Origin of the sequence: Silvibacterium dinghuense (assembly GCF_004123295.1) — a bacterium.
GTDB classification, from domain to species: domain Bacteria; phylum Acidobacteriota; class Terriglobia; order Terriglobales; family Acidobacteriaceae; genus Silvibacterium; species Silvibacterium dinghuense.
Genome location: NZ_SDMK01000001.1, coordinates 978,564 through 1,901,309, shown reverse-complemented (window position 1 = coordinate 1,901,309; position 922,746 = coordinate 978,564). Strand labels below are relative to the sequence as shown.

The following is a 922,746-nucleotide window of genomic DNA, read 5'->3' as shown; positions in this document are numbered from 1 at the left end:
CGCCGCCGATCCACGATCCAAAACCCAGAAGCAGGGGCATCTCTGCCAGATTGACAGCGAGCCCGTACTCACTCCTGAGCGCCGCGGCCACCTCGCGATAGAGCAGAGGCAGCGTCTCGAAGATGGAGACCTCGTAGTAGTCGAGGCCCATCTTGATCTCGTCACCCACCTGCGGGCGGCTGCTGCGCACCTCGTCCGTCTGCCAGAGCGCGGTGATCTCGGCGATGAGCTCGGCCTCGAGGGCTTCGAGCTGCTCCTCGGGCGTCGGGATGCGGTCGAGCTTCTCGAGAAATTCGCCGATGCGGCGACGCTTCGTCAGTACCGAGCGGCGCGCGATCTCGGTGGGGTGCGCGGTGAAGACGGGCACGATGAAGATTTTTCTGAGCCACTCCATCGCCTCGTCGGCACCGATGCCGGCCTTGCGCATGGCGCGCAGCGTGCCGCGAATCGAGCCGCGCTGCGCAGCCTTGTCGCCGCTCAATTGCAGCGAAAGCCGGCGGCGCTTGCGGTGATTGGTTTCGGCCAGGTTGATCAGCTCGAAGTAGAAGGCAAAGGCGCGGCTGAGCGCGTAGGCGGTCTCGACTGGCATGGCCTTCACGTCGAGCACGGCTTTCTGCAGCAGCTGGTCGGCCTCGGAGAGTGAGCCTCCAGCCTGGGCCTCGCGTCGGCGGATGGCCGCCTGCCGCAGTGCTTCGACCTTCTCAAACAACGCGTCGCCGGCCTGCTCGCGCAATACCTCGCCCAGCAGCATGCCCAGCGAACGCACATCGCGCCGCAGCGGAACTTCTTTCAGATCGCCGGTACGCGCCTCAAGCTCAGCAAGCCGCTCAGCCCAGTTCTCAGGTTTCCAGAGGGATGGCATCGCCTTTGATTATTACAGCTGCTGCGCGCAAGGCGAATGAATAGGGTGTAGGGGATAAGGTGTAGGGTGTAGTCTCTCTGCGTTGGACAAGGAAATGGGTGCCTCACATCTCGATTTTGAGATGTGGGAAGGTACGAACTCCGAACCCCGAAATCCTGCGAACCCACATCTCGAACGGAACGAGATGTGGGGCACCCGCAATTTCGCTATGCCCTACACCCTATCCCCTATCTTTACGCTTCTTCCAGCTCCAGCATCAGCCCTTCCCACTCCTCGGTGAGTGAGGACTGCATCTGGCGCAGGCCCTCGAGTACCCCGGAGAGCCGAGTCGTCTCTTCGGCGCTGACGAAGTTGCCAAGCGCCGTCTCCGTCTCGGAGATGGCAGCTTCGAGCTGCGGCATCTCTTCTTCCACCGCCGCGAGCCGCTCCTGCATCTGCTTCAGCTTGATGGGATTCACGCGCTTCTTCGCAGGCTCGGGCGTGGCCACAGGCTCGGGCACTACGACCGGCGCGGCGACAACCACCGGAACCTTCGCAGCGGCTGCGGTGGCAGCAGCCAGTTCGGCTGCGCCGCCTTCCTTGCGCCAGAGATAGTCCTCATAGCCGCCGGGGAAGACATGCACCTTGCCGTCGGCCACCTCGAAGACGCGCGTGGCAATGCGGTCGATGAAGTAGCGGTCGTGCGAGACGAAGATGACCGTGCCGGTGAAGTTCTGGATGGCCTCGAGCAGCACATCCTTGGCCCGCAGGTCGAGGTGGTTCGTCGGCTCATCGAGCAGCAGGAAGTTGGCCGGGCTGACGAGGATCTTCGCCAGGGCGTAGCGATTGCGCTCGCCGCCGGAGAGCACGCCGAGCCGCTTGAAGACGTCATCGCCGGAGAAAAGGAAGCAGCCAAGCAGCCCGCGCAGCTCGGCTTCTGGCACTTTCAGCGCGGTCTTGCTGATGTCGTCGAGCATGCGCGCATCTGGATCGAGCACCTTGTACTGGTCCTGCGCGAAATAGTCGGCGAGCACGTTGTGCCCCAGCTTCAGCACGCCGCTGGTCGGCGTATCGTCGCCCGAGAGCAGCTTCACCAGCGTCGATTTGCCTGCGCCGTTCACGCCGACGAGCGCGATGCGGTCGCCGCGGTCGATGGTGAAGCTGACGTCATTGAGAACCTGCTTCGGTCCAAAGCTCTTCGAAAGCCCCGACACCTCGACCACCGTGCGGCCCGAAGGCGGCGGCTGCGGGAAGGTGAAGTGGATGACCGGCTCTTCTTCGGGAATCTCGATGCGCTCGATCTTCTCAAGTTCCTTGATGCGGCTCTGCACCTGCTTGGCTTTGGTGGCCTGGTAGCGGAAGCGCGAGATGAAGGCCTCGAGATGCTCGATGTGTTCCTTCTGGTTCTTGTACGCAGCCTGCAGCTGCGCCATGCGCTCGGCCTTCTGCGAAAGGTATTTCTCGTAGTTGCCGTGGTAGACGTTGATGCGCTTGTTCCACAGCTCGACGATCTTATCCACGGTCACGTCGAGGAAATAGCGGTCGTGCGAGATGAGGATGTAGCCGTTGGGATAGGTCTTGAGGTAGCCCTCGAGCCAGTCGCGCGCTTCGATGTCGAGATGGTTGGTCGGCTCGTCGAGCAAGAGCAGGCTGGGCTTCTGAAGAAGAAGTTTGGCCAGCGCGATGCGCATCTGCCAGCCACCGGAGAACTCTTCGGTCTGCCGCGTCCAGTCGGTCTTCGAGAAGCCGAGGCCCGTGAGCACCGTGCCCACCTGCGCGTCTAATGCGTAACCGTCATGGGCACGAAATTGCGCGTCGATGTGCGAGTAGCGATCGGCTGCGGCGGCGTACTCGGAACTGGTGTGGTCGAGCTCGGAGAGCGCCACGGTGAGGGTCTCCATCTCCTTCTCCATGGCGATCAGCCCGTCGAAGACCGAGAGACACTCGTCGAAGACCGAGCGGCCGGAGAGCGCGAGGCCATCCTGTGGCAGGTAGCCGATGGTCATGCCGCGGGTGCGCTGGAGCGTGCCGTAGTCGAGTCCGCCGACCGATTCGACACCGGCCAGGACCTTCATCAGTGTGGACTTGCCCGTGCCATTGGCGCCCACCAGCGCGGTGCGCTCGTTGGCCGTGATCAGCCAGTCGGCCTCTTCAAAAAGGAGCTTGGTGCCAAAGCGCTTGCCCGCACCGGAAAGTTGCAGCATGTCCCTATTTTAATGGCCATTGCATGGAGCCATCCGCTCGTCTTCCTTGTGGTTACAGCTTCACGGGATCGGCAGGCAGGTCTTCGATAGCGGGCATGGCATCCTGCGGCTCCCACACAGAGAGCCTGTCGACGAGCCGCGTGGGGACGAGCGACTTCAGTCAGGCGGCTGTTTTTGAAAAGGCATACATGACGTACAGACGTTGTCGCGGCCACAGGTCACCTCGCTCCTACTTAAGGATCCTATGGCCGGGATTAAGCGGCATCCGCCTTCATATGTCCCCCACCCAGGCAAAAGAGGCTTGAGTGAGCCACAGTCGAGGCTTTCGGGAACGTTTTTCCTATACCCGATCCCCTACACCCTGCTGTTCCTGATCCCCTATTGCCGCGCCTTCTTCAGCTCTTCCCAATCTTCGACCGTCTGGTCGGCGTAGGCGTGGGCGAAGGCGGCCAGTGCTTCACTCATGCGTTTGCCGTTGCCCACGTAGCCGGCGAGGACGCAGGCATCGCCGGAGCGGGCGTGGCCGCGGGCCAGCAGCTCGCCGCACATCTCGGCGTATTCGCCCAGGCCATCGCCGGCCAGGTCCTCGATCTCGATGCTGGCCTTGTGGTCGTTGAGCTGCCGTACCTGGTAGTGGCGGCTGTCGATGGTCGTCCAGCCCAGGAAGGGGTCGGACTGGAACTGCATGGCGCGCTGGCCGTTCACGACACGACGGCCCTCATGCTGCGGTGCGCGCGGCGCGATGCCTTCGCTGTCGACATAGCCCGCGTAGGCCGAGCCGGGCTGCTCCTTGATCTGCAGGAAGAGCGGATCGCCGGGGCCGTTGCCCTCCATATAGATCACATAGTCGCGCAAGCCCACCGAACCGGTGCCGACGACTTTGAAGGCGACGTCGAGCGCATGGTACTGCGCGAAGAAATGGCGGCGCTCGGGCTGCAGCGTTTCGGTGTACTCGACCAGCGAGGCGAGCACGGCGCGGCGCACCGCGGCGCTGACCGGGGTGAGCAGCGGCTTCTCTTCCCGGAATCTCCGCCGGTCCTTTTCTTCCACGGTCAGTTGCTCGACGGTATGCAGCGGTGTCGCGCGTTCGGCCTTCAGCAGCGCCTTGCCGACCGGGGTAATCCGCTGCAGGCGGTGCACCTGGTAGCGGGCTACCTCGGTTACCGGCATGCGGGCGAACATGTCGACGAACTTGCGATAGCGGGCGATCATGGTCTGCACGGCGTCATCACACGCGCCGCCTTTCATGCCCAGCCCGCGCCCGACCAGTACCAGGCTGGTCGAGAGGCGCTTGAGATCCCATTCGAAGGGAGCACGGATGGTCTCGTCGAAGTCATTGATGTCGAAGACCAGTCGCCCATCCGGCCCGGCGAAGGCGCCAAGGTTGCGCACGTGGGCGTCGCCGCAGATCTGGTTGACGATACCGGTGTTGGCGAGCGTTGCGAGGTCGGCGGCCATCACCGGCACCGCGCCGCGGAAGTAGCCGAAGGGCGACTCCACCATGCGCTCCCACTTGAGCGACACCAGCGCGGGAACGCGGCCGCGCATCGACTCCTCCATCAGCACAATCGGCTTTTTGCGGCGAGCCTCTGGCTTCCACTGTGCATGGTCCTGGCGGGCCAGCTGCTTCCGTCGTGCGCGTCCCAGCTCGCGCCGTTCTTCCGGGGTTGGAACGTGTGCCATGCTTACTCCACCTCTGCAATGTTGTTCTGAATTTCGGTATACGTCTCCGCGGAGAGCGCGGGCATTGCGCCGTGCTGCGAGGCGACCCATCCGCCCCAGCGGTTGCCAGCCTCGTTCATGCGTGCGAGGCCAGCTCCGCGCAGGTATGCATCGACCATGGCAGCGGTGAAGGCATCGCCCGCGCCTACGGTGTCGGCAACGGGGCCGCGGATACCCTGGCGGCGATGTGCGCCTTCACGCGAGACCAGCAGGCTGCCCTCGCCGCCCAGCGTGATCGCTACCAGCTTGAGTGGAAAACGTTCGAGCAGCCAATCGGCCGCTGCGTGGAGCGCGGTCTCGTCGATATCGGTCCCCGCATTTGAAACCGGGGCCGTGCCGCCCAGCATCGCCAGCACCTGCGGCACTTCGCTCTCGTTGAGCTTGAAGATTGTCGCCCGCTCGAGCGATTCCGTCACAATCTCCGCTGAAAAATAGGGCGCGCGCAGATTCACATCGAAGACCCGCACACACTCCGGCCGCGTGGCAGCGAGGAAACGGTGGATGGTTTTCCGCGAGGCCTGCGAGCGCTGCGCTAGGGAGCCGAAGCAGACGGCATCGGCCTGCTGGGCGAGCTGCTGCCACTCCGGCGTCCAGGCCAGGAAGTCCCAGGCCACCGGCTCGTGGATGACGTAGTGCGGCTCGCCGTTGCGGAACTCTACATCCACCGTGCCGGTGGGGTGGTCGGTATCGGATTGGATCAGGCTGGCATCGACGGGGAAGCCGGAGAGCACGGTGCGGGCACGTGAACCCCAGTCGTCCATGTCTGTTTCCTGGGCTCCCAGGCGGCTGGCGACGACGCCGCGATGGCCCAGACGTGCTGCCATCACGGTAAAGTTGGCCGGCGCGCCACCCAGCCGGGCACCCTCCGGCAGCAGATCCCACAACAGCTCACCCAGTCCTACGACTACGTTCATGCGTGCATCTTTCTCCGTTTTCCAGCTCTGTTTCCTGGCCCTGGTTCTCCGCCGGGTCTTCTGGCATGATGCCTGAATCCAACGATCTTTCTATTTTGCGCCTCTAACTGGAAGCGCTCCGCATCCATCCAAAGAGTTGCAGTTGCCAGAAAGAGGTTGTCCCGTGGAAGAAAGATCGGAAGCCACATCCCCTGCCGCTCCCCCGCCGTCTCGTCACCGTGGCCGCCGCATCCTCGTCTGGTTTGCCGTTTTTCTGGTATTCGTGGCGGCCGGCGCCTTTATTGCCGCGGATATCTACCTCCATCGCGCCGCGCCGATCCTGCGCACACGCATCATCAACACGCTTGCGACGCGCTTTGACAGCCGTGTCGAGCTCGGTCGTTTCGACGTCTCGGTGCTGCGCGGCTTCGAGGTCTCCGGCGGCGGTCTCAAAATCTACCCCAACAATCTGGATATGGAGAAGCCACTCTTTTCGGTGGACAGCTTTTCCTTCCACACCGGATGGCAGGGGCTTTTCCAGTCGCCGACGCACATCGGGCTGGTCAGGATCTCCGGTCTGGACATCAACATGCCTCCCAAGGATCAGCGCAAGGATATGCCCCGGCTTCAGCAGGCCAATCCGCAGGCTGGGCAGGAGCCGGGGCAGGAGGCGACGAAGCGCAAGATCGAAGTTCTGGTCGATGAGCTGCTCATCGATAATGCCAAGCTCGTCCTTGGCACCGATAAACCCGGCAAAATTCCTCTGGAATTCGATATTGCCAGTCTGCGCATGACCTCTGTCGGCGCGGGCCAGCCGATGCAGTTCCATGCGGTCCTGACCAACCCCAGGCCGGTCGGCAATATCGACTCCACCGGTACTTTCGGTCCTTACCTGACAGCGAACCCCGGAAGCACGCCGGTGGCCGGCGTCTACCAGTTCTCCCATGCCGATCTGGGTTCGCTCAAGGGCATTGGTGGCACGCTCTCCTCTACGGGCAAATACCAGGGCACGCTCAACAACATCGTGGTCGATGGCCAGACGGATACGCCGAACTTCAGTCTCGATACCGCAAACCACCCGATGCCGCTGCATACGAAATTCCACGCCATTGTCGATGGCACGAACGGCGACACCTATCTCCAGCCTGTCGACGCCACGCTCGGCCATTCGCATATCCTCGCCCGTGGAGACGTTGTGCGTGCGGAGGGAGGACACGGCCACGACATCCGTCTCGACGTCACTGTGGATCATGCGCGCATTGACGACATGCTGCAGCTCGGCGTCAAAACCACGCCGCCGCTGATGACCGGCGCACTGACTCTGCACTCCAGCTTCTACCTACCGCCTGGGAAGGTGCGCGTCACCGACAAGCTGCAGTTGCAGGGGCATTTCCAGATCATGAATGCCCACTTCACCAATCCCAAGATTCAGGCGAAGGTGGACCAGCTCAGCCTGCGCGGACAGGGAAAGCCGGACGAGGCGAACCAGGAGATGCACGGCGGCGATGCGGCCAATGCCGCCTCCACCATGCAGGGAGATTTCACCCTTGGCGGCAGCAAACTCACCATCGCAAACCTGGTGTACACCGTGCCCGGCGCGAATATCGATATGGACGGCGTGTACTCGCTTGACGGCAAGCAGTTCGACTTCCATGGCAAGGCGCGCCTCGATGCCCATATCTCGCAGATGGTCACCGGCTGGAAGTCGGCTCTGCTGAAATTAGCCGATCCCTTCTTCGCCAAGAATGGCGCGGGCACGGAGATACCGATCTCGGTAACCGGAACCAACTCCGATCCGCACTTCGGTCTCGACTTCGGCCGCAAGGACAGTGACCAGAAGCCGGTCAGGAGCAAGCCAGCTCCGCTCCCGGCTCCGGCTACGCCGCCGCAGCGCTGAGCCGCACGGGCGGCGCTGCCCGTGTGTTACCTTGCTCCGGGGAATGCTGACGGTCTGCGTGGCCTGGCTTGTCCCCGGGGAGGTTCAACGAGTCATGCCCGGTCACAGGTCCATTCGCCGCGTTTCCCGCATTGCCGCCGCAGCCGCGGGCCTGGCGATAGCCGCCATTTCACCGGTATCGCTGCTCGCTCAGTCTGCCGATGCCTCTGGCAAGGCTCCAGTCTTCACCGCCAAATCCGGCTGGTACAAGGACGCGCTCATCTACGAAATCTATCCGCGCAGCTTCCAGGACTCGAACGGCGACGGCATCGGCGACCTGAACGGCATCACCTCGCGGCTCGATTACCTGAAGGCGCTGGGCGTCGATGCCATCTGGCTGACGCCGATCTATCCCTCGCCGCAGGTCGATTTCGGCTACGACATTTCGAACTACGAGGGCATCGATCCGCAGTACGGCACCATGGCGGACTTCGACCGCCTGGTGGCCGAGGCGAAGAAGCGCAACATCGGCATCATCATGGACCTGGTCCTGAACCATACCTCGGACAAGCATCCGTGGTTCCTCGCCTCACGGAGCTCGAAGACCGACCCGAAACGCGACTGGTATGTGTGGAAGGACGGCAAGGCCGGCGGGACGCCGCCCGCGAATGTGCCGAACAACTGGGAGTCGGTCTTCGGCCACTCGGCATGGGAGTGGGACGCGAAGACGCAGCAGTACTACTATCACCGCTTCTACATCCAGCAGCCGGACCTGAACTGGAATAATCCCGCGGTGCGCAAGGCGATGTATGACGTGGAGCGCTTCTGGATCGCGAAGGGCGTGGTCGGCTTCCGCCTCGACGCCATCACCTCGCTCTTCGAAGATCCCACCTTCTCCGACGAGGACTACGTCAAGAATCCGGACGGCAGCATCAAGATCAATGCCTACGGCGACAAGGAAGTAAAGACCGACAAGACCGACAACCTGCCCAGGGTGAACGACGTCCTGAAAGAGTTGCGCAAGACGGCCGATGAGACGAAAGGCCGCAAGGTGGTGCTGATCGGCGAAACCTATGTCGATTCCATTGCCGACCTGCGCCGCCTCTACGGCGAGAACAACGACGCTCTCGATCTACCCATGGACATGCAGGTGGGCTTCATCAACAGGCTCGATGTGTCGGAGTTTCGCAGGAACATCAACGACGCGGAGACAGGTCTGAACGGCAATGAGCCGCTCTTCGTCTTCGACAATCACGACAACCCGCGCTGGGACCGCTATGGCGACGGCACGCATAACGCCGATATCGGGCGCATGCTCGCAACCATCCTCTTCGCTTCGCGCGATACCGCGATGATGTACTACGGCGACGAGATCGGCATGGTGACCACGCCGCCTACCAGCAAGGACCAGGTGAAGGACCCGATCGGCATTACCGGATGGCCGAAGGAGAAAGGCCGCGACGGCGAACGTACACCCATGCAGTGGAGCGAGGGTCCGAATGCCGGATTCTCAAAGGACGGCGTGAAGACGTGGCTGCCGATTCCTGCGAGCTACAAGACCATCAATGTGAAGAGCGAAGTTTCGGACTTCGACTCGATGCTGAACTGGTACAAGCAGCTCATCGAGCTGCGGCGCGCGAATCCGGCGTTGCGCGACGGCGATCACGTCATGCTGAATACGGAGAACAACGATGTACTGATGTGGCTGCGCAAAGCACCCTCATCCGATCCAGCTCAGCCGCCGGTCGTGGTGGCCTGCAACTTCACGGCCCGGCCGCAGACAGTGAGCTTCGATCTCTCCGGGCAGGAAGTGAACGGCAAGGGCATCACCAGCCGCAAGGCAAAGACGTTGATGAAGACTCCGGGCGCGAGCGATCCGGCATCGCTGGATGCCGTGCAGCTGCCGCCTTATGGCGTGTATATCGGGCAGGTGGAGTAGGCCAGGCTCGCGCCTTCTGAAGGGAAAAGGTCTGTACACGGGAGGGGTTGCTGTCCCCTCTCATGCGCGAGACGAAAAGCTCTAAAGATTCTTCGCGTATTCCAGCGGCGTGACGCCGACGATGCGTTTGAAAGCCCGGATAAACGCGCTCACGCTGTTATAGCCGACGGCGAAACACGTCTCCGTTACCGATAACCCATCCGACAGCTTTTCAAGCGCGACCAGGATTCGGAGCTGCTGCCTCCATTGCCCGATAGGGATGCCCGTTTGCCGTTGAAACTCCCGCTACAGGGACCGCTCGGACATGCCTAATTGCCGCGCCCATTCGTCCAGAGGGCGATCCGTATCCGGATGCCGGCTCATCTCCTCCACGAGGCGGTTCAGGCGCTGATCCTGGGGCATGGGGAGATGAAGCGGCTGTTCCTGTGCCATCTGTATCTCGTCCACCAGGACCTCAAGAAAGCTCTTCCTCGAGCGTTCCGGAGGGGGAGATTGCCGCCATGTGGCAATACGCATCACCAGGTGTTCAAGAAGGGGAGAGAGCGAAAGGACCATCGGCTTTTGCGGGAGCGATGCGCAGAGGGGTGCAGCGAGATACAGAGACCAGCCGCTGACTTCTCCTCCGGAGCGCATGGAATGCAGATGGCCGGCGGGAATCCAGCCGCATCGCCGGGGCGGAAAAAGCCACGATCCGGCTGCGGTCTCGATGCTGCAGAGGCCGCTTTCCAGTGAGAACAGCTGCCCTTGTGCATGGGCATGCATCTGTATCGCACTGGCATCTGCGTGATCCATCCGGAGCACGATGGCATCTTCTGTTTCTGTCTCGACCGGAGTCCTGGGCGATTTTACGTTTGGCATTTTCGGAATACTTTATGGCGTTTCCGGTAGAGCGGTCTCTTCTGAGAAGAGCCTCTCCTAAATGAGACCAAAGAAGTCGTATATTGCAGCATGGAATGGCGCAGCGGGTTCTGCCACTCCAGGCAAATGCGAGGTCATGTGTGATCACCCCATGCATAACTGCATCCAGATGATACCTTCAGCCAGTTCGGAGATAGAGGTTCTGAAAGCAGAAATCAGCCTGCTCGAGGTGCAGGTCGAACGCCTGCATCTGCTCGTTGCGGAACTCATGACGAAGAATCAGCATCTTCGCGAACGCCTGGGAAGCAGGGAATTGCCTGGCTTTCTCCGGCTTGAAGATGCCGACAGCTTGTAATCAGGCAGATTTCAACGCTTCCAGGTAAGAGACCACCATCACCCGCAATTCGCGTTCGAGTGTGAGCCTTGCGGTGTGCGGATTTTCCGATTCGAGCATGCGGCGGCTTCCGCCGGCGATTGCCGCCAGGATCATCGCGGCCACGGAGTCTGCATCGGTGGTGAGCTGCTCGCAGGAGCTGCGCAGCATGGATGCGATCGCCTCCGTCGACTGCCGTGCCATGGCCCGCGCGATGGCCGCGCCTTCCACATCGTCGCTGACACGGTAGAGCGCAAGACTCGTCTCGATGTGCTCGAATTTCGCCGCGAGGAAATCCGATACCAGCCCGTCGGCCATCGTCCGTAGCGGTTGACCGTGATATTTCACGCATGCTGTCACTGTTGCGCCATAGGTCCGCTCGAGATGTGCGCGCAGCGCTGCCTGCAGCAGAGAGCTCTTGTTCGGAAAGTACTGGTAGAGGCTTCCTACGGAGACGCCGGCCCGCATCGCCACCTTGGTCGTGGTGAGGTTCTCTTTGCCCTCGCGCAGCAAAACCTGAATGGTGGCTTCGAGAATTGCCTCTACGCTTGCGGTCGAACGGGCCTGCACCGGCGATTTACGCGGCTTCAGGGGCGGTCTGGTCAGGGTGGGCAAATGCGAACTCCTCCTGGAGGTCCTGGTTCATCCAATTCCCGTGCAGACAGGATGGGCCCAATCCGGTCTGCTCAAGACATTCTTACGCAAATGGAGAACTCCAGAGATGACCGACTCCACAAAACTCGGCGGAACCTTTACCCTGCCTGGCACGAACATCACGCTCCACCGCATGGGCTATGGCGCGATGCAGCTTGCCGGCAGTGAGCCGGGCAAGCTTGTCTGGGGTCCGCCCCGCGACCGCGCCGCCGCCCTTGCCGTGCTGCGCGAAGCCGTAGCTGCGGGCGTCAACCACATCGATACCTCGGACTTCTATGGGCCGTATGTCGTCAACAAAATTCTTCGTGAGGCGCTCCATCCTTATCCCGCCGGATTGACGCTGGTGACCAAGATCGGCTTCCTGCGCGGCGAGGACGGGTCATGGTACCCGGCGCAATCGGCGGCTGAGCTGACCGCGGCCGTAGAGAGCAACCTGCGCAACCTTGGCCTCGACCAGAGCACGGGCGCCCTCGATGTCGTAAACCTGCGCCTTGGCGCTGCGCATGGACCGAACGAGGACTCACTCGAGGCGCCGCTGACCGCGCTGGCCGAACTGCAGCAGAAGGGTCTCGTGCGCCATATCGGATTGAGCACGGTGAGCGAGAAGCAATACGAGGAGGCGCGCGCCATCGCGCCCATCGTCTGCATCCAGAACCTGTATAACGTCGCGCATCGTGAGGACGACGCCTTCGTCGACCGCCTGGCGAAGGACGGCGTGGCCTACGTCCCGTACTTCCCGCTCGGTGGCTTCACGCCGTTGCAGGCGGGCGAGCTGAACGAAGTCGCGGCCTCGCTCGGAGCGACGCCCATGCAGGTGGCCCTGGCGTGGCTGCTGCACCGCTCGCCGAACATCCTGCTGATCCCGGGAACCTCGTCGGTCGGGCATCTGCGCGAAAACTTGGCCGCCGCCAGCCTGGCGCTGCCGGCAGAGGCGCTCGAGAAGCTGGATGAGATCGGGGCGGTGAAGCAGTAGGAGGTCTTTACTTTCCGGCCCATGAGCAGAGCCAGGTCATGGGTCGGGCATTCGCCTTATCCAGGAGGCAATGAGTGCCACGGATTCAGCATCACGACGCCGGTTCGGCGGAAATCCTCTTCGTGGCGCGTCACTATGGTCATCCCATGTACCAGCGCCGTCGCCGCGATCAGGGCATCCCGCTCCGAGCTCGGATCGGGCACATGTAGCGCCGCACAGCGCTGCGCGACCGCGAGGTCGACCGGCAGAATGCGGCCTGCAAAGGCAGTCAGTACGTGCTGCTCCAGCCAATGGCGCAGCACCGCTGCCTGTTCGCGATCGCGCCGTTCTAGCTGGCGGATTCCGATCTCGAGCTCGAGGATGGAAATCACCGAGAGATACAGGCGTCCACGGTCTGCCTGCTTGGCCCACGCCCGAACGTGGCGATCGATGCGTGGAGTTGCGGCCTTGCGTAACTCGGAGACGACGTTGGTGTCGAGCAGGTACATCAAAGCTCGACCGCGCGCGTCAACGTGCCTTTGAGCTTCGGAGGATCGAAGTCGATTTCCGCGGCCTCGGGCATGGCCAGCAGATCGAGCAGGCTCGCCTGCGCGCCGGTAATCCGCTGATATTCCTCGATGGTGAGTAGCACATGCGCGGGACGGCCGCGATCCGTGATGAAGACCGGCCCTCGTTCCGCTGCTTTCTTCGCCTTGCTCGAGTCCTGGTTGAACTCGCGGCTGGAGAGTGTAGTGATGGCCATCGGGTCTCCTTGTAGCTACATATCTACATTGTACTCCCGGGCAGAAAAAGAAAGCCGGCGGTTGCCATGCTGCCCCGCCGGCTCAGGCTTACAACGCTGATCAATCCTGGTCGACTTTGCCGGCTGCGCCGATGGCGAGTACTGCATAGTCGTGCCTTGATGGGTGATAGGATGCATCCCGCCCGACCCAGAGTTTCGAGGCACGGGTGATGGGAATGCCAGTGATGAGCTCATACTTTTTCCCATCGATCTCGAACTTCACCCGGTTTTTATCGACGGTGCCTTCTGTCGTGTTCGGATGTGGAGAGGTATAGAAGCGGAATCGTCCGGTACCCGGCGAGTAAAGCATGGCTTCCGCATTGGCTGCTTTGGCAAAACCGCTGTTGCCTTCCCAGTCGGCGAGCACGCGTCCTCCCTCCACGATCATGGGCGAGACGATACGCAGATCGTCGAGGCCCGGGTCCATCGCTACCTCGCCGTTAAACGCAGGCATGTGATCCGTCCATTCGCCTGTGATCTGCATGTCGCCGAAGCTGCCCATCGCGACGCGGAGAGTTTCACCAAGCGTAAATACATATTGATTCTGAGGGGCGCCCGTAATCGGTGGATTCCCGTGAGCGGCGGCCTCCTCGGCAGTCACGGCCGTTGTGCGAATGCCGAGTATGAGTCGGTCGTCTTGTTTCCCCAGCAGCTTGATCATGTAAGAGCGCGGTCCTTTGCCGAAGCTGGAAGACATGTCGCAGCTTTGCTCTTGCTTGTCTACGAGCGAGAGCGGACAAGCGATCGGGGTGTTTGCGTCTGGCAGGAGAATCTTCAGCATCACCACCGAGCCATCCGACCGCGCCCGCACTTTTGTCATTGCCAACCCGGAGGCCAGCACCAGGATTCCCGCCACCATCGCCGCGAAGGCGAACCTTGGTATCCGCATAGACTCCCATCCTTTCCGCCACCCTGTTGCAATTGCTGTCTTCAGCGTTCCCTGCCCTGCTGCTTCCGCTTTCCATGCCTGACCGGGAACTGTTTCCGGGATCTCCAGGCTCGCCATCCGCCGCAGTGCGACGCCCATCTCGATATAGGTGCGCAACTGTTCCTGGCAGGCGGGGCACTGGCCGATATGTTCCGCCGCTTCGCGCGGTACAGTCTCGCCGTCATAGAGGGCGGAGACGAACTCCGCTGCTTTTTCGCACGTCATACCCTTCTGCCTTTCTCCGATGTGGTTCCCGGCCGTTGCGCGTGCCACGTCTCCCGCAGAGCCTCACGGGCGGCGAACAGCCGTGATCGCACCGTGCCTATGGGCACGCCCAGAATTTCCGCCAGCTCGGCGTAGGACTGGCCTTCGACCTCGCGCAGCCAGAGCAGCGCGCGCTGCTCTGGTAACAGGCGCTCCAGGGCATCTTTTATTTGTGCCTGAGATTCCGCGCTGGAACTCCGGCCTGTACCGCCTTCATGCAGCCCTTCCTCCAACCGCTCCGTGGGCCGCTGGCTGCGCCACCACTCCGACGCTCGTTTCCGGGCCGCGCCGAAAAGATACGCCTTGAGTGCCCCACGGCCGGGCTGGTAGCCGTTCGGCCGGCTCCACATCTGGGAGAAGGTCTCCTGGGCCACATCTTCGGCCGCCTGCCGGCTGCCGGTGACTTGGCGGAGGAAAGCAGTGAGGCGCGGAGCATGCTCGCGATAGAAGCTGTCGAAGGCGTCGGCGTCGCGCGCCAGGATCCGCTGCCAGGTTTCGAGATCGTCAGCCAAGTGCTGTCTCCGCTCCCATATTCGGGGCAAAGCGGCAAAAGGTTCGCGCCGTGCGCTGTTTTTTGAAGAAATACTCCCGGAAACCGGTACGGCTGCTGTCCTTCTGAATCTCCGGCCACGCGAGTACGATCAATAGAGTAGAAGCGTATGCCCACGACCGAAGTCCAGCCCGGCCCTCCCGCGCGCTCCCGTAGCCGCCGATCCTTTGAGAAGACCCTGGCCAGCGCCAAGCGGACCATGCTCCTCAGCGAGATCGTCAAGCTTGCCATCGACAGCTTCAAGGTCAGCAAGATCCGTTTTGCCCTGACCGCGCTCGGCATGGTCATCGGCTCGGCTTCGGTCATCCTGGTCTTCACCATCGGCAGTACCGGCAAGGAATACGTTCTCGGGTTGCTGCAGAAGATCGGCACCAACATGGTCATGCTCGAATACGAGGGCGGCGGCGCTGGCAACATCAACGAATACCGCAACGACTACCTGACGCTCGACGACGAGCGCGCCGTTGACGAGCAGGTCACCGACGTGGCCAAGTCCTCGCCCATGCTCGAGATGCACGACCGGGTGAGCTTCCCCGGCGGCGTGGCCAAGGACGTGCTGGTGCTCGGCGTGAGCCCGGAGTACCGCGATGTCCGCAATCTGATCGTGCTCACCGGCCGCTTCTTTGACGGTGAGGACGAGACCACGCACACCAAGGCCGCCGTGGTCACGGAGCCCTTTGCCCGCGAGATGTTCGGCAGCGACGCCGCGGCGATCAACCAGACCTTCCAGCTCTCCGGCATCCCGTTCACGATTGTCGGAACCTTCAAGGAGAGCGTGGATACCTTCGGCCAGTCAGAGATCGCCGACGAGACCATCCTGATTCCGTATTCCGTTGGTCGCTACTTCACCGGTACGGACAACGTAAAGCAGATTTTCTTCTCGATCCGCGACCCCAATGACGTCGAAGAGGCCTCGAAGGAAATCGTCGACGTGGTCCATGCGCGGCACATGCCGAGCTCGGTCTACAGGACCACGACGCTGACTTCGTTGCTGACTACAGCGGCCAAGATCGCGAATGGACTCACGGTGATGCTGGTGCTGGTTTCGGCGGTGACGCTGGCCGTGGGCGGCGTGGGCATCATGAATATCATGCTGGCCACGGTGCGCTCGCGTATCCGCGAGATCGGCATCCGCAAGGCGCTGGGCGCTACGGCGCGGGAGATCAAGCTGCAGTTCCTCATCGAGGCGATCTTCATCTCGCTCTCGGGCGGCGTAGTGGGCACGCTGCTGGGCCTTGCGCTGCCGGTTTCCATCCGGATTTTCACCGATTACAGCATCCCGATCAGCATCTGGGCGGTGGTCATCGCGCTGGTGACCTCGACGGCGGTGGGCATCATCTTCGGAACCCTGCCGGCCAACCGCGCAGCCCAGATGGACCCGGTGGAATCGCTGAAATACGAGTAATTTCAGCCCGGCTGGTAAACTGGAAACAGGATGGCTGCCGCAACCCCACTTCCGATCTCCGTGAGCGAGTATCTGCATACGAGCTACAGGCCGGACTGCGACTACGTAGACGGGGTGGTCGAGGAGCGGAACTTGGGCGAACTGGATCACTCGGAGCTGCAACGCTGGCTTATCCGCTGGTGCATGGCCTATGAGCTGGCCTGGGGCGTTCTCGTATTTCCCGGGATTCGTGTCCAGGTTTCGGGCACCCGCTTTCGCATTGCCGATCTCTGCTTCGTCTCGCGCCAGGCTCCGCGTGAGCAGGTGATCCAGACGCCTCCGGTGGCCGTCATCGAGATTCTTTCCCCCGAAGACCGGATTCCCCGCTATGCCGAGCGGCTGGAAGACTATCGCCGCATGGGCGTCGAAAATATCTGGGTTGTTGACCCGGCCACGCGCAAGGGCTTCGACTGCTCGGGTGGCGAGTGGGTGGAAACAGGCGTCTTCGATGCCGGTCCCGTACACCTCGAGCTGAATGCCATCTTCGCCGCCATCGACGAAGACCGCGCACGATAAAGATTTTTCAAACATACCCCGGGCCCCGAGCGATCAGGAGCCCGAACGAACAAGAGAGAGAGATTAGGAAATCCCTGTGAGCACCATCCGCAATATCGCCATCATCGCCCACGTCGACCACGGCAAGACCACGCTGGTCGACGCCATGCTTCGCCAGGCCGGCACCTTCCGCGCCAATGAAGCCGTCGCCGATCGTGTCATGGACTCAAACGACCTCGAACGCGAGCGCGGCATCACCATTCTTGCCAAGAACACGGCCATCTTCTACAAGGGCCACAAGATCAACATCGTCGACACCCCGGGTCACGCCGACTTCGGCGGCGAGGTGGAGCGCGCTCTCAAGATGGTCGACGGCGTGATGCTGCTGGTCGATGCCTCGGAAGGCCCGCTGCCCCAGACCCGTTATGTGCTCGGCAAGGCGCTCGAAGCCGGCCTGCCGGTTATCGTCACGGTCAACAAGATCGACCGTCCCGATGCGCGCCCGCAGGAAGTGCTGAACGAGGTGTACGACCTGTTCATCGAGCTCGATGCGAACGAAGACCAGATTGAGTTCCCCGTCCTCTACACCAACGGCAAGCTGGGCCTGGCTTCGACCGAGCTGGGTAAGATCGGCACCGATCTTGAGCCGCTCTTCGAGCAGATCATCACCACCATCCCCACGGCCAAGGGCGACGCCGACGGCGTGCTCCAGGTCCAGGTGACCAACCTCGACTACTCGGATTACCTCGGCCGCCTGGGCATCGCGCGCGTCTTCAACGGCACTCTCAAGACCGGTGACGAAGTTTACATCTCGAAGATCGACGGCAAGCTCGAGAAGACCCGCATCACCAAGCTCTTCAGCTTCTCCGGCCTCAAGCGCGTGGACATCGAGCAGACCGAACTGGGCGACATCGTCGCCGTGGCCGGCGTCACCGGCATCACCATCGGCGAGACGATCACCTCGATCGACAACCCCACGCCGATGCCCCCCATCGTCATCGACGAGCCGACCATCGCCATGCAGTTCTCGGTCAACAACTCGCCTATGGCCGGCCGCGAAGGCAAGTACGTCACCTCGCGCAACCTGCGTGAGCGCCTGGACCGCGAGCTGCTGACCAACGTCTCGATTCGCGTGGAAGACACCGGCAGCCCGGATGCGTTCAAGGTGCTGGGTCGCGGTGAGCTGCAGCTGGCCATCCTGATCGAAATGATGCGCCGCGAAGACTTCGAGCTGATGGTCGGCCGTCCCGAGATCGTCACCCGCACCATCGACGGCAAGCTGATGGAGCCGGTCGAGCACGTGACCATCGACGTGCCGGACAGCTTTGTCGGCACCGTCATCGAGCGCCTTGGGCCCCGCAAGGGCGAAATGGTCAAGATGCACGGCCATGGCCGCGTCCGCCTGGAGTTCCGCGTTCCTTCGCGTGGCTTGATCGGCCTGCGCAGCGAACTGTTGACCGAGACCCGCGGCACCATCGTGATGAACACCATCTTCGACGGCTACATGCCCTACCAGGGCGAGATTCCGCAGCGGCCCACCGGCGCGCTGATGTCGGACCGCTCGGGCACGACCACCTCGTATGCGCTCGAAGGCCTCGAGGACCGCGGCGTGCTGTTTGTTCCGCCGGGCGTGGAAGTCTACGAGGGCATGATCATCGGCGAGCACTCGCGCGACAACGATCTCGATGTGAACGTGGTCCGCGAAAAGAAGCTGACGAACATGCGCGCCTCGTCGTCGGATGAAGCCGTCCGCCTGACGCCTCCCCGCGCCATGAATCTCGAGCAGTCGATCGAGTTCATCGCCGAGGACGAGCTGGTCGAGGTCACGCCGAAGTCGCTGCGCCTGCGCAAGAAGGTCCTGCAGGCCAATCAGCGCCCCAAGCGCCACAAGCAGCCCCAGGCATAAATTCTGCCGAACACAAAAGAAAAGGCGCCGGATGCTCTCCGGCGCCTTTTCTGCTCCGTTCAGAGCGGGACTGGCTGTCCAGGCCTGAGCCGTCGGTCCCCCGCTCCCGCTGGCTGCGTTCCGGACTTCCTGGAAAGCGCGCACCCGGCGTGCTTCTTCCTCTTTCGATAGAATCAGGAGATCGCATGGCGCACCAGCCGAACCTGTTTACTCCGCAGCCGCCGACCGCTCCGCTTCCACCTCGTATGGAACCTCCGGCGGCCCCACGTCGCATCCCGCGCTGGCTGCAGCGGCTCGACCTCTTCATCCGCGTCATTGTCCGGCTTTATCTCGGACTCATTCTCGTCGTTCTGCCCTGGCTCCATCTCTGGGACGACAATCACCTGCTCGCCGCGGTTCCCAGCCTCTCGCACTTAGCCCTCAGCGGCATCACGCGCGGACTGGTCTCCGGCCTCGGCCTGCTCAACATATGGATCGCCATTCACGACGCCCTCCATTACAACGAAGGCTGACCGCAGCATCGGATCGCCGCTGTACGGGAAGATCATGGACCCTAAAGTTCCCAGTCCGCTTGAAGCCGCACCTCTTGCATACGAAAACCCTGGTTTTTTAAACAGTGCGGACGGCCGCATCATCCGCATCCTCTCGGAATACTCCGAGCCGCTTGCGCGCTTCCGTCATGAGCGCATTCAGGACACGGTCGTGTTCTTCGGCTCGGCCCGCTTTCGCGCCCTCGATGAGGCCAGCCGCCAGCTCGAGCTGCTCGAAAACACCGGCTCCGTGGCCCGCGCGCCGCAGGAAGAGCAGCCGGCCTCCGAGCCGGAGCTGACGCAGGGTACCGCGACCGAGCTCAGCCGCCGCCGGGCCGAGGCCGCCGTCGAGATGGCTCACTACTATGAGGATGCGCGCCGCCTGGCGCATCTGCTCACCGATTGGGCCGGCAGCCTCAAATTCCGCCGCCATCGCTTCGTCGTTACCTCGGGCGGTGGGCCTGGCATCATGGAAGCCGCGAACCGCGGCGCCTACGAAGCCGGCGGCAAGAGCATCGGCCTCAACATCCGGCTGCCCTTCGAGCAGTTTCCGAACCCGTATATCACGCCCGAGCTCAACTTCGAGTTCCACTACTTCTTCATGCGCAAGTACTGGTTCGCCTATCTTGCGAAAGCGCTGGTGGTCTTCCCCGGAGGCTTCGGCACCCTCGACGAGATGTTCGAGCTGCTGACGCTGGCGCAGACCGGCAAGCTGGCCAAGAAGATCACCGTCATCATGTACGGGTCTTCGTACTGGAAGGACGTGATCAACCTCGACGTACTGGTGGACAAGGGAGCGATTTCGCCGCGCGACCGCGAGCTCTTTACCTTTGCCGATACGCCGGAGGCTGCGTTCGAGTTGCTCCGCGATGGTCTCACGCGGAACCATCTCGAGCCCGAAGCCGCGCGCGCCGCCGCCGAGGCGGAAGACGAAGCCGCTGTCTCGCCCGAGATCGCAAAGACCAAGGGCTAGGGTGTATCCCCATAGAGCGATCGTAAAAGGCTGTCCTTTCGACCGGAGCAGGACCGTTTCATCGTCCTGCGGAGTGGAGAAACCTGCGGTTCTGCTGCGCGCAGGGCGAATGTGCCTTCGGCCTTCGCTTCCGTTGGTCGCGAGCCGGAGTGTTGCGGGCTCAACAAAACCGCAGGTCCCTCCACTGCGCTATGCTCCGGTCGGGATGACAACGATAAGGGTACGTTCTTTATTTTCAGACCAGCTATATGTGGATACACCCAAGGACTGGCCGTCCAGTCCTTCGGCTGCTTCGCACGGGGCGATTCGCCTTCGGCCTCCGCTCCCGCTAGTCGCGATTGAGCGTTGAGTCGTCCATCCGCCTTTACTCCTGCGAGGAAATGGGTGCCCCGTCCAAGCTTCGCTTGGACGGGAGGCATGAACCTCGTGATCCATCCAGGTATGGCGAGCAGGAACGCACAACAGGTCATCTCCCGATCATCGGGAGTGGTCGTTGTCAGTGATCCGATGCGCGAAGCAGCGAAAGTCTGCGATACAACTGCTGTCGTCCTGGAGTATCTTGCTGGGTTGCGCGCTGTCATCTTCCCGCAAGGAACCGGCCCCGCATGATCCGGAAGGCTCTCGCTGCTCCCTGCCCGCTGTTCTTCGGTCTCGTCGCTCTGCTCTTTACCCTGCCGGTTCATGCCGCACCCACCGTGAAGACTACCGCTGGCGCGGTTTTCGGGGTGGAAGACTCCTCGGCCCAGGTTGTCTCCTTCCAGGGCATTCCTTTTGCTGCGCCACCGATAGGCGATCTCCGCTGGCGCGCGCCGCAACCGCCTGCGCCATGGAGCGGCATCCGCGCTGCGGATCATCCCGGGGCGAGCTGCATGCAGACGACTGCCGACGAACGTCTGCCTTGGACGCACGAATTCCTGGTCCACAACCAGGTGAGCGAAGACTGCTTATACCTGAATGTCTGGACACCGCAGCTCTCGTCTTCTGCGAACTTGCCGGTTGTTGTCTATATCCACGGTGGCGGCTTCGTCGAAGGCTCGGGCGCAGTGCAGATCTACGACGGGACGAATCTTGCGAGCACCGGGCTGGTGGTGGTAACGATCAATTACCGTCTTGGGATTTTCGGCTTCTTCGCGCATCCCGAGCTGGCCGCCGAGTCGCCGCATCATGCTGCCGGCAACTATGGGCTGATGGATCAGATTGCCGCGCTGCGCTGGGTGCAGGCCAATATCCGCAGCTTTGGTGGCGATCCGGATCGTGTCACTATCTGGGGCCAGTCGGCCGGAGCCTTCAGTGTCGGTGCACTCCTGGTATCGCCCGAGGCCAGGGGGCTTTTCACCGGAGCCATGGCGGACAGCGGTCTCTCGCTCGGTGGCCTGCCGATCAAAGATCTGGCTGCCGCAGAGGCGGATGGCACGAAGTTCGCGTCGGACCACCATGCGGCGTCGTTGCACGATCTACGCGCTATGTCCGCAGAAGAGCTGCTGAAGGCCCAGCAGCAGGGCGGCCGCTTTTCCCCGAATATTGACGGTTGGATTCTGCCTGCTGCGCCTCCGGAGCTTGCCCGCCGCCGCGCCGGCAGCGATGTTCCCGTCATTACCGGATACCAGGCGAATGACGGCCTGCTTTCGATGCCGCCGCTGCACTCCGTCGCCGACTACGAGGCGCTGGCTCGCCAGCGCTACGGCAGCTTTGCCGGGGAGTACCTGCGTCTCTATCCAGCCGCTTCGGATGCGGCTATGGTGAAGGCAGCCATCGAGGCCTCGCGCGACCGCGATCGTGTCTCGATGTACCTGTGGGCCGTGAGCCGCGGCCAGAGCGTGCACAGCCCGGTTTTCACCTATTACTTCGACCGCGGTATCCCCTGGCCGCAGCATCCCGAATACGGAGCCTTCCATTCGGGCGAGATTCCTTACTTCTTTCGCAATCTCAAGCTGCTCGACCGTTCCTGGCAGAATATCGATCACCAGGTCAGCGATCTCGCCTCCGCGTATCTCAAGGCGTTTGCTTCGTCCGGAACTCCGGATGCGAAGGGTCTGCCCACATGGTCTCCGGTCGGCAAAGATCTGCCGCGGACGATGGAGATCGGCGAGCGCACCGGTGTGATGCCTCTTGCGGACAAGGCGAAGCTCGACTTCTGGACCCGCTACTTCCACTCTTCTGAAAGCCAGCATGCACCGCTTTTCTAATCGGCTATAGCCAGAAAGACAGGCACGATGCAAAAGAAACAGTATGACGCACCTATTCTTCTCCTGCTCCTTGCCTTCCTCGGCATGGCACGCTTTGCTGCCGCGCAGGCGATGAGTGAGCAGGAGGCTGCCGCCAAGGCGCAGCAGATTCTGTCGCAGCTCTCCACCGGGGAGAAGATCGGTCAGCTCAGCCAGCTTTTCTATTTCGGCCCCAAGGCTCCGGCCGAGCTCTCACCCGGCATGCCGATTGAAGATGCCGTGGCCAAAGGCGATGTCGGCTCGCTGCTCTTCGTTACCGATCCTGCCACGATCAACCGCCTGCAGCACATCGCCGTCGAGCAGTCCCCGCATCATATTCCGCTTATCTTCGGCTTCGATGTCATCCACGGCTTCCGCACCATCTTTCCGGTGCCGCTGGCGATGGCTGCCTCGTGGGACCCGGCGATGGTCACACGTGTGCAATCGATCGCCGCCCAGGAGGCCCGTTCCGTGGGTATCGACTGGGCCTTTGCGCCAATGGTCGATATCGCCCGCGATCCTCGCTGGGGACGCATCGTCGAGGGTGCTGGGGAAGATCCATATCTCGGCTCGGCGATGGCTGCTGCGCAGGTGCGCGGTTTTCAGGGGGATGCGATCGGCGAGTCCGATCACCTGCTGGCCACCGCCAAGCATTTTGCCGGCTATGGTGCGGCCGAGGGAGGCCGTGATTACGAAGCCTCTTATATTTCGGATGCGCAGCTCTGGAACATCTATCTGCAGCCCTTTCACGCTGCGGTGAAGGCCGGTGTCGGGACCTTGATGAGCGCCTACATGGATCTCAACGATGTGCCCGCCTCCGGCAATCGCTGGCTGCTGCATGATGTGCTGCGCGATGCGTGGGGCTTTCAGGGTTTTGTGGTCAGCGATGCGGATGCGGTCAAGAGCCTGGCCGCGCATGGCTTCGCAAAGGACGAACAGGATGCCGCAGTGCGTGCCGTTACCGCGGGTGTGAACATGGAGATGGCCCTCGGCCATGATGCCTACACGAAGGGCCTGCCCGAAGCACTGAAGCAGGGGCTTGTCACCGAACGGCAGGTCGACGAGGCCGTGCTGCCTATCCTCGAGATGAAGCTGCGCATGGGCCTCTTCGATCATCCGTATGTGGATGAAGCCCGCTCGGAGCGCATTCTTGCCGACCCTGAGCATCGTGCCGCGGCGCGTCTCGCGGCCGAGCGCTCGGCGGTGCTGCTGCGCAACGAGGGTTCGCTCCTGCCGCTGAAGCAGAGCAGCCTGCACCGCGTGGCCGTGATCGGTCCGCTCGCCGACTCGAAGCTCGATACGCTCGGCTCGTGGTCTTTTCAGGAGAAGCTGCCCGAGACGGTTACGGTTCTGGAAGGATTGAAGAACAAGCTTGGTCCCGGAGCGGATGTTCTCTATGAGCAAGGCGTTCAGATCCGCCGCAAGTATCCTTCGATGTTCGATGCCCTCTTCGGTGTCAAGCCGGAGCCAGAATGGCCGGCCTCCGAGGCAAAGCAGCATCTCGATAACGCGGTCCGCGCGGCCCGCGAGTCGGACATCGTTGTCCTGGTGCTCGGTGAGGCGCAGAACATGAGCGGTGAGCGTGCTTCGCGCGAGTCGCTGGCGCTGCCTGGCGAGGAAGAGCAGTTGCTCGAAGCAGTCGCGGCTGCTGGTAAGCCCGTCGTTCTGGTGATGCTCAATGGCCGTCCGCTCGATCTGCGCTGGGCCTCCGCGCACGTGCCGGCGATTCTCGAGGCCTGGTATCCGGGCACGCAGGGCGGCAATGCCATTGCGGACCTGCTCTTCGGCGATGCCGTTCCGGGTGGCAAGCTGCCCATCACCTGGCCGCGCGATGTAGGGCAGGTGCCTCAGCCCTACGCTCACAACACCACGCAGGACCCCGAAGACAGCGGTATCCGCTACTGGGATGAGGAGAGCACGCCGCTCTATCCTTTCGGCTACGGCCTCAGCTACACGACGTTCGCCTTCTCCAACCTGAAGCTCGATCGCTCTGCCGTTACCCCGGCCGATACCGTAAATGTATCTGTCGATGTGACAAATACAGGCGCTGTGGCCGGGGACGAGGTGGTGCAGCTCTATACGCATCAGCGCTATGGGCTTGCTTCGCGTCCGGTGCGGGAGCTGAAGGGCTTCGAGCGTGTGAGCCTCAAACCCGGAGAGACGAAGACCGTCCACTTCGCCCTTGACCGCGATCAGCTCGCCTACTGGAGTGCGGCCACGCATGGCTGGACCTTCGATCCCTCGATCTACGATGTGTGGGCCGGAGACGACTCCCGGGCCGCTCTTCATGCGCAGTTCGAGGTGCAAAAGTAGGCTTTGGGCCAGTCGGGCTCCAGCGGACGCGCTGCATTACAATAAGTGCAGCGTGTCCGCGCCCGTCGCGGAGGGATGTGTGAGTGGTTGAAACAGGCGGTCTTGAAAACCGCTTTACCCGTAAGGGTAACGGGGGTTCGAATCCCTCTCCCTCCGCCAGCTTTTAATCCTTTTCTGCAGTTTTCCACTCAAAATCCAGAGTTCCTGTGCATGCGGAGGAAGACGTTCCCCTGCATCGGCTGCAGGCGTTGACCTTCCGGCAGCCGGACGGTATCTTTCAAGACATCTGGTGTTCGGGAAGGCGGTGCGAATCCGCCACTACCCCGTAACTGTGAACGCGGAGAGATCGGCATTTTGCGCCACTGGGACTGAAGTTCTGGGAAGGCCGCTCGATTTCAGTGAGGCGTGAGTCAGGAGACCGGCCAGATGCCAGTCCGGGCTGATTCAACTTCGATGGGAGAGTTGAAGAGCATGAGCACGGGATCACCTTCCGGATCACGTGGCAGCGGATTTCTCGTTCCTTCCCGCTTTGCCTTTGTGCGTTCGCCCTGGCGAGCGCCGGAAAGCCGAGCATGTTCACACCTGCACCTTCGCGCGTAACCCTCGTCCTGGGCGGGGTGCGCAGCGGCAAGAGCCGTTATGCGCTCGAACTCGCCTCGCATGCTGACCGTGTAACGTTTCTCGCCACCGCCGAGCGGCGGGATGACGAAGAGATGCGGCGCAAGATCGAACGCCATCGAGCCGAGCGGCCCGGGCACTGGAAGACAATCGAAGAGCCGCTGCGGCTGGCTGAGACGATTGGATCGGTGCAGGATTGTGATCTGCTGGTTATCGACTGCCTCACCTTATATGCGGGCAAGCTGCTCGACACCTTCAGCGGCGATCCCGACGGGCTGTCGAAGGCTGTTGCTGATCTTTGTGCTGCATTGAAGGCAGCGCCCTGCTCTGTGATCCTTGTATCGAATGAAGTGGGCAGCGGAGTAGTTCCGGCCTTCGAGCTGGGGCGGCGCTATCGCGATCTGCTGGGCGAGATCAACCAGCGTGTCGCGGCCCTCGCTGATCATGTGGTCCTCATGGTGGCGGGGCTGCCGCTCACATTGAAGGGTATGGCGGCTTCCGCGCCTTAGCGTTTTCCTGTGATCGAAATGGACTGTCGCGGTCCGTTTCGATGCAGGGAGTGTATTCACGGAACATCATCACCAGCAGGGTGTCGGGAAGCGCGGTGCAAATCCGCCACTACCCCGTAACTGTGAGCGCAGAGAGAAGTGCAGGAAGTTCTAACGCCACTGGAGCCTGGCTCCCGGAAGGCAGCACTTGCTCGATGACGCGCGAGTCAGGAGACCGGCCCGGCTGCAGCACGAACCCGAGGGGGAACATGTCTGTTTTTGTACGTCGATTGTCTACCTGTGGCTTTCTCGCACTTTTCCTGTCTCCGTCATGGTTCCCCACTCTGCAGGCGCAGAAGTTCGGTGAGCTTCATGGCACGGTGGTCGATCCGCTGGGCGCGGCGGTTGCCGATGCCGCGGTGAGTCTCGTCGAGAATGAGCATGTGATCGCCAGCACGCGCAGTGACCGCACCGGCGCGTACCATTTCGCAATCCCGGCTGCGGGGCGTTATAGCATTCGCGCCGCTGCTCCATCCTTTCAGGCTGCCGGCAGTCAGAGCGTATATCTCTCCGCGTCCGGAGACGGCGAGCTGAACGTTACGCTCGCCACGCCCACGCTCACGCAGCAGGTGACGGTTACTTCGACGGGTGCTCCGACGCCGGAAGCGCAGACCGGAACCTCGGTGACGGTGATGCCGTCCGAGGACTTTCGCTATGCTGCCGAGGTGCAGGACCCGCTTCGCCTGGTGCCAGGACTGCAGATGACGCAGACCGGCGAGATGGGCGGCACGACTGCGCTGTACATCCGCGGCGGCGCATCGGATGCGAACAAGGTGCTGATCGACGGCATCCCGGCCGATGCTATCGGTGGAGCGGTGGAGTTTGCCAACCTCGCGAGCACGGGCATCCAGTCGATCGAAGTGCTGCGCGAACCGAACAGTGCGCTCTATGGCTCCGATGCGCTGGCCGGTGTCGTCAGTCTTACCACGCCGTGCGGATCGACGGAGCTACCCTACATCACCTATGCCGGCGAGGCGGGCAACTTCCGCACCTATCGCAACAACGTGACCGCGGGCATGGCATATAAGCATTTCGATCTCTACTCGGCCTTTGCGCGCATCGACACCGACAACAACATCCCGAACAGCGAGTTCCACAATGCTACCTATGCCGGTAACTTCGGATGGACGCCGAACCGGGCCAACGATCTTCGCTTTACCGTACGCCATGTCATCGTCTCCGGTGGTCAGCCGAACGCCATTGCGCTCTACGGCATCCCCGACGACGGGCAGCAGAAGGAGCAGGATAACTATTACGGCGTGACCTGGAATAACCAGGCTACGGATAAGTGGCATAACATGGTTCGCTACGGAGGTCTGCGGCTGAACTCCGAATACAACGACTTTGGCGCGACCGGTATTTACGATCCCGAGATCGGGTACTGGCTCGGCGCGCCGGTCACAATCACCGGCGCCAACGGCTACTCTGTGCATGGACAGGCCATCTTTCAGTACAGCGATACCTATTCGCAGTACCTGTCGCCATCGAGCCGCGACTTTGTCTACGCGCAGAGCGATTACAGCGTGACGCCGCACTTCCTGGCGCTCGGCGCATTTAAGTACGAGCACGAGTATGGCGCGGCGGGATACACCGGCGAGACACCGAGCACGATCAGCCGCGATAACTACAGCTACACGCTGCAGCTCTCCGGCGATGTCCGCAACCGGCTCTTCTGGAACCTGGGCACAGGGCTTGAAGACAACGGCCTTTTCGGATTTGCGGCGACTCCGCGTGCGTCGCTTGCGTACTACCTCGTGCGTCCTTCGGACCGTAGTTTCTTCAACGGCACCAAGCTGCACGCGAGCTTCGGCAAGGGCATCAAGGAGCCGAGTGTCTATGACCAGACCAACTCACTTTACGGGTTGCTGGAGCCGCTCTCCGATGGCGCGCAGCTGATCTCGCAGTATCACGTAACGCCGCTTGGAGCGGAAGATTCGCGCACCTACGATGCTGGCGTGGATCAGCAGATCTTCAAAGGACGCGGGCTTCTGGGTGTCACGTACTTCCACAATGCATTTACGAATGGAGTGGAATACGTGCCGCAGGCCGGCCTCATCGAGCTGGGCATTCCGGCTGCCGATCTGCCGCCCTTCGAATACGGCGGAGCCTACATCAACTCGCTTGCGTATCGCGCGCAGGGCGCCGAGGTCGAGCTACAGTATCAGCTGGGTACGCATCTCTTCACTCGCGGCGGATATACCTACACCGATGCCGTGGTGCAGCATTCGTTCTCGAGCGATAACCTCTCGCCCAGTTACAACACTGCGTCGAGCTTCAGCAATGTCCCCATCGGCGCCGACTCTCCGCTGGTCGGCGCGCGGCCCTTTCGCATCGCTCCGCATACCGGCTACTTCGCGCTCAACTATACGCAGAAGAAATTCTATGCCACGCTGAGCGGCACGCTGGTCGGCCGCCGCGACGACAGCGACTTCCTCTATGATGCGAACTTCGGTACCAGCCTGCTGCTTCCGAATCGCAATCTGCTGGGCGCGTATCAGCGGCTGGAGCTCGGCGGCGGTTATCAGGTTTCGCATCGGGTGAATGTGTACACCAATATCCAGAACCTTTTGAGCGAGCATTATTTTGAGGCATTCGGTTATCCTGCGCTTCCGCTCACCTTCCGGTCGGGTGTTCAGTTCAACTTTGGAGGGTCTTCATGGAGCCTGAAGTAAGCGCGCTTCTGTCCGGCATAGAACGGCCGAGTGAGGAGTGGCGCAGCAGGGCGCGTCAGCATCTCGACACGCTGACCAAGCCACTGGGAAGCCTGGGGCGTCTCGAAGATATGGCCGCGCAGATCGCAGCCATCCGCAGAGAACGCATGAGCGAGCCGGCTCGTAAGGCAGTCTACGTCTTTGCCGCCGATCATGGGGTGGCGGAGTCAGGCGTGAGCGCCTATCCACGCGAAGTCACGGTGCAGATGGTGCACAACTTTCTCTCCGGCGGCGCAGCCATCAACGTGCTTGCGCGGCAACATGATGTGGCGCTGCACGTAGTGGATGTAGGCGTGGATACGGACTTCGGTGAAATCCCCGGCCTGCTGCACCACAAGGTGAAGCGTGGCACGCGCAACATGCTGCATGCGCCGGCGATGAGCCGGGAAGAGGCGCTCGCCGCGCTGCACACGGGGTATCGCCTGGCGAGTGAGGCTGCGGCCGCTGGCTGTTCTATCATCGCGACCGGCGAGATGGGCATCGGCAACACGACAGCGGCCAGCGCTATCACCTGTGCGCTAACCGGCGCTACCGCCTCACGTGCGACAGGCCGCGGTACAGGCGCGAATCCGGCGACGTATGCGAATAAGGTGCGCGTGGTAGAGGCAGCGGTGGCGAAGCATTTCTCTGCGCCTGCAGCTGTCTCGTCTTTTGAAATCCTGCGCTGCCTGGGAGGCTTCGAAATCGCTGCCATGGCTGGCGTGGTGCTGGCTGCGGCGCAGCATCGCATGGTCATGGTGCTCGATGGCTTTATCTCGACCGCTGCTGCCGCGGTCGCTGTCGGCATGGCTCCCGATGCTCTCGGCTATCTCATCGCAGGCCACTGTTCGGAGGAGCCAGGACACAGCATCCTCCTCGAACATCTGGGCCTCGCTCCGGTGCTCTCACTGGGTATGCGTCTTGGCGAGGGAACGGGAGCGGTTCTTGCCATGCCGGTCATTGAGTCCGCGATTGCGCTCTACCATCGGATGGCCACGTTTACCTCGGCGGGGATCAGCGGAGCGACCCCGTGAATCCGCGGGCGCAGATGCGGCGCGTGCAGCCTCGGCGTACATGGTTCGATCTGCTCTCGGCCGTGCAGTTCCTTACTCGGCTAAGGGTGCCGACGCCTCCCTACGAGCAGGATTCGCTGGCGCGCGCCGTGAAGTTCTTTCCTCTGGTGGGGTTGTTGATTGGATCGGGCAGTGCAGCTCTTGATCGCGCGCTCACACCGCATCTGCCTGCGCTGGTGGTGGCACTGCTTGTGGTCGTGTACATGATCGCGATCACTGGTTGCCTGCATGAAGACGGGCTTGCCGACGCAGCCGATGGCTTCGGCGGCGGATGGGATCGCGAAAAGGTGTTGGCGATCATGCGCGACAGCCGCATCGGCACGTATGGTGCGGTGGCGGTGGTGCTGAGTGTGCTGGCTCGTGTGCTTCTTATTGCTTCGCTGCCGCAGACCCATGTGAGTGCCTATCTGCTGGTAGCTCCGGTGCTGAGCCGGTGGACGACATTGCCGCTCAGCTTCATTCTTCCCCCGGCTCGAAACAGCAGCGCAGACCAGGTGGACGGGCAAGGGGCGCGCATTGCCCGGCTTACGACATCCGGTAGCCTTGTGATCGGCAGCGTGCTCAGCCTCGTGATGGCAATTGCGTTGTTACGCTCTCATGCTCTGGCTCCGGTGCTTGCGAGTCTCGTCATGACGCTCGTGACCGCGCTTTATTATCGGTACCGTATCGGCGGCATTACGGGTGACTGCTTCGGAGCGACCAACCAGCTCACCGAGATCGCGGTGTATCTCTGTGGGGTGTGGATTTAGCGATGACGCTGCTTTTTATCCGCCACGCCGAGACAGATCTGGCCGGACGATTCTGTGGACATTCCGATCCGCCGCTCAATACGAAAGGCCTGAAGCAGATGGAGCAGATGCTAAAGGAGCTCGAGCGTGATTGCATCGACGCTGTGTATACGAGCGATCTTGTGCGCGCGCGGACCACGGCGGATGCCATCGGAAGGGCCTTCGGAGTGAAGCCCGTTATCATGCCGGAGCTGCGCGAGATGTTCTTTGGAGAGTGGGAGATGTTGAGCTGGACAGAGATCGAGTTGCGCGATCCGGTTTATGCGCAGCGATGGTCTGCGGAGTTTCCGCATCTGCCGGCGCCGGGCGGCGAGCGCTTCGAGGATTTCCAGTCACGTGTTCTGCGCTGCGTGAAGGAACTCTTCTCATGGCATGAACACGGGATGGCTGCGGTAGTGACGCATGCAGGTGTCATGCGTGTTGTACTGCAGGCGATCTGCGGACTCGAAGCGCAGGATGCATGGAAGCGTACGCAGAGTTACTGCGGCTATTTTCGCTGTCAGGCAGGAAAGCTGATATGAGCAAGGCGTCGACGTGGGTTCGAGAGCTGGCGGCGTGGGGGCTCGACGAGGATGAGTATCGCCCGGCTAAATATTGCGGCGATGTGGATACAGCGCGTGCGCTGCTGTCACGGCGGCCTTCATTCGATGCGGAGTCAGCGATGGTAGAGTGCGCGAGTTCTACGTTGCAGACCGGCTTCGCAGAGCACGCGCTGCGGGCTGATCTTCGTGCCGAGATGGCTGGACTTGCCTGGTCGCTTGGCGTGGTTGATCTGCGGAAGCTCATCGCCTTTCAGCGCCGGATCACACTCGTTCCTGCGGCCAGTGAATCTTCGCTTCCTGCTGCGGACGACTGGGATAGTCTGATGCAGCTGTGCTTTGCTGAGCCGAAGGTGGTGGCCTGCGATGTGACGCATGCCAGCGGCTCCCTTGTGCTGCGCTCCGGCAATCCAAATCTGCAAGCCCGCATCACCGGTAATGCCGCGAGCCTGGTCTCGGTGCATACAGGCAGTCCGTTCTTCGAAGTGGCGGAGTATCGCGGCCGCTGGTTCCTGCGCGACGGCTATCACCGCGCTTATCATTGCCTGCGGGATGGAGTCTTTCATCTGCCGGCCGTTATCGTTCATGCAGGAACGCTCGCAGAGCTGGGAGCGGTGCATCCGTGGTTCTTTCCGGAAGCTGTGCTTTTGTCGGCGACGCCGCCGCGTGTGATCGACTTTCTCGACGACGCGCTGGTGATTCAATATGCGCGACTGCCTCTCATCAAGACCATTCGCATCACCGTGGAAGAAGCCTATACCCTCGAAGGAGAAGCATGATGAGCATCGCAACCAAACGTGGAGATGGCGGACAGACAGGTCTCGCCGGTGGCATCCAGGTCTCGAAGGCGCATCTGCGCGTCGAGGCGTACGGTACCGTGGATGAGCTGAACACACATCTCGGCTTTGCACGAAGCATCTGTCAGGACAAGGAGATCGCAACGTGGACCGAGGAGATCCAGCGGACGCTTTTCCGCGTGGGCTCCGCGCTCGCGACGCCGCCTGAGAGCCGCAAAAAGCCGCCGGTGATCAGCGCGGAAGATGTGGACAAGCTTACGGAACTGGTTCACAACATCGAAGCGACGGAAGGCATCCTCGCCGACTGGTCGCTGCCTGGAGGTCATACGGAGTCGGCCGCGTATGAGGTGGCGCGCACGGTTTGCCGCCGCGCCGAGCGCTGCGCAGTGAGATTTGTGGAGAGCGGAGAAGCCGTGCAGCCCGAGGTCCTGGCCTATCTCAATCGTCTCTCGGATGTGATCTGGCTCTTTGGCCGCCGTATCGAACACAGCGCGGGTGTGAACAGCCGGCTTCGCGAAGATACCAACGCCGGGCCAAAGTTTTCGAGAGCATGGTGACGCAGTCGATGAACTCGCAGTTGGATAGGCCGTCTCGCTTCAGCGAGGCTGAGCGCCTGGCCGTCTATCGCGCCATTGCCGGGCGCCGCGATGTGCGCAGAGGGTTCCTCGATCGTCCGCTCGAAGAAGAGTTACTGGGACGTCTGCTCGCGGCCGCGCACAGCGCGCCTTCTGTAGGCCTGATGCAGCCTTCGCGTTTGATCGTCGTCCGCGACTACAATATCCGTAAAAAAGTGCATGAAGTATTTGAAACTGCAAACCGCAAGGCGGCTGCGAGCTACAGCGACGAACGTGCAAATCTGTATTCCGGTCTGAAGCTCGAGGGCATTCTGGAAGCTCCGCAAAACCTCTGCGTATTGTGCGACGCGGGCAGCGGACGTGGGCACGGGCTGGGGCGCCAGACCATGCCGGAGACGGCACTCTATTCCACAGTGTGCGCGATCCAGAATCTGTGGCTGGCGGCGCGCAGTGAAGGTGTAGGCGTTGGCTGGGTCAGCATTCTCGATCCTGCGCCGCTTTATGAACTGCTACGCATCCCCGATCATCTGACGCTGGTCGCGTATCTCTGCCTTGGGTACGTCGAAAGCTTTGCCGCGGAGCCGGATCTCGAGCGCTTCGGATGGGAGACGCGCATGGAACTGAAGTCCGTCGTCTCGTATGACCGTTATGCAGAGGAGCCCGGGCGATGACGGCACGCGCCATGATGGTGCTCGGCACGTCTTCGCACGTTGGCAAGTCTCTGCTCGCGGCTGCGCTCTGCCGTATCTTTGCGCAGCAGGGCTACAGCGTCGCTCCGTTCAAGTCACAGAATATGTCTCTGAATTCCGCGGCAACTCCGGAAGGGCTGGAGATCGGGCGCGCGCAGGCGCTGCAGGCCGAGGCCGCGGGCATTGCGCCGTCTGTACACATGAATCCGATCCTGCTGAAGCCTGCGGGTAACATGAGCTCGCAGGTGATCGTGCATGGCAGGATATGGGGCAGGCTTTCAGCGGCGGAGTATCATCTTCGCCGCGTGGATGAGCTGCTGCCGAGGGTGCGCGAGAGTTATGAGACGCTGGCGGCGGAGCATGATGTCCTCGTGCTCGAAGGCGCTGGCTCGCCCGCCGAGATCAACTTGAAGCAGCACGACATCGTGAACATGCGCATGGCAGAGATGGCGGATGCCGCGTGCCTGCTTGTCGGCGATATCGACCGCGGCGGTGTCTTCGCCTCGTTGCTGGGTACGGTAGAGCTGCTCGAACCGCACGAGCGGGAGCGCATACGCGGATTCGTTATCAATAAATTCCGTGGCGATGTATCGCTGCTTATGCCGGGCATCCGCATGATCGAAGAGCGGCTTGGCAAGCCATGTCTCGGTGTGGTGCCGTATCTCGATGCGCTTGCGCTTGAAGAGGAAGACAGCCTTGGGCTGCCTGCGGTAAATGCGGAGCAGCATGCGCGATGGGCCATCTCCGGAGCACAGAGGCCGCTGCGCATGGCCGTTGTCGGCTTCCCTTCGCTCTCAAACTTTACGGACTTCGATGCGTTGCTGGCTGAGCCGTCGGTGGCCGTTCGCTTCTGTCGCAAGCCGGAAGATCTGCGCGGGGCCGATGTGGTCATCCTGCCGGGCAGTAAGCAGACCGCCGATGACTTGCTCTGGATGCGCGACACGGGCCTGGAACAGGCGGTGCTCGTACATGCAGCCCACGGCCTCGTTCTTGGGATCTGTGGAGGCATGCAGATGCTGGGTGAGGCGATTTGCGACCCTGAGGGAGTAGAGAGCCACGGAGAACTGCGCGGACTATGCCTTTTGCCGATCCGTACAACCATGCGTTCGGCGAAGATCACGCGCAATGCTACGGGAAAACTCGCGTCCGGCTCACTCTTCGGCCAGCCGGTGCAGGATGTTCCTCTGCGCGGCTACGAGATTCATGTCGGCGAGACCATGTATATCGGCTCTGGTGAACCCTTTGCGCAGCTTATCCGCCATGCGCACGGCTCGCAGGAGGCGATATTCGACGGGTGCGTCAATGCGGATCGGCGGATCGTTGGCACGTATCTTCATGGGCTCTTCGACGAAGATGGTTTTCGCCATGCTTTTCTTGCGGCTGCTCGCGCGTATTTCCAGCTTGAGCCCGCGGGCGAGCTTCATGCCTGGGGCCTGAAGAGGCAGGAATCATTCGATCGGCTTGCGGAAGTGGTTCAAAAATCGCTTGATATGGCAAGCATCTTCGCATGGGCCGGACTCCCGTATGCGCCAGTGCGGGCCGAACAGCATCGCGAGATCGCGCTGTGAGACCGCAACTGCTTCTGCCCGCTGTGTATCTTGCGGATCAGGCTGCGGGCGATCCAGAGTGGTTTCCTCATCCTGTCCGCCTGATGGGATCGGCTGTCGTCCGAGGCGAGTCCCTGCTGAGGCGGCCAGGCCAGAGTAGAGAAGAGCAATTGCTTGCCGGCGCGATGTTGACTGCGACGGTGGTGGGTTCCAGCTATCTCCTTACGCGGCTCATGCTCGCCTGCGCATCTCGCTGTTCGCCGCATCTTGGTCGGCTTGCCGAGATCGGCTTTGGATGGACCTGTCTCGCCGCACGCAATCTCCAGCAGGAAGCCTCGCAGGTGCTTGCCGCGCTGAATGGCGATGACCTCCCGCTGGCGCGCACACGTCTCGCGCGCATCGTGGGGCGCGACACGGAGAGCCTCGACGCGCAGGAGATCAGTCGAGCGGTCATCGAAACCGTGGCGGAGAGCGCTTCAGACGGCGTGATGGCTCCGCTCTTCTACATGGCCCTGGGCGGAGTGCCGCTGGCCATGGCATACAAGGCGGTGAATACGCTCGACTCCATGATCGGGCACGCGGACGAGCGCTACCTTTACTTTGGCAAGGCCGCAGCGCGTCTCGATGATGCGGCGAACTTCATTCCGGCGAGGATGACGGCGCTGGCCGTGGTGGCCGCTTCCTGGCTGATGAAAGCGGATGCGGCAGGGGCGTGGAGGCTCTGGCTGCGCGATGGAAACTGCCATAAGAGCCCGAACGCCGGGCAGCCGGAGAGCGCGATCGCCGGGGCGCTGGGAGTACGTCTGGGTGGCGGGAACTGCTACGCAGGTGAATTTATCTCCGCGGAGCCGATCGGCGCAGGATTTCGAGCGCCCGAGTTACATGATGCGCAAAAAGCGGTGCGCGTGGTTTCTGCTGTCGGCCTGTTGGGCCTTGGAGCTGCGGTGCTTCTTGGCTGCGTGCTTCATTCACGGAGAAAGCGTTGATGGAATTCCGTCCTTTGCATGGAGGCCAGCTCCGCGCGCTCTCTGCCCGCTTCGGAATCCCCGTATCCGAGCTGCTCGACTTCAGCGCCAATATCAATCCTGACGGGCCCCCGCATGCGGTGCAGGCTGCGCTCAGGGAGGCTTTTGCCGATCCATCGGTCCTGATGGATTATCCGGATTTTGAAGAAGTGGAGTTGCGGAAGTCGCTCGCGCGGTATGCGGGTGTTCACGCTGAACATGTCGTGGTATCGAACGGCTTTGTGCCACTGCTGGATGCTGCGCTGCGTGTGCTGCCTGTCCGGCGTTGTCTGGTGTCGATGCCCGCGTTTGTGGAGTATCGCCGAACCTTGGAGCGAGCGGGCGTGGCCGTGATGCCGCACAGGGGGCGTTCTGACGAAAACTTCCGCATCGATCCGGGTGCGCTCTTCGGGCGTAAGTGCGACTCGATGCTGCTGGCGAATCCACAGAATCCTTCCGGTGTGCTGTTATCTCGCGAGGCATTGCTGCAGATTGTGGAAGAGGCAGCGCGGCGCAACATCGTCGTTTTTCTCGACGAGGCGTTTATCGATTACGCCCCCGAGGCAACACTCTCCGGCGAAGTTGAGCGATTCTCTCATCTCATCGTTTTTCGCTCGGTCACCAAATTCTTTGGCATGGCGGGGCTGCGCGTTGCCTATGCGCTTGCTTCTCGAGAGGTGAGCAGCCGGATGCAGGAAGCGATTGCACCTTGGTCTATCACCACGCTCGCTTCGCTGGCTGCGGCCTGTGCGGTACAGGACGAGGCGTATGTGCAGCGCACGCTTGCCCGGAACGCAGAGCGCCGGCAGCGATTGCAGCGGAGGCTCGAGGAGCTTCGGATCTTGTTCTATCCTGCCGCAGCGAACTTTCTGCTGCTGCGCCTGCATGGCTCAGTGGATGCTTCCGCATTCTGGGAGCGCATGATCTGCGAGCACCGCATGGTCCTTCGCAACTGTGCCAATTATGAGGCGTTGCCCCCAGGGCATTTGAGAGTTGCGGTTCGCGCCGATGCGGAGAATGAGCGTCTGCTGAAGGCGCTCACGGGAGAGATGGCAAACTTTCTTTGACCAGACCGCTCAGAAGGAGAACTTTGCTGCTATCTGCAGAAGCCGTGGCGCTTGTGCGCTGACGATCTTGCCGAAGTTCGTGTCCTCGATCTGTCCATCTACCGATGCTGGACCGTAGAACTGGGCATGGTTGAAGACGTTGAAGGACTCAAGGCGAAGCGCGAGAGAGCGGGCATCGGTGAAATGTACATCCTTCTCGAGCGTCGTATCGAAGTTTTCGATGCCGGGGCCGTAGAACATGCGCCGCTTTGCGTTGCCGAGCATGCCTTCGGTCTCCTCGGAGAAGAGCGCGGTGTTAAAGGCGGCTTTGCCGCTGCGGCCATTGGTGTTGATCTTCAGAGGGCCGGGAGTGAACTGCGGCGTGTCGAGCAGATAGTTATTCACGCCATTGCCGAGCGTGCCGAGTAGTGAGTTATCCGAGTTGTCGTAAAGTGTCACCGGGAAGCCTGTGGCGAAGCGCGTGTTGCCGGAGAGGCTCCAGTCGCTGGTCATGCGATTGTTTCTGTGCAGCAGCGCAGCGAAGGGTAAGGCCCAGGTGTAGCTCGCCTTGAAGCTGTGCTTCTGATCCCATGCGGAGATGGCGCGGCTCTGTCGCGGGTTGATGGGATTCAGTTGTTCGCCGATGTTCGACCCTTGGTCGATGGATTTTGCGTAGGCGTAGCTGAGCAGGAACTGTGAGCCTGCGTGCTGGTAGCGCAACGTGGTCTCGAGCGCGTTGTAGCTGGAGTTTGCAATCGAGCTGTCGGCCGTGTTCTCGCCGTAGTTCTCGCTGTCGGTGATGCGTGAGCCACCCGTTTGTCCCGAGCGTGTGCCGTAGATGGTGTTTCCGCTGCTGTCGGTGTAGTTGGAGTCTTCCCCAAACGGCCCGCATCCGCTCAGGCTGAGGCATAGCGCAGAATTGCCGGGGTTCGCGGAGACGACGGCGAGAATGTGATGTCCCTGGTTCCCGACATAGCTCACCGTGAGTATGGCATTGCGGAAGAGTTGCCTCTGAAGTGAGAGCATGTAGTTGTTGATGTATGGCGCGCGGTTGCGATGATCGAAAAACGGATCGGCCGAAAGAGGCATGAAGTTTGCCCAATCGATAGAAGTATCCGGGTTTGAGCGCGAAATGCTATGTGAGGGAAAGTCGAAGGGAAAGCGCTGGCCGTTATCGACGCCGGTAGCCGCGGTGATGAACGGCGTGGCCATCAGTGGCGGAGCCGGGCTGAGGTAGGTGTAGCCGAAGGGTGGCACGGCATACATGATGCCTGCGGCCAGGCCGGGAAACTGCGTATAGAAGAGGCCGTAGCTGGCGCGAATGCTGCTCTTGCCGCCGCTACCCAGCAATGTTTGCAGGAAGCCATTTTCGGGATGCGGTGTGTAGGCGATGCCCAGGCGCGGCGCGAAGTTTCGGTAGCCGGTGGGTGCAATCGTCTTCGGTACTCCAGGGTCGCCCGCGACGACAAGGCCTGACGGCGCGCCGGGATAGAGCGTGGATTGCTCTCCGGCGATGTAGGTCTGAATCTGGTTGTACTTCTCCCAGAAGGGCATGATCATATCCCAGCGCAGACCGGCATGGATGGTGAGGTTGTTGCGTGCGCGCCAGCTATCCTGCGCATAGAGGCCGAGGTAGCGATTGCGCAGGTAGAAGGGCTGGCCCGAAGACTGCGTGAAGTTGCTCGGCACGCCGATGAGGAAATCGGCATAGGCGGAGCCGGTTTCTGTTCCATCCAGGTTGAAGGTGCCGTTGAAGGTCGCGTTGGGATGCTCGTTCACCTCATCGGCGTGGAACTGCCCGCCCGCTTTGAGCGTGTGCGAGCCCATCACCTTGGAGAGGCCGTCGCTGAGGTAAATAGTGTTATTGACCTGTGTCATGTTCGTGATCGGCACACCCATGGTGAAGCTCGGGAAGGTCATGTTCTCGACGCCTTCATACTGCGGCGCCTGCACATAGATGCCAGTCGTATCGGCTCCGGTGACGAAGCCCTGCGAGGCTAGAGTCACGCCCAGGCCGCCCTTGGGCTGTCCCACGATGTTGGCGTTGCGCAGATACCCGAGATGGAATTCATTCACTGTCGTTGCGCCAAAGACCTTCGTGTCTCCAAGGGAGAAGAGCTGCGCGCGCCCGATGGTGAGTGCGTCGAAGCCCGGAATCGTGGCGCCTGCGACCGAGCCAGGATAAGGGTTATCGAGGTTGTAGTCGTCGATGAAGTAGTAGCCGGAGAGTTGGCCCATCCAACTATTGGCGTCGATGCGGATTGCGCCCTTGTCGTCACGGACAGTTTCGGCGTAGGCCGAGGTCGAGAACTGGTCGGAGCCGGTATTGGGCGACGGGATGTACTTCAGCAGGTTCTTCGCTGGTGCGGACCACGCGCTCTTTGGAATGACGCCATTCGGGAACACCGAGGAGTAGGCCTCGCCTGAGGTCACCGTATAGCCGAGATCCTGGCTGAGCAGGGACGCGAGATAGGAACCGCTTACGCTGCCGGTCAACAGGCTCTGCTGCGTTGAAGTGTTGAGAAAATCGCCGCCGCGCTCCGCTGTTGTGGGTACAGAGATATTTCCTGTCGAGATTCCCTGCGTGGTGCGCGTGCCCTGGTAGTCGGCAAAGAAGAAGACTTTATTCCGGATGACCGGTCCGCCGAAGGTGCCACCGAATTGATTCTGGCGGAAAGCGGGACGCGTGGGGTCGAAGTAGCCGCGCGCATCGAGATCGGTGTTGCGCAGGAATTCGAAGGCTTCGCCGTGGAACTGGCCGGCGCCGGACTTGCTGACGACGGTCACCATGCCGCCGTTATAGTTGCCGTATTCCGGATCGAAATTATTGGTTAACACGCGAAATTCATCGATCGAATCGAGATTGGGAATGATCGACGTGCCGCCGTTCATGTGCTCCTGCACGTCGATGCCGTTCACCAGAAAGCCGTTCGAGGACTCGCGCTGGCCATTGATCGAGAGGTTGCCGGGATTCAGATCGCCGGAGGGGTCGAGGCTGCCGGTGACGCCGGCCATGATGACCGAGCTCGCAAGCAGCGTGGAGATGGGCGCGACGCCGGGCTGGATGGCGAGCAGGTCAGTATAACTTCTGCCGTTGAGTGGCAGCGCCGTCATCTGTGCGCCAGAGACGACTTCGCCAAGATGCGTCGAACTTGTTTCCACCTGCGCGCCGGTATCGCTGGTGACTGAGATGGTGTCAGTCTGGCTGCCGACGGCGAGCACTACATCGAGGCGGATAGCCGCATCGGTATCGACCGAGATGGCCGTCTTTTTCTGCGTGGTAAAGCCGGCCGCGGTGATGGTGAGATCGTAGTGGCCTACGGGAAGGTCGGGGAAGGAGTAGAGTCCCTGCTTGTCGGACGAGGCCTGCCAAGCGGTCTGCTGCGCGGTGTTGATGAGCTTGAGCGAGGCTCCCACGATGACGGCGCCGGTGGAGTCCGTGACTGTGCCGGAGATGCTGCCTCCGCTGGCGGCGTGTGCGGGAATCGAGTTCAGAAGGAGTGCAATGACAGAAAGAGCGGGAAGACACGCTCGCAGAGCCGCAGATAAAAGAGCACGGAGCCGTTGTCCGGCCATCGGTAACCTCGCAGGGCATGAAAAGGCGCGAGGGCTCAGGGGGAGATGAGCGATCGTCCCCGTTTCCACGCGGAGAAGAGTCGAAAATGATCCGGGTAGGTCTCCTGACTCACAGGTTGATCCGTCACGAGACGGCTCAGATCCTCCGCCTTCCCCGTTTCCGAGTGGCTCTTGGAAGATCCATTGTCCTGATTACAGTGGCGGGACCGTGCCGGACTTCTCACCGGCTTCCCTGTTATGCCCTCGCGGGCACCCGGAGTATCTGAAAGCCACCATAGCATAACCGCACTCTTATTCCAGCGGTTCAGCCCGGAGTAGCGTACACCCCGCACAGCGCACGGTCCAGGTCGGGCCGCTCCGGCGCAGGTCGGTAAGGGTGAGCGGCGCGATGTCGAAGCGCCAGAAGAGCAGCGCGGGCAGGCGCAGCGCGTGGACGATTGCGGCCCGGATGCAGGCCGGGTGCGTGACGGTGACGATATGCTGCGGCTTTAAATCCGAATCCAGCCACGCGCCGACCCGGCGAATCAGCTGCTCGATGGATTCGCCGCCGTGTGGGGCGGCGTCCGGAGTGGTAAGCCAGGCCATCAGCCCTTCGGGTTCTGCCGATTGCACCTCGTCCATCGTGCGGCCGCGCCACTCCCCGTAGTCGCAGTCGCGCAGCGCTTCCGCTATAGCGGGCTCGAGCCTCAGCAGCCGGGCTGTCTCCTGCGTGCGCGCTTCGGGCGCTGCCCATACCTGGCTGGCTTTGGGCGCAGGCCAGCCGTGCGTCGCGAGCCGTTCCCGCTCGCGCTGGGTGATCGGCTCATTCCATGGGAAGGCCGCCGTCCGCTGCGACTCCGTGGCGGCATGCGCGATGAGGGTGAATCGAGTGCTCATAAATTCCTTCTCTGTGCGACGCTCTGCGCGTGGCATGCGCATCATCTTGACACTCATCATAGGGAGACATAGGGTTAATGCAGTCTTTGAAATGAAGTGAAGAAGCCGGTGCAATTCCGGCGCGGCCGCGCCACTGTGACCCCAAGCCAGACCTTCCTTCATTCCTTAAGCAATCTCTCGCTGTGGGACGCGTGATCCCGGGAGGCTTTCGACATGGCGCAATATCTGGCCGGCACTCTGGCTCCTCAGTCTGTTTCCATCCCCGCTATTCCGGTGCGGGAAATACTGCCGTGGGCTCTCTTCGGTGGCCTGCTCCTGCTTCTGGCGATCTACTTTGTGGGCGCGGAACAGGGAGCGACCTCGCTCATCCATGGGCATGTCGTCCATGAATTTGTGCACGACGGGCGGCATCTGCTCGGCTTCCCCTGCCACTGAGAGGACACCATGACCCGCATCCTGCTTGTGCGCGGGATGCTTGCGGGGCTCATCGCAGGGCTGCTTGTTTTTGCACTGGCCCGCTGGGTCGGCGAACCGCAGGTGGACCGCGCCATCGTTTTTGAGACGAATATGGATCAGGCCAAGGGCGAAGCACCCGAGCCTGAGATCGTCAGCCGCAAGCTCCAGAAAAGTCTCGGGCTCCTGACCGCAACCGCCGTCGATGGCATCGCTGTGGGCGGCATCTTCGCGCTGGTCTTCGCCTTCTCTCTCGGCAGGCTGCCGGTCACCGATCCACGTTCTCTTGCGGTGTTGCTGGCCGGATTCGGCTTCGTGACGCTCGCAGTCGTGCCCGCGCTGAAGTATCCGGCGAACCCGCCGTCCGTGGGTAATCCGGATACGATCGGCATGCGCACGGCGGCGTATTTTCTGCTGCTCGCCTTTGCTGTCGTCTCAATGGTGCTCGCGATCAAGCTGCAGAAGTCTCTCCATAGAAAGATGGGCGTATGGAATGCATCGCTGCTCGCGGCTGTATTCTTCGTGTTTGCGATCACCGCAGCGGCCCACTTTCTACCCAATATCGATGAGGTGCCTTCCGGCTTTCCCGCCACGCTGCTGTGGAAGTTCCGTGTCGCCGCGCTCGAACTGCAGGTGCTTCTCTGGAGCGTGCTGGGATTCGTCTTCGGATGGTTTGCGGATCGCAGCCTGAGCGCGCGGTATCCGGAGCACTGATCTCCGCAAAGGACTTGAATGATGCTTCCGTTTCTGCGAATGCGCTTCCGGATTTTCTTCTGCATCGTGCTTCTGTTGCTGTGCGCCGGCATGGCCACCGCCCAGACCCCTTCCCAGGCGAAGCCGCAGCGTATCGTCTCGACCTCACCCAGCATCACCGAAACACTCTTCGCGCTCGGCGTTGGCAACAGGGTCGTCGGCGTGTCGCAGTTTTGCAACTATCCGCCCGAGGTGCAGAAGCTGCCCAGGGTCGGCGGCTATGTGCATCCGAATCTGGAGGCGATTGCGCGGCTCGCGCCCGATCTCGTGGTGCTGGAGCGCAGTTCGAACGAACTCACCGGGCGGCTCGATACGCTGCATATCGCATCGCTCGTGGTGCCACATGACACCCTCGAAGACATCTATACGGAAACCTCGCTCATCGGCAAAGCCGTGGGCGCGCCGGACCGCGCGGCTGGGTTGATCGCGCAGATGAAGGGTCAGCTTGGAGCAATCCAGTCGAAGGCAAAGGCCACGCCCTCGCCGCGTGTGCTCGTGATTGTCGATCGCCAGCAGGGCACGCTGAACAATATCATCGCGGTCGGCCCGAATAATTACGTCAACCAGATCCTCGAGATCGCCGGGGGGGCGAATGTGCTGGCACAGGCAGGTACGCCGCAGTATCCACGAATCTCGCTCGAGACGGTGCTGCGCGAAAACCCCGACGTCATCATCGACCTGAGCGGCACGCAGCAGACTGAAGAGGCGCGCCGAACTTCGCGCCTCGCCACGCTCGCGCTGTGGAACCAGAACCGGAATCTCAAGGCTGTGCAGAGCGGCCATGTCTATGCGGGAACGACCGATTCGCTCGTCGTGCCGGGACCGAGAACACCGCTCGCAGCGCAGCGGCTCTTCGATTTCGTGCATGGCATCGGCGGTTCCGATTGAACCACGTATCGTCCCGCCTGCTCGAGGTCAAGAGTGTGAGCTTCTCTTACGGAAGCCGATCGATCCTGAGCGAGATCAGCTTTCATGCCGACGAGGGAGAGTTCGTTGCGCTGCTTGGTATCAACGGCTCGGGTAAGAGCACACTGCTCGACGTGATCTCCGGCTTTCGCACGCCGGCAAGCGGAGAGGTGAAGCTGCGCGGCCGTGCGCAACCGCAGTGGAGGCGCCGTGAGCTGGCGCAGCAGGTGAGCCATCTTCCGCAGTCGATTCATGCGGATCTGCCTTTTACCGCGGAGCAGCTCGTCGGCATGGGGCGCTATCCGCATACCGATCGCTGGTTCGAGTCCGGTGAAGACCACAGGCATATCCGCGCAGCGATGGAGCGGACTTCATGCTGGACGCATCGTCATCGCGCTTTCCGTTCGCTGAGCGGCGGCGAGCGGCAGCGCGTGCTGGTGGCTGCATGCCTGGCGCAGGATGCGGTCGTGATGCTGCTGGATGAGCCCTCGACCTTTCTCGATATCGAGCAGCAGCTTCACTGCTTCAATATTCTGCGCGACGAGGCGCAGGCAGGAAAGCTCTGCATCGCGGCGACGCACGATCTGAATCTTGCGCTGACCTACTGCACGCGCCTCATCGTGCTGGCAGATGGCGCCGTTGCCTATGATCTCTCCACCGCGGATGCGCACCAGGACAAGAGCTGGCTGCGGCTCTTTTCAAAGCGCCTGGACATGGCGACGACGCCCACAGGAGCGCCGTGGGTGTGGTACCAATGAACGCCGCGCCGCGCCGCAGGATTTCTGCCCGACTGAGCCTTGCTCTCTCCCTCGTCGTCTTTCTCGCCGCGGCGCTGATTCTTCCGTGGATAGGCGCCGGGCCCATCAGCTTTGTGCATGTGCTGCATCGCCAGTCGCCGGACTATGAGATCCTGCTGCAGCTCCGGCTCTCGCGCACGCTCCTCGCATTGATCGCAGGCGGCGCGCTCTCTCTGGCGGGAGCGCTCTTTCAGGCGATGCTTCGCGATGCGCTTGCCACGCCGTATACGCTCGGCATCTCTGCCGGCGCATCGTGCGGCGCAGTCGCTGCGATTCTCCTCGGCTGGGAGACATTTCTCGGCATTCCGACGACCTGGATCGGCTCACTGATCGGCGCATTCGCCGTGCTCGTGCTGGTCATCGGAGGCGCATTCCGCCAGCGCCAGGTCTCTTCGTTCGGACTGCTGCTCACTGGCATCGCCATCAACAGCATTTGTGAGGCATTCATTCTCATCCTCAGCAGCTTTGCCGGTGTATCGCGCTCCTTCTCCATCGCGCGCTGGCTTATCGGCAGCGTGGACTCGGTGAGCTACACCTCGCTTGCCATGCTTGCCGCTGTCGTACTGATTGCTTCGGGCATCCTCTTTTCCCGTGCGCGAAGCTGGAACCTGCTTGCGGTGAGCGAACGCTGGGCGGCCTCGCGCGGTGTGAATGTTGGCTCGCTGCTCGCGCAGGGATATATTCTCGGTTCCATCCTCGTTGCCGGAGCTATCGCGCTCACCGGCCCCATCGGCTTTGTCGGACTGATCGTGCCGCATCTTGTCCGCTCCCGCATCAGTCCGGATCATCGGTTGCTCATGCCATGCTCGTTTCTTCTCGGTGGCGCGCTGCTCGCTCTGTGCGATGCGATTGGACGCATCGTGATGCCGCCCGCGGAGCTTCCGGCGGGAGCCGTCGTCGCGTTGATCGGTGGTCCTTACCTGGTCTGGATCATTCGCCAGAGAACCCCGGCGGAGGAGCTATGACCTCGCACCGGCAGCGCGTCATTCGTGCGGACGGACGTACCCTGAACATCGTCCAGCATCGCGGCCATCTCTCCTATTGCTTCACCGGGTGCTGCTGCGGGCGCACCGAGCGCGGTTACGCCGAGGTTCCGGTGGACGTTTATAAGGAAGAGTGGACGCGGCGCAAAATTCGCAACCAGGTTCACCTCACCAAGGGCGGATGCCTCGGCCCCTGCGCGCTGGCTAACGTCGCCAGCCTCGTCTTCGATGGCCACGCCATCTGGTTTCACTCGGTGAACAGCGCCTGGCAGGTGCGGCAGATCTTCGACTACATCGAGTCGATGCTCAAGGCCGACCGCTTTCTGAAGCCTCCGGCGGAGCTGAGTGAATTTGTCTTCAACTATTACGACTGGGACGTGCGCAAGTCCGCTGCGCCCGCGGATGCAGCACAACCGCAGCAGTCAGACGGCATCATGCTGCTTTCGCATGCGGACACCGATCTGCTCACGTTGGCAAAGGCGAAGGAGCAGCTTCCTCCGGATCTCGAGCTCGCAGCCTATTCTCTGAATGCACTGCACAGTGAGGACCAGATGGAGGTGTTGCTCGCCGGAGAGTTGGGGCGAGCGCGCATCGTCGTGCTGCGTGTGCACGGCCCGCTGAGCGCGGTTCCCGCATTCGATCGCCTGCGGCGGCACTGCATAGATCGCGGTCAATCGCTGGTGCTGGTCAGCGGCACCGGTGAGCTCACGCCCGAGTTTACGCAGACTGTGCATGTGCCTGCCGACGTGATGGAGACGGCTGCGCGCTATCTCGCGCTCGGCGGCGTAGGTAATTTCGTTGAGCTGTGCCACTTCCTCTCCGACCGCCTGCTGCTGAGCGGCTACGGATACGCGCAGCCCATGCCGATGCCTGAGCATGGCATTTATTTGCCTGATATGGGCGTGGCGTCTCTCGAAGACTGGCAGCGCAGGGCCGATCCGGCAAAGCCCACCGCGGCGGTGCTCTTTTATCGCGCGCATCGCATGAGCGGCAACACCGGCTTCATCGATGCGCTGGCGCAGGCGCTCGAAGAGCGTGGGCTGAATGTCCTGTGCGTCTTTACTTCGAGCCTCAAGTCAAAGGAAGCAGGCAGGCCCGCGGTCTTTTCCTGGATCGAGGGGCGAGCGGATGTGCTTATCTCCACGCTGTCCTTCGCCATCGGTGAAATCAATACCGGCACGGTTACAGAAGCGGGCGAGGCGGTGCATGCGCTCGAAGCGCTCGGCATTCCGGTATTGCAGGCTATTGCCAGCGGCATGGCGCGTGGCTCATGGGAGGGATCGAGGCGCGGGCTGAATGCGCTCGATACGGCGATCAACGTGGCTATCCCTGAATTCGATGGCCGCATCATTACCGTGCCCATTTCTTTCAAAGAGCGCGGAGGCGCGGCGCAGGATGGCCTCTACGTCGCAGACGAGGAGCGCATAGGGCGCGTGGCCGGCATCGCCGCACGACTGGCCAGGCTGCGGCACACGTCGAACGCCGAACGCCGCGTGGCCTTTGTGCTGACGAACTCCGCGGCCAAGGCCTCGCAGGTCGGCGGCGCGGTGGGCCTCGATACGCCGGCCAGCCTGCTCACTACGCTGCATGCGCTGCGCAGCCGCCGCTACAGCATCACCGCATTGCCGGAGTCGTCCGACGCGCTCATGCAGCGTCTGCTCGAGCGTGGCTCGTATGACGACCGCTATCCGCTCGATCCCGCCCGCGCAGAGCGCTTCTCGAGGGTTGCTTACCATGCTCAGTATTCCGTGTTTCCCGAGCGCGTACGCCGCAGGATGGAAGGCTACTGGGGCGAGCCGCAGGCGCATGGGTTCAGCGTGCGATCCGAGAAGCCGAAGACCGACAAGAAGCTGCTGGGAACGCTCGCCGGTAAGATTGCCGCGGTCGAACAGGAACCATGGAGCGATGAGCGGAGCTATCACTTCGCTGCGCTGAGCTTCGGCAACGCGCTCGTCGCACTGCAACCGCCGCGTGGCTACGGCATAGATCCGGATGCGATCTATCACACGCCGGATCTGCCTCCGACGCATCACTACACGGCCTTCTATCGCTGGCTGGGCACGCCGCAATCCGAGGGCGGATGGGGCGCAGATGCGATTGTCCACATGGGTAAGCACGGCACGCTCGAATGGTTGCCGGGCAAGGGCATCGGCCTGTCGAGCGAATGCTATCCTGACCTGCTGCTGGGCGACATGCCGCTGGTCTATCCCTTCATCATCAACGACCCCGGTGAAGGCAGCCAGTCGAAGCGTCGCGCGCACGCCGTCATCGTCGATCACCTGACGCCGCCGATGACTACCGCCGAAACGTACGGTACGCTCGCGGAGTTGAATCAGCTCGTCAATGAATACTATGCCGTAGAGAAGCTCGATCCCACGAAGCTGCCGTATCTGCAGCAACAAATCTGGGACCTGGTGCAGAAGGCGAACCTGCAGGCCGATCTCGACCTGAAGACCATGCTCAGCCGCGACCACGGCGACCACAAGCACGAGTGGGATGACGAGCTGACGCCCGAAGGCGTGCCGGCGACGCTGGCCGAGATGAGCGGCAGCGATGTTGCGCACCTCATCGAAGATCTCGACGGCTATCTGTGCGAACTGGGCATGGCGCAGATTCGCAGCGGTCTCCATGTGCTCGGCCAGATGCCGCCGCTGCCGGAGATGCTGCGCTCGCTCACCCGCCTCTCGAATGCGAATGTGCCCAGCCTGCAGACCGCGCTGGCCTTTGCGTATGGATACGATCTCGCAGCTCTGATGCAGCAGCAGGGTGCGCGCCTCGCGGCAGAAAACACTCTGGCTGGCCGCACGGTGCACACACATGCCGATGTGCTCGAAGCGCTCGATCAGCTGGCCTTCGATCTCTACGCGATGCTCGAAGAGTTTGGCTTCCGTACGGATGCGATTTCGGAGGCGCAGCGTGCCCTGCTGGGTCTCGAGACAGAGGAGATCGGCAGCGTGCTGCACTTCGCCTGCACGACACTGGTGCCACATCTGGAGCAGGCAGGCGACGAGATCGAGCATCTTCTCGACGCGCTCGAAGGTAAATACGTCCCCGCCGGGCCCGCAGGTGCACCGACGCGCGGCATGGCGCACATCCTGCCCACCGGGCGGAATTTTTATGCAGTCGATCCGCGGGCTCTGCCGTCGCAGGCATCGTGGCGCGTGGGGCAACATCTTGCGCGTGAGGCGATTGAGCGCTTCATGCTCGAAGAAGGCGCGTATCCCGAAATGATGGGTCTCAGCGTGTGGGGTACCTCGCAGATGCGCACGCACGGCGACGATATAGCGGAGGCCTTTGCGCTGCTTGGCGTGGAGCCGGTGTGGAATGCGCAGTCGCGCCGTATCGAAGGCGTCGCGCTCATCCCGCTGGAAACGCTGAGCCGTCCGCGCATCGACGTTACGCTGCGCATCAGTGGCTTCTTCCGCGATGCCTTCCCGCACCTCATCGATCTCTTCGATCAGGCGGTCTCGCTGGTGATCGATCAGGACGAGCCGCTCGATAAAAATTTTCCGCGCAAGCATTACCTTGCCGATCTCGAAAAGAAAAGCGACCTTCCCATGGAAGAGGCCGAGTCGCAGGCGCGTTATCGGATGTTCGGTTCCAAGCCCGGAGCTTATGGCGCGGGCATTCTTCCACTGATCGAGACCGGCAATTGGAAGGACGATCATGATTTCGCGCGCACCTTCCTCGAATGGGGAGGCTACGCCTATGGGCAGAATGCCTCCGGAGTCGATGCGCGCACGGTTTTTGCCGAACGCCTGCAGGCGGTGCAGGTGGCTTTGCACAATCAGGACAATCGCGAGCACGACATCTTCGACTCGGATGACTATTTTCAGTTTCATGGAGGCATGGTCGCGTCCATCCGCGCGCTCACCGGCGTGCAGCCCAAGGCGTATTTCGGCGACAGCTCGCGGCCCGATGCCGTACGCGTGCGCGACCTGAAGGAAGAGGCGCTGCGTGTCTATCGCTCGCGCGTCGTTAACCCCAAATGGATCGAGAGCATTCAGCGCCACGGCTACAAAGGCGGCCTGGAGCTGGCCGCGACCGTCGATTACATCTTCGGCTTCGATGCCACAGCGCAGATTGCGCCGGACTTCATCTATGAGGGGCTTGCCGAGCACTACGCGCTCTCACCGGAGATGCAGGAATTCCTCCGAAAGTCGAACCCCTGGGCCATGAACGCCATTGCGGAGCGGCTGCTCGAAGCGGCGAAGCGCGAGCTGTGGGAGAATCCGAAGCCCGAAACACTGGAGGGCCTGCGCGGCCTGCTGCTCGAGAGCGAAGCCATTCTTGAAGCGCAGGGAGAGCAAAAGAGGGAGACGGTGGAATGAGGACAGTGAGCTATCCATTTGCTGCGATCGTAGGTCAGGAGCAGATGAAGCTGGCGCTGTTGCTGGCCGCCATCGACTGGCGCCTCGGCGTATTGCTGCGCGGCGATAAGGGCGCGGGTAAGACCACGACCGCACGCTCTCTCGGAGCACTGCTGCCCGCGCCTGCGCCTTTCCTCAATCTGCCCATCGGCATCACGGAAGACCGGTTGCTTGGCGGCCTGCATCTTGAGAGCGCGCTCAGGGGCGCGCCGGAGCTCAAGCATGGACTGCTCTCCGAAGCGCACCGCGGCATCCTCTACATCGATGAAGTAAACCTGCTGGCTGCGCATCTCGGCGACGCGATCCTCGACGCTGCTGCAAGCGGCATGCATGTGATCGAGCGGGAAGGATTCAGCGCTTCGCATCCGGCAGAGTTTGTGCTGCTCGGCAGTATGAATCCGGAAGAGGGATTGCTGCGCCCGCAGCTGCAGGATCGCTTCGCGCTCTCGGTCGACATCGCCGCGCCGCTGGACCAGGCCGAGCGACAGATGATCGTCGAGCGCAGGCTGGCCTTCGATCGCAATCCCTCGGCATTCACCGAGGAGTGGAGTATCGAGCAGGAAGAGCTGCGAAGCAGGATCAGCCGGGGACGCGAGCTGCTCTCTTCCGTTGTTCCTCCAGGCGAAATATTGGCGCAGATCAGTGCCGCAGCCTGCGCGGCCGGTGTGCGTTCGCTCCGCGCCGATCTTTCCGCCGTACGCGCCAGCATGGCCTGCGCTGCGTGGATGGGGGAGGCTTCTGTGGCACCGCATCATGTCGAGGCTGTGCTGCCGCTGGTGTTGAATCATCGCGCGCGTTCCGGCGGACAGCCTCCGCCATCCTCGTCTCAGACTGCACAGCCAGAGCAGGAGAACCAGAACGGGGAATCGCAGCGGGCCATCGAGCGCATCTTTGCGCCGCGGCAGGCAGTCGCGCCGGTGCTGCAGATTGCGGTCGATAGCACGGTGCATCGCGGCGCAAGTCAGAAGGCGCTTGAAGAGAAGAAAGGAGCTGTCACCGGCACGCGTTTGGCAGAGAGCCCGCGCGAGCTGGATATCCTCGCGACGGTCCATCATGCGATAGCCGCGACAGGAAGCCCGCAGCCGCGTATTTCCGATTTGCATGAGAAAGTGCGTGTGCCTCGCTCCGGTGTCCGATATCTCTTTCTCATCGATTCCAGCGGCTCGCATGCCATGCAGGAGAAAATGGCCCGCGTGAAAGGCGCAGTGCTCGATCTGCTCCATCGTGGATTTCGCAGGAATGACGAGGTTGCGATGATCGTCTTCCGCGGCACGGATGCGAAGGTTCTGCTCGAACCGTCACAGATCCTCGATGACGCGAGGACAGCGCTCGAATATCTTCCTACGGGCGGCAGAACGCCGCTGGCGCATGCGCTGGAGTTGGCAAAAGCCTACCTGACTTCGTCGACGGTGATGATCGTGCTCACGGATGGACGAGCGAACGTGGCGCTGCGCGGCGGCGATCCGTGGATAGAAGCGAAAGAGATCGCGAGCCGGTTGCGCACTCGCTCTTTGGTCATTGACACCGCACCGCCGGAAGATCCGTTTCATCGCGCGGCAGAGCTTGGAGAGGTGCTGGGCGCGCGATCTATCGCGCTGGCTGATCTTCCGGCCCTGGAAATATTCAGCCTTGAGGCTACCCTCTGAATTTGCGTGCCGGAGACTTCCCCGGAATCCTTCTTCTATTCTGCGTCTGGGTCGGTTCCTGATACATCCACGGATTCGACCCATGGGCATGCGCGGAGTTCTGCGGCGACTTCCTGCAGGTGCTCATCGCTGCGGCTCTGCGATTCCAGGACCGCCTGCAGGACAGAGGTGTCCGATGCTTCCTCGTCTTCCGTTCGCAGTTCGCGCAGCAGTAGGGAGCGCTCGGCGATGGCTCGCGTGAGATGACTCTCTGCATCCTTCGCATGCCCGGCTTCGCAGAGAATCCTCAGACGAAACAGCGCGTAAGGTTTCGTCGCCGCCAGCGATCGCTGGTCAATGTAGCGAGAAAGGGGACGCAGTGCGGAGTTGATCCCGATGAGGAGGATAGCAACGAAGATGCCATCCAGCAGCTCGCCTGCTCCCACGCATGCGCCGACCGCAGCGGAGCACCACAGCGTCGCGGCGGTGTTGAGGCCGCGAACATTGGCGCCGTCCTTCATGATCGCGCCGGCTCCGAGAAAACCGACACCGGAGACTACGTACGCGATCACCTGCGTGGTATTCGGTGCGACCGTCAGCCCCAGGTCAACGAACGCGGCCGCGCCTAAACAGACCAGTGTATTGGTGCGTAGTCCGGCGGCACGCTGCCTCCACTGCCGCTCGGCGCCGACACAAACACCCAGTGCAAGTGCCAGCAGCAGGCGCGGAAACGTCTGTTGTTTCCAGAGAGGGGTAGAGTCTGTCCACCACGGATGCGCGGCAGAGATAACGGCCAGAACTTGATGGATTGCAGACATGTCGTCTTCCCTTTCTGCAGATCAGGGCTGCTGCTGATTCCTTGATCGCCTAATGTCTATCTAATGGTGATGCGTGCATCCATGGTGATGAGCTTGTGTCGGCTTAGGCTCCGGAGCGCAATAAAACGCATTTAAGCTCGCCATCTCGCACGCGCCGACAATCTCCGGCTGAATCGTCGCATGGTCGATCGAGAAGCTCTTACGCAGTTGACCGGCGATGTTGTTGATGACCGATGAGCACGCATCGAGCGATGTTCCTGCAGCAAATGCGACATGGCAGCTAAGAAAGCTGCGGCCTTCGCCAACTGTCCAGACATGGAGGTCGTGCACGTTGCAGACGCTGGGGATCTCCCGGATCGTCGCAGCAAGCTCTGCGGGGTCGAGATGGCGAGGCGCTTTCTCCATCAGGATGTCTCCTGCCTCGCGAAGGACGCCTACGCCGGACCAGGCGATGAAGGCTGCGATCAGGAGTGAAACCACGGCATCCGCGTAGCCCCATCCTGTGTAGCGGACCACGATGCCTGCTGCTACGACGCCTGCTGCCGAGATCGCATCTCCCGCCATATGGATCATGGCGGCGCGCGAATTCAGACTGTTCTTTGCATCGCCGGCGAGCGCGACTGCGATCAGGGTGTTCATCAGGACCGAGATTAGTGCGACCCAGATCATGATGTTTCCGGCCAGCGGTTGAGGATGCTGGAAGCGCTCCAGCGCTCCGAGCCCGATGAGGATCGCAATCACGATCAGCGCGGAAGCGTTGAAGAGTGCGGTGAGCGCCGATATCCTCTGAAAGCCATAAGTATGTCTTCCCTTTGCCGGGCGGCTCATGGAGTGGAGTGCATATGCGGCCAGACCGAGAGCCAGCGCGTCGCTCAGATTATGACCTGCATCCGAGACGAGAGCGAGGGAGTGAGAGGCTTTGCCGGCAATCGCTTCAAAAGTGCAGAAGCTGAGGGTGACCGCTAGCGACAACCACATCTTCCTGCCGCTTGTCGGCCCATGCACGTGTGCCATGTAGTCCTATTCTCCCTGAAGTTACGTGCGGACCGGATCTATCGCTTTGCGATGTCGCTGCTTTCCCGGTCCATGAAATCTCCATGAATGGTTGTATACCATAGGGGGATATGTTACAAGTGAAATGGCGAGGTCGTACGGCCTCGAAATGGACCCAAAGCATGACGATAGAAAATACACAAGAACCTCCGAGTATCTCGACAGTCTTCCTGTGCTGTGTTCTGAGCCCTCAGGAGAGTCTCTAGCGCCACGCTGGTACGCTCCGCGGCTCATCACAGCATGAAGTTTGTGATTTGAGCGCGAGCGTCCCCGGTCCGAAAGACCAGCTCGCACCTCCCAACCGACAATCGGAAGAATCTGCCGCTCTCACCTGGAAGCTCAGCGCATGGCTGCGCTTGTGGTCACTGCTTCCTTGCAGAGTAGGTTCGATCACGAGTGGTGGCTCCTGCAGGAAGAGGTGAATTGGCATGAACATGAAGAGGATGCGGTTACCCATCTCGGGAGCAAGCGTGCGAATGAGGTTCGATGTCACCTCGTCGTTTCGTCCGGCAGATCTGGCTGTAGGTCTGGGTACGCTTGCTCTCCTTTGTCTCATTGCAAAAGTTGGATCGGAATCGTTCGTCCGCTTTCACCCGCCGGACGTTATTCCGCAGATCAGTCTTGATCCGCGCAACCTTCCAAATTACGCGGCACGCTCCACGCTCCGGATGTTCATTGCGCTCGTCGCGTCGACGCTGTTTACGTTTGCCTATGGCTATGCCGCGGCAAGGAGCGCGAAGGCCGAGCGCGTTCTGATTCCGCTGCTCGACATCCTGCAGTCTGTCCCGGTGCTGGGCTTTCTTTCCGTTACGGTGACTGCGTTCATTGCGCTCTTTCGTGGAAGCCTGCTCGGGCTGGAAGCAGCTTCGATCTTCGCCATCTTCACGGGGCAGGCGTGGAATATGACTTTCTCCTTCTACCAGTCTCTGCGCACTGTCCCGCATGAGATGGAGGAGATGGCCTCGCTCTATCATCTTTCGGCCTGGGAGCGGTTCACGCGGCTGGAGCTGCCGGTATCCGCAATCGGGCTGGTCTGGAACGGCATGATGAGCTTCGGCGGCGGCTGGTTCTTTCTCGCCGCCAGCGAATCCATCAGCGTTTTGAATCATCAGTACACGCTGCCGGGGATTGGCTCTTATGTGGCAGCCGCAGTAGCTGCAAAGGACATGCACGCGCTGGCATGGGCGATCGTGACTATGATTCTGCTCATCCTGCTTATCGATCAGCTCTTCTGGAAACCGCTGGTGACCATGGCCGACCGTTACAAGGTTGAGCTGAGCGCAGGTGAGGAACGCCGGTTCTGGGTGGTCGATCTTTGGCGAGGTTCCTCGCTACCGAAAATGGTGAACGCCGCAATCTCCCCGATATGGCACGCCGTTGACCGTTGGCTCTCCGCGCGCACGGCAGCGCCGGAAGTTGTGTACGTCAAGCCGGCTTCCCGCCGTGGCGACATCGCATTCAACGTCACCACGATCTTCTTCTCTCTTGTTCTTGTGGCGACAGCAATACGTTTTGTATGGAATGCAGTGGGCGTCCATGAGATGTTGCATGCCGCCGTACTTGGCCTTGCTACGGCCATACGCGTCCTGTTTTTGATCGCGTTCAGTACGCTTGTGTGGACCCCGATCGGCGTTGCCATCGGCCTCAGTCCGCGGCTGGCCCGTCTTACGCAGCCGCTTGTGCAGATTGCAGCATCGTTTCCGGCGAACTTCCTGTTCCCTTTCGCAACGCTTGCCTTTATCAAGCTCGGCATCAGCCTGAACTGGGGCAGCATTCTGCTTATGTCGCTTGGCTCCCAGTGGTACATGCTCTTCAACGTCATCGGAGGAGCGCAGGCGATTCCGAACGATCTCCGGGAGATGGCGACCAGCCTCGGACTGCGCGGATGGCAGAAGTGGCGCTATCTCCTTGGGCCAGGCATCTTCGGCACATGGGTGACGGGAGCTGTCACTGCGAGCGGAGGTGCATGGAATGCAAGCATCGTCTCGGAGCTTGTCTCCTGGGGTGACACGACACTCAAGGCGTCAGGCCTGGGTGCTTATATTGCCGACGCTACCGGCAAGGGAGACTGGCCCAGGATCGTTCTCGGCGTCGGGCTGATGAGTGTCTTCGTCGTAAGTCTGAATCGCCTGGTCTGGAGACCCCTCTATGGCCTGGCGCAGCGTCGCTACCAGATCGGATAGGAGGAGAACATGGAGAACGGAATGAAGTTACTCGAAGTGCAGCAGATCACGAAGACCTTTCCTCTTCCTGCCGGCGGCCAGCAGACGGTGCTGAAGCATGTTTCGCTCACGGTGAAAGCCGGCGAGGTTGTGGCTCTGCTCGGACGCAGCGGCTCGGGAAAGAGCACGCTGCTCCGCATTCTCGCCGGGCTGATCCGGCCATCGGAGGGAATCGTCCGCAGGAATGGCAAAGAGCTGAGGGGCCCGAATCCTGACGTTGCCATGGTCTTTCAGAGCTTCGCGCTTCTGCCTTGGCTCACTGTTCAGGAGAACGCTGAGCTGGGATTGATTGCGCGTGGCGTAGACCGGGATGAAGCGGAGAAGCAGGCTGTCCATGCGTTAGGCATGGTTGGTCTTGAAGGTTTTGCTGGTGCGTATCCCAAGGAGCTTTCCGGCGGCATGCGGCAGCGAGTCGGCTTCGCGCGTGCATTCGTGATGAAGCCGAATGTTCTGATGATGGATGAGCCATTCAGTGCGCTGGATGTGCTGACGGCAGAGAATCTGCGAGGTGAGATCGGCTATCTGTGGGAAAAGGGCTCGTTCCCCGCGAAGAGCATCGTGCTGGTCACGCATAACATCGAAGAGGCGGTGCTCCTGGCCGATCGAATCATGATCCTTGGGGCTAATCCTGGCGTGATTCGCGGCGAGCTGGCCGTGGAAATACCGCGTCCGCGCGACAAGAATGCCGCATCCTTCAAGGCTCTCGTCGATCATGTGTACGATGTGATGACCAATCCGGACGCGGTTGTCGGCGAGGCGTCTCCAACAGCAAAGGAGCCTCGCTTCACGGTGCTTCCTCATGCGCGCGCCGGCGGAATCAGCGGACTTCTGGAGATTCTCGACGAGCGCGGCGGCAAAGAGGATCTGCCGGCGTTAGCAGAGGATCTTCGGCTGGAGGTCGACGACCTGATGCCGGCCATCGATGCTGCCGGTCTGCTGGGATTTGCCCGGGTCGAGCATGGCGATGTGATGCTCACGGACATCGGACGTGAGTTTGCAAATGCCGAGGTGCATCGCAGCCATCACATCTTCAAAGACCAGCTGCTGGAGAGCGTTCCGCTTGCGACGACGGTGCTCGCGATGCTCAAGAGCAAGCGGGACGGGCAAATCAGCCGGGAGTTCATCCTCGACATCCTGGATGAGCACTTCACGGATGCGGAAGCACTTCGGCAGTTCGAAACGCTCGTGGACTGGGCTCGTTATGCGCGGCTCATCAACTATGACGCGGCGCACGAGCGGCTCTACCTGGTGGAAGACGAGGATTAGGTCGTATCCACATAGAGGGGCATCGAAGATAAAAACTTACCGCTATATTGTCATCCCGACCAAAGCGAGCCAAAGGCGAGCGAAGTGGAGGGACCTGCGGTCTGTCTGCGCAGGCACGAACCCGACCGTAGGGGACACACCGCAGGTTCCTGTTTGAGCTCTATGTGGATACCAACTGACAGCCTCTAAGAACACCCCGAAGCAGTGGGAAATGGCATCGATTCCAGCCAGAAATGTCCCCACAAGTGCTTCTGAATCAATGAAATACTGCGTTTCTATCTCGAGCCTTTAGGCGGACGAGTAAACCTCTGTTTTGCTCGATTCTCTCCAGCGCTGAATTAGCAGTTGACACTCGCATCTTGCGAGACGTACCGTGTCTGCCGACCTAGTTTCTCCATTGAAATTGTTTCAAGGGGTAATAAATGAAGGATTCACAGCGTAAGGTTGGGCTTTCAGGCATGTGGTCTTCGAAGGCCTTCTTCGGATTTCTCATGCTGCTGTTTTTATTTGGCCAGTTGTCCTCTAAAGTTTCGGCGCAGACCGGCGGTGAAGCCGGTATCCAGGGCACGATCACGGATAAGACCGGTGCCGTGGTTCCCAACGCCAGCGTCACTGCCGTCAACCAGGCGACGCATGTGACGACCACCCATTCGGCCACCGGCGATGGCCTGTACACGATCTCGCCCGTGATTCCCGGCATCTACACCGTGGTTGTGACCGCCCCCGGCTTCCAGCAGTTCCGCCAGGAAAACCTTTCCGTGGACGCGCTGAAGCTGACCGGTCTGAATGTGACCCTGCAGGTCGGCAATGAGACCACGGAGGTCCGTGTGACCGCCGCGCCGCCGCCGCTTGAGACCACCAATGCCACGCTCGGCGGGGTGCTCGAGAATCACACCTATGAGAATCTGCCGCTGCAGATGAGTGGCCAGCAGCGCGATCCTACTGCCTTCGCCACGCTGCTGCCGGGCACTGTCTCCGGCACGCGCGCCCCGGTCATCGGTGGCACCGGTAACTACCTTGCTGCGGTCTACGTGGACGGTATCCCGCTCACGACGATCAACCAGCAGGGCGACAATCGCGTCGTCTCCAATGCCATCCCGGTCGAAGCGATCGACCAGTTCCAGGTGGTCACCAGCACGCCCGCGGCCGAGTACAGCGGTGCGGGCCTCATCAACTTCACGTTGCACTCCGGAGCTTCGCAGTATCACGGCGTTGTAGCCAGCTTCTTCCGCAATACGGCCTTCGATACCTGGGGCTTCACGCCTCCCGGCCTGACGGTCACAAATTCGGCAGGCGAGACGGTGCCGGCAGCCAAACCGGCCGAGCATCAGAACGAGTTTGTGGCCTCAGGCGGCGGACCGATCCCGTTCATGCGCAAGCGCGGGTTCTTCTATGTGACCTACGACAAGTATCACGGCCGCAGCGGCGTGAATCCGAATGCGCTCACCGTGCCTACCACGCTCATGCGCGAAGGTAACTTCAGTGAGCTTTCCGACAAGATTTACGACCCCACCTCGACGACTGCCTGCACTGCGGCCAATAACGGCACGCTTTGCCGCAACCAGTTTTCGGGCAATGTGATCCCGACCGACTATCTCTCGCCCGTCGCCCTAAAGATGGAGCAGTACCTGCCGGCCACGGTCAACGACCAACTGGTCAACAACACCATCGCTGGCGTGCCTTCAGGCTATGACAACTGGGAGATTGCGTCGCGCTTCGACTTCGACCTTTCGCCGAAGCAGCGTCTCTCCTACGTCTGGACCTACGGCGTGCGCAAGAATGTGCCCTTCACCGTGGGCAACAGCGGTTATGTGCTGCCTATGCCCTACACGCAGGGCGGCTATGCGACGATCATCCCGCTGATGACGGATGTGGAAGACAACTGGCTGATCAGCAACTCGATGAGCAACCAGCTCAAGGTTGCCTTCAACCGCTTCTCACAGCCGGTCGAGTCGCTGACCGACGGCGTCTCGCCGTATCGCGCGACTGCGGACCTGGGCATCACCAATCTGCCCACCGGGCAGGCTGCGGATGAGTTCCCCGGCATCACCTTCGGGACCAATACGCCGAATCCCACGGCTGAAGCGCAGTGGACCTCGGCCGGCGCCAGCGGCGCAACCCAGACCACGGTGCCGAATACCTATACCCTGCTCGACAACTTCCTGCTGGTGAAGGGCAAGCACAGCCTCACCATCGGCGCGCAGCTGCAGTGGCTGCAGGACAACGTCGCTTCGCAGCTTGGGCCGTCCGGCATCTATACCGCCGCGGTCAATGCCAACTCCACGGCGAACTTTGTCGGCAGCACGCTCTCTACCGGCACTTCGGGCTTCTCCTATGCCAGCTTCCTGCTCGGCGCCATGCCCTCGAGCGGCATCGCCATCCAGGCCGTCTCGGAAACCGGCGGCCGCTATCACGACTTCTCGCCCTACGTGCAGGACGACTGGAAGGTTACGCCCAAGCTCACGCTGAACCTCGGCCTGCGCTGGGATTACCTCACGCCCTTCCATGAAGTCGAGGATCGCTGGAGCTTCCTGAATCCGGATCTCACCAATACCGCCACCGGCAACAAGGGCATGCTGCAGTTCGCAGGCAACCGTGGCGCGGGCGTCAGCTGCCAGTGCACCACACCGGTCCAGACCTATATGAAGAATTTCGGCCCACGCATCGGCTTTGCCTACCAGGTGACGCCGCGCACCGTGATTCGCGGCGGCTACGGTCTTGTCTATTCGCTCGGTGGCGGTGTCGGCGGCCGCTCGGGCGCAGGCAACGGCACCGGAGCCACCGGCTTCAACGTGACGGCCACCACCCCGGCTGAAGTGACCAGCGGAGCCAGCGCTGGTCCGTCCTACTACCTGAACAACAGCACCTACTTCCAGGGCGCGGGCCTGGCCAACATGGCCTACGGCGGCCCCAGCTACACGCTCCCCACCACGCCAGCCATCAATGCGGCAGCGCAAACCACTAACACCGGCAACTATCTGAACAGCGCCGGCTCATGGGTCACTGCGAGCTCGATAGCCTATGCCGACCCGTATCTCTCGGGCCGCGCTCCGGAATTTAACCTGTTCAATTTCGGTATCCAGCAGGCGCTCAACGACAACATCGTTCTCACCATGAACTATGCTGGCACGAGCAGCCACTTCCTGGCTCCTTCGGCTGCCACGGCCCGTGGTCAGTGGAGCAATCAGATCAACCCCGCCTACATCCTGACCCTTGGCGGCGTAGCGGATTCGACAGGCAAGACGCCGCTGCTGGGCGCGCTCGCCACTCCGGCCAACGTCGCCATCCTTCAGCAGGCCATTCCCAGCTTCCAGCTGCCGTATGCCTCGATCTCCGGAACCAGCTCGCGCGCCAGCATCGCGCAGCTGCTCGTCGCCTTCCCGCAGTATTCCGGCGTGACCGACACCTGGGGCTCGAACGTTGCCAACCTCAGCTACAACTCCATGCAGGTTTCGCTCAGCCAGCGTCCATGGCATGGTCTCTCCTATACCGTGAACTACACCTGGTCGAAGAACATGGGTGACGACGGCACCTTCCGCAGCAGCTTCAATCTGCCCGCAGGCGTCGTCGACGGTGGCAAGAGCTACAAGATGGATCGCATCGACCGCTCGCTTACCGTCGTCGATACGCCGCAGGCCGCGGCTGCCTTCGGCGTCTGGCAGATGCCCTTCGGCAAGGCTGGCCTCACCGGCAGCAATGCCATTACCCGCTCGCTCTTCAAGGGATGGCAGATCTCTTCCATCTACACCTATGCCAGCGGTGTTCCGCTTGCGATCACCTACGGCGGTTGCACCGCGCCGCTGAGCGGCACCTGCGAGCCAGACTATGCTCCGAACTTCGGCGGCAAGGTTCGCATCAATGGAGCCTACGGCTCGCATGCGACGAACAAGAACTTCACCAAGCAGTACATCAATCCGGCGGCCTTTGTTGCGCCTTCGACGTATGCGCCCACGACCTCCGGAGCAACCTTCGCTTCGCCTATCAACCGCATCGGCAACGCAGCCCGTACCGCTCCGTACGGTTTGCGCAATCCTAATCACTGGAACGACGATGTCAGTCTGCGTCGTACCTTCCCCATTCATGAGCAGATCAACTTCGTCTTTGAAGTGGATAGCCTGAATGTGGCCAATCACCCGACCTTCAGCGGCGTGAATACCGCGTGGGGTCCTTCCGGTACGAGCGCCTACAGCTCCTTCGGTGAAGTCACCGGGGCCAGCGGCAATCGTGACTTCCAGTTTGCAGGCCACGTCAATTTCTGATCGTGGCCCGCAAGGGCAATCAACACTGCTGAGAGGAGCGGAAGTCCAAATGAAGTCGTCTCTGCTGCTTTCATGCAGGATAGTGGGATGAAGAGAGCAGCGATGCGATGGAATGCAACTCTGGGTGTCCTCGCGCTGGCGTGCCTTGTGCACGGCAGCGCGCAGACCCTTTCCAGCCTGCGGTCAGGCTTTGCCGATCCACCTTCCGATGCGAAACCCATGGTGCGCTGGTGGTGGTTTGGCCCGGCCGTGGAACAGCCTGAACTCGCCCGCGAGCTCGATGCCATGCATGCGGCAGGCATCGGCGGCGTCGAGCTGGCAGCCGAGTATCCGCTCACGCTCGATGATCCGGCTCGGCATCTCGTCAATCTTCGTTACGGCTCACCGGAGTATCTCGACATGGTCCACTTCGCAGAGGACCATGCGCGTGCGCTTGGCATGCGTGTCGATCTCACCCTCGGCAGCGGCTGGCCCTTCGGTGGACCCGAAGTATCGCTTGCGGATGCTGCAGGCAAGCTGAAGATCGTCGCTGTGCCTCTTGGCGCGGCCGATGCGAAGCTGCCTCAGTCCGCCGAGGGCGACACGTTCATCGCCGCCTTTGTTGTCGATGGCACACCCGCGCACTACGACGCGGAGCATGCCCGTCAAATCACCAGCAATACGATGCCTGCATCGCTCGAGTCCGCAGCTGGCAAGCCTGAAGTCGAGCTCTTCTTCTTCGCCAGCCATACACGCCAGCAGGTCAAGCGCGCGGCCTTCGGTGGAGAAGGCTATGTCCTCGACCACATGTCGAAGGCTGCTGTCGATCACTACCTCGATGCCGTGGGCAGCACGCTGCTCCGCGGCTTTCCGGATAAGCCACCGTACGCCATCTTCTCCGATTCGCTCGAGGTCTATGGCGCCGATTGGACCGGCGCGCTGCCTGAAGAGTTCCAGCGCCGCCGTGGCTACAGCCTGATTCCATATCTGCCGCTGCTCGCGCAGGGAAGCACGCCTCAGGCCGATGCCGTTCGTCACGATTGGGCAGAAACGCTCTCCGACATGGTGCGCGACAACTATCTCTTGACGGTCGCGCAGTTCGCCGCTGCTCATGGCACCCGGTTCCGCTCGCAGACCTACGGTACACCGGGTGTCACGCTCTTCGATGAGCATGTTCCGCAGCTGCCGGAAGGCGAAGGCCCGCAATGGCGGAGCTTTTCCTTTACGCGCTGGGCCAGCTCCGCGAATCACATCTTCGGAAACGATGTGACCTCCGCGGAAACCTTCACCTGGCTGCACTCGCCTGCCTTTCGCGCCACGCCTCTCGACATGAAGGCGGAGGCCGACCGCATGTTCCTCGAAGGCGTGAACCAGATCATCGGCCATGGCTATCCGTACTCTGCACCCGGCGTCGAGGAGCCGGGCTGGTCGCTCTATGCCGCGGCTGCGCTCAACGATCACAATCCATGGTGGCCTGTGATGCCCGACGTGACGCGCTATCTCACCCGCGTGAGCTGGATGCTGCGCCAGGGCAAGCCAGCCAACGATGTCGCCATCCTGCTCCCTGAGGCCGATGCACAGGCCGCCTTCCGTCCCGGCCATGTCTCCGTCACCGAGGAGATGCCGCATCACATCACGCCTGCGTTGATGGGCGCGGTGCTCGATGCAGGTTATAACCTCGACTATCTCGACCTGGCATCGGCAGAGGCGCGAGGCATCGGCTATCCCGTCGTCGTAGTGCCGCCTACGCATCGCCTCTCGCTGCGCGGCCTTGATGTGCTGCAGGCCTACGCGGCAAAGGGCGGAAAACTCATCTTTATTGGCGATACACCCACGCTCGCAGCCGGACAAAGCGATCGGCTGGATCATGCCAAGGTCGAGCAGGGAGTCGCCGCTCTGCTGCGTCAGTCAGTGCATGTCCGCGACGAAAGCGAACTGGGCGCGGCGCTCGCAAAGGCTATGCCGCCGGATGTCGAACTCGGGGACGCCGCAGGCAAGCTGGGTTTCCTCCATCGCCATCTGCCGTCTTCGGATATCTATTTCCTCGTAAACACCAGCAACCAGCCGGTGCGCTGGGCTCCGCATGTTCGCGCTCATCGCTCAATAGCCGAATGGTGGAACCCTGAAACTGGAAATGTAACCATGGCTGTGACGGATCAGGTCATCGTTCTTCCGCCGTATGCATCCCGCCTTCTCGTCCTGCATGATGGCCCTGGCATATCGACCGCTGCCGCGCCGCAGCGGGCTACAGAGCAGCACGCCACGGCTCTCGGGCCATGGCAAATCGAGTTCCCCGGCAGCGCCGGATCGAAGCCGGAACCGGCAGAGCGGGACCAGGCCGATACCGTGTGGACCGACAATGCCGCGACACGCTTCTACTCCGGGGAAGCGATCTATCGCACTCAGGTGCAGGTATCGGCGGCGGAGATCGGTGGTCCTATCTCGCTCGAGTTTGCGCCGTCTCTGCCCATCGAGGACACGCAGCTGCCGAACAAGCCGGGCACAAGAGCCTGGATCGATCCGCCTGTTCGCGAGGCGGCGATCGTCTTCGTCAACGGAAAGCGAGCCGGATCGCTCTGGCATCCGCCCTACGCTCTCGCGCTCACCGGACTGCTGCACAGCGGAGAGAACAGCATCGAACTTCATGTCTACAACACCGCGATTAATGAGCTCGCCGGCGAGCCGCCGCGCGACTACAGCGCGCTCAAGGCAAAGTACGGAGACCGTTTTCAGATGCAGGATATGAATAACCTCGAGCCTGTGCCCTCCGGCATCCGTGGCCCGGTGAGGCTCGTATTCGGCGAGAGCGAAGGCGCGGAGTGATGCGGCCATTCGCCTTGTTCGCGGCGCTTTTCATGGTGGCCGGCAGTGCCTCCGCGGCCACCATCTTTGTCAATGACTATGGTGCGCGCGGCGACGGCTCCACGCTCGATACCGCGGCTATCCAGCGCGCGCTCGACTCGGCCGCAGGCCATCACAGCACTGTCACCTTTCGCCCCGGTACCTATCTCACCGGTTCCATCTTCATTCGCAGCGGCACGCATCTCGATGTCCCATCCGGCGTCACGCTGCGTGGTGTGCAGAACCTCGATGGCTATCCTCTGATGCCTACGCGCGTCGCTGGCATTGAGATGACCTGGCCTGCGGCGCTCGTGAATGTTTATGAGCAGCACGATGTAGAGATTACCGGCAGCGGCATCATCGACGGCGATGGCTCCTACTGGTGGAAGAGCTACTGGGACCTGCGCCACGACTACGATACAAAGGGGCTGCGCTGGGCCTCTGACTACGACGCGAAGCGTCCGCGCCTCATCCAGATCTTCAACGCGCGTAAGGTCACGCTGCGTGGTCTTACGCTGCAGCGCTCCGGCTTCTGGACGGTCCACATCTGCTATTCCACCGGCGTTACCGTCGACCACATCACGATCCAGAACAACATTGGTGGCAAGGGGCCGTCGACCGATGGCGTCGATATCGACAGTTCTTCGCACGTGCTTGTCCAGCATGCTGACATCGATGTGAATGACGATGCGCTGTGTCTCAAGGCCGGCCGCGATGCCGACGGCCTGCGCGTCAACCGGCCCACCGAGCATGTCGTCCTTCGTGACTCCATCATTCGCCGTGGCGCTGCTGCGGTCACCTTCGGCAGCGAGACCTCAGGAGGCTTCCATGATATCGAGGCCTACAATCTCACCGCGGGGACCGGTGTAGGCGCCGGTGTGCTTCTCAAGAGCGCGCGCGTGCGCGGCGGCGGCGGATCGGATCTCCGCATCCATGATCTCCATCTCGACGGCGTCGGCATTCCCATCGAGGTCAACCTCAACTGGAATCCGAACTACAGTTATGCCACGCTGCCTGCCGGCGTGCACGATGCGCCGTCCTACTGGAAGACGCTCGTTCAGCCGGTGCCCGCGGAGCAGGGGCTGCCGCATTTCTCCGATGTGCACATCTGGAATATCGAGGCGAAACATGCGAAGACAGCCATCGCCATCGCCGCCTATCCTAATGCGAAGCTCGAGCGATTCCGCCTTGACCACCTGCATCTCGAAGCGCAGAAGGCTGGGCACATCGACAACGCCGACGACGTTTCGCTGCAGGATGTCACGCTCGTCGTTCCGCAGGATGAGCGGCTGACCACATCCGACAGTACGAATATCCGCGGGCTGGATCAGATCGTCTATCCTTCGCTCGAATCCTCACCCGGCACGCCTCACGCAGAGCAATCATCGAGGAAAACACCGTGAACACATGCAGATATTCTTCTTGCCGTCATCTCTGCCTTGGACTTGCGCTCGTTCTTGCTACAGTGCTCCCACTCGTCGCGCAGGATGTGCCGAAGACCTGGGTGGATAAAGATACGGGCCATCGCGTCTATCGGCTCTCCGACGAGCCCGGCTCCTCTGCGTTCTACTTCAATGTGAATGCGTACTCGCCTGACGAGCGCTACATGGTCTACACCGCGCCGGACGGTATTCACACCCTTGAAATGGCTACAAAGAAGACGCGGCTGCTGGTTCCCAATCCGCCTCCGCCGCCCCAGGCCGATGCGCATATGGCGCGTTTCCGTTACGGCTATCACGCCATCGTTGTCGGCCATAAGACGGACAGCATCTTCTTCTCCCGCATGGATCCCGAGACGCAGCTCACGGTGCTCTACAAGGCGGATCTCAACTCCGGTGCGGTGACAAAGCTCGTTACGTTGCCACCGCGCGCGCGCGTCGCCACGGTCAACGCCGATGAGACGCTCGCCGCCGGTGTCTATGACGAGCATCCGGAGTCGGTGGCTGCGGAATATCCGCAGCATGCGGAGCAGGGACGCGGCCCATTAGTTCAGCCCGAGAGCAAGGGCGCCATGATGGAGCGCCGCCTGGCCTCGCGCATTCCCGTCTTGCTCTTCACCATCGATCTTCGTACTGGCAAAGTGCATGAGCTGCTTCACTCGACCGACTGGATCGGCCATCTTCTCTTCTCGCCCATCGATCCAGCGCTGCTCATGTATTGTCACGAAGGCCCATGGCAGAAGGTTGATCGCATCTGGACCATCCACACCGACGGCTCGCACAACACGCTGATGCACAAGCGCACCATGCTCATGGAAATCGCCGGTCACGAGTTCTGGGGCCTCGATGGCGAAACCATCTGGTACGACTGGCAGATACCCAAAGGCGAAGATTTCTGGCTCGCCGGCATCCATCTCGGCAAGACAGAAGATCATGCTCAGGTCGCGTACCACATGTTGCGCAATGACTGGTCCATCCACTTCAACGTCAACAAGGGCGCGACGCTCTTTTGTGGCGATGGCGGCGATCCCGGACAGGTGGCGCACGCTCCTGACGGCGAATGGATTGAGCTCTTCCATCCCGCATGGCGCAGGAACGATGGCGGAATCGACTCGGCAGATTTCGTGCAGCCCGGAACCTTTACGCCCGAGCATCTCGTAAACATGAAGCACCATAACTACAAGCTCGAGCCCAACGTGCGCTTCTCGCCCGATGGAAAGATGGTGATCTTTACCTCGAATATGTTTGGTGCGAGTTACGTATTTGGTGTCGATGTCGAAAAAGCGCCTGCGGGCGCGGCGGATATCGAGTCCACGCCGGAATTAGGCTTGAAATTCGGACCCAACCCTCCACCTACCCACTGAACGAACGGAGAGTCATACGATGAAGAACATCACGCGGCGAACCTTTGGCGCGCAGCTCCTGATGGCCGGTACGGCGCTTGCCTCGGCCCAGGTGCCGCTGCAGGAGAAATCCGCGCCGCCCGCATCGCCCGCTGCACCGCATGTGCCGCTGGGCGGCTCCAGCCTCACCGAGTGGCCTGCCGGCTATGATCCGAAGCAGCTCGGCACCGCGCTGGCCGCGCACTTCCAGAGCACGTCGCACCTGCGTCCCACGCGCATCATCTACCCCGAGGTCTGTGCCTGGTACGGCGCGCTCGAAGTCGCCCGCGTCACCGGGAATAAAGAGCTCATCGCCGCACTGCAGGCCCGCTTCGAACCGCTTTTTACCACGGAGAACGCGCTCCTGCCGCCGCGCGGCCAGCATGTGGACTTCTCCATGTTCGGCTCGCTCCCGTTCGAGCTCTACATCCTCACCAGCGACAAGCGGTATCTCGATCTCGGCCTGAGTTATGCCGACGCGCAGTGGGCTTCGCCGGACGCGCAGGGCCTTACGCCGGAGACGCGCTATTGGGTCGATGACATGTTCATGATCACCATTGTGCAGGTGCAGGCCTATCGCGCCACGCAGGATGCGAAGTACCTGAACCGCGCAGCGAAGGAAATGGTCTCGTATCTCGACAAGCTGCAGCAGCCGAACGGCCTCTTCTTCCATGCTCCCGATGTGCCTTATTACTGGGGGCGCGGCAATGGATGGTTTGCCGTGGGCATGACCGAGATGCTGCGCGAGTTGCCGAAAGGCACGCCGGAGCGGGCCCGCATCGAGCAGGGCTATCACACCATGATGGCGTCGCTGCTGCGCTACCAGGCGGGTGATGGCTCCTGGCGCCAGCTCATCGATCGTGAAGATGCGTGGCCGGAGAGCTCGGGGACGGGCATGTTCGCCTATGCGCTCATCAGCGGCGTGCGCCATGGCTGGCTCGATGCGGCACAGTATGCTCCGGCCGCGCGCAAGGCCTGGCTCGCCCTTGCCGGTTATATCGATCAGGACTCGAATGTCACCAGCGTATGCGAGGGCACAAACAAGCTGAACGACCTCGATTACTACCTGCTGCGCAAGCGGCGTACCGGCGACTTCCACGGCCAGTCTCCGGCGATGTGGACGGTTGCCGCGTTGCTCCGCGAAGCCTGATACCGCCAAAGGCGGTGAGGCTCTCAGGGCTTCGCCGCCGGCATGGTTGCGGGAACCTTATCCGCCGCGGGCGAGAGATAGGTTGCCAGGGGATCGGGGCTGAGCAGCTTCATCCCCATGACCACGGACATCGCATTGATCTGCGCGCCGATCAGGCTGGTGTGCGTGTGCGGATCGCCGAACATCAGCAGCGTTTCTGTAGGGCCCATCGCATCATACTGCCGTGCGATGATCTCGTTCAGATCGACCACCGGCGCATGCTCCTGCGCTGCAATCTCCCGCGCCCATCCACCATAGCTGTCCGCGCCGCTGCGCTCGATGTGACCGTCTTTCCAGATCATGCGTGGGATGAGCGTGCAGACGATGACGGTCGCGCCTTTTGCCCGCGCCTGCTCGATGTACTGTCGCATGTACCAGCCATAGGTGTGGACCGTCTCATGGCGCTTCAGCACGGGGTTCTCGACCTCTTGCGTCTGGTCGCCGGTGCCGCGCAGTGTCCCACGTGCACGTGCGGCATCATCCAGCGGGCCGGAGTCGTTATGGCCGAACTGAACGAGCACGAAGTCTCCGCGATGCATCATGTCGAGCACCGTCTGCCAGCGGCCTTCGGTGATGTAAGTGCGGCTACTGCGCCCGCCGATGGCGCGATTTACCACGTTGATCCTGCTGGTGTCGAAGTAAGGCGCGATCACGTCGCCCCAGCCCCACTGGCCGTTTGCGCCATCGCCGTGGCCATTGCGCACCGTCGAGTCGCCGACAATCCACAGCGTGGGCAGCGAGGAATTCGCAGGCATCGGCATGGGGTGCGTGTCATGCAGCTCGGGATCGGGCCCTGGAGTGGATTGCGCAGGCGCAGTCGTTGCCTGGGATGACGAGGTGGCAGCCTGTGTCGCGGTGAGGGGCAGAGCCAGAAGGAGAGCGAGCATGGTCAGCATAGTGTTACCTCAGCGTTCGTATGGCTTCTGTGTGTCGTAGAACGGCGTGGGAGGGATGGCGATGCGATCGGTAGCATCCGGGTGATGCGGGTCGAAGCGTTCATGCGGCTTGCGCAGATACTTTGCGAGCGGAGAATGCGCCTGCTGCAGGCCAAGCGTGACGCAACGGGCGAGTTCCCATGCGCCATAGCTGTTGAAGTGCGTGTCGTCGTGCAGTGCTTCCGTTTGCTCCGGATAGGTATTGGCCGCGGCATAGACGAACAGCGAGCGGGAGTTGGCCTCGCCGATGGCTTCGTAGAGCGTTCTGCTCATCGCATTCAGATCGATGACGGTGACATGTTTTTCATCGCCGACCTTGCGCACCACGTCCGGATAAGGCGCGAGTGTATCGGTGATGTGCCCGTTCGCATCGAAGGTCCGGCGGTTCATCGGGGTTACAAGGATCGGCGTCGCGTCCTTCGCCCGCGCCAGGTCGATGTAACGCCGCAGCAGATCGGCATACTCCTCCGGCGAGATGTAGCCCTTGCCCGGCTTCTGATCGTTATGCCCGAACTGCATCATGAGGAAGTCGCCGGCTTGAATCTGCGAGAAGATCTTTGGGAACCGCCGCTCGCCTGCAAAGCTCTTGATCGTCTCGCCGGACTCCGCGTGGTTGGCAATCGCGATTTTCGGTCCGAAGAGCGCCGGCAGCATCTCGCCCCATGCCGCCCAGGGCTCGCGGTCCTGATCGGTCACCGTGGAATCGCCGGCGATGTAGACCGTTGGCGTTCCTGTCGGTGCAGGCTCGATGGTGATGCTTTGCACGGCAGGATGATCTCCCGCAAACTCGAGCGTCAACTTCTCATCCCAGTCTAGGGAGCCGATCTCGCGCGGTTTCAGTCGCACCGAAGAGGCCGCGGAGGTGTTATCCGTGAATTGCGGCCTGCGCACATTCACGACGAACTGCTCCGTGCGATGCTTCCTTGCGCCGACATCCACGCGCTTCAGCATCAGGCGCCGGGCCTCTGCTTTCACCGTAACCTGCGAGCGTGCTTCACCACCGAGAACCACGGTTACGAGATAGTTGCCCTCCGCCACCGGCGCGGAGAAGAAGAATGACCCGGAGTCGGAGCTGCAACTCGACGCATCGTCATGCTGCGGCGCCATGCCGAGATCCCATCCCGCGGTATCCGCGCTGTAGTGCGTCGCGGGTGTCAGCATGGTGGCGCCTGCGTGATGCCTGGCTCCGCATTGCCAGCGCTGCGCCTGTGCGGCCGCGCCCACGCTACAGATCAGCAGCAATACCCCAGTCCTGATGCGGCATCGACTCCGGATCTCAGTCATGGCATCCCTCGCAAGGCTGAATTCGTTAGAGAAGATATTTCTCTAATGGCAATACGCAGTTTTAGAAGATAGTCTTTGGGGGACGCTGCTGGCAAGATGACATTGCAGGCCATCCAGCAGGGAAGGACAGATACACATATGACAAGCAGGGAATCACTCTTCGGGCTCGAGGGCAAAGTTGCGCTGGTTACCGGAGCCGCAGGGGGCATTGGCGCGGCCATCGCGCACGCGCTGGCGGAGGCGGGAGCCGAGGTCGCAGTCCACGGCAATCGCCGTCCGGCGGACGAGACGGCAGAGGCCATCGGCGCGCAGGCCGCATCCTTTTCCGCGGATCTTTCGAGCAGCGAGGGGCCGGAGCAGCTTTACCGCGCCGTGCACGCGCGTTTCGGACGCGTCGATCTGCTCATCAACAATGCCGGCATGATTCACCGTGACGCCGCGGAGGACTTCTCCCTCGAGGATTGGAACCGCGTCCTGCAGGTGAACCTGACCAGCGTCTTTCAGCTCTCACAGCTCGCCGCCCGCGATCTGATCGCGCGCAAGGCCCCGGGCAAGATCGTGAACATCGCCTCGCTGCTCAGCTTCCAGGGCGGCATCCGCGTGCCTGCGTATGCGGCATCGAAGGGCGGCGTGGCGCAGCTGACCAAAGCACTGGCAAATGAATGGGCTGTCCACGGCATTCAGGTGAACGCCATCGCACCCGGCTACATTGCGACGGCGAACACCGAGGCGCTGCGCAACGACGAAACACGCAATCGCCAGATTCTCGAACGCATTCCCGCGGGCCGCTGGGGGCAGCCGGAAGACATTGCGGGGACGGCTGTGTTTCTCTGCTCGCGCGCCAGCAACTACATCACCGGCAGCGTGATCGCAGTGGATGGAGGCTGGCTCGGGCGCTGATACAACTTAAAGCAGAATCAGGACAACCGTGCCCATGCTGTGTGGAAGCAGGTGGCCTTTTCTTGAGGAAAAGGCCACGGAGAGCATGGGCCAGCCGGGTATATCTGTCCTGATTCTGCTCTAGCGCGCCTGCTTCAGAGCCCACTCCGCCACGTTCCTCGCGGCGGTGAAATCCTCATATGCGGAAGGCAGTTTCCGGCCGTCAGTGTATTCGTTATAGAGCCACGGATCGACAACTGCCCACACCGTGCCCTTGCCCACATGGGCTACGGCCATCAGCACATCGCCGCGGTCGCGATAGATGGCCTGCGCGCTACCCGAGACCGTAATGGTGCAGATCTCTTTCATGTAGACCGTGAGCGGGTCCGGGAAGATACCGCCCGCGCCTGCGGGGATCTTCAGCATGCCCTGCTCGAAGTGACGGCCTTCGACCGTGTTGCGCAGCACCGGATTGAAGTGAATCCCGAAGCGCTCGCTCAGCGTGTTGAAGTGCTCGAACTCGGAGTTGTTTTTGTCGTTCTCCATCAGGAGAAGCACGCCGCCGGCGCGCACCCAGGCTTCGATAGCATCGGCGCTTGCGTTGTCCATGTAGTGCGGATTGGGATTTTTCACCGGAATATCCGGAGAGGCGATTACGTAGACGCTCGCGCTGTGCAGGTTCGCTGCCGTCGGAGCAGCATCGAGCTGGGCCAGATTCGCACCATAACGTGTGAAGGCCGAGCCGAAGAAGGAGAATCCGGAGTTCTCCTGGTCGTCCCACTTGTAGTGGAAGAGCTCTTGCTCGCCGTTGAGCCCTTTGCGCAGCTGCGAGTTGAACCATGCATCGACCAGCACGGTCTTGCCGCGTCCGAGTGCTGCCGCAGGGGCCAGCGCGATCTCTGTCGCCGCCAGCAGTTGCGCAGCCTCTGATGCCGGTGTGCCGGTGTTCCCGGTCTTATACAGAGATGCGGCCTGCCGCGCATCTTCTTTCGGCAGCAAACCCAGCCGCACGGCTTTGGCTATGCCATAGGACGCGGTCAGCTGCGTCTCCGTATCCCGGCTTCGCGCATTGTGCGCCAGAAACGGCTTTGCTGCGCGACGGGCTGCTTCCCGCCATGCGTTCTCATCGTGGATGCTGTTCCCGGCGCCGTTACTCTTCCATTCCGGCACCGGCCTCGCTGCATAGCTGTCGGCAATTTCCGCGAGTATCTGCGCACCTTCCGGCGTCGCGCTGCCCGTAGCAGCCGGAGCCGTGGGCAAAGGCTGCTTCCATGCCGCTGCGTATTTCATCCGGTAGACCGGATCATTGCTGGCTGTTGTATCTGCATGCTCCAGCGCCGCGCGATATTTGTTTTCACCGGTGACCAGCAGGCACGCCAGCAGTGCGCGGGGTGGTGGCGCCGCGTTGCCGGCGAGATCCGCATCCACCGCAGCCTGCACGGTGGCAAAGTCATCTCCGTCGGCGGTCTCGTGCCACGCGGCCAGCAGCGCATGGAGTACCTTCGCCTGCGTCGCTTCGTCCTTGATGGTGCCTGACTGCAGAGCGGACCGCAGGGTTGCGCTCAGCTCTTCCACCTTCGCCTGCGACTGGGTCTGCGCGCTTGCGGTAACGGCGCATGCTGCTACCGCCGTCACGGCGCAGAGATATCGAATCGGGTGCATGCTCATCTCTCCTTTGCGGCGGGTGTCCGTTATCGCAGTGTCGCGAGCGGTGCGGGGTCCATGTCGCTGTAGTCCTGGTTCTCGCCGCCCATGCCCCAGCAGAACCCGTAGTTCCGCGTGCCCGCGCCGCAGTGCACCGACCACGGCGGAGACAGCACGATCTCGCGGTCGCCGACGATCAGGTTGCGTGTCTCCTGCGGTGGTCCCATCAGGTGGATCACGCGCGAGCTCGCATCGAGATCGAAATAGAAATAGATCTCCGAGCGCCGCTGGTGCGTGTGCGGAGGCATCGTGTTCCACACCGAGCCCGGATCGAGGAGCGTGAAGCCCATCACCAGCTGGCTGCTGCGAATGCCCTCGAGGTGGATGGCCTTGTAGATGGTGCGCGCATTGGCGGTTTCCGCGGTACCCAGCCTGGTGCCGGTGAGTTCGGCGAAACGTGCTACTGCTGTCGGATAGTCCGCATGTGCCGGATAGCTGAGCAGGTAGAAGACCGCCGGCTGCGCCGCATCTTCGGAGCCGAACATCACCGATTGCCGGCCTCGTCCGACGTAGAGTGTGTCGAGGCGCGACAATGGATAATGTGTGTCGTCGACGGTGACATATCCCGGGCCGCCGATGTTGAGCACTCCGAGCTCGCGGCGCTCCAGGAAGTACGCGGCTCGCAGTTCCTCGGGTGTCGGCAGCGTGAGCGTCTCGTCGAGAGGGATTGCGCCGCCGACCAGTGCGCGATCGAGATCGGTGAGCGCAAGCTGCAGCTTGCCCGGAGCGAACAGTTCGTCCACAAGGAAGGTCTTGCGCAGTTCGTCGGTACTCATACCCGGATAGCGCACCGGGTCTGCCATGGTATGAAATCGCATCGCCTACTGATCCACCTTGATGACGTAATACGTGAAAGTTTTGCCCGGAGCCACCAGCGTCTGATGTGGTGTGCCCGGTGCTATGTGCACGATGTCTCCGGTCTGCATGCGATGCTCGGTGCCGCCCACCACGCGTGTTCCGCGCGTCTCGCCGGGCTTGGCTGTGGAGGCGTTCTCGATGCTGCCGCCGGTCACCTCCGTCGCCTCGCCGTCGAGCACGATGAAGATATCCGCGGCATGATCATGCTGCTCCGCGCCGCCCGAGCGTGTCCGGACCGTCAGCATGGTGAAGTGGCCCGGATATTTTTTGAGCGTCACGCTCGCCATGCCGGAAGGGCTGGCCTTCGCCTGGTTCAGCAGGTCGGCGGCCTGCGCTTTCCATTGCTCGGCGGTCAGCTCATCGAAAGGAGCGGCCTGCTCGGCCGGCGCCGCAGCCTGCGTTGCGGCATGGGCAAGACCTGCGCACAGCAGCGCAGAGAAGAGGAGAGGCGCGCGAAGACGAAGTGCGGAAATGCTCATAGGATGGCCTGGATCGGGTAGGGGTTAGGGCTTGCGTGAACAGTATGTATGCAGAGGTCAACATCTTTGCACACGGGCAAAACAACAGGCAATTTGCGGCGCGTGAAAAGCATGGGAGTGGTGCAGAGCTTTATCCCGTGGCGCAGAGCAGCTGCGCATAGCGGGCCACGCTTTCCTTGGCAGCAGGCCGGCCGTCAGCGGCTTCGAGTGCCGCCAGTTGCAGGGCAAAGTTCCCCACGCTGCTGCTCTCGACCGCGCCCGTGCATATCGGCTTGCCGGTCGCCTGTTCGGTCCACTCACGCAGCAGCGCATTGCGGCTGCCGCCGCCGACGAAGTAGATGCAATCCAGCGTGTGGCCGGAGAGCTCTTCGATCTGGCGAAAAATCCCCGCATAGCGCGCTGCCAGGCTGTGAAAGATGAGCGAGGCCATGGCCGGAGCGCCGGCCGGGGATGCATCGAGTGTGCGCAGCCCGCGGGCCTTGCGCTGCGCGTTGATGCGCGCAGGCATATCGCCCATGCGGTGCAGCTCCGGATCGTCGACATCGAGCGCTGCATCCGGAAATTCCGCGATGCGGGCTGCCGCGCACAGCTCCTCGATGTTCCACGTGCCGCCCGTCTGGCACCACGCGTCCATGCACTGCTTCACCAGCCACATGCCATTCATGTTTTTCTGGAGAAGATAACGTGCGCCGTCGAGGCCTATGTTGGTGAACTGCTGTTCCCGCGCGCGTTCGTCATTCACGGGATGGTCCAGCGGCACGCCGAGCAGCGACCAGGTTCCGCAGCTCACGTAGCCCCAGCGCCCGGCTTCCGCAGGGATGCCGGTGATGGCCGAGGCGGTGTCATGGCAGGCGGGCGCAATGATCTTCGTATCGCGGAAGGCTGGGAGCTCGGCCAGCGGCCCACGCATGGCACCGAGCACAGTCCCCGGAGGAACAATCGGCGGCATCGTTGCTGCATCGATGCCCGCAGCGTTGAGAATCTCCTGCGACCAGCGGCGGCTTTCGAGCTCGACCATCTCGGTATGCGTGGCGTTGGTGTATTCGGAGACGCGCACGCCGCTCCATCGCGCCAGCAGGTACTCGGGCAGATTCAGCCAGCCGGTGCCGGCATCGAGGTTCGCGAGCCGATCGGCATGCAGTTGATAAAGGGTATTCAGTGGCTGCAGTTGCAGGCCGGTGATCTCGCGCAGCCGCGCCGGGGAGATTTTCTCGTGAAGAGAAGTCTCCGCGGCTTTGGTGCGCTCATCGCGGTAGCAGAACGGTGCATCCAGCGGCGCGCCGTCCGCGCTGAGCCGCACATAATCGACCGCCCAGCCATCCACACCGATCGAGGCGATGCCCTCCGGCGCAAGTTCGGCGCTGCGCCGCAAACCCTCTTCCACGCCGGAGACGATTGCTTCGAAAGGCCAGCGCAGCGAGCCGTCTTCGGCCTGTACCGGCCCATTCGGAAAGCGATGGACCAGCTCGACGTGCGGCCTGTCTCCGGCTCCGGATGCAGGCCAGCGCAGCAGGCTTACGCGGCAGCTCTCTGCGCCCAGGTCGACCGCGATGCTTGCCTGCCGCGCCGCCTTTGTCACCGCAGGAAGGCCTCGATCAGGCCGCCGTCTACCGGGATGATGTGCCCGGTGGTGCAGCGCGAGAGCGGCCCGGCCAGGAACAGGATCGCCTCAGCATTGTCCTTCGGATCGATGGGCACATGCGTGAGCGTACGTTGCGCATAGAAGGCAGCCAGCGCGTCGCGCAGCTCGTCGTCCGTCGCCGACTCCTCGAACGGGATGCTGTACTTGCTCAGCGATGCCTTCACACGGTCGCGCGGGAACATCGTCGAGCCCTTGACCACGGTTGCCGGGCTGATGCCGTTCACGCGCACCAGCGGCGCCATGCCCACGGCCAGCTCGCGCACCAGGTGGCTCAGCGCGGCCTTGCTCACGTCATAGGCTTCGCTGCCGCGTTTGGGCACCACCGCGTTGGCCGAGCTGGTCAGCACCAGCGTCGCATCCAGGCCTTGCTTCTTGAGCAGCGTGTGCGCCTCTTCCGCCAGCTTAAAATTGCTTGTCACGTTAATTTCCAGCGTCAGCGCCCACTGTTCGTCGCTGATAACGCCACTCGGCGACGAAGGAAAGATGGCTGCGGTGTTGATGATGAGATCGACGCCGCCGAACTCCGCCACCGTAGCCGCGAGCGCCGCTTGGATGGCATCGCGCTTCGTAATATCGATGGCCGTGGAGGTGACCGCTTCCTTCCCTGCGATGGCCTTGCACTCCTCGGCTACCTTCGCCGCGCCGGTCGTATCGCGGTCGGCGACCACAATGTGCGCGCCGCGCTCGGCTGCCAGCAGCGCCACTTCGCGCCCAATGCCGCTGCCGCCGCCCACAATCAGCGCGATCTTGCGGCTCAGCTGCTTCTCTGGCGGCTGGCGGCGGATCTTCGCCTCTTCGAGCGCCCAGTATTCAATGCGGAAGGCCTCGCTCGGCGGCAGCGCCACATAGTTGTCGAAGACGGTGAACTGATCGGCCGTGGCCGCGGGGCCGGCCTGCGGAATCTCCTTGCAGTCGACGCCTCCGCCCAGCGCGCCGGCGCCGCGCATCACGCCGATGGCGTTGATATAGAACTCGCCGGTAAGCCGTGCCTCGGTCTTGTTCTTGCCGAAGGTGAACATGCCCACGCCCGGCAGCAGCACAACGGTAGGGCTGGCATCGCGCTGCTTCGGAGAATCAGGCAAAGCGTGCTTCGTGTAGTACTCGGCGTACTCGGCACGATAGGTCTCGAGCGCCGTCTCAATGATCGCGGGAATCTCCGCCGCATCGCCTGCCGGGTCCCACTTGAGGAACATGGGACGGATCTTGGTGCGGATGAAGTGATCCGGGCAGCTGGTTCCCAGATGCGCGAGCTGCTCGGCATAGGCCGAGTTCGCAAAGTCGAGCACCGCTTCGGTGTCAGTAAACGAGCCGATCCAGCGCTGCTTGCGTGAGACCGCGCCGCGCAGCACCGGCATCACCTTGGCCGCAATGGCCTTGCGCTCGTCATGACTCTTGAACTTCGCGCCGCCGAAGCGCACATGACCTTCGCGTGCCTCGTGCTTCGCGATGAACTGGCCGAACTGGTCGATGATGGTGATGGTGTTCAGGTAGCACTCGCGCTGCGTCTCGCCCCAGGTAAACAGGCCATGGCCGCCGAGCACCACGCCGTCGCAGCCCGGTGTTTCCGCCACAATCTGCCGCAGCATCATGCCCAGCTCGAAGCCGGGGCGCTGCCAGGGCAGCCATGCCAGCGTGTGACCGTATTCCTTGTTGAACTCCTCCATCTTCTGCTTGCCGTTGGCCGAGGCCGCCAGCGCAATGCCCCAGTCGGGATGAAGATGATCGACATGCGGGAAAGGGAGAAAGCCATGCAGCGGCGTATCGATGGAAGCAGCGGTGGGATTGTTGTTGAAAGTCACCAGCGGATAGAGCGCAACCATCGCGTCTTCTTCCGCCACGCCCTTGTACTGCGCTTCCAGCTGCAGCAGGCGTTCGAGATAGAGCGTGGCAAAGCCTGCGCGCTTGATCGATCCAAGATCGCCGCCCGAGCCCTTCACCCATAGCACTGGCACCGGCTTGCCGCTCACCGGGTCCACCTGCTCCAGCTTCGAGCTGGTATTGCCGCCGCCGAAGTTCGTAATCCGCAGGTCCGATCCGAGAAGGTTCGAGCGGTAGCGCAGCAGCTCCGGCTCATCCAGCTTGGACGCAACGGCGTCGTCCCACTTGTCTTCCAGAAAATGCAGGGTTTTTTCGCTCACAGCTCCGCTCATGACCGCAATCCTTCCTCGCCCTTCGGCAGGGCCATCATCTCATGTGAAATAACAATACGGCAAAAGTTTCTCATTTGAAATTATCGAGGCATGCGGCATGGCCGCCCGCAGATTTTTTACCAGTTCTATGCCTTTTCGGCCAGTGACTCCCGTGTGACCGTCTTGTGCGTCACATAGTTGTACGGGGGCACGGTCAGGCCGCGCAGCATCGACATGCCCAGCACGACCAGCGCCGGGCCGTAGCTTGCCGCCTCGTGGGACACGGTGCCGATCAGCGAAGAATTCGGCCGCTTCATCTCGGCGACGGCCTCGGCAATGCAGTCCTGGCCGACGACCGCGACCTGCTTCTCGCGCTTCGCTGCGCGGATCGCCGCCACCGCGCCCAGCGCGCTGGTATCCGTGGCTGCCGCGATGAGAATGTGCCTGTCCTTCGGATGCGCGCTCAGGAACTCTGCCACCAGCTTCTGGCTGCGGTCGAAGAGCCCGCGCCCGTCCATGCGGACAAAGGACTCTGCGGGCGTATTTGGCAGGGCGCTGCGCACAGCTTCAAAGGCGCCGGAGACGCGGCTCTGCACCAGCTGGCCGGCTTCGGGCAGATCCAGGCCCAGAATCCAGCTCACGCGGCCATTCCACTCTTCCTGCGCATGCCTGGCCAGTAATGCGCCGGCTTCGAAGCCCACGCGGAAGTTGTCCACGCCAAAGTACACCGCGTTCGGGTGAGGAATATCGACCGCGATCAGCGGAATATTCGCTCCCGCGATCTTCGAGCCGATAATCGGTGCAACCTCTTCATCCACCTGCAACTCGATCGCCAGATCCACGCGGCGCCGGATCAGCTCCTCCGCATTCTCCACCGCGGTCTTCGGATCGTAGCGGTTGTCGAGCACCAGCAGCTCCACGCCGGCACGCGTCGCGGCTTCCTTCAGGCTGGCCGTTACTTCGTTTGAGAACGGCATCTCGCCGCTCTGCCCGGCAAAGCCGAAGCACAGCTTGCGCTGCCGCGCCACGTGACGATAGCTTCCGTCCGGAAGCTGGGCTACGTAGCCGCGATGGACGAAGGTCTTCATCACGCGATAAACCGTGGTCTTGGAAAAACGTGTTTTCGCGTGCAGTTCGGCCAGGGTCAGCGGGTGGGTGCTGTTCTGCAGGAGCTCAAGAATGTCCAGCGCCTTTGAAAGCACCGGAATCAGGTAAAGACGTCGATCGGTTCGCGCCAAGGCTTCCTCACCGCCCAGAAGAGTTGGGTTGCGGTACCTCGGATTATAGAAGTTCCCTAATGGATTCCGTCACGAAAACCTTGTCCCATACCTTGCGCACTGTCATCCCGACCGAAGTGAGCCGCAGGCGAGCGAAGTGGAGGGACCTGCGGTTCTCGTCATCAAGAGCAGGACGTGAGGGGTTTGTATCAAGCAGGACGGAGGGGTTTGTATCAGGGCACGGCTTCAGCCGTGCCATAAGAACGTCGCAGAAAAGGGGCTTCAGCCCCTGTGCGCTCATGATGCAGGGCTAAAGCTCTCGTGCTTTTGTGCTGGACGGCACGACTGAAGTCCCAGATATGCGCCGGATACGTCACGCAGCGAGGATCGGGGTGCCCCGTCCAGGCTCCGCTTGGGCGGGACGGTTCAACCCTATGTGTGCGCCCTTATGCGTAGGCTGACGACCCACCCGAATTCCGCTCCCGCCGCTCTTCCGCCCGGCGCTCGACGTAGCCGCCGCCCCGTAGAGCCGACAGCGGATCTTCCGCGAGCCCACGCGCCGTTCGCCACGCGCGCACTAGCGGACGCACATCGGTCCAGAAGGCATCCCGGAAGAGCTCTTCGGCCTCAACCAGCCGGCAGGCATCCTGTAGCTTCGCAAGCTCTTTCTGATCGATCAGCGCGGCCCGTGCATAAAGCTCCTGCGCGGTGACCACGCTCTGCACCATCGCCTCGACCTTGCCCTTCATGTTGTGGCTCTGGTCGATCATGTACGCCACATCGGCATCGGCGTTCTCGCCCGCGCTCATCATCTCCTGGAAGATGCGGAAGAGCTGGTACGGATCGATCGAGCCCAGCGTGAGGTCGTCGTCGGCATACTTGCGGTCGTTGAAGTGGAAGCCGCCCAGCGAGCCGGTATGCAGCAGCCACGCCACGATCTGCTCGATGTTCGTTGCTTGCGCATGATGCCCGGTGTCGACCAGCACCTTGGCCTTGGGACCGCACACGCGTGCCAGGTGCAGCGCCATGCCCCAGTCGGCGATATCCGTATGGTAGAAGGCTGGCTCAAACGGCTTGTATTCGATCAGCAGCCGTTGCGTTTCTTCGAGTGCCTCGCAGGTGGCGAGCAGCGCTTCTTCCATCCATGCAATGCGCCGGCGCACACTCTGCGTGCCAGGGTAGTTCGAGCCATCCGGCACCCAGAGCGAGACATCCCGCACCTTGAGTGCCTTGGCGATGGCAGCGGACTCGAGCAGGTGGCCAATGGCTTTTTTGCGGACGGCGGGGGCCGGGTTGGCAATCGAGCCGAATTTGTACTCCTGCTCCTGGAAGAGGTTGGGATTGATCGAGCCGGCGCGTACGCCGTGCTCGGCCTCGAGCGCACGTACGCGTGCCACATCGCTCTCGCCCTGCGGTAGATCCCACAGCACGTGCAGTGCTACGGTCGGCGTGCAGCCGGTCAGACGGTTCACCTCGCCGGCATCGGCAAATTTCTCTTCGAGCGAGGTCGCCGCCGCGGGCTGCAGGAATTTCCCAAAGCGCGTGCCGGTATTCGCAAATCCCCACGAAGGAATCTCGATGCGGAAACGGTCGAGCGCCGCGAATACTCTGCTGTGCCGCGCGTCTTTCGCTGGTAGGTTCTGCTCTTCGGTCCCCATGCTCATCTCTTCGTCGTCCCTTCAAGGTGTCTTACATGATTGTCCGGCCATAATCGTGAGTAGGAAGGGTCGGTCTTCCGGTAAAGAAGGAGGCTTCATATCTATCACAAAACAGTTTCCCATATGAACTCACGCGTGCCTGCGATCGGCGACAGCAAGGGGCAAGCGAGTTCTATTTCAAATAGGGTATAGTTTCAGATTCGCAAAGCTGTCAATGCTCGATTGAGTTCTGCCACCAGGAGGCCATGCGCGTGGGCGCCAATCCGGTACTCGGAATCCTGTTTCACTGGATCGGCGGCTTCTGCTCCGCCACCAACTTTATCCCCTTCCGCCGCATCCGGCGCTGGTCGTGGGAGATTTACTGGATCGTGCAGGGAGTGGCCGCATGGCTCATCGCGCCCCTGCTCGTGGCCTCGCTCTTCGTCCCCCATATCTTCACCATCCTGCGCAACTCGCCGCGCGGAGCCATCGGCTACGCGATCCTCTTCGGCGTTCTGTGGGGTATCGGTGGCCTCACCTTCGGGCTCTCGGTCCGCTACCTGGGGATCGGCCTGGGGTACGCCATCTCGCTCGGCCTCTGCACCGCCTTCGGCACCCTCATCCCGCCGATCTACACCGGAACCATGGGCTCGATTGCCGGCACACTCTCCGGCCGCGTGATCCTGCTGGGCATCGGGGTCTGCCTCGCTGCTGTGGTCATCAACGGCTTCGCCGGCTGGTCCAAGGAGCGCGAAGTCACCGCGGAAGACAAGCTGGAGGCCGGTGAGAGCGAGTACTCACTGGTTCGTGGAGTCTCGGTCGCCATCTTCGCCGGCATCATGAGTTCCTGTTTCAACTTCGGTCTTACCGCCGGCGCGCCGATCGGTCAGGTAGCGGCTCGCGAGCTCCAGTCTGCTGGCCGGCTCCAGATCTGGCATAACCTGCCGGTGCTCATCGTGGTGCTCTGGGGCGGATTCCTCACCAATCTCGTCTGGTCGGTGATTCTCATCGTGAAGAACCGCTCGCTGCGGCAGTTTGCCGGCGAGCCCGGCAACAACCCCATGCGCGCCGGTCACGCCACCGGCTCCACCATGATGGACGTCGATCCGCGCGAGCTCATCCAGCGCATTGCTCCCGGCATCCTGGTGCAGAACTACGTCTTCGCCGCCATGGCGGGCGTCATCTGGTACTTCCAGTTCTTCTTCTACTCACTCGGGCAGACGAAGATGGGCCGCTACGACTTCTCTTCATGGACCCTGCACATGGCCTCGATCATCATCTTTGCCACGCTCTGGGGACTGGCCTTCCGCGAATGGCGAGGCACCTCGTTACGCACGCGCGTATTGGTCGGCATCGGCCTCTGCGCGCTCATCGGCTCCACGCTGATCGTGGGTTACGGCAACTATCTGCAGGCGAAGTAGAGACGCACGCTTTCGTGAGAGGTGTCATCCCGACCGAAGCGAACCGGGGTCCCCGGTGCGCCCGATGTTGGCGCATTGGGGTGGGGAAGCGAAGTGGAGGGACCTGCGGTTGTTTTCACCGCGAACAGGACTGCAGGGAGCTTGTATCAGGGCACGGCTTCAGCCGTGCCATAAAAAAGATCTTGGAAATGGGGCTTTAGCCCCTGAGATCTGGCTCGTGCAGGGGCTGAAGCCCCTGCATTCAGGCACCCTGCGGCACGACTGAAGTCGTGCCCTGATACACCCACTGTCTCGGGTGCCCCACATCTCGGTGTGTTCCGAGATGTGGGTTCGCAGAGCAATGGATCGCGACCAACGGGAGCGCCACGCGAAGCAAAACGCCGCGCGGTTAGCGCCGCGACCAGCGGGAGCGGGTGCCAAAGGCAATGGGTCGCGGTTAGCGCTGGCCAGTCCTACGGCAGCAGAAACGGAATCCCCTTCACGAACGCTGTGCGCGCCTCGGCATCGCTCACCGAAGGCGTCGCCTCGCGCAGGCCATCGCCCGAAAAGAGGCGATACTTCCCCGAAGCCACGAACTCCACCTGCGCCGGAGCATCCGGAATGCGCGCTCCGAACCAGTGCGGATCGTCGCGCTCTTTCCAGGTGACAAGCGCCAGCACTGCATCGCCGGTTGCAGCGCCGCCAGCCTTGTGCGCCGCCATGGCGGCATCGTTGGCGAACAGGATGGAGATCGTGTTTTGCCGCCGGTTGGCGAAGACGCTCACCGGGTTCCACTGCAAAGGTTGATAGGGCAACGATGCAGGCAGCGCCGCGGCCCGCGTATTCAGCACCTCTTCGCGACTCGTCGCAGCGTTCGAGATCGGCAACGTATAGACAGAGTCGTTGCCTTTGACCGGCGCATGGCAGCTGGTGCATTCGCCGACGAACGCGGCATCCTTGCCGTAGGGAGTGAGGTTTGCGCCGCGCCAGCGGCTCCAGCCCCAGCCGTCCGTATCCCGGAAGCGCCCGGCATGCTTCTCCATGAACTCCACCTGCACGAACTTCCCTGCCGCCAGCAGGCCATCGGCGCCCGACGACTGCTGCCAGGCAATCTTCGCGAAGCGCGTGCCATCGGGCCAGGGCGAAGTCTCACCCGCTGCCGCTGCGCGCATGGCCACATTGTTGCCCAGGATCAGCCGCAGCGTGCCGTTGTCGCCGCGATCGGTCGCGCTGATCAGCCGCCAGCCGGTGTAGTCCGGATAAAACCGCAGCCCGTTCGGCTCCGGCTTGACGGCATCCGAGCCCACGGGAGCGGCCTCGCCGGCAACGAGGCCCGGCCCGGGTTCCTGTCCCCCTGCATCGGCGTGTGTCGCCCACGGCTGCAGCCAGTCTTTCATGGTGGCGAGATCCGCTGCGCTGACGCGTGCCTCGGGATGGGCCAGGAGAAAGCGTCCCGGCGGCATCGCACCCAGCTGGATCATGTTTACCGCTTCATAGAGCGTGGCCCGCTGCGCTGCCACAGGCTTTTCGCCCAGCATCGAGAAGTTCAGGTGCTGCCGCGCCGCCAGGATGTCGTAACGCACCAGCCAGTACGCGGGCACGGGTTGGTCGAACCAGCGCAGGTGATTCTCATCCGAGTGGCAGCTGTAGCAGTCTTTTTCGAGAATGGCCTGCACCTGCGCTGGATAGGCAGGCGGAGCCGTCGTGGAGCGGAAGCCAATCTTCGGCCGTGCCAGCTGCAGTACCAGCAGCGCAAACAATGCAAGCGCGCCGAGGCGCAGGATCCATTTCATGGCTTTCTCCTGAACGCGCGCAGGATGCGGGCGCTGTACCTTATCAGCCTAGAGCCTGTTATGAACTTTCGCGCGAGCGGCGTTGCGCGGGAAAATCGGCCGAGACGAGGCGGAGGACGAAAGCTTAGGCTATTCCTAGGTGAGGACGACAACGAAGTATGGGCCGATTTTCCCCGCAACCCGAAGGGCTGGGGCCAATTTTCCCGACCTCTTTCGTCGCTCGCTGCTCGGATATAGCCCGATATCCGTCGCAACTCGCTCCTCGATCTCGTAAAAATTGGCTCCCAGCGACCGCCGCGGGAAAGTTCATAACAGGCTCTATCCCGCATCCTGCGGAAAGCCACTCTTCCTGCGACGAGCCGCAGCCTTACAGCGTCTGGTCGGTCGCCTTGTCGAGCGTCGCGTCCGCCGCAGCCCGGCTGATGCGCACCCGCAGGTCGCGTACATCCTTCAGGCGGAAGGCCGGCTGTCCGGCAGGTGCTGTGACTGCGATGAAGTCGGCGCGCTCCACGTCTTCGAGGTAGAACGCAGGCCGGGGATCGGGCGTGGCCGCAGCGACTTCGGTGTGGCTGACCTCTAGCCGCTTCACGTGCCGGAAGAAGAAGCCCTGCGACGGCATCGGCCCGAACATGGCCGGATCGGGATACTTGGCCTCGTTTTCGGGAGGCGTGATGCCGGCATAGGACTGCGGCGCGCCGCCCTGATGCTCCATGAAGATGTTGGCGATGCGCAGGTCCTCGATGGCGGCCTGCGGCACCCCCGAGGCAATGGCGCACAGCTTTGAAGCCGAGTTGTAGCTGGCGATGTTGCTGATTGTCACGCGGCGCAGCGTGCCCACCTTGGTGGTCGCCTGCGGTCCGCGCAGGCGCGCGCCCAGGCGAAGAAACAGCGGTCCGCTGATCAGGTCGCGCATGGTGAGGTTCGAGACGGCAATGTCTTCAAGCAGCGCGCCATCCTCGCTCTCGAGCGCGAGGCCATGGCAGCCCTCGAAGACGCAATTCGAGATCGTGATGTTGCGGAATCCGCCGTTCGATTCGGTGCCGCACTTGATCCGGCCGGTGTAGAAGGGCCGCATCTCCGCCGATTCCTGCCCGGTGAACTTTTTGAATGTGCCGTCGAGCACCGTGCCCAGCTGATAGGTGCCGGTCACATAGCAGTTGGTGATCGTCACATTGTCGGTCGAGCGCGCATAGCCCAGCGCATAGCTCGACTTCGGACAGATGCCGTCGTCCCACGGCGAATTCACGGTGCAGTTGGCGACGCGCACGTTGCGGCAGCAATCGATATCCATGCCGTCGCGGTCGGTGTCGATCACCAGTCCGTCGATCGTCAGGTTATCGACACCGGTGAGCAGCAGCCCGAAGTGTCCGCCCTTGAGGATCGCGAAGTCGCGGAAGAGCACATTGCGGCAGTTCTTCAGCGCGATGGCCTTGTTGCCTACGCCGGCCTGCTCGGCCCGGAAGGGATAGCCCAGCATCACATGGTCGCGTCCGTTCGAGAGCCCGCGTCCCCAGATCAGTCCCGGCCCGGTGATGGCGACGTTGTCGAGATCCTCACCCCAGAGCAAGGAATTGTGCCAGTGATTGTGACCGTAATCCTGATACGGCTCCCAGGGCAGGTTCGGCTCCGCGGCATCATAGGTGCCGCCGTTGTAGCCGGTGGCATCGCCGGGCTTGGGCGAGTCGGCGGCGATGATGGCCGTGCCCGCCATGAGCTCGAGATGCACGTGGCTCTTCAGGCGGACCGAGAAGCAGAGGTAGCTTCCGGCGGGGAAGGTTACGGTGCCGCCGCCTGCCGCGGCTGCGGCTTCGATGGCTTTGTTGATAGCCGGGCTGTCGACAGTCTTGCCGTCGCCGGTTGCGCCGAACTGGCGGACGTCGAAGCGGGCAGGAGACCCTGCCATCGCCGGGGTGGTGCTGCCGGTGTGGGTTCTACCCGAGGCCATGGCCAGGGCCGGTGCGGCTGTCGCTGCCAGGCCCATGCCGGAGAAACGCAGCAGCTCGCGCCGCGTCGCGTCAAAGAGCATCGATCATCTCCTGTCGCGGACCGTCTTTCGCTCCATGTGCGCGCAGCCCGCGTCTTTCCTGCGTTTCCCAGCATACACGCCGCGCTGGAGAGTTCGTCGCGGCCTGCTTCGAGGCCGGTGTGGTGACATGCTCCGGGCTTTGCAGGAAAATCATGGAAGCGTTGCAAAAATTATGGAGCGCTTTTCTGCTCAGCTCCGTCTCATAGGCAGCGCGTTCCTGCTCACCCGGCTCTGCCCCGGCGGTGTGAGGCGTTGCTCTGATGGACTGCTGCTTCTCGCGGCGAACTTCGCCGCCTCCTGGCGCGTATCTCACTCGTGTTTCTGCAGTAAATAAATTTCACTCTGCCCGAGACTCTGTCGAAGGAGCCTGACGCACCGCTATGCGCCGTTCCCGCTCTGTTCTGTCCTGTTGCGCCTCTCTGTTGGTAGCGCTTGCGTTGTTCATTTCCGGACGCCCCGTGTGGGCTCAGGTGGCCAGCCCGGATAGCCCCGGCGCCATCGCCGGCACCATCGTCGATCCCACCGGCGCTCTCATCCCCGGCGCCACCGTGAATGCCGAAAAGTCGGGCAATGTGATCTCCACCGCTGAGACCGACAGCCAGGGGCATTACACGATCACCGGCCTCGTGCCCGGCTGTTATACCGTCGACGCCATTGCCACTGGTTTCCAGGAGACGCACGTCGACGGGGTCTGTGTTTCGCCCGGCGAGACGCAGCGCAAGTCCCTCTCGCTGCCCATCGAGATCCAGCAGCAGCAGACCGTCGTTACCGATAGCGAGATCGACACCAGCCCGGACAAGAACGGCGGCGCGATCGTCATCAAGGGCGCGGCCATCAATTCGCTTTCGAGCGATCCGACTGAGCTCCAGGATCAGCTCGAGGCGCTCGCCGGGCCAAGTCCCGATGGTGGCAGTGCGCAGTTCTTCGTCGACGGCTTCTCCGGCGGCAAGCTGCCGCCCAAGTCTTCGATCCGTGAGATCCGCATCAACCAGAATCCCTTTTCCGCGGAGTACGATGCGCTGGGCTTCGGCCGCATCGAGATCTTCACCAAGCCCGGCACCAACAAGCTGCACGGCGACTACTGGATGCAGGGCAACGACTCGTCCTTCAACACCCACAACCCTTTCGTCGCAGACCAGCCGCCCTACTACTCCTACATGCTCGATGGTGACGTAAACGGGCCGATCAATAAGAAGAGTTCCTACTTCGCCGATATTTTCAATCAGCACACGATCAATGACTCGGTGGTGAACGCCGTCGTTCTTGACTCGAATCTGAACCAGACCAGCTTCACGCAGGCGATCACCTCGCCGACCACTACCACCAATTTCACCCCGCGCTACGATCTCCAGATCGGCCAGGTGCAGACACTCACCCTGCGCTATTCCTTGCAGCGCACCACGCAGTCGAACGCCGGTGTCGGCCAGTTTGAGCTGGCCTCGCAGGCCTACAACAGCGACAACACCGAACAGAGCATCCAGTTCTCCGACACGCAGATGTACAGTCCGCATGTCGTCAACGAGACGAAGTTCCAGTACATCCGCGACCGCAATAATCAGACGCCCGCAGAAACCTCTGCCACCGTCACCGTGCAGGGCGGCTTCACCGGCGGCGGCAATAACACCGGCATCAACCGCGACAACCAGGATCACTACGAGTTCCAGGACCACCTGCAGATCGAGCATGGCACGCATGAGTTCAACATCGGCGCGCGCCTGCGCGACGTGCGCGATGCCAATGTCTCAACGGCGAATTTCAACGGCAACTATACCTTCGCCTCCATTGGCGCCTACCAGATCACTGAGCAGGGATTGAAGGCCGGTCTCACCGGAGCGCAGATCCGCGCCGAAGGCGGCGGCGCCAGCCTCTTCTCGCAGACCGTGGGCACGCCCGGCATCGTGGTCTCGGTCTTCGATGCCGGCATCTATGCTGAGGACAACTGGAAGGCGCGCAAGGACCTTACTGTGAGCTATGGTCTGCGCTTCGAGTCGCAGACGCAGATGTCCGATCACGACGACTTCGCGCCGCGTTTCGGCGTCGCATATTCTATCCCCGGCCCCAAGAACAAGCCTCCGCGCGCGGTTCTCCGCGCTGGCTACGGCCTCTTCTACACGCGCTTTGCTTCGACGAACGTGCTCACCGCCAAGCGCCAGAACGGCGTCGAGCAGGTGGGCTATTCGGTGACCAATCCGGATTTTTACCCCGATACCTGTGGCACCAATCCCGCGATCTGTACCAGCGGAGCGACGAGCGCGCCGACGATTTACAGCATCGATCCTTACCTCCGCGCGCCCTATGTCTCCACGGCCGCGTTCACTGCGGATATTCCTGCCGGCAAGTACCTCTCGTTTTCGGCCAACTACCTCACGTTCAAGGGTGTGCACCTCTTCCTCACCCGCAACATCAACGCGCCGCTGCCGGGCACCTATAACGTCAATGACCCAACCAGCGGTGTACGCCCGCTCGGCACAGACGAGAACATCTACCAGTTTGAATCGCGGGGAGCCTCGTCCATCGATGTAGGGTTTTTCCGCGCCAGCCTGCATACCAAATCGATGGGCCTGTTCGCGGCCTATGTGCTCAGCAAGGCCGAGGCGAACACCTCGGGCATCACCAGCTTCCCTTCCAACCAGTACGATCTGCACGTAGACTATGGCCGCAGTGCGAACGACATGCGGAACCGGGCTTTCTTATTCGGGTATGCCGACCTTCCGGGTCATGTCAGCCTGCACGCCTTCATGGTCTATAACTCGAGCAAGCCCTTTAACATCACGGTGGGAGAAGACCTGAACGGGGACACCCAGTTCAATGACCGCCCGGCCTTCGCCACCGATCTGACGCGCTCGAGCGTGTATCACACCAAGTGGGGCGTCTTCGACGCCGACCCCATTGCCGGGCAGAAGATCATCCCCATCAACTACGGCAAGGGTCCGAACATGTTCCAGGCCAACCTCGGCGTTGGGCGCAGCTTCAATTTCGGGCCGGTCGTTCCGGACGAAAACCCGCCACCACCGCCGGCGCCTGCTCCGGCCAAAGACTCCAAGGACTCGAAGGATGCCAAGGCGCCCGCGAAGCCTGTGAAGAAGCCGATCGTGCGGAAGTACACTCTGAGCTTCACGGTTGACGCCGAAAACCTCTTCAATGTGGTGAATCTTGCATCGCCTGTCGGTGTGCTCGGCTCGCCGCTTTTCGGAGAATCGACAGCGCTGGCCGGGGTCTTCGGCTCGACAACCGCCAACCGCACCATCAACCTCGAGACCTCCTTCCGTTTCTGACGGCAAGCGGCCTGAAACGCGAAGAGCGCGGCCATGGCCGCGCTCTTCGCCTTGCGCTGAAACGTGTTTACGCCTCTTCGACCTCGGGTTCCGACCGCCAGGAGCTGATCGCCGCGAAAGGCTGCGTCACGAAGGAGGCTGCGAGCCGCGGCATCGCCCTCATGTCGTCCATGAAGGAGCGGCTGTTCTCGCCCACCAGCAGCGCGCCGTTCTGCATCACGTGCCAGTGGAACATCGCCGAGAAGACAGTGACGATCACCGCGCCAATGCCCAGCGCGCGCATGTTGCCATGGTCCAGCCACAGGTGCAGCGCCGAGTCGGCCGCCAGCGAGCCCAGCGGAATCGCCAGCACGGTGATGGTCCATGCCAGCCGCTTCGGCTTCACATCCAGCGCCTGCTGTTGCCAGGCCGAGAAGATGCCGGCCGTCAGCAGTACGTAGCAGGCCTCGACCGCGCCGAAGTGCTCGCGGGCGTGCAGCGGGCTGTGGTAGAGCGCCGCCATGCAGGCACCGGCCCGGCAGATGGCCGTGATCAGCGCCGCCTTCCAGTTCCAGTGCGTGAGTGGGTAGAGCCAGGCGTTCCGCATGCTGCTATTACGCCTCAGTTCTCCTGCGGCACTGTCAAAAATCGGTGACATTTACGGCAATTTCTTGCTAGATGTGCCCGAAAAGGCGACAGCTGCTCCGCGCAGGGCGAATCGCTTCGCGTGGCGCTCCCTTTGGTCGCGGCGCAGATTCACTATCCCGGAAACTACCTTCTTTGAAACGGCTACTGGAAGTATTGGATGGTAAATTTGTTCTCCTGGAGGGCAGGGCATGAGCGCCGGGTGCCCCACCCAAGCTTCGCTTGGGTGGGAAGGTACGAACCCCGGCTCTGAGATCCGTGTAGAGTCTTGTTCCTCATCCAGGCTTGAATGGGCTACCGTCAGCTCGTACGCTCTCATCTGAGCCCTGAGCCCTGAGCCCTGAGCCCTGAGCCCTGAGCCCTGAGCCCTGAGCCCTACCCGATCACCGCGACCTTGGCCCGCTTGCCTACGCGCAGCGTAACGCGGGCATGGCCGTTGAGCGCCAGGTGCGACTGCTTGCAGACCTCGCCATCGATGCGAACCGCGCCTTCCTTCACCTTGCGGTCGGCCTCCGAGGAAGAAGCTGCGAGCCCGGTCGCAGTGAGCAGTTTTGTTACGCGGATGCGTCCCTCTGCGTCGGGGTTCAGGTCGGCGGTCGTGAGCGTGACCTCTTCGAGCCCTTCCACGTCATCGCTCTTCTGCTGGAACTGCCGTGCCCAGTTCTCGTCCGCGGCGCGCGCCGCTTCTTCCGAATGGAAGCCGGCGACGATGGTGCGGGCGAGGCGCTTCTTCGCCTCCATGGGATGCAGCGTGCCTGCGGCGACCTCGGCCTGCATGGCGTCAATCTCCGACTGGCGAAGATCGGTGAGCAGCGTCCAGTAGCGCCACATCAGCTCGTCATTGATCGACATCAGCTTGCCGTACATCTCCTGCGCCGGCTCGTGGATGCCGATGGCGTTGCCGAGCGACTTCGACATCTTCTGCACGCCGTCGAGACCTTCGATGATCGGCGTCATGAAGACGATCTGCGGCTGCTGCCCGAAGTCGCGCTGCAGCTCGCGCCCGGCCAGCAGGTTGAACTTCTGGTCCGTGCCGCCCAGCTCCACGTCGGACTCGAGCGCCACCGAGTCGTAGCCCTGCGCCAGCGGATAGAGAAACTCGTGCAGCGAGATCGGCTGCTCGCTCTGGAAACGCGCGTGGAACTCGGCGCGCTCGAGCATTTGCGAGACGGTGAACTTGGCGGCGAGGCGAATGAAGTCCTCGAAGCTGAGCTTGCCCAGCCATTCGGAGTTGAAGCGCACCTCGGTCTTCTCGCGGTCGAGGATCTTGAAGACCTGCTCCGTATAGCTCTTCGCGTTCTCGTCGATCTGCTCGCGCGTCAGCGGCTTGCGTGTGGCCGAGCGGCCCGTCGGGTCGCCGATCAGAGAGGTATAGTCGCCGATCAGGAAGATCACCGTGTGCCCCAGGTCCTGGAAATGCTTCAGCTTGCGCATCAGCACCGTGTGGCCCAGGTGCAGGTCCGGCGCGGTCGGATCGAAGCCGGCTTTCACGCGCAGCGGCTTGCCGGTTTTCCGCGATTGCTCGAGGCGCTCGCGCAGGTCGGAGATGCGGATGATCTCCGCTGCTCCTTTTTGAAGCAGGTCCATCTGCTCATCGACTGGAAGAAAGTGTGCCATCGCTTTCTATAATAAAGTTCAACCGGGCGGGAGGTCTCAAACCGACACCCCGTGCAGCCGATGGTTCCCAAAGAGCCTCCAGGCGACGCTTCCCGCGTTTTGCCTCATCTGTGCTCTGTAGAATCGAAAGGGTCCGGCTGCAGAGCTTTCGGCTGAGTCGCCGGTTCTGGCCTCGCTGCCGCGCACGGCTGTTCGACTTGTTCCACTTGCCCCACGCGGCTCTCTTCCTTGGCCTATTTACCCCCAGGATGTGAATCTGCGTATGGAACTGTGGACAGAATATGAAGGAACAACGATTGACGGCGCTTTCCCGCTGAAGCGTCTTCTGCAGCCGGAAGGCCGCAGCGCGCTCTTTGCCACCTCGGATGGGCAGGGTGCGCCCCGTATCCTCCGCCTCGTCGAATCTCATTTCGATGATGATGAGATCCTCGCCCGATGGCGCGGTGTCGCTGCCCTTCATCATCCCTATCTGCTCCGTATCGACGACTTCGGCAAGGTCACTCTCGACGAAACCGCCCTGGTCTACGCGGTCATGGAGCCATCGGACGCCGATCTCGGCGAGGTCCTCGTCAACCAAAGGCTTTCACAGGCAGAAAGCCGTCAGCTTGCCGAAAGCGTCGCCTCCGCCCTCGAGGCGCTGCACACACACGGCTTCGTGCATGAGCACGTGTCGCCGGCCAGCATCCTCGCCGTAGGCGAGACCGTCAAGCTGCGCAGCGACTGCATCCGCGAGGCGCCTGAAGGCGCCGAAGGCCAGGCGCTGAAGCGCCGCGATCTCGAAAATCTGTGCACCGTCCTGCTCCAGGCTCTCACCGGGCAGCGCACGATCGAAGCCGCGGGGCCGCTGCCCGCGCCCTTCGACCGCATCATCACCGGAGGTCTCCGCGGTGGCTGGGGCGCGGCCGAGATTCTCGCTGCGCTCAAGCCGCCGGCCACTGCGCCAGCGCCAGTAGCACCCACGGCTCCTCCGGTCTCCGCGACAGTTCCGGCCGCCTCGAAGCCTGCACCGTCGCCAGCATCGCCCACGCCCACTTCCAGCCCTGTTCCAAAAGCGGCATCAAGTCCGGCTGTGGTACCGGTGTCCGGCTCTGCTTCGGGCTCTGCCTCTGGCCCGGTATGGGAGGCGAATCCGGAATCCCGCTCGGCTGCTCGCGTGGCGCTGATGGCCGGCGGCGTGATCGCGGTGCTCCTCTGTCTGTGGCTGGGATGGCATATCCTGCACCATTCCTCCGCTCCGGCCGCATCGACAGCAGCCCCCACGGTCGCCGTGGAGCCCGCAGCGGCTCCGGTTTCGACTCCGGCTGCTCCGCTTCCGCAGCGTCCCAGCGCCGCGCATCCGATGGCTTCGGCTTCCTCGGCCTCGCCTGTAGCCGCATCTGGTCCCGAGCAGACGGTCGCGGCCGATACCCGTCCCGGATGGCGGGTCATCGCCTACACCTACAACCATGCGGATCAGGCGCAGCATAAGGCCAGAACGATTGCCGAGGCGCATGCCGATCTCCAGCCTTCGGTCTTCACGCGCACCGGGCAGGCGCCCTTCCTGGTGACCCTCGGCGGCGTGATGACCCGCGATCAGGCCATCGCTCTCGCCGGGCAGGCGCACCGCGAGGGGCTGCCGCACGATGTCTACGCGCAGAACTATCACTGAGCACAACCCTTCGCGCTGATACGAAAAAGGCCCCTCGCAAGAGGGGCCTCGGTTCTTAGTTCGGTCGTATTGACACGCATGCGTGCCGTAAATACCAGGCATACCCGTTTCCCTGTCATCTCGACCGAAGCCTCCTTCTTACTTTGTCATTCCGACCGGAGCGAACCAGGGGCCCCGGCGCGCCCGATGTTGGCGCGCTGGGGTGGGGAAGCGAAGTGGAGGAACCTGCGGTTTTGTTTTACCCCACGCCACGCCAGCGCCGCGACCAGCGAGAGCGGAGGCGCGAAACAGAAAATCGCAGGTTTCTCCAAGGCGCAGGACCAGAAATCGGTCCTGCGCCGGTCGAAATGACAGGTCTCTGCTTGAGCAATAGGTGGATACGACCTGAGAGCGAGCCCCAGCTACTTCTTCAAGGCCCGGTGCCCGATATCCCGCCGGTAGTACATCCCCTCGAACGAAATGTTTGCAATGCCTTCGTATGCCGTCTTGAGCGCGGCCTCGAGCGTCGCGCCTGCGGCGGTCACCGCCAGTACGCGGCCGCCGTTGGTCACGATCTGCCCATCCACCAGCGACGTGCCCGCGTGGAAGACGGTCACACCCGGCACCTGCTCGGCTTCGGCCAGTCCAGAGATCGGCAGCCCGGTCAGGAAGCTGCCCGGATAACCGCCCGATGCTGCGATCACGCAGGCCGAGGCGCCCGGCTTCCAGCGAAACTCCGTCTCGCTCAGCCGGCCTTCGACGCATGCTTCTATCGCTTCGAGCAAGTCGGAATCCAGCCGCACTAAAATCGCCTGCGTCTCCGGGTCGCCGAAACGCGTGTTGTACTCAAGCACCATCGGTCCGCGCGCCGTCATCATGAGCCCGACATAGAGGACACCCACGAACGGCGTATCTTCCGCTGCCATCCCGTTCACTGTCGGCTGCGCGATGTGGTTTACGATCCACTCCCGCATCTCCGGTTCGATCATCGCGTCCGTCGAGTAGACTCCCATGCCGCCCGTGTTCAGGCCGGTGTCGCCCTCGCCGATTCGCTTGTGGTCCTGCGCCGGAACCAGCGCCGCCACATGCTTGCCGTCGCTCAGCAGCAGAAAGCTCAGCTCTTCGCCGGTGAGGAATTCCTCGATCACCACCTGCGTCTCGACCGAGCCCAGCAGCTTGCCGCTGAAGAGCCCCGCGATTGCCTGTTCGGCCTCGGCCTTCGTCTCGCAGATCAGCACGCCCTTGCCCGAAGCCAGGCCGTCGGCCTTGACCACCACCGGCAGATGGAAGAGCGGCAGCGACTCCAGGGCTTCTTCCTTCGTGGTGCACACCGCGTAGTTCGCCGTGGGGATGTTGTGCCGCTGCATGAAGCGCTTGGCGAAGCTTTTGCTCGTCTCGAGCATGGCCGCGGCCTGCGTCGGCCCGAAGACCTTCAGCCCGCGCCGCTGCATCTCGTCCACCAGCCCGACGGAAAGCGGCAACTCCGGCCCCACGATGGTCAGGTCGGGCGCTACTTCCGAGACCACCCGCATCAGGTCGTTGATGTCCTTCTGATGGACCGGCACGCACCGCGCCAGCGCCGCTATGCCGCCGTTCCCCGGCGCGCAGACAATCTCCGTCACCCGCGGCGACTTCTTGAGCGCCCACACCAGCGCATGCTCGCGGCCACCCGCGCCTATTACCAGAACCTTCATCTCAGCCAGCTTCTCCGTGCTCCGCAATCTTTGCTGCCGCTGTCTCTGCCTGTCGCCTGTAGACAACAAAGTTCAGGCTATCGCAGCAAGTCTCCCGGGCCAAGCCGGTGCCGCGACCGGCGGGAGCGGGGGGGGGCCGAAGGCAAAAGGCCTGGACGGCCAGTCCCTGACTGGGTAGTCAATCTTAATTAAAAATATTTCGTTAACCATGGTTTACATCTCGCCGAAGCTTTTCTACACTGGGACCACCCATGGCTTCCTCCACCACAGAACCGGAGCTCCTGCCCAGGCTGAAGAGCAAGCAGCTCTGGTCTTACTTCGGGCCGGCCTTCGTCGCCAGCATCGCCTACATCGATCCGGGCAACTTCGCCGCCAACTTCGACGGCGGCGCGCGCTTCGGTTACAAGCTCCTATGGGTGCTGCTCTGGTCGAACGCCATGGCGATCCTCATCCAGTACCTGGCCGCCAAGCTCGGCATCGCCACCGGCAAGTCGCTGCCTGAGAACTGCCGCGACCATTTCCGCAAGCCTGTTGTTCTTATCCTCTGGCTGGCTGCCGAAATTGCCGCGCTGGCCACGGATATGGCTGAATTCCTCGGTGCGGCACTCGGCTTCTATCTGCTTTTCGGTCCGCGCTTCCTGCTCTATGGCTGGAGCAGGACGGAGATCCTGCTCGTCGCGGCGCTGCTCGCTGCCCTCTGCGTCTTTGCTATCCTCGCGCTCGAACTCTGGGGATACCGCACCCTGGAGCGCGCCATCATGGGCTTCGTCTGCGTCATCGGTGTCTGCTATGCCATCGAGATGCTGATGATTCGTCCGAGCTGGAGCCAGGTCACGTATCACACCCTCGTGCCCACCATCGACGGCAGCAGTGTGTACATTGCGGTGGCCATGCTCGGCGCTACGGTGATGCCGCATGTCGTCTACCTGCACTCTTCGCTCGTGCAGCCGCGCCGCCGCGAGGAGAACATCGGTACCCCGCGTCAGCGGCTCGTCCTGCGCCTGCGCCACCTGCGCTTTGAGACGATCGACGTCTTCGCCGCGATGAACGCCGCCTGGCTGGTGAATTCGGCGATGATCGTCGTCGCAGCTGCTGCCTTCGGCGGCCACGTGCTGGCCAATCCCATTGAAGATGCGCACCGTACCCTCGGGCCGCTGCTGGGGCCGGCCTCGGCCATGGCCTTCGCCATCGCGTTGCTCTGCTCGGGCCTGTCTTCGTCGACGGTAGGAACGATGGCCGGCCAGATCATCATCGAGGGCTTTCTCGATATCAAATTCAGCATCTTCCTGCGCCGCCTGCTCACGCTCATTCCGGCGATCGCGGTCATCGCCAGCGGCCTCGATCCGCTGAAGATCCTGATCCTCTCGCAGGTGGTGCTGAGCTTCGCGCTGCCCTTCGCGCTGATCCCGCTGCTGCTGCTCACCGGCAACAAGGCCCTCATGGGACCGTTCACCAACCGCCGCCCCACGCACATGCTCGGCTGGGTGACGGTGAGCATCATCGTCGCGTTGAACGGATTTCTGTTGTGGCAGAGCCTGGTGGGTTGATCCTGCACGGTTCCCATCTCTTTTTCACATAAGGAGCGTAGACTCTCAGACCGGACCTGCTCGGGAAATAAAAGCGCTGCCGAGGTAGCCTGATGACTGCTCCTTCCGCGTTTCAGACAAAGAAGATGCCGCTCAACCATGGAGCCGGTGCCATGCCCGCAGCCGGCTTTGGCACCCTGATTCCCGACGCGGCCGTCACCACTGCCGCAACCGGATATGCGCTGGACGCCGGCTTTCGCCACTTCGATTGCGCCGAGCGGTACCGGAATGAGGCTGAGGTCGGCGAGGCTTTGCAGACGGGGCTTACCGCCAATGGGCTCACACGCGAAGACATCTTTGTCACTACGAAGTTGTGGAACTCGAATCACCGGCCTGAGCGTGTCGAGCCCGCATTTGAGGCCAGCCTCAAGAGGTTGAAGCTCGATGAGCTTGACCTCTACCTCATCCACACGCCCTTTGCCTTCCAGCCGGGAGAGGAGCAGGACCCGCGAGACGAAAGCGGCAATGTCCTCTATGACAGCGGAGTGACGCTGCTGGAGACGTGGCAGGCGATGGAAAGCCTGGTGGACCACGGCAAGTGCCGCGCCATCGGGCTCTCGGATATTACGCTGGAGGGATTGCTGCCGGTATACGAAGCGGCACGCATCAAGCCGGCAGTCGTGCAGGTGGAATCGCATCCGTATCTGCCCGAGACGGAGCTCCTGAGTTTTTGCAGGGAGAAAGGGATTGTCCTTCTGGCGTTTGCGCCATTGGGTCATGGAGCCAGGCCGGGGCCGCTGGAAGATCCGGTGGTGACAGCAGTGGCCGCGCGCGTTGGAAAGACGCCGGCCCAGGTATTGCTGGCGTGGGCGGTGCAGCGGGGCACCGCTTTTCTCACCACACCGAAATCGGCGGCTCGCGCACGCGAAAACTTCGACATATCGCCGCTTCCTGCCGATGCATTTGACGAGATCGACCGTATTCAGATCAGGCAGAGGCTCAACAGCGTGGTGCAGACCGGTGTTCCAGGCTTCATTCCGCGAGGCAGCGCATCATGATGGACGAGCATTCTTCCCAGCAGTCCACGCAGGAGAAGCGGATACGAGATGCCCTGGAGGCACACTGGCGAGCGTCGGCGGCCGGGGATGCGATAGCCGAGCACGACATCTACGATGACGATGTCATCTGCGACTATCCCCAGTCAGGCGAGCGCATTTTCGGACGAAGCCACTTACAGGCCCTGCGAAGTCATCATCCGGGAAAGCTGTCGGGCTTTCAGGTGAAACGCATGCTGGGACGCGGTGATCTTTGGATCACGGAGTACACCATCCTTTACCAGGGACATCCGGCATACACGGTGAGCATCATGGAGTTTCGCGATGGCAAGGTGGTGCACGAGACGCAATATTTCGCGGAGCCGTTTGAAGCTCCAGCGTGGCGGAGCCAGTGGGTGCAGAAGGCCGAGTGACACGGGCACATGCTTAGCTATTCCCGCGGCGATCGGAGATGCTGAGTCGACCTACCTAAAGCCCATAGAAGAACAAAAGGCGAGGCCAACCGGCCTCGCCTCCACTAAACCCTACACCCTAAACCCTATACCCTGCCTTATTTCAGCCCATCCAGCAGCGAACCGACAATCCCGCCCATAACTCCGGCCTGGGTGTTGCTGCTCGTCGCTTCGCCGTCGAGATACGGCGCAAGCTGGTGTGCCAGCTTTGCGATCGGCAGCGTCTGCAGCCATACGCGGCCCGGGCCGGTGAGCGCGGCCAGGAAGATGCCGTCGCCGCCGAAGATCATATTCTTGATGCCCTGCACGCGCGTGATCTGGAAGTTCACGCTCGATTGAAACGCGCCCACGTGACCGGGATGCACGCGCAGCGTCTCGCCCGGCGCCAGGTCCTTCACGACCACCTCGCCCGAAAGCTCCAGCCAGGCCATGCCCAGGCCGGTGACGTGCTGCAGCAGGAATCCGTCACCGCCAAAGATGCCCGCGCCCAGCGACTGCTGGAAGCCCACGCTGAGCTGCACCTGCGAGGTGGCGCACAGAAATCCATGCCGATGGATATAGAAGTCGCGCCCCTGCCCGACTTCAACAGGAAGGATGTGTCCCGGCACGCGGGTCGCAAAGGCCAGTTCTCCCGGTGCGCCCACGGCGCGGTACTCGGTCATGAACAGGCTGCCGCCGCCGGCCACGCGCTTCAGAGCGCCGAAGAAGCCGCCTCCTCCGCCAAACTGCGTGTGCGTCGTCATCTGGATCGAGGCGCCCATCCAAGACAGCTCACCGGATTCGGAGATGATGGCGTCGTTATGATCCAGCAGAAATTCGAGGACCGGCATCGTGGTCCCGACAATACGGGTTTGCATCGGAAACTCCTTCGCCTGCGTCTCTGCGCGGGCCCTGTGAGATACGCGCAGCGGCCGCCGCGCGTTCCACGCCACGATTCTAACGGCAGCCGCCAGTCCCCAGTTGTCAGTCCTCAGTTCTCAGATAGGAGTATCGAGGATAAGGGTGCCCCGTCCAGGCTCCGCTTGGGCGGGAGGAACAGACCTGGCCGGGTGCCCCACGTCTCGAGTTTGAGACGTGGGAAATCCCTCTCAGTCCCAGTTCACGCAGGATTCGCGAACCAGTGGCATCATCAATGCCATGATGCCATTCGCACGACTTCGCTATCTCGTCGCCGCGCTCTGTCTTTCTTCCGTGGCCGCACACGCCCAGACCTCGCGGCCGGTGCTGATGATCTCCATCGACGGCATGAAGCCCGAGTACATCACCCACGCCGACGAGCACCATCTGAAGATCCCCACGCTCCGCCGCTTTCTCCGCGAAGGCGCCTACGCCGACGGCGTGATCGGCGTAACGCCGACCGTGACCTATCCCAGCCACACCACGCTGGTCACCGGCGTCGAGCCCGCCGTGCACGGCATCTACAACAATCAGGTCTTCGACCCCACGCGCGACTTCGCCGGCGCCTGGTACTGGTACAACGAAGACGTTCGCGTGGCAACGCTCTGGTCGGCCGCGCATGAAAAGGGCATCAAGACTGCCTCGGTGAGCTGGCCGGTCAGTGTCGATGCGAAGGGCGTGGACTATCTGATCCCGGAATATTGGCGTGTCTCAGTCGGCGGCACCAATCCCAATCCCGACGATCGCCACCTGATGGCCGCGATCAGCCGCCCGGTGGGGATGCTGCCTGAGCTCGAGCGCGAGAACGGCCCTTACATGGCCGGCAATGACACCTCGGTCGACGGCGACCGCACGCGGACAAAGTTCTCGCTCGCCATTCTGCGTGAGAAGAAGCCCGGCTTCATGACCATCCACCTCAGTTCGCTCGACGGCTCCGAGCACGAGCACGGCCCCTTCAGCGCCGAGGCCGATGAGACGCTGGAGGCCATCGACGGCATGGTCGCGCAGCTCATCGAGGCCGCTCGCGCGAATGATCCCCGCACCGACATCGTCATCGTCTCCGACCACGGCTTCGCCGACTCGCCGCACGGCGTGAACCTTGCCATTCCGTTTCTCGAGGCCGGTCTCATCACCATGGGCAAGTCCCCTATGGGCACGATGCATGTCACCTCGTGGCAGGCCGAGCCCTGGGCTGCCGGCGGCATGGCGCCGATCATGCTGCATGACCCGAGCGACCAGGCGGTGCGCGAGAAGGTGAAGACCATCCTCGATAAGCTCGCCGCCGATCCGAATTCCGGCGTGGAGCGCATCCTCACGCAGGAAGAGGCAAAGAAGTATGGCGGCTTCCCGGATGGCGCGTGGCTGGTCGTGCTCAAGATGGGCTACATCACCGGCGGGCAGCTCAGCGGACCGCTGGTGAGCGACTCGCCCGAGAAGGGCGCTCATGGATGGATCAACGACGATCCCGAGATGCATGCATCCTTCTTCGCCATGGGCGATGGGATTGCCCATGGCAAGGATCTCGGCACCATCGACATGCGCCGCATCGCGCCGACCGTCGCGGGCATCCTCGGCGCAACTCTGCCGGATGCGAAGCAGCCGAAGCTTGATGTGGCGGGGAAGTAGTCGTTATTTGTAACGAATGCAGTCACAAAATCACGAAGGGCGCGGAGAAATCCGCGCCCTGATTAGCTTTCATAGAAAGAAAATCAAAGCATCTTAGCTGCAGGAGTGCGGCCATCTGGATCCTTTTCGCGTTTCCTATAGCCGATCCATACTAGGAAAGCACCCGCTCCAATTCCAAATGCCCCTGGCCACAAGTGATGTTCTGCAATTATTTGCTCGATCGAACCTAATATAAACGCCGCTCCAACAAGGAGCGAAGAGAGCAATCGCCGTAATCCTTTTTTCAGAGAAACGGGCGTAATAGCTGCGACGATAGCAAAAACCAATCCAAGCAATACCAAGCTTAGTGGTAGAGCTTGCATGATAGTTTTTTCTTCCAGTTTCATTGCACCTACGGCACCTCCACCGGCTGGAAACAAGCCAGCTTCTCCGTATCCCGATCCCGCACGCCGATGAGATAGAGCAGGCTATCCAACCCAAGATGCGTAAGCGAGTGGCTCGCGCTCGCCCTCACCAGCGGCTTTGCGCGGAAGGCGATGCCCATCCCTGCCAGCTTCAGCATGGGCAGATCGTTTGCCCCGTCGCCGACGGCGATGACCTGCTCCAGTGAAATATTCTCGCGCTCCGCAATCTCGCGCAGAGCCTCGGCTTTACGCGCGCCGTCGACAATCGCGCCGGTGACTTCGCCGGTCACCGCGCCGTTCGCCATCTCGAGCTCATTCGCGTAGACGTAATCGATCCCGAAGCGCTGCTGCAGATGATGCGCGAAGAACGTGAACCCACCGGACAGGATCGCTGTCTTGTAGCCCAGCGTCTTCAGCGTGCAGATCAGCTGCTCCGCGCCTTCGGTCAGTGGGATCTTGCCCAGCAGTTCGCGCACGCGTGCCTCGGGCAGGCCCTTGAGCAGGCCCACGCGGCGGCGGAAGCTCTCCTGGAACTCGATCTCGCCGCGCATGGCCGACTCGGTGATCTTCACGACTTGATCGGCCACACCGGCCAGCTTCGCCAGCTCGTCGATCACTTCGCCCTGGATCAGGGTCGAATCCATGTCGAAGGCAAACAGCCGCCGGTTGCGGCGGAAGATCGACTCGCGCTGGAAGGCCACGTCGATGGGAAAGCGCTGCGCCACTTCGAGCAGGCCTGCCTTCATCTCATCCTGCGAGCGCGGCGCGCCGCTGGCCTGGATCTCGACACATGCATTGGCGTGCGGCGTGTGCACCGCCAGAGAGAGCCGTCCCGAGAGCCGCTCGATACGGTCGATGTTCAGCCCCTGTGCTGCGATGACGCCGGTGACGGCAGACAGTTGTGCTGCTGTCACAGACCGTCCGAGCACGGTGAGGATGAAGCGGTCTTTGCCCTGCAGCGAGAGCCAGTGCGAGAGCGCCTCGGCGGAGATCGGCGTGAAGCGCACCCGCAGCCCAAGTGATTCCGAGCGCGTTTCAAGCGCAGTTTTGAGCGGCGCGAACTCTGCGCCCACAGGTAGTTCGATCAGCAGGCCCAGCGCCAGCGTTTCGTGCACGACGGCCTGTCCCACATCGAGGATGCAGGCATCGAAATCAGCGAGAATGCCGGTCAAAGCGGTCGTCAACCCGGGATGATCCTGCCCGGAAAAATGCAACAGTACAGTCTGGCTCATGGCTCTTTCAGGCTAGCAGGAGCAGATGAATCCAAGGCTCAGAGCGGCCGGATAGACCGCTCCTATCGCACAGCGTCCTACCTCTATTTTACTGTGATTTCTGCCCCTCTTTCCTGCGGTACTCTGGCAGCTCTACAGGCTTTCAAGCTATCTCCGGAAGGATGTAAGCCAACATGCCCGATCAGCCCTGCTCTGTTCTGCTCCCCGGTTGCGATCAGTCTTTTGCTCTGCCTGCTGGATGGACCCTTGCGAGCGAGTCGCCGCTTACGCTTGCCGGTCCGGAGGGCGACCTCAGTCTCGTGCTCGTCCGCGAGCCGCTGCAGGAGGATCTCGCCGCGCAGGCGTTGGCCGCGTGGCGCAGCTATGAACCTGCCTTCGCCGCCCCTGTTCGCCAGCAGATCGAGGCTCATCCCTCGGACGGCTGGGAGCGCGTCGTGCAGATCATCTACGAGCGTCCGGCTGCCGAATCGCGCCTGGCCATGGCCATCGTACACATGCTCGCGGGCTTCGCCTACATCCTGCTCATCGATGCGGCCAAGGCTGCCTTCAGCCGCCGCGGAGCGCAGATCTCGGAGATTCTCCTGGCATGGAAGCCTGCCGACCTCGTTGAGGTGGATCTGGCAGGCGTTGCCGCAAAGTCATTCGGGGAACAGGAACGCGCCGAGCTCGAAGCCTTTCTGCGCTTGGCGCTTGAGCGCTTCAAGGTTCCCGGCGCAGCCATCGTCATTGTTCAGAATGGCGAGACGGTCTATGCCGAAGGTTTCGGTGTCTGTCGCGCGGGAGGCAGCGAGCCGGTCACGCCGGAGACTCGCTTTATGATCGGCTCGACCACCAAGCCGCTCACCTCGCTGCTCATGGCGCGGCTCGTCGACCGCGGCGTCTTCGCGTGGTCCACCCCGGTCACCGAGGTCCTGCCCGGTTTCGCGCTTGCCGACGCAGAGACCACCGCGCGCCTGGAGATGCGGCACACCGTCAGTGCCTCCACCGGCATGCCTCGCCGTGATTTCGACATGCTCTTCCGCTATCGCGATGTCACCCCCGAGGACCGCATTGCCGAGATGCGGCAGATGAGCCCTACCACCGGCTTCGGCGAGGTCTTCCAGTATTCGAACTACCTCGTCGCCGCGGGTGGCTATGCGGCAGCCCATGCCTATGCCCCTGGGCTCGATCTTCAGGCGGCTGCGGTGAAGGCTTTCGATGAGCTCGTCTTTGCGCCACTCAACATGGAGCGCAGCCTGTTGCTGCACAAGCCGGCAGCCGGAGACGCCACGCCGCACGGCTATCACCTCAGCGGCGAAGTCGTGCCCATCGATCCTGTCATCGAGGAGTTCCCCGACTCCTCCGCGCCTGCAGGCGCGGCCTGGTCCACCGTGCTCGACATCGCGAAGTATCTCCGCTTCGAGCTGAGCGGTGGTTTCGCGCCGAACGGCGATCGCCTGCTCTCGCCGGAGAATCTCGCTGCGCGCCGCGCACCGGCCATTCGCATTGGCGACCGCCACGGCTACGGTCTGGGCCTCTTTCTGCAGCAGCAATACGGTCTCCAGCTTATCGGTCACGACGGCAACACCATGGGCTTCTCCTCGGGCATGTTCTTCCTTCCCGGTCTCGGAAAAGATCCCGAAGCAGGGCACGGTATCGGCGTTGCCGTGCTCACCAATGCCCGTGCGGTGAACGACTTTCTCGGCGCGTTGCAGCAGCGCCTGTTGGAGCTCTTCTTCGGCGCTCCCCGCAAAGCCGATGCCATGGTCGAAGCCGCCTGCAAGGCCCGCGCTGAAGCGACGGCCCTGCGGCTGGAGCGTGTCCAGACGTCTCCTGAAGCCACGGCCTGGATCGCATCTCTCCTCGGGGACTATCGCAGCGACGAGCTGGGCGTTGCACGCATCGTGCAGGAAGAGGACGGCTTCGTGATGCAATGCGAATCCTGGTCCAGCGCGCTCGGCTCGCGCAGGGATGCGTCGGGCAAGAACCTTCTCGTGCTCACCAGCGCCCCGTGGAAGGCGGAGTTCCGTTTCCAGCCAGCCGAAGACGGTTCCGAGCTCGTGCTCGACGGCGGCCAGCAGACGTACCGATTCGTGCGGGTCAGCCCGGGATGATCCTGCCCAGAAAAGTGCAAGAGTACAGTCTGGCTCATGGCTCTTTCAGGCGAGCAGGCGGGCGTGGTTCATACCTTCTCTACCGGCCCCTCGTATTTTGCAACGATCGAATCTGCCGTCAACAGGGTAAGTCCTTCGACGATTGCCTGCGCGATGAGGATGCGGTCGAAGGGATCACGATGGAGCAGAGGCAGTTCTTCCACCGCGATGGCGTGCTCACTTGTGACCGACAGTTCCTTGTAGCCGCTCTTGAGCAAGCTCTGGCGAAGTCGCCGCGTGTCGACATGGAAGTCTTCGCGCAGCAGGCTGTTCTTGATTGCGATTTCCCAGAGATTGACAGCGCTGAAATAAGGCTGATGAGATGGATCAAGTATCAGCCTGCGCGCTGACGCCGGGAGTCGGGATTGGCTTATGGTGGCCCACAGCACGAGATGGGTATCGAGCAGGAGCTTCATTCTTCCCCGTAAAACATGCGCTCGATTTCTTCCTGCCCCATGCGGTCGAAATCATCCGGGATATGGAACTCGCCCTCAAGAGCCCCCAGGCGCTCTATCGCAGGGCCTTCGGCCATGGTCAGTGGCACCACCTTCACCATGGGTTTTCCGGCCTTGGCGATAATGAAAGGCTCGCCGTTTACCGCCTCTTCCACCAACCGGGATAGGTGGGTCTTCGCCTCATGAATGTTGATCTCGCGCATGGCTACACTCGCCTTGTGAGTGGACTTAGTTTACTGGACTTAGTTTACTCGTGCCAAGGGGCTCTCTCCATCGAACCGCCCCATATCGGACCCGAGCGGTCGGAATCCCCGTTTGAAATGTCCTAGAATAGAAGACAGGACGATGAGCAACATGCTTATGCCGCCGCTTCTCAAGCGCTTTCGACACGGTCGCCCGGACCGTGGACGGTTCCTCTCCCTGTAGGTACTCTTTTCCCGTCGCATTGCGGGCTCGCCCTTGTGCGCCCCGCTGCGAATGCTGGTCCAATCCCCGGTAAACGGTACAGGGACCCACACATTGGCCTCCACGCGGAGCGCCCCCTCCCAGTTAAAGTTTCGTTTGAAATCGAGGACTCCATGAGCACTTCCAAGAATTCCTTCGGCAGCCAGACTACGCTGACTTCTGGCGGCAAGACCTATGAACTCTACCGGCTCGGCGCGCTCGCATCGAAGGGCGTGAACCTCAGCCGCCTGCCCTACAGCCTGCGCATCCTGCTTGAGAACCTGCTCCGCCGCGAAGACGGCGAGTCGGTCACCGCAGAGGACATCGAGTTCCTCGCCAAGTGGGACCCCAAGGCCGAGCCGAACCGCGAAATCGCCTTCATGCCCGCCCGCGTCCTCATGCAGGACTTCACTGGCGTGCCCGCCATCGTCGATCTCGCCGCCATGCGCGACGCCATGAAGCTCCTCGGCGGCGACCCGCAGAAGATCAACCCGCTGCAGCCCGCCGAGCTGGTCATCGACCACTCTGTGCAGGTGGACGAGTACGGCACCGCCAACTCCTACCAGCTCAACTCGCTGCTCGAGTTCCAGCGCAACCGCGAGCGTTACGCCTTCCTCAAGTGGGGCCAGACCGCCTTCGATAACTTCTCCGCCGTGCCCCCGGGCATGGGCATCTGCCACCAGGTCAACCTCGAGTACCTCGCCCGCGTCGTCTTCACGCTCGCGGCCGACGGCAAGACGGTCGCCTATCCTGACACGCTCGTCGGCACCGACTCGCACACCACGATGATCAACGGTCTCGGTGTCCTCGGCTGGGGCGTAGGCGGCATTGAAGCCGAGGCGGCCATGCTCGGCCAGCCGGTTTCCATGCTCGTGCCCCAGGTCGTCGGCTTCAAGCTCACCGGCAAGCTGCGCGAAGGCGCCACCGCCACCGATCTCGTCCTCACCGTCACCGAGATGCTCCGCAAGCTCGGCGTGGTCGGCAAGTTCGTCGAGTTCTACGGTGCCGGCATCTCCGAGCTCTCGCTCGCCGACCGCGCCACCATCGCCAACATGGCTCCCGAGTACGGCGCCACCTGCGGCATCTTCCCGGTCGACGCCGAAACGCTGCGCTACCTGCGCCTCACCGGCCGTAACGGGGAGCAGATCAAGCTCGTCGAGGCCTACTACAAGGAGCAGGGCCTCTTCCACACGCCGGAATCGCCGGAAGCCGAGTACTCCGCGACCCTGTCGCTCGACCTCGCGACCGTTGAGCCCAGCGTTGCCGGACCGAAGCGTCCCCAGGACCGCGTGCTGCTGCGCGAGACCGGCGCTTCGTTCGCGAAGCAGCTGCCCAACCTCCTCGGCCCCAACGCCAATAAGAACGGCGAGCGCCAGGTCGTCCGCTGGGAAGGTGAAGGCGGCCATCCGGCCGAGACCATCGATGCCGCGCAGGGCGTGCACGAAGCCGGTCCCACCGTCTCGGTCAAGGAGCGCTTCAAGGTCGACGTCGACAAGTACCTCGACAACGGCTCCATCGTCATCGCCGCCATCACCAGCTGCACCAACACCTCGAATCCTTCGGTGATGGTTGCCGCCGGCATTCTCGCCAAGAAGGCCGTCGAGAAGGGTCTCAGCGTTCCGCCGTGGGTCAAGACTTCGCTCGCGCCCGGCTCGCGCGTCGTGACCGATTACTACGAGAAGGCTGGACTGCTCCCCTACCTCGACAAGCTGCGCTTCAACGTCGTCGGCTACGGCTGCACCACCTGCATCGGCAACTCCGGCCCGCTGCCTACCGACGTTTCGAAGTCCATCGAGGACCACGGCCTGGTCGCCGTCTCCGTCCTCTCCGGCAATCGCAACTTCGAGGGCCGCATCAACTCGGACGTCCGCGCCAACTACCTCATGTCGCCGCCGCTGGTCGTTGCCTATGCGCTGGCTGGCCGCATCGATCACGACTTCGACGCGCAGCCCATCGGCAAGGGCACCGACGGCGATGTCTTCCTCAAGGACATCTGGCCCTCGCAGCAGGAAGTCGCCGACACCATCGCTTCGGCCATCGACTCCGAGATCTTCCTCAAGGAGTACTCGACCGTCTCCGATGGCGATGCCAACTGGCAGCAGCTCAAGTTCCCCACCGGCGACGTCTACCAGTGGGAGGCCGACTCCACCTACATCCGCAAGGCTCCGTACTTTGACGGAATGCCCGCCACCCCGGCTCCCGTCGAAGACATCGCCTCGGCCCGCGTCCTCGCGGTCCTCGGCGACTCGGTGACCACCGACCACATCTCGCCCGCTGGCTCCATCAAGGCCAACGGACCGGCCGGCAAGTACCTCGCCGCCCACGGCGTCAAGCCCGCGGACTTCAACTCCTACGGCTCGCGTCGCGGCAACCACGAGGTCATGGTGCGCGGCACCTTCGCCAACGTCCGTCTGCGCAACAAGCTGGCTCCGGGCACCGAGGGCGGCGTCACCCGCCTGCTGCCCGAGGGCGAAGGCATGAGCATCTTCGACGCCTCGGTCATCTACGCCGAGCGCAAGACCCCACTCATCGTCCTTGCGGGCAAGGAGTACGGTTCGGGCTCGTCGCGTGACTGGGCGGCCAAGGGACCGAAGCTTCTTGGCGTCCGCGCCGTCATCGCGGAGAGCTACGAGCGCATCCACCGTTCGAACCTCGTCGGCATGGGCATCCTGCCCCTGCAGTTCGCCGAGGGCCAGAACGTCGAAAGCCTCGGTCTTACCGGCGAGGAAGTCTTCGACTTCCCCGGCCTCAAGGCGCTGCTCGACGCGAAGTTCGCGAACGGCCGCACCCTCAAGGTGAAGGCGACAGCAGCCGACGGCTCCGTGAAGGAGTTCGAAGCCAAGGTCCGCATCGACACCCCGCAGGAGATCGGCTACTACGAGCACGGCGGCATTTTGCAGTACGTGCTGCGTGGATTGGCGAAGAGCTAGCTCAGCTTCTAGCTGCTAGCCTCTAGCTCAACTACAAAAGCCCTCACGCGAAAGCGTGAGGGCTTTTCTATTCTCTAAAACTCAAAAATCATCTGTCATTCCGACCGAAGCTCGCCAAAGGCGAGCGCAGCGGAGGAACCTGCGGTTCGCTCGCACCGGCACGAAAAAGGGTGCCCCACGTCTCGATGTTGAGACGTGGGAAGTACAATCCCTGATCTTTTCCGGCACGTACCTTCCCCACTCAAGCCAAAAGAAGGCTTGAATGGGCCACCGTCACTCTTATGTTTGAACGCAGAAAAGCCCCGGCTTATGCCGGGGCTTTTCACATCCAGAAGCGCGGGAGCTATGTTCCGACGCCATACTCCGCTTCGGAGTAGGTATCGCCGGCGTGCGCGTAGAAGTCTTCCGGTTTGCGGTGCTTGAACTTGTAGCGAAGCCGCAGCTCGCGGCCGACATACAGTCCCAGCGCGGCCACTCCGACCGCTACCGAGGCCCAGCCCACGGCGCGCAGCGCAAGGCTCTCGTCCGACTCCGACTTCCGGCAGAATGCAGGCAACATACTCACAGTGAAACCCATCCTTCCGCGGCGCCGACGCACCGCGATGCCATCATGATAGCCCAATTTCGCATCCCGGCCGGCTGCTTTCTGCCGTCCCGGCTACCACTTAGGTTCCATTCCCTGGGATGCGTCCCATATTTACTTCGTGCTGTGGATTCGATGCAGCAGCTCGATCTTCCGTTCGGCGGGCAAAAAACTGGCTTCGATGGAATTGGCTGCCAGCTCGCGCAGATGCTCGGCATGAAAGTCGAATTCCCGTTCTGCCAGCTGGTACTCGCCTTCGAGCGAGCAGTGGAACATGGCCGGGTCGTCCGAGTTCAGCGTCACCATCAGCCCGGCATCGAAGCAGAGCCGTACCGGGTGATCGCTCAGCTGCGGACAGCAGCCCGTCGCCACGTTGGACGAAATGCACACCTCGATCGGCACCTGCCGCTCGGCAAGAACTTCCATCAGCTCCGCGTCCTGGATCGCGGAAAGCCCATGCCCGATGCGCTCGGCGCCGATATTCAGCGCGCCCCAGATGCTCTCCGGCCCGGTCGTCTCACCCGCATGCGCCGTCAGGTGCAGGCCAGCTTGTTTTGCTTCGCCATAAAGCTCGCGAAACAGCTCCGGCCCCGCCTGCCGCTCGTCGCCGCCGATGCCGATGCCGACGATGGATGCGTATTCCTGCTTCATCTCCGCGGCCTTTTTGAAGACCCGCGCTGCCGCCTCCACGCCGAACTGCCGCACGGCGTCGAAGATCCAGTACGCAGTCATGCCAAAGTCTGCCTCGGCCCGCAGGCGTCCGCGCTCCATGCCCGCAAACAGCGGCTCGAACTCCGAGCGTCCCCAGAAATACACCACGCCCACGGCCACGTAGACCTCGGCATGCACCACTCCCTGTGCAGCCAGCCGTTCGAGCATCTTGTAGGTGATCAGCTCGTAGTCGTCGGCGGTGCGCAGCCGCTCGGTGACAGCCTTGAAGGCCATCAGGAAGCCGGTGAAGTCCTTGTACTGGTAGATCGCCGCCGCATCTTCGAGTGTCAGCGGTTCGGCGTCGTGCCGCCGGCTCAGCTCGACCAGCGTTGCCGGCTCGACCGTGCCTTCCAGGTGCAGATGCAGTTCCGCCTTGGGGAGGCGGCGGATGAAGCTTTCATACGCTGGGGACAAAATTCGCGTTTCCCTTCTCGCTCTGGTTCTTGCGTTCCCGCTTCATGGCATACATGGAGCGATCCGCGGTATCCAGCAGCAGTTCGGGTTCTTCGCCGTCTTCGGGGGAGAACGCCAGCCCGATGCTGGCCCCGAGCGGCAACTCCAGGTCTTCAAAGCGGAACGGCTTGCATACGAATGCGGAGAGCCGCTGTGCGGTCTCCTGGGTGCTCGCACGGCTCTCTGCCTCGCAGAGGAGGACGCCGAACTCGTCGCCGCCCAGCCGGGCCACGGTGTCGGACTCCCGCAGGCTATTGCGCATCCGGTTGGCGATCTCGCAGATGGCGGCATCGCCGGCCCTGTGTCCGTGCCTGTCGTTGATCTGCTTCAGGCAGTCCATGTCGATGCTCAGTACGCCCAGCCCGCGTCCATGGCGCTTGACCATCTCGAGATGCTGCCGCATCCGGTCATAAAAGAGCGCCCGGTTGGGCAGGTCGGTCAGGGCATCGTGGGTTGCGCGCAGGTAGAGCTCGTTCTGCTGGTTGCGTGCTGCGTGGAACATGGCCGCCGCCAGCACCTCGCAGATCATGGCGAGTACGGAGATATCCTGGTCGCCGAAGGCGTGGGGTGTGCGGGAGAAGATCTTCAGCGCTCCCACGGTCATGCTGTCGTATGCGAGAGGGGCCACGATCAGCGAGCGCAGGCCTTCCTGGCGGCATGTGTCCTTTTCGAGCCGCGGGTCTGTCTCCGCATCCGAGCAATAGAGAACCTCGTCGAGCGACAGGCACAGTCCGGAGAGGGTGTTTTCCAGTCCCTGGCGCCTGCCCAGGTGCTCCCTGGTGATGCCTGAGGCTGCGCGGCAGACCAGCTCCCCCGCCTCGGACAGCTCCACGATCGCGCCCTCGGCGCCGGTCAGATCCTGCACCTGGGATGCGGCCAGCGTCATGACCGCTCCGAGATCCATGCCCAGCTTTGCGATCTCGGTCTGGGTGCGCACGATCTCGCGCAGAGCTTTGCGATCAAGGATTGCGGAGTTGTATGTTTTCATCTTGCTCGGGGACCGCCCTTAACGATCTGGCGCAGGGTGCCGCACCCTTGGGGGCAGTACGTCGCCCGCCGGCTTTGGAACGCGAAAACCCATTCGTCGGTACCCCAAAGCATACCGAAAAAGGAAAGATTCGTGCGGACTGCTGCGCGCAGCAGTCCATGTCTCAAAATCGAGACATGGGGCACCCGGATTCTCTTCTGTTTTAAGTGGGATAAACTCCAGCTCGCGACCAGCGGGAGCGGAGGCCGAAGGCGGACCGCCCTGCGCGCAGCAGCTTACGTGTGGATGTTGACCAGGCCGTCGGCCGAGCCCGGCGAGATGCGCGAGGTCTGCGGCGCGCGCCAGTGGTCGATGTAGGAGATTTGATGGACGCAGCTGATGGTGCAGTGCGGCGCGCAGGTCTTCTCGGTGAGAAACTCCCGCTTCACATCCTCCTTGGTGTACTCGGCCAGCGGCACGCCGGGGAAGCCCCTCTGCTGGGAGCAGTAGTGCACCAGGCCGTTTTCGCACACGTAGATGTAGCGTGAGCCGGCGCGGCAGCGCCAGTCATTGGGCTGCGCGTTGGCGATGGCTTCCTGGAACTTGTTGAAACGAGAATAGTTCTTCTTGTTCCAGCCGCGCATTTCCTGCCACACGGCGCGCTCGCGGCCGCCCAGCGGCTTCAGCTGGCCGTCGCCGTCGTGGATGATACCGATGGTCGAGGTAAAGCCCAGCTCCAAGGCGCGGCGCCCGATGGTCAGCGCGTCTTCGGGGTTCGAAATGCCGCCGCCTACCACCGAGTTGATGTTTACGTGGAACTCGGCGTACTCCGAGAGCCATTCCAGCTTCTTGTCCAGAACTTTGAGGCTCTTCTTCGAGACTTCGTCCGGATTGATGTTGTCGATCGAGATCTGCAGATGGTCGAGTCCGGCGCGGTTCAGCCGCTCGATGCGCTCCGGCACCAGGTAGTAGCCATTGGTGATCATGCCGGCCAGCGCGCCGTTCTTGCGGATGCGGCGGATGATTACGTCGAGGTCGGGATGGGTCGTCGGCTCGCCGCCGGAGATGGTGATGATGCTCGTACCCAGGCGCCCCAGGTGGTCGATGCGGCGCAGCATCTCGTCGAGCGGCACCGGCTCGGAGACCTTGTCGTATTCGTTGCAGTAGGTGCAGGAGAGGTTGCAGAAGCGCATCGGTACGATCTGCGCCATGACCGGATGCCCGGTCGAGGCCAGTGCCCGGCCTACGATGGCCAGCTCGCGCGCCTTGCGCGTAGCCGCCCGCATCTTGCGGAGAAATGGGCGCTTAACCGGCAGAGCCTTTGCGGCACCCGGCTTCGGGGTTTCCGGCTTCTGCGTTCCTGGCTGCTGTACGGCAGTCGACATAACCCTCTTATTGAATCACAGCCGCTCCGGCGACTGCGAGCCTGCTCCGCTGAACGGCGCTCCCGGAGGGTTGAAATGCAGCTTTTCGCTCCTAGCTTTTGGCTTTCAGCTAAAAGCTAAACCCCGGGTGGCCCACTTAAGCCCTGCGGGTGGCCCATGCAAGCCTGGTTTGGGCTTGAGTGGGGAGATCGGGGTTCGTCGCCTCCCGCCCAAGCGGAGCTTGGACGGGGCACCCGGGTTTCTGCGCGCGTGGGAAAGTAAGGCCTGAATCGCGACCAGCGGGAGCGGGGGCCGAAGGCGAATCGCCCTGCATGCAGCAGCCCATGTCTCACATTCGAGACATGGGGCACCCGGCGAGAACAAGCTAAAAGCTAGAAGCCAGGAGCTAAAAGCTGGTTAGCCCTTTTTCTTCGGTTCCCCGTCCTGCAGGCTCATCGTAAACTCCCTGTGGTTGCGGAAGATGGTCACCTGCACCTGCTTGCCGCGGTTGGCGTGCAGTGCCTTGTCCCAGTCACTCACGGAAGCCATATTCCGTCCGTTCACCCGGATCACGACATCGCCGGCCTTGAGTCCGGCCGCCGAGCCCGCGCTGTTTGCCGCGACCCGCTTTACCAGCAGGCCCCGGCCGTCATGCAGGCCGAAGTATTCCGCCAGCTGTGCATTCAAAGGGTCCAGTTGCAGCCCGATCGAGGGGCCGCCGAAGAGCAGCGAGCCGAAGAATCCGTACCCATGGGAGGAGGGCGCGCTCAGCGCGATATCTCCATCCGAGTTGGGGTCGGGCACGACGGTCAGGTTGTCCAGCACGCTGTGCTCGAGCTGTGTCTGATCGGCCAGCGTTGCCGAGATGGTCTGCTGCTGGCCGTCACGGCTGATCTGCAGCGTGATATTCCGCCCCGCCGGGGTCTCGTGCAGCAGTTTGCGCAGTTGTTCGGCATTGGCGATGGCCTGCCCGTTCATCTGCTGCACCACATCGTGCAGCTTGAGGCCTGCCGAGGCGGCGGGCGCATCGTGATCGAGGGTAATGATTTCCGCCCCGGTGGTGTCCTTGAGCTTCAGGTCTTTTACCCGGTCGGCGGCGACGTCGCGCACCCCGATCCCCAGGTAACCGGATACATTGCTGGTCGCGGCGGAACTCTGCGGAACAGCGGCCGGATGGCCGGTGCCTATGGCATAGGCGCTTCCCCACGAGGACAGAACGGCCATCGCCGTCGCTGCGGACACCAGCCTCGAAAGATGCTTCATGGCTCTTCCTTCTTCTCGCCTCTCCCTCTCTGCCGGGGGAGTCGGCCTGTCTTTTGTGTGACGGTGGAGGTGACAAAAGGTTGCGGGAACCATGATGCCAGACCAGGATGATCGTGCAATGAAAGAAGATCCGGCGCAAGGCCGGATCTTCTTACTGCACCTGTTCGATCTGGCTCAGCACCTGTTGCGAGACGCCCCGGATCTGGGGGTTGTCATCACGTACCGCTACCGTATGCAGTACCTCGCGCACGCTCGAGTCTGCGCCTACCGGCTCGAGCAGTTCGACGGCGCGAGCCCGCACCTCGGCACTGGGGTCGCGCATCAGCGCTTCGAGCACCGCGTCGCGCACCTTCATGTCGTCGGCCACAAAGGACTGCAGGCCGTCCAGCGCCTCCAGGCGCACGCGCGAGCTGTCGTCATAGAGAAGGGAGACCATCAGTTCGTTGCGCACCAGCCGGTCGCTGCACATCTGCCCTGTGCGGCAGCCGTTTGCCAGCAGCCCGACCGAGTTGTTGCGCACATCGGCATCTACCCGGTTCTTCGCGCCGATCACCAGCAGCTGCCGGATTCCCGGGTCGTTCAGCGATCCATGCACGGAGGCCGGCACCAGCCGGTTGTAATGCACTTCCACGTTGCCCGTTCCCGGCTCTGCGAGAATGCCGTTCACGCTGGCGACGTTATCCGCGCTTTCCTCTCCGGCGGGCTCGGCGGTGATGGTTTCCGGAGCCACTGTCGTACCGGCGGCGGGAGCCTGCGTCGCCGCCATCACCGGCGTGGTCACGTGGGCGCGCAAGCCGGCATGGTATCCGCCATAGGCGCCTGTGCCGACACCGGCGATCAGCAGCAGGGATGCTGCGACCGGCGCGGAGCGCAGCCGGTGGACTCCGCGTGAAAACTGCTGCGAGACCCGCAGTACCCAGCCGCCCTGCGGCATCGCGTCCAGTGCCTCTTCCAGGCGCATCCGTGTCCGCGCTACGAAATTCGGGGTGGGGTCTTCTACTGGCAACAGCGCCATGGCCCGCATCAGGGCCTGCGCGCCCTCAAGCTCATCCCGGCAGGCTTCGCACACGCCGAGATGCTGCTCGAGTTGGTGCTTCTGGTCGTCGGCAAGCTCGCCGTAGACGGCCAAAGCGATTTGCTCTTGTGCCGCGTCGCACTTCATGGTCATGGTCTTCGCCTCACTGCCTCGAAAGTCTTGCTGCGCCCGCTCCGAATCTTTTGTCCGGTAGTCGGGATACTGCCTGCTGCTGATCCTGCTGCATGTCCTGAAGCCTGAGCCTGTTGTCTGGAGGGAACCGGGGGCGTTCGTCCACAGGTCTTGGCTTTGCTTCTCTGTTTCAGGTCTCCGCTTTGTGTCGTTTCTTCCAGCTTCTGCTTGAAATCTCTTACCGCATCTCCGCCAGGTTCGCCCGCAGCTTCCGTGTTGCCCGGAAGAGCGTGTTCTTGGCCGTCTCTTCCGTGGTGTTCAACATCTCGCCGATGGTTCTCAGCTTCAATCCCTGGTAGTGCTTCAGCTCGAAGACCATCCGCTCTCGCGGTGTGAGCTGATCCAGTGCCTCGCGGATCTTCGATCCGAGTATCTTGCGGTGCAGTTCGCGGTCCGGATTCGCACCCGCCCGGTCATCGGAGACATTGCTGAGCAGGTCCATCTCTTCGCCTGAAGAGTCCACCATGACCGCCTGGTCCTCGCGCCGCGATTTTCTCCGCCGCAGCAGGTCGAGGCACAGGTTCGTGACGATCCGGTAGATCCAGGTGTAGAACGAGCACTCGAAGCGGAAGTTGCCCAGATAGCGATAGGCCTTGAGGAATGCCTCCTGGTGGATATCTTCGGCGTCCTGCTCGGATCCCGTCAGGTGAAGTGCCAGCCTTAGCACCGCCTGATCATATTGACGCACCAGAGCGTCAAACGCTGCGCGCGAACCCTGTTGCGCCTCGCGGATCAATTCCATCTCGCTTGCGCGGGCCTGTGGATCGGTCAGCATCCCTCGCGAAGATTGTATCTTTGCCGGCTGTGGTGCTGCCGACGGTCCGGAGTTGGCCGATGAGGCGAAGGGGGAAACGAAACGGAGGGCGTCAGCAGACATCAAAGCTCCTTGCAGGAACGGCTGGAACGGGAACCGTCTGGGCGTACAGCTTCCGCATAAAGGACGTATCCAATTCCGAATGGTAAGCGGATGGCGTTGAAATTGTTTTTATCGGCTCCAAACGCGGCCGCCGGCACTCGCCGTGGAAAAGCCGGTGTGAACAATCGACTACACTCCCATCATGAACAGCCGTCAAGGTGAATTCGGAAACGGACGGTTGTGGCCGTCGGACGAAAGCTCCGCCAGCGAGGCAGCGCAGGAGCATGCAGCAGAAAAGAGCGTGGGCTCAAACGCTCTCGTCACCGCCTATTGCGACGGCGGCTCCCGCGGCAACCCCGGCCCCTCGGGGTATGGCGTTTTTATCGAAGGCGAGGCCGGCGAGACGGTCGCGGAGCTGAGCGAATACCTGGGTAAGCGCACCAACAACTTCGCCGAGTACTCGGGTCTGCTGGCTGCCCTCGATTTTGCCGTCCGCGAAGGCCATCGCCGCATGCGCGTGGTCGCCGACTCCGAGCTGATGGTCAAGCAGATTCAGGGCAAATACCGCGTCAACAGCCCCGATCTCAAGCCGCTCTATGAGGAGGCCAAGCGCCGCATTGCCCGCCTCGACTTCTTCGAGATCCGTCACGTCCTTCGCAATAAGAACAAGGAAGCGGACCGGCTGGCCAACGAGGCGATGGATCGCGGGCAGGGACGGACGGTGAACATTGCCGCGCCGGCTCCAGCCGCACCCCGCCCTTCCAGTTCCGGCCCTGTTGCACCGCGCCCGATCGCCGCCGATCCTGTGATGCCGGAGCCCGAAGTCCGTCCGCGTACCGCAGGCGAGGCCGGAGGGATCGTGGTTGCTCCGATTCGCGCCGGCAGTACTACGCAGCCCGCGCCGGAAGCGCCCAAAACCTATCGTGGCCTGGTGAAGGGCGGCGTAATCCATCTGGTCGAAGGCAACCTTCCTGATGGCATCTTCGTCCGCATCACGCCGGAACGGCGATAAAGCTATCGGCGGCTCATACAAGCCCGGATTTGGCTTGTGTGGGGCGGCACGAACCCCATCTCCAGAGCAGCGAGGATGAGGGTGCCCGTCCAGGCTCCGCCTGGGCGGGAGGCACTGCCCCCTATCTCGATTCAGACTTGGGAGGAGTACCTTATCAATCCTGAGGATGCGCTGCCAGGTACTTCCTGTATTCGCCGTCGAGGTCCGTCACCAGCGCGTCGACCAGCAGCAACTGCCCTTGCAGTATGCCGATGTTTGTCATCATCGTTTTGGCGTCGGCCGGGCTCATATCGTCCTTGTTATCTTCCATCGGCGCGATGGTGCCCAGGCTCACAATCGCATCCCGCGCCGCCTGGTGCTCGGCTGTGCGCAGCTCTTCCTGCGTGTTGTAGATGTTCGAGAACTCCTGCGCCTGGCTGTATGGCATAAACGCCAGCGCGCCGGTCGACTGCGCCGTTTTCCAGCTCACCTCGTCGAAGTCCGTGATCGAAAAATGGACGCTCAGCGTCCCATGGGGCAGCTTGCCTGTCTGCAGCACCTGCTTGAGCATTGCCACGTCTTCCTTCAGCGTGGCCTGTTGCTTGTGGATGTCGGACGAGACGCCCTGCAGATCCTTCGCATTGCTGCGAATCTCATCCGTCATGCTGGCGGCGGCTTCATTGGCAAGATGCCGGTGTTCCCGCCACTCCACGCAGCCTTCGATGCCGACTGCGATCAGCAATCCGATGGTGATGGTGAACAGGTGAATCAGGAAGTCGCGCCAGTTGAGAACCGGCTCATGGGGCGGATGCACATCGAGCACAGGGAGGTCTCCGTGGTCCCCATTCTCCATGAGGATTGCCGCTCTGTCAGCGGATTTCTTGTGCGCGTCCGGAGGCTGCCTGTCGGGGTTCGTGCCCCTCCATGTCTCAAAGTCGAGACATGGGGCACCCTGTTTCGTGCCCGTGCGGGGGAGCCGCAGCCCACCCACGCCAACAACAGGCTTGAGTGGGCTGCCCGTAGCTTCTTGTTGGATGGAGAGCAGAACCACGGCTCGCGACCAAAGGGAGCGCCACGCGAAGCGAAAGGCCTGGACGGCCAGTCCCTACTTAGAGAGCGCGTTTTTGACGATCTCGCTTACCTGCTTGCCGTCGGCACGCAGACCCTTTGCCTGGATACGCGCCTGTACGGCCTTCATGGCGAGGCCCATCTGTTTCGGTCCAAGATCGTCGCCGGAGACGGCCAGCTCGGCCAGCGTCTCGGTGACCAGCGCGCGAATTTCTTCTTCGCCCGCGGCCTTGGGCATGTATGCCTCGATGACGGTGATCTCTTCGGCTTCCTTCGCTGCCAGCTCCGGGCGGTTGCCCTTGGTGAACTGGTCGATGGACTCCCTGCGCTGCTTGATCAGCGTGGTGAGCACCTGCAGCACTTCGTTGTCGTCAAGCGGCGACCGTTTTTCGATCTCTTTGTTCTTGATCGCGGTCTTTACCATGCGCAGCGTCGATACGCGTTCGCTATCGCGTGCCTTCATGGATGCAATTACGTCTTTTTCAATCTGCTGCGCTATGCCGGAAGTACTCATGTTCTCTTGTCCAAACTCCCCATTATATGAAGAAAGCGGCCCCGGCGTGTGCTCAGTACAATCGTGGGCAAAGGAAAAACCCGAGATGATTCGCAAAACGCGCCTCTTTACTCCTGGTCCGACTCCTCTTCTTCCCGCTGCACAGTTTGCCATGGCGGCCGCCGACATCCACCATCGGACCCCCGAGTTCCGCGCGCTCTACCAGCGGGTGCTCGAGCAGTTGAAAGCCTTCGTCGGCACGAAGAATGACGTTCTTTTGCTTGCCTCTTCCGGTACCGGTGCGATGGAAGCCTCGGTCTCGAACCTCACCTCGCCCGGCGATCATGTCCTGGTGCTCTCGGCCGGCAAGTTCGGCGAGCGCTGGACGGCGATCACCAAGGCCTTCGGCTGCGTGGTCGACACGCTGACCGCGCCCAACGGTGAGACCTTCTCGCTCGCGGAGGTGAAGGCTCATATCAAGCCCGAGACCAAGGCCGTCTTCGTGCAGGCCACCGAGTCCTCGACCGGCGTCCGCCACGATGTTGAAGGCATTGCGAAGCTCATCCAGGAGATCGGCAGCAACGCGCTGCTGGTCGTCGACGCGATCACCGGCCTCGGCACCACGCACTTCGATGTGGACGGCTCTGGCATCGACGTCATCATCGGCGGCTCGCAGAAGGCGGTCATGATTCCTCCGGGCCTCGCCTACCTCGCGCTGAGCGACAAGGCCTGGGCCGCGACCGAGACCTCGAAGAATCCGCGCTATTACTTCGATCTGCGCAAGGAGCGCAAGAACGCCCTCAAGGGCGAGTCGTCCTACACGCCGGCTGTCGCGCTGATCGCCGCGCTGGGCGCCGCGCTCGACTACATCGCCGCGCAGGGCGGAGGCGATCTCGCCGCCGGCCGCAAGGCGCTGGTGGATAACGCCGAGACCTGCGCCGCGATGACCCGCGCCGCTGTCGAAGCCCTGGGCCTCAAGCTCTTCGGGCCTACGGCTCCGGCTGCCGCGGCTACCGCGATTCTTCCGCCGGAGAGCGTCGATTCCGGCGTGATTGTCAAGGAGCTCAAGAGCCGCTTCGCCGCGGTCGTGACCAACGGCCAGGGCGAGATGAAGGGCCAGATCTTCCGCATCGCGCACATCGGCTTCTTCGACTACATGGATACCATCGCCATCATCGCTGCGCTTGAGCAGGTGGCCGTCTCGACATTGAAGATTCCGAACTTCCAGTTCGGGCAGGCTGTCGCTGCTGCGCAGAAGGCATACGTGGAAGCGACAACAGCCAAGAAGCAGGAAGCAGAACCGGTAGGCGCCCGATAGGGCGCCTGCTTTTTTAGCAGCGCCCTTCCGGCTGATGGCTGGTGGGCGCTTTGTCTTTCAGAATCACAGGAGCAGAAATGAAGATCGTTCTCGCCGAGAAAGTTTCCCCGGCTACCCTTGCTGTCTTCCAGAGTGAGCCGGATTGGAAAATCGTTACCCACGACCAGATCAAAGACGGTCTCCCCGCTGAGCTTGCCGATGCCGACGGCCTTGTTGTGCGCTCCGCTGTGCAGGTGGATGACGCGCTGCTCGCCTCTGCGCCCAGGCTGCGCGTGATCGGCCGTGCCGGTGTCGGCGTGGACAACATCGATGCCGACGCCGCTACCCGCCGCGGCATCGTGGTGATGAACACTCCTGGCGCGAATGCTATCGCTGTCGCCGAGCTGACCATCGGTCTGATGCTTGCGCTTGCCCGCCAGCTGCCCAAGGCGAATGCCACCATGCACGCCGGCAAGTGGGAGAAGAAGTCGCTGCAGGGTGTGGAACTGCGCAACAAGAAGCTCGGCATCCTCGGTCTCGGCCGCATCGGTCTTGAGGTCGCACGCCGCGCCCGCAGCTTCGGCATGGAGATCATTGGGCACGATCCCTTCGTCTCCGCCGCTGTTGCGCGCGAGAACGCGATCCAGCTCGTTTCGGTCGAAGAGCTCTTCCGCGACGCGGACTACCTCTCGCTGCACGTCGGTCTTACGCCGCAGACCTCCGGCATCATCAATGCGAAGACGCTTGCCACGATGAAGAAGGGCGTGCGCATTGTGAACTGCGCCCGCGGCGAGCTGATTGTGGAAGCCGATCTGGCCGAGGCCCTCAAGAGCGGTCATGTCGGCGGCGCGGCTCTCGATGTGTTTCACAAGGAGCCGCTGAAGGATTCGCCGTTCTTCAACCTCGAGAATGTCATCCTCACGCCGCACATCGCTGGCTCGACGAATGAGGCGCAGGAGGCTGTCGGCGTGCAGATCGCGCTGCAGGTCCGCGAGTACCTCAAGCTCGGCGTAGTGCAGAATGCGGTGAACCTGCCTTCGCTCTCGCACGAGGAGTACGTGGAGCTGGCGCCCTACATCACGCTTGCCGATCGGCTGGGCTCCTTCCTTTCGCACTTCGCCGAAGGCAACCTCGAGAGCCTGCGCATCTCTTATAACGGCCGCATCAGCGAAGGGAAGACCGACCTCATCCGCAACAGCGCGATCGAAGGTCTGCTCGGCCATAGCGAAGGCGTGAACCGCATCAACGCGACCGCAGTTGCCGAAGAGCGCGGCATCCGCGTCTCGGAAGAGAAGAAGCCAACCGCCTCGGGTGGCGCCGGCAACGTGCTCAAGCTCACCGCGCATACCCAGTCCGGCGAAGTCTTCGCCAGCGGGACTGTGCTGCATGGCACTTCAGCGCGCCTGCTCAACCTCAACGGCATTGACGTCGAGGCGCCGCTGGAAGGCAACCTGCTGGTGCTGCGCAACCAGGATGTTCCCGGAGTGATCGGGCGCATCGGCACCATCCTCGGCGACTTCCAGACCAACATCGCCAACTTTGCACTCGGCCGTGCCGTGCGGGGAAGCGCCGTGCCGGAAGGCACCGCTCTCGCTGTTATCCAGGTCGATGGCGATCTCGACGAGACTGCCCTGCGCGCTCTGCGCAAGGTCGAGGCGATTGCCGAGGTCCGTGTCGCCGCACTCGGCGAAAAGCCGCTGCTGGCCCTGGCCGACTAATAGCCTGCCACGTTGCCAGTCCCCAGTTCTCAGGTACGGGGGACTGGCAACTGAGGCCAGCCGGTAGAATAGAGCCAGCAAGCGCATCTAACCCGGAGTTCTGCACGTGCCTCTCTATGAATACCGCTGCACCCAGTGCGGCCACCAGTTTGAAAAAATTCAAAGCTTCAGCGCCGACCCGCTGACCGAATGCCCGGTCTGCAAGGGCTTGGTCGAGCGCCTCATTTCCGCGCCCGCCGTGCAGTTCAAAGGGTCGGGATGGTATGTCACCGACTACGCCGGCAAGAGTGCTTCGGCGAAGCCCGGACCGTCGTCTACTTCTGCGGGATCGTCCGAGTCCTCCGCTTCCACATCGGAAAGCAAAGCCCCGGCTCCTGCGCCGAGCACGTCCACCGGCAGCTCCGGTTCTTCGAACAAGAGCGAGTGATCGTCACTCGCTCTTGCTCGACTCCTTTTTGCCGTATTCCAATGATCCTTTTACAGTTTTTTTCAGCGTGACCGGAGTGCGGGGACCCTGGCCCCTCTCTTTCGTGCCTCGGAAAGCCCAATGGCGATAGCCTGTTTGCGGCTGGTGACCTTCTTGCCGCTACGGCCCGACTTCAGCTGACCCTTCTTCATTGCCTTGATCTCGCGCTCGACTGATTTCGATGCGCCGGCACTGTATTTCCGGGTTCCGCTCTTTTTTGCCGCTGTCTTCCGGCGTGCGGTTTTCTTCGCTGCGCTCTTTCTGGCGGGGGATTTCTTCACGGCACTCTTTTTGGCTGCCGTCTTTTTCCCTGCGGTCTTCTTGCCTGCTGCTTTTTTCACCACACTCTTCTTGACGGCTCTCTTCTTTACCGCGGATTTCTTCGCCGGAGCCTTCTTCGCTGCCTTTTTCTTGATTGCCATGTGCATTCTCCCTTGTCGGTCCTGTATCGCCGTTGCCACAGCGGACCTCAGCAGTGGGAAGCCTGCTCCGCGTGCAGGGTTGCGCAGCCGCTGGGTGCGGGTACCTTCTGCGTAACGCCCGGAGAAGAGCTTCTGGAAGCGGTTACGAAAAATGGCTGCAAGGGGGTTGACAGGGTTATGGGGGCAGGCAGAGTATGTTGGGCGCGCAAGATAACGTTTACATCCATGAGGCTTAATCCGCTGGGCCCCCAAGCCGGTATTAAGGGAAACCTTTTCCCGGAAGGGAGTCCGCGGACTTTCGGAGAGGTCCAATGACTGCAAGATGCTGTGCTTCTTCCTCTATCCGCTGGATGCGCTGGCTGCTCGCGCTCCTCGTGCTGTTCCTTCCTCATCTGCTCTCCGCGCAGCTTGACCAGGGTGCTCTTGTCGGCACCGTCACCGATCCGCAGGGGGCAGTGGTTCCTCATGCCGCGGTGCAGCTGCGCAATCTCGATACCAACTTCACGGTCCAGGCCGCAACCGATGACAGCGGCGTGTACGTGTTTCAGCCGATCAAGGTCGGCCACTATGCCGTGACGGTGACCGCGCAGGGCTTTGCCACCGAGACCAAGACTGGTCTCGAAGTGCAGGTGGGCGGACGCCTTCAGGCGAATATTCACCTGAAGGTCGGCAGCACCACGGAGTCTGTATCCGTGAATGCCGACGACACGCCGCTGATGCAGACGCAGGATGCCTCCACCGGGCAGACCATGACGCAACAGCAGATCAATGCCATCCCGCTCAACCAGCGCAACTATGTTTTCCTCGCACAACTCTCGAGCGGCGTGACGAACTCGAACGGTTCGCGCGGGCAGGGCAATGGCGACTTCATCGCCAACGGTCAGCGCGCCACACAGAACAACTTCATCCTCGACGGCGTGGATAACAACGCCAACTCGATCGACTTCCTCAACGGCGCGAGCTACAACGTGAAGCCTCCTCCGGATGCGCTGCAGGAGTTCAGCGTCGTGACCTCGGACTCGAGCGCGCAGTTCGGCCACTCGGCCGGCGCGGTGGTGAATGCCAGCATCAAGTCGGGCACCAACCAGTTCCACGGCGACGTGTGGGAATACATCCGCAACAACGATCTGGGCCAGGCTTCGCCGACGGAATGGGCCTCGGGCGTGACCTCGCCGACCACTGTGCAGCCCTATCACCAGAACCAGTTCGGCTTTACCTTCGGCGGTCCGTTTATCCGGAATAAGCTGTTCTTCTTTGGCGATTATGAAGGCAATCGCATCATTGAAGACTCGCCTTCGATCACCAGCGTGCCCACGGCTCTGATGCGCAGCGATCCGGGTAACTTCTCCGAGGAGCTAACGCCGAATCTCAATGGCCTCTCGACGCCGCGGTATATCTATGAGCCGCACAGCGACGGCGGTGCCACCGGAACGGACTATCTCGGCAGCGCCTGCGGCAATGCGATCAACGTGATGTGCGCTTCGGAGATCAGCCCGATCGCCGAGAAGATCTTCCTCGCGGCTTATCCTGCGCCGAACACCGGCCCGGCGGGGCAGACCTACAATAACTACGCGTGGAGCCAGGCGACTACCGATAACACGAACCAGTTCGATGTTCGCGTCGATTATAACCTCAGCGCCAAGGATCAGATCTTTGGGCGCGTGAGCTGGTCCCATGAGGATCGCTATGTTGCCGCTCCGCTCGGGCCGGTCTTCGATGGCGGCGGCACGGACAACGACGGATACTTCAAGAACTACGACAAGAATGCGGTCTTCAGCTGGAACCATGTGTTCTCGCCAAACTTTGTGAACCAGGCTCGTTTCTCCTATAACTGGGGACTCTTCTCCTGGTATCAGCAGAGCTATAACAACGGTTCGCTCGATGCGGAATACGGTCTCGGTGGTCTTGCGCCGTATGATGCGTCGAAGGGGAACGGCGGCCTGGCGCAGATTTATACCTCGGAGTTCAACGAGATCGGGCCTCCGAACTTCCAGCCTTCTCCGGAAGGGCAGAATGTCTACCAGATCATCGACGATGCCACGCGCGTGCTGGGCAATCACTCGCTCAAGTTCGGCGTGGAATTCCAGAACATCCGTTATTCGGTCTATCAGCCGACCTTCGGAACCGGCGCCTATAACTATGGCGGAACGATGACGGCGCTCTCCGGCAGCGCTACGGCTTCAGGCTTTGGTCCGGCGGACTTCTTTGCCGATACGATGAGCTACACCTATACCTCCGATCCCACGCCAACCAACAATGGCCACTGGTACCGTGCGGCCTATCTGCAGGATGACTGGAAGGTGAGCCAGAAACTCACGGTCGGACTGGGCCTGCGCTATGACTTCTTCTCCTCGCCTGTGGAGCGCAACGACAAGCAGGCGGAGTTCTATCCGACGAGTGCAACGAATGCTCCCGGAGCTTCGGGCATGTATATCTTCCCGAAATCGCAGGAGGGCATCGCGCTCAGCTCGAGTTATACCTCGGCGCTCGCGGCCGATAACATCACCCTCGGCTATACCGGCGATCGTGGCCTGGTGACGCCGCAACACATGAACTTTGCTCCGCGCATCGGCATCTCCTACTCGCCGTCCGACCGCATCGTCTTCCGTTCGGGCTTCGGTATCTACTACGGCGGTGCGGAGAACCTGGGCAACTATGTGAACCTTGGCGCGAACTATCCCTATGACATCGAGCAGGAGTGGTACATCACCAGCTGCACCGTGGCGAGCTGCCCGGATGACACGATCAAGCTGGCGACCGGCCCCGCGGCAGGAGCATCGGCTCTGACTGCTCCGACGCTGACAGGCTGGGATCGCAAAGTGAAGACCAGCTACACCATGAACCAGAACCTGAGCGTGCAGTACGGCATCACGCACAACACCACGGCAACCATCAGCTATGTGGGCGCGGAATCGCGTCACCTGGCCGACGTGGTGTGGCCGGATGGATGGACGGCGCTCGAGCCGCCCGGCGTCAGCGGACAGGCGACCGAGCCTTATCCGACCTTCAACGGCAATATCCACCAGCTCATCTTCGGTGCGATCGGCAACTACAACTCGCTGCAGGCCAAGCTCGAGCGGCGCTTCTCGAATGGCCTGAGCTTCCTCACCTCCTACACCTGGGCGCACAGCCTGGACGATGCGCGCGAGCCGCTGCCCAGCAACAACGACGGCGGCGACCGCATGTATCCGGTTTTTGGCGTGCGCATCGACTACGGCAACTCGCCCTTCGATGTTCGGGAGAAATTCAACCTCTCCGGCACCTATGAGCTGCCCTTCGGTGTAGGACGCAAATATCTGAACCATCGCGGCTGGGCAGACACCCTCGCGGGCGGATGGGATGCGACAGCGCTCTTCCGCACGCAGGATGGCTTCCCGTTCACGGTGTCGTCGAATACCTCGACGGTGAATGGCGCGGGTGCCTATCCCTACCTGATCAGCGACCCCTTCAAAGGCGGCGGTACGGCACCGGCCAGCAACCCGACGATCACCTGCCCGGCAAAGGTAAGAACCCGCGCGAACTGGTACAACCCGTGCGCCTTCGCAGATCCTCCGCTGGCCAGCTCGGTCACGCAGGAGATTACCGGAGCGGCGAATATCCTTCCCTATCTCGGCAGCCCGCGCTCGCAGATTTCAGGCCCAGGATGGCAGCGCGTGGATATGACCCTGACCAAGAACTTCACCACGTTCCGCGAACAGTATCTGCAGTTCCGCGCCGATGTTTATAACCTCTTCAACACGCCCGCCTGGGGAACGCCGTCGAATACGTCGACGTCGAACATCGGCGGTCAGATTACAGGCACGGCATTCCTGGGCAATTATTCGCCCGATCCGCGCTTTCTCCAGTTGGCTCTGAAGTATTACTTCTGAGCGTGATTGCCCTCCGAGGCCGGACATGCAACGTGTCCGGCCATTTTTTACGCATTCGCAATTCGGCGCACGATCTGTTACTCGTTCTTGCGGGAGATCGAACTGTGCCGCAATCGCATGAAACCGCTCCGTCGTCTGCTTCTTCCGCTACCCGCCGTGAATTTTTGCAGGGCTCGCTTGCCGCGGTCGGCGCCACGCTTGCCGCCAGCGGCAGGCTTTCCGCGCTCTCGCCCAGGCAGAAGCGCCCTAACCTTGTCTTCTTTCTTGGGGAAGGCCAGCGCGCGGATGCGCTCTCGATTGCCGGCAATCCCATTCTCAAGACGCCGCATCATGACCGCATTGGCCGCGAAGGCATGCGTTTTGAGAATGCCTTTTGCACCAATGCGCTTTGTGCCCCGGCTCGCGCCACGGCGTTGACCGGTCTCTACTCGCGCACGAATTCCGCGCTCGATAACAACGGTTCGCATGTGCCGCTGCCGAGCGATATTCCGCTGTTTACCGATCTGCTCCACGAAGCTGGCTACGAGGTCGCCATCCTGGGCAAGGTGCATGTGCGCAATGGCGTGGAAGAGCGCTACTGGGACTACTACTTCGGACACAACGATCCTTCGAATAATTATGTCAATCCGTTCTTCAAGGAAGGCCGCAAGGGCAAGGTCGGCGAGGAGAAGCAGTACCCCGGCGTTTATCCCGACGATCTTACCGTTGACCGCGCCCTTGCATGGTTAGAAGAAGACCGCGGCGACAAGCCCTTCTGTCTGCTTGTCTGGTTTGTCGCTCCGCATGAGCCTTACTTCCGCGCGCGGAGGCACTTCGATCTTTATCGCGACACGCCGGTCGAAAAGCCTGCCACCTTCGACGATGACCTGAAGGGGTATCCCGGCAAGCCGAAGGGTTTTGTTGCCGCGGAGAACAAAATCGGCACCACGATGACGCACGTTGCCTGCGGTTCGCATGAAGGCATCGTGAAGGACTACTACTCTGGCCTGGTTGCTGTGGATGAGAACATCGGACGCATCGTCGCATGGCTCGAGAAGAAGAACATTCTCGATGAGACCGCCATTGTGCAGACCTCAGATCATGGTTACTTCCTGGGGGAATTTCGTCTCTTCGACAAGCGGCTCATGCATGAGCCGTCCATTCGCGTGCCACTGATGATCCGCTATCCTGAGCGCATTCCGGCGGGTACCGTACGCAAGGAACAGGTTCTCGACATTGACCTTGCGCCGACGCTCCTCGATCTTGCCGGGCTGCCTGTCCCGGCGCATATGCAGGGCAAGAGCGTGCTGCCGCTGGCTAAGGCCGCAGATCCGGAGTTCCGCCGCGAGTGGTATTACGAGTACTTCGAGTGGCCCAACCCCGAGGCTGTGCGCCCGCATCGCGGCATTCGCACCGAGCGATACAAGCTTATTCACTATGGGATGGAACCGCAGGAGTTCGAGCTCTACGATCTGCAGGCCGATCCCGGCGAGACTACGAACCTGTACGGTCGCCCGGAGACCTCAGCTCTGCAGCAGCATCTGCTCGCCCGTCTCGATGAGCTGCAGCAGAAGGTGCCGGCTGCTACGCATCCGCCCGGTGCTTGAAGCCGTTGTGCCGGTAAAGAAAATCCCGCGAAGGCCTTCGCCTTCGCGGGATTTTTGTTGCTTGGGATGCGAGCTTTACCAGCCTCCTTGTCCTGCTCCGTTCTGCCATGGGCGGAAGCCGCTCTTTACGAGCGTCATGGCCAACGCGATGACATCCCGGTTATTCGGCAGCTCGATCGACTGCACGGTCTTCGAGCCGTCGAGCGGCAGGATGTACTGGTAGAGGTTGAAGGTGTCGTCGTCCTGCGAGCCATCGTTGTAATCACGATAGGCCATCGCGTACACCTCGGACTCGTTCTGGTAGTGGGCGGGTGTGTACCAGTCGCTGAAGCTCTGCGTCAGAGTACGGCTCAGAGTTTTCTTTGACTGGGTTCCGTCGGTGTAGGTGATGGTCACGGTCTGCGCGGTCTGGTCTCCCTGCACGCCGGTGCCGAGGATGCGGATCTGATCGTACTTCCCGCTCGGCAGTGCAATCGCCGAGCCTGCACCGTAGACCACGTTCGGCTGGTTGGCCGCTGCGATGGTGTACGCGATGCCGTTGGCGATGAAGCTGCGCGAGCCGGTCTGGTCGCCCAGCAGGTTTGCCGAATAGGCCGCGCCACCACCATCGATACCACCCGAGGCGGAGAACGTCGAACCGTCCGTGTAGATGCCGGTGGCGTTGAAGGCGCTGGCGAGGTTCACCTGCGTCCCGAGATCCGGGCTCACCAGGGTTGCTGCCAGCACGATCACGTCGCTGTTATTCGGCAGGGTCACGCTCTGCACTTCCTTGGAGCTGTTGAGCAGGAAGGCATAGCCGTAAAGGTTGAACTGCCTTGTGTCTTCGGTTCCGTTCTCCTCGTTGCGATGCTGCGAGGCGATGGCTTCGCCTTCGCCGAGATTGCTCGACGGCGAGTACCAGTCGCTGAAGCTCTGCGTGAAGCTCTGCGTCGTGCCGTCCGTGTAGGTCACGGTCAGTGCCTGGTTGGTCTGGTTGCCGTCGATGCCGGTGGCCAGCAGTTGCAGGGTCGAGAACTTGCCCTTGGGCAGTGCGATGGTCTGTCCTGCGCCGGCTACGCCATTCTCGGTGTTCGCCTTGCCGAAGTTGAACTGCACGCCATTCAGCACGCGCGCCGTGGAGAGCTGGTTGGCCGAATAGGCATAGCCGCCCAGTCCGCCCTGCGTTGTGAATGTGGTGCCGTCGCTGAATGCGGCATAGGCGTTGTACGCGCTCGTCAGGTCCACAGGGGTACCCGCGCCCCACTTGCCCAGCGCCGCACTTACCTCCAGTGCTGCGGAGGAGTACTGCTGGGTGAGGCTGCCCGAGGTTGCGCTGATCGCGACCGGATTGTTGACGCCTGTCAGCGCCATTGGCCCGGCCAGCAGCGCCAGCGTTGCGGTGTCCGACTTCGTGTTCGGAAGGAATCCAGCATCCACGCCCGTCGGCAATGAGCCGTTGTAGGCGAACTTCACCTTTCCGGTGAAGCCGTTCTCCGGTGCAGCGGTTACCGTGGCCGTCGTGTAGTCCTTCTGGTTCAGGTAGAGAGTGGTCGGTGTCATCGTCAGCCCGAAGTCCGGCAGGGCCAGCGTGATGTATGCCGTCTGCGTGATTCCCTGGGCGCTGCCGGTTACGACGACCAGCAGATTGCCGCCGGGCGTGGCGCTGGTGGTCGCCACGTCGAGCGTTGTGGAGCCGGAAGTGGTGATGGAGGACTGACCCAGCGTCGCGGTTACGCCGGCAGGTCCGTACGATCCGCCGATGACCTTCGCAGTGAGCGTGACTGCGCCGGTGAAGCCGTTTGTCGGAGTCACGGTAATCGTCGTCGAACCGCTTTCTCCTGCAGTCAGCGGAATGGAGTTTGCCGAGGCGGTCAGGGTGAAGTTCGGGCTGCTTGTCGAAGCCGGCCCAATCACGTTCAGAGTCGCCTGTCCGTTTGGCGTGCCCCAGCCAGTCACCAGGTCATAGCCTGCTACCGCCGAGAACATGTCCGGGCTGCTCGAGTTGAAGTCGTTGCCGGTTGTGATGTCGTGGAAGAGGTTGGTGTAGTTCGAGGTCTGTCCGATCGCGTAGACCTGCGGATTCAGAGAGCCGATGGGGATTCCGTTCGACTGCTCATTGGCCAGGGCCAGAAAGCCCGCCCAGCGCGGAGCCGAAAGGCTGGTGCCACCGATGCCCGTCTGGCAGCTGCCATTCGCGCAGTAGTAGTTGTCGGTGTTGGCTTCCATCGACACGTCAGGAATATTCCGGTACTGCGTTGAGCCCTGGTTCTGCGCATTGATCACCGGGGTCTGGTAGCTGGGGATTGCCGAGGCCGGATTCCATCCGCCGCCGCTGCCCACCCAGCCGGACTCCGATGACCATGCGCCGCCGGGCCCGGTTGTGGTGAGGTCCGTGCCGCCTACTGCGGTGATGTAGGTGCTGTTGCCGGGATAGCCGACCGTACCGACCGCAGCGCCGCTGTCGCCCGAGGAGACAAAGACATTCTGTCCCTGTGCGAGCAGCTCCATGAACACCTGCTCGTAGCCCGGTTCCGTCTCCGGTGTGCCGCCCCAGCCGAAGGAAAGGCTGATCTGCTTGGCCGCGTCATCCTCTGCGGCCTGCGCGAAGGCCGTCTGCGCATCGGTGTCCGGTCCGTTCGTCACATAGACGATCAGCGCGGAGAGATGCGGCGCCATGGAGATCGCCTGCTCCATGTCGATGACCTCTTCGCCGTCGTCGCAGCCGCCGGTGGAGGGCAGCCCTGAGCAGATGCCGTCCACGCCCAGCAGAACGTTGAAGATCGGCACATCGAGAGGCTGGCCGATGGTGCTGAAGTAGTTCTGCACATCGCTGATGTTGTAGGGCCCAAGCTCGACCAGTCCGACGGACTGGCCGGTGCCATCCAGCGTCACGCCGGAGGCATAGGCGGCGCGCATGTCGCTGCCCAGGAAGGAGCCGCCTGTGCCGGAGCCTGTGGTGTAAGACTGCGCGGCATGGCTGGCTTTCACCAGGTAGTTATGGGGAAGCTCATAGTTCGTCAGTCCGTGCACATCCACGATCGGCTCGCTGGCATCGACCGTCGGCTCTATGTTCGGAGCGAAGAAGGTCCGGTTCTCCGTCGGATGCTGATACTGCCGCATGGTCACTGCGAAGGTCTTGTTTACCGAGGAGACGGGCGCGGTCACATTCAGCACCATGCGCGTGGTGTGCGTGCGCGTTACCGTCATGCCCTGCGCCTTCACGTAGGCGATGAGTTTGTCGTAGTCCGCCTGCGTGGGGCCGAAGCGCGCGGTGAACTCCGCCGGGGTGAGGTACTTGTGATACTGCGGGCTGGAGGGATTCTGCTGCTGCTGGAGCAGTGTCTGCAGCTCCTGCTTGTTGCGTATGGGGAGGGAAATGGTGAGCCCCATCGTCTGGCTCGCCGCCATGGTCTGGCCGGACGATGCAGCGTTGGACGGTGCGGCAATGTGTCTTGGCAGATGCACGCGCTGGGCTGCTGCATCTGCGCTGCTGCAGAGTGGGATCGCAATCATCGTAAGAGAGGAAAGGGCGAACTGCAGCCAGAGGCCTCTTCGGGGGAAACCGCGCATAACTTGTATCTCCGTTTCACAAACACAGTCGATGTTGTTACTGCAGGCAAAGCGGGGAACTGACAACAGAGGGAGCGGAATTCAGGCCATGCGGGAGCGTTCGACCGGCGATCGAAGTCTGCTGGCCGCAGGGCGGGTAACGGAACTGTAGCAATCTATATTCCGGTGAAATGCAGGATGGAAACGATTCCACCGTGGCGGCATCTTTACACTTCGACCGATGCCTGTCAACCAGCTTTTTCTGGAGTCCTTCTGGAAATCACGCCTGAAGCCAGTGGCACGGCGCCCGAAAACTGGCAGGAGCATGACCTATATCGATTTGCTGCGCCACGGGCAAGATGACAAATCTGGAAGGCAATAAACAACGCGGCGTCAGCTCTTGCATCGCGGGCGCCGCGTTGTTTACCTGGGGCTCTCAGAAGATGATTCTGCCGGCAAACTGGAGTTCGCGTGCTGTGCTGGCAGTACTGCTGACGACGCCGAATGTGGAGTCGTTGATGTTCGCGTCCGGGGTTCCCATGACCGGGTGATTGGCCAGGTTGAAGCTTTCGGCCCGGAACTCGAAGCTCAGATCGTCGTGGATGGGGAACTTTCGGAAGACCGAGGTATCGAGATCCCAGAATCCCTGCGTGCGTAAGGAATTTCGTCCCGCGGTGCCATAGGTGTAGAGCGGCGGTGTGGCATATGCGGCCGTGTTGAACCACTCCTTCGGGGATCGCTTGATGCCGTTGGGGTCGCCGACGATATCGAGCGTTTCATAGGTTGCGCCATTGCCGGTGTGTGCGACGTCGCTGCTTGTATCCGGAGTGTAGACCTGGCCGGAGCGGGCGGTGAAGATGTTGTTCAACTGCCAGTTGCCCAGGATGTAGTCGAGGAAGGGCTTCCCGGTGGAGAAGGTTCGTCCTCTGCCGACGGGGATTTCATAAAGCGTGTTAACCGAGAGAACGTTTCTAAGATCGGTGCCCGATACCGAGTAGCTTCCATAGCCGGAGGGGTTATAGGGATCCTGCGGCACGGTGCCTTCTACGCCGAACCAGCCATCGCCGCCGACATTCATCGACTTCGACCAGGTGTAGGCGACCTGATAGGAGAAGCCGTTGTTCAGGCGCCGGTTCAGCATGAATTGCGCAGCATGGTAAGAGGACGATCCGATGCTGCGGTCGTAGTAGGTGGGAGCGATGTAGGGGAAGAGAGCCTGGGATTGCGGGTCGGCAGGGCCGGGCTTGAGCGCGGTGTTGTAATAGCCGCCCACATCGTTTCTGCGTCCCACGGAGCCCACATAGTTCAGGCCGACAGTGGTCGAGCTGCTGACCTGGCGCTCGACTCCGAGTGTCCACTGCTCGGAGTAAGCATTCTTGATGTGCGGATCGTAGAACCACTGCACCTGCTGGAAGGGAGTCGCGGCAGGAAAGAGTCCTGCCGTACTGCCGGCGAAGGGATTCTGCGCCGTTGCGTTAGGTGTGACGGCTGTGGTGCTGGGTATGTTCAGGCTGTTGTTGATCAGCTGGCCTACGTCCGGCCAGGAGCCTTCGATGTTCTGCGCCATCTGGCTGACCGCGGCCCAGTTGTCATAGACGATGCCGAAGCCGCCGCGAATGGCTGTCTTCTCGTCATAGCGGTAGGCGAAGCCCAGGCGAGGGCCGAAGTTGTCGTAATCGTTGTGTGCGATCTTGCCGCGCGGGTCGACTACGACGTGCTCGGGCAACGTGCCGTCTCCGGGAATGCAGGGCGCATGGCCGCGCACACTGCATGCCGGCGGCACTTTCTGCAGGATGTAGGTCCCGTTATCGAGATCCATGTCGCCGGTCTCGATACCACCGTTTTGACCGACCGTGGATTCCTTGCCGTAAGGCGGAATGAAGGTGATGTCGTAGCGCAGTCCGAAGTTCAGGGTGAGCTTGGGGAGTGCCTTCCAGGTGTCCTGAATGTATGCGCTCATCACGCCGCCGGGCCGCGTGGTCTCGTTCACATTGCGGCGATTGGCGCTGTTGGGAACGTTGAGGATGAAGGAGGCAATGGAGTCGCCCGGCTCGGCGGAGTTCTGCGGGTTGCCGGTCTGCTGCGCCGCGAAGCCCAGGTTGGCGTAACCGATCGGGCTGGCGAAGGAGTTGCTGGTATAGCCGCCGCCGATGTGCAGCTCATGGTCGCCGATGATCTTCGTGACTGTGCCGTCGACCTGCGTGCTGTCGGTGACCTTGGGCTGATTCTGAATGCTCTCGCCGCCGTCGGCAAAGCCGGAGATGCCTGGGTCAGGCAGCAGATTGCCGTCATTGTCGGCGTTGAAGCTGCCGGCGAAGTCGGTCGAGAAGCCGACATCGCCGAAGACGCTGGTGATGGATTTGGTCCAGCGTGTTTGCCCGTTGTGCTGGACCAGGGTGTGTGCTGCGTCGACCTGCACGATCAGGCTGGGGTTGAAGGTATGGACAAAGCTGCCGCCCCAGTTGCGGCCCGGCTCCGTAGTCGTATTGGCGAGATCCGGTACGCCTCCGGACTGGGTAAGTGTGGAGTTGATGGCGCTGTAACGGAACCACGCAGAGCTCTTTTCGCCGATGGTCTGATCGACGCGCGCGGTCCACTCATTCTGACTCTGCACGATCGGCGTGGGATCGATCGCGTTGTCCCCGGTTGAGCCGATTTCCGCGCCGGCTGCCGGAAATACAAACTGTGCAAAGGCGACCATCTGGGGGCTGATCAGGCTCGAAGGAATTTGGTTGTTCGTAAAGGGCTGCCTGGTATAAACCGGGTTCCCCGCCGCGTCGGTGCTGAGCGTGGTGGAAAAGGGATTGTAGATCTGTGTGGGCCAGTCGCTTTCGTCGCCTGCAAGCTCAGCCGCGGTCGGAACCTTCAGCAGGGAATCGTTCTGTCTCGTGTAGCGGAATCCCTGGTAGGCGCCAAAGAAGAAAGTCTTGTTCTTTCCGTTGTAGAGCCTGGGGAAGATCACCGGACCACCGGCTGAGACACCGAACTGATTCTGGCGGAAGGCTGGAACCTCGGAGAAATACTCCTGGGCATCGAAGGCGTTGTTGCGAATGTATTCCCACATCGTGCCATGCAGCGCGTTTGTGCCGGATTTCGTGACGACGTTCACCACGCCACCGAGCACCGAGCCCGACGAAGCATCATCGGTGTGCGACACGATCTTGAATTCCTGGATGGCGTCGATGATCGGAGGGACTGCGTAGGTGCTGAGCAGGCTGCCGTAGTTATCCAGGCCATCGGTGTAGTAGAAGTTGCTGCGATTCGTCTGGCCGTTGATGGCGGGGAAGGTAAACGACGAGCCCTCGGCCGTGGCCGGCCCGGCAAAGCCGCCGCCGCTGCTCTGGCTTACGTTGATGGGCACAACGCCCGGCGTGAGCTGCAGCAGCTGCGTGAAGTTGCGGCCATTCAAGGGCAGATCGTTGACCTGCTTGGTCTCCATCACCGTGCCCAGGTTCGAGCTGGTCACATCCAGGCGAGCTGCCGCGCCCTGGACGGTCACCACCGTGTTCTGCACGCCTATGGCGAGCGAAAAGTCGTAGGTGGCAATCTGGTCGACCACAAGCGTGAAGCTGGGAATCTGCTGCGTGCCGAAGCCATTGGCTGTTGCTTCCAGCGTGTAGTGGCCGGGAAGGATGCTCACGATGGCATACACGCCGTCGCTGTTGGTCGTCGTGGTGCGCTCGACGTTCGTATCCAGATTGCGCAGCTTTACCGCTGCATTGGGAATTGCCGCTCCCTGCGGGTCTTTCACCACTCCGTTCAGCGATGCGGTGGATACCTGGGAAAAGCCATTCAAAGTGAGGAGACAGAGTCCGAAGACGAAACTGAGCCAGCGCAAAGAAACCTTCATGCGTATTCCCTCCCGAAAAACGCCAGGCGGCTCTTTTCCTATCAGCGGATGATTCCCGATCTTTGTCGATCAGCCGGAAATCCATGGGCGATTACACGACGAAATTCCGCGGATGCAGATGCTACCTGTTTTTACACGTCAAATGATTGGTTTGCTTGTCAAACGCAAAGCAAGCTACGCGAACGCGGAAAAATTTGTCAATGGGATTCTCGGAAAGAGAGCCGTGGAGCAGGAAAGAAGGGGATGTGAGGCGTGCGGGAAGGGACTATTGCACGGCCAGAATGCGGAGTGACTTTTCGATATCCGCATCGCCCGGGGAGAGCTTTTGCGCGAGAAGAAGCTCTTCCCGGCAATCGTTGTAGGCGCCGGAGCGGCAGTAGATCAGTCCGAGATCCTTGTGCAGCTGAGGGAGGGCAGAGCAGCTCTGGCAGGCGGCAAGCGCCTCTTTCATATGGGCGATCGCCTGCGGCCAGTCATGGGCGTCCGCTGAGGCCAGTGCGAAATTCCCCAGCATGCTGGCACGATCCATCACGTGCTGTTCGGCCTGCAACCTGATAAATCGATCCTGTAACTGTTTCGCCTCTGCCGGATCGGTTTGGGCGAGAATACGCGAGAGGTTATAGAGCGCTTCGCCGTAATTCGGCTGAATCTCGATGGTCTTGCGCCATTCGGTAATGGCGGCGGGACGGTCTCCAGCGTTGAGCAGCTCCCGTCCCAGCATGTAATGAGCCTCTGCGTTGCCGGGTTCGATGGCAATCACCTTGCGCAGATCGTCGACGGCCTCGCTGTCTTTCCCTTTTTGCCTGGCGATCAGGCTGAGCAGATACCAGGATTGAGCAAACCGGGGGGTGATGCGCAGGCTGGTTTCGAGCTCCGGCTGCGCTTCGTCATTGCGCTGCATATCCAGCAGCAGACGCCCTTTGTTGTAGTGGGCGATGGCGCTCCGGGGTGCGAGACGGATCGCTGTGGAGAATTCCTGGAGCGCGTTGTTGAGCTGCACCTCGTCGGCCAGTGCGATGCCGAGATTCAGGTGAGCATCCGATGAGTCGGGCTCGATGGCGCAGAGTTTGCGAAGGGTTGCGATCGCTTCGTCCTTGCGGTCGAGGCGGGAAAGAACCATGGCCAGCGGCGTGAGCACGGAGGGATCGTTGGGACTGAGAGCATCGGCTTTGCGCAGCTCCGCCTCCGCTTCGCTGTAACGGGATGCCTCCGCAAATACCAGGCCGAGATTCACTCTGGCCTGTAGATCGGATGGATCGCCGCTCAGCAGGCCGGAAAGGATGTGCACGGCTTCCTCGGTATTTCCTGTTCCGGAGTAGGCTGCCGCAAGGTCGAGTTCTAGCGGCTCACTGGCCGGTGCGCCTTTCAGGATGGCAATCGCTTCGGTGTATTTTTTCTGTTCGATCCAGGCTTTTGAAATGCCATCGAGCGCAGCCAGCGATTTCGGATCGCTCCTGAGCACGATTCGAAATTCTGCGATGGCGGCGTCGGTCTGGTGCAGACGGCTGAGCGCGACACCCAGCGCCGCGTGGGCCTGCAGTATGCCGGGACGCAGCCGCAGCACCTTGCGAAGCTCCTGCTCGGCACGGGTGTCATCGCCCGCGTTCAACAGCGTGAGGCCGAGGTCGTAGCGGCTCTGCCAGGAGTCCGGAGCCAGCTTCAGTGCTACCTCAAAGGCGCTCGTCGCGCAGGGGAGTTGGTGCTGGCCTCCGAACCACTCTCCGAGTGCCGTCCAGGCAGGAGCGGAGGGATGCGAGGAGACGGCCTGCTCGAGATCCTGAGGCCCGTGGCATCCGGGCAGCGGCTCTGCCCAGGACGTGCGGAGAACTGTCATGAAGAAGAGCAGCAGCGCCATGGTTGCGGCTGCAGGAGCTTTGCTGCGGCGCACTTCGGAGCGTGTCTTCTTCTGTTCAGGCAGATTCATGTTGAGGTCGTATCCATATGTCGGCACACCCTAGCAGCCTCGCAACGCGCGCGACAACGCCTTGCTTTGCACTACGGGCTTGTGGAGGATGCCTGCACGCGCGCGAGCATCTGTCGCATGAAGGAGTCCTGAGGGAAGACGCTGAGATAGGCTTCCAGCGCGCTCTTGGCTTCTGCATATTGGCGGAGACCGATATAGCTGACGATGAGTTTCTTGCGTAGAACCGGGTTGAATGGGTCCTGCTCTACGGCGTTGCGAAGCAGGTCCGCCGCTTCCTGTGCTTGTCCGAGCTTCTCGAGTGCTTCTGCCAGGTCGCCGGCAACGGCGGGTTGCGTGGAGTCAAGCTGCAGCGAGTGGCGAAGATATTTCTCCGCCTGTGTCATATCTCCGCTCTTCAAGGCTCTGCGTCCCAGCGCCGCTTGTACAAGCGCATTTTCCGGTTGGCTCCGGCTCAGCAGGTCCAGGATTTTCAGGTACGGCTCTACATACTCAGGCTTGCTTGCCGAGAGCTCGCCATATGCCTGCAGCAGGGTAAGCAGCGGAGGCGAGTCCGCCTGTTTGCCTGGCGACGGATCGAGAAGAATCAGATCCGGCAGCGAGGCGCTCGTCTGCTGAAACGCAAGATCGGGAAACGGTTCTCCCGGAGTGCGGACGATGCGGTGATTGGTGGCGTTCGTGTGCGCGATGGTCTGAATCGCCCGCTTCGGCATGTGGCAGCCGATGCAGTTATCGGCGGGTGTGCTGCGCTGGCGCGCCTCGAGCGGAAGACGGCAGCTGTGGCTGGTGTGGCAGGTCAGGCATTTTTGATTGAAGTATGCAGGCGCCTGCTCTTTTGATGGCTCGACGTGCGGGTCGTGACAGGTGATGCAGCGCATGCGTCCGGCGCTGGCGCGATAGCACTTGCTCAGTGTCATCGCATAGTAGTGATCCACGTGGTCGTCATCGGGAGGAGCCTCCCGCGTAGGTGGGATTTTGAAGATTGCCAGCACATCGTTGAGCGGCATGCCCGGATGGAAATCGGAATACCGCTTGCCCGGCTGCAGCACGCGCACATCGTCGCCCTGATGACAGGACATGCAGAGGTTATCGGACAGCGTGCTGCTGAGGCGCGCGGGATTGACGATCAGATCGTCTTTCGCGCCTTTTGCCGCGCGCATCGTCATGGCGCGGATATGCTGTTGCCCTGGGCCATGACACTTCTCGCACCCGATGGCGGCTTCCGAGAATGCAGGTTCTTCGTATTGTCCGTTTGTGGAGGCAACGGGGCGAGGAAATCCGCTGTGGCAGGTGATGCATCCGGTGAGAATCGGACGACTGAAGCCGTAGTCGGCGAATTCATATCCGGGCGAATAGCTCCACGCCTGGGTCTTTGCGTAAAACGACAAAGGCGCCTGAAAGAGATAGCGATCGCGGCTTGCCAGAAATCCTAATCCGTTTTCTCCCGCACCGATCATCCATGCCAGCGCATGCGTGTCGCGAAAGACCTCGTTGCCCGATGCATCGGTTTCAAACTCGCCTTGAAGCAGCGCGCCATTGTTTGCGTAGACGGTAAAGTGCCGATTTTTTGCCGGATCGTCGTAGCTTGCGGGGAGATGCAGCGTCCGGATGAGCGCAGGCGTGATCTCTGCCATCGAGCGCCCCATGCTCGTGTGCTGGTATTCGTCATAGATCTGCTGGTGGCAGTCTGCACACGCCTTCGAGCCGACGTATGCGTTTCCCGTGCTGCCAGGTTGAGCCGCGGCACGCGGCTTGTGCAGCAGCAGGCATGCGGCCCATAACAGGATTACCGCGCATATCGCCCCATACGTTTTGCGCTGCGTCCTGTGGCTTTGCGATCGTTGTGTGGGTTCTGCAGGCGGCATTCTTTGTCCCGATCTGTCGCCTCGAAGACTACTGGAATCTTTGCGCCAGTCGCACGGAAATTGTGTAGAGCCAAATTCTGCTGTGACATGATTCCATGCCACAGCATGCGCGCCCTCGCTCCATCATGGAGTACGGGCAGGGAGTAAGAGCGCACATGCTGTGGCACGATGTTCGTTGCGTTTTATGCCGTCTTCAGTACCAGTACGCTTGCGATCGGGTCTGGAGCCTGTTCGGGCAGAGCAACCTCAAGACCTTTTTCTGACTGCGTTACCTTCAAAGGCTTCTGCTGTTCGTCCGCCAGCAGATAGGCCCCGGTCACATGCCGCGGGACTGCATCCAGATGGAATGATCCGTTTGGCCACTCGAAGAGGTGGATATAGATCTCGTTCGCTTTTGTGGTGGAGCGCCACTGCCATGCGGGAATGAACTTCGGCTTCCCTTCCTTGTCCTTTTCTGTCGGCGAGAAAGAACCGGCTTCCGCACCAAACAGGGTGGGCTGCGTCGCATAAATGGATGCGCCATTCACGGACAGCCACTTGCCTACAGCCTGCAGCCGTTCGACCTCCGGCGCGGGAACTTCACCCGTCGCCATGGGGCCGATATTCAGCAGGTAGTTGCCGCCCTTGCTCGCAATGTCGATCAGGTTGCGGATCAGTGTTTCCGTGCTCTTGAAGTTCGTATCGTCCTGCTTGAAACCCCAGGTGTCATTCATCGTCATGCACGATTCCCAATCTCGTCCGGGATAGCCGCGCGCGGGGATGTATTGCTCGGGCGTCTCGGTATCTCCTTCATAGCCGCCGCCGAGGCGGTTATTCCAGATCAGCCTGGGATGCTGATTGAGCACCTTGACGATATCGCCGGCCAGCTCCGGGGTCATGTCCTTGGTGGGCGTGTCGAACCAGACGATGGCGGGATATTCTCCGTAATTCGTGAGCAGTTCTTTGATCTGCGGGATCGCTTTTTTGTGGAGATACTCGGAGAAGCTGCCATTCTGCGCCGGGTCCCAGTGGAAGGTGGGAGGCTGGTGATCGCCGGTTTTGTATGCCGCGCCGCCGGGCGCTGTCCAATCCTGATCCTGCGAGTAATAGAAGCCCAGGCGGATGTCCTGCTTCCGGCACTCTTCTGCGATTTCCTTCAGCGGATCGCGCTTGAAGGGAGTCGCCTGCACGATGTTGAATGGATCGGCCTTGGAGTCGAACATCGCAAAGCCGTCATGATGTTTCGAGGTGATGACGATGTACTTCATCCCTGCCGACTTGGCGAGGCCGACAATGGTTGCGGCGCTGAACTGTGTCGGATTGAACTGCGGCGCCAGCGCTTTGTAGTCGGCGACGGGAATGGATGCGCGGTTCATAATCCATTCGCCGATGCCGGGAATCTCTTTTCCATCCCATCGTCCTGCTGGAATCGCGTAGAGGCCCCAGTGGATGAACATGCCGAATCTCGCCTGGCGAAACCATCCCAGGCGCTCCTCTTTCTGCGCGGCTGTTTCCGTGTCCTGAATCGGTGGAACCGGATGCGCCTGGGTGGTTTGAATGTGCTCGCCTTGAATCTGTGCCCAGAGCTGCGTGGATTTCTCTCCGATCGCCAGACCGGATGCGGCCAGCGCAAAGCCTTTCGAAAACGTCCGCCTCGATACCCTCATGAAATCGCCCTCTCCCTCGGAAGTGCTTGCCGTATCGCTCCGCGCTGTTATCTCCGGAGAACCGGCACGGCTAAACACTCTATCATTAGCGATACTCGATATTCATATGCGGAACAGGAAGATGGCCTTGATCGCAGTGTCCGGAATGTTCGTTTTTGAACACTCCTTATCTCCATAGAGTTATTGATGCGATAACCATGAATGTGATTTACGATGGTAGCCTGCTGACGGTAGTTCTGCTCCGGAACTAACTAGTGCTCCCATCTGCTTCTATCTAGCAGGCCTGCAAGTTGTGGCCTCGCTATCCAACTTCTATCCTTAAAAATCCCACGCAGGAGTTGATTTTCCCCTATGCAGGTTCTCAGATCGTGTGTCCGTAAGGTTGTGTTTGGAAGCGTTGTCGCCCTCGCGCTCGCAGTCAGTCTGCTGCCGTCGGCCATGGCTCAAGGCGATATTGTCACGGCACTCAAGCAGAAATATCGGCTCTCAGAGATCAATATGCAGGGAGTCGTCGTGAATCCCGGAACCGTGTTCACCGTCGAAGCAGACGGGATCAATGCCGAACCCTACCCGACGATGATTACCTTTGAAAATCCTGTCGTCGATGGGCAGGTAAAGCAGCGGTCGAAAGGCCTCGGTTTTCTCAAGAGCTCGAATCTGCAGATTCTGCAGCCGGGCCAGAAGGTCTATATCACCAAGATCAACAGCAGCTCGGGGAACGATGACGAGCTCAAGGTGACCATCATCACCAGCGATGCCGTGCTGGCTACGTATTCGAATGGTGCGTATGGCGGCCAGTATCAGGCGGCCAAGAGATATTCCACGACTCTGGCGTTCAAGCTTCCCAAGGGTGCGTTGACTCAGATGTCTTTGGATGATGCGTCCAAGATGATCGAAGCTATTCTTTCGATCAACGCAGCGGACCAGGTTCGCGTGCATGATGCAGGCGTGGTTACGCGCTCGTGCGAACCGCATTGCGCGATCTCGGCCACGACAGGTGCGCCGGTTGGAACACCCTCTGCAGAGCCCGGCGGCGCGCCTGCCGGCAGCAACGGCACACCTACGATCAGCCTGGGGCAGAGCATCGATCAGGTCACTGGAGTGATGGGGCAGCCGCAGCAGATCGTCGACCTCGGCTCAAAGAAGATATACAAATATCCCGACATGAAGGTCGTCTTTGTGGATGGGAAGGTCAGCGACGTTCAGTAGCGCAGTTGTATGGCATCTCCAAAGCGATCCGGCGCGCCATGTGCGCGCCGGATCGCTTTGTGGTGATATTCCGGCTCAATTGGCGGCGCCCAGGTTTGGAGCTTGCTGCGCTGGCAATGATTTGCCGAAGTAGTCGAAGCCGCCATTCTGTTCTATCACCTGGCCTGCACGCAGAGCCGGCGACCCGCGCTTCAGTCGGTATTCCTTCGGATCGCGGAAGAAGCCCGCTTTTCCGGAATGCGCATTGGCTTTCCCCGCGCCGCCTGCGCGAAAGCGAGGATCGGCAGCAAGGTTATGGCCGGCTATGCTCTCCTGATCGCTTTTCGCCGGGGTGATAGCAGGAAAGAACAGATTGCGCTCGATCTGGCTGTCTGCATTGACCGGCAGGGTTGAAAGCTGCTTCACCTCGCCGGTGGAGTAGAGGATGTTATTGCGGAAATCGATGTTCCGGCTTTGAAAGAAGACGGTATCCAGGCTGCCGGTATAGAACGTGTTGTTGTAAATTCGATTGCTGAGGCTGCCTGTTTTCCCATCCTGATAGAAGAGGCGGTGGCCGCCCTGTCGCGCCGCCATCATGGCATCGTTCTGGCTGATGTTATACCGCACCACAATATTTTTCGCCGAGCTCATGAAGAGCATGAAGCCGCGCGCGTTGTCGTGGGTGTAGTTGTATTGGAAGATGTCGCCGTCGGTGTCGATATCGGCGTCGAAGGCTTCTCCGTCGTTCGGGCCTCCCGCCGTAGTTCCGTAGACTTCATTGAATTGGATCAGGGTGTGGCGGCTGGCGTAGGTCCAGACAGCGGCGTAGTTCGCCGCGTCGCTCATGCAGGCATTGCGCACGCGGTTGTGCTCGATGATCGAGCCGCCGCTTGATCCATGCAGCACGATGCCGTCGCCGTACACATCTTCAATCTCGTTGTTGCGGAAGATCACCCTCGATGTCGTCAAAGGGCTGTTATTGCGAATGCCTTCTACTGTAACTCTTGCGACATGGCAGTTTTCTACTCTTGCATCGTCGATATTTACGTCATACAGGATGCCGCCGCTGATCTTTGTGTAGTGCGGATCTCCGTAGCCGACGGAGTTGACATCATGTACGTAACAGTCACGGATATAAATGTGATGCTCGAGGTTTTTCTGCGAGCTTGATTCGACAAGGATGCCGCGCAACACATGCGTGCCTCCGGCAGGCTGAGAGTTGGTCAGCTCGAGGTGATGGATCTCCCAGTATGAAAGGTCTTTGAGGTCCACGGCGGAGGAGTGATCGGTTCCAGGGCCGTGAATGATGGGTTCAGGCCCAGAGCCGTAGGTGTCGAGGATGACGGGATGGCCTTCTGCGCCTGAGCCCTGCGGCGTGAGCTGGCCGGACCATGCATCTCCCCGATGGAAGAGGATGCGATCGCCCGGCGCGAAGACATGACGATTGACCTGGTCCAGTGTCTTCCAGGCATCATTTTTGCGCAGGCCCGAGTTGGTGTCGCTCCCGCTGGAGGATATGTAATAGGTCGCAGCATGGGCCGCTCCCGCGCCGCACAGGAGCGCACTGCATAAGAGCGTAGGACGGATGATATGGAGCGGAAGCCTGGACATGGCGCGATTGTATTCTTCCCTGAGAGTTGGAGACGGAGCAGAAGTTATGCTCCACTTCTCGGATTTATTGCAACGTAAAGACGGCGGCGCTGTAAGCGGGCACAGACAAGGGCGCGCCGGCAGAGATGGGCTGTGTGATGAGGGTGATATCCCGCTGCGACTCTGGAGATGGTGCCTGCAGACGTTGCACGTGCCGCGGAGGGTTCTGTTCCTGCGCGAGATGAATGACCGCATGAGTCGCGCCTTTATTGATAACCGCTAAGCGGTGTGGGCTGCGTAGCGCATAGGTGGATATCTCGGATAACTCGGTCTCGCGATGCACCGCGACGATCTCGGCGTTTTGCAGTGTGCCGGCCATTTGCAGTCCGTGATAAATCGGCCGTGGTGCAAAGGGCTTTCCCGATCCGCCTGCGATGGGTGTGTACCGCCCATTGGCTCCGCCATGGAAGTACACGCCCTGCTGTCCGGAGGCGGCCAGTTGGAGAAAGTAATCGACGGCCCAGAGAGAGGCTGCGAAGACATCGCTGACGCCTGCCTTGCCTGCGTTATAGCAGGAGTTTGTTTCGGCCATGACGTAAGGCAGATTCCTTTCCCGGCAGATGGCTTCGATGGCTGCCATGTCCTGGGTGAGAACTTTATCCGGTGCAAGCAGCTTGCCGATGTTTACCGAGGGATCGGTGGGCGGACCGACTGCGTAGTGATGACCAGTAAGCAGGATGACCGACTTCGGCGCCGCCTGCGCAAAGTCGCGAATCCAGCTTGTATCCTGCGCGATATCCGGCCCGGCAAAGCGTGCGGTGGGGACCACGTCGAGAATCGCGTCGTGAACTTTTTTCCATTCGGAGAAGTAATCTTCAAAGCGATAGCCGGGCTTGCGCAGATGGTTCATGACATAGTGATCCGGCTCGTTGCCGATCTGGAAGGCGATCAATCTTGGGCCGAGTGTGCGTGCGGCAAACTGCGCTTCTTTGGCCGCATTCTCGGGACTCATCTGGGCGAGATTGATTCCATAGATAGCCTTCCATTGTGTTTGATCGAGAAATGCGCGGAGATTCCGGATGGATTGCCTGGAGATCGGCGCGCGCGCGATTTCAGCTCCAGAGCTTGGATCGGCTCCGATGGAGTGAAAGGATGCAGCGGGTGCGCGGAAGAGGTCTGGCGACCATGTGGTGTATTCGCTGAGATTGCCGCCGAGGCGGAGAACTCCCTGCGGTGAAAGCCGGCGAAACAGGTGGATCAGGTCCCTGTTCGCGGGAGAAAAGAAATCCGGCGCGCTCAATTGCGAAGCCTCATAGCTAAGGCCGAGCATGTTCGCGGGGATGCGGGAGATCACCCGGTCCCAGTCGACGGATATCGAAAGATGCTGCGCATCCTTCTGTGTCGCGCCCCGGGGGGGCTGTCGCATCTCTGCGCGTAGAGGGGACGTGCGAAGCAGGGGATAGGTGGCTGCAACCCTTGTGAGCTGCGCGAGAAACGCGCGCCGGCTGCGAGACTGCATCATCGTGCTCCTGGTGCTTGAAGAGGAAGATTTTTTTGCAAAAAGGTCCGCGGCCACGTGGGAGGATCATTGGTTTGATGTGGCCGCGGAGAGAGAAGCGACAGGAGTTTAGAACGTCAGGCGTGCGGTGATCTGTATCTGACGCGGTGTGTTGTAAGACGACCGTGCATACTGGATGCCGTTGCTGTTTGGGTTGACATCGCCCTGCACGTTGAATGCGTTGAACGCATCCACATTCACGCGCAGATTCATGGAGTCCTTGATGGGGAAGACTTTGAAGAGCGAGATGTCGGAGCTCCAGTCGAATGGGCCATGCAGGAAGGTGTGAGAGAAAGGGTTCACGCCTGCGGGTCCTGGAGAATAAGTGATGGTTTGCGTGGCTCCATTGTTGAGTTTTACCGGAACAGTGTTGGTCAGGTACTCCGCATTGCTCGCTTTGGCGGTTGTTCCCGAGCAGGTGATGCTTCCAGGATCAACGACGATGGGCGTCTGATAAGCCTGGTAGTCGGCCGGCAGTCCACCGATCAGGTTTGAGCCGCAGGGGCTATTGATGAGCAGCGGAGAGATGAAACCGTTGTACCAGAGATGGCCCGGGTAGCAGGTTCCGCTGCTGCAATCGGTGACTTTATATCTCTTCTTGTAGACGTGGATGGGGCCGATGGAGCCGGTGCCCGCGGGGTTGACTCCACCCCAGTTGCTGGCCGAGGGTTCGAAATACTGAGACGTGATGCTGCCATCGTAGGCGATCTGGTAGCCGCCGATGAGCTCGTCTACAAAGCGATTCGCATTGCCGAAGATGCGCTTGCCGTGCCCGACCGGCAGATCGAGGATGCCGTTGAAGTTGATGTGATGCTCCGGGATTGCCGAATCGATGCCGTAGTTCTGCATGCGGTTCAGATAGTTGTAGTCGGTCGAAGAGAGTGTGCCTGCGGCGTAGTCTCCGGCCGGATAAATGATGCTGTCGCGGAAGGCATTGCCGCCTACGCGCATGGCCCGGGCATAGACATAGGACAGCTGGTAGGCATAGCCGTTCTTATAGAGGCGCTGATAGTTCGCCTGCAGCGCGTGATAGTTGGAGTAGCCGTTGCGATCGTCGCGGATGAGCGTGCCATAGGTGTGGGCGTCATAGGGATTGAGCGCAACCGAGGAGTAAGTGCCGCTGGGAGGCGCGGTTCCTGTCTTCGTCTCCCACACGTAGGTCGACATGGCGTTGTTGTATTCGTATTCCTGATCCAGGTGGGTGCCGTGCTCGTAGACATAGCTCACGCGCAGCACCGAGCTTGGTTTCAGCGGCTGTTCGACGGTTGCATTCGCTTCGGACACCATGTTGGGTGGGTAGTGCGGATTGAGGGAAAACTCTGTCACGCCCGGCTGGATTGCATTCGTGCTGGAAGAGTTGACGACATCGGAGCTGTTCTCGCCCGCGATGACCGGCTGCTGCGCGCGCAATAGGTAGTTATTCAGGCCATCCGGAGTGTCGGCGCCGGAGTTGTAGTTCTGGTAGTAGACGCCGGCGAAGGGCTCATTGGTCTTGGCCGTGGCGTAGAAGTTACGCAGCGGGATGGGATAGGCGTAGCGTCCATAGCCGGCGCGCAGCACGGTGCCGCGGCCGCTGCCGAAGGGAGAGTAGGCCACTCCGAGGCGCGGACTGAAGACGGCATTGTTGCCATAGATCATGTGCTGCGGAAGTCCGGCCTGCGCAGGTGTTTCAAAATTGACACCCAGGTTTTCCAGGTTCGTGATGATGGCCTGGGTCGTGTATCCCTTCTGAATCAGCGTAGAGATCGGCGTGCCCAGAACGACAGCCTTCGTTGCCATGTCAAAGCCGTTGATGAGGTTGGATTTCTCCGTCGCCACGGGATGAGCTTCCCAGCGCAGGCCGAGGTTGAAGGTGAGATTGCTGCGCAGGTGATAGTCGTCCTGGATGTAGCTGTCGAACTCCTGGTCGCGCCAGTGTTCATAGGGCGGGTTCAGGCGGACGGCATAGTAATAAGGAGAACCAAGGAAGAGGTCGGCATCGACATTGCCGGTGTTGGCATAGGCGCTGTAGCTGGTACCGGAGGCCGGGTTGTACAGGCCGGTGGTCTGGCTTTCAAAGTCGAATTGATCGGCGGTCCTGTCAGGCAGGATGCCGAGACGCTCATGGCGGTAGCGTCCGCCGAAGAACAGCTGATGACGACCCAGCGTCTTGGTAAGGTTTTCGTCGAGATTGGTAATGATCATCGGGCCGCCCCACTCTACCTGGCCGCCTCCGAACTCATACGTGGGCCCGAGGATTTCGGGAAACCCTGTTTCTCCGAAGTTATTCGGCAGGCCCAGTTTGCTTTCATAGTTGAGGTTGGCGTTGCCTGCGGGCACGTTCGCCCATGTGGTGATCCAGATGTTGCCGAGGACCGTCTGGGAGACAAAGGTAGGAGAAAAGATGTGGGTGTAGCCCACGGCCGCGCTGTGCTGCAGGATGGTGCTGGTAATCACATTGGCTGCGCCCGCTGGGATGCCTGAGCCTGCGACGGTTGCCGCCTCCGGAATCGTGGAGTACGGCGTGGTTGTGACCGAGTTGTAGTAGGTGTAGCGCAGGTAGGCGTTGTTTCTTTCGTCGAAGGTGTGATCCAGGCGCGTCGAGATCGTCGGCGCGGTGGCATTGTTGACTGCCGGATAGGCGATGTTGTCCTGGATAAGCGGATTGCTGTTGTTGGTGGGAGCCGGGGTGATGGAAAAGAGCGCTTTCGCCAGAGGACTTAGCCGGGCGACAGGGATCTGGTTGTTGGCGAAGGGCTGGCGCTGGTAGGTGGATGCGTTCGTGGTTTCCGGATCGTAGAGCTGCTGCAGAATGCCGTCGCTGTTCACCATGCCGCTGAAGTCGCCCTGCCGTTCCGCGGTGGTCGGCACGGTCCCCAGCGTGTACGAGCCTGAACGCAGGGAGTAGCGCTCATAGGCGAAGAAGAAGAAGGATCTGTTCTTGCCGTCGTAGAGATGGGGAATGATGATTGGACCGCCTCCCGAGGCGCCGAATTCGTTGCGGACATATTGCGGCGCGACGTAGTCGGACGGATTCGAGCGGGAACGGGCAATGCCGATCGCGTTGTTGCGGGCAGTTTCGAAGAAGGAGCCGTGCAACTGGTTGGTCCCGGATTTGGTGGTGATGACCGCGGTGCCCGGCGTCGCGTACATGGCATTCGACGAGCTGGTTTCGATCTTCACTTCCTGCACCGCATCGGGATCGGCCTGGCTGGCCTGGCCTCCGTTGTCGCGGTTGATCATCGGAGTGCCATCCTGCACGTACTCGAGGCCCGAGGCCTCAAGACCGTTTACGCGGGTGCCGCTGGCTTCCAGGCCCGGTGTGGCCATGCCCGTCAGGGTAAGGAGGCTGCGGCCGTTCATGGGGAGCTGGTTGATTCTTGCGTTGTCCAGGTCGGTGCTCACCGTGCCGTTGTCGTAGGTGGCGAGCTGCTGCGTCTGTCCGGTTACCGTCACTTTCTCCGAGACTGCGCCTACCGAAAGAGCCGCGCTCACGACTGCGGTCTGAGCTACCTGCAGATCCAGGCGGGTTTCGTAGGTCTTCATCCCGGGAGAGGAAAACGTGATGGTGTAGTGGCCGGCGAAGAGGCCCGGCACCGAGTAGAAGCCGGCACTGTTGGTCGCGGTGTCGGCGAACTGCGCGGTTGCATCGTTGACCACGTGCACGGCGGCATTCGGCAGAACGGCCCCGGTGCTGTCCGTGAGTGTGCCCTGAATGCTTCCGGCACCGCTTTGTGCCAGGCTGTTGACGCTTGCCATAAGAATGGCGAGAACAAACATCAGACAACAGAGAGAGAGGCGACGACCGCCTCCGGTGGTATGGCCCCCAATGATTCCAGATACTTCAGTCACAGATGCCCCCTCATGGCCCTTTCCAAGGCTCCGATTGCAATGGACGAAGCATCTGTATAGACAGCGGGGCTGACAAGGTACCCTACCGTATTTCCAGCAAGAAAATTATCAAGTTATTTGTTATCAGCTTCTTGGTAGAGGGGTAACAAGGCCTTCCAGGGACGTAACAAGGGCATTTCAACGGGACAGGCGGGATGCCAGTCCTTCATGCAGGGTTTATACTTCCCCATCATTGGGAAGTATGGCTGGGCGGAACGTGCGGAACGAGTCAGGTTGCCGGGGACTGAAGAGACGCGGTTGGAATGGCAGAGCCAGGTGCCTCCAGGGGCAGGCAGGGTTCGATTTCCCGATCCGGCCTTCGGTGCCGGTCTGTCCTCTCATGAGATCGGCAGAGAGAGAGCCCAGGCAGGAAAACGCATGAGCGCGGTTACGTCCAGCCGGGAAACGGTGCTGCCCTCCAGCGCGGAAGACCGGGCTGTGATTACCGCAGAGCTCGAGGCGATCCTCGCGAGCGCGCCTTTCCGGAATAGCCGCCGCTATCCGGCCATGCTCCGCTACATCGTGGAAAAGACGCTGTCGAACGAGCAGGGCACGCTGAAAGAGCGCCTGATCGGTGTCGAAGTCTTTGGACGCGATCCTGGCTATGACACGAATGCCGATCCGGTGGTCCGGTTCAGTGCGGGCGAGGTTCGGAAGCGGATCGCCCAGTTCTATAAAGAGTCAGAAAGGGACTGTTCCATCGAGATGGAGCTGCCTCTGGGGTCCTATATTCCGCGGTTCTACCGCCGTGTGACTCCTGCGAGCGCAGCGATGGAAGCAGCTCCTGAAATTTCTCCGCAGCCGCAGGCTCTTTCCTTCCTGGCTTCCATGCCAGCGGAGCAACTGGGCCACATCTCGGAAAGGGGCAGGAAGGTTCTCTGGCCTTACTATGCATTGGCGGCGTTGTGCCTTGTGGTGATTGCAGGGGCTTTTCTATACAGGGCGCGGGCGGCGGCAGATCCGATTCTCGATGTCTGGGCTCCGATGCTCGATCACTCGGAGCCCATTCTGATCAGCGCGGGGCGGCCGCATCCTTCGGATGAGGAGGTCCCGGAAAAGTCCAACATCACGATTCAGGATCATATTCTGAGCCCCGAATTCCGGGTAACGATCCCCACTCTCAGCGCGATCACCAATATCGTCGCCTTTCTCCAGAGTCAAAGAGAGCCTTTTCGCATTCACGAGGCGTATTCCAATACGCTTGCCGATCTGCATCATCGCCCCGTCATTCTCGTGACCGGCAATGACAACAAGTGGACGCAGGTGCTGTTGCAGCCGCTGCGTTTCCATTTCGTCCAGCAGGGCAACTTCTCCTATATAGAGGATGCGAAGCGTCCGGATTTTCGCGGCTGGAATGTCGACTTCACCAGGCTGTTCCATCAGCAGACCGCGGATTATGCCATCGTGGCGCGCTTTACCAGCGCAACCACGGGCGGTCCGGTGATGGTGGTCGCGGGTATCAGCTCGAATGGGACGGAAGCGGCCGGAGAATTCATCGTCTCTCCGCAGGAGCTGGCGCAGCTGGAAGCATCGGGAGCGCAGGCCGATCTGAAGAAGAACTTCGAGGCCGTACTCAAGGTGGAAATGGTAGACGGCAATACCGGCTCCGCCACCGTGGTCGCCAGTCAGTTCTGGTAGAAGCGGCGGGATGGTTCAGGGCTGATGCGCGGATGGAAGAGAGGAAATACGACTACCGCGCCAAGCGTATCGGCACGGTGAGAACCCGCATCTGGGATAGATTGATTGGTAGTTCAGATGGTCGGGGAGAGAGGATTCGAACCTCCGACCCCCTGCTCCCGAAGCAGGTGCTCTACCAGGCTGAGCCACTCCCCGAACTGCTGTTGCTAGGAGCTCGCGGGCAGTGGGTCCTGGTGGTCCCGGCCTTGGTTGCGAGCTAGAATCAAGTGTAACAGAAAGATGCGCTTTCGGACGAAACCCGCCCCGCCGCTGCCGGAATTTCCTGGCGCTTGCTCCTGCTTATCAATTGTGCCCTGCGCTAGAGCCTGTTATGAACTTTCCCGCGGCGGACGCTGGGCGCCAATTTTTCTGAGGTCGAGGAGCGAGTTGCGACGGATATCGGGTTATCTCCGAGCAGCGAGCGACGAAGAGATCGGGAAAATTGGCCCCAGCCCTGAAGGGTTGCGGGGAAAATCGGCCCATACTTCGTTGTCGTCCTCACCTAGGAATAGCCTAAGTCTTCGTCCTCCGTCTCGTCTCGGCCGATTTTCCCGCGCAACGCCGCTCGCGCGAAAGTCCATAACAGGCTCTAGGACTTCCGCATGAGGCCGCTTACCTTCGCGCAGTTCGCTCCCGTCCGTGTCCTCGACGGCGGCATGGCCACCGAGCTTGAGCGCCACGGTCTCGATATCTCCGGGCCGCTCTGGTCCGCGCACATTCTGGATACCGCCCCCGAGCGCATTCGCGCTGTGCATCTTGACTACCTGCATGCCGGCGCCGACTGCATCTCCACTGCCAGCTACCAGGTCTCCGACTTTGGTTATACCGAGCTGGGCCGTCCGGCGCATCACGCGCACGATGCTCTGCGCCGGTCGGTGGCTATCGCCGAGGAAGCCCGGGTCCTCTATGCGGCCGAAAGCCCTCGCCCGGTCTTCATCGCCGCCTCGCTCGGGCCCTACGGCGCCGCGCTTCATAATGGAGCCGAGTTCCACGGCAATTACGAAATCCCCTTTACGGAGCTGGTTGATTTTCACGCTCGCCGGCTCGACGTTCTCGCTGACACCGAGGCGGATCTCGTTGCTTTTGAGACAGTGCCCTCGTTCGAAGAGGCCCGCGCCATTGCCGTCGCCCTCGTCGACTTTCCGCATGTCTCCGCCTGGGTTTCCTTCACCTGCCGCGACGAGGCCCACGTCGCCCATGGCGAGCCGCTGGCGGACTGCGCCGCGCTCCTGGGCAGCAAAGAGGAGGACGATTTTGAGCAGGTGGCAGCCGTAGGCATCAACTGCACCCAGCCTCGCTTCGTGCTGCCGTTGTTGAAGGCTGCTCGCGCTGTCACCGCCAAGGCGCTCATCGCCTATCCGAATTCCGGCGAGCTCTGGAATGCCGAGTCCCGTTCCTGGTATGGGGCGGCAGAGGTTGCACCCTACACCGCTCTCGCCCGCCAGTGGTACACCGCCGGAGCGCAGGCCATTGGCGGATGCTGCCGTACCACCCCGGCCCATATCCGTGCGCTTCACCACTTGCGGAACGAAGAAGCTGGTGAATCTGCCCTACTTCCGGTGCATTAACTCAGAAGTAACCATCTTGTCCCGCCGGTTTCTCCAGGAATCCCCCGGAATCCAGCGCTGCCACAAGCGGCGTGCCGCACACCCATGCGACAATGGTGTTTCAACGCCATGAAATCAGAGAATGCCGTGACCCCCAAACCGGTCACTGTCACGCCCGAGCTTCTGGCTCAGCACAGCATCACGGCCGAGGAGTACGAACGCATCCTCGCCGCGCTTGGCCGCACCCCTTCCCTTACTGAACTTGGTATCTACTCCGTGATGTGGAGCGAGCACTGCTCCTATAAGTCGTCACGCGTGCACCTTAAGCGGCTGCCGACCGAAAGCGATCGAGTCGTGCAGGGGCCGGGTGAGAACGCCGGCATCATCGACGTGGGCGACGGCTGGGCCTGCGCCTTCAAGATCGAGTCGCACAACCACCCCTCGTACATCGAGCCTTTCCAGGGCGCGGCCACGGGCGTGGGCGGCATTCTGCGCGACATCTTCACCATGAACGCCCGTCCGCTGGCGGTGATGGATTCGCTGCGCTTCGGCCCCATCGAGCCGGGCTCGGCGGATGCGGCGCTGGTGAACAAGAATCACTCCGTGCTCGAGGGCGTGGTCCACGGCATTGCCGCCTACGGCAACTGCTTCGGCGTGCCCAACCTTGGTGGCGAAACCCGCTTCGAGCCGTGCTACTCCGGCAATCCGCTGGTGAACGCGTTTGCGCTCGGCCTCGTCCGCCGCGATGAGATCTTCTACGCCAAGGCCACCGGCGTCGGCAATCCGGTGATCTACGCGGGAGCGAAGACTGGCCGCGACGGCATCCACGGCGCCACCATGGCGTCGGAAGAGTTCAAGGAAGGCTCCGAGCAGAAGCGCCCCAACGTGCAGGTGGGCGATCCCTTCATGGAGAAGCTGCTCCTCGAGGCCTGCATCGAAGCCATGAAGACCGGCGCGGTCGTCGGCATTCAGGACATGGGTGCAGCCGGCCTCACCTCATCCAGCTGCGAAATGGGCGCGCGCGGCGGCGTCGGCGTCGAGATGAACCTCGACCAGATCCCCCAGCGCGAAACCAACATGACCGCCTACGAGATGATGCTCTCCGAGTCGCAGGAGCGCATGCTCCTCGTCGCCGAGAAGGGCCGCGAGCAGGAAGTGCTCGACGTCTTCTACAAGTGGGGGCTCGACGCCACCATCGTCGGCACCGTCATCGCCGACCCGCGCATGCGCATCGTCCACAAGGGCGAGCTGATGGCGGATATTCCAAACACTTCGCTCACCGACGACGCGCCGCGCTACCACCGGCCCGTTGGTGTGTGGAAGGCTCCGGTTCCTGCGGAACCTTCGCCCGAAGTACTTGCCGAGTTAAATAAAACCCGCGACTACACCGCCGACCTCAAGCAGCTGCTCGCGTCGTCGAATGTCTGCGACAAGCGCTGGGTCTTCGAGCAGTACGACTCGATGGTGCAGACCAACACCGTGCAGGGCCCCGGTGCAGAAGCCGGTGTCATGCGCATCAAGGGTACTGGAACGCCAGGCCACGAGCGTGGCTTGTCGATGGCGCTCGCCGGCAACGGCCGCTGGTGTTATCTGAATCCTGAGCTCGGTGCGCAGCACGCCGTCGCCGAAGCCGCCCGCAAGGTCGCCTGCACCGGCGCAACGCCCGTCGCGACGACCAACTGCCTCAACTTCGGCAACCCCGAGAAGCCCGAGATCATGGCGCAGCTCTCGAGCGCCATTGACGGCATCGCCGCCGCCTGCAAGGCCCTTGGCACCCCGGTCACTGGCGGCAATGTCTCGCTCTACAACGAGACTAAGGGTGAAGGTATCTACCCGACGCCGGTCCTCGGCATCGTCGGCGTGATCGATGATGTGACCAAGGCCGTTCCTTCAGGATTTCAGCGTGAAGGCGATTCTGTTGCCGTTCTTGCGCCGTTTCCGGCGGATACGAACCTGTGGAAGACATCACAGAAAGAGTTCGGCTCTTCTGAATATGCCAAGGTGGTACTTGGCCAACTCTGGGGCGAACCGCCAGCGATTGAGCTTGAGAGTGAAGCCAAGCTTAACCAGTGTCTCGCTGCGCTTGCAGAGAAGCAATTGATCCACTCGGCAAGCGATCTTTCGGAAGGTGGTCTCCCGGTGGCGCTTGCGGAGGCGTGCTTTGCTCATGGCATTGGTGTGAAGGCTGCGATTCTGCCTGAAACAGCCTCACATGGTCCGGATAGCATTTTTGCGGAGCGGCCATCGTGGGTGCTGATTTCTTATGACCAGGCGAATCACGCAGAGATTATGCAAATGGCGCTTCACTATCAGAGCCTCGTCCAGCAAATCGGAAAGACTGTCGATGATCGCATCGTGCTATCCGCAAATCTGAAGACCGTCATCGACTCGACTGTTGCCGACCTCCGCGCTCCCTGGGCCGATTCGCTCGAAGCGACCCTGCACGATCACTCTGCCAACGAGGTGCTCGCGTGAACCCGCTCCAGAATCCGCTATTGACGGAAGGCTTCCCGAACGAGTCCACGCAGATTCTCGGTATGAGTGAGGCGGAATATTTCCGGGCACGCGGCCTCGATACGGAAGAAGACCCCAAGCTCCGCGAGGAGTGCGGTGTCGCCGCCGTCTATAACCATCCCGAGGCCGCGCGCCAGGTCTATCTCAGCCTCTACGCGCTGCAGCATCGCGGACAGGAGTCGGCCGGCATCGCTACCGCCGACGGCAAGAATCTTTCGAACATCAAGGGCATGGGCCTGGTCGCCGACATCTTCACCGAAGATGTGCTGGCCAAGCTCCACGGCGACATGGCCATCGGCCACACCCGCTACTCGACCACCGGCGACTCGGCGCTGCTCAACGCGCAGCCCATTCGCGTGGAGTCGACCAAAGGCCTCATCGCCATCGCTCACAACGGCAACCTGGTGAACCTCGGCAACGTCCGCGCGCGCCTCGAGCGCGACGGCGCCTACTTCCAGACCACCAGCGACTCCGAGATCATCGTGCAGCTCATCGCGCACTCGAAGGCGAGCACGCTGGTCGACGCCATCGCCGATTCGCTCTCGCAGGTCGATGGCGCGTTTTCGATTGTGATGATGACGCGCGACCGCATCTTCGCTGCACGCGATCCGCGCGGCTTCCGTCCGCTGTCGATGGGCGTCATCGAGAATCCTGATGGACCGGACACCGTTGTTTTCGCCTCCGAAACCTGCGCCTTCGATCTGCTGCGTGCGAAGTTCGTGCGCGACGTCGAGCCCGGCGAGCTGGTCATGGTCTCGGCGGATGGCGTCACTTCGCGCCGCTACTCGACCGGTGTCAAGCAGTCGAGCTGCGTTTTCGAGCACGTCTACTTCGCGCGACCCGATAGCAAGATCTTCAATCGCTGGGTGCAGGAAAGCCGTGAGGAGATGGGCCGCCAGCTTGCGCGTGAGTCCGGCGTCGAAGCCGATCTCGTCGTGCCCGTGCCCGACTCCGGCGTGACGGCTGCGATTGGCTATGCCGCGGAGAGTGGCATCCCGTTTCGATTTGGTTTGATTCGCAACCACTACGTGGGCCGCACCTTCATCGAGCCCGAGCAGCGCGTCCGCGACTTCGGCGTGAAGCTCAAGCTCAACCCGGTGCGCAATCTGCTGCAGGGCAAGCGCATCATCCTGGTCGATGACTCGATCATCCGCGGCACCACCAGCCGCAAGATCGTGCGCATGGTCCGTGCTGCGGGTGCGAAGGAAGTGCATCTCCGCATCAGCTGCCCGCCGACCATCTCGCCCTGCCACTACGGCATCGACACGCCCCGCAAGTCGGAGCTGATCGCAGCCAATAATTCCATCGCCGAGATCGAGCGCTTCATTGAAGCTGACTCGCTCGCCTACCTCTCGCTCGAGGGGATGCAACACGCCTGTGCCGGCGATACGGATAACAAGTTCTGCGTGGCCTGCTTCACCGGCAACTATCCCACCGAGTGGGTAGACGTAGACCAGATCCTCCCCGCCACGGCCTCGCTCTAAAGCACGATCCCGGGTGCCCCACATCTCGATTCTGAGATGTGGGAGAGCACGAACCCGACCCTCCGCTCCCGCTGGTCGCGAACCTATACTTTCCCACCCACAGTTTGTCGTTCCGACCGAAGCAGGCCGAAAGGCCTGCGCAGCGGAGGAACCTGCGTTTCTCTCGATTAGCTAGGATAAGAGCCGGTGGCCCATACAAGTCCTCTGCTGGCTTGTGTGGGAGCGAATATCTCCAAAGTTGCCATTCCGGCCGACGCGAAGAACCTGCGTTTCTCTGCACAAGCGAGAATCCGGGCGCCCCCTCCAAGCTCCGCTTATTGCTTATTTGGGAGAAGCGGACCTCACTGTATCCTCTCGCTGTATGAACAGAGCGATGGCAACAGCGTTCCTGGTAGTTTTGCTATGCGGCCTCTTCGTCCCGCTCTGCAACGCGGAAGCCCAGTGGTGCAATCGCGTCACTAAGGTGAGTGGCGATCCGCTCTTCTATCCGCCGATTGCCCGTGCCGCGAGAGTGTCGGGCGTCGCCACCATTCGGCTGACTCTGGATGCTGAAGGAAAAGTCGCTGATGTGGCCAAGATCAGCGGCCCTCCCATGCTGTTGACCTTCTACGCGAAGCAGCTGCAGCATTGGCAGTTTCGAGCCGACGCAGCAGGCCATCCGTGCCAGTTCTTGGCGATTGCCAGCTTTCAGATTGGCCCAAACTCGATCACCGAGGCATGGAAATCACAGCTGCCCATCGGGAACATCCTGCGATTCTCTGTTGAGGCTGAGCCTCTTATCCTTGATGTGATCTCTGATCCGATGCCTACTACCTGGCGTAGCCATCATTTCCCCTGGTTTCGAAAACGCCGGCGTTTTGCCGAGTGAGATTCGTCTGAACCGCAGTTTGAAATCAAAAGACGAATTGCATATTTATATAATTATTGAATAAATATAGAATACCACCATGGCCATGAGCATCAAGAACGAGCAAACGGAAAGCCTGGCGCGTCAGCTCAGTGAGGTCACGGGCGAGTCCATCACTGCGACGATCCGTATCGCTCTGGAGGAGCGGTTGGCCCGGGTCGCTCCGCAGCGCACCGGGAACCCGGCTCACGAGCGCGCTGTTCGCCTTGGTGAGATTATTCGCAGGGTAAGCAGGCTACCTATCCTCGATACTCGCCCCGAAGAAGACATTCTCGGCTACGGCGAGCATGGGCTGCCTGAGTAGCATGGTCATCGATACCTCGGCCATTGCCGCTCTATTCCTGAACGAGCCGGAGTGTGCTCGATTCGCTGAGCTGATCGCAGCAGCCGCAACACGGTTGATCTCTGCCGCCACAGTCGTGGAGGCGGGTATTGTGATCGAGGCACGCCTTGGCGATGCGGGAGCTCGCGAGTTTGAACTCTTCCTGCACCACGCGCAGCTGAAAATCGTTCCTGTAGATGCCTCGCAGGCCGCCGCCGCTCGCGCCGCCTGGCGCAGTTATGGCAAGGGCCGCCATCCGGCGTCACTGAACCTGGGCGACTGTTTCTCCTATGCTCTGGCCGAGCTCAGCGGTGAGCCGCTGCTTGCCAAGGGCACGGACTTCATCCGCACAGGTATTTCTGTTATCGAAGCCTGAGAACCGCGCAACAGATCCTTACTGGCCGCACTCGGCCAGCGGTGCCAGTTTGCGTCCCCATTCGGCGAGTGCGAAGCTTAGCCTGTTCTCGAGTTCGCTGAAGGAGCGGGCTTCTGTGCGTACGGGTGGGGGCTCAACTTCCATGATCTCTCCGCACACGGCGGCGGCATCCATGGCGGAGCTGTGCCTTGCGGGAGCGGCTAGCTGCCGGCTGCCGTAGATGATTTCTCCGTGGGTGATGACCAGCTCCACGTCGCGCGCGTCGGAATGCACGACGCTCCAGTATGCATCCTTGCCTGGATATTCTTCGTGTGGCCGCAACACCACTACGTCGCCTTCGGCTCCCGGGGCCAGTATGCCGAGCCTGTCGCCCATGCCGATCAGCGCTGCCGCATCGCTGGTCGCCATCTCCACCAGCTCGCGATCGGTAAAGACGGGCGGCGTCTGCGTTCTATTCCATGCGGCGGCGAAGTTCAGCTCGGCCAGTGTGCCGTCGCTGCCGGTCGGGCTCCAGTCCGGAGCGATGGCCAGACGTACGCCTGCGGCCTTGGCCGCCGAGACCTGCGCGGTTCCGCCATAGAGCTCGAGATTGCTGCGCGGCGACCATACCAGTCCCACGCCGGCTTCGGCCATTTCGCGAAAATTATCCGGCTCCAGCGCTACCCCGTGAATGACCGCAACGCCTTTGCGCAACAGGCCGCGCCCCTTTAGCATGGCAAACTCCCGCGCTGCGGAGGCATCTCCCGGCGCGCCTTCGGAGACATGGATCAGCAGCGCGCCGCCGTGATCGAGCGTGCTTTTTGCCGCACCCAGTTCATCCTCTGTCATCTGAAAAGGGAAGACGTTGTAGATCACGCCTGCTCCAGGAGCAGTGCTGCCTGTCAGGTCTGTTCCGCCTGGCTGATCGAGATTCCGCAGCAGCCGCTGACCGCAGTCTTCCTTCGTTCCGCCTACGATGCTGGTTTCGCCTTCGGCTGCGGCTTTTACCTCCGCGTACCATTCCATGCCGCACTCCAGCCCTTCTTCCACCAGTGCGCGGTGCGGAGCCTCCATGAGCGTGCGATACATGGGCAGCGCCTGCCAGTCGTAGCGGCTGCCGAAACTCTGCGCCGGCTTCCAGCGCGGAAAGATATTCCATGTCGGGTGGTTGTGCAGGTCGACGAATCCTGGCGCGATGATTCCCTGCGTATCGATGCGCCGCGTGCCGGCCGGAATCTCCACCTTCTGTCCGACCGCGGTGATGAGCCCGTGCTCGATCAACACGGTCGCGTCCTTGAGCGGGCCCTCTGGTGTCAGCACCGTGCCGGTCAAGGCCAGAGGGTGAGCCGGAGTCGCGGGTTGCGCCTGGGATGGTATGGGCGCCTGCGCCGCCGCCTCCGGAACAGTCATGCCCAGAGAGAACATCAGGCAGAGCGCCGGACAGAACATGTATGACAGGCGCATGGACATCTGCGTCGCGCGCAGCCACCTGCGTGCAGCCGTCGTCCTCTTTCTCATCCTTCATCCTTTCCGGGGGCTTACGGGGGGGAAAGTCGATTGTTCCATCTGCCTCGCGTCTTCGCAATCCCTGCCTTCTGCGGAGGCCGCCTCGAACCTGCGAGAATAAGAGGCATGGACTTCATCGATCTCAAGACGCAGTACCGCCGTCTCAAGCCTGCTGTCGATGCCCGTATCCAGGCTGTTCTCGATCACGGCCAATATATTCTCGGCCCAGAAGTGCGTGAGCTGGAAGAGCGCCTCGCCGCACGCCTCGGTGTAAAGCATGCTATCTCCTGCTCGAGCGGCACGGATGCGCTGCTGCTGGCCTTGATGGCGCTCGGTATCGGCCCGGGCGATGAAGTCATCACTGCACCCTTCACCTTTTTTGCTACCGGTGAAATGATCGCGCTGCTCGGTGCCGTACCTGTTTTTGTGGACATCGACCCGGTGACATATAACCTCGACCCCGCGAAGATGGAGGCTGCGCTCTCGCCGCGCACTCGCGCCATCATGCCGGTAAGCCTCTACGGCCAGCCCGCAGATATGGATGCGATCAATGCGATAGCCGATGCGCACCATCTGCCGGTGATCGAAGATGCAGCGCAGAGCTTCGGAGCGCTCTATAAGGGACGCCACTCCTGCAATCTCTCCACCATCGGCTGTACCAGCTTTTTCCCTTCCAAGCCGCTCGGCGCCTATGGGGATGGAGGAGCCTGCTTCACCAACGATGACGCATTGGCCACGGCCATGCTCGAGCTGCGTAATCATGGCCAGCAGAGCCGTTATCATCACACGCGCATCGGCATTAATGGACGCATGGATACGCTGCAGGCTGCGATCCTGCTCGCCAAGCTGGAGATTTTCGACGATGAGTTGATTGCCCGCAACGAGGTGGCTGACCGCTATACGGCGCTGCTGCGCGACGTGCTGCCGACTCCGGAGGTCGTATCGCACTCGACCAGCGCGTGGGCGCAGTATACGGTCGAAGTGGACGATCGCCCTGCGATTGAGGCGGCTTTGCGCGAGGCAGGCATTCCCACCGCGGTTCACTATCCCGAAGCATTGCATCTGCAGCCGGTCTTCGCCGACCTGAGCCGCGAGCGTGGCTATGCCGCGGGCAGCTTCCCGGTCTCCGAGCGTGCCGCGGCTCGCGTGCTGAGCCTGCCCATGCATCCCTACCAGTCGCCCGAAGACGCAGGCCGCGTGACGCAGGCGCTCGAGTACGCACTCAAGTCTGCAAAAAGCCGGTAAAGACCGGAGAAACCTCCAGCAAAGCCGGGAATAAGCCAGGGCGAACCTTGGAAGTACCGATTATCCCCGGCCTTTTTACCAAAGAGCCGTTGACAGTCCGGCCGCCTGCGGCAAAAATGGCCTCAAGCGCCGGGCTTTTGAGGCCAGGCGCAGGGAACTGGACAGCTCAGCCTTGCGGACAGCATTCTCCAGCACCGACGGCGGTTGTAGACCCGCCACTTGTTTTGTCCGCTACCCACTCGCGTTTTCTGTTTCCTCATACAGCTTGCCTGCTTCTCCAGCGCTCTTTCAGCGCTGCGCGCGCCGGAGTCCGGCCAGCGCAGGCAACTGGACCGTCCCGGGTTTCAGCACTGCATTCTTTCTCAGGAGGAGAGATTCCTGCGCCGGTTTTCGGCCGGATGCATCATGACAACCCATCGCAGCCCGCTCTCAGCGGTGAAGCGGCCTGCCAGACATCAGCGCCAGACAAGCCAGCGGAGGAACGAGATGGCATCGGAAACGCAATGGCTCGATCAATGGATCCCTGAACAGATGGAGCCGGGTACACTCTTCGTGCTCGAGAATGCAGGCTCGCTCGGTGACGCGCGCAATCCTTACTGGGCTGTGCTCTCCTGCCCGGTCTGCGGCACGCTCGGCCTCATTACCCGTTCCCAGTTCCACGGCCGTGAGTCCATGATTTGCGGCGGCGACCATTGCTCGGCTGAGTACTATCTTCGCGAAGACCACGTCGAGTACCGCAGGCCGCACTGATCGCAGGCGTGATCCGGCGCATACAGGGTGTGCAAGACGAAGAGCCGGGCAGATTGCCCGGCTCTTCCTGTGTCTATAGCCATCCCTGGCAGGCGATGCGCTACTTCGCATCATGCGTTCCCGCGCTCAGTCCCAGCTTCTTCAACAAGCTCACCAAGGTTGTCCTTTCTTCGCGGGAAAGTATGCCGGCCGCCTGTTCCATATCCGCGGCATGCTCGGCAAACGCCTTCTCGATGAGCTTCCGGCCCTTTGCTGTGAGTTCTACCAGCCGCACGCGCTTATCTTCTTCGTGCAGACGCCGCATCACCAGGCCTTTGGATTCCATGCGGTCCACCGCCGTGGTGATCGATCCTGTTGTCAGCTCGACCTTTTCTCCGATTACATTGACCGGCAGTGGCCCTTTGTGCAGCAGGGCCTCAAGAACGCGGAAGTCCGAGCTGCACAGGCCTACACGCTCCATGCTTTCTTCTGCTACGCGCGACAGTGCGCGATAGCTCTTCCACAGGACGAGGAAGACGTGTGTTCCTTCGATCTTTTTTGTAGCCATGAGCCTCCAGCCGGTTCGATCTATTCTCTTGATATCAAGAGAATAGATCGAACCGCAATTACTTCCCGGTCTTCAGGAACTCGCCCGTGTGCAGTTCGTGGAAGGCCTGCCGCAGTTCCTCCTGCGTGTTCATCACGATCGGTCCGCGCCATGCCACCGGCTCCTCAAGCGGCTTGCCCGAGACGAGCAGGAAGCGTGCGCCTTCTTCGCCGGCCCGGACGCGGATTTCGTCACCACGGTCGAAGATCACCAGTGAGCGGTTGCCGGCTACAGGGCCTTCGTCTTCGCGGCCTACATATTCGGTGAGCACTGCCTGGGGATCGGATGCGCCTCGGAACTGCGCTTTGCCGGCGAAGACATAGGCGAAGGCATTGCGCAGTGTCTCCACGGGAATGCTGCGCTCACGCCCCGGAGCGAGCGAGATATCGAGGTAGATAGGTTCGGCGGCAACACCCTCGACCGGTCCCTTTTTGCCCCAGAACTCGCCGGACACGACCTTCACGCGCGTCCCATCGTTGTCGACCACTTCGGGGATCTCTTCGGCCTTGATCTCCTGGTAGCGCGGAGCAGTCATTTTCATGTGCGAAGGCAGATTGCCCCAGAGTTGAAAGCCGTGCATCTGGCCGATAGCGTTGCCCTTCGGCATCTCCTGGTGAATGATGCCGCTGCCCGCCGTCATCCACTGGACGTCGCCTGTGCCGATGACGCCGCGGTTGCCGAGCGAGTCTCCGTGCTCCACTTCCCCTGCCAGCACATACGTGATCGTCTCGATGCCGCGGTGCGGATGCCATGGGAAGCCTGCAATGTAATCGCGCTCGGCGTCGCCGCGGAAGTCATCGAGCAGCAGGAATGGATCGACCTCGTTCGTGTTTCCGAACCCAAATGCGCGCCGCAGGCGGACGCCCGCACCCTCCATGGTCTCCTGTGACTGTACGAGTCTCTTGACTGGACGAACCGACATGGAATTTCCTCCTGTGCCGGATGCGATCAGAAGTCCCGGCTTGTCTTTCCGATTTCACATCGAAATTATCTTGATGTCAAGATAATTTCGGCGCAGCAAGGTGAGCGCATTGGGTAAAGGAACAAGAAACCACTTTGCAGAGCATCGCAGGCGGCTTCGCCGATCCTTGATTCGGCCGCGAGCCGGTGAGGTTTCCATCTCCTAGAGCGGCGAAAAGAAGATGGAAATGCAGTCAGCGTAGAATAAAAGTATCTCCGCGCGTTTTCCGCGCGCGGAACGCTTCGCGTGCTGAAAAGCCATCAGGTCCGCGAAGTCCAGCCGTAATCTCAAAGCCCGGATGGCGAAATCGGCAGACGCAGCGGACTTAAAATCCGCGACCCGCAAGGGTGTGGGGGTTCAAGTCCCCCTCCGGGCACCATTGAGAAGCAAACGTTGAAACGAAGAAGCCGTTCTGGCCGGTCATTCTCTTCAGGCTTCTTCTGTTTTTTCGTTCATCTTCTTTCGCCCATCTCCGGAATGGAGACAGAAAAACTTCCTTCCGGGATCAGGCGAAGACATCGCGCTGGACAACTCCTGCGACATCGGTGAGCCGGAAATCGCGTCCGGCGTAGCGATAGGTCAAGCGCTCGTGGTCGATTCCCATCAGGCCCAGCAGCGTGGCATGCAGATCGTTGATGTGCATGCGGCCATCGACTGCGGCCATGCCGAGTTCGTCTGTATTGCCATGGCTGTAGCCCTTTTTGACGCCGGCACCGGCCAGGAACATGGCGTATCCAGTGATATTGTGATCGCGCCCGTCCGCGCCCTGCGAGGTGGGCAGGCGACCGAACTCCGAGCCGAAGAGCACGAGTGTTTCATCGAGCAGTCCGCGCTGTTTGAGATCGGCAAGCAGCGCGGCGGTCGGCTGATCGACGCGGCGGGTCTCTTCGATGAGGCCGTTATGCAGATTCGTGTGATGATCCCAGCCTGGCTGGCGTATCTCGACAAAACGCACGCCGGCTTCGCTGAGCCGGCGCGCCATCAGGCACTGGCGGGCGAATGAGCCTTCGATGCCGGGCTTCACGCCATACGCATCGAGGACATGCTGCGGCTCCTTTGAGATATCCAGAAGTTCGGGCACGCTGTCCTGCATGCGAAAGCCCAGCTCGTAGGATTTGATGATGCCTTCCACTGCTTCCGGCGCGCCTGGCGCTGCGGCTACTTCGCGATTGAGATCCTGAATCAGGTCGATCTGCTGGCGTTCCAGCCCACGCGACGTGGATGCCTGGATGTTCGGCATCACGCCTTTGTCGGTAATGGCTGTTCCCTGGTAGTACGCAGGCAGAAATGCGCTGCCGTAGTTCGCTGCGCCACCAAAAGAAACCGGCGGGTTGATGACGATGTAGCCGGGCAGATTCTGGTTCTCCGTGCCCAGACCGTAAAGCAGCCATGAGCCCATGCTGGGGCGCGTGAGCGAGGCATTCGCGCTGCCCGTATGGAGCTGCACAACTGCTTGCGGATGCGCCGGCGTGTCGGTGTAGAGACCGCGCAGGAAGCAGTATTCATCGGCGTGCCCGGCGATATGAGGCAGAAGCTCGGAGAACCATGCGCCCGACTGTCCGTATTGCTTGAACTGGAATTTGGATGCGGTGATGGTGCCGCCTCCCGGGCCTGGCTTGCCATCGCGGCGTTGCAGTTCCGGCTTATACTCGAAGGTGTCTACTGTCGACATTGCGCCTTCCATGAAGAGGAAGATGATGCGCTTTGCCTTGGCAGGAAGCGGCGGCCGCTTGGGCGCGAGCGGGTTATTCGTGTTGAGGTCGGCTGCGGCGGCGGTCTTCGCCAATGAACCCAGCAGGCCGGTTAGCGCAAGGTGGCCGAAGCCCGCGCCGGACATGCGCAGAAAACCTCTGCGGGATGGATAGGAAAAATTCGAGTGCATGGTGAGTCCTGCCTCCGCTATGAATTCGATCGACGTGTAGAACCTAACAGGCTCTATGCTCTATGCTGCTTTTCCGCGCATCGTGGGCGAGTGCGCGGAAAAGGTATAAATCTGCCGGGGTTAACGCACAAACTGGAATGCTGCCGATCCATAAAGGGCCTGAATGAATGCGGCCCATGCCGCTTCTTTTGCGGAGCCGGGCTTTGCAGTATCCGGTTTTGCAGTATCTGCCTGCTCGTTATCGATTGCGTCGTCCTGTGTGAGTCCGTCTTCACGGACGATACCTTCGGTCAGCGAGTGTGGAGCCGATGATCCTGCCACTGTTTGCAGGTGCGCCTGCACTGTTTGTCTGCCGATCGCAGGAGCGGCGTTCCGCTCATATGCGGCAAGGAAGTCTTGTACCCTGCGGACATCCTCCTCAGATGGACTTGTGCTCAACACGCGCTGGTATGCGATACGGATTCGCTTTGCATCGCTGCCGTGCGCGCGTAGAAGTTCCTCTGCGAGGAGAAGGGACTGCTCCCGTACGAAGGGTGAGTTGAGCATGAAGAGTGCCTGGCTTGGGACGGTCGTGACCTCGCGTTTGCCTGATACGAGCGTCTGGGAGACGGGATCAAAGGCAGAAAGGGTGCGCGGTGTTTCGTCGCGCAACAGGGGAAGATAGACGCTGCGATAGCGGTTGCGATCGGCAGCATCGAGCACCGAGCTGACCACCGGGCCATCGTCGCGAATCTCGATCATGCGCAGTGCCATCGAGGATGATCCCGAGGGATGAGCGAGATTGAGATCTCCGGCCGAGGCGAGGATGCTGTCGCGAATCTCTTCTGTCTCGAGCCTGCGGGGGTTATGGCGCCAGATAAAACGATCTGCCGGGTCGACATCCTGATAGCCAGGTGGGACCGCCGATCCAAGACGGTAGGCATGGCTTAGAACGATCTCGCGCACGAGCTTTTTCGTCGACCATCCATTGGCCATGAAATCCTGGGAGAGATAGTCCAGCAGCGCGGGGTTCGCAGGCTTGTCTCCGGAAGATCCGAAGTTATCGACCGTGCTGACAAGACCGGTGCCGAACAGATGCTCCCATGCACGGTTTACATAAACGCGCGTGGTGAGGGGATTGGCTGGATTCGTGATCCACTCTGCCAGCTCGAGACGGCCGCTGTGGCCAGCGGGAATCTGTGTTGTTCCAGGAATTGGAAGGACGGTGAGGAAGCCGCGCGGAACGGTAGGGCCGTGACGTTCTTCGACGCCACGAATGCGCACCGAAGTATCTGCGACTTCTCCGTCGCGCACGCTGTGGATGCCGTAACCTAACTCTCCCAGGTCGCCCAGCAATGCATAGTTCTCTCTCAGGCGTACGAAGTTTCTTTGCAGATCGGCCAGCCTCTGCTTCTGCTCGGGAGTTGGCGTGGCGTGCGTGCCTTCTTTCTTCTCTTTATCGATCGCAGCCTGAGCTTCGTCCAGCTGCTTTTTCGCGGCATCGCGCTCGGCTTTTGCTTTATCGCGTATATCGCTGGCAATGACCGGTGCATGGGCAGCGTCGCTGAGATAGCCGAGATGCTTCGGATCGTAGTATTCGAGGCTGCTGCCGCCCATCTTGCTGGTGAGCCCGGCATCGTCTTCCGTGCTGGTGAAGATGCCGGCAAGCGCATAGTAGTCCGTGGTGGGGATAGGATCGAACTTGTGATCGTGGCAGCGCGCGCAGGAGACGGTCAGCGCCATGGTGGAGCGTGTTACGGTGTCGATCTGGTCATCGACGATGTCCATCTTGAAGCGGGCTTTGAAGCGCTGATTCACATCCTTGGGGCCAAGCGCGAGATAGCCGGTTGCAATGAGCAGGCGATCATGATCCGCAGGCGTTGCTGCAGGCAGAAGATCGCCGGCAATCTGTTCGGTGAGAAAGCGGTTGAAGGGAACGTCGCGATTGTAAGCATCGATGACGTAATCGCGATAACGCCAGGCATTGGGGTATGGCATGTTGCGCGAAGGGCCGGAGGACTCGGCATAACGTGCAACATCGAGCCAGTTGCGGCCCCAGCGTTCGCCGAATTGCGGTGACGCAAGCAGGCGGTCGACGAGCGCAGCATAGGCCTGCGGGGAGTGGTCTTTCTGGAAAGCGCGAATTTCTGCCGGAGTCGGCGGCAGACCAGTGAGGTCGTAGCTTACGCGGCGCAGAAGAACGGCAGGATCAGCATCCGGGACGGGCGCAAGCTTCTTTGCCTGAAGATTTGCAAGGATGAAGCGATCGATGTTGCCCGATGACCATGTGTCCCCTGCGATGACCGGCGCGACCGGATGCGCCAGCGGCTGCCAGGACCACCATTCCGCGCGCAGTTGCGGATAGATGCGGCGCAGGCGTTCCGGAGTCGGCGGCAGCTTCTCGGTCTCGTCCGGCCATGCGGCGCCGTCTTTGATCCAGGCTTCAAGCGTGGCGATTTCGTCGGCAGGCAGTGCTTCGTTGCTCTCCTGGGGCATGCGCTTCTTCGGGTCGGAAGACTTGACGCGCTGGATCAGCAGGCTCTCCTCCGGATGCCCGGGGATAATGACCGCACCGTCCTTGCCGCCGGCAAAGATGCTGATGCCCACGTCGACGCGCAGGCCACCGGCTTCTTTGAAGGCCGCGGAGTGGCAGTTATAGCAGCGGTTCACCAGGATAGGGCGAACCTTCTTTTCGAAGAACGCAAGCTGTGCGGGCGTTGCTGGACGAGGATAGGGAACGCGCGTCAGCGAGGCTTTAATCTCTTTCGCCGGCGGAGTGGATGGCTCAGGCGCGGATGTGGATGAGGGCGTCGCCTCAGACCACGCGGCTCCGTCGGCAATCCAGGCCTTCAGCTGCTCGATTTCTTTTGCCGGAAGCGGGTCGTCACCTTTCGGCATGCGCTGCTTCACGTCCGTGGTGAGCACGCGCTCGAGCAGCAGGCTCTCCTCCGGTTTGCCAGGAACGATCGCCGGGCCGCTTTTGCCTCCCTTGAGCAGTGCTGCGCGGTCATCCACGCGAAGACCAGCTGCCGCGCCTGCATCGGCAGAGTGGCAGTCGTAGCAGTGTGAAGAGAGGATCGGCTGGATCTTTTCCTTGTAGAAGGCCTGGTGAGCGTCCTCGCTTGTGGAGGATGCCTGGGCGTGCATGAAGGCGGGGGAGCCAGCAGCCATCACGGCGCTAAGCAGGGCGGGCAGGGGGGACAGAAACGACCAGGAATATCGGCGCAGGAAGTCGGGCATGCTCGGGTTCCGCGGCGCGTGCACTGCTTCCTGCCGCAGAGAGCAAGCGGCAGAGATCTCAGATGCACGACGGCTGCAATCAGAAAAAGCGCTAAGTGGGAAAGGAGGATGCGGGTTGACTTAGCAACAACAACGGGCGAGCGCCGGCGCCGGGACGAATCCGGAGAGGATGCGGGATGGGATGTGCGCCTGAGATTGCATCGGAGCCATTATGTTTCGCAACGCTGGCGGAATGTCAAGCTGTGTATCGCATTTTCTTGCGATTTCGCCGGGATGCATGCACTTGCAACGATCCCGCCTCTTCGTGCTACCGTAGAAGTATGACGTTTGCTGGCCAGACGATGTGTTGTGCGCGCTGTATGGTGCGCCCGCATCTGTGTCTTCTGGCCGGAAATAGCCGCTGAAGCGATTTTTTAAGCTCAGCACTTCTTTTCGAGAACCCATCGCCAGAGGACCTGGCGATGGGTTTTTTGCTTTTTGCGAACAAGACGGAGGGTTGGATTTCCATGAGTGTTCCTGAAATTCAGGCGGAAGAGTTGAAGCAGCGTCTCGATGCCGGCGCGCCGGTATTTCTGCTGGATGTGCGCGATGAATATGAGTATGAAATCTCGAATATCGGTGGTCATCTCATCCCGCTGGCCGAGCTGCCGAAGCGGTTGGATGAGCTGGAAGGCGCGGATGAGATTGTGGCCGTGTGCAAGCACGGGCCGCGCGGGGTCAAGGCGGTGGAATATCTGCAGCGGCATGGCTTTGAGCATGTTGTGAATCTGCGCGGCGGACTCCATGCGTGGTCTGACCGGGTAGATCGCAGCGTGCGGAAGTATTAGTCTTCTCCGTTCTCTCTGCTTCTTTTGTACGGCTGTTCTTCGGTGACATACGGCCACAGGCCCGTGTCCGCTATAATTTGCCCGCAGTGTTGAACCCTTCCGCAAGGAGCTTCCGGTGGCCGATACTCCGATCCGCACCTCTTTAGGCGAACAAGCAGCCTATCAGTTAGCCAACATCACCAAGACCGCGCCGGTTTACAGCCCAGCCACGCCTCGCTGGCTGGTCCGGCTCCTGGATTGGAAGCCACTTGAGGCCGGCGTCTTCCGGCGCAACCGCGTGGTCGACGACAAGCCTATCGAAGTGCTGTGCGGGCATGCGGACGAGTCGGACATTCCGGAGACCTATGCCGAGTATGAAGAGACTCCGCGCGAGTATCGGCTGAGCAGCATCAATGCGCTGGTGAATGTGCAGACGCGTGTCAGCGATCTCTTCAACAAGCCGTACGACCAGATCCGCGAACAGCTCCGTGTCACTATCGAGAGCGTCAAGGAGCGGCAGGAAAACGAGCTGCTCAACAATGCCGATTACGGCCTGCTGCATAACGTCGTCGATGCGCAGAAGATCGCAACCCGCAAGGGTCCGCCGACCCCCGATGATCTTGATGAGCTGCTGACGAAGGTGTGGAAGGAGCCATCTTTCTTCCTTGCGCATCCGCGGGCTGTTGCCGCATTCGGCCGCGAATGCACGCGCCGCGGCGTACCTCCGCCGACCGTCACGCTTTTCGGCAGCCCGTTTCTTACCTGGCGTGGTGTACCGCTGATTCCTACGGACAAGATTCGTATCTCTTCCCGCACTAATAAAACGCAGATTCTGCTTGTCCGCTCGGGTGAGCGGAAGAATGGCGTAATCGGGCTTTTCCAGCCAGGGCTGCCCGGCGAACAGACGCCGGGATTGTCCGTGCGCTATACGGGGATCGATAATCGCGGCCTCGCTTCCTACCTGATCTCTCTCTACTGCGCGGCCTCGGTGCTGGCCGATGACGCGATTGCGGCGCTCGAGAACGTCGAGGTAGGGAACTACCATGAGTACAAATGAGCGAATCCCGTTAACGCAGGATGATGCGGCTGCTGCCTTCGCGTCCTCGTTCGAGCCGGAGCTTCCCGTTGGCCTGCCCGATGCCGCAACGCTGGCCCGGCTGGCCAACGAGTTCTTCCGCGCGCTGCCGAATGAAGGCGCGGAGCGGACAGGCGATGCAGCCGATGCCGGAGCAGGCGCTCCGGCCATTCCTTCGGCTATCTCGCTGCCTTCGGACCCGCAGTTGCCGACTCTGCCGGCCAGCGCGGACGCGCCCGGCATTGCGCCGCTGACGGCTCCGTACCAGGCACCGTCTCCCGCTGTGCCCGGGGTTCTTGGAGGTGCTCCTTCATTCCTCGATGCGCCGGGTTTTTCTTTCCTGCAAGAGGCGCGGCCGATTTTTGCTGCTCCCCAGGCTTCGGGGCAGGCTCCTTATCCTGACGCCGCACCGCTGCCTGGCACCGCGCCGGCGGGTTCGGCGTTCTCATTTCTTGCGGAAGCTCGGCCGTTGTTTGCGGATGGCTCATCCTTCGCTGCTGCTCCGCAGGATGCAGCGGGAGAGTGGTTGCCGCAGGCCGTCTTCGGGCTGGAACTGCGCGATGAGTTTCTACCTGCTCCCGATCTGGCGTTGCTTGCCGAGCAGGCGCAGGCAGGCGTGTTCGATGGGCAGCGTCCGCTCGATTCTACCAATGCTGAGCCGGTATCTACGGGCCATACGTATGAGCCGGCAGGAAGCTTTGCTCTGACGCCGCATTTTTTCGATGTGGAAGCTGTCCGTCGCGATTTCCCGATCTTGCAGGAGAAAGTGAACGGGCGCCCGCTGGTGTGGCTCGACAATGCGGCGACGACACAAAAGCCTCAGAGCGTGATCGACAGGCTGAGCTGCTTCTATCAGCACGAGAACTCGAATGTGCATCGCGCGGCTCATGAGCTGGCCGCTCGCGCGACCGATGCGTATGAAGCGGCGCGTGAAAAGGTTCGCCGCTTTGTGAATGCGCCATCGATCAATGAAATCGTCTTCGTCCGCGGTACGACAGAGGCGATCAACCTGGTGGCGCAGGCATGGGGCAGGCGCAACCTGGGTAAAGACGATGAAGTCGTTATTACCTGGCTGGAGCACCATGCGAACATCGTTCCGTGGCAGATGGTCTGCGCAGAAACGGGGGCGCGGCTGCGTGTGGCCCCGGTCGATGACAGCGGCCAGATTCTGCTGGACGAGTACGAGAAGCTGTTGAATGCAAGAACACGGCTGGTCTCGATCACGCACGTCTCGAATGCTCTGGGGACCATCACTCCTGCGGAAAAGATGATCGAAATGGCGCATCGCTACGGAGCGAAGGTGCTGCTCGACGGCGCGCAGTCGGTATCGCACATGCGCGTGGATGTGCAGGAACTCGATCCGGACTTCTTTGTCTTCTCCGGGCATAAAGTTTTTGCGCCTACCGGCATCGGAGTGCTCTATGGCAAGCCGGAGGTGCTCGCTGCAATGCCGCCATGGCAGGGCGGTGGCAACATGATCCAGGACGTGACCTTCGAGAAGACGATCTATCATGGACCTCCGCAGCGCTTTGAGGCAGGTACGGGCAACATTGCCGATGCCGTGGGCTTGGGCGCTGCCATCGACTATCTTGATCGCGTAGGGATGTATAACATCGCACGGCATGAGCATGAGCTGTTACAGCATGCGACCGAAGAGTTGTTACGCATTCCGAAGCTGCGCATCGTAGGTACAGCGAAGGAGAAGGCTGGCGTGCTTTCCTTTGTGATCGATGGGCATAAGACGGAAGAGATTGGCAGCTATCTCAACAGCTGCGGCATCGCTGTGCGATCCGGGCATCATTGTGCGCAGCCGATTCTCCGCCGCTTTGGTCATGAAAGCACGGTGCGTGCTTCACTGGCTCTCTATAACACGCATGAAGAGGTAGAGAAGCTGGCCGCGGCGCTTCGGCAGCTTCACTGATGCAGAGAGTATTGCGCGTGATATTTCATATCGCGGCGTGAAGTCGAGATAGAAAAAGAGCCATATCGCAAGGCATCGCGATATGGCTCTTTTGTTTGGAGGCGCGGTTTAGTGGATTTCGACGGTGACCGTGTCGATGCTGCCGGTAAAGCGGTTCGGCGATTTGTAGTCGGGACTGACCGGTGAGCCGAGATCGCTGCCGATATCGAGCGTTTCATTCGAAGACACTACGACGTTGGCGAAGTCTCCCTGGCCTGCGGCCTTGCCGTTAATAGACAATTGGCCTGTGCCTGGCGCGGGAGGCGGCGCGAAGAAAGGCCGGACCGGCGGATTCTTCTTTGGCTCCTCCGGATTCTTCCTGGGCGTGATATCGACGACGATATGTGCCTTGCCAGGAGCAAGCGGCTCCGAGGAGACAATTTGTCCGGAGCGGTTGCCATGCGCGTTGATCTCGTAGATGACGCGATTGTCTTTCACGAAGAGCGTAAGTCCTCCGTACCGGCTGCCCTGTGCGAAGATCACACCCTCTGCGCCGCTGGCAGGAACGTCGATGTCCGCAGTGATGGTGTAGGAGCGGCCTGCCACGTTGGGGGCGATACGCGGCACGATGCGGTCTACGCCGGCGCGATAGGTGAAGACCTTCTGGCCTTTCAGCTGACCGGTTGGGTATGGATCGATGCCGGGCAGAAGCGGATAAACGTGATTGCGCTCGGCTTCCTGCCGGAAGAGTGCCTGCAGTTCTTTGAGCTTTTCCGGATGTGTCGCTGCAAGGTCATGAGCCTGACTGTAATCCTCGTTGATGTTATAGAGCTCCCACGGATGTGTGTCCGGCTCCTTGTTGTTGCCGGAGAAGAGCGCAGCGTTGCGTTCCCATGTCTCATGATAAAGATCGCCTGCCCACCATCCATCCTTATAAATCCCGCGATTACCGCTGGTTGCGAAGTATTGAACATGATGATGAGAGGGTTCGTTCGGATGATCGAACGTGTATGCGAGGCTGGTGCCCTCAAGCGGCAGCTGCTTTACGCCATCGTGCGTGTCGGGAGGCGTAATGCCGGTGAGTTGATAGAGCGTCGGTGCAATGTCATTGACGTGCGCAAACTGTGTGCGCAGGCCACCCTTGTCGCTGATGTGTCCAGGCCAGGAGATGACCAGCGGATCCGTGGTGCCGCCCAGGTGCGAGGCGTCCTGCTTGGTGCCCTGGAAGGGCGAAGTCAGCGCCCATGCCCAGGCGGCGGCGAAGTGATTCATGTAGACTTCGCTGCCTAATGCGCCTGCTGCGTCGAGCCGCGCATCGATGCTGAGCGGCTTGCCGTTCACATCCTGCGCATCGGTTCCATCCGGTCCGCCTTCCGCGCTTGCTCCGTTATCGCCGAAGATCTCGATGACGATGGTGTTGTCTGCCTGTCCCTCTTCGCGAATTGCATCGAGCAGGCGCCCGATCTCGTAGTCTGTTTGTTCGGTGAATCCGGCGTATACCTCGGCCTCGTGAGCGAGCAGTTTCTTCTGCTGCGGAGTGAGTGAGTCCCAGGCCGGCAGGGTGTCGGGGCGTGGAGTCAGCTCAGCATTTGCTGGGATGACGCCAAGCGCTTTCTGGCGATCGAAGCTTTGCTGGCGAATCACATCCCATCCCTGATCGAACTTACCTTTGTACTTATCAATCCACTTCTGCGCGACCTGATGCGGGGTGTGCGTGGCGCCGGTCGCGTAATAGAGAAAGAAGGGTTTGTCTTGCGCGACAGCATCATGCTGATGCAGCCACTTGATGGCGTCATTCGTGATGTCGGTGGTGAAGTGGTAGCCCTGTTCCGGCGTGGCTTTCGGCTCTACGGGAGTCTGATCGCGATAGATGCGGGTGTAGTACTGGTTGTCTGCGCCAGCGAGGAAGCCATAAAAATGCTCGAAGCCCCAGCGGCCCGTCGGCCAGCGGTCGAATGGCCCGGCCGGACTTACCTGCCATGTAGGCGTGTTATGCCACTTGCCCACGGCGGCCGTGCTGTAGCCGTTTTCCTTCAATACCTCGGCAACGGGGGTAATATCTTCCGGCAGCAAGGAGTTATAGCCTGGGTAGTCTGTAGCCGCTTCGGCCACGGTTCCGAATCCTACTTCGTGGTTGTTGTAGCCAGTCAGCAAGGCGGAGCGGGTGGGAGAGCAGAGCGAGTTGACGTGAAAGTTGTTGTACTTGAGGCCCGATGCTGCCAGGCGGTCAAAGTTCGGCGTGGAAATAGGGCCGCCAAAGGCAGTTGTCGTTCCGAATCCCACATCGTCGACCAGGATCAGGACAATATTCGGCGATCCTGAATGCGCTCGTGGCGGCTCGGGCCAACCTGCCTGCGGTGCAGGATGCTCTTCGCGTCCTGCTTCTCCGGCTGTCGCATCCTGCACATGATTCTTCGGAGCCTGATCTTCACGTGCCCATACCGCGTGCCAGGATTGTGCAGCCAGGGTGCTGCTAAGAAGCAGCCCCAGTTTCTTTCTTCGCTTCATACATCACTCCCTGTCTGAGGTAGATACTGGTTTGGAAAGTCCGTCCGCCGCGGAGAGAATGTACCTTGCCCGCGTGGATGAAAAGAGAAAGCGCAGAAGATATCCAGGCTAAGCAGTTACGGTCGTGGCTTCGCGCTGGTGGCGGGCCCACTCCATCACTCTTGCCGATACGCCTCTTTGGCGAAGCTCATTCGCCATGAAGCGCATATAGGGATCGATGTGATGAAAGAAGTGCTTATAGCCGGCGCAAAGATAATTCAGGCCGTATTCGCCTGAGCTCGTACTGGAAAAACGATGCTTCGGGCACTCGCCGTTACAGGCAAAACGTACATCGCAAGAGCGGCAGTCGGAGGGAAGGCCCGTCTCCTTGGCTTTGCCGAACCGGCTCTGCTGTGGCGAGTTAAGGATGCGAAGCAGCGGTTGCTCGGCGATGTTCCCCAGGCGATTTTCGGGATAAACAAAATGATCGCAGGAATAGAGATCGCCATTATGTTCGAGAGCGAGCGCATTGCCGCAGGTGGGAGAAAAGACGCACAACGACTGCGGCAGTCCTGCCCAGGATTCGAGGGCCACATCAAACGCTTGCACATAGACGTGGCCTACGTCATTGACTACCCATTCATCGAAGATCTCCTGTAAGAAGCGGCCGAACTGCAGCGACTCGACAGACCAATCCGAGACATGAGTTTTTGTCTGTGAGTAGGGCTTGAGCAGCCGCAGTCCGTTGTGATCCGGCGCTTCTGCAAGCTGCTCTACGACAGGGATGAACTGGAGATAGCGGCTGCCGATCTGCTTGAGGAATCGATAGACTTCGAGCGCGTGATACGAATTCTTGCGATTCACCACGGTGAGCGTATTGAATGCGACGCCGTGCTTTTTGAGTATGTCCAGGCCGCGCACCACTCGCGCAAAGCTGGGCTTCCCGCCTTTGTCGACGCGATAGGCATCGTGCAGGTGTGCCGGGCCATCGATGGAGAGTCCGACGAGGAAGTGATTCTTCGCCAGGAACTCGCCCCAAACATCATCGAGCAGCGTGCCATTGGTCTGGAGCGCGTTCTCGATGGTCTTCCCGTTTGCATATTGCTTCTGGAGAGCAACAACGCGTTCGAAGTAGGGAACGCCAAGCAGTGTGGGCTCTCCGCCCTGCCACGCGAAACTCACATGGGAAGAGGGGTGTGCTGCGATGTATTGCCGAATGTAACTTTCCAGCACATCGTCCGCCATGTGGAACTCACGGCCAGAGCGCGGATAAAGATTTTCCTTCTCCAGGTAATAGCAATAGGTGCAGTCGAGATTGCAAATGGGGCCATGAGGCTTGGCCATGATATGAAACGAGTTCATTGGTAGTCCTGGTGTGCGATATGCAGCAGAAGCTGCAAGAGAAATGCCCACGAACCTTAACTCGTGGGCGCGTCTTGCACAAACCAGGAGATGCGATGTCTGTCAGGTGTGCGTCGCCATGGGTGTTCCACGAAAAAGATTCCGATGCCGGGAGGCTCCGGGGCAACAACAACTCTCGCGGAATGTATGGGCGAAGCGCATCGTGTTGATGATGCGGTCCGGATTACTTCTTGTCAAGCATCTTTGTGCGATGCCCAGTGGGTTTGTTCCCGACGAAAAGGAGAAGGAGAAAGATGCAGCCTATTGCTTTTTTTTCGACGCTGTGGCTAGATGCATCTATGCACCTGCTTCCCGCGATCCTCCTGGGTTGTTGTCCCGCTGATCTGTTTCTCGCAGATTAGGGTGGAGTGGTGCGCGATACGCATGATGGGCAGTTAAGCGGATCTTTTTGATCTCTTCTGCAGTCCCCACGACGCCGGTCGTGGGCTTTTTATTTTTTACCTGAAAATTTTAAGGAGGCGATGTGAAGGCTCTTCACATACGCGGGCGTGCCGGTCTATCTACGCGTGCCCTGATTGCAGTCATGTTCATTCTGAGCGCCCTGGGAGCGACAAATGTTTTCGCTCAGAATGAAGGCTCTCTTTCCGGTTCTGTGCAGGATGCGCAGAAGGCTCAAATTTCCGGGGCCAAGGTAACCGTCACCCGCACGGAGACTGGTTTGTCGGAATCGAAGCTTACGAATAACTCAGGCTTTTATGCTTTCCCGGTTCTTCTTCCGGGACACTACAACATCACGGTCGAGAAAGATGGCTTCAATCTTCAGACGAAGGAAGGGGTTGAAATCTTCACGGGACAGGCATCGGCTGTGAGCTTTACGCTGGATGTCGGGCATGTTGTGGAGAAGATCGAGGTACACAGTGACGTTGCGCAGCTACAGTCCACAACCTCTTCCATTACCGACGAAGTAGAGAATACATCGATCAAGAACTATCCGCTCCTGGATCGGACAGCTTCGCAGTTACAGCGGTTAAGTGGTCTGGTGGTGAGCAGTGGCACGGGCTCCAATACGGAGTTCACTATCGCTGGTGGCCGCGGTGATAACGCGAATTACACGGTGGATGGCGGTACCACGCAGAATCTTCTGCAGGGCGTGCCGGAGCAGATGTTCAACCTCCCGATTGATGCGTTGCAGGAGTTCAGTTTCAGCATCTCCGACTACAAGGCTGAGCTTGGCCGTTCCGGTGGTGGTTTCATTCAGATGACAACCAAATCGGGTACGAATAACTTCCATGGCAGCGCATATTTTTATTACCGCAGCCAGGGTTTTCAGGCGATTCCCGTTTTTGCCACCACAAATCCTCCGCTCCAGTACAAGTTCTTCGGCGGAAGCATAGGTGGTCCTATCTGGAGAGGTAAGACGTATTTCTTCTTCACGTATGAAGGCAGGCGGCAGACTACAAGCAGCGCACTTCTGCTGAACGTGCCGGATGCACTTGAGCGCGCAGGCAACTTCTCAGAGGTCGCAGCAGAGGTGATCGACCCGAATACCGGATTGCAGGCTGAATACAACGGGCAGAAAAATGTGCTTCCTCCATCCGAACTCGATCCTTATGGAGTAAAGCTGGCTTCGTATTATCCATTGCCGAATGTCACAGGTGCTGCGCTCAACACCAGTAATTTCTCCGGTAATGACACTACGCAGTCTGTCAGCAACATCTACGTTCTTCGCATCGATCACAAATTTTCCGACAGAGATTCTGTGTATGGGCGCTTTCTTGCCAACCCATCCAACTCAAGCGTGCCGAATGTATATCCCACGCCAGGAACGGATCCTTACGGCAGCAGTTCACTGGATTATTACTACAATCCGTCTGCGACGTGGAATCACATCTTCACTCCGAATGTGCTGAACGAGGCGCGCGCGACGTTCTCTTTTCGCGAGGCGCTTGCTCTCACCAATGGCACCAATTCCGCGGCGGCAGCAGCCCTGGCCCTTCCGGGCATCAACTCGGCATATTTCCCGGGTGTGACCCTGGGAAGCTTCGCGACCATCGGCAATGCATCGCAGCAGCAGCGCCTGCAGACCCCCATTCTGGCCAACGAGTATGCGGATAATCTCTCCTGGCAGATTGGCAAACACCAGACGAAGTACGGCATCGATTACCGCACGTCAGCTGACGGAGATCTCTATTCTCCTTCGGCTGGTGGATTCTTCAACTTCACCTCTACGGGCGCGAGCAGCAACAACGCGGCAGGCAGCCTCGCAAACCTGCTGCTGGGCCGGGTCAATTCCGCATCACGCCAGGAAACGGAACTACTCTATTCGCTTGCCTGGAGCTGGGGTCTTTATGCGCAGGATGACTGGCATGTGAACGACAAGCTCACTCTCAACTATGGTCTGCGCTGGGATATCGACTCACCGCGTTACCTGAGCAACAATCGTCAGAATTCTTTCAATCCAACGGCCATCAATCCGGTGTCGGGTACACCGGGTGTAATTACTTTCGCCGGCATCGATGGTCAGAGCCGGTATGCGAATAACTTCGATCGCACTCTCTTCGGCCCTCGCTTGGGTTTGGCCTGGACTCCGCGCGAGAACGAAGTATTTCGCGTCGGCTCCGGCATTCTCTATGAGGGTGAATATGATCAGGCCACTCCGATTGTGATGGCGCTCGGATTTTCAAATGCGATCTCTCTGACCTCTCCGAACTCGGTTGCCGGCACGCCCGCTTTCCTGCTTAAGGACAATGGCACCGAAGGCACCGGGCTTGCAGCTTATCCGACCGCTTCTCAGCTGACGCCGAGCTTTGGTGCCGTCGCAGTAGGCAGCACTCCGAACACCACCGTGCAGTGGATCACAAAGGACCACAAGACCGGGTACCTCTACCAACTACACGCGGACTGGCAGCGCCAATTGCCGGGCAGTACGCTGCTCGATATCGGCTACACCGGAACGTTTGGGCACCATCTGGTCAGCCCGTATGCTGAAAGCATCGATCAGATCACTCCGGCGAATCTTGCCCTGCTGGCAGCGAATCCGTCGGCATACAAAGCGCAAACGCTGCGGCCGTTTCCGCAGTTCACCAATGTGCAGAGCTTGTATCCCGATGACGGACAGTCCGGATACAACGCGGGCAATATCGAAGTGCAGAAGCGCTACAGCAGTGGATTCCAGTATCAGGCAAACTACACCTGGTCGAAGATGCGCGATAACGGGAGTGCGCGCTTCGGGGTTGCGGGTTATCCGAACAACGGCTTCACGAATTACTACGATCAGCAGGGACGCTGGGGGCTTTCCGGCAGTGATATCCGCAATCGCCTGATCTTCAGCGGACTTTATGAGCTTCCATTTGGACAGGGTAAGCCGCTGCATTCTAACTCCTATCTGGTGAATCAGGTAATCGGTGGTTGGAGTATCAGTGGGCTGGAAGAAATTCATGCGGGCACAGCATTAAGCCCGATTGATTCGACCAATAACACCGGAAGTTATTCGGATGGCGTGCGTCCTAACCTGACGGGGAACCCGAATGATCTCCGCTCGGGCCGCTCAAGGGCGGCGAAGATCGCCGAGTGGTTCGATACCAGCGCCTTTACGCAGAATGCAAACTACACCTTCGGCAACGCGCCGCGAACCTTCGGCCGCGGCCCTGGGTTTGCGGATACCGATCTGACGCTGCTCAAAACTGTGGATGTACGCGAAGGTCATAAGCTGGAGCTGCGCATGGAAGCCTTCAACGCTCTCAACCATGCGAACCTCGGCAATCCGAATACGACCTTCGGCTCAACCGGTTTCGGCACAATTACCAGCCTGTCCGGTGGCTCAACCTCTTCACGCACACTGCAGCTTGCTGCTCACTACACCTTTTAGCCAGATATAGGATCACAGGCGCCTGGTCTCTCTGCGGATATGTTCATTCCGCCGTGAGCCAGGTGCTTTGTGGTGAATCAAAGGAGTGTTTGTTGTGACTGACCAGAGTGTGGAAAGATTTGACGTATCACGCCGCACCTTTCTCAAGGGAGCGGCTGCAGCAGGCATCGCATCCAACATCCCCGCTATCGGAGCGGATCCTGCTGCTGCGCGTCCCAATATCGTCTATCTGCATTCTCATGACACGGGACGCTATCTCAAACCTTATGGCTACGATGTGCCGACGCCGCATATCCAGAGATTGGCCGATGAGGGAACGCTCTTCCGCCGCGCTTTCAGCGTGGCGCCGACTTGTTCTCCGAGCCGTGCAGGTTTGCTGACGGGACTGTATCCGCATAACAGCGGGATGCTGGGCCTTGCACATCGCGGGTTTTCGCTCCATGACTACCGCCAGCACATCGTGCATACGCTGCATACCGCTGGCTACCAGACTGTGCTGGCAGGAATACAACATGTGGCAAAGGCGCCGGAGACGATTGGTTATGATCGCATCCTGCCGCGGCCTATGACCGAGGCGAATCACCATGGCACAAGTGCGACCGTGGTGGCGCCTGCAGCTGCAGCCTTTCTCGACAGCCGTCCCAGTGTGCCGTTCTTTCTCGATGTAGGTTTTTTTGAGACACACCGCGAGTATCCGGATGCAACTGCCGAGGATCGTGCGGATTTTCAGGCGCCACCGCGTCCCATTCCCGATGCGCCTGAGACACGCGAAGATTTTGCCCGATATCGAGCCAGCGCCCGCATTCTCGACGAGGGTGTTCGCCAGGTGTTTGAGGCCCTCGAGCGCAATGGTCAGCTCGAGAACACACTGATCATCAGCACCACGGACCATGGCATTTCGTTCCCGCGCATGAAGTGCAATCTGACGGACGATGGCTGGGGTGTGTCACTCATTCTGCGTGGACCCGGGATATCCAGGGGCCGCGTGCAGGATGCGATGGTATCGCAGATCGATATCTTCCCCACACTCTGTGAGTATCTGGACATTGCCGCGCCGGCATGGCTGCAGGGTAAGTCGCTGATGCCGTTGCTTGCTGGAAGCGCAACTGCAGTCCACGAAGAAATATTTGCGGAGGTGAACTATCATGCGGCCTATGAACCCGTCCGCGCGGTGCGTACAGAGTGCTGGAAATATATTCGACGGTTTGGAAACAAGACCACGCCGGTTCTCCCGAATTGCGATGACGGATTGAGTAAGACGCTGTGGCTCAAAGCCGGATGGGCAAATCATCATCTGCCTCAGGAGAGCCTCTACGATCTGACTTTCGACCCAACCGAACATGACAATCTTGCGAGTGATTCTGCGTATGTGCAGATACTCGATGAAATGCGCGGACGTCTTCACCACTGGATGCTTGCGACAAAAGATCCCTTGCTGCAGGGCGCCGTTGCAGCGCCACCGGGTGCCGTAGTCAATGATCCAGATGGTATCTCCCCGAATGAGCCAGTGCGGCCGGCTTGATGCGGAGAGGCTTTGTCTTGCCAGTTTCGGGCCAGGACATGCTGCATTGCGGAGGGACTTTATCTGCAATGCAGCATGTCGCAGTCCTTTCTATCCTTACTCCGTCGGGACGCTATGGATGATCCATTGCTGGTTTGCTCCGCCGTTCCATGTCCACTGGTCGAGCACCGTGCCGCTTGTCACGGATGAGCCTGGAACTTCAAGCGCAAGGCCGCTGTTTACGTTCGTCAATTCGTAGAGGCCGCCTCCAAGGGAAATGACTTTCCACTCTTGATTCGCGCCTCCATTCCAGCTCCATTCATCTACGACGCCGCCATTGGATGCAGACCACCCTGTCATGTCCACAACGAGTGCGCTGGCAACATTGGTAATTTTCAGGATGTTATCGCCGAGATTCGTCACCTGCCATTGCTGGTTTGTCCCGCTGCTTGCGGTAGCCTGATCGATCCCGGTGCCCAGGGTGGTTGAACTATCCGGATCATCCATGTACAGACCGCTGTTGCGGTTCACGAAGGTATAAGTCCCATTCGGAATGATGTATCCTCCGTCTGGTCCGCCGCCATTCACCTTGACTTGGGTCTGACCCGTGGAGGTTCTATATGCCCAGGAACTGAGTAGTCCTGGCATATAAGTCACTACCATTGCATCTTCTCCCGGGACTAGGACTCCTGAAGGAACGGTGAAAGAGGCTGTTCCCGTCAGTCTCTGGTCGCACTGTCCATTGTGTGAGCCGCGATCTTCCGGGTGATCGGTGCGGCTGTCATCCTCGTTTTCTGAAGTTGTTGCTGTTGCTGGAATGAGAGCCAGAGGCTGCGAGGTGTACCCTCCGCCGGAGAGTGCGACCGTGCCGCTGAGAGGCACGCAGGCGCTGGGAGTGGTTACAGTCGCGTTGATCGTAACCGGACTATCGATAGAAATACTCGAAGCGGAAGCGGAAGCCTGCACCTTGACGGGAATCTGCCTCCCCTGCGGCGCTTTCAGAAGGGATACTTCCCATAGCTGCGGTGTGTACCAGTTATTCGGGTTGTTCCAAAGTACTGCATTCTGCAGTGTGATCCGCACGTACCGCGCAGTGATGTTGACTGCATCCGAGGTGAATCCGTAGAGCTGATTATCTGTTTTGTCGATGCTCTTAAAGTTCACTCCGTCGTTGCTGTAATCAATCGTGTATTGGTAATAAGCTTCGGAGCCCTTGTACATGAACCAGGAGATATCGACCTCCTGGATTGGCTTGGGCGACCCCAGGTCGGTCATCCACCATGCGGGCCATGTTGCGGTAGAGGCAACCCATTCTGTCTGGTATTTTCCATCATTCGCGAGAGAAGGCGGGTTTGCGGTCAGGCTCGAAATAGCTGATGCCGGCCGGTTTCGCGCGACATTCTCGTTATTCGGCAAGGTTAATATGCCGGTCTTCGTATCGACTTGCCATGAACTGTACCAGTTGAGTGTTGCCGTCTGCGCTTTTCCGTCGAGCAACAGAGGCAGCCACATGCTTCCCGTATCCGTGAGCGAGTTTCCTCCGAGATGATCGAGCACTAATACGTATGCATTTGTCCGCGTGCCCTTGATGGTCAGGATGTCGGCGCTCTGTCCGCCATACGTGGAGGTGTTTCCCAGATCCTGCAAGGCTGACCAGCCTGACATCATCGCTGTGCTGGCTGCATATCCGCCCTGGCTCGGATACCATCCTGCTGCCTGCGAAGTAATCAGGAAATAAGTCCCGTTTGACTTAGCGACGGCTGGCGCTTCGCGATATAACCCCTCAAATAGCCAGATATATCCAGCACTCGGGTCGACACTCAGGTAGTCGCTTGTCAGCTTAAAGACGGCCATCGTGTCGTTTGCTCCACCATCTTTGTTCGAGGCGGAGATCAGATAGGCCGATCCATCGTCATCCTCAAAAACAGTTTCATCGCGCGACTGCAATCCCAGCGGCTGAAACTCGCTCTGCACGGTGTAGGGGCCGCACTCATTCGTGCTCGTCGCCACCAGCACCGAGGCTACCGTATAGCTGCTGTTGTCGTAATGGGCATAGAGCACCCATTCTCCCGTGGATTTGTTGTAGATCACATGCTCGCGTTCCAGATGATTGGTGGAAGGATACTGTCCGCTCGGAATGTCATATCCGGACGGGCAGTTACCGGGAAAGTAGTTATATTGATATCCGTTTTCCGGCACATTGGTGACCGTGACGGTCTGAGCCATCGCATTTACGGCCAACAGGGCCGTGAATGCGATGGCCAGTAGAGGAGCAAAGCATCGTTTTGTGATGGAAGCCGCATTCCCGCGGCATTCGCTTTTCTTGCCTGAGTGCGGAGAAAGCCACTGTTTCATCCTGCGCAGCATACACGTATCTCCCATGAAGTGTGTTAGATAGGGTCGTCTTACACCCGGATTTCGCGGTGGATCGAAGTTCGCCGCGCAAGCGGGCACACGATGCGCGCAGAAGTCCTCTTTTTGAAATGGCGTGGTGAGGTGTTCCGCACAGGTCAGGCAATGCTGCAGATCGCAAGTAAACGTATACATTTATTGCGGCCTGAGTTTTAACCGGCGTTCGAAGTCCTTGTCAAGAAATTCGTTGCGTGGCTGGTAAGGCTATATGATTCAGCACTATAGGAGAGGTGGCGAGGCGGCAGCGAAGGGAAATGAAATCGATTACCTGACCTCCCCCAACCCCGGGCTGTCTATGCTCGAGGGCTAAGGGCAATGGTAAGGCTGGTGGAGGCGGCGGGAGTCGGTCAGGCTCTCCCAAGGCAAAACACGTAACTTACTGATTCTACGATTTTCAAATCTGTCATGATTGTCACCATTTGCAGATCTTCCGTACAAATTCGGTACAAATCACGTACAAATTGCGCCTAAAACGTGGAAGGTATGTACTGCCTCCCGAAAATCGCGCTACATGTATGCTCTGTCCTCCACAGCACTCAACTCTCGCTATTGAGTCCGCTTTGCGGCTTAGAAGTTTTATACACAATCAAGACGCTGACGTCATCTCCACCTATGAGCGATTACCTTCAACAAGCGGCCTTCTGAAGAGTATCAACAATAAATTCGGATGATTGCGGGGGCCTGCAACGTCTCGAATTTACTCGTGATTCCATTTAAGCGGCTTGTTGCGGCTTAGTTCTGGATGGCTAATACTCTCTGGCAAAATGAGATACGAGCCAAATCACTTTTAAAGACTTTTGCTCTTTCGGAGATTGTGAGCGGGTTTCTTGCGTAGTGAATCTCGGCTGAGAGCGATATTGATGGTCTTTTTGGGGGGCTTCTTCTTGCCATCTTTCTTCGCGCGGACGGTCACCTGTGTTGCCTATTCGACATTTCTTTTGTCAAAGTCTGCAATCCGCTGCTCAGCACGCGCCTACGCGCTTCCCTGAATTCTCGTATGGAGACATCCAACAAGAGTGCGCAATCCATGTCGGAGTATCTTTCAAGAACAGACAAGACGTATATGAATCGCCCTAAATCTTCGAGTGCGAGAAGTCCCGCGAAATGACCGTCGAGTGCCGAGTTCTTCAGTGGCTCACGTTGGACTGATAAATCGGATGCGCCCAAGGCAGGCTTCTTTAGGGCAGAACGAGGCACTACCATTTGAATTGCATTGCGGACGATCATGCGGCGCGCCCACGAATAAGCCCAACCGTGAAAAACGGGGTTCCCATCCACGCAGTCGTCAAGGCCCGCCACGAAACATTGCTCCGCCTTCTCCTGATTGGCTGTCAGCAGAAAGGAGAGCAGATAGAGACTATTCGTGCTTTCCATGAACAATTTGCAGAAATCCTCTCTCGTCGCATACACGCTCTGTCTTTTCCCAACGACCTTGGATGCACACATGACGTCCGTGATCCTAGTGTCCCAACAAAGCGACCTGGTTATCACGAAACCTCCCGACTGCGACCATGCCAAGCGCCACAAAAAAGGCCATTTCAAGCAACTGTGAAAAGAGAAACGCCGGCTCCGATAATGTTGGAGCCAGTGCCTTCAATGCCGGAATATGCTCGAATGCCTGTGTGGTCAAGAGGAGGAAGTTGAGGCTGAGAACAATCGTGGTACTGAAGGCGCAGATTGAACGCCAGACGCCGGCCAGATGGAATTTGCGCCACCCGAGAACTGCCGCTCCTGACATATAGACAGAAATCATTGCGAGCCACTGCGTAAGGGAGAGATGACCAGCGAAAAGCAGGAGCCCAGCTACACTTGCGGCCAGGGAGCAACGAAAGAAGGTAACAGTCCATTTTTCTGCCAGCTTTCCGGCAAGCAGTCCGAACAGAACATTGCTCCCTGCCCCAATCGCAATGAGACTGAAGACTACATGGATGGATGTGAGGATATTCACGATCATCTTTCTGCCTCCTCGATCCGCCCGTAACGATCATTCCAATAGACCATGTATACGTACTGGCTGGGATGTGTGATGCTGACTATTGTTCTGCACGATATTCTGATGAGGTCAGGTAACTTTAGTCAGCACGGTTATCGCCCCACAAATGCTCTGCGGTTGCGCGGCCCATTTTGCTACGGCTTGGATTGAGGAACCCACCAATCGGGCAGTATTTTCGGAATTCGCAATTTCGCGGCCCACGGTCCCCAAATAGGTTCAAACTCCGTGAGGACGTTTGAAATTGCGCGACCGCTGATCTCCATCGCCATGCGCTGCTCCGCATGAGTAACGTCGTTGTAGCCGTCGGGCAGATAAGCCATTCCGACAAAGCCGCCAGCCGCCGAGCTCGTGAAGGTGCTGAGTGCGAATGTCCGATTGCCTGAATCGGACTTATCGACGAACGTCCATACCAAAGCATGGCCTACGCGCAACAGTGGATTCTTGCTGTCGGATCGCTGGTATCGCGGATCTTCGTGGAATAACATCTGGGTGCTGAAGTCCGCTGTACTCCTCGCTGTACGCTGGGCGATCATGTTGCCATAGTTCCGTCCAAAGGCTCCCATCCCGTCTTGCCACTCTTCGGGGTAGCCCTTTTTCGGATTTGCCATCTTGATGCCGGCGCCGAAGAGCGGATAAATCACCGCCGCTGGGGAATACGTCTTGTGGTAATAAATTTCCCACTTATCGTGAGCTGTGAGTGTCGTGCCGGCGACGAGTTTCGGCGGCAAAAGAGGAATCAAATTGATGTGCGTCTGCGTCTGGTCGCGCTGAGGTGCTTGTTGATTCTGCCCGGAGCTCTGGTCCTGAGACATAGGCGCGTCTGGGAGTGCATCAGCGGGAATGGACGACGAAGGCATTTCCGTCGCGATCAGGTTATTGTCCGCAGCCGATGAGCCATCGGATACCGTGCTCTGAATTGGCATGGCTTGGGCTTCTGTGATGCCACGCTGAGCTAAAGCGACCGCAACTATGACGACAACTCGATACAGACATTTCCTAGTGGCGCAGTTCTTCATGATCTCCTTGGGTTTTCACTTATTTGTTATTGGGAACTCCCGTCCCTAACACCAACACATTCCCCCGACGTGTCGATGCACCGGGCTAATGGAATAGCTGTAATCAATTAGAGCCGACAAGAAGGCGTTCGTTATGTCGAGAACACCGCTTCTCGACACTTCTCGACAAATCTCCCCTTCGATGTCTGTCATCCGCTCCTGTTATGTCGAGAAGCGTCGAGCGACGCACCTTTGCAGCAGGGCTGCCGTCTACTAGAAACGGAGCCATGATGTCTAGTAACCGCACGGTGATTCTCGTACAGCGCACAGCCGAACTTTCTTTTCTACCCCGTTCGCCGCAGAGCGCATGCGGCTCTCGTAGGGGAGCGCACGTTGCAAGCCTGCACATCACGCTCACATGTACGTCGATGATCCTTCAACGCATCTTGCCAATAGCCTGGGCAGTCATGCCCGACACGGCACTGGTGATTGCCTGTTTGGCGTCTGGGTGTAGTGCATTGGCAAGCCGGATGGCTTGATACGGCAATTTCCGGCTTCGTGCATTGCTTATCGCGTTTCTGGATTCATCCACATTCTTGGATTTTCGTTTCTCAAAGGATTGTCATGCTTCGTTGCTACATCTGCTGCTTGTTTATCTTGTGCTCTATACCAGGAGCGGTCACAGCGCAACTGGCCTCGGCGCCACAACCGCAGTCGGGAACAATTAACGGAACCGTGGAGGATGTCAATGGCGGCATTATTCCTGGAGCTGTCGTCACCATCGATGACCCGAATGTACCTGGATCGCACTCCGTCGTTGCGAATGATGATGGCGCGTTCACTCTGGCCGACGTGCCTTCCACTGTCACCCTCCACATTAGGGTTCATGCAGAAGGGTTCAAAGATTGGGTGTCGCTGGCCATCACGCTGTCACCAGGACAGATGTACGAGGTCGCGGACATAAAACTCTCCCTCGCCGAAGTGGAAACCTCGGTGACTGTAATTCCCTCCGACGTGCTCGCAATACAGCAGGTCCATGCAGAAGAAAAGCAGCGCCTGCTCGGAGTGATACCGAACTTCTATATCGCATACGGACAGAACACACAGCCGCTCTCGGCGAAGTTGAAATTTCACCTGGCGTTCAAGACCATTACAGACGCTGGGACGATTGGAGGCGCGGCTTTCCTCGCGGGACTCTATCAGGCGGCGGACACGCCGAACTATCAGGAAGGAGTAAAGGGCTATGGACAACGCTTCGGTGCTGTTTACACAAATGGGGCTACGGACATACTCATCGGAGGCGCCATTCTTCCGTCTCTCCTTCACCAAGATCCGCGATATTTCTACCAAGGAACCGGATCAAAAAAATCGCGCGCACTTCATGCCATATCCGCTCCTTTTGTCGCCAAGGGAGACAACGGCCGCTGGCAGTTCAATTATTCGAGCATCGGAGGAGATCTCAGTTCTGGCGCTCTGCAAAATCTCTATTATCCAAGCTCAAATCGTGGGGCGAGTCTGGTCTTCACTGGTGCGGCCATCACGACAGCCGCTCGCGTTGCCAATGCTCTGGCGCAAGAGTTTCTATTCAACAAAGTGACGAGCAAGTCCAATGCGCCATAGCAGAGTCTTTGATTCACCGCACCCGCGGCAGGCAAGCGTTAGCTCTTTAGCTTCGCGGCGATTATCTGCTGTTGCGGTGGCGATGGTTGCTCTCCTCGCGCTCTTATTGGAGTATCTACGTCGCCTCCACCGAACACCTGAGAAGTCCGCACCATCCTCCAAAGCTCATGAACTGTAAGCACTCCCCAATGCTTTAGCTGGACGACCATGAGGGAATGAACGAACGGACTTACGATTACAAGTTTCACGACAGTTCTCAACATCACTTGGATTCAAAATGAACGAAAATATGAGAATGACACGTCTCGCTGCTCTGCCCGATTCGGGTCAACTAATACCGTTGCTGCTGATCGACGATGATCGCTCCCTGGCCGCTCTGCTTGCGGAATACTGCACTGCCGCCGGCTTCTCCATCTCCTCTGCGCTTAGTGGGGAAGAAGGCATTCTTCGGTCGCGTCAACAACACTTTTTTCTCATCATTCTCGATGTCATGATGCCAGGCATTGACGGCTTCGAGGTGCTCAAACGCCTTCGACAGACGACGAATATCCCGGTTCTCATGCTCACCACGCGCGATGCCGGAGCAGATCGGGTGCGCGGCCTGGAAGGCGGAGCCGACGACTACCTTGCCAAGCCCTTCCAGCCCGAAGAGTTGGTGGCCCGCATCAAGTCGATACTGCGTCGGGTCCACCCCAGGGACACAGATGGTCAGATGACTGCGGGAGATCTGATCTTGAACGAAGCAGAACGCTCGGTCACCCTGGCAAATCAGAAGCTCGATTTGACCGGGGCTGAATACAGCCTTCTCCGCTTGTTGTTGCTTAGCCCCGGAGAACCTCTCTCACGGGAAGAATTGATCCCACGCATCTTCGGACGAGAACCGACGAGCTTTGACCGAAGCATCGACAATCTCGTCAACAACCTTCGTCGAAAGCTCGGGACGCATGCAGACGGTGCGGAACGTATTAAGTCTGTCCGCAACGTAGGCTATTGCTATGTGCTTTATGAAAGCGGGAGCGGCACTTCATGAAGCTATTCCTGCGGACCATGCTGATTACGTGGGCTGTTATGTCGCTGCTTGCAGTGGTGGTAATATCATGGCGATCTGTCTTAGCGCCACTTAGAGAGCGGTTCATTCCGACGCATGCGTTAGAGATATGCGCGAAGCAAGCGGTTCTGCAAAACTCTGGGAACGGCCAATCCTCATTGCAGGAACACGATCTTCCGTGTCCTAACGGGCGACTCATTGCCACCGGAGATGGCACGACTGCTGACCTTGCTGGCCGTGTCCTATCGCCCTCTGAAATACACATGAAGCACCGCGTCGAACAAGGCGACGGACTCGTTGTAAATATTTCGCCGGACAGCACGACCGTTGCGTTCCGTGTGAGCACGGATTCGGGGCACGGTTATATCTATCTGGCAACCGTCCCGGCCACGCAACCCCTCTTCCCGTTCCGGCACCTCGGCTTCCTGTCACCTATTTTCATCGCGGGCTTCCTCTCGCTGTTCGTAGCAGCCTATGTAGTGCGCCCCCTCACTGGACTGAATGCTGCGGCCGAAAAGTTCGGAGGCGGTGATCTGAAGGTAAGAATCCACTCGGCTCTTGCGACGCGCAAAGATGAATTGGGAGATTTGGCGCGCACGTTCAATGGGATGGCGGAAAGGATAGAGTCCCTGGTGTCCGGCTACAAGGACTTTCTCTCTCACGCTTCTCACGAGCTTGGGTCTCCACTTACCCGGCTGAATATAGCGCTTGCATTGGCTCGACGCAAGGGTGGTCACGATCTCGAACAGGAGCATGACCGCATTAGCCAGGAGTCCGATCGCCTCAATAGCCTGGTACGCGAGATGTTACTGCTTGCCCGCCTTGAAAGCGGAAACGAGGTTAATAAGGAACCTTCGGTTTTCGATGTACGAGCTGTTGTCGAAGAAGCGCATGAGAACGCAATGTTCGAGTCTCATCAGCTTCAGAAGACCGTCACGATCAACAGTATCGAGAGCTTCAGGGTTCGTGGATACCCCATTCTCCTCCACAGAGCCATCGAGAATGTACTCCGCAACGCGCTTCGTTTCGCGCGGCAGCACGTCTCGATCCAGGTCACACGCTTCCAGATGGGGACGGCGCATTTCGGTGTCATCGCTATTCGCGATGACGGCCCCGGCATCGCGCCGGGGCAAGAGGAAACTATCTTTGAACCGTTCCTGACGTTGTCTGGTTCAGAACCAGGTACTATCGGTGGAGGATCCGGCCTCGGCCTCGCCATCGCGAGGCAAGCTGTCCTGGCGAATGGCGGAAGAATCTCAGCGCAAAGATCGCCTGAAGGTGGGCTGATCGTTGAAATTCAACTGCCTGCTGAACCATAGTTTGGGTCTCAACCTCTTCGAGTCACGACCTCACCTCGTGATCAAAGTCGAATCGAACCGCAGAAGCTCGGGCCGATTATCGGTTCGCTACGTGTCTGTAATTTCAGGCGACATTCATCGCCCGCGGCGGTTCCGTGCGTGAGAGGGCTTCGATTACCCGCGAAAACGTGCTTTGGGATCTAACAGTAACCGCGGAGGCGCACATGATGGTTGCAGGTGTCGACTGATTACAGAGACGTTGAATGATTGTCAGGGTAGGATTTGAACCTACGACCTTTGGGTTACGAGAAGGCTAAATAACTGATTCTAAAAAGAACTATAGCGGCGTAGATGATCCCTAGCCTCTCCTTAGAATCAGCAAGATACAGGCGGGCCTTCTTAACGTTCCCCGGTTTGTTCCCTCGTCTCTAGCCCTCGCAAGAGGCCATGACCTTTGGATTTACGTCTTCAGGTAGTCACAAACCGGCATTTTGTATCAACCGGCCCTAACCGTGACAAATATCCCCTAGATAGCGTGCCTCCATGCAGACTTTTCCAGTAGTTGCATCGATCCCAAAGTTCAGAAGACGGCAGTCCAGCAAACTCTATTACTCCGCGCAAAGTTCCCGAAAAATGCGAACTTTGCGTGTCATAATATAGCCATGAAACGGGACGCAACTACATTGCCTGCCTCTCGCGCGCGGCTTGCCTCAGTGCTTCGCGCCGCCAGGGAAGTTGTGTCTGTTGATATTGCGTCCAAGACACTCGGGATGGAGCGACGCGAGGCTGCCAAGCTCTTATCGCGCTGGCAAGGACAGGGGTGGCTGCGAAGAATTGGACATGGGCTCTATGTTCCCGTCCCCCTTGATCTGGCCAGTAGTGAACAGGTGGTCGCCGATCCTTGGGTACTGGTTCCCACGCTCTTCGGTCAATGTTACATCGGTGGTTGGACAGCAGCCCATCATTGGGAGCTTACAGAACAGCTCTTCAATGAAACCTTCGTCTGCACCACACGCCGTGTCACCCGGAAGCAGGTGACAGCGCAGGGCACCACATTCCTGCTGCACCATATCCCCCCCAAACGCCTATTTGGTCTGAAGACCCTGTGGCGCGGCGCCATCAAGATCACCATCTCTGATCCAGCGCGAACCTTGATCGATATGATCGCGGTGCCGGAAGTAGGGGGCGGCATCGACCATGTGGTGGATTGCCTGAGCGCCTATTTACGAGGAAAGACAGCGGATCGGGAGCTGCTCATTCGTTACGCAGAGCAATTCGGCAACGGCGCCGTGTTCAAGCGTCTTGGATTCCTTGCCGACACTCAGCTCGATGACAAGAAGCTCGCCGAAGAATGCCGCGCCCGGCTCACGCATGGTAACGCCCGGCTCGACACATCGCTGCGCGCTGCAAAGCTCATTACGGCTTGGCACCTTTGGGTGCCAGAGACCTGGAAAGCTCAGACTCCATGATCGACAAGCGTGAAATCCTCGAAGCCACATCTTCGTTTTCGCTCCGATTGCCCAGCGTTGTCGAGAAGGATTATGTCCTGGGCTGGATACTCGCAGGCATCAACGCCCATGAAGAGCTCGCAGAAAGCTGGGTCTTCAAGGGCGGGACCTGCCTGAAGAAGTGCTATTTCGAGACCTATCGATTCTCTGAGGATCTGGATTTTACACTGCGTGATGCAAGTCATCTCGACGAAGAATTCCTGAAAGGCGTGTTTGAGGAGGTTGTCGCCTGGGTCGCGGAGGAATCGGGATTGAGCCTTCCCTTTGACCAAATTGAATTCGACATCTACGACAATCCGCGCGGCCAACCGAACTGCCAGGGCAAGATCGCGTATCGTGGACCGGTCTCGCCGACATCGGGCGGCTGGCCCAAGATTAAGCTCGATCTGACGGCGGATGAAAAGGTGGTACTACCTTCCGTGCGGCGCGAGGTATTTCATCCTTACGGCGATAAGCCAGAAGGCGAAATCTGGGCGAATTGCTACGCTTACGAGGAGGCGTTCGGCGAGAAAATCCGCGCGCTCGGAGAGCGAACGCGGCCACGCGATCTCTACGATGTCGTGAACCTCTACCGGCACACCGACAGCCGGCCTACGGCGACTGTGCTGCTGGACGTGCTTCGCCAGAAATGCGCGTATAAAACGATCCCTGTCCCGACCTTCGCGTCCCTCATGCCGCATCGGCAAGCGCTCGATGCCATGTGGTCGGACATGCTCTCGCACCAGCTTCCCGTTCTTCCTCCGATCGATGACTTCTGGAACGCGCTGCCAGAGATATTTTCGTGGCTGACAAGCAGTGCGCCAGTCCCGCTGCGCGCCATCATCTCTCCCGGCGCGAACGAAGTTGTCGTACGCACCCGCGTACTACCGATGGGAGTTCCTTTCCCGTCTCGCTCAACTCTGGAGGTCATCCGCTTTGCCGCCGCCAACTATCTGTGCGTTGATCTTACTTACGACGGACGTGTGCGGCGTATTGAGCCGTACTCATTGCGCCAAACCGTGGAGGGCTATTTCGTGCTGCACGCGATTCGCAGTGACTCGGGCGAACACCGCTCCTATCGTGTAGATCGGATGCAGGGAGCAGCCGTGACCTTGCAGGTATTTAGCCCACGCTATGCTGTCGAGCTGACGTCAACAGGGCCGCTCAATGTGGCGCCTTCGATGGCGATGTCTAGGATACCCCGGATAGTCCGAACATTGGCTGCGACGAGTAGGAGTCAGGGACCGACCTATGTTTTCCGGTGTACGGTGTGTGGCAAAACCTTTAACAAAAAGAAAATGGATGGAACCTTGAACGCACACAAAAATCGCTCTGGATCGCCATGTTATGGACGGTATGGGACCTACGTTCGCACCAAGTATTAGGAGATCGACTGCGTCAAGGGCGGAGCAAAACCAGGCCAAGATGGCGAAATAAAGTAGTCCAGTAGATAGCTGTTTAGTTATTGGTGGGATTGCGAGCAGAACGGCCTCTGGAGCGTGGCGGAGCGCCCCTTCTACCCCGCTGGGGGACAGCCTCCAGCCTTCTGCAGATGGGGTTCGTTTACGGCGGGCTCCTCTTGAGCCGGTATCCGCCAGCATTAGGGCGCGGACGGCGACAGACCCTTTGAGCAATTGAGGTAAAATCAGACCGATCAATTACTTCTGTAGTTTGTCGAGTTCCAGAAACATCTTTAATGACGATACTGTCTGACGCGGTTGTTCTAAAACGGCCCAAACATACGGCGCCCGGGCAGTATCTCGGGTTTGCTATTCAGCCAGTGCGCCTGTGCTATCACCTTCTCACTTGCCCAGCCAAGGCCAAAGTATCGCTCGAATATCTAGATGACGTTGCGATTCATTACGTTGACGGATCTGCTCTTTTAGAGCAAGCAAAGAGCGCTCTTTCGCAGAATCCGCTCTCCGATTGGGCAGTTGATTTTTGGAAATGTCTCGATAATTGGCTCTCAAGTGTATCTTCGAGCAGTGCTTTTTCTGTTTCCACGCAGTACAGGTTGTACGTCACTCCCGTGAAGACCGGCGCGCGAGCGGCTGCGCTCAGTGATGCGATGACGGGAATTCAAATCGAAAGCATAACCTCCGAAATTAAATCCACTTTGAAAAAGCTTAGGAAGCTGCCAACTTGTGCATCTCATCTCCAAACATTCCTGGGAGCAACGCCGGAAGCAAGATTCGCAGTGATCTCTCGATTTAAGGTTGTGAGTTGCGACAATGACCCCGTTGATCCAATTCGTGCCCTCCTAACTCCCACTGTGGCTACTAATCTCGTTGATCCGTTATGCCAGTTCGCTATCGGAAGAGCAAAAGAAATAGCTGATCGTTTGATCCGAAGTGGCAAGCCTGCCTTGCTTGACGGCGACGAATTTAAAATGGAGTTCCGCAATTTCGTTCAGAGAAACAATCTGCCGGGGTTTCTTGCACCTCTAACGTCGGCTCCGTCTGACGGAGCCGTTTCGACGCTTTTGGCAACACATCCCACGTTCGTAAGGCAACTGGATATCATTCAGGTCAATTCCGACGAGCGCGTCCGAGCAGTCAGCGATTTTTTGAGAGCTGCTGCCGATAAATCCTCATGGGCGGAAGCTGGCGTCCTATTCCAAAGAAGCCTTGAAGAATGGGATGCGGAATTGGTGCGTCGGCATGGACTAGTAAAGGGAGAGGTTTCTGATGTCCATAGTGATAAGGATGCACTCGTCAGAGGTCGCATTGTCTACCGTCAATCTGCCCAAATGCAGCCTCCGCTCGATGGGCAGGCGGTCCCTGGTCACTTTGTTCATGGATGTCTCAACGCGTTGGCAGATGTGAAGACGATTGGTTGGCACCCTGATTATGTCGAACTCTTGAAGGATGGTGGCCAATGAGTGTTGAGTTGAATGAATCAGAAATTATCCAAAATCCCGCTCTAGGTGCGTTCGCACTTTGGAAGTTTGGATTAGGTTTTCAGGCGGATGACAGTCGCCCCGCTCCGATGCCGTTACTTTTCTTGATCCTGCCTCTGTTGATGCACCGCCAGACAAGCGAGGTGATCGAGTCAACTCGAAAGGCATCAGGCTTGACCCTCTTCGCCGCAAAACTCGGCGAAGAACGGGAAAATCTTCTTGCTGTGCATGAAAGAGCGTTGATTCTCCGCAAACTGACGTGGGATTCGCTTGAACTGGGGATTCGCGGAGGGTTGTTAACTGTCAACTATGTAGAAGCAACTGTGAGAGCGAATACGCTGCTCGGTGCGGTCGCCAAAACGGTGCTGCCAGAGCGCCTGAAGAACTTACCGAACAGTGCCGAGAAGATTGGCTATTGGTTTTCCAAGACCGGTCTCAACCAAATCGCTACGACCTTACGAGTGGAGTTCTGATGTACTTCCAGCTGCGCAAATTGATTCTTTGGTCGCGAAACAATGCTGCTCCGCGCGTTGTCGAATTTCAACCTGGTGTCGTGAATGTGATTAGCGGCGCTTCCAAGACTGGTAAATCCGCCGTGGTCCCAATCATCGACTATTGCCTGGGCTCCGATAAATGCTCAATTCCCGTTGGCGTGATTCGTGAGAATTGTAGTTGGTTTGGAATCGTCATCGATACTCTTGAGGGCCAAAAGCTTTTGGCACGTCGAGAGCCCGGTGATCAGCAAAATACGGGAGATATGTTTTTACTGGAAGCACCCACCGTTGATGTTCCCGCCATTATTGATGGGAAATCGACCAATGTGGACGTGGTCAAGGCGATGCTGAATCGTCTTTCGGGTTTGACATCTCTCGATTTTGAACCGGGTCCAGACGTAGGGTTCAAGTCTCGACCTAGCTTTCGGGACCTAATGGCCTTCACCTTTCAGCCGCAGAATATCGTGGCGAATCCCGATGTCTTCTTCTTCAAAACGGACTTGACCGAACACAAGGAAAAGCTGAAGACAATCTTCCCCTATGTTCTCGGTGCCGTCACGGCTGAAATCCTTCAGGCGCGATTTGAGCTTGACCGCCTGAACCGAAACCTGCGCAGGAAAGAATCTGAACTGCGAGATCTGGTGAACGCGTCTTCGGCTTGGCGCCTAGAAGCGCAAAGCTGGGTCCGGCAGGCGATCGAACTGGGGCTTCTTCCGTCCGACCAATTGATCTCCGAGGATTGGAACACCATTTTGGATTTGCTTCGAAATATAACCTCCGGCACCGAGGTTATGGCGAATCCGACCCTTGCGGGAATAGACGTAGCACTTAACCGCCTTGAACTTCTACGAAGCGAAGAATCGGTTGTCGCTCTCAGTCTGTCGGAGCACAGGAACCGGCTGAATGAGCTTAGACGTCTTCTGGAAAGTAGCGAAGCATACGGCGGAGCCATCAGAATGCAGCGTGATCGACTCGGGATTGCGGATTGGCTGCGTAAATTGACTGCGGAAAATCAACAAGCCGAGCTCGACCCTATTGCTTCTCTGGAATCTGCCGGCCCCGAACGTCTTGAAACCCTCTGCAATGCTCTCGATGCCTTAGAGGTTCGGCTGCGATCTCATCCCAATTTTTCCGATACTCTCGACAAAGAGGTGATTAGGCAGCGCGCCGCAACGGAAACTGTTTTGGAGCGACTCAGTGCAATCCGTCAAGAGGCGAGTATCCTGGAGCACAGCTCGCAAGAGGCACAGGAGATCAGAAACAAATTCGACAGAACCGAGAGGTTTCTCGGACGTCTGGATCAAGCCCTGCAACTTTATGACAAAGCAGATCAGTCCTCGGGTGTCAGAGAGGAGATCGCGACGCTTCGTTCACAGATCGCCACGCTACAAGCGATTGTCTCGGATTCTGAAATTCGACGAAAGCTGCGCAACGCTCTGGATCAGGTTGAGACCATCGCAAGTCGCTGTGTATCTAAACTTGATGCCGAATGGCCTGACGCACCAGTCAAACTGATTGTGGACGAATTAACGGTTAAGGTAGTTCGCGGCAATCGAGACGATTACCTTTGGGAGATTGGAAGCGGAGCAAACTGGCTCGCGTACCACATGGCGATGACACTTGCATTGCAGAGATTTTTTCTGAGTGAGCCGCATCACCCCGTCCCAGCTATCCTCATCTATGACCAACCGAGCCAAGTATATTTTCCGAAAACCGCAGCACGGCCCAACGAAGCTGCAACCGATGTGCCGTGGAGAGATCAAGATATAGTAGCAGTCCGAAAAGTTTTTGAGCTCCTGAGTGAAGAAGTTCTACTCGCAACGGGCAGACTTCAGATCATCGTCCTTGATCATGCTGACGATGATGTCTGGGGAAATATACCAGGCGTTCAACTGACCGAAGAATGGCGTGGAAAGGCGCTAGTTCCTGGCGAGTGGACAGATACTCCTCAGAAGCAAGTGTAATTCCGCAGAAATTCTCTGAATCGGACCCGATACACGCTGCCTCGCGCTGGAACGGCGAACAGCAGGTTCCGGGACCTTGTTGATATGGTTTTGTTGATTCAGTCGAGAACGCTCGACGTCTTCCTAGCAGCAAAAGCTCTTCAGCGCACCTTCGATTGCCGCGGAACTCACCCTATTCCTGCTGCGCTCGAACCACCACCGCCCAACTGGAATACGCCATTTGATCGTGCGCAAGACGGCTTTGGTCATCGAGCGGCGCGAGTTCATTGAACAGAGGCCGTGCTGTTTGCGAATCCATCTGATGGTCGCACCGACTACCTTGCATCAAATTCTGTCCGCGATTCTTTTACTTGTTGCCAGTTCTCTTTGACCCAGTCCACCAGGCCCCACATAGGGGGAAGCAGGCTTCGCCCGAGAGCAGTCAGTTCGTACTCCACGCGAAGAGGGACCTCGGCAAACAACTCTCGGGTGAGCAATCCGTCTCTCTCCAAACTTCGCACTGTCACAGTCAACATTCTTTGTGAGATACCGGGAATCGCTTTTTCGAGCTCGGAAAAGCGAGCGCGCCCACCCGGCAACTGCGCTAAAGAGAGGATCAAAAAAATGCTCCATTTATCCCCCACCTTGGTCAGGAGTTCACGGACCGCAGCGGGGTCTTCGTGGCCGCAGACTGAGGCCGAATCCAGCGGCTTTTTGGATATGCCTTTTTTCATGCTTACCTCCATGTACGCTGCGTAGCTCAAAGTGCCTTATTGTTGATAATAAGCCTCCTAAATAGAATAAGCACACGAAAGGTAAGTATAGGAATCGGAGGAACATTGTGAACCAGATTTTGATTGTCGAATCGAGCCCTCGGGGAGCTGAGTCGGCGAGCCGCCAACTGACACGCAAGGTGAGAGAACGGCTTGAAGTGCAGTACTCGGAGGCGAAGGTTGTCATCCGAGATCTTGTGAAGGACAAGCTTCCCCACCTGGATCTGCCGACGCTGAAGGCAATTTCCACGAAGGACCCGGCGGAGGCGGAAGCGCTTAAGAAAGACGCATATCGTTCCGACCAGCTTATCGACGAGCTGATGGCGTCGGACATTTTGGTGATTGCCAGCCCCATGTGGAACTTCGGAATTCCGTCATCGCTGAAGGCGTGGATCGACCACGTTGTGCGTGCTGGCAAGACGTTCAACTACGCAGGTACGGGTGTAGAGGGGCTTGCGAAAGGCAAGAAGGCAATCCTGGTGCTTGCGTCCGGCGGAGTGTTTAGTGAGGGAGATTGGAAGCCGTGGGACACGGTCGAGCCGTATCTGCGGCAGATTCTTGGCTTCATTGGGATCGAAGATGTACAAACCGTAAGGGCTGAGGGCATGAACATACCGCCCCTTGCAATCCATGCTGTATCCAACGGCGAAAAGGCCGTAGAAGCACTCGTGATCTGAAGGAGAAGACCATGCTCGGTTTTATGATTCTGACTGTCGGCAATGTCGAACGTTCGCTGGCGTTCTATGAGGCGGCCTTAAAGCCTCTCAAGATCAGGTTCTTCCTGCCCTACAAGGGCGAAGACGGTCATCCTGATCTCTGGGGATTTGGTGATGGAAAGCAGGCGTTCTTCTGGCTCCAGCAGGGAAAACCCGCTCCGGCCTCCATTCACTGGGGCTTCATGGCCGAAAGCAATGAAAAGGTCGATGAGTTCTATAAGGCTGCGATCTCCGCGGGCGCTAAGGACAATATCTCTCCGCGGGCACGAGTCGAATATTATCCGGGATACTACGCCGCCGATGTATTCGATCCGGACGGATACTCGTTCGAGGTCGTCCACAAGAGCTGAGGTCGAAGCCTGGCATCGCAGCGGCTTTACTTACATCTCGCAATATTGGAATTCATCCCGAAGCGTTGGATCACTGTCTTTCGTCGTGCGGCTGCACTCACCTTCGCAGCAATCGGTCCGTCCTGCGTCGCGATACTCCACGCCTCTTTCCTTGAAGCTCGCCTCCCCGTCATAGCTGCCCGAGATTTTGGCGGAGATCCGCCAAGAATGAGCGTCTGGAAAGCTGACTTCGGTACAGGCAGAGGTGGCTGTTGGGACTCTGGTAAGCGCTCTCGTTATTGCCCGGGCGTTTTCAGGTACTTCGCGGGCAGCGTCAGCCCTGGTCGCTCATGATCAAAGAGAAGGCTGGCGATCCAGAAGCGTCCGTGAGCATGCACAATCTGGAACGAATCGATGCCTCGCGAGGATGGCTGGACGTCGTCCTTCGCGTCCCGGATTTCGGATGTGCTCCACACCTCGATAAGATTGCCAAACTCCTCAACGCGGTTCGCGATGCTGCGCTCGAAGAAACCGTTCGTCTTGAAGTAGGAATCGTTCTGCTGCGCGAACATGTCGGGGGTTAGGAAAATCGCATCGCCCTTGCGCGCCGGTCTATCTTTCATGGCCGCAGATTCCGGAACAAGTGAGACAATCCGCCCGTCGGGCAAAAACAATGCGCGGAAGCGGTCCCAGTCGCGTTGTCCGGCTGGGCCGGAGACCACGTCATAGAGCGTTGCGAGGAGGTGGTCCACGGTGTCCACGTCGCCGGGGTTCTTTGCCGCAGGCCAGTCTGGATGCCCTGCGAGTGTCCCGACGGGCGGAGGCGGCGCAGATGCGGCCGGAGCAGACTGCTGTGCACTCACGTTGAGCGTCAGTCCCATAAGAAAACAACTCAATACAAGATCGCAGCTACGAATCATGGGATCATCTCCTTGTTTTATTAAGTCAACCGATGCGCATGGCGCGCGGCGCTCCTACTTCGACCAGGGCGGAACCACACCGTTGGTGCGCGCGTAGGCAATTGACTGCCCCAGATGCTCGTGCTGATCTTCGAGAATCAACATCACCGCGTCCTGCTTCGTCATGTCTTCTCCGAACAGCTTTACGTGTGTCTGCAGGTCGCTGTCGGAAAGTGTCGTGATCGCTTTTTGTAGACTGGCGTATGAAGTCTTCAAAGCTTCCTGCAATTTCCCCGGATCGGTGATGGGTGCGCGCTGTCCCCCCGTATTCGGTGTGCCCGAGAGCACGCCGGCGAGCATACCGTTCTCCGTAACGATGAAGTTGAACACGTCGCTGACGGAGCGAACGCCCTGGCCGGGTTTCCAGTCATACTTGCCTGCCATCACGCGCGCGAGTCCGGTGAATTTTTTGGAGAGCGTTCCGGCATCTTCTCCGAAAGCGGACTGGAATTTTGCTGTCTGCGCCTGCGCCCATGGCGCCACCAGAGCGACTGCAAGCGCGCATGCTCCAAACTGAGTAAGAATCTTCTTCATGGGGAACTCCTTTACGTCAACCTGAATGGTCCTGCTCACTGGACAATAGGGCGCGAAGAATCAGTTCTTGCAGGAAAAGTGACAAGCGGTGTCCGCAATAAGACAAGCGGCGGAATTGGCCTTAAAAGGGCACTCTGGCACTCTCGATGGTTCCTGCCCTCGGTCATGTCTCCGTCGGAGTTTCAGCTATACTCCGTGCCAGAGGGCTGACACACCCATTGCCGCACACCACATCAGGTACGGTCCGCAAGAAATGGATTTTGATCCTGTGCGCATGGACGATGGTAGGACTGTTGTTTGCCGCGCAAGGGATCGTGGTGGAGAAGGTACAGGGTGCGCACGTCAACTGGGTGATCGAGGGCGCGCTCGAGCTTGTCTGGTGGTATGTATGGGCGGCGTACACACCGCTTGTGATGGGTCTTGCGAAACGATTCCCGTTGACGGGGCCGAGGGTCGTACTTCACATAGCGATCCACACAATCACGTCGCTCACAATGGCTCCCGTGGCATCTGTCACCCAATACTTTCTGAGCCTTGGACTTCTCCGGTTTGTTTTTCACATCACTGGCACTGACGTGCTCCACTTTCTTTCTCCGTTCGGAGTCGGTGTTCTCTTCATGAGCTTTACCGGCTTACTCACATACTGGTTAGTGGTGGGCTTGTACCAGTCGATGCACTTTTACCAGGTTGCCATGGAGCGCCAGACGATAGCGGCGCAACTGGAGACGCAGCTCTCCCACGCAGAACTTGAGAATCTCAAGAGCCAGCTGCATCCGCACTTTTTGTTCAACAGCCTTCACACCATTGGAATTCTGATGCAGGAAGACGTCGATGCTGCGGGCCATCTGCTGGTCAGCCTCGGCGATTTGCTGCGCATGGCCCTCGCACAGCGGGAGAACGAAATCACCCTGCAGAGCGAGCTCGAATTCGTCGGCAAATATCTGGAGATCGAACAGACACGCTTTCATGATCGCTTGAAGGTTCACATGGATATACCACCTGACCTTCTCGGAGTCTATGTACCAAGCCTGGCGCTGCAGCCGCTGGTTGAAAATGCCATCAAGCACGGCATCAGCGTCGATTCCACTGCAGGCCGGCTGGAGATCGCCGCCAAACTCCACAACGGCAGAGTTAGGCTCTGCGTCCGCGATGATGGCCCCGGTCCGGCACCGGGATCGCTCCTGCGCTTCGGCGTCGGACTCACCAATGTCCGGTCACGCTTGAAACAGCTCTATGGGGACGAGGCGTCGCTGGAACTTACCGGGGGCGACGGTCGAGGCTGTGAGGCCATCATCACTATTCCACTGAGGAATTCACATTGAAGACGCGAGTCCTCATCGTCGATGACGAACCGATCGCCCGGCGCGGTATCCGCCGCTATCTGGCCGAACACGACGGTATTGAAGTTGTAGGCGAGGCGGCAAACGGAATCAGCGCGGCGGAGCGGATCAATGAGCTTCATCCCGACATCGTTTTTCTCGATGTGCAGATGCCTGATCTGGATGGCTTTGGAGTTATCGAGAATGTAGATCCAGAGAACGGCCCCGCTCCCGTATATGTATTTATTACGGCCCACGATGCGCACGCCATTCGCGCATTCGAAGTGCACGCAGTGGACTATCTTTTGAAACCCTACGATAAGGAGCGTTTTGCCAAGGCACTGGTTCACGCACGCCAGGTCTTCGAACAGCGTAAGGAAACTAATCGAAACCTTGAACCACTGCTCCAATCCCTCCGTAGCCTCCGCCCGTTGGAACGCTTTGTGGTTAAGGACAAAAGGCGGATTTTCTTTGTTCCTGTTTCCAACGTTTCGTGGATCGAAGCTACAGGAAATTATGTCTGTATACACACTGCCAACGACAGTCACCTGTTGCGGGAAACCCTGACTCGCCTGGAGGAGAAACTGGCGCCACACCACTTTATTCGCGTGAAGAAATCAGCGATGGTGAACGGTGCCTGCATTAGCGAGATTCGTCCGATGTTCGATGGGGTTTACGACATCGTACTGGCTGGAGGAACAGTGGTCACGTCGAGCCGGAGATACGCTTACAAGTTACGGGCGCTGCTGGAATCCTAGTCTTGGCAGCTGGGATATAAATTGGCGCGTCGGCATGGAATGTCACCGGCGAAGATGAACCGCGGCTTTGCAGACCGGGCATTCGTAAGCGCGGTTTCGCTCTGTCCACAGAACCTTGTCGGCCTGGACGATTCGCTTTGTGCGCCGGTCCCTTGCGTAATCCATTAAGCTAGATCAGGATACATCTGAGATACTGGGAACCCCACATCTACTTTGACTTACGGGCGCGAGTGTTCGGTCTCACTGCTGTGCCACTTCTCAAGTGTGTAGAGAGCAGGGTTATAGCCCTGCTCCCTTCGCAAACCAAAACCGCAGATACTTGACCCAAGATTTTCACTTTCTTCCAGCTTAGTTGTGCGAGCAGGTCAGACCTATGCTAGGCCCTGCCCCACTACTTCTTAACACTGCAGCTATGTCATAGGCAGGAATCAGTACCTCTGAAAACAGGTATTTCGCCAAGGTTCTTGGAGATTTCGGCCATATCACAAGCTTCCCTCCACACACAAAGTGTTTTAAGACACTGAGAAAGGTCCATTTCAAACATTGAGTAGAACGAAATTTCAAGCGGGCCATATCCGTTTGCGTAAGGATCGTGGTCCAGCATATTGGCAGGCACGCTATTGGGACGATGTCGTTACTGAGCCGGGCAAGATAGAGCGGAAACGACGCTCTGTGAACCTCGGGTATTTGGAAGATGTTCCTACGAAAAGAGAGGCCCAGCAAAAACTAGCCGTAATTCTCAAGCCAATCAATGATCGCGCTCGAATTCCGAAGATGCGGATCACTTTTCGTGAGTTCATCGAAAAATATCGCTCATTAAAGCTAGCAAATAAGAAGCAAACAACAATGCGTGGCTATGAAACGAATATTCGTGTTCACTATCTTCCTGTCTTTGGTGCAACGAGGCTGGCGGATATTTCGAGCGAAACAGTACAAGCATTTCTCAACGGAAAGACAATTGAAGGCAAAGCTGTCCAAACAATCAAAAACCTGAAGTGGGGATTGAGCTCCATCTTCGTTGCAGCAATAAAGTATGGATACATGTCATCGAACCCGGCGCAAGGAACCGAACTTCCTCCAGAGTCGATCCGTGAACGTAAGGAGTTTCCATCTCTTGCAGAGCTAAATTTATTGATTGAACGACTGCACGAACCGATCAGCACGGCAGTATGGTTGGTCGCGGTGAGCTCCGTTCGTCCGAATGAACTGGCATTCAAGTGGAAGGATCTGGATGTCGAGCAGAGAATGCTGTGGGTAGTGCGTGCTGTGAATCGAGGGAAATTGCACACGCCAAAATACCATCGCGCGAATCGACCGCTTCGTCTAACGGAGGCGGATGTTCAGCGCCTGCTTAATCTCAAATTCAGGATGAAGGCTAAGGACGGCGATTGGGTGTTTCCAAACTCGCACGACACGGGGCCTATTCGGCACGAAGATGTCTTGGGCAGATGCATTCAACCTGTTGCAAAAGAACTCGGGCTACCGCACATCACTTGGCGGTTGATACGACATTGGGGAGCAACTCAGATGATTGCCCTGGGCGTCCCCATCAAAGCCGTGCAGGAGCGTTTAGGGCATTCTCGTCCCAATGTTCTCCTCGACCACTATGTCCATGTCCTCGAGGAGTCGGCAGAGATGGCTGCGGCTACACTCAGTACACGTTTAGTGGGAGGACTTTCTTCGGGGAATCCGGTAGAGATATGAGGAAAGTTTCCATAGAGATTCACCTTATGGGGTACCAATGCAGGTACCACCCGATTTGGGAATGTTCGCTAAGTTGTTGAGAAGATTTGGCGGTTGGGGGTGGAACTGAGCTGATGCATAAGGTTTTGCAGACCTCTTCTTTATCACTTGAGTACCGCACGCCAATTTGAGGTCTTTGCGTTGGCCCTTATCTGCCGCTTAGCAGGTCCGCCGATATGTCCACGCCACCATCCTGCATCTGACTTCTCTCCTTGTCAAGTTTTATTTAGACAACTCGCCCAGTGGGTATCAACGCGGCAAGTTGCTCAGTGTCGCCTAGCAATATTCGGTATGAGAGGTTGGGTAGATGCTTGACATTCGACAACTCATATAAGCTCAAGCTGAGAGACCTTGCTTTGATCTGTTTGTAAACTTCTTCTCTGGGCCAATAAAGCCATGCAACATACGAAGAGAAAGATCTTCCGCCTATTTGAGCGGCACGTCTGCGTTCCATCTGCCATTCCTCAAATGCGACTTCCTCACTGACCTTCGGTTCTAAGTTGACTGCGACATCCACATCACCCAAGCGTTCAACATCAGACAACATACTTCCGAACAAAATGGCGGTATCGACTCGGTAAAGATATTCGGAGGTGGCATTCACCCGTTCCATTCGCTGCATGAACTCTGCCAGAACGCGTTCCGCGGTTTTTCGATGAATTGGTTTTGAAGCGGGAGCATTAGCAAAATTCTGTCCATGGCAGGTCAGTTCAAAATACAAATCTCCATCATGTCTGCCGTACTCCTTGATAAACCCTATAACCACGAGTGCTTTTAGAAGGTCGCGGGCAGCCTTTGGCTTCAATGCGAATTCGGTCAGAGCTACCTCGTTGAAAATTGTTCCTGACTGTCTTGTGCGTAAAAAATCGCGCACTCTCTTTGCTGGATATCCGGCAATGCTTTGGTCCGCAGCAATATGCATCGACTATGCCTCCTTTGGCGTTTGCGGGGAGATGAAGGCAGCTCAACCTTCCCCAAAACGCGGTATCAGAGTGTGGCAATTCGCAAACTCGGTCAAATGCACCGCTTTTATGAGAGATCAGGCAATTCGTTGCAGCCGCTGAGGCCGGCGTAGAGCGAATCAAAGCAGGGAATCCTGAGCGAACCGGCTGTGACGCCCTTATAGCGTTGAAGTTGCGCGATCTACTACGTGCCCACCAGCTAGGGTCAAATCAACTGTTTAAGGAACTCTGGTTGACTACGGGAGACCCTGCATACGTCTATGAACACGCTGCGCGATTCGCTCGGGAATCCTCATGGAGGTATAGCCTCTCCGCTTTCTGGTCGGCTGGTGGCTGATCTTGATCACACCAGGTTCTTTGATAAACAGCCGTCTTATTGTGCTTTCGCTGAACAGCCAGAGTTTCGACAACTGAGCAACTGTGTAGTGTCTTTCGATGGCCTGCATCCCGACCGGCCTCTGTGACACTTCACCGGCGTCGACGGCAAAACCTTGTTGCAGTTCCATAAACCAGTGCTCCCTGATGAGAGTCGCGAGCAATCAACATCTAGAACGAAGCAACAACTCGGTCAAATCAGTTACCTCCGAAGCTGGACATTTACTCGAGGAGCGGGAAGGGGCGTCGCGTGACTATGAACAGCGGTTCTTGCTGGAGAAACGCATCATCGACCTCTTGTTCCTCTCTCCTCGGGAATCGCGGTGTTCGAAGTTCGGAAGATAAATGACATTGTGGCACATGAATTTGCGATGACAGTTTATTGCACCGACAACCCATAGAGTCCTGGACACATTTGCTTCATAGTTCAGGTGGGATAGTCTGTACTTCCTCTATCGTTCGCTTGCCTCCGGCCCGGACGACGATCTTGCACTGGAAACGGCAATCAGCAGCTATAGTGATTACGTCATCACCTTCAACAAGCACGAACCTGCGGAAAGCAAGCGCTTTGAAATTCGCTATGTCGATTTGAAAGAGTTCCTTATGATGGTGGGGAAGCTGTCATGAAGAACATCCAACTTCCAGATGATATCTACCAGCAGGTAGCCGCCCTCGCCGACGCGGACAACGTCTCAGTGGATCGCATGGCCGCATCCCTTGTTCTGGACGGCGTTCACTACTGGTTGCGTCTCAAAGCCCGGGCTGCGCGCGGTTCTGCTGCCGATTTCAAAGATATCCTCTCGGCCGTTCCCCCATCAGAGCCAGATGCACGAGATCGGCTTAACGAAGGATAACCGGCGATGTCGAGACGCACATTTTCTTCGCGCGACTTTGCCGCGCCGGATCGCGTTCCGGCTTGGCTCTTTTGAGGGCGCATTCACTCATCCTCGATCGGCGTAAGAGAAACAAAATAACGAACGCTCGCGAGGGCATGATCCCTTTGACGATAGCGATCTGAGCCAATTCACGACCGATTCAGCTCCGTCTGTAATTCGTGTGTGAACGATTCGATCGGTCCTGAAGTTGATACGCGCATAGCGGTGTCTACCCCTCCGGGTGATGAGTCACCGACACTCCAAGCGGCGCGCACACTTGCCTGGAGTTGAAGCTGCCTGGCTTTTACGAAGGGTGCGTAGTGTTTTTCTGTGATCTTCACCGAAGAGTGACCGAGCAAGATTGAGACCTGATCTAGGGGAACACCGGCCAGCAGCATCTCAACCGCAAAGGTATCGCGAAACATATGAGGATGGCAGCGCTTCTTTTCGCCATCTAATTTCCTGATGTTCGCAATCTCAAAGAGACGGCGGTAGCTTCGTTGCCAGTCCGCAACAGCGCTCTTGGGGAGCCCGTTCCCGCTCCAGAAGAAGTAGCGCGGATTAGGCTTGGGGCCCTCCGGGATGGCTCGAAGCGCCTCGGCTACATCAGGCGGAAGCGGAACATAGACAGGCTGACCGGTCTTCGCCTGGTAGAGAAGTAGATTGTCGCCATGCAATCGATGTCGTTCGAGAATGACCGCATCGCGGATGCGGAGGCCACTCCATCGCATGAGCAGGGTCAGGGTGCGGAGACGAACCCGTGTGTTTTCGATCGGTATGAACCCACCGCGAGCATCGCCATAGACATAAGTCGCAGCGATGATCTTCGCGAATTCGTCGCGCGGAAAGTAGTCGGTGGGAATCTGATGGGTTCGAATCTTGCTGAGGCCAAGAGCGGGATTCTGTTGAATGAAGTTGCGACGGAAGCAGGCCCAGAAGAACCCGATCACGCGCTCCTGTTTCTTCACCCGGACGAGAGCTCCTTCTGTCCAGGTGCTCCGGAACGAAAGCAGTGCGTCGAGATCCAACTGGTCGAGATAGAGCAACCCCTCCGTCTTGCACCAGAGAAGCAGCTGCTTGCGGAAGATGTTCTCGAGCTTATTAATGGTGTCCGGCGCAAGACCGCGGCTGCGAGCGTCTGTCATGTACGCGTCGACAGCCTTGTCGATCAAGACTCTGGGCTTGCCGTTTGCAATGGACGGGGGGATCACTTCAGGAATCGACGCCCGTACCGGCGCAGTCACTAGGACCAGGGACGAAGGAATCGCAGGCGCGAGGGAAACAGGTGGCGTCGATTGAGATTCCGGTTCTGCTGGTGGCAGCTCGGGGGTAAGAGGCCGGGATGCAGTTTCCTCGTGTGGCTGCAGAGATGCTTCGGGAGTAGACGGAGGACCAAAGGGAGGCAATCCCTTTTCGAGTGCTGCTTGCAGTCTTTCGCAGAAGCGCTCGGCCTCCTCCCATACCCGCGAGGATGCGCTCTGGCGGAAGTACTCTCCATTGATCTGGCCACCCACCCACTTAGGGCAGCTGCAGCGCCGGCAGAGCCGGTCTCGTTTCAACTTGCAGCCGGAGGAGTGGCGCGTGAAGACAGACAGGGCCATTCGAGACTCTCATTTCAGCCGGAGTGTTGCTCGAATAGCGAATTGGGTCAAAAGCTATGGGGAGGCAGTTGGTAGAGGGTACAAATTGCGTACAAACTACGTACAAATCACGTACAAATTTGCTCCCCGAAGAACAGCTCATCTGCACCCAAAGCTGTTAGGTTATTCATTATGAACAACTTAGTACTGGTGGAGGCGGCGGGAGTCGAACCCGCGTCCGAAATCGTAGTCAGCAAAGAGAGGCTCCATGCTCAGTCCTGTTCCGAAGGTTTCGCTTTGCGCGCTCAGAACGGACAAGATGCGCGCATTGCTAGTCCGTGGATCTCGCCTCTATCGCCCGTACCCAACGATAGAAGCCAGCCTGCTGTGCGACGTCCTCTCGAAGCCCGCAGGCAAAGCCGCGGAGGACGGCAACTTAATTAATTAAGCTGCGAGTGCGAATTGTGGTTCGGCACTTGTGTTTTTGTGAGCGATTACGGGTGCACACACCCCGGCATGCCTCTTTACCGCTGACGATCCCGTCGAAACCGTGACGCCCCCACGTGAGTGGGAAGTCCCCAATACCCGGGGTCTCTACCAGCTTTCTCTATTCTACGTTGTTTCGTCCTCCTGCGTATCCGCAGCCGGGGCTGTGGCCTTCTGTCCTCCAAGCAGAGATATGTCGTATTGGAATTACCTCGGTGATGTGTTGCCGGCGGCGATGCGGGGCTATCCTTGCGCCGTGCTGACCATCCTTCGAGCTTCGCTTCTATTCGCATTGCTGCTGGCTCTGTTCCTGCCTGCGCGTTCTGCTGTAGCTGCTGCGAAGGTGCATGTTGTTGCGCTTGGCGGGGCGAAAAAAGTGCCGTACTCGCTTGAGGGTGATCCGGCCGGGGCTACCGGAGACGAGAAGAATCTGACGATCCGTCCGCTCGTCGTCGATGGAAAGCTCAAGGAGTGGACCACCGGCCCGGCCCATGACATCACCGATCGCAGCTTTGTCGTTCGCCGCGCGCTCCAGCTCAATGACGCTCTTCCGGATGACAAAGGTGGCGGAAAGAGCAGTCATTGGGTCTGGCAGAAAGGACCATGGCTGTTGATCGATCGTGTCTCGGGCAGGATCACCGCTCTTCATCTCGCTGACTATGATCCCGCTGTTTCAGAGGTGGTCTGGTTTCGCGATTATGCTGCGTATTGTGGCCTGAACACGGGCGGCCATCAGCTTTATGCGGTCGTCTCTCAGATCGCCGCGCGCCGACCCTTGCTGGCGAAGAAGCTCGGCCCCTGGGATCCGGAGCACCATGCTACTCCTGCCTGCGCGCCGGCCGCCTGGCAGCGTGAGCCGCTGCGTGTGGCCTTCACCCCCAATGGAGGCCAGCCATCCAGCTTCGATCTGGTGGGTCTCTCGGCGGTTTTGGTCGAAGATGGCGATGCCGCCGAGGCTGAGGGCCCAGGGCGCTAGCCGGCATTTTTGAGAAATCCCTTGACTATAGCCTAGAGTCGAGGGATTCTTATGTCACACACTGTGCATCACACAGTGTGTGGCGAACATGGAAACCGAAATTTTTGAAAATCTCCGCCTCGAGCTCCGCCGCGGCAGCCTCACGCTGGCCGTCCTCGCCCAGCTGCGCCAGGAGCATTATGGGTACGCGCTGCGCAAGTCGCTTGCGGACCAGGGCCTTGCAATTGACGAGAACACGCTGTATCCGCTGCTGCGACGGCTCGAGACACAGGGACTGCTTGAGAGCCACTGGCGTGAGGAGGAGAAGCGCAACAAGCGCTTTTACCAGCTGTCCCGCCAGGGAGAGCTGCTCTTCTCCCAACTGCTCCAGGAGCACGAGACGCTCCGGTCTGCGCTCGACCGGATCATTCGCAGATCAGAAGAGAGTCCGGCGGCGGGAGAGAGCAGGGAAACCATGGCGCACATGGAGGAAGCATGAAGATATCCCACGAGAGTTTGGTGCATCGCTACCTGCAGGCTGTCGGTTTCTGGCTGCCGCGCTCTGAGAAGGACGATATTCTCGCCGAGCTGCGGGCTGACCTGGAGGCGCAGATCGAGGATCGTGAGTCGGAGCTGCGGCGACCGCTCGATGATGCGGAGATGGCGGCTCTGCTCAAGCAGCGCGGCCGTCCTGTCTTCGTGGCCGGTGGCTTCGGCCCGCAGCAAAGCCTGATCGGGCCGCTGCTGTATCCGATCTATCGCTTTGTCCTCAGAATTGTTGCGATCTTTTACCTGTTGCCCTGGGCGCTCATTGCAATCGGGATATTTGTCTACGAGCGCATGCACGGCGGTACTCCTATTGCCTCCCATGCCTGGAGCGCAATGGGCAGCCTGTGGACAATAGCCCTGACGCAGTTCGCGGTGATCACCCTGGTCTTTGCGCTGGTCGACCGCTATGCGATGACCGCGGTGATGCAGAGGGACTGGGAGCCACGCCGGCTGCCGGCGGTGCGTCAGCCGTCAGTCGGCAAGCGCCGTCGCCAGGCCGTCGCTGGCTTTATCTTCGGAATTCTCGGTCTGTTCTGGCTTCTGGCGCTGCCCGGCTATCCGTTCCTGCTGATCGGACCGGCGGCTGCGGTTCTCCATGCGGCTCCGATATGGGCTGAGGTCTATCCTCTTCTGCTGGTATCGGTTGGGCTGGGCATCGCGGAGAACGCCCTCACCCTTGCGTGGCCGCAAATTGCCTGGTTGCGGCCAACCGCGGGTGTGGTTACCAGTGCCTTCGGCCTGTGGATCATCACCCGTCTGCTCCATGCGCCGGTTTACCTGCTGGCCGGCGATCCCCACGCTGCCGACTATGCTGCCCTGGGAAACATGGTGGCTCACCTTGCCGTTGTGTTTACGGGGATCGGGCTGCTGATCTCTCTGCTGGCCTATGCGTGGCAGGCGGTGCGCGCTCTGGCAGGGGAGTCTCGTCATCCCGGCTCGCCTGCGCCGCTGCCTGCCCGCCGAATTTGATTCGGTTCCATCAACGGCCGGGATACAATCCGGCCAAAACCTGAGTGCGCCTTGTGGGGCGCAGAACCCGGAGAGAGTATGGCCGACGCAGCTTTCGTTCCCCAACCCGATATTCCAAAACTCAGTGAAGTGGAGCGCGTGGTGGATACCTTCACCGCGCCTTCGAAGACCTTCACGGACATCCTGCGCAGTTCGGCATTTCTTGGACCGGTGATCATCATGCTTCTGGTCGCGGTGGGCTTCTCCTTTGCGGTACAGCAGAAGGTCGGCTGGGACAAGGTCTACGAAAATACCATTCATCAGAGTCCGAAGGCCGAGGAGCGTCTTGCGCAGCTCACGCCGGATCAGGCGGCTACACAGAAAGCTGTCGGGGCGAAGATCACCGGTGTCATTTCCTATGTGTATGTGATTCCGGTTCTCATCATCACGGCCGTTACCTCGCTGCTGGTCTGGATTACTGCCAACTTCATCCTGGGTGGCACAGCCAAGTACGGCCAGATCTATGCGGTCAATATGTATGCGTCGCTGGTGATGAATATCAAGTTCATCCTGGCGATGGTTGCGCTCTTTGCGGGACTCGCGCCGGATTCCTTTCAGCTTCAGAATCCGGTCGGCACGAATATCGGTTTCTACCTCAGCCAGGAGGCGCCGAAGGCTCTCACGGCGCTTGGCACGCATATCGATCTCTTCGAGATCTGGTCTCTGGTGCTGGCCACCATCGGCGTTTCTATCGTTGCGAAGATTTCGAGGGGCAAGGCTGCTGTGGCTGTGGTGGGATGGTGGGCAATTTTTGTTCTGGTCGGTGTAGGCATGGCCGCTGTGCGCAGCTAGGACTGGCCGTCCAGGCCACGTCGATTCTCTATCGAGATGTGGGGCACCCTCATCCTCGCCTGCGTGAATCGCCTTCGACGGAGATTCTTCCAGATCGGCCAAGAACAACGGGGTGCTCGCGAAGAGCACCCCGTTGTTCTTGGCCTTTTTCTCTTTCGCTAGAAGCTAAGAGCTAGAGGCTAGTAGCTACTGCAGTAACGTCCCGTTTTCCAGCTCTTCCTTCGCCTCTTCCGGCGGGATGACGACGGCTGCTGCGACCTTGTCTTCTTCCTCGAGGTTCAGCAGCTTGACACCCTGCGTCGAGCGGCCTGCTGCGCGTACGGTCTTGGTGTCGATGCGGATGATCTTGCCGTACTGGCTGATGATCATCAACTCCGAGGTGTCGTCGACGAGATGGATGCCCGTCACCTTGCCGTTGCGCGAGGTCGTCTTCAGGTTGATGACGCCCTTGCCGCCGCGGGTCTGGAGGCGGTACTCGTCCACGTCCGTCCGCTTGCCGAAGCCCTGTTCGGTCACGGTCAGGATGAGGCAGGCGCACGCGACGCCGGCTTCGTCCTTGACGCGTTCCTTCGGAGTCGCAGCGATGCCAACGAGGTAATCCTTCTTGCCGAGGTCGATACCGCGCACGCCGCGGGCCGGACGGCCCATGGAGCGGACATCGTTCTCGTCGAAGCGGATTGCCATGCCGTCATGCGTGGCGAGGAAGACAACCTGGTTGCCGTCGGTGATGCGTGCGCCGATCAGCTCGTCCTCGCCCTCGATGCCGATGGCGATGATGCCGCGCGCCATGACGTTCGAGAAGTCCTTGAGCGGGGTCTTCTTCACCGTGCCCTCGCGCGTCGCGAAGAAGATGAACTTGCCCTCTTCTTCGAGGTTGCGCACCGGCAGGATGGTGCGCACGGTCTCACCCGGCTGCAGGTTGAGCAGGCTGGCAATGGACTTGCCCTTGCCGGCTGCGCCTACATCGGGAATCTCGTACACCTTGAGCCAGTAGACACGGCCCGTGTTGGTGAAGCAGAGCAGGTAGGCGTGCGTCGAGTCGATGATGAGCTGCGAGACGAAATCTTCCTCGCGGGTCTTCATGCCCAGGCGGCCCTGTCCGCCACGGCGCTGCTGGCGATAGGTCGAGATGGGCGTGCGCTTCAGGTAGCCGGAGTGCGAGACGGTGACTGCGACCTGCTCGTCGGCGATGAGGTCTTCGAGCTGGAGCTCGGCCGTCTCGTCGAGGATCTGGGTGCGGCGCTCGTCGCCGTATTCCTTCTTCACCTGCTCGAGTTCCTTCACGATGACCGAGCGCAGCTTCTTCTCGGACGCGAGGATGGACTCATACTCAGCGATGCGGTCGCGAACCTCGGCCAGTTCTTTGAGCAGCTCGTCGATCGAGAGCTGGGTCAGGCGATAGAGCTGCAGTTCGAGAATCGCGTCGATCTGGCGATAGCTCAGCGTGAGCGTCGGGTTGATCAGCGTGGCCGGATCGATGGCATACTTCGCCGGATCGAGCGTAACGCCGGCCAGTGCCTGGTCGCGCACGGTGATGGTGCGTCCGGAGAAGAACTGGAAGAGATTCTCGCGGGCGTCGGCGCGGGACGACGATCCACGGATGATCTTGATGACGTTGTCGAGGTGATCGAGCGCGATCTGGTAGCCGAGCAGAATGTGCTCGCGCTCGCGCGCCTTGCGCAGCTGGTAGGCCGTGCGGCGGCGCACCACGTCGATGCGGTGATCGATGAAGTGACGGATCGCATCGGGCAGCGCGAGTTCCTTCGGCTGGCCGTTGACCACGGCCAGGAAGATCATCGAGAAGCCTTCCTGCATCTGCGTGTGCTTGTAGAGCTGATTGAGCACGATCTGCGCTTCGGCACCGCGCTTCAGCTCGATGACGATGCGCATGCCGTCGCGGTCGCTCTCGTCGCGTACGTCACTGATGTCGTCGATCGTCTTTTCGTTCACCAGCGAAGCAATGCGCTCGATGAGCCTCGCCTTGTTCACCTGGTAGGGGATCTCGCTGACGATGATCGCCTGGCGATTGTTGTTGATGTTCTCGATGGCTGCCTTGGCGCGCATCAGGAAGCGGCCGCGGCCGGTCTTGTAGGCGTTGACGATGCCGCCGCGTCCATAGATGAAGCCGCCGGTCGGGAAGTCCGGACCCTGCACGTGCTTGAGCACGTCGAGCAACCCGGCGTGCGGGTTGTTCACCATCTCGATGGCCGCGTTCACGACCTCGGTGAGGTTGTGGGGCGGAATGTTGGTCGCCATGCCCACGGCAATGCCGCTTGACCCGTTGACGATCAGGTTCGGGATGCGCGCAGGAAGCACGGTCGGCTCGAGCGTCGACTCGTCGTAGTTCGGCGTGAAGTCGACGGTCTCCATCTCGATGTCGGCGACCATTTCGCCCGCAATCCTGAGCAGGCGGCACTCGGTGTAACGCATGGCGGCCGGCGGGTCGCCGTCGATCGAGCCGAAGTTTCCCTGGCCGTCGATGAGCGGATAGCGCAGGCTGAAGGGCTGAGCCAGGCGAACGAGGGTGTCGTAGATGGCCGAGTCGCCGTGCGGATGGTACACACCCATGGTCTGCCCGACGACCTTGGCGCACTTGGTGTACTTCTTGTTATGTTGCAGGCCCATCTCGTGCATCGTGTAGAGCACGCGGCGGTGTACCGGCTTCAGTCCGTCGCGCACGTCGGGCAGCGCGCGGCCGATGATGACCGACATCGAATAGTCGAGATACGAGCGCCGCATCTCCTCTTCAATGTTGATGGGAACAAGATTCGCTGCGCCGGTGGGGCCGCCTGTGCCGTCGCCATTGCCAAGAGGAAGCTGGGGGTTCTGATCGTCTGCCATAGATGAAAGAGGTCACACTGCGGGACTTGCGGATGGCTCGCGAGCAGCGGCGAGCAGGGGAAGCGGGAACACCCGGAGGAAACTGACCTAAATCTATGATACTGCTTTACTTAGTTCGCAGCAATGCGGGTTTGGCCAATGGATTCAGCGGTTTGGCGGTGGGGTTCCGAGACCGTTACTGATGGCGGCCATAAAGGCGGAAGGAATTCCTGCTTATTTAAGAGTTGTGTCTAAAATCCCAGCTTATTTAAGATCCCCAGATTTTTTTAAATTAAGCCGGTTACCAGCCCGACGGGTGCCCCAGCCAAGCCCCGCCTGGGTGGGAAGACAAGCCGCCGGATCGCGACTAACGAGATCGGGGCCGAAGCCAAAAGGTCCGGACGGCCAGTCCCGTTTACACTGGCCAAGAACGCCTGATGCCTCATTCCAGCCATCGACTGCGCAAGTTCCGATTCAATCGTCCGCAACAGATTGCAGCTGTGCTGCTGGCGCTGCTGCTGGGCCAGTGTCTGTGGGTGGCTAACCGGTGCACGCTTTCCGAGCAGGACTACCGTTTCGCCCGCTGCGGCCGCGAGATGTGGGAGAAACCCTCGCCGCTGGCCGGCTACTTTACCACCTGCGGCAACATTCATGACGGCACCCTCGCTTATCGCGCCGCCGGGCTGCCGCTTACCATCCAGCGCATCTTTGCCGGTCAGGCGGCTACCACTTCTACCTGGGAGATGCGCCACGAGGTCGAGTGGATTGGCCTGCTGCTGCGCCTGCCCTTTATTGCCGCGGCGCTTGCCCTGGGCGGATGCCTCTGGTGGGTTACCCGGAGGCTTTTCGGCAATGTGGGTGGTTACATCGCGCTTTCGCTCTACTGCTTCTCGCCTCCGGTGATTGCCTCCGCCGTGGCGCCTAACAATGAGCTCTGGGCCGCTTACGGCCTTTTTGCCGCCGTCTACACGGCCATCGGCGTTTCGCATGCCATGCAGGGCCCGCGAAAGAAATGGCGCCCGCGCATCGTGCTGCTCACCGTGATCTTCGGCATCACAGCCGCTGCGCATCTCTCGGCTTTTTTGATCGCGTTGCTGCTCTCCATTGTCTTCATGGCTTATCTCGCAGAGGGCAAACGCGCCTATCTGCCCACGCTGCTGATCGTCTGGGTGCTTGGCGCGCTGGCGATCCTCTTCGCCTTCTATGGCTTCCGGCCTGAGGCATTCAGCTACGTCTTCCGCAGCAATGTGGCTGCCCTCCGTCCATCGCTCGACTCTGTCCGCGTGCTTTTCCGCCCGATGACCGATGCCGGGATCACTCTGGCCGCTGCCGCTGCGCTCGGCCTGTGGGCAGCCATGCGCCGCTCCCGCTACTTCGGCAATTCCACGCCTCTGGCTGTAGCGGTGCTGCTGCTCTGTATCACGACGACCGGCGTGCCCACGCTCACCTCACTCTGGGCGCTGCCCTTTGTGCTGACCTTTGTCGGCGGTGTCTTTGCTGACGTGCTCGAGCTGGAACGGCCACGCCGCGCGGCCGTTGCATGGCGCTGGATCACGGTCGCCCTCATTCTCTGCCAGGCGGCGCTGTGCATTGCCGGTCTGCCGCTCCTCGTGCCTTAGGTCGATACACCCTGGCGCGCGCTTTACATCCCGCGGCCCAAGCAGCGATCCTTAAGAGTCGTTGAAGGAAGCGTTGCAGAAGGTGAATGGCACGACGAAGGACATGACAGAGATCAGCGTCTCCAAAGAGGATTACCTCAAGGCCGTACTCGAAGCGGAGAGCGAGGGCGAGACCGTGATTTCCGCCACCCTTGCGCATTGGCTGAGCGTCTCGCCGGCCGCTGTTTCGATGGCACTGCGCCGTCTCAAGCGGGACGGCTTTGTGGAGGTGCGGAAGGACGGTGTGATCCGCCTGACTCCGAGCGGCCGGGAAGCCGCGCACCGCACCCTGCTGCGCCATCACCTGATCGAGCGCATGCTTGCCGAAATCTTCGGTATGCCCTGGTATGAGGTCCACGATGAGGCCGAGCGTCTCGAGCACGCTGTCTCGTCTGCTTTTGAAGCTCGCCTGCTGGAAAAGCTCGGCGACACGGGCACCTGCCCGCATGGCAACGCCGTGTTGCCCGAAAGCCCCGCTCGCCGCTCGCGCCGCGGTCTCACCACGCTCGCCGAAAGCTCCGAGGGGGGCACTTATACGGTGGCCAGCCTCTACGAACGCGATCCGCGTCTGCTGCGCTTCCTGCATGAAACCGGCATCGCCCCCGGTGGTCCGGTGCGCGTGCTGCGCAAAAATTACGATCAGACCCTCGCCATCGAGACACCGGCCGGCAGTTTCACCCTTGGAGCCCCCGCCGCAGAAAAGATCTGGGTCAGGCCCGGGACCTCCCGCTGACTGGCTGGCTTTCCGGCTACAAAACTGCCCTGACTCGCGTTCTTCCACCTTTCGATGGATTCTGTTCTCCGCCACTCGATGTGTACCATTCCCACGAGACGGTGATGGGCTCTTTTACAGCTGCAATCCAACGTACGATTCTGCCGCTGTGCCTGCTTCTGGCAGCCACCCTGCTCCCATGGCGAGCCCTCGCTCTCGATCCTCATCTGCCGCCGCGCCATTATGGCTATCAGTCCTGGCAGACGGACAGCGGCCTGCCGCAGAACACTGTTCACGCTATCGCGCAGGATCGCGACGGCTACCTCTGGATCGCAACCGAAGCCGGTCTCGTCCGCTTCGACGCTACCCAGTTCCGCGTCTACACGAAGCAGGACACGCCGGCTCTCGGCAGCGATCTCATTGACAGCCTGTATCTGGACCGCAATGGCTGGCTCTGGATCGGCACCTCAGAGGGCGTCGCGCGCTATCGCGATGGCCGCTTTGAAAGCTCCGCTCAGATCGCTTCCGAAGTGGTCGCTCCGGTGCCGGCTCGTTCCGCCATCTGGCGTGTGGAGGGAGATGCTTTCGGACGCATCTGGCTGCTCACCTCGGCAGGGCTTGAAGTCTATGACGGCCATGGTTTTGCGGATGGTCACGGCTTTGCCCAGGCCGATGGCGTCCCTCCGCTGGATGAGGACGCTACGCTGGCCGCAGGGCCGGATGGCGCTGCCTGGCTGGCGACCATGCAGGGCCTTGCCTATGCCGCCCCAGGCTCGATTCACTTCCGCTCCGTCGGTCCCGCCAGCGCCATCCATGCACTCGCCGTCGATCGCCACGGGCAGGCCTGGGCTGCTTCCGCCACGGGTGTCGAGATCTGTGCACCCGCTGGCTGCCGCGTCCTTGAAGCCGTGCAGTCACTCGGCAGTGTGCACGCCATCGTTTTGGACGCGCAGGGCCATGCATGGCTTGGGACGGATAACGGCCTTGCCATGTATGACGGGCGCATGCTCACCCGCTGGTCTACTGGCGAGGGTCTGCCCGCGGCGCGTGTCGAGCGGCTCTTCTCCGATCGCGAAGGCGCGCTGTGGGTCGCTACCAGCGCCGGTCTTGCCCGCTGCTATGGCGGCCGCATCGAGGCGCCGCCGACGCGCGAAGGTATTTCCGGCAGCTCCCTGCTTGCCTTCCTTGAAGATCGTGAGGGCACCCTGTGGCTGGGCAGCGAGTCCGCCGGTCTGGCTGTTCTGCGCGACCGCGCTTTCACGACCTGGGACACCTCCAGTGGTCTCTCCAGCGACCGCATCCGCGCCATTGCGGGCGATCAGGCCGGCACCCTGTGGCTTGGCACCGATGGCGGCGGTCTCAACCAGCGGCATGTCGATCCGCAGGGTCGTGCCCGCTTCACTGCGCTTACCACCGCGCAGGGGCTCTCGAGCAACATCATTCTTTCCGTCGCCACCGCGCCTGATGGAGCTCTGTGGTTGGGCACACCGGATGGCCTAAATCGCATCGACCACGGCCATGTCCGCGTTTTTACCTCTGCCGACGGCCTGGCCGACGATTTTGTGCGCTCCATTTACTTCGATCGCGAGGGCACCGGCTGGATTGGTACGCGCCGCGGCCTTTCGCGCTGGAAAGACGGTACGTTTACGACATGGACCAGCCTCGACGGTCTCGGCAGCGACCTGGTCGGATCGATGACGGAAGATCGCGAAGGCGTGCTGTGGATCGCAACCCTCGGCGGTCTTACCCGCTTTGCGCATGGCAACTTCCGTAACTACATCCAGCAGGATGGTCTTTCCAGTCGCGTCATCACCGCGCTCTCTGCCGACGCCCGTGGCGATCTCTGGATCGGCACCGAAGGCGGTGGCCTCGATCTTCTCCATGCGGGCCGTTTCTATGCCGCGCGGAATCGTGTCTTGTCGCTCCCGCACTCCGCTGTGTTTCCTGACGATATTGCCGGAATCCTTGAAGACGCCTCTGGCGGCCTCTGGATCAGCTCCAGCCAGGGTATCTTCCGCGTGCAGCGCGACGCATTGGCCGGGGCACTCGAGAGTGCGAAGCCTGCACCGATTGCAATCGAATCTTATGGCGTGGCCGATGGCCTGCGTGTGCGCGAGGCAAACAGCGGAGGCCATCCCGCTGCGTGGCGCATGCCGGACGGCACGCTCTGGTTTGCAACCCCCAAGGGCGTAGCCACGGTCGATCCCGCGCATCTTGCCCGCAATATCGTTCCTCCGCTGGTTGCGATTGAGCAGGTCAGCATCGACGATGTTCCGCAAAATGCAACCGGAATGGTTACGATTCCTGCCGGCAAGCGCCGCGTCGAGATCGCCTATGCTGCGCTCTCTTTTGTTGCGCCGCAGAAGGTGCGCTTTGCTTATCGCCTCACCGGCTTCGATCGCACCTGGATCGACGCCGGCTCGCGCCGCGTCGCCTATTACACCAACCTTCCGCCTGGACGCTATCACTTCGAGGTGCGTGCCTGGAACAACGACGGCGTTCCCGGCGCTTCTGCTGCCGTGCTTGCGCTGCGCATGCGGCCTTATTTCTACCAGACCTTCTGGTTTTATCTGCTGCTTGTTCTCACTGCCGCGCTTGCAGGTTACGGCATCTATCTTGCTCGTCTGCGCAGGATCGAATCCCGCTTTCAGGTGGTTCTCGCTGAGCGTAATCGCATTGCCCGCGAAATCCATGACACGCTTGCGCAGGGTCTCGTCGGGGTCAACATGCAGTTGCAGGTTGCCGGCCGTCTGTTTACTATCGCGCCCGAAGCCGCTACGCAGCATCTTGCCCAGGCACAGGAGCTTGTCCGCTCCGGTCTCGAAGACGCACGCCGTGCCATCTGGGAGCTGCGCTCGGAGACCGGCAGCGACTTCGCCAGCCGGCTTGTCCGCGCCGTGCAGAAGGTCGCGGAAGCGAGCGGCCTCGAGACGCAGGTCGAGGTTGTCGGTCAGTACCGTCCCCTTGCCGTGCCTATCGAAGATGAGTTGCTGCGCATCGCGCAGGAAGCAGTGACGAATGTGGTGCGGCACGCGCAGGCGGCGAAGGTGGAAGTCACTCTGCGCTATGCTGAGCGGCAGGCAGCGCTCACGATTGAAGACAATGGGCAGGGCTTCGATGGCAATGCGCCCTCGCTCCGGGATGGCCACTACGGCCTCACCGGCATCCGTGAGCGCGCGCAGAAGATCGGCGGCCGCGCCGTTGTGGAAAGTTATCCCGGCCGAGGGACCACGATCCGTGTCGAGCTGCCATTGCGCGGATCTTCAGGCCGGGAAGGCATCCCGGGCAGGGAAGTCGAGAAGGAGAATCATGGTTGAAACAATTCGCATCCTGGTCGTCGATGACCACAAGATCGTGCGTCAGGGGCTGGTCGCATTGCTGAACACGGTAAGTGATTTCAGCGTTATTGCAGAGGCCTCCGATGGTCTTGAGGCCATTGATGCATGGCGCCAGCACAAGCCGGACGTGACGCTGATGGATCTGCGTCTGCCGAATCTCAGTGGCGCGGATGCTATTGTCCGCATTCGCGAGACGACTCCCACTGCGCGCATCATCGTGCTCACCACCTTCGATGGTGACGAGGACATCTACCGCGCTCTTCAGGCTGGAGCGCGTGGCTACCTGCTCAAGGGCATGGACCTCGACGAGCTTACCGAGGCGATTCGAGCCGTGCATGCCGGGCGCTCGCGTATTCCTGCGCAGGTGGCGGAGAAGCTGGCCGAGCGTATGGGAGGACCGGGCCTCACGACTCGCGAACTCGAAGTTCTCCAGCGCATCGTCGCCGGGCGCAGTAATAAGGAGATCGCCTCCGATCTTTTCATCTCCGAGGCGACCGTGAAGACTCACGTCAACAGCATCCTCGGCAAGCTCGGCGTCGCCGACCGCACGCATGCCGCTACCACCGCGCTGCAGCGCGGCATCGTGCACCTCGATTGATTCCGGAGCTCGCCATGGTTGCACTCTCCCGCCGCCGCATCCTGTCGCTCTTCGCTCTCGCGCTGGCTGCCCAGGCGATCTCTCCCAGCCTTCTAGGCGCGGAGGCGCGCTGGCGCGCTGCCACCGATGACGAGCTGAAATCGTTGCTTCCCGCGCGAGCGCCTGTTCAACAGGAGCGCATCGAGACAGAGATGCGCACCGCCTCCGGCATTACGGATGGCCGCGGGCATTTCGTCGCCGGTGTCGTGCTCATCACGGCCGGCTATTCGGCGGATGGCAAATACTCGCATTTCTTCCTTACCCAGGTAGCGCTGCGCGTGGGAAATTTCGCGCTCGATCCCGGCTCTTATGTCGTTGGCTGGCAGCATATCGAAGATGGCCTGGAGGTGAAGTTTTATGAAGCTGCTACTGGCCGTCCTGTGGGCACGGTCGCTGCCGGCTTGAATCCCGCCATCACTCGGGTAGAATCGTTTCGAATCTGGCTGCCGGCAGACCGTTCCGTGATGCAGATTGGCCGTTTCAGCTTTCCTTACCGCATTGGAGATGTCCCTTAAGATTATGTCCGCTCCGTACGACGCGCCCGCCAGCCCCGAAATGAAAGTCCGCACTCCTCGAGTGCGCAAACTGCTGGCGGCTCTCGAGTCCAACTGGCAGACCGAGATGACCGGGCATCATACCTACCTCGCGCTCGCACGTGAGGATGCGGACCCGATTCGCAAGCGCACCCTGGAGCACATGGCGGAGTCCGAGGCCGAGCACGCCGCAGCATGGGCAGGCCGTATCGCTGAGCTCGGAGGCGATGCGCCGCGATACAAAGGCAAACCAAATGGCGATGCGGACTCGCTGGCGAATCGCCTGGGCGGCAAGCGCATGGCGCTGCGGCGCCTCGAGATCGATGAGAGCCGCGCCATTGCGCACTACGGCCAGCAGCTCAAGGAGCTGGAAGATGAACCCAGCCTTGCCATTCTCCGCCGGGTTATCGACGAAGAACGCGAGCACTATATCGAGCTCGGCACGCTCGTCCGCGAGCACTACCCGCGCAGGCAGGCCGAAGCTGCCGCAGCCAGCCCGCAGGCGCTGCTCAGCGAACTGCTGGCCAGGCGCTCGGGCTCAGGGCGCCAGGCTGCAGGCTGGATAGGAGACGCCATCTACGGGGTGAACGACGGGCTCGGCGCTATCTTCGGCATCGTCTCCGGCGTCTCCGGCGCCACGGTGGGCAACAGCCATTATGTGCTGCTGGCCGGTATCGCCGGCATGATTGCCAGCGCGCTTTCCATGGGTTCCGGCGCGTATCTTGCCGCGAAGAGCGAGCGCGAAATCTACGAGGCAGAGGTTGAGCGGGAGCGCGAAACCATCGAGATGAACGCGCCCGAGTCGCGTGAGCTGCTCTCGCTTTATTACCAGGTCAAGGGCTTGCCGGAAGACGACGCCGATCGTGTCGTCGACCACATTGCCCGAGATAAGAAGCAGTTCCTGCGCGCGCTTTCTGCCGAGCGGCTGAATTCCACCGAGGATGCACTGCCGAACCCGGCGACCTCGGCCGTGAGCGGCGCTATCTCGACGGCGGTGGGAGCCTTTGTGCCCATCATTCCATTCTTCTTTATGCGCGGCTATGAGGCGATTATCGTTTCGGCTGTCGTGTCGCTGCTGGCGCACTTCGCGGTCGGAGCAGCCAAGTCCCTGATCACGGTACGCAGCTGGTGGGCGAGCGGATTTGAGATGACGCTGGTCGGCGCGGTGGAAGGCGTGGTCACATATGTGATCGGTATCGGGCTGGGGCACATCGGAGCTTAGCTTCACAGAGGGGCCCACACGGGCTTGTTCTCTACCCGTGTGGGCTATGGTTCAGAGCGTGTCAGTGTTTGGACTCAGCTTCTTCCTTGGCTAACTCCTGCTCGAAGTACTGCTGCGCCTCGGTGACAAATGCCTGGTAGCCGGCCGGATCGATGAAGACCCGAGGACCCTCCTGCGGATAGCGCTTGAGCTTGGTGAGCATGTCAAAGTACTGTCCATGCGCGCCGAGAAACACGTCACACTGCAATGCATGCAGAGTGGCGAATGTGTGCTGAAAATCCTGAGCAATGCCGGGATAGCTCGCATGGTGAGCTGGCGTATCCACGAAGTGATATTCGGACCAGAAGCTGGTTCCTCCGATGATGACGATGTTGCGTACTGTCCCCTGCGGCTCGCGCGGGAGATGAGAGCGCATGGTCCACGTAGTGCAGCCGCGTGTGTGTCCCGCCGTCTTATGTGCGGTCAGTATGACTCCGCCGAGCGTGACCGTGTCGCCGTCGTGCAGGATGCGGTCCACATGCACGGGCGCATATTTCACGATAGAAGGTGAGGCAGCGAGGAAGTCTGTCCGCGCACCGCTCTCGACCACGTCTGCATCGCCGTCCATCACCATATTCTTTGCGCCAGTCTCGCGAATCACCTTGGCGGCTCCGGCCATGTGATCGGAATGTGCCTGGCTGTTGAGCAGGATCTTTGTATCTCTCCAGCGAAAGCCCAGCTTCTCCACGCTCGCGCGTATCTGCACTGGCGATGTGGCGAGATTGGCGTTGATGAGGATGTTTCCCTGCGATGTCACGACCAGATAGCTGGCAAGATCGCGGCTGCCTACGTAATAGAGATTGTCTGCAATGCGGAATGGAGTGATCGGTGTCGTCCATGACGGGTCGATCTCCGCATGGGCGAAAGAGCATAGGACGAGAAGAAACAGGAGTGTCAGGCGGCGCATCGCTTCTGATCTTACGGGGAAACCGCTTCCTCTGCTGGTGGTGCTCTTCGTCTTCGGATGCCGCGCGACCACGGCCATCGCGCTCTACTGGACGGTGGTCTTAGTCGCGCGCACCGTAGGCGCCGCCATCGGCAACTGGATCGCGGAGAACGAAATCATCCGTCTAGGCCTCGCGCACAGCACGCTGCTCAACGGCGTGGCGTCTGTTGCACTGCTGCTGTTCTGGAGAGCGAAGGGTGTGAGTGAGGGTGTAGGGTATAGAGCTTTCGCATGCCCATGTCTCAGAAGCGAGACATGGGGCACCCGGGTTCTTTTCTACAACCCGTTCCGAAACAAATTCGCCTTCACAAACTCCTCGCGCAGTTCCGGAGTCTTGAGGTTCTCGCGCAGGTGTTGCAGCCGTTGCTCGAGCGCCAGGATGCTTGCGGCCACGGCCTCCGTATTCGTGTGCGCGATGTCGCGCCACATGGAGAATGGGCTTGACCCGAGGCGTGTCATCTCGCGCAGGGCGCGGCCTCCGATGGCCTGAATCTCTTCCTTCGAGGGGAACTCGTCTTCGAGCAGTGCCGAGAGCGCCGTCGCCAGGTACTGCGGCAGGTGGCTGACCCAGGCGCAGACCTCGTCGTGCCGTTCCGGCGCGAGGTCGAGGACGCGGCTGCCAAAGCGCGCTGTCCACGCACGCCAATCATTGGCGAGAGTGCGTGCGGCAGGGCTCATGCCTTGCGTATCTTTGGTCTCGGTAAAGAGCCACGCTGCGTTCTCAAAGAGTGCGCCGTCGGCATTGGCCGCGCCGCCTACTTCCTTGCCCGCCATGGGGTGTCCGGGGAGAAAGCCTGCCATCTCGAGCATGTTGTACTTGCCTGTTGCACGCGCGCAGATGGCGCCCTTCACCGAGCCGACGTCGGTGACCAGTTGTGCGGGAGTAAGCTCAGGCGCGAGGCGGTCGAGCCACTCAAGAATGGTGAAGACCGGGCCGCTGAGCAGAATCACGTCGCTGGACCTGGCTACGTCGAGGGCGGCTTCGATCGCTGGGTCCGCCGCGCAGTGGATCGCACCGGTCTCAAGCGCGATCCGGGTCTCTAATGCAGACGGGTCCCAGCCGGTGATGGTGCCCGCAAAACCATGCGAGCGCAGCGCCAGTCCCGCCGAGGCTCCTATGAGTCCCGTTCCGAGAATGGCGATGCGCTCGATAGGCATGGTTCTAGCCTAAAGCATTTGCTGGAGGTGGGTTCGTGACCCCCAAGCGGAGCTTGGATGGGGCACCCTTGTCCAAGCTTGTTGAGAGAGAACCGCAAGCCCCTCCACTGCGCTTCGCTTCGGTCGGGGTGACAGTGCGTAGAGATTGGGAAGCGTTCAGGCTTTGTATCAGGGCACGACTTCAGTCGTGCCCTGATACGTTACTCTCCTCCCGAGCTTTAAACGGCTGCGGGTTCGGGTGCTACCACCGGAGCAGCCGTCACCGTCCGTCCCACGGCCGGAGCAATGATGCGCAACTCGTCCATCAGCTTTGCGAACTGCTCGGGGAAGAGCGTCTGCGCGCCGTCGGAGACAGCTTTGTCGGGATTCGGGTGCACCTCGATGATGAGGCCGTCCGCGCCCGCAGCGACCGAGGCCCGCGCCATCGCCGGCACCATCGCGCGCTTGCCGGTGCCGTGCGAGGGATCGGCAATGATGGGCAGGTGCGAGAGGTGATGAATGACCGGGATCGCCGAGATGTCCATCGTGTTGCGCGTGTAGGTCTCGTAGGTGCGGATGCCGCGCTCGCAAAGCATCACATCATAGTTGCCGCCGGCCAGGATGTACTCGGCCGAGAGCAGCAGCTCTTCGATGGTGGCGGCGATGCCGCGCTTGAGCAGCACCGGCTTGCGGACCTTGCCCAGCTCGCGCAGCAGGTTGAAGTTCTGCATGTTGCGCGCGCCCACCTGGAAGCAGTCGATATAGGGCAGCATGACCTCGATCTGCGAAATCTCCATCACCTCGGTGATGACGAGCAGGCCGGTCTTGTCGCCCACTTCGCGCAGCAGCTTCAGGCCTTCCACGCCCATGCCCTGGAAGCTGTACGGCGAGCTGCGGGGCTTGTATGCGCCTCCGCGCAGAAACTTCGCGCCCGCGGCCTTTACCTGCTCGGCTGCGAGGAAGATCTGTTCGCGGCTCTCGACGGAGCATGGTCCGGCCATGGCTACGACTTCTTCACCGCCGACCTTCACGCCGTTGGGGAAGGTGATGACGGTGCCCTCGGGGCGGAAGCCGCGGCCTGCGAGTTTGTAAGGCGAAGAGATGCGCACGGCTTCGGCTACGCCCGGGAAGAGCTCGAAATCCTTGTGGTCGAACTGGCCCGGTGTACCTACGCCGGCGAGGATGGTTTGCACCGTGCCGGTGGTCTTGTGGACGTTGAAGCCGATTTCCATCATGCGCGCGACAACATCCTGGATTTGTTCTTCTGTCGCATTGGGCTGCATGGCTACGATCATGGTTCTTTATCCTGTCCTGCGCGGCCGCGCCGCGCGGTTCTTCCGGTGGCGCGCTTAGCGCGCTTCTTCCGGAGCTCTCTCCTGAGCCACACTGCTCTGGGAGGCAAGTTCATTCTTCTGGAGCGCACGCATCACGTCGATGATCCGTTCGTAGATATGCACCAGTTCGATATCCGGCAGCGGGCCTTGATTCGCCGCCCGCACACTGTCGAACACTGCGCGCTCCCGATTGGGCTCGTACACCGGCAATGAGGTGGATTTCTTGAGCTTGCCGATCGCCTGCGCCGCAGTGGCGCGTTCGTTCAACAGCTCCACGATCTGCCGGTCGAGCACGTCGATTTTCTTCCGCCAGTCTTCGATGTCCATGCCTTCTCCTTCTGCGGCGCGCACGATGGCGTGCCCTCTGCCAAAACCCGATTGCCTTGTACGAGTGAGGGGATTTAACGGGCCTGAAGTACGGGCGCATGCACGCCTGTACGCAGACCCTTGATAAATCGGGCAATCGAGCTGGGAGCCTCGGCAGGCTCGGACTTTTCGATGATCTGGACGATCGCGCTGCCGATCACGGCGGCGTCGGCAAACTCTCCCACGGCAGCAAAATGCTCTGCATTGGAGACACCGAAGCCCACGGCGACGGGCAGCTTGCTCCATCGACGGAGACGCGTCACCAGTTCGGTGGCGTCATTCGTCATGGTGGATTGCGTGCCGGTGATGCCTACGCGAGAGATGGCGTAGATAAAGCCTTTCGAAACTTCGGCAATCTTCTTCAGCCGTTCGTCGGGGCTGGTGGGTGCGGCGAGGAAGATCGGCGCCAGGTTGTGGCGTTCGAGAACGGTGAGATACTCGGCGGCTTCCTCGACAATCATGTCCGTCACCAGCACGCCGTCCACACCGGCGGCTTCGGCGGCGGCGCAGAAGCGCTCCAGGCCGTAGCGGACGATGGGATTGAAGTAGGAGAAGATGATGAGCCCGGCTTCGGGGCGCTCGCGGCGCAGGTCGGCAGCCAGTGCGAGTACGTCGGCCAGGTTGGTGGCCTTGCGGCCGTTTTCGGTCTTGAGGGCGCGCTCGGCAGCGCGCTGGATCACCGGGCCATCGGCCAGGGGATCGCTGAAGGGAACACCCAGTTCGAGCACATCCGCACCCGCGTCAATCGCCGCCAAGGCAATCGCATGCGAGGTTTCGAGATCGGGATCGCCGATGGTCAGGTATGCAACCAGACCCGGCTTGCCGGCAAAACGGATAGCCATCGAACTGCTTACGCTCCCTTAAGATTCAGCTCTTTGGCGAGGATACCCATGTCCTTGTCGCCGCGGCCGGAAAGGTTGACTACCAGTATGTCATGGCGGGAGAGTGTCGGCGCAACCTTGAGGCATTCGGCCACGGCGTGCGCGCTCTCGAGCGCGGGCAGAATGCCCTCGGTGCGGGCCAAGGTGACGGTCGCGTCGAGCGCCTCCTGGTCGGTGGCGGCAGTGTAGGTGGCGCGGCCGGAATCATGCAGCATCGCGTGCTCGGGGCCGACCGAGGCGTAGTCGAGTCCGGCTGAGACCGAGTGAGTGAGCTGCACCTGGCCGTCTTCATCCTGCAGCACGTAAGAATAGGTGCCCTGCAGCACGCCCGGAACGCCTCCCTGGAAACGCGCCGCGTGATCGCCGAGCTTCGGGCCGCGTCCGCCGGCTTCCACACCGATCAGGCGGACGTTCGGATCGGGCAGGAACTCGTAAAATGCACCGATGGCGTTCGACCCGCCGCCCACGCAGGCGATGATGGTGTGCGGCAGCTTGCCCTCGCGCTCGAGGATCTGTGCGCGCATCTCCTTGCTGATGACGCGCTGGAAGTCGCGCACCATGGTCGGATAGGGATGCGATCCGAGTGCCGATCCGAGGATATAGAAGGTGTTGCGGACGTTCGTGACCCAGTCGCGCATCGCTTCGTTGATTGCGTCCTTGAGCGTCTTCGAGCCTGAGCTGACGCCGCGTACTTCCGCGCCGAGCATGCGCATGCGCAGCACGTTCAACTCCTGGCGGCGCATGTCTTCCTCGCCCATGTAGACCACGCACTCGAGTCCGAGCAGCGCGCAGACGGTGGCCGTGGCCACGCCGTGCTGGCCTGCGCCGGTCTCGGCAATGATGCGCTGCTTGCCCATGCGCTGTGCCAGCAGGCCCTGGCCAAGCGAGTTGTTGATCTTGTGTGCGCCGGTGTGCAGCAGGTCTTCACGCTTGAGGTAAATCTTCGCGCCGCCCAGCGACTCGGTGAGGCGCGCCGCGTAGTAAAGCGGTGTGGGACGGCCGACATATTCGCGCAACAGCCCGTCGAGGCGCGCATGGAAGTCGGGATCGGCCTGGGCCTCGGCGTAGGCGTGGTCGAGCTCTTCGAGCGCCGCCATCAGAGTTTCCGGCACATAGCGGCCGCCGTAGGCGCCGAAGCGTCCCGGCACGCTCTTCGTGGTTTCTTCCGCCTGCATCGTTTCCGTCGCTGTGCTCACTGTCGTGTCCTCACTTCCAGACTAAACCGAGATCGGCGTATTCAGCTTGCTCGCCGCAATGCGTGCGTTCTCGAGGAACGCTTTCACCTTCGCGTGATCCTTGCGTCCCGGAGCGGCTTCGACGCCGGTCACCACGTCCACGCCCCAAGGCTGCAGCGTGGCGATGGCCTCGGCCACGTTGATGGGATCAAGGCCGCCGGCGACGACAATCTTCAAGCCCTCGGCCGATGCGGCCAGCGCTCGCCGCGCCGCAGGCCAGTCGAAGCGCACGCCTGTGCCGCCGACCAGCGTCGCTGTACGCGAGTCGATCAGCACGCCGTCGATGGCTGTGTTTTGGCGTACGGCTGTGAGCTGCGAAGTCAGCTCCTGCTGATAATGGATCACCTGCAGCAGGCGAAAGTCTGGGCCGAAACGCGCACGCAGTCGCGTCGCAAGGCCGGAATGGACTGCCGAGTGCAGTTGTACGCCGGTCAGCCCCGCCACTTCCACGGCATGTGCAATCTCTTCGAAGGATGCATCGACGAAGACGCCGATCTTTTCTACCTGCTCGGGCAGATGGGGAGTAATCACCGCGACCTGCTCCACCGTGACCTGCCGCTTGCTGGGCGCGAAGACGAAGCCCAGAGCATCCGCGCCGGCCTCGGCTGCACCGCGGGCATCTTCAAGGCTGGTGTTGCCGCAGATCTTGACCCACATGACGCTAGACCCGCTCGGTCTGTGGCACGCCGCCCACGAGCGCCTTCAACGCCACGCCTGGATCGGCATGCCGCATCAGCGATTCCCCGATGAGGAAGGCGTCGAAGCCTGCGTTGCGAAGGATCTCAAGATGTTCCGAGGTATGGATACCGCTCTCGGCGACCTTCACCGCATCCTTGGGCAGGCGGCCCACCAGTTCCAGTGAGGTTTCAAGGCGAACGTTGAAGGTTTTGAGATCGCGGTTGTTCACGCCGTAGGCATCGCAGCCCAGGTCCTGCACGCGCTCGAGTTCTTCGGCGGTGTGGACTTCGCAGAGCACGTCGAGGCCGTAGTCGTGCGCCTCATTTGTGAAGGCTTCGAGCTCATCGTCGGTCAGTGCGGCAACGATCAGCAGGATCGCATCGGCCGCGTGCGCCCGTGCCTCCACAATCTGGTATTTGTCGACGATGAAATCCTTGCGCAGGCAGGGGATGGTCACTGCGGCAGACGCAATTTCCAGATTACGCAGGCTGCCCTGGAAGAACGGTTCATCGGTGAGCACGGAGAGCGCCGCAGCGCCGCCGTTGGCGAGCGATTGCGCGAGAAAATGCGGATCGAATTCCGGACGGATCAGGCCTTTGGAAGGAGAAGCTTTTTTGAGTTCGGCGAGGATCGCCGGCCCATGCTGCGCAGCGGCCCTGAGAGCGCGCGCAAAGCCGCGCGGAATGTGGCTGGCGGCGCGGCGTTCCAGTTCGCCTGCGGGGCTCTGGCGCTTGCGCTCGGCCACCGTGGCGCGGGTTTGATGAAGAATGCGTTCCAGATGCACGGCAGCGTCCTGAGCAAAAGTGCTTCTTCCCAGTATAGCTACTGCGCGCAAGGCGGGACGCCTTCGGGGACTGGCCGTCCAGGCCTTGAGCCTTCGGCTTCCGCTCCCGCTGGTCGCGAGCGGAATTGGTTCTCGGGCGCTGGCTGAATGCCCAGGACCGAGCCCATGCCACGCACTCTCATGCTCTTGACGGCGACCCACGCAAGCCTCTTTTGCTTGGGTGGGGACAAAAATTTCACCACAGAGGAGACAGAGCGGTTTATGCTCTCCCACATCTCGAAATCGAGATGCGGGGTCTTCCGCTCCCCTTGGCCGCGACCAAAGGGAGCGCCACGGAAGCTGGCACTGGCAGGAACGGCGCGCAAAGCGCGCGTCCGCCTGGACGGCCAGTCCTCAGGCTCGCGCTACGGGATGGAAGCCGTCGCAACCGCTTCCTGCCGACACCTTCAGGTGGAGTGACATGAGTTTCGGATGGCCGCAGCTGTCCAGGAAGTCCTCCGGAGCTTTCATGGTGGAGTGAATCTGTATCAGCTTTTCGGCGTTGGCGTGTTCTTCGCCGAAGTGGCTACAAAGTCCGCATTGTCCGTTGTGCAAAGCGATCATGGTTGTTTCCTCCATGCAATGGGAGCCATTATGGCCCTGCTCGGGTTGCTAGGAAAATAGATTTCCATTCTTTCTGGTAATGCCGACAAAAAGTGTCGCTATTCGGAGCATTCCATGGAGCGGCCGAAAGCTCTGATAGGGGCAGGAATGCGAGCAAAGCGAGAGGTTCTCTGGACGGTCAGTCCTCGCGGAGCGCCTCCATAGGTTCAATGGACGAGGCGCTTCGCGCCGGCAGCAACGAGGCGATCGTACCGATCATGAGCAGTGCGACAATCACGCCGATGTAAGTGCCTGGATCGAGTGTTTTGATTTCGTAGAGATAGCTCTTCACCAGCCTGCCGGCGAGCATGCTCAAGGCCAGTCCGGCCGCCAGTCCGGCCACGATGAGTATGCCTGCCTGGCGCAGGATCATCTGTGCAATGCTCTGGCGGGTGGCGCCGAGCGCCATGCGGATGCCGATCTCGCGACGGCGATAGCTGACCAGCTGCGCCAGCACGCCATAGAGGCCGGCGATGACCATAACCACGGCAAGCCCGGCAAAGGAGGCCGTAAGGTAAAGGCCGAGGCGCTGGCTGAAGGTGTTCTGGTCGAGAGCCTCCTGCATGGTCTGGAAGTTGTCGAGGGCATACCCTGGGGCGATCTCCTTAAAGACCGCCCGCATCTCCGGTGCGATCGCGATATCGCCGCGCGTCTTTACGGTGAAGATGACGAAGGTCTTGAGCAGCGCCGGGTAGAAGAGCGAGGTTGTCGGGATCTGCCGGTAGGGGATCAGCGCGAAGGGTTGCGGGTCGGAGCCCGGCCCGTGATCGGCCTCGTTGGCGAGGATGCCGACGATGGTATAGGGCTTCACCATGCCTGTGTCCTTGCCGCCGAAACTCAGCTGCTGGCCGATAGGGTCGAAGCCGTGGAAGTACTGTTTGACCAGCTCCTCGTTGACCACGACAACCGGCAGTGTGGAGGCGGTGTCGCTGGCCGCGATCATGCGCCCTCGCAGCAATGGCGTGCCCTGGGCGCGGGCGTAATCCTCGCTGGCGGCGGAGAGGCGTGTTTCACGTTTGTTGTTGTCCTGGGTGGGATGCCCGACTATGTCAAAGCTCGAGCTCAGGTCGCCGCCGGAGAGCGGAGGCGTGGTGGCCAGTGCGGCTCCCGCCACGCCGGGCAACTGGCGGATGCGCTCGAGCGCGGGCTGGTAGATGGTGTCGGCCACCGAAGCCGGTGCGTTTGCAGTATCGGTAGAGACCGCGAGTGCGGAGAAGCCGGCTGCATCGGCCGGCATCACGGTGAAGCGCGTGATGTGCTCAGTGTCATAGCCGAGATGGGTGTGCTCGAGGTTCCAGAGGGTATGAAAGAGCAGGCCGGTGCCCACCAGCAGGACTGCCGAGAGGGCGACTTCGCCGGCTACCAGCCAGCCGCTCAGTTTTCCGCTCACCGAGCGGCTGCCGAGGCCGCGCGACGAGGCCTGCAGCGCAGGCTGAGGGTCGGTGCGCGAGACTATGACCGCCGGCAGCAGCGAGGAGAGCACCGTGGTCAGCGTGGCAATGGCGCCCAAGGCCAGGATGACCGTCCAGTGGATGCCGATGCTGTTGGCGCGTGGGATCGTCCCGGAGGGCAGCTTGTTCAGCGAAGCCAGCGCCGCCCAGGCCAGCATCAGTCCGAAGCTGCAGCCGAGGATACTCAGCGCAAGTCCCTCAGCCAGCAGTTGACGCACCAGCCGCCACCGGCTCGCTCCGAGCGCGGCGCGTACGGCGAACTCCTGCCGGCGGCCCAGGCAGCGGGCCAGCAGCAGGTTCGCCACGTTGGCGCAGGCGATCAGGAGTACCAGCCCCAGCGCGCCCTCAAGCGCCCAGAGCACCGGGCGGACATTGCCGGTGACCGTGTCCTGGTAGGAGCTGACGCGGAAGTCCACGTGGGCGGCGTCCTTGCCGTTCTGCCTGCGGATGCGCATGGCGATGCCGCGTATTTCCTGCGTAGCGGCGGTCAGTGACACGCCGGGGCGCATCATCGCGACCACATTGAAGAAGTTGTAGCCGCGGTCCTTCAGCATCTCGTCGGAGGGCTGCAGCGGCAGCCAGATGCCCTTGGTCAGGTCGTCGCCGATTGTCTCCGGAAACCGGAAACTGGCCGGCATCACGCCAACGACGGTATGTGGCACGCCGCTGACACGGATGGTCTGGCCGATGATGCGTGGGTCGGCGCTGAAGTTCTGGCGCCATAGGGCCTCGGAGAGGATGACGGCCTGAGGGCCGTTCGACCGGCCTTCGGCTTCGGTGAAGATGCGGCCCAGTAGCGGCTGCGCGCCAGCCATCGTAAGGGCGTTGGTGGTCAGGTGCGGAGCCGTCACGCTCACCCCACCCTCCTTGCCTTCGATCACTGCGACATCTTCCGAGTAGCCGGCTACGGTCTCGAGCGTCTGAGACTGGTCACGGATATCGCGGTAGTTCAGGTAGGAGATGGCGCCGATGCGGCTCTCTCCCGCCGGTGCGATGAACACCATGCGGCCGGCGCCGGGATAGGGGAGAGGCCGGAGCAGGACGTTCTCTACCACCGTAAACATGGCCGTGTTGGCGCCGATGCCGAGCGCCAGGGTGATCACCGCCAGGGCTGCGAATCCCCACGAAGAACGAAGCTGGCGCAGCGCGTACTTCACATCCTGCAGAAACATGAGGAACCTCTTTCCCCGAGCGTAAGTGAAGCCAGCAAGCAATCCGCATTCCATGCTGCCCATGGCGAAATGCGTTGAAGAATGGAGCCTTGCCGCAAGAGGAGCGGGCGGCAGCAGGAATCCGGCTGTTCGATCCGGAACGGGGGTGTCCGCTTTCGGACAGAGGCTCGTCAGGGGCAAAAAATGGAAAGGGACGAACAAGGGACGAACATGGGTGCTGATTCTGTCTGCATAGCAACTATGCGAGCGAAGCGAGCGGATCGCTGGACGCGTAGTCCCCTATACTCAAAGGTTCACGTATGCAGCGATCCCCAATTCTTATCGTTCACGGCGGCGCATGGGCCATGCCGGATGACATGACCGAAGCCAACGAGCAGGGCGTCTTCGATGCGCTGCAGGCAGGCTGGGCTCTTCTTGAAAAGGGCGCAACCGCGATTGAGGCCGTTGAGGCCGCGGTGACGCAACTTGAAAACGACGCCACCTTCGACGCCGGCTATGGCAGCTTCCTTACCCGCGATGGCCGCGTGCAGATGGATGCGCTGCTGATGGATGGAGCGACCCTGCGCGCGGGCGGCGTCGCCTGTGTGGAGCGGCTGCGGAATCCCATCCGGGCAGCGCGCCTGGTGCTCGATGAAAGCCCGCATGTCTACTTCGTAGGCGAGGGCGCGGAGGCTTTTGCCGCCTCGCACGGCATGCCGCTGATCGCGAACGAGGAGCTGATCGTAGATCGAGAGCGCCGCAGACTCGAAGAGGCGCATGAGCGCGAGCGCGCCGGGCTGCCGGACATCACCTTCTCTGGCGACGACAAGTCGCCGGAGACAGCGGTCAAGCCGGAACCAGGCTTCGGCGGCCTGGGAGGACCTTCCAGCGGCCCTGTGGACTCACATGACACGGTGGGTGCGGTGGCGCTCGACGTGGATGGCAACATCGCGGCAGCGACCTCGACCGGCGGTACCCTGAGCAAGGCTCCCGGCCGTGTCGGCGACTCCTCGCTGATTGGCTGCGGCTGCTACGCCGACAATCAGAGCGCGGCCGTCTCGCTTACCGGCTGGGGTGAGCCGATCATGAAGCTGGTGCTGGGCAAGTGGGCGACGGACCGCGTGCAGATGGGCCGCCCTCCAGAGCAGGTCGCGCAGGAGGCGATCTCTTACCTCTATCAGCGACTGGGCGGACACGGCGGCATGATTCTGCTCGACGCGCAGGGACGTTGGGGCATCGCCCACAACACACCGCGCATGGCCTGGGGCGTGCACACCGCGGACGGCCCTCGCGTGGGCGTGAAGGTCTAAAAGCAGGGTGTAGGGGGTAGAAATGTGGGTGGGGATGCGAGAGGGCTCGACTTGAAGGTCTGTGTGAGACCCACCTATGACGGAAAACCTGTCATGGGTGGGGCATCCGGGTTTTACGATCTATCTGAGCCCTGAGCCCTGAGCCCTGAGCCCTGAGCCCTGAGCCCTGAGCCCTGAGCCCTGAGCCCTGAGCCCTGAGCCCTGAGCCCTGAGCCCTGAGCCCTGAGCCCTGAGCCCTGAGCCCTGAGCCCTGAGCCCTGAAATCCCTCTTTCATGGAATTCCACCATAATCAAACGATGCTCGTTCTCGCTTCCGCTTCGCCCCGCCGTAAAGAGCTGCTTACCCGTGCCGGCTTCGACTTCACCGTGATGCCTGGCGATATCCCCGAGGAGCCGCGCGAGGGTGAGTCGCCTATCGCCTACGTCACCCGCCTGGCGCGCGAGAAGGCCGAAGCTGTCCGCGCCAAGCTTCCCGATGCGGACCAGCGGATGATTCTCGCCGCCGACACCACCGTGGTCGCGCCAAATGGCGAGATCCTGGGTAAGCCGGTGGATGATGCTGATGCCGCTCGCATGCTCCGCCTGCTCTCTGGCGCGACGCACCAGGTCGCCACGGGCGTGGCCGTGCTTGCGGGCGAAATCACCGAGGTGGCGGCCGAGGTGACGTGGGTGACTTTCGCCACAGTTTCCGACGCGGAGATTACTGCCTACATCGCGACCGGCGAGCCGCGTGACAAGGCTGGAGCCTATGGCATCCAGGGCGCGGCCTCGCGCTTCATCCCGCGTGTGGACGGCTGCTTCTTCAACGTTGTTGGTCTGCCGGTGGCGCTGGTCGCGTCGATGATCGAGGGCGTGAAGAAGCAGTTGACAAAGAGTTCAGCTGTGGCGGTGTAGAGCCCTACCTGCGACCAGCGGGAGCCCCGAGCAATTCTGCAGCAGCAACGAAGGCGAGCGAAGCAAGCGCCCGCCCGTGACGGCCAGTCACCTGTCTATACTGGTTTGGAGGTGGAGCGCTCTCCTGCGCTGCCGCTGTCCACGAGTTGAGGAGCCCCCGTGTCCGCTTGCCGTGATTTCGCACGCCTGTGCGCTGCTGTTCTCTTGTCTGCCGCCACCGTTTTGCCGAACACGCTGTATGCGCAGGCCGGGCAGCCGCACCCGCAGGCTCCTCCGTCGCAGCCGCTTGAAGTGCCGGTGCTGCGCCAGCACCAGCCGTTCCTCCCTTATGAGCACTATGGCCCGTACAACGCACACCTGCTCACCGGCGGACGCGGACTCGAGAAGCCGCTGCCGGAGCGTGACCCGATCCTGAATGCGCGGGCGCCATGGACGCTCTCCGCGTGGGTCAAGCTCGATGCCGTTGCGCCGAAGACGATCCTCATCGCCGGTGCCGGTGATCCCGCAGCTGAGGACTCGCGTTACTTCGCTCTAATCGACGGCAAGCCCGCTCTGCGCCTGGGCAGCGGACATGCACTGGTCGCTGCAAAGAACATCGACAACGGCTGGCATCTGTTTGCGGCGACTTACGACGGCACGACCGCGCATTTCTACGTCGACACCGTAGAGGCTGCGAGCGGGTCCATCGTCTCAGGATCGATCGATCCGCAGCTTATCCTTGGTCCTGTGACGCCGCCGGCCGAGTGCGACACCCTGCCCTGTCCGCACTTCGGCGGATACATTGCCGACTTCACCCTCGCGCGCGGGGCGAAGACCTCTTCTGAAATCGCTTCACTTGGTAAGGATCGACCAGACGCGGACCTCATCGTGTTCGAGGAAGGCTCTAAGCCCTGGCCGATCCAGTCCGTGCAGTACATCGGCAACCGCGCGCCGCAAGACCCTTCGACGATGCCGCAGCAGAACGTGCCCTTCAGCAAGCCCAAGGCTGCGCCGCTGCCTCTGTCTACGACGACACTCGTGGCCACCGATGCAGGCGGCTGGATTCTGAACGGCGGCTGGAAGCTGGTGGAAGCACCGAACCTCACGGCAACGCCCGAGGCCATCTCGGCACCCGGCTTCGATGCTGCCAGCTGGATGCCCGCGACTGTGCCTGGCACCGTGCTTTCGACGATGATCGACCGCGGGCGTTATCCCGACCCGGACTATGGTCTCGACAACCTCGACATCCCGGAGAAGCTCAACAGGCAGGACTACTGGTATCGTGCCGAGTTCGTGACGCCGAAGACTGTGCCTGGTTCGCATCTGCGCCTCGTCTTCGAAGGCATCAACTATCGCGCCGAGGTGTGGTGCAATGGCCAGCGGCTGGGTGAGATCGACGGCGCGTTTATGCGCGGTATCTTCGATGTGACGAGGCTGCTGCGCGCGGATGGCAAAAATGCCGTGGCCATTCGCGTCTCGCCGGTACCTCATCCCGGCATTCCGAATGTGCAGTCGATCGCATTGGGTTCAGGACTGAACGGCGGCGCAATGGAGCTCGATGGCCCAACCTTCATGTCATCGGAAGGCTGGGACTGGAACCCTCCGATGCACGACCGCAACACCGGGCTATGGCAGCCTGTACGCCTGGTCGCGAGCGGTGCCGTCGAGATTGGCGATCCGCAGGTCGTCACGCATCTGCCGCTGCCGGATATTTCGCAGGCCGACGTGCTGATCAACGTGCCGCTGCGCAATGTTGCCGAACATACAGTAGAGGGCACGCTGACGGCGAGCTTCGAGGGCGTCGAGATTCATGAACAGGTCAGTGTTCCCCCGGAGGGCGTCGTCGTGAAGCTCGCGCCTGCGGCATTCCATGAGCTGCATCTCGATCATCCGCGGCTGTGGTGGCCAAACGGCTACGGCAAGCCCGAGCTTTATCACCTGACATTGACCTTTGCGCCGAATGGGGATGCACCGAGCGAGAAGAAGCTCCACTTCGGCGTGCGCGAGATCAGCTATGAGCTGAGCCTGCTCAACAATGAGGGCGAACTCAAGCGCGTGAACTATGATCCGACGCTGGGCCGCGAGGCTGCTGCACCACAGGTAGACGTGACCCACGAAGGCATGCGCCAGGTCGCGCAGGGATGGGCCTCCTCGATTGCGCAAGGACAGGACAACTCGCCGGTATTCGAGCCTGTTGCCGATACGCGTGCTACGCCCGATCTCATCATCCGCGTGAATGGTGTGCGCATCGCGGTACGCGGCGGCAGCTGGGGCCTCGATGACTCACGCAAGCGCGTCTCGCGTGAACATCTTGAACCATTCTTTCGCTACGACCGCGAGGCAAACCTCGACGTGATCCGCAACTGGCAGGGCCAGAACACCGAGGAAGTTTTCTACGATCTTGCCGACGAATACGGCATGCTGGTATGGAACGACTTCTGGGAAGTGACGACGGACTCGAACGCCGAGGCTGAGGACCCGCAGCTCTTCCTCGCCAACGCGCGCGACACCATCCTGCGTTACCGCAACCATCCTTCGATCGTGATGTGGTGCGGCCGCAATGAAGGTGTGCCGCAGCCCATCATCAATCGCGGGCTCATCGCGCTCACGCATCAGCTCGACGGCACACGTTATTATTCGCCTTCGTCAAACCAGGTGAATCTCGAGCCGAGCGGACCGTATTCCTATGAGAATCCGGCAGATTACTACAACAAGCTCGATCCCGGCTTTGCTGTCGAAGTGGGCACGCCTTCGCTGCCGACGCTCGAGTGGTTCAGCCGCTGGATTCCGAAGCAGGACCAGTGGCCCATCACCGATGACTGGGCGTATCACAACTGGCATCCGTACGGCGCGTTCGACCAGCACATGGAGGCGATGTTCGGTATGGCCACCAGCCTCGAGCAATACGAGCAGCAGGCGCAGATGATGAACTACGTCGACTACCGCGCCATTTTCGAGGGTTTCAACGCGCACCTGTGGGCGCCCAACGGTGGCCGCCTGCTATGGATGACGCAGCCCTCATGGCCGAGCATGCTGTGGGGCATTCTCAGCTCGGATTACGACACGCATGCGTCCTACTACGGCACGCAGAAGGCTTGCGAACCGTTGCATATCCAGCTCGACCTCGCCGCGAACCTCGTGCAGGTCATCAACACTACGCGCGAAGAGGCGAAGCAGCTCAAGGCAGAGGCCGATGTCTACTCGCTTGACGGCAAGCTGCTGCTGCACAAGGACCAGATGCTCGACGCTGCAACCGACAATGTGACGAACGCCTTCCCGCTCGACCTCGCGAAGCTCGAAGGCGACACGACGGTTATCGTGCACCTGGCGCTAAGCGGAGCAGATGGCACATTGCGCTCGCGCAACCTCTACTGGCGCGCGGCGGACGACGCAGGCTACCGCGCCATGAACGCAATGCCGCAGGCGCACGTAGCTGTGTCTGCCCATGCGGTACAAGGCGCGGGTGAAGGCATGCAGCGCTATTCGATTGTTCTGAAGAATGAAGCGACGGTGCCTGCGCTCAATACCAAGCTCGGAGCCTTCGAAGGAAAGTCGGAGAACGAAGTGCTTCCGGCTTTCTACAGCGACAACTATGTCTCACTGCTCCCCGGCGAGTCGGAAACCGTCACCCTCGAAATTCCGGCGAAGGACGCAGCAAAGCCGCTCACCCTCAAGGTGCGTGGCTGGAACGTGGCGCCGGAAACCGTCGAGGCGCACGAACGCCAATAGCTGTTTCATCGGAAACGAAACCGGGTGCCCCGTCCAAGCTCTGCTTGGGCGGGAAGCACAAACCCTAATCAGCATTCCCTCGCGCGCTTTGCGCATCTTTGCGTCTTCGCGCGAAAAGGGATGTGTGCCGGAGTACGAGCCGCGCGTTGCCCTCGCCGCCCGGTAGCGAATAGACTGCGAAAGAATGGCTCCAAAAGAAAATCCAGAGCGGCTCATCTCAGCCACGCGTGCCGACGACGAAAACTCCTTCGAGCTGAAGCTGCGGCCCAAGCTGCTTTCGGAGTTCATCGGGCAGACCAAGGCGAAAGAGCAGCTTGCCATCGCGCTCGAAGCGGCGAAGTCGCGCGGCGAAGCGCTCGATCACGTGCTGCTCTTCGGGCCTCCGGGCCTGGGCAAGACTACGCTTGCGACGATCATCGCCAACGAGCTGAATGTCGGTTTCCAACAGACCTCCGGCCCGGCCTTGCAGATTCAGGGCGATCTCACCGCCATTCTCACCAACCTGCGCGATCGCCAGGTGCTCTTTCTCGACGAAATTCATCGTCTACAGCCGGTGCTTGAGGAAAAGCTCTATACCGCGCTCGAGGACTACAAGCTCGACATCATCATCGGCCAGGGGCCCGCGGCACGCACCCACGTGATGGACATCAAGCCCTTCACCTTCGTCGCGGCGACGACGCGTCCTGGCCTGTTGTCCTCGCCGCTGCGCTCGCGCTTTGGCATCCTGCTGCGGCTTGAGTTCTATTCCGACGACGAGCTGCGTTACGTCGTCGAGCGCTCGGCGGAAGTCCTGGGTGTACCCATCGATCAGGACGGTGCGGCAGAGATCGCCATGCGCTCGCGCGGCACACCGCGTATCGCCAATCGCCTGCTGCGCCGCGTGCGCGATTACGCGCAGGTGCGCGGCAAGGGCGTCATCGACCGCGAGATCGCGGAGTATGCACTGAAGATGCTCGAGGTCGACGCGCACGGCTTCGACGAGCTCGATCGCCGCCTGCTGATGACCATCATCGAGAAGTATGATGGCGGACCGGTCGGCCTCAACACGCTCGCTGCGGTGCTCGCAGAAGAGCAGGACGCGCTCGAGGAGGTCTATGAGCCGTTCCTGATTCAGCATGGATTTCTCGATCGCACGCCGCGCGGTCGCGTCGTCACCCGCCTCGCCTACGAGCATTTCGGTCTGCCGCTGCCGCGCAAGCAGCAGACGCCGCTGTTCTAAACCGCATTTCACCCTCAGAGGAGAACCGTTATGGCCCGCACAGAATCTGCCATGGTCGAGCTTGGAACCTCGATGCCCAACTTCACCCTGCGCGATGTGGCTACTGGCGCCGAGGTGAGCAACCTCGATGTGACTGGCACCAAGGGTACGCTGGTCATGTTCATCTGCCGGCACTGTCCGTTCGTGAAGCATCTGCAGACCGGCCTCGCGCAGTTCGGCAAGGACTATGACGGCCAGGGCATTTCGATCGTCGCCATCAGCAGCAACGATGCGGAGAAGTATCCGGATGACGCGCCAGAGAGCCTTGCCGAGCAGGCGAAGGAGCTGGGTAGCGCCTATACCTATCTCTACGACGAGACGCAGGATGTGGCGAGGTCCTTCGATGCCACCTGCACGCCCGACTTCTTCCTCTTCAATTCGAAGCTTGCGCTCGTCTATCGTGGCCAGTTCGACGGCAGCCGCCCCGGCAACGAAGTGCCGGTGACCGGTTCCGATCTCCGCGCTGCCATGGACGCGCTGCTTGCGGGCAAGGCCATCGGCTCCGATCAGAAGCCGAGCCTGGGCTGCAACATCAAGTGGAAGAGTTAGCCACTCGGGCCTTTCGCCTTCGGCACCCGCTCCCGTTGGTCGCGAATGGAGTTATGTTCTTTCTTTAAACAAAGAAGAACCAGGGTGGGAAGGTACGAAGCTTGGTCTTTGCACGGAAAAACTGGCCGTCTTTGTGGCTGACACCTGACTGCTTTAGAGAAAAGGCCCGGCACTCCAAAGAGTGCCGGGCTTATTTATTAGCGTTCCAAATCAATTACAGCGAGAGCGACTTGAGGTACTCACGGAAGGCCGGTCCGAGGTCGTCGCGCTTGAGCGCGAAATCGACCGTAGCCTTCAGCATGCCGAGCTTGTCGCCGGCATCGTGGCGCACGCCCTCGAAATTGTAACCGTAGACCTTCTCTGTTTTGAGCAGGCCCAGGATGCCGTCAGTCAGCTGCAGTTCGCCGCCTGCGCCTGGCTTGATGTTTTCGAGCAGTTCGAAGATGGCCGGCGTCAATACGTAACGGCCGACGATCGCATTCTTTGAGGGAGCATCTTCGAACTTCGGCTTCTCGACCATTCCCTTGGCCTCGATGAGCCGCGGATTCGAAGCAGAGACAGCGCCATCCATCACGCCGTAGGCCGAAATCGCCGGGCCATCGACCTCCATCGTCGCCAGGATCGAGCCCTGTACCTCGTCGAAGACATCGATCATCTGCTTCAGGCAGGGAACCTTGCCGTCCATCACATCATCGGGCAGCAGCACGGCGAAGGGCTCGTTGCCAACCAGTTCCTTGGCCATCAGCACGGCGTGGCCCAGGCCCTTGGCTTCCTTCTGGCGCACGTAGCTGATGTTCGCCAGGTTGGACACGCTGCGTGCAATCTCGAGCAGCGCGGCCTTGTTCTTCTTTTCGAGCGTGGCCTCGAGCTCGTAGCTGGTGTCGAAATGATCCTCAATGGAAGTCTTGCCGCGGGCGGTAATGATGATGATCTCTTCGCAGCCGGCTGCGATCGCCTCTTCCACTCCATACTGGATGATGGGCTTGTCGACGACAGGCAGCATCTCCTTGGGAATGGCCTTGGTGGCGGGCAGAAAGCGGGTTCCGAAACCCGCCGCGGGAAAGACTGCTTTGCGTACTTTTTGCTTCATTGGGGGGTCCTTGCTTGCTGAAATGAATCGGAAGAGTACAAACCACCGTCTTCTCAGTGTGACAGAGGATGTTCTTCGGGCATAGAGAAGTTTCTAAGTCATCAGGTTAAGATGCATGCGTGTTGCGAAGGATTGCCTGTGGAATTTGCAAGGCAAACGGTTACATGATTTTTACTGGAAGATGCAGCACACAGTGCAGATGCAAAAGCCGCACCTTATAACGGGTGCGGCTTTTGCATCTGCAATCATGTTAGGCGCTACAGCGTTGGCGAGTCGTCACCCAGCATGGCGCGGCGTACGATCTTGATCGGCGCTCCGCCCTGCTTCATGAAATCGTCATGAAATTTCTGCAGTGAGAAGGCCGCGCCTTCCTTCTTCTGCATATCTGCACGCAACTTCATGATCTGCAGCTTGCCCAGCGTGTAGTAGAGATAGGTTGGATCGGAGGTGCCGCGCTTGGTCTCTACATCACCGATCGAGCGCGACTGATAGCCTTCCTTCACAAAGAAATCAATCGCCTGCTCCTGCGTCATCTGTCCGGTGTGCATCTTGATGCCGACGATGAAGCGGGCATCGCGCAGCAGTGCATCCTGCAGCTGACCCAGGCGGATGAGCTTCGCCTCGCGCGCATCGGTCGCGCCTGCGCCGGGCTGGCCATAGCCTTCGTCCAGCATCATCTGCTCGCAGTAGTGTGCCCAGCCCTCGACATTGGTGTTCGAGGTCACGAGCTTGCGCACTTCGCTCAGGCTGCCGTGGTTCACCCACAGGAACTGCACATAGTGGCCCGGGAATGCCTCATGCACCGAGGTGCTGACAATCGTGCCTACATTGAAGGCTGCCATGTAGTCAGCCGTGTGTTCCGGCGTCCAGTCTTTTTCAGGCAGAGTCACATTGAAGTATGCCGTCGTCGAGTGTTTCTCGAAGGGGCCGGGCGAGTCCATCGAAGCCTGCGTGGTCGCGCGCATAAAAGGCGGTGTTTCTTCGAGCGTCGGCTGCACGTCGCTGGGGATGGTGATGATGTGGTGCGAGCGGATGAAGCCTACTTCGCTGTCGAAGCGGTCATGGAACGCCTGCAGCAGCTTGTCCGGCGCAGGGTGGATCGTCGCCAGCTCGGCCAGCACCTCGCGCGGCGTCTTGTTGGGATCGACTTCCTTGGCGATCTCCTGGAACTTCGCCTGGTTCTTGTGCAGATCGGCGTAAGCAATATCCAGCAGCTTCGGCAGCGGTGTGTCCACCATCTCGTCATACTCGAGCTTCTTTTCAAAGGCGTTGGCGCCGATGCGGAAGTCGCCGTTCGAGCGTGGCAGCAGGTCGGTCTTCACCCACTGCTCGTACTCGCCGAGTGCCGCGATCACGGCGGCATTTGTCTTGTGGAACTCGTCGATCGTGGCCTGGTCCTTCGCGTCCTTGAATGCTTCCGGTACATCATGCTGGAAGAAGTCGATGAGGCCGGGCAGCTGCTCGAGCGCGATCTCGGTATAGATCTTCGGCGGGTTGGTCAGATTCTTCTTCGCTTCGATAAAGACAGCGGGCATCTTCTTCTCGCGTTCCACCAGAGACTTCAGACGTTCGTCCGGTGAGGCGAAGTTGCGCTCCATCAGCGAAAAAGCACTGCCGGTGATGCCGCTCGAATATGTGTCGGGGTTCTTCTGCCACGGCTTGATGACTTCGAGCTCAAGCAGCGTGCCGCGTATGTTGTTCTTCACCATCGCGAGGTCGCCCTGTGTGCTCTCATCGAGCTTCGAGGCATCGACGGCATCGAATTTCTTCTCCCAGGTATGCAGCGCGGCCACTTCCTCGTCGACGCCGGCGCGGCTGTAGTCCTCGAGCAGGCTGTCATACTGGTGCAGGCCGGCCGAGGTGCCGCCAGTCGGCGAAAAGTGGAAGGTCACATCGATGAAGTACTGGCTGGCGAGTGAGCGGAACTGGTCGGCGGTCGACTGCGCGTGGAGCGATGTTGCGGTCATCAGGCCTCCAATGAGAACGAGCGGGGCAATGCGGCGATTCATGCGGTCTTCCTTATCTGAAGAAATGTTTTAGGCCGGTACAGTTGTCAGTTCAAGTTGCTCGAGCAGCATGCGAATCTCGATCAGTACATCGTCCGGCTTCGAGCCTTCGAGCGGGAACTTGAGTACGCCCTGTGGTGTGAATTGTGCGCCGCGCTTGGCGGCGCGCGCCATCAGTTTCATCAGGCGGCTTGGATCGATAGCCGCGTTCTCCTTGAAGCGGATGTGCAGCATGTCGCGCTTGCGGTCGATCTGCGCCACACCGATCTTCTCGCAATCGAGCCGCAGCTGCGCGGCATCGAGCAGGTGCCGCACGGAGTCGGGAATCGGCCCATAGCGATCCTCAAGTTCGGCGCGCGTGTCGTTGAGTGCCGCTTCGTTTTCGAGTCCGGCGATGATCTTGTACATGCGCAGGCGCTGGTTCTCTTCTTCGATGTAGCTTTCGTCGATGCGCAGCCCGATGCCGAGCGAGAGCTGCGTCGGTGCGCGTTCGGCGCGCTCCTCGCCCTTGAGCTTGCTTACCGCCTCTTCGAGCATCGTGGTGTAGAGCTCGAAGCCCACCGACTCGATGTGTCCGCTCTGCTCGCCGCCCAGCATGTTGCCCGCGCCGCGCAACTCGAGATCGAGCGCCGCAATCTTGAAGCCCGCGCCGAGATCGGAAAACTCTTTGAGCGCCGCGAGCCTGCGCCGCGCAATCTCGGTGAGCTCCTGCTCCGGCGGGATGAGTAGATACGCATAAGCTCGTCTATTGGACCGTCCCACGCGGCCGCGCAGCTGGTAAAGCTCGCTCAGGCCATGACGATCGGCGCGGTTGATGATGATCGTATTCGCCAGCGGAATGTCGAGGCCGTTCTCGATGATCGAGGTGGCGACGAGAATGTCGTACTCGTGGTTCATGAAGCCGAGCATCACCTTCTCGAGCTCGCCTTCGCTCATCTGCCCATGGCCCACGGTGATGCGCGCGCCCGGCACCAGTTCCTGGATCTTCGCGGCGATTTCGTAGATCGTCTCCACGCGGTTATGCACGAAGTAGATCTGGCCGCCGCGCTCGAGTTCGACCTCGACCGCGGAGCGGATCAGCTTTTCGTCGAACTTGGCCACGATGGTCTGGATCGCCATGCGGTCCTTGGGCGGCGTCTCGATCACAGACATGTCGCGCAGCCCAACCAGCGACATATGCAGCGTGCGCGGGATGGGCGTGGCGGACATGGTTAACACATCAATCTCCCGCCGCATCTGTTTTAGCCGCTCCTTGTGGCGCACGCCGAAGCGCTGCTCCTCATCGACGACGAGCAGGCCGAGATCCAGGAACTTGATGTCTTTTGAGAGCACGCGGTGCGTGCCGATAAGGATGTCGATCTGGCCGGCTTCGGCCTTCTCGAGGATGACTTTTTGTTCCTTGGCAGTTCTAAAGCGCGAGATCATCTCGATGTTCACGGGGAACATCTTGAAGCGCTTCTTGAAGGTCTCGTAGTGCTGGAAGCTGAGCACCGTCGTGGGCGTAAGCACGGCCACCTGGCGTCCACCCTGCACCGCCTTCATTGCGGCGCGCATGGCCACTTCCGTCTTGCCGTAGCCTACGTCCCCGCATAGCAGGCGATCCATGGGCAGTGTCGATTCCATGTCGCGCTTGATGTCGTTGATGGCCGAGAGCTGGTCGTCGGTCTCGTTGTAGTCGAAGGCGTCTTCGAACTCGCGCTGGAACTCGGTGTCGGGCGCAAAGGCATGGCCCTGCGCCGACTTTCTTTGTGCGTAGAGCTTCAGCAGCTCGTCGGCCATATCGGCCATGGCCTTGCGCACGCGGGCTTTGGTCTTGGCCCACTGCTGAGAACCTAACCTGTTCAGGATCGGCTGCGGCCCGGCGTCCGTCGAACGATATTTCTGGATCAGGTCGAGGCGCGTGAGCGGCACGTAGAGGCGCGCCTGCTCGGCAAACTCCAGGATCATGAACTCGATCGAGACGCCGTCCTGCACGATCTCTTTCAGGCCCATGTACTGGCCGATGCCGTGCTCGACATGCACGACATAGTCGTTAATCGTGAGATCGCGGAAGTCTGAGACAAAGGCTGCGGTCTTTGACTTCTTTGGAGCCACGCGCGCCGTCACATCGGCATCGTCGGAGAAGTCGTTCGCACCGAAGATGGTCAGGTTCGCATCGACCAGGCTTACGCCGTAGGAGAGGCTCGCGCGCACGATGACCGGGGCCTTCACGCTGCCTGCCAGGTAGCTCGACTCGTCGTGAATGTTCTCGCTGCCGGTGTGCTGATGACGGCTGCCCAGCCGATACGGCACTTCGTATTCGCGCAGCAGGTTCGCGAGCCGCTCGACCTCGCCCTGGTTAGGCGCGACCAGCAGCGTGCGCTGCTCCTGCTGCATCAACTGCTTCACTTGTTCCACAAACGCCGGGATCGATCCGTGGAAGCGCAGCGTGGGGCGCGAGTGGAAGGCGATCTCACCCAGAGTGTTGTCTTCGTCGAGCACATCCACCGCGCCCAGCTGATCGAGCTCGAGCCCCGGATGCGATTGCAGCTTGGCTTCGAGCAGCTCCGGCCGCTCGAAGATGTCTTCGGGACGGATCAGCGAGCCGATGCTTGCGCGCTCATGGCGCTGCTCGATCTTGTTCCACCAGCGGTCGAGCTGGTTCTTGACCATTGCTGGTTCGTCCACGAAGAGCAGGCTCTTCGGCAGCAGATCGATCAGCGTGCCTTTTGCTCCACCGACACCGGCAAAAAACTCCCAGCCGGGGAAGACGCTGACTCCGCCTGCTGCGACGGCCTGCTCGACGAGCTCGGCATCGTCGCCGGCCTCAATGCGTGCGCCGCTCAACCGCGTGTGCACCGCGGCCAGCAGCCGCTCGGTCACCGGGGTCTCGGTCAGCGGCAGCAGGCGCGCTTCCTCGAGCGAAGAAGATGAGCGCTGTGTTTCGGGGTCGAACTTCTTGATCGTCTCGATCTCGTCGCCAAAGAATTCAATGCGCACCGGCCGGTCGGTTTCGGGCGAGTAGACGTCGAGAATGCCGCCACGCCGCGTGTACTGGCCGGGCATCTCGACGATGTCCATCGCCGAATAGCCGACACTCTGCAGGTGTTGGATCAGTGTCTCGACATCGACCTCTTCGCCACGGCGCAGCGTCTGCGCGAGACCGCCATAGAACGGCGCAGGGAAGAGCTTCATCGCCACCGCTTCCACGGGCGCGATCACGATGGAGGCTGCTCCACTCGCCATCTTCCAGAGCGTGGTGGCGCGTGCCTCCTGAATCTCCGGATGCGGTGACAGGTTCTCGAAGGGCAGCACATCGTGCGCCGGCAGTTTGAGCACGCGGTTCGGCGCAATCGCGCCGGTCAGGTCGCAACCCGCCTGCAGAGCTACCTGCAGCGCGTCGGCCGCCTTATTGTCCGCAACCACGATGACGACAGGCACGTTCGCCGCGCGGGCAAAGAGTGGAATATAGAGGGCACGGGCCGAAGAAGTCAGCCCTGAGACACGACGACGCCCACGGCCGAGGGCCAGATGCCGTCGCGCCTGTTCGAACGCAGGAGAGGTCTCCAAATCCGCGAGCAACTCACGGACAAAAGGGAGGATCATTGCCGCTTCAGTTTACCCCACTGCGCGGGACTGGCCGTCCAGGCCTTGCGCTTCGCGTGGCGCTCCCGCTGGTCGCGATTTGAGATCTTTGCTGTGGAGATGGAACGGGGTGCCCCGTCCAAGCTTTGCTTAGGCGGGAGGTGCAGCTCCCGACGGTAGCCCACCCGAGCATGGATGTTTCGCGTCTGCGAGAGTCACGTAGGACGAAGGATCGCGACGAGCGGGAGCGGGGGGCCGAAGGCGATTCGCCCTGCGCGTAGCAGCTACTTGAGCTTCAGCACCAGCAGCGTCATGTCGTCGTGCTGCGGAGCGCCGCGGGTGAAGGCATCGGCGTCGCGGAAGAGGTGGTCCAGAATTTCGTCTGCGTCCTTGTCCCAGCAGCAGTCGGCGGCGGCAATCAGCCGGTCTTCGCCCCACTCCTCGTCTTCCGGAGTCATCGCCTCGCTGATGCCGTCGGTGTAGAGCAGTACCAGGTCGCCTGGCTCGAGCGTGACGGCCTGCTCGACATAGGGTGCAGCCGGCAACAGACCTACCACCGGGCCTCCGGCCTCAAGGCGGATCACCGTGTGTGGGCCGTCGTCATTGCGTCTGATGATCAAGGGCGGGTTGTGGCCCGCGTTTACGCAGTCGAGCCGCCGCGTCTCGGGATCATAGGCAGCGAAGAAAAAGGTCGCGTAGCGGTTCGAGGCCGAAGACTCGTAGACCAGCCGGTTGACCTTGTCCATGAGCCGGGCAAAGTCCCGGGGATTGTCGAGCGTCACCCCGCGCAGGCTCGCGCGGAGGCTCGCCATGAGCAGCGCCGCCGCGATGCCCTTGCCGCTCACGTCTCCGACAGCGAGACCGGTGCGGCCGTCGGAGAGCGGAAAGACATCGTAGTAGTCGCCTCCAACGCCCAGTGCCGGTCTGCAGTGTCCGGCCACAGTTGCGCCTTTCATTTCCGGCATGGCCTGCGGAAAGAGCCGTTCCTGGACTTCGCGTGCGATCTCGATTTCGCGGTTTACACGCTCGCGTTGCGCGGCTTCGCTGGCGAGAGAGCAGGCCAGCTCGGCAATTTCGATAGCCAGCCCGGTCTGGGTGGCTACGGCCTGCAGCAGGTTCAGGTCGGCACGCGTGTAGGCGGCCTCGGAGCGCTTGGGACCGAGCGCCATCACTCCCATCAGCCGGTTGCGGCCAGGCAGCGGGAGCAGCAACTCGGTATTCATTGTGTTCAGCACGTCACGTTCGGCCATGCCGGCCATCAGATACCAGGCGTCGGGATCGTCACGATAGAGCCGCGCCGGCTCATTGGTGGAGGCCAGATAGCGAACGCTCGAGGCCTGCGGCGAGAGCGAGAGCGTACCTGCAGGGGAAAGCCCCAGTGTCTGTTGCAGCTCGAAGAACTCGCCCCGCCGCAGCAGGATGGCCACCTGGCTTACATGCAGCGTTTCGGCGATCCTCCGCGCTACGGTTTCGAGCAGCGGCCCGGTTTCGGTGAAGCGGCGAACCTGGTCGGAGAGCTCGTTGAGCACCACCTCCGCGTTATAGGCTTCGCGGAAGAATTTGCGGTCGAGCCAGCCTTGCGCGCGGGTGCGGACGGCAAAACGCAGGAAGAATACCAGCGCGATGAAGACGAAAACAGCCATCAGGTCCAAAGGCTGCGGCTGTTGCTTGTGCAGCGTGGGCACTACCAGCTCGGTGACTGCGACCGAGAGCAGGACGATCTGCGCGACGACCAGGAAGGCTCGCGCCAGCAGGTAGCGGGTGCCGGCACGCAGGATCACGCGTACGTCCATGGCGCGCTGCACCAGCACGACGTAGCCCATCGTGAAGGGCGCAATCATGAAGATTGCCGCGCCGGCCGAATCGATCCAGAAGCGCGTCGGTGTGTCTTCGGCGAGAATCTTCAACCCGAAATGACGCAGCAGCACAAAGACAAAGAGCAGGACGCCGACCCCGACGCCGGTTCCGGCCGTGAGCACCCGCAGGCGCCGCCGCGCATCGGCCGTCGAGGCCGAATGCACCTTGTCCAGGGTGAGTACAAGGTAGAGCACGACGCAGCAGAGGTTGAGGAAGTTGACCAGGCGCTCCAGCTTGTCCATGAGCGATACCCAGCTCACGCCGCCGCCGTAATACTGAGTGATGAGGAAGGGGATGGTTACAACCCAGAAAAACAGGATCGGCGCAATTACCACCCATTTCAGCCACGGAACCTTCTGGTCGATGCGCGAGCGCTCTGGGAAGTAAACCCCGAAGAGCAGCAACACCGGCGAGGCCATGATCTGCATGGTCTCGTACCACAGGCCGCGTAGCCCCAGGCCGAGGCCGGTCGCATGGGCCGCATCGATGGTGAATACGCTGGGAAAGGTGAGCAGCAGCAGCACCAGCCAGGCATTGCGGTCCTGGGGCTTGGCCAGCACGACCCAGAAGCCGATGCCCAGGCAGGCCAGCGGCAGTACCAGGTCGACAAAGCCGTCGCTCAACAGTACTGCCCAGCGCGCAATGCCGACATGCGCGGCGGGCAGAGGCGCCAGCGTAATGGTTACCATCCCGGCTTTGCCGCCGGGAGCAAGAAACTCTATATCCAGCGTGTCGCCCGGCCGAGCCGTTTCGACGATCTCCGACCACTGCGACAGTCCGGTATAGGGAGCGCCGTTGAAGCCGGTGATCTTTGCCCCGACCGACAGGTGCACGGCTTTTGCCTCGGGGCGCACCGTGGAGATAAGCAGCGTGTTGCTGTCGAAATCGATCGGTTCCTGGATATGCCGGTCCCGGTGCAGGTCATATTCCCAGGTATTCAGCGCTCCCGCCATCCAGTAGGCAAAGCCGCAGAGCGCGAAGACGGCGGCCAGCACCCGGAGGGTGGCCGCTGACGGCAATCGCTTCCCGGACTGTCTGCCTCCGGATTGTCTGCGTCTGGTCATGCTTTGTGAGCGTATCCGCTATCGCGTCCATGGTACCTTGCCTTGCGTCCGTTTCCGGCTGCTGCGCGCAAGGCGAATCGCCTTCGGCCCTTGCTCCCGTCGGTCGCAAGATGGAGTTTTATTCTTCTTCAAGAGAGAAGAACAAAGGTGTCCCGTCCCGGCTCTGCCTGGGTGGGCAGGTTGTGCGCTCTCCGTGAGAACGGATACATTGGGAGCGCTCTCGGGCGAACTGCTATGCGATCTCCTGTCCTGCTGCCTGCACTGTTCCTGTCCGTGCTGTGCTCTGCGCCGCTCGCCTCGGCGCAGGACGCTGCCCGGCCGGCGATCACCGGCATCTCGCACATCGCGGTCTATGCTGCGAATCCGGCCATGGCCGAACACTTCTATGGGCACGATATCGGCCTCGAAAAGCGTCCCGACCCGGAAGATCCGTCCGGGGCCCGCTATTACGTGAACGCGACGCAGTTTGTCGAAGTGCTGCCCTTACCCGCCAGCTCCGGCAACTCCCGTCTCGACCATCTTGCCTACACCGTTACCGATGCGGAAGCCATGCGCGCGTATCTCGCTGCGCATGCCGTCCACGTCCCCACTTCCGTTGAGAAAGCCTCCGACGGCAGCCGCTGGTTTGACGTAAAGGACCCGGAGGGCAACATGGTGCAGTTTGTGCAGTCGCCGTCCTCGCCCGCCAGGACCGCTGGTGATCCCATCGGCCGGCATATCATCCACGTCGGCATGCTGGTGCGCAGCCGCGAAGCCGAAAACTCGTTCTACCGTGGAGTGCTCGGTTTTCGACCGTACTGGTTCGGAGGCATGAAGCCTGGCACCGTGGACTGGATCTCCCAGCAGGTGCCCGACGGGCATGACTGGCTGGAGTACATGCTTACCAGCGGTCCTTCGGGTGGTGGCATCCAGGATGTTTCGCAGAAGCAGCTCGGCGTGCTGAATCATCTCTCGATCGGCGTCGTGAACATGGAGAAGGCCGTCACCGCGCTCGATGCCGGCAACCGTATTGAGGGCGAACACAGCCCCATGCAGCTTGGTAAAGATGGCAAGTGGCAGTTCAATCTTTATGACCCCGACGGTACCCGTCTCGAGCTGATGGAATACGTCCCGGTCGAAAAGCCCTGCTGTTCGCCCTTTACTGCGCCCAACCCGCCGGTTCCTGCGGAGTAGCGTCCATGCTCTCGCGGAGGCTTTTTCTGGAAGCGGGTGTGTTGTCCGGCATTGGGGCTCTCACGGCAAGCGGAGAAGTTTCATCCGGTGTCGCCCCGCCTGTATCCTCGGGCCGCATCCGTCAATCGGTCTGCCGCTGGTGCTATCCGCATCTCTCCGTCGATGAACTCTCCACCATGGCTGTCCGCCTCGGCCTGCAAGGTGTAGACCTGCTTGAGGTCGAGGAATACGAAATTCCCCGTCGCTACGGTCTCATCTGCACCATGGGCTACGCCGGTGGAGGCACGATCTCCGACGCACTGAACCACCCGGAAAACCACGCCGCCATCGAGACAGCATTGCGGAAAAACATCCCGCTCGCAGCCAGGGCCGGCGTTCCGAACGTCATCACATTTTCCGGCAATCGCCGAGGCATGTCCGATGAGCAGGGAGCAGCCAACACCGTTCTTGGCCTCAATCGCGTCAAAAGCATCGCCGAGGATCACGGCGTCACCATCTGCCTCGAGTTGCTCAACAGCAAGGTCAACCACCCCGATTACATGGCCGACCACACCGCATGGGGCGTCCGCGTGGTCGAAGAAGTGGCATCGCCGCGGGTGAAGTTGCTCTACGACATCTACCACATGCAGATCATGGAGGGAGACCTCATCGATACCATTCGCGGGAGCATCGGTGCCATCGGCCACTTCCACACCGGCGGCGTTCCCGGACGCCACGAACTGGGGTCCGGCCAGGAGATTCAGTACGAGGCCGTCATGCGTGCCATTGCAGCTACCGATTTCAGTGGCTATGTGGCCCACGAGTTCCTCCCCACGATCGACACGGAAGCGGCTCTCCGCCAGGCCATGGCTGTCTGTAATGTTTAGTCGTCCTTTTGCGCTCTGCCTATGGCATCCTGAGAGGAACTCCCGACGCTGAGTCTTATTTCAGGGAGAAATGGAATCGGAGGCAGGATGCGGAAGGTTGCTCGACTGGCAGGAATGATGTGGATGGCGGCAGCGTTGCTGCCTGGCGCTGGAATCGCGCATGCGCAGTTTGTCCAGTCGCAGCAGGCTGCCATCTATCCCGACCCCGGCGTGGCCAATACGGAGCTTGCCGCCGCCCTCCATACTGCGCGGACCGAGCATAAGAATGTGATCCTGGACTTCGGCGGGAACTGGTGCGGCGACTGCAAGGTGCTGAACATTTACTTCCACCAGGAGCCGAATCTCTCGTTGCTCGATAAGAATTTCGTCCTGGTTGACGTGAATGTGGGCCACTTCGATGCCAATACCGATCTGGCTGACCGTTACGGCATTCCCCTGCACAAGGGAGTGCCTGCGCTGGCGGTGCTCGACGAGCACGGTAAGCTGCTGTACAGCCAGAAAAATGGCGAATTCGAGTCCATGCGGCGCATGGATCCGTCTTCTGTGACTGAGTTCCTTAATCAATGGAAGCCTAAGCGGTAGCGTCGAATCGATTGCGAAACCCTGACTTCACACCGGTAAACCTCTTCCATCACCTGCGCCGGGCAGCGTGGAGTTCCTTTACCCACAGCGCCTTCACCAATGCCAAGGCCGCGGCCTATTCGGCGATCCTCTGCTTTTTCCCGGCCATGCTGGTGTTGACCACGCTTCTGGCTTTGAGCCCGGAAACGGATAGCTTCCGCGGTGAGCTCCGCGCCGGTTTTGCCGAGCTGCTGCCTCCGGACACCATGAGCCTGGTGCAGTCCTATTTCCAGACCAATCATGCCCGCTCGGTCCGGCTGGTGTGGACTTCGTCCATGGTCATGACGGGAGCGGCCATGGGCATGATGCTCTCGCTGATGGAGTCCTTCCGCAAAGCCTACCGGCTGCCGCGCGGAGAGTGGGGCTTCTGGCATGAGCGCCTGATCGCCCTGGCCCTGGTCCCTGGAACGCTGGTTCCCATGATCTTTGCTTCCGGCCTGGTCGCCTTCGGTCATCTCATCGAGCTTTGGATGATCGACAATGCCGACCACTCCTTCCGCTTCTACGTGATCCTTGCCGGCCGCATTCTCCGCTGGGCTATCTCTCTGGCCACCAGCGTGACGGTGCTGGGCGTCATTTACCACTTCGGCACGCCGCGCCGGCGGCGCTGGAGGCAGGTCGTGCCGGGGGCGGTGCTGGCCACCGCAACCTGGTTCCTCGCGACGCTCATTTATGGCTGGTATCTGACCCGCTATGCCGACTATTCCGTTGTCTATGGATCGCTCGGTGCCGGGGTGGCAACGCTGGTGTGGCTCTACATGGTCTCGTTCAGCATTCTGCTGGGCGCCGAGTTCAATGCGCAGATCTATCCATTAGCGCTGACGGAAGAAACCGCAGCGTAGCGGGCTTTCATCTTACCGGCTATCCCGGGAGGTAAAATGGAAAGTGTTTCGCCCGCTGCAAGGGTGAAAGCGTATTCCAGTACATAAATCAGCAAAAGCAAATTGCAGTTGGGGGATGGATGAACACTTCAGTTACGGGGTTGGGTCTGCCGATTGAGGGGCAGCCGCGACGCGCGAAGATCGTGGGCACGCTGGGACCGGCCTCGAATCAGGAATCGGTTTTCCGGGGGCTGGTGCGGGCGGGGCTCGATGTCGCGCGCCTGAATTTTTCCCACGGCATTCACTCCGAGAAGCAGGCTCTGATCGACATGGTGCGCAAGATTGCTGCCGAAGAAGGCCGCTCGATCTGCATCCTCGCCGATCTGCAGGGTCCGAAGATCCGTACCGGCAAGCTCGAGAACCGCACTCCGATCACGCTGGTGGCCGGTCAGTCCCTGACCATCACCCCGCGCAACATTCTTGGCAACACGGAAGTCATCTCGACGACCTTCCTGACGCTGGCCGAGAACCTCGAAGCCGGCGCCCGTATCCTGCTTTCCGACGGTCTCATCGAGCTGCATGTGGTTGCAGTCAAGGGCGAGGATGTCGAGTGCACGGTCGTCAACGGCGGCGTGCTTGGTGAGAACAAGGGCATTAACCTGCCCGGCATCCCGGTGAAGGTGCCCGCGCTGACTGAAAAGGACGCGGAAGACCTGGATTTCGCCATCAAAGCTGGTGTCGACGCCATTGCCGTCTCGTTTGTGCGCACCGCGGAAGATGTTCGCCTGGTCAAGGAGCGCATCGCCGGGCTGGGCTCCGACGCCTGGGTGGTTGCCAAGCTGGAAAAGCCGCAGGCCATCGATAACCTCGACGAGATCATGGAAGCCACCGACGGCATCATGGTCGCTCGTGGCGACCTGGGTGTGGAAGTGCCGCCCGAGAAGGTTCCAGCCATCCAGAAGCTCATCATTCGCAAGGCTTCGTCCTGGCGCAAGCCGGTTATCACCGCGACCCAGATGCTGGAGTCAATGATCGAGAACCCGCGTCCCACCCGCGCTGAAGCCAGCGACGTGGCCAACGCGATCTATGACGGCACCGACGCGGTGATGCTCTCGGCCGAGAGCGCCGCCGGCAAGTATCCGGTCGAGGCGGTCAAGATGATGGCCAAGATCATTGTCGAAACCGAGTCGCACCTGCAGAACGCGCCGGCTCACGAGATTCGTCCCGACAACCTGCACCTCACGGTGTCGGAGACCATCTGCGAGTCGATGGCCCATGCCGCGCAGGATCTGGATGTGCGCGCCATTGCCGTCTTCACCGAGACCGGCACCACCGCCCGCCAGCTCTCGAAGTATCGCCCGGTGCCGCCGATCTACGCGCTCTCGAGCGTGGAGACGGTCGTCAACCGCATGAACCTGCTCTGGGGCACCACTCCGCTGCTCTGCGAGAAGGCCGGCACGACCGACCAGATGGTCGCGATGGCCGAGCGCCTGCTCGAAGAGGGTGGCTATGCCCGCAGTCAGGACATCATCGGCATCGTGGCCGGTACCCGCACCAAGACCGGCTCGACCAACTTCCTCCGCCTGCACGTTCTCGGCGATCAGGTGAACAGCGAAGAGGCCGAAAAGCTGGCCGCTGCCGCCACGCGTTAATCCGGTTCGCAGGGCAGATCAGGAAAGGCGGCTCAGGCCGCCTTTCCGCTTTTGGAACAGGTTTCGGGTGGCCTGCGCAGACCCGCTTTTGGTCCGGATGGGATAAAACAGAAGTCTTCAGGAGCACGATGGGCCGCATTCGCATTCTTTCCGACCAGGTAGCCAACCAGATTGCCGCTGGCGAGGTCGTCGACCGTCCCGCCTCGGTGGTCAAGGAACTGCTTGAGAATTCGCTCGATGCCGGAGCGACGAAGATCCGCGTCGAGGTCGAAGGTGGTGGACGCAAGCTCATACGCATCGTCGACAACGGCATCGGCATGGTGCGCGACGACGCGTTGCTGGCCTTCGAGCGCCACGCCACCTCGAAGATTCGTACTTCGGACGATCTGCTGACGATCTCGACCCTCGGCTTCCGCGGCGAAGCTCTGCCGTCTATCGGCTCCATTGCTCGCGTAGAACTCGAAACCCGCGCAGCCGAAGAGGACCATGGCACGCGTCTGGAGATCGTCGGCGGCAAGCTGATCCGCGTCGAAGATGCCGGCCTGCCCGCAGGCACCACCTTCACCATCCGCGATCTGTTCTTCAATACCCCGGCGCGGCGCAAGTTCCTGCGCAGCGAGAATACCGAACTTTCGCATGTCACCGCGCTGGTGACGCACTACGCCCTCGTTCATCCCGATAAGCACTTCGAATTGCACTCCGCGAGCCACGCGCTGCTGATCGCGCCGCCCGTCGCGAAGCCCGCAGAGCGCATCTTCCAGATCTTCGGGCGCGAGATGCTTGACCAGCTTATGCCGACCGCTGCCGAGCGTCCCTTCGACCGTGCGGGCCTGCCTGAGCCCGCGCCCTGGCGCCGCGACGAGGACTGGACGCCGCCCGATCCGGGCATGCTGCGCATGACCGGCTTCGTCTCGAAGCCCGAGCTGCAGAAGCTCAATCGCAACTCGATCTACGTTTTTGTAAACCAGCGGCTGGTGCGCGACCGCCTCATCCTGCATGCCGTCAGCGAGGCCTATCGCAACGTCATTCCGCCGACTTCGTTCCCGGTGGTGCTGCTCTTCCTCGAAATGCCGCCGCACGAGGTGGATGTGAATGTGCACCCGGCCAAGACCGAGGTGCGCTTTCGCCAGCAGGGCGCCATTCACGACTTCGTACGTGATTCCATCCGCACCACGCTCATCCAGGCGCGTCCGGCGGCGCAGTTCCTTGCGTCTCTGACTGCGAATCCGCATGCCTCGCCGTCGCTGATGACAGCGGTTTCGCCGCTTCCCGGAAGCCCCGAGGCCGAAAATTCTGACGAAAGCAGCGAACAAGCAGCGGGCGAAGTAGCGATGCGCGGGGAGAGTGTCCCATTTCAGCTCACCGAGCGGGAACTGCCCGCCCAGGCAGTGCACCTGCCCTTCGCCCAGGCCGAGCAGGCGATTGCTGCTCCGGTCTCTATCCCTGTTCCCTCGGCCATCTCAGATGCTGCCAAAGTATCGATCAGGACCCAGCGCCATAGCTGTGAGTTGCCGCCGATTGAGGATCTTGGCGAAGGCGAGCCGGTCGCCTCGCTCCATTCACTGGCCTCGCTCAAGCCGCTTGGCCAGCTGCGCGAGTCCTTCATCGTTGCCATGAACGACGAAGGTCTATGGATCATCGATCAGCATGTCGCTCACGAGCGTGTTCTCTTCGAGAAAATCCTGCGCGAGCGCGAGGTCGAAAAAGTCGAGCGCCAGCGCCTGCTCATGCCCCTGCTGATCGATCTGCAGCCGCACCAGATGGTGTTATTTTCGACTATCGCGGAGGAGTTGGAGCGCAATGGTTTCGAAGCCGAGCCCTTCGGCCCGCAGACAATCGCCATCAAGGCTGCGCCCATCGGTCTCGAGGGCAAAAAGCTGGAGCGGATGCTGGCCGAAGTCCTCGAACAGGCCGGGGAGCGCGATCAGCGCGAGAATCTCGACACCATGCGCACGCGGATTGCCGCCTCCATCGCCTGCCACGCCGCCATCAAGGTCAACATGCCGCTCGACCCCCAGCGAATGGAGTGGTTGCTGGCAGAATTAGCGAAAACTGAGCATCCCACCAGCTGTCCGCATGGCCGGCCCATTGCTTTGCGATATTCTTGGAGAGACATCCAGCGGGCATTCCAGCGTATTTAGGACCAGACCATATCGGCCCCATCGCGCACCCCGCTCGACTCAGAAGAAGGTCCTCTTTGACATCCGAACAGCTTCAGGCGGCGCGCCGCGAACGTTGGCGCCAGGCCGCAAATCCATTATTGACCGCAGAAGATGCCCGCACCTGGCTCGACTGGGCCGGTCTCTGCCTCTACCTCCCGCGCCCGGTGAACTTCAAGGCTCCCGCTCCCTCGTTCGTCGAGGCGACCATGGGCGAGCCGAATGAGGCGCCCGGCCGCGAGGCCATTGAAAACGCCGCGTCGCTCATGCGCCGCCTCGTCGCCGATGGCCACGCTATCCCTCTGAACCTGTTCGGTGGACCCTCCGAGACGCCCGATTTCCTGGCCTCGAAGGAAGCTATTCCGTACATCTACAGCCTCCGTGGCATCCGCGACTGGAAGTCCGAGCCGGGCGGCAAGACCTCGCCGATGATGATCGGCCTCTGGAAGCTGCTCGAGAAGGATCAGACCCTGACCGTGGAAGAGCTGCAGGTTGCCATGGGCCGTGAGATCACCGAGTCCGGTGTCCTGCGCGGCCTTCTGGAGCTGTGGGGGACCCTGCGCGTCCTGCCTACGTACAAGGTCGAAGAACCGACCGGCTGGAGCCAGATTCAGAAGAAATTCAAGGACCAGCTGACCGCTTCGGGCCGCGTTTCGCAGACTGCTGCGCTCTCGGCCATGGTTTCTATCTATCTCGAGCAGGTGATTGCCGCCGAGGATGAGGAGATTGAGATCTTCCTCTCTCCGCTGACCTCGCGCTCCAAGGTCCGTGAGACCGTCAACGGCCTCACCGCTACCCGCCAGCTTTCGATGACGCCGGCCGGCACGCAGTCCGTGCTTTACATCACCGGTACGCTGCCTGAATTCCCAGATGTGGAGCCCGTGGTGGAAGCCTCCGCCGACGCATCGGCAGAGGGCGCGGAGAAGCCTGCGCGCAAATTCGAAGGCAAGCCCGGCTTCAAGCCGCGTGAAGGCAAAACGGGTGGCTTCGATCGCAAGCCTGCTTTCCAGCGCGATGCCGACGGCGGCAAGCGTCCGCCCCGCCGCGCCGGTTTCGGCGAGAGCGAGCCGTGGAAGAACCGCGAAAATGAAGGCAGCGAGGAGACGGGCGAACGCTCCTTCCGTCCCCGTCGCGAAAGCGGCGAAGGATTTGCTGCAAAGAAGAGCTTTGGTGATCGCAAGCCGGGTGGTTTCGGTCCCCGTAAACCAGGATTTGGGGGCAGGCCGGGCTTCGGCGGAGCCGGCAAGTTCGGTGGTTCGTCGCGTGGTGGTTTTGCACCGCGTGGCAATTTCGAGAAGCGTGAGGGTGGCGAAGATCGTCCCCGCCGCAGCTTTGGTGCGGGCGGCGATCGCCCGAACTTCTCGCGTGGCGATAAGCCGGGCTTCTCCCGTGGTCCCCGTCCTGCGTTTGGCGGCAAACCGGGCTTCGGCAACCGTCCGAAGTTCGGCGGCAAGCCTTCGTTTGGCGATAAACCCGGTTTTGACCGCGAGCCTGGCAGCTTCCAGAAGCGCGAGGATGGTGAGAAGCGTCCGTTTTTCCGTGACCGTGGAGAGAGCAGTGATCGCCCGAACTTCCGTCGCGAAGGCGGAGCAGGCGGCGAGCGCCGTGGCGGCTTCGACCGCAAGCCCGGCTTTGGCGGCAAGCCTGCCTTTGGCAACCGTCCGAAGTTTGGCGGCAAGCCTTCGTTTGGCGATAAACCCGGTTTTGACCGCAAGCCTGGCAGCTTCCAGAAGCGCGAGGATGGTGAGAAGCGTCCGTTTTTCCGTGACCGCGGAGAGGGCGGTGATCGCCCGAACTTCCGTCGCGAAGGCGGAGCAGGCGGCGAGCGCCGTGGCGGTTTCGACCGCAAACCCGGTTTTGGCGGTAAGCCTGCCTTTGGCAGCCGTCCGAAGTTTGGCGGCAAGCCTTCGTTTGGCGGTAAATCCGGCTTCGACCGCAAGCCTGGCGGCTTCCAGAAGCGCGAAGACGGCGAGAAGCGGCCCTTCTTCCGTGACCGTGGAGAGGGGGGTGATCGCCCGAACTTCCGTCGCGAAGGCGGAGCAGGCGGTGAGCGCCGCGGTGGCTTCGACCGCAAGCCCGGCTTTGGTTCGAAGCCGAAGTTCGGCGGCAGACCTTCGTTTGGGGGTAAACCCGGTTTCGACCGCAAGCCTGGCGGCTTCCAGAAGCGCGAGGACGGTGAGAAGCGGCCCTTCTTCCGTGATCGTGGTGAGGGCCGTCCGCCCCGTCGCGAAGGGGGAGAAGGTGGCGAACGCTCAGGCGGTTTCAACCGCAAGCCTGGCTTTGGCTCGAAGCCGAAGTTTGGGGGCAAGCCCGGTGGCGGCTTCAAAGGCAAGTCCGGTGGCTTTTCCGGTGGTAAGCCGGGTGGGTTCAAGAGTGGTTTCAAAGGCAAGCCGGGCGGTTTCAAGCCGCGTCCGGGTGGAAGGCCCGGTGGTTTCAAGCCCCGGCGTGAAGGAGGCGAATGAGCCGTCGCCTGATCGTCGCCATTGACGGACCGGCGGGTGCAGGCAAGAGCACGGTCGCCCGCCATCTGGCCGCGCACTTTGGCTTGCTTAACCTCGAGACAGGCGCAATGTATCGCGCCTTCGCTCTCAAGGCCATGCGCACCCATACCTCTCTCGACAATGCCGAGGCTCTGGGGCGGCTTGCCGCCGGAACCAGCATCGGCCTGGAGCCGACGCCCTCCGGTAATCGGGTCGTGCTCGACGGCGAAGACGTTACCGGGCAGGTGCGCGAGCCCGAGGTCACACAAGCGGCCTCGAAGGTGAGCATCCATCCCACGATTCGTACCTGGATGGTGGACCTCCAGCGCGCGCTCGGCGCTGCGGGCGGCGTGGTCATGGAAGGCCGCGACATCGGAACCGTTGTTTTTCCCGACGCCGACCTCAAGTTCTTCCTCGATGCCTCACCCGAGGCCCGCAGCCAGCGTCGCTATGAGCAGTCCGGTGGTGCGACGGCAGGCGAAGCGACACCCGAGGCTGTTCTCAAGGAGCTCCGCGAACGCGACCAGCGTGACCGCAACCGAGCCGAATCGCCGCTGCGCCCGGCCGAGGACGCGATCCTCATCGATTCCACCAGCCTCACCCTCGATCAGGTCCTCGCCCGCATCGAGTCCATCGTGCAGGAACGCGTGGCCGCCAGGGTGTAGGGGATAGGGAATAGGGTGTAGAAAACCCGACACCAGAAACGAATCCGGGTGCCCCTCGTCTCGCCTTTGAGACGTGGGAGAGACGCCCACCACAATCCCCGGTGGCCCCCATACAAGCCCGGTTCTGGCTTCGGCGGGAGATCACGAACCTCTGTCCCCACCCAGGCAAAAGAGACTTGAGTCGGCCACCGTCAGTGGGTATCAGGGCACGGCTAAGCCATGCACCGATACTTGTCCGCGGATACCCGACGCAGGACACTTCTATCTGAGCCCTGGATCGCGACCAGAGGGAGCGGAGGCCGAAGGCGTAAGGCCGGGGACGGTCAGTCCCCGAAGGCGGATCGCCCTGCGCGCAGCAGCCCTGAGCCTACTGCACCTGCTTCATCAGCACGGAGACACCATACGCGGCGTTGCCTGCGATGCCCGATGTCTCGGTCGAAACCGTCACCGGCTGTCCTGCCTCGATGTGCAACGTGCAGGGCCCGGCAAACTGCTGCATCGAGCCGGTTGTTAGACGCACTGCCGCATCGGTGGCGCAGCTCTGCACGCCGGCGCCCGGCGATGTCGCTACCGATACGCGCACCGCGTTGAGATTTCCCGAGCTGCCCATCGTCGAGGCTCGTCCGTTCAGCGTGATCTCGTAGGTTCCTGTGTGCGGCACGATGCAGACGGGCTGGTTTTCCAGCGGCGCGGTCAATCCGTCGCGGTCGAAACTGCAGGCTGTAACCGGATGCGCAGGAGCGGTCGAGGCAAAGGCTTGCCCACCGCCGCCCCCGAAGCCGCTGGGCAGCGTATCGATATTCGAGCTGCCCTGTTGCGGCAGTCCTCCGTCGCGCAGGTTGCCATTCGCATCCACCATGACGAGATGGCCCGGTGTCAGCGGCCCCTTTACGGTCGCCAGCGTCGAGGCATCGCCGCTCACGCCGCTGATTTTGGCATTGGACGCGCCGAGCACCAGGCTTCCGTTCAACCGGATGCGCCCCTGCCCGTTTTCATCGGTTACGGAGAAGGTGCTCACCCAGGTCTTCCCATTCCAAGTGTCAAACTCCCATCCGGCAGATGGCCCGGGACTGCCCGTGAGGCAGAAGCGGTGCGCGGCATGCGGGCTCTGCGTCGTGCCGGTGTCGAACCAGCAGGAGGAGTTCGCAAACTGGTGTCCATTTGCTGAACCGATGCCGGGGTTCGAGCCCATGGACGGATCATTGGTGGAGACCGCCTGCTCGTAGAAACCGTGATAGGTGTCGATCCAGGAGCCGGCATCCGGGCGTGAGAGTACGACCTGCGCGGAGGTTCCATTGGCGTACTGCACGGCATGCACCACGGGCAGAACGTCCGAAGAGGTTTCTGCCCCATGCAGCACCGAGTCTGTCTGCAGATGCAGCGGTATGGCCGGAGGGGCGCCGAGGATGGTGATGTATGCCCGGGAATGAACCTTGATATAGCCGGTGCCCAGAGATTCCTGGTTGCCAGGCCACAACGAATTGGCAATCAGCGTGAGGCTGGCCGGGGGCGTCCCGGCAGGTGCGGCGGCGCGGCTGCTGGCGCTGAAGAAATATCCGTCAGGAATGACGCCGGCGATGATATTGCCGCAGGTATTCGGGCCGTTATCGTTGCACTGGGCCGCATATCCGCTTCCGCCGGGAAGCAGCGCTCCAAAGTGATTCGAGAGCAGGGTCACTCCGCTGCCATAGGCCAGCGTGCTGTTGATCATGTGCACGATGGAGCCTGCCGGCCAGTTGATGCCCGCGGGCGCGGTCGAAGCGAAGGCTCCGCTGCTGATGTGGCGCTGGGTGAGATACATGTGGCCGTCGCCGGCCATCCCCGCCATGCACACTTTTTCATACTGGTCGCGAGCCACTCCGGGCACGGCCGAGGACGGAGAGCTATCTCCCCACGCAAAGTCCGCCGGCATAATCCAGTCCTGCTCATAGCAGGCGTTGGCGAGATATTTCTGCACATCGGCAGGATCGCTGGCGTAGTCCGGAAACCAGCTTGTGTCCTCGACGGAAGCGGAATTGCCGTTCAGCGGTGAAGTCAGCTTGGTTGAGGGATAGACGCCTCCGACAATGACAGAAGAGTTGATGTTCGGCCGGTCATGATCGGGAAAGTTCTCGAAGTAGAAATTGGCAATCGTATTCGACTGCGCGACGACGATATGGAAGGCGGGCTGGTATTCGAGCGATTTGATCGATCCGCCATAGAAGCCGACATTGACTCCCTCCATCCAGACCGCGCCATGGGGGTCTGGACGAATGGGGGTGGGGCTGCCGGCATTGGCTGCTGGGAAGCGGCCATCCACGCAGTTCACATTGAAGCAGTAGCCGTCGGCCGTGACTCCCGGTCCGTCGATATTGGTCTTGTAGAAGTGATCCTCGTTCGCGTTGACCGTCATCACAATGGGCCAGCGCACCGCATCGATCTGGAGATTGTGCGATTCGATGCGCTCCGAGGAGCCGAGCAGCGCCAGGCCGCGTCCCCCGCCGTTGTAGAGCTTCACATCGTTCAGCCGGTAGCCCGAGGCATTGATCAGCTCCAGCAGCGTACCCGTATTCTCGTGACCGCTGCCTGCGATCATCAGGCCGTCGATGCCGCCTGCGCATAGAAATTCATCCGAGATGCTGTGTGCTGGCGGATAGACGGTGATTGCGTTGGTGCGCACGCCCGGCGCCAGGGTGATCGCCGAGGCCGTCGGGCCGTCCGTGAGTACCTGCAGGTCGCAAGGCAGGCGCAGGCTCTTCGAGATGCGATAGCTCCCCGCGGGGAAATAGAGAGAGGCCACCTGACCACCGATGGTCTGTGAGTCCGCATAGTCAATCGCCGCCTGCAGTGCGCAGGTCGAGTCCTGTGTCCCGGTGGGGTCGGCTGCATTCGGGCAGGAGGATGAGAAGTCGCGGTACAGCACATCCACGCGGGGAAACTTGCTTACCGGAGCCTCGGGGACAGCCTGAGGCTGAATCTGGGCCTGGGCCATGCGCGCCTGGACCTGAACCGGAGCGGTCTGCGCGGACAGAGAGGCAAGAGAGGCGGAAAAGCACAGGAAAACGAGGATGGCCAATCGGCGGAATGGCATGGGGTGGGACCTCATGCCCAGTGTAGATGCCGTTCGGGGCGAACACAGGCAAGAGAAAAGGTGTCTTTTCCATCGCCTGCGGTTTCCTGCCTCTGGCCGGTGGAAGACCGGCATTCGGGCGGCTCAAGGGGGGCACTTCGGCATCAAATTGTTGCGTTGAAAGAAAAAGGAGACGAAAGCATGTTCTCAACAAGGTCGAAGGCGGCATTTGGAGGGGGAAGCGTTGTATTGGCGGCGCTGCTGATTCTGGCGGGCTGCCACAAACAGGATGCGGCGAAGAATAGTCCCGCCCAGCCTACCGGCGCGGCCCAGAATTCTGTAGCTCAGCAGGAGGCGAGCAATTCCCTCGCACCGGCGGCGACTCCGGGCTCTGCGACTCCGGGCTCTGCAACGCCTGGCTCTGCAGCTCAGGGTTCGGCAACGGCAGCTTCCGGCGCAGCCCCGCAGGCGAGCCAGCCAGCCTCTCCGGCTCCTGCTTCCCCGGGTCCAGCCCCCGCGAATTCTGCCGTAGCGGAGCAGCAGCCACCTCCGCCACCTCCGGCTCCGGCCGTCGTGCGAGTCGCGGCCGGAACCCCGCTTCGCATCCGCCTCGACCAGACTATCGATGTAAAGCATTCCCATGCCGGTGACCGCTTCCATGGCACGATCGCCGAACCGGTGGTGGTCGATGGAGCCACGGTGATTCCGGCCGGTTCTCTGGCCAGCGGGGAAATTCTCGAGGCTCACCGTCGCGGGCATTTCAAAGGGCGCTCCGTGCTGGAGCTGACGCTGGTGGGTCTGGATGTGAACGGGCATCACTATTCCATCGATACCCGGCGTTATGTGCGCACTAAGAAAGGCAAGGGCAAACGCTCTGCGGCCTTTATCGGCGGAGGCGCAGGCCTGGGCATGCTGGTAGGCGGTGTGGCGACCGGGGGTGTCGGTCTCCTGGTGGGCGGATTGGCAGGCGGAGGCGCCGGAACCCTGGGCGCAGCCTTCACTGGAAACCGGGATATCAAGATTCCGGCCGAGACAGTCATGACTTTTCGTCTTGCCGGTCCCATCGAACTGCGTTGAGGAGAGTCTAAGTCTCAGGGCGGCCGCCGGGGAAAGGATTGGTGTGGCCGCCTCATCCCAGTCCGGAAGTCGCATCGCGTCAGATACAATGAGAATCTGGCGCAGGCGTCTGTCGGCCGGAATGTTTCTTGAGAGAACTGAGAATCCGAAGAATGAATTTGCAGTGGTTGAGGCGTAGCAACTGCGCGCGAACCGGAATGCGGCACGCGGGCCTGGCTTTGGCGGCATGGATGATCTCAACCGGAATGGGTCTTGGCGCGAGCGCGCTGGCGCAGGCCGAAACGCGGCTTCAGGTCTCTTCGGCGCGGCAAACCGATGACAGCGGCAAGTCCCAGCTGGTGTACACCGCGCGGGTGGCCGATGTTTCCGGCAGCACCGTGTCCGGTGGAACCGTCAGCTTTGAGACATCGAAGGGATCGTTGGGCTCGGCTGTCGTTACCGATGGCGAAGCCTCACTGAAGGTCGATAGCCTGCCTGCGAAGGTGAACAGCGTCACCGCTGTCTACCACGACGCTACCGGCGCGGCTGTCTCCTCGGAAGCAATTTCGGCGACTCCGGACGATGATTCGACGACCCCCGACTTCACGGTCACGGCGAGTCCCTCGTCGCTTTCGACAAGTCCGGGCGATTATGTTTCCAGCACGATCACCATTACTCCCGAGAATGGTTTTTCGGAGCTGGTGACCCTTTCCTGCTCGGGTAATCCTGCGACCACGACCTGCACCTTCAGCCCTACCACGGTGACGCCGACCAACGGAAACGCGGTCACCAGCACGCTGCAGATTCAGACCACCTCGGCTTCGGGAAATCTTTCCCGTCTGGCCGCTCCGGCTGATGGCAAGCGTGTGGCCTGGGCTCTGGCCGGTCCTGGGATTCTGGCTCTGGCCGGTCTGGGTGCGCTGCGCCGCCGGAATGCCGGCGTCTTCCGCATGATGGGCGTGCTGGCTCTGCTCGTGGCGGGTTCGTTCGGCATGAGCGCCTGCTCGACGCGGTATGCCTACCTGAACAAGGGCCCATCGCCCACCGGCGGTACCGCAGCTGGCACCTACACGATTGCGATTGCGGCTTACGGCAACAACGGCAGCAGCGTGACCAGCCACACGATCGATATCACGCTGACCGTGAAGTAATTCGCTGTAAGCGAAATCCGTCAGGACATGCAAAGCGAAGCCCCGGAATCTCCGGGGCTTCGCTTTTGGCGTGAAAGGCAATTTCTCTCAGGGCAGTCTGCAAACCTGTGCCGCGATGTTGCGATAGGGGCAGTCGAAGCTGGTATGGGCGCGGACGGGAAGCAGCAGCCACTGTACGCCAAAGGGGCGCAGGCGGGTGAGGCGCTGCGTATCTGTCATGCGCTCAATACCCTCCTGCGCCTCATACTGGCGATGCCATGCGTCGGCAAGATCCGGGAATACGACGACCACGCCCTCATCCTTGTAATCGGCAAGAAGGCTGCGCTGCGTGCTGGCGCGGAAACCCTGCGCATCCTCTCCGGGAAGCAGGACAAGATCGGGGTCGGAGGCAAAGACCGCGTCGGATGGCGTATTGCGGGAGATCCAGGTGAAGGTCTGCTGCCAGGGATTGTGCTCTGTCGTCCCCGGCCATTCGATATGAGCCGAAAACGGAGTGGAGTTGCGCTGCACGAGGTAAAAGATTGAGCCCAGCACCGCGAGCAAGGCACAGGCTGTCACCTGTGCTTTGAAGCCATGCTTCGACGAAAAACTGATGCGCCCCAGCCATCCTCCCAAGAGCAGGACGCCAAGCGCATAGAGCAGATGAAAGCTGCGCAGCGGCTGCAGGCGGACCAGCAGCATCGATCCCACCGGGTGGACAAAGAGCATGCTGATAACCAGGAAGGTAGCGGCGGCGAGTGCGGCCGAAGCGCACAGGCGGCGGACCCTGCTCCGGTTGCGCGGATGACGCGAGGCGAGCAGGAAAAGCAGCATCGGCGCCAGCAGCCCCAGCCACTCCCAGGGCTCCCAGCGGCTCAGCAGGAGATAACTGCGGCTGTGCACGGCTTCGGAATAGGCCGCAGAAGCATGACTGCGCAGCCCGGCGAGGAAGAGGATCAGCGCGCCGGCGAGGTATTCGATGGAGAGCAGCAGCGCCGCTCGCGGAAAGCCAAGTTCCATGAGCGCGAGAAAGGCCAGGACTGCTGTTGCATAAAGCCCCATCAGCGGATGCAGGGTTATCGCTGCAACCAGCAGCAAAGCCGTACGCAGCCAGCGTTGCTCGAGCACGGCCGCCGTGGCGAAGAGGCTGAGCGGTGTCGACAGCGAACGTGCCGTGACGTATGGGTCCATCAGGAACAGTGCCGTGCCGGCGATGGGCAGCGTGAAGCAGGCAGCGGCCAGCGTTGTGGCGCACCAGACCTCAGCAGGGCGAAGGAAGAGGCAGGAGGCCACTGCGTGGCAGGCAAGCAGGAAGAGAGCGATGGAGCCCAGGTGCGTCGCCAGCAGCAGGACTGGAAGCGGAAGGTGCGTCAAGGCGGCAACTGCGGCGAGCAGGTGGGCGAAGATGGAAAGCCTGGTGTGGGCCGTGACAAAGGGCGCGTCGACACGGTACAGGCCATGGTGCAGCAGGCGGAGAATGCCCGCATCGTAGATGCCCGCATCATCGACGTACGGATGCCAGCCATGGATGAGCAGGACCGCAAGCGTGAGCAGGAGAATACCGACTGCGGTGGCGCTACGGGAGCGGAGCACGCTGGTAGAGAATGAGGGCCGGGAATGGACGGCGGTCGTGGGAGTAGCTACGGAAGCGGTCAGAAAAGAAGTCAAGGCGGCCCGGTGAAAATAAAATCATACGCCCTGACCTGGACTCCGAAGCGAAGCTGGATCGGAAGGCTCTTTCTTAGACGAAAGGGCGTTGAAAGGTCCTGTGAAAAAGAAAGAGTCCCGGCTTCGATGGGAAGCCGGGACTCTTTGTACGGCCAGCTTTTAGAAGCTGGGCAGCTGCGAAGTATTCCAGCCGCCGCCGATAGCCTTGATCAGGCCGACGCTGGCGGTGAACTGACGGGTCACAATATCGGCCTGGGTACGCTCGTTGCTGAGCTGCGTGGTCTGCGCCGTCAGTACCTCCAGGTAGGTCGTCACACCGCCTTTGTAGCGGTTGGTGCTCAGGGCCAGCGAATGTCGCGCCGAATCGACTGCCCGGGCCTGTGCGTTGGACTCATCGTTTAAGACACGCAGTGCCGCGAGGTTGTCCTCGACCTCCTGAAAGGCCGTCAGAACCGTCTGGCGGTAATTTGCCGTCTGCTGCTCGTACGCATCCCGTGCCTGGTTGGTCAGCGCGTGGCGTCGTCCGGCATCGAAGAGAAGCTCCGTGGCTGAGCCTCCCAGCGACCAGAGCGCGCTCGGTCCCTGCAGCCAGTTGCCTGGACGGGTGCTCTCAAAGCCGCCTGTCCCGCCCAGCTGGATGGTCGGATAGTAAGCCGAGATCGCGATGCCGATCTGCGCGTTGGCGGAGTCTGTGCGCCGCTCCGCGGCGGAGATATCCGGCCTCCGCTCGAGCAGCTCCGATGGCACTCCGGGCGGAATCACCGGCAGGGTGAGATCCAGCGGTGAGAAGGGCAGCGAGAAGTTCGAAGCCGATACGCCGACCAGGGTAGCGATGGCGTGCTCATACTGCGAGCGTGCCACGCCGATGTCGATGTCCTGGGCCTTTACGGTGTCGAGCTGTGTCTGTGCCTGCGCAACATCCACATCCGTCGCTACGCCGCCCTTAAAGCGGACCTGGGTGAGATGCAGATAGTCCGTATCGGTGCTCACCGTGTTATCGAGCAGCCGCTTCTGCGAATCCAGTCCGCGCAGCTCGAAGTAGTCCGTGGCCAGCTCGGAGCGCAGGCTCAGCTCTGTATTGGCCAGATCGGCTGCCGAAGCCTGCGCGTTTGCCCGCTGTTCTTCGACCGTTCGCCGCACCTGCCCCCAGAGGTCCGGCTCCCAGGACGCCTGCCCTTCGATCGCGAGAGTGTTGTACTGATAGTTCGTCGTGCCGGGTTGCGTATTCGGCGTGTGGTAGGACTCCCTGGTGCGCGAGACCGAAGGTCCGGCGCTGAGCGTCGGATAGTAGGCGGCGCGGGCCACGCGCACCTGCTCGCGGGCCTGCTGATACTGCTCGTAGGCTGCCTTGAGGGTCTGGTTTGAAACCGCGACCTTTTCTTCGAGACCGTTCAGCTGCGTATCGCCATAGATCTCCCACCACTTGCCGCGTGCGATGGCATCTGAAGGCGCAGCCTGTTTCCAGTCGCCGCCCGGCGGATTCGGTGGAGGTGTTTCCTTGTAAGCGGCCGGAGCCGGAGGCGTCGCAGGCCGCTGGTAATTCGGACCTACAGTGCAGCCGGCCAGGGCTGCCAGCGCCAGGCTGGCAGCCGCAAGCAGGCTGCGAGGATGCAGGGATGTGGAGATGCGCATGCTACTTGCCGCCCCCCTGTGCGTTCCCGGAGTCAGGCGGCTCCGGCGCGCTCTTCTTCAGTTGCTTCACCTGCACGGTCTCGCCGTCGATCAGCGAATCCGGAGGATTCTGCACTACTGCATCGTCCGCATTCAGTCCTTCGATGATCGCGGCTGTTTTGCCGTCATCCTGGCCGATGGTGACGGGTACCAGCCTGGCCTTGTTGTTCTGCACGATGCCGACGCGCAGGCCTTCAGAGCGAAACATCAGCGCCGAAACGGGGACGACCAGGGATGGCCGGGTGGTCGGAATCTTGAAATGCACCTGAGCATAAGCACCCGGGTAGAGCTCGCCCTTGGGGTTGTTGACATCGACTTCCACCAGCAGTGTGCGTGTCGTCAGGTCAATGGCGCGCGCTGTCCGCACCACGTTGCCGGTGAATGTACGCCCGGGGAACTCGCCGAGCGTCAGGGTTGCCGTTACGCCTGGCTGTACGGCCACCGAGTAGACCTGCGGCACGTTCACATATACGCGCAGCACATGCTCGTCGGAAAGATGGAAGAGCTCGCTGCCGGCGGTCGTGCCTGCTCCCTCGTTGATCAGCGAGCCGATATCGACATTACGCAGCGTGACCGTGCCGTCAAAGGGCGCATAGACGTTCTCAAAGCCCACCAGTTGCTCATAGTGCTGCACGTTGGCCGCGGCCGACTCCACCTGCGTGCCGGTCGATTTCTCCTGTGTGGTATAGGTGTCTGTATCCTGCGCGGAGACGGCATTGGCTTTGAGCAGGTCCTGGTAGCGAGCCGACTGGATTTTCGCGTTCTTGGCGTTTGCCTCGGCCGTGGCTAGATCGGCTTTGGCCTGCGCCAGCTGCTGATCGATTTCCGGGCTCTCGATGACGGCGAGCAGCTGTCCCTTGCGGACATGTGCGCCAATGTCGAAGTTCCACTTCTTCAGGTAGCCGTTGGTACGGGCATAGATGGAAGAGTCGGTATACGCCTGCATGTTGCCCGGCAGCACCAGTTCCTGGACAGGCGAGCCCTGTATCGGTGCATCGACGATGACCGTCGGCGTGGCCAGCTGGGTGGTCTGCGTCTGCAGCTCGCTGCGGGCGCGCAGACGCGGGATGACGCCCGTTACCGCCAGAACTGCGGCCACGACGAGAAGAACAAAGAGCAGCAGCAGCGCCTTGCCGCCGGAAAGCGGGGGACGGGAATTTTCTGAAGCATTCGCAGGTTGATTCATGACAGGTTCTCCGTCGCAGGCTTCATGGAATGGTGGCGGGCTTCACGCTCGCGCTTTTTTCTCTCCGCGCGGCCATGCAGGACGCTGAAGAAGGTAGGTACGAAGAAGAGAGTTGAGATGGTGGCAAAGAGCAGGCCGCCGATCACGGCACGGCCCAGCGGAGCATTCTGTTCGCCGCCGTCGCCCAGTCCCAGCGCCATGGGCACCATGCCGATAATCATCGCCAGCGCCGTCATGATCACCGGCCGGAAGCGCGTAAAGCCTGCGCTGAGCGCTGCCTCCCTGGCGTCGCCCACCGTCTCTTCCAGCTGCTCGCGGGCAAAGCTGATGACCAGGATCGAGTTCGAAGTCGCCACGCCCATGCACATGATCGCGCCGGTCAGCGCCGGCACGCTGATCCGGGTATGCGTGAGGAAGAGAAACCAGACGATGCCTGCAATCGCTGCCGGTAAACCCGAGATAATGATGAACGGGTCCAGCCAGGATTGGAAATTCACCACGATGAGCAGGTAAACGAGCAGGATGGAGAAGACCAGTCCGCTGATCAGGCCGATGAACGAGCTCTTCATGGTCTGTACCTGTCCGCGGACCACGATTGCCGAGCCGCGCGGCAGCTTGCCTTTTTCAGTGGCAAGTATCTTCTCGATGCCGTTATCAACGCTCTTCAGGTCGGTATTCACGACGTTGCCGTAGATATCGAGCACCGGTGCGATGTTGTAGTGCGTCACCGTGGCCTGTTCCATGCCCGGCGTGATATTGGCCACGTTGCTCAGCAGCTGGCCCGGGTTCGCGGCGATCGGCGCCGTCGTCGAGCTCTGGATCACGCCGTTTGGTTGCGGAGCCGGCGAGGCTGAATTCGTCGATGCGCCGACGATCGGGATGTTTTCAAGGTCCTGCATCGAGTCCAGGAGGTACTGCGGGGCCTGCACCGCGATCTGGTAGCTGACGCCAGTCTTCGGATCCATCCAGAAGTTGGGCGAGGTCTGGAAGCTGCCGGCCGTAGCCGCCAGCAGGCTGCTGGCTATGTTCGACTGCTGGAGTCCGAGCTGCATGGCCTTGGTGCGGTTTACATCCACGGTCAGCACGGGCAGGTTGAAGGGCTGCTGGATGCGCAGATCGGCGGTCCCCGGTACCTGCTTGATCTGGTTAATCAGCTGCTCGGCCACCTGGCGGTTCCCGGCCAGGTCCTTGCCCACGATCTGAATGTCGATCGGGGCCGGAAGCCCGAAGTTCAGGATCTGCGTCGTCATGTCCACCGGCAGGGTATAGAAGGTCGTGCCGGGGAAGCGCTGGTTGAGGATGGTGCGCAGTTTCTGCACATAGGCGTCGGTCGGATGATGATTCTCGGTCAGCGAGACGGAGATGTCGGCATCGGCCGGTCCAATGGTTGCATCGTTCGAATACGAGGTATTGATGCCGGAGTAGGGCAGGCCGATGTTGTCGATGATGGTGATGAGTTCATCCTCTGGAACCACCTCGCGAATCGTGCGGTCGACCTGGTCGCAGAGATCAGCCATGTCCTCGATACGCGTGCCGGTCTGGGCGCGGACATGGAACTCGAACTGCCCGCTGTCGACCGAAGGGAAGAAGTCCTCGCCAAGGAAGGGATAAAGCGCCGCGGAGGAGATGATGGCAAAGGCCAGGAAAAAGAGCAGGAAAACCGTCGAGTGCGTGAGGCACAGCTCGAGGATGCGGTAGTAGCCACGGCGCAGCTTCTCGAAGTAGTGCTCGAAGCCGAGCTGGAAGCGGACCAGGGGGTTGCGGCTCCTGGCTTTCTGCTCGACCTCATGTTCGTCGTGCTCCTTCAGCAGATACTTGGCCATGGTGGGCACAACCGTACGCGAGAGGAGGTAGCTGGCCAGCATGGCGAAGCAGACCGCCTCGGCCAGCGGTACGAAGAGGTAGCGGGCCACGCCGCTCAGAAAGAACATGGGCACGAAGACGATGCAGATCGAGATGGTCGCCACCAGCGCCGGGACCGCGATTTGCGCCGCGCCGTCGAGGATGGCCTGCTCGATCGCTTTGCCTTCTTCGAGGTTGCGGTTGATGTTCTCGATCTCGACCGTCGCGTCGTCGACCAGGATGCCGACAGCCAGTGCCAGGCCACCCAGCGTCATGATGTTGATGGTCTCGCCCAGTGCCGAGAGCACCAGCAGAGAGGAGAGGATCGAAAGCGGGATGGATACCGCGATGATCAGCGTCGAACGCCAACTGCCGAGGAACAGCAGGATCATCACCGCCGTGAGGCAGGCCGCGATCAGCGCCTCCCTCACCACGCCGTCGATCGAGGCGCGCACGAAGATCGACTGGTCGCCGAGCAGCTTGATCTTGAGCGAAGGCGGGAATTGCGGCTCGATCTCCTTGAGCTTCCCGCGAATGCCCTTCACGATGTCCAGCGTGGACGAGTTGCCCGTCTTGATCACCGAGAGCAGCGTGGCCCTCTGCCCATCGACGCGCACGATATTGGTCTGCGGCGGGAAGCCGTCGCGCACATGGCCGATGTCGTGCATGTAGACCATCGCGCCGTTCACCGAGCGGATCGGGATATCGTTCAGCTCCTGGATCGTCTCTGGTGAGCTGTTGGTCTCGATCTGGTATTCAAAGGTGCCGACCTTTAATGTGCCGGAGGGCTCGATGATGTTCTGGCTGCCCAGCGCCGTCACCACGTCCGCCGGAGTGATGCCCTTGGCCTGCATTGCCTGCGGGTTGATGTCCACCTGCACCTGGCGCTGTTTGCCGCCGTAGGGATACGGAATGCCCGTGCCGGGGATGGTGACCAGCTGCGTACGGATGAAGTTGAGGCCGAAGTCGTTCAGCTGCTGTTCGCTGAGTCCCTGTCCGGAGAGGCCGAGCTGCAGGATGGGCACGCTCGAAGCTGAATACTGCAGGATGAGCGGCGGCGTGGTGCCCGGCGGGAGCTGCTTGAGCTGCGTCTGGCAGATGGCGGTGATCTGCGCGACCGCCGATGAGATCTCGACGCTCGGCTGGAAGTAGACCTTCACCACGCCAATGCCGTACATCGAGTTCGACTCGATGTGCTCGATGTTGTTTACCGTTGTCGTCAGCGAGCGCTCGTTCTGGTAGATGATCCGGTTGGCCATCTGTTCGGCCGAAAGGCCGGTGTACTGCCACACGATGGAGACGACCGGGATATTGATGTTCGGAAAAATATCCGTGGGCGTGTTGAACACCGCCAGCGGCCCGAGAATCATCAGCAGAAGCGCAAGGACAGCAAAGGTATACGGCCGTCGTAGCGCGAGGCGAACAATCCACATATCGTTTCAGCGGCTCCGTTTCAACGAATCCGTGTGAACGAATCCGGGAACAGTGAGGCGGAGGTCTGAGTCCGGGACCGTGGCGCGTTTGCCGGCGGCAGCCATTCTCTCGTCCGCGAGGGACTCTGTACCTTGGACAGGCATTTCCACTGAGAGGGCCGGAATACACAAGAGCGCACTCTCCATGGGGCTGCCTTCCAGTACGTTCGCGATGCAAGCCAGCGTATTGTAACCACGCAAAGACAGGCAATGTCTTGCAGAGGACGCCAGCGAAAACAACGGACCCGAAGCCGGATGGTTACGGTAAGAAGGCTCCGGGAGCGTTCAGCATCAAAATACAACTAGACGAAGCAGCCATGGGGAAAGACGCCTGTGCCTGCATCCATAGAAGATGAAGGCACGTTGCCCGTGCAGGCACGGGAATGGGATGCGCGGATGGCTATAAGAGATGCGGAACATTTCCGCCAGGGCTGAGGAGATGGCCCTGGGAGTTTCTTCTGACCCAGAGCCCTAGAGATTGAGTTTTTTGAAGATGCGTCCGGGAATGCTGCGAATGATGAACATGATCAATGCCCAGAAAGCGGGCAGGTAGACAACGTCCTTTCGCTTTTCAACCGCCTGCACGATGCCGCGCGCGATAGTGTCTGGTGAGGCAAATAGCGGAGAGCGCGGTAGATGCGCGGTCATCGGCGTGGCTACGAACCCCGGCTTGATGGTCAGCACCTGAACTCCGGCCCGGTCGATGCGATTGCGCACGCCGTCGAGGAAGAGGCTCAGCGCGCCCTTGGCCGAGCCATACACGTAATTGCTCTTGCGGCCGCGGTCGCCGGCTACCGACGAAATGACTGCCAGTGTGCCCTGCTTCGACTGCTCGAAGTAGTTCGCCAGCCAGGTAATCAAGGACACCGGGGCCAGGAAGTTTGTGCCGAGAATGGCCTCTGCCGCTGGATAGCTTACCTCGGCCTCTGGCTGATCGCCCAGTGTGCCGTGTGCCAGCAGCGCCATCTCGATCGTGCCGAGGTTCAGCGACGCGGAAGTGAGCATGGCGGGGTGCGCGGCCGTGTCATCGAGGTCCATGACGTGGGTAGCGACGGCCGCTGCGCCCCGGGTGCGGAGATCGGCGGCTACGGCTTCGAGTTTTTCCGCACTGCGCGCAACCAGGAAAAGGCTGGCACCACGTTCGGCAAAGATACGCAGCGTGGCCTCGGCAATCGCCGAAGTGGCGCCCAGGCAGAGAATGCGCGTCGGCATGGGATGGGCAGCAGCTTTAGGCATCGATTGCCCTCCGTCCCGTGACGCGTTGCCAGAAGGCCGAGTCGAAGGCGGGATCGATATAGGGCAGGAACGCCTGCCAGTTCGGATAGAACGTCTGGTACTGGGCAGCGGTCATGCGCGCGTCCTTGGCCGAGTACATGCGGCCGCCGTAGTCGAGGGTGATGGCCGCAAGACGGTCGAGGAGATCGAAGCTCACCTCATGGCGGATGGGAAAGTCGAGCGCCAGCATCACGCCCGGCGCCGGAAAGCTCATCATGCCCGGCGAGGGAATATCGCCGAAGAACTTGATGACCGCGAGGAATGAGGCCAGTCCTGAGCGCGTGATGGCCTTCAGGATCTCCGCCATGCCTTCCTTGCCGGCTTCGAAGGGAATGACGTTCTGGAACTGCAGCAGCCCGGCCTTGCCGTACATCTTGTTCCATTGCAGTACGGAATCCAGAGGGTAGAAATACGGCTCGTAGTCGACAACCGCCTTCTGCTGCTTCTTGAGCTGCTTGTTGTAGTAGGCGGTGTTGAAGGCGGCCATCGAAAACTTGTTCAGCGCAATCTCCGGCAGATCGATGGGGAAGGTCAGCCAGGGCTCCTTGCTCTTCTTGAGCGAGCCGGGGATGGTCGCATGCTCACCGTGCATGAAAATGCCGCGCGCGAAGTTCCTGCCAGTGGAGACGCAGTCGATCCAGGCCACCGTGTACTCGGTCTTCGCGCTGTTGGCGAGCGTGAAAAACTCGTCCAGGCCGACGAACTTGTCGCCCTGGTAGTCGATCATCCGCGAGACGATCGGACGCAGGCGGATTTCGGCCCAGGTGATGAGGCCGGTCAGCCCCATACCGCCGACAGTGGCGCGGAACCACTCGGCATTTTCCGTCGGACTGCACAGGATGCGCGTGCCGTCTGAGCGCACCAGTTCGAAGCGTGGCACATGGCAGCCGAAGCTGCCGGCAGAGTGATGGTTCTTACCATGAATGTCATTGGCAATTGCTCCACCCACGGTTACATACTTTGTGCCTGGCGTTACTGGCAGGAAAAAGCCGCGCGGCACGGCGAAATCGAGGATCTCTGCCAGTGTGATGCCGGCTTCGCAGCGCAGCAGGCCGCTCTGCGGATCGAAGGCGATCAGCCGGTCCATGCCGCGGGTGTGCAGCAGTGTGCCGCCTTCGAGGAGGCAGACGTCGCCATAGCTGCGGCCAGCGCCTACGGGCAGCATAGGACCATCCGCTGCTTTGCGCAGGGGAAAGTCGCCACGCCAGTGCAGCGGCACGAGTTTGGCATCGAGACGGGGATAGCGGCCCCAGCTTTCAAAACTGGGCTTGGGTTTCGATTTAGCCATAGATGTGGGAGAGCAATGCTCCTGGTTCGAGGTTACACGGAGAGTGGCGCCGAGCTAAATTGCGGCCAGTACGGCGATCACCGCGATGCATGCGCCGATCAGCAGGCTCATCTTGTCCGTTACGGCAAAGATCACCGGGTCTTCGTCCAGTTCGCCGCGCGAGGCCAGCAGCCAGACGCGGCTCAGCCACAGGATCATCAGCGGCGTCATCAGCCACATCCGCGTGGGGTGGTGATAGAGGTCCATGATGTCCGGGCTGTTGATGTAGAGTGCGAAGACTACCACTGCTGCATAGGCGCTGGCTGTGCCGAAGGAGCGCAGCTGCTCGATGTCCGCAAGCAGGTAGCCGCGCCCGTTCGAGAGTGCATTGCCGCTTGCCCGCACATTCTGGAGCTCGCTGAAACGCTTCACCATGGCCAGCGAGAGGAAAAGGAAGACGGAGAGCGCCGCAAGCCAGGGCGAGAAGGTGACACTGGTGGCCGCGCCGCCCGCGAGCATACGCAGTGTGTAAAGACCGCTGAGCAGCACGACGTCAATCAGCACAACGCGCTTGAGATGCAGCGAGTAGGCGAGGGTCGTCACCAGGTATGTCAGCAGCCAGCCGAGGAAGCCGATGGGCAGCCAGGCTGCGCCGGCAAAGGCCATGGCCAGGAAGGTCACCGAGATGAGCACGCCTGTCTTCGGCGAAAGGTCGCCCGAGGCGAAAGGGCGCCGCCGCTTCTTCGGATGCCGCCGGTCTGCCTCGATATCCAGCAGGTCATTGACGATATAGGTCGCCGAGGCGCAGAGGCTGAAGCTCAGAAAAGCCACCAGTGCCTGGGAGAACAGCCGCAGGCTCAGGATGTGCGCCAGCAGCAAGGGCACAAAGATGAGCACATTCTTCGCCCACTGGTGCAGGCGTATGGTCTTGAACAGAATTTTGCCGATGGGGGCGCGATCGTCGAACTGGCGGGCTACGGTAACCTTATGCCGGTTCAGCAGGCCACGCAGGGCGCGATCGGGATTGGCAACCATCGGTTCGCCGGAGTGCTGCAGGAGTGTCAGGTCGGGCCGCGCATTGCCGATGTAGTCGAAGCCTTCGGCAAAGCGGCGCTGCAGGCTCTCGAGCTTGTTATGCCCGGTCAGATTGGTTGCGCCGTCGCTGGCCAGTACCTCTTCGAAGATGCCAAGGTGATCGGCGATGCGCTGCGCCAGCGTGGCGTCAGCTCCGGTCGTCAGGTAGAGCTTGCGCCCCTCGTTGTGTTGCTCCGTCAGGTACTCAAGCAGCTGGCGATTGTAAGGCAGATGCGCCGGGTCGAGTTGCACCAGTGCGCCGACGCGGGCCTTGAGCGCGGCCTTACCTCCTGAGATCCACAAAGGAGATTGCAACGCCTTCAGTGGGTAGGTGCGGGCCAGCAATAGCAGGGAGTCGATGAGTGTGTCGCTCTTGACCAGCGTGCCGTCGAGATCGACACATAGGGCACGTTGAGATGCGATGACGGTTTTATCGGGGGCCACGGCCTGCGATACCATGCAACTCTCCTTGAGTGCAACAACCAGCCCGGCCAGCCCGTACGGCAAGAGGGTCCGCTCTCGCTTGGGATTGAGCGAATGGGCCGATCGTGACAGCATCGGCCCTCTTCACTGAGCTGAAGCCGCCTACTGCGCGAGAATCGGTTCCAGCGCAGCGGCGGAGTGGTCTCTCCGGTGTTCGGGGAAGTATGCATTCAGTATGTACTGTTCGATCATGCGCTGCGTATTAAAGTATGAGCCATTGAGCGCAATGGTCGAACGCATAATCCGCTTCCACTGGTTCTGATCGGTGTAATAGAGCGGCAGAATCACCTGTTCCAGGTGCTCATAGAGCGAAGCGGCCTCGCCCTCATCGGTGTCGTGGTCGGCGATCGCCCAGCCGGTCACCCCCTCGATCCAGCCTTCGATCCACCAGCCGTCGAGAATGCTCAGGCTCGGCACGCCGTTCAGCGCTGCCTTCATGCCGCTGGTGCCCGAAGCCTCATACGGACGCTTGGGCGTGTTCAGCCACAGGTCCACGCCACCGGTCAGCAGCGCGCCGAGCTGCCACTCGTAGTTTTCCAGATAGACGATGGTCAGATCGGCGTTGTCCAGCTCCTTCGCGAGTTCAATCACCCGCCGGATTTTGGCCTTGCCTGGCTCGTCGGCCGGATGCGCCTTGCCGCTGTAGATTACCTGCAGGCCGCCGTGCTCATGCGCCATCTTTACCAGCCGTTCCGGCTCGGTGAAGAGCAGGTCGCAGCGCTTGTACGTGGCCGCGCGTCGCGCAAAGCCGATGGTGAAGATCTCCGGCCGCAGCTGCACACCGGTGCGTTCCTTCACTGCTTCGATCAGCGCGAGCTTCGACTCGCGGTGCGCCTGCTCGATCTCTTCTTCGGGGATATCGATGGCGTAGCGCAGCGAGATATTGTCCTGCCGCCAGCGCGGCATATGCCGGTCGAAGGCAGCCTGAATGGCAGGCGAGGTCCATGTCGCCGCATGCACGCCGTTGGTGATCGCGTCGATCCGGTACTCGGGGAACATGGCGCGTGAGACCTTGCCGTGCTGCATGGCGACGCCATTCACGTAACGTGCGAAGCGCAGCGCGATGTAGGTCATGTTCAGCAGCCCATCATGGAAGCAGCCCAACCGCTCGAAGGTATGCGTCCGCTCCGGTCCCAGGATGCGGTTCGACTGATCCGCGGAGAAGCGGTCGTGGCCGGCAGGTACCGGCGTATGCGTAGTGAAGACACAGCGGCGGCGTACCGCTTCGACAGTCGACTCGTCGGCGCTGTCCAGGGGCGAGCCGAAGAGCTGCTTTTCCAGCAGCGCGATGGTCAGCAGTGCCGCGTGGCCTTCATTCATGTGGTACACGATCGGCCGGTAGTCCAGCGCTTCGAGCATCCGGGCGCCGCCGATGCCGAGCACCGCCTCTTGACGCAGGCGATAGTCGCCGTCGCCGCCGTAGAGGTGGTCGGTGAGAATGCGATCACGGGGATCGTTGCGTTCGAGATTGGTGTCGAGGAAGTAGATGGGGATGGTGTGGCCGGTGACGCCGATGACGTCGTGCCGCCAGGCGCGGATGGTGACCGGCCGTCCTTCGACAACGATGGTGACCGTCGGCTTCTCCGCGGTGAGCTGGGATTCGATATCCCAGGGCTGAGTCTCTTCGGTCTGGATGCCGTTTGCGTCAAGATGCTGCCGAAAGTAGCCCTTGCGATGGGCCAGGGTCAGGGCTACCAGCGGCAGGCTCAGATCGGCGGCAGAGCGCAGGGTGTCGCCGGCCAGTACGCCGAGGCCGCCGCTATAGGTCGGCATGGAGGGATCGACGGCAATTTCCATCGAAAAATAGGCGACGACGCTGCGTTCCTGAGCCGATGCCAGTTCCGTCATTTGCTGCAATGGATTGAATCGCATGTGGGAAGGTGTCTCCGCGAACAGAGTAGGGGCGCGTCTTGGAAAGGTTTACCAGAGCCCTCAAAGGGGGAAACGCGCATCCAGCAAATGACCAAGGGGCCCGCGTGGTTTCGCCAGCGCTAACGCCGGCGCCGGGGAATGCTGGCCATTTTTCCACGTGCGATGGCCAGCTCCGGTAGCCAGATTCTAGCAAGCGGAGGTTGGAAACCCGAGAGAAAAGCAGAGTACGGAGATGTAAGGAAGGTACGACTTTCGCGTTACTTTCGCTTTGAATTCCTGCGGACAATCCCCACCCAGGCACAGGCCTGGGTGGGGATTGTCCGGGGTGTGACGAGCGGGAGCGGCCGAAGGCGTATTGCCGCTACGCGCAGCTGCTACCCTTCGATCCGGTGCACGCCCGCTGAGGCGTGACAGCGGTAGATATCTGCCGCAATGCCTGTCGCCCGGTGATAGCCCTCACGCAGGTGCTCGATAAAGGTGTCCGCGTGCGCCTGCTCCACCAGGTTGACCGTGCAGCCACCAAAGCCGCCGCCGGTCAGCCGTGCGCCGATGCAGCCGGCTTCCTGGGACGCCAGATCCACCAGGATGTCGGCTTCCGGACAGCTGGCTTCGAAGTCATCGCGGTAGCTGGCGTGCGCCTCGTACATCAACCGTCCCAGCGTCTTCAGATCGCCTGCTTCGAGTGCCGCCGCCGCTGCTTCGGTCCGGGTGTTCTCCGTAATAATGTGGCGGGCGCGCTTGAGCGCGTCGGGCGACATCTCGCTTCCCCACTTCTGCAGGTCTTCGACCGTGGCATCGCGCAGGAAGCGGACTTCGGGCCGATGGCTGGCGATCACCCGCGTTGCTTCTTCCACTTCGGCGCGGCGCGTGTTGTACTCGCCTCCGGCATGCGAATGCTTCACCATGGTGTTCGAGATGACGATGGCGACGTCCGCGGGAATCGGCGCGAGCTTATAGGCCAGCGAGCGGCAGTCGAGCAGCAGGGCGTGGTTCTCCGCGCCGCAGCAGGCGATGAACTGGTCCATGATGCCGGTCGAAGCGCCGACAAATTCGTTCTCTGCGCGCTGGCAAAGGCGCGCCATCTGCGGCAGCGGGATCTCCTTGCCTGCCATGTGGAGCAGCGCGCTGATCGTAGCGACCTCTACCGAGGCCGAAGAGCTGAGGCCCGCGCCCACCGGTACATCGCCATTCAACGTCAGGCTGAAGGCCGGGACTTCGATGCCCTGGCCGCGCAGGATGGCCAGCACGCCCAGCGGGTAATCGCTCCAGTGGTGCTGGGCCCTGGCGGGCAGCTGGTTGAGAGGATGCGCGACGGTTTCCTGGAAGTTCTGCGAGGCGATGACCACCTGCCCGTCCGTGCGCGGGGAGATGGCGGCGATGGTCGCGAAGTCGATGGCCGCCGGCATGACGAAGCCTTCTGCGTAATCCGTATGCTCGCCGATGAGATTGACTCGGCCTGGCGCCAGGAAAAGTGCCGGGGTCTGCTGGAAGGCGTGGAAGTGCGCGTCTCTGGTACCGTTTACATCGAGCATTTTAGCTGCCTCTCGGGAACTCTGAGAAAACCTACCTAATACTACCGGAGCTGTCGGAGCCTCGCTTCCGACTTCCGTCGGAGTGGCGCAAGCTGTGGCTGCCGGGTGCCTACGCCTCGATTCTGAGACGTGGGAATCATGCTTCTTTTTAAGAGCCGCTTCGCACGCGGATGCTCATCCACCAGCTTGCCGCTTCGCCCGGAGCCAGAGTCCGTCCGTAGCCTGTTTCCATCGCCTGGGCCAGTGAGTCCATCGGTGCGGTGCAGGGTTCGATGGCGATGGCATTCTGCCGATTCGCCGCACCCTCCGGCCAGCCGCCATAGCAGAGCCACAGTCCGAGCCAGGGAGTCAGTTGCGGATCGAACTCGATCTGCAATGTGATGCCGTGCTGTTTGCGCTCAATGCGGCACCAGCCTTCGGCCGGTGCCGCGGTGAAGAGCTTGTCTCCGTAGCCACTGGTCTCGGGAGCCGCTACATCGAGCCGCGTTGTGCTGCCGTCCGTCAGCGTCGCCTCCGGCCAGTTGAGCTTTGTACCCGAAGTGCCCAGCCGTCCGCCTCCCGATCCTTCCAGCCGCACTTCTGAAACAGACTCCGGCAGGGTCAGCACGTCTCCGGCATCGACCGTATAAAGAGGATGCGCGCACCAGGCCCAGGGCAGCGGCTGCGAGGTCACATTCTCGACGCGGTACGCGATGCGCAGCTCGTTCGCCGTAAGGGTGAAGGTGCGATCGAAGCGCAGCGGCAACACCGATCCCGTAGCGCTCAGCGTTGCAGAGGTTGCCGTGGAGGCCGTGACTTCGCAGGGCAGCCGCCAATATTCCCCGTGGTCGGGCACGAAGACACCGTCCGGCAGGATGCACTCCGCGACCGAGGGCAGGCATTCATCGATGCCGCTTGCGTCGCTCTCCTCGAAGCCCATGGCCAGATCGCGCAGCGCGTAAGGCTTGAGCGGCTGCTGCAACAGCTCGACGCCATCTTTCTGGAGCTGGCCGATCTTCCCGCCCAGGGCCGGGTAGAGGGTTGCGGAGAATGTATCCGATTGCAGCGTCAGCGTTCTGAGTGCGGGGTCTTTCTGGGCCAAGGGGGATGCCTCTTATCGGTTGGCGGCGGCGTCCAGGCGCTGCCAGATTGCGGGGAGCCATGCTTCATGCTCGGGCTTCATCAGCACGGAGCGCAGGCAGGTCACAGTATCGGTAGCCGAGGCGCCGGGAAAGGCATCCGGGCCGAAGAAGGCTACCGGCAACTGTACCAGAGCGAGGTGTAAGTCCTGTTGCGCCGCGCGGTCGAAAACCTGCTGCGCGCGCTGTGAGGCTGCTTCGAGCGATTCAGCCCGTACTGCCCAGACCACAATATCCAGCTCCGGGCGCGGACCTGTTACGAAGCGCGCATCGGCGCTCAGCCGTCGATGCAGATCGAGCGCTGCACGCCGCGAGGCTTCAAGCCCCTGTGCGAAATCGCCGCCGCGTATGAGCGGCAGCAGCCGCTGCGTCGCCCAGAGTGCTACTGCCGAGGCCCCCGCACGCGAGCACTCGAGCGATATCTCTCCAAGATGGAGTTCGCCGGAGGTGAAGTAGGTATAAGGCGAATCATGCTTGTAGAAGCGGCCGACCGTGGGATCGCGAAAGAGGATCGAACCGCACCCATAAGGCTGCAGCCCATGCTTGTGCGGATCGATGACGATCGAATCCGCCTCCCCGATCAGAGAGAAGGCGCGCGCAGCTTCCGGGGCGAGATTCGAGGCCAGCGTGAAGTAACCGCCGTAGGCTGCATCCACATGGAGGCGGAAGCCATAGCGCTCGCGCAGTGCGAGGATCTTCTCCAGCGGATCGACTGCTCCCAGGGCCGTGGTTCCCAGTGTCGCCACCACGGTTCCGATCGTTCCCTCAGCCAGCGCCGCTTCCAGTGCGGCCATATCCATCCGTCCGTGAGCATCGGCGGCAACGGATATAAAGGGCAGCTTCAGCACCCCGCTGATGCGGCTGTGCGTGTAGTGCGCCTGTGCGGATGCGGCGACGGCCTTGCCCGGGGCAAGCTGTCCGGCTACCCACAGCGCTTCGAGGTTGGCGAAGGTGCCGCCGCTGGTCAGGTGGCCCAGATGCTGCTGCCATCCGAACATGGCCGCAATCTCGCGCACTGCCTCGATCTCCATGGCCGAGCTGGCCCGGCCTCCATCGAGCGCATGGTTGTTCGGGTTCACGAACATGGCCAGCGCATAGGCTGCGCGTGCTACCGGATGCGGCGGCTTCAGCATTTGCCCTGCGTAGAGCGGATGGAAGTAAGGATAGTTGTCGCCCATGCGTGCCGCGGCTTCGGCGAGCACGGATGCCATGGCGTCGAGATCGCCGGCGCGGGTGCCCGAGTCGAGGGAGGTGTCCGGCATGGAAGCGAAAGCCCGGGCGAAATGCGGGAGGGCATCGGTGAGCAGAGGCAGCAGAGAGGACGGCGGCATGACAGGGAACAGGATAAGGAAATGCCGCAGATTGGACCAGGGACAGGGGCGCCAAGTCTGTCGCAATACAGGAAATAAGCGTTTTTACATGCGGTTAAGATTTTCCGGGCACTCTTGCGTTCTCTGCTACACTGGGGGCGCGTTAGTTTCGAACCGGTCGAGAGTAGTCCTGTCCAAGTTGCATGACCACTGTCTTTGGCTCCGATTCACTCCAGCGCAATTCACTCCAGGAATAAGCATCAAATGGAACAAGGTACTGTGAAGTGGTTTAACGACGCCAAGGGCTACGGCTTCATCTCCCGCCAGAATGGGGAAGATGTCTTCGTGCACTACTCTGCCATTAACTCGAATGGCTTCAAGAGTCTGCAGGAAGGTCAGGCCGTGCAGTTCAACGTCGTGAAGGGGCCGAAGGGCTGGCAGGCAGCGGACGTCCAGCCTCTCTAAATTGACGCGACAGTGGATACACGGTTAGCAGGCAAGATTGAGCTGGACCGAGCGATAAGGCGAGCCCAGGCTCGCCTTATCGCTTTTAGGTACTCAGCTTCCGTGCAAGGCGCTCCAGTGCATCGCAGGCGGAGCGGACGCCGTCTTCCTGGTTGACCTGCCGCGCTACCTCGATGGCGCGCTCGGCATAACTCGTGTCTTCGAGCAGGATGCGGATGTGCCGTGCGGCAGCCTCCGCCGTGTAGTCCTGCCGGCGGATCACTCGTGCCACGCCCAACTGCCGCACCCGCCGCGCATTGTCCGGCTGGTCATGGCTGTAGGGCATCACCAGCATTGGCCGGCCCGCGCGCAGCGCCTGCGCCGTCGTGCCCACACCGCCCTGGTGGATGATGGCCGAGGTGCGCGGAAAGAGCTGCGAGTACGGCGCGTAAGTTGCAATCGTGATCTCCGGCGGCAGTTGCTGCTTGGGCCGGTTCGCCGGATCGCTGCCCGTAAGCAGCACGGCCCGCATGCCCAGCTGCTGCGCCACCCGCGTGCTCACTTCATAGAAATCGCCCGCGGCCATCACCGCCGCTGAGCCGAGCGTGAAGACCAGCGGAGGAGGCCCGGCGGCAAGAAACGCTTCGAGCGCGGGTGGCAGGCTGGTGTTGCCGGCATCCCCGTCGTAAAAGGCGAAACCCGTAATCTCGGTGTGTGCCGGCCAGTCCGGCTGCGGGTCACCCAGCACGCGCGAGAACATCGCCAACGTGAGCGAAGGTGAGAACTTGGCATCGAAGATCGGGTCCGGTCCCCGGTCGAGTCCCAGCTCCCGGCGCAATTCGTAGATCGGCTTGGGCCAGCGCCGTGTGACGACGCGGGCAAAACGGGGAATCGCATGGCCTACCGCCGGAATCGCCGACTGGACCTTGGCCAGCGTCGGATAGGGTGGCAGTACCGGCGGATCGTAACCTGAGAAGAACGAGAGCGGCGCCAGCACGTACGACGCCCACGGAATGCCAGTGACCTCGGCGACGATGGGCCCGGCATAGGCCAGCTCTCCGGTGATGAGGAGATCCGCTCCGCCCTCGGCGCGCACGGCCGCCAGCAGGTCCTGGTAGCTTTCGCGGATCGAGGGGAAGAGAAACTCGCGCAGCCCGCGCTCGGTGCCCTTTTTGATGTCCCAGATCATCTCAACCATCCGCTTGTCCTGCGGATCCTGGTCGGGCCGCACCGGCGCGAAGCCGATGCCCAGCGGTTCGATCTTTTCGCGGAACATGGCAGGCACGGCCAGCACCGGAGTGTGGCCGCGACGCTTGAGCTCGAGACTGAGCGCTACCAGCGGGTTGATGTCACCGAAGGTCCCGAAGGTCGAGAAGACGATTCTCATTCGTTAAAAGCTTGACTCAAATGTGTGAAAGCTTTGTTCAAGTTGCCACTGCTGCTGTGCTTTTTCGCTGTGAGAGATAAATTCGGCACATGCACCGCGCGGTGTTTCGTTGCCGGTCTGCCCTGCGCAGGCGGTTACCGGCCGGTCGAGCGTCTCAGGGGTAGAGGACTGCCAGAGGCTTTCGCCAGGCAGGAAGCTGTGCTCGATGCTGGCACGCGCCATCTGTTTCAGGTCTGCATAGGTCAGCGGATACGTCACCGCCGCGCGCACAAATTCATGCGTAAGGTCGATCCGCGAGACGCCTTCGTCGTCGGTCGAAAGCGCCAGAGGCACACCGTATTTCCGGTAGAGCTCGAAGGGATGGTCGTCGCCCTTGATATTCAGGATCACGTCGTTGCTGGTCAGGTTGATTTCAACCAGGACATGCTTCGCGGCCATCGTCTTTAACAGCTCATAGGGACGATCCTCATACATAATGTCCACGCCGTGGCCGATACGCTGGGCTCCGGCTACATCCACCGCCTCGCGGATGTGGAACGTCAGGCCGTCCGGCGGAACCATGCCGGGAGCCAGTTCGCCCGCATGCAGGCTCAGGCGGTTGTTTGTGTAAAGCGGGCGCAGCGCGGCGAGCATGTGCATGTGCAGGCGATAGTCGCGCATGGCGACGTAGTTATCTTCCGGCTGTACAAAGTTCATGCCGACAAAGCGGGGATCGACGGCCATCACCTCGAGGCCTTGCACCACCTGCGCAAACACCGTGGCCGGAGGCATCGCGCGGAGCACCTGGTAAATGTAGCGGATTTCGACCTTGCAGGCAGGCTGCGCGTCCGGCTGGCCGCAGTGCTCGATCCTGCGTCGGTCCGCCTCAGCGGTATCGAGGTTGGCGCGGACTTCGGCAATGCTGCTGCGTATTCCCCCGTCAATCATCTGCTGACGCAGTGCGGCGAAGTCGGGATGATCCCCGGTGAGGCTTGCGGTCATCGGCGCAGCCAGCTTGGCTGCGGCCGAGAAGTCCGGCGTATCCATCAGCTCGAGATACTGCTCGTTCTGCGCGGCGGCGCGGGAGGCTATCTCGTCCAGCCACTCGCCCATGTGGCGCTTGCTGGTGCCGTGGAAGGCGTCGAAGGTATCGAAGAAGTGATCGTGGCCGGAGTCGCCCGCTCGCGGCACAAACGTGCGCATGGAGAAGGTGTCGATCAGGGCATCGTAGAGATGTTGATTCGCAGGGACGGTCGATGCCTCGACCTCGCCCGCCGTGCAGGCCGGTTCGCCGCTACCAGTTGTCGTCGGAGCGGTGAAGTCGAGCTTCCTGGGATCCACGCAGAGGTGATCCTCGCCCGCATCACGAATCCAGGTTTCGGCGTAGATCGCTCCGGAGAGATGGTTGTGCAGGTCGGCCCCCTTGGGCATGCGATAGAGAAAGGCATGCAGAGTAAGGGGACCGTCCTTCTTCGCCTGTTCGAACGCTTTCGCCGTGCGTTGGGCCGCCGGGCTGCCTTCGCGAGTTTGTGCAGGGCGCTCGGCGGCAAACAGTGGCGCGGCAGCGAGCAGCAGAGAAGCGGCAAGGAAGCGGGGGGCGTACATCGGGTCGATCCTCCAGGGCATAACGAAGCGAAGCTGACAGCGCGTCATTCAGGATGAAGCCGGAAAACAGTATGGAGCGCGGTCCAGCTGTCGGCAAAGAGCGAAGTAAGACCGATGGGAAGCTCTCTATGCCATCGGTCAAGTTGCCCTAAGTGTAGGACATGGACGCAGTTGAGGCATCCGGGAAAAAGCATGCAGCCAGGCGGCGCAAGCGCCGGCTTTTGCTATACTGATTCAGGCAGCCTGATTGCCGCCGTGACGCATCATCCCCGGCAGCTGCAGGCCTCCCGCGCGATCCGCCCGGATCGCCCTTGGAACTCCCAAGGCCAGATAGCTCAGTGGTAGAGCGCGGCCCTGAAAAGGCCGGCGTCGGCGGTTCGATCCCGTCTCTGGCCACCACCTGCATTACACCCTTCCGATCAGCGTAATGCTGATTACTTCCAGCCCTGGCCACCATCAGCATTACATCCTTTTTCCCTTCCGCTCGGCGGGGCGAAGACGCCTTTACCGCAAGATTCATTGCGGTTCGGTCGCCTCCGAACAGATCGATGTCCCCGGAAACATCGAAAACCGGGCCATCATCTCCTTCCCTCGGGGTCAAAACCAGCTTTTCGATGTGGTTGGCCAAAATCTGACGGGCTTTGGCCGGTTCGGAATCGAATGCCGCCTTAAAGTCCAGCCCCTTCTGCAGAACAAAATCCCTGATCGATTCCATCGAAAAAGCGATATCCAAGGGCTGGTTTGCCAGCGCCAACTGCTCGTCGATCTTCTCAATTTCGGACTCAATTCCGGCCAGTTGCTGCAGGAGAGTGGTGGAATGCCCCATCTTGGCAATCGCCGAGCCTAGATTCTGGGCCTGCTCCTTCAGTTCCCGACGACGGCCCTGGCGACCTGCCACCTCCCCGGCAGCTTTCAAAGTCTGTTCCTGTAACTCCTTGAGCCGTCTCTGAAGTTCCTCCTGGAACCGGAACAGAGCGTATTCGATGATTTCCGGCTTCGAAGTCCGCTCAGTCAATCCCGCGATCAGCTGAGCCTCCAACCGATCCTGCCGAATCATCAGTCCATTCGAGCATGTCCCGCGGTAGCGATGGCTGGGGCAACCGTACTTCACGTAGGCACGCTTGCCGGAGCCCGTGACGATCACCATCCTTGCTCCACAGACTCCACAGATCATGAAACCGCTGAAGATGTACTTCTTGCTACGTTCGGTTCTGGTGAAGCCGCCTACCTGAGCACTGCTGAACCGCTCCTTTACAAAGCGAATTCTCAACTGGACGCGCTCCCACAATTCGTCGGAAACAATTCTCCATTCCGGCACATCGACTCGCTTCCAGTCGCTCTCCGGTCGCGGTCGGCTCGTCTTGCGTCCAGTTTCCGGGTTGCGTTCCTTCTTCGTCCTGTTCCAGACGAACACCCCGCGATAACGTTCGTTACGTAGCATCTCGTGGAGTGAGGACGTACACCACGCACGGGTCTGTCTATTTCGCGCCGGTTGCGGAGCGGGCACACCTTCTGCATTCAGAGTCTTCGCAATGGTGGTCTGGCTGTTCCCGTTCGCATACATCTCATAGATTCGGCGTACTACCGCAGCTTCCTCTTCGAGGATTTCCAGCTTCACTCCGCTGATCGCAAATCTTCCATACTTTCCACTACGCGTGGGATCTTCGATTGGCACGTTTCGGTACCCGTAACATTTGCCACCGGGCTGAAATCCATTGAGGGCTCGGCCTTCTTGTCCCCGATGAACCTTCTCGCCGAGACTCACCAGAAACTGCTCATCCATCATGCCGTGCAGGGTAAGCAAGGGACGAGATGTCTTTTCGCGGCAATCCAATCTCTGAGCTACCGCATAGATGAACACGCCGTGATACTGAAGACTGTCATTCATCTTCAACACATCCGGTAGATAACGAGCGAGCCGGGAGGTGTCATCCACCAGTAAACAATCGAATGGTGCCGGGGAGATCTTAGAGGCGGCCAGCAACGACTGGAGAGATTCTCGCCCGGCGAGAGTAGCGGCGGACCGCGCTTCATCGTGTCGAACGAAGTTCTCGATAATACTCCAGCCCTGCTGGGCCGCAAACTCCCGGCATCGGCGAAGCTGATCTTCAATGGACGTCAACCTTTGCAGATCCGAAGAAAAGCGAGCGTAAATGGCACAACGAACGGTCGCATTCATGGGGTCGAGTTTAACTCTGTCTGCGGATGTGCTGATAGGTCCTTTTCCTGCAAATTTTCCGCAGGGGAAGGCACATAGAGGCGCAGGAATTCCTCAACGAGATGTGGCACGATCAACTCGTCGATTAAAGCTTTGATGGTCAGATCGTCGCAGCTATCTTTCCATGCCGCATGACCTGTTGTAAGGCTCTGCCGTTTTTTGATTGCTATCTGCGCCATAAGCCGGCCACGTCCAACGTGCAATCGTCTACACGCAGTCGATGCTTTCAAGTTAGGTAGGCTTCTGCACTTTGCCCATTGCAAAATCCGTCAGGGGTGTGCAGGTTCTGCACATCGCTAGATTGAGCGATCGATAGTAGTGCTACTGGCCGGTTTTCATCTATGACACTCACAGTTCGTGGTCTTCGCTGAATTGGGCACGCGCTCGGGGTTTTGCCGGCGTCCTGCGGCACGGCGGGCCTCTGCTTCGCTACGCGTCCTACGGATTTCGGCTTTCAGAAAATCTTTTGCAAAGAGCGCAAAACATTTCCCGAACCTTCCGAAAAAGCGTCCCTTGACCTTGGAAGCCTGACCCACTCGCGTCGCTTCGCGCAGGTGTGCCCCGACTCATCGGGAGACCACACAAGACGGAGTGAAATCATGAACACGAATACGATCCAGCAGCAGCTTCCCAACACAATCCTCAATGGCGATTGCATCGAGAAGATGCGCGAAATGTCCGCTAATAGCGTGGACTTCATTCTCACCGATCCGCCATACCTGGTGAACTTCCGCGATCGCACAGGACGGACATTGCAGAACGATACCAATGCCAACTGGCTCAAGCCCGCGATGAAGGAAGCATATCGGGTGCTCAAGCAGAACCGTCTGATGCTTTGCTTCTATGGCTGGCCGCGCGCGGAAGAGTTTCTCGGAGCGTGGAGGGAGGCTGGATTCCGGCCTGTCGGACATCTGGTATTTCGCAAGTCCTACACGACCAAATCAACTGAGTTCCTGAAGTATCAGCATGAGCAGGCGTATCTGCTGGCGAAGGGCCGGCCAGCAATGATCGGTGGACCGGTCGCGGATGTGCAGCGGCTGCTTTATACGGGCAACAAGCTTCATCCCACCCAGAAAGCTGTGATGTCCCTGGTGCCGATAATCCGCGCCTACTCGCTGCCAGGCGATGTGGTGCTGGATGCGTTCTGTGGCAGTGGATCGACATGCGCAGCAGCATTGCTGACAGGCCGCAAGTACATCGGCATAGAGCTCGACTCCGAGTATTTCAATCAGGCATCGGCTCGGTTATCACGCGTCAAGGAGAGGATCGCAGCAAAGCGGTCCCTCTCCCTCATTCCCGCGTGTGGCTCATGATGCGTGCGTGCCCGCGCGCGTCAAGGCGAGCTTTGCTCGATGCTGTGATTCTCACAGCCTTGACTCACGCATTCCCGCACGTTGTTTGCTGTTCATCGCGGGAATGCGGATGTCTGTGCATTCTGCACCGCCATTCTCATCCGCTGTTCTTTCACAGTCTCCGCGCTCCACACTAACGCTTGTCGCTGTTTCTGTCTGCGAAGCGTTGTTAGCCACGTATCTGTTGACGCTTTCGCTCATCAGGAGCGATGTGCAGAACCTGCACACCCCTGACGGATTTTGCAATGGGCATCCGCCCGTTTCCGTCCTACCTTCGCTCCAGAACGTTGCAGCCGGGAGTGCCCACTCGCCGGAAAAGCACATGAAAGGAGCGTATGAGAATCCCTGTTTCGATTCGATTTCCTTGTTCCCGGCGATGGCGCACCCACGCCCGGAGACTGACTATTCCATCCCTGATGTTCCTCGCGGCATTGCCGGTCTACGCGCAATCGACCGGCAGTGATCCGTGGGACAACGCGGTGAACGTGCTGAAGACCGCATTCACCGGCACCATCGCCACCGGCCTTTCGCTGGTCGCCATCGTTGTGGGCGGATTGATGTTCGCTTACGGCGAAGGTCAGTCGAAAAAGATGCTCGCCGGGATCGTGTTCGGCATCGGCATGGCGGTCGGCGCGGTCAATTTCCTCGCCTGGTTGTTCCCGTCGTAATCCACTGACGGCAAGCTTCAACCAGCACGCACAAATGACTGATAGGAAGGAGGATAGCACATGGCAGAGGGCGGTCCACGACAGAACACAGTTTATAAGGCGATGAACCGCCCACTGACCGTACTCGGCGCAGAACGAAGGCTATTCTTTGTCGCGCTGATTGCCGGAGGCTCGGTCTTCTCCCTGATGCACTCGCTCGTCGGTGGCATTGTTCTTTTCGTTGTTGGCGTCATCATCGCCCGCATCGCCACGAAGCATGATGTCGAGATCCTGCGCGTGCTCTTCAACTCCAGCAAGTTTCGCCGCCGTTACGACCCAATGAAAAACGATCTCGTGGCAATCACCGTGAGGAGACGCGATGGTCAGAGTTGACACGATCACGAAGGACTGGAAAGACGCAGGCTCGTTTCCCGCACAAGTCAACCTGTACGGCTTCTGGGACAGCTCTGCATTCCTGACCAAATCCGGCGATCTCGGCACTGTGTTGAAGATCGGAGGCATCGATTATGAAAGCCTCGACCACACAGGCCGCGACTATGCCGTCAAGCGCCTCGAAGCAGCATTGCGCTCGCTCGATGACAGGTGCCGTCTCTATCAAATCCTGTTCAAGCACAACCGGCCTGAGATACCGCATGCCGAGTATGACAATCCGCTCGTCCGCGCCGCTGTCGAGCAGCGCGCGGCCTTCCTTCAATCGAAGGCAGACCGGCTCTACAGTATCGAAATCTTCTGGGTCTTAATGGTGGACGGAAGCTACCAGAAGAGCGGCCTGCTGCATGCCCTCGCGCAACTGCCGAAGCAGCCGCGCTCGTCGCTGCGCGACATCCGCGCTCTGCTCTCGGGCAGTAAAGAACGCACGCTGATCTATGAGCAGATAGAGCGCGACCGGCTGCGGCTGCAACAAAAAGTTCAGAGCTTGAGTGGGCAGCTTAACGACCTGATGACGGTCACGCTGCCAGGGGCGGAAGAGACGTTCCGCATACTGCGTCGTCTCGTTAATTTCCGCCCCTCCAAGATTCAGGATGCGCGGCTGTACAGCACGCGCGAGATCGACTATCAGCTATGCGATTCGGAACTGGAGGCGCACCGCGGTTACCTCCGCATGGACGATGACTACGTCCGCGTTCTCACTCTGAAAGAGATGCCGTCCGAGACGCGGCCCCTGATCCTGCAGGGCCTCCTCGACGTTCCGGCCAACTTTCATGTCATCACCGAATGGCATCCGGTCGACAACGCCAGAGCGCGGAAAGAGATCGCCTCACGCCGCCGACACCACCACAACTCGAAGACCAGTTTTGTTTCAAACCTTCAGGACCGGCAGAATACCGGCCCGAAGGATGAGTTGGTCGATGATTCGAAGGAAGCAGCCATCGCCCAGCTTGGCTCCGCACTAACGGCATTGGGTATGGAGGGAAAGAACTTCGGGGAGTTCACACTGTCCGTTGTTGTTCATGACGAGGACCGAGCTAAGGTCGAACACGCCGTCGCAGAGTTTCAAAAGCTGTTCACGCAACATGACGGTCTGCTCTACGAGGAACGCTATAACCTCCTCAATGCGTTCTTTGCGACGATCCCAGGCAATCGGCAGTTCAACCTGCGCAAGCAGTGGGCACTTAATTCCAACTATGCCGACCTGTCGTTCCTGTTCACCATTGATAGCGGTTCGCAGTGGAACTCTCAACTCGATCAGGAATATCTGGCCGTCCTTGAATCCATGCACGGCACCCCTTACTACCTGAACCTGCACTGGGGCGATGTGCCCAATGCGTTCATCCTCGGCGCTATCGGGAGTGGCAAATCGTTTACGACCAATTTCATCATCCAGTCAGCACAGAAATACAATCCGCTGACCTTCGTCTTCGATCTCGGCGCCAGCTACCAAATGCTGACGCGGTCCTTCGGCGGGAGCTATCTCAACGTCGGCCTGAAAGACCCGGGCTTCAGTATTAATCCATTCTCACTGGAGCCGACACACGAGAACCAGAATTTTCTTTATCTCTTCCTGCGCGTGCTCATCGAGGCGGGCGGTCGCTACGACCTTACGCCGGAGGATGAAAAGGCACTCTTTGCAGGCATCGAGCGCGCGTACAAGCTGCCGCGCGAGATTCGGACGTTAACTAATTTCGCATCCATCCTCGGGCCTCTGGGTGAACGCCTGCACCGCTGGTTGCAATCAGGCCAGTTCGGATACCTCTTTGACAATGTCGACGACACGCTGACATTCTCACGCTTTCAGACCTTCAACTTCGATGGTTGGGACAAGTACCCGGACGTCCTGGAGCCGATGCTGTTTTATCTCCTGCAGCGCGCGGCCTCGGAAATCGAAAAGAAGCAGAACATCGCAACCTTCAAACTCTTCGTCATCGACGAGGCGTGGATCTTCTTCAAGCGGCAGATTATTCACGACTGGGTCATGCGAGCTGAAAAGACGTGGAGGAAGCTGAACGCCTCCATGATCCTGACCACGCAGTCAATGATCGAGCTGGTCTCGAACAACCTCGTGCAACTGGTCAACGAGTCCTGCCCCAGCCGGATCTTCCTTGCTAATCCCGGCATTGATCGCAAGCTCTATGCCGAAGCCTTCCAGCTCAACGACACCGATCTCGAACTGCTCGAATCGCTGGTGCCCAAGCGCGATCTGCTCTTCAAGCAACCGCAGTATGCCAAGAAACTCCGGCTCTCTGTTGACCCATTGAGCTATTGGATGGCGACCAACACGCCTCGCGACAACATCCGCCGGCAGGAATACTTTGCCCGCTTCGGACCGGGGCAGGGACTCCTGCGTCTGGTCCAGGACTACCCCAACCCCACACAACCAGAGGTGAACTGATGAACCGCGCTCCCATCTTTCAGCTGGTGCTCGGCCTGGTTGCGACCGTCGCCCACGGTCAGCAATCAGCCCGCATCGTCCACTACCACTCAAACGACATCGTCAGCGTGCGCGCGAAGATGCGCTACACCACATTGATCCAGTTACCCGCCACGGAGAAAATCCTGCAGGTTGCCACCGGCGACAAGGACTTCTGGATCATCGATACAGTTGGCAACTACTGCTTCCTCCATCCGGCGAAGGAAGACATCCACTCCAATCTCAACCTGATTACCGATAAAGGAACGGTCTACTCGTTCACTCTCGACGATGACGAGTCCTCCGAACCTGACCTGAAGGTGGTGATCGAGCCGAGTGATCCGTCCTCCATCGCCGCCACTAACGGAGCTGACAAGCTGGTGCCTGCATCGGCAGTCACAACTGCGCAACAACAGGCGCTGGCTGCACAACACCATGCGGCCCAGGCCATCGAAGAGTTCCGTGCCAACTATCCGACTGCTGCCCTGAAGTTCGATTACGCCTACAAAAGCGACGAGCCGTTCCAGGTCTCCGCGATTTATCACGACGACAAGTTCACCTACATCAAGTCGTCGGCCTCGGAAAAGTTCTCCGTCTATGAAGTGAAAGACGGCAAGCCCGACCTCATCAACTACCAGCTCACCGATGGCACCTACGTTATTCCCGAAGTCGTCGAAAAAGGCTACCTCGAAATCGGTAAACACAGGCTCACCTTCGAGCGGAAAGCGAAGTAGGTGCGCCGATGGCAGACGAAAAACAAATCCCTACACTCACGCCAGAGCAGGAAAGCCTGCCCCAAGCTCCCACAGTCCATGACCGGCGCAGACTACCCGAAGGGGTCGTGCCCAGGCAGGCGCAGGGCTATGTCGTCGCGGGGCTGGCGGTCCTGATTTTGATGGCGGTGATGTTCTCGAAGAACCATCCGAAGCCAACGCCTGCATCCACTGGTCCGACATCCCCCACCGCATCCACAGACGTCAACCAGCGAAAGATACAGGAACTGGAGCAGGACCTTACTGCCGACCAACGCCAGAGTGAGCAGCAGGCCCAGACACAGAAGTCCGGTATTCCGGCTTCACCGGGAACAAATGCGGCGATGACAGCCGCTAATCAGACGAGTGGCGTAGCTCCTGCTACGCAGTTGCCGCCACCGTCTGAGACGCCGCGTGATCCCATTGCGGATGCAGAAAAGGCCCTCGCTTTCAAGGCGCGCTTTGCCTCGAATCTCGTCTCCGGCAATGACACTATCCCCGGAGCCGCATCTTCTTCTGCGCCACCCACTGCAGGCACAGGCAATGCAGACAAGTCCGCCGCTCCATCCACCATGCCTACCTCGCTTCACTCTGACGCCGATGCGAAGCATCCGCCAGAAGTGAACGTCAACTCTGCTCACGGCCAGCCCTATGTGCTCTTCGAGGGGACCACCATCGACACAAGTCTGGTGAATCGTCTCGATGGTGAGTTCGTTGGGTCGGTCAAGGTTATGGTGACGAATCCCGTCTACAGCCGGGACCGCCAGCATGTGCTCATCCCCGAAGGCACGTTCATTCTTGGGAATGCGCAGAAGGTCTCCGGCTTCGGCCAGAAGCGCCTTGCCGTCGCCTTCCACCGCATGATCATGCCGGATGGCTACAACGTCGATCTCGACCAGTTCCGCGGTCTCGATCAGGCTGGTGAGACAGGCCTGAAAGACAAGGTCAACAACCACTACCTCGAAATCTTCGGCGCAAGCATCGCGCTCGGCATCATTGCGGGCGCAGCCCAAGCGACGACGGACTCCGGTTATGAGGAGAACGGTTCCAGTATGTACCGGCAGGGCATGGCCGAAAGCCTCGCCGCCTCCGGCGCCAACGTCCTCGACAAGTTCATCAACATACCGCCCACCATCACCATCCGCGAAGGCCACCGCATCAAGATTTACCTCACGCAGGACATGCTTCTGCCTGCGTATGAGAACCACGACATGCCAGGGGTGATGTGATGCGCCTTGTGTTGCTCGCGCTTCTCGGCGTGCTCTTGGTTGGCTGCGCCTCCCCTTCGCCGCCGAAGAAGCCCTCCCTATCGGTACACCATCAACGCGCCAACGCTCCCGCTCGGCGCAAAGACAAAGGAGCCATCGTGAAAACACTGAGATCACTCGTTCCTCTCGCAATTCTCGCGCTCGCGCCCCTGGCGCACGCACAGTTCGGCTCGGGCATCGTCTATGACCCGACACAAAGCGCCCACGCCATCCAGCAAATCGAGCAGGGATCGCAGAGCCTTCAGACAGCCGAGCAGATTTATACGACTGCTTACCGGACGATGAATCAGGTCATCGCGGCCTACAACCTTGCTTACCAGATGTCGCAGATGCCGCAGAATCTGGCCGCGCGATACAAGTCCGATTTCTCCATGTGGACGAGTTTTTCGTCCGCCTCGGCACCCAACACCTACGGCAACACCTCGGCATGGATCAATGCGCTCGATCTCGGCAACCCCGCCCGTGCGACGTCTGCGTATAACTCTTCTGTCATTCAGTTGCAGAGTTATCCCGGCAGTGCAATGTCTTCTCAGGATGCAACCACGCAGGCGGCCATCCAGAACCAGTACGCCAGCTCGCAGATTGGGCAGGCGACACTGACCAACTCGCTCTCCACGCTCGGCACCATTCGCTCGGACTCGCAGACCTTCCAGCAGAAACTGGCCAATCTCGAATCGGATACCTATTCGACCGATCCCTCGCAGCAGAGCTCGAATGCTCTGCTCGGCAAGATCAACTCCGCGACCATGCTGCAGATTCATTCGCAGCAGGACACCAATCAGATTCTCGCTGCGGATGCCGCGCAACGCGCGCTTGATGAGAAAGAAAAGCTCGATGAGCGTAACCGGCTCATCAACCAGTCCATTTACTTTCAGCAGAACTTTCCCAATGTCATGCAACAGACGACCGGAGGCATCACCACGTCCCTCCAGTCCATCTCTCTCAGCCCCAGCGGAAGGTAATCCATGCCCCAGAACTATCTCACCTTCCTGTCACAGGCCATCAGCCAGTTGCTCCAGGCAAACAGCCCGACACTACAGGCCACGGGACTCGATATCTTCCGTGGCCTGGCCCTGATCCTGATCGTCTGGTTCGGCGTGAAGTCCGCCCTGTCCGCCTCGCAGGGACATGGTGGCGGATTTCACTTCGCCAAATTTGCCGACCTGATCCTGATGATCTCGTTCGGCTTCGGCATGCTCACCTATTATTCAACGCCGCTGCCGGGCACCAGTTACAGCTTCTCGGACCTCATCACAAAAGAGGCTATCCAGCTTTCGGCGCAGATCCAATCGGACAACACGCAGCAGATCGTCGATTCGATCTCAGCCGCAGAACAACAGCTCGGCGATCCGCCCGGCCTATTCAGCATGCACGAAGAATTCATCTGGCTTATCGCCAGAATTGCGCTGGCGATCATGCAGGCGTTCGTCTTCGCCGTGATTGCTTACGGCTACGTCGCCACCGCCGTGTGCGTCCTGATCGGCCCGATTTTTATTCCGTGGTTCATCGTGCCCAAGCTCGACTGGCTCTTCTGGGGATGGCTGAAGGCATTTATCGGCTTCAGCTTCTACCAGGTCGTTGCGTCAGCCTTTATCTTCGTCTTCTCGAAGGTGGTCATCGGCATGTTCAAAGTCATCGGCACGCTCAGTCTCTCGAATATCGCAACTCTGCTGCCAGCATTGCTGACGCTCACTTTCGTTTGCGTCTACGGCCTCCACAAGATACCGGAGCTGACCGCCTCGATCCTCAGCGGACGCGCCGGTACATGGGTTGACCTCGACAGGAAATAACCGCTATGGCAAAGACATCGTTCACCACCACCGAAGCCGGGCACAGGTTCCTCGAGCTTTACGCCGAGCCTGTCGTGACCAATACCTACCTGAAGATCGCTCTGCTCGTGCTCTCCATCGTCGCGCTCGCTTTGCTTGCGCTCCTCTGGCGAGCCGAGACGGCTGCCTCGCGGCTGAAGCCGCTTGTCATCGCGGTCTACGACATCGGACGCGGCCAGGTAATGAACTACGCTGACTTCTCCAAAATTCCTGTCGAGCGAGTGAGCAAATACTACCTCGCCCGCTGGTGTGAGCTTTACTACGGACGCAACCATGCGACGCTGCAGCGCGACTTCTCGCAGTCGTTAAGTTTCCTCTCCGATCCGTTGCAGTCGGCAACGCTGGCAAAGGTCAACCAGCAGAAGACGCTCCAAAACTTCCTGCTCGATCCCGGTCAGCTCAATGTCGACATCGAGATTGATGCGGTTGTACTGGAAGACACCAGGCAGACCCCTTATCGCGCCCAAGTCGAGTTTCAAAAGGTCTTCCGCTCACCCGGCGACGGACAGGAACAGCGGCGCGAACGCTGGACAGCAAATGTGATTTACAGCTTCCGCGATCAGGTTCCCAACAACATGCTGCTCGTCAATCCGCTCGGTCTTGTCATCAGCTACGTCCATGAAGACCAGGCATTCGGGAGTTAAGTGCGATGCGACCGAAGAAGCAAATCCCGCTCTATTGCGCCGACCGCGAACTGCTTTCAACTACTGCGTTCGCACTCCGTCTGCAGCCTTATGAGGTCACCGCGATCGACGATAGCCGGAGCGCCGCTGCCGTCATGATGGCAGGTAGCCTTGAGCTGGTCTGCGGAGTTCTGATCCATGCAAAACAGGGTGACCTCGCGGGCAGGTTAATCCACCGCCTACTTGAATCGGATCTGCAGATTCCTCTGCTGCTGGTGGACCGCGCAGGCGACCTTGCACCCGTCCGCTATGCGGACATGGTGCTCTACGGCCGTAATACCTCGATGACCCATATCCTCGGCGCCCTAAATGTGCTCTGCACACGGAAACGCGGACCTCGGAGTGCGGCATGAGGTATCTCTCCGTATGCTCCGGGATTGAAGCCGTCTCGGTTGCATGGCAACCACTCGGCTGGCAGCCTGCCATGTTCGCGGAGATCGATCCCTTCTGCTGCTGGCTGCTGCGCTCGTGCTATCGCGCATCGCGGCCTGTGTTCATGCCCAGACCACACGATGCGCCGGATCGCAAAGAAGCCAAGCGTCGCGCGGCAGCCATTCGCAACATCGTTGCTCTGCCTGCCGATGGCGACGTCATCAATGCAGGCGACTTCACAAAGATAGGTAAAGAGGATGTGGGAGCAATCGACCTTCTGGCCGGAGGAACACCTTGCCAGTCTTTCTCCATCGCCGGTAACCGAGCGGGACTGGATGATCCGCGTGGCAACCTCACCATCGAGTTTGCTCGACTTGCTGATCGACTCAGGCCCCTATGGGTGGTTTGGGAGAACGTCCCCGGCGTCCTGTCGATCGACGGAGGACGGACGTTTGGAGCCTTCCTCCGAATGCTGGTCGAGTGCGGGTATGGGATCGCCTACCGAATTCTTAACGCTGAGTATTTCGGAGTACCCCAACGACGGCGACGCGTCTTCGTTGTCGGATGTGCTGGAGACTGGCGAGCTGCCGCGGCGGTATTACTTAACAGGTCGAGCCTGTCGGGGAATCCTCCGCCGCGCCGAGAAACGCGGAAAGACATTGCCCCCACCCTTAGCGCACGCGCTCATGGCGGTGGCGGCCCAGGAACCGACTTCGACCTCAATGGTGGCCTGATCACTTCGACCGACGACATCTCCCACTGTCTAAATGCCGGGGGCATGGGACGGCAGGATTATGAGACCGAAACGCTGATCGCGCATTCGCTTTCCGCCGATGGCTTCGATGCCAGCGAGGACGGCACCGGACGTGGTGTGCCAATGGTGCCCGTCGCCATCATGACAGCGCACACACAATCGAACGGCAGCGGCGTCTCCGATGATATTGCGCACACTCTGGAGAGCGCCGTGGCCCAAGCAGTCGCATTCAATCTGCGCGGCAGAGAGGGCGGGGCGATGCCGGAAACGTCTGACACGGCCAGCGTGCGCGCTGCCTCTGGCGGAAGCACCAACAGCTATATTGCCTTCTCCGCGAAAAACTATGGAGCGGATGTGGATGATGTCGCGCCCACGCTCCGCGGCATGGGCCACGACCGAAGCCATGCCAACGGGGGAGGCCCGATTGCCGTGGCGATCAGCACGAACCAGCGCGGCGAAGTTCGGGAGCGCAACGTACACGGAAGTCTCACCGGCACGCGAAGCGGCAAGCAGCTCGATGCTGTCCTACAGCATCCCATCGCTTCGCCATTAACCGCGTCCTACGCGAGGCAGGCCGACAGCTCCGATACCAGCTATGGTCCGCCGAATCTATTGCATTCGCAGATGGCCGTGCGTCGTCTGACTCCACGCGAGTGTGAGCGCCTACAGGGATTTCCCGACGACTACACCCTGGTTGAATACCGTGGCAGGCTTGCTGCCGACGGGCCACGCTACAAGGCACTCGGCAACTCGATGGCTGTTCCGGTCATGCGCTGGATCGGAGAACGCATCGCAGCCGTCGATTCCATCCTCCATGACCAGCTCGGTGTCGGGAGGAAGTCGTGAGTCATCGGACATCTATACAGACGATGCTGACGCGCACCTCCCAATTGATGCGTGGAGACGGCTTGCTTCATGTCCTTGACCCCGTCGAGCGTACACCAGACGTCTCACCTTTACACCGATCGTCTTTCTTCAGGCCCTCGGCATCGTGGCAGGCCGACTACGATGCTGCAAGCCTGACCGTGCGGTTTACTCACGCTCTGCTTTTGCAGCCGGTCTTGGTGGCGAGTAGCTACAAAGTCTGGTCTGGTGTGATTGCATCGGCATCTTCAACCGGCACCCTTCAGACAGATGTTTCCGTAGAGCGCCAATTCTCCCGTATTTTCCCTGCTCACCCTCGGTCACTCGCTCGGTGCTTGTCCCGCGCTCTGCGGCACGGCACGGCTCTGCTTTTTCGGCTTTCAGAAAATCTTTTCGGCAAATCTCCGCACAGAACGCGGACGAAAAGATTCTCCGAACCTTCCGAAAATGCGCCGTTTGGCCTTGGGAGCGGGGCACACTCGCGTCGCTTCGCGCAGGAGTGTCCCGAGGGTAATTCGGGCAAATACACCAAGGAGAAATGACATGGCACTCTACGAAAACGAACAGAAACTGAAGGGCTATGTCGGCAAGGACGCCGAGAGCTTCGCAACCAAAAACCAGACGACCTTCGTGGTCTTCTCGCTGGCCACCAAGACCGGCTACAAGGACAAGCAGACGAACGAGTGGGTGAACCACACCGAGTGGCACCGCATCGTCGCTTTTGGCAAACCCGCCGATTACGCGAAGGGCCTGGAGAAAGGCGATTACGTCGAGGTGATTGGTGAGACGCGCAGCACACAGCGCGAGTTGGTGGTTGTCAAGGACAAGAAGCAGATCAAGATCAAGGTCCGCGATTGGGAGGTGCGAGCCAGCATCGTCAAGAAGCTGGCGAAGCCTGAGAGCTCACGCGAGGAAAATCTCGACGCCGAGCCGATCACGGAGGACGACGCGGCTTAGGCCGCGTTGTCCTCCCTCGGGAGGTGCAATCATGACAACTCTCTTCGAGAGCAGTGTGAAAATCCGCGGCTTCCTCGGTCGCGATGCCGAGATTCATGCCTCTGAGCCCATCACAGACGGTGCCTACGTTGTCCTGCATGTAGCGACTATGCGCGGCACATGGGACATCGCGCTTAATGAATGGAATCCACGAATCGACTGGCACCGGATCGTATGCGAGGGACCGTGGTTCTGTGGTTTCCTCCGTGGCATGAGACGCGGCGAGTATCTCGAAATCGAGGCAGAGATGCGTGAGATTGAGGAGGTCCGCATCGTCGTCGTTGGCGGCCAAAATTACCCAGTTAAGCGCATGACCACTGCCATCTTCGCCGTTCATGTCCAGCGGCTGGATCGTCCCTTGTGGGTTGTCGATTCAGGCGACAGCGACTGACGTTGTGACGCCCGATTTTGCGGGAGGTAGGCACCTCTCCGCTTATGTTCCATCAATGTCGCTCTTTCAGAGCGGCGGAAAGGATCGAGATGATCGCCAACGCAGTCTTTGTAGCCACGCTAATCTTCCTCGCACTCGGTTTCTGGTCGATGCACGAGCTGCGCTTCCTCGTGCCCTGGCGCAGTCTCATCCTGCGCACCTGCCTCCAGAGCATCGCGCTCTATTGCGCTCTGCTGTTTGCCAACATCCTCGGCCTGACCATCTGGATCGAGCGCAAGTTCTTCTTGCGCGATACGGGCCGTAAGTTACGTCACCTCGATCAGGAAATACATACCGGACAGAGCGAGCTATCCGCGGAAATCCTCGCTCAGTTCGGGGATGAAGAGGAGCGATAGTCATGCAGAGTGAAGACCAATATCTCGAACGCACACCTGACTTGGTGGCGAAGGTCCGCGCAATGCGGGAAGCAGCGCAGAAAGAGATGAATCGCTTCACTCGCTTGTCCGACTACGACGTGCGTCGTGTCGTCGGACACGGCCCAAAGCCTGCGCCTGTTTCTGCCGAAACCGGCGTAACGGCTCCGGCCAGTGAACGCCCGAAGAGGTCTTCCGGCAAATCGGTATCAGGGCAAGCGGTGTTGGAGTTCGCGCCTCCTCCTGCGGAACGCGGTACTGATGGAGAAGACGAATGAGGCTGGACATCCCACAGGAACAGCCTCGCCGTCGTGAGGGAGATATCTCTTCTCCCACAACTGGTGATGCGCGTGCGCTTGGGCGCCGCGTACCCGAAAATCCCGTCCATCAACATCTGCACTCGCGAGACGAACACTCTGCCGACACTCGCAGAAGCCGCCAGCCGGTAAAGAAGAAACGCCATGAACCTTCCCATGACATTCCGCGTGAGCGCTGCCGTCCTGTTGCCTCGGCAGACCCGCGCCGTCCGGCGCGTGCCGCCGGCAACGTCGTCGGTCTGGAACTTCGCCCCGAAGAGAAACAACTCCTGCGCGAAGCTGGTCGCTTCCGCGTCGTCCGCACAGCGGATCTCCGCGAGACGCTTTACAACGGCAAGGCACGACCGCTTGAAAACGATCTGAAATACCTCCGCGACAAGGGCCTCATCGAGACCCAACACGTCAACCTTCGCCGCGATGGGCGTAGGCGAACGATCGAGCGCGTCGAGGTCGTCACGCTTACGAAAGCTGGCCGCCGTCTCCTTATTAAGGATGGAGACTTGCTCAAAGACCAGAAGGTCTATGCAGGGCTGGTAAAGCCGCGTGAAGTTGAGCATGATTCTCAGATCTACCGGGCATACCGGAAAGAAGCCGAACGTATCGAGCGCAGCGGGGGCACAAATCTTCGGGTCCGTCTGGACTTCGAAATCAAGGCCGATATCCAGAAAGATATCTATGCCGCGCGGAAGGCTGCCCCGACGCGGGAGATGGCTGAGATCAAAAATGAAGTCGCTGCTCGGCATGAGCTGCCGTTCGTCAACGGGAAGATTCAGATCCCGGACGCCCGCATCGATTACGACCTGCCACGCGATCCAGACAACGACATCGATCAGGGCTCACGCACCGGCCACCAGGACATTGAGGTTCTGACCGCCGCCTACCACGCCGGTCATCTGCGCTCCAAGGCGCAGGCCGGCTTCCGCAACTACGCCTCGTCTGCCGATCGCTCTTCGCTGACCGCGAAGATCGAGGACGACAGCCACCTTATGGAGAACATTCTGGACCTATGACGCTGGACCACGATCCCATCGCTTCGCTTCAATCCATCGGCTACCTGGAACGAGAAGCCTCGTTCCTCTATCTGGTTGCCGTTCACTCCGGTTACTTCCTGAGCAGGCAGTTCTCCCGATTCGTGAACTGGCGAAGTGGCGCACTCTCCACCCGCTTTCTCGAAAAAGCAAACCGCCTCCACCACATCCATGTCATCGAATGCGGTCGTGGACATCACATTTATCACCTGACCTCGAAGCCGGTCTACGCCGCGTTAGGGCGGCAGGATTCGCAGAACCGCCGCATCAAAGGTGACGCCCACATCAAGTCCCGGCTGATGGTGCTTGACTTCATCCTCTCCAATCTTCACGCCAATGTCCTCGAAGACGAGGCCAACAAGGTCGACTTCTTCACCACCCAGTGTGGCATCGCCCACAAGGTCTTGCCGCATAGCTATGTCGAGCGACCGCTCTATTTCCCCGATGGCTATCCCATTCTCGTCACAAACGCTGGCGTCCCCACGTTTACGTTTTTCGATGAAGGCCAGGTCACTGCGAGTCGCTTTGAGCGTTTCCTCACGCAATATCAGCGTCTGTTTGAAGCGATCGGTGAGTTTGAGCTGATGTATGTGGCCGACACGGAAAACAACTCCACACGCGCTACGGTCACGTTCAACCGGTTTCTGCCTGCGGATCGGCTGCGTGGCGTCACGTCGCTGACACCGATGGGGGTCGAGCATTTTCTCGAATACCTCGCGGCCAGCCAACGGTACGAGACAAAGGGCGGCATCACAGGCGCCCGCGATCTCGAAGTCCTGCGCGAGGGAGAGCACCTGTACACAACGCTCGAACATCGCGCACTTCAGGCAGCGTGGAATAACCAGAGCACCACCGTCGACAGAATCCGGCAGAGATTCATGCAAAAGCCTCTGCGTGCAACCTTCACTACGGTCGTTCTTCCATACAGCTATCCCATCTACAGCCTGCGCCAGAAGCCATCCGTCCAGCAGGGTGAGGATACACGTCACGAGACACGCGACCAAACACAAACGGAGGCACATTAGTCATGCAGCTGCAACGATTTGCATCAAGTCGCAGGGTCAGGGAGGGGTGTGTGGTGGGGGCGGGAGCGACCCCAGGTGCTCCGCACCTTATCGCGTCGGCGTTACGCCGCGCTGGTCGCTCCCGCCCCCTCTGCCACGTACCAACTCTGGGCTCAACCGAGTATCTGATTCAGTCGAGCCCTGTACCTGACCCAGACCAAAACGAGTACCAACTCCGGCCCGATGACGGCCAGAAAGGAAACCGACAATGAGCAAATTCAAGATCGAACATGGAGCGAGCAAGGTCAATCTCGTCCTGCTCAAGACCAACATTGAGGACACCATCTCGCAGGACATCGACCTGCTGGCGAGCTGGTCGAACAACGAGCGCAGGTTCGTTATCAACGAGCTGCTGCGCTTTGCGCTGGCCCAGGAAGAGGACTTCCAGAAGCACAAGGCCAGCTCTGTTGTGAATCCTGCGCGGCCTGCCAGCATTGCGAAGCCTTCAACTCTGACAGCTAAGCCAACCAGCGACGCAGTACCGAAATCTGACTCGCTGGTTTCGACACGCGCGTAGCGAGGTATCGGTCATGCGAATCAAACCTCGTCTTCAAAACATCGTTCGACCATTGGTGGAGAACCGCTTCCTGCTCTCGCTTGGGCTCAGCGTAGCTTGTGGCATCGTCTTCACCAGCAGCTTTCCACTCAATACTGCAAGCCAGTTCCTGCGCCTGATTGAGTTGGAGCGGCCTCCGGTCTTTCGTGCGATTGTGTGGAGCTACGGCCTCTTCCTGTACTCGACACCGTTCCTGGCCTGCTCCATGATCTTCTCGCTGCTGTATGTCCACCTATATAGGAGTGACCGGGATATGGCAGCCGGAGCATTACCTCCGTATCCCGATCCACGGACCCGTGCAGATCTTTCTTTGGTTATCGGCGAAGTCCATCGTCAGCTCGTTCCGGCACCGAGTCCTGGCCCGCGATGGCTTTCGATTTCAGAACGTGGTCTGTACACGGGAATTGCGGCCTTCGGTTCTATCGGCAGTGGCAAGACCTATGGACTGATTCTTCCGGCGATGCGCCAGTTATTCGCGTATCACGCAGATGATCCGGAACGAAAGCTCTCGGGTATCGTCCTCGAAGTCAAAGGCGATCTCTGCCGGCAGCTTCAGCGCATCCTGAAGTGGTGCGGGCGCGAACGGGACTACGTCGAGGTTTCGCTCGACGGCGACATCCGTTACAACCCGCTCAACAACTCGCTCGATCCCTACGCCCAGGCATTCAATATCGCGTCCATCATTACCTCGATCTGGGGCAAGGGCAAAGAGCCGTTCTGGCAGCAGTCCTACACCGACCTTGTCCGGTACGTGATCCTGCTCCACCGTATCCGCGATGGGTATCTGACGATGGTCGACCTCTTCCGCACAGTGATCAGCGCCGGTGCACTTGAGTCCATGCTCGTTGAAGTCGGCGCACGCTTCAGTACGACCAGCTACATCGGTATCGGCAGGGATGCATATCAAATATATGAGACTCTGCTCTCGCCTCTTGGCTTTGAGTGGAACAAGGATGTGGACCTTTATTTGATCGTCTGGACGGAAGCCCTCGAAGATCTGCTGACCCAGGAAACATCGGCCACCTTCGATATCTTGACCCGCAAACTGCACCCGCTGGAGCAGCGCCAACGCTTTGAAAGCATCGACTATTGGTACTGGGAACACTGGAAATTTTTCCGTTCTGAAGTCAAAACCTCGATCATTCAGGGCATCGCCGTGTTCCTGTCCCTGTTCGAGACCGATCCCGATGTGCGTCGTGTGTTCTGCCCGCCAAAGGACCTTTATGAAGGCAAACCCTGTGCTGATGATCCGCATGGGCGCGTTCTGCCGCCCTTCGAGGCATTGATCGAAACGGGCGCCGTCGTCGGGCTGAACTTTCCCGTAGCTCTCAATCCCGCGCTGGCCAAAACCATTGGCACGATGATGAAGATCGACTACCAGCGTGCCGTGCAGTTGCGCATCCCAAAGATGGACAAATACCCAACCCGGCACTTCCGACCGACCGTATTCATCTGCGACGAATACCAGAACTTCGCTACCGTTGGAGCCGACAATCCTACGGGTGACGAACGCTGGCTCTCGTTATCCCGCCAGCCGAAGTGCATCCCCATCGTGGCCACCCAGAGCGTGTCGAGCCTCAAAGACGCGCTGCCCAATGAAGGCGTTAAGACCCTGCTGCAGGCACTGCGCAATAAAGTCTTCCTAACCACCACCGACCCGGAGACGGCCCGGTACGCATCTGAGCTGTGCGGCAAGGCGGACCGCACGCGTATCAGCTACACGGTTTCCGAGTCCAGCAACAACGCCAACGTGGGCTGGCTCAGTGGCCGCACCTCGTCCAGCAAAGGTTCCGTCTCGGCCTCCAAGCAATACCAGAAACATAAGGAGCCACTCTTCGAGGAGAAGGTCTTCTTCGATCTCAAGAACGCGCAGTCGGTTGTGGTCGCTTTCGACGGAGTGAGTCCGCTGCCGCCCACCTATTGCTATCTCAAGCCAGATTTCCTGCCTGTCACGATGAGCTGGTTTGAGCAGGAACGAATTGGATTCGATCCAGAGAGGATTCAAGCGTGAGCTTTGAAGTCATCATCCCGTTCCTGAAGCCAATTGAGGACCTACTGGCATCCGCTACCATTTCCGAAATTATGGTCAATCCAGATTCTTCCGTCTGGATCGAAGAAGCAGGCCAGGTCAGGCTCATGCCCGAGATCTCCTTCGAAGACGGTGCGCTCCAAACCGGACTCGAAGTGATTGCCAACCGTTTCGGCAAGAAGCTGGACGTTGATTCGCCGATTCTGAACCTGCGGCTTCCCGATGGCAGCCGACTCGCGGCGATGATCCCACCTGTTGTTAACCCACGTCCATTAATGACGATCCGAAAATTTACCACCAGAGGATATAAGTTAGCCGACCTGATTAAGGCCGGAATGCTGACTGAGGATCAGGCAGCGACCTTGACCGAGGCCGTAGAGAGCGGACAGAACATCCTGATCGCGGGTGCAACGGGCAGTGGGAAATCCACTCTACTCGGGACGCTTGCCGATGCCATCCCTGACCATGAGCGCATTTTGCTCATTGAAGACACCGCTGAACTGCATTTACGCAAGCCGCATGTCGTTTCCGCGGAGTCTCAGACGGACACACACCATAGCCGGATTACATTTGATGATCTTCTAAAGGCGGTACTCAGGCATCGGCCTGACCGCATCATTGTCGGAGAAGTGCGTGGCCCCGAAGCGCGGACTCTTCTGGACGCCATGAACACCGGCCACCGAGGAACTCTGGCGACAATTCATGCCAGCAGTTCTGAGGAAGCGATCTACCGGCTGGCTTTGTTGACGATCCGTAACACGACAAACCTCGTCCTCGCAACGGCAGAGGACGAGATACGCCGATGCATTGATCTGGTTGTCTTTATTCGGCGGGATCGTGGTCGTCGGTATGTACACGATGTCCGCACAATTAGTTCAGCAATTTGACTTTTCCATCAGGTGTCTTCGTGAAACCATGAAGAATGCGGCCATTGCTGTCCAGATGGCGAAGTGCAATCTGTCTTTCGGTTACGGAGAGATGACTGAAGCCATACACCTTCTGCGCATACGGTCCGCGCTGTGACTGATCGACCTTTAGGTTGTACAAATCCGCACCGCCGCCACCCGAGAGAAAGAAGCTCGTTGGATGATTCTCGAATTCGAGATGCTGCAGGTCGTGGTCGTGACCCGCGAGGTATAGATGCACGTTGTATTTTCGAAACAATGGGTCCCAATCTCTGATGAGAACATGGTGGTCCCCATGTGGGCCATCCGAATAGATAGGGTGGTGTCCCATCACCGCAAGGAAGGGCGTCGTGCGCTGCCGTTGCAACTCCGCTTCGAGCCACGCAAGTTGCTCCGTTTGCTGCTGCGGCGTCAGGGTGAAATCCCGTCCGTGGCTTGTGGTGCCATCTGCATACGGCATGTTGCTGTCGAGCGCGAGACAAGTAATCAGGGGAAGCTTTGCCGGAAACTCAAAGCGATACCATAGCGACGGCATGGTCCAGCGTGTCGGACCTGCACTGGTCTTGCCGACACGAGCATATTCCAACTCCGCAACTACTTTGCTGTCGGGCCACCGTTGATAATCGTGGTTGCCAGGGATGGAGTAGGCGGGGCACGCAAACACGTCGGCAGGGTACATCTCTTCAAATTGGCTCTGCCAGCGGGCAGAGCTAATGCCGCCATCGAGTGCGCCATACCAGCTATCGCCTAGCAAAAGCAAAGCCTGCACCTGTGCCGCCGCGCATACTGACGCATTCCCACAGCCACAGCGGACTGGGCGGAATGGTCGCCGTCTGCTCCCCAATCCCCAATCATCAGGAGGTCCGCTGTCGCGTACTCAAATGACAATGCGGTGCCGGGAATGGCAACCGATCCGAGCGCAGCTAATGCGCTGAACGCAAAACTCTGCCTTAGAAAGCGCCGGCGATTCATCAGTGGAGAAGTTGAATCAGGAACATGCATAGAAGCCTTAATCTCCGTCGCGTTCAACGCTTCCTACAAGCCAAAGGGCTCATACCGAACACGCCATTACTGTCTGGACTTGACGCAATATGCTGGTTCGTCTGGATGACTGCTTCTCTGCATGTCACATAATCCCTCCCACCGCCTGTACTGCTCGGCTTTGGCAGGTACAGGGTCTTCATAACCTTGAAGCCAAAATCGGAACCAATCTACCGAGCCACCCTGCGAAGCCATGCGCACTGCTGGATTTGTCAATATGTGTTCGTCTGTATGGAGCAACACAAGGTCGGTTGGCTTATGTAGGTAACGCAGGGCTGCGTAAGGCTCCCACATGCTTAATAAGCTTGCCTCTCCCTCACCCACAACCATTAGAGGGGCGTTTATATTCTGCATTTTGAATTCCGGAGAATGATCAATCCATTTCTGTAGTCCGCTACCAAATGGTTGTGTCTTGTATATTCCTTCAGACTCGCGCTCCACCGCATTGTGGTTTAAATCGACAGCTAATAAATATTGCCAATAGCCATAATCAACACCATCGGTAATAGACGCAGCCTTGAAACGTAGACGGCTAGAAGTCAACGCTTCTAGAATGTAATAGCAAGTACGGCTAAAACCGATTATCCCAATCCTTTGGGGATCGACCATCTTATCTGCCTCTAACTGTTTCACTGCCGCTTCGTATCCGCGAACATTGCAAGGAGCCTCATCTGCAGTATTGCTAGCGTGGACCGGACATCCCAGAACTTGCAGGACCATGATTCCTGCGCCCGCGAACGTTCGCGCTGCAAAAGCAGTTGACATCGTTCCGCTGGGCAGGAATGCTTTTTCGTTGAAACCGTGGGTCTGAATGACTAATGGATAGCGTTGGCCTGGAATGTAATTTGTTGGCTCGTATAGCCCACCTACCCACTGATTTCCAGCATCATCTTTCCAGTGATAAACAACGGCGTCTCGAGTGTTAATAGTTTTCAATTGGGGGTTGGGGTCCCAAATTACATGAGATAAACCTGTTTGCGGATCTCTCGCCACCAACACTGGGGGCGTGTTGAGCCCTTCCTGAATCAAAAGATCCAAGGCCAATGCGGTTGTCGCGACCGGCTTATCAGAGCTTCGTTTCCATTTTCCTGAATCTATCGAGAATACCCGGGTACCCTTCGACTGGTCGTAATGTCGGTAGTACATCGATAGGGTCGAACCGGTGAAGTTGAGCTTATCGATAAAGAAATAATCAGGATTTGGTGCTCCGTCCGCGTCGTGAGATGCCCTGATGGGTTCCAGACACTGAACCGTGCCTCCGACTACATCGGCTATGGCTAAACAAGGTGCTCGATACTCATCGCGGAAGTTTCCATGTGAGACGAATGTACTAGGCAATGCCAGGAACTTTCCATCTTTTGACCATGCCAATGCTGCGAGCCCGCCTGCTACCCAATGAGCAGATCTTCCAGTGGGCGCGTTCGTTACCAGGTCTATTTTCCTTGTGCGCAAATTTATTATTGCGTATTGGCTCACGCCTGTATCCGAATCAGGCTCTTCATGGATCGTGTGTATACGGTGGGGATCATCTTTCGTAGGTGCGGGATAGAGACTCTCCCACTCTATCGGCACTTCGTTTATCGGTAAGGCTGTCGCAACGGTATCCCCGTCTGGGGACAAGGCCAACGACTGCTGTCCTTCATCATAAAGAATCACTGGACGGTGAGAAGAGAGGGACACTACCGGATGTGGATGTCCATTGGTGGACGCCCAAAGCTCGCTCCGGTCATTCCACGCTGCATTGTAATCGGAGAACAATAGATTGGTGAAAGATTGTCCCGTAACGTCCATAGCAGGCGCAGAGTTTTCTTGTTTTGGACGCTTCTGCCCGTCCGCCCTGCGAACTGTGTAGACGTAATGTATAGCGCTACGGATATCGAAGGCCACAACATCCTGACCCTTTGTGGAAAGCATTCGTGGGTGGGAATCCTTCAGCCCCATCCACATCAGTTGGTCTTTGCCGTGCTCGTCCTTGAGCAAGAAGGCAAATCCTTTCGAGTCGCATGACCAACGGATATTCGAGATTAGAACCCCTTTTGAGTAGGTCTCCTCACGGAGGATTCTCAATGGCTGAGGTAAGGCTGTCTGATGCGAAGAATTGACAAATGTGCGCAATACCGTCATGTCATATATGCGAAGTTCGTCCTCAAGGCGGTTTTGTGCCAGTAAGCCTCGTTGGAGGCGCACTGCGACGAACGATCCATCTGGTGAAATTGCAATTGGTGGTTTATTTGAAAGCGGGTCAAAGAACTGGGCTACTTCAATGTCGTCAGCCACTGTAAACTGCCGCAATTGTTTTTCGTGGCCATCGGCGGAAGCATCTAGCGTCGCGCACGCGAAAACAGTTGCCAAAATCAGCACCGTTGCTCTGACACGTAACTGCATGTGTTGGCCAGCATGTGCCTGGCACAACAAGAGCCAAGTTCTTCGACTGAGTTCTGCGAGATTCATCGTTTGTCCTGTTGCGTTACAACCTGAGCGCTGAACGCGAACTGTATTTCAAAGCAAACCCCATGGGGCGTTTGTGAAAGCAAGCGGGGTAGTAGTAGTTCTACAACTGCCAGAGCACACAAGATCGACTCAGAATTGAAGTTTGAGCGCAAATTGCATGGAACGTGGCCCACCCATCTGATAGAGCAAGCTGGTTGTCGCTAAACCTTGGTTGAGTGTATTTGTCGCCTGACCAAACGTCGTATCCGTGAGAACTGAATCGATCGTGCCGAAGTTCGGATGATTAAGGCTATTGAAGCTCTCTGCACGGAATTGCAAATTAAGATTGTCATGTAGGCGGAATTCTCGTTTTACAGCAATGTTCATCTGAGTGGCTCCAAAGCCGCGAACAAAGTTCCTTGGCGCTGTGCCGATGCTGCCTGTCGCGGGAAGAGTGAAGGCTGCTTTATTGATTTCGCGACCACCGGGAATACTCGTGATGTGAAGATACAACGGCTGATTCGGAACCAAGTTGACGCCTGGATAGTAAATCGTGCCTGTCGCAGCATCCACCGCAGCTGAGCCGAGAATATTTACTGGAAATCCCGACCGCGAAATGAGATGACCATCAATCGCCCATTCGTTAATAAGTGCGTCAATAATCATCCCGCGATGCACGATTGGGGTTTCCCAGGTTGCGCCGGCAGTGAAGTTATTGCGCACATCGAAGTCCGAATTTCCACGTTGAAGGGGTAGGGTAGTAAAGTTTGATCCATAATCGAGCGAATGGGACCACGTGTAAGCCACCAACGCTTGCACGCCATGCGCTACACTGCGCTGAAACTTGGTTTGAAGCGACTGATAGTTTGACGTGGGCCCATTCGTGTACTGGATAATTGTTCCGAAGTTCGGGTTCAGAGCATGGATGGAGAATTCATTTTCCTGGAGCAGCCGTCGGCCATTGGCGGCCACATAGCTAATGGTTAGCGTCTGCGCCTGGCCGAGTCCTTGTTCGACAGCCGAACTCCACTCAAGCGTATAAGGCAATTGCAGGTGGGGATAGGGCGCATAAATCACCGTGCTGGTGTAGGGCGGCGCAAGCGAGAAAGTCAGGCTGGCGAGGTTTGGAAATGGCAAAGGGGCATTTTGAAGAGCCTTGGAGGTAAAGTTTCCGGGCGATTGCGTGAAGCCGGCTGCAACAGATTGATTGCCAGTATCGAAGAAGACGCCACCCCCTGCGCGAAAGACCGTCTGGTATCCAGGGTTATTGTTGGCGGTCCACGCAACACCTAGGCGGGGGGCGAAGTTATACCAAGTCGTCTTATATAGAGCTGTATTTTCCGGTGCTAAGGAGAGTCCGGCAGGATCACTGAGGCTTCCCGATAATGTATAGGGAAGCGGGCCAATCCCCGAACTGGGAGACGGGTTCACATCCCACCGCACGCCTAACGACAGACTTAGCGGTGACCGCACTCTCCATTCGTCCTGCGCGAATCCCGAGAACTCACGGAACCTGGGCTCAGTGTTTGGTTTAGTGATAGTGCCAGTGCCGCTCAGGGCGCTGTTGGAGAGAAGTTGGCTTGCATTTGTATAGAGGTAAAACACACTAGGGGTTGCCGCTACATTTAGCGAGTCAATGTAGCGATAGTCGATACCAAATTTGAAGGTGTGCCGCCCTAGAAGCCATGAAAGCGTATCGGTTACATTCCACTGATGCATTTGTATGCGCGTTGGCGCCAACTGGAGAGCCGTGTAATTTCCGCCCAGGGACAATGCCACACCCGGCCCCGGGTTGGGAGATATATTGGCGCCGAGATCTGCTGCAAGATCGGTGGACTGTGCTCCTCCGAAGTTGTCCATGATATATTTTGTGCCGTTATTGCTGTCCACATATCCCAGACGAAATTCATTAGTGACATTAGTATTCAACTGGTTCGTTGCCCCGAGGGTGTAGGTATGATTCCCCGAGGTTGTGGGGTTGTATATCGATAGATTCCTCGCCGATGAGCTACTTGGTACATCGCTAAAACGGAAGAACAACCGCATTCTGGACGATACGGCTTGGTCCAGACGTATGCTCGTAGAATCGATTTGGCTTGGCAACGAGTCGGACTGAATGAACTGTGCCAAGCCGCTGCTGTAATCCATTCCTCCTGAAGTTGGCAAGGGAAAAGCGTTCAGTATCGGGCGCATGACAGCTGGCAACATTGGGTTCTGTCGGAGCGCAAGGTCGGGGACATACTTCAGCACTGCCGGTTGAGGCTGCGTTAGCCGAAGACCTTCATACGAGACGAAGAAGAAGCTTTTATCCCTGCCGTCGTATAGTGCTGGAATTGTTATTGGGCCGCCCAAAGTTCCTCCGAAATCGTTTTGCCGTAAGGCGGGTGCTTTGGTGTGGTAGTAGTCTGTAAACCAATTATTGGCATCAAAAAAATTGTTTCGGAGATAGTCAAAAATACTGCCATGAAAGTCATCTGTGCCAGATCGGGTAATAAACGAGAATTGTCCGCCAGGCGTTCTCCCATACTCCGCCGAGTACGTTGAACTATTGACACGGAATTCCTGTAACGCGTCGACAGAGACGAGGCTCTGTGTCGTTCCGAGGGCCGTCGAAGATTGGACAACCCCACTTGGGACGGAAGCACTCGTGTTCGCAGAGACTCCGTCGACAATATAGGAATTCGATTCAGTTCTTTGTCCGTTGACGCTGAAGTCCCCGCCAGTTCCCACACCTGCCACGGTATTCTGGGGGGTCTGCGTAACAACGCCGGGTGTCAGCAAAATGAGATCCTGAAAACTGCGCCCGTTGAGTGGAAGATTTGCTACGAAATCTCCGCCTACGACTGTCCCAACCGATCCATCTGTCGTATTAATCTGAAGCCCGCTTGCATCGACCGTGACGCTCTGTGTGGCCTGGCCAATCTGCATCTTGAAGTCGAGCACGGCGCTTTGTCCGACGTTGAGCGTAATCGGAGTGCTGGCCGCTGTACTAAATCCCTCAGCCTGCACGAAAACTTTGTACAGGCTCGGATCGAGACCGGGCACGATATATCGCCCGCTTCCATTTGTCTCGACCTTTCGTTCTGTACCGGTTCGCTGATCCACGACGCGAACCAGGGCCTTGGGTATTACAGCTCCGGAGGAATCGGAGACCTCGCCCTGAAGTTGAGTGTTTTGGGCGAGAGCGGCAGAACCCAGACCGAAGATGAAAATTGATACAAGTAGAACGCGAAGCTGGCGAGTCATCGTCATCTGCTCCTGAAGTATGTTTATTGATCGTTGTGCGCAGCCGAGGGGAACGTCGGTATCTGGGTGATACGGGTGCGGATAGCGGCGCCCGAAGTCATGATTTCGTTTGCAATCACTGCAGCAGGCCGCGACTGACCTGGGCCGCCGGTGATCAACTCCTGGCAGAGTTCCTGATAGTGACGAACCTGTTGAGAGAAATCCTTATCCGGCACGCCTGACGTCGGCGATGAGATCGTTTGACTGGAATCGATAAGACCAAGCGAAAGAAGCGCGCGTTTGTCCATGTCGAGCCCGGATTGAATGGCTGTTACATAGTTTTGGGAAAGGGCCGTCAACTGCTGCTGACGGTCAGCAGGAAGCTGATTGTCTTCCTTGAACCGTTGTTGCAATTCAGAGAGGTGAGTCTGCGCCTGCTGTACTCGCAGACAACCGCTCAACAGATCCTGCGAGACAGTAGCTAGTTGAGCGAGCGGCATCTTTTGAGCACGCAGATACTGCTCCAACGGAGACTGTTGCGCCTCCACGGAGTACGCCTGAAGAGGTTGTGCTGTGCGAGGTGGAGTCGGCAGCGGATTGTTGCTAAGTTCCTCGACACTCAGGATTGATGGACGCACATGTGGAACCTGAAGCAATTGCGAGACGAGTTGGTGCTTGCGTTCGTCCGTGTCGACGACGCCTTTCACCTCAATGCCGGTCGACGAGCGATCCAGATGGATCTGTTCGCCCTGATCCGCGTGAAGCTGGCTCAGGACAACGCGTGCTTCAAGCTCCGCCTCATCCAGTTCGAGATCCGAGAGCAGATGCGGCAGATGCAGTGCCGGATGAATCCCCGCAGAACCAGAGATAGTCCCTTCCAGCGGCTCAAACCAGTCCTGATTGACTGCTGCCCACGGCATGACGTCATAGTTCAACTCGGCAATCTCGATCATTCCCTCATCCCGCAGCTCGATCGTGCGCGCCACCGGATGGAAGTCGCTCTCTCGAACCGTGAGCGATTCCTTGAGAATCGGGCTGGACACAGCATCCGTCGAAGTCGTCAGAGTGAGCAGATTGCTACCGGTCTGCGCAACAACATCGCGCCTTCCGAGTTGGTGATCATGCCAAGTCGCATAGTTGACTGCAGAGAGCGGTTCATCCCAGTTCACCCCCGCAACGTCGAGCCGATCCTTGAGCTTCTGGTCGGCTGCGGTCAGATGCTGCTGCCTGGGCTTCCTCTTCTTCTGAGGATCGCGATAGATGGCACGCTCCATCGCATGACCAGATTCACTGATCCGCACTTTCTGATAGATCACTCCCGCGCGGCTGGCTGCCAGCGCTGAGGTGTCCGACTGCTCTGCACGATTCAGAAGTGTGCGTGGAGAGATTCGCGGGCCGCTCCGCGTCCACAGCAGGAAGCAGACGATAGAGCAGAGGCCAAAGAGCATGGCGCTCGCAAGGAGAGGATTCATCTTTGAGGGAATACCTGTAAGCCGTGACCAGAAGTGCCGGGGCCATTCAAGCAACCCAGGCTGCTCAAATGTGGTCAGCTTTGGCGCTACCGTGTTGTATGTCTGGATTGCCGGATTTTCAGCAAGATCGCCGGCCTCGTCCGCGGCGACAAGCGGATCGCGGTAAACGACCTGGATCGCCGGTGTCTCCTCGGTGAACGAGGTGACGACCTTGATCGCACGATCGTCGCTCAGCGCTGTTTCGTGGGATTGGTAAAGATCCCCTTCGGGCGCTGGCTGCTGCACGATGACGAATGCTAGGCAAATACCTTGCTCACTGAGAACCTCGATGAACGACGGCTTTTCCGATCGACCCAGTTCCACCCGGAGTTCACTCAGCGCCGCTGTCACCTTCTGTGAGGCGCGAACCTCACCATCGACAACAATGAAAAGCCGCTGCGGACGATGCTGATCGACCTCTTCTGCGCAACGCTTCAGTTGTGTCCTGCGTCTCTCCAGATCTTTCTTCTTACGGGAGGAGCGGTTTGAAATGAGAGTCGGCAGAGAGCCTGCTGTTCCATCCGGACCTTGCGGCGTGTCCCTGCCTATGGCGTCATCCGGGGAACGATCTTCGAGGAGAGGTAGACCGAGGATTCTGTTGGCGTGATCGAGGCATATGGTGCAACTGACGAGGTGAGCCAGTTCCTGCGTCGTGAAGTTCTGACCAAGTTGCGCATACTTCGATTCCAGAGTGGAACGTCCGAAACACTCACCCGCACACGATGCGAAAATTCTTGTTCTCAGCGCATGGAATAGATGCTGCTCATTCTCAGCCCCATTTCCATTCGAAACGCGTGTTTTCTGATCACGTTTTTCGTTAATCGACCGGATCGCTCCGGGACGCTGGAGATCCATGCGGGCTTCACGACGAACGGCCTGAATCGCTTTGTCAACAGCGACCCGGCTCGACTGAACGACCTTCATCAGTTCATTCGGGAAGTATCCGAGAAAATAGCGAAGGATGAAGATGCTCGCCGATCGCGATGTGTCCTTACGGCTACAAAGATAGTCGCAAATGCGATACAGATCAGACCGGACGGAAAGAAGCTCGCTCCGATCCACCGCCCGCAGACCATGCTGGATCGAGTCGTAGTCGACAATCGAGAGGTCGTCAATGGCGTTCGTTCGCGCTCGCCTGGCCCGTGTGTAATGCAGGTTCCGAAGAGCCGAAAAGAGATAGTTTTCAGCGTTCTCGACGTGCTCAGGGGTCGTATCCAGCCGTGCGAAACGGACGTACAACTCCTGTACGAGGTCTTCGGCATCGGAGCGGTCACCACGCGTAAGTTGCAGAGCCCATTCAAGTAAACGGGAGTAGTGCTCGAAGAAAATGTCTTCGAAACTGGTGCGTCGCTCCGGTTTGGGCGGAAAGGGGAACATAATTTGCCTTTACCTATGAAGACCATTCGAAGGGGAGAAATCTGCCGAAGAAAATTTCGGAATTCTCAGATCTTTCACAATCCCGCCTTAGGTAAGCGTAGTGACGGCGAGCGGCAGATGCCCCCGGCAGACCACATAGGTCGGGTAAACACACCGGAAGCCCGTCACGCCGTGTTCCCCCACGAGCGCGCGGGCCTCCAGCATGGCATGCCGGCTGCTTCTCTCTGTTACCACACACTCAGAGTATGTGCAAATGAAATACACACACTCTGAGTTGGTGTTCATCGGGGAGCTGATTCCGAAGACTCACAGTAGTGAGTACACTTCGGAAGCAATTCGGCGCGCGATTGCGCGAGATCAGACATGCCCAAGGCTTGACCCAGGAAGAGCTTGCGGAGAAGGCATCGATCTCCCTGAACTTCCTCAATCTCATCGAGCGAGGTCAGCGGGGTCCGTCCTTCGACAGCATCGAGCGGCTCGCGAGAGCCCTGAAGCGTCCTGTGGCCGAGCTATTTCTTCCGCCGCAGAAGAAGGGCCGGAAGTAGCCTCTGACATGAAATAAAGACGGCATCGCAAATTTTCTTCGGCAGATTTCCCCTGTTTCCCTAGTCTTTATTAATAGAGGTTAACGGTAGGCAGATCCCGGGGCATCTTCCACCCAAATTTGGATAAGGTCCAGGTGAAACATGTTCCCCCATGTCTCCACTGAGGCTCTTATGTACGCTGTCGTGTTGTCGGAAGAAGGAAATCTGGGCCGAACCGCCGAGCGTCTGCATACCAGCCATTCCAATGTCAGCCGAAAGCTGAAGACTCTCCAGAGTACCTGGGGCGTCGAGCTTTTTCGCAGAAACCCTACCGGATTCGAGCCTACCCATGAAGGTCGGCTCGCAATCCGCCAATTCCGCAGATCGATCGAGCACATGCAGCGGGGGTTCGATCAGGCAGTCTACCTGTCGGTGAAGAACCAGCGACCTCTCCTGATCGGGCACTCCTTGTACATTCATGGAAGAATGCTGCCTTATCTTGAACGGCAGCGTATCCCCGGTTCGGGATTTTCAAGAATCGAACTCAGAGCGGACACGACTGTACACCTTATGAAGCAGGTCCTCCATGGTCTGCTGCACGTCGGGTTCGGTGTGGCTCCAGTGCAGGACAGGGACCTGTGGGTGGCTCCGCTTCTACAGGAACCCTTTGGGATCTGCATTCCAGCCGACCACCCATATAAGGACAAAGTCCGGCTCTCTCTCCATGACCTCGCCAACGAAACGATCTACTGGATGCCGCGTTCTGTACATCCTGGGTTTTACCGGCAGGTGACGGAGTACCTGTACGGAGTTGGCATCCAGCCCCATAACCTCCATGAGGCCAGAGCCATCATTCAGGGGATCGATCTTGCCGCAAGTCGTCTGGGAGTGGCGCTGGTGCCTGAGTCGGCAGCACGCTTTCAACACCCCGGAGTTCTTTTCAAGCCCATCACGGACAAACTGATCCAGATCGAGACGGTTGTCTTTGCACGGCGTGACCAGATGCACAATGCGGTGAGTGATTTCGTGCAGGCAGCGATCGCCGAATTAAGCCCGAGGAAAGCTCGCCTGCAGTGAACTGTGATTCGTCAATCCAGAAAGGAGGACCATACATTGAAGCCAATCTTTCCCATATTTACCGCCGCATTCTTCTTCCTTGCTGCTTGTAATAGCGCGACGAAACCCAGCGCTGCCAACTTTACGGCAGCCATCAACCAGTATCTCGCCGCTCACGGCCAGCTGTGCATTTCGACCGGCAGTCAGTTTCCGATCGACGTTCCTGCCTCTCAGCAGAGCGATCAGCATGGGATCGCCGCCAAGCTCTCAGCTCTTCAGCATGCAGGACTGGTGAACGTAACGAATACGACCGCAGTAGAGCAGAATCTGGCGAGTTCACTGTCACTGAGTCCTCGTAAGCCTGAACCCGTCAAACGGTACACAGTGAGCATAGAAGGGCAGAAGTACCTCCAACCCGTGATGACGGATTTCGGACAAACGAGCGGATTCTGCTACGGACAAAAACAGGTCGACACAATAGTCCGATGGTCAGCTCTGACCACAGTAGGATCAGCTACTGAGACGCACGTCGCATATACGTATCGCATAGTCAATCTCGCACCGTGGGGGTCGCGATCCGACGTCCAGAAAGCATTTCCAGTGATCCACACAATGGAAACTGAATCGAAAACGAACCAAGTGGTCACACTGCAATTAGGCACGGATGGATGGAGGGTCTTTTCCTCATGAACCGATCTTCAAAAGAAAACGACCAGACTACTGGTGCTATTGTGTCTTGGACACATTCTCTGCCCAGATTCGTCAGATACTCCAGAGCATGCCTCGCGCAGCTACGCTTGATCGATCAGACCCTGGAAACATTGTTGAACATAATTGGAGCGATGAGCGTATTCATGTCGACCAGACTTTTATTGAACTTCAACGGGAGGATAGGTCGGATGCGACTATTATTTGGACTAGTCGTTTTGTTAATTACCGGAGTATCAATATCCGCCTTGGCCGAGACGGCGTTCCAATTCACAGGTGCACCGGGCCCTTATTCGGTTGGTTTCCGCGCGGTTATCGAGCATGACTCCTCCCGCACATACGGGCCTCGATTCGATTCCATGGGTGCGCCAGTGACTGATAACCGCGCTCGTCCTATCCAAACGTTGATCTGGTATCCGGCGGTCAAATCCAAAGCGGATCATATGAACTATGGCAACTACTTGGATCTCTTTGCTAGTGAGGAAGGGGCTCCGGCAACAGCAGCACAAGCTGAGCAGACGGTGTTGACAAGAAAAAAAGACTATACAGCCGACGCAGACCCAACGTCTCAAATGCGGGCTACAAATGAAGCGAAACCGGACGAGGGAAAGTACCCTCTGGTCATATATGCGCCAAGTTATGGGGGACCAGCTTTTGAAAATGCCGACCTTTGCGAATATTTAGCCAGTTATGGATACGTAGTGATCGCAAGCCCTTCTATAGGGGCTCATTCGTTCAACATGATCGGCGGGATTGAAGGTGCTGAGCTGCAGGCACGCGATATTTCATTCTTGATTGGTTTCGCTCAGACACTGCGCAATGTCGACTTATCGCATATCGCAGTAATAGGCTATAGTTGGGGAGGTCTCTCCAATTTCTTTGCAGCAGCCCAAGATGATCGCATTGGAGCTCTCATAGCCCTTGACGGTTCGGCCCGCTATTTTCCCAAATTGATCAAGGATTCGAAGTATGTTCAACCACAAAACATGACGATTCCGCTTCTGTTCTTTACTCGAGGAGAAATACCTCTGGAGAGTTTAACTGGGGCGGATATGTCGGGAAATGTGTTGAATGAAATGGTCCATAGTGATGTGTATATCGTGCGGATGCACGATATGCGTCATGGCGAATTCTCTTCTATGCATCAGCGTTCGCCTGCGTACTGGCTTCGTCATCCTCCGGAGGAATACTCACAGCAGGAAACATCGAAGAGCTACGAGTGGATTGCCCGTTACACGCTCAACTTCCTTAATCTGACACTGAAAAACGATATAGCCGGAAAGGCGTTTTTAATTGCGGCACCAGCAAAGAACGGTGTGTCCGATCACATGCTTGCCGTTGATTTTCGACCAGCAAAGGAAAACCCGACCTCGCCAAAGCCCTGAGTATCCAAGCTGATGCGCGAGTGGGGCTTTACAGAGATCCAAGATGGCCGATCATGTCTCAACCGCTGTTCGCAGTCGCATCATGGGTGCGGTGCCTACTAAGAACACCGGACCGGAAAAAGCGATCAGAGCAATACTGACCCAATCAGGATATAGATATAGGCTGCACCGCAAAGATTTACCAGGAACTCCAGACATTGTGTTTCCCGGAAGACGGAAAGTCATTTTCGTCAACGGTTGCTTTTGGCATGGGCATTTAGGGTGCTCTAAGGCAGCCCTTCCGCAAACGCGAACCGACTATTGGCTGCCAAAAATTGCAAAAAACCAGGAAAACGACAAAAGAAATCAAGAAGTTCTCGAGGGCATGGGTTGGCAAGTTTTGACCGTTTGGCAGTGCGAGCTTCGCAGCCCATTCGAATTGCAGAGCAAACTTGCATCTTTTCTTGGTGCAAAGGACTGTAACTCTGTGAGCGGTACGCCAACTGCATCTTGTTTGCCTTGAGCTGAAGGTGGAAGCTTTTGGTATGAGAGTGCGGGGCGTGGAAGCGGAAGCGAAGTGGTCAGGATTGCTCAAAGAGCAAGAACAGAGCGGGCAGAGCGTAGCCAGCTTTTGCCGGGAGCGCGGTGTGCGAGCATCGCAGCTTTATGCCTGGAAGAAGCGCCTTTGTGAGCGCACCGGATCAGGCTTTGTGGAAGTCCGGAGTGGCGCCGAACAAGGAGGCGTTGGTTGGCGTAGAAACGGAGCGATTGAAGTTCGCCTTCATGGGGGCCGCGGACTTCTGGTTGAGCCTGGATTTGATCCCGATCATCTGCAGGCGCTGTTAACGGTGCTGGAGCGATCGTTGTGATTGGGTTGCCCAGCTTGCGCGACCTGGATGGAGCTTCGGGAACCCGGATCTGGCTGGCCGCCGAGCCGGCCGACATGCGCTGTGGTTTTGACCGGTTGGCGGAGCAGGTCAGGTCGGTGATCAGCCAAGACCCGTTAAGCGGCCACTTGTTCCTGTTTCGCTCCCGTCGCGCAGAGCGCTTGAAGGTTTTGACATGGGACCGTGACGGATACGTATTGTGGTACAAGCGCCTGGAACAGGGCGTCTTCAAGCTGCCGCGCCTGTCTCCAGGGACTCGCTCGGTCCAGTTGCGCCCCAGCGAGTTGGCGATGATCCTCGATGGGATCGACATGACCAAGCTGAAGCGGGTCCCCCGTTACCAGCGAAGCACACGAAGCAATAGAGAAAAAGCAATTGTCTAAGCGAGCCGGCCTCCGTTATGACATAACGGACTGGTGGCTACCATGTCTAAGTTACCCGACGATCCGGACGCGCTCAAGGCGATCATCATGCGCCTCCAAGGCGAGCGCGACGATCTGCATACAACGAATCTGCGTCTGCAGGTAGAACTGGACCGGCTGAAGAAGCGTTACTACGGTCCCCGTGCGGACCGGCTGGAGACGATGACGGATCTGGCTCAGATGCTGCTCAGCTTCGCCGAAGCACTGGACCAGAAGCCGGTGCACCCGGAAGATGCTGCTGGTTCTCCACCGGAGCAATCACAGCAGCCACAACAACCAGCCCAGCAACAGCGTCATCTGGAAAAGAGCAAGGGACGTCGCAATCTGGCCAAGTTCGAAAACCTGCCGACCACCACCTTTGTGCATGAGTTGAGTGCCGAGCAACGCGCCTGCCCATGCTGCGGAGGACAGCGTAAGGAGATCGGTTCCGAACAGAGCTGGCAGATTGAATATCATCCTGGCCATTTTGAACGACTGGAGCACATACGCAAGAAATACGCTTGTGCTGCTTGTGAGACCGAAGGAGACGGGCCGCAGATCAAGACAGCAGCTAAGCCGGAAGCTGCAATAGAGAAAGGCTTAGCCGGCCCTGGCCTGCTGTCTTTCATCGTCACCAGCAAGTTCGCCGATTATCTTCCCCTTTACCGGCTGGAAGACATCTTCGCCCGTCAGGGCTTTGAGATCGCGCGCGGCACACAATCGATCTGGTGCGGGGATGTAGCCGATCTGGTCGAGCCCTTGTATCACTTGATGGCCGTGCGAGTGCGCTTGTCTCACGTGGTAGCCACCGATGACACCATCATGCCCATGCTGCAGCAGGGCAAGACGGCCAACGCAAGAATGTGGGTTTATCTGGGGGACGGCGATCATCCCTACAATGTGTTCGACTTCACGCTGGATCGCCACCGCAACGGCCCGACGCATTTCCTCAAGGACTACAACCAGGTGCTGCTTGCCGATGCTTACGGAGGATACAACGGCGTGGTGGCTGGCAACCAAATGACCCGCGCCGGATGTTGGGCTCACTTGCGGCGCAAAGTGATCGAAGCTGAGAAGGCGGCGCCGGAAATCGCGCGGCAAACCATCTCCATGATCGCTTCTCTCTACGCAACAGAAAAACAAGCTGCGGGCATGGCGGAGGCCGAGAGGCTCAAGCTACGCGAGGAACAATCTCGACCGCAATTGGCTGTCTTGCGGGAGAAGCTTTTGGACTGGAAGCAGGAACTGTTGCCGCGCCATCCCATGGCAGAAGCTATCAGCTACGCGCTGAGCCAATGGCAACCACTGAGCGTGTTCTGCTCCGATGGTGCCGTGCCTATCGACAACAATGCCAGCGAACGAGAGATGAAGCGGATCGTGCTGAACCGCAAGAACTCGCTATTTGTCGGAAACCCTCGCGGCGGAAAAACAGCGGCCATTCTGGCCAGCATCACCTCGACCTGCCGCCGTCTCGATCTGGACCCACATCGCTATCTGACACAGCTGCTGGTCAACTTACCCACAACGGCCCCCAATCAACTCCCTGCCTGGCTCCCCGATCAGTGGAAGCTTACAGCCTTCGCTCAGCCTGAATAGCAGATCCTGCGGTTTACATACCGCTCACGTAACTCTGCAATCAAGTTCTGATTAGGTGGTCATAGTTTTCTGACACTTGCCGTGCTCGATCTGCTGAACATGCCGATGCAGGCTCTCCGCAACAATCTCACCGATTTTGACAGGTACAGCGTTGCCAATGAGCCTACCCAGAACGTTGTAACGTACTTTCTCCCCTTTTTTTATGAACTTATATGTTCGCGGGAAAGTCTGTAAAAGAGCCGCTTCTCGTAGCGTGATCGCTCGGTTTTGCTTCGGGTGTCCAAATCGCCCGTTCCCGTAGCCGAAGCATTGAGTCGTAATGGTAGGAGCCGGCTTATCCCACTCCATACGCCCATAGACCGACGGATAGGTTGCCCCAGACTCTCTTTTATGGCACTTCGCCAAAAGACTCTCATCCCAGTCGCGCCAAGTTCCGCCTGGAGTAGACGCCTTGATCCTTCGAAGGTTTAGCTCGCTGAGTTTGCATGCTGAATGCAAGGAATCAGTTGGATCGAAATCTCCAGCGTTCAATCGCGGCAGAGAAGAAATCGCTTGCCTGACAGTGGCTTTTTTCTTGCCTTTAAAGCTTTCTGGAGATACTAACTCAATCGGACCAAGGCGGGAGGCTAACAGTACAAGCCGCTTACGTGTCTGCGGCACGCCGTATTGGGCACAATCGATGATCTGCCAAGACACGTGATACTCGATCAAGCTGCTAATCAGTTGATCGAATACCTCGTGATGAACTAATTGCGGCACATTCTCCATCGTTACTAAATCTGGCTTCGCTTCACGAGCCAAGCGAGCGAAATCCGATACGAGGTCCCAGCGTTTTTTGCTTCCCGGATGTTTGCCCTTCTGCCGCCCATATGTGGAAAAGGGCTGGCATGGAGCGCAACCCGCAAGTAAAGTACGATTGCCTTTGGTCCATAGGGAGCACACGTACTCGCCCGATACCGAATGAACGTCCAGTTCGAGAAACTTGGCGCTATTATTCGTTTCGTATGGAAAACGGCATTCCGGGTCCAAGTCAATACCAGCTATAACCCGAACGCCCCCTTTTGCGAGACCGTGAGTGAGTCCTCCTACACCACAGAAAAGATCAACGCACTCGATCATGGACGCCTCGCAGGATCGAGATATTCGTAACCCTCTATGTAGGCGCGAAAGCCGGCGATAATTTCGCGCAAATAAAGAGCAGTTCGTGCTTTAAGGTCGCGTAAGTCTATGACAGTTACGCCCTCGCCGCATTCCGAAAAAGAAAGACTGCCGTGCCCTAGCCGATTGCGGAGGTCCTTGACCAAGGCCAGTGGGCCTTTGTCATCGCGGACTGGCTGTTTCACGCTACGGAGAGCTTCTTGGCTGAGTTGTATTTGAAGCCCGAGACGCTCGGCGATCTGTTGAATCACGAGATCATCAATGTTGCTACGTCGTTCTATGCTGAATCTCAAGAGAGGCAGCGCATTGATGAGTTGCTCGCAAACCTCAACGGCACTGTTCAAACGATGCTCCGCAGTGAGTTCGAGATGAGTACGAGCCGTCGACCGAATCCACTCCCTGCGAACGAGTGCTGCTAAATCGCTCGGTTTCCAGCGGCCATTTTCGGTGGCCGCGCTGCAAACCGCATCGATACACCATGTGATGGTGGCTTCAACGAGGTTGTAAAGCTGAAGATAAACGGACGAGTAGAGAATTTTTTGCTGCTGAGTCGTGATAGAAGATTCACCAATTTTCGGCGGACCTATGGCGACTTGTTGCTCCAGATGCTCCAGCAAGTCCAAGTAGACCTCGATCTCTTGGAGACGCTCTTCAAAAGACTGTGTGAGTGGGTCCATAGCTATTTCACGATCCCAAGCAGGCGATCACGAACGAATCCGATCCTGCGTTCCAGTCGGGCAATTGCATTTGCCCCATCGGAGCCCGTGACTTCTCTGAATTCATCGCTATCTAGCCACTGGGCGACGCTAATCTGATTCGCAGTAAGCGCGGGATTCTCTTTCAACGCCAGGAATGTACCTATCGCAATTGCTTCAAATCGTGCGCGAGGCGTAGCGACTCCATCTCGCGTTCTGCGGAACCCATACGGGAAAATCTCTGAAACGAACTTCATCGTTTGCCCAAACCGCTTTTTATACTCATCGGTTGCAGTTGGATTCTCTGTTAGGTATGCGTTCATCTTCTTAGCATAGGCAAAGAGGAAAGGAGACACTCTATCCTCATATCCATCCAGCCCATCTCCATAGGCAAAGAATCGCGTCACCAGTTCTTCCCGCTCCCGCAATTTCGCCTGCTTATCGGGCACTGGGGCGAGCGCTGCAAACTGGTCATCTTGAGCAAGTTCTATGACCAAGTTAAGGAACGGCCCTACAAGAGCCCCACGGCGGACCTCCGCTTTGTTGGCAATCTTGCTGCCGGTATTGATTCGGTCGAAGAGATCAAATCTAGCCTGTTCATCGGCATGCTCATTGAGGACAATCCCGCGAATCGAACGATTTTTGATCTTCCTTTGACGAGACTCGGGGAGATCATTAAAAGACATTCCCTCAAGAGAGGAGAGATTTTCCAACTCTCCCAAGACCATCCCGCCAAGGATGAATTGCTGAATCGTTCTGAGGCGCTGAGAACCGTCTACTATTTCGAGTTTGCCGGAAGTCGGACTTTCCCAAAAAAAGAGGAACGGGATTGGCAACCCCATAAGGAGCGACTCGATAAACCTATGTTTTCGTTCTGGTTCCCAGGTATCCTCGCGCTGGTAAGGGGGAATAACGAACTCACCGCTTTCCATCTTGGAAGCAAGTAGTTCAACAGTGTATTCCGTGAGGTAGAACTCGATTCTCTTCGAGTGCTCTACGATTTCCTTCTCGGCAGCCGCTTTCTGTTCTTCGGTAATGAACGAAAGTTGCACATCATCTGCCGGGTTACTCCTCGGGCTGCTCATTCCGCTATGCTCCCTGTGACTCCCCTACATCGCTCAGGTTGCAGTGGTTGATTACGGGTAGCCTGTGCGAATTTTAGCAGATGCTTGCACTCTTTTGGACGCCGTTGCACGACCCCAACATGGAGGGTAAAGATTCCCCAATCTCTGACGGCTCATAAACATAGCCTTTATCCGGCGAATTGGCGAGCGATGCGGAATCTCTTTTATCCGTAGCTCAGATCTCCCCAAAACATCAAGCCGCCGGATGGAGGACGAGGCCATTCAGAGGAACACGCAGCGGAGTGTAATGCTGAACAAAGCCGTCTCTGGCCACCACTCTTCTTCCATGAAAACCTATCGGTCGCGCTCAAAACGCGCGCAGCGCCGTGTTTTCTCTTGCGGCCCTGCGCAAAAGGCCGGCGTCGGCGGTCAGGTTGCGTCCTTATTCCGCTGAACGAGCAAAGGCCGGCAGAATTTCTCTGCCGGCCTTTGTAGCGATGACCCGCTCTGTGCTCAGAAGATGCGATAGTTCAGGCCCGCGCTGAAGCTCTTGGGGCTTAAGCCATTTTGTATCACGTTGATATGGCCGTAGCTGGCTTCGCCCGCGCGCACCCATAAGCGGTGGGTAAGCCGATAATCGACGCCACCGATGATCTGCCAGGCAAAGTTGTTGGATCCTACAAGTGCGCTTCCGGGGTATCCGGTGTAGGGCAGAACAGTGTGGGTGACCCCTGGTTCAAACGCTAGGTAGGGGATGAAGCGATGGAAGGGGTACTGAACGCGAGGACCTGTCAGGATGGAAGACTGGTGCATGGTTGAAGGTCCCCAGCGCAGCATGGATCCGCGTACTTCCAGTCCGATCCAGCGTGAGCGTTGAAAGTATCCGCCGGCAGTTACGCCTCTGAGATACTCGGCGTCATAGTTCGGGAAGCCGAAGCTGAGCTCGCCGAATACGTGTGCTCCATTCGCGTCTCCGCCTCCATATGCGGCTGGGGCGGCCTGGGCAAAGGCCGACGAAGCCGTGATCGTTCCCAGGGCCCAGGCGATCAAAAATTTGTAAATGGATTTCATGGACTCTCCCTAATAAATCAAATGGGCGGAGGGATTCACGATGGGTTTTGATGCAGCTCTGAATATGGAATCGCCAACCGATTGATGGATTGAAATAACCAAGGGAACGCTTCGATAGTCACCTATTGGAAGGTTACTTTTCAATATTACCCAGACGAGTGGGATGTGAAAGCTTTGCCCTGGGTTGGCGATATGAAGGAATCTTCATGTTGAGATGTGCCGGGAGCCCGCTGCTTCAACCGGCACATTGTATTGATTTCATTGAATTAACGCGGGCGCTCCCAGGGTTGGAGCACCTTGACGGATTTCATTCCGGCGGCCGTGGCGGCTTGGATACCCATTTCTGTGTCTTCGAAGACCAGGCAGGCGGTTGGCTCTACGCCGAGACGATCGGCAGCGAGAAGGAACGGTTCCGGGTGGGGCTTTCCATGGGTGTATTCGCCCGCGCATACCAGCACTTCGAACTTATCGAGCAATCCCAGTGCTTCGAGCGAGGCCACGACGCTTTCGCGCGTGGAGCCGGAGACCACGGCGAAAGGGATTTTCCCGTGCTGGGCATGGATCTGCTCGAGCACTTCCGGCACGCCCTGAAGCTGCGGAAGCATCTCGTAATAAAGCTGTTCCTTGCGATGCGCGACTTCCTCCACGGGCATCGAGAGGCCCTGCTGTTCGTTGAGCAGGGAGATGATTTTGACCACCGGGTAGCCGCCCCAGGCATAAAAGGTCTGTTCGGGAAACTCGCATTGCCACTCCCCAAGGGCTCTTTTCCAGGCGACGTAGTGGAGCGGCATGGAATCCACAATCGTGCCGTCGCAGTCAAAAAGAAAAGCGGCGAAGGGACCGGCGGGCAGGGCGAGAGGCTGGTGCATGAGCGGTAAATCTCCTGGGATAGGCAAGGTGCTGTCTCTATTTTCAGGGAAGCCGGCGGCTTTAGAACGCGTCATCAAGTTGTTGAAGGCAAAAAGGCAAGAAGAAAAGGGCGGCGCTGCCATTTCTGTACCGGTCACGTGGATTTCTCCCGCTTCCCGGGCAATTTCAGGTACTCTATATAGGCCCTGTTTGGGAAGGTTTGGAGGTGTTGTTCGTGGCAGAGGTTCGTGTACAGGAAGGCGAGCCGCTTGAAAATGCACTGCGCCGGTTTAAGCGCAAGGTGCAGCAGGAAGACATCATCAAGGAAGTCAAGCGTCACTCCTTCTACCTGAAGCCGGGCGAAAAGCGTCGCGTGAAGGAAGCGCTGGCGCGTAAGCGTAATCGTAAGAAGGCTCGTAAGGAGCAGGACTAACCTTCGAGTTCTGGAGTATAGATGGTAAGCGGCGCCGCAAGGCGCCGCTCCGTGTAAGTGAAGTGGTAAGCGCTGGTTCGAAAATCGCCCCACGCCGTTTTCGGACCGGTACTGCCGGGCATCCCCGAGGCCGAATTTTTGTCTTAGGGAAATCAATGCCTGGCGAACTTCGAGTGACCCCCTCCACTTGAAGCATGGCTGCGCAAGCAGCATCGGGCCCCCAGAAGCAAGTTATCGCAGCATTGCGGTCGAGTCAGTGGGCCGGAATTCCTCGCGAATGGTCCCCCCTCTCGCCTCAATGATCGCGTGACGATGCAGGAAGTCATGAAAGGCCAGTGCTTGGCAGGCGCTGGAGCCCGTGCATCGGGTTGGAAGCGCGATGCGGGCAAGGACGCGGGATGGACTTCGTAGATAGAACTTTGAAGTGCGTGGATTGCGGAAGCGATTTCGTTTTTACTGCGGGCGAGCAACTCTTTTTTCACGACAAGCAGTTTAAGAACGACCCCAAGCGATGCAAAAACTGCAAGGCGAAGCGGGCTTCCGGGCCGGGTGCCGTGCGTTCGGAGACGCGGACGGTGTGCTCTGAATGCGGAATGGAGACAACCGTGCCCTTCAAGCCGACGCAGGGGCGTCCAGTTCTCTGCCGACAGTGTTTCCAGCAGAAGCGCGCTGCCCCGCAGGCGAGCTAGGGCCTCATATGCCTTCAAGATTGCCTGCGGTTGGGTCTTTGCAGGGGAAGGAAGGTCTAGCGGGCCGAGGCCAGTTTGCGGCCAGTTGCCTTTCGTGGAGCAGGAGATACCTCAGCAGCTGCTACGGCTGCTTTGCTCTTCTTATCTTCGTGCGTGACCAGTAGGGCCTCGATCTGCAGCAGCAGGTCGCTGGTGTTCATGGGCTTTACCAGCAGTTTGTCGGGGTCTGAACCCGAACCTTCGACTTCGGTCGAAGGGAAGGCGGTGAGCATGGCGACGGCGGGCTGGTAGGCGGCCTTGCGGGCAGCCTGCACCACTTCTGCTCCGGAGCTGTCGCTCTCCATGCGCATGTCGGTCATGACCATGTGATAGTGGCCGGAGCGGATCTTGAGTTTGGCTTCGCGGGCGGAGGCGGCGGTCTCTACCTCAAAGCCACTGATTTCAAGCACGGCCTTGAGCGTTAGCAGGATGGCGAGCTCGTCGTCTACCAGCAGGATGCGGCGTTTCATGGGTCGATTCTATCCTTCAATGAACAGGCAGCGATGCGCGATAAGAGACTGGCATTGGTATGTAAGGCTGCCGCGCAACGTTCCGCCGTAAACGTACGATTGCGAAACCGGATGAGGGCGGGAGCACAGGACCGGTTACGGTTGCCAGGCAGCAGGTCGTAACCAGGCAACGGAGCAGAATACCACGAAGGGAATTCGCCTGGAGTTAAGCCCGAATGAGACCTGTTCGATAAATCGTTATGGTGAGAGTTGCGGTGCTTTTCATCGTGGAAGGGCATCCAATGGATAAAGTCACGTTATACTGAGTAGCTACGTGGCGCTGCCACGGATTTGTGGAGGAGACCCATCGATAAGCGTTCGGCCAAGCAGTTTATCCGCATCAATGAAAGAATCCGCGCACGCGAAGTGCGCGTGATTGACGACGCCGGCGAGCAGCTCGGCATTATGCCGCCTTTTGAAGCCCTGAAGGTCGCCCGCGAGCGCGGTCTGGATCTGGTTGAGGTTTCGCCTAACGCGGTTCCGCCGGTATGCCGTATCCAGGATTACGGCAAGTTCCTGTACGAGAAGGACAAGAGCGATCGGGCCGCGCGCAAGAAGCAGAAGATCATCGTGATCAAGGAAGTGAAGTTCTCGGTCACGGTCGACGAACACGACTACCAGACCAAGAAGAACCAGGCTGTCCGCTTCCTGACCGAAGGCGACAAGGTCAAGGCTTCGCTTCGCTTCAAGGGCCGCCAGATGGCGCACCGCGAGCTTGGCTATGCGATCATCAATCGCCTGATCCAGGACATCGGCGACGCCGGCACGGTCGAATTCATGCCGCGCATGGAAGGCACGACGCTGCATGCCATCCTCGCCCCGGGCAAGAAGGAAGCGCCGAAGAAGCCCGCCGCGCCACCCAAGGCTCCGGCGCCTGCCGCACCCGCTGCTCCTGCCACACCTGCGGCGACACAGGCATAACTCCTCCGTTTCCGGATTTACAGAAGAGCCTCCCGTGATCACGGGAGGCTCTTCTTTCGCGTGCGTGGCATGGGGTTGTTTGCCGTCAGGCAGGATCAGGCCTGCCGAGCATGGAAAGGGCAACTTCCGTGCTCGGGCGCGTTGTCATCGGGGAGAGCGTATTGTTTCCATTCCCGATTTGCGGCCTGCCCATAAAATCCGATGTCGGGGTGGACGGGCATGCCGTCGTAGGTCAGCATGCGCTTGTGAATGCGCCTGCGTACCTCGATGGAGATGGGTTCCTGAGTCTCCGGGTCGATAAAGAGCGTGCGTGGCTGGAAGATCAGGACCATGCCCGGTCCCAGATTCCTGCTGCGGCGCAGCCGGTATGTCGGCGATGCGCCGACGACGAACATCTCGCATCCTTCGAAAGAGAACTCCCATAGCGGATGGTCGGGGCTCCGATCCAAGGGTGGCTGTGTGTCGTGATCGTGGAGAAATTGAAGCGTATTCCAGAAGCGATCGACGAAGCCCGCATGGTCGTTGAGGCTCTTCTCCGGCTCGAAAAATGCGACAAGGCTCGATCGCCGATGTTCCTCCAGGCCGATGAGGCGAACGAATGCGCGCATGTTCGCAAGCAGTGAAGAGAGAGCGCCGGTCGAGACGAACGTGTACATCATCTCTCCGTGAATTTCTCCGCTCTGGCCGAAGAAACAGGGGTATTCCGGATGCCGAAGCTTTGCCCTGTACTCCTCGTATGCCCTGATTTTCCATTCCTTGTCGGGGGCTATGCCCAGCGTTCCCTGATCCAGTACACGGTCCGTCCAGACGGATACTTCGGAGATCATGATGCCACCCTCGCTGCCCGTGCACCCTTGCCGCGGCGCACCATGCGCCGAAAGCCTGCGGCCTGTTGCTGTCCCCAGGAGCCGTTGACCATGGCTGCTTCCGCTCCTGCATCGCCGGTTTCGACGGTGCTGTCGGCGAATCTTGCGGTTCCGAAGAGCATGTCCCACCAGGAAAGTGCAGTGCCGAAGTTGCGGCTGCGCCGGCCGGCCGCATTCCGCGCATGGTGGGTGCGATGAAAGCGCGGAGAAATCAGGATGCGGTCGCCCAGCCAGCCATAGCTGATGCGCGTGTTGGAGTGAGCCAGGCTGCCGATGAAACGGAGGCTGAGAATCAGGAACGGGAACTGGAAGGCTGGAACTCCGATCGCAAGTCCCACGGCAATCAGCCAGAGGTAGGTGATCGTGTCTTCGAGCACATGAGAGCGCTCATCGGACCAGAAGGTCATCTGCTCTTCGGCATGATGAAGCGAATGAATGCCGTACCACCATCCGAAGCGATGCGACAGGCGATGTTTCCAGTAGTCCGCGAGATCGAGAATGGCGAAGTGGAGGAAGAAGAGGACTGGCGGCAGGCCTGCAAGGAACGGGATCAGCGTGGCGAGCGAGGGTGGCGCGAGCGCGTGGCGAAGCAGAAAACGGTCGAGCCCGTTCCGGAGCCAGCTGTATTCAAAGAAGGCGACCAGCGGAAACAGAACGATGCGGACAAAGAAGGCATAGGTGACATCGGCTGCAATAGGGTTTCGTTCGGGCCAGGATGTGAGCGGCCATCGTCGCTCGATCGGCCTGCAGATGAGAATGCTGAGGCATAGCTCGAGCACTCCGCACATCGCAAAGAAAAGCCATATGGCTGCGAGCTGGCTGTGCAGGGTATGTCCAAGCGATCCGAGGAGGGGCTGGATGACATCAGGGATGCGGTCGACACTGCTAAGGCTTGCCGGGATGGAGCTGATCGGAAACGGCATAATCTCCTCCGCTCTGCGCGATAGCGGAATCAGGACAGGTCTACCCGGGAGCCGCGATCCTTTCGTGGCCTTTTACCTTGAGAAAAGGCCACCTGCATGCACATGGAGTGGGTACGGTTGTCCGGATTCCGCTCTAGCCACTTTGACTCTGAGGGGATGCCCAAGGGCGGTGGTTTTGCAGGGAACAGCGCACGCCGCGCAGCGAAGGAGTCGATCCGCATAGAGCAATGCGGCAGCGAGCGGCGGTACTTCGGTATGGAGTCCTGCTTGCGGGTACTGGAAGGCAAAAGGCCCAGCCATTGGCTGGGCCTTTTGTTCTTTCTGCGTTATGCGCCGCCTTCGGCCTTCCCGATCTGCGTGAGCAGATTCTTCTCGAATTCGGGATAGGTCTTGGCGTCGTCGTAGCCACCCAGTGTCCAGCGCCAGTGGCCCTGTTTGTCGATGATCCAGGTGCGCGGGACAAAATTCTGGACGTTGGGGTAAGAGGCGGCGGCCAGCACCGGGAAGGTATATCCCTTCCTGCGCATGAAGGGCAGCACCTCGCCGGGGTTCTGGTCAATGTTGAAGGTCAGGATCACCAGGTCCTTGCGGCCCTTCTCCTTCTCGTAGAACTTCTCGAGCATCTCGTCCTGCAGGTTGCAGGGGCCGCACCAGGTGGCCCAGGAGACGATAAGGACCACCTTGCCGGCGAGCTCGGACTGTTTCCACGTCCTGCCGGAGAAGTCGGAGAGGACGAAGGCTGGCATGGTATCGGTGACCGGCTTCCATCCGTCCTCGGAGGCGGCGACCGCGGCCTTCTTCTTCGCCGCGGTCGGGGGCCTGGCGGCGGTCTCGGAGGTCTTTGTGTCCATGATCTTTGCGTCGGGGGTCTTCGCGTTGGTGGCTTCGCTGGCTGTACCTAGCGCCGGCGGATTCCACGCCGTCCATGCCGTCTCCGAGCCGCCCTGCGCGGTCCACAGCGTGTGGAACTCGGTCATGAGGCGATCCTCGAGGACGCCATGCTGCCAGTCCGGTGGCTCGGCGCGGTTGTCGAGCGCCAGCCGGTAGTAGGCCAGCGCATCCTGGGGGCGATGCTCGAGCGCGGCGAGCCGGGCGCGGTTGGTCCAGTACTGGGTGAGGTCCTTCTCGTTCGCGGGCGCGGGTCCTTCGATGCTCGCACGCAGCGGCGAGGCGGCCTGCGGCTGGTTCGTGAGCAGGGCCGCCTGCAGGATGAGGCCGACTGTATCCAGGTCTTCGCTTTCTTTATAGCGATTGAAGCGCTTGATGTCGTCGGCGGTCAGGGATGCGGACCAGTTGGGCTCGGTGTGGCCACCGCCCTTGTAGGTGCTGGTCTTTTCGAGCAGATCGAGCGCGCGTCCGGGAGCCCAGCTACGATCGAGCAGGAATTTCGCCAGCGCGTTCGGATTCGTGGACAGTACGCCGTAGCCGCCGTAGGTCTCGGTGGACTTTTCGTAGAGATCAAAGGCCGCCATGCCGTCGGACTCGGAGACGAAGGGATCATCCTGCACGGTGAAGTAGAACTCGGTGCGCTGCAGGTAGGCATCATCCGGGTAGAGGCTCATCGAGCGCTTCACCTGGGCGATGCTGGCGGCCTCATAGGCGCGCCAGGCATCGGTGTTCTTCTGGCCCTCAGGCTGGGGATGCTCCTTGTGCCACTGCGTCCAGTCGAGGTTTTCGGCTGGAGACTGGTTGGGGAAATCCTTTGCCGCCTGCGCGCGCATGGCATCCAGCTGCTCGTTCGAGGCACCGGCCAGCGAGTAGCCTTCGATGAGAAAGAGTCGCCAGTCTCCGTCTCCGTTGGGTACAAGTTTTTCGAGGCGCGCCAGGTCTTCGTGGATCTGTGCGCGTTCGGCATCGTGCTCAGCCGGCGGACGGACGAGGAATTCGCGCTGCCAGAGGATCTTGTAATCCATTAAGCGCTTTGGATCACTCTGCTGCGCAAGCTCGGCGCGCAGTGGGGCAATGGTTTTCGGGGTGATGGAAGGATCGGAGCGTAGCTTGTAGGCTTCTATCTGCGTGCCGAAGGAGCTTGTCTCGACCCAGGTAGGACACAGGCTATAGAAGCGCTCGAGATTCGTTTTGAAATCGACCTCCTTATCTTTGCCCTTCCTTCTGTAGAGCTCAACTAACTCAAAGGCCGGCCATGGAAAGCCGGGGTCCTTTGCCTGAGCGGCCTGGTAGAAGCGAATGGCTTCGTCGAAGTTTGTATCCGCCTGGGCTTTGCCGGCCAGCAGTAGCGCCATCGGGTCGTCCGGATGCGCCTTCGCGCCGGCGATCCACTGCGCGCGGAGCGCCTCGTGTGTGGACTTGCCGGCGTCTCCTTCGAGCATGGAGGTCGTGTTCCACTGCTCGCGGTAGAGCAGGTACTGGTGCGGATACTTTGCGATGAGCGCGTCGAGGGTCTGCTTCACGTGCGCATTGCGCTCGACGGTGGGCAGCTTGACCAGCTCGTCCTGCGAGAGCGGGCCGAGGAAGGCTTCGCGCACCTCGGGGGCCCCGCAGCCGTAGGTGGGGGAAAGCTGTTGTGCGTGCGCATGGAGCGCTCCAGACGCGAGAGCAAGAAAGAGAACGAACGCTGGACTGCGCATGACGGCTCACCTCGAAGGGGTTGAGGTTCGACAACGGACTGCGCTGCTGTGCGGCGAGCCGGCGTCTTATCCGAGCGCCGGCTCGCCGCGAATATTAGACCATGGAAAAGGAAATAAGAAAGGCCCGGCTGAATAAGCCGGGCCTTTGTGCTTGCTGAGTTGCGGGTTAGTTCGACGACTGAGCCGTCTTCGTGTCCACGGTGCGCCACTTTTCCGCGAGCGATTTGTCCGCGAGCGCCTTGATGTAGACGCCGCCAACCACGCTGCGGGCCTGGAAGCCGGACTTCTCGCCGGTCTTGGTGTCGTACCAGTCGGTGAGCGGCACGCGGCTGGGTGTCGCGCTTACCCACTTCTGGATCGGCGCCATGATTGCGTCGAAGTCTTCGCGCTTGTCGGCCAGCGTTGCGGTCCAGACCTGCCAGTCGAGCTTGGTGTAATCGGCGCGGCTGTCGAGCGGCAGGCCGTACTCATTGATGTGCTTCAGGTAGAAGGCCATTTCCGTCTGGCGCACGCTGTTGGGGAAGATGTGGAAGCCGAGGATCTGATCCCACACGAGGTTGTACTTCTGGCTCCAGGTGTCCGGACGGTCGAAGGCCAGCTTGTAATGGTCGCCGTCGCGGGCCAGCTGCTCCCACTTCGTGGCCATTCCCCTGGTCATCACCTCGTACTTTTTGGCCGTGACCGGGTCGCCGATGCCACGCGCCATCTGCGCGTAGGCGGCGAGGGCGTCGATGGCCTTAATCGAGAGATTGGCGTTGTGTGCGAGGTGGCCGGCAAAGTCATCCGTCGAGAGCTGGTTCTCGGGATCGAGGCCCTTGTCCTTCAGGTACTCAGCCCACTTGGTAAAGAGCGGCCAGTACTCCTTCGCAACATGCCAGTTGCCCTCGGTCTGGCCGAGCGCGGCGGCCAGGATCAGCAGGTTGCCGGTTTCTTCGACCGGCATCTGGTTCTCTTCGGTCTGCTCGCCGCCGCCGTAGACCTGTCCGTCGGCCAGCGGGTAGAAGCCGAGGTCATGCGGGGCGAAGGGGAAGCGCCAGCGCGGCAGTTCCGCGTAGTCGAACACCGGTTTGAGCTCGGCCTCGAGCAGCTCGGGATTGAAGAAGAGGAAGAACGGCGCGGTCGGATAGATCACGTCCACCGTGGCGATGTCGCCGTCGGAGAAGTTCTCCTTTGCGTAAAGGCGCGGCTTGCCGTCGATATCGGCCGAGAGGCCGTGCGCAGCCAGCGTCTGCCGATAGGCGAGCAGTGCCACGTCGCGATAACCGGGACCGCCTGCCTTTTCGAGATCGGCGGCCAGGTCGGCATCGTATTTTGCGCCGCGATCCATCAGCTCGGAGTACTGCTGCTCGGCTTCGGTGAGCATCTCCTGTACTGGCTTGTTATTGCGCTGCCAGTAGGGGCGCTGTTTCCTGCCCAGGTATTCGATCGCATAGTCCTCGGTGTAGGAGACGAGGACGTGGCGCGAGGCCGAGCCGCTTACGGGGACGTCGATGGGCAGTTCCACGGCAAGCTGGGCAGCGTCGTCACGCGGCGTGGCCGGCATGTCCATGTCGTCGGAGGTGGGCAGCATGCCCGTATGGACGAAGTCATGGATGGCCTCCCTGGAGGCGGCGAGGGTTGCGGCCTCATCGTTGGGGACAGCGAGGTGGAAGTAGCCCCAGTCGATGCGGAGGTTGTCGCCCGAGCGGTTGAGCACCTGCTGGTCGCGCGAGCCGATGTTCAGCACGTGCAGGTTTGTCGTGTCGCTGCGGCCCCAGGTGACTTTCTGGTTGTCCGTGTCGACGGCGATGCGCCCATCGACGTCGAGCAGCAGCTCGACCTTGTGCGAGGAGTTGTCCGTGCTGTCGAGTGTCCAGGTGAGGTAGGTGACCGGACGCGAAAGCAAGTCGATGTCCTGCGGGAAGGCGGGGGTGAAGAAATCGAGGGTGAGTTTTACGCCGCCGCCGGTGAAGACATAGGTCGTGTTCGTCGCTCCGACGGTGACGGACTGCTGCTCCATGGCCGGCACGTCGCCGGGCCAGCCTCCCATGTACCGGAAGGGCTTACCGTCGATGCGGAGAAGCCCGGTAAAGGGCTGCTCGGCGCCGGTCCAGTGGCGGGTGGGGCCGCCGGTGAGCTTGTCCCCCATGGACCAGACGCTGAAATAGGGGTTGTGGGTGATAAGCGGCACGGCCGGCGGGCGGAGCTGCTGGGCGGCTGCGGGAAGCAGGGCAGAAAGCAGAAACGAAGAGACGGCAATCAGGCGGCGCGATGCAAACGCTTCCATGGAACCTCGCGAAAGACTTCAGGTAGCGACCGGGGGACGCAAGTCTTTTGTACCAGAACTGCTTCGCGCAGGGCGGATCGCTTCGGGACTGGCCGTCCAGGCCTTTGCCTTCGGCTGCTTCGCGCAGGGGTGTTACGGCGTGGTGCTGGTGTGGTCGAGGATGATGCGCCAGCCTTCCGGTTCCCGCTCAAGGATGAGGGAGAAGATGCCCTGGGCGTCGCCCCCGCCACTGGCGGTACGGGTCAGGTGGAAGTGGCCGACAACGAGAGCGTGGTCGGGTCCCAGCATGCGCACGGACTGCTCGGAGAAGTCGAGATGGCCCATGGCCTCGGGCGTGGAGTAGCGCTTCTTATAGCGCTCCAGGATGGGCTGGTAGCCGTGCTGGACACTGGAGCCGATGAAGGTAGTCTCGGGCGAGTCTTTATAGCCGTGCATGAAGGTTTCGACGTCGCCCCGGTTCCAGGCGGTCTGCTGGTCGTCGAGAACCTGGAGGATGGCGGTTTTGTCCTTCGCGGCAGGCGTGCTGCCGGTGCCGGCCTGCTGAGCCTGGGCGTCCCGGTTCAGGGGGTGGCCGAGGAGCAGGGCGCAGGCGCATAGAAACGCAAAGAAGAGGTGTGGGCGGCGGGTCGGGATCGAGCGCATGGGAGTCATTCTCCGGGCGTCCCTATTGTGCCAGAGGATGGCCGGATTTTTATTCCGCAGGCTTCGGGGTGCGGAAATCAAACTCGAACGTCCAACGGTGTGATGAGTTCGGCAGGCGAAGTCCCGCGCCTTCCGATAGACTAAGAGCGGATTTTCGAGTCTACAGGGGTCGCCATGCCTCTTGAGGCGGGTTTCCAGTGCGCGGGCTGTGGAGAGTGGAATGAGACGGTTGTGGATGAGAGCGGCGGCCGCCGGCAGAGCTACGTCGAGGACTGCCAGGTATGCTGCAAGCCGAATGAGCTTGCCATCGAATGGGATGGCAAAGGGTATCTCATCCGGGCCGAACTGGAAGGATGACCGCGCCGGGGCGCGGTTTGCGGCAAACGTCTGATGAAGCAAGGATCTCCGGCGCACATCTCGGAGTTGGGTTCTACCCGGTCCGTCCCTTATAATCGCCTTTTCCTCAAGATTCGCCTGATTTTCTGCAGTGAGGGTGTGACTATTTTTCCCGTCGAACGCTGGGGCGCAAGCTCCTCCGCACAAAAGAGCCAGACTTTGCGCCGTAGCCTCCGTCGCACGCTGCAGTTTCTTCCCCTGTTCTGCTGCCTCCTCGCGCTTACAGCGTGGGGCCAGCAGTCGCAGCAGATCGTCAGCCAGATCCGGGTCATCGGTAATCGCGAGATTCCGAAAGAGACGGTGCTGGCGCGCATGTTCAGCCATGTCAACGATACGTACGATCCGTTGACGGTCGAGCGCGATTTCAACTCGCTGTGGAATACCGGCTATTTCGACAACGTGTACATCGAGAAGGAAGACTCCCCCAAGGGCGTCATTCTCGATGTGTACGTGACGGAGAAGCCGACGATCCGCGAGATCAATTACAAGGGCCTGAACTCGGTCACCCAATCCGACGTCCTCGACCGCTTCAAGAAGGAAAAGGTCGGCATCTCGGTCGAAAGCAAGTTCGATGAGGCGCGCATGGCCCATGCCATTGCGGTGCTCAAGGAGCTTCTCGCTGAGCACGGACACCAGTTTGCGACCATCAAGCCGGATATCAAGAAGATTCCGCCGGCCTCGGTGCAGATCAACTTCATCATCAAGGAAGGCCCCAAGGTCAAAGTGGGCGATATCCGCTTCACAGGCAATGAGCATGTGAAGTCGCGCGAGCTGCGCGCCGCTATGCGCAATCTGCGCCCCGTGGGTATTCCGCACTCAATCTTCCTCGAGAACCTTTTCGCGCGCACCTACGACGCGAGCAAGCTCGAAGAAGATTCCGAGCGTGTGCGCCAGGCTTACCGTGACCGCGGCTACCTGCGCGCCAGCGTAGGCGACGCCAAGACGCACCTGCGTAATGAAACGGGCCTGTCGCTCTTCACCTTCCGTCCGAAGAAGGGCAAGCGGATCGATATTGCGCTGCCGATCGATGAGGGTGGCCGTTATCGTCTCTCGAAGATCACCTTCACCGGCAATAAGGCCGTGACCAATGTGCGCGCCCTGCGCGCCCAGTTCGCCATCAAGGACGGCGAATACTTCAACGCGACGGCATTTGCGAAGGGTCTTCAGAACCTGCAGAAGGCCTATGGCCAGCTCGGTTACATCAATTTCTCCGGCATCCCGAACCCGACCTTCGATGAGGCAAACCACACCGTCGCCTTCAATGTCGACATCGATGAAGGTAAGCCTTACTACGTATCTCGGATCGAGTTCCAGGGCAACACGACCACGCGCGACTTCGTTATCCGCCGTGAACTGATGCTCGAAGAAGGCCAGGTCTATAACAGCCATCTGTGGGAGCTGAGCCTGCAGCGCCTCAATCAGCTCGACTACTTCGATCCGCTCAAGGTGGACCAGGATTCGGAGACGCACCAGAATGCCGAAGCCGGCACCGTGGACCTGCTGCTGAAGGTGAAGGAAAAGGGCAAGAACTCGATCGGCCTGAACGGCGGCGTCAGCGGCCTGGGCGGATCGTTCCTCGGCCTCAATTATCAGACCAACAACTTCCTCGGTCTGGGTGAAACGCTGAGCGTCCAGGCGAATCTGGGCGAGGTGCAGCGCAACATCCGCTTCGGCTTCAATGAGCCGTACGTGCACAACCGTCCGTTGAACCTGGGCTTCCAGATCTTCAACAGCAAGCAGGACTACAACTCGTCGAAGAACTACAGCCTCACCGGCTCGGCGAACCAGTCGATTGCGACCCAGTCGCTGCTGCAGAAGTACAACCAGGAGTCGACCGGCTTCTCGGTCTCGGGCAGCTATCCGATCCGCCGCAGCTTCAAGCGGCTCGGCTTCACCTATACGCTGGACAAGTCCTCCGTCTCGACCTTCAGCGCGGCTTCGACCAGCTTCTTCCAGACGCTGGCCTTCCGCAGCGGCATCCAGGGGCAGAACGCGCTCGAAGGTATCGTGAGCAGCATGGCGTCGTTCAGCTTCATGGAAAACAAGCTGGATGCGACCTATCAGCCGCACTCGGGACATGAGCTCTCGGCGCTGCTGCAGGTGGCCGGCCTCTGGGGCAATGTCCGCTATATCAGCCCGGTCGTGGAATATCGCAGTTTCCATCCGGTGAAGGGTCTGAAGTTCGATCGCGAAGGCCGCAACGTCTTCGGCTATCGCCTGCAGGCTTCTTATATCCATGGCGTCAGCGGCGACGTCGCGCCGCCCTTCAACCGCTTCTATTCGGGCGGCGAGTCGGAACTGCGCGGCTTCGATATCCGCTCGGCGACGCCTTACGGCTTCGTGCCGACGAAGGTGATGTTCAACCTGACGAATCCCGACGGCAGCACGGTTCCGCGCGATCCGACCAACCCGAGCGACGGCGCCATCCAGATTCCGCTGCCGGTCTATGGCATTGCATCGATCGGTGGCGACCTGAATATCGTTGCCAATCAGCAGTACACCATTCCGATCTATGCGCGCACGGTGGCGTTCGTGATCTTCAACGATTTCGGCATGGATATGGCGACGTCGACGAGCCAGCTGCGGCAGAGCCCGGAAGGTCAGGCCATGCTCAATTCGCCCCTCTACGGCTGCCCGAACTATACGAATGGGGCCTGCCAGGGCGGCGTGCAGATCCAGTTCGACAAATACATCGCGCCCATCTCGGGCACGAACTATGTGCCTCGCGACTCGATCGGTGGAGAGCTGGACGTGATGATGCCGATTATCAACGCGCCTATCCGCATCTACTATGCCTACAATCCGGTTCGTCTGGAGAAGGACTTTGCCCAGCAGAACCTGATCACCCGCAGCATGTTCCCCTCGGGCGGCGCAGGCGACTACACCTACAAACTGGCAGAGGAGTTCTACGGTTCTCAGTTGCAGCTGCGCGAGCCGAAGAAGACCTTCCGGCTCTCGGTCAGCACCACCTTCTAACTCGTTCATACCTGGAGAAAACCGGCGGAATTCAGCATATTTTGACTGTTCGCCGGTTTGACCTTGCCTATGGGCGCACCTATAATTCGGCTCAGTTCCTGAGAATGTCTTCTGGTCGTGTCTCGTCACTGCAATCCGATCGTCTAAAGATCGGTATCTGCCTCACGAACATTGCAGCGGGTAGATCAGGAAGCGAAGTTCGCTTCCGCGTGTGCGGGCGATCCAATTGAAAACGGAGGAAACTTTCATTTCCATGATGCGCGTGATTTCACGTTCGATAACTCTTGCCGGTCTGCTGACCGCAGGTCTGGGCCTCAATGCCTTTGCTCAGGCGGGCGCAGCCGCGGCCTCGACCGCTCCGACGGGCGCGACCAAGGTTGCTGTGATCAACTTTCAGGCCGCCGTTCTTGGGAGCAATGAGGGACAGCGGAACATGGCCGAGCTGCGCAAGAAGTTCGAGCCGAAGCAGACGCAGCTGAAGAATGAGGCCGACTCTATCGATGCGCTCAAGAAGCAGCTGCAAACCTCCGGCAGCACGCTGAGCGACGCCGATCGTCAGGCCAAGCTGAAGCAGATCGACGACAAGGAGAAGGAGTATCAGCGCAGCGGTGAAGATGCGCAGAACGACTTCCAGAGCGAGATGCAGGAAGGCTATCAGCAGCTGGCCGAAAAGGTCTTCGCAGTTCTGAACTCCTACGCAACTGACAACGGCTACGGCCTGGTACTCGATGCCTCGGCAGGCGGCCAGCAGCAGCTGCCGACCGTTCTGTGGGCGAACAAGGAAGCCGACATCACGAAGGCTGTCGTGGATGCCTACAACGCGAAGTCGGGCATTCCTGCTCCTGCACCTTCGGCTCCGACTCCGGCCAAGAGCGCAACCCCGCACACCGCGGCTCCGAAGCAGTAACTCCAGTAGCAACAAGGCGGCTCGTTCTACGAGCCGCCTTATTTGCTGCTACAATTTGTTGACGATTCCCTCTCTGGGCATCGTTCTCTGTGGAAAAAAATGTGGAATATTTTCTGGCCTCAGGGGTAAATGCCCTGCCGGAAAATCTCCGCGCCTCGGCGCGGATGCCTTCTGCCCTTTCTAAAAGCATGATTCTGCACCGGTTTGGGGCATCACGCCGGCGGCCGTGAATAAAATTTCATGCTTGCGCCAAGGGCGCGGTGTATCTAAGCGCTTTCCACAGAAGCGGTTAAAGGCGTGTAACTTTCATCGGCCGCAATCGATTACAACTTTGTGCCTGCTCCTGCCATGCAAGCAGAACGACAGGGCCTATCGGCCGCTGTCGTCCCCTATTTTGAGCACGGCGAGGAAGGCTTCCTGCGGGATATCGACCTTGCCGATCCGCTTCATGCGCTTCTTGCCTTCCTTCTGTTTTTCGAGCAGCTTGCGCTTACGCGAGATGTCGCCGCCGTAGCACTTGGCGATGACGTTCTTGCGGATGGCGCTGACCGTTTCGCGGGCGACGATCTTGGCGCCGATGGCCGCCTGGATGGCGACTTCGAACATCTGCCGTGGGATGAGCTCGCGCATCTTCGAGACCAGCGCCTTGCCGCGGTCGTAGGCGAAGTCGCGGTGCACGATGATCGAGAGCGCGTCGACCGGCTCGCCTGAAACGAGGATGTCCATCTTCACCATCGGCGAAACCCACGTTCCGGAGATGTGGTAATCGAGCGAGGCGTATCCGCGCGAGACGGACTTGAGGCGGTCATAGAAGTCGAGGACGATCTCGTTGAGCGGCAGCTCGTAGGTGATCATCACGCGCGTGGGTGTGACGTACTCGAGATTCTTCTGGCGGCCGCGCTTGTCCTCGACCAGCTTGAGGATGCCGCCGACATACTCTTCATTCGTCAGGATGGTGGCAGTGATGATCGGTTCTTCGATCTGCTCGATCTCGGTGACGTCCGGCCAGCGCGAGGGGTTATCCACCTCGAGAATGGAGCCGTCGGTCATGGTGATCTTGTAGCGCACGCCAGGCGCGGTGGTGATCAGGTCCAGGTCGAACTCGCGCTCCAGGCGCTCCTGGATGATCTCCATGTGCAGCAGGCCGAGGAAGCCGCAGCGGAAGCCGAAGCCGAGCGCGGCCGAGCTCTCCGGCTCGAAGAAGAAAGACGAGTCGTTGAGGCGAAGCTTCTCAAGGGCTTCGCGGAGCATGGTGTGCTCGTGCGAGTCGACGGTGTAGAGGCCGGCGAAGACCATCGACTTGATGTCTTCGAAGCCGGGGAGCATGTCGGTGGCCGGTGCGTCGGCGTCGGTCACCGTGTCGCCGATCTTGGTATCCGCGACGTTCTTGATGGTCGCGACGAAGAAGCCGACTTCGCCGGCGGACAGCTCTGCGATCTCGACCGGCTTGGGTGTGAGCACGCCCATCGATTCGATATCGAAGACCTTGCCGTTCGACATCAGCTTGATCTTCATGCCCTTGCGCATGCGTCCGTTGATGACGCGGGCGAGCACGATGACGCCGCGATAGGGATCGAACCAGGAGTCGAAGATGAGCGCCTGCAACGGCTTGTCCGGATCGCCGGTGGGCGGGGGCAGGCGGTGGACGACCGCTTCGAGAATGTCGGGCACGCCGAGGCCGGTCTTTGCGCTGACGGGAATCGCATCCGTCGCGTCGATGCCGACAGCGGACTCGATCATCTCTTGCGTGCGCGGAATGTCGGCACTGGGTAGATCGATCTTGTTGATGACCGGGATGATCTCGAGGCCGTTGGAGATGGCGAGATAGGCGTTCGCGAGCGTCTGTGCTTCGACACCCTGCGAGGCATCGACGACCAGCAGCGCGCCTTCGCAGGAGGCGAGCGAGCGCGAGACTTCATAGGAGAAGTCGACGTGGCCGGGCGTGTCGATCAGGTTGAGCTGATAGGTGTTGCCGTCCTTCGCCGGGTACATCATGCGCACCGAGTGCGCCTTGATGGTGATGCCGCGTTCGCGCTCGAGGTCCATGGCGTCGAGCACCTGCGCCTGCATCTCGCGCGCGGTCAGCGAACCGGTCAGCTCGAGGAGGCGGTCAGAGAGCGTGGACTTGCCATGATCGATGTGCGCGATGATGGCGAAATTGCGGATGTACTTGCTGTCCATGTAAGGGATAGAGGCGCGCAGCGGGCAGCGCGGAATGAACCTTTCAAAAGACAAGTTTATCAGGCGGCGCTGACCGTGGGGCCTTTCGTCTTCGGCCTCTGCTCCCGCTGGTCGGCACTTCGTGCGGCCTTTGGCCTTCGGCCTCTGCTCCCGCTGGTCGCAATCCCGGATTTTTTGCGAAGCCATGTTTCAGAGTCACGACTTGTGGGCACCCGGGAGGCGAAGGGGGTGACGGTGAAGGGACGCGAAAGCGAGCCGCGGCGCAGGGAAAAGGGCTTCTGCGCGTCCGCGCCCCATACAATAGCCCCATAGACGCAGCAGGCTGCGAGGCGGAGTGAGAGAACTCCACCGCTCCTTCGTCTCATAGATAAGGCATGTCTCTTTCCCGATCGCTCCTTGCTCTCGTCGCGTTGTCGCTTCCTGCGGCAGCGATCTCGCAGCCTCAGAATGCTGCACCGCAGCGCAATGCCGCCCAGCATCAGCGCGTGGAGCAGCTGATCCAGAGTGTCGAGAAGGCTTATCAGAACGGCGTTTCCAATTACCAGCAGGGACACCTGGAGGCAGCGCGGTCGAACTTCGACTACGCGGTGGATCAGATGCTGACGTGCGGGATTCCAATCAAGAACGATCCGGACCTGAGCGCGGAGTTCGACCATATCGTCGATGCGGTGAACACACTCGAAATGGATGCGCTGACCCAGGGCAATGGCCTGAGCGCGCCGGCTGATCCTACGCCGGCCGAGGCCGCGGAGCAGGCAACGTTCAAGGTGGATCCCACCGTGGTGGCCGAGGCGCAGGCGGCGCTGAAGACCACGCAGTCGGATTTGCCGCTGGTCATCAATGACACAGTGGCCGGCTATATCGACTTCTTCACCAAGAGCCGCGCGGGGCACGCGACGATCGTGGCTTCCTTGCAGAGGGCCGGACTGTATCGGGACATGATTCAGAAGGTGCTGAAGCGGGAGGGCCTGCCGCAGGACCTGATCTACCTCGCGTTTGCCGAGTCGGGCTTTCGTCCGCGCGTGGTGAATGCCGGCTCCGGGGCCGGAGGCATGTGGCAGTTCATGCCCTGGGGCGTGTATGGGCTCGATCGCAACGGCTGGTATGACGAGCGCTTCGATCCGGAGAAGGCGACGGAGGCTTACGCGCGTCTGATCAAGGCCAACTACGATCAGCTGGGCGACTGGTACCTGGCAATTGCTGCCTACAACTGGGGCGCGGGTGCGGTGCAACGGGCCGTGCAGCGCACGGGCTACGCAGACTTCTGGGAGCTCTACAGGCGCAACAATTTGCCGGAGCAGACCAAGCAGTACGTGCCGGAAATCATTGCCGTGGCGCTGATTGCGAAGAATCCCAAGCAATATGGGCTGGACAGCATCGTGCCCGATCAGCCGATCGTGACCGATACGGTGCAGACGAACTATTCGGTCAGTCTGCAGCTGGCTGCGGACATCGTGGGTTCGACGGCTTCGGATCTGGCGGATCTCAATCCGAGCCTGCTGCGCGGTGTGACACCACCGGATGAGAGCTTCGATCTGCACCTGCCGGCAGGAACCAAAGAGCTTTTCGAAAAGCGCATTGCGGCGATTCCCGAGGACCGGCGGCGCTACTGGCGTTTTCACGCCGTGCATGCGGGAGACACGCTGGAAGAGGTGGCGCGCGAGTATCACGTGAGCGCGTCGGAGATCGCGGCAGAGAATCAGATTGCCGGCGGCTCGGATCTGAGCGGGCTCGATGCGGTGGTGATCCCGGTATCGCCGGTGACGGCGCCGGTGCGCAAGAGTGCTCTCTATGTAACGCGGCGCGGAGACTCGCTCATCACGGTTGCCGATCGGTTCAATGTGACGGTGGAAGATCTCAAGGCATGGAACCACCTGAGCAGCTCGGCCGTGCCTGCGGGGCGGCGGCTCTACATCAGCGAGCCGGCGCATGTGAGTTCCGCGCGTCGAACCGAGCGGGGTGCAGCGACGCAAGCGCACAGAACAGGAAAAGAAAAAGCCGGTGTTACAAAAGCCGGCTCGGCGAAAACAGGCTCCACAAAAGCCGGCACTGCGAAGGGCCGGAGCACATCGGAGGCCAGCGCTTCGACGAAGCGGAAGCCGCGTCATTCCTGATCGCGAAGCACTTTTCGCTGCGCGCGTTCTGATGCCGGGTGGAGTGCGGGATGTGACTGTCCCTGCGCATGAGTCGCGGAAAGCCGCATGCAGCGCGGACTTCGCGCATGCAGGCAAACTTGATTCATACCTTAAGGAACGGCTTGCGTTCCTTCGCAAAGCGTTGCATTCTGTTGCTATAATTCGCGGCGCGGGGGCTTTTTCCGCAGCGAAATTACCGCCAGAGAATCGCCAGGACAGAGAGGCCGGAGGGCCAATTCGATGCAGGATGATCGTAAGCTTTACGCAAAGAGCGACAGTGATTACGAACCAGAGACCGAAGATTATCCGGAAGACCTGGAAGACGGCTTCGGCGAGGATGAAGAAGAAGAGATTTCTATCTCGGTTTCTTCCGATGATGACGATTTAGAAGATGAGGAAGAGGAGCTGAAATCAGAGGCGGTCGTGATCGCGTCGGTGGAAGTGGCTCCTGCCCCAGTGGTTAAGAAGTCGGCCAGGAAGAAGGCGGCGAAGAAGGCTCCGGCGAAAAAGGCCGCAGCCAAGAAGGCTCCGGCGAAAAAGGCCGCAGCCAAGAAGGCTCCGGCGAAAAAGGCCGCAGCCAAGAAGGCTCCGGCGAAAAAGGCCGCAGCCAAGAAGGCTCCGGCAAAGAAAGCCGCGGCCAAGAAGACGCCGGCGAAGAAGGCCGCAAAGAAATCTGCCGCGAAGAAGAGCAGCAAGGGCGCTAGCGGCAGGAAGGCTGTGAAGAAGTCCACGGCCGGCAAGAAGAGCGCCAGCAGTAAAAAATCAACCAGAAGAGGTACCCCTTTGGCAGTTAAGAAGGCAGTGAAGAAGGCTGTGGCCAAGAAGGCCCCTGCAAAGAAGGCGGCAAAGAAGGCCCCGGCAAAGAAGGCAGTTGCCAAGAAGGCTCCTGCGAAGAAGGCAGTTGCCAAGAAGGCTCCTGCGAAGAAGGCAGCCAAGAAGGCTCCTGCAAAGAAGGCCGCAAAGAAGGCAACGACCACCAAGTAACATCAACCCGGTAGTACTGAGGCAAGCAAAAGAGCCCGGCAAAGCGCCGGGCTTTTTTGCGTCTGTTTTCCTATTGCTTTCCCATAGAGAAAGAGGCATGATCTATGGGTATGCCATAGGAGGAGTCGCGTGGGAAGCAAGACGGACGTTCGCCAGGGAACGCTGGCGCTGATGGTGCTGAAGACGCTGGAGACGATGGGGCCGCAGCATGGGTATGGGATTGCGCGCCGCATCGAGCAGACGAGCGGCGAGGCCTTGTCGTTGAACTACGGAACGCTGTATCCGGCGCTGCTGAAGCTGGAGCAGGAGGGGGCGATCAGCTCGCGGTGGGGCGTCTCCGATAACAACCGCAAGGCGAAGTTCTATGAGCTGACGCGAGCCGGGCGGAAGCAGCTGCAGCGCGAGACCGAAGAGTGGCAGCAGACGGCGGAGATCGTAAACCGCTTTCTGGGCGGGATGAGCGAGGCCTAGTCGATGCGGATGCTGAGGGTGTGGCTGCGCCGGGTGGCCGGCATATGGCGGCGGGATGACGGGGAGTTTGCGGCGGAGCTCGAGAGCCATCTGGCGATGGAGATCGAAGACGGCGTGCGCCGCGGGCTCAGCCCGCAGGAGGCGCGGCGGCAGGTGTTGATCCGGCACGGGGGAGTTGCGCAGGTACAGCAGGCGTATCGCGAGCGGCGCGGGCTGCCGTGGCTCGAGCAGCTGGTTCAGGACGTGACTTACGGAGCGCGGACGTTGCGCAGGAGCCCGGGCTTTACGAGTGTGGCGATGCTCACGCTGGCGCTGGGAATTGCGACGACGACCACCGTCTTTCGCTGGATAGACGGCGTGGTGCTGCGGCCGCTGGGCGGTGTGAGCGAGCCGGGGCGGCTGGTGGCGCTCGATTCACTGACTGCGAACGGCGAGCTGGTGCCGAATTCCTATCCCGACTACATCGACTTTCGCGACCACCTGAAGTTGCTGGAGGGTATCGCGGTGTATCGTCCGCGGGCTTTTACCGTAGGGCCGCGTGGGCGCACGGAGCGTGTGACGGGAGAATTTGTCTCGGGCAATTTTTTCTCGGTGCTGGGTGTAAGGGCAGAGGCGGGACATCTGTTTTCGCCGGCCGAGTATGGAGACGCGCCGGGCGGCTATCCGGTGGCGGTGATCAGCGACCGGTACTGGCGCTCGCACTATGGTGGTGATCCGGGGATCGTAGGCCGCACCATCCGCGTCGATGAGCACGAGCTGACGGTGGTGGGCGTGGCCGATGCGGCATTTCAGGGATCGTTTGCGGCGATGGCGTTCGACATCTGGGTGCCGTACATGGAGCGGCCGGTGCTCGAGGGTGTGCCGGAGTGGATGATGCGCGACCGGCAGGACCGCGCGGTGATCGGCATGGCAAGGCTGAAGCCGGGCGTGACGCTGGCCGAGGCGCAGCAGGAGCTGACAGCGCTGGCAGCGCGGATGGCGAAGGCGGATGCCGATACGAATGCGGGCATGAGCGCGGAGCTGCTGCCGCTGGAGAAGGCGCCGTTCGGGGCGCAAGGGCTGCTCACTGGACCGCTGCGGATGCTGGCGGGCATCTGCCTGCTGGTGCTGGCGATCGTCTGTGTGAATGTAGCGAACCTGCTGCTGGCGCGGGCGACGGTGCGGCAGCGGGAGTATGGAACACGGCTGGCGCTGGGTGCGGGACGCTGGCGGCTGGCGCGACAGGTGCTGACCGAGTGCCTGCTGCTGACGCTGGGCGCCGCGGCGCTGGGCCTGGTAGCCACGCGGTGGACGGTGAAGCTGCTCGCTGTCTTGTTGCCTCCGGGACAGATGCGGCTTGCGCTGCCATATGGAGGAGAGCTGCGTGCCGCGGCCTTCACCATGGGGTTGTGCCTGTTGACCACGGTTGCCGCCGGTGTGGTTCCAGCGATGCTGCTGGCGCTGAAGCCGCCGGCCATGCCGATGAGCGAGGGCGGGCGTGGCGGAATGGCTGGCCGCGGCGGGCGTCGGCTGCGCTCGGCGCTGGTGACTGCGGAGGTGGCTCTGGCGCTGGTGGCACTGGTTTCGGCAGGGCTGTTCGTGCGCAGCTTCGAGCAGGCACGAGAGATGGACCCGGGGTTCGATCCGGCGCATGTCCTGCTGGGGAAGTTCTACCTGGCGGGGAGTGGCTACGATCTGGCGGCACGCAAGGCGTTCTGCCGGCAGCTGGCGGAGAAGATGAGCGCGGTGCCGGGAGTGACAGCTGCGGCGTATTCGGATGGCGTGCCGCTGGGCTTTGAGCCGAGCTGGTGGGAAGACCTGGAGGTGGCGGGCTATGTTCCCGCGCCGGGCGAGAACATGAAGACCTTCCGCAACGTGGTGTCGCCGGGATACCTCGACCTGATGAAGATTCCGATGATGGAAGGCCGCGAGTTCACCGAGCATGACGACGAGCAGTCGAGGCCGGTGATGATCGTGAATCAGACCTTCGCGCGGAAATACTTCGGCGGACGCGAGGCGATAGGTCGTCGTGTGCATGGCTGGGGCGAATGGATCACCGTAGTGGGCGTGGTCAAGGACAGCAAGTACCACTACGTGGGCGAGCGGGACGTGCCGTACTTTTATGTGCCTTTCCGGCAGTTCTACCGCGCGGATATGGACCTGGCATTTTACGTGCGCGGGCCGGCGGGCGATCCGATGCGGATGCTGGCGCCGCTGCAGGAGCAGGTGAAATCGCTGGACCCGGACGTGAATGTCTATGACGCCGATGCGATGGAGGACTACATCGGGGCGTCGCTCTATCCGCAGCGCGTGGCGGCCAGCCTGCTGAGCGCGATGGGCGCTTTGGCCATGGTGCTGGCGGCAGTCGGGCTCTACAGCGTCGTGGCGTATGCAGTCTCGCTGCGGACGCGCGAGATCGGCGTGCGCATGGCGTTGGGCGCGAAGCGTGTCGATGTGTTGCGGATGGTCATCGGGCAGGCGCTGTGCCTGGCGCTGGTGGGCACGTGCGTGGGCGGAGCTCTGTCGGTACTGGTGGCGCGGGCGGCCGGATCGTTGTCGTTTACCACCTCGGCGATGGGCAGTGGCGTGCGGTTGCTGAGCGGTGGCGATGCGTGGTCGCTGCTGCTGGCGGTGCTTGGCGCGGGCGGTCTGCTGTGCGCGGTTTCGGTGGTGGCGTCTCTGCTGCCGGCGCGGAGCGCGACGCAGGTGAATCCAGTGCAGGCTTTACGAGCGGAGTGAGGGTGCGATGCGGATGCTGAGGGTGTGGCTGCGCCGGGTAGCCGGCATGTGGCGGCGGGATGACGGGGAGTTTGCGGCGGAGCTTGAGAGCCATCTGGCGATGGAGATCGAGGCCGGTGAGCAGCGTGGGCTCAGCCCGCAGGAGGCGCGGCGGCAGGCGCTGATCCGGCACGGGGGCGTTGCGCAGGCCCAGCAGGCGTATCGTGAGCGGCGCGGGTTGCCGTGGCTCGAGCAGCTGATGCAGGACATCGCGTACGGAGCGCGGACACTGGCGGCGAAGCCGGGCTTCGCCGTGGTGGCGATCCTGACCCTGGCGCTGGGCATCGGTGCGAATACGGCGATGTTCTCGGTGGTGGACGGGGTGCTGCTGCATCCGCTGCCGTTTCCGCATCCGGAAGAGCTGGTGACGGTGAATGCGAGCAAGCCGAACTTTCCCGAGGGTTCGATCTCGTATCTGAACTTCCGTGACTGGCACCGTTATAACCGCACGCTCGCCGGCTTCGCGATCACGCGGAGCACGGGCTACAACATGACCGGCCTTGGAGACGCGGAGGAGATGCGTGCCGAGCTGGTGTCGTCAGACTTCTTTCCCTTGCTGGGGGTGAAGCCGGTGGCGGGGCGGCTGTTTGCGCCGGGCGAGGACGAGATTGGGCGCGCGCCGCTGGCGATGATCGGCGAGGGCTTCTGGAAGCGCAAGTTTGGCAGCGATCCGAAAGCGATTGGTCGCGTGCTGACACTGGATGGGCGCGATTACACGGTTGTGGGCGTGATCCCGGAAAGCTTTCGGCTGAGTATCGGACGTTTTCGAGAGGCTGAGATTTATGTGCCGATCGGGCAGTTCCAAAACCCGGCGCTGAACGATCGCGGGGCGGGGCTGGGACTGCACGGAATTGCGCGGCTGAAGCCCGGCGTTACGCAGGCGCAGGCACAGGAAGACCTGCTGCAGGTTTCCGCGCGGCTCGAGCAGCAGTATCCGCGTGAGGACAAGGGAATACGCGCCAGGCTGGTGAACTTCCAGGATTCCATGGTGCGCGATGTAAAGCCGCTGTTGCTGGTGCTGCTGGGCGCGGTGGGCTGCGTGCTGCTGATCGCCTGCGTGAATGTAGCCAACCTGATGCTGGCGCGGGCGCATGCGCGTTCGCAGGAGTTTGCGGTGCGCGCGGCATTGGGCGCGGGACGCGGACGGCTCATCCGCCAGCTGCTGACCGAGAGTGCGATGCTTTCGCTGGCCGGCGGCGCGCTGGGACTGCTGGTCGCGGCGCTCGGTACCAGGGCGGCCATTGCGGCGCTGCCGGCGACGCTGCCGCGTGCGGAGAGTATTCACATCAGCGGTCCGGTACTGCTCTTTACCTTCGCGGCCTCGCTGCTCTCGGGCCTGCTCTTCGGGCTCGTGCCGGCGCGCAAGGTTTCGCGGCAGAGTCTTGTCGGAACCCTCAAGGAGGGTGGCCGCGGAACGTATGGCGGCCAGAATCGTACGCAGAGCACGCTGGTGGTTCTGCAGATGGCCCTGGCCCTGACTCTGCTGGCCGGTGCCGGTCTCGCAGTGCGCAGCCTGGTGAAGCTCTCGAATGTGGAAATGGGCTTCGATCCGCATGATGTGCTGACCTTCGGGCTGCAGGCAGCTCCGTCGGTGGGCCATGCAGATGAGAGCGGCGTGCGTGCCTATCTGCGCGAGGCAGAGGCGCGGCTGGCAGCGACGCCGGGCGTTGAGGCTGTGTCGTTATCCTGGGCTGCGATCCCGCTCTACAGTGAGGACGATCATTTTTTCTGGCTGGATCGTGAGGCGCGGCCACAGAGCGAGAGCCAGATGCACTCGGCCCTCCGCTACATTGTGGGGCCCGGCTATCTCAAGGTGATGGGGTTGCGCCTGCTGCGAGGCCGCTTCCTCGCGCCCGGCGATGACGAGCATGGGGCGCGCGCGATCGTGGTCGATGATGTTTTCGCGCGAACGTATTTCAAGGGCCAGGACCCCATCGGCCGTCAGCTCTACCTCGAGAACTTCGATGATCCGGCGCAGGTGGTCGGTGTCGTCGGGCATGTGAACCAATGGGGACTCGATTCTGACGCGAGCCAGTCGCTGCGTGCCGAAACCTTCGAGTCGGTACTGCAGCTTCCACCTATGCAGCTGGGTCTCGTGCCCTCGGGCATGGATGTGCTGGTGCGGGTAAAGGGCGGCGATACGGGTGCGGCCTTTGCCGCGGTCAAGCGATCGATGGCCGACATGAGCCGCGAACAGGTGATCTATAACCCGACGACGATGGACTCGATTGTCAGCGATTCCCTGGCAGGCTGGCGCTTCTCGATGATCCTGCTGAGCGTCTTCGCGGTGACGGCGGTGGTGCTGGCGAGCCTGGGCATCTACGGCGTGATTGCCTATGCGGTGAGCGAGCGGCGGCAGGAGATCGGCGTGCGCATGGCGCTGGGCGCGGATCGTAGCCGGGTGATGCGCTGGGTGCTTGGACAAGGTGGGCGGCTGGCGGTCATCGGCGTGGCGCTGGGGTTGGGCTGTGCGGCGCTGCTGACGCCGATGATGGCCAGCTCGGCACTGCTCTACGGAGTGCGGTCCTTCGATCCGCTCACCATGGGTGCGGTGACGGTAGTGCTGCTGGTGGTGGCTCTGGCGGCCTGCGCGGTGCCGGCATGGCGGGCGACGCGGGTCGATCCAATGGCGGCATTGCGGACGGAGTAGAGGGAGGCGCGATGCGGAAGCTGAGAGCATTTCTGCTGCGGTTGGCGGGCGTGTGGCGCAAGGACGAAGGCGACTTTGCCGCAGAGTTCGAGAGCCATCTGACGATGGAGATCGAAGATGGAGTGCGAGGTGGTCTCAGCGAGCAGGAGGCGCGACGGCAGGCCTTGATCCGGCATGGAGGCTATGCGCAGACGCAGCAGGCATGGCGCGAGCAGCGCGGGCTGCCGTGGCTGGAGATCCTGCTGCGCGATCTCTCGCGCGGAGCGCGGACGTTGTGGCGCGCGCCGGGCTTTGCGCTGGCGGCGGTGGCGATTGTGGCACTGGGCATCGGAGCAAACGTGGCGCTGTTCACACTGGTGCGCGCGGTGCTGCTGCGGCCGCTGCCTTTTGCCCAGCCCTCGAGGCTGGTGGCCGTCTACGGCATGGACGCGCCGGGTGAGGAGGCTTCGGGCAACCTGGTGGCTCCGGGTGATTACTATGATTGGCGCAAAACGGCAGCCTTCGAGGGCATGGCCATCTGGAGGGTCAGCGGCTTCAACATGGCGGGCGCGGCGGGTGAGCTGCCGGAGTTCGTCGAGGCGGGCTCGGGCTCGGCTGAACTGCTGCCGGTGCTGGGTGTAAGGCCCGTGCTGGGGCGATGGTTCTCGACGCAGGAAGACACAAGCGGCGGCCCGCTGGTCACGGTGCTGAGCTGGAACCTCTTCGAGCGGCGCTTTCACGGCAACCCGGCGGTGCTGGGCACGACGATGCGGTTGAACATGCAGGCCTACACTATCGTCGGCGTGCTGCCGCGTGAGTTTGCGTATCCCGATGGGGAGATCGCGCTCTGGGTGCCTTTCCATGCCGATACGGCGGCGAAGCTGATTGACAACCACTACGCGCACCTGGCGCACGTGATCGGCCGGCTGATGCCGGGCGTGACGGCGCAGGCCGCCGACGCAGAGCTGACGGCGATCCAGAGGCAGATCGTGGCGCAATTCGGCGCGGCTGGCTCGGTGCGCAAGCTGGTGGAGACGCGTCCGATGCAGAGTGACATGGCGCGGGACGTGCGACAGCCTCTGCTGGTATTGCAAGCCGCCGTGGGGTGCCTGTTGCTGATCGGATGCCTCAATCTGGCCAACCTGATGGTGGCACGCGGCGCGGGGCGCCGCAGGGAAATTGCGGTGCGCACGGCGCTGGGCTCGAGCCGGTTGCGACTGTGCATCGAGCAGGTGGCCGAGAGCCTGGTGCTATGCGCGACGGGCGGCGCAGCAGGCATGGCGCTGGCCATGCTCGCGGTACGCTGGCTGGTGCGCCATTGGAATGGGCTTCCGCAGACGGAGAGCGTGCATGTGGATGGCGTGGTGCTGCTCTTTGCGATGGGCCTGGTCATGCTGACCGGCGTGCTCTCGGGGCTGGTTCCTGCATTGGCCGCGACCGGCGGCGGCCTGCGCAGCAGCTCGCGGGGAATGACCGAAGCCCTCAAGGACAATGCGCGCACTATGAGCGCCGGTGCGGGCCGCACGCGGCTGCTGCGCTCGCTGCTGGCGGCCGAGGTCGGTCTCACCGTGGTGCTGCTGGTCTGCGCGGGGCTGCTCTTCACCAGCTTTTTGCGGCTCAAGGGGGAAGAGATCGGCTGCGCGACCGACAACGTCCTCACCATGCGCTTCTTCCTGCGCGGCCATGCTTATCGTCAGCCCGCGCAGATCGCGGCGCTCGATACCGCATTGCTCGAAAAGGTGCGTGCATTGCGCGGCGTCGAGGCCGCGGGCCTTACCAACGTGGTACCGGGGGACGGCTACTACAGTGACCGGAGCGTGTGGCTGCGGGGCGAAGATGAAAACCGTGCCTCACCGCATGACCAGCCGCTCTTCCGCACCGCCGATCCCGGATACTTCGCGGCCATGGGCATTCCTCTGCTGCGCGGGCGCACCTTCGCGGAGAACGAGCGGCTCGACAACCATCACGTGGTGGTAGTGAGCCGCCTCTTTGCGCGCGAGTTTTTCGGCGCAAAGGATGCGGTGGGGCAGGTAATCCGCACTCAGCTCGGATGGGATGTCGAGACCTTCGAAGTGGTTGGCGTGGTGGGCGATACGCCGTGGGAACTGGGCGCACAGGAGCGGCCCATGATCTGGTTTCCGATCTTCTCCGGCGCGCCTGCATCGAGCGACGCGGTGCTGGTGATACGGAGTAGCGGCGATGTGGAACAACTCGCATTGCCCGTGCAGAAGATCGTGGCCTCGCTCGATGCAGACCTGCCGGTGACGCGCATCCTCACCATGAACCAGGTGCTGGGGCTGGCGACGGCCGACTCGCAGCGCAACGCGACGCTGCTGGGAGCGTTCGCCGGTCTTTCTCTGTTGTTAGCTGCGGTGGGACTCTACGGCGTGCTCTCGTACGTGGTGGCGCAGCGCCGCGGAGAGATAGGCATTCGCATGGCGCTGGGCGCGCGGCGGGAAGAGGTGCTGCGCCTGATGCTGGGGAGCGGCCTGCGACCTGCGCTGTGGGGGCTGGGATGCGGCATCGTGGTGAGCCTGGGAGCGACGCAGGCGCTGCGCGCGACGCTTTATGCGACGAAGCCGCTCGATGCGGGTGTATATGCGGGAACGGTCGCGGTGCTGCTGGCTGCGGCCATTGCCGCATGCCTGGTGCCTGCATGGCGCGCGGCAAAGACCGATCCCATGGCGGCGCTGCGCGCAGAATGAGGTTCTAGCTCTGGATCTGGCGCAAATGGTGCTGCTGATGGGCGAGGTAATCCTCGATGAGAAAGGCGAGGGTGACGGGCGGATTGGTACCAACCCGGCAGGGAGAATCGAGGCGCTCGCTGGGAATGCGCTCGACCACGGCAATCAGCAGCTCATGGTAGTTCTGCCACCAGCGGAGCAGCACGGGCCAGGACATGGCGGTATAACCATGCGCTTCGACCCAGGCTTCCTGTTGATAGAAAGGCCCGGTGTAATCGCCGTCAATCGCAGCGCGCACGAATCGCTGGTGATTGTTTGCGGCAGAGTCAATCATGTGGCCGAGGATTTGTTTGCGTGTCCAGCCGCCGGCGCGCCAGGGAGTGTCCGCCAACGCTTCAGGCACGGCGCGCAGCGCGGATTCAAGCGCTGCGCAGCCGTCACGAAAACTTTCAGCGATAGAAGCCGGCAAATGCTCAACCCTTCTTCTCAAAGCCTGCCAGTGCGGTGAGGACCTCATCGCTGTGTCCGCCGGGCGAAACCTTGGTCCACACCTTCACGATCTTGCCGTTGGGGTCGATGAGGAAGGTGTTGCGGTTCGCGATCTTGATACCCATGTAGTTGCCGAGCGAGCCGTATGCGTTGACGGTGTTCTTGTCCGGATCGGCGAGCAGGTTGAAGCTGAGCGAGTCCTTGGTGCAGAACTGCTTGTGGCTATCGACCGAATCGACCGACACGCCGAGGATGACGGCGTTCGCGGCCTTGTACTTGTCGAGGTCGCGCTGGAAGTTGTGCGCCTCGAGCGTGCAGCCGGAGGTCATGTCCTTGGGATAGAAGTAGAGGACCACCCACTTGCCCTTGTAGCTATCGAGGCTGATGGACTGGCCTTCCTGGTTGGGCAGGGTAAAGGTGGGTGCGGTCTGCCCTTCCTGCGGGAGGGTGCCGGCGTCGGCGGCGAAGCTGCGCACGACGAGTGCGCCCAGGATGACGACGACAACTGCGGCGGCGATCAATACGGTGCGGGACATACGGTTCTCCTGCGAGGTGCGGATGGAATGGCTCGACGGAATTATTAGAGCACTTTCGCGGCAAGCCGTGGTTGCAGCAGCAAGAGTTTGCCGGTGAAGATGCAGAGATTACGGCTGGGGTGTTTCGCCTTCAGGGACGATGCGTGTCGTGACTTCCATCCGATGGTAGTTGACGTAGGTGGCCTGAAAAGACCAGATAGTAGGGTGAAAGTCCGAACCCCGGGTGATGCGCATGGTGATGGCGGAAGGCAGCCAGAAGCTTTCGCTGCCGAGAAGGACCGGCGCATAGTCGACGGTGAGATCGCGCTTGCCGACAACCCTGGGTGAGAAGGCATTTCCTTCTTCCATGACGTGGCGTGGAGTGAGGATCTCCAGGTGCGTAATCTGCATCGATGCGGGATCGACAAAGACGCGGCCTTTGCTCTTTTCCTTGAGAAAGCAGTTGGCGGAGTTGGCTGGAGTGAGGTCCGTCGAGAAGCGGATGATGTAGGGTCCGCCGGGATGCTTCCTGTCGGGCGGCTGCAGGGTGTAGTCCATGCAGCCGCTCTGCTCGAGCGAGGCGACGGCGAGGCCGCCTTCGAAGATTCCGCTTACCAGGGCTGGGCCATCGATGTCCTGGGAGCGCGCCGGCTTGCCGTCGACGCTCTTGATCTCGCGGGACTCAACCAGCGATGTGGTATTGCCGGGGCCGGCGGTGCGCCGGAGGCGGAAGATGGAGCCGGTGACGGTCTGCTCTTCGGGCAGGTTGTGTTCTGTCTGAGAGGAAACAGCGTGTTCTTCACAAAAGAGACTGGGAACGCTGGAATCGTAGTGCCGCAGGTTAGCTTCGAGATGTTCGAGGATCTGCTTCAGGCTGGGCGCACCGGACTGCTGTGCGGAGAGCGCAGGTGCATGGCCAAGGATCGCGGCGAGCAGGATCGCTGTGAGGGATGCCCTGGAGCACAGAGTGAACATCGGTGGGATGCGCCTCCTCGGGATAGACAATTATGACGCCCGTTACGCGCTCTGGTCAGCTGACGGCGACGATGGCGATGCCGGCCTCATCGGCGAGGTGCACCAGTTCCTCGCGGTCAAAGAGCAGCGTGCGTTCGGCTTCGAGAGCCAGGCAGGTAGCTCCGGCGCGGCGCATCGTTTCAAGCGTGCGGATGCCGATGACTGGCACGTCGAAGCGCATGTCCTGCTTGGGCTTGGCAACCTTGATGACGGTCAGGCTGCGCTCCAGCGTCGTTTCCTGGGGCGTGGAGGCTGCATCCCCTGACGACGCATCACGGAGCGTCTGCATGAGCGCGCCGGCGCGCTCGATGGCCGCATCGGTGCCTTCCATCGCTTCGATCGCTACGCAGGCCTGGCTGGCGATGACCACGGTTTGTCCGATGTCGTAGCCGGCGATCGCAAGAGCCACAGTGCGGCCGTAGTCGATGTCGCGCTGCTCCGTCTCATTGGGCGCGCGTTTCGTGAGTACGCCGGCAGGCGCGAGCAGTGGTTCCAGATATGAGGTCGAGGAGACCAGCTCAATGCCTTCGTCGCCCAGAACCTTCGCCACCGCGCCGAGCAGCATATCGGTATTTTTGGTGCGCAGCGAAAGCAGCAGCTTCGCCAGGCGCCAGTCCGGGCGGATGCTCGAGAAGATCTGCTTGTGCTTCACCTGGCCGGCCATCACCGCGCGCGAGACGCCTTCCTTGTGGAAGGTGTCGATGAGCCTGGAGAGCTCACCGAGCGAGAGCCAGTGCACGCGGATGCCGCTGTCGGCGCGGGCTCGGTCTTCGATCTCGGGCTCGGTTTCCTCTTTGATCGCAGCGACGACGACTTCGACGCCGTGGGCGCGGGCCGCATCGAGGAGCAGAAAGGGGAAGCGGCCGTTGCCGGCGATGAGACCGAGTTTCGACATGATTGCTTTACTTGTGAATGCCGCGGGCGGCGGATTCGATGAAGGTGATCAGGTAATCCACGTCTTCGGTGGCAATGCCTTCGCTCTTCAACCGTTCGATGGCTTGCGAGGTATTGAGCTTGGCGGCGAGCAGCACGCGGTAGGCGTACTGGATGGCGCGGAGCTGTTCCTTGGTGAAGCCGCGGCGCTCGAGGCCAACCTTGTTCACGCTGTAGGCGTGGGTTTCGCGCTTGGCCGAGGTCAGCGAGAAGGGCAGCACATCCTGCGTAACGGTGGTGCCTCCGCCAAGGTAAGCATACTTGCCGATGCGGCAAAACTGGTGCACCTGATTGAGCGCGCCGACGACGGCATAGTCCTCGACGACGACGTGACCGGCAAGCGTGGCTGCATTGGCCAGGATGCAGGAGTTGCCGACGACCGAGTCATGACCGATGTGCGCGTAGGCCATGATGAGGCAGCCTGAGCCGACCCGGGTGGTGCCTCCTCCGCCAACGGTGCCGCGCGAGATGGTCACCGACTCGCGGATGGTGTTGTCATCGCCGAGTGTGGCGCCGGTGGGCTCGCCCTTGTACTTCAAATCCTGCGGCGGCACGCCGACGCAGGCAAAAGGGAAGAAGCGGTTGCGTGCGCCCACGGTGAGGTGGCCATCGAGGACGACGTGCGAGACGAGCTCGCAGCCTTGGCCGAGGATGACGTTGGGGCCGATGGTGCAATAAGGCCCCACGGTGCAGGACTCCGGCACGACCGCGCCAGGCGCGACGATGGCGGTGGGATGGATGCTCACTGCTGGCTCACTGGCTCAAGCGCAGGCGCTTCTGTCGTGAGAGTTGAGGCTGGTTCTTCGCCGGCGGCCGGAGCTGCGGACTGCTGCGGTTGGCGCGGAACGAGCTGGCACATCACTGTCGCCTCGCAGGCGAGCTTGCCTTCCACGAAGCAGCTTCCCTTCATGCGCACGGCACGGGGCTTCCAGTTGAGCACGTCGATCTCGATGCGCAGCTGATCGCCGGGGACGACGGGGCGGCGGAACTTCGCCCGCTCGATGCCGGTGAAAACCATCAGCTTCTGGTCGCGGTCAGGGACTTCCGTCAGCAGCAGCGCGCCGCCCGCCTGGGCGATGGACTCAACGATGAGCACGCCCGGCATGATCGGATAGTTCGGGAAGTGGCCGGCGAAGAAGGGCTCGTTGATGCTCACGTTCTTGATGGCGACGATGCGCTTCTTCCGCTCGATTTCGATGAGCCGGTCGATGAGAAGGAATGGATAGCGGTGCGGAAGGATGGACATGATGTCGTTAATGTCCAGCACCTGTTTGCCGTCGAGGATGGGATTGGGAGTTTCCATATCTGCCAACGGAGATTATAAATGTCCGCTTCGCGGCAGCGGGTGCCCATGACAAGCTGTTGGTCATGGGGGAGTCTCCGAAGAATCTTCACGGAAGCCAGGACCGACAGAGATTCACCACAGAGGACACAGAGAGCACAGAGGGTTCTGTCACTCCACCAACATCCCGGTTCGCGCCAAGAACGCCAGGTTCCGCAAAGCTCGCAAAGATTTTCAAGAATAAAGAAAGATAGACGGGTGCCCATATCCCGTTGTTTCGAGATCTGGGCGTTCGCAGGATGCTTGATGGCGACCAGCGGAGCGGGTACTGAAGGCGGATCGCCCTGTGCGCAGTGGTGTGAGCCCCACCCATGACAAACGACATGTCATGGATGGGGCACCCGGCACCCAACCACTGGCCGCTCTTGTGACTGACTGCTGACCGCTTCTTGCTTTGTTCTCATTTACTCGGCGATTTTGCCGTTGCTGACCGTATTCAGCTTCTCGATATCGCCTTTGGAGAGTGAGAGCTTCGTCGCTTCGACGAGATCGGTGAGGTGCTTCTCCTTGGTTGCGCTGGCGATAGGTGCGGTAATGCCGGGCTGGGCGATGAGCCAGGCGAGAGCCACCCGCGCAGGCGTGGACTGATGGGCTTCCGCCACCTCTTCGAGCGCGGAGACGACGGCGAAGCCTCGATCGTTGAGGTATTTGCCGACCATGCCGGCGCGGGCCTGGCCCTCGGCGTCCGTCTTGCTGTGGTATTTGCCGGTCAGGAAGCCGCTGGCCAGCGAAAAGTAGGGAATCACGCCCAGCTTGTGCTGCTCGACGACGGGGAGCAGGTCGGACTCGAAGTCCTTACGTTCGACCAGACTGTAATGCGGCTGCAGGGAGACATACGCGGCGAGGCCGTTGTCCCGGCTGACCTTGAGGGCCTCAGCAAGCCGCGCACCTTTATAGTTTGACGCTCCGATATAGCGAACTTTGCCGGCTTTGACGAGTTTGTCGAAGGCTGCGAGAGTCTCTTCGAGTGGCGTCGACTCGTCGTCGCGGTGCGCCTGGTAGAGGTCGATGGCATCGGTTTGCAGGCGGCGCAGCGAGGCTTCGACGGCCTGCTCGATATAGGCGGGCTTGAGGCCGCTCTTTCCCTCACCCATGTCCATGCCGACCTTGGTGGCCAGGATCACATCCTTGCGCTTGCCGCTTTTTGCGAACCACTTGCCGAGGATCGTCTCGGATTCGCCTCCCTGATTGCCGGGAGCCCAGCGGGAATAGACGTCGGCAGTATCGATGAAATTGAGGCCCGCTTCCAGCGCCGCATCGAGCTGACGGAAAGCTTCGGACTCAGGAACGGTCCAGCCGAAGACATTGCCGCCCAGGCAGAGGGTGGGGACGTTGAGATCGGATTTGCCGAGAAGAACGCGGGGGATGGAGTTCGTCATGCTGTTTGGATGCCCACCGGCATGAGGACGGTGCGGAGAATGCCGCCGCAATGCTTCGGAGGTCAGCGCGGCCAGAGCAGGCGGAGACGGCGCTGGGCGATGGTGATGGTCGCACGCTTGAGGCCGATGACCTCGCCGTCTGCCTCCACCAGCAAAGGCGACTGATACACGTGGCTCTGGATGGGGCGGCAGGCCAGCTGCGTGGCCGTGAGGTATTCGGGGTAGGGCAGTCGCGAGTGGCCGCTGCTCTTGCGCGTGAGCAGGGCGTGATAGCTGGCGTGAGCGAGGCCGAGGCGCGTCGTTTCAGGAACGACGGCAACCTGCAGCAACGGAGCTTCGAGATTGCCGCCCGGCCTCCAGATGTTGATCTCGGGTACACGGACGGCGATGAGCTCGCTGGCGCGGAGTGTGCGCTCGCTGCCATCGGCGAGCGTCAGTTGCAGATCGAAGGGATCGACCGGGTGCTGGAGAAGCAGGCGGATGCCGCCGGTGAAGTAAGCTGCGCGGCCGCCGACGCGCTTGCCGTTTCCAGTTGGGGCGAGGTTCATGAGCGCGGCATGGACGCCCATGCCGGCGGCGATGGTGAAGTACCAGGTGCGGTCCTGCGCATGGCCGGGACTCTTGCAGGTGATACGGCCGAGCGGGACGGAAACTGCTTGTGCGCTGCGAAGAAGAGCAAAGGCGGAGACGGGATCGCGGGGCAGGCGCAGGTTCTGGGCGAGGACGTTGCCGGTGCCGAAGGGGATGATGCCGATGGCGGCCTCGGAGCCGGCGACGCCCTGGATGACCTGAAAGAGCGTGCCGTCGCCACCGCAGACAAAGAGGGTATCGAAGCCGGCAGCGACGGCTTCCTTTGCCTGCTCTCCCGCGGAGTGCGCAGAAAGCGTGTCCTGCAGCTCGACTTCGCAGCCCTCCCCGCGAAGCTGGTGGGCGAGGCCCTCGACGAGGGCGCGGCGGTTGCGGCGCTGCATCAGCAGCGGATTAAGGAAGAAGAGGACGCGACGCATGCTCAAATCGTCAGACTATGCGCAGGTTGTGCCGAAACGTGATGAAGATCCGATGACAACAGAAGCTGTGGAACCGTCGTGATTACGGGCTGCTTCGCGCAGGGCGATCCGCCTTCGGCCTCCGCTTCCTCTTCTGGTCGCGATTGAGATTTTGTTCTCTTGAAAGAGAAAAGAGCCCGGGTGCCCCACGTCTCGCAGTTGAGACGTGGGATTTTTATTTGAGCCCTGAGCTACCCCACTCAAGCCAACACCGGCTTGAATGGACCACCCGGCGGGGTTGGGTGCTGTGCTACGGGATTTGAGGTGATTCCTGTTACCGTGCTTGATCGCGACCAGAGGGAGCGGAGGGGCCGAAGGCGTGTCGCCCTGCGCGTAGCAGTTAAAAGCTGTGAGGCTTGTCCCAGGCGGAGAGGACGATCTCCGAGAGAGGCTTCCGCTGGCGGGGAGAGAGTTCCATCTGCTTCGCGTGATCGGAGAGAACCTCGGGATCGCCGAGGTAGCCAAGCGCAGTGACTGCGCCCGGCTCGAAGTCTTCGGGGATGCCGAAGAGTTTCTGCGCCTTCTCGCGGTCGAAGCCGGCCATGGAGTGAGTATGGAAGCCGAGCTTCGTCGCTCCAAGTGCGAGGTAGGCCGTGGCTGCGCCTACATCATGCAGTGCGTAGTAGTTCGGGGAGCCATTCTGGGTAAAGGTCTTTTTTGCGACAGAGAGGATGAGCACGGGTGCGCGCCTGGCCCAGCTCTGATTGAATTCCACGAGCGAGGCGAAGATCTTCTCGTAGGTCTCGTCGCCCTTATGCCCGACGAGGAAGCGCCAGGGCTGCTCGTTGAAGGAGGAGGCGGCCCAGCGGGCGGCTTCGAAGGCTTCCTTGAGCTCTTCCGGGGCGACAGGCGTGTCAGCAAAGGCGCGCGGACTCCAGCGCTGCAGGATTTCCTCGATCACACCCGGTGTGGCGGGGGCGTGTTTCAGCTTTTCCAGTTCCTTCAGCTTTTCCGATTCGTGGTTCTGCGGCATGACATTCTCCCAGGGAAATCTCCCGGTAATGGGTTGGATTCAGGACGGCGGATGCAGGGTCGAAGAAAAGACCGTGCCTATTGTAGGTCTGAGACGCTCTCCCCTGCGCCGGCTCACGCCTGGACCGGTTATCCACACTTTGCACAGGTTTGCACAGGATATGCACCGTTCCTGCATCTTGTGAGGGCAGGGATGCGGAGCTAAGAGCCTGTTATGAACTTTCGCGCGAGCGGCGTTGCGTGGGAAAATCGGCCAAGACCGGGGTCCCCACGGACAGGTCCTGGTCCGTGGGGTGGGAGACGAGGCGGAGGACGAAGGCTTAGGCTATTCCTAGGTGAGGCCGACAACGAAGTATGGGCCGATTTTCCCCGCAACCCTTCAGGGCTGGGGCCAATTTTCCCGATCTCTTCGTCGCTCGCTGCTCGGATATAGCCCGATATCCGTCGCAACTCGCTCCTCGATCTCGTAAAAATTGGCTCCCAGCGTCCGCCGCGCGAAAGTTCATAACAGGCTCTAGGCTCGTTCGGTGAGCCGGATGCCGCTTACCTGCGTGCGGAATTTGTTTACTGAATAGTAATTGTGTGGCCTGGCCCTAAACCGCAGACGCAGCTCATGAAGTTGCCGGGGCCGCCTCCGCCGTAGGGGGGCGGATTCTTCCACAGGAGAATCCCCGGAAAATGAGGGACGTAGCTGTTCTGGTGCGCGGCGTATACTAGATGTAGTGGTTGTGGCTTGACACATACCATTCACAGAGGTACTTTCCGTACTGCGGCCGGTGGTATCGGTGGCGGCCCCGGGACCTTCGAACGCTGATGCTGAGCACGGCCAGAGAGCGGCTGAAGCCCGGCAACCTGTGAATCCCGACGCCAATTTTCCAGTTCGACCTTGTTTTTCTTGCGATCCACCTGTTGATCGCAGCGTTAACGTTTTGGCCGCGGATGCGTGGCCGTTCGACATGGAACCTCCCCTTTGGAAGGAGTTAGGACTTTATGGCAGAGGCCACAAAAAAAACGGTAGCCACCGCTTCCACAACTGTCAGCGATGCGGGACGCGCAGCTGCGAGCCATGCGCTGCGCTTCGAGCGCTTTTTCTCCAAGGAGAATGTTTCGCCCTACGACGAGGTGCACTGGGAACACCGCACCGCAGCGATTACGGATGCTTCCGGCAAGACGATCTTCGAGCAGAAGGGCGTGGAGGTGCCGGTCGACTGGTCGATGACGGCGACCAATATCGTCGCCTCGAAGTATCTGCACGGCCAGCTCGACACGCCTGAGCGCGAGACCGGCGTTCGCCAGCTCGTAAGCCGCGTGGCCGAGACCGTTCGCGACTGGGGACTGAATGGCGGCTACTTCGCCACGGCGGAAGATGCAGCGATCTTTCACGACGAGCTCGCCCACCTGCTGGTGACGCAGAAGGCGGCCTTCAACTCGCCGGTGTGGTTCAACGTGGGGTGCGACCGGCTGGAGCCGAATTCCGACGCGCAGAACTGGCACTGGAACCAGCACACGTGTGCTGTTGAGTTTTCGGTGACCGGCTATCGCAAGCCGCAGTGCTCGGCCTGCTTCATCAATGCAGTCGAGGACTCGCTGGATTCGATCCTGACTCTGGCCAAGACCGAGGGCATGCTCTTCAAGTGGGGCTCGGGCACGGGCACCAATCTCTCCACGCTGCGCGGCTCGATGGAGCTGCTCTCGGGCGGCGGCACGGCCTCCGGTCCGCTGAGCTTCATGCGCGGCTTCGACGCCTTCGCTGGCGTCATCAAGTCCGGCGGCAAGACACGTCGCGCAGCGAAGATGGTGATCCTCAACGTCGACCATCCGGATATTGTCGATTTCGTCGAATGCAAGATGAAGGAAGAGGCCAAGGCCTGGGCGCTGATGCGCGAGGGCTACGACGGCTCGTCAGGCCCGGACTCCGAGGCTTACAGCTCGATCTTCTTCCAGAATGCGAACAACTCCGTGCGCGTCAACGACGAGTTCATGCGCGCAGTGGAGAAGGACGGCGAGTTCTCGACGAAGGCAGTGAAGGATGGCGCGCCGGTGAAGAGCTATAAGGCGCGCGATCTGATGCACAAGATTGCCGAAGCCACCTGGCAGTGCGGCGATCCGGGCATGCAGTACGACACCACCATCAACAAGTGGCACACGTCGAAGAACACGGCGCGCATCCATGCCTCGAATCCCTGCTCGGAGTACATGTTCCTCGATAACTCGGCCTGCAACCTGGCGAGCTTCAACCTGCTGAAATTTGTAACTCCGGCAGGCACATTCGATATCGAGGCGTATCGCACAGCGATCGACATCATGATTACGGCGATGGAGATTCTCGTCGATAACTCCGGTTATCCGACGGAGATGATCGGCCGCAACTCGCATGACTATCGTCCGCTGGGTCTCGGCTACGCAAACCTCGGTGCGCTGTTGATGGCCTTCGGCCTGCCGTATGACTCGGACGCGGGCCGCGACTTCGCCGCGACGCTCACTGCCATCATGTGCGGTGAGGCGTACCTGCAGTCTTCGCGCATTGCGGAGAAGTGCCCGGCGCTGGCCTCGGCCACGCCGCTGACGGCTTCCACCGCGCACGAAGGCGGAGCCTGCCCCGGCTTCTATGTCAACCGCGAGCCGTTCCTCGACGTCATCCGTATGCATCGCGCCGAAGTGAACCACATCGGCAAATCGAAGACGAGTGCCGAGCCTTTCGTTGTGCCCCAGCTCGACGCGCTCATCGTGGCCTCGAAGGATTGCTGGGACAAGGCGCTCGCGCACGGCGAGAAGCACGGCTATCGCAACTCGCAGGTGACGGTGCTTGCTCCGACGGGAACCATCGGCTTCATGATGGATTGCGACACCACCGGCATCGAGCCCGATCTTGCACTGGTGAAGTATAAGAAGCTGGTCGGCGGCGGCATGATCAAGATCGTGAACAACACGGTCCCGGCTGCGCTCTTCAAGCTCGGCTACAACAACGACCAGGTGGACGTGATCGTCAGCTACATCGATGCCACGGGAACCATTGAGGGTGCGCCCGGCATCAAGCCCGAGCATCTGGCCGTCTTCGATTGCTCGTTCAAGCCGGCCAAGGGCACGCGCTCGATTCACTACATGGGCCACATCAAGATGATGTCGGCCACGCAACCGTTTCTCTCGGGCGCGATCTCAAAGACCGTCAACCTGCCGCACGATTGCACGATCGACGACATCGCCGAGGCCTATACCGAGAGCTGGCGCCAGGGATTGAAGGCTGTCGCGATCTATCGCGATGGTTCGAAGGGCGCGCAGCCGCTCAATGTCTCCGACGGCAACAAGGCCAAGGAGATCAAGAAGGATGGCGCGACGGTGGAACTCAATGCCGCGGCCGAGCGTGTACTCACTGCGCTCGCCTTCGGCAAGCCGGCTGAGGTCGCTGACCTGAAGACGCTCGAAGGCAAGGTTGCCGAACGCATCGAGGTCACGGCGAAGTCGGTTATCGATGCGACCGGCGCCTTTGCCGCGACGATCAGCGCTCTTAGCAGTGGTGCGGTGGCAGGTGTTGCCACGCGAAGCAATCCGCCGTCTGCGCAGGACCAGGATGTGGGCGCGCCGCCGCGTGCGGTTCGTCATCGTCTGCCGGAAGAGCGTGCTTCGCTGACGCATAAGTTTGGTCTGGCCGGCCATGAAGGCTACATCACTGTCGGCCTCTATCCGAATGGGCAGCCGGGTGAGATCTTCATCAAGATGGCGAAGGAGGGCTCCACCGTATCGGGCCTGATGGATAGCTTTGCCACTGCTATTTCTCTCGCTCTCCAGCATGGAGTTCCGCTCAAAGTCCTGTGCGAGAAGTTCGCGCACTCGCGCTTTGAGCCATCGGGATGGACAGGCAACGAGCAGATCGGCTATGCGAAGTCGATCATGGACTATATCTTCCGCTGGCTGCAGTTGCGCTTCCTGTCAGGCCAGCAGTTGAGCCTCTTCGCCGGCTTTGTTCCAGCGGGAGCAGCGCCGATCGCGCCCGAGCAGCATGAGCCTGCGCGTGGTATGGGGGCGACCTCTGCGCCGCAGGGCGGCTTGCTGCCGGAAGTTGGTTCGCCTGCGGTGCGCACTTCGGACAAGGTTGAGGATCGTGGAGTCTTTCACGCAGCCGATGCCATGCGCGAGATGTATGACATGGGCGATGCGCCAAGCTGCCATACCTGCGGAGCCATTATGGTTCGCAATGGGAGTTGCTACCGCTGCATGAGCTGCGGATCTACTTCCGGCTGCAGCTAGAGCATCACCTCGATAACATCAGAGCTCTTTTGTGCGTTGCCGGATTATTTGCAAGTGGAAGCTATTTTCGTTGCAAGTGCCGTAAGAGACGATAAAAAGTAACAACGATGCCGCACCTAGGATAGGTGCGGCATCGTTGCATGACCCCAGGCACGCCGCTTGCTGCTGGATACGGAAGCTTTGTCTGGATAACAAAGGAATAGACCGGAGAAATCTCTCTTCCAGCGCAAAGGGCTTCAAAAGGGAATTTCAAATAAGAAAACGATTCCTGAAATCCTTATGCGTAAGGATTCTTGAGCCTGGGAGCAGCGGCCAAAAGCAGTCCTACGTGCGCGAATTATTAAATTGACAGCTGATTTTCTGTCTTCCTATACTTCGCCGGCAGAGAGAGTCTCGCAGTTTTTAAGAAAACGATTCCTGAAAATCGCAATTCCGGCTGATTCCTTGCCGGCGGTTCGCCATGCTTTTCGCGGGCTTCGCTGGCTTCTCCAGATAGTGCCGTAGCGGACTTTCACTTCGCGCAAGGAGCGATTCATGAAATACGCAGCAATGGTATTGGCGGTATGGATAGGGCTTGTGACGCTGGGGCGTGCGCAGGTCACTGTAGACACAAGCGTGGAATTCAAACTGGAGAACGTAAACAGCGGACTGGTGCTGGGCATTTCCGATATCAGCCAGACAGCGGGAACCGATGTGGTGCAGTGGACAGACAACGGTACAACCGATCATCTGTGGCACTTCATGCCGATGGGAAATGGCGAATACAACATCGAAAACATGGCGACACATCAGGTGCTGGGAGTGTCGGATGCCTCGACAGCGGACGGCGCACAGATTGTGCAGTACGCCGACAACGGCACAGCAGACCATTTGTGGACGATTACTCAGGCTTCCGACGGAAATTACCTGATCCAGAACGTGAACAGCAACAAGTATCTCGAGGTTTATGACGCGAGCACGTCAACAAGCGCCACAATCGACCAATGGACCTCAACCGGATGCACCTGCCAGGAGTGGGAGCTGGTGAATACGGGAACGAGCCCGTATCCGACGCCAATTACTGTGAGCGGCACAGGCATCTATGTCCATGATCCATACATGCTGCAGGATCCTACGACCCACTTCTACTGGCTGTACGGAACGCACCAGACGATTGCATATTCGACCGATGGGTTGAAGTTTACGCTGACAACCGAGAGCACACCCTATGGAGCATGCACGGCGACGGAAGGTGGATATTGGATTACGGACGACAGCCATTGTCCTATCATCGGGCCGGATTTTTCGTCATGGTCGGGACTGCAGACGCCGCCTTCCGAGAATAATGGCGAAAACATCGATGTGTGGGCGCCAAGTCTGCTGTACAGCGGTGGAACCTATTACCAGTACTATTCGATTCCGTATGAACCCTCTACGGGCGCGGAAGCGATTATAGGAGTGGCGACGAGCACGACGCCGTATGGACCCTGGACTGACAAAGGATGGGTGGTTTCGTCGTGGACAAGTTCAAGCGCGGTGCCATCGACGAATCCATGGGGTTTTACTGCTGGCACGACATACAACGCGATTGATCCGGCACCGTTTGTGGATGCGAGCGGCAACTGGTGGATGGTTTTTGGTTCATGGCAGGATGGCACACATCTGGTGCAGCTGGATCCGTCGACTGGACTGCGGCTGAACTCGACGATGTACACGATCGCCTCCCGCAGCGCCGGCGAAGAGGGGCCATTCATTTATTACTACAACGGCTACTATTACTACTTCGCTCCGATCAATGTCTGCTGTGAGGGAACGAGCAGCACATATCGCACGATCTATGGGCGGTCGACGAGCGTGACAGGGCCTTATTACGATCGCGGCGGTATAGCGTTGACGGCAGGCGGTGGCACCATCCTGGTGAGCACGCATGGGAATGTGATTGGCCCCGGAGGCGGGAGCGTCTATACGGATACCGGGACTGCCGGGACATCGAGCAAGCCTACGTTTGTCTATCACTACTACGATGGAAACAACAGCGGTACCCCGACACTTGGGATTAACCGGATTGCATTCACATCGGACGGCTGGCCCTACCTCGATTAACGATGCGTGGAGTAGCAAAGGCCGGAGCGTGAGCTCCGGCCTTTGTCATGAGTACGTGCACGTGACAGCTCATTAGTCGGATTTGGCGCCGTGCCGGGAAAGCTTCTTAAAGCAGCAACTCCTGCGGCAGCGGAACGCGGCTTGATCCGCGATTCAGAGAAGCCACGCTCGCGAGAGGTATCGCGGTTTTTGAAAGCGTAAAGAAATTTACTCAGACTGCTTGAAACTGGGACCAAAACCGTCGTATATAGATATAGGACAAAATTAGTCCGATATTTGGACGGTTTTACCGCAGGGAAACTTCCGTTCCATGCCAGATGGGCTGCGAGCTGATTTCACCACGGGAATCCCGCTCGCAAAATTTCAAACTGCTTCGCCGGTAGAGCTGGAGCAGCAGGTCAAGTTGTGTTCTTTGTGAGGCCAGTAAATGAAGGGTTTTGCTGTTTCGCTATCGCGGCATATGCATCGAGTTTTCTCGTTTGCGTTGTTCCTCTCGCTGTTCGTGGCGATTGCTTCCGCTCAGACAGAACACAGGTATCCAGGCCGCGGTGCGGTTTCTGCGCAGGATTTCGCCAGGCTGACGGCTCCGCAGGCAGTGGGGACCACTGCCGCAGACCAGGTGTGTGCGCGTTATACGACGGGATCGACTGTCACCGACCCACCTGTTCTTGAGAGTCAGAACGGCACCTTGGAAGTGACGATGAAGCTTCTTACCGTCACCGATTCACAAGGGCTGGTGCGTTATTGCTATGTGACCAGCACGGGAGTAGAAGCCCCGACGCTGGTGGTGAATCCCGGCGACAATCTTGTTATCCATTTTCAGAATGCACTGCCGGCTCCTGCTGCGACGAGCACGAGCGACAACATGGCCGGCATGAAAATGGCGCTCTCGAACAGCGCTACGACGAGCACCAGCCCTTCCTGCACCGGCAGCATGGGCACCAATGTGTCCAACATTCACTTTCACGGAACGAATATCGCTCCCGTGTGCGGACAGGATGAAGTCGTACATACGCTCGTTTCGCCGGGACAGAGCTTCGATTACAACGTACAGATTCCCAGCACGCTTCCACCGGGGCTTTACTGGTATCACCCGCATCCGCATGGCATTTCGGAGGGGCAGGTACAGGGTGGAGCTACCGGCGCCATCATTGTTCAGGGATTGCAAACTGTATTTCCTGCACTGGCTGGCCTGACAGAGCATACCTTTGTCATCCGCGATCAGTTGCTGCCGGCCTCGGAAGCCAACGACAGCAATATCCCTGCGTGGGATCTCTCGATCAACTACATTCCCGTTCCTTATCCCAGTTACACTCCCGCAGTTATCCAGACCGATCCCGCCAGGCAGGAGTTGTGGCGTGTTGCGAATACTGCGGCTGACACCATCCTGAATCTTCAGTATCTCGTGAACGGGACTGCACAGCCGATGCAGGTGTACGCCATCGATGGCTATCCGCTTTCCTCTGGAACAGCCAGCACGATGACCACTATTCAGATGGGGCCCGGTGCGCGCGCGGAGTTTGTTGTGACGACTCCCAATGTTGGCGATACTGCGCAGCTTGTAACTCAGTATCAAAACACGGGTCCGGATGGAGACTATGATCCGGCACGTCCGATTGCAAATATTGTCAGCCAGAATGGAGTAGAGGAATCGAATACCCCCGGTGCGGCGGTGACACATCACATGCCCGCGCAGGTTTCGCCAGCGCAACATGCTGCAGCCACGGCGCACCGCGCCTCCCTCTATAGCGGCCTGGGCAGTCTGACACCGGCAGCGCAGCGAAATCTGTATTTCTCGGAGGTGCTTGAGAATCCATCAGACCCAAACAGCCCTACCAACTTCTACATCACGGAAGAAGGGCAGACTCCCGCGCTATTCACGATGGACCAGGCCCCGAATATCGTTGTCCATGCTGGAACCGTTGAGGATTGGACGATTGAGAACCGCGCGCAGGAAGATCACATCTTCCATATTCATCAGCTGCACTTTCAGATCCTTGCGATTGACGGCCAGCCGGTAAACGATCCGGCATTGCGCGACACCTACGATATTCCTTACTGGAGCGGCACGGGTGCATATCACAGCATTACCGTCCGCATGGACTTCAGCGATCCCAATGTTGTAGGTATGTTTGTCTATCACTGCCACATTCTGGAACACGAAGACGGCGGCATGATGGGAGAGATTCAAGTTCTGCCAGCGGGAACCACCGCTACAGCATCTGTTGCGGCCTCGGCATCGAGTATTGCGCCGAATCAGAACATTACGCTGACAGCAAACGTAGTGGATGCCGGCACAGGCAATCCAACGCCGACCGGGCTCGTGCAGTTCCAGATCAATGGGGATAACGTAGGCGATCCGGCAACGATTGCCAATGGTCAGGCGACATTGACCACAGAGGTAAATGGCAATGTAGGCAGCAACAATTTAACAGCCTTCTATGAGGGTGACTCCACTTATACCGAGGTGACATCTCCCTCTACTCCGATCACGGTCTCTCAGTTTGGACTTACCTCATCGGGGGCCACGGCAAGCGTTGGTTCAGCAGCAATCGCAAATGTTGCGGTGAATGTTGCGAATAACTACACCTCAGTCATTAATCTCACGTGCACACTGCCTTCCTCAATGACGGAAAGCGCATGTTTCGTGAATCCAACTTCCATCACTGGTACTGGAACCGTGCAACTCACGGTGAACACGACACCGGCGCATCCCCTGAGCTCCAAGGTGGAGGGGTATCCAGGATGGTTGGCTGCGAGTGGTGGAGCAAGCCTTGCATGTGTCATGTTGCTGGTCCTGCCGCGGCGCAAGGGGCGCTACATCGCACTCTGTGTCCTGGCGATGTTTGCCATTGCTTTCACCCTCATCGGTTGTGGAGGTACAGCAAAGACTGATCCTGGAACCGCGAAGGGAAGCTACTCCGTTGTTGTTGCTGGTACTGCGGGTACAGGCTCTTCCTCATACCAAACCAGTGTCAATATTCCGATCACGATTCAGTAATGGTCTCTGCCACTTAGCTGACATGAGAGAGCAACCAGGAGAAGGATTATGTTGAGCAGAGCCATGTGCTTCTTGGTACGAGTAGCCGTAGTTATCTGCATATTTGCAGCACTGCCGGTAACCATGATGTGGGCCAGCGTAAGTGGAAGTATCTCGGGCACAGTAAAAGATCCGGCAGGCAGTGTGGTGGTACATGTCGAAGTGACGGCCCGCGAGATCAATACCGGCATGGTGCATGTCACGCATACTGACAGCAGGGGTTATTACACCTTTCCTGTTTTGCCTGTCGGTCATTATGTCCTCGAAGTAAGGGCAACTGGATTCGGCAAGTATGAGCGCAAGGACATTACGCTGGACACAAATGCCGCGCTCACGCTGGATGCCGCTCTTCGCGTTGGAAACGTGGCAGAAAACGTCGAGGTTACGGACAACACGCTGCATGTGGAGACAACCAGCACGCAACTGGGGCAGGTGATTAGCGGACGGCAGATGACAGCCGTTCCGCTGAATGGCCGCAGTTATACAGACCTGCTTTCGTTGCAGCCAGGCGTTGCGCCTGTGACATCGATTACCAGCACCACAGTGCAGGATGTAGGCGCAACCGTACTCAATCCATCGGGCACACTGAATCCCGGCAACCTGTCCGTGAACGGCCAGCGGGAGACGGCCAACTACTTCGGCGTTAACGGTAGCGATGTGGAAGAAGATGTGAATGCCGGTACGGCTGTAATTCCGAACCTCGATGCCATTACCGAATTTCGCATCATTACCAGTAATTTCGACGCCGAGTATGGCGAATATAGCGGTGGTCAGATCACCGTAGTGACAAAGTCAGGCAGCAATGCTTTTCACGGCAATGCTTTTAACTTTCTCCGTAATACTGCTCTCGATGCCCGCAATTACTTTTCGCCGACGCGTGGCGCCTTCCGGCAGAATCAATTCGGTGGAACAGTGGGCGGTCCCATTCGCCGCAACAAGCTTTTCTTTTTTCTCGACTATCAGGGCACGCGGCAGACGCAGGGAGTCGATACGGGCAACATTGCTGTTCCATCCGATGCAGACCGTCTCGGCACGCTCTCTGACTTCACAACCGGAAAAGCTGGAAATCAACTCAGCGGAATTGTGAGTGGACCTAGCTTTGCCACCACTCTGACGCAAAGGCTGGGCTATGAAGTTGTTTCAGGGGAGCCGTACTATCTGCCGGGATGCACCTCTTCCTCGACGTGCGTTTTCCCGTATGCGGCGATTCCGCAAAATGCATGGTCGGTGCCGGCGCAGCGTATGCTGCAATATATCCCTGCGCCGAATACTGCGACCGGAACCTTTGCCACCTCTTCCTATAACCAGACGGTGCGCGATGATAAGGCAGGCACCCGGGTGGATGCGAATACGCGCTGGGGCCTGATGTCAGCGTATTACTTCATCGACGATTTTTATCTCGTCAACCCGTATCCGGTAGCGCAGAGTGGCGCAAGCGTTCCCGGATTCTCCGCAGCGACAACAGGACGCGCGCAGCTTCTTGCTCTCGGTGATACGAAGAGCTTTGGAGCAACGATGGTCAATGAGTTCCATCTGAGCTATATGCGGGACAACACAAATCTCGGCCAGCCGATTGGCGGCCTTGGTGTAAGCCTTGCGTCGCAGGGGTTTGTGAATAAGGATGGCAGTGACAGCATCGTGGCGCTCGATCCGAGAGGGCAGGGAGTTGAAAACCTGAATTTCAATGCCTATTCCACAGGCATGGCAGCCAATCAGCTCATCCAGGTTAACAATACGTATCAGACCAGCGATAACTTCTCGAAAGTGCTCGGCGCGCATACCATGAAGTTCGGCGCGGAATTCCATGCGGACCAGATAAATGCCATGCCCATCGCGCAGTTCAATGGCAATTTTGTTTTCTCCGGGCAGGAGACGGGCGTCGACTTCGCAGATTTCCTGATTGGTGTTCCCAGCCAGTACAACCAGAGCCAGTTGAATCCTTTCTATGCGCGAAATAAATACTTCGGCGCCTTTGCGCAGGATAGTTGGCATGTGCAGTCGAATCTCACGTTGAATTATGGTCTGCGCTGGGACCGCATTGCGCCGTGGTCGGAGAAGTACAACCAGATTTCGACATTCGTGGCCGGTGCGCAGTCTGTTGTTTTTCCAGGCGCGCCTCCGGGCATTCTCTATCCGGGCGATCCTGGCATTCCGAATACACTTGCTCCCATCGATGCGCGGGACTTCTCGCCAAGAGTCGGATTTGCGTGGTCGCCTCGAGCGGCAGATGGAACCTTTCTGAAGAAGATCTTCGGCAGCGAAGGCGCTACGAGCGTGCGTTCCAGTTTCGGCATGTTTTATAACGCAATCGACGCGATGGAGATCAGCGTTCTGGCCGCCAATGCTCCGTACGGAACAACATATAGCAGTCCCGCTCCTCCGCTGTTTGCAACACCATTCATCAATGCGGCAGACGGCACTGATAATGGTCAGCCATTTCCATATACCTTTGCTCCGCTGAATTCGTCGCGCAGTCATCCTGATCCCAATGTGAATTGGGCAGCTTATGAACCGATCAGCGGTATCCCTGGCTATGACATCCATAACCATACGCCGTATACCGAAGAGTGGTCGCTTGCCATAGAGCGGCAGGCTGGTCCGAAGACGGTTTTCAGCGCAAGCTATATCGGCTCCGCATCGCATCGGCAACGTGTTCTGGTGGAGGCCAATCCCGGCAGCCCATCGCTCTGCCTGAGCTTGAGCCAATCGAGTGAGGTGAAGTTCGGCACGGTAACCTGCGGCGCTTTTGGTGAGGATACGGTGTACTATCCAGAGGCTGGTGGCACAGTTGATGGCACACGCGGGCCGCTCGGGTCAAAATTCGGCAGCAATGCGTTGCAGTCCAACACTGGCTTCGCGAGTTATAACGCGTTGGAGTTGAGCGCGCGCCATGCCTCGGGGCGGCTCGAATTCGATGCCTCGTATACCTACAGTAAGTCGCTGGATCAATCCTCGAACATTGGTGAAGAGGTGAATCCTTTCAATCCGGCACTGAGCTATGCGCTTTCGGCCTTCGATATAACGCAGAACTTTGTGATCAGCTACGAGTATCAGTTGCCTTTCGATCAGTTTTTTCATCCCGATCGCCTGACCAAGGGATGGTCTCTGTCGGGAATCTCCCGCTTCTCCTCCGGTTTTCCGGTAACGATGATTAACAATGGCGACAACTCACTGATTGGAACGAACCCGAACGGCGTGAATAACAGCAGCATCGATGAGCCGGATTACAACGGAAGCGCATTGCACTTAAACAGGAACCCTCGCTCCACAAGCAATCGCTACTTTGCCGCTACAGACTTCAGCATGAATGCGTTGGGCAGTCCGGGAACAGCGAAGCGGCGCTTCTTCTATGGCCCTGGCCAGGACAATTACGACATGGCACTTTCGAAGAACCTGCCTTTCTCGGATTCAAAGAGTCTTCTCTTTCGCGTAGAGGCATTCAACGCATTCAACCATGCGCAGTTCTTTGGGCCACAGGCCGTCGATGGTGATATCGGCAGTTCCACCTTCGGAAATGTGATCAGTGCGGCCGCTCCGCGTATCTTGCAAGGTGCACTGAAATTGTCTTTCTAATTGCGGCTGCCTTTTGCGTGCAGCATGGGAGTGTCTTAGGGCGAGAGTGGAAAGCGAGCTCCGATCTTGGATAGCATTTCGTAGTGCAGTACGCGAGGTTTCTTGATGGAGATAGACGCACCGGCTGGAACGTTCTCACCACGACAGGTGATCCTGCTACAGTGGATAACTCTCGCATGGATGCTGATCGAATGTTTCGTCGCTTTGATCGCGGCATGGGATGCGAGAAGCGCATCCCTGCTCGCTTTTGGATCTGACAGTCTTGTGGAATTGATCTCTGCCTTAGTGGTGCTTCTCCAGTTTGCATCCCCTCCCCGTATGTCGCAGGCAAAGGCCGCAAGATTCTGCGGGTTGCTTCTTTACGTCCTCGCAGCCGTTGTGACTGCAATCGCGATTTTCGGACTGATCCGGCGACAGGAAGTGGAGCTAAGCCCACTCGGGATTGCGATCACTGCAGGAGCTCTTGTCCTGATGCCTGTTCTCGCATATTTCAAGAGGAGAGAAGCAGAACGTACCGGGAGCAAGGCCTTGCGCGCGGATGCGGTCCAGTCAGCTGCTTGCGCGTACCTCGCGGCTCTTACGCTTGCCGGACTTCTCCTCCGCTCATGGTTTGGTTTTGATTGGCTTGATTCTGTGGCAGCGCTCGCCGCTGTTCCAATCCTTGTTCTGGAAGCGAAGCGTGCACGCAGGGGGCAGGTCTGCAGTTGCTGCTAAGTATTCAGGTCGCTGCATTCACGTTCGCCCGTCCGGACTGGATTGAAGTACCTGGAGCACGCTGGATTCTGATTCCTGAAAGAATCGCAGACTGAACAAATACCTCTCATCTCCTCCTCTCGCCATTCGCAAGGATGGGATTACTCTCCACCTTTGGTATGTCAGTCCTTTGATGGAAGACACTCAGGCCTTGATCTCAGCATGATGGCTGGGCCGGGCAGATAAAGCGAATGCAAATGCTGCTCGGCGCAGTGAGCTTTGTTCTTTGGATGCCGCTCTTCTTTCGCATTCCTGACTTGCTCCTGCCATCAGGCGTGGCCTTGAGGTTGAGCAAAGATGTTTGCTGGTTGCTTTCGCGCGTTTTTTTTCGCATGCCTGTGCATGCTGATGGTTCCCTCCCTCGGGCTGGCTCAGGCAACGGAGCAGACGGTTCAGCCTTATGCGCAAAATGCAGCCGCTGACAGCTCTCCTCAGGGCGGTTCTGCGACTGCAGGCGCGTTTGCTCCAGTGCTGGACTCGGAGAAGAGACCGATTACAGCGGGCGGTTTCGTAAAGACAGGGCAGGTGATCTTCCAGGACATCTCGGAAAAAGCCGGTCTGACAACGTGGCATCACAAGATGGGAACGCCGGCAAAGCCATACATTCTTGAGACGACCGGTTCGGGTGTCTGCCTGCTCGACTATGACCACGATGGCTGGCTCGATATCTATCTGGTGAACGGCTCGACCTATGATGCCCTGGATGGAAAGGCGGAGGCGCCTCATGCCGCTCTTTTTCATAACAACCACGATGGCACTTTCACGAATGTCGCTAACATCTCTGGCACGACGAATGACAGGTGGGGCTTTGGTTGCGCCGTAGGCGACTTCGATAATGATGGCTGGCCTGATCTCTACGTCACCAACTATGGAAAGAACCGGCTCTACCGCAATAATCACGACGGTACATTCACGGACATCGCCGAAAAGGCGGGTGTAACTCTGGGCAACTGGTCAACGGGCGCGAGCTTCGGTGATTATGACGGCGACGGCCGTCTCGATCTGTTTGTCCCTGGCTACATTCATTGGGATCCGAAGAATGTTCCGGCCATGAATAATGGCTTTTGTCAGTTCCGAGGAGCGCATGTCATGTGCGGCCCGCGCGGACTGCCGGGCGAAGGTGACCATCTCTTCCATAACAATGGGGACGGTACTTTCACTGATGTCAGCGAGAAGGCCGGCGTCAGCGACCCCACGCATAACTACGGATTTTCTTCCACCTTCGTCGATGTGAACAACGATGGAAAGGTGGATCTGGTGGTTGCGAATGATTCTACGCCAAGCTACCTCTATATCAATAAAGGCGATGGAACCTTCGAGGATGCGAGCTTTTACTCTGGATTTGCCTTAAACCAGGATGCCCGCGAAACAGCGAACATGGGGCTGGCCGTTGGCGATTACAAGAACAATGGGCTCGTGGATTTTTATACCGGGACTTTTTCTGATGACTACAAGCCTCTCTTTGAAAACCTCGGCAATGCCAACTTTTCGGAAATAAGTCCGCAGATGCACATTGCCGAGGTGACATATCCCTTCCTCACCTGGGCCACAGGATTTATCGACTATGACAATGACGGATGGCGGGACATCTTTCTAGCCAACGGTCATGTTTATCCGCAGGTGGACCAGCATAACTGGGGAACGTCCTTTGCCGAACGGCCGCTGCTCTTTCATAACGTGGACAACGGGAAGAAATTCGATCTGATTCCGCCTGTAGAGGGAACCGGACTGGCAGATGTGATTCCTGCTCGCGGCGCTGCATTTGGCGATCTGTTCAATGACGGCAAGATGGATGTGGTCATCAACTGCATCGATCACACGCCGGTTCTTTTGCGGAATGTGGTCTCGAGTGGAAACCACTGGGTAGGCTTGCAACTTATCGGCGGTCCTAAGAGTCCACGGGATGCTGTCGGCGCTACGGTGTATCTCACTGCCGGGGGCATGAAGCACCGTGACGATGTATTGAGCGGTGGAAGCTACGAATCATCGAATGACCAGCGTGTGCATTTTGGTCTTGGTCAGGCGGCCAGCATCAGTGATGTCGAAATTCATTGGCCCAGCGGAGCTGTAGAGCATGTGAGTCTGCCTGCTGTGGATCGCTACTTTGTTGTGGAAGAGGGCAAAGGCGTGGTTCCGGGTGTTTACGACAGCATCGCAAAAGATGCAGCACAGCGCGGCACGCAGCCGGCGGCAAGTCCAGCGGGGCATTGATATGGTCACGCTCTACGCCAGAAGCTCCTCATGCAGGGATGCGCGTGCATGGCTGTTTCCTGCTGTCGTAATTGCTGCCCTGTTCGTGCTGGTATTCGCTTCTGAATCGGGCTGGAGCCAGGCGATGCCGCAGGAGAATGCAAAACCGGCTTCTACGATGGAGAAGCATGCGCCTGCGAGTGGTACTGCTTATCCCGCCGTGGTGAGTAAAGTATGGACTCCGGAAGAACGCGAAAAATATTCGCAGACGATCGGCCAGACGTATAACTTCCGCTTTGGCAAGGATCAGCCCTTCGCTCCGAGCGACGCCAAGATTGAAGGCAATAGTTTTATCCAGCCCGGAGCTTTCCCGGACCCTTCGTATTGTGCGCACTGCCATCAGGAGGCTTACCATCAGTGGCGACAGGCGTTGCACTCCAATGCCTTTCGCGCGCCGTTCTACCGGGCGAGCGTGAATATCCTGATCCGCACCAAGGGAATCGAGTTCTCGCGCCATTGCGACAGCTGTCACAACCCTATCGGTATGCTTGCGGGTGGCCTTACACAAACCTCGCAGGTGAACAGGAAGTTCGACGACAACGGCGTGAGCTGCATGGTTTGTCACTCGATTCAGGGTTTGCAGTCGACCAGCGGAAATGGTGGCTACATCATGGGCGTGCCGGCCGTGATGGTCGATGAAAATGGAAAGCGAATCCCGGGTGAGGTTCCCTATGAAGAGATCCTCATGCACACGGACCGGCATGTTCGTGCCGTCATGCAGCCGTTCTATCGCACGCCGGAATTCTGTGCGGCATGCCACAAGGCGAATCTGCCGGAGCACCTTAACGACTTCAAATTCATCAGTGCGTTCTCAAGTTATGACGAGTGGCAGAATTCTAAGTTCTCGCATCGCAATCCGCTGACTTTCTACTCTGGCGACTTTACTACCTGCCAGAACTGCCATATGAAGCGCGCACCCAACACGCTCCCGGACTATGGTGCGAAAAACGGGACCTTTGCCTCGCATAGCTGGACCGCGGGCAATACGGCTGTACCTTTTTATTACGGCTTCGACGAGCAGCTCAAGAAAACGGTGGACTTTCTCAAGGCCGGCAATTATCTGAACGTGGATATCTTTGCGATCAAAAAGGCGAGTGACGGCAGCATGGCTGCTCCGCTGGGCTCCACATCCTTTCAGATCGCTCCGAACGATACGTTGGATGCCTATGTGGTTATTCAAAATAAAAACATCGGGCATTCTCTTATTCCGGAAGTGCGAGACCTTTACGAGGCGTGGACCGAGTTCATCGTAAAGGATGCAAGCGGCAGAGAAATTTACCATAGCGGCTTCCTGAAGCCCGATGGCATGCTCGACGAGCATGCGCATAGCTTCACGAATAGACCGGTGAATGTGGATGGTGAGTTTGTCGACAACCACAAGGTCTGGACGATCCGCTCTGTAGCGTATGACAACACGGTTCAGGCAGGCCGGTCCACGCTGGTGCGCTATCGCTTCCGCATTCCTGCAGACGTGAAGGGGCCGATGACCATCACGGCGAATGTGAACTATCGGCATTTCCGGCAGAGCTATCTGAATAATGTATTCGGCAAAGATCATCCGAACTATCCGGTGATTCAGCTGGCCTCGCGCAGCCGCACACTGAATCTTGGCGAAAACACTCCGGTGCCACCCGATCCCGCCGACAACCCCGACTGGATGCGCTGGAACAATCTTGGCATCGCATATCTCGACGAGTTTCAGTATGCGGAGGCTGTTCAGGCATTCGGGGAGGTCGTCAAGCTCAGGCCGGATTATGCGGATGGTTATACGAATATTGCACTGACTGAGATCCAGTGGGAGAAATATGATTCAGCACGGGTCAGCATCAATAAAGCGCTGGCGCTTACTCCCGATAATGCGCGTGCTCTCTACTACGCTGCGCTTCTCGAGAGGAGAGCGAGCAATATCAGCGCCGAGCTGGCCGATCTTCAGGAGGTGGTGCAGCAGTATCCGCAGTCGCGCGACGCGCGTCGTGAACTGGGCATCGCGTATTATCGCCAGGGCGATTACGAGCACTCCACGCAGCAGTTCGAAGCGCTGCAGGCCATCGATCCGGATGATCTCGCCGCGCACTACAATCTCTCGATCCTCTATCACCGCATGGGAAAGACGAAAGAAGCAGCGGAGCAGCAGGCACTGTTTGTCACGGAAAAGATCAATTCGGACGCTCGTACGGACTCTCTGGACTTCCTGCGACGGCATCCAGAGCTTTCTGGGGAGAGTATCCCATGGCACGTGCATACCGACCTTCCAGGCGGTGGTTCTCCTTTGCAGGCTGGCGCGATGAAATCGCAAGGTGGACAGCCATGAGGAGCCGAGGCTGGCTTTTGCTGCTGATGATGTTCGCGTTGCATTGCCATGCGCAGACAGCATGCCCATGGGTAAACCAGGCTACGGTTACAGATTCTCCCGATGGGGCAGTGCGCGAGGCGCACACCTCAGTTGCTGCCGACGGCAACCGGTGTACCTTCGATTACCGCGATGGTGAAGCGGCTTACAGCGTAGAGATTGCAGTGCAAGGCGTTCCCGATCATGGTTCGAATTCCACGCAGCCGGAAGTGCAATGTGCATCGCCGAAAACTCCACTCATAGGGATTGGGAATGAGGCTGCGGTGTGCAGCATTGGCGCACACCGCATGCATGGAGCGCAGGTGATGGGGCGGGTCCGGGACAAGTCGTTCTTCGTCATCGTGCGCAGTCACGGTGATCCAGATACTCCTGCCGTCCGGCAACAGCTTTCCGAAAAGACAATCCTGATTGCCGAGCAGGTTGTGGGCAATCTGTTTTGAGAGATCAGGAGTGCAGAGAGCTGTGTGCAGGAATAACACTGCAGCTGGCAAGACAGAAATCAGGCAGAACCGGAGCCTGATCTTTCGCATGCTCGTCACTGCGGCAACCGTTTGCGTATTGTCGAGCAGTGGTTCCCATTCAGCGGGTCATGTACTTGCAGAAACGTCTGCGCCGGCGATCGTCATTCATGCGAAGCGCTATGCCTTTGTTCCATCGCAAATCACGTTGCAGGCCGGCCGCACGGTTCGTCTTACCTTTATCTCCGATGATGTCCCTCATAGCATCGCGATTCCCGGCTTGCAGATCGATGTGCCGATTGCCGGCAATCCGGTCAGTGAGGTTGTGATTACTCCTTCAGCCGCCGGAGATTTTACCGGGATGTGCACGCGGTACTGCGGAGCCGATCACGACAAGATAGCGTTTGTCGTGCATGTGATCGAGCAGAGGCAATAGGCGTGAAAGTACTCGCGCAGCTAAATTCCCGTGTTTGCTCATTCGATATTCAGCTCAAAGAGGTATCGAGGCGCTACCTTGCGTCTGCTTGCATGCTGCAAAAAAATGAGCCGGCCCGAATCGGCCGGCTCGAGAGAGAGGAGAAGCCTTTAAAAAAGGATCTTCAAGGCTAGCTGCGTGTTGTACGGTTCGCCGGAGCCGATGCCAGGCGCGCCGTAGGAGACGCCGATGGTCGAGGTGCTCCAGCCGAAGGAAGAGCCGTCGCCAAGGCTTGCGGCGGGCTGGGCGAGGTTGACGCGATTGAAGACATTGAACATCTCCACTCGGAACTGCGCACGGATGCGCTCCTTATAGAGAAAGGTGTTCTTGATCAGCGACAGGTCCACGTCACCGAAGCCGGGCCCGATCACCTGGTTGCGGCCGAGATTGCCATACGTGCCAGCCTCCGGTACCACAAAGCTGTTCGGATTGAGGTACTGCGCGTAGGAGTGCTCCTGCACGGAACGGTTGCTGTTGAGCGCCGTGCCCGTGATGCTGGCGCGGTCCTCATTTTCGCCGGTGCCGCTGTTGTCCTGGCCGGTGAGCACGTTGACCGGCTCGCCGTTCTGGAACTTGAGGATGCCGTTCACCTCCCATCCATGCGTCAGAGCGCGAGGCCCGAACGAAAGGGTAGGGATTTCATAGTTGAGATAGGCCGCGAAGTGATTGCGGATATCCGCGTTGGCATTTCCCCAGTCGCCGGCCAGGTTCGCCGAATTCTGCGGAAGAACATTGAAGACGCTGGAATCATCCAGGTTATGGCTCCAGGCATAGGCGAATTGGCTGATCAGTCCATGCCATGAGCTGCTGCGCAGCGTTACCTGCAGAGAGTTATAGCTGGATGAGGCGGCTGTGTTGATCTGGTTGATGATGCCGAAGTTGGGGTATTGGCTGAAGTAGGGGCGCGAAGCCTGCTGGGCCGAGAAGGTATATCCCGATGAGGTTGTCACCGTCGCAGTGCTTTGATCCAGCTGTTCGCCGGGAACGACGGCCGACTGGTTGATATCCTGCAGCACGAGGTTGTGGCGGCTGACCGTGCCCACATAGCCGACATTCAGCTGCCATGCTTTGCCCAGGCCCTGTTCGACATTCAGACCGAAGAGTTCGGCATAGGGTGTTTTGAAGTTACGGCTGACCGAATAGATGGAGACAACGTTGTCGCCGGTGGGCAGGCCCTGGCTGGCTGTGAAGATCGGCGTCGTCTGGTTGTAAGTCCAGATGGGCGCCAGAGGATTGGAGACTCCCAGCACGATCGATTCGTTGGGTTCGCTGCCGACAGGATTGTTATTGACGCCGCCTGCGCCACCGTTGGGAATGCCGATGTTGCCGAAGAACGCCTGGCCTGCAGGCTGATCGAAATAAATACCGTAATTGGCGCGGATCACGGTGTCGTTGCGCACCTGGTAGGCAACACCGAAGCGCGGCGAGAAATTGAGCTTGTTGCTGTTGTAGATGTAATCCGGGGTGCCATTGCCCGAGCCCGCCACCACGAGGCCGCCATTGTTCGGAGCGAAGATGGAGAGATTCGGATCGTTGGTGTAGAAGGGCTGCTGATAGTCGTAGCGCAGGCCAAGATTGAGGTTGAGCTTTGGCGTGAGTTGCAGGGAGTCCTCAGCGAAAGCGGACCCGGTGTGGGTGTAGATGAAGCGCTCCTGCGTGCCGAGAGTGATCGTGGACTGGTACGAATAGCCAGCCATGAAATCGGCCAGGTTCAGGATATTCGAGTCGGTGACCGTGGTGTCGTTGGCCCAGGGGCCGAGCACGCCGCCGGTGCCGAAGTTGAAGGCGCCACGGCCTCCCCAGTTGTAGTAAAGATCGATATAGGCGCGGCGATATTCAAGCCCGAAACGCAGCTGATGCCTGCCGATTGTCCAGGACAGCGTGTCTGAGATATGACCGGTAATATCATTGCGGCCGGAGGTGGGTGTGACACCAATCGAGTCGAAGCCATTGATGGCAACCTGCGGCGCGCCGGACAAGCTGGCGCCGGTATTGAGGCCGGCGAGTGTCAGCGGATTCTGGGTGTGCACCGCATCGGCGAATCCCTGCGTGAAGTAGCTGACGCCTGCGGCGAGCTGGTTGCTCAGGTTAGGACGCAAGCTGTAATTCCATACCGCATCGTAGTTCTGGATGTGCGAAGGGACGGTCTGGAAGTACTCAGGCAGATAGGAGCAGACAAATACGCAATCGGGAGCCTGAGCATAGCCCTGGCCGAAGTACCAGCGTGCAGAGAGATGGCTCCGGTCGCTGATGTTGTGGTCCACCTTGGCGACGATGTTATGACTGTATCCGCTTTGCGGCGCGCTGCTTTGGTAGTTGCCCGGCGTCGCGGAAAGGTTGGCAATCTCGCTCGGGTCCCATAGGGTGCTCAGGATCTGCTTCGAGACCTGGCTTGCAGCAACGTTATATTTACTCAGCTCCGCCAGCGCCAGCGCCTCGTAGGCCGGAGAAGGCTCGGTTACGGTATTCGCTTCGCCGATGACGAACTTCTGCTCCTCATAGGTGAGGAAGAAGAAGGTGTGATCGTGCCAGATCGGGCCGCCCAGTGAGCCGCCCCAGTTCTGGTTGCGCAGCGGCTGTTCCGGTGAGCCGGGTGCCGTAAAGGGCGAAGCGACGGCCAGCGCCTCATTGCGGTTGAAGTAATAAGCTGATCCGTGGAACTGATTGGTGCCCGATTTGGTGGTGATGTTCAGAGTGCCGCCTGGGCTGCGTCCGGATTCGCTGTTGCCCGTCGTCTGCAGCGAGTACTCGTCGAGTGCGTCGATGGGATAAATGACGCCAGCGATGCCGCTGATGCCGCCCTGGTTGACTGCATCGACGTCGAGATAGAGATCGTTGTTATCCGTGCCGTCAATCGTGTAGTTGACCTGGTTGCCGCGCATGCCATTCACCGAGCCGGAGTTGCCGTAGCCGGCAAAGGATGGGGAAGTGCTGAAAAGCTGTGTAAAGTCGCGGCCATTCAGCGGCGTGTCCTGCAGTGACTTCGAGTCGAGGGTGGTCGTCTGCGTGGTGGTGGTCGTGTCGAGGGTCAGAGCCTCGGCCGAAACCTCGACCGTGGAGGCCTGCTGCGCCACGGACAGCTTGACCGGCAGCGTATACACCTTGCCGGCCAGTACCTGGACCCCGTTGATTTCTGTGGCCTGGAAGCCCGCGGCTTCCAGCTTGATGGTGTAGGTGCTCAGCGGAAGATCGCTGAAGGAGAACTCACCCGCACCGGATGAAATCGTACCGCGCACCGCTCCGGTGGATGTGTCGGTCGCTGTTACTTTGGCACCGGTGACAGCCGCACCCGAGGGATCGGTGACGGTTCCGTTGATCGTACCGCGAAAGGTTTGGGCAGTGGACAGGACGGGGTGAAGCAGCAACAGCGCAAACAGGGCGAAGAACGTCCGCCCCCAAAATGCATTTACCTGCATGTACAGCCTCCAGAAGTAAAGCAAAGTACATCGTCTGCAACGGTGGACCGACTGTAAGCAGGTTCACCGTGGTGGAGTGTGTATGTATGTGCGCCGACGCGTTCGGAGTGTTTCCGGAACGCGTTGCGGATACAGCTTTAGTTACGACTGCGAATACTGCTGAAGAGTTCTGGCCCGGGGACGCAGCGGTTGATATACCGCTATCATGTTGAATCTTGAAATCACACCGCGCGAAAAAAAGCGAAAATGTCAGAAATTTCAGGGGGCAAAGCAGATAGCCGATGCAATGGCGGTAAAGGCTTGGGCGCGTAGAAGCTAGCGGGAGTAACAACAGCGACGCGAAGGAATGGCCTCATTCAGCATGTGTGCCCGATAGTAACATGATTGAAATAACATGGCCGCGGGGATGTTAGGCGACAAAAAAAATATATACGGCGCATAACCTTAACCTTATTCGGCATGCTGTTGCCGGGACGGCGTGTCGTGATGGCGTGCCGAAATATGGATGGGTTCCAATCTTTCGACTGGAGTTGCAAGGTATTCTGAACGCGCTATCGCGTGGAGATTCGACCGCGCCGCGTGGACGCTGCGTCGGGGCGCATCAGCTCTTGCGGCTGAAAGCCGAGCTGCTCGAGCGCGCGTGAAAGTTCCGCTGCGCCACGCAGGCGCTCGCTGCGTTCCCGGGCGAGCATACGGCGCAATAAGCGTGCAAGCGGGGCATCCGCTTCGATCGCCGCAGGCAGAGCGGAGATGCCATCCAGGTGGCGCTGACGGATTGCCTTCAGGGAGTCAGCCTGCATGAGCGGTTTCCCAGTCATGACTTCCACGATCACAAGACCCAGCTCGTACAGGTCGGTACGTATGTCCGGAGCTTCGCCACGAAGCTGCTCGGGGCTCGTATAGAGTGGCGTGCCGGCGGAAAACGGTTGATAGGGGTCGTCGTTGTTTTGCATGCGCGACAGGCCGAAATCCAATACGCGATAGCGGCCGAATTGGTCGAGGCGTATGTTGCCGGGAGAGAGATCGCCGTGCGAGATGCCATACGACTCCGCATGGCAGAGCAGGCTGCTGATCTGCGTCGCAAATTGCAGCGTCTGGATGCGGGAAAGAGGCCCATGCCGCTGGATGAAAGCGTCCAGGTCCTCTCCTTCGATGAAGGGCATCAGCAGCACCGGAAGCCCGCCTGCATCGAGCACATCGAAAACCGGTACAGCATTCGGATGGCCGCCGACGAGCGAGGCATTCCGTGCCTCGGCATGAAAGCTGCGCAGAATCTCCGGCCGGTCTGCCAGCTCGGGGCGCAGCGCCTTGGCAACAAATAAGCCTTTGTGGATGCGATGACGCAATTGCAGAATGGTCGCCATGCCGCCAAGCGCGAGGCAGTCGAGCACTTCCCATCGCGCGCCGAGAAGGGATTGCATCTCCAGGGCGAGGTTGCGCAGCTCTCTCATGCGTTCCCTGCTCATACGTTCCCCGGATGGGCTGGCCGCTTGATCGGGCATGGATTCCGAGCCTTGGGATGGCGTACTGCCTGAGTGGCCGAGATTGAGCATCTGGATCACGAAAGTCTCCGGCGCCGCGGCATCGTAACCGGAGACATAACTGGAGGAGTAAGTCCTGTCAGAGGCGTACAGGCGAGCTGCGCTCGCACACTATCACCCTTCTCTTTCATGGAGGCCAGCGCAGCTGGCTGCATCACATGCACTTGCGCGGAATTGTGCAGGGTCCAGGTCAGAATGGCTACTGCCTTATGCAGGGCTACCTCGCAGGTATGTGTGGCGCGATGCCGGTCCCACAGGCACATAAAGCCAGTGTCTGGATGGATATTGGGGTGCTGCATGGGGCGGTCAAGATAGAGTTCCATCGGCATGGCAGGAAAGTACTCGGGGAACTCGATTCTCAATGCGTGAGTACGTTCGATGCCGCCGCTCCGCGTGAGTGCGGGGACATCTCGCAGGGTGAGATGAAAGGTGTTGTCTTCCTGCCGCAGGCCAGTCATACGTTCAGGATTCAGCTCGGCAAGAGCTGCAAGCAGGCGCCATTCTCCTGCGAGCCGCGTGGCCCACAGGGAGGCTGCCGGAGGTTCAGCCGTTGCTGGCAATGGTCGATACACGGAGGACATCGTTGGGGTGTACGCCCTGTTCCGGGAGCGGAGTGGCAAAATCGAGACTGGAGCCGTCCCAGATCACTTCCGGTTCGCCGTCTCCCTTCAATACTTCGCCCCGCTCACGCAGGTCGTAGAGGATTTCCTCAAGGACCATGGTCAGGGTTTCTGTCTCGTCGATGTCGACATTGTACTTAGTCTCACCACTGATGGTGTCAAAGTACATTTGATACTTAGGCATCGAAGCTATTCCTTTGTCCGGGTTATATCCGGGATGGTGTGGAGCCTGTGGTGTATGCGCTAGCCACCTTGGCCATCGCAATAGTAAGGGATGCAGGAAGTTCCGGCAGTGTCTCCCCGCAGCGTGCACATTCTCCGTTGTTAAAGTCCCAGCAGGAGCGGCACTGTGCGCGACGGCAGCGTGGACAGGCCCGCAAATCGGCGGTTTCCGGCGCTGCAAGACAGAGCTGGCAGCGGCCATGCATCATCCGCGGGCCGGTTACCTTCTGCCACCATGTATCGCTGATCGGCAACACCGGAACGCGCTGTTCCAGGCAGAGCTGGCAGCGTCGATGTTCGAAGCTCCAGCAGGTTTCATCGCAGACCTCGTTCTGGCATCGAGGGCAGCGGAAGACGACGGCCTGCCGGCTGAGATGACGATGGCAGAGTGTGCACTTTGCCTGGTTGCGGCGCAGGAGCACAAGGGTAGCGAGCGACGTTCCGCCGGCAAGCAGTGGGCAGAACCAGAGGGCGAACGATGGCCTAAGTCCAAGCTCGGCGATGAGAATGGCTGCTAAGTCGGTAAAAGTAATGGCCAGCGGAACTGCCCACAGCGTAACCGGGGCAAAAGCGCGAAAGATCAGCCACGTTACGCCGGCACCTAGCAGCAGGCTGGCAGGGAGTGCCGGTGCCGCTCCTCCGAGGCAGCAGAAGAATTGTGCAGAGGCTAACAGCAGCAATAATCCACTCAATGCTGTCCAGCGTTCGAGCCCGGGATTCATGACGCACTTCCTAACGAGATGACGCGGCGCAGGCGCGCCATATGGCTGCGGGGTAACCCCAGTTCCATTGGGGTGAGCGAGGCTTCGGCATCCTGCGTGCCGAGCGAGCTGACGATGCGGCGCGGTTCCATCTCTCCTGTGACTCCGCAATGCATGCAGCCCCCGCTCCGGCGTAACGCCGCGAGGCGCTGTGCTGTCCTCTGCACGGTTCCACAATGACGGCACTGGGCTTCCATACACACCGGCCAGGCAAGTTGGATGCGCCAGTGCTGGTCGGGAGCAGCGGCGTGCAGACTGTCTCCGAGCTGACGATCGTCCTCGAGCGCAATAAGTCCGCCAGGCTCATCCTCGTGCCATGGACATGAGATGCTGCGCGTAAGTAAGTGCCGCGGTGCATGCGGCAAATGGTCGCCATGTGCCGGATTGACGGTCCAGGAATGGCGATAGCGGGGATCGGATTCGGAGTAACTTATGAAATCTTCGATAATTTCCGTAACAACCGTAGCGGCAGCTTCGATAGCCGGCGGCGGAGCCGCAGCCTGGCCAAGCGATTCCGGCGCACGCAACGGACGGCAGCCGGGTGAGCGGGTTGCGGCAAAGCTCAGCAGCTCGGCCCTGCGATCTTCTCTTAGGCCACATAGCTGGCAGGCGGCTAAGTTATCTGGCGCAAAATAGGTTACCCGGGCTCGCCCTGCGGGACGATGCAGTTCCTCACCGCCAAAGACGCCGATATCGATCAGCGGCAGGCCCAGTGCGCGGGCAGCCTGCGCTGTTTCAAGGCGAGCTAAAGGATCGTCTGCACAGCAGAGGAGCATATCGGCCTCGCGTAACCGCTGCCAGCCTACGTCGGCAATCTCGCGTACTTCAGCTTCACAGGAAAAGGTTGCGGAATCATTAATGACTGCTGATAAAACTTCGGCTTTGGGCTTGGTCAGGATGCTTTGCCCCTGAGATGAGGCTGCCTGCTGAAAGAATCGGCTGAGAGCGATATTGCGTTCTTCGAGCTGATCCGGGTCGACCAGAAGTACGGAAGTGAGCCACGCGGGGCGCAGCTTTGTCAGCTGATAGAGTACTGCGGAACCCAAGGCACCCGCGCCTGCCAGCACGATCCGCAAAGAGCGTTCTTTCGCGGGATACGGAGCAGGTGTGATGTCAGTTGTCCTTGTAAATAAATTCAGCACCCAGACAACTTTATAACCAACGCACTACTCTAACCACACTCGATATGCGCCTTTTGTAACGTAACGGCGATATTATTTTGACCTGGTGAGATGCCAGGATAGCTAACCGCAATTCATTTTTCGCTCATGTACGGATATATAAACCTTTACTTTGCGACCCTGATGGGTACTCTCGGCGGACTCCTGGCGGCCGTGCTGGGCATTTTGTTTATGGTGCCTCTTGCCGATAGCGGCCTGAGATACCTGCCTGACTCCGTCGATCTGGGATGCTTTGCGGTCATCATCTCTATTGCGCTTTTTCTCTACTTCGACCGCATTCTCCTGGGGCGTATGCGCGCGGCTTCTCTTGGTTACGGGCTGCTTTTCGGCGGCGTGTCGGGCATCCTCGCTGCTCTCCTGTCGATTGGCCTGCATCATGCTGTTGCGGATACCTCGCCTTCTTTGTTCCGCCTCGCGGTGTGGGCGCTTTGTATCTCGGTCATCGGTCTGGGCATAGGCCTGCGCTGGGCGAATTCCAACCGCGCACGTGTGCTGCATACCTATTCGGGAAGCCTGGTGGGTGGATTGCTGGGTGGTGCCATGTTCGTTCTCTTTGGCCCGCATATCCCCGGTGGCGCATCGATTGCCGGACTGATGCTCGCAGGAGCCGGCACCGGCTTTGGAACGGGCATCGCTCCTACCCTGATCCGCGAAGGCTCTCTGCGTTTCATCAGCTCTGGCGATGCGCGCGCACAAAATAAGTTAGGCAAAGAGCGTAAGTTGTGGGCGCTCGATATCGATGAGTCCTACGTGATCGGAAGCGCAACGACGGCACAGAATGGCACGAAATTCCAGCAGGGCGCCGATATCAGCGTTCCCGACGTAGCCATTGCTCCGCGCCATGCCGTGGTCTTCTCGCGTGAGGGACGTTACTTTATTGCGCGGCACCCTGATGTAGGCGGTCCGGAAGGGATCGCTAAGTATGTGCTGCGTGCCCGTGGCAAAACCGTTGTCGGCTCTCAGGAATTGCATCCCTCCGACGACATCCTGATTGGCCGCACAGCATTGCGCTTTGAGAGCAAGAAAGGAGGCGCTTAACATGCGCCGTTTCTCCGTGCTCTTCGGTTTCCTGAGCGCAACCACCTTCTTCGCGGCCCAGGCGCAGCAGGGTACTGCCGATCTGCACCTGCGTGTCAGCACGCAGCCTGCACTGGTGGACTGCGCGCCGGTTAGCCAGCAGCCATGCATGACCGCAGGCATCACGCCGGTGGATAAGGACGGGCAACCTGCTCGCGTCAATATTCCCGTGGCCGCGGCATTGCCTACTGCCATTACGCTTCGTAATGGTGATGGCACCTCTGTGCATCCCTTTTATGCGAGCGCTGGGCTCAGCTCGGCAGGTGCGCAGCGCCAGAACGTGGTGCTGTTGATGGTGGATATCAGCGGCAGTATGAATCAGCCTGCACCGGGAAGCACGAGCCGCTTCGCCGCGGTGAAGGAAGCTGTGACTGCGTTTGCGGATGGCATGCAGCCAGGGCTCGACCATATCGCGATTGTTCCCTTCCAGAGCCATGATGTAGTGCCGGTAATCAAGGCCGCGGTATACGCGACACAGAAGCCTGAGTTGCTGAATCAGCTCAACGCTCTGCCTGCGCCGGCTCCTGCCAATAACACTGCGCTTTACCAGGCGGTTTTTAGCGGCGTGCAATCGTTGCAGGATGAGATCGATCAGTTGCAGCGCAAGGGCATATCCCGTGACGAACTGGAGCCGCATCTGGTCGTCATGACGGACGGCAAGAATGAGGTGAAGCCTGGGGACGATCCGCAGTTGCTCGATGGCGCGCTGGGTCTGCAGCAGGCGATCGCGCAGGTGCAGAACTCGCATTTCGATGTAATCGGTATCGGTTTCGGCGACAAGAATGTGATCGACGCCGCTGCGATGCAGAAGTTATCGACGCGCTTCCTCTTTGCTTCCGATGCCGGGCAGTTGCTCGACGCGCTTCACACCACACGCTCTGCGACCACCCACGAGATTCAGATAACGTGGCTGCTGCCCGAGAATAATCGCCTGAGCCTGATGGGCCGTGATCCAGCCTGGACACCGGAGTTGACTCTGGATGGTGGCCAGGTGCTTTCCGGTGATGTCGTGCGCATGGTCGGTCCTGCCACCGGCGCTCCGGTCTATGACCGCAAGGCCGCCGATGCGGAGCTCAATGCGCTGATGGCGGCAAATCCGCCCACAGATGCCGGATGGTCGGCAATCCTCTTTCATTTCATTCTCGTAGTGGCACTTGCCGCGTTGCTCGTGGCCTTGTGGTTCTGGGTTCCGCGCCTGGTCTGGGCGGACCGGAATCTCGGTCCCCTGCAGGGCCGCCCGCGCAAGTGGAGCAGCGAACGGCCGGCGGTCACCTCTGCGTCGGGCGTGCAGATACGTTCAGCGAACATGCCTTCCGGTTTTGGCGGACCTGGTGCAGCGAGCGCGCCGCTTCAGCGTTCGGCCTCGCAGACGACTCAGGTTCAGCCCCGTACCCACATTCAATCCGCTAATCAATAGGAGATAGCCCACATGCCCCTAGTAAAAGTCGTACGCAAAGGAGTGACGCCGTCGGTTCGGAAGGTGCCGACCTCAACGGCCGCGGCGATGTTACCCATGACCCTGGAGCGTGTGGGCGGCGAAGTCTCCTCCGAGAACGAAGAGCTCGTAAAGGTGGAAGATCTAACGGATGCCTTTCGCAAGTTCGAGCCCAAGCTCGAATTCACCGGCACCGCGGGGCCAGAGGAAACGGCTTTTCGCGCGGAGGTGCAATTCCGCTCTCTTAAGGACTTCGATCCGGAGAATCTGCAGAAGCGGCAGGAAGTTCGCGATGACGAAGGCAATGTCACCTATCTTCGCAACGATATTGCGGATCTGAAAGCGAACATCGACCTGCTTTATCGCCTCAAAGACCGGTGGAAGCTGCCCGCCGTTCGCCGCGCATGGACGAATCCAGCGCAGCGTGCCGAAATTGTGAATGCGCTCACCAAGCTCCGCACCGAGTTGGAGCGTGTGGCTGCTGAAGGGAAGGAGTAACTATGTCCGAAATGCAAACCGCAAGCCGCACCACCGAACAGCTGCTTGGTAATAGCCCCGCGCGCGAGTTGCTGCAGGATATCTTCGCCGACCTGCACCCCGGCCTCACCAACGAGAAGCGTGAGCTGGCGAGCATCTTTACTTCGCAGTCCGCGAAAGAATTTCTTGCGCAGTTAACCAATTTCGAACAGCTGATCAGTGCCGAAGATACATACGATCAGACGGTCAAGAAGCTCCAGACCCAGATCGACAGCGCAGAGGAAGTCCGTGATGAACTGCTTACGCAGGTTTACGAGCAGATCCGCCCGCTGGAGCGCAGCTATCGCCAGCTGCAGCTCTTCTTCGAGAACACCAAGGTGGGGGACGGCAAGATCCGTAAGCCGGTGGAGCTGTTCATCCTGAATGCAGATTCCACTGCGATGCAGGATATCTTCTCCATGAATCTCGCTGCCATGGAGCACTTTGTGGTGCAGCGTAACGATAACTTCAATTTCCGCGACGATATCTGCAACATCGTTGTGCCGGGTTATTATCCGCAGCCCATCCGCGAAAAGCTGGAGCAGCTGGCAAATGCCTGGGGCATGCTGTTGATCGGCGACCTGGACGACGAAAAATCATTCAAGAACGTAGAGCGTAATTTCCTTCCCGGAGGAAAGTACGAGTTTCTCAAGCGTCCTGAAGATGCAGCTGCGGCGGACGTCTGCCTGATGGGCTATCTGCAGCTTCGGCCAGCACATTGGTTTGAAAAAGATGCGGACAGCAACGAGGGCCTCTATGCTCCGCCGTCGCTGGTCTTCGCCGGCGCTGTAGCGCGTGCAGACGATGCGCAGGGCATGGCGCAGGGCCCCGTGGGCTCGCGTTTCGGCCGCGTCAACGGTGTCGCCAAGGCGCGTATCGAGCCATTGATCGGCGAGATGGAGCATCTCTCGATGGAGCGCCAGCTGATCCCGATTATTCGCGATGCAGACAATCATTTGTGCTTCTTCGGTTGCCGCACGCAGGCTGACGATCCTTACGGCGTGCTGAAGTTTTTCACTTCGTATCGCATTCTGCGCTATCTGGAGCGTTGCTGCCGTCACTATCTGCTGCAGGTCGCAGGACAAGTATTGACGCGCGACTTCATGGATCAGCAGATCGAAACACCGTTGAAGCGTCTGCTCGATGAACAGGTAGAGCAAGGCACGATTCTTGGCTATGACCTCTTTGTCGACAAGGACTCCAACAAGCGCATGCAAGGTATCTGCGACATCACATTGAACGTGATGCCGACAGGCCCCGCAGAAACCTTTGTGCTGAAGATAGATGTCCCAGAATTTTCACGTCAGGAAGCATCTAACCGGTAGACAATCGTCCTGCACAGAGAGAAACCTCATGAAAGAACTGCGTTTTAAGGTAGAGCCGGGGCTCGCAGGATCAGCTGCGCGCGCCGCGGAGCAGGAGAAGCGTGCTGCTGCTCCGATCTCCACGCAAAGACCAGGCTTCTCGCTGCGCGCACAGGGCGGGCGTGTGGTTCGCACGGATAAAGACCACACCCCGACACCGGAGACCCCGCTTCGCGATGCACGAAGCGAAACATCGAAAGAGCAGATAAGAGCGGTCCCTCAAGCGGAGACGCCCCTGAACTCTTCCTGGGCTGCTGAAGAACGCGGTGGTAGTCCAAATCCCCCCTCTGCCGGACTGTTGCAAGGGTTTACAGACCGGCTGAAAACCCTCTTTCGAGGCACTGGCTCTTCGGAATAGGGCCTCGTACCGACGACCTCCGAAAACCCATGTCCCGCACCCCCCTCCCAAGGAGACGTTATGGCAAATCCGTACCGCGCAACTGTGACAATTGACGGCCAGAAGTTCCAGGCTGTGACCACGAGTGTGAAGTTCAGTACATCGAAGGACCGCTCTGGCGTTGCGCAGATGGGATCCCTTTCGACGAAGATTCGTGTCTGGGCCGACCTGCATGACGATGTCAATCTGCCGTTTGCCACCGTGCAGCACCTGTTCAATCTGGCGAACGTGGTGACACGCGACAAGATCAAGTCGATCAAAATCGAATTCTGGAAGGACGACTCGCAGCAGGATGCGCTGGTGTCCTACAGCTTCAATGGATGGATTCGACGCTTTGAAACCTCGAACCCGCTGGATTTTCTGCCCAAGGCAGCCACGGTGAATACCGAAGATCAGTTGGCGGAAGGCGCCGCGCCCAAGCTGAATCATATGCTCGTACTCGACCTGGAGCCTGCGCTCAATCAGCAGAACTTCCAGGACGTAAGGATGAGCAACTAAGTATCCCGACCCTGACGGGCGGATACGAACGGCGTCCGCCGAGCCTAACACTCAGCGAAAGGAAAAGATTATGGCAGCACCGTATCGCAGCACCTGCACCATCGACGGCCAGCAGTTCGATTGTCTCTCCGTCTCCGTAGCCTTCTCAACCGAAAAGGATCGTGCCGGCATGCCGCAGATGGGTTCGCTCTCGACCACCATCCGCGCGTATGTGGACTTTCACGATGACCAGAACATGCCGTACTCCACGATGAGCAATCTGTTCAATCTGGCAAACGTGGTGACGCGTGACAAGGTCAAGTCCATCAAGCTGGAATTCTGGAAGGACGACTCGCACCAGGATGCGCTGGCTTCATACACGTTCAACGGTTGGATCAGCGGTTTCCATACGCTCAATCCCTACCAGAGCGAAGACCAGCTCAGCTCGACCGACCACTCCGGCATCAATCATGTGCTGGTGCTGGATCTCGAGCCGGCAATGAACCAGCAGAACTTCAGCGATATTTCGCTGAGCAACTAACCGCTATCGTTCGTTAAAAGGCGGCGCCGGAAAACCACCGGCGCCGTGCTTCTGACGCATACGGAGTCCGCTTGGTGCAATCCATCGCATTCCCGATGAGGCTCGGAGAGAGCGGTTTACTGCGTCGCGAGGACCGCGCAACAGGACTCATTGGCCTGCTGCAGGTCATGGCCCGCACGCCGCAGGGCTCATGGCGCGGCTGTCCTTCCTTTGGGCTGCGCGATCTTTTCGAGATGCATCGGCAGCGTGCCGATACGCCGCGTTTGATGATGGAACGCATCAATACAACGTTGCAGGATCTCGGCATCGATGAGTTTCGCGTCGTCGAAGTGACTCGGGAGCTGAGTCCGGGGCGCGAGACAGATACCTATGCTGTGCTGCTCGAAGGTGGCGCAGCCGACACACTGACCACCATGCTCACGCTGGACCCCTAAGGGTACTCCGGCTCGAAGAGGATCTGTTGAATCTGCAAACCCCCACAGTGCTCGAGATTGATCGCAAGCTTCGCGAGGATTTTCGCAGGAGGGTCCGTGACTACGGCGTCAGCACGGACACCACCGATCCTCTCCTGGCTGTGCTATTTCGTACGGTGGCGCAACAGATCGATGAAGTTTACAGCGATACGGCTCAGCTCCGTGTCTCGCTGCTACATGAGCTGATGCAGGGCCTGCACATGGAGCAATATCTCGCGCGTCCCGCACAGGCTGTCGTGCGATTGGTGCAGGATCGCGATGAGCCGCGTACCTTGCGCGCGGGAACCGAACTAAATGCCGTGGCTTCTTCCGGCGAGCGCCTGATCTTCAGCCTCGATGCCGCTGTCGACGTTTCGCGCGCTCGCATTGCGCTCGCACTGAGTTATCAGGATCAGTCTCTGCGCATACTTTCGGGCGTGGAGATGAGCGAAGACGTACAGGCGGCGCGCCCATCGCTCGACACCGTGCCCATCCAGCTCGGGCCGCAGCCCGCGCTCTATCTCGCGGTGGAGAATCTGTCGCCGCAGTTGCTCAGCCGGCATGGGCTCTTTTTTGAGTTAGGCCCGGGAACTTATGCCGTGCAGCACGCACTTGCGCATGAGCCGTGGTGGATCTTCGGCAGCGACGGAGAGCTTTCTTCCAGTGGCCTGATGCGGCCGGAACGGATCAATGCCGGCCTGATGCAGCTCCGCTTTTATGGCGATCTCGCTCGTACAGAAAATCACGCAGCCTCTGCACGTCCGAGCATTCCGGATGGCTTTTATGCTGGACGTCAGTTTGTCTTCCCCAGCATGAGCGCGGAGCAGAATCTGCTCTGCCGAGTGCCGCGGCTGCTTGAACCTGCAATGGCACGCCTGGTGAATCGGGATGTCTCGCAGATCTTCCATGAGCCGCGCTTCTGGATCAAGATTCCGATGCCGCCCGGAGTGCCTGCGCTTCATCACGCCATCAGCGGTATCGTGCTCCATGCGATGACCGCATCCAATGTTTTTGTGCGCAATCAGACGGTTCATTTCGCGCAGGACGGCACATCGTTTCCCATCAGCAAAGCGGGCGGCGTCCCCGAGCATCTTGTTGCTCCTCTGACGGTGATGAGTATCGAGAACGAGCCCTATGATCGTGGAACACGGCCACGCACACGCTCCACAGCCGGATGGTATGAGCTCTCGAATGGACGCCTGACGCTCACTCCCGGAGCGCGAGAGAACGGCATGCGCGACACTGCTGCGAATATCCGCCTATGGCTCACCAACGGACATCTGGGTAATTCTGTGGGACCTGGCGACATCACGGGCTTTGCCAGTGCGGCGCTGGCAGGGCTGCATGTAGCGCCTCTCACTGCGGCGTCCGGCGGCACGGATGGCGATACCTTGCCGACCGAAGAGCGGCGTTTTGCAAATGCTCTGCTGACGCGCGGACGCATTGTGACGCGTGCCGATCTTGAAACCGCTGCGCTGGCTATCGATCGGCGCATCCTGGCCGCGGCCGCGAGCTCCGGCGTAGAGCGCCGCGAGGGCGGATTGCGCCGCGTGGAGAGGTTGAGTCTTACACTGGACCCGCATGGCTTCAGCCGGCCTGAGGTAGAGTTGCCCGCATTGAAGTCGCAGGTAGAAGTCACGCTGCGCGGCCGCCTGGTGCAGGGAGTCGATCTGGAGGTGCAGTTTCTATGGAACTGACATCGGCTCCTCTTGATGCCCTCGCCGTTGTACAGAACGCGCCGTTGATGCCGTGCTTCGAGCGCGGCACGCATGGTTTCGCACACACCGTCGATTCCGCATTGTTCTCGCTGGCCGCCATGGGCATCATGCCTGAGCGCATCACCCTGCTGCGCGCGGGCCGCAGCGCGCATGCCGATGGCATGGTCATTCATCAGCAGCCCTCACCCGGCACACCGCTGACCAACGATGTGCGCATCGAACTGGCAATCGCAGGGCTGGGTTTTACGCATGCGCTTCCGGTTGGCATGTGGGACTCGGGCGGAGAGCGTACGCCAGGCACTCGCGAGATTCTGTCGCCGCTCGATGATCCGCTTGAGAAGCTCCGTCACTGGTTTCGTGAAGGTGCGCCGATGTTCCGCCTTTCGCCCGATGACCAGATGGCCTGTGCGCGCTGGCTGTCGCTCTTCGGCCTGCGTGCGGAGGAGTGGCCTCGCGATCTCTGGTTTCCGCTGGCCTCTCTCGTCGCCGATCTTCCCGGGCTTTCTTGCCGTCCCGATGGCTGCGCCATTGTGCTTGGCTCTGTGCTGGGGTTACCGGTGAGCGGCACTGCGTACAGGCCGACACATCAGCCACTGCCGGAAAGCGCGCTGTCCCTGCTTGGCAGCCGCTCATCGCAGCTCGGTACGAATCTCGTCATCGGAGACGCGATCGAGGTGCTGTCGACGGTGGTGATCGAAATAGGGCCGGTGCCTTTGGATGTTTACGAGCGTTTTGCAGAGTCGGAGGAAGGCGCGGCATTGCTGGCCCGCCTGCTGTATCTGCTGATGCCGATGCTGCATGACTACGAGGTGCATTGGTCTGTGCAGGATCGTACGCAGCCGCCGCAGCTCGGTGTCATCGGTGCGAACAGCCGCCTCGGAGTGAATACGCACATGGGCAAGGGCTCAGGTGTGCGTGTGTGTTGAAGGGATGCAAGTTATCCAAACGGGTCGGGCTGCCACTGATCAAGCAGTGAACGATCAAGGAGTACGCGATCAGGGAGTGAACGTATGAACCAACGCCGACCGGATGCCGGAACGGAACTCTACCTGCGGTCTGTGAACTGGGAACATGGCATGCTGCTTACGCCGGATCATCTTCTCCGGCAGGAGCGGTACCTCGCATCGTTGGCGATGTGGGGGATGACTTATCTAAACCGGGCCGCAGGTCTCGTCGGTGGTGGTGTGCGGATGCCGGAGGCGGATCTGGGCACCGTGCGCTTCGATCCCGAAGTCGCTCTGCATGAGACGGCCGAATACCTCGATGTCGCGGTGCAGCGGGCGCGAGGGCTGACACCGTCGGGGCTGATCGTAGACATCGAAGGTGGGGATGCCATCTCCGTGCGTGTTCCAAAGGATCAGCTCGCCGGCGTGGCCGAGGCGGTGGTGTATGTGGTCTGCGATCCCGCCGAGCGCGTCAAAGTGGATGGCGCCGTCGACAGCTTCAATCCGCAGATGCACAGCGAGCGGGCGCCGAGTTACCGTGTTGCGCTGAGCGTGAATGCCGCTGAGCGGGCGCAGGCGCTCGCCGTGGGGCGTGTGAAGCGGCCGGCGACGGGCATGAGCTTTGAAGCGGACGTGCAGTACATTCCGCCCTGCGTTGCCGTATCGAGCCACTCGGAGCTGATGACCGGCACGCGCCGCATCCTCGAAGCCGTGCAGCGATTGGCGGCCGGCTATGCGGAGTTGCACCGGGCCATGCGCGAGTTCATGGTGCTCTTTACCGAGCGTGGTCTTGAAACAGAAGTCGACCGTGACTCAATGCAGTTTGCGGAGCGGATGGTGCTGGAGCTGCAGAATGCCTCCTATGCCTTGCTGGAGCGCACGCAGACGCCGGCGCAGTTCTTTGGCCGCGTGCGTGAACTGCTGCACTCGGCGGCGATCTATTTCGATCTCGCGCCTGGGATGCAGACGTATTACGACACGCTGCGCGACACGGGCGAGACCGAGTGGCTCGGCCTGATTGAGCAGCAGAAGCACACGCTGCAGCTCAGCCGCACGCTGCGGCTCGAGGAAGACCTTGGCCTGGAGGTGCGCAAAGCGACGGCTGCCCTGGTGGGCCTGGAGCGTCTCGAGCGCGCGCTCGAAGGCAAGTACATCGACTTCCGCAAGAGCAACACGCTCGAAAGCACGAACTTCATCTTCGATCGCGGCGGCAAGGCCCTGTACAAGCTGGCGGCGCGTCCGGCGCGTGTGCAGGGCATTGCGGACGAGATGACGATCTTCTTCTCGAACCTGCGCCTGGAAGGTCGCGACCGCTATCGGCTGATTCTGATCGGCGATCGCAATGCCCCATGGGTGCGCGGCACATCCATCGGCGCCGAGATCCGCCTCAACGAGGGGTCGGGATTCCGTCGCGAGAGCCTGATCCTTACAGGCGATGTGCGCCAGGACGACCAGTACAACATCGAGCTCGACTTCCAGGCGCCGGATGTCCCGACCATTACGGATGTTCGCGTCACCGTGCCGGCCTATCACACGGTGCACACGGCGTTGCTCTTCATCCGTCATCGCTTTTATGCAGGACAGCGTGAGCAGCCCGCACGCATCCTCGAGCGTGATACGCCTTCCGAGCCATCCGGCTTCAGCTCCGGGTCGGCCAATGGCGGACGACGTTCTGAAGTGCCGCCGGCAGCGGCGGAAGAAAGCCGGCTTCCTGATCTGCACACGACATCTACCGTTTCGCCTCCAGGTCTGCAGCCCACGCCGCACGTGCAGCCACCGTGGATGCCGCGCGAATCGTCATCCACATCGACGCTGGGCGGCGAAGATCCGAATAAGCCTCGTCGGCGGAGGCTGGAGTAGAGTATGGCCCTGGACCTGAGCAAAATCTCTGATGAGCTGGAGTCCGCACTCGCCGGTGCGCGCGTGCTCGCGCAGGAACGCGGACAGGCGCTGATTCAGCCCGAGCACCTGCTTCTTCTGCTGCTGGATGGTGAGCGCGGCGGACTGCGCGGCGTGTTGCAGAAGCATCCTGAAACAGCGATGTCACTGCTCGATGCATTGTCGCGGCGCGCCGATCAGCTTTCCACGCAGCGGCTCGAAGCCGGGCGCCGTCCGCTTGCCTCGCAGGCGCTGCGCGGCCTGCTGACAGAGTCGTTTGCGATTGCGGACAAGCAGGGCCAGCCTGCGGCTGTTCCGATGAATGTGCTGCAGGCTGCGTTGATGGGCAGTGATGGGGAACTGCGCGCCATTCTTCGCCGCGCTGGACTCACGGACGAAACCCTCTCCACGCAGATACCCTCCGCCGGATCACAGAACAACCCCGCGTCTGTGGCAGCATCGGCGAAGGCGCAGAATAACGATCTTGCCGGTGGCGCATCCATGCTCGAGCGCTTCGGGCGCGATCTGACGGCTGCAGCCAGGGCCGGAGAGCTGATGCCTGTCGTCGGTCGGGACGACGAAGTCCGTCAGTTGATACAGACTCTTCTGCGCAAGACCAAGTCCAATCCGGTGCTGGTCGGCGATCCTGGCACGGGCAAAACGGCCATTGTGGAAGGGCTCGCGCAGCGCATTGCATTGGGCGACGTGCCTGACAGCCTGAAGCGGTGCCGTGTCATTGCGCTCGATCTGATGAGTCTTGTCGCTGGCGCGAAGTATCGCGGCGAGTTTGAAGAGCGCATCAAGACCATTGTGGACGAGGTGCGTGAACGCAAGGGCGAGATCATCCTCTTCCTCGATGAGATCCATCAACTGGTCGGCGCGGGCGGGTCTGAAGGAGGGATGGATGCCGCCAATATCCTGAAGCCTGCCCTCGCACGCGGCGAGCTGCGCTGCGTCGGCGCGACAACCTTCGATGAATATCGTGAGCGCATCGAAAAGGACGGCGCACTCGCACGGCGCTTCGAGCGCGTGCAGGTCGGCGAGCCTGACGACGATGCGATGATGCATATCCTGCGCGGAATCCGCGAGCGTTATACAGCCTTTCACGGGGTCGATCTCACCGATGAGGCGCTTTCCGCTGCGGTCAAGCTCTCGCGACGCTACATGCGTGATCGATTCCTTCCGGACAAGGCGATCGACATTGTGGATACGGCCACCGCACGTCTGCGCATGCAGTTGGAATCACGGCCCACCGCGCTCGATCATCAGGAGCGCACGCTCACGCGCCTGCGCGCAGAGCTCCAGACGCTAGAAGCGCTCCCTCAGGCCAGCAGTACACAGCGGAAGCGTATCGATGCCTTGCGGACGGAGATCGCCGAACTGGAGCCGCGGGTGCAAACAGGGCTCGAGTTCTGGGAGCGGCAGCGCAATGCTCGTGCCGATCTCGCACGTACGGCACAGGCGATCGATGAAAACGAGCGACTGTTGAAGGCTGCGGAAAGCTCAGGGGATGTTACGCACGCCGCAGAGATCCGTTACGGCTCGCTGCAGCACCTGGAAACCCAGCACGCAGCGCTTGAGGTGCAGCTCGACGAGCTGCGCAACAACGCGCCGCAGGATACGCGGATCGCAGATAAGGTATTGCCGGAGCACATCGCTGAGGTTGTCGGAGAGCGTTCCGGTGTGCCGGTGGCGCGCATGCTGGAGAGTGAGCGTGACCGCCTGCTGCAGCTCGAAGAGCGGATCGGCGAACGTGTCTACGGTCAGCCGGAGGCCGTTCGTGCCATCTCCGAAGCCGTGCGCCGCATGCGCACAGACCTGCAGCTGAAGCGTGCGCCGGCCTCATTTCTTTTTGTCGGTCCAACCGGCGTGGGCAAGACCGAATTAGCGAAGGCGCTGGCGGAAGCGCTGTTCGATGACGATACCGCACTGATCCGCATCGATATGGGTGAATACAAGGATGCCTCTTCGGCAGCCGGTCTTATCGGGTCGAGGCCTGGTCTTATCGGTTCCGATGAGGGTGGTTTTCTCACCGAGCAGGTGCGGCGATCGCCCTATTCGATTGTGCTCTTCGATGAGGTTGAGAAGGGGCACCCTGAGATTCTCGACCTTCTCCTCGGCGTGCTCGATGAAGGCCGCCTGACCGATGCCAAGGGCCGCTTCTGCGACTTCACGAATACTGTCGTTCTGTTCACCTCGAACCTCGGCGTGCGTGAGTCGATGCGTGCAGGAGAAGACGATGCGCTGCGGCAGGAGATCCTGCTGAATGCAGTCCGCGCCAGCCTGCGCCCCGAGCTGTATAACCGCATCGGTCAGATCATTCCGTTTCATACCCTTGGCATGCCGGAGCTGCGCCGCATTGTCGAGACGCATCTGCGGTCTCTCACGCGCAAGCTGCAGGAAGACCGTGAGCTTCACATGGAAGCAACCGCCGAAGCGGTCGATTACCTGGCGCAGCTTTCCTATGATCCCGAATACGGTGCACGTCCTTCGGCACGCGTGCTGCAGAGGGAAGTCCTCTCGCCGCTCGCCGACATCCTGCTTTCCGGGGATGCGACGCCACACAGCACACTGCGAATCCATGCTGTGGCTGTGCCATCGGCGAGCGAAGGCGAACCGCCCGCGCACGAGTTGGAGTTCACGATCGAATCCACAGAGGATATGGAGCAACCAGCCACGGCGATGCCGGAAGAACTACAGGGAGAGGAGTTGGCACGGTAATGGGTTTCAGGAAGAGTTCGATCTTCGCATGGTTGTGGTTCTCGGTTGCCGGGCTGCTCGTAGTCCTGACGGGCGCACCTGCGCGGGCCCAGGCACCGCTTAAGCTGTTCAATGGCACATCGCTGCTGGGATGGAATCAGCACGGAGGCTGGAATGTCTCGGGCGGCGCGATTACGGCCGGCGGCAGTGGCGAGCGCACACTGATCAGCGCTGTGCCCTTTGGCGAAATGAACCTTGAGTTCGAGTACAACGCCAGCGGAAGCATGGGAAGCAAGCTTCGCCTCTGGACCGATCGCGACGGCAGCGGAGGATTCACGATCGATCTCGATCCCTCCGGCGCGAGTGCCGGTGTCGGCGGCATTGAAACGCTGTCCAACTCATCGATCGCAACGTTGACGCCGGGTTGGCATCGTGTCCAGGTCGAGGCGGCTCATGGTCACATCAACGTCAAGATCGATGGCCTGCCTTCCGGCAACGCCGGAGACCTCGGCACACGCGCAGGCTATATCGGCTTTACCGCCACGGGTGAGGGCTCCTTGCAGATTCGCGGAGTCAAGGTCGCTCCGCTCGGACTCAGCAAGAGCTTCAACGGCACCGATCTCAGCGGCTGGAAAAGCATCGCCCAGGCGCCGAATGCCAAGGGCGGTGTCGGCCATGACTTGGCCAAAACCTTCACCTTCGGTATCGGCGGTGGTTCGACCAAGCCGCATGAGGCGAAATGGAGTGTTGTTTCCGGCGCGATCCACGGGGTGGATGGTCCCGGCGGCCTGGAGTACAGCAACAATCTCGAAAACGGCATCGTGCAGATCACGGCGCACGGAACTGTGAAAAGCAATTCGACGACGGTGCTCTCCGTGCGAACCTCGCCGGGGCAGCTCAGCGGTGGTTATGAGGTTGGCATTGGCCCGAATGCTGGACAGATCAATGGCCTCGCGCCGCATCCGCAGCAGGGGATTCAAAGTATCGATCAGACCATCGTCTTCTCTGACCGCACGCTTGCAGTCTGGATCGATGGCTCACTGGTAACGGTATATACCGACACGCGCGCTGAGAACGCGAGCCCTCTGAAGGGCGCCAAGACCTCGGGTGGCGCGCTTACGCTGCTGCTGCCTGCCGGCGACGAGATCAATGTCAGCCGCATGTTTTACCTGACGCTTTCTTCGAAGCTGTACGGAGCGCCGGCGCATACTCCTCCGCCTCCGGTCGTAGCGGCAGCTCCGCAGACTCAGCCTGCAACTGCACCGCCGCCACCCGCGTCGGAGGCAGAGAAGGCGATTCTCGCGCAACAGCAGGCAGCCACCAAGAAGGATGCTGAAGATCAGGCGAACAAGAAGAAAGTTGCAGCGCTGATGGCGCACGCTCTCTCTACGAATGATCCGCAGCAGCAGCTCGACGATTATGGCCAGGTCGTGCAGATCGATCCCTATAACGCCGTTGCCGTGCAGGGATACAAGGATGCGCAGGCGCGCATCCAGGCCTCGCAGCAGGCGCAGGAGCATGCTGCGAACGAGCAGGTGAATCAGCAGCAGGAAGCACAGAACCGCGCGGTGCAGACCAGCGAATCCCTGCAGAAGGCGCGTATGGCTTTCCTGAACGGCAGGATTTCTGAAGCAAGCTCTGCACTTGCTGTAGCCGAGAAGCTCTCTCCCGGCAATCCCGCGGTGCACGATCTGCGGAGCCGTTTGAGTGCGGCGCAAGCCGTGCGCTCGCGGTTGTACTTCCTGGGTGGAGGAGCGGGCCTGGTCGGCATACTCGGTCTTGCCGCTCTCTGGATGCGCCGCAGCCGTCAGCAGCGCTTTCCTCACCTCGAGGTTAAGCGTGGCTTCGAGGTCGGACGCAGCTATCCGATCGAGAAGGACACCGTGCGCATCGGAGCCGTGCCGCAGAACGGCACATACAAGAACGACATCGTCCTCCAGGACATCGAACACACGATCTCCCGCTTTCACTGCGAGGTTTCGCGTAAGAATGGGCAGCTTTATATCACCGATCTCAAGAGCGCAAACGGAACCCTGGTAGACGGCGAGCCGCTGCAGCCGGGACAGCCGAGACTCTTGCGGCGTGGCAATACCATCACTCTCGCTAATAACGTGGAGCTGCGTTTCGATTACGGTCGCCGTCCCGCCGGACAGGCATAGAACCTGGAGAAATCCGCGATGGATATTCGCATTCGAGCGGCTGGGTCCAGCGATCGCGGACGGGCCCGCCGCACTAACGAGGATGCTTTCGGCTTCGATTTAGATCGCGGACTCTTTATTGTCTGCGATGGCGTGGGGGGACGCGCGGCGGGAGAGGTCGCCAGCCGTTCCGCAGTGGACTGTGTGCTCAGCCGCTTTCCGCACTCGATAGAGGATTTCAACGATGCAGGCTTTGAGCTGCAAAGGGCTATCCATGTGGCCAACAGGTCCATTCGCGCCGCACAGCGCGAAGAAGCCTACGCGGGCATGTGTACGACCATCGTCACCGCGCACTTTGACGGCTCGCGCATGTGGATCGCGCATATCGGTGATAGCCGCGCCTATCTGTTGCGGCGTGAAAGCCTCCATCGTCTTACCGACGATGACTCCCAGTTGGTGCAGATCCTCCGCAGAGACCCGCTTCGTCTCAGTTCTGCGGACGCTGCCAGTCTCGACAGCACACTTACCCAGGCTCTCGGCGCATCCGATGTTGTCGTGCCTACCGTGACGATGGTGCAGGTGCAGTTGGGAGACTGCTTTCTGCTCGCGACGGATGGCATCTGCAAGGCGCTTTCGAACAGCGACATGCTCTCTCTGCTGCTCGCATCCGCTACACCAGAGCAGGCCTGCCAGCACCTGATCCACGCAGCCGATGACTCCGGCGGTTTTGACAACGCAACCTGCATCGTTGTGACGATCGACTAGAGTGGAACGATAAACGGATCGCGCGACAAGCGACGGGCTTTATGCCGGGGCAGTCGTCTCGACGGTGCTCTCCAGCATCGCGAGCGTTTCCTCAAATGGCGTGCGGGAGAGGAGCAGGACCGATCGATCCTGGCTGTCTTCACGTATGTATAGCTCGATCCCTCTCAGGTACTGATTGCGCTCGTCCCGCGAGAGATGGGTCAGCGTGTGTGCGTCGAACAGCGGGATAAAAAGAGGATAAGTGCGGCAGACCTCATCGGCGATCCGCTCCTCGAGCTTTGCGGAGATATGCCTGCCATCTGTTTCAGCCCAACCCTCCGGCGCGATCACGGTAAGCAAAGCTCCGGAACCACTCAGTTCTGATTCCACTTCGAGCTTTACCTCTTCGGATCTGGCAAGAATCCTGCGCGCCTCGTCGGACAGTCTCGGGAATGGAGTGTTCGGTGGCCGATGCGTGAAGTCTTCCTTGCGCATGGACCGCGGCGGCTCGCGGTCGGGCCATACCCCCATTGCGATTCCGGGCATCCAGCGCGATGCGTTGCGGCTCAGTGGCGCAGCGCCGCCGGGACGGGGAAGCTGAGTCATCTGGACGAAAAGCTCCCTGCGCAAAGGTGCGGTCCTGTGCGCTTTCAGCCAGCGTTGACAGCCTGAGATCATGCCGGCGAGCTCCAGGCGCTGCTGCTCCGGTGCCGGAAATTTGCAGGAGATACGAAGTGCAGAAAGCGGTTCGCCTTCGCTGTCGGCAATTGGTAACTGCTCAAGCTCCCAGGTAGCCGTCATCGTTGTGTCTCCAACTCTGGCTCAAAAACAGGATGGGGCTCTTCCTTGGCGCGGAGACAATCCAGCACTCGGATAAGTGTCTCGTCGAGATCATCCTTGGCGGCGATCAGCATGCCGTGATCGTCGGGGCTTTCAGTGATGAAGATATCGAAGACTTCGAACCACGGAGAAAGCTCTTCAGAAGCCGCTGCAAGAAAGTCGCGCGCCTTCCAGAAGGGAAGGATGAAAGTAAGTCCCTCGTAGGCCAGCTCCTCTTCCAGGCCCTTGCCAAAGACCTGCTTGCTCTTTTCGCAGAAAGCGTCGCCAAGCAGGAATGTCGCCTGCCAGAGTGCGTCGGCATCGAACTTTTTGAACGCGGGCATCTCGCGGATCACGGGATAGTCCGGAATAGGCGGCGGTGTCGTTGCCGGATCATGCGGAAGATAGATCATCGTATAGCCGCCGCTGCCGAGAAAGAGCTCGCGCTTCCAAGCTTCGTTGCGTTCCAGAAACCAGAACACATAATCGGCTACATATTCATTGAAGTCGAACTTGGCTTTTCCCTTGATAACCTGATCGAGATCTTCTTCTGTCGGAATCGGCGGAATCTTTCCGTTGGGTTTGCGGCCCAATCCCATGAGGGGCATGAGCTTGGTCTGGTGCCGGTGCAGGGCGTCTTTCACGTAGCCTTGCGGTGCAGTCAGCTTCATCTGCAGAAAGCTCTCCTGCCGCAGCCGATTGTCTACTGTAAGTTCCAGGTGGAGCTCGTCGAAAAAATGCTGTAACCAGTCGCGCTCGCGTCCATACGCGGGCACGTTGGATACGGGCAGCCAGTAGAGAGCGCAGGCGCTTACATCGCGCGCCCTGCGGATCGGGAGCAGTGCCTGCTCGCTGGCCGGATTGAGGCGGCTGCGTGTTTCCTTGTTCGACGCTTCCTGATTCATGTCGGATCGGGCCCCGGGGAGTCTACTGCGGTTGTTTTGCTGGCTTGGATGCCTGCTCGACGGCTTGCACGATCTGCGCACGCGTGCTGGCAGCATGCGCCATGGCTGCCTTCTTTGCCGCCTCTATCTCAGAATCAGCTGATGGTGAGGCCACGCCGGCAGGCATGGGGTGAATCGCTCCAGCCTGACCCTTCACCTGCGAGAGATATTGATTGATCGCATCCGCAGCCTGGAAGTGTCCTTTGCGAGGATTCCACCCGCTGCCCGTGGGAATGCGCTCGCCGGATGTTAGCGCGATGTAGAGGATGTGGCTGCGTCCGTCATCTTGCTGTACTTCGGCGTGATCCACCGTGGCCAGTGGATAGACATTGCGGCTGGTCACAAAGAAGACACGGTTCTTGATCTCGAGGTTCCTGCTCGACTGCGAAAAGGTCAGGGTCGATGAGCCTGTTACCAGGTAAAAGAACAAACCGACAGGGATGAAGCCGAGCAGCAGAAGAAACGAAACTGGCTTGAACCCCTGGCTTCGGATCAGCATGGCCATGACCAGAGCCAGGGGAAAGCCGAAGAGGGCGAGAGGAATCGCAGCGAGATATTCCGGTGGGAAATAGAGAACGAGATCGCCGCCTCCCGGATGAAGAATCTGAATTGCCGAAGATAGAAGGCCCATATCTTCCTTAGTCGAACGGTGTAATTGGGGTTGGAGCCGGCAGCGCGTTGGGCTTGAAGGGCGTACCGAAGCGAAGCACGGCAATCAGTGCTCCGGTTACCAGTGTTTTTGCCCATAAGGCGCTGACCGTCGCTTTGAACTTTTTGATTTCGGCATCGATGGATGCGGTGTCGAGCTTGAACATATTAATGTCGCCCTTCCACATGCTCACATCAAACTTGGCTCCATTGATGCTCACCGCGGCCACGCAGACGTCGAGCTTCAGGACGTCATAGAGCGTAACGCGGAAATCATAGCGGTGGAAGATATCCTTGAAGTACTGCAGCCAAGTCTCCGGTTGTGACTCTGAAAGCGTGTCTTCATACTGACGCGTCACTTTGCCCGTGAAGTGCTCTGTTCTGGTGCTTCCGTTCAACTGCATGTAGGGGCCAAAGAAGGTGAGATTGCTCTTCTGGCTTACTGTCGCGGTCAGATTCCCCATGAGCAGATAGATGTGGTCGGTCTCGATGAGCTCATCCAGCGTGCCGGAGAGGACGCTGGTCATGTTCCCGGTCTGGTTGTAAATGAGGTTGCCGCGAATCTCGCGCATGACATTGCCCGTGACCTCGTCCCACTCCTGAAACGCAGGCGAGCCGTTGAAAGGGATGCGCGGACCGAGCGGAGGAAGAAGATGATCGCTGGTTCCATATGTCCGCGTACCGATCTTGATTTCGGTATCCATGACGACAGTCATGATCAGTTCGTCTCCTTGGTGAAGAACTTGCTGCGGATATGGACCTGGCCGTTGGGTGCGCTCAGGCAGATATCACCGTCTTCGGAATGGACCAGGATGGTTGACCGGCCATGCTCATCGGTGTTTTCCAGCATGGCAATGCGAAGCTTGTTGGGCGTCGCCACCACGACGGATTCCTTGCCCGGTTTATCGATGAACTGGATGCGGTTGCCGCTCTTGGTGAGCAGGCGTTTGATGTCGTTGTTGGGGATTTCGCCGCCGAAGAAGGCATCGCGCGGCTGCTCGTGAACCCCGTTCCAAAGCGCTCCGATGATGACCGGACGCTCCGGATCGCCATCCTCAAACGCCACTGCGACCTCATCGCCGACCTCCGGCATGAACATGAAGCCGCGGCCGGGGCCGGCATGCGGACTGGTAGTGCGGGCCCAGTGCGTAGAGCCATCGATCTCCTGCCAGAAGAACCGTACCTTGATCCTGCCCATTTTCTTGGGATCGTCATGATCCACCACGCGTGCCGGTACGATCCCGCTCCAGACCCTAGCAGCCGGTGCGCGCCGGTTGCGATATTGCATCCAGGGAGTGCAGAGGAAGTTGTTCGCGTAGCCTTGCGGAGTCCAGTGGTGCTCCACGCGCACGAGCCCGTATGTTCCTTTGGCATCCAGCACGCCGCTGATCGTCACGGTATTGCCGGCCATCAAGTTCTGATTGCGGGAGCAGCCGCGGCCAATCACGGCGCCGCCAATCGAGCGTTCGCTCTCGGCCATCAGTTGATCGTTGTACGTATCCAGCGTGGTGGCGCGAGCCCGTTGCGGCTCAAATCCGGAAGGCAGGTTCTGTGAAGCAGTGAGAACTGCGCCGGTGAGCCGCTGACCGCCATCGAAAAACTGCGGCGGCTTGGAGACCTTGTCGAAGGTCTGCGACTGCATGAGGTGATGATCGTAGTGCGAGCCGCCGAAGCTTGCCGGAGCCAGTGCGCCCTGGAGGCTGAACTCGACCAGCCCTCCTTCTTCCCGCCAGTTCAACGAGGCACCGCTCTGAAAGCTGTCGTAAACCTCGAGACCGCTCTCGTTCGGGCGTGACCACGCACCGTAGTCATCCACAATGCGATTCAGAAAGGAGAAATCGGTCTCTCCATACTGCACGTAGTTCAGCGCCTTCGAGCCTCCGGCATTGATGCTGACCGGAATGCCGTCGCGGCCGCCGATGGTGCCGGCAATCGAGGATAGCGTCTGCTCCGCGTAGTACTGTTTGCGCGCCGTCACATCCAGCTTGTAACTATCGCTCACCGCCGTGAGCTGAGCTTTATAGCTTCCCCATATCTCATATTCCATTTTGACGTCGTAGAAGAAGCCGGAAAAGTGGACATGAGAAGTGCCATCTTCATCTGTCGTCTGGACCTTCACCGTTTGCCCGAGGAGATCCTCCGCGTCCAGACGCTGATCTTCGGTTTGGCGGCATACGATCATGCACCACCAGTGCTGATTCAGCTCCTGGATGACTTCCACGGAGGCAAGAATGGATTGCTGCAGGACGCTTCCACTGATCTCTACGGAAGGCAAGGGCATGATTATGTCCTCGTTACTGTTTTTGCAATGTCAGATGCGTGAAATCGCGCGCAAATCTATTGCAAGAAGGTTAATTCGCAAACCGCCTGAAATATGGAAATCACCGGTTAAATCGCGTCAATGGAGGATGAATTTTTATGGCTGAAGAAAGAATGATTTTTCCCGACGAGGAATCCATCTCTTAAGCCTGTGATCCGCACTCTCCGGTGTACAGGCTGGGAAGGTGCTTGTTTCGAGCATTCATGGAAGCGCGTGCAGACGGGGCGGGGAGCAATTAGGATGGACGCATGCATGCAGTGGCCAGCTCTGTCCCTCTCCGTGGTATCGTTTCCGCCTATCTCCGTTTTCGCCCTGCCGGGAAAAAAACGCTGGCTGTCTGCCTGATGGGAGCCGTGCTCTCCTCGGCTGGTTTTGCACAGGAGCGTGACCGTGCTTCCTATGTGAATCAGCTGATCGGTACGACGAATGGCGGCAACGTATTTCCGGGCGCGACGATGCCCTTCGGCATGGTGCAGTTCACTCCGGAAGCATCGCCGGTCAATCCGCGACGGCCGATCGCGGCGCCTGGCGGCTATGAGTATCGCGCGACGGAGCTGCGCGGCTTCAGCCTGACCAACGTGGAGGGATGGGGCTGCGCAGGCGGCTCGGGCGATGTGCCTTTCATGCCGATCACCGTGGCTGTCGACAAGTCGCCGTCGAGCGATTATCGCCGCGCTTACGCGGCGGGTTTCACGCATGCAGATGAAAAGGCCGAGCCGGGTTCCTATCGGGTGAAGCTGGCGAACGGTGTGGAGGTGAGTCTGTCGGCTGCGCTGCGCATGGGCGTTGCCACCTTCCAGTTCCCGGCAGATGCCTCGTCGCGCGTGCTGGTGCGGACGTCGGATTCGGAAGTGGGCTCTACTGCGGCGCAGACGAAAGTAGATGCGGCGACCGGCACCGTGACCGGAGAGGTAACCAGCGGCAATTTCTGCGGTTACATCAACGAAGAGGATCGCCGCCCCTACTACACGCTGCATTTTGTGGCGAAGTTCGACCAGCCGGTGACCGAGACGGGCGCCTGGAAGGATGACAAGGTGATGCCGGGCGCGGCGACGGCCGAAGGCGGCACGGGTTTCGGCCCGAAGGGATTTCCGGAGGCCGGCCACGGCTCGGGGGTGTGGCTGGGCTTTGGGCAGGGCAAGACGGTGCGGGTGCGTATCGGTATTTCATACGTAAGCGAGGCGAACGCGGCAGCGAACCTCGAAGCGGACAGCAAGACCGGCACGACGTATGAAGATATTTCGGCGCATGCGCGGGCGGCGTGGAACGCGCAGCTGAACAGAATTGAGACCGAAGGCGGCACCGACGAGCAGAAGACGGTCTTCACGACGGCGCTCTATCACGCATCGATGACGCCGACGACCTACAGCGACGTCAACGGCGAATACATGGGGATGGACCAGAAGGTGCATCGGGTACTCGCTCCGCAGCACGTGCAGTATGCGAACTTCTCCGGATGGGATGTGTACCGGTCACAGTTACAATTGCTGACCTGGCTCGACCCGGAGCGCGGAAGCGACATTGCGCAGAGCCTCTTCAACCAGTCGCAGCAGGATAACGGCCGCTGGGATCGATGGACGCATCTTGGGGGCGCGACGCACGTGATGAACGGCGATCCGGCCGATGGCGCGGTGGCGGCAATCTGGGCCTTCGGTGGGCACAGCTTCGATGGAAAGGCTGCGCTCGCGTCGCTGGTGCACGCGGCGGAAATTCCGTCGAAGGAGGATCTGGGCGACCGTGGATGCCCGGTCGAGTGTGCGGGGCAGCGTCCCGGCCTCGATCAGTATCTGAAGCTGCATTACATCCCGGTGGGTGCGCCTGCTTGGGGGCCTGCTGCGGACACACTCGAAGACGTTTCTGCGGATTTCAGCATCTCGGCGTTGGCCGGGCATCTTGGCGACAAGGCCGTCGAGCGGCGCTTCCTCGTGCGTGCGCAGTATTGGAAGAACATCTGGAACCCCAAGGCCGCGCCCGACGGTGGCTACTTCATGAACCGCAATGCCGACGGCACCTTCCCGATGGAAATCGTCGACGACGACAACGACAGCGACCACAAGCCGCAGCACTTCACGCCGGCCACGGGCGCGGGCTTTGTCGAGGGCTCGGCCGCGCAGTATGTATGGATGGTGCCCTTCAATGTGGCAGGGCTCTTCGCGCAGATGGGCGGTCATGACAAGGCGGTCGCGCGGCTCGATCGCTTCTTCTACGACGACAAGGGCAATCCCGCGGTGACGAACGCGGGCGATCTGCACGCGGAGTTGAACAACGAGCCGAGCATCGAGACGCCGTGGCTCTATGACTTCGCCGGTCAGCCGTGGAAGACACAGCAGCTGGTGCGCCAGGTGCTCGATTCGATCTGGAAGAACGCGCCGAACGGCATCCCCGGCAATGACGATCTGGGTGAGATGTCGAGCTGGGATGTCTTTGCCTCGATGGGTCTCTATCCGGAGATTCCCGGACGCGCGGAGCTGGTGCTGGGCAGCCCGATCTTCACCAGGGTCGTCGTGCATCGCGCGCAGGGCGACGTCACCATCGAAGCGCCGGCGGCCGATGCCACGCACTACTATGTGAGCGGCGTAAAGGTGAACGGTGCGGCCAGCGGGAAAACATGGCTGCCGGAGAGCTTTGCACAGCAGGGCGGACGGCTGGTTTTCGAACTGACCGATACACCTGCGAAGAGCTGGGGCTCAGGCGCGAATGATGCGCCTCCGTCCTTTGCTCCGAAGGCGCAGTAAGCGCAGCAGGGGACCTGCTGTTTTCTCATCAAGCGAAGAGAGGACGGTGGCCCGTTCAAGGCTATTTGGAGCTTGAACGGGCCACCGTCTCAACATCGAGACGTGGGGCGTCAGGCGGAAATTATTCCCCGAGGGCGAGTGCCACGTGTTCGGCGGGGAGGGATGCTTCCATCCGCTGTGTCTGCTTTTCGGCCTTCGAGACAGGCAATTGCCCATTGAGCAGTGCCGTTGAGGAATCGATCTCGCGCAGGAAATAACGATCGCCGTATTTGTCGAAGAGGATCGACTGAAGTGCAGGCTGCGGCTCTTCTGTGGCGGCGATGTGGCTCAGCGCACCGGCGGAGCCGTCGATGTTCTGGATGATAACCGTGTCGCTGTGTACGGAGTAGAAGCGATAGGTGCCGGCAGGCAGCGTCTTGCCGGAGACGATGAAGTGGAACGGAATCGTGACGCGCAGCTCCGTGCTCTGCGCATGGAGGCGGCTGGTGGCGAACAGGCCGGCGGCCAAAGCAAATGCGGCGATCGCAAATTTTTTCATGGCGATGCTTCTCCTGACTGCAAGAGGAGCGTAGGCGAAGAGAACTGGGAATGTCGTTGAGCCGGCGTGGAGTTTCCGTCAAATAGAGATGGAATGAGGCGCCTGCTTGAGAGCAGCCTGCGCCGCAACCTCAAACGGCGGAGACTCGCAGGTCTCCGCCGTTTGAGGTTTGAGCAGGCCAGGGCAGAAGAGGTACAGAGTTACTTCTTGAGGGCGATCGTGACATTTTGGGGCGCAGCGGACGCAACCATCCGTCCCGCCTGCTTTTCGGCCTTGGATGTAGGCAGTTCACCATTGACGATGGTTGTCGAAGAATCGATCTCGTGCAGGAAGTAGAGATCGCCGCATTTATGGAAGACGAGCGCTTCCTGGGGCGTGGAAGGCGCTCCCTCGAAGGAGATATAGCTCAGTGCGCCCACTGGCCGGTTGACGTTCTCGATGATTAATACGCTGTCAGGATGCGCGTAGATGCGGTAGGTGCCCGCGGGCAGCGTCTTGCCGGAGACGATGAAGTTGAAGGGTACGGTGAAGCGCACTTCGGTGTTCTGCGCATGAAGGCTGGAGGCGAACAGGCCAGCCACGACGACAAACGCGGCGACTGCGAATCTCTTCATGATGCTCTCTCCCTTGACTGCGACGGTCGGATGACGAAGGCCCGACTACGAAGGGAGGTACGGAGGGTGAAGAGTCGCAGTTGTTCAGTGACCGTCCAATTCTCATGGATTACGAGTGCGGTGGCTGTGGAACCGCGTAAAAGCAAAGAGCGCATCCCGAAGGACGCGCTCTGTCTCTACCGGCTAAGGTGCAGCTACACCCTACACCCTATCCCCTAAACCCTGGCTCTTAGCCCTTCCAGCGGCGGAAGACGAGCGAGCCGTTGATGCCGCCAAATCCAAAAGAGTTCGAAAGGGCAACGTCGAAGCTGTGGTCCTGGGCTACGTTCGGCACGTAGTCCAGGTGGCACTCCGGATCGACGTTCTCAAGGTTGATGGTCGGAGGCAGCTTCTGGTCGCGCAGCGCGAGGACGGTGATGCCTGCCTCGAGGCCGCCCGCGCCGCCCAGAAGGTGGCCGGTCATCGACTTGGTGGAGCTGACCTTGAACTTCGGCGTGAAGGCATGTTCGCCGAAGACGATCTCGATCGCCTTCGACTCGTTGCCGTCGCCGAGCGGTGTCGAGGTGGCATGCGCATTCACGTAGCCGACCTCTTCCGGCTGGATGCCCGCGTCGCGCAGGGCCGCGCGCATGCTGCGCTGGGCGCCTTCGCCTTCGGGGGCAATGCCGGTCATGTGATAGGCGTCCGCGCTCATGCCGTAGCCGATGAGTTCGGCCAGGATGTTGGCGCCGCGCGCCTTGGCGTGCTCCAGCTCTTCAAGCAGCAGGATGCCTGCGCCTTCGCCCACCACGAAGCCGTCACGATCCTTGTCGAAGGGGCGGCTGGCGCGTGTGGGAGCGTCATTGCGCGTCGAAAGGGCGCGCATGGCGGCAAATCCGCCCACAGACATCGGTGTGACGGCCGCCTCGGAGCCGCCGGCAATCATCACATCCGCGTCGCCGTGCTCGATGATGCGGGCCGCGTCGCCGATGGCGTTTGCCGAGGTGGTGCAGGCCGTCGCCGTGGCGGAAATCGGACCTTTGGCGCCGTACTTGATGCTTACTTGCCCGGCCGCCATGTTCACAATGGCTGCGGGGATAAAGAAAGGGGAAATCTTGCGCGGTCCGCCGGCGATGAGGTTCGAGTGCTCGCGCTCGATAACCTCGAATCCGCCGATGCCGGAGCCGATGAAGGTGCCGATACGCTCGGCGTTCGACGCGTCGATCTTGAGGCCGGAGGTTTCAATGGCCTCATGGACGGCGGCGAGGGCCAGGTGGATGAAGCGCGCCATCTTGCGCGATTCCTTCTTATCCACGAACTGCAGTGGATCGAAGTCCTTGACCTCGGCGGCGAAGGTGACCGAAAAACCAGTAGTGTCGAAACTGGTAATCGGGCCCATGCCGCTCTTGCCGGCGAGCAGATTTTTCCAGGCTTCCGGGGCGGTGTTGCCGACAGCGCAGACCAGTCCCAGCCCGGTGACGACGACGCGACGCTTCACAGGCTACTTGCCGCCTTTCGCATTCTTCTCGATGTACTCGATCGCGTCCTTGACGGTCTTGATCTTCTCGGCGTCTTCGTCCGGGATCTCGATGTCAAAGGCTTCTTCGAACTGCATGACCAGCTCGACAACGTCGAGCGAGTCGGCGCCAAGGTCTTCCTGGAACGAAGCGCTGGGGGTGACTTCGGCTTCGTCGACCTGAAGCTGCTCGACGATGATCTGTTTGACCTTCTCTTCCACTGCTGCCATGCGTGACTCTCCTCTTTGGTACTGATTCCGCGAAACTTTATCGGAGAGGTGTGGCCGGATGAAGGGCGCACAAATCCTTGCTCCGAAATTCCAAGTCTACTGGGGGGCAGAACCAGTGTAAAGCGGGGCTTGCCGCCCGGGCGTTTCGCCTTCGGCCTCTGTTCCCTCCGGTCGCGAGCTGAGAACCCGTGTGCCCCGCATCTCGTTCTGTTCGAGATGTGGGTTTGCAGGACTATCGCACCGCATAGGTCCATACCTTCCCCCCGAAGCGAAGCTTGGACGGGGCACCCGTTTCCGTCTCCACCGCGGAGATCTCATCCGCGAGCATCGCGAGCGCTACGCGAAGCGAAAGGCCTGGACGGCCAATCCTGGAACCAATCCCCGGGCAGGAGCGTAGGAACGCGTGGAGACTCCCGTGGGAAAGCTGCTGAAGCGTGTCGTTCTCGTATTGGCTGTGCTGGTGGTGGCCGTCGCGGCTGTGGCGTGGGCGGGATTTCGCTTTGTCGAGGCGCGGATCGCCGCGAAGATGGAGCCGCCCCGGCTGGTGGCCGAGCCCGAACCGGCCAGCGACCTTGCCTATCGCACCCTGGATGGCCAGCCGCAGCAGCTCTCCTCGGCTCGCGGCAAGGTCGTTTTCGTGGACCTCTGGGGTACCTGGTGCATCCAGTGCGTGGCCGAGATGCCCACCGTGCAGAAGCTCTATGAGCACTATCGCAATGACGCGCAGGTGCAGTTCCTCGTCATCTCGCGGCTCGACTCGCCTGCATCGGTGCGGCGCTACGCACAGCGCAACCACTACACGTTGCCCTTTTATGTCATGGAAGACGACGACATCCCTGCCTCCATGCGCCTGAACCAATATCCATCCACCTTCCTCTATGCCAAGGACGGCACCCTGGTGGCGAAGCACACCGGCGCGGCGGACTGGTCCGCACCCGGGGTGATCGCCTTCATCGACGGCCTGAAGGCACGCTAAGGGCGAGAAACCCCGGGTGCCCCACGTCTCGTTCTGTTCGAGGTGTGGGTTCGCAGGACGATTGCACTGCGAATGAACAAGAATAATTCTTCGCCTATTCTTCTCCTGGGTGGTTTCGGCGGTATAGTGCAGAGATGAACGTGTGGGCAATCGTAGCGTTGGCGGCCGGAGCGGCTGTGGGCGCGGTTTTGGCATGGGTGGTGGCTGCGGGCCAGGGCAAGGCGCAGGCGGCCTCCGAGCGCATGCGGGCCGAACAGGCGGGGCACGAGCTGGCCCAGCAGAAAGCGGCTCTCGAGCAGTCGCAGCGAGAAAAGGCCGAGCTGACGCGCCAGGCGCAGGAGCTGGACCGGCAGGGCCGCGAGTGGGAACGGCAGGCGGCCGAGCGCGATGCCCAGCAACGGACCGATAACGGTCGGCTGGAGACCGAAGGCAAGAGCCTGCGCACCCGCGTCCTGAGCCTCGAGCAGGAGCTGGAGCGCGAGGAAGAGAGCTTCGAGCGCATGCGCAGCGAGCTGCAGCAGGAGAACACCGGCCTCAAGGCGCGGCTGGCCGAGATCGTCGCCGCGAAAGACTCCGAAGCAAAAGCAGCCGAAGAAAAGCTGGCGCTCCTGACCTCGGCCAGAGCCGAGCTGTCGAACCAGTTCGAGGCGCTGGCCAACAACATCCTCGATGCCAAGTCGAAGAAGTTCACAGAACAAAACGCTGAGAACCTCGGCAACCTGCTCCGCCCGCTCAAAGACAAGTTCGGGGAATTCCAGACCAAGGTCGAGAGCCTCGAAAAAGATGGCCTGCAGGGCCGCACCGAGCTCAAGTCGCAGATCGCGCAGCTGCAATCACTCAACGAGCGGCTCTCCAAGGATGCACAGAGCCTGGTAACGGCTTTGCGGGGCTCGAAGACGCAGGGTGACTGGGGCGAGTACGTACTCGAGAGCATCCTCGAAGCCTCCGGCCTGCGCAAGGGTCACGAGTACCGCGTGCAGGAGAGTTTTACGCGCGAAGACCATTCGCGGGCGCGGCTGGACGTGATCCTGGACCTGCCGCAAGGCCGCCATCTGGTGCTCGACTCGAAGGTCTCGCTCAATGATTACAACGACGCCTGCAATGCGGCGGACGAGGCGGCGCGGGATCTCTCGCTGGCGAAGCATCTCGTGGCCGTGAAGGCGCATATCCGTGAGCTCTCGGGCCGCAACTATCAGCAGCTTTACGGCCTCAATTCGCTCGATTTCGTCATCATGTTCGTGCCGGTCGAGCCGGCCTTCCTCGCCGCGATCGGGCGCGACGGCAAGCTGTGGCAGGAGGCGTGGGAGAAGAACGTTCTGCTCGTCAGTCCGAGCACGCTGCTCTTCGTCCTGCGCACGGTGGCGCAGCTCTGGCGGCAGGAACAGCAGACCCGCAACGTGCAGGAGATCGTGAAGCGTGGCGCAGAGCTCTACGACAAGCTGGCCGCCTTTGCGAAGGACCTGACCGATGTGGGCACGCATCTCGACCGCGCGCGCAAGAGCTATGAAGATGCTTATGGCAAGCTGGCGCAGGGCAAGGGCAACGCCATCCGCCAGGCGGAGATGCTGAAGGCGCTCGGTGTGAAGCCGGCGAAGTCGCTTGAGCAGGCGCTGCCGCCGAAGATCGCCGAACTCGCGCTCGACGAGGCGACACTGGAGCTGGCCGCTTCCGGCGAAGAGCCGCCACTGGAAAAATAGCCGGGGACAGCAACAGCTGTCGTTCCAACCTGAGCGGGATGGCTCCTGCGTCTCGCATAGTGGAAGAACCTGCAGCCGGGTGCCCACGTCTCGATTTCGAGATGAGAGAGTACAAACCGCGTAGAACAAGGGGCATTCTGCGAACCCATATCTTCGCTACCTGAGCCCTGAGCTTTAGCGCTTGCCCGGTCCGCCACCGCCGGTGAAAGAGCCGGTAGCGTGCTGCGCGGGCACCTCTTCAGGATGGCGCTGGTTTCGGCCGGTGTGCACGTTGTGCTCGAGCGCCTTGTGCTGCTCATCCGTTTTGGCGCTGTGACCGCTCTCGGCTTCGACGTGCTGCACGCTGGCAGGCGAATGGCTGGCAGTGTCCTGGGGTTTCTGGGGCATGGAGGAACCTCCCAGCTCAGTGGGATGCTGGGCCGCAGTCTTCGGTGGGCTTCTGCCCGGCGGTTCCTATTCGGTGGCGGAGGTCTTCACAAACGCCTCCCGCAACCGGGCCCAGGTTACTTCCAGCGTCTCGGGCAGGATGCGGGTTTCGGCGACGGCGGTCATGAAGTTGGTGTCGCCGACCCAGCGGGGCAGGGCATGGAGGTGGAGATGCTCGGCCACTCCTGCGCCCGCGGCCTGCCCCAGGTTCAGGCCCATATTGATGCCGTGCGGGCGGTAGGACTCGGTAAGTGCGCGTTCGGCCTGCTGGGCAAGCGCGGTGAGCTCCTGCGCGGTGGCAGAATTCAGCGCAGCAAAAGACGATCCATGCTGGTGCGGGACAACCATCAGGTGCCCGGAGCTGTAGGGATACCGATTCAGGCAGACGTAGTTATGTTCGGCGCGATGGACGATGAGTGCGGCCCGGTCGGCCTCCTCCGGCGGCATGCCCTGTGCGATGCCGTAGTCGGCGGCCGCCAGCAGGTTGCAGAAGACGCACCCACGGTCCTCCGGCCATGCTTCGAGCTCAGGCGGAACGCCTTTGCGGCCAGACTTGCGGTCGTCGGTGACGTAGGCATAGCGCCACGGGGTCCAAAGATGGTCCATACGGTAGAGCTTAGCGGATAGACGGGAGTGTCTGAGGTTCCGTGTGATGTTCATTCTTATTGGGCCAGGCCAATGAAAAACGGCAGGCCGTGAGGCCTGCCGTTTTCCGTCTGGTGCGTGCTGTCGGTTTAGACGGCCGCGATTGCGGCTGCCTGCTCCTTGAGCGCGGCGGCCTTGTCGGTCGCCTCCCACTGGAACTCGCTTTCCGTGCGGCCGAAGTGGCCGTAGGCAGCGGTCTTGCGGAAGATCGGGCGACGCAGGTTCAGGCTTTCGATGATGCCCTTCGGGGTGAGCTGGAAGTTGGCGCGAACCAGTTCCTCGAGCTGCTCGGAGGGGACCTTGCCGGTGCCGAAGGTCTCGACCAGCACGGAGACCGGCTCGGCTACGCCAATGGCGTAGGCCAGCTGGACTTCGGCGCGGTCGGCCAGGCCGGCGGCGACGATGTTCTTGGCGATGTAGCGGGCCATGTAAGCCGCCGAACGGTCGACCTTGGTCGCGTCCTTACCGGAGAAGGCGCCGCCGCCGTGACGGCCCATGCCGCCGTAGGTGTCGACGATGATCTTGCGGCCGGTCAGGCCGGTATCGCCCATTGGTCCGCCGATAACGAAGCGGCCGGTCGGGTTGATGTGGTACTTGGTGTTCTCGTCCAGCAGTTCGGCCGGGAGAACCGCCTGGATGACGTGCTTGAGCACATCCGCGCGGAGCTCTTCGGTCGAGATGTTTTCGGCGTGCTGGGTCGAGATGACCACCGCGTCGATGCGGACCGGCTTATGGTTCGCGTCGTACTCCACGGTGACTTGGCTCTTGCCGTCCGGGCGCAAGTAGGCGAGTTTGCCGTTCTTGCGGACCTCGGTGAGGCGGCGGCTCAGCTTGTGGGCCAGCGCGATCGGGGTCGGCATCAGCTCGGGCGTCTCGTTCGAGGCGTAACCGAACATCATGCCCTGGTCGCCGGCACCGCCGGTGTCCACGCCCATGGCGATGTCGCCGGACTGCTTGTTGATGGTCGAAATGACGGCGCAGGTGTTGGAGTCGAAGCCGTAAAGGGCGTTATCGTATCCGATGGCCGCCACCACGCCGCGAACGAGGGTCTGGAAATCGACGTAGGCGCGGGTGGTGATTTCACCGGCGATGACAACGAGGCCGGTTGCTGTGAGGGTCTCACAGGCAACGCGGGAATAGGGGTCCTGCTCGAGGCAGGCATCGAGGATCGCATCGGAAACCTGGTCAGCGATCTTGTCGGGGTGGCCTTCGGTCACCGATTCCGAGGTGAAAAGAAATCGTTGGCGTGCGGACAAAACGGAGTTCCTCCAGTTGTGGTGGGGATGTACGGCATCAGTGCCGGCCAGGAAACGGCTTCATGAAAAGGCTATCGGCCTGGAGAGGGGCCGGAGACAGTCAGAAACATCCCGTTCGTCTGTATCTCACTCGATGGTACTAGAGCAGGGCAGAGGGGTACAAAGCGAGGAAGCGAATGGGGAAATGGGATGGGTCACCGGCGAGATTCGCCATTGGCTGTGTTTCAGCCCAGGACAGAGCCTAAGACAGAGCCCGGGACAGAGCACGGAACAGCACCGGGGTTGCGAGCCGCCAGCGCGGGTAGCCTTCCAGCATTCTTAGCGGGCGATGGGACGGTGGAAAGCCAGGTCGGCGACCGTGGTGCTCGAAGAGAGAGATTGGTGCGGTGCGGCTTCGGCTGAGAGGCGATTGCTGACGTAGTGCCACACAAACCAGCCGAGAACCGCGAGCACGGCCAGCAGCAGCGCGACTCCTGCCCAGCGCAGGCGGAGTGCCGGTCGGTCGGCTTCTTCTGGTGTGCGTCCGCGGCTTACATTTTCGGCGAACTGAATCCAGTTCGCATCGTCATCCTTCAGCTGGCCCGAGCCGCGATAGGCGGACATGAAACGGTCTACCCAGGCCTCTTCGTCGAGGCCGACAATGCGGGCGTATCCCCGGACAATGCCTTTATTGAAGACACCGCCGGGAAGCTGGTCGAACTGGCCGGCTTCGAGCGCCTGGAGATGGCGGCTGCTGATTTTGGTGGCTTCGCTGATCGTATCCAGGCCGATGCCACGCCTTTCCCGCTCCCTGCGCAATTCGGTTCCGAATTCGGACATGCTCCCAACCTCGTTACAACCGGCAGAAAAGAAAAGATTTCAAGACTTCAGGAAGATATCCACAGATATATCGGCCTGTTCATCGCAGGTCAAAGAAAAAAATCGGCTTGTGGCGATTTTTCATCTGCTTTTTGATGCCACCCGTGATGGATGCGGTGCCTGGCAAGTAACCGGTAACCGGGCACGTGGCGGATGCTCACGGCCTTGGTGCCATTTTGTTACACTCGCGAAAGCGACGCAACCGCGTGCCTGCCTGCTCTTTTCCGGCTGTCCAGATATGGGATAGTCCCCGGCAGAGACGATCTGAATCGGGTAGCGGGAAGGCCTTCGACGACTCATGAACAAGCTGGTACTTGGCAATCTTCTGCATCGACCCCTGCGTACCCTGATCAGCGTGGTGGCTGTGGCTATTGAAGTGGTGATGATCCTGTCGATCGTGGCCATCATGATCGGGCAGGTGAGCAACGCCAGCAACCAGCAGGGCGGCATCGGCGCGGACATCATTGTCCGGCCGCCGAATGCCAGCTTCATCAGCTCGGTGGGCGGTGCTCCGGTTCCTGCAAAAATTGCCGATGTCCTGGCCAAACTGCCCCATGCGGCTGTGGCGACCCCGGTCATTACGGACTTCAACATGCAGGGCGGCATCGAGACCATCTGGGGGATCGATTACGCCGGGTTCAATGCGCTCAAGCCGTTTGAGTTTCTCTCCGGCGGTCCCTTTCAGGGGCCGAACGACGTCATCATCGACGACATTTACGCGCATTCGAAGTCGAAGGATGGCGCTCCCCGCGTCGTAGGCGCAACCATTGAGGTTCTGAAGCATCCCTACCGGGTCGCCGGCATCGTGAAGCACGGCAAGGGCGGACGCGTCTTCCTGCCCATCCACACCCTGGGAACGCTGATGGGCAATCCGGACAATGCTTCGTTGTTCTATATCCGCAGCGACGATCTCAAGAACCAGGAAGCGATCCGCAACGAGATTTATGCCATCCCGGCGCTGGCCAACTACCAGGTGCAGACGATGCAGGAGTGGATGTCGCTGATGACCCCGGATCACCTGCCGGGCTTCAATATCGCCCTGCGCTCGGTGATCACGATTGCCGTAATCGTCGGCTTCCTGGTGATCTTCCAGTCGATGTATACGGCCGTGCTGGAGCGGACGCGCGAGATCGGCATCCTCAAGTCGATGGGCGCCTCGAAGGGCTACATCGTCAACGTGGTGTTGCGTGAGACGGCCGTGGTGACGGTGGCCGGTGTGGTGCTCGGCATTGTGATCGCCGAGCTGCTGCGGTTGTTCCTCAACTTCGAGTTCCCATCGCTGCCCTTCCCGGTCACGATGGACTGGCGGATTCGCGCCGCAGGGATTGCGCTGGTTGGCTCCATGCTGGGAGCCATCTATCCGGCGTGGAAGGCGGCGCGGAAGGACCCTATCGATGCTCTGGCGTATGAATAGAGCTCTGGCTTACGAATAAGGCCGGATTTGCAATGCAGAAACTAGCGGGCAGCCACAGGCTGCCCGCATCCGTTTTTGCTGAACTGTTCGCGAAGCCGCTGGTTGGTCATCAGCAGCTCGCCGACAAGCGTGAGCAGCCGCCGGTTCTCGGATTCGAGTTCCTCGATCCGCCTTTGGTGCGGGATGTGCTGAGCCTCGGCCGGCATTTCCGCCGGCCGGGCGCTGTCTTGCTGGGAGTGCGGGGCATTCATCGGTAGATATTCCTTTCCCGAGTCGGCCTGATTGTTAATCGAGCGACTCGATCTCGCGGCTGGCGCGGTCAATGATTTCGGCAATGCGGCCGACCTGTTCGCGGCTCATGTCACCCTGGGCCATGCGCAGGCGGAGAGCCATCTTGAAGTTGTGCATGGCGCGCATCAGCTGCGGCGAGCGTCCGGGGCCGAAGGCCTTGCCGACTTCGCGGATGCGATTGAGGAGTTGTTCGACATGGGAGCGGCTGCGCTCAAGCTCGGCGCGGCCGGCCTCGGTAATGGTGTAAAGCTTCTTGCCGCCGTCGGTGTTGACGGTGGCAAAGCCCTCGTCTTCGAGCAGGTTCAGCGTGGGATAGACCACCCCGGCCGAGGGCGCATAGGCTCCGCCCATCTGCTCCTCGATGCCCTTGATGATCTCGTAGCCGTGGCTGGGCTTTTCCGCGATGAAGCTCAGGATGACCAGGCGCAGCTCGCCGCCATCGAAGAGGCGCCCGCCGAACTCGCGCCCGAAGCCGCGGCGGCCGCGTCCGCCCCGGCCCTCGTCTTCCATTCCGCCCCAGAACTCGCGTCCGCTGCGGAAATGCTTGCCGAAGTGCCCATGCGGCTTGTCCTGATCGAATCGATTTCCAAATTTTCCAAACATGGTTTGATACTCCTTCGTTGTTTCTAAGATATATCTTAAATGCGTCAAGAGTACGGCGCGATGCAAAGATTCTTGAGAAAAGATCCAGACCTCTGTGATCAAAGCTGGACGCGAGGACCCACTGGGGATAGATGAGCTGTACTATTTGCTGCGCTGTCTGGCGGCAGATTGGCCATAGGGGGAGCGATGCGAAGCATGACACGGGGTGTTCTGTTGCTGTGGTTATCGATGGTGCTGCCCCTGGCAGCCCAGACGCCGGCCGGAGCAGGTCCTGAGAGCAACACCACGGACCCTTGGGCCGGGCTGCATTTTCTGGAGGGCACGTGGCTGGCAAAGGCGCAGGGGGCTGGAGGCGCGAGCGCTTCTGGCCGGTATGTCTTTGTGCGGGAACTGGGTGGTCACGTCCTGGCACGGCACAGTACCTCCGATGGAAATTGCAAAGCGCCGGCGAGCTTTGACTGTGCCCATAACGATCTGCTCTATGTTTTTGAGGAAGGCCGCGGACAGCCTCTCCAGGCGATCTATTGGGATAACGAGGGGCACGTCATCCACTACAGTATTTCGACCCCGGCGCCGGAGACTGCGGTCTTCCTGTCCGAGGCCGGTCCGGGGCCGCAGTTCCGGCTGACCTATGAGCTGAAGGGCGCGGTGATGTACGGAAAATTCCAGATGCGCATGCCCGGTCAGGACGAGTGGAGATCCTATCTGGAGTGGAGCGGGGCGAAGGAGTAACGGTCTGGGTTGTGGGGTTTGTGCCCTCCCGCCCAGGCTGAGCCTGGACGGGCACCCGGGTTCGTCTTTACTGCAATGCCCCCGGATCGCGGCCAGAGGGAGCGGGTGCCGAAGGCGAAAGGCCTGGACGGCCAGTGCCGCCCTGCACGTAGCAGGATTCGAGCGCCGCGACCAGCGGCTGGAGGTGGGCGTCGCGGCGGGCCTCGTCGAGGGCCTCGTGCAGCGCAGTCTGGTTGGTGGGGCGGGCGGCTTCGAGCAGCTTGAGCCCGGCCGGGGTTACATCGGTATAGATACCGCGGCGGTCCTTGTCGCACAGCGCGCGGGAAAGCAGGCCGCGCTCCTCGAGCCGGGTGACGAGGCGCGTGGTCGCGCTCTGGCTCAGCACGACGGCATCGGCCACCTGCTTCATGTGCAGGTGGTCGCCGCGCTCGATCTGGCGGCTGAGTACATTGAGCAGGGAGAACTCACGCACGCTGAGCTCATGGCGTGCCTGGAGCTCCCGCTCGATATGCGCCTGGATGCGGTCATGCAGGAGGGAAAGCGCGCACCAGCCCTGGGCCAGGGGGGTGGATGAGGTCGCGATGGGAGAAGCCCTCCTTGAAAATTCATCATCGCATGAATCGAAATTACTTGCATGCGCGTCATATATGCGTATGCAATTAATTTGGCGGGCTGCTGCCTGCCGATGAAATTCTTTTCCAAGGAGCAAGGTATTGTCCGGATTATTTGATCCTTACCAGCTGAAAGGCGCGAAACTGCGCAACCGCATTGCCGTGTCGCCTATGTGCCAGTACATGGCGCAGGAAGGCGAAATGACGGACTGGCACCAGGTGCACTACACGGGGCTGGCACGCGGCGGCGCTGGACTGACCATCATCGAGGCTACGGCGGTTTCACCCGAGGGTCGCATCACCTGGGCCGACACCGGGCTGTGGAACGATCAGCAGGCGGAGAAGATGGCGCCGGTCATCGCCGCGATGAAGAAGTGGGGCACGGTGCCCGGCATCCAGCTGGCGCATGCGGGGCGCAAGGCTTCGGCCAACCGGCCGTGGGAGGGTGACGACCATATCCCCGCTGGCGAGCTGAACGCCTGGACGACGATAGCGCCCTCGCCGGTGGCCTTTGGTGCGAATCTGGCGCGTACGCCGGAAGAGATGAGCCTGGAGGAGATCGCCCGCGTGCAGGCGGCGACGGCGAAGGCTGCCGAGCGGGCACGCGATATCGGTATCGGGTGGCTGCAGATGCACTTTGCCCACGGCTACCTGGCGCAGAACTTCTTTTCGCCGCTCTCGAACAAGCGCACCGACCAGTACGGCGGCAGTGCCGAAAACCGCGGCCGCTACCTGCTCGAAACACTGAAGGCGGTGCGCGCCGTATGGCCTGAGGACCGTCCGCTGACGGCGCGCTTCAGCGTGGTCGAGTTCGACGGCAACGACGAGGTGATGCTGGCCGACGCGATCGAGCTGCTGAGGAAGATGAGGGCCGAGGGGCTGGATTTTGTCGATGTCTCGGTGGGTTTCAACACGCCGCACGCGAAGATTCCCTGGGGTCCGAATTTCCTGGCTGAGACAGCGGCGAAGGTACTCAGTGAAACCGGTCTGCCAGGCACGACGAGTTGGTTTATTGCTTCACCAAAGGATGGAGATGCGCTGATCCGCGAGGGCAAGCTGGACCTGATGACCGTGGGCCGTCCGATGCTTGCGAATCCGCACTGGCCCTATGCTGCTGCGCAGGAGCTGGGCATTGCAGACCCGGCGTGGAAGACGCTGCCGGCGCCCTACGCGCACTGGCTCGGACGCTATCGCTAGAACTGGCTGTCCAGGCTTTTCGCCTTCGGCTGCTTCGCGCAGGGCGGTTTGCCTTCGGCTTCCGCTCCCTTGGGTCGCGATCCGGGCTGCGGTGAGTGTATGTTCTGCCCATGTCTCCGGCGCGAGACATGGGCACCCGAAGTCGGGCGGTTGGGTAAGGAGTGGAAGCAATAAGCATTTCGGCACGGGGATGGACATAGCATCCTGAGCATGATCCGGAAGATTTAAAACTGTTGCAGTTACATATTGCAGAGCCAGGCCTCGAGGATGTGATCGTAGAGAATCGCGCCGTGGCCCTGAACCCGGTGGACTGGAAGGTGCTGCCTTCGACGGCACTCGGCTGGCAATCGGGACTGCAGGCGGGCAGGCAGCAAGGCAAGCTGGTCGCAAAATTGTAACTGCGTTTGCGACAAATCATGGAACTCAATATGTGGCAAATACAAATAGAGAAAGTGCGAGGAGCAAAAACATGCACGCGATTCACTGGCCTGAACAATATCTGCCGGGAACGACCGACAACTACGTATCGAATGAAGTGATCGTGCAGGGGCTGACGGCGGCCGAAGTCTGGCCATATTTGAACGATACGCGCGAATGGCCGCACTACTACAGCAACGCCTCGAAGATCGGCTTCGACGGCGGCAAGGGACCGGAGCTGAGTGCCGGTGCGCGCTTTCGCTTCACCACCTTCGGGCTCGATGTAGAAGCCGAGGTTACAGAATATGAGCCCCCGGTGGCAGGCAGTCCGGCGCGCGTGGCATGGAGAGCCTGGGTAGACGGCAGCGAAGAGGTAGCGCTCAATGTGCTGCATGCGTGGCTCATCGAAGACCTGCCCGGCGGACGCGTGCGCGTGCTGACGCAGGAATCGCAGATCGGCAAGCCTGCTGTGGGTTTGAGGAATGCGAAGCCGAACCCCATGCTGAATGCGCATCAAGACTGGCTGGAAGGCCTGGTAGGAGCAGCGGAGAAGGGGAAGCAGAGCGCCAGGTAATCTCCGGCCTGGCAGCATCTGGGATGCCGATCGTCTCGCGATGCTCGAGCGGGCGAGATGCGGTCTAAGAGGCGGCCAGCTTTTGCAGCTTGAGAGACAGGGATTCCATCACCGCCTGAAGATGGGCTTCGCTGCGGCGGAGCGCATCCTCGGTCCGTTTCAGGTCGTCGATGTCGTCGGTGCTGCCGTACCAGCAGACGATGTTGCCTTGCTTGTCGCGCCGCGGCGAGCCGCGGGAGCGTAGCCAGCGCCAACCTCCGGAGCGGGTGCGGGCGCGGAACTGAACATCCACCGGTTCGCCGATTGGAAAGCAGCGCGCGATCGTGTTTTCGAGCAGCTGCTGATCCTCGGGATGCACATACTGCATGAATCCCCGGCCAAGGCTCTCCTCTTCGGTAGAGCCGGTCAGCTCGCTCCAGCGCGGGCCAATGGAGACGGCCATGCCCTGCGGATCCAGGACCCAGGGAATCTGAGGATTGAGCTCGACCATGTGACGGTAGTGGTCTTCGCTCTCGCGCAGTGCTGCTTCCATGCGCCGCCGTTCGGTAATGTCGACCACCGAGACAGAAATGCCGATGACCTCGTGGGCCTCATCATAAACAGGCACATAAGAGACGAAGAAGGCGGTCTCAGGGCGAGTCTCGCGGGCTGGGCAGATGATCTCGATCCCGGAAATGGCCTCTCCGGTGAGGCAGCGGCATAAATACGGGTGGATGAGGGGATAGATATCGGGCACCATCTCAGCAACGGTACGGCCGATGTAGCTTTCGAGGGGATTGTCATGAAAGCTGGCCAGCTGCTGATTGAGGGCGATATAGCGGAAATTCCGGTCGAGAAAGGCAAGGCCTACCGGAGCCCCTTCATAGAGCGCCTGCAGCTGTGCGAGACGATGGCTGGGAAGAGTGCTCGAGAAGATTTCCTGTGAAAGATTCCTGCTCTGGCGTGGGATAGGCTGCGGCGGTGTCTGCACCAGCGCCGGAAGCTGGTCGGCGGGCACCGGCTTGCCGAAGAGCCATCCCTGTCCTGCCTCGCAGCCGAGGCCGAGCAGCAGTCCGGCCTCTTCGGGGGTGCTGACGCCTTCCGCAATGGTGGCCAGCCCCAGGCTCTGGCCGAGACCGATCACGGCGGATACGATCTTGCGGCTTTCGCGGTGCTTCGTCATGGAGTGGACGAAGCTGCGGTCGATCTTGAGCTCGTCGAAGGGGAGTGCCTGGAGATGCAGCAGGCTGGAATAGCCGGTGCCGAAGTCATCGAGGGCAATCCGGCATCCGAGTTTCTTCAGTTCCAGCGTGACGGCGCGGGCGTGTTCGAGATTGTCGAAGAAAGCGCTCTCTGTGATCTCAATGACCAGGCGTGAGAGAGGGAAGCGGAACGACCCGGCAAGGCTCTCTATCTGCGGCGGGAGAAGGAAGTCGTGCAGCTGATGAGGGGAGATGTTCACGGAGAGCCGCAGGTGTGGAGGCAGGCTGCCGGCGATGGCAAAGGCCCTGGCGAGCAGGATCCCGGTAAGCGAACCGATCGTGCCATCCTGCTCTGCGAGAGCAATGAAGTGGTCGGGAAGCAGGATGCCGTGTTCGGGGTGACGCCAGCGGGCGAGGATCTCGAACCCTGCCAGCTCGCCCGTACAAAGCGTGACGATGGGCTGGAAGAATGGCTCGAATTCATCACACTGCAGGCCCCGGCGGAGTTCGTCAGCGCCAACACGCATGCTGGCATCATACGCCGCATAGCGCAGGTGCCAAGCCTATTTGATTGCAGCGGCGCTTTCCGGTGTTACGGACGGGGACAGCTCAAACGGCATTGTCAGATACGGCCGGCGTCGCGCAGGGTGTGAATCTCGTCGTCGGTAAAGACATGGGAGCGGGTAAGGAACTGCAGGCCGCCGGGCCCCTCGAGCGAGAACGCCGCGCCGAAACCGGGCGTGACGTCGATGACGAGTTGGGTGTGCTTCCAGTACTCGAACTGCGGTTTCGAGATATAGAACGGCGCGCCGCCGATCTCGCCGAGTTTCACGTCGCGGCTGCCGATGCGGAACTCGCCCTCGGGGAAGCACATGGGCGCGGAGCCCTCGCAGCATCCCCCGGACTGGTAGAACATGATCGGCCCGTGCTCGGCCTTGAGCTCATCGATGAGCTTCAAGGCCGCGGGCGTGGCAGTGACCTGATCGGGAACTTCAGGCATTAGAAGAATCCCAGCTTCTTGGTGCTGTAGCTGATGAGCTGGTTCTTGGTCTGCTGATAGTGCTCCAGCATCATCAGGTGGTTTTCGCGGCCGATGCCGCTCTGCTTGTAGCCGCCGAAGGCTGCATGGGCGGGATAGAGGTGATAGCAGTTGGTCCAGACGCGGCCCGCTTCGATATCGCGGCCGAAGCGGTGGGCGCGGTTCAGGTCGCGTGTCCAGACGCCGGCGCCGAGGCCGTAGAGCGTGTCGTTGGCGATTTCCAGGGCTTCGTCATCGTTCTTGAACGTGGTGACCGAGAGAACGGGGCCGAAGATCTCCTCCTGGAAGATGCGCATCTTGTTGTGGCCTTTGAAGATCGTCGGCTGGATGTAGAAGCCGCCGGCCAGGTCGCCTTCAAGCTTCGCCGCTTCGCCGCCGATGAGCAGCTCCGCACCTTCCTTCCGGCCAAGATCGAGATAGGACATGATCTTTTCAAACTGCTGTTTCGAGGCCTGGGCACCGATCATCGTGTCCTTGTCGAGCGGATTGGCCTGCTTGATGGCCTTGACCCGCTTGAGCGCCTTTTCCATGAAGCGGTCGTAGATGGATTCCTGAATCAGGGCGCGCGAAGGACAGGTGCAGACCTCGCCCTGGTTGAAGGCGAAGAGCACCATGCCCTCAATGGCCTTGTCGAGGTAATCATCGTCGTCGCGAAGCACATCCTCGAAGAAGATGTTGGGCGATTTGCCGCCGAGTTCGAGCGTCATGGGAATGATGTTCTCGGAGGCGTATTGCATGATAAGGCGGCCCGTCGCGGTCGAGCCGGTGAATGCGACCTTGTTGATGCGCGGGTTGGTGGCCAGCTCCTTGCCGACCTCGCGGCCGAAGCCGTTAATGACATTCAGCACGCCCGCAGGCAGCAGATCGCCGACGATTTCGAGCAGCAGCAGGATGGAGACGGGTGTCTGTTCCGCGGGCTTGAGCACCACGCAGTTGCCCGCGGCCAGTGCCGGAGCCAGTTTCCATGCGGCCATCAGCAGCGGGAAGTTCCAGGGGATGATCTGGCCGACGACACCCAGCGGCTCGTGGTAGTGATAGGCGACGGTCTCGTGATCGATCTCCGAGATACCGCCCTGTTGCGCGCGGATAGCCCCGGCGAAGTAGCGGAAGTGGTCGGCGCTGAGCGGAACGTCGGCTGCCGTGGTCTCGCGGATCGGTTTGCCATTGTCCCAGGTCTCGGCCGCGGCCAGCAGCTCGAGGTTCTCTTCGATGCGTTCGGCAATCTTGATGAGGATGTTCGAGCGTTCGGTGACGGAGGTCTTGGCCCAGCCTTTCTTAGCTTTGTACGCGGCGTCGAGGGCCTTTTCGACGTCGGCCTCGCCGGAGCGGGGAATCTCGCAGAGCACCTTGCCGGTGACCGGGGTGATGTTCTCAAAATACTGGCCGCTGACCGGCGGAACCCATTCGCCGCCGATGTAGTTGCCGTATCGCTTCTGGAAGGTGACAGGATATCCGTAGTGCAGGGGATCGATCTGGACGGGAGTAGAGGTAGCCATTGTGGCGCGTTTCCTTTCCTTGCCTTGGGAAGGCGGAACGAACGGAACTATCCTTACTCCGCGAGGGGTCGGTTGCCAAGTGGGACTGGCTGTCCAGGCGATCGCGCTTCGCGCCTTCGTGCGGAATCAGGATTTCTCCCCGCTCCCGCCGGTCGCGATCCTGGCTTCAGATTAAAAATCCCACGTCTCAACGGCGAGACGTGGGGCACCCGGGTTCTTCTCTCTTTCAAAAGAACAAAAACCACATTCGCGACCAACGGAAGCGGAGGCGAAGGCGGATCGCCCTGCGCGCAGCAGCCCTGAGCTACCCCTTGGGCGCTGTTGTGCGCAGACCGTCTTCGATATCGCTGACCTGGTCGGCGAGCAGGGACAGCTTGCGTGAGAGAGCCTGGATCTCCGATTCGGCGCGGCGGTTGACCTCGAAATCCAGCTCGCTGCGGAGCCGGTCCTTCGCGTCCTGGCGATTCTGGCTCATCATGATCACCGGAGCCTGCAGTGCCGCGAGCATGGAGAGGAAAAGATTGAGCAGGATGAAGGGGTAGGGGTCCCAGGCCCTGTGGCTGAGGAAGATGTTCAGAGCGGTGTAGACGATGAGTACGGTCGTAAAGCTGATGATGAATTTCCACGAGCCGCCGAAGCCGGCGACCATGTCTGCAACCCGTTCTCCGAAGGTGGACTCCTCTTCGATGATCTCGTTGGCATTGCGGTGCGCGCGGAGCTGGATGAGCCGCTGCGTGGCGTGAAACTGGCGGCCGAGCATGGTGAGCATGTCGAGGCCGGCAAGCGGTTTGCGCTGCAGCAGCGTGGCAATGTCATGGCGGTCGATTTCGAGGCAGACGGATTCCTCCATGGCCATGGCGCTCGATTGGTGCGCGGTCTGATCCATCATGGAGGCGAAGCCGAAGACGTCGCCGTGCGCGGGCTCGTCGAGAATCACATCCTGCTGATCCTCATCGACGGTAGTGACGCGGATGTGGCCGGAGAGCAACACATAGGCGCAGCGCGAGGGCTCGCCGATTTTAAAGATGCGCTGCCGGGCGGAAAACTGCTTGAGCTCGACCTGGCTGGCCAGCACGGCGAGTTCTTCCTCGTCGAATAATTCAAAGAGTGGAACGTGTTTCAGTTCCTCAGGGTTACAGGGCATGGAGCTTCTCTCTTCTTCGCGGCGTACCATGGCCGGGCCGTGGTGTGTGCGAACAGAATACGCAACTGGGGATACAAAACAGAGTATGGGAGTGCGCTCGGAAAGAGGATGATTCTTCTGTTACAGAAGCCCTCACAGCGCGGAGGAGCTGGTCGGGTGGCCTATACAAACTCTCCGCAGGCTTGTGTGGGGAACAGCCCGCTCTCAGGCGTTTGTCTTGGCCGGAGCGCAGTCACAGCGCTTGCAGAAGGTATGGTTGATGCGGTGGGCAGAGATCATCAGCAGGCTGCCGCAGAAAGTGACCGAGACTTCGACCGCATGACTGGGCAGATGTTCTCCGTAAAAGGCAGTGAAGAAGATAATGGCCAGACCTGAGGCCATCAGCGCGATGACGCGGCGGCGGCGATGGCGGCGGAATCCGCGCACCAGCGCAAGTGCGCCGACAAAGGCGATGAAGACGGCGAGCGTGCGGTGAACATGCTCCTCGGAGGGAAGAAAGTGTGCGAGCACTGCGGACATCGAGAGCAGCACAGGCGTGAGCAGGCAGTGCGCGACGCAGAGCCACGAAGTCCACATGCCGAGATGGTCGGTGGTGAAGGGAGAGCTGCAGGTGGATTTTTGCATAAGGAATCAGAGTAACGGAAGAAGTTGCCGCCGGAGGGAAATGCACGCTGTTTTATGGGCTATATCGCGGGCATGGCGGAAGCGCGGGGATGCGTGCGCGTGATGCGGGCATCATGGTCGCGCAGGGAGTTTGTTCGCAGCGCCGCGGCAGTGGGAGCCACAGTCCTGACCGGTAGCCGGACTGTATTTGCAGCTGCGCGGCCGAAGATCGTCGAGGCAGACGCTGCGTGGCGTGTGACCTGGGATGCGGCGATCGCGACGCTTGCAGGGAATGTCGCTTCTACGCTGCCAAAATATGCAAAGCCCTGCCTGATCGAAGGCAGCACCTATCGTGGCATCTGGCAGGAGTGTGGCCCGCACGAGGGATTGGTCTATGCGCAGCTGAAGCGCTGGCTGCCCGCCGGAAATGTCGATCCTCTGGATGTGGCGCGGAACAATCACATGGCCTTCTTCGCCTTGCAGCGCGAGGATGGTCAGCTGCCTGCCAGCGTGAAGATGAGCGACGTCGGCTTTGCGCAGATTCAGATGGTGGTGCCGATTGCCGCGACCGCATGGGAGCTGGCGCAGCTGCGCGCCGACGACAAGCTGCTGCACACCGCCTACCGCGCCTGCTCGGACTGGGATGCATGGCTGCGGCGCTATCGCAACACCCGCGGCACGGGGCTGGTGGAGGGCTTCTGCACCTACGACACGGGACACGACAACAGTCCGCGCTGGAAAGGGATGCCGAACCGCTGCGCCGACGGTGATGCGCGGAAGTGTCCTGCTGCGCCGGGGCTGCCGCGACTCTGCCCGGACCTCTCTGCAACCGTCTTTGGTGCGCGGCGCGCACTCGCAGAGATGGCGCGTGCGCTGGGCCGCCGCGAAGACGAGGCGCGCTGGCTCGAGGATGCCGAACAGATCCGGAAGCTGACCCTCGACAAGCTTTACTCCGAGGAGGATGCCGCCTTCTACGATCTCGACAGCGACAATCGCTTTGTGCGCGTGCGCTCGGATGTGATCAGCCGGGTGCTGGGCGAGCATGTGCTCGACACGAGCCAGCGGCATGACCGCACCATCTTTGAAGCGGTGTGGAAGCGGCAGCTGCATAACCCGCATGCCTTCTGGGCCCCGTATCCGCTGACCAGCATTGCCGTGGATGACCCTGCCTTCGTGCGGCCCATCCCGCGCAACTCCTGGGGCGGAGCTTCGCAGGCGCTCACAGCATTGCGTGCGCCGCGATGGATGCGGCATTACGGGCAGGACGAAGCCGAGCGCGTGCTGATGCACGCCTGGTGCGACGCTATTGCGAGGCACGCGGAGTTCCGGCAGCAGCTCGATCCGGAGACCGGCGTCTTCACCCAGCCCGATCCGGGAGGCTACTCGCCTGCGGCTCTGGTATTCCTGGCCTTTGCGGCGGCTCTCAGCGCGGCAGAGTAATCAGGGGCGTGCACGCCGCGCCCGCGTGGCCTCGGCCAGTTCGCGCAGCAGCACCAGCGTCTCCGGCCAGTCGATGCAGGCGTCAGTGATGCTCTGCCCGTAGACCGGAGCCTTGCCGTTTACCAGCGACTGCGCGCCGGCCACCAGATTGCTCTCGATCATGATGCCCATCACATGGCGGTTGCCGCCGGCGATCTGGCCGGCTACATCGCGGCACACCGCGCCTTGCCGGCGATGGTCTTTGCCGCTGTTGGCGTGGCTGCAATCGATCATGATGCGTGCCGGTACGCCCGTCTTCCCCATCTGCGCGACGGTCGAGGCTACGGCCTCGGCATCGTAATTCGTGACCCCGCGCCCCCCACGCAGAATGATGTGGCAGTCTGGATTCCCCGAGGTCAGCAGGATGGCCGACTGCCCCGTCTCCGTGGTGCCGAGGAAGGTGTGCGGATGGCTCGCCGAGAGGATGGCCTCGATGGCGATCTGTGTGTTGCCCGAGGTGCCGTTCTTGAAGCCGACCGGGCACGACAGCCCGGAAGCCAGCTGGCGATGCACCTGGCTCTCGGTGGTGCGTGCGCCGATGGCGCCCCAGCTTACCAGGTCGGAGACGTACTGCGGCGAAATCATGTCCAGGTATTCGGTGCCGGCGGGCACACCCATCTCGGCCAGCTCGAGGAGCAGGCGGCGGGCCATGCGCAGTCCATCACTGATGCGGAAGGAATCGTCGAAGTAGGGATCGTTGATGAGCCCCTTCCAGCCGAGGGTGGTGCGCGGCTTCTCGAAGTACACGCGCATCACAATCATCAGGTCGCTGGAGAGCTCGGTGATGGCCGCCTTGAGCAGTCCGGCATATTCCTTGGCTGCGGCTGGATCGTGGATCGAGCATGGCCCGACGACGACCACAGGCCGGTCGTCCGCCCCGTTGAGAATGTTCGCGATCTGCTGCCGCGCCTCGAAGACGGTGCGCGAGGCGCTTTCGGTGAGGGGCATCTCCTCCTCGAGGAAGACGGGAGGAATAACGACTTTGCTGGACCGGATACGGAGGTTGTTTGTCTGGTACGTCATGGCCATGAAACAGAATACTAGGTTGTATCCGCAATCGAGATGGTCTGAAACTAAAGGACGTACCCATATCGTTGTCATCCCGACCGGAGCGCAGCGGAGTGGAGGGACCTGCGTTTTGCCGGTACAGGGAGAATCGCAGGTTTCTCCACTGCGCAGGACGATGAAACTGTCCTGCTCCGGTCGAAATGACAGCCTTTTACTATCGCTCTATGGGGATACGGCCTAGGTCGATACACCCTGGGTAGCAGATGGGAAGCTGGTATTTTCACACCCGGTGCGTCACTGTTTCGGCAAGCAGTATGCCGCCAATCAGCATGAGCCCCACATACACATATTTGAGAAATCCCGTGCCGGTGAAGCGGTGGTTGAGAGCCCGCCCAAGGAAGACCGCGGGCAGCGCAATCGGCACCGAAAACAGAAACTCATGCGTCACCGTGCGAGTCCACAGGCCGGCGCTCCAGTAGCCCGCCATCCCCAATATGCTGGCAGGCAAAAAATATGCGTGCAGGGTCGCACGAAAGTGCTGTGGCGACCATCTCCGGAGCGAACCGTAGATGACCAGCGGGGGCCCGTTCATGCCATACGCTCCTCCAAGAATGCCGGCCAGGAATCCTGCCAGCAGAAGCAGCGGCTGGTGCTCGCGATCCAGCCGGAGCGTATCGGGTGAGAGGAGCGAATAGGCTGCGAAGAGCAGGATGAAGATGCCCAGCCCCGCCTTCACCAGTTCCTGGTGTGCGTGGGTCAGCAGGAGCAGGCCGAGCGGGATACCGAAGACCGTAGCTCCCAGCAGGCCTGAGGCGCTGCGCAGGTGAATATGCTTCCAGTCCTGGACCACGACGACCGCTGCGATCGCGATGGAAAGCAGCACCGCCAGCGGCGCGGCCACCTGCAGCGGCATGAAAAGCGCCAGCAGAGGCACTGCGATCAACGCCTCGCCAAACCCAAATGCCGACCGCACCAGCGTGGCGATAAAAACAACGGCCAGAACAAACAAAAGTGAAGCGTGAATGACTGTCTCCCCAAAGATGTTTGAGCATGTTGATTCAAACACAGTGGAGTCGTGCCTGTTGGCGATGACGCGCAGTGATACCCTTTCCCCATTCGTAATTTCTCTGAAATTCTTTTGTGCGCGAGGTGCTGGACGTGAATGGTTCGCGGTGGCTGGCGGTTGGCCTGCTGAGTATGAGTGTGTGTTCGGGTATGGGGCTGATGGCGCAGCAGGTGAAGCTGGCCGATCCCAGCCTGCCTTCGGATGATCTGCCGGCGAAGTTTGTCGCGCCGGAGCGGCAGAAGGATTACGACAAGCGCGTGGTGATGGTCCCCATGCGTGACGGCACCAGGCTCTACACCGTGATCGTGGTGCCGAAGGGTGCGAAGAATGCGCCGATCGTGCTGACGCGCACGCCTTACGATGCAGCGCACCGTGCGGCTCGCGCCGACTCCGACAAGATGATCGAGGAACTGCCGCTGAGCGACGAGGTCTTCGTCAAGGCCGGATACATCCGTGTATATCAGGACATTCGCGGTAAGTATGGCTCCGAAGGCGTGTACCTGATGACCGCTCCGCCGGTGAATTCGGGTTACAACCCGAGCGGCGCCGACGATACGACCGATGCCTACGACACCATCGACTGGCTGGTGAAGAACGTACCCGAGTCGAATGGGCGTGTCGGCATGATCGGTTCAAGCTACGAAGGTTTCACCGTCGTGATGGCGCTTCTCAATCCACATCCGGCGCTGAAGGTAGCCGCGCCTGAAAGCCCGATGGTCGATGGCTGGATGGGTGACGATTGGTTCCACTACGGCGCCTTCCGCCAGGTGAACATCGACTACGTGCTCGGGCAGACGGCGGCCCGCGGCTCGGGTCCGGATGTGCCGCATGTGCACAAGGACGATTACACGAACTTCCTCGAGGCCGGTTCGGCCGACGCCTTTGCGCGGGCGCGTGGCATGGAGCAGCTGCCTTTCTGGAAGGTGATGCGCGACAATCCTGCCTACGACGGCTACTGGCAATCGCAGGCGCTCGATAAGTTGATCGCGAAGAAGAAGCTGACCGTGCCTACGATGTGGGAGCAGGGTCTGTGGGATCAGGAAGACATGTGGGGCGCGATCCACAGCTACCGTGCGCTCAAGGCCGCGGGCGTGCCCGACTCGATGAACCACCTGGTGATGGGGCCCTGGTTCCACAGCCAGGTGAACCGCGAAGGCCGCAACCTTGGTCCTCTCGTGTGGGCCACGGATACCACCGCGCAGTGGCGCCAGGATGTGCTGCTGCCCTTCTTCAATCAGTACCTGAAACCGGGTTCGCCGAAGGCCGATACGCCGAACGCATGGATCTACAACCCTGGCCTCGATCGCTGGGAGACGAAGAAGGTCTTCCCTGAGGCCTGCGAAGCCGGTTGCCCTGTGACCTCGAAGCCGCTGTATCTGCAGGCGAACGGCGGACTCTGGTTCGAGAAGCCTGCAACGGGCGAGAAATTTGACGAATACGTCTCCGACCCTGCGAAGCCGGTGCCCTATGTCACGCGGCCGGTCGATGGTTCCAACTGGCGCACGTGGCTGGTCACCGATCAGCGCTTCGTCGATGGCAGGCCTGATGTACTGACCTACGTCAGCGAGCCGCTGAAGGAGCCGATGAAGCTCTCCGGTGAGCCGGTGGTGCATCTCGTCGCCTCGACCAGCGGCACGGATTCGGACTGGGTGGTGAAGCTGATCGACGTACAGCCGGAGTCGACGCCGGAGACGGCGATGAGTGGCTACGAACTGCCGGTGGGGATCGACATCTTCCGCGGCCGCTACCGCACCAGCTTCGAGCATCCGGAGCCGATCAAGCCGGATACGCCGCTGCCTTATGTCTTCGGGCTGCCGATGGTGAACCACACCTTCCTGCCCGGTCATCGCATTATGGTGCAGGTGCAGTCCACGCTCTTCCCGCTTTATGACCGCAATCCGCAGAAGTATGTCGACAACATCTTCACCGCGAAGCCCGAGGACTACCAGAAGGCCACGCAGAGAATCTGGCACTCCGGAGACGATGCGAGCTATATCAGCCTGCCGGTGGTTCCGGCGGAGCAGTAAGTTCATGTGTGAAGTAAAAAGGCCCGGAGCGCAGAAAGCTCCGGGCCTTTTTCGTTGTGATGCTTATTTGCTTGTGCGTTGCGCCGCCACACCCGCCGCCGCATAGAGATCGATGCGCGAGTAGACACCGAAGCTCGAGCCGTCATCGAGGAAGCCGCCACCGGGGCCCTCGGTTTCAGTGAGGATGCGGTCGGCTTCTTCAAGCGAAAGGCCGGGGAAGGCTGCGGTGAGCAGATAGCCGGCCTCGGGCGCAAGTTTGCCCACGTCCTCGATCTTGTTCACCGTTTCCGGATGAGCGATGGCGATGTTGTAGTTCTGCGTGGATTCGTAGAAGGCGCTGTCGGCTGCCGGATGGCTGAAGCGGCTGATGTCCTGCGCGGCGCAGCTGTCGATCCTGTCGCCGCAGGCCGTTTCGAGAATCGGCGCAAGCTCGGCGCGCGCGGCCTTGAGCGCGGCCTGGAAGTCGCCGATCGGCTCCATCTTCTTGCTGGGCGAGTCCTTCACATAGGCAGGATCGTTGGCCAGCAGGTGTGCCATATCGTGCAGCGCCAGCGCGCGTCCGCCGAGCACATCCATCGCATAGTGCGCGCCGACAATAATGCGGTCGTTGCCGTACTCGGCGCCGCGCGCGACCATCTGTTGATAGCGCGAGGGCACCAGCAATGCGAGCAGCAGCGAGCCCGTGTATCCATAAGTCGTGTGGCCGCTCGGATAGGAGGGGTTCCCGGTCAGGTCCATCAGCGGGCCGCGGTTGTACGTATCATTCGTGGCCGGATCGTGGAAGTAATCGATGCTCATATAGTGCGTAAAGACGGGCTCGGTCTGGAAGGGGCGCGAGTCGCCATAAGGATCGGAGCCGGGCGAGCCGGCGGCCAGATGATAGGCGCGGCCGAAGGGATCGGGGCTGCCGTGCACTTCGGTGTAGATGGCCTGGGCCTCGGGAGAGATCGGCGTTTTGCCGTCCGTGGTGCCGTTGCCGAAGAAGAACTTTGCCGCATTCGAGTGGTAGCCGGTGGTGGCGACGGCGAAATCGACCAGCCGCGCGACGGCCGGGGGCAGCGGCGTGGCGTGCTCGCGGTCGATGGGGTGGAAGCGCGTGAGGTACGCAGCGCCGAGCGTGGTGCCGAGGCCATCCGCAAGCTGGCCAAGGTTGTGCCCCGGCGCGAAGACGTCGGCCAGCGCGAGCTGCTGCTGCGAGGCGAAGGGCAGCAGCGTGGGCTGGCGAATCTCGCCTGTCTGAATGTCTCCGGTCGTGGTGAGGTTCCCGGCCAGTGCCGCTTGCCCGGCCTCGCTGTTCGAGAGCGCGCTCACCGGGGCAAGCCCGCGGAGGTCTTCAAGCGTAGCCTTTGAGGGCGCAGGAGCCGCGGCGGGCGCGGTCATCGACTGCGCTGTGGCGAGGGAGACGGAGGCAAAGGCGAGCAGGGCACAGCAGGCGGCTCGGCGGAGCGAAACAGCGGAGCGAGCGGAGGTCTTCATATACGGGAATGGTAGCCGGGCATGGGATGCGGTGTCATGAATGCGCACATTTCTGCGGATACTAGGGTAATAGCTGATCGTTGCGTTCGATGGCGATAGCCTCTTCGAGCTCCTGCCGTTCCAGCTCCGCTTCGAACTCCGCTTCTTTGCCGTGAAGAAACATCACACGGGCTCCGCCCAGGTGCTTCTGGTTGCGGCGCAGGAACTCCTGCAGCAGATCTTCCTCGCCGACCAGCTCGAGGCATTGCGGCAGGCGCAGCGGTGGAATGTCGCTCGAGTCCATGATGAGCTTCTGATTCTTGAGATAGCCGCCGGTCACGCGGTGCAGCAGGGCCTGTTCGATACCCGCCTCCCGCGCCTGTTCGAGGAGATAGGCGCCGAGATTCTGCGGCAGCATACGCCGCCACCAGGAGTCATGTTTCAGAACCTGTGCAGTGCTGAAGTAGACGCGAAGAACGGCGGTGTTCGCCATGAGGATGCCTCCGGGATAGCTGTCGGGAAAGCGTTCGTTTTCGGGGATGAGGAGCGTGTCGGCATCGGCTTCCGTGCGCTGCTTGGCGATGAGCGCCAGCGAAAGGCCCTCCTCGTGCGTAAGCGCGGCGTGCTTGCTGCTGCCCAGCCGCTGCGCGTGGTAAATGCCGGAATGGCCGGAGAAGAGATAGCTCACCACGCAGGCAATGGCGGCGAAGGCTCCGGCCTCGGCCCCGAAGAGCTCGACCGCCATCAGGCTCGAGGCGATCGGCGTGTTCGCGGCCCCGGCAAAGACGGCCACGAAGCCCATGCCGGCCAGCAGCGAAGTGGGCAGGGGCAGCACATGCGCAAGTGCGTTGCCCAGCGTCGATCCGATGTAGAAAAGCGGCGTGACCTCGCCGCCCTTGAATCCCGAGCCCAGCGTGACTGCGGTGAAGGCGAACTTGGCCGCGAAGTCGTACCAGTGGAGCGGATGCTGGAAGGATGCGACGATGGTGGGCACGCCCAGGCCGATGTAGCGCGTGGTGTGCACGGCAGCCACGGCCAGCGCCACCACGATGCCGCCGGTGAACGGCCGCGCCGGCCCCCAGGCGATGTGCTTCTTCATGAAGTGCGAGACCGCGTGCGTAGCCTTCGCAAACAGCATCGCTGTTACCCCGAAGGCGATGCCCGCCGCGCAGGCTGCGAGCAGGTTGCGCGGGCTCAGCGGCGCAACCTGCGTCACGGTGTAGATCGTGTGGTGGACGCGCCAGGCGTGCGTCGTGAAGTCGCCCACGAAGGCCCCGACAAAGCAGGGGAAGATGGCCGCATAGTTCAGGCGGCCGATGGCCAGCACCTCGAGGCCGAAGACCGCGCCCGCCAGCGGCGTTCCGAAGACCGAGCCGAAGCCCGCGCTGATGCCGGCCATGAGCAGGATGCGGCGATCCCCGTTGCGCAGCCGGAAGAGGCGCGTGAGCTGGTCGGCAAGCGAGGCGCCCGTCTGGATGGCGGTGCCTTCACGTCCGGCCGAGCCGCCGAAGAGGTGGGTGAGGAAGGTGCCGATCAGGATGAGCGGCGTCATGCGCAGGGGGATGGTCGCCTGCGGGTCATGCACTTCTTCGAGGATGAGGTTGTTGCCCGCCTCGACCGAAGAGCCGAGGTACTTGTAGAGGCAGCCGACAAAAAGTCCGGCCAGCGGCAGCAGCGCGATGAGCCACAGGTGCGACTCGCGGACGGCGGTGGCCAGGTTCAGCGAGGCCAGCAGCAGCGCCGAGGCCGAGCCGCCCAGGACGCCGGCGCAGGAGGCAATGACCAGCCAGCGCAACAGCTGGACAAAGATATGCGACTGCTCGGCAAGGAGAGGATGTGCAGAGATGGACTTCAAACGTGCTCCTACGAAGGGATAGTCGTAGGAGTCATCAGCGCCTCATCAAAGCAGAACCGGGAGGCGCGGTTCAGGCGAACTCCATCGCCTTCGTATTTGAGTTCTAGGTTAGCGGGGAGGGGCTTGGGGCGTCAATTGGGGGATTGGGCGTTTGCAAATAACAGATTTATTCATGCTTGCTTAAGTGGTAATTTCGTTTTGTCCTAGCCTAGTTGCTGATCGGAGAATCTGAGTTGATGAAGCGGCTGCTCGAAGAAGTGTTCGTCACTGAGGGGGTGCCACAGTTCACTTTTGTGCAGCCTCCAAACTTCAATGACATCTTTCTAGATCTGCGCAGGCCTGGCAAACCTCTGATTATCGAAGGTCAGTCAGGAACAGGAAAGACGACTTGCATAACGAAGGCTGTTGAGAAGCTCGGTAGTGGAGCTTCCGTCGTATCATTAAGCGCCCGCAAAGCGGAAGATGTAACTAGGATCACTGAGTTAGTCGTAAACCGCCAGGGCGGAATGTATGTAATAGACGATTTCCATAGGCTCCACTCTGACTTGCAAGCCTCGTTAGCTGATCTTGCGAAATTGGCTGCCGAGCAGCCCGAGGGGGAAGTGAGACTTCCAAAGCTTGTGCTGGTTGGTATCAACCAGGTTGGCAGTGAATTGATACACCTGGTGCCGGATGTTGCCAAAAGAGTGGGAATACACAGGATTCAGCTGGGGCGCGAGGAGGACATTCAGAAGCTCATTCTGACTGGATGTGAACAGCTCAATATTGCAATCGAAAATTGGAAATTACTTTTTGAAGAAAGCCGTGGCGACTACTGGCTGACTCAGCATCTATGCCAAACCCTATGCACAGGACAAGATATTTTAGAAACCCAAGATACACCTAGAAGCATAAGTATTAATTTGGCTTCTCTGCGCGCTCGAGTCGTTGACCGGCTTCGTTCGGCCTATCATGAGGGCGTAAAGCAGTTTTGTCGTGGTCGTAGATTTCGTCCCAGTAATGATCCGTATTTCAAGTTGCTCCGCGCGATAGGTCAGCAAGATAGTTCGATTATTGATCTAAATGAATTAGCCAATGCGAATGCAGATGTCCGTGGCAGCGTAAATAACGTAAAAGAGCACAGGCTTAAGGTCTTAATTGCAGAGAAGCCAGAATGTGAAAAGCTTTTTTACTACAACGCTGAAACGAAGATGTTTGCGATTGAGGATCCTGCAGTTTTTTATTATGTTAAGCATCTCAACTGGGAGTCATTGAGAATTGATTGCGGGTTTAGAGATGAATCCCGAGACTATGAATATGAGTTTGCGATTTCTTTTGCGGGTGAAAATCGAGCTCTCGCGAAGAGCATTGCAGACAATATAGAAATCTTGGATGCGAGCATTTTTTTCGATGAATTGTTTGAAAATAATTTCTTAGGTAAAGCTTGGGGAAATTCATTTAGAGAAATCTTCGCTAAGAAGTGTCGTTTAGTTATCTGCTTACTCGATAAATATTACGAGACCAAGATTTGGCCTACTTTTGAGCGAGAATGCTTTCTGCCTAGGGTTCCAGAAGGTGAGGTCATTCCCATTTATTTGGATGAAACTAAATTTGTTGGAATCCCCACAGATACTGTGGGAATCAAGTTTGACTTCGACCCAAGCAAGCCCGACTGGGAGAGCGACGTGGTAGACAAGATTGTATTCCGGCTCTTCGAGCGTATCGGAGGCTGATAAGACACTTTCGGAGCTAGCGGAAGTGGGGCAGATTTATGCCCCAACCTCAGCCTTCTCCGCCGCCTTGAACTCCGCCACCTTGGCCCCAATCGCGTACTTCAGCGCCTCAATCCCTTGACCGGTCACGGCTGAAATCTCGTAGAAATCCAGCTTGCGGCGTTTCGCTGCGGCCTTCAGCTTCTTGAGCTTCTCGGGATTGGCGACGTCGATCTTGGTCGCCACCACGATCATCGGCTTCTCGTCGAGGCCGTGGCCGAAGTTTTCCAGCTCCTTCAGGATCACCTTGAAATCTTCCACCGCATCGGGACGGCCGCTGGCGTCCGACACATCCACCAGGTGGACGAGCAGGCGCGTGCGCTCGATGTGGCGCAGGAACTGCGTGCCGAGTCCGGCGCCGAGGTGCGCGCCTTCGATCAGCCCGGGGATATCGGCCACCACGAAGCTCTGCTCGTGCGGCTCCTCGCCCACCGACACGACGCCGAGGTTCGGCTGCAGCGTGGTGAACGGGTAGTCGGCAATCTTCGGCTTCGCGGCCGAGATGCGCGAGATCAGCGTCGACTTGCCCGCGTTGGGGAAGCCGACCAGGCCCACATCGGCCAGCACCTTGAGCTCCAGGCGCAGCAGCCGCTCCTCGCCCGGGAAGCCGGGCTCGTGCTCGCGCGGGGCCTGGTGCGTGGAGGTGGCGAAGTGCTGGTTGCCGCGGCCTCCACGGCCGGCCTTGGCAATCACCACGCGCTCGTCGGGCAGGCGGAAGTCGTGGATCAGCTCGCCCGTCTCCTGGTCGTAGACGGCGGTACCGACCGGGACTTGCAGGATGATGTCCTTGCCGTCCTTGCCGGTGCAGTTCGAGCCGAGCCCATGCTCGCCACGCTCGCCCTTGTGCTCGGGGTTATAGCGGAAGAAGATCAGCGTGTTGTGGCGCTGGGTCGATTCCATGATGACATTGCCGCCGCGGCCGCCATCTCCACCGGAGGGACCTCCACGGGGGACAAACTTCTCGCGACGGAAGGCCATGCAGCCATTACCTCCGTCACCGGCTTTTACGCGGATTTTCGCTTCGTCGATAAACATTGTGATCTTTCAGTTTATCGGATCGGCTACGCTTCCAGACACTTCAGCAGGAGACAGGCAGGAGGTTGTCGGCCGGCGCGCCGCAAAAAGCAGGGCGCGGAGCCGGGCGGCGGCCGCGCGCGTGTGCTCGCTGCAGGCAGGCGAGGCGGACGGTGCGATTTCGAGTGCAATGGCCGGAATGGTTGCGGGCAGCGGCTCTTCTGGCGCTGCTGGCGGTGTATGCGATGGCCGCATCTGCGCAGTCCTCCACCGGCGGATCGGTGGCGGGCACGATCCGGGACGCCGGCGGCCGGCTGTTTGCCGCGCTCATCACGTTGAAGAACACGGCGACCGGCGACGAAATCCAGGTGCTGAGCGATCGCAAGGGGAATTTTCGCTTTGCTGAGGTGCCCCCGGGCGTTTACGCCATGCGCATCAATGCGCCGGGCTTCGCCGTGTGGCATGCGGAGAGCGTGGCCGTCGAGGTGGGCCGCATCACCACGATGACCGCGCAGCTGACGATGGAGGCCGTCGAGCCGAAATGGAAGGCGCGGCAGCGGAAGACGGAGGTCGGTCCGCAGCCGGCGTTGACCGACAACCTGGACGAGGGTGCAATCGACAACCTGCCCAGCGCAAGCGGGGATCGGAGTGCGGCAGCCGGGCTTTCGGCCGGAACGGTGACGCCCGCGGTTTCCCAGGACGAAAGCAGCGCCGGTCCGGGCGGAGTGAGTTATCGCGGCCTCAGTCCGATGCTGAATGCGGCTTCGGTGGATGGAGTGGACAACACGCTGGCCTTCCATGCACAGATGCGCGGAACCGGCAGCGGAGGCTACGCGACCGCGCAGGCGGCGATTCGCGAGTTCCAGGTGAATACGGCCAATGCCGGCGCGGAGTACGGACACGCAGCCGGAGGCCTGGTGAACACCGTCACCAGGGGTGGCAGCAACCGGCTGCATGGAGAAGCCGCCTTTTCCGACCGCGATGCCGCATGGGGAGCAGGCAATGGCTTCACGACGTTGACCGAGCAAGACGCAGCCGGCGCGTGGGTGAGCGTTCCGTATAAGCCGGTGGATGTGCGGCGCGTGGGCAGTGCGTCGGCAGGCGGTCCCTTGCGAAGAAACAAGCTCTTCTGGTTCGGAGCCTTCGATAGAGAGCGGCGGGATTTCCCCGGAGTGGCGCGGGCGAATCTGCCCGCGACCTTCTTTGCCGCACCCAGTGCGCAGAACGTGGAGACGCTGGCGGCGCGCGCCGGGCTCTCCGATGCCGCTGCGCTGACGGCGTGGAATACGGTGCTGGGCGATCTGGCCGGGATGCTCGGCAGCGTGCCACGAACGGCGAATCAGGAGAACGGCTTTGCGCGGCTCGACTGGCGTCCGAACAACCGCAGCAGCGTGCTGATCGAGGCCAGCGGCATGGGCCGCAAGGCGACGAATGGCGCACTGGCCGGAGCGACGGAGACGTATGGAGTGGGCAGCTTCGGGAGCAGTTCGACGACAACCGGAACGGCGCTGGGCGGATGGACCTATACCTGGCGTCCGAGCGTAGTGAACTCTGCGCGTTTTGCCTGGAGCCGCGAGCGGCTGGCGCAGATGGCGAGTAAGCCGACAGCCTTCGAGCAGACGCTGGCCAGCGCGGCGTGGGGACTGGCGCCTCAGGTCAGCGTCGATCGCGCCGAGGGATTCGCCTTCGGGACGCGTACCTCGAGCGACAGGCGGGCCTATCCCGACGAGACGCGGCAGCAGCTGGTGGATGGGGTGACGTGGATTCACCATAAGCACGCGGTGAAGGTCGGCTTCGACTACAGCCATGTGCAGGATGTGGTCGATGGCTTGAACGGGCAGGCCGGGGCGTATACGTATGCGTCGCTGCTGAACTTCATGTCGGACCTGCTGGCGCCGGATTCGTGCGATGGATCGACGACGGGGGCCGGTGTCTATCCCTGCTACTCGCACTACCGCCAGACGATCGGCCTGCCGGACTGGTCGCTGCAGACAGAGGACTACGGCGTCTATGTGCAGGATGAGTGGAAGCTGACGCGCCGGCTGATGTTTTCAGCCGGCATGCGCTATGAGCGCGAGCGGTTGCCGGATACGAATCCGGCCGTGGCGAATGGAGCCATTCCACAGACCCGCTATCTGCCGCAGGACCGGAATAACTACGGGCCGCGGGCCGGCGTAGTGTGGGATATCTTCGGCTCGGGGCGGACCGTGATCGAGGCCGGGGCCGGAGTGAACTACGGGCGTGTGCCGAACGCAACCGTTTACAGCGCGCTGTCGCTGACCGGCACCGGCGCGGGCGCGCAGAGCTACTACGCGAAGCCGCTGGATGTGGGCGCGCCGCCGTTTCCCTATGTCTTCGGAGCAGCGCCTGCGCTCTCGATTGTTCCTCAGGCGGTGTATTTCGACCGGCATTTTCAGAACCCGCAGGTGATGCAGGGTGCGCTGACCCTCGAGCAGCGGTTTGGACGGCAGACGGTCGTCAGCCTGACGGCGTTGGGTTCCTTTAGCCGCGAGCTGATGAAGATTGTGGACCGCAACGTCGACCTGAGCGCGACCGGGACGATTCATTACACGGTGGATGATCCGGATAAGCTGGGACCGCTGCAATCCGCCGCTGGATACACCAGCCGTTTCTATTACAAGCGGCTCAATCCAGCCTATGACGCCATCTACGCGATCGAGAGCGAGACGAACGCGAAGTACGAAGCGGGAGTCCTGCGGCTGACGCGCCGCATAGGCGCTGCGGCGATGAACCTTGGCTACACCTACGCGCATGCCTGGGACGGGAATCCGGCTGAGTCGGCGCTGGTGACCGAGAGCGGACTCTATGATCCGCAGAATACGTCGCTGGAATGGGCGGCATCGAGCTTCGACGTGCGCCAGCGCATCGCCGGGCAGGTGGTGCTGCATGAACCATGGCACCTGAAGAAATGGGCCGGGCGCGCCTTTACCGGATACACGCTGGCGATGAGCGGGGAGTGGCACACCGGGCTGCCGTACTCGATGCAAACCACTGGTTCCATCCCCGCGCTGGCCTGCTCCTATGAACAATGGCTCCAGTCCGGCGAGGACTGCGCCGCGATCGACGACCCGGGCGTGATTACGGGCTCGTATGTGCCGGTGAGCGGACTGGGCGAAAGCCTGGACGGGCTGGGCGGCAGCCGTCTGCTGCCCTGGGTGGGGCGCAATACCTACCGCAAGCCGCCGATCACAAATATGGATGTGCGGCTGGCCAAGCGGACCTCGATCACCGAGCGGGTGTCGCTCGAGATGATGGCGGAAGCCTTCAACGCATTGAATCATCAAAACGTCACGTCGCTGGAGACGATCGGCTACTACGCCGATAACAGCACGACCGAGACCAATTACGGGCGGCTGACTTACATGAGCGGGAGCGCCAGCACGACCGGAAGCGTTGCCTCGGCCTTCGGGACGGTCACCGCGGCCAATACTTCGGCCGCCTACCGGCAGCGGCAGCTGCAGGCCGGAGTAAAGCTCAGATTCTAAATGGGATAGGGATCGCTGGGGAGTTGAGTGAGAGCGGTGCCATTTTTAAAAGACGTGAATCCGCAAAGAATTGTTGCAGCTTTGTCACGGAATTTTTATCTAGCTATGGCAAGGTAGAAATGCAGGACAGACCGTCCTGCTGTGGATCGTTCGGACAGCTGGCAGCTTTGCAGGCATTGTTTTCCCTGAAAGACATCGGCTGAGTCAGAGGGCTGCAATTCCGTCCACACATACAGAGAAGAGGCAGCCAGAACGTACGAAGGCTGCAGAGATCAGCAGTTTCTTTCTGAGGAGAGCCAGGATAATGAAGACTTTTATGAGCCGGAGCCGCGGTGTGCGCGGTTGCGCGTTCGCCTTGGTATGGGCAGGCCTGTGCTGGCCTGTGGCCAAGGCGCAGTCGACGACGCAGGGTGCCATTGCCGGAACCGTGGAAGATGCGACCGGCGCAGTCATCGGTGGCGCAAATGTGGTGCTGCACAACAACGGCACTAATGCCGAAATCAAGCTGACGACCGACGCGAGCGGCTACTTCAAGGCCCCGCTGGTCAACCCCGGCATCTATACCGTGACCATCACCGCGAGCGGCTTCGGCGACTATACCGCGAACACGGTTGCAGTCACCGTCGGCTCGCTCAGCGAGCTGCATCCGACGATGAACACCGGCACCGCGAGTGAGTCGGTGACCGTCTCCAGCGAGGCGCCGCTGCTCAAGATGGAGTCCGCGGAAATCTCCGAGACGCTGACCTCGAAGGAAATTGTGAACCTGCCGCTGAACGGCGGTCGCTGGTCGAATCTGGCGCTGCTGACCCCGGGCGCGGTCTCGGATGCGAACGGCTACGGCCTGATTAGCTTCCGCGGCATCAGCCCGCTGCTCAACACGGTCGAGATCGACGGCGCGGACGACAACCAGGCCTTCTTCTCCGAAGAGCGCGGCCGTACGCGTGAAGGCTATTCGACCTCGCAGATCGCTATCGCCGAGTTCCAGGTGAACACCGGTGTGTTCTCGGCCGAGTTCGGTCGCGCGGCCGGCGGCGTGCTCAACGCCATCACCAAGAGCGGCACCAACAGCATCCACGGCCAGACCTACTTCTACGACCGCGACAACGACTGGGGCGCGCTGAACCCCTTTACTACCTACACCAGCGTCACCTACTCGGGTGACACCCCCAACGTCATTACCGGTGTTCCCTTTCAGCCCAAGGACTGGCGCAAGCGCTGGGGCTTCGGTGCCGGCGGCCCGCTCATCAAGGACAAGCTCTTTTGGTTCTACGCGTATGATCAGTACCGCCGTAACTTTCCTGGCGTAGCCAAGCCGTCCTCGCCGAACGCATTTTTCAGCCAGTCTGCGGATATGGCGCTTCCTTCAGACGACTCTTGTATCTCGACAGGCACTGCCGCGAAGGTGGTCGTTACCGGTACAAATACGACTCCTACCGACGTCAAGTCGGGTGATGCTGGCGTCTGCGCTCTGGCCTGGCGTGTCTATAGTGGTAACTATGCGACCGCGGCTCTGCATTATACCCAGCTGCTGTACGGTACCGCAGCCTCCGGGGCAACTGGCCTCACTGGCGCCGGCCTGCTTGACGACCTGGGCACGACCCCGCGTACCGGCGATGAAGTGCTGAACACTCCCAAGCTTGACTGGCAGATCTCCGGCACCGAGCACCTGAGCGCGCTCTACCACCGTCTGCGCTGGGACTCGCCCGGCGGCGTGCAGACGCAGACCTCGAACAACTACGCCACCGACACCTTCGGCACCGACTTCGTGAAACTGGACTATGGTCTGGTCGAGCTGGCCAGCGTCTTCTCGCCCTCGCTCTCGAACGAGCTGCGCTTCCAGTACGGCCGCGAGCTCGACGATGAAGGCCAGCAGGCGCACAGCTCCTTCACCAACCAATACCTGAACAACACCACCGGCACGCCGGTACAGCTCGCCATCTACGGCGGCAGCTCGAACAACGGCTTTACCGCCGGCATGCCCTACTATTCGTTCCGTACTGCCTATCCGGACGAGCGTAAGACGCAGCTGGGCGACACGGCGAACTGGACCTATCACAATCAGAACCTCAAGTTCGGCTTCGACATCCTGCGCAACGCCGACACGGTCAACAACCTGTACGAGAGCAACGGTGTGTACACCTACACCTACTTCTCCGACTTCTTCGCCGACATCCTGCAGCCGAGCGGTACCTGCGACAGCTCGGAGTCGCAGACCGGCCTGGGCGCTTATCCCTGCTACTACGGCTTCACGCAGGGCTTCGGTACCCCGAAGTTCACCATCACTACCATGGATTACGGCTTCTTCGCGCAGGATGACTGGAAGCTGACTCCGCGGCTGACCATGAACATCGGCGTGCGCTATGACTATGAGCACGTGCCGCCGCCGTTCCCCTCGCTGATTGCGACCGAGAAGTATCCCTACGCTCCGACACAGAATCAGCCGAGCGACAAGAACAACATCGGTCCGCGCATCGGCTTCTCGTGGGATCCTTACGGCAAGGGCAAGATGGTGGTGCACGCCGGCTATGGCCTCTACTACGGCCGTATCCTGAACGGTGTCATCCTCAACGCGTACGAAGCGACGGGCAGCCCGCTCGGCCAGTACACGGTGCCTTCGATTTACGGTGAGAAGACCAGCAGCACAGTGCCGCAGTTCCCGCAGGTGATCTCCTCCGGCACCTTCCCCACACCCAGCCTCGACTACTTCGCCAAAAACTTCCAGGCTCCGCAGACCCAGCAGTACGACCTGAGCGTGCAGCAGGATTTCGGTCACGGCAACATCTTTACTCTCAGCTATCTCGGCTCAATGGGCCGGGAGCTGCCGAACTTCCTCAATCTGAACCTCAATCCCTCATCGGTAGCCAGCGCTTCCAACACGGCGCAGTCGACGATGTACCAGACCACGCTGACGGTGACGGGCACGAACAACAACTGCGGACCGCTGGCCTGCGGCACCACGATCACCTCGAATGTCTACGCGAAGACGGCCAAGCCGAAGAGCGGCAGCACGGTGAATACCTACGTGAATGCGGACTACGGTTCGGTGACCGAAGTGGTGAGCAATATCAACTCCAGCTACAACGCATTGGTGGCCGAGTTCACCAACCGCAGTAATAAGTACGCGCAGTTCGACCTGAACTACACCTGGTCGCACGCGCTGGACTACAACCAGAACGAGAGCACCTCACCCTCGACCAACAACTGGTACGACCCGTGGAACAATCCGAAGGCCAACTACGGCAACTCGGCCTTCAACGTGCCGAACCGCTTCGTGGCCTGGGCGCTGCTGAACTATCCCGGCAACGCCACCGACTGGAAGAAGTACCTGATCAACAGCTGGCACCTGAATCCGGTGGTGCAGGTACAGAACGGCCTGCCTTACTCGGCGGCGACCTCGGGCACCATGCCGAGCGAGACGTACGGCAACTATACGTACTCGGCGGCAGGCTCGGGCATGACCGGCTCGGCTTCGTCGAGCTACCTGCTGCAGATCGGCCGCGATACCTTCAAGCAGCCGACGACGGCGGATTTCGATATGCGCCTCGAGAAGGATCTCCCGATCAGCGAGCGTTTCAACGTCGAGCTGCTGGGTGAGGTCTTCAACGTCTTCAACCACGTGAACGTGACCGGCGTGAATACGACGGCCTACTCGATCTCGGGCTCGAACCTGGTCTACAACCCGTACTCGACGACGGGCGGGGTCAGCGGCGAGTCGGGCTTCGGCGCGGTCACCAACGCAAACTCGAACTTCGTGTACAGCCAGCGCCAGATCCAGCTGGGCATGAAGCTCGACTTCTAAACCGGCAGTATGTGGCAAGAGCGGCGGCCTTCGGGCCGCCGTTTCTTTGTTGAAAGGGAATTGAACGGTCGCGAGGGGCGAAGATAAGAAGTGCGATGACAAATGCACATGGTGCCCGCGCGAGTGATTCGTGTGTGATCGAGAGTGACGAAAACGGTGTCCTGATCGATCGGGAGGGTCATCGCTATTCCGGTCTCTTCGATGGTGAATATGTCGTGTTCGCGGACGCCAATGGCAATCGGCTCAGAGGCGCATGGATATTGGGAAGTGGTGAGACAAAGGGGATTGCCGGAGGCGGAGAGCTGGATTGCCGTTTTCAGTTCACCTTCAAGGATCACGGAGCGGGAAATCAGCGGCTCAATGCGGGCTTCACGTTTGCGGGAACCGTAGGCGAAGCTGTTGCGGCATTTCGCCGCGCCGGATACTTCATGTCTCGTCTGGATAATCGATTCAACCGGGAACACGCTCCTCCGGCCGGTGGCGAACTTCTGCATCTTCGCAGTCGTGGACGATGGCTTACCGGGGCGGACTCGGGCCACGCGATTCTTGAAGTCCATCCGGAGATCGCGACGCCTGTCTCAGGACAGATTCATGTCGGTGAGCACAACCCGACGCGAGGAATGGGAGTGGGCTTTCTACTCCATCAGTGGGAGTTACGCAGCAAGCGGTAGAAACAGGCCGTATACATGCTGAAACGAGCTATCATCGTGGACATGGCGACGATTCACATCTCGGCGGCTGACGCGGCCCGCGATTTCGCGAGCCTTCTGGACCGCGTCCGCGCAGGTGCGGAGGTCGTGATCGAAGATGGCCCGAAGACCGTGGCTGTGCTTCGTGCGCCGGGGCGCGAGATGTTCCGTCCGCGCTCGATCGAGGAGTGCGTTGCGCGTCTGCCTGAAGACTCTTCCGCCACGATCGATGAGGAGTTTGCCCGTGATGTCGAAGAAGCAGTAGCTGCGCATCGTGAGTCTCTGAATCCTCCGGCATGGGACTGATTCTCGATTCGAGTGTGCTGATCACCGCGGAGCGCACAAAACGCAATGCACGGCAGGCTCTCGCGGAGATTTCTCAGCGGGTTGCAGGCGAAGACGTGGCGCTCTCCGTTGTCACCCTGATGGAATTAGCCCACGGCGCAGCTCGCGCCAACGCACCGGAGAGGAAAGCCCTGCGGCAGCAGTTTCTGCGCGAGCTGGCAGAGGCAATTCCCATATACCCGGTCACTGTTTCGGTAGCGCTCAAAGCTGGGCAGATCGATGGCGAGAACGCAGCACGAGGCATTCGTATCGCTGCAACGGACCTGCTGATCGGCGTTACGGCGCTCGAACTCGGCTACCGGGTGGCAACGGAGAATCTGCGTGACTTCCGGAAGATTCCCGGGCTCCAGCTTCTGCCGTTTTAAGCGCTTTCTCCAGACGATAAAATAAGAGTGCAATGGCTTTCACCGAACAATACGACGTGCTGGTGGTGGGCGCGGGGCATGCGGGCTGCGAGGCGGCCATGGCCTCGGCGCGCATGGGCCTGCGCACGGCCTTGTTCACGCTCAACCTCGACCTGATCGCGCAGATGTCCTGCAACCCAGCCATCGGCGGCATTGCCAAGGGCCATTTGGTGCGCGAAGTAGACGCGCTCGGCGGCATCATGGGCGAAGTCGCGGATGCGGTCGGCATCCAGTTCCGCCTGCTGAACACCTCGCGCGGACCGGCGGTGTGGTCGCCGCGCGCGCAGTGCGACAAGGCGCAGTACCGCGTGAAGATGCGCGAGGTGCTGGAGTCGCAGCCGAACCTGTTCATCAAGCAGGCTGAGGTCATCGACGTAGTGATCGAGCCCGCCGAAGAGGGCGAGCCGCGTGTCATTGGTGTGAAGCTGCGCGATGGGCGCACGATTCTGGCCGGGGCGACGGTCATCACCACGGGCACGTTCCTGAATGGGCTGATCCACTGCGGCGAGGAGCAGTATCCTGCGGGGCGCAGCGGGGAGCCGCCGGCGATCCTGCTGGGCGAGTCGCTGAAGCGGCTGGGCCTCCGCGGATGCCGCCTGAAGACCGGCACGCCGCCGCGTCTCGACGGACGCACCATCGACTGGAGCCGCTTCGAAGAGCAGCCGGGCGATGCCGATCCGACGCCCTTCAGCTTCCGCACCAAGACGCTGCCCATGCGGCAGATCTCCTGCCACATTGCCTACACCACGCCGGAGACGCTCGCGATCATTCGCGAGAACGTGCTGCGTTCGCCCATGTATTCGGGCCAGATTTCGGCCACCGGCCCGCGCTACTGCCCGTCGATCGAAGACAAGGTCGTGAAGTTTCCCGACAAGGCGCAGCACCAGTTCTTCCTCGAACCCGAGGGGCTGAACACGCATGAGGTCTACGTCAACGGCATGTCCACGTCGCTGCCGATGGAAGTCCAGTGGCAGATCGTGCGCTCGATCCCAGGCCTCGAGAACGCCGAGATGCTGCGCCCCGGCTATGCCATCGAGTACGACGCCATCGACCCGACCGAGCTCGACCGCTCGCTGCTGGTGAAGAGCTTCCGGGGACTGTACCTGGCCGGGCAGATCAACGGCACCTCGGGCTACGAAGAAGCAGCGTGCCAGGGCATCATGGCGGGCATCAATGCGGCGCTCGCGGTGCGCGGACTCGCGCCCTTCACGCTCGACCGCACCGAGGCCTACACCGGCATCCTCATCGACGACCTGATCTCGAAGGGCACCAACGAGCCCTATCGCATGTTTACCTCGCGGGCGGAGTTTCGCCTGCACCTGCGCATCGATAACGCCGACCGCCGGCTGACACCGTATGCAAAGCGGCTGGGGCTTATCGGCGAGGAAGCCTGGGCTGCGTACGAGGCCAAGCAGGCCCGTGCCGTCGCACTCGAGAAGCTGCTGACCGCGCGCAAGGTGGTGCCCGAGCGCGTTGCCGAGTGTGTACCGGAGATTGCCGCCGAAGGCCTGCAGGGGCACACCTATGCGCAGGTGCTCAAGCGGCCCGAGGCAACCATCGAAGCGCTCTATCCGCTCATTCGCGAAGAGCTGGTCACATTAGGCGATGAACGCTTTGCCGCCTGGCTCGAACAGACGGACAGCGAAACGCTCACCGCGCAGGTCCGCAACGAAATTAAGTCGGTCGAGACCGAGATCAAGTACGCCGGGTATCTCGACCAGCAGAAGCGCTCGATGGAAAAGTTGAAGAAGGCCGAGGGCAAGGCGATCCCGGAGTGGTTCGACTATACGTCAGTGAGTGGGCTCTCGCGTGAGATGCAGGAGAAGCTGCTGCGCGTGCGTCCGGCGACCATCGGCCAGGCGAGCCGTATCCCGGGCGTGACCCCGGCGGCGCTTTCCCTGGTGAACGTGTATATCGAAATTCAGGCGCGGCGAGCGGCGAAGACCGTGTAACACCGCGCTTTGCGGAGGGAACGCCCCGGCGGCGTTCCGCAGTCCAACAGAAGTAGTCCAACAAAAACGCAGTGATTCGACGAAAGGTGGACCTGTATGCGCAGGAAATTCGCCATGGTGGTGGTGTGTGCCGGCCTGCTGGCTGGGACGATGGGTGGTAGGACAGCGAGAGCGGAAGCCCCGGCAGGCGCGGTTGCGACCTATCCCAGGGTGAAGCTGACCATACCCGCTGAGCAGGCAAAATCGGGCAAAGTGGAGCAGCTGGAAGGTACGCTGAACCTCGATGCCGACTCGAAGAATGTGCTCTTTGTCGTGAAAGAGGCCGTGCAGCGGACGATTCCCTATGGGCAGATCTCGGGCCTGCAGTTCTACATGGCGAATCATCTGCTGCGGATTCTCTATCGGGACGGGGCGGGACGCGAGCGGTATGTGGATATGGAGCTGCCGCAGTCGAGCCAGGCGGATCTGCTGAAGCAGCTGCAGGCAGAGACAGGTATCCCGGTGCGCCTAACCTAAGTTCCTGACAGGCTCTAGCGCCTCCTGGAGTAAAACTGGGCGGAAATTGACGTGCATCCGGCGGCAAGCTGGTGCATAGTGGGGGAAATGTCCGGCGATGGGACACCGTCGCCGCGGACACGGGGGCTGGCTTATGGTTTGGGATGTCTCATTTACCTGCGATATTTGCGGCAAGAAGAAGGGCGAAGCGAACCACTGGTGGATGGCGCTGTTGACGGATGTGCCGCCCTCCGAAGAGGGGCAGCGGTCCGGGCGCTTTACGCTGATGCCGTGGAATGTGGGAGAGAGCCGGAGCTCGGAGATCTACCACCTGTGCGGCCAGGGCTGCGCCATGCAGGCCATGGAGCGCTATATGGATACCGGCGAGATCGAGTCGGAGCTGGGCGAGTACCAGGCACACCGTTAAATTTGCGTGTTTTATGCGTCGAAGAGGCTGGGACCGGAGGTTCTGGCTGGACGGGCTTCACGCGGGCCGGTCTGGCGGCTGGGGCGCGCGGGAGCGGCTTCAGGTGGTGCTGAGAGCAGGCCGAGAATGTCCTTGAGCTCGGCGCGAAGCTTCTGGAGACGGGCTTCGATCGCAGGAGGGGCAGCGTGGTTGCCCGCTTCATGGCCGCTTTTCGATAAAGGAAGTTCGGACTGGGCTCGCTTACGGGGTTCTTTCGCCTCGGAGGCGAAGACCTGGCGCGCACCGGCGATGGTGTAGCCCTCGGAGTAGAGCAGGCTCTTGATGCGGAGCACGAGCTCGACATCGCGCCGGCGATAGAGACGCTGACCGGTCCCGCTCTTGTTCACGCGGAGCTGGGGAAATTCGGACTCCCAGAAGCGAAGCACATAGGCTTCAATGCCGCACAACTTCGCGACTTCGCCGATACGGAAATAGAGCTTGTCGGGGATTGAAGCTTCTGGACCGGTTTGCCGCTGGGACGCGTGTTTCGCCATCTGCACCTGAGAAGACTGAACTGCATTCCAGGCTGGCCGCGAGAGCCATCCTCGCCGCGCCTTCGCCCCAGCCACTTCCAGTCAAAAGTATAGGCCATGAGAAGGAAGGTAGGGCAAGCGATTTCTGCACAGGGTATTGTGCAGGGCACCGCGCGAATCTGTATCTGTAGCTGAACAGAATGGGAACAGGTGCGGCCGCAATCGCGTATCTTTCGCACAGAGTGCTTTGTGGGGGCCAGGATGAAGCGTGGAATGGCGGCATTGGCTGTGGGGATGGCGGTCATGATGATGACGGCGGGCTGCCGGGTGCAGGTGGATAAGAATGGCGACGGCAAAGACAAAAATGTGAAGATCGATACGCCGCTGGGCGGCCTGCATGTGCGCGCCGACCAGACAACGGCGGCAGACGTGGGACTGCCCGTCTATCCGGGAGCGACGGTTTCTGCGGATAAGGATGGCGACAAGTCCGCCGACGTGCACCTTGGCTTTGGGGACTGGCAACTGCGGGTGCGGGCGGTGACGTATCGCACCGGGGATGCGCAGGACGCAGTGCTGGCTTTCTATCAGAAAGCATTGGGCCGCTATGGCGATGTAGTGCGTTGCCAGGGTACCCAGGCCGTGGGTACGCCCATCGTGACACGCGAGGGCCTGAACTGCGCGGATGACGAGGGCGACAAGCATGTGCATGTCACGCACGATGGCGATATTTCCCTGAAGGCCGGCTCGCGGCGGCACCAGCATATCTTCGCGATCCAGAAGAGCGACGGCGCAGGCACAAAGTTCACGCTGGTAGAACTGCAGCTCCCCGCCGCAGTAAGCGAGGACGAGAAGGACGCGAACTGAAGCAGGGGGGGACTGGCCGTCCAGGCCTCCGCCTTCGGCCACGTTTCCCTTGGTCGCGAGCTGCTTTTTGTTTTCTTCCAGGCAGAAGAAGAATCGGGGTGCCCCATCCAAGCTCGGCTTGGGTGGGAGGGTAGGAAACCCATTGGGTGGTCCATGCGAGCCTTGAGTGAGAGCACGTGGGATGGCCTGATGGTCGAGACGTAGGGAGCCCGGCGACAGGGTTGTATCACGGTCCGGCCTCAGCCGGACCGCATGGCGACGGCAGCAGAATGGTCTTCAACTCCTGCGCGGTTTTGTAAGCAGGGGGTGAAGCCGGGTTCCGATACGGGTCTGTGCATGCCACCGTCGTTGGGGCTCGACTAAAGGGAGCGGAGGCCGAAGGCGATTCGCCCTGCGCGCAGCAGCCTGGACGGCCAGTCCCGGCGTGAGATAGGGTCGAAGTGTGGAATTGATCTGCCATCGTTGTGGAACGGCACTGAGCGCGTCGGAATCCTATTGCCCGCATTGCGGGTCGCCGCAATTGCGCTATGAGCCGGCGGACGAAGCCGAAGAGGTGCTGAACGCCAATCCGCAGATGCTGGGCCGCGACCCCGGCGTGGTGTTGTGGAAGCCGGCGATCACGACAGCAGCGCTGGTGGCGTTGCCGGTGGGCATTCTCTCTTCGCTGCTCGACTTCGGCGCGCTGTGGGTGATCGGCGGCGGAATTCTTGCCGTGTCGCTCTATCGGCGGCGCACCGGCTTACTGCCGGCGCGGAGTACAGGCTGGCGGATTGGCGGCCTGCTCGGCGTGCTGGCGGCATTCGTGGCCAATGCCGTGGACAGCCTGACGATGGTGCTCAAGCGCTATGCGCTGCATAACGGCGCCGCCATCGATCGTCAGTACCTGGAGTTGGGGCAGCAGATGACCACGCAGATGGCGCATTCGAATCCCGAGGCCGCGGCGACCATCCCCTGGTTTCTGCATTTCTGGCTCACGCCGGACGGCACGGCGGCGATGGCGCTGATGGGCGCGGTCGGTTCCGCTATTGCGATGCTGCTCTTCGCAGCCGCGGGCGGGGCCATCGGCGTGCGGATCGCAGCCTTCGGCAGCCGGACGGCGCGAAGCTCCTGAATTTCGGACCTTCTGCATTTTTCATCGCAGCAGTGACTTGCCCGAGCGCTGCACCGCCCCGTATCATCCGGCAAGAGCCTTCCTTATGTCCCAAGAAAAACCGCAATTGCGCGAAAAGGGCCGAATCATGTCGGCCTCCGAGATAGAGCGCACGCTGGTGCGCCTGGCCCACGAGATCATCGAAAAAAACAACGGTGCGGACCGGCTGGGCCTGGTCGGCATCAAGCGCCGCGGCGTGCCGCTGGCCGAGCGCCTTGCCAGGCTGATCGGCGGCATCGAGAAGCGGACCATCGACACCGGTGTGCTGGATATCCAGTTCTATCGCGACGATCTTTCCACGCACGGGCCGCGGCCGGTGGTGGCAAAAGGCGCCCTGGGATTCGATGTGACGGACCGCAACATCGTGCTGCTCGACGATGTGCTGTACACCGGACGCACGATTCGCGCGGCGCTCGATGCGCTCTTCGATTTCGGACGGCCGCAGCGGGTGCAGCTGGCGGCGCTGATCGATCGCGGACATCGCGAGTTGCCCATCGAGGCGACGTTCGTGGGGCGGAAGGTGCCGACCTCCAGCCGCGAGATTATAGAAGTGAAATTGCGCGAAATCGATAACGATGAGCAGGTGCTGTTGGTGGAGCGGGTGGAGTAACTGCCCGCTTGATTTTTTGTCTGGCTGAAGCTACACCCGCTCCTGCCTGGTTGAAGGACCCTGATTTTCCATGCCTACCTTAAGAGAAAGCGGCAAGAGCGCCGCGGTGCGACCGGCGGCGGCTGAGCCGCTGCCGGCGCCGGTAAAAGAGAACCGTGTGGCTGCCGGATCGGTGCTGCAAGTGGGCGACCTGTCGCTCGAAGAGGTAGGCGCGATCCTCGCGCTGGCCGATGAACTCGAAGCCGAAGATGCGGCAAAGCGCGCGGAGCGGCTCTACAAGCGGCGCGTCTCGCTGCTCTTTTACGAGTCGAGCACGCGTACCCGGACTTCCTTCGAGCTGGCGGCCAAGGCGCTCGGTGCCGACACCTCGCTGGTGAGCGCGCAGTCGTCGAGCATCGAAAAAGGCGAATCGCTCAAGGACACCGGCATCACGCTCAAGGCGCTCGGTGCCGAGTGCATCATCCTGCGCAGTCCGTATTCGGGCTCGGCGCAGCTGCTGGCTGACGTCACCGGTCTGCCGGTGTTGAACGCGGGCGACGGCATGCATGAGCATCCCTCACAGGCGCTGCTTGACCTGCGCACCATCCTGCAGAAGCTGGGCAAGGCCGGCAAGCCGGTAAGCGCGACGCTGCTGGAAGGCGTGACGGTCACGATCTGCGGCGATATCTTCCACAGCCGCGTAGCGCGCTCGAATGCGCAGCTGCTGCCGCGGCTGGGCGCGCATGTGATCCTCTGCGGTCCCACGCAGCTGCTGCCGGAGCTGGCCGCCTCGATGGGGCCGGGGCTCAGCATCGAACGCGATTTCGACAAGGCTCTGGAGCAGTCGCAGGTAGTCATGATGCTGCGCATCCAGGCCGAGCGGCTGGCCGGATTGTCGCTCGATCTCGAAGAGTACAAGTCGCGTTACCAGGCCAACGCCGAGCGCATGGCCGCGCACGCGCCGAAGGCCGTGATCATGCATCCTGGGCCGATGATTCGCGGCCTCGAGATCACCAGCGAAGTGGCCGATGGGCCGCAGGCGGTGATCGCCGAGCAGGTGCATAACGGCCTTGCCATCCGCATGGCGCTCGTAGACCGTGCCCTGAGCCGGCATGCGGCAGGCGGTGCAGCAAAGACAGTGGCCAAGGCGCCTGCGAAGGCTGCGGCCCAAGGCGCGGCCAAGAGCAAGAAGGGACGGGCCGAATGACGGCGATTCTGATTCGCGGCGGACGGCTGCTGGATCCAGTCAACAATGTGGATGCGCTGAAAGATGTGCTGCTCGACGGAGGCCGCGTGGCCGCCATCGATGCGCCGGGCAAGATCAAGTCTCCCGGAGCGGAGATCATCGACGCCAAGGGCCTCGTGGTCGCGCCGGGACTCGTCGATATTCATGTGCATCTGCGCGAGCCCGGCCAGGGCTACAAGGAAACGATCGCGAGCGGAACGGCCGCAGCCGCGGCCGGCGGCTTCACCAGCGTCTGCTGTATGCCCAACACTACGCCGGTTAATGATTCGCCGGAGCGCACGCGCTGGATGCTTGCGCCCGAGCGCGGTGCCTCCATCCGCGTCTTCCCCATTGCGGCGGCTACGCGTGGTTCGATGGGTGAGTCGCTCACCGAATACGGCTCGCTGAAGGCTGCAGGCGCGGTAGGCGTCACCGACGACGGCAAGCCCATCCTGGGTGAGGCCATCATGCGCGAGGCGCTCACAGCGGCTGCGCGCGCCAACCTGCCCGTGATCCAGCATGCCGAAGATACCCGCCTGACCGGCGGCTGCTCGATGAACGCCGGGCCGCTGGCCTTCCGCATGGGGCTGCGCGGCATGACGGTCGAGGCCGAGTCGGGCCTCGTCGAGCGTGATCTGCGTCTGCTCGCGCAGGTGAAGGACGCCCGCGCCCATCTGCATGTGGCGCATCTCTCGACCAAGGCTGCGCTCGATGCCGTGCGCCGCGCCCGCCGCAACGGGCTGCGCGTGACCTGCGAGGTCGCCCCGCACCACTTCGTGCTGAACGAAGCAGCGGTCGAGGGCTACAACACCAACGCCAAGATGAATCCTCCGCTGCGTGCCGAGCTTGACCGTGCCGCGATGATCGAAGGCATCCTTGATGGTTCGGTGGACGCAATCGCCACTGACCATGCCCCGCACGCCGCGCATGAGAAGGAGCAGGAGTTCGAGCGTGCGCCGAACGGCATCACCGGCCTCGAGACGGCGCTGGGTCTCACGCTCTCAGTGCTGCACGTGCGCCATCGCATGCCGCTCAGCCGCGTCCTCTCGCTGCTCAGCGCGCAGCCGGCCGCGGTGCTCGGCCTCAAGGGCCGCGGCAACCTCGCCGTGGGCTCGTTTGCGGATGTGGTGATCTTCGATCCGGCGAAGAAGTGGGTCTTCAAAAAGGAGAACTCGCGCTCGAAGTCGAAAAACACGCCCTTCGACGGCTGGGAGATGCAGGGCGAGGTCGCCATCACCATCAGCGAAGGTCGCGTGGTCTACAAAAAGCAGTAGCCGGCCTCGCGCTTCGCGCTCGGGTTAGCAGCCAGTCACAAAGGCGGCCAGTTCTTGGTCGGCTTTGTGCGTTTATGCTTGACTCAAATCTGGGTGCCCCACATCTCGTTCTGAACGAGATGTGGGTTTGCAGGATTCCGGGAAGGAGCGAAGAGATTCGCACCCTCCCACCCAGGCGAAGCTTGAATGGGCCACCGTCGGATTGTTCGTTAATAAGTTAAGTAAAAAGCCAGCGATTCAATCGCTGGCTTTTTATTCCGGATGAATCCTGGTGCCTACTGCTCGGTCGCCTTCGGCGCCGGAACATCCTGCGGAGCTTTGAAGTGCTTCGCATTCACCGGAGGCTTGGGCGGAGCGGGAGGAGCCGGTGGCGCCGGTGGCAGCTCCAGATTCGATCCCTTCTTTAGTTCGAGCGTACCGTGCGAGGTGGTGAGATCGATCTTCACGCCACCTTTGCCGACTGTACCGCTGAGGCTGCGGCGATCTCCCGACTCCGTGTTCGCAAGCGGGAAGTCCGTCTCGATATCGTCGTCCTGCGTGGTGCTGCCGGAGATGGTGAAGCCGGCGTTTGAGGGCACGGTGACCGAGAGGCCGCCCGAGCGGTTCGAGACCTGAATGTTGCCGAGCGGCAGCGCAGCGGCGATGTTGATGTCGCCGTCGCTGTTCTCGATGTGCACGTCCCCGGCGACCTGGGTGAGATCGATATTTTTGGAGTGCGTAACGATGCGCACCGGGCCGGTGATCTGGCTGGCGGAGAGATCGCTCGAATCCATACTGAGATCGCCGCCAAGGTGCTGCATGTCGAGATCGGTGCGGCTGGTATGGAAGTGAACCCCTGAGCTCACCTGCTCGAGATGCGTGTCGCCGAAGAAGTCGCCGTTGAGTCCGACGTCACCCTTCACTTCGGAGAGCGTGATGTCGTCGGCGCGGCCGTCGATCAGCGCATGGCCGGTGATCTGATGGGCGGAGACGTCGCCATGATCCATGTGGGCGTGCACGTCGCCGGTAATGTCGTCGAACTTCACGTCGCCATGATTATTGGAAACATCGACAGAGTTCTTCATGCCGGAGATCGTCACATCGCCATGGCCTGCGTTGATGGTGGTGGCCAGCTTCTCCGGCAGCTCCAGCGTCAGATCGACCCGTCCGGCGTTGTTGCCGGGTACGTTGATGACCGCGCCCGAGGGCGAGGTCTCGATCTTCGGCGTGATCATGGTGAAGAGCTCGCGCGCCCGGTCGTCGGCGTTCGTGTGCACCACCTGGTGCGCGCGCAGATGGACCTGGTTATCGGCCGAGGCGGTGATCGTCACGTCGCCGCGCGGGTTCTGCACGCTGACGGCGCCGGTAACAGGAATCGCCTGCGAAAGCTGCACATCGTTGTCGTGTTCTTCGCCCATGAGCGAGAAGAAGTCGTTGCCGTTGTCGCCGAACTGCTCGGCAAAGGGCCCCCAATGGTGCGCCTGGTGCGTGCCCCAGCCGAGAAAGGCAAAAAAGAGCACGAGGAAGACGATGCCTCCGAAGGAGCGGCGGCCGGCGTAGGGGTTGTCGCGGTCGAAAAAGTATTCGCCAAGCGAAACCACGCCGACGGCGATGAGGATGACAGGCCACCAGCGCGCGTACCAGTTCCAGACGTCGAAGCCGTTGAGATGGCCGGTCTCGATCAGCAGGGCAATGATGCCGACGGTCAGCAGGACGATGGGGCCGGTGATCGAGGCGCGCCGGTAGCCGCGCCAGTACTGGCGCTGAGCACGCATCTGGTCGCGCTGCCAGCGGGCATAGTCGCGGGCCTGGCGGGCAGCATCACGAGGCGAGTACGGCGGAGGGGCGGCGGCCATGGCTTAGCTCCGATCCTGACTGCCGTTGGGTTGGTCGTGCGGAGTGATGGAGAGTGAGCTCGAGGTGGGCTGCGCCGGTGTCTGGGGCTGCTGCTGCACCGGCGTGTATGGCGGATAGCCCGAAGCGCCGGAATAGGGAGCGCCGTAAGGATTCGCCGGGTCGGAATAGGAGCTGGGATAGGCAGCCGCGCCTGTGGCCTGTGCCTGCGACCAGGCTGCGCGTTCAGCCAGCTGGAAGAGGCCGAGCGCGATCAGGTAGAGCGGCCAGCTTCTGCCGAAGGAGAGAACGTCCCATTCATTCAGCAGGGCGGTGATGCCGAAGATGACCAGCATGGCCGGCCCCTTGGCGCGGTGGATCCAGAGATAGGTGTTCATTGCGCACCTCCGGCCGGTGGGGGAGTCGGCGTGTCATTACTGCGGTCGAGGGGGTCTTTACCAATACGGGCACTGAATTTCACCTCGGCGTTGCGGCGGATGAGCATCCAGGCCCCGAGCGCGATGATCAGCAGCGGCCACAGGTGCTTCAGCCAGTCGAAGCGAAAGACATCGAGAGTATTCAGCAGGAAGAGAACGCCCAGCCCGATGAGCACAATGGCTCCCATCGGCTCGCGGCGTGCGGACTGCGGCTGCTGCGGTACCGGAGTGAAAGGCGCGGCAGGGTCGCCATACTGCGCCTCTGCGGGAGGCACCGGTGTATAGGACGGATGGGTGCTGGCTGCGGTGTAATCCGGAGTCGTTCCGGTGAATCCAGCGGCGCTGCCGGCCGGCGGTGCGCCCGGTGGAACATGCGGAGGAGCGGCTGTGAAGGGCTGATAGGTCGAGGACGAAGAATACGGTGCCGCCTTGGGCGGATTCACCCCAAGCTTCGCTCCGAGCTCATTGAGACCGAAGGGGTCGGGCAGCGGCAGCCCCTCGCGGCGTGCCTTGGCCGTCTGGAAGGCGTCGAAGACCTGATAGAAGACCCATGCTGCGACGAAGATGCCGAAGACGTCGTGGTTATTCGCAACGCTGACCAGGATGACGAAGACCAGCACATGCACCATGGCCTTCACGAACTGGCCGTTGTACATGGCGCCGACGCCGGGGATGAAGCCCAGGGCAAGCGCCGCTCCGGGGTTCGGGCCGGTATTGGGCGGTGGCATGGGGCCGGTCGCGGTGAAGTTCACATCGCCGTTCGTGGAGCCGGTGGCCGTGTACCCGCCCTGGTTGACGGTGTACTGATATCCGGAAGACGGCGAGCCGGATACGGTATAGCTGCCCGGAGCGGTGCCGGCAGCACCGCCCACGCCCAGCTTCGCGGCCAGGCATGGTTCGCAGTAGATGATGCCGGATACCGAGCGCACGCAGGCCGTGCAAAGAGGCTTGCCGCAATTTTGGCAAAAAGCTGCCACGGGAAGGTCGGGATGGTTTGCGCAGTTCATGCCAAGCTCCCTTCTGCCTGGTCTGTGTTCAGAGCGAGCAATGCGACTACCTCATGTTCAGGAACTCCGCTGGTGTGGGCCGGACGGTGTGGGCGGGCATCCACACCGGGGAGTGAATTGGAGGCCAGGACAGGATGGCCATGAAGGGCATCGTCCTGGTGGGGTGCGTTGGGGAGGGCTTCCAGTCGGCCGCCGTTGTGATGGTTCGCAGCGGGCGGCTGGTTTTCCGAGGATGGTTTATCGGAAGTTGCGGGTTGCGAGCCGGAATGGCTGGGCTGCGTCGTCTCGTCCTGGCGCAGTTCTCGCATCTTGGACTCGAACTCGTAGACCACCCGGAGGCTGTTGTAGTACCGGACAACCTGGCTCTTGGCGCCGAAGAACTGGCGGGTGAGGTTGTTCTCGATACTGGCCGGGGTGAGGTCGGAGAGCCGGAGGCTGGTGACGCGAATGCCGGCAAGGTTGAGGGTCAGGGCAATCGAGAAGAAGGCCATGGCCGCGGTCATCATCATCCGCGAGTCGGGAACGAATTTGCGTGCCGGCATGGCCAGGACGCCCCCGGCGATTCCCTGTCCGGCGGCGATCGGAGCACCGTAGACGGCCAGCGGGCGGTCGGCGGTGGCGGCGCTGGTGCGGCCGAGGATGCGCTCGACAAGATCGGCCGGCATCTCCGGTTCGGGCTGAAGGAAGGACAGCCACTCGCGGCCCTCGCGGGCCTGGCTGAGGAGCAGGCCGCAGGTGGCGCAGGTGGCGCTGTGCTCGCTGAAGGCGCGGTCCTCGCCTGGAGGCAGGGCGCTATCGAGGGCGTCGGCCAGCAGGGCTTCCCATTCCTCGCAGCGGAGGTCGCGGCGCAGGCCGTGGCCGGGAATCTGACCGGCGGGCTTGCTGTGCGGATCGAATGGATTGCGCTCGGACATCGTTAAACCACCTGTCCTTTGTTACGCTCGAGCAGCCGTGCAAGTTCCGCCCGGCCGCGGCTGATACGAGACTTCACAGTACCTTCCGGGATGCGCAATACCTGGGCAATTTCCTTGTAGTCCATGTCCTGCAGGTCGCGCAGAATAACAGCTTCGCGCAGCTCCGGAGAAATCTTCGTCAACGCATCCTGAACCATGCGTGCGATCTCCTTCTGGGCCGCGCGATCGTGCTGGGTGGGGCCGGCGGCGGCAAGCCGGCCGGCAAGAGGCAGCTCTTCGGATTCCTCCCAGCCCGCGTCCATCGAATCGGTCACCCGCTGATTTTTCGTGCGGCGGAAGTGATCGACGAGGAGGTTGCGGGCCAGGGTGGTGATCCAGGTCTGGAAGCTGCCACGGGCGAGATCGAAGCTCGCGAGGTTGCCGTAGACCTTGATGAAGACGTCCTGGGTCAGGTCTTCGGCATCCTGCGCGGAGCCGGTAAAACGGAAGCACAAAGAATAGATGCGGCGGTGGTGAAAGCGCACCAGCTCGGCCCATGCGCCGGAGTCGCCGTCGAGGCAACGCTGCACGACGATCTGCCAGTCGGCTTCCACTGCGCGGTCGGCGCCTCCACGGTCGAGAGTGCGGGGCCGTGCCGGCTCGTGGGCCGGTCGTGCCGGTTGGGGATGCGATTCGAAGGCCTGCCGTGGGGGCTGCGCCACGGGCGAAGCCGTGCGGGGCCGTGGGCGGCGAAGCCCGAATCCTTGGATATCCCACGAGAGTATGGCTGCCGAGCTCATGCAGGTCCATACGCAGGCCGCCGGACTCTGGTTCCGTGGGTGTCGTGATACAGCCATCAACAGGTGGAAAGGGAAGAATACAGGAGGAAGAGCGTGCTCTCGAAAGGGAAGCCGCAAATCCCGGATTCCATCGATCGGGATTCCCTCGATTCGTGTCGAATATTTACACGGAATAAGGGAAACCCTTAATATGGGTCCATGAATATCACTCTTTCTCTGCAGGATGATCTGGTGCGGCGGGTGAGAAAGATCGCCGTCGACAGGGACACAACCCTGACCGGACTGGTGCGCGCCTACCTGGAGAAGCTGGCTGTGGAAGACGCTCGGCTGGGACGGAAGAGGCTTGAACAGGAGGCGCTGGCGATAAGTTTTGACCGGATAAGTTATCGCGTGGGGAAGCGTAACTGGACGCGGGCGGAGCTGCATGAGCGTCCTTGAGCCCGAAGCGCCGGATTTTCTGGATACCAACATCCTGGTCTACGCCTGGGACAGCGGAAGCCCGGCGAAGCAGCGCGTGGCCAGGGAGCTGCTGACGCGGGCCATTGCCGGAGAGATGATGATTTCGGCGCAGGTGCTTGGTGAGTTTACAGCCACCCTGCTGCACAAGCTGAGGCCGCAGGTTGCGGCGCAGGAAGTAAAGCTGCTGCTGGGCGTGCTCGAGCCTATCCGGCGCGTGGCGACGGACGCGGCGACGGTGCGGCGCGCGCTCGATGCGCATCTGGAATACGGACTGCACTTTTACGATGGCATGATTGTTGCCGCGGCCGAACTCGGAGGGTGCCGCCGCATCTTCTCCGAAGATCTGAATGCCGGGCAGAGCTATTTCGGTGTTACGGTCGAGAACCCATTCCGAGCCTGACTTTCGTCTCTGGGTGGGCGTGTCCACATAAAAGAACTCAAAAGGTTGTCATTTCGACCGGAGCAGAACAGTTTCATCGTTCTGCGAAGTGGAGAAACCTGCAGTTCTGCCGGTTTCGGCGAAAACTGCAGGTCCCTCTGCTGTGTTCGTCTTCTTACGTCTCACTCCGGTCGGGATGGCAATCGTAGATAAGTCATTTACGCCTTAGGGGTGAATGGGTCTTATCCCTGCTGGAGGAAGTCCGAAGCGACGGGGTTTTCGTAGAGCGAGTGGTCGCGTGTTACCACTGTCAGGCCGCTGGGCGTGACGAAGTAGTTCTTCTTGTCCTCGTTCTGGTCGTAGCCGATGACCGTGCCTTCCGGTAGATGCACGTCGCGGTCGATGATGGCGCGCCGGATGCGGCAGTGCCGGCCGATATCGACGTGCGAGAAGACGATGCTCGAGTCCACCTCGGAGTAGGAGTTCACGCGCACATCCTGCGAGAGGACGGAGTTGCGCACCACCGCGCCCGAGACGATGCAGCCGGCCGAGACGATGGAGTTGACGGCCATGCCGGTGCGTCCCGGTTCGCCGAAGACGAACTTTGCCGGCGGGTACTGCCGCACGCGGGTGCGCATCGGCCAGTGCGCGTCATAGAGGTTGAAGACGGGAGAAACCGAGGCGATATCCATGTTGGCGTCGTAGTACGCGTCGAGCGTGCCGACATCGCGCCAGTACAGGGCATGCTGCTTGTTCTCGTCGACGAAGTTATAGGCCTGAATCTTGTACTTGCCGAGAATGCTGGGCAGGATGTTGTGGCCGAAATCATGCTTCGAGGTAGGGTCCTCGGCATCCTGCATCAGCGCCGGGAGCAGCACATCGGTATTGAAGAGGTAGATGCCCATGGAGGCATCGACCATGTTCGGGTTGAAGGGCGAACGGAGATTCGTGGTCTTGGGCTTTTCCTGGAAGCCGATCACTTCGCCGGAGCGCTCGATCTCTACGACGCCGAAGCGGGAGACCTCATGCGGCTCGATGGGCAGCGTGGCCAGCGTTACGTCGGCGTTGGTCGCCTGGTGATGCTCGAGCATCTTGCCGTAGTCCATCTTGTAGATGTGATCGCCGGAGAGGATGATCACATGCTTCGGCTGCTCGGCGCCGATGGAGTAAATGTTCTGGTAGACGGCATCCGCCGTGCCCATGTACCAGTTCGCGCTGACGCGCTGCATGGGCGAGAGAATCTCGATGAACTCCCCGAGTTCCTGGGCGACTACGCTGGTCCAGCCTTCACGAATATGCCGATTAAGAGAGAGAGCCTTGTACTGCGTCAGGATGTAAACACGGCGCAGACCGGAGTTGATGCAGTTGGAAAGGGTGATGTCGATGATCCGGTAGTTGCCACCGAAAGGGACCGCGGGCTTGGCGCGGTCACGGGTGAGAGGGAACAGTCGTTCCCCGGCACCGCCTGCTAACAAAACACCGAGTGTATCCTTCATGACGCGGGTTGCATCCTCTTTGGTCCCCTGGCCGATATCGCAACGGCAAGAGTGATTTGGCCAAGCAGGGACGAGCGGATACTACCACAGGAGCGCGGATCGGGGGACGGCCGCTACTCGGATTGGTTGCTGGGTTCCTCGTCTTCCTGAAGCGTGATGCGAAGCGACTTGAGGAAGTTCAGATCCTGCGCCGTAAACGTGTCATTCCCTTCCTGGTTCTCTGCGTTCGATGACTCGGAGAGAGCGGCAGGTTGCTGTTCCACTTCATTGAGGCCGATCGTGGCCTCAAGCATCAGAAGTACGTCGAATCCCTGCTTGCGGATGTCCTGAACGACGCCGGCAATGTATTCGGATTCGGAGACGCTCTCATGGATGGCTTCCCCGAGTTTTTCGACCAGCTTCTTGAGTTTTGAATTCAACGATGGACTTCCTTTCCGCCCACTGCGCAGAGAATGGCAGGGGCAGGAGACAGTTTCTCTTACCTTACTTCTGATGAGGGACGGCTGCAATTCGAATCAGAAAGCCGGACGCAACTGATTTTTCAGCCGACTGCTAAACTTTTTTCATGAAACCGGAGCGGGTAGGCCGCGGGCTGGGTGTGGGATTGCGGGTTGCTTCGGGAATGATCCGCGAAAAGGCTTCGCAGGCCGCGCAATCGGCCCAGCAGCAGGCCCCGGTCTACGCGGAACGCGCAGCCGAGCAGGCACAGAGAGCCACCGAGCGGGCTCGGGCAGTCAAGCGCGAAGGCAAGCGCTTCGGTGAGTCTATCTGGGGACCGTTTGTCCATGCCGGCGGCGTTCTCTGGCTCGAAATCACCGGAGTCTTCTTCGCTGTCTTCGGCCTCTTCTTCATCCAGAGCGCATGGAAGATCCACCAGGGCTGGCGCGCCGGTGCTGAACATGTGCACTTTGTCGCCTACGCCGCCCTGGCCGCAATCTTCTTCTGGTTCGCGGTCAGCTCTTTTCTCGGCGCACGGAAAAAGGAACGGCGTAAGCGTGCATCCGCGCGTTAGCTCTTGTCCTGCTTTTTAGCTCCTGTTTCGTAAACCCGAATCTTCCGGATCGCGACCAGCGGGAGCGGAGGCCGAAGGCAAAAAGCCTGGACGGCCAGTCTCGCGGAGCAGGCGTAAAATGGGCGGTCTGCCTCGGGGGTGTGGTTGAGCAAAGCGGAGCGCGAGAAGGCTTTTTACGATGCGGCGGATCTTGAAGCATTGGGTTTCGATGCGGGGCAGGATTTAGGCGAGCCGGGGGCATTTCCCTTTACGCGCGGCATCCAGCCGACGATGTACCGCGGGCGCCTCTGGACCATGCGCCAGTATGCAGGCATGGGAGACGCCGAGGAGAGCAATCGGCGCTATCGCTACCTGCTGGCCAATGGAACCTCGGGGCTCTCGGTGGCCTTCGACCTGCCGACCCAGATCGGCTACGACTCCGATGATCCGATGGCGCTCGGCGAGGTGGGCCGGGTGGGGGTGGCCATCGATTCGGTCGAAGACATGGAGCGGCTCTTTGCCGGGATCGCGCTCGACCACGTCTCGACCTCGATGACCATCAACGCCACGGCCTCAATCCTGCTGGCGATGTACGTGACGGCGGCGCGCAGGAGCGGGGCGGAGACGAAGAAGCTCGCTGGCACGGTGCAGAACGATGTGCTCAAGGAGTACATCGCACGCGGGACTTACATCTATCCCATCCCGCAGGCGATGCGGCTGGTTACTGATGTGATCGGCTGGGCCGCCGAGACCGTGCCGGAGTGGAATCCGATCTCCATCTCCGGCTATCACATGCGCGAGGCGGGAGCGACCGCGGCCCAGGAGATCGCCTTCACGCTGGCCAACGGCATGACCTATGTGCAGGCGGCTATCGATGCCGGGCTCGAGGTGGATCGCTTTGCGCCACGGCTCTCCTTCTTCTTTAATGCGCACAATGATTTTCTCGAAGAGATATCCAAATTCCGTGCGGCGCGGCGGCTGTGGGCGCGGGTGATGCGGGATCGCTTCGGAGCGAAGAGTCCGCGCTCCTGGATGCTCCGTTTCCACTCCCAGACGGCGGGTTCGACCCTGACCGCGCAGCAGCCGGAGAACAACATCGTGCGCACCGCGATCCAGGCGTTGGCCGCAGTGCTTGGAGGCACCCAGTCCCTGCATACCAATGGCTACGACGAGGCGCTGGCCCTGCCCACCGAGGAGGCGGCGCGGATCGCGCTCCGGACGCAGCAAATCCTGGCGCATGAGAGCGGCGTTGCGGCGACCGCCGATCCGCTGGGCGGCTCCTATGCCATCGAGGCGAGGACCTCCGGCCTGGAGCAGGAGGCTGAAGCGTACTTTGCCCGGATCGAGGCGCAGGGCGGAATGCTGCGGGCCATCGAGCGCGGCTGGGTGCAGGGCGAGATTCAGGCCGCGGCCTATGCCTACCAGCAGGCGGTCGACGCAGGCGAGGCAGTGGTCGTAGGGGTAAACCGCTATGCCCGCGAGTCGGAGCCGGAGGTGCCGATCCAGCGGATTGACGAAGCGCTCGAGCGCGGACAGGTGGAGCGGGTGCGGGCATTGCGGGCGCGCCGGGATGCCGGGCGCTGGACTGCGGCGATCGCAGCGATCAAGGTACGGGCCCATGAAGGGGGCAATCTGATGCCGGCGATCACGGAGGCGGTGGAGGCTCTGGCGACCGTAGGGGAGATCGCCGGAGCTCTGCGCGAGGTTTTTGGAGAATATCGGGAATCCGTGACGGTATAGGCGATATCGCCGGTGATATTGGAAGAAACCTATGGTTTTCCATTTTTCAGAAATGGGATGAATTCCAGATTGTGGAAGTATCGTAGGGCGAGAGCAGGCTATATCGTTGATTTAATGGAGTCGTGAGATTGGCACACCGATTGCTTTATAGGTAAGTGCCAGCGACGTACGAGGCTCCAGAAAACAAAAAACAGGAGCCAGAAGATACGCACCGGCCGCGAGAGCAGCAACCCAAAGAGGTTCTGCCCGGGCCGGGTGCAAAGCCAGAGGAAGCTATAGGCTCCCGCGGCATTTTTCGGGAGGCCAGTGACTGGCCCTTAAGATTTCAGAAAAGCCACCGCTGAGCGGTGGCTTTTCTGCGTTTGCGGCTCAAAACAGGGGACAGGTAGAGAGAAGCGGGTGCCCCGTCCAAGCTCTGCTTGGGCGGGAGGCACGAACGAATGCTTTCTATCGAGGGAAATTTCCATGGGGTGCGCCGTCGGCTGATAAGTCCCTTATTTTCCCGCGGATTCTCTGGCCGTGCACCTGCTGGCCCTTCCTTCGGGAGGGGAAATGCCGACAGTCGGCCTGTCGATGATCGTCAAAAACGCCGAAGAGGACCTCCGGGATTGCCTCAAAAGCGTGGCTTTTCTCGTCGATGAGATCGTGATCGCCGATACCGGCTCGACCGACGGCACCCTTGAGATTGCCCGCGAATTCGGGGCGAAGATCGTCTCCATCTCCTGGAATCAGCACTTTGCCGAGGCACGGAACGCCTGCCTCCAGCATCTCGCCACGGATTGGGTGCTGGTGCTCGACGCAGACGAGGAGCTTTCCGGGGAGGCGCGGGGGCAGATTCCGGACCTGCTGCGCTCTCCCGAGACCGTTGGCGGCTTCTCTCTCATCCAGCGGAACTATCTGAAGGGCAGGTTTCAGTATGTGCTGGGAACGGCCACCCGGGAACTTGAGGGAGAGTTCGCCGGCGGCCATCCGCGCGCGGACGGAATCGCGAAATCCTGCTTCGACAACCCTCTGTGCCGGCTCTTCCGGCGCGATCCCCGCATCTTTTTCCGGGGCCGGATTCACGAGGTCGTGGAGCACCAGCTTGCCGCCGCAAATCTCACCCTGATCCCGACGCCGTGGGTCATCCATCACTTCGGGCACCTGAAGACGAGTGAGGACATCCTGGAAAAGCACCGTCACTACCGCTCCATGTTGCGCCGGACCCTCGAAGAGGAGCCATCGCGGGTAGGCCTGTGGGTACAGCTTGGCGCCACCGAGCAGCTCCACTTCCAGGATGAAGACCGCGCTCTCTATGCCTTTGGGAAGGCGCTCGCGCTGCAGCCCTCTCATGCCGATGCGCGGATCAGCATGACGAAGATCCTCCTGCACCGGAAGCAATATGAGGAGGCCATCGCGGTGATCTCCCATATTGCGGATACGGGCAGCGAGGGCGCGTACAAGGCGGAGTTTACCGGCGATGCTCTTCACGATCTGGGCAAGCTGAAGGAAGCCCGCCGCATGTTTACCGCTGCCCTCAGGCTGGTGCGATCCGGGAGCGTTGCGCCGGGCCGTGAGGCGCGGATCGAGAGCAAGCTGGGGTATATCGAGGTCCGGCTGGCCCGGCAGGATGGCGGACTAAAAGTAAAGACGGGTCGGCAGGAGGCAGGCATCGGCAAGCTGCGGCGCGCCCTCGCAGCCCTGCCTGACGATCTGGACTGCCATGAGCGCCTGGTCAGGGCGCTGGTTCTCTCCGGCCGGGATGCGGAAGCAGCGGAGGCTGCCGAGGCGGTGCTCCAGCACTTTGCCAGCGAGCCGTTGTTCTCCCGTGCCGCGGCACTTTCTATGCGGATAGGCAGGCGCGATCAGGCCCGGAAGATTCTGGATTCCGGCATGGAGCGTTTTCCCGGCTCCGAGCCGATCGGCAGGCTGCTGCGGGAGATGGGCTGAAGCAGGGTGTTGGAAGATCGGGGGGAGCGCGGGGGCTTGCCTCCCGCCCAAGCGGAGCTTGGACGGGGCACCCTGATTCTCGGTGCTTCTGGTCTGTGCCAGAGCTGGAGGTCGTTGCCAGTTGTCAGTCCTCAGTAGGTGGGGACTGAAAACTGGCAACTCATCTAAGAGCTAAAAGCTAGAGGCCGGGGGCTGTTCTTCGGGATTGCTCTGGGTGAACTCGGTCGCGATGCGCTCGTTGATACCGGCCTGCGCGAATTCCGCGGCGACGCGGATGCCGTTCATGATGGCGCGGTCGTTCGAGGAGCCGTGACCGATGATGCAGACGCCGCGGACACCGAGCAGCGGGGCTCCGCCGTATTCCGAGGGGTCGAGGCGACGTTTGAAGTTGTTGAAGGCCTTGCGCGAGAGCAGCGCGCCCACCTGCGCGGTCACGGTCGTGGTCAGCGAAGCCTTGAGCATCTCGCGGACCAGCCGGGTGAGACCTTCGGAGGTCTTGAGGGCCACATTGCCGACGAAGCCGTCGCATACAATCACGTCGCAGTTGCCGTTGTAGATATCGCGGCCTTCGACGTTGCCGATGAAATTGACGGGGAGCTGCTTGATGAGGGCGTAGGCCTCGCGGGTGAGGTCGTTGCCCTTGCCTTCCTCTTCGCCGACTGAGAGCACGCCGACGCGGGGCCGGCTGATCTTGAGCACACTCCGCGCGTAGAGCTCACCCATAACGGCGAACTGCTCCAGATTCTGCGGCTTGCAGTCGACATTGGCGCCGACGTCGAGCAGGATGGCAGGATTGCCGGAGAGCGTCGGAACCACAATGGCAAGAGCCGGGCGGTCGACGCCCGGAAGCGCGCCGAGGACCATCTTTGCCGTGGCCATGGCAGCGCCCGTATTGCCGGCGGTGAAGAAGCCGGCGACCTTTTTCTCGCGGACCAGCTTCAGCCCGACGCGCATCGAGCTGTCCTTCTTGGCGCGGACGGCGTGCGCAGCCTTTTCGTCCATGGCGATATGCTCGCTGGCATGGACGATTTCAATGGGCAGGCGTTCGCGCCCGAGGATATCCCGGAGGCCGCGGCGAAGAGACTCCTGCGGCCCTACGAGATGAACCCGGACGGGGAGCTGACGGCAGGCGAGGATCGCTCCGCGGAGTTCGGGCTCGGGAGACTTATCCGAACCCATGGCATCGAGAGCGATGTCAATCAGCATTGAGTAGGGTTAGTTGGCTTCCTTGACTTCCAGAACATCACGGCCCTTGTACGTTCCGCACTTGGGGCAGGCGCGATGAGGGAGCTTGCGCTCGTGGCAGCTGGGGCACTCGGAGAGGCCGGTGGCGGTCAGCGCATCATGGGCGCGACGCTTGGCGGTGCGGGCCTTGGAATGACGCCGCTTTGGATTAGGCATTGCAGATTCCTTTCGCGGTATCCCTCGCCGGTTCAGGCGCCTTAAGGCAGCCGGCCGGGTTGAGGGACCGAAACACTACGATTTGATCCGGCTGCGCAAGTCTGAGAGCGCCGACCACCGTGGATCGGACGAAGCCGCTTCGCAGGTGCAGGATTCGGAGTTCAGATCTCGGCCGCAGTGCGGGCAAAGTCCTTTGCAGTCTTCACGGCAGAGTGTTCGAACGGGGAGGGAGAGAAGCACCTGCTCCCGTAACACGTCTTCCAGCGCAAGACCGCCATCTTGATAATAACCGATTTCCGTCTCCGATGCCGAGATCGAATGCTCGCCGCCGTCTTTGTCTGCGCCAAGCGGCCGGAAGATCAGGTCGAACTCGCCCGAAACGGCGTGGGGCACAGGCTCGAGGCACCGGGCACAGGAGATTTCCACGTCGCCCTTGTAGCTGGCGCGAAGGCGGATGTCGGAAACGATGTCGCGAGGGCCGCGATGCTCTTCAATAAGGTCGGCGCGGCCTTTTACGGCGAGATCGCCGGTCTGGGTCACTTCCTCGCCGTACTGAATGGCGCCGGGGGGTAGCGCAAGGTTAAATTCGAGCGGCTCCCGTTCGAGATCGAGCACCGTGATCTGCATGGCAATCCTTTGGAAGTTCTCTTCCGAGAGTAAGGATTCAGGGGGCGGCGGGTCAAATTCAGGGTATAGGGTATGGGGTATAGAAAAGCTCTGAGTGCCCCACGTCTCGATTCTGCGACTTGGGTACTCAGAATGCAGAGGGGCATCCATCGCCTCTGAACCTGGGAAGGTTTTTCTACGCCCCATACCCTATCCCCTGACACCCTGCCCTTACGCCGCCTGGACCGAGTCGTCCAGCTCGCCGCGTTCTACCCTCTCCTGGCAGCCGATGCAGAAACGGGACCAGGGAACGGCTTCGAGGCGCTTGGAGCCGATGCGCTCGCCGCAGTGCTGGCATTCCCCGAAGGAGCCGTCCTCGATGCGGAGCAGGGCCTGGCGGATGAGATTGAGCTGCGCATGGCCGGTGGCTCCCTGGCTGAAGAGCAGCTCCTTTTCGTAGGAGAAGACGGCCTGATCGGCTGGGTCGAGAGTCTCCTCGGCGCCGCTCTGGCGCCCCTGGCGGACAGTGGCGCGGAGGCTGGATTCGAGGGTGCGCTTTTGCTGCTGCAGCTTCTCTTCGTAAAGACGGTTCGGGTTGTTGGGCAGGGTGTGTTCGGAGTGGTTCACTGCACGAGGCTCCTTACAGGGAAAATCCGGCTAGCCGGGTGGGGGTTACTCATACGACAACAATTGGACGCATGGAGGCGCAGAAAATTTGTTTCTTTCCCTCGAGAAAATGACGCAATGTTGAGAGTTTTGGTGCGGACCCCGATGCTGGCGGGGATGAGCGCAGAAATTTCAACGGAGAAAAGGCGCAGACGACTTGCTGGCCGGAGCAGGTGCCATTAGGCTGGTGGTGTCATGTACGAAGACTTCCAGGTGACCGATACGTGGAGCGGCGAGTCGCTGCATTGCCGCTGGACGGCCAACGTGGTGGCCATTGCCACCCGTCATGCCGATGCTGTGGATGTACGTTTCGACGTAAACGGTCGCTCCGTGTGGATGGCGATGCCGTGCACGGCGTGGGTGGAGCAGAAGAAGCGGACGGGCAAGGTGATTACCGACGCCCTGGCGGTGCAGATCGCCGGCCGCTATCTGAAGCAGGCCATCGAGACCGGCTACGATAATGGCCGCGAGATGTACACCATGACGGTGGACGAGGTGCTGGGGCATCTGGACGCCGTGCTGCACGAGGCTGGGCATACCAGCAGGCTGCCGGCGCTGATCCCGACCGACGACGCGCAGCCGCTGCCTTAGGCAGACAAAGAGCTTTTTCCTTTTCGAGTGGTTGCCAACTGCCGGCGCTTTGTAGCGTGATGGAGAGATCCATGTTCGTGCGTAAGCTGCGCGTTGAGTGGGCAGGTACGTCCGGAGAGCGGCATGCCTGTCCGGTGGCCTGGCTCGACAGTTTCGCCCTGCGGAACCTGACCGGTCACACGGTCTTCGACGACATTTTGCCGATAGGCCATGGACTGCTCGAGGCCGGGCTGCGCGTGCCGCTCGATGTCTTGCGGGCGGAGATGGAAGACTGCTTCCGCGGCAAGGGATACCTGGGCGCAGAGGACCGGCTGGTCATCGAAGAGAAGGATTCGCCCGCGGCAGATAGCGGAGATAGAACAGCGTCGTAAAAGTCGCCGGCGTGCCCGGTGCTTCGCTCGCGGGGCGGAAGCGCAGATCGCGGATAAAGTTCATCGCCGCGTGCTTGATCTTGTTGTTGTCGATCTCGACAAGCTCGGTATGGCTCACCTTTCCTTCCTCATCCACGGTGATGCGCAGGGATGCATTGCCATACCAGGGTGTGGCCTTGAGCTGCGGAAAGCTGACCACGGGACGGTTCTCGATAGGCGTAGGCGGGGTGGGCGCGGTCTGCGTGAAGAAGAGCGGAGCAAAGCGGTGAAACACTTCGATCTTGCCGTTCGCCGTGAGCAGGAGCGTCTTGCCGTCGTAGATCCTGATGAGGGAAGGGATGGCGTGGCTGCGCAGAGGAATCCAGTCTGCGTAGACATAGGTCTGGTTCAGGATCTGTCCGAGCGCAAAGACGTGCGTGAAGGGATCGAAGCACAGCATGGCCATTTCGCCGTCATCCACACAGCCGTAGAGTGAGCCTTCGAGAACCCGCCGGTGCATGGGGAGCAGCGCCGGGGTCGCGCTGTGCTCGAGCGCGAAGAGTACGGGCCGTGGCTCGAGCACAATGTCTTCGAAGTCGTAGAGGCCGAGCGGCATGTCTCCGGTCATGGAGTGCCAGGAGGTTTGATGCTGCAGGTCATCGACGACCGTCATGTGAAAGCTGCCGGAGGCCATATCGGTGCGGCGAAAGCGGTGCGGATCGACGTAAACGTCATAGGTGGCGTCGGCTTCCTGGTTGCTATGGCCGTCGAGCGGGATGCGGAAGTGCAGGTCGTAGTGCAGATGATAGGGTTCGCCTGCCAGCGATGTGTCTGGAAGCAGGTTACGGGCCTGGGTGAGGGCGCGCTGCCAGTTGTGCGAGGTCATGACCTGAGCGGAAGCCGCGGCTGTTGCCAGAAGCCCGGTGAGCAGCAGGAAGAATGAACGCAATGCAGTCGACATGCGAAACCCTCTTTCATGGCAGGCGCAGGCGATAGGGCGAAGCGTGCAGCCGTCGAAGCCTGGGAGCAGAGTCGTACAGAACTTCTGAAAGACGAGGGGCTCTGCAGGAAAGACCCATGGCCGAAGATAACCCCGGGACGGCGCGCTCCATCTTATCTCCTCGTGAAGACGAACTCAGAGAAAAGAGGACGAAGAATATGTTCCTGATTTTGGCGTTGGTGCTGGTCCTGCTTTGGATTGGCGGTTTCATGATGTTCCATGTCGCAGGATTTCTCATTCACCTGCTGCTGATTCTGGCGGTGGTCTCGATCATTTTCCACTTCCTGCGCGGCCGTTCGGCATAGTCTGAGCGGCAAAGCAAAAGAGCGGCCCGCAAGGGCCGCTCTTTTATATCTGTAACAGTGACAAATCTTGTATCGCAGGTGTGCCTTACTCGTTGTAGTGCAGCAGGCTGTAGACGTCGAGGTCGGGAAACTTCTCGCGCCCCTTGAGGAAGTCGAGCTCGACGGCGAAGCCGAGTCCGGCGATATGTCCGCCGAGCTGGCGCACGAGCTTGATCGTGGCCTCCATGGTGCCGCCGGTGGCCAGCAGGTCGTCCACGATCACCACGTTCTGGCCCGGCTCGATGGCATCGACATGGATTTCGAGCGTGTCGCTGCCGTATTCCAGGTCATAGGTCACGCGCGCCACCGGCGCGGGCAGCTTGCGCGGTTTGCGCACCGGTACGAAGCCGGCGTTGAGGCGATAGGCGAGCGCAGGGCCGAAGATGAAGCCGCGCGCTTCGATGCCGAGGACGAGATCGATGTTCTTGTCGATGTAGTGCGCGGCCAGGGCGTCGATCATCTGGGCGAAGCCGGCCTTGTCCTTGAGCAGGGTCGTGATGTCGTAAAAGAGGATGCCGGGCTTGGGGAAGTCGGGCACGGTGCGGACGAGGTCCTTGAGGGGCTCGCAGTCAATGGGCCGGTGGGACATCGGTGGTATGGCTCCTTTGAATCGGTCTTGAATCGAGGTGTGGCGCGGGTTACCAGGCGCCTTCAATCTGGAAGGGGCCGAGCGAAGCGGCTTCGCTCTCGGCCAGTTCGTGTTCGATGACGGCATCGACGCGGCTGCCGCGCGAGCCTTTGTGCAGGGCCTGGTTCAGTTCGGCGAGCTGTTCCGCCGAGCCGGAGGCGACGACCTCCACATGGCCGTCCTCGGTATTGCGGACCCAGCCGTGCAGGCCGATTTCGGCGGCTTCGCGGTGGACGAACCAACGGAAACCGACTCCCTGAACGCGTCCTTTGACGAGATAATGACGGACCATGCGATGCGGATTTAGTGTTTCAAATCCTCATGCCCGAAGCAAGGGACTGGCTGCTGCGCGCAGGGCGAAAGGCCTTCGGCCTCCGCTCCCTATGGTCGCGAGCTGAATTTTTTGTCCCTTCAAATAGAGAAAAACGGGGTGCCCCGTCCAAGCTGCGCTTGGGCGGGAGGGTAATCAATCCCTGTGGAGAAATCACCGGGGTGCCCCACGTCTCGATGTTGAGACGTGGGATACGCCTGCTGTGCTGGGGCGGCTCATACAAGCCTGGTGTTGGCTTGTGTGGGGGGAGCTGCATTACGCCTTTGGCTGCAAAAGCCCAATCGCCATGGCCGTCATCGCGGTGACGCCGGTGCGGATGGTCGGCTCGGGCACGGGCGCGAAGAGTGCCGAGTGCGGGCCGGGCAGCTCGGTTCCCGCCTTGTGCGCGGCGGCGAGCTTGTCCGGGTCCGATGCGCCGAGCGCGAACATGACGCCGGGAATCGTGTTGTTCAGGCGAAAGACACCGACGTCTTCCGAGCCCATGAAGGCTGAGGCATCGAGCACATGCGCCGCGCCGAGCGCCTTAACCGCCGAGGCATGCAGTCGGGCCTCGAGCGCCGGATCGTTGAGCGTGGCCGGGGTGATCTCGGTCTGGCTCACGGTGACGATGGGCATGCGGTCCTCGGGCACGCCGTAGCCGATGGCGATGCCGTTGGCGATGCGCTTCAGGTCTTCGATCATGGCCAGGCGCGTGGTTTCGTCGTAGGCGCGCATGGTCAGGCCCATGCTCACTTCATCGGGAATGATGTTGCGCTTGGTGCCGCCGTGGATCTGCCCGACGGTGATGACCGCGGGCTGCTGCGGATCGATCTGCCGGCTGACCACGGTCTGCAACTGCACGATGAACTCGGCGGCCATCAGCACGGGGTCTTTCGTCAGCTCGGGCGCGGCGCCGTGGCCACCCTTGCCGCGCATCACCACATCGATGCTGGTCGAGCTTGCCGCCAGCGGCCCGGGCTTGATGGCAATGGAGCCGGTCGGGTAGTCGCTGGCGTCGTGCTCGGAGAGGATGAAGTCCGGCTTGCCGAAGCGCTCATAAAGATGGTCGGCGAGCATGGCGCGCGCGCCGTCGATGGTCTCCTCTGACGGCTGGCCGATGAGCATCAGCGTGCCGTGCCATGCGCTCTTCTGCTCGATCATCTGCTTCGCAAAGCCGAGCAGCACGGTGACGTGAATATCGTGCCCGCAGGCGTGCATCACCGGCACATCCGCGCCCTGCGCGTTGATCCCGCGCACGTGGCTCGCGTAAGGCAGGCCGGTTTTCTCTTCCACCGGCAGAGCATCCATGTCCGCGCGTACCAGCAATTGCGGCCCGGAGCCATTTTTAAGGATGGCGACCACGCCGTAAGCCTGCGATCCGTCCTCGTACCTGCCGACGCGCTCGGTCACGTCATAACCGAGCTTACGCAGATCGCCGCTCAGCAGCGCCGAGGTGCGCTCCTCGTGATGCGAGAGCTCAGGATGGCTGTGGATGTCCTTGTAGGTCGAGAGCAGCGAGGGCAGGTCGGCATCGACACTCTGCGCCGTGGTTTGTGCGGAAGCGGAGAGCGTACAGGCAAGAAAGCCTGCAAGGGCAGGAAGCAGGAATCTGGGCTGGGGCATCTTGCAGACGAGAATACGGTCGAATGATCGTTAGGCAAAGAAAAAACGGCGCAGCCGAAGCCGCGCCGTCTGTGATTTTCCGCGTGCTCTTACGCGCGGCTCATGTACGCGCCTTCGGCGGTGTCGATGCGGATCTTCTCGCCTTCGTTGATGAAGGGCGGCACCTGCACCACGAGGCCGGTTTCCATCTTGGCCGGCTTGGTCACCGACGAAGCGGTGGCCGACTTCAGGCCCGGCTCCGTTTCGACCACGGTCAGCTCGACCACCTGCGGCAGCTCGATGCCGACGGCCACGCCGTCGAAGAACGAGACGGTGATCTGTAGATTCGGCGTCAGGTATTCGACGGCATCACCCAGCGTGTCGCGCTTTAGGTGAGTCTGCTCGTAGTTCGTCGTGTCCATGAAGTAGTAGTCGTCGCCGTCGTTGTAGAGGAACTCCATGTCGATCTCATCGACGATGACACGATCGATCGGGTCGGGCGAGCGGAAGCGGTGCTCGAACATGGCGCCGGTGCGCAGGTTGCGCAGCTTGGCCTGGATGAAGGCGCGCAGGTTGCCGGGCGTGCGGTGCTCGACCGAGAACACGGCATGCAGCTCATTGTTGTGCTTGATAATCATGCCCGGACGCATCTGTGTGGCGGGAATCGCCATAAAATCAGCTCCTGAAAATCCTGGGAAATAAAGCCTCCGCCTGCCGCAGCAGGAGGCAGAGGCGCGCGCGAAACGCTCCAGTCCCATATTTTAGCAGCTGCTCCGCGCAGGGCGGGACTGGCCGTCCAGGTGTTTCGCCTTTGGCACCCGCTCCCGTCGGTCGCGAGCTGGGACAATACGATCCCTTACGGTGGCGTATCGACATTTGGCTCAGGCCAGGCTTTAGCCGGGCCTGATGAAAATCGCGACCCTTGCGTGGGCTTTCATCCCTGCGGTAATCAGGATGCGCTACCGTCTAAGAAGCAAGGAAGAGAGGATTGTTTGACAGCAGAACAGGAAAAAGGCGGCGAGACGCTGCTTGAGGGCTTCGCCTCCTATTGCGCGGTGTTTGTGCTGGCGCTGTTTGCCTTCGGGTTTGTCTTCCAGAACTATATGATCCCGACCGGCTCGATGCTGAAGACCATCCTCATTGGGGATCATGTCGTCGTCGATCGGATCACCTTCGGCAAGCCGGCGAAGTGGATGCCGTTGGTCCATTACCGCTCCATTCGGCGCGGCGACATCATCGTGTTCATCAAGCCGAATGAGACGAATATGACCCTGGTGAAGCGTGTCGTCGGCATCCCCGGCGATCACATCCATTTGGAGAACGGTGTCGTCTACCTGAACGGCAAGCCGCAGAATGAGCCCTACACGGCGAAGGCCGACTATTTCCTGCCCTATCGCGACGATTTCCCCCGCGTGCCCGTTTCCGAAGGCATGGATGTGACCGATCAGTGGGCAGCCGAACTGCCGTCTCACATCGACAACGGAGATCTCGTGGTGCCTCCGGGCAAGTACTTTGCCATGGGCGATAACCGCCCGGATAGCCTCGACAGCCGCTATTGGGGCTTTGTGCCGAAGGAGAACATCCTTGGCCGTCCGATGTTCGTGTACTGGTCCTACAACATGCCCGAGCAGGACGAGGACATTACCGGCCTCGGTCCGCGGCTGCAGGATATGGTTCACACGGCGCTGACCTTCTTCCAGAAGACGCGCTGGTCGCGAACCTTTCACCGGGTAGTGTGAAGACTGCTACCGTCCGAACATCTTCGCAAAGAAATGGCCGACGGCATGGAAGAAGCCTCCCTGCTGCTTCGGCGGCTGCTCTGCGCGGGCAGAGGGTGTGGCTGAAGTTGCGGCTCCTGCAGGTGGTGGCCCTGCGGCATCGGGCGCGGCCGGATTCGGCGTGGTTGCCGAGTTGTAGCCGATAGGCGCCTGTACCATGGCATGCGCCGTGCCTGCCGGGACGACAGGCTGGGTTGGTGGCGCGGGAGGCGGCGTCAGCCCTTCGCTCACTGCGAGCGGGAAGCTGGTATCTGCAGGCGTGGAGGATGGTCCTCCGACCGGCATGCCTGCTTTCTGGCCGGGCTTCGCAGGATTGGCGCCGGTGGTACCGGTGCTGGCGACAGAAAGCGCGGGTGCGGGGCAGCCGCAGGGTTCGGGCTCGTTATCGACCACCTGCTGCAGGCTGCCGTGCTGGAACATGACACGCTGATTGGGCTGAATGCGATAGACGCCGCCCTCGAACTGGCTGGTTACCGTGACATACGGCGGATTCGGCCCATGATTGTCGATGCAGGTGTCGCCCTGGCGGTTGAGGCGGATCTTCAAGTCGGCATGGCCGGGGCCGGAGACGAGAATGCGCAGGTCGGGTGTGAGAATCACATCAGAGTATTTGCCTGTCGCGTAGTCGGTCTCGAGCGCGCCGCGGTCCAGGGCGATCATCAGAGCGGAATCCTGTGCCGGGTCCTGCGAGAGGGAGCTGTCTCGAGAGAGGTGAACCTGCGTCGTGGCGCAGACTGCGAGCTGGCCTCCACGAGTGAGTGCGATGTGTGCGGTGCTGTCGCCGGCGGTGATGCTGCCGTTATTGGCGATGTTGGCCTTGCCGTCGGCCACCGAGAGCGAGCCGGAGACGGCGACGCCTTCGATCGGTACGGAAGCGATAGGGCCGGAAGCAGTGGGTTGCTGGGCTGTTGCCGGGAGTGCGAACGCGACAGCGGAGAGCATTGCGAAAAAGGGGTAGGGCCGCAGCATCAAGGCTAGATTAGCGCGTGCATGCCGCAGTCTGCACCTGCTGCTGCGCGCAGGGCGGATCGCCTTTGGCCCCCGCTCCCTTTGGTCGCGATTGAGATTTTGTTCTCTTGAAAGAGGGAAGAACCCAGGGTGCCCCACGTCTCGCCATTGAGACGTGGGATTTTTATCTGAGCCCTGAGTTACTGCACCGGTTGAGCCTTGCCGTCATGCAGAGCCTGGTCGAAGAAGGCCTGCATCTGCTGTGAAGATGCAATGCGGGCCTGTTCGCGGGCCTTGCGCATGGATTCGCGGGCTTCTTCGCGAGCCTTTTCCATGGCCTGGCGGTTGTCGGCGAGCTGCTTCTGGATCTGGTCGTTGGTGACGAAGTGAATTTCCTTCATCTGCCTGAGGATCACCTGGTCGTTTATCTCAAGCTGGGAGAGATTGCGGATGACCTCGGAGATCTGGCGCCGCATCTCGTCCTGCTGCTCGGGGGTGAGCGCGCTGACCTTACCCTGCGGATACTCGGCCTGCAGCTTCTTGAGCGCTGCCTCTGCATCGGCAAGCTGCTTCTGGATGTCGACCGGAGGCATCGGCGGAATCTTGACATCGATCTTCATGGGCTTGAGCTCGACAAGCTGCCGGTCGAGATTCGGCAGCATGAGCGTATAGGCGCCGTTGTCGTAGAGGTCGCTGCGGCTGCTGCGCCACTGGCGGATACCTGCATCGATGGTGGCCGGGTCGGTAATCACGTAGCTCTTGCCGTCGCGTTCGAACCACATCATGTCGCCCTTGGCCTGTTCGCGGGCTTTTTCGAAGGCTGCGCCCTCGGCGCCTTTGCCGGTCACCTTGGCATCGCCGCGGACGATGCCGAAGGAGTTATTCGGGCCATTGAGCACGAGGACGCCTACGGAAGAATGGCCGTTGTGGTCATGCTCTTCTTCGTCATCGTCGATGTCGGAATCAACCGAGTAGGTATGGCTTTCGCTGTTGGTGACAGATTGGGAAGAGGAGTGGCCTTGTCCGCTTCCGGAGCCTGTACCGGTAGAGCTGCCAGTGGCGGAGGAACTCGTAGCACTCGTTGCGCTGGAAGACTGCGCATCTAGCGAGCGCGTGAGACCCGAGACCGGAGCAGGCTCACTGCTGAGTGCTACTACGCTGGTGTTGAGCGACTGTGAGAGTCCGGTGATCGCCGAGGAGAGCGCGGAGATGCTTACGGACGGTGTCGGTTTCGGATCGGCAGCGGGTGCTGGAGCTGCCTGCGGGGAGGCGGTGGCGGAAACGGCTGCCGGCGCAGGCGTGGCCTCAGGCCTGGGTTGCACGGTTACAGACGTAGCCACGGAAGCGGGTTCGTCTGCCGGAGCCGGATCGGGCGCGGCGGTCACGCTCGCAGGCTGGGGGAGGGTGGTGGTTTGCTGGGTTTCGGCTGCGTGTACGCGGCGGCCGGAGACAGCGATCAGCAGGGCGCAGGGCACGACAATGGCGGCCGCTACGGCTGAGACGCGGCCTCCTGTGAAGGCTGCGGTGAAAGCGTGGGGATTGAGAATGCGCTCGATGCGTCCCTGCACGGAGCTGGGCCGGGCCATGCCGACTCCCGCCGCCACGCCGGCGAAACCGCGACGGGGCAGGGAGGCGAACTCGAGCAGCAGCTCGGCGTAGTCTGCGGAAGACGCCGTGCTGGTTGTGCCTGCGTTCGTTGCATCGAGCGCTGCGCGGTCGCTCACCGCTTCGCCAAGTTCCGCCAGGCGGCGCTTGAGGAACCATCCGAGCGGGCTGATCCAGGTGAGCGCGGCATAGAGCGCGGCTGCGAGCTGGAGGTAGAAATCGCCCTGGCGAACGTGCGCGCGCTCATGGGCGAGGACCATCTGCATCCGGCGGCGATTCCACGAAGTGCTGCTCGCAGGGAGAAGAATGCCCGAGCCGATGGTGACCGGGCTTTCGATGCGTGAGCTGATGCGAATCCTGGCATACGGATCGAGAATCGCGGAAGCACGCTCTGCCTGGCTCCAGAGGCGCGCGGCCAGCAGAACGCCGATCAGCACGCGGAGCAGGAGCACGGCGCTGACGAAAAGATATGCGGGCACGAGAGAGCGGACGAGCGAGCCGAGATGCCAGCGCGATACAGGCCGGGCCGGCTCGACGGAGAGAAGGACAGAGGGAGACCCCTCAAACGGTTGCGGTCTGGAGATCTGTATCTCGGACGTACTTTGCGGCTCGGGGTTCCGCTCTGCGCTCTGCGTGATCGTAGCCGCAGAGTTGTTGTTCTCGGAGGGTGAGGAGGGCGTGGCGCCGGATGCAGACGGTGTCTGACTCAGAACTGCGGAGGCTGCTTCCGTCTGTGGTGCGCTCGCCGCCTCGACGACGTGGCGTAGAGAGGTAATGCGATGCGCGAAGTGCTGGTACTCTGCGCCGATGCCGGAGAAGACGCGGGAGGCCAGCGCGAAGCGAACGACAGGCACCGCATCGGGATGCGCCGCTTCCAGGCGGATGAGGCCGGGCATCGCGCAGCTGAGCGCAAGCACCATGGCCCAGGCGAGCTTCTGCGCCGGGAGATTACGCAGGCGGAAGAGATGGATGGCGGCCCAGACGACGGCGGCCATGGCCAGCGAGCGGACGACGGATTCCACGACAAGCTGGGCCGCCGGGGATTGCCAGGGAGACATCATGACTGTTTCTCCTTCTTCGACGCTGCAATACGATCTGCGAGGCGCTGGAGCTGCTTGCGGTCCAGCACCTTGGAATCGACCATGCCGACGAGCAGATCTTCGACCGAGCCGTCACAGAACCAGTCGAGGATGCGTTTGACGGCGCGGCCGGCGACGACGCGGCGGGCTTCGACAGGGCGATACACGAAGGTCCGCTGATCGACGGTATGGGTGAGGTAGCCCTTCTCCTCGAGACGGCGAAGGACGGTACGGATGGTGGAATCCTTGAGGAGACGGTCGTTGGCCTCCATCGAGGCGCGAACATCCTCGGCTGTGACCTCGGCCCTCCGCCAGACGATGTGGAGAATAGAGCGCTCAAGCTCGCCGAGCTCGGCCGGATCGTGGAATTCTTCGCGATGCTCTGTAACGTTACTCGCCATAGTGTTACTCACTGTAACACATAAGACGAAGACCAGCGCAAGAGGGAATCAAGGAGAAAGAAAATTTTCGTGCGGCCTATTCCCGAAGGAGGGCAGTTACGGATTTTCGATCAATACACCCAGGCGCGCCTGTCGTCTGAATCCGGCTGCCTGAATCCGGTGCTGCCCAGCTGCGAGGCCGCTGCTGCCATAGAGATCATGGCCTACACTCGAACGAGATGCTCAACCGGGGCTATGCCTACACCTCCATCATCGGCAGCAAGCACCATGGGCAAACCCTGCTCGCGCACCTGGCAAGTCTGTACTCCCACTCCAGTTCTCAAGCCTGGCAACAGGCATTGAACAAGGGCGAAGTTATGCTCGACGGCGTCATCGCCGATGGAAGCGAATCTGTCGCCGCAGGCCAGACCCTTGTTTGGAATCGGCCACCCTGGACCGAACCCGACGCTCCTCGGCACTTTGAAGTCCTGCTCGATGACCCTCATCTGTTGGCCGTCAACAAGCCGAGCGGGCTGCCCACCCTGCCCGGCGGCGGCTTCATGGAGAACACTCTCCTGCGCCTGGTGCAGAAGCATTGCCCCGGTGCAAACCCAGTCCACCGGCTGGGCCGGGCTACCAGCGGCATCGTGCTCTTCGCCAGGACATCGCAGGTGGCTTCCTATTTCGAGGCCAACTGGAACACATCGAAAATACAAAAAATCTACCGGGCGCTGGCGCAGCATGTGGCACAGCAGGATGTCTATGAAATCCTTACGCCCATCGGCCTCGTGCCGCATCCGCGCCTCGGCTCTGTATGGGCTGCCAGCCCCCATGGCAAGCCGTCCAGGTCGCTGGCAAAGGTGATCGCCCGCACCGCCCGCACCACGACCTTCGAGGTGAGTCTGTATTCAGGCCGCCCGCACCAGATCAGGATTCATCTGGCCTCCATCGGCCATCCCCTGGTCGGCGATCCGCTCTACGGCGCAACCGGCCAGCCGCTCGAAACCAACCCCGGCCTCCCCGGCGATGGAGGCTATCTCCTGCACGCGCAGTATCTGCGCTTCGAGCACCCCATCACCGGAGAACAGGTCCATCTCGAGGCAGCCGTGCCGCCTGGATTTTCATCGGAGGAGCCATCTGCGGTGAGATGAGGGTGCTCCGTTCAGGCTTCGCCTGACGGGAGGCACCAATCTCTCTGTACTCTCCAGTGAATGAAACAAAGAAAAACGGCGCTCCTCGCAAGAGGAACGCCGTTTGATGTTTGTAATGCAGCTTACTGCGAGTACGTGAAGCCGGCCTTGAGCGGGGTTTCGTTCGCAGACGGTCCCGCGAGGATGGTGTATGTGCCGGGGACGAGCTCAAAGTTATTCTTCTGTGTGTTGAAGACAGACAGCAGCTTAGGATCGACCTTCAGCGTGACCGTCTTCTCCTCGCCGGGCGCGAGCGGCACGCGATCGAAGGCGATGAGGCGCTTGTAGTCTTCGCCTGCGGCCTTGGGCAGCTTCGCGTAGACCTCGGCAATCTCCGTGCCTGCGCGCTCACCCGTATTCTTCACGGTGAGCGTGACCTCGCCTCCGTCCGGGCTTACGTGCAGGCCGGAGTAGCTGTACGTCGTGTAGCTGAGGCCGTAGCCGAACCAGAACAGCGGTTCGATATGCTGCGACTCGAACCACTTGTAGCCCACCTTCGCGCCCTCGGTGTAGTTCACGTCGAAGAAGGGAAGCTGTGGCTGGTTCTGCCGCGTGCGCTTGCCGCCGACGTTGGTTTCGACGTAGTGATCTTCTTCCTTGAGGTTGATGCCCGCGATCTCGGGGTGCGGCAGATCGGCGTCACGCTTGGCAAACGACGCGGGCAGCTTGGCGCTGGGGTTCACCGTGCCGAAGAGCAGGTTGGCGATGGCCTCGCCGCCGCCGATGCCGGGGAACCATGCTTCGAAGATACCCGCAACCTCATCGCTCCACGGCATGGCCACAGGACCGCCGGTCTCCGCGATGACGATGGTGTGTGGATTCGCCGCGGCCACGGCCGAAACCAGTGCGTCCTGGTTGTCAGGCAGCGTGAGCGTCTTCGCATCGTGGCCCTCATACATGGGCTGATTCACAAAGACGATGGCGACGTCGGAAGACTTCGCAAGTGCTGCGGCTGACGAGGCATCGTCGCCGGAGTTGTACTCGACCTTTGCCGTGGGCGCATGCTCGCGGATATACCGAAGCGGCGAGGACGGGAACCACACCGTCTCACCCCAGTTGGCGCCGCCCGGATGCGGATCGGTGACGTTGCCGCCGGGTGCATCGACCTGCGCCGAGCCGCCACCGGAGAGGATGCCCTTGTCCGCATGCGAGCCGATGATCGCAATCGAATGCACGCGCGCCGGATCGAGCGGCAGAATGCTGTCCTTGTTTTTCAGCAGCACGATGCTCTCTTCGGCAATGTGCTGCGCATCGTCGCGGCCCTTGAAAGGATCGACGACATTGCGCGGCATCACGGGATAGTCCACGACGCCGGCGGCGAACATGCTGCGCAGGATGCGATGATCCATGTCATTAAGGCGAGACATGGGAACCTGTCCATCCTCTACCGCCTTCTTGAGCGGAGCGCCGAAGAAGATATCTTCCGGTTCTTCCTGGTCGAGACCGGCAAGCGCGGCCTTCACCGTGCTGTGTGTCGCGCCCCAGTCGGAGAGCACGAATCCCTTGAACCCAAAATCTTTCTTGAGGACCTGATTGAGCAGGTAGTCGTTCTCGCAGTCGTAGGTTTCTTCGAAGCGGTTGTAGCCGCACATCACGCCTGAGGGCTTCGCGATATCAATGGCGATCTGAAAGGCGAGCAGGTCGCTCTCTCTTGCGGCCTTGTGGTCGATGTTCGCGCTGACCGCGTTGCGGCCGGTTTCCTGATCGTTGAAGGCGTAGTGCTTGATGTCTCCCATGATGTGCTCGGCCTGCAGGCCCTTCATCAGGTTGCCGGTCATGGTGCCGGCCAGCAGCGGGTCTTCGCCGGCATATTCGAAGTTGCGGCCGTTGCGCGGCTCGCGCATCAGGTCCACGCCGCCGCCGATGGACATGTTCGAGCCCCATGCGCGCAATTCGCGGCCAATGACGTCACCGTAAAGCTGCGCGCCTTCGATGTCCCAGCTCGCCGCGGCGCCCAGCGTCGAGGGCAGCAGCGTGGCATAGCGGGCCTGGTAGGCGGCCATGCGCGCGCCCACGGCGGAGTCGGCCTCGTTCACGCCCGGGATGCCGAGCCGCTCGATGCCTTCCACGTAGCCGGCGGCGAAGTTCGAACCGGGAGCGACCGGGTCCGGCGGACGAAGCACGCCCCAGCCCTGCCCGTGGACGAGGAGAATCTTTTCGTCGAGCGTCATCTCTTTAAGAACCAGATCGGCACGTTCGTCAGGAGAGAGAGCGCGGTCATCCCAGGGATGATGCACCTGTGTGGTCTGGGACGCCTCCTGCGCCTGCGCAGCGAGGAAAGAACCGGCGCAAAGGCAGGGCAACAACATGGCCGCGGACAGCGGCCGGAACAGCGAAAAGAATTTCATGGCTCTCCTGAAGCAAAGCTCAAAAACATGACCGGGCTGTGACTGCTATCAGTACAGTCTGCCCGGCACTTTGCGGCTCATCGTACCGGCCCCGCAACAGGAACGTCAAGGGCAAACGTTTGACTACTGGAGATGGCGTATATGCGGAAGGAGGCATGAACGCGATCGTGCCGCTCTGTATGATTAGAGCGGTTCCAGAGTCTCCTTGTCCTTTCCTGCATCGTGCAGGGTGGCGTTTTTCAGAGAAAACGCCACTGGTGCACATCGGCTTCGGGATACAGCAACTCTGCAACCGCTCTATCCCGCCGGAGGGCTTGAGGCGTGCAGAAAAGAGCAGGGAAGCATTGGCTGCTGATGTTCGGAATCATGGTGCCCGGGCTGCTGGGAGTCATGGCGTCAGGATCGGCCACCGCGCAGGCGGCCCGGCTGCGATCTCCATGGGACGATCGGCAGATTGCACTGACCGATGCGGCGTATGCATGCCCGGCGATTCCGGCCTTTGCGCGTACGACCGAGGTAGAGAGTGCCTACATCGATTCGCACTACTCGATCATCGATCCCGTGAAAGAGGTTGCGGAGGAGAAGGCGGACGAACCGCTCACGCACCTGGGGCAGTATGCGGTGCGCGCGGCGGATGCGTACCTGGCGCATGGGAGCAGGCAGGCGGCGCAATGCACCTATGCTCTGCTCACAGCAGCGGCGAAAGCCGATGCGTGGACAGGGAAGATGCCGCACCGGCAGGGTATCTACGACCAGAACTGGTTGCTGAGCGGCGTGGCCATCGCGTACCTGAAGGTGCGCAACACCGGCGTAGGCACAGCAGGTGAGGATGCCGAGATTGCGGCGTGGATGGCCCGTCTGGCCGTGCCGGTCGAGGTATATTTCGATCAGCAGCTCACGCATCCGGGCAGCGATGCCTATAACAATCATCTCTACTGGGCAGGGCTCTCGCTCTGCGCGCAGGGCATAGTGGGCAATCACAAGGCCGGCTTCCTATGGGGCATGAATGCCTACCGGCATGGCGTGGAAGCCATTCGTGGCGACGGCTCCCTGATGGCGGAGATGAACCGCGCCGGACGCGCGCTCCACTACCAGCTCTACGCTCTGGGACCGCTGGTGATGCTGGCGGAGTTCGGAGAGGCGAATGGAATCGACCTCTATGCCGAGAGAAACGGCGCGCTTCACCGGCTGGTTCGCTTCGATGTCGCGGCCATAGAGGCCCCGGAGCGCATCGTAAAGGCCGTAGGTGTGGCGCAGGACTATAAGCCTCCTGCCTCGGGGCTTGAGATCGGCTGGGCCGTGCCGTATGCGGCGCGTTTCCCGTATGCGGCGAAGAGTCTCAATCTCGCAGAAAAGATCGCCGCCGCGCCGTGGGTGAACTTCTGGCAGTGGGGTGGTGCGCCGCCCGAGCCGGTGCTGCCGCGGCCTGCGCTCTCAGCGGAAGACGCCGCCTTCGAGGCGCAGCTGAAACATGATGTAGCCGCAGAGTATGCGCGGGTCTTCCCGGAAAACCGGGCAGCGGAATCGGCAATCGCCGGTGACTGGTGCACGATGGGCGATCCGGCCAGTCATGACACGATTGCCCGCAGCGCAGACGGGCTGATCGCAACCACCGATCACGGCGACAGCTCGCAGGCGCGTGTGCTCCAGACGGAGAAGGACAAGGCGGCGGAGATCGTCGCCCCCGGATGGCTCTCTGTGACTGGCGCGCTCGACAAAAGCGGCACGCAGATCGATTGGTCGAACGGAACCTTCTGGGAGCGCTGCTCGGCGATCCATCCTGCGAAGCAGCCGCTCTCGCTCAGCGGCGCATGGTATGGCAATGTCGATTTCTCGCAGCCCTGCGATGTGAAGCAGCACGGCATGCGGCTTACCATGGCCTGCGGAAAGTTTGGCGACGCAACCGGCGAACTGCACGCTGACGGATCGCTGGACACAGACTGGAGCGGACGGCAGATCGCAGGCGTAGTGACGCCGGACGGCCGGCACATCCTGTGGGCCAACCAGACCTACTGGACTGCTGCGCGCAGGGCGGCTCGCCTTTGGCCTCCGCTCACTCCGGTCGCGAGATAGCAGCAGGGGATAAGGAAAACTGCGGGCGGTTGGGGAAGCGACGAGCCCGATCGGCTCCCATCGCGAGACTTGTTTCGGCACGGCTGAAGCCGTGCCCTGATACGTTTCCTGTTCCTGCACGAGGATGTCTCTCGCAAGCCCAGTGACTGGGGAATAGAAATCTGCCTTCCTACCCAGGCGGAGCTTGGACGGGCATCCCTATCCTTGATACTCCTGTCCGAGTCCTGAGCTCGTCGGAGCGCGACCAGCGGGAGCGGAGGCTGAAGGCGAAAGGCCTGGACGGCCAGTCCCAGCCTGCGCGCAGCAGCTATTTCACGGTGTCCGGTCGGAACATCTTCTCTGCGGCCTTGGTGATGATGCGGCGCGGCACGAAGCGCTGCGCGAAGACCTGAATGCGACCACCGGAGTAGGGGATGACCCAGGTCTTGCCTTGCACCAGGCCTTCGAGGCCCAGGCGAGCCACTTCGGCGGCGGGCTGGTACTTGCGCTTCTCTTCCTTGCGTGAGCCGGCGACCTGGCCGAACTCGGATTCCGTGGGACCAGGGCACAGCGCGCTGACGCGCACGCCGTAACGTCCCACTTCTTCGGCGAGGGCTTCGGCAAAGTAGCGGTCGAAGACCTTCGTGGCCGCATACGTGGCCATGTAGGCGACCGGCTGATATGCGGCAGTCGAGGCAAGAATGAGGATGTCGCCCCGGCGGCGCTTCACCATGCCGGGCAGATAGCGGTGCGTGAGGTCGACGACGGCAGCGCAGTTCACATCGACCATCGTGCGCTGGAAGGCGAGGTCGGAGCGGAGGAATTCGCCGAGGTAGCCGAAGCCTGCATTGTTGATGAGCAGGTCGATCTCCAGTCCCTGGCCCTCGGTCGCCTCGTAGAGCTGTTGCGGCGCCGCCGGGTCGGCAAGATCGGCGGGGATCACGCGGGTCTGGATGCCGTGCTGTTCCTGCAGACGCTGGGCCAGGGCTTCAAGGCGATCGACGCGGCGTGCCGTGAGCACAAGGTTCGCGCCGGCCGCGGCCAGATCCTCGGCCAAAGCTACGCCAATGCCCGCGCTCGCGCCGGTAACCAGCGCCCATTTGCCCTTATACGTCTTGCTGAGGATTGCGGATGCTGTCATCGCTGGTCTCTCCTGTCAGAGGTGTGTGAGCCGTGTGCGGCTGTGGGTCCGATACCGAAAGCCTGTCATCCCAACCGAAGTGAGGCAGTCTTCTCGTCTTACACAAAAATATTGTCATCCCGGCCGGCGCGAGACGCCTTTTCGACTCGCGCAGTGGAGGGACCTGCTGTTCTACGCGTCGGAATATCTCCAGTATCTGAAGCTTAACCGCAGGTTCCTCGACTCGCTCCGCTCGCTCGGGATGACAGAGTGAGCGAAGCGCATGGCGCAACGCTTATTCGTACACCGTAGCGGCAGCCTGAAACTCCTCGCCGACCCAGTGCACGAACGCATCCGCCGACTGCCTGCGGCCGAGGAAGCGCAGCACAATATCCTCCCCCGGCATCGAGCCGCCGGGCTCGAGTACCGTCCGGCGATACTTCATCGCAATCGGGTCGTCGAGCAGGTTGGTCCGCGCGAACTGCGCGAAGAAGTCGAGCGCGATCACCTTGTCATAGAGATAGGTGTAGTAGTTCGACGAGTAGCCGACCAGGTGCGTAAAGCTCGCGTACATGCGGTTGCCATCGATCCACACATACGGCAGGAAGCGCGCATAGAGCGAGTGCAGCAGGTGGTCGAGATCGAGCGTTTCCGGATCGAGCGCGTGCGTTTCGAGCGAATAGGTCGTATAGAAGAGCTGCGTGCGCACCCAGTCAGCGCGGCCGAAGGCTCCGGCGCGGTTCATGCGCAGCACCAGCTCGGCAGGGATGGGCTCATCCGTCTCATAGTGCAGCGCAAAGGTAGCCAGCAGGCGCGGATCGCGGAAGAACTCCTCGAGCATCTGTGAAGGCACCTCGACGAAGTCGCCCTCGGTGGCGATGCCGCTCAGCCCGGCCCAGCTCTGGTGCCCGCCGAGCAGCGCGTGCATCAGGTGGCCGAACTCATGGAAATACGTCACCACGTCGGAGTGCTGCATGAGCCCCGGGTCGCCGGTCTTTGCCGAGGACGGCCCGCCGGGGAAGTTGCAGATCAGCGCGGCCTCGGGAATCTGGCGGCCATCGGGATGATCGACAATGCCGGGGATCAGAGGATGCGCGGAGAACCACTTGTCCTTGCCCTCGCGCGGGTGCATGTCGAGATAGAAGCGGCCGATCTGCGTATCCCGGTCATACACGTCATAGGTGACGACGTCCGGATGCCAGACCGGGGCATCGGCCACGGGTCGGAACTCGACCTGGAAGAGCCGCGCGGCGGTCGAAAGCACGCCTTGCTCGACACGGTCGTAGGGGAAATAAGGACGGACGGACTGCGAGTCGAACTCGAAGGCCGCGCGGCGATACTGCTCCAGCCAGTAGCCACGGCTCGCGGCATCGATCTCAGCATCGTTCGACTCGAGCTTCTGCTCGACGCGGGCGAACTCCGCGATCATGGCAAATTCCTTCTCGGCTCCGGCGCGGCTGGCCGTGTCGAGCTCTTCAAGGAACTGGCGCATGTTCTCGGCCGAGCCCATCATCTGGTCGGCAGTGGCCAGGTCGGCCCAGGTTTTGAAGCCCAGCAGCCCGGCAATCTCTTTGCGGATCTTCAGCAGGTCGAGCAGCACTTCGCGATTCTGCGGAAAGGCGCGGGTATTGAAGGCCAGGTACATGCTGCGGCGCAGTTTGGCCGACTTTGCAAATGTCATCACCGGCAGGTAGTCGGGATAATCGGTGGTGAGGGTGATCTTGCCGTCTTCGCCGGCCGGATGCGCGGCAAGGTAATCGGCAGGCAGACCGTCCAGCTCGGCCGCGTCCTCCACGACGACGGTGTTGACGTTCTCCTGAACATTACGGCCGAAAGTGAGGGCGAGGACGGTCGCCTTGTCCTGCAGCTCGCGCAGGCGAGTGCGGGTGGCCTCGTCCTTATCCACACCAGCCAGGCGGTACTGGAGCAGCGTGCGCTTCAGATAGTGCTGCGTGGCCGCATCCGTGCTTTCGGAATCGATCTCGTTCAGCGCCTGGTAGACGGCCTGGTTCAGTCCCAGTTCGACGCCGGCCTGGGAAATGACCTGGGCCAGGGCCTGCGCCTTGTCCCGAATCTCCTTTTGCGGGTGGACGCTGTCGAGCAGGCCGGTCTGTGTGGCTGTGGCCGAGAGCTCGGCAACGGCGTCGTCATAGGGGCGCAGCGTGTTTTCGACGGTGCGCGGCCCCGGAACGGCAAGCAGCCGCGCAATGGCGTCGCGATGCCGGACAAGCCGGGCCTGCACCCAGGCTTCGAGCGCTTCCGGTGAGGCCGACCCGTCAGCGCGGGTCTCAAGATTCCAGGGATGAGGGGAGAGAGTCGTTTCGGTCACGTCGTTTTATCCGTCCTTGCTGCCTGCCCAAAGGTTACCGCAGGCTGCTGCGCGCAGGGCGATACGCCATCGGCCTCCGCTCCCGCTGGTCGCGAGCCAGGTCGTATCCCCGTTGAGCCATTACGCAAATTGTCATCCCGACCGAAGCCTCCTTCTCACGTTGTCATTCCGACCGGAGCGAACCGGGGTCCCCGGCGCGCCTGATGTTGGCGCGCTGGGGTGGAGAAGCGCAGTGGAGGAACCCGCGGTTCGCCTGTATCAGCGAAGAACTGCAGGTTCCTTCACTCCGCTAGAGCAACAAGCTGGGTGCCCATCCAAGCTCCGTTGGGGGAGGGTACGAATCCAGAAGATTTTGCATAGGCCTGCACACCCGCATCTCGAAAAGCATGAGATATGGGACACCCTGGTATGGCGCTCTGGTCCGAGCCCAGCTTCGCGGCCAAAGGGCGCGGAGGCGATTCCCCCTACCGGCTCCGCGGGCAGCTGACCGTACTGTGCCTGCCGGAGGGGAGAATGCCTCGTGTACAGTGACAAGGGCTCTGGATGAGCTTGCAAGAGGAAAACAGAATGCGGCTTCTTCGTCGGCGAAAAATCCTGTTCTTCGCTCTTCTGCTGCTCCCTGCGAAGCAGATTTTTGCTCAGTCCACATTCCAGGCTGCAGAAAACCCGAAATTTATAAGTGCAAATATTTCACTGCATGAATTTGCACGTCTCCTGTTCCCATGGGAGAAGAAACATCCTGACCTGGCAACTCCGGTTGTTACGAGAGGGGCATTTCAGAATGACAAGAGGATCAGCCTGAACTACAGGTTATATTTCCCGACCCTCGACATCTATTCCTCGGCCGGTGTGCCTCTCTATTTCAACGATTCCTCCGAAGCAAGTGTGAAGGTGATCGATGCGCTTCCTCAGGTCATCCCTGAACCGGATCTGAATCCCAGGTATCAAGTCCGTCCCACGCTGCGCGAAGCTCTAGCCATGATTCCAGGCATTCCGCGTAGCGAGTGGGTAACTCCAGCACAGATCGACTACACAGTCTTTGTTGTTATCCGGAATCACTCTGGTAATAATCCGTCCCTATCCAAAGATATTCGCGCCAGCCAGGCGAAGCCTATCCGGGAGCAGGAGAAGGCCGTTGATTCAAATGCGACGGCTGAAGGGAAGGAAGTTCCGAATTCCCAAACGGATGCTATCCAGCGGAATGCTCTCGCCAAGCAAGCCGAGGATGAAGCCATTCAAAGGCTGAAGACGCGGCTGAATGGGTCCAGAATTCGAGTGATGGAAGTTTACCTGATGGAGCCGTGAGATCGCCTTGGTCGTATCCCCATAGAGCAACAAGCCAATGCATGGCAGCCAGGAAAGTTGTCATCCCGGTTTGAGAGGGTCACCGTCCGCGACCAGCGGGAGCGCCACGCGAAGCGAAAGGCCCGGACGGCCAGTCCCGCGCAGCAGGGAGAAAGTATTTGCATGCAGGTGGTTGCATCCGTGGAGCGCAGCCGTTAAGATGCCGCAATTGCGACCATGAAAGCACCCAAGAAAGCTACGCCGAAAGCGCCGAAGAAGGCCGTGCCCGCCGCGAAGGCTGCGGCCCCGGCGAAAGCTGTGCCCGCCGCGAAGTCTGTACCCGCCCCGGCGCCCGCCCCCGAACGTATTCCGATGTCGCCGGCGATCTTACGGTCGCGCATTGGCCGCATCTGCGTGGCCATCATCGGTTCCACGCCGGAAGAGATGCTTGCGAAGGCGGAAGAAGCCGCGCGGGAGAACCATTTCCTGGAGTTCCGGCTGGATTACCTGCCGAAGCCGCTGCTCGCGCTCCCAAAGCTCCAGACGTTTCTCTGTGAGCGCGGCGATGTGACCGCGGTAGCCACCTGCCGGCGCGTCGAGGGCGGCGGCAAGTTCAAGGGCAGCATGGCATCCGAGCTGGAGGTGCTGGAAAAGGCCGCCGAGGCAGGCTGTCATCTCGTGGATCTCGAGATCGAGACGGCCGAAGCCATCAAGCACGCGCAGATCGATAAGCTGCGCAGCCGGGGCGCGGCGCTGCTGATCAGCTACCACGACTTCCACACCACGAAGGATCTGGACAAGGTCTTCGAGCGCATCCGGCCCTTCGAGCCGGAGTTCATCAAGGTGGTTTCGACGGCGAAGCACCTGGCCGACAACGTGGCCATGATGCGCTTTCTCGAGCGGGTACGGGATCTGGCCAGCGTCGTGGGCATCTGCATGGGCGATCAGGGGCTCATCAGCCGGGTATTGGGACTGCGCGCCGGCTCTGTCTTCACCTTTGCCGCGGCGACGGTGGGCGAGGAGACCGGACCGGGGCAGATCGCCGCGCGGACGCTGGAGGATGTCTTCCGTGTCGACCAGATCGATGCGGCGACCAAGGTCTACGGCGTGGTCGGCAACCCCATCAAGCACTCGCTCTCGCCGCTGATGCAGAACACCGCCTTCCGGCGTGAAACCGTGAATGCGGTCTTCCTGCCGCTGCAGACGACCAAGCTGACCGACCTGCTGACGCTGGTGCGCGAGGTGCCGATCAGCGGCCTCGCGGTAACCATGCCGCTCAAGGAAGAGATCCTGCCGCACCTGGAGCGGACCGACCCCCTCTCCGAGAAGATCGGCGCCTGTAATACGGTCGTGCGCTCCCAGGACGGCAAGCTCTATGGCTTCAATACAGATGTGGCGGCAATTGTCCGGCCGCTCGAACGCCGTCTGCAGCTGAAGGGCGCAAAGGTGCTGGTGCTGGGCGCGGGTGGCGCGGCGCGGGCAGCGGTCTTCGGCCTCAAGGACAAGGGCGCCGACGTTTATATCCTGAACCGCACGCCGGAGGCGGCGCAGAAGCTGGCGCGCCAGGCCAAGGCGAAGACCTTCAAGCGCGAGCTGCTGGCTAAAACCGCCTTCGATGTCATCATCAACGCCACGCCCTCGGGCATGCACGGGGTGAAACCGGCAAGCGTGCTCAATGCCGATGAGCTGAACACCAGGCTGGTCTTCGACCTGGTCTACAACCCCATCGACACGCCGCTGATCCGGATGGCGCGCGAAAAAGGGCTGCCCGTGATCACAGGCGTGGAGATGTTTGTGCACCAGGGCGCGCGGCAGTTCGAAATCTGGACCGGCAAGCCGGCTCCCGAGGAAGAGATGCTGCGGGTGGTGGTGCATGCGCTGCGCCAGCAGGCGGAAGCATCCAAGGCGGCAGAGGCTCCGGCAAAGAAGTAGGAGCTGTAGCAGCCTATAGTGGTGACAGGAGCCGCTCCCCCTGATGATTGACGAACTGATGTCCAAGCTGGGTCGCAGCCGCGGCACGGCATCGCGCAACCCGAAGGAAACGGCCCGGGAAACGGCTGTGGACCGGCTGATCGAGCTGGCGTCGGACGATCCCTCGTCCGGGAAGCGGGGCGCCGGTGACGACCTGCTGGAAGGCCGGCTCGATCCGCATCTGGCCATCGAGGAGTCCCGTGAGGCAGAGGCGTCTCAGGACCCGCATGCGCTGGCCCGGGCCCTTACCCAGTTGAAGGCGATCGTTCCATTCCTGACCCGGCTGGCGCCGCTGCTCGATGCCCGGTTCCTGCCCCTGCTCGAGCTGCTCGGCATGGGACATGGCCAGCAGAACCAGCAGCAGAATCTGGCGGCAACACGGGAGCTGCGCGAGGGTGTGACAGGATTGCAGTCCGGGCAGCGGGATCTGCGGCTCACATTGCAGAGCCAGGCGGTCGAGATTCAGCGGCTGGAAGATCAGGTTTCCCGGCTGCGGGAAGCGGCAGAGAAGACCAATCTCGAGCATTCGGAGCTGGTAGAGGATGTAAAGTCGCTGGGGAGCCTGGTGCGCACCGTCGGCGCCGCCCTGGCGGTGCTGCTGGTGATCCTGATTCTGATGGTGGGGCTGCTTCTGGCAAAGCTGCACGACCCAGCGTCCCAGGGGTAGCGCTTTCCTCGGGATTTTGAAGAGAACGGAAACGAATGTCGGTTTTCTTCCGTTCCGTTGAGGGAATCAACAGGCATTTTGATCTTTTAAAAAGAAAAATGCCTTTGGTTTGCTCACCTTCTGCGTGTATCGCAAGGTTTTCATTGCCAGTTGTGGACAGGCGGGACTAGCATACGTCCAGCTTGGGGCAATTCCGGACGGAATCCCAGCCCGATTCGAAAGATACCCATGCAGGACATCCCCGCAACGCCGCACGCCAACCCCTCACGGGTCCGCAATGGAGTGATTCTCTATGGCATGGTACGCCTACTGCATAACCGAGAAACAAGCCTTTCCTGAACTTCTCCGTCACCGTAAACCCATTCCTTTGGAATCGGTTGCGGGGATTCAGGGAAATCAGGTTTTTCTTTATCCAGCCAGTGATCTTGCAGTCATCGTCAGCGAATATTCTCCGCAGGAGAGTTTCAACCAGAAATCGGCAGTCGACCACGCTCGCGTGATCGCCGACTGCTTTAAAGTCTCGACCGTATTGCCGTTCCGTTTTGGCACGGTGTTTACCGACGATGATTCGCTGCGGCGTTCGATCCGCTCAAATCAGCGCCAGTTTGTGACGAATATTGAACGGCTCCGCGGCAAGGCCGAGATGCACCTGAAGGTGACTCTCGACGATTGTTGCCGGGAACAGATTCACCGCTATGCCGCGACTGCGGTGCCCAATACCGGCCGCGAGTACCTGAGCAATCTGCGGGAGACAGCGACGCTGCAGCGTGAGCGTCAGACCAAGGCGCGGGCCATCTCAGTGCAGATGCACCGGATGTTCGCACCGCTGGCCGAAGAGGTCACCTGCAAGCGGACCGAATCGGGCAAGATGCTTCTGGATATCGCGCACCTGATCGATCACAAGTGCATTGAGCGGTACCAGAACAAGTATTCCAGTGCGAGCCAGGCGATGAAGGACTGCCAGATGCAGCTCTCGGGACCATGGCCGCCGTACCACTTCGTGCATCGGCTGACGCGTAGCAACGCGCATTCCCATGCACATCCGGCCAGTGCCTGAAGTCTTTGGAGCACGAGAAAAGCCCCGGTGGACCCACGAACCACCGGGGCTTTCCATCAGGAGGAACACTCGGGTCGAGTCTCAGCAAGAGTCCCCCGAACGCCTCACTCACAAAGACGAAGGTACACAGGGGAAAAGACGCAGTGAGCCTGCAATTTCTCTGACGAAAGTGCGGCTGCTGCGTGCAGGGCGAGACTGGCCGTCCCGGGCCTTGGGCTTCGCACGGCGCTTCCTCTGGTCGCGACGCTGGGTTTTTCTCAAGATAGGAAAGCACCAGGGCGCCCCATCCAGGTTCCGCCTGGGTGTGAGGGGGCGAGCTCCTCTGTGGGGAAGCTGATGAGGGTCGCGACCAGCGGGAGCGGGTGCCGAAGGCGAAAGGCCTGGACGGCCAGTCCCTACGAGACGTTCTTGGCGGGCAGGTCTTTCTTGCCGCGGGTGAGCACGAACTCATTTTCACGGGAGCGGCTGCTGGTCGAAGCCTTTTCGATCCTGCGCCAGAAAGCCACAAAGTAGTCGACCGCGGAGATGATCGACACGGCGGTCATAAAGTAGATGCCGACGACGGCGATCAGGTCGACCGGCATGACAAACCAGCCGAAGTGCCATTCGTGCCAGCCATGATCGAGCACGGCGGCCACCACCGACACAATCTGGATGACCGTCTTGAGCTTGCCCAGGTCGCTGGCGGAGATGGTGAAGCCTTCGCTTGAGGCGATCGATCGCAGGCCCGTGACCAGGAACTCCCTGCCGATGACGACGACGGCGATCCACGGCTTGACGACGTGCGGGTTGTACTGGACCAGTGCAATGTAGGCGGAGGCGATCAGCAGCTTGTCAGCCAGCGGATCGAGGAGCATCCCCATGGTCGTGATCTGGCCGCGGCGGCGGGCGAGATAGCCATCGACGCCGTCCGAGATCGAGATGAGGATGAAGGCGAGCGAGGTAATGATCTCCGCGCTCCCATACCAGCCTGCCACGCCGTGGAAGTGCGGAGAGAGCATCCAGATCAGCAGCGGAACCGCGACAATGCGGCTCATCGTGATGGAGTTGGGGAGATTCACAGCTCAGCTCGGTCCCCGGTCATGTCAGCAGCTCGGTCAGCGCCCCGGATGTGCTGACCGCAGGGGTCTTAAGGCCATTATGCACCAGTGGTGCGAAGACCGGTGTTGACGCACTCAAACGGCAGAGAAAACGGCGTATTGCAGGGTAATAAAAAAACGCCGGCAGCATCTTCTGCTGCCGGCGCGGTTGCGTTGGGGGGTGAGAGCGGAATTCGGATAAGGCCTCCTCCGAAGCCATGATCTCTCCGTGGCCTTTTCCGTAGGAAAAGGCCACTTGTACTTACGTGGAGAGGACATGGTTGCCCGGATTCCTCCTTAGAAGGCGTAGCGCAGGCTGAACTGCATTTCGCGGTCCGAAGAGTAGGTCTGGCCCTTGGTGGTGACTTCGCCGAAGGTGCCGCTGCCGGGAGTTTCGTTCGGGGTATCCCAGTTGGGGTGGTTGGTGAAGTTGAAGGCCTCGGCACGGAAGGTCAGTTCGTGATTGTCGTGGCCGGGGATGATGTGGAACGGCTTCTGCAGTGCGATGTTCCAGCTCTGGAAACCTGGGCCGTAGATCGCATTGCGGGTGCCGCGCGGTGAGAAGGTGCCGTCGGCAGGGGCCTGGAAGACCGAAGGGTCGAACCAGTCGCCGGTACCGAACCTCTTGTTGACGATCGGCTTGCGGTTCAGCACCCAGAGCTGCGAGCCGGCGCCGGGGCCAACGCCGGCATAATCGTCGCCGTTGGTGATCGAGGTGAGCGGCACGCCGGTCTGGGCCTGGGTCACTCCGGAGAGCTGCCAGTCGCTGAGGCCGTTGCGCAGGAGCCAGTTCGAGGAGTGGTCGAAGTACGGCATGTTCCAGACGTAATCGACGACCAGGACATTGCGGATGTCGAAATCGGCCGGGCCGTAGTTCATATTGCGGTCGCGGATGTTGGGCAGCTCGTAGCCGCGGCTGGAGCCGAAGTCGAGGAGCTTGGCCCACGTATAGGCGACGCCGAAGAGGACATTCTTGGTGAGACGACGCTTGAGGTTGGCCTGCAGGGCGTTGTAAGAGGAGCTGCCGCGATCCGAGGTTTCGACGATGGAGGCGAAGCCCTGGTAGGGGCGCAGCGCATCCGGCGCCGTGACATCGGGATTGGCCTGGATCGTCCCCGGCGTCAGCTCGTTCACGTTCTCAAGCTGTTGCAGGTGGATGCCCTTGCGGCCGACGTAGGAGAGGGTGAAGGTGGCGAACCTGGGAATTTCCTGTTCGACCGTGGCGCTCCAGGACCATGCCTCCGGAGCAGGCAGGTTATAGGCCTGCGAGGAGAGCTGCAGCGGGTACTGGTTGGCTCCCACGCCGCCCGGGTCGTCGACCTGGCCGTTGGTCACGGATTCAGAGGCCTGGAAGGGTTCGTTGCCGCCCAGCTGGACGTCGTCGTTCACGCCGAGGCGCTGAACGAAGCGGCCGCCGCCGGCGCGGAAGACCGTCAGCGGCGTGAGCTGGGTGGTGAAGCCGATACGCGGCTGGATATAGGACCAGACGGTCGGTGAGTAAGTCCTGCTGAGACCGTGGAAGAGGCCGTTGTACTGGCCGTTGAGGATGGAGGAGGGGACGTGGCCCTTGGCTGAGCTTGGGAATCCGCTGCCGGGGATCACGACGCCGTCATAGATGTTGCCGCCGGTCTCGATGCCGGTGGTTGGATCGACGGTCGGAGCGTCGCCGGCGACATAGTAGTTGGAATTGAACATCGACTGGTTGCCCCATACCGCGTAGTAGTTCTGGAAGATGCTGTAGCGGGCGCCATATTCGATGACCGTCTTCGGAGTCGCATGCCAGGTGTCCTGGGCAAAGAACTCCGCCGTGTTGGTGCGGAAGAGGGTGTAGGATTTCTGGCCGATTTCGCCGTAGCTGTCGAAGAGGCCAAGGGCCGCGTTGGCTACGCCGGCGCCGGTGGAGGGCTGGCTGTTGTGCAGTGCGGTGAAGATGAACTGCCCATTCTGGTTGTTGGTGGCGCCGGGCGTGGAGCTGCTGACGTCGATCTGGTCGAAGTCATTCTCGCCCGAGTACTGGTATACGCCGCCGAAGTTGAGAGTATGGCTGCCGATGATCTTGGTGAGGTTGTCGGCAAAGGCAATGACCGGGCCGCCGGAGTGCGACGGATACGGGCCGCCGTCGAGCGTGGTGAAGTCCTGCGGCTCGATGGTGGGGATCTTGTTGGGGATCAGCTTCTCCGCCGCCGGGAACAGGTAGGGAAAGTCGATCCCGTAGTTGGTGCGGTTGTAGAGGCCGCTGGACTGGTCGATGGTGATGGTTACGTGGTCTGCCGAGGCGGACGCGGTGAAGTCGTTGACCGTCGTCGGATTGATGGTCCAGGTGTAATGGAGGACGCCGACTTCGTCAGGCCAGTTCCAGACCTGCGGGGTGCGGTTGAAATTCCCCGAGAAGGGAGAGTCCTGGTAGAAGGTGTAGTGCAGGAACGAGAAGCGAAGCTGCTGGCTCTGCGAGATGAGGTAGTTCAGCGTGACAGTGTCTTTGCGCTGGTTCTGCGGATAGGGCGCGGAGTCTTCCCAGTTGTAGCTGGCCCCGTTCACATTCGGTGTCGGATAGGCATTGAGCAGGGCAAGGCCGTTGGCGCTGAGGCCCGACGAGATGACGTTGTTGGGATAATCCGCGCCGGTGCTCGGATTCACCAGCTGCACAGGGCTCATGAAGATGTTGGTCGAAAGCAGCTCGCTGAAGTTGCCCGTGCGCATGAGCGTGGTGGGCACGACACCGGTCTGGGTCGGTGACTGGCGGTAGCGCAGGAATTCCTGCCCGACGAGGAAGAAGAGCTTGTTGCGCAGGCCCTCGGCCACCTTCGGGATTGCGACCGGACCGTTGATATTCCATCCGAACTGGTTGAAGCGGAAGGGCGTGGGATGGTCGGCGATATCCGGATTCGAAGACTGCTTGTTGACCCAGGTGTTGGCGTCGAAGAACGAGTTGCGCAGGTATTCGTAGGCCGAACCGTGGAAGTCCTTGGTGCCGGTGCGGGGAACCTGTGCCAGCACGCCGCCCGAGGTGCCGCCGTATTCCGCGGGGTAGTTGGTGGCAAGAATCTGCATCTGCGCCACGCTGTCCACGTCGGCAACGCCGGTGGTGGTGCCGTTGCCGCGGGTGCGGATCATGGGCGCGCCGTCCAGGGTGACGGTGATCTCGTCATTGCGGGCGCCGCTGATCTGCGGGCCGCTGAAGTCCGGAGCGAAATTGAACGAGGAGAGCGGCGCATTGCGCGTGACGCCCGGCTCGAGCTGCGAGAGATAGATGGGGTTGCGGCCGTTGAGCTGGATGCTCTTGACCTGTTCGCTAGTGACCACCTGGCCGACGACGGAGGACTCGGTCTGGAGTGCGTTGGCATTGGCCTCGACGGTAACGCTGGTGCTGACGTTGCCGACGTTCATCGAGAAGTTCACCTGCCGGCCGATGTTGGCGTCCACGATGACGTTGTTCTGGGTAACGCCCTGAAAGCCCTTCGCCGATGCCGCCACCGTGTAGGTTCCGGGCTGGATGTTGGTGACGGTATAGCCGCCGCGGGTGTCGGTGGTGGCGTTGAACTTCTGTCCGGAGGCCGTGTTCTGGACGGAGACCGTGGCGTTCGGGATAACGGCTCCGGAGGCATCGGTCACCGTGCCGGAGATGGAAGAGGTGACGTTCTGTGCGTGCGCAGCAGGGCAAAGGCTGCAGAGCATGGCAGCGAGCAGAAAGACTGCGAGGGCAGCCATCCTGGTGGACACGCGTAAGGGGTGAAGGGCGGTAAGGATACCGGGCCTGCGCACTCTCCGTCTGCGGGCAGGTTGGGATCCGGATTTTGTATGGGATAGGGTGTGCATCGCTTGCCTCCGAAAGCTGGGTGCAGTGGGGGAAGAGAGAAGGGTTCGAGCGTTCTCTCAGGAGTGCAATCGGTCGTGCAAAATGGTTTCGTTACGTTAGCGGTATCGTTTCCACAAACGTACGCATTATTCTCGCCAGCTTTTTTGCTTGTCAATAGACCGGAAGCTCCGAAGATGCAGGGAGTTACATCGCAGGCGGGGAGAAATTCAGCGCGGGAAAGCGCTTCGAAGGCTGTGCAAAACCCGCCGCGAGCCGCGATCAGAGGTGCGTTGCGGAAAGAAGCCGATCATCCCGAAAAGGGCTTGCCTGTGCTCGCATTTTGAGGTGATGCAGGCGCCTTTTTTCTGCACTCGATGGCTCTGGTCTGTATCGGGTTCGAGCCATAGGAAGGAAAGTATCGGGGCATGACTTCAGCCGCGCGGACATGGTGCCTCCACGCAAAAAGGACGGCCAAGGCCGTCCTTTTTGCGTGCATCGGAGCTGCTTAGGCGTAGATGCCGCGCTGCTTGATGGTGAAGGCGACGCGGTCGATGGCCAGCATGTAGGCAGCGATGCGGTTGTTGACGTCATGCGCCTCGGAGTAACGGACCACATCATCGAAGCTCTCGGTGAGGATGCTCTCCAGCCGCTGGTTGACGTCGGCTTCCTTCCAGAAGTAGCCCTGGCGATCCTGGACCCACTCGAAGTAGGAGGCGGTGACGCCGCCCGCATTCGCGAGGATGTCCGGGATGACGAAGATGCGCTTGTCGGCGAGAATCTCGTCGGCAACCGCGGTGGTGGGGCCGTTGGCGCCTTCGCAGACAATGCGTGCGCGGATCTGCTCGGCGTTGCGGCTGGTGATGACGTTCTCGGTGGCCGCGGGTACGAGGATGTCGCATTCGGCGGTGATCAGGTCGTTCGAGTCGTAGGCCTCGGCGCCCTTGAAGCCGAGCACCGAGCCGTTGCGCTGGCGGTAGTCGCTGAGCGCGCAGACATCGATGCCATTGGGGTTGTAGAGTCCGCCGTCATACTCGGCGATGCCGATGATCTTGTAGCCCTTGTCCTGCATGAGCCGGGCCGCGTTCGAGCCTACGTTGCCGAAGCCCTGGATGATGACCCGGCATCCGTCGCGCTGGATGTGGAGATGCTTGAGCGCCTCGTCGCAGGCGACGCTGATGCCGCGGCCGGTGGCCTCGCGGCGTCCGCGCGAGCCGCCGATGTTCAGGGGCTTGCCGGTGACCACGCTGGTGACGGTCTGGCGCATGTGCATGGAGTAGGTGTCCATGATCCAGGCCATCGTCTGCTCGTTGGTGTTCATGTCCGGCGCGGGAACGTCCTTTTCCGGCCCGATGAATTCGATGATCTCGGCGGTGTAGCGGCGCGTCATGCGCTCCAGCTCGCCCTGGGACATCTTGCGCGGATCGCAGATTACGCCGCCCTTGGCTCCGCCGAAGGGGATGTTGACCACAGCGCACTTCCACGTCATCCAGCTGGCGAGCGCGCGCACCTCGTCGAGGGAAACGTCCGGCGCGTAGCGGATGCCGCCCTTGCCCGGCCCGCGGGCCTGCGAATGGAGGACGCGGAAGCCGGTGAACATTTCAATGCGGCCGTCATCCATGGCGACGGGAAAGTGGACGATGATTTCACGCGAGGGATAGCGGAGGACGCGCCAGAGTCCTTCGTCGAGGTTGAGCTTGCGTGCTGCGAAGTCAAATCGAGCAGCTTGTGCTTCCCAGGGGTTGATTTCCTGCTCGAGCGAGATGGTTGCCATAACGATTGCTACTCCTTGGCTCCGGTTCAGGAGCCTTAACCCGGACCTGCCGGCAGATCGTGCTGGCCGGAGTTCAGGACCGATCTTGCACTGCCGCCGTTGCCGGCAGAACAGCGCCCGGAAACAAGCCGCTCACCAGAGATAGACGCCTGCTCCAGCGTAACGGCGCGTGCCTGACCACTCCAGAAAAATCCAGGATTCGGCCAAACTCACCGAGTATAGGCTCCCAATTTGGCCAGCGGCAAGACTTTGCGTAAGCCAAAAGGGGTAGCGAGGATGATGCGAAAGTCGTAGGACTGGCCATCTAGGCCTTTTGCCTTCGGCACCCGCTCCCGCCACTGCGCGTGGGGCGGATCGCCTGCGGCCCCTGCTCCCGCTGGTCGCGATTGGAGATTTATGGAGAGGAGACAAAACGGGTGCCCGTCCAAGCTCCGCTTGGGCGGGAGGGCATGGGCTTCTTTCGCTGACTTCCAAGTCCGGTATTCGATCCCTCCCACGTCTCAGAAGCGAGACGTGGGGCACCCGGGGTGGCAACTCTGCTGGTGACGGTGAGTCCGTAAAGGCTGTTAGCGGGTGGGTGGCGGATTGTCCACCCCATCCATGGCCGGTTTCTCTGCCGAAACAATCACGTAAGTCTGGATGGGCACGGAACGCGACTCGAACTTCATTCCTAGCGCCTCTTCTACAGTGTGCATGGGAAACTCGTCTGCCTTGTCAGGATAGGGAATCGAGAAGTCATAGTAGCCCTTCAACCCTGTCTCATCGATGACCATGCGGTCCGAGTGCGCGTTGGCCGAGATTTGCCCGATAGAGGTGCTGATCTTCACTGCATGTGCGATGCATTTTTCGCCCGTACACATGATCACCCCGGGATAGACGCCATTCGGGTGTTCATCGGCCCAGCGCTTCTGAGCTTCTTCTTCATCGCCCTTCACTGGCTCGGGAGCTGAAACTTCTTTTACATGTGCTCCGCCCTTGGCCTGTACTAATACATAAACCGGGGTCATACGGTCTTCCGTGCGGAGCCTGAGATGAAAGCGCTCGGCCAGAAGTGCCTGCAGCATCGGCCGGATCACGTTCATCCGTTGCTCATAGGAGAGCCTGTCCCAGTCCTTCATGTACGAGTTTTCGATTTTTGCCGTAATGTCGTATTCCACCGAGTTGACCCAGTCCGGAACCCCGTGATCGATCTCCACCTTATTCTGCGCGGGCGGAATCATGTAGGCCTCATACACCAGCCCGGTCAAGGACATGGCCGAAGTCTGGAAGCGATCGGAGTTATCCAGTTTCGTGCCGAACCAGTGGCGGCCGTCCCCACGATTCGCCTGGCGGATCGTAGCCACCTCAAAGGCCGGTCCGGCCTGGTCTGCACTTGTGGTGTCGCCCGAACCGCTCTGTGCTATGAGGAGCGCTCCCGGGAACAAGATGAACGCGCCCATCCATAGCCATACTTTTCTGACAGGACAACTTACTCGCATGCTCAATCTACACATCCTTCTCCGCTGAGGCTCAACGATGGAATGTAGTTTGCGTCGGATGCCTGCGGTCTCTTTTTCAACGGGCAGAGCGTCATCTTGCGGAAGTATAGCTCTGTACGACTGCTCTACATCTCGTGCTGATCGAGATGCGGGGTACCCAGTTCGGCTTACTTAAAGATTCTTCGGAGCCCCACCCATGACCGACGGCGTGTCATGGGTGGGGCTCCCGGGATCCCGGCTCGCGACCAGCGGGAGCAGGGGCCGAAGGCGGTCCGCCCTGCGCGTAGCAGTTACCATGCTTATAGCCATGCCTGACGTGACCGCCCTGCCCGCCCGCGCCGAATTCCTTCGTCTTGCCAAAACGCATACCCTGGTGCCGCTCTATCGCACGCTCACCGCCGACCTGGAAACGCCGGTCTCGGCCTTTCTGCGCCTGGCGGCCGATGAGCCGGAGTGCTTCATCCTCGAATCCGTCGAGGGCGGCGAGAACGTGGGCCGCTACACCTTCATCGGCATCCGGCCGTACCGCAAGCTGGTCTCGCGCGGCACGCATGTCGAGGTCACCGAGAAGGGCAAGACGCGCAAGGTCGAGGGCGATATCTTCTCGCTCTGGAAGCAGGAGCTGGAAGGCCACACGCCCGCGAAGCTCGCCGGGCTGCCGCCGTTTACCGCCGGCGCGGTCGGCTTCTTTTCGTATGACGTGGTGCGGCAGATCGAGGAGCTGCCGGAAAAGGCGAAGGACGATCTCGGCATGCCGGATGCCTCGCTCATGTTCTTCGACGAGGTGCTGGCCTTCGACCACGTGCGCCGCGAGATCCTGCTGATTGTGACCGCCGACGTGCGCAAGCAGAAGCCGCAGGCCGCGTATGAAGACGCGCTGAAGCGGCTGAACCGGCTGGCCAAGCGGCTGGCGCGTCCTCTGCCGAATCTCAAGGCAAAGAAGCCCTCGGGCAAGCTGAAGATCGAGTACAAAACGAAGAAGAAGGACTTCCTGAAGGCGGTCGATAAGGCGAAGGAGTACATCGCGGCGGGCGACATCTTCCAGGTGGTGCTCTCGCAGCGCTTCGATGTGGAACCGGGCGTCGATCCCTTCCAGGTCTATCGCTCGCTGCGCATCGTGAATCCCTCGCCCTACCTGTATTTCCTGCGCTTCGGCGTGAACAAAGAGGCGGACACGCACATTGTCGGCTCGTCGCCTGAGCTGCTGGTGCGGGTGCAGGGCGATCGCGTGGATTACCGTCCTATCGCCGGCACGCGTCCGCGCGGGTCATCCCCGGAAGAAGATGTGCGCATCGAGGGCGAGCTGCTGGCCGATGAGAAGGAGCGCTCCGAGCACGTGATGCTCGTTGACCTGGGCCGCAACGACGTGGGCCGGGTGAGTGAATTCGGATCGGTGAAGGTGACCGACCTGATGTTCGTCGAGCGCTACTCGCACGTGATGCACCTGGTGAGCGCGATCGAGGGCAAGCTGCGCGCGGGCATGTCCGCGGTGGACGCCTTCCGCGCCTGCTTCCCGGCGGGCACGCTGAGCGGCGCGCCGAAGATTCGCGCCATGGAGATTATCGAGGAGCTGGAGCCGACGCGGCGCGGCATCTACGGCGGCAGCGTGCTCTATGCGGATTTCTCCGGAAACCTGACCTCGTGCATCGCCATTCGCACGCTGCTGATGCGCGGCAGGCAGGGACACATCCAGGCGGGAGCGGGTATTGTTGCCGACTCGGTGCCGGAGAAGGAATTCGAAGAGAGCGTGAACAAGGCGCGCGCCGTGGTACGCGCCATCGAAAGGGCGCGGGGTTAGAGCGTATCCAGATATAGCAACGAAAAGGGTTGTCATTTCGACCGGAGCAGGACGGTTTTTATCGTCCTGCGTAGCGGAGAAACCTGCAGTTCTGCCTGGGCCCGAGAGAACTGCAGGTTCCTCCGCTACGTTCGCCTTACGGCTCTCTCCGGTCGGAATGACAATTCGTAATATCAGTCGTTTATTTTCAGCCTGGTTATTTATATTGTGGATGCCGCCTAGCCACCCGGGCGGTTCGCCTTTCGCTCCCGTCGGTCGCGATTGAGGTTTTCGGGTGGCCCGGAAATTGCTCTTATCGCGCGGCCACCTCACGCATTGGGCTCGGTTGCAGGCTGCAGGCCGGTGTTCCATCGAGGGATGGGGCCGATGTCCAGGTCGATCCGTCGCTGTAGGTAACCTCGATGAGCGCGACGTTACGGATTGTTGTGGGGTGGAGACCGGTGGGCAGCGCAAGGCGGCTGAGCTGGTCCAGTTCGCCGCTGCTGCCGCTCTCGGCGCTGAGCGTCAGGCTCAGCGGGTAAGCCTGCAGATCGTAAACACTCCGCTTCACCAGCAGCTGAACGCTGAGCTTCAGAGAGGCGATCGATTTGCCACTGTGGTTCTGGTAGCGAAGATTGAAATGGCCGGGACCTTGTCCGGTCGAGCCGACAGGCATCGCATAGGGCTCGAACTCGGCGCTGGTGAGCAGAACGGGGCAGCTGGGGTGTTCGGCGGCCTGCCGATCGAGCTCATGCAACATCGACTCAACCTGAACCTGGGCCTGTTTGCGCAGGCGCTCTGTGGTGGCCTCCGATGCCTGCTGCGAAGGTGTGCCGAGGGCGACGGGCGGCGCGGGAAACGCGGGCTGCGTCCCGGTTGCCGTCTGCGCGGAGGCGATAGCTCCGGCGCTGAGGAGAAGAACGACCGCGGAAAGCTTCATGGCGAACCTCCCGAACCCTGTCTTCTTGCTTTAAGACGATCTCGAGTCACGAGACAAACCCGATTGCGCAACAGCATACCACTGAGCTACTGCGCGCGGGATGGAGCTGGCCGTCCATGCCTTTCACCTTCGGCCACTGCGCCTTTCGCCTTCGGCTCCCGCTGGTCGGGAATAAGCATTGGTTGCCGATGCTCCTCTATGGAGCCGCCAGCATGTGAGGGAAAGGCCTGGACAGTTCCCGGGTTCGAAACGTAATTTGGATCGCCATTCGGGGGAACAAACCGGGGAGGGATGAGATGAATGCGGACCGCTTGCTTCGCGTTGCTTTGATCGTTGTCGGGCTGATTTTTATCTTCGGCATCTACCTGCTGGGTATTGTCTGGCCGTCTGGCTGGCAGTGGGGGTATGGCCATTCTCACTATCTCATGATGATCATTGGTGTTTACGCTACTCTTGGCGTGTTCCTGCTGGTGGCGTCGCGCAATCCGCAGGCGCATCGCAGCCTCATCTGGTTCACGGTGTGGTCCAGCGTGGTGCACGGAGCCATCATGGCCGAGCAGGCTATCAGAGACCCGATGGAGACCAGCCACCTGATGGCGGATGTGCCTGCGCTGTTCCTCGTGGCGATCCTGCTGGGCGTGCTCATGTGGCGAGCGGAGAAGGCTGCCTGATCCTCAGTTCCGATGAAGCGCTACACTTGTAGTAGTCCGATGATCTTCGTTCTCGATAACTACGACTCTTTTACGTACAACCTGGTGCAGTACATGGGTGAGCTGGGCGCGGAGATGACGATCCGCCGCAACGATGAGCTGACCGTGGACGAAGTAGACGCGCTCAAGCCGGAGCGCATCCTGCTTTCACCGGGCCCGTGTACACCGCAGGAAGCTGGCATCTCGATCGATCTGATCAAGCACTTCGCAGGCAAGGTACCGATTCTGGGTGTGTGCCTCGGCCACCAGGCTATCGGCGCGGCCTTCGGCGGCGACGTCGTGCGTGCTTCTAAACTGATGCACGGCAAGACCAGCGAGGTAGAGCACGATGGCAAGACGATCTTCCAGGGCATTGCGACGCCGATGACCTGCACGCGGTACCACTCGCTGATCGTGGCGGAGAAGAACCTGCCGCAGGAGCTCGAGATCTCGGCGCGGACGGCGGACGGCACCATCATGGGGCTGCGTCACAAGACAATGAAAGTCGAGGGCGTGCAGTTCCATCCCGAGAGCGTGCTGACCAGCGACGGCAAGAAGCTGATCCGGAATTTTCTGGAAATGTAAGGCAGGTTTAGAGCAGAACAAAGGGCAGCCGGTGAGGCTGCCCTTTTCCATTTCCAATGCACTGTCATCCCAACTGCGCGAGACGATGAAGCCGCCTCGCTGCGGTCGAGATGACAGTGTTTTGTGAATGAAGAGCAGGTGGCCCATACAAGCCTGGTGTTGGCTTGTGTGGGGAAGTACGAGGCTCATCCTGCGAACCCACGTCTCAGGTGCGAGACGTGGGGCACCCGGGCTTCTGCGAATGTGCTCTTACTGCTTGGCCGCGTCTTCCTCGATCGCCTTCCACTCCTCGGCCGAAAGCTGCACATCGGCTGAGGCGACGTTCTCCTCAAGGTGCGAGACCGACGAGGTGCCGGGGATGGGCAGCATTACGGGCGAGTGATGGAGCAGCCACGCGAGCGAGAGCTGGGCGACGGTGACGCCATGGCGCCTGGCGGCCGAGTCGAGCGGTCCGCCCGCGCGTGCGAGCTGGCCGGCAGCGACTGGGAACCAGGGGATGAAGCCGAGCTTGTGCTTCGTGGCGTATGCGACGACCTGCTCGTGCCGGCGGTCTCCGAGGTTGTACTGGTTCTGCACGGAGACGATGGGCAGCACCTTCTGCGCCTGCTCGATCTCCGCGGCGTTCACCTCGGAGAGGCCGACGTGGCGGATCTTGCCCTGTTTCTGCAGCTCCTTGATGACGCCAAGCGACTCCTCGACCGGCACTTTGGCATCGATGCGGTGCAGCTGCCAGAGATCGATACGCTCGACCTTCAGGCGGCGCAGGCTCATTTCGACACACTGCTGGAGGTATTCGGGCCGGCCGACGGGGAGCCACTTGTTCGGCCCCTGGCGGGTAAGGCCGCCCTTGGTGGCAATGACCAGGTCTTTCGGATAAGGGTAGAGTGCTTCGGCGATGAGGCGCTCGCTCACTTCCGGGCCGTAGGCATCGGCAGTGTCGATGAAGTTGACGCCCAGTTCGACGGCGCGGCGCAGGACTTTCTTTGCGGTTTCCGGATCTTTGGGCTCACCCCAGATGCCTTCGCCGGTGATGCGCATGGCCCCGAAGCCGAGACGGTGGATGGTGAGATCTCCGCCGAGTGAGAACGTTCCGCTCGCGGCTGCTTGCAATGCTTTGGTGGCCATGCAGGGTTAGATGCCGGTGAGCGGAGGAGGTCTCAGGAAGTGGCTTTGCGGGCGGCCTCGCGGCCCTGGCGGACCATATCGGGCAGGCCGACGCCGTGATAGGCATTGCCGACCAGGTGCAGGCCGGGGAACTGCGCGGTGAGAGCGGCAAGCTCTTCCATTCTTGCGGGATGACCGACAGCGTATTGCGGCAGCGAGCGCGGGGCGCGGCGAACAAGGCGGAGCGCGGGCGCGGGCAGCGGTCCGAGCGCGGCCGAAAGCTGGCGGAGAGCGCGGGCGATGAGCGCTTCGTCGGACTCACTCATGAGGCGCAGACCGGCCTCGCCGCCGAAGAAGGCGCGGAGCAGGACGGCGCCCGCGGGCACGCGGCCCAGGTATTTCTGGTCGGCGAAGGTGCAGGCCATCAGGTCTTCGGGACCGGGTTGGAAGGTGAGGTAGCCGAAGCCTTCAGGAATCTGGAGGTTGCGGGTGTCTTTTGGCGCGAAGCCGAGGGCGACGATGATGGCCGAACTGGCTTCCATGTCGAGGAGGCGGCCGAAATCTGCGTGGACGGGAGCGAGCAACGCGCGGGTGACATGTGCCGGGGTGGCGAGGATCACCTCGTCAAAACTTTCGTTTTGGGGGATATGGTCTGTTTGGAGAGTAACTTTCGAAAAGAGAGTAATGTGCCATTTAGACCCTTTACGGGTGAGCCCGGTAACCGGCGTTTCAAGGCGGATGGCCTCAGCCGGGATGGCGGCCTGCATGCGGTCGACGAGAGTCTGCAGTCCGCTGGCGAGTGTGGTGAAGACAGCCGGTGCCGGGCCGCCGGATGGCTTGCGGGATTGAAGCGCGGCGATGAGGCTGCCGTGCTCGCGCTCCATCTTGACGAAGGCGGGCATGACGGCGCGAACGCTCAGCATCTCGACATCGCCGCCGAAGATGCCGGCCAGCAGCGGCCCGGCGAGGGTGCGGGTGACCTCGTCGCCGAAGTGGCGGCGGACGAAGCTGGCGACCGACTCGTCCTCGCCGTCCTTCAAGGCTAACGCTGTAAGTTTTGCGGCGGATTCAGCCTCTCGGCGGTAGGCGGCGCGGGCTTCATCGGAAAAGAGCGGCGAGGATTCGATCGGCTCCCATGTGGTGGGCACCATCATCCTCATGTCTTTGGGCATGAGCACGAGTTGATCGCTACGCAGGAGATAGGTCTGCCTCTTTGCATCGTTCGAGGGCAGGATTTCGCTTTCGAGGCCGAGTTCGACGGCCAGCTCGCGAGCCCAGGGCTTCTCGGTGACCCAGGCGTCAGGGCCGCATTCGATGATCCAGCGGCCATCGGCGGTCTCGACACGCGCCGTCTCGACAATGCCGCCGAGGCGGGAAGATGCCTCGTAGAGCGTGAACGCGACGTTGCCATCCTGGGCGCCCTCGCGAGCGAGTTGATAGGCGGCGGCGGTGCCGCTCATGCCTCCGCCGATGACAGCAATACGCTTCATGCGGATGTTGCTTCGTTTTTGCGTGCGTCGAGCGCTGTTAGGGCGGCGCGAGCTACGTCGGCGAGCGCGACGGTGAGCGTGGCGGACTCGTTCAGCGATACGGGGCGGCGCAGCTCGATGCCAAGCTTTGCGGCATGCTCCTTGAAGGCGATGTCGATGTCGTAGAGGATTTCGACGTGGTCGCAGAGGAAGCCGATAGGGGCGATAACGACCCCTTTTGCGCCTTGCTGATGGAGTGCGTCGAGCGTTTCTTCCACGGTGGGCCCGATCCATGGCCCTCCCGACATGCCCTGGCTCTGGAAGGCGAAGGTCCATTGCTCCGGTGCGAGACCGGCGGCCTCGGCAGTGAGCCGCGCCGTGGCCTTCGCTTCGTCCGCGTAAGGATCGGGCGAAGCTCCATCTTCGCTGGTCGCCTGCACGGTGCGCAGCGGCACGGAGTGCGCGGTAAAGACGACCGGGATGCGATTTTCAGGGATGCGGTGCCCGGCTTCGGCTTCGAAGGGAGCGAGCACAGCGGCGAGGCGCTCGGCGAAGGCTTGGGCGAGCAGCGGATGCTCGGCCCAGCCGGCTGTAAATTCGACCGTAAGATCGCCGGCTGCGGCATAGAGCGCCTTGCGGTAGAGTCCGACGCTGGTGCGCGAGTTCTGCGGCGCGAGGCAGATGGCGGCGATGCGTGTGATGCCGTCGGCCTTCATCTGTGCGACCACGTCGGCGATGTAGGGCTTCCAGTTGCGCATGCCCACATAGACAGGCATCCCGAGTTCTTTGCTAAGCAGGCGGCCCTGCTCCATGGTGATGCGCGTGAGCGGGCTTGGTTCGATAAGCGAGTAGCGATGGCGGATCTCCTCGATCACATGGTCCGGCATGGGACGCCCGCCGGTGATGTTCGCGAGATACGCGGGGATCTCGTCGAGCGAGTCCGGTGTGCCGTGCGCAAGCAGGAGGATGGCTGTCTTCTCAGCCATGCGACGCCACTCCTCTCGAAGCCTTCTCGTCGTGATATTCGCGGACGAATTTCACGACGTGCTGCACGTTTTCGACCGGCGTATTGGGCACGATGCCGTGGCCCAGGTTGAAGATATGGCCCGGACGTCCGTCGGCCTGGTCGAGAATGTTACGGACACGGTTACGAATCAACTCGGGCTCGGCGAAGAGCGTGATGGGGTCGAGATTGCCCTGCACCGCGACCGCGTAATCGAGGCCGTGCCAGGCCTGCGCGAGCGGCGTACGCCAGTCGAGTCCGAGGACATCGGCGCCGGTCTCGCGCATGGCGGGCAGCAGCGAGGCAGTATCGACGCCGAAGTAGATGACGGGCACCCCGAGGGCCTGGATCTGGCGAATCAATGTGGTGGTCGCGGGCAGCACGAAGTCGCGATAGTCCTCGACGGAGAGCGCGCCGGCCCAGCTATCGAAGACCTGGAGGACGTCGGCTCCGGCTTCGACCTGCTGCTGGGCGTACTGCACCAGCACGGTGTTGAGCTTGTCGAGCAGGCAGCGCCAGGCGTCGGGATGGCGGTACATCAGCGTCTTGGTGTGGATGTAATTGCGCGAGCTGCCGCCCTCGATCATGTAGCTGGCGAGGGTGAAGGGCGCGCCGCAGAAGCCGATGATGCCGAGCCGGTCCTTGAAGTGCGCGACCACCTTCTCGATGGCCTTGGCCACGTAGTCGAGCTCGGAGGCGCGGTCGGTGCGCAGGCGCGCGATGTCTTCCTCGGTGCGGACAGGATGATGCACCACCGGGCCCTCGCCGGCTTGGAACTCGAAGGGCAGGCCCATGCACTCGAAGGGCAGCAGCAGGTCGGCGAAGATGATGGCCGCGTCCACGTCGAGCTTTTCGGCGGCGGTGATGGTGACCTCGGCCGCGAGCGCGGGCTGCTTGCAGATCTCGAGCAGCGAGTGATGGCGGCGCACGGCCTGATACTCGGCCATGTAGCGGCCCGCCTGGCGCAGGAACCAGACCGGCGTGCGGTCGACAGGCTGACGCAGGCAGGCGCGGACGAAGCGCGTGCCTCCGGTGATGAGGCTGGTGGCGCTGTTCATGTCGTTGGCGGCGAGTGCGGCGGGGATATCGTTCGGGTTCGTCATGCGAGTATGGCTAACGTTTCAGCCTATCGCGTTCATCGCGTGGGGGCCAGCTTGGGATAGGTGGGGACTATGGCTGGGATTGGACTGGCCTTCGCCTTCGGCATCCTGCGAACCCACGTCTCAAAATCGAGACGTGGGGCACCCGGGGAGCTATTTTGAAGTCCAAGCTTCGAAGTTCTTCAATATCCATTCGCGAAATTCTGCGATGCTTCTTGCCCTTTTCCTGACTGGTCCACTTCTCTTTCTACTGAGGTCGGGTGTCAGTTTGGTTCGCCATCTCGACTTGCGCCTGCCACGCAGGCATTCGCAAGGGTTTTTGCCGCAGGCGCCACAGAGGCCAGCTTCGCAACGTTTCTTTACCTTGTCGGTTGCTATGCTCATGCGTCGATTTCCTCTTTATGTGCCGAAGAATAGTTCTGTGCGCTCCCATGTCTCAACATCGAGACATGGGGCACCCGGTTTGTGCTATTCCGCGGGTTTTGCGGCGTCTTTTGCAGGCGTGGATGTCGGCGTGGCATCGATCTTGCCCAGGATCCACTTGTCGTACCAGGCGAAATAGCGCTGGTAGCGGTCCTTGATGAAGCTGGGCTTGGTGAAGCCGTGGAACTGCCCCGGGTAGATGACGAGTTCGCTTGGCACCTCGAGCGTGCGGAGGGCCTGGTACATCTGCTCGCCGCCGTTGAGGGGCACGTTCATGTCCTTGTCGCCGCCCATGTAGAGCGTGGGCGTCCTGATTCTGTCGGCGTGGTAGAGCGGGTAGGCGAGCTTGATGTAGGTCTCCTGCGCCTTCCACGGCGGCAGCAGCTCGGTGTTGTATTGGTGCACATATTCATCGATGCCGTAGAGGCCGATGGGATTGCCCATGCCTGCGCCGCTGATGGCCGCCTTGAAGCGCGTGGTCGAGGCGATAGTGTAGTCGGTGAGGATGCCGCCGTAGCTCCAGCCGCCTACGCCGAGGTGATCGGGATCGGCATAGCCTTCCTTCACCGCCTCGTCGACTGAGGCGAGCAGGTCGGTCACTTCGTGATGACCCCAGTCGGCGAAGATCGACTCCTGCCATGCTTTGCCACGGCCCGAGCTGCCGCGATAGTTCACGTTGAGCACGGCGTAGCCGCGCGCGGCGAAGAGCTGGCGCTCAAGGTTGAAGGCGTGCGCATCCTGGCCGTTGGGTCCGCCGTGAATCCGTAACAGCATCGGATACTTTTTGCCGGAGACGGCATCGGGCGGGAGCGTGAGCAGGGCGTGCGGTGTGGCGCCGTCGGGCGACTTCGCTTCGAGGTCGAGGGTCTTGCCCAGTTTGAGCTCTGCGAGCAGGGCGTCATTCTCGTGGGTGAGTGCGTGGAGCTGGCCATTGTCGAAGGCGAAGAGCTCGCCGGGCGCGGTGTCCGTGGTGCGGATGAACACCATTTTTTCAGCCGCGGCACCCTTCCCGGCAACGGAGTTGAACGCGGTGACGACGCCGTCTTCCTGTATCAGGCGTTTTACCGAGCCGTCGGCGAGGCTGATCTCTGCGGGGTATTCGTTGCGGTCGTCTTCGACGAGCACGGTGATGGACTTGCCGTCAGCGGAGAAAACCGGGTTCCTGATGCTGCGGTCGAGTTTCGGAGCGACGAGCCGCTGGCCGGTGCCGTCGGCGGCAACGAGGGCGAGGTTGTCCTGGTTGTACTCTTCGAATTTCGGTTCCGAACCCTGCGTGTAGGCGATCCACTTGCTGTCCGGGCTCCATGCGAGTCGGCCGCCGTCTGGGCCGTCGAAGGTGGTCAGCTTCTTTGGCGCGGAGTTGGGCCTGGCGTCGACGACGAAGACATCGGAATTGGTGGTGCGGTCGGGATCGGCGTCATGGTTGCTGACGAAGGCGATCTTCGATCCGTCGGGCGACCACTTGGGATCGTTCTCGTCGTGATTGGCGTCGTTGGTCAGCTTCTCGAGCTTGTGGGTGTCTACGTCCCAGAGGTAGAGCAGCTCGTGCTTGTTGTCGCTGAGGTAGCCATCGACATCCTGCTTGAAGTGGTAGCGGTCGATGACGATGGGTTTGGGTTTCTCGTCTTTTTTGTCCTTGTCGTCCTTCTTGTCGTCATCGGCGGTGATGGCGAGCAGCAGCTTTTTGCCATCCGGCGACCAGGCGTAGCCTCCGAGATGACCTTTTATGTCGGTGAGCTGGCGGGCTTCGCCGCCGCGGCGGTCGAGCACCCACACCTGCGTGCCCTTGGCCTTGCCCGGGCGATCCGTCTCAAAGGAGATGTACTTGCCGTCGGGGCTCCAGCGCGGCTGGCTGGGCGAGTTGTCGACACTATAGGTGAGGCGCAGGGTCTCCGATCCGTCGTAGCGGGTGATGTAGAGGTCGGTGAGGCGCTTGTCGGCGGTTTCGTCGGTGTGGGCGACGGTGTAGAGCACCCATTGCGCGTCGGGCGAGATCTCGGGGTTGGCGACGTCGTGGAAGCGGAAGAGGTCGTCGAGGGTGACGGCGTGTGGAGCGGCCGGCGTTGTGCTTTGGGCGAAGGCAGAGAGCGCAAGCGTGGCAGTTCCGAGCAGGGAAAGCAGGCGTGCTGAGCGTGGCATGGTGCCGAGTATAACCACTGCGGACTGGCCGCTGCTTCGCGCAGTGCACTTTGCCTTCGGCTGCTTCGCGCAGTGCGCTTCGCCTTCGGCCTCCGCTCCCGATGGTCGCGATGAGGGAGATGAGGGGTGTACTGTGGGTCAGTCTTCCGTCTGCGCGTATCCGCGGTGAGGAGGATGGTTTCCGGGGGCGGGGTGATTGGCCGGCGCGAAGCTGGCGGCGATGGCCTGGAGCTGCTGGAGGTGGTTGAGATCGTGGCCGGCCATGGTTTCGACGATGGTCCAGAAAGTAAGCGGGCCGCGTTCGGGATGCGAGGCGGCGCGCTGCCTCTGCTCGGGGGTGAGGGAGCGGAAGAGCGCCATGTTCCACTTGCGGGTGTCGCAGAAGAGCGCGAGTGCGTCATGGGCTTCGTAGGCGGGGTAGGCCGCAGCCCATTTTTCCTGATCGAAGGGCTGGATGACGTGGTTGTCCTCGGCGAGGGTCTGGCGCAGGCGGAAGGAAAAGGCGATTTCGCAATCGGCGAGGTGGCAGAGGATCTCGCGGGGACTCCATTTGCCGGGCGCGGGGGATTCGTCCATACGTTCGGAGCCGAGTTCCTCGGTCAGCTCTTCGATCGTGCGCGGGGTGGCGGCGAGGACACGGAGCGGATCCTTGTCCTGAAGGTAGCTGGCGTAGGGATTGGCGGCGGTCATGAGATCGGGACGTGTTGGCGGCAGTATGACACGAAAGCCGCGGCCGGCAACGGAATTGAAGTTTGCCGGGGTTGGGCGTATGCTTAATTGGCAGACGAGTTTGTCCGTAGTGGCGCCGTGCGTTCCCGGCGGGCTCGGAGAGATGAGTGGGCTTATGGCCCACTTTTTCTTTGGCCTCGAAAGTTCCTCTCAAACCTCGCCGGCAGAGATTGTTATGGCTCTGAACCTTGACCAGATTCGTGCCCTTGCCCAGCGCGTCGCGGCCTCACATGGCCTTGACGTGGTGGAAGTGGAGTACCAGGGGGCGGGCAAACAGCGCGCTCTACGCATCTTTATTGAGAAGAACGCCGAAGGACGGGCCAGGCTGCTCGCCGCGGCGGAGGCTTCGCCGTCCGATGGAGACGAGGTAGCTCGTCCGGAAGGCTTCAACCGCGAGCACCTGTCCGGCATCACGCATGACGACTGCACGGCTTTCAGCCGGGATTTCGGCACGGTTCTCGATGTAGAAGAGTTGATCCCGGGTGCGGAGTACACGCTCGAGGTGTCATCGCCGGGGCTGGACCGGAAGCTGTCATCGGCCGTTGATTATGAGCGGTTTGCGGGCAGCCTGGTGAAGCTGCAGACCTTTGAGCCGGTGAATGGGAACCGCCACTGGCAGGGTAGGCTGACCGGCGTGGCCGATGGGCGCATCACAGTGGACTTGAGCGCCTTGAAGCCGAAGGGAAAGGCGAAGAAGGCGCAGACGGCATCCGGTGAAACGTTGGAGATCGCGCTGGCGAACGTCGAAAAGGCGCGGCTGATCCCGGAATTCTAGACCGACAGAGACATTTGTCCGTGAACGCTTGCGGACCTGAGACACGGCTCCGCTGATGTATCCCGTCAGCGGGGGCCGAAGGAAGAGTTGAGAGACGACTATGGCAAGCCAGCTTTATCAGAGCATTGAGATTCTGAGCCGCGACAAGGGCATCGACCCGGAGATCGTGGTGGGAGCCGTGGAAGACGCGATCGCGCTGGCGACGCGCAAGTACTACAAGACGCAGGAAAACATGCGTGCCGAACTGGACAAGGAGACGGGCGAGATCCGGGCCTATGTCTATAAGACGGTGGTCGAGACGCCGGAAGAGATCGAGGACCCGATCAACCAGATCGCGCTCGAAGAGGCGCGCGCCCTGGCGCCCGAGGTCGAGGTGGGCGGCGAAATCCGCTACTACAAGCCGACCGACGTGCTGGGCCGCATCGCGGCGCAGATGGCCAAGCAGGTCATCTTCCAGAAGGTGCGCGAGGCCGAGCGTGACACGGTCTTCAACGAGTACAACCACCGCGTGGGCGAGGTGATCAACGCCACGGTGAAGCGCGTCGAGCTGCAGGACGTGATCTTCGACATCGGCAAGGCCGAGGCGCGCATGCCGCGCCGCGAGCAGTCGCGCCTGGAGCAGTTCGCCGTGGGCGAGCGCGTCCGCGTGGTGCTGCTGCGCGTGGACCGCGCGGCCAAGGGACCGCAGGTCATCGTTTCGCGCGCGGCCAAGGAGCTGGTGCAGAACCTGTTCCAAAGCGAAGTGCCGGAAATTTATGACGGCACGGTGATGATCCGCGCCATCGCCCGCGAAGCGGGCGAGCGTACCAAGATCGCCGTGATGTCGCGCGACAAGGATGTGGACCCGGTCGGCGCCTGCGTGGGCATGAAGGGTATGCGCGTGCAGTCGATCATCCGCGAGCTGCGCGGCGAAAAGATCGACATCATCGAGTTCAGCGAAGAGATTACGACCTTTGCGGAGAAGGCGCTGCAGCCGGCGAAGGTCAGCCGCGTGAGCATCACCGATCTGGGTGAGAAGCAGCTCGAGGTCATCGTGGACGACACGCAGTTGTCGCTTGCGATCGGCAAGAAGGGGCAGAATGTGCGCCTGGCGGCCAAGCTTCTCGACTGGAAGATCGACATCAAGAGCGAAGAAGAGAAGCGTCAGGAAGTCGAGCAGCAGATGCAGGGCGTGGGTGGTCCTTCGACGCCGATCGAGCAGGTTTCGGAGCTGGGCGAGACGATCATCGACAAGCTGGTTGCGGCCGGCATCACGACGGTCGAAGCGCTGGCGGATATGACGCCGGAGCAGCTCGAGGAGATTCCGGGCATCGGCGAGAAGACGCTCGAGAAGATCAGCGTGGCGGTACGGCACTACTTCGGCCAGTACGAAGAGGGGGAAGAGCGTCCGGCTGCGGTGGAGAATGCCGAGATCGAAGCGGCTGCAGCTGCCGAGCGCGCCAGCCTGGCTGAAGAAGAGGATGCCCTGAAGCTGGATCTGACCCAGGACGGTGAGTTTGAGCCGGCCGGAGAGGATACGGAGGACGAGGGCTCGGGCCTGATTCATGACGCCGTGGCCGCCGAGGCGATCGAGGAAGCGACCGAGACAGGCGCAGGCGCGGAGTTCGAAGGCGGCCGGCCGGTAGCTCCGGGGTCGCAGAACACCAGCCATCGTCTGGAAGAGACGGCGGTGACCGAAGATGTGGCGGAAACGGCCGAGTTGCGTGAGGAAACGGATCACAATGCGGGAAATGGCGAGTAGCATGCGCCGTTTCCCGGCATTCCCGGCCCAGAAGAGCGATGAAAGCCATCGTTTTCGGGCCATAATAATAGAAGAAGGCGTGAAATCCCGCAGCCATGAGGGTGCTATGAACGGCTAAGGGCTTGAGGAAGCGACAAAGGGGCGGATGAGTAAAGTTCGAATCAACGATTTAGCGCGAGAGCTGGAAGTAAAGAGCAAGGCCATTCTGGACGTCCTGGACAATGTGGGCGTGACCGAGAAGAAGACACACTCCAGCTCGCTGGAGCTTGATGAAGCCGAGCGCGTGCGGAACCACTTCCAGCGAGGGAAGTCGGGCGGCGCAGCTTCGTCTGCGCGCAACGATAATGCGGCGAAGCCCAAGATCGACTGGTCCAGGGTCTCGAAGCCTGGGGATGTGCTGAAGGCCATCCAGCAGCGCAAGGAAGAAGAAGCAGCTCCGGCCAAGCCTGCGGTTGCGGCAGCGCCTCCGGCGGTGAACCGTCCGGTGGTGGCAGCGGCTCCTCCGGCCCATGCTCAGAAGCCCGTGACGGCTGCAGCTCCCGTGGTAGCAGCTGCACCTCGTCCGGCCTCGGCTCCGGTAGCGACGCCTGCTCCTGCTGCGCCCGCTCCTGTGGCTGCTGCACCGGCTCCGGCCGCTCAGCCTGCCCCGGCACCATCCGTGCCGACGCCTGCTCCTGCTGCGCCTCCGGCCGCGGCTCCGGCTGCTTCAGCTCCCGCAGCAGCTGCTCCTGCCGGGCCGGCCCAGACTGTTCAGGCTCAGACCATTCAGCCCCCGGCTGCAGCGGCTGCTCCGGTTGCCGCACGTCCGGTCATCGGTTCGCCAAATCCGAGCAATCCCGCGCCGCGCCGCATCGTGCCCCAGCCTCGCCAGGCTCCGCCGATCGTGGTGCCTCCGGCGGCTCCGGCTATTGCGGCCAAGCCCCCGGCTGGTCCGGTGGTGGCCAAGCCCCCGGTCGCCCCGGCTGGCGCGATTCATTCTTCGACGCCTGCGGCCCCGGTTGCGGCGAAGCCTCCGGTGACTGCAGCTCCGGCTGCCTCCGCGGCTCCTGCTTCCCAGGCTCCGGCCGCGCCCGAGGCTTCCGCTACGCCTGCGGCTCCGGATGCTCCGGCCGCCGCTACTCCCGCAGCCCCGGCTGCTCCGGCACGGCGTGTCATCATGCCGCAGACGGGACCGCGCCCGGTGTACACGGCGCCGCCGCCTCCTCCTGTTTCGCAGCGTCCGCTGAACACACCGCAAGGCGGCCAGGGTGGCCCCGGCGGCGTGCAGCGTGGGCGTCCTATTTTTGATCGCCGTCCTGGCGGTGGCCCTGGTGGCCCCGGCGGTGGTAATTACGGTGGTGGATACAACCGTCCTGGCGGCGGTCCCGGTGGTCCTGGCGGACCCGGCCAGCGCCGTCCTATGCATCCCACGCGCTCGATGCCGGGTGGTCCCGGTGGACCTGGCGGTCCTGGTGGCCGTCCTGGCTTCGGTGGTCCGCGCCCTGGCTTCGGCCAGCGTCCGGGTGGTCCTGGCGGCCGTCCCGGCTTCGGTGGTCCGCGCCCCGGCATGGGTGGTCCTGGCGGCGGCTTAGTTCCGCCTCCGGGTGAGGCACCGCGTCCGCAGCGCGCAGGCAACAACCAGCGCCGCGGCCGTCAGCAGTATCCGAAGACCAAGGAAGGCCCGATGAAGGGCTTTGCCCCGCCGTCCCGTTACGGCGGAGCACAGATTCCGAACGAGCCGCTGCCGATCACCCGCACCATTACGGTGACGGAAGGCATCAGCGTGAAGGATCTGGCCGAGAAGCTGGGTATTCGCGGTAAGGATCTGATCGCCACGCTGCTGATGCGCGGCGTGTTTGTGACCGTCAACCAGTCGCTCGACGGCGAGCTGGTGAAGGATGTCGCGCGCCAGTTCGGCGCGGACACCGAGATCATCACCTTCGAAGACCAGCTGGCCAACGAAGCCATCGAAAATGTACTCGCGCAGGAGAATCCTGACGAGCACGAAGTGGTACGTCCTCCGGTGGTCACGGTCATGGGTCACGTCGATCACGGCAAGACCTCGCTGCTCGATGCGATCCGCGAGACCGATGTGGCCGGCGGTGAAGCCGGTGGCATTACGCAGCACATCGGTGCGTACAAGGTGCGCATCGGCAAGGAAGATTCGCCGGCTTTCGGCCGCGAGATCGTCTTCCTGGATACGCCGGGTCACGAAGCCTTTACCCGCATGCGTGCGCGCGGCGCCAAGGTCACCGACATTGTCGTGATCGTGGTTGCGGCCGATGACGGCGTGATGCCGCAGACGCTCGAAGCGATCGACCACGCGAAGGCGGCGAATGTGCCGATCATCGTGGCGGTGAACAAGATCGACAAGCCGGATGCGCAGCCTGACCGCGTGAAGCAGCAGCTGGGCGATCGCGGACTGGTGCCCGAATCGTGGGGCGGCTCGACGGTGTTCGTCGATGTCTCGGCGAAGAAGAAGCAGAACCTGGACCTGTTGCTGGAAATGATCTGCCTGGTCGCCGACCTCGGCAATCTGAAGGCGACGCCGGGCCGCTCAGCCGTGGGTACGGTCATCGAAGCCAAGCTGGACCGCGGACGCGGTGCGGTAGCCTCGGTGCTGGTACAGAACGGCACGCTGCGCAACCAGGACAGCTTCATCGTGGGCAACACCTTCGGCAAGATCCGCGCCATGTTCGACGACCGTGGACGCGCGATCGAAGAAGCAGGACCCTCGACCCCGGTCGAGATCCTGGGTCTCGAGAGCATTCCCGACGCGGGCGATACGTTCCTGGTGGTTGCGGACCGCGACAAGGCCAAGGGCATTGCGCAGTACCGCAAGATGAAGGAGCGCGAGGCACAGCTGGCGAAGAGCTCGCGTGTATCGCTCGAAGGCCTGGCGGAGAAGATCAAGGAAGCCGGAGTCAAGGACCTGCCGCTGATCCTCAAGGGCGACGTGCAGGGCTCGGTGCAGGTGCTGGCCGACTCGCTGCAGAAGATGTCGACCGAGAAGGTGCGCATCAAGGTCATTCACTCAGGCGTGGGCGCTATCACCGAGAGCGACGTGCTGCTGGCTTCGGCCTCGAACGCGATCGTCATCGGCTTCAACGTCAAGCCGGAGCGCAAGGCTGCGGATCTGGCCGAGCAGGAAGAGGTCGAGATCCGTCTGCACTCGATCATCTACGAGCTGCAGGACGAAATCACCAAGGCCATGCTCGGACTGCTCGAGCCGGTGTTCAAGGAAGTCTACATGGGCCGCGCCGAAGTGCTGCAGGTCTTCCGCATCCCGAAGGTCGGCACCATTGCCGGCTGCCGCGTGACGGATGGCGTGCTGCGCCGCGATGCCGAAGTGAAGCTGCTGCGCGACGGCGAGCAGGTCTTCAAGGGCAAGCTGAGCTCGCTGAAGCGCGTGAAGGACGATGTGAAGGAAGTGACGAACGGCATGGAGTGCGGTGTCGGCATCAATTCCAACGACATCAAGGAAGGCGATATCGTCGAGGCCTTCGTCACCGAAAAGGTGGCGGCGGAGCTCGGCGCGGCGCGGTAGTCCTTCTTTCGACTCAGCAAAGGCCCTCCCTTCGGGAGGGCCTTTGTCCTTTGCGTGGGGAGAGATCGTGCCAGCCCGCCCAAGCAGAGCTTGGACGGGGCACCCGATTCCGTCTTCACTGCCGGGTGCCCATGTCTCGCTTCTGAGACATGGGATGCGTATGTGCCGCTGCGGTAGCATGGGCGCATGGCTGTGGCGGCGATGACGATCGAGCTGCGTATCGAGCATGCGCAGTCGCTGAAGGACCGGAGGCAGGTGGTGCGGAGCCTCAAGGAGAAGCTCGGGCATGGCTTCAATATCTCGGTGGCGGAGCTGGACGAAGCGGTGACCTGGCAGTCGGCGACGCTCGGCGTGGCGGCGATTTCGGCCTCGCGGGACTACCTCGCCGGGCAGATGCAGCAGGTGGAGCAGGCGGTCAACCGGATTGCGAACGATCTTGGAGCAACGGTGGCGGATGCGTGGTGGGAGTTTTTAGAAACAGCCTCTAGCTGCTAGCCATTAGCTTTTAGCTGAAAACCTGGGTGCCCCGTCCAGGCTCCGCTTGGGCGGGAAAGTACGAGCCTTTGTGGTTGATGGGAAACCCTGCGAACCCACGTCTCAAAAGCGAGACGTGAGGCACCCGGATCCTCGCGGATGGAGAAACTACGGGTTCCTCCGCTGCGCGAGCCTTTGGCTCGCTTCGGTCGGGATGACATCTATTAAGAAGGTTCGCTAATGCGGACGGCCGAAGAAGAGGACGTAGCCGTCGGGATCGGTGATCTCGAAGCCGCGCAGGCCGTCGTGGGTGTTTTTGAGTGGTGAGCTGAAGGTCGCGCCGCATGCGAGGAACTCTTCGGCGAGCGAGTCGGGATCGGATGTGAAACAGTAGGCGTCCCAGCGCATCTCGGGATCGCGCGTGGCGTTTGGTTGCGGCGCGGCGTTGCCGGATTTCAGGAAGAGCATGACGCTGTCGCGGGCGACGATGGCGAAGAACGAGGCATCGTCCGGTTGCTGGAACTGCGTCTCGAAGCCGAGCCTGTCGTGGTAGAAGGCGAGGCTGCGCGGGACATCGCTCACGATGAAGAACGGGGCTATGGAGTCGATGCTGGCCTTCGTTTGGGATGGGGGCATGCGGGCCTCCTTGCTCGGGGGATTGTCCCACGTTTTGGAGTGCGAGAGGTGGGCGGTGGACCATCGGTAAGCTCTGTCATTCCGACCGGAGAGAGCCGAAGGCGAACGCAGTGGAGGAACCTGCGGTTATTTCTCAGGCCTCCAGTCCTCACTCAGATCGACCCAGCACGGATTCATCTTCCTGATAAGCGCCAGCTTCTTTTCTCTTCTCCAGCGCTTGATCTGCTTTTCGCGGCCTATAGCGCTGCGGACATCGTCGAAACCTTCGAACCACACGAGCCGCGTGCAGGGATAGTGAGAGCTGAGGCCTTCGAGTGAGCGGTGTTGATGCTGATGGGTTCTCCTCTCAAGATTGCCTGTGACACCGCAATAGAGGACGTGCGTACGGCTCGCCATGAGATAGACAAAGTAGTGCCGGTCCACAGCCATGCGATTGCTTTTATAAGAGCGCACGCCGGGACGTCAGTTGCAGTGGTGACGTAGACAAGGGAAAAACCGCAGGTCCCTCCACTTCGCTGCGCTCCGGTCGGGATGACAGAGGTTATGGCTGGGGAAAAGTTTGTACCGTCCTACTCAAGCCAGCTTCGGGCTTGAATGGGCCACCCGGGTATGGGTTGGTTCATCGCCGACGCCACGCAGTAGGATGGCTGGCATGGTTGATGTCGTGTTTCTACTCTGGTATGTAAGGCTCTGGGATGAGGGTGAGGATACTGAGCTCTTGGTTGGTGTGTACAGCTCCGAAGCCAACGCTAGAGCTGCAATTGAACGCCTCAAAGGGCAACCCGGATTTAGGCAGTACGTGCAAGGCTTTCAGGTGCATCCTTATTCACTGGACAGAGACAGTTGGACGGAAGGCTATGCCCGAATGGATGGGGATCGTAATCTCGTCGACGATCCAATTTCTCCATTGAATTCAGATTGAACCTGGCGCATTGCTCTGGCGTGTTTGGCCCAAATCTACCTCTCTGATATCCTCAAAGGTTTATTCGAGGTAACGAGAGATGCCGGAACAACGGGCACGAAAGTATCACCAGGATCGCGTGGCGGAGACGCTGCGGGAAGAGATTGGCGCGATGATCGAGGGCGAGCTCTCCGATCCGCGCATTGCGTCGGCTTACGTTACGCAGGTGCTGCTGAACCCTGGCGGGAAGTCGGCGCTGATCTATGTGGCTGTCGATGACTCGGCGGGCGAAGTACAGGACATCGAAGCACGCGAGAAGGGCACCATCGAAGGTCTGATGGCGGCGCGGGGGTACATCCGCCACGAGCTGCTGGAGCGGATGGGTGTAAGGCATGTGCCGGAGCTGATGTTCCACATCGACCGCTCGGAGCGGATGACGGCGCGGGTGGAAGAGCTGCTGGAGCGGCAGAAGCGCCGGCAGAAAAAGACGGCGGAGGCTCATTAGAGGCTCCAGCCGGTGCGAAACCGCGGGTTCCTCCACTGCGCTCGCCTTCGGCTCTCTTCGGTCGGAATGACAAGAAGTGGGACGGTCGCTCCGGTCGGGGTGGCAATGATTTGTGAAGGTTATATGCGGATACTGGTGGGAATCCGGCTCTAGACCCCTGCTGCCATGGACAAAATCGACAACATCCACGAGGTATTGAGCGCGATCGAGCGGTCCGAGCGGCTGCTGGTCTCGGCCCACGCGCGTCCCGACGGCGACGCGATCGGGTCGATTCTGGCCATGGGCATGGTGCTCGAGCAGATGGGCAAGCAGGTGGACATGGTCTCCTGCGACCGCGTGCCGCTGATCTATCGCGGGCTGCCGTGCGCGCCCCGTATCCGGCAGATGTGCACGGTCGATGGGCCCTACGATGCGGTGATCCTGCTGGAGTGTGACGGGATCGAGCGCTCGCGTCTCGAGGGACTGGAAGGACGCTTCCTGATCAACATCGACCATCATGTGAGCGGCCGGGCCTTCGGGCATGTGAACTGGATCGATCACCGGGCGTGCGCGGTGGCGGAGATGGTCTACGACCTGGCGCTGGCAGCCGGGGCACGCGTGACGCCGGAGATGGCGACCTGTCTCTACACGGCGGTGCTGACCGATACCGGCTCGTTCTGTTACGCGGGTACGGACATGCATACCTTCGAACTGGCGGGAGACCTGGTGCGGCTTGGCGCGAATCCGATGACGATTGCGCAGAACACGTACTTTGCGCATCCGGAAGCGAAGATGCTGCTGCTGGGCGCGGCGCTCTGCAACCTGCGGCGCGAGGGCAACATCGCCTGGATGTGGGTGACCCACGAAGACATGCTGCGAACCAAGGCCGTCGAGGAAGACTGCGAGGGGCTGGTGAATTACGCGATCGGGATTGCGGGCGTGGAAATCGCCGTCTTCCTGCGCGAGTTGCCGGATCGGAAGGTGCGGCTCTCCATCCGCAGCAAAGGGGTGCTGAATGTGGCCAGCGTAGCCGAGGTCTTCGGCGGCGGCGGCCATCACCATGCCAGCGGCTGCACGCTCGCAGGGCCGCTGCCGGTGGCCGAGGAGCAGATTCTCGCGTGTCTTCAAAGCCGTCTCCGGGCACAAAGGCAGGGTGTAGGGGATAGGGTGTAGGGCTCGTTCTCGATCGGCCGAGTGCTGCTTCGCGCAGGGCGATTTGCCTTCGGTCCCCGCTTCCGTTGGTCGCGAGCTGGGGTTTGCTGGGGTTCGTGCCTTCCCGCCCAAGCGGAGCTTGGACGGGGCACCCGGCTGTTTCGCGCAGGGCGGATCGCCTCCGGCCTCCGCTCCCTTTGGTCGCGATCTGGGGTTCTTCGGAGCCCCATCCATGACCAACGGCTTGCCATGGGTGGGGCTCCCGGCAACTGTGGACTGTTCACTGGCAACTGTGGACTGGTGGCGCGTCCTGAGCCTTTATCGTCCGTTTGCGTTGTATCTGTTAGCCTTAGCGAGAGTTCCCTGCGAGACTAGAAACGACTGTGGGTATTTCTTCCAGAATTAGAGCTCTAAGGCAGAATCCGGGGGATTTCCGGCAACATCTTCCGTCTTTCAAGACGGTGCTCGAGGCCGGCACGCTGTTTGTGCTGACTTCGTTCTTTCTCTTCTACGGCCTGGTGCCTGTCTTCGGCGGCGATGGGTTGGGGCTGGTCGGCGCCGACGAGCCGCGGTATGCACAGATTGCGCGCGAGATGCTGGCCCGGCATGACTTCATCACGCCGATCCTGTGGGGCAAGCCGTGGCTGGAGAAGCCGGCGCTCTACTACTGGCGGGCGATGTTCAGCTTCCGCGAGTTCGGCGTGCACGACTGGTCGGCGCGTCTGCCTTCGGCGAGCTTTGCCTTCATCCTGGTTACGCTGATCTATCTGCACATCCGGCGCTTCCGCCGTGGCGGGCAGCTGGATGCGGCGCTGATCACGGCATCGTGCGCGGGCATCCTGAGCTTCGCCCGCGGTGCTTCGACCGACATGCAGCTGGCCGCGCCGTTCTGCATCGGCATGCTGGGCTGGTATGCGTGGTATGAGACGGACAGCAAGTTCTGGCTCTTCGACCTGTACTTCTTCGTCGGCGCGGCGACGCTGGCCAAGGGGCCGGTGGCTCCGTTCCTGGCGGTGGTGATCCTGGTGGCGTTTGCGGCGCTGCGGCGGGAGTGGTCGATCCTGCGACGGACGATCTGGTGGCCGGGCGTGGTGCTCTACCTGGCGATGGTGCTGCCGTGGTTCATTGCGGTGCAGAAGCGGAATCCGAGCTTCTTCCGAACCTTCTTCCTGCAGCACAACCTGGAGCGTTTCGCGACCGACCGCTATCAGCATCAGCAGTACTTCTGGTACTACCTGCCGATCCTGCTGCTGTCGATTACGCCATGGGCAGTTCCGGCGATTGCGGCGCTGATCGATGCCATTCGGGGCTCGATTGCGGAATGGCGGGCGCGACGGGTGAAGGGCCACTACATGGGCAGCTTCCGCGCCGGCGATGCCTTTCCCGAGTTCCTGGTGCTGTGGGCGCTGATCCCGATCTTCTTTTTTTCCTTCTCGCAGTCGAAGCTTCCCGGCTACATCCTTCCTTCGATTCCTCCTCTGACCATCCTGACCGGCGATTATCTGAACCGTGTGCGTGAGCGTGGCCTCAAGCCGTGGATTCTGGTGCTGCATGCGCTGCTGGTGGGGGTGCTCACGGCGTTTGTGGTGCTGCTGCCGCTGCATCTGCAGCATCCGGAAGAGATGCCGCCGGTCAGCGCCATTGTGGCCGGAGCGATGACGGCTTTCGCGGCCGCGGTCTTCATCCTGATCACCGTGTATCGCTTCGGGCTCAAGCGGTTCCGTATTGCGACCATGGTGCCGATGGTGATCATGCTGCTGTACCTCTTCGGCGTGGGGCCTTTCTTCGGCATCAAGGCGGTTGCGGACAGCAAACGGAATATCACGCTGATCGACCTGACCTATTCCGCACGGCCCCTGGCGCGGATTCTTGCGCAGATCCAGCCGGAGGGCGGGACAGTGGCGGTCTTCGAGGTGCGGCGCGATGTGGAGTACGGGCTCTCGTTCTACCGCAATAGCAGAGTAGTGAACTACGACACGGATGGGGTGCCTGCGGGGCAACATCTGCTGGTGGTGCGCGCCTCTCACCCGCCGCGACTCGAAAAGCTGCTGCAGGGGCGCAGGTACGAGCCGCTCTTTACCTATCCTGCGCAGGACCTGGTTGTGTACTCGGTATCCGCAGCACAGTAAAAACACCGTGACACCAGCGCCGCCGCGGAGCCGGTTTCGTGCAAAAATTGATTTTGAGCGGGTGGCCCTCTGTCCCCGGGCCTGCCATGCACGATCCGTGATTTCTGTATTTTTTTAGATTCCGATGTGGATGTGCCGGTTCTGAACTGGTAACGGCGAGCGAAGCCTGTGCCGGATTCGTGTATCAAGACGAGATACTCTTTCACAATCTAGAGCCTGTTATGAACTTTCGCGCAAGCGGCGTTGCGCGGGAAAATCGGCCCAGACGAGACGGAGGACGGAGACATTGGCGATTCCAAGGCGAGGACGACAACGAAGTATGGGCCGATTTTCCCCGCAACCCGAAGGGCTGGGGCTAATTTTCCCGACCTCTTCGTCGCTCGCTGCTAGGATATGGCCCAATATCCGTCGCAACTCGCTCCTCGATCTCGTAAAAATTGGCTCCCAGCGTCCGCCGCGGGAAAGTTCATAACAGGCTCTAGTACGCCATGACTCCAGCACTGCATCTCGAGATTCTCGATCTCCGGCATTTTTCGGCAGCGAGCCTGCGTCCGCTGCTGGATGCGGAGGCGCGCGTGTGGAGCGAGCGGCTGCAGTGGGATTACCGCGCGTCTGCGAACCTGTTGCTGCAGTACCTGGATTCGCGTGTGTTGCCCGGGTATGTGGCCATCGAGGGCGGACGCATCGCCGGTTATGTCTTCTGCGTGTATGAAGAGAACAAGGCGGTGATCGGCGATGTCTTTGCGGCGCCACCGCCGGGTTCGGCGACCAGCCGTGAGGAGATCGAGAGCCGGCTGCTGGAAAGCCTGGTCGAACTGCTGGAGCACTCGCCGGGTGTGGACCGGATCGAGTCGCAGCTATTGCTGCATCCTCATGGTGCGCATTCGGAGGTCTTCGAGCGTACGGGCTTCGAGATTGCGGAACGGCTCTTTCTGCGGCTGGACCTCGAAGAGAAGCACCCGATACGCCCCAAGGCATTTCCGGCCGGCATTGCCATGCGGCCGTGGCGGGATGAGGATTTTCACCCTGCCTCGCGCCTGATTTCGGAGGCATATTCCGGGCATCTGGACAGCCATATCAATGACCAGTACCGCACGGTGGCCGGGTCACTGCGCTTTCTGCATAACATCGTGCGCTTTCCGGGCTGCGGCTTCTTCGATGCCGAGGCTTCGCGGGTACTGACCTATCCGGGTGGACATGGCGGCGGATATAACCTGGCCGGCCTGCTGCTCTGTTCCCGCGTGCGGGAGGATGTGGCGCATGTGACGCAGCTGTGCGTGGCGCCCTCGCTGCGCGGGCTGGGACTGGGGCGCGCGCTGCTCGATGCCTGCGTGGCCAATGTGCGGGAGCGTGGCTTCCGGGCACTGACGCTGACCGTGACCAAGGCTAATCGCGGCGCGGTTGCGCTCTATGAGCAGACGGGTTTCCGTCCGATGCATACGTTCGATGCCATGCTGTGGGAGCGGAAAGACAGGGTATAGGGGGTGGGGTGTAGGAAAGGCGTGGCCGGGTGAGGGGTTGTGCCTCCCACTCAAGCGGAGCTTGGATGGGGGCACCCGGAAAACTAAACCCTATCCCCTGTTTTACCGGCGGATGAAAAACATCAGCCAGCTGGCGGCGATGACCACTCCGACGAAGCAGACCCAGCAGAAGAGGCCGTAGCGCACCATGGCGCGCGGGGTGGAGCGCTGCGTGATACCGAAGACCACGGAGGCGAAGGTGGCGAAGAGCAGCACCGCGGTGAAGTGCGAGGGGGCGAACATTAGAGCTTCCTCCCGATGCGCAGATTGTGCGCGTCGACCGCGGAGATGAAGTTCAGCAGGCCGGCGACGACGACGAACTTGGTGCCGTAGTCGGCGGTGGCGATCTGCACGGCACTGTGGCCGAGGTCGAAGATGCGGCCGAGGATGTAATAGAGACCGTTGCCGAGGTCGCCCGCGAAGCCGAGCATGTCGAGCACGTCGCCGGTGTTGGGCTGGTAGAGCTTGCCCTGCATGGCGATGCCCAGCCAGAACATGGCGGTGATCGAGGCGAAGAGCAGCAGGGCGCGTCCCCACTTGCCGACAAGCAGGTGGCCCGCGCCGGGGATCAGCCATCCCGCGAGGAGCGCGGAGTAGACAAAACCCTTGATTTCCGGTTTTGCGGGAACTTGCACCTTCGAGGCCATCATTTTGAATATACAGCAGCGTGAGAGACTCAGTGGCCAGTGATCAGTCGCAAAGACGGCCAGTGGGAAAGCGGCCAGTGGGTGCAGGTGGCCCACACAAGTCAACAGCGGGCTTGTATGGCCACCTGCCCGGTTGGGTCATGAATGACTCCTGTTCGCTCTACTCGCTTTTATGTCCGACCCACCCATGACCAACTGCTTGCCATGGATGGGGCACCCGGCTAGATTCTCACCAGCTCGGTCTGGATGCGGCCGGTGACTACTGCCTTGTCGTTGCTGGTGATCATGTCGATCTCGCTGCGCACGCCGAAGCTGGGCAGGTAGATGCCGGGCTCGACCGAGAAGCAGGTGTGGGGCAGCAGCAGGCGCTCGTCGTGGGTCTCGAGGTTGTCGAGGTGCGCGCCCGAGCCGTGGATTTCGAAGCCGATATTGTGTCCGGTGCGGTGGGTGAACCACTCGCCATAGCCGGCGTCGGCGATCACCTTGCGGCAGGCGTCGTCAGCCTGCCATCCGGCGATGGGACGGTGGGCGGCGTAGGCATCGGTGACGGCCTGGATGGCGGCGTCGCGAGCGGCGATGACGGTGGAGAAGACCTTCTGTTCCTCGGCCGAGGGCTCGCGGCCGACGACGCCGGTCCAGGTGATGTCGTAATAGCAGGTCTCGGGACGGTTCTTGCGGCCCCAGATGTCGATGAGGACGAAGTCGCCGTCCTTGATCTCCTTCGAACCTTCCGCGGTGGGCTCGTAGTGCGAGTCCGAGCTGTTCTCGTTCACCGAGACGTTGGGACCGTTCTCCCAGGTGAGGCCTTCGCGGCGCATGGCCTCGGAGAGCCACTGCACGATGTCGTACTCGGTGGTGCGAACGGGTGCGCCGGAGGCCGGGCGTACGCGGCGGCCGATCTCACGGAAGCCTTCGGCGAGGATTGAGTCAATGGCGGCCTGGGCCTCGAAGTGGCTGGTGATGGCGGCGGTGGAGAGCACGGCTTCGAACTGGCTGACGAGGTCGGCGGAACTGACGATGGTCTTGCCCAGCTCGTGGAGGAACTCGACGGTGCCGGCGTCGACCATAGAGACGTACATGATGGCGTTGCGCGGCGAATACTGCATGGCGAGCTTGGTGAAGGGCCGCAGCATGGTCGCGAGGCCTGACTCGAGCTCCTGCCAGGAGGAGTAGACGCCCTTGGTGCCGGGCAGCGTGTCGAGGCGGCCGGCTTCAATGCGATGCACGAGCTTGCGCGGCTCGCCCACGGCGGGGATGAGGTAGTACCAGCGACGGGTGACGTGCGCGTTCTCCGGCAGGCCGAGAATGCGGTAAGAGATGGGGTCGCGGTGGTGGTGATCGTAGAAGAGCCAGCCGTCGAGACCGGCTTCACGGAGCGCGGCCTGCATTGCGTCGAGATTCGCTGCGAAGGACATATCGGCCTCAATCATAACGAAGGGTGTAGGGGATAGGGGATAGGGGATAGGGTGTAGAAAAGCCGACGGCCAGCCTTGTTAGGGGCTGGCCGTCCAGGGTTAGCAGAATTCTCGTTCCTGCTCGTTGAATTCTTCGGAGACCCACCCATGACCAACTGCTTGTCATGGGTGGGCACCCGGATTTCACGGAGACATAGGGCAGCGGCAAAACTATACCCTACCCCCTACACCCTATCCCCTACTTGTGGCCGTGGCTGGTCTGGGCGATGGCTTCGTCGAGCATGGTGTAGAGCTTGTTGAAGTCCTTGACCTCGGTGTGCGGGGCGGCTCCGCCGGTGCCGTCGGTGACGACCCATGCGGTGGGCGTCTGGTGGACGCCAAGCTGCATGCCGAGGTTGTAATCGGCCTTGACCTCGGCGGTCAGCTTGCCCTGGGGATCGACCACGAAGGGCAGCGCGGTACCGTGCTGCTGGGCGAACTTCTGCGTGAAGCCGGCGAGGTCGTCCTTGGTTTCGATATTGTTCTGGTTGGCAAAGACTGCGTTGCGGTAGTCATCGCCCAGCTTCTTGTTCTGGGTGTCGAACCAGCGGGCGTTGACTGCGGCCTGGAAGCTCCACACGTGCATCTGCAGCGGGAAGTCGTGACGCACCCAGGGCACGTGGTACTTGGCGACGGCATCCATGAGCACGGGATTCTCGTGTCCGCACATGGGGCACTCGAGGTCGGCGAACTCAACGATGGCGACGTGCGAGCCCGCCGGCGGCTTGAGCGCGTTCTGCGCGTGGCTGAGAGGCGAGGCAGCGGCAAAGAGAGCGGCGACGGCGAAGGCGGCAGAAAGAATACGCTTCATAGCTGGTGATTTAATCTTATCTCCTAGGAGCGGGGTCCCGCGAGCGGCGCACGGCGGCCGCCTCTTCCTATAAGGGACGCTGCAAGAAGGAGAAAGTTGCCGGATGCGGTATCTGATTGCTGTTCTTGCCCTGGCTGGCGTGATTGTCTCGAGCCTTGCCCTGCACGTCCACTATACGAACGATGTGCAGCCCTGCGACATCAACGCGCACTGGGACTGCGGCATTGTGAATCACAGCCGCTACGCCATGATCGGGCCGGTGCCGGTTGCGGCGATCGGCATCGCGGGCTACCTGGCCCTGGCGATCGTGGCGCTGGCACGGCGGCGCGGCGCTACGCTGCTGGCCTCGGTCGTCGGGCTGGGATACGCGCTTTATTTGACCAACATCGAAGCGCACAAGCTCGAAGTGTGGTGCCTTTACTGCGTAACCTCGCAGGGCATCATCGCGCTGATCACGCTCTGTTCGCTGGCCTGGATGTTTGTCGGCGGCAAACGGGCCTGAAACGCAAGGGATAGGGTGTAGCGCAGGTTCGTGCTTCCCGCCCAAGCGGAGCTTGGACGGGGCACCCGGCAGGGCGGTCGCCTTCGGCCCTCTCCCTCTGGCCGCGATTCGATGTACTGCGAACCCACGTCTCAAAACGAGACGTGGGGCACCCGGTATGTTTGCGGTGGTGCGGATTTCTCTGTGTCCTCTGTGATGAAAAGAGTTTGCGCCGCCCGACGTTTTCATGCGAAGACCGGTGTTTTCATCCAAAAAATCTGTGCTCCACCCGTGACAGATCATCGCGCAAAAGGGGATGATGGTGACCGCGTGCCATAAGGGTGCGCAGTCAGCGGGAAACAGAGGAGAGCAGCAGGATGGCGTTTTCGCGGCGCGATGTGCTCGCAGGACTAGGTGCGGCAGGAGTGGCGGCAAGCTTGCCGTCATGGGTGAAAAAGGCCGATGCGGCGATGGCGGGAGCAGGGGATGGTGCCTGTCCTTTCCGGCTGTCGGTGATCAACGATGAAATTTCGCAGGACTTCGAACACAGCTGCAAGGTGGCGGCCGAAGACTTCGGTCTGCACTGGATCGAGATCCGCGGCATGTGGAACAAGAACGTCACCGAGTTGAGCGATCAGCAGGTCGCGGACGCGAAGAAGATTCTCGCGCAGTACAAGCTGCGGGTGACAGACATTGCAAGCCCGCTCTTCAAGACCGACTGGCCGGGCGCGCCGCTCTCGAAGCAGAGCGAGCATCGGGACCAGTTCCATGCGGACTTCGACGCCAAGGCGCAGGAGAAGCTGCTGGAGCGTTGCATCACGCTGGCGCATGCCTTCGACACAGACCGTATCCGCTGCTTCGACTTCTGGCGCCTCGACGACCAGAAGCCCTATCGCGCGGCGATCAACGCCAAGCTGAGCGAGGCCGCAGAGCGCTGTGCGAAGGACAAGCTGATTCTGCTGCTCGAGAACGAAATGTCGTGCAATACAGCGACGGGCGAAGAGAGCGCGGCGGTGCTGGCCGAGGTGAAGAATCCGAACTTCATGCTGAACTGGGACCCGGGCAATGCGGCGGCGCTGGGCTCGACGCCGTATCCCAACGGCTATGATCTGCTGCCGAAGAAGCGCATCGGGCACTGCCACTCAAAGGATGTGGTGCGCAAGCCGGACGGCAAGTATGACTGGGCTCCGGTGGGCGGCGGCATCGTCGATTGGGTGGGCCAGTTCCAGGCGCTGGCGCGCGATGGCTTCCACTATGCGGTGAGCCTCGAAACGCACTGGCGCGGCGCGGGCACACCCGAGGCGTCGACGCGCATCAGCATGGACGGACTGAAGAAGGCGCTGGCGAAGGCTGGACTTCGCTGCTAAACGGCTCGCCCTCCCTCATGCGGGAGGGCGAATTCTTTTGCGTGAACAAAGGGGACAACGATGGTGACTCGCAGGGAGTTTCTGGACACGCTGGCTGTGGGTGCGGCCGGATTGGCGGTGAGCACAACAGCCAAGAGCTATGCACAGATCATGGGCGCGAACGACCGGCTGAATTTTGCCGTGATCGGGTTGAACAGCCGCGCCTATGCGCATCTCTCTTCGCTGCAGGCGAACAAGGCGCATGCGCGCATTGCCTACGTGTGCGATGTGGAGTCGAATATCCTGGCGAAGTTCGCAGGCAAGACCGAAGCGGCGATGGGTGAGAAGCCGGTAGCGGTGAAGGATTTCCGCGAGGTGCTGGCGAAGAAGGACGTGGACGCGATCACCATTGCGACGCCCGACCACTGGCACGCGCCGATGGCGATCCGTGGCCTCCAGGCGGGGAAGCACGTCTATGTAGAGAAGCCGTGCAGCCACAATCCGGGCGAGGGCGCGCTGCTGGTGAAGGCGCAGCAGAAGTACGGCAAGCTGGTGCAGATGGGTACGCAGCAGCGTTCGTCGCAGCACACCATCGAGATCGTCGACAAGATTCATAACGGACTGATCGGCCGCGCGTATTACGCGAAGGCCTGGTACAGCAACACGCGCAAGTCGATCGGACACGGCAAGGAAGCTCCGGTGCCGGCGACCCTCGACTGGGATCTGTGGCAGGGGCCGGCGCCGCGGCAGGCGTATCGCGACAACGTGCAGCCGTATAACTGGCACTGGTTCCGTATCTGGGGCACGGGCGAGACGCTGAACAACGGCACGCACGAGATCGATGTATGCCGCTGGGCGCTGGATGTGCAGTATCCGGAGCGCGTGACTGCCGCCGGCGGGCGCTATGCGTACAAGGATGACTGGCAGTTCTACGACACGCTGAATACGAGCCTCGATTACGGCGACAAGACGATCAGCTGGGAAGGCAAGTGCTGCAACGGGATGCGGTTCTACGGGCGCGACCGCGGCTCGGCCATTATGGGCGAGACGGGATCGGTGGTGGTGGATCGCGGCGGGTACGAGATCTACGACCTGAAAGGCAATAAGACGGACGAGAAGAAGGCGGCTTCGCAGGAATCCTCTTCCGATCTGGTGGGCGCCGACTCGATGACGGATGCGCACTTTGCGAACTTCATCGCCGGTATCCAGAAGGGCGAGAAGCTGAATGCGCCAATCGCGGTGGGGAATGTCTCGGTGACCTCGATGCAGCTCTCGAATATTGCCTGGTTCGTGAATCGCGAGCTGCGCACCGACCCGACGGATGCTCATATCCTGAACGACGCGGAGGCGATGAAGTACTGGGATCGCGAGTACGAAAAGGGCTGGGCGCCGCATCTGTAATCGATAGAGATACAAATTGGATTTTGGGACTTGGATCTTGGGACAAGGAGAAAGGCTATGGATGCAGGACGTTTGAGCCGCCGCGGATTCCTGGGCGCGGGTGCGTTGGCTGCCGGGGCGATGGCGATGCCGGGTCTGGCTGTGGGGAGCGCATTGGCTGAGCCGATGGCTGCAGGAGGTGCGCCTTCGCCGCTGAAGCTGGGCATGACGAGCTATACCTTCCGCGAATTCACGCGGACGCAGATGATCGGCTATCTGAAACAGCTCAGCATTGACGCGCTGAATGCGAAGGATGCGAAGGATCATCTGCCGATGGATGCGGCCGGTGAAGACGCGGCGCTGGCCGACTACAAGGCCAACGGGATCATGCTGCACGCTGTGGGCGCAGTGTATTTCCCCAAGGATGAAGACGACGATATCCGCACGAAGTTCGAGTATGCGAAGCGGGCCGGCGTGTCGGTGATCGTGGCCGGCGACCCGACACCGGAGACACTGCCGCGCATCGAGAAGTTCGTGAAGCAGTATGACATTCGTCTTGCGATTCACAATCACGGACCCGAGGACAAGATCTGGAAATCGCCGCTGGATGTGCTGAAGGCGGTGAAGGGGATGGACCCGCGCATGGGTTGTTGCATCGACGTAGGGCACTGCGTGCGCGCGGGCACGGACGTGGTGGAGGCTATTCACGCCGCCGGGCCGCGCCTCTTCAACATGCACATGAAGGACCTGACGGATTTCTCGAGCAAGGAGAGCCAGGTTGCGGTCGGCGACGGCAAGATGCCGGTGCGCGAGATCTTTGCCGCGCTGATCAAGACAAAGTATGCGGGGTATGTGGACCTTGAGTATGAAGTGCATGGCGACGACCCGATGCCGGGCGTGATCGCGAGCTTCTCCTACATGCGCGGCGTGCTGGCAGGGATGGGGTATCGCTGGAGAGCATAGGGTGTAGAAAAGTCTTGCGAACCCACGTCTCAGAATCGAGACGTGGGGCACCCAGGGGTTGTGTTTTGTATCTGTGACTATTACGAAATTAGAAGCGGAGCGTGCCGGCGAACTGCAGGGCGCGTCCGCCGCCGATGCCGTTGATGCCGGTGCCGCTGCCGACGGTGCTGGTTACGTGACCGAAAGTGGTGCTGGTGATGGAGCTCGAAGGGCTGTTGAACTGCGGCGTGTTGCTGAGCTGGAAGGCGTCGGCGCGGGTTTCGAGCGAGACATCCTCCCAGATTTTGAAGGTCTTGAAGAGCGAGACATTGTCCTGGATGTATCCAGGGCCGTAGTAGGCGTTGCGGCCCACGTTGCCCATGGTACTGCCGTAGACGAGCTGGCAACTGCCGGTGGTGGGGCAGCCGGCGGGCTGTGCGAAGGAACTGGTATCAAACCACGCGCTCGCGGTGCCGATGCCCTTGAGCTTGTGGAAGGGTTTCACCAGGTTCGCCATCTGTTGCTGGCCGGGCGTATTGATCGTGCCGCCGTTGGCTTCGACGTCGAAGGGCAGGCCGGAGTAGATGGAGATGATGGCCGAGAGCTTCCATCCGCCAATGACGGATGCGGCCACACCGTGATTGAGCCAGCGCTTGTTCGGGCCCCAGGGTAGATCGTAGGTGAGGCTCTCCTCGAAGTTGAGGCGGTGATCGAAGTCATTTGGCGCGTAGTTGTGGCGCTGATCGAGCCAGAAGAGCAGGCCGCCGTCGTCGCTGGTCTGATAACCGAGGCCCTTGCCCCAGGTGAAGGAAGTGATCACGCCAAGCGAGTTGGCGAAGCGGCGGTTGAGCTGCGCCTGGAGCGACTGGTAGTTCGACGAATAGCCGAGAAAGTAGACGGTGGTGGCGGCGCTGCGGCCATAGGCGATGTATTCGGGTTCGCCGGCGGTGCCGAGGCCGAGTGCGGGCGGCAGGTTGATGTTCTGCGACGAACCGATGTGCACGCCGTGATTGGCTACGTAGGAGAGAGTGAAGGTGAACTGCGCGGGCAGCGACTGCTGCACGGCGACATTCCACGATTCGACGTAGGGGTTGTAGAAGTCCTTGGGGATGACGACGTAGGACTGGCTGATGGGGGCGGAGAGAATGCCGTTCGCAGGAATGGTGATGGCCGCGGGCGCAGGAAATCCGGCCTGGAAGGTGGCCGTGGCACCGCTGCTCAGCAGCGCCGGCTGGTAGGAGTTGAGCTGCTGGTAGCTGTTGTTGGCGCGGACCGGATAGTTATAGGCGTAGGTGTCGTCTTCAAACGGCGTGTAGCTGATGCCGAAACCGCCGCGGACGACGGTCTGCTCGGTGGCGCGATAGGCGAAGCCGACGCGCGGCGCGAAGTAGTTGTAGCGGGTCTTCATGCCGAGATTCGAAGGGTTGTTACCGATACCGGCGATGACCAGCGTGTTGTTCGAGGGATCGTAGTTCGAGAAGCCGCCTGATTCCTTCGGCGTCGCCGGCGGATAGAGTTCCCAGCGCACGCCGATGTCGGCGGTGAGCTTCGGCGTGACCTGCCACTTATCGCCGGCGAAGGCGAAGAACCACCATTGGCGATAGGCCGGGAAGTAGGTGTTGAGGTCGCGGCCTTCCTGCGAGGGGACATCGAGCAGGAGGCTGGCCATTTCGTTGGCGATGTTGGTGGAAGCACCGGGCTCGGAGGTGTTGTCTTCGCTGAAGGTAATGGCTCCGCGGGGGCTGAAGGTCTGGTCCTGGAGGAGATCGTCGTGGATACGGCGAACATCGACACCGAATTTGACGGTGTGATTGCGGATGATCTTGGTCCAGTGATTGACGGCGTCGATGTTGGTCTCGGTGCGCACCCAGGGGAGTGAGGCCGAGTAGCCGATGAGCGGATTGCTGGAGAAATCGCCGAGGAAGATGCCGACCTGTCCGCTGGTGAACTGGCTGATGTTCACGCCGGGGATGCCGGTCTGCGTGGCGTAGTCGGTGCCGTAGCCGGAGGGGGTGGCGCTGTTGCCGTAGTGTGCGACGCCGATGCGGGCCTCGGTGAGCAGCGTGCCGGAGAAGGCGCGGTCGTAGTTGAGGCCGGTGCTGTAGGTGTTCTGCTTGCCGGTGCCGGCGAAACCACTCTGCGCGGGACCGCCGCCGGCGTCGCCGAAGGCCGGAGCCTGGTAGATGTTCACGTTCTGCGCATTGTAGCGGCCGCTGAGGTGGTCCTTGGGCGTGATCTGGTAATCGATCTTCGCGTCATAGCGGGTGGTGGTTTTCTGGAAAGGCAGGTTGATGGAGTAGTTGTTGGTCGGCGAGGTGGTGCTGGTGGCGACGTTGGTGTTGGGCGCGGGGAGCAGCTTCATCAGCGCGATGGAGACGGGATTCACGCGAGAGTAGGGAATCTGATTATTGGCGAAAGGCGTGCGGCCGCTGCCGTCGGCGTTGCCGGTGGCGGGGTCATAGATCTGGCCCTTGCCGGTGGAGGTGAGCGGGCCGCTCAGGTCGATGTAGCCGGCTGCGTTGGGTGTGTACCACTGCGGAGACGGAATGGTGAGGATGTTGGAGTTAGCTTCGTGATCGGGCGAGCGGAAGTAGTCGCCGTAGAAGAAGAGCTTGTCCTTGAGAATGGGTCCGCCGAGACCACCGCCGAAGTAGTTGTAGGCCAGATGGCCGACGCTGGTGTTGAAGTAGGCTCGGGCATCGAAAACGCTATTTTGCACGTATTCCGTGGCCATGCCGTGGAACTCATTGCTGCCGGATTTGATGATGACGTTGGCCACGGTGCCGATGGCGCGGCCCAGTTCGGCCTCGAAGTTGCTGGTTGAGACGTCTACGGTCTGGATGGATTGCTGTGGCGGGATGAGGATCTGCAGCAGGCCGGTGCGCTCGTCATCGTCAATGCCTTCGATCTGGTAGCTGTTGCCCATGCGGGGCTGGCCGTTCACCTCGGTCTGGATGGAGCTGGCGGCGTTGAAGAACTGCGAGTGCTGGAAGACGGGCGGTCCGACGCCGGGCACCAGCGTGAGCAGGCTCTGGAAGTTCTGATTGACGGAGAGCGGCATATTGCCGACGACGTGCGACTCGATGTTCATGCTGACGTCGGCACGGTCGGTCTGCATGATGGCCGGCGCGCTGGTGACGACGACGGTTTCGCTCACGCTGCCGGGCTGGAGAGCGAGATCGACGCGGGTGGTGGTGTTGACCTGCACGTCGACGTTCTGGCGGCTCTCTTTCTTGAAGCCCTTGGCGGTGGAGCTGACGGTGTAGGTGCCTGGCGGCAGATTCGGAAAGGTGTAGTTGCCGCTCTCGTTGGTGACGCCGTTGTGCTGGATGCCGGTGGCGCTTTCGGTGATCTGGATGGATGCATTGGGGACGGCGGCGCCGGTGTTGTCGGTAACCGTACCGAGAAGAGTGGCGGTAACCGCTTGCGCGTGGAGGCGAGGCGTAACGAAGAGTAAGCCAAGGGTGAGGGCGAAAAGCGTAAGCAGCGCGGTGTTCCATTGCCTGCGCTGGCCTGTGGGGGGCAGGGTTTCAGGCATGAAGGTCTCCGGAAATAGATAAGAGTGCAGGTGGAGCGGAATGTGCGAAGCGTCAGCCGAAAGCGCTAACGCCTTCCGGGTTCAAGCTGATACGCCGTATCGCGGAGAGCTGTCAAGCGATGGGGGTGATCATGGTGGTGCGCGGAGAACTTAGCGCACGCGTTTTTTGTCTGCACTGCGGGGTGCGCTGTACGGTAGAGCGGGATTGCAGCTAGTATTCTCGGTTGGCCTTTGGAGCGGAATAACGATGCGAGTGATGGCGTTGATCCGCCAGGTCCCGGATGGTGAGGAGAGTGTACGCATCCGGGATGGCGCGGTGGATCTGGCAAACAGCAAGCTGGTGATGGACACCATGGACGAATACGGGCTCGAAGAAGGGTTGCGGCTTCGTGAGAAAACCGGCGATGGCGAGGTGGTGGCGGTGGGTGTGGGGCCGGCGCGGATGCGCGAGGCGCTGCGCACGGCGCTCGCCATGGGCGCGGATCGTGCGATCCATGTGACGACGGATGTGGCGCTCGATCCGATTGCTCTGAGCCGGGTGATGGCGATGCTCGCAAAGGAAGAGCAGGCGGAACTCATCCTGTGTGGCGGGCAGGAGACGGATTGGGACAGCCAGGCGCTGGGGGCGGCGACAGCCGAACGGCTGGGATGGCCGCAGGTGACGTGGACCAGCGCGCTCGAGGTCGAGGGCGGGGTATTGACGGGCCGGCATGATGTGGATGAGGGGAGTGAAAGCTTCCGCGTAGCGCTTCCGGTGGTGATCACCACGCAGCAGGGGCTGAATGAGCCGCGCTATCCGACGCTGCCGAACATCATGAAGGCAAAGAAGAAGGAACTGCGCGAGGAGATGCTGGAGCGCTTCGGCGTGCGGCCGCTGGTGCGACGGGTGAGCGAGGAGATCCAGGTGAAGGAGCGGCGGCGGAAGATGCTGGACGGCAAGGATGCGGCTGCGGCAGCGACGGAGCTCGTGCATCTGCTGCGCGAGGAAGCGAGGGTGATCGCGTGATCCTGATTGTGGCGGAGCACAGCAACGGCAAGCTGGCCCGGGTGACGCGCGAGATGGTGAACTGCGCGCGTGGGTTGGGACGCGAGGCGTCCATCGCGATCCTGGTGCTGGGCAAGGGCGTGGCCGCAGTCGCGAATGAGGCGGCGCAGCTTGCAGAACAAGTACTGGTGGCGGACAGCGACCATCTGGCTGTGCACGATGCCGAGCTGTGGGCTGCGGCGGTAGCGCAGATTGCGAAAGAAGGCGATGCGCACACCGTGCTGGTGAGCGCCGGGCGCGGCGGGCGGGCGTGGAGTCCGCGCGTGGCCGTGAAGCTGGAGGCTCCACTGCTCGAAGATGTGACCTCGCTGCGCTATGAGGACAGCGGATACGTGGCAACGCGCTTCACGTATCTGGCGCGCGTGACCGAGACAGTGCGGGCCGAGGCTGCAGTGGTGGTGGCGAGCGTAAAGCCGGGGGCATTCGATCCGGCCCCATTTGATTCGGCGGCGTTGAGCAGCGCGGGTGAGCAGTTCGATGTGGATCTGGATCTGCCGCAGCGGCGCGTGGAGGTGACGGGACGTTCGGCCGAGAAGTTGTCGCGTGTTTCGCTGGCCGAGGCGGAGATCGTCGTCTCCGGCGGGCGCGGCGTGGGCACGGCTGAGGGCTTTACCGCGCTGGTGGAGGGGCTTGCCGACAGGCTGGGCGCGGCTGTAGGCGCGACACGCGCGGTGGTCGATGCCGGATGGCGTCCCTATGCGGAGCAGGTGGGGCAGACGGGTAAGACCGTGCAGCCAAAGCTCTACATCGCGGTGGGCATCTCGGGGGCGGTGCAGCATCTTTCCGGCATGAGCAAGAGCCGCACCATCGTGGCGATCAACAAGGATGGCGAGGCGCCGATCTTCAAGATCGCCGATTACGGCATCGTGGGCGATGTGCAGCAGGTGGTGCCCGCGCTGATCGAGAGGCTGAAGCAGTAACAGCGAGGCGCAATGCTCCCACTCGGCCAGAGATACGCCTTCGCAGTCTTTGCGTTCATCACGCTCGTGGCCGGCGCGCGCGGCTTTTATGGCGTGTATCGGCGCATCCGGCGCGGGCGCGCCGAGGTGGAACCGCACGGGGACGATCTGCCACGGCGCGTGATCTACGCGCTGATGACGACGCTGACGCAGTCGCGGACCTTTCGCCGGAGGCCGTGGGTCAGCTTCTTTCACGCATTTATCTTTTATGGGTTCGTCTTCTATATCCTCGTCAACTTTGTGGATGCGATCGAGGGCTTTGTTCCCCTGCGCATCTCGTCAGCGAGCGCGTGGGGTGCAGCGTATCAGCTCTTCGCCGATGTGCTGAGTGCGCTGGTACTGGTGGGAGTGGTGGCGCTGGTGGCGCGGCGGTTTCTACTGCCTGCGCGGCGGGATTTTCTCTTTAATGATCAGACGCTGTTACAGAACGATGTTCGCAAAGGGAAAATTGCGCGGGATTCGCTGATTGTCTCGGCGTTCATCCTCTTTCATGTGGGCAGCCGTGCGATGGGCGCGGGGGCGCGACTGGCGGTGGATGGCCCCGATCCCTGGGAGCCGTTTGCAAGCATGATTGCGGGGCTGATTCCAGCGCAGAGCGCCGAGGCATGGCGCGAGTTCGGCTACTGGGGCGCGCTGGGCAGCGTGCTGGTCTTCCTCGCATATTTTCCGTATTCGAAGCACCTGCACCTATTCCTGGCTCCGGTGAATTCGCTGCTGAAGCGTGAGGCTGGCTCGGGTGTGCTGCCTCCTGTGGAGGTCAATCTCGAAGCGGAGGAGGGCTTCCAGATTGGCGCGGAGCGGCTCGAAGAGCTGGGCTGGCCGCGGCTGCTCGATGCGTATGCGTGCATCCAGTGCAATCGGTGCCAGCAGGCATGCCCGGCGACGGCGACGGGCAAGTCGCTGAGTCCTTCCGCGATCGAGATCAACAAGCGTATGGAGCTGAATCGCCTTGCAGGGACTGGATTCGATAAGGGCGAGGCGAGTCCGCGGACGTTGCTCGAGTTTGCGCTGACGCCGGAGGCGGCGTGGGCGTGCACGACCTGCGGCGCATGCGTGGCGGTGTGCCCGGTGGAAGACTCGCCGATGCTGGACATTGTGGAGGTGCGGCGGCAGCAGGTGATGATGGCCGGTGAATTTCCCGCGCAGCTGCAGACGGCCTTTCGTGGCATGGAGCGCACGCAGAATCCATGGGGCATCAACCACGAGCAGCGCATGCAGTGGGCCGAGGGGCTGCGGGTGCCGACGGTCGAGGAGAACCCTGAGGCCGAGGTGCTGTACTGGGTGGGCTGTGCGGCCAGCTATGATCCGCAGGCCCAACGCACCGCCCGGGCGCTGGTGAAGCTGATGGGCGAGGCGGGAGTGAGCTTCGCGGTGCTGGGCAAGCGCGAGTGCTGCACCGGTGACAGCGCGCGGCGCGCGGGCAACGAGGTGCTGTACCGGTCGCTGGCGGAGAAGAATGTTGCGACGTTAAATAATTTTCGATCAAAGACGATTGTCGCGAGCTGTCCGCACTGCCTGAATGCGATCGGGCATGAGTATCGGCAGCTCGGAGGCGAGTATCAGACGGTGCATCACAGCGAGTTGCTGGCTTCTCTGGTAGCGCAGGGACGGCTGAAGCCGCAGGCGACGGGCGTCGACATCGCGTATCACGACCCGTGCTACCTGGGGCGCCACAACGGCGTGTACGAGGCGCCGCGCGAGGTGCTTCATCAGATCGGCAAGGTTGCGGAAATGCCGCGGGCGAGGGAGAACTCCTTCTGCTGTGGCGCGGGCGGGGCTCAGTTCTGGAAGGAAGAAGAGCCGGGCACTGAGCGCATCGCGACGAACCGTATGCGCGAGGCGAAGGAGACGCTGGCGGGCTCGCCAGGTGGAGTGCTCGCGGTGGGGTGCCCATTCTGCAAGAGCATGCTTTCAAGTGCGCCGGGCGGTGCGGAGACGGTTGTGGTGAAGGACATCGCCGAATTGCTGCTCGAGGCGGTGGAAAAGGGGTCGGGCATGATCGCTGCAGTTCCGGCGGCGGTTGAGGATGCCGCAGTTGTGCCCGCGCCCGCGGTCGTGGCGGTGGTGGAAGAGGCGGCCGCTGTGCCTGCTTCGTTCGTGGCGATCGAAGAGCCGAAGCCCGTGGAAATGGCTGCTCCGCGTAAGAAGTGGTCGCCTGCCGGAAAACCATCGCCGCCCGTGGATGAGGCCAGGACGGCTGCGTCTGCAGGGACGACGGCAGCGCCAACGGTGGCCGAGCCGGAAGTGCCTGTGGCTCCGCGTAAGAAATGGAATCCGGCAACGGCGAGAGAAGTTGAGAAGCCGGCGGTAGAGTCCTCAGTGGATGCGAGCAAAGGTGCAGTGACGGAGAGTTCTACGGGCACTGCTCAGGAGACTTCGTCCGCCACAGAGGCGTTGTCTCCGGCTGCCGCGCCGCGCAAGAAATGGCAGTCAAAATCTGGAAAATCCCTCAACTAAAACCTTTTTGCTCGTATTGTGATAGTTTTCGGGTGAAGGTTTCCGGAGTTCCGAATGAAGCGTTTTGTTTTCTCTGCCGCCCTCTCCGTTCTGCTGCCTGTTTCGTTTGCCGCTGCCCAGTCTCCGGCGACGCATGATCGCGTCGTGGTGACCAAGGGCAACAGCACCATTGTCTTTGAGCCGTATGCGCCGAACATTGTGCGTGTGACCCTGAGCCTGCTGAAGGACAAGGCAGAGGCCGCTCCGGGATACGGCATCACGGCGAAGCCCGATGATGCAGATTGGAAGATAGAGCATCGCGACGGTAACACGGTGTATGCTTCGCAGCGCATGACGGTGACGCTGGCCGGCGATCATCCCTGGAAGCCGGTGCAGACGCAGATCGATATCGGAAAGTTCTTCGGCGGCTCGACGCCGGGCGCGGACATCGATTTCCGCACGGCGGATGGCCGCGAGTTGACGCATATGCAGGGCTGGCAGCAATCGGTGCCGAATCCGAAGGATGGCAATGCCGAGATTCTGAACCAGCGGCGGCCGACGGACGATCCGTTCTTTGCGGTGGGCGCGAGCTTTGTCTCGCCCGAAGACGAGCACTATTACGGGCTGGGTGAGAACCAGGAGGGCTTCCTCGATCATCGCGGCCATGTTGTCCGCTGCTGGCAGGACTACAACGCGCCGGCGGGGCCGAGCTCTTGTGTGCCGTTCCTGGTTACCAATAAGGGCTATGGCATCCTGTGGGACAACCCGTCGCAGACGACGATCATGCCTGGCTTCAACGAGCAGACACGGTGGATGTCGCAGGTGGGCGACCGCGTGAGCTTCTTCGTGATTGCGGGTAAGACGACGGACGAGATTTACGAGGGCTACCGCCTGCTGACCGGCGCGACGCCGCTGCTGCCGAAGTCGGCGTATGGGTATATCCAGTGCAAGCAGCGCTATCGCTCGCAGGCCGAGGTGATGGCCGTGGCGAAGGGTTATCGCGACCGCGGGCTGCCGCTCGATACCATCGTCGTGGACTGGTTCTACTACACGAAGATGGGGCAGATGGACTTCGATCCGACACTGTGGCCGGACCCGAAGGCGATGAACGACGAGCTGCACGCGATGGGCATCTCGACGATGATCAGCGTGTGGCCGCGCTATGTGCCCGATTCACGCTACTATCCTCTGCTGCTGAAGAACGGATGGTTCGAGCACAAGGCGGACGGCACGCCGACCGATGGGCTGCCCTATGACAAGGCGGGCTCGGATATCGATACGACGAATCCGGCTGCGGCGAAGTGGTACTGGAACGCGATCAAGGACAACATCCTGAGCAAGGGATTCAGCTCGATCTGGGCCGATGAGACGGAGCCGGATCTTCCGCCGCAGGGCAGCTACTTCTTCATCGGGCCGGGCACGGAATTCTACAATCCGTATCCGCTGTTTCACACCGCAGCGATCGCGGACGGCTTCCGCCGCGACACGAATGAACGGCCTCTGATTCTTTCGCGCGACGCGTTCACGGGCATCCAGAAGAACGGCGTAATCGTGTGGTCGTCGGATATTTTTCCGACGTGGGACACGCTGAAGCGGCAGGTGCCGACAGGGCTCGATATGACGGCCTCGGGCATTGCGAACTGGAGCAACGACACGGGAGGCTGGCAGTATCTGCCAGGCGAGCATCATCCTGCGCACAAGCCGCTGCTCGATCCATCGGATGCGCGTGACAACGTGGGCGGTTACGACGATTATCCGGAACTCTACACGCGCTGGTTTGAGTACGCGACGTTTCTGCCCATCTTTCGCACACATGGCAGCAGGAACTTCAACGAGGTATGGTCGTATGGGCATGAGGCAGAGCCGATTCTCGAGAAGTACCTGAAGCTGCGCTACACGCTGATGCCGTATATCTACTCCACTGCTTACCATGTGTACCAAACCGGCGCTCCTTCCATGCGGGCGCTGTTTATGGACTTCCCGAAGGATGCGAAGGCCGCCGAGATCACGGACGAGTACATGCTGGGACCGGCATTTCTTGTGGCTCCTGTGACCGACCAGGGCGCGACGAGCCGCGAGGTCTATCTGCCTGCGGGCACGGACTGGTACAACTACTGGACGAACGAGAAACTGCACGGCGGGCAGACGGTGACGGTGCAGGCGCCGATCGATACGATTCCGCTGTTTGTGCGCGCAGGTTCGATTCTGCCGCTGGGCGCACCGATCCTGAGCACGGCGCAGAAGCAGGCCATTGCAGGAGTGAAGGTGTATCCGGGCGCGGATGCGACGTTCACGCTCTACGACGATGACGGCACGACCGAGGCGTATCTCAAAGGGAAGGACAGCGTTACCGAGTTGCGCTGGGATGATGCGGCGAAGAAGCTGCGGCAGTCGGGATCGAAGGTGGAACTGGGGAGCGTCGAGGTGGTCGGGGACTGACCGTCCAGGCCCTCCGCCTTCGGCTGGTTCGCGCCGAGCGATGCGCCTTCGGCACCCGCTCCCTTTGGCTGCGATCTGAGCGCTTCGGAGACCCACCCATGACCGAATGCCTGTCATGGGTGGGGCACCCGGATTCGTTACTATGCGAGGGCTTTGGGGATGGCTTCTTCCCAGCGGCCCTGGGACTTTAGGATAAGCTCGATAACTTCGCGGGCTGAGCCTTTGCCGCCGCCAAGTCCGGTGATGTAGTGGGCTGCGGCCTTGACCTCGGGAACAGCGTTCGAGACTGCAACAGCCAGGCCGACGCGCTGCATGACGGGGAGATCGGGCAGGTCGTCGCCCATGTATGCGACCTCATCCGCAGTCACGCCTGCATCTGCCATGCACTCTTCGAAGGCCTGGGTCTTGGTGGCCTGTCCGAGATAGACGTAACTGACGAGCAGCTCCTTGGCCCTTTGTTGCACGGCAGGAGATTTGCGGCCGGTGATGAAGCCGGTCTTGATGCCCATGATATGGGCGAGTTTGAGACCGGCGCCGTCCGCGGAGTTGAAGACTTTCATTTCGGCGAGGCCGGTGCCATCCGGGTGAGCGATGAGGCAGACACCGCCATCGGTAAGCGTGCCGTCGACGTCCATGAGGAAGAGCTTGATGCGTCGCGCGCGCTCGTGAAGCGCCGGATCGATCACAGTATCGGTCATGCCTTCATGATAGTGCGTGGCGCGTATGATTTTGTGGACTCCTGCTTTGTCCTGAATCCATCACGAAAGATGACACTGTGAAATTGATTCCTCGCTGTTTCGTTGCTGCCTGTCTTGCGCTGTCTGCCTCTGCCTCGCTTTCTGCCGCAACCACGGCGTGGTCGGGCAAGGAATTTGCTGTCGATGTGCCCGGTGTCGTTGGCCGTTCAGACATTATTCTGCACAGGCCGAACCTGCTGCCGCGTGCGGCGCTTCCGCTCGGCAATGGCCGGCTGGGTGTCGCGGTGTGGTCGGCGGATGGCTTTACGGCGCAGTTGAATCGGGCGGACACGCTGCCGCGGCGGCTCTCACCGGGGCAGATATCGATTCCGTCGCTGGCGGCGCTGACTTCGGCGAAGGATTATTCGGCGAGGCTCGATCTTTATAACGGCACATTCGAGGAGCAGGGTGCGGGCATTCACCTGAAGGCATGGGTGGAAGCGGAGACGGACGCGTTGGTAGTGGATGTGACGGGGCTCGATCCGCATGCTGCGCAGACTGCGGTGCTGGCGTTGTGGCCTCCGCGCGCGCCGCAGGTAGAGCTGCGCGATGGGTTGGGCACTCTGGCAGAGACGTGGATAGACAACACGGAGCCCGGCGCGACAGGTAAGCAGTTCGGATCGCTGGCGGCGGTGAGCACGGCGGGGCTGAAGATGATCTCGTCCGGTAAGGATGAGCGATCGGTGAAGCTGGCATTTCTGCCGGATGCGGCCGGGCACTTCACGCTGCGCGTGGCTGCGCCGGGCTACAAGGGCGAGGGCGATGCGCGGGAGATTGCGGCGAAGGCGCTTGTCCCGGTGAGTCCGGAGGCGCATGCGGCGTGGTGGCATCGCTTCTGGAGCCGGGCGGGGCTGATCAAGGTGACTTCCGCAGATGGCTCAGGTGAATACATGGAGAGCCTGCGCACTTTGTTTCTATTTACGTCGGCAGCGCAGAGCGGGAGCGAGTTTCCGGGCTCGCAGGCGGGGCTTGCGGATATGTTTTCGTCGGTGCGCGACAACCATAACTGGGACCCGGGCGCGTACTGGCACTGGAACCTGCGCATGCAGGTTGCTGCGAACCTGGGCGCTGGTCTTCCGGAGCTGAATGAGCCATATTTCCGGCTATATCGTGAGAATCTTTCGAATATCGAAGCGTGGACGAAGGCGCATATGGGCGGGCGTGAAGGCATCTGCGTGCCGGAGACGATGCGCTTCAACGGGCCGGGCTACGAGTTCGAAACGTGGGGGATGGATAAGGGCGGCAAGGGTGTGATTGGGCTGAACTGCGATGCCGGTTCGCAGCCGTATTACAACGCGCGGACGATCTCGACGGGCGCCGAGGTCGGCTACTGGATCTGGCAGCAGTATCTTGCTACGGGCGACCGGAAGTTTCTCGAGGAAAACTATCCGGTGATGGCTGCTGCTGCGCGTTTTCTGCTGAGCTATGAAAAGCCGGGAGCGGATGGGCTGAACCACACCAGTCCAACGAATGCGCATGAGACGCAGTGGGATGTGAAGGACTCGATTCTGGACTTGTGCGCACGGATGACTCTTTACCGGGAGACGCTGGAGGCTGCGCAGTTGCTGCACACGGACGCGGCGCTGGTGCCGACGCTTGAGGTGGCGCTGAAGAAGATTCCTGGGCTGCCTTTGACACAGGCGGGCAAGGCAGAGAGCCTGCTTGCGGCAGATAATAGCGAAGCGGTGATTGCAGATTCGTATGATCCTGCTGCGGAGAATCATAATGTGGAGAATCTCGGCCTGGAGCCGGTATGGCCGTGGAGTCTCGTCACGCCGGATTCGCCTCTGTTTGCGGTGGAGCGGCGGACCTTTGAGCAGCGGCCGTATCCGGTGAAGGAGGATTGGAGCTTCGATCCGATCCAGGCCGCGCGGCTGGGGCTAGGTAAGGATATGGCTTTGACGCTGGTGGCGCTGACCGAGGAGTATCAGCAGTATCCGAATGGCTTTGCGAACTGGGGTGGTGAGGGTGGTGAGTTCTACATCGAGCAGATCGGCGTAGTCACAACGGCGCTCAATGAGGCGCTGGTGCAGGACGTGGATGGTACGATCCGCGTGGCGTCGGCGATTCCGCCAGGGTGGGATTTTGCAGGCAGCGTGTGGGTGCGCGGCCGTACGAAGGTGGATGTAGAGACTCACCATGGCGCAGTCAGTACGGTGGTGATCGAGGCCGGGACGAATGGGCCGCTGATGATTGAGAATCCGTGGCCGGGTGAGACGCTTCAGGTGACCGAGCACAGCGAGCACGGGAACCATGCCATACAGGTTTCAGGCAAGAAGCTCACGCTGCATGCCGAGGCGGGTAAGGACTATGTTTTGACGCCGGAACATGCCTCGATGGAGGAATTCGCCGCTGTGAGTGGTTCGCCGGCAACGGCTCCGAAGCATCTCGGCAAGGTGATGCTGGGGCTGGCTGCGGGAAACTGATTTGTAGCAGAAGCAGTTCCAAATACAGAAGGGCAGCGGGCACAGCGGCTACGTGCTGTGCCCGTTCTTCTGCCTGGGTTTAGATCAGGCCGCCGTTGGCGCGGATGTTCTGCCCGGAGACCCATGCGGCTTCCTCGGAAGCCAGCCAGGTGACGACATTGGCGATGTCCTCCGTGGTGCCAAGGCGGTTGAAGGCGGCCAGGGATGCCATGCGTTTCCGGTCCTCTTCGGTCTTGCCCTGGTTAAAGAGCTCGGTGTCCACCGGTCCCGGCGATACAACGTTCACGCGGATTTTGCGCGGGCCGAGCTCCTTGGCGAGGACATGACTGAACTGCTCGACGGCGCCCTTGGTGGCAACGTAAATGGCATAGGTCGGCAGCATGAGAGCGGTGGTCGACGAGGAAAAGTTGATGATGGAGCCGCCGTCGTTGAGGCGCGTGGCGGCGAGCTGGCTGGAGAGGAATGTCCCTTTCACATTGACGGCAAAGAGGCGGTCGTACTCTTCCTCGCTGACTGCGGCGACAGGCTTGTAAAGGATGAGGCCGGCATTGTTGATGAGAATGTCCGGACGTCCGAAGTTCGATTCTGCCGCATCGAAGCTGGCGAGCGCGCCCTCGCGGGTGCTGACATCTCCCTGCACGGCAATGGCGCGGCCGCCGGATTGCTGGATGGAGGCGACGACGGCCTCGGCTTCAGCCTGGCTGCGTGCATAGTTGACGACGACGCTCGCGCTTTCTGCGGCGAAGCGGCGGGCGATGGCGGCGCCGATGCCGCGTCCGGCTCCGGTGATGATGGCGACCTTATTCTCAAGAAGCTTGCTCATGGTTTCAGATCCTTTCACTGCGTTAGAGGCGGGAGGAGTGACGAAGGGATCATGCATTGTTAGCATGCGTATCATGCGTCCAGTGCATCTTCGGAATCTCGATCTGAACCTGCTGATGCCGTTGTACGCGCTGTTGAAAGAGCGCAGCGTAACGCGGGCAGCACAGCAGGTAAATCTAAGCCAGCCGGCCATGAGCCGTGCCTTCGAGCGGCTGCGTGAAGTGCTGGGAGACGAGCTGCTGGTGGGCCGGCGCGGGCGTTATGAGCTGACGGCGCGTGGCAGCACGCTGTTGCGCGAATTGGAGCTGCTGCTTCCGCGGCTGGAGCGGCTGTGGGCAGGAGAGAGGTTTTCGCCCAGGCACAGCATGGAGCGGGTAAGGCTTTCGATGACGGATTTTGCAGCGTCATTACTGCTGCCGCGGCTGATGCTGGTGCTGGCGGAGCGTGCGCCTGGTCTGAGGATTGAAGTCGCGCCGCCTCGCGAAGGGAGTTTTGAGGATGCGAGTGCAGGACGGGTGGATTTCATCTTCAGTCCGCTTGCTGCGCCCTCGGCGTTGCGTGTGGAGGTGCTCTTCGAAGAGGATTTTGTATGCCTGGTGGCGAAGGCGCATCCCTTTGCCGGGAAGCAGTTCGGACTGCGGGAATATCTGGCGCAGGGGCACATCGTGATCGATACAGAGAATGGTCGGCAGACCCTGGTGGACCGGCCACTGGCCGAGGCCGGGCATCATCGCAGGAGCGTGTTGCAGGTGCCATTCTTTGTGTCGGGCGCGCTGGCGCTGGAGGGCACGCGGCTGGTGCTTACTGTGCCACGGCGGCTGGCCACGCTGGCGGCGCGGCATGCGCGGGTGAGGACCATCGAACCGCCGAAGGAGATCCGCGGCTTTTCCTACGCGATGAGCTGGCACCCGCGGCTGGAGCAGGAGCCGCTCCATGCATGGTTTCGCGAACAGGTGCGGGAGATTTGCGCGGATCTCTAGCCGGGGCTATCTGTCAGAATCTGCACCCTTGAGAACACTTTGCGGCAGGTTCCACTTGACATTCCAGTGAAGGTGGAGGATGCTGCGGGTGAGATCACTTGGATGCCTAGTAAAGATAAAAACTCGATGCAGCTGCTCCAGGGGACGCTGGACCTGATCATCCTGCGCACGCTTTCGGCGATGGGTCCGCGACATGCGTACCAGATCTCGACGCGGCTGCAGCAGGTTTCCGATAGTCTTCTGCAGTTGAACCAGGGGACGCTTTACCCCGCGCTGGTGCGGCTCGAGCAGTATGGCTGGATCAAGGGCAGCTGGGGGATGACGGAGAACAACCGTGAGGCGAAGTTTTATGCGATCACGAAGGCGGGCGAGAAGGCGCTGGCTGAAGAGAAAGCGCGGTGGAGACAGATGGCCGGGCTGGTGGAACGCGTGCTGCTCGAGGAGCACTGATCATGCGTGCGATACGGCGCCTTGTGATCCGCATGCGTAGCCTCTTTACGAATGAGAGGCAGGAGGCGGAGCTGGAGCGCGAGATTGCCGGGCATCTTTCGTTTCTCGAAGACGAATTCAGAAGCCAGGGGATGAGCGCAGAGGATGCGCGGCTGGCTGCGCGCCGGGCGTATGGAGGGGTCGATCAGGTGAAGCAGATGCATCGCGAGGAGCGTGCGTTCCAGGGCATGGCGCGGCTGACGATGGATCTGCGCTATGCCTGGCGGCAATTGCGGCAGTCGCCGGGCTTTGCGCTGATGGCTGTGCTGATGCTGGCGCTTGGCATCGGCGCGACGACGACGATCTTCTCGATCGTGGAAGGCGTGCTGTTGCGGCCGCTGCCTTTTCCTGAGCCCGGCCGGCTGATGATGCTGGGCGATGTGCTGGAGGGATCCAACTGCGCCTTCTGCAGTCAGCCACGGGTGACGGCGACAGATGTCCGCAACTACATGCGCGACTCGCACAGTTTCACGCACCTGGGCGGATATCAGGAAGTAGCGTACGAACTCTCCGGCAATGGTGAACCGCTGGCAATCGATGCGGCGCGCATGAGCGGAGAGACCTTTGCCGCGCTGGGCACGCAGCCGCTTCTGGGACGCGTGTTTACGCAGGCCGAGGACGATCAGAACGCGCCACTCGCGGTGTTGAGCTATGGCCTGTGGCAGACGCGCTTTCACGGGGATGCGGGCGTGCTGGGAAAGAAAATTCTTCTCGCCCGCAAGCCATACACGGTGATCGGTGTGATGCCGCGCGACTTCGCATTTCCTTTGATCCAGGGACGCCTGGATCAGAGCCAGTTATGGGTGCCGATGAGTCCTGAGCCGTGGGAGTTTGCCGCGGGATCTGCTGCCTCCTGGCGCATGCGCATGGTGGGACGGCTGGCGCCGGGTGTAACGCCGGAGCAGGCGCAGCAGGATGCAGAGCGCGTGGCGCAGGCGACGATGCGGGATTATCCGGCGTTCATGAGCAGCTTAAGAATTCGAGCTGTGGTGAAGCCGCTGCGCGAGGACACGGTGAACGGCGCGCGGCCATTGCTGCGCACATTGTTCTTTGCCGTGGTGGTGGTGCAGCTGATTGCCTGCGCGAACCTGGCGGGACTGCTGCTGGTTCGTTCGATCGGCCGCAGGCGCGAAATCGCCGTGCGCATGGCGTTGGGCGCGCGTGCCGGCGCGCTATTGCGGCAGGCCGTGGTGGAGAGCATGCTGTTGAGCCTGGCCGGCGGAGTTCTTGGCCTGATGCTGGCATGGATGGCGCTGCGCGTGGGGGTGAGTCTGCTGCCGGAAACATTGCCGCGTCTGCAGGAGATTGGCCTTGACTGGCAGGTGGCCATCTTTGCTCTGGCGGTCGCGGTGCTCACAGGGTTTGTCTGCGGCCTTGCTCCTGCGTTCGCGGCTATCCGCACCAGCGTGAACGAGACGCTGAAGCAGGGCGGACGCACGGGCACGGCGGGGGGAGGCCATACGCGTCTGCGGACCATCCTCGTAGTGGGTGAGATCGCGGTGGCGATGGTGCTGCTCACCGCGTCGGGGCTGCTGCTGCGCAGCTTCGAGAAGATGCGCGAGGTAGATCCGGGCTTTCAGCCGGATCACACGCTGGCGGCGTTGTATGTGCTGCCGCTGATGCATTACGCCACCCAGGATGGAATCGATCGCTTCAACGATCAGCTTCTCGAGCAGTTGCGTGCGCTGCCGGCGGTAAAGGCCGTGGGAATCAGCTCCATGCTGCCGTCTGCTGGGAACTCGATAGGGGTCTCGGTGATTCCGGATGGCTATGTTTCGGCGAAGTCGGAGGGGCTGCACATGGTGGCGCCCTCGATGGTGCTGGGCGATCCGTTCGCTGCGCTGGGGATTCGCATGTTGCGCGGCCGCGCGTTTACCGATGCGGACAAGGCCGGCGCGCCGCTGGTGGCTATCGTGAATCACAAATTCGCTGAGCACTACTGGCCGGGACAGGATCCGGTCGGCAAGCGGATACGGCGCGGGATGCCGGAGACGGTTTCGCCGTGGATGACGGTGGTGGGTGAGGTGGACGATGTGAAGCTGGGAGCTGCCGACGATAAGACGATGGAACAGTTCTATCAGCCGGCAACACAGCTGGTGGCGTCAGAAGGTGCGCTGGCCTCGGCTGGAGAGCTGGATGCCGACGATGGGTGGATCGTGGTGCGCTCCGCGGTACCGCCGCGGCAGATGGAGGATGCGCTGCGCAGCGTGGTGCAGCGCATCGATCCCCAGTTGCCGCTTTACCAGATGCAGGCGCTGCAGGATGTGGTGGCAGAGAGCGAAGCGCCGCGACGGTTCAATACCACGCTGATCACGAGCTTCGCGCTTGCGGCGCTGTTGTTGAGCGTGCTGGGGATTTATAGCGTGATTGCCTTTTCCGTGGCGGCCAGACGGCAGGAGCTGGCCATTCGCGTGGCTCTAGGCTGCAGGCGTACGCGCATCCTGCGGCTGGTATTGACTTCCGGCCTCAAGGTGGCCCTGGCGGGGTGCGCACTGGGTGTATTGGGTGCAGCGGCTGCATCGCAACTGCTGCGCTCGTTTCTGTTTGGTGTGAGCCCATTCGATCCGCTGGTGCTGGGGCTTTCCGCTCTGGGGATGCTGTCGGTTGCTTTTCTTGCTTCGGCGCTTCCGGCGAAGCGGGCTGCTCTGGTCGATCCGTTGCTGGCGGTGCGCAGCGAATGAGCATGCGTGAGAGAGAAGCAGCAGTGCTGCCGGGGAAAGGGGAATCGATGCCGGACTTAATTGACTGCCGGTTGAATCGCGACAGCTTTATGCCGCTCTATCAGCAGATCAAGAACTGGCTGCTGTACAAGATTGAGGCTGGGCAGTTTGCGGAGGGTGACGGCATTCCGTCCGAGGTGGATTTTTCGCGAAGCCTCGACGTGAGCCGCGCGACGGTGCGGCAGGCATTCTATGAATTACGCCTCGAAGGCCACGTGACGCGCGACAAGGGACGCGGCACCTTTGTGTCGCCGCGCAAGCAGCCCTGACGAAGGCGATCAAGATGGAAGCGGCAGGGCGCCATGCATGCCGCTTTTGCCATGTGGGTACCTCGACGGAAGATGGCTGCGAACCCACGTCTCAAGAGCGAGACGTGGGGCACCCGGGGTATTGTCCTGTGCTGCTCTAGCGTATTGCGGCCAGCGCAGCGGCGAGGGTCTCGGAGATCGGCGTGGTGGGATGGCCGATGATCCGGCTCAGCGTATGCGAGCTGTCATCGAGGGCATTGCCTGCAGCGCGTGCACTTGAGTCGGCGAGAAGATGCGCGATGGGTGGCGGTAGGAAGCCGGTAAGGATCTTCTCAAATTCGGCTTCGGTGAGGTTCTGGTAGCGGATGGACTGGCCGCTCTGGCGGCTGAGTTCGGCCGCGAACCCGGTGAGGGTGAAGGCCGAATCGCCTGCGAGTTCGTAGGTCTGGTTTTCATGGCCGCTGCCGGTGAGCACGGCCGCTGCCGCGACGGCGTAGTCGGCACGCGCGGCCGTGGCGATACGGCCTTCTCCGGAAGCGCCGAAGATGACGCCATGCTGCAGCGTGTTCTGGAGGCCGACGGTGTAGTTCTCGGTGTACCAGCCATTGCGCAGCAGCGCGTAGGGCAGGCCGCTGGCCACAAGATACTGCTCGGTGGCGAGGTGCTCGGCTGCCAGCAGCAGTGGGGATGTGTCGGCGTGGAGGATGCTGGTGTAGGCGAGCAATCCTGCGCCTGCGGCTTTGGCGGCATCGATCACAGCCTTGTGCTGCGGAATGCGCTGACCGATCTCGCTGCCTGAGATGAGCAGGACTCTGGTCGCGCCGGCGAAGGCTGTGGCGAGAGTTTCGGGACGCGCGTAGTCGGCCTCGCGGACCTGCACGCCCTTCGCGGCGAGGTCGGCGGCCTTTGCGGGATTGCGGACAGCGGCAACAATCTGGCCGACCGGAACTTTGCCGAGCAGTGCTTCGATGACGAGTTTTCCAAGTTGGCCGGTGGCTCCGGTGACGACGATCATGATACTTCTCCTTCGGGTGAGGTGTTCTACGTCATCCAGACTAGCGCTACAAGCTTACTTTTCGTAAGTACGTACCTAAAAGTAAGCGCCATGGAGTATGCTGGATGCATGGCCTGGCCGAAGAGTACGAAGACGGTGCGCGTCCCGAAGGGAAATCTCTTTGCCTCGGATTGTCCGACACGGATCATTCTGGACGATGTGACCTCGCGATGGGGATCGCTGGTGCTGGTGCTGCTGCTGGAGAGCAGCTATCGCTTCAGCGAGCTGGCCTACCGGATCGGCGGAGTGAGCGAGAAGATGCTGGCGCAGACGCTGCGGGCGCTCGAACAGGATGGATTCGTGTTGCGCACCGTGCATGCCACCAAGCCGCCGCGCGTGGAATACAGCCTGACGCCGCTGGGCCGCGAGATGGCGGAGCGGATGCTCGTTCTGACGGAGTTTATCGAAAAGAACCTGGGGAAGATCATGGCCAACCGGGCGCGCGCGGCGAAGCAGACGGCGTAGTCCTGCTACGCGGGACTGGCCGTCCGGGCTTCTGCTTCGCGTGCTGCTCCCTCTGGTCGCGATCCGATGGTTCTGCGAACCCACGTCTCAAAATCGAGACATGGGGCACCCGGGGTTTGTGCCTCCTGCTGCAGAATGTTCTGCATAGGATCAGGCCGGCTGCTCGTCGGAGCCGAGCCGTGGAATGGTCTCGACCGGTGTATTCGATCCAGCTTGGCTGTCGGTGTCGAAGCTGCGGGTGTCGGGCAGGAAGCCGGTGAGCAGGCCGAGCGCGGGCAGGAACGAGCAGACCTTATAGACAAAGTCGATGCTGGTGTGGTCCGCGAGCGTGCCAAGTATGGCTGCGCCAAGGCCGCCGAGTCCGAAGGCGAGTCCGAAGAACAGTCCTGAGACCATGCCCACGCGCCCGGGCAACAACTCCTGTGCGTATACGAGGATCGCAGAGAAGGCCGAGGCGAGGATGAGCCCGATCAGAATGCTGAGAGCGATGGTTACAGGCAGTGAGGCGTAGGGCAGCAGCAGAGTGAGCGGCAGCACGCCGAGGATCGAAACCCAGATGACTTTCCGGCGTCCGATGCGGTCGCCGACCGGGCCGCCGATGATGGTGCCTGCGGCTACTGCGGCGAGGAAGAAGAAGAGGTAGAGCTGCGCATTGCGCTGCGCGGTGTGGAAGTGCTGCATCAGGTAGAAGACGTAGTAGCTGGTGATGCTGGCGAGATAGAAATACTTCGACAGCGTGAGCAGGATGAGTACGGTGAGCGCGCCGCCGACCTGCTTCCGGCTCAATTGCAACGTGCTCTTCTTGGCATGCTTCTTCTGGATGGCGTGACCATGCTGTTTGTACCAGTGGCCGAGGCCGGTGAGCAGCGTGATGCCGAAGAGCGCGGCGAGCGAAAACCAGGCCAGGCTGTGCTGTCCGCGGGGAAGGACAAAGAAGGCGATCAGCAGCGGGCCGATGGATGATCCAAGGTTGCCTCCGACCTGGAAGATGGACTGTGCCATGCCGTGCGCGCCGCCCGAGGCCAGCCGCGCCAGGCGCGAGGACTCGGGATGGAAGATCGACGAGCCGACGCCGAGCAGCGCACCGCCGAGCAGCAGCATGGAGTAATGCTGTGCGAAGGCCAGCACCAGCAGTCCGCTCATGGAGATGGCCATGCCGAAGGGCAGCGAATACGGCTTCGGTTTGCGATCGGTATAGAGTCCGACCAGCGGCTGCAGCAGCGAGGCCGTGATCTGGAAGACCAGGGTGAGCGCGCCGATCTGGCTGAACGAGAGATGAAAGTTCCCTTTGAAGATGGGATACGAGGCGACAAAGAGCGACTGCAGCGTGTCGTTCAGCATGTGGCACAGGCCCGCTGTTCCCAGGACACTGTAGCTTGCGGAGTTTTCTTTCGTCGGCTGATCGGTCTGCTGTAAGGCTTCGCTCATGGCTTGGTTTGCACGCTTCTGTCTTGACGGCTCTATCTCGAACGATACAATTTCCGGAAATCGGCCCACCACCTTGGGTGGGACAAATAGTTACTTCATTGGGCCATAAATTTTATGCAAATGGGTTATCGACTCAGCGCAAAGATCGAGAAACACTTTGCCGATACCTCGCGCCCGGTGCTTGCTCTGGGCGGCATGTATCCGGCATCGCATCATGTGCGCCTGCATCGCCATTCGCGCGGCCAGCTGTTTTGCCCGCTGTCGGGCGTGGTCCTGGCCTCGACTTCGCAGGGCGCGTGGGCGGTGCCGGCCCGGCGCGGGCTATGGATTCCGGCGGGCGTGCGGCATGAGCTGCGCATGCAGGGCGTGGTGGAGATGCAGAGCCTCTACTTCGATGTCAGCGTGCTTGCCGGCATGCCGGAGCAGTGCCAGGTGGTGGGCATCTCTTCTCTGATGCGCAGCCTGATGACGGAAGCCGTGGCACTGCCGGTGCGCTATGACCGCGAGGGGCGATCCGGAGCGCTCATGCGCCTGATTCAGTACGAGGTGCAGAGGCTTCCGGCACTGCCGCTGGCGCTGCCTTTGCCTGCGGACAAGGCTCTTGCGCGGCTCTGCCGTCGGTTTCTGCTGCGGCCTGCGGCGACGTACAGCATCGACGACTGGGCGCGCTCGCTCTATCTGAGCCGCCGCACTTTCACGCGCCTGTTCCGCCGCGAGACGGGACTGAGTTTCGTGGCGTGGCGGCAGCAGGCCTGCATCCTGGCGGCGCTGCCGATGCTGGCCGCTGGGGCCTCGGTCACGCATACGGCACTGGAGCTGGGATATGAGAATCCGGCCGCATTTACCGCGCTCTTCAAGCGGATACTGGGGGCATCGCCGCGGGAGTATGGGACATCCGCGGCTGTCCCCGGAGCGAGAAATGGCCGTCCGGGGCCTTCGCTCCCCGCTCCCTCTGGTCGCGAGCCGGCGAAGTTTGACTGACCGGGGGGAGAACGTTCGCGCAGAGCCCGCAAAGAGACGCCAAGCATGCTATTTCTCTTAGGCAGACCTTTGCGGCTCTTCTTTGCGTCTTGGCGCGGAAGGGAAGCCTGTAGCGGCATGGACCTCTCTGTGCTCTCTGTGGTGAATTTTCTATGCCCCCGAGCAACACCGGCTTGGGGGGGGACCGTCGGGGTTTGTGCTCTCCCATGTCTCAGAATCGAGACATGAGACGCCCGGGGTTTTGCGGATGAGCCGCTGCACAGCCATGGAGGTTGTCGTTTACACTGGCCGCACTGTGAAAACCTTTACTTCGCGTTCTTGCTGGGTGCTGGCTGGTCTGCTGCTGAGTCTTGTGTCCCTCTCTCTTCCGCTGCGCGCGCAGCAGTTGCTGGCGGCGACTCCGCCGATGGGTTGGAACAGCTGGGATTCGTATGGGCTCACGGTGACGGCCGATGAGTTCAAGGCGAACGTGGACTGGCTGCATGCGCACCTGCAGCTGCATGGCTGGCAGTACGTGGTGGTGGACGAGGGGTGGTATCTCGATCATCCGGGCGCGGAGGGCGCGGCGCAGGGCTTCAACGTCTCGCCGGATGGACGCTATCTGCCGGCAGCGGGACGGTTTCCTTCGGCACAGCCGGGCGATGGTCTGAAGATGCTGGCCGACTATGCGCATTCGCTGGGGCTGAAGTTCGGTATTCACATCATCCGCGGGATTCCGCGGCAGGCCGTGGACCGCAATCTGCCGATTGCGGACTCGACCTTCCATGCGGCTGATGCGGCGAATACCGCGGATAAGTGTGAGTGGAATGGGGATAACTACGGCCTCAAGGACAACGAGGCCGCGCAGGCGTACTACGACTCGATTGCGAAGCTCTATGCCTCGTGGGGCGTGGATTTTCTGAAGGTGGACTGCATCTCGAAGCCCTACCATGCGGCGGAGATTCATCGCATGGCGGCAGCGCTGAAGAAGACCGGGCGCCCGATCGTGCTGAGCCTGTCGCCGGGGCCGACGCCGCTCTCCGAGGCTGACGATGTGCGGCAGTATGCGCAGATGTGGCGCATCTCGAACGACGTGTGGGATGTGTGGTCGAAGGCGGATGAGAAGCCGGGTGATTTTCCGCAGTCGCTCTCGGCGCAGGCGGGGCTCCTGGCGGACTGGGCGCCTCATATCGAGCGCGGGCACTGGCCGGATGCGGACATGCTGCCGATTGGCTACCTGGGACCACGGCCGGGCTGGGGCGAAGCGCGTGCGTCGCGGTTTACCCCGGATGAAACGCGTACTTTGCTGACATTGTGGTCGATTGCGCGGTCTCCGCTGGTGCTGGGCGCGAATCTGACGAAAATTGACCCGTCGCTCGAAGCGCTGCTGACGGATGACGAGGCGATTGCCGTCGACCAGCACTCGACGGGAAACCATCCCGTGGTGGCGACGAAGGAGCGTGCGGTGTGGCTGGCGGAGCTGCCCGGCGGGCGGAAGGCGCTGGCGGCAGTGAACCTCTCGGCGTCGCCGGTGGAGCTTGCGTACTCATGGAAAGACCTGGGGCTGGCGGAGAAGTCCTGGCGGCTGCGCGATCTATGGGAAAAAAAAGAGATTGGGGCGCAGAAGTCCTTCCATGTTGAACTCGGGCCGCATGCCTCGGTGCTCTACAGCCTGAAATAGAGCGCCGAAGAGGCGGTTCCAGGCCGAGATTGCCGAAACTCTGGTGAAAATTACCTCATCTGACGCTTCGTGGGCAACCGCCGGGAATTGGGCTGTACTTGCGGAGGGGCTGCGCCCACGTTCTACATGCCTAAAGTAATGTGCCTGGCCGCTGTGGCCCTTCCGGCCAGGCGCTGCGGGGAAAGGTGCGGACAACCATCAGGGAAACTTGCACGCTGGAGACGCAAAAAATGTTTCGAGGCGAGGCATCTTTTGGCAGGCTGATTGCTTCCGATATGGGTAAGAAATAAGAGGCAACCTCAGGCAAGTCACTCCTTCCGATTTCGTTGTTGTACCTTCCCGCGATTTACGTCTCTTCCTCTCGATCCTACCTTCTCTCCTCCCTCGCGCCTCTTGAGCGGGCCCGCTGGAAAGCGGGCCCACCAGCTCCCCTCCTATAATCCACCCATGACTGCGACTTCTTCTTCGTTGCGTGGCCCGGTGTTGGCTGTGCCGGCTGTCACTTCGCCGCTGCTGGCTTCGCTGCCATGGCTGATGCATGGCTTCAGTACCCGGCTGGGCGGGGTGTCGTCCGTGTATGGCCGGGAAGGCGATTGCAATCTGGGCTGGACGGCGTCCGACGAGAAAGCGCATGTGGCCGAGAACCGGCGGCGGCTGGCGATGGCGGTGAGCGGCGATGAGGCAACTCCCTTTGCCACGCTGAAGCAGGTGCATTCGGCGAGGACGGTGCGGGTGAGCGCATGCGATGCGCCGCCGCGAGCCCTGGTCGAGGCCGATGGCATGATGACGTCTGAGCCAGGCGTGCTGTTGGCGGTGCAGACGGCGGACTGCATCCCGGTGCTGGTGGCTGATACGCGCCTGCGCGTGGTGGCCGGCTTCCATGCAGGCTGGCGCGGAACCGTGGCGGCGATTGTGGAGCAGGGCGTGGCGCAGATACGCGAAGAATACGGCAGCCGTCCGGAGGACCTGGTGGCGGCCATCGGGCCGGGAATTGGACCGTGCTGCTACACGGTGGGTGATGAGGTGCGCGAGCGTTTCGGCGAACGCTTTGACTATGCCCCGGATCTGTTTACGGCCAAGGAAGACGGGGCGCTGCATCTCGACTTATGGGAAGCGAACCGGCGTCAGCTGCTCGCGGCAGGATTGCGTCCGGAAGCCATCTGGGTGGCGGGCGAGTGCACGAGCTGCCAGGTAGACCGGTATTTTTCCTACCGCAAGGAGAACGGCCATACGGGGAGGATGTTCTCGGTGATCGGGACTCGCCGTCCAGGCCTTTTGCCTTCGGCCTCCGCTCCCTTTGGTCGCGAGCTGAGATGAGTGTGGGGAAGGAGCGCATGACCTGTTGGTGAAACTTTCATCGACAGGGTGGTAGAACACTCGGATATGGATTCCGCTGCTTCGCCTTCCCGCCGCCGTTTTCTCCGCCAGAGTTTTGCCTTCAGCGCGCTGGCCTCGCTGGGCTCGTTCGAGTCGCTCGCGCAGGTGCTGCCTGGGAGCGGCGCGCGTGGTATGGCCGACCTTTTGATGATCGGCGATTGGGGTTATCTCGACGACCACAAGGGGCAGACCGCGGTAGCCGATGCGATGCGGGCGTACGCGGCAAAGAACCAGCTGCGTCCCGAGGCGCTGCTCTTCCTGGGCGACAACTGGTACGGCGACCTGCCGGGCGGGGTCGACTCGCCGCGGTGGAAGACGCAGTTCGAGGACCTGTATCCGGCGAGCGCTTTTCCTGGCAAGGCCTATGCCATCCTCGGCAACCACGATTACCAGGTGATGCCAAAGGACGTGAACAAGGTCGAGGCCGAGCTGGCCTATGCGGCGAGCGGCCGCTCGCGCTTCACCATGCCGTCGCGGTGGTACAGCTTCATCTTCCCGGAGAAGCAGCCGCTCGTGACCTTCATTGCGCTCGACAGCAATGTGCCGCATCCTGATGGGCAGGCGAAGGCGCCGAACTTTACCTTGACGCAGGCCGAGCACGAGCAGCAGCTGGAGTGGTTCGAGGGTGAGTTGAAGAAGCCGCGCGCGACGCCGCACCTGATCGTGATGGGGCACCACCCGGTCTACTCCGACGGGCCGCATGGCGACCATCCGGTGCTGACACGCGACTGGGCGCCGCTGTTCGAGAAGTACAAGGTGCCGATCTATCTGGCCGGGCACGACCACGACCTGCAGCACCTGGAGTTCGAAGGGCATCCGACGAGCCATTTCCTTTCGGGCGGCGGCGGCGCGGACCTCTACAACCTGAAGATCGAGCAGTCGGCACGCGGGCCGTTCGCGCAGAAGGTGTACGGCTTTAGCCATCTTGCCGTGACGCGCGAGACGATGATCTTCCGGCATATCGATCCGCAGGGGCGCGTGCTGCACTCGTTTTCGAAGACGGCGGACGGCAAGATCGTGATCGGCGCATGACTGCTGCGCGGTCCGGGTGCCCCATGTCTCGCTTCTGAGAGATGGGAGGCGATGCGCTCAGGTAGCCTGTTGGAGTGGATGTATATCGGAAGCATCGCTCCATCAAGGAAGAGATCCCACGTCTCAACTGCGAGACGTGGGGCTGCTGCGCGCAGGGCGGTACGCCTTTGGTTCCCACTCCCGTTGGTTGCGAGGTACGGTTATTTTTTGTAGTGATAGCCTGCCTGCTCTGCATATCGATAAGTGCGGCGGGGCAGACAGCACTCGCGTCCGTGGGCCAGAAGCTTGCTGCCGACCTGACTTGGATGCAGGCCGAGCGCGACCATCGCTTCGGGCACATGAATGAAGTCTTCCCGGTGCACATCGTACATCGCGGCACGGCGGTGCGGTCCCTGCTACGGGGTGCTGAACTGAAACTCCCCGCTGGAGCGCTCGATCGCTATATGGTGGGCGAGCATGTAGCAGGTGTACTCGTAATCGAAGACGGGCGCATCCGCCTGGAGCGCTATGCGCTGGGGGCCGATGCGGCCACGCGTTGGACCGGCTTCTCGATGACGAAATCGGTGACTGACACGCTGGTGGGCGCGGCGCTGCACGCCGGAAAGATTCACTCGTTAAGCGATCCGGTGACGCGCTATCTGCCCGAGTTGCGCGGCAGCGCCTATGACGGCGTGACCGTGCGGCAGGTGATGACCATGACCACCGGCGTCCGTTGGCATGAGGATTACACCACCGCCGATGCGGACAACGTGCGGCTCTATCAACAGCAGCCACAGCCGGGCGAGAACAGTACCGTCGCTTATATGCGCACCTTGCAGCGGGCAGCTATGCCCGGTTCGGTATGGAACTACAACACTGGCGAGACTGATCTGCTGGGTGTGTTGCTGCGGCGCGCTACGGGCGAGTCGCTTGCCGAGCAATTGTCTTCGGCCATCTGGCAGCATGCGGGCATGGAGCAGGATGCGACGTGGATTGCGACCGCGAAGGATGCGGAGGGCGAGGAGTTCGGAGGCTCGGGCCTGTCTGCCTCGCTGCGCGATTGGGGACGGCTGGGGCTGTGGTTTCTCGACGGGGGCAAGGGCGCGCTCGATCCTGACTGGATGACGGAGGCGACACGCGCGCAGGTCGAGGCAGGCAAGGCCGCCTATGGCTACGGCTGGTGGCCGCAGAAGAATGCAGCGGGCGCGTATGACGGATCGTTCGCGGCGCTCGGCATCTTCGGGCAGTCGATGCTCATCGACCCGAGGCGGAAGTTGGTGATCGTGACCGTGGGCGATTGGGCGCAGGCTACGGGCGCGGATCATAGCGCGGCGCGCGTTGCATTTTGGCGAGGGGTTGAGGCTGCGGTGGATGGGGAGCTGGCGCGGCGGTGAGGGTTCGTGCCTTCCCACCCAAGCGGAGCTTGGGTGGGGCACCCATGTTCGTTTTCACTGCGAGAATCCCGGGTGCCCCATGTCTCGCATTTGAGACATGGGATGAGTTCTTGGAGTTCGTGCTCCCCCACATCTCAGAATCGAGATGTGGGGCACCCGGCCATTTGCTTTACGTGTGAAGTACTTACTTCGCCGCCTTGCCTAGCCGGTCGAAGTTCTGGATCGCGTTGAAGACCAGGGCATACGTCCCCAGCGTTTCGCCGCGATAGACAGGGTTATTGGCAAAGAGCAGCACGTTGCCTTCGCCCAGATGGGCATCGACGACGATAGGCTTCTCTTCAATCGAGTTGCCGTTGTCGAGCAGGCCATCAAGCAGGAAGCCCTTTCCTGAGCCGAAGCGCAGGATGACCTGCGGGCGGTAGGCTTCGGGAATGAGGTTGATGTTGTCGCGGGCCTGATCCTCGTTGAGCGGCATGGCCTCCCACGGCTTCACGTGCGGTGTGGTCTCGGGCGCAACGAAGGCGCGGTCCTCGGGTGAGTCCTGCTCATCGGGTCCGCCGCGGCCGGTGGGCCGCTCTACACCCGAGCCGAGATGGCGGCGTCCGCCTCCGCCGATGGTGTTCGAGATCTGGAAGGCAAGACCGTCGGCGCTGTAGACGCCGAGATCGGCCGCAGTGTCATAGCCGTTGGTGATGGGGCCGTTCTTATCGACGAAGGCCGCGTTGAGGATGGTGCCGACGACGCGCACGTTGCCACCACGCGAGACGCTGACACCGGGCGCGAAGCCCATCTCGATGGCGAACTGCGCCGTGTCTTCGGAGGTGATGAGCAGACCGCCCTTGCTGATGAAGTCCTGCAGGTGCTGCACGCCGGCCCAGGTGAGGCCCGGACGCATGTCGGGCGTCGAGTCGATGCGGCCGAGGTTAGGAGTGAGCTCGGTCTTCTCCCACGGGATGGGGTTCCCATACATGGGCATGCCGTTGATGATGGACTGCGTGGAGGAGCGGCCCACGGGCGCGAAGACGATCACGTCATACTTCGCGCGCAGGTCCTCTTCTTTTGCTACGGTCTGCGTGCTGATGTAGTCGAAGGGTACGTGCGCGCGATCGAAGGCCTCGCGCCACCAGCCTTCCGTCTGCGTCGCGATCCACGTATGCATGAATGCGATGCGCGGCGCGGGCGCGTTGTGATGCGCGACTTCGGGCATGGCGCTGAGGCCGACAGCTTCGAGGCCCGCCTCGTGCACGGCATCCTTCACCTTCGCGCCGTCGGCGTTCTCGATCAGCAGCGAGCCGGCAGCGAAGTGATGGCCGCCCGCATCGAAGGCCGCATCGGCCACGGAGATGGTCGCGTCCTTGAAGGTGTAGCGCAGGCCGAGGAGCGTGACTTCGGAGTTGTTGTTCACGGCATAGATGCTGCCCGAGCCAGAGGTGGTGTCGATCTCGGCTTCAAGATCCTTCACAGGTGAAAGATTCACCTTCAGGATGGCGGGATCGGTGACGCGCGCGACCTTCACGTGGAAGAGATCGGGGAAGCTCCAGCCGGTGTCATCGTAGGGCGTCTTCTGCGGATCGTCCGGAGCCCAATACTGGCGGTCGAGCAGCGCGTCGGCGATACGCGAGTAGGGCTGATCCATGCGGATGACATAGCGGCCGGCGGCGAAGGTCTCGGTCTTGGGCTTGCTGTCCTTGTCGTCCTTGCCATCCTTCGACTCGGGCTTAGCAGGCGCAGGCACATTCACCGTCGTCGAGGCATCGAGCCTGCTGATCTCGACATGCTGCAGTGCGAGGGTGCGCAGCATCTGCGCTTCGCGGCTGGACATGGGCTCGTCGATCACGTAGGCCGCGGGGCCTGCATTCTCGGGCTTCTCGATGGAGCGCTTGCTCTTGGTGTAGTAGTTCGAGAGGAACTGCTGGCCATTCTGCGCAAAGAAGGAGATGGTCGAGAGCAGCGCGGTCTGCTCGTAGTTGTTGTTATCGCGCTGCGACCACACCACCTGCGGCAGTGGCGGGTTGGGCTTGTACCAGGTGCGTGCGTATTCGTCGGGAGAAAGGATGCGCTTCTCGGTGTCCGCGCCGCCGTTGCCGAAGGTTTCATACAGGCGGCTGATGCCATTGTGCATCGCGGCGATGAACATCAGGTAGCCGGGTGACCAGGTGTCGAAGTCGCCGTGGGTGAAGACGCCGGGCATCTTGAAGGCGGTCATCGACTGGATGTTGTTCCAGCCCAGCATCTGCCACTCGCCGTTGAGCAGCGGATCGATCCATGCGTTGTAGGGGCCGTCGCCGACAGTGTTGTCATAGAGGAAGGGCACGGACTCATGCAGATCGTGCAGCACCTGCGCGTGAAAGTTGATGTAAGTGTTCTCGACGTTGCGGGTGAGGTCGAGCGTCATGCCCATGGCATCGCGATTGTTGTCATGCGCGACGTAGTGGCCCCAGTAAACGAGGTGGGGCCATTGCTCGTTCGGGTGTGCGACGTGCCACTTGTAGATATCGACCATGCGGTCGCGCCCATCGACTTCGACGACCGGGGTGATGAGCACGATCATGTGCGTGCGGATGTACTGAATATAGGGTGAGTTGTCGACGGCGAGGCGGTAGGCCAGCTCCATCAGTGCGGTGGGCGCGCCGGTCTCGGGCGAGTGGATGGTGCCGGTGATGTAGTAGATGGGAAAGGATTGCTTCACAAGTTCAGCAGCCTTGGCGTCATCCATGCCGATGGTACGCGGGTCGGCAAGCTTGGCAAGCCGCGCATCGTTCTCCTGCATCTTTGTGATCAGCGATTCGTCGCCGATGGCGGCGGCGATCATCTCGCGGCCTTCTTCGGTGTGGCCGATGCTGAAGACCTTCACGCGCGGCGTGCTCTTCTCGAGCAGGCGGAAGTACTTGTAGACATCCTCGGCGTAAGGCAGCATGTTGGGCGCGCCGGATACGTCGCCGAGCACCTTGTCTGGCGTGGGGACGGTCTTTGATGCGGGTAGATAGCTCGTCAGCGGCGAGTTGAAGGAGGGATCGGTCGTGTACTGCTTGATCTTCGCCGTGTAGCCCTGGTCGATGGGCTGGCTCAGGTCGGGTTTGAGCTCGGAGGCGATGTTGGTCTGGCCGAAAAGCGCGCCGGTACAGGCGAAAGAGAGACACAAAGGGAGAAGCGATCTTAAGCGGGACATCTCAAGCATCCTTCATGATCGGGATTTCGTGGGTGATGCGGGTTTGAGGAAGGATAACAAAGGATCTTGCGAGAAGCGGCGTATCCTTTGCTTGTGTATGGTCACGATAGAGCAGAGCACGCTAATTCATGCACCGGTTGAGCGGTGTTTTGACCTTTCCAGGAGCATCGACGTGCATGTGCGCAGTGCGGAAGGCTCTGGAGAAGCGGCGGTTGCTGGAATTACTTCAGGGCTAATTAACCTTGGAGAGCAGGTGACGTGGCGTGCCCGGCATTTCGGAGTCTGGCAGGAGTTGACCAGCAAGATTACGCAGTATGAGCGTCCTGACTACTTTCAGGACACGATGCTGCGCGGAGCGTTTCGCTCTTTCCAGCACGACCATTATTTCCAGCAGGAAAATTTGGGCGCCACCATGATGACGGACGTCCTCCGGTTCGAAGTCCCTTTTGCGATTGCGGGCAGTATGGCCGAGATCTTTCTGCGGCCTTATCTTGCGCGGTTCTTGCGTGAGCGGAACGCTGTTCTGAAGAAAGTAGCTGAAGGAGAAGAGTGGAAGCAGTATCTCTTGTATTGATCAGGTGCAGAGATTCGATGAGGTGGTGATTCACTCGAGCTGTGTTGGCTTGGATCCTTACTCTTGTTCTGTGGAGATCGCAGAATTGCAGGTTCCTCCACTGCTCTCACGTCGTTCGCTTCGGTCGGGATGACAATCGGAAATGGAAAGGCGCGCCGAAGCGCGCCTTTCTTATGCAGCGAGGATGCCGGCTTGCGACCAGCGGGAGCAGAGGCCGAAGGCCCAACGCTCGTGACGGCAAGTCACTCCCATTCGATGGTGCCGGGTGGCTTCGAGGTGATGTCGTAGACCACGCGGTTGATGCCGGAGATTTCGTTCACGATGCGGCTGGAGATGGTTTTGAGCACCTCGTACGGCAGCGGCACCCAGTCCGCGGTCATGCCGTCTTCCGAGTGCACGGCGCGGATGGCGCAGGTGTAGGCGTAGGTGCGCTGGTCGCCCATCACGCCCACGCTCTTGACCGGCAGCAGCACGGCGAACGATTGCCAGATCTGCTGATAGAGGCCCGCCTTCTTGATCTCGGTAACGACGATGTCGTCGGCTTCCTGCAGCAGCGCCACGCGCTCGGGTGTGACTTCGCCGAGGATGCGGACGGCAAGGCCGGGGCCGGGGAAGGGCTGGCGCTCGAGGATGTCGCTGGGCATGCCGAGGTCGCGGCCGATGCGGCGGACTTCGTCCTTGAAGAGATCGCGCAGCGGCTCGATGAGCTTGAGCTTCATGTCCTCGGGCAGGCCACCCACGTTGTGATGGCTCTTGATGGTCTGCGACGGGCCTTTAACCGATGACGACTCGATCACATCGGGATAGAGCGTGCCCTGGACGAGCCAGGCCACTTCATCGGTACCTTCCTTGAAGATGCGCGAGGCTTCGTCGTCGAATACTTCGATGAACTCGCGGCCGATGGTCTTGCGCTTGGTCTCGGGATCGGTGACGCCGGCTAGCTTCGAGAGGAAGCGGCCGCTGGCGTCGACGGCAACGAGGTTGAGGCCGAGCTTCGAGCGCAGGTTCTCTTGCACCTTGAAGAACTCGTTCTTGCGCAGCACGCCGTTGTCTACGAAGACGCAAGTGAGGCGGTCGCCGATGGCCTTGTGCACGAGCACGGCTGCCACCGACGAATCGACACCGCCCGAGAGTGCGCAGATGGCGCGGCCGTTGCCGACCTTCTCGCGGATGGCGGCGACGGTGGTCTCGATGAAGTGCTTCGGGGTCCAATCGGCTTTGGCGTGGCAGAGGTTGAAGACGAAGTTGCGCAGCAGCGTGGCGCCCTGCCTGGTGTGGTGCACCTCGGGGTGGAACTGCACGGCCCAGATGCGGCGCTCGGGGTTCGCGATGCCGGCGACGGCGTTATCCGTCTTCGCCGTAAGATGGAAGCCCGGGGGCAGCTCGATGGCGCTGTCTCCGTGCGACATCCAGACGGTGAGATCGGCGGTCATGTCGGCAAAGAGCGGCAGCTCCTGGTCGACGACCGAGACTTCGGCGTGGCCATACTCGTGCTTGTCCGACTTGACGACTTTGCCGCCAAGGTGGTGGGTGATGTATTGCAGGCCGTAGCAGATGCCAAGCGTCGGCAGGCCGAGCTCGAGCACCTTGGGGTCGGCCGGGGGCGCGTCGGCGTCATACACCGAGCAGGGGCCGCCGGAGAGGATCAGGCCGAGCGGCTTATAGGCCTGGATCTCTTCAATAGAGGCGGTGCAGGGCAGCACCACGGAGAAGACGTTCTGCTCGCGGATACGACGCGCGATGAGCTGCGTGTACTGCGAACCGAAATCGAGGATGACGATCGAGGAAGTGTCCACTCTTCAGTTTACTTTGTCATCGCTTTTAGTGACTCGGGGATCGAGAATTTCGTTTCCCGAGCGTTCATCTTTTACTTTGTCATTCCGATCGGAGCGTAGCGCAGTGGAGGAACCCGCAGTGCTCTATCTCTGCCACGATTCACTGAGATCGGTCCACGAAGGGTTCATTCGAGTAATCAATGCCAGTTTTTTCTCTCTTCGCCAGCGCTTAATTTGTGTTTCGCGGTCGATGGCATTGCGGACGTCCTCAAAGGCTTCAAACCAGACGAGTCTGGTGCAGTGGTATTTAGAACTAAAACCTTCGAAAATCCCGTTCTGATGTTCGTAGGTTCTTTTTTCAAGATTGCCTGTGACTCCGCAATAGAGTACCCGCGTTCGGCTTGCGATGAGGTAGACGAAATAGCAACGGCTCATCACTGGCTATCCTCGATATGGCATCTTCTACTGAAACCATACTCGCTTCGCCAGTTACGAAGGTGATATGCCGACTTGAAGGGCACTGCAGGTTCCTCCACTTCGCTTCGCTCCGGTCGGAATGACAGGGTTTTCATCGGGAATCCCACTGTCTGAACAAGATCTGTCATTCCGGCCGCGCAGTGGGGGAGCCTGCAGTTTTGCTTTGTCGCGGGGCGTTCAGCTCCGCGGCGTGGAGTCCGGAACGGTAAACACCCGCCAAAGCTCCAGAAACGCCACCAGCCGCGCCACCTGGAAGAAATCCGCGGCGACGCAGTAGGCGAGGGTGACGGCGGCCCACCATATCCAGAGCGCCGGGCCGGTCATATCCGAGGAAAAGGGCAGAGGAGTGGCGGAGAAGACCGTGGCCAGCACCACGAGGATCACCTTGACGATGCCCATGATGAAGTTGACCTCGACCAGCTTGCCCTTGAGCGGGCCCAGGCGCAGGCTGCGCTTGAGGGCGGCGGTAATGCCGCGGTCCTCGAGCAACACCAGAAGTGGCGCAATCGAAAAGACCCAGCTGGCCAGCGCCCAGGCGACAAAAACTCCCAGTGAGAGGCAGACCACCAGCGCGAAGTAGCCGACGATGTTCGGCTCGCCGTCTGTCGGGACGTTAAGCGTGGCGGATGCGGCCCAGTGAATGCCGGCGAACCAGATCCAGACTGAGACAGCCAGCGCGGCCGCGCGGAGCAGTTGCAGCGCGGCGAGCGTTTCCCAGCGATTCGGCAGGGTGGGATCGTAGCGGCGCAGGACGGCATTGCGTCCGATCCCCGAGGCAACGGCCCAGGCGGCCATGGCCAGCGGTGCAAACCAGCCGAGGAACTGGACGATGGGCGGGGCGACGGCGGCGTAGAGGTTCGCCGCGATGGTCGCGGCCTGCGTGGGGTCAGTAAGGGTGAAGTCGCTGAGGCCTGCGGCGATCTGCGTGGATGCGACGCGGTAGATGCGCCAGGCCTCCCAGCCGAGGATCAGGGTGAGCGGCAGGCCGAAACTCCATCGCCAGAGCAGCTCGAGCAAGAGGAGAGAGGGCCGGCGGCGGCACTCCCCGAGCACGTGAACAAAGGATTGCGTGCCTCGGACTGCGCTCTGGACGGGGATCGCGGAACCGCCTTTTCGGAGACATACGGTGATCCCACGTCTCAAAAGAGAGACGTGGGGCACCCGGAGTCATTATCTCAGCCAATTCGCTTTCTTATCCTGCAAACCCACATCTCAAACAGAACGAGAGGTGGGCATCCGGGCTTCTTATCTGAAATAACTTTGCGATCTTCGCGGAACTTGGCGTTCTTCGCGCGAACCGGGGATACGTGTAGAGGTTCGGAAACGCTCGATCACGGCTCACTTCAAGGGTTTTCGGAGACCCACCCATGACCGACTGCGCGTCATGGGTGGGGCACCCGGATTTTACTTGCCCCACTCACGCCAGAACCAGACTTGCATGGGCCACCGTTGCGTCCTGCAAGCCCACGTCTCAACATCGAGACGTGGGGCACCCGCATCTTCGCTTGCGGAGGGAACTGCAGGTCCCTCCGCTTCGGTCGGGATGACACCATGCGGGAGGGGTGAGGGAACTACACCCTGCACCCTTGCTTACTTAACGACCAGGTTCACCATCTTATTGGGAACGATGATGACCTTGGCTACCGTGCGTCCGGCGAGCGAGGCCTGCACCTTTTCATCGGCCAGGGCGACATCGCGCAGGGTTTCCTGCGAGGCTCCGGCGGCTACGCGGATCACCGAGCGCAGCTTGCCGTTGATCTGGACGGGGATCTCGGCTTCATCTTCGCGGGCCAGCGCTTCGTCGTACTTAGGCCAGCTCACGCGCAGGATCGCTCCGCTCTCGCCCAGCTGCTCCCAGAGCTCGCAGGCGAGATAAGGGGCGAAGGGCGCGAGCAGCAGGACCAGCTTTTCGAGCGCGTCGCGAAGCACGGCATCGGACACTTCGCCTGCGGCAATCGCCGGTTCGGCTGCGTAGAGGGCGTTGACCAGCTCCATGATGGCGGCGATGCAGGTGTTGAAGTGCCAGCGGCCGGCGAAGTCCTCGGTGATCTTGCGAATGGTCTGGTGCAGCTTGCGCTGGATGGCCTGCGCGGCGGGCGTGGTGGCCGTTGCGTCGCCTCCGCGGGCGGCGCGGGCGCGCTCGGCATACTGCATCACCAGGCGATAGACGCGGCCCAGGAAGCGGCTGACGCCGGCTACGCCGTTCTCCTGCCAGTCGAGATCGCGGTCGGGAGGCGCGGCGAAGAGCGCGTAGGCGCGCGTGGCATCGGCGCCGTAGCGGCCGATCATCTCGTCGGGCGAGATGACGTTGCCCTTGGACTTCGACATCTTCGCGCCGTCCTTGATGACCATGCCCTGGGTGAAGAGTCGCTCGGCGGGCTCGCTGTTTTTGATGAGGCCGAGGTCGCGCATCACTTTGGTCCAGAAGCGCGAGTAGATCAGGTGCAGGATGGCGTGCTCGACGCCGCCGATGTACTGGTCGATGGGAAACCAGTAGTCGACCGCGTTCGAATCGAAGGGCGCTGTCGCGTCCTTCGCGCTGGTGTAGCGGTAGAAGTACCAGCTCGAGTCGACGAAGGTGTCCATGGTGTCGGTCTCGCGCCGGGCCGGGCCGCCGCACTTCGGGCAGGTGGTGTTCAGGAACTCGGGTACGTGGCTGAGCGGCGAGCCGTTCTGCTGGGTGATGGCGATGTTCTCGGGCAGCAGCACGGGGAGCTGATCGTCAGGAACAGGAACAATCCCGTCCTTCGCGCAGTAGATCATCGGGATGGGCGTGCCCCAGTAGCGCTGGCGGCTGACGCCCCAGTCCTTGAGGCGGAAGGTGACCTTGGCGCGGCCGAATCCATGCTCGTCGGCGAAGGCGGCCATCTTGTGCTGCGCTTCTTCGTTGCCCAGGGTGTTGAACTCGCCGGAGTTGATGAGCAGGCTGTCCTCGGCGGTGTAGGGGAGCATGGGCTCCTCTTCTTTGCCGGTGCTCGGATCAGTCACCCGGCGCGGCAGGATGACGATGCGGACTTCGAGGCCGTACTTCTGCGCGAACTCGTAATCGCGCTCGTCGTGCGCGGGCACGGACATGATGGCGCCGGTGCCGTAGTCGGCCAGGATGTAGTTGGCTACCCAGATGGGCAGGCGCTCGCCGCTGAAGGGGTTCACCGCGTAGTGGCCGGTGAAGACGCCGTGCTTCTCGATATTGCCGATGTCGCCGACCTCGCGGGCCAGCGCCTGCTGCGCGATGAGGTTCTCGACCGACGCGGCGAGCTCGGCGTCCGCGGCGGCGAACTGCTTCGCAACCGGGTGCTCGGGCGCGAGCTGTACGCTGGTGGCGCCGTAGATGGTGTCGATGCGCGTGGTGAAGACGGTGATTTTTTCCTGGAGCAGCTTCACGCCTTCGAGCGCAGGCAGCACGGACGTGCCTTTGCGCGGTTCATCACCGGGCGCGCTCGATGCGTCCTCGATGCCGAACTCGACCTCCGCGCCTTCGCTGCGGCCGATCCAGTTGCGCTGCATGGTGCGCACCTTCTCGGGCCAGCCTTCGAGCTGGTCGAGGCCGTCGACGAGCTCCTGCGCGTAGTTGGTGATGCGGAAGAACCACTGCTCGAGGTCGCGCTGCTCGACCAGCTGGTCCTCGTGCCGCCAGCAATAGCCGTTGATGACCTGCTCATTGGCGAGCACCGTCGCGCACTGCGGGCACCAGTTCACCTTGCTCTGCTTGCGATAGGCCAGGCCCTTCTCATACATGCGCAGGAAGAACCACTGGTTCCAGCGATAGTAATCGGGCAGGCAGGTGGTGACTTCGTTCTGCCAGTCATAGCTCAGGCCGAGGCGCGCCATCTGCTCCTTCATGGCGGCGATGTTCGAGAGCGTCCACTCGCGCGGCGGGGTGTTGTTCTTGATGGCGGCGTTCTCGGCCGGCAGGCCGAAGGCGTCCCAGCCCATGGGATGCAGGACGTTGTAGCCGTTCATCCACTGGTAGCGGGCCAGCGCGTCGCCGATGGAGTAGTTGCGGACGTGGCCCATGTGCAGCTTGCCCGAAGGGTAGGGCAGCATCTCGAGCACGTAGTACTTGGGCTTGCCGCTGGCGGCGGGCTCAATGGCATAGAGTTCGGTATCTGCGGCCCAGCGCTCCTGCCAGCGAGGCTCGATCTCGGCAGGGTTATAGCGGGTTTCGCGGCTGGTTTCCTCCGCCTGGGGGGCGGTTTCCGGGGTGTTTCCGATGTCAGACATGTCAGGTCTGATTGTACTGCTGCGCGCAGGGCGAATCGCCTTCGGCCACTGCTCCCGCTGGTCGCAAATTGGGTCCTTTGTGGTGGAGACGAACCCGGGTGCCCCATCCAGGACGGCCTCATTGTCATGGGTGGGTCTCACAAGAATCCGAAAGAAAGCCACCAAACCGGGTGCCCCACATCTCGTTCCGTTCGAGATGTGGGTTCGCAGAATGAAGGATCGCGACCAAAGGGAGCGGAAGGCGAAGGCAAAAGACAGCACGAAGTGCCTCTAGCGTCTGAGCGGTGGACCGCCCAAACTACTCCGGGCACGAAACCGGGTGGAGCACCTCGGTCTTGATCTCGTAATCCGCGGGCGGCTGAAACAGAGCCGGATCCGGATCGCCGAGCTTCAAATTGGTGACCTCCCGGGTCGAGGTTCCGGAGCGTGGGTCTTCGGTGACGGATTTGAGGGGCAGGTTAAGGTTCTTCGCCGTCCAGCTCTCCGTATGAATGACCAGGGGCTTATCGTTGCCGTCCGCTTCCGCCGGGATGATCCGCGTAAATCGGACCCCCGTAGCTTCGACGCCATCCATGGTCTTGATGCCAAGATCCTCTCGCGGCTGGGGTGCGCCCGCCGAGGCAAGAACGGTCGCTCGCGGCGTGGGAGGCACCTTCCCTTCGAAGTCCCAGCGTATTCGTCCCGTTTCTGTCGCCCAGCATCCGTGACGCTGATCCTGCTGCGGCTCATGCAGGAGCGTGACGACCTTCTTGTCCGAACTCCAGGTAAGAGTCGTCCCCGCTGCGGGGTCGCTGACGTGGTAGGCAGTGATCGCGAGACCGCCCGGCAGCCCTGTATCGACCGCGGTGTAGGAGCGGCTGCGGGAGTCGATCGCCAAAGTCTCATGGGTGACGTGGGTGATCGTTGTGCCATCGGGCAGTGTCTGGACCCGCGTCATTTTGATCTCGGCGGTGTAGGGCTGGCGCGGGCCGGCGGGTGCCGCGCCGCTGCCGAAGGCACTGAGCGTCTGATTGATTTGGACTTGCGCGCGCAGCTCGCCAGGGGTCGGAAGAAGAAGGAGAACGAACAGCAGGCGGCGAACTGCCATGCGCATAGCGCACCTCCGGAGATGGAGCCCGACGAAGCGCTCCCATCTTATCCCAATTGGGTAGTATCGCCGCGTGAAAGGCTCATACTCCTCCGCAAGGCCGGGTGGTCCACCCAAGCAACAGAAGCCTGGGTGCGCCACCGTCGGGGTGGGTACCTTCCCGTCCAAGCAGAGCTTGGACGGGGCACCCGCATCACTCGATACTTCTATCCCCCTGAGCCCTGCTACTCCACCAGCGCCTTCAGAGCATCGAGGTTCTTTCGGTCGTCATCCGGCTCGTCGACCGGGGTTTCGGCGATGAAGGCGGCGTGGGCGAAGCGCTTCTCGTTGAGCAGGCGGCGGAAGGGCTCGAGGCCCATGGTGCCCTGGCCGATATTTTCGTGGCGGTCGAGCTTCGAGCCCAGCGCGGCCTTGGCGTCATTCATGTGCCAGACGCGGACGTTGTCGAAGCCAATGGTGTTCCCGATCAGGCCCATGGTCTCGGCGTAGCCGCCTTCGCTGACCAGATCGTAGCCGGCGACGTGCGAGTGGCAGGTATCGAGGCAGGCGCCGACGGGGACGACCTTTTTGAGCCGGGCGATGAGCTCGGCGACCTGCTCGAAGCTGCCGCCGAGCGAAAACTCGGCTCCAGCCGTGTTTTCAATGAGGATGCGGAAGTTGGAGCTGTCGAAGGCGATGCCCTCGGTGGCCGCGGCAATGGATTCGGCGGCCAGCTCCAGGCCCTGGTCGCGGGTGAGGCCGCGCCAGGAGCCGGGATGGAGAACAAGATACTCGGCGCCGAGCGCGAGCGCCCGCTCGACCTCGCCGCGAAAGGCGGCGATGGATTTCTGGCGGGTTTCGTCGGACTGGCTGCAGAGATTGACGAGGTAGCTGGTGTGGATGACCAGCGGCGCGCAGTCGTAGAGCGCGCAGAGGCGGTGCATCTCTTCACAATCTTTTGGCGCGATGCGGGTGGGGCGCCACATCCGCGGGCTGGATGAGAAAATCTGAAAAGTGTTTGCGCCGATCTCATGGGCGCGCTCGGCGGCCTTGAAAACGCCGCCGGAAGTGGAGAGGTGGATGCCGATACGACGAGACTTCATCTCCTAGCAGTGTAAGGTTTTTTAAGACGCGATTTTTCCGGCGCCTTGCAGCGCCGGTGCGATAGCTGGGAGCGCTCTGGCTCCGGAGAGATGAAGCATGCAGACAGTGATTACGGCCTCGCGGCTGATTGCCGCGGAAGAGGTGATTGAGAACCCGGTTGTCGTGGTGGAAGACGGTGTCGTGACTCGGATTGCCACGCGCGGTGAGGCAGCGCTGCCGGAAGGCGAGCATGTGGACTTTGCCGGCTGTACCCTGGCGCCAGGGCTCTTCGATGTCCATATCCATGGCAGCGTGGGGCACGACATCATGGAGGCGACGCCGGAGGCATTCGGGAAGATCGGCAGCTTCCTCGCCGCGCGCGGCGTGACCAGCTACCTGCCGACAACGGTGACCGCGCCGCTCGATACGACGCTGCGCTCGCTCGAAGGGCTGGTGAAGTTCATGGGCTCGACCGAGTATGGCGCGAAGCCTCTGGGCATCCACCTGGAAGGGCCGTTTCTCTCGCCGCACAAGAAGGGTGCGCACGCGGCGCACCAGTTGCTGGAGCCGACGGTGACGATGTTCGACCGCTTCTGGCAGGCGGCCGAGGGGCATATTCGCCTCATGACCATCGCTCCGGAGTTGCCCGGCGCGCTCGAGGTCATCGAGCACGCGACGAAGCTGGGCGTACGCATCAGCATGGGGCACAGCGATGCCAATTCCGAGCAGGCGGCGAAGGGCACGGCCGCGGGCGCGGTCTCTGCGACGCACACTTACAACGCGATGCGCGCCTTCGATCATCGCAGCCCGGGGCTGCTGGGCGAGGTGCTGTCCAACGATCATCTCTACGGCGAGCTGATCTGCGACGGTCTGCACGTGGCGCCGCAGGCAGTGAAGATCTACTGGAAGTGCAAGGGGCCGGAGAAGGCGATTCTCATCACCGATGCGATGGCGGCCACCGGCATGCCCGACGGCAACTACAAGCTGGGCGAGCTCGATGTGCGGGTGAAGGACGGCGTCTGCCTCATCGGAGAAAACACCCTCGCCGGCAGCACGCTTACGCTCGATCACGCGGTCAGAAACTTTGCCGCGTTCACCGGAGCTCCGCTGACGGAGGTAGCCAAGCTGGCCAGCCGCAACCCGGCGCGCATGACGGGCTTCGCCGATCAGGTAGGCACGCTGGCCGCAGGCCGCAGCGCGGATATGACGGTGCTGAACGCGAAGAACGAAGTGGTGGGGACGATTCTGCGCGGGCAGGTGCGAGGGTAAGCGTGTTATCCCACGTCTCATCATCGAGACATGGGGCGCCCGGAGTTGCCAGGTGTGAGTCCCCAGTCCCCAGTGACTGAAAACTGACAACTGGGGACTGACAACGAAGGGGCTGGGTGGGGGAACAGAGACATGCAGGAAGCATTCTGGCAGGACCGGTGGAAGAACAACCAGATCGGGTTCCATACCCCACAGGCAAATCCGTTGCTGGTGCGGCATTTTGGACAGCTCCAGATGCCGGCGCCTGCGCGTGTCTTTATCCCGCTGTGCGGCAAGAGCCTGGACATGCACTGGCTGCTGAGCCAGGGCCATCGCGTGGCCGGCGCGGAGCTGAGCCCGATCGCCGTAGCGCAGTTCTTTGAGGAGCTTGGGCGTGAGCCGCGTGTCACGGCCATGGGTTCCTTGCAGCGTTATGACGCGGAAGGCGTCTCCATCTTCCAGGGCAGCATCTTCGACCTGACTCCGGAGATGCTGGGCCCGGTGGATATGGTCTATGACCGCGCCGCTCTGGTGGCTTTTCCCGAAGAGATGCGCGACCGCTATGTACCGCACCTGCTGCGACTGACGGACTCGGCTCCGCAACTGCTCATCTGCTTCGAGTACGACCAGGTTTGCGACGACGGGCCTCCCTTCTCCGTAGACGAGACAGAGGTGCGGCGGCTTTATCCGGCGGCTGCCGAGCAGCGGCTGCTCGAACGGCAGGAGGTTGCGGGTGGTCTGAAGGGAAAATGCCCGGCAATGGAAGCGGTGTGGAGACTTCGGCCGGAGTTTTGACGTCCATCTTCAGACTGCTGTCGAATCTGGGCGGCGGATGAAAGAGCACGGACCCATTCCGGCGCATTCCGAATTGTTCGGAAGGAAGAGATTTCGATGACAGCACGCTCTGGCCGCTCCCGGCGGCAGTTTCTCTCTACCGTGGCCATGACCGCCGGAGCTGCGATGACGCTCGGCCAGCGTTGGGCCTGGGCTGCGGATGCGGCCGGCGAGGGGGTTGACCCGCGGGTGAGCAGGACTGTCGCGAAGACCCTCGGTATCGATACGCACAACCACATCGATGTGCCCATGACTGCGGACGAGGTGCCCGGCCCGGATATCGATCTCTCCGGTGAGATGAAGCGGTCAGGGCTTACGGCCATCTGCATGACCTTTGCGACCGACTATCAGCAGGGCAATGCCTATGAGCGCTTCAAGAATGCCATGGCTTCGATGGATCGCCAGCTGGAGCGCAATGGCATGAAGCGGTCTCTCACTCCGGACGACGTTCATGCCGCGCACAGGAAGCATCAGCCGACCGTGATTCAGTCGGTCGAGGGCGCACACTTTCTCGAAGGGCACCTGGATCGGGTGGAAGAGGCCTATCATCGCGGGCTGCGTCACTTCGGGCTGCTGCATGACAGCGACGCTACGCCGCCGCTGGGAGATGTCTACACGAGGCCCCCGCAATACGGCGGTTTGACGCCGTTCGGTGTCGATGTCGTCCGGGAATGCAACCGGCTGGGCATGCTCATTGACTTGGCCCATGCCGACATGAAGACGACGCAGGATGCGCTCAAGATCTCGACGAAGCCCATGGTCATCTCGCACACCGGACCTGACTGGCGGCTGGGCAACGATCCACGCATGGCGCAGATGATGCGGCCGCGGCTCATCAGCAAGGAACAGGCCAAGGCTGTTGCGAGTGCCGGAGGCGCGGTCGGTGTGTGGACGCATCTTGCCGATACCCCGCTAGACTATGCGAAGAACCTGCACGCCCTGGCCGATGTGATCGGCGTCGATCACGTGTGCATCGGCACGGATACGAAGCTCACGCCGCCCACCCCATGGCATGGCGGTCCTCCGCCGGGTACTCCTCATCCGGATGGCCCGCATGCTGGTGGTCCTCCTGGTGGTCCGTCGCAGGTTGGGCAGCGTACGAACCTTGCCTGGGCGGATCAGAAGACCGGCTTCTACTATGCCGTCGTCGACGCGATGCTGAAGGTCGGATTCGCGACAGACGAGATTGGCAAGATTGGCAGCGGGAATTATCTGCGCATTTTCAGCGCCGTGGTTGGAGAGTAGATCCCGAAGAGAGCCGGCATGCTTCCATGGCATGCCGGTCTCTCCGGCTTGCGCTCTTCGGAGAATTACTTCTTGGGCAGGGTGCGGGTGAAGGCGATGGCCGCTTCCATGAGTCGCTGGAAGGTTGCGTCGTCGGCGTAGGCCTCCGGCAGGGCGCGCACGTAGCCGGACATGCGCCGTCCGCGCGAGACCATGGGCGCCACTCCGGGAAGGGCAAGCGCCCAGGCCTCATTGTCGCGGCCGATGCGCAGCATCAGGCTGCCGGTGCGGGCTCCGCAGAGAAGATTGCCGTGAAGCAGGTACGCCCATCCGCCGAACATGGCCTTCTCGGTAAGGCCGGGTGGTTCGCCGAGAACGCTGTGGATGAGTTCTTCGAGTCCAGGATCACGGGGCATGGATCAGTTCTCCTCCGGCAGGGTCGCGCTGTCGATGACCAGTTTTTCTATGGTGCCTGTTCTCTTGCTCCGCTGCAGGACTGCCTCCGAAGTCCTCTTTCCGGAGGCGCCTTCGTGGAGAGGTGCGACGGCTCCTGCTGATTGCCAGAGTCCACTTTTAGACCGCCGGAGCGACCGCAAGCTGGCGGGCGCGCCATAGAGCTCCGCGGATGGCGTCGGAGACTTCATTCGCAATGGGTGCGGTGGGCAGCTCGCGGCGGATGGTGGCGATTACGCTTTCTCGCATCGGCGCGATGCGCTCGAAGATGCTGCCGATGAAGGCAATGCCGGGCTCTTTCGCCTTGGGCTCGAGAGCGCGGACGCGGCGGTGCGCCTCAAGCGCATCTTCGCCCAGGAGGCGTCCGCCTTCGGCGAGGATGCGGGCTGCGACGGCATCTCCTTCGAGCGCGCAGGCGAGCACGATCGGAGCGAGCTTGGAAAAATCAGGCGGCGGTGTGGCGTTGGCGATATTCACGACGTCGCCGACGGTAGCCGCTCCCCAGAATGCGCGGACGCGGTCGAGCAGCAGCGTCGGCTGGCTGAAGTCGAGGGCGTGAAAGGCGGCGCGGAGAGCCTGGTGGCCGATCCAGTGGCCAGACCCCTGATCGCCGAGGGCCGGGCCCCAGCCGCCGACATGGATCAGCTCGCCGGTGGAGGTCCGGCCGAGAGTGTTCGAGCCGGTGCCGGCGATCATGAGCACGCCTGCCTGGCCGGGGAAGACGCCGTCGAGCGCGACTTCTTCGTCGCCGACGATGGTGATCTCGCCGCCGGCGTGAGGCTGGAGAATGTCGCGCATCCACTGCTGGGTCTGGGGCAGGCGAACGCCTGCGGTGCCGATGCAGGACGCGGTGACCTGACGCAGATCGACGCCGGACTGCGCGGCGATCTCTGCCAGAAGGGCGCGCATGTTTTCCGCGGCTTCCTCGAAGGTTACGCGGAGGGGCTTGATGCTGCCGCCGGTAAGGCGGAGGAGCTCGCGGTGGTCATCGCCCAGAGCGCAGGTGGTCTTGGTGCCGCCTGCATCGAATCCCAGAAAAAAAGCCATCGTTACTGCTTAACCTCGTTGCTTGAAACTACGTCGCTCTTGAGCGCTCCCGAGAGCACGTTGGGGCTGCCGTCGATGGGCGGATTCTCGAGGCCGAGAATTGCGGTCACGAACGGATACACATTGATGTTCTCAAAAGGTTTGAGGGCGACGCCAGCGCGGATGTCCGGACCGGCGGCGAAGAAGATGGCACGCATTTCGGGCATCTGGGCCGGATCGTAGCCGTGCTCGCCGGCCATGGGCGGATGCACGGGCTGTCCCGGGTCAGGCGCATGGGCGCGGATGAGATAGGGTCCTTTGGGCACGATGACCGGGTCGCCCTCGCGGGCATTGCTGTCATAGTGCAGTCCGGCGGGCATCTTCGCGCGGCGATAGACCTCGAAGCGGGCATCGGCGGCCTTCAGTTTCTGATAGACGCGGTTGGCTTCAGCCTCGCTTGGCGCGTAGAGCAGAGGGCCGGCAGTCTCAAAGCCGTCGAGCGAGACGTATTGGTCGAGGTCGATCCAGTTGCCCTGGACGCGGGTCATGCCGTGATCGGAGACGACAATCAGATCGATGGGCAGGTGCAGGGCATCGAGCTTGCGATGCAGCTCTCCGATCAGTTCGTCGACACGGTGGACGGCCTCGGCCACCTGCTTTGAGTCAGGGCCGTATTCGTGGCCGGCATGGTCGACATCGGAGTAGTAGAGAGTGAGGAAGTGCGGGCGCTTCTCGGCGGGCAGCTGGAGCCACTGCACGATCTGGTCGATGCGCTGGTGCTCGTCGATGTGGTCGTCGAAGTGGAGGTAGTAGCTGGGGCGTTCGCCGGCGATTTCGGCCTCGGAACCGGGCCAGAAGAAGCAGGCGGAGCGCATGCCCTGTTTTTCTGCCAGCGACCAGAGCGGCACGCCGCCGTACCAGGAGCCGTCGGTGACCGCGTCCTGCTTGCCGAGGGCGTAGCGGGCGTTGCGGGCCGGGTCATAGAAGCTGTTGGCGACGATGCCGTGGTGCTCAGGATAGAGGCCGGTGACCAGTGTGTAGTGATTGGGAAAGGTCAGCGAGGGGTAGGACGGGATCATGCCGTCGGGCGCGCTGGCGCCTTCCTTCGCCAGCTCGAGAATGTGCGGGGCTCCATAGCGCTTCGCGTAATCCCAGCGGAAGCCATCGAGCGAGACCATGACGACATAGTGCTTCTGCTGCTGAGCTTCGGCCTCAGGACCGTGATCGGCAGTGACCACGGGAGTAACGAACTGCTGGGCATGGGCGAGGCATGCGGGTGGAACGAAAAGGAGCGCGGCGAGCGCGGCGCGGCGAAGGGCGGAGAGCATCAGGATATGCGACCTTTCCTCAAAAGCTTACAGGGCAGGGACCTGTGAGGAAAGGCCACTGCGTGGGGCAGATCGCCTTCGGCCTCCCGCTCCCGCTGGTCGCGATTTGGATGTGCTTTCCTGGCTTGAAAAAGAAGAAGGGTGTCCCACCCAAGCGAAGCTTGGGTGGGAAGGCATGGTCTTCACGGCTCCGTGGAGATTCCTGTTCCCCACTCAAACTAACTGCGGGCTTGAATGGGCCACCCGTGGTCACCGTGCGCGATCACGCGGGAGCGGAGGCCGAAGGCGGATTGCCCTGCGCGCAGCAGCTAGGTCAGGTCTTCGATTTCGGCTTCCGGTGCGTTATGCTTCACCGACTCGATGCCGTGCTCGCGCGCCTCGACGCTGTGGTAGCTCTGGCTGGCGCCGATGACCTCGCCGTTTCCGGCCTTCAGGTTGAAGCGGGGATGGCCGTTCTTGTCTTCCTTGCGTTCATAGTGCGCGTCGATGTGGGCATTCTTCTTGATGGAAGCGATGCCGTTTTCGGCACTGGCCTTGGCCTTGTAGAGCTCGCTGACCAGAATGGTTTCGCCGTTGCCGGCCTTGAGTACGAAACGGAACTCTCCGTCCGATGCTTTGCTCAGTACGAACTTTCCTGCCATGTCTTCTCCTTGAGAGTGGAATGATGGAGCAGCGTTCTGCGTACCTGGCTTACATTTTCAGGCTCTAGAGCAGCTTTCCGAGGACCGACTGCAGCATGGCGGCGGGATCGGCGCTGCCGCTGTTGGCTGCCGGCTGCCCGTCTTCGGTGACCACGCCGTTCGAGGTGGCATGGTGGACCAGCAGAGGCAGGACCGTGGCCAGGCTGGACTTCACCGTGTCAGGCGCGATGCCGGTCTTCTGGGCGATCGTGTCGATGATGCCGGAATTGCCGAGGCTGTTTTCGATCGCGGATGGATCGGCGGACTGAGTCTGGCCGCCGGCCCACTGCGAAACCAGCCCGCCGGCTCCGTTCTGCTGGAGAGTCTGCAGCAGAGAGCCCACGCCTCCGTTGTTTTGCACGACTTCAAGAAGACTGCTGGTGACAGCGGCGTGATCGCCATTGCCGGTATAGCTTTCTGTCACGGACTTCAGTGCATCAAAAAATCCCATTTGCCCTCCAGGCGTGAAACGCCAGAGAAATTCTCAAAGCTCCTCGCCAATTTGTCCAGCCGAATGTACGATGCCCTTGCTGCACGCACTTCACTTCAAAGTGATTAACAAGGTATTTACATGACAAAACGGAAAATGTACCTCGTAGTTATGCTGGCGGCGCTGTTTTCCACTCCGGCCCTGATGCACGCCCAGGCTCCCGCGGGATCTACCGGCCAGTGCAAGGACGGCACCTACACCAGCAATAAAACCAAGCGTGGCGCCTGCGGCGGCCACGGAGGAATCGGCACATGGTATGCCAGCTCCACGTCTTCGACCGCGGCTGCGCCTGCCAGTACTCCAGCCCTGGCCGCAAAGCCCGCTGCAGCCAGCACGCCCGCTCCGGCTGCAGCGGCTCCGGCTCCTGCCGCGGCTGCGAAAAGCAGCGCTGCAGCGAGAACCACTCCCGCTCCGGGCGGCGGTAATGGCCAGGTATGGGTTAACACCGACAGCCACGTTTATCACTGCTCCGGCACCCGGTGGTATGGCAAGACCAAGGCCGGCAAGTATGTAACCGAGGCGCAGGCCAAGGCCGAGGGCGACAAGCCTGCCTCCGGGAAAGCCTGCTCGGCGAACTAGGCGGCATTCGGGCAGGGAACTGCCCGCAGCTCTGTAGAGGATGAAAGCTGCGAAGGGCGGCAGATGCGATGCGTCTGCCGCCCTTGCTGTTTTTGCTTATCAGGAGAGATCGTATGCGGGCTTCAGCGAACCAGGAAGGCCCAGGCGGCGATGATCATGCCCGAGATGCCGAAGGCCATGCCCATCCACCAGTAAAAGCGCTGGCGGGTGAGCAGAGTAATTGAGGTGACAACCAGACCGATCTCGAGCAGCGCCTCGCCGAGATCGAAACGGTTGGCGTGACGCTCCAGGCGATGGACGGCCTCTTCGTGTTCATGAGCCTGGGTCTGCTCTTCGTTGAGGTCGTCGTTCCATTTCTCAAGATGCGACTTGTAGCCATCGACAATCTTCTTTGCCGCGTCGGGGTCGCGGATGGTGATTGCCGAGAGCATGTCGGCGGTGAGCTGGGTGTTGTACTGGCGGTTCTTCTTGGCCTGGTAGAGATTCCATTGATCGCTGGCACGGGCCTGCTCGAGGACCGCTTCCGTATGGGTGCGATGGCCGAGAACGGTGGTGATGGCGACCAGCACGGCCAGCACGCTCATGGTGAAGCTCACCGGGCGGAGGCTGGGATCGTGGGCGGCGTGTTCGTGCTCTTCCTGTAGTTCGTGCGCTTCGTTTGGTTCCATGACTGGTCGTATGGGCTGGCCGGGCGGGAAAAGCGCGGCCAGTCTTCCAAGCTCACCATATCAAACACGCGAGAATGTGGCCGGGCCTGTGGAAACGCTGCAGTTTCGGTGCAAAATCACAAAAATACGATTGTGTATTCATTTTCTGTTGACACCGGTTGGGAAAGTGGGCAAACGTAGTTGTACCCAAAACTGTATTTATTGCTGGGTCTCCTGAGGAAAGGTTTTCTGATGAGCAGCATCTTCCTGAGGCACGGCAAGCAGAGCAGGCAGTACGACTTCATTCAGGAGAATGACGCTATGCCCCGGAGCCATAACCGGACCTCAGATCCGGCAGCCGGTCTTACCCGGCCTTCGCAGGTCTCTCTTTGTCGGCTGGAAGATGCAAGCCGCCGGCAGTTTCGTTTCCCTTTCGTAATTCTGGCACTGGTGGCAGCCTGTCTCTGCTTGTCCGACGTTTCCGCCTGGGCGCAGGATATGGCCACCGGTGCACTGAATGTGACGGTACAGGATGCGTCGGGTGCGGTGGTGAACGGAGCGCAGCTGACGTTGCGCAATCTGGGCACCAACGACACGCGTAGGTCGGTAACCAAGGGCGATGGCAATGCTGTTCTTCCGTCACTGCCTCCAGCGCAATACACGCTGAGCGTTTCGAGGGACGGATTTGCGACCAGCGAGTATCCGCAGGTGACGATCCAGACCAGTCAGGTAACGAACCTGCGTGTGACGCTGGCTGTCGGGTCCTCGACACAGACGGTTTCGGTGAACAGCGATGAGACACCCCTGCTGGATACGACGAGCAATACGATTGCTACGACGGTGAACCTGAAGCAGGTGGAAGACCTGCCACTGCAGGGCCGCGATGTTACTTCGTTCGCGTTCATGGTTCCGGGCTCAGTGGACGGAGCGAACTTTAATAACCTGCCGGGTGGCGCCTTTAGTGCAGGCGCAAACGGATTTTCGATTATCACCAACCGCGATAAGAGCGCCGGCTACAGCGGCAATGGTCCGGTGATTCAGAACCGCATTGAAGATGTGCAGGAAATGACGGTGCAGACCAGCGAGCTTGATGCCTCGCAGGGTGGCACGGCGGCGATGAATATCAACTTCACCACGCGCAGCGGCACCAACCAGTTTCACGGCCGTCTGTTCGAGGATTACCGCAATGACGCTCTGAATGCGAACAGCTGGTACAACAACTATGTCGACCAGAACCGCTCGAAGGAGATCATCAACGACTTCGGTGGCAGCGTCGGCGGTCCCATCATCAAGGACAAGGCGTTCTTCTTCGTAAGCCTTGCCAACTTCCGTGAGCCGTCCAAGTTTACTGTCAGCACCGAGACTCCCACGGATGCGGCGGCGGCAGGTCTTTATTCGTATTACCCGGTTTTGGCCGACGGCTCGCAGTCGACGACGGCGAAGACCGTCAATGTGCTCGAAGGCGGCGCCTCTTCTGGCTGCTCTACCTGCACGGGCACGATCAATACGCTGATCGCACAGGACCTTGCCAACATCAAGGCGAGTGAGAGCGCGACAGGCGCGACGATGACGAACAACATCGATCTGAATCACAACCAGGTGAACTTCGCGAACAAAGAAAATATTGTCGAAAAGTTTCCGACACTGCGTCTGGACTACAACCTGACGCAGAACTTCCACCTGACCGGTGCGGTGAACGAATCGAACTACTACTCCACAGATTCGGGCGCGCCGCCGTATCCGGGTGCCTACTACGCAAACCAGGCGTATAGCTATCTGAACCGCAACTATCAGGCTGTAGCGGGCTTCGACTGGACGCTGAAACCGAATATGATCAACTCGTTCCGTGTTGGTTACCTCTATACGGCCACAACATGGAACTCACAGGGCATCGATACGCCGACAGCAAGCATGCTGGAGCAGGGTGACCTGGCCTTCGGTTTCGGGCTGACCTCAGGTGTGAACGGCTTCAACCAGCTCAGGCTCGGCTCGCTGTACCCGGTGCTTGGCGTGAAGGATGACACGACCTGGATTCACGGTAAACACTCGATCAGCTTCGGCGTGGAATCTTCGACGGAAATCGACCACTACTATAACCAGCAGTTTGTTCCGTACATCGGTGTCGACAGCATGGTGACCGGTGATCCGGCGCAGGATGGGGTAGACAACCTTGTCGCCAGCGATGGTCCGACTGGCGCGACCTCAGACGTGGAAGGTCTGTACGCTACTTTGACCGGTCGCATGACCTATTACAGTCTGGGCGAGTTTGTGAACGCCAAAACCAAGCAATTTCAGACAGGCCAGGCATTCAACCTGCACGAGCGTCTTAACCAGACTGCTTTCTTTATTGAGGATCAGTGGAAGGCGATGCCGACCCTGACGATCAATGCAGGCCTGCGCTGGGATCTGACCGGTACTTCAAAGGATGAGACCGGTTTCTATACGCATCCGGACATTCCTAACCTCTGGGGCCCGACGGCCGTGGGCGATATTTTCGATCCGGGCTCTTTGGGCGGTGTGCAGAATCCAGTGGAAGGACCGCACGCGACGGCCTACGCAGCTACCTATGTGCATCCGGAGCCCAATTTCGGCTTTGCGTGGAACCCGCGTGGGAACTCGGATGGCTGGCTGGGCAAGTTCCTGGGTGACGGCAAGACGGTGGTCCGCGGCAGCTTCACCTTCAAGAACTACACAGAAGGCGCGCAGAACTTCTGGAACTTCGGCTCGAATAACGGCGCGAATTTCAATACCTATTACTACGCGTATGGCAACACGCCTACGTCCAACGGTGTTCAGCCTGCAGGCTATTACACGGCCGGTACGGTTTCGCTGGGTGGCACGCTGCCGTCGTTGATTTCGACTTCGCCTTCGCCCTTCCAGTCGGTGATTCCGATGTCGTATCAAGCCTTCAGCGATACGTCATACTTCACCTTTGATCCACATATCCAGCAGCCATACGTGGAGTCCTGGACACTGGGCATTCAGCGCGAGCTGAACCATAACAATGTGCTGGAAGTGCGCTACCTGGGCAACGTGGCGAAGCGCCAGTGGATGCCCTCGAACTACAACGAGACCAACATCTTTGAAAACGGTTTTCTGTCCGAGTTCAAGAAGGCGCAGGCCAACCTGGCTGCGTCGGGCGGCACCAGCTTTGCAGGGAACAATCTGCCGATCATGACCCAGGCTTTCGCGGCTGCGGGCGGCAGCTCAAATTTCACCAGCAGTGCCTTTATTACAGACCTGAAGCAGGGCCAGGTGGGTGCCTTTGCCGGAACACTGGCAGGTAATGAGACCTACCTCTGCTCGCTGGTGGGTGCAAGCTGGAGCCCGTGCGGTAGCACGGGCGGCAGCTACCCGATCAACTTCTTTCAGGAAAATCCCTTCGCCGCCGGCGCTGAGATTCTGGAGATGAAGGCGCAGGGATTCTCCAACTACAACTCGCTACAGGTGGACTTTCGCCAGAACGCGTGGCATGGCATGCAGTTCGATGCCAACTACACATTGGCAAAATCGCTGGGTACCAGCATCCAGGGCAGCTCAGCTCCGGGTGTATACGGTGGGCGCTCGAACAGCGCACCTGCCTACTACACGGAGCGCAACCATAGCCTGAACTACTTCCCCAGCTCCTTTGATGTGCGCAACATCCTTCACCTGAGCGGCACCTACGACCTGCCATTCGGTCGCGGACGCCAGTTCTTCAACAATAACCGCCTGCTCAACAGCGCTATCGGCGGCTGGACAGTGGGCACGATCCTCACCTATTCGGGCGGCGATCCATTCCTGTTCACCGGCGGCACCTACACCTTCAATAGCCAGAGCGATTCGGGTATCGACCTCACGAACGTGACGGTGAAGCAGCTGCAGCACCAGATCCATCCCCGCTACAACACGGGACATCCGTGGGTGAACATGTTCGACTCGAAGTACATCGCGTCGTCGGGCATTGCCAATGGGGAATACATCAGCCCGCATGAGACGGCCGGTACCTTTGGTCAGTTTGTGTGGCTGCATGCTCCGAAGTGGATCAACACGGATATGTCGGTGAACAAGACGATTCCGCTGACGCATGGCGTGACCTTCAAGATGCAGGGCGAGTTCCTGAACGCCTTCAATCACACGGCGTGGGGCGGCATGAACACCGCGGTCCAGAGCACCTCCTTCGGCAGCACCACGACCACTATGAACAATCCCCGTAACATCGAACTTCGAGCTAACTTCGAATTCTGATGCGTCGGGAGTAACAAGGCCGCAATCACTGCAAGGTGGTTGCGGCCTTTCTTTTTACTTCTTGTCTTTTCCTTGTTGTGTTCAGCGATTCGAGGTGCTGCCGCAGCTTTCGGAAGCGGTGGGCGGCGCAGGGAGTTGGCTGTGCGGGATTGCTTTGGGCGCCAGTGCTTCCCACTCTTCGACCGCTACGGCGGCGTGTTGCTGGTCGTCTCCGGAAGCATCGAAGATAGCGCGGAGGCAGCGGGTGGTGACGGGATCGAAGCCGACGGCGGCGAAGTGGCCGGGATCGGCCGTGTAGGCGGAGGGATGCGGAACAGGATGCCATGCACCATCGCGCCAGTATTCGAGATGCCAGGCCTTCGGCGGAGCGACGCCCTCGTTCGCGCCGGCGGGGTGATCGGTCCAAAAGACGATGCGGCTGCCGTTGAGGGTGACGGGCGCGGCCCAGGTGTACTGGAGCCATTGCTGCGGCGGATTGTGCGGCGTCCAGGTGGCCCACATGTCGGGCGGGAGCGGGTTCTCGCGCACGATGCCGTCGTTGACGGCGGCGATCCAGTATTGCAGCGGCACCGGTTCGTTCGAGGCGCTGGGATGCGCGGCGGGCGCGAGGTTGCGGCTGGGCGCGGGCGGCGCCGAGGGTGCATGCGTGGGCATGACCTTGAGGATGCGTGGTGGCGTGACAGTGTCATCCCACTGCATCTTGTCGATGGCGACGCTGCGGCGGAAATGGCCGCCTCCTTTGGCGTCTGCCGTGTGATAGATGAGGTACCACTGGCCTTTGAAGGCGATGGCGCCGGGGTGCGAGGTGGTGGAGGAGACGGGATCGAGGATGACGCCCTGCCAGGTCCACGGGCCGGTGGGCGCGGGCGCGGTGCCGTATTCAATGCATGCGTGATAGACGGCCGGCGTGCAGGGCGAATCCGGGCCTGCCTGGTTGCCGGCGTAGATCATGTAATAGGTACGGTTACGTTTCATGATCCATGGCGCTTCGAAGAAGCCGGTGAGTCCATGAACAGGGAATTCCTTGCCTGCGGGCGTGATCATGTCCGGCTTGAGCTCCATGCCGAGCAGGCGGCCGAAGGTCCCCCAGTAGAGCCAGACGCGGCCATCGTCGTCGATCATGATGGTCGGGTCGATGTTCTGGATGTGATCGGGCTCGGGCACGGACTGGCTGACGATGGGGCCCGAGGGATGTGCATCCTTCCATGGGCCGAGCGGCGAGTCCGATACTGCGACGCCGATGGCGAAGGTGTCTTCATTCGTACTGTTGGCCTCTTGCACCGGAGCATAAAGATAGAAGCGGTGATCGGGCCCTTCGATGATCTGGCCGGCGTAGGCGCGATCAGGCGCGGCCCAGGCGAAGACCTCGTGCGGCCTGAGGATGCCGGGGTAATGAAGCCAATGGCCCGATGCCACATCTTTGGTAGAGAAGATCTGCCACTCGTTCATGATGAAATCATTCACATTTGGAGGGGCCTCATCGCGGCCGGCCAGGATGTACAGCGTGTCGCCGGCGACCAGCGGGGCCGGATCTGCGGAGTAGTAGGAGCCATCGGAAAGGATAGGGTTTCCGCGGCTTTCGATTGGCTGCGGTGCGGGCACCTGCTGCCCGAGAGCCGTAGCGGAAAGAGGGCTGGCAAGCGTTGCAGCCAGGGCCAGTGGAAGCAGCGCGGGGCGAAGCGGGATGGGTCGTCTGGTCATGATTTCGTGTGGGATCTCGCGCATCGATATTCGGTACGAAGAATTATCACAACAATGTATTCAAAATCGTAGACAATTTCAGTTAGGATTCTCGATATGGCTTTGCCAAAGATGGTTCATGTTGTTGACTCTCATACAGAGGGCGAACCCACCCGTGTGGTGCTGGACGGGGGGCCTGATTTGGGCGGTGGGCCGCTCGCAGAACGGCTGCGGCGCTTTCGCGAGGAGTATGACGGCTTTCGTTCCGGTGTGATCTGCGAGCCGCGCGGTTCTGAGGTGGTGGTGGGCGCGCTCTTGCTTGATCCTGAGCACGCAGACTCGACCGCAGCGGTGATCTATTTCAATGACGTGGGTTACCTGGGTATGTGTGGACACGGCACGATCGGACTGGTGACGACGCTGGCGCACCTGGGGCGCATCAAGCCTGGCGCGCACAGAATTGAGACCCCGGTGGGTACGGTCCTGGCCTGTCTGCACGAGGATGGATCGGTGACGGTGCAGAATGTGCCGAGCCGGCGCTATCGCGCGGCGGTGCCGGTGGACGTGCCGGGATATGGACGCTTCGTGGGCGATATCGCGTGGGGTGGAAACTGGTTTTTCCTCATCGGTGATCATTCCTACGAGATCAAGGCTTCGAACCGCGAGCAGCTGATGGCGGTGACGACGGCGATCCGCACGGCGCTGCGCGAGCAGGGTATTACGGGCGAGGACGGTGGTGAGATCGACCACATCGAGTTGTTTGCCGAACCGGGCGATGCGGCGAACTCATCACGGAACTTTGTGCTGTGTCCGGGCGCGGCCTTCGACCGCTCACCATGCGGTACGGGGACGAGCGCGAAGATGGCCTGTCTTTATGCCGACGGCAAGCTCAAGCCGGGTGCCATCTGGCGGCAGGAGAGCGTGCTGGGCACAGTCTTCCAGGGCGCGGTGATCGAGGGGGAAGACGAACAGGTGATCCCGAGCATTCGCGGGCGGGCGTGGATTACGGCTGAGTCGAGGCTGATCTTTGCCGATGACGATCCATTTGCACAGGGGATTTTGTTTTAGATCGCGGTATACGACGGAATTCAAGCTGCAATCTTTGACATAAAAGAGAAATGGCAATTTTTGATGTAGTGATAGTTGGGGCCGGAATTGTGGGGTCGGCGATTGCGCGGGAGTCTGCGCGAGCCGGCCTGCGCACGGCGGTAATCGAAGAAAAGGTGCCGGGCTCGGGTATTACAGCCGCGGGCATGGGGCACCTTGTCGTGATGGACGATTCCCCGGCGCAGCTTGCGTTGACGACATTCTCGCGCGAGCTGTGGCAGCAGGAGCGGGAGACGCTGCCTGCTTCGATCGAGTTCGAGTCGCGCGGGACATTGTGGGTCGCATCCGACGAGGAAGAGATGAAGGAGGTCCATGCCAAACGCGCCACCTATGAGAAAGCGGGTGTGGCGAGCGAGGTGCTGGACGCGAAGACAGTAGCTGCGGTTGAGCCAAATCTGCGCCCCGGTCTTGCCGGTGGGCTGCGCGTGCCGGAGGATGCGGTGGTCTATCCGCCTGCGGCAGCCGCGCATTTTCTCTCGGATGCGCAGCATCACGGAGCGAAGCTGGTGCAGGGCCGCGCAGCGGCCGCAGGCAAGGGTGAAGTTGTGCTGGCCAACAGCGCAAAGCTGCAGGCCGAGCGCATTGTGCTGGCAGCGGGTGCGGATATTTCGCTACTGCCACAGTTACCGATACAAAAGCGCAAGGGGCATCTGCTCATTACCGACCGCTATCCGGGGTTTGCGCATCATCAGCTCGTGGAGCTTGGATATCTGAAGAGCGCACATAAGCTCACGGATGAGTCGGTGGCGTTCAATCTACAGCCGCGGCAGACAGGGCAGATGCTGATCGGCTCCTCGCGGCAGTTCGGAAAGGTCGATCCTGCAGCGGAGCCACGCATGTTGCGCCTGATGCTGGAGCGGGCGATTAAATATATGCCGAAGCTCGCAGCATTGTCGGCAATCCGCGCGTGGACGGGCTTTCGCGCTTCTACTGACGATAAGTTGCCGCTGATCGGTCCTGCCGAGGCGATTACGGATGATCCTTCACTGTGGCTGGCAATGGGCTTCGAGGGGCTGGGCATCACGAATGCTCCAGGCGCGGCGCGGCTGCTGGTAGATCAGCTGCTGGGGAATCATTCGGCGCTGGATGTGACGCCGTTTCTTCCGGCGCGTCTTGCTGTGAAGAAGGAGACGGAGCATGCCTGAGACGGTGAGGCTGACGATCAACGGCGAAGCCGTTGAAGTACCTTCGGGCACGCGTGTGGCCGCGGCGATGTTGCTGGCCGGTGCGGTGTGCCGCACTTCGGTGAGTGGGGAACCGCGGACGGCGCTCTGCGGCATGGGTATCTGCATGGAGTGCCGCGCAGTAGTGAACGGCGTTCCACAGACGAAGACCTGCCAGCTTGCCTGCCAGCCTGGCATGTCTGTCGAAACGCAGCAGGGGGAGACATGGCGATGAGCGATGAGCTGAACATGTTCATCAAGCCTCAGCCTCTGACGCAGATTGCGGACGTTGTGGTGGTGGGCGCGGGGCCGGCAGGCATCGCTGCTGCTACCGCTGCTTCACGTTGTGGGCGCAGCGTGCTGGTCATCGACGATAACCCGGCACCGGGTGGACAGATCTGGCGGCAGGGGCTGCCGTCGCAGCGAAAGTTCGACGCTGATGGCGTGACGCGGGATCGCGCCGTGGAGCAGATGCTTGCGGCTGGCGTGCGCGTGGCCAGCGGCTGCCGCGTGATCGATGCACCGGATCGTGCGACGCTGCGGGCCTATCGGGAAGAAGATGGCGCTGTGCTGCATGTGCTCTACGGCAAGTTGATTCTTGCCACGGGCGCGCGCGAGCGGTTTCTGCCGTTTCCGGGATGGACGCTGCCGGGTGTCTTTGGCGCAGGCGGATTGCAGGCGCTGGTGAAGGGCGGCTATGAGGTCGCGGGTAAGCGCGTCGTTGTTGCCGGTACCGGCCCTCTGTTGCTGGCGGTTGCGGCGCATCTGCATGACTACGGCGCAAAGGTGGTCGCGATGGCCGAGCAGGCTCCGGCGTGGAAGCTGGCGGCTTTCAGCGCGACGATGCTGACGAATCCATCGAAGCTGATGCAGGGCGCGGGCTATCGCGGGCGTGTGATCGGCACGCCGTATCAGGCAGGCACGTGGCCGATGGCGGCTATTGCCGGCGAAGGTGGCCTGCTGCGCGCGGTGAAGCTGAGCAACGGCAAAAAGACATGGGAAGTCGCGTGCGATATGCTCGCGTGCGGCTTCCATCTGGTGCCGAACACCGAACTGGCTGCGCTGCTGGGCTGCGAGCTGCGCGGTGACTTTGTGAAGGTCGATGCGAACCAGCAGACATCGCAGCAGGGAATTTACTGCGCGGGCGAGCCGACGGGTATCGGCGGTCTTGACGCCGCTCTGGCCGAGGGTGAGATTGCTGGTCTTGCGGCGGCTGGCCAGCCGACGACGCATCTGCAGAAGCGTGCCGAGGCGGGACGGAAGTTTGCGGCGGGACTGGAGCGCACGTTTGCGCTGCGGCCCGAACTGCGCACCCTGGCCGCGCCGGATACGGTCTTCTGCCGTTGCGAGGATGTGCAGACAGCGAGCCTGGCCGGGCACCATAGCTGGACAGAGGCCAAGCTGCAAACGCGCTGCGGCATGGGGCCCTGCCAGGGCCGCATCTGCGGTCCGGCCGCGGAGGTCGTCTTCGGATGGAAGAACGCCTCGGTGCGGCAACCGATTTTTCCCACACCCGTGGGAGCACTTTGTTCGAACGATTCGATTGAGGAGAACGCATGAACTGGTATGGCGTAATGCCTGCAATGACGACTGCTTTCACGGAAGACCTGAAGGTCGACCATAAATTTCTGGCGCGCCACGCTGCATGGCTGCTGGGCACCGGCTGCACCGGCCTGGTGATGCTCGGCTCGCTGGGCGAAGGTGCGACGCTGACGCATGAGGAGAAGGTTGCGATCCTGAAGACGGCTGTTTCCGTCGCCGGTGACAAGCCTGTGGTTGCGGCGATCTCTGCGCTTTCGACTGAGGCTGCTGTTGCTCTGGCGAAGGACGCCGAAGCTGCCGGCTGCTCGGGCCTGATGGTGCTGCCGCCGTATGTGTACACCTCCGACTGGCGCGAGATGAAGGCGCACGTGGTTGCGATCCTGAAAGCAACCAAGCTCTCGTGCATGCTCTACAACAATCCCATTGCCTACAAGACGGATTTCCTGCCCGATCAGATCGCCGAGCTGGCTGCGGAGTATCCGAACCTGGCCGCAGTGAAGGAGTCGAGCGCGGATGTGCGGCGCGTCTCCTGGATCAAGGCGCTGCTGGGCGATCGCCTCAAGATCTTTGTCGGCGTGGATGACGCGCTGGTCGAGGGTGTGGCAGCGGGTGCGACCGGTTGGGTTGCGGGCCTGGTGAATGCGTATCCGGCCGAGTCGGTCGAGCTGTTCAACCTCGCCATTGCGGGCAAGACGAAGGAAGCCTTCGAGCTGTACAAGTGGTTCCTACCGCTGTTGCGCATGGATACCGTGCCCAAGTTCGTGCAGCTGATCAAGTGGGTGCAGGAGCAGGCTGGCGTGGGTTCGCAGGTAGTGCGTGCGCCGCGTCTGGTCATCACAGGCGCAGAGCTGGAAGAGGCGACCGCGACCTACAAGACTGCCGTGGCCGCTCGCCCCAAGGTCGAAGAGAAGCCGCTTTCGAGCTTTTAATTTGTAACGATAACCCGGAGGTATCTCGCTGCCTCCGGGTTTCCATTTCTTTGTTTGAGTAAGGATCTGCATGCGCGCTGTAGCTCTGCTCTCTGCCTTTGTTCTGTCTTCGGCTGTGATGACGACACTGCCTGCCACGGCCGCGGCCGACACCACGTTGGCGGCCACGCCGCCGATGGGTTGGAACAGCTGGAACCACTTCGCCGATAAGGTCGACGACAAGACCATTCGCGAAACGGCGGATCTGATGGTCTCAACCGGTATGCGCGATGCAGGCTACGTGTACGTGAACATCGACGACACGTGGGAGGGCGAGCGCGACGCCGAGGGGCACATCCATCCCAACAAGAAGTTCCCCGACATGAAGGCGCTGGCGGATTACGTGCATTCGAAGGGGCTGAAGCTCGGCATTTATTCTTCGCCGGGCATGAAGACCTGCGCGGGCTATCCGGGCTCGTATGGGCATGAGCAGGACGATGCGAACACCTACGCAGCGTGGGGCATCGACTATCTCAAATATGACCTGTGCTCCTATACAGAACAGCTCTCCCAGCAGGCCGGGCACGATCATGACAAGTCGCGCGAAGTGATGCTCGCGGTCTACACGAAGATGCATGACGCGCTCCAGAAAACCGGCCGCCCCATCGTGCTGAGCCTCTGCCAGTATGGCTGGGAGGCGGTGTGGCGCTGGGGTGGAGATGCGGGCGGCAACCTGTGGCGCACTACCGGCGATATCGAGGATAACTACGATTCGATGGCGAAGATCGGCTTCGGCCAGGCGGGCTTGAGCCCCTTCGCGGGGCCTGGGCACTGGAACGATCCGGACATGCTGGAGATCGGCAACGGCGGCATGAAGGATGCGGAGTATCGCACGCATATGAGCCTGTGGTCGCTGCTGGCCGCGCCGCTGCTCGCGGGCAATGACCTGACGAAGATGACGCCGGAGACGAAGGCGATTTTGTTGAATCGCGAAGTAATTGCGGTCGATCAGGATGCGGCAGGACACCAGGGTGACCGCGTGTATACCGAGGGTCCGCTAGAAGTATGGACGAAGCCGCTGGCTGATGGCAGCAAGGCGGTTGCGGTCTTCAATCGCTGGACAATGCCGCTGAAGCTCGACGTGCCGCTGGAGCGGCTGGGCTTCATCGGTACCGTGCAGGCACGCGATCTGTGGGCGCACAGCGATCTGCCTGCGATGACTGGCACCTGGCATGCCGCAGTGCCACCGCATGGCGTGGTCATGCTGCGCGTTCGTCAGTGAATTTTGGTTCTGAACTACGGGGTTACGCACGTGATGATTCCTTCCCGCCGATCTGTTACTCACGCCAGCGCCGTACTCGTGCTGGCTGCCACGTCTGTCCTCGCTCATGCACAACATAAACCTGCGCCTCCGCCGCCGGGGCCGATGTTCGCGAGCGACCGTGTCACGTTGACGTCGTCTTCGCTGACAGTGAAGCTGTTGTCGTACTCGGGCACGGTGGCACAGTTGTCTCCGCAGTCCGCGCCTGCGTGGGATTACACGCCCGGCGATCTGCTGAAGGAACGCTCTGCCGATACCTTCTATCATCTCGGTGATCTCGACCTGCGCTTCCGCGTGCAGGGTGCGAGCGACTGGACGACGGTCTCGACCGCGTTCCATCGTGAACAGGTGAAGGTTCTCAGCTCGAATGAGAAGACGTTTTCAGCGGACGTGAGCTCGTCATTCCCTGAAGGCACACCGCTCGGCGTGGTGCGGACGTGGGCTGTCGAGAACGGCGATGTGGCGCTGCACTTTACGCTGACCAACAAGGGCTCGCAGCCGCTCGAGCTGGGCGGCATCGGCATGGCCATGGTCTTCAACAACATGATCAACACGCGCACGCTGGAGCAAGCGTATGGTGCGTGTTCGTTCTATGACCCGTACATCGGTGAGGATGCGGGCTACGTGCAGGTGTCTCCGCTGAAGGGTACAGGGCCGGTACTGCTGGTGGTGCCCGATGGCCACACGCCGCTCGAGGCGTGGAAGCCGATCATGGACAAGCGCGATCGCAAGACCGGGCTGGGTGAGTTGGGCAATGATCCTGAGGGCCACTGGACGACGTTTGAAGGCTCCTACGATTGGATGGTGAACTCCAAGGCCTATGCCGATACGGAGTGGCATGGCGCGCAGGAGTGGAACACTCCGACGGAGCAGATGCTGGCTCCGGGGAAATCTGTAACCGTGGGTGTACGTTTTATCGTCGCGCCGGGGCTGCGGCAGATCGAATCGACGCTGGCCGCACATCGGCGACCGGTGGCCGTGGGCGTGCCGGGCTACATCCTGCCCGAGGATATCGACGCGAAGCTCTTCCTGCGCTACGACAAGCCGGTGAAGGTGATGACGGTCGAGCCGGAGGGCGCGATTGCGATTCATGATGACGGCAGGCTCAAGAGCGGGCTGCATGCATACACGCTCGAGGGTAAGACGTGGGGCCGCTCGCGGCTTACCATTACCTACGCCGACGGCACGGTGCAGACGATTGGCTATCGCACCATCAAGCCGGAGCGCGAGACGCTGGCGGATCTCGGGCACTTCCTGTTCAACGAGCAGTGGTTCGACGACAAGAAAGATCCCTTCCATCGCGGGCCTTCGGTCATCAGCTATGACGACGAAGCGCACAAGCAGGTGACGCAGGAGCCGCGCGTGTGGATTGCGGGCCTGAGCGATGAAGGCGGATCGGGCGCATGGCTGGCTTCGGCGATGAAGGAATATCTGGAGCCGAATAAAGACGAAGTTGCAAAGCTCGAAGCGTTCGTGAATCAGACGGTGTGGGGGCACTTGCAGGTCGCAGAAGGCGAGCACAAGTATGGCGTGCACAAGAGTCTGTTCTTCTATCAGCCCGACGCGATGCCGAATTTTCAGTACGACAAGGACATCAACTGGAAAAGCTGGACAAGCTGGAATAAAGAAGGCGCGGAGGATGTAGGCCGCACCTTCAACTATCCGCATGTGGTAGCGGCGTACTGGTCGCTGTATCGCATTGCGCGCAACACGAACGGTCTTGCGGCGGAGAAGCCGTGGTCGTGGTATCTCGACCAGGCGTATGAGACGACGATCGCGATGCAGACGCAGGCTCCGTACTATCTGCGCTTCGGGCTGATGGAGGGCACTGTTTTTTTGCGGCTGCTCGAGGATTTGAAGCACGAAGGCCTGCAGGACGCACAGTGGACGGTCAAGGCAACGAAGCTTGAAGCGATGATGCGTGAACGCGCTGGTATCTGGAAGGATGAAGCGTATCCCTTCGGCAGCGAGATGGCGTGGGATTCGACCGGTCAGGAAGAGGTCTATGACTGGACGAACTACTTCGGCGACAAGGACAAGGCCGAGGTTACGCTGAACGCCATCCTCGCGTACGATCCGACGATTCCGAGCTGGGGCTACAACGGCAGCGCGCGACGCTATTGGGATTTTCTCTATGGCGGTAAGTATCCACGCGTGGAGCGGCAGCTGCATCACTACGGATCGGGGCTGAATGCAATTCCGCTGCTGGCGGAATATCGCACACATCCGGATGATCTCTATCTGCTGCGCGTGGGCTACGGCGGCGTGATGGGACCGCTGAGCAACATCAACCAGGAAGGCTTTGCCTCGGCGGCGTTCCACTCGTTCCCGGATCGCATGGCCTTCGATCCTTACTCGGGCGACTATGGTCCGAACCTGCTGGGCCATGCGCTGAATACGGGCGTTTATGTGGCGCACAATGATGCGATGGGATGGCTGTGTTTCGGCGGCAATCTTATCGAGCATGGCGACACGCTGCATGTGACCGTGCTCGACTCCTCGCGCAAGCGCGTCTTTCTTGCGCCTGCGGGCTTATGGATCACGCTCGATGCGGGACAGATTGCATCTGTGGACTATGACACGAAGCGCGAGACCGTGCGTGTGCACCTGGCTGCGGCGACAGATGCGGTGAAGTCGGCGCGTCTGCGGTACGAGGCGACGGTGGGTGGTCATACCTGGACGCTTGCAGGCAGTTCCGGTAAGGATGGCGGCGCATCGGTGATTGCTCTGGGCAGAGGTGAGACGACCGTCGAGCTGCGGCAGCAGTAAACAGGGTGCTGCCTCATGTCTTGAAATCAAGACACGAAGTTTCCAGCATTCTGAACAATTTCCTCCTTGCTCTCCTTTGATTTGCCGGCGCAGCGAACGCGCCGGCATTTTTTTCGCTTTGACAACCGTGTGAAAGTGTAGTCCACTCGACGTACACGAAATTGTATTTTTGATTCCTTGCGGAGATTGCCGGTGTTCCGTTGCTGCTTTGACTCCCGTTTGCTTGCCGGACTTGTCCTGTCCTCGGCGCTGGCTTCATCCCTTGCCGCGCAGCCCGCAAAAGAAAAGACTGCTGCGGAGAAAGTGGCTGCAGGCCCGTCCCTGTCCGCGCCTGCGGTGACGCGTGCGGACTTTGAGCATGCGCTGGGCATCAATGTGGTGTATCGCAAGGCGGCGGGGCTGTTGCCCGCGCAGGCCGAGTGGATCGACGGCCCCGCAGGTACGAATGCAGAGAAGCTCTGGTTTCAGGAGTCGGATGGGACGCAGCACAAGTACATCCTGGTCGATGCTGCGACCGGACAACAGACGGCGCTCGAGAATGCAAAGATTGCGGCCTCGATCAGCAAAGGTTTACCTGAACCGGTGAAGGCGGAAGAGTTGACGCTGCCAGACCTGCGCTTCGAGGATGGTGGCGCGAAGTTCAGCTTCTTCACCAAACGGGGACGCTGGAGCTGCACGCTCGCTGATTACGATTGCAAGCAGGATGGACATCCGCGTGAGCCGTTCGACTGGTCGCGTGCGCCTTCGTTCGACGGAAATGATGCGAATAAGGGGGAAATTTCCCCGGACAGCAAGTGGGAAGCGACGATCCAGAACTTCAACGTCTTTATTCGCGCCGTGGGTGACAAGAAGCCGGCAGTGCCATTGAGCTGGGATGGCAGCGAGGGCGACTACTACCAGCGCAGCTCGCTTGAGTGGTCGCCGGATTCGAAGCATCTGCTGGCCATCCGCACGCGGCCGGGATACCGGCGCATGGTGCATTACGTGGAGTCGTCACCCGAGAGCCAGCTGCAGCCGATTGCGTCGGAACACTTCTATGCGAAGCCGGGCGATGTGCTCGATCGCGATCAGCCGGTGCTCTTCGATCCTGCGACGAAGGGCGAAATTGTCATCGCCGATGATCTTTTTCCGAACCCTTTCGAGTTGAACAGCTTCGAGTGGCGCAAGGACAGCTCGGAGTTCACCTTCGTTTACAACCAGCGCGGGCATCAGCGGTTGGACGTGCTTGCCGTGGATGCGAAGACGGGCGGCGTACGGCGCGTGATCGATGAGACGAGCAAAACCTTCATCGAGTACACGGAGCTGAATCCTGAGGCTGAAGGCACGGGTAAGTTCTACCGGCACGACATGAACGACGGCCACGAAATTCTGTGGCTCTCGGAGCGTGATGGATGGGCGCACCTGTATCTCTATAACGGCCGCACCGGACAATTGGAGAACCAGGTCACGCATGGCGACTGGGTGGTGCGCGGCGTGAATTATGTGGATGAGAAGAATCGCGAGATTTACTTCGAGGCCAGCGGTGTCGATCCTAAAATTGACCCGTACTTCACGCAAGGTTATCGCATCAAGTTTGATGGCACAGGCATGGAGCCGGTAACTGCGGGCGCGTCTACGATGGAGCCTGCAAATCATCAGCTTGCCTATTCCGAAGATGGCCAGTACTACACCGACCTGTGGTCGCGCGTGGATCTTGCGCCCGAGCTTGACCTGCGCAAGACCAGCGACGGCAGCCTGGTGACGACGTTGGCCAAGGGCGATCTGACCGCGCTCAAGGCTGCGGGCTGGGTTGCTCCCGAGGTTTTTGTCGCAAAAGGGCGCGATGGCAAGACGGATATCTGGGGCTTGATCTGGAAGCCGGCGAACTTCGATGCGAAGAAGAAGTATCCGGTGGTGGAAGATATCTATGCCGGGCCGCAGGGCTCATTTGTGCCGAAGAACTTCTCGCCGCGTTCGCAGCCGCTTACGCAGCTGGGCTTTGTCGTCGCGCAGATTGACGGCATGGGCACGAACAATCGCTCGAAGGCCTTCCACGATGTGATCTTCCAGAATCTGAAGGACGGCGGCTTCCCGGATCGCATCCTGTGGCACCAGGCCGCGGCGAAGCAGTTTCCCTGGTACGACGACACGCGCGTGGGCATCTTCGGCACTTCGGCCGGAGGGCAGAATGCGCTGGCGGCGCTGCTCTTTCATCCGGAGTTCTACAAGGCCGCGGTCGCGAATAGCGGTTCGCACGACAACCGCATGGACAAGATCTGGTGGAACGAGCAATGGATGGGCTGGCCGCTCGGTCCGCAGTATGCGGCGTCCTCAAATGTGGACAATGCGTGGCGCCTGCAGGGACGTCTGTTGCTGGTGATGGGCGAGATGGACACGAACGTGGACCCCTCGACTACCATGCAGGTAGCGAATGCGCTCATCAAGGCCAACAAGGATTTCGAGTTTCTCGATGTGCCGGGCGGCGGCCACGGCGCAGGCGGCGAGTACGGCCAGCATCGCCTGATGGACTTCTTTCTCCGCTCGCTGACCGACGAAAAGACTGTGAATTGGAACGACACTTCCGCGTCTTCGGCTCCGACAGACGCGACTCCAGCAAAGGATCACACACGATGACGAAGATGGGCTTCACCCGCAGGGGATTCCTTACCAGTGCTGCCGCTGCAAGCGGCGCCGCATTGCTCGCGCGCTCTGCTACCGCACAACAGGCTGCAAAGATTGCAGGTCAGGATGTGGCGACGAAGGACCTGATCGCGTCGTCGGTCGAGAAGGTGCAGTGGAAGGCCCAGCCGTTTCCGATGACCGATGTGCGCCTGCTGCCGAGCGAGTGGAAGGACATGATGGAGCTGAATCGCGGCTTCCTCTACTCGATTCCGAATGATCGCCTCGCATATAACTTCCGCGTGACGGCGGGCCTGGAGACGGACGCGACACCGCTGGGCGGATGGGAGGCTCCGGACTGCGAACTGCGCGGCCACTACGTAGGCCACTATCTCTCCGGCTGTGCGTTGCTCTACGCAAGCACGGGCGATGAAGAGATTCGCGGCAAGGCCAACGCGCTGGTAGCGACCCTGGCTGAGACGCAGGAGAAGAATGGCTACCTTGGCGCGTATCCGGAGAAGTTCTATGACCGGCTGCGCACGCACGAGCATGTGTGGGCGCCGTTCTACACGTACCACAAGATCATGGCCGGCCTGGTGGATATGTATGAGCACACCGGCAACCAGCAGGCGTTGCAGATGGCCGAGAGCATGGCCGACTGGGCCGCTGCTTATTCTGCGACCTTCAAGGACGATGAGTGGCAGAAGGTGCTGCTGGTGGAGCACGGCGGCATGAACGAGGTCTCGTTCAACCTGTATGCGATCACAGGCAAGACCAAGTATCGCGACCTGGGCTACCGCTTCGAGCACCACAAGATTTTCGATCCGCTGGCCGAGGGTAAGGACGAGCTGGGCGGCAATCATTCGAACACGAATATTCCGAAGATCATCGGTGCGGCACGCGGCTATGAGCTGACCGGCGATGAGCGTTACAACAAGATCGTGCGGAACTTCTATCGCGACGTCACCGAGCATCACGCGTACTGTACCGGCGGCACCAGCAACGGCGAGTTCTGGCAGAAGCCGGATGAGATCTCGACACAGCTTGGCCCCGCTGCGCAGGAGTGCTGCTGCAGCTACAACATGATGAAGCTGACGCGGCATCTCTTCGGGCAGGAGCCGGACGCGGCGCACTTCGACTACTACGAGCGGCTGCTCTTCAACGTCCGCGCAGGGACGCAGGACCGCAACGGCATGCTGATGTACTACGTGCCGCTGCAGCCGGGCATGTACAAGACTTTCGGCACTCAGTATGACGCCTTCTGGTGCTGCACCGGCACGGGCAGCGAGGAGTACGCAAAGCTGAACGATTCGATCTACTTCCACGATGACGGCTCGGTGTACGTGAATCTCTACGTGCCTTCGAAGCTCGATTGGAAGGAACGCGGATTCAAGCTCGAGCAGACTTCGAAGTTTCCTGAGGATGAGAAGATCACCTTCAAGATCACGGGTGCGCCTTCGAAAGCCACGGCGCTGAAGTTCCGCATCCCGTACTGGGCGACGAAGGATGTGGCGATCCGCGTGAACGGAGCGCCCGTCACCGCGACGATGACGCCTTCAAGCTATGTGACTGTCGATCACGACTGGAAGGTGGGCGATGCGATCGAGGTCACGCTGCCTCTGACACTGCACATCAACTATGCGAATGATGACAAGACGGTGCAGGCGGCGATGTACGGACCGCTGGTGCTGGCGGTCACGCTCGGGACTGATGGCCTGACAACAGGCATGATCTACGCGAGCAACGGTCCTGCCGGACCGGACGGCATCCCGATGCCGCACATCCGCAGCGAAGGCATCTGGTTCGAGCCGGCCGAGGCGAACGAACGCTACTCGATCCGCTTCAAGAGCAAGGGCGGCAACGGCGTGCAGCATACGCTGGTTCCGCTCAAGGATATCTACGATGAGCGTTACTCAACGTATGTGAAGAACTTTGCGTAAAGATATAGTGCCATTGTTGGGCGCAGGTGTTTTTTTGCACTCAACAATGGCTAACGAAATAAGTGCGGTACGAAGCGGCTGGTGTTGGTGACGATGAGTCCGTCGGACTCGCGTATCCCAATACCGGCCGCTTCGCCGTGCCGACATAGTATTTCTATGTGGGTTTGTTGAATAGTGGATCGTAATTCCGAAGCATGCGATTAAGCTGGGAGCTGAATTTTATTCAGAGTAAAGAGTGAAAGGCGAGCTCGATTTATGCCTGTGCGTCTCGTGGTTCGGTCTGTAATTGTTGTTTTGGTGCTGGCCTGCTGTGGTTCTTTGCTTGCAGTTGCCGAGGACATCTCCAATGACATCCGGCATGCGGTCGAAAGAGACACGCTCGATCAGCCGGGGACGAAGCCCTTTCATCTGAAGGCGCAGTTCGCGCCCAGCTTCGAACGGGATAAAGGCACACACCGCGAGGGCGAAATCGAACTATGGTGGGAGTCTCCGAGCCAGTGGCGTCGCGAGATTCGAACGGCTGACTTTCACCAGGTTGCGGTGATGGATGGGGCTCACCAGTGGCAGAAGAACGAGGGGGATTATTTCCCTGAGTGGATTCGAGAGCTCGTTCAGGCTATCGTTCGGCCGGTACCTTTGCCGATGGATGTGTTGCTCCAGCACGTAAAGGGCGGCGAAGTGCGCAACATGCGTTTTCCGATGCGCACTGGTGGCTTTATGCAGCAAACGAACGTGAATTGGGAAGCGACAGAAGCAACTGGCGACGAGATTGCCAACGGCAAAGGTGGAGTCGCGCTTTTGAACGGCGAGCTGCTGGATAGCGATGGTCCGGGATGGTCAGGGCTGTATCACGACTTCCAGAAGTTCCATGACAGGAATGTCGCTCGTACGGTTGCTTCCGGCCGCATCGAGGTGACGGCGAAGGTCACGGTGCTGGAAGACCTGGGAGAGGTCCCGGCGGGTTTCTTCGATACGAATGCTCCCGGTGGAGATAGCCATCCTATTGAGACCATTGTGCTGAGCAATGCGCAATTGCAAGCCAACCTGCTGCCGGATGCTCAGCCTTTCCATTGGCCTGCTCTGAAGGATGGGCCTCTGGAAGGTGGCGTTGGAACGGAGATCGTGGTGGACAGGGAAGGGACGATCCGGGAGATGAGCGATCCTATCTCGGACAATCCCGGTGTTCGCGACGCGGCTGCCGAAGGGTTCAAGACGTGGCACTTCAAACCGTTTTTACGAGACGGCGAACCTGTGCAAGCTGTAGGAAATATCTCGGTGCGATTCAAGACGGTGAGGCCGGCTGGCGTTGAGAGCTTCGAGAGCGCACGCTCCTACTTTGATCGCGGGCGTAAGGCCAGCTTTCTTGCCTGGGGGGCTACTTCTCCGTATGTGTTGAAGGCCGAGTTTCAGGTAGGGACGTCGAGCGGTGTGCAGACCGGTCGCTATGAAGATACATGGGTGAGCGATACGGAGTGGAAGCGGGAGGCATGGATCGGCGCCAGCCATTTCGCGCGATCCCGCAGCGGCGATCACTGGTATCTGCTCTCGGAAGGGTCGGATGCCGGGATCTTGCGCACGGTGTTTCTTGCCCTGGAGCCTATCCCCGCGGATGACACGATGACCGAGTCGGATTGGAGGATCAGTCGCGACGTGGTGGGCAGCGGCAACGATATCCGGGTGTTCCGCGGGCCTGAAGGGCAGCACGGAGAGCTCGACCCCGTGCAGTCACAGGGCTATTGGTTTGGTGAGGGCGGCGTATTGGACAAGGCTTATATCCATGGCCTCGCCATACAGCCATCTGCGGTCCAGCCGTTCAGCGGAGTGCAGATCGCAAGACAGGTCGATGTTCTCCAGGGCGGAAAACTTGCCATGCGTATTTCTGTGACGGAGGTGGGCTCTGCCGATGCGTCTGCTGTGAAGGGCTTCCAGATCAAAGGACACGAGTGGAAGCGGGCATTCACTGCGGAAGAGCGGTAGTGCTTATTTGTCGAGCCCAAGGCGGATGAGGCCGCCGTTCTCATCGAAGAGGAGCGAGGCGCTGTCGCTGTCGCCGCAACCGATACTTGGGAATTTGAAATAGATTGCGTTGACAATCTGTTCGCATTCTTTGCGATTGAGCTCCGGTATGAGGCATTGTTGTGGCGTTCCTCGCCATGCGTAGAGGCCTGATGGGGCATTATCTTCTGCGTCTCCGGCCATGTATCCGAGAGATTGAAACGAAGATGATTTCAATACGACATGTTGCGATGACAGATTGCCGAGATCGCCTTCCGCGCTAATCCTGTCTCGCCACGCAGTAAGAATGGTCTTTTTTCCGCGAAGGATCTGTTTGACTAGCGCCGCGGCAAGAACAATGGCTAGAACAAAGGCTATGAAGAAGGCCGTTATATTCGTAGCTCTAAAGAATTGAGAAAGCGTAATGAGGAAGAGCAGGCACAGCACGCCAGGAATAGCCCACCCATTGCTTCGCCTGACGATGAACTGGATCTCGTCAGCTGTTTCTACTGTTTCGATCGTTCGCTTGTCGAAGGCGTGCATCAGTTCACGAGGCTGAGGCCATGGTAGCGAGGGCCGCCGATTTCGATTCCTGGAAACTTGCGGTAGATGGCATCGACAACCTGCCGGCATTCGGCTTCGGTGAGGCCGGGCATGAGGCAGTGGAAGGTCCATCCCTGCGTGGCGTAGAGACCGGAGGGGCGTCCGGCAAGGCCGTCCGAGTAGCCGATGGCGTCGAGCGAGGCCGGCTCGAAGGCAACCTGCTCGTTCGGAGGTTGGCCGAGGTCGCCGTGCGCGGTGATGAGTTCGCGGGTGACCTGGAGCAGCGTACGGTCGCTGCCGATCCAGCTGGCGAAGGCGATGAGGGCGAGGATCCCGGCGCCGAAGAGGGCGGCGAGATCGAAGGATCCGGAGGCCTGCCAGACGAGCAGGGCTATGAAAGGGAGTGGGATTGCGTATCGGAGCCAGCTCGGACGCTGGACGAGAAGGAACTGGATCTCGTCCGCCGTGTCGATGGTCTTGAGAGTTTTTTGCGGTAAGAATCTCATCGTCAATCTCAGGTCCGTATCCTCTCACCCAAGCGGAGCTTGGATGGGGCATCCGTTTCCTCGCTTATTAGAAGAACCGCAGGTTCCTCCACTGCGCTTCGCCTTTGGCTCGCTCCGGTCGGAATGACAATCGAATATTAAAACCTTCGCAGACACGAAGAGCGCCTTGCGGCGCTCTTCGTGTCTGGTTCTAGTGTTTGGTTAGGCCTTGGCGGCGTCGATCTTTTCGGTGTCGATGCCGAGTTCGGCGAAGGCGGCCTGGGCTTTCTTCGCGTCGAACTTGCCGTCGCGGGCCAGCTTCGAGAGCGTGGCGGCCACGATCGACGGGGCATCCACTTCGAAGTGACGGCGCAGGTGCTCGCGGTTGTCCGAGCGGCCGAAGCCGTCGGTGCCGAGCGTGACGAGGCGGTCGAGCAGCCAGGGCGCGAGCGAGTCGGGAATCGACTTCATGTAATCCGAAGCCGCGATGATCGGGCCCTTGGCGTTACCGAGCGCTTCGAGGATGTACGGCTTTTTCGCCGGCTCGGCCGGATGCAGGCGGTTCCAGCGCTCGACCGAGAGGGCGTCGCGGCGCAGCTCGTTGTAGCTGGTCACGCTCCAGACGTCGGCCTGCACGCCGTACTTGTCGGCGAGAATGGCCTGCGCCTTGATGACCTCGTTGAGGATGGGACCGGAGCCGAAGAGCTGTGCAGTTGCCTTGCCCTTCGGCGCGGCCTGGAACCTGTAGATGCCGCGGAGGATGCCTTCCTGCGAGCCCTCGGGCATGGCAGGCATGGCGTAGTCTTCGTTGTACATGGTGATGTAGTAGAAGACCTGGTCGTTGTCCTGGTACATGCGCTTGATGCCGTCCTGGACGATGGTGGCCAGCTCGTAGACGAAGGCCGGGTCGTAGCTGAGGCAGGTGGGCACGGTCGAGGACAGCACGTGGCTGTGGCCATCCTGGTGCTGCAGGCCCTCGCCGAGCATGGTGGTGCGTCCGGCGGTACCTCCCATCAGGAAGCCCTTGCCACGCGAGTCGGCGAAGGCCCAGATCATGTCTCCGATGCGCTGGAAACCGAACATCGAGTAGTACATGTAGAAGGGAATGGCCGGGACGCGGTAGTTGGCATACGCGGTGCCTGCGGCGGTGAATGATGCCAGCGAACCGGCCTCGGTGATGCCCTCTTCGAGAATCTGCCCGTCCTTCTCCTCGCGATAGCTGAGCAGCATGTCGGAGTCGTGCGGGGTGTACTTCTGGCCTTCGGGCGCGTAGATGCCCACCTGGCGGATGGCCGATTCGAGACCGAAGGTGCGGCCTTCATCGGGCACGATGGGTACGACGTACTTGCCGAACTCCGCGTCTTTGAGCAGGTGGCGCAGGATGGAGACGAAGCCCATGGTGGTCGAGACCTCGCGGCCCTTCGAGCCGCCGGTCCACTCGCCGTAGTAGTCGAGCGCGGGGGCCTTGAAGTTCATCGGGGCCACGGTGCGCTGCGGTAGGTAGCCGCCCAACTCGGCGCGGCGCGCCTGCAGGTACTCGATCTCCGGCGCATTCGCTTCCGGTTTCCACGGTTTGCCGGCCGCGGCCTGCTCCTCGGGAATCGGGATGTTGAACTGCTTGATGAAGGCGGTAACGCCGTCATCGCTCAGCTTCTTTTCCTGGTGCGAGGCGTTGCGGGCCTGCGTGGTGCCGATGCCGTAGCCCTTGACGGTCTTCGCCAGGATGACGGTCGGGCTGCCGGTGTGTTCGATGGCGCGCTTGTAGGCGTTGTAGATCTTTTGCGGATCGTGGCCGCCGCGGTGCAGGTTCGCCAGCTGCTCGTCGGAGTAGTCCTCGACCAGCTTGAGCAACTCGGGGTACTTGCCGAAGAAGTGCTGGCGCAGGTAGGCGCCGCCCTTGGCCTTGTAGGCCTGGTAGTCGCCGTCCACGCACTCTTCCATGCGCTTGAGCAGCAGGCCCTGGTGGTCGCGCTCGAAGAGCTTGTCCCAGTCCGCGCCCCAGACAACCTTGATGACGTTCCAGCCGGCGCCGCGGAAGACGCCTTCGAGCTCGTCGATGATGCGCTTGTTGCCGCTGACCGGGCCGTCGAGGCGCTGCAGGTTGCAGTTGACCACGAAGATCAGGTTGTCGAGCTTCTCGCGCGTGGCGATGGGCAGCGCGCCGAGGGTATCGACCTCACCCGTCTCGCCGTCACCGACGAAGGCCCAGATCTTGCGGTTGGTCTTCTCGATGAGGCCGCGGTTCTCGAGATAGTGCATGAAGCGCGCCTGGTAGAGGGCGTTCAGCGGGCCAATGCCCATCGAGACCGTGGGGAAGCGCCAGAAATCGGGCATAAGCCAGGGATGCGGATAGGACGAGAGTCCCGGCGTGTCGCGCAGCTCGTGGCGGAAATTCTTGAGGTGCTCCTCGGTGAGGCGGCCTTCGAGGAAGGCGCGGGCATAGACGCCCGGCGAGGCGTGGCCCTGGAAGTAGACGAAATCGCCCGGCTGGCCGTTGTAGTCGGCGCGGAAGAAGTGGTTGAAGCCCACTTCGAGCAGGGTGGCCAGCGAAGAATAGGTGGCGATATGGCCGCCGATGCCGGCATCCTTCTTGTTCTGGCCGTGCACCATGGCCATGGCATTCCAGCGGATGAGGGCCTCGACGCGCTGCTCGAGGTTACGATCGCCCGGGTAGGTCTCTTCCTCGTGCCTGGGGATGGTGTTGAGGTAGGGGGTGGTGATCTCGCTGGCAGCCGTCACTCCGGCTTCGCGCGCGCGGCGGCGGAGAGCGTCGAGCAGCTCCGCGCCATGTTCGGGGCCTTCGCCGACTACGACTTCGTCGAAGGCTTCAATCCACTCCTGGACCTCGGCGAGGAAGTCCGGCTGAACGGGAATTTCTGCTTTTGTGCTCATAGGGAGAATCCGCCTGCGCGGAACATTTCAGTATACAGAGCGCAGGGCACAGAGCTCAGGGGTCAGGGGGCTGAGTCACGATTTGACTGGTTTCCTCTTGAGCTGCACCAGATATGAGGCAAAGAGCGAACTTCTTCTATGCCCTACCCTCTACCCTCTCTACCCTGTTTTCCCTGCATTTGTTGATATACTCCAGTCCTTATGCGCGTCTTCGTCATTCTTCCCGCGGCCGGTTTGGGCACGCGGATGGCAGCGGGGCAGGCCTCGGCGGCTCCGAAGCAGTTTCTTGAGCTGGCCGGCACGCCGATCCTGATCCACACGTTGCGCGCCTTTGCCGATGTTCCGGCGATCGCGGGCATTTATGTGGCCGTGCGTCCGAACGAGGTGGAGCGGGTCAAGGCACACGTCGCCGAGCACGGCTTTGCCGGTCGCGTGACGGTCGTCGAAGGCGGCGACAGCCGCCAGGCCAGCGTGGCAAATGCGCTGGCGGTGCTGCCCTGCGAGGCGGACGACATCGTGCTGGTGCACGATGCGGTGCGGCCGCTGATCGATGCGGCGACCATCCAGCGAACGATCCAGGCTGTCGAGAAGCATCACGCGGCCATTGTGGGCCTGCCCGCGGTCGATACCATCAAGCAGGTGGAGCGCACCGCCGACGGCGCGTTGATTACCTCGACGATTCCGCGCGAGTACATTGTGCAGGCGCAGACGCCGCAGGGCTTTCGCTGCGGGCTGCTTCGCCGGGCTTTTGCCGAGGCTGCAGCCGACGGCTTTGTGGGTACCGACGAGGCCAGCGTAGTCGAGCGCGCCGGAGCGGCGGTAGCCGTGGTTCCGGGCTCGGCGGCAAACTTCAAAATCACCCAGCCGGGCGATTTGGAGCTGGCAGAGTTTTACCTGGCGCGGCGCGCGAAGGCTTAGGTTCTTATGGGTGCGGACATCACGTTCGCGCCAAGACGCCAGGATCGCAAAGAAAAGCCGCAAAGGGATGCTAAGAGCGTTTTTGCGCTGTTTTCGCGGACTTGGCGTTCTTTGCGTCTTTGCGTGAAAGGTTTTCGAGATGCCGCGCGTGGGAACCGATTTTTGATTCTGAGGAGTGCTCTATCCTGTTAGGGACAGGGCTGTCATCCGAAGGCCCCAACGGACAGGAAATAGATGAACATCAGAATTGGATATGGCTGGGATTCGCATGCCTTCAAGCCGGGTGTGCCGCTCAAGATCGGCGGCCTGGCGATTGATCATCCGGAGGGCCTGGCCGGTCACTCCGACGGCGACGTGCTGCTGCACGCGCTCACCGACGCGCTGCTCGGCGCGGTCTCGGCCGGTGATATCGGCAGCTTCTTCCCTCCGGGCGATCCGCGCTGGAAGAATGCCGATTCGGCGATCTTCCTCAACCTCGCGCTCGAAGAGATTCAGAATGCGGGCTATCGCATCGTGAACGTGGACACCACGCTGGTGCTGGCGCAGCCGAAGATCGGCCCCATCGCTGGAGAAATGCGCGAGCATGTGGCCGAGCTGCTGGGTGTGAAGCCGGCGGATGTCGGCATCAAGGCCAAGACCCCCGAGGGTCTCAACGTGGATCACGTAGCCCAGGCGCATGCCGTGGTGCTGCTCGAAAAGGTTGAGAATCCGCTCGAGCTCAAGAGTATGAGCGAGGTGATCGAGAATCAGAAGCAGCTCGAGGACGTGGTGAAGGATTTGGTCAGCCAGGTGCACGGTGTCGAGCCGCGGCGGGTGATCAAGCCGGTCTTCAATACCGAAGACATCACCTAGGACTGGCCGTCCAGGCCCTTTGCCTTCGGGCCTCCTCTCCCGTTGGTCGCGACACTGGCCGTACGGCACTGGGCTTCGCGTGGCGCTCCCGTTGGTCACGAGTCAAGAGCTTCGGGTGCCCCATCCAAGCTTTGCTTGGGTGGGAGGGTACGAACCTCCGAGTCGCATGCGACACCCGCTGTTTCACGTATCATCAGGCTTTCTGCGCGCAGCGATGCGGGCGGAAAGCCTGTTCGCTTTTGGAGGCAAGATGGTTTTGCGCGTAATTGCGGCTGCGGTTTTGGCTGGAGTGTTTATGACGGGCGCGGGTGCGTGCTTCGCGCAGGCATCAGGCGCGGAGTGGCAGACGCCGGCCGAGGCTTCGGCTTATAAAACAACGCCCGACTATGCGGCGACGATGGCTTATCTGCGGCACGTAGAGGCAGCGGCTCCGGGCCAGGTGAAGATCGAGCCCTTTGGCGAAACAGGCGAGGGGCGTGAGCTGGATCTCGTGATCGCATCGAAGGACGGCGTCTTTGATCCGGCGAAGCTGCACGCCGCCGGACGGCCGATTGTGCTGGTGCAGAACTCGATCCACGCCGGCGAGATGGACGGCAAGGATGCCTGCCTGGCGCTGCTCCGCGACATGGTGATGACGAAGACGCAGGCCGCGCTGTTGGACAAGGCTGTCTTCGTCTTTATCCCGATGTACAACGCCGATGGCCACGAGCGGCGCTCGGCCTACAACCGCATCAACCAGAATGGTCCCGAGGAGATGGGCTGGCGCGGCAACGGTACGAACATCAACCTGAATCGCGATTACCTGAAGGCTGACGCGCCGGAAACGCGCGCGTTTATGAAGATGTTCCACACGTGGCTGCCGGACTTCTTCGTCGATGACCACGTGACCGACGGCTCGGATTATCAGTATGACGTGACCTTCACCATCGACGATGGGCCGAATGTGCCGCGGCCTATTGCCCGATGGGTGGACGAGACGGTGACGCCGACGCTGGAGAAGGATGTGGACGCAACGCCTGGGCACCTGGCATCCCCGACCTACATCACATTGAACGACGATACCGATCCTGCGAAGGGGCTGGGCTTCAACGACGATCCGCCACGCTTCTCGACCGGATACACCATTCTCGAGAACCGGCCAGGCATGCTGGTGGAACTGCACATGTTAAAGGATTATCGGACGCGTGTGACGGGGAATTATGCCATCCTGCGCAGCCTGCTGGCGCTGGTCAATCGTGACGCGGAGAAGCTGGTTGCCTTGAACAAGGCGGCCGATGCCGAAGCCGAGCAGCTGGGAGCGCACCCGCTCGGAGACCAGCAGTTTCCGCTGGCTGTGGGTTGGGGTGGACAGACGACACCCTTCCTCTTCCATGGTTACAAGTACACGCGCCAGCTGAGCGAGGTTTCGGGGACGATGTGGGTGAAGTACTCGCACGAGCCGTGGGATGTTTCGCTCCCGATGGCGACCGGCTTCAAGATCACGGCGTCGACCACGCCTCCGGCGGCATACATCATTCCCCGGCAGTGGACGCATGTGATCGATGTGCTCGCCGCGCACCAGGTGGAAATCAAACGCACGACCGCGGCATGGACCGGCAAGGTGGATACCTATCGCTGCAGCGGCATGCAGTGGAACCGCGCGCCCTTCGAGGGGCATCACCCGATCTTTGCGGGGGAAGGGTCAACGGAGCCGGGCAAATTCGGACAGTGCGATCTTGTCACTGAAACGATCACCTATCCGGCCGGTTCGGCGGTGGTAGAGCTGAATCAGCGGCTCTCGAAAGTGGCGATCGAGTGGCTGGAGCCCGCAGCGCCGGATTCAGCCATGGCGTGGGGATTCTTCGATCCGATCTTCGAGCAGAAGGAATACGGCGAAGCCTACGTGCTTGAAAAGCTGGCGCGGAAGATGATGGCGGAAGACCCGAAGATCAAGGAGGAATTCGAGCGCAAGGTGCAGGCCGATCCGATCTTTGCAGCCGATCCTATGGCGCGGCTTGAGTTTTTCTACGAGCGCTCACCGTATTACGCAGCAAATCGTGTGGGCCAGTATCCGGTAGGGCGGCTGCTGAAGGTGGATGGAGTGCCGCTGAAATAGAGGGTGTGCCAGGGCGCAGCTTGACTCCCCTCGGCGCTCTCCCTAGCATCGGAAGTTGGTTCCCAGGAAAGAAATGTCATCCCAGAGCACACCTCGCGTACGCATCGCTCCGTCTCCTACGGGCGATCCTCATGTCGGCACGGCTTACATCGGCCTCATCAACTTTCTCTATGCGCGCCAGGGCGGCGGGCAGTTTGTCCTGCGCATCGAGGACACCGACCGCACCCGCTTCGTCCCCACCTCCGAGCAGATGATCTTCGACGCGCTGCACTGGCTCGGCCTTACCTGGGACGAAGGCCCGGATGTGGGTGGCCCGTACGGCCCCTATCGCCAGTCCGAGCGCACCGAGATCTATCGCGAGCACGCCGAGATCCTGCTGAACAACGGCACCGCCTATCGCTGCTTCTGCACGGCAGAAGAGCTCGAAGCCTCGCGCAAGGCGCAGATGGCAGCCAAGCAGCCGCCGAAGTATGCCGGCACCTGCCGCCATCTCACGCCGGAGCAGATTGCCGCGAATATCGCCGAGAGCAAGCCGTTCACCATCCGCATGCTGGTGCCCGAGGGCTCGACCACCTTCCGCGACGAGCTGCGCGGCGACATCGTGATCGACCACGCCAACGTGGATGACCAGGTGCTGATGAAGTCCGACGGCTTCCCCACTTATCACCTGGCCAACGTGGTGGACGACCACCTGATGAAGATCACCGACGTGATCCGCGCCGAGGAGTGGATCTCGTCCACACCGAAGCACGTGCTGTTGTATGCCTCCTTCGGTTGGGAGCGGCCCAAGTTCTGGCACATGCCGCTGCTGCGCAACCAGGACAAGAGCAAGATCTCGAAGCGCAAAAACCCGGTCTCGCTGGTCTACTACCGGCAGGCGGGCTTTGTGCCCGAGGCGGTCATCAACTTCCTCGGCCTGCTGGGCGGCGGCATGCCGCAGGAGGTGGTCGGGGTGAGCGAGAAGTTCTCGCTCGCCGAGATGCTCGAGAAGTTCAGCGTGCCGAACATCAGCCTGGGCGGACCGGTCTTCGACCTGACCAAGCTGAAGTGGCTGAACAGCGAGTATCTGCGCGCCATGTCGCTCGACGACTTCTACACCGCGCTGCGTGCGACCGTGCTCTCGGACGAGTATCTGAAGGGCGTGGCGGAGCTGGTGCAGACGCGCATCGAAACACTGGGACAGTTCGGCGACCTGACGAACTTCTTCTTCGCGGATAACATTCTGCCCGCGCAGGAGGTCTTCCTACCCAAGAAAAAGACGCTCGAAGAGACGCTGGCCTTTGCTGCCGAGCAGCTGACGGTGCTCGAAGCTGCGGACTGGACAAAAGAGGCGCTCGAAGGCGCATTGAAAGCGCTGGGCGAGGCGCATAGCTGGTCCGTGAAAGAGAACTTCATGCTGCTGCGCGCCATCGTGACTGGCAGCACCATGAGCCCGCCACTGCTCGAGAGCATGATCGTCTTCGGCAAGGCGAGAACGCTCGACCGCATGCGCCGCTTCCTCGACGCGCAGAAGAAGCTGGCTTTACAGAAGAAGTAAACGAAGGCTGCACATGGAAAAGAGCCTCCCGGATGGGAGGCTCTTTTGCTTTACGTTTTCTATTCATGCAGTTGCCGGCTGTGGGCTCATTCGCTTTCAGGCTGCGGCGCGCTCTCATCCGCTGCCTTCGCCTCACCTTTGCGCTTGTTCACCGCCTGCCGCAGGATGTACTCGATCTGCCCGTTGACCGAGCGCAGTTCGGCCTGGGCCCAGCCTTCGAGCTCGGCCCAGAGCGTGGGATCGATGCGCAGCAGAAATGATTTGCGTTCAGCCATGCTTTGCTAGTTGTACAGAGTTCCCGCGTTCACGACCGGGTGCACCTCGCTCTCGGCGCAGAGCACCACCATGAGGTTGCTGACCATGGCGGCGCGGCGCTCGTCGTCGAGCGAGACGACATGTTTCGCGGCCAGTTCGCTGAGAGCCATATCGACCATGCCGACCGCGCCCTGCACGATCTTCTGGCGCGCGGCGATCACGGCATCGGCCTGCTGGCTGCGCAGCATGACCTGCGCGATTTCGCTCGCATAGGCCAGATGCGTGAGGCGCGCTTCGTCGACGGCGACACCGGCTTTCGAGAGCCGGGCTGTCAACTCACTGCATAGCGCGGCAGAGACCTCATCGACATTGCGGCGCAGCGTGGTGTCGTTAGGATTGTTGTCGTCATAGGCATAGAGGTTGGCGAGGTGACGCAGCGCCGACTCGCTCTGCGTGGCGACATAGTTCTCAAAATTGTCGACGTCGAAGAGGGCTTGCGCGGTGTCTTCGACGCGCCATACGACGACTGCGGCGATCTCAATGGGGTTGCCGCGCAGGTCATTCACCTTCAGAATGTCGCCATTGAGCGTACGGGCGCGCAGTGAGATCTTGTTGCGGCCTGAGGAGCGCCTCACCGTCTGTGCGACCGCTGCCTTATCCGCCAGCGTGAGCGGAGTGATGGTCTGCCGCGCGCCGTTGGAATAGAAGGGATGGCCCCAGAAGAAGCCGTCGGCGCGGACCGTGCCCTTGTAGGAGCCGAAGAGCACGAGCACGCGCGCCTCGTTGGGCTGGAGCGTATAGAAGCCCGGCAGGATTCCGATGAAATCGAAGAGGAAGAGTAGTACGGCCGGAAGCACGAAGATCGGCTGCTCGTTTGCGGCGGCGTAGACGATCAGCGCAATCACGGCGATCAGCAGCACGAAGAAGAGCAGGAGCATGGGCGCGCCCTTTTTCGGAGTGACCATGCGCTCTTTGTGAAGTGTTGTGGGGGAGATGGCATTCGATGCAGCGTTCATAGCTGTAGCCTCGGGCATCGCAGCACGCGATGCTATTGAAGTGATATCATTTTAATATCTAAAATGCAAGATCGTTCTTATCCCCCATCTCGAAATACATGGGATGAGGGCACCCGAGTGTTTTTCTGAGCCCTGAGCTCTGAACCCTGACAACTCGACCAGGAGCTATACTTGTAAGGAGAATGCTGAAACCGAAGCTCCCGTCCGCCGCCGCGTCTGGCGGCAATTCTGTCTCCGCGCTCCCTCCTGCCGCCGAGGCCTCAAGCCGCCCTCGCATCCGCTCGACCACCGTTATCTGCGTCCGCCGCAACGGCAGCGTGGTGATGGCCGCCGATGGCCAGGTGACCATGGGCGATTCGGTCATCAAGCACTCAGCCAAGAAGATTCGCCGCCTCTACCAGGACAAGATTCTCGCCGGCTTTGCCGGTTCGACCGCCGACGCCTTCTCGCTCTTCAGCCGCTTTGAGTCGAAGCTCGAGCAGTATGCGGGCAACCTGGGCCGTGCTGCCGTCGAGCTGGCCAAGGACTGGCGCACGGACAAGAGCCTGCGTTCGCTCGAGGCTCTGCTGGTGGTGAGCGATCCGCATCAGACCTTCCTGCTGAGCGGGACAGGCGACGTCATCGAGCCGGACGAAGGCATCGCGGCCATCGGCAGCGGCGGCTCGTACGCGATCGCCGCTGCGCGCGCGCTGATGGAGAACACCGAGCTCTCCGCGCGGGAGATTGCCGAGAAGGCGATGAAAATCGCCGGGCAAATCTGTATCTACACCAATGACAAGATCACGATCGAAGAGCTGAAGGGTTAAGTAGAAACCTCGCTCGTCGAAACTGCCGGAGGCAGGAAACCATGGCCATTTATTTACCCGGAACCGCGGAAGACCAGGAGCTGGCGCTCGAAGAGCTGACCCCGCGCGAAATTGTTGCTGAACTTGATAAGTATGTCGTGGGCCAGAAGGCGGCCAAGCGCGCCGTGGCCATCGCGCTGCGCAACCGCTCGCGCAGGCAGAAGCTGCCGCCCGATATCGCCGACGAGATCATGCCGAAGAACATCATCATGATCGGGCCGACCGGCGTGGGCAAGACCGAGATTGCCCGCCGCCTCGCGAAACTGACCAACTCGCCGTTCCTCAAGGTGGAGGCCTCGAAGTTTACCGAGGTGGGCTACGTGGGCCGCGATGTCGAATCGATCGTCCGCGACCTGGTCGAGATTGCCATCGACATGGTGCGCGAGGAGAAGCTCGAAGAGGTCGAGGACAAGGCGGAGCTGAATGCCGAGGAGCGTCTGCTCGATCTGTTGTTGCCTCCGTCTTCGGTAAACGTGCCGACGGCCGCGGCGACTGCGAGTGCGACGGAGGAGAAGGAAGCAAGGGCCGAGGATGAGGTAAAGCCGGCAGCAGAAGCTCATCCGTTGACGACGCCCGATCATTCTCATGATTCTCACCACCGCACGCGCGAGAAGCTGCGGCAGCAGTTCCGCGAGGGCAAGCTTGACGACCGCATGGTCGATATCGACGTGCGCGAGAAGAGTGGGCCGTCCTTCGAGATCATCTCGAACCAGGGCGCCGAGGATATGGACATCAACCTCAAGGATGTTCTGCCCGGGCTCTTCGGTGGCCGCACCAAGAAGCGCAAGATGAAGGTGGTCGATGCCTTCGATTACCTTGTTCAGGAAGAAGAGGGCCGCCTGATTGATATGGATCAGGTGACGCGCACGGCTGTCGAGCGTGTGGAGAACTCGGGCATCGTTTTCCTCGACGAGATCGACAAGATCGCCGGACGCGAGGGCGGTCACGGTCCGGATGTCTCGCGTGAAGGTGTGCAGCGTGACATCCTGCCCATCGTCGAAGGCACCACGGTGAACACGCGCTACGGCATGGTGCGCACGGACTACATCCTGTTCATCGCTGCAGGTGCGTTCCATGTCTCGAAGCCGAGTGACCTGATCCCCGAGCTGCAGGGCCGCTTCCCCATCCGCGTGGAGTTGCAGTCGCTGACGGTGGAGGATTTCATCCGCATCCTCACTGAGCCGAAGTCGTCGCTGACCAAGCAGTACGCGGCCCTGCTCGACACGGAAGGACTGAAGCTCGAGTTCACGCGCGAGTCCCTGGAAGAGATGGCGCAGTTTGCTTTCCGGGTGAATGAGACAACGGAGAATATCGGCGCGCGCCGTCTGCACACCATCATGGAACGCGTGCTTGATGAGATCAGCTTCGTCGCGCCGGATATCGTGAAGGCTGCGGTGAAGGATGGCGAAAATGGTCTGCAGCTGGCTGCAGCCACGGATTTCGGCGCGACCGTGCCGCTGCCGATAAGCGAGCGCGAGAATGGCTCAGGTGCGAAAGAGAAGGTCGTGGTGATCGATCCGGAATACGTGCGCCAGATGGTGGCCGACGTGGTGAAGGATCAGGATCTCTCGAAGTACATTTTGTAGCTTTTAGCCGCTAGCTACTAGCTTTTAACTAACTCCAGAAGCGACACCCCGCGTTTCGATTCCGAAACGCGGGGTGTCGCTTTTATGAGCCTCAATAAGCGTACGAAGCGGGTGCCCCCACATCTCGTGCTGTTCGAGATGTGGGTTTGCAGGTAGCTGGAATCGGTCGAGAAGCTCAGAACCTTCCCACCCAAGCGAAGCTTGGATGGGGCACCCAATTTTGTGCGGCTGCGCGCAAATCGCAGGTCCCTCCACTTCGGTCGGGATGACACTGCGAGGACGACGCGCTGTAAGTGCTACGGCAACCGATCGAGCATCACTGCGCGCAGCCGTGCCGTGTTGATCTTTCCATCCATGTTGGTGTCCTCCGGCTCGAATTTCAGCGCGGCGGTGTGATGCCCCGGGGCAAGTGTAAGCGCCTGCCCGCTCGAGCGTCCGTAGTTGTCCCACTCGTCCTTGCCGCGCTGCGGCATCACGATCGGGCCGATGCGCTTTCCATCGATATAGAGCGTGCGGATGGCGCACTTGCTGTTGTTCTCGATGGAGTCGTTGCCGTTGGCATATTCGACCGTAAGGTAGAACTTGCCAGAGTGGTCCACGTCGAAGCCCACCTCTGTGTCGGGCATGATGTCCTGCCTCGTTTCTACGTAGCCCGCCTCGCCGCCGATCCTTACCGTCTGGGAGGGTGCCGGATTCACCGGCGCGCTCAGGAACGACGGAATGCTGGTGCTGCCGATAGCCTCAATCTGATAATCGGCGCGCGTGTCGGACGGATCGAGCTTGAGCGTTGTGCCGGAAAGCTTCTGCCATGGTTGGCCGTTGCGATAGACCTGGTAATGATCGACGCCGTCGGCGGATGTCCAGTGCAGTTCGGAGCCGGAGAGTTCGAGCTTCGGCGTCTCCGGAGTTATCGCGTCTTCGACCAGGTTCATGCGTTGCGAAGTCGCGCCCTTGTCGTCGAGCTCAAGGACGAGCGTGTGTGCGCCTTTCAGTCCTGCAGGGATGAAGGGGAGCGACGGCTTGCCATCGAGCGTCGCATGTTTCACATGTGCACCATTGCCCTTGATCTCGATGGAAAGGACAGCTTCGCGATAGTGAAAGCCGGTCAGCGAGCGATGCTGTCCCCAACCCTCGGGAAGCACTGGGCTGAAGCGCAAGCCGTCCGTCTCCATGCGCATGCCGAAGAGCACGCGATAGGTCATGGCCAGGTTGCCAGCCACGCTCCATAGCTGGCGATCGGAACTGATTGCGGTGCCGTACGGCGTGCCGGTCTCGAGGACGAAGTTTTCCTTGTTGGTGAGGAAGAGTGCACCGGCACGATAGATGACGGCGAGCCCCTGCGCAACGGCTGCTTCGTCTTTGTGATCGGCGGCGGCCATGCTCCACAGCGCCTGCACGAACGGCCACACCGAGCGGTTGTGGTAGGGTCGCATGTCAGGAATTTGCGGGTACACGGTCGGAATGCCGTAATCCATGACCGGAACGGAAGCGAGCAGCGCTTTCTGTCGTTCTGCGGGCGCGAGTCCGGTCAGAATGGCAAGGGCCTGACCAAGCGCGTCCGAACGTGGCGACAGATTCTGCCAGACGGGACCATAGAGATACTCTCCGTAGAAACCCCTCTCCGGTATCCAGAATTTTGCGTTGATAGCCTGCTGCAGGTGGTCGGCCTTCTGTTCCCACAAGGTGCCTGGAAGGTTCTGCTCCTTCGCCATCGCGGCAAGCACGCGGTAGACGCCGTAGAAGACAGCATTTGTGCTCAGACTCTTCGACTCGTAGATATCGACCGGCTGCATCCAGCGGGGATGCGTCTGGTCGCGCCAGTCGAGAAACGATGTCTCACCGCGCACCAGCCCATCGTGGGGATCGACCGCGACCGCTTCGTCATCGGTGATGGAGTTGCGGATAATGCTGTAGCTCTCGGTGAGCCAGTTGCGGTCGCCAGTTGCAAGATAGATCTGCCACGCGGCCAGTGCCCAGCATTCTCTGTCGCTCGAGACCGGCCAGCTTCCGCCTGTGCCTGTGTCCTGCACGATACGATCCCGGCGAACCTTGGCCATCAGGCTTTTCTTTGCTGCCTCGGGATCGATCATCGCCAGCGAAAGAAAAATGCTGTAGCTGATGTCTCGCGTCCAGACCCCAGGCCAGTCCGCGCCGGCACTGAATGCGCCGTCCTCCCGTTTATCCTTCTCCAGCTCGTTTAAGGAAAGTGTGTAGAGGGCATTGGCGAGCGGCAGGTCAGACTCGAGTCTGGGAAAGCGATCGGAAGTAGTCTCGGGCGACCAGGTGCGCTCTCCGGCTGCATTCTCGGAGATCGGATAATTCGACTGGATGCCACCGTTTGCGGTTACCTGTGCCGTATAGGCGCCTTCCACGACGCGGTCCGCATAGATGTCGAATTTGTTCGAATGGTAGATCGGTGTTTGTCCCAAGAGAGAACCGCAACAGGTGAAGAGCAGACCGCAAGCGTAGACAGACCAGTGGGGGAAAGAGAGAGGCATGCGCTCAGGATACTGCTTGGCGCAGGGCGATTCGCCTTCGGCCTCCGCTCCCGTTGGTCGCGCGCAGGCAGAGAGGGGAAGCTTGTGCCCTGCGTCTCGTCCGATGGGAGATGCGGAGCATCTGTATTTGTGCTGCTCGCAGCTACATCAAATGGACCGGAGCCCCCAGGCGATCGAGCTCGCCGCGGACCTTTGTCAGCCCGTACATATAGGTTTCGAAGTCCTCGGCAAGACGGCCGAAGAAGGCAGCTTCATTCTGGTATTCGAAGAGATTGAACTGGGAGACGATGGAATAGCTCTCCTTGCCGATGCGCACCATGTCGAGCAGACCTGCGTCGCCGGTGAAGCGGGCCCGCTGTGCGGCCTCGGGAAACATACCGGTCGAGAAGAGCGCGAAGTCGCCGATGTGCTTGCGGACGCGGCGCTCGGCGTCGAAGGAGTCCGCCGTGCCGTGCACGGGGTCGGAGGCGGCGAGCATGCCGTTTACATCGCGGATCGGATGGCCTTCGGCGTCATGGATGGGATAGAGCTTGTCCGCAGCGCAGAATTCGGTAAGCAGATCGGCAACGTAGGATGTGACCTCGAGGTCGTGGATGCCGAGATGTTCGGAGTAGCATCCGGAGACGACCTGGTGAAAGAGCTGGCGAAGCGCGTGCTGCTCGGGAATCATGGCGCCCTCCCCTCCTGCCGGCGTGAAGCCGGCCTTTCAGGCTTGCCTTGCTGTCGCGGCGCTGCCTTTCTGGTGCAGATATCGGCAGACCGCGAAGGTTCTTTCATCGTGTTGTCACAAATCTACGGAAAATCCGTAGCAAGGCAAGTACCGAATCGGATTCAGGGGATAACTTTCTTAGCACTCACGCCCGGCTATTGCGAAAGCCCTGCTGCTTCGAGCGCAAAGCGGTTCACACAGCGTGCATCGAATAGGACTATGCTCCGCGTGCATGGCCCGGTTCAGCCGGTCAGCGCACGCACCATTCGATAAGAGGACCCCCATGAGTGAGAAGCCGCAGAAGCCCAAGACGCCGACACCTACCGCTGCAACCTCGCCGCAGCCGGTCTTTGCCCAGCCGCAGCCCTCTCCCGATCCCACCGGCTTTAAGACGCCGGTGACCGATCAGAGTGACAAGGAACTCGCCCAGATCCAGGCAGTGCCGCAGACGGTGGGCAATGCCGTCGAGCCGATCCTGACCCTGGCGCAGGTCTATGGAGACGCAGGGGCGGCCAAGGTGGCGGCCATCACGCAGGCCGGACAGATCGTCTTCCATTCGGTGGGGGACACGGGCAGCGTCAAGGGTCCGGAAACGCAGTCGCTGGTGGCCGACAAGATGGTCTCGGATTTCGACGAGGCGATTGCGGCCGATGTGCCGAGCTTCTTCTTTCACCTGGGCGATGTGGTCTATTACTTCGGCGAAGCCGCCTACTACTACGACCAGTTTTATGAGCCGTATCGCTCCTATCCGGCCCCGATCGTCGCCATCCCGGGCAATCACGACGGAGTGGTTTATACGGGTGACGGCGAGACCTCGCTGGAGGCTTTCCTGCGGAACTTCTGCTCGGCAACGCCGGTGGTCTCGCCGGATGCGGGCGGCCTGGTGCGAACGGCGCAGATCCAGCCCGGCGTGTACTTCACCTTCGACGCGCCTTTCGTGCGCATCCTGGGGCTTTACAGCAATGTTCTGGAAGATCCGGGCGTGATCTCGGACCAGGGCGGCACTTATACGACGCTCGATCAGCGGCAGGTGGAGTTCCTGACCACGGCGCTCAAGCGGATTGTGTCGGAGAAGTACGCCGGAGCGGTCATCATTGCCGTGCACCATCCGCCATATACCGGGGGATCGATCCACGGCGGCAGCCCGAACATGCTGGCCGATATCGACAGCGCCTGCACGGCGGCGGGCTTCTGGCCGCATGCGGTTTTCTCCGGGCACGCGCACAACTATCAGCGTTACACGCGGACGGTCAACGGCGGCAGCACGCCCTACGTGGTCGCCGGATGCGGCGGCCATGCGCCGCTCTCCACCATGCGCGGGACCTACCGCACGCCGTACAAGATCGACGACACGCTGACGCTCGAGAGCTACGACGATACCGACTATGGTTACCTACGTGTTGTGGTAACCAGCGAAGAGATGACGATCGAGTTTCATCCTGAGGCGGACGGAGCCGTGACCAAGACGCCGGATGACACCATCACCATCAATCTGGCCACGAGGGTATTGAGTTAAAAGAACTTCAAAAAGGAGCGTTACTGCGTTCTCGCGAATGTAGTAACGCTTACGGGTAACCAAATTCCACGGAAGTGGTATATGCTGCTCGCAAAGAATGCAGGATTCTGGATAGGACAGCGAACGGGCTGAATCCAGATTGGAGACAAAAACATGTTTCAGATCATTTTGGCTCTCATCTTCGTCGGCATGATCCTTACCCCGGCCCTCGTGGCCGCTCGCAGCGGAAAGAAAGAAATGGATGCCGAAGTCGAGGCTCCCGCTGAGGATCTCCCCACTGTGACTGCTCGTGTCGCGCAGCGAACGGATGCCCGCAACGCCGATCTGTCTTCTGCGGCAGGCACGCTTCCGCTGCATCGCACCCTCGGCCTTTCCGGCCGCTAAGCGACCTCCAAGTTTCCTACTGACGTCCCGGGCTTCGGCCCGGGTCTTTTTTTGTGTGGGGAGTCTGAAGAGGAGGCACGTCGGACTCGACGAGTTCCTGGAGACGGACGAGGGCGGCATCCCACTGCGTGGAGACACGCTGGAGGTAGGCCTGCAGGGTCATCAGCGGCGCAGGTTCGAGCGAGAAGAGGCTTTCCCGGCCGCGGCGGGTGCAGCGCACCATCTTCGCACGCTGGAGCACCCGGAGATGCTTGCTGATGGCCTGACGGGTCTGGGGCAGGCCATCGGCAAGATCGGTAATGGAGCGCGGCTCGCCGCAGACGAGGCGGTCGAGGAGCGCGAGACGCGTCTCGTCCCCGAGGGCGGCAAAGAGCGTGGCGGGCGCGATGAGGCGGCGAGCCGTGCCGGCTCCGGAGGCAGATCGATCAGGGGTGCGCGGCGACATATGCCTCGATGTTCTTGATTTGCTGGCTCCAGCCGTTGTTGTTGCGCAGGAAAGCCTCGGCTCTGCGGTGTGCGGGGACGTTCTCGAAGCCGGATTCGGTGACGGTGAGCCGCGTGCCGGTAGTGCTCGGCTCGAGGCGGAACTCAACCAGCGTAGGTATTTCTTCGGAGTAGTCCACGCTGGGATCGAGGGCATAAGGATGCCAGGTGAAGGAGAAGTAGCTCTCGGGCAGGATCTCCTGAACGACGGCTGTCCAGCGCAGGTGTTCATAGCCGGGCCAGGTCATAAGGCCGGTGGATGTCTCGCCGGGCACGAAGGGCGCGTCAAGCTTGACGCGGAACCAGGTGCCGAACTGCTCGTGATCGGTGAGCGCCTGCCAGACGCGGGACTGCGGAGCGCGAAGCTCGATGGTTTTTTCAATGCGGTCGGAAGTGACGCTATTCGTCATGGGCAACCTCTGGGTTGCATATTAGCCTCGGCCTGCTGAAATACGCAACCAGAATGTTGCATGTTTCCAGCGGTCATTCGCGTAACTTGGCACTTATGGCGCGAATCCTGGTGCGAACCAGGGATGCCTGCAGAGGCACGGAACCCTCTGTGCTCTCTGTGTCCTCTATGGTGAGTTTTGTCGAATGTGGATTACTTCGAGATGTTTCGGAGACCCACCCAGGACCAAGTTCGTCATGGGTGGGGCACCCGGCTTACGCTCTCTCCTAAGCCCTGAGCCTAAGCCTTTTCTTTGAGCCTTTCGAGCACCTGCGGCGCGATAGCCGAGACATTGCCTGCGCCGAGGGTGAGGATCACGTCGCCGGCCTGAGCGCGTGCGACGACACGCTCGACGGCCTCTTGCGCGGAGCCGGCGTATTCCACGCCTTCGCGTCCGATGGCCTTGACCAGAGACGCAGCGGTCACGCCGGGGATGGGCTCTTCACTTGCGGCGTAGATGTCGAGCATCTCGACGGTCGTGGCGTCATCGAAGGAGGCGACGAACTCGTCGAGCAGGTCGCGGGTGCGCGTGTAGCGATGCGGCTGGAAGATGACGTGCACGTGGCGATAGCCGCAGTCGCGTGCGGCGCGCAGGGTGGCGCGGATTTCAGTGGGATGATGGCCGTAGTCGTCGACGACGGCGATATCGTGCACGCAGCCTTTGACCTGGAAGCGGCGGTCGACGCCGCGGAAGTTGGCCAGGCCCTGGGCAATGGCTTCGGGCGCAACCTCGAGCTGCGTGGCGATAGCAATGGCTGCGGTGGCATTGAGCACGTTGTGCTGGCCGGGGACATGCAGCTCGAATGGCCCGAGGACTCCACCGGTGGTGGCGACCTCAAAGCGCGAACACACGCCTTCGGTGGCGGCGAGCATGCGCACCACAAAGTCCGCGCGCGCCGAGGTGCCATAGGTGAAGACGCGGCGGCGGACGCGGGGCAGCACCGACGCGAGCAGTGGGTTGTCGAGGCAGGCCACGCAGGCGCCGTAAAAGGGCACCTTGTCCATGAACTCGACAAAGGCGCTCTCGACGTCGGCCATATCGCGGTAGCAGTCCATGTGCTCGCGGTCGAGATTGGTGACCACGGCGAGGATGGGCGAGAGCTTGAGGAAGGAGCGGTCGCTCTCGTCGGCTTCGGCAACGAGGTATTGCGACTTGCCCAGGCGGGCATTCGAGCCGAGCGCATCGACGCGGCCCCCGACGACGACGGTCGGATCGAGCTCTCCGGCGGCGAGCACGGTGGCGATCATCGAGGTGGTGGTCGTCTTGCCATGCATGCCGGCCACGGCGATGCCGTACTTGAGGCGCATGAGCTCGGCGAGCATTTCGGCGCGGGCGATGACGGGAATTTTGCGCGCGCGGGCCTCGATGACCTCGGGATTGCGCTCGTTCACGGCAGAGCTGGTGACGATGACCGTCGAGCCGACGACGTTGGCCGCGGCATGCCCCTCGAAGATGGTGGCGCCAAGCGCGGCCAGCCGCTCGGTGATGGGCGTGCGGCGAAGGTCGGAGCCGGAGACGGGATAGCCGAGGTTCAGCAGAATTTCGGCGATGCCGCTCATGCCGATCCCGCCAATGCCAATGAAGTGTACGCGCTGTGCTTTTGCAAACATGATTCGCTTTTTAGGTTATCAGCGGGACTGGCCGTCCCGGCGACTGCTCGCTTCGCTCGCGCTTGTTCTGCTGCGAGGAGTCTCAACGCTCCCGCGGGTCGCGATCCGAGGTGTTGCAGCCGGGTATTCCACGTTTCGAAGTGGAGACGTGGGATTTTTGTCGGGGCGTCTCCACCATCAGGATGGATACGGCTACCCGGGCCCAGTGCCGCGACCAGCGGGAGCGGGTGCCGAAGGCGCAAGGCCTGGACGGCCAGTCCCGCCCTGCGCGCAGCAGTGGTAGAGTGGCTGGCGATGAAAAAGCTCTGGTGCTCATGGCTGATGTTGCTGGTGTGCGGCATGCAGCTAGTTGCGCGGACGAGCGCCCTGCTCGCGCAACAGGAGCAGCTGGGCTTTCCGAAGACCATCGTTCATGTCACGCAGGGAGAGCTGGCCGGCGAGCTCGCCGAGGCGTATGCCCCGGTCCTGGTCTTCAAGGGGATTCCTTACGCAGTACGGGCCGGCGTGTGCGCAGGAAGGCTTTTCCAGCCGCACGGCGCGCAGCCAGATGAGCGAGGACTGCCTGACGCTCAATGTATGGACGCCATCGCTCAAGCCCGCAATTCCGGCGCCGGTGATGGTCTATCTCCACGGCGGGGGCTTTGTGCATGGCACGGCAAGTGGATCGCCGCTGAGCGGCATGGCGCTGGCGCGTCGCGGAGCCGTCGTGGTTACGCTGAACTACCGGCTGGGCGTCTTCGGATTCCTCGCGCATCCGGACCTCACGCGGGAGTCGCCGCAGCACGCCTCGGGCAATTACGGCTTAATGGACCAGGTCGCAGCGCTGCGCTGGGTGCGCGAGAATATCGCCACGTTTGGCGGCGATGCGCGCAATATCACGGTGTTCGGCGAAAGCGCAGGCGCAACCAGCATCGGTTATCTGCTTGTTTCGCCGCTGGCTGCCGGTGATGCGCATACACCGCGGGCCTTCGACAAGGCCATCCTCGAGAGCCCATCGTCGCTGTTCACGCCGGACCCGGAACTGCATGCGCCGTATCGAGGTCTTACCGGCATGGAGAGTGTTGGCGTTGCCATCGCGCCGACCATTGCCGAACTGCGCAGGCTCTCGACTGAGGCAGTGCTTGCACGCGCCGCAGAGGCAACGGCAAAGCTCTTCGGCACGGGCGGCAGTGGACAGGCGCGGCTGAGGCCTGAGGGCCATGCGCAGTCGCCGCAGGGGATCGATCATCCGTGGTGGCCGTTTGTGGATGGCTGGGTGGTGCCGGAGCAGCATGCGCGGCTCTATGCCGAGGGCCATGGGTTGCGTGTGCCGGTGATGGTGGGAACAAATACGGATGAGGCTTCGGTGTTTATCCGTGCGCTGCCCGCGCACACCCCGGTGGAGTGGTCGCAATATGTAGAGCGCACCTACACGCCGTGTGGACGCGAGCTTTTGGCGCTCTATCCGGCAACGACGGCGGAGCAGATACCCGAGTCCGCCAATCATCTGGTCACCGACGCACTGTTTCTCTATGGCGCCTTCGAAACGGCGCGTGCCGAGCACGCCTATCTCTATCGTTTTGCGCGTGTGAGTCCGGAAAACGCGAAGACGAAAACGGGCGCGCGGCATTCGGCCGAGCTCGACTATGTGTTTGGGCTGACGCATACGCATCCGGAGGAGTACGAAGCTGCGGATCACCGGCTCTCCGACCGGATGATGACGGCGTGGCTGCACTTTGCGCGTACCGGCGATCCGCGTCTGATGGAGAGCTCGCTGTGGCAGCGCATCGGCTCAAACGGCGAGACGCCCTACATGGAATTCTCGGATACGGACACGGTGCGCGATCTTCCCGATACCACCTTCCGTGTTTTCGAGAAGCTGTGGCCTGCGAGCGGCAAACCTGCTGCCTGCGCTGGTCGCTGAGCATCCTGGATCGCGACCATCGGGAGCTGAGGCCGAAGGCGGGTCGCCCTGTGCGCAGCAGCCGAAGGCGGATCGCCTGGACGGCCAGTCCCTGTGCGCAACAGCAATGCACGTGGCCCTGTGAAGGTTGCGTGGATCGAGAAAAATAAATCTCCGCAACAATCTGCGCGACCTGCTGTTTACCTGTTCAGAGCAACGGGGATCAGGCAGAAAGAGGCTCTCCGGAAAAGAGCGCGGCAACTTCGAGAGCAGTTCGGAGACCGGCTCGAAAGGAGCTCCAATGAAAGGCATCCTTCGTACTCTTGCATTGACTGGAATCATCGCCGCGGCGGGCGCGGCAGCAGCGCAGGCGCAGGTCGCCTTTGCGGTGCGCGTAGGACCTCCGGCTCCTCCTGTCGTCTACAGCAATTACGTGCCGCCGTGCCCGGGTGTGGATTATGTGTGGACGCCGGGCTACTACGCGGGCGCGGTATGGGTGCCGGGACAGTGGATGCATCACGAGCACTATGTTGTGCGCGATTACGGCTATGGCCCGCGTTATGACCGCGGCTACCACGTGGATTATCGCGGCTGGGACCATGGGCGCCGCTAGATCATTTTTCCTGAAGTTGTCAGGGATGACGAGACTGCTCATGCCGTTTTCTATCAATGAAAACGGCATGGCACGACCGCTTACCGGAACGCAGTATCAGGAAAAATATCTTATGGTGTGAGCTCATGAGCCGCGACCGGGCGGGTTTCCCCAACTTCGCCCTGGCCGAACACCCGGACGCTCCCCGCGTCCGGGTGTTTTCATTTATCGGGTGCTTTGCGCCTGTTGCATGCGCTCTTTGAGCAGCACTTCGAAGCTGCCTAGCTCGCAAGCTCCATCCGCAGCGCTGCAGCCTGGGATGAAGACCGGCACGCGCGGTGCCGGATTCGTAAGGCTGAGCGGCGCTGCATTGCGCATCTGCTCGAGGGTCTGCGCGGTGAAGAAGAGCTGCACGGTACGCCGTCCCGAGGCATCCTGCCTTAGCTCGAGCTCCAGCGCCGAGCCGGGCGGCGTATCGTCCCGCCGGTCATCGAGGATCCAGTCAAGGTGAAGCGCGCCGGCGATGGCAGAGAGATTCGTATCATGCCCCACCAGCAGGAGCATCTTGTCTCCAACGCGGCCCTCTGCATCGTTCACGGGCTTTCCTGTGGCGGCCTGAGCCAGCGAGGCTGCGATTACGCGCAACAGCGACGAAGAGAGTGGCCCGGCGACTGCCGGGGTGCGCAGGGCGAACTCGGACGAGGCGGTATGCAGGTCCATGAGTGAGCGCAGACGTGTGCCATCGATGCATCCCCAGCCGACCTGTTTCATGTCCATGCCTTCGGTGTATGCGAGCAGCAGATTTTCGGTGAGTGTCGCGGCCACACTGAGCGGCCCTTTCACTTCGGCAAGATGATCGTCAGTCCCGGTTGAGATAGTCGATGGAATGTCGAAGAGCGAAGTGCGGCTGTGGCCGGGCTCCGCATCGCCGCAGGAGGCGAGCAGGGAATCGAATTCGGCCAGCGGTGCATGGTAGGCGGCAACGATGGCAGCCGGATCGCCGCCAATGCGGCCCAGAATTGCTGCTGCTGCAAGCTCTGCCTGCGCAGGCGGAATGTTCGCAGGATGAAAGAGCGGATCGTGCGTGCCTTCGGCTTTCGCCTGCACAGGCACGCTGCATCCGGGAAAGAGTCCTTCGGCGAGCGCTCGTCCGGTCTCGCGGGTGCGCTGGTCGGAGTCGGCGTGGATGGTGATGCGGGTTGCATCGGCGCAATCCTGCGCGGAGAAAAGCCCTTCACTGCTGAATAGCTCGCGATCGTAGCTGCCGAAGATCTTCATCAGCGCGAAGCCGTGTGGCGTCAGCTCACCCGGTGCCGTGGTCCATGCAGGCCATGCGGCCTTCGAGTAGCGATCGTATTGCGTGCTCTTTCCGGTGGGGCTGCGCACGCCATGCCGGCTCACGATGAGGGTGTAGATCAGTTTTGAATTGTCTGCGGGAGCGTGTGCCTGTGGCGAGGCCGGGGAGAGAACGAGAAGCGGGAAGAGCGCGGCCAGTAGTTGGGTTCGGATGGGCATGGAAGCGTTTTGTTTCCTTATAAAGTACCGAGGCACTGGCCACGCGGTAGAGACGAAGTGGTTTCCATCTCCACCGCGCAGTCAGGATGAGTGGACGTTAGCGGGCGGGCGAGAAGGTGTAGCGCAGGCCGCCGCTGTACGTCGGTTTATAGAACTCGCGCTGGTTGATGAACGCCTTGCTGCCGGTGTAGTAGCCGAAGACCTCGTTGTTCAGGTTGAGTCCGTTCACGACGGCGCGCAGACCCTTCCACACGCGATAGCTGGCCTGTGCGTCGACCTGGAAGTGCGTTAGCGTCCAGATGTCGCCGGACGGTCCCTTGGGGCCGAGGCCGCTGGGATCGGAACCGGAGACATAAGTCGGCGAGATGTACTGGTACTGGAAGAGGCTGGCGCCGTCATAAGCCAGGCCGGCGCGCGCGGAGAAGCGCTTCGTGTCGTACGTGGGGCTGATGCGCCAGGAATTCGGCGACTGGTCGATGGTGGAAGGGCTGTCGCTGCGCAGTGGCAGACCCTTTTCCTGCGAGCCGGTGTAGGTGTAGTTGGCAGTCAGGCCGAGCCCGCTCAGGAAGCCGGGCAGATAGCTGAAATGCTGTTGGAAGTTCAGCTCGATGCCGTAGAGATAGGCATTCTTCCCATTGGTGTACTGCGTGATGGCGTCACCGGGATATTGCTCGATGACCTGCTGGATCGAGGTGGGGAAATAGCCCGCGGGAAACGAGGAGAGGCTGATGTTGCTGGGGATGGTGACTTCCACCTGTGGCGCGGTGAGCTGCTTGAAGAAGAAGCCGGCTTGTACCAGGCCGAGTGGGTGGAGATAGTCCTCGAAGAGCACATCGTAGTTGTTCGCGTGCTCGGTGCGCAGATTCGGATTGCCGATGAGCACGCTGATGGGGCTCGCCGTCGAATCTTCCGTGACGTAGGGAACAAGCTGGTAGGGATCGGGACGCGCGATGCCGCGCGAATATACGGCGCGGATATTGGCATCCTGCGTGAGCGCGTAACGGAACTGCGCGCTGGGCAGAAGATCCACGTAGCTCGGGTTGTTGTTCACGCCGGTGAAGGTGTAGCAGTTGCCGGGCGCGGGTGCGACAGGGGCCGTATTGCCGGAGCAGAGCTCTGACGAGCTTCCGCCGCTGTAGCTGCCGTCGCTGTAGGTTCCGTAGAAGTTGACGTTGTAGCCGAAGGTGAGATCGCGTGTGGCTTCGATGCGCAGGCCGGTGTTCACATGCAGGCGGCCGAAGTCGATCGAGTTCATCAGGTAGCCTGCAGTGATCTGCTCGACGGTGTGGAAGAGATTGGGATAGGTATCGGCCGCGGTCTTCTGCTTGTCGATATAGCCCTGGTAGTTGGCGAGCGTATACGCCTGCGTCTTGGTGAAGTCCGAGACCTGTCCGTAATGACCGCCGAAGTAGTGGCCGCCGTAGTAGTCCGTGTTGGTGAACTTATCGGCGAGGTCGGACATCAGCGGCGCGGTCGAGGGAAAGCTGTCATAGACGGTCTCGGTCGCATCCTGCGTCTGGTGTGCATTGGTGAATTTGAAGCCCGCCTCGAAGGTGCCGTTGTGATCCCACCAGCGATAACCGTGTGCCCAGGAAGTCTGCGCGGTGAGATTGAGCTGGGCGTTGATGCCGGTCGAGGTGGTGATGTCCTTGAACCGCCAGTTCGCGCCGTTCAGCAGCGGCGAGTTCGCAGAGTTATCGCAATTGCCGAAGTGCGGATGATTCGCGTCGTTCTGTGCCGAAGGAACATAGTTGCAGTAGAGCGTGCTGCCTATCCAGCTGAAGTCAGCCTTGGGGTTGCCGGCTGAGTCCTGCTCGTAGGAGCGCGAGGCGGAGATCTGGTAGAGCCACAGCGAATCGCTGTGCACCGTGCGTCCGCCCAGGATCAGCGTGCTTACCGCTGCATTCGGACGCTTGTTCGAGGTGTAGAACTTGGGGCTCGAGCTCTTGGTGGAGGCGGAGGGATAGACCGGATCGGCCGCGGTGCCGGAGATGGCGACCGAAACCGGCTCGTAGTACCACTTGTCTCCATAGTCCGCGAGGTCGGAGAAGAAGCCGTGAGCGTAGAGCGTGGTGCTGTCGGTTACCCGGAAATCGGCGCTGCCGTCGAAGCCGTAACGGGTGCGGTTGTAGCGGTATTCACGGATGGTGTTGTTGTCGTAGAACGGCGTGGAGAAGGTTGAGAGTGGATCGAGCGAGGGCTGGATGTTATCGATGCCGCGGCCGTTGTAATCCATCACGGCGTTGCCCAGCAGGCCGAATCGTTTGCTCGCGCCGAAGCGCTTTCCGGCAGTGCCGCCAAAGTCATAAGACCCGACACCGTTGAGGATAGGAGTGTAGCCGCCATCGCTGTAAGCATCGAAGGTGGGCCTCTCGCCGGCTTCCTTCGTGCGCAGGTTCACGGAGCCGCCAATGCCGTTGCCGTCCATGTTGGCCTGCAGCGTCTTGTTCATCTCGATGGAATCCACCATGTCCGAGGGGATGACATCGAGGCGGACCTGGCGAACGGTCGGTTCGGGAGCAGGAATGGTGATGCCGTCCACAGTCACGTTGGTGAGACGCGGCTCGGTGCCGCGCACCTGGATGTACACACCCTCGCCTTCGATGCGATAGAGCGTGACACCGGGCAGGCGGCCAATGGCGTCGGCGACGTTGGCATTGGGAAGGCTGCGGATAACTTCCGACGGCATCACTTCCTTGATGTTGTCGGCGGTGCGCGTCTCGTTGATGGCCTCGGCCTCGCCGTGCGGGCGGGAAGCGCTGACCAGAATCTGCTCGGCATGATTGGCTACGGTGAGCTGCAGCGAGAGTGTGCTGGTCTGGCTCGCGGTGACGGAAACGGGCGAGGTGAGCGGCGAGAAGCCGACGTAAGACACGGTGAGGGTGTAGCTGCCCGCAGGAATATCGGACAGGCGAAAGGTGCCCTGCGCATCCGTGACGCCTTTAATATGTGCCGGTAACAGTTCCAATTGCGCGCCGGGCACCGCGGCGCCCGCTGCATCCACTACCGTACCCTGCACGATGCCGCGGCTGACCTGTGCGACGGCCGGAGCGGCGGTCGCGCAAAGAAGAGTTGCTGTCGAGAGAGCCAGGCTGAGCGTAAGACTCCGGGCTCCGCGGCGCAGCGGATTCGTCTTCATGAACATATCCTCTTTCAGCCCGGAGCCATGCGTGTGTGGGGGATTACGCATGACTTTATCCGGGAAGTGAGTGCAGTGTGGCAAACGAACCTAAGGCCAACCTAAGGATCGGCAGCGGAAGCGGGGAAATTCACGGCACATTCATAAGCCGCCGCTAGGTTGAAAAGAAACAGCAAAATGCCGCAAGGCAGAAATCATGGTCATGAAGATTCTGATCGCAGAAGACAAACGCAATTTCGCCGTGCAGATCGGCCGGGCGCTCGAGGGGGAAGGACATTCGGTTACGTTGGCCGCCGATGGCAGCGAGGCGCTGCGCCTGGGTCGTTCGGCAGAGTTCGATCTGTTGTTGATCGATGTGATGATGCCGCGCATGGATGGCTTTGAAGTGGTGCGCCGTATCCGCGATCTGCGCCTGGAGACGCAGGCCATCATCCTCTCTGCGCGCGACTCCATGCAGGACATCGTCACCGGCCTCGATGCCGGTGCGGATGACTACCTCACCAAGCCCTTTGCGCTCGATGTGCTGCTGGCCAAAGTGCGTGCCACCGAGCGTCGCATTCCTGCGCGTGCGCCGCGCGAGCTGCGTTGTGAGGATCTTGTGCTGCGTCCCTGGATGTTCGAGCTGCAGCGCGGTGAGCGTGTCGCGGTGCTTACGCGCACCGAGTGCGCGCTGCTGGAAATCCTGCTGCGCCGCGCTCCGGCAGTGGTGCCGCATGGCGCGCTCATTGAAGAGGCATGGGGGCCGGGTTGCGATGTCAGCTTCGACAGTCTGTATGTCTTCATTCGCGCTCTGCGCGGCAAGATCACCCAGCCCGGTGAGCCCGAGCTGCTGCACACCGTTCGCGGTGTTGGCTACTGCCTGCGCGCTGAGGCCGGTTGAGGCGCGTTATCTCCATCTCTACGCGCCTCACCGTGTGGTTCGGTGTGATCTTTCTCGCCGGCTGGGTTCTCTTCGGCGCGGCCATGTGGCTGAACCTGCAGCGCAACCTCTCCGCGGAACGGCACCTCACGCTCAGCCGTCGCATCGATCGCCTGCAGGAGATGATGCGACGCAATGAGCGTGCCCCGGCCGCAAGCCGCGCCGGCGACTTCCGCGACTTTGCCACCGCCACGGGTGGCGGCCGCGCCGAAGTGTTTCGCGCAGATGGTTCTGTGCTCTGGCCATCGCCCTCTTCCACCGATTTCTCCTGGCCTCCGGTCGGCAATGTGAGCTCCGAGAGCTTTTTCTCGATCCACGCGGAGGGACAACCCTATCTGGTGATCGAGCGCTCTTTTCGCGATGAGGCATGGGGGCCATTGGTGCTGGTCGCCGCGGCGCCGCAGGCCGCGAATCTTGAACTGCTCGCCGAGTTCCGCCATGGCATGTTTACGCTGGCTCCGGTGCTGTTGCTGATCTCGATGGCCGGCGGCTACTGGATGAGCCGCCGCGCGCTCGGCCCGGTCGATCGCATCACGGTTGCCGTGCGTTCCATCGGCATTCGCAATCTCTCCGAGCGCCTGCCCGTGTCGCGCAGTGGTGACGAGCTCGAGCGCCTCGCTGAGACCTGCAATGACATGCTTGCGCGGCTGGAGGTTGCGGTCCTCAAGCTCAAGCAGTTTACTGCCGATGCTTCGCATGAGCTGCGTGGTCCGCTTTCGCTGACGCGCACCATCGCCGAGGTTGCCCTCCGCCAGCCGGATGTGGATGCTTCGAGCCGCGAGGCTCTTAACGCCATCATCGAGGAGTCGGCGAATGCTGCCGTGTTGCTCGAACAGATGCTCGAGCTGGCCCGTGCCGACAGCGAGCCTACGAGTCTTATTCTCGAGCCAGTGGATCTCGCCGAGATTGTTGCGGATGGCTGCGCCATGGCCACGACTCTTGGCGCACGAAAGAACATAGAGGTCAGCCTTGCGCTGGGTACGTCCCCCGCGCTCATGGTGCTTGGTCATGCTTCGAGCCTGCGCCGGCTGCTTTGGATTCTGCTCGACAACGCGCTCAAATACACACCGTCATTCGGCCATGTGCGCGTCTCGCTTGAGAACTCTGCAGGCCATGCGCTGCTGCGCGTAGAGGACAGTGGCATCGGTATCGCGCCTGGAGATGTACCGCGTATCTTCGACCGCTTCTATCGTGCCGATCCCTCACGCGCTCAGGTAGAGGGAAGCGGCCTGGGGCTTTCGATTGCCAAGTGGATCGCGGATACGCACCACGCGGAGATTCAGGTCTCCAGCCATGAAGGCCAGGGATCCCGGTTTACCGTGGTCTTCACTCTTGCATGACTCTCGTTGCCGAGAGGCATGACTCTCCGCAACGATGCGCTATTCTGTGTGAGATCGCGACGCACTGGCATGAGCACAGATATTTCTGAAGCCCGGATTGGCACCCTTGTAGATGCTTTCTACACAAAAGTCCGGCTTGATCCTGAGATCGGGCCTATCTTCCATGCGGTTGTCGACGATTGGCCCCACCATCTCGCTCTTCTGAAGGATTTTTGGTCTACCGTGCTGCTCACGACCGGGCGTTACAAGGGCGATCCCGCGATGCGTCACATGCAGCTCGGACTCGACGCACAACATTTCGAGCGCTGGCTTGCTCTCTTCGTTGAGACTGCCCGTGAGACCTTTTCCGCGGAAAGCGCGGAACTTATCATCGAAAAGGCCCGCCGCATCGGCCGCAATCTTCAGGAGGCCGCTGCCCATACAAGGGAAAAGCAGCGGCTTGTCTGATGGCTTAAAAGGCAATTGCGATGTCGAACAAAGCGCGGCCTGACCCCCTAAGAGGCACGCCGCGTGACATCGATGGTGGTCTTGAGTACCGTGTTGCGGCTTAGCCGCAGGTCGCACAGATCTCCGATCAGATTGCCCGCCCACCAGTAGATGTTGTGGTCGCTGACAGCGTTCCGCATTCTCTGCATGCGGTCTGCAATTTCGCTCACATCCATCTCCAGCGCCTGCGCAATGGCCTCTCCGGTGGCTTCCGTATCGTAAGGGTTCACAATGATGGCGTCGCGCAGTTCCCGCGAGGCGCCGGTGAAGAGGCTCAGGATCAGTACTCCCCGCAGATCGTCGCGAGTCGCGATGAACTCCTTGGACACCAGGTTCATGCCGTCGTGCAGCGACGTGACCATGCACAGGTGGGCGAGGCGATAGTAGCGCTCCACTTCCTTATGGCTGTGCTGGCGGCTGAGCAGAACAATGGGCTTCCAGCGGCCGCGTCCAAAGCGCTCGTTGATGCGGGCGGCCTCATTTTCCACATCGCGCTGGAAGTTGGCGTACTGAGGAATATTGCTCCGTGTCGGCGCGCCAATCTGAATGAAGGTGAATCGCCCCTGATAACGCGGATGCCGCTCGAGGAAGGACTCGACGGCGAGAAATCGCTCGACAATGCCCTTGGTGTAGTCGAGTCGATCGACCCCAACACCAAGGTAGGTCGTCTCGATCCCGAGCTCGGCAATGAGCTGGCTTCGCTCCTCGGCGGTATTGCTGTCGGTCTTGACTGTTCCCTGTTCGAGAAAGTCGACGCTGATCGGGAATGGCAGCACCGAGGACCAGTGGTTCTTGTGCCGGACCGAGAACCGCTCCCAGTCCACCTGCGCTTCGAGCACACGATCCACCGTGTTGAGGAAGTTGTTGCAGTGCGCCTGCACATGGAATCCGATGAGGTCCGCTCCGAGCAGGCCATCGAGCAGCTCCTGCTGCCAGGGGCAGATGCTGAACGATTCCGGGTTCGGCCACGGGATGTGCCAGAAGATGGCAACGCGCGCATGCGGCAGGCGTTCCTTGATCATGCGCGGCAGCAGGGCGAAGTGATAATCCTGTATCAGCACAACAGGAGCCTGCTCATCCGCAATCTGCTCGACAAGAGCATCGGCAAATCGCGCGTTCACCTCGTTGTAGTAGGACCAGTCCGAGGTGCGGAAGACCGGCCTTGTGTGCGCCATGTGGCAGAGCGGCCACAGTCCTTCGTTGGCGAATCCGTAGTAGTAGCCTTCTTCTTCTTCCTTGGTGAGCCACACGCGGCGCAGCGTGTACTTCGGGTCTTCGGGAGGCACCTGCAGGCAGTCGTGGCTGTCTACCACCTCTCTGTCTGCGTTGCCGCTCCCCTGCGCGATCCAGGTGCCGTTGCAGGCACAGAGAATCGGCTCGATCGCAGTGACAAGACCGCTCGCGGGGATCGTGACCTTGATTGCGCCATCCTGCCGGCTGTGAATGTAAGGCTCGCGATTGGAGACAACGAACAGATTGCTGCCTCCAAGCTTGTTGCGCACATGGTCGGCCAGTCGCTGCGCTGTCCATACGGATTCGTTCCTGTTGCGAAGAGACGCTTCGATCTCCGCAGCCGCGCGCGCCTGGCGCATGCTTTCAGCCAGGGGGGCAACCTCTTTTGCAAGCGAACTCAGGAAGTCCAGGTCTTTCGGAGACGGTGGCTGCGCATGGCGGTCGGTCCGAAGCCTTTTCATCCACTCGGCTGCACGTGCGATGGGGCCCACCAGGCTCCAGCGCACGATCAGCAGAGTGATGGCAACGATCACCAGCACCTGTAACGCGATGTGCGCAAAGGCCTGAATCCAGATATGGAAGACCTGCGCGCGGATATAGTCGGTGTCGTAGACCACAAGGATGCCCCCGGCCATATCTTCTGTGGCTGCAGGGATGGGTGCAGCTACGATATACAGCCGACGGAAGCCGGATCGCATGTAATTGGTTTCGGTGCTGTTGCGTGCGATCGCATCGCGGATGATCTGCGGTGTGGTGCGCGTGAGCGAACGAATGTTTCCGGTGTTCGCCAGAATGAAGCCGTTTCTGTCGTAGACCGTTGTCCCGATCAGGTGGTCGCGGCCGTCGAACCGGTGCAGCGTTGCGAGCAGTCCAGCAATGTCGCCACGCTGTAGATAAGGTTCCGGGATGACTGCCAGACTGTCGCTGAAAGTTTCGGCCTTCCTCTCAAGATCGAGACGAAGAGCGTCTTTCGTGGTCCTCACCTGGTACCAGGATGACACCACCGATACCAGTGTGACGCCGAATACCAGGGCGACAATCAAGCGTAAGCTAAGAATCCGCATCGTACCTCGTTCATGCTGCTTCAGCAGCTAAGATGCAGATTTTGTTGATTCTGTTACCGGCGCATGCCCATGAAGCCGGTTGGGAATATAAGCCGCAAGTGGTTGATTGTGGCGGGCCAAACGCTCGAATGCCTCTCGTATCGAGTCGAAAAGAACGAGCGCATAGCCTGGATTAAGCTTGATTGCTCAGTCATCGCGGTGCTGGAAAAAGCTGGGTCGGCTCTGTGCGTACCCCGACGGCCTGCTCATGGATCATGTAATTCCCTCCTTGACCGTCTAGGAGAAGGCGCGTAGGGTGAGTGCAGCAGCTTCTCCTAGACGGGCTAGGGAGAGTGCTGGAGGGCAGGTATTGGGCAAGAAACAACTAGACCTTCTGCAGGGCACGCTTGACATGCTGATCCTCAAAGCAGTTTCCCTGGGTCCATTGCATGGCTATGGGGTGCTGCTCCGTATCCAGCAGATTTCAGGCGAAAAGCTTGAGATTCAGCAGGGATCGCTTTATCCGGCGCTCTATCGGCTGGAGCATCAGGGTGCCATTGCGAGCGAGTGGGGCGAGTCGGAGAACAAGCGCAAGGCGAAGTATTACCGCCTGACGACGGCCGGCAAGGCGCTGTTGCGCGATGAAACCGAGAAGTGGAATCGGATGGCCGGTGTGATCGCGGGCGTGCTGAAGACCGTACCCGGCGACCTGTAACCACTGAGGGTGCGCACATGAGCAAAAAAGACTTGATGGAGAAGCGGCTATGCCGGGTGCGGATCTGAGCGTGAGGGGATGGGCAAGGCGATTGTGCTCTCAGGCCACGTCGTGGTTGTGCGCGGTGGTCGGGCGCGGGCGGCTGGAGCAGGAGATGGACGAGGAGCTGGCGTTTCATCTCGAGTGCCGGATGGAAGACCTTATCGCGCGGGGCATGGTGCCGGAGGCCGCGGCGCGGCAGGCGCGGATCGAGTTCGGAGGCGTGACAATGCACAAGGAAGAGATGCGAGCCTCGCTGGGGCTGCGGCTGTGGGACGATCTGCGCGCCGATATCCGCTATGCATGGCGCATGCTGGCGAAGAGCCCGGTGTTCACGGCAATCGCAATTGCATCGTTGGCGCTGGGGATCGGCGCGAACACGGCGATCTTCACGCTGGCCAAGGAGATGCTCTTAGACCAGCTGCATGTGCCGCACCCGCAGGAACTGCGGCTGCTGTGGTGGACGGCTCCCCATGACAATGTGGTGCACAGCATTTGGGGCAACTTGAACAAGGAGGGCGACCGCACGGCCAGCACCTCGTTCACCTACCCGGTGTATCGCGAGCTCGAGGAGCAGAACCGGAAGCAGGGCGTCTTCGATCAGCTCTTCGCATTCAAGGGCATCGGCGAGGTAACGACGACGGTGGACGGGCAGGCGCAGGTGGTGCAGGCCGAGATGGTATCCGGCAGCTACTACAGCGGACTGGGCGTGAAGCCGGAGCTGGGGCGCGGGATCGCACCGGCCGATGACGCGGTCGAAGGCTCGGGCGCGGTGGTGGTGATCAGCGACGGCTTCTGGCGGCATGCCTTTGCGGCCTCGCCTGCGGTGGTGGGCAAGGTCATCGCGATCAACAGCAAGCCGTTCACGGTGATCGGAGTGAATCCGCCGGAATTCACCGGGGCGAAGAGCGCGCATCAGTCGCCGCAGGTCTTTGTACCGTTCAGCATCCAGCCGGTGCTCATTCCTCACGACAAAGGCTCGCTGCTCGAAGATCCGATTCGCTGGTGGATGCAGGTCATGGCGCGGCCGAAGGCGGGTGTGACGCAGGCGCGGGCAGAGTCCGTGATGTCTGCGGCTCTGGTGGCGAGCGTTGCGGGCGCGCACACCGCGAAGCCGGGCGAGAAGATGCCGCAGGTTCTGTTGCGGGATGGCAGCCGGGGTGAGAACGAAGCCGCGCAGCAGTATAAGCAGCCGGTGATGGTGCTGATGGCGGTCTCGGGCCTGGTGTTGCTGCTGGCCTGCGCGAATCTCGCAAACCTGCTGCTGGCGCGGGCTTCCGCGCGTGAGCGGGAGATGGCGGTGCGTCTGGCGCTCGGCGCTGGCCGTCTGCGTGTCGTTCGGCAGGTGCTTACCGAGAGCCTGATGCTGGCATTCGCAGGGGGCGCGGCAGGCTTTGCGCTGGGCTGGGCGTGCCGGGATGTGATTCCGAAGCTGATGAGCGATCCGTGGGACCCGGCGCAGCTCTCCGGGCGGCTGGACTGGGGCGTGCTGGCCTTCACCGCAGGCTTGTCGCTGGTGACGGGGCTGCTGTTCGGCGTGGCTCCGGCGTGGAAGGCGACGCGGGCGCAGGCCAGCTCGGGCCTGAAAGACAATGCGGCGACGGTGACGCGGCGGCGCACGGGTTACGCGGGCAAGGGGATCGTGGTTTTCCAGGTGGCGCTTTCGACGCTGCTGGTGGTGGGCGCGGGGCTGTTCCTGCGCACCATCGGCAACCTGAACCATGTGGACCCGGGCTTCCGCGTGGATCATCTGCTGCTGTTCGATATCGATCCTCCGGTGGCGCAATATCCGGAGGAGAAAGCGGTTTTGCTGCACGGGGAGATTGCACGGCGGTTGGCGGCGGTGCCGGGCGTGGAGTCGGTGAGCGCATCTTCCATGACCCTGATCGCTGATGGGCGGACGATGTATTCCTGGGAGGCATTGGACCAGCCGGTGACACAACCGAAGGATGCGGGGCTGCTGAATGTCGTGGGTGAGCACTTCTTCTCGACCATGGGCATGCCGATGATTGCGGGGCGGGAGATCGGGCCGCAGGATACGCAGACCTCGGAGAAGGTGACGGTGGTGAACCAGCGGATGGCACGCGAAGTATGGGGCAAGGCCAACGTGCTGGGGCGGCATCTCAAGGTGGACAACAAGGTGTACACGATTGTGGGCGTGGTGAAGGATGCGGCCTACGACAGTCTGCGCAAGGAGCCGGAGGCGCAGTTCTTCTTCTCTTACCGGCAGTTTCCGGATCTGGAAGGCATGACCTACGAGGTGCGCACGCATGGGAACGCGGCGAGTCTCGCGCCGCAACTACAGAAGGCGGTCGCGGGCATCGACCCGAACCTGCCGCTGAATGCCGTGCGCACGCAGCAGCAGCAGATCGATGCGACACTCGGCGATGAGCGCATGTTTGCCATGCTGACGGCGGGCTTCGGGCTGCTGGCGCTGGTGCTGGCCTCGATCGGCATCTATGGCGTGATGGCCTACACCGTCGCGCGGCGCACGCAGGAGATCGGCATCCGCGTGGCGCTGGGCGCGCGCTCGGAGCAGATTCTGTCGATGATCCTGGGCGAGACATGGCGGATGACAGCGCTGGGCGTGCTCGCCGGGCTGGGTGCGGCCTTCGGTCTTACGCGGCTGGTGAAGGAGATGCTGTACGGGGTGAAATCATACGACCCGGTGACGCTGGCAGGCTCTGCGGCTTTGCTGGGTCTCGTCGCGCTCGTGGCCGGATTTACGCCGGCGCGGCGGGCGTCCAGGGTAGATCCGATGACCGCGTTAAGGCATGAATAGCTGCTTCGCGTAGGCCATGGCCATGGCAAGAAAAGGAATGCGGAACAGTGTGTAGAGCGTTCTGGTGCGTCTCCATCTTCGTTGCGATGAGAGCAGAATCAGGACAGATATACCCGGCTGGCACATGCTCTCCGTAGCCTTCTCCTCAAGAAAAGGCCACCTGCATCCACACAGCATGGGCATGGTTGTCCTGTTTCTGCTTTAGACCCACAAGAGCGGCTGGCGGATGGGGTAGTTGCGAATAATCTCGTTATCTGTCGGATCAGGATTCAGTGTCTTCCAGAGCGCAATATACTCTGCGCGCCGGCAAGCCAGGCCGGCGAAAAGTAACCCGGGCGATCGCACGGGCAAGGTGTCGAAATGCTCTACATCTTTGCTGTACGGCCACTTCGACTTGTCTTTGAGATACGGATAGAGGAATGCCGCTGCCCTGCACAGTCCGCGGCCATCCGGCAGGGAAAATGTGGTGAGATCCATCCCTGAGCCTTTCAGCGACTGCGCCAGACCGGCCATGACATCGAAGTTGAAGATCGAGTAGCTGTATGGCTTGGTCCGCGTAAGCTCTTTGGGAAAAGATCCATCTTCGGCCAACTGGCTCGTGAGCAGAGTTCCAGCAAACCATCTCCGGATCTCATCGCGGGTTTCTTCATCGCCGATGAGCCGAGCAAATTCTGAAGCCTGCAGCGCCCAGCAGGTAGCATGGTTATTGAGTGCGTCCCGTTCTTTTTGCCCCGGCGCGCTGGTCTTGAGCCACGCCAGATATTCCCGAAACCACTGCTTCACGCTCTCTATCTCAGCTGGAGAGAATGTCTCCCTCCCCAGGAAGCTGGCCGCGCGTGCCACTTCTACCAGGTGAAGCGTATCGATGATGCCGTAGCTGCGGCCGGTGGAAACTCCTTTTACTGCCTGGGCGAATTGCAGGTTGGGATTCATGCGCGTGGCTGTGGTCACGAACCACGCGCGCAGATAGTTACCCGCTTGCTGAGCATATTGGGAATCGCCGGTGAGAAGCCAGGCTGCGGTCAGTGCCGGCATCCGTACAGAAAGCTGGATCATCACGGCGCGATGGTTGTTGAAGTTCAGCGGATTACTCTGGCCATCGCGATTGATATAAGGGCCGTCCGGATTTTTAGGATCGGGCCAGAAGTAGTCGGCTTGTGAATAGAAGTCATGCAGTCCACCCGGGCTGCCAGGGGGTGCCGGAACAGCAGTAATCGTTTCTATTCGCTGGGGAAGATATTGCCGGGCGGCACGCAGAATTCGGTTCCGGTCGGTCTGCGCCACGAGTTGATACGCCGATGAGTGCTCGGCGCCCCATGTATTTCGAGCGGCTCCTGTTATTGCCAGCGCTCCGATCCCAGCACAAAATTCTCTTCGGGAAACTGTCATCGTTACCTCAACGTCGTCCGGTTGGCTCCACGGAAAAGTGTCTCGTGGAATGGGAGCCAATCTTCAACAAAAACGCCATGGGTGCTGAGAAAGATGTTCTTAGACCTGCGATCTTCTGGCAGAGTCCATCAACACATCTCCCGGCCGGAATTCAAAATCCATACCTTGACCTTCTACAGGTTTTGGACGTATAGGTAGAAGCTAATAGTATGAAAAATGAAGACCGGTTCGATCTCCCTCAGGGCACGCTCGATCTCCTCATCATGAGGGTGGTAGCGCTCGGCCCTATCCATGGCTACGCCATTGCCCAGAGACTTCAGCAGATGTCTCGCGAGGCCCTGCAGGTCCAGCAGGGATCGCTTTATCCGGCACTCCATCGTCTTGAATACAAGAAGCTGCTCAGCTCCAACTGGCAGCCTTCCGAAACCGGACGTGAAGCCAAGTTCTACGAGCTCACGGCCAGAGGTCGAGCTCACCTGAAGGCTGAGACTGAGAACTGGAAGCGCCTCACCGGCGTGGTCGGTCTCATTCTCAAGGAAACATTGGAGGGAGCCTCATGAGTTGGCTGGGGAGATTATTCGCACGTAAGCGCCTGGAAATCGATCTCGACAAAGAGTTGCGATTCCACTTCGAATCACAGGTTGCCGACAAGGTGCGATCCGGGGTTTCCGAGAGTGAGGCCCGCCGGCTTACCCGGCTCGAGTTCGGCGGCATGGAGCAGATCAAAGAAGATTGCCGCGAGGTGGGTGGTATCGGACTGATCGAGAATACGTGGCAGGAGCTGCGTTATGCCGTGCGCACGCTGAGGAAGTCGCCTGTCTTCACCGCCGTGGCCGCTCTGACATTGGCACTAGGCATCGGCGCCACGTCTGCGATTTTTAGTTTGATCCAGGGCGTGCTGCTGACACCGCCGCCCTACAGCAAGCCGAACCAGCTGCTCCTGGTCTCATCCGAACGCACCGACGGACAGAAGATGGACAGCCCGCGAGGCTGGCCGGCGCAGCAGTGGATGGGGTGGAAAAAGGACGCGACATCCTTGCAGGGCGTCGCTGCCTATGACTGGACCTTCAATTTCCTGATTCGCAATGACGGCAGCCAATCCATGCAGGGAATGTGGGTGAGCAAGGATTACTTCCGTCTCATGGGTCTGAAAACCGTGGCAGGCCGAGGCTTTGCCGATACGGACTTCTCTCTGGGGCCGACGAAGGCCATCGTGCTGGGATATGAATTCTGGCAGCGCGTATTTGGAGGAGACAGGCAGATCATCGGCAAGACGGTGCGCATCAGCCGCTGGGATACTCCGCCGACTGTGATTGGCGTGATGGCGCCGGGAGTCCGCTTTCTGCCATCGCCGGATGACGCAAAAGAGCCGAACTACGATGTCAACGCGACGGTGGACTTCTGGGCACCGGGGGAGCCCGATCCGAAGGAGTGGAAAGAGCCTGACTGGAACATCGTTGCGCGGCTGCGGGACGGAGCGACTCCACAGCAGGCCCAGCAGGAGCTGGCTGTGCTGACCGCGCAGCAGGCCTTGTCGGAAAAGTCTTTCGAGGGCTTTGCGCCCCGGATTGAGCGGCTGACCGATGAGATGAACCAGGATGGCAAGCGTATCCTCTTCCCGCTCCTCGGTGCGTCTGCCCTGGTGCTCTTGATTGCCTGCGGAAATGTGGGAGCGCTGTTGCTGGTGCGAGGCCTGCAGCGGCAGCAGGAATACGCCGTGCGCATCGCCATGGGGCTGGGACGCGTCGCGCTGCTGCGGCAGACTCTCATGGAGAGCCTGGTGCTGGCGCTCCTCGGCGGCGGTCTGGGCGTGGGACTCGCTTTTGGCGCGGTCAAGCTGTTCACGGTGATCGCCGGCCACGCCATCCCCAGGCTGGATGCCGTAACGGCCGGATGGGGAGTGCTGGGATGGGGACTTGCAGCGGCGATTCCTGCAGCCACCTTCGCGGGGCTTATTCCCGCGCTGCGCGTGCTTCGTGTCGATCCGGTTGAGGTGCTCAAGAGCGCCGGCCCGAAAGGCACCGCGGGCGCTGGAGAGAGGCGCATGCTGCGTGGCGTTGCCATGCTGCAGACCTCCCTGACCCTCGCGTTGCTGGTCGGCGCGGGCCTGCTCATTCGCACCATGATGAAGATTGCAGAGGTGCCTTCCGGTTACAGCACGGGACGAATTCTGACGATGAGCGTCACGGACGTGCAGAGTCATGCGACCTGGGGCAGCTTCCATCGCCAGGCGCTCGACCGTGTGGCCGCGATTCCCGGTGTGCAGTATGCGGCGTTTGCCTGGGGCGTGCCTCTCACCGGCAATAACTGGCCCGCACCTATCGACATCGAAGGTCAGCCTCTGGCGGTCAAGGAGAGCGACAAAATCACCTTGCCGATGCGGGCGGTCACTCCCGATTACTTCAAGCTGATGGGGATCGGGCTCCTCGACGGCCGTGCATTCCGGCCGAGCGACGATGACAAGGCGCCGAACGTCGGCATCGTGAACCAGGCGTTTGCGGATCGCTTCTTCCCGCATGGAAATGTGATCGGGAGAAAGTTCTGGTTCCAGGGGCGAGGGAAGGCTGGCGTCGAAATTGTCGGCGAAATTGCGAACGGACGTACCGACGATCTGACGCAGAAGGCATCGCCGGAGATTTATATGCCCCTCTGGCAGGCGCAGGCGTTCTCGAAGCACCTGGTCGTGCGTACGACAGCAGACCCGCGTGCGCTGATCGTCGCTGTGCAGCGTGCTCTGCACGCCGTCGATCCCACGGCTGCCGTGGAAAACGTCAAGACGCTCGAGCAGATTCGTGATGAATCCCTGGCATCGCGGACCTTCGCCATGCGCCTGCTGATCGGATTTTCCGTGGCTGGAAGTCTGTTGACGCTGGTAGGAATCTACGGTGTGCTGTCGCTGTCGGTCGCTTCGCGTCGCCGGGAGCTGGCCATTCGCAGTGCAGTCGGCGCTCCGCCATCGCATCTTCGCAGGCTGATCTTCGGCGAAGGCTTCCGGGTGATCGCAGGCGGTGTGCTCATGGGAGCAGTGCTCGCCATACTTGTGTCCCAGGTGCTCAGGACATTCTTGTATGGAGTGCAGGCAAACGATCCTGAAACCCTTCTCATCGTGGGGCTTTTGTTCGTGATGATCGGGCTTCTGGCCTGCTGGCTGCCTGCACGGCGTGCGGAAAGAATCGATCCACTCGAGGCGCTGCGCCACGAGTAGCTGGCGTGGGAAGTTCGCAGCTGCTCCTTGTGCAAGGGGCAGCTGCGCGCGGTGTTGCACGCGATCATGCCTAAGTCTTATGCATAGGATCTGTATGAGGTGAGGGGATTGCCGCAGGTGGTGTGATTGGTGGAGCTAAACGGGATCGAACCGTTGACCTCCTCGTTGCGAACGAGGCGCTCTCCCAGCTGAGCTATAGCCCCACAGCGGCGGGATACTTGAGTAGTTTAGCAAGATTGCTGCATTTCGCAAAGCGTTGGCCGTCCGTAGACTTCTACGCACTGCAGCGGTCCTCACTCCGCGCGCAGGGCTTCTACCGGGTTGACCGCGGCAGCCCGGCGCGCAGGCAGAAAGCTGGCCAGCGCGGCAGCGGCAGCCAGCAGCAGGGCGACGGTAAGGAGCACGGCCGGGTCCCAGGCATGAACGGCAAAGAGCAATTGGCCGCGGTTCGAGGCTGTGCCGGAGCTTGCGAGCAGCGTGGCTGCGCCCACGGCTCCAAGCATGCCGAGCCCGATGCCGAGCGAGGTGAGCCAGCCAGCCTCGGCCAGTACCAGGCGATAGACTGCGCTGCGCTGCGCGCCCAGCGCCAGCCGTACCCCGATCTCGCGTCTCCTTTGGCCGACCGAATACGCAATCACTCCATAGAGGCCGATGGCTCCCAGCAGCAGCGCCAGGACGGCAAAGCCCGCAGCCAGCCAGGCGGCCGAGCGGTGCAGATAGGCCACGGGCGAGCCGTCGATCAGTTGCCGCATGCTCTGGGGATCGAGCGTGCCCAGCCGCGGATCGATGTGATGTAGCTCAGCGACCATCGCCGGCAGCATCGATTCCGGCGACTGCCCGGTACGCAGCACCGCGTAGGCGTAGTCTTCCGCATCCTGGTCCAGCGGATAGTACACAACTGGAGCGGCCGGATCGCTCAGCCCGCCTTCGCGGACATCGTCGATGACGCCGACGATGCGGCGGAAGGATTTGGGTGCGAGATCGCTGTTGCCGATGGTCTGCCCGACCGGGTCTTCGCCCGGGGCAAAGTATCTCTCGGCCAGCGTGCGATTGATGATAGCCACCGGCGGCGCATCCGCCTTGTCGGCCTCGGTGAAGAAGCGGCCGCGCAGAATGCGGGCGCGCAGGGTGGAGAAGTAAGCCACGCTGACATCGCGCTGCGGCGCTTCGTTGTGCGTGCCGTTCCACGGCTTGCCGAGAATCCGGAACCAGGTGGTATCGCAGTTGCATTGTGTGGGCAGGTCGGAGGTCAGGGCGGCGGATTGCACGCCTGGCAGGCTGTTCAGCCCTTCGAGGATGCGGTGGTAAAGCGCGATCTGCGCCGCGCCGGTGCTGTAGAGGCTATCGGGAATGGCAATGGAGACGGTCGCCAGGTGCGTGGCGTCGTAGCCGAGCGGCACATGCAGCAGGCGGTAGAAGCTCTTGCCCAGCAGTCCGGCGCCTGCCAGCAGGGTCATGGCGATGGCCAGCTCGACCACGACGAACGGCGCGCCGAAGCGCCGCCACATCCGTCCTGCCGAGGTACGGCCGCCCTCGGCTAATTCATCGCGCAGATGGCCGAAGGGCAGCCGGATCATCGGCGTGAGGGTGAAGACCGCAGCCGAGAGCAGGGAGACGGCGGCGGCGAAGACCGCGACCCGCCAGTTGGTCCCGAGTCCTGCGAGATAGGGCATGGACCCGAGCATGCTCTGCGGGATGAGCCGGATCATGATGGCCATCAGCGCAAAGGATGCTGCGGAGCCGAGAACCCCGCCGGCAAACGCCAGCACCAACGCCTCGGTAGTGACCTGGCGGAGAAGCCGCGCAGGGGAAGCGCCCAGTGCGCTGCGTACCGCCATCTCGCGGCGGCGGCTTTCGGCGCGCACCAGCAGCAGTCCGGAGACATTGGCGGTGGCAATCAGCAGCAGCAGCACGGCTCCGCCCAGCAGGGTGAGCAGGATGGGGCGAATGTCGCCGCTGATGGCTTCATTGAGCGAGATGACAGCTGCGCCTTGGCCGCGGTTCGAGGCGGGATACTGCTTCTCAAGCCCGGCGGCGATGGATGTCATGGCGGCCAGCGCCGACTCTGTGCTCACGCCCGGCTGCAGCCGCGCCACGCCGTAGAGATTGTGGCAGCCGCGCCGCTGCTCGCAAACGCTGAGAGCCTGGATGGGGACGACGAAATCCATGGTCCCGCGCGGTGCGAACGAAAAGCTGCGCGGCAGCACGCCGATGATGGTGTAGACCGTGTCGTCGAGTGTGACCGTCGTGCCCAGCGCGGAGCCCTTGCTGTTGTAAATCCGTTGCCACGCCGGATAGGTAAGCAGTGCGGTGTGCGGCTTGCCGGGTGCGCCGTCCGCCGCGGTGAATCCCCTGCCCAGCAGCGGCGTAATGCCCAGCGTATGGAGCAGGCCGGTGGTGGCGCGCAGGGCCGGCGCGGGTGCGATGCCGTCCGCCGTCTTGCGGAGAAAGACCCGCGAGGTCCAGACATCGAAATCCGAGACAATTGCGGGTGAGGCTTTCTTCCAATCCTGAAAATCGGCGTAGGAGAGGTTGCAATGCGGGCAGGTTGTTGTGGCCTCGTAGACGGCCACCAGGCGCGCGGGCTCGGTGTAGGGCAGGGGCTTGATGAGGGCGGCGTCAACAAAGGCGAAGAGTGCGACGCTGGCGCAGATACCGAGCCCCAACACACCGATGGCCGTGGCTGCGAAGCCGCGATTGTGGCTGAGCTGGCGCATGGCGTAACGCAGATCCTGGCCTAGCCGGTCCAGCCATACCCAGCCCCACGCCTCACGGGACTGCTCGCGCAGCCGCAACGTGTTGCCAAAGCTCCGCTGCCCGGCGCGGCCGGCCATCTCGCGGTGAAACTCCATCTCGCTCTGCAGCTCCTCGTCCATGCGGCGGCGGTGGAGCAGGTAGTGGATGCGACGCAGCAACTCGCCCATGATGAATCTCCTTACGCGGTGCGCAGGACCGCCTGGATGGCCTCGTTCAGGCGCTGGTACTCGTCGAGCGCGGCCTCGAGCTGTGCACGGCCGGCAGGGGTGAGTTGGTAGAAGCGGACCTTGCGGCTGGTCTCGGAGATACCCCACTCCGAGCTCACCCAGCCCTTGAGCAGCATCTTCTGCAGCGTGGGATAGAGCAGGCCTTCCTCGACCGCGAGCACCTCGCTCGAGAGCAGGTGAATGCGCTGGGCGATGGCATAGCCATGCAGGGTACCGGACTGCAGCACGCGAAGAATGAGCATGGGCAGGGCTCCGGCGGGCATTGTCTTCTTAGGCGTAAACATTACAGGCATAAATTTCTTATGCCTTAGGGGAAATGTCAACCCTGAAAAAAGAATTGTCTTTCCGGAGGAAAATTCCGGCGTGGATGAGTCCCAGGCGGCCCCGAACTGCGGTGGACGCCATGGTCTCAGCGCGGTGATATCTTCTTTCTTTGTCCGCGCAGGCAAAGTTTCTTATCGCATTCGCATCGGATCGACGGAGCCTCTAAGTTGGTATGTACTGAAAGAGCAAAGCGATACGGTGGTGAGGATAAGTTGCTCATGGTTCATGGAACTGCTTGATTGATTTCTCTGCAAATAGGCATCATGAGAAGAATGTGCCATTTGTAACGGTCAAGAACTGTTTTGATCCGGTACATGTTTGCGATAAGAACAAAAGCAAAAATGTAAAGATTGAAGTTCTGGAAAGATGAGCATCGGCAGAATGCTCTCTGCACGCTTTCCTGTATGGATGGGATCAAATTCTGGACATCTCGAGTGAGGCGGCTCGAACCACGTTCTCTCGAACCACGTTCTTTTGATCGGCATCGAACAGGCGCTCGACCGGAACAACGAGCACGATCTGCTGCTGGGTAACGAAAGGCCTCATACCCCCGGAGGAATTTATGGCTTTGCCCGTCATTCAAATTGGCGACAACCTTATCGGCGATGCGACGCTTGCGTCTGTGGAAGTGATTCAGGAGCTGAATCAGCACTGGTGGTGCACCATCGTTTGTAAGCAGACAGAAGACAAACGTATTCCAGTCGAAGATCTTCTCGGTAAAGCGGTGACCATTACCACGACCGACCAGGACGGTGTGCAGCACACCACCTTCTCGGGGTTTGTTCTCAAGGTAGATCTGGATTACGAAATCTGGGGTAGTTATACCGCGCAGATTGCTGCTGTGACGACAACCTATCTAATGGATGTAGCCAGGAATAAGCAGTACTACGCGGCGCAGACATTGACGTCGGTGGGTAATACCGTGGCCGGCCGTGCGGGGCTTTCCTTCACCATGGATGGCGGCAGCTCCAAGGCGCTGAATTATGTGCAATACGGAGAGACGGATTTCTCCTTTCTGAATCGAATTGTGGACGATTACGACTGCTGGTTGCGGCCGAGGGACGGCGGCATCGAGGTCTTCAGTGCTTTTCAGAGTGGTGCGACCCTGCAATGGCGTGGAGAGGACGGTCTGCTGGACTTTCGCCTGAGCGGAGTGCTTTCCCCGACATCGGTAAGTGGATCGCACTATGACCACCATGCGATGCAATCGACCACGTTGCAGCAGGTGAGCTCACCGCCGTCGTTCTATGACGGGGCGCAGCATCTGACCAGCTCGGTGCAGTCGGCTTCAAGCAAGCTTCCGGCCGCCTTTGAGCCGCAGCGTGCGCGCGCCATGACGCTCGATGACTTCCAGACCCAGCTGCAGTCAGAAAGTGTGCGTTCGATTGGCGGTGCTGTGACCGGCAGTGGTCACTCGCGCAATCAGCAGTTAAAGGCCGGCGATACCGTCCAGATTGAAGGTTCTCTCGATGCCAAGGGAACATACGGGGTGATCCGTGTGGTTCATAGCTGGACGCCGAGGGGTTATAGCAATGCCTTCGTCTGCACTCCCTGGAAGAATTACCGCAATCCGCAACCGCCTCCCGCGCGGACATGGAGCGGCATCGTTTCGGCGAGAGTCGTGGACCATAACGATCCGAAGAAGATGGGTCGCGTCAAGGTGCAGTTCTTCTGGCAGGAGGATGATTCCACGCATTGGGCTCGGACGGTTTCTCCGCATGCCGGTCCCGATCGAGGCTTCATGTTTATGCCGGAAGTCGGGGACGAGGTTGCAGTCGCATTTGAGGATGGCGATCCGGAGCGCCCTGTGATTCTTGGTGCCCTCTGGAACGGTGTCCAGACTCAGCCGCGCGCCGAGTTACGAGGCGGAGATATCGCGGATAACGATGTGAAGCGCATCATGACGAAGAGCGGCAATCGTATTCAGATGTCGGATAAGGCCGGGGTTGAAACCCTGATCCTTGCTACTCCCAACAACAACATTCTCCGCATGACCGAGAAATCCGACAGTACCGGTCGAACCAATATAACGATCGAATCGAAGACCGGCGACATCATCCTGCATGCTCCCGAAGGTCGAGTCCACATTGAATCGAAGTTTTACTCGAAGGATATCGGTTAGCAGCGAGCTGTGCTGATTGGAGAAGGGCTATGCGTTGGGTTATCGGAGTCGTTGTTCTCGGGGTTATCTGCTGGCTGGGCTGGGCGCCCCTGCGTGCACTGTTGTTCGGTGGCCGCATTTCCTATGCCAACAGTCCAAAAGGACAGTGGGTCGGCGAGATCGAAATTACAGGTGGATATAACGCAAACATGCCAGGTTATACATGGCCCCATAAGAAGGCCGCGATCGCCTTCACTCTGTCTGTGGAAGATCGATTTGTGGATCGTTATGGTGGCAGCGGTGAATTGTTTCTGCAGGGGGAGGCGAACGCGCATCCGATTCGAATTGGTTCGTTCGATGTGAGTCCGGTGGTTCAGGATATGCAGAACGGAAAACCTGTTTATAACGGCCAACGGGTCAAGATGGTGCTTCACATCCTGAATCCGTCGAACTCGGCGGATGATCCCTATGAAATCAAAGGACAGTACACGCCTGACGGGATCATCTTCGATCCGGACGATTCCGGAGACCTCAAGCTCCAGGGAAAGATCCAGCGGGGCAACAATCAAACCTACAACCAGATTCGGCAGCATCTTATGACTGCAGCGCCGAATCCGTAGTCGTCCGGAAGGAGGATGTATGGGAGAAGAAACGAAATCAGGCGCGGAAGGCTCATCCGGCGGCGAGAAAGAGCCAGTACTTTCGCCGGACGCGCCCAGCCTTCCTGGTGCTGTCTGGTCTGCCACGAAGCAGACGGCTGGAGCAATTGCCGAACCCACCTCGAAAGACGGTGTGTTTACCGGGGCATGGAAGGTTGTTACCGGACAGAATTCCTACGAGATAGACAAGGCTGAAGCCATGCTCAAATCTCTTCAGCCGGCTTCAATTGCACAGGCTGAAGCACTCACAGGGATTTCTCCGGGAGCACATCAGCACATCATTCGCGGTGATTCCGTATATCACTTCTTGAAGAACCGGTTGCGGTATGTCGACGGGAACGAAGGCCTGTTTGTAAAAGGTACTCAGACAGAGCAGATTACGAAGGACGCGAAGCTGGAATATCTTGCCGACCGTAAGATCGGTGTCAAAGCCGATGACGAACTCTCGGTCTTTGGCCAGCAGGACACATATATCCTGGGCAAGAGCACGGAGCAGTATGTAGGGCAACATGAAGTGACTGCGCCCGAGGAGTTCGAGTGGAAGCAGCTGGAGCGCGGGTTCTCGGCCCTCAAGCTCGATCTCTCTACATTCGGGCTCGATATCCACGCGGCGAACGGGGACATTCATGTCGTGGACGCAGAGGCGACTGTGTTTGAGGCCAAGGGCGGCACGTTCAAGGAGATCATCGAAGCTCAGCGCATGAATGTGATTGCACTGATCGTGGCCGGAGCACTGGAGCTCGATGTGATTCTGCGCGGCGATCTCGCTCCCGATTACGGTGTCGGCACGCCGTTCCGCTAGGGTGTATTCACATATAGCCGTACTGAAATAGCAGGGGTGAGTGCAAAGTTGTCATTCCGACCGAAGCGTAGCGGAGTGGAGGAACCTGCAGTTCTTTGCTCATAACATGCGAAAACAGCAGGTTTCTCCACTCCGCAGGACCAAAACTGTACTGCTCCGGTTTCTTTGATTGCAAAGCCCACATCGAAGCAGAGGGGTGAGGCCCGCAATCAACGCGGGCCTCAGATCTTTCATTGCATGCTTCAGCCATAGATGAAACACGCTGGAGACATGCCAGCGAGCAATATCGCAGGAGAAACACCGCATGGAATCACGGGATATTTCTGTCCCATCGCCAAGAATGGCGCGCGAACGGCTCTCGGACCCGAAGGAGTATCGTCCATGGATCAGGGCAGATTCTTCGCTGCTTGCGGATACGGCGCTGTTCTGGCTGCCTGTTTCCAGCTTTCCGGTGCGGGAACAGGAGAAGGCCTGGATCACGGAGTTTCTCAATCGGCTCTCTCTGAACCTTCAGAATGATTTTGGTCTCCGCGGAGAGATCTTTTTTCAATACAAAGCGATCGCTCCAGGTCTTACTGAGACCTTCCGCTCCTATGGCTTGAAATGTATGAAGCTCATGGGGCTGGGGCGGTTTGCCGAGGAGGAGTTGCCGTCCTTTCCGTCCCCGGAAGAGATAAAAAAGATGGTGGAAGAAGGCAAGACCATCGACTTCCGCGACTGGCTCGGCAACTACATGATCTGGTTTGTCAGCAAGCAGCCGGAGGAGCAGCGCAGGCTCTTTCTGGGGCATGGTGCGATGACTACAATCTTCCTGCCTCCCGATCCGAAGGTGAAGGTGCCTAAGTTGCCCTTCACGCCGGAGCTCCGGTCTTCGCTGGCCACCTTCCGGAAAATCGATGTCGACAATATTTTCACGGGCGCATTTGCCATGCAGGAAGCGTTCCTGGATAAGAGCAAGGAGATGTTCGGTAAGGGGCTCGAGACCCGGCCGGAGTATCCGGGCATCGCATTTATCCTGCCGCTCCTGCAAAGCTCGCACTTCTTCCTGGCGTCTCCTGAGCTTCGTGAGCAGTGGTTCAAGCTCTTCGGCATGTATGTGAATGAGAGCCCTCACGATAGAGGCGTCCTGCTTGCGTTTCAAAAAGAAGAGTATGAAATTGCGCTCTACAACGCCCTGGAATCCATGCGCAAAGATGAGTTGAGGTACGGTGATGAACAGCCCTTCGGTTCCTAGTGCGCGACTGGAACTGCGCGCTATCCCTGCGCCTGCGCCATGGGAAGCCGTACTCATGCCGGTCACGGAATTCCCGGTGCCGAGGTTTGAACGGGAGACGTTCGCTACATTCCTGCAGGCGTTACGCCAGGTACTGATCCGGGAGCGAACGCTGCATCAGAGTGTTTTTGTGCAGTCCTGGAAGCTTGCTCCTGCTAACGGTGCGGATATCTTGCAGGACCATCTCACGGAGTGGAATCCGGCACTCGGCGTTGGCATATGGCCAGGCCGGGAGGCGCCTTCCGGATGGACGGAAGAAGGCATGGTCAATGCCGCTGCCGCAGTGTTTCGCGGAGAGGAACCGGCGCTGCCTTCGTATCGCCTGCTGAGGCTCGACGCAAGCGAACCATGCTCTCTGGCCGCATCCGCGAAGCTCGCTGGCATGTCGCTGCTAGTGGAAGCATTTACTCGCGAGACGATCGATACGTTCTTCGAGAGCACGAGGCACACCTTTGCTGAGCGTATCCGTGATCGTAGGTGGAAGAAAGCGGACTTCTATCTTCCGCTTCTCGACTGCAGAGAGCTGGATCATCAGGATGCCGGAGCAAACCTGCAATCTGCGCTTGACGGTATCGATGTCTATATCCGCGAGAGTGCCGAGGATAAAGGGATTCTGATCGTCGCCCGAGGAGGTCTCTCTGCGTTGATGGATCGTACCAGCCAGATTCTGCATGCCGGCTCTCAACAGGGTTTATCGCTGTAGCGCCATGAGAAAAACATCCACAAGCCGTAGCCGTCTCACCACGGAAAACCGGTAGCAGGCAGTTCTCTCGCGGGATTACGAGGCCAGCGCGCCTGCGGTGAAAGCTTCGTCCGGCAGCTCGAGTTCCGCAGTGTCGGCAATGGGATCGGCGGCGCGGGCTTCGCGCTCGGTAAAGAACTTCTCGATGATGCCGAGGACAGCCTCGCCTTTGCGCTGCTCGTAGATGGCCTTGCGCAGCGCGCCGCCGCCGGAGACGCCGTGCGTAAACCAGGTGGCGAACTGCTTCATCTTGCCGACCACCTCACGTCCGCTGCCGCCCACGCCGTTCTCGTCCGGAGCTTCCGCGGCAATCAGCATCTCGAAGTAGGTGCGGATCATGCGGTAGCGGTCGAGTTCGGTCGGCCGGTCGTAGCGGCCGGTGGCCGTGTACTGCGCGATCTGGCGGAAGATCCAGGGATTGGACGGCGCGGCGCGGCCGATCATGACGGCATCGCAGCCGGTTTCGGCGACCATGGCGGCGGCATCCTCGGGCGTGCGGATGTCACCATTGCCGATGACCGGAATCCTGACCGCGTCCTTCACAGCGGCGATCCACTCCCAGCGCGCCTGGCCGGAGTAGCCATCCTCGCGGGTGCGGGCGTGCAGCGCGACCGAGGCTAGACCTTCCGCCTCGGCCAGCTTCGCCAGCTCCACGCAGATGATGTTGGAGTCGTTCCAGCCCATGCGGAACTTGACCGTGAACGGGATGGTGACTGCCTTGCGTACCTCGGCGAAGATCTTGCCGATCAGCGGCAGATCGCGCAGCAGGCCGCTGCCGCCGTTGCAGGCGACTACGCGCTTGGCCGGGCAGCCCAGGTTCAGGTCGACCATGTCGAAGCCGGTGTCCTGCACGATGCGCGCGGCATCGGCGAGTGTGGCCGGGTTCGAGCCGAAGAGCTGGGCGGAGATAGGGTGCTCGTCGTCGTAGAAGGTCAGATACCGCTTGCGCTTCGACTCGCGCATGCGCGAGAGGCCGTCGGCCGAGGTGAACTCGGTCATCAGCAGGCCGCAGCCCGACTGCTGGTTTGAGATCTCGGCGTCGACGTCACTGGTGGCGACATTGCCCGAGGTCTCGGCCGTGAACAGGCTGGCATTGCGGATGAAGCGGCGGAAGACGGTATCGGTGACACCCGCCATCGGGGCCAGCACCGTCGCCGGGGCAACCGTGACGCCGCCGATCGACAGCGATGCGGGCACGCGCGCCGTAGCCGGCATCGCGTGCTCGATAGGGCTGTCCCAGTCCTTCTTCATAACCTGCTTTTTCATACGCTTACGAACGAAAGCCCCCGCCGCAGCGGAGGCTTTCCGAATGCGTGTGTTGCGGGCTTACTTGGCCGCGGTTTCCGGCTTCGCATACTTGCGGCGGAAGCGCTCGATACGGCCGGCGGTGTCCACGAGCTTCTGCTTGCCCGTAAAGAACGGGTGGCAGGCCGAGCAGATTTCGACGTGGATGTCGCCCTTATGGGTCGAGCGGGTCGCGAAGCTCTCGCCACAGGCGCAGACAACGCGAATTTCGTTATTGGTGGGATGAATTCCGGCTTTAGGCATGGCTCTCGATAGACCTTTCCTGCAATTCTCCTATTTTAAGGGCGATTGCTTTGTCGTTGCAAGGATTGGATTCGAGAAAAGGCGTAAGGATTCAGACGCTGGCATGGGCCTACCCCTTCGCAAGCTTCTTCCGGAGCAGTGGTTCGAGCAGGTTGCATGCAAAAGTGAGAACGCCAAGTAATGGGATAAATAAGATCTCGAAGACCATTCCATAGCCCTCGGTAATGAGACATCGCATACCAAAAATGCCATAAGAGCCGTACATGATGATCGGGAGTGCGAGTGCTCCCAGCCCGACGATTCCAGCACTCACGATTGCAGGGAGCCAATTCCAGCGAAAAAGTCTCTTCTTTGGCAGTGGGTGTTGTCCATTGCCAAGCAGCGCAAACGCGATCAGATCGAGAGTTGCACAAAGAAGACTGAGCGCAGCGCATGGGGCAATGAATGCGTATCGACCTTTCTCTAGGCAGAAGGTGTTATCGCTCTGCCAGTAAAGCATGGTCCCAAATACCGCCAGGAAATAGAAGAAGAATCGTGCTGTGCGCATGGCTGCGTTGCCGATCATAGAGGAGCCCCGCCAAGACTTTCATTCGTTTCACAAGATCCGCTTCTACCTGAACTTTACCCGTTTGCGGTACCCTTGGCATCCGAAAGCCAGAAGGACATTCTCGCCACCATGAAAACACCGCTGCTCGCGCTCTGCCTCCTGCCTTCGCTCGCCCTCGCCCAGACGACATCCCAGACGACAGAGCAGACCGCACCGAAAACCGACGCGAGCTACATTGCTCCCGACGGCACGGCGCACGTCTCGCGCATTGTGCCGGTGCCCAAGACGATCAGCCCGGAGGCGCAGGCGATGCTGGCCAAGCCCGCCTCCGACGCGGCGAAGCCGCAGACGCTGGCCGAGCGGCGTGCCGGCACCAATGCTTGGCAGGCGCGCGCCGGAGCGGCCTCGAAGGCGGTTTATCCGGTCGATATTCAAAAGGACACCATCGCTGGAGTGCCGGTGCTGCGCGTGACGCCTCCCACCATCGGCGCAGGCAAGGACGACCGCGTACTGATGTGCGTGCACGGTGGCGGCTTCAATGTCGATTCGGGCTCGCTGACCGAGAGCATTCCCATCGCCGCGCTCTCGCAGACGCGTGTCGTCTCGGTGCTCTATCGGCTTGCACCCGAGCACCCGTTTCCCGCGGCCATCGACGACACCATCGCGGTCTACAAGGAACTGCTCAAGACGCACAAGCCCGGCAAGATCGCCCTTTACGGCACCTCGGCCGGGGCGATTCTGACCGCGGAAGTGGCTGTCGAGATGAAGAAGCTCGGATTGCCGCTGCCTGGCGCGCTCGGCGTCTTTTCCGGGCTGGGAGACTTCAGCCAGCCGACCGATTCGCAGGCGATGTATGCGCTGAACGGACTCTCCGGGCATCTCGAGCCGCCCGATCCCGGCGCCTTCAATAAGGAGTACTTCACCTCGACCGACCCAAAAGATCCGGTGCTTTCTCCTCTCTATGCGGACGTACATGGTTTTCCGCCGACACTGTTTATTACCAGCGGCCGGGATGCGGAGCTGAGCGGGACGACCATCCTGCAGCGGCACTTTTACGAGGCCGGCGTGGACGCACCGCTGGTAGTCTTCGAAGCGCTGCCCCACGCCTTCTGGAACGACGTGAGCCTGCCCGAATCACGCGAGGCGTACAGGATCATGGCGGCTTTCTTAGACTCGCGGCTTGGCCGGTAGAGCTGCATGGCATCGCATTTGGATCGTTGCCATGCACCTCCCGGCGGGTGGTCATCTCGACCGGAGCGCAGGGAAGCGGAGAGATCTGCCGTTGGAATTTCTTCACTGCACATGGTCGTTGCCAGGGGACTCTACTGCCGATCATCTCTGAACACTGCGCCTGATCCTCGACCCCGAGGCATGCAAAATAAATGCGCTCGCATCCATTTTTTTTGTAATGGCTGATGGAAAACCTCGTCTGATGTTTTGTTCTGAGGCTCTTGCGGGCCACAGAACGGACCAGGTGATGTCAGCCATGAAAATCCATTTTGCTTTCCCCACGTTTGCAGCTGGACTTGTCTCGATCGCGATGTTGCTTAGCTCCGGCTGCGGTGCCGGCAATTCGAGTACCTCAGCCACATCGACCACGACCACACTCACTGCATCGAGCACCTCAACGACGACCGGAACGAGTATCACGCTGACGGCGACGGTCTCGCCCAGCGCAGCCACCGGGACAGTCACCTTCTACAGCGGCAGTACCTCACTGGGCAGCGCGTCATTGAGCTCGGGTACGGCCACGCTGACGACTTCCTTCTCCAGTTCGGGTACGTATTCGATTACAGCGAAGTACGGCGGATCGAGCAGCTATGATGCGAGCACATCGAGCACGGTCTCGATTACGGTAAGCGACTCGACGGCTTCGACGACGACCACGCTCAGCTCCTCGGCAACGACGACTACGGTAGGCACGAGCATTACGCTGACAGCCACGGTTTCGCCCAGTGAGGCCACCGGCACTGTTACCTTTTACAGCGGCAGCACTTCGCTGGGCAGCGCGACACTGAGCTCGGGCACGGCCACGCTGACGACTTCCTTTTCCACTGCCGGAAGTTATTCGCTGACCGCGACCTATGGCGGCAGTTCGAGCTATGCCTCAAGTACTTCGAGTACCGTCACGGAAACAGTGGATTCTTCGAGCTCCTCATCGTCGGGGACCAGCTCGACGACCTCGCTCTCCGCCTCGCCTTCCACGGCGTATCCGGGGTCTCTGGTGGTGCTGACGGCGACGGTCTCGCCGAGCGCAGCGACAGGAACAGTGACCTTCTATTCCGGTTCAACGGAGCTCGGAACCGGGACGATCAGCAGCGGCACGGCGACCTTTACAACGCACTTCAGCAGCACGGGCAGCTACACGCTGACAGCATCCTATGGTGGAGACTCGACCTACGCGTCGAGCAGTTCGAGTTCGGTGACGGAGACGGTCGAATCAGGCAGTTATTCGCTCGATCTTTCCAGCTATACGCCGACAACCGGCTCAGGCACATATAACAGCCACACGGTGGATTACAAGCTTTACTCCAATGTCGTGTATGCGGCCGATCCTGTGAGCACGACCTATGAAACGATGAACATCTTCGTCCCGACTTCAGTGGACGGCACATCGGTCTCCGACATGCCGATCCTCCTGGAGATCGGTGTCGGTGGCTATCTCTCGGCTGCGGCGGGCAGCACGCCGGGCACCAATGGTCAGTACGCCATGGGCAAAGGCTATGTGGTGGTAGAGGTAGGCTGCCGTGGCCGCGATAACGGAAGCAGCGGCAATTATTACGGCGTGGCCCCGGCAGCCATCGTGGATCTGAAGGCGGCGGTGCGTTATCTCCGTTACAACTACACAGAAGGCACTTTCACCGGCGATGTGTCGCACATCATCGACTCAGGCGGCAGCGCTGGCGGTGCTCTGGCATCGCTGTTGGGAGCTTCAGGGAACAGCACGTTGTATGACTCTTATCTGGCGGCGCTGGGCGCGGCCGACGCCGATGACAACATCTTCGCTGTGGGCGCCTGGTCGCCGATCACCAACCTGGATCATGCCGACGGCGCCTATGAAGAGGAATACAGCAGCCTCGAATACAGCGGCAGCACGGTGAATTCGACGGTGTCGAGCGCGTTGATCTCCGAGTTCGAAACCTACCAGAATGACCTGGAACTCACCGACAAGCGAGGCAGCCTGGGCACGCTCACCTCAAGCAACATCACCGAATACATTCTTGAGGAATATATGGAGCCGTCACTCGAGAAATATGTCGAGAGCAACGGTACTTCCTCTGCGCCGAGCTATGCCACTTGCGCTGCGAGCAGCTCCAGTACTTACGGCTACACCTGTACGTTCACCTTCGCAAATTACGTAGCAAATTCCATCGGGACAAGAGGAAAGAGCGCGCCGGCCTTTGACGCGTTCTTCGATATCACCTCTTCGTCGTCTTACTACGACACAGTGGTGAACACCAGTTGTCCGGCGGAAGCGTTGGAGTTCGGCAATCCCTCGGGTACGGCCAGCACCTATTCGGGAACCAATTGCAGCACCGGCAGCCCGCGGCATTTCACTGACTACACCAGCGAAGCGATGGATGATACGGATATTTCCAGCAGCATGCAGACGCTGGTCGACATGATGAACCCGATGTACTTCATCACGAATGCCATCTCGAGTGGCGATACCAGCGGTGTGGCAAAGTACTGGTACATTCGCGACGGAACCATCGCCACGGATACCTCGGCCTACATCATTGTGGACCTGGCTACCGCGCTCGAGAATCTCAGGGGCACGAGCTATGTGAATTCCTGGGAAGACTGGGGCGAAGGACACAATGTGGAGACCGATCCCAGCGGCTTCAGTAGCTGGGTGACCAGCAGTGTGGCCTCGAACTGAGGCAGGCTGCGCCGGGTTGGAGAGCAAAAGGACCGGAGACCGCAAGGTATCCGGTCCTTTTGTCTTAGTGTCGCCCATGCCTCCAGTTGCAGAAACCGGCGCCGGCATCCGTTTCCCTCGTTTTCCGATCTTTGTTTTCCACGCTTCGCAGTCCGTGCACTGGCCTGCGATACTGAATGCAGGTCATGACGGAACCCTGTCCCAAGTGCGATGGCATGGGCATGGTGGTTGTTCTGGATAAGAACGGCCGCCGTGTTGCCGAGCCCTGCGACTGCCGCTTCGAGCGTCGTCGTCTTTCTCTTCTGGAGCGTGCCGGCATCCCGAAACGCTATGAACATTGCGCGCTCGAAACCTACGCGCTGTTTCCCCAGGCAGATGCCTCGCTGCGGGCCGCCTACATGATGGCGCAGCGCTTCGTCGACAGCTACCCGCTGGCAACCGAGGGCAAGGGCCTGCTGCTTACCGGCTCGATCGGCGTAGGCAAGACGCATCTCTCCGTGGGTATTCTGCAATCGCTCATCACCGAGAAGGGCGTGCGCGGGCTCTTCTGCGATTATCGCGAGCTGCTCAAGGAGATTCAGCACTCCTACAATCCACAGGTGCTTACTACCGAGCTCGAAATCCTGCGGCCGGTCTTCGAGGCCGAGGTGCTGGTGCTCGATGAGCTGGGTGCCTCAAAGCCGACAGAGTGGGTGTGGGATACGGTCGCGCACATTCTGAATACGCGCTACAACGACAAGCGCACCACTATCATCACGACCAACTACCCCGACGCCGCGCCCGGCGGCGCAGCTACCGGCGCGCAACGTGCCATGCGCGAAGAAACGCTCGGCGACCGCATCGGTGAGCGTATGCGCTCGCGCCTGGCCGAGATGTGCGTGACGATCGAGATGCGCGGCGACGACTTCCGCCAAAAGGCCGGACGCGCCCGCTTCGCATAGCTGCTCCGCGCAGGGCGGGACTGGCCGTCCAGGCCTTGCGCCTGCGGCACCCGCTCCCGCTGGTCGCGAATCAGTTCTGTTTTCTATCTAAAGAAGAACCAGAGCATTCCTCCCTGAGGCGGCTATCGTCAATGATTGTGCTTGCGGAATCCATAGTCTCTGCATAATCGGATTCCGTTAATTGCGAAGTCATTACCTTATTCGTTAATTTTCTTTTCCTGTAAGCGCTGCTATCGTGACTGCACCCCCACACATCCAGATAGCAGGCCGGTGATTCGTGGTGCGAAAGTTCGTCTCTGTCTTTTCGTGTATTTCTCTTCTCTCTGCCAGCACGTACCTGATAGCCCAAGATAAGAGCACTTCTTCTGTTAAACCTGTTCAGGAGAGCTCATCTCCGAATGCGCAACCGCAGCAGCCTCCCAAGCCAAATACTCTGCTGGATGGCACTCCGATCAAATTGAAGTTGGGCCGTACGTTGTCTTCTGCTGATGCGAAGGTGGGAGATGAGGTCGATTTCGAGGTCGTTGAGGAGATACGCGTCGATGGTCAAGTAGTCATTCCTAAGGGCGGTCTCGCGCTGGCGACTGTCACAGAAGCAGAGCACAAGAAGAGCATGGGGCGCGCAGGAAAGCTGAATGTCAATATCGATAGCGCACGTCTCGTAGATGGGGAAAAGGCTACGCTCCGTGCAACGGAAGGTGGCAAGGGCGGAGGGCATGTCGGAGCGATGACAGGTGCCATTGTGGCTACAAGTATTGTGTTCTTCCCTGCAGCACCACTTTTCCTCTTTATTCACGGCAAGGACATCACGATTCCGAAGGGTACTGAGATTACCGCCTATGTTGATGGAGACATGGTGCTGGATATGGCGAAGTTGAATCCGTCGGCGGTTCCGGTGGCTGTTGCTCAGGCAGTGACATCGCAGCTTGCGGTCGATGCGAATGTGCCCAACTGCGATATCGAGGTTGATGGTGCGTTTGTAGGTAATACACCCTCTCAGATATCCATCGCATATGGAAAGCACGAGATTGCGGTCAAGAAGACTGGGTACGAATCATGGAGTAAAACCATGATGATTGCGGGACCTAATATCCATTTGCAGGCGCAACTGAATGCAGTGGGTTCGCTCGCTGCTCAGGGAGCAACTGAGGACTCGAAGAAACAGCAGTAGAAGCCTATTCCAGCAGCATCTCCGCCTCTGCACGTCCGGTCGTCGTGAGCACGATAGCGGCGGTGAGGATCAGCGCGCCTCCGGCCCATGTCCATGGCCCGAGCTTGTCGCCCATCAACTCCACGCCCAGAATGGAGCCGAGCGCGGGCTCGATGTTGAGGAAGACACCGGCGCGTGAGGCGGGCACATGGCGAATGCCCCAGTTCCAGAGGAACGTGGTGAGCGCGGTGCAGAAAAGGCCGCTGGCGATGAGCGCGAACCACACACGGCTGCTGACCGCATGCACCGGTGGCCATCCGGCAAAGGGGATGACCATCAGCGCCAGCATGAGCACTCCGGCAAGAATGCCCCACGCGGTGATGGTGATCGCGGAGTGGCTCTGCATCAGGTGACGGTTGATCAGCAGCCAGCCCAGCGCGATGACCAGCGAGAGCACAACCAGCAGATCGCCCGCGAGCGAGGGCCCATGCCCAACTCCATGTCCAGCCCCATGCGTGCCCGCCGCGCCGTGCACGCTGCTGAGGGTGATGAGCACGACGCCGGTGGTGGAGCCGGCGAGGGCGAACCATCCCTTGATATCAAGACGTTCATGGGTGAAGATCACGGCACCGACGGCGAGGATCACCGGCATGGTTCCCACCATGAGCGCGGCGTGGCTGACGGTGGTGAGCGCAAGCCCCCAGAACTGCAGCAGAAACTGCACCGGAATTCCAAGAAAGCTGGCCAGCAGAAGCAGCTGCCACTCGCGGCGGTTAAGGTTCGGACGGCGCATGAGCGGCGCGAGCCCGAGCAGCGCGAAGAGGAAGCGGTAGAGCACCATGTGCCCCACGCCCATCGCCGTGAGCGCGATCTTGCCGAAGTAAAAGCCCGTACCCCAGAGCGTTCCCGCCAGCGCGCAGGCTCCGTAGCCGAGTGCGGTGCTGGCGGTGCGGGATGACGATGTGGGAGAGGCAACTGGCAAAGCGTGTTCCTGTGCAAAGGGATGCTTCTAGGATATCCGGGTGCCCCATCCAAGCTCCGCTTGGGTGGGAAGGTACGGATTCCATAGTGTGTTGTGGTGAACCCAACTCCCCGCCGTCGAGGCTCCCCGGCACTTGGTAAGAACCCCTGATCGCGACCAACGGGAGCGGAGGCCGAAGGCGAAAGGCCTGGACGGCCAGTCCTCACCAGATGGAGCAGCGTTGGGCTGGTGCCATGGGCTGTCCGGTCTTGCAGGCGAAAGCCTTCTGGAACTGCGGCAGGTTCACGACCACACCATTCACGCGGAACTCCTCAGGAGAGTGCGGATCGGTCTGCACGCGCAGCTTCAAGTTCTCAGGACGATTGTTCTGGCACCAGCCCTGCCCGTAGGAGACGAAGAACTGCTGCTCCGGCGTGAGTCCGCCGTACTCGGGGCCGCCCCTCTTCGTCAGGTCTAAGCCGGCCTTCTGCGCGCGGTCGAGATAGGCGAGAAACGCAAGCTTCAAGCCGCCAAGGTCGGCGAGATTCTCGCCAAGCGTGAGTTGTCCGTTCACGTGCAGATCGCCGACCGCAACAAAGCCGTTGAACTCGTTGACCACGCAGCCGGCACGCTCGGTAAACTGCTTCGCGTCGTCGGGCGTCCACCAGTTCAGCAGGTTGCCCTTGGCATCGAACTGGCGGCCTTCGTCGTCGAAGCCGTGCGTGAGCTCATGGCCGATCACCCCGCCTGCGTCGCCATAGTTCACCGCGTCGTCCTGCGTGGCATCGAAGTACGGAGGCTGCAGGATGCCGGCCGGGAAGTTGATGTCATTCATCTGCGGATTGTAGTAGGCGTTGACGGTTGGCGGGCTCATGTCCCACTCGCCGTGGTCGACACGCTTGCCGATCTTCGCAATCTGGCGATGCGTTTCGAAGGCCGCCGCGTGCTCCTCGTTGCCGAGCGCATCACCACGCTTCACCTCGAGCGAGGAATAATCGCGCCACTGATCGGGATAGCCGATCTTGTTGGCTACGCCATGCAGCTTCTCCTTGGCGCGCACCTTGGTCTCCGCGCTCATCCACGAGAGCTGATCGATGTCGCGATCCATCGCGGCCTCGATATCCTTCGTCAGCTCGAGCGTCCGCGCCTTGTCCGCGGGGCTGAAGCGCTGCGCGACGTAGACCTGGCCAAGGGCTTCGCCGAGTGCGCCGTCGACGGCGCGGGTGCACCGCTTCCAGCGCGGCTGCTGCTCGGGCTGGCCGGAGAGGATGCGGCCGTAGAAGGCGAAGCTCTCTTCGTCGAGCGCATGCGGCAGCGCCGTCGACGGCAGCTGGCGGATCGCTGTCCAGCGCAGGTAGGTCTTCAGCTCAGGGAGGCTGGTTTCGCCAAGCAGCTTGTTCAGCGCCGCGAAGTAGACCGGCGAAGTCACGTTCAACGAAGACACCGCGGGCGTATCGACGCCGCGCAGAAAGCGATCGAAGCCGAAATTCGAGAGCGAACCGTCGAACGCGGTGAGCTCCGTCTTGTGATAGACATTCTGCGGATCGCGCCGCTCGACGGTGCTGAGCGAGGCAGCGGCCAGGGCGGTCTCGAGGCGGAGCACTGTAGCCGCATTCTTCGATGCCTGCTCCTGGCTCTCGCCCAGCAGTACGAAGGTCTGCGCGATGTGCTGCTGATATTGCTGGCGCAGCTTTACGGAATCGGCATCGGTGCGGTCGTAGTAGCCTTTTTCCGGCAGGCCAAGCTGCTGCTGGTCGACTTCGGCGATCTGCTGCGTGGCGTCTTTATAGTCCTGGTCGCTGCCGAAACCGAAGAAGGAAGAGATACCCTGCATCTGCAGCCACGCCGCGAGTCCGGCCAGCTCCTGCTTCGATTTCACGGCGTCGATGCGGGCAAGAATCGGCTCGATGGGCTTCACGCCTGCGCTGTCGATGGCCGAAGTGTCCATGCAGGTGGCATAGTAGTCGCCGATTTTCTGTTCGTTCGCGGTGCGGCCGGCGCTGTCCGCCGCGGCCTTCTCGAGAATGGCCTTGAGCACCAGCTCGTTCTGGTCCATTAGCTCGGAGTCGCGTCCGTAAGAGGAGCGGTCAGACGGGATCGGATTCTGCTTCAGCCAGCCTCCGCAGGAGTACTGGTAAAAGTTCACGCAGGGGTCGACGCTGGTGTCCATCAGCTTTGGGTCGAGTGCCTTGAGCGTCTTTGTTTCAGAAGACTGCGCGTGCAGGGCAGGAACAAAAGAAAAGGCGAGAGCAGCGGCGGCAAGCCGCGCAGGAAAGGACAGATGCATGCAGACCTCGGGCATTCAGGAAGAGCGGGGAGCCAACAAGCTGGAAGCTAGCAACCGGGTGTGAGCAAGTCAAGGGAAAGTCAAGCCGGGTTGTGATCCGCGCCGGGAACGGGCACAACAATTTGCCTCCTGCGGCAGCTACGGGGAGAATGCTGTTCATGGCTGCCCGCCTGTCTTTTCGCCTGCTCTGGCTGGCTCACGCAGCGGTTTTCTCCGCTCTGCTCGGTTCTGCGTCTGCACTGCACGCTGCATCCGACAAGGGCGATATGAAATCGCGCGCTGCGCAGGAGATGGTGCCTGCGATGCGCATCCCGGTTGAGCCGCTGGGATTTGCCGCGCCCAGCCGCTTCTACCTGACGGCGCGGCTTTCTTCGGTCACGCTGGACTTCATCGATGCGGATCACCTGCTCTTTACCTTTCGCAAGGGCGGCCTGTTGCAGCGGGTGCCGGACGATCCGGACGATGACATGGACCAGGTGATCCATGCGCTGGTGCTAGAAACGGCCACAGGAAAGGTCGTCAAGGAAACGACCTGGCGCATGCATGATCGTGAAGCCTATCTGTGGGCGCTCGGAAATGGGAGATTCCTGGTGCGCCAGCGCAACGTGCTTTACCAGACGGACAGCAGCCTGGGATTGCGGCCCTATCTGCAGCCCGAGACGCAGATCGAAGCGGTCAGTGTTTCTCCCACGCACCGGCTGCTGGCCATCGAGACGGTAAAGTATCTGCCGCTGGAGGCTGCGCAGAAGGTTCCGGAGGGGGATGCCGCGAAACCCTCGCAAGCTCCTACGCTTGGTCCGGACGCTCCGCATCCCGGCGAAGAGGAATGGACGCGGCAGCAGCGTAAGCGGACACAGATTCTGCTCGTGAAGCTGCCGGAGAACAAGATGATCGCGCGCAGTGAAACGCGGACCCCGGTCAGTATTCCCATGCTGCCGGAAGGCATCGTGAATACCGCCGAAGGCAAGGCGCCGGATGACTGGCTGGTTCATGCCGCCCCGTTTCGTGGGGACGAGGTAAAGATGGGCGAGCTGCGCTCGGCCTGCGAGCCGACGGTGGAGACGCTGAGCGAGACCGCAGCCATGGTGATGGGCTGCCCCGGGGGGACGAGCGACCACTCGATCACTGTGTTTTCGACGCAGGGTGGTGTCCTGTGGCAGCAGCGCTGGCTGTCGCGCTATATCTGGCCAACCTTCGCCTTCGCCGAAAACGGCACGCGCTTTGCCTATGGCTCGCTCGAGATCAATCACACCATCGGCTCGCTCGATCCCTTCGGTGAAGACGATGTCCTCGATCAGCCGGTCGGCGTCTTCGACACGCAGACCGGGAAGCTTGAGCTGGTGAAAACGGCATCGCCGGAGGTCAGTGCCGGGCACAACTACGCGCTCTCAGCCGACGGGCTGGAGTTCGCCATCCTGCGCGAGGGCGCGATCGAAATCTATCGCCTGCCGCCGGCTCCGTCGAGATAGGGTTTGCACGCAGAGCGCGGCAGAATAAGCGCGTTGACCGGCCCTGTTTGCCTTCCTACAATAGAAAGGGAGCCGTCTATCCAGAAGACGGTAGCCACTTTGGCCGGAGCTTCACCCCCTTTCCTGCCGGAGCGAGCGAGGGGGACGCCATGCCGTCGGATCTGCGCATCAGCTCGCGAGAGCGGCTGGTTCTCACGTCGATCATTGAAAGCTATATCGCTACGGGCCAGCCGGTCGGCTCGGGCGCGGTGGCGCGCCAGCTCGGTAATAAAGAGGGCATGAGCGCGGCGACCATCCGCAACCTGATGGCTTCGCTCGACGAGGCCGGGCTTCTCGATCAGCCGCACACCTCGGCCGGACGCATCCCCACGCCGCAGGCTTTCCGTTTTTACGTCGAGCAGCTGGCCTCACCCGCGCGGCTCGGTCCGCTCGCGCCCGAGCGCATCGAGCAGATTCATGACACCTTTGCCGGGGTGAATACGAGCCAGCAGTTCCTGGAGCGCACTTCCCACATGTTGGCGCTCATCTCGAGCGGTGTGGGCGTCGCCATTTCGACGGCCGCCGAGACGCAGACGCTGGAGCATATTCACTTTTCGCGGCTGGGCGCAGGGCGCGTGCTGGCAGTTGTCGTCACCATGGAAGGCACGGTGCAGGATCGGGTGCTTTCCCTCGATCGCGATCTCTCGCTGGCGGAGCTTGAGTTCTCCGCGCGCTACCTGAACGAGAATTTTCACGGCTGGGGAGTCGACCGCATCCAGCTGGAGCTGGCGCGGCGGCTGGAGGCCGAGCGCAGCGAATATGACCGCCTGATGCATTCGCTCGAAGAGCTCTATCGCAAGGGCGCACTCGAAAGCGAAGCCTCGGCTGCGGTGAGCATCTTTATCGAAGGCACGGCCAACCTGCTGGCCAGTGAAATCGACCGTGGCCGGCTGCAGACCATGCTGCATGCCCTTGAAGCCAAGGAGCGGCTCATCTCGCTGCTGAATGCCTATGTCGATGCGCGGCAACAGAATGTGCGCGTCGTCGTCGGGCTGGAGGAGACGCTGCCTGGGCTGCATAATGTGGTCCTGATCGGCGCCCCGGCGCGGATCGGAGCTGAAAACATCGGTACTCTTGCGGTGATAGCCCCGACTCGTATCCAGTATGAGCAGACCATAGGAGCCGTCTCCTACCTGGCACAGCTCTCTGACCGGCTCTTTCCATCCTCGCAATAGCCGCGGAAACCGGGCAGAACCCGCGTGCCGCTTTGGTGCATCCGATAGGAGATGCCTGTGCGCCCCAGCAAAGAGTCGATGAATCTCCGCGATAGACTGAAAAAGACCACGAATTTTTACCAGCAGAAGAAGGATGTTGGCAGTCGTCCCATGAATAACGAACCGATGGAAACCCCACTGAACGAAACCGAATCGCCTGAGACTGTTACGGCTGTGGCCGATGCGCCTGCCGTCTCCCAGGAGGAGTATGACCGCCTGAAGGCCGAGCGCGATACGCTGGTCGACCGGCTGGCCCGGCTGCAGGCCGAGTTCGAGAATGCCCGCAAGCGCGAGGTCCGCGAACGGAACGAGTTCCGTGATTTTGCCGTTTCCGGTGCGGTCGAGCAGTTTCTCCCCGTCCTCGACAACTTCCAGCTGGCGCTCAAGTCCACCGGCTCGGCCGATCAGCTGCGCACCGGTGTCGAGCTGATCGTGAAGCAGATGGAAGAGGCGCTGCGTTCGCTCAACGTGCAGCCGGTCGAAACCTTCGGCGCCACATTCGATCCGCGCGTCCACGAGGCTCTCGAGATGGTCGAGAAGAACGACGTGCCCGACCAGCAGATTTTTGACGAAGTCCGCCGCGGTTACCGCATCAAGGAGCGCCTCTTGCGCCCCGCGCTGGTCCGGGTGGCCAGCAATTCGCAGCAGAAGGAAGCATGAGTCCTACATCGAACACGATGAAAGCAGATTATTACGAAGTCCTCGGCGTAGCGCGCACCGCCAGCGATCAGGAGCTGAAGGTCGCCTATCGCAAGCTGGCCATGCAGTTCCATCCTGACCGCAACCCCGGCGACAAGTCCGCCGAGGAGCGGTTCAAGGCATGCAGCGAGGCCTATCAGGTGCTCTCGGACGGCGACAAGCGCGCCGCCTATGACCGCTTTGGTCATGCAGGCGTCTCGGGCGCAGGTGCTCCCGGAGGCGGTAATCCGTTTGTCGATTTCCAGGATCTGGGCGACATCTTTGGCGACCTCTTCGGCTTCAACGTAGGTGGCGGACGCAGCGGCGGCCGTGGCTCGCGTGTGCAGAAAGGCCGCGATATCCGCGCCGACGTGACCATCGAGTTTGAGGATGCGGTCTTCGGCAAGGAAGTCCAGGTGAAATTCCGCCGCATGGAAGCCTGCGTGGATTGCCAGGGTACCGGTACAGCCAGCGGCCGCGGGCCTTCGACCTGCCAGCAGTGCAAGGGGCATGGACAGGTGCGCTACCAGCAGGGCTTCTTTTCCGTGGCGCGGACCTGCAACGCTTGCGGAGGCTCCGGCCAGGTCATCACCGACCCGTGCCCGGGCTGCCGTGGCGATGGCCGCGTGGAGCGCCAGCACACCATCGGGGTGAATATTCCGGCCGGTGTCGAGGATGGCACACGCATCCGCTATCAGGGAGAGGGCGACGCGGGACGCTTCGGCGGCCCTTCGGGCGACCTTTATGTGGCGCTGACGGTCAAATCGCATGCCTTCTTCGAACGCGATGGCAATCACCTGCACTGCGTGATCCCGGTCTCCTTTACCCAGGCTGCTCTGGGAGATGAGATCCAGATCCAGACCCTTGAAGGCGAGACTGCCCTGAAGGTGCCGGAAGGTACGCAGAGCGGGACGCAGTTCCGGCTGCGCGGCAAGGGCGTCCCGTATCTCAACGAGCATGGCCGGGGCGATCTGGTGGTGCAGGTTGCGGTGCAGACGCCGAAAAAGCTCACCCGCGTGCAGAAAGAGCTGCTGCGGCAGCTCGGAGAGACGCTCACGGTGGAGAACACGCCGGCCTCGCGCGGCCTCTTCGACAAGGTAAAGGAGATCTTCTCCTAGTCGGAGAAGGGAGCAGCGGCGAAACAAAGCGGGCGGAAGCAAGGTGCTTCCGCCTCCTATGCAAGAGGAAGAATCCTGTCGGTAAGTGCAGGATTCCAATGCCCGCAATGCCCTGGACTTAAGCATTGCAGATGCGACGTACATTAGGGCCAGGCGCTCATCCTCGTCGAGACGCGATGGTGATGTGGCCTTTGGTCATGGGCAATACAAAAACAGCGGCCGCCCCATCGGGAGCGGCCGCTGTTTTCTATTTCGGTTGGCTTTAGAAGCGGATACCGAAGGTGACCGGGATCAGGCTTTCCGTACCCGAGCCGTTGTAGTAGTTGGAAGCGCTAGGACCGGGCGAATCGACCCAGACGTAGCGGGCTTCCGCATAAAGCTTCGCATTGCTGTCTTCGCCGAAGACCTTGCGGTAGAAGCCGACGCCGAGATTCAGGCCGCCCTGGTTGCTCGAGTAGTGCGCAACGGTCACGCCTACGTCATAGCAGTAGTAGTAGCACTCGGTGACAGGCTCGGTGAAGTTGGTCACCTTGCGGTAGAAGCCACCGCCGCCGGTCACATAGGCGCCGTTCTTCTTGCTGAAGGGAAGATAGAAGATCGGGTCGATGGTGAAGGACCAGGTGTTCACGTTGCCGCTCAGCGAGGTGTAGCCGTAAGAACCCAGGTCCTCGATGTTGTAGAGAGCCTCGGTGTAGCTGCCAGGGATCTTGTTGCGGTTCCAGCTGTACTCGAGCAGCGCGCCGAAGCGCTTGGTGAAGTTCCAGCCGCCGCCGACGTTGATGTTGTAGCCGAAGGTCTGGTTCGGGCTGAGGTAGCCGTTGTAGATATCCGCAGTGCTGAAGTTGGTGGTGTTGCCGACCGGGGCGGTGAAACCGGCGCCGGCTTCGATGGCGACGTGGCTCCACTGGCTTTCGTAGCCCGGATAGCGGTTGTTGCCGCGGGGATATTGGCCGTACTGTCCGCCGGCAGCAGAGGCGGCCGGAGCAGCGCTGCCATCCGCGGGCATGTCGTCGCTGAGGTAGGCCTTCCAGTCGGTGGAGCTGGAGACACCGCTGTGGCTGTCATCGGTAGAGGCGACTGCGGAGGTCTGCGCGAAGGCAGGGATGGCACTGGTTGCGATGGAGAGAATGGATGCGGCGATGGCAAGGCGGAGCCGCGAAGTCCGCGGAGCGTGCGTACCGGTCATTGGGGGTCCTCACAAAAAGAAAGTGTTCCGGAGCTGGTCGTGGCCTGCTCTTACTGGCAGTGAACACCATATGGACGATTTAGATGCGGTGACGTTGCATAACCTTTTAATAGGAAATGCGCCGGATGAACATGATCAGTGACCTCCCATGTGGAAATACCAGCGCCGGAAACAGTCAAACCCGCCGGAAGCGGCGGGCGTCCCATGCAGGCCGGACTTTGGCTTGAGTGGGGAATCACTATCGCAAACGCGAAAACCCACCTCTATGGCGGGTTTTCGCGAGATACAGGACAGGAAGCCCGTCTACTCCATGACGGTGTCGACGAAAGCTTTGAGTTTGCGCGAGCGCGAAGGATGGCGGAGCTTGCGCAGCGCCTTGGCTTCGATCTGGCGGATACGCTCGCGGGTGACCTGGAAGCTCTGGCCGACCTCTTCGAGCGTGTGCTCGGAGCCGTCCTCAAGGCCAAAACGCATCTTGATGACGCGCTCTTCGCGCGGCGTCAGGGTGCGCAGCACCTGCGAGGTGTACTCCTTCAGGTTCACGCTGATGACGGCGTCTGAAGGCGAAACGGCCTGGCGGTCTTCGATGAAGTCGCCAAGGTGCGAATCTTCTTCTTCGCCGATCGGCGTTTCGAGAGAGATGGGCTCCTGGGCGATCTTGAGGACCTTGCGGACCTTCGCGACAGGGATATCCATGCGCCGCGCAATTTCCTCAGAAGTAGGCTCGCGGCCAAGCTCCTGCACCAGCTGACGCGAGGTGCGGATGAGCTTGTTGATGGTCTCGATCATGTGCACCGGGATACGGATCGTGCGGGCCTGGTCCGCGATGGCGCGGGTGATGGCCTGGCGGATCCACCAGGTGGCGTAGGTCGAGAACTTGTAGCCACGGCGATACTCGAACTTGTCCACGGCCTTCATCAGGCCGATGTTGCCTTCCTGGATCAGGTCGAGGAACTGGAGACCGCGGTTGGTGTACTTCTTCGCAATCGAAACCACCAGTCGCAGGTTGGCTTCGATCAGCTCGCGCTTGGCGTTCTCGGCGTCCATATCGCCCTGGATCATTTCGCGCTGCGTGCGCTTGATCTCGGCGATGGAGACACCGGCTTCCTGCTCGAGCTTTTCGAGGTCGACCTTGCAGTTCTTCTGCTGGCGGCGATATTCCTTCTTGAGCTCCTCGCTCTTGGACTGGTCGAACTTCTGGTCCAGAGTGCGGATCTGGCGCTCAAGCGTGCGCATGGTGTCGACCGTCTTGTTCAGCTTGTCGAGCAGGCGCTTGCGTTCGGTGTTGGTGTACTTCAGCTCCCGGACAATGCGCGAAACATAGACATGCTCGCGGGCGATGGCCCAGCGGGTCTTGCGATGCTCCTTCGCCTTCGTCTTGGGGTTCAGCGTTTCAAGCTTTTCCGCGAAGGCCGCAGCCTTCTTCTGGTGCTTGATGAGGGTGTCGATCTTGCTGACCGTCTGGCGTACGCGGCCCTGCAGCACCTCTTCGGTGATCTCCTCTTCATCGAAGAGGACGACTTCCTTTACGTTGCGCACGCCGCGCTTGAGGTCTTCGCCCAGGGCGATGATCTCGCGCACGATGATTGGCGAGCGTGAGATCGCCTTCATCACGCGCAGCTGGCCACGCTCGATGCGCTTGGCGATTTCGACTTCGCCTTCGCGCGTCAGCAGCGGCACCGTGCCCATTTCGCGCAGGTACATGCGGACCGGGTCGTTGGTTTTCTCGAGCGTGCCGGGAGTCAGGTCCAGCTCGACATCCTCGCCGTCTTCACTCTCACCGTCGAAGCCGTCGCGCTCCTTGGGGCTGCCGTCCATCAGGTCGATGCCCTGGCTGCCAATGGTGGTGATCAGATCGTCGAGGTCGTCGGCGGAGTGCATGTCTCCGGGGAGCAGGTCGTTCACCTCACCGTAGGTGAGGTAACCCTTCTCCTTGCCTGCATCGATCAATTTCTCTAGTTCATCTTCGTATTTGTCTTCTAATGCCAAAGCGCGTCTCGTCTCCCGCGTCGAATTGTTCGAATCGTCGTATTCGTATCTGCCTGGGTTGGACTCAGTGCGGCCGGGCCATGGAAGGCGTTTATCCCTTTGCGAATCATGGTCGCTGGGCGGTAGGCGCACGTCCACCGAGAGACTTTCAGGATACCACGCCGCGTAGATGGAACTGCTATAATTGCCGACCTTTTACGGCTGAACGCGCGGCAGAATCCTCGAAAGCCCGTCATCACAGGCTCCTCATGTGTATAGATGTCGGAAAGAGGAATTTGTTTCATCACATTCCTTTCGGTTCCGTCAAGGCGTTTTCATCTCCCTTCAACGCGAAGACAGCACAAAGAAGAGGACGGTGAGAGCCACGATCGCGAGCAAAAAAAGCAGCAGCGGGATGCCCAGGATGAGGCTGATCCGCCGCCGCTGCTCCGGTTGCGGACGGGTAATGCCGAAAGTATCGACGAATAAATCGGTCAGCCAGTCCAGAAGTCTCATCGGATGAGGATTTTCGCACACTGCTCCGCGCAGGGCTACTACGCGTAGGGCGAATCGCGCCTTCGGCGCATTCGTGCCGGTACGGGAGCGCAAGGGCGCTCCCGATGGTCGCGGTTGGGATGCCCGAAACTCCCATAACCTTGTCATTTCGACCGGAGCGGCCAGCTTTTTGTTCGCGCAGCGGAGAAACCTGCGGGTTTGCTCGCAGGAGCAAGAAAAAGGGTGCCCCATCCAGGCTCCGCTTGGGTGGGAGGGTGCGAACCCCACTCCCGCAGATGGAGAAACTCCAGCGCCGCGACCAGCGGGAGCGCGTGCCGAAGGCGAAAGGCCTGGCCGGCCAGGCCTAATCTAAGGCGCGGAGACGCTGCGTGAGCTGCAAGGTCTGGCGGGTCAGCTCGACAGCCTCCTGCACCTTGCCTTCTCGTTCGGCCTGGTGGATGGCGGAGCGGAGCTGGCGCAATTCCTGTTCAAGAGAAGCCCGGCGGACGGTGAAAACGGCCTGCTCGATGTCCTCGACCGAGGGCTCAAACCCATGGACGGAGACAAAAATGGCGGCCAGCATCTGCCGCTGCTCCGGATCGGCAAGGCATTGAATCGGATCGGCCTCGGGCGAGCGTCCGCGCAGGCAGTTCACCATGTCGTGCACGTCCGATCGCATGCGTGCAAAGTCTTCCTCATGTTTGCGATAGGCTCGCTCGGCCGCCTGGAAGTTCTCCCCGCTCTGGGGCGCGGAAAAGGCCTGGAGCAGGATCTGCTCGGCGCGGGTAAGCGGCGAGCTCGGTGCGGTCGAGAGGAAATCCCGCTTCTTGGCCGCCGCCTCTTTCAGCTCCTCGCGCACCAGCGCCGAGTCGATGCCCAGCTTCTGTGCCGCATCCATGGCGAACTCATCGCGGGCGATGCGGCTGGGGATGAGCCGGATGAAGGGCAGCAGGTAATTGAGTGCGTCGACCTTGCCCTGCGGCGTGCGCGCCGGATGAAGCTGGCGTGCGCGTTCGATCAGGTAATCCTGGATACGCCGTGCCCCGCGCAGGGCCGCCATGTACTCTTTGGCGCCGCGCTCGCGAATGTAGCGATCCGGGTCAAGCCCTCCCTCGAGGGTGACAACCTTCACCTCGAAGCCCTCCTCGGTGAGCAGGGCAATGGACTTCTCGGCGGCGTTCGCCCCGGCCGTGTCGGGATCGAAGTTGACCAGCACACGCTGGGTGTAGCGCGAGAGCAGGCGCACCTGCGCCTCGGTAAACGCGGTGCCGCTGGTGGCGAGGACGTTCGAAATCCCGGCCAGCGAGGCCGAGATGCAGTCCATCTGGCCCTCCACCAGCAGAGCAAAGCCGAAGTCGCGGATGGGCTGGCGGGCCTTGTCCAAGTTAAAGAGAACATTGCCCTTGTGGTACAGCGGCGTCTCGGGCGAATTCATGTACTTCGGCCCCGCCTTTTCGCCGCTCTCGAGCGCGCGGGCGGTAAAGGCGATGACCTTGCCCGACTCGCTGGCGATGGGGAAGGTGACCCGCTTGCGGAAGCGCGAATAGATCGGTCCGGGCGAGCCGTCCTCCTGCTGCTTGAACGAAAACAGGCCGGAGGCGCGCAGCGTTTCCACGTCGGCCATCGATTGCAGACGTTCCCGCAGGGCATGAAAGCTCTCCGGCGCGTATCCGATGCGGAACTTGGCGATGCCGTCGTCCGACAGGCCGCGCCCATGCAGATACTCTCGGGCCAGCGCGCCTTCCGGCGTCTTCAGCTGCTCCTGGAACCAGGCCGTTGCTGCCTCGTGCAGCTCGATCAGCTTGCCTCGGCGCCGGCTCTCGGCCGCTTCCTCGGGCGAGGAGAATTCGCGCTTGGGTAGCGGAATGCCGCACTTCAGAGCGACCGTCTTCACCGCCTCGGGAAAGCTGACGTTCTCGATCTTCTGGATAAAGGTGAAGACGTCGCCCGAGACGCCGCAGCCGAAGCAGTGGAAGAACTGCCGCCCGATATGCACCGAAAACGACGGCGACTTTTCGCCATGAAACGGGCACAAACCCTGCATGTTCTGCGCGCCCGCTTTCTTCAGGCGCACGTACTCGCCGATAATCTTGACGATATCGGCCTGCTGCTTGACGGTCTGTGCGAAGTTGTCGGCCATGCCTGCGCTAGTTTGAGTGTAGTTGGCAACGTCCAGGGAATCGAATCGGTGCCATCCGTAACTCCGCGTGGGAGAAATATTTCCGGTTGCCGGAGCAAACCGGCCTACACTGGAGGCAGAGAGCGCGGAATGACCGACAACGTTTTGCAGACCTTGCAGCACGCGATTCAGGATGTGATTGCGCCCGACGTGCGCGAACTGAAGGTCCGCGTCTCGTCGATCGAGAAGCAGATGGAGACGCAGTACAACGCACTTCAGAAGCAGATCGAGACGACTTCCAACTCACTCCGCGATCAGCAGGAAGCGAACTTTCAGGCGCTTATGGCCGCCATCGGTGAGTCGAAGGCCAAGAGCGATCTCGAGACGTACAAGCTCATCGCTGCGCTTACCGAGCGGGTTGCCGCTTTGGAAGCCTCAAGAAACTAACGCGACCAACGAGAGTGGCGCGCAAAGCGCGCGAGTCGCCGTGACGCGCAGTCACTTACGCTTCCAGCGAACCCCGTCCTTTGAATCCTCAATCAGGATTCCCTTTTCCGCCAGCTCATTCCTGATCTGGTCGGCGCGGGCGAAGTTCCGTGTCTTCTTGGCTCGGGTGCGTTCATCGACCAGCGCCTGAATCTGCTCGTCGGAGAGTGACCGCTGCGCCAGCACTTCAGGCGAGGCCTCGTCGAGGCGGCCTTCGCGCTCAGCCCAGTCGAGGGCGAAGCGGGTCCACTCGGCATCGTGGTCGTCGAGCACGGCGAAGACCGCGTCGAACTGCTTCAGCACGCCGAGGATCTGCGCGGCATTCTCCGCTCCCATCGTCCCGGCGTCGAGCGCGGCGTTGCCGGCGCGCACCAGGTCGAAGATGGCGGCGCGGGCTTCGGCCGTGTTCAGGTCGTTACAAAGGCCGTCAAGAAAGTTCTTCTCACAACGCGCGGTTTCGTCGGTAAGCGCAATATTGGTTTCGGTCGCCGGCTTGGCATTCCGGACACGCTCACGGAAGGTGCGCAGGCGCTCGATGGCGCCGGTCTCGCCGGCCAGTCCTTCAAACGTGAAATTGAGCTGCTGGCGATAGGGCACCGAGATGAGCAGCATGCGGATCGCCGAGGCCTTGTAGCCCTTGAGCAGCAGATCGCGCAGGGTATAGAAGTTACCCTCGGATTTCGACATCTTGCGCCCCTCGACCAGCAGGAAGCGGACGTGGAACCAGTGGCGCGCGAAGCAATGGTGCGTAGCCGACTCGGACTGTGCAATCTCGTTCTCGTGGTGCGGGAACATGAGATCTTCGCCGCCGGCGTGCAGGTCGAGCGTCTCGCCGAGGTATTCATTGGCCATGGCCGAGCACTCAATGTGCCAGCCGGGACGGCCCGCGCCGAGTGGCGTCTCCCAGCGATGTTCGCCGGGTTTGGCCGCCTTCCAGAGCGCGAAGTCGCGCGCTGAATCCTTGTCGTACTCGTCCACGTCGACGCGGGCGCCGTCCGTGATGCCACTGAAGTCCTTCTTCGAGAGCTTGCCGTAGCCGGGGAACTTCGCGATGCGGAAGTACCACGATCCGTCTTCGGTCTTGTAGGCGCAGTCTTCGGCAGCCAGCTTCTCGATCATCGAAACCATGGCTGGGATGTGCTCGGTCGCGCGGGCCACAATCTCGGGCTTTTCGACGGAGAGCGCGTCGAGGTCCTCGAAGAAGGCATTCTCAAAACGCGGTGTGTATTCGGAGATGCTGACGCCCGCGATCGCCGCATTGCGGATGATCTTGTCGTCCACATCCGTGATGTTCATGACGTGCTGGGGCTCGATGCCCTTGAGGCGCAGCACGCGGCGGAGCACGTCCACCTGCAGGAAGGTGCGGAAGTTGCCGATGTGGCCGTAGTCGTACACGGTGGGGCCGCAGGCATACATGCGGAAGGGCTTACCGTCGATCGGAGCCAGGTCTTCGATTTTTCCTGTCAGGGTATTGAACAGTCGGATGGTCATTCGTCAGGCGGGCTTTTCGTCTTGAGGCGTACCTGTCGATTCTACCGTACCGGTTCGCGAGCGGGCGTCAGGCGGAGTGGCGGGCTGTCTTGGTCTTGGCCTGGTTCCGAACCCGGCTTTGCGAGTTCATCCATTCCTTGAGCGCGGCATCCATGCGGGACTGCCATCCTCGGCCGCTCTCGCGAAAATGTGAGACGACCTCGGGGGAGAGCCGGATGGTGATCCGCTCCTTGGTTGGCTCCTTCTGTGGGCCACGAGGCTTCTTGAGGGCGAGGAGTTTTTGCTGCAGGGATTCTGGCAGGGCCGAGAACGGAACCGCGCGGGCAAAATCCTTCTCTGTCAGCTCGCGGACCTCACCCTCTTCATCGATGAGCGGAGGCTCAATGGTGTCAGGCTCCAAGTATTTTGGGTTTGCCATATTTCCTCGCCTCCCGATCATTGGCTTTCCGAAAACTGATGATGCGAATGCCGTCCGCAGTTTCCCGGAAGCAGAGCACGTGCAGCCGTTCACCCAGGTAGCCGATGGAGACGAACCTTTGCTCGCCATGGCGAAAGACTTCGACCGTCGTGGCAGATTCAAAATCGAACTCCGCTGCCTGTTCAAAGCCAAGTCCGCGCTCGCGGAGATTCCGCTCATGCTTCCGTAGGTCGAACTCGATCTGCACAAAACAGATTGTGCATACAATTTAACAGGATTCTCTTCCGGGCTGGGAGTTTTTGCTCCAACCGTAATCCCAGATTGGGACAACGCAAAAACGGCGGACCCGAAGGTCCGCCGTTCGCCATAGAGCGGGTTGGATTTAGTTGGCCGCGCCGACCGCAGCCAGTTCGGAGACGCGCTTGGCCAGCAGCTGTTCGAGCTGTTCGAGCGCCTTCGAGAAGCCCTCGATGCCTTCCTTGAGCTTGTCGTGGGCCATATGGTCCTCGGCGTGCATCTTGTCGAAGGTCGCCTTGTCGACGGTGATCTTCTCGATCTGGAGCGTCTTCGCCTTTTCGGGATCGAGCTTGCGGGGCAGATCGCCGGTCTTGGCTTCGAGCTCATGCAGCAGGTTCGGAGAGATGGTCAGCAGGTCGGAACCGGCCAGTTCTTCGATTTCGCCGATGTTGCGGAAGCTCGCGCCCATGACCACGGTCTTGTAGCCGAAGTGCTTGTAGTAGTTGAAGATGCGGGTGACCGACTGGACGCCCGGGTCCTCGGCGCCCACGTAGTCCTTGCCGGTGTTCTTCTTGTACCAGTCGAGGATGCGGCCGACGAAGGGCGAGATCAGTGTGACCTTGGCCTCGGCGCAGGCGATGGCCTGGTGCAGGCCGAAGAGCAGGGTCAGGTTGCAGTGGATGCCTTCGGTCTCGAGGATCTCGGCGGCCTTGATGCCCTCCCAGGTGGAGGCGATCTTGATGAGGATGCGCTGCTTCGAGATGCCGGCGCTTTCGTAAAGTGCGATGATCTCGCGGGCCTGCTTCAGCGTGGCCTCGGTGTTGTAGGACAGGCGCGCATCGACTTCGGTCGAGACGCGGCCCGGAACCACGGCCAGGATCTTCTTGCCGAAGGCGATGGCCAGGTGCTTGAAGGCTTCCTTGGCAACATCCTCATCCTTGGCGTTGTCGCCGAGCTTCTTCTTGGCCTCGATCAGCGTATCGTCCACAATCTGCTGATACTGCGGCATCTGGGCCGCGGCGGTGATCAGCGACGGGTTGGTGGTCGCATCCTGCGGCTTGACCTTTTCGATCGCCTCGATGTCGCCGGTGTCGGCAACGACGGTGGTCATGGTGCGAAGCTGTTCCAGCAGAGTCTTAGACATGGTTTCTCTCCTTCTGAGCCACTTTACCCCTCTATTATCGGCCAACCGGGCGCGGAAGGGAACTGAACATCCTGTCAATATGGCGGGTTTCGGGGTACCAGCGGATTGAGCTCCCTCTACTGAAATAGGATGCCGGGCAGTGAGCCGGCGTGGCAGGAAAGTCTGGAAGAGATGCCGCCCGGAGCCATGTCCGGGAGCTGATCTTGGAGCTGGTCTGGACTTATGTCTTGGTTTGCAACGGCTGGATCGGTGGTTTGCCGGACGGGCAGCGGGCGGGTTTCGTGAGTGTTTCCGCAATCCATAGGCCGCAGGCATGCGAGCTGCATGGCGTGGTGACTGTCTTCACTGTGACAGGAGAGGAAACTTCGTTTTCGGTGTAACTCGTATTCCTTTTCCCGGTCAGATAGTCGTGCGCAGAACGAGAGAGTGCAGCGCGTTGCATAGCCATGCAGCGCCCGCGGCTTTCTGCGCTCACAACTTAGCTCAGGGAGTAAGTGTATGCGCAGTGTAATTGGCAGTGTGATGGCGGCCGTGCTGGGCGCTGGAATGATGACCCCAACGATTCATGCCCAGGATACTTACTCCGGGGCAAGGTCCGCGGTGTTCGTGATGACGAACAACGCGGAGAACAATGAAGTGCTCGCCTATCAGCGCGAGGGAGATGGGCAATATGTTCTGGCGCGCCGTGTCCGCACGGGCGGACGCGGAAGCGGCGGAACGGTTGATCCTTTACAGTCGCAGGGATCGCTGACGCTGAGCGGCGATCGCAACCTGCTCTTCGCAGTGAACTCGGGCAGCGGTACGGTATCCAGCTTTGTTGTGGCTGGCGGCGTTCCGGTGCTGGTTGATCGGGAGCCGACGGGCGGCGCGTTTCCCGTGTCGGTAGCTGAGCACAACGGTACGGTGTATGTGCTGAATGCAGGCGGGAGTGGTGCGATCGTTGCGTTCCACGCTGATGCCGCCGGGCGGCTGCATGAGATTCCGCATGCGACGGTCTATCTTACTGCCGCAAATGACGGGGCTTCGGATATTGCAGTCAGTCCGAATGGTAAGACGCTGGTAGTGATCGAAAAAACTCCGAATCATATCGACACTTATCTGATCCAGAGCGACGGAACGCTGGGTACGGCCGTGGTGCATACGAGTGTGACGCCGGGAGTGTTCTCGGTTTCGTTTACGCCCAGCGGTACTTTGATCGTTTCTGAAAACCAGCCGGACGGGACGGATGTTTCCAGTATTTCGTCCTATGCGGTGAATGCGGGTGGAGCGCTGACGGCGATCACGCAGAGCATTCCTACGGATGGAGACGGGAACTGCTGGAATGCGATTACGCCGGACGGCAAGTTCGTGTACGTCGACAATGCGGCAACGTCGACAGTAGCAGGCTATGCCATAGGCGCGAGCGGTGCCCTGACGCCAATCTCGGGCACGATCGTCGCCGCCGAGCCGGATGGCGCAGCCAATCTCGACATGAGCATCAGCCGCGATGGCAAATACCTCTATACCCTGGATGCCGGTGTGGGGGAGGTCGCCGTGTACGAGATTCAGTCCAACGGCACGCTGATTGAAGCAGGTACGATCGCAGGCCTGCCGGAGCAGGCGGGATGGAACGGGATCGCAGCCTACTAGGTCGATAGAGCAAACTGTCCAGTAAGAGGCCTCTTAATAGGGGCCTCTTGCTGTTGCGCGGTTTTGGCGTCGATCGCTTATGAGGCGCTGTGGGTTACCGGATTCTGAAGAGCGCCGAGTCCGGGAATCCGGACTTCGACAATATCGCCGGAATGAAGAGGAGCCACGCCGGCCGGTGTGCCGGTGGCGATCAGGTCGCCGGGCTCGAGGGTCATGGCGGCGGTGATGTAGCGCAACAGGTCGGGAATCGAAAAGATCAGATCTCGCGTGTGACCATGCTGGCGGCGCTCACCGTTCAGCCAGGTTTCAATCCCGACGCTGGCCGTAAGGTCGAGCTCATCGCTCACGATCGGTCCGACCGGGCAGAAGGTATCGAATCCCTTGGCGCGAGCCCACTGGCCGTCGGTCTTCTGCAGATCACGGGCGGTCACATCGTTCACCAGCGTGTAGCCGCGGAGATAGTCGAAAGGATTGTCTCCGGAACCAAGATTCCGGGCGCGTCTGCCGATCACCAGCCCCAGTTCGCCCTCGAAGTCCACGCGTTCGGACTGTGACGGGAGCTGGATCGCCTCACCGGGAGCGAGAAGCGCGGACGAAGGTTTGAAGAAGAGCAGCGGCTGCTTCGGCACCTCATTGCCGAGCTCTGCGGCATGGTCGCGATAATTGCGGCCCACGCAGACGATCTTGCGCGGCACGACGGGGCTGAGCAGGCGGGCCGAGGTGAGCGGTAGAGGTTCGAAGGCTCCGGCAGGCGCTAACCGAACCCAGGGATCTTCTTCGAAAGGCTCGATCAGGCGTTCGATCCAGCGCTCGCCTCCAGATGCGCCGTTGCGATCGGAAACGAGGCCGTACTGCGGGCCGGACGCGGTGAGAAAGCGGCAGTATTGCATGCGTGATTCAGCATACTGCCGCGCAAGCTATTGGGTCTGCGGCAATCCTTCTTCTACTTCCGGGGAGCGGGCACTTTCGTTGCCGTCGTGGTCGATGGCGCTTACTGAATAGGCATAGCGATGTCCGGCCTGCGCCTTCGTATCTCGGAACGAGGGCGAAACCACGGCGTCAGGGCCGTCGGGCGAGATGCGCACCGGTGCCTCCGAGGAGCCGGCATCGCGCCGATAGACCCGGTAGCCGGCGAGATCGGGCTCGGTGCCGGGCGACCAGGAGAGATCGATGGAGCCGGCATCGGCGTCCGGCACCGCCTGGAGGTCGGTGGGGACGCGCGGCGGGAAGGTGTCGCGGGCATCGAGGGTCACCGTGGCGCTGGGCGCGCTGGTGATTTCGATGTCATGGCCGGAAAAGGAGTAATGAGCGACCCGGTCAACCTCGTAGTGATACGTGTGATCGAGGGCGGCATCGCGATCGAGCGCGTTGCCCTTGTCCTTGCCTGAAAGCTCGAGAATCTGCTGCTCGGGTGCGGGCACGCCGGCGCTTTCATCGGGCTTCACGGCCTTGGCCTTGGGATCGGTAACCAGCTCGCGGTGGATGCGGAAGGTATTGTTTCCCGGCTGCTGCGCCCAGCTAAGAACGATACCGTCTGCGCTGGTATGGGCGCCGAGGTCTTCCACCCTGCCGGGTGCCTCGCCTGCGGCCAGAAAGACATGGTTCGAGGGACCGGCATCCTTACCGGCGTGATTTTTGAGCTCGACGGTATAGACCAGCTGTTGTGCCGGCCCCGTGGCCAGCACGGCAGGAAGGTGATCGGTGTAGGACGCCTTCGCCTGCGGCTCGACGAGGATTTCTCCAGCGCTCTGGCAGGGGCCATTATCGAGATGGCGGCAGATCACGACCCGTTGATGGCCCTTGAGCATGACCTTTTCGGTGTCGCGCTTGGGCATCGTCCAGTGCAGCGAGACCTCGTTGCCGGCGCGGCTGCCGGTGAGGTCGGTGACCGGGGCAGGCAGCTTGAGGCTGGGAGGCATGGGCGAAGCTTCCATGCCGCAACCCGTCATCCAGAACAGGGCAGCAGCGGCGGGAGCCGTAATCACAGCGGGAGAAAAACGGAGCATGCTGAACAGACGAGTCTTGCCACTCATTCTGATTCAGCGTAGCAGGATTGAGAGCCTGCCTGATCCGGTCCTGGCGAAAGCCGCTCCGGTCACCGTTCCAGCCGCTTGTTCCGGGGGCGTACAGTATTTTTTCGGCCTGGAAGCAGGTCACGCCGGGGAGGAACATCTGACAACCATGAGTCCGACTCCGCCTTACCTCGTACAAGCTCTTTCTGGCGGCGGACTGCTCATTACCGAGCAGCCTGCGTATCTCTTCGGAGCATGCTTTGCCGTGCCCGCCATGCTCTCCGCGCTCTTTTTTCTGTATCGTGCGGTTCGCGCCAGGAGTTTTTATCCCCTGCTCGGGATACTCGTTTTTTGCGCACCCTTTTTCTGCGCCAGCGTGCTGGTGACAAAAGCCGGAAGCCTGACCTTAGACAGGAGCAGCAATACGGCCACCTTCCATGTGCCGAAATTTTTCGGATATGACACCTTCACCGTTCCTCTCGACGAAATTCACTTTGCGGAAGTCCGCGACCGGGGGCAGGCGGACTATATCCGGGTTGTGCTCAAGGACGGCAGCGGGTTGAGCTTCAGCGATGCGAACCAGGACACGGGCAACGGCCGCGCTGCACACGCGATCAACCAGTACATCGGATACGACGGAGAATAGAGCGCTTCCCCCGCGGTGGCGCATCGCATACGGGGTCGTGTTCCAACAGGCTCAAGGCCGTATCTACCTGTTCATTTCATTACGCAAATTGTCATCCCGACCGAAGCGAGCCAAAGGCGAGCGAAGTGGAGGGACCTGCGGTTTGCGCCTCTATAAGCGAAGAATTGCAGGTTCCTCCACTCCGCTACGCTGCGGTCGGAATGACAACATCTTCTATCGCTATAGGTAGATACCTCCTAGCGCTCGCCTTCGGGGAGCACGAGTCGCAGAGCCGTGCCGAGATCGGGAGCCTGGAAGCGATATCCGGCCGTAAGTAGGGCCTCGGGGATGGCTCGGGTCGAGGCCAGCAGGGTCTCGTCTGCCATCGGCCCAAGGACAAGGCGCAGCGCGAAGGCCGGAGCCGGCAGGATTGCCGGCCGGCGGAGGCGCCGGGCCAGGGCATGGGTGAAATCGGCGTTGGTCGCCGGCTCGGGCGCGGTGAAGTTGAAGGCCCCGGAAAGATGCCGGTTTTCCGGCGCGAGCAGAAAGAGCAGGGCGGAGACGAGATCGGACAGCGTGATCCAGCTCATCCATAGATGCCTGGGGAGACGGCCAAAGCTGAATGTGCCGCCGAGACCGGCCCGGAAGAGCGGCAGCATCTTCGCCAGCGCGCCGCCGCTTTGATCCAGGACCACGCCGAAGCGCAGGTGCAGGACGCGTCCCGTCGCTTCTCCCGCGGTGCTGGCCGCCTGCTCCCAGAGAGCGCAGGTGTCTGCAAGAAAGCCCTCGCCGCGCGGCGAGCGTTCGCTCAGGAGGTCATCCCCTCGGTTGCCGTAAATGCCTGTAGCTGAGGCACATAGGAACGACTCCGGAGGCTGGCGGAGCTGTGAGAAAATCCGCCCCAGGGCCAGCGTCGTTTCAACGCGGCTGGAGACGATTTCCTGCTTGTAACTGTTGGTCCAGCGGTGGGAGGAGACGTTGGCGCCGGAGAGGTGAATGGCGGCCTGCAAGCCTTCGAGCGGCGAAAGATCGGTAACCGGGCGCTCTGCCGATGGGTCCCAATAGAGGACGGTTTGCCGCGGATCGGAGACTTTTTCCCGCGAAAGCCGCACTGTCTGCATGCCGTGGGCGGTAAAAGCCTGCGCCAAAGCCGTGCCGATCAGGCCGGAGGCCCCGCTGAGCAGGATTCTGTTCTGTGATTCGGGCATGGAAATCACCTTAAGCGGTTGGGATGATGGTATTGGCCGTGCGGAAAGCCTTTGTGGCCATAGAAAAACATATTTCCGTTCTTCTGCATCCCACCACGCAACAGAGTTGGTAGGGCGTGGCAGAGAGACGGCGAGGAAATGCACTATGGCCACCATGCAGGATGAGGGCAAGGTCAGTATCGAAACAAAAGACGGGGCAGAGATGGATATGCGCCCCGATGCAAGGCCGGATACGAAGCCAGACACGAAGATCGATCCGGAGACCGCCGAAGCCTTTATCGCGGAGCGCAAGATCGGCGAGCGCATCAAGCGGCTGCGCCTGAAGAAGTCGATGGGGCTGGTGGAATTGGGCCGGCACACGGGGCTTTCGGCCAGCTTCCTTTCGCAGCTCGAGACCGGCCGCGTCGTGCCGACGCTGCGCAACCTCGCCCGCATCGCCATGGTCTTCAGCAAGGACCTCTCCTACTTCTTCGAGCCCGAGCCGCATACGCTCTTCCGCGTGCATCGAAAGAGTGATCGGGTGCGCCTGCCGCAGACCGGAACCGATGACCCGACCTATTACTTCGAGAGCCTGGGATACATGGTGCCCGACCGCCATATGGATCCTTACTACGCCGAGTTCATTCCCCTCCGGGCGGATAAAGAAGTGCGGCCGCACGTGCATCCGGGCTATGAATTTCTCTACATGCTGCAGGGAGAGCTGCAGATCCGGCACGGGGACAAGGCACACGTGCTGGAGGCTGGAGACAGCGTCTACTTCGATGCGAGCACGCCCCACGCCTATCGCTGTGCGGGCTCGATTCCGGCAGTGGCGCTTATCGTGACCATGCACCAGCAGCACCTGATGCAGAGTGCCGCAGCGCGTCCTCTGGCATCTGCGGGGAGTGCCGGACGGGGCAGCCAGCATGGAGGTGCCGCGCCTGTCCCGGCAGCGCGTTCGCTCGATCGCGATTTGATGCAGGCGAAGCCGCTGGGCTAGAACGAGACAGAAGGCAGGACACCAAAACGGTCCCGCTCTATTTCTCGACCTGGTCCAGCACGAAGTTGGGCACGAAGATCCGGGCTACCTGCGCCCAGTTATCCACGCGGCGAAAGCCGGAGATGCCGAGGTTGTGCGGCGCGCTGTAGAGAATGCCTTCCCCCTGGAAGCGGCGGAAGTGGAGCGGCTGATCGTCGATCAGGTAGTCGGCGTGGAGAATGCTCTTGTCGCCGCAGAAGACAAAATTTCGCGGGTTCAGCCAGGGAAAGTGCCGGCGCAGCCAGCGGTACTTCGGTCCGAAGGAATTCGGAAACTCCATGGCTGCCGTGGCGATGAAGACGTCGTAGTCCTTTACCAGCTCGCGCACCACGCGCTGGCTGTCTTCGATGACCGGCAGGTCTTCGAAGAAGTCCTCTGAGCGCAGGTAGCCTTCGAGGCGCTCGTGGCGGTCCGAGGAGACGATCTCCCAGAGCCATTTGCCCTTGAGATCGCCCTTGGTGATGGCTTCTTCGTGGTCGCGATTGTAGCGGGCGAGGTGTTCGCCGAGTGTGTCGGCCAGCACTTCGTCCATATCGATGCAGATACGCTTCATGCAGTCGGTTCCCGTTAAGCCCTGTGCCGGGCTTTTTATTGAGCCTTGTTGCGCAGCGCGCCGGGCGCGGCATCCGGCGCAGCGGCTTCTTCCTGATCGTGATAGAGCAACCGGCCGCAGCTTTCGCAGGGCAACAGCTCCCCGGCACGAATCTGGTTCCACAGCTGCGGCCGCACGCCCATCTGGCAGGCGGTGCAGCGCTGATTCTCGACGGCGGCGAGCGCCGTGCCCTTGGATTTTGCCAGGCGGTCGTAGGTGGCAAGACGGGCATCTCCGTCCTGCGTGTTGATGATCTGAGCGCGATAAAGCTGACGGTCTTTCTCGAGTGCTTCGAGGCGCTGCTTTTGCTGCACCGTCGTGGCGGCCGCGGCTTCCTTCTCCAGCTCGACGACGCGAGTGTAGTCGGAGAGCTCCTGCCGGGTCTTCGCGAGCTGCGCTTCGAGCTGCTCGGATTTCTCCATGCTTTCGAGCTCGCGATCTTCGATGCGGCCGATCTCGGCTTCGGCAAAGCTGATCTCATGCTGCAGCGCCTTGAACTGCTCGTTGGTTTTGACGCTCGAGGACTGATCGCGGAACTTTACGATCTTCTGCTGCTGGTCCTTGAGGTCGCTTTCCATGCGGCGGCGCGCAGCCTCTTCGTCCTTCAGTGCATGCTCGGACTGGGTAACGGCAGTCTTCTGGCGAGTGAGCTTTTCTTCGAGCGAGGCGAGCTTCTGCGGTAGAGCTGCAAGCTCCGTGCGGAGACGGGAGATGGCCTGATCGGTTTCCTGGAGTTGGACCAGCGAGAGAAGTTCGTCCTTCATGATCTGAAATGCAGTCTATACCCTGCGCGCAGCAGCCGAAGGCAAAAGGCCTGGACGGCCAGTCCCCGGTAGAATGGCGTTGCTGGATACTGCGTACGGCCGCGCGCTTCCCCACGCTCCCTCGGCTGTGCCATAAGATTCCTTGTTCCTGGAGCTGCCTTGCGTTTCTTTCACGTTGTGTCCCTGCTCGCCGTCGCATCCACCGCTCTGCTTGCCACCCTGCCGATTGCCGCGCAGTCATCGCAGACACATCCCTGGACGATCAAAGAGATCTTCGGCGGCGAAAGCCTGACCGGCGATGCGCCCGGCGATATCAGCTGGTCGCCGGACGGGAAGCGGGCGACCTACATCGCCGATAGCGGTGACGTCATGCAGATCGACACGGCCGACGGCAAGCTGACTACGCTGGTGCAGGCGCAGAAGATCGCGCGGCTGCTGAATGCGCCACTGCGTGAGAAGGACCGCGACCATCGCAATCGTTATAACCAGCCGGACTACATCTGGTCGCCCGACTCGACGCATATGCTCTTCAACACCGATGGCGAGCTGTGGAATTACGACCTCGCCAGCGGTCAGGGCGCGACGATCGGCAACACCGGCATGCAGAGCGGGGACGATCCGAAGTTTTCGCCGGACGGCGCGCGTGTCTCCTATGTGCGCGACCACAATCTCTACGTGCAGCCGGTGAAGGCTGGCGGTGCGGCCGTGGCGCTGACCGCGACGAAGGAGCCGACGCTGCTCAACGGCGAGATCGACTGGGTCTATCTCGAAGAACTGGATACGCGAAGCAATTATTTCTGGTCGCCGGATTCGAAGCAGATCGCCTATCTGCAGGTGGATGAGGCAAAGGTGCCCGAGTATCCGCTCACCGACTGGATTCCCGTGCATGCGACGGTGGATGAACAGCGCTACCCGCAGCCGGGCGATCCGAATCCCGGCGTGCGTGTGGGCGTGGTGAGCGCCGAGGGCGGCGCAACGCAATGGCTGAAGATCCCGCTGAGCACCGGCAATGACTATATTCCGCGCTTCGGCTGGGTGAGCTCGCATGTGGTGTGGGTTGAAGTGCTGACACGCGATCAGAAGCACCGCGATCTCTACTTTGCGGACACGCGCACCGGCGCGGTGAAGCGCGTGCTGGCCGAGACCGAGCCTAAGTACTTCACCATTGCCTATGACTTCATCTTCGTTGGCGATCACCAGTTCCTGAACACGGGCTGGCAGGATGGCTATACGCACATCTACCGTTACACCTTTGACGCGGCGCATCCGCTGGGCGAAGAAGTAAAGCCTGCGGGTGAGCTGGAGCACGGAGAATACGAGGTCTCGGAGATCAAAGCGGTCGATGAGGCGAAGGGCACCGTCTACTACCTCTCGAACGAAGGCAATCCCCGCGATCAGCAGGTGTGGGCGGTGCAGCTCGACGGCACGGGCAAGCGGCGTGTGACGCAAACGGACGGCTTTCACGATCCTGAGTTTGCGCAGAAGGGTGGCGCATTCATTGACACCTCTTCGACGCTGATCACGCCGCCGGTGGTGAGCTATTGCACGGGTAGCGGGACTGGCGCCGGCGCATGCACGCCGTTCTGGCGCTCGCACGCGGTTGCCGGACATACCGTGGTGCCTCCGGTGAATCTCGAACTGACCGCTGCCGACGGCAAGACGAAGCTCTTCGGCACGCTGCAGCTGCCGGTGGGCGAGCGCGCTGCGGCGAGTGTGCCGCTGATCGTGAACCCTTATGGCGGTCCCGGCGTAGGCACGGCGAAGAACAAGTATGGCAACCGCGGCTGGTACTTCGATCAGTTGCTGGCCGAGCATGGCTTCGCAGTGTTGCACGTGGACAATCGCGGCATGGCCGGTCGCGGCCGCGACTTCGAGCAGGCGGCGTATCACAGCTTCGGACCTGCGGAACTCGCCGACCAGCTCGCGTCCGTGGATCAGGTGCTGGCGAAGTATCCGCAGATTGACGGCCATCGTATGGGCTGGTGGGGATGGAGCTGGGGCGGCAGCTTCACGCTCTACGCGCTGAGCCACTCGGATCGTTTCCTTGCCGGCGGGAGCGGCGCGCCGGTGACGGACTGGCGTCTCTACGACTCGATCTACACTGAGCGTTACATGGGCCTGCCTTCGGAGGATGCGAAGGCGTACCATGACGACTCCGACGTGAATAGCGCCGACAGGATTCACGGCCACATCGTGATCTTCCACGGCACCGGCGACGACAACGTGCACCTGGGCAACACCGTGCAGTACATCCAGAAGCTGATCGATGCCGGGATTCCGTACGACTACAACATCTTTCCGCGCAAGACGCATTCCGTTGCCGGACCGGAGGCGCAGACCGAGCTGCACATCCGGCTGCTGCAGCAGTTCGAGCAGTATGTGATGCATCCAGAGCTCGGGAAGGATGAGCAGGGGCAGTAATGATCGCTTCTCCCACTCCGGACGATCTTGTCCGCGCACGAGCTGCGCTTGGCGACTTCGAGCTGATGGTGCTCACCGACGGCGCGTACAAGCTCGACGGCGGAGCCATGTTCGGCGTGGTGCCGAAGACGATGTGGGAGAAGCGGCTGCCGGCCGATGCGCGTAACCTCGTCACGCTGGGGCTGAACACGGTCGTCGTCCGCACCGGGAAGCATACGGTGGTGATCGAAACCGGCATCGGCAACAAGCTGAGCGAGAAGATGCGCGGCGTCTTCGAGACGAAGCAGCTTCTGCCATCCTCCTTCGCCGCCGCGGGTATTCATCCGGAAGAGGTCGATGTGGTCATCAACACGCATCTGCATTTCGACCATTGCGGCTGGAACACGACGCTCACAGCGTCCGGCAAAGTTGTGCCGACCTTCCCCAACGCGCGCTACTTCGCGCATCAGGGTGAGGTCGAGCACGGCCATCTGCAGCTCGAGCGCGATACCGTGAGCTATACCAGCGCAAACTATGATCCCCTGGTTGAGAGCGGGCAGATGACATTGCTTGAGACGAAGCCTGCTCAGGTGGACGAGATTGTGCCCGGCATCTTCGTCGAGTGCTTTCCCGGACACACGGCGCAGACGCTGGCCGTGCATATCGACTCAGGTGGCCAGCGCGCCTGCTATATCTCGGACCTCATTCCGACCAGCGCGCATCTCGATGTGACGTGGGGCATGGGCTACGATCTCGATCCGCTGCGGGTGATCGAAGAGCGCAAGCGGTTTTATGCGCGCGCCATTCCCGAGCGCTGGCTGGTACTCTTCACGCACGACCACGACCGCCCCATGGGCTACGTGCGCTGGAATGACAAAGGCAAACCAGCCTGCTTCGCGCAGGGCGAATAGCCTTCGGCCTCCGCTCCCTCTGGTCGCGATCCGTGGCTTGGTTTCTCTGCATCGGCAAAGAAGCAGGGTGCCCCGTCCAAGCTCCGCTTGGCGGGAGGCGAGAACCGCGGGTGCCCCACGTCTCGATTCCGAGACGTGGGATTTTTATTTGAGCCCTGAGCCCTGGATCGCGACCAGAGGGAGCGGAGGCCGAAGGCGTAAGGCCGGGACGGCCAGTCCGCCGAAGGCGGATCGCCCTGCGCGCAGCAGCCCAGAGCCTTACTGCACTCCGAGCGCCGTCGCGATAGCCGTGCCTTTCGGTGAGCCGAGACCGGTGCAGGCATCCCAGCCGGTGGTGGCTTCATAGCCGCCATTTCCGCCGGAGATGTCGTTGTTCCCCTGCGTAATGTCGTTGAAGGCCGAGGTCGCGCCATACAGCGTGGGGTTCACGAAGCCGGCCTTCGAGCCCTTGAGCTGATTGATGATGGCGATGAGCGCGGCCCACAGCGGAGCGACGGCGCTGGTGCCGCCGACCACCTCCTGCTGTCCATCGACGAGGACGTTATACCCCGAAGCCGGCGACGCATCGCCCGCAACATCCGGCACGCCGCGTCCGGTGAGTGCAGAGGCCGCTCCGCTGCCGGTGGTTGCCTGCAGGCCGTTCTGCCAGGTAGGCACGGCGAAGGCCGTGCTGACGCCGCCTCCGGTCGATCCGCCGTTCGACCCGTCATTCCACACCACTTCGCTGGCGATGGCATTGCCGCTGACGGAAATATGCGTGCCGCCGCAGGCCAGCACGTAGGGGCTGGATGCAGGGAAATCGACGACGTTGGAGTTGGTGCCGTCCACCGATCCGCCATCTCCGGCGGCGACGGTGATGGTGACGCCAAGCGCCCCGGCCGACTGGCAGGCGCTATCGAGCGCGGTGAGCGAAGACTGTGCCCAGCTGGTCTCCGGGCCGCCCCAGCTGATGGAGATCACCGAAGGCGAGTTAGTGGTGTCATGCACCGCCGTGGTGATGGCGTCGATGAATCCCTGATCGGTGTTGGTGGTGAAGTAGACGGCAATCTTCGCGCCGGTTGCGATGGAGCCGACAACCTGGATATCGAGGTCCACTTCGCCATCGGCGTCGCTGCCGGTGGAATTTGTGCCTCCATCGACCGAGACAGCAACGATGGTGGGCGGTGTGATGCCGAGGCCATTGAAGTAGGTATTCAGATCGGAGGTGTTATATCCGCCGCCCAGCTCGATGATCCCGACGGTCTGGCCTGCTCCGGTGCCGTTGGGAAATCCGTAGAACGCAGCCACCTGATTGGGATTGAAGCTGGTGTCTCCGCCGGCAGCTGCTGCCGCAGCCACTCCGTGCGCCTTCTGCCGCACCCGGAAGTGCGGAGTGGCAATCGGTCGCGCATCGAGACCCAGCACGGCTTCGATGGCCGAAGCATGCTCATCCGGCAGCGAGAGCGTGCCCGTGAAGCCGTGAAACTTGTGGCCGGTCCTGGTGGTGTAGTCGTGCAGCGTAACGCCGAAGGCCAGCTGCATCGCCTGAGCCGTGCCGCGCAGCACGATGGTGCGGCGGGCGAGGCTGGAAGCGGATTCATCGACGGTGAGCCCATGCTGGTGGGCGAAGCTGCGAATCTGATCGAAGTCCGCCGGGGAGGCGGCATACTTTTCCGCGAACTCCTCGTGCGAAAGATGACGGCCGCCCAGTTCGTGCAGTTGCAGAGGGTTTTTGCGGCGCACCATGACCGAGACGGTAATGATCTGCTGCGGCGGAGTGGGGCCAACGATGGAAGCGTTATGGGGAGCCTTGCGCTCGCTGTGGGTGAGAGAGACGCGCTTGACCGAGGAGTTCGTCATAAAAGCACCTTTGGGGGTAGTCGTGCATGGAAATTCGCGGGGATGGTCGGCGCTGTCCCCGCATCCTCTGCCAGTTTCTGGGGACGGGAAATACTTTACCCGAATCCCTTCAGGCTGACGTCAATTCCTGGGCGTTGCGTGGCACCTTCGTCACCTGCCGCGCAACGCTCAGGCAAAAATGAGTTGGATGCAGGTGCGGGCTCGCGGTCCCCGTGACTGGGCGGAGAAGAAATGACGAGGAACCGGACGTCGGCAGAGGATTCATTGCGGGCCTGGTGCGTCGCACCGGGGACAATCTCCAGCCCCTGGCCCGCGGTAAGGCGATGCAGATGGTCTTCGAGCTCCATGGTGAACTCCCCGGCCAGCACGTAGAAGAACTGCCGCGCGCGGTGATGCAGGTGGCGCTGCTCGGCGGTGCCGGGCGGCATGCGCTCTTCAATCACGCTGAGACCTTCCTGCTTGACGAGGTGCCAGCCGTCGCAGACCTCTCCCCATACATAGTGATTCGCTTCCGATGGCTGTATCGCCTCTGCCACGTTCCTCCTCGCAGTGGTGGTTGGAATATGAAATTCGATTCTCCCATCTTGGAATCGAAACGTGGCCACCGGGTTCTCGCTTCCCCCTCAAACAGAACGTGAAGGGGCCAGCATGGGCGGGGCACCCTGGTTTTACGCTGTATCTGAGCCCTGAGCCCTGAGTTAGAGCGGAATATTCCCATGCTTCTTCGGCGGATTTTTATCCCGCTTGCCCTCGAGCATCTCGAGGGCTCGGATGAGTCGGTGCCGGGTTTCTCTCGGCCGGATGACGGCGTCGACATAGCCGCGCTCGGCGGCCACGTAGGGGTTGGCAAACTGCTCGCGGAACTCATGCGCCTTCGCGGCGCGGGCTTCGGCGAGGATGGCAGTCTTTTCTTCTTCGGTAAGAGCGCGTTCGTGCCCGGCCTCGCGCACTGCCTGCTCCAGCTCGCGGCCGTAGACGATATTGACCGCGCCCTCCGGGCCCATGACCGCAATCTCCGCAGTGGGCCAGGCAAGATTGAGGTCGGTGCGGATGTGCTTCGAGCTCATCACGCAGTACGCGCCGCCATAGGCCTTGCGGGTGATGACGGTGAGCTTGGGCACGGTCGCCTCGGCGAAAGCATAGAGAAGCTTGGCGCCGTGGCGGATGATGCCGCCATACTCCTGCTGCGTGCCGGGCAGAAAGCCGGGCACATCTTCGAGCGTGATCAGCGGAATATTGAAAGCGTCGCAGAAGCGCACGAAGCGCGCGCCTTTCACGCTGGCATCGATATCCAGCACCCCGGCGAGAAAGGCCGGCTGGTTGGCGACGATGCCCACGGAGCGGCCGTTCATGCGCGCGAAGCCGACGACGAGATTGCGGGCGAAGTGTTCGTGCACCTCGAAAAAATAGCCGTCGTCGACGATGCGGGTGATGACGTCCTTGATGTCGTAGGGCTGGTTCGACTCGGGGGGCACGAGTGTGTCGAGCGCGGCATCGGCGCGGTCGGCCGGGTCCAGTGTCGCGCGCCGCGGCGGATCATCGAGATTATTCGAGGGCAGGAAGCTGAGCAGTTCGCGCACCATGGCGATGCACTCGCGGTCGTCATGAGCGAGAAAGTGCGCCACGCCGGAGATCTCGTTGTGCGTCGTCGCGCCGCCGAGTTTTTCCTTGGTGACCTCTTCGTGCGTCACGGTCTTGATCACATCCGGCCCGGTGACGAACATGTACGAGGTTTTGTCGACCATCAGCGTGAAGTCGGTGATGGCCGGCGAGTAGACTGCGCCTCCAGCGCAGGGTCCGAGGATGGCCGAGATCTGCGGCACCACGCCGCTGGCCAGCGTGTTGCGCAGGAAGATGTCGGCATAGCCGGCCAGCGAGACGACGCCCTCCTGGATGCGCGCTCCACCCGAGTCGTTGAGGCCGACGATGGGTGCGCCGACGCGCATGGCCATGTCCATGAGTTTGACGATCTTGGCGGCATTGGTCTCGGAGAGCGAGCCACCGAAGACGGTGAAGTCCTGGGCGAAGGCGAAGACGGTGCGTCCATCCACGCGGCCGTAGCCGGTGACGAAACCATCGCCGGGAATGCGCCGCTCGGCCATGCCGAAGTCGTTGCAGCGATGGGTGACGAGCCGGTCGGTCTCCTCGAACGAGTCCTCATCGAGCAGCAGCAGGATGCGTTCGCGGGCGGAGAGCTTGCCCTCGCGGTGTTGCCGCTCCCGGCGCTCGGGGCCGCCGCCTTCCTCGGCTTCACGGTCGCGGCGGGCCAACTCTGCTGCCGGATCGTTGAGGGGTTCCATGGTGACGGATTATAGAGGGCTGCGCATGGGCTGCGCCGGGCAGGGAAAGATGCAGCCGGTGTGGAAAAGCACAGAAAGGGAGGGAGAGTGTGCGCAGGATGCGCTTCCGGCGCTGCCCGGCAGGCCGCCGAGGTGCTGAAAGGCTACAGCGTCTCGTGATGGAAGAGGTCGTCCTCTTCCTTGCACGGACTGCAGGTGCAGCCGACCGCGCAGCAGATCAGGACCGCCACGCCAAGGGTGATCAGAATGGCGGGCAGGTAATCGCTGATCCGTGTCAGGTGTCCGAGAATGTCGTGCATGCGAGTGAACCACATAAGAGCAGCTCCGCTGACTAGGAATCTGAGAATGAACCGATGGTTTCCTGGCAGCGATGGTGGGGGGTAGGCCCATCATCTCACTGTGTTAGACGAAAAGCGACGAAATTTGCCGCAGCTCGCGGAGGTGTATTCGGATTTCGGACGAGAGATATGGGTTGTGAACCGGATTGGGAGTTGCCGAAGATTTTTCGGCCTTGCCTTTTTGGCGAATAAAAGGCGAATATATGGACTATGCCGGAACCGCACCCTTCCGCTGCCGAGCCGCGCATTCGCTGGCTCTTTCTCGACCTGAACTCCTACTTCGCCTCGGTGGAGCAGGAGTTGCGGCCGGAGCTGCGCGGTCGGCCGGTGGCCGTGGTGCCGGTGATGGCGGATACCACCTGCGCCATCGCTGCGAGTTATGAGGCGAAGGCTTTTGGGGTGAAGACCGGTACGCAGGTGGCCGAAGCGCGTCGGCTCTGCCCGGGCATCCAGTTCATTGAAGCCCGGCACGATGTGTATGTGAAGTACCACAAGCGCATCGTCGAGGCGGTGGAGCAGTGTGTGCCCGTGTCGGCGGTGCTCTCGATCGACGAGATGGCCTCCAGCCTGATGGGCCGCGAGCAGCCGCTGCGGGCGGCGCTCGCGCTGGCGCGGCGGGTCAAGCAGGCGCTGCGTGAGCAGGTAGGTGAGACGCTGCGCTGCTCGATCGGACTCGCGCCGAACCGTTATCTCGCGAAGATTGCCTCGGACATGGAGAAGCCGGACGGGCTGGTGGCGCTGACGCCGGACCTGCTGCCCGGTGCGCTTGAGCGCCTTAAATTGCGCGACCTGCCCGGCGTCGGCGCGCGCATGGAGAAGCGGCTGCATAGGGCCGGCATCCGCACCATGGAGGAGCTGTTGAAGCTCGACCGCGAGCGGATGAACGCCGCCTGGGGAGGCATCCAGGGCGAGAAGCTGTGGTATTGGTTGCGCGGCGAGGATTTTCACGACGCGGCGCTCGCGCACAAGAAGTCGATCAGCCAGAGCCACGTGCTTCCGCCCGAGCTGCGCACTCTGGAGGGCTGCTATGCGGTGGCGCAGAAGCTGCTGCACAAGGCGGCGACGCGGCTGCGCGCCGAGCGCCTGTGGACGGCGAGCGTGGCGCTCGGCATCCGGTTCCAGGTTCCTCGTACCGTAGCCCCGGGCACCGAGGCCCAGCGGCTGCATTCTTCCGGCATCCCGCAGGAGGGATGGTCGCAGGGGACCGCGGTCGTCGAATGCCAGGACAGCCAGACGCTGGTGGAGGCGCTGCGCCGGCTGTGGGAGCTGTGTCCCAAGGATGCGCGGCATCGGAAGCCGTTCTATGTGGGCGTATGGCTGGGTAACCTGGTGCCGGATCACCTGCATACGCTCGACCTCTTCGGCAATCTTGAGCGCGAGTCGAAACGCACGCGGCTGACCACGGCGATGGACTCTCTGAACGCGCGATACGGGCTCACCACGCTGATGCCGGCGAGCATGCTGCTGGCCAAGGAGGCAGCGCCGACGCGCATCGCGTTTACGAACATTCCGGATCTGTTCGAATAATTGACAGTGGCCCATTCAAGCCCGCAGTTGGCTTGAGTGGGGAAACGACCGGGTGCCCCACGTCTCGATTCTGAGACGTGGGAGAGTATGAACCTGTCATCTCTGGTAAGCGGGGGCTGTGGAGGATTTTCCATGAGCATCGTGCTGCGCATGGCCGAAGACGCGGATTTTCCCGTTATGGCGGAGTTGCGTGCCGCGGCATGGGGAGAGCGCGAGTTCTGGATGGAGCGCCTGATCCGCTATCGGCTCGGCCAGCACTCCCCGCAGCATGCGCTCCTGGAACGAGCGATCTTCGTAGCGGACGATGCGGGCAGCGTGGTGGGGTTCGTCGCCGGACATCGTACGCGAAGGTTTGACTGCGACGGTGAACTGCAATGGATCAACGTCGTCGCACACCGGCGCGGCGAGGATGTCGCTGTTCGGCTCATGTCACGCATGGGCGTGTGGTTCGTGGAGCAACAGCTGAGCCGTGTCTGCGTGAATGTCGATCCTGCGAACAGAGTGGCGCGACGGCTCTACGCAAGATGCGGCGCACAGGCACTCCATGAGCAGTGGATGGTCTGGGAGGATGCACGGACCATGGCCGAAAGCGTTTCGGCAGACGGACTGTGATCCCACGTCTCAAATGCGAGACATGGGGCACCCGGTGTGTCTTCGTTGTGCAGGCGAGATAATGAAGAGGACTTTCTGCCGCATGCTGAACCCGCTCACACTTCTCGCCGACAGGCAGCGCACCTACCGCGGACGCCTCGCGCCCTCGCCGACCGGCCTGCTGCATGTCGGTCACGCGGCGACGTTTCTGGCCGCCTACCAGCGGGCAAAGGATGCCGGAGGCGTGCTGGTGCTGCGCAACGAGGATCTCGACACGCAGCGGGCGCGGCCGGAATTTGTCACCGCTATGGTTACAGACCTGCGCTGGCTGGGCATCCACTGGCAGGAAGGGCCGGAGCTCGGCGGCCGCTATCGCCCTTACAGTCAGAGCAAGCGGCGCACGTTCTATCTCGAGGCATGGCGAAAGTTGCGCGATGGCGGATGGATCTATCCCTGCCGCTGCTCGCGCAAGGATCTGGCTGCGGCCGTCGGTGCGCCCCACGAAAGCCAGGAACAAGGGGGCGAGGACGACGAGCCGCGCTATCCGGGCACGTGCCGTCCGCTACCGGTAATGCCCGGTGCGGGATTTTCCAATCAGGATGAGAAGCCGCGCCCTTACGACGAGCCTGCCGGCGTGAACTGGCGTTTCCGCGTGCCCGATGGGCGTGCGATCGAGTTTGACGACATCCACTTCGGTCCGCAGCGCTACGTGGCAGGGCGCGACTTCGGCGATTTTCTGGTGTGGCGGCGCGACGATGTGCCGAGCTATCAGCTGGCCTGCGTGGTCGACGACGCGGCCATGCGCATCACTGAAGTGGTGCGCGGCGAAGACCTGCTGAAGTCGACCGCGCGTCAGATATTGCTTTACGAGGCGCTGGGGCTCGAGCCGCCGCGCTGGTATCACTGTCCGCTCATCCGCGATAAGGATGGAAACCGGCTGGCGAAGCGGCACAATGCGCTGGCCCTGCGTACGCTGCGCGAGATGGGACGCGACCCGCATGATCTGCGCCTCGCGCTGCTGGGCATGCCGAGCCGCATCGCCCCTCGTGACTAGCCTGCTTCGCGCAGGACTGGCCGTCCGGGCCCTTCGCTGCGCGTGGCGCTCCCGTTGGTCGCGAACGAAATTTTGCTTTCAAAAATAACCCGGGTGCCCCATCCAAGCTCCGCTTGGGTGGGGAAGCACAAACGTCCGTTCTGCTCCAGGTGGAACAGATTTCACGCCCGGGGAGTGAGACGGAAAGAGTGTGGCTGCGTCGAACAAGCGCATGAAGAACGCTGGAGGGATCAGGAAGCCGGGTCCCCCACGTCTCGATTCTGAAACGTGGGAAGGCGATGCTGTATCCGCTCAAGATTCTTGTCTTCCGCATCTTTTCAAAACGCGTCGCGTCCGGATTCTCATCCTCGTTCTGCTTGCATGCGCTTTGCGTGGCACAGCGCAACAGGATGCATCCTCGCCCTATACGCTGCACGTGCAGGCGAATGAGATTGGCGTGACCTTTCATGCGGTCGATGAGAATAGGCGTCCACTCACACATCTCACTCAGAAGGACATCGAGTTGCGCGAGGACGGCAAGGTGCAGAAGCACATCACCATGCTCAAGTCCTTCGAGGACCTGCCCATCCGGGGCGGCTTTCTCTTCGACGCTAGCCCTTCGATGGAGGGCTCACTGGATGAGAACCGCGCCATCATGCAGATGTATGCCTCGCGGCTGCTCAGGCCAGGCGTAGATCAGGCTTTCGTCGCGCAGTTCGATCAGGATGTGCTTCCGCTTGCCGACTGGACCGACTCCGGTGCGGCTCTTACAGCGGGCGCGGACAAGATCGGATGGCGTGCCAACCGCATTGCGGATACGGCGATCTATGACACCGTCTATCGCGAGTGCCGCGACCGGTGGAGCCAATTCCGCGGCGAGGCCACGGGCAATTTCCTTGTCCTGTTCAGCGATGGAGAAGATAACGCCAGCCGCGTGTACCTGAGCGAAGCGGTCGATATGTGCCAGCGCTCGCGTACGGCCATTTATGCGATCAGCAACAGTCGGCATTCGGCCTTTATTGCGGCCGGGCAACATATGCTTGAGACGCTTGCGGCGCAGACCGGCGGCAAAGTCTTCTATCGCCTCGATGCGGACGCGGCGTGGAAGGTCATGCAGGAGATCGAAGCCGAGCAGCGCAATCAGTACCGGCTCACGTATCTGCCGCCGAACTTCAAAGCCGACGGAAAATTCCATGAGATCCGGCTGCGCTGCCGCACATGCGAGGCAAAGTTCGTGGTCCGCTCCGGCTACTACGCCATGGCGCGGTAACTGGCTGCTGCGCGCAGGGCGAATTGCCTTCGGCACGCGCTCCCGCTGGTCGCGAATGAAATTTTGTTTTTCACTCCATCAGAAAATAAAGCGGGTGGGGAAGCACGCATGTCCGTACCAGAGGTTTCATGCTCTCAAACAGCAGAGAACCCGGGTGCCCCATCCAAGCTCCGCTTGGGTGGGAAGGCACGAACCCCTCTATGCTTGTGTTCTCGGTGGTGCGTTCTGTCGGATTCGCAACCAACGGGAGCGGATCGCCTGGACGGCAGGTCCTCGCCAGGACGCCCGGTCCCGTGCTATGCTGCCTCACAAGTCAGCCATGCAGATGTCCGCCGCCATCCCGGTGATCTTCGCCAGCACTCGTAGCTGGAGCCGGGCGTATGCGCGCGCGATTTCGCCTCGCAAGCATTTGCGTGTGCTGAAGCATCTGCGTGTTTTGCCTTCCAGCGCGCGACCTAGCCTCTTCGGCAGCGCCTAGTCGCCGCTGCCCGCCGCTGCGCTTCTCTTGAGCTACGTACGCTCGAGCACCCGGCGACCGGAAGAAGACTCTCTCACACGAAATCATTCGGCCATCTGCCCGCGCCACATAGGAATGGTGCAGGCCCCAGACTATCCCGCAGGGATTCAAGGAGAGACGCAGTATGAGCACCACGACAGCCAGCCTTACGCAGCCTACCACCACCGCCGACGTTCGCGCCCAGTACGGGCCCAAGCTGGTGACTCCGCTGCCCGGCCCGAAGGCAGCGCGCATTGTGGCCGATGACGACCGGCTGATCTCGCCCAGCTATACCCGCTCCTATCCGATGGTTGCGAAGCGCGGCCGCGGCGTCCGCGTCGAAGACGTGGACGGCAATGAGTTTCTGGACTTTGCAGCGGGCATCGCGGTTACCTCGACCGGCCATTGTCATCCCGAAGTGGTGAAGGCGATTCAGGATCAGGCCGCCGAGCTGATCCACATGTCCGGTACCGACTTCTACTACGAGTCGCTGGTGACGCTCTCCGAGCGCCTTTCCGCGATTGCGCCGATGGCAGGACCGCATCGTTTCTACTACGGCAACTCGGGCGCGGAAGCTGTGGAGTGCGCGCTCAAGGTCGCCCGTTACCACACCGGCCGTCAGCATGTGATCGCCTTCTTCGGCGCCTTTCACGGACGCACCATGGGCGCACTCTCGCTCACCGCGTCGAAGCCGCAGCAGCGCCGCCGCTTCGCGCCGCTGGTGCCGGGCGTGACGCATGTGCGCTATCCCTATGCCTATCGCGGCTGCGGTGACTCGCAGGAAGAGAAGGATGCCTTCGCGCTCGAGTGTGCGCGCTACATCGAAGACCGCCTCTTCAAGACCACGCTGCCTCCCGAGGAAGTAGCCGCCATCTTTGTCGAGCCGATCCAGGGTGAGGGCGGCTACGTCGTGGCTCCGACGATCTTCATGCAGGAGCTGCGCCGCATCTGCGACAAGTACGGCATTCTTCTCGTCGCCGACGAGGTGCAGTCCGGCGCAGGCCGCACCGGCAAGTGGTGGGCGATTCAGCACACCGGTGTCGAGCCCGACATCGTCTGCTCGGCCAAGGGCATTGCCTCGGGCATGCCGCTCGGCATCTGCATGACCAAGGCTCATGTCATGGACTGGAAGCCCGGCTCGCACGCATCGACATTCGGTGGAAACCCGGTGTCCATCGCGGCGGCCCTGACGACGATGGATATCCTCGAGCGCGAGGGCATTGCCAATGCCGCGTCCATCGGTGAGAAGATGCTGGAGCGGCTGCGGACGTGGCCGGCCAAGCACGGCATCGTAGGCGATGTGCGCGGACGCGGCCTGATGATCGGTGTCGAGATCGTGAAGAACCAGCATTCGAAAGAGGCTGCCGGCGTGTGGCGCGATCGCATCGTGGAGCTGGCCTTCGAGCGCGGCCTGCTGATCCTCGGCTGCGGCGAGACCTCGATCCGCCTCGCTCCTCCGCTCATCCTCAACGAGCACGAGGCGGCGGTTGCTCTCGATATCTTCGAAGAGTGTGTGGCGATGGTCGAAGCCGAGCAGAAGTAAGTCACAAGCAGTACAAACAGTACAAAACAGAAGCCGCGCACTATCTGGTTCCTCCGAGATAGTGCGCGGCTTCTTCTATGGAGAAACAATCCTCTAACTTCTGTTTATGAACGATTTGTAATTTAAGGTAGCCTGGTTTTCCGCAGATATCTGGCTGGAAACGCTATCCTTATGCATCACACATAAAATCAGACTTTCTACGGCCTTGAATGTGCAACAAAACCATATGGCTTCCGTCAGTCATAGGTAGAGAGAAAGAGCCGGGAGATACCGGCAAAAAATCCCTGATCACATGAAGTGGAGCTTGGATGATTCATCAGCAGCGTGTTGCTGTCGTCCTGCCCGCCTATAACGCGGGACTTACTTTGGAACGGACGGTGCGTGAGCTACCTCCGGAAGTCGTGGACGAATTAATCCTGACCGACGATGCCAGCTCCGACAACACGAGCCAGCTGGCAATAAGTCTCGGCATCAAGACAATCCGGCATGACCGTAATCGCGGTTACGGCGGCAATCAGAAGACCTGCTACACGGCCGCGCTCGCCTCCGATGCAGACATCGTGGTCATGCTGCATCCTGATTATCAGTACGCGCCGGGGTTGGTCGGCGCCATGGCGGGTCTGATTGCGAGCGGCGAGTATGACTGCGCCCTCGGTTCGCGCATCCTCGGCAATGGTGCGCTGAAGGGCGGCATGCCGCGCTATAAATACATCTCCAACCGCGCGCTGACCTTTACGCAGAATCTGATCATGGGGCAAAAGCTCTCCGAGTATCACACCGGCTATCGCGCCTGGAGCCGCAAGGTCCTCGAGCGCCTGCCGCTGCTGAGCTGTTCGGATGATTTTGTCTTCGACAATCAGATGCTCGCGCAGGCCTTTCACTTCGGCTTTCGCGTGGGTGAGATCTCGTGCCCGACACGCTATTTCCCCGAGGCTTCGTCCATCAACTTTCGGCGCAGCGTGGTGTACGGCTGCGGTGTGTTGCGGACGGCGCTCGACTATCGGCTGAAGGCCATGGGTCTGAGCAATCCGGACTTCCTTGCCGACGAGCCTGGAGAGCGGCTCACCTCCTACTCGATTCCGGAACACTGTTTCCTTTCCTAACGCCTGGGACCCTGTGGCAACGACTTCGAATTCTTTTCCGCTTCCTTCCGGCGCGGCGCCGTCGACGACCGCCTCGCGCCCGGAGACCGTCCGGCGCGCGGTGCTGGCGGCGATGTGCCTCTTCCTGCTCTTCTGGCTGGGCTATTTCATCGACAAGACCTGGCACTGGTCGCTGGTCAACGATGCGCCGCAGCTCAGCTATCTCATCTTCCTCATGAAGCATGGGATGAAGCCCTACCGGGACATCATCGAGATGAACATGCCCGGAACCTATCTGGTGCACTTCGCCGTGCTGGGGATGCTGGGCTGGAGCGATCTGGCGTGGCGCGTCTTCGATGTCCTGCTGATCGGGGTGATCGGCACGGCGATGGTGGTGATCGCGTGGCCTTACAGCCGCGCCGCGGGCATCTTCAGCGCGGTGCTCTTCGCACTCTTTCACGGCCGCGACGGCATGGGTGAAACCGGCGAACGCGATCTGGTAATCGCTGCGCTGTTGTTGGTGGCTTACGCCTGTCTCTTCCAGGTGCTGCGCCATGGCCGCGCATGGCCGATGCTGTTCGTCGGCTTCTGCGCCGGCTATGCCGCGACGATCAAGCCGATTCCTCTGCCCATGGCACTGCTGCTGGTGGCGGTGGGGGTGCTGGCTTTCCGGCGCGAGGCACGGTCCATCTGGTCACCGCTGCTCTTCGGACTGGCGGGGCTGGCGATCGCATTTGCGATTGTCGGAGGATTCCTGGTGCATGAAGGGGTCCTCGGGCTTTTCCTGCGGGAAGAGCATGAGATGCTGCCGTTCTATGCGCATCTCGGCGACTTCGACCCGCACTGGATGCTGATGAACAGCTCGACCTCGTCTTTCCGGACGCTGGCGGTGCTGGCGCTGGTGCTGACCATGGCCATGCGCTGCTGGCGAAGCTGGGAGGAGCGGCTGCTGCTCACCGGCATCGCCTTTGGCATCTTTTCCTACTTCTACCAGCAGAAGGGAACGCCCTACCATCGCTATCCGATGATCGCGTTCACGCTGCTGTGGTGCGGGATCGTCTTCTTCCAGGCGCTGCGGCAGCGCGGCTGGATGCGCTGGGTGGCCGTGGGCGCGGTGGGATATGGCGTGGTGCTGGCTCCGCTCTATGCCCGCACGGCAGCAAAGCGTCCCTGGTCGCAGGACTACGAAGAGGGTCTGACCCGGGACTTGAATGCGCTGGGCGGCGCCGGGCTGTCCGGCCATGTCCAGTGCCTGGCGACCTCGGCCGAGTGCGACACGGTGCTCTACCGCATGAAGTTGATGCAGGCGACCGGGCTGGCCTATGACTACTTTGTTTTCAACCGTCGGCCGGGACCGGTGGTCACTGAGAGTCAGCAGCGCTTCTGGTCGCAGCTGGAGCAGAATCCGCCGCGGGCGATCGTGGTGACGGTCGGGCTTTATCCCAGTGACCGCTTCGGGTACGACAAGCTGTCTCTATGGCCGGCTTTCGCGGATTACCTGGGTGCGCATTACCGGCTCTATGCCGACCGGCAGTTCCCCATGTTTGAACAGCGGGCCATCGCTTACCGGCTCTATGTGCGCAAGGATTGAGGCGCATACAGGCCGGCGGGTGGTCGTGTCTGCAGTTAATTCCATTCCTTTCAATGAATTAAGCGTCCCTCGGCAGAGGTGAATGCTCCCCTTTGCCTCTGCCTGGCTTCTTCCGGATGGCGCAAAACCGGCCGGAGTATGAATTGTCTCGAAAGGCTGCCGAAGTGAGGGAGTAGAATGTAGGGCAAGCGATAGGGTGTCTGAGGTCCCGGCGATTCATATTCCTGTAAATAGATGGTTCGTCTGGTGCTACTTCCTTACCGCTGCCGGCGTCGAATGTAGGAAAGCGGAAAAGCGGTTCCCGAGTGTTTCCGATCAGGGAATGCTCCACTGGCTTCCCGGCTTTTGTGTTCGCCGCATGAGAAATGAGGTTTTTTCGTGAATTCAACGGTCAAGCAGATCATTTTCTGGGTCTTCATCTTTGCGTGCCTGGTGGTCCTGTGGCAGGTCTTCCAGCGGAGCACCGGTCATGGAGCAGACACGGAGATTGCTTTTTCCGAGTTCCTGCAGGATGCACAGCACGGACAGATCTCGGATGTGACCATCACGGGTGGGAATGAGGTCCACGGAAAGCTGACCGGGGATAAGCCCGGGAACTTCCACACCACCATTCCGCTGAACTACTCGCACCTGTACGACATCCTGGATCAGAACCACGTCAAGGTGAATATCCGGGACAACCAGGGCAATGCATGGTGGAGCATCCTGATCCAGTTCTCGCCGGTCATCGTCATCGGCGCGCTGTGGTTCTTCATGATCCGCCAGATGCAGTCGGGCGGAAACAAGGCGCTGTCCTTCGGCAAGAGCCGCGCGCGCCTGCTCTCCATGCAGCAGAAGAAGATCACCTTTAAGGATGTGGCCGGTGTTGACGAGGCCAAGGAAGAGCTGAAGGAGATCATCGAATTCCTGCGCGAAGCGCAGAAGTTCCAGCGCCTGGGCGGCCGCATCCCCAAGGGCGTGCTGCTCGTCGGACCTCCGGGTACCGGTAAGACCCTGCTCGCCCGCGCCGTGGCCGGCGAGGCCAACGTGCCCTTCTTCTCCATCTCCGGTTCGGACTTTGTCGAGATGTTCGTCGGCGTCGGCGCAAGCCGCGTCCGCGACCTCTTCGAACAGGGCAAGAAGAACGCACCCTGCATCATCTTCATCGATGAAATCGACGCGGTCGGCCGCCATCGCGGCGCCGGTCTCGGCGGTGGACACGATGAGCGTGAGCAGACCCTCAACCAGCTGCTGGTCGAGATGGACGGCTTCGAGTCGAACGACGGTGTCATCCTCGTCGCTGCGACCAACCGCCCTGACGTGCTCGATCCCGCGCTGCTGCGCCCCGGCCGCTTCGACCGCCGCGTGATCGTCGGCCGTCCTGACGTGCGTGGCCGCGAAGAGGTTCTCCGCGTGCACGCCAAGAAGGTTCCGCTCTCCGAGGACGTCGATCTCCGTGTCATGGCTCGCGGCACACCGGGCTTCTCCGGCGCCGACCTGGCCAACATGGTGAACGAGGCTGCCCTCAACGCTGCCCGCCAGAACCGCAAGGCCGTGGCCATGCTCGACTTCGAGCACGCCAAGGACAAGGTGCTCATGGGTGCCGAGCGCCGCTCGATGCTGCTGACCGACGAGGAAAAGCGCGTTACCGCGTATCACGAGGCCGGCCACGCGCTGGTCGCCGCGCTCCGCGATCACGCCGATCCGCTGCACAAGGTCACCATCATTCCGCGCGGCATGGCCCTGGGCGTCACCATGCAGCTGCCGGAAGACGACAAGCACACCGTCACCAAGGACTATCTTGAGACGCAGCTGGCCATCCTCATGGGCGGCCGCATCGCGGAAGAGATCTTCCTCAAGCAGATGACCACCGGTGCCGGCAACGACATCGAGCGCGCCACCGAAATGGCCCGCAAGATGGTCTGCGAGTATGGCATGAGCCGCCTCGGCCCGCTGACCTTCGGCAAGAAGGAAGAGCAGATCTTCCTCGGCCGCGAGATCGCGCAGCATCGTGACTTCTCGGAAGAGACGGCACGGCAGATCGACGGCGAAGTCCGCAGCCTGGTGGACGAAGCCTATCGCTCGGCCTACGCCATCCTCGACGGCAACCACGACAAGATGCACAAGATGTCGCTGGCCCTGCTCGAGCGTGAGACGCTGGACGCGAACGAAATCCGCATGATCATCGACGGGCAGGACCTGCCCCCGGTGAAGCCCACCGGTGGTGCAGGCGCCCCGAGCGGGGACACGCAGCAGGTGCTCCGTCCGGAGTCGGGCCGCGGTTCGAGCTTCCCCGAAGGCAGCCCGTCGCCCGCATAACGTTGTTCCACCCAAACCGAAAAGCCCGGCTGAAAAGCCGGGCTTTTCTTTCCCCCAAAAACTTGTCATCCCGGCCGAAGCGAACGAAGTGGAGGGACCTGCAGTCCATTGGCATCAGGTTCCATCTTTCGAGCCGTCGCGCACGACGCATATACTTTCGCTCGAGACGCTGGAGATCCGATGAAGCCAGGTGAACCGTTGCCCGATGCCGCTCGTTCCAACCGCCGTACCTTTCTGAAGACGGGAGCCTCGATTGCCGCCGGCCTGTCAGCCTCCGCGGCGCTCGCAGATACGTTCCCTGCCGATACGCTCTCTGCCGATACACGCCCTATTGACGCCGCTACGCCTGTGGCAGATGAGCCGGTACAGGGCCTGATGCCCACGCGTAATCTCGGCAAAACCGGCGCACGGGTCGCCATCTTCGGACTCGGCGGTCAGGGTGCGCTGGAAAAGCCCAACAACATGGACATCGCCCTGCCCATCATCCAGCGCGCGCTCGAACTTGGAGTCAATTATTTCGACACCTCGGCCATCTACGGTGGTCCGGAGCGGTGGAGTGAGCAGTATCTCGGCAAGGGGTTGCAGGGCAGCCGGAGCAAGGTTTTCCTCGCCACCAAGACCAAGGAGAGAACCCGCGACGCCGCGCTCCGGAACATCGAGCTCTCGCTCAAGCTGCTGGATACCGATCACGTCGACTGCTGGCAGCTGCACGACGTCGGCATCCAGGAGGATGTGGATCAGATCTTCGCCAGGGACGGCGCGCTCCAGGCGCTCATCGAGGCCCGGGAGCAGAAGATCGTCCGCAATCTGGGCGTGACCGGCCGCTTCCGCCCCGAGGCGCTCATGGAGTGCATCCGTCGCTTTCCCTTCGACACGGTTCTGTTCGGCGTCAACGCTGCGGACAAGTACCACTATCCTTTCGCCAAAGACCTGCTTCCCCTGGCTGTCGAAAAGCAGATGGGCGTGATCGGGATGAAGGTGATGGCCCGCGGCCGCATCCTTTCGAGCTGGACGCCTCCGCCGGTGGAGGTGCAGAAGCGCTCCTGGGAGGGAACGGGCGCGATCGCCACAACTCCCGGCACGCTCACCAAGCGGGAGACGTTCTTCTACAACCTTTCGCTGCCGCTCAGCACGGCGATCATCGGGTGCGACTCTGTGGCACACGTAGAAGAGTGTGCCGAGCTGGCCCGTGCCTTTACACCGCTTAGTCCGGCCCAGATGACCGAGCTCGAAGCCAAGGTCGAGCCGGTCGCAAAACAGTCGCTCTTCTTCCGCCTCATGCCCCGCTAGCTGCTTCGCGGGACTGGCCGTCCAGGCGTTTCGCCTTCGGCCTCCGCTCCCGCTGGTCGCAAGCCGGGAGCTTCGTGGTGGAGGTGAGCCGGGGTGCCCCGCCAAGCTCCGCTTGGGCGGGAGGCGAGGAGACCAGAGGCCGTCGGTCTTTTCCTTTGCTACTGGGGGCAGTTCCGGCGTAACGTGCTCCTGGCGGCCGGATGGCAACGGCTGAGATCATGCCGCCGCGTACGAGGTCGCCATGCCGAAATTCATCATCGAGCGGGAGATTCCAGGGGCAGGCAGCCTCAGCCCGGAGCAGCTGCGTGCCGTCTCGCAGACCTCCTGTGGCGTGCTCCGCGAGATGGGGCCGCAGGTGCAATGGGTGGAGAGCTTCGTCACCGCCGATAAGGTCTACTGCGTGTACATTGCTCCGGATGAGGCCTCGGTGCGCGAGCATGCCCGCAAAGGCGGCTTTCCGGCCAATCACGTGGCCCGGGTACGGAGCATCATCGACCCGACCACGGCCGAGTGATGAGCGCCCGGCCGTCAGGCGCTCCCTGAGCGAGAAATGCGAGATAAGGCCCTGAGCAAGAAATGCGAGACAATAGCAATGCATGCGTTCCGCGTTCGCTGTTCTTTCCTGCCTGCTCGTCGCTCTCACCGGCTGTGGCTACCACACCACTGGCTCGGCTACGCATCTGCCCTCCACGGTGCACACGCTCGCGGTTCCGGTCTTCCAGAACATCAGCCAGTCGTACCACGTCGAGGTGCAGTTTACGCAGGCGGTAGTGAAGGAGCTTAGCAGCCGCACCTCCTACCGGGTCACGCCAAGCAGCACCGCCGATGCCGACGCCACGCTCACCGGAACGATTACCGCGTTTTCGATTGTGCCGCTGACCTACAACTCGGAAACTGGCCAGTCCTCGAGCTTCGAGGTGACCGTGCGGGCCAAGGTCGTGGTTACCGACCGCAATCACCGCGAGCTGTACCACAATTCCACCTACCTCTTCCGCCAGCAGTATGAGACTTCGGACGATCTGGTGACGTTTATTCAGGAAGATCCGGCGGCTATTCAGCGTCTCTCGCGGGACTTTGCGCAGGCCATGGTCTCCGATATTCTGGAATCCTTCTGATGTGCGCTGATTCCAAATTTGCGCCGCGAACGGAGCGTCTGTAATGGGTGCGGGATTCGCGGCGACCGACCGTTTTCTAGCGGAAGTGAAGGAGAATCGCCTGCGGCCGGGCTATGTGCTGGCCGGGGACGAAATCTTTCTCTATGAGCGCTGCCGCCAGGCGGTGATCCGCGCCTTTGTGCCTGCGGAGATGCGGGACTTCTGCCTCTCCGATCTGGATCTGGCCGAGGTGAGCATCTTCGAGGTGCTCGACCGCGCACGGACCTCGTCGCTGATGGCACCCTTCCAGGTCTTCTTCGTACGCGGCCTCAAGGGGCTCTATACGCGCGGCTCGAAAAAGGATGAGTTCGCCGCGATCGAGGATTATTTCCGCGCGCCGAATCCGCAGAGCCTGGTGCTTTTCATTGCCGACCACCTGCGTATTCCCTCCGATCCCCGCCGCATGGACATGGAAGACAAGACGCGTTACGACCGCATCCGCGAGACGCTGGGCGACTGGTGCGGTGTGATCGAGCTGGCGCGTGTGGATGAAGCCGATGCTTTCAAGTGGATCGTCGCCGAGAGCGAGCGGGCCGGGGTGCGCTTTGAGCAGGATGCGGCGCGCGAGTTGGCCGACGCGCTGGGCGCGGACATGATGCTGATCGCCAGCGAGTGGAACAAGCTGGTGCTCTTTGCCGGAGAAAAGAAGCAGGTGACGCTCGGCGACGTGGAGACCATGGTGCTCGCCGCCAAGCAGCGCTCGCTCTATGAGCTGACCGACGCCATCTCGCAGCGCGACACGGCGCGCGCGTTGAAGCTCCTGCACGGGCTGCTCAATGCTTCGGATGGCGGCGAGGACTCGGCCATTGGGCACCTCTACATGCTGGCGCGCACCTTCCGCCAGATGCTGGTGATTCTCGAAAAGCGCGTGCGTGATTCGCGAACCATCTGGCAGGCATTGTGGCAGGGCTTTCGCATGCCGCCCTTCGCCGCCGAAGACCTGATCCGCCAGGCGCGCCGCTACAAGTCGAGCCGCGAGATTACCCGCGCGCTGCGGCTGATCGCGCGTGCCGATCTCGAGCTGCGCTCGCAGCCGCCGGATAAGGCGCTGGTGCTGGAGCGTCTGGTCTTCGATCTGACGCGTGAGCCGCGCGCAGGCGCCGCAGACGGCAGTCTGCAGTATGCGATGGAGTTGTAAGGATGCTAGGTCGTATCGACCTAGAGGACATAGGAGATAAAAAACTTACCACTGCCTTGTCATCCCGACCGGAGCGAGCCGGAGGTGAGCGAAGTGGAGGGACCTGCGGCCTGTCTACGCAGGCAAGAACCCGCCGGTGGGAGACAAACCGCAGGACGATAAAGCTATCCTGCCCCGGTTGTGATGGCTATATGGGGATACGGACTAGAGCGCGGAGCTGAGCAGCAGGAGCAGCGCCGCGGCTACCGTCGCAACCTGATAGACGTAATCGGACGTCTCGCGCGTGGAACGCGGCATGCGTATCGTACCGAGTGCGGTCGGAGCGGGTTGGGGAGGATGCTTTCTCATTTCGGTTCTGCCCGGGCAGAAATCTTGCGTCGGTCCTGCCATGACAGGAACACAAACAAGTTGCAGACGGGGGTACTCTGCTTGGATGTATTGTGCCCCGGTTTCGATGCGTATTTTGCAAAGTGATAGCAAAAAGAAGCAAAGTTGTTACTCCCTGGGACACATTGCCTGCTGCGCGCAGGGCGATACGCCTTCGGTCTCCGCTTCCGCTGGTCGCGAGCTGAGGGTTTGCCTTCTCAAATAGAGAAGAACCGGGGTGCCCCGTCCAGGCTTTGCTTGGAGGCGGGAGGGTAAAAGCCTCATCTGCTCCGGTTTTGCTCTAAAATCACTCTGATGGCCTCCGGCGACCCCCAAAACAGCTTTCTCAGCCCCGTGGACCAGGCCGCGAAGGAGCCTCGCTCGCTTGCGCCCTGGATCATTGCCGGAGTGTTCATTCTCCTGGTCGTGGCCGGGCTGCTGGTGATGAGTCACCACGCGCAGCCGGCGAACCCGGGCGGCGCGGGCCTTGCGGCTCCCGATCCCTATGCGGCGAACCTGAAGATCACCGACGTGAAGATGAGCCAGACCTCGAACATGGCCGGCGCGCAGCTCACCTACATCGACGGCAACATCACCAACAGTGGGACAAAGACTGTCACCGGGATCACCGTGCAGGTGGCCTTCCACGACTTCACCGGCATCCTGGCGCAGAAGAGCACCCTGGCGCTGAACCTGATCCGCACGCACGAGCCCTACGTGGACACGCAGCCGGTCTCGGCCGCGCCCATCAAGCCGGGCGAGACACGGGAATTCCGCCTGATCTTCGATCACGTGCCGGATAGCTGGAACCAGCAATATCCCGAGCTCCGCATCATCGAAGTGGACTAAGTCGTATTCACTTATAGCTTCTGTAAAAAGGTTGTCATTTCGACCGGAGCAGGACGGCTTCCCGTTCTGCGGAGCGGAGAAACCTGCGGATTCCTGCTCGGACAGGCGCAAACCGCAAGGCTGTTTGATCGGCGCTGATTTCTACGGCTCTCCTGCTGGTCGCGGGCCGGACGGGTCTGTTCGAGGAGTGGAATTCTCAGGCGCCGGGCGTCTGGCGAGAAGCCGGCTTCACGGTACTCATGTTCAGCCGTGGCTATGACCAACGCCGAGAAGATCGAGCTCTCTTTGCATGATCCTCGCTGACCGCATGGTTATAGAACTGCACCGTCGGACAATCAGCGTGTCACCGAGTGAGATCGACCGGATTCGCGTAGAGGCTTACAGCAACGATTGTGAGGAGGGTTGTTGGACTCGATGTCTTGCCTGATTTACATTTTGAGCGCCAAATCCGCTGTGACACCGTATGCTGATTTCCAGCCCGAAGGAGAGCGGAGGACATATGAAGGGTTCAGTAGGCCGTGTTGCGCTATTGGTGATTGTGGCGGTGGGAATACTTGGTCTTAGTCTCGACGAAGAAGCGCAGAACGCTCTCCCGAATGGCCTTGCGGCAAATGAAATGACGTTTCAGCAAGACATGGATGCATATTGCACAGCTAAATTGAACGACAGTCTCTCCAAACTATCGGCAGAAGATAAGAAAGGCGAGGCTGACCGCGCATTTTTTAGCCGCAAACTTCATACGTGCGTGCAGATTTACGAGACGCTAAACCCAAAGGACTCCGGAGCTATGAATTATGTGGTGAGTGATCTTACCTATGGCTTTGTGGCTCCTCCAAAATGGCACCGCACCGAGAGCGACTTGCATGTGCATCTGTCTGAAATTCGTAACTATCACCACCTTTATGTGGAAGGCTATTGGGTACCCGTCAGTTCTGATCCAGGACAGCAACCTGTTGCCGATGCAAACGCTGTCAAATTGGATTGCATCTATACCGAAGCAAAAGATGCTGGGGACGATTCGAATTCCTGCACAGAGACACAGGCATATACGCAACTAGGGAGCATTAATGTTGACACGCAGACTTATCACATAGCTTCATGGAGCCGTGATGAAGTGATTGCCACCGATGTGGAGCGCGGGCTTTCTGGCACCACTACGACGACGTTAATCATTCATCCTAAAGCGAACGAGGTGGAAGTACTTGATAGAACGCGAATGGATGAAAAGCAGCCGAGCTTTACCAAGGGAATGGAAGGCAAGTCTTTCGGCGATCACTATGAGCTGCAAGGGGGAATGTACCTGCTGGACACTGAGGGAGTTTTTTTTCAATGCGACGAAGATGGTGTTGTGATCGATATGCGTTTGGACATTGTAGAGAAGCATCACGGAGACGTTGTTAACGTGCCGAACGCCGAATGGAATGCCGGGGCTAAGACAAATCACAAATTCACTGCGCAAGAATGCAAGGTGGCGCTGCAAAAAGAACTTCAAAGGATTCAGTGATGGCTGCCTGCCACTCCTGAGAATGGTGCCTGGTCTCGAGAAACACCCTTCGCAGAAGGCATACATAGCTGGTGATAAGCCAACATAGCGATACGATCCCCGGTCGATGAGCAACGCAACGATTCCATACAAGCCGGACGCAATCGATGCAGAAGGCGCACTCCCTTACAATTGAGAGCTGAGTCGCTTTATCGAGGTTCTCTGCTTGTTTGCTGTGGTTCGTAGTCGTCTGATCCGTATCGCTCCCACAGTGACAGCGATCAGCCTGATGGCTGGAAATGCAGGTCTCCTCTTCAGGCGAGGTCTGCACCCGAACCTGGAGACCGCGGTCGGTTTCCTGTGGATCGCTTCCGACTATGCGCTTCGGCAAAAATCACGCCATCCTGTCGCCGCTCCCAGAATCAATGCCGCCGGCGTAATCCTTGGTAGTCTTCTGCTTTCGGCAAGTGGCTTTCATGTGGGATACGTCGATTGGAATCGGGTGAGGACACCGCTTGGCTACATCCCCGGCGCCGCGGCGGTAGGTTTCCAGAATGAATTGCGCCGGTTGGGCCAGCACCTCGCAGCGTCGCGTATCGGCGCTGCGAGGTTTCTAGGAGCGGTCTTGAGGCGCCCCTATGCCCTCTCCGCACTGCTGTGCTCTTACGGCGTCGTGGAGCTGATGAAAAGCGCCTTGCATGCGCACGATGCGGGGCTCGTGGCCATAAGTGCTGCCTATGGCACAGGAACCTTGTTTTTGTCCTTGCTGGACTATGGGCGCGCGGATGGAAGGCTTGAGGATGCCTCCAGGGCTTCGGTCACGCGTCAAAGTCTGGAGGCCGACGCACTGTAACAGGCGTGGCTGCTTCGCGCAGGGCGATACCGCCTTCGGCCTCCGCTCCCGCTGGTCGCGAGCGGACATGTTTATAACTAGGACGTATTCCCCTATATCCAGGCAGAAAATAAGCGACTTATCTTGCGCATTGTCATTCCGACCGGAGTGAGCCGCAAGGCGAACGTAGCGGAGGAACCTGCAGTTTTGCCGGTACGGGTAGAACCGCAGGTTTCTGCCCGGACAAGCGCAAACCGCAGGTCCCTCCACTTCGCTACGCTCCGGTCGGGATGACAACGATAAGGGTAGGTTCTTTATTTTCAGACCATCTCTATGGGGATACGTCCTAAGACACCGCGGAGCCCGGTGGCGGACAGGTGGAACGCGGCAGTGTGGATGCGAGTGTTGCCAGTGCGATCTGCGCGGAGGTTTGTGCCTGTTGGCGTAATTCTGGCACTGCCGTGGACTCCCACAGCGTTGCCTTGCGCAACGTGCCGGCAACCAGTAAATCCTCATGCGTCTCTCCGTGGATGTTGATCGTACGGCCACCCTCATCCGTCCATAAACCGAGACCGAGTTCGTCGCCGACGAGGGTTCCATCCTGCAGCAGTGGCCCGAGAAAGGAATGCGTCGCGTGCCGGCTGTGAGCGTCGGGTCCCGTGCAGTTGATGACCCAGGCCACACGAACCTTGCGCGTGGAAGAGCCGCCTCGGCAGGAAAACGAGACATCGATGCCGTGATCGTCCGCTTCGGCCCGCAGCAGCGTGCCCGCCATCACTTCCAGCTTCTTTTCGAGGCGCATCTGCTGGATCGTATCGGCCACCTCCGGCGCCATGCGATGACGGTGTGTCTCCCAGAAGGAACGTGCATGACGCAGGAATCGTGCTCGCTCCCGGCTATCGAGCCGGGTCCATAGATGCGAAATCGCAGGACGCAGGCTGTCGATAACCTGCTGCCACGCGAAACCCTGTGCGATTGCGCTTTGCACCGAGCACCGAACCTCGTGCAGGAGTTCCCGCGTCATCAGCGGCTCCTCGGCATGGAGGAGTGCCGCTACATTCTTCGGCAATTCGATCGCCGGCTTCGGTGCGCGAAGATGGGCCGAGGGGAGCAGTCCGCGCCGGGAGATTGCAAGCAGAGGTGCGGTGCGATGCGAGCGCTGAAGGGTGAGCACGACATCCATCGCCGTCAGACCGCTGCCCATCAGCAGCACCGGCTCGTCCGGACGGATCAGGCTCAGTGCCAGCGATGCCCACGGATCGGCAATGAATCGGGTACGCGGTCCCGTCCAGCGATGGATCAGCGGGTCCTTGGGCGGACGATGTCCGACGGCCAGAACAACCACATCCGCAGGGAGCGTGCGCGCTCCGGCGGTATCGATCTTCCATCCCGAGGAGGATGCGCGCTGGAGCTGCTTCGCTTCATCGTGGACGATCGATGCGCTGAGATGCCGGCCGGCGCTCCTGGCCAGCTTGAACAGGCACTCGCGCACATACTCTCCGTACATCTTTCGCGGAAGGAAGTCGTGAGCCCCGATGGCCGGATTCTTGCTTTGTGCGTAATGCAGGAAATCCTCGGGTAGATCCGGCCACGCACTCATGCGGCCGGCCGGCACGTTCAGCACGTGGCGCCCATCGACGGCGCGATAGGCTACACCATCCCCGGGAGCAGGCTGCCGGTCGATCAAAACAAAATGCATGGGCCGTGACGCCGATGCCGCCTGGCGGATCAGATTCGCAAGCACCATCGTTCCGGTAAATCCGCCTCCAATGATCGCTACCGTCTGTGCCTCCGGAGCAGGCGGACGGAGAAACATCTCCGGAGGATCTTCTTCGGTGACCGCATAGCGCCGGACCTCGGGCAGCGGCGGCGAGTACACATGAACGGTAATGAGCGGCTCATCGGCGGATGCGTTGGCCAGCGCATGAACGACTGTTCCGGGATCGGTGAGGATATCTCCGGGGCCGTGGCTGGTTTCCGAGGTCAGACGTACCCGCCCGTCCGGGCCATCCGCGAAGAGCGTTTCCGTGAGTCTTCCATCCACGACCTTCAGGCCGCAGAGCGATCCGGAATGATCGTGGGCGACACCGTATTGCGTAGGAGCCCAGGTGAGCACGAGAAGCTCGAAGTGTTCGTTCCGGGCTACGCAGCGCCGGGCATACGATTCTTCTCGATGCTCGATATAAGGAGCAAGCTCGGAAGAAGGCAGGTTCGCTTCCAGCAGTAAATTCCGCACCACGGATTCGCTCAAAACCCCGTCCTGCAGATGGAGCTGTTCGACAAGCCAGCCGAGGCCGCGACTGCCCGGGCTGGATGCTTCCATACACATCACCGAAAGGAACTCCTGTTGTCAGCGATCTCGCGGCTGGGCTTCTACGGAGCATATCGCCGCTGAAGTGTCTCTGACATACGTTTCTGATGGATATAGACGTACATCTGGAAATGGAGTTCAAGCCCGCACGGAAAGTTTCATGGGGCGCGAGTCTTCATCGCCCGATGAGCAACGCTCCTGCCGCGCAGACGAGATCGGTCAATCACAAACACGGGCAGATGAGGATTGCCGAAGCGGCCGGTTCCGCCTATGCTGGGTGCGCGGCGCCTCCCCTGGCTTCGCTGCCGGACTCCTGACCTGTACGCATTGGAGGAGAGACGATGAAGCGCGTGATCTTCATCAGTTATCGCCGGGACGACTCGGAGGGCGAGGCGGGACGGCTCTATGACGATCTGGTCCGGACTTACGGCGACCAGTCGGTCTTTATGGATGTGGCCGGCATTGCGCCGGGTGTGGATTTTCGTCAGGCGATCGATGACAACGTAGCCGGCTGCGGCGTGTGCCTGGTGATGCTCGGGCCGCAATGGGCGACGATCACCGGCAGCACCGGTCAACGCAGGCTCGACGACCCGAATGACTTCGTGCGCCTGGAGGTTTCCTCCGCGCTGCGCCGCAACATCCCGGTAATCCCGGTGCTGGTGCATGATGCGCGCATGCCGCACCCGGAACAGTTGCCCGAGGAGATTCGCGAACTGGCCTATCGCAACAGCGTGGAGATCTCGCACGCGCGCTGGAATTCCGATGTGCAGCTGCTGGTAGATGCCCTGAAACCCTATGTCGAGGCGACCCGGCTCACGGAGACGCAGCCGGTTCATGCCACGGTGCCCGTGCAGCTTCCGCCTCCGGTTGCACCGCAGGGGCAGACGCCTGTGCCGCCATCGAAACTGCCACAGATTCTGGGCATAAGTGTCACAGTCTTCGTGTTGCTGGGCGCAGGCATTGTCTGGATGGCGCTCCATGGGGGGAATCATGCGCCTGCTCCGGCTTCCGGTGCTCCCTCGCAGGCTGTTTCCGCTCCCAAAGCCGCGGCCGGCTCACCCTCGGCCAGTCTGGCAGGTACGTGGCACAGCAACCGGGCGAAGAACGGAGGCCACGGGCCGGTCGAGCTGCGCATCACCGGTACCGATCCCGCCTACCAGGTAGAGGTGCTGGCAGACTGCCCGCAGGGAGAGTGCAGCTGGGGCACGCAGCCGGTCATCTTCGTCGAAGGGGAAGGAACGGCGCGCTGGCTGCCGCGTCTGGCACTGGCTGACGTGGCCGGCAAACGCGTAGCGCGCGTGACTTTGCGGCCCGCCGGTGCGCTGTTGAATATGGAAATCCAGAACAGCTGGACCGTGGACGGGCAGTCGAAACGCAACCGCGCGGATGTGGACTTTTCGCGCGAGCCCTAAAGTCCCTGACAGACACTGGCAGCGTTGCGCGCTATGCGGATTCGGCGCCCGGCTTCTGCGGCGCGCGCTGGTTCCCCTGCTGCTGGAAGGAGGACCACTGCGCGTGTTCCTGGGAGACGGTGGACTCGATGCGCTCGGCGAGCAGGCAGCGCGGGTTGGGGGCCGTGGCGTAAGGGCCGGCGAGGGCGAGAAAGGTGTATTTCTCGTGCTTCAGGGCTTCGCAGGTGGCGCGATACATCGTCCAGTTCTGCTGGTACTGGTTCAGGTGCAGGATGCCCTCAAGAATAGTGATGAGCACGCCCAGCCCGCCGGCAATCATGGCCACTTCAGGGAGGCGCAGACCGGTGAGGAAGGGAATCAGCGCGGCGGCGAGAATCTCCACCACCTTGATGCGCTTGAAGACACGCTGCGCGCTGCGGCTCTTGCGGTCATACCAGCCAATCTGGTCTTCGAGGCGGTTGAGGATCGGGTCGCTGGCAGGGGGATGGGCGACAGGGAAATCGGCCTGCAGCGAGGCAGGCATCGTACTGGAAGTCGCGGCCATGAGTGGACGGAAGCATAGCACGGCGCAGCGAGTCAGCATACATCTCTGTCGGGGGCGTGGTCTTAGAAAAAAACAGAAAGAAGATGAAGGGATTGGAGGACGGGATGCGATTACTCTTAACAGTCCCAGTTCATTTGAAAACCGGCATCTTCCCGGCTGTTCATGAGGGCTAAAGTAAGCGCTGCCAGATTCGTAGGAAATTGAGTTGACAGATCCTCCTGCGGTTTTATTCTTTCATCACCCCGACTCGACCCCCCTCCTTGATCGGTCCTCAGCATTGTTCCAGTGCAGTCTCAGAATTCATGCCACGGTTTTGTCGTTGGAGGCCCCTTGTACGTCGCTTGTTTGCGTAGGTTTCTGCCTGTTCTTTCTCTCTCTGTCTTCCTTGTGATTGCCGGATGCGCGGGCGGAGGTTCGACTACGACCTCGACGCCACCCTCTTCAGGGACTTCCAGCACCAACCCCAAGCCATCAGTGACCTCGATCTCTCCTTCGAGCGTAGTGGCTGGTTCCGCAGCAGAGACGCTGACGATCACGGGCACGGGCTTCCTCAGTTCCTCGGTGGTGAACTTCAACTCGACCGCGTTGACGACGACCTACGCAAGCGCGACCTCGCTGACGGCCAGTGTGCCGGCCTCTCTTTTGGTTTTCGATGGAAGCGCTGCAATCTCGGTGACCAATCCTGCCCCCGGCGGCGGCACTTCGGCCGTGCAGTCCTACAGCATCTCGGTGCCCACGCCGACGGTTTCCTCGATCTCGCCCGCGAGTGTGACCGCGGGCGCGGCCGCCACGGTGACGGTGAGCGGCAGCGGCTTCGAGGGCAACTCGAAGGTGCTCTGGAACGGCGCGGTCCACGCGACGACCTACGTGAACAACAGCACCCTGCAGGTGGCGCTGACCGCGGCGGACACGGCCAACGGCGGCACCAGCAATCTCTCGGTCCAGAACCCGGGCATCGATCCGACCACCCCGGTCGGCCTGACGATCCTGGCGACCACGCCGACGATCAGCGGCATCTCACCGACCTCGGTGACCGCGGGCAGCGCGGCGCAGACCGTCTACGTGGGCGGCAGCGGCTTTGAGGGCAACGCGACGCTGCAGGCCAACGGCCAGGCGTTGACGATCAGCAGCCAGAGCACAAGCCAGATCATCGCGACCCTGCCGGCAAGCCTGATGGCGAAGACGGGCACGGTCAGCTTCGTGGTGAGCAATCCCGGCTCGCCGGTCATCTCCTCGAACGCGGGGCTGATGACGGTGAACGCCGCCAGCACCGCGGGCACCATCACGGTGAGCCCCAGCCTGGTGCCGGCCGGCAGCCCGGACACGACGATCACGGTGACGACCTACGGCGGCCAGAGCTTCTACAAGGATTCCGCGATCACCTGGAACGGCACCGCGCTGACTACAACCTACGTGGGCAGTGGCGAGCTGACGGCGGTGATTCCGGCTGCCAGCCTGGCCGGCTTCGTGAATGCCTCGATCGGCGTGATGAGCCCGGAGAGCACGACGGCGCCGGCAGCGCAGCCTTTTGATACCTATCTCGCCCTCCAGACGAACGACATCGTCTACCGCGCGACCGACGGGCTGATCTATGCCTCGGTGCCGGGCTCGATGGGAGCCGGGCTGGGCAACAGCGTGGTGGCCATTGACCCGACGACCGGCGTGATCGAGAAGACCATCTTTGTCGGCAGCAACCCGAACCGGATGGCGCTCTCGACGGACGGGACCGAGCTGTTCGTTGGTCTCGACGGCGCGGGCGCGTTCGTACAGGTGGACCTGACGGCAGACTCGGTGGGAACGCCGGTCACACTCGGCGGCGGTTCGGGTGTGTATAACCCGCCGTACACGGCGCTGAGCTTTGCCCCGGTGCCGGTCGCGGCCGGTTCGGTCGCGGTCTACACCACGGCCGGCGTGGTTACGGTGTATGACGCGGGCGTGGCGCGGGCCAACACCAGCGCCAGCTCCGGGCTCTCGACGTACTTTGTGAGCAATGTCGGGGCGATTGCCTTCGGCAGCTCGGCTTCGACGCTCTATGCCATGTCGAATGCCGTCGGCGGCTATCTCTACCAGTTGACGATCGACTCCACCGGCGTGAGCGCGGCCAAGCAGATCGGGGCCGGGACCGGCGGCTCGACGCTGCAGTATGACAACGGCCTGCTTTACGTTCCCGAGGGGCTGGTCTACAACGCCAGCACCGGCGAACAGGCCGGGCAGTTCTCGACGACTACGTCCAGCTCGAGCACGACGGCGCAGGCCGCCATCGGCCCGATCATCTCCGACTCCTCGCTGAATACGGCATGGATCACGCCTACCTCCTACACCAGCACGGCGTCGGAGATCGTCTCCTACAACGAGACGACCTACGACCCGATCGCGACCCTGCCGATCGCCAGCCTGGGCTACACGCCGGTGGACCTGATCCGCTGGGGAACGGATGGCCTGGCGCTGCACACCGCCAGCCAGCTTCTGGTCTTCAAGGGGTCGATTGTGAAGGACAACAGCAGCACGCCGGCGGATGTGGCGGTGAGCATGTCGGCGCCGGCCAGCGCGACCACCGGCACGGCCCTGAGCTATACCGTGACGGTGACGAACAACGGTCCGAATGCGGCCACGGGCGTAGTGGCGACCGTGACGCTGCCGGAGGGCGTGATTGCCGGCACGGCCACGGCCTCCGCAGGCAGCTGCAGCGGTGCGGGCGTGTACTACTGCGACCTGGGCACGCTGGCCAGCGGCGCCAGCGCGACGATGGCGGTGAGCGCGACGCCGACCGCTGCAGGCGCGCTCGAGGCTTCGGCGACACTCTCCTCGGTGAGCTACGATCCGAATACCTCCAACAACCAGGCGAACGCCACGGTGACGGCGACGGGCAGCGACTATGCCGCCTCGCCGGTGGCGACGCAGCTGGTGCCGGCCGCGGTGCAGGCCGGTTCGAACAGCTTCACGCTGACCGTGGACGGTGAGGGCTTCACCTCGTCTTCGACGGTGCTGTGGAACGGCACGGCGCTGACCACAACCTACGTGAGCAGCGGCCAGTTGACGGCGAGCGTTCCGGCTACGTCGATTTCGGCCATCGGCTACGCGCTGGTCTCGGTCGAGACCGGCGCGCCCGGCGGCGGCACTTCGAGCGTGCTGCCGTTCTCCACCTACCAGCTGGTGAACGTGCCGGCCAACGCCATCGCCTACGACGGCTTTACCCGGAAGCTCTACGCGGTGCTGCCCAGCACCTCGCAGCAGCTCACCGGCAACAGCATCGTCGCGGTCGATCCGACGACCGGTGCGGTGGGCACGCCGGTCACGGTGGGCAGTGAGCCGAACCTGCTCTCGGAGACCAGCGACGGCAACTACATGTACATCGGCCTGAGCGGAGCCAAGAGCCTGGGACGCTTCAATCTTCTGACCCAGGCGCTGGACCTGACTGTGCCGCTGCCCCCGATCACGGAATACGGCACTAGCGGGCAGGCAGCGGCCGAGGCGATCGCCACCGTCCCCGGCACGGATTCCAGCCTGGCGGTCGAAGACGATTCCTTTGACGGCATCGGGATCCTTGACATCTCGGGATCAACCGGCACATTGCGCAGCAAGATCGTCGGCGGCTACAGCGGCGATCACCCGGTTTTCGCCGACGCCACGCATTTCTATGCCTACGATTCGGATACCACCGGGGCCGAGCTTTACCGCTTCACCATCGACGCTAGCGGCGTGACGCTGGTGGATGGCACGACGCTGGACGGCATGGGCGGCTTCAGCGGACGGATCGCCTATGACGACGGGCTGGTCTTCGGCGGGGCAGGAGGCATCGTCAATCCTTCCACCACCCCTCCGTCGCAGGTGGCCGTGCTGCCGCTGACCACGAGCTATACCTCGTCGACCTACACGACGACCTACGGCTTCACGCCGTACCAGGTGGAGCACGCGGCATTCGCCGGGGCGCTCTCCGGCTACCAGCCGCTGGGCATGTATCTGCAGCGCTTCGATACGCGGTCCTACACGCTGAGCACGCAGCTGCAGCTTCCCCTGAGCGCGAGCTCGCTCACCTCCGGCACACGTTGGGGGCAGGACGGGCTGGCCTACCTGCTGCCCAGCCAGGACAGCTCGGGGAACCCGACGACGCAGATCCTGCTGCTACGCGGCCCCTTCGTGCTGCCGGCCGAGGCGGTGGCCAATTCCGCGCCGACGCTCAGCTCGGTGAGCGCGAGCACGATCACCAAGGGCAGCGGCAACCAGGTCCTCACCGTGACGGGCTCGGGCTTTCTGCCCGGCACGACGGTGACCTGGGGCGGCGCGGCGCGGACGACCACCTGGGTTAGTTCGACTGAGGTGACGGTCGCCATCCCGGCCTCGGACGTGGCCACGGCCGCGACGGTGACGCTAGGCTCGGCCAACCCGGGCTCGGAGGCCTCGAATACGCTGACGGTAACCGTACAGTAGCTGGATGCAGTCAAACGCGCGGTGCGGAGAGCCTGCAGGCTCTCCGCACCGCGCGTTTAGGGGCATTTATGCTCAGAATATTGGCGAATCCGGCCCGATTCCCCTATACTGGTTGATGTTGCACGCACGTTTTTTTCAAGCAGGATAACCATGCCCAAATTGAAGACCCATAAAGGCGCCGCGAAGCGCTTCAAGAAGACTGGCACGGGCAAGATCGTCCGCGGTCAGTCGAAGATGCGTCACATCCTCACGTCGAAGGAAACCAAGACCAAGCGCAAGCTGGGCCATGCCGCCCTGGTCTCGGATGCCGACCACGCGAAGGTCGCACGCATGATCCCTTACGCCTGATCTGCACCGCTTTTTAAGCGATGCATGGGCCGGCGGTAAAGGGCCCCCGGGTGTTCGGAACAGAGCACACGAGAGATCAGGATCACCCAGCGAGTGAAGAGGTTCCGGAACCAGCGTTCCCTGCCTTCAGCCGCGCAACCGAAATTGAAACGGAGAACAAGCAATGCCCCGCGTCAAACGTGGAACAAAGCGCAGTGATCGCCGCAAAAAGATTCTTAAGCGGGCGAGTGGTTATTTCCTCACCAAATCAAAGCTCTACCAGGCAGCCCAGGAAGCCGTCGAGCGCGGCCTGAAGTTTGCCTACAGCGGCCGTAAGCAGAAGAAGCGCCAATACCGCTCCCTGTGGATCGTGCGCATCAACGCCGCGGCCAAGCTGAACAACATCAGCTATTCGCAGCTGATCAACGGCCTGAAGAAGGCCGGCGTGGAGCTGGACCGCAAGATGCTGTCCGAGATCGCGATCAACGACGCAGCCGCCTTTACGGCGCTGGTGGGCCAGGCCAAGGCCGCCCTCGGCGAGCAGGCAGCAGCCTAAAACATTCACCAACGTGCAGCAACAGGCCATGAAGGGCGCGGACGATTCCGCGCCCTCTGGCTTTTTGCGGCAAATTTGCCGGTAGAGTGGTGGAATGAGTGAGCAGTCGCCGCTTTACAAAGCCGATCCGCGGGTGCGGATCGGGCATGTCCACCTGAAGGTTGCGGATCTGGAGCGCTCGGTGCGCTTCTATTCCGGCGTGCTGGGGCTCGAGGTGATGCAGCGCTTTGGCTCGCAGGCCGCCTTTCTCTCGGTTGGCGGGTATCACCACCACATTGGCCTGAATACCTGGGAGAGCCTGGGAGGTTCACCGCCTCCAATGGGCACGACCGGGCTTTATCACACGGCAATTCTCTATCCCACGCGGGCCGCGCTGGCCGAGGTGTTGCGCCGGGTACTGCAGGCGGGCATCGCTCTCGATGGCGCAGCGGACCATGGCGTGAGCGAGGCGCTCTACCTGCGCGATCCCGATGAAAATGGTGTGGAACTCTACTGGGACCGGCCACAGGAGCAGTGGCCGAGGACGCCGGCCGGAGAGCTGGCCATGTACACGCGCCATCTGAACCTGCACGGTCTGCTGCAGGAACCGGTGCCAGAGTTGGGCAGCGGTCCGCAGGATTTGTAGCGGGATTTCTAACTCAATCCACTGTTGGCTATTCTTCTGATGGAGCTTTTTCTTCCCGCCAGAGGCTCCCGCAGGCGTTACATCTCCATGATGTGGGCCCTGGAGGCGCGGGCAGCGATGCGACATAGAGCAGAGCCAGCGCCGCAGTTCGGGAAGCGCCACGAAACTCGATTTCTATAGATCCGCAGGAGGGACAGCGAGGTTGTTCGAACGCCTCTTCGATGCCGTAAGAGAAGTTGTCCGGAACCGGCTGGTTGAGGATGTCGATTGCTTCCGCGGCTTCTTCCTCACTCACTTCCAGCCGTATTCCGCCAATGAAGTTCGATAGCTGCCAGTCGAGACGCACATAGTTTTCGTCGCGGAGAAAGGCTGTGATCCCTGCTGACTCCAGGAGTGCTCGAGAGACGATGGCTTCGGAAAGATCGCGAAATCGGCGCACGGTAGTGAGCCTGCGTGATTGGGGAACATCTGTCGCTCCGATCCTGTTGGGCAGGGATTGGCCGCGTTTCTGAAGTTCTTCTTCGAGGATTGGCTGCGCCTCGGGTGTCAGGAGATCGTATTGTCCGGCTAGGATCAGGAGCTCCTCATCGGACATGACCGCATACCGTGCTGCGAGGCGTTCTGCTGAAATTTGCATGCCGGCAGGCATCGTAACATGCTGCGCATCTTCCATTGCAGCTCGATGCGCATGTTGCTTTGAGGCGTTGGCTGGCCCTATGGCGTGCTGTGCATGGCTGCCGGATTTGCTTCCTTCTCGTCGAGCAGTCGCACGGCATCCTTGAGCGTCGTGTGATCGGGCAGCGGATGGAAATCCGAGCGCATCTCATCCTGCTGTTTGCTGATGCTCTTGAAGAGGATGATGCGGCCGTTTACGTGGACGGCCACCCGGCTGGTCTTCCAGTGCGTGTCGGAGACAGGCGTGCGCGCGATGCTGAAGCTGCCGCCTTGCTCGATGCGCCCGATAAGCCCGAAGCCAAAGTCGACAGGATGGATGAGCGAGCCGTCGAGGTGCATCAGGCGCTTTTGTGCGGCGTCAATTTCGATGCTGCCGGAAAGGCTGGCAAAGGCGCGAGCCTCGTAAGTCGGCGGATGGAAGTCGGGATTGGGCGCAAAGAGCAGGCGGATGCTCTTTGCGTCGTGGCTCACCTCGGTATAGGTAAAGGCGGTGGGCAGCAGTGCGGTCAGCCGTTGCAGGCGTTCCTCGTCCTGCTCGTGCGCCTGCGCAATCTTTCGTTGCTGCTCGGGGTGTGCCAGGAGGGAAGCGAGCCTGTTGTCTTCGGCGCGGGACTGCTCTGCCGTCAGCGGCTGACCATCCACGGCCAGAAGGCGATAGACCGGGCCGTCGGTCGATTCAATCTGCAGCTCCGAGAGGGTGTGGCCTTCGGCCTTGCGTTCGACGTGGTATATCCAGCAGCTTTGGCGGCCGCGATCCTGGACTTCGTTATAGGCCACGTCCTTCATGAGCTGTTCCGGTGCCTCCTCCTGTGCGAAGGAGCGAAGCGCGGGCAGAAGAAGGAGCGCGGCGGTGAGCGCGAGTACGGATTTTCTCTTCTTCACCGCAGGTCGTGGTCGAAAGCGAAGGCCCATGGAGTGAGTGTAGCTGCCGATCCTGAAGACAGCCTGAATCTCTGAAGATACGTTAGCGTGCGTGCCAGAGGCTCCAGAGAAGAATGACGAGGACCAGGAGGCTGATCGCGACATAGAGGCGGTCGCGCTCGAGAAAGAATCCGCCTGCCGCAACGATCACGCGGACAATCGGCGTGGCAATGAGCAGGAGCAGACCGAACTGGATGAGTCCTTCCGCGTCGCCATGCGCGGCGCGGCTCACAATGCCGGCGGGAGTGCGCAGGTCGGCATCGATGCCGTGGAAATGCGTATAGTCCGGGCGGGAAGCCCCGTTCCGTGCGTGGTCGTGGGCAAGGTAGAGCAGGCCGCCCGCGAAGACAACGAGCGCCGCGAGCAGCACGCCGAACTGGAGCATGCGGCCGATGGCCATCTCCAGGCCCTGGTCTGTGAGTCGAGCGTGGGGGCTTTTGCCCGGGCGGAGGGCCGCGCCGCCTTGTGACGGTGTCTGTTCCATCAGAGCTTTCCTGCCAGGCTGTTGTACATCATCTCCATGCCAAGGGCGACGATGACGGCGGCGAAGACGCGCCGCAGGGTCTTGACCTCGGCGTGGACGAGAATTCTGGTTCCCGCGAGCGAGCCGATGAGGACACCCAGCATCACCGGCATGGCGAGTCCGGGCGATATGTAACCGCGGCTGAGATAAATCCCGGCGCTCGCCGCGGCGGTGACACCGATCATGAAGTTCGATGTGGTCGTCGAGACCTTGAAGGGCAGCCGCATGGCCTGGTCCATGGCCAGCACCTTCACGGCTCCTGAGCCGATGCCGAGGAGTCCCGAGAGTGTGCCGGCGGTGAACATCAGTCCGAAGCCTGCGGGCACATGTTGCGCGACATACTTCTCTGGACCGACTGGCGTAGGCATCGAGCCTTCGAGCCGCAGCCGCATAGCCAGGGCATCGGGCGCGAGATGGCCTTTCTCGGTATGGCGCTGGCGCAGCGAGGCATACGCGGAGTACAGCAGGACGATGCCGAAGAGAATGCCGATGGAGTGCGTGGAGATGCGTGTGGTGAGCCAGGCTCCGAGCAGCGCTCCGAGGGTGGTGGCGATCTCGAGGAACATGCCCACGCGGATGTTCGAGAAGCCCTCGCGCACATAGGCTGCCGCCGCGCCCGACGACGTGGCGATCACCGATACCAGCGATGCGCCGATGGCGTAGTGAATATCGATGTGGAAGAGGACGGTGAGCACCGGCACGATGACCACGCCGCCGCCGAGGCCGGTGAGCGAACCAAGCAATCCGGCGAGGATGGAGCTCAGAAAAATCCAGAGCGAAAAAACATCGGTGCTCATGCGGGACCAGAGTATCTGCGCGGAGCGCGAAATGCCAGCGGGTGAGAGGGAAGAGGACAGCTCACTCGCGTGGGTTCAGACCAGCTTCACGATGGCGATGGTGTCGGATGGCAGCGTGATGGTAGGGCCGCTGATGACGATCGCAGGATCGGAGGCAAGCAGCGGCATGACCGACTTTGAGACTTCGACGCCGATAGGCGCGGTATTGAGGTTGACGGCCACGAAGATGGCTCCGCGGCGCATGGTGAGCCATCTCTGCTCTTCGGAAAATCGTACCTCGACCTGGTCGAGTCTGCCGTCGGTCAGCTCAGGTGTGGCGCGCCGCAGCGCGATGAGCTTTTTGTACCAGTCGAGCATGGCGGCGTGCACCGGGTCGGACAGCTCCTCCCAGCGCAGCTTCGAGCGCTCGAAGGTTGCATGGTGCTGCGGATCGGGTACGTCCTCGGGATTCCAGCCGAAGGCGCCGAACTCCTTTTTGCGCCCATCGGAGACGAGGCGCCCCAGCTCTTTGTCCTCGTGATCGGTGAAGTATTGAAACGGCGTGGACGCGGCCCACTCTTCGCCCTGGAAGAGCATGGGCACGAAGGGCGCGGTGAGTACGAGCGCCGCGGCGATCTTTGCGCGGCCTGCGCCGGAGAGGTGCGAGAGTCGTTCGCCCTGCGCGCGATTGCCCACCTGGTCGTGATTTTGCGCATAGCCAAGGAAGCGCCAGCCGGGCAGGCCCGCAGCCGGCCGCCCGTGATGGTGGTCACGATACTGCGAGTATTGCCCGTCATAGACGTAGGCATGCCTGAGTGCTTTGACCAGGCCGGCGATGGAGCCGAAGTCCGCATAGTAGCCGCCGCGGTCGCCGGTGAGCAGCGCGATGAGCGCGTGGTGGAAGTCGTCGCTCCACTGTGCGTCAAACCCATAGCCGTTCTCTTCGCGGGGCGCGATGATGCGCGGATCGTTGAGGTCGCTCTCGGCAATGAGCACGTACTCACGGCCCTTCTCGGCTTCGAGCGCGGCAACCTCGATGGAGAGCTGCTCCATGAAGTGGATGGCGGAGCGGTCCATGAAGGCGTGCACGGCATCGAGGCGCAGTCCGTCGAAGTGATAATCCCGCAGCCACATCAGCGCGTTGTCGGTAAAGAAGCGGCGCACCTCGTGGCTGCCGCCCTCTTCGAGATTTACCGCATCGCCCCACGGCGTGTGGTGGCTGGCTGTGAAGTAGGGGCCGAAGCGTCCCACATAATTGCCCGATGGCCCGAAGTGGTTGTACACGACATCGAGGATCGTGGCCATGCCGTGCGCATGGCAGGCATCGACGAAGCGCTTGAGCGCGTCGGGGCCGCCATACGACTCCTGCGGCGCGAAAAGATCGACGCCGTCATAGCCCCAGCCATGAGCGCCGGGAAAGCTGGCAACCGGCAGCAGTTCGACGTGCGTGATGCCGAGCGACTTGAGATAAGGCAGCCGCTCGATGGCCGCGTCGAGCGTGCCGGCTTCCGTGAAGGTACCGATATGCAGCTCGTAAACAATGGCTTCGGGCCACGCGGATGGCTTCCAGCTCTGATCGGTCCATTGGAATGCGGCATGGTCATAAATGCGCGAAGGTCCGTGCACGCCTTCTGGTTGCCACAATGAGCGCGGATCGGGAACGGCATAGTCATCGCTATCGAGCAGGAACTGGTAGCCGGTGCCGGGACCGGCCGAGGCGATGTCGGCCTGCCACCATCCGCCGTTTTGCGGGGTGAGTGGCGTAGCGGTGCCGTCGATGAGGACAGAGACGGACGTTACGGCCGGAGCCCAGATTCGAAAGGTATGCATGGAACGAACCATCCACGTAACTGCGCTTGCGCGCGTGTGATTGTTGCCTGCTCCGCTGGTCGATACACCCCGTCGGCCTTGGGGGTATCTGGCAGCATCATCTCACGGTCACTGTTCGTGATAATTACGGGAGAGACCGCCGTCGATGATGAACGTGGAGCCGTTGACGTATGCCGCTTCGTCGGAAGCAAGCCACGCGACGAGGCCGGCGACGTCGTCGACCGAGCCGAGACGGCCAAGCGGAATATTGGCCAGCAGGGCATTGAGCTTGGGCTTGTCTTCGAGCAGGGATGTATTGATCGGTGTGGCAATCGCGCCGGGGGCAACGTTGTTCACGGTGATGCCGAGCGGACCAAGCTCCACGGCGAGGTCGCGCATGAGCATGCGGACGCCGCCCTTGCTGGCGCAGTAGGTGGCGAAGCCGGGGAAGGCCATGTCTTCATGGACGGAGCTGATGTTGATGACGCGCCCAGGCTTCTTCGCCGCGCGCAGGCGCTGCACAAAGGCCTGAGTGAGGAAGAACGGTCCTTTGAGATTGACGCCGAGAACGTGGTCGTAGTCGTCTTCGCAGGTCTCCCAGAAATCGGATTTCTTCTCCATGCCTGCGTTGTTCACCAGGATGTCGGCCGAGCCGAAGGCCTTCCACGCCTCGTCGACGAGCATACGGACAGCCTCGACCTTGGCGACATCGGCCTGCACGACGATAGCCTTTGCGCCCGTGGCTTCGGCTTTCTGCCGGGTCTCCTCTGCGCCTTCCGGCGCTCCCACATAGTCGATGACGACATTTGCGCCTTCGCGGGCGAGCCGGATGGCAATGCCCTGGCCGATTCCTGAACTGGACCCGGTGATGATGGCGGTGCGGCCTGCGAGCGAGGACATGCGGAGATCTCCTTTGTGGAGTTTCGTTGAGGCAGCCTGTGGCTTTCCTTGTTGAGATGCAGGGTACGGCAGGATGAGTGTAGCCTGAGAATGCTTAGCCGATGAAAGCGCTATCATTAGCGCGTCCGGCAGCTTGAATTTCCCCCGAGGTTGTCGATGCGCTGTCTGCTGCTCTCTGCTCTTGCCTGCCTTTTCGCTCTGCCTGCCGCCGCGCAGACCTTCCAGAACCCGCTGCTGCCCTCCGGAGCCGATCCGTGGGTGGCCGAGCGCGATGGCGTCTACTACTATATGCAGACGACGGGCCGGAACCTGACCATCTGGAAGACGCGGGATGTCACCGATCTGCGCCACGCGGAGAAGACGGTCGTATGGACGCCGCCCGCGGCTGGCCCATACTCGAAGGAGATATGGGCGCCGGAGCTGCACTGGCTCGACGGCAAGTGGTACCTCTATTTCGCGGCCGATGCGGGCGATAACGACGGCCATCGCATCTGGGTGCTCGAGAATGCCTCGGCCGATCCAACCAAAGGCGCGTGGACAATGAAGGGCAAGCTCGACGACGGCTCCGACAAGTGGGCGATCGATCCTTCCGTCTTCACCGCAGGTGGACGCGACTACGTGATCTGGTCGGGATGGCAGGGCGATACCAATGGCGTGCAGAGCATCTACATCGCGCAGCTCAGGAATCCGTGGACGATCGAAGGCAGGCGCGTGCGCATCTCGACGCCGGAGTACCCTTGGGAAAAGGTCGGCGATCTCGATTCACAGAACCGGATCATTCCTATGCCGCACGTCGATGTGAACGAGGGGCCCGAGATCCTGGAACACGGCGACAGGATTTTCCTGATCTACTCCGCGAGCGGCTGCTGGACCAACTACTACGAGCTGGGCATGCTGACGGCGGAGAAGTCGAGCGACCTGCTCGATCCGAAATCATGGAAGAAGTCGCCGAAGCCGGTCTTCTGGCAGTCGCCTGAGGCGCAGGCCTTCGGCACAGGACACAACACCTTCTTCCAGTCACCGGACGGCAGGCAGGATTGGATTCTTTACCACGCGAATGCGGGAGTGAATCAGAGCTGCGGCGGCGATCGCTCACCCCGTGCACAGCCTTTCACCTGGAATGCGGACGGGACGCCGGATTTCGGACGGCCGATACCGCTGGATCAGCCGATCCAGAAGCCTTCGGGAACGAAGGAATAGGAAGCAGCCCGGCCGGATAGGACCGGGCTTTTTACCGTAAGGAAGCGGAGCAGCTCAGCTTGCGCTGGTGGTGCCGGCAGCCGTGCTCGAGGTCGTTGTCGTAACAGATTTGCCTTCCAGGATCTCGAGCGCCTCGGTCACGATGGGCGCGAGCTTCTTGAAGTCTGCAATCAGCGCAAGGAAGTGCTGATAGGCCGCACTGTCGGCCGTGAAGTTGAGGCCCTCTGCCGAGAGCGCGGTGCCGGATGCGGCAATGAGCGCTTCGACATCGGCGACAACAGTCGAAAGCCCCTCGACGAAGGGCTCTTCGAGAGGCTTTGCAGCCCTGAGCACCGCTTCAATCTTTTCGGCCAGGTGCACGGTGCCGGTGATGGCGTCGGCAATCCACTTGCCGAAGTCGGCGATGCCGGTGCCGAACTTCTTCAGGATGTTGGTCATGATGCGTCTCCTTCGCACGCGCGGAAAATCCGGGCAAAAGAAAAGGCGCGGCTCGCAAGCCGCGCCTTCCCGCAGAAAATATGCCCTTACTTCCATGGTAGGTCGAAAGGAAGAAATTCGATGCCACCTTCGAGGCTTGGGTATCTGCTTCAGCGGAGGCAAGTTATGGAAATGCTGAAAGAAGGGCAGGCTTGACAGCCATCTGTCCTCTGCGCCGGTTACGAAAGGATTCTGACAGCGCTCCACGATTCTCTGGATATTATGGCCATCACGATGGAACGGAAGAGTGCAGGGATACGGGCTTTGAGAATCACGCTGCTGGGTGTGCTCTGTTGCGGAATCGGATGTTTGGGCGTGGCGGCTTCCGCGCATGCGCAGAAGGCCGGCGTGGCCCCGGAGGACAATGCGAAATCAGCGGCTCATGCTCAGGAGATCCCCGTGAGTCGCGTCACCGTTGGCGATCCCAGGGATGTAGCGGATGGGATGAATCTGGCGGGCGCATTCATGCCGCTTGCCTGCACTCCGGAGGGTGGCGTCTTCAAGGCGGCCATGGTGGCGCCGCAGTACGACATCCAGATCAACGGCGTGTGGATCGAGAAACCCGGGGAACGGATTCACCTCGATGTAGGCCGGGTGCCGGGTTTCAGCAGCCTGTGGTTTCGCGGAGTCAGCGTGAACGGCGATGAGATTGCCGTCATGGCCTTCGGCCAGGAGGCGGTCACAACGGTTACAACGGGTGAAAAGCCTGAATCCCAGGCGTACATGCTGGTCTTCGATCGACAGGGTGGCTTTGTGAAGAGCATCGAGCTGCACCTGAGTTTTACCCCGTATCACTTCGCTGTGCTGCGGTCCGGGGACTTCGTGATGACCGGTGTCGATGAGGGAAACAAGGTGCCGAAGGCGGCAGTGGTAAGTACCGGCGGCGAGGTGATCGCGTATGTCGACATGGGCCTCGAGACGCAGGATGCCTATGCGAAAAGTTACGGCCAGATTTCGCTCGGGGCTGCAGCGGATGCTGCCGACGCTGCGAGTCGTGCCGTGACCGGCATCAGCAGGAATGACGATATGAGCAAACTGGGACTGCAGCAGCTCATACCCGCTGGAGATGACGTGCTGCTGCTCTCGCCCTTCACCGCGTTGCCGGTGATCGAAGTCGGCGATGCGGGCGTAGTGCGGACCACGAAGATTCAAACTCCGAAGGGGATGCGGGTGGATGGATTGATCGCTGGCGGCTCGCGCTGGCTGGTGATGCTGACCGGAGGCCCGTTGGCGCAGAGGTATTCATACTACGAGGTCAGTTCCTCGACGGGTGAGGTGTTGCGGAAGTACGAAATGCCGGAGAAATTCGAGCCGGTGTGCGCAACAGAGGAGTCGCTCATCGGCTTCACGGCGGGGACCGGCGACCGAAAAGGCAAGATGGAGCTGCTGCTGGGGCAGTGGTAAGCCGAAGGCAGCTCGCCCGGCGTCAGCCGTCAGCGCGGAATCAGCTGAAACTGCTGTACGGCGATCTTCGATCCGCTCTCGGCGCGGCTGGGCTCGGGCAGGAAGACGACGCTGATCTCGTCGAAGCGGCGCAGGCGCGCATCCGGCGGGATGGTGAAGGTGAGCGTTTCGGAGACAGGCGCCGATTTCATGGTGAAGCCTGCCGGGAAGCTCGAGAGGATGGGCTCAGGGCTGAGTGAGAGCGTGCGCGCGATGTTCTGTTGCTGTCTCATGGCATAACTCGCGCGCGGGTCCAGCATATTCGCAGGATGAGGCAGCTGTTCTTCCGGCTGCGTGGAGTCGCGCAGAACAAGCCCAAGGACAACACCGCCGCGGCTGTTATCTCCGTTGCGAACCACCACCTCGATAGCGCGGCAGCAGTCGGTCGAGATCGGCTGGGCAAGGAGCTGGTGCGCCTCTTCGAAGAGTGGTTCGGCGTCGATGGAGTGGATGTCTACGTTGAGCGGGCTGGCATGAGCCGTGTGTGCGCGGTCGGGGCGCCAGATGCCGGGCGTCTGGAAATAACGGTAGGAGCCGTCGAAGGGAATCACGAGCGGCCTCGAAAAGTGAGCAGCGGTCAGGAGCGCGGTGTGTGGCACCGGTGGCAGCTTTTGCTTCTTCGGCGGGTACGGCCACAGCACGATCGCATGCCAGCCATCGGCATCGAAGCGCGGCATGTTGGCATGCGATGCGGACGGATTCTTTGCATCGTGAGTCGGGCCAACGAGCAGACGTGACATCTGCAGCGTAGGGCTCGCCGTATGCATCCACGGCAGCAGCGCGACGAGAGTGAGCAGAAAGGCAAGCACCAGGCTCGCGCTGAGACGCAACAAGCCAGGCGGTTGGCTATTGCGCTGAGTAGGGCTGTCGCGGTGCTTCATCAACCCCGACCATTGCCGGATGAGGAGATAGGCCGTGAGGCCGAGAATAAGGCCGGCGGTGGCGAGATCGCCGTCGGCCACTTCGGCGGTCGCGGCCACTAGTGCGAGCGCGGTGTAAAGAGCGCGGCTGCGCGAAGGCAAGGGAGGCGGTTCGGCGAAGAGCTGGCCGGGCGGATGCGAAGCGGGCTCCGGAGGAGCAGGGAGGAATCGCTCGAGCGAGAGCGTGACGGCGACGGTGGCGATAGGCGCGAGCGCAAGCAGGACGGGTGAGTTTTCCCACAGCAGCAGCATGAAGGCCGGGAAGAACAGCCACGCCTCGCAAAGGCAGCGCACGAGCGATCGGAAGACCCGTGGCGGCTCTACTGCGGCGAATTGGAAATAGAGCCAGGTGGCGCCCAGGCCGATGGCGGTGGGCGCAAAGAGATATTTGCAGGCGATCCAGAGAAGCGCACGCGCCGGAACCGTGCCGGGATGAGCTTCCGGCACGCGGCAGAGGAGCAGCGCAGCCGAGAGCGCAGCGAAGGTGCCGGCGAAGGAGACGGCGCGCAGAGAGGAGGTATCGGACTCGGCGGCGGACTCTCGGAGTGTCGGCATGGCTTGGGCTCGTCCTGAAGCGGGGCTAGGAACGGAACTATCGGTTGGCGCGAAGCGGAGGTCTCGGCGGCAGCGGCAGCGCCGCGATCAGGGAGAGGAAGAGGCTGGGCACAAAGTACAGGATCGCCGGGAGCGAGAGCGGGTTCAGGGCTTCCATCCTTGGTGCTGCTCTGTGCAGAGTGCCGTGTTGACCGAAGAAATGCATGAGCAGAAAGCCCGCGAGCAGAAAGGCCGGAAGTGTGGTGAGCCAGCCGCGGGCAATGGCCGGCAGCGCGCGGTGTTTGGTCGGTCGATACGCTCTAGGGATGAGCAAAACGTAGAGTGCGATAGCCGTCCAGAACGGCAGGAGCACCGGCGCCAGTTCAAGCAGCAGCGTGGTAAGGGCCGAGGTGGGCCAGTCAAGCTGAATGGCGCGCTCCCAGACTCTCAGGAAGAAGGCGCTATGGCGCCAGCTCATCATGAGCGTCGGGACAGGCGTGCTCGCAGCGAAGGAGAAGAGCGCGATCTGCACATAATGCGCAGCCATCGAGCGTTTGCCGATGGACACGGCCGCCAGCGTTTGCCGCCATACCCAGAGAGGCGAGCGGCCGGCGTGCATCTCTTCGAGAAGGTCGCCGGCGAGCTGCTCGCGCAGAGGCTCCGGGGTGAAGTGCTTCAGCAGCCAGTCGGCAAACATCGGTAACTTCACAGGGATTCTCCTTTACCGGTCGAGTGCCGGAGCCGGATCGAGTGCCGGAAGCTTACGCCATAGCTCGGTTAGAACCCGCCGGGTGCGGTGAAGTTCCCGCAGCCCTTCGCGTGTGAGCTCGAAGTAGCGCTTGGCGCGTCCGCCGCGTTCCGGCGTGGGATCGCCCAGCATGGAAAGCACCAGGCCGCGCTCCTCGAGGCGCGTGAGCACGGCATAGATGCTGCCCAGCGCAACCTCGCGGCCGCGATAGAGAGCAAGCTCGCGGGCGATGGGGACGCCGTAAGCCCGGTCGCCGAGCTGGACCAGTGCCAGCAGGATGAGCAGTTCGAGTTCGCCGAGCGAGGTCTGGTCGTTCATTTCTTCAAAAATAATGAAGAAATATCCGGATCGCAAGAGAAAGATTTCCGGGCGCTTGCGGGCGGGAATGGAATGGTTACCAAGGTTTTCTTGCGAAAATTGCAATCAGCGATAAAGTTATTGCGGATTGCGATATAGCAATCCGCTGCAAAGAAGCAAATCACGGCAGTTTCGAACCAGAGCCGCCGTGAACGAAGGAGAGCAGGACGCAATGAAGCTGGGCGAAAAAATCCGCTATCTGCGTGAGGTGGAAGGCAACTTGCGCGGCATGGAGCGCGCCATGACGCAGCAGGAGCTGGTGAAGGCGATCAAGGCCGAAGTGGGCGGAACGCTGAGCCAGAGCTACCTTTCGCAGATCGAGAGTGGGGCGAGGCCGCACCTGACCAACGCCACGCGCCAGCTTCTTGCCAGGTTCTTCAAAGTGCATCCGGGATACCTGGTCGACGATCCGGAGGGCTACCACGCGGAGCTGATGAGCGATGCGCGGACGCTCGAAGACAAGCTGGATCTGTGGCTGGTCGGCGGCGCGGAGCGCTTTCGCAAGGACGCCGCGCTGCGCCAGGCGCTGCTGACACTGGCCAGGCACGAGAACACGCGTGACTGCCTGCTGCTGATGGAGGCGGTGATCGAGGCGCCAGGACTGGTGGAGCGGCTGCTGGAGGTGCTACGGCCGGCGAAGCCGGAGGGGGTCAGGAAGAAGCGGACAGGAAAGGAGTCCGGAGTATGAACGGGGTATTTCCGTGGGAGGCGTTTTACCTGGTCTGTTTTGCGCTGGGGCTGTCGTTCACGGTGCTTTCGTGCCTGGGGATGTTTTCTCACCTGCACTTCGGGCATGTGCACTTTCATGCCGCGCACGCGCAGGGCAGCGGTCACGGCGTGAGTCCGATCAACGGCTTCACCATCGCGGGCTTCCTCTGCTGGTTCGGGGGCTGCGGTTACCTGCTGCATCGCTTTGCAGGCCTGCTGACCCCGATTGTGCTCGGAGCTTCGAGTGTGGCCGGGCTTGCCGGTGGAGCAGTGCTGTTCTGGTTCCTGGTGAAGGTGTTGCTGCCGCATGAGCGCGAACTGACGGCGGCGGATACCGACATCGTGGGCGTGCTGGCGAAGGTGACCGCCACCGTGCATGAGCGTGGCACGGGTGAGATTCAGTACTCACAAAACGGTGTGCGGCGCTTCGCCGTAGCCCGCAGTGAGGATGGGCAAGCGGTTCCGCGCGAAACAGAAGTAGTGGTGATGCGCTATGAGCAGGGCATCGCCTGGGTGCGGCGGTGGGATGAGTTGCAGGGAGATAGAGGGTAAAGCATAGCCGCTCGATCGCATGCTGCCGAAGAAGTGGTCTTGTTCATGGTTTGAAGTCGAAGTATCAACCGAATTTGTTGTGTTCCTGATGGAAAGGATCAGGAGGCCGTTATGACGAATACAGTCGTAGTGATTGTTGGGTTGTGCCTGCTGGCGGTAATTGTGCTGATGGGTCTGATGGCGAAGATGTTTCGCAAAGCCGGTCCGAACGAAGCGCTGATTGTCTATGGCTTTGGCGGCACGCGTGTGATCAAGGGCCATGGCACGGTGATCTTTCCGATGGTGCAGAACTGCCGCGAGCTCTCTCTCGAGCTGATGGGCTTCGATGTGGCGCCGCAGCAGGATCTTTATACGAAGCAGGGTGTTGCGGTGACGGTCGAAGCGGTCGCGCAGATTAAAGTCCGCAGTGACCAGGAATCGATCCTGACGGCAGCCGAGCAGTTTCTCACCAAGACCCCGCCGCAGCGCGAAGGCTTGATTCGCCTGGTGATGGAAGGCCATCTGCGCGGCATCATCGGTCAGCTCACGGTCGAGCAGATCGTGAAGGAGCCGGAGATGGTCGCCGATCGCATGCGCTCCACCTGCTCCGACGATCTGAGCAAGATGGGTCTCGAGGTCGTATCGTTCACCATCAAGGAGGTGCGCGATAAGAACGAATACATCACTAACATGGGCCGGCCGGATATCGTGCGCATCCGTCGCGATGCGGATGTAGCTGCAGCCGAAGCTGAGCGTGACACGGCGATCCGTCGTGCGAACGCGCTGCGGGAATCGGCGGTGGCGAAGGCCGCGGCCGACCAGGAGCGCGTGATTGCAGAAACGGCATCGCTCGCGCGGCAGGCCGAAGCGCAGCGCGATCTCGACATCCAGAAGGCGCAGTACGAGGAGCAGAGCCGCCGCCAGCAGGCGCAGGCCGACAAAGCCTACGAGATCCAGACCAACATCATGCAGCAGCAGGTCACCGCGGAGCAGGTGAAGGTGCAGCAGGTGGAGAAGGAGCAGCAGATCAAGGTGCAGGAAGCGGAAATCCTGCGCCACGAGAAGGAGCTCATCTCGACCGTGCTGAAGCAGGCGGAAATCGAGCGTCAGCGGATCGAAGCGCTGGCTGCGGCGGAGAAGATGCGGCTTGCAACCGAAGCCGAAGGCCGTGCGTCGGCGATCCGTCTGCAGGGTGAGGCCGAAGCAGCCGTCATCTTCCAGAAGGGTGAGGCCGAGGCGAAGGCCATGAATGTGAAGGCCGAAGCCTACCAGGAGTGGAACCAGGCCGCGGTGGTCGATCGCATCATCACCAACATGGCCGATGTGGTGCGTGCCATGGCTGAGCCGCTCTCGAAGGTCGACAAGGTCACGATCGTTTCGACCGGCAACGATGGCGCGACGGGCGTGAACAAGCTCACCGGCGACTTCACGAAGATTGCCGCGCAGGTGCCGGCGCTCTTCGAGGCGCTCTCGGGCATGGACATGCGCGAGCTGATGTCGAATGTGACGGCCATGAAGCCGCGCGCGAACGGCACTGGATCGTCGCCGGAAGCGAAGTAATGGCAATGCGGGCGGAGCGCAGAGCTCCGCCTGTTTCTGCACAAGGGAACAAGGAGGACGATATGGCACTGCTGGAGAGGGTAGCGACACTGTTGCGGGCAAACCTGAACGACCTGGTGGATAAGGCTGAGGACCCGGAGAAGCTGATGAAGCAGCTTGTTCTCGATATGGAGAACCAGCTGATGCAGGTGAAGACGCAGGTGGCGATTGCGATTGCCGATCTGCATGTCCTCGACAAGAAGCGCAAGGAGCATGAATCCGCAGCCGAGGAGTGGAAGCGCAAGGCCGAGCTTGCGGTGAAGAAGGATGCCGACGACCTGGCGCGTGCGGCCCTCGAGCGCGTATTGAGCAGCGAGCAGATGGCGAAGGGATTCGCCGAGCAGCTCGAAGACCAGAAGGCCGAGGCGGAAGCGTTGAAAGCCGCGCTGCGCAAGCTCGAACAGAAGCTGGCCGAGACGCGCTCGCGCTGTGAAATCCTGATTGCGCAGCACCGGCGGGCGAAGGTCGTGGGACGTGCCCAGCAGGCACAACACAAGGCCGATCCTGTGCAGCATGAAGCGAGCCTGGCGAAGATGAGGACGCGCATTGTCGGTGCGGAGGCGGAGAACGCCGCGCATGGCGAGCTCGCCGGCGGTGATTCGCTCGAAGACCGCTTTGCCGCTCTCGAGCGCGAGGAGCAGATCGACGCTCTGCTTCAGAATCTGAAGTCTCAGCACCCGGCCTGATCTGCAGGCGGGAAAAGAGAGGAAATATGTCCGGCAGAAAACCATGGAGTGCGCTCGAAGGGATTCCCTTGCGCGAGCTTCTGAGTGAATTAAAGGGCGAGGATCTCGACGGCGTGAAGTCGGCGATGATCGCCCGCGCCTTGGCCTCTGCGGTGCAGGGTGGCGAGGACTGGAAACAGGCGCAGGATGCATGCCTGGCTGCGTTGGCCTCGCCGCATCCGCCGGTGCGCAGGGCCGCCGCGGTGTGCCTGGGGGAGCTGGCCGCATTGCGACGGAGAATGGATATCGCGGTCGTGCGGCAGGCGCTCACCGCCGCATGCGAGGATGCTGCCGTGGCGGATGCGGCGCAGACCAGCCTGCATGCGCTGGACCGTGCCGCATCATGAGCGGCACGGGGTTTGCCGGCCGCAGGATGCGCTCTATGCCGGTCGCGTGCTAGGGTGAAGGCGTATGCATACGGGCGCGCGGTTTGACCTGGTGGCGGCAGCAAAGCAGGCGGTAGCAGAGCAGGGATTCTGGCCGGAGTTCCCGGCCGAGGTGAAGGCAGAGGTGAAACAGATCCTCACGCAGCCTGCGCCTTTGAATGCGCGGGCGGAAGATTTGCGTGGCCTGCTCTGGTCCTCGATCGACAACGATACTTCGCGCGATCTCGACCAGATCGAATACGCGGATATTCTGCCCGATGGCCGCATGCGGGTGCGCATTGGCATCGCCGATGTGGATGCGTATGTGCCGAGGGGCTCGGCGATCGATCGTTACGCGGAGCACGAGACGGTCACTCTCTACACGGGAGTGAAGAACTTCTCCATGCTGCCCGAGGAGCTGTCGACCGGGCTGACATCGCTGCTCGAAGGCGAAGACCGGCTGTGCATGGTGACTGAGTTCGTGCTGGATGCGAATGTCTGCCAGACGGAGAGCTGTGTCGCCGAGAGCCGCATCTATCCTGCGCTGGTGAACAATAAGGCGCAGCTCGCCTATCCGGCCGTCGGAGCGTGGCTCGCCGGGCGCGGTGAGGCGCCGGAGAAGGTGGCGGCATCGCCGGAACTTCAGGAGCAGCTGCGGCTGCAGGATCGCATTGCAAGCCGGCTGCGCGCCGAGCGTGTGAAGCATGGCGCCCTGAACCTCGATCTGGCTGAAGCGCACTCCACGGTGGAGGACGGGGAGATTCATCTGGGCACAGAGCTGCGCAATCCGGCGACGGATCTGATCGAAGACTTCATGATCGCGGCCAACGGCGTGGTGGCCCGGACATTCCGTGCAAAAGGCATCGCCTCCATCCGGCGCGTGGTGCGCGTGCCGAAGCGCTGGGATCGCATCGTGGAGCTGGCAGCGGAGCTGGGCACGGATCTGCCTGCGGAACCGGATGCGCGGGCTCTGAATGATTTTCTCTGCGCACGCAAGGAGGCCGATCCCGACCGCTTCCCGGATCTTTCGCTCGCGGTCGTGAAGCTGCTTGGTCCTGGCGAGTATGTGCTGGAGCGGGCCGGCGCCCCGGAGATCGGCCACTTCGGTCTGGCCGTGGAAGACTACACGCACTCGACTGCCCCCAACCGCCGTTATGCCGACCTGGTGACGCAGCGGCTGCTGAAGGCGATGGTAGCCGGCGCAGCGACTCCGTACACCGAAGATGAGCTGTCAGCGATTGCCACGAACTGCACGGTGAGAGCCGCAGCCGAGCGCAAGCTGGAGCGGGCCATGCAAAAGCGCATTGCCGCCGTGGCGCTGGCAGACCGTATCGGGCAGCGGTTCCGCGCCATTGTGACCGGCGCGAATGAGCGTGGAACCTTTGTACGCACGCTCACGCCACATGTGGACGGCATGCTGGTGCAGGGCAAGCACGGGCTGGATGTAGGCGACAAGATCGAGGTGAAGCTGGTGCATACGGACCCGGCTCATGGCTTCATCGACTTTGCGCGAGCATAGAACGGGCCGATGATGCGGACGCACCTCGCCTCTCTGGTGGAAGACTGGCGTCGCCACGGAAATGCCACTGCCATCGTTACCTATACGGGCAATCGCCGCGTAGCTACAAGCTACGCGGGCCTGGCCCTGCTGGCCGACCGCTTCTCGGCGGAGCTGCGTCGTCGTGGCGTAAGCGCGGGCGAGCGCGTGGTGCTATGGGGGGCAAACGGTGCCGAGTGGATGGGCGCATTCTTCGGTTGCCTGCTGCGTGGGGTGATTGCGGTGCCGCTGGATACCGCGGGCGCCGTCGACTTTGCCCGCAGGGTCATGGCCGAGACCGCGCCCAGGCTCATCGTCGGAGATGCAACGCTGCTGGCGCAGCTGGACGGCGAGCGGCTGGCATTCGAGTCCTTCTCGGAAGAATTACCGCAGGTGAGCACACCGGAGCAGCCCGATCCCTCGCTGAATCCGGACACGCCGCTGCAGATTCTCTTCACTTCCGGCACGACAGCGGAGCCGAAAGGCGTGGTGCATACGCATCGCAATATCGCGGCCAGCGTCGCGCCGATCGAACGCGAGATCGGCAAGTATCTCAAATACGAGAAGTGGGTCCATCCGCTGCGCTTTCTGCACACGCTGCCACTGAGCCATGTTTTCGGGCAGTTCATGGCGCTGTGGATTCCGCCGCTGCTCGCAGCCGAAGTGCATTTCGAGTCGCGCCTGCAGGCCGGACGGCTGATGGAGACCGCGCGCCGCGAGCGTATTTCCGTGCTGGCCGCGGTGCCGCGCGTGTTGGAACTGCTGCGCGAGGCGTTGTTGGCGGAGTGGCCCGAGCTCGAGCGTGAGCTGTCCGCTGCGCAGGGCGAAAAGGTGTGGAAGCGCTGGTGGCGCTTCCGCAGAATTCATCGCAAACTCGGTTACAAATTCTGGGCCTTCGTCTGCGGCGGCGCATCGCTCCCCTCCGATCTTGAGCAGTTCTGGAACACGCTGGGCTTTGCGCTGGTGCAGGGTTACGGCATGACGGAGACCGCCGCGCTCATCTCGCTCAATCACCCCTTTAAGGTCGGCAAGGGCACGATGGGCAAGGTGCTGCCCGGCCGCGATGTGGAGATCGGCGAGGACGGCGAGGTGCGCGTGCGCGGCGATATGGTCTCGACCTCGACTTGGCGCAACGGGCGGCTGGAGCAGGCGGAATCCCCCTGGCTTGCGACCGGCGATCTGGCGCAGCGTGATGAGGCCGGGCAGTTACGCTTCCTCGGGCGTAAGAATCAGATGATCGTGACCGCATCCGGATTGAACCTGCATCCGGAGGATGTGGAGCGGGCGCTCGACGCGCAGGCTGGCGTGCAGGCCTCGGTGGTGGTGGCGCAGAACACGTCGCGTGGACCGGAGCCGGTGGCCGTGCTGCTGCTGCGCGGCACGCGTGAGGATGCGGAGCGCGCAGTTTCGGCCGCAAATGCAGGGCTCGCCGAGTTTCAGAGAGTGCGTCGCTGGCGGTTATGGCCGGAGCTGGATTTTCCGCGCACGGCGACCGGAAAGATTCGCCGTGGCAAGGTCGCGGAGTGGGTGAACAACACCGCGAAGGAAGAAAATGCCACGGAAACTGTGACAAATTCCGACGCGCTGCTTGCTGTCATCGCCGGCATAACCGGGATCAGGCCCGCTCGGCAGGATGAAAGCGCGCGGCTTGCGGACGATCTCGGTCTCGACAGTCTCGGCCGCGTGCAGCTGCAGGCAGAGCTGGAGCAGCGCTTTGGCCTTGGATTAGGAGAGCAGGAGCTCGAGCAGGTGGGGACGCTCGGTGAACTGCGTCGGTTACTGGGTGTAGGAGCGGGCAGCGCAGTGGTACATGAGGAGGCCTCGAGTACCGCAACGGCTTTTACTCCGGCTCCGGCTGTGCCACAGGGCGAGCGGGATATCTATCCGCACTGGCCATGGTCGGCTCCGGCGCGATGGGGACGTACGTTTTTTATGGAGCTGGTGCTTCGGCCGCTGGTGTGGCTGCTGGCTGCTCCCGTGGTGCGCAGGGAAGGCGCTGTCGATACGTCACAGTCACTGTTACTGATTGCGAACCACGTAAGCACGTATGACATGCCGCTGATTCTCTACGCCCTGCCGGGGCGCATGCGCCGGCGCGTAGCAGCGGCGATGGCCGCAAACATGCTGGAAGACTGGCGGAAGAGCCGCAATCAGGGAAGCTGGTTTCTGAATGTGCTCGGACCGCTGACTTACCTTACGGTGACCGCCGTCTTCAATGTCTTCCCGCTGCCGCGCAGCGCGGGCTTTCGCCGCAGCTTTGCGCACGCCGGCGAAGCGCTCGATCGCGGCTTCCACGTGCTGGTCTTTCCGGAGGGGCATCGTTCGGACGGCACCCTGCAGCGTTTCCGGCCGGGGATTGGGCTGCTGGTGGAGGAATCGAAAACTGCGGTGCTGCCGATAGCGCTGGCTGGCCTGGGCGCAATGAAGACGGGCCGCGAACGCTGGTTCCGCTCCGGCAAACTGCGCGTGATGGTGGGTGAGCCCATGCGCTTTGAAGCTGGGTTGACTGCTGAAGAGATCACAGAGCGACTGCACGCAGAGATAGAACGGCTGCTGAAAAAGCCGTGAGGTAAGTCAAGAGCGCAGCGCATAACGGAAGTACCGTGGGAGCTTCGCCGGGATTGCGTGAGAATGGCGGGATGTTTCTCCTGAATCTTCTCGATCGCACCCTCTCGCTTTTGGATCGCCTCGCGCTGCGGCGTGGAGATGCGGAACAGCAGACCGAACATCTGGTCACAGGGCAGCGCGGCGAGCAGGCTGCCTTTTTTTACCTGCGACGTCTGGGTTATCTGATTACGGCACGGCGCTGGCGCTCCTCGCGTGTGCGCGGCGATCTCGATCTGGTCGGCTGGGAGAAAGATACGCTGTGCTTCATTGAAGTGAAGACGCGCAGTACGCGAGCAGTGGCTCCGGCTGAGGCTTCCGTAGATTCGCAGAAACAGAAGGTTCTTTCTCGGCTGGCCTTTCAGTATCTGTCGCAGTTACAAATGGAGAAGATCCCGGTGCGCTTCGATATCGTGTCTGTCTATTTCGAGGCAGGAACGGCAACGCAGTTCGAGCTATTTCGCGGGGCTTTCGACTGGCAATAAGCCGGTCTGGTGTGCCACTTCGAGTTCGGCCAGGGCGCTCCGCACGAGTGGTTGCAATCCGGGTGCATCGCTGCGGATCGTCTCGAAGACCCACCCTGCCAGCAGGAGTACGGGGGCCGGGCCGGGTTCGGTCGTGGCCAGTGCAGCGAGCGTGGTGACGGTGATCTGCTGATCGGGCCGTGCGGCGTGGGAGATGGCTATGCAGGGAAACTCCGGCGGCAGGCCTTCCGCGCGCCACTCGCTGGCGATGGCCGTGAAGTCGCGGCCTGGCATGTAGACGATGCGTGTGGCTGCGGCTGGGTCGCAGATGTGGTCCGCCGTGGCGTCCGGAGCATGATGACCGGAGCGGAAGACAATCCCCGAAGCTGCTCGGCGATCGGTAAGCGAGCACTGGAGCGCAGAGGCCGCGGCAAACGCAGCGGTGATGCCGGGCACGATCTCGAAAGCAATGCCTGCGGTGCGAAGTGCGTCCATCTCTTCGGCGGCGCGGCCGAAGACCAGCGGATCGCCGCTCTTGAGGCGTACAACGGTGAGGCCCTGCCGCGCTTTCTCTACGATGAGCTGGTTGATCTCGGCCTGCGTGATCTTCTTGGTGCCGCAGCGTTTGCCCACGCTCACGCGAAGCGCGCGTGGCCCGGCGAGCGACAGAATCGCTTCCGGCACAAGGTCGTCGTGAAGAACGATCTCCGCCGAAGCAAGCAGGCGCGCAGCTTTCACAGTCAGGAGATCGGGATCGCCCGGGCCCGCACCGATGAGGTAGACGGCGCCGGTCTTCATCGCGAGGCTCCGGCATGCCTGGCACGCAGCGCGAGCTTCTGCGCGGGGCAGGCGGCTGCTTCGCAGGTGGGGCGTTGCGCAAGCTGGTGCAGCAGCAGCTTGCGATCCTCGCCGGGTTCATACGCTTCGAGGATTTCACCCCGCTGCTCGCCGATAGTGTGCAGCCATGGACCAAGATCTTCCGGAAGCTGCGCATCGATTTCCTTGCGCAGCTTTTGCGCAAAGGCCGGGCTCTCGCCCGCGGTCGAGATGGCGATCTGGAGATCGCCGCGCGTCACGATCGAGCCGAAATAAAAGTCGCAGTTCGGCGGGTCGTCCACCGCGTTGCAGAGCAGGTTGCGGCGCAGCGCCTCTTCGTAAATCGCGGTGTTGACAGCGGAATCGTTGGTGGCCGCGATGACAAGAAAGAGGCCATCAAGGTCGTCAGGACGATAGCCGCGTTCTTGGAGCGTGATGCGGCCGGCAGCAGCCAGCGCGGCAATCTCCGGATGGACACGCGGCGCGATGACGCGGACTTCCGCTTCGGCATTGAGCAGGGCCGGAATCTTCTGCAGCGCGACCGAGCCCGCGCCAATGATCAGGCACGGGCGGCGGTCGAGCTTAAGAAAAACTGGCAGCAGGCTCATGGCAGGCTCAGTCGCCGAAGCCGGGACGGGTTGCGGCGTCGCGAACAACGGGTGCGAGAACTTCACCGGCCAGCCGTGCGCGAATGGCATCGGCATCGTGGCGCGAGAAGTAGCTGCGCAGGTTCTCGCCTTCGTTGCGCTCGTCGAGGTACGACGAAAGCAGGCGGGTAAGCGCCTCCGGAACCTCGGTCGCAGGCACGCGATAGCCGACCGGCCGTGCAATCGCGGCATGCGCGCCGACCGCTCCGCCAACGCAGAAATAGAAGGCATCGACCAGCTTGCCCTCATGCTTGATCTTCTTGCCTTCCAATCCGATATCGGCAATCCAGTGCTGGCCGCAGCTGTTGGGGCAGCCGGTCACGTGCAGCTTGATCTGCTGATCGAAGCCGGGCAGGCGCTCCTCGAGCTCCTCGACCAGCCAGCGCGTGAAGCCCTTGGTCTCGCTGATGGCCAGCTTGCAGAACTCGGTGCCGGTGCAGGCAATGGCGCCGCGCCAGAAGTTCGTGCCGTCCACATGCAGGCCGATCTTGCCCAGCTCCTGTACCAGTTCCGCGGTCTCCGCCGTGCGGATATTCACGAAGATCAGGTTCTGCATGATCGTGGCGCGCAGCTGGCCGTCGCCGAAGCGCTCGGCAAGATCGGCGGCCGCCACAAGCTGGTCGCCGGTGAGGCGGCCGCGCAGCACCGAGGCGCCGACATAGCTGAGCCCGGGCTGCTTCTGCCGGTGGACGCCCACGTGATCGCGCAGCACATCCTGCGGCAGGGTTTCCTGCGGAGCGGCCTCGAATTTGTAACCGAGACGGCGCTCTATTTCCTCGAGCATCGTTTCGGCGGTCCACTTTTCGCGCATGAAGAGGTACTTGATGCGGGCGCGGTCACGGCTCTCGCGCAGCACTTCCTGGTCGCGGAAGATCGCGGTGATCGCGGTCGCCACGACCACCGCCTGATCCGGGCGGATGAAGGCATCGAGCTTCACGGCAAGATGCGGCTCATTCGAGAGGCCGCCGCCGACGCGGACGGTATAGCCGACTTCGCCGGCTGCGTTCTTGATGGCCGTGAAGGCAACGTCGTTGATCTCCGGATAGTTGCACCAGACCGGGCAGCCGGAGGCGGACATCTTGAACTTGCGCGGCAGGTTGTAGAACACGGGATTGGCAACCAGCGTCTGCGCGAGCTCCACCGCCAGGCCGGAGGCGTCGATGAGCTCTTCGTGGTCAATGCCGGCGAGCGGGCAGCCGGTCACATTGCGGACCACGTCGCCGCAGGCGCCCTTGGGCGAGAGGCCGATCCTGTCGAGGATGTCGACGACTTCCGGGATGTCTTCGATGGTGAGCCAGTGAAGCTGGATATTCTGCCGCGTGGTGATATCGGCGAGGTTGCGGGCGTACTTCTTGGTAAGGTTGCCGATAATGCGGAGCTGGTGCGAGGTGAGCAGGCCGTTGGGCAGGCCGATGCGCATCATGAAGTAGTCGGTGGCCAGACCCTCGCCGCCTTTGCCGCCTGTGACACCGGCGCCATCGCCCTGCGTGTAAATGCCCCACCACTTGAAATAGGCGTTGGCCCACTCGGGGACCACGCTGGCGCGGCCCTCGCGGGCGAAGGCGCGGACTTCGTCGAAGATCTCCCAGGGATTCTTCTCGCGCTTAAGGCGCTCCATGCGCTGGGCTTTGGTCTCTTTGGGGGCGGCCTGCGGGGTCGTTGTGGTCAGCGTCATCTCGTCTTCTTTGATCTGAAATAGAAAAACCCACCGTGTGAGGGTGGGCCGGGCGGAGCGTGTATGGATGCAGTGAAACTACACGCGACTCCGGCTCAGCATGAGACAACATGCAGGACAGGGAGCCGGGATAGTGAAAATCCGCATGAAATAAGGATACCCGGCCCGCAGTGAGCGGGCAAGGACCATATAGTCCCAGCTGCCTCGATAGAATGGATAAACCGATGAAACGGCAAAAGAAACAGCACTGGTTCCTGATGCTTTTTGAGTGGCGGGGTTCGGTGCTCAGGCAGATCCTGCCGCGGCTGGGGCTGATGTTTCTGCTCTCGAGCGCGGCCGTGTATTCCGGTGGTCGCATCGGGCGCTTCCATATTCCGCTCAATGTCGCGCCGTTCACGCTGACCGGCGTGGCCATTTCCATCTTCCTCGGGTTTCGGAATAGTGCCAGCTACGATCGCTTTTGGGAGGGCCGCAAGCTGTGGGGTTCGCTGTTAAACAGCCTGCGTGCGCTGGCGCGGCAGGGCCGGACACTCACCGGTCTGCCGGCGGACGATGAGCGCCTGCAGCAATGGACGGCGTTGCTGGCGTCCTGTCCCCATGCGCTCGAGCACCAGCTGCGCAAGACCGATGCCATGAGCGAGCTGCAGCGGTTGCTGCCTGCGGCGGTGTGTGCGCGGGTGCGGGCTGCACATTTTCGGCCCATGGAGCTGACCGCGTTGATGGCCGAGTGGGTCGTCGAGCGCCAGCGGGAAGGGCGTTTCGGAGAAATAGTGCTGACGGCCTTCGATCGCAATCTCGATGAGCTGGCGAACATCATCGGTGGCTGCGAGCGGCTGGCGAACACGCCGATCCCGTACGGATATTCGGTCATCATCCATCGCACGGTCTACATCTACTGCCTGCTGCTGCCTTTCGGCCTGCTGGACTCGGTCGGCCTGCTGACGCCGGTGATCGCGACCTTTGTGGCCTATACCTTTATCGCGCTCGAGACGCTGGCCAGCGAGCTCGAAGACCCCTTCGGTACAGCCTTCAACGACCTGCCGCTGGAACAGCTCAGCGAAAATATCGAACAGGCCGTCTCGGAGATGACAGGCACACGCTAACGCTCGGCCAGCCAGGCGTCTTCAAAGCTGCTCACGCAGGACTGTCCGCCTTTCTTCTTCCCGTCGCTGCTCTTCGTCGTATAGAAGGGTGTCTCCGAGCCCTTGAGATACGCGCGCATGTGGACCTCCGACGAGAAGCTCATGGTGTAGCCGTAATCGGTGGGATTACCGTTGGCATCGGTCTTCTGCGTATTGCGGCCGTCGCGCTCGGTCTTGTGATCGAAGCGCAGGACGATATCGGCGCTTTCCGGATCATCGATCACGGTGAAATGTCCCCAGCGTTTTAGCTGTTCGAGAGCTCCGTCCGTGACCTCGCCGGTCTTGGTGTCGTTGAGAATGGCGATGGTCTTCGCGGTGAAGGCCGCTTTGGGCATGGGTGATTGCGCCGCGGCAACGAGGGCAAAGGAGGCAACGAGGGCGAAGGCGGCAGGGCGTGCGAACGGCTTCATGAGGGGCTCCCCAGGCAGTTGCGCACCAGCATAGCACTGCCTCCTTTGGCTGAGGGAGAATCTCCCTCAGCCATTCCGGTGCATCATGGAAGAGAGGAGTCGCGTGCGTGGACCGCATTGAGGACCGGATATCCGTCATCCGTCAGGACCGCATGGTGCCATTGCTTCCCGGCCGGCCGGAGCAGAGCAGCGCGCATCTGCCGTGGCGCGGCCTCACCGTGGAGAAGCACCTCATCGGCGCGGTGGAGATTCCCGAGCACGAACATACTTCGCTGTGCCTTCACCTGCAGACCAGCGCCCCGGTGGAGATGGAGTGGTGGAGCGAAGGCCGGCATGGTCTGGAACGGACAGGCCCCGGATCGCTGACGCTGCTCGACGCCGGCACGCGGGATCGTCTGCGCTGGGGTGGCGGATCGCGGCGGCTGGTGGTCTCTGTCGATCCTTCGCTCGTCCAGCGTGCCGCGCAGGAGCTCCATCTGCCGCTGCCTGCAGGGATGGCCAGCCGGTGGAACTTTGAAGACCGCCAGCTTCGTCTGCTGCTCACCGAGATCGACCGCGAAATGTCCTCAGGCTGGGGAACCGGCGCGCTCTATGGCGATCTGCTGGGCATGTCGCTCACCGTCGCGTTGCTGCGCAAATACGGCGCGCCGCGCGCAACCTCTCCGCAGGGTAACCGGCATCAGGTGCGGCGGGTGCTCGAGTTCATCCGCGAGCACAGCCATGACTCGCTGCGCCTGGAGCAGTTGGCCGAGGTGGCCGGGATGAGCGTCTTTCACTTTGCCCGCATCTTCCGCGAAGCGACCGGTCTTACGCCGCACCGCTATGTGCTTGAGGAGCGCATACGCCGCGCAGGTGCGCTGCTCGAGCGCGGTTCGCGCAGCATGGCCGAAGTGGCCGCGGAGACCGGCTTCGCCACCCCGCAGCACTTCGCGCGCGCCTTCCGCAGTGTCACCGGCCTGAGTCCAAGCGCGTGGCGGCAGCAGCGAGGCTGAACTTCATCGCAGGAACAGATACAGCAGCGCAGGAATAGACCCATCCTCTCCGCGTCAGCTCCTATAACAGAGCCAGAGCGGGCTGCTTTTCCATTGCCGCCGCCCGCGGACGGAAGGAGAAATCGCCATGGCTTTGGAGATTGTCGGCGCTTTGATCGTGCTTTCGCACCTGATGGTGATGGGAATGCTGATCCTGTGGTTCGGGCTGCGCAAGCCCACAAGCATGGAGCAGTTCCGCACACGCTTCCGGCAGCAGTTTCTGGGGAGCGGCAACCGCCGTTAGAACAAACCCAGCTGGAAGGACACGTTTCTCGGGTGCCCCACGTCTCGAGGTTGAGACGTGGGTTCCCATATCAGGGGATCGCGACCGAAGGGAGCGGAGGCCGAAGGCGGGTCGCCCTGCGCGCAGCAGCGGCCAGTCCGTTATTCCGCTACCGGCAGCACGATATGCGAACTCGCATAGATGTGCTGTTCGGCAGCCTTGTAGTCGGAGGGCTTCGCCTTCATGATGTTGGGCACGAAGGTCTGCGGATTGCGGTCGTAGAGCGGGAACCAGCTGCTCTGCACCTGCACCACGATGCGATGGCCCTGCTTGAAAACATGGTCCGCGCCGTGCAGGCTGAACTTGTACTCCTCCGGCTTGCCTGCCGGGATCGCCTGCGGATGCTCGTAGCTCTCGCGATAGCGGCCGCGGAAGATCTCATCGACCACCATCAGCTGATAGCCCGCCATGTTGCCCAGGCTGGCATCGTCCGGGTTCTCGTCGATGAGCTTCACCACCCAGTCGGAGTCTGTGCCCGAGGTTGAGGCGAGGATATCGGCCAGCACATCGCCGGTGATGGTCACGTCGTGATCGAGGACCGGAGTCTTCCACGTGGCCACATCGCTGCGCGTCTCATACGGCTTCTGATTCTCGACCAGCCAGTAATACCAGTGCGATCCGGTCGGGGAATAGGTTGCCTCAATCGGCCGCTTGCGATAGTTCACAGGCGAAGCAGGATCGGACGTGTATGCCGTGAAAGCCTCTGCGGCCGCAGGCCTGTCGAAGCTGAGCGCGTGATCGGTGCCGAGATAAAGATTGCGCTCCACGATCCCCTGTTTCGGCGGCCACACCGGGTATTGCTTCCACGTATTCGATCCTGTCTGGAAGCTGATCGCGCTCTCCGCATCGAAGCCCGGCTGGTCCTTAAGATAATGCGCAAAGAATGGCGCCTCGATGTGCTGCCGGAACCAGTCGCCGGTCGCGGAGCCGAAGTCGACTGCGCCAAGATGCCGCGTGGTGAGCGTCCATTGACCGTGATTCCAGGGCCCAAGCGCGATGTACACCTCGTGCTGCGCGTCATGCGGTTTGAGCGCGGCGTATTCCGCCTGCGGCCCCCACATATCTTCCTGGTCCCACCAGCCGCCCACTTCGAGCGTGGGCACGGTGACGCGATCGAGGTGCGGTTGCACGGCACGCGACTGCCAGAAGTCGTCATAACCGGGATGCGCAAGAAACGCCTTTCCCGTAGGCAGGTCGTCAACATTCGATTTGCCCGCCGCCGCGAAGGAGCCGGCCTTCAGAAAGAAGTCGTAGGCATCTTCTTTAAGCGGCTGGAAGGTCGCTTCCTTGCTCGACTCCATACCGAGCACGTAATCGTAACCGTATGTCTGACGAAATGCACCGTTGTGAAAGAAGTCGTCGCCAACCCACACGTCCGTCATCGGCGCCTGCGGAGAGATGGCCTTCACCGCGGGGTGCGGATCGATACCTGCCTCGGCAGCAAGAAACCCGGGATAGGAGACACCCGCAACGCCTACGCGACCATTGTTCTCGGGAACATTCTTGATGAGCCACGCCACGGTGTCGTAGGTGTCGGTGCTCTCGTCCGTGTTCTTTGTATCGGAGGAGTGGGGATCATGGTGTGCCGCGATGGGACGCATCATCACGAACTGGCCCTGCGACTCGTACCGGCCGCGAATGTCCTCCATCACGAAGATATAGCCGCTCTGTGCCAGCTCGGTGAACTGCGCGTTGATGCGATCGGGCACATAGCCGTCGACGCCATAGGGCGTGCGCTGCATCATGAAGGGCAGTGGCTCATGCGTGTCTGTGGGGCGTAGGATGATCGCATGTAGCTTGATCCCGTCGCGCATGGGGATCATCACCTCCTGCCGGCTATACGGACGGAAGTGATTGTGTTCCGGAGTGTCGCTGACGCGAGCTGCCTCGGTCGGAGTGGGAACGCCGCGAACGCTGCGTGTCCAGTGAAGGGCGGTCGCCTTGCCGCCGTCGGCGCTGGTGAACTCATAGCGCAGCTTGCTGCCTTCGGTCGTGAAATCATTGCCTCCGGCCGGAGTGAGCACCATGGCGGTCGAGCGCGCGGTTTCAATGGTCAGGTGATCCCCCGCGGCAAACACGGAATAGACCACATCGGGCTCGGACTTCTCGCTGTATTCGCCCGCGAAACGGTCCAGGTTGCCGGATTGGGCAAAGCCCGAAAGCCCGGGAAGCCCGGGAAACGTGGACAGAAGCAGTGCCAGGGTGACGCGGCGCGACAGTGGGAGGACAGGCATGGGCAGAACTCCTTGGGCAGGGAGGCGAAGAGCTTCAGTGTATATGGCCGCTATGTGGTCGCCAATGCGGAAAGTGCTGATGAAACAGGCTTTTTAGACGTTTACGAAGATGAATGGAAGCGCTTACAATTCCGATCACCCCATGCCCCCTTTTCACCCGGTATGCTGAACGCCGGGTTTTCCATGATGTCGATTGCTGCCCGCTCCGGAGAGAACCGGAGATCATTGGAGATAGGCTGATGACGCTCGCACGCTGGTTTTTCCCTCTGCTCGCCGGAACTGCATGGGCAGTTCTGCCGCTTTCTCTCTCCGCGCAGATCTCCGAGACCCAGGCGCCGCCCTCCGTGGTGAGCCTGCATGTGGATGCTGCGAAGGCGGCAGGCTATCGCATCCCGCGGACCATCTTCGGCAGCTTTCTCGAGCCCATCGGCAACTCCACCTATAACGGGCTCTGGGCCCAGGTGCTCGAGAATCCGAGCCTCGAAGAGAACCTCTGGGACACAAATCACATCGCGGAAATGCTGCGTGAGCAGCCGGAGCTGAGTGAAGCCTCGCGGCTGGGATTGCCTCTGCCGTGGCGTCCGCTCGATGTGCGGCAGGGCAACCGCTATGAGCCGCACTGGGGCGATGCGGCAAACTCCTGGCGTTCGCTGGAGGTCCTGGGCGTGCCGGGAGAAGCCACGGGCATTGTCCAGCGCGTGTATCTGCCCGTGCAGCGTGAGCTGAGCTATCAGGGCAGCCTGTGGGCGAAACATCTGCTCGGCCCGGCGACGCTGACCATGCAGATCCGGCGGCATCATTCGCTGGAAGTGATCGCCAGCACAACTGTCACCGCCACGGATACAAATTGGACGAAATATCTTTTCACGCTGCAAATACCGCAAGGCAAGCTGCAGCGGCTGGAGCCGGCAGACTTCGTGGTCCTGGTAGACGGCGAGGAACGCGTGGACCTCGACAACATCGACCTCTTTCCGGCCGATGCGCTCGAGAACGGGCTCGGCGGCCTCGATCCGGACGAGGTGAAGATGGCGCGCGAGATGCACACGCCGCTGGTGCGCTTCGGCGGCAACTTCACCTCTGGCTATCACTGGAAGGACGGCATCGGCCCTGAGGACAAGCGTGTAAGCATGCTGAACATCGCATGGGGCATTCCCGAGTACAACACCTTCGGCACCGATGAATTCCTTCGCTTCTGCAAGCTGATCGGTGCCGAGCCGCAGGTCGCCGTGAACCTCGGCAGCGGCACGCCCGAAGAGGCCGCGGCCTGGGTGAAGTACGTGGACAACAGGTTCAACAGCGATGCCGGCGGCCTGCATTGGGAGCTGGGCAACGAGCTCTGGGGCAGCTGGAATCTGGGCTGGCCGACGTTGCAGCAACTGCCGGCGCGCACGAAGGAGATGAGCGAGGCGATCCGTGCCGTCGACCCCAGGGCGAAGTTGATTGCGACCGGCCAGGACCCCGATCACTTCCAGCAGTGGAATGCGGCGCAGCTGACGAATCCCGCGGGAACCTTCGACTACCTCTCCACGCATTTTGTCGTCACGACCGATGCGACGGTGAAGCCCAGTCCGAATGCGGATTTCCTGGCGCAGGCCACCTTTGCGCTCCCGGTGCAGCTCGGGCGGCAACTGCGCGAGATGCAGCAGCAGATGGACGGCACGCCGGCCTTTGCGCACAAAACGCATATCGCATTCACAGAGTGGCTCTTCGTGGGACATCGCCCGGATACGCCGCGCTTCACGAATATGGGAGGAGCGATCGCCGCGGCGGCCTTCTTCAATATGCTGATGCAGAATGCGGACGTGGTGCCGGTCTCCGACATGACGGGCATCATGGAGTTCGCGGGTATTTGGAAGAAGCGCGGCCAGGTCTACGCGGCCCCTGCGTACTATGTCTTCCAGATGTACGCGGGCGCGGATGCGACGACGCCGGTTGCAATCACCGGCTCCACTGGCTCCTATGCGGTGAAAGACGGGATCACGCGCCTGCCGAATATCGCCGACGTACCGTATCTCGACACGGTAGCGGCCAAGAACGATGCTGGCGATACGCTGACCCTCTTCGTAGTAAACCGGCATCTGACGCGGGATCTGACGACAGATATCGACGTGCAGGGCTTTGCCGCCGCAGCGACGGCGCAGGTGAAAACGCTGGATGCGCCGAGCCTCTACAACGAGAACACCGACGACAATCCGCAGTCTGTGATTCCGAAAGAGTCCGCGGTGGCAGTAAAAGGCGGAAAGCTGCGCTGCGTCTTTCCCCACGAGAGCGTGACCGTCATCACGCTGAAAAAATCGTAACGATAATGGTTACTTATCCGGCTCGTCGACCTTGAGGTATTGGCCGCTCTTCACATCTTTGAGCGTCTGCACAATGCCGCTCGGCCAGCGAATCTCGACTGATTGCACGGAAGCCTCTCGGCCGAGGCCGAACTCCACCCGCTTATCGCTCGCGGAGAGATAGCTCGATGCCGTCGTCACCGTAGCCCATTGTGAACCCTGCGGAGTGGTAATCTTGATCACTGCTCCGATGGCGTCGCGATTGCTTTTGTGACCCACAAGGCTGAAACCGATCCAGTGATTCGCGGTCTTCGTCTCGTTGAGCAGCACATGCGCTGGCCCGCCGTTCTCGGTCACGACCACATCCTCAAGCCCGTCGTTGTTGATGTCGCCTGTGGCCATGCCGCGTCCCACCCAGCGCTTCGTAAACACATCGCCGGAGACAGAAGAGACATCGACGAATTTCTTGCCGCCGAGATTACGCGCCAGCAGCAGCGGCTCGCGGTAGTGAAGCTGCGGCGAGGTCAGCTCGATAGTGTCGAGGTCATGGCCCTGCGCGAAGAGCAGATCCTTCCAGCCGTCGTTGTCGTAGTCGAGAAAACGCACGCCCCAGCCGGAGTGCAGCAGCGTCATGCCGGCGATGCCGGTCATGTAGCTCGCGTAGTTGAACGTGCCGTCGCCTGCGTTGGTAAAGAGCGCGTACTTCTGGTTGGCAAGGTCATCGACGACAACGTCCGGCAGTCCGTCGTTGTTGTAGTCCGCAAAGTCGATGCCCATGCCGGCAAAAGTGCGCCCTTCGCCATCGACGGCCACCTGCGAATCGAGGCCGACCTCTTCGAACGTGCCGTTGCCCTTGTTGTGGAAGAGGAACTCCACCATCGAATCGTTGGCGACATAGAGGTCGATGTGCCCATCGCGGTCGTAATCGGCAATCGCAATGCCCAGTGCCTTCGCGGGCTTGTCGAGACCGAGCTTCGCAGCCTCTTCCGTGAACGTGCCGTCGCCGTTGTTGTGATAGACCAGCATGGAGATGGGCTGAAAGACGTCGGGATGGCAGTACCCGCGATAGCCTTCGCGATGTTCGCCGCAGTAAACATCGTCCCAGTCCCACTGGATGTAGCGCAGCACCACGAGATCGAGCCGTCCGTCGTTGTCGAGATCGACCCAGGCCGCGGAGGTGGACCATCCGCTGCCGCCGACACCGGCTTTGGCTGTGACATCCGTGAACGTGCCGTCGCCGTTGTTGTGGTAAAGCTTATTTCCACCCAGCGCGGTTACAAATAGATCCTCGCGTCCGTCGTTGTCGTAGTCTCCGACGGCCACACCCATGCCGTAGCCCACACCTTCGAGCCCGGCCTTCTCCGTAACATCCTCAAAGGTGCCGTCAGCCTTCTGGTGGTAGAGGCGGTTCCAGTACTTCGGCCCGGTCTTCTGCGGGATGGTGCCCTTCGGCGTGGGATCGCCGTAGGGCGCGCCGTTGACGAGAAAGAGGTCGAGCCGTCCATCGTTGTCGTAATCGAAGAGCGCGGCGCCCGAGCCCATCGTCTCGATGAGATATTTGCGCGAGGTATGCGGAGCCTGGTGCTCGAAGTGCACACCAACCTGGTCTGTCACTTCGACAAAGTTGCCAGGAACAGACGCATCCTGGGCAACAGCAAGAGATAGGCCAAAGAGGAGAGAGGCAAAGGCAGCAAGGCGATAGGCAGCCGTCATGGTGACTATTTCGCTGCCTTGCAGGCGGTGCAGAGTTCGCCGGTGATGCCTTTACCTTCTTCCACCGTGAAGATGCGATCGACGTTCGGCAGCTTGATCTTTTCCACCGCACCGCTCGGCCAGTGAATCTCGACAGAATCCACAGTCGTGGCATCGCCGATGCCGAAGTGCACACGCTGATCGTTGGACGAGATATAGCTGCCGCCGCTGAGCACATCGTCGCGATGTCTCACGCCAGCGGCAGTGAGATAGACCGTCGCCCCTACAGCATCGCGCGGCGATTTCGGGCCGCCCACAAGCTTCATCTCCACCCAGTGATGATGGTCGTTGCTGACATTGCGCAGCAGCACAGGCGTGTGATCGATCGCATTGATCACGACGTCGATCTTGCCGTCATTGAAGAGATCGCCGAAGGCCGCGCCGCGTCCCGGAATGACGTCGGCCAGGCCAGTGTCCTTGACCGGCGGCACGAGCTCAAACTTCTTGCCGCCATGGTTGTGATACAGCAGCGGGCGCTGGGCGAAAGAAGTGCCCCAGTCGTACTTGTCGACCTCGGGATAAACGTGGCCGTTGATCATCATCAGGTCTTTCCAGCCATCGTTGTCATAGTCGAAAAACTCGGCTCCCCATCCGAGGAAGGGAATCGTGTCCTGCGCGATGCCGGCATGGTAGCTCACATCGGTGAAGTTGGCGTCGCCGTCGTTATGGAAAAGCACCTTGTAGTCGTCGGAAAAGGTGGTGACCAACAGGCTGTCGAGACCCGTGTTCTCATAGTCGCCTACCGCCAGCCCCATGGATGCGACCTCGCGGCCGTCCTGGTTCAGTGCAAAGCCCGAGGCATAGCTGTCGTCCTCGAATTTCCCGCCGCCCTTGTTGATGTAGAGATAGTTCGGCGTCGAATCATCGGCGACGACGAGATCGACCTTGCCGTCGTTATTCAAATCCACAAAGACCGGAGTAAAGCCGTAATACTTGTTCGGATCGTTGGTGCCGGTCTGCACGCTGACATCGGTGAAGGTGCCGTCTCCGTTGTTGCGGAAGAGATGATCGGGCTCGCCTTCCAGCCCGCGCGGTCCGCACATCACCGCCACGCCGCGGAAATTGCAGAAGTTGTAGGAGACGGCCTTGGTGCCGGCAATCGGCAGATTGTTGCGATCGAAGTGAACATAGCCGGCAACGAAAAGATCGAGCTTGCCGTCGCCATCGTAGTCGCCGAAGGTCGCGCCGGCCGACCAGTTGCCGAGCTGGACGCCGGCCTTCTCGCCTACATCGGTGAAGGTGCCATCGTGATTATTGTGATAAAGGCGGTTCTTGCCGTAGTTGCAGACGAAGATATCCGGCCACCCATCGTTGTCATAGTCACCGATAGCCACGCCAAAGCCCCAGCGGTCATTCGTCACACCGGCCTTGTCGGCAACATTGGTAAAGGTACCGTCGTGATTGTTATGGAAGAGCGCGGCCTTGGGCGGCGTGGTCTTGCCGTCGAGCGCATCGAAGCTCGAGCCGTTGACGATGTAGATGTCGAGCCAGCCATCGTTGTCGTAGTCGATGAGCCCGATCCCTGAGCCATTGGTCTCCAGGATGAACTGCTTCTGCGGAGAGCCCATGGTGTGGTGCCACGTCGTGAGCCCGGCCTGCTTCGAGATGTCTTGAAAGACGATGGGGCCGGAGTCGACGAAACCGCCCGCGGTGATGGGGCGGTTCTGGGCATCGTGCACGGCGGCGTGGACGCCGCCGGTAGAGTTGCCGCCTGCCATGCCTCCCTGTTGCTGTTCCGCGGCCGGCGGGGCCGCTTGCGGCGATTGGGCGCGCAGCGCCGGCGAAAAAGCAAGGGCCATCACTCCGAGGCCCGAAAGAAAACTGCGCGAAAGCCGTGAGAACAACCGTGAAACTCCTGTTTTCAGCTACGGCGGAAGGATATCAGGAGGCTCATGCTATTTGCTGTTCGATTCCGCGGTCAGTCTGCGGATCAGGTCCGTTTCATATTTGCGATACGGCGTGCCGTCGGTGTGAAAGACCTCGTGAAACCAGACCGTCGGCTGCTCCACGACATAAGGACGCTGCCAGGAATCCCACGGCAGGTACGTCTGCGTCTTGCCTGCGACCAGTCCCCAGTTGATGGCGGCCACGTGATGCTTCTGCGCAATGGGCAGAATGGTCTCGAAGAGGCTGCCCGCGCCGCGCGCCATGTATTCCGTGCACAGCAGGGGACGATGGAGCTGCTCAAGCTGGGTGATCCGCTGCTCGAACTCCTCGGGCCAGCCATAGTTGTGGAAAGAGATGACGTCGGACTCTTCCACCTGCACGCGGGCCATGGGGCTCATGGTGCTGGTCGAGGACCAGTCACCCTGCCAGATGCCGCTGGTGAGCGGCTGCGTCGGATTCTCCTCGCGTGCCCAGGCGAAGACCTGCGGCAACAGCTTCAGCACCAGCTCGGTCTTGTTCTTCGGTTCTTCCTTGCCGTATGAGCTGTCGTTGCCGTTATCCGGCTCGTTCCAGAGATCCCACGCCAGCACGCGGTCGTCCTTGGCAAAGGCGCCGACGACACCCTCGACGTAAGCCTTCAGGCGCGGGTATTGCGAGGCATCCTCGAGCGCGGCGGCGCCCGGAGCCTGCACCCAGCCGGAGTTATGCACGCCAGGAATCGGAGGATGCTGCGGGCCGAGCTTCGGATTCGGGTCCCAGCAGGAATCGAAGAGAACGAAGACCGGGCGGATGTGGTGCTTTGCGGCGATGGCGAGGAAGGTGTCGATGCGCTTCTTGAAACCCTCGGGGTCCTGCTGCCAGAGCTGGTCGTGGAGGAAGACGCGCATGGTATTCATGCCGATGGCCTCGGCCCATCCCAGCTCGCGGTCGTTCTCCTGCGGATCGAAGCTCTCCGCCTGCCACATCTCCAGCTGGTTAATGGCGTTGGAGGGGATGTAGTTGGAGCCGACCAGCCAGGGCTGCTTCGCGTACCAGTCGTTTGCCTGCTGCTGGGTCCAGCGGTCGCGGGCAGAAGCCACGGATGTGGCGACGAGGAGCATCAGGCAGGCTCCGAGAAATTTCTTCACTTCCATCCTCCAGCAAGCGGTAGCGCTACCGTGGCGGCCATCATACGTGAAATCGGTTACATCGAGCCACTGATGGATAAATACAGCTCCGCTGCATACGAAATGACGCGGCCCAGGATGCAATCGCTTTCAAAAGCAACGGCTTCTTGGATATAACCTTGGCCATGAACATAAAAGAGGTCGCCCGGCTGGCCAAAGTCTCGACAGCCACTGTTTCGCGGACCATCAATGGGTCGGACAAGGTCACCGCGGAGACGGCGGAGCGGGTACGCAAGGCGATCGAAGAGCTCAAGTTCTATCCGAATACCAACGCCCGTGCGCTGGGTTCGGGACGCAGCAGCCTCTACGGGCTCATCATCTCGGATATCACCAACCCCTTCTTTCCTGAGCTGGTAAAAAGCTTCGAGGATGTGGCCGTCGAGTTCGGCCAGGAAGTGCTGGTCGCGAACACCGACTACAACGCGCATCGCATGGAGGTGTGCGTAAGCCGCATGCTGCAGCGCAAGGTGGACGGCGTGGCCATCATGACCTCGGAGATGGACGAGCACCTGGTCGACGAGCTCAACAGTCGTCGCATCCCGCTGGTCTTCCTCGATACCGGCAAGCCGCAGCCGGGTATCAGCAACATTGCCATCGACTACGCCGCAGGCATCGACGCAGCAGTGGAGCACCTCATCGCGCTCGGCCATATCTCGATCGGTTTCATTGCCGGACCTATGAACCTGACCTCGGCTCGGGTACGCAAGGCTGCCTTCATCGATAGCCTGAAGCGCAAGGGGCTGCAGTTGGATGAAGATCTGATCGAGAATGGAAACCACCGCATGGACGGCGGCCATGATGCCATGCTGCGGCTCCTGGGGAAGCAGCATAAGCCGACGGCCGTGCTGACCTCGAACGACATGACGGCGATCGGCGCCATCGGCGCGCTGAGCGAGCATGGGCTGAAGGTGCCGCGCGATATCTCCATCATCGGCTTCGACGACATCGCATTGAGCGCCTTCACGCAGCCGGCGCTGACCACGGTGCGCCTCTCGCGGCAGGAGATCGCCAAGGTCGCCTTCCGCGCGCTGTATCACAATCGCGACGACGCAGCCGCCGAAGGCGCCGAGTACATGATCCAGCCATTGCTGATTGAGAGGAAGTCAACCGGGGCGGTGGCAAAGGAGAAATAGCAGACGGAGCGGCAAAAAGGCTGGGAAAACAGATATTTCTGAGCGCTACTCCAGATACCTGTCATCCCAGCCGAAGCCGCTCTCCGCGCACTCTTATCATCCCGATCGAAGCATTCGTTCTTTACGTTGTCATTCCGCCTGGAGCATATTCCCAAACACTTGTCATTCCAGCCGAAGCATTTGTTCTTTACGTTGTCATTCCGACCGGAGCGAAGCGAAGTGGAGGAACCCGCGGTTTGTCCCCACTCGCACGGACCCGGGTGGCCCATTCAAGCCCGCAGTTGGCTTGAGTGGGGAAGCGCGATATCCGCGCTCACGCAAACGCTTGTCATTCCAACCGAAGCATTTGTTCTTTCCGTTGTCATTCCGACCGGAGCGAAGCGAAGTGGAGGAACCCGCAGTTTGTCCCCACTCGCACGAACCCGTGTGCCCCGCCCATGCCGCAGTGGGCATGGGGCAAAGGTACGTTGCGCCGGGTGGAGGGAACTCCTACACCTCACTCCGCGTATGGTTAGCCGGGAGTCATCATGCGCAATCGCCCGGCAGTCGCAGGTGGCCGTGGAGTGTCCTGGCCGGAAGAGGGGCGAGGACCGGCGTGGTTCAACGCCGTCATGCTTCTCGTATGGCTGTTGGCAGGAGTCGTCGCATTCCTTCCCTTTGCCTTGAACACCTCGCCATGGGATGCCGTGACGCTGCGCGTTCCCGGCAACCAGGGAAACTGGTGGCACGTGCTGGTCGGCGCGCCGTTCTTTCTGGCATATCCCATGATCTGGCTCCGGCTGCGCGCGCTCTTTGCCTCGCAGTTCTCGACCACGCAGGGACGGCGATCTCTCTGGAGCGCGATCGGTCTCTCCATCGCCGCTACGGCACTCGTGGAGGTGCCGTTTCTCCTGCACCTTGCCGGAACCAGCGCATGGCAACGGCTTTCGGTTCTCAGCCTTGGCTTCGGCGTCCTGATTCTCAGTGCCATCCTGCTGTTGCTGCGTCGTGATCGCGTCTTTCCCACCCAGGCATGCCTGATCGGTATCGATGCCGCCTATCTCGCCAATGCCGCACTGTGTCTCGTCGTGTACAGCGAAGCGCAAGGCAGCATAGGGTCAAGAGTGGGATGGTTTCTATCGATGGGCATTGTCTGGATCATCCTCCTTGATCTTGGAGTGCTCTTCGTCAGGGCTTACCGGGCGTAGCGCCACCGTATCCCTCCGGTCATTCCTCCGGCCAGGGGCTGAGAGGAATTCGACGGAACCGCAGAGCCGAAACGGCCGTATGCTCTGTAGACGCGGATACCTGGGAGTCCCGGTCTGCGCCTCATGTCTGCGCCCGTGGAGGAGAGCATGATCCCGGATATACGGCTTGCTTTGCGGCAGTTGCGTAAGTCCCCCGGATTCGCCGTCACCGCCGTGCTGACGCTGGCGCTGGCCATCGGCGCGAATGCCATCGTCTTCAGCGTGCTCAATGCCCTGGTGCTGCGCCCGCTGAGCGTGCCGCATCCGGATAACCTCTTCATGGTCGAGCGCGTCACCGGGTCTGACACTTCGCCCTCGCAGTCCTATCCCGATTACCGTGACCTGCGCGATCGGAATCGCAGCTTCGACCAGCTGGTGAGCTACAACATCATGGGTAGCGTCGGGCTCGACACCGGCCACGGAGAGCCGGCCGTGGTGTGGCCTTACCTGGTATCTGCAAATTACTTTGATGCGCTCGGCATCCAGCCCCATCTCGGCCGCTTTCTTCACGCCTCCGAGGAGCGTGGCAAGAACAGCGTGCAGGAGATCGTGCTCAGCTACGCATTCTGGCACCGCTATTTTCACGACGATCCCGGCGTGGTGGGCCGCACGGTGCAGTTGAACAAGCACCCTTTCACCGTCATCGGCGTGGCGCCGAAGAGCTTTCGCGGCACCGAGCTCTTCTTTGCGCCCGATATGTGGGCGCCTCTGGTCGATATGTCGCAGATCTCCGACTGGAACCCATACGACGAACGCGGCAGTCATTCTTCCTGGATGATCGGCCATCTCAGGCAGGGCATTACGCCCGCGGCGGCTACCGCCGATCTCAACACCCTCGCCGCTTCCATGGCGAAGTCGTATCCGAAAGACGATGACGGCCTGAAGTTCACGCTCTCGCGGCCTGGACTGGTGGGCAATACCCTGGGCCGGCCGGCCCGCGCCTTCATGGCCGGACTGATGATGCTCGCCGGTCTCATTCTGCTGGCCGCCTGCGCCAATCTGGGCAGCCTCTTTGCCGCGCGTGCGGCGGACCGCTCGCGGGAGATTGCCGTGCGCATGGCGCTCGGCTCGCGTCCCCGGCTGATCCTGCGCCAGCTGCTCACCGAAGCTCTTCTCCTCTCATTCACCGGGGGTGTTCTCGGCATGGCGGGAGCCGTGGCGATCCTGCGTCTCCTCAGCACCTGGCGGCCTATCCCCAACATTCCGATTAACGTGCCGGTGAATCCGGATGCGACGACCTACCTGCTGGCCGCCGGGCTTGCCATCTTCAGTGGACTGCTCTTCGGTATGGTTCCCGTGCGCCAGGTGCTGCGCAGCAATCCGTGGCAGGTCATCCGCTCCGGCGGAGCCACCACCGGAGCCGCGCGCCGTCTGACTCTGCGCGATCTTCTTCTCGGTCTGCAGATCTCCATCTGCGCCGTTCTGATTACCGCTTCGCTGGTGGCTGTCCGCGGGCTGGCGCGTTCGCTCGAGAGCAGCTACGGCATCCACCCGGCCGGCGCCATGCTGGTCCAGACGGATCTGGAAATGGCCGGCTACCCGCGCGAGCAGTGGGTGCCGATGCAGAAGAAGATGCTGGATGCCGTCGCAGCCATCCCCGGCGTCACCTCTGTGGGCTACGCCGACCGGCTCCCGCTCAGCATCGGCGGCAACGACTCCGATGTGTACACCGACGCAACCACCGATTACCGCTCCGGGACCGCGATTGCCGATGCCCAGAAGTTCGATGTTTCGCCCGATTACTTCCAGGCTGCCGGCACGGCACTGCTCGCCGGCCGCAGCTTTACCCTGAATGATGCGGACCCGAACCCGATGGTCGCGGTCATCAATCGCGAGTTCGCCCGCAAGGTCTTCGGCTCGGTGGAGAAGGCCATCGGCGCGCACTTCAAGGTGTGGGGCGGCGAACGGGTACTGGTCGTCGGCGTAGTAGAAGACGGCAAGTATCAGACGCTCACCGAAGATGCGGCGCCCGCGATGTTCTTCTCCTTCCAGCAGCAGCGCAGCACCTCCACCTGGCTGGTGGTTCGCTCCCGGCGCGCGCCGCAGGAAACTGTGGCGGCGTTGTCGCAGGTGCTGCATGGTCTCGATCCGTCGCTCCCGCTCGGCATTCGCACCTGGAACAGTGAGATGGACTCGGCGCTCTTCGCCGCCCGCGTGGCCACCGTGGCCCTGGGCGTGATGGGACTGCTCGGTACCATGCTGGCGATCACCGGCATCTTCGGCATGGCTTCTTATACGGTCAGTAAACGCATGCGCGAGCTCGGCATCCGCATGGCGCTCGGCGCAAATCAGCGCAGGGTGCTGGGTGCGGCGCTGGGGCGTGCCTTCCGGCTGCTGGCCATCGGCTCTTTCGCCGGACTGGTCCTCGGCTTTCTCGCGGCGCGCGTGCTTGCGCACATCGTTTACCAGGCCACGCCGCGCGATCCCATCATTCTCGGCGGCGTGATCGCAACCATGTTCGGCATCGGACTGGTCGCAACCTGGCTCCCGGCGCGCCGCGCGCTCGCCATCGACCCCATGATCCTTCTCCGCGAAGAATAAATCTGCGAAGCGCTGTCTATCTTGGGCGGTATCCCCATGGAGCCATGCCGCAAATTGTCATCCCGGCCGGCGCAGGGCAGTGGTATCGTCCTGCGCAGTGGAGGAACCTGCGGTCCTGCTGAACTCCCGCAATGATTCCATCGCGACCAACGAAAGCGGAGGCGCAAAGCGCAAAAGGTCTGGACGGCCAGTCCCCGAAGGCAGTCGCCTAGACGGCTAATCGATCCATTGGTGGCGGTAGCCTCCGTTGGTGAGCAGCTGTGTCAGCTCGTCGATATGCTCGGAGCCGCGCGTTTCCAGGGTGAGATCGATCACCGTATCGCCAAGATTCACGCCGTAGTGCGCGCGGTCGTACTGCGTCTGGACGATATTGGCGCGGGCGTCGGCAATGATGCGCGTGAGCTGATGCAGCGCGCCGGGCCGGTCGGTCAGATGGATGCGCAGACGGGTGCGGCGCCCATCCTTGAGCAGGCCGCGTTCGATGATCCGTGCCAGCAGGCTGACATCGATGTTGCCGCCGCCCACGAACACCGCCGTGCGCTGTCCGTTGAGCGAGGTCTTGTGCTGCAGCAGCGCGGCCAGAGCCACGGCGCCCGCGCCTTCTGCGAGCGTCTTTTCACGCTCCAGCAGCACGAGGATCGCCTTGGCGATCTCCTCTTCGTCGACCGTAACCAGCTCGTCCACATACTTCTGCACCAGCGGCAGCGTGCGCTCACCGGCGCGGCGCACCGCGATGCCGTCGGCGATCGTGGCCTCGGCGGGGATGCTGACCGGCGCGCTCGCCTCCGCCGCGCGCAGCATCGAAGGCAGCCGGTCAGTCTGCACGCCGATGATGCGGATCTTCGGATTCGATTCCTTGATCGCGCAGGCCACGCCGCCGATGAGCCCGCCGCCGCCGATTGGTACAACCACGGCTTCGAGATTCGGCACCTGCTCGATCAGCTCGAGCCCGATCGTGCCCTGCCCGGCAATGACCGCGTCATCGTCAAAGGGATGTAGGAAGGTCATGCCATCCTGCGCGCCGAGGCGCAGAGCTTCTTCGCAGGCTTCGTCATAGTTCGCGCCGTGGAGAATGACCTCGGCGCCGAAATTCGCGGTGGAGGAGACCTTGACCAGCGGTGTCATCAGCGGCATCACGATGCGCGAGCGGATGCCGCGCTCAGTGGAGTGAAAGGCGACGGCCTGTGCATGGTTGCCCGCGCTGGCGGCGATCACGCCGCGCTCGCGTTCCTCGGGCGAGAGGGTAAGAATCTTATTGAGAGCGCCACGCTCCTTGAATGCGCCGGTGCGCTGCAGATTGTCGAGCTTCAGGAAAACCTGCTGCCCGGTCATCTTCGAGAGCGCGTGCGAGTGCGGTGCCGGCGAAAGATAAATGAAGTCCTGGATACGGCGTTTTGCTTCCTGTACGTCCTGCAGCGTGACTGCCATGGGTCGTTCTTCTCCTCAAAACGGAAACAACAGATGCGTAAAACGAAAAAGCCACCATCTCTCCCTCTGTCCTCGGGAGCGGATGGTGGCTGGTCCTGAAATCCTGGTGCTTGCTTACGCTCGCCCGGCCGCCCGCTCCCGATAGGAGGGAATGCAAAGAATGCCAATAATTCGGCTGGCCATGCGGACGGGCATGGAGGGTACGACGCCGAAGCTGGACAGAGCGCGGTGCATGCGGATGACTCGATGAAAGCAGACGGCCGCAGGCGAAGTCAAATTTCTCCGGAGAGTCATCGATGGGTCGGCGAGGATGCGGATGCCCCATCCAAGCTCCGCTTGGGTGGGAGGCAACAAACCCAGGACGTATCCCCCTATATCCAGACTGAAAATAAGCGGCTTATATAGCGAATGGTCATTCCGACCGGAGAGAGCCGTAAGGCGAACGTAGCGGAGGAACCTGCAGTTCTGTTTAGCCCGCAACACTCCAGTTCGCGACCTGCGGAAGCGGAGGCCGAAGGCACATTCGCCCTGCGCGCAGCAGAACAGCAGGTTTCTCCGCTGCGCAGGACGATAGAACTGTCCTGCTCCGGTCGAAATGACAACCCTTTCTCGTTGCTATAGGTGGATACGTCCCAGGTGGCCCGTTCAAGCCTGCAGTTGGCTTGAACGGGGAAGCACATCCGTCTCCCTGCGACCTTTGCGGAACTTCGCGTCTTGGCGCGAAACCGGGAAGCAGGAAGCGGCACGGACCTCCTCTGTGGTAAAGCGTCCTCCCGCAAATTCCCGGAATCCATCCCGCCCCAAACCGCGTCAGTCTTATTGTGCCTGAACAGATTGCCGCTCCCATCCCTGCCGACCCCCTGCCCGCTCCCACCCTGCTGAAGCGCGCCGTGCGCCTTGGCCGCAAGTTCCAGAATCCTGTCGAGACAGAGATCGGCGGCTTCGGCATGATCTTCAAGCTGCTGCCTCTCTACCTGTCCAACCGGGAAGAGCGCACGCCGAAACGGCAGCTCGGTCCATTTGTCACTGCGGCGGATACATATGCGCGGCCGCCGGCTTCCGGACTGCGGGTGACCTGGTTCGGGCACTCGATCATGCTGGTGGAGATTGACGGCGTGCGCGTGCTCATCGACCCGGTGTGGGACGAGCGCGCCTCTCCCATGAGCTGGGCGGGACCGAAGCGGTTCTTCCCCTCGCCGCTGCCGCTCGAGAAGATGCCGGAGCTGGATGTGATTCTCTTCTCGCACGACCACTACGACCACATGGGGAAGGAGACCGTGCGCGCGCTGGCCGCGCTGCCCGCTGCTGCAGGCGCGCAATGGGTGGTGCCGCTTGAAGTCGGAGCCGTGCTGCGCAGCTTCGGTGCTCCGGCGGAGAAGATCATCGAGCTCGACTGGACAGAGTCGGCAGAGATGCGCAGCGCGCGCACCGGCGCAAGCCTTCGGATCACCGCGATTCCTTCACGGCACTTCTCCGGACGCAGCATGCGCAACCGGTTCGAGACGCTGTGGGCCTCCTACGCGCTGAAAGGCGCGGAGCACAATGTCTACTACGGAGCGGACTCGGGCTACTGGGATGGGTACACGGAGATCGGGCAGCATTACGGTCCCTTCGATCTGACCATGCTCGAAGTGGGTGCATGGAATGTGAACTGGGAGAGCATTCACATGGGCCCCGACGGCGCGATGCGCGCCTTCAGGGCGATGGGCGCGCATGGTCTGCTGATGCCCATCCATTGGGGGCTTTTCGATCTCGCGCTCCACGCCTGGCGCTTTCCCATCGAACGCATCACGGAGCTGGCGGATGCGGATGGCATCCCTCTATGGTCGCCTCCGCCGGGCGTCCCGACGGAGTTCGAAAAGGGCGTGGAGCTGCGCTCGTCCTGGTGGCGATAGACCAGGAACAGGCATTCTTATTCCTTGTCATCCCGAGCGAGCGCAGCGAGTCGAGGGACCTGCGGTGTCCGTCTCCGGGAAACAGCCGGGTGCCCCACGTCTCGAGGTTGAGACGTGGGATCACCTTAGACCGCTTTCATCCTCATCCGCGCCACTCGTCGAAGTGACCCTCGCGGATGGCCTGTGCCAGCTGCTCGATCTCTCCTGAGAGCACGCGGTCTTCGCGCAGCGGAGCCACGAACTCCCGCACCTTGGTGGCCGCATGTTCGACGGCGCGCGCCGGACGCAGGGGTAGGCGATACTCCAGGCCCTGCGCGGCAGAGAGCAGCTCCATCGCCAGCACACACTCGGCGTGCTCCACAATGCGCCGCAGCTTGAGCGCGCCCGTCATGCCCATCGAGACATGATCCTCCTTGCCGCCGGAAGTGGGCACGGAGTCGACACTCGACGGATGCGAGAGCACCTTGGCGTCATTGAGCAGCGCCGCCGCAGCCACGTGTACGATCATCAGCCCCGAAGAGACACCGGCCTCCGGCGAGAGGAACGCGGGCAGGCCTTCATTGATGTCCGGGTTGATGAGCCGGTCGATGCGCCGCTCGCTGATGCTCATCAGGTCGGTGAGTGCGATGGCCGCGTAGTCGAAGGCCAGCGCCAGCGGAGCGCCATGGAAGTTGCCGCCGGAGAGAATCGTTCCCTCACGCTCATTTCCGAAGATCAGCGGGTTATCCGTAGCCGAGCCGGTTTCGATCTCGATGACGCTCTGCACGTGGGCGAGCGCGCCGCGTGCTGCGCCGTGGACCTGCGGCATGCAGCGCAGGCAGTACGCGTCCTGCACCCGAGGATCGTCATGGCGGTGCGACTCGCGGATCTCGCTCTGCTCGAGCAGCGTGCGCAGGTGAGAGGCGACGGCCATCTGGCCCGCATGCGGGCGCGCAGTATGGATGCGGGCGTCGAAGGCCGCCGGTGTGCCGCGCAGGGCCTCCAGAGACATGGCTCCGGCCAGGTCGAAGAGCTCGGTCACGCGTCGTGCGCGGACCAGTGCCAGTCCTCCCACTCCGGCCATGGCCTGTGTGCCGTTGAGCAGCGCCAGGCCTTCCTTGGCGGCCAGCGTCAGCGGAGCAATTCCGGCCTGCCGCAGGGCTTCGGCCGAGGGGATGCGGCGCCCCTGGTAGAAGGCATCGCCTTCGCCGATCAAGGTGAGAGCAAGGTGAGCCAGCGGTGCCAGATCGCCCGAAGCGCCCACCGATCCGCGCGCGGGGATCACAGGATGCACCCCGGTATTGAGCAGCGCCACCAGCGTCTCCGCGACGATCGGGCGCACGCCGCTGAATCCCTTGGCGAGAACGTTGGCGCGGAGCAGCAGCATGGCGCGGACCTCGTCCTCGGGAAGCGGTTCGCCCAGGCCGCAGGCGTGGCTGCGGACGAGGTTGCGCTGTAGTGCCTCGAGCTGGTCCGGGCCAATGTGCACATCACTGAGCTTGCCGAAGCCGGTGTTGATGCCATAAGCGGTCTCACCCCGGCCCACCAGGTTCTCGACGATCGCGCGGGACTCCGCAATCCGTTGCAGGGCCTCAGAGGTGAGCTGCGCCGGGAGGCGGCGGACGGCGACGCCGGCAAGTTCTTCCAGGGTAAGCGGCTGTCCGTCGAGGAGCAGGCGATAGGACGCAGGGCTATCCGATGCAGAAACGGGTACAGAGGAGCCGGAAGCAAGGGGTTCGATCATCACTGGCTGATCCTAGCCAGGAATGCGTGCCGAATCCACGGATGATCCACGGAATCCGTGTCAGAATAAGGTGGATATCCTGTGGAAGATGAGGAAATATCCGTGGAATCGACGGAAATATTAGACGAATATGCGCGAAACCTGATCGCCGAGCTGACCGTGAACGCGCGCGCCTCGTATGCGGAGCTGGGGCGCAAGGTAGGGCTTTCGCCATCCGCGGCCGCCGAGCGGGTCAAGCGTATGGAAGAGGAAGGCATCATCCGCGGTTATAGCGTGGAGATCGATCCCGCGGTGCTGGGGGTGGGATTGCTGGCGGTCATCCGCATGACCTGCGACGGCACCCACTACCAGGCCTTTCTGAAGTTCATGAAGACCTTGCGCGAGGTGCGGATCTGCCACCATGTGACCGGCTCGGATGCATTCTCGCTGGAAGTTGCGGTGGGTTCGCTGATCGAATTGGAGCGGCTGATCGAGCGTCTGCTGCCCTACGGCATTCCGACGACCAGCCTCGTCCTCTCGACCCCGGTGGAGCGGCGTGGACCCGATCTGGAACGGCTGAAGGCAGCTCCAGGCCGTTAGGCCGTATCCACCGATAAAGGAATGGAAAGTAAAAAATACCGCTGCATCGTCATCCCGACCGGAGCGGAGCGAAGTGGAGGAACCTGCAGTTTGTCTCCACTCGCACAACCCGGGTGCCCCATGTCTCGCTTCTGAGACATGGGAAAGCACGAACCCCAAAACAACAACGCCCATCCGGAGCTTCCCGGATGGGCGTTGTTGTAAAGAGCTGCGATTGCAGCGGGAGCTGATTAGTCGAGCGACGGCTGGATGATCCGTGCACCGCGCCAGCCGTAGTAGGCGATGAAGAGATAGCAGATCACCGGGACGATAAAGGCATGCTGCAGGCCGATCTTATCGGCCAGAATGCCCTGGATCTCCGGCAGCACCGCGCCGCCGACAATCGCCGTGACCAGCAGTCCCGAGGCCTCACCCGTCAGCGGTCCCATCTCGGCAATGCCCAGCGTGAAGATGCTGGGGAACATGATCGAGTTGAAGAAGCCCACCGCCAGGATGGTCCACATCGGCCAGGAGTGGGGCAGCGCGAGCGTGCCCTGCCAGAAGAGAAGGTTCAGGTGGATATTGGTGACCGCGCCCGAGGTGTAGGTGGTTCCCATGCTGATGAGGACCAGAGCCATGGCGACGAAGGCGCAGAAGGTAAGCAGGTGCGTGGTCTTTACCTTCTGCAATACGGCTGAGCCGATGAAGCGGCCCATCATGGCTCCGCCCCAGTAAAAGGGCACGAAGCCGGCCGCGGCCAGCTCTGAGATGCCGGCAATCTTCGGCTGGTTGAAGTAGTTGATCAGGAAGCTGCCCAGCGAGACCTCGGCGCCCACATACATGAAGATGCAGACCGCGCCCAGCACCACGTGCGGATAGCGCCAGATGCTGTCGCCCTTCTGTCCGGCCTTGGTGGGGCGGTAGTCCTTCGTGTTGTCCAGGCGCGGGAACTTGTAGAGCGCGATGGCCAGGGCCAGCACGATCAGCGCCAGCGTGATGGCGATATACGGAAACTTAACCGTGGCTGCCTGCTGCAGGCGGTAGGCGTGCAGCGCGGCCGGAGACATGGCCTTGAGCTTGTCGGCTGCGATGTCGGCGCCCTTGAGGATGAGCAGGCCGCCGAGCGGCGGTCCGATCGTGGTGCCGAGCGAGTTGAAGGCCTGCGTCAGGTTCAGGCGGCTCGAGGCGGTCTGCGGCGGTCCGAGCACCGTGACATACGGATTCGCCGCCACCTGCAGCGCCGTGATGCCGGCGGCCAGCACGATCAGCGCGGTGAGGAAGAGCCCGAAGGACGGGATATTCGCGGCCGGGATAAACCCGATGGCGCCAACGCCCATGGTCAGCAGCCCAAGCACCATCGTGCGCTGATAGCCGATCCATTCCACGATCTTGCCCGAGATGAACCCGAAGGCGGCGTAGGAGCCGAAGAAGGCGAACTGCACCAGCATCGCCTTGGCGTAGTTCAGCTCGAAGATGGCTTTCAGGTGCGGGATCAGGATGTCATTGAGCGAGGTCAGAAAGCCCCACACGAAAAACAGTGTGGTGACCATGGCAAAGGCGCTGCGGTAGTTATTGGAGCCGGCGGGCGCGGCGGTAACTCGGGTAGAACTTCCTGCGTGACTGATGGCCATCGGATTTCTTGATTTTCCTTATGGGTTGCGTCGTGTTCGCGTCTGAAACTTTTCGGATGCGGGCCGCCCGAGCGGTAACCGGAGCGGTACAAGGCATCCATTTCGTGACATCGGTATCGATGTTGCCGCTGGCTGCATGATACCTGCTTCTTTCCTGGCTTGGCTCGTGCGCAGACAGGCCGCTCGCGCCGGCCGTGACAAAAACGAAGATCCCCCCGTGAAACTTTGCGGCTGTAAGTTCGTCACACATGCAGCGCGATTTCGGTATGTTCCCTGTTGCCGAATGTTACAAATCTCGCCGCGCATCCGGTCATTTTGCAGGAGAAAATGGGTTCCATGACCTCAGCACGAGTTCTTTTGTCGGTTGCACTGTATGGTGGCTTCGGAGCACTGGCTCCGCTCGGCATGGCAGCTCCGCTGGGCGTGGCAGCCTCCGGGCAGGCCGCGCAATCTGCGCCGGCCAGCCGCGTGGTAGGTGCGATCACCGCGATCAATGGCCAGTCGGTGACCGTCAAGCCGGATACCGGAGACCCGGTGACGGTGACCGTCAGTGATTCGGCCCGCATTCTGCGCGCGGAGCCGGGCACGAAGACACTCTCCTCCGCGACTCCGATCCAGTTTTCCGATCTTGCTGTGGGCGATCGCATCCTGATGGCGGTGCATCCCGGTGCGGATGGAGGCGCGGCGACGGCAACGACGGTCGTGGCCATGAAGAAGGCCGACGTGGCGCAGCAGCAGCAGGCTGAGCAAGCGGACTGGCAGCGGCGCGGCGTAGGCGGCCTCGTAAAGTCGGTCGACGCCTCGGCTGGGACGATGACCGTCTCCGCCGGCTCCAGAACCTGGACGATCCACACCACGCCGAAGACGGTCGTGCGCCGCTATGACGCGGCCTCCATTCGTTTTGCGGATGCCAGGCCCGCGACGATCGATCAGGTTCATGTTGGCGATCAGCTGCGCGCGCTGGGCGATCATGATCCGGCCAGCACCGATGTCGCCGCGGAGGAAGTCGTCTTCGGCACTTTCCGCAATATCGCGGCCACGGTCATCTCTGCCGATGCAGCCGCAAACACCGTCACCGTCAACGATCTGGCCACGAAGAAGCCGGTGGTCATTCACATCTCCGCCGATTCGCAGCTGCACAAGCTGCCGGAGATGATGGCCCAGGCATTGGCGGCCCGCTTCAAGAGTGGCGGCCAGGGCGCTGCGTCGGGTGGCGCTACTCCGAAGGGCGCGCCGTCGGCTCCGCCTCAGGGAGGCGATCACGCTCCGCAGGCGCAGCCTGTGGCCGAAAACGGACAGGGACCGCGCGCGGGCGGGGCACGCAACGGCGATCTTTCGCAGATGCTGCAACGCACCCCGCCGCTCTCCCTCGGAGATCTTCATAAGGGCGATGCCGTCATGATCGTCGCAACCCAGGGCACTCCGGCAGAAGCCACGGCAGTCACACTGATTGCCGGGGTCGAGCCAATCCTCTCCGCGTCCCCTTCCGCCAGCCGGGATATGTTCTCCGCCTCGTGGAACATGGGCGGCGGGGGTGAGGGCGAAGGAGCGCAGTGAGCATTTGCTGCGTATCGTAAACAGATTTTTCCGTCTTTCGCCGCTTCCGGGGCGATCGGAGGGCGGAGACTGCGCTGCCCGTGTGTCTCCGGCTCAAACCGGCATAAGGGCGGCGAAAGCCGCCAGGCTGTAGTACCGGCGTACGACATTCAGGTTCAGTTCATCCTTTTGTGTTTCTTTGGAGCATTGTGAATTACAGATTCATATCTCGTTTTCTTAGTCTTTGGTTGGCAGTGTTAGCGCTTGCCTTCGCGCCGCTGCTGCGGGCGCAGACGCCGACCGGCACGCTGCGCGGCACCGTGACCGACCCCTCCGGCGCGGTCATACCCAGCGCCAGGGTCAGCATTACGACGACCGACGGCCATACGCTCGCAACCGCCACCTCGGATGCCTCGGGCGCATACGCAGCCGCGAAGCTGCCGGCCGGAACCTATATCGTGATCGCCTCGGCGCAGGGCTTTGCGCCCTCGGCCTCGAAAGCGGTGACGATCGCCGCCGGGCAGAGCAAGCAGTTTGATGTATCGCTCCAGATCGCGATCGAAAAGCAGCAGGTGGTGGTCAATGAAGATACGCCGACGGTGAGCGTGGACCCCACCAGCAACGCCAACAGCCTGGTGCTCAAGGGCAAGGATCTCGACGCGCTCTCCGATGACCCGGACGAGCTGCAGAATGAGCTGAATGCCCTGGCAGGTCCGGGCGCGGGTCCCAACGGCGGCCAGATCTACATTGACGGCTTCACCGCCGGCGAGCTGCCGCCCAAATCCGCCATCCGCGAGATCCGCATCAACCAGAACCCCTTTTCGGCGCAGTACGACAAGCTGGGTTACGGCCGCATCGAGATCCTGACCAAGCCGGGTACCGACAAGTTCCGTGCCCAGTTCATGGCCCAGGGCAATCCCTCGCAGCTGAACACCGGCAACCCCTTCGATAAGGACATTCCGGACTACTACAGCTACCAGTACAACGGCACGGTCAGCGGTCCTATCAGCAAGAATGCTTCGTACTTCGTCAGCGCCGAGCATCGCACCATTCAGGATGACGCGGTCGTCGATGCGTACCGGTTACAGGGTGAGGTGAACGGCGACTTTGCCGCCGGCATCTATACCAACGCCGCCGACTACGACACCGTTGCCTTCAACGATGCGGTGGTGACGCCCCATGGCCGCACCAACATCAGCCCGCGCATCGATCTGCAGCTGGGCGCCAGCAACACCCTGAGCGTCCGTTACCAGTTCTATGACGACAATGAGAAGAACGAAGGCGTGGGGCAGTATTCGCTGCGCGACCAGGCCTACAACACCTCTTCGACCGAGCACACCGTCCAGATCAGCGACACGCAGGTCCTGAGCGACAAGGTCATCAACGAGACGCGCTTCCAGTTCCTGCGTGACTTTTCGAAGACCACCCCGGCCTCGACCGACCCGGAGACGGCGGTCTCCGGTCTCGAGACCTTCGGCGGTTACACCGGACAGACCGAAAACGACCACACCCTGCGCTATGAGCTGCAGAACCTGACCGAGATTGCTCTCAAGACCCACGCGATCAACTTCGGCGGCCGTCTGCGCTACGCCCGCGACGCCAACACCTCGAGCAGCAGCTTCAACGGCTCCTTCACCTTCGGCGGCAACCAGTGCAGCAGCTCGGAAACGGACTGCACCACCACGACGGCGGCCGAAGCCTATGCGGCCACCATCCAGGGCCTGGGCACCGGCGAGACCTGGGCGCAGATCCGCGCAGCCGGCGGCGGTCCCAGCCAGCTGAACCTGACATACGGCAGCCCGAACATCGTCTCCAGCCTCACCGACGTGGGCCTCTACTACCAGGACGACTGGCGTGCGAAGCAGAACCTGACGCTGAGCTATGGCGTGCGCTGGGAATCGCAGTCCGGCATCCACGACAAGAACGACTGGGCGCCGCGTCTGAGCTTTGCCTGGGGACTGGCCAAGCCGGGCAAGCAGGCCAAGACCGTCCTCCGCGGTGGCTATGGCTTCTTCTATGACCGCTTCGCCCTGGCAGAAATTCTCCAGGCCAAGCGCCTGAACGAGAACGCCGATTCCCCGCAGAAGGAAGCGGTGATCGAGGATCCGACCTGCTACTCGGCGACCAGCATCACCTCCACCGATCTGACTTCCTGCCAGGAAGCCGGCAGCACCAGCAGCAAGACGGCCGTCTACCAGATCGCTCCCGACCTGCACGCTCCGGTTACGCAGCAGGCCGCTTTCAGCATCGAGCGGCAGGTGACCAAGGCCTCGACCATTTCGGTGACCTACATCAATTCGCTGGGGAACCATCAGCTCATCACCCGCAACGCGAACGCGCCTTACATGGCCGGTTACGATGCGGCCGATCCGAACGTTTATCAGTACTTCTCTGAAGCAGTCTTCAAGCAGAACCAGCTGATGACCAACTTTAATGCTCGCTTCAGCCCGAACCTCTCGCTCTTCGGCTTCTATTCGGCAAGCTGGGCGAACAGCGATTCGTCCGGCGTCTCCGGCAATCCGAGCAACTCGGCCAATCTGAAGCAGGATTACGGTCGCGCCTCCTTCGATGTCCGCAACCGCCTCTTCCTGATGGGCAGCTGGTCCACGCGCTGGAATTTGCGCTTTAGCCCCTTCATCGTGGTCCAGTCGGGCACGCCGTTCAATATCACCACGGGTGAGGACAACAACGGCGACTCGTTCTTCAACGACCGTCCGACCTTTGCCCAGTCCGGCGACACGGACACGGTCGCCACGTCCTACGGCACCTTCAACCTGAACCCGACCGCGGGCCTGGCCAAGGGTGAGAAGCTGGTGCCGGTGAACTACGGCGACGGCCCGAACCTCTTCACCTTCAACCTGCGTGCCAGCAAGACCTTCAACTTCGGCCCCCGGGTCGCAGGCGCGGCCTCGCAGGGCGGCGGCATGGGCGGCCCCGGCGGTGGTCCCGGTGGTGGTGGCGGCCATGGCGGCGGCGGTGGTCCTGGCGGCGGTCCCGGCGGTGGTCTTGGCCCCGGCGGTCTCAGTGGGAATCGCGGCCGTGGTGGGCCGGATGGTCAGCAGCAGCAGACGCCGACGCATCCCCGCTACAGCCTGACGCTTAATGCCCAGGCGCTGAACCTCTTCAACGACATCAACCTGGCCGCACCCACCGGCATCCTCGGCTCGCCGGAGTTCGGCAAGTCCAACGCGCTGGCGGGGCAGATCTTCTCCTCGGGTTCGGCCAGCCGCCGTATCTTCGTGCAGGCGGTCTTCAGCTTCTAAAGGCAGCTTCTAGCTACTAGCTTTTAGCGAGAACCCGGGTGCCCCACATCTCGTGCCGTTCGAGATGTGGGTTCCCAGACCCCAGAAAATCAACACAAAAACAACAAAAAGGCCACGCATCGAGCGTGGCCTTTCATTTTCAATCTTTAGCTAGAAGCTAGAAGCTAGAAGCTAGAAGCTAGAAGCTAGAAGCTAGAAGCTTTAGGCGGCCTTGAGCGCCAGGGCCTTCACGCGGGCGTTCAGGCGGCTCTTGTAGCGGGAAGCCGTGTTGGCGTGCAGGATGCCCTTCTGGACGCTCTTATCCAGAGCGGAAGCGGTGGCGCGATACTGCTCGGCCGCAGCCTTGACATCGCCCTTCTGGATCGCCTCACGCAGAAGGCGGAGGCTGCCGCGCACGCGGCTCTTGTTGGCGCGGTTCACTGCAGTCTTCTTCTCGGTCTGACGAACGCGCTTCAGCGCGGAGACGTGATTTGCCATGGTAGTTCTTGAACTCTTTTCCTGAAGTTGGGATGCAGGCAATGAGGCATCCCCTGCAAACCTTAAGTTTAGGGGAACTCGCCCCGCCGGTCAATTGGAAACCGACCCCGGCAAGGGAATTCTTCCGGATTACTCTCTTATAGAAAGTCACTCTCTAAAAGAGAGTGACTTTCTATAAGAGAGTAATAGCCTTTTTAGGCTATTACTGTTATTTGGAGAGTGTATCGCTCCCTGCCTTAACTTCAATTCTATCAATCAAATGAGGCGGTTCATGCTGTGGTCTTGAGTTGCGGACGCAGGCCCGTGCACAACTCAGATCGCAAGGCCATTGACGCTCGTGCAGGCTCCGGGCGAGCATGGACGGCCTATGAACAAGCGAGAGTTCTTGAAGGTATCGGGCGCAGCGGCGGCGGGTACGGTCGTCTCCCGTATGCTGAAGGCGGAGAAGACCTTGGCGGCGCATCGGACGAACTGGGCGGGAAACATCGAGTACAGCACGGACCAGCTTTTTATCCCCTCGTCGGTCGACGAGGCCCGGGAAACCATCCGCGCGGCCTCGAAGATCCGCGCGCTGGGCGCGCGGCACTGCTTCAACCGCATCGCGGACAGCACCGCGGCACAGATTTCGCTCGAAAAGCTCGAATCGATGGAGCTGAATGAGACGGCGAAGACGGTGACCGTGGGCGGCGGTGTCCGCTATGGCAAACTGGCGCCCTGGCTCGACGCGAAGGGCTATGCCGTCCACAATCTGGCCTCGCTGCCCCATGTGACGGTGGCCGGAGCCTGCGCCACGGCCACGCACGGGTCGGGAAATGAAAACAGGAACCTGTCTTCCGCGGTGGAAGGCTTCGAGCTGATCACCGCCGACGGCCAGCTTCACTCGTTCTCCCGCGAGAAAGACGGAGGAAATCGATTCGATGGCATGGTCGTCGCGCTGGGGTCGGTCGGCGTGCAGGCCTCGACTACGGTGCATGTGGTGCCGAGCTTTCAGGTGGCGCAGAAGGTTTATCTCGACCTGAGCTTCGATCGCCTGGAGCACGATCTCGATGCCATCTTCGGCTCGGCTTACAGCGTGAGTCTCTTTACCGACTGGCAGCAGAACCGCGCGACGCAGGTATGGCTGAAGCGCAAGGTTGAAGGTGGCCAGATCCGTTTCGAGGACGAGTTCCACGGCGCGAAGGCGGCCACGGTGAAGGTGCATCCCATTCTCGGCCACGATGCGACGCCGTGCACCGAGCAGCTCGGCGTGCCGGGGCCATGGTATGAGCGGCTGCCGCACTTCAAGATGGCCTTCACGCCTTCCAGCGGCAACGAAATCCAGACGGAGTACTTTGTGCCGCGCGAGCATGGCTACGAGGCAATCCGCGCCGTAGAGAAGCTCAAGGACAAAATCACGCCGCACCTCTTCATTACCGAGCTGCGCACCGTCGCCGCCGATGACCTCTGGCTGAGCATGGCGTACCGGCGGCCGTCGCTCGCCATTCACTTCACGTGGAAGCCGGAAATCGAGGCTGTCCACGCCGTGCTGCCGGAGATCGAGCAGGCACTCGCACCCTTCCAGCCGCGTCCGCACTGGGGCAAGGTCTTCACCCTGGCACCGGAAAAAATCGATGCGCAATATCCGCGGATGGCGGAGTTTCGCGCGCTGGCGGCGCAGCTCGATCCACACGGCAAGTTCCGGAATGCGTTTCTGGACCGGGAAGTGTTTGGCTGATGCCGCAGAATGAATCACTCAGTCATAGCACTCAGTGCTAGAGTATTTCTGTGGGCAGGATGCCCCGGCAGCCGCTGGCGGTTTATAAGAGCAGGCCGTTTGCACGCTTCCAGCGGAAAGCGCGTATATCCGATGCTGATTTACTGCAGGCAGCAAAGGCAGCCGAGCAGGGGCTGATCGATGCGGACCTCGGAGGCGGGGTCATCAAACAGCGAATCGCGCGGGCAGGAGAAGGGAAATCTGGCGGCTCCAGATCGATCATCTTCTTCCGGCGGGGTGACAGGCTGGTGTACGTCTATGGTTTCGAGAAGAAGGACCGGGCAAATATTCGTCTGGATGAGCTCGACGCCTTTCGAGAACTCGCACGAGTGGTACTTGGCTATACGGAGGCCGAAATCGCGCAGCGGGTGAGGGATGGTGCCTTGTTGCAAGTTGGACCTTCGGGGGAGGAAGGCAATGCCTAAGAAGTTTCGCAGCGATGCCATGGCAGCTGTGCACGAGGCTGCGGCGGATCTCTACCGTGTAGGAGGCATGGATCGTAAGACGATGCGGAAGTTCGATGCACTCTGCCTGACCCCGGTCCAGGAGATGACGCCGGCCCAGATTCGCGCACTGCGCGATAGGGAACAGGCGAGTCAGGCGGTCTTCGCAGCCTATCTGAACGTGACGCCAAGCCTGGTGAGTAAATGGGAGCGCGGCGAGAAGCGTCCGCAGGGCGCGTCGCTGAAGCTGCTTTCGCTGGTAGCGAAGAAGGGGCTGGAGGTCGTGGCGTAAAAAGCCGCGCGAAGCCCGTGCAGCGGTAGCGCCGCTGTTTCTATCCGGATACATCGGTCTTGAAAAATTCACTGCCTGCGCATTGACTCGTCGTCCCGACGGGGCTACTCTGAGCGCATCGTTACCCTTCGGCACAGCGGCGGAGTGCATCGGGATCGCGAGGAGGCCTGTCCGGCCTGTCTTCGATTTCGTTTCATGGCCACTCGCGCCTGCTCCCCGGCTGAAGGTTCTCTCTGCACCCATCCCCATCTAAAATCCACGGCGCCGGCAACGGCCCAACCCGGAGGGCATTTCTCCTTTTGACCAAAAAAGCGCTCGACATCACGCCGAACCTTGAGCCCCTTTTCGGGACCCGCGATGAAAACCTCAGGCTCATGGAGGACATGCTCCATGTGCGCATCGATCTCCAATCGGATGCCGTGGTGGTGGAGGGCGCGCCGCAGAACATCGTGCGGGTCGAGCGCATCTTTGCCGACTACGAGGCCATGTGCAAGGCGGGGCAGTGCCCCCAGGGCGCGGAGCTGCACAGCATGCTGCGGCTGGTCGTCGCCGATCCGGCGGTGTCGCTGCGCTCGCTCACGGAGAGCGGCAAGCAGCGTGCGGCGGGCGGCATCAAGCGCATGGTGCAGCCGCGGTCGATCAACCAGCGGCGCTACGTCGAGTCGATCGAGCAGAACGACATGGCCTTCGGGATCGGGCCGGCGGGCACCGGCAAGACGTACCTTGCCGTAGCCATGGCCGCCTCGGCGCTGCTGGCGAAGAAGGTCAGCCGCATCATCCTAGTGCGTCCGGCGGTCGAGGCCGGAGAGAAGCTGGGTTTCCTGCCCGGCAGCCTGCAGGAGAAGGTCGATCCCTACCTCCGTCCGCTCTATGACGCGCTCTATGACCTGCTCGAGCCGGAGCGCGTGGACCGTATGCTGGAGAAGAACATCATCGAGGTTGCGCCGCTGGCCTTCATGCGCGGACGCACGCTGAACGATGCCTTCGTCATCATGGATGAGGCGCAGAACACGACCAGCGAGCAGATGAAGATGTTCCTCACACGCCTGGGCAACAATTCCAAGGCCGTCATCACCGGGGACATTACGCAGATCGATCTCCCCAATCCGCGCAAATCCGGGCTGGTGGAGGCGATGTCGATCCTCGAGGGCGTGGACGGCATTGCTTTCACGCACTTTGAGAGCGGTGACGTGGTGCGTCACCAGCTGGTGCAGCGCATCATCCAGGCCTACGACAACTTCGGCCGTCAGCAGCCGGAGCTGCCGCTGCGCATGCCGGAAGGCGATGGCTCGAGCGCCTCGAAACCGCAGTAACGGTTTTGCTGTGGGGTATCCTCAAAAGGAGGGCTCAGTGCCCTCCTTTTGCTTTGTCTGCACGTGATGAGCCATTTCAGACCATGATCGACATCGACCCAGAGATAGAGGAGAAGTTCGGGCGGACCGCGCTCAAGCGGGCGCGGCTCACGCGCTTTCTGGCCGCCGCGCAGGCCGAGGCGCGCCTGAAGGGCGAAGTTTCCGTGCTGCTGACCGGCGATGCGGAGATTCGCCGCCTGAATCGCGACTATCGCAAGAAGGACAAGGCGACGGACGTGCTCTCTTTCCCGGCTGACGAGATGGGGCAGGCGATGGGCATTGCCGGTGATCTGGCGATCTCGGTCGAAACCGCCGCACGCGAGGCCGAATCGCGCGGGCATGCGCTGGTGATCGAGCTGGAAGTGCTGCTGCTGCATGGTGCGCTGCACCTGGCCGGATACGACCACGAGGTCGACGACGGCGAGATGGCGCGCAAGGAAGAGCGCCTGCGCAAGAAGCTAGGGCTGGAAGCAGGTCTGATCTTGCGGACCCTGGGTAAAGCGAAGCCTGCGGAGAAAAACACTTCACCTGTGAAGAAAAGCGCGAAGAAGGCGCCTGCAAAAAAGGCTGTTGCGAAGCAGGTCTCCGCGAAGAAAGTGGCAACGCATAAAGACTCCAGGAGCCGCGCGCGATGAGCCTCTGGACGGTGATCTCCATTGCGCTGCTGCTGCTTATTCTTACGCTGGCCTCGTATGTCAGTCGCCTCTACTCGGAGATGGGTAAGTTTCTCGCCGGTGAGTTCCAGGAGAATATCGACGCGTGGGAGCAGCACGTAGAGCCGCGTCTGCGTCTGGATCGTGACCACATTGCGCTCTCTGCGGCCATTCTTGCGCAGCTGGCGCTGGCCGGGCTCACGCTGATCTTCGGCATGCTGCTCTTCGACCGCAAGCCGAGCGATCACCTGACCGCGCCCGAGGTGCTGCAGGTTGGCCTGGGCGTGGTGATGATCGTCGTGATCTTCAACCAGGTGCTGCCATTCGTTTTCTTTACGCGCACGCGCGGTCTCTGGATCGTGCGCTGGCGGCATGTGCTGCGCGTGCTCTTCTACCTGATGATGCCGGCGACCCTCTTTCTCGGCTTCCTGCTTTCGATCGCCGCGCTGGCCGAGGCTCCGGCGCGCAAGGAAGAAGAGGCGACGACCGAGGCGGTGGAGGCGCTGCTCGAAGCCGGGCAGGAAGAGGGCATTCTGGAAGAGAGCGATCGCGACCTGGTGCGCTCTGCGGTGGAGTTTGGCGACAAGCTGGTGCGCGATGTGATGACGCCGCGTCCGGAGATTTTTGCCGTGCCCATGGAGACGATGCTGGCTGCGTTTCTCGAAATGCTGGTGAACGAGCCGTATTCACGCGTGCCGGTGTACGAGGGCTCGCTCGATCATGTGACGGGCATTGCCTTCGCGCATGACCTGCTGCGCATCCGCGACGAAGACGCGCTCACGCAGACGGTCGCAAGCATCGAGCGCACCGCGACCTTCACGCCTGAGACCAAGAAGGTGAACGAGCTGCTGCGCGAGATGCAGCGCGAGAAGCAGCACATGCGCATCGTGATCGATGAATACGGCGGCGTGGCCGGCCTGGTCACGATCGAAGACCTGATCGAAGAGCTGGTGGGCGCGATCCAGGACGAGCACGAGCAGGAAGACGATAAGGACGGCCCGGTGCGCGAGGCCGATGGCTCATGGACGGTGCCCGGATGGCTGCCCGTCGAGCAGATGGAAGAGCTGCTGGGCGAGGCGCTGGAGCTGCCCGAAGACTATGAGGCGACCACCGTGGCCGGCCTGGTGAGCGAATCCGCAGGACGGATTCCGCAGGCCGGCGAGGTGGTGGAAGAACACGGCCTGCGGTTCGAAATCCTCGAATCGACCGACCGCAGGATTGACCGGCTGCATGTCTCGCGCGTAGGCGCTGAGCAAACCAACGCAGCGGCAGAAGAAAAGGAAAAAGCATGAAGTTTCGATCGGGATTTGTATCGATCCTCGGACGCCCGAACGCGGGCAAGTCCACGCTGATGAACTCACTGGTGGGTGAGAAGGTGGCCATCGTCACGGCGAAGCCGCAGACCACGCGCAACCGCATTTACGGCATCGTGGAGGTGCCCGCGCGCAAGAAACAGCGGCCGGCTGCGCAGATTGTCTTCGTGGATACGCCGGGCGTGCACAAGCCGCATACCACGCTCGACAAGCGCATGATGCAGGAGGTGCACGACGCGCTCGAGACGCGCGATGCCGTGCTCCTGATGGTGGATGCGACGCGGCGGCTCGACCTGCCGGGCCTCGATCCGGAAGCCGAAGAGGGCGAGAGCCCGAATCTTGGCCTGACAATTACCTCAGCCGATGGCAAGCAGGTGACGCGCTCGGCGCCCAAGCGGCCGGGCGGACGCGAGGGGCAGAGCGAAGACGAATTTGTATTTGATTTGTTAAAGAAACTCGATTGCCCGGTCTTTTTGCTGCTCAACAAGATCGATCTCATCGAGCGTGCCAAGCTGCTGCCGCTCATCCAGCAGCTCTCGTCGCTGTATTCGTTCGCGGAAGTGATTCCGATCTCAGCGCGCAAGAAAGACGGGCTGGATCGGCTTATCGATCGCCTGGTGGCCGTGCTGCCTGAGGGCGAGCGCTATTTTCCGAAGGAGCAGTTCACCGACCAGCCCGAGCGTTTCCTCGTCGCCGAGCTGATCCGCGAGAAGATTCTCACCGAGACCGGCGAAGAGGTGCCGTACGCTTCGGCCGTGATCATCGAGCGCTTCGAAGAGCCGACAGCGGAAGAGCTGGAGCGGGCGTCGAAACCGGGCGCGAAGCTGCCGGTGACAAAGATTGCCGCGGCTATCTACTGCGAGCGCAGCGGGCAGAAGGCGATTCTGATCGGCAAGGGCGGAGCGAAGCTCAAGGCGATCGGCACGGCTGCGCGCAAGGAGATCGAATCGCTTCTGGGTACGCGTGTCTTCATGGAGCTGCATGTGATCGTCCGCGATAACTGGCGCGAGCAGCGCGGGTTCATCGAGACGCTGGATTGGCGGAATCAGCTGGAGCATTTGATTCCTAAAAATCAGGACGAGGAAGAGAACTAGGGTTTAGGGGATAGGGTGTAGCGGGTTCGTTCTGCTGCTTGCGGCTTCGCTTTTTCAAAGGGATTGTCATTCCGACCGAAGCGAGCCAAAGGCGAGCGAAGTGGAGGAACCTGCAGTTCTCCCTCACATGGGGCCTGGCAAGCCCGTTTGCAATGACAAGAGGTTAACGTGTTCAGTAAGATTCTGGGTCGCATCAAACGTGCAGAAGCAAAGCCTGAGGGTGCTCCCGGCGAGATGCCGTTCTCTGTGGTGCTGCTATTCCGGAAGTTTGTGTATCTCCCGAATGCCGATCTGCAGGCGGCGGCGGAGCGTGGCTGGGAGCGGCGTTTCGATGGCCAGGAAGATCCGTTGTTCGCGGTGACGGGCAAGCCGGGGATGCAGTTTGTGAAGGCCGGTCCGCACGTGATTGCGCTGCTCGAGGGCAACAAGGGCTACCTTGGCGCGCAGAAGGAAATGGCGAAGCAGCTGCGCAGTGAGCAGCAGGCCCGTGCGTGGCGTCAGCATCGAGGCTGGCTGGCGCTCGATCTCTGGAATCTCGAACTGCCCAAGGCGGAAGCCTACTCCACGCTCGCCCGGCTTGCGCTTCCCCTGCTTGCAATCCCGAAGATGAGCAAGAGCTGTGTTGGCGTGTATCTGCCCCGGGAGGGTGTCTTTGCGTTGAATGATGGGGCGGCGGTGGAAGGGTTGTCGCTTATGCTTCGGCAGGAGTTTGCTGGGTGATCCGCAAAATGTACCACTCAAGCCTTCTTTTTGGCCTGCGTAGGGTGCTCTTTCCTGCGCAAGCTTAGCTTGCGCAGGAAAGAGAAGCACGTTTTATTGGTCCGCGTAGATAGATTCGAACACGCCACGCATCTTTATCAGTACATTGAATGCGTCCTCTAGCGTCGTTGGCTTTTCGTGAAGCACATCATTTCCAGCCTTCGCGACTTCTTCTGCGAGCTTCCGAACGCTGCGGTCTAAACCGATCCCAGATTCAGCTTCGTCTAGTAGCCCCTTCATCTCAACGATCGTCTTCGTTGATTGATATCCCATACCCTCTTTTAGAGCCTGCTCTAATGCCGCTCGGCTTAGTGCGACTGACGCTTGCGGGAGACCTAGAATGTAGGTTCGAATTGCCTCTCGTAAATACGAGTTCGTGACCGCAGAGGGTGTTATCTGTATCTCTAATTTCGCGAGGCGTAATGTCCGGTCAACTTGAGAGGGGATAGCGTCTAGTGCCTCACGGGTGTAGAAGTTGTTTAAGGTGCCCGCGATCAATTCGTGGCCTTCGCTGTCACGTACAAGGACTTCAAGAGCCGCCAAACTCTTATCTACTCTGTCCGTGCGCGCCTTAATAATGTTTCGCGCAACCGCCTCTGTAAAGGCTCTGTCCTTCTCCGCCTGGGCTCGCTCTTCTGGCGTGAAGGCATCATCACGTGATTCGATTTGAGTGATTAAGAACTCAGAAGTACTAAGTTCGCGTTTCATCATTCCCGCCATTATGAGAAGGTTGAATAACAGCAGTATTTATACAGTATTCAGTGTGTCTGGATGGTCGCTTTATTCTTTTCTTGGCTTGAATGGTGTCGCGCTGTCCCGCCCAAGCGGAGCTTGGACGGGGCACCCTTATCCTCGCGTATAGAGAGAACTGCAGGTTCCTCCGCTGCGCTCGCCTTTGGCGAGCTTCGGTCGGAATGACAATTAGAGAGATAAGTTGTCCCGGTCGGAATGACAATGTGCGAGATACAGGCGCGGCGGTCGGGTGAGAGTGAAGAGTGTGCCGCCCCACTCAAGCCAACGGCGGGCTTGAATGGGCCGCCGTCAGTTTTTCTACACCCCACACCCTGTCCCCTACACCCTGTCTTGCTTACTGCTCCCGTACCACCACGCCCAGGGCTTTCATCTTGCGATATAAGTGGCTACGTTCCAGTCCCAGGGCTTCGGCGGCGCGGCTCATGTTGCCGTGGCATTCGTCAATCTTGCGCAGGATGTACTCGCGTTCGTAGGCTTCGCGCGCGTCCTGCAGGGTGCTGAACTCGTCCGTTTTGCGCGTGGCGCTGCGGTGGACGAGCATCGGCAGGTGTCTGCGCTCGATGCGGTTCGATTGCGGATGCAGGATGATGACGCGCTCGAGCACGTTCTTGAGCTCGCGCACGTTGCCTGGCCAGTGGTACTGCTTTAGCAGCTCCAGCGCGTCTTCGCCGATCTCGATTCTTGGCCGGCCGTACTCGCGCCCAAAGCTGCGCAGGAATTCCTTCGCCAGCACCGGGATATCTTCCTTGCGTTCGCGCAGCGGCGGCACATAGAACGGAATCACGTTGAGGCGATAGAAGAGATCTTCGCGGAAGTTGCCCTTGGCGATCTCTTCTTCGAGATTCTTGTTGGTCGCGGCGATCACGCGTGTGTCCACACTGATGGGCTGGGTTGCGCCCACCGGCACGAAGCTCTGCTCGTCGAGCGCGCGCAGCACCTTGGCCTGTGTCTTCAGGCTCATGTCGGCCACTTCGTCGAGGAAGAGCGTGCCGCCGTTGGCGCGTTCGAATGTCCCGCGCTTCTCGGCCGGTCCGCCGGGCATGGCGCCGTTGCGATAGCCGAACAGCTCGCTCTCGATGAAGTCTTCGGGGATGGCCGCGCAGTTCAGCTCGATGAAGACGCGGTCCTGGCGCGGGCTCTGTGCGTGGATGGCGCGCGCGATCAGCTCCTTGCCCGAGCCCGACTCGCCGAAGATGAGCACGCGGCCGTTGGTCGGCGCCATGAGCTTGATCTGCTGGCGCAGTGCCTTGGCCGGCACGCTTTCGCCGGTGATGGTGGTTTCGAGCGCGAACTGGCGCTTGAATTCGAGGTTCTCGTTGCGCAGCCGGTGTGCCTGGATGGCGTTCTTGATGACGATGAGCGTGCGCTCAAGGGAGAGCGGCTTCTCGAGGAAGTCAAAGGCGCCGAGCTTGGTGGCGCGTACCGCGGTCTCAATGGTCGCGTGGCCGGAGATGACAATCACTTCGGGCCGGTTCTCGGCTTCGAGCGTAGAGAGGTCGTTCAGCACCTCGAGGCCGTCGCGGTCCGGCAGCCAGACATCGAGCAGCATCACGTCATAGGTGGCATCGCGCAGCAGCACGAGTGCTTCCACGCCGCTCGGTGTGGAGGAGACGCCGTACCCCTCTTCGCGGAGGATTTCTTCGAGGAGCTGGCGGATTTCCGGTTCGTCGTCGACGACGAGGATGTGATTCATTCGCTCTCTTCCACAGGTGGCATGAGCAGTGTGCCATGTTCCGGCTTATGAGACAGATGCCCGTTGGATGCCTTGCCGTTGTGCTGGGCTGTGCCGTTTATCGGCGTGTTGTCCTGGCCGGCTACCTCGGCAAAGGGAAGATTCACGATGAAGCGCGCGCCGGCCGGGGTATTGTTCTCCGCCCGGATGGCGCCGTGGTGCTCCTGAATGACCTTGGCGGCGATGGAGAGACCAAGGCCGCTGCCGCGCTGCTTGGTGGAGAAGTAAGGCAGGAAGAGCCGCTCGCGGCTTTCCTCGGTGAGACCGTGGCCGGTGTCGGCCAGTACGATCTCCGCCATGGTGTGAGTCTCGTTGTAGCCGGTAGAGATGGAAAGCATGCGCAGCAGGCTGCGCTGCATGGCCTCCGCGGCATTGTCGATGAGGTTGGCGAGCGCGCGCTGCAGCGCCTGCGGATCGACCATCACCAGCGGCAGTGTCCGGTCCAGCCGCTGCTCGATGCGGATGTCCTGCAGGCGGCCGTGGAAGAGGGCAATGGCGTTCTCGACGATGAGGTTCAAGTCTTCGGGCCGGGGCTGCGCGGCAGGGAACTCGGCCAGCACGGCAAACTGATCGACGAGCGTGCGCATGGACTCGACCGAGGAGAGGATCACGTCGCTGCACTTGCGGATGACCGTTTCGCTATCCGGGCGGGGCTGGTCCATGTGGCGCCGGATGCGCTCGGCGGAGAGACCGATGGGCGTGAGCGGGTTCTTGATCTCGTGCGCCACGCGCTGGGCTACCTGCTTCCACGCCAGCTGACGCTGGGCACGCAGCAGCTCGGTCACGTCTTCGGTAACGAGAATGGAGCCTCGCCGCTGATAGCCGAGATCGAGGGCGGCAAGCGTCAGCGTGAGGCGCAGCGGGCCGTCGGGCCGTGCCAGCTCGAACTCGTTGGCGGCGATGCCCATGCGCTGGGCGCGGCGCTCGAGCAATGCAATCTCGGCGGTAAGCTCGGCCGGCAGAACAGCGTTCAGGGGCGTGCCGGCCAGGGCATCGTTGCCGGGCAGGTCGAAGAGGTCGAGAAAGGCGCGGTTGGCCTGGGCGATGCGCAGCCCGGTATCGAGAGTGACGACGCCGCTGGGGATGGTTTCGAGAATGGTTTCGAGCTCGCGGCGACGGGTTTCCAGAGAAAGATTGGCCGCGGAGAGCTGTTCGGCCGAGCTTTGGGCCAGGTTGCGGTTCTGCTCGAGATCGGCGGCCATGTGATTAAACGAGCGCACCAGCTCACCCAGTTCCTCGGTGGCGGAGACGGTGACGCGGCGCTCGTACTGGCCCTCGGCAATCTCGTTCATGGCGTCGGCCAGTGCTTCGACGGTGCGTGTGATCTGCTTCGAGAGGTAAAGCGCCAGCCAGCTGGAGGCAAAGAAGATCAGCGCCGTCAGCATGAGCAGCAGCAGCAGGTAGGTGAGCCGGATGGTGCGGCGGGTGCGATAGATGGACCAGTACTGCGTGGAGCCGCGGCTGATCTCGGTGACGGCCTGGTCGAGGCCCGAGGGCATGGGCAGCCCGACGACGATCATGCCATCCTGCCCGAGCGTGGCCATGCCTACGGTGTACCGGCCGTCTCCGATCGAGAGCACCGGCTCATCGGTCCTGTGGGCGGTTTGCAGGACGACGGCGGGCAGCGGGTCGGCCGGCGTCTCGCTGGAGCTGTCCTCGGAAGAGTCGAGGGAGGTATCGAGCCAGGAACGCACGGTGACCGGTCCGCTCGACGAGGGCACGTCGTAGCTGGCGATGGCGCTGCTGTCCCGGTAGACGATGGCGAAACCGCCCTGCAGCGTGATGCGGTGGCTGCGGATCTCCTCCACCATCGCCTGCCGGTCGGAGGCCTGCCAGGCCGTCTCGAAGCTTGGAGAGCGGGTCAGCGATTCGGCTTCGGCGCGGGCATTGAGGCTGACGTACTGCGCCAGGCTCAGGGCGATGCGGGTGGAGTTTTCGCGGATCTCGGCTACCGGCTGCGAGAACCAGCGATCGATGGAGCGGTTCATCAGCAGGTAGCTGAAGGCGAACATGACCGCCGCCGGAGCGATGGAGATCAGCAGCGCGCCGACGATCATGCGCGTGCGCAGACGCGAGCCGAGCACCCGGCTGCGCTGGTCGGCCAGCAGCTTGAGGATGTTGCGCAGCAGCAGAACCAGCAGCGTGACGAAGAGCAGGAAAATGAGGATGGAAAGCGCGCTGAAGACCAGGATCTGCACCGTGGAGCTGGGGTGCAGAAAGCCCAGGTGAAAGGCATTCAGGCCGCTGATGAGCAGCAGGAGGAGGAAGGTGGCCGAGGCCAGCACCACGATGGTGGCCCGGCGATGTTTCGCTTCGCCCAAAGAGTTCTCCAGGTCGTCTTCCGATCAGGCTTCATTATAGGCGCGGTATAAAACAGCGCCGGATGCGGCGCGGGAGGGGCCGGTGTTTGCCCCGGAAGGATTTTTGTGTCGATTTTGCGCCACTTCCTGGCTGGAAGTGGCATCATATTGGGCGTTATGACTATGCATACGCTTTCGCGGAAGCTCTTCCCCGTTGCCCTGGCCAGCGTGCTGTTGGTCTCGGGCTGCAAGAAGCAGGATCAGCAGGCCAGCACGACTCCGGCCACCACCCCCGCCAGCACTCCGGCCCCGGCAGCTTCGACCCCGGACAATTCGGCTTCGGCGCCGGCGGCAACCCCGGCTGCTCCGGCAGCGAGCACAAGCACGGCAGCACCTGCTCCCGCGCCTGCCCCAGCACCGGCTCCTGCTCCGGAAGCTGCAGCCCCGGCGCCCGCGCCGGCAGCAGCGGCTGCTCCGGCACCGCCTCCGCCGGTGGTGATCCCGGCCGGCTCGCACATTGCCGTGACGCTGCGCAATGCGGTGGGCTCGAAGATCAGCCAGCCCGGCGATACCTTTACCGCGACTGTCGCCTCGCCGGTGACCGTGGGCGGGCAGACCATCATCCGCGCCGGCTCGACGGCGACCGGCACGGTGGTGGACGCGAAGCCGCTCGGCCGCTTCAAGGGCGGAGCCGTGCTTTCGCTGCGTCTGGATACGGTGCGCGCGCAGGGCGCGACCTACCAGGTTGCGTCGAGCACCATCGAGCGTGTGGAGCAGGGTAAGGGCAAGCGGACGGCCGGCTTTGTCGGCGGCGGCGCTGGCCTGGGTGCGATCATCGGCGGCCTGGCGGGCGGCGGCAAGGGCGCGCTGATCGGCGGCCTGGCCGGTGCCGGCGCAGGCACGGCGGGCGCAGGTCTCACCGGCAAGAAGGACATCGTGATCCCGGCTGAGTCTACCCTCACCTTCCGCCTGCAGCGTTCGGTGAGCGTCAGCCAGCAGTAAGGCGCTCTCGAGAGGTACAAGAAAAGGCGTGGCCCGCGGGCCACGCCTTTTTGCGTACTCAGGAAACTCCGGGTGGCCCACTCAAGCCAGCTGCGGGCTTGAGTGGGCCACCGGCCTTGCTACACCCTATCCCCTACACCCTAGACTTACGCCAGCAGTTCGCGCACCGGCTTCCAGGGTTTCTGCTGCGAGGCCGCGACCGGCTCGCAGGTGATGGTGCCGTCGTAGGTGTTCACACCGTCGCGGATGCCGTCATCCTCGAGAATTGCGGCCTTCGCGCCCTTCTGCGCCAGCTTGAGGACGTAGGGGAAGGTGGCGTTGGTGAGCGCGAGTGTGGAGGTGTTCGGCACCGCCGCCGGCATGTTCGTGACGCAGTAGTGCACCACGCCGTCGACCTCGTAAGCCGGGTTCGAGTGCGTGGTCGGCTTGGCGGTTTCGATGCAGCCGCCCTGGTCGATGGCCACGTCGACGATGACCGCGCCCTTCTTCATCTTCGAAACCATGGCGCGGGTCACGATCTTCGGGGCCGCGGCGCCGGGGATCAGTACGCCGCCGATGACCAGATCGGCCTCAGAGGTGGCGCGGGCGATGTTGTAGGAGTTCGAAGCCAGCGTGAAGAGCTTGCCGCCGAAGATGTCGTCGAGCTCGCGGAGGCGATTGAGGTTCAGGTCGACGATGGTGACCTTCGCGCCCATGCCCACCGCGATCTTGGCCGCATTGGTGCCCACGATGCCGCCGCCGATGATGCAGACATTGGCCGGAGGCACGCCCGGGACGCCGCCCAGCAGCACGCCGCGGCCGCCCTTTTCCTTCTCAAGATAGGCAGCGCCGACCTGCACGGACATGCGGCCTGCGACTTCGGACATCGGAGTGAGCAGCGGCAGCGTGTTGGCGCGGTCGCGGATGGTCTCATACGCGATGCCGGTGACCTTCTTGGTCAGCAGCTTGTCGGTGAGTTCGGGCAGCGGAGCCAGGTGGAGATAGGTGAAAAGCGTGAGCCCCTCGCGGAAGTGGCCGTACTCTTTTTCGACCGGCTCCTTGACCTTGACGACCATGTCGGCCAGGCCCCATACATTGTGGGCCGAGCCGACGATTTCGGCTCCGGCAGCCTGGTATTCGTCGTCGGGGAAAGCGGAAAGTTCACCGGCGTGGGTTTCGACCAGCACCTTGTGACCGGCGTCGGACAACGCCTTGACGCCGGCCGGCGTAATGCCGACGCGGCTCTCGTGATCCTTAACTTCCTTCGGTACTCCAATGATCATGCAGACTCCTCACAGACCAACCCTCCATCCTACCGTAAGAGGATGACGCGCAGGGCCTTTGTCTTCGCTCCCGCCGGTCGCGGTGGCGGCTGAATGGTCATTCCGACCGGAGCGTAGCGAAGTGGAGGAACCTGCAGTTTGTTTTCCTCTAAGGAGCCGCCGGTGTTGAAGAGGCAACCGCAGGTCCCTCCGCTACGCGAGACGATGAAGCTGTCTCGCTCCGGTCGGGATGACAACGGGAAAAAAGCAAAGGCCATCGCCGCTGGACGCAAGGATGGCTTCCATTACGCCGCTTCCATCATGGCCAGATCCTGTGCTTCCTTGCTGTGATCCTCAATGCCGAGCAGATTGAGGATGGGGGTGGTGATCATCGTTGTCACCAGCGCCATGACGACCAGCATGGTGAAGAGCGTCGGCGAGAAGACGTGCGCGTTGTAGGCGATGTTGAGCACCACCAGCTCCACCAGCCCGCGTGTATTGAGCAGCGCGCCGAGCGCGGCGGCATTGCGCCACGACTGTCCGGTCCAGCGGGCTGCCAGGATGGCGCCTCCCATCTTGCCGGCGACGGCGACCAGCAGCACCAGGCCGGTCCAGAGCCAGATGCGGCCTTCGCTCAGCAGGTCGAGCCGGGTGCGCATGCCGGTGACGGCGAAGAAGAGCGGCAGCAGCAGGATGGAGACGATCGTGTCGAGCCGGGTGCGCACCGCATGCTGCCAATGGGGGATGCGCGGAAAGCATACCCCGGCGAGGAAGGCGCCGAAGAGCGGATGCACGCCGATAGCCTCGGTGGCCGCAGCCGAGCCGAGCACCACAGCGACGATCAGGCCCAGCAGCTCATAGGATAGGGCGATGGAGTTCTGGCGCCGGACCAGCCATGCACCCAGCGGCCGCACCACGCCGAGCATGACGGCGAGGTAGCCCGCGAGCCAGAGCAGCCGCCATCCTAAGGGCGTGGAGTGACCCGCTTCAGGCAGCAGCGTGAGGGCGATAGCCAGCAGCGACCAGGCGCAGACATCGTCGACGGCGGCGCACATCAGCGCCGTGGTGCCGAGCGAGGTCGATTGCATGCGGCGCTCTTCGAGGATGCGCGCGAGCACCGGGAAGGCCGTGATGCTCATCGAGATGCCGAGAAAAAGAACGAAGGGGATGCGGCCGATTCCGGTCGGAGCGAAACGGATACGCAGAGAATGCGCGGCCAGGGCTGCCAGCACGAAAGGGATCAAGATGCTCATGCCGCTGGCCAGCGTAGCCGTGGCCTTCTGCCTGCGGAGATGCTCGTAGTCGAGCTCGGAGCCGATGAGGAAAAGGAACAGAACCAGTCCGATGGTGCTGATGGTCTCAAATGAACCGAGCGAGGGCAGCGGAAACAGAGCTGCCGAGGCATGCGGAGCGAGACGTCCGAAGACCGAGGGCCCGAGCAGAATGCCGCCGATGATTTCGCCGATAACGCGGGACTGACCGAGCTTGCGTGCCAGCCATCCACAGAACAGGGCGGTGAGCAGTACCGTGGCCATCTGGATGAGGAGCAGGGTCATGGAGATCTCCGGGGTTGGGCTGGGGGTTTCAACCTTAGATGCGGATTCTAGTGGGAAATCCCGGGATTTCGAAATTATTGGAAGCGAGTTTTCGGAAGGATTCCCGAGGAGGAATGATCCTCATCGGGCGAACTTGCGGACGCTAAAGGAAATAGGCAATCCGATGACGACCATGTGCACGAGCAGCCCTTGGATGAGCTCGTGGAGGCTGTAGGGTCCTCGAGCGTGCAGGGCTGAAAGAGGCAGGACGATCAGGCTCATCACCTCCTGGACGGCCGCGCCGTAGATCAGGCCGCAGAGGAGCGGGTACTCAACGAGGAAGCGAAGGCGGCGGCTGACCGCGTAGTAGAAGGCGGCAAAGGAGAACGCGATGAAGAAGTGGAGGAAGACGCCGAGCAGGTAGATGGCGGCGCCTCCCTGATCGGCACGCGCGCCGATCAGGCCTCTGGCGATCGAGAGTGGAATGTCCCAGCCGAAGAGGATGCAGGCCTGGGTGAGGTCGATGGCGCCGGCGACGAGGCCGCCGATGGCGATGGCTGTTACGGCGTGATTCCTGGTGAGAGCGGGAACGGAGTCCGGGGTCATGCAATTCCTTCCAGTGGAGTGTCAGGGGACGCCGGGAGCCTCTGTTCTGGACCTGGCCGTCGCGGTTTACCATAGCCACGAAGGTCGGGCGAAGTCCTGAATCGCAACTGAAATAGCCTGAAAACTTCTGAAAGATGGTTCGGGAAGATGGTTTTGGGCTCGGCCCCGCATATGCTTCGCATTGGCTCCTGGTGTGTCGATCCATCGAAAGGCCTGATCTCGCGGGACGGCGAGCACGTCCGGCTGGAGGCGCGGGGAATGCGCCTGCTGCTCTACCTGGCGGAGCATCCGGGCGAGGTGGTGAGCACGGACGACCTGCTCAGCCATGTTTGGTCCGGGGTCGCGGTCACACAGGATTCGGTCTATCAGGCCGTGGCGTCGCTGCGGCGACTGCTGGGGGATGATCCGAAGCAGCCCGCATACATTGCGACCGTGCCACGGCTCGGCTACCGGCTGGTCGCCGAAGTTGCCTCCTGCACGGAGGCCCAGCCGGTAGCGGCAGCGCCTTTGGCCGCGGCTCCGAAACATCGCCGGAAGTTTTTGTGGATTGTCGCCCTGGCTGCGGTCGCCTGCGTGGCGAATCTGTGGGTGCTCTCGCGGATCCATGCACATATGCCCCGGAATGGCCCGACCGGGAATAGCGCGACGGGGAATGGTGCGAATGGGAGCGCCGTCGCACCGGCGCAGCAGTCGGTTGCCGTACTGCCGTTTCTCGACCTGACGCCGGGGATGAAAGAGGGCGAATTCACCGACGGCATGACCGAGGAGCTGATCGATCGGTTGAGCCGGGTTCCGGGATTGAAGGTGCCGCCACCAACCTCAAGCTTTTATTTCAAGGACAAGCAGGTGCCGCTGGCCGAGATGGCGCGCTCGCTGGGCGTGGCGTATGTAGTGGATGGCAGTGTGCGTGAGTCGGGCGGGCAGCTGCGGGTCGCGGTGCGGCTGGTCGAGGTAAAGAGCGGCTACGTGATCTGGACCGATACATACAACAGCCCGTTTCCCGATGTGCTCGCGGTGCAGGACAAGATTGCCGGTTCAGTGACCAGGGCGCTGCTGCCATCGCTGCATGTTGGAGCAGAAACACCCAAACTATAAGTACGCCAGGGCGCTGCAATGCGCCCTGGCGTCTGTTGCATGGTTTAATCCGCGTTGTCGATCTGCGCCCGCTGCAGGGTGTCGGAGTAGTCGACGTAGACCGCCTTCCATGTGGTGTAGAAGTCGAGCGCGCCGGTGCCGCCCTCGCGGTGTCCGTTGCCGGTCTGCTTCACGCCGCCGAAGGGCAGGTGGACCTCGGCGCCGATGGTCGGAGCGTTGATATAGGTAATGCCCGCTTCGAGATCGCGCATGGCCTGGAAGGCCTTGTTCACGTCCTTCGAATAAAGCGCGGTCGAGAGGCCGTACTGGATGCCGTTGGCGGCCTCGAGTGCCTCTTCAAAGCTTTCGACCTCGATCAGGCTGACGACCGGGCCGAAGACCTCCTCCTGGGCGATGCGCATCTTCGGCTTCACGCCGCCGAAGACTGTGGGCGCGAAAAAGTGGCCCTTGTCGTAGCTGCCGTCCTCGAGCACGCTGCCGCCGGTGAGCAGCTTCGCGCCTTCCTTCTGCGCAATCTCGCAGTAGCGGATCGAGGTTTCGATCTGCTGCTGGTTCACCTGCGGGCCCATCTGCGTGTGTTCATCGAGGCCGTCGCCGACCTTGAGCGCGTCCACGCGGGCAACGAGCTTCTTCGTGAACTCGGCGGCGATCTTTTTATGCAGAATGATGCGGCTGGTGGCGGTGCAGCGCTGGCCGGTGGTGCCGAAGGCTCCCCAGAGCGCGCCCTCGATAGCGAGATCGAGGTTGGCGTCCTCAAGCACGATCATGGCGTTCTTACCGCCCATCTCGAGCGAGCAGGGTTTGAAGTTGGCCGCTGCCGTCTGGCCGACGATGCGGCCGACCTCGGACGATCCGGTGAAAGAGATGGCGCGGACGCCGGGGTGCGCGACCAGCGGCGCGCCTGCGTCGGGGCCGAAGCCGGTGACGATGTTGACCACGCCTGGAGGCAGTCCGGCCTCGGTGAGGCACTCGACGAGGTTATAGGTGGAAAGGGGCGTGTCTTCCGCCGGCTTGATGACGCAGGTGTTGCCGCAGACCAGCGCCGGGAAGAGCTTCCAGGAGGGGATGGCCATGGGGAAGTTCCAGGGCGCGATCATGCCCACGACGCCGACCGGCATGCGCACCGACATGGCGAACTTCGACTTGAGCTCGGAGGGGGTGGTTTGGCCGAAGAGGCGGCGGCCTTCACCGGCCATGTAGTAGGCGGTGTCGATGGCCTCCTGCACGTCGCCGCGCGTCTCGCTCAGCACCTTGCCCATTTCGCGGGTCATCTCGCGGGCGTAGCTCTCCTTGCGCTCGGCCAGCAGTTCGCCGCAGCGGTAGAGGATTTCGGCGCGCTTGGGCGCGGGGACGAGCCGCCATGTCTTGTAGGCTTCGGCGGCAGCCGCCACGGCGTCGTCGATGTCCTTGGCGCCGGATGCCTGGAATTCGCCGATGACGTCGTCGGAGTTGGCCGGATTGATGTTCAGGAAGGTTTTGCCGGTGTGGCTCGCGACCATGTGGCCGCCGATCAGATTCTTGTAAAGCGTGTGGGACACGGAACTCTCCTCTGGGCGAAACACTTCAGCATACCCAAGGAGGCGCATTGTGTCCTGCCGGGCCGCATGGCGCAGGGGTAAAAGCCTGTCCCGAGAGGGCAGTTTCAGCATGGGAATCGCCGGATGTGATTGATAGAACCGCTGTTCTGGACGAAAACAGGGCGATCAGCATGGATAGATGGCAGGTTTTTGATTGACAGGCGAGGATGGCGGGAGCACGATGAAAACATAAAGCCCGGGTAGCAGGTTGCCGCCTGCAACCCGGGGCTAGTCTTTCCGGGTCAGGAGTGAAACTCGTGCCAGGCCAAGGCACAAGTCTTCACCACAACCCACACGGCCTTAGCCCAGGCTGCTACCTGAGCGGGCCAACGGTTGGACGACGATGCTCTTTTCATCGTGGTCTCCAGAGGTAAGCGAAAGCCCCGGTGCTCTCCGGGGCTTTCGCCGTTTTAGCGGCACGACTTCCGCCGCTGCCTCATCATCCGCTTCGCCGGCGGGCTGTCCAAAGGTACGGAAGTTACTTGCAGGCGCGTTTCATCTCTGCATGGGAACGAGATTTGAGCACGGCGATCGCACTACATAAAGCTTCTTCTCTATGCCGACGGACATCTCGTATCGCTGCGGAAAATACATGCATGCAGCCCTCATGAAGAGCGGTTGCGAGTCACGTGCATCGCAGCAGGTGCGAAATACCCAGAGAAATCGCACCTTTCCGCGTATGTGCGTGCGATTCGCTTACAATTGTTTTTGGGTCCAGTCTCCTCGGAAGTCAGCATCCTCATGTCATCGAATGGTTTTCAGTCGCGTTCTTCGCGGGCACACGGTGTGCGCTCGCTGTTCAGTGTTTTCTCCAGTGACCTCGCCATTGATCTGGGCACGGCCAACACCCTGGTCTATGCGGCCAACAAGGGTATTGTCGTCAACGAGCCCTCGATCGTAGCTATCAACAAGAACACCGGTGAGGTCGAGGCTGTCGGCAAGGAAGCCAAGGAGATGCTGGGCCGCACCCCGGGCAACATCGTGGCCATCAAGCCGATGAAGGACGGCGTCATCGCCGACTTCAAGGTCACCGAGAAAATGCTGAACTACTTCATCCAGAAGGCCCACAACCGCAAGATGATGGTGCATCCGCGCATCGTGATCGGCGTGCCTTCGGAGATCACCCAGGTGGAAAAGCGCGCGGTCGAAGACTCGGCCTACCGCGCCAAGGCGAGCGAGGTGTTCCTCGTTGAGCAGGCCATGGTCGCCGCCATCGGCGCGGGTCTGCCCATCACCGAGCCCTCGGGCAACATGGTGGTCGATATCGGCGGTGGTACCACCGACATCGCGGTGATCTCGCTCTCCGGCATCGTCTACTCGCGCTCGGTCCGCATGGCCGGCAACCAGATGGACGAGTCTATCATGAACTACCTGAAGCGGAAATATAACCTGCTCATCGGTGAGCGCACCGCCGAGCAGATCAAGATCGAGATCGGCTCCGCCTATCCGCTCGAGAAGCCGCTGACCATGGAGATCAAGGGCCGCAACCTCATCGAGGGCGTGCCGAAGACCATCACCATCGAGGACTCGGAAATCCGCGAGGCGCTGGGCGAGTCGATTGCCACGATCATGAACGCCATTCGCGTAGCGCTGGAACGCACCCCGCCCGAGCTTTCGGCCGACATCAGCGATCGCGGCATCGTGCTGACCGGAGGCGGCGCGCTCATCAAGAATCTCGACAAGCGCATCCGCGAGGAAACCGGGCTGCCGGTTTCGATCGCCGACGACCCGCTGGCCAGTGTTGTGCTTGGTACCGGCAAGATGCTGAGCGACTTCCGCCTGCTGCGCAAGATCAAGATCGACTAGCATTGAGAGGAGCGGCCCCGGCGGAAGCAGCGCGGGGCCTGCTCCAGTCGCATGGAATCTTTTTTCACCCGATATAAGAACGCCCTCGTCCTCCTGCTGGTGCTGGTGGTGCAGCTGCTCGCCCTGGCGGTGCAGGTCAAGCGTCCCCAGAGCCTGGGCGGCACTACGGACTCCGGCGACCCGCGCGCGGTGAGCATGCTGCGCTATGCCGTGGTTACGGTCATCACGCCTCCGGAAAAGCTGCTGCGCAATTTTGGCGGATGGATCGAAGGCATCTGGCTGGGCTACATCGACCTGATCCACGTCCGCCGCGATAACGCCGATCTGCACGGTGAGATCGAGCGCCTGCGCCTGGAGCAGGCCAGCGTGGCCGAGGATGCAAAGCAGGCACAGCGCCTGCAGGCCCTGCTCGGCTTCAAGGAAAAGTACATCTATAAGACTGTCCCCGCGCAGGTGGTGGGCAGCTCGGGTACCGAGCAGTCGGGCATCGTTTATATCGACAAGGGCTCGGACGACGGCATCGAGCCGGACATGCCGGTGGTGACGCAGGATGGCATCGTCGGCCGGATCAAGGAAGTCTTCCCCTCGACCAGCCAGCTCATGCTCATCTCGGATTCAACCAGCGGCGTTGGCGTGATCCTCGAAACCACGCGCATTCGCGGCGTGCTCAAGGGCGCGCCGTTTGGCGGTGTTCAGGTGGTGAATGTCTCGCCCGATGAGCGCATCAAGGCCGGCGAAACGATTCTCACCAGCGGAGGCGACCAGATTTTCCCGCGTGGCCTGCCGGTGGGCACGGTCGTAAAGATGCAGCCCGACCCGGATCGCGATCCGTTACAGGATGTGATCGTGAAGCCGGCAGCACATCTCTCCGAGCTGGAAGAGGTGTTGATCATCACGAATATGGGGGATGCTGCTTCGGCGCAGGAGGCCAAGGATCTGGCCGAGAGCGAGGCCGAGGGTGTGGCGGCTCAGAAGCGGGCCTCGGACATTCTTTCCGAGCGTTTGCCGAACCGCATCGATCAGGGTGCGCCCTCCGACACCAATCCGGACAGCAATGTGGATGAGACAGGCAATGTCGTTCAGCCGCTGCATCCTCCGCAGGCTGCGCATCCCGATGGATTCAGCCCGAATATGACGCCGCCGGCTGCAGAGCTGACGCCTGGCGCACGCTCCGTGCCGGTGAAGGAAGGGACCGAAGAGCTGCCTCCGGCAAAGATTCAGCCGAAACCTGCGCCTGCCGCTGCGGACGGGGGAAATGGGACGCCTGTGGGCGCAGTTTCCGGTGCGGTGGCACATGCGGCCGGTACGACGGCTGTCGCCCATACGGCAGCTTCGGGCGCTGCTTCCGGCACAGGTACGGCTCACCCGGCGGCACGGCCTCAGACCGGGATACAGACCGGGGTATCGGGCAGTGGTGCGACCGGAACAGCTTCTTCTACGCCGCGGCCTGCCGGAACGTCCGGAGCCAATAATGTGGCGGGCTCACCGGCAGCTGCCGTGCATCATCCTCCTCCGGCTGCTTTGCCGGCCGGCAGCCCGGCTGCGGCTACACATCCGACGACGCTCAAATCCGATTCCACCACGCATGTCATTGTGGATGGTCCGGAGGCGCGTCCCTCTCATCCGAATACGGGTACTCCGCGTCCGGCCGGCAACCAGGCGGCTCCGAATGCCGAAAAGCCTGCGCAGAAGCCCGTCCATCGCGGTCCTGTCCTGGTGCCGGATGATGGCAGCCGTCCTCCGCAGGAACAGAAACCGGCCACACCGCAGAGAAGGGGAGTCTAGCCGATGGCTCTGATGGCCTCAACACGACGGGAAGCCGACGAACGGACACTGCCGGTCTATCTTTATGTGCTGCTGCCGCTGCTGGCGATCGGTATTCAGTCGCTGGCTACGCTGCACTTTGCCCGTTTCGGCATGCTCGACCTGCCGCTGCTGGTGGTGATCTATTTCGCCACCGCGCGGCGCAATGCCATCGGGGCTACGGTGGGAGGCATGGTCATCGGCATCCTGCAGGATGCGCTGACTCAGCAGCCCATCGGTGTCTTTGGCATCTGCAAGGCGTTTATTGGTTACCTGGCGGCCTCGCTTGGCTCGCGCATCGATACCGAGGCGCACGGCAGCCGGTTGATGCTGACCTTCTGCTTCGTGCTGCTGCATAACGGCATCGACTGGGTGCTGATGCGCCACATGCTGGCCCGGCCTGTGGGCTGGAACTGGGTTGTCGAGCTGTTGAGCGCGGCCATCAATGCGCTGATCGCCGTGGTTCTCTTCGCGCTTCTGGATCGTACGAGGGCACGCGAGTGAAGCAGTTCATCGAAAAATTCCGCCGTCCGCCTGCGGGGCAGGATGCCAGGGATCTTCTGGCCCGGGAAGCCGATCTGCCGGCTATCAAGCTTACGGTCTTTCAATATGTGATCGTTGCGGTGATGGCGGTGCTGATCTTCGGCCTCTGGCGGCTGCAGGTCGTCAATGCGGAAAGCTGGCATGCGCTGGCCGAGGCGAACCGTGTCCGCAAGGTGCCGATTCTCGCCCCGCGCGGCCAGTTACTGGATCGCGACGGACGCCTGCTGGTCGACAATTACCCCTCGGTTTCGGCCTTTCTGGTGCGGGAACAGGGGCATAATCTCGAACCCGATCTTCCGTTGATCGCACGCGGCCTGCACATGACCGTGGATGATATCCACGCCATCCTGAAGAAGTACCGGACGGCACCGAAGTATCAGCCGTTGCCGCTCAAGCAGGACATCACGCCCGATGAGCAGGAGTTCATCGAGGCGCACCGCGACGAAATGCCCGAGCTTGAAACGGTCGATGAGCAGCGGCGCCTTTATCCCAAGGATGGTTTTGCGGCCAATCTTATCGGCTACGTCGGCGAAGTCAGCGAAGAGATGTTGAACGATCCTCGCTATGCTTACTACGAGCCGGGCGACGTGGTCGGCAAGTCGGGCGTGGAGGAGTCTTACGACGCGATTCTGCGCGGGCAGGACGGCTCGCGCGATGTGCTGGTGGACAGCCATGGCCGCGAAGTCGGCAAGCTGGGCACCGAGCGCTCGGTGCCGGGCAAGAATCTGAAGCTGACCATCGATATGGATATCCAGCGGGCCGCCGAGAATGCGCTTGGCGACCGCGAGGGCGCGATTGTGGCGCTCGATCCGCATACCGGCGAGGTGCTGGCCATGGTCAGCCGGCCGACCTTCGATCCCAACCAGTTCGCCGTCAGGATCGGCCGCGACGAGTGGAACAAGCTCATTACCGATCCGGACCATCCGCTGCTCAACAAGGCGATCCAGGCGCAGTCCCCTCCGGGCTCGACCTTCAAGATCCTCATGTCGGTGGCGGGCCTCGAGCAGCATGTCGCGCAGGATCTGAAGGTGAACTGCCAGGGCGGCGCGAGCTTTTACGGGCATTTCTACGGTTGCGACCACCACCACGGCAACGTGGACATCCACAACGCGATTCCTCTTTCCTGCGATACGTATTACTACACGCTGGCGGTGAGGCTGGGCATCGATACCATCGCGAAGTACGCGCATGAGTTCGGCTTCGGCCAGAAGACGGGCATCGATCTGCCGGATGAGATCACCGGCGTAATGCCTTCGACCGAATGGAAGCTCAAGACCTTCCATGAGAAGTGGTTCGCGGGCGAGACGGTCTCGGTCGGCATCGGCCAGGGAGCGGTGGCGGCCACGCCGATCCAGCTGGCGCGCGCGCTGGGAGGCATCGCTTCAGGCGGCGTTCTCAAGCGGCCGCACGTGGTCTTCCCGAGCGAGCTGCCGCCGGAGTACCGTCAGGCCATCCTCGACTCGTTTCCCGGCTCGGGTGACGTGACAATTCCCATCGATCCGGAGAGCTGGGAGACGATCACCGACGGCATGGCCGCGACGACGGATGCGAGCAGGGGCGGCACGGCCTACGCCTCGCACCTGGAAGGGATCGATTTTGCAGGTAAGACGGGGACGGCGCAGGTTGTGAACCACAGTGCAGGCACGACCAGCGTGTCGTCGATCAAGAGCCAGCGCGCCAATGCCTGGTTCGTGGGCATGGCTCCGCGGCGCAATCCGGACATTGTGGTAGCGGTCTTCTGGCAGCATGGCGGCTGGGGATCGGGTTCGGCGCACCTGGCGGCCAAGGTGATTGAGGCCTTTGTCGATAAGCAGCGCCGCCTGGATCACAATCTCGTCGCCCAGCAGGTGCAGCCGGTCGAGGTAGGCGCGGTCTGGTCGCAACCGGATGATCCTGCAGGTTTTGGAGGCAAGCCGGTCGATCCGCATGCGAAGCATGGAGACCCGATGGAATCGGCTTATGCCGGGCATTTCTTCCTGCATGTGCCGGAGGAGCCGAAGGCGGCCAAGGGTGCGGCGGCAGCGAGCGCGTTGGCGGAGGCGGTGCGGTAGTTAAGAAGCGGCTTCCTGCTTCGACGACAGCCTGGTTTCAATCCGGGAAACGCGTCAGTCGAGGTCCAGGGCATCGCGCAGGCCGGTAATTTTGTCGAGCACAAGCTCCTGGCTCAGCTGGATGGCGTGTTTGAGGCTTTCCGAATGCCTGTCCATACGCTGCGTGAGCGTGTATTCCAGCGTATCGATGCGCAGATCCACGGCCAGCACCTTCTGCTCTATTGCAGAGATGCGTTGTTCCAGGCTGGCGCGTGTATCTTCGATCCTCTGCCCAAGCACGGTGCGCGTTTCGTCGATCCACTGTCCCAGCACATCCCGGTTGTCATCCAGCCGTTTTTCCAGGCTCGATACCCGCTCTGCCACGGCACGCAGTTCCGGCGCCAGGAGATCCTGAAATACCTGCCGCACCTCTTCGACGACACTCATAGCTGGATTATGGCACCGATGCTCTCTGCCGTTACAAGTGTTGGAAGGAATCGCACGGTACTTTCGTCTTCAGATACCCTCCGGCGAGTCCGGTAGCCTCTGTCATTTAGGATGAAACCATCGGATGCGGCGCTTCCTTTCCTTTCGCGACTTTGACTGGACCCTGCTGGGGTTCGTCCTTTTGCTTTCCATTATCAGCATCTTCGAGATTTACTCGGCGACCCTGCACACCAAGTTTGTCGGCTTCTATAAATCTCAGATTTTGTGGATTTTAGGTGGCCTTGTCGCGATGTTCATTGTCTCGGCCATCGACTATCACCGGCTGCTCGACATCATCCACTGGGTTTACGGCTTTTTTCTGTTGTCCCTGGTTGCGGTTATCACCGTCGGGACCAAGGTGCTGGGTGCGCGGCGATGGATCAAGCTCCCGGGAGGCATCCATTTTCAGCCCTCCGAATGGGTGAAATTCGTGTTGATCATTGCCGTCACACGCTATTTTGTGGGGCTGTCCGGCAAGGAACTGACCTGGGGCGACATCTTCAAAGGCATGGCGCTGGTCGGCGTACCGATGCTGCTGGTGCTCAAGCAGCCCGATCTTGGCACGGCGCTGACGTACTCGCCGATCCTGCTGGCCGGCCTGTTTCTCGGTGGGATCGACTGGAAGAAAGCGGCGATCCTCATCCTGGCCGGGCTGCTGCTGGTGGGGGTAGCGTTTTCGAGCTCGAAGATCCTCAAGCCGTATCAGAAGGCGCGCCTGACGAGCTTTCTGAACCCGGATGCCGACCCCAAGGGCGGCGGCTACCAGATCCGCCAGTCTCTGATCGCGGTGGGTGACGGCGGTGTCTTCGGGCGCGGCGCGCTTAAAGGGACGCAGACACAGGGCGACTTTCTGCCTATCCCCTATACGGACTTCATCTTCGCGGCCTTTGCCGAGGAGCACGGGTTTGTGGGTTGCGTGCTTGTGTTGCTGCTATACTTTCTGGTATTGATGCGTTTGATTCAGAACGCACAGACAGCCTCGGACCTCCCAGGCACGTTCCTGATTATGGGCGTGGTGGCCGTGCTGATCTTCCAGATCGCGGTCAATGTCGGAATGGTTCTCGGGCTGATGCCGGTCACCGGGATTCCTCTCCCGTTAATGAGTTACGGAGGATCGTCGGTGCTGTTCACGTTTCTCGCTCTGGGCATGGTGATGAATGTCCGCATGAGCCGCTTCGTGAACTGAGTCCCCGGCCCGCAGGGCGGCAAGGGTCCGCTTCTGCCGAATGTGAAGCTTGGTGCAAGGCTCCGTTCGCGGCTTTTGGATAAGCCGGGACGGAGGGCAGGAAACAGGTTTTTTAAGGTTTTTAACTTCAGCCGGCCGGACAGATGACCGGGCCGGGCAGGATCAGGAATGAGCGCACGGAGACGGGTAACGGCCCCGCCAAAAGAATTGGCTGAAGCGGTCACAAACTCTCTGCGCCAGGAAGTCTTCCGTAAGACAGTTGGTTTCTCAAGTGAAGCCCCGCCGGGCCTCCGGCAAGGGTGGCAATTCCTCACGCAAAGAATCTTCTTCGAAACGGCAATACCTCCGTCGTCCCCGATTCTCTCCGGGCCTCCGCTCTGATCTGTCTCGCCGTTGCCTTGCGGGAGATTCCGCAGGCTCAAGAGAGGCAGCATGTCAAAGGAAATTTGCATTTCGAGCACGCCGCATGAGACGCGGCTGGCGATTCTCGAAAACGACGAACTCACCGAAATTTATTACGAGCGCGAGAACGAATACACCCTCGCAGGATCCATTTACAAAGGCAAGGTAACGCGCGTGCTTCCAGGCATGCAGTCGGCATTTGTCGACATCGGCCTGGAACGCGATGCCTTCCTCTATGTCACCGACTTCCTCGAGGAGCAGGATGGTGGCGCGGAGTTCGACCGCGTCGGCGGCAGCCAGCAGGGACGCCGCGAATCCCGGAATGAGTCCCGGAGCGAATCCAGGAGCGAGTCCCGCGAAGAAGGCCAGGAGTCCCGCGGTGAGCAGCGAGAGGGTCGTGGCGGCGGACGCCGCGAACGGAATGAAGGCCGCAACCGCCAGCCTCAGCAGGAAATTGTTCTGGAACCACAGGCCTCTCAGCCTGTCTCCGCGCCGGAAAGCGAAGACGGTGAGGAATCGCCGTCCGGCACGCGCCGCTGGCGTGGCCGTCGCGGCCGCCGCCGTGGCGGGTTCCGCAGCCGCGAAGAGCAGGGCGAGCAGACGGCTGCGCCAGGTGAAATTACGGCCATCGAGATCGAGTCGCCCGAGGCTGTAGCGGAGTCGATCGAGTCCGAGACCGTGATCCTGCCCGAGCATGGCGCTCCTGGCGGCACTCCGGCCAGCAACCGCATTCTGCTGCCCGGCGAATCGCTCGGGAAGTACGGCATGACGCCTCCGGCTCCCAAGGCAGAAGACAAAGCCGAGACCAAGGCCGCACCGGCATTCAAGGTCAATTATGTTGCGCCCAAGCCCTCGACGCTGATCGAGACCGAGATCACCTGGGACGGCGGCCTGCTGCTGCCCGGTGAGTCGCGCTCGGTACGCCGCGCTGCGCCGCAGGCAGAAGTTCCGGTTACGGCCGAGACCCCGGTTACCGCAGAAGAGCATGTCACGGCAGAAGAGCATCAGGAGATTGCGCAGGAAGCCGACCAGATTGCCCACGAGGCTCTGCACGCCATTCCGGTCACAGATTTCGAAGTAGCCGGGCAGGATGCGGACTATGTGGCCGTGGCTCCGGCAGAAGCGGTCGCCGAGCCGGCGGTGGAAGAGGCCGCGGAAGAAGAGAAGGCGGCTGCGCCGGTTGTGGCGGAAGCCCCTGCCGCAGAAGAAGTTGTGATCGAGCATGAGCTCGAAGAAGAGACCCACGAATTCGAGCCGGAGAGCGGTTCGGCGTCGTATCGTGTCGATCCGGCTGCTCCGAGCGAGTTCCGCATTTCGAGCCCCGACGAGGCCGCAGCCGAGGAAGAGCACGTGGCGGCCGAGCCCGAGCTGCACGCAGAGATCGAAGCGGCACACGAGGAGCTCGAGACCGAAGAAGTGGAGTACGTCGAGCATGAGACGGGGGCTGTTGCCGTCGCTCCGGTTGAGACGGCCGAGCCGGCGATCGAGATCGAGTACCAGGATGCGGAGTATGAGGCGGAAGCTGCCGAGGTGCACACGCATGAGCACCATGTTCATGAGCATGACGAGCATCCGCACGAGGCGGCTGCCGATGCTGCCCACGAGGCCGCCGAGGCTGCTGCGCAGACACCCTTCGGATTCACGCCGGGCGCTGGCGTGCTCGAAGAAGAGGTGATCGACGACGAGGAGTTCGACTTCGAGCCGATTCATGCGCACCACGATGAGCACGATGCCGAGGAGCTCGAAGAAGAGACCCTCGAGCAGTCGGGTTCCGAAATCGGCGACATGGTTCGCGACACCCACCTCGCCCAGCGGCTCTCAGACGAGCCGGGCGCGGAAGAAGAGGAAGGCGAAGAGGCGGAGTACGGGGAAATCGCCATCGACGAAGAAGAGGGCGAGGACGACGAAGAAGAAGGCGAAGAGCCGCAGGCCGATGCCGCTGCCCCTGAGCAGGGTGGCGAGCGCAGCCGGGATGGCGAGCGCCGTGGCCGCCGCGATGGCCGCCGTGGACGTGGCCGCCAGTCGGGCGGCAATGCCGGCCGCGGTGGGCGTCATGGACGCGGACGCCAGTCCATGCAGACCACCGATCTGCCGATCATCACCGACCTGCTGAAGCAGGGACAGGAGATTCTGGTCCAGATCGCCAAGGAGCCGATCGCCAAGAAGGGCGCGCGCATCACCAGCCACATCGCGCTCCCCGGGCGCTTCCTGGTCTTCATGCCGACGGTCAACCACGTCGGTGTTTCGCGCAAGATCTCCTCCGATGAAGAGCGCCAGCGCCTGAAGCGGATTCTGATCAGCGAGAAGGGCGAAGCGACGGGCGGATTCATCGTGCGCACTGCCGCCGATGGCGCCAGCGAAGAAGAGCTCCGCGCCGATCTGCGCTTCCTGATCAGCCTGTGGACCGAGATCAAGTCACGCGAAGAGGCCAGCAAGGCTCCCGCGCTGATCTACCACGACCTCAACCTTGTCGAGCGCGTGCTGCGCGACCAGGTGAGCGACAACTTCTCGACCATCTGGGTCGACAACGAAGTCGAATACGAGCGCATTGTCCGCTTCCTGAACCGCTTCCAGCCTTCTCTGGTGCGCCGCGTGAAGCTCTACTCCAAGGAAACGCCGCTGTTCGAGCAGTTCGGCATCCAGGACGAGATCACCAAGGCCCTCAAGTCGAAGGTATGGCTCAAGTCCGGCGGCTCGATCGTCATCAACCAGACCGAAGCGCTGGTGGCCATCGACATCAACACCGGCAAGTACGTGGGCAAGACGGCGCGCCTCGAGGACACCATCCTCAAGACGAACCTCGATGCGATTCCGGAGATCGTTCGCCAGATTCGCCTGCGTGACCTGGGCGGCATCATTGTGATCGACTTCATCGACATGGACGAGCGCAAGAACCGCCACAAGGTGATGGCCGCGCTCGAAGAGGCCCTCAAGGCCGACCGTGCCCCGTCCAAGGTGCTGCAGTTTAACGACTTCGGCCTGGTGGCGATCACCCGTAAGCGCGTCAAGCAGTCGCTCGAGCGCACCCTCAGCGTGCCCTGCAACATCTGCACCGGCACCGGCATGGTGAAGAGCCCGACGACGGTGGCCAACGAGATCTACATCGAGCTGCGCAAGATGCACAAGCACTTCGAGCGCGGCGATGTGATGCTGCGCGTGCATCCCGAGGTGGTGAAGACGCTCAAGGCCGGTAATGCCAAGTGGATCAATGAGATGGAAGAGCTCATTGGACGGACGATCATCATCAAGTCCGACCCGGCGCTCCACCCCGAGCAGTTCGACATCCACTAAGATTTGCCATCTAGGCGACTGCGCCTTCGGCGCGCTTCGCTTGGATGAACGAGCAGATTGGTCGCGAGTTGTCATTCTCGCAAGAAAATAAACCCCGTCCGGCTTTGTGCCGGGCGGGGGTTTCTCTTTGTCTTGTATCCTTTGCGGCCATCCTTTGCGATCTTTGCGTCTCAGCGTTGAACCGGGATGTTTGCTGGAGTACGGAACCCTCTGCGCTCTCTGTGTCCTCTGTGGTGAATGGCTTTTGCTCTTCCCCGCTCAAGCCAACAACGGGCTTGAGCGGGGAAGAGCTGGGTTCTGTCCCTATCTCATAGGTGGGACACCCGGACTCATACACAGAAAGTAGCTTCCCCGCAACTTTCCTGGGCATCTACTGTTCTATGAAGTAGGCTGAACGGTCCGGCTGGAACGACGGAAAGACGGAACCGGAAAAGGCCGCGTCCTCCTGAACGAGATTGGCATCATGGGAGCGGCGGGGAGGTGAGAGATATGCGCATCCTGCGCTCTGTTGCTTTGATTATGTTGCTTGCGTTGCCCCTGGCTTTGGTGCCGGCGGCGAAGGCCCAGATTGCCGTAGGAATCGGTATCGGCCCCTATGTTGGCTACCCTGCGCCAGTGGATGTCTATGCTGCCCCGACCTGTGAGTGGGGCTACTACTCCTATTATCCGTACGCCTGCGCGCCTTACGGCTACTATGGCCCGGACTGGTTTCTTGGCGGCGTCTTCATCGGTGCCGGCCCGTGGTATCGCGGCTGGTATGGCCATGGCTGGGGCTGGGGCTATAACCGCATCGGCTACGGCTGGGGTGGCTGGGGACGCGGCGGCTACTATGGCGGCTATCGCGGCGGATACTACGGTGGATACCGTGGTGGCTATGCCGGCGGCTACAACCGTGGCGGCTTCGGTAACTACGCTCGCGGCGCCTACGGTGGCGGTGGCTATCGCGGTGGTTATGCCGGCGGAGCCCGTGGCTTCAGCGGCGGTGGTGCTGCCCGCGGCGGATTCAGCGGTGGCGCCCGTGGCTTCAGTGGGGGCGGCGGCTTCCACGGCGGCGGCGGCGGCGGACACCGGTAAACTTCCGGTCTGTATCCGGCCGTTGGCTAGAACAGAAAGGCCTGCCCGAATCGGGGCAGGCCTTTTTGCGTTTTGGAGCATGGTTTTTGCAGAAGAAACCCGGGTGGAAGGGATTTCTTGAAGATTCGTGTGAGACCTACCCATGCCAGAACCAGGCATGGGCGGGGCACCCGGAGATCTGGTTATGCTTTGCCGGCGATGCGGGCGACCATGCGGGCGATGCGTTCGCTGGCATCGGGATGCGCCAGCGTCCGTGCCCTGGCTGACATGGCGCGCAGCCGTGCCGGGTCACCAAGGAGCGCGGTGAGCACGGCATCGAGCTTCTCGGCGGTGGTATCGGCTTCGATTAGCATCTCTGCCGCTCCGGCGGAGGCCAGCACTTCGGCATTCTTGCGCTGGTGATCGTCGGCCGCCTGGGGAAAGGGAATCAGCAGCGAGGGCTTGCCGGCGGCTGCGAGTTCGGCGACGGTGCTGGCGCCGCTGCGGGCGAGCACCAGGTCGGCTGCGGCAAAACGGGTGCCCATGTCGTCGAGAAAGGCGGCTACCTGCCAGCGCGCCGGGTCGGCTCCGCTCTGCTGGTAGGCGGCGAGCGTGGTCTCGGCGTGGCGTGCTCCGGCCTGGTGCAGGATGGTGAGCCCGGGGACGGCGTCGAGCAACTGAGCTGCGATCCTGGGCATGAGAGCGTTCAGCGCGCGCGCCCCCTGGCTGCCTCCGAAGACGAGCAGGTGCGGCGGTGCGCCCTCGGGCCGCGGTGGAAGGGTGAAGAACTCTTTTCTGACTGGGATGCCGGTGATCTCGGCGTTGCGGAAGAACTTTGCCGCGGGGGCGAAGTTCACCGCAGCTGCGCTGACGCGCTTTCCGACCAGGCGATTGGCGAGGCCGGGAAAGGCATTGGGCTCGAAGGCCAGAGTCGGTATGCCGGAGAGCACGGCCGCGCCCATGGCCGGACCCGAAGCGTAGCCGCCCACACCGACGACGGCGTCCGGCCGGAAGCGGCGGAGCAGCGTGCGGCAGTGCAGGATGCTGAGCGGCAGGTCGGCGAGGGTGCGCAGGCGGGTGAGGAGTGAGACGTTCTTGAGCTGGCCGACATTGATCAGCTCGAGCGGATAACCGGCCTGGGGCACGAGCTTCGACTCGAGCCCGCGCGGCGTGCCGACGAAGAGGATCTCGGCGCCGTAGAGCGCCTTAAGCTCGTCGGCGATGGCCAGGGCGGGAATGATATGTCCGCCGGTGCCTCCACCGGCGATGAGAATGCGCACCGTGTTAATCCACTTCCCGGGTGATGTTCAGCAGCACGCCGATCGAGGCCAGCTCGATGAACAGCGAGGTCCCGCCGTAGGAGATGAGGGGCAGCGTGATGCCCTTGGTGGGTACCAGCGCCAGCACCACGCTGATGTTGAAGAAGGCCTGGATGAGCAGTGTCGCCGTGATGCCGAAGGCCAGAAAGCGCGCGAAGGGGTCCTTGCAGAGAATGGCAGCACGCATGCCGCGATAGCCGAGCAGCACGAAGAGTCCGATGACCAGCATGCAGCCGATGAGGCCGAGCTCTTCGGCGACGTTGGCGAAGATGTAGTCGGTGTGCGGCTCGGGCAGGTAGAAGAGCTTCTGCTTGCCTTCGAAGTAGCCCACGCCGCGCAGTCCGCCGGTGCCGACGGCGATGAGCGACTGGATGATGTGGAAGCCTTTGCCCAGCGGATCGGCATCGGGATTGAGGAAGGCCATGATGCGCTCGCGTCTCCACGCCACGCGGAAGAGCATGAAGTAGAGCACCGGCGCGGCAGCCACCGCGGCGTAGCCGAGGTACTTGAAGTTCATGCCTGCGAGGTAGAGCATGAGCGCGGTGACCGCGGCGCAGACCATCGCCGTGCCGAGATCCGGCTCTTTGAGCAGCAGAAGAATGAAAAGCAGGCTGGGGACGACGGCGGGGATGATCGTGCCGCGGAGATCCTCAATCGAACTCATGCGGTTCTGCAGCCACCAGGCGAGGAAGAGCACCATCACCGGTTTTGCGATCTCCGACGGCTGTAAAGATACGGGGCCGAGGCGAATCCAGCGGTGCGCGCCATGCGAGTCGTGCATGACGAAGGCCACCAGCAGCAGAAGGACGGTAATGCCGATGGCGGGGAAGACGGCATTCGGCCGGTTATAGAGCCGGTAGTCGATCTTCATGAGCAGCGTCATGGCGACCAGGCCGAGCGCCGCGTAGACCGACTGCAGCATGACGTAGTGGTAGGGCGAGCCGGTGCGCTCCTTGGCCATCACCGCCGAGGCGCTGAAGACCATCAGCAGTCCGATGACGACCAGCAGCAGGGTGGCGCAGTACAGCCACTTGTCTACGCCGACGCGTTTTGCCATGCCGCGACTCCTGTGGTTGGTAAGAGAGGGTATGGGGTATAGGGTGTAGTAAAGTCCGCGGTGCTTTGTCACCGCCGGGTGGGTCGTGGCCGCTATACCCTACACCCTATCCCCTATCCCCTATACCCTATACCCTGTTTTTCCAGCACCAGGTCCTTGAAGGCCTGGCCGCGTTGCTCGTAGTTCTCGAACTGATCGAAGCTGGAGCAGGCGGGTGCGAGCAGCACGATCTCGCCCGGCTTCGCCGCTTCGGCAGCCTTCGCGATTGCGGCATCGAGCGTGCCTGCGCCGATCACCGTGGTCGCGCCTTCGATGTGGGTGTGAATCTTCTCCGCAGCCGCGCCGATGGTGTAGACCGCCTTCACGCGCTCGGTGAGCAGAGGGCGCAGCACACGGTAGTCCGAGCCCTTGTCCTTGCCGCCGAGGATCAGGTGAATGCCGCCGGGGAAGGCTTCGAGCGCCTTGATGGTCGCATCGACGTTGGTGGCCTTCGAATCGTTGTAGTAGCTGACGCCGTGGAGCTGCGCGACAAACTCGAGCCGGTGCGCGACAGCCTTGAAGTTCACTACCGCCGTGCGAATGGCCGAGGCATCGATCCCGGCGCGGCGCGCGGCACAGACGGCAGCGAGGACGTTCTCGACGTTATGGCCGCCCTTGAGCGGGATTTCGTCGACACGGAGGATCGGCTCCTGCGCGGCATTTTCAGCAGCGCGGAAGAAAATGGTGCCGTCATGCACGAAAGCGCCCTGGCGCACGATGCGCCTGCGGCTGAACCAATAGATGTTCGGGCCATGTCCGCCTGCGCCCGCGTGGACAGCCGTCTTGGCGGAGGCTTCGTCGTCGGCATTCAGCACCAGCGCATCTTCGGGTGTCTGCTTTGCGAAGATGCGTTCCTTGGCGGCGACGTAGTTCTCAAAGCTGCCGTGGCGGTCGAGATGATCGGGCGTGATGTTGAGGATGACCGAGATATTGGGGCGGAAGTTCTCGGTGGTTTCGAGCTGGAAGCTCGAAATCTCGAGCACCGACCAGCCTTCGTCGGTGGAGTCATCGACGAGCGCAATGACCGGCAGGCCGATGTTGCCGCCAACCGCGGTCCTGCGGCCTCCAGCAGCGAGAATCTCGCCGCAGAGCGAGGTGGTGGTGGTTTTGCCGTTCGAGCCGGTGATGGCGAGCGTCCTGCCCTTGAGGTAGCGGGCGGCCAGCTCGACTTCGCCGATGATGGGCAGGCCGAGGGTGCGCACCTGCACCAGCTCGGGCGTGTTCATCGGCACGCCGGGGCTCACGACGATCAGGTCCTGCCTGCGGAAGGTGAGCAGGCCGTGGCCGCCGGCCTCCACCATGATGCCTTCTTCGAGCAGCGCCGGAATGTCCCTGCTGAGAGCGGCTGCGCTGCGTACATCCGATACCGTGACCTGCGCGCCGCGGCGGCGCAGAAACAATGCGGCCGCGAGACCGGATTTGCCCAGTCCGACGACGAGTACTTTCTTGCCTTTGAGTTCCATTGCAGTCAATTCAGGCCTCATTGTTGCATGTTGGAGAGGTGTAGGGCGATGGCTGTGCGGGTACACATGTTCTCAGTTCTCAGTTGCCAGTTCTCAGTTGCCGGGATTTTGTTTCCTGTGCTGCGGCAAAGCCCGTGTTGATTTTGTGGCCTTGATCGGCACGACTGAATTCGTGCCCTGACACAGAGCTGTAAGCCTCCAGTCTTCGGTTGTCAGCGACTGGGGACTGACAATTGAAGACTGACAACTCACAACTGGCCACTGCCTTCAGCGCAGCTTCAGCGTGGTGAGTGCCAGCAGGGCAAACACCAGCGCGGCGATCCAGAAGCGCACGATCACCTTCGATTCCGACCATCCGAGCAGCTCGAAGTGATGATGCAGAGGCGCCATCTTGAAAATACGTTTCTTGCGGAGCTTGTAGCTGCCCACCTGCAGGATGACGGAGAGCGCTTCAAGCACGAAGACGCCGCCGATCAGCGGCAGCAGCAGCTCCTGGCGAATGGCGACGGCCACTGTGCCGATGGCCCCGCCGAGCGCCAGAGAGCCGACGTCTCCCATGAAAACTTCTGCCGGGTGGGCGTTGTACCAGAGGAAGCCGATGCTGGCGCCGACCATCGATCCGCAGAAGACGGTCAGCTCGCCGACCAGCGGCATGCGCTGCAGCTCGAGATAGTCGGAGAAGACGGCATGGCCGCTTACGTAGGTGAGCACGGTGAGTGCGCCCGAGGCGACGATGGTGCAGCCGATGGCGAGTCCGTCGAGTCCGTCAGTGAGGTTGACCGCGTTGCTCGAGCCGACCAGCACCAGCGCGACGAAGACGACAAACGGGATGAACGCTACCAGTCCCCAGTAGGGCAGGTGGGTGAGAAAGCCGGGCGCAAGATGCGGATGGAAGTTCTTCACGAACGGCACGGTGATCTGCGCCGAGTAGAGTCCCTGCTCCTGCATGGCGATGAGTGCGATGGCCACGCCGAGCGCGGCGAGGAACTGCAGGCCCATCTTGGCGCGGCTGGTGAGGCCTAGATTGCGGCGATGCACGACCTTGATGTAGTCATCGGCGAAGCCGATGGCGCCGAAGGCGAGCGTCGAGCCCATGACCAGCCAGACGAAGGGGTCGGAGAGATCGCTCCACAGCAGCGTGGGCAGCAGGATGGCGATGGCGATCAGCACTCCGCCCATGGTCGGCGTGCCGGCCTTTTTCTGGTGGTCTTTCGGCCCCTCTTCGCGGATGTACTGGCCGATCTGGAACTCGCGCAGCTTTTCGATCACGTAGGGCCCGATGAACAGCATGATGAGCAGGGCGGTCAGCGTGGCGAAAGCGGTGCGAAAGGTCTCGTACCGGAAGATGCGGAAGGGGCGGAAATACAGGTAGAGCTTCTGATACAGCAGCCAGTAAAGCAAACGTCCTCCGCCGGAGTGGTGTCCTCGACCATCATACGGCCAGAGCGAATCCCCAGGCGGACAAGGCAGGCCGGAGTGATTGCGGCCGGAACATGAGGTGACAAGGGGATGTGCGGGAAGAAAGGATCATGCCCTCCCACCCAGGCTGAGCTTGGATGGGGCACCCGCCGGCCGGCGATGCAACCGGTCCGATTACGGCGGGCATCTCAGTGCTCGCCACCCTCTCGGTCCTATGTTCATTCTTTCTGCGATCCTGTACTTCCTCATGACGCACACGATGCTGTCGATGCTGATCCTGTTTCTGGCGGGTCTCTTTGTCGGGGCATGTATCGCAGAGTGGCGCAAGAACAAGGCGTGGCAACTTCTGGCCTTCGCGGGCCTGATGTTCGGAGGCTTTTACTGCTTTATCGGTTCCAGCATCAATGCCCTGTTTCTCCATCAATTCGGAACCTACGGCAGCGCCGTGATCACGCATGAGGAGCAGACGAATTCCACGCTGAATGACCAGTACATCTGGGCTTATGACGGGGTGTTGCGAACCGCCGACGGACGCGACGTGAAGATCTCGTTCGATACCATGTCGGCGAGTCTTTATCCTCCGCGCAACGAGATCGATATTCCGCCGGAAGGCGAGCGGTTCGTGGTGAAGTACATTCCCGGATTCGAGCGCAATGTGGCGATCATGCGCGACGAATCGGCATTCGGCATCCGGCTCATTGTGGAGAAGGCATCGCAGGATGTGGAGGGCGCGGCGAACCAGCTGGCTGCCAGCCCCGGCAACCACGAGTTTCAGCAGGAGTATCGCCAGGCCCTGGTTCAGTTTCTGAACCGTTATGCGAACCAGGCAGACCCCGCGCTGGTTACCCACTACCGGGCGGAGCTGCAGGCGCTCGACCATCCCGGCTCCGAAGCCGCGCAGTGAGGACTGACCGTCCAGGCCTTCCGCCTTCGGCTGCTGCGCGCAGAGCGGATCGCCTTCGGCTGCTTCGCGCAGTGCGGATCGCCTTCGGCCCCCGCTCCCGTTCGTCGCGAGGACTGGCCGCTTTTCTGCTGGCCGTCTTTATGACTGACTGCTGACTCCCCGAATCTGTCGACGCACCCTAGTATGATGGGTGTCGTCTTTTGATTGCGTCTTCTGAGGTTCTCTGCCGCGTGTCGCTGTCGATTGAGGTGTCGTCAGGCCGTTCTCCACATACGCGTATTCTGCGTGTGGCCGGGCCCGTTACTCTCCAGAATTTCACCCAGCTTCAATCGGAGTTTCTCCGTGAAGCGATTCCGCTGACCATTCTCGATCTCTCCGGTGTTCCGCAGATGGACTCGGCCGGGCTGGGGGCGATTCTCAAGTACTACGTGGCCGCGCAGAAGCGGGGGCACAAGCTGGTGCTGACCGGCGTGCAGGGCCGCGTTCTCGACCTCTTGAAGCTCACCCGCGTGGACTCGCTGATTCCGCTCGCCGCCACGGTGGAGCAGGCCGAAACGCTGTAGGCGTGCCGGAGAGCCTGTCTATGCTTGAATTCCGAGCTGGAATCCCTGCGGAGAACCCCATGGAATTCATCGTTTCGTAACATGGGCCGTCCCGGCTTCTGCATACACTGCTTGCGTCTTGAAGCGAGGCTCTACGCAAGACACGGAGCAAGTGATGGAGCAAGAGACGCTCGACCTGGAAGTGCTCGCCGGTAGCCGGGATGGCATCCGTATTCTCCGCCTCACCGGACCCCTTACCCTACACACCATTTTTCCTCTGCAGGAAGAGCTGCGGCGGGAGCATCGTCCGCTCACCGTCTTCGACCTCAGCGGCGTGCCCTACATGGATTCAGCCGGCATGGGTGTGATTATCAACACCTATATCTCGGCGCAGCGGCGCGGATTTCGCGTGGCTGCGGCGGGGCTGAATTACCGGGTGATCGAACTCTTCAAGCTGACGCACGTGGACACGCTGATCCCGGTCTGCGAGACGGTTGCGCAGGCTGAAGCGCTCTAGAGGGTGTTATGGACTTTCAGGTGGCCGTCGTTGCTGGGGAAAATCGGCCCAGACGAGGCGGAGGACGAAGACATTGGCGATTCCAAGGCGAGGCCGACAACGAAGTATGGGCCGATTTTCCCCGCAACCCTTTAGGGCTGGGGCCAATTTTCCCGATCTCTTCGTCGCTCGCTGCTCGGAGATAACCCGATATCCGTCGCAACTCGCTCCTCGACCTCGTAAAAATTGGCTCCCAGCGACGACCGCCGGAAAGTTCATAACACCCTCTAGGCGGTATCCACCTATAGCTCAAGCAGAAACCCGCGGTTTTGTTTCGCCCCGCAACGCGCCAGCTCGCGACCAGCGGAAGCGGAGGCCGATTCGCTCTGCGCGCAGCAGAACTGCAGGTTCCTCCACTTCGCTTCCCCACCCCAGCGCGCCAACATCGGGCGCGCCGGGGACCCCGGTTCGCTCCGGTCGGAATGACAACGTGAAGAACGAATGCTTCGGTCGGGATGACAACACGGGGAGGAGAGGCTGCGGTTGGAATGGCAAGCCAGCGGGGAAACCTTTATTCCCAATGCGCTTTTGTGCTGATGCGGCCTAATGTTCTCTGCCTTCCAGGCCTAGCTGCTGCACATGCGTCTTTGTCCAATGCAGGGCTTCGAGATAGATGGCGGAGATCTGCGATTCGCTGACGCCGAAGCGAGAGCTCACCTCGGCGCAGGGAGTCCAGTCTCCTGCTTCGAGGGCGGTGATCAGTTGCAGCGGGATCGCGGTGCGGCCCTCGGCTCCCAGCAGCACGCACTTGGCCTTCTCGCGCAGGGGCAGGGAATTGACCAGCCTGGCCATGGGGATGCGCAGCATGGCGCTGAGCAGCGAAAGCAATCCCAGCAGGCATTGCTCGTTCGGGTCTTCGCCGAGCAGCGGGGCCAGGTTGCGGCAGAAGCGCGCGCGCTCGAGGGCCAGTTGCAGCAGCACCTCGGGCTGGCCGCGGCCCATGTGGGCCGCCAGGGCGATTGCGGCCAGGGTGCGGAAGCGCGCATCGCCGACCAGCACCATGGCGGAGCGCACGCTGGTGACGGCTTTGCGCGAGGAGACAGCCGCCGAATTCGCCAGCCGCAGCAGCCGGTAGCAGAGCGAAGCCTCGGCTTCGACGATCGGCGCGACCTCGGCCATGTTCAGCGGCTCGCGGGCCAGCGCTCCGACCAGGCGCATGTAGTTCGCCCAGTTGGCGGGAAGCTCCCGCTCCGCCAGGATGGCAGGGCGGCAGAAGAAATATCCCTGGAAGAGCTGGAAGCCTTCCCTCTGGGCCTCCTCGAACTCTTCCATGTTTTCGATCTTCTCTGCCAGGAGGACGGCCCCGCTGCTTTTGGCCAGTTTCACGATCCGGCTTCGTTCCCGGGCGTCGGAAAGGCGGAAGTCGACCTTGAGGTAGGCGGCTTCGGAGAGCAGCTCCTGGTGCGGCGAATCGGCCCGGAAGTCATCGAGCGCCAGCCGGTAGCCAAGCGCGCGCAGCTCGGCACAGGCGGCGCGCACTTCCTGGTCCGGCTCTACGGACTCCAGCACCTCGAGTACCGTTGTGGCCGGCGGCAGGATCGCGACCATCCGTTCCACCAGCGCCTCCCGGGTGCAGTTGATGAAGGCGAGCGTGCGCTGGGTCAGGTTGTCCACGCCCATCAGCACGCAGTTGTCGAGCATCTGCAGGGTGGCATCGTCGGCGCCGCCGCGAAAGAAGTTTTCCCAGCCGGAGCGAAAGAGGAGCTCGTAACCGATGACGGTGCGGGCGGCGTCGAGGATCGGCTGACGGGCAAGGAAGCGGGTGGCATGCGAGGGAAACAGCTCTGCCGCCTTCTTCGAGGACTCGTCAGAGAATGCGGGGCTGGATTCGGAGGGGAGTTCGGTACGGGATTCCGGGGCGTGGCTCTGCGTCATCGGCGGCTCTCTTGCCGGTCATCGGCAGAGGGCGGCAGATGCGTGAGAACAGCCTAAGAAATTGGTCTAAAAGAGCTCGGTTTCCCAGAGATCGTGCAGGTGAACCACGCCTTCGATGGCTCCCTGTCCGTCGATCACTACCAGGGAGGTGATCTTGCGCGCCTCCATGGCATCGAGCGCGCGGACGGCCAGCTCGTCGCCGGAGATGGTCTGCGGGTGCGGGTTCATCGCTTCGCCGGCGGTCTTGCGCAGGCCGTCCGGGCCGTCGCGCTCGAGCAGCCGTCGCAGATCGCCGTCGCTGAGTACTCCGGCCAGCCTGCCGTCCTGCTCGATGGTCGTCATGCCGAGCTTCTTGCGCGACATCTCGTAGATGACCTCGGTCATCGGCGTCTGCGGTGAAACCTTCGGAACGGCATTGCCCTGGTGCATCAGCTGGCGGACACGGGCCAGCTGCTTGCCCAGCTTGCCGCCCGGGTGCAGCTCGGCGAAATCTTCTGCCTCGAAGCCTTTGCGCAGCGAGACGGCGATAGCCAGGGCATCGCCAAGGGCCAGCATGGCGGTGGTCGAAGCGGTGGGGGCCAGGCCCATGCCACAGGCCTCCGCGGGCACGCTGCAATCGAGCGCGATGTCGCTGGCGCGGGCCAGCGTCGAGTCGAGATTGCAGCAGAAGCTGATGAGTGCGTCGCCGATGCGCTTGATCTTGGCCAGCAGGCGGAGAATCTCTTCGGTTTCGCCGCTGGCCGAGAGCGCAATGACTACGTCGCCGCGGGCGACCATGCCCAGATCGCCGTGTACGGCTTCGGCCGGATGGAGAAAGAGCGCCGGGCTGCCGGTGGAGCTGAGGGTCGCAGCAATCTTCTGCGCGATGATGCCGCTCTTGCCCATGCCGGTGACTACGATGCGGCCGCGGGTCTCGCCGCAGGCAACCACGGCTTCGACGGCACGCTCGAAGCTGGCGGCCATCGAGCCTTCCAGCCGTTCGGCGAGAGCCTGCAGGGCTTCGGCCTCGATGCGGACGAGGCGCGATGGCGTGAGCGGGCGGGATGGATTGTGCGGCGTCAAACAGTTCATGCTACCAGCTGCTTCGCGCAGGGCGAATCGCCTTCGGCCCCCGCTCCCTTTGGTCGCGATCCTTTGTTCTGGGAACCACCCATGTCTCAGAATTGAGACATGGGGCACCCTTAGATTTGTCTTTTTTGAAGATCCTTTGCGCCTTTGCGCTGAAAAGGGATGCTGGCCAGGGGTATGGAATCCTCTGTGCTCTCTGTGTCCTCTGTGGTGAATGGCCCCACTCAAGCCAACTTCGGGCTTGCATGGGCCACCCGGTCGTTTTTCTACACCTTATCCCTTATTCCCTAAACTCTTCTGTCCGCATGCAGGCACTAGAATGGTGCACAGAGGGACTCGCTGGGTGAAGCGCAACGCAATCGTTCTTGTGGTCGTCATTCTTGCCCTGGTGGTGATGGTCTGGGCGGGCGTCGTCAATTACCGCCATCGCAAGGCGGAAGAGGCCAAGCTCCGGGAGATGCAGGGCATGCTGGTGAAGCTGGGTCCGCCGTCGGCACCCTCGCCTGCGTCCCAGGCCGAGGCGAACGATCCGGCGAATCATCCCCTGGTAGGCCAGGTGGCGCCGGCGTTTGTTCTCAAGGACATCACGGGGAAGAAGGTTTCGCTGGCCGACTACAAAGGCAAGGCCGTGGTCATCGATTTCTGGGCCACATGGTGCGCGCCCTGCAAGGTCGAGATTCCCTGGCTGACCAAGTTCCACGACCAGTATGCTCCGCAGGGACTGGAGATTCTTGGCGTCTCCGAGGATGATCTCGACGCGGAGAATAAAGCTGGTCTCGAGAAGCAGGAAAAGGACGTAGCGGACGGCGCGGGCAAGCTGGGGATCAATTACCCGGTGCTGCTCGATGAGAAGAATGTGGCCAAGCCCTATGGCGGGATCGAGGCGCTGCCTACGACCTTCTTTGTCGGTCGTGACGGCAAGGTGGTGGCCTCGGCTGTGGGGCTGACCGATCGCGACGAGCTCGAAGCCGATATCAAGAAGGCGCTGGCGACGCCGGCGGGGCAGTCCTGATGCGCTCTCCGCTTCCGGTTCTTGCGTTTTTCCTCCTGTGTGCGAGTCTTTCGGCGCAGAAGATGCCGTGGGAGAGCGATAGCAGTGCTGCCAGCAAGGAAGGCGCGCAGCCGCAGTCGGTGGAATATCTCTTTCCCGAGCAGGTATCGGTGCCCGCAGGCAAGGATGCGGTCGTCGAGCTGCACTTCCGGGTAAAGCCGGGGATGCACATTAATTCCCATCAGCCGCGCGAGAAGGGGCTGATCCCGACGCAGCTGATCGTGGCCGAAGGCGGACCGGGGAGCGGCACGGTGGATGTGAGCGCGGTCGATTTCCCCTCCGGAGGCGATTTTTCCCTGCCTTCGATGCCCAGCGAGAAATTGAGCGTTTATACCGGGGAATTCGTCCTGAGAGCACATATTCATGCCAATGCAGGCGATCACATGCTGGAGGCGGCGCTGCGCTACCAGGCCTGCGATGACCGCTCCTGCTACCCGCCGCGCAAGGCTCCGGTGGCCGTGAATATCATGGCCCGATGACCCGGTTTCATGGAACATTCACGACGCTGGTAACGTCCAATCCGCAGAAGTAAAGCCTGTCCCACAACCAACCTGCGGTATTCTCGAATCGAAGTCCTGTGAGTCTGATGAGCGGCCTTTCCCTGCGCGATCCCCAAGTTGTCGGAGTCCTTACGGCCGCAGGGTTGTGCCTTGGGGGCATCGCGGCGTATTACGCCATGCGCAAAAAGCCGACCGAGGAGGAGCTCGAACGCCTGCGGCGCGAGCTGCTGGTGAAGGCGGGACGGATCATCGACGGCACCATCCTCGATATCTCCGATCTGAGCCCGGAAGAGAGCGGCCGTCCGGATGGCCTGCAGCTGATTCTCTATAAATATGAGATTGCCGGGGTGGTTTACGAGTGCTCGCAGGATGTGACCCAGCTCGGTGACTACATCAACATCTATGAGGCACGGCTCAGCTTCCCGTGTTCGGTGCGGTACGATCCTCATCGCCCGGTGAACAGCATCGTGGTGGCCGAGGGCTGGAGCGGGCTGCGGGATACGGCAAATTCGGTCCCCATCCGGCGCGCGCCGCGGCGTTCGCGCATTCCTACGCCGTATCTGTAGCAGGTGAGCGCGGCTTTGCCGCTGTTGGCCTGATGCCTCTCCTGATTCCCCTGGCCCATGCACAGGGGGCTGCCGGTTATAGTCGAAGCGGCGACTCTCACGACCTGGCTCGGGCGTGGCGAAAAAAGATTCTTATTCAACTCGGGGCTCGGCATACGTCGAAGACGATGCGGACGAAGCGTTTCTTCGTCCCGCAAAGCCGGCTGCGCCTGCGCGCTCCCGCGCCGCCAAGGGCGACGCGGATCGCGCGCGAAGCCGCGACTCCGTGCGCGAACGGCTGCTCGACAAAGCTGCCGAGAACCTGGGCCGCGCCGCCGCCGAGGAAGACGAACCGTTTCTCCGCACCCGCCGCCGCGTTCCTATCCGCAAGGGATTTCTGCCGCTCTGGACCTATACCCGCTGGGGCCGCATCGCCCTGGCTGTTGCCGGGCTGGCTATCCTTGCCGGAGGGATCGCGGTGGTGCTTTCCGTCCGCCACTTCCTGAATACCGACCCGCGCTTCCGCATGGACTCGGCCGCTGACGTTCAGACCATGGGCAACAGCCAGCTGACCCGCGACGAATTGCTCTCCGTCTTTGGCGAGGACATCGGCCGCAACATCTTCCATGTGCCGCTCGCGCAGCGCCAGAAGGATCTCGAGGAGATTCCCTGGGTGCAGCATGCGACGGTCATGCGCATTCTGCCGAACGAGCTGCGGGTTGCGGTGACCGAGCGGACTCCGATTGCCTTTGTGCGCATCGGCGACCAGGTAAAGCTGGCCGATGCCGACGGCGTCATCCTCGATATGTCGCCGGAGATGATGGCTACACGCCATTTCTCCTTCCCGGTGGTCACCGGCATCCGTCCTGAAGATCCGCCGGCCGCGCGCAAGGTGCGCATGCAGCTTTACCAGAGCTTCCTTACTGCGCTCGATACCGGCAGCCAGCATCTCTCCGACCAGATGAGCGAGATCGATCTCTCTGACGCAGAAGATGTGCGTGCGACGGTCCCAGCCAAGGGGTCTGATTTGCAGCTGCATTTCGGCGACGAAAAGTTCCTGGAGCGTTATCGCATCTACCAGTCGCACGTTGCAGAATGGGAACAGCAGTATCCCACGCTGGTGGCCGTCGATCTGCGTTACGACGGGCAGGTGGTGCTCAAGAAAGGCGGCGCTCCCGCGCCCGATGCTTCCTCCGCTGCCTCTTCTGCAGCGCCGGCGGCTCCGGCTGCCGCGGCAAAGCCTAATACAAAGGAGACAGCCGCAAAGAAACGTAGCGCTGCGGCTGCGCACCATGTACGGAGGACGGCACGATGAGCCAGAAGTCTGACAACCTGATTGCCGTGCTCGATACCGGAAGCTCGAAGACCCGCGTGCTGATTGCCGAGCTGCATGACGGCGCGCTGCGCTATCGCGGCCACGGCATCGTGGATGCCGCCGGCATGCGCAAGGGCGTGATCGCCGAGCTGAAGCCCGCGGCCGAGGCCGTGAACAAGGCTGCAACGCTGGCGGAAAAGCGCGCCGATGCCACGATTGAAAAATGCGTGATCGCGGTCGGCGGCCCGCATATTCGCGGTGTAAACAGCCGCGGCGGTATCAGCTTGGGCAATCGCCTGCGCGAGATTTCGCGCGAAGATGTCCGCGCCGCGGTCGACCGTGCGCGCTCGGTCTCGCTGCCCCAGGACCGCGAAGTCATTCATTTGCTGCCGCAGCAGTTCATCCTCGACGATCAGCCGAATATCCACGACCCGGTGGGCATGGTGGGCGGACGGCTCGAGGTGAACCTGCATATCGCGACCTGCTCGGCCGGCGCGCAGCAGAGCATTGTGACCTGCGCCAACCGGGCCGGGCTCGAGGTGACGGAATCGGTCTTCGAAGCCGTGGCCGCGGCGGAGTCCACCATCTCTGCCGACGAGCGCGAGCTGGGTGTCTGCCTGCTCGACATCGGTGCGGCGACCAGCGAGTTGATCGTCTTCTTCGAGGGCTCGGTGGCGCATACCTCGGTGATTCCCATCGGCGGCGACCACTTTACGAACGACCTCGCTGCCGGTCTGCATGTGACGCCGCCGGAGGCGGAGTGGATCAAGTGCCACTACGGGCATGCCGTGGTTACGGCCGTTTCGCAGAGCGCGGAGATCGAGCTGACCGGCATGCCCGGCTATGCTCCGCGCACGGTGCGCCAGCGGCTGGTGTGCGAGATTCTGGAGCCGCGCGCCCGTGAGCTCTTCCATATGCTGCGCGATAACCTTCGCCAGGGTGGCGTGCTGGAGGCGCTGGGCGCCGGATGCGTGCTCACCGGCGGCGGCGCGCGCCTGCCCGGCCTGCTCGACACGGCGGAGAGCCTGTTGCGTGTGCCGGCTCGTATCGGCTCGCCGGTGCCGCTCTCGAAGATGCCCGAGGAGCTGGCGCAGCCGGAGTGTTCGGCGCTGATCGGCGCCCTGCTTTATACCCATCGCACCAGCATCATCCGTGCGGCGGAAGACAACAGCCTGCGCGCCAAGCTGCGCGCGATTTTTGCAGGAAGTTTGTAAACGAGTTTCAGTCGTAAGGAATCTGGCAGGAACGTATTTCAGCAGTCGAGGATGGAGAAGGAGTCGGAGCCGATGAGTTACCCGGAAGAAATTCGCATTCAGTATTTTGACGAGGTTCCGCGCGGAGCCAGGATCAAGGTCATCGGTGTCGGCGGTGGTGGTGGCAACGCAGTCAACCGCATGATTCAGGCGCGGGTCGAGGGCGTCGAGTTCATCGCCGCCAACACCGACCGTCAGGCGCTCCAGCTTTCGGAAGCGCCGGTGAAGCTCCAGCTCGGGACCAAGCTGACCAGCGGCCTGGGCGCGGGCGCGAATCCGGATATCGGCCGCCGTGCGGCGCTGGAAGACTCGGAAAAGATCATCGAGGCGCTCGAAGGCGCGGACATGGTGTTCGTGACGGCTGGCCTGGGCGGCGGCACGGGTACGGGCGCAGCTCCGGTCATCGCTTCGCTGGCCAGCGAAATGGGTGCGCTTACGGTTGCGGTGGTGACACGGCCTTTCAGCTTCGAGGGCAAGCGCCGCATGGCGCAGGCCGAGCGCGGCATGCAGGAGCTGCTCGAGTCGGTGGACACGATGATCGTGATTCCCAACGAGAAGCTGCTGGCGGTTGCCAAGGATGCGGGCTTCTTCGAGTCCTTCCGCATCGCAGACGATGTGCTGCGCCAGGGCGTGCAGGGCATCTCGGACATCATCACCATCCCCGGCATCATCAACCGCGACTTTGCCGACGTGAAGACGACGATGGCCGGCATGGGCTACGCAGTGATGGGCACGGCGCAGCGCTCGGGCGAGAACCGCGCGGTGGACGCTGCGATGGCCGCCATGGCATCGCCGCTGCTCGAGGCCGGCGCGATCGACGGGGCGCGCGGCATCCTGATCAATATCAGCGGCTCGAGCTCGCTCAAGCTGAACGAGGTCAACGAGGCCTCGACGCTCATCCAGAATGCGGCGCACGAAGAGGCGAACATCATCTTCGGCGCTGTGCTCGACGAGAGCATGGGTGACGATGTGAAGATCACGGTCATCGCCACCGGCTTCAAGCAGGGTGAGGCCCCGGAGCGCCGCGAGCGCATGCTGAACACCTCGCTGCGGGAGCCGATCAGCCATGCGCACGAGCAGGTGGAGATCAGCTCCGTGCCTGCCCGTCCGCGCTTTGCCAGCGAGGAGTCGGACGACGAGAGCGGCTACACCACTTCGGCACGCGCCGGGGTGGTTTCCGAGGCCAGCCACGAAGAGGAGCCTGTGCCGGTGGTCGAGACCGCTGCCGCGTCGGTTGCGCCGGAGCCGGCCATTGCCGTCGCCGAGCCGCCCGTGCAGCCGCATGCGGTCCAGGATGCTCCTGCGGCCGTCCCCGATCCCTTTGCCGATGTGCACCAGGACGAAAACGGCGAGAGCCTGGATATTCCGGCGTATCTGCGCCGGGGGAACAGCTTCTAGCTGCTGCGGGACTGGCCGTCCAGGCATTTCGTGCTTCGCGCTTCCGCTCCCTTGGGGCGCGAGCGGGCAGTTTTCCGAGGTAAGGCTTGTAGTTTCTTTCATGAACGGTTGGCGGCTGGAAGCTGACCGTAACTCTCAAGTACACTGGGTGCAGGCAACTCCACCCAAAACGCAAGCAGTTTTGAGCCAGCGGAACTGCCTGGCGGAACTCCAGATTCCATTTGGGGTTTTTACCGGCAGGTTATCCGCTTTGCGGCGTTTGCCATTTCGGTATCTGTTGCCTCTTTTGAGCAGTGCCGATCACTCTGGCATCACTTTGAGCGGTCATACGAGCGGTTTCTGCGTACGATGCAAGTCAGAACGCTTGAAAGCCCGGGACAGAGTTCAGAGCTGGGCCCAGAACAACGGCTGAAGGATCGGGGTTCGAGACACGGCCTCCGGATTCGGATATCAGGATCGGATAATCGATGAAGCGTCTCTTTCTTTTCGTGCTCGCCATGGCTCTCGCCGGTTCCACGCTCTGCCGTGCCGGTTCCGCGACCACCCGCCATCCCGCCCATCGCCGGGCGACTCGTGTTCATGAGTCGGCTGCCGCGGCCAGGCATATAGCCAGCCGCCAGCACAGCCGGCGCGTGGTCAGCGCGTCGACCCGTGTTCGTACCCGTGGCGGGGCGCGTCTGCGCCGGGCGAATCTGGTGATTCGCCGTGGGGGCGGGGAGCGCTTCTATGCCAGCTCCTTTACGGATATCGACCAGACGCAGGGCGACATCACGGCGGGTGAAGACCCGGTGGTGCGCGAGGCGGCGATTGCCGCGCTCGGCAACATGAACGGCACCGCAGTCGCTATCGACCCAAGTAACGGCCGCATCCTGGCCATGGTGAACCAGAAGCTCGCGCTTTCGAGCGGCGCCGAGCCCTGCTCGACGATCAAGGTTTCGGTCGCGCTGGCTGCTCTTGAAGAGGGCATCATCACCAAGGACACGCCGGTGAACTTGGGCGGCAACTACCACATGACCCTGACCGAGGCGCTGGCGCACTCAAATAACCTCTACTTTGAGACCATCGGCCGCCGGCTCGGTTTCGAGCGCGTGCGCCACTATGCGAACCAGTTCGGCCTGGGTGAGCTGGCCGGTTACAACATTCCCGGTGAGCAGCTCGGCGTCTATCCCGATCAGGTGCTGCCCGAGGATCGCGGCGGCGTAGGCCGCATGTGCAGCTTCGGCGAGAGCGTCTCGATGACCCCGCTGCAGCTTGGCGCGCTGGTTTCGGCCATCGCCAACGGCGGCACGCTCTACTACTTGCAGCATCCGACCTCGCCCGACCAGGTGCTGAATTTCCAGCCCAAGATCAAGCGCACGCTCGACATCGCCCGCATCATTCCGGAGATTCAGAGCGGCATGGCGGCAGCGGTCGACTACGGCACTGCCCGCTCGCTGCGCGCCAACTTCAGCCAATTCCCGGTGATGGGCAAGACCGGCACCTGCTCGGACAACGGCACGCGTTTCGGCTGGTTCGCCTCCTATGCGGACACGCAGTACGGCCGGATCGTGACGGTCTTCTTCCTCGAAGGCGGACGCCCGACCTTCGGGCCGAAGGCGGCCGAGCTGACCGGCGTCTTCTACCGCAACCTCTGGGATCACAGCTACTTTGCCTCGAAGCAGGGCGAGCCGGCGACCCCGGCGGCGGCTGCGACGGAGCAGGGCGCTCCGCAGTAAGGACTGGTCGCTGCTGCGCGCAGGGCGGATCGCCTTCGGCTTCGCTCCCCGGTCGGGATGACAACGGAAAGAACGAATGCTTCGGTCGGAATGACAAACCTATAGCCCTGAATCGTTCAGAACGAGACGGCCTCCTCTGCGGAGGCCGTTTTCTTTTTCGGCGATTTCTCGCGATGTGTGCACTCCACAGCGCTCCTTTGCGCATCTGGAATCGGTTAGGATGCGAGACGGGATGCGGATACTTTCTGCCGACGAGATGAGGACCACCGATCGGGTGACGGCCGAGACATACGGCGTGTCGTCGATCGACCTGATGCGCCATGCCGGAGCGGCGGTGGCGCGCTTTGTGGTGCGCGAGTTTTCTTCCGCACGCTCGATACTGGTATTTTGCGGGCGGGGCAACAACGGAGGTGATGGCTTTGTCGCTGCGCGTGAGCTGATCGCTGCAGGGCGACGGGTGCATGTGCTGCTGCTGGGCGATCCGGCGGCGCTGAAGGGCGATGCGAAGATCGCCTTCGAAGAGATGGCGATGGAGCCGGTGCTGGTCCGCGAAGAGGCGGATCTCGGCCGTCCCGATGTACGCGAGCTTTTCGAAAATGCCGATCTGCTGCTCGATGCGGTGGTCGGAACAGGATTCCAGCCTCCGCTGCGGGGTACGGCTGCGGCGCTGCGGGACCGGGTGAACGCGCTCGAGATGCCGGTGATCGCGGTCGATCTGCCCTCGGGCTGGGGTGCCGATTCGCGCGAGTTCGCGGTCGAAGGCGCATTCCGCGCGGATGCCGTTGTTACGTTTACCGCGCCCAAGCTGGCGCATGTCTGTGGGAATCTCTGTGGATCGGTGTATGCGCCGATTGTGGTTGCGCCGATCGGGTCTCCTGACGCGGCGATTCGTTCTACTTTGAACCTGAGCTGGAGCGGCGCTGCAAAGGCGGCGCTCGACGGGCCTCGCAGGGCGGAGAGCAACAAGGGCAATTTCGGTCATGTGCTGCTGGTGGGCGGTGCGCGCGGGAAATCGGGCGCTCCGGCCATGGCGTCGCTGGCCGCGCTGCGCGCGGGCGCGGGATTGGTGACGACGGCGGTGGCCGAGTCGATCCTGCCACTGGTCGCGGCGATTACTCCTGAGCTGATGACCGAGGCGCTGCCGGAGGCTGCCGACGGTGGTTTCGATCTCGAGCGTATCGATTTCGACGCGCTGCTGGACAGGATCACGGTGCTGGCCATCGGGCCTGGACTTGGGCAATCGCCATCGGCGGAAAAGCTGGTGCTGGAACTGCTGGAGCGCACGACAATCCCGGTTGTGCTCGATGCCGATGCGCTGAATATTATGGCGAAGCATATCGATAAGCTCGATGGGCGCGGGCGGACGATGGTGCTGACGCCGCATCCGGGCGAGATGGGGCGCCTGGCCGGCATCCCCACGCAGGAGGTGCAGGCGCGGCGCGAGCCGCTGGCGCGGGAGTTTGCTGCGAAGCACCATGTCACATTGGTTTTAAAAGGATGGCGTACACTCGTGGCGCAGCCCGATGGGCAGCTTGCCATCAACACGAGCGGCAACCCGGGCATGGCCAAGGGCGGCAGCGGCGATATTCTTACCGGCATGGTCGCAGCCCTGCTGGCGCAGCATCCGAAGCAGGCGGCTGAGGCGGTGAGCGCAGCAGTCTACCTGCACGGGCTTGCCGCGGACTTTGCTGTTCGTGAGCAGGACGAGCGCACGCTGCTGGCCACGGATACGGTCGCGCACCTGTGGCGCGCGTATCGTTTTTCACCGCAGGATGCGGCCGGTTTTACATGGCTGGCAGGTCTGCCGCAGGATATCTTGGAAGCGTTGGAGGCACGATGACGACGACCGAAAAGGCAAAGGCAGAAGCTGTCGGGAAGGCTGAAGCTGGGAAGACCTACGAGTTCACGACGACCTCTGCCGCCGAGACCATCGCGACCGGCCACAAGATTGCCGAACTGCTCGCTCCGCCGAAGTTTCTTATCCTGCGCGGCGATCTGGGCGCGGGCAAGACGACGCTGGTGAAGGGCATTGCCGAGGCGCTGGATGCGGCAGAGCCGGACGAGGTCACCAGTCCAACCTTTACGCTGGTGCATGAATATGAGGGCACGCAGGGCGCGGCGAAGACGCCGGTGAACCTCTATCATCTGGACCTCTACCGCATTGAAGGCGAGCGGCAGCTCGATACGCTGGGGCTCGATGACCTGGCTGCACCGGACAGCATTGTGCTGGTGGAGTGGGGTGAGAAGTTTCCGAGCGTGAAGCGGCGCAGCGATGGCGAGATCGTGATGACCTCGGCCGGCGGCGACACGCGAAAGATCGTGCTCACGCTCAAATAGCTGCTGCGCGCAGGGCGAATCGCCTTCGGCCCCGCTCCCGTTGGTCGCGTGTCGGGGGTTCTATTCTTTCGTGTGCGGAGTTCGTGCCTTCCCACCCAAGCGGAGCTTGGGTGGGGCACCCGTTTTCGTTTCCCTCTCGGAAGACTGGGGAATCCAGGGTTCGTGCCTTCCCGCGTCTCAGGGTTGAAACGTGGGGCACCGGGTCTTTTCTATCCCCTATCCCTGCATTCCCACTACTGGTCGGCTAGCGTTGCTAAATCCGGTGAGGCGAGGCGGGTGTCGGTGGGGCGGACGTGGAATTTCTTGGGGTAGAAGAGCACCTGCGGCGTCCAGGTGACGACCATCTTCACCTGGTCATGATCGATGCGCATAGGTGTGATGACCAGGTGCGGGAGCTGGCCCTTGCCCTTCAGGTAGCCGTGGCAGCCGAACCAGAGATCGCCGTCCGGCCCGATGAAGGGTGAGCCGTGGCCGAGCTGGCCGTAGGGGACATCGGACTTCTGCGTGTAGGCGTGCTTGTAGATCTTCGCCCACTCCTCGTCCTGCGCGCCGTAGATGGGATTGCTGCGTGACTTGCGCCATGGTCCGGTGATGGTGTCGGCTGTTGCCTCGCCGACCTCGTAGCCGCGTCCCCAGGACGAATAGAGCAGGATGTAGGAGCGGCCGTGCTTCATCACCGTCGGGCCTTCGAGACCGACGGATGGGCCGCCCTTCGCCGGGCCGTCCCATGCGCCGTCGGCGCCGGGCTGGATCACCGGGAACGGCTGGCCGATGGGGACGGCGTTGGGCAGATCGACCAGCGTCGCGGTGACGCCGTCGCGGAAGAGGTAGACTTTGCCGTCGTCATCCTGGAAGAGCGTGGCGCCGTTGCCCTCGGTGAGCGGCTTGTCTTCGGTGAGGACTTTATACGGGCCGGTGATGGTGTCGGCGACAGCGAGCGCGATGCTCTCGGGGCTGTCGGGTGTTTCGCCGAAGGGGCAGGAGAAGGTGAGATACCACTTGCCCTTGTAGGGGAAGAGCTCCGGCGCCCAGAAGCGGCGGCGATACCAGCGATCCTTGCTCGGTGCGACGAGAACGCCCAGGTCTTTCCAGTGGGTCAGATCGGTGGAAGACCACAGCTTTACGCCGGGGATCGGTCCGGCGGCGGTGCCGTCGAAGAAAGGGAAGGCGGTCCCGGTCATGTACCAGGTGCTGCCGACCTTGGTGATCTGCGGATCGCGGATGGGATCGGTCTGGATCGGGTTTTCGTAGTCGAAATGCGGGTCCTTGCTGCTGGCCATGAGCGGGGTTGAGGCCTGGGATACCAGCAGGAGCAGAGGCAGGAGGAGCCGCAGAAATGTGAGCGCTTTCCAATACCGCAAAGTTTCTTCCTCAAGCGCCTGAGCGGATCGAGTCTGCACAGGCTGTCTGAAATGCTATGGAGGCTGATGCTCCAGATTAGATGATGGATCTGTACCGGCTGAAGCGGGATGACGCAGGTTTTTCCTGCGGCCCCGGTAACCCTGTTCGATTTCGCACACCTGTCTTCGCGTGTGAACACGCTTCTGGGCCGGATGTTTTGTTTAAATGCCTTACTTTCAAAGACTTTTCACCGCTCCCCGTTGGCCGGGAACGTGCTTCTCTATCCGGTGACCGCCAAAGGAGCGATGAGCGATGTGGGCTAATCTGAGATATACCCTGAGGCAATTGCGCAAGGCGCCGGGATTCACTGTGACCGCGGTGCTGACGCTGGCGCTGGGTATCGGCGCGACCACGGCCATCTTCACGCTGGTGCAGCAGGTGATGCTGAAGTCGCTGCCGGTGGCCCGGCCGTCGGAGCTCTATCGCATCGGGGATCAGATCCATTGCTGCGTCATCGGCGGCTATACCCAGAGCGGGCGCGGGGATAACGAGTATTCGCTCTTTTCTTATGAGCTCTATCGGCATTTCCGCGACCATACGCCGGAGTTTGCCGACCTGGCGGGTTTCGAGGGAGGCGATACCGGGCTCGGCGTGCGCCGCAGCGGTGTCGCCGGCCGCGCGGAGCTGCGCATCGGCCAGTTCGTTTCGGGAAACTTCTTCTCCACCTTTGGTGTGGGGGCATGGGCAGGGCGCGTGTTTACGCCGGCAGACGACCGCGAGGACGCCGCACCGGTGGCAGTGATGGCGTATCACACCTGGCAGCAGAAGTACGGCTCGGACCCCTCGGTGGTGGGTGCCTCCTTCGAGCTCAATGGCAAGTCCTTCACCATTGTGGGCATTGGCGCACCGGGCTTCTTCGGCGCTGGCGTCCGCACCTGGGGCACACCCGATCTCTGGATTCCGTTCTCTGACGAGCCAATGATGCAGGGCACCAGCTCGCTGCTGAACAATGCCGACCAGAACTGGATCGATGTCATCGGCCGGGTCCGTCCCGGCACCGATCCGAAGGCTCTGGAGGCCAAGCTGCGCCTGGAGCTGCGCCAGTGGCAGCTCGGTCACATAGAAGATATGCAGGCGAATGACCGGGAGCGGCTGCCCAAGCAGCAGCTCTTTCTTACGCCGGGAGGCGCGGGCGTGGCGCAGATGCGCGCGCGCTACGAGGATGGACTGCGCCTGCTGCTGCTGGCCGCCGGCTGCGTTCTGCTGATTGCCTGTGCGAACCTGACCAATCTTTTGCTGGCGCGTGGCCTTGCCCGCCGTCAGCAGCTTTCGGTGCGCATGGCGCTTGGCGCTTCGCGCGCGCTGCTGGTGCGAAAAGCGCTGTTTGAAAGTGTCGTTCTGGGCGTGCTGGGAGGCGTTGCCGGGCTGCTTGTGGCCTATGGCGGCACGAGCCTCATTCTGCACTTTGCCTTCTCGGGCGGAGATCATTACGTTCCAATCCAGGCCAGCCCTTCGTGGACGGTCCTGCTTTTTGCCATGGGACTTTCTGCGCTCACGGGTGTGGTTTTCGGGATTGCGCCTGCCTGGATCAGCTCGCATGCCGAGCCGGTGGAGGCGCTGCGCGGGGCCAACCGCTCCAGCGGGCAAAAGATTGCATGGCCGCAGAAGGCGCTTGTGATCTCGCAGGCGGCGCTCTCGCTGGTGCTGCTGAGCGCGGCGGCCATGCTGACCCAGAGCCTGCGCAACCTGGAGCATCAGTCCTTCGGCTTCAAGACCGAGGGCCGCTATGTGGCCACGGTCGAGCCGCTGCTGGCCGGATATCAGCCGAACGACCTGCCCATGCTGTACCGGCAGATCGAAGATCGTCTCCAGGCTATTCCAGGCGTGCGTGGCGCCAGCTCCTCGCTCTATGCGCCGATGAGCGGCGACAACTGGGATACGTTCATTCGCATCGAGGGACGGCCTGAGCCGGCTCCGGGAGAGGATGTGACCGCAGGGTATGTGCGTATCGAGCCCGGCTTCTTCCAGACTCTTGGCACGCGCATGCTGCAGGGACGTTCGATTACGGAGGACGACACTGCTTCCTCGCGGCATGTCGCTGTGGTCAACGATGCTTTTGCGAAGCACTTCTTCCCGGGGCAGAATCCTATCGGCCAGCATTTCGGAAAGAATCTGGCCGGTCATGCCGGCGATATGGAAATTATCGGCGTGGTGGCGGATATCCAATATCTGTTGAACGCGGAGCATCTGCAGAGCGGCAGGATGGCCGAACCCATGTTCTTTATGCCGGAGACCCAGTTTGAGCAGTATCTGGGTGGCGATGACATCAACAGCGAAACCCGCTCGCATTATCTGCGCCAGATTGTTCTCTGGGCGCCGGGCAATCCTCCGGGGCTGGAAGAGAAGGTGCGCAACGCAGTCGCGGAAGTGAATCCCGATCTCACGGTAGAGAGCTTCTCCAAATACGATGAGCTTCTCAGCGCCGACTACGCTCAGGAGCAGCTTATCGCCCGCCTGACCATGCTGTTTGGCGCGCTGGCGCTGGTGCTGGCGGCGGTCGGACTCTATGGCGTCACTGCCTACTCGGTCGAACAGCGTTCGGGAGAGATCGGTATCCGCATGGCGCTTGGAGCAGATCGTCAGTCTGTTGTGGCCATGGTGCTGCGCGGCGCATTTCTGCAGGTGGGATTGGGGCTGGTCCTCGGCATTCCTGCGGCCATCGGTGTGGGCCGGGCTATTGCCGGTCAGCTTTTTGGCGTTGCGCCTTATGATCCGCTGCTGCTTGCGCTGGCCGCTTTGTTCGCCGCGACGGTGCCGGCTCGCCGGGCTGCGAGCGTGGACCCGATGGCGGCCTTGCGCAACGATTGACGAGGGCAGGTTCGTGCATAGCAGCCTCTCGGGCGCGGCTTCGCGATATAACTGAAAGCGAAGATGCCTGCCACGCTGTCCGTCGCCATGATCGCGCGCAACGAGGAGAAGAACCTCCCGCGCACCCTTTCGAGCGTCCGCTGGGCCGACGAGATTGTGATCGTCGACTCCGGCTCCGTGGATCGTACGCCGGAGATTGCCCGCGAGTTCGGCGCCAAGCACTCGTTTAACCGCAACTTCGAGGGGCATCCCCAGCAGAAGACGATTGCCATCAACCAGTGCACGAGCGACTGGATACTGCTGCTGGACGCGGATGAAGTCGTAACGCCGGAGCTGGCGGCGGAGATTCGGCAGGTACTTGAGAAATCAGAGCAAGACAAGCCGGAGTTTACGGCCTACTGGCTGCCGCGGCTGAACCTGTTTATGGATCGCTGGGTGCGGCACGGCGGGTTCTATCCCGACCACAAGCTGCGGTTGTTCAAGCGCGGCTCGGCGGTGATGGACGTGAAGGGCGGTCCGCACGGCACGCCGCAGCACGAAGGGCCGAAGGGCACGCTGAAGAACGATCTGCTGCACTATGCGTACCCGGATTTTGAGCTCTACCTGAGCCACATGAACGACTACAGCACGGAGACGCTGGATGTGCTGGTGCGGCGTGGGAAGGCGAAGTCAACCGGCGCACTGATCTGGCTGGGAGTGGTGAACCCCTTCTTTACGTTCATCAAGAATTACATTTTCCGCGGCGGATTTCTCGACGGCACGCAGGGGCTGATCTATCACCTGAACCACTCGGCGTATATCCACTGGAAGTACGCGAAGGCCTGGTACGCGCAGAAGGTGAAAGAGGTCGAGCCGTAAGGGTTTGTGCCGCTTGCGCGGGAGAGATGTTTCACCACTAGTATTCTTTAGCCAGGACCATCCTTGCCGTTGAGAGTGTGTTTACATGTTCGGGTTACGTGGATGCATCGTAGCGCTTTGCTTAGTTTCCGTTCTGCCTATGGTTTGGGCTGAAGATCAACAGACTCAGTCTTCAACCACGAGTACAAACGGCTGCCCTGCTGTACCCAAGCCTGTTGGCATGGCCGGGATCGTAAAGATCAAAGGAACGATCGGCAAGGATGGGCGAATGCACGACGTCAAGGCCGTTTCTGGTCCAGATGCGCTTCGGCAGGTAGCTATCAGCATCGTGTCTACAAACCTTATGAGCATTGGGGCAAGGTTGTGGAGGTGAAGACCTCGATAAACGTCATCTTCACCAAGGATAGCGATAACCTGATTCCAGCCATGGAAAAAGCTACGCCCGCTGCACCGACTTTGCAGCCTGTTCCCGGAGATACAAAGGCCGCTCCATCAAACTGAATAAATGACAGTGCCCTGGTTCACCGCCAGGGCCAGATGGTCCAGCGCTTCTCGGCGCTCTGGAAGAGATAGACGGTGAAGATCACGATCAGCGGCTCGAGCGGATGGCGGAAGCGTGCTGAGACCGTGACCGCGTAGTAGGTGAGCGGCAGCAATGCGAAGGCCAGTGCGTAGAGCCCCGCGGCGGGGATGCGGCGGGTGAGCGTCAGCAGCAGGCCAAGCAGGCCGACGATGGTGATGAGGTCGAAGTTCAGGTCCGGTCCGTACTGCTTCCAGAAGCCGCGCACGCTGGTGCGGGGCACGCCTGCCCAGAAGTAGAAGGTGCGCAGCAGGCAGTTGTGCAGGAAGTGCAGCGGGTCTTGTTTGATGTAGGCCTTGGCCGCGTCGCCGCGCATCTTCGAGTAGGCGACTTCACCCATGCGGCGATAGATCTCGCGTTGATCGGGCGCCATGTAGGGATGTTGCCAGCCCATCTCGAGGCCGTTCGAGCCGGGCCCGTTGCCGAGATAGAGCTCGGCGCCGAAGTTGGCGCGCAGCGGGACGAAGGCATGCAGGGCGCGGTAGTTGCGATAGGTCCACGGCGCGACGCAGGCGATGAAGAGCACGGCCGCGAGCACGGCCTTGCCGGCCTGCGACTGCCAGTCGCGCAGCGGGCAGCCGAGGATGATCCATACACCGGCGACGGGCAGGAAGAGCAGCGGTGAGGGATTGGTGAGCGCGATGCCGGCCCAGACCAGTCCGAAGCCGAGCCACTCGCCGACGGTGGGGGACTCGTGGCGATCTTCGCCGATGCCGCGCATGCGCAGCGCGAGGACCAGCGCGAAGGTGAAGAGCCAGGTGGTGAGCGTGGTCTCCCACACCCACTTGACCGCGTACTGCAGGAAGGCTGGATAGAGTGCCCAGATCCACGCGGACCAGGTGGCGACGCTGCGATGGAAGGAGCGCTGCGCGATCTCCCACAGCGGGCGGATGGTGAGCGCGGAGAAGACGCTGTTCAACGCCAGCAGTACCCAGCCTGCGCCGTTCGAATAGACGCCGAAGAGCTTGAAGCAGGCGGCGATGAGCAGCGGATAGACGGGCGGCAGCCACGCCGTGGGGCCAGTGTGGCCATTGAAAGGATCGGCGTAGCCGTAGCCGGTGGCGACGGCGCGGGCGATGCGGCCCATCTCGTGGCCGAAGTTGAAGTGATCCTCGATGGGCGAGAAGCGCCAGGTGTGCGCGAAGGTCATGTAGAGGACGCGCACGGCGAGCGCGATCCAGACCAGCATCCACGGAGCCGTAAAGTCGCTGCGCTTGATCGTCTTCATGTGGCCTCGTGCTTTCTGCGCGGCTGCGCGGACTGGAAGAGATACACCGTGAAGAGGAAGAGCAGCGGTTCAAGGGGATGGCGAAAACGTGCAGCCACAGTTACAAAATAGTACGTCAGAGGCAGAAGCACGAAAGACCAGGCGAAGAGTCCTGCGGCGGGAATTCGATTTCTGAGCGAAAGCAGCAGGCCGAGAATGCCGGTGATGCTGAAGAAGCAGTAATCGATCTCGCGGATGGCTTCGGCGGCGGGATGCGCGTCGGTGGGATGCGGCACTCCGGCCCAGAAGAAGTAGAACCGCTTGAGCGAGATGGCGGCGTAGTGCAGATGGTGCGTTCGCATGTAGACGTGCCACTTTTCGCCCTGCTGGCGCGTGTATTCGACCTCACCGAGCGTGCGGTAGCGGATGGTCTCGGGGTTGCGCTCCTCGAGCGGCAGCGTGGCCATCCAGGCAAATCCGTTAGAGTCGGGGCCGCTGCCGGCCCACATCTCCGCACCCATGTTGCCGCGGATGGGGATGAATTTGTGGAAGGCTTGGAAGTTGCGCGTCTCCCAGGAGCCGAGAATAGCGAGGAAGACGAGGCTGGCGAGTGCGACCTTGCCGAGTTGGGCGAGCGGCTGCTTCGCTCCGAAGAGTATCCATAGTCCGCAGATGGGCAGGAAGAGCAGCACGGTGGAGTTGGAGAGCGCAATGCTGCCCCACAGAAGACCGAATCCTAGCCATTGCGTGGCAGTCGCTTCGCGAGGCTTGTCTTCTCCGATGCCGCGCATGCGCAACGCGAGCGCGAGCACCCAGGTGAAGAGCATCGCGGTGAGCGACATCTCCCAGACCCAGTGGATGGCGTACTGCAATGCTGCCGGATACACGGCCCACATCCACGCGGACCACTTCGCCACGCGCAGGTTGTAGCAGCGGGCGGCGATCTCATAGACGAAGAGCGAGACGGCCGCGGAGAAGACGCTGTTGATGGTGAGAATGACCCACGCCGAGAGCGCGGTGTAGACGCCGAAGAGCTTGAAGACGCCGGCCAGCAGCAGGGGAAAGATGGGGGGCGTCCATGCGGTGGGTCCGGTGTGGCCGACAAATGGGTCCGCGTAGCCGTAGCCGGTGACCAGAGCGCGGGCAATGCGGCCCATCTCCCAGCCGAACTGGAAGTGATCCTGCGCGAGGCGGATTTTATAGGTGTGGCCGATGACGATGACCAGTGCACGCAGCAGGAAACCGGCCCAGAAGATGATCCATGGGGCGCGGAAGCGGTTTGATTTTGTAATGGTATCTGTCACAAATTCCTCTTCACGCCTGCGCGGCCGCAGCCGTTGAGGCCCGGCGCCGTTCGGCGGACTGGAAGAGATAGACCGAGAGGATCACGATGAGCGGCTCAAGGGGATGCCGGAAGCGTGCTTCCACGGTCACAAAATAATACGTAAACGGCAGCAGGACGAAGGCCCATGCGAAGAGTCCGGCCGCGGGCACGCGCCGCTTGAGCGCGAGCAGCAGGCCGAGCACGCCGGTGATGCTGGGCAGGCAGTAGTCGAGCTGACGGATGAAGTCGAGAAACCAGTGCTTGTCGGTGGGATGCGGCACGCTGGCCCAGAAGAAGTCGAAACGCTCGAGCGAAAGCTGTGCGAAATGGCCCGGATGCGCGGCGATGTACTCCTTGGCCAACTGGCCGCGCTTGCGTACATACTCGATCTCGCCGAGCTGCTTATAGAGCTTGTGCTGCGGCTCCTGCTCAGGCAGGCCGATGAGCGCGCCGTAACGAAAGCCCATGGAGCCGGGACCGTTGCCGGCGTAGAGCTCGGCGCCGAAGTTGGAGCGCATGGGCACGAAGGCATGGAAGGCCTGCCAGTTGCGTACGATCCATGGCGTGATGACGGCCATGCAGAGCACGCCTGCGGCCACAGCTTTCAGGATGGTCTGCGACAGCGGCTTGCTGCCCATCAGTATCCAGAGCCCGCAGACGGGAAGGAAGAGCAGCATGGTGGAGTTCGAGAGGGCGATGATGCCCCAGATCAGTCCGAAGAACAGCCACTGTCCGAGTGTGGCTGCGCGGTGTTCCTGTCCTTCGTCTACAGGCTCGCCCACGCGACGCATGCGCAGCGCCAGCAGCAGCACAAAGGTGAAGAGCGCGGTCGAGATGGCTGTCTCCCAGACCCAGCGCGTGGCATACTCCATCACCGCCGGGTAGAGAGCCCAGATCCATCCCGACCACACGGCAACCTTGCGGTGGAAGCAGCGTGCGGCGATCTCATAAACCCAGCGTGCGGCGGCCGCGTTGAAGAGGCTGTTGAAGACGAGGAGTGCCCAGCCGGCGAACAGCGAGTAGACGCCGAAGAGCTTGAACGCTCCGGCAATGAGCAGCGGATAGGCCGGCGGCACCCATGCTGTGGGGCCGGTGTGTCCGTTGAAGGGATCGGCGTAGCCCGCGCCGGTGACCAGCGCGCGTGCGACGCGGCCCATCTCGTAGCCGAACTTGAAGTGATCGGCATACGCGGGGACGCGATAGGTATGCGCGACCGTGATGTAGACAACACGGACGAGGAAGCCGACCCAGAAGAGCGTCCACGGTGCCTGGAGATGGGGCGCGCGCAACGTGCGCCTGGAGTTTTCGATCATGGCTGGAAGTGCCCTGCGCCGGGGCTGCGTTCCTCAATATAGCGCTCGATGGTCTCGTCGAGCACGCCTTTTGCCTCGAGGATGAACTCGACGGCATCGCGTCCTGCGCCGTGTCCGCCGGGGCTGGGCGCAACCCAGTGCGCAGCAGCCTTCACCTGCGGACGGGCGCTGGCGACGGCAATCGCCAGGCCGCAGACGCGCATGACGGGCAGATCGATGATGTCATCGCCGACGTATGCGATCTCTTCGAGTGTGACGCCATCCTTCTCCATCATCTCTTCGACGGCCTGCATCTTGTGGGCCTGCCCCATGTAGACGTGGTCGACGCGCATATCGCGCGCGCGCAGAGACACCGCCTCCGAGACGCGCTTGGTGACGATGCCTACGCGGATGCCGGCGAGGCGGGCGAGCGAGACGCCGGAGCCGTCATGGGCGTTGAAGCCCTTGGCTTCGATCATGGAGCCCGAGGCGAAGGCGAAGCCGCCTTTGTCGGCAAGAGACTCGGCGTGTTCAGCGGTGGAGAGTGCGGCTTCAGGCGCGGGAAAGAGCCAGATGCCGCCGTCGGTGAGGACGCCGTCCACATCGAAAAGCAGCAGGCGGATGCGGCGGGCGCGGTCTTCCGCGCTCAGTGTTGCGGATGCGGGCATATATCCGCATTTTACGTGCTCGTCGCATGGCCTGAGGCTGCATTGCGTGAAGAGGAACGGCGGGTTTCTCGACTCGCTTCGCTCGCTCGGAATGACAACATCCTTTTAGCTTCCGTAGTTGCGGCTCTCTTCGGTTGTCTCCCAGGGATAGGTCTGGAGGGGAAGGAAGGTGCGTTGGAAGAAGGCGTCATCCACGACATAGCACTCGCCATCTTCGCCTTTGATGATCCACTCGCCGCGGCGCACATGGCGGAAGCCCATATCCGTTGTGATGGTCTGGTCGGCGTGGCACTGTGTGGCATCAACAAGAAGCGGACGGCAGGTACGGAAGCTACTCATACATCCTCCGCCGGAGATTCCGGCACCTCTGATTCAAAACGCGTGCCCGTAAAGGCTTCTGAAATGCTTTCTAAAGATTTCGTCAGGACCGGAGGTGCTTCGGTTGCTAGGAGTAGCTAAGTGATTGAGGGCGAAGAGGAGACGAAAATCGGGCTAGAATAGGCGCATGCTGTCCTCCGCGCTGCCTTCCTCGCTCGATTCCGCGGCTGTGCCTGCGAGCCTGCGCTGGGCGCACCCGGTGGTGCAGGAGTGGTTCGTGCGCCGCTTCGGCACGCCTACGGAGCCGCAGGAAGAGGGCTGGCCGCATATCCTTGCGGGAAAGCCGGTGCTCATCTCCGCGCCTACGGGCAGCGGCAAGACGCTGGCTGCGTTTCTGATTGCGATTGATGCGCTGCTGCGCCAGGCTATCGAGGGACGCCTGGATGCGGCCACGCAGGTGGTTTACGTTTCGCCGCTCAAGGCGCTCTCGAATGATGTGCAGAAGAACCTGCAAGCGCCGTTGCGTGAGATTCAGGAGCTGGCAATGGCTCGCGGCTATCTTTGTCCGCCGATTCTTGCCGCTGTGCGCACCGGCGACTCGCTGCCGGCCGAGCGCCGCGCCATGCTCAAGCAGCCGCCGCACATTCTCGTGACCACGCCGGAGTCGCTCTATATCCTGCTGACCTCGGAGAAGAGCCGGCAGAACCTGCGCCGCGTGCGCACCGTGATCGTGGATGAAATCCATGCGGTGGCCGATGACAAACGCGGTTCGCACCTGTCGCTGTCGCTGGAGAGGCTGGATGCGCTGGTGCGTGGAGAAAATCCGCTCGCGCCCGGCGATTTCGTCTGTGGATATGTCAATGGGGGCCATGAGGCGCCGCAGCGGATCGGGCTCTCGGCTACGCAGAATCCAATCGAGCTGGTGGCGGATTTTCTCGGCGGCGCGCGTGGTGGTGAGGTTGAGATTGTGCAGGCCGGGCAGCGGCGCGGGCTCGATCTCGGCATCGAGATTCCGAATGAAGAGCTGGGCTCGGTGGCGACGACGGCGGTGTGGGAGAGCATCCATGCGCGGATCGTCGAACTTGCGGCCGAGCATCGTTCGACGCTGGTCTTTGTGAACACGCGTCGCATGGCGGAGCGGCTGGCTTTTGCGCTGGGGGAACTGATCGGTACGGAGAACGTAGCCGCGCACCATGGCAGCCTTTCGCGTGCGCTGCGGCTGGAGAGCGAGCGGCGCCTGAAGGATGGCGAGATTCGCGTGCTGGTGGCGACGGCTTCGCTGGAGCTGGGCATCGATATCGGCAGCGTCGATCTGGTTTGCCAGATCAGCACGCCGCGCGCTATCGGCGTGGCCATGCAGCGTGTGGGACGCGCGGGCCACTGGCGCGGTGCGACGCCGAAGGGACGCTTCTTCGTGACCACGCGCGATGACCTGATCGAGACAGCTGCTCTGATCCGCGCCATGCGCAGCGGCCTGCTCGATCGGCTGGAGATTCCGCAGAAGCCGGTGGATGTGCTGATGCAGCAGATCGTCGCGTCCTGCGCAGCGGAGCCGTGGGAGGAGCAGCGTCTCTTCGAGCTCTTCCGCCGTGCGCAGCCGTATCGAGCACTGACGTGGGACGAGTTCGACGAGGCGCTCTGCCTGCTGAGTGAAGGCATCGAGTCCAGCCGCGGCCGCTATGGTTCGTATTTGCTTCGTGATCGCGTACATGGGCAGATTCAGGCGCGGCGCGGGGCGCGCATCACTGCTGTCACGAATGGCGGTACGATTCCGGATCTGCCGCTGTTTCATGTCATCATGCAGCCGGAGGGCGTGCAGATTGCCACGCTCGACGAGCACTTCGCGGTGGATTCGTCGCCGGGCGATGTGATCCTGCTGGGCAATACGAGCTGGCGCATTCAGCGCATCGAGTCGAGCGGGCATGTGCATGTGGAAGATGCGCATGGGCAGCCGCCGAGCCTGCCTTTCTGGACGGGCGAAGCGCCGTTGCGAACCTGGGAGCTGTCGCAGTTTGTCTCCGCGCTGCGCTGCGAGATCGCTGAGCGCACGCCTACAGTCGAGCCGGGGTTCATCAGCCAGTCGCATGAGGAAGTGGCGGCAACGGCGGCGTGGTTGAAGGATGCCTGCGCGGTGAACGATTCGGCTGCCGAGCAGATGATCGGTTATGTGGCTGCCGGGCGCGCGGTGCTGGGCACCATTCCATCTGTAACCACGGTTGTTGCAGAACGGTTCTTCGATGAGGGCGGCGGCATGCAGCTCATCTTGCATGCGCCCTTCGGCGGCCGCATCAACAAGGCGTGGGGATTGGCGCTGCGCAAGCGTTTCTGCCGCGGGTTCAATTTTGAGCTGCAGGCCGCGGCTACGGACAACGGGCTCAACATCTCGCTGGCCGAGCAGCACAGCTTTCCGCTGAGCGATGTCTTCCAGTTCCTGACCACGCTGACGGTGAAGGAACTGCTCGAGCAGGCCTCGCTGGCTTCACCAATCTTCAAGTCGCGCTGGCGCTGGGATGCGTGCCGGAGCCTGCAGCTGCTGCGCTTCCAGAAGGGCAAGAAAGTTCCTCCGCAGATCATGCGCACGCGCTCCGACGATCTGCTGGCCAGTGTTTTTCCGCAGGCTGCGGCGTGCTTTGAGAACATCGAGGGCGATATCCAGATCCCGGATCATCCGCTCGTTCGAGAAGTCATGCGGGATGTGCTGCAGGAGGCGATGGACCTGGAGGGGCTGACGAAGATTCTCGCCGCGATGGACTCGGGCGCGATCCGTTGCGTGGCCATCGACACGACGACGCCTTCGGTCTTCGCGCATGAGCTGGTCAACGCGCATCCCAATGCCTTTCTCGATGAGGCGGGGCTCGAGGAGCGGCGCGCGCGCGCCGTGGCCATGCGCGGCCTGCTGCCCGACCAGGCGCTGGGCGAGGCGGGACGGCTTTCGCCGGCGGCGATCGAGGAGGTGCGCGCGCAGGTATGGCCCGATCCGCGCGACGAACACGAGCTGCATGACCTGCTGTGTTCACTGGTGATAGTGCCGCAGGCGATGATGGACGATCCGCGCACGCAGCATTGGGGGCCGTTCTTCGCGTCGCTGGAGCGCAGTCGCCGCGCCGGGTTTTTGTTCGCGGGTGGGCGCAGGTATATTGCCGCCGCCGAGCGGCTGGCTGAGCTGAAGCTGCTATGGCCGGATGCTGCATATGATAAGCAATTCATTGCGCTGCCGGCGAACATTGCCGGCGCCGACGAGGTTCTGCGCAAGGCGATGCAGGGATGGATGGCGATTCTTGGGCCGGTGACCTCGCGCTCGCTCGGCGAGCGGCTGGGCGTTGCGGCATCCGAGATCTGGAAGCAGATGCTGCTGCTCGAGGCGTCGGGCACGATGCTGCGCGGGTGCTTCGATCATCCGCCTTCTGCTGAGCCGATCGCGGAGGAAGACGTCGAGTGGTGCGAGCGGCGGCTGTTGCAGCGGATTCACAAGCGAACCCTGCATGCCTTGCGCAAGCAGGTCGAGCCGGTGACGCCGGCGGTGTACATGCGCTTTGCTCTGGACTGGCAGCATCTTGGGCCGCAGCGACAGCTCTCGGGCGAGCAGGGGTTGCTGGAGGCGATTCGCGGGCTCGAGGGATTCGAGGCGCCAGCCGTCGAGTGGGAGCGGTCGATCTTGCCGCAGCGCGTAGCGAATTACGATCCGCGCTGGCTCGATGCTCTGACGCTTACCGGCGTGGTCGGATGGGGGCGCATCTCGCCGCATCCGGCATTTGCAACGGTCGAAGGTGGAGGGCCGCGGCGTATCGTGCCTACGGGCATGGCGCCGATCACCTTTTTTCTGCGCGAAGAGGCGCTGTGGATGGATTTGTGCCTGCAACAGCGACAAATTCCCGGGGCGAATCTGGAGGCATGCCTGAGTTCTCTGGCGAACCGGCTGCGCTCCTGCCTCGCGGAGCGCGGAGCGATGTTTCCTGCAGAGCTGGCGCGGCTCTCTGGCGCTCCGGGTGAGGAGACGGCGCTGGCGCTGTGGGAACTGGTTGCTGCGGGGCTGGTGACGGCCGATGGGTTCGACAGCCTGCGCCAGCTTGTGGACCCTCGGCGGAAGCAAATTTTTACCGCACCTGCGCGGGTGCGGCCTGCGGCGCAGAATCGCAAGGCCGCGGGGCGCTGGAGCATGCTGGCGCAGGCTCCGCTCGTCGACGAAAGTCTTGGCGAAGCTGCCAAGCGGTGGGAGAGCGAGCTGGAGTCTGCCTGCATGACGCTGCTGCGGCGTTACGGTGTGATCTTCCGCGATCTGCTGACACGGGAAACGTCGATGCCGCGCTGGCGTGACCTGGTCGGCATGTATCGCAGGATGGAAGCACGCGGGACCGTGCGCGGCGGGCGCTTTGTCTCCGGCTTTGGCGGAGAGCAGTTCGCGCTGCCCGAGGCGCTGGAGATGCTGCGCGAGGTGCGGCGCAGGCCGCAGGCTCAGGCAGCGATCACTTACGCTGCGGCAGATCCGATGAACCTGATCGATATTGTGATTCCGGGCGAGCGTCCGGCCGCGATTCCGGGCCGGACGGTGACATGGCCGTTTGCGGAAGAGAAAGAAGAGACAGATGCGCCGACGACGGTGAGCCTGTTTTCCTCTCCTGCCCTGGGTTTTCTTGAGACCCACCCATGACCAACCGAGGGTCATGGGTGGGGCACCCGACCCCACTCAAGCCGACTTCATGCTTGAATGGGCCGGCTGGAGCGTTTTGCGAGGCGTATGTCTGAAGAGATGCTGGTGGAGGGCCGTGATTATTACATGGACGGCCCGTACCTGGTGTTTACGGCGGAGTATCATCTCCGCCGTGGTTACTGCTGTGGCTCGGGGTGCCGTCACTGTCCGTGGCGCGACGAGGCGCAGAGCGGTTCCGCCGCGCCGCAGCCACAGAAAGATTGATGGCTACTGCTCTTTCAGCCCCAGCGCCTGGATGTAGCCGGGATTCTTCACGCAGTTCGCAAACTCGACGTTCTTCAGCAGGTCATCGAATGCGGCCTGGATGTGGTCCTGGGGCGGCCGCGCGCCGATGCGCTTCTCGGCGTTGCCGGTTCCCTCGGGAAGCTGCGAGTAGGCGACGATCTCGTCCCAGTAGCGGGGCTTGGGCGCGGAGACGATCGAGGAGGTGGTATCGATCTTCTTGTACGTCCAGAAGGCCCATCCGATGTGATTCTGCTCCAGCACGGTTACGAATTTGCCGATCCATGCGTCGTTATTCTCGCCTGATTCGCCGAGCCACACCGGCACGTTGTATTGCTTCGAGAAATCGACGTAGGTCTGGATGGAGGCCTGCACCGGGTCCATCCAGTATTTGTGCAGCTGGTAGACGGTGTTCGTATCGAAGGGCGGCCCGAAGACTTTGAAGTTCGTATCCCACTGCGCGCCGCCCAGGATGACGATGTGATGCTTATCCACGGTGCGGATGCCGGCGACGATCTTTTTGTAGACCGGCTCGAGCTTGTCGTTGTACTTCTGCAGCGAGGGATAGTGCGGCACGGGTTCGTTCAGCAGGTCGTAGCCGAGCACGGTCTTGTTGTTTGTGTAATGGGCGGCGATGCGCGTCCAGATTTCGACGGTCTGCCGCTGGCACTCCTCGCTGTCGTAGAGCCAGGGGTAGCCCCAGCTGTTGTCGATGTTCGTGCCGGTCTGTCCGCAGGGCGCGGCGTGCATGTCGATGACCACGTAGATGTGGTTTTCACCCGCCCAGCCGATGACGCGGTCCAGAAGGCGAAATCCCTCGTCATTGCCGGGAGTGAAATAGCGGTAATCGATGGGGATGCGGATCGAGTTCAGGCCGATCTGATGCAGATAGGCGATGTCGTCGCGGGTGATGTACTTCTCGCGCCACTCGTGCCAGAAGCGAGCCGAGGCATCGGGCCCGAGCAGCTCGTTGGTCAGTGCTTCAATTTCACGCGTGGACTGCGGGCCATGTTCGAAGTGGAACATGTAGCCTTCGGTTTCAAACCAGTTGCCGAGGTTGATGCCGCGCAGATAGAGCGGCTGGCCGTTGCCGTCCACAATTTGCTGTCCGCTGGTGTGCGCGAAGCCGCTGTCTGCGGCCTGTGCGTGCCGGGGCGCGGTGAGAAGAGAGAGTCCGATCAGGGCTGAGGCAGAGAGCACCGACGCACGGTGCAGCAAAGAGCGAAAGCAAGTCACAGCAATGTCCTCCGCCAGTCACTCTACACTGCGGCGGGAGTCACTGTTGAGTGACTTGCTCTGTGTCTTAATTTCCGGGCGAGGATGGCGTTGGAGTGCCTCCCTGTGCCGGTGCTGCCGGTGTCGTGGGAGCCGGTGCGGGCTCGCGGATCAGCACGGCCGTGCGCGGGAAGCTGAAGCTGCCTCCGGCATCATCGATGACGTTGACCTGGCAGGTATAGAGCCCAGGCTTCAAGCCATTCAGCGGTACGTCGAACTGGAAGGCCACGGCGTCGCGATTGGGCACGTTGACGCTGCTGGCTTCGACCAGAGGCGTCTCGAAGCTCTTCGCGCCATCCTTCAGAAATTCGATGCTCGTCAGCACTTTGACCGGAGCCTTGGGATTCTTCTCGGCTTCCTTCGCGGCCTTGGGATCGCTGCTGGCCGTGCCGACATGCGAGGGCGCGTACACCTCATAGAGGAAGTAGAGGTGCTGGTCCTGGCGGAAGACATGCGGCAGGTTCGGCACCAGCTGCTGGCCGTCGCGGTCGAGCGGATTATCGCTGTTCTTCGGCGCGGGGATCATCTGGCTGGCCAGCACCACCGAGCTCATCTTCAAGGGAATCCTGCGCTGGTCGGGGACCTGGATGTCGGCCTCGAAGGAGCCCATGCGGCCGGTTTCGTTCTCGCGCACGACAAACTTGAGGTGATATTTGCCGATGGGCAGCGTGAAGCCCGTCGAATACTGGACGTTCTTCTGCCGCACCTGCTGCGCCTGGTCGATCGAGAGCTTCACTGTCTGGCGCGCCTGGCCGATGGAGCGGCCGGAGGCTTCCTTCACTTCGCCAATGATGTCGAGCGTGGCCTTGTCCTTGTCGCCGCCTTTGACAAAGGGGATCTGCGAGCCGGGTACGACGAGGGAGACCGGCACGAAGTAGTGTGTCTCGTCGGTGCGGAAGTAGAGCGCCTGCAGATAGACGGCGACGTCGGTCGCGGGCAGGTCGCTGGCCAGCTCGTCTTCGAGCTGCCGTTCGCGGTCTTCGCGGTTCGAGTGCAGGAAGTCCGCCGGCGCGTAGTAGCCGGGGCGATATTCGAGCTTCACATCGGGCCGGTTCACCTTGATGGTCAGGCGGCGATAGCGGCCATCCTTGCGCGTGTCGGTGGAGCGGAAGCCGATGACATAGTAGGCCGAGGTGTCGCGCTGCACACGCTCGAAGGCCGGGGAGAAATCGTTCGAATCGAAGAAGGCCTTGCCGCCGGTGTCCGACGAGAGCGTCGCCATGACTTCCTGCGTGTTGTAGTTCGAGTCCATATTGTTCTGGAGACCCGCGCCGTTGTAGCTGCTGGTTCCGCGCAGGCTTCCGGTGGAGGCGTCGCCGAGCGGGGAGATGGCCTGCAGGCCGCGCGTGTCCACGCTGTAGATCGAGAGATTGGAGCGTACGGCAGAGTTGATGGCCGAACGCAGCGAAGCCTGGTTCTCGATGCCGTCGCGCTGAATGCCGCCCGAGAAATAGAGCATCGACTTCTTCTCGTTGATATACGCGAGCGACTTTGCGATCGAGGAGATGGCAAAGAGTTCGCGGTCGGTGTTGAGGTCGTTGTATTCGCTCTCGTCGGCGGTGAAGGCGGTGGTGTCTTCCACCTGGTTTGTCGTGCTGGTTGCGCCAGGCTGGAAGCCCTGACCTGCGCCGGGATCGTAGTTGTTCACGGCGTTCAGCAGCAGCTGCTTGTTCTGCGTGAAGTCCTGGTCGAGCGAGAGGTTCGTATCCAGAGAAACGACCGAGACGAGATCGGCAGGAGCCATCTGCTTGTTGATGTAGTCGCGTGCGGCTTCGACCGAGCGCTCGATGTCTTCGGGCTGCATCGAGGTGAGGTCGAAGAAGAGCACGATCAGGCGGTGATTGCGCAGCTCTTCGGGCTTGGCTACGCCGGTCTTGGCGTTGAAGAGGCTCTTGCCTGAGCTGCCGCTGATGGTCGCCTCATTCAGCGGCGCGGCCTGGTCCACGCTTTCGAAGTCGAAGCTGGCGATCGACTGGGGCTTGCCATTCTCGAGTACGGTGAAGTCCTTGCTGGTGAGGCCGTGCACGATGTCGCCGGTCTTCTTGTCGCGCACCACCACGTTGGTCAGGACCAGATCGCTGGTCACCTTCAAGGTGAAGGAGGACTGTTCGGGCGACTGCTTCAGCTGATCTTGCGCGAGAGCAGGCGCGAAAGCAGACATGAGGCCTGCGCCTGTGCAGCAGGCGGCGAAGAGGCAAAGATGACGGGGTAGTTTCATGATCGACCTCTTACTCCTAGAACCTGTACCGTGAGAGGAAAGAGAAGCTGCGCATCGACGCGGCCGAAGTGACTTCGCCGAAGGTTGCCGAGCCGAGTGTCGTATCTACGCCCGAGTATTGCACCGTATTGAAGACGTTATCGACGATGGCTCGTATCTCGAGTGTCTTCATGTCGCCGAAGCGCTGCGTCTTCGAGAAGGACATGTCCTGGGTCATGGTGCCCGGGCCGGGGATGGAATAGCGCGAGGCGTTGCCGTAAGTGCTGGTGGGCGTGGCGAAGGCACCCTTGTTGAACCAGTCATCGAGCCTGCCCGCGCCTTTGGTGAGCGAGATGCCCTGCACGCGGTCCGGACGCAGCGAGCCCGTGCTGCCGCGCGATACGTCGTCAATGGCTGCTTCGTAACTCGGCGTAAGCGGTTCGCCGGTCGCGAATCCGAACGTGCAGGAGACGGAGAAGCCGTTGAGCGCCTTGGAGAGGAAATTGCCGCTGGTCAGGTAGTGCTGATCGGGACCGAAGGGCAGCTCGTAGAGAAAGGTTCCGTTGATCTGCTGACGGATGTCGAAGCTGGAATTCGACTCTTCGGCCAGGAGGTCCTGCCAGTTCTGCGCGACCACGGCGGTGGTGCCGCCGTTGCCGCCAATCGACGATGCATCGTCGATGGAGTGCGAGTACTTGTACGTCGCGGTGATTGCAATGCCCTTCTGCAGGCGCTTGTTCAGGCGCACGGTGAGTGCATTGAAGTTCGAAAAGGCAGTGGAGTTTTCGTAGTCGTAGTTCACACCGCTCAAGGACTCGGTTGCATTGCGGCCCGGCGCGTCGACGATGTCGAGGTGCGTGCCCTTGGAGCCGTTGTAGCCCACATTCAGCATGATGCCCAGCGGGAAGGTGTGCTGGATATCGATGTTCCATACCTGCACGTAGGGCAGCTTGTAGTCCTTGTTGACGGCGTAGTCGCCTTCGGTCGGTGGTTCGGTGCTGAAGCCATTGAGCAGCGTATAGGTGGGCAGCTCGGTCAGCGAGTTCGTATTCGACTGCACATTCGCATAGGGAGCCTGGAATGCGAAGTCATTCACGAACTTCACATACTGTCCGTTGGCAAAGTTGATGCCGTATCCGGCGCGTACGACTGTCTCCTTGATCGCGCGCCAGGCGATGCCGATGCGTGGGGAGAAATTCCCACGCTCCGGATTGACCAGTGTGCGCGGATACTTGCCGTTGTAAGGACCGACACCGTTAGCCGTCACTGCGGACACGCAGGCAAAATTGCAACCGGTATCGAGTTCGGCGAGGCGGTCGTATTTCTCCGAGTAGGGTGAGAAATACTCCCAGCGCAGGCCATACAGTACCGTGAAGTTCTTGAGCGCGCGCCAGTCGTCCTGCAGGTAGGCGTCGTAGGTGTTCTCGCGCAGGTATGCCTTCTGATATGGAGCGGTGATGCTGGTGGCCTGCGGCAGTCCGAGCAGCAGGTCGGCCAGCGAAGAGCCGGTGCTTGCGGTGCCGGTCGAGGTGTCCGTGCTGGTCCCTGGCGCTTCGGTATAGAGGCCGGTGAAGGTGTAGCTCGGATTGGTCTCGCTCAGCATGTTCAGGTGCACGCGCTTGATGTCTCCGCCGAAGCGCACATTGTGCTTGCCGTGAATCCACGCGACCGTGTTCGAGAGGCCGACGGTCTGGTTCTGCTGGAATTTCGGCGCCTGCTCACTCATGCTGGTGAACTGGTTGAGCGTGATGTCGGGCAGACCGTAGAGCTGGGGATCGGTGGGCAGGCCGTTGAGTCCGATCTGGCTGGCGATGTCGGTCTTATTGGTGAAGTAATTCGTCGTCTGCGTGTCGCTGTAGTTCCAGGTGCCATTCAACATCTCGGTGATATGGCCCTTGCTTGCCGAGTAGCCCAGCTGCAGCGAGTACTGATGCGTCTGGGTCTTGCCGCTCAGCTCGGGAAAGATGTCCAGGCTGTCGTTGGCGGTGTGGCTGTAGTTGAAATTGCCGCTGATGTTCTGCGTCAGTTGGGGATTTCCCTGGCCCATCATGTGGCGCATCATGCTGCGCATGGCCTGCTGGTTGCCGCCGCTGCCGAAGTTGTGGATCAGCCGCAGGCCCAGGGTGGTGGTATTTGTCTCTTCCGTAGAAAGCGCGCGGTAGTTCTGCGTGGTTCCGGAAAGGTTCGGCAGCGGCATATACCCGAGCAGCGCCGTGGCCTGCGAGGAGAGGCGCGCGGTGGGAATGGTGTTCGAGGCGAAGGGCTGGCCGGTATTGGGATCGTAGATGGTGATTGTTTCTCCGGCGCTGTTGGTCAGCCTGGAGAGGTTGCCGGCGCGCTCTGCCGCCGTCGGCACGGTGCCGTACTCGTCAAAGGGCGAGGACGAGTGCGTGCCGGAGAGCGAGAAGAAGACGAAATCCTTTGTATCGTGCTCGAGAATCTTCGGAATATAGGGCGCGGCAAGGAATGTCAGGCCGAATTTGTTCGAGTCGTAGCTCGGTTGTTCGACCTCGGCTCCGCGGATGGAGAAATTCTGCGCATTGAAGGTGGAGGGACCGCCGCTCCAGAAGAGCGCGCCGTGGGGCTTGTTCGGATTGAAGTTGCGGAAATTGCCGCGTCCGCCAAAGCCGCGTCCGCCACCGCCGCCAAATCCACCGCCACCGAAGCCACCACCGCCGCCGGGACCTCCACCCCCTGGACCACCCCCTCCGGGGCCGCCGCCACCCGGTCCGCCGCCGCCAGGACCACCACCACTGCCTGGACCGCCCTGACCGTCCGGTCCGCCATCGGGTGGTCCGTCACCGGGGTGCATGCCGGCAAAGGGATCGGTCGAGCCGGTCTGTCCAGCTACGGCCACGGATTCGGTCGAGGTATCGGTCGCGCTGGCCAGGCTGGGCAGCTGTGTCGCGCTTTCGGTTGCGCCGCTGCCGGTTGCCGCGCTGATCAGATCAGAAGCCGAACCCAGCAGGGAGAGATTTTGCGCACCGCGTCCGCTGCCATACTGCCGTGCTCCGCCTGTGCTGCCGGATGAGGCCGTCTCCTGCTGCTGTTGTGCTGCCGCGCGCGAGGCCAGCAGCAATGTGAAGTCCACCGTGCGGTCATGCCCGGTGGCGTTCAGCAGGGCTTCGCCGGTCGACTCGGCAAAGGCGGCCAGCTCGGTCTTTACCACGTAGCGGCCATTGGCGGGGATGGTCATGCTGTAGGCGCCGGTCGCATCGGTGGCCGTCGAGTAGCGCTTGCCGGTGAGCGTATTCGTGGCTGTGATGCTCACGCCGGGCAGCGGTGTGGTGCCCGATTTGACCGTGCCGTGGATGGTGCCGCCGGTCTGGACGGGAGACGACGGCGCCGCATCTGCCTGCGCCGAACCCGCCTGACCAGAACTTGTCTGGACAGGACTTGCCTGGGCAGGGGCAGCCTGTTGCCGCGAAAGGGGGGCACTCGCCGCTGAAGCTGCCAGCGGAGACACGGCGAGTAGAGCAATCGTGGAAAGGAGTCGCTGCATCATGGCCTGTTTTCAATTAAAAGTTGGGATTTTGCGGAGGATTGCCACTTTCGGGCCCGTTCCCCGGCCCGTTTCCAGGACCGCCAAAGCCTCGGCCGCCCGGACCACCTGGTCCTCCAGGGCCGCCGACATTCAGCGTCTTGGCCAGGAAGTCCGTGCCTTGCAGTCCGCCTCGCGCGGTTATGTTGTCGCCTGCCTTGATATCGGCCAGGGTGATGCTGTCGCGGCGCTTCCGGAATGAGGTGTTCTCGTCCACGACGATGGTCTGCACGACATTGTCCGGACGCTTGATGGTGATCTTCGTCTCGACGATCGACTGCACCACACCTGTTGTCCAGGTCTTGCCGAAGTCCGCCTTGGCCTTTTCGTATTGCTCTTTGTCGATGACGATCACGGCGATTGCGCCGAGGTCCTTCGCCTTGTCGTCCTTGTCACCGAAGGCGCCGACCATGTCCCCGACGTGAATATCGGTCAGCTTGATCTGGTCACGCTGCTTGCGGACCCGGGTGTTGGGGCCTGTCTCGATCTTCCAGGTGGTGCCATCATCGGTTTTTACGGTCAGATTCGAGCCGCTGATGGCCGTCACCGTGCCCTGCACGCCGTGCTCATTAAAGGCCTGCATCATGCCCGCGCCCGGACCGCCACCTGGGCCGCCGGGACCACCCTGCGGAGGCCCGTCCTGTCCGCCTGAAGGGTCCTGCGCGACCGCCGGGATGGCTCCGACCAGCAGCGCGAGCAGGAGCAGGAGCGGGAATTTGCGGAATCTGGTCACGACATTCAGTCCTTTCTGCTACAGTCTCGGGGGAAAGCGGAAGCGCTGATAGGCTGCGTGATAGACGCCTTCTGTAGCCTGGAAGACGCAAGGTATCGATAAGCCTGAGAATATCCTGCGAAGCCTTCCCCGGGTTTCGCGCATCTGTTGGAAGCAGCGGTTTGCGTTTGATATGCAGGGCTCTGGCAACGTTTCGCCGTCTGTCCTGTTCTCAATCAGAGATAGAGACCGGCAACTGTGGCCAGAACCGTAGCAGGGCTCCGACTCTGCCCGATTTTTGCAGCCCCGATCCTGTCCGATCTTTTTAACCCGGAGCCGCATTGCCGCGTGCCCGGCCAATCCCTTTCAGGAAGGTGAGCACGCCATGCATGCAACGGTAAGCCCGGCCGCCGAAACCCTGTCTGTACGGCCTGCATCGTCGCAGGATCTGCTCCTGTTCTTTTGTAGTGTGCGGCAGCAGACGGAAACGCTCTGCCTGCCGCTTACCCCGGAAGACATGATGGTGCAGTCCTGCCCCGAGGCCAGCCCGGTGAAGTGGCACCTGGCCCACACCACCTGGTTCTTCGAGACCTTCGTTCTGACCCCCTACCTCGAGGGATACCGTCCCTTCCATCCCGACTTCGTCTGGCTCTTCAACAGCTACTACAATTCCGTCTCCGACCAGCCGCTCAAGAAGCTGCGCGCCTGCTTCTCCCGGCCCTCGCTGGAAGAGATCCGCGCTTACCGCCACCATGTCGATGCGGCTGTCGAGCGTCTGCTCGAGTCCTCTGCGCATCCTGAAGCTGTACGCCGCATCACCATCGGCGTGCACCATGAACAGCAGCACCAGGAGCTGCTGGCCTACGACGTGAAGAATGCTTTCTGGGTGAATCCGCTGCATGCGGCCTATCGCAGCGAGCCGCTGGCAGTGGCTACGGAGGCTCCGCCTGTACGCTGGATCGACTTCCCCGGCGGCCTGGTCGAGATCGGCCATCGCGGGGAGGGCTTCTCCTTCGACAACGAGCGGCCCCGCCACAGGCATTATCTCGAGCCCTATACGCTTGCCTCGCGGCTGGTGACCTGCGGCGAGTATCTCGACTTCATGCGTGACGGAGGCTATCAGCGTCCGGAGCTGTGGCTCTCCGAGGGGTGGGAGACGGTGAAGGCGCAGCAGTGGAGCGCGCCGCTCTACTGGTTCCATGGGGATGACGGCGAGTGGCAGCTCTTCACCCTGGCCGGTGCCATGCCGCTCGCGGCGATGCTGGCTACGCCGGTCTGCCATGTGAGTTATTTCGAGGCCGATGCCTTTGCCCGCTGGGCGGGCAAGCGCCTGCCCACGGAGCAGGAGTGGGAGGCTGCGGCGGAGACCATCCCCGAGCCGGCAACTGGCAATTTCCTCGAATCCGGCGAGCTGCATCCCATGCCCGCGTCTTCTGGCGCAGGTCTGCAGCAGATGTATGGCGACCTGTGGGAGTGGACGGCCAGCGCGTATCTCGGCTATCCGGGATTTGCCGCGGAGCCCGGAGCGCTCGGCGAGTACAACGGCAAGTTCATGTGCAACCAGATGGTCCTGCGCGGCGGCTCTGCCGTTACCCCGGCCAGTCATATCCGTTCGACTTACAGGAATTTCTTTTCGCCGGATACCCGTTGGCAGTTTGCGGGCCTGCGTCTGGCCAACCGTTAGTTCGTAGATGCACTCGTGAGTTTCTTTTTTTAGAGACGAAAGACTAACCGAAAGCCGGGTCCCTTTGCATGCACGCTGTATCGTCGACTCTTTCTTTACCGGAAGCCGCTTGTACGCCTGTGGGTTCCGAGGTCTATCGCGGCCTCACCTCCAGGCCCAAGACGCTTTGTCCCTGGCTCTTTTATGACCAGCGGGGCTCGGAGCTCTTCGAAGCGATCACCGAGCTGCCCGAGTACTACCTCACGCGCACCGAGCGCGCGATCTTTGCCGAGCACGGAGATGAGATGATCGCCGCCGCTGCTGCAGAGTCTGGGCCGCTGACCATGATTGAGCTGGGAGCGGGCACGGCGACCAAGACCGGTCTGCTGCTGCGTGCTGCGATCCGCAGCCAGGGCGCGGTCGACTACTACCCCATCGATGTATCGGCCTCCGCGCTGGCCGCGGCCGAGCAGCATATCGCTGAGGGCATTCCCGGCGTGCGCATCGAGTCTCGTGTCGGCGATTACACGCAGGGCATCGAGCCGATTCCGTGCGAAGGCCGCAGGCTGGTCCTTTATATCGGTTCGAGCATCGGCAACTTCGAGCCTGCGGATGCGGTGCAGGTGCTGCGCGAGGCGCGCCGCATTCTTGCGCCCGGCGATCATCTGCTGCTCGGGGCCGATCGCGCCAAGGATGCGTCTGTCCTCATCCCGGCTTATGACGATGCCGCAGGGGTGACGGCCGACTTCAATAAGAACGTTCTCACGCGGATCCATCGCGAGCTCGGAGCCGACTTCAACCTGCGCACCTTCCGCCATCGCGCCCGCTGGAATCAGGAGCAGTCGCGCATCGAGATGCATCTTGAGAGCCTCATCGCGCAGACGGTTTCGATTCCGGCGTTACATCTCGAAGTGCGCTTTGCGCGCGGCGAGACGATTCACACCGAGAACAGTTACAAATTCACGCCGGAGTCCATCGCCTCCATCATCGAGCGCGCAGGCTTTGCCCTGACGCGCTGCTGGAGCGATCCGCGGCAGTGGTTCGGTGTTTACCTTGCGACTGTGGTATAGCTGCTGCGCGCAGGGCGACCTGCTTCGCGTGGCGCTTCCGCTGGTCGCGGAGGGGTGTTGTTCGTCCCCAGGTAGAGAAGAAGCTGAGTTCCCATGTCTCGATCTTGAGACATGGGAAGGTGCAAACTTTGCTGGCCCCGATCCGATGTTCTGTACTCTCCCACATCTTGATAAGAATGAGATGCGGGGCACTCGGGGTTCTATCTGTCGGCTGCGGTATAGTCTCCGCTTTTGCCTCCGGTCTTTCTGAGCAGCCGCACTTCGCGGATGACGATGCCCTTGTCGAGCGCCTTGCACATGTCGTAAACGGTCAGCGCGGCAATGGACGCGGCGGTCAGCGCCTCCATCTCGACGCCGGTGCCGGCGGTGGTTGCCGCCGTGGCTTCGATGGCGATGCCGCCCTCGGTGATCGTCGCTGCAACATCGATGAAGCTCAGGGGCAGCGGATGGCACATGGGGATGAGCATCGCGGTCTGCTTCGCTGCCTGGATGCCGGCAAAGCGCGCCGTCTCGAGCGGATTGCCTTTCGGGTTCTGCGGCAGGGCGGCGAGGACGCGCTGATCCATCGCTACGAAGGCCGCGGCAGTTGCCTCACGCCGCGTCTGTGCCTTTTCGCTGACGTCTACCATGCGTGCTCGTCCGGTCTCGTCAAAATGCGAGAGCTTTTCCACTCCATCTCCTCCTGATCTCTGTGTTTCGCTCACAGTTCCACCACCCGTACTTCCGCACCGGCTGCGAGTCCTTCTTCCGGCACTACCGCGAAGACGCCTGCGGTCGCTGTCGCGGCTAGATCTCCCGAGCCCTGCCAGGGCACAGGATGGACTTCGAGCCCGTGCCTTGTGGTCGCCGAGCGCGAAGGCAGAAAGCGCGTGAGGCCTGGCCTGCCTTCGGCCTTTGCAGTGAGCCGTGCGGTGAGGAATCGCGGGGGCCAGCGATTTTCGGATTCGCCGGAGAGCGCGCGCAGCAGCGGCGCGCCGAAGAGTGCGAAGGTCACCATGGTCGAGACCGGATTCCCCGGCAGTCCGAAGAAATATCGCCAGCCTTGATTCACTGGGATGCGCCCGAAGACGACGGGCTTGCCTGGCTGAATCTTCGCGCCGGTGAAGAAGAACTCCGCGCCCAGGCTCTCGAGCGCCAGCTCGACGAAGTCGCGGCGACCCATCGAGACACCACCTGAAAGCAGGATCATGTCGTACTGCGCAGCCTCGCGGATCGAGTCGGCAATGGTCTCGAGCTGGTCCGGAGCAGCGGGCAGGATCATTGCTTCTCCGCCAGCGCGCTCCACCTGTGACGCCAATGAGTAACTGTTGGAGTTACGAATCTGGAATGGCCCCGGCATTTCGGAGAGACCGACCAGTTCATCGCCCGTTGCCAGGATGGCGACGCGCGGCCGCGCATAGACCTTGACCTGGCTGTAGCCGCAGATCGCCGCTACGGCCACGTGCTGAGTCCCCAGCCGTGTGCCTGCTGGCACCAGTGCCGCTCCTGCACGCGCCTCGGCCCCGCGCGGGACGACATTCTCGCCCACGCGCCAGCGGCGTCCGGCCTCGGGCGTGATGCGGCCACTCTCTTCGCGCACGTGCTCGATCATCGCCACACAGTCCAGTCCTTCGGGCAGCGGCGCGCCGGTCATGATCTCGATGGCCTCGTTCTCTGCAGGCGTGGCGCCTGTCCAGCTTTCGCCGGCATGGATCTGTCCGATCACCTGCAGGGGGCGCCCGTCAAGCTCGGCGGCGCGGGCCGCGTAGCCGTCGCGCACCGAGCGCGGAAACGGCGGCTGGTCACGGTCGGCAAGCAGGGTTGCAGCCAACACTCTGCCGGGAGCTTTGCCGAGAGCCACATCTTCCATTCGCCGCGCGGCAGTGGCCGCTATGCGACCCTGCTCCAGAACGGTGGACGCTGCATTTTCGTAGCTCAATACTCGATCGCTCACCCTTGCATCTTAGATCGGCAGCCCGAAAACACGAACGCCGTCCCCGGAGGGACGGCGTTCGGCGTTTCGATTGGAGCGATTACTTGGCCTTGTACTTCGACTGGATCTTGGTGCCGAGCGAGTCGAGGATGTTCTTCGCATCTGCTGCGAAGGGACCGTTCGGCGCCAGGTCGAGATACTTCTCGTAGGCCTCGGCGCAGCCCGGAGGCGCAACGATCTTCTGCGTCTTCGGGTCCACGGTCGCCTTGTTGATGAGCGCCTTGCCCTTCAGGTAGTAGGGGATGGGCTGGGTCGGGTCGGCGGCGATGGCCTGGTCGGCGGCGGCGACGGTCGCATCCACATTGCCGGCGCGATCCATCATGATGGCCTCGTTCTGGTAGTGCATGAAGGCCGCCTTCGGGTCCTTGGTCGCAGCAGCCTTGGCCGCTGCCTCGTAAGCCGCCTGAGCATCGGGAATCTTGCCTTCAGTGGCGAGCGTCTCACCCAGTGCGTCGTTGGCCGCTGCCTCGATCTCCGGGTTCGGCTTGCCGCCGGCGTTGTCGAGCTCCACTGCCTTCTTGAGCGAGGTCTCGGCGTCGGGGTACTTCTTCTCACCCTTCTGCGCTACGCCCAGTTCCACCCAGAGTACAGCCGCGTCGGGCTTGGCCGTGGTGTCCTTGGTCATCAGCGCGTCGGCAGCGGCGTAGTTCTTGTCGTGGTTATCCTGGCGGGCTTCCTTCAGGTCGGCGTTCAGGTTCTTGATGACGCCGTTCTCCTTGAGGGCGGCAGCGTTCTTCGTGCGCACTTCCTCGAGCTGCTTGCGCTGCTCGGGGGAAAGCTTGGCCACATAGTCGGCACGGGTCAGGTCGAAGTCCTGTGCGGTGTCGGCGCCGGAGGTGATCTTCACGTTCTGGAACTGGTCGATCGGCTTGCCGGTTGCGTTGTCGAGCGTAATGACGTAGGTGCCGGGAGCGATGCCGTCGCCGGTGTAGTCGCCGCTGTCATTGGTCTTGAAGGTGTACTTTGCGGTCTTGCCGTCCGTGCTCACCTCGACGTTCACGCCCGCGATCGGTACGCCGGCCGGGTCAATGACGTGGCCGTGCAGCTTACCCGGCGCATCCTGCGCAAACGAGGCGGTCGCAAAAGGTGCGGCGGTAAGAGCCAGCCCAAGGGCCAGCCGGAGGCTTGTGCTGCTGGTAATCTTCGTTCCCATTCTTTTGATCTCCTTGGGTACTTTCTGAGCGCCTGGCCCTTGCGCCGCGTGGGCGAAAGGCGAGGTCCGAATCTGTTTGCCGATTGTTTCGCTCCCGGCTTGTTCTGCCCGGGTAGCCTATCCTTTGCTGCTGACGTAGGGAATCGGGTCGGTGAGGCCTGCTTCGCGAAATGCGCGCAGGCGGAGCACGCAACTGTCACACTCTCCGCACGCCGCCTCGGCGCCCGAGTAGCAGGACCACGTTAAATGGAACGGAGCGTTCAGTTCAAGGCCCAGCGCCACGATCTCCTTCTTGCGCATATGGATGAGCGGAGTGGAAACTTTGATGTCTCCGTCCTTCGTTCCGCGCTCGATCAGGGTCTGAAATGCCTCGTAATAGGCCGGACGGCAGTCGGGATAGCCGGAACTGTCCTGCTCGACGGCGCCGATGACGATGTGCCGGGCTCCCAGTACCTCGGCCCAGCTCACCGCCGCGGAAAGAAAGTGCGCGTTGCGGAAGGGAACATAGGTCACGGGCACGGAATGGCCGATCGGCTCCTCTTCCGGAGCCTTCGGGACCGCGATCGAATCGTCGGTCAGCGCCGAGCCGCCGATGCGCCGGAAGAAATCAAACTTCACATGTAAAAAGTCTTTGAATCCGAGCGTTTCCGCGACTGCGCGGGCGCTTTTCAGCTCGCGCTCCTCGGTCCGCTGACCATAGCTGAAGTGCAGGGCATAGGCATCGTGGTCGCGCGCGGTGAGAGCCGCGCAGACCACCGAATCCATGCCCCCCGAGAGACAAACCACGGCGCGCGTGCGGGGAAAGGACATAACTCTCCATGATACCCCGGCTGCTGCGCAGGACTGGCCGTCCAGGCATTTCGCCTTCGGCCTCCGCTCCCGCTGGTCGGCGCTAACCGCGCGGCCTTTTGCCTTCGGCCTCCGCTCCCGCTGGTCGCGGACTGGCAGCGGTACCACCCCACGTCTCAAAATCGAGACGTGGGGCACCCTGGGTTCCTCTTTCCAAAAGGAAGAACAACCCCAAGCTTGCGATCAGCGGGAGCGGGTGCCAAAGGCGGATCGCCCTGCGCGCAGCAGTTATTGCTGGCCGGCTTGTGTGGCCGAGGCGGCGTAGATGTCTACGTTGTCCTTGTCTACCTGCGCCGTGCCGGTATCGATGAAGACCGGAACCGGGGAGAACGTATCCACGGCAAAGTCGGCTCCCAGGTTTTTCAGCGGCGCGTGGTGGATTTCATCGAGTGCCTTCAGACCGTAGTAGGCCATCGTGTATGGCTTTTGCGCGATCGTGGCGTCGATCACGCCCTCCTTGATCAGGTTCAGGGTGTCCGGATCGACATCCATGGCGATCAGCAGGCGGTCGGTGGCTTTCTGACGCTTGAGCACCTCGGCTACATCCTTGCCGGCCGAGGCTTCGAGGCAGATGAACGCATCGACCTTGTTCGCGCCGGTCTGTGCCAGGTACTGTGGCGTCTTATCCATGGCGTTGCCGGAGTCGCCCTTGATGTTGAAGATCTCCGCCACCTTGATGCCCGGATGCTGGGCGAAGATTTCCATGTAGCCGTTCAGGCGCTCATCGAGATTGGGCTGGCCGGGCATGGTGAAAAAGACCACGTTGCCCTTGCCGCCCAGCCGGTCTACGACGCGCTGTCCGCCCAGGTGTCCGGCTTCGCGGTTATTGGTGCCGATGAAAAAGATGCGATGGCTGTGCGGAGCATCGGAGTCCATGGTGATGACCGGAACTCCTTTGGCCAGCGCTGCATCGATCTGCGATTGCATGGCCGAGGCGTCGGCTACGGAGACGAGGATGCCGCTCGGATTAGTGGCCACGGCCTGATCGAAGGCCTGTGACTCGGCAGAGGCGTCGTAATTTTGCGGGCCGACCACCTTTGCGGTGACGTCGTATTCCGCCGCGGCTTTTTCGAATCCTGCCACTGCTGTCTTCCAGTAGGGCAGGTTCAAGTTGTTCGATACGAGGTAATACGTCTCTTTGTTGGAGTGACGGCCGCAGCCGCCGAGCAGGACAAGGGTGAGGAGTACGGAAATCGTCCCTGCGGTATGGAGCTTGTACATAGGAATCCTCCCACGACAGAAACGCCAGGCTGTGGCCGGCTCGGGAAGTCCCAACAGAAGCGCGGGTCGGTCTGCGCAGCGAATGGCGCGGCGGAATTCTACTCCCTGCGCGCTGTCATGGTCGCGCTGAGAGCAGAAATTCCACTGTCCGGAGATGCGCCAGGGAGCGAGTCCCCCGTTATGCCGGATGCGGCAGCGCGGCCAGCCATGCGTCAAATGCGGTCAGCGCGCGCTCGCACTGGATGCGGTGCCGTTCCTTTTTGTCGCGAATCTTCTTGCGTAACTCTTCTTCGAGAGGCGGAATCAGGTCGAAAGTGATATTCGCAGGATCAAACCGTTTGCCTTCGAAATGTGTGATGTAGTGCACCAGCGAGCCGAGCGCGGTGGGGCGGGGTGTCGGATCGGCCGTCTTTCCGTGCGCACAGGTCGCCGCGAAGATGCCGGCCAGCAGGCCGGTGGCGATCGACTCGGTGTAGCCCTCGACGCCGGAGATCTGCCCGGCGAAGAAGATGGACGGATGCTCCTTCATCTGCAGCGTTTCCGCGAGCACCTTTGGCGCCTGGATGTAGGTGTTGCGATGAATCTGCCCATAGCGCAGGAATTTTGCGTTCTCGAGGCCGGGGATCATGCGCAGGATGCGCGCCTGCTCGCCGTATTTCAGGTGATTCTGGAAGCCGACGAGGTTGTAGCTGTCGGCGCGCAGGTTCTCGCAGCGCAGCTGGACCACAGCCCACGGCGTCTTTCCCGTTCTAGGGTCGCGCAGGCCCACGGGCTTCATGGGGCCGAAGCGCAGCGTGTCGCGGCCGCGGCGGGCCAGCTCTTCAATGGGCAGACAGCCCTCGAAGTAGTCGAGCTTTTCCCACTCCTTTTCCTTCACCTGTTCGGCAGAGATGAGCGCGTCGTAGAAGGCGTCGTACTCCTCCCTGTTCATCGGGCAGTTGATGTAGTCAGCCGTGCCTTTGTCCCAGCGCGCGGCAAAGTAGACGCGATCCTTGTCGATGGAGTCGGTTTCGACGATGGGGCTGATGGAGTCGTAGAACGCGAGGTGCTCGGCTCCGGTGAGACGCGCGATCTCGCCGGAGAGCGCCGAAGAGGTGAGCGGGCCGCTGGCGATGATGGTGATGCCGTCGGCTGGATCGATCTGCGTGACCTCTTCGCGGATGACCTTGATCTTCGGTTCGTCGGCGATGGCCTTCTCAATGAGCCGCGAGAATTCCACGCGATCGACGGCCAGCGCGTGGCCGGCAGGCACGGAGCTCGCGTCCGCGCACTGGAGCAGGACAGAGCCGGCGCGGCGCATCTCCGCCTTGAGCAGCCATGGCGCAGTGTTTTCACTTTCGGACTTGAGCGAGTTCGAGCACACCAGCTCGCCGAAATCGGATGTTTGATGCGCGGGTGTCTGCTTCACCGGCCGCATCTCGTACAGCTCTACCTCGCAGCCCAGCCGCGCGGCGGTCAGCGCCGCCTCGGGTCCGGCAAGGCCGCCGCCAATTACGCGAATCTTCATGATTTTGTTTTCTCCTCTGTGTCTGCGGCCGCAGACAGCGCTGCGAGCGATGTGTCGGCCACGCGCATGCGCCGCCATTCATCCAGCATCTCCGCGTTCAGGCTGCGATATACCGCGATGGCCGGTTCGTTCCATGCGAGCACATCCCACTGCAGCCGCGCGCATCCCCGCTCCACCGCAAGTGCGGCTACCCTCTGCAGCAGCGCTCTGCCGATCCCCAGCCGGCGAAAGGCCGGCCGGACAAACAGGTCCTCGAGGTGCAGGCTGCGTCCGCGCCAGGTGGAGTAGATCGGGAAATAGAGGGCAAAGCCCGCTGGTTCGCCGTCCTGTTCCGCGATCAGGCATGCGAAGTACCGCTCGCCTGCGTCGCTGAAGCCATCACGCAAGAGCTCGGCCTCTGTGATTTTTACGGCATCGGGCTCCCGTTCATAGTCTGCGAGCTCCTGGATAAAGGCTCGGATCAGCGGCACGTCAGCCGCGGTTGCAGGTCGTATCTGGATCATGGGTCGCATCGTCCATTATAGAAAGCCCGGCCGGCGGCCCGATAAGAAGCCGGCTTTGCGGCTCATTGATCAGATTCCTGCGCGGTATTATTCGGCGCGCAGGGCTTCGAGCGGTTCCACTCGCGCCGCGCGCCGTGCGGGCAGCCACGCCGCGCCGAGACTTGCTGCCACCATGACGATTGCCGCCGGGAGCCACGCAGCAAATTCCGCGCTGCCGACTCCATAGGTCAGCTCCCGCAGGCCGCGTACGGCGAGGATGCTGAGCGCGGCACCGGCGAGGATGCCCGCGATCGCAATCCGTGTTGCCTGTCCCAGTACCAGCCGCGCGATGTCGCTGCGGTCGGCCCCGAGGGCCATCCGCACTCCAAACTCTCCGGTTCTCCGTGCTACGCGGAATGAGAGCACGCCATACACGCCCACGGTTGCCAGTGCCAGAGCCAGTGCGCTGAAGACCGTCGTCAGCTCGGCCAGAAGCCGCTCTGTCGTGAGTGTCTGCGCATAGGCCTCGCCGAGAGGAAGAATCTCGCGTATGGGCAGCTGCGGGTCGATCTCATGCAACGCCGCAAGCACCGGGCCCGCCATCAGCGATGGGTTTCCGGCAGTGCGGATTTGCAGGCTGCCCGCTGCCGTGCCCTGCTGCCGGATTGCCAGGTAGAGCGTCGGCGGCGCCGGGGCGCGCAGGTCGTCGAGATGCGCATCCGCTACTTCGCCCACAATGGTGAACTGCGTGCTGTTGTCGATGCCTATCTGCTTGCCTGTCGGGTCCGCGCCGGGCCCGAACAGCCGCTCCGCAAAGCTGCGGTTCACCACGGCCACCGGCATCGTGTTCATGCGGTCCTCCTCATGGAAGCCGCGTCCGCGCAGCATGCTCATACCCATGGTTGTGAAGTAGTCCGGCCCCACATTGTCCTGGTGTGCTTCATTCAGTCCGCGTTCCTGGTCGGGAATGCCTGCCGCGTGTACCGGTGTGTTCCAGAGGCAGCCCGGTGGCGGGCACATGTCGATACTCGTACTCCTGATTCTGGGCAGCGCGGAGATTCTCTGCATCATTTGCGGGTAGAGCACGGCGCGCCGCTCCTGGTCATAGCCCACACTGCGGAAGTCGAAGCGCACAGTGAGAATGTGTCCGCGGTCGAGCCCCGCATCCACGCGGCTCAGGCTGGTGAGGGTGCGTGCGAACAGGGTGGCCAGGCTCAGCAGCACGATCGAGAATGCGATCTGCGCCGTCAGTATGAGGTTCGCCGCACCGGCGCGCTCCACGCCGATCACGCCGCGCCGCGCGCTCAGCAGCGGCTGTGCGCCGCTGGCCGCAGTAAGACGTTGCGCCGGGAGGAGCTGGAAGAGGGCCATGACCGCGATGAGCAGCGCCAGCGAGAAGAGAAAGATGCTGATATCGAAGCGCGGAGTTAGCACAAGCTGCCGGCTCGCAGCCCAGTGCCGCATCGCTGTGCGTAGTGCCTGATCGACGGCCACGCTCAGCATGCCACCCAGCAGCGTGGGGAGAACACCCTCGATGGCAAGCTGCCGCAGCAGGCGGCTGCGGCTGGCGCCCAGCGCCGAGCGCACCGCGAATTCCTGCATGCGCTGCATGGTGCGTGCCCGCTGCAGGCTTGCCAGGTTCAGGCACGCGATCCATAGCAGCAGCGCCACCATTCCCATCAGCAGGCCGAGCGGTTTTGCATAGCTCTCGGCGAAGGGGCTCTCGCTCTCCGCGGCTGGCGCAAGGTGGAAACGCGCGGTCTGGTCCGCATCTTTTTCGGGTCCCGTTTCGAACTTCACATAGAGCGCGCGGTCGGAGACGAAGGCCGCATCCCACCTGGCGAGCGATTGCGCTTCCTGCCCGTGCGGTACCCGCGCCAGCAGCGTGAGCCAGAAGAACGCGTCCTGCTGCGCATAGGGTGCGTTGAGGTGTACGCCTGCATGGGGGCCGAGCGAGTCGAACGATCCCGCGTAATGCACGTCGTGCTCGGCCTCCAGCGGCAGCCAGAAGTCAGGCTGCTCACCCGGGACTACACCGGTGAAATCACGCGGCGCGACACCGGTCACAAAAATCTGCGCGCCGTTCAGCAGGAAGGTACGGCCAATTACGCTCTTCTCTGCGCCAAAGTGACGGCGCCAGAAGCTATCGCTGAGCACCACCGGCCATCCTGCGGCAGAGATTGTGCCATCGGCTGTTACAAAATCACGCCCAAGTACGGGCTGTGATGCGAGTACGGAAAAGAAATTCGTCGAAACGGGCTGGAATGTCGCCCGCTCTGTCGCTTCGCCGGCACGGTCGGCGATATTGCCCTCGTTGATGGCAGCGTGCGCGGCGAGAGCGCTGCCTGCGCTCGCCGCACTCAGCCGCTCGAAGGCTGGCTCCGAATACAGGAAGGCGCGGTCGTTGGGCGTGGGAATGCCGCGCAGGGTGTAGACCTGATGTGCCTGCGGCACGGGCAGAGCAGGGAAGACCACTTCGCGCAGCAGGCCGAAGACCGCGGTATTCGCGCCGACGCCGAGCGCGAGCGTTGCAATGATGGCCAGCGCGTAGCCCGGCGAGCGGCGCAGCTGCCGCAGTGCGTAGATCCAGTCCTGCTTAAGTGTGCCGGTCATGATGCTCTCCCTTTGCCTGGTGAGAGCAGTCTATCGGCTGCGCAGCGGGCTAATCGTCCGTCTTCTTGTTTCTCGGCTTCACCTTGAACCAGATGGGTGACCCCTCGAAGCCGAAGGCGGCGCGGATCTGGTTCTCGAGGAAGCGCTCGAAGGAGAAGTGCAGCTTTACGTCGCGGTCGGTGAAGAGCACGAAGGTGGGCGGCGCGACGGCAGCCTGCGTCATGTAGAAGATGCGCATCTTTTTGGCGAGCGGCACGCCGGCGCGCTGGAAATCGATCTGCTCCAGGAAGCGATTCATCTGGCCGGTGGAAACGCGCTTACGGCGCTCCTCGGCCACGCGGATCGCGGTGTCGAGCAGGTGCTGGACGTCGCGGCTCTCCTGGCCGTTTTGTGCGCGCTCAATTGCATTGGCAGCAGAGAGGAAGACGATCGGCGCGTAGTTGAGGTATTTGAGGTGGTAGCGCACCTGCTCTTCGAAGATCTTGCGGTCGGCCGCTGGCTTGCCGTCGGTGCGATGGGTGGTGACGAGATCCCACTTGTTCACCACGATCACGACGGAGCGTCCGCTTTCATGCGCGTAGCCGCCGATGGTCGCGTCCGATGCGGTGACGCCTTCGGTTGCGTCGATCATCAGCAGAGAGACGTCGGCTGCTTCAAGATGGCGGCGCGACATGACGACGGACAGCTTCTCTGCCAGTTCGTGCGTCTTGCCCTTGCGGCGGATGCCGGCCGTGTCGATGATGCGCAGCGTCTTGTCCTTGTACTCGATGACCTCGTCGACTGCATCGCGCGTGGTGCCTGCGATGGGTGAGACGATGGCGCGCGAGGTGCCGGTGATGGCGTTCAGCAGCGTGGACTTGCCGACATTCGGGCGGCCAATGATGGCAATGCGCGTCTCGTGCTGCTCGTACTCGCCATGTGTGCGATGCAGCGATGGAGCCTGTTCGTCGCTCTCTTCCTCTTCGATCGGTTTTTGCTCTTCTTCCTCTTCGGCAGGGAACTTGAGCACCGCGAAGACCTCGTCGAGCAGGTCACCGATGTTGTGGCCGTGCTCGGCGGAGATGGCGATGAGGTTGTGGATGCCGAGCTGGCGGAAGTTTTCCGCGCCTGCATCGAGGGCCTCGGTGTCGATCTTGTTCACGGCGAGGAAAAGCGGCTTGCCGGAGCGCAGCAGGATGCGCGCGAGCTCGAGGTCGGGCGCGGCGAGTTCGGTACGCCCGTCGACGACCATCACGATGGCCTGTGCCTCTTCGATGCCGACCTTGGCCTGGCGATAGATTTCCGATGGGATCAGGGCTTCGTCGTCGGGGACGATGCCGCCTGTGTCGACCAGGCGCGCCGTCTTGCCATCCCACTCGACCTCGCCATAGATGCGGTCGCGGGTGATGCCGGGCTCGTCGCCGACGATCGAGCGGCGCGTGCCGGTGAGCCGATTGAAGAGGGTCGATTTGCCGACATTCGGCCGTCCTACAATGGCGAAGGTCGGCTGCGAGCTGTCCTGCGAGAAAGCAGTCGAGGCGGAGTGTGGTCCGCGGTTGCGGCCCTTCTGTGCTGGTCGGCGGGTCTTTTTCTGGTTCAAGGTGTCTTCTCTGCGGCAGGAATGGCCGTGCAAATATGGTGCCGTAGGGCGAAAGACGTGAGTCCACGCGAAAGCTCGGCAATCTTTTATTCTACCGTGTCGGTTGAGATGCCGCGTGTGGCTCGCCTCAGAGCGGGCGACGGCGCGGTGGCAGCTCGAGCTGAGGTTCGCTGCCGCCAAGCTTTGCGAGCTTCCGGGAAGCTCTCCTCTCAGCAAACCTGGACCTCCGGACCTGAAGCATTCGCAGGAGGCCCGCCAAGAGATTTCCTCGATCCTGAGAGGGAGAGGTGCCGTGCATGTAGAAAAGTCTACGGGCCATGTTGCGACGGCTGCCTCACTTTCTTATGCTGGTGCACAAGCGTGTCCCGTTCTCGATCAGGAGTTTGCATGCAGGCCGATGATGATTGGCATCAAGTCGCGCAAATGCTTTTCACTTCTGCAGTGATGGCTCTAGTCCCTGGATTCGTAGCTAGGGCGAAGGGAAGAAGCTTTGCCGGCTATTGGGCCTCGGCTTCCTCATGTGGATCGTTGCGATGCCCTATGTTCTGCTGATGAAATCCCGCCGTAATCCACAGTCGAGGAAGCAGGGCCCCGAGATTCGGTAGAGCTGGATATGTAGAGCCGGATATTCTGTAAAGACCGTGCCTTCGTCTCTCCAGTCCACACACTCGCTGCCGTCGCTCTATGACTTTTTCGCGCCGGGCGGTGTGCTCTCGCGTTCGCCGCTGCCGTATGAGTTCCGCAAGGGCCAGCTGGAGATGGCGCAGGCCGTCGAGCGCGCGATCGAGGAGAGCCGACACCTGATCGTCGAGGCCGGCACGGGCACTGGTAAGACGCTCGCCTATCTGCTGCCTGCGCTGCGTTCCGGGCGGCGTGTGGTGATCTCGACCGGCACGAAGAACCTGCAGGAGCAGCTCTTCTTTAAGGACATTCCCTTCCTCGAGTCGCTGCTGGGACCGCTGCAGACCTGCTACATGAAGGGCCGCGCCAACTATCTCTGCCGTCACAAACTCTTCGCGCTGCGCAGCCAGCCGATTCTCTCGGGACTGGAAGAGATCGCGCAGTACCAGGCCATCGCGGAGTGGGAGAAGACGACCGAAACCGGCGATCGCGCCGAGATCGATGGGCTGCCAGAGACCAGCCTGCTGTGGCCGAAGCTCGACGCGCGCGGAGATGCCTGCCTGGGCCAGAGCTGCGCGGATTATCAGCGCTGCTTTGTCACCGAGATGCGGCGCAAGGCGGCGGAGAGCGACATAGTGATCGTCAACCACCACCTCTTCTTTGCCGATCTCGCCATTCGCCAGCAGGCCAAGGCCGCGCCGGATGCGGGTGTGCTGCCGGATGCGGGCATCGTCATCTTCGACGAGGCGCACGAGTTGGAAGATGTGGCCTCGGGCTACTTCGGCATCAATCTCAGCAATATTCGATTTGAAGAACTGGTTCGCGATCTCGAGTCGCTGCTGCGCGCCAAGGATGCACTCTCGGCCGGCATCACCAGCGCAGCGCAGACGCTGCGCGAGCGCGCACGGCTCTTCTTTTCGACACTGCCTCGCGGCGCAGGGCATGAAGGTCGCATGCAGTTCAGCAATCGCGAAGGCTTCCTCGAGGAGCATGGCGATCTCTATCTCGGAGTACTCAACTCGCTGCACCGGCTGGAAGGGGAACTGGAACGCGTGCGCGGCGCGGAAGAGGCGCAGCCCTTGAAGCGGCGCACGGCGGATATTCGTGAACAGTTGAAGTATCTCTTCGAGTCGGAGGACAAGAATACGGTCTTCTGGCTCGAGCGGCGCGGACGCGGCGGGGCGCACGCGGCTTCGCTCTCGACGCACATCCAGGCCACGCCGATCGATGTTTCGGGCATCCTGAACCAGCTGCTCTTCGAGAACTTTCCTACCGTGGTGCTCACCTCGGCCACGCTGACGGTTGCGGGAGGCTTCGAGCACATGGAGAAGCGGCTGGGCCTGCGCGACGCGCGCGAGATGGTGGTGCCCTCGCACTACAAATATTCCGAGCAGGCGGTGCTGTTTCTGCCGCCGCGTATGCCCGATCCGCGCGATGCGAATTTTCAGGAAGAGGCGGCGCGGCATATCCGGCGCATGCTGGAGATCACGCAGGGCCGCGCTTTCTGCCTCTTCACCAGTTACTCGCAGATGCGCGACCTGTACGAGCGGCTGCTGCCGCAGGTGGGTTATCCGCTGCTGCTGCAGGGCACCGCGCCGCGCAAGGCGCTGCTCGAGGAGTTTCGTAACACACCGAATGCCGTGCTCTTCGGCACCTCGAGCTTCTGGCAGGGCGTGGACGTGCAGGGAGAGGCTCTGAGCTGTGTCATCATCGATCGGCTGCCCTTTGCCGTGCCGAGCGATCCGGTCGTCCAGGCGCGCATGCGTGCGGTCGAAGACCGCGGCGGAAGCCCGTTCTTCGAGTACCAGATTCCATCGGCTGTGATTACGCTCAAGCAGGGCTTTGGGCGTTTGATCCGCTCGCTCGAGGATCGCGGCGTGCTCATGCTGCTCGACCCTCGATTGCAGCGCCAGCGCTACGGCAAGGTGTTCATCGATAGTTTGCCGCCGTATCGCATCACGCATGAATGGTCGGATGTAGAGGATTTCTTCGCAAAGGAAGAGTAGGAGATCGCATGTCGAAGGCTGTTGCAGGGTTGGATGGGAAGCTGCGCTGTGCCTGGTGCGCAACCGCTCCCGAGTTCCTCAGCTATCACGACACAGAGTGGGGCTTTCCTGTCCATGAGGATGTGCGGCTGTTCGAGAAGCTGGTGCTCGAGGGCTTCCAGTCCGGATTGAGCTGGCGCACGATCCTGAACAAGCGCGAGAATTTTCGCAAGGCGTTTCACGGCTTCGACTTTCACAGGGTTGCGCGCTTTACGCAGAAAGATGTCGAGCGGCTGCTGAAGGACGAAGGCATCATCCGGCATCGTGGCAAGATCGAGGCGGCGATTCACAATGCGAAATGCGCGCGGGAGATGGTCGAGCGTGAGGGCTCGCTGGCCGCGTTCTTCTGGCGCTACGAGCCGAAGGCTGCAAATCTCGCGAAGCCGCAGACGCTGACCACTTCGGCCGAGTCGATTGCCTTGTCCAAAGACCTTAAGAAGCTGGGATGGAAGTTTGTCGGTCCGACGACGATGTTTGCGCTCATGCAGGCCATGGGGCTCATCAATGACCACGTGGAGGATTGCGTGATCCGCGCACAGGTGGCGAAGGTGCGCAAGGCTCACGGTAAGAAGTCCTAGTCGTAATAAAGATTTGTCATCTCGACCGAAGCGAGACGGTTGTATCGTCTCGCGCAGTGGAGAGACCTGCGGTTTCGTGCTCATCCAGAGGACAATCGTCCCAAGTTTCGTACCTCCCCACACAGGCTGAGCCTGGATGGGGCACCCGTTTTCGTTGCCGCTACGATGAACGCTGAGCATGGCTCTGTGCATTCCCACGTCTCAGAGGCGAGACGTGGGGCACCCTGTTCGTTCCACTGCGAGCGAACCGCAGGTCCCTCCACTGCGCTTCGCTTCGGTCGGGATGACAGATCGTTTCTGGGAGTAAGATCGGCGGGACGGACTTTCGCTCGCCATGGCTCGCAATCTCTACATTCTCGCTGCTACACTCCTGCTCTTCTCGCTCATCTCCTGCGGCATGGTATGGATGGGCAATTCCGACCAGCCCGGCCTTGCGGGTAATGGCTCGCTCTGGAAGACGATTGCGCTGTTCCTGCTGGTAGGCAGTCTCATCACTGCGCTCTGCGGCATGATGACGGCGATGTTTGAGCAGGTGGAGCGCCGCAATGAGGAGCAGCGGCGACGGGAGCGGGCGAAGCGGCGCTAGGTCGACGATGCGGGGTTCTCTGTGCCAAGACCCGCGAGTAAGACCGTCGCCGCGAACAGCAGAGTGTCTCCGACGTAATTCATCCCTTCGAGCGCCAGCGGCGTGTGCATCTCTGTCACGAAGATGGGGACATAAAAGAACAGGGTGAGCAGCACGAGCACGGCACCTGTTGAGGCTGCGGCGATACGCACAGCACGCGGGATAAGCAATCCCACTCCGCAAAAGAGCAGCGAAGCCCCGATCAGGCACGCGAGCACATGCGGCCAGGGCACCCATGACGGTGTCAGCTTTTCGAGCGGAACGCCGGGGACGAACTGCGGAAAAAGAAAGTGCTGAACTGCATAAAAGATGCAGATCGCGGCAATGATTGCGCGGCCTGTGCGGACGAGCGCAATGCCTGCCCTGCTTTCGCGCGGCAGAACGCTGCCCGCCAGCACCAGCGCTCCACAGGCAAAGGCGGTTTCGCGGACGGTTAGCGTCCAGAAGAGGCGATCCCGGAGATGGAGTGGGATGTGCTGTGGCAGGTTCGGCAGATCGATGGTAATGACGATGAGGAGGAACAGCAGTGCGAGCAGCGGTGCAGAGAGGTGCACCTGCCGCCACGCCACGAAGCTGATGGCCGCGGCCAGCAGCGCTATGCCGACAAAGTAAGTCCAGAAGAGCGGCGCGGGCAGCCAGTGCGGGACAATGCCCATGAGATCGCGCGCTGCGAAAAAATGTTCCGCTGCGAACATGGCCAGAGCGACGGCTTCGAAGACAGGGCCAAGGAGCAGGACGCGATCCGCGCCCGAAGCCTTGTAGAGACGCGGGCGGACGAGGAGCAGTCCGACGATCCATGCGGATAGCCCTGCGACGATCATGGCCCAAACTACAGTTGGCATAGGTCTCCTCCTGGTTTTGGGGTGGCAGTGTAGTGTTGAGCCCGCTGGCTTACCGGTCAGGGAAGCATACCTCTATCACTTGCATGCGTAAACCAGTGCTAAGGGCCTGTTCACGATCTTCGCGCGAATGGGCAAAATGGCCTCCCATACCACTCCCGGCCTAACCGGCTACAATAGAAAAAGGGCCGATTTGCCCCAGAGAGCCAAGAGAAACAATGTACGAAGTCAGAGTTGAGCGCGAGTTTTCCTCGGGCCACTACCTCAGGAACTATCGCGGCAAGTGCGAGAACCCGCACGGACACAATTACAAGGTCCAGATCACCCTGCGCGGCGAGACGCTGGACGTCTCCGGCCTGCTGCTGGACTTCAAGGACCTCAAGCACGTTATGCGCCCGGTCATCGATCGCCTGGACCACCAGATGCTGAACGATCTCGAGCCTTTCACCGAGATCAATCCCTCGGCCGAGAATCTCGCCAAGTATTTCTATGACGAGACGAAGTCGCAGCTCCACGAGCTGACCAAGGGCCGCGTCACAGTGAAGGACTGCACCATCTACGAGACCGACACCACGACCGCGACATATTACGAGTAAACCCTTGTACCTGATAGAGATCTACAAGTCCGTGCAGGGTGAGTCGAGCTTCGCCGGCGTGCCGTGCATCTTCGTGCGCCTGGCCGGCTGCAACCTGCGCTGCTCGTGGTGCGACTCGGAGTACACCTTTACCGGCGGCTACAAGCTGACCCAGGACGAGGTGATGGCCGAGATCGAAAAGCTTGCGCCCGTGAAGCTGGTCGAGTTCACCGGTGGCGAGCCGTTGCTGCAGGAGCGCGAGGTGGTGCCGCTGATGCAGCGGCTGCTGGCCGCGGGCTACGAGCTGATGATCGAGACCAGCGGTGAGCGCCCGGTGGTGAACGTGCCCGAGGCCGTGCATAAGATCGTCGATGTGAAGTGCCCCGGCTCCGGCGAAGCGAATCGCTTTCACCGGCCGAATCTTGCCTCGCTCACCATGCGCGATGAGCTGAAGTTCGTCATCAGCGACCGCGCGGACTACGAGTATGCACGCGACTTCATCCGGACCAATTCGCTCGAGGGACGCGTGGGACAGCTGCTGCTCTCGCCTGCGTTCTCGAAGACGCCTTTGCCCGAGCGGTCGACGGCCAACGCTGTGCTCGATCCGCGTGAGCTGGTCCACTGGATGCTCGAGGATGGTCTCGACGCGCGGCTGAGCCTGCAGATTCACAAGTACATCTGGGAGCCACAGAAAAAAGGGGTTTAGCTGCTTCGCGCAGGGCGGGACTGGCCGTCCAGGCCTTTCGCCTTCGGCTGCTTCGCGCAGGGCGACTTGCCTTCGTCTTCCGCTCCCGCTGGTCGCGATCCGGGATTCGTCCGGTGGCCCCATTCGAGCCTGAAGCTGGCTTGGGTGGGAGAAGCGAACCCTTCACGATGCGTTCATGCTGTGAACCCCCATCTCGAACAGAACGAGATGCGAGGGACCCGGATTGCGGGCTGGTTTGGGACATTATGGTATCGTTACCATGTCCGGAGTTCTTCTATCGTTGAGCTCCTGCCTTGCTGTATCGCCTGGCGCGGCACGCTGCCGCCGCCGCCGGGGAAAGACTGTACCGGAGGAATCTGTCTGCCTATGAAGTCCCTGTCCTCGTTCACCTCGTCGCGCCGTAACTTTCTTAAATCCTCTTCGCTGGCTCTTGCCGCCACGGTTGCCGTTCCGGCTGCTGCGCCTACTGCAGCCCGTGCGGAAGGCTTGGGTGAGGGGCAGGACGATAGCATTGCTCCCTCCGGACGAGCCGGTTCTCTTGCCAGCCCGGTCACGCTGGTGAACATTCTGCAGGGCACCGACTCGACGCCTGCATTTTCGCGCGGCAACACGCTGCCCATCGCGACGCGCCCTTTCGGCATGGGCCACTGGACGCTCGAGTCCAATCCGCGCGGCACATGGATGTTCGCGCCTGCGGACCGCCGCCTGACCGGTTTCCGCTGTACGCATCAGCTCAGCCCGTGGCTTGGCGATTACGGCCATGCGGTCTTTCTGCCTTTCTCTGGAGAGGTCAGCGCCGATCCCGGTGGCCGCTCCAGTTCGTATCGCCTGGAGGATGCGAAGCTCTCGCCGCATACGATGGGCCTGCGCCTGATGCGCTATTCCATCGACACCGAGCTGCTGCCGACCGAGCGCTGCGCCATCATCACCGCGAAGTACGAGAAGAAGCAGACACGCGGCTTTATCTTCGATATCCCCACGCAGAAGGATGCTCCCGCGCCCACGGTGAAGCTTGGCAAGGAGACGAAGACCATTTCTTTCACCTCGACGGCGAACTCCGGCGGCGTGCAGGAAGGTTTCGCGACGTACTACGTGCTGAAGTTCTCTGCGCCCTGGGCCAACGCGGACGAGAAGGACGAGCAAGACCATCACACCGGCAAGGTTCTCTTCGCTGACGACGTGGAGGCGATCGAGGTGCGTATCGGTACGTCGTTCATTTCCTTCGAGCAGGCGGAGCGCAACATCCAGCTCGAGCTCGGCGACAAGACGCCGGATGCACTGCGCAAGGAGTCCGAAGAGGTATGGAACGGCTACCTGAAGCGCATCGAGATTGAAGGCGCGACGCACGAACAGCAGCAGACCTTCTACTCGTGCCTCTATCGCACGCTGCTGTTTCCGCGCATCTGGCATGAGCCGGATGCCGGCGGCAAGATGCAGCACCGCAGCGTATATAACGGCAAAGTCGTTCCGGGCCTGATGTACGCCGATCACGGCTACTGGGATGTTTATCGCGCCTGGTATCCGATGATGACGATTCTTTTCCCCGAGCGGCTGGGCGAGATTCTGCAGGCGTGGGTGAATGTGTACCAGGAAGGCGGATGGCTGCCGCAGTTTCCGTGTCCCGGCTATCGCGCCTGCATGACCGGCAGCCTGATCGACTCGCTCTTCGGCGAGGCGGCGGTGAAGAAGATCAAGGGCTTCGATCTGGAGACGGCTTACGCCGGGCTGAAGAAGCATGCGACGCAGCCGGGCAATCCGGACAAGGGCTATGGCCGCAGCGGCATCGAGTCTTACCTGCAGTACGGATACGATCCTGCCGATAAGGTCGGCCAGTCCGCCGCTGAAACCACCGACGCTGCCTACGGCGATTACTGTATCGCGCAGGTGGCCAAGGCCGTCGGCAAGACCGAGGACTACGAGATGTTCCTGAAGCGCTCGGAGAACTGGCGGCACATCTTCGACGCGCAGACAGGCTTTCTCCGTGGCAAGAAGTCGGACGGCAGCTGGCTCGAGCCCTTCGACGAGTTCACCTGGGGCGATCCTTACGTCGAAGGCGGTCCCTGGCAGCATCGCTGGGATGTGCCGCACAACATGCCTGCGCTCATCGAAGCATTGGGCGGCAAGGAGAAGGCGGTCGAGCTGCTCGAGACGATGATGACCCTGCCGCCGACCTTTAACACCGGCGTCTACGGCTATGAGATTCACGAGATGTCGGAGATGGCGGCGCTCAACCTGGGACAGCTGGCGCACAACAATCAGCCCGTACACCACGTGCTCGGTGTCTATGCCGATGCCGGCCGCCAGGATCGTCTCGCGCACTGGTCGCATCGCGTGATGAACGAGTGCTACTCGCCGAGCGGCTTCTCGGGCGATGAGGACACCGGCTCCATGGCTGCATGGTATGTGATGGCCGCGCTCGGTATCGTCACGCTGTGCCCGGGCAAGCCGGAGTACAAGCTGGGCAGCCCGCTGTTCGCAAAGGCCACAGTGCACCTGCCGGAAGGTAAGACGCTGGTGGTGGAGTCTGCCGCGCCGGAGGCGCACAAGACCACGCTGAACGGCAAGCCGCTCAGCGATGCGACGGTGGATCACTTCGAGCTGATCGCGGGTGGGAAGCTGCGGTTCTCGTAAGTGTCTAAGTTGGAGGAATCCCACGTCTCAGAATCGAGACGTGGGGCACCCGGCATTTCTTCTCTCTAGTTACTTGTCATCCTGATCGGAGCGTAGCGAAGTGGAGGGACCTGCGGTTTGCGCATACTGGCAAGAAAAAGGGTGCCCCATCCAAGCTTCGCTTGGGTGGGAGGGACCGGCTCTAGGTAGTTCTTCTTGCGACCAGGCGGAGAAACCGCAGGTCTCTCCACTGCGCGCGACGAGAAGGACGTCTCACTTCGGTCGAGATGACAGTCATTCATTATGAAGGCCCAGCGAGGAGCGGTAACTTTCAGCAGTTCCGCTACTGCGTAGCGCCCTTCTGCACATCGAGAAACTTGTTAAACGGGATGTCGTAGGGAAAGAAGTCGCGGCCGTCGGCGCTTTGTACGCGGCGGAAGGTGAGTTTCGCGTCGCGCAGCGGATTTCCGCCTAATCCTTCCATGTCGTAGAAGAGGAAGCCAGATTTTGTGCTGTGCGGCGGCACGGTGACGTCCTGGTACTCCAGCTCGTTGAAGTCTTTTTCAATTTTCGCGTCCGGCGTTTTCGGCTTGCCGCCCATCGGGGGCAGCGGCGCGGGCATGGGCACCTTGTGGCCGGTGTTGCTCACGTGGGTCATGCGCCGCTCCACGTCTTCGGGCTCGGCGGCGGGTACGCGGTCGTTGTTCGCGCTGATGAAGTCGATGCGCGCCTGCGCCAGTGAGATGGGCTTGTCGCCGTTGTTGGTGACGATGATGCGGATGGGCAGGAAGTCATTCTTCAGGTAGTCCACCCGGAAGTACTTCATTTGATCTTTTGTCTGGAAGGGCTCAGCGGCGATGACCACCTGTTCGTCGGCATGTGCGTCGTAGGCCGCGTATTTCGTCGCGTCCTGCGCGGGTGGAAGCGCATGCTGCGCCTGCATGAGCGGTGCGGTGAAAAACAGTGCGAGAAGAGAAAGAGAGAAAGAGCGCGGGCGCATGGCTTTGGGCACGATTATCATCTTCGCTGGAGACCCCGTAAAGCAGACGCAACCGGCAGTGCAAGAGTCGCACGCGCCGGGTGCGAAGTTGCGGAAAACAGGTAGAGTGGACCAGTAGGTAGACCCTGTCGAAGTGGAGTTGGTGAGCGGATGTTTCTGCTGTACAGCGTGGCGCTGACAATCGTTCTGCTGTTGAGCGCGCCCTTCTGGCTCCTCCGCATGGCCACCAGCGGTAAATACCGTGAGGGGCTCGGCGAGCGGCTCGGACGGATTCCGAAGCGTCTGCGCGCTCCCGCTCCGGGGCAGCCGGTGGTCTGGCTGCATGCCGTCTCCGTGGGCGAGACGCTGGCTGCCGGCAGTCTGATCCTTCGCCTGCGCTCAAGCCTGCCCGGTTATCGCATCGTCGTCTCCACCACCACGCGCACCGGCCAGAAGCTTGCCCGTGAGAAGTTCGGGGCCGACAGCGTTTTCTATTTCCCGCTTGATTTTGCGTTTGCCGTTCGCGCCTGGCTGCGATTTCTTCGTCCCCGGCTGATTGTTCTGCTGGAGTCGGAGTTCTGGCCGCGCATGCTCCACGAGTGCGGCAGGATGCACGTGCCCATCGCCGTCGTGAATGCTCGCATTTCGGACCGCTCCTGGCCGCGCTACCAGCGGCTGCGCTGGCTGTGGCGGCCGCTGCTTGCGCCCTTTGCGTTGACGCTCGCGCAGAGTGAGCAGGATGCCGAGCGCCTGATGGCGATCGGTGCCGGGCATGTCGAAGTTGCGGGCAATCTCAAGTTCGATATTCGGGTGAGGCAGGAGGCCAGTGTTACCACCGCGCTGCGCCGCGTACTCACGTCCGGCCAGCTCGTCGTGGTCTGCGGTTCCACGCTCGAGGGGGAAGAAGAGCTGTTGCTCAATGCTGTGCCTCCTGAGGCGATCGTGATTCTCGCGCCCCGCCATCCCGAGCGCTTCGCCACCGTCGCACAGCTGCTGCGCCGCCGCGATGCCCGCTGGATTCGCCGCTCGGAGTGGGTGACCGCGCCCAGTCCGCTGAAACCGGGAAGCGTGTTTCTGCTCGACTCCATCGGGGAGCTGGCCTCGGTCTATTCGCTGGCGACCATTGCCTTTGTCGGCGGCAGCCTGGTGCAGGCCGGGGGACACAATCCGCTGGAGCCGGCGCAGTTTGCAGTGCCGATCGTGATGGGACCGCATTATGAAAATTTCCGCGCCATAGTCGAGCTGCTTCGCTCGCTCGACGCCATCCGCGTTGCACCGGCCTCCACACTGAAGGCCATGCTGGCTGAGCTTCTCAGCTATCCCGACGAGGCTGCCGCCATGGGCGAACGTGCCCGCGCAATCTTCGATGCCGAGGCTGGCGGCACCGACCGCACACTGGCGCGCTTGCTGGCGCTTCTGGGAGAACGTGCCGGAGATGCGGCATGATTCTCGCTCCCCTGACTCCGCTTTACGCCGCAGCCGTGGCGGCGAAGAACCTGGCCTATGACCGGGGCTGGCGACAGGCGCATCATCTCGAGCAGCCGGTGCTGAGCGTCGGCAATCTTTCGACTGGCGGCTCGGGCAAGACGCCGTTTGTGCACTACCTCGCCGGCCTGGTGAAGCGGATGGGCCACCCGGTGGATGTTCTCTCCCGCGGTTACGGGCGTGCGACGAAGGGCGTTCTCCGTGTCGATCCGGGCGGCTCGGCCCGGGACTTCGGCGATGAGCCGCTGCTCTTAGCCCGCGCCGGGATTCCTGTCTATGTGGGCGCGGATCGCTACCAGGCTGGTCTTCTGGCGGAAAGTACGGCTCCGGCCATTCATCTGCTCGATGACGGTTTCCAGCACCGCCAACTGGCGCGTGACGCAGACATCGTGCTGGTGCATGCCACGGATTTCGCCAACCGTCTGCTGCCTGCCGGCCGTTTGCGTGAGCCGCTCTCCGCGTTGCGTCGCGCCTCGGTCGTTGTTCTGCGCCAGGAGGATGTTGCCCGCGAGGAGCAGATTCGTAACCTCGGCGTGACCTGCCCTGTCTGGATTCAGCGGCGCCATCTCTCGGCGCTGCCCGCTGGCCGGGCTCTTGCCTTTTGCGGGATTGCCCGGCCAGAGGAGTTCTTTGCCGGTCTCGAACGGAAGGGAGTAGAACTCGCCGCCACGCGCGCCTTTGCCGATCACCATCCCTATGCGGAGTCCGACCTCGACCAGCTTCTACGCCTTGCCGCGAGCAAAGGGGCCGATTTCTGCGTGACTACGGAAAAGGATGCCGTGCGTCTCGGGGATGCGTTCTGCGCGCGTATCCGCGCCCAGCTGCCGCTCGAGGTGCCGCGGCTCGAAGTCACCCTCACCGATGAGCCCGCTGCCGCCGAGTGGCTTACTTCCATTGTGAGAAAATAAGGCTTTGCCGAACAGAACAAAGCAGTTTCGAGTCCTCATTGTGCGTCTGGGCGCCATGGGCGACATTCTCCACTCCCTGCCTGCGGTCACCGCGCTCCGCCAGCGATATCCGGACTGGTATATGGGCTGGGCCGTGGAGCCGCAATGGACCGGTCTGCTCGCCGCTCCTGACTCCGATGTGCGAGGCATTTCTCAGCCCTTGGTGGATCGTCTGCACGTTGTGCCCGCCAAGCGCTGGGCCCGTGAGCCCTTTGCGCGCCGGACGTGGTCGGCGATCCGGGAGCTGCGGCGCGAGTTGCAGGACGCGCATTACGATGCCTGCCTCGATCTGCAGGGCGCCGTCCGTTCGGCCATGATTGGCCGCCTTGCCGGGACAGGACGCATCATCGGCGAAGACAAGCCCCGCGAAGCGGCTGCGCGCTGGCTCTTTCACGACCGTGTGCCCACCGAGGGCGTTCACGTCATCGAGCAGGCGGTCGAGGTTACAAGCCGCCTGGCGGGCGTGCCGCTGCCGGTTGTTCCACCCGCGCTGCCTGTCGATCCTGAGACGGAGCAGGCTGCGGACGCGTTTCGCCGTCCTTTCGTGCTGCTCAACCCCGGCGCAGGCTGGGGCGCCAAGCGCTGGCCTATCGAGCGCTATGCCGTGGTAGCCCACGCGTTGCATGCCGCCGGATACGGCATCGTCGTGAATCTTGGCCCTGGCGAAAAATTTCTGGGCAAGGAGCTGCGCGCCGCGGCTGGGGATTTCGTCCAATTGACGGAACCTTCGCTGACCGAGCTGATCGCGCTCACCCGCCGCTGCTCGCTGCTGATCGCCGGGGACACCGGCCCGCTGCATCTGGCCTCGGCGCTGGGGCGTCCGGTGGTCGGCATCTTTGGTCCCACCGATCCGGCGCGCAACGGCCCATTCGGCGGTCGTTTTCACGTGCTGCGCCATCCCGAGAGCCGCCGCGACCATACCCGCCGCGCCGAGCCCGAGTCGGGACTGCTTACGATTACCCCTGAGGCGGTCCTTGAGGCGGCTCTCGATTTGCTTGATGCTCGAAATAAGGAGAATCTCTGATGGCTGGCGGATGGAAAAAGATCGCCAAGCGTATTCGCGTCCCGCTCGGCTTTGCCTTTGCCCTCTTCTTCCTTTGGATGGCGCGGCCGACGTTGCCGTTCCTGGCACTGAGCCTCATCCTCGTTGTCCCCGGCGTCGCTCTGCGTGCCTATGCATCGGGCTACGTGAAGAAGAATGCTGAGCTCACCACGACTGGTCCCTACGGCTACACGCGCAATCCGCTCTACCTCGGCTCGATGATGATCGCCTTCGGCTTTGCGCTGGCTGCGCGCAGCGTGTGGATTGCGCTGGCGCTCGCCGCGCTCTTTGCCATCATCTACATCCCCGTCATTCAGGGCGAAGAGCAGTTCCTGCGCGGAGCTTTTCCGGGGTTCGACGATTATTGCCGCCGTGTGCCGCGTCTTTTCCCGCGACTTACGAGCGCTTCGAAGGAAAGCGCGGCGCCGGGCTTATTCTCGCCGGCTCTTTACAAAAAACACCGCGAGTACAATGCCCTTATAGGAGCCTTGGCCATCTATGCGGCCCTGGTCCTGCGCCTTTATCTTTCCCAGGCAGGCGTCATCCCCTCCGGCAGGTGAGAATCGATTTGATCCGTAGTCGTCGACTGCTTCCTCTTTTAGCTGGCCTGGCATGGTTTGCCGGAGCTCCAGCCCATTCGCAGCAGCCCGCTCCGCAGCTTCCACCGCCTCATGCCGGATACAGCTTTCCCGCGAAGCAGACCCTCAACTATGCGGTCGACTGGCGCGTTTTTCCCGCCGGTGTTGTGGCGTTTCATCTCGAGCAGGATGGCGACCTGCAGCGCGTCTCGGTGACGGCTGACACCATCGGCGCGGTGAACCTCATCTTCCGCGTCACCGACCGCTTTCAGTCCGCTTTCCATCGCTCCACGGGCTGCTCGGACAGCTTTTCGAAGCAGCTCATCGAAGGCCGCCGCCAGGTGAACAGCGAGCTGCACTTCGATTACACGCAGCACAAGGCATTCCAGAGCGAGACCAATCTCGTCTCGCGCATCACGCGGCATCAGGAAAGCTCCATCCCCGCGTGCGTGACAGACTCGCTCTCGGCGATTTTCTATGCCGCCTCCCAGCCGATGACCGTAGGCCAGAGCTTCCAGGTGCCGCTGGCCGATGCGATGAAGACCATCCCGGTGACCATGAAGGTCGAGGGCAGGGAAGAGATCAAGACCCCGGCCGGCACTTATCAGACGGTTCGCGTGGAGCCGACAGCCGATGCGGGCATCGTGAAGAACCGTGGCAATATCTGGATCTGGTACACGGACGACGATCGCCATCTGCCCGTGCAGATGCGCGCGCGCCTCTTCTGGGGCACGATCACCTTCCGCCTGACGTCGGTCGAGCAGAAGTAGAGGAAACAGATAGAGATGGGCTGCTCGAATCCGGGCAGCCCTTTGTCTTTTACTGGATTCGGTAGCGTTCGCGCATGAGCCGCTGCAGACGTGGCTTGTAGATCAGGTTGTAGGCCAGTTCCTTGTCCGGGAACATGGCGAGCGCCGCCTTGCGGCTGTCGGCAATCATCACCGCCGCCTCGTCCACGGTCAGGCTCTTGTCCTGCCCGATGACGGACATCACCAGGTCCATCATCATCTGCAGGCGGCGGAGCTTGCGCTCTTCTTGCACTTCGAGCTGAGAGTCGTACACCGCATCTGCGGCTGCTCCCGCATGCGAAGGGTTGGAAAGAGGTGCCGCACTTTCGATATCGCGTGAGCCCATGTACGAACGTTCCTCCTTGCGAGGCATCCTACTCTTTATCGACGCCGCTTCGAGCAAAAAGATTCGCCCGCGGTATCTAAGAGCCTGTTATGAACTTTCCCGCGGCGGTCGCTGGGAGCCAATTTTTCTGAGATCGAGCGGCGAGCGACGAAGAGGTCGGGAAAATTGGCCCCAGCCCCCTGAAAATGGATATTGGGGGTTGCGGGGAAAATCGGCCCATACTTCGTTGTCGTCCTCGCCTTGGAATCGCCAATGTCTTCGTCCTCCGTCTCGTCTCCCACCCCACGGACCAGGACCTGTCCGTGGGGACCCCGGTCTGGGCCGATTTTCCCGCGCAACGCCGCTCGCGCGAAAGTTCATAACAGGCTCTGAGTGGTCGCCCCACCGCGTATGGCACTCAGGGCCAGTTGCCGGGTGCGACTCCCTTGCCGTCAAGATAAAAGCTCGTCATCCCGGTCAGTTCTGTTAGCCGCGTGCCCACATCTGCTTCCGCGAGCCGCTCCAGCACTTCGCGCCGGGGATGGCCGTAGAAATTCCGTCTCCCGACAGAGATCACCGCCCAGTCTGGAGCTACGGCGGCAAGAAACGCCGGCGTCGTCGAGGTGATGCTGCCGTGGTGCCCCACTTTCAGCAGAGTAGAGCGCAGACCGCCTTCGGCTTCCATCGCTGCCTCGGTGCGCGCCTCGGCATCGCCCTCGAGCAGCGCGGATGTCGCACCATAGGCCAATCGCAGCACCAGGGAATCGTCGTTCGAGGCGACTGTGCCCGGCTGATAGCTGGCCGCAGGCCACAGCACCTGTACGCTTGCGCCGCCGAAGTTCCACGCATCGCCGGCTGCGTGGGCAAGGATGTGTGTGTCTGCCGCATGCGCGGCGCGCAGCACGCGGTCATAGGCCGCGCTCTCGGGGTTCCGCCCTACCCACAGCTCGCGCGGATGGAAGTTCGCAATCACCGCTGCCATGCCGCCGATGTGATCGAGATGCGCGTGCGTGATGGCGACCGCATCCAGCTGCCGGATGCCGCGTGCCCACAGAGCAGGCGAGACGACATCCTCACCCACCTCGAAATTCGAGTCAGGCGAGGTACCGACGAGACCGCCCGCGTCGACGAGCAGCGTGCGGCCCTTAGGCGAGACAATCAGCAGCGCATCCCCCTGGCCCACGTCGAACGCTGTGATTTCGAGCACGCCTGCGTGGCGTTGCACTGCGGGAGGCAACAGGAGGATCGCCACGGCGGCGGCCAATGCCGCTACTGTCATCTGCAACGCGAAACGCCGGCGCAGCCTGGATGCAACGATCGCCGCGAGGCACAGCGCCATCCATGCAGCGATGGTCCATCCTGCCGGATCGGGACAACGCATCTCGGCCGCGCGAAGATGCGAGGCAAGGCCGACAATCGCCGTTGCCAGGTGCAACAGCGCTGCTGTGGCTGCTCCGGGAAGCCATGCCCATGCTGGCCGCAATAACGCCGCTGCGAAAGTTGCGAGCGCGCACGGCAGCAGCAATCCCAGCAGAGGCACGATGAGGAGATTTACCGGCAGCCCCAGCACGGTTACGCGATGAAAGTACGTCACCATCGGCAGCATCATCAGCACTTCGATGCTGCACGTGACCGCCATCAGCTCGCACGCGCCGATGGCCATCCGCAGCAGGCGCGGCAGCAGCCGCAAGGTGAGGAAAGCGCCGGTGAGCGGAAGCAGGTGTTCCTGCAGCAACCGCAGACTGACACGGAATTGCGCAATGCGCGGCGAAAGCGAAGGGTCGATGCGCACCTCGCCGAGATTGCGCAGCGCGCCCCGATAGGGCTCGAGCGTGCGCTCCAGTACCGGCCTCGCCACGCCTGCGACTGCAATCACCGTCAGCAGCGTCATCTGCATGCCCGCGTCGAAGAGATCGTTGGGCGCGGCGATGAGCAGCAGCAGCGCGACCAGCCCCAGCGCATTCATCGGCCGCCGCTCGCGCCATAGCAACCCGGCGGCGAGATAGACGAGCACCATGCCCAGCGAGCGCTCGACCGGATGTCCGAATCCGGTGAAGACCGCATAGGCTGTTGCGGCCGCCGCCGTGATTGCGGCGGTTGCGATACGTCCTGCGCGCAATCGGCGAGCCAGCGTGAAGATCAGCCCGGCGAAGATGGCCAGGTGCAGTCCGGAGACGACCAGCAGGTGAAAGGTTCCCGTTCGCTCGAAGCCTACGCGCAGGCTATGCCGCAGGTAGGTCCGGTCGCCGGTGACCATGGCGGTGAGCATCGCCGCGTCTTCGCCGGAGAGCCGCAGCCACGCCGGCAGCCGTGCCGCATGCGGGTCCGATGCGAGCGCCAGCACGGCCGCGCTGGCCCGCTCCTGCATCTGGCCCAGGCGGCAGCGCAGCATCGCCCGCCAGCCGGGACGGCTCACGCCAACGACTGTGAGGGCTGTTGTCTTCGCACTGGCCAGCGCTCCGATGCCCTGCGAGAGTAGATACTCGCCCGCATCCCATACCCCTGGATCGCCGAAATGCTCTTCCTCATGCATCGCGATTCGCGCCGTCACACGCTCGCCGCATGCGAATTGCGGAAAGCTCGCATCTGCAGGGGCGAAGATGCCCAGCCGCACTCCTGCTGCCTGACGCGCAAGATCTTCGCCATCCATATGCATGATCTGCAGGTCGATCCGCTGTCCGCGCTCTTCGGTGAGCGCATGGGAGAAGAGTCCGGCCGACTCGCTGACGCGCACCGGTCCCAGCCGCGTCACGACACCATCGACTGTATGCAGCTGATGGTCTGCGAACTGTCGCAACGCCGCTTGACGGTCGGGCCGCGGTGCCACGGTGATCGCAAATGCTCCGAGGATGGCGTATACCAGCAGCGCCGATGGCCATGCCAGCCGCGGTGCGCGTCCATTTGCCACGATTGCGGTGACAAATGCCAGTGCGAGCGCGAGGAAAAGCAGTCCGGCGAAGAACTGCAGCCGGTGCCCCAGCCACAGACCGAAGACAAAGGCCATCGCTGCCGGAAGCATCGGTGCGGCATGCATCTCGAAAGAATGAGGAACTCGCGGCGCACGCCCACGGCGACGTCTCCGTGTGGATGCTGCCGGTGCGGGAGTGGTAAGAGTGGCGGCCATGCGCAGCCTCGGCCGCGCATGTGCTACTTCCTGCTGAGCTTCACAATGCTTTCCATGTGAAAGGTCTCGGGGAACATGTCCACCATGTGCAGGCGCTCGAGCGAGTAGCCCGAGTCTAGCAGTGATTTCACGTCACGGGACAAAGTCGCCGGATCGCAGGAAACGTAGGTAATGTGCCGCGGACCGATCTTGCCCAGCAGGGAAGTCACGTCCTTGCCCAGCCCCGCGCGCGGCGGATCGACGACCACCAGGTCCGGAGTCTTTTCCTTGCGCGCGGCCGCCCCGCGCAGGAAATCGAGCGTCGATGCCTTTACGGTGCGCTGTGCTTTGCCTTGAAGATTGCGGCGCAGGTCGGCGCTGGAACTCGGCGCGGACTCCACTGCCGTCACCCGCTCGAAGCGCTCGCCGAGCGCCTGCGCGAAGAGGCCGACACCGGCATAAAGATCCCAGGCCGAGCCGCTACTCCTATCGGCGGTCACCAGCTCGACCATCGGATCGATCAGGTAGCGATTCACCTGGAAGAATGAGCCCAGGCTCACTCCGTACTCACGCCCCGCAGCGTGATAGGCAAAGCCCGGTTCGCCGGCAGCGGTGAGCAGCCGGCTCGCATGCTTGCCGCGCTCGGAAGAAAATACCGCTGCACCCAGGCATCCGGGCAGCGCCTCTTCGAGCATCGGCCACAGCCGCGCAAAGGCTGCGCGCGCATCGTCTTCGGCCCACAGGGAAATCAGCAGCGCATCGCCGTTGGTGAAGAGCTCAATTTCTGTGAAGTTCTGCGATAGTCCCCATGCCTCGCTGTTCGCGTTCAGCGTCAGGATGGCTTCAACAAGCAGAGGCGCTGCGATCGGGCAGCTCGCAATGGCCAGTGTCTCATGCGAGCCGCGCTTGCGATAACCGAGCTGTCCTGTCTGCGTGTCGATATGCAGGCGCACGCGGTTGCGATAACCCAGCGGTTCGCCGCTCAGGACCTCAATCTCCGGCAATCCACCCGATCGCTCCGCCACCTTCGCCCGCTCGAACGATTCGCGCAGAATGTCGCACTTCATGGCCAGCTGCGCCGCATAAGTGGCGTGCTGATAATGGCAGCCGCCGCAGATGCTGAAGTGCGCACACGGCGGGGTGGTGCGATCGGGCGATGTGGTGATGATGGCTTCGAGCTCGGTTTCCGCATAGCTGCCGCGATCGCTTGCGATCCGTGCCTCGACCACTTCGCCGGGCAGCGTGAAGGGCACAAACACGGCCTTGCCCTCATGCCGCGCCAGCCCGGCGCCGCCGTAGATCGCCTTTTCGATCATGAGCTTCATCCCTGCCTCATGTAGAACAGGCTAAGCCTTGGCAGACGATAACGCTCGAACAATCGCTTGTGCAGGAACTGCTGCTCTACCTGCTTGATCTGTGCGGCCTGCATGCGCGCCTTGTACGGCGCGAGCTCGCGTTCGCTCTCGGTGCGCAGCGTCACCAGTTCCTCTTCCGGAGCGGTGGCCATCAGTGCGCTGAGCAGCTTCTCTTCCATCACCAGCAGGCGTCGATCCAGCTCTTCGAGATTGGGCTGAGATGCCAGCGCCTCTTCCGCCAGCGAGTTGAGGCTGGTTATATTCGTTGCGGCCAGCTCCGCTGCCACGCTGGTGAGGCGAGCCTGTCCCAGCTCCTGCGCGCACTCGCGCAAGTGTGCGGCGATGCGCTCCTGTTCGAAGCCCGGTGCTGCCGATTCGGCATCCGCTTCCTGCTTCGCCGCGCCGGTCGCGGCTTCCTTCATCTCTTCGACGGCTTCCATGATGGCCTGCGAGCAGTATGCAAGGCCATTCACGCGGCGGACGCGGGTCTTCGCGGCGCGTGCGTCAAATTTGTCGAAGGAGGTATCGATGCCGCGCAACACGGCCTCGAGCGGAATGCCGGCTTCGCGCCAGGTCTCGATCAGCGCCCAGTCAAGCGTCGAGAGCAGCAGCAGCGATCCACGCCGCCGCTGGAAGTGCACTTCGATCTCGGTGAAGTAGTTGAAATAATTCTGCACCGTCAGCGTCCTGCAGCCGGTTTCTTCTGCGCGCGCGATTGCCGCTCATAAATGATGCGGAGTCCTTCGAGCGTCAGCGTGTCGTCCACGTGCTTGATGAACTTGGACTCGCCCGCGATCAGGTTGGCCAGGCCGCCTGTGGCTACGCACACCGTATCGTCGCCCAGCTCTGCGATCATGCGCGCGAGGATGCTGTCGACCAGCCCGATATGTCCGTAGAAGAGCCCGATCTGCAGGTTATCCACGGTGTTTGTTCCGATGACCTTTGCCGGCTTCTTGATCTCCACGCGCGGCAGGCGCGCGGCGCGTGCGAACAATGCTTCAGCGGAGATGTTCAGACCCGGCGCGATGGCGCCGCCAAGGAATTCGCCCTTGCGCGAGATCACGTCGAAGTTGGTCGCCGTGCCGAAGTCCACCACGATGCACGGGCCGCCGTACTTCTCGAATGCGCCCACGCAGTTGGCTACGCGGTCCGCGCCTACTTCGCTCGGATTGTCGGTGAGGATGGGCAGGCCGGTCTTCACGCCGGGCTCGATGAAGACCGGCTTCTGCTTGAAGTAGCGCTCGCAGAACTGGCGCAGAATCCAGTCGATGGGCGGCACGACCGAAGCGATGATGATGCCGGTGATCGCCGCGCTGTCCACGCCTTCGCCCTGCAGCAGGTTGCGGATGAGGATGCCATACTCGTCGGCCGTCTGCTGATGGCGCGTGCTGATGCGCCAGGTCATGCGCAGCTCGCCGGGGTTGCCGTCTGTGAGCGGATAGAGCGCGATCACCGTATTCGTATTGTTGACGTTTAACGTGAGAAGCATCGGTTATCGCGAGCCTTTCTGTTCGCGCACACCGCCAGAAAGTACGGTGCGCAATCCGTTTGCCGTGCGGATCTGCAGGAAGCCGCGCGGGTCGAGACCTTCGGTTACGCCTTCCATTCCCGGCTGGTTTTCTACATAGACCTGCTTGCCGCGCACCCAGGATGAAGCCCGCTCGAGCCGCCGCAGAATCTCCTGCTGTGCTTCGCTGGTCGATATCGTTAGCGCATTCACTTCGCGGTCGATGGCTTTCAGGAGCAGCGCCAGCAGCTCCTGCCGGGGCCAGTCGCGGCCTGTCTCGATATGCAGTGAGGTTGCCAGGTCTTTGAGCTCGTCTGGAAATGCAGGCTGGTGCACATTGATGCCGATGCCGATGACGAGATAGCGCACGCGCGTGACTTCGGCATTTAACTCGGTAAGTATTCCCGAGAACTTGCGCTTGCCGAAGAGCAGGTCATTGGGCCAGCGCAGGTCGGCTTCGAGCGAAGTAAGTGCGCGGATCGCATCATGCACGGCGAGGCCTGCGGCCAGCGACATCCACAGCACATCGGCCGGAGCCAGCTGCGGCCGCAGCAGCACGCTTACGTAAAGACCGGAGCCCGGAGGCGAAGCCCATGCATGTGCGCCGCGTCCGCGCCCGGCCGTTTGCTCGTCAGCAAAGTAAACCGTGCCATCCTCAGCACCTGCTTCGCCCTGCGCCATGGCATGCGTGCTGGTGGAGTGGATGGTCGGAAAGAACTCAAGCTTGCCCGCGAAGCGCGTGCCCGCCAGCGCATGATCGAGCGCCGGCAGGTCGAATGCAGAGGACTCCACGGCTAGTAAATCTCCGCCGTGATGCGCATGCTCAGGTCCACGGCCACGGCCGAGTGCGTGAGCGCGCCCACCGAGATGTAGTCCACGCCGGCCAGCGCATACTTGCGGATATTCTCGATGGTGATGCCGCCTGAAGCCTCTGTGGGGATCGACACGCCGCGCTCTTTCTCAAAAGCGCGGACGATACCCACGGCCTTCTTTACCTGCGCGGGCGTCATGTTATCGATCAGCAGGGATTCCGCGCCGTTTTCGAGCGCGATATTCAGCTCGTCGAAGGTGCGCACTTCAATGTCGATCACCTGCCCGGGCTGGCGCAGCTCGCGTGCGCGCTTCAGCACCGTTTCCACGCCGCCGCCGAGCGAGATGTGGTTGTTCTTGATCAGGATGCCGTCGGAGAGATCGAGGCGGTGATTCTCGCCGCCGCCGCAGCGCACCGCGTACTTGTCGAGCAGGCGCAGGCCGGGCACGGTCTTGCGCGTGTCCAGTACCTTGGCGTTCGTGCCCTTGATCGCGTCCGCATATTCACGCGTGGCCGTGGCGATGCCGCTCATGCGCTGCATCAGGTTCAGGATCACGCGCTCGCAGGCAAGAATGACGCGGGCGTTGTGACGGATGACCGCCAGCGCCTGGCCCTTCTTCACGCGCACGCCGTCGAACATCTCCGGATGGCTGATGACCTCGTAGCGGCCGCTTGCTTTCTTATCGAGCCGCGAGAAGATGTCGAGGAAGCGGGGAATCGAACCCAGCCCGCTGATCACGCAGTCCTGCTTGGCGATCACCGTGGCCGAGGCGCGCAGCTTCGGGTCCACGGTGATTGCGGTCGTAATGTCGTTGGTCGCCTTGTCCTCGACCAGCGCCTGCTCCAGGATGGCTTCGAGTTTCTTGCTCTTCCAGTCCATTCGTCGTGTCCCGTCGGCCTCTCGCGCTTAGCAGGCCAGCTCTGCCAGTGCCGCCCGCGTCTTCTCGAGCAGCCCTGTTACCTCGGCGAACCGCTTGCGCAGCCCGTCCACCACGTGCGCCGGAGCCTTTGCCATAAAGGCCTCGTTGCCCAGTTGCCGCTGGCCGTTCTCGTGCTCTTTCTCGAGACGGGCCAGCTCCTTCTTGAGACGCTCACACTCTACCGCAGGATCGATCTTTTTCTCATAGACCACCTGCACGTCAAACTCTGGCGTGGAGCGGATGCCGCTGCCTTCGAGCTTCGTCTCAGGGAATTCGATGCCGGAGACGCGGGCGAGACGCTCGACAATCTGCGCATTCGGTTCGATACGCGCGCGTATTTCGGCATTGCACGCAACGCGTAGCGGCACCTGCGCACGCTCTTCCACCGCCAGGTCCTTGCGGCTGGCGCGAACGGAGACGATGAGCGTCTGCAGGGTAATCATCTCCTGCTCTACCGAGCTGTCCAGCGCTTCGTCAAGAGCCTGCGGATAGCGCGACAGCGCGATGGAGTGCGCCGGCGGGCGGCCTTCGTAGAGGGCATGCCACAGCTCTTCGGTGAGGAAAGGCATGAACGGCGAGAGCAGGCGCAGCGCAGCCTCGAAGGTCGAGAGCTGGGTGCCGAGCGCGGCTTTCGCCGCCTGCCGATCGGCTCCTTCGCTGAAGTCCAGGCGCAGCTTTACGATTTCGAGATACCAGTCGCAGAAGTCGCCCCAGAAGAACTGATAGACCAGGTTCGCGGCTTCGTGAAAACGATAGTTGCTGAGCGCCTGGTTCACTTCTTCGGCGGTGCGGTTCAGGCGCGAGACGATCCAGCGCGCTTCCAGCGGCGCTGTCTCTTCCGGCCCGAGTGAATTGGCCAGCGAATGCGGATCGATGTGGATGCCGGCCTCGGCTGCGCGTCCCACATTCATGAAGACCAGCCGCGCCGCGTTCCAGATCTTGTTCGCGAAGGCGCGATAGCCCTCGGTGCGGGCTTCGCTGAAGGCGATATCGGTGCCGGGCGAGGCCATGGACGCGAGCGTGAAGCGCACCGCATCGGTGCCGTACTTCTCCACGATCTCGATCGGGTCGATCACGTTGCCCTTGGTCTTCGACATCTTTTGGCGGTCGGCATCGCGCACCAGCGCGTGGATGTAGACCTCGCGGAAGGGCACGGCATTCTTCAGCTCACGCTTTGCACCATTGGCCTCGGGCACTTCGAGCATGAAGTGGCAGCCGAGCATGATCATGCGCGCTACCCAGAAAAAGAGGATGTCGAAGCCGGTCAGCAGCAGCGATGTCGGATAGAAGGCTGTCATGTCTGCTGTAGGATTGCCGTCTTTCGTGGGCCATCCAAACACAGACACGGGCAGCAGACCTGAGGAGAACCATGTGTCGAGCACGTCGGTTTCCTGCGTCAGCTCCGTTGAGCCGCACTTCGCGCAGGCCTTCGGCGTCTCGCGCGCCACGTTCACTTCCTTGCAGGTACCGCAGTGCCACGCGGGAATGCGATGGCCCCACCAGAGCTGGCGCGAGATGCACCAGTCGTGGATGTTCGTCATCCACTCCAGGTAGGTCTTCTCGTACATCTCCGGTGTAAAGCGGATGGCTTTCTTGCCGTTCTCATCCGCCTTCACCGCAGCAATCGCGGATTCGGCGAGCGTGGGCCCACCGTGATTCGGCTTCTTGCTTACGGCCACGAACCACTGCGTGGAGAGACGCGGCTCGACCACCGCGCCCGAGCGCTGGCTCAGGCCGATGGCCATGTTGTGATCCTTCACGTCGACCAGCAGGCCAAGCTCGCGCAGGTCTTCGACGATCTTTTCGCGGGCGGCATAGCGGTCCATGCCGTGATAGGGCGAGCCCGGCAGGTCGATCTTCGCCGTCTCGTCCATGATGGTGATCTGCGGCAGGTTGTGGCGCTGGCCAATCTCGTAGTCGTTCGGATCGTGCGCCGGCGTCACCTTCACCGCGCCGGTGCCGAACTCGGGGTTGGCCCAGTTGTCGGCGAGAATCGGAATTTCGCGCTCAGGCTGGCCGTTGACGGCGCTCAGCGGCAGGCGCAGCAGCTTGCCCTGCAGCGCGAGATAGCGTTCGTCGGCGGGATTTACCACCACGGCCACGTCGCCCAGCATGGTCTCGGGACGGGTCGTCGCGATGACGATCGAGCCTGAGCCATCGGCCAGCGGATAGCGCACGTGGTAGATCTTGCCCACGCGCTCTTCGTGCGTCACTTCGAGATCGGACACCGCGGTCTGCTGAATCGGGTCCCAGTTCACGATGTAGTTGCCGCGATAGATGAGCCCCTGCTCGTAGAGGCGCACGAAGGCTTCCTTCACCGCGATGGAGAGGTTCTCATCCATGGTGAAGTACTCGCGCGACCAGTCCACGCTCGCGCCGAGCCGCTTCATCTGCTCGAGAATTGCGCCGCCGTAGTGCTGCTTCCACTGCCACACGCGGTCGACGAAGGCCTCGCGGCCCAGAGTCTTGCGGTGCGTGCCCTCGGCGATGAGCTGCTTCTCCACCATCATCTGCGTGGCGATGCCGGCGTGATCGGTGCCGGGCAGCCACAGCGTCGGGTCGCCCAGCATGCGGTGCCAGCGGGAGAGAATGTCCATCTCCGTCTGGTTGAGCATGTGGCCCATGTGCAGACGGCCAGTCACGTTCGGCGGCGGCAGCAGGATGGTGAAGGGAGTGCTGCCGGCCAGCTTCTCGGCCGGGGGCGCATCAAACAGCTTCTCGTCCACCCAGTAGGCGGCCCAGCGATCTTCAATCGCTGTCGGGTCGTAGGCTTTGGCTAATTCTTCTGGCATTTCAAGGAGTCCAATTCTTCACGATAAAGCATTTCATAAGCCGATGTTGCCGCAGGCAGCGATTCCCACTGCCGGATCGCGACCATCGGAGCGGAGGCCGAAGGCGATTCGCCCTATACGAAATAGAAGAGGGGCCGCGCTTGGCGGCCCCTCCGGTTTGCAGCAACTGCGATGAGGTTTAGAAGGGGTTGAGCTTGTCCAGGCCCTTCTTCTTCTTGTGCTTGCTCGAAGACTCCTCGCTGCTGTCATAGGGCGCCTTCTTGTTGGTGGTCTTCTTCTTGGCCGAGGTGCCGGTATTGACCTGGGCATGCGTCGGGTTCTTTACGTCGTTGATCTGGTTCGGAGCTGCAGCCGGTGCGTCGACGGCCGGCAGCGGCTTGCTCTCAACCGGCTTGACTCCGGAGACGGCAGGCGAATCCTTCGGACCATTTACCACCGCATCAGGCGAAGCTTCGCTCGTCGGGTGGGAGACAGCGTTCGGATCGTAGCCATTGCCGACGGCATTGCTGGCCGGGGCTTCTCCGCTGCCTGTACCCGCAGGCTCGTCGCTGCGCGGAGCTGTCGTGGCGCCGGTCGGTGCGGAGCCGTCGCTCGGTACTTCCACGGTCACCGTGCTGCCCGCGCTGCCGCCCGCATCGGGAACGGTCTCGAGCTTGAGGCCTCCGGCTGTTGCTGCCGGCGGCGGGGCGCTGGCAGGCGTGCCGTTGGCAAGTGCCGTGGCCGTCGCATCCTGACCCTGTGCATTCACACCGGGCAGAGGCTGGTTGCGGATTGCCGCGGTGAACATGGCTACCGTTTGCTTCTGCACCTCAGGCGCGTTCGTCTGCGGCGGATCGGTGAGCGTCGGCTCGCCCACGCGGGCTGCCTGTATCGTCGAGGGGCCATGCTTGACCAGCAGAAGCGCGCGGTCGCGGAGCTTTACGTTGGTACGGCTGGCTTCCTCCGCTTCGCTCTCGGCCAACTGCTGCTGCGTCGGGTCTGGCACAAGACGGCCCAGCGCGATCAGGCGATCCTTGGCATCTTCGACGTGCGGCGCCATGGGGTAGCGCAGGACGACGCGTTCCCAGGCTGCTCCGGCGCGGTCGTTGTAGATCTTCACCAGCTTGGCTTTTGCCGCGGGAGGAATATTCAGCCGGCTGGCGATGTGCGCCTGTGTCGCATAGGCGTCGCCCAGCATGATCAGCGTCATGTCCGAGTGGCTGAAGAGCGGATAGCTGTCGGCCACGGTCTGCAGACGGGCGATGGTCGCCGGCCAGTTTTCGTGCCCGAAGTAGAAGCTGCCGATCTCGTACTGCCGCTGCGCCAGAACTTCCTGCACTTCGCGGAGGCGCTGCTTGGCGCGGGGAACCAGGGGCGAATCGGGGAAATCCTGCAGCATCGTCCGATATTCACGCTCGGCGTGCTCGGCGTTTTGCGGATCGCGATCCGGCTTTTCCATCTGCTGGAAGTAGATGTCGCCGACCTTCATCTGGGCTTCGGCAGCTTCCGGCGTATTCGGGAAGAAGGTGATGAAGTCCTTGTATTCGTTCTCGGCCTGCTGCAGGGCAGCCGAGCCGCCTTCCTTGTACCAGGTGTCGCCGATGGCCAGCTTGGCGCGCATCGCGTACTCGGTTTCCGGATAGGTGTTCAGCAGGGTCTGCAGGTCGAGACGGGCCACGTCGAACTTGCCCTTCTTGAGCGCCAGCATCGCCTTGTCGAACAGCTCCTTATCCGGCTGCTTCGATTTCACATCGGCCAGCGGATTGGCGCTGAGGTCCGTCTGCTTCTTCTTTTTCTTGCCGAGAGCATGCGCCGAGGGCAGCAGCATGAGGCAAAGGCCTGCGACGGCAATCTGGTTAACAACGCGATTCATAACACCCCTAAAATCCCCGCTGGGCTATTTCTTTTGGGCGCGCCCCGCGGCTTACTCCGCTTTTCGCCCCCTGCTGCTGAAACCTGAAGCTTCTGCTACGACTTAAACCTGTAAACGTACTTCGTTCCGGACCCGCTCTTCGGCCTGCTTTGCCATTTCCAGCAGTTCGCGGGCATTCTGCTCCGCGCGGCCGCCGTTGAACACAGCACTCCCGGCCACCAGTAGTTCCGCTCCTGCTTCGACGACCATGGCGATGGTGTCGTGAGCAACGCCACCATCGACCTCGATCCGGTAACTGAGGCCGAGCTCCTGCCGGAGCTCCTTGAGCTGGCGTATCTTATTGAGGGAATAGGGAATAAAGTTCTGTCCGCCGAATCCTGGGTTCACGCTCATCACCAGCACATGGTGCACCATGCCGAGAATCGGGATCAGCAGCTCGACCGGTGTCGCCGGATTGATCACCACGCCCGGCTTCATGCCGTGCTGCTCGATCAGCTGCAGCGACCGGTGGAGGTGCGGGCAGGCCTCATAGTGGACGCTCATCCAGTTGATGCCCGCCTCGGCAAAGGCCGGCACGAACTCATCCGGGTTCGTGACCATCATGTGGCAGTCCAGCGGCAGGTGCGTCACCTTGCGCAGGCTCTTCACCACGGGAATGCCCAGCGACAGGTTGGGCACAAAATGCCCGTCCATCACATCCACATGGATGACGGTGCCCCCGCCGCGCTCCGCGGCCTGGACATCTTCACCCAGACGGGCGAAGTCAGCGGAAAGAATCGATGGAAGTAGCTCGACCAAGATGACACAAGTTTAGCAGCCGGGGGTGAAATTGGGCTCCCGGCAGGATGAGAATTTGCACTCTACGGGTAGGCTGGTCTCGCCAACCCTAGCCATGCTGCCAAAGCGAGTTTATCTCGACGCCTGTGCTTTGAATCGTCTGACGGATGATCAGAGCCAGCTTCGGATTCAGGTAGAATCCGAGGCTGTTCAGCAGATATTTCGCCTTTTCTCGCAAGGTACCGCTCTCTGGATCGCGAGTTCCGTCTTGGAGATGGAAACTGCCCGGAATCCGTATCCGGACCGAAGGGAATATGCTTATCTCGCGCTGTCCATGGCTTCAGAGCGTATCCGGCCCTCCTCTTCTACCATCGAGCGTGCGAAGACCCTGGAGAGCATCGGTTACGGAGCATTCGACGCGCTGCACCTGGCTTGTGCCGAGCAGGCGGAAGCCGATGTTCTGATTACAACGGATGATCGGTTCCTCCGGCAGGCAGGACGAGGGCTTGGATTTCCCGCGATCGAGGTCGCGAATCCGATAAACTGGATAAGGAGGCATTCCTGATGGTTCCTCTCGAGCGAATGTCCGACCAGGAGTTCGAGCAGCACGCTTTCGGTATACTCAAGCGGGAGCTGGGGGCCTACGGGCTGGCCAGATTCCTCCATCTTTACCGTTCCGGCAACGGCGATTACACTCGCGATCGCGGTCAATGGCTCGAAGGCCTTACCGTCGAGGAAATTGCCCGTCAGCTTGAGCCGCGCGATTAAAGCAGAATCAGGACAGATATACCCGTCTGGCACATGCTCTCCGTGGCCTTTTCCTCAAGAAAAGGCCACCTGTATCCACTCAGCATGGACACAGTTGTCCTGATTCAGCTTTCGCGGGGCTCGCCCGCCGTTTCTGTCCCTGCCCGGTAGACCCGCGAAATTGCCCGCAGGAGCGCCCGTTTCGGCAGACCGCCATCTTCGTCGGCGAAGCAGACCTCGCCCACCCGCCGCGCCTGCGGCCGGAAATACCACCGGCTGAAGAGGCAGAGCTGGTCGGCTGTCTGCTGCGTGCCGCCTCTGTTCTCAGCCAGCTGCCGGCGCAGCTCGCCGAGCGCCGTCTCCAGCCGCTCCTCCAATACATCGCGGGAGGCTAGCTGAACCGCCGCCCCGCCGCTTTCGCCCAGGGGAACGGCCTGCAGCGCCATCGGCTGCGCGAAGAGCGAAGAGGAGCCGGACTGCTCGTTCTGGTGGCGCATCCCGGCGACCGAATAGGGCACCGGCCCGGCCAGGCAGCCCTTTTCGAGCAGAAACAACGCTACCTGTTCCGCCTCTCCGTCCAGAAAGGGCTGGATGACCAGTGCCCGTAGTTTCGCCAGCGGGTGCACCACAGCCGGTATCCATGCCGCGGCCGCTTCTGCCTTCGTCACCCTGCTATGGAGTTCCGCCGCCCGCTCGAAATCCAGCTTGGCCGAGGCGGTATCCCGTTCAGCCTCGAGCTTTTTCCTCAGGCTTTCGCCACGCGTAGCCAGATAATCCCGCACGGCGGCTGACTCTTCCGCATAGCGGGCATCGGTGCAGCCCTGGAAGCACGGCGCGAGGCACTTCTTCATCTCCGAATACACGCAGCCGGGAAAGGCCGGATCGGGATGAAGCTCATCGGTGCAGCGGCGCAGCAGGAAGAGGTTGAGCATCGCTTCGAGCGCCGTTTCGGCAGAATTCCTGGAAGGAAACGGTCCGAAAAGATTGTCGCCCGCGCCTTTGGTGATGCGGTTGGTCACGTAAACCCGCGGGTAGGCGTTCTCCATCGCCATGCGGAGAAAGATCGGCGGCCGCAGTTTCAGCCGCTTCCGCGCCCGGTCGCCGAAGGTTGCAAACGAGGCACGGTAGAGCACCAGCCACGATTCGAAATCCGAGCCGGTGACGCAGTATTCGATCCGTCGTACGGCCTCGGCCAGACGCAGCCGCTTCGATTGCTCCGGCTTCGGGTCCAGCAGTCTGCGCAGCCGCCGCCGGAGATTCGGCGTCCGGCTCAGGTATGGCTCTGCCCGCTCATCCGCACCGAAGAGCGCGAAGACGCCTGCGGCTTCCGGAATCCTCTGCCACTGTGGGTCGCGCGCCTCGAAATTCAGCTGTTGCGCCAGCATCGCTACTCTCCGGCGATGGTCATGCCGTCGATGCGCAGCGTGGGCGAAGCCACCGATCCGCGAAAGACCAGGTCGCTGCCGATGGCGGTGATGTTGCGGAACATCTCCTTGAGGTTCCCGGCGATGGTGATCTCCTGCACCGGGAAAGTCAGCTCGCCGTTCTCGATCCAGAGACCGGATGCGCCGCGTGAGTAGTCGCCGGTGACCATGTTTACGCCCTGGCCGATCAGTTCCGTCACGTAGAGGCCGGTGGGGATGTCCTTGAGCAATGCATCCGGCGTCAGCGATCCGGCTTCGAGGAAAAGATTGCCGTGCCCGGTGCCGGGATTGCCTGCAAGGCCGCGCGAGGCCGAACCGGTGCTCTTCATGCCCAGCTTGCGCCCCGTGTAGGTGTTCAGCATGTAGTGTTTGAGCACGCCGTTTTCTACCAGCACTGTTCGCCGCGAAGGCAGCCCCTCGCCATCGAAGGGGGAAGTTCCGAAGCCACCGACGATGGTTCCGTCGTCAACGACCGTGACCGACTCCGCCGCGACCTGTTCGCCCAGCATGCCGGTAAAGAACGAGGCTCCGCGATAGATGGCATCGCCGCTGGCCGCATCGAAGATGGCCCCGATCAGTCCCCGTGCCACTTCGGGCGAAAAGACAATCGGCACTTGTTGCGTCTTCACGCGGCGGCCGTCGAGCCGGCGCAGCGTTCGCCGCGCGGCCGTCTCGCCGACAGATTCCGGTGTCTCCAGGCCGTTGAGGGAGCGGGCATAGGTGTACCAGTAGTCGCGCTGCATCTCGCCTGCGCTGCCGGTAGCAATCGGGCTACAGGAGATGGAGCACGACGAGGCGCGGTATTCGCCTGAAAAGCCGCGCGAGTTGGCGAAGGCCTTGCGCCCGGTTCCGGCGTCGAAGCTCCCTCCTGCCGAGTTGGTGATGCGCGTGTCGACGGCCAGCGAAGCCGCTTCGGCCCGCCGCGCATAGGCGATGCGCTCGGCCGTCGGCAGCTCATAGACATCCTCGTGGAAGAGCTCGAGGTCGTCCGGGAGCGATCCGAATTCGGAGGCTTCGGCGAGCCCGGCAAAGGGGTCCTCGGAGCTCACTTTCGCCAGCGCCAGTGCGCCGTTCACCAGATGGGCAATGCCCTCGGGAGTGAAGTCGCTGGTCGAGGTGCTGGCGGTGCGGTAGCCGTTGTCGGAGGCTACCAGCACGCGCAGTCCCACGCCGCGCGAGCCAGCTTCCTTGAGCGTCTCCACCTCGCCCATGCGTACTGAGACAGAGAACTCATCGCCCTCCCGCACGGTCACTTCGGCATCGGAGGCGCCGGCCTTCTGGGCCTGGCGGACAATCTCGGTGGCAATCTGTTCAAGGCTGGCGGATACGGCAGTTGGCATCCCGTCTATCTTACTGCGCGCGAGATTCGACAATCACATCACAGGTACGAGGACACCTTCTGCTTGAGCAGCGTCACCAGTGCTTCGTCCATGTAGTCGTACTTGTCGGGAATGCTGAGCACGACGATCCGGCGGGTTTTGAGCAGTGGGCCAAACTTCGCATTCAGCCTGCGTTTATGCACGGCTTCCATGGCAAAGATAAGGTCGGCCCACTCGACCAGATCGGCTGAAACCAGGTTCTCGGCATCGGGATTGGTTCCGGCAGAGGCTGTCTCGATACCCGGATAGGCCGAGAACAGCTCTTCTGCCGTTGGACTTCGCAGCCGGTTGCGGCTGCAGATAAATAAGACGTTCATTCCTGCTTCTTTTTATCCGAACGTGAACGAAAACGCCTGCACACCCGCATCCTCGAACTCGATGGTGAAGGTATGGTCTTCGACCGGTCCTCTCTGCCGGACGAGCTGGTAAAGCCGGTCTTCGGTCACGACGCCGTTGCCCTGCGCGTCCGTATCCGTGCCGTGATTCTCGCCCGGGGCCTGCCCGTCGATCGTCACTTTGAAGCGCACCGGCTTGCCGTCCGCTCCGGGCGCGAGCACCAGGTGCAGGTCGCGCGCGTGGAAGCGGAAGACGATCTTTCCACCTGCCGACCTGAGCACGGCGGCCTGCGGATGGTCTGTCCATTCACCGATCAGCCCCCAGTCATTGCGGTCCAGGTGCTTCGGCTCCGGGTAGGTCCGGTCGGAATCCTGCCTGAGACCGCCAGGCGAGACGAAGTTCTCCGAGCGCGCATAGCCGATGTAGGTTTCCGGCGAGCGCACGTCGCGGATATCGGCCGCAGCCTCTGCGCCCTCGCCGTGTACGCTGGCGATGCCGGTGGGCATGCTCTTCGCGTTCGCATCCTGCAGCAGCTTTTGAATCTGCTGCTCGGTCACGTCGTACTCGCCTTCGCCGAAGTGCTGATAGCGCAGCCTTCCCTTGGCGTCGAAAAGATAGTGCGCGGGCCAGTACTGGTTGTTGAACGCGTACCAGATCTTGCGATCGTTATCGACGGCCACCGGGTAGGTGATGTGGAACTTCTGCACCGCCCGCTCTACGTTCGGCATCAGCTTCTCCACGTCGAACTCCGGCGCGTGCACGCCGATGACGACCAGGCCGCTGTCCTTGTACTTATCCGCCCAGGCGCGGATGTAGGGCACCGAGCGGATGCAGTTGATGCAGGAGTAGTCCCAGAAGTCGACGAGGACGACCTTGCCCTTGAGGTCCTTTGCGGTCAGCGGCTTGGAGTTGAGCCAGGCCGTGGCGCCGGAGAGGCCGGAAAGCTGTGGGCTGCCGAAGAATCCCTGCGCATCGGCGCGGGGCGCTTCGATGGCCGGGCTGGCGAGCGCGGCGGCCAGCGCAATTCCGGTAAAAACCTTGAGCAGTTTCGATAGGCGGGAGAGCGGCATCTGGATTCAGGCTCCTCTTCTGGGCAACACTATAGGGGACGAGGTGCAGTCCGCATGGCAGAACAGACCCAAGCAGTAGATCGCTTCGAGCAGTAAAAGGTTACAGAGCTCCGCCACGCGCAGGATAAGGCCGTGCATCTCTTCCATGAGGTTGAAGCGCGCGGCCTCATGCGCGCCGGTATCACCGAGAGCCAGCTCAACCAGGAGATCTACGATCTGGCGAAGGAGATGTACGGCATCTCGACCTACTGGCACAAGCGTATCGTGCGCGCCGGGGCCAATACGCTGCTGCCGTATGCGGAGAATCCACCGGATCATACTCTCGGCGAGGACGACATTCTCTTCCTCGATCTCGGCCCGGTCTTCGAGGAGTACGAAGCAGACTTTGGCCGCACCTTCGTTATCGGATCGGACCCGGCGAAGCTCAAGCTGCGGGACGACACGGCAAGGGCCTTTGCCGACGGCAAGCGCTACTTCAAGGAGCATCCGGAAATTACTGCGAGCGAGTTCTATGCCTATGCGGCGTCGCTCGCCAAGAAGTACGGCTGGGAGTTCGGCGGTCCCATTGCCGGGCACCTGATCGGGCAATTTCCGCACGAGCGCATCGCCGGAGACAAAGTGACGCTCTATATCCATCCGAAGAGCCGGCTGCCTATGCAGTCGCTCGACGAAGAAGGCCGCAGGCGCCACTGGATTCTCGAAATTCACTTTGTCGATCGCGAGCGGCGGATCGGCGGCTTCTTCGAAGAGCTGCTGACAGTCGATTGACGTCTATAGGGAAGGCCTGGCGGCGAAGTGGAAGGGACGATCAATTGAAAACTGGCGTTTTTCGCAGGATGCTTTTTCCAGCCACTCTCTCGCTGTTTCTGCTTGTCTCCAGTGGATGCGGCCGGCGCATGGCGGCATTGAATCAGCTCGCCGCAAGTGGCGCGATCGATTCTACGGCGCCGGTGCAGGCTCATGTTGAGCTGCAGATTGCCTCATCGCCGGAGAAGATATGGGCGCTGCTCATCAATGCGCAGAATTGGCCGGGATGGAATCCGTAGGTGAGTAACGTCTCCGTGCCCGGTTCTCTGAAGATGGGAACGCGTTTTGTATGGAGCCTTTCCGGCACGGAGATTCATTCTCAGGTTCAATTGGAAGAAGATCAGAGGCGGTTGGCATGGACGGGAGAGGCCATGATGGCGAAAGCCGTTCACCTGTGGGAATTGAGGCCCACGGCAAATGGCGGTACCGTCGTCATCGTGCAGGAATCGCTGGAAGGGCCGCTGGTCGCGCGCTTTGTCTCTTCGAGCCAACTGACCAATACAGACCTGGCCTGGCTGAAAGCGCTCAAGACCAGGGCAGAATCGCATCCCTGAACAGGTTTGGTCTTACGCGACCTGGCCTGCAGCCACTCCTGAAGCCCACGCCCACTGGAAGTTGAAGCCGCCGAGATGGCCGGTGACATCGACCACTTCTCCGATAAAGAAGAGGCCGGGCACGCGTTTTGCCTCCATCGTCGAGGCCGAGAGTTCGGCCGTATCCACGCCGCCCGCTGTGACCTCGGCTTTCGCATAGCCTTCTGTCCCATCCGGAACCACGCGCCACGCGTGCAGACCTCGCTCCCACTCTTCAAGCGCCGCGTTGCTCCATCCCTTCGGGGGTGCGGCTTCGATCCATGCAGAGGCAAGCCGCGCAGGAAGCACCTCGTTCAGCGCTGCCTTCAGCGTGGCGGCATCACGCCGCGCACCTGCGATGACAGGTGTGGATACCTGCGCTCCGGGCGCAAGGTCGATGCGCACCGCCTCGCCCGGCCGCCAGTACGACGAAGCCTGCAGCACTGCAGGCCCGCTCAGCCCGCGATGCGTGAAGAGCAACTTTTCACGAAAGGCGGGAGCCTTCTTCGCTTCCCCCGCTGCTGTCACCTCGGTTGAAACCCCGGCCAAAGCGCCCCAGCGGTCCAGATCCTTTTGCGAAAACACCAGCGGCACCAGTGCGGCTCTCGGCTCGACAATCTTTAACCCGAACTGCCGCGCAATCTCGTAACCGAAGCCGGTCGCGCCCATTTTCGGAATCGACAGGCCGCCGGTGGCGATGACGAGCGACGACGCCTGCCATTCTCCGCGGTTCGTCGTTACGGTAAAGCTCTCGCCGTTGCGTTCGACGCGATCGATGTGCGTTCCGCATGCCACGCGCACATGGGCCGCCGCGCATTCGGCGAGGAGCAGGTTCAGAATGTCGGTGGCCGAGCGGTCGCAGAAGAGCTGGCCGAGCGTTTTCTCATGCCATGCGATGCCGTGCCGGTTCACCAGGGCGAGAAAGTCCTGCGGGGTGTAGCGGGCAAGCGCGCTTTTCGCGAAGTGCGGGTTTGCGGAGATGTAATTCTCTGCCCGCGTGTGGAGATTGGTGAAGTTGCAGCGTCCGCCACCGGAGATGAGGATCTTTTTCCCCGCGCGCTCCGCATGATCCAGCACCACGATGCGCCGTCCACGCTTTCCTGCTTCGATCGCGCACATCAGGCCGGCCGCGCCTGCGCCCAGCACGATCCCATCGACACTCTGCTCTTCGTTCGGCTTCAAGGTTTAAGGGTAACGTGAGTGGGACGCGCTTTGCGCCTCCAGCAGCCAGTCACAAGGACGGCCAGCGCGCCTTCGGCGCAAGTGTGTCAACGGAGGTTCGTGCTCTCCCACATCTCAGAATCGAGATGTGGGGCACCCAGGGCATTGGCACGGAGGCGGGTGCCCCACCCAAGCTCTGCTTGGGTGGGAAGGCTGCGAGCCTTAACGAGCGACTGGCAATTGGACGTTTTTGTGACGGAACGCGCTACCGGATCTCAATCAGCGCCAGCCCCTGCTGCGGCACGGTCACGGTCACCGTGTTGTTCTCGAGCGGATGTGTCTCCGGTTTGCCGATGTCCGACGCCTGCTTGAGTGCCGCAATCTGCGCCTGTGTCGGATGGCTTGGGCTGCCCATGGCCTTCCACGCCGCCAGCGTGTCGCCGTGCTGTGCGTCGAGGCGCGAAATCGTCACTGTGGGCGTGTACTTCTTCACCTTCTTCCATGGCAGCCTGGTCAGGTCAAAAGTAAATGTCTTGTCCGGCGCCGATGCGCCCGGCTCGACCAGATTCCACGCCGCAATCGCCACGGTGTCGTCACCGCCCCGTGTCACGAGCACGTCGTCCTGGGGCTCGGCGATGCGTTGGTTGCCCAGCTTGTGCAACAGTTTGAAGGCGTTAAAGGCAGGTTTGGGGATGCCGTATTCCGCCAGCAGTCCATAGCCGCCGTAGAACGGCGTCTTCACCACGCCCTGCTCTTCGAAGACATCGGAGAAGGTCCAGTAGGACATCATCTGCACCTTGCCGTCGCATTGCCGGATGGTGTCGGCCATCCACGGTCCCATATAGAGCGAGTCGGTAATCTCCTGCTGGTTCATGTAGGTTGCGTTGAACTCGCTCCAGATGAGCGGCATATTCGGCCTGGCCGAGTGCTCGATCTGGTCATGCACCTTGTCCACCGCGGCGCAGACCATCTGGTGCGGAGGAACAGGCCGGTCGTCGCCAAAGACGTCTTTGGACGTATCGTTGCCGTAGACGTGCGTCGAAACGAAGTCGAGCGGGACATTGTTCTGCGTCGCGTGTGCGATCATGTCCCCGACCCATGCGGCCTGCGCCGTGGCCGGGCCGCCCACGCGAATCTTCGGACTCACCGCCTTCAGCGCCTTCGCCGTATGGTCATAGAGTTCGAAGTAGGTTTGCTGCGCGGGGCGTCCGGTCCAGAAATCGATGTTCGGCTCGTTCCACACCTCGAAGTACCACTGCGAAACCTCGGTGATGCCGTAGCGGTCGATCAGGTGTTTGGCAAAGGCCGTGACCAGCGCGTCCCACTTGGCGTAGTCGGCGGGCGGCGCGACGATCTGCTTGTACCAGAAGGCGTGATAGTCGAGGCGTGAGGCCAGCTTCTTGGGCATGAAGCTGATCTCGACGTAGGGCCTCACCCCGTTTTCGAGCAGTCCGTCGTAGATCTGATCGACGTAGGACCAGTTATAGACCGGATTTCCCTGCGCATCCTCGTCGTAGACTCCGTTTTCGTCTTGAAAGATGGCATGGAAGCGGACGTACTGGAAGTCCGTGACTGATGCGACTTTGCGCATGTCCTCGCGATATTGCGCGCGCAGCGTCAGGTTGGCGCGGCCCGAGCCGAACATCTGCTCCCAGAAGTGCGGCAGCGGCGTGGTCTTGCCGGCGGCATCGACGGTGATCTGCTCCTGCGCAAGGGCGCAGGGTGCGACGATCGAGGCGAGTGCGAGAGACAGGGCAAGGCAAGACACGGTGCGGCGAAGCATGAACGTTCCTCCGGGAGAATTCTACGAGAGCCTGCCGGTGAGATGAGTCGGAAGGTCAACGCGTTGCGCCGTGTCAGGGGTGAGCAGTGAGCAGTCAGGCCTAAAGACGGCCAGCGGGGGTAAGGGCTGATTCAGGGCAAACAAAAAGGCCGGAGCAAACGCTCCGGCCTCGCTGACCGTTTTTGTGACTTACCTCTGGCCGCTTTTGTGACTGACGACTGAAAGGCGCGCAAGCGCCGCTGGCTGCTATCCGTGAATCACCCGCGCCGGCCCCGGTTTTGCCGACTGTACCTTGATGCGCCTGGCCAGCCCGACCGCGCCGAGCGCGCGGATGATCCAGTAGTTCACATCGATTTCATACCAGGCCATGCCGTGGCTGCTCGAAACCGGATGCGCGTGGTGGTTGTTGTGCCAGCCTTCACCGCCGGAGAGGATGGCCACCCACCACAGGTTGCGCGAGTCGTCGCGCGTATCGAAGCGGCGCGAGCCCCAGATATGCGTGGCCGAGTTCACCAGCCAGGTCACGTGCAGGCTGACGACGATGCGCACGAAGAATCCCCACAGGAACCAGGACCAGCCGCCGGCGATGTACAGTGCGGCGCCCAGCAGCACGCCCGGAATCCAGTGCCAGCGGCTCAGCCACACGTAGAAGCGATCGCGGGCCAGGTCCGGCGCGTAGCGGTTGAGCAGCGCCATGTCCTTGTTGCGGAGCGTGCCGTAGAGGATCCAGCCCATGTGCGACCAGAAGATGCCGTCGCGCGGCGAGTGCGGGTCGCCCGGCTTGTCGGTGAGCTGGTGATGCAGCCGGTGCACGGCCACCCAGTAGATGGGGCCGCCCTCAAAAGCCAGCGTCGAGCAGACCGTCATCGCATACTCCAGCCAGCGTGGCACCACGAAGCCGCGATGCGTCAGCAGCCGGTGGTAGTTCACGGCGATGCCGATATTCTGCGAAAAAATCCAGAGGATCGCCGTGACGGCCACGGCCTTCCAGCTGAAAAAGAACAGTGCGGCCAGCGCTCCGAGGTGGAAGAACACCATCCAGAAACCGAACATGAGGTTCATGGAGGGGCTGCGGCGTTGCATCAGGATTTGCGAGTCGGCTTCGGCCGTTCCTGTGTTCAGCGATTGTTCTACGAACGTGGTTGTTGTGGCCATATCCAGCGTGACTTCTCCATCCTTGAAGCTATCCAACTCTGCCACGAAATGTCTGTAAGAGTTCGGTAATAGTTCGCCGCCTGTTCTCCTTTGGCGCTGTCCGGTGTCCGGTTTTGCTGTTCGTTCGTGGCCGCACTGCTGTATTTCCGGACACATTCTGAGCCTTGCCCGATCTCCTTGTGCTGCAATATGCATGGAACCAGGTGGTCCCAGCCCTCGTACTCTATGGCAGTCTGCGTGCATCCGGACATGTGTCCCTAAAAATGTTCAAGAGAAATGCGCGTTGTAAGGAGAGACTTCATGCGCTCGCTGCTTCTCGATCTCAAGCTCGTTCTGCGTCAGCTGCGCAAATCCGCGGGTTTCACCCTGCTCGCTGTTCTGATGCTGGCCTTCGGCATCGGTGCTACTACCGCCATCTTCTCCATCGTGGACGGCGTATTGCTGCGGCCGCTGCCGTTCCCGCATGCCGAGCAGCTCATCGCACTCGGCGATCACCTGGAAGGCACGCCCAGCGGCCACGGCGAATCGGTGACCGCGCCCGATATCCTCGCCTACAGCCGCGACACGCACAGCTTCTCGAGCCTCGGCGGCTATCACAATACCGGCTATGAGCTCTCTGGCAGCGGCGAGCCCGCGCAGGTCACTGCCACCCGCATGGGCGCCGGCGTCTTCTCCGCACTCGAAGTGCAGCCCCTGCTCGGCCGTGTCTTCACTGCGCAGGAGGACACGGAGAAGCAGCCGGTCGCCGTGCTCAGCTATGCCTCCTGGGTCGATCGCTTCCATGGCGATCCTCACGTGCTCGGCACCCGGATACTGCTCAACCGCAATCCATACATCGTCATTGGCGTGATGCCGAAAGACTTCGAGTTTCCGCTGGTGCCCGGGCACCTGAACCGATCCGATCTATGGGTGCCGTTGAGCCTGACCCCGGAGGAGCTGAGCCCGAGCAATGCGGCCAGCTGGGGATCGCGGATGGTCGGCCGTCTCAAGCCCGGCGTCACTATCGACCAGGCGCAGTCCGACTCCGAGCGCGTTGCCCAGGAGATCATGCGCAACTACCCGGCTTTTATGGCCAGCCTGCACATCTCGGCCGTGGTGCAGCCGCTCAGCCAGGAGACTGTCTCCGATGCCCGCCCGCTCGTCCGCATGCTCTTTCTCGCCGTCGCCGTCGTGCTGCTCATCGCCTGCTTCAACCTCGCCGGCCTGCTGCTGGTCCGCGCCATCCGCCGCCAGCGCGAGCTCGCTGTCCGCCTCGCAATCGGCGCTCCGGCTGCGGCGCTCGTCCGTCAGGCGCTGTTGGAAAGCCTCACGCTTAGCGTGATGGGAGGCGTGCTCGGTGTGACGCTGGCGGCCATCGGCCTGCACGTGGGCAAGAGCGTGTTGCCGGAAAACCTGCCACGCATCAACGAAATCAGCCTCAACTGGACCGTCGCCGGCTTCGCGCTGCTGCTGGCGATTCTAACTGGCCTGCTCTGCGGACTCGCTCCCGCCTTCGCCGCGCTGCGCATCCGCGTGAATAGCACGCTCAAGGAAGGCGGACGCTCAGGCTCCGCGGGTGGTGGACACGCGCGGCTGCGGTCGGCGCTCGTCATCGCCGAGATCGCCATTGCCCTGGTGCTGCTCACCGCCTCCGGCCTGCTGCTGCGCAGCTTTGAGAAGATGCGCTCGGTCGAGCTCGGCTTCACGCCCGACCACATGACCACGGCCGCCTACTCCCTGCCGCACCAGCAGTACAAAACGCAGGCCCAGGTGGATACCTTCGACAAGTCGCTGCTCGACCGGCTGCGCGTGCTGCCTGGCGTCACCGCCGCCGGCTACTCCACTTACATGCCCGAGTCGGGAAACAATTCCAACGAGGCCTTCGTCGTCGAGAACGGCGCCCCGCAGCCCGGGGCCCGCCTCAACCTCGGCACACCCTCCGGCGTCGCCGGTGACTACTTCCGCGCCATGGGGATCGCACTCATCCGCGGCCGTTATTTCACGGAGTCTGATCGCGCTGGCTCACAGCTGGTCGTCATCGTGAACCGCAAGCTGGCTGAAAAATACTGGCCCGGACAGGATCCCATCGGCAAGCACTTCCGCATCGGCACCGAGACGATGCAGCTCCCATGGCAGACGGTCGTTGGCGAGGTTGAGGATGTTCGCCAGGAGTCGCCCGATGCCGACGTCTCCGCCCAGTTCTACTACCCGGAGGTGCAGGAGATTGGCGACGCAGGCTCGCTCGCTTCGCCCACCGACATCAGCGGCGACGGCGGCTTCGTTGTCGTCCGCTCGGTGCTGCCGCCCGAGCAGATGGAGAACGCCATCCGCTCCACTGTTCGCGGCCTCGATCCGCTTCTGTCACTTTCACAGTTACAAACCATGACCGAGGCGGTCTCCGAGAGCGAGGCGCCACGCCGTTTCAACACCATCCTCATCTCGAGCTTCGCCTTCGCTGCCGTGGTTCTCGCGGTCCTCGGGATCTATGGCGTTATCGCCTTCTCGGTCGCATCGCGTACGCAGGAGATCGCTATCCGCATGGCCCTCGGCTCCCGCCGCGTGGGCATCATTGGCCTTATCCTGCGCTCCGGCGCGCAGCTGGCGGTGATCGGCTGTGTGATCGGCCTCGCGGGAGCTGCGGCCTCGGCTACGCTGTTGCGCTCGCTGCTCTTCGGCGTCAGCCCCTTTGATCCGCTGGTGCTGGTGCTGGCTGCGCTTGCCGTATTTGCCCTGGCGCTTGCTGCCTCTGCCGTTCCTGCACGACGGGCGGCGACGGTCGATCCCATCCAGGCTCTGCGCGGAGAATAGTGAGAAAGCGGTCAGCAGTCAGTCACAAAGACGGCCAGCCGTTAGTTTTACTGGTCGTTCTCGTGCCTGGCTGCTGGATGCACAAAGTGCGTCCCACTCTCTTGCATATCTTCTAATTTGACGCAATTTCCGGCGCCGTCATTTCCATCCGCATTTCGGTCTTGGTTTCCGTTCGCGGCGTCCCGTCTTCCATCTTGCCGAAGATCATCTTGCCCGATGCTGTCTGTAGAACCGAGGTCACCGTGACATCGACGGTCTTCCCGATCATCTTCCGCGCATGGTCCACCACCACCATCGTGCCGTCATCCAGATAGCCGACGCCCTGGTTATATTCCTTGCCTTCCTTCAGGATCACCACCCGCATCTTTTCGCCCGGCAGCACGACTGGCTTGAGTGCATTCGCAAGGTCGTTGATGTTCAGCACGGCGACGTTATGCAGCCCGGCCACCTTGTTCAGGTTGAAGTCGTTGGTGACGATCTTGCCGTCCATCTCCTTCGCCAGCTCGATCAGCTTCAGATCTACTTCGCGGATCTTCGGGTAGTCGTTTTCGAGGATCTGGATGGTCAGCAGGGAATTGCCCTGCATGCGATGCAGCACATCGAGTCCGCGCCGTCCTCGCTGCCGTTTCGATCCATCCTGCGAATCGGCCACCATTTGTAACTCACGCAGCACAAATTGCGGCACCGCCAGCGTTCCTTCCAGGAAGCCGGTCTCGGCCATGTCGGCAATCCGTCCGTCGATGATGGCGCTTGTGTCGAGGATCTTCAGGTTGCGCTTTGCCGGCGCGCGCTCCGGTCCGAACAGGTCTCCCAGCGCCGCGAGGTTCAGCATGTCGCCCTTGTTCGTGCCTACGAGCAGCCCCACATAGGCCATCAGCAGGAGCACGAAGATGGTGAGGACGCTCTGTGTATTGCCCGCCGGCAGGCTTTCACGCAAGACCAGCGAAATGAGAAACGCGCCAAAGATGCCGAGAATGCTCCCGGTTACCGCTCCGATCAGCCGGCGCAGGCTCAGCGCCCGCACCCTCTGCTCAAAGACCACAACCAGGGCCGCGGCTGCTGCTCCCGCTAACGCGGAAGTCCATGCATTCCAACCAAAGGGCCGAAGAAAAAAGCACGTGCCGCTCAGCACCAGAAGAAAACAAAGCCGAATCAGTATCAGGTCCATAGCGCGCCTCAACCTCCCTGCGCAGTTCGGCAGTATACGCAGGAGTTTCGAGAATGGGCAAAAGGTGCGTATGCAACCCCAAAGGGCGTATGCAACTGTAGATGTCACAGAACCGAATCTTCTGCCCCTTCTGCAGATTTGCCTCGACGGAGTTCCTCGGAAAAGTGAACGCGTTCAAAAATAATCCTTGACGATGGAGAAATTCGCGCTACGCTATATTTGAACGCGTTCAAATAGATAGGAAATGAGGAATCAGCCATGTCCGTCGCCCTCTGCTACCTTAGCTATCTGGCCATCAGCATCGTGCTTACCGCGTGGGTTGCTCGCACGCTCTATCGCAGCGGCCGCGTCTTTCTGCTCGATGCTTTTCACGGCAATGAGCCGCTCGCCGACTCGGTCAATCACCTGCTGGTCGTTGGTTTCTACCTCATCAACATCGGGTACATTGCGCTCGCGCTCAAGACCAGCAACCCGTTGGCGACCGTCCGCGAGATCATCGAGCTCGAAAGTCACAAGCTCGGCACCGTGCTCATCATTCTCGGCCTGATGCACGCCTTCAACATCCTTGTGCTTACCCGGCTGCGCAGCCGCAGCGCTGCGCCGAGCCACGCCTGATTGCCATGACTTCGAAGACGACCACTCCTGCCGGGACAAAGAAGTCTGCCGAAACCCGCGCCCGCATTCTCGAGGCTGCGCTCCGTGTCTTTCGCGAGCGCGGCTTCGAGGCGGCTACCATGCGCGAAGTTTCCACTGAAGCCGGTGTCGCGCTCGGCGGCGCCTACTATTACTTTCCTTCGAAGGTGGCCATCGTTATGGCCTTCTACGAGCAGGTGCAGGCCGAGATGCTGCCTGCGCTCGACACCGTTCTTGCCGAGAGTCGCACGCTCGAGGCGCGCCTGCGCGGTCTTATCCAGGAGAAGCTGACTTACTTTGCGCCCAACCGCAAGCTGCTTGGCGCACTCTCTGCACACACCGATCCATTGCATCCGCTCTCGCCCTTCAGCAGCGAGACAGCCGACATCCGCAATGCCGACATTGCCTTCTTCGAGCGTGCGGTCACGGACTCGAAGGTAAAGCTGCCCGCGAATATCCTGCCGTATTTGCCGCGGCTGCTCTGGCTTTACCAGATGGGTCTGATTCTCTTCTGGGTCTATGACCGTTCGCCCGGCCAGCGTCGCACCGGAGCGCTTTTGGATGGAACCCTGCGCATGCTGCTGCTGACACTCAAGATCGCCGGGCTGCCATTGTTGAAGCCGATGCACAAGATCGCTGGAGAGGTGCTGCAGAACGTATTTGAGGGATGAATGGAGGAGGCTCCATGAACGAAGCAGCAGACGAGCAGGGAAGCGGGCCTAACGTCTGGGAAAAGATAGGCTTCTCTTTTGTAGGCTTGATTGCAGGGAATGTCGCGCAACAAGCGGTATTGCTTGCCGTTCGAGTCTTCGGTCCTGCAGTTGGGATAAGACTGCCTGCTTCCATCGGTCCAGGCTCTATCTATGAGACCGAAATCCTGTCACTCTTTATTGCGATTTTCTCGCTTTTGGGGTGGGCGGTGATCGGTGTCCCGTCTGTGCTGGTTATGCCGTTGCGCTGGTTTGAGGAGCTTCCACTTACTCTGTTTTTCTTGCCCGGTGCACTCCTGGGAGCGTTGGCTTATACCTGCGGATTGCTTATCTTTGGCGGAGCTGCTGATTTGCTCCTCGCGCTGAAAGCAACACGCTATCTCGCCATGCTTGCTGCTCTTATTGCATCGGTAGCTCTTGTCGTCTTTGTTCAAATGATTCGCAGCAGAAAACGGCGCCCCTGAGGGCGCCGTCTGTTACTACCGTGAAGCAGGTGCTTAGTATTTCGCTACGCTCGGGTCTACGTCGTTCGACCAGGCGGTGATGCCGCCGGTCAGGTTGGTCACGTTCTTGAAGCCGTTGGCTGCGAGGAGTTCGGAGGCCTTCTGGCTGCGGCCGCCCATCTTGCAGTGCACGATGATCTCGGCATCCTTGTTCAGCTCATGGAGGCGCGAGGGCAGCTCGCCCAGCGGAATCAGGTGTCCGCCGAAGCTTGCGATCTGGTACTCGTGCGGCTCGCGCACATCGAGTACGAAGATGTCTTCCTTCGCGTCGAGCTTCTGCTTCAGTTCGGTTGCTGAAATCTGGGGAATGCCATTCTGAGTCGGACGTTCGTTCACTATTTCCACCTTTGCTTCGGGCACAATGCCGCAGAACTGCTGGTAATCGATCAATTTGGTCACGGTCGGGTTCTTGCCGCAGACCGGGCAGTCAGGGTTCTTCCGCAGTTTGAGGGTGCGGAAGTTCATGGTCAGCAGGTCGGCCAGCAGCAGGCGACCGATGAGCGGCTCACCCTTCCCGATGATCAGCTTGACGACTTCAGTGGCCTGGATCACGCCGATGACGCCGGGCAGAATGCCCAACACGCCACCCTCCGAGCAGGAAGGCACAAGGCCCGGCGGCGGCGGTTCGGGGTAGAGGCAGCGGTAGCAGGGGCCTTCCTCAGTGGCGAAGACGCTGGCCTGGCCTTCGAAGCGGAAGATCGAGCCGTACACATTCGGCTTGCCGGAGAGCACGCAGGCGTCGTTGACGAGAAAGCGTGTGGGGAAATTATCCGTGCCGTCGGCGACGATGTCGTAATCCTTGATGATGTCGAGCGCGTTGTCGCTGGTCAGCATCGTCTCGTGCTTCACGATCTTCACGTAGGGGTTCAGCGCGGTGAGCTTCTCCGCGGCCGAGTCGATCTTGGGACGGCCCACGTCCTTGGTCGAGTGAATGATCTGCCGCTGCAGGTTGCTCTCGTCCACTACGTCGAAATCCACGAGGCCGATGGTGCCCACGCCCGCCGCTGCCAGGTAGTAGGTCATCGGAGCGCCCAGGCCGCCGGTACCCACGCACAGCACCTTGGCTGCCTTGAGCTTTTGCTGGCCTTCCATGCCCACATCGGGCAGGATCAGGTGGCGCGAGTAGCGGCCGATCTCGGCGTTGGTCAGCGAGGGCAGTGCCGAGGGTGTTTCCAGTGTCGTTGCCATGTCTTGCATCCCTTCTAGCGAGTGGCATGTGTGCCTATCGCTGTGACAAATCTCAGTGCCGACTAACAGGAGGCGGCAAAACTCTTAGCACAGCCTAAACCCGCGAAGCGCAATCGCCTGGACGGTCAGTCCCGCGCGAAGCGCAATCGCCCGTGCGGCTAGCACCCGCCGGCGATGGAGGGGATGATGGAGAGCGCGTCCTGCTCGCCGACCTTGGTCGATTCCTTTTCAGGCAGATAGCGGATGTCTTCGTCGTTCAGGTAGACGTTCACGAAGGCGCGCAGCTTGCCCTCTTCGGAGTAGAGGTGCTTCTTGAGGTCGGGATGCTGCGTGGTGAGCGCCTCGAGCGCTTCGCCGACGGTGGTTGCGGAGACGGTGACCGTGTCCTGCTTGTCCGAATACACGCGCAGCGGGGTAGGGATATGAATCTTCATGGGAAAGTCGTCCTTATCGAATCGGTAAGGTCCGTCCCTTGCAAAGACAGAAGGACGGAGAAAAGCGTCAGCAGGCATCAAGCCCAATATCGAGGTGTGTCAGGCTGGAGCCTGCGTCGCACGGTCAACATCGGTCGGCAGCCGGCTCCTTCGCAGCCTTTTCGGCCGCGTCGTTGGCCACGACGATAGCTTCGTCCAGAAACGCCTTATCCTCTTCGCTCGTGCCCGTCAGCAGAAAGGAGTTCGTCTGCTGCGCCACGCCCTGTGCCACTGCCGTAATCACGTACGAGCAGCCCAGCCAGTGCGCCTCGGCAAAGTCCGTCTTCGACCACTGTGCCGGATGATCGGGGTGCGAGTGGTAGAAGCCCACAATGTCCAGCCCGCGCTCACGGCCCTGGCGCTGAATCTTCACCAGCTCCTGCGGGGCAATGTGATAGCGGTTGTGAGCCGAATCCGTGCGTGTGTTTCCGGCGCGCACGGCATCCGCCACTTCATTGATATCGTCCGAGGAGCGGCCGAGCAGCACGCCGCAACACTCATGGGGATACGTCTCCTCACCATGGCGTCGAATTGCGTCATATACCTGCTCGTTCAGCTTCAGCATGATTTACTCGCTCCAGAACCTTTCACTCAGATATTTATCCGCCGAATCGCACAGAATTGTCACGATTACGGCCTCGTTGCCCTTCGCAGCCTCTTCTTCGGCGATGCGCAGGCTGGTTGCTACTGCGGCGGCGGCGGAGACTCCGACCAGCAGGCCCTCGGTTCGGCCCAGCTTCTTGGCCATCGTATAGGCTGCTTCGGTTTCCATCTCCACGTTGCGGTCGGCCAGCGTGGTGTCATAGATGGGAGGCACGATCGCCGTTGCCATGTGTTTCAGGCCCTCGAGGCCATTGAATGGCGAGTCCGGCTGCATGGAGATGCACTGGATAGCCGGGTTCAGCTCTTTCAGCCGGCGCGTGGTGCCCACAAAGGTCCCGCTGGTGCCCAGGCCGGCGACGAAGTGCGTAATCTGTCCTTCGGTCTGCTTCCAGATCTCGTTTGCTGTCGTACGGTAGTGCGCCTGCCAGTTGGCGTTGTTGCCATACTGGTCGGCGTAGAAATACTTGTCGCCTTCGTTCGCAGCCAGCTCGCGTGCCTTGCGGATTGC

Annotated in this window: 722 protein-coding genes, 5 tRNA genes, 1 other RNA gene, 5 pseudogenes and 4 riboswitches (2 of these 737 running past the window's edge); of the genes and pseudogenes, 391 read left to right on the top strand and 342 right to left on the bottom strand. The window is 61.3% G+C overall.

Annotated elements, in window-relative coordinates:
* The 4 genes from ESZ00_RS07455 to ESZ00_RS07440 form a co-directional block, all read right to left on the bottom strand.
* Positions 1-862, bottom strand: the 5' end (the start) of a protein-coding gene (locus ESZ00_RS07455) for a phosphoenolpyruvate carboxylase (RefSeq protein ID WP_129207478.1). The gene continues 1,955 nt to the left of window position 1, outside the view; only the first 862 of its 2,817 coding nucleotides appear in the window; its start codon is at positions 860-862; its stop codon lies beyond the left edge, outside the window.
* A 233-nt stretch (positions 863-1,095) separates the two neighbouring features.
* Positions 1,096-3,045, bottom strand: coding sequence for an ABC-F family ATP-binding cassette domain-containing protein (locus ESZ00_RS07450; RefSeq protein ID WP_129207477.1), 1,950 nt, complete (start codon positions 3,043-3,045; stop codon positions 1,096-1,098).
* Between the two features lie 378 nt (positions 3,046-3,423).
* Positions 3,424-4,728: a DUF2252 domain-containing protein gene (locus ESZ00_RS07445; protein WP_129207476.1), complete on the bottom strand. Its 1,305-nt coding sequence runs from the start codon at positions 4,726-4,728 to the stop codon at positions 3,424-3,426.
* A 2-nt stretch (positions 4,729-4,730) separates the two neighbouring features.
* On the bottom strand, positions 4,731-5,681 hold the full coding sequence (locus ESZ00_RS07440) for a carbohydrate kinase family protein (protein WP_129207475.1): 951 nt from the start codon (positions 5,679-5,681) through the stop codon (positions 4,731-4,733).
* A gap of 163 nt (positions 5,682-5,844) precedes the next feature.
* Between ESZ00_RS07440 and ESZ00_RS07435 the strand changes: the two genes are divergently transcribed.
* Together ESZ00_RS07435 and ESZ00_RS07430 are read left to right on the top strand one after the other, a co-directional pair.
* Positions 5,845-7,557, top strand: coding sequence for an AsmA family protein (locus ESZ00_RS07435; protein WP_229741015.1), 1,713 nt, complete (start codon positions 5,845-5,847; stop codon positions 7,555-7,557).
* A 94-nt stretch (positions 7,558-7,651) separates the two neighbouring features.
* Entirely contained in the window at positions 7,652-9,475 is a 1,824-nt protein-coding gene (locus ESZ00_RS07430; RefSeq protein WP_129207474.1) for an alpha-glucosidase, read from the top strand.
* Between the two features lie 81 nt (positions 9,476-9,556).
* Here the strand turns inward: ESZ00_RS07430 and ESZ00_RS20465 are convergent.
* A pseudogene (locus ESZ00_RS20465) lies at positions 9,557-9,748 on the bottom strand (helix-turn-helix domain-containing protein); the annotation flags it as partial.
* Between the two features lie 12 nt (positions 9,749-9,760).
* Complete coding sequence (locus tag ESZ00_RS20040; RefSeq protein WP_164981386.1) at positions 9,761-9,907, bottom strand: hypothetical protein; 147 nt, start codon at positions 9,905-9,907, stop codon at positions 9,761-9,763.
* Positions 9,908-10,394: 487 nt separating this feature from the next.
* On the opposite strand from ESZ00_RS20040, the gene ESZ00_RS07420 reads away from it, so the two are divergent.
* Positions 10,395-10,688 carry a hypothetical protein gene (locus ESZ00_RS07420; protein WP_129207473.1) on the top strand — a complete coding sequence of 98 codons (294 nt, stop codon included), beginning with the start codon at positions 10,395-10,397 and terminating at the stop codon, positions 10,686-10,688.
* On the opposite strand, the gene ESZ00_RS07415 is transcribed toward ESZ00_RS07420, so the two are convergent.
* Positions 10,689-11,321 carry a TetR/AcrR family transcriptional regulator gene (locus tag ESZ00_RS07415; protein ID WP_129207472.1) on the bottom strand — a complete coding sequence of 211 codons (633 nt, stop codon included), beginning with the start codon at positions 11,319-11,321 and terminating at the stop codon, positions 10,689-10,691.
* Between the two features lie 106 nt (positions 11,322-11,427).
* On the opposite strand from ESZ00_RS07415, the gene ESZ00_RS07410 reads away from it, so the two are divergent.
* Positions 11,428-12,333 carry an oxidoreductase gene (locus ESZ00_RS07410; protein WP_129207471.1) on the top strand — a complete coding sequence of 302 codons (906 nt, stop codon included), beginning with the start codon at positions 11,428-11,430 and terminating at the stop codon, positions 12,331-12,333.
* 56 nt (positions 12,334-12,389) lie between these two features.
* Here ESZ00_RS07410 and ESZ00_RS07405 read toward each other — a convergent pair whose 3' ends face one another.
* The 4 genes from ESZ00_RS07405 to ESZ00_RS07390 form a co-directional block, all read right to left on the bottom strand.
* Positions 12,390-12,821 carry a type II toxin-antitoxin system VapC family toxin gene (locus ESZ00_RS07405; RefSeq protein WP_188590837.1) on the bottom strand — a complete coding sequence of 144 codons (432 nt, stop codon included), beginning with the start codon at positions 12,819-12,821 and terminating at the stop codon, positions 12,390-12,392.
* Positions 12,821-13,075 carry a type II toxin-antitoxin system Phd/YefM family antitoxin gene (locus tag ESZ00_RS07400; RefSeq protein ID WP_129207469.1) on the bottom strand — a complete coding sequence of 85 codons (255 nt, stop codon included), beginning with the start codon at positions 13,073-13,075 and terminating at the stop codon, positions 12,821-12,823. The genes ESZ00_RS07405 and ESZ00_RS07400 overlap by 1 nt, the downstream gene beginning before the upstream one ends.
* A 100-nt stretch (positions 13,076-13,175) precedes the next feature.
* The gene (locus ESZ00_RS07395) at positions 13,176-14,267 is read right to left on the bottom strand and encodes an anti-sigma factor (RefSeq protein WP_129207468.1); all 1,092 of its coding nucleotides are present in this window, start codon (positions 14,265-14,267) and stop codon (positions 13,176-13,178) included.
* Positions 14,264-14,818 (bottom strand): RNA polymerase sigma factor, encoded by a 555-nt coding sequence (locus tag ESZ00_RS07390; protein WP_164981385.1) that lies wholly within the window; start codon positions 14,816-14,818, stop codon positions 14,264-14,266. Before ESZ00_RS07390 ends, ESZ00_RS07395 begins: the two co-directional genes overlap by 4 nt.
* 147 nt (positions 14,819-14,965) lie before the next feature.
* Here ESZ00_RS07390 and ESZ00_RS07385 point away from each other — a divergent pair, with 147 nt between their 5' ends.
* From ESZ00_RS07385 to ESZ00_RS07295, 19 genes are all read left to right on the top strand, one after another.
* Complete coding sequence (locus tag ESZ00_RS07385; RefSeq protein ID WP_129207466.1) at positions 14,966-16,261, top strand: ABC transporter permease; 1,296 nt, start codon at positions 14,966-14,968, stop codon at positions 16,259-16,261.
* Positions 16,262-16,291: 30 nt separating this feature from the next.
* On the top strand, positions 16,292-16,816 hold the full coding sequence (locus tag ESZ00_RS07380; protein WP_129207465.1) for a Uma2 family endonuclease: 525 nt from the start codon (positions 16,292-16,294) through the stop codon (positions 16,814-16,816).
* A gap of 70 nt (positions 16,817-16,886) precedes the next feature.
* Positions 16,887-18,701, top strand: coding sequence for a translational GTPase TypA (gene typA / locus ESZ00_RS07375; RefSeq protein WP_129207464.1), 1,815 nt, complete (start codon positions 16,887-16,889; stop codon positions 18,699-18,701).
* 185 nt (positions 18,702-18,886) lie between these two features.
* A complete protein-coding gene (locus ESZ00_RS07370) occupies positions 18,887-19,213 on the top strand; it encodes a hypothetical protein (RefSeq protein WP_129207463.1) in 327 nt (108 codons plus the stop codon).
* A 34-nt stretch (positions 19,214-19,247) separates the two neighbouring features.
* On the top strand, positions 19,248-20,204 hold the full coding sequence (locus tag ESZ00_RS07365) for an LOG family protein (RefSeq protein ID WP_129207462.1): 957 nt from the start codon (positions 19,248-19,250) through the stop codon (positions 20,202-20,204).
* Positions 20,205-20,809: 605 nt separating this feature from the next.
* Positions 20,810-22,390, top strand: coding sequence for a carboxylesterase/lipase family protein (locus tag ESZ00_RS07360; RefSeq protein WP_129207461.1), 1,581 nt, complete (start codon positions 20,810-20,812; stop codon positions 22,388-22,390).
* Positions 22,391-22,417: 27 nt separating this feature from the next.
* Entirely contained in the window at positions 22,418-24,721 is a 2,304-nt protein-coding gene (bglX, locus tag ESZ00_RS07355; protein WP_129207460.1) for a beta-glucosidase BglX, read from the top strand.
* A 69-nt stretch (positions 24,722-24,790) separates the two neighbouring features.
* Positions 24,791-24,880, top strand: a tRNA-Ser gene (locus ESZ00_RS07350).
* 111 nt (positions 24,881-24,991) lie between these two features.
* A riboswitch (cobalamin riboswitch) is annotated at positions 24,992-25,162 on the top strand.
* Positions 25,163-25,293: 131 nt separating this feature from the next.
* Positions 25,294-25,848, top strand: a complete 555-nt coding sequence (gene cobU / locus ESZ00_RS07345) for a bifunctional adenosylcobinamide kinase/adenosylcobinamide-phosphate guanylyltransferase (RefSeq protein WP_129207459.1) — start codon at positions 25,294-25,296, stop codon at positions 25,846-25,848.
* 61 nt (positions 25,849-25,909) lie between these two features.
* A riboswitch (cobalamin riboswitch) is annotated at positions 25,910-26,085 on the top strand.
* Between the two features lie 11 nt (positions 26,086-26,096).
* Complete coding sequence (locus ESZ00_RS07340) at positions 26,097-28,559, top strand: TonB-dependent receptor (RefSeq protein WP_129207458.1); 2,463 nt, start codon at positions 26,097-26,099, stop codon at positions 28,557-28,559.
* Positions 28,544-29,611 (top strand): nicotinate-nucleotide--dimethylbenzimidazole phosphoribosyltransferase, encoded by a 1,068-nt coding sequence (cobT, locus tag ESZ00_RS07335; RefSeq protein WP_129207457.1) that lies wholly within the window; start codon positions 28,544-28,546, stop codon positions 29,609-29,611. Before ESZ00_RS07340 ends, cobT begins: the two co-directional genes overlap by 16 nt.
* Complete coding sequence (gene cobS, locus ESZ00_RS07330) at positions 29,608-30,399, top strand: adenosylcobinamide-GDP ribazoletransferase (protein ID WP_229741014.1); 792 nt, start codon at positions 29,608-29,610, stop codon at positions 30,397-30,399. The genes cobT and cobS overlap by 4 nt, the downstream gene beginning before the upstream one ends.
* Before the next feature lie 2 nt (positions 30,400-30,401).
* Positions 30,402-30,959 (top strand): histidine phosphatase family protein, encoded by a 558-nt coding sequence (locus tag ESZ00_RS07325; RefSeq protein ID WP_129207456.1) that lies wholly within the window; start codon positions 30,402-30,404, stop codon positions 30,957-30,959.
* Positions 30,956-31,756, top strand: coding sequence for a hypothetical protein (locus ESZ00_RS07320; protein WP_129207455.1), 801 nt, complete (start codon positions 30,956-30,958; stop codon positions 31,754-31,756). Before ESZ00_RS07325 ends, ESZ00_RS07320 begins: the two co-directional genes overlap by 4 nt.
* The gene (locus ESZ00_RS07315) at positions 31,753-32,331 is read left to right on the top strand and encodes a cob(I)yrinic acid a,c-diamide adenosyltransferase (protein ID WP_229741013.1); all 579 of its coding nucleotides are present in this window, start codon (positions 31,753-31,755) and stop codon (positions 32,329-32,331) included. The genes ESZ00_RS07320 and ESZ00_RS07315 overlap by 4 nt, the downstream gene beginning before the upstream one ends.
* A gap of 8 nt (positions 32,332-32,339) precedes the next feature.
* Positions 32,340-33,020, top strand: coding sequence for a 5,6-dimethylbenzimidazole synthase (bluB, locus tag ESZ00_RS07310; protein ID WP_129207454.1), 681 nt, complete (start codon positions 32,340-32,342; stop codon positions 33,018-33,020).
* On the top strand, positions 33,017-34,606 hold the full coding sequence (locus ESZ00_RS07305) for a cobyric acid synthase (protein WP_129207453.1): 1,590 nt from the start codon (positions 33,017-33,019) through the stop codon (positions 34,604-34,606). The genes bluB and ESZ00_RS07305 overlap by 4 nt, the downstream gene beginning before the upstream one ends.
* The gene (cbiB, locus tag ESZ00_RS07300) at positions 34,603-35,571 is read left to right on the top strand and encodes an adenosylcobinamide-phosphate synthase CbiB (protein ID WP_229741012.1); all 969 of its coding nucleotides are present in this window, start codon (positions 34,603-34,605) and stop codon (positions 35,569-35,571) included. The genes ESZ00_RS07305 and cbiB overlap by 4 nt, the downstream gene beginning before the upstream one ends.
* Positions 35,571-36,656 (top strand): pyridoxal phosphate-dependent aminotransferase, encoded by a 1,086-nt coding sequence (locus tag ESZ00_RS07295; protein WP_129207451.1) that lies wholly within the window; start codon positions 35,571-35,573, stop codon positions 36,654-36,656. The genes cbiB and ESZ00_RS07295 overlap by 1 nt, the downstream gene beginning before the upstream one ends.
* 9 nt (positions 36,657-36,665) lie before the next feature.
* Here the strand turns inward: ESZ00_RS07295 and ESZ00_RS07290 are convergent, their stop codons facing one another.
* Positions 36,666-40,211, bottom strand: coding sequence for a TonB-dependent receptor (locus ESZ00_RS07290; protein WP_129207450.1), 3,546 nt, complete (start codon positions 40,209-40,211; stop codon positions 36,666-36,668).
* 77 nt (positions 40,212-40,288) lie between these two features.
* Positions 40,289-40,483: riboswitch (cobalamin riboswitch) on the bottom strand.
* A 19-nt stretch (positions 40,484-40,502) separates the two neighbouring features.
* Positions 40,503-41,132, bottom strand: coding sequence for a histidine phosphatase family protein (locus ESZ00_RS07285; protein WP_204520164.1), 630 nt, complete (start codon positions 41,130-41,132; stop codon positions 40,503-40,505).
* A 168-nt stretch (positions 41,133-41,300) separates the two neighbouring features.
* Between ESZ00_RS07285 and ESZ00_RS07280 the strand changes: the two genes are divergently transcribed.
* The 7 genes from ESZ00_RS07280 to ESZ00_RS07250 all read left to right on the top strand — a co-directional run bounded on the left by ESZ00_RS07280 (position 41,301) and on the right by ESZ00_RS07250 (position 50,995).
* Positions 41,301-41,522 (top strand): CbtB domain-containing protein, encoded by a 222-nt coding sequence (locus ESZ00_RS07280; protein WP_129207449.1) that lies wholly within the window; start codon positions 41,301-41,303, stop codon positions 41,520-41,522.
* Between the two features lie 9 nt (positions 41,523-41,531).
* Positions 41,532-42,254 carry a CbtA family protein gene (locus tag ESZ00_RS07275; protein WP_129207448.1) on the top strand — a complete coding sequence of 241 codons (723 nt, stop codon included), beginning with the start codon at positions 41,532-41,534 and terminating at the stop codon, positions 42,252-42,254.
* A gap of 66 nt (positions 42,255-42,320) precedes the next feature.
* Entirely contained in the window at positions 42,321-43,181 is an 861-nt protein-coding gene (locus tag ESZ00_RS07270; RefSeq protein ID WP_164981384.1) for an ABC transporter substrate-binding protein, read from the top strand.
* Positions 43,178-43,957 (top strand): ABC transporter ATP-binding protein, encoded by a 780-nt coding sequence (locus ESZ00_RS07265; RefSeq protein ID WP_164981383.1) that lies wholly within the window; start codon positions 43,178-43,180, stop codon positions 43,955-43,957. Before ESZ00_RS07270 ends, ESZ00_RS07265 begins: the two co-directional genes overlap by 4 nt.
* Positions 43,939-44,961, top strand: a complete 1,023-nt coding sequence (locus ESZ00_RS07260) for a FecCD family ABC transporter permease (RefSeq protein WP_129207445.1) — start codon at positions 43,939-43,941, stop codon at positions 44,959-44,961. Before ESZ00_RS07265 ends, ESZ00_RS07260 begins: the two co-directional genes overlap by 19 nt.
* Positions 44,958-49,310: a cobaltochelatase subunit CobN gene (locus ESZ00_RS07255; RefSeq protein ID WP_129207444.1), complete on the top strand. Its 4,353-nt coding sequence runs from the start codon at positions 44,958-44,960 to the stop codon at positions 49,308-49,310. Before ESZ00_RS07260 ends, ESZ00_RS07255 begins: the two co-directional genes overlap by 4 nt.
* Positions 49,307-50,995 (top strand): ATP-binding protein, encoded by a 1,689-nt coding sequence (locus ESZ00_RS07250; RefSeq protein ID WP_129207443.1) that lies wholly within the window; start codon positions 49,307-49,309, stop codon positions 50,993-50,995. Before ESZ00_RS07255 ends, ESZ00_RS07250 begins: the two co-directional genes overlap by 4 nt.
* 35 nt (positions 50,996-51,030) lie before the next feature.
* On the opposite strand, the gene ESZ00_RS07245 is transcribed toward ESZ00_RS07250, so the two are convergent.
* On the bottom strand, positions 51,031-51,792 hold the full coding sequence (locus ESZ00_RS07245) for an MgtC/SapB family protein (protein ID WP_129207442.1): 762 nt from the start codon (positions 51,790-51,792) through the stop codon (positions 51,031-51,033).
* A 60-nt stretch (positions 51,793-51,852) separates the two neighbouring features.
* Positions 51,853-52,806: a cation diffusion facilitator family transporter gene (locus ESZ00_RS07240; protein ID WP_129207441.1), complete on the bottom strand. Its 954-nt coding sequence runs from the start codon at positions 52,804-52,806 to the stop codon at positions 51,853-51,855.
* Positions 52,807-53,321: 515 nt separating this feature from the next.
* Between ESZ00_RS07240 and ESZ00_RS07235 the strand changes: the two genes are divergently transcribed.
* The 7 genes from ESZ00_RS07235 (at position 53,322) to ESZ00_RS07205 (ending at position 67,383) form a co-directional block, all read left to right on the top strand.
* Entirely contained in the window at positions 53,322-55,028 is a 1,707-nt protein-coding gene (locus ESZ00_RS07235) for an ABC transporter permease (RefSeq protein ID WP_129207440.1), read from the top strand.
* A gap of 21 nt (positions 55,029-55,049) precedes the next feature.
* Positions 55,050-56,333 (top strand): ABC transporter ATP-binding protein, encoded by a 1,284-nt coding sequence (locus ESZ00_RS07230; protein WP_229741011.1) that lies wholly within the window; start codon positions 55,050-55,052, stop codon positions 56,331-56,333.
* Between the two features lie 458 nt (positions 56,334-56,791).
* Entirely contained in the window at positions 56,792-60,592 is a 3,801-nt protein-coding gene (locus tag ESZ00_RS07225) for an outer membrane beta-barrel protein (RefSeq protein WP_229741010.1), read from the top strand.
* Between the two features lie 87 nt (positions 60,593-60,679).
* Complete coding sequence (locus ESZ00_RS07220) at positions 60,680-63,394, top strand: glycosyl hydrolase (protein ID WP_129207437.1); 2,715 nt, start codon at positions 60,680-60,682, stop codon at positions 63,392-63,394.
* Positions 63,394-64,815 (top strand): glycoside hydrolase family 28 protein, encoded by a 1,422-nt coding sequence (locus tag ESZ00_RS07215; RefSeq protein WP_129207436.1) that lies wholly within the window; start codon positions 63,394-63,396, stop codon positions 64,813-64,815. Before ESZ00_RS07220 ends, ESZ00_RS07215 begins: the two co-directional genes overlap by 1 nt.
* Positions 64,812-66,215 (top strand): oligogalacturonate lyase family protein, encoded by a 1,404-nt coding sequence (locus ESZ00_RS07210; protein ID WP_129207435.1) that lies wholly within the window; start codon positions 64,812-64,814, stop codon positions 66,213-66,215. Before ESZ00_RS07215 ends, ESZ00_RS07210 begins: the two co-directional genes overlap by 4 nt.
* Positions 66,216-66,234: 19 nt before the next feature.
* Entirely contained in the window at positions 66,235-67,383 is a 1,149-nt protein-coding gene (locus tag ESZ00_RS07205) for a glycoside hydrolase family 88/105 protein (RefSeq protein ID WP_229741009.1), read from the top strand.
* 23 nt (positions 67,384-67,406) lie between these two features.
* Here the strand turns inward: ESZ00_RS07205 and ESZ00_RS07200 are convergent, their stop codons facing one another.
* Entirely contained in the window at positions 67,407-68,309 is a 903-nt protein-coding gene (locus ESZ00_RS07200) for a rhamnogalacturonan acetylesterase (protein ID WP_129207434.1), read from the bottom strand.
* Positions 68,310-68,327: 18 nt separating this feature from the next.
* Positions 68,328-69,599: a rhamnogalacturonan acetylesterase gene (locus tag ESZ00_RS07195; RefSeq protein ID WP_229741008.1), complete on the bottom strand. Its 1,272-nt coding sequence runs from the start codon at positions 69,597-69,599 to the stop codon at positions 68,328-68,330.
* Positions 69,600-69,779: 180 nt separating this feature from the next.
* Here ESZ00_RS07195 and kduD point away from each other — a divergent pair, with 180 nt between their 5' ends.
* Positions 69,780-70,541 carry a 2-dehydro-3-deoxy-D-gluconate 5-dehydrogenase KduD gene (gene kduD, locus ESZ00_RS07190; RefSeq protein WP_129207432.1) on the top strand — a complete coding sequence of 254 codons (762 nt, stop codon included), beginning with the start codon at positions 69,780-69,782 and terminating at the stop codon, positions 70,539-70,541.
* A 120-nt stretch (positions 70,542-70,661) separates the two neighbouring features.
* Here the strand turns inward: kduD and ESZ00_RS07185 are convergent, their stop codons facing one another.
* The 7 genes from ESZ00_RS07185 to ESZ00_RS07155 form a co-directional block, all read right to left on the bottom strand.
* A complete protein-coding gene (locus tag ESZ00_RS07185) occupies positions 70,662-72,182 on the bottom strand; it encodes a hypothetical protein (RefSeq protein ID WP_129207431.1) in 1,521 nt (506 codons plus the stop codon).
* A gap of 29 nt (positions 72,183-72,211) precedes the next feature.
* Entirely contained in the window at positions 72,212-73,042 is an 831-nt protein-coding gene (gene kduI / locus ESZ00_RS07180; protein WP_129207430.1) for a 5-dehydro-4-deoxy-D-glucuronate isomerase, read from the bottom strand.
* A gap of 3 nt (positions 73,043-73,045) precedes the next feature.
* Positions 73,046-73,561: a cupin domain-containing protein gene (locus tag ESZ00_RS07175; protein ID WP_129207429.1), complete on the bottom strand. Its 516-nt coding sequence runs from the start codon at positions 73,559-73,561 to the stop codon at positions 73,046-73,048.
* Between the two features lie 130 nt (positions 73,562-73,691).
* Entirely contained in the window at positions 73,692-75,140 is a 1,449-nt protein-coding gene (locus ESZ00_RS07170; protein WP_129207428.1) for a rhamnulokinase, read from the bottom strand.
* Positions 75,137-77,353, bottom strand: a complete 2,217-nt coding sequence (locus tag ESZ00_RS07165; RefSeq protein ID WP_129207427.1) for a bifunctional rhamnulose-1-phosphate aldolase/short-chain dehydrogenase — start codon at positions 77,351-77,353, stop codon at positions 75,137-75,139. Before ESZ00_RS07165 ends, ESZ00_RS07170 begins: the two co-directional genes overlap by 4 nt.
* Before the next feature lie 125 nt (positions 77,354-77,478).
* The gene (locus tag ESZ00_RS07160; protein WP_129207426.1) at positions 77,479-78,570 is read right to left on the bottom strand and encodes a substrate-binding domain-containing protein; all 1,092 of its coding nucleotides are present in this window, start codon (positions 78,568-78,570) and stop codon (positions 77,479-77,481) included.
* Positions 78,571-78,995: 425 nt separating this feature from the next.
* The gene (locus tag ESZ00_RS07155; RefSeq protein ID WP_129207988.1) at positions 78,996-80,207 is read right to left on the bottom strand and encodes a sugar isomerase; all 1,212 of its coding nucleotides are present in this window, start codon (positions 80,205-80,207) and stop codon (positions 78,996-78,998) included.
* A gap of 245 nt (positions 80,208-80,452) precedes the next feature.
* Between ESZ00_RS07155 and ESZ00_RS07150 the strand changes: the two genes are divergently transcribed.
* Positions 80,453-81,607, top strand: coding sequence for an L-rhamnose/proton symporter RhaT (locus ESZ00_RS07150; RefSeq protein ID WP_308419046.1), 1,155 nt, complete (start codon positions 80,453-80,455; stop codon positions 81,605-81,607).
* A 452-nt stretch (positions 81,608-82,059) separates the two neighbouring features.
* Here the strand turns inward: ESZ00_RS07150 and ESZ00_RS07145 are convergent, their stop codons facing one another.
* Both ESZ00_RS07145 and ESZ00_RS07140 read right to left on the bottom strand, forming a co-directional pair.
* Entirely contained in the window at positions 82,060-83,379 is a 1,320-nt protein-coding gene (locus ESZ00_RS07145) for a cytochrome P460 family protein (protein WP_129207425.1), read from the bottom strand.
* 367 nt (positions 83,380-83,746) lie between these two features.
* The gene (locus tag ESZ00_RS07140; protein WP_129207424.1) at positions 83,747-85,405 is read right to left on the bottom strand and encodes a rhamnogalacturonidase; all 1,659 of its coding nucleotides are present in this window, start codon (positions 85,403-85,405) and stop codon (positions 83,747-83,749) included.
* A 380-nt stretch (positions 85,406-85,785) separates the two neighbouring features.
* Here ESZ00_RS07140 and ESZ00_RS07135 point away from each other — a divergent pair, with 380 nt between their 5' ends.
* Complete coding sequence (locus ESZ00_RS07135; protein WP_129207423.1) at positions 85,786-88,680, top strand: TonB-dependent receptor; 2,895 nt, start codon at positions 85,786-85,788, stop codon at positions 88,678-88,680.
* Between the two features lie 67 nt (positions 88,681-88,747).
* Here the strand turns inward: ESZ00_RS07135 and ESZ00_RS07130 are convergent, their stop codons facing one another.
* Together ESZ00_RS07130 and tyrS are read right to left on the bottom strand one after the other, a co-directional pair.
* On the bottom strand, positions 88,748-89,266 hold the full coding sequence (locus ESZ00_RS07130; RefSeq protein ID WP_129207422.1) for a hypothetical protein: 519 nt from the start codon (positions 89,264-89,266) through the stop codon (positions 88,748-88,750).
* Positions 89,267-89,679: 413 nt separating this feature from the next.
* Positions 89,680-90,921: a tyrosine--tRNA ligase gene (gene tyrS, locus ESZ00_RS07125; RefSeq protein ID WP_129207421.1), complete on the bottom strand. Its 1,242-nt coding sequence runs from the start codon at positions 90,919-90,921 to the stop codon at positions 89,680-89,682.
* Between the two features lie 262 nt (positions 90,922-91,183).
* Here tyrS and ESZ00_RS07120 point away from each other — a divergent pair, with 262 nt between their 5' ends.
* Complete coding sequence (locus ESZ00_RS07120; protein WP_129207420.1) at positions 91,184-92,569, top strand: protein kinase family protein; 1,386 nt, start codon at positions 91,184-91,186, stop codon at positions 92,567-92,569.
* Positions 92,570-92,970: 401 nt separating this feature from the next.
* Here ESZ00_RS07120 and purD read toward each other — a convergent pair whose 3' ends face one another.
* Positions 92,971-94,242, bottom strand: coding sequence for a phosphoribosylamine--glycine ligase (gene purD / locus ESZ00_RS07115; RefSeq protein WP_129207419.1), 1,272 nt, complete (start codon positions 94,240-94,242; stop codon positions 92,971-92,973).
* A gap of 251 nt (positions 94,243-94,493) precedes the next feature.
* On the opposite strand from purD, the gene ESZ00_RS07110 reads away from it, so the two are divergent.
* The 3 genes from ESZ00_RS07110 (at position 94,494) to ESZ00_RS07100 (ending at position 97,236) form a co-directional block, all read left to right on the top strand.
* Positions 94,494-95,789 (top strand): Nramp family divalent metal transporter, encoded by a 1,296-nt coding sequence (locus ESZ00_RS07110; RefSeq protein WP_129207418.1) that lies wholly within the window; start codon positions 94,494-94,496, stop codon positions 95,787-95,789.
* Positions 95,790-95,881: 92 nt separating this feature from the next.
* Positions 95,882-96,826 carry an aldo/keto reductase gene (locus tag ESZ00_RS07105; protein WP_129207417.1) on the top strand — a complete coding sequence of 315 codons (945 nt, stop codon included), beginning with the start codon at positions 95,882-95,884 and terminating at the stop codon, positions 96,824-96,826.
* Positions 96,823-97,236 carry a nuclear transport factor 2 family protein gene (locus tag ESZ00_RS07100; protein ID WP_129207416.1) on the top strand — a complete coding sequence of 138 codons (414 nt, stop codon included), beginning with the start codon at positions 96,823-96,825 and terminating at the stop codon, positions 97,234-97,236. The genes ESZ00_RS07105 and ESZ00_RS07100 overlap by 4 nt, the downstream gene beginning before the upstream one ends.
* Positions 97,237-97,373: 137 nt before the next feature.
* Here ESZ00_RS07100 and ESZ00_RS07095 read toward each other — a convergent pair whose 3' ends face one another.
* On the bottom strand, positions 97,374-98,132 hold the full coding sequence (locus tag ESZ00_RS07095; RefSeq protein ID WP_129207415.1) for an AIM24 family protein: 759 nt from the start codon (positions 98,130-98,132) through the stop codon (positions 97,374-97,376).
* A 217-nt stretch (positions 98,133-98,349) separates the two neighbouring features.
* On the opposite strand from ESZ00_RS07095, the gene ESZ00_RS07090 reads away from it, so the two are divergent.
* Positions 98,350-99,798: an alkaline phosphatase family protein gene (locus ESZ00_RS07090; RefSeq protein WP_129207414.1), complete on the top strand. Its 1,449-nt coding sequence runs from the start codon at positions 98,350-98,352 to the stop codon at positions 99,796-99,798.
* An 83-nt stretch (positions 99,799-99,881) separates the two neighbouring features.
* Here the strand turns inward: ESZ00_RS07090 and ESZ00_RS07085 are convergent, their stop codons facing one another.
* Both ESZ00_RS07085 and serB read right to left on the bottom strand, forming a co-directional pair.
* Positions 99,882-100,184 carry a hypothetical protein gene (locus tag ESZ00_RS07085; protein ID WP_129207413.1) on the bottom strand — a complete coding sequence of 101 codons (303 nt, stop codon included), beginning with the start codon at positions 100,182-100,184 and terminating at the stop codon, positions 99,882-99,884.
* Between the two features lie 5 nt (positions 100,185-100,189).
* Positions 100,190-101,434 (bottom strand): phosphoserine phosphatase SerB, encoded by a 1,245-nt coding sequence (gene serB, locus ESZ00_RS20390; protein WP_129207412.1) that lies wholly within the window; start codon positions 101,432-101,434, stop codon positions 100,190-100,192.
* A gap of 173 nt (positions 101,435-101,607) precedes the next feature.
* Between serB and ESZ00_RS07075 the strand changes: the two genes are divergently transcribed.
* Positions 101,608-103,527 carry a serine hydrolase gene (locus tag ESZ00_RS07075; RefSeq protein WP_129207411.1) on the top strand — a complete coding sequence of 640 codons (1,920 nt, stop codon included), beginning with the start codon at positions 101,608-101,610 and terminating at the stop codon, positions 103,525-103,527.
* A 68-nt stretch (positions 103,528-103,595) separates the two neighbouring features.
* Here the strand turns inward: ESZ00_RS07075 and ESZ00_RS07070 are convergent, their stop codons facing one another.
* Positions 103,596-103,982: a type II toxin-antitoxin system VapC family toxin gene (locus ESZ00_RS07070; protein ID WP_129207410.1), complete on the bottom strand. Its 387-nt coding sequence runs from the start codon at positions 103,980-103,982 to the stop codon at positions 103,596-103,598.
* Positions 103,979-104,224, bottom strand: a complete 246-nt coding sequence (locus ESZ00_RS07065; RefSeq protein WP_129207409.1) for a type II toxin-antitoxin system Phd/YefM family antitoxin — start codon at positions 104,222-104,224, stop codon at positions 103,979-103,981. The genes ESZ00_RS07070 and ESZ00_RS07065 overlap by 4 nt, the downstream gene beginning before the upstream one ends.
* 375 nt (positions 104,225-104,599) lie before the next feature.
* On the opposite strand from ESZ00_RS07065, the gene acnA reads away from it, so the two are divergent.
* Complete coding sequence (gene acnA, locus ESZ00_RS07060; RefSeq protein WP_129207408.1) at positions 104,600-107,395, top strand: aconitate hydratase AcnA; 2,796 nt, start codon at positions 104,600-104,602, stop codon at positions 107,393-107,395.
* A 343-nt stretch (positions 107,396-107,738) separates the two neighbouring features.
* Here the strand turns inward: acnA and ESZ00_RS07055 are convergent, their stop codons facing one another.
* The 7 genes from ESZ00_RS07055 to ESZ00_RS07025 form a co-directional block, all read right to left on the bottom strand.
* Entirely contained in the window at positions 107,739-107,954 is a 216-nt protein-coding gene (locus ESZ00_RS07055; RefSeq protein WP_129207986.1) for a hypothetical protein, read from the bottom strand.
* 138 nt (positions 107,955-108,092) lie between these two features.
* A complete protein-coding gene (gene add / locus ESZ00_RS07050; RefSeq protein WP_129207407.1) occupies positions 108,093-109,103 on the bottom strand; it encodes an adenosine deaminase in 1,011 nt (336 codons plus the stop codon).
* Positions 109,087-110,130: a sensor domain-containing diguanylate cyclase gene (locus tag ESZ00_RS07045; RefSeq protein ID WP_129207406.1), complete on the bottom strand. Its 1,044-nt coding sequence runs from the start codon at positions 110,128-110,130 to the stop codon at positions 109,087-109,089. The genes add and ESZ00_RS07045 overlap by 17 nt, the downstream gene beginning before the upstream one ends.
* Before the next feature lie 275 nt (positions 110,131-110,405).
* On the bottom strand, positions 110,406-111,395 hold the full coding sequence (locus ESZ00_RS07040; RefSeq protein WP_129207985.1) for a radical SAM protein: 990 nt from the start codon (positions 111,393-111,395) through the stop codon (positions 110,406-110,408).
* A gap of 495 nt (positions 111,396-111,890) precedes the next feature.
* Positions 111,891-112,736: a PDZ domain-containing protein gene (locus ESZ00_RS07035; RefSeq protein WP_164981382.1), complete on the bottom strand. Its 846-nt coding sequence runs from the start codon at positions 112,734-112,736 to the stop codon at positions 111,891-111,893.
* Between the two features lie 151 nt (positions 112,737-112,887).
* On the bottom strand, positions 112,888-113,904 hold the full coding sequence (locus ESZ00_RS07030) for a zf-HC2 domain-containing protein (protein WP_129207984.1): 1,017 nt from the start codon (positions 113,902-113,904) through the stop codon (positions 112,888-112,890).
* 217 nt (positions 113,905-114,121) lie between these two features.
* On the bottom strand, positions 114,122-114,820 hold the full coding sequence (locus tag ESZ00_RS07025) for an RNA polymerase sigma factor (protein WP_129207404.1): 699 nt from the start codon (positions 114,818-114,820) through the stop codon (positions 114,122-114,124).
* A gap of 280 nt (positions 114,821-115,100) precedes the next feature.
* On the opposite strand from ESZ00_RS07025, the gene ESZ00_RS07020 reads away from it, so the two are divergent.
* Entirely contained in the window at positions 115,101-115,811 is a 711-nt protein-coding gene (locus ESZ00_RS07020) for a ribonuclease HI family protein (RefSeq protein WP_229741007.1), read from the top strand.
* 154 nt (positions 115,812-115,965) lie between these two features.
* Here ESZ00_RS07020 and ESZ00_RS07015 read toward each other — a convergent pair whose 3' ends face one another.
* Positions 115,966-116,613 (bottom strand): hypothetical protein, encoded by a 648-nt coding sequence (locus tag ESZ00_RS07015; RefSeq protein ID WP_229741006.1) that lies wholly within the window; start codon positions 116,611-116,613, stop codon positions 115,966-115,968.
* Positions 116,614-116,895: 282 nt separating this feature from the next.
* Positions 116,896-117,372 carry a GatB/YqeY domain-containing protein gene (locus ESZ00_RS07010; protein ID WP_129207401.1) on the bottom strand — a complete coding sequence of 159 codons (477 nt, stop codon included), beginning with the start codon at positions 117,370-117,372 and terminating at the stop codon, positions 116,896-116,898.
* Positions 117,373-117,457: 85 nt separating this feature from the next.
* Here ESZ00_RS07010 and ESZ00_RS07005 point away from each other — a divergent pair, with 85 nt between their 5' ends.
* The 3 genes and pseudogenes from ESZ00_RS07005 to ESZ00_RS20275 all read left to right on the top strand — a co-directional run.
* Positions 117,458-118,669 (top strand): pyridoxal-phosphate-dependent aminotransferase family protein, encoded by a 1,212-nt coding sequence (locus ESZ00_RS07005; RefSeq protein WP_129207400.1) that lies wholly within the window; start codon positions 117,458-117,460, stop codon positions 118,667-118,669.
* 77 nt (positions 118,670-118,746) lie between these two features.
* Entirely contained in the window at positions 118,747-120,366 is a 1,620-nt protein-coding gene (gene serA / locus ESZ00_RS07000) for a phosphoglycerate dehydrogenase (RefSeq protein WP_129207399.1), read from the top strand.
* 106 nt (positions 120,367-120,472) lie between these two features.
* A pseudogene (locus ESZ00_RS20275) lies at positions 120,473-120,613 on the top strand (FmdB family zinc ribbon protein); the annotation flags it as partial.
* A 26-nt stretch (positions 120,614-120,639) separates the two neighbouring features.
* Here the strand turns inward: ESZ00_RS20275 and ESZ00_RS20270 are convergent.
* Both ESZ00_RS20270 and ESZ00_RS20265 read right to left on the bottom strand, forming a co-directional pair.
* Complete coding sequence (locus ESZ00_RS20270; protein ID WP_229741095.1) at positions 120,640-120,783, bottom strand: hypothetical protein; 144 nt, start codon at positions 120,781-120,783, stop codon at positions 120,640-120,642.
* Positions 120,784-120,855: 72 nt separating this feature from the next.
* Positions 120,856-121,254: a DUF6496 domain-containing protein gene (locus ESZ00_RS20265; protein ID WP_229741005.1), complete on the bottom strand. Its 399-nt coding sequence runs from the start codon at positions 121,252-121,254 to the stop codon at positions 120,856-120,858.
* A gap of 311 nt (positions 121,255-121,565) precedes the next feature.
* On the opposite strand from ESZ00_RS20265, the gene ESZ00_RS06985 reads away from it, so the two are divergent.
* Positions 121,566-125,123, top strand: coding sequence for a TonB-dependent receptor (locus ESZ00_RS06985; RefSeq protein ID WP_129207397.1), 3,558 nt, complete (start codon positions 121,566-121,568; stop codon positions 125,121-125,123).
* Positions 125,124-125,227: 104 nt separating this feature from the next.
* On the top strand, positions 125,228-126,709 hold the full coding sequence (locus tag ESZ00_RS06980) for a sulfatase family protein (protein WP_129207396.1): 1,482 nt from the start codon (positions 125,228-125,230) through the stop codon (positions 126,707-126,709).
* Between the two features lie 75 nt (positions 126,710-126,784).
* Here the strand turns inward: ESZ00_RS06980 and ESZ00_RS06975 are convergent, their stop codons facing one another.
* From ESZ00_RS06975 to ESZ00_RS06955, 5 genes are all read right to left on the bottom strand, one after another.
* Positions 126,785-130,153, bottom strand: coding sequence for a S53 family peptidase (locus tag ESZ00_RS06975; protein ID WP_229741004.1), 3,369 nt, complete (start codon positions 130,151-130,153; stop codon positions 126,785-126,787).
* A gap of 520 nt (positions 130,154-130,673) precedes the next feature.
* Positions 130,674-134,087, bottom strand: coding sequence for a TonB-dependent receptor (locus tag ESZ00_RS06970; RefSeq protein WP_204520162.1), 3,414 nt, complete (start codon positions 134,085-134,087; stop codon positions 130,674-130,676).
* A 265-nt stretch (positions 134,088-134,352) separates the two neighbouring features.
* Positions 134,353-136,011 (bottom strand): tetratricopeptide repeat protein, encoded by a 1,659-nt coding sequence (locus ESZ00_RS06965; protein WP_129207395.1) that lies wholly within the window; start codon positions 136,009-136,011, stop codon positions 134,353-134,355.
* A 71-nt stretch (positions 136,012-136,082) separates the two neighbouring features.
* Positions 136,083-137,642, bottom strand: coding sequence for a tetratricopeptide repeat protein (locus ESZ00_RS06960; RefSeq protein WP_164981381.1), 1,560 nt, complete (start codon positions 137,640-137,642; stop codon positions 136,083-136,085).
* A gap of 413 nt (positions 137,643-138,055) precedes the next feature.
* Positions 138,056-139,519 (bottom strand): alpha-L-fucosidase, encoded by a 1,464-nt coding sequence (locus ESZ00_RS06955; RefSeq protein ID WP_129207393.1) that lies wholly within the window; start codon positions 139,517-139,519, stop codon positions 138,056-138,058.
* 351 nt (positions 139,520-139,870) lie between these two features.
* Here ESZ00_RS06955 and ESZ00_RS06950 point away from each other — a divergent pair, with 351 nt between their 5' ends.
* Positions 139,871-140,728, top strand: coding sequence for a hypothetical protein (locus ESZ00_RS06950; RefSeq protein ID WP_129207392.1), 858 nt, complete (start codon positions 139,871-139,873; stop codon positions 140,726-140,728).
* 75 nt (positions 140,729-140,803) lie between these two features.
* Here ESZ00_RS06950 and ESZ00_RS06945 read toward each other — a convergent pair whose 3' ends face one another.
* The 3 genes from ESZ00_RS06945 to ESZ00_RS06935 form a co-directional block, all read right to left on the bottom strand.
* Entirely contained in the window at positions 140,804-142,318 is a 1,515-nt protein-coding gene (locus ESZ00_RS06945; RefSeq protein WP_164981380.1) for a right-handed parallel beta-helix repeat-containing protein, read from the bottom strand.
* 64 nt (positions 142,319-142,382) lie between these two features.
* Positions 142,383-143,723: a glycoside hydrolase family protein gene (locus ESZ00_RS06940; protein ID WP_164981379.1), complete on the bottom strand. Its 1,341-nt coding sequence runs from the start codon at positions 143,721-143,723 to the stop codon at positions 142,383-142,385.
* A 201-nt stretch (positions 143,724-143,924) separates the two neighbouring features.
* Complete coding sequence (locus tag ESZ00_RS06935) at positions 143,925-147,614, bottom strand: TonB-dependent receptor (protein WP_129207389.1); 3,690 nt, start codon at positions 147,612-147,614, stop codon at positions 143,925-143,927.
* A 489-nt stretch (positions 147,615-148,103) separates the two neighbouring features.
* Between ESZ00_RS06935 and ESZ00_RS06930 the strand changes: the two genes are divergently transcribed.
* Positions 148,104-149,363, top strand: a complete 1,260-nt coding sequence (locus tag ESZ00_RS06930; protein WP_129207388.1) for a hypothetical protein — start codon at positions 148,104-148,106, stop codon at positions 149,361-149,363.
* A 118-nt stretch (positions 149,364-149,481) separates the two neighbouring features.
* Here the strand turns inward: ESZ00_RS06930 and ESZ00_RS06925 are convergent.
* A tRNA-Pro gene (locus tag ESZ00_RS06925) sits at positions 149,482-149,558 on the bottom strand.
* Positions 149,559-150,004: 446 nt separating this feature from the next.
* Here ESZ00_RS06925 and mmuM point away from each other — a divergent pair.
* The 6 genes from mmuM (at position 150,005) to ESZ00_RS06895 (ending at position 156,552) form a co-directional block, all read left to right on the top strand.
* Positions 150,005-150,970: a homocysteine S-methyltransferase gene (gene mmuM, locus ESZ00_RS06920; protein WP_129207387.1), complete on the top strand. Its 966-nt coding sequence runs from the start codon at positions 150,005-150,007 to the stop codon at positions 150,968-150,970.
* Between the two features lie 108 nt (positions 150,971-151,078).
* On the top strand, positions 151,079-153,424 hold the full coding sequence (gene purL, locus ESZ00_RS06915) for a phosphoribosylformylglycinamidine synthase subunit PurL (RefSeq protein WP_129207386.1): 2,346 nt from the start codon (positions 151,079-151,081) through the stop codon (positions 153,422-153,424).
* A 62-nt stretch (positions 153,425-153,486) separates the two neighbouring features.
* Positions 153,487-154,947 carry an amidophosphoribosyltransferase gene (gene purF / locus ESZ00_RS06910; RefSeq protein ID WP_129207980.1) on the top strand — a complete coding sequence of 487 codons (1,461 nt, stop codon included), beginning with the start codon at positions 153,487-153,489 and terminating at the stop codon, positions 154,945-154,947.
* A 373-nt stretch (positions 154,948-155,320) separates the two neighbouring features.
* Positions 155,321-155,815 (top strand): energy transducer TonB, encoded by a 495-nt coding sequence (locus ESZ00_RS06905; RefSeq protein ID WP_164981378.1) that lies wholly within the window; start codon positions 155,321-155,323, stop codon positions 155,813-155,815.
* Positions 155,816-155,900: 85 nt separating this feature from the next.
* On the top strand, positions 155,901-156,158 hold the full coding sequence (locus tag ESZ00_RS06900) for a type II toxin-antitoxin system VapB family antitoxin (RefSeq protein WP_204520161.1): 258 nt from the start codon (positions 155,901-155,903) through the stop codon (positions 156,156-156,158).
* On the top strand, positions 156,142-156,552 hold the full coding sequence (locus tag ESZ00_RS06895; protein ID WP_229741003.1) for a type II toxin-antitoxin system VapC family toxin: 411 nt from the start codon (positions 156,142-156,144) through the stop codon (positions 156,550-156,552). Before ESZ00_RS06900 ends, ESZ00_RS06895 begins: the two co-directional genes overlap by 17 nt.
* An 18-nt stretch (positions 156,553-156,570) precedes the next feature.
* Here the strand turns inward: ESZ00_RS06895 and ESZ00_RS06890 are convergent, their stop codons facing one another.
* Positions 156,571-158,049, bottom strand: a complete 1,479-nt coding sequence (locus ESZ00_RS06890) for an amidohydrolase family protein (protein WP_129207383.1) — start codon at positions 158,047-158,049, stop codon at positions 156,571-156,573.
* Positions 158,050-158,163: 114 nt separating this feature from the next.
* On the opposite strand from ESZ00_RS06890, the gene ESZ00_RS06885 reads away from it, so the two are divergent.
* Positions 158,164-159,282, top strand: coding sequence for a DegT/DnrJ/EryC1/StrS family aminotransferase (locus tag ESZ00_RS06885; RefSeq protein WP_129207382.1), 1,119 nt, complete (start codon positions 158,164-158,166; stop codon positions 159,280-159,282).
* Positions 159,283-159,768: 486 nt separating this feature from the next.
* On the top strand, positions 159,769-160,032 hold the full coding sequence (locus tag ESZ00_RS06880; RefSeq protein ID WP_129207381.1) for a hypothetical protein: 264 nt from the start codon (positions 159,769-159,771) through the stop codon (positions 160,030-160,032).
* Positions 160,033-160,132: 100 nt separating this feature from the next.
* Here the strand turns inward: ESZ00_RS06880 and ESZ00_RS06875 are convergent, their stop codons facing one another.
* Together ESZ00_RS06875 and ESZ00_RS06870 are read right to left on the bottom strand one after the other, a co-directional pair.
* Positions 160,133-160,579: a MarR family winged helix-turn-helix transcriptional regulator gene (locus ESZ00_RS06875; RefSeq protein WP_129207380.1), complete on the bottom strand. Its 447-nt coding sequence runs from the start codon at positions 160,577-160,579 to the stop codon at positions 160,133-160,135.
* A gap of 58 nt (positions 160,580-160,637) precedes the next feature.
* The gene (locus ESZ00_RS06870; RefSeq protein WP_129207379.1) at positions 160,638-161,540 is read right to left on the bottom strand and encodes a pirin family protein; all 903 of its coding nucleotides are present in this window, start codon (positions 161,538-161,540) and stop codon (positions 160,638-160,640) included.
* Positions 161,541-161,871: 331 nt separating this feature from the next.
* Here ESZ00_RS06870 and ESZ00_RS06865 point away from each other — a divergent pair.
* Positions 161,872-161,958, top strand: a tRNA-Leu gene (locus ESZ00_RS06865).
* Positions 161,959-162,084: 126 nt separating this feature from the next.
* Here the strand turns inward: ESZ00_RS06865 and ESZ00_RS06860 are convergent.
* A complete protein-coding gene (locus ESZ00_RS06860; protein WP_129207378.1) occupies positions 162,085-163,461 on the bottom strand; it encodes a DUF1501 domain-containing protein in 1,377 nt (458 codons plus the stop codon).
* Between the two features lie 120 nt (positions 163,462-163,581).
* A complete protein-coding gene (locus ESZ00_RS06855) occupies positions 163,582-166,680 on the bottom strand; it encodes a PSD1 and planctomycete cytochrome C domain-containing protein (RefSeq protein WP_129207377.1) in 3,099 nt (1,032 codons plus the stop codon).
* 506 nt (positions 166,681-167,186) lie between these two features.
* Here ESZ00_RS06855 and ESZ00_RS06850 point away from each other — a divergent pair.
* The 3 genes from ESZ00_RS06850 to ESZ00_RS06840 all read left to right on the top strand — a co-directional run bounded on the left by ESZ00_RS06850 (position 167,187) and on the right by ESZ00_RS06840 (position 170,482).
* Entirely contained in the window at positions 167,187-167,507 is a 321-nt protein-coding gene (locus ESZ00_RS06850; RefSeq protein ID WP_229741002.1) for a rhodanese-like domain-containing protein, read from the top strand.
* A 115-nt stretch (positions 167,508-167,622) separates the two neighbouring features.
* Positions 167,623-168,543: a family 2A encapsulin nanocompartment shell protein gene (locus ESZ00_RS06845; protein WP_129207375.1), complete on the top strand. Its 921-nt coding sequence runs from the start codon at positions 167,623-167,625 to the stop codon at positions 168,541-168,543.
* A complete protein-coding gene (locus ESZ00_RS06840; RefSeq protein ID WP_129207374.1) occupies positions 168,530-170,482 on the top strand; it encodes a family 2A encapsulin nanocompartment cargo protein cysteine desulfurase in 1,953 nt (650 codons plus the stop codon). The genes ESZ00_RS06845 and ESZ00_RS06840 overlap by 14 nt, the downstream gene beginning before the upstream one ends.
* Before the next feature lie 108 nt (positions 170,483-170,590).
* Here ESZ00_RS06840 and ESZ00_RS06835 read toward each other — a convergent pair whose 3' ends face one another.
* A complete protein-coding gene (locus ESZ00_RS06835) occupies positions 170,591-172,969 on the bottom strand; it encodes an arylsulfatase (protein WP_129207373.1) in 2,379 nt (792 codons plus the stop codon).
* A gap of 108 nt (positions 172,970-173,077) precedes the next feature.
* Positions 173,078-174,310 (bottom strand): anaerobic sulfatase maturase, encoded by a 1,233-nt coding sequence (locus ESZ00_RS06830; RefSeq protein WP_129207372.1) that lies wholly within the window; start codon positions 174,308-174,310, stop codon positions 173,078-173,080.
* A gap of 523 nt (positions 174,311-174,833) precedes the next feature.
* On the opposite strand from ESZ00_RS06830, the gene ESZ00_RS06825 reads away from it, so the two are divergent.
* Together ESZ00_RS06825 and ESZ00_RS06820 are read left to right on the top strand one after the other, a co-directional pair.
* A complete protein-coding gene (locus ESZ00_RS06825; RefSeq protein WP_129207371.1) occupies positions 174,834-178,178 on the top strand; it encodes a TonB-dependent receptor in 3,345 nt (1,114 codons plus the stop codon).
* Between the two features lie 94 nt (positions 178,179-178,272).
* On the top strand, positions 178,273-179,700 hold the full coding sequence (locus ESZ00_RS06820) for a sulfatase-like hydrolase/transferase (protein ID WP_204520160.1): 1,428 nt from the start codon (positions 178,273-178,275) through the stop codon (positions 179,698-179,700).
* Between the two features lie 96 nt (positions 179,701-179,796).
* Here the strand turns inward: ESZ00_RS06820 and ESZ00_RS06815 are convergent, their stop codons facing one another.
* The 4 genes from ESZ00_RS06815 to ESZ00_RS06800 form a co-directional block, all read right to left on the bottom strand.
* The gene (locus ESZ00_RS06815) at positions 179,797-181,905 is read right to left on the bottom strand and encodes an RICIN domain-containing protein (RefSeq protein ID WP_164981377.1); all 2,109 of its coding nucleotides are present in this window, start codon (positions 181,903-181,905) and stop codon (positions 179,797-179,799) included.
* A gap of 1,095 nt (positions 181,906-183,000) precedes the next feature.
* Positions 183,001-183,537, bottom strand: coding sequence for a hypothetical protein (locus ESZ00_RS06810; RefSeq protein ID WP_129207369.1), 537 nt, complete (start codon positions 183,535-183,537; stop codon positions 183,001-183,003).
* 13 nt (positions 183,538-183,550) lie between these two features.
* Positions 183,551-184,045: a hypothetical protein gene (locus ESZ00_RS06805; protein ID WP_129207368.1), complete on the bottom strand. Its 495-nt coding sequence runs from the start codon at positions 184,043-184,045 to the stop codon at positions 183,551-183,553.
* 173 nt (positions 184,046-184,218) lie between these two features.
* A complete protein-coding gene (locus ESZ00_RS06800; RefSeq protein WP_129207367.1) occupies positions 184,219-185,100 on the bottom strand; it encodes a hypothetical protein in 882 nt (293 codons plus the stop codon).
* A 603-nt stretch (positions 185,101-185,703) separates the two neighbouring features.
* Here ESZ00_RS06800 and ESZ00_RS06795 point away from each other — a divergent pair.
* From ESZ00_RS06795 to ESZ00_RS20460, 9 genes are all read left to right on the top strand, one after another.
* Positions 185,704-186,699, top strand: coding sequence for a carboxypeptidase-like regulatory domain-containing protein (locus ESZ00_RS06795; protein ID WP_129207366.1), 996 nt, complete (start codon positions 185,704-185,706; stop codon positions 186,697-186,699).
* A gap of 277 nt (positions 186,700-186,976) precedes the next feature.
* Positions 186,977-187,729: a response regulator transcription factor gene (locus ESZ00_RS06790; RefSeq protein WP_229741001.1), complete on the top strand. Its 753-nt coding sequence runs from the start codon at positions 186,977-186,979 to the stop codon at positions 187,727-187,729.
* A gap of 281 nt (positions 187,730-188,010) precedes the next feature.
* A complete protein-coding gene (locus tag ESZ00_RS06785; RefSeq protein WP_164981376.1) occupies positions 188,011-189,066 on the top strand; it encodes an ATP-binding protein in 1,056 nt (351 codons plus the stop codon).
* 716 nt (positions 189,067-189,782) lie between these two features.
* Positions 189,783-190,514 carry a type IV toxin-antitoxin system AbiEi family antitoxin domain-containing protein gene (locus tag ESZ00_RS06780; RefSeq protein WP_164981375.1) on the top strand — a complete coding sequence of 244 codons (732 nt, stop codon included), beginning with the start codon at positions 189,783-189,785 and terminating at the stop codon, positions 190,512-190,514.
* Positions 190,511-191,917: a nucleotidyl transferase AbiEii/AbiGii toxin family protein gene (locus ESZ00_RS06775; RefSeq protein WP_129207363.1), complete on the top strand. Its 1,407-nt coding sequence runs from the start codon at positions 190,511-190,513 to the stop codon at positions 191,915-191,917. The genes ESZ00_RS06780 and ESZ00_RS06775 overlap by 4 nt, the downstream gene beginning before the upstream one ends.
* Positions 191,918-192,228: 311 nt before the next feature.
* Positions 192,229-193,413, top strand: coding sequence for an ABC-three component system protein (locus ESZ00_RS06770; RefSeq protein WP_129207362.1), 1,185 nt, complete (start codon positions 192,229-192,231; stop codon positions 193,411-193,413).
* The gene (locus tag ESZ00_RS06765; RefSeq protein WP_129207361.1) at positions 193,410-193,904 is read left to right on the top strand and encodes a three component ABC system middle component; all 495 of its coding nucleotides are present in this window, start codon (positions 193,410-193,412) and stop codon (positions 193,902-193,904) included. Before ESZ00_RS06770 ends, ESZ00_RS06765 begins: the two co-directional genes overlap by 4 nt.
* A complete protein-coding gene (locus ESZ00_RS06760) occupies positions 193,904-195,889 on the top strand; it encodes a DUF3732 domain-containing protein (protein ID WP_129207360.1) in 1,986 nt (661 codons plus the stop codon). The genes ESZ00_RS06765 and ESZ00_RS06760 overlap by 1 nt, the downstream gene beginning before the upstream one ends.
* Positions 195,890-195,904: 15 nt before the next feature.
* Positions 195,905-196,159, top strand: a complete 255-nt coding sequence (locus ESZ00_RS20460; RefSeq protein WP_373283900.1) for a nucleotidyl transferase AbiEii/AbiGii toxin family protein — start codon at positions 195,905-195,907, stop codon at positions 196,157-196,159.
* Positions 196,160-196,203: 44 nt separating this feature from the next.
* Here the strand turns inward: ESZ00_RS20460 and ESZ00_RS06755 are convergent, their stop codons facing one another.
* On the bottom strand, positions 196,204-196,602 hold the full coding sequence (locus tag ESZ00_RS06755; RefSeq protein ID WP_129207359.1) for a winged helix-turn-helix transcriptional regulator: 399 nt from the start codon (positions 196,600-196,602) through the stop codon (positions 196,204-196,206).
* Positions 196,603-196,709: 107 nt separating this feature from the next.
* Between ESZ00_RS06755 and ESZ00_RS06750 the strand changes: the two genes are divergently transcribed.
* The gene (locus tag ESZ00_RS06750) at positions 196,710-197,318 is read left to right on the top strand and encodes an FMN-dependent NADH-azoreductase (RefSeq protein ID WP_129207358.1); all 609 of its coding nucleotides are present in this window, start codon (positions 196,710-196,712) and stop codon (positions 197,316-197,318) included.
* 11 nt (positions 197,319-197,329) lie between these two features.
* The gene (locus ESZ00_RS06745; protein ID WP_129207357.1) at positions 197,330-197,707 is read left to right on the top strand and encodes a VOC family protein; all 378 of its coding nucleotides are present in this window, start codon (positions 197,330-197,332) and stop codon (positions 197,705-197,707) included.
* Positions 197,708-197,982: 275 nt separating this feature from the next.
* Here the strand turns inward: ESZ00_RS06745 and ESZ00_RS06740 are convergent, their stop codons facing one another.
* Together ESZ00_RS06740 and ESZ00_RS06735 are read right to left on the bottom strand one after the other, a co-directional pair.
* Entirely contained in the window at positions 197,983-198,606 is a 624-nt protein-coding gene (locus ESZ00_RS06740) for a hypothetical protein (RefSeq protein ID WP_129207356.1), read from the bottom strand.
* A 54-nt stretch (positions 198,607-198,660) separates the two neighbouring features.
* Positions 198,661-199,179, bottom strand: coding sequence for a DinB family protein (locus ESZ00_RS06735; RefSeq protein WP_129207355.1), 519 nt, complete (start codon positions 199,177-199,179; stop codon positions 198,661-198,663).
* Between the two features lie 218 nt (positions 199,180-199,397).
* On the opposite strand from ESZ00_RS06735, the gene ESZ00_RS06730 reads away from it, so the two are divergent.
* The 3 genes from ESZ00_RS06730 (at position 199,398) to ESZ00_RS06720 (ending at position 202,960) form a co-directional block, all read left to right on the top strand.
* Positions 199,398-200,501 carry a sensor histidine kinase gene (locus tag ESZ00_RS06730; RefSeq protein ID WP_164981374.1) on the top strand — a complete coding sequence of 368 codons (1,104 nt, stop codon included), beginning with the start codon at positions 199,398-199,400 and terminating at the stop codon, positions 200,499-200,501.
* Entirely contained in the window at positions 200,498-201,256 is a 759-nt protein-coding gene (locus ESZ00_RS06725) for a LytR/AlgR family response regulator transcription factor (protein WP_129207353.1), read from the top strand. The genes ESZ00_RS06730 and ESZ00_RS06725 overlap by 4 nt, the downstream gene beginning before the upstream one ends.
* A 579-nt stretch (positions 201,257-201,835) precedes the next feature.
* On the top strand, positions 201,836-202,960 hold the full coding sequence (locus tag ESZ00_RS06720; protein ID WP_129207352.1) for a tyrosine-type recombinase/integrase: 1,125 nt from the start codon (positions 201,836-201,838) through the stop codon (positions 202,958-202,960).
* A gap of 265 nt (positions 202,961-203,225) precedes the next feature.
* On the opposite strand, the gene ESZ00_RS06715 is transcribed toward ESZ00_RS06720, so the two are convergent.
* Entirely contained in the window at positions 203,226-203,921 is a 696-nt protein-coding gene (locus ESZ00_RS06715; RefSeq protein WP_129207351.1) for a hypothetical protein, read from the bottom strand.
* A gap of 276 nt (positions 203,922-204,197) precedes the next feature.
* Positions 204,198-204,467 carry a hypothetical protein gene (locus ESZ00_RS06710; RefSeq protein WP_129207350.1) on the bottom strand — a complete coding sequence of 90 codons (270 nt, stop codon included), beginning with the start codon at positions 204,465-204,467 and terminating at the stop codon, positions 204,198-204,200.
* 492 nt (positions 204,468-204,959) lie between these two features.
* On the opposite strand from ESZ00_RS06710, the gene ESZ00_RS06705 reads away from it, so the two are divergent.
* Complete coding sequence (locus ESZ00_RS06705) at positions 204,960-205,190, top strand: hypothetical protein (RefSeq protein WP_129207349.1); 231 nt, start codon at positions 204,960-204,962, stop codon at positions 205,188-205,190.
* 170 nt (positions 205,191-205,360) lie between these two features.
* Here the strand turns inward: ESZ00_RS06705 and ESZ00_RS20035 are convergent, their stop codons facing one another.
* Both ESZ00_RS20035 and ssrA read right to left on the bottom strand, forming a co-directional pair.
* Positions 205,361-206,257 (bottom strand): tyrosine-type recombinase/integrase, encoded by an 897-nt coding sequence (locus tag ESZ00_RS20035; RefSeq protein WP_164981373.1) that lies wholly within the window; start codon positions 206,255-206,257, stop codon positions 205,361-205,363.
* Positions 206,258-206,999: 742 nt separating this feature from the next.
* Positions 207,000-207,352, bottom strand: a transfer-messenger RNA (tmRNA) gene (gene ssrA / locus ESZ00_RS06695).
* Between the two features lie 118 nt (positions 207,353-207,470).
* On the opposite strand from ssrA, the gene ESZ00_RS06690 reads away from it, so the two are divergent.
* The 4 genes from ESZ00_RS06690 (at position 207,471) to ESZ00_RS06675 (ending at position 210,581) form a co-directional block, all read left to right on the top strand.
* Positions 207,471-208,253, top strand: coding sequence for a hypothetical protein (locus ESZ00_RS06690; protein WP_229741000.1), 783 nt, complete (start codon positions 207,471-207,473; stop codon positions 208,251-208,253).
* Between the two features lie 88 nt (positions 208,254-208,341).
* On the top strand, positions 208,342-208,731 hold the full coding sequence (locus ESZ00_RS06685; protein WP_129207347.1) for a PadR family transcriptional regulator: 390 nt from the start codon (positions 208,342-208,344) through the stop codon (positions 208,729-208,731).
* Complete coding sequence (locus tag ESZ00_RS06680; RefSeq protein ID WP_129207346.1) at positions 208,728-209,750, top strand: hypothetical protein; 1,023 nt, start codon at positions 208,728-208,730, stop codon at positions 209,748-209,750. Before ESZ00_RS06685 ends, ESZ00_RS06680 begins: the two co-directional genes overlap by 4 nt.
* A 78-nt stretch (positions 209,751-209,828) precedes the next feature.
* Positions 209,829-210,581, top strand: a complete 753-nt coding sequence (locus ESZ00_RS06675) for a YIP1 family protein (RefSeq protein WP_129207345.1) — start codon at positions 209,829-209,831, stop codon at positions 210,579-210,581.
* Between the two features lie 186 nt (positions 210,582-210,767).
* Here the strand turns inward: ESZ00_RS06675 and gyrA are convergent, their stop codons facing one another.
* The gene (gene gyrA, locus ESZ00_RS06670; RefSeq protein ID WP_129207344.1) at positions 210,768-213,422 is read right to left on the bottom strand and encodes a DNA gyrase subunit A; all 2,655 of its coding nucleotides are present in this window, start codon (positions 213,420-213,422) and stop codon (positions 210,768-210,770) included.
* A 416-nt stretch (positions 213,423-213,838) separates the two neighbouring features.
* On the opposite strand from gyrA, the gene ESZ00_RS06665 reads away from it, so the two are divergent.
* From ESZ00_RS06665 to ESZ00_RS06640, 6 genes are all read left to right on the top strand, one after another.
* Positions 213,839-215,020, top strand: a complete 1,182-nt coding sequence (locus ESZ00_RS06665; RefSeq protein ID WP_129207343.1) for a hypothetical protein — start codon at positions 213,839-213,841, stop codon at positions 215,018-215,020.
* A gap of 61 nt (positions 215,021-215,081) precedes the next feature.
* Positions 215,082-215,792 (top strand): metal-dependent transcriptional regulator, encoded by a 711-nt coding sequence (locus ESZ00_RS06660; protein WP_229740999.1) that lies wholly within the window; start codon positions 215,082-215,084, stop codon positions 215,790-215,792.
* A 104-nt stretch (positions 215,793-215,896) separates the two neighbouring features.
* Complete coding sequence (locus ESZ00_RS06655) at positions 215,897-219,088, top strand: sensor histidine kinase (RefSeq protein WP_129207342.1); 3,192 nt, start codon at positions 215,897-215,899, stop codon at positions 219,086-219,088.
* Positions 219,081-219,707 (top strand): response regulator, encoded by a 627-nt coding sequence (locus ESZ00_RS06650; RefSeq protein WP_129207341.1) that lies wholly within the window; start codon positions 219,081-219,083, stop codon positions 219,705-219,707. The genes ESZ00_RS06655 and ESZ00_RS06650 overlap by 8 nt, the downstream gene beginning before the upstream one ends.
* Positions 219,708-219,721: 14 nt before the next feature.
* A complete protein-coding gene (locus ESZ00_RS06645; RefSeq protein ID WP_129207340.1) occupies positions 219,722-220,261 on the top strand; it encodes a hypothetical protein in 540 nt (179 codons plus the stop codon).
* A 4-nt stretch (positions 220,262-220,265) separates the two neighbouring features.
* Positions 220,266-221,501 (top strand): VIT1/CCC1 transporter family protein, encoded by a 1,236-nt coding sequence (locus tag ESZ00_RS06640; protein WP_229740998.1) that lies wholly within the window; start codon positions 220,266-220,268, stop codon positions 221,499-221,501.
* A 61-nt stretch (positions 221,502-221,562) separates the two neighbouring features.
* Here ESZ00_RS06640 and bla read toward each other — a convergent pair whose 3' ends face one another.
* The 10 genes from bla to ESZ00_RS06590 form a co-directional block, all read right to left on the bottom strand.
* Positions 221,563-222,447, bottom strand: coding sequence for a subclass B3 metallo-beta-lactamase (gene bla, locus ESZ00_RS06635; protein ID WP_129207339.1), 885 nt, complete (start codon positions 222,445-222,447; stop codon positions 221,563-221,565).
* 315 nt (positions 222,448-222,762) lie between these two features.
* Positions 222,763-223,644: a prephenate dehydrogenase gene (locus ESZ00_RS06630; RefSeq protein WP_129207338.1), complete on the bottom strand. Its 882-nt coding sequence runs from the start codon at positions 223,642-223,644 to the stop codon at positions 222,763-222,765.
* Positions 223,645-223,862: 218 nt separating this feature from the next.
* Positions 223,863-224,918 (bottom strand): 3-deoxy-7-phosphoheptulonate synthase, encoded by a 1,056-nt coding sequence (aroF, locus tag ESZ00_RS06625; protein ID WP_129207337.1) that lies wholly within the window; start codon positions 224,916-224,918, stop codon positions 223,863-223,865.
* A 54-nt stretch (positions 224,919-224,972) separates the two neighbouring features.
* Positions 224,973-225,284 carry a chorismate mutase gene (locus ESZ00_RS06620; RefSeq protein ID WP_129207336.1) on the bottom strand — a complete coding sequence of 104 codons (312 nt, stop codon included), beginning with the start codon at positions 225,282-225,284 and terminating at the stop codon, positions 224,973-224,975.
* 74 nt (positions 225,285-225,358) lie between these two features.
* Positions 225,359-226,165, bottom strand: a complete 807-nt coding sequence (gene trpA / locus ESZ00_RS06615) for a tryptophan synthase subunit alpha (protein ID WP_129207335.1) — start codon at positions 226,163-226,165, stop codon at positions 225,359-225,361.
* Between the two features lie 8 nt (positions 226,166-226,173).
* Complete coding sequence (trpB, locus tag ESZ00_RS06610; protein WP_129207973.1) at positions 226,174-227,379, bottom strand: tryptophan synthase subunit beta; 1,206 nt, start codon at positions 227,377-227,379, stop codon at positions 226,174-226,176.
* Between the two features lie 42 nt (positions 227,380-227,421).
* Positions 227,422-228,096 (bottom strand): phosphoribosylanthranilate isomerase, encoded by a 675-nt coding sequence (locus ESZ00_RS06605; protein ID WP_129207334.1) that lies wholly within the window; start codon positions 228,094-228,096, stop codon positions 227,422-227,424.
* Between the two features lie 4 nt (positions 228,097-228,100).
* On the bottom strand, positions 228,101-228,901 hold the full coding sequence (gene trpC / locus ESZ00_RS06600; RefSeq protein ID WP_129207333.1) for an indole-3-glycerol phosphate synthase TrpC: 801 nt from the start codon (positions 228,899-228,901) through the stop codon (positions 228,101-228,103).
* 393 nt (positions 228,902-229,294) lie between these two features.
* Positions 229,295-229,504 carry a hypothetical protein gene (locus ESZ00_RS06595; protein WP_129207332.1) on the bottom strand — a complete coding sequence of 70 codons (210 nt, stop codon included), beginning with the start codon at positions 229,502-229,504 and terminating at the stop codon, positions 229,295-229,297.
* 178 nt (positions 229,505-229,682) lie between these two features.
* A complete protein-coding gene (locus ESZ00_RS06590; RefSeq protein ID WP_129207331.1) occupies positions 229,683-232,166 on the bottom strand; it encodes an ABC transporter permease in 2,484 nt (827 codons plus the stop codon).
* A 299-nt stretch (positions 232,167-232,465) separates the two neighbouring features.
* Between ESZ00_RS06590 and ESZ00_RS06585 the strand changes: the two genes are divergently transcribed.
* The 5 genes from ESZ00_RS06585 to ESZ00_RS06565 all read left to right on the top strand — a co-directional run bounded on the left by ESZ00_RS06585 (position 232,466) and on the right by ESZ00_RS06565 (position 239,864).
* A complete protein-coding gene (locus ESZ00_RS06585) occupies positions 232,466-233,455 on the top strand; it encodes an isoaspartyl peptidase/L-asparaginase (protein ID WP_129207330.1) in 990 nt (329 codons plus the stop codon).
* 297 nt (positions 233,456-233,752) lie between these two features.
* The gene (locus tag ESZ00_RS06580; protein ID WP_129207329.1) at positions 233,753-234,349 is read left to right on the top strand and encodes a Maf family protein; all 597 of its coding nucleotides are present in this window, start codon (positions 233,753-233,755) and stop codon (positions 234,347-234,349) included.
* A gap of 159 nt (positions 234,350-234,508) precedes the next feature.
* A complete protein-coding gene (locus tag ESZ00_RS06575; RefSeq protein WP_129207328.1) occupies positions 234,509-238,057 on the top strand; it encodes a glycosyl hydrolase 2 galactose-binding domain-containing protein in 3,549 nt (1,182 codons plus the stop codon).
* A gap of 184 nt (positions 238,058-238,241) precedes the next feature.
* Positions 238,242-239,276: a Holliday junction branch migration DNA helicase RuvB gene (ruvB, locus tag ESZ00_RS06570; RefSeq protein ID WP_129207327.1), complete on the top strand. Its 1,035-nt coding sequence runs from the start codon at positions 238,242-238,244 to the stop codon at positions 239,274-239,276.
* Between the two features lie 30 nt (positions 239,277-239,306).
* Entirely contained in the window at positions 239,307-239,864 is a 558-nt protein-coding gene (locus ESZ00_RS06565; protein WP_129207326.1) for a thioredoxin family protein, read from the top strand.
* Positions 239,865-240,078: 214 nt separating this feature from the next.
* Here the strand turns inward: ESZ00_RS06565 and galU are convergent, their stop codons facing one another.
* The 4 genes from galU to ESZ00_RS06545 form a co-directional block, all read right to left on the bottom strand.
* Positions 240,079-240,954, bottom strand: a complete 876-nt coding sequence (galU, locus tag ESZ00_RS06560; RefSeq protein WP_129207325.1) for a UTP--glucose-1-phosphate uridylyltransferase GalU — start codon at positions 240,952-240,954, stop codon at positions 240,079-240,081.
* 257 nt (positions 240,955-241,211) lie between these two features.
* A complete protein-coding gene (locus tag ESZ00_RS06555) occupies positions 241,212-242,963 on the bottom strand; it encodes a DUF885 domain-containing protein (protein ID WP_129207324.1) in 1,752 nt (583 codons plus the stop codon).
* Positions 242,964-242,990: 27 nt separating this feature from the next.
* Positions 242,991-246,545: a transcription-repair coupling factor gene (mfd, locus tag ESZ00_RS06550; protein WP_129207323.1), complete on the bottom strand. Its 3,555-nt coding sequence runs from the start codon at positions 246,543-246,545 to the stop codon at positions 242,991-242,993.
* 263 nt (positions 246,546-246,808) lie between these two features.
* Complete coding sequence (locus tag ESZ00_RS06545; protein WP_129207322.1) at positions 246,809-249,445, bottom strand: SpoIIE family protein phosphatase; 2,637 nt, start codon at positions 249,443-249,445, stop codon at positions 246,809-246,811.
* Between the two features lie 234 nt (positions 249,446-249,679).
* Here ESZ00_RS06545 and ESZ00_RS06540 point away from each other — a divergent pair, with 234 nt between their 5' ends.
* The 8 genes from ESZ00_RS06540 (at position 249,680) to cmk (ending at position 259,882) form a co-directional block, all read left to right on the top strand.
* Positions 249,680-250,618: a VOC family protein gene (locus ESZ00_RS06540; RefSeq protein WP_129207321.1), complete on the top strand. Its 939-nt coding sequence runs from the start codon at positions 249,680-249,682 to the stop codon at positions 250,616-250,618.
* Between the two features lie 5 nt (positions 250,619-250,623).
* On the top strand, positions 250,624-251,484 hold the full coding sequence (locus ESZ00_RS06535; RefSeq protein ID WP_129207320.1) for a hydroxypyruvate isomerase family protein: 861 nt from the start codon (positions 250,624-250,626) through the stop codon (positions 251,482-251,484).
* Positions 251,485-251,571: 87 nt separating this feature from the next.
* Positions 251,572-252,066: a thioredoxin family protein gene (locus ESZ00_RS06530; protein ID WP_129207319.1), complete on the top strand. Its 495-nt coding sequence runs from the start codon at positions 251,572-251,574 to the stop codon at positions 252,064-252,066.
* An 11-nt stretch (positions 252,067-252,077) separates the two neighbouring features.
* Entirely contained in the window at positions 252,078-252,947 is an 870-nt protein-coding gene (locus tag ESZ00_RS06525) for a YihY/virulence factor BrkB family protein (RefSeq protein ID WP_129207318.1), read from the top strand.
* A 119-nt stretch (positions 252,948-253,066) separates the two neighbouring features.
* Positions 253,067-254,578, top strand: coding sequence for a pyruvate kinase (gene pyk, locus ESZ00_RS06520; protein ID WP_129207317.1), 1,512 nt, complete (start codon positions 253,067-253,069; stop codon positions 254,576-254,578).
* A gap of 128 nt (positions 254,579-254,706) precedes the next feature.
* Positions 254,707-256,719: a DNA mismatch repair endonuclease MutL gene (mutL, locus tag ESZ00_RS06515; RefSeq protein ID WP_129207316.1), complete on the top strand. Its 2,013-nt coding sequence runs from the start codon at positions 254,707-254,709 to the stop codon at positions 256,717-256,719.
* A 56-nt stretch (positions 256,720-256,775) separates the two neighbouring features.
* Positions 256,776-259,199: a hypothetical protein gene (locus tag ESZ00_RS06510; protein WP_129207315.1), complete on the top strand. Its 2,424-nt coding sequence runs from the start codon at positions 256,776-256,778 to the stop codon at positions 259,197-259,199.
* On the top strand, positions 259,196-259,882 hold the full coding sequence (gene cmk / locus ESZ00_RS06505; RefSeq protein WP_129207314.1) for a (d)CMP kinase: 687 nt from the start codon (positions 259,196-259,198) through the stop codon (positions 259,880-259,882). The genes ESZ00_RS06510 and cmk overlap by 4 nt, the downstream gene beginning before the upstream one ends.
* Before the next feature lie 367 nt (positions 259,883-260,249).
* On the opposite strand, the gene ESZ00_RS06500 is transcribed toward cmk, so the two are convergent.
* Positions 260,250-262,952, bottom strand: a complete 2,703-nt coding sequence (locus tag ESZ00_RS06500) for a glycosyl hydrolase family 28-related protein (RefSeq protein WP_164981372.1) — start codon at positions 262,950-262,952, stop codon at positions 260,250-260,252.
* 180 nt (positions 262,953-263,132) lie between these two features.
* Between ESZ00_RS06500 and ESZ00_RS06495 the strand changes: the two genes are divergently transcribed.
* Positions 263,133-264,008 carry a hypothetical protein gene (locus tag ESZ00_RS06495; protein WP_129207312.1) on the top strand — a complete coding sequence of 292 codons (876 nt, stop codon included), beginning with the start codon at positions 263,133-263,135 and terminating at the stop codon, positions 264,006-264,008.
* A gap of 230 nt (positions 264,009-264,238) precedes the next feature.
* Positions 264,239-265,138, top strand: coding sequence for an Ig-like domain repeat protein (locus ESZ00_RS06490; protein WP_129207311.1), 900 nt, complete (start codon positions 264,239-264,241; stop codon positions 265,136-265,138).
* 87 nt (positions 265,139-265,225) lie between these two features.
* Here ESZ00_RS06490 and ESZ00_RS06485 read toward each other — a convergent pair whose 3' ends face one another.
* From ESZ00_RS06485 to ESZ00_RS06435, 11 genes are all read right to left on the bottom strand, one after another.
* Entirely contained in the window at positions 265,226-266,710 is a 1,485-nt protein-coding gene (locus ESZ00_RS06485) for a DUF6798 domain-containing protein (RefSeq protein WP_129207310.1), read from the bottom strand.
* Between the two features lie 234 nt (positions 266,711-266,944).
* The gene (locus ESZ00_RS06480) at positions 266,945-268,417 is read right to left on the bottom strand and encodes an efflux transporter outer membrane subunit (protein ID WP_129207309.1); all 1,473 of its coding nucleotides are present in this window, start codon (positions 268,415-268,417) and stop codon (positions 266,945-266,947) included.
* 1 nt (position 268,418) lies between these two features.
* Positions 268,419-269,642: an efflux RND transporter periplasmic adaptor subunit gene (locus ESZ00_RS06475; RefSeq protein ID WP_129207308.1), complete on the bottom strand. Its 1,224-nt coding sequence runs from the start codon at positions 269,640-269,642 to the stop codon at positions 268,419-268,421.
* Entirely contained in the window at positions 269,639-272,917 is a 3,279-nt protein-coding gene (locus tag ESZ00_RS06470; RefSeq protein WP_129207307.1) for an efflux RND transporter permease subunit, read from the bottom strand. Before ESZ00_RS06470 ends, ESZ00_RS06475 begins: the two co-directional genes overlap by 4 nt.
* Positions 272,918-273,427: 510 nt before the next feature.
* Entirely contained in the window at positions 273,428-274,192 is a 765-nt protein-coding gene (locus tag ESZ00_RS06465; protein ID WP_129207306.1) for an SDR family oxidoreductase, read from the bottom strand.
* On the bottom strand, positions 274,185-275,519 hold the full coding sequence (locus ESZ00_RS06460) for an FAD-binding oxidoreductase (RefSeq protein ID WP_129207305.1): 1,335 nt from the start codon (positions 275,517-275,519) through the stop codon (positions 274,185-274,187). Before ESZ00_RS06460 ends, ESZ00_RS06465 begins: the two co-directional genes overlap by 8 nt.
* Positions 275,520-275,573: 54 nt before the next feature.
* Entirely contained in the window at positions 275,574-277,031 is a 1,458-nt protein-coding gene (locus ESZ00_RS06455) for a UbiA family prenyltransferase (RefSeq protein WP_129207304.1), read from the bottom strand.
* Between the two features lie 126 nt (positions 277,032-277,157).
* The gene (gene glgP / locus ESZ00_RS06450; protein ID WP_204520159.1) at positions 277,158-278,927 is read right to left on the bottom strand and encodes an alpha-glucan family phosphorylase; all 1,770 of its coding nucleotides are present in this window, start codon (positions 278,925-278,927) and stop codon (positions 277,158-277,160) included.
* 374 nt (positions 278,928-279,301) lie between these two features.
* A complete protein-coding gene (gene galK / locus ESZ00_RS06445) occupies positions 279,302-280,459 on the bottom strand; it encodes a galactokinase (protein WP_129207303.1) in 1,158 nt (385 codons plus the stop codon).
* A gap of 148 nt (positions 280,460-280,607) precedes the next feature.
* Entirely contained in the window at positions 280,608-281,540 is a 933-nt protein-coding gene (locus ESZ00_RS06440; protein ID WP_129207302.1) for a hypothetical protein, read from the bottom strand.
* 12 nt (positions 281,541-281,552) lie between these two features.
* On the bottom strand, positions 281,553-282,839 hold the full coding sequence (locus ESZ00_RS06435) for a pyridoxal phosphate-dependent decarboxylase family protein (protein ID WP_229740997.1): 1,287 nt from the start codon (positions 282,837-282,839) through the stop codon (positions 281,553-281,555).
* A gap of 312 nt (positions 282,840-283,151) precedes the next feature.
* Here ESZ00_RS06435 and ESZ00_RS06430 point away from each other — a divergent pair, with 312 nt between their 5' ends.
* Entirely contained in the window at positions 283,152-283,352 is a 201-nt protein-coding gene (locus ESZ00_RS06430; protein ID WP_129207301.1) for a cold-shock protein, read from the top strand.
* An 85-nt stretch (positions 283,353-283,437) separates the two neighbouring features.
* Here the strand turns inward: ESZ00_RS06430 and ESZ00_RS06425 are convergent, their stop codons facing one another.
* Positions 283,438-284,718, bottom strand: a complete 1,281-nt coding sequence (locus tag ESZ00_RS06425) for a glycosyltransferase (protein ID WP_129207300.1) — start codon at positions 284,716-284,718, stop codon at positions 283,438-283,440.
* Between the two features lie 3 nt (positions 284,719-284,721).
* A complete protein-coding gene (locus ESZ00_RS06420; protein ID WP_204520158.1) occupies positions 284,722-286,302 on the bottom strand; it encodes an adenosine deaminase family protein in 1,581 nt (526 codons plus the stop codon).
* A gap of 324 nt (positions 286,303-286,626) precedes the next feature.
* On the opposite strand from ESZ00_RS06420, the gene ESZ00_RS06415 reads away from it, so the two are divergent.
* A tRNA-Phe gene (locus ESZ00_RS06415) sits at positions 286,627-286,701 on the top strand.
* A gap of 28 nt (positions 286,702-286,729) precedes the next feature.
* Entirely contained in the window at positions 286,730-287,149 is a 420-nt protein-coding gene (locus tag ESZ00_RS06410; protein WP_129207298.1) for a hypothetical protein, read from the top strand.
* 180 nt (positions 287,150-287,329) lie between these two features.
* Here ESZ00_RS06410 and ESZ00_RS20455 read toward each other — a convergent pair.
* Together ESZ00_RS20455 and ESZ00_RS06395 are read right to left on the bottom strand one after the other, a co-directional pair.
* Positions 287,330-288,481, bottom strand: a pseudogene (locus ESZ00_RS20455) (recombinase family protein); the annotation flags it as partial.
* Positions 288,478-288,699, bottom strand: a complete 222-nt coding sequence (locus tag ESZ00_RS06395) for a hypothetical protein (RefSeq protein WP_129207297.1) — start codon at positions 288,697-288,699, stop codon at positions 288,478-288,480. The pseudogene ESZ00_RS20455 and the gene ESZ00_RS06395, both read right to left, overlap by 4 nt.
* Before the next feature lie 420 nt (positions 288,700-289,119).
* On the opposite strand from ESZ00_RS06395, the gene ESZ00_RS06390 reads away from it, so the two are divergent.
* The 20 genes from ESZ00_RS06390 (at position 289,120) to ESZ00_RS06295 (ending at position 307,591) form a co-directional block, all read left to right on the top strand.
* The gene (locus tag ESZ00_RS06390; protein ID WP_129207296.1) at positions 289,120-289,833 is read left to right on the top strand and encodes a DNA methyltransferase; all 714 of its coding nucleotides are present in this window, start codon (positions 289,120-289,122) and stop codon (positions 289,831-289,833) included.
* Positions 289,834-290,207: 374 nt separating this feature from the next.
* Positions 290,208-290,540 carry a TrbC/VirB2 family type IV secretion system protein gene (locus ESZ00_RS06385; RefSeq protein WP_129207295.1) on the top strand — a complete coding sequence of 111 codons (333 nt, stop codon included), beginning with the start codon at positions 290,208-290,210 and terminating at the stop codon, positions 290,538-290,540.
* Positions 290,541-290,600: 60 nt separating this feature from the next.
* Positions 290,601-290,912, top strand: coding sequence for a VirB3 family type IV secretion system protein (locus ESZ00_RS06380; RefSeq protein ID WP_129207294.1), 312 nt, complete (start codon positions 290,601-290,603; stop codon positions 290,910-290,912).
* A gap of 190 nt (positions 290,913-291,102) precedes the next feature.
* Positions 291,103-293,370, top strand: coding sequence for a VirB4 family type IV secretion system protein (locus tag ESZ00_RS06375; RefSeq protein WP_164981370.1), 2,268 nt, complete (start codon positions 291,103-291,105; stop codon positions 293,368-293,370).
* The gene (locus ESZ00_RS06370) at positions 293,370-294,122 is read left to right on the top strand and encodes a TrbG/VirB9 family P-type conjugative transfer protein (protein WP_129207292.1); all 753 of its coding nucleotides are present in this window, start codon (positions 293,370-293,372) and stop codon (positions 294,120-294,122) included. The genes ESZ00_RS06375 and ESZ00_RS06370 overlap by 1 nt, the downstream gene beginning before the upstream one ends.
* 8 nt (positions 294,123-294,130) lie before the next feature.
* Positions 294,131-295,369, top strand: coding sequence for a TrbI/VirB10 family protein (locus tag ESZ00_RS06365; RefSeq protein ID WP_129207291.1), 1,239 nt, complete (start codon positions 294,131-294,133; stop codon positions 295,367-295,369).
* Between the two features lie 137 nt (positions 295,370-295,506).
* Positions 295,507-296,370 (top strand): hypothetical protein, encoded by an 864-nt coding sequence (locus ESZ00_RS06360; protein ID WP_129207290.1) that lies wholly within the window; start codon positions 295,507-295,509, stop codon positions 296,368-296,370.
* A 3-nt stretch (positions 296,371-296,373) separates the two neighbouring features.
* Positions 296,374-297,198: a type IV secretion system protein gene (locus ESZ00_RS06355; RefSeq protein ID WP_129207289.1), complete on the top strand. Its 825-nt coding sequence runs from the start codon at positions 296,374-296,376 to the stop codon at positions 297,196-297,198.
* A gap of 5 nt (positions 297,199-297,203) precedes the next feature.
* Positions 297,204-297,881 carry a VirB8/TrbF family protein gene (locus tag ESZ00_RS06350; protein WP_129207288.1) on the top strand — a complete coding sequence of 226 codons (678 nt, stop codon included), beginning with the start codon at positions 297,204-297,206 and terminating at the stop codon, positions 297,879-297,881.
* Positions 297,882-297,886: 5 nt separating this feature from the next.
* The gene (locus ESZ00_RS06345) at positions 297,887-298,273 is read left to right on the top strand and encodes a hypothetical protein (protein WP_129207287.1); all 387 of its coding nucleotides are present in this window, start codon (positions 297,887-297,889) and stop codon (positions 298,271-298,273) included.
* A gap of 71 nt (positions 298,274-298,344) precedes the next feature.
* Positions 298,345-299,892, top strand: a complete 1,548-nt coding sequence (locus ESZ00_RS06340) for a DNA cytosine methyltransferase (protein WP_204520157.1) — start codon at positions 298,345-298,347, stop codon at positions 299,890-299,892.
* Positions 299,893-300,453: 561 nt separating this feature from the next.
* Complete coding sequence (locus ESZ00_RS06335; RefSeq protein WP_129207285.1) at positions 300,454-300,867, top strand: single-stranded DNA-binding protein; 414 nt, start codon at positions 300,454-300,456, stop codon at positions 300,865-300,867.
* Positions 300,868-300,898: 31 nt separating this feature from the next.
* On the top strand, positions 300,899-301,297 hold the full coding sequence (locus ESZ00_RS06330) for a hypothetical protein (RefSeq protein WP_129207284.1): 399 nt from the start codon (positions 300,899-300,901) through the stop codon (positions 301,295-301,297).
* 89 nt (positions 301,298-301,386) lie between these two features.
* Positions 301,387-301,692: a hypothetical protein gene (locus ESZ00_RS06325; RefSeq protein ID WP_129207283.1), complete on the top strand. Its 306-nt coding sequence runs from the start codon at positions 301,387-301,389 to the stop codon at positions 301,690-301,692.
* Between the two features lie 2 nt (positions 301,693-301,694).
* Entirely contained in the window at positions 301,695-301,988 is a 294-nt protein-coding gene (locus ESZ00_RS06320; protein WP_129207282.1) for a hypothetical protein, read from the top strand.
* On the top strand, positions 301,985-303,037 hold the full coding sequence (locus tag ESZ00_RS06315) for a hypothetical protein (protein WP_129207281.1): 1,053 nt from the start codon (positions 301,985-301,987) through the stop codon (positions 303,035-303,037). Before ESZ00_RS06320 ends, ESZ00_RS06315 begins: the two co-directional genes overlap by 4 nt.
* Positions 303,034-304,080, top strand: a complete 1,047-nt coding sequence (locus ESZ00_RS06310) for a hypothetical protein (RefSeq protein ID WP_129207280.1) — start codon at positions 303,034-303,036, stop codon at positions 304,078-304,080. The genes ESZ00_RS06315 and ESZ00_RS06310 overlap by 4 nt, the downstream gene beginning before the upstream one ends.
* A gap of 247 nt (positions 304,081-304,327) precedes the next feature.
* Positions 304,328-304,636 (top strand): hypothetical protein, encoded by a 309-nt coding sequence (locus tag ESZ00_RS06305; RefSeq protein WP_129207279.1) that lies wholly within the window; start codon positions 304,328-304,330, stop codon positions 304,634-304,636.
* Between the two features lie 292 nt (positions 304,637-304,928).
* Positions 304,929-306,686: a type IV secretory system conjugative DNA transfer family protein gene (locus tag ESZ00_RS06300; RefSeq protein WP_164981369.1), complete on the top strand. Its 1,758-nt coding sequence runs from the start codon at positions 304,929-304,931 to the stop codon at positions 306,684-306,686.
* On the top strand, positions 306,683-307,591 hold the full coding sequence (locus tag ESZ00_RS06295; RefSeq protein WP_129207277.1) for a TadA family conjugal transfer-associated ATPase: 909 nt from the start codon (positions 306,683-306,685) through the stop codon (positions 307,589-307,591). The genes ESZ00_RS06300 and ESZ00_RS06295 overlap by 4 nt, the downstream gene beginning before the upstream one ends.
* Here ESZ00_RS06295 and ESZ00_RS06290 read toward each other — a convergent pair.
* The 4 genes from ESZ00_RS06290 to ESZ00_RS06275 form a co-directional block, all read right to left on the bottom strand.
* Positions 307,575-308,378, bottom strand: a complete 804-nt coding sequence (locus ESZ00_RS06290; protein WP_229740996.1) for a metallophosphoesterase — start codon at positions 308,376-308,378, stop codon at positions 307,575-307,577. The two genes, ESZ00_RS06295 and ESZ00_RS06290, sit on opposite strands and share 17 nt — an antisense overlap.
* 299 nt (positions 308,379-308,677) lie before the next feature.
* A complete protein-coding gene (locus ESZ00_RS06285; protein WP_129207276.1) occupies positions 308,678-311,101 on the bottom strand; it encodes a hypothetical protein in 2,424 nt (807 codons plus the stop codon).
* Between the two features lie 129 nt (positions 311,102-311,230).
* Positions 311,231-314,326, bottom strand: a complete 3,096-nt coding sequence (locus ESZ00_RS06280) for a TonB-dependent receptor (RefSeq protein WP_229740995.1) — start codon at positions 314,324-314,326, stop codon at positions 311,231-311,233.
* 23 nt (positions 314,327-314,349) lie between these two features.
* A complete protein-coding gene (locus tag ESZ00_RS06275) occupies positions 314,350-317,193 on the bottom strand; it encodes an RNA polymerase sigma factor (RefSeq protein WP_129207274.1) in 2,844 nt (947 codons plus the stop codon).
* Between the two features lie 314 nt (positions 317,194-317,507).
* Here ESZ00_RS06275 and ESZ00_RS06270 point away from each other — a divergent pair, with 314 nt between their 5' ends.
* The 8 genes from ESZ00_RS06270 to tnpC all read left to right on the top strand — a co-directional run bounded on the left by ESZ00_RS06270 (position 317,508) and on the right by tnpC (position 323,729).
* Positions 317,508-317,738 (top strand): helix-turn-helix domain-containing protein, encoded by a 231-nt coding sequence (locus ESZ00_RS06270; protein WP_129207273.1) that lies wholly within the window; start codon positions 317,508-317,510, stop codon positions 317,736-317,738.
* Between the two features lie 171 nt (positions 317,739-317,909).
* Positions 317,910-318,794, top strand: a complete 885-nt coding sequence (locus ESZ00_RS06265; RefSeq protein ID WP_164981368.1) for a LysR family transcriptional regulator — start codon at positions 317,910-317,912, stop codon at positions 318,792-318,794.
* Positions 318,795-318,830: 36 nt separating this feature from the next.
* On the top strand, positions 318,831-319,463 hold the full coding sequence (locus tag ESZ00_RS06260; RefSeq protein ID WP_129207271.1) for a hypothetical protein: 633 nt from the start codon (positions 318,831-318,833) through the stop codon (positions 319,461-319,463).
* Positions 319,464-319,570: 107 nt separating this feature from the next.
* On the top strand, positions 319,571-320,866 hold the full coding sequence (locus ESZ00_RS06255) for a dienelactone hydrolase family protein (RefSeq protein ID WP_164981367.1): 1,296 nt from the start codon (positions 319,571-319,573) through the stop codon (positions 320,864-320,866).
* 43 nt (positions 320,867-320,909) lie between these two features.
* Positions 320,910-321,368: a very short patch repair endonuclease gene (locus ESZ00_RS06250; RefSeq protein WP_129207269.1), complete on the top strand. Its 459-nt coding sequence runs from the start codon at positions 320,910-320,912 to the stop codon at positions 321,366-321,368.
* 37 nt (positions 321,369-321,405) lie between these two features.
* A complete protein-coding gene (gene tnpA / locus ESZ00_RS06245) occupies positions 321,406-321,714 on the top strand; it encodes an IS66 family insertion sequence element accessory protein TnpA (protein ID WP_164981366.1) in 309 nt (102 codons plus the stop codon).
* A gap of 14 nt (positions 321,715-321,728) precedes the next feature.
* Positions 321,729-322,115, top strand: coding sequence for an IS66 family insertion sequence element accessory protein TnpB (gene tnpB, locus ESZ00_RS06240; RefSeq protein WP_204520155.1), 387 nt, complete (start codon positions 321,729-321,731; stop codon positions 322,113-322,115).
* Between the two features lie 42 nt (positions 322,116-322,157).
* Positions 322,158-323,729, top strand: a complete 1,572-nt coding sequence (gene tnpC, locus ESZ00_RS06235; RefSeq protein WP_129207267.1) for an IS66 family transposase — start codon at positions 322,158-322,160, stop codon at positions 323,727-323,729.
* Positions 323,730-323,780: 51 nt separating this feature from the next.
* Here the strand turns inward: tnpC and ESZ00_RS06230 are convergent, their stop codons facing one another.
* The 5 genes from ESZ00_RS06230 to ESZ00_RS06210 all read right to left on the bottom strand — a co-directional run bounded on the left by ESZ00_RS06230 (position 323,781) and on the right by ESZ00_RS06210 (position 328,724).
* On the bottom strand, positions 323,781-324,848 hold the full coding sequence (locus tag ESZ00_RS06230; RefSeq protein WP_129207266.1) for a DNA cytosine methyltransferase: 1,068 nt from the start codon (positions 324,846-324,848) through the stop codon (positions 323,781-323,783).
* On the bottom strand, positions 324,845-325,564 hold the full coding sequence (locus tag ESZ00_RS06225; protein ID WP_129207265.1) for an MAE_28990/MAE_18760 family HEPN-like nuclease: 720 nt from the start codon (positions 325,562-325,564) through the stop codon (positions 324,845-324,847). Before ESZ00_RS06225 ends, ESZ00_RS06230 begins: the two co-directional genes overlap by 4 nt.
* 2 nt (positions 325,565-325,566) lie before the next feature.
* On the bottom strand, positions 325,567-326,667 hold the full coding sequence (locus ESZ00_RS06220; protein ID WP_129207264.1) for a DUF262 domain-containing protein: 1,101 nt from the start codon (positions 326,665-326,667) through the stop codon (positions 325,567-325,569).
* A 492-nt stretch (positions 326,668-327,159) separates the two neighbouring features.
* A complete protein-coding gene (locus ESZ00_RS06215) occupies positions 327,160-327,717 on the bottom strand; it encodes an outer membrane protein (RefSeq protein WP_129207263.1) in 558 nt (185 codons plus the stop codon).
* Positions 327,718-327,983: 266 nt separating this feature from the next.
* A complete protein-coding gene (locus ESZ00_RS06210; protein WP_229740994.1) occupies positions 327,984-328,724 on the bottom strand; it encodes an HAD family hydrolase in 741 nt (246 codons plus the stop codon).
* 77 nt (positions 328,725-328,801) lie between these two features.
* Between ESZ00_RS06210 and rpsU the strand changes: the two genes are divergently transcribed.
* Positions 328,802-328,999 (top strand): 30S ribosomal protein S21, encoded by a 198-nt coding sequence (gene rpsU / locus ESZ00_RS06205; RefSeq protein WP_129207262.1) that lies wholly within the window; start codon positions 328,802-328,804, stop codon positions 328,997-328,999.
* 398 nt (positions 329,000-329,397) lie between these two features.
* A complete protein-coding gene (locus ESZ00_RS06200; RefSeq protein WP_129207261.1) occupies positions 329,398-329,688 on the top strand; it encodes a zinc-ribbon domain containing protein in 291 nt (96 codons plus the stop codon).
* A gap of 56 nt (positions 329,689-329,744) precedes the next feature.
* Here the strand turns inward: ESZ00_RS06200 and ESZ00_RS06195 are convergent, their stop codons facing one another.
* Entirely contained in the window at positions 329,745-330,197 is a 453-nt protein-coding gene (locus ESZ00_RS06195; protein WP_129207260.1) for a response regulator, read from the bottom strand.
* A gap of 330 nt (positions 330,198-330,527) precedes the next feature.
* On the opposite strand from ESZ00_RS06195, the gene infC reads away from it, so the two are divergent.
* The gene (gene infC / locus ESZ00_RS06190; RefSeq protein ID WP_129207259.1) at positions 330,528-331,157 is read left to right on the top strand and encodes a translation initiation factor IF-3; all 630 of its coding nucleotides are present in this window, start codon (positions 330,528-330,530) and stop codon (positions 331,155-331,157) included.
* Between the two features lie 95 nt (positions 331,158-331,252).
* On the opposite strand, the gene ESZ00_RS06185 is transcribed toward infC, so the two are convergent.
* From ESZ00_RS06185 to ESZ00_RS06165, 5 genes are all read right to left on the bottom strand, one after another.
* The gene (locus ESZ00_RS06185) at positions 331,253-331,984 is read right to left on the bottom strand and encodes a YqcI/YcgG family protein (protein WP_129207258.1); all 732 of its coding nucleotides are present in this window, start codon (positions 331,982-331,984) and stop codon (positions 331,253-331,255) included.
* Entirely contained in the window at positions 331,981-332,946 is a 966-nt protein-coding gene (locus ESZ00_RS06180) for a sterol desaturase family protein (protein WP_129207257.1), read from the bottom strand. Before ESZ00_RS06180 ends, ESZ00_RS06185 begins: the two co-directional genes overlap by 4 nt.
* 326 nt (positions 332,947-333,272) lie before the next feature.
* On the bottom strand, positions 333,273-335,534 hold the full coding sequence (locus ESZ00_RS06175) for a TlpA disulfide reductase family protein (RefSeq protein WP_129207256.1): 2,262 nt from the start codon (positions 335,532-335,534) through the stop codon (positions 333,273-333,275).
* Between the two features lie 166 nt (positions 335,535-335,700).
* Positions 335,701-337,800 carry a glutaminase family protein gene (locus ESZ00_RS06170; protein WP_129207255.1) on the bottom strand — a complete coding sequence of 700 codons (2,100 nt, stop codon included), beginning with the start codon at positions 337,798-337,800 and terminating at the stop codon, positions 335,701-335,703.
* Positions 337,801-337,932: 132 nt separating this feature from the next.
* Positions 337,933-338,442: a YybH family protein gene (locus ESZ00_RS06165; protein ID WP_164981365.1), complete on the bottom strand. Its 510-nt coding sequence runs from the start codon at positions 338,440-338,442 to the stop codon at positions 337,933-337,935.
* Positions 338,443-338,616: 174 nt separating this feature from the next.
* Between ESZ00_RS06165 and ESZ00_RS06160 the strand changes: the two genes are divergently transcribed.
* The 3 genes from ESZ00_RS06160 (at position 338,617) to ESZ00_RS06150 (ending at position 342,721) form a co-directional block, all read left to right on the top strand.
* A complete protein-coding gene (locus ESZ00_RS06160) occupies positions 338,617-338,799 on the top strand; it encodes a CPXCG motif-containing cysteine-rich protein (RefSeq protein WP_129207253.1) in 183 nt (60 codons plus the stop codon).
* A gap of 198 nt (positions 338,800-338,997) precedes the next feature.
* Entirely contained in the window at positions 338,998-341,814 is a 2,817-nt protein-coding gene (bamA, locus tag ESZ00_RS06155; protein WP_229740993.1) for an outer membrane protein assembly factor BamA, read from the top strand.
* 253 nt (positions 341,815-342,067) lie between these two features.
* Positions 342,068-342,721, top strand: coding sequence for an OmpH/Skp family outer membrane protein (locus ESZ00_RS06150; protein WP_129207251.1), 654 nt, complete (start codon positions 342,068-342,070; stop codon positions 342,719-342,721).
* Positions 342,722-343,090: 369 nt separating this feature from the next.
* Here the strand turns inward: ESZ00_RS06150 and lepA are convergent, their stop codons facing one another.
* Positions 343,091-344,902 (bottom strand): translation elongation factor 4, encoded by a 1,812-nt coding sequence (gene lepA / locus ESZ00_RS06145; protein WP_129207968.1) that lies wholly within the window; start codon positions 344,900-344,902, stop codon positions 343,091-343,093.
* Positions 344,903-345,276: 374 nt separating this feature from the next.
* On the opposite strand from lepA, the gene ESZ00_RS06140 reads away from it, so the two are divergent.
* Entirely contained in the window at positions 345,277-347,016 is a 1,740-nt protein-coding gene (locus ESZ00_RS06140; protein WP_229740992.1) for a transglycosylase SLT domain-containing protein, read from the top strand.
* Between the two features lie 323 nt (positions 347,017-347,339).
* On the opposite strand, the gene ESZ00_RS20205 is transcribed toward ESZ00_RS06140, so the two are convergent.
* Positions 347,340-348,017, bottom strand: a complete 678-nt coding sequence (locus tag ESZ00_RS20205; protein ID WP_188590833.1) for a hypothetical protein — start codon at positions 348,015-348,017, stop codon at positions 347,340-347,342.
* 133 nt (positions 348,018-348,150) lie between these two features.
* Here ESZ00_RS20205 and ESZ00_RS06125 point away from each other — a divergent pair, with 133 nt between their 5' ends.
* The 4 genes from ESZ00_RS06125 to ESZ00_RS06110 are packed head-to-tail and all read left to right on the top strand — an operon-like array spanning position 348,151 to position 356,583.
* Entirely contained in the window at positions 348,151-348,492 is a 342-nt protein-coding gene (locus ESZ00_RS06125; RefSeq protein ID WP_129207250.1) for a PadR family transcriptional regulator, read from the top strand.
* 3 nt (positions 348,493-348,495) lie between these two features.
* Complete coding sequence (locus tag ESZ00_RS06120) at positions 348,496-351,210, top strand: ABC transporter permease (RefSeq protein ID WP_129207249.1); 2,715 nt, start codon at positions 348,496-348,498, stop codon at positions 351,208-351,210.
* Between the two features lie 7 nt (positions 351,211-351,217).
* On the top strand, positions 351,218-353,899 hold the full coding sequence (locus ESZ00_RS06115) for an ABC transporter permease (protein WP_129207248.1): 2,682 nt from the start codon (positions 351,218-351,220) through the stop codon (positions 353,897-353,899).
* 11 nt (positions 353,900-353,910) lie between these two features.
* The gene (locus tag ESZ00_RS06110) at positions 353,911-356,583 is read left to right on the top strand and encodes an ABC transporter permease (protein ID WP_164981364.1); all 2,673 of its coding nucleotides are present in this window, start codon (positions 353,911-353,913) and stop codon (positions 356,581-356,583) included.
* Positions 356,584-356,587: 4 nt separating this feature from the next.
* On the opposite strand, the gene ESZ00_RS06105 is transcribed toward ESZ00_RS06110, so the two are convergent.
* From ESZ00_RS06105 to ESZ00_RS06065, 9 genes are all read right to left on the bottom strand, one after another.
* On the bottom strand, positions 356,588-357,031 hold the full coding sequence (locus tag ESZ00_RS06105) for a DinB family protein (RefSeq protein WP_164981363.1): 444 nt from the start codon (positions 357,029-357,031) through the stop codon (positions 356,588-356,590).
* Between the two features lie 4 nt (positions 357,032-357,035).
* A complete protein-coding gene (locus ESZ00_RS06100; protein WP_129207245.1) occupies positions 357,036-357,587 on the bottom strand; it encodes a peroxiredoxin in 552 nt (183 codons plus the stop codon).
* Positions 357,588-357,695: 108 nt separating this feature from the next.
* Positions 357,696-358,541 (bottom strand): hypothetical protein, encoded by an 846-nt coding sequence (locus ESZ00_RS06095; protein ID WP_129207244.1) that lies wholly within the window; start codon positions 358,539-358,541, stop codon positions 357,696-357,698.
* 55 nt (positions 358,542-358,596) lie between these two features.
* A complete protein-coding gene (locus ESZ00_RS06090) occupies positions 358,597-359,475 on the bottom strand; it encodes an LpxI family protein (RefSeq protein ID WP_129207243.1) in 879 nt (292 codons plus the stop codon).
* Positions 359,476-359,482: 7 nt separating this feature from the next.
* Entirely contained in the window at positions 359,483-360,259 is a 777-nt protein-coding gene (lpxA, locus tag ESZ00_RS06085) for an acyl-ACP--UDP-N-acetylglucosamine O-acyltransferase (RefSeq protein WP_129207242.1), read from the bottom strand.
* Positions 360,256-360,816 (bottom strand): 3-hydroxyacyl-ACP dehydratase FabZ, encoded by a 561-nt coding sequence (fabZ, locus tag ESZ00_RS06080; protein ID WP_129207241.1) that lies wholly within the window; start codon positions 360,814-360,816, stop codon positions 360,256-360,258. Before fabZ ends, lpxA begins: the two co-directional genes overlap by 4 nt.
* Positions 360,817-361,259: 443 nt before the next feature.
* Positions 361,260-362,234, bottom strand: coding sequence for an aldo/keto reductase (locus ESZ00_RS06075; RefSeq protein ID WP_129207240.1), 975 nt, complete (start codon positions 362,232-362,234; stop codon positions 361,260-361,262).
* A gap of 62 nt (positions 362,235-362,296) precedes the next feature.
* Positions 362,297-363,241: a diacylglycerol/lipid kinase family protein gene (locus ESZ00_RS06070; protein WP_129207239.1), complete on the bottom strand. Its 945-nt coding sequence runs from the start codon at positions 363,239-363,241 to the stop codon at positions 362,297-362,299.
* A gap of 379 nt (positions 363,242-363,620) precedes the next feature.
* A complete protein-coding gene (locus ESZ00_RS06065; protein ID WP_129207238.1) occupies positions 363,621-364,253 on the bottom strand; it encodes a nitroreductase family protein in 633 nt (210 codons plus the stop codon).
* A gap of 989 nt (positions 364,254-365,242) precedes the next feature.
* Here ESZ00_RS06065 and ESZ00_RS06060 point away from each other — a divergent pair.
* The 9 genes from ESZ00_RS06060 to ESZ00_RS06020 all read left to right on the top strand — a co-directional run bounded on the left by ESZ00_RS06060 (position 365,243) and on the right by ESZ00_RS06020 (position 383,439).
* Positions 365,243-368,497: a vitamin B12-dependent ribonucleotide reductase gene (locus ESZ00_RS06060; protein WP_129207237.1), complete on the top strand. Its 3,255-nt coding sequence runs from the start codon at positions 365,243-365,245 to the stop codon at positions 368,495-368,497.
* Between the two features lie 534 nt (positions 368,498-369,031).
* Positions 369,032-370,579, top strand: coding sequence for a family 43 glycosylhydrolase (locus tag ESZ00_RS06055; RefSeq protein WP_129207236.1), 1,548 nt, complete (start codon positions 369,032-369,034; stop codon positions 370,577-370,579).
* A 460-nt stretch (positions 370,580-371,039) separates the two neighbouring features.
* Entirely contained in the window at positions 371,040-373,580 is a 2,541-nt protein-coding gene (locus ESZ00_RS06050; RefSeq protein ID WP_164981362.1) for a multicopper oxidase domain-containing protein, read from the top strand.
* A 123-nt stretch (positions 373,581-373,703) separates the two neighbouring features.
* Positions 373,704-377,192 carry a TonB-dependent receptor gene (locus ESZ00_RS06045; protein ID WP_164981361.1) on the top strand — a complete coding sequence of 1,163 codons (3,489 nt, stop codon included), beginning with the start codon at positions 373,704-373,706 and terminating at the stop codon, positions 377,190-377,192.
* 180 nt (positions 377,193-377,372) lie between these two features.
* Entirely contained in the window at positions 377,373-377,906 is a 534-nt protein-coding gene (locus ESZ00_RS06040; protein WP_229740990.1) for a cation diffusion facilitator family transporter, read from the top strand.
* A 381-nt stretch (positions 377,907-378,287) separates the two neighbouring features.
* The gene (locus ESZ00_RS06035) at positions 378,288-380,156 is read left to right on the top strand and encodes a CRTAC1 family protein (protein ID WP_229740989.1); all 1,869 of its coding nucleotides are present in this window, start codon (positions 378,288-378,290) and stop codon (positions 380,154-380,156) included.
* 124 nt (positions 380,157-380,280) lie between these two features.
* Positions 380,281-382,506 carry a tetratricopeptide repeat protein gene (locus ESZ00_RS06030; protein ID WP_129207233.1) on the top strand — a complete coding sequence of 742 codons (2,226 nt, stop codon included), beginning with the start codon at positions 380,281-380,283 and terminating at the stop codon, positions 382,504-382,506.
* Positions 382,503-382,985, top strand: coding sequence for a hypothetical protein (locus tag ESZ00_RS06025; protein ID WP_129207232.1), 483 nt, complete (start codon positions 382,503-382,505; stop codon positions 382,983-382,985). Before ESZ00_RS06030 ends, ESZ00_RS06025 begins: the two co-directional genes overlap by 4 nt.
* An 88-nt stretch (positions 382,986-383,073) precedes the next feature.
* Entirely contained in the window at positions 383,074-383,439 is a 366-nt protein-coding gene (locus ESZ00_RS06020; RefSeq protein ID WP_129207231.1) for a cupredoxin domain-containing protein, read from the top strand.
* 149 nt (positions 383,440-383,588) lie between these two features.
* Here ESZ00_RS06020 and ESZ00_RS06015 read toward each other — a convergent pair whose 3' ends face one another.
* The 6 genes from ESZ00_RS06015 to ESZ00_RS05990 form a co-directional block, all read right to left on the bottom strand.
* Positions 383,589-386,894, bottom strand: coding sequence for a TonB-dependent receptor (locus ESZ00_RS06015; protein ID WP_129207230.1), 3,306 nt, complete (start codon positions 386,892-386,894; stop codon positions 383,589-383,591).
* Between the two features lie 551 nt (positions 386,895-387,445).
* The gene (locus tag ESZ00_RS06010) at positions 387,446-388,345 is read right to left on the bottom strand and encodes a serine/threonine-protein kinase (RefSeq protein WP_164981360.1); all 900 of its coding nucleotides are present in this window, start codon (positions 388,343-388,345) and stop codon (positions 387,446-387,448) included.
* A gap of 107 nt (positions 388,346-388,452) precedes the next feature.
* The gene (locus tag ESZ00_RS06005) at positions 388,453-389,007 is read right to left on the bottom strand and encodes a ubiquitin-conjugating enzyme E2 variant (protein ID WP_164981359.1); all 555 of its coding nucleotides are present in this window, start codon (positions 389,005-389,007) and stop codon (positions 388,453-388,455) included.
* A complete protein-coding gene (locus ESZ00_RS06000; protein WP_129207227.1) occupies positions 388,979-389,239 on the bottom strand; it encodes a hypothetical protein in 261 nt (86 codons plus the stop codon). The genes ESZ00_RS06005 and ESZ00_RS06000 overlap by 29 nt, the downstream gene beginning before the upstream one ends.
* Positions 389,240-389,261: 22 nt before the next feature.
* On the bottom strand, positions 389,262-389,999 hold the full coding sequence (locus ESZ00_RS05995) for a hypothetical protein (RefSeq protein WP_129207226.1): 738 nt from the start codon (positions 389,997-389,999) through the stop codon (positions 389,262-389,264).
* Positions 389,996-391,180, bottom strand: a complete 1,185-nt coding sequence (locus ESZ00_RS05990; protein ID WP_129207225.1) for a ThiF family adenylyltransferase — start codon at positions 391,178-391,180, stop codon at positions 389,996-389,998. The genes ESZ00_RS05995 and ESZ00_RS05990 overlap by 4 nt, the downstream gene beginning before the upstream one ends.
* 162 nt (positions 391,181-391,342) lie before the next feature.
* Between ESZ00_RS05990 and ESZ00_RS05985 the strand changes: the two genes are divergently transcribed.
* The 13 genes from ESZ00_RS05985 (at position 391,343) to ESZ00_RS05925 (ending at position 407,621) form a co-directional block, all read left to right on the top strand.
* Positions 391,343-392,257, top strand: coding sequence for an FHA domain-containing protein (locus tag ESZ00_RS05985; protein WP_129207224.1), 915 nt, complete (start codon positions 391,343-391,345; stop codon positions 392,255-392,257).
* A 1-nt stretch (position 392,258) separates the two neighbouring features.
* A complete protein-coding gene (locus tag ESZ00_RS05980) occupies positions 392,259-393,713 on the top strand; it encodes a vWA domain-containing protein (protein WP_129207223.1) in 1,455 nt (484 codons plus the stop codon).
* A gap of 12 nt (positions 393,714-393,725) precedes the next feature.
* Positions 393,726-394,229: a hypothetical protein gene (locus tag ESZ00_RS05975; protein ID WP_129207222.1), complete on the top strand. Its 504-nt coding sequence runs from the start codon at positions 393,726-393,728 to the stop codon at positions 394,227-394,229.
* 2 nt (positions 394,230-394,231) lie between these two features.
* Entirely contained in the window at positions 394,232-395,572 is a 1,341-nt protein-coding gene (locus tag ESZ00_RS05970; RefSeq protein WP_129207221.1) for a hypothetical protein, read from the top strand.
* A gap of 457 nt (positions 395,573-396,029) precedes the next feature.
* Positions 396,030-396,506 (top strand): hypothetical protein, encoded by a 477-nt coding sequence (locus tag ESZ00_RS05965; RefSeq protein ID WP_129207220.1) that lies wholly within the window; start codon positions 396,030-396,032, stop codon positions 396,504-396,506.
* Between the two features lie 70 nt (positions 396,507-396,576).
* A complete protein-coding gene (locus ESZ00_RS05960) occupies positions 396,577-397,026 on the top strand; it encodes a hypothetical protein (protein WP_129207219.1) in 450 nt (149 codons plus the stop codon).
* Positions 397,027-397,100: 74 nt separating this feature from the next.
* A complete protein-coding gene (locus ESZ00_RS05955; protein ID WP_129207218.1) occupies positions 397,101-397,460 on the top strand; it encodes a hypothetical protein in 360 nt (119 codons plus the stop codon).
* A gap of 26 nt (positions 397,461-397,486) precedes the next feature.
* Entirely contained in the window at positions 397,487-399,175 is a 1,689-nt protein-coding gene (locus ESZ00_RS05950) for a baseplate J/gp47 family protein (RefSeq protein ID WP_129207217.1), read from the top strand.
* Positions 399,166-400,122: a type VI secretion system baseplate subunit TssG gene (locus ESZ00_RS05945; RefSeq protein ID WP_129207216.1), complete on the top strand. Its 957-nt coding sequence runs from the start codon at positions 399,166-399,168 to the stop codon at positions 400,120-400,122. The genes ESZ00_RS05950 and ESZ00_RS05945 overlap by 10 nt, the downstream gene beginning before the upstream one ends.
* Positions 400,123-400,206: 84 nt before the next feature.
* Positions 400,207-402,000 carry a type VI secretion system baseplate subunit TssK gene (gene tssK / locus ESZ00_RS05940; RefSeq protein WP_129207215.1) on the top strand — a complete coding sequence of 598 codons (1,794 nt, stop codon included), beginning with the start codon at positions 400,207-400,209 and terminating at the stop codon, positions 401,998-402,000.
* Positions 402,001-402,003: 3 nt separating this feature from the next.
* Positions 402,004-404,739 carry an ATP-dependent Clp protease ATP-binding subunit gene (locus ESZ00_RS05935; RefSeq protein WP_129207214.1) on the top strand — a complete coding sequence of 912 codons (2,736 nt, stop codon included), beginning with the start codon at positions 402,004-402,006 and terminating at the stop codon, positions 404,737-404,739.
* The gene (locus tag ESZ00_RS05930) at positions 404,739-406,877 is read left to right on the top strand and encodes a 3-keto-alpha-glucoside-1,2-lyase-like domain-containing protein (RefSeq protein WP_129207213.1); all 2,139 of its coding nucleotides are present in this window, start codon (positions 404,739-404,741) and stop codon (positions 406,875-406,877) included. The genes ESZ00_RS05935 and ESZ00_RS05930 overlap by 1 nt, the downstream gene beginning before the upstream one ends.
* Positions 406,878-406,895: 18 nt before the next feature.
* Entirely contained in the window at positions 406,896-407,621 is a 726-nt protein-coding gene (locus ESZ00_RS05925) for a PP2C family protein-serine/threonine phosphatase (RefSeq protein ID WP_129207212.1), read from the top strand.
* Between the two features lie 39 nt (positions 407,622-407,660).
* Here ESZ00_RS05925 and ESZ00_RS20030 read toward each other — a convergent pair whose 3' ends face one another.
* From ESZ00_RS20030 to ESZ00_RS05900, 5 genes are read right to left on the bottom strand one after another with little or no spacing between them, the layout of a single operon-like run.
* A complete protein-coding gene (locus tag ESZ00_RS20030) occupies positions 407,661-408,401 on the bottom strand; it encodes a hypothetical protein (protein ID WP_164981357.1) in 741 nt (246 codons plus the stop codon).
* Entirely contained in the window at positions 408,398-409,324 is a 927-nt protein-coding gene (locus ESZ00_RS05915) for a hypothetical protein (protein WP_129207210.1), read from the bottom strand. Before ESZ00_RS05915 ends, ESZ00_RS20030 begins: the two co-directional genes overlap by 4 nt.
* 22 nt (positions 409,325-409,346) lie before the next feature.
* Positions 409,347-409,994 (bottom strand): hypothetical protein, encoded by a 648-nt coding sequence (locus ESZ00_RS05910; RefSeq protein WP_129207209.1) that lies wholly within the window; start codon positions 409,992-409,994, stop codon positions 409,347-409,349.
* A gap of 7 nt (positions 409,995-410,001) precedes the next feature.
* A complete protein-coding gene (locus tag ESZ00_RS05905) occupies positions 410,002-410,727 on the bottom strand; it encodes a hypothetical protein (protein WP_129207208.1) in 726 nt (241 codons plus the stop codon).
* A gap of 2 nt (positions 410,728-410,729) precedes the next feature.
* Complete coding sequence (locus tag ESZ00_RS05900; RefSeq protein WP_129207207.1) at positions 410,730-412,292, bottom strand: type VI secretion system Vgr family protein; 1,563 nt, start codon at positions 412,290-412,292, stop codon at positions 410,730-410,732.
* A gap of 287 nt (positions 412,293-412,579) precedes the next feature.
* Between ESZ00_RS05900 and ESZ00_RS05895 the strand changes: the two genes are divergently transcribed.
* Positions 412,580-415,066 carry a GH92 family glycosyl hydrolase gene (locus ESZ00_RS05895; RefSeq protein ID WP_229740988.1) on the top strand — a complete coding sequence of 829 codons (2,487 nt, stop codon included), beginning with the start codon at positions 412,580-412,582 and terminating at the stop codon, positions 415,064-415,066.
* A gap of 121 nt (positions 415,067-415,187) precedes the next feature.
* Here ESZ00_RS05895 and ESZ00_RS05890 read toward each other — a convergent pair whose 3' ends face one another.
* The 4 genes from ESZ00_RS05890 to ESZ00_RS05875 form a co-directional block, all read right to left on the bottom strand.
* Complete coding sequence (locus tag ESZ00_RS05890) at positions 415,188-415,604, bottom strand: hypothetical protein (RefSeq protein ID WP_129207206.1); 417 nt, start codon at positions 415,602-415,604, stop codon at positions 415,188-415,190.
* A 200-nt stretch (positions 415,605-415,804) separates the two neighbouring features.
* Positions 415,805-416,218, bottom strand: coding sequence for a hypothetical protein (locus tag ESZ00_RS05885; RefSeq protein WP_129207205.1), 414 nt, complete (start codon positions 416,216-416,218; stop codon positions 415,805-415,807).
* Between the two features lie 229 nt (positions 416,219-416,447).
* Positions 416,448-417,695 carry a beta-ketoacyl-ACP synthase II gene (gene fabF / locus ESZ00_RS05880; RefSeq protein WP_129207204.1) on the bottom strand — a complete coding sequence of 416 codons (1,248 nt, stop codon included), beginning with the start codon at positions 417,693-417,695 and terminating at the stop codon, positions 416,448-416,450.
* A gap of 3 nt (positions 417,696-417,698) precedes the next feature.
* Positions 417,699-417,944: an acyl carrier protein gene (locus tag ESZ00_RS05875; protein ID WP_129207203.1), complete on the bottom strand. Its 246-nt coding sequence runs from the start codon at positions 417,942-417,944 to the stop codon at positions 417,699-417,701.
* A 415-nt stretch (positions 417,945-418,359) separates the two neighbouring features.
* On the opposite strand from ESZ00_RS05875, the gene ESZ00_RS05870 reads away from it, so the two are divergent.
* Positions 418,360-418,920 carry a TlpA family protein disulfide reductase gene (locus ESZ00_RS05870; RefSeq protein WP_129207202.1) on the top strand — a complete coding sequence of 187 codons (561 nt, stop codon included), beginning with the start codon at positions 418,360-418,362 and terminating at the stop codon, positions 418,918-418,920.
* A 134-nt stretch (positions 418,921-419,054) separates the two neighbouring features.
* Positions 419,055-420,617, top strand: a complete 1,563-nt coding sequence (locus tag ESZ00_RS05865) for a DNA recombination protein RmuC (RefSeq protein WP_129207201.1) — start codon at positions 419,055-419,057, stop codon at positions 420,615-420,617.
* Between the two features lie 174 nt (positions 420,618-420,791).
* On the opposite strand, the gene ESZ00_RS05860 is transcribed toward ESZ00_RS05865, so the two are convergent.
* From ESZ00_RS05860 to ESZ00_RS05845, 4 genes are all read right to left on the bottom strand, one after another.
* Positions 420,792-421,004, bottom strand: coding sequence for a hypothetical protein (locus ESZ00_RS05860; protein ID WP_129207200.1), 213 nt, complete (start codon positions 421,002-421,004; stop codon positions 420,792-420,794).
* Positions 421,005-421,070: 66 nt separating this feature from the next.
* A complete protein-coding gene (locus tag ESZ00_RS05855; protein ID WP_129207199.1) occupies positions 421,071-421,649 on the bottom strand; it encodes an HIT family protein in 579 nt (192 codons plus the stop codon).
* A 128-nt stretch (positions 421,650-421,777) separates the two neighbouring features.
* Positions 421,778-422,944 (bottom strand): methionine adenosyltransferase, encoded by a 1,167-nt coding sequence (gene metK, locus ESZ00_RS05850; RefSeq protein ID WP_129207198.1) that lies wholly within the window; start codon positions 422,942-422,944, stop codon positions 421,778-421,780.
* Between the two features lie 318 nt (positions 422,945-423,262).
* Positions 423,263-423,763: a helix-turn-helix domain-containing protein gene (locus ESZ00_RS05845; protein WP_129207197.1), complete on the bottom strand. Its 501-nt coding sequence runs from the start codon at positions 423,761-423,763 to the stop codon at positions 423,263-423,265.
* Between the two features lie 337 nt (positions 423,764-424,100).
* Here ESZ00_RS05845 and ESZ00_RS05840 point away from each other — a divergent pair, with 337 nt between their 5' ends.
* Positions 424,101-425,216 (top strand): ABC transporter permease, encoded by a 1,116-nt coding sequence (locus ESZ00_RS05840; protein ID WP_129207196.1) that lies wholly within the window; start codon positions 424,101-424,103, stop codon positions 425,214-425,216.
* 41 nt (positions 425,217-425,257) lie between these two features.
* Here ESZ00_RS05840 and ESZ00_RS05835 read toward each other — a convergent pair whose 3' ends face one another.
* Positions 425,258-425,467, bottom strand: coding sequence for a hypothetical protein (locus tag ESZ00_RS05835; RefSeq protein WP_129207195.1), 210 nt, complete (start codon positions 425,465-425,467; stop codon positions 425,258-425,260).
* Between the two features lie 34 nt (positions 425,468-425,501).
* The gene (locus ESZ00_RS05830; protein WP_129207194.1) at positions 425,502-426,110 is read right to left on the bottom strand and encodes a PadR family transcriptional regulator; all 609 of its coding nucleotides are present in this window, start codon (positions 426,108-426,110) and stop codon (positions 425,502-425,504) included.
* 195 nt (positions 426,111-426,305) lie between these two features.
* On the opposite strand from ESZ00_RS05830, the gene ESZ00_RS05825 reads away from it, so the two are divergent.
* The gene (locus tag ESZ00_RS05825) at positions 426,306-426,842 is read left to right on the top strand and encodes a hypothetical protein (protein ID WP_129207193.1); all 537 of its coding nucleotides are present in this window, start codon (positions 426,306-426,308) and stop codon (positions 426,840-426,842) included.
* Between the two features lie 67 nt (positions 426,843-426,909).
* Here the strand turns inward: ESZ00_RS05825 and ESZ00_RS05820 are convergent, their stop codons facing one another.
* The gene (locus ESZ00_RS05820; RefSeq protein ID WP_229740987.1) at positions 426,910-427,314 is read right to left on the bottom strand and encodes a MarR family winged helix-turn-helix transcriptional regulator; all 405 of its coding nucleotides are present in this window, start codon (positions 427,312-427,314) and stop codon (positions 426,910-426,912) included.
* A gap of 241 nt (positions 427,315-427,555) precedes the next feature.
* On the opposite strand from ESZ00_RS05820, the gene ESZ00_RS05815 reads away from it, so the two are divergent.
* The 3 genes from ESZ00_RS05815 (at position 427,556) to ESZ00_RS05810 (ending at position 429,641) form a co-directional block, all read left to right on the top strand.
* Positions 427,556-428,650 carry an NADH:flavin oxidoreductase/NADH oxidase gene (locus ESZ00_RS05815; protein WP_129207192.1) on the top strand — a complete coding sequence of 365 codons (1,095 nt, stop codon included), beginning with the start codon at positions 427,556-427,558 and terminating at the stop codon, positions 428,648-428,650.
* Positions 428,651-428,883: 233 nt separating this feature from the next.
* Complete coding sequence (locus tag ESZ00_RS20025) at positions 428,884-429,048, top strand: hypothetical protein (protein ID WP_164981356.1); 165 nt, start codon at positions 428,884-428,886, stop codon at positions 429,046-429,048.
* Positions 429,049-429,119: 71 nt separating this feature from the next.
* Entirely contained in the window at positions 429,120-429,641 is a 522-nt protein-coding gene (locus ESZ00_RS05810) for an SRPBCC family protein (RefSeq protein ID WP_129207191.1), read from the top strand.
* A gap of 64 nt (positions 429,642-429,705) precedes the next feature.
* Here the strand turns inward: ESZ00_RS05810 and ESZ00_RS05805 are convergent, their stop codons facing one another.
* From ESZ00_RS05805 to ESZ00_RS05785, 5 genes are all read right to left on the bottom strand, one after another.
* The gene (locus ESZ00_RS05805; protein WP_129207190.1) at positions 429,706-431,349 is read right to left on the bottom strand and encodes a sensor domain-containing phosphodiesterase; all 1,644 of its coding nucleotides are present in this window, start codon (positions 431,347-431,349) and stop codon (positions 429,706-429,708) included.
* A gap of 95 nt (positions 431,350-431,444) precedes the next feature.
* Positions 431,445-431,822: a DUF779 domain-containing protein gene (locus ESZ00_RS05800; protein ID WP_129207189.1), complete on the bottom strand. Its 378-nt coding sequence runs from the start codon at positions 431,820-431,822 to the stop codon at positions 431,445-431,447.
* Positions 431,822-433,357, bottom strand: coding sequence for an acetaldehyde dehydrogenase ExaC (gene exaC / locus ESZ00_RS05795; RefSeq protein ID WP_129207188.1), 1,536 nt, complete (start codon positions 433,355-433,357; stop codon positions 431,822-431,824). The genes ESZ00_RS05800 and exaC overlap by 1 nt, the downstream gene beginning before the upstream one ends.
* Before the next feature lie 304 nt (positions 433,358-433,661).
* Positions 433,662-434,501, bottom strand: a complete 840-nt coding sequence (locus tag ESZ00_RS05790) for a DUF1003 domain-containing protein (protein WP_129207187.1) — start codon at positions 434,499-434,501, stop codon at positions 433,662-433,664.
* Between the two features lie 204 nt (positions 434,502-434,705).
* On the bottom strand, positions 434,706-435,125 hold the full coding sequence (locus ESZ00_RS05785; protein ID WP_129207186.1) for a MerC domain-containing protein: 420 nt from the start codon (positions 435,123-435,125) through the stop codon (positions 434,706-434,708).
* A gap of 54 nt (positions 435,126-435,179) precedes the next feature.
* Here ESZ00_RS05785 and ESZ00_RS05780 point away from each other — a divergent pair, with 54 nt between their 5' ends.
* Complete coding sequence (locus ESZ00_RS05780; protein WP_229740986.1) at positions 435,180-436,544, top strand: MGH1-like glycoside hydrolase domain-containing protein; 1,365 nt, start codon at positions 435,180-435,182, stop codon at positions 436,542-436,544.
* On the opposite strand, the gene ESZ00_RS05775 is transcribed toward ESZ00_RS05780, so the two are convergent.
* A complete protein-coding gene (locus tag ESZ00_RS05775; protein ID WP_129207961.1) occupies positions 436,545-437,606 on the bottom strand; it encodes a 3-deoxy-7-phosphoheptulonate synthase in 1,062 nt (353 codons plus the stop codon).
* Between the two features lie 265 nt (positions 437,607-437,871).
* Positions 437,872-438,600, bottom strand: a complete 729-nt coding sequence (locus tag ESZ00_RS05770; protein WP_229740985.1) for a sulfite exporter TauE/SafE family protein — start codon at positions 438,598-438,600, stop codon at positions 437,872-437,874.
* Between the two features lie 131 nt (positions 438,601-438,731).
* Between ESZ00_RS05770 and ESZ00_RS05765 the strand changes: the two genes are divergently transcribed.
* Positions 438,732-440,684, top strand: a complete 1,953-nt coding sequence (locus ESZ00_RS05765; protein WP_229740984.1) for a CocE/NonD family hydrolase — start codon at positions 438,732-438,734, stop codon at positions 440,682-440,684.
* 63 nt (positions 440,685-440,747) lie between these two features.
* Here the strand turns inward: ESZ00_RS05765 and ESZ00_RS05760 are convergent, their stop codons facing one another.
* Positions 440,748-442,160: a phosphatase PAP2 family protein gene (locus tag ESZ00_RS05760; protein ID WP_229740983.1), complete on the bottom strand. Its 1,413-nt coding sequence runs from the start codon at positions 442,158-442,160 to the stop codon at positions 440,748-440,750.
* A gap of 61 nt (positions 442,161-442,221) precedes the next feature.
* Complete coding sequence (locus tag ESZ00_RS05755; protein ID WP_204520154.1) at positions 442,222-443,994, bottom strand: voltage-gated chloride channel family protein; 1,773 nt, start codon at positions 443,992-443,994, stop codon at positions 442,222-442,224.
* Between the two features lie 18 nt (positions 443,995-444,012).
* Positions 444,013-444,092: riboswitch (Fluoride riboswitch) on the bottom strand.
* Between the two features lie 138 nt (positions 444,093-444,230).
* Between ESZ00_RS05755 and ESZ00_RS05750 the strand changes: the two genes are divergently transcribed.
* Complete coding sequence (locus ESZ00_RS05750; protein ID WP_129207185.1) at positions 444,231-445,706, top strand: TIR domain-containing protein; 1,476 nt, start codon at positions 444,231-444,233, stop codon at positions 445,704-445,706.
* 36 nt (positions 445,707-445,742) lie between these two features.
* Here ESZ00_RS05750 and obgE read toward each other — a convergent pair whose 3' ends face one another.
* Positions 445,743-446,780, bottom strand: coding sequence for a GTPase ObgE (gene obgE / locus ESZ00_RS05745; RefSeq protein WP_129207184.1), 1,038 nt, complete (start codon positions 446,778-446,780; stop codon positions 445,743-445,745).
* 152 nt (positions 446,781-446,932) lie between these two features.
* Here obgE and ESZ00_RS05740 point away from each other — a divergent pair, with 152 nt between their 5' ends.
* The 8 genes from ESZ00_RS05740 to ESZ00_RS05705 all read left to right on the top strand — a co-directional run bounded on the left by ESZ00_RS05740 (position 446,933) and on the right by ESZ00_RS05705 (position 458,376).
* Positions 446,933-450,265 carry a TonB-dependent receptor gene (locus ESZ00_RS05740; protein ID WP_129207183.1) on the top strand — a complete coding sequence of 1,111 codons (3,333 nt, stop codon included), beginning with the start codon at positions 446,933-446,935 and terminating at the stop codon, positions 450,263-450,265.
* Between the two features lie 304 nt (positions 450,266-450,569).
* Positions 450,570-454,064, top strand: a complete 3,495-nt coding sequence (locus ESZ00_RS05735; RefSeq protein WP_129207182.1) for a TonB-dependent receptor — start codon at positions 450,570-450,572, stop codon at positions 454,062-454,064.
* Between the two features lie 95 nt (positions 454,065-454,159).
* A complete protein-coding gene (locus tag ESZ00_RS05730) occupies positions 454,160-454,735 on the top strand; it encodes a hypothetical protein (protein ID WP_129207181.1) in 576 nt (191 codons plus the stop codon).
* A gap of 15 nt (positions 454,736-454,750) precedes the next feature.
* On the top strand, positions 454,751-455,059 hold the full coding sequence (locus ESZ00_RS05725) for a type II toxin-antitoxin system Phd/YefM family antitoxin (RefSeq protein ID WP_129207180.1): 309 nt from the start codon (positions 454,751-454,753) through the stop codon (positions 455,057-455,059).
* Entirely contained in the window at positions 455,050-455,463 is a 414-nt protein-coding gene (locus tag ESZ00_RS05720; protein WP_129207179.1) for a PIN domain-containing protein, read from the top strand. Before ESZ00_RS05725 ends, ESZ00_RS05720 begins: the two co-directional genes overlap by 10 nt.
* Before the next feature lie 32 nt (positions 455,464-455,495).
* Positions 455,496-457,454, top strand: coding sequence for a tRNA uridine-5-carboxymethylaminomethyl(34) synthesis enzyme MnmG (gene mnmG / locus ESZ00_RS05715; protein WP_129207178.1), 1,959 nt, complete (start codon positions 455,496-455,498; stop codon positions 457,452-457,454).
* A gap of 96 nt (positions 457,455-457,550) precedes the next feature.
* Positions 457,551-457,970: a hypothetical protein gene (locus ESZ00_RS05710; protein WP_129207177.1), complete on the top strand. Its 420-nt coding sequence runs from the start codon at positions 457,551-457,553 to the stop codon at positions 457,968-457,970.
* Positions 457,971-458,067: 97 nt separating this feature from the next.
* A complete protein-coding gene (locus tag ESZ00_RS05705; RefSeq protein WP_129207176.1) occupies positions 458,068-458,376 on the top strand; it encodes a hypothetical protein in 309 nt (102 codons plus the stop codon).
* An 11-nt stretch (positions 458,377-458,387) separates the two neighbouring features.
* Here ESZ00_RS05705 and ESZ00_RS05700 read toward each other — a convergent pair whose 3' ends face one another.
* Positions 458,388-458,909 carry a MerR family transcriptional regulator gene (locus ESZ00_RS05700; RefSeq protein WP_129207175.1) on the bottom strand — a complete coding sequence of 174 codons (522 nt, stop codon included), beginning with the start codon at positions 458,907-458,909 and terminating at the stop codon, positions 458,388-458,390.
* A gap of 252 nt (positions 458,910-459,161) precedes the next feature.
* Here ESZ00_RS05700 and ESZ00_RS05695 point away from each other — a divergent pair, with 252 nt between their 5' ends.
* The 5 genes from ESZ00_RS05695 to ESZ00_RS05675 all read left to right on the top strand — a co-directional run bounded on the left by ESZ00_RS05695 (position 459,162) and on the right by ESZ00_RS05675 (position 463,990).
* Positions 459,162-459,752: a hypothetical protein gene (locus ESZ00_RS05695; protein WP_229740982.1), complete on the top strand. Its 591-nt coding sequence runs from the start codon at positions 459,162-459,164 to the stop codon at positions 459,750-459,752.
* A gap of 442 nt (positions 459,753-460,194) precedes the next feature.
* Complete coding sequence (locus tag ESZ00_RS05690; protein ID WP_129207173.1) at positions 460,195-460,863, top strand: zinc ribbon domain-containing protein; 669 nt, start codon at positions 460,195-460,197, stop codon at positions 460,861-460,863.
* An 85-nt stretch (positions 460,864-460,948) separates the two neighbouring features.
* The gene (gene pyrR / locus ESZ00_RS05685) at positions 460,949-461,512 is read left to right on the top strand and encodes a bifunctional pyr operon transcriptional regulator/uracil phosphoribosyltransferase PyrR (RefSeq protein WP_129207956.1); all 564 of its coding nucleotides are present in this window, start codon (positions 460,949-460,951) and stop codon (positions 461,510-461,512) included.
* Between the two features lie 70 nt (positions 461,513-461,582).
* The gene (locus tag ESZ00_RS05680; protein ID WP_129207172.1) at positions 461,583-462,698 is read left to right on the top strand and encodes an aspartate carbamoyltransferase catalytic subunit; all 1,116 of its coding nucleotides are present in this window, start codon (positions 461,583-461,585) and stop codon (positions 462,696-462,698) included.
* Entirely contained in the window at positions 462,695-463,990 is a 1,296-nt protein-coding gene (locus ESZ00_RS05675; RefSeq protein WP_129207171.1) for a dihydroorotase, read from the top strand. The genes ESZ00_RS05680 and ESZ00_RS05675 overlap by 4 nt, the downstream gene beginning before the upstream one ends.
* Before the next feature lie 275 nt (positions 463,991-464,265).
* Here the strand turns inward: ESZ00_RS05675 and ESZ00_RS05670 are convergent, their stop codons facing one another.
* The 6 genes and pseudogenes from ESZ00_RS05670 to ESZ00_RS05650 form a co-directional block, all read right to left on the bottom strand.
* A complete protein-coding gene (locus tag ESZ00_RS05670; RefSeq protein ID WP_129207170.1) occupies positions 464,266-465,825 on the bottom strand; it encodes a DUF4097 family beta strand repeat-containing protein in 1,560 nt (519 codons plus the stop codon).
* Positions 465,826-465,828: 3 nt separating this feature from the next.
* Complete coding sequence (locus ESZ00_RS05665; RefSeq protein ID WP_129207169.1) at positions 465,829-466,200, bottom strand: hypothetical protein; 372 nt, start codon at positions 466,198-466,200, stop codon at positions 465,829-465,831.
* On the bottom strand, positions 466,197-467,168 hold the full coding sequence (locus ESZ00_RS05660) for a LiaI-LiaF-like domain-containing protein (RefSeq protein ID WP_229740981.1): 972 nt from the start codon (positions 467,166-467,168) through the stop codon (positions 466,197-466,199). The genes ESZ00_RS05665 and ESZ00_RS05660 overlap by 4 nt, the downstream gene beginning before the upstream one ends.
* A gap of 6 nt (positions 467,169-467,174) precedes the next feature.
* Positions 467,175-467,246, bottom strand: a pseudogene (locus tag ESZ00_RS20450) (B-box zinc finger protein); the annotation flags it as partial.
* Positions 467,243-468,160: an anti-sigma factor family protein gene (locus ESZ00_RS05655; protein ID WP_129207167.1), complete on the bottom strand. Its 918-nt coding sequence runs from the start codon at positions 468,158-468,160 to the stop codon at positions 467,243-467,245. The pseudogene ESZ00_RS20450 and the gene ESZ00_RS05655, both read right to left, overlap by 4 nt.
* A 2-nt stretch (positions 468,161-468,162) precedes the next feature.
* A complete protein-coding gene (locus ESZ00_RS05650; protein ID WP_229740980.1) occupies positions 468,163-468,861 on the bottom strand; it encodes an RNA polymerase sigma factor in 699 nt (232 codons plus the stop codon).
* 276 nt (positions 468,862-469,137) lie between these two features.
* Here ESZ00_RS05650 and ESZ00_RS05645 point away from each other — a divergent pair, with 276 nt between their 5' ends.
* Both ESZ00_RS05645 and ESZ00_RS05640 read left to right on the top strand, forming a co-directional pair.
* The gene (locus ESZ00_RS05645; RefSeq protein ID WP_129207165.1) at positions 469,138-469,377 is read left to right on the top strand and encodes a DUF6364 family protein; all 240 of its coding nucleotides are present in this window, start codon (positions 469,138-469,140) and stop codon (positions 469,375-469,377) included.
* Entirely contained in the window at positions 469,364-469,798 is a 435-nt protein-coding gene (locus tag ESZ00_RS05640) for a PIN domain-containing protein (RefSeq protein ID WP_129207164.1), read from the top strand. The genes ESZ00_RS05645 and ESZ00_RS05640 overlap by 14 nt, the downstream gene beginning before the upstream one ends.
* Before the next feature lie 221 nt (positions 469,799-470,019).
* On the opposite strand, the gene glgC is transcribed toward ESZ00_RS05640, so the two are convergent.
* The gene (gene glgC, locus ESZ00_RS05635; protein WP_268235278.1) at positions 470,020-471,309 is read right to left on the bottom strand and encodes a glucose-1-phosphate adenylyltransferase; all 1,290 of its coding nucleotides are present in this window, start codon (positions 471,307-471,309) and stop codon (positions 470,020-470,022) included.
* A gap of 77 nt (positions 471,310-471,386) precedes the next feature.
* The gene (locus tag ESZ00_RS05630) at positions 471,387-471,692 is read right to left on the bottom strand and encodes a hypothetical protein (protein ID WP_129207162.1); all 306 of its coding nucleotides are present in this window, start codon (positions 471,690-471,692) and stop codon (positions 471,387-471,389) included.
* Between the two features lie 146 nt (positions 471,693-471,838).
* Between ESZ00_RS05630 and ESZ00_RS05625 the strand changes: the two genes are divergently transcribed.
* The 3 genes from ESZ00_RS05625 (at position 471,839) to ESZ00_RS05615 (ending at position 475,933) form a co-directional block, all read left to right on the top strand.
* Entirely contained in the window at positions 471,839-472,285 is a 447-nt protein-coding gene (locus ESZ00_RS05625; RefSeq protein ID WP_129207161.1) for a hypothetical protein, read from the top strand.
* A gap of 138 nt (positions 472,286-472,423) precedes the next feature.
* A complete protein-coding gene (locus ESZ00_RS05620) occupies positions 472,424-474,004 on the top strand; it encodes an acyl-CoA mutase large subunit family protein (protein WP_240034495.1) in 1,581 nt (526 codons plus the stop codon).
* A gap of 552 nt (positions 474,005-474,556) precedes the next feature.
* Positions 474,557-475,933, top strand: a complete 1,377-nt coding sequence (locus ESZ00_RS05615; protein WP_129207160.1) for a tetratricopeptide repeat-containing glycosyltransferase family 2 protein — start codon at positions 474,557-474,559, stop codon at positions 475,931-475,933.
* A 171-nt stretch (positions 475,934-476,104) separates the two neighbouring features.
* On the opposite strand, the gene plsX is transcribed toward ESZ00_RS05615, so the two are convergent.
* The 4 genes from plsX to ESZ00_RS05595 form a co-directional block, all read right to left on the bottom strand.
* Positions 476,105-477,139: a phosphate acyltransferase PlsX gene (plsX, locus tag ESZ00_RS05610; protein ID WP_129207159.1), complete on the bottom strand. Its 1,035-nt coding sequence runs from the start codon at positions 477,137-477,139 to the stop codon at positions 476,105-476,107.
* Positions 477,140-477,148: 9 nt separating this feature from the next.
* Positions 477,149-477,334 carry a 50S ribosomal protein L32 gene (gene rpmF / locus ESZ00_RS05605; protein WP_129207158.1) on the bottom strand — a complete coding sequence of 62 codons (186 nt, stop codon included), beginning with the start codon at positions 477,332-477,334 and terminating at the stop codon, positions 477,149-477,151.
* A gap of 75 nt (positions 477,335-477,409) precedes the next feature.
* A complete protein-coding gene (locus ESZ00_RS05600) occupies positions 477,410-477,961 on the bottom strand; it encodes a YceD family protein (RefSeq protein WP_129207157.1) in 552 nt (183 codons plus the stop codon).
* A gap of 210 nt (positions 477,962-478,171) precedes the next feature.
* Complete coding sequence (locus ESZ00_RS05595; RefSeq protein WP_229740979.1) at positions 478,172-478,567, bottom strand: TraR/DksA family transcriptional regulator; 396 nt, start codon at positions 478,565-478,567, stop codon at positions 478,172-478,174.
* A gap of 234 nt (positions 478,568-478,801) precedes the next feature.
* Between ESZ00_RS05595 and ESZ00_RS05590 the strand changes: the two genes are divergently transcribed.
* Together ESZ00_RS05590 and ESZ00_RS05585 are read left to right on the top strand one after the other, a co-directional pair.
* A complete protein-coding gene (locus ESZ00_RS05590; RefSeq protein WP_129207156.1) occupies positions 478,802-479,197 on the top strand; it encodes a hypothetical protein in 396 nt (131 codons plus the stop codon).
* 71 nt (positions 479,198-479,268) lie between these two features.
* Entirely contained in the window at positions 479,269-479,568 is a 300-nt protein-coding gene (locus ESZ00_RS05585; RefSeq protein ID WP_129207155.1) for a hypothetical protein, read from the top strand.
* On the opposite strand, the gene ESZ00_RS05580 is transcribed toward ESZ00_RS05585, so the two are convergent.
* Positions 479,513-480,508 (bottom strand): energy transducer TonB, encoded by a 996-nt coding sequence (locus ESZ00_RS05580; RefSeq protein WP_129207154.1) that lies wholly within the window; start codon positions 480,506-480,508, stop codon positions 479,513-479,515. The two genes, ESZ00_RS05585 and ESZ00_RS05580, sit on opposite strands and share 56 nt — an antisense overlap.
* A 116-nt stretch (positions 480,509-480,624) precedes the next feature.
* On the opposite strand from ESZ00_RS05580, the gene ESZ00_RS20260 reads away from it, so the two are divergent.
* Positions 480,625-480,852 carry a lmo0937 family membrane protein gene (locus ESZ00_RS20260; RefSeq protein WP_229740978.1) on the top strand — a complete coding sequence of 76 codons (228 nt, stop codon included), beginning with the start codon at positions 480,625-480,627 and terminating at the stop codon, positions 480,850-480,852.
* An 85-nt stretch (positions 480,853-480,937) separates the two neighbouring features.
* Here the strand turns inward: ESZ00_RS20260 and ESZ00_RS05570 are convergent, their stop codons facing one another.
* From ESZ00_RS05570 to efp, 4 genes are all read right to left on the bottom strand, one after another.
* Entirely contained in the window at positions 480,938-481,480 is a 543-nt protein-coding gene (locus tag ESZ00_RS05570) for an adenine phosphoribosyltransferase (protein ID WP_129207153.1), read from the bottom strand.
* A gap of 49 nt (positions 481,481-481,529) precedes the next feature.
* Entirely contained in the window at positions 481,530-481,811 is a 282-nt protein-coding gene (locus ESZ00_RS05565) for an acylphosphatase (protein WP_129207152.1), read from the bottom strand.
* A gap of 294 nt (positions 481,812-482,105) precedes the next feature.
* Positions 482,106-483,452 (bottom strand): amidohydrolase, encoded by a 1,347-nt coding sequence (locus tag ESZ00_RS05560; protein WP_129207151.1) that lies wholly within the window; start codon positions 483,450-483,452, stop codon positions 482,106-482,108.
* 89 nt (positions 483,453-483,541) lie between these two features.
* On the bottom strand, positions 483,542-484,102 hold the full coding sequence (gene efp, locus ESZ00_RS05555) for an elongation factor P (RefSeq protein ID WP_129207150.1): 561 nt from the start codon (positions 484,100-484,102) through the stop codon (positions 483,542-483,544).
* Positions 484,103-484,423: 321 nt separating this feature from the next.
* On the opposite strand from efp, the gene lepB reads away from it, so the two are divergent.
* Positions 484,424-485,170, top strand: coding sequence for a signal peptidase I (gene lepB, locus ESZ00_RS05550; RefSeq protein WP_129207149.1), 747 nt, complete (start codon positions 484,424-484,426; stop codon positions 485,168-485,170).
* Positions 485,171-485,176: 6 nt separating this feature from the next.
* On the opposite strand, the gene ESZ00_RS05545 is transcribed toward lepB, so the two are convergent.
* From ESZ00_RS05545 to ESZ00_RS05535, 3 genes are all read right to left on the bottom strand, one after another.
* Entirely contained in the window at positions 485,177-486,151 is a 975-nt protein-coding gene (locus ESZ00_RS05545) for a hypothetical protein (RefSeq protein WP_129207148.1), read from the bottom strand.
* A gap of 206 nt (positions 486,152-486,357) precedes the next feature.
* The gene (locus ESZ00_RS05540; protein ID WP_129207147.1) at positions 486,358-488,823 is read right to left on the bottom strand and encodes a M56 family metallopeptidase; all 2,466 of its coding nucleotides are present in this window, start codon (positions 488,821-488,823) and stop codon (positions 486,358-486,360) included.
* Positions 488,820-489,242: a BlaI/MecI/CopY family transcriptional regulator gene (locus ESZ00_RS05535; protein ID WP_129207146.1), complete on the bottom strand. Its 423-nt coding sequence runs from the start codon at positions 489,240-489,242 to the stop codon at positions 488,820-488,822. The genes ESZ00_RS05540 and ESZ00_RS05535 overlap by 4 nt, the downstream gene beginning before the upstream one ends.
* 218 nt (positions 489,243-489,460) lie before the next feature.
* On the opposite strand from ESZ00_RS05535, the gene ESZ00_RS05530 reads away from it, so the two are divergent.
* The gene (locus ESZ00_RS05530) at positions 489,461-490,372 is read left to right on the top strand and encodes an RluA family pseudouridine synthase (RefSeq protein WP_129207145.1); all 912 of its coding nucleotides are present in this window, start codon (positions 489,461-489,463) and stop codon (positions 490,370-490,372) included.
* Between the two features lie 122 nt (positions 490,373-490,494).
* Here the strand turns inward: ESZ00_RS05530 and ESZ00_RS05525 are convergent, their stop codons facing one another.
* On the bottom strand, positions 490,495-492,759 hold the full coding sequence (locus ESZ00_RS05525) for a beta-glucosidase family protein (RefSeq protein ID WP_229740977.1): 2,265 nt from the start codon (positions 492,757-492,759) through the stop codon (positions 490,495-490,497).
* Positions 492,760-493,080: 321 nt separating this feature from the next.
* Between ESZ00_RS05525 and ESZ00_RS05520 the strand changes: the two genes are divergently transcribed.
* Entirely contained in the window at positions 493,081-494,832 is a 1,752-nt protein-coding gene (locus ESZ00_RS05520) for an alginate lyase family protein (RefSeq protein ID WP_129207144.1), read from the top strand.
* Positions 494,833-495,139: 307 nt separating this feature from the next.
* Here the strand turns inward: ESZ00_RS05520 and ESZ00_RS05515 are convergent, their stop codons facing one another.
* Together ESZ00_RS05515 and ESZ00_RS05510 are read right to left on the bottom strand one after the other, a co-directional pair.
* The gene (locus ESZ00_RS05515; RefSeq protein ID WP_129207143.1) at positions 495,140-495,952 is read right to left on the bottom strand and encodes an SDR family NAD(P)-dependent oxidoreductase; all 813 of its coding nucleotides are present in this window, start codon (positions 495,950-495,952) and stop codon (positions 495,140-495,142) included.
* Positions 495,953-496,226: 274 nt separating this feature from the next.
* Positions 496,227-498,260 carry a M3 family metallopeptidase gene (locus ESZ00_RS05510; RefSeq protein ID WP_129207142.1) on the bottom strand — a complete coding sequence of 678 codons (2,034 nt, stop codon included), beginning with the start codon at positions 498,258-498,260 and terminating at the stop codon, positions 496,227-496,229.
* A 567-nt stretch (positions 498,261-498,827) separates the two neighbouring features.
* Between ESZ00_RS05510 and ESZ00_RS05505 the strand changes: the two genes are divergently transcribed.
* The 4 genes from ESZ00_RS05505 to ESZ00_RS05490 all read left to right on the top strand — a co-directional run bounded on the left by ESZ00_RS05505 (position 498,828) and on the right by ESZ00_RS05490 (position 503,239).
* Positions 498,828-499,565 carry a hypothetical protein gene (locus ESZ00_RS05505; protein ID WP_129207141.1) on the top strand — a complete coding sequence of 246 codons (738 nt, stop codon included), beginning with the start codon at positions 498,828-498,830 and terminating at the stop codon, positions 499,563-499,565.
* Positions 499,566-499,781: 216 nt separating this feature from the next.
* Entirely contained in the window at positions 499,782-501,476 is a 1,695-nt protein-coding gene (gene aroE, locus ESZ00_RS05500) for a shikimate dehydrogenase (protein WP_308419044.1), read from the top strand.
* Between the two features lie 43 nt (positions 501,477-501,519).
* A complete protein-coding gene (locus ESZ00_RS05495) occupies positions 501,520-502,182 on the top strand; it encodes a hypothetical protein (protein ID WP_129207140.1) in 663 nt (220 codons plus the stop codon).
* A gap of 292 nt (positions 502,183-502,474) precedes the next feature.
* The gene (locus ESZ00_RS05490; protein ID WP_129207139.1) at positions 502,475-503,239 is read left to right on the top strand and encodes a GvpL/GvpF family gas vesicle protein; all 765 of its coding nucleotides are present in this window, start codon (positions 502,475-502,477) and stop codon (positions 503,237-503,239) included.
* Between the two features lie 395 nt (positions 503,240-503,634).
* Here ESZ00_RS05490 and pgsA read toward each other — a convergent pair whose 3' ends face one another.
* The 4 genes from pgsA to ESZ00_RS05470 all read right to left on the bottom strand — a co-directional run bounded on the left by pgsA (position 503,635) and on the right by ESZ00_RS05470 (position 511,324).
* On the bottom strand, positions 503,635-504,300 hold the full coding sequence (gene pgsA / locus ESZ00_RS05485; protein ID WP_129207138.1) for a CDP-diacylglycerol--glycerol-3-phosphate 3-phosphatidyltransferase: 666 nt from the start codon (positions 504,298-504,300) through the stop codon (positions 503,635-503,637).
* A 315-nt stretch (positions 504,301-504,615) separates the two neighbouring features.
* Entirely contained in the window at positions 504,616-508,026 is a 3,411-nt protein-coding gene (locus ESZ00_RS05480) for a TonB-dependent receptor (protein ID WP_129207137.1), read from the bottom strand.
* A gap of 593 nt (positions 508,027-508,619) precedes the next feature.
* The gene (locus ESZ00_RS05475) at positions 508,620-509,885 is read right to left on the bottom strand and encodes a Glu/Leu/Phe/Val family dehydrogenase (protein ID WP_129207136.1); all 1,266 of its coding nucleotides are present in this window, start codon (positions 509,883-509,885) and stop codon (positions 508,620-508,622) included.
* Positions 509,886-510,451: 566 nt separating this feature from the next.
* Positions 510,452-511,324, bottom strand: coding sequence for a TIGR03435 family protein (locus tag ESZ00_RS05470; protein WP_164981355.1), 873 nt, complete (start codon positions 511,322-511,324; stop codon positions 510,452-510,454).
* A 334-nt stretch (positions 511,325-511,658) separates the two neighbouring features.
* On the opposite strand from ESZ00_RS05470, the gene trpE reads away from it, so the two are divergent.
* Positions 511,659-513,161, top strand: coding sequence for an anthranilate synthase component I (trpE, locus tag ESZ00_RS05465; RefSeq protein WP_229740976.1), 1,503 nt, complete (start codon positions 511,659-511,661; stop codon positions 513,159-513,161).
* Between the two features lie 292 nt (positions 513,162-513,453).
* Here trpE and ESZ00_RS05460 read toward each other — a convergent pair whose 3' ends face one another.
* A complete protein-coding gene (locus ESZ00_RS05460; RefSeq protein ID WP_129207134.1) occupies positions 513,454-514,080 on the bottom strand; it encodes a hypothetical protein in 627 nt (208 codons plus the stop codon).
* 296 nt (positions 514,081-514,376) lie between these two features.
* Between ESZ00_RS05460 and ESZ00_RS05455 the strand changes: the two genes are divergently transcribed.
* Positions 514,377-514,751 (top strand): DUF6632 domain-containing protein, encoded by a 375-nt coding sequence (locus ESZ00_RS05455; protein ID WP_129207133.1) that lies wholly within the window; start codon positions 514,377-514,379, stop codon positions 514,749-514,751.
* Between the two features lie 39 nt (positions 514,752-514,790).
* Positions 514,791-515,354: an anthranilate synthase component II gene (locus ESZ00_RS05450; protein WP_129207132.1), complete on the top strand. Its 564-nt coding sequence runs from the start codon at positions 514,791-514,793 to the stop codon at positions 515,352-515,354.
* A 249-nt stretch (positions 515,355-515,603) separates the two neighbouring features.
* Here the strand turns inward: ESZ00_RS05450 and ESZ00_RS05445 are convergent, their stop codons facing one another.
* The 6 genes from ESZ00_RS05445 to ESZ00_RS05420 form a co-directional block, all read right to left on the bottom strand.
* Positions 515,604-516,479 (bottom strand): aldo/keto reductase, encoded by an 876-nt coding sequence (locus ESZ00_RS05445; RefSeq protein ID WP_129207131.1) that lies wholly within the window; start codon positions 516,477-516,479, stop codon positions 515,604-515,606.
* Positions 516,480-516,511: 32 nt separating this feature from the next.
* Positions 516,512-517,948 (bottom strand): protoporphyrinogen oxidase, encoded by a 1,437-nt coding sequence (hemG, locus tag ESZ00_RS05440; RefSeq protein WP_129207130.1) that lies wholly within the window; start codon positions 517,946-517,948, stop codon positions 516,512-516,514.
* Positions 517,945-518,913 (bottom strand): ferrochelatase, encoded by a 969-nt coding sequence (gene hemH, locus ESZ00_RS05435; RefSeq protein ID WP_129207129.1) that lies wholly within the window; start codon positions 518,911-518,913, stop codon positions 517,945-517,947. Before hemH ends, hemG begins: the two co-directional genes overlap by 4 nt.
* Entirely contained in the window at positions 518,906-519,988 is a 1,083-nt protein-coding gene (gene hemE / locus ESZ00_RS05430) for a uroporphyrinogen decarboxylase (RefSeq protein WP_164981426.1), read from the bottom strand. The genes hemH and hemE overlap by 8 nt, the downstream gene beginning before the upstream one ends.
* A gap of 510 nt (positions 519,989-520,498) precedes the next feature.
* Entirely contained in the window at positions 520,499-522,592 is a 2,094-nt protein-coding gene (locus tag ESZ00_RS05425; protein ID WP_129207127.1) for a S9 family peptidase, read from the bottom strand.
* A gap of 138 nt (positions 522,593-522,730) precedes the next feature.
* Positions 522,731-523,282, bottom strand: a complete 552-nt coding sequence (locus tag ESZ00_RS05420; RefSeq protein ID WP_129207126.1) for a DinB family protein — start codon at positions 523,280-523,282, stop codon at positions 522,731-522,733.
* Between the two features lie 214 nt (positions 523,283-523,496).
* Here ESZ00_RS05420 and ESZ00_RS05415 point away from each other — a divergent pair, with 214 nt between their 5' ends.
* From ESZ00_RS05415 to ESZ00_RS05400, 4 genes are all read left to right on the top strand, one after another.
* Positions 523,497-524,096, top strand: coding sequence for a ribosome maturation factor RimP (locus tag ESZ00_RS05415; protein WP_129207125.1), 600 nt, complete (start codon positions 523,497-523,499; stop codon positions 524,094-524,096).
* A gap of 100 nt (positions 524,097-524,196) precedes the next feature.
* Entirely contained in the window at positions 524,197-525,837 is a 1,641-nt protein-coding gene (gene nusA, locus ESZ00_RS05410) for a transcription termination factor NusA (RefSeq protein ID WP_129207124.1), read from the top strand.
* A 145-nt stretch (positions 525,838-525,982) separates the two neighbouring features.
* The gene (gene infB / locus ESZ00_RS05405) at positions 525,983-529,363 is read left to right on the top strand and encodes a translation initiation factor IF-2 (RefSeq protein ID WP_129207123.1); all 3,381 of its coding nucleotides are present in this window, start codon (positions 525,983-525,985) and stop codon (positions 529,361-529,363) included.
* A 186-nt stretch (positions 529,364-529,549) separates the two neighbouring features.
* On the top strand, positions 529,550-529,858 hold the full coding sequence (locus ESZ00_RS05400; protein ID WP_129207122.1) for a DUF503 domain-containing protein: 309 nt from the start codon (positions 529,550-529,552) through the stop codon (positions 529,856-529,858).
* 216 nt (positions 529,859-530,074) lie between these two features.
* Here ESZ00_RS05400 and ESZ00_RS05395 read toward each other — a convergent pair whose 3' ends face one another.
* Both ESZ00_RS05395 and ESZ00_RS05390 read right to left on the bottom strand, forming a co-directional pair.
* On the bottom strand, positions 530,075-530,473 hold the full coding sequence (locus tag ESZ00_RS05395; protein WP_129207121.1) for a VOC family protein: 399 nt from the start codon (positions 530,471-530,473) through the stop codon (positions 530,075-530,077).
* Positions 530,474-530,599: 126 nt separating this feature from the next.
* On the bottom strand, positions 530,600-530,902 hold the full coding sequence (locus ESZ00_RS05390) for a GIY-YIG nuclease family protein (protein WP_204520153.1): 303 nt from the start codon (positions 530,900-530,902) through the stop codon (positions 530,600-530,602).
* Between the two features lie 223 nt (positions 530,903-531,125).
* Between ESZ00_RS05390 and ESZ00_RS05385 the strand changes: the two genes are divergently transcribed.
* From ESZ00_RS05385 to ESZ00_RS05365, 5 genes are all read left to right on the top strand, one after another.
* The gene (locus ESZ00_RS05385) at positions 531,126-531,395 is read left to right on the top strand and encodes a hypothetical protein (RefSeq protein ID WP_188590832.1); all 270 of its coding nucleotides are present in this window, start codon (positions 531,126-531,128) and stop codon (positions 531,393-531,395) included.
* A gap of 79 nt (positions 531,396-531,474) precedes the next feature.
* Positions 531,475-531,879 (top strand): 30S ribosome-binding factor RbfA, encoded by a 405-nt coding sequence (rbfA, locus tag ESZ00_RS05380; RefSeq protein ID WP_129207120.1) that lies wholly within the window; start codon positions 531,475-531,477, stop codon positions 531,877-531,879.
* Between the two features lie 165 nt (positions 531,880-532,044).
* Entirely contained in the window at positions 532,045-533,031 is a 987-nt protein-coding gene (locus ESZ00_RS05375) for a DHH family phosphoesterase (RefSeq protein WP_129207119.1), read from the top strand.
* 440 nt (positions 533,032-533,471) lie between these two features.
* Positions 533,472-535,139, top strand: a complete 1,668-nt coding sequence (locus ESZ00_RS05370) for an ArnT family glycosyltransferase (RefSeq protein WP_229740975.1) — start codon at positions 533,472-533,474, stop codon at positions 535,137-535,139.
* 488 nt (positions 535,140-535,627) lie between these two features.
* Entirely contained in the window at positions 535,628-536,620 is a 993-nt protein-coding gene (locus ESZ00_RS05365) for a GNAT family N-acetyltransferase (RefSeq protein ID WP_129207117.1), read from the top strand.
* Between the two features lie 102 nt (positions 536,621-536,722).
* Here the strand turns inward: ESZ00_RS05365 and ESZ00_RS05360 are convergent, their stop codons facing one another.
* The 4 genes from ESZ00_RS05360 to ESZ00_RS05345 all read right to left on the bottom strand — a co-directional run bounded on the left by ESZ00_RS05360 (position 536,723) and on the right by ESZ00_RS05345 (position 539,571).
* A complete protein-coding gene (locus ESZ00_RS05360; protein ID WP_129207116.1) occupies positions 536,723-536,902 on the bottom strand; it encodes a hypothetical protein in 180 nt (59 codons plus the stop codon).
* A complete protein-coding gene (locus tag ESZ00_RS05355) occupies positions 536,902-537,306 on the bottom strand; it encodes a DUF6677 family protein (RefSeq protein WP_129207948.1) in 405 nt (134 codons plus the stop codon). Before ESZ00_RS05355 ends, ESZ00_RS05360 begins: the two co-directional genes overlap by 1 nt.
* 221 nt (positions 537,307-537,527) lie before the next feature.
* Complete coding sequence (locus ESZ00_RS05350) at positions 537,528-538,721, bottom strand: M24 family metallopeptidase (RefSeq protein ID WP_129207115.1); 1,194 nt, start codon at positions 538,719-538,721, stop codon at positions 537,528-537,530.
* A gap of 238 nt (positions 538,722-538,959) precedes the next feature.
* Positions 538,960-539,571: a DsbA family protein gene (locus ESZ00_RS05345; RefSeq protein WP_129207114.1), complete on the bottom strand. Its 612-nt coding sequence runs from the start codon at positions 539,569-539,571 to the stop codon at positions 538,960-538,962.
* 103 nt (positions 539,572-539,674) lie between these two features.
* On the opposite strand from ESZ00_RS05345, the gene ESZ00_RS05340 reads away from it, so the two are divergent.
* The 4 genes from ESZ00_RS05340 to ESZ00_RS05325 all read left to right on the top strand — a co-directional run bounded on the left by ESZ00_RS05340 (position 539,675) and on the right by ESZ00_RS05325 (position 543,741).
* Positions 539,675-540,073 carry a vitamin K epoxide reductase family protein gene (locus tag ESZ00_RS05340; protein WP_129207113.1) on the top strand — a complete coding sequence of 133 codons (399 nt, stop codon included), beginning with the start codon at positions 539,675-539,677 and terminating at the stop codon, positions 540,071-540,073.
* A 356-nt stretch (positions 540,074-540,429) separates the two neighbouring features.
* Positions 540,430-541,419: a sugar phosphate isomerase/epimerase family protein gene (locus ESZ00_RS05335; protein WP_129207112.1), complete on the top strand. Its 990-nt coding sequence runs from the start codon at positions 540,430-540,432 to the stop codon at positions 541,417-541,419.
* A 60-nt stretch (positions 541,420-541,479) separates the two neighbouring features.
* Positions 541,480-542,799 carry a Gfo/Idh/MocA family protein gene (locus ESZ00_RS05330; protein ID WP_129207111.1) on the top strand — a complete coding sequence of 440 codons (1,320 nt, stop codon included), beginning with the start codon at positions 541,480-541,482 and terminating at the stop codon, positions 542,797-542,799.
* Positions 542,800-542,856: 57 nt separating this feature from the next.
* Positions 542,857-543,741 (top strand): sugar phosphate isomerase/epimerase family protein, encoded by an 885-nt coding sequence (locus ESZ00_RS05325; protein WP_129207110.1) that lies wholly within the window; start codon positions 542,857-542,859, stop codon positions 543,739-543,741.
* Positions 543,742-543,829: 88 nt separating this feature from the next.
* Here ESZ00_RS05325 and ESZ00_RS05320 read toward each other — a convergent pair whose 3' ends face one another.
* Positions 543,830-547,258 (bottom strand): TonB-dependent receptor, encoded by a 3,429-nt coding sequence (locus ESZ00_RS05320; RefSeq protein ID WP_129207109.1) that lies wholly within the window; start codon positions 547,256-547,258, stop codon positions 543,830-543,832.
* 247 nt (positions 547,259-547,505) lie between these two features.
* On the opposite strand from ESZ00_RS05320, the gene ESZ00_RS05315 reads away from it, so the two are divergent.
* From ESZ00_RS05315 to ESZ00_RS05300, 4 genes are read left to right on the top strand one after another with little or no spacing between them, the layout of a single operon-like run.
* Positions 547,506-548,264 (top strand): electron transfer flavoprotein subunit beta/FixA family protein, encoded by a 759-nt coding sequence (locus ESZ00_RS05315; RefSeq protein WP_129207108.1) that lies wholly within the window; start codon positions 547,506-547,508, stop codon positions 548,262-548,264.
* Entirely contained in the window at positions 548,261-549,223 is a 963-nt protein-coding gene (locus tag ESZ00_RS05310; protein WP_129207107.1) for an electron transfer flavoprotein subunit alpha/FixB family protein, read from the top strand. Before ESZ00_RS05315 ends, ESZ00_RS05310 begins: the two co-directional genes overlap by 4 nt.
* 12 nt (positions 549,224-549,235) lie before the next feature.
* Positions 549,236-551,719 carry a (Fe-S)-binding protein gene (locus ESZ00_RS05305; protein ID WP_129207106.1) on the top strand — a complete coding sequence of 828 codons (2,484 nt, stop codon included), beginning with the start codon at positions 549,236-549,238 and terminating at the stop codon, positions 551,717-551,719.
* A 54-nt stretch (positions 551,720-551,773) separates the two neighbouring features.
* Positions 551,774-554,137: a glycoside hydrolase family 31 protein gene (locus tag ESZ00_RS05300; RefSeq protein ID WP_129207105.1), complete on the top strand. Its 2,364-nt coding sequence runs from the start codon at positions 551,774-551,776 to the stop codon at positions 554,135-554,137.
* 140 nt (positions 554,138-554,277) lie between these two features.
* Here the strand turns inward: ESZ00_RS05300 and ESZ00_RS05295 are convergent, their stop codons facing one another.
* Positions 554,278-554,835: a KdsC family phosphatase gene (locus tag ESZ00_RS05295; RefSeq protein WP_129207104.1), complete on the bottom strand. Its 558-nt coding sequence runs from the start codon at positions 554,833-554,835 to the stop codon at positions 554,278-554,280.
* 77 nt (positions 554,836-554,912) lie between these two features.
* Between ESZ00_RS05295 and ESZ00_RS05290 the strand changes: the two genes are divergently transcribed.
* Positions 554,913-557,300, top strand: coding sequence for a glycosyl hydrolase family 95 catalytic domain-containing protein (locus ESZ00_RS05290; protein ID WP_129207103.1), 2,388 nt, complete (start codon positions 554,913-554,915; stop codon positions 557,298-557,300).
* Between the two features lie 79 nt (positions 557,301-557,379).
* Here ESZ00_RS05290 and ESZ00_RS05285 read toward each other — a convergent pair whose 3' ends face one another.
* On the bottom strand, positions 557,380-558,123 hold the full coding sequence (locus tag ESZ00_RS05285) for an SDR family oxidoreductase (protein ID WP_129207102.1): 744 nt from the start codon (positions 558,121-558,123) through the stop codon (positions 557,380-557,382).
* Between the two features lie 73 nt (positions 558,124-558,196).
* On the opposite strand from ESZ00_RS05285, the gene ESZ00_RS05280 reads away from it, so the two are divergent.
* The 4 genes from ESZ00_RS05280 (at position 558,197) to ESZ00_RS05265 (ending at position 562,580) form a co-directional block, all read left to right on the top strand.
* A complete protein-coding gene (locus ESZ00_RS05280; protein WP_164981354.1) occupies positions 558,197-559,102 on the top strand; it encodes a LysR family transcriptional regulator in 906 nt (301 codons plus the stop codon).
* Positions 559,103-559,204: 102 nt separating this feature from the next.
* Entirely contained in the window at positions 559,205-559,552 is a 348-nt protein-coding gene (locus ESZ00_RS05275) for a PadR family transcriptional regulator (protein ID WP_129207100.1), read from the top strand.
* Positions 559,553-559,554: 2 nt separating this feature from the next.
* Positions 559,555-562,272: an ABC transporter permease gene (locus tag ESZ00_RS05270; RefSeq protein ID WP_229740973.1), complete on the top strand. Its 2,718-nt coding sequence runs from the start codon at positions 559,555-559,557 to the stop codon at positions 562,270-562,272.
* A 47-nt stretch (positions 562,273-562,319) separates the two neighbouring features.
* Positions 562,320-562,580: a GntR family transcriptional regulator gene (locus tag ESZ00_RS05265; RefSeq protein ID WP_164981353.1), complete on the top strand. Its 261-nt coding sequence runs from the start codon at positions 562,320-562,322 to the stop codon at positions 562,578-562,580.
* A gap of 136 nt (positions 562,581-562,716) precedes the next feature.
* Here the strand turns inward: ESZ00_RS05265 and ESZ00_RS05260 are convergent, their stop codons facing one another.
* On the bottom strand, positions 562,717-563,574 hold the full coding sequence (locus ESZ00_RS05260) for an SDR family oxidoreductase (protein ID WP_129207098.1): 858 nt from the start codon (positions 563,572-563,574) through the stop codon (positions 562,717-562,719).
* A 108-nt stretch (positions 563,575-563,682) separates the two neighbouring features.
* Between ESZ00_RS05260 and ESZ00_RS05255 the strand changes: the two genes are divergently transcribed.
* A complete protein-coding gene (locus ESZ00_RS05255) occupies positions 563,683-564,078 on the top strand; it encodes a winged helix-turn-helix transcriptional regulator (protein ID WP_129207097.1) in 396 nt (131 codons plus the stop codon).
* Positions 564,079-564,228: 150 nt separating this feature from the next.
* Here ESZ00_RS05255 and ESZ00_RS05250 read toward each other — a convergent pair whose 3' ends face one another.
* Positions 564,229-565,506, bottom strand: coding sequence for an MFS transporter (locus ESZ00_RS05250; RefSeq protein ID WP_129207096.1), 1,278 nt, complete (start codon positions 565,504-565,506; stop codon positions 564,229-564,231).
* A 120-nt stretch (positions 565,507-565,626) separates the two neighbouring features.
* On the opposite strand from ESZ00_RS05250, the gene ESZ00_RS05245 reads away from it, so the two are divergent.
* The 5 genes from ESZ00_RS05245 to ESZ00_RS05225 all read left to right on the top strand — a co-directional run bounded on the left by ESZ00_RS05245 (position 565,627) and on the right by ESZ00_RS05225 (position 571,929).
* On the top strand, positions 565,627-566,487 hold the full coding sequence (locus ESZ00_RS05245; protein ID WP_229740972.1) for an AraC family transcriptional regulator: 861 nt from the start codon (positions 565,627-565,629) through the stop codon (positions 566,485-566,487).
* 352 nt (positions 566,488-566,839) lie between these two features.
* Positions 566,840-568,147 (top strand): glycoside hydrolase family 27 protein, encoded by a 1,308-nt coding sequence (locus tag ESZ00_RS05240; RefSeq protein ID WP_229740971.1) that lies wholly within the window; start codon positions 566,840-566,842, stop codon positions 568,145-568,147.
* A 447-nt stretch (positions 568,148-568,594) separates the two neighbouring features.
* Complete coding sequence (gene pgeF / locus ESZ00_RS05235; protein ID WP_129207093.1) at positions 568,595-569,464, top strand: peptidoglycan editing factor PgeF; 870 nt, start codon at positions 568,595-568,597, stop codon at positions 569,462-569,464.
* Between the two features lie 66 nt (positions 569,465-569,530).
* Entirely contained in the window at positions 569,531-570,556 is a 1,026-nt protein-coding gene (locus ESZ00_RS05230) for a metallophosphoesterase (protein ID WP_129207092.1), read from the top strand.
* A gap of 272 nt (positions 570,557-570,828) precedes the next feature.
* Positions 570,829-571,929 carry a serine hydrolase domain-containing protein gene (locus ESZ00_RS05225; protein ID WP_129207091.1) on the top strand — a complete coding sequence of 367 codons (1,101 nt, stop codon included), beginning with the start codon at positions 570,829-570,831 and terminating at the stop codon, positions 571,927-571,929.
* Between the two features lie 184 nt (positions 571,930-572,113).
* On the opposite strand, the gene ESZ00_RS05220 is transcribed toward ESZ00_RS05225, so the two are convergent.
* Positions 572,114-575,098: a M14 family zinc carboxypeptidase gene (locus ESZ00_RS05220; protein ID WP_129207090.1), complete on the bottom strand. Its 2,985-nt coding sequence runs from the start codon at positions 575,096-575,098 to the stop codon at positions 572,114-572,116.
* Between the two features lie 172 nt (positions 575,099-575,270).
* Here ESZ00_RS05220 and ESZ00_RS05215 point away from each other — a divergent pair, with 172 nt between their 5' ends.
* A complete protein-coding gene (locus ESZ00_RS05215) occupies positions 575,271-575,672 on the top strand; it encodes an SRPBCC family protein (protein WP_229740970.1) in 402 nt (133 codons plus the stop codon).
* Between the two features lie 242 nt (positions 575,673-575,914).
* Here ESZ00_RS05215 and guaA read toward each other — a convergent pair whose 3' ends face one another.
* The 6 genes from guaA to ESZ00_RS05185 all read right to left on the bottom strand — a co-directional run bounded on the left by guaA (position 575,915) and on the right by ESZ00_RS05185 (position 584,317).
* A complete protein-coding gene (guaA, locus tag ESZ00_RS05210) occupies positions 575,915-577,468 on the bottom strand; it encodes a glutamine-hydrolyzing GMP synthase (protein WP_129207088.1) in 1,554 nt (517 codons plus the stop codon).
* Between the two features lie 123 nt (positions 577,469-577,591).
* Entirely contained in the window at positions 577,592-577,882 is a 291-nt protein-coding gene (locus ESZ00_RS05205) for a GIY-YIG nuclease family protein (protein ID WP_129207087.1), read from the bottom strand.
* Between the two features lie 219 nt (positions 577,883-578,101).
* Entirely contained in the window at positions 578,102-578,941 is an 840-nt protein-coding gene (locus tag ESZ00_RS05200) for a hypothetical protein (RefSeq protein WP_129207086.1), read from the bottom strand.
* 573 nt (positions 578,942-579,514) lie between these two features.
* Entirely contained in the window at positions 579,515-582,148 is a 2,634-nt protein-coding gene (gene leuS, locus ESZ00_RS05195) for a leucine--tRNA ligase (protein WP_129207085.1), read from the bottom strand.
* A 298-nt stretch (positions 582,149-582,446) separates the two neighbouring features.
* Positions 582,447-583,235: a hypothetical protein gene (locus tag ESZ00_RS05190; protein ID WP_129207084.1), complete on the bottom strand. Its 789-nt coding sequence runs from the start codon at positions 583,233-583,235 to the stop codon at positions 582,447-582,449.
* Positions 583,236-583,459: 224 nt separating this feature from the next.
* Positions 583,460-584,317, bottom strand: coding sequence for a deoxyribonuclease IV (locus ESZ00_RS05185; protein ID WP_129207083.1), 858 nt, complete (start codon positions 584,315-584,317; stop codon positions 583,460-583,462).
* A 97-nt stretch (positions 584,318-584,414) separates the two neighbouring features.
* Here ESZ00_RS05185 and nagA point away from each other — a divergent pair, with 97 nt between their 5' ends.
* The 3 genes from nagA (at position 584,415) to ESZ00_RS05170 (ending at position 587,624) form a co-directional block, all read left to right on the top strand.
* Positions 584,415-585,566 (top strand): N-acetylglucosamine-6-phosphate deacetylase, encoded by a 1,152-nt coding sequence (gene nagA, locus ESZ00_RS05180; protein WP_129207082.1) that lies wholly within the window; start codon positions 584,415-584,417, stop codon positions 585,564-585,566.
* A gap of 132 nt (positions 585,567-585,698) precedes the next feature.
* Positions 585,699-586,340 carry a thiopurine S-methyltransferase gene (gene tmpT / locus ESZ00_RS05175; RefSeq protein WP_129207081.1) on the top strand — a complete coding sequence of 214 codons (642 nt, stop codon included), beginning with the start codon at positions 585,699-585,701 and terminating at the stop codon, positions 586,338-586,340.
* Between the two features lie 96 nt (positions 586,341-586,436).
* Positions 586,437-587,624 carry a dipeptidase gene (locus ESZ00_RS05170; RefSeq protein ID WP_129207080.1) on the top strand — a complete coding sequence of 396 codons (1,188 nt, stop codon included), beginning with the start codon at positions 586,437-586,439 and terminating at the stop codon, positions 587,622-587,624.
* 65 nt (positions 587,625-587,689) lie between these two features.
* Here the strand turns inward: ESZ00_RS05170 and ESZ00_RS05165 are convergent, their stop codons facing one another.
* The 5 genes from ESZ00_RS05165 to ESZ00_RS05145 form a co-directional block, all read right to left on the bottom strand.
* Positions 587,690-588,019 (bottom strand): TfoX/Sxy family protein, encoded by a 330-nt coding sequence (locus ESZ00_RS05165; protein ID WP_129207079.1) that lies wholly within the window; start codon positions 588,017-588,019, stop codon positions 587,690-587,692.
* 157 nt (positions 588,020-588,176) lie between these two features.
* Positions 588,177-589,103 (bottom strand): N-acetylglucosamine kinase, encoded by a 927-nt coding sequence (locus ESZ00_RS05160; RefSeq protein WP_129207078.1) that lies wholly within the window; start codon positions 589,101-589,103, stop codon positions 588,177-588,179.
* A 2-nt stretch (positions 589,104-589,105) separates the two neighbouring features.
* Positions 589,106-590,410: an alkaline phosphatase family protein gene (locus tag ESZ00_RS05155; protein ID WP_129207077.1), complete on the bottom strand. Its 1,305-nt coding sequence runs from the start codon at positions 590,408-590,410 to the stop codon at positions 589,106-589,108.
* Between the two features lie 308 nt (positions 590,411-590,718).
* A complete protein-coding gene (locus ESZ00_RS05150; protein WP_129207076.1) occupies positions 590,719-591,051 on the bottom strand; it encodes a YegP family protein in 333 nt (110 codons plus the stop codon).
* Positions 591,052-591,115: 64 nt separating this feature from the next.
* On the bottom strand, positions 591,116-591,541 hold the full coding sequence (locus ESZ00_RS05145; RefSeq protein WP_129207075.1) for a YidB family protein: 426 nt from the start codon (positions 591,539-591,541) through the stop codon (positions 591,116-591,118).
* A 135-nt stretch (positions 591,542-591,676) separates the two neighbouring features.
* Here ESZ00_RS05145 and ESZ00_RS05140 point away from each other — a divergent pair, with 135 nt between their 5' ends.
* Positions 591,677-592,159: a DUF3761 domain-containing protein gene (locus ESZ00_RS05140; RefSeq protein WP_229740969.1), complete on the top strand. Its 483-nt coding sequence runs from the start codon at positions 591,677-591,679 to the stop codon at positions 592,157-592,159.
* A gap of 122 nt (positions 592,160-592,281) precedes the next feature.
* Here ESZ00_RS05140 and ESZ00_RS05135 read toward each other — a convergent pair whose 3' ends face one another.
* Entirely contained in the window at positions 592,282-592,827 is a 546-nt protein-coding gene (locus ESZ00_RS05135) for a DUF4337 domain-containing protein (RefSeq protein WP_129207073.1), read from the bottom strand.
* Positions 592,828-593,274: 447 nt separating this feature from the next.
* On the opposite strand from ESZ00_RS05135, the gene ESZ00_RS05130 reads away from it, so the two are divergent.
* Complete coding sequence (locus ESZ00_RS05130; RefSeq protein ID WP_240034494.1) at positions 593,275-597,033, top strand: carboxypeptidase-like regulatory domain-containing protein; 3,759 nt, start codon at positions 593,275-593,277, stop codon at positions 597,031-597,033.
* Between the two features lie 81 nt (positions 597,034-597,114).
* Here the strand turns inward: ESZ00_RS05130 and ESZ00_RS05125 are convergent, their stop codons facing one another.
* The gene (locus ESZ00_RS05125; protein WP_129207072.1) at positions 597,115-598,734 is read right to left on the bottom strand and encodes a family 43 glycosylhydrolase; all 1,620 of its coding nucleotides are present in this window, start codon (positions 598,732-598,734) and stop codon (positions 597,115-597,117) included.
* Positions 598,735-598,830: 96 nt separating this feature from the next.
* Between ESZ00_RS05125 and ESZ00_RS05120 the strand changes: the two genes are divergently transcribed.
* From ESZ00_RS05120 to ESZ00_RS05080, 9 genes are all read left to right on the top strand, one after another.
* Positions 598,831-599,781 carry a proline racemase family protein gene (locus ESZ00_RS05120; protein ID WP_129207071.1) on the top strand — a complete coding sequence of 317 codons (951 nt, stop codon included), beginning with the start codon at positions 598,831-598,833 and terminating at the stop codon, positions 599,779-599,781.
* Positions 599,782-599,831: 50 nt separating this feature from the next.
* On the top strand, positions 599,832-600,965 hold the full coding sequence (locus ESZ00_RS05115; RefSeq protein WP_129207070.1) for an NAD(P)/FAD-dependent oxidoreductase: 1,134 nt from the start codon (positions 599,832-599,834) through the stop codon (positions 600,963-600,965).
* A complete protein-coding gene (locus ESZ00_RS05110) occupies positions 600,958-601,218 on the top strand; it encodes a (2Fe-2S)-binding protein (protein WP_129207069.1) in 261 nt (86 codons plus the stop codon). Before ESZ00_RS05115 ends, ESZ00_RS05110 begins: the two co-directional genes overlap by 8 nt.
* Positions 601,215-602,543 carry an NAD(P)/FAD-dependent oxidoreductase gene (locus ESZ00_RS05105; RefSeq protein ID WP_268235256.1) on the top strand — a complete coding sequence of 443 codons (1,329 nt, stop codon included), beginning with the start codon at positions 601,215-601,217 and terminating at the stop codon, positions 602,541-602,543. The genes ESZ00_RS05110 and ESZ00_RS05105 overlap by 4 nt, the downstream gene beginning before the upstream one ends.
* Positions 602,540-603,454 (top strand): dihydrodipicolinate synthase family protein, encoded by a 915-nt coding sequence (locus ESZ00_RS05100; RefSeq protein WP_129207068.1) that lies wholly within the window; start codon positions 602,540-602,542, stop codon positions 603,452-603,454. The genes ESZ00_RS05105 and ESZ00_RS05100 overlap by 4 nt, the downstream gene beginning before the upstream one ends.
* Before the next feature lie 70 nt (positions 603,455-603,524).
* Complete coding sequence (locus tag ESZ00_RS05095) at positions 603,525-604,715, top strand: glycoside hydrolase family 27 protein (protein ID WP_129207067.1); 1,191 nt, start codon at positions 603,525-603,527, stop codon at positions 604,713-604,715.
* A gap of 33 nt (positions 604,716-604,748) precedes the next feature.
* The gene (locus tag ESZ00_RS05090; protein WP_229741088.1) at positions 604,749-607,523 is read left to right on the top strand and encodes a DUF5695 domain-containing protein; all 2,775 of its coding nucleotides are present in this window, start codon (positions 604,749-604,751) and stop codon (positions 607,521-607,523) included.
* Positions 607,524-607,715: 192 nt separating this feature from the next.
* Positions 607,716-610,136 (top strand): S9 family peptidase, encoded by a 2,421-nt coding sequence (locus ESZ00_RS05085; RefSeq protein ID WP_129207065.1) that lies wholly within the window; start codon positions 607,716-607,718, stop codon positions 610,134-610,136.
* Positions 610,133-612,061 carry a glycoside hydrolase family 127 protein gene (locus tag ESZ00_RS05080; protein ID WP_129207064.1) on the top strand — a complete coding sequence of 643 codons (1,929 nt, stop codon included), beginning with the start codon at positions 610,133-610,135 and terminating at the stop codon, positions 612,059-612,061. Before ESZ00_RS05085 ends, ESZ00_RS05080 begins: the two co-directional genes overlap by 4 nt.
* Before the next feature lie 50 nt (positions 612,062-612,111).
* Here ESZ00_RS05080 and ESZ00_RS20445 read toward each other — a convergent pair whose 3' ends face one another.
* Entirely contained in the window at positions 612,112-612,213 is a 102-nt protein-coding gene (locus ESZ00_RS20445) for a glutathionylspermidine synthase family protein (RefSeq protein WP_373283899.1), read from the bottom strand.
* A 103-nt stretch (positions 612,214-612,316) separates the two neighbouring features.
* Between ESZ00_RS20445 and ESZ00_RS05070 the strand changes: the two genes are divergently transcribed.
* Positions 612,317-614,038: an energy transducer TonB gene (locus tag ESZ00_RS05070; RefSeq protein ID WP_129207063.1), complete on the top strand. Its 1,722-nt coding sequence runs from the start codon at positions 612,317-612,319 to the stop codon at positions 614,036-614,038.
* Positions 614,039-614,041: 3 nt separating this feature from the next.
* Here ESZ00_RS05070 and ESZ00_RS05065 read toward each other — a convergent pair whose 3' ends face one another.
* From ESZ00_RS05065 to aceE, 3 genes are all read right to left on the bottom strand, one after another.
* Positions 614,042-614,599 carry a hypothetical protein gene (locus tag ESZ00_RS05065; RefSeq protein ID WP_129207062.1) on the bottom strand — a complete coding sequence of 186 codons (558 nt, stop codon included), beginning with the start codon at positions 614,597-614,599 and terminating at the stop codon, positions 614,042-614,044.
* Entirely contained in the window at positions 614,599-615,105 is a 507-nt protein-coding gene (locus ESZ00_RS05060) for a hypothetical protein (RefSeq protein WP_129207061.1), read from the bottom strand. The genes ESZ00_RS05065 and ESZ00_RS05060 overlap by 1 nt, the downstream gene beginning before the upstream one ends.
* A gap of 201 nt (positions 615,106-615,306) precedes the next feature.
* Positions 615,307-617,976 (bottom strand): pyruvate dehydrogenase (acetyl-transferring), homodimeric type, encoded by a 2,670-nt coding sequence (aceE, locus tag ESZ00_RS05055; RefSeq protein WP_129207060.1) that lies wholly within the window; start codon positions 617,974-617,976, stop codon positions 615,307-615,309.
* A 201-nt stretch (positions 617,977-618,177) separates the two neighbouring features.
* Here aceE and ispD point away from each other — a divergent pair, with 201 nt between their 5' ends.
* The 4 genes from ispD (at position 618,178) to gltX (ending at position 623,378) form a co-directional block, all read left to right on the top strand.
* Positions 618,178-618,894: a 2-C-methyl-D-erythritol 4-phosphate cytidylyltransferase gene (ispD, locus tag ESZ00_RS05050; protein WP_129207059.1), complete on the top strand. Its 717-nt coding sequence runs from the start codon at positions 618,178-618,180 to the stop codon at positions 618,892-618,894.
* Positions 618,895-619,128: 234 nt separating this feature from the next.
* On the top strand, positions 619,129-619,746 hold the full coding sequence (gene ispF, locus ESZ00_RS05045; RefSeq protein ID WP_129207058.1) for a 2-C-methyl-D-erythritol 2,4-cyclodiphosphate synthase: 618 nt from the start codon (positions 619,129-619,131) through the stop codon (positions 619,744-619,746).
* A gap of 250 nt (positions 619,747-619,996) precedes the next feature.
* The gene (locus ESZ00_RS05040; RefSeq protein WP_229740967.1) at positions 619,997-621,841 is read left to right on the top strand and encodes a M14 family metallopeptidase; all 1,845 of its coding nucleotides are present in this window, start codon (positions 619,997-619,999) and stop codon (positions 621,839-621,841) included.
* 73 nt (positions 621,842-621,914) lie between these two features.
* Complete coding sequence (gltX, locus tag ESZ00_RS05035) at positions 621,915-623,378, top strand: glutamate--tRNA ligase (RefSeq protein ID WP_129207057.1); 1,464 nt, start codon at positions 621,915-621,917, stop codon at positions 623,376-623,378.
* A gap of 86 nt (positions 623,379-623,464) precedes the next feature.
* On the opposite strand, the gene ESZ00_RS05030 is transcribed toward gltX, so the two are convergent.
* Both ESZ00_RS05030 and ESZ00_RS05025 read right to left on the bottom strand, forming a co-directional pair.
* The gene (locus tag ESZ00_RS05030) at positions 623,465-623,653 is read right to left on the bottom strand and encodes a type II toxin-antitoxin system antitoxin (RefSeq protein ID WP_129207056.1); all 189 of its coding nucleotides are present in this window, start codon (positions 623,651-623,653) and stop codon (positions 623,465-623,467) included.
* Between the two features lie 6 nt (positions 623,654-623,659).
* Positions 623,660-624,649, bottom strand: coding sequence for an SPFH domain-containing protein (locus ESZ00_RS05025; RefSeq protein WP_204520152.1), 990 nt, complete (start codon positions 624,647-624,649; stop codon positions 623,660-623,662).
* A gap of 182 nt (positions 624,650-624,831) precedes the next feature.
* On the opposite strand from ESZ00_RS05025, the gene hslV reads away from it, so the two are divergent.
* Both hslV and hslU read left to right on the top strand, forming a co-directional pair.
* On the top strand, positions 624,832-625,455 hold the full coding sequence (hslV, locus tag ESZ00_RS05020) for an ATP-dependent protease subunit HslV (protein WP_129207055.1): 624 nt from the start codon (positions 624,832-624,834) through the stop codon (positions 625,453-625,455).
* Between the two features lie 41 nt (positions 625,456-625,496).
* Complete coding sequence (hslU, locus tag ESZ00_RS05015; RefSeq protein ID WP_129207054.1) at positions 625,497-627,080, top strand: ATP-dependent protease ATPase subunit HslU; 1,584 nt, start codon at positions 625,497-625,499, stop codon at positions 627,078-627,080.
* 296 nt (positions 627,081-627,376) lie between these two features.
* On the opposite strand, the gene ESZ00_RS05010 is transcribed toward hslU, so the two are convergent.
* Positions 627,377-629,509, bottom strand: a complete 2,133-nt coding sequence (locus ESZ00_RS05010; protein ID WP_164981352.1) for an alpha-L-rhamnosidase-related protein — start codon at positions 629,507-629,509, stop codon at positions 627,377-627,379.
* 211 nt (positions 629,510-629,720) lie between these two features.
* A complete protein-coding gene (locus ESZ00_RS05005) occupies positions 629,721-630,248 on the bottom strand; it encodes a hypothetical protein (protein ID WP_129207052.1) in 528 nt (175 codons plus the stop codon).
* Between the two features lie 322 nt (positions 630,249-630,570).
* On the opposite strand from ESZ00_RS05005, the gene ESZ00_RS05000 reads away from it, so the two are divergent.
* Together ESZ00_RS05000 and ESZ00_RS04995 are read left to right on the top strand one after the other, a co-directional pair.
* Complete coding sequence (locus ESZ00_RS05000) at positions 630,571-631,803, top strand: metallophosphoesterase family protein (RefSeq protein ID WP_164981351.1); 1,233 nt, start codon at positions 630,571-630,573, stop codon at positions 631,801-631,803.
* A gap of 153 nt (positions 631,804-631,956) precedes the next feature.
* On the top strand, positions 631,957-632,187 hold the full coding sequence (locus tag ESZ00_RS04995; protein ID WP_129207050.1) for a hypothetical protein: 231 nt from the start codon (positions 631,957-631,959) through the stop codon (positions 632,185-632,187).
* A gap of 16 nt (positions 632,188-632,203) precedes the next feature.
* On the opposite strand, the gene ESZ00_RS04990 is transcribed toward ESZ00_RS04995, so the two are convergent.
* The 3 genes from ESZ00_RS04990 to murC all read right to left on the bottom strand — a co-directional run bounded on the left by ESZ00_RS04990 (position 632,204) and on the right by murC (position 634,729).
* The gene (locus ESZ00_RS04990) at positions 632,204-632,632 is read right to left on the bottom strand and encodes an ArsR/SmtB family transcription factor (protein WP_129207049.1); all 429 of its coding nucleotides are present in this window, start codon (positions 632,630-632,632) and stop codon (positions 632,204-632,206) included.
* On the bottom strand, positions 632,613-633,080 hold the full coding sequence (locus tag ESZ00_RS04985; RefSeq protein ID WP_129207048.1) for an SRPBCC family protein: 468 nt from the start codon (positions 633,078-633,080) through the stop codon (positions 632,613-632,615). Before ESZ00_RS04985 ends, ESZ00_RS04990 begins: the two co-directional genes overlap by 20 nt.
* 278 nt (positions 633,081-633,358) lie before the next feature.
* The gene (gene murC / locus ESZ00_RS04980; protein ID WP_129207047.1) at positions 633,359-634,729 is read right to left on the bottom strand and encodes a UDP-N-acetylmuramate--L-alanine ligase; all 1,371 of its coding nucleotides are present in this window, start codon (positions 634,727-634,729) and stop codon (positions 633,359-633,361) included.
* Between the two features lie 454 nt (positions 634,730-635,183).
* Between murC and ESZ00_RS04975 the strand changes: the two genes are divergently transcribed.
* Positions 635,184-636,632, top strand: a complete 1,449-nt coding sequence (locus ESZ00_RS04975) for a carboxylesterase/lipase family protein (RefSeq protein WP_164981350.1) — start codon at positions 635,184-635,186, stop codon at positions 636,630-636,632.
* 280 nt (positions 636,633-636,912) lie between these two features.
* A complete protein-coding gene (locus tag ESZ00_RS04970) occupies positions 636,913-637,224 on the top strand; it encodes a YXWGXW repeat-containing protein (protein ID WP_129207045.1) in 312 nt (103 codons plus the stop codon).
* A 204-nt stretch (positions 637,225-637,428) separates the two neighbouring features.
* Here the strand turns inward: ESZ00_RS04970 and ESZ00_RS04965 are convergent, their stop codons facing one another.
* Together ESZ00_RS04965 and ESZ00_RS04960 are read right to left on the bottom strand one after the other, a co-directional pair.
* Entirely contained in the window at positions 637,429-638,718 is a 1,290-nt protein-coding gene (locus ESZ00_RS04965; protein ID WP_129207044.1) for a histidine-type phosphatase, read from the bottom strand.
* A gap of 97 nt (positions 638,719-638,815) precedes the next feature.
* Positions 638,816-641,908, bottom strand: a complete 3,093-nt coding sequence (locus ESZ00_RS04960) for a TonB-dependent receptor (RefSeq protein ID WP_129207043.1) — start codon at positions 641,906-641,908, stop codon at positions 638,816-638,818.
* Positions 641,909-642,059: 151 nt separating this feature from the next.
* Here ESZ00_RS04960 and ESZ00_RS04955 point away from each other — a divergent pair, with 151 nt between their 5' ends.
* The 3 genes from ESZ00_RS04955 (at position 642,060) to ESZ00_RS04945 (ending at position 644,563) form a co-directional block, all read left to right on the top strand.
* A complete protein-coding gene (locus ESZ00_RS04955) occupies positions 642,060-642,737 on the top strand; it encodes a response regulator transcription factor (protein WP_164981349.1) in 678 nt (225 codons plus the stop codon).
* Positions 642,734-644,116 (top strand): sensor histidine kinase, encoded by a 1,383-nt coding sequence (locus ESZ00_RS04950; RefSeq protein WP_129207041.1) that lies wholly within the window; start codon positions 642,734-642,736, stop codon positions 644,114-644,116. Before ESZ00_RS04955 ends, ESZ00_RS04950 begins: the two co-directional genes overlap by 4 nt.
* A 69-nt stretch (positions 644,117-644,185) precedes the next feature.
* Positions 644,186-644,563 (top strand): group III truncated hemoglobin, encoded by a 378-nt coding sequence (locus ESZ00_RS04945; RefSeq protein ID WP_129207040.1) that lies wholly within the window; start codon positions 644,186-644,188, stop codon positions 644,561-644,563.
* Between the two features lie 47 nt (positions 644,564-644,610).
* Here ESZ00_RS04945 and ESZ00_RS04940 read toward each other — a convergent pair whose 3' ends face one another.
* Complete coding sequence (locus tag ESZ00_RS04940) at positions 644,611-646,899, bottom strand: alpha,alpha-trehalose-phosphate synthase (UDP-forming) (protein WP_129207039.1); 2,289 nt, start codon at positions 646,897-646,899, stop codon at positions 644,611-644,613.
* Positions 646,900-647,248: 349 nt separating this feature from the next.
* On the opposite strand from ESZ00_RS04940, the gene ESZ00_RS04935 reads away from it, so the two are divergent.
* Positions 647,249-647,593 (top strand): PadR family transcriptional regulator, encoded by a 345-nt coding sequence (locus tag ESZ00_RS04935; protein ID WP_129207038.1) that lies wholly within the window; start codon positions 647,249-647,251, stop codon positions 647,591-647,593.
* Between the two features lie 49 nt (positions 647,594-647,642).
* Positions 647,643-650,414 carry an ABC transporter permease gene (locus ESZ00_RS04930; protein ID WP_129207037.1) on the top strand — a complete coding sequence of 924 codons (2,772 nt, stop codon included), beginning with the start codon at positions 647,643-647,645 and terminating at the stop codon, positions 650,412-650,414.
* Between the two features lie 201 nt (positions 650,415-650,615).
* On the opposite strand, the gene ESZ00_RS04925 is transcribed toward ESZ00_RS04930, so the two are convergent.
* The gene (locus tag ESZ00_RS04925; RefSeq protein WP_229740965.1) at positions 650,616-651,698 is read right to left on the bottom strand and encodes an alginate lyase family protein; all 1,083 of its coding nucleotides are present in this window, start codon (positions 651,696-651,698) and stop codon (positions 650,616-650,618) included.
* A 314-nt stretch (positions 651,699-652,012) separates the two neighbouring features.
* Between ESZ00_RS04925 and ESZ00_RS04920 the strand changes: the two genes are divergently transcribed.
* A complete protein-coding gene (locus ESZ00_RS04920; protein WP_129207035.1) occupies positions 652,013-652,363 on the top strand; it encodes a PadR family transcriptional regulator in 351 nt (116 codons plus the stop codon).
* Positions 652,360-655,008 (top strand): ABC transporter permease, encoded by a 2,649-nt coding sequence (locus tag ESZ00_RS04915; protein ID WP_229740964.1) that lies wholly within the window; start codon positions 652,360-652,362, stop codon positions 655,006-655,008. Before ESZ00_RS04920 ends, ESZ00_RS04915 begins: the two co-directional genes overlap by 4 nt.
* Before the next feature lie 127 nt (positions 655,009-655,135).
* Here the strand turns inward: ESZ00_RS04915 and ESZ00_RS04910 are convergent.
* The 3 genes from ESZ00_RS04910 to ESZ00_RS04900 all read right to left on the bottom strand — a co-directional run bounded on the left by ESZ00_RS04910 (position 655,136) and on the right by ESZ00_RS04900 (position 658,255).
* Positions 655,136-655,211 (bottom strand) — tRNA-Ala (locus ESZ00_RS04910).
* Positions 655,212-655,301: 90 nt separating this feature from the next.
* Entirely contained in the window at positions 655,302-657,932 is a 2,631-nt protein-coding gene (locus ESZ00_RS04905; RefSeq protein WP_129207034.1) for an ABC transporter permease, read from the bottom strand.
* Between the two features lie 11 nt (positions 657,933-657,943).
* Positions 657,944-658,255: a PadR family transcriptional regulator gene (locus ESZ00_RS04900; RefSeq protein WP_275669379.1), complete on the bottom strand. Its 312-nt coding sequence runs from the start codon at positions 658,253-658,255 to the stop codon at positions 657,944-657,946.
* 623 nt (positions 658,256-658,878) lie between these two features.
* On the opposite strand from ESZ00_RS04900, the gene ESZ00_RS04895 reads away from it, so the two are divergent.
* From ESZ00_RS04895 to ESZ00_RS04875, 5 genes are all read left to right on the top strand, one after another.
* Positions 658,879-660,438, top strand: a complete 1,560-nt coding sequence (locus tag ESZ00_RS04895) for a type VI secretion system Vgr family protein (protein ID WP_129207032.1) — start codon at positions 658,879-658,881, stop codon at positions 660,436-660,438.
* Positions 660,439-660,467: 29 nt separating this feature from the next.
* On the top strand, positions 660,468-661,037 hold the full coding sequence (locus ESZ00_RS04890; protein ID WP_129207031.1) for a hypothetical protein: 570 nt from the start codon (positions 660,468-660,470) through the stop codon (positions 661,035-661,037).
* A 19-nt stretch (positions 661,038-661,056) separates the two neighbouring features.
* The gene (locus ESZ00_RS04885) at positions 661,057-661,878 is read left to right on the top strand and encodes a hypothetical protein (protein ID WP_129207030.1); all 822 of its coding nucleotides are present in this window, start codon (positions 661,057-661,059) and stop codon (positions 661,876-661,878) included.
* Between the two features lie 304 nt (positions 661,879-662,182).
* On the top strand, positions 662,183-663,112 hold the full coding sequence (locus ESZ00_RS04880; RefSeq protein WP_129207029.1) for a hypothetical protein: 930 nt from the start codon (positions 662,183-662,185) through the stop codon (positions 663,110-663,112).
* A complete protein-coding gene (locus tag ESZ00_RS04875; protein ID WP_129207028.1) occupies positions 663,090-663,854 on the top strand; it encodes a hypothetical protein in 765 nt (254 codons plus the stop codon). Before ESZ00_RS04880 ends, ESZ00_RS04875 begins: the two co-directional genes overlap by 23 nt.
* A gap of 75 nt (positions 663,855-663,929) precedes the next feature.
* Here ESZ00_RS04875 and dusB read toward each other — a convergent pair whose 3' ends face one another.
* The 3 genes from dusB to ESZ00_RS04860 form a co-directional block, all read right to left on the bottom strand.
* A complete protein-coding gene (gene dusB / locus ESZ00_RS04870; protein ID WP_129207027.1) occupies positions 663,930-665,144 on the bottom strand; it encodes a tRNA dihydrouridine synthase DusB in 1,215 nt (404 codons plus the stop codon).
* A gap of 75 nt (positions 665,145-665,219) precedes the next feature.
* The gene (gene rpmE, locus ESZ00_RS04865) at positions 665,220-665,441 is read right to left on the bottom strand and encodes a 50S ribosomal protein L31 (protein WP_129207026.1); all 222 of its coding nucleotides are present in this window, start codon (positions 665,439-665,441) and stop codon (positions 665,220-665,222) included.
* Between the two features lie 109 nt (positions 665,442-665,550).
* Positions 665,551-666,006 (bottom strand): hypothetical protein, encoded by a 456-nt coding sequence (locus tag ESZ00_RS04860; RefSeq protein WP_129207025.1) that lies wholly within the window; start codon positions 666,004-666,006, stop codon positions 665,551-665,553.
* A gap of 111 nt (positions 666,007-666,117) precedes the next feature.
* Between ESZ00_RS04860 and ESZ00_RS04855 the strand changes: the two genes are divergently transcribed.
* The 4 genes from ESZ00_RS04855 to ESZ00_RS04840 all read left to right on the top strand — a co-directional run bounded on the left by ESZ00_RS04855 (position 666,118) and on the right by ESZ00_RS04840 (position 671,983).
* Positions 666,118-667,179, top strand: coding sequence for an alpha/beta hydrolase fold domain-containing protein (locus ESZ00_RS04855; protein WP_129207024.1), 1,062 nt, complete (start codon positions 666,118-666,120; stop codon positions 667,177-667,179).
* Between the two features lie 295 nt (positions 667,180-667,474).
* The gene (locus tag ESZ00_RS04850; protein WP_164981348.1) at positions 667,475-669,871 is read left to right on the top strand and encodes a subtype B tannase; all 2,397 of its coding nucleotides are present in this window, start codon (positions 667,475-667,477) and stop codon (positions 669,869-669,871) included.
* Positions 669,872-670,056: 185 nt separating this feature from the next.
* Positions 670,057-670,812, top strand: coding sequence for an ATP-binding protein (locus ESZ00_RS04845; RefSeq protein WP_164981347.1), 756 nt, complete (start codon positions 670,057-670,059; stop codon positions 670,810-670,812).
* A 280-nt stretch (positions 670,813-671,092) separates the two neighbouring features.
* On the top strand, positions 671,093-671,983 hold the full coding sequence (locus ESZ00_RS04840; protein ID WP_229740962.1) for a PEGA domain-containing protein: 891 nt from the start codon (positions 671,093-671,095) through the stop codon (positions 671,981-671,983).
* Between the two features lie 4 nt (positions 671,984-671,987).
* Here the strand turns inward: ESZ00_RS04840 and ESZ00_RS04835 are convergent, their stop codons facing one another.
* Both ESZ00_RS04835 and ESZ00_RS04830 read right to left on the bottom strand, forming a co-directional pair.
* Entirely contained in the window at positions 671,988-672,944 is a 957-nt protein-coding gene (locus ESZ00_RS04835) for a DMT family transporter (RefSeq protein WP_129207021.1), read from the bottom strand.
* Positions 672,945-673,146: 202 nt separating this feature from the next.
* A complete protein-coding gene (locus ESZ00_RS04830) occupies positions 673,147-675,210 on the bottom strand; it encodes a M13 family metallopeptidase (protein WP_129207020.1) in 2,064 nt (687 codons plus the stop codon).
* 158 nt (positions 675,211-675,368) lie between these two features.
* Here ESZ00_RS04830 and ESZ00_RS04825 point away from each other — a divergent pair, with 158 nt between their 5' ends.
* From ESZ00_RS04825 to dnaJ, 4 genes are all read left to right on the top strand, one after another.
* Positions 675,369-676,679: a hypothetical protein gene (locus ESZ00_RS04825; RefSeq protein WP_129207019.1), complete on the top strand. Its 1,311-nt coding sequence runs from the start codon at positions 675,369-675,371 to the stop codon at positions 676,677-676,679.
* A 149-nt stretch (positions 676,680-676,828) separates the two neighbouring features.
* Positions 676,829-677,893 carry a heat-inducible transcriptional repressor HrcA gene (hrcA, locus tag ESZ00_RS04820; RefSeq protein WP_129207018.1) on the top strand — a complete coding sequence of 355 codons (1,065 nt, stop codon included), beginning with the start codon at positions 676,829-676,831 and terminating at the stop codon, positions 677,891-677,893.
* 150 nt (positions 677,894-678,043) lie between these two features.
* Positions 678,044-678,592, top strand: coding sequence for a nucleotide exchange factor GrpE (locus ESZ00_RS04815; RefSeq protein WP_229740961.1), 549 nt, complete (start codon positions 678,044-678,046; stop codon positions 678,590-678,592).
* The gene (gene dnaJ / locus ESZ00_RS04810) at positions 678,589-679,728 is read left to right on the top strand and encodes a molecular chaperone DnaJ (RefSeq protein ID WP_129207017.1); all 1,140 of its coding nucleotides are present in this window, start codon (positions 678,589-678,591) and stop codon (positions 679,726-679,728) included. Before ESZ00_RS04815 ends, dnaJ begins: the two co-directional genes overlap by 4 nt.
* 262 nt (positions 679,729-679,990) lie before the next feature.
* Here dnaJ and ESZ00_RS04805 read toward each other — a convergent pair whose 3' ends face one another.
* The 4 genes from ESZ00_RS04805 to dnaG form a co-directional block, all read right to left on the bottom strand.
* Complete coding sequence (locus ESZ00_RS04805; RefSeq protein WP_129207016.1) at positions 679,991-680,914, bottom strand: hypothetical protein; 924 nt, start codon at positions 680,912-680,914, stop codon at positions 679,991-679,993.
* A 303-nt stretch (positions 680,915-681,217) separates the two neighbouring features.
* Positions 681,218-682,903: an RNA polymerase sigma factor RpoD gene (rpoD, locus tag ESZ00_RS04800; RefSeq protein ID WP_129207015.1), complete on the bottom strand. Its 1,686-nt coding sequence runs from the start codon at positions 682,901-682,903 to the stop codon at positions 681,218-681,220.
* A 324-nt stretch (positions 682,904-683,227) separates the two neighbouring features.
* Entirely contained in the window at positions 683,228-683,491 is a 264-nt protein-coding gene (locus ESZ00_RS04795; protein WP_129207014.1) for a hypothetical protein, read from the bottom strand.
* Between the two features lie 250 nt (positions 683,492-683,741).
* A complete protein-coding gene (gene dnaG / locus ESZ00_RS04790; protein ID WP_129207013.1) occupies positions 683,742-685,517 on the bottom strand; it encodes a DNA primase in 1,776 nt (591 codons plus the stop codon).
* A 129-nt stretch (positions 685,518-685,646) separates the two neighbouring features.
* Between dnaG and ESZ00_RS04785 the strand changes: the two genes are divergently transcribed.
* Positions 685,647-685,943 (top strand): hypothetical protein, encoded by a 297-nt coding sequence (locus tag ESZ00_RS04785; protein WP_129207012.1) that lies wholly within the window; start codon positions 685,647-685,649, stop codon positions 685,941-685,943.
* Between the two features lie 51 nt (positions 685,944-685,994).
* Here ESZ00_RS04785 and cysS read toward each other — a convergent pair whose 3' ends face one another.
* The 4 genes from cysS to ESZ00_RS04765 form a co-directional block, all read right to left on the bottom strand.
* The gene (gene cysS / locus ESZ00_RS04780) at positions 685,995-687,473 is read right to left on the bottom strand and encodes a cysteine--tRNA ligase (RefSeq protein WP_129207011.1); all 1,479 of its coding nucleotides are present in this window, start codon (positions 687,471-687,473) and stop codon (positions 685,995-685,997) included.
* Positions 687,474-687,540: 67 nt separating this feature from the next.
* A complete protein-coding gene (locus tag ESZ00_RS04775; RefSeq protein WP_129207010.1) occupies positions 687,541-687,891 on the bottom strand; it encodes a BrnA antitoxin family protein in 351 nt (116 codons plus the stop codon).
* Entirely contained in the window at positions 687,863-688,138 is a 276-nt protein-coding gene (locus tag ESZ00_RS20440; RefSeq protein ID WP_129207009.1) for a BrnT family toxin, read from the bottom strand. The genes ESZ00_RS04775 and ESZ00_RS20440 overlap by 29 nt, the downstream gene beginning before the upstream one ends.
* A gap of 135 nt (positions 688,139-688,273) precedes the next feature.
* Entirely contained in the window at positions 688,274-689,272 is a 999-nt protein-coding gene (locus ESZ00_RS04765) for a transaldolase (protein ID WP_129207008.1), read from the bottom strand.
* A gap of 498 nt (positions 689,273-689,770) precedes the next feature.
* Between ESZ00_RS04765 and ESZ00_RS04760 the strand changes: the two genes are divergently transcribed.
* Positions 689,771-690,901 (top strand): lactonase family protein, encoded by a 1,131-nt coding sequence (locus tag ESZ00_RS04760; protein ID WP_129207007.1) that lies wholly within the window; start codon positions 689,771-689,773, stop codon positions 690,899-690,901.
* Positions 690,902-690,978: 77 nt separating this feature from the next.
* Here ESZ00_RS04760 and ESZ00_RS04755 read toward each other — a convergent pair whose 3' ends face one another.
* Both ESZ00_RS04755 and ESZ00_RS04750 read right to left on the bottom strand, forming a co-directional pair.
* Entirely contained in the window at positions 690,979-691,791 is an 813-nt protein-coding gene (locus ESZ00_RS04755; RefSeq protein ID WP_129207006.1) for a fumarylacetoacetate hydrolase family protein, read from the bottom strand.
* A 27-nt stretch (positions 691,792-691,818) separates the two neighbouring features.
* The gene (locus ESZ00_RS04750; RefSeq protein WP_129207005.1) at positions 691,819-692,934 is read right to left on the bottom strand and encodes a fibronectin type III domain-containing protein; all 1,116 of its coding nucleotides are present in this window, start codon (positions 692,932-692,934) and stop codon (positions 691,819-691,821) included.
* A gap of 148 nt (positions 692,935-693,082) precedes the next feature.
* On the opposite strand from ESZ00_RS04750, the gene ESZ00_RS04745 reads away from it, so the two are divergent.
* Entirely contained in the window at positions 693,083-693,559 is a 477-nt protein-coding gene (locus ESZ00_RS04745; RefSeq protein ID WP_129207004.1) for a hypothetical protein, read from the top strand.
* Between the two features lie 236 nt (positions 693,560-693,795).
* Here ESZ00_RS04745 and ESZ00_RS04740 read toward each other — a convergent pair whose 3' ends face one another.
* Entirely contained in the window at positions 693,796-694,746 is a 951-nt protein-coding gene (locus tag ESZ00_RS04740) for a TIGR01777 family oxidoreductase (RefSeq protein ID WP_129207003.1), read from the bottom strand.
* Positions 694,747-694,891: 145 nt separating this feature from the next.
* Here ESZ00_RS04740 and ESZ00_RS04735 point away from each other — a divergent pair, with 145 nt between their 5' ends.
* The gene (locus ESZ00_RS04735; RefSeq protein ID WP_308419042.1) at positions 694,892-695,725 is read left to right on the top strand and encodes a helix-turn-helix domain-containing protein; all 834 of its coding nucleotides are present in this window, start codon (positions 694,892-694,894) and stop codon (positions 695,723-695,725) included.
* A gap of 37 nt (positions 695,726-695,762) precedes the next feature.
* Here the strand turns inward: ESZ00_RS04735 and ESZ00_RS04730 are convergent, their stop codons facing one another.
* Positions 695,763-696,317, bottom strand: a complete 555-nt coding sequence (locus ESZ00_RS04730; RefSeq protein ID WP_229740959.1) for a 5' nucleotidase, NT5C type — start codon at positions 696,315-696,317, stop codon at positions 695,763-695,765.
* Positions 696,318-696,352: 35 nt separating this feature from the next.
* Entirely contained in the window at positions 696,353-697,120 is a 768-nt protein-coding gene (locus ESZ00_RS04725) for a zinc ribbon domain-containing protein (protein WP_129207002.1), read from the bottom strand.
* Between the two features lie 159 nt (positions 697,121-697,279).
* On the opposite strand from ESZ00_RS04725, the gene ESZ00_RS04720 reads away from it, so the two are divergent.
* Together ESZ00_RS04720 and ESZ00_RS04715 are read left to right on the top strand one after the other, a co-directional pair.
* Positions 697,280-699,541: a DPP IV N-terminal domain-containing protein gene (locus ESZ00_RS04720; protein WP_129207001.1), complete on the top strand. Its 2,262-nt coding sequence runs from the start codon at positions 697,280-697,282 to the stop codon at positions 699,539-699,541.
* Positions 699,541-700,431 carry an MBL fold metallo-hydrolase gene (locus ESZ00_RS04715; RefSeq protein WP_129207000.1) on the top strand — a complete coding sequence of 297 codons (891 nt, stop codon included), beginning with the start codon at positions 699,541-699,543 and terminating at the stop codon, positions 700,429-700,431. The genes ESZ00_RS04720 and ESZ00_RS04715 overlap by 1 nt, the downstream gene beginning before the upstream one ends.
* A gap of 258 nt (positions 700,432-700,689) precedes the next feature.
* Here the strand turns inward: ESZ00_RS04715 and ESZ00_RS04710 are convergent, their stop codons facing one another.
* The 4 genes from ESZ00_RS04710 to ESZ00_RS20020 all read right to left on the bottom strand — a co-directional run bounded on the left by ESZ00_RS04710 (position 700,690) and on the right by ESZ00_RS20020 (position 704,884).
* Positions 700,690-702,270 (bottom strand): S53 family peptidase, encoded by a 1,581-nt coding sequence (locus tag ESZ00_RS04710; RefSeq protein WP_129206999.1) that lies wholly within the window; start codon positions 702,268-702,270, stop codon positions 700,690-700,692.
* A 95-nt stretch (positions 702,271-702,365) separates the two neighbouring features.
* The gene (locus ESZ00_RS04705; RefSeq protein WP_229740958.1) at positions 702,366-702,806 is read right to left on the bottom strand and encodes a cupin domain-containing protein; all 441 of its coding nucleotides are present in this window, start codon (positions 702,804-702,806) and stop codon (positions 702,366-702,368) included.
* 162 nt (positions 702,807-702,968) lie between these two features.
* Positions 702,969-704,570, bottom strand: a complete 1,602-nt coding sequence (locus ESZ00_RS04700) for an acyl-CoA carboxylase subunit beta (RefSeq protein WP_129206998.1) — start codon at positions 704,568-704,570, stop codon at positions 702,969-702,971.
* A gap of 143 nt (positions 704,571-704,713) precedes the next feature.
* The gene (locus ESZ00_RS20020) at positions 704,714-704,884 is read right to left on the bottom strand and encodes a hypothetical protein (protein WP_164981346.1); all 171 of its coding nucleotides are present in this window, start codon (positions 704,882-704,884) and stop codon (positions 704,714-704,716) included.
* 234 nt (positions 704,885-705,118) lie between these two features.
* Here ESZ00_RS20020 and ESZ00_RS04695 point away from each other — a divergent pair, with 234 nt between their 5' ends.
* From ESZ00_RS04695 to ESZ00_RS04625, 15 genes are all read left to right on the top strand, one after another.
* Positions 705,119-706,435: a DNA polymerase Y family protein gene (locus ESZ00_RS04695; protein ID WP_129206997.1), complete on the top strand. Its 1,317-nt coding sequence runs from the start codon at positions 705,119-705,121 to the stop codon at positions 706,433-706,435.
* 132 nt (positions 706,436-706,567) lie between these two features.
* The gene (locus tag ESZ00_RS04690; protein ID WP_164981345.1) at positions 706,568-707,047 is read left to right on the top strand and encodes a GNAT family N-acetyltransferase; all 480 of its coding nucleotides are present in this window, start codon (positions 706,568-706,570) and stop codon (positions 707,045-707,047) included.
* A gap of 61 nt (positions 707,048-707,108) precedes the next feature.
* The gene (gene gluQRS, locus ESZ00_RS04685; RefSeq protein WP_229740957.1) at positions 707,109-708,080 is read left to right on the top strand and encodes a tRNA glutamyl-Q(34) synthetase GluQRS; all 972 of its coding nucleotides are present in this window, start codon (positions 707,109-707,111) and stop codon (positions 708,078-708,080) included.
* 367 nt (positions 708,081-708,447) lie between these two features.
* The gene (locus ESZ00_RS04680; RefSeq protein ID WP_164981344.1) at positions 708,448-709,329 is read left to right on the top strand and encodes a VWA domain-containing protein; all 882 of its coding nucleotides are present in this window, start codon (positions 708,448-708,450) and stop codon (positions 709,327-709,329) included.
* A 641-nt stretch (positions 709,330-709,970) separates the two neighbouring features.
* A complete protein-coding gene (locus tag ESZ00_RS04675; protein WP_129206994.1) occupies positions 709,971-711,368 on the top strand; it encodes an acetyl ornithine aminotransferase family protein in 1,398 nt (465 codons plus the stop codon).
* A 308-nt stretch (positions 711,369-711,676) separates the two neighbouring features.
* The gene (locus tag ESZ00_RS04670; protein WP_129206993.1) at positions 711,677-712,471 is read left to right on the top strand and encodes a glycosyltransferase family 2 protein; all 795 of its coding nucleotides are present in this window, start codon (positions 711,677-711,679) and stop codon (positions 712,469-712,471) included.
* Between the two features lie 13 nt (positions 712,472-712,484).
* Positions 712,485-714,041 carry a hypothetical protein gene (locus ESZ00_RS04665; RefSeq protein WP_129206992.1) on the top strand — a complete coding sequence of 519 codons (1,557 nt, stop codon included), beginning with the start codon at positions 712,485-712,487 and terminating at the stop codon, positions 714,039-714,041.
* Positions 714,042-714,419: 378 nt separating this feature from the next.
* Positions 714,420-716,339: an ATP-dependent zinc metalloprotease FtsH gene (gene ftsH / locus ESZ00_RS04660; protein WP_129206991.1), complete on the top strand. Its 1,920-nt coding sequence runs from the start codon at positions 714,420-714,422 to the stop codon at positions 716,337-716,339.
* A gap of 180 nt (positions 716,340-716,519) precedes the next feature.
* Positions 716,520-717,629, top strand: coding sequence for an aldo/keto reductase (locus ESZ00_RS04655; RefSeq protein WP_129206990.1), 1,110 nt, complete (start codon positions 716,520-716,522; stop codon positions 717,627-717,629).
* A 241-nt stretch (positions 717,630-717,870) separates the two neighbouring features.
* Complete coding sequence (locus ESZ00_RS04650; protein ID WP_129206989.1) at positions 717,871-718,143, top strand: DUF4242 domain-containing protein; 273 nt, start codon at positions 717,871-717,873, stop codon at positions 718,141-718,143.
* A gap of 82 nt (positions 718,144-718,225) precedes the next feature.
* The gene (lptE, locus tag ESZ00_RS04645) at positions 718,226-718,744 is read left to right on the top strand and encodes an LPS assembly lipoprotein LptE (RefSeq protein WP_129206988.1); all 519 of its coding nucleotides are present in this window, start codon (positions 718,226-718,228) and stop codon (positions 718,742-718,744) included.
* Positions 718,745-718,787: 43 nt separating this feature from the next.
* The gene (holA, locus tag ESZ00_RS04640) at positions 718,788-719,921 is read left to right on the top strand and encodes a DNA polymerase III subunit delta (protein WP_129206987.1); all 1,134 of its coding nucleotides are present in this window, start codon (positions 718,788-718,790) and stop codon (positions 719,919-719,921) included.
* Positions 719,922-720,602: 681 nt separating this feature from the next.
* Entirely contained in the window at positions 720,603-721,136 is a 534-nt protein-coding gene (locus tag ESZ00_RS04635) for a DUF2393 family protein (protein WP_129206986.1), read from the top strand.
* Between the two features lie 499 nt (positions 721,137-721,635).
* A complete protein-coding gene (locus ESZ00_RS04630) occupies positions 721,636-722,640 on the top strand; it encodes a hypothetical protein (RefSeq protein ID WP_129206985.1) in 1,005 nt (334 codons plus the stop codon).
* A gap of 205 nt (positions 722,641-722,845) precedes the next feature.
* Complete coding sequence (locus ESZ00_RS04625; RefSeq protein WP_129206984.1) at positions 722,846-723,472, top strand: hypothetical protein; 627 nt, start codon at positions 722,846-722,848, stop codon at positions 723,470-723,472.
* 325 nt (positions 723,473-723,797) lie between these two features.
* Here ESZ00_RS04625 and ESZ00_RS04620 read toward each other — a convergent pair whose 3' ends face one another.
* On the bottom strand, positions 723,798-725,774 hold the full coding sequence (locus ESZ00_RS04620) for an FAD/NAD(P)-binding protein (RefSeq protein WP_164981343.1): 1,977 nt from the start codon (positions 725,772-725,774) through the stop codon (positions 723,798-723,800).
* A 329-nt stretch (positions 725,775-726,103) separates the two neighbouring features.
* Between ESZ00_RS04620 and ESZ00_RS04615 the strand changes: the two genes are divergently transcribed.
* Positions 726,104-727,174, top strand: a complete 1,071-nt coding sequence (locus ESZ00_RS04615) for a TIR domain-containing protein (RefSeq protein ID WP_129206982.1) — start codon at positions 726,104-726,106, stop codon at positions 727,172-727,174.
* Positions 727,175-727,205: 31 nt separating this feature from the next.
* Here the strand turns inward: ESZ00_RS04615 and ESZ00_RS04610 are convergent, their stop codons facing one another.
* Complete coding sequence (locus tag ESZ00_RS04610; protein WP_204520151.1) at positions 727,206-727,757, bottom strand: DUF4231 domain-containing protein; 552 nt, start codon at positions 727,755-727,757, stop codon at positions 727,206-727,208.
* A 291-nt stretch (positions 727,758-728,048) separates the two neighbouring features.
* Here ESZ00_RS04610 and ESZ00_RS04605 point away from each other — a divergent pair, with 291 nt between their 5' ends.
* From ESZ00_RS04605 to ESZ00_RS04590, 4 genes are all read left to right on the top strand, one after another.
* Positions 728,049-732,146 (top strand): IPT/TIG domain-containing protein, encoded by a 4,098-nt coding sequence (locus ESZ00_RS04605; RefSeq protein WP_129206981.1) that lies wholly within the window; start codon positions 728,049-728,051, stop codon positions 732,144-732,146.
* Between the two features lie 150 nt (positions 732,147-732,296).
* On the top strand, positions 732,297-732,494 hold the full coding sequence (gene rpmI / locus ESZ00_RS04600) for a 50S ribosomal protein L35 (protein WP_129206980.1): 198 nt from the start codon (positions 732,297-732,299) through the stop codon (positions 732,492-732,494).
* Between the two features lie 163 nt (positions 732,495-732,657).
* The gene (gene rplT, locus ESZ00_RS04595) at positions 732,658-733,029 is read left to right on the top strand and encodes a 50S ribosomal protein L20 (RefSeq protein WP_129206979.1); all 372 of its coding nucleotides are present in this window, start codon (positions 732,658-732,660) and stop codon (positions 733,027-733,029) included.
* A 94-nt stretch (positions 733,030-733,123) separates the two neighbouring features.
* Complete coding sequence (locus tag ESZ00_RS04590) at positions 733,124-733,654, top strand: VOC family protein (RefSeq protein WP_129206978.1); 531 nt, start codon at positions 733,124-733,126, stop codon at positions 733,652-733,654.
* Between the two features lie 28 nt (positions 733,655-733,682).
* Here the strand turns inward: ESZ00_RS04590 and ESZ00_RS04585 are convergent, their stop codons facing one another.
* The 6 genes from ESZ00_RS04585 to ESZ00_RS04560 all read right to left on the bottom strand — a co-directional run bounded on the left by ESZ00_RS04585 (position 733,683) and on the right by ESZ00_RS04560 (position 739,258).
* Positions 733,683-734,291, bottom strand: a complete 609-nt coding sequence (locus tag ESZ00_RS04585; RefSeq protein ID WP_129206977.1) for a DUF2007 domain-containing protein — start codon at positions 734,289-734,291, stop codon at positions 733,683-733,685.
* A gap of 77 nt (positions 734,292-734,368) precedes the next feature.
* On the bottom strand, positions 734,369-735,211 hold the full coding sequence (locus ESZ00_RS04580) for a hypothetical protein (RefSeq protein ID WP_129206976.1): 843 nt from the start codon (positions 735,209-735,211) through the stop codon (positions 734,369-734,371).
* An 82-nt stretch (positions 735,212-735,293) separates the two neighbouring features.
* On the bottom strand, positions 735,294-735,734 hold the full coding sequence (locus ESZ00_RS04575) for a DUF1634 domain-containing protein (protein WP_129206975.1): 441 nt from the start codon (positions 735,732-735,734) through the stop codon (positions 735,294-735,296).
* Positions 735,734-736,570 carry a sulfite exporter TauE/SafE family protein gene (locus ESZ00_RS04570; RefSeq protein WP_129206974.1) on the bottom strand — a complete coding sequence of 279 codons (837 nt, stop codon included), beginning with the start codon at positions 736,568-736,570 and terminating at the stop codon, positions 735,734-735,736. Before ESZ00_RS04570 ends, ESZ00_RS04575 begins: the two co-directional genes overlap by 1 nt.
* Before the next feature lie 75 nt (positions 736,571-736,645).
* Entirely contained in the window at positions 736,646-738,379 is a 1,734-nt protein-coding gene (gene treZ, locus ESZ00_RS04565; protein ID WP_129206973.1) for a malto-oligosyltrehalose trehalohydrolase, read from the bottom strand.
* Positions 738,380-738,487: 108 nt separating this feature from the next.
* Positions 738,488-739,258, bottom strand: coding sequence for a glucose 1-dehydrogenase (locus tag ESZ00_RS04560; RefSeq protein WP_129206972.1), 771 nt, complete (start codon positions 739,256-739,258; stop codon positions 738,488-738,490).
* Positions 739,259-739,414: 156 nt separating this feature from the next.
* Here ESZ00_RS04560 and ESZ00_RS04555 point away from each other — a divergent pair, with 156 nt between their 5' ends.
* Positions 739,415-740,458, top strand: a complete 1,044-nt coding sequence (locus ESZ00_RS04555; protein WP_129206971.1) for a glycoside hydrolase family 43 protein — start codon at positions 739,415-739,417, stop codon at positions 740,456-740,458.
* A 54-nt stretch (positions 740,459-740,512) separates the two neighbouring features.
* Here ESZ00_RS04555 and ESZ00_RS04550 read toward each other — a convergent pair whose 3' ends face one another.
* Positions 740,513-740,896, bottom strand: coding sequence for a hypothetical protein (locus ESZ00_RS04550; RefSeq protein WP_129206970.1), 384 nt, complete (start codon positions 740,894-740,896; stop codon positions 740,513-740,515).
* Between the two features lie 438 nt (positions 740,897-741,334).
* Here ESZ00_RS04550 and ESZ00_RS04545 point away from each other — a divergent pair, with 438 nt between their 5' ends.
* Positions 741,335-742,339 (top strand): hypothetical protein, encoded by a 1,005-nt coding sequence (locus tag ESZ00_RS04545; protein ID WP_129206969.1) that lies wholly within the window; start codon positions 741,335-741,337, stop codon positions 742,337-742,339.
* 29 nt (positions 742,340-742,368) lie between these two features.
* On the opposite strand, the gene ESZ00_RS04540 is transcribed toward ESZ00_RS04545, so the two are convergent.
* From ESZ00_RS04540 to ESZ00_RS04530, 3 genes are read right to left on the bottom strand one after another with little or no spacing between them, the layout of a single operon-like run.
* Positions 742,369-743,853, bottom strand: a complete 1,485-nt coding sequence (locus tag ESZ00_RS04540; protein WP_129206968.1) for a hypothetical protein — start codon at positions 743,851-743,853, stop codon at positions 742,369-742,371.
* 37 nt (positions 743,854-743,890) lie between these two features.
* Positions 743,891-744,541, bottom strand: a complete 651-nt coding sequence (locus ESZ00_RS04535; RefSeq protein WP_129206967.1) for a hypothetical protein — start codon at positions 744,539-744,541, stop codon at positions 743,891-743,893.
* Between the two features lie 12 nt (positions 744,542-744,553).
* Positions 744,554-744,898: a PadR family transcriptional regulator gene (locus tag ESZ00_RS04530; protein WP_129206966.1), complete on the bottom strand. Its 345-nt coding sequence runs from the start codon at positions 744,896-744,898 to the stop codon at positions 744,554-744,556.
* Between the two features lie 211 nt (positions 744,899-745,109).
* On the opposite strand from ESZ00_RS04530, the gene ESZ00_RS04525 reads away from it, so the two are divergent.
* The 8 genes from ESZ00_RS04525 (at position 745,110) to ESZ00_RS04490 (ending at position 753,491) form a co-directional block, all read left to right on the top strand.
* Positions 745,110-745,625 carry a helix-turn-helix domain-containing protein gene (locus ESZ00_RS04525; protein WP_129206965.1) on the top strand — a complete coding sequence of 172 codons (516 nt, stop codon included), beginning with the start codon at positions 745,110-745,112 and terminating at the stop codon, positions 745,623-745,625.
* Positions 745,622-746,197: an NfeD family membrane protein gene (locus tag ESZ00_RS04520; RefSeq protein WP_129206964.1), complete on the top strand. Its 576-nt coding sequence runs from the start codon at positions 745,622-745,624 to the stop codon at positions 746,195-746,197. Before ESZ00_RS04525 ends, ESZ00_RS04520 begins: the two co-directional genes overlap by 4 nt.
* 111 nt (positions 746,198-746,308) lie before the next feature.
* On the top strand, positions 746,309-747,736 hold the full coding sequence (locus tag ESZ00_RS04515) for a flotillin family protein (protein ID WP_129206963.1): 1,428 nt from the start codon (positions 746,309-746,311) through the stop codon (positions 747,734-747,736).
* A 62-nt stretch (positions 747,737-747,798) separates the two neighbouring features.
* Positions 747,799-748,461: a PspA/IM30 family protein gene (locus ESZ00_RS04510; RefSeq protein ID WP_129206962.1), complete on the top strand. Its 663-nt coding sequence runs from the start codon at positions 747,799-747,801 to the stop codon at positions 748,459-748,461.
* A gap of 26 nt (positions 748,462-748,487) precedes the next feature.
* Complete coding sequence (locus ESZ00_RS04505) at positions 748,488-748,847, top strand: hypothetical protein (RefSeq protein ID WP_129206961.1); 360 nt, start codon at positions 748,488-748,490, stop codon at positions 748,845-748,847.
* A gap of 64 nt (positions 748,848-748,911) precedes the next feature.
* Positions 748,912-750,384, top strand: coding sequence for an RNB domain-containing ribonuclease (locus tag ESZ00_RS04500; protein WP_129206960.1), 1,473 nt, complete (start codon positions 748,912-748,914; stop codon positions 750,382-750,384).
* A gap of 9 nt (positions 750,385-750,393) precedes the next feature.
* A complete protein-coding gene (locus ESZ00_RS04495; protein ID WP_229740956.1) occupies positions 750,394-752,970 on the top strand; it encodes an AMP-binding protein in 2,577 nt (858 codons plus the stop codon).
* Between the two features lie 71 nt (positions 752,971-753,041).
* Entirely contained in the window at positions 753,042-753,491 is a 450-nt protein-coding gene (locus ESZ00_RS04490) for a YraN family protein (RefSeq protein WP_129206959.1), read from the top strand.
* On the opposite strand, the gene cobA is transcribed toward ESZ00_RS04490, so the two are convergent.
* Genes cobA through ESZ00_RS04475 form a run of 3 tightly spaced genes read right to left on the bottom strand, consistent with a single transcriptional unit; the run spans position 753,462 to position 756,608 of the window.
* On the bottom strand, positions 753,462-754,268 hold the full coding sequence (gene cobA, locus ESZ00_RS04485; RefSeq protein ID WP_129206958.1) for a uroporphyrinogen-III C-methyltransferase: 807 nt from the start codon (positions 754,266-754,268) through the stop codon (positions 753,462-753,464). The two genes, ESZ00_RS04490 and cobA, sit on opposite strands and share 30 nt — an antisense overlap.
* Positions 754,265-754,894, bottom strand: coding sequence for a precorrin-2 dehydrogenase/sirohydrochlorin ferrochelatase family protein (locus tag ESZ00_RS04480; RefSeq protein WP_129206957.1), 630 nt, complete (start codon positions 754,892-754,894; stop codon positions 754,265-754,267). Before ESZ00_RS04480 ends, cobA begins: the two co-directional genes overlap by 4 nt.
* A gap of 7 nt (positions 754,895-754,901) precedes the next feature.
* The gene (locus tag ESZ00_RS04475; RefSeq protein WP_129206956.1) at positions 754,902-756,608 is read right to left on the bottom strand and encodes a nitrite/sulfite reductase; all 1,707 of its coding nucleotides are present in this window, start codon (positions 756,606-756,608) and stop codon (positions 754,902-754,904) included.
* 224 nt (positions 756,609-756,832) lie between these two features.
* On the opposite strand from ESZ00_RS04475, the gene ESZ00_RS04470 reads away from it, so the two are divergent.
* On the top strand, positions 756,833-757,711 hold the full coding sequence (locus tag ESZ00_RS04470; protein WP_129206955.1) for a bestrophin family protein: 879 nt from the start codon (positions 756,833-756,835) through the stop codon (positions 757,709-757,711).
* Here the strand turns inward: ESZ00_RS04470 and ESZ00_RS04465 are convergent.
* A complete protein-coding gene (locus tag ESZ00_RS04465; RefSeq protein ID WP_129206954.1) occupies positions 757,708-758,160 on the bottom strand; it encodes a DUF2059 domain-containing protein in 453 nt (150 codons plus the stop codon). The two genes, ESZ00_RS04470 and ESZ00_RS04465, sit on opposite strands and share 4 nt — an antisense overlap.
* A gap of 107 nt (positions 758,161-758,267) precedes the next feature.
* On the opposite strand from ESZ00_RS04465, the gene ESZ00_RS04460 reads away from it, so the two are divergent.
* A complete protein-coding gene (locus ESZ00_RS04460; RefSeq protein ID WP_129206953.1) occupies positions 758,268-759,152 on the top strand; it encodes an AraC family transcriptional regulator in 885 nt (294 codons plus the stop codon).
* A 127-nt stretch (positions 759,153-759,279) separates the two neighbouring features.
* Positions 759,280-759,435: a hypothetical protein gene (locus tag ESZ00_RS20015; RefSeq protein ID WP_164981342.1), complete on the top strand. Its 156-nt coding sequence runs from the start codon at positions 759,280-759,282 to the stop codon at positions 759,433-759,435.
* A gap of 140 nt (positions 759,436-759,575) precedes the next feature.
* Here the strand turns inward: ESZ00_RS20015 and ESZ00_RS04455 are convergent, their stop codons facing one another.
* Positions 759,576-761,708, bottom strand: a complete 2,133-nt coding sequence (locus ESZ00_RS04455) for a CocE/NonD family hydrolase (RefSeq protein ID WP_229740955.1) — start codon at positions 761,706-761,708, stop codon at positions 759,576-759,578.
* A gap of 239 nt (positions 761,709-761,947) precedes the next feature.
* On the opposite strand from ESZ00_RS04455, the gene ESZ00_RS04450 reads away from it, so the two are divergent.
* Positions 761,948-764,008, top strand: a complete 2,061-nt coding sequence (locus ESZ00_RS04450) for an alpha-L-arabinofuranosidase C-terminal domain-containing protein (protein WP_129206952.1) — start codon at positions 761,948-761,950, stop codon at positions 764,006-764,008.
* 9 nt (positions 764,009-764,017) lie between these two features.
* Here the strand turns inward: ESZ00_RS04450 and ESZ00_RS04445 are convergent, their stop codons facing one another.
* The 3 genes from ESZ00_RS04445 to ESZ00_RS04435 form a co-directional block, all read right to left on the bottom strand.
* On the bottom strand, positions 764,018-765,700 hold the full coding sequence (locus ESZ00_RS04445) for a CRTAC1 family protein (protein ID WP_129206951.1): 1,683 nt from the start codon (positions 765,698-765,700) through the stop codon (positions 764,018-764,020).
* A 5-nt stretch (positions 765,701-765,705) separates the two neighbouring features.
* Positions 765,706-767,538, bottom strand: a complete 1,833-nt coding sequence (locus ESZ00_RS04440) for a CRTAC1 family protein (protein WP_129206950.1) — start codon at positions 767,536-767,538, stop codon at positions 765,706-765,708.
* Between the two features lie 96 nt (positions 767,539-767,634).
* On the bottom strand, positions 767,635-768,759 hold the full coding sequence (locus ESZ00_RS04435; protein WP_129206949.1) for a cellulase family glycosylhydrolase: 1,125 nt from the start codon (positions 768,757-768,759) through the stop codon (positions 767,635-767,637).
* Positions 768,760-768,917: 158 nt separating this feature from the next.
* On the opposite strand from ESZ00_RS04435, the gene ESZ00_RS04430 reads away from it, so the two are divergent.
* The 3 genes from ESZ00_RS04430 to ESZ00_RS04420 all read left to right on the top strand — a co-directional run bounded on the left by ESZ00_RS04430 (position 768,918) and on the right by ESZ00_RS04420 (position 773,692).
* Positions 768,918-769,925, top strand: a complete 1,008-nt coding sequence (locus ESZ00_RS04430; RefSeq protein WP_129206948.1) for a LacI family DNA-binding transcriptional regulator — start codon at positions 768,918-768,920, stop codon at positions 769,923-769,925.
* Positions 769,926-770,452: 527 nt separating this feature from the next.
* Entirely contained in the window at positions 770,453-771,112 is a 660-nt protein-coding gene (locus tag ESZ00_RS04425; RefSeq protein ID WP_129206947.1) for a hypothetical protein, read from the top strand.
* 147 nt (positions 771,113-771,259) lie between these two features.
* On the top strand, positions 771,260-773,692 hold the full coding sequence (locus ESZ00_RS04420) for an ABC transporter permease (protein WP_129206946.1): 2,433 nt from the start codon (positions 771,260-771,262) through the stop codon (positions 773,690-773,692).
* 216 nt (positions 773,693-773,908) lie between these two features.
* Here the strand turns inward: ESZ00_RS04420 and ilvA are convergent, their stop codons facing one another.
* Positions 773,909-775,120: a threonine ammonia-lyase gene (gene ilvA, locus ESZ00_RS04415; protein WP_129206945.1), complete on the bottom strand. Its 1,212-nt coding sequence runs from the start codon at positions 775,118-775,120 to the stop codon at positions 773,909-773,911.
* 821 nt (positions 775,121-775,941) lie between these two features.
* Between ilvA and ESZ00_RS04410 the strand changes: the two genes are divergently transcribed.
* Positions 775,942-777,015, top strand: a complete 1,074-nt coding sequence (locus ESZ00_RS04410; RefSeq protein WP_229740953.1) for an MBL fold metallo-hydrolase — start codon at positions 775,942-775,944, stop codon at positions 777,013-777,015.
* A gap of 142 nt (positions 777,016-777,157) precedes the next feature.
* Here ESZ00_RS04410 and hutH read toward each other — a convergent pair whose 3' ends face one another.
* Positions 777,158-778,738, bottom strand: coding sequence for a histidine ammonia-lyase (gene hutH, locus ESZ00_RS04405; RefSeq protein WP_129206944.1), 1,581 nt, complete (start codon positions 778,736-778,738; stop codon positions 777,158-777,160).
* A gap of 102 nt (positions 778,739-778,840) precedes the next feature.
* Between hutH and ESZ00_RS04400 the strand changes: the two genes are divergently transcribed.
* A complete protein-coding gene (locus ESZ00_RS04400; protein WP_229740952.1) occupies positions 778,841-779,317 on the top strand; it encodes an Lrp/AsnC family transcriptional regulator in 477 nt (158 codons plus the stop codon).
* A 230-nt stretch (positions 779,318-779,547) separates the two neighbouring features.
* Here ESZ00_RS04400 and ESZ00_RS04395 read toward each other — a convergent pair whose 3' ends face one another.
* Positions 779,548-780,927 (bottom strand): sugar MFS transporter, encoded by a 1,380-nt coding sequence (locus ESZ00_RS04395; RefSeq protein ID WP_129206943.1) that lies wholly within the window; start codon positions 780,925-780,927, stop codon positions 779,548-779,550.
* A gap of 336 nt (positions 780,928-781,263) precedes the next feature.
* On the opposite strand from ESZ00_RS04395, the gene ESZ00_RS04390 reads away from it, so the two are divergent.
* Together ESZ00_RS04390 and ESZ00_RS04385 are read left to right on the top strand one after the other, a co-directional pair.
* Positions 781,264-782,484 (top strand): hypothetical protein, encoded by a 1,221-nt coding sequence (locus ESZ00_RS04390; protein ID WP_129206942.1) that lies wholly within the window; start codon positions 781,264-781,266, stop codon positions 782,482-782,484.
* Between the two features lie 233 nt (positions 782,485-782,717).
* Complete coding sequence (locus ESZ00_RS04385; protein ID WP_229741085.1) at positions 782,718-785,726, top strand: TonB-dependent receptor; 3,009 nt, start codon at positions 782,718-782,720, stop codon at positions 785,724-785,726.
* A gap of 201 nt (positions 785,727-785,927) precedes the next feature.
* On the opposite strand, the gene rpsT is transcribed toward ESZ00_RS04385, so the two are convergent.
* Entirely contained in the window at positions 785,928-786,203 is a 276-nt protein-coding gene (gene rpsT / locus ESZ00_RS04380) for a 30S ribosomal protein S20 (protein ID WP_129206940.1), read from the bottom strand.
* 367 nt (positions 786,204-786,570) lie between these two features.
* Between rpsT and ESZ00_RS04375 the strand changes: the two genes are divergently transcribed.
* The 8 genes from ESZ00_RS04375 (at position 786,571) to ESZ00_RS04340 (ending at position 793,823) form a co-directional block, all read left to right on the top strand.
* Entirely contained in the window at positions 786,571-787,917 is a 1,347-nt protein-coding gene (locus ESZ00_RS04375; protein ID WP_129206939.1) for a D-arabinono-1,4-lactone oxidase, read from the top strand.
* A 59-nt stretch (positions 787,918-787,976) separates the two neighbouring features.
* Complete coding sequence (locus ESZ00_RS04370; protein ID WP_129206938.1) at positions 787,977-788,381, top strand: type II toxin-antitoxin system RelE/ParE family toxin; 405 nt, start codon at positions 787,977-787,979, stop codon at positions 788,379-788,381.
* Positions 788,374-788,691, top strand: a complete 318-nt coding sequence (locus ESZ00_RS04365; RefSeq protein ID WP_129206937.1) for a helix-turn-helix domain-containing protein — start codon at positions 788,374-788,376, stop codon at positions 788,689-788,691. The genes ESZ00_RS04370 and ESZ00_RS04365 overlap by 8 nt, the downstream gene beginning before the upstream one ends.
* A gap of 299 nt (positions 788,692-788,990) precedes the next feature.
* Complete coding sequence (locus tag ESZ00_RS04360; RefSeq protein WP_129206936.1) at positions 788,991-790,004, top strand: PhoH family protein; 1,014 nt, start codon at positions 788,991-788,993, stop codon at positions 790,002-790,004.
* An 83-nt stretch (positions 790,005-790,087) separates the two neighbouring features.
* The gene (ybeY, locus tag ESZ00_RS04355; protein WP_129206935.1) at positions 790,088-790,678 is read left to right on the top strand and encodes an rRNA maturation RNase YbeY; all 591 of its coding nucleotides are present in this window, start codon (positions 790,088-790,090) and stop codon (positions 790,676-790,678) included.
* Positions 790,675-791,988 (top strand): hemolysin family protein, encoded by a 1,314-nt coding sequence (locus ESZ00_RS04350; RefSeq protein WP_129206934.1) that lies wholly within the window; start codon positions 790,675-790,677, stop codon positions 791,986-791,988. Before ybeY ends, ESZ00_RS04350 begins: the two co-directional genes overlap by 4 nt.
* On the top strand, positions 791,985-793,103 hold the full coding sequence (gene era, locus ESZ00_RS04345) for a GTPase Era (protein ID WP_129206933.1): 1,119 nt from the start codon (positions 791,985-791,987) through the stop codon (positions 793,101-793,103). The genes ESZ00_RS04350 and era overlap by 4 nt, the downstream gene beginning before the upstream one ends.
* Positions 793,104-793,271: 168 nt before the next feature.
* A complete protein-coding gene (locus ESZ00_RS04340; RefSeq protein WP_129206932.1) occupies positions 793,272-793,823 on the top strand; it encodes a hypothetical protein in 552 nt (183 codons plus the stop codon).
* Between the two features lie 93 nt (positions 793,824-793,916).
* Here ESZ00_RS04340 and ESZ00_RS04335 read toward each other — a convergent pair whose 3' ends face one another.
* The 3 genes from ESZ00_RS04335 to ESZ00_RS04325 form a co-directional block, all read right to left on the bottom strand.
* Positions 793,917-794,573 carry a DUF4145 domain-containing protein gene (locus ESZ00_RS04335; RefSeq protein ID WP_164981340.1) on the bottom strand — a complete coding sequence of 219 codons (657 nt, stop codon included), beginning with the start codon at positions 794,571-794,573 and terminating at the stop codon, positions 793,917-793,919.
* Between the two features lie 376 nt (positions 794,574-794,949).
* Positions 794,950-796,308 carry a sigma-54-dependent transcriptional regulator gene (locus tag ESZ00_RS04330; protein WP_129206930.1) on the bottom strand — a complete coding sequence of 453 codons (1,359 nt, stop codon included), beginning with the start codon at positions 796,306-796,308 and terminating at the stop codon, positions 794,950-794,952.
* A complete protein-coding gene (locus ESZ00_RS04325; RefSeq protein WP_229740951.1) occupies positions 796,305-798,668 on the bottom strand; it encodes a sensor histidine kinase in 2,364 nt (787 codons plus the stop codon). The genes ESZ00_RS04330 and ESZ00_RS04325 overlap by 4 nt, the downstream gene beginning before the upstream one ends.
* Positions 798,669-798,824: 156 nt before the next feature.
* Here ESZ00_RS04325 and ESZ00_RS20200 point away from each other — a divergent pair, with 156 nt between their 5' ends.
* Positions 798,825-799,649 carry a hypothetical protein gene (locus ESZ00_RS20200; RefSeq protein WP_188590830.1) on the top strand — a complete coding sequence of 275 codons (825 nt, stop codon included), beginning with the start codon at positions 798,825-798,827 and terminating at the stop codon, positions 799,647-799,649.
* 146 nt (positions 799,650-799,795) lie between these two features.
* On the opposite strand, the gene ald is transcribed toward ESZ00_RS20200, so the two are convergent.
* From ald to ESZ00_RS04300, 3 genes are all read right to left on the bottom strand, one after another.
* Positions 799,796-800,911 (bottom strand): alanine dehydrogenase, encoded by a 1,116-nt coding sequence (gene ald, locus ESZ00_RS04310; RefSeq protein WP_129206927.1) that lies wholly within the window; start codon positions 800,909-800,911, stop codon positions 799,796-799,798.
* Positions 800,912-801,195: 284 nt separating this feature from the next.
* Positions 801,196-802,446: a cation:proton antiporter domain-containing protein gene (locus ESZ00_RS04305; RefSeq protein ID WP_129206926.1), complete on the bottom strand. Its 1,251-nt coding sequence runs from the start codon at positions 802,444-802,446 to the stop codon at positions 801,196-801,198.
* A gap of 120 nt (positions 802,447-802,566) precedes the next feature.
* On the bottom strand, positions 802,567-803,031 hold the full coding sequence (locus ESZ00_RS04300; RefSeq protein ID WP_129206925.1) for a hypothetical protein: 465 nt from the start codon (positions 803,029-803,031) through the stop codon (positions 802,567-802,569).
* Positions 803,032-803,178: 147 nt separating this feature from the next.
* Here ESZ00_RS04300 and ESZ00_RS04295 point away from each other — a divergent pair, with 147 nt between their 5' ends.
* A complete protein-coding gene (locus ESZ00_RS04295; protein WP_308419040.1) occupies positions 803,179-804,126 on the top strand; it encodes a winged helix-turn-helix domain-containing protein in 948 nt (315 codons plus the stop codon).
* 44 nt (positions 804,127-804,170) lie between these two features.
* Here the strand turns inward: ESZ00_RS04295 and ESZ00_RS04290 are convergent, their stop codons facing one another.
* Complete coding sequence (locus ESZ00_RS04290; protein ID WP_229740949.1) at positions 804,171-805,664, bottom strand: aldehyde dehydrogenase family protein; 1,494 nt, start codon at positions 805,662-805,664, stop codon at positions 804,171-804,173.
* Positions 805,665-806,444: 780 nt separating this feature from the next.
* On the opposite strand from ESZ00_RS04290, the gene ESZ00_RS04285 reads away from it, so the two are divergent.
* From ESZ00_RS04285 to mrdA, 4 genes are read left to right on the top strand one after another with little or no spacing between them, the layout of a single operon-like run.
* On the top strand, positions 806,445-807,509 hold the full coding sequence (locus tag ESZ00_RS04285) for a rod shape-determining protein (protein ID WP_129206922.1): 1,065 nt from the start codon (positions 806,445-806,447) through the stop codon (positions 807,507-807,509).
* Between the two features lie 51 nt (positions 807,510-807,560).
* The gene (mreC, locus tag ESZ00_RS04280; protein ID WP_129206921.1) at positions 807,561-809,294 is read left to right on the top strand and encodes a rod shape-determining protein MreC; all 1,734 of its coding nucleotides are present in this window, start codon (positions 807,561-807,563) and stop codon (positions 809,292-809,294) included.
* 3 nt (positions 809,295-809,297) lie between these two features.
* Complete coding sequence (gene mreD, locus ESZ00_RS04275; RefSeq protein WP_129206920.1) at positions 809,298-809,816, top strand: rod shape-determining protein MreD; 519 nt, start codon at positions 809,298-809,300, stop codon at positions 809,814-809,816.
* On the top strand, positions 809,813-811,906 hold the full coding sequence (gene mrdA, locus ESZ00_RS04270; protein ID WP_373283890.1) for a penicillin-binding protein 2: 2,094 nt from the start codon (positions 809,813-809,815) through the stop codon (positions 811,904-811,906). The genes mreD and mrdA overlap by 4 nt, the downstream gene beginning before the upstream one ends.
* A gap of 54 nt (positions 811,907-811,960) precedes the next feature.
* Here the strand turns inward: mrdA and ESZ00_RS04265 are convergent, their stop codons facing one another.
* Positions 811,961-812,332, bottom strand: coding sequence for a hypothetical protein (locus ESZ00_RS04265; RefSeq protein WP_129206919.1), 372 nt, complete (start codon positions 812,330-812,332; stop codon positions 811,961-811,963).
* Between the two features lie 124 nt (positions 812,333-812,456).
* Here ESZ00_RS04265 and rodA point away from each other — a divergent pair, with 124 nt between their 5' ends.
* From rodA to ESZ00_RS04250, 3 genes are all read left to right on the top strand, one after another.
* Complete coding sequence (rodA, locus tag ESZ00_RS04260) at positions 812,457-813,557, top strand: rod shape-determining protein RodA (RefSeq protein ID WP_129206918.1); 1,101 nt, start codon at positions 812,457-812,459, stop codon at positions 813,555-813,557.
* A 432-nt stretch (positions 813,558-813,989) separates the two neighbouring features.
* Positions 813,990-817,250: an Rne/Rng family ribonuclease gene (locus ESZ00_RS04255; RefSeq protein ID WP_129206917.1), complete on the top strand. Its 3,261-nt coding sequence runs from the start codon at positions 813,990-813,992 to the stop codon at positions 817,248-817,250.
* 489 nt (positions 817,251-817,739) lie between these two features.
* Positions 817,740-818,324, top strand: a complete 585-nt coding sequence (locus ESZ00_RS04250) for a hypothetical protein (protein ID WP_129206916.1) — start codon at positions 817,740-817,742, stop codon at positions 818,322-818,324.
* Between the two features lie 182 nt (positions 818,325-818,506).
* On the opposite strand, the gene murG is transcribed toward ESZ00_RS04250, so the two are convergent.
* The 4 genes from murG to mraY all read right to left on the bottom strand — a co-directional run bounded on the left by murG (position 818,507) and on the right by mraY (position 823,582).
* A complete protein-coding gene (murG, locus tag ESZ00_RS04245) occupies positions 818,507-819,583 on the bottom strand; it encodes an undecaprenyldiphospho-muramoylpentapeptide beta-N-acetylglucosaminyltransferase (RefSeq protein ID WP_129206915.1) in 1,077 nt (358 codons plus the stop codon).
* Between the two features lie 4 nt (positions 819,584-819,587).
* Complete coding sequence (gene ftsW, locus ESZ00_RS04240) at positions 819,588-820,679, bottom strand: putative lipid II flippase FtsW (protein ID WP_129206914.1); 1,092 nt, start codon at positions 820,677-820,679, stop codon at positions 819,588-819,590.
* Between the two features lie 113 nt (positions 820,680-820,792).
* Complete coding sequence (murD, locus tag ESZ00_RS04235) at positions 820,793-822,181, bottom strand: UDP-N-acetylmuramoyl-L-alanine--D-glutamate ligase (RefSeq protein ID WP_129207928.1); 1,389 nt, start codon at positions 822,179-822,181, stop codon at positions 820,793-820,795.
* A gap of 267 nt (positions 822,182-822,448) precedes the next feature.
* On the bottom strand, positions 822,449-823,582 hold the full coding sequence (gene mraY / locus ESZ00_RS04230; protein ID WP_129206913.1) for a phospho-N-acetylmuramoyl-pentapeptide-transferase: 1,134 nt from the start codon (positions 823,580-823,582) through the stop codon (positions 822,449-822,451).
* A gap of 286 nt (positions 823,583-823,868) precedes the next feature.
* Between mraY and ESZ00_RS04225 the strand changes: the two genes are divergently transcribed.
* The 3 genes from ESZ00_RS04225 (at position 823,869) to ESZ00_RS04215 (ending at position 825,563) form a co-directional block, all read left to right on the top strand.
* Positions 823,869-824,504 (top strand): hypothetical protein, encoded by a 636-nt coding sequence (locus ESZ00_RS04225; protein WP_129206912.1) that lies wholly within the window; start codon positions 823,869-823,871, stop codon positions 824,502-824,504.
* A 230-nt stretch (positions 824,505-824,734) separates the two neighbouring features.
* Complete coding sequence (locus ESZ00_RS04220) at positions 824,735-825,067, top strand: STAS domain-containing protein (protein ID WP_164981339.1); 333 nt, start codon at positions 824,735-824,737, stop codon at positions 825,065-825,067.
* 154 nt (positions 825,068-825,221) lie between these two features.
* Positions 825,222-825,563 (top strand): STAS domain-containing protein, encoded by a 342-nt coding sequence (locus tag ESZ00_RS04215; RefSeq protein ID WP_129206910.1) that lies wholly within the window; start codon positions 825,222-825,224, stop codon positions 825,561-825,563.
* A gap of 582 nt (positions 825,564-826,145) precedes the next feature.
* Here ESZ00_RS04215 and ESZ00_RS04210 read toward each other — a convergent pair.
* Positions 826,146-827,477 (bottom strand): EAL and HDOD domain-containing protein, encoded by a 1,332-nt coding sequence (locus tag ESZ00_RS04210; RefSeq protein WP_129206909.1) that lies wholly within the window; start codon positions 827,475-827,477, stop codon positions 826,146-826,148.
* 66 nt (positions 827,478-827,543) lie between these two features.
* Positions 827,544-828,548, bottom strand: a complete 1,005-nt coding sequence (locus tag ESZ00_RS04205; RefSeq protein WP_129206908.1) for a KpsF/GutQ family sugar-phosphate isomerase — start codon at positions 828,546-828,548, stop codon at positions 827,544-827,546.
* Between the two features lie 340 nt (positions 828,549-828,888).
* Between ESZ00_RS04205 and ESZ00_RS04200 the strand changes: the two genes are divergently transcribed.
* From ESZ00_RS04200 to tsaE, 9 genes are all read left to right on the top strand, one after another.
* Entirely contained in the window at positions 828,889-829,557 is a 669-nt protein-coding gene (locus ESZ00_RS04200) for a TlpA family protein disulfide reductase (RefSeq protein ID WP_129206907.1), read from the top strand.
* Entirely contained in the window at positions 829,557-830,075 is a 519-nt protein-coding gene (locus ESZ00_RS04195) for a protein-disulfide reductase DsbD domain-containing protein (protein ID WP_129206906.1), read from the top strand. The genes ESZ00_RS04200 and ESZ00_RS04195 overlap by 1 nt, the downstream gene beginning before the upstream one ends.
* Before the next feature lie 107 nt (positions 830,076-830,182).
* Positions 830,183-830,662: a hypothetical protein gene (locus ESZ00_RS04190; protein ID WP_129206905.1), complete on the top strand. Its 480-nt coding sequence runs from the start codon at positions 830,183-830,185 to the stop codon at positions 830,660-830,662.
* A gap of 115 nt (positions 830,663-830,777) precedes the next feature.
* Positions 830,778-831,956: a cell division protein FtsQ/DivIB gene (locus tag ESZ00_RS04185; protein WP_129206904.1), complete on the top strand. Its 1,179-nt coding sequence runs from the start codon at positions 830,778-830,780 to the stop codon at positions 831,954-831,956.
* Complete coding sequence (gene ftsA / locus ESZ00_RS04180) at positions 831,953-833,170, top strand: cell division protein FtsA (protein ID WP_129206903.1); 1,218 nt, start codon at positions 831,953-831,955, stop codon at positions 833,168-833,170. Before ESZ00_RS04185 ends, ftsA begins: the two co-directional genes overlap by 4 nt.
* Before the next feature lie 72 nt (positions 833,171-833,242).
* On the top strand, positions 833,243-834,607 hold the full coding sequence (ftsZ, locus tag ESZ00_RS04175) for a cell division protein FtsZ (RefSeq protein WP_129206902.1): 1,365 nt from the start codon (positions 833,243-833,245) through the stop codon (positions 834,605-834,607).
* 467 nt (positions 834,608-835,074) lie between these two features.
* The gene (locus tag ESZ00_RS04170; RefSeq protein ID WP_129206901.1) at positions 835,075-836,322 is read left to right on the top strand and encodes a penicillin-binding transpeptidase domain-containing protein; all 1,248 of its coding nucleotides are present in this window, start codon (positions 835,075-835,077) and stop codon (positions 836,320-836,322) included.
* 232 nt (positions 836,323-836,554) lie between these two features.
* Positions 836,555-838,162 (top strand): NAD(P)H-hydrate dehydratase, encoded by a 1,608-nt coding sequence (locus tag ESZ00_RS04165; protein ID WP_129206900.1) that lies wholly within the window; start codon positions 836,555-836,557, stop codon positions 838,160-838,162.
* On the top strand, positions 838,159-838,659 hold the full coding sequence (gene tsaE / locus ESZ00_RS04160; protein WP_129206899.1) for a tRNA (adenosine(37)-N6)-threonylcarbamoyltransferase complex ATPase subunit type 1 TsaE: 501 nt from the start codon (positions 838,159-838,161) through the stop codon (positions 838,657-838,659). The genes ESZ00_RS04165 and tsaE overlap by 4 nt, the downstream gene beginning before the upstream one ends.
* A 233-nt stretch (positions 838,660-838,892) precedes the next feature.
* On the opposite strand, the gene ESZ00_RS04155 is transcribed toward tsaE, so the two are convergent.
* Positions 838,893-840,020 (bottom strand): glycoside hydrolase family 43 protein, encoded by a 1,128-nt coding sequence (locus ESZ00_RS04155; RefSeq protein ID WP_129206898.1) that lies wholly within the window; start codon positions 840,018-840,020, stop codon positions 838,893-838,895.
* 292 nt (positions 840,021-840,312) lie between these two features.
* On the opposite strand from ESZ00_RS04155, the gene ESZ00_RS04150 reads away from it, so the two are divergent.
* A complete protein-coding gene (locus ESZ00_RS04150; RefSeq protein ID WP_129206897.1) occupies positions 840,313-842,868 on the top strand; it encodes an ABC transporter permease in 2,556 nt (851 codons plus the stop codon).
* A 63-nt stretch (positions 842,869-842,931) separates the two neighbouring features.
* Positions 842,932-843,726 (top strand): glycosyltransferase family 2 protein, encoded by a 795-nt coding sequence (locus tag ESZ00_RS04145; protein ID WP_129206896.1) that lies wholly within the window; start codon positions 842,932-842,934, stop codon positions 843,724-843,726.
* Positions 843,727-844,247: 521 nt separating this feature from the next.
* Here the strand turns inward: ESZ00_RS04145 and ESZ00_RS04140 are convergent.
* From ESZ00_RS04140 to ESZ00_RS04120, 5 genes are all read right to left on the bottom strand, one after another.
* A complete protein-coding gene (locus tag ESZ00_RS04140; RefSeq protein ID WP_229740948.1) occupies positions 844,248-845,534 on the bottom strand; it encodes a glycosyltransferase family 39 protein in 1,287 nt (428 codons plus the stop codon).
* A complete protein-coding gene (locus ESZ00_RS04135) occupies positions 845,531-846,817 on the bottom strand; it encodes an ArnT family glycosyltransferase (protein ID WP_229740947.1) in 1,287 nt (428 codons plus the stop codon). Before ESZ00_RS04135 ends, ESZ00_RS04140 begins: the two co-directional genes overlap by 4 nt.
* A 10-nt stretch (positions 846,818-846,827) precedes the next feature.
* Complete coding sequence (locus ESZ00_RS04130; RefSeq protein ID WP_129206895.1) at positions 846,828-848,150, bottom strand: ArnT family glycosyltransferase; 1,323 nt, start codon at positions 848,148-848,150, stop codon at positions 846,828-846,830.
* Complete coding sequence (locus tag ESZ00_RS04125) at positions 848,147-848,797, bottom strand: KdsC family phosphatase (RefSeq protein ID WP_129206894.1); 651 nt, start codon at positions 848,795-848,797, stop codon at positions 848,147-848,149. Before ESZ00_RS04125 ends, ESZ00_RS04130 begins: the two co-directional genes overlap by 4 nt.
* Before the next feature lie 105 nt (positions 848,798-848,902).
* Positions 848,903-849,136: a hypothetical protein gene (locus ESZ00_RS04120; protein ID WP_129206893.1), complete on the bottom strand. Its 234-nt coding sequence runs from the start codon at positions 849,134-849,136 to the stop codon at positions 848,903-848,905.
* Positions 849,137-849,302: 166 nt separating this feature from the next.
* On the opposite strand from ESZ00_RS04120, the gene ESZ00_RS04115 reads away from it, so the two are divergent.
* Together ESZ00_RS04115 and ESZ00_RS20005 are read left to right on the top strand one after the other, a co-directional pair.
* Complete coding sequence (locus ESZ00_RS04115; RefSeq protein WP_129206892.1) at positions 849,303-853,763, top strand: DEAD/DEAH box helicase; 4,461 nt, start codon at positions 849,303-849,305, stop codon at positions 853,761-853,763.
* A gap of 87 nt (positions 853,764-853,850) precedes the next feature.
* Positions 853,851-854,027 carry a C1orf53 family protein gene (locus tag ESZ00_RS20005; protein ID WP_164981338.1) on the top strand — a complete coding sequence of 59 codons (177 nt, stop codon included), beginning with the start codon at positions 853,851-853,853 and terminating at the stop codon, positions 854,025-854,027.
* Positions 854,028-854,030: 3 nt separating this feature from the next.
* On the opposite strand, the gene ESZ00_RS04110 is transcribed toward ESZ00_RS20005, so the two are convergent.
* The 4 genes from ESZ00_RS04110 to ESZ00_RS04095 all read right to left on the bottom strand — a co-directional run bounded on the left by ESZ00_RS04110 (position 854,031) and on the right by ESZ00_RS04095 (position 861,791).
* A complete protein-coding gene (locus ESZ00_RS04110; RefSeq protein WP_229740946.1) occupies positions 854,031-855,281 on the bottom strand; it encodes a glycoside hydrolase family 5 protein in 1,251 nt (416 codons plus the stop codon).
* 67 nt (positions 855,282-855,348) lie between these two features.
* The gene (locus ESZ00_RS04105; RefSeq protein WP_229740945.1) at positions 855,349-857,538 is read right to left on the bottom strand and encodes a VWA domain-containing protein; all 2,190 of its coding nucleotides are present in this window, start codon (positions 857,536-857,538) and stop codon (positions 855,349-855,351) included.
* 16 nt (positions 857,539-857,554) lie between these two features.
* The gene (locus ESZ00_RS04100) at positions 857,555-861,022 is read right to left on the bottom strand and encodes a TonB-dependent receptor (protein WP_129206891.1); all 3,468 of its coding nucleotides are present in this window, start codon (positions 861,020-861,022) and stop codon (positions 857,555-857,557) included.
* Positions 861,023-861,035: 13 nt separating this feature from the next.
* On the bottom strand, positions 861,036-861,791 hold the full coding sequence (locus ESZ00_RS04095) for a DUF5666 domain-containing protein (protein ID WP_129206890.1): 756 nt from the start codon (positions 861,789-861,791) through the stop codon (positions 861,036-861,038).
* Positions 861,792-862,155: 364 nt separating this feature from the next.
* Between ESZ00_RS04095 and egtB the strand changes: the two genes are divergently transcribed.
* Positions 862,156-863,454 (top strand): ergothioneine biosynthesis protein EgtB, encoded by a 1,299-nt coding sequence (gene egtB, locus ESZ00_RS04090; RefSeq protein WP_129206889.1) that lies wholly within the window; start codon positions 862,156-862,158, stop codon positions 863,452-863,454.
* Between the two features lie 119 nt (positions 863,455-863,573).
* Positions 863,574-864,503 (top strand): L-histidine N(alpha)-methyltransferase, encoded by a 930-nt coding sequence (gene egtD / locus ESZ00_RS04085; RefSeq protein WP_229740944.1) that lies wholly within the window; start codon positions 863,574-863,576, stop codon positions 864,501-864,503.
* Between the two features lie 200 nt (positions 864,504-864,703).
* Here the strand turns inward: egtD and moaC are convergent, their stop codons facing one another.
* From moaC to der, 9 genes are all read right to left on the bottom strand, one after another.
* A complete protein-coding gene (gene moaC, locus ESZ00_RS04080) occupies positions 864,704-865,174 on the bottom strand; it encodes a cyclic pyranopterin monophosphate synthase MoaC (RefSeq protein ID WP_129206887.1) in 471 nt (156 codons plus the stop codon).
* A 29-nt stretch (positions 865,175-865,203) separates the two neighbouring features.
* The gene (locus ESZ00_RS04075; protein WP_229740943.1) at positions 865,204-866,436 is read right to left on the bottom strand and encodes a molybdopterin molybdotransferase MoeA; all 1,233 of its coding nucleotides are present in this window, start codon (positions 866,434-866,436) and stop codon (positions 865,204-865,206) included.
* A gap of 79 nt (positions 866,437-866,515) precedes the next feature.
* A complete protein-coding gene (locus ESZ00_RS04070) occupies positions 866,516-867,628 on the bottom strand; it encodes a carboxypeptidase-like regulatory domain-containing protein (protein WP_129206886.1) in 1,113 nt (370 codons plus the stop codon).
* 117 nt (positions 867,629-867,745) lie between these two features.
* Positions 867,746-868,438 (bottom strand): 7-cyano-7-deazaguanine synthase QueC, encoded by a 693-nt coding sequence (queC, locus tag ESZ00_RS04065; RefSeq protein WP_129206885.1) that lies wholly within the window; start codon positions 868,436-868,438, stop codon positions 867,746-867,748.
* Between the two features lie 267 nt (positions 868,439-868,705).
* Positions 868,706-869,698 (bottom strand): substrate-binding domain-containing protein, encoded by a 993-nt coding sequence (locus ESZ00_RS04060; protein WP_129206884.1) that lies wholly within the window; start codon positions 869,696-869,698, stop codon positions 868,706-868,708.
* A gap of 178 nt (positions 869,699-869,876) precedes the next feature.
* A complete protein-coding gene (gene trmFO, locus ESZ00_RS04055) occupies positions 869,877-871,205 on the bottom strand; it encodes a methylenetetrahydrofolate--tRNA-(uracil(54)-C(5))-methyltransferase (FADH(2)-oxidizing) TrmFO (RefSeq protein ID WP_129206883.1) in 1,329 nt (442 codons plus the stop codon).
* Positions 871,202-871,708, bottom strand: a complete 507-nt coding sequence (locus ESZ00_RS04050; protein ID WP_129206882.1) for a GNAT family N-acetyltransferase — start codon at positions 871,706-871,708, stop codon at positions 871,202-871,204. The genes trmFO and ESZ00_RS04050 overlap by 4 nt, the downstream gene beginning before the upstream one ends.
* Before the next feature lie 87 nt (positions 871,709-871,795).
* Complete coding sequence (locus tag ESZ00_RS04045) at positions 871,796-874,300, bottom strand: ADOP family duplicated permease (protein ID WP_129206881.1); 2,505 nt, start codon at positions 874,298-874,300, stop codon at positions 871,796-871,798.
* 49 nt (positions 874,301-874,349) lie between these two features.
* On the bottom strand, positions 874,350-875,879 hold the full coding sequence (der, locus tag ESZ00_RS04040) for a ribosome biogenesis GTPase Der (RefSeq protein ID WP_229740942.1): 1,530 nt from the start codon (positions 875,877-875,879) through the stop codon (positions 874,350-874,352).
* A gap of 641 nt (positions 875,880-876,520) precedes the next feature.
* On the opposite strand from der, the gene ESZ00_RS04035 reads away from it, so the two are divergent.
* The 3 genes from ESZ00_RS04035 (at position 876,521) to ESZ00_RS04025 (ending at position 879,709) form a co-directional block, all read left to right on the top strand.
* Positions 876,521-878,506, top strand: coding sequence for a DNA repair helicase YoaA (locus ESZ00_RS04035; RefSeq protein ID WP_229740941.1), 1,986 nt, complete (start codon positions 876,521-876,523; stop codon positions 878,504-878,506).
* An 8-nt stretch (positions 878,507-878,514) separates the two neighbouring features.
* Complete coding sequence (locus ESZ00_RS04030) at positions 878,515-879,123, top strand: DNA-3-methyladenine glycosylase I (RefSeq protein WP_129206880.1); 609 nt, start codon at positions 878,515-878,517, stop codon at positions 879,121-879,123.
* Between the two features lie 334 nt (positions 879,124-879,457).
* Positions 879,458-879,709 (top strand): hypothetical protein, encoded by a 252-nt coding sequence (locus tag ESZ00_RS04025; RefSeq protein WP_129206879.1) that lies wholly within the window; start codon positions 879,458-879,460, stop codon positions 879,707-879,709.
* Here the strand turns inward: ESZ00_RS04025 and ESZ00_RS04020 are convergent.
* The gene (locus tag ESZ00_RS04020) at positions 879,706-880,590 is read right to left on the bottom strand and encodes a DoxX family protein (protein ID WP_229740940.1); all 885 of its coding nucleotides are present in this window, start codon (positions 880,588-880,590) and stop codon (positions 879,706-879,708) included. The genes ESZ00_RS04025 and ESZ00_RS04020 overlap by 4 nt on opposite strands.
* 215 nt (positions 880,591-880,805) lie before the next feature.
* Between ESZ00_RS04020 and queD the strand changes: the two genes are divergently transcribed.
* From queD to ESZ00_RS04005, 3 genes are all read left to right on the top strand, one after another.
* Entirely contained in the window at positions 880,806-881,183 is a 378-nt protein-coding gene (queD, locus tag ESZ00_RS04015; protein ID WP_129206878.1) for a 6-carboxytetrahydropterin synthase QueD, read from the top strand.
* Positions 881,184-881,187: 4 nt separating this feature from the next.
* Complete coding sequence (locus tag ESZ00_RS04010) at positions 881,188-881,868, top strand: 7-carboxy-7-deazaguanine synthase QueE (RefSeq protein WP_129206877.1); 681 nt, start codon at positions 881,188-881,190, stop codon at positions 881,866-881,868.
* Between the two features lie 366 nt (positions 881,869-882,234).
* Positions 882,235-884,499, top strand: a complete 2,265-nt coding sequence (locus ESZ00_RS04005; RefSeq protein ID WP_129206876.1) for a GH92 family glycosyl hydrolase — start codon at positions 882,235-882,237, stop codon at positions 884,497-884,499.
* Between the two features lie 322 nt (positions 884,500-884,821).
* On the opposite strand, the gene ESZ00_RS04000 is transcribed toward ESZ00_RS04005, so the two are convergent.
* The gene (locus ESZ00_RS04000) at positions 884,822-885,490 is read right to left on the bottom strand and encodes a hypothetical protein (RefSeq protein WP_129206875.1); all 669 of its coding nucleotides are present in this window, start codon (positions 885,488-885,490) and stop codon (positions 884,822-884,824) included.
* 138 nt (positions 885,491-885,628) lie between these two features.
* Between ESZ00_RS04000 and ESZ00_RS03995 the strand changes: the two genes are divergently transcribed.
* From ESZ00_RS03995 to ESZ00_RS03975, 5 genes are read left to right on the top strand one after another with little or no spacing between them, the layout of a single operon-like run.
* On the top strand, positions 885,629-886,903 hold the full coding sequence (locus ESZ00_RS03995; RefSeq protein WP_129206874.1) for a 3-deoxy-D-manno-octulosonic acid transferase: 1,275 nt from the start codon (positions 885,629-885,631) through the stop codon (positions 886,901-886,903).
* Positions 886,900-887,850, top strand: a complete 951-nt coding sequence (gene lpxK, locus ESZ00_RS03990) for a tetraacyldisaccharide 4'-kinase (RefSeq protein ID WP_129206873.1) — start codon at positions 886,900-886,902, stop codon at positions 887,848-887,850. The genes ESZ00_RS03995 and lpxK overlap by 4 nt, the downstream gene beginning before the upstream one ends.
* 4 nt (positions 887,851-887,854) lie before the next feature.
* Positions 887,855-888,913, top strand: a complete 1,059-nt coding sequence (locus ESZ00_RS03985) for a glycosyltransferase family 9 protein (RefSeq protein WP_229740939.1) — start codon at positions 887,855-887,857, stop codon at positions 888,911-888,913.
* A complete protein-coding gene (locus ESZ00_RS03980) occupies positions 888,913-889,491 on the top strand; it encodes a methyltransferase family protein (protein ID WP_129206872.1) in 579 nt (192 codons plus the stop codon). The genes ESZ00_RS03985 and ESZ00_RS03980 overlap by 1 nt, the downstream gene beginning before the upstream one ends.
* 8 nt (positions 889,492-889,499) lie before the next feature.
* Positions 889,500-890,279 carry a DUF3108 domain-containing protein gene (locus ESZ00_RS03975; RefSeq protein ID WP_229740938.1) on the top strand — a complete coding sequence of 260 codons (780 nt, stop codon included), beginning with the start codon at positions 889,500-889,502 and terminating at the stop codon, positions 890,277-890,279.
* 49 nt (positions 890,280-890,328) lie between these two features.
* Here the strand turns inward: ESZ00_RS03975 and ESZ00_RS03970 are convergent, their stop codons facing one another.
* The 10 genes from ESZ00_RS03970 to rpe form a co-directional block, all read right to left on the bottom strand.
* Positions 890,329-890,643 carry a hypothetical protein gene (locus ESZ00_RS03970; RefSeq protein WP_229740937.1) on the bottom strand — a complete coding sequence of 105 codons (315 nt, stop codon included), beginning with the start codon at positions 890,641-890,643 and terminating at the stop codon, positions 890,329-890,331.
* 397 nt (positions 890,644-891,040) lie between these two features.
* The gene (locus ESZ00_RS03965; protein ID WP_164981336.1) at positions 891,041-893,641 is read right to left on the bottom strand and encodes a ComEC/Rec2 family competence protein; all 2,601 of its coding nucleotides are present in this window, start codon (positions 893,639-893,641) and stop codon (positions 891,041-891,043) included.
* 128 nt (positions 893,642-893,769) lie between these two features.
* Positions 893,770-895,050: a class I SAM-dependent RNA methyltransferase gene (locus ESZ00_RS03960; protein WP_129206870.1), complete on the bottom strand. Its 1,281-nt coding sequence runs from the start codon at positions 895,048-895,050 to the stop codon at positions 893,770-893,772.
* Positions 895,047-895,757 carry a hypothetical protein gene (locus ESZ00_RS03955; RefSeq protein WP_129206869.1) on the bottom strand — a complete coding sequence of 237 codons (711 nt, stop codon included), beginning with the start codon at positions 895,755-895,757 and terminating at the stop codon, positions 895,047-895,049. The genes ESZ00_RS03960 and ESZ00_RS03955 overlap by 4 nt, the downstream gene beginning before the upstream one ends.
* Before the next feature lie 2 nt (positions 895,758-895,759).
* Positions 895,760-896,569, bottom strand: coding sequence for a type III pantothenate kinase (locus ESZ00_RS03950; RefSeq protein ID WP_129206868.1), 810 nt, complete (start codon positions 896,567-896,569; stop codon positions 895,760-895,762).
* Between the two features lie 3 nt (positions 896,570-896,572).
* Positions 896,573-897,379: a biotin--[acetyl-CoA-carboxylase] ligase gene (locus ESZ00_RS03945; protein ID WP_129206867.1), complete on the bottom strand. Its 807-nt coding sequence runs from the start codon at positions 897,377-897,379 to the stop codon at positions 896,573-896,575.
* 2 nt (positions 897,380-897,381) lie between these two features.
* The gene (gene nadC / locus ESZ00_RS03940; protein WP_129206866.1) at positions 897,382-898,278 is read right to left on the bottom strand and encodes a carboxylating nicotinate-nucleotide diphosphorylase; all 897 of its coding nucleotides are present in this window, start codon (positions 898,276-898,278) and stop codon (positions 897,382-897,384) included.
* Between the two features lie 27 nt (positions 898,279-898,305).
* On the bottom strand, positions 898,306-901,110 hold the full coding sequence (locus ESZ00_RS03935; RefSeq protein WP_129206865.1) for a valine--tRNA ligase: 2,805 nt from the start codon (positions 901,108-901,110) through the stop codon (positions 898,306-898,308).
* A gap of 178 nt (positions 901,111-901,288) precedes the next feature.
* The gene (locus ESZ00_RS03930; RefSeq protein WP_129206864.1) at positions 901,289-902,962 is read right to left on the bottom strand and encodes an outer membrane protein assembly factor BamD; all 1,674 of its coding nucleotides are present in this window, start codon (positions 902,960-902,962) and stop codon (positions 901,289-901,291) included.
* 102 nt (positions 902,963-903,064) lie between these two features.
* Positions 903,065-903,760, bottom strand: a complete 696-nt coding sequence (rpe, locus tag ESZ00_RS03925; RefSeq protein WP_129206863.1) for a ribulose-phosphate 3-epimerase — start codon at positions 903,758-903,760, stop codon at positions 903,065-903,067.
* Positions 903,761-903,785: 25 nt separating this feature from the next.
* Here rpe and ESZ00_RS03920 point away from each other — a divergent pair, with 25 nt between their 5' ends.
* Both ESZ00_RS03920 and ESZ00_RS03915 read left to right on the top strand, forming a co-directional pair.
* The gene (locus ESZ00_RS03920; RefSeq protein ID WP_129206862.1) at positions 903,786-904,304 is read left to right on the top strand and encodes a type II toxin-antitoxin system VapC family toxin; all 519 of its coding nucleotides are present in this window, start codon (positions 903,786-903,788) and stop codon (positions 904,302-904,304) included.
* Positions 904,304-904,507, top strand: a complete 204-nt coding sequence (locus ESZ00_RS03915) for a hypothetical protein (protein ID WP_204520149.1) — start codon at positions 904,304-904,306, stop codon at positions 904,505-904,507. The genes ESZ00_RS03920 and ESZ00_RS03915 overlap by 1 nt, the downstream gene beginning before the upstream one ends.
* 104 nt (positions 904,508-904,611) lie before the next feature.
* Here the strand turns inward: ESZ00_RS03915 and ESZ00_RS03910 are convergent, their stop codons facing one another.
* The 4 genes from ESZ00_RS03910 to ESZ00_RS03895 are packed head-to-tail and all read right to left on the bottom strand — an operon-like array spanning position 904,612 to position 908,695.
* On the bottom strand, positions 904,612-905,871 hold the full coding sequence (locus ESZ00_RS03910; protein WP_129206861.1) for a UvrB/UvrC motif-containing protein: 1,260 nt from the start codon (positions 905,869-905,871) through the stop codon (positions 904,612-904,614).
* Between the two features lie 2 nt (positions 905,872-905,873).
* The gene (locus tag ESZ00_RS03905; RefSeq protein ID WP_129206860.1) at positions 905,874-907,250 is read right to left on the bottom strand and encodes a TldD/PmbA family protein; all 1,377 of its coding nucleotides are present in this window, start codon (positions 907,248-907,250) and stop codon (positions 905,874-905,876) included.
* 38 nt (positions 907,251-907,288) lie between these two features.
* Positions 907,289-907,606 carry a low molecular weight protein tyrosine phosphatase family protein gene (locus tag ESZ00_RS03900; protein WP_129206859.1) on the bottom strand — a complete coding sequence of 106 codons (318 nt, stop codon included), beginning with the start codon at positions 907,604-907,606 and terminating at the stop codon, positions 907,289-907,291.
* Positions 907,607-907,618: 12 nt separating this feature from the next.
* Positions 907,619-908,695 (bottom strand): thioredoxin family protein, encoded by a 1,077-nt coding sequence (locus ESZ00_RS03895; RefSeq protein ID WP_129206858.1) that lies wholly within the window; start codon positions 908,693-908,695, stop codon positions 907,619-907,621.
* A gap of 117 nt (positions 908,696-908,812) precedes the next feature.
* Between ESZ00_RS03895 and ESZ00_RS03890 the strand changes: the two are divergent.
* From ESZ00_RS03890 to ESZ00_RS03885, 3 genes and pseudogenes are all read left to right on the top strand, one after another.
* A pseudogene (locus ESZ00_RS03890) lies at positions 908,813-909,463 on the top strand (M24 family metallopeptidase); the annotation flags it as partial.
* A 128-nt stretch (positions 909,464-909,591) separates the two neighbouring features.
* On the top strand, positions 909,592-909,741 hold the full coding sequence (locus ESZ00_RS20000) for a hypothetical protein (protein ID WP_164981335.1): 150 nt from the start codon (positions 909,592-909,594) through the stop codon (positions 909,739-909,741).
* Between the two features lie 132 nt (positions 909,742-909,873).
* Entirely contained in the window at positions 909,874-910,056 is a 183-nt protein-coding gene (locus ESZ00_RS03885; protein ID WP_129206856.1) for an SRPBCC family protein, read from the top strand.
* Between the two features lie 12 nt (positions 910,057-910,068).
* On the opposite strand, the gene ESZ00_RS03880 is transcribed toward ESZ00_RS03885, so the two are convergent.
* The 3 genes from ESZ00_RS03880 to ESZ00_RS03870 all read right to left on the bottom strand — a co-directional run bounded on the left by ESZ00_RS03880 (position 910,069) and on the right by ESZ00_RS03870 (position 914,218).
* Positions 910,069-911,256 (bottom strand): BaiN/RdsA family NAD(P)/FAD-dependent oxidoreductase, encoded by a 1,188-nt coding sequence (locus ESZ00_RS03880; protein ID WP_268235252.1) that lies wholly within the window; start codon positions 911,254-911,256, stop codon positions 910,069-910,071.
* Between the two features lie 244 nt (positions 911,257-911,500).
* Positions 911,501-913,018, bottom strand: coding sequence for a GH39 family glycosyl hydrolase (locus tag ESZ00_RS03875; protein ID WP_129206855.1), 1,518 nt, complete (start codon positions 913,016-913,018; stop codon positions 911,501-911,503).
* A gap of 246 nt (positions 913,019-913,264) precedes the next feature.
* Positions 913,265-914,218: an acyl-CoA desaturase gene (locus tag ESZ00_RS03870; RefSeq protein WP_373283889.1), complete on the bottom strand. Its 954-nt coding sequence runs from the start codon at positions 914,216-914,218 to the stop codon at positions 913,265-913,267.
* A gap of 255 nt (positions 914,219-914,473) precedes the next feature.
* Between ESZ00_RS03870 and ESZ00_RS03865 the strand changes: the two genes are divergently transcribed.
* Positions 914,474-916,960, top strand: coding sequence for an ABC transporter permease (locus ESZ00_RS03865; RefSeq protein ID WP_129206854.1), 2,487 nt, complete (start codon positions 914,474-914,476; stop codon positions 916,958-916,960).
* Between the two features lie 112 nt (positions 916,961-917,072).
* On the opposite strand, the gene ESZ00_RS03860 is transcribed toward ESZ00_RS03865, so the two are convergent.
* Complete coding sequence (locus ESZ00_RS03860; protein ID WP_129206853.1) at positions 917,073-918,128, bottom strand: PIN/TRAM domain-containing protein; 1,056 nt, start codon at positions 918,126-918,128, stop codon at positions 917,073-917,075.
* A gap of 258 nt (positions 918,129-918,386) precedes the next feature.
* Here ESZ00_RS03860 and ESZ00_RS03855 point away from each other — a divergent pair, with 258 nt between their 5' ends.
* From ESZ00_RS03855 to ESZ00_RS03845, 3 genes are read left to right on the top strand one after another with little or no spacing between them, the layout of a single operon-like run.
* A complete protein-coding gene (locus ESZ00_RS03855; RefSeq protein WP_129206852.1) occupies positions 918,387-918,743 on the top strand; it encodes a hypothetical protein in 357 nt (118 codons plus the stop codon).
* Positions 918,744-918,748: 5 nt separating this feature from the next.
* Positions 918,749-919,432, top strand: a complete 684-nt coding sequence (locus ESZ00_RS03850) for a TetR/AcrR family transcriptional regulator (protein ID WP_129206851.1) — start codon at positions 918,749-918,751, stop codon at positions 919,430-919,432.
* Between the two features lie 14 nt (positions 919,433-919,446).
* Positions 919,447-919,935 (top strand): hypothetical protein, encoded by a 489-nt coding sequence (locus ESZ00_RS03845; RefSeq protein ID WP_129206850.1) that lies wholly within the window; start codon positions 919,447-919,449, stop codon positions 919,933-919,935.
* 33 nt (positions 919,936-919,968) lie between these two features.
* Here ESZ00_RS03845 and moeB read toward each other — a convergent pair whose 3' ends face one another.
* From moeB to ESZ00_RS03825, 4 genes are all read right to left on the bottom strand, one after another.
* Positions 919,969-921,162 (bottom strand): molybdopterin-synthase adenylyltransferase MoeB, encoded by a 1,194-nt coding sequence (gene moeB / locus ESZ00_RS03840; protein ID WP_129206849.1) that lies wholly within the window; start codon positions 921,160-921,162, stop codon positions 919,969-919,971.
* A 158-nt stretch (positions 921,163-921,320) separates the two neighbouring features.
* Positions 921,321-921,596, bottom strand: a complete 276-nt coding sequence (locus ESZ00_RS03835; protein WP_129206848.1) for a MoaD/ThiS family protein — start codon at positions 921,594-921,596, stop codon at positions 921,321-921,323.
* Positions 921,597-921,720: 124 nt separating this feature from the next.
* The gene (locus ESZ00_RS03830; RefSeq protein ID WP_129206847.1) at positions 921,721-922,200 is read right to left on the bottom strand and encodes a M67 family metallopeptidase; all 480 of its coding nucleotides are present in this window, start codon (positions 922,198-922,200) and stop codon (positions 921,721-921,723) included.
* 3 nt (positions 922,201-922,203) lie between these two features.
* Positions 922,204-922,746 carry the 3' portion of a PLP-dependent cysteine synthase family protein gene (locus ESZ00_RS03825; protein ID WP_129206846.1) on the bottom strand. It continues 402 nt past the right edge of the window, so 543 of the gene's 945 nt are visible here — the last part of the coding sequence; the start codon falls outside the window, past its right edge; its stop codon occupies positions 922,204-922,206.

Excerpts from the sequence above, each read along its gene's own strand:
- ESZ00_RS06225 (WP_129207265.1), bottom strand. The coding sequence starts at position 325,564 with ATGGACCCACTCACACAGTCTTTTGAAGAGCGTCTCCAAGAGATCGAG.
- ESZ00_RS05030 (WP_129207056.1), bottom strand. The coding sequence starts at position 623,653 with ATGGCTGAACGCAAATCATTTCTGCTGCGCATCGATCCCACGCTCTGG.
- ESZ00_RS03835 (WP_129206848.1), bottom strand. The coding sequence starts at position 921,596 with ATGAAGATTCATATCCCTACCCCGCTGCGCGTGTATTCGGACAAGCAG.
- ESZ00_RS06945 (WP_164981380.1), bottom strand. The coding sequence starts at position 142,318 with ATGTCCAGGCTTCCGCTCCATATCATCCGTCCTACGCTCTTATGCAGT.
- ESZ00_RS07145 (WP_129207425.1), bottom strand. The coding sequence starts at position 83,379 with ATGAAATGGATCCTGCGCCTCGGCGCGCTTGCATTGTTTGCGCTGCTG.
- ESZ00_RS05300 (WP_129207105.1), top strand. The coding sequence starts at position 551,774 with ATGAAGCGTTTTGTTTTCTCTGCCGCCCTCTCCGTTCTGCTGCCTGTT.
- aceE (WP_129207060.1), bottom strand. The coding sequence starts at position 617,976 with ATGAGCACAAAAGCAGAAATTCCCGTTCAGCCGGACTTCCTCGCCGAG.
- rpmE (WP_129207026.1), bottom strand. The coding sequence starts at position 665,441 with ATGCCTAAAGCCGGAATTCATCCCACCAATAACGAAATTCGCGTTGTC.
- dnaG (WP_129207013.1), bottom strand. The coding sequence starts at position 685,517 with ATGGCCGACAACTTCGCACAGACCGTCAAGCAGCAGGCCGATATCGTC.
- ESZ00_RS05930 (WP_129207213.1), top strand. The coding sequence starts at position 404,739 with ATGGGTTTCAGGAAGAGTTCGATCTTCGCATGGTTGTGGTTCTCGGTT.
- ESZ00_RS04745 (WP_129207004.1), top strand. The coding sequence starts at position 693,083 with ATGAGTCCGACTCCGCCTTACCTCGTACAAGCTCTTTCTGGCGGCGGA.
- ESZ00_RS06430 (WP_129207301.1), top strand. The coding sequence starts at position 283,152 with ATGGAACAAGGTACTGTGAAGTGGTTTAACGACGCCAAGGGCTACGGC.
- ESZ00_RS04540 (WP_129206968.1), bottom strand. The coding sequence starts at position 743,853 with ATGCCGACACTCCGAGAGTCCGCCGCCGAGTCCGATACCTCCTCTCTG.
- ESZ00_RS04830 (WP_129207020.1), bottom strand. The coding sequence starts at position 675,210 with ATGCATCTGTCCTTTCCTGCGCGGCTTGCCGCCGCTGCTCTCGCCTTT.
- aroF (WP_129207337.1), bottom strand. The coding sequence starts at position 224,918 with ATGATCGTAGCCATGCAGCCCAATGCGACAGAAGAACAAATCCAGGAT.
- ESZ00_RS03845 (WP_129206850.1), top strand. The coding sequence starts at position 919,447 with ATGAACGAAGCAGCAGACGAGCAGGGAAGCGGGCCTAACGTCTGGGAA.
- ESZ00_RS04860 (WP_129207025.1), bottom strand. The coding sequence starts at position 666,006 with ATGATCGGCAACGCAGCCATGCGCACAGCACGATTCTTCTTCTATTTC.
- dnaJ (WP_129207017.1), top strand. The coding sequence starts at position 678,589 with ATGAGTCCTACATCGAACACGATGAAAGCAGATTATTACGAAGTCCTC.
- ESZ00_RS06895 (WP_229741003.1), top strand. The coding sequence starts at position 156,142 with ATGGGCTGCCTGAGTAGCATGGTCATCGATACCTCGGCCATTGCCGCT.
- ESZ00_RS04970 (WP_129207045.1), top strand. The coding sequence starts at position 636,913 with ATGAAAGGCATCCTTCGTACTCTTGCATTGACTGGAATCATCGCCGCG.
- dusB (WP_129207027.1), bottom strand. The coding sequence starts at position 665,144 with ATGAAGAAGGACTGGGACAGCCCTATCGAGCACGCGATGCCGGCTACG.
- ESZ00_RS05600 (WP_129207157.1), bottom strand. The coding sequence starts at position 477,961 with ATGCAGATCACGGTGCTCGATCTCGAACGGGAGCCGCTCGAATTTAAC.
- ESZ00_RS07320 (WP_129207455.1), top strand. The coding sequence starts at position 30,956 with ATGAGCAAGGCGTCGACGTGGGTTCGAGAGCTGGCGGCGTGGGGGCTC.
- ESZ00_RS06315 (WP_129207281.1), top strand. The coding sequence starts at position 301,985 with ATGAGGCTGGACATCCCACAGGAACAGCCTCGCCGTCGTGAGGGAGAT.
- ESZ00_RS04330 (WP_129206930.1), bottom strand. The coding sequence starts at position 796,308 with ATGAATCACATCCTCGTCGTCGACGACGAACCGGAAATCCGCCAGCTC.
- ESZ00_RS06090 (WP_129207243.1), bottom strand. The coding sequence starts at position 359,475 with ATGTCGAAACTCGGTCTCATCGCCGGCAACGGCCGCTTCCCCTTTCTG.
- ESZ00_RS07240 (WP_129207441.1), bottom strand. The coding sequence starts at position 52,806 with ATGGCACACGTGCATGGGCCGACAAGCGGCAGGAAGATGTGGTTGTCG.
- ESZ00_RS06185 (WP_129207258.1), bottom strand. The coding sequence starts at position 331,984 with ATGATCTCCGAAGTATCCGTCTGGACGGACCGTGTACTGGATCAGGGA.
- ESZ00_RS06740 (WP_129207356.1), bottom strand. The coding sequence starts at position 198,606 with ATGATTCGTAGCTGCGATCTTGTATTGAGTTGTTTTCTTATGGGACTG.
- ESZ00_RS06905 (WP_164981378.1), top strand. The coding sequence starts at position 155,321 with ATGGCAACAGCGTTCCTGGTAGTTTTGCTATGCGGCCTCTTCGTCCCG.
- ESZ00_RS04480 (WP_129206957.1), bottom strand. The coding sequence starts at position 754,894 with ATGAGCCTGCTGCCAGTTTTTCTTAAGCTCGACCGCCGCCCGTGCCTG.
- purF (WP_129207980.1), top strand. The coding sequence starts at position 153,487 with ATGAGTGAGGCGGAATATTTCCGGGCACGCGGCCTCGATACGGAAGAA.
- ESZ00_RS06325 (WP_129207283.1), top strand. The coding sequence starts at position 301,387 with ATGATCGCCAACGCAGTCTTTGTAGCCACGCTAATCTTCCTCGCACTC.
- ESZ00_RS06775 (WP_129207363.1), top strand. The coding sequence starts at position 190,511 with ATGATCGACAAGCGTGAAATCCTCGAAGCCACATCTTCGTTTTCGCTC.
- ESZ00_RS06970 (WP_204520162.1), bottom strand. The coding sequence starts at position 134,087 with ATGAAGGTTTCTTTGCGCTGGCTCAGTTTCGTCTTCGGACTCTGTCTC.
- ESZ00_RS03950 (WP_129206868.1), bottom strand. The coding sequence starts at position 896,569 with ATGCTTCTCACGTTAAACGTCAACAATACGAATACGGTGATCGCGCTC.
- nadC (WP_129206866.1), bottom strand. The coding sequence starts at position 898,278 with ATGGACTGGAAGAGCAAGAAACTCGAAGCCATCCTGGAGCAGGCGCTG.
- ESZ00_RS06455 (WP_129207304.1), bottom strand. The coding sequence starts at position 277,031 with ATGGTATCGCAGGCCGTGGCCCCCGATAAAACCGTCATCGCATCTCAA.
- ESZ00_RS05260 (WP_129207098.1), bottom strand. The coding sequence starts at position 563,574 with ATGATCGTCGTCACCGGAGCCACCGGCCAACTTGGAAAACTCGTCATC.
- ESZ00_RS06590 (WP_129207331.1), bottom strand. The coding sequence starts at position 232,166 with ATGTTTCTGCAGGATGTGAAGTACGCGCTGCGCCAGCTTCGTTCTTCG.
- ESZ00_RS06830 (WP_129207372.1), bottom strand. The coding sequence starts at position 174,310 with ATGAACTCGTTTCATATCATGGCCAAGCCTCATGGCCCCATTTGCAAT.
- murD (WP_129207928.1), bottom strand. The coding sequence starts at position 822,181 with ATGGAACTCAAAGGCAAGAAAGTACTCGTCGTCGGACTGGGCAAATCC.
- lepA (WP_129207968.1), bottom strand. The coding sequence starts at position 344,902 with ATGGACAGCAAGTACATCCGCAATTTCGCCATCATCGCGCACATCGAT.
- plsX (WP_129207159.1), bottom strand. The coding sequence starts at position 477,139 with ATGCTGATTGACATCGCTCTCGATGCCATGGGTTCGGATAAGTCTCCC.
- ESZ00_RS05890 (WP_129207206.1), bottom strand. The coding sequence starts at position 415,604 with ATGAAAAAATTTGCGATCGCCGCATTTGCTTTGGCCGCCGGCCTGTTC.
- ESZ00_RS06650 (WP_129207341.1), top strand. The coding sequence starts at position 219,081 with ATGGTTGAAACAATTCGCATCCTGGTCGTCGATGACCACAAGATCGTG.
- bglX (WP_129207460.1), top strand. The coding sequence starts at position 22,418 with ATGCAAAAGAAACAGTATGACGCACCTATTCTTCTCCTGCTCCTTGCC.
- ESZ00_RS03905 (WP_129206860.1), bottom strand. The coding sequence starts at position 907,250 with ATGCCAACTGCCGTATCCGCCAGCCTTGAACAGATTGCCACCGAGATT.
- rplT (WP_129206979.1), top strand. The coding sequence starts at position 732,658 with ATGCCCCGCGTCAAACGTGGAACAAAGCGCAGTGATCGCCGCAAAAAG.
- ESZ00_RS05700 (WP_129207175.1), bottom strand. The coding sequence starts at position 458,909 with ATGGCGAAACACGCGTCCCAGCGGCAAACCGGTCCAGAAGCTTCAATC.
- ESZ00_RS04225 (WP_129206912.1), top strand. The coding sequence starts at position 823,869 with ATGCTGATCCTGTTTCTGGCGGGTCTCTTTGTCGGGGCATGTATCGCA.
- ESZ00_RS05125 (WP_129207072.1), bottom strand. The coding sequence starts at position 598,734 with ATGACCAGACGACCCATCCCGCTTCGCCCCGCGCTGCTTCCACTGGCC.
- ESZ00_RS07220 (WP_129207437.1), top strand. The coding sequence starts at position 60,680 with ATGAAGAGAGCAGCGATGCGATGGAATGCAACTCTGGGTGTCCTCGCG.
- mfd (WP_129207323.1), bottom strand. The coding sequence starts at position 246,545 with ATGATCCTCCCTTTTGTCCGTGAGTTGCTCGCGGATTTGGAGACCTCT.
- gyrA (WP_129207344.1), bottom strand. The coding sequence starts at position 213,422 with ATGGCAGACGATCAGAACCCCCAGCTTCCTCTTGGCAATGGCGACGGC.
- ESZ00_RS06180 (WP_129207257.1), bottom strand. The coding sequence starts at position 332,946 with ATGCCGTTTCCGATCAGCTCCATCCCGGCAAGCCTTAGCAGTGTCGAC.
- mreC (WP_129206921.1), top strand. The coding sequence starts at position 807,561 with ATGGAATCTTTTTTCACCCGATATAAGAACGCCCTCGTCCTCCTGCTG.
- ispF (WP_129207058.1), top strand. The coding sequence starts at position 619,129 with ATGAACATCAGAATTGGATATGGCTGGGATTCGCATGCCTTCAAGCCG.
- ESZ00_RS07440 (WP_129207475.1), bottom strand. The coding sequence starts at position 5,681 with ATGAACGTAGTCGTAGGACTGGGTGAGCTGTTGTGGGATCTGCTGCCG.
- ESZ00_RS05475 (WP_129207136.1), bottom strand. The coding sequence starts at position 509,885 with ATGGCAACCATCTCGCTCGAGCAGGAAATCAACCCCTGGGAAGCACAA.
- ESZ00_RS03970 (WP_229740937.1), bottom strand. The coding sequence starts at position 890,643 with ATGGGCTCACGCGATATCGAAAGTGCGGCACCTCTTTCCAACCCTTCG.
- ESZ00_RS05280 (WP_164981354.1), top strand. The coding sequence starts at position 558,197 with ATGCGTCCAGTGCATCTTCGGAATCTCGATCTGAACCTGCTGATGCCG.
- ESZ00_RS06855 (WP_129207377.1), bottom strand. The coding sequence starts at position 166,680 with ATGCCCGACTTCCTGCGCCGATATTCCTGGTCGTTTCTGTCCCCCCTG.
- murC (WP_129207047.1), bottom strand. The coding sequence starts at position 634,729 with ATGTTTGCAAAAGCACAGCGCGTACACTTCATTGGCATTGGCGGGATC.
- ESZ00_RS04115 (WP_129206892.1), top strand. The coding sequence starts at position 849,303 with ATGCTGTCCTCCGCGCTGCCTTCCTCGCTCGATTCCGCGGCTGTGCCT.
- holA (WP_129206987.1), top strand. The coding sequence starts at position 718,788 with ATGGGTGCGGGATTCGCGGCGACCGACCGTTTTCTAGCGGAAGTGAAG.
- ald (WP_129206927.1), bottom strand. The coding sequence starts at position 800,911 with ATGATCATTGGAGTACCGAAGGAAGTTAAGGATCACGAGAGCCGCGTC.
- ESZ00_RS05905 (WP_129207208.1), bottom strand. The coding sequence starts at position 410,727 with ATGACTGTCGTCATGGATACCGAAATCAAGATCGGTACGCGGACATAT.
- hutH (WP_129206944.1), bottom strand. The coding sequence starts at position 778,738 with ATGATCGAACCCCTTGCTTCCGGCTCCTCTGTACCCGTTTCTGCATCG.
- ESZ00_RS03875 (WP_129206855.1), bottom strand. The coding sequence starts at position 913,018 with ATGCTTCGCCGCACCGTGTCTTGCCTTGCCCTGTCTCTCGCACTCGCC.
- ESZ00_RS06040 (WP_229740990.1), top strand. The coding sequence starts at position 377,373 with ATGCTGATCGAATGTTTCGTCGCTTTGATCGCGGCATGGGATGCGAGA.
- ESZ00_RS06365 (WP_129207291.1), top strand. The coding sequence starts at position 294,131 with ATGGCAGACGAAAAACAAATCCCTACACTCACGCCAGAGCAGGAAAGC.
- kduI (WP_129207430.1), bottom strand. The coding sequence starts at position 73,042 with ATGCGATTTCATACCATGGCAGACCCGGTGCGCTATCCGGGTATGAGT.
- ESZ00_RS07430 (WP_129207474.1), top strand. The coding sequence starts at position 7,652 with ATGCCCGGTCACAGGTCCATTCGCCGCGTTTCCCGCATTGCCGCCGCA.
- aroE (WP_308419044.1), top strand. The coding sequence starts at position 499,782 with ATGAAAGCACCCAAGAAAGCTACGCCGAAAGCGCCGAAGAAGGCCGTG.
- ESZ00_RS06330 (WP_129207284.1), top strand. The coding sequence starts at position 300,899 with ATGACAACTCTCTTCGAGAGCAGTGTGAAAATCCGCGGCTTCCTCGGT.
- ESZ00_RS05460 (WP_129207134.1), bottom strand. The coding sequence starts at position 514,080 with ATGAAGCTTTCCGCGGTCGTTCTTCTCCTCAGCGCCGGAGCTATCGCC.
- ESZ00_RS07250 (WP_129207443.1), top strand. The coding sequence starts at position 49,307 with ATGAGGACAGTGAGCTATCCATTTGCTGCGATCGTAGGTCAGGAGCAG.
- ESZ00_RS04265 (WP_129206919.1), bottom strand. The coding sequence starts at position 812,332 with ATGAGTGTCGTCGAAGAGGTGCGGCAGGTATTTCAGGATCTCCTGGCG.
- ESZ00_RS05325 (WP_129207110.1), top strand. The coding sequence starts at position 542,857 with ATGGATGCAGGACGTTTGAGCCGCCGCGGATTCCTGGGCGCGGGTGCG.
- nusA (WP_129207124.1), top strand. The coding sequence starts at position 524,197 with ATGGCAAGCCAGCTTTATCAGAGCATTGAGATTCTGAGCCGCGACAAG.
- ESZ00_RS05725 (WP_129207180.1), top strand. The coding sequence starts at position 454,751 with ATGCTGAAACGAGCTATCATCGTGGACATGGCGACGATTCACATCTCG.
- ESZ00_RS04500 (WP_129206960.1), top strand. The coding sequence starts at position 748,912 with ATGCATACGGGCGCGCGGTTTGACCTGGTGGCGGCAGCAAAGCAGGCG.
- ESZ00_RS05835 (WP_129207195.1), bottom strand. The coding sequence starts at position 425,467 with ATGAATGCCCCGCACTCCCAGCAAGACAGCGCCCGGCCGGCGGAAATG.
- ESZ00_RS05525 (WP_229740977.1), bottom strand. The coding sequence starts at position 492,759 with ATGAAATTCTTTTCGCTGTTCCGGCCGCTGTCCGCGGCCATGTTGTTG.
- ESZ00_RS06250 (WP_129207269.1), top strand. The coding sequence starts at position 320,910 with ATGGCCGATCATGTCTCAACCGCTGTTCGCAGTCGCATCATGGGTGCG.
- ESZ00_RS04445 (WP_129206951.1), bottom strand. The coding sequence starts at position 765,700 with ATGACGGCTGCCTATCGCCTTGCTGCCTTTGCCTCTCTCCTCTTTGGC.
- ESZ00_RS04195 (WP_129206906.1), top strand. The coding sequence starts at position 829,557 with ATGCGCTCTCCGCTTCCGGTTCTTGCGTTTTTCCTCCTGTGTGCGAGT.
- ESZ00_RS07150 (WP_308419046.1), top strand. The coding sequence starts at position 80,453 with ATGCGCGTGGGCGCCAATCCGGTACTCGGAATCCTGTTTCACTGGATC.
- ESZ00_RS04440 (WP_129206950.1), bottom strand. The coding sequence starts at position 767,538 with ATGGCCCTTGCTTTTTCGCCGGCGCTGCGCGCCCAATCGCCGCAAGCG.
- ftsW (WP_129206914.1), bottom strand. The coding sequence starts at position 820,679 with ATGGCAAAACGCGTCGGCGTAGACAAGTGGCTGTACTGCGCCACCCTG.
- ESZ00_RS06150 (WP_129207251.1), top strand. The coding sequence starts at position 342,068 with ATGATGCGCGTGATTTCACGTTCGATAACTCTTGCCGGTCTGCTGACC.
- ESZ00_RS04295 (WP_308419040.1), top strand. The coding sequence starts at position 803,179 with ATGGTTTTGGGCTCGGCCCCGCATATGCTTCGCATTGGCTCCTGGTGT.
- trmFO (WP_129206883.1), bottom strand. The coding sequence starts at position 871,205 with ATGAAGATTCGCGTAATTGGCGGCGGCCTTGCCGGACCCGAGGCGGCG.
- ESZ00_RS05960 (WP_129207219.1), top strand. The coding sequence starts at position 396,577 with ATGGCAGCACCGTATCGCAGCACCTGCACCATCGACGGCCAGCAGTTC.
- ESZ00_RS05445 (WP_129207131.1), bottom strand. The coding sequence starts at position 516,479 with ATGGCCACCAAAGCATTGCAAGCAGCCGCGAGCGGAACGTTCTCACTC.
- ESZ00_RS05775 (WP_129207961.1), bottom strand. The coding sequence starts at position 437,606 with ATGACGTACCAGACAAACAACCTCCGTATCCGGTCCAGCAAAGTCGTT.
- ESZ00_RS04920 (WP_129207035.1), top strand. The coding sequence starts at position 652,013 with ATGAAAAATGAAGACCGGTTCGATCTCCCTCAGGGCACGCTCGATCTC.
- obgE (WP_129207184.1), bottom strand. The coding sequence starts at position 446,780 with ATGTTTATCGACGAAGCGAAAATCCGCGTAAAAGCCGGTGACGGAGGT.
- ESZ00_RS05885 (WP_129207205.1), bottom strand. The coding sequence starts at position 416,218 with ATGAAGAGATTCGCAGTCGCCGCGTTTGTCGTCGTGGCTGGCCTGTTC.
- ESZ00_RS06470 (WP_129207307.1), bottom strand. The coding sequence starts at position 272,917 with ATGTGGATTGTTCGCCTCGCGCTACGACGGCCGTATACCTTTGCTGTC.
- ESZ00_RS04905 (WP_129207034.1), bottom strand. The coding sequence starts at position 657,932 with ATGGGCGAGTTGCTGCGTCGCATCCACTACCTGCTCCACCGCCGCCGC.
- ESZ00_RS06875 (WP_129207380.1), bottom strand. The coding sequence starts at position 160,579 with ATGGCTACAAAAAAGATCGAAGGAACACACGTCTTCCTCGTCCTGTGG.
- ESZ00_RS04490 (WP_129206959.1), top strand. The coding sequence starts at position 753,042 with ATGTTTCTCCTGAATCTTCTCGATCGCACCCTCTCGCTTTTGGATCGC.
- ESZ00_RS03830 (WP_129206847.1), bottom strand. The coding sequence starts at position 922,200 with ATGCTGAAGCTGAACGAGCAGGTATATGACGCAATTCGACGCCATGGT.
- ESZ00_RS04960 (WP_129207043.1), bottom strand. The coding sequence starts at position 641,908 with ATGCGTAATCCCCCACACACGCATGGCTCCGGGCTGAAAGAGGATATG.
- ESZ00_RS05295 (WP_129207104.1), bottom strand. The coding sequence starts at position 554,835 with ATGACCGATACTGTGATCGATCCGGCGCTTCACGAGCGCGCGCGACGC.
- ESZ00_RS07315 (WP_229741013.1), top strand. The coding sequence starts at position 31,753 with ATGATGAGCATCGCAACCAAACGTGGAGATGGCGGACAGACAGGTCTC.
- mnmG (WP_129207178.1), top strand. The coding sequence starts at position 455,496 with ATGGCTTTCACCGAACAATACGACGTGCTGGTGGTGGGCGCGGGGCAT.
- ESZ00_RS05060 (WP_129207061.1), bottom strand. The coding sequence starts at position 615,105 with ATGAGATTCTTACCGCAAAAAACTCTCAAGACCATCGACACGGCGGAC.
- ESZ00_RS07360 (WP_129207461.1), top strand. The coding sequence starts at position 20,810 with ATGATCCGGAAGGCTCTCGCTGCTCCCTGCCCGCTGTTCTTCGGTCTC.
- fabZ (WP_129207241.1), bottom strand. The coding sequence starts at position 360,816 with ATGGAAACTCCCAATCCCATCCTCGACGGCAAACAGGTGCTGGACATT.
- ESZ00_RS06000 (WP_129207227.1), bottom strand. The coding sequence starts at position 389,239 with ATGCCTAAGTATCAAATGTACTTTGACACCATCAGTGGTGAGACTAAG.
- ESZ00_RS05545 (WP_129207148.1), bottom strand. The coding sequence starts at position 486,151 with ATGCTCTCCGCTGTCGCGTTCGCACTCCCGGCAACAGCCCAGCAACCC.
- ESZ00_RS07055 (WP_129207986.1), bottom strand. The coding sequence starts at position 107,954 with ATGTTGCCTGCATTCTGCCGGAAGTCGGAGTCGGACGAGAGCCTTGCG.
- ESZ00_RS04210 (WP_129206909.1), bottom strand. The coding sequence starts at position 827,477 with ATGACGCAGAGCCACGCCCCGGAATCCCGTACCGAACTCCCCTCCGAA.
- ESZ00_RS05790 (WP_129207187.1), bottom strand. The coding sequence starts at position 434,501 with ATGCCCTGTAACCCTGAGGAACTGAAACACGTTCCACTCTTTGAATTA.
- ESZ00_RS03995 (WP_129206874.1), top strand. The coding sequence starts at position 885,629 with ATGTTTCTGCTGTACAGCGTGGCGCTGACAATCGTTCTGCTGTTGAGC.
- ESZ00_RS05320 (WP_129207109.1), bottom strand. The coding sequence starts at position 547,258 with ATGCCTGAAACCCTGCCCCCCACAGGCCAGCGCAGGCAATGGAACACC.
- ESZ00_RS07200 (WP_129207434.1), bottom strand. The coding sequence starts at position 68,309 with ATGCTCGCTCTCCTTCTGGCTCTGCCCCTCACCGCGACACAGGCTGCC.
- ESZ00_RS05655 (WP_129207167.1), bottom strand. The coding sequence starts at position 468,160 with ATGTCCGAGCGCAATCCATTCGATCCGCACAGCAAGCCCGCCGGTCAG.
- ESZ00_RS06815 (WP_164981377.1), bottom strand. The coding sequence starts at position 181,905 with ATGGCTCAGACCGTCACGGTCACCAATGTGCCGGAAAACGGATATCAA.
- ESZ00_RS07340 (WP_129207458.1), top strand. The coding sequence starts at position 26,097 with ATGTCTGTTTTTGTACGTCGATTGTCTACCTGTGGCTTTCTCGCACTT.
- ESZ00_RS04350 (WP_129206934.1), top strand. The coding sequence starts at position 790,675 with ATGAGCCTCTGGACGGTGATCTCCATTGCGCTGCTGCTGCTTATTCTT.
- ESZ00_RS06055 (WP_129207236.1), top strand. The coding sequence starts at position 369,032 with ATGAAATACGCAGCAATGGTATTGGCGGTATGGATAGGGCTTGTGACG.
- ESZ00_RS05160 (WP_129207078.1), bottom strand. The coding sequence starts at position 589,103 with ATGGCTTTTTTTCTGGGATTCGATGCAGGCGGCACCAAGACCACCTGC.
- ESZ00_RS06715 (WP_129207351.1), bottom strand. The coding sequence starts at position 203,921 with ATGCATATTGCTGCGGACCAAAGCATTGCCGGATATCCAGCAAAGAGA.
- ESZ00_RS06385 (WP_129207295.1), top strand. The coding sequence starts at position 290,208 with ATGAGAATCCCTGTTTCGATTCGATTTCCTTGTTCCCGGCGATGGCGC.
- ESZ00_RS05560 (WP_129207151.1), bottom strand. The coding sequence starts at position 483,452 with ATGCCCCAGCCCAGATTCCTGCTTCCTGCCCTTGCAGGCTTTCTTGCC.
- ESZ00_RS05530 (WP_129207145.1), top strand. The coding sequence starts at position 489,461 with ATGCTCAACCGGGGCTATGCCTACACCTCCATCATCGGCAGCAAGCAC.
- ESZ00_RS04505 (WP_129206961.1), top strand. The coding sequence starts at position 748,488 with ATGTCCGGCAGAAAACCATGGAGTGCGCTCGAAGGGATTCCCTTGCGC.
- ESZ00_RS05805 (WP_129207190.1), bottom strand. The coding sequence starts at position 431,349 with ATGCGTGTTGGCGCTGACGAACTCCGCCGGGGCCTGCAGTGTGATGAA.
- ESZ00_RS06735 (WP_129207355.1), bottom strand. The coding sequence starts at position 199,179 with ATGAAGAAGATTCTTACTCAGTTTGGAGCATGCGCGCTTGCAGTCGCT.
- hemH (WP_129207129.1), bottom strand. The coding sequence starts at position 518,913 with ATGGCTGAGAAGACAGCCATCCTCCTGCTTGCGCACGGCACACCGGAC.
- ESZ00_RS05495 (WP_129207140.1), top strand. The coding sequence starts at position 501,520 with ATGATTGACGAACTGATGTCCAAGCTGGGTCGCAGCCGCGGCACGGCA.
- ESZ00_RS07445 (WP_129207476.1), bottom strand. The coding sequence starts at position 4,728 with ATGGCACACGTTCCAACCCCGGAAGAACGGCGCGAGCTGGGACGCGCA.
- ESZ00_RS04475 (WP_129206956.1), bottom strand. The coding sequence starts at position 756,608 with ATGACGCTGACCACAACGACCCCGCAGGCCGCCCCCAAAGAGACCAAA.
- ESZ00_RS05840 (WP_129207196.1), top strand. The coding sequence starts at position 424,101 with ATGAACAAGCTGGTACTTGGCAATCTTCTGCATCGACCCCTGCGTACC.
- ESZ00_RS05420 (WP_129207126.1), bottom strand. The coding sequence starts at position 523,282 with ATGACCGCCGCCAATCCCTACGCCAGCTACCTTCAGGACAAGGATCCG.
- trpB (WP_129207973.1), bottom strand. The coding sequence starts at position 227,379 with ATGCAGGCGGAAGAAACCACGAAGAGCGTGCCGGGACGCTTCGGCGCC.
- ESZ00_RS06770 (WP_129207362.1), top strand. The coding sequence starts at position 192,229 with ATGACGATACTGTCTGACGCGGTTGTTCTAAAACGGCCCAAACATACG.
- ESZ00_RS06535 (WP_129207320.1), top strand. The coding sequence starts at position 250,624 with ATGCTCTCGCGGAGGCTTTTTCTGGAAGCGGGTGTGTTGTCCGGCATT.
- ESZ00_RS05205 (WP_129207087.1), bottom strand. The coding sequence starts at position 577,882 with ATGAGCCGTTGCTATTTCGTCTACCTCATCGCAAGCCGAACGCGGGTA.
- ESZ00_RS05190 (WP_129207084.1), bottom strand. The coding sequence starts at position 583,235 with ATGGCAGTTCGCCGCCTGCTGTTCGTTCTCCTTCTTCTTCCGACCCCT.
- ESZ00_RS06165 (WP_164981365.1), bottom strand. The coding sequence starts at position 338,442 with ATGCGCTCGATCCCGACCCGCCGCCCACACCTCTTCTTTGCGTTTCTA.
- ESZ00_RS07075 (WP_129207411.1), top strand. The coding sequence starts at position 101,608 with ATGCCCGATCAGCCCTGCTCTGTTCTGCTCCCCGGTTGCGATCAGTCT.
- ESZ00_RS06790 (WP_229741001.1), top strand. The coding sequence starts at position 186,977 with ATGAACGAAAATATGAGAATGACACGTCTCGCTGCTCTGCCCGATTCG.
- ESZ00_RS05315 (WP_129207108.1), top strand. The coding sequence starts at position 547,506 with ATGCGAGTGATGGCGTTGATCCGCCAGGTCCCGGATGGTGAGGAGAGT.
- ESZ00_RS04785 (WP_129207012.1), top strand. The coding sequence starts at position 685,647 with ATGACCGACAACGTTTTGCAGACCTTGCAGCACGCGATTCAGGATGTG.
- ESZ00_RS06010 (WP_164981360.1), bottom strand. The coding sequence starts at position 388,345 with ATGAGAGAGCTGCGCAACCTCGCCCTGGAGATGCAATCCCTTCTCGGC.
- ESZ00_RS06285 (WP_129207276.1), bottom strand. The coding sequence starts at position 311,101 with ATGAATCTCGCAGAACTCAGTCGAAGAACTTGGCTCTTGTTGTGCCAG.
- ESZ00_RS03930 (WP_129206864.1), bottom strand. The coding sequence starts at position 902,962 with ATGAATCGCGTTGTTAACCAGATTGCCGTCGCAGGCCTTTGCCTCATG.
- ESZ00_RS06490 (WP_129207311.1), top strand. The coding sequence starts at position 264,239 with ATGATCTCAACCGGAATGGGTCTTGGCGCGAGCGCGCTGGCGCAGGCC.
- ESZ00_RS06100 (WP_129207245.1), bottom strand. The coding sequence starts at position 357,587 with ATGTCCCGCACCGTATTGATCGCCGCCGCAGTTGTCGTCGTCATCCTG.
- ESZ00_RS06935 (WP_129207389.1), bottom strand. The coding sequence starts at position 147,614 with ATGTTTGTTCTCGCCATTCTTATGGCAAGCGTCAACAGCCTGGCACAA.
- ESZ00_RS07175 (WP_129207429.1), bottom strand. The coding sequence starts at position 73,561 with ATGAGCATTTCCGCACTTCGTCTTCGCGCGCCTCTCCTCTTCTCTGCG.
- ESZ00_RS04550 (WP_129206970.1), bottom strand. The coding sequence starts at position 740,896 with ATGACCAACATCCTGAAGAAGTTCGGCACCGGCATCGCCGACTTCGGC.
- ESZ00_RS05385 (WP_188590832.1), top strand. The coding sequence starts at position 531,126 with ATGGTTGATGTCGTGTTTCTACTCTGGTATGTAAGGCTCTGGGATGAG.
- ESZ00_RS05110 (WP_129207069.1), top strand. The coding sequence starts at position 600,958 with ATGCCTGAGACGGTGAGGCTGACGATCAACGGCGAAGCCGTTGAAGTA.
- ESZ00_RS04575 (WP_129206975.1), bottom strand. The coding sequence starts at position 735,734 with ATGGAACAGACACCGTCACAAGGCGGCGCGGCCCTCCGCCCGGGCAAA.
- ESZ00_RS06060 (WP_129207237.1), top strand. The coding sequence starts at position 365,243 with ATGGCAGAGGCCACAAAAAAAACGGTAGCCACCGCTTCCACAACTGTC.
- ESZ00_RS04365 (WP_129206937.1), top strand. The coding sequence starts at position 788,374 with ATGCCTAAGAAGTTTCGCAGCGATGCCATGGCAGCTGTGCACGAGGCT.
- ESZ00_RS05535 (WP_129207146.1), bottom strand. The coding sequence starts at position 489,242 with ATGGCGAGTAACGTTACAGAGCATCGCGAAGAATTCCACGATCCGGCC.
- ESZ00_RS07245 (WP_129207442.1), bottom strand. The coding sequence starts at position 51,792 with ATGTCTGCAATCCATCAAGTTCTGGCCGTTATCTCTGCCGCGCATCCG.
- ESZ00_RS05780 (WP_229740986.1), top strand. The coding sequence starts at position 435,180 with ATGGGCTATATCGCGGGCATGGCGGAAGCGCGGGGATGCGTGCGCGTG.
- ESZ00_RS04435 (WP_129206949.1), bottom strand. The coding sequence starts at position 768,759 with ATGGAAGTGAAGAAATTTCTCGGAGCCTGCCTGATGCTCCTCGTCGCC.
- pgeF (WP_129207093.1), top strand. The coding sequence starts at position 568,595 with ATGACTGCGACTTCTTCTTCGTTGCGTGGCCCGGTGTTGGCTGTGCCG.
- ESZ00_RS07110 (WP_129207418.1), top strand. The coding sequence starts at position 94,494 with ATGGCTTCCTCCACCACAGAACCGGAGCTCCTGCCCAGGCTGAAGAGC.
- ESZ00_RS06390 (WP_129207296.1), top strand. The coding sequence starts at position 289,120 with ATGAACACGAATACGATCCAGCAGCAGCTTCCCAACACAATCCTCAAT.
- ESZ00_RS04805 (WP_129207016.1), bottom strand. The coding sequence starts at position 680,914 with ATGACCGGTACGCACGCTCCGCGGACTTCGCGGCTCCGCCTTGCCATC.
- ESZ00_RS05490 (WP_129207139.1), top strand. The coding sequence starts at position 502,475 with ATGGCATGGTACGCCTACTGCATAACCGAGAAACAAGCCTTTCCTGAA.
- ESZ00_RS05830 (WP_129207194.1), bottom strand. The coding sequence starts at position 426,110 with ATGTTTGGAAAATTTGGAAATCGATTCGATCAGGACAAGCCGCATGGG.
- ESZ00_RS06950 (WP_129207392.1), top strand. The coding sequence starts at position 139,871 with ATGCAGGTTCTCAGATCGTGTGTCCGTAAGGTTGTGTTTGGAAGCGTT.
- ESZ00_RS04100 (WP_129206891.1), bottom strand. The coding sequence starts at position 861,022 with ATGATGCAGCGACTCCTTTCCACGATTGCTCTACTCGCCGTGTCTCCG.
- ESZ00_RS04845 (WP_164981347.1), top strand. The coding sequence starts at position 670,057 with ATGACGGAACCCTGTCCCAAGTGCGATGGCATGGGCATGGTGGTTGTT.
- ESZ00_RS07380 (WP_129207465.1), top strand. The coding sequence starts at position 16,292 with ATGGCTGCCGCAACCCCACTTCCGATCTCCGTGAGCGAGTATCTGCAT.
- ESZ00_RS06495 (WP_129207312.1), top strand. The coding sequence starts at position 263,133 with ATGTTCTCAACAAGGTCGAAGGCGGCATTTGGAGGGGGAAGCGTTGTA.
- ESZ00_RS07290 (WP_129207450.1), bottom strand. The coding sequence starts at position 40,211 with ATGGCCGGACAACGGCTCCGTGCTCTTTTATCTGCGGCTCTGCGAGCG.
- ESZ00_RS05515 (WP_129207143.1), bottom strand. The coding sequence starts at position 495,952 with ATGACAGCATCCGCAATCCTCAGCAAGACGTATAAGGGCAAATGGGCG.
- ESZ00_RS06985 (WP_129207397.1), top strand. The coding sequence starts at position 121,566 with ATGACTGCAAGATGCTGTGCTTCTTCCTCTATCCGCTGGATGCGCTGG.
- rbfA (WP_129207120.1), top strand. The coding sequence starts at position 531,475 with ATGCCGGAACAACGGGCACGAAAGTATCACCAGGATCGCGTGGCGGAG.
- ESZ00_RS03960 (WP_129206870.1), bottom strand. The coding sequence starts at position 895,050 with ATGAAGCTCATGATCGAAAAGGCGATCTACGGCGGCGCCGGGCTGGCG.
- ESZ00_RS05585 (WP_129207155.1), top strand. The coding sequence starts at position 479,269 with ATGTTCGTGCGTAAGCTGCGCGTTGAGTGGGCAGGTACGTCCGGAGAG.
- ESZ00_RS05165 (WP_129207079.1), bottom strand. The coding sequence starts at position 588,019 with ATGCCCCGTGATCCTGGACTCGAAGAACTCATCCACAGCGTTCTCGGC.
- ESZ00_RS05980 (WP_129207223.1), top strand. The coding sequence starts at position 392,259 with ATGCGCCGTTTCTCCGTGCTCTTCGGTTTCCTGAGCGCAACCACCTTC.
- ESZ00_RS06705 (WP_129207349.1), top strand. The coding sequence starts at position 204,960 with ATGAAGAACATCCAACTTCCAGATGATATCTACCAGCAGGTAGCCGCC.
- ESZ00_RS05330 (WP_129207111.1), top strand. The coding sequence starts at position 541,480 with ATGGTGACTCGCAGGGAGTTTCTGGACACGCTGGCTGTGGGTGCGGCC.
- ESZ00_RS04335 (WP_164981340.1), bottom strand. The coding sequence starts at position 794,573 with ATGATGAAACGCGAACTTAGTACTTCTGAGTTCTTAATCACTCAAATC.
- ESZ00_RS04730 (WP_229740959.1), bottom strand. The coding sequence starts at position 696,317 with ATGAAGCGTATCTGCATCGATATGGACGAAGTGCTGGCCGACACACTC.
- pyk (WP_129207317.1), top strand. The coding sequence starts at position 253,067 with ATGAACACTTCAGTTACGGGGTTGGGTCTGCCGATTGAGGGGCAGCCG.
- rpmI (WP_129206980.1), top strand. The coding sequence starts at position 732,297 with ATGCCCAAATTGAAGACCCATAAAGGCGCCGCGAAGCGCTTCAAGAAG.
- ESZ00_RS06540 (WP_129207321.1), top strand. The coding sequence starts at position 249,680 with ATGCGATCTCCTGTCCTGCTGCCTGCACTGTTCCTGTCCGTGCTGTGC.
- hslV (WP_129207055.1), top strand. The coding sequence starts at position 624,832 with ATGCTGAAACCGAAGCTCCCGTCCGCCGCCGCGTCTGGCGGCAATTCT.
- ESZ00_RS07275 (WP_129207448.1), top strand. The coding sequence starts at position 41,532 with ATGACCCGCATCCTGCTTGTGCGCGGGATGCTTGCGGGGCTCATCGCA.
- rpsT (WP_129206940.1), bottom strand. The coding sequence starts at position 786,203 with ATGGCAAATCACGTCTCCGCGCTGAAGCGCGTTCGTCAGACCGAGAAG.
- ESZ00_RS05220 (WP_129207090.1), bottom strand. The coding sequence starts at position 575,098 with ATGTCCCGCTTAAGATCGCTTCTCCCTTTGTGTCTCTCTTTCGCCTGT.
- ESZ00_RS06380 (WP_129207294.1), top strand. The coding sequence starts at position 290,601 with ATGGCAGAGGGCGGTCCACGACAGAACACAGTTTATAAGGCGATGAAC.
- ESZ00_RS05760 (WP_229740983.1), bottom strand. The coding sequence starts at position 442,160 with ATGAAGACCTCCGCTCGCTCCGCTGTTTCGCTCCGCCGAGCCGCCTGC.
- ESZ00_RS06585 (WP_129207330.1), top strand. The coding sequence starts at position 232,466 with ATGCAGCGATCCCCAATTCTTATCGTTCACGGCGGCGCATGGGCCATG.
- ESZ00_RS04700 (WP_129206998.1), bottom strand. The coding sequence starts at position 704,570 with ATGGAACCCCTCAACGATCCGGCAGCAGAGTTGGCCCGCCGCGACCGT.
- ESZ00_RS04560 (WP_129206972.1), bottom strand. The coding sequence starts at position 739,258 with ATGTCCTCGCTCGCAGGCCGCACCGCCATCATCACCGGGTCCAGTTCA.
- ESZ00_RS04205 (WP_129206908.1), bottom strand. The coding sequence starts at position 828,548 with ATGAACTGTTTGACGCCGCACAATCCATCCCGCCCGCTCACGCCATCG.
- ESZ00_RS04825 (WP_129207019.1), top strand. The coding sequence starts at position 675,369 with ATGGCTGCCCGCCTGTCTTTTCGCCTGCTCTGGCTGGCTCACGCAGCG.
- ESZ00_RS05350 (WP_129207115.1), bottom strand. The coding sequence starts at position 538,721 with ATGTCCTTCGCAGCGAATCTCGACGCAATGCAGGCCGCGCTCCGTGAA.
- ESZ00_RS06640 (WP_229740998.1), top strand. The coding sequence starts at position 220,266 with ATGTCCGCTCCGTACGACGCGCCCGCCAGCCCCGAAATGAAAGTCCGC.
- hemG (WP_129207130.1), bottom strand. The coding sequence starts at position 517,948 with ATGAAGCGTATTGCTGTCATCGGCGGAGGCATGAGCGGCACCGCCGCC.
- ESZ00_RS05915 (WP_129207210.1), bottom strand. The coding sequence starts at position 409,324 with ATGAATCAGGAAGCGTCGAACAAGGAAACACGCAGCCGCCTCAATCCG.
- ESZ00_RS06170 (WP_129207255.1), bottom strand. The coding sequence starts at position 337,800 with ATGGAAGCGTTTGCATCGCGCCGCCTGATTGCCGTCTCTTCGTTTCTG.
- ESZ00_RS07135 (WP_129207423.1), top strand. The coding sequence starts at position 85,786 with ATGCGCCGTTCCCGCTCTGTTCTGTCCTGTTGCGCCTCTCTGTTGGTA.
- ESZ00_RS07045 (WP_129207406.1), bottom strand. The coding sequence starts at position 110,130 with ATGAAAACATACAACTCCGCAATCCTTGATCGCAAAGCTCTGCGCGAG.
- ESZ00_RS06805 (WP_129207368.1), bottom strand. The coding sequence starts at position 184,045 with ATGATCGTGAATATCCTCACATCCATCCATGTAGTCTTCAGTCTCATT.
- glgP (WP_204520159.1), bottom strand. The coding sequence starts at position 278,927 with ATGCGATTCAATCCATTGCAGCAAATGACGGAACTGGCATCGGCTCAG.
- infB (WP_129207123.1), top strand. The coding sequence starts at position 525,983 with ATGAGTAAAGTTCGAATCAACGATTTAGCGCGAGAGCTGGAAGTAAAG.
- ESZ00_RS07450 (WP_129207477.1), bottom strand. The coding sequence starts at position 3,045 with ATGCTGCAACTTTCCGGTGCGGGCAAGCGCTTTGGCACCAAGCTCCTT.
- ESZ00_RS05845 (WP_129207197.1), bottom strand. The coding sequence starts at position 423,763 with ATGTCCGAATTCGGAACCGAATTGCGCAGGGAGCGGGAAAGGCGTGGC.
- ESZ00_RS07205 (WP_229741009.1), top strand. The coding sequence starts at position 66,235 with ATGAAGAACATCACGCGGCGAACCTTTGGCGCGCAGCTCCTGATGGCC.
- ESZ00_RS07140 (WP_129207424.1), bottom strand. The coding sequence starts at position 85,405 with ATGCTCTTTGACGCGACGCGGCGCGAGCTGCTGCGTTTCTCCGGCATG.
- ESZ00_RS04370 (WP_129206938.1), top strand. The coding sequence starts at position 787,977 with ATGCCCCGGCAGCCGCTGGCGGTTTATAAGAGCAGGCCGTTTGCACGC.
- ESZ00_RS20200 (WP_188590830.1), top strand. The coding sequence starts at position 798,825 with ATGACTATGCATACGCTTTCGCGGAAGCTCTTCCCCGTTGCCCTGGCC.
- ESZ00_RS07215 (WP_129207436.1), top strand. The coding sequence starts at position 63,394 with ATGCGGCCATTCGCCTTGTTCGCGGCGCTTTTCATGGTGGCCGGCAGT.
- ESZ00_RS05985 (WP_129207224.1), top strand. The coding sequence starts at position 391,343 with ATGGGTACTCTCGGCGGACTCCTGGCGGCCGTGCTGGGCATTTTGTTT.
- ESZ00_RS04610 (WP_204520151.1), bottom strand. The coding sequence starts at position 727,757 with ATGCTGACTCGCTGCGCCGTGCTATGCTTCCGTCCACTCATGGCCGCG.
- ESZ00_RS04510 (WP_129206962.1), top strand. The coding sequence starts at position 747,799 with ATGGCACTGCTGGAGAGGGTAGCGACACTGTTGCGGGCAAACCTGAAC.
- mutL (WP_129207316.1), top strand. The coding sequence starts at position 254,707 with ATGGGCCGCATTCGCATTCTTTCCGACCAGGTAGCCAACCAGATTGCC.
- ESZ00_RS06870 (WP_129207379.1), bottom strand. The coding sequence starts at position 161,540 with ATGTCGGTTCGTCCAGTCAAGAGACTCGTACAGTCACAGGAGACCATG.
- ESZ00_RS04940 (WP_129207039.1), bottom strand. The coding sequence starts at position 646,899 with ATGCGGATTCTTAGCTTACGCTTGATTGTCGCCCTGGTATTCGGCGTC.
- ESZ00_RS05935 (WP_129207214.1), top strand. The coding sequence starts at position 402,004 with ATGGCCCTGGACCTGAGCAAAATCTCTGATGAGCTGGAGTCCGCACTC.
- ESZ00_RS05185 (WP_129207083.1), bottom strand. The coding sequence starts at position 584,317 with ATGAAGTCTCGTCGTATCGGCATCCACCTCTCCACTTCCGGCGGCGTT.
- ESZ00_RS04495 (WP_229740956.1), top strand. The coding sequence starts at position 750,394 with ATGATGCGGACGCACCTCGCCTCTCTGGTGGAAGACTGGCGTCGCCAC.
- ESZ00_RS05245 (WP_229740972.1), top strand. The coding sequence starts at position 565,627 with ATGGGTTATCGACTCAGCGCAAAGATCGAGAAACACTTTGCCGATACC.
- tsaE (WP_129206899.1), top strand. The coding sequence starts at position 838,159 with ATGACGACGACCGAAAAGGCAAAGGCAGAAGCTGTCGGGAAGGCTGAA.
- ESZ00_RS04695 (WP_129206997.1), top strand. The coding sequence starts at position 705,119 with ATGCCGGAACCGCACCCTTCCGCTGCCGAGCCGCGCATTCGCTGGCTC.
- ESZ00_RS06420 (WP_204520158.1), bottom strand. The coding sequence starts at position 286,302 with ATGTACGCCCCCCGCTTCCTTGCCGCTTCTCTGCTGCTCGCTGCCGCG.
- ESZ00_RS04655 (WP_129206990.1), top strand. The coding sequence starts at position 716,520 with ATGAAGCCAGGTGAACCGTTGCCCGATGCCGCTCGTTCCAACCGCCGT.
- ESZ00_RS06030 (WP_129207233.1), top strand. The coding sequence starts at position 380,281 with ATGCCGCAGGAGAATGCAAAACCGGCTTCTACGATGGAGAAGCATGCG.
- ESZ00_RS06410 (WP_129207298.1), top strand. The coding sequence starts at position 286,730 with ATGCTGATTACTTCCAGCCCTGGCCACCATCAGCATTACATCCTTTTT.
- ESZ00_RS05590 (WP_129207156.1), top strand. The coding sequence starts at position 478,802 with ATGTACGAAGACTTCCAGGTGACCGATACGTGGAGCGGCGAGTCGCTG.
- ESZ00_RS04515 (WP_129206963.1), top strand. The coding sequence starts at position 746,309 with ATGACGAATACAGTCGTAGTGATTGTTGGGTTGTGCCTGCTGGCGGTA.
- hrcA (WP_129207018.1), top strand. The coding sequence starts at position 676,829 with ATGCCGTCGGATCTGCGCATCAGCTCGCGAGAGCGGCTGGTTCTCACG.
- ESZ00_RS06555 (WP_129207324.1), bottom strand. The coding sequence starts at position 242,963 with ATGAATCGCCGCATTGCCCCGCTCGTTCTCATTGGAGGCCTGATGACC.
- ESZ00_RS04215 (WP_129206910.1), top strand. The coding sequence starts at position 825,222 with ATGGAGCAAGAGACGCTCGACCTGGAAGTGCTCGCCGGTAGCCGGGAT.
- ruvB (WP_129207327.1), top strand. The coding sequence starts at position 238,242 with ATGGCTCCAAAAGAAAATCCAGAGCGGCTCATCTCAGCCACGCGTGCC.
- hslU (WP_129207054.1), top strand. The coding sequence starts at position 625,497 with ATGGCCATTTATTTACCCGGAACCGCGGAAGACCAGGAGCTGGCGCTC.
- ESZ00_RS07370 (WP_129207463.1), top strand. The coding sequence starts at position 18,887 with ATGGCGCACCAGCCGAACCTGTTTACTCCGCAGCCGCCGACCGCTCCG.
- ESZ00_RS05285 (WP_129207102.1), bottom strand. The coding sequence starts at position 558,123 with ATGAGCAAGCTTCTTGAGAATAAGGTCGCCATCATCACCGGAGCCGGA.
- ESZ00_RS05565 (WP_129207152.1), bottom strand. The coding sequence starts at position 481,811 with ATGGTCCGTCATTATCTCGTCAAAGGACGCGTTCAGGGAGTCGGTTTC.
- ESZ00_RS06160 (WP_129207253.1), top strand. The coding sequence starts at position 338,617 with ATGCCTCTTGAGGCGGGTTTCCAGTGCGCGGGCTGTGGAGAGTGGAAT.
- ESZ00_RS05735 (WP_129207182.1), top strand. The coding sequence starts at position 450,570 with ATGAAGACTTTTATGAGCCGGAGCCGCGGTGTGCGCGGTTGCGCGTTC.
- ESZ00_RS05400 (WP_129207122.1), top strand. The coding sequence starts at position 529,550 with ATGGCTGTGGCGGCGATGACGATCGAGCTGCGTATCGAGCATGCGCAG.
- ESZ00_RS06960 (WP_164981381.1), bottom strand. The coding sequence starts at position 137,642 with ATGGCAGAGATCACGCCTGCGCTCATCCGGACGCTGCATCTCCCCGCA.
- ESZ00_RS05140 (WP_229740969.1), top strand. The coding sequence starts at position 591,677 with ATGTACCTCGTAGTTATGCTGGCGGCGCTGTTTTCCACTCCGGCCCTG.
- ESZ00_RS07165 (WP_129207427.1), bottom strand. The coding sequence starts at position 77,353 with ATGAGCGGAGCTGTGAGCGAAAAAACCCTGCATTTTCTGGAAGACAAG.
- ESZ00_RS06355 (WP_129207289.1), top strand. The coding sequence starts at position 296,374 with ATGCCCCAGAACTATCTCACCTTCCTGTCACAGGCCATCAGCCAGTTG.
- ESZ00_RS06580 (WP_129207329.1), top strand. The coding sequence starts at position 233,753 with ATGCTCGTTCTCGCTTCCGCTTCGCCCCGCCGTAAAGAGCTGCTTACC.
- ESZ00_RS06175 (WP_129207256.1), bottom strand. The coding sequence starts at position 335,534 with ATGCGCAGTCCAGCGTTCGTTCTCTTTCTTGCTCTCGCGTCTGGAGCG.
- ESZ00_RS05580 (WP_129207154.1), bottom strand. The coding sequence starts at position 480,508 with ATGTCGACTGCATTGCGTTCATTCTTCCTGCTGCTCACCGGGCTTCTG.
- ESZ00_RS05390 (WP_204520153.1), bottom strand. The coding sequence starts at position 530,902 with ATGGCTGTGGACCGGCACTACTTTGTCTATCTCATGGCGAGCCGTACG.
- ESZ00_RS07030 (WP_129207984.1), bottom strand. The coding sequence starts at position 113,904 with ATGACCATGAAGTGCGACGCGGCACAAGAGCAAATCGCTTTGGCCGTC.
- ESZ00_RS20000 (WP_164981335.1), top strand. The coding sequence starts at position 909,592 with ATGGCGGCATTGAATCAGCTCGCCGCAAGTGGCGCGATCGATTCTACG.
- ESZ00_RS04390 (WP_129206942.1), top strand. The coding sequence starts at position 781,264 with ATGACCTCAGCACGAGTTCTTTTGTCGGTTGCACTGTATGGTGGCTTC.
- ESZ00_RS07070 (WP_129207410.1), bottom strand. The coding sequence starts at position 103,982 with ATGAAGCTCCTGCTCGATACCCATCTCGTGCTGTGGGCCACCATAAGC.
- ESZ00_RS06745 (WP_129207357.1), top strand. The coding sequence starts at position 197,330 with ATGCTCGGTTTTATGATTCTGACTGTCGGCAATGTCGAACGTTCGCTG.
- ESZ00_RS07025 (WP_129207404.1), bottom strand. The coding sequence starts at position 114,820 with ATGTCTGCTGACGCCCTCCGTTTCGTTTCCCCCTTCGCCTCATCGGCC.
- ESZ00_RS06220 (WP_129207264.1), bottom strand. The coding sequence starts at position 326,667 with ATGAGCAGCCCGAGGAGTAACCCGGCAGATGATGTGCAACTTTCGTTC.
- ESZ00_RS06850 (WP_229741002.1), top strand. The coding sequence starts at position 167,187 with ATGAGTGTTCCTGAAATTCAGGCGGAAGAGTTGAAGCAGCGTCTCGAT.
- ESZ00_RS04895 (WP_129207032.1), top strand. The coding sequence starts at position 658,879 with ATGGCTTTGCCCGTCATTCAAATTGGCGACAACCTTATCGGCGATGCG.
- ESZ00_RS06020 (WP_129207231.1), top strand. The coding sequence starts at position 383,074 with ATGCTCGTCACTGCGGCAACCGTTTGCGTATTGTCGAGCAGTGGTTCC.
- ESZ00_RS04020 (WP_229740940.1), bottom strand. The coding sequence starts at position 880,590 with ATGCCAACTGTAGTTTGGGCCATGATCGTCGCAGGGCTATCCGCATGG.
- ESZ00_RS04130 (WP_129206895.1), bottom strand. The coding sequence starts at position 848,150 with ATGATCGAAAACTCCAGGCGCACGTTGCGCGCGCCCCATCTCCAGGCA.
- ESZ00_RS07100 (WP_129207416.1), top strand. The coding sequence starts at position 96,823 with ATGATGGACGAGCATTCTTCCCAGCAGTCCACGCAGGAGAAGCGGATA.
- ESZ00_RS03885 (WP_129206856.1), top strand. The coding sequence starts at position 909,874 with ATGATGGCGAAAGCCGTTCACCTGTGGGAATTGAGGCCCACGGCAAAT.
- ESZ00_RS05695 (WP_229740982.1), top strand. The coding sequence starts at position 459,162 with ATGGCGGCATTGGCTGTGGGGATGGCGGTCATGATGATGACGGCGGGC.
- ESZ00_RS05570 (WP_129207153.1), bottom strand. The coding sequence starts at position 481,480 with ATGTCCCACCGGCCCATTGACTGCGAGCCCCTCAAGGACCTCGTCCGC.
- ESZ00_RS06500 (WP_164981372.1), bottom strand. The coding sequence starts at position 262,952 with ATGCCATTCCGCCGATTGGCCATCCTCGTTTTCCTGTGCTTTTCCGCC.
- ESZ00_RS04525 (WP_129206965.1), top strand. The coding sequence starts at position 745,110 with ATGAAGCTGGGCGAAAAAATCCGCTATCTGCGTGAGGTGGAAGGCAAC.
- ESZ00_RS07385 (WP_129207466.1), top strand. The coding sequence starts at position 14,966 with ATGCCCACGACCGAAGTCCAGCCCGGCCCTCCCGCGCGCTCCCGTAGC.
- ESZ00_RS05800 (WP_129207189.1), bottom strand. The coding sequence starts at position 431,822 with ATGCCTGAAGTTCCCGATCAGGTCACTGCCACGCCCGCGGCCTTGAAG.
- ESZ00_RS04045 (WP_129206881.1), bottom strand. The coding sequence starts at position 874,300 with ATGACCGGCACACTTAAGCAGGACTGGATCTACGCACTGCGGCAGCTG.
- ybeY (WP_129206935.1), top strand. The coding sequence starts at position 790,088 with ATGATCGACATCGACCCAGAGATAGAGGAGAAGTTCGGGCGGACCGCG.
- ESZ00_RS04740 (WP_129207003.1), bottom strand. The coding sequence starts at position 694,746 with ATGCCCGAATCACAGAACAGAATCCTGCTCAGCGGGGCCTCCGGCCTG.
- mreD (WP_129206920.1), top strand. The coding sequence starts at position 809,298 with ATGGCTCTGATGGCCTCAACACGACGGGAAGCCGACGAACGGACACTG.
- ESZ00_RS05875 (WP_129207203.1), bottom strand. The coding sequence starts at position 417,944 with ATGGCAGCAGTGGAAGAGAAGGTCAAACAGATCATCGTCGAGCAGCTT.
- ESZ00_RS06345 (WP_129207287.1), top strand. The coding sequence starts at position 297,887 with ATGCGACCGAAGAAGCAAATCCCGCTCTATTGCGCCGACCGCGAACTG.
- mmuM (WP_129207387.1), top strand. The coding sequence starts at position 150,005 with ATGAGGCCGCTTACCTTCGCGCAGTTCGCTCCCGTCCGTGTCCTCGAC.
- ESZ00_RS06300 (WP_164981369.1), top strand. The coding sequence starts at position 304,929 with ATGGCAGCCGGAGCATTACCTCCGTATCCCGATCCACGGACCCGTGCA.
- gluQRS (WP_229740957.1), top strand. The coding sequence starts at position 707,109 with ATGAAGAGGACTTTCTGCCGCATGCTGAACCCGCTCACACTTCTCGCC.
- ESZ00_RS06350 (WP_129207288.1), top strand. The coding sequence starts at position 297,204 with ATGGCAAAGACATCGTTCACCACCACCGAAGCCGGGCACAGGTTCCTC.
- ESZ00_RS07095 (WP_129207415.1), bottom strand. The coding sequence starts at position 98,132 with ATGCAAACCCGTATTGTCGGGACCACGATGCCGGTCCTCGAATTTCTG.
- ESZ00_RS05645 (WP_129207165.1), top strand. The coding sequence starts at position 469,138 with ATGAATATCACTCTTTCTCTGCAGGATGATCTGGTGCGGCGGGTGAGA.
- ESZ00_RS04125 (WP_129206894.1), bottom strand. The coding sequence starts at position 848,797 with ATGCCCGCATCCGCAACACTGAGCGCGGAAGACCGCGCCCGCCGCATC.
- ESZ00_RS04530 (WP_129206966.1), bottom strand. The coding sequence starts at position 744,898 with ATGAACGACCAGACCTCGCTCGGCGAACTCGAACTGCTCATCCTGCTG.
- ESZ00_RS07295 (WP_129207451.1), top strand. The coding sequence starts at position 35,571 with ATGGAATTCCGTCCTTTGCATGGAGGCCAGCTCCGCGCGCTCTCTGCC.
- ESZ00_RS04675 (WP_129206994.1), top strand. The coding sequence starts at position 709,971 with ATGAGCACCACGACAGCCAGCCTTACGCAGCCTACCACCACCGCCGAC.
- ESZ00_RS05640 (WP_129207164.1), top strand. The coding sequence starts at position 469,364 with ATGAGCGTCCTTGAGCCCGAAGCGCCGGATTTTCTGGATACCAACATC.
- kduD (WP_129207432.1), top strand. The coding sequence starts at position 69,780 with ATGACAAGCAGGGAATCACTCTTCGGGCTCGAGGGCAAAGTTGCGCTG.
- ESZ00_RS04715 (WP_129207000.1), top strand. The coding sequence starts at position 699,541 with ATGATCGCTTCTCCCACTCCGGACGATCTTGTCCGCGCACGAGCTGCG.
- ESZ00_RS05665 (WP_129207169.1), bottom strand. The coding sequence starts at position 466,200 with ATGAACACCTATCTCTGGATCCACCGCGCCAAGGGGCCGGCCATGCTG.
- ESZ00_RS04190 (WP_129206905.1), top strand. The coding sequence starts at position 830,183 with ATGAGCGGCCTTTCCCTGCGCGATCCCCAAGTTGTCGGAGTCCTTACG.
- ESZ00_RS06940 (WP_164981379.1), bottom strand. The coding sequence starts at position 143,723 with ATGCGACAGCCCCCCCGGGGCGCGACACAGAAGGATGCGCAGCATCTT.
- ESZ00_RS05090 (WP_229741088.1), top strand. The coding sequence starts at position 604,749 with ATGATTCCTTCCCGCCGATCTGTTACTCACGCCAGCGCCGTACTCGTG.
- ESZ00_RS07395 (WP_129207468.1), bottom strand. The coding sequence starts at position 14,267 with ATGACGTGCGAAAAAGCAGCGGAGTTCGTCTCCGCCCTCTATGACGGC.
- ESZ00_RS07005 (WP_129207400.1), top strand. The coding sequence starts at position 117,458 with ATGATTCGCAAAACGCGCCTCTTTACTCCTGGTCCGACTCCTCTTCTT.
- ESZ00_RS05785 (WP_129207186.1), bottom strand. The coding sequence starts at position 435,125 with ATGCAAAAATCCACCTGCAGCTCTCCCTTCACCACCGACCATCTCGGC.
- ESZ00_RS03895 (WP_129206858.1), bottom strand. The coding sequence starts at position 908,695 with ATGCCGCTCTCCCGCCTATCGAAACTGCTCAAGGTTTTTACCGGAATT.
- queC (WP_129206885.1), bottom strand. The coding sequence starts at position 868,438 with ATGTCCTTTCCCCGCACGCGCGCCGTGGTTTGTCTCTCGGGGGGCATG.
- ESZ00_RS06070 (WP_129207239.1), bottom strand. The coding sequence starts at position 363,241 with ATGCGTCGCGTCCTCTTCTTCCTTAATCCGCTGCTGATGCAGCGCCGC.
- ESZ00_RS07420 (WP_129207473.1), top strand. The coding sequence starts at position 10,395 with ATGAGACCAAAGAAGTCGTATATTGCAGCATGGAATGGCGCAGCGGGT.
- ESZ00_RS04690 (WP_164981345.1), top strand. The coding sequence starts at position 706,568 with ATGAGCATCGTGCTGCGCATGGCCGAAGACGCGGATTTTCCCGTTATG.
- ESZ00_RS05305 (WP_129207106.1), top strand. The coding sequence starts at position 549,236 with ATGCTCCCACTCGGCCAGAGATACGCCTTCGCAGTCTTTGCGTTCATC.
- ESZ00_RS06280 (WP_229740995.1), bottom strand. The coding sequence starts at position 314,326 with ATGACTCGCCAGCTTCGCGTTCTACTTGTATCAATTTTCATCTTCGGT.
- ESZ00_RS04900 (WP_275669379.1), bottom strand. The coding sequence starts at position 658,255 with ATGCCCGCCGGAGCCCTGCCCATGCTCATTCTTCGCGTGCTGCAGTCC.
- ESZ00_RS06335 (WP_129207285.1), top strand. The coding sequence starts at position 300,454 with ATGGCACTCTACGAAAACGAACAGAAACTGAAGGGCTATGTCGGCAAG.
- ESZ00_RS06050 (WP_164981362.1), top strand. The coding sequence starts at position 371,040 with ATGCATCGAGTTTTCTCGTTTGCGTTGTTCCTCTCGCTGTTCGTGGCG.
- ESZ00_RS05730 (WP_129207181.1), top strand. The coding sequence starts at position 454,160 with ATGACAAATGCACATGGTGCCCGCGCGAGTGATTCGTGTGTGATCGAG.
- trpA (WP_129207335.1), bottom strand. The coding sequence starts at position 226,165 with ATGGCTATCCGTTTTGCCGGCAAGCCGGGTCTGGTTGCATACCTGACC.
- ESZ00_RS04890 (WP_129207031.1), top strand. The coding sequence starts at position 660,468 with ATGCGTTGGGTTATCGGAGTCGTTGTTCTCGGGGTTATCTGCTGGCTG.
- ESZ00_RS06465 (WP_129207306.1), bottom strand. The coding sequence starts at position 274,192 with ATGCCTAAAGCTGCTGCCCATCCCATGCCGACGCGCATTCTCTGCCTG.
- ESZ00_RS05910 (WP_129207209.1), bottom strand. The coding sequence starts at position 409,994 with ATGGGCCTTCTATCTTCGGCAATTCAGATTCTTCATCCGGGAGGCGGC.
- ESZ00_RS04965 (WP_129207044.1), bottom strand. The coding sequence starts at position 638,718 with ATGCCCATCCGAACCCAACTACTGGCCGCGCTCTTCCCGCTTCTCGTT.
- ESZ00_RS03860 (WP_129206853.1), bottom strand. The coding sequence starts at position 918,128 with ATGGACCTGATACTGATTCGGCTTTGTTTTCTTCTGGTGCTGAGCGGC.
- ESZ00_RS04140 (WP_229740948.1), bottom strand. The coding sequence starts at position 845,534 with ATGAAGACGATCAAGCGCAGCGACTTTACGGCTCCGTGGATGCTGGTC.
- ESZ00_RS07365 (WP_129207462.1), top strand. The coding sequence starts at position 19,248 with ATGGACCCTAAAGTTCCCAGTCCGCTTGAAGCCGCACCTCTTGCATAC.
- ESZ00_RS06265 (WP_164981368.1), top strand. The coding sequence starts at position 317,910 with ATGTACGCTGTCGTGTTGTCGGAAGAAGGAAATCTGGGCCGAACCGCC.
- ESZ00_RS05825 (WP_129207193.1), top strand. The coding sequence starts at position 426,306 with ATGACACGGGGTGTTCTGTTGCTGTGGTTATCGATGGTGCTGCCCCTG.
- ESZ00_RS05625 (WP_129207161.1), top strand. The coding sequence starts at position 471,839 with ATGAAACCGGAGCGGGTAGGCCGCGGGCTGGGTGTGGGATTGCGGGTT.
- ESZ00_RS05710 (WP_129207177.1), top strand. The coding sequence starts at position 457,551 with ATGCGCAGGAAATTCGCCATGGTGGTGGTGTGTGCCGGCCTGCTGGCT.
- ESZ00_RS04955 (WP_164981349.1), top strand. The coding sequence starts at position 642,060 with ATGAAGATTCTGATCGCAGAAGACAAACGCAATTTCGCCGTGCAGATC.
- ESZ00_RS05105 (WP_268235256.1), top strand. The coding sequence starts at position 601,215 with ATGAGCGATGAGCTGAACATGTTCATCAAGCCTCAGCCTCTGACGCAG.
- queD (WP_129206878.1), top strand. The coding sequence starts at position 880,806 with ATGTACGAAGTCAGAGTTGAGCGCGAGTTTTCCTCGGGCCACTACCTC.
- ESZ00_RS05375 (WP_129207119.1), top strand. The coding sequence starts at position 532,045 with ATGGACAAAATCGACAACATCCACGAGGTATTGAGCGCGATCGAGCGG.
- ESZ00_RS06545 (WP_129207322.1), bottom strand. The coding sequence starts at position 249,445 with ATGACCAGACGCAGACAATCCGGAGGCAGACAGTCCGGGAAGCGATTG.
- ESZ00_RS06675 (WP_129207345.1), top strand. The coding sequence starts at position 209,829 with ATGGCCGACGCAGCTTTCGTTCCCCAACCCGATATTCCAAAACTCAGT.
- ESZ00_RS07225 (WP_229741010.1), top strand. The coding sequence starts at position 56,792 with ATGTGGTCTTCGAAGGCCTTCTTCGGATTTCTCATGCTGCTGTTTTTA.
- tmpT (WP_129207081.1), top strand. The coding sequence starts at position 585,699 with ATGCAGGAAGCATTCTGGCAGGACCGGTGGAAGAACAACCAGATCGGG.
- ESZ00_RS05720 (WP_129207179.1), top strand. The coding sequence starts at position 455,050 with ATGGGACTGATTCTCGATTCGAGTGTGCTGATCACCGCGGAGCGCACA.
- lptE (WP_129206988.1), top strand. The coding sequence starts at position 718,226 with ATGCGTTCCGCGTTCGCTGTTCTTTCCTGCCTGCTCGTCGCTCTCACC.
- ESZ00_RS06460 (WP_129207305.1), bottom strand. The coding sequence starts at position 275,519 with ATGGCTAAATCGAAACCCAAGCCCAGTTTTGAAAGCTGGGGCCGCTAT.
- ESZ00_RS04570 (WP_129206974.1), bottom strand. The coding sequence starts at position 736,570 with ATGAGCACCGATGTTTTTTCGCTCTGGATTTTTCTGAGCTCCATCCTC.
- acnA (WP_129207408.1), top strand. The coding sequence starts at position 104,600 with ATGAGCACTTCCAAGAATTCCTTCGGCAGCCAGACTACGCTGACTTCT.
- ESZ00_RS06200 (WP_129207261.1), top strand. The coding sequence starts at position 329,398 with ATGGACTTCGTAGATAGAACTTTGAAGTGCGTGGATTGCGGAAGCGAT.
- ESZ00_RS06045 (WP_164981361.1), top strand. The coding sequence starts at position 373,704 with ATGATGTGGGCCAGCGTAAGTGGAAGTATCTCGGGCACAGTAAAAGAT.
- ESZ00_RS07120 (WP_129207420.1), top strand. The coding sequence starts at position 91,184 with ATGGAACTGTGGACAGAATATGAAGGAACAACGATTGACGGCGCTTTC.
- ESZ00_RS04755 (WP_129207006.1), bottom strand. The coding sequence starts at position 691,791 with ATGCAATACTGCCGCTTTCTCACCGCGTCCGGCCCGCAGTACGGCCTC.
- lpxK (WP_129206873.1), top strand. The coding sequence starts at position 886,900 with ATGATTCTCGCTCCCCTGACTCCGCTTTACGCCGCAGCCGTGGCGGCG.
- ESZ00_RS06230 (WP_129207266.1), bottom strand. The coding sequence starts at position 324,848 with ATGATCGAGTGCGTTGATCTTTTCTGTGGTGTAGGAGGACTCACTCAC.
- ESZ00_RS05615 (WP_129207160.1), top strand. The coding sequence starts at position 474,557 with ATGCCGACAGTCGGCCTGTCGATGATCGTCAAAAACGCCGAAGAGGAC.
- ftsA (WP_129206903.1), top strand. The coding sequence starts at position 831,953 with ATGAGCCAGAAGTCTGACAACCTGATTGCCGTGCTCGATACCGGAAGC.
- ESZ00_RS04025 (WP_129206879.1), top strand. The coding sequence starts at position 879,458 with ATGGCTCGCAATCTCTACATTCTCGCTGCTACACTCCTGCTCTTCTCG.
- ESZ00_RS04985 (WP_129207048.1), bottom strand. The coding sequence starts at position 633,080 with ATGACGAATAGCGTCACTTCCGACCGCATTGAAAAAACCATCGAGCTT.
- ESZ00_RS07105 (WP_129207417.1), top strand. The coding sequence starts at position 95,882 with ATGACTGCTCCTTCCGCGTTTCAGACAAAGAAGATGCCGCTCAACCAT.
- ESZ00_RS06480 (WP_129207309.1), bottom strand. The coding sequence starts at position 268,417 with ATGCGCATCTCCACATCCCTGCATCCTCGCAGCCTGCTTGCGGCTGCC.
- nagA (WP_129207082.1), top strand. The coding sequence starts at position 584,415 with ATGCAGACAGTGATTACGGCCTCGCGGCTGATTGCCGCGGAAGAGGTG.
- ESZ00_RS05865 (WP_129207201.1), top strand. The coding sequence starts at position 419,055 with ATGAACGTGTGGGCAATCGTAGCGTTGGCGGCCGGAGCGGCTGTGGGC.
- ESZ00_RS04395 (WP_129206943.1), bottom strand. The coding sequence starts at position 780,927 with ATGGCCATCAGTCACGCAGGAAGTTCTACCCGAGTTACCGCCGCGCCC.
- ESZ00_RS06795 (WP_129207366.1), top strand. The coding sequence starts at position 185,704 with ATGCTTCGTTGCTACATCTGCTGCTTGTTTATCTTGTGCTCTATACCA.
- treZ (WP_129206973.1), bottom strand. The coding sequence starts at position 738,379 with ATGCATACCTTTCGAATCTGGGCTCCGGCCGTAACGTCCGTCTCTGTC.
- ESZ00_RS04450 (WP_129206952.1), top strand. The coding sequence starts at position 761,948 with ATGACGCTCGCACGCTGGTTTTTCCCTCTGCTCGCCGGAACTGCATGG.
- moeB (WP_129206849.1), bottom strand. The coding sequence starts at position 921,162 with ATGGCAACGACACTGGAAACACCCTCGGCACTGCCCTCGCTGACCAAC.
- ESZ00_RS06565 (WP_129207326.1), top strand. The coding sequence starts at position 239,307 with ATGGCCCGCACAGAATCTGCCATGGTCGAGCTTGGAACCTCGATGCCC.
- ESZ00_RS04875 (WP_129207028.1), top strand. The coding sequence starts at position 663,090 with ATGAACAGCCCTTCGGTTCCTAGTGCGCGACTGGAACTGCGCGCTATC.
- ESZ00_RS05945 (WP_129207216.1), top strand. The coding sequence starts at position 399,166 with ATGGAACTGACATCGGCTCCTCTTGATGCCCTCGCCGTTGTACAGAAC.
- efp (WP_129207150.1), bottom strand. The coding sequence starts at position 484,102 with ATGGCGATTCCCGCCACACAGATGCGTCCGGGCATGATTATCAAGCAC.
- ESZ00_RS06755 (WP_129207359.1), bottom strand. The coding sequence starts at position 196,602 with ATGAAAAAAGGCATATCCAAAAAGCCGCTGGATTCGGCCTCAGTCTGC.
- ESZ00_RS03965 (WP_164981336.1), bottom strand. The coding sequence starts at position 893,641 with ATGCTTCCGGCAGCGATGGCCTTTGTCTTCGGTCTGTGGCTGGGGCAC.
- ESZ00_RS04750 (WP_129207005.1), bottom strand. The coding sequence starts at position 692,934 with ATGAGTGGCAAGACTCGTCTGTTCAGCATGCTCCGTTTTTCTCCCGCT.
- ESZ00_RS03910 (WP_129206861.1), bottom strand. The coding sequence starts at position 905,871 with ATGCTGGCGCAACAGCTGAATTTCGAGGCGCGCGACCCACAGTGGCAG.
- ESZ00_RS07325 (WP_129207456.1), top strand. The coding sequence starts at position 30,402 with ATGACGCTGCTTTTTATCCGCCACGCCGAGACAGATCTGGCCGGACGA.
- ESZ00_RS04990 (WP_129207049.1), bottom strand. The coding sequence starts at position 632,632 with ATGTCGCCGCGCACCCCTGATCGATCTGCCTCCGGAGCCGGCACGGCT.
- ESZ00_RS06890 (WP_129207383.1), bottom strand. The coding sequence starts at position 158,049 with ATGAGAAAGAGGACGACGGCTGCACGCAGGTGGCTGCGCGCGACGCAG.
- galK (WP_129207303.1), bottom strand. The coding sequence starts at position 280,459 with ATGCTCGATGTAAACGGTACCAGAGACGCGCACTTCCACGCCTTCCAG.
- ESZ00_RS07400 (WP_129207469.1), bottom strand. The coding sequence starts at position 13,075 with ATGGCCATCACTACACTCTCCAGCCGCGAGTTCAACCAGGACTCGAGC.
- ESZ00_RS05080 (WP_129207064.1), top strand. The coding sequence starts at position 610,133 with ATGACGAAGATGGGCTTCACCCGCAGGGGATTCCTTACCAGTGCTGCC.
- ESZ00_RS04070 (WP_129206886.1), bottom strand. The coding sequence starts at position 867,628 with ATGGGAACGAAGATTACCAGCAGCACAAGCCTCCGGCTGGCCCTTGGG.
- ESZ00_RS05270 (WP_229740973.1), top strand. The coding sequence starts at position 559,555 with ATGCGTGCGATACGGCGCCTTGTGATCCGCATGCGTAGCCTCTTTACG.
- ESZ00_RS04030 (WP_129206880.1), top strand. The coding sequence starts at position 878,515 with ATGTCGAAGGCTGTTGCAGGGTTGGATGGGAAGCTGCGCTGTGCCTGG.
- ESZ00_RS05340 (WP_129207113.1), top strand. The coding sequence starts at position 539,675 with ATGCGGTATCTGATTGCTGTTCTTGCCCTGGCTGGCGTGATTGTCTCG.
- ESZ00_RS05855 (WP_129207199.1), bottom strand. The coding sequence starts at position 421,649 with ATGGACCATCTTTGGACCCCGTGGCGCTATGCCTACGTCACCGACGAC.
- ESZ00_RS05005 (WP_129207052.1), bottom strand. The coding sequence starts at position 630,248 with ATGATTCCCGAGCAGCACGCGCTTCGCCAGCTCTTTCACCAGGTCGTC.
- ESZ00_RS06310 (WP_129207280.1), top strand. The coding sequence starts at position 303,034 with ATGACGCTGGACCACGATCCCATCGCTTCGCTTCAATCCATCGGCTAC.
- ESZ00_RS06075 (WP_129207240.1), bottom strand. The coding sequence starts at position 362,234 with ATGACGAACTCCATCCCCCGCGTTCTTCTCGGCAAATCCGATCTCAAC.
- ESZ00_RS07285 (WP_204520164.1), bottom strand. The coding sequence starts at position 41,132 with ATGATGCGCATGCCACGCGCAGAGCGTCGCACAGAGAAGGAATTTATG.
- galU (WP_129207325.1), bottom strand. The coding sequence starts at position 240,954 with ATGAAGCAAAAAGTACGCAAAGCAGTCTTTCCCGCGGCGGGTTTCGGA.
- ESZ00_RS03865 (WP_129206854.1), top strand. The coding sequence starts at position 914,474 with ATGCGCTCGCTGCTTCTCGATCTCAAGCTCGTTCTGCGTCAGCTGCGC.
- ESZ00_RS05965 (WP_129207220.1), top strand. The coding sequence starts at position 396,030 with ATGGCAAATCCGTACCGCGCAACTGTGACAATTGACGGCCAGAAGTTC.
- ESZ00_RS05065 (WP_129207062.1), bottom strand. The coding sequence starts at position 614,599 with ATGCACGCCTTCGACAAGCGAACGATCGAAACAGTAGAAACAGCTGAC.
- ESZ00_RS06140 (WP_229740992.1), top strand. The coding sequence starts at position 345,277 with ATGTCTCTTTCCCGATCGCTCCTTGCTCTCGTCGCGTTGTCGCTTCCT.
- ESZ00_RS05120 (WP_129207071.1), top strand. The coding sequence starts at position 598,831 with ATGGCTTTGCCAAAGATGGTTCATGTTGTTGACTCTCATACAGAGGGC.
- ESZ00_RS05425 (WP_129207127.1), bottom strand. The coding sequence starts at position 522,592 with ATGCCACGCTCAGCACGCCTGCTTTCCCTGCTCGGAACTGCCACGCTT.
- ESZ00_RS07010 (WP_129207401.1), bottom strand. The coding sequence starts at position 117,372 with ATGAGTACTTCCGGCATAGCGCAGCAGATTGAAAAAGACGTAATTGCA.
- ilvA (WP_129206945.1), bottom strand. The coding sequence starts at position 775,120 with ATGGCAGTCACGCTGCAGGACGTACAGGAAGCAAAACGCCGTATCCAG.
- ESZ00_RS04430 (WP_129206948.1), top strand. The coding sequence starts at position 768,918 with ATGAACATAAAAGAGGTCGCCCGGCTGGCCAAAGTCTCGACAGCCACT.
- ESZ00_RS05670 (WP_129207170.1), bottom strand. The coding sequence starts at position 465,825 with ATGGCCGCCGCCCCTCCGCCGTACTCGCCTCGTGATGCTGCCCGCCAG.
- rodA (WP_129206918.1), top strand. The coding sequence starts at position 812,457 with ATGCGGCGCTTCCTTTCCTTTCGCGACTTTGACTGGACCCTGCTGGGG.
- ESZ00_RS05145 (WP_129207075.1), bottom strand. The coding sequence starts at position 591,541 with ATGGGATTTTTTGATGCACTGAAGTCCGTGACAGAAAGCTATACCGGC.
- ESZ00_RS05150 (WP_129207076.1), bottom strand. The coding sequence starts at position 591,051 with ATGGCAGGAAAGTTCGTACTGAGCAAAGCATCGGACGGAGAGTTCCGT.
- ESZ00_RS06305 (WP_129207279.1), top strand. The coding sequence starts at position 304,328 with ATGAGCAAATTCAAGATCGAACATGGAGCGAGCAAGGTCAATCTCGTC.
- ESZ00_RS07065 (WP_129207409.1), bottom strand. The coding sequence starts at position 104,224 with ATGCGCGAGATCAACATTCATGAGGCGAAGACCCACCTATCCCGGTTG.
- pyrR (WP_129207956.1), top strand. The coding sequence starts at position 460,949 with ATGTCCCAAGAAAAACCGCAATTGCGCGAAAAGGGCCGAATCATGTCG.
- ESZ00_RS04060 (WP_129206884.1), bottom strand. The coding sequence starts at position 869,698 with ATGTACAAGCTCCATACCGCAGGGACGATTTCCGTACTCCTCACCCTT.
- ESZ00_RS06680 (WP_129207346.1), top strand. The coding sequence starts at position 208,728 with ATGAAGATATCCCACGAGAGTTTGGTGCATCGCTACCTGCAGGCTGTC.
- ESZ00_RS06035 (WP_229740989.1), top strand. The coding sequence starts at position 378,288 with ATGCTGATGGTTCCCTCCCTCGGGCTGGCTCAGGCAACGGAGCAGACG.
- ESZ00_RS06025 (WP_129207232.1), top strand. The coding sequence starts at position 382,503 with ATGAGGAGCCGAGGCTGGCTTTTGCTGCTGATGATGTTCGCGTTGCAT.
- ESZ00_RS05395 (WP_129207121.1), bottom strand. The coding sequence starts at position 530,473 with ATGCCCCCATCCCAAACGAAGGCCAGCATCGACTCCATAGCCCCGTTC.
- ESZ00_RS04735 (WP_308419042.1), top strand. The coding sequence starts at position 694,892 with ATGGCCACCATGCAGGATGAGGGCAAGGTCAGTATCGAAACAAAAGAC.
- ESZ00_RS05155 (WP_129207077.1), bottom strand. The coding sequence starts at position 590,410 with ATGCTCTCCGCCCTTCGCCGCGCCGCGCTCGCCGCGCTCCTTTTCGTT.
- ESZ00_RS06900 (WP_204520161.1), top strand. The coding sequence starts at position 155,901 with ATGAGCATCAAGAACGAGCAAACGGAAAGCCTGGCGCGTCAGCTCAGT.
- ESZ00_RS05275 (WP_129207100.1), top strand. The coding sequence starts at position 559,205 with ATGCCTAGTAAAGATAAAAACTCGATGCAGCTGCTCCAGGGGACGCTG.
- ESZ00_RS06475 (WP_129207308.1), bottom strand. The coding sequence starts at position 269,642 with ATGAATCAACCTGCGAATGCTTCAGAAAATTCCCGTCCCCCGCTTTCC.
- ESZ00_RS05095 (WP_129207067.1), top strand. The coding sequence starts at position 603,525 with ATGCGCGCTGTAGCTCTGCTCTCTGCCTTTGTTCTGTCTTCGGCTGTG.
- ESZ00_RS04945 (WP_129207040.1), top strand. The coding sequence starts at position 644,186 with ATGAGCACAGATATTTCTGAAGCCCGGATTGGCACCCTTGTAGATGCT.
- ESZ00_RS06530 (WP_129207319.1), top strand. The coding sequence starts at position 251,572 with ATGCGGAAGGTTGCTCGACTGGCAGGAATGATGTGGATGGCGGCAGCG.
- ESZ00_RS04760 (WP_129207007.1), top strand. The coding sequence starts at position 689,771 with ATGCGCAGTGTAATTGGCAGTGTGATGGCGGCCGTGCTGGGCGCTGGA.
- exaC (WP_129207188.1), bottom strand. The coding sequence starts at position 433,357 with ATGGCTACCTCTACTCCCGTCCAGATCGATCCCCTGCACTACGGATAT.
- ESZ00_RS05680 (WP_129207172.1), top strand. The coding sequence starts at position 461,583 with ATGCCTACCTTAAGAGAAAGCGGCAAGAGCGCCGCGGTGCGACCGGCG.
- ESZ00_RS05230 (WP_129207092.1), top strand. The coding sequence starts at position 569,531 with ATGGATTCCGCTGCTTCGCCTTCCCGCCGCCGTTTTCTCCGCCAGAGT.
- leuS (WP_129207085.1), bottom strand. The coding sequence starts at position 582,148 with ATGTCTGACATCGGAAACACCCCGGAAACCGCCCCCCAGGCGGAGGAA.
- ESZ00_RS06110 (WP_164981364.1), top strand. The coding sequence starts at position 353,911 with ATGCGGAAGCTGAGAGCATTTCTGCTGCGGTTGGCGGGCGTGTGGCGC.
- ESZ00_RS06710 (WP_129207350.1), bottom strand. The coding sequence starts at position 204,467 with ATGGAACTGCAACAAGGTTTTGCCGTCGACGCCGGTGAAGTGTCACAG.
- ESZ00_RS20030 (WP_164981357.1), bottom strand. The coding sequence starts at position 408,401 with ATGACGGCTACCTGGGAGCTTGAGCAGTTACCAATTGCCGACAGCGAA.
- ESZ00_RS06765 (WP_129207361.1), top strand. The coding sequence starts at position 193,410 with ATGAGTGTTGAGTTGAATGAATCAGAAATTATCCAAAATCCCGCTCTA.
- ESZ00_RS06215 (WP_129207263.1), bottom strand. The coding sequence starts at position 327,717 with ATGAAATCCATTTACAAATTTTTGATCGCCTGGGCCCTGGGAACGATC.
- ESZ00_RS04455 (WP_229740955.1), bottom strand. The coding sequence starts at position 761,708 with ATGCCTGTCCTCCCACTGTCGCGCCGCGTCACCCTGGCACTGCTTCTG.
- trpE (WP_229740976.1), top strand. The coding sequence starts at position 511,659 with ATGCTTATAGCCATGCCTGACGTGACCGCCCTGCCCGCCCGCGCCGAA.
- ESZ00_RS06320 (WP_129207282.1), top strand. The coding sequence starts at position 301,695 with ATGCAGAGTGAAGACCAATATCTCGAACGCACACCTGACTTGGTGGCG.
- ESZ00_RS03980 (WP_129206872.1), top strand. The coding sequence starts at position 888,913 with ATGGCTGGCGGATGGAAAAAGATCGCCAAGCGTATTCGCGTCCCGCTC.
- hemE (WP_164981426.1), bottom strand. The coding sequence starts at position 519,988 with ATGAACAGCGCCACCAGCCTCATCACCGGAGGCACGCGCTTCGTCCGC.
- ESZ00_RS04170 (WP_129206901.1), top strand. The coding sequence starts at position 835,075 with ATGAAGCGTCTCTTTCTTTTCGTGCTCGCCATGGCTCTCGCCGGTTCC.
- purD (WP_129207419.1), bottom strand. The coding sequence starts at position 94,242 with ATGAAGGTTCTGGTAATAGGCGCGGGTGGCCGCGAGCATGCGCTGGTG.
- ESZ00_RS06685 (WP_129207347.1), top strand. The coding sequence starts at position 208,342 with ATGGAAACCGAAATTTTTGAAAATCTCCGCCTCGAGCTCCGCCGCGGC.
- ESZ00_RS06930 (WP_129207388.1), top strand. The coding sequence starts at position 148,104 with ATGAGCGCGGTTACGTCCAGCCGGGAAACGGTGCTGCCCTCCAGCGCG.
- ESZ00_RS04885 (WP_129207030.1), top strand. The coding sequence starts at position 661,057 with ATGGGAGAAGAAACGAAATCAGGCGCGGAAGGCTCATCCGGCGGCGAG.
- cmk (WP_129207314.1), top strand. The coding sequence starts at position 259,196 with ATGAGCCGTCGCCTGATCGTCGCCATTGACGGACCGGCGGGTGCAGGC.
- ESZ00_RS05135 (WP_129207073.1), bottom strand. The coding sequence starts at position 592,827 with ATGGAACCAAACGAAGCGCACGAACTACAGGAAGAGCACGAACACGCC.
- ESZ00_RS05345 (WP_129207114.1), bottom strand. The coding sequence starts at position 539,571 with ATGAAGCGTATTCTTTCTGCCGCCTTCGCCGTCGCCGCTCTCTTTGCC.
- ESZ00_RS04850 (WP_164981348.1), top strand. The coding sequence starts at position 667,475 with ATGAAAATCCATTTTGCTTTCCCCACGTTTGCAGCTGGACTTGTCTCG.
- ESZ00_RS04585 (WP_129206977.1), bottom strand. The coding sequence starts at position 734,291 with ATGCAAATTTCAGCAGAACGCCTCGCAGCACGGTATGCGGTCATGTCC.
- ESZ00_RS06015 (WP_129207230.1), bottom strand. The coding sequence starts at position 386,894 with ATGCAGGTAAATGCATTTTGGGGGCGGACGTTCTTCGCCCTGTTTGCG.
- bla (WP_129207339.1), bottom strand. The coding sequence starts at position 222,447 with ATGCGCCGCCTGACACTCCTGTTTCTTCTCGTCCTATGCTCTTTCGCC.
- ESZ00_RS06065 (WP_129207238.1), bottom strand. The coding sequence starts at position 364,253 with ATGCCGCAGAACCACGAATCGGAAAAGCTGAAGGAACTGGAAAAGCTG.
- ESZ00_RS05355 (WP_129207948.1), bottom strand. The coding sequence starts at position 537,306 with ATGGCCTCGAAGGTGCAAGTTCCCGCAAAACCGGAAATCAAGGGTTTT.
- ESZ00_RS04555 (WP_129206971.1), top strand. The coding sequence starts at position 739,415 with ATGCGCTGTCTGCTGCTCTCTGCTCTTGCCTGCCTTTTCGCTCTGCCT.
- rpmF (WP_129207158.1), bottom strand. The coding sequence starts at position 477,334 with ATGCCTAATCCAAAGCGGCGTCATTCCAAGGCCCGCACCGCCAAGCGT.
- ESZ00_RS05415 (WP_129207125.1), top strand. The coding sequence starts at position 523,497 with ATGGCTCTGAACCTTGACCAGATTCGTGCCCTTGCCCAGCGCGTCGCG.
- ESZ00_RS04145 (WP_129206896.1), top strand. The coding sequence starts at position 842,932 with ATGCCTGCCACGCTGTCCGTCGCCATGATCGCGCGCAACGAGGAGAAG.
- ESZ00_RS04710 (WP_129206999.1), bottom strand. The coding sequence starts at position 702,270 with ATGACGAACTCCTCGGTCAAGCGCGTCTCTCTCACCCACAGCGAGCGC.
- ESZ00_RS06955 (WP_129207393.1), bottom strand. The coding sequence starts at position 139,519 with ATGAGGGTATCGAGGCGGACGTTTTCGAAAGGCTTTGCGCTGGCCGCA.
- ESZ00_RS05255 (WP_129207097.1), top strand. The coding sequence starts at position 563,683 with ATGGCCTGGCCGAAGAGTACGAAGACGGTGCGCGTCCCGAAGGGAAAT.
- ESZ00_RS05970 (WP_129207221.1), top strand. The coding sequence starts at position 394,232 with ATGTCCGAAATGCAAACCGCAAGCCGCACCACCGAACAGCTGCTTGGT.
- ESZ00_RS04880 (WP_129207029.1), top strand. The coding sequence starts at position 662,183 with ATGGAATCACGGGATATTTCTGTCCCATCGCCAAGAATGGCGCGCGAA.
- ESZ00_RS05360 (WP_129207116.1), bottom strand. The coding sequence starts at position 536,902 with ATGTTCGCCCCCTCGCACTTCACCGCGGTGCTGCTCTTCGCCACCTTC.
- ESZ00_RS04930 (WP_129207037.1), top strand. The coding sequence starts at position 647,643 with ATGCCGGGTGCGGATCTGAGCGTGAGGGGATGGGCAAGGCGATTGTGC.
- ESZ00_RS04150 (WP_129206897.1), top strand. The coding sequence starts at position 840,313 with ATGTGGGCTAATCTGAGATATACCCTGAGGCAATTGCGCAAGGCGCCG.
- serA (WP_129207399.1), top strand. The coding sequence starts at position 118,747 with ATGAAGATCGTTCTCGCCGAGAAAGTTTCCCCGGCTACCCTTGCTGTC.
- ESZ00_RS04775 (WP_129207010.1), bottom strand. The coding sequence starts at position 687,891 with ATGGCAAACCCAAAATACTTGGAGCCTGACACCATTGAGCCTCCGCTC.
- ESZ00_RS05995 (WP_129207226.1), bottom strand. The coding sequence starts at position 389,999 with ATGAATCCCGGGCTCGAACGCTGGACAGCATTGAGTGGATTATTGCTG.
- ESZ00_RS06645 (WP_129207340.1), top strand. The coding sequence starts at position 219,722 with ATGGTTGCACTCTCCCGCCGCCGCATCCTGTCGCTCTTCGCTCTCGCG.
- ESZ00_RS06665 (WP_129207343.1), top strand. The coding sequence starts at position 213,839 with ATGCCTCATTCCAGCCATCGACTGCGCAAGTTCCGATTCAATCGTCCG.
- gltX (WP_129207057.1), top strand. The coding sequence starts at position 621,915 with ATGTCATCCCAGAGCACACCTCGCGTACGCATCGCTCCGTCTCCTACG.
- purL (WP_129207386.1), top strand. The coding sequence starts at position 151,079 with ATGAAATCAGAGAATGCCGTGACCCCCAAACCGGTCACTGTCACGCCC.
- ESZ00_RS05900 (WP_129207207.1), bottom strand. The coding sequence starts at position 412,292 with ATGCCCTTGCCTTCCGTAGAGATCAGTGGAAGCGTCCTGCAGCAATCC.
- ESZ00_RS06690 (WP_229741000.1), top strand. The coding sequence starts at position 207,471 with ATGTCGTATTGGAATTACCTCGGTGATGTGTTGCCGGCGGCGATGCGG.
- ESZ00_RS06885 (WP_129207382.1), top strand. The coding sequence starts at position 158,164 with ATGGACTTCATCGATCTCAAGACGCAGTACCGCCGTCTCAAGCCTGCT.
- ESZ00_RS04590 (WP_129206978.1), top strand. The coding sequence starts at position 733,124 with ATGAGTGAGCAGTCGCCGCTTTACAAAGCCGATCCGCGGGTGCGGATC.
- cobA (WP_129206958.1), bottom strand. The coding sequence starts at position 754,268 with ATGAAGACCGGCGCCGTCTACCTCATCGGTGCGGGCCCGGGCGATCCC.
- ESZ00_RS04765 (WP_129207008.1), bottom strand. The coding sequence starts at position 689,272 with ATGTCTAAGACTCTGCTGGAACAGCTTCGCACCATGACCACCGTCGTT.
- ESZ00_RS05860 (WP_129207200.1), bottom strand. The coding sequence starts at position 421,004 with ATGCCCCAGAAACCCCAGGACACTGCCAGCCATTCGCCTGCCAGCGTG.
- ESZ00_RS06630 (WP_129207338.1), bottom strand. The coding sequence starts at position 223,644 with ATGCCTATCGAGCGCATCGCCATTCTCGGAACGGGACTCATAGGAGCC.
- ESZ00_RS03935 (WP_129206865.1), bottom strand. The coding sequence starts at position 901,110 with ATGCCAGAAGAATTAGCCAAAGCCTACGACCCGACAGCGATTGAAGAT.
- ESZ00_RS06120 (WP_129207249.1), top strand. The coding sequence starts at position 348,496 with ATGCGGATGCTGAGGGTGTGGCTGCGCCGGGTGGCCGGCATATGGCGG.
- ESZ00_RS04425 (WP_129206947.1), top strand. The coding sequence starts at position 770,453 with ATGCGCAATCGCCCGGCAGTCGCAGGTGGCCGTGGAGTGTCCTGGCCG.
- ESZ00_RS06095 (WP_129207244.1), bottom strand. The coding sequence starts at position 358,541 with ATGTTCACTCTGTGCTCCAGGGCATCCCTCACAGCGATCCTGCTCGCC.
- ESZ00_RS06115 (WP_129207248.1), top strand. The coding sequence starts at position 351,218 with ATGCGGATGCTGAGGGTGTGGCTGCGCCGGGTAGCCGGCATGTGGCGG.
- ESZ00_RS04470 (WP_129206955.1), top strand. The coding sequence starts at position 756,833 with ATGAAACGGCAAAAGAAACAGCACTGGTTCCTGATGCTTTTTGAGTGG.
- ESZ00_RS05895 (WP_229740988.1), top strand. The coding sequence starts at position 412,580 with ATGCATGCAGTGGCCAGCTCTGTCCCTCTCCGTGGTATCGTTTCCGCC.
- ESZ00_RS06835 (WP_129207373.1), bottom strand. The coding sequence starts at position 172,969 with ATGAAGCGAAGAAAGAAACTGGGGCTGCTTCTTAGCAGCACCCTGGCT.
- ESZ00_RS06965 (WP_129207395.1), bottom strand. The coding sequence starts at position 136,011 with ATGAATCTGCCTGAACAGAAGAAGACACGCTCCGAAGTGCGCCGCAGC.
- ESZ00_RS07280 (WP_129207449.1), top strand. The coding sequence starts at position 41,301 with ATGGCGCAATATCTGGCCGGCACTCTGGCTCCTCAGTCTGTTTCCATC.
- ESZ00_RS05335 (WP_129207112.1), top strand. The coding sequence starts at position 540,430 with ATGGCGTTTTCGCGGCGCGATGTGCTCGCAGGACTAGGTGCGGCAGGA.
- ESZ00_RS05450 (WP_129207132.1), top strand. The coding sequence starts at position 514,791 with ATGATCTTCGTTCTCGATAACTACGACTCTTTTACGTACAACCTGGTG.
- ESZ00_RS03900 (WP_129206859.1), bottom strand. The coding sequence starts at position 907,606 with ATGAACGTCTTATTTATCTGCAGCCGCAACCGGCTGCGAAGTCCAACG.
- bluB (WP_129207454.1), top strand. The coding sequence starts at position 32,340 with ATGAACTCGCAGTTGGATAGGCCGTCTCGCTTCAGCGAGGCTGAGCGC.
- ESZ00_RS04995 (WP_129207050.1), top strand. The coding sequence starts at position 631,957 with ATGTTTCAGATCATTTTGGCTCTCATCTTCGTCGGCATGATCCTTACC.
- ESZ00_RS05000 (WP_164981351.1), top strand. The coding sequence starts at position 630,571 with ATGAGTGAGAAGCCGCAGAAGCCCAAGACGCCGACACCTACCGCTGCA.
- ESZ00_RS04375 (WP_129206939.1), top strand. The coding sequence starts at position 786,571 with ATGAACAAGCGAGAGTTCTTGAAGGTATCGGGCGCAGCGGCGGCGGGT.
- ESZ00_RS04050 (WP_129206882.1), bottom strand. The coding sequence starts at position 871,708 with ATGATCCAGATACGACCTGCAACCGCGGCTGACGTGCCGCTGATCCGA.
- ESZ00_RS07410 (WP_129207471.1), top strand. The coding sequence starts at position 11,428 with ATGACCGACTCCACAAAACTCGGCGGAACCTTTACCCTGCCTGGCACG.
- ESZ00_RS07085 (WP_129207413.1), bottom strand. The coding sequence starts at position 100,184 with ATGAAACTGGAAGAAAAAACTATCATGCAAGCTCTACCACTAAGCTTG.
- ESZ00_RS05100 (WP_129207068.1), top strand. The coding sequence starts at position 602,540 with ATGAACTGGTATGGCGTAATGCCTGCAATGACGACTGCTTTCACGGAA.
- ESZ00_RS05040 (WP_229740967.1), top strand. The coding sequence starts at position 619,997 with ATGGTTTTGCGCGTAATTGCGGCTGCGGTTTTGGCTGGAGTGTTTATG.
- ESZ00_RS04105 (WP_229740945.1), bottom strand. The coding sequence starts at position 857,538 with ATGAAACTACCCCGTCATCTTTGCCTCTTCGCCGCCTGCTGCACAGGC.
- ESZ00_RS04120 (WP_129206893.1), bottom strand. The coding sequence starts at position 849,136 with ATGAGTAGCTTCCGTACCTGCCGTCCGCTTCTTGTTGATGCCACACAG.
- ESZ00_RS04300 (WP_129206925.1), bottom strand. The coding sequence starts at position 803,031 with ATGACCCCGGACTCCGTTCCCGCTCTCACCAGGAATCACGCCGTAACA.
- ESZ00_RS04670 (WP_129206993.1), top strand. The coding sequence starts at position 711,677 with ATGATTCATCAGCAGCGTGTTGCTGTCGTCCTGCCCGCCTATAACGCG.
- ESZ00_RS06760 (WP_129207360.1), top strand. The coding sequence starts at position 193,904 with ATGTACTTCCAGCTGCGCAAATTGATTCTTTGGTCGCGAAACAATGCT.
- ESZ00_RS05170 (WP_129207080.1), top strand. The coding sequence starts at position 586,437 with ATGACAGCACGCTCTGGCCGCTCCCGGCGGCAGTTTCTCTCTACCGTG.
- ESZ00_RS20015 (WP_164981342.1), top strand. The coding sequence starts at position 759,280 with ATGGCTTTGGAGATTGTCGGCGCTTTGATCGTGCTTTCGCACCTGATG.
- ESZ00_RS03850 (WP_129206851.1), top strand. The coding sequence starts at position 918,749 with ATGACTTCGAAGACGACCACTCCTGCCGGGACAAAGAAGTCTGCCGAA.
- ESZ00_RS05925 (WP_129207212.1), top strand. The coding sequence starts at position 406,896 with ATGGATATTCGCATTCGAGCGGCTGGGTCCAGCGATCGCGGACGGGCC.
- ESZ00_RS04635 (WP_129206986.1), top strand. The coding sequence starts at position 720,603 with ATGGCCTCCGGCGACCCCCAAAACAGCTTTCTCAGCCCCGTGGACCAG.
- ESZ00_RS07255 (WP_129207444.1), top strand. The coding sequence starts at position 44,958 with ATGACCTCGCACCGGCAGCGCGTCATTCGTGCGGACGGACGTACCCTG.
- ESZ00_RS04520 (WP_129206964.1), top strand. The coding sequence starts at position 745,622 with ATGAACGGGGTATTTCCGTGGGAGGCGTTTTACCTGGTCTGTTTTGCG.
- ESZ00_RS20265 (WP_229741005.1), bottom strand. The coding sequence starts at position 121,254 with ATGGCAATCAAGAAAAAGGCAGCGAAGAAGGCTCCGGCGAAGAAATCC.
- ESZ00_RS05265 (WP_164981353.1), top strand. The coding sequence starts at position 562,320 with ATGCCGGACTTAATTGACTGCCGGTTGAATCGCGACAGCTTTATGCCG.
- ESZ00_RS06195 (WP_129207260.1), bottom strand. The coding sequence starts at position 330,197 with ATGAAACGCCGCATCCTGCTGGTAGACGACGAGCTCGCCATCCTGCTA.
- ftsZ (WP_129206902.1), top strand. The coding sequence starts at position 833,243 with ATGAGTTACCCGGAAGAAATTCGCATTCAGTATTTTGACGAGGTTCCG.
- ESZ00_RS04285 (WP_129206922.1), top strand. The coding sequence starts at position 806,445 with ATGTCATCGAATGGTTTTCAGTCGCGTTCTTCGCGGGCACACGGTGTG.
- ESZ00_RS06785 (WP_164981376.1), top strand. The coding sequence starts at position 188,011 with ATGAAGCACCGCGTCGAACAAGGCGACGGACTCGTTGTAAATATTTCG.
- ESZ00_RS03855 (WP_129206852.1), top strand. The coding sequence starts at position 918,387 with ATGTCCGTCGCCCTCTGCTACCTTAGCTATCTGGCCATCAGCATCGTG.
- ESZ00_RS06800 (WP_129207367.1), bottom strand. The coding sequence starts at position 185,100 with ATGAAGAACTGCGCCACTAGGAAATGTCTGTATCGAGTTGTCGTCATA.
- ESZ00_RS05250 (WP_129207096.1), bottom strand. The coding sequence starts at position 565,506 with ATGAGCGAAGCCTTACAGCAGACCGATCAGCCGACGAAAGAAAACTCC.
- ESZ00_RS06435 (WP_229740997.1), bottom strand. The coding sequence starts at position 282,839 with ATGCCGGACACCTCCCTCGACTCGGGCACCCGCGCCGGCGATCTCGAC.
- ESZ00_RS05070 (WP_129207063.1), top strand. The coding sequence starts at position 612,317 with ATGCCTGTGCGTCTCGTGGTTCGGTCTGTAATTGTTGTTTTGGTGCTG.
- ESZ00_RS07185 (WP_129207431.1), bottom strand. The coding sequence starts at position 72,182 with ATGCACCCGATTCGATATCTCTGCGCCGTGACGGCGGTAGCAGCATGC.
- ESZ00_RS06605 (WP_129207334.1), bottom strand. The coding sequence starts at position 228,096 with ATGTGGGTCAAGATCTGCGGCAACACCAGCCTTGAAGATGCCCGCGGT.
- cysS (WP_129207011.1), bottom strand. The coding sequence starts at position 687,473 with ATGACCATCCGACTGTTCAATACCCTGACAGGAAAAATCGAAGACCTG.
- ESZ00_RS06880 (WP_129207381.1), top strand. The coding sequence starts at position 159,769 with ATGGCATCGGAAACGCAATGGCTCGATCAATGGATCCCTGAACAGATG.
- ESZ00_RS04005 (WP_129206876.1), top strand. The coding sequence starts at position 882,235 with ATGAAGTCCCTGTCCTCGTTCACCTCGTCGCGCCGTAACTTTCTTAAA.
- ESZ00_RS06810 (WP_129207369.1), bottom strand. The coding sequence starts at position 183,537 with ATGTGTGCATCCAAGGTCGTTGGGAAAAGACAGAGCGTGTATGCGACG.
- ESZ00_RS05365 (WP_129207117.1), top strand. The coding sequence starts at position 535,628 with ATGACTCCAGCACTGCATCTCGAGATTCTCGATCTCCGGCATTTTTCG.
- ESZ00_RS05675 (WP_129207171.1), top strand. The coding sequence starts at position 462,695 with ATGACGGCGATTCTGATTCGCGGCGGACGGCTGCTGGATCCAGTCAAC.
- ESZ00_RS07235 (WP_129207440.1), top strand. The coding sequence starts at position 53,322 with ATGAGGTTCGATGTCACCTCGTCGTTTCGTCCGGCAGATCTGGCTGTA.
- ESZ00_RS05470 (WP_164981355.1), bottom strand. The coding sequence starts at position 511,324 with ATGGGCGCGTTCATCTTGTTCCCGGGAGCGCTCCTCATAGCACAGAGC.
- ESZ00_RS03915 (WP_204520149.1), top strand. The coding sequence starts at position 904,304 with ATGGTTCCTCTCGAGCGAATGTCCGACCAGGAGTTCGAGCAGCACGCT.
- ESZ00_RS04725 (WP_129207002.1), bottom strand. The coding sequence starts at position 697,120 with ATGAAGGACGAACTTCTCTCGCTGGTCCAACTCCAGGAAACCGATCAG.
- ESZ00_RS20040 (WP_164981386.1), bottom strand. The coding sequence starts at position 9,907 with ATGGCACAGGAACAGCCGCTTCATCTCCCCATGCCCCAGGATCAGCGC.
- ESZ00_RS07035 (WP_164981382.1), bottom strand. The coding sequence starts at position 112,736 with ATGAAGCATCTTTCGAGGCTGGTGTCCGCAGCGACGGCGATGGCCGTT.
- ESZ00_RS05025 (WP_204520152.1), bottom strand. The coding sequence starts at position 624,649 with ATGAACGCTGCATCGAATGCCATCTCCCCCACAACACTTCACAAAGAG.
- ESZ00_RS05455 (WP_129207133.1), top strand. The coding sequence starts at position 514,377 with ATGAATGCGGACCGCTTGCTTCGCGTTGCTTTGATCGTTGTCGGGCTG.
- ESZ00_RS04855 (WP_129207024.1), top strand. The coding sequence starts at position 666,118 with ATGAAAACACCGCTGCTCGCGCTCTGCCTCCTGCCTTCGCTCGCCCTC.
- ESZ00_RS06860 (WP_129207378.1), bottom strand. The coding sequence starts at position 163,461 with ATGCACTCGAATTTTTCCTATCCATCCCGCAGAGGTTTTCTGCGCATG.
- ESZ00_RS04305 (WP_129206926.1), bottom strand. The coding sequence starts at position 802,446 with ATGACCCTGCTCCTCATCCAGATGGCCACGGTACTGCTCACCGCCCTG.
- ESZ00_RS06655 (WP_129207342.1), top strand. The coding sequence starts at position 215,897 with ATGGGCTCTTTTACAGCTGCAATCCAACGTACGATTCTGCCGCTGTGC.
- tssK (WP_129207215.1), top strand. The coding sequence starts at position 400,207 with ATGAACCAACGCCGACCGGATGCCGGAACGGAACTCTACCTGCGGTCT.
- ESZ00_RS04630 (WP_129206985.1), top strand. The coding sequence starts at position 721,636 with ATGAAGGGTTCAGTAGGCCGTGTTGCGCTATTGGTGATTGTGGCGGTG.
- ESZ00_RS07040 (WP_129207985.1), bottom strand. The coding sequence starts at position 111,395 with ATGCGGGCGGCTACGCGCAAGGCGCGCGAGCTGGCCATCGTAGGCCGG.
- ESZ00_RS05975 (WP_129207222.1), top strand. The coding sequence starts at position 393,726 with ATGCCCCTAGTAAAAGTCGTACGCAAAGGAGTGACGCCGTCGGTTCGG.
- ESZ00_RS07305 (WP_129207453.1), top strand. The coding sequence starts at position 33,017 with ATGACGGCACGCGCCATGATGGTGCTCGGCACGTCTTCGCACGTTGGC.
- ESZ00_RS20260 (WP_229740978.1), top strand. The coding sequence starts at position 480,625 with ATGGCCGAAGATAACCCCGGGACGGCGCGCTCCATCTTATCTCCTCGT.
- ESZ00_RS04465 (WP_129206954.1), bottom strand. The coding sequence starts at position 758,160 with ATGAAGCCGTTCGCACGCCCTGCCGCCTTCGCCCTCGTTGCCTCCTTT.
- ESZ00_RS05115 (WP_129207070.1), top strand. The coding sequence starts at position 599,832 with ATGGCAATTTTTGATGTAGTGATAGTTGGGGCCGGAATTGTGGGGTCG.
- ESZ00_RS20005 (WP_164981338.1), top strand. The coding sequence starts at position 853,851 with ATGTCTGAAGAGATGCTGGTGGAGGGCCGTGATTATTACATGGACGGC.
- ESZ00_RS04165 (WP_129206900.1), top strand. The coding sequence starts at position 836,555 with ATGCGGATACTTTCTGCCGACGAGATGAGGACCACCGATCGGGTGACG.
- ESZ00_RS06620 (WP_129207336.1), bottom strand. The coding sequence starts at position 225,284 with ATGGACATCGAAGACTGGCGGAAGAAAATCGACGTGCTCGACCGGCAG.
- ESZ00_RS20020 (WP_164981346.1), bottom strand. The coding sequence starts at position 704,884 with ATGTGGTTCACTCGCATGCACGACATTCTCGGACACCTGACACGGATC.
- ESZ00_RS05750 (WP_129207185.1), top strand. The coding sequence starts at position 444,231 with ATGAAGCGGCTGCTCGAAGAAGTGTTCGTCACTGAGGGGGTGCCACAG.
- ESZ00_RS07155 (WP_129207988.1), bottom strand. The coding sequence starts at position 80,207 with ATGGGGACCGAAGAGCAGAACCTACCAGCGAAAGACGCGCGGCACAGC.
- ESZ00_RS04250 (WP_129206916.1), top strand. The coding sequence starts at position 817,740 with ATGCGCATCCTGCGCTCTGTTGCTTTGATTATGTTGCTTGCGTTGCCC.
- ESZ00_RS04815 (WP_229740961.1), top strand. The coding sequence starts at position 678,044 with ATGAATAACGAACCGATGGAAACCCCACTGAACGAAACCGAATCGCCT.
- egtB (WP_129206889.1), top strand. The coding sequence starts at position 862,156 with ATGCATGCAACGGTAAGCCCGGCCGCCGAAACCCTGTCTGTACGGCCT.
- tyrS (WP_129207421.1), bottom strand. The coding sequence starts at position 90,921 with ATGGCACACTTTCTTCCAGTCGATGAGCAGATGGACCTGCTTCAAAAA.
- ESZ00_RS06840 (WP_129207374.1), top strand. The coding sequence starts at position 168,530 with ATGAGTACAAATGAGCGAATCCCGTTAACGCAGGATGATGCGGCTGCT.
- ESZ00_RS05810 (WP_129207191.1), top strand. The coding sequence starts at position 429,120 with ATGCACGCGATTCACTGGCCTGAACAATATCTGCCGGGAACGACCGAC.
- ESZ00_RS04615 (WP_129206982.1), top strand. The coding sequence starts at position 726,104 with ATGAAGCGCGTGATCTTCATCAGTTATCGCCGGGACGACTCGGAGGGC.
- era (WP_129206933.1), top strand. The coding sequence starts at position 791,985 with ATGAAGTTTCGATCGGGATTTGTATCGATCCTCGGACGCCCGAACGCG.
- ESZ00_RS06340 (WP_204520157.1), top strand. The coding sequence starts at position 298,345 with ATGTTCGCGGAGATCGATCCCTTCTGCTGCTGGCTGCTGCGCTCGTGC.
- ESZ00_RS06595 (WP_129207332.1), bottom strand. The coding sequence starts at position 229,504 with ATGATCGCTTTGCACAACGGACAATGCGGACTTTGTAGCCACTTCGGC.
- ESZ00_RS06370 (WP_129207292.1), top strand. The coding sequence starts at position 293,370 with ATGAACCGCGCTCCCATCTTTCAGCTGGTGCTCGGCCTGGTTGCGACC.
- ESZ00_RS04620 (WP_164981343.1), bottom strand. The coding sequence starts at position 725,774 with ATGGAAGCATCCAGCCCGGGCAGTCGCGGCCTCGGCTGGCTTGTCGAA.
- ESZ00_RS05705 (WP_129207176.1), top strand. The coding sequence starts at position 458,068 with ATGGGACACCGTCGCCGCGGACACGGGGGCTGGCTTATGGTTTGGGAT.
- ESZ00_RS04650 (WP_129206989.1), top strand. The coding sequence starts at position 717,871 with ATGCCGAAATTCATCATCGAGCGGGAGATTCCAGGGGCAGGCAGCCTC.
- ESZ00_RS04420 (WP_129206946.1), top strand. The coding sequence starts at position 771,260 with ATGATCCCGGATATACGGCTTGCTTTGCGGCAGTTGCGTAAGTCCCCC.
- ESZ00_RS06425 (WP_129207300.1), bottom strand. The coding sequence starts at position 284,718 with ATGAGAATCGTCTTCTCGACCTTCGGGACCTTCGGTGACATCAACCCG.
- cobU (WP_129207459.1), top strand. The coding sequence starts at position 25,294 with ATGTTCACACCTGCACCTTCGCGCGTAACCCTCGTCCTGGGCGGGGTG.
- ESZ00_RS05480 (WP_129207137.1), bottom strand. The coding sequence starts at position 508,026 with ATGGCTGCCCTCGCAGTCTTTCTGCTCGCTGCCATGCTCTGCAGCCTT.
- tnpC (WP_129207267.1), top strand. The coding sequence starts at position 322,158 with ATGTCTAAGTTACCCGACGATCCGGACGCGCTCAAGGCGATCATCATG.
- ESZ00_RS05505 (WP_129207141.1), top strand. The coding sequence starts at position 498,828 with ATGCGGCTTCTTCGTCGGCGAAAAATCCTGTTCTTCGCTCTTCTGCTG.
- cobT (WP_129207457.1), top strand. The coding sequence starts at position 28,544 with ATGGAGCCTGAAGTAAGCGCGCTTCTGTCCGGCATAGAACGGCCGAGT.
- ESZ00_RS05540 (WP_129207147.1), bottom strand. The coding sequence starts at position 488,823 with ATGATGTCTCCCTGGCAATCCCCGGCGGCCCAGCTTGTCGTGGAATCC.
- ESZ00_RS06275 (WP_129207274.1), bottom strand. The coding sequence starts at position 317,193 with ATGTTCCCCTTTCCGCCCAAACCGGAGCGACGCACCAGTTTCGAAGAC.
- ESZ00_RS07230 (WP_229741011.1), top strand. The coding sequence starts at position 55,050 with ATGAAGTTACTCGAAGTGCAGCAGATCACGAAGACCTTTCCTCTTCCT.
- ESZ00_RS04915 (WP_229740964.1), top strand. The coding sequence starts at position 652,360 with ATGAGTTGGCTGGGGAGATTATTCGCACGTAAGCGCCTGGAAATCGAT.
- ispD (WP_129207059.1), top strand. The coding sequence starts at position 618,178 with ATGCGCGTCTTCGTCATTCTTCCCGCGGCCGGTTTGGGCACGCGGATG.
- ESZ00_RS06395 (WP_129207297.1), bottom strand. The coding sequence starts at position 288,699 with ATGGCGCAGATAGCAATCAAAAAACGGCAGAGCCTTACAACAGGTCAT.
- serB (WP_129207412.1), bottom strand. The coding sequence starts at position 101,434 with ATGAGCCAGACTGTACTGTTGCATTTTTCCGGGCAGGATCATCCCGGG.
- ESZ00_RS04975 (WP_164981350.1), top strand. The coding sequence starts at position 635,184 with ATGCCCCGGTCCTGGTCTTCAAGGGGATTCCTTACGCAGTACGGGCCG.
- ESZ00_RS07130 (WP_129207422.1), bottom strand. The coding sequence starts at position 89,266 with ATGCGGAACGCCTGGCTCTACCCACTCACGCACTGGAACTGGAAGGCG.
- ESZ00_RS04255 (WP_129206917.1), top strand. The coding sequence starts at position 813,990 with ATGTCAAAGGAAATTTGCATTTCGAGCACGCCGCATGAGACGCGGCTG.
- ESZ00_RS07405 (WP_188590837.1), bottom strand. The coding sequence starts at position 12,821 with ATGTACCTGCTCGACACCAACGTCGTCTCCGAGTTACGCAAGGCCGCA.